The sequence below is a fragment of the Stenotrophomonas sp. 85239_Sma genome, from assembly GCF_056481725.1.
Genome location: NZ_CM151163.1, coordinates 523901 through 1420448 on the forward strand (window position 1 = coordinate 523901; position 896548 = coordinate 1420448).

At 66.7% G+C, this 896548-nt stretch carries 830 protein-coding genes, 20 tRNA genes, 2 other RNA genes, 4 pseudogenes and 3 riboswitches (2 of these 859 cut by a window edge); of the genes and pseudogenes, 435 read left to right on the plus strand and 421 right to left on the minus strand.

Annotation, left to right across the window (positions count from 1 at the left end):
- On the minus strand, window positions 1-1820 hold the 5' portion of the coding sequence (btuB, locus tag ACYKG1_RS02415; RefSeq protein ID WP_478471740.1) for a TonB-dependent vitamin B12 receptor. The gene continues 22 nt to the left of window position 1, outside the view; 1820 of the gene's 1842 nt are visible here — the first part of the coding sequence; the start codon lies at window positions 1818-1820; the stop codon falls past the left edge of the window.
- 115 nt (window positions 1821-1935) lie between these two features.
- Window positions 1936-2158: riboswitch (cobalamin riboswitch) on the minus strand.
- A gap of 142 nt (window positions 2159-2300) precedes the next feature.
- Here btuB and ACYKG1_RS02420 point away from each other — a divergent pair.
- The gene (locus ACYKG1_RS02420) at window positions 2301-2879 is read left to right on the plus strand and encodes a histidine phosphatase family protein (RefSeq protein WP_262083030.1); all 579 of its coding nucleotides are present in this window, start codon (window positions 2301-2303) and stop codon (window positions 2877-2879) included.
- An 86-nt stretch (window positions 2880-2965) separates the two neighbouring features.
- Here ACYKG1_RS02420 and ACYKG1_RS02425 read toward each other — a convergent pair whose 3' ends face one another.
- Together ACYKG1_RS02425 and ACYKG1_RS02430 are read right to left on the minus strand one after the other, a co-directional pair.
- Window positions 2966-3328: a TfoX/Sxy family protein gene (locus ACYKG1_RS02425; RefSeq protein ID WP_014035860.1), complete on the minus strand. Its 363-nt coding sequence runs from the start codon at window positions 3326-3328 to the stop codon at window positions 2966-2968.
- Window positions 3325-3807: a GAF domain-containing protein gene (locus ACYKG1_RS02430; protein ID WP_004140850.1), complete on the minus strand. Its 483-nt coding sequence runs from the start codon at window positions 3805-3807 to the stop codon at window positions 3325-3327. Before ACYKG1_RS02430 ends, ACYKG1_RS02425 begins: the two co-directional genes overlap by 4 nt.
- 68 nt (window positions 3808-3875) lie before the next feature.
- On the opposite strand from ACYKG1_RS02430, the gene bioD reads away from it, so the two are divergent.
- Window positions 3876-4568 (plus strand): dethiobiotin synthase, encoded by a 693-nt coding sequence (gene bioD / locus ACYKG1_RS02435; protein WP_100471175.1) that lies wholly within the window; start codon window positions 3876-3878, stop codon window positions 4566-4568.
- 65 nt (window positions 4569-4633) lie between these two features.
- On the opposite strand, the gene ACYKG1_RS02440 is transcribed toward bioD, so the two are convergent.
- From ACYKG1_RS02440 to msrB, 4 genes are all read right to left on the minus strand, one after another.
- Window positions 4634-6082, minus strand: a complete 1449-nt coding sequence (locus ACYKG1_RS02440; RefSeq protein ID WP_100471176.1) for an aminotransferase-like domain-containing protein — start codon at window positions 6080-6082, stop codon at window positions 4634-4636.
- Window positions 6083-6221: 139 nt separating this feature from the next.
- A complete protein-coding gene (gene msrA, locus ACYKG1_RS02445) occupies window positions 6222-6959 on the minus strand; it encodes a peptide-methionine (S)-S-oxide reductase MsrA (protein WP_478471742.1) in 738 nt (245 codons plus the stop codon).
- A gap of 14 nt (window positions 6960-6973) precedes the next feature.
- Window positions 6974-8743 (minus strand): cytochrome c biogenesis protein DipZ, encoded by a 1770-nt coding sequence (locus ACYKG1_RS02450; protein ID WP_262227236.1) that lies wholly within the window; start codon window positions 8741-8743, stop codon window positions 6974-6976.
- Between the two features lie 2 nt (window positions 8744-8745).
- Window positions 8746-9318, minus strand: a complete 573-nt coding sequence (gene msrB / locus ACYKG1_RS02455) for a peptide-methionine (R)-S-oxide reductase MsrB (protein WP_262227237.1) — start codon at window positions 9316-9318, stop codon at window positions 8746-8748.
- Between the two features lie 144 nt (window positions 9319-9462).
- Here msrB and ACYKG1_RS02460 point away from each other — a divergent pair, with 144 nt between their 5' ends.
- Window positions 9463-10182 carry a response regulator transcription factor gene (locus ACYKG1_RS02460; protein ID WP_478471743.1) on the plus strand — a complete coding sequence of 240 codons (720 nt, stop codon included), beginning with the start codon at window positions 9463-9465 and terminating at the stop codon, window positions 10180-10182.
- Complete coding sequence (locus ACYKG1_RS02465) at window positions 10179-11648, plus strand: sensor histidine kinase (RefSeq protein ID WP_478471745.1); 1470 nt, start codon at window positions 10179-10181, stop codon at window positions 11646-11648. Before ACYKG1_RS02460 ends, ACYKG1_RS02465 begins: the two co-directional genes overlap by 4 nt.
- On the opposite strand, the gene ACYKG1_RS02470 is transcribed toward ACYKG1_RS02465, so the two are convergent.
- Together ACYKG1_RS02470 and ACYKG1_RS02475 are read right to left on the minus strand one after the other, a co-directional pair.
- Entirely contained in the window at window positions 11645-12991 is a 1347-nt protein-coding gene (locus ACYKG1_RS02470) for an ATP-binding protein (protein WP_262083037.1), read from the minus strand. The genes ACYKG1_RS02465 and ACYKG1_RS02470 overlap by 4 nt on opposite strands.
- Window positions 12988-13677, minus strand: a complete 690-nt coding sequence (locus tag ACYKG1_RS02475; protein WP_010484092.1) for a winged helix-turn-helix domain-containing protein — start codon at window positions 13675-13677, stop codon at window positions 12988-12990. Before ACYKG1_RS02475 ends, ACYKG1_RS02470 begins: the two co-directional genes overlap by 4 nt.
- Window positions 13678-14026: 349 nt before the next feature.
- On the opposite strand from ACYKG1_RS02475, the gene asnB reads away from it, so the two are divergent.
- Window positions 14027-15928 (plus strand): asparagine synthase (glutamine-hydrolyzing), encoded by a 1902-nt coding sequence (gene asnB, locus ACYKG1_RS02480; protein WP_478471747.1) that lies wholly within the window; start codon window positions 14027-14029, stop codon window positions 15926-15928.
- Between the two features lie 775 nt (window positions 15929-16703).
- On the opposite strand, the gene ACYKG1_RS02485 is transcribed toward asnB, so the two are convergent.
- Complete coding sequence (locus ACYKG1_RS02485; RefSeq protein ID WP_100471184.1) at window positions 16704-17051, minus strand: phasin family protein; 348 nt, start codon at window positions 17049-17051, stop codon at window positions 16704-16706.
- A 116-nt stretch (window positions 17052-17167) separates the two neighbouring features.
- A complete protein-coding gene (queD, locus tag ACYKG1_RS02490; RefSeq protein ID WP_014035871.1) occupies window positions 17168-17530 on the minus strand; it encodes a 6-carboxytetrahydropterin synthase QueD in 363 nt (120 codons plus the stop codon).
- Between the two features lie 192 nt (window positions 17531-17722).
- Between queD and ACYKG1_RS02495 the strand changes: the two genes are divergently transcribed.
- Both ACYKG1_RS02495 and ACYKG1_RS02500 read left to right on the plus strand, forming a co-directional pair.
- Window positions 17723-20362 (plus strand): TonB-dependent receptor plug domain-containing protein, encoded by a 2640-nt coding sequence (locus tag ACYKG1_RS02495; protein WP_478471750.1) that lies wholly within the window; start codon window positions 17723-17725, stop codon window positions 20360-20362.
- 74 nt (window positions 20363-20436) lie between these two features.
- Window positions 20437-23037: a M14 family zinc carboxypeptidase gene (locus tag ACYKG1_RS02500; protein WP_478471751.1), complete on the plus strand. Its 2601-nt coding sequence runs from the start codon at window positions 20437-20439 to the stop codon at window positions 23035-23037.
- 549 nt (window positions 23038-23586) lie between these two features.
- Here the strand turns inward: ACYKG1_RS02500 and ACYKG1_RS02505 are convergent.
- The gene (locus tag ACYKG1_RS02505; RefSeq protein WP_100471187.1) at window positions 23587-25002 is read right to left on the minus strand and encodes a DEAD/DEAH box helicase; all 1416 of its coding nucleotides are present in this window, start codon (window positions 25000-25002) and stop codon (window positions 23587-23589) included.
- Window positions 25003-25993: 991 nt separating this feature from the next.
- Here ACYKG1_RS02505 and ACYKG1_RS02510 point away from each other — a divergent pair.
- Window positions 25994-26983, plus strand: coding sequence for a fumarylacetoacetate hydrolase family protein (locus ACYKG1_RS02510; protein ID WP_478471753.1), 990 nt, complete (start codon window positions 25994-25996; stop codon window positions 26981-26983).
- 14 nt (window positions 26984-26997) lie between these two features.
- Window positions 26998-27666: a maleylacetoacetate isomerase gene (gene maiA / locus ACYKG1_RS02515; protein ID WP_478471755.1), complete on the plus strand. Its 669-nt coding sequence runs from the start codon at window positions 26998-27000 to the stop codon at window positions 27664-27666.
- A 45-nt stretch (window positions 27667-27711) separates the two neighbouring features.
- Here maiA and ACYKG1_RS02520 read toward each other — a convergent pair whose 3' ends face one another.
- From ACYKG1_RS02520 to ACYKG1_RS02530, 3 genes are all read right to left on the minus strand, one after another.
- Window positions 27712-29172 (minus strand): UdgX family uracil-DNA binding protein, encoded by a 1461-nt coding sequence (locus ACYKG1_RS02520; RefSeq protein WP_478471756.1) that lies wholly within the window; start codon window positions 29170-29172, stop codon window positions 27712-27714.
- Complete coding sequence (locus ACYKG1_RS02525; RefSeq protein WP_262083043.1) at window positions 29153-30436, minus strand: putative DNA modification/repair radical SAM protein; 1284 nt, start codon at window positions 30434-30436, stop codon at window positions 29153-29155. Before ACYKG1_RS02525 ends, ACYKG1_RS02520 begins: the two co-directional genes overlap by 20 nt.
- Before the next feature lie 130 nt (window positions 30437-30566).
- Entirely contained in the window at window positions 30567-31694 is a 1128-nt protein-coding gene (locus ACYKG1_RS02530) for a PilT/PilU family type 4a pilus ATPase (RefSeq protein ID WP_100471192.1), read from the minus strand.
- Window positions 31695-31815: 121 nt separating this feature from the next.
- On the opposite strand from ACYKG1_RS02530, the gene ACYKG1_RS02535 reads away from it, so the two are divergent.
- The 11 genes from ACYKG1_RS02535 to ACYKG1_RS02585 all read left to right on the plus strand — a co-directional run bounded on the left by ACYKG1_RS02535 (window position 31816) and on the right by ACYKG1_RS02585 (window position 44459).
- On the plus strand, window positions 31816-32181 hold the full coding sequence (locus tag ACYKG1_RS02535) for a DUF4398 domain-containing protein (RefSeq protein WP_100471193.1): 366 nt from the start codon (window positions 31816-31818) through the stop codon (window positions 32179-32181).
- Entirely contained in the window at window positions 32178-33062 is an 885-nt protein-coding gene (locus ACYKG1_RS02540) for an OmpA family protein (protein ID WP_100471194.1), read from the plus strand. Before ACYKG1_RS02535 ends, ACYKG1_RS02540 begins: the two co-directional genes overlap by 4 nt.
- Before the next feature lie 324 nt (window positions 33063-33386).
- Window positions 33387-33623, plus strand: a complete 237-nt coding sequence (locus tag ACYKG1_RS02545) for an HP1242/YdcH family protein (protein WP_005407964.1) — start codon at window positions 33387-33389, stop codon at window positions 33621-33623.
- A 301-nt stretch (window positions 33624-33924) separates the two neighbouring features.
- Complete coding sequence (locus tag ACYKG1_RS02550) at window positions 33925-35295, plus strand: pyridoxal-phosphate dependent enzyme (RefSeq protein ID WP_262083045.1); 1371 nt, start codon at window positions 33925-33927, stop codon at window positions 35293-35295.
- 123 nt (window positions 35296-35418) lie between these two features.
- Complete coding sequence (locus ACYKG1_RS02555; RefSeq protein ID WP_478471759.1) at window positions 35419-36591, plus strand: cystathionine gamma-synthase; 1173 nt, start codon at window positions 35419-35421, stop codon at window positions 36589-36591.
- Window positions 36592-36631: 40 nt separating this feature from the next.
- Window positions 36632-37462, plus strand: a complete 831-nt coding sequence (locus ACYKG1_RS02560) for an ABC transporter permease (protein WP_262083047.1) — start codon at window positions 36632-36634, stop codon at window positions 37460-37462.
- Complete coding sequence (locus tag ACYKG1_RS02565; protein WP_262083048.1) at window positions 37452-38813, plus strand: ABC transporter ATP-binding protein; 1362 nt, start codon at window positions 37452-37454, stop codon at window positions 38811-38813. The genes ACYKG1_RS02560 and ACYKG1_RS02565 overlap by 11 nt, the downstream gene beginning before the upstream one ends.
- A 27-nt stretch (window positions 38814-38840) precedes the next feature.
- Window positions 38841-39995: a class I SAM-dependent methyltransferase gene (locus tag ACYKG1_RS02570; RefSeq protein ID WP_262083049.1), complete on the plus strand. Its 1155-nt coding sequence runs from the start codon at window positions 38841-38843 to the stop codon at window positions 39993-39995.
- Window positions 39996-40029: 34 nt separating this feature from the next.
- Window positions 40030-41133 (plus strand): glycosyltransferase family protein, encoded by a 1104-nt coding sequence (locus ACYKG1_RS02575; protein ID WP_478471761.1) that lies wholly within the window; start codon window positions 40030-40032, stop codon window positions 41131-41133.
- Window positions 41130-43085 (plus strand): glycosyltransferase family 4 protein, encoded by a 1956-nt coding sequence (locus tag ACYKG1_RS02580; protein ID WP_262227252.1) that lies wholly within the window; start codon window positions 41130-41132, stop codon window positions 43083-43085. The genes ACYKG1_RS02575 and ACYKG1_RS02580 overlap by 4 nt, the downstream gene beginning before the upstream one ends.
- A gap of 18 nt (window positions 43086-43103) precedes the next feature.
- Complete coding sequence (locus tag ACYKG1_RS02585; protein ID WP_262083052.1) at window positions 43104-44459, plus strand: glycosyltransferase; 1356 nt, start codon at window positions 43104-43106, stop codon at window positions 44457-44459.
- A gap of 22 nt (window positions 44460-44481) precedes the next feature.
- Here the strand turns inward: ACYKG1_RS02585 and wecB (ACYKG1_RS02590) are convergent, their stop codons facing one another.
- The 5 genes from wecB (ACYKG1_RS02590) to ACYKG1_RS02610 all read right to left on the minus strand — a co-directional run bounded on the left by wecB (ACYKG1_RS02590) (window position 44482) and on the right by ACYKG1_RS02610 (window position 49446).
- Window positions 44482-45624: a non-hydrolyzing UDP-N-acetylglucosamine 2-epimerase gene (wecB, locus tag ACYKG1_RS02590; protein ID WP_315973583.1), complete on the minus strand. Its 1143-nt coding sequence runs from the start codon at window positions 45622-45624 to the stop codon at window positions 44482-44484.
- A 60-nt stretch (window positions 45625-45684) separates the two neighbouring features.
- Window positions 45685-46623 carry an electron transfer flavoprotein subunit alpha/FixB family protein gene (locus tag ACYKG1_RS02595; protein ID WP_262083053.1) on the minus strand — a complete coding sequence of 313 codons (939 nt, stop codon included), beginning with the start codon at window positions 46621-46623 and terminating at the stop codon, window positions 45685-45687.
- Window positions 46623-47369, minus strand: a complete 747-nt coding sequence (locus tag ACYKG1_RS02600; RefSeq protein ID WP_262083054.1) for an electron transfer flavoprotein subunit beta/FixA family protein — start codon at window positions 47367-47369, stop codon at window positions 46623-46625. Before ACYKG1_RS02600 ends, ACYKG1_RS02595 begins: the two co-directional genes overlap by 1 nt.
- A 248-nt stretch (window positions 47370-47617) precedes the next feature.
- Entirely contained in the window at window positions 47618-47992 is a 375-nt protein-coding gene (locus tag ACYKG1_RS02605) for an SMR family transporter (protein ID WP_262083055.1), read from the minus strand.
- 53 nt (window positions 47993-48045) lie between these two features.
- The gene (locus tag ACYKG1_RS02610) at window positions 48046-49446 is read right to left on the minus strand and encodes a UbiA family prenyltransferase (protein WP_478472688.1); all 1401 of its coding nucleotides are present in this window, start codon (window positions 49444-49446) and stop codon (window positions 48046-48048) included.
- A gap of 202 nt (window positions 49447-49648) precedes the next feature.
- Between ACYKG1_RS02610 and ACYKG1_RS02615 the strand changes: the two genes are divergently transcribed.
- The 6 genes from ACYKG1_RS02615 (at window position 49649) to glmS (ending at window position 56411) form a co-directional block, all read left to right on the plus strand.
- Window positions 49649-50956 carry a hypothetical protein gene (locus ACYKG1_RS02615; protein ID WP_262083057.1) on the plus strand — a complete coding sequence of 436 codons (1308 nt, stop codon included), beginning with the start codon at window positions 49649-49651 and terminating at the stop codon, window positions 50954-50956.
- A gap of 51 nt (window positions 50957-51007) precedes the next feature.
- Complete coding sequence (gene rfbB / locus ACYKG1_RS02620; protein ID WP_478471765.1) at window positions 51008-52063, plus strand: dTDP-glucose 4,6-dehydratase; 1056 nt, start codon at window positions 51008-51010, stop codon at window positions 52061-52063.
- A gap of 14 nt (window positions 52064-52077) precedes the next feature.
- Window positions 52078-52965: a glucose-1-phosphate thymidylyltransferase RfbA gene (rfbA, locus tag ACYKG1_RS02625; RefSeq protein ID WP_262083059.1), complete on the plus strand. Its 888-nt coding sequence runs from the start codon at window positions 52078-52080 to the stop codon at window positions 52963-52965.
- On the plus strand, window positions 52962-53519 hold the full coding sequence (gene rfbC, locus ACYKG1_RS02630) for a dTDP-4-dehydrorhamnose 3,5-epimerase (protein WP_262227256.1): 558 nt from the start codon (window positions 52962-52964) through the stop codon (window positions 53517-53519). Before rfbA ends, rfbC begins: the two co-directional genes overlap by 4 nt.
- Window positions 53516-54454, plus strand: a complete 939-nt coding sequence (gene rfbD, locus ACYKG1_RS02635; protein ID WP_262083061.1) for a dTDP-4-dehydrorhamnose reductase — start codon at window positions 53516-53518, stop codon at window positions 54452-54454. Before rfbC ends, rfbD begins: the two co-directional genes overlap by 4 nt.
- 118 nt (window positions 54455-54572) lie before the next feature.
- Window positions 54573-56411: a glutamine--fructose-6-phosphate transaminase (isomerizing) gene (gene glmS / locus ACYKG1_RS02640; RefSeq protein ID WP_478471766.1), complete on the plus strand. Its 1839-nt coding sequence runs from the start codon at window positions 54573-54575 to the stop codon at window positions 56409-56411.
- A gap of 32 nt (window positions 56412-56443) precedes the next feature.
- Here glmS and ACYKG1_RS02645 read toward each other — a convergent pair whose 3' ends face one another.
- Both ACYKG1_RS02645 and ACYKG1_RS02650 read right to left on the minus strand, forming a co-directional pair.
- Complete coding sequence (locus tag ACYKG1_RS02645; RefSeq protein ID WP_478471768.1) at window positions 56444-57847, minus strand: mannose-1-phosphate guanylyltransferase/mannose-6-phosphate isomerase; 1404 nt, start codon at window positions 57845-57847, stop codon at window positions 56444-56446.
- An 11-nt stretch (window positions 57848-57858) separates the two neighbouring features.
- Window positions 57859-59205, minus strand: coding sequence for a phosphohexomutase domain-containing protein (locus ACYKG1_RS02650; RefSeq protein WP_478471770.1), 1347 nt, complete (start codon window positions 59203-59205; stop codon window positions 57859-57861).
- 139 nt (window positions 59206-59344) lie between these two features.
- Here ACYKG1_RS02650 and ACYKG1_RS02655 point away from each other — a divergent pair, with 139 nt between their 5' ends.
- Complete coding sequence (locus ACYKG1_RS02655) at window positions 59345-60079, plus strand: CoA transferase subunit A (RefSeq protein ID WP_478471772.1); 735 nt, start codon at window positions 59345-59347, stop codon at window positions 60077-60079.
- Window position 60080: 1 nt separating this feature from the next.
- Window positions 60081-60713, plus strand: a complete 633-nt coding sequence (locus ACYKG1_RS02660) for a CoA transferase subunit B (RefSeq protein ID WP_478471774.1) — start codon at window positions 60081-60083, stop codon at window positions 60711-60713.
- Window positions 60714-60735: 22 nt separating this feature from the next.
- Here the strand turns inward: ACYKG1_RS02660 and ACYKG1_RS02665 are convergent, their stop codons facing one another.
- Window positions 60736-62052, minus strand: coding sequence for a glycosyltransferase (locus tag ACYKG1_RS02665; RefSeq protein WP_478471775.1), 1317 nt, complete (start codon window positions 62050-62052; stop codon window positions 60736-60738).
- Window positions 62053-62123: 71 nt separating this feature from the next.
- Here ACYKG1_RS02665 and ACYKG1_RS02670 point away from each other — a divergent pair, with 71 nt between their 5' ends.
- Window positions 62124-62711: an alpha-ketoglutarate-dependent dioxygenase AlkB family protein gene (locus ACYKG1_RS02670; protein ID WP_262083070.1), complete on the plus strand. Its 588-nt coding sequence runs from the start codon at window positions 62124-62126 to the stop codon at window positions 62709-62711.
- A gap of 36 nt (window positions 62712-62747) precedes the next feature.
- Here ACYKG1_RS02670 and ACYKG1_RS02675 read toward each other — a convergent pair whose 3' ends face one another.
- The 4 genes from ACYKG1_RS02675 to ACYKG1_RS02690 are packed head-to-tail and all read right to left on the minus strand — an operon-like array spanning window position 62748 to window position 66266.
- Window positions 62748-63389, minus strand: coding sequence for an ABC-type transport auxiliary lipoprotein family protein (locus ACYKG1_RS02675; RefSeq protein WP_262083071.1), 642 nt, complete (start codon window positions 63387-63389; stop codon window positions 62748-62750).
- Window positions 63386-64312 carry an MlaD family protein gene (locus tag ACYKG1_RS02680; protein WP_057496696.1) on the minus strand — a complete coding sequence of 309 codons (927 nt, stop codon included), beginning with the start codon at window positions 64310-64312 and terminating at the stop codon, window positions 63386-63388. Before ACYKG1_RS02680 ends, ACYKG1_RS02675 begins: the two co-directional genes overlap by 4 nt.
- A gap of 3 nt (window positions 64313-64315) precedes the next feature.
- A complete protein-coding gene (locus tag ACYKG1_RS02685; RefSeq protein ID WP_100471220.1) occupies window positions 64316-65143 on the minus strand; it encodes an ABC transporter ATP-binding protein in 828 nt (275 codons plus the stop codon).
- A gap of 1 nt (window position 65144) precedes the next feature.
- On the minus strand, window positions 65145-66266 hold the full coding sequence (locus tag ACYKG1_RS02690) for an MlaE family ABC transporter permease (protein ID WP_478471777.1): 1122 nt from the start codon (window positions 66264-66266) through the stop codon (window positions 65145-65147).
- Between the two features lie 91 nt (window positions 66267-66357).
- Here ACYKG1_RS02690 and ACYKG1_RS02695 point away from each other — a divergent pair, with 91 nt between their 5' ends.
- Window positions 66358-67617 carry a threonine/serine exporter family protein gene (locus ACYKG1_RS02695; protein ID WP_100471222.1) on the plus strand — a complete coding sequence of 420 codons (1260 nt, stop codon included), beginning with the start codon at window positions 66358-66360 and terminating at the stop codon, window positions 67615-67617.
- A 111-nt stretch (window positions 67618-67728) separates the two neighbouring features.
- On the opposite strand, the gene ACYKG1_RS02700 is transcribed toward ACYKG1_RS02695, so the two are convergent.
- The 3 genes from ACYKG1_RS02700 to ACYKG1_RS02710 form a co-directional block, all read right to left on the minus strand.
- Window positions 67729-68112 carry an H-NS histone family protein gene (locus ACYKG1_RS02700; protein ID WP_005415203.1) on the minus strand — a complete coding sequence of 128 codons (384 nt, stop codon included), beginning with the start codon at window positions 68110-68112 and terminating at the stop codon, window positions 67729-67731.
- Window positions 68113-68333: 221 nt separating this feature from the next.
- A complete protein-coding gene (locus ACYKG1_RS02705) occupies window positions 68334-70037 on the minus strand; it encodes a proline--tRNA ligase (protein ID WP_478471779.1) in 1704 nt (567 codons plus the stop codon).
- Between the two features lie 262 nt (window positions 70038-70299).
- A complete protein-coding gene (locus ACYKG1_RS02710; RefSeq protein ID WP_262083073.1) occupies window positions 70300-70674 on the minus strand; it encodes a DUF4124 domain-containing protein in 375 nt (124 codons plus the stop codon).
- Between the two features lie 80 nt (window positions 70675-70754).
- Here ACYKG1_RS02710 and pssA point away from each other — a divergent pair, with 80 nt between their 5' ends.
- Genes pssA through rimI form a run of 3 tightly spaced genes read left to right on the plus strand, consistent with a single transcriptional unit; the run spans window position 70755 to window position 72525 of the window.
- The gene (pssA, locus tag ACYKG1_RS02715) at window positions 70755-71531 is read left to right on the plus strand and encodes a CDP-diacylglycerol--serine O-phosphatidyltransferase (RefSeq protein ID WP_019660986.1); all 777 of its coding nucleotides are present in this window, start codon (window positions 70755-70757) and stop codon (window positions 71529-71531) included.
- On the plus strand, window positions 71528-72031 hold the full coding sequence (locus ACYKG1_RS02720) for a hypothetical protein (protein WP_478471781.1): 504 nt from the start codon (window positions 71528-71530) through the stop codon (window positions 72029-72031). The genes pssA and ACYKG1_RS02720 overlap by 4 nt, the downstream gene beginning before the upstream one ends.
- Window positions 72028-72525 carry a ribosomal protein S18-alanine N-acetyltransferase gene (gene rimI, locus ACYKG1_RS02725; RefSeq protein ID WP_100471225.1) on the plus strand — a complete coding sequence of 166 codons (498 nt, stop codon included), beginning with the start codon at window positions 72028-72030 and terminating at the stop codon, window positions 72523-72525. Before ACYKG1_RS02720 ends, rimI begins: the two co-directional genes overlap by 4 nt.
- A 45-nt stretch (window positions 72526-72570) precedes the next feature.
- On the opposite strand, the gene ACYKG1_RS02730 is transcribed toward rimI, so the two are convergent.
- From ACYKG1_RS02730 to ACYKG1_RS02750, 5 genes are all read right to left on the minus strand, one after another.
- Window positions 72571-73392: an EamA family transporter gene (locus tag ACYKG1_RS02730; RefSeq protein WP_100471226.1), complete on the minus strand. Its 822-nt coding sequence runs from the start codon at window positions 73390-73392 to the stop codon at window positions 72571-72573.
- A gap of 134 nt (window positions 73393-73526) precedes the next feature.
- A complete protein-coding gene (locus tag ACYKG1_RS02735) occupies window positions 73527-76355 on the minus strand; it encodes a valine--tRNA ligase (protein WP_478471784.1) in 2829 nt (942 codons plus the stop codon).
- 33 nt (window positions 76356-76388) lie between these two features.
- Entirely contained in the window at window positions 76389-76580 is a 192-nt protein-coding gene (locus ACYKG1_RS02740) for a YqaE/Pmp3 family membrane protein (RefSeq protein WP_014035920.1), read from the minus strand.
- A 19-nt stretch (window positions 76581-76599) separates the two neighbouring features.
- On the minus strand, window positions 76600-77025 hold the full coding sequence (locus tag ACYKG1_RS02745) for a DNA polymerase III subunit chi (protein ID WP_005415211.1): 426 nt from the start codon (window positions 77023-77025) through the stop codon (window positions 76600-76602).
- 82 nt (window positions 77026-77107) lie between these two features.
- Window positions 77108-78586, minus strand: a complete 1479-nt coding sequence (locus ACYKG1_RS02750) for a leucyl aminopeptidase (protein WP_478471786.1) — start codon at window positions 78584-78586, stop codon at window positions 77108-77110.
- A 104-nt stretch (window positions 78587-78690) separates the two neighbouring features.
- Here ACYKG1_RS02750 and lptF point away from each other — a divergent pair, with 104 nt between their 5' ends.
- On the plus strand, window positions 78691-79773 hold the full coding sequence (gene lptF / locus ACYKG1_RS02755; protein WP_262083077.1) for an LPS export ABC transporter permease LptF: 1083 nt from the start codon (window positions 78691-78693) through the stop codon (window positions 79771-79773).
- Window positions 79770-80876, plus strand: a complete 1107-nt coding sequence (gene lptG, locus ACYKG1_RS02760; protein WP_100471230.1) for an LPS export ABC transporter permease LptG — start codon at window positions 79770-79772, stop codon at window positions 80874-80876. The genes lptF and lptG overlap by 4 nt, the downstream gene beginning before the upstream one ends.
- 56 nt (window positions 80877-80932) lie before the next feature.
- On the opposite strand, the gene ACYKG1_RS02765 is transcribed toward lptG, so the two are convergent.
- The gene (locus ACYKG1_RS02765; protein WP_262083079.1) at window positions 80933-81424 is read right to left on the minus strand and encodes an RDD family protein; all 492 of its coding nucleotides are present in this window, start codon (window positions 81422-81424) and stop codon (window positions 80933-80935) included.
- Between the two features lie 56 nt (window positions 81425-81480).
- Here ACYKG1_RS02765 and xerD point away from each other — a divergent pair, with 56 nt between their 5' ends.
- Together xerD and ACYKG1_RS02775 are read left to right on the plus strand one after the other, a co-directional pair.
- Window positions 81481-82458 carry a site-specific tyrosine recombinase XerD gene (xerD, locus tag ACYKG1_RS02770; protein ID WP_478445421.1) on the plus strand — a complete coding sequence of 326 codons (978 nt, stop codon included), beginning with the start codon at window positions 81481-81483 and terminating at the stop codon, window positions 82456-82458.
- A gap of 88 nt (window positions 82459-82546) precedes the next feature.
- Entirely contained in the window at window positions 82547-83329 is a 783-nt protein-coding gene (locus ACYKG1_RS02775) for a thioredoxin fold domain-containing protein (RefSeq protein WP_100471233.1), read from the plus strand.
- A gap of 58 nt (window positions 83330-83387) precedes the next feature.
- On the opposite strand, the gene ACYKG1_RS02780 is transcribed toward ACYKG1_RS02775, so the two are convergent.
- Window positions 83388-85487, minus strand: coding sequence for a glycosyl hydrolase family 18 protein (locus ACYKG1_RS02780; protein WP_478471789.1), 2100 nt, complete (start codon window positions 85485-85487; stop codon window positions 83388-83390).
- Window positions 85488-86220: 733 nt separating this feature from the next.
- Between ACYKG1_RS02780 and purL the strand changes: the two genes are divergently transcribed.
- From purL to pncB, 17 genes are all read left to right on the plus strand, one after another.
- On the plus strand, window positions 86221-90105 hold the full coding sequence (gene purL, locus ACYKG1_RS02785) for a phosphoribosylformylglycinamidine synthase (protein ID WP_478471790.1): 3885 nt from the start codon (window positions 86221-86223) through the stop codon (window positions 90103-90105).
- A 438-nt stretch (window positions 90106-90543) separates the two neighbouring features.
- Window positions 90544-98070: an ESPR-type extended signal peptide-containing protein gene (locus tag ACYKG1_RS02790; RefSeq protein WP_478471792.1), complete on the plus strand. Its 7527-nt coding sequence runs from the start codon at window positions 90544-90546 to the stop codon at window positions 98068-98070.
- Between the two features lie 157 nt (window positions 98071-98227).
- Complete coding sequence (locus ACYKG1_RS02795; RefSeq protein WP_478471794.1) at window positions 98228-100081, plus strand: S8 family peptidase; 1854 nt, start codon at window positions 98228-98230, stop codon at window positions 100079-100081.
- A gap of 136 nt (window positions 100082-100217) precedes the next feature.
- Window positions 100218-101939, plus strand: a complete 1722-nt coding sequence (gspE, locus tag ACYKG1_RS02800; RefSeq protein WP_478471796.1) for a type II secretion system ATPase GspE — start codon at window positions 100218-100220, stop codon at window positions 101937-101939.
- Between the two features lie 24 nt (window positions 101940-101963).
- On the plus strand, window positions 101964-103184 hold the full coding sequence (gene xpsF, locus ACYKG1_RS02805) for a type II secretion system protein XpsF (RefSeq protein WP_014035932.1): 1221 nt from the start codon (window positions 101964-101966) through the stop codon (window positions 103182-103184).
- A gap of 49 nt (window positions 103185-103233) precedes the next feature.
- Complete coding sequence (gspG, locus tag ACYKG1_RS02810; protein WP_087921484.1) at window positions 103234-103677, plus strand: type II secretion system major pseudopilin GspG; 444 nt, start codon at window positions 103234-103236, stop codon at window positions 103675-103677.
- Window positions 103678-103683: 6 nt separating this feature from the next.
- The gene (gene xpsH / locus ACYKG1_RS02815; protein ID WP_262083085.1) at window positions 103684-104178 is read left to right on the plus strand and encodes a type II secretion system protein XpsH; all 495 of its coding nucleotides are present in this window, start codon (window positions 103684-103686) and stop codon (window positions 104176-104178) included.
- On the plus strand, window positions 104175-104594 hold the full coding sequence (gene xpsI / locus ACYKG1_RS02820) for a type II secretion system protein XpsI (RefSeq protein WP_478471797.1): 420 nt from the start codon (window positions 104175-104177) through the stop codon (window positions 104592-104594). The genes xpsH and xpsI overlap by 4 nt, the downstream gene beginning before the upstream one ends.
- Window positions 104591-105223, plus strand: coding sequence for a type II secretion system protein J (locus tag ACYKG1_RS02825; protein ID WP_262083087.1), 633 nt, complete (start codon window positions 104591-104593; stop codon window positions 105221-105223). Before xpsI ends, ACYKG1_RS02825 begins: the two co-directional genes overlap by 4 nt.
- Complete coding sequence (locus tag ACYKG1_RS02830; RefSeq protein ID WP_100471242.1) at window positions 105220-106083, plus strand: type II secretion system minor pseudopilin; 864 nt, start codon at window positions 105220-105222, stop codon at window positions 106081-106083. Before ACYKG1_RS02825 ends, ACYKG1_RS02830 begins: the two co-directional genes overlap by 4 nt.
- Window positions 106080-107225, plus strand: coding sequence for a PilN domain-containing protein (locus ACYKG1_RS02835; protein ID WP_478471798.1), 1146 nt, complete (start codon window positions 106080-106082; stop codon window positions 107223-107225). The genes ACYKG1_RS02830 and ACYKG1_RS02835 overlap by 4 nt, the downstream gene beginning before the upstream one ends.
- Window positions 107206-107919 carry a type II secretion system protein GspM gene (gspM, locus tag ACYKG1_RS02840; RefSeq protein WP_478472689.1) on the plus strand — a complete coding sequence of 238 codons (714 nt, stop codon included), beginning with the start codon at window positions 107206-107208 and terminating at the stop codon, window positions 107917-107919. Before ACYKG1_RS02835 ends, gspM begins: the two co-directional genes overlap by 20 nt.
- The gene (locus ACYKG1_RS02845) at window positions 107909-108694 is read left to right on the plus strand and encodes a hypothetical protein (protein ID WP_478471800.1); all 786 of its coding nucleotides are present in this window, start codon (window positions 107909-107911) and stop codon (window positions 108692-108694) included. Before gspM ends, ACYKG1_RS02845 begins: the two co-directional genes overlap by 11 nt.
- A gap of 9 nt (window positions 108695-108703) precedes the next feature.
- Entirely contained in the window at window positions 108704-110905 is a 2202-nt protein-coding gene (gene gspD / locus ACYKG1_RS02850) for a type II secretion system secretin GspD (protein WP_478471801.1), read from the plus strand.
- A 632-nt stretch (window positions 110906-111537) separates the two neighbouring features.
- A complete protein-coding gene (locus ACYKG1_RS02855; RefSeq protein ID WP_478471803.1) occupies window positions 111538-112389 on the plus strand; it encodes a glycosyltransferase family 2 protein in 852 nt (283 codons plus the stop codon).
- Window positions 112386-113225, plus strand: a complete 840-nt coding sequence (locus ACYKG1_RS02860) for a glycosyltransferase family 2 protein (protein WP_478471804.1) — start codon at window positions 112386-112388, stop codon at window positions 113223-113225. The genes ACYKG1_RS02855 and ACYKG1_RS02860 overlap by 4 nt, the downstream gene beginning before the upstream one ends.
- A 109-nt stretch (window positions 113226-113334) precedes the next feature.
- A complete protein-coding gene (pncB, locus tag ACYKG1_RS02865) occupies window positions 113335-114513 on the plus strand; it encodes a nicotinate phosphoribosyltransferase (protein WP_100471249.1) in 1179 nt (392 codons plus the stop codon).
- 9 nt (window positions 114514-114522) lie between these two features.
- Here pncB and ACYKG1_RS02870 read toward each other — a convergent pair whose 3' ends face one another.
- The gene (locus ACYKG1_RS02870) at window positions 114523-114888 is read right to left on the minus strand and encodes a hypothetical protein (RefSeq protein ID WP_087921496.1); all 366 of its coding nucleotides are present in this window, start codon (window positions 114886-114888) and stop codon (window positions 114523-114525) included.
- A 459-nt stretch (window positions 114889-115347) separates the two neighbouring features.
- Between ACYKG1_RS02870 and ACYKG1_RS02875 the strand changes: the two genes are divergently transcribed.
- The 8 genes from ACYKG1_RS02875 (at window position 115348) to ACYKG1_RS02910 (ending at window position 129021) form a co-directional block, all read left to right on the plus strand.
- Window positions 115348-115887 carry a fimbrial protein gene (locus ACYKG1_RS02875; RefSeq protein ID WP_100471250.1) on the plus strand — a complete coding sequence of 180 codons (540 nt, stop codon included), beginning with the start codon at window positions 115348-115350 and terminating at the stop codon, window positions 115885-115887.
- Between the two features lie 85 nt (window positions 115888-115972).
- On the plus strand, window positions 115973-116701 hold the full coding sequence (locus tag ACYKG1_RS02880) for a fimbrial biogenesis chaperone (protein ID WP_100471251.1): 729 nt from the start codon (window positions 115973-115975) through the stop codon (window positions 116699-116701).
- Window positions 116702-116793: 92 nt separating this feature from the next.
- Window positions 116794-119358: a fimbria/pilus outer membrane usher protein gene (locus ACYKG1_RS02885; protein ID WP_315973581.1), complete on the plus strand. Its 2565-nt coding sequence runs from the start codon at window positions 116794-116796 to the stop codon at window positions 119356-119358.
- Window positions 119349-120386: a fimbrial protein gene (locus ACYKG1_RS02890; RefSeq protein WP_262083092.1), complete on the plus strand. Its 1038-nt coding sequence runs from the start codon at window positions 119349-119351 to the stop codon at window positions 120384-120386. Before ACYKG1_RS02885 ends, ACYKG1_RS02890 begins: the two co-directional genes overlap by 10 nt.
- 267 nt (window positions 120387-120653) lie before the next feature.
- On the plus strand, window positions 120654-121838 hold the full coding sequence (gene wecB / locus ACYKG1_RS02895) for a non-hydrolyzing UDP-N-acetylglucosamine 2-epimerase (protein ID WP_262226145.1): 1185 nt from the start codon (window positions 120654-120656) through the stop codon (window positions 121836-121838).
- Window positions 121835-124036, plus strand: a complete 2202-nt coding sequence (locus tag ACYKG1_RS02900; protein ID WP_478471806.1) for a hypothetical protein — start codon at window positions 121835-121837, stop codon at window positions 124034-124036. The genes wecB (ACYKG1_RS02895) and ACYKG1_RS02900 overlap by 4 nt, the downstream gene beginning before the upstream one ends.
- A gap of 6 nt (window positions 124037-124042) precedes the next feature.
- Entirely contained in the window at window positions 124043-126190 is a 2148-nt protein-coding gene (locus tag ACYKG1_RS02905) for a glycosyl transferase family protein (protein WP_478471807.1), read from the plus strand.
- Entirely contained in the window at window positions 126187-129021 is a 2835-nt protein-coding gene (locus ACYKG1_RS02910) for an NfrA family protein (protein WP_478471808.1), read from the plus strand. The genes ACYKG1_RS02905 and ACYKG1_RS02910 overlap by 4 nt, the downstream gene beginning before the upstream one ends.
- Here the strand turns inward: ACYKG1_RS02910 and ACYKG1_RS02915 are convergent.
- The 3 genes from ACYKG1_RS02915 to ettA form a co-directional block, all read right to left on the minus strand.
- Window positions 129015-130019, minus strand: a complete 1005-nt coding sequence (locus tag ACYKG1_RS02915) for a DUF4434 domain-containing protein (RefSeq protein WP_478471809.1) — start codon at window positions 130017-130019, stop codon at window positions 129015-129017. The two genes, ACYKG1_RS02910 and ACYKG1_RS02915, sit on opposite strands and share 7 nt — an antisense overlap.
- A gap of 81 nt (window positions 130020-130100) precedes the next feature.
- Window positions 130101-131417 (minus strand): NCS2 family permease, encoded by a 1317-nt coding sequence (locus ACYKG1_RS02920; protein ID WP_262083098.1) that lies wholly within the window; start codon window positions 131415-131417, stop codon window positions 130101-130103.
- Window positions 131418-131500: 83 nt separating this feature from the next.
- Window positions 131501-133165, minus strand: a complete 1665-nt coding sequence (gene ettA / locus ACYKG1_RS02925; protein ID WP_005408049.1) for an energy-dependent translational throttle protein EttA — start codon at window positions 133163-133165, stop codon at window positions 131501-131503.
- A gap of 253 nt (window positions 133166-133418) precedes the next feature.
- On the opposite strand from ettA, the gene ACYKG1_RS02930 reads away from it, so the two are divergent.
- The 7 genes from ACYKG1_RS02930 (at window position 133419) to ribD (ending at window position 138697) form a co-directional block, all read left to right on the plus strand.
- Window positions 133419-133892: an RcnB family protein gene (locus tag ACYKG1_RS02930; protein ID WP_262226152.1), complete on the plus strand. Its 474-nt coding sequence runs from the start codon at window positions 133419-133421 to the stop codon at window positions 133890-133892.
- A gap of 187 nt (window positions 133893-134079) precedes the next feature.
- A complete protein-coding gene (gene glyA, locus ACYKG1_RS02935) occupies window positions 134080-135333 on the plus strand; it encodes a serine hydroxymethyltransferase (RefSeq protein WP_010481990.1) in 1254 nt (417 codons plus the stop codon).
- A 123-nt stretch (window positions 135334-135456) separates the two neighbouring features.
- Window positions 135457-135930, plus strand: coding sequence for a hypothetical protein (locus ACYKG1_RS02940; RefSeq protein WP_478471810.1), 474 nt, complete (start codon window positions 135457-135459; stop codon window positions 135928-135930).
- A gap of 6 nt (window positions 135931-135936) precedes the next feature.
- Window positions 135937-136356, plus strand: coding sequence for a hypothetical protein (locus ACYKG1_RS02945; RefSeq protein ID WP_478471811.1), 420 nt, complete (start codon window positions 135937-135939; stop codon window positions 136354-136356).
- Between the two features lie 27 nt (window positions 136357-136383).
- Window positions 136384-136833 carry a hypothetical protein gene (locus ACYKG1_RS02950; protein WP_478471812.1) on the plus strand — a complete coding sequence of 150 codons (450 nt, stop codon included), beginning with the start codon at window positions 136384-136386 and terminating at the stop codon, window positions 136831-136833.
- Window positions 136834-136982: 149 nt separating this feature from the next.
- Entirely contained in the window at window positions 136983-137504 is a 522-nt protein-coding gene (gene nrdR / locus ACYKG1_RS02955; protein ID WP_087921508.1) for a transcriptional regulator NrdR, read from the plus strand.
- A 107-nt stretch (window positions 137505-137611) separates the two neighbouring features.
- Window positions 137612-138697, plus strand: a complete 1086-nt coding sequence (ribD, locus tag ACYKG1_RS02960) for a bifunctional diaminohydroxyphosphoribosylaminopyrimidine deaminase/5-amino-6-(5-phosphoribosylamino)uracil reductase RibD (RefSeq protein WP_478472691.1) — start codon at window positions 137612-137614, stop codon at window positions 138695-138697.
- A 35-nt stretch (window positions 138698-138732) separates the two neighbouring features.
- Here the strand turns inward: ribD and ACYKG1_RS02965 are convergent, their stop codons facing one another.
- The 3 genes from ACYKG1_RS02965 to ACYKG1_RS02975 form a co-directional block, all read right to left on the minus strand.
- Complete coding sequence (locus ACYKG1_RS02965; RefSeq protein WP_238381524.1) at window positions 138733-139167, minus strand: hypothetical protein; 435 nt, start codon at window positions 139165-139167, stop codon at window positions 138733-138735.
- Window positions 139168-139262: 95 nt separating this feature from the next.
- Window positions 139263-140147 carry a hypothetical protein gene (locus ACYKG1_RS02970; protein WP_478471814.1) on the minus strand — a complete coding sequence of 295 codons (885 nt, stop codon included), beginning with the start codon at window positions 140145-140147 and terminating at the stop codon, window positions 139263-139265.
- Between the two features lie 148 nt (window positions 140148-140295).
- Complete coding sequence (locus ACYKG1_RS02975; protein WP_313416705.1) at window positions 140296-140916, minus strand: hypothetical protein; 621 nt, start codon at window positions 140914-140916, stop codon at window positions 140296-140298.
- A gap of 186 nt (window positions 140917-141102) precedes the next feature.
- A riboswitch (FMN riboswitch) is annotated at window positions 141103-141248 on the plus strand.
- A gap of 74 nt (window positions 141249-141322) precedes the next feature.
- On the opposite strand from ACYKG1_RS02975, the gene ACYKG1_RS02980 reads away from it, so the two are divergent.
- From ACYKG1_RS02980 to thiL, 5 genes are all read left to right on the plus strand, one after another.
- Complete coding sequence (locus ACYKG1_RS02980; RefSeq protein WP_262083104.1) at window positions 141323-141949, plus strand: riboflavin synthase; 627 nt, start codon at window positions 141323-141325, stop codon at window positions 141947-141949.
- Window positions 141946-143046 carry a 3,4-dihydroxy-2-butanone-4-phosphate synthase gene (gene ribB / locus ACYKG1_RS02985; protein WP_262226160.1) on the plus strand — a complete coding sequence of 367 codons (1101 nt, stop codon included), beginning with the start codon at window positions 141946-141948 and terminating at the stop codon, window positions 143044-143046. The genes ACYKG1_RS02980 and ribB overlap by 4 nt, the downstream gene beginning before the upstream one ends.
- A 160-nt stretch (window positions 143047-143206) precedes the next feature.
- The gene (ribH, locus tag ACYKG1_RS02990) at window positions 143207-143674 is read left to right on the plus strand and encodes a 6,7-dimethyl-8-ribityllumazine synthase (RefSeq protein ID WP_099605826.1); all 468 of its coding nucleotides are present in this window, start codon (window positions 143207-143209) and stop codon (window positions 143672-143674) included.
- Entirely contained in the window at window positions 143671-144150 is a 480-nt protein-coding gene (nusB, locus tag ACYKG1_RS02995) for a transcription antitermination factor NusB (protein ID WP_005408062.1), read from the plus strand. The genes ribH and nusB overlap by 4 nt, the downstream gene beginning before the upstream one ends.
- Window positions 144151-144409: 259 nt before the next feature.
- The gene (gene thiL / locus ACYKG1_RS03000) at window positions 144410-145372 is read left to right on the plus strand and encodes a thiamine-phosphate kinase (RefSeq protein WP_478471816.1); all 963 of its coding nucleotides are present in this window, start codon (window positions 144410-144412) and stop codon (window positions 145370-145372) included.
- A gap of 300 nt (window positions 145373-145672) precedes the next feature.
- On the opposite strand, the gene ACYKG1_RS03005 is transcribed toward thiL, so the two are convergent.
- Together ACYKG1_RS03005 and ACYKG1_RS03010 are read right to left on the minus strand one after the other, a co-directional pair.
- A complete protein-coding gene (locus ACYKG1_RS03005) occupies window positions 145673-146083 on the minus strand; it encodes a hypothetical protein (protein ID WP_478471817.1) in 411 nt (136 codons plus the stop codon).
- 498 nt (window positions 146084-146581) lie between these two features.
- Window positions 146582-149008, minus strand: coding sequence for an autotransporter family protein (locus ACYKG1_RS03010; protein ID WP_478471819.1), 2427 nt, complete (start codon window positions 149006-149008; stop codon window positions 146582-146584).
- Window positions 149009-149338: 330 nt separating this feature from the next.
- On the opposite strand from ACYKG1_RS03010, the gene ACYKG1_RS03015 reads away from it, so the two are divergent.
- Together ACYKG1_RS03015 and ACYKG1_RS03020 are read left to right on the plus strand one after the other, a co-directional pair.
- Entirely contained in the window at window positions 149339-152578 is a 3240-nt protein-coding gene (locus ACYKG1_RS03015) for an autotransporter family protein (protein ID WP_478471820.1), read from the plus strand.
- A 164-nt stretch (window positions 152579-152742) separates the two neighbouring features.
- The gene (locus ACYKG1_RS03020; protein ID WP_478471821.1) at window positions 152743-154764 is read left to right on the plus strand and encodes an acyltransferase family protein; all 2022 of its coding nucleotides are present in this window, start codon (window positions 152743-152745) and stop codon (window positions 154762-154764) included.
- A gap of 23 nt (window positions 154765-154787) precedes the next feature.
- Here ACYKG1_RS03020 and ACYKG1_RS03025 read toward each other — a convergent pair whose 3' ends face one another.
- From ACYKG1_RS03025 to ACYKG1_RS03040, 4 genes are read right to left on the minus strand one after another with little or no spacing between them, the layout of a single operon-like run.
- On the minus strand, window positions 154788-156173 hold the full coding sequence (locus tag ACYKG1_RS03025) for an FAD-binding oxidoreductase (protein WP_478471822.1): 1386 nt from the start codon (window positions 156171-156173) through the stop codon (window positions 154788-154790).
- Window positions 156170-156778 carry a metal-dependent hydrolase gene (locus tag ACYKG1_RS03030; protein WP_100471278.1) on the minus strand — a complete coding sequence of 203 codons (609 nt, stop codon included), beginning with the start codon at window positions 156776-156778 and terminating at the stop codon, window positions 156170-156172. Before ACYKG1_RS03030 ends, ACYKG1_RS03025 begins: the two co-directional genes overlap by 4 nt.
- A 49-nt stretch (window positions 156779-156827) precedes the next feature.
- Window positions 156828-157196: a YraN family protein gene (locus ACYKG1_RS03035; protein WP_262083340.1), complete on the minus strand. Its 369-nt coding sequence runs from the start codon at window positions 157194-157196 to the stop codon at window positions 156828-156830.
- On the minus strand, window positions 157186-158907 hold the full coding sequence (locus ACYKG1_RS03040) for a penicillin-binding protein activator (protein ID WP_100471280.1): 1722 nt from the start codon (window positions 158905-158907) through the stop codon (window positions 157186-157188). Before ACYKG1_RS03040 ends, ACYKG1_RS03035 begins: the two co-directional genes overlap by 11 nt.
- Before the next feature lie 81 nt (window positions 158908-158988).
- On the opposite strand from ACYKG1_RS03040, the gene rsmI reads away from it, so the two are divergent.
- Together rsmI and rnpB are read left to right on the plus strand one after the other, a co-directional pair.
- The gene (rsmI, locus tag ACYKG1_RS03045) at window positions 158989-159807 is read left to right on the plus strand and encodes a 16S rRNA (cytidine(1402)-2'-O)-methyltransferase (RefSeq protein ID WP_478471823.1); all 819 of its coding nucleotides are present in this window, start codon (window positions 158989-158991) and stop codon (window positions 159805-159807) included.
- Window positions 159808-159962: 155 nt separating this feature from the next.
- Window positions 159963-160314: RNase P RNA component class A (rnpB, locus tag ACYKG1_RS03050), an RNA gene on the plus strand.
- Between the two features lie 88 nt (window positions 160315-160402).
- On the opposite strand, the gene ACYKG1_RS03055 is transcribed toward rnpB, so the two are convergent.
- Window positions 160403-160882, minus strand: a complete 480-nt coding sequence (locus ACYKG1_RS03055) for a DM13 domain-containing protein (protein WP_100471282.1) — start codon at window positions 160880-160882, stop codon at window positions 160403-160405.
- A 247-nt stretch (window positions 160883-161129) separates the two neighbouring features.
- Window positions 161130-161906, minus strand: a complete 777-nt coding sequence (locus tag ACYKG1_RS03060) for an NRDE family protein (protein ID WP_478471824.1) — start codon at window positions 161904-161906, stop codon at window positions 161130-161132.
- A 324-nt stretch (window positions 161907-162230) separates the two neighbouring features.
- Here ACYKG1_RS03060 and mraZ point away from each other — a divergent pair, with 324 nt between their 5' ends.
- The 15 genes and pseudogenes from mraZ to lpxC all read left to right on the plus strand — a co-directional run bounded on the left by mraZ (window position 162231) and on the right by lpxC (window position 179086).
- Window positions 162231-162677: a division/cell wall cluster transcriptional repressor MraZ gene (gene mraZ, locus ACYKG1_RS03065; RefSeq protein WP_004143635.1), complete on the plus strand. Its 447-nt coding sequence runs from the start codon at window positions 162231-162233 to the stop codon at window positions 162675-162677.
- A gap of 14 nt (window positions 162678-162691) precedes the next feature.
- Window positions 162692-163660 carry a 16S rRNA (cytosine(1402)-N(4))-methyltransferase RsmH gene (gene rsmH, locus ACYKG1_RS03070; RefSeq protein ID WP_262083337.1) on the plus strand — a complete coding sequence of 323 codons (969 nt, stop codon included), beginning with the start codon at window positions 162692-162694 and terminating at the stop codon, window positions 163658-163660.
- Window positions 163657-163920, plus strand: coding sequence for a cell division protein FtsL (gene ftsL / locus ACYKG1_RS03075; protein WP_005415286.1), 264 nt, complete (start codon window positions 163657-163659; stop codon window positions 163918-163920). The genes rsmH and ftsL overlap by 4 nt, the downstream gene beginning before the upstream one ends.
- On the plus strand, window positions 163917-165761 hold the full coding sequence (locus tag ACYKG1_RS03080) for a peptidoglycan D,D-transpeptidase FtsI family protein (protein ID WP_100471285.1): 1845 nt from the start codon (window positions 163917-163919) through the stop codon (window positions 165759-165761). The genes ftsL and ACYKG1_RS03080 overlap by 4 nt, the downstream gene beginning before the upstream one ends.
- Complete coding sequence (locus tag ACYKG1_RS03085; protein WP_100471286.1) at window positions 165758-167266, plus strand: UDP-N-acetylmuramoyl-L-alanyl-D-glutamate--2,6-diaminopimelate ligase; 1509 nt, start codon at window positions 165758-165760, stop codon at window positions 167264-167266. The genes ACYKG1_RS03080 and ACYKG1_RS03085 overlap by 4 nt, the downstream gene beginning before the upstream one ends.
- A complete protein-coding gene (locus ACYKG1_RS03090) occupies window positions 167263-168657 on the plus strand; it encodes a UDP-N-acetylmuramoyl-tripeptide--D-alanyl-D-alanine ligase (protein ID WP_478471827.1) in 1395 nt (464 codons plus the stop codon). Before ACYKG1_RS03085 ends, ACYKG1_RS03090 begins: the two co-directional genes overlap by 4 nt.
- The gene (gene mraY, locus ACYKG1_RS03095) at window positions 168647-169732 is read left to right on the plus strand and encodes a phospho-N-acetylmuramoyl-pentapeptide-transferase (RefSeq protein WP_100471288.1); all 1086 of its coding nucleotides are present in this window, start codon (window positions 168647-168649) and stop codon (window positions 169730-169732) included. Before ACYKG1_RS03090 ends, mraY begins: the two co-directional genes overlap by 11 nt.
- Before the next feature lies 1 nt (window position 169733).
- Window positions 169734-171065, plus strand: coding sequence for a putative lipid II flippase FtsW (ftsW, locus tag ACYKG1_RS03100; protein ID WP_478471829.1), 1332 nt, complete (start codon window positions 169734-169736; stop codon window positions 171063-171065).
- Entirely contained in the window at window positions 171062-172150 is a 1089-nt protein-coding gene (gene murG / locus ACYKG1_RS03105) for an undecaprenyldiphospho-muramoylpentapeptide beta-N-acetylglucosaminyltransferase (RefSeq protein WP_478471831.1), read from the plus strand. Before ftsW ends, murG begins: the two co-directional genes overlap by 4 nt.
- Before the next feature lie 40 nt (window positions 172151-172190).
- Entirely contained in the window at window positions 172191-173627 is a 1437-nt protein-coding gene (gene murC / locus ACYKG1_RS03110) for a UDP-N-acetylmuramate--L-alanine ligase (RefSeq protein WP_014035986.1), read from the plus strand.
- Entirely contained in the window at window positions 173624-174586 is a 963-nt protein-coding gene (locus ACYKG1_RS03115; protein ID WP_478471833.1) for a D-alanine--D-alanine ligase, read from the plus strand. The genes murC and ACYKG1_RS03115 overlap by 4 nt, the downstream gene beginning before the upstream one ends.
- A pseudogene (locus ACYKG1_RS03120) lies at window positions 174583-175260 on the plus strand (cell division protein FtsQ/DivIB); the annotation flags it as partial. The gene ACYKG1_RS03115 and the pseudogene ACYKG1_RS03120, both read left to right, overlap by 4 nt.
- Window positions 175261-175328: 68 nt before the next feature.
- A complete protein-coding gene (gene ftsA, locus ACYKG1_RS03125; RefSeq protein ID WP_005408083.1) occupies window positions 175329-176564 on the plus strand; it encodes a cell division protein FtsA in 1236 nt (411 codons plus the stop codon).
- Window positions 176565-176733: 169 nt separating this feature from the next.
- A complete protein-coding gene (gene ftsZ, locus ACYKG1_RS03130) occupies window positions 176734-177969 on the plus strand; it encodes a cell division protein FtsZ (protein WP_100471292.1) in 1236 nt (411 codons plus the stop codon).
- Between the two features lie 205 nt (window positions 177970-178174).
- Entirely contained in the window at window positions 178175-179086 is a 912-nt protein-coding gene (lpxC, locus tag ACYKG1_RS03135; protein ID WP_008267619.1) for a UDP-3-O-acyl-N-acetylglucosamine deacetylase, read from the plus strand.
- 281 nt (window positions 179087-179367) lie between these two features.
- On the opposite strand, the gene ACYKG1_RS03140 is transcribed toward lpxC, so the two are convergent.
- Window positions 179368-179817: a DciA family protein gene (locus ACYKG1_RS03140; RefSeq protein WP_014035989.1), complete on the minus strand. Its 450-nt coding sequence runs from the start codon at window positions 179815-179817 to the stop codon at window positions 179368-179370.
- 12 nt (window positions 179818-179829) lie between these two features.
- On the opposite strand from ACYKG1_RS03140, the gene ACYKG1_RS03145 reads away from it, so the two are divergent.
- The 3 genes from ACYKG1_RS03145 to ACYKG1_RS03155 all read left to right on the plus strand — a co-directional run bounded on the left by ACYKG1_RS03145 (window position 179830) and on the right by ACYKG1_RS03155 (window position 184862).
- Window positions 179830-180786 carry a M23 family metallopeptidase gene (locus tag ACYKG1_RS03145; protein ID WP_100471293.1) on the plus strand — a complete coding sequence of 319 codons (957 nt, stop codon included), beginning with the start codon at window positions 179830-179832 and terminating at the stop codon, window positions 180784-180786.
- A 287-nt stretch (window positions 180787-181073) separates the two neighbouring features.
- Window positions 181074-183806, plus strand: a complete 2733-nt coding sequence (gene secA, locus ACYKG1_RS03150; RefSeq protein WP_100471294.1) for a preprotein translocase subunit SecA — start codon at window positions 181074-181076, stop codon at window positions 183804-183806.
- 102 nt (window positions 183807-183908) lie between these two features.
- Complete coding sequence (locus ACYKG1_RS03155) at window positions 183909-184862, plus strand: Nudix family hydrolase (RefSeq protein ID WP_478471835.1); 954 nt, start codon at window positions 183909-183911, stop codon at window positions 184860-184862.
- Window positions 184863-184967: 105 nt separating this feature from the next.
- Here ACYKG1_RS03155 and ACYKG1_RS03160 read toward each other — a convergent pair whose 3' ends face one another.
- Window positions 184968-185552, minus strand: a complete 585-nt coding sequence (locus ACYKG1_RS03160; protein ID WP_478471836.1) for a DUF4124 domain-containing protein — start codon at window positions 185550-185552, stop codon at window positions 184968-184970.
- 40 nt (window positions 185553-185592) lie between these two features.
- A complete protein-coding gene (gene metF / locus ACYKG1_RS03165) occupies window positions 185593-186420 on the minus strand; it encodes a methylenetetrahydrofolate reductase [NAD(P)H] (protein ID WP_478471837.1) in 828 nt (275 codons plus the stop codon).
- A gap of 203 nt (window positions 186421-186623) precedes the next feature.
- On the opposite strand from metF, the gene ACYKG1_RS03170 reads away from it, so the two are divergent.
- Genes ACYKG1_RS03170 through ACYKG1_RS03180 form a run of 3 tightly spaced genes read left to right on the plus strand, consistent with a single transcriptional unit; the run spans window position 186624 to window position 189351 of the window.
- Window positions 186624-187550, plus strand: coding sequence for an alpha/beta fold hydrolase (locus ACYKG1_RS03170; RefSeq protein ID WP_478471838.1), 927 nt, complete (start codon window positions 186624-186626; stop codon window positions 187548-187550).
- A 26-nt stretch (window positions 187551-187576) separates the two neighbouring features.
- Entirely contained in the window at window positions 187577-188623 is a 1047-nt protein-coding gene (locus ACYKG1_RS03175) for a sensor histidine kinase (protein ID WP_100475152.1), read from the plus strand.
- Window positions 188620-189351, plus strand: coding sequence for a LytR/AlgR family response regulator transcription factor (locus ACYKG1_RS03180; RefSeq protein WP_100471299.1), 732 nt, complete (start codon window positions 188620-188622; stop codon window positions 189349-189351). Before ACYKG1_RS03175 ends, ACYKG1_RS03180 begins: the two co-directional genes overlap by 4 nt.
- Window positions 189352-189357: 6 nt before the next feature.
- On the opposite strand, the gene ACYKG1_RS03185 is transcribed toward ACYKG1_RS03180, so the two are convergent.
- Window positions 189358-190875 (minus strand): amidohydrolase family protein, encoded by a 1518-nt coding sequence (locus ACYKG1_RS03185; protein ID WP_100471300.1) that lies wholly within the window; start codon window positions 190873-190875, stop codon window positions 189358-189360.
- Between the two features lie 136 nt (window positions 190876-191011).
- Between ACYKG1_RS03185 and ACYKG1_RS03190 the strand changes: the two genes are divergently transcribed.
- Together ACYKG1_RS03190 and ACYKG1_RS03195 are read left to right on the plus strand one after the other, a co-directional pair.
- Window positions 191012-191569: a DUF3228 family protein gene (locus ACYKG1_RS03190; RefSeq protein WP_478471839.1), complete on the plus strand. Its 558-nt coding sequence runs from the start codon at window positions 191012-191014 to the stop codon at window positions 191567-191569.
- Between the two features lie 68 nt (window positions 191570-191637).
- Window positions 191638-192270 carry an energy transducer TonB gene (locus ACYKG1_RS03195; RefSeq protein WP_478471841.1) on the plus strand — a complete coding sequence of 211 codons (633 nt, stop codon included), beginning with the start codon at window positions 191638-191640 and terminating at the stop codon, window positions 192268-192270.
- Here ACYKG1_RS03195 and ACYKG1_RS03200 read toward each other — a convergent pair.
- The 5 genes from ACYKG1_RS03200 to ahcY all read right to left on the minus strand — a co-directional run bounded on the left by ACYKG1_RS03200 (window position 192267) and on the right by ahcY (window position 197180).
- On the minus strand, window positions 192267-192770 hold the full coding sequence (locus ACYKG1_RS03200; RefSeq protein WP_478471843.1) for a hypothetical protein: 504 nt from the start codon (window positions 192768-192770) through the stop codon (window positions 192267-192269). The two genes, ACYKG1_RS03195 and ACYKG1_RS03200, sit on opposite strands and share 4 nt — an antisense overlap.
- Window positions 192770-193243 carry a Cys-tRNA(Pro) deacylase gene (gene ybaK / locus ACYKG1_RS03205; protein WP_478471845.1) on the minus strand — a complete coding sequence of 158 codons (474 nt, stop codon included), beginning with the start codon at window positions 193241-193243 and terminating at the stop codon, window positions 192770-192772. Before ybaK ends, ACYKG1_RS03200 begins: the two co-directional genes overlap by 1 nt.
- 110 nt (window positions 193244-193353) lie before the next feature.
- The gene (locus ACYKG1_RS03210) at window positions 193354-194688 is read right to left on the minus strand and encodes a peptidoglycan-binding protein (protein ID WP_478471846.1); all 1335 of its coding nucleotides are present in this window, start codon (window positions 194686-194688) and stop codon (window positions 193354-193356) included.
- A gap of 50 nt (window positions 194689-194738) precedes the next feature.
- Window positions 194739-195479, minus strand: a complete 741-nt coding sequence (locus ACYKG1_RS03215) for a lysozyme inhibitor LprI family protein (RefSeq protein ID WP_262226185.1) — start codon at window positions 195477-195479, stop codon at window positions 194739-194741.
- Window positions 195480-195734: 255 nt separating this feature from the next.
- On the minus strand, window positions 195735-197180 hold the full coding sequence (ahcY, locus tag ACYKG1_RS03220) for an adenosylhomocysteinase (RefSeq protein ID WP_478471848.1): 1446 nt from the start codon (window positions 197178-197180) through the stop codon (window positions 195735-195737).
- A 36-nt stretch (window positions 197181-197216) separates the two neighbouring features.
- Window positions 197217-197300: riboswitch (S-adenosyl-L-homocysteine riboswitch) on the minus strand.
- Between the two features lie 120 nt (window positions 197301-197420).
- Here ahcY and ACYKG1_RS03225 point away from each other — a divergent pair.
- Together ACYKG1_RS03225 and ppc are read left to right on the plus strand one after the other, a co-directional pair.
- The gene (locus ACYKG1_RS03225; RefSeq protein ID WP_100471307.1) at window positions 197421-199937 is read left to right on the plus strand and encodes a S9 family peptidase; all 2517 of its coding nucleotides are present in this window, start codon (window positions 197421-197423) and stop codon (window positions 199935-199937) included.
- 126 nt (window positions 199938-200063) lie between these two features.
- A complete protein-coding gene (ppc, locus tag ACYKG1_RS03230; RefSeq protein ID WP_478471849.1) occupies window positions 200064-202775 on the plus strand; it encodes a phosphoenolpyruvate carboxylase in 2712 nt (903 codons plus the stop codon).
- A 67-nt stretch (window positions 202776-202842) separates the two neighbouring features.
- Here the strand turns inward: ppc and ACYKG1_RS03235 are convergent, their stop codons facing one another.
- Window positions 202843-203349 carry an acyl-CoA thioesterase gene (locus ACYKG1_RS03235; RefSeq protein WP_005415314.1) on the minus strand — a complete coding sequence of 169 codons (507 nt, stop codon included), beginning with the start codon at window positions 203347-203349 and terminating at the stop codon, window positions 202843-202845.
- A gap of 140 nt (window positions 203350-203489) precedes the next feature.
- Window positions 203490-204701, minus strand: coding sequence for a methionine adenosyltransferase (gene metK / locus ACYKG1_RS03240; protein ID WP_010481882.1), 1212 nt, complete (start codon window positions 204699-204701; stop codon window positions 203490-203492).
- A 335-nt stretch (window positions 204702-205036) separates the two neighbouring features.
- On the opposite strand from metK, the gene olsF reads away from it, so the two are divergent.
- The 3 genes from olsF to ACYKG1_RS03255 all read left to right on the plus strand — a co-directional run bounded on the left by olsF (window position 205037) and on the right by ACYKG1_RS03255 (window position 208733).
- Window positions 205037-206752: a bifunctional ornithine lipid synthase OlsF gene (gene olsF, locus ACYKG1_RS03245; RefSeq protein WP_262083350.1), complete on the plus strand. Its 1716-nt coding sequence runs from the start codon at window positions 205037-205039 to the stop codon at window positions 206750-206752.
- Entirely contained in the window at window positions 206749-207549 is an 801-nt protein-coding gene (locus ACYKG1_RS03250; RefSeq protein ID WP_100471310.1) for a UDP-2,3-diacylglucosamine diphosphatase, read from the plus strand. The genes olsF and ACYKG1_RS03250 overlap by 4 nt, the downstream gene beginning before the upstream one ends.
- Window positions 207550-207665: 116 nt before the next feature.
- Window positions 207666-208733 (plus strand): metal-dependent hydrolase, encoded by a 1068-nt coding sequence (locus ACYKG1_RS03255; protein WP_262226189.1) that lies wholly within the window; start codon window positions 207666-207668, stop codon window positions 208731-208733.
- A gap of 74 nt (window positions 208734-208807) precedes the next feature.
- On the opposite strand, the gene ACYKG1_RS03260 is transcribed toward ACYKG1_RS03255, so the two are convergent.
- The 4 genes from ACYKG1_RS03260 to ACYKG1_RS03275 form a co-directional block, all read right to left on the minus strand.
- On the minus strand, window positions 208808-209635 hold the full coding sequence (locus tag ACYKG1_RS03260) for a methyltransferase domain-containing protein (RefSeq protein WP_061478371.1): 828 nt from the start codon (window positions 209633-209635) through the stop codon (window positions 208808-208810).
- 60 nt (window positions 209636-209695) lie between these two features.
- Entirely contained in the window at window positions 209696-210691 is a 996-nt protein-coding gene (gene dusB, locus ACYKG1_RS03265; protein WP_100475154.1) for a tRNA dihydrouridine synthase DusB, read from the minus strand.
- Between the two features lie 147 nt (window positions 210692-210838).
- On the minus strand, window positions 210839-211270 hold the full coding sequence (locus ACYKG1_RS03270) for a hypothetical protein (RefSeq protein WP_100471312.1): 432 nt from the start codon (window positions 211268-211270) through the stop codon (window positions 210839-210841).
- A gap of 109 nt (window positions 211271-211379) precedes the next feature.
- A complete protein-coding gene (locus ACYKG1_RS03275; RefSeq protein ID WP_100471313.1) occupies window positions 211380-212297 on the minus strand; it encodes a LysR family transcriptional regulator in 918 nt (305 codons plus the stop codon).
- Window positions 212298-212389: 92 nt separating this feature from the next.
- On the opposite strand from ACYKG1_RS03275, the gene ACYKG1_RS03280 reads away from it, so the two are divergent.
- Window positions 212390-213577, plus strand: a complete 1188-nt coding sequence (locus ACYKG1_RS03280; RefSeq protein WP_478471851.1) for an MFS transporter — start codon at window positions 212390-212392, stop codon at window positions 213575-213577.
- Window positions 213578-213629: 52 nt separating this feature from the next.
- Here ACYKG1_RS03280 and ACYKG1_RS03285 read toward each other — a convergent pair whose 3' ends face one another.
- Complete coding sequence (locus tag ACYKG1_RS03285; RefSeq protein WP_478471852.1) at window positions 213630-214595, minus strand: ribokinase; 966 nt, start codon at window positions 214593-214595, stop codon at window positions 213630-213632.
- Between the two features lie 25 nt (window positions 214596-214620).
- Entirely contained in the window at window positions 214621-215919 is a 1299-nt protein-coding gene (locus tag ACYKG1_RS03290) for a NupC/NupG family nucleoside CNT transporter (protein WP_100471316.1), read from the minus strand.
- A gap of 193 nt (window positions 215920-216112) precedes the next feature.
- Here ACYKG1_RS03290 and ACYKG1_RS03295 point away from each other — a divergent pair, with 193 nt between their 5' ends.
- The 5 genes from ACYKG1_RS03295 to ACYKG1_RS03315 all read left to right on the plus strand — a co-directional run bounded on the left by ACYKG1_RS03295 (window position 216113) and on the right by ACYKG1_RS03315 (window position 221423).
- Window positions 216113-217084: an aldo/keto reductase gene (locus ACYKG1_RS03295; protein WP_478471853.1), complete on the plus strand. Its 972-nt coding sequence runs from the start codon at window positions 216113-216115 to the stop codon at window positions 217082-217084.
- A 185-nt stretch (window positions 217085-217269) separates the two neighbouring features.
- Entirely contained in the window at window positions 217270-217464 is a 195-nt protein-coding gene (gene hemP / locus ACYKG1_RS03300; RefSeq protein ID WP_005412278.1) for a hemin uptake protein HemP, read from the plus strand.
- A gap of 153 nt (window positions 217465-217617) precedes the next feature.
- Entirely contained in the window at window positions 217618-219810 is a 2193-nt protein-coding gene (locus ACYKG1_RS03305) for a TonB-dependent hemoglobin/transferrin/lactoferrin family receptor (RefSeq protein WP_478471854.1), read from the plus strand.
- A gap of 4 nt (window positions 219811-219814) precedes the next feature.
- The gene (locus ACYKG1_RS03310; protein ID WP_262083311.1) at window positions 219815-220414 is read left to right on the plus strand and encodes a Hemin transport protein; all 600 of its coding nucleotides are present in this window, start codon (window positions 219815-219817) and stop codon (window positions 220412-220414) included.
- 73 nt (window positions 220415-220487) lie between these two features.
- Window positions 220488-221423: a DUF6607 family protein gene (locus ACYKG1_RS03315; protein ID WP_262083310.1), complete on the plus strand. Its 936-nt coding sequence runs from the start codon at window positions 220488-220490 to the stop codon at window positions 221421-221423.
- A 108-nt stretch (window positions 221424-221531) separates the two neighbouring features.
- Here ACYKG1_RS03315 and ACYKG1_RS03320 read toward each other — a convergent pair whose 3' ends face one another.
- From ACYKG1_RS03320 to ACYKG1_RS03335, 4 genes are all read right to left on the minus strand, one after another.
- On the minus strand, window positions 221532-221870 hold the full coding sequence (locus ACYKG1_RS03320) for a hypothetical protein (protein WP_478471856.1): 339 nt from the start codon (window positions 221868-221870) through the stop codon (window positions 221532-221534).
- A gap of 2 nt (window positions 221871-221872) precedes the next feature.
- Window positions 221873-222226, minus strand: a complete 354-nt coding sequence (locus tag ACYKG1_RS03325; RefSeq protein ID WP_100471321.1) for a DMT family protein — start codon at window positions 222224-222226, stop codon at window positions 221873-221875.
- A gap of 69 nt (window positions 222227-222295) precedes the next feature.
- Window positions 222296-224812 (minus strand): ABC transporter permease, encoded by a 2517-nt coding sequence (locus ACYKG1_RS03330; protein WP_100471322.1) that lies wholly within the window; start codon window positions 224810-224812, stop codon window positions 222296-222298.
- Window positions 224809-225483, minus strand: a complete 675-nt coding sequence (locus ACYKG1_RS03335; protein WP_315973625.1) for an ABC transporter ATP-binding protein — start codon at window positions 225481-225483, stop codon at window positions 224809-224811. Before ACYKG1_RS03335 ends, ACYKG1_RS03330 begins: the two co-directional genes overlap by 4 nt.
- A 48-nt stretch (window positions 225484-225531) precedes the next feature.
- On the opposite strand from ACYKG1_RS03335, the gene ACYKG1_RS03340 reads away from it, so the two are divergent.
- The 3 genes from ACYKG1_RS03340 to ACYKG1_RS03350 all read left to right on the plus strand — a co-directional run bounded on the left by ACYKG1_RS03340 (window position 225532) and on the right by ACYKG1_RS03350 (window position 228404).
- Entirely contained in the window at window positions 225532-226176 is a 645-nt protein-coding gene (locus ACYKG1_RS03340) for an arylesterase (protein WP_478472693.1), read from the plus strand.
- Between the two features lie 87 nt (window positions 226177-226263).
- Window positions 226264-226977 carry a response regulator transcription factor gene (locus tag ACYKG1_RS03345; RefSeq protein WP_002811889.1) on the plus strand — a complete coding sequence of 238 codons (714 nt, stop codon included), beginning with the start codon at window positions 226264-226266 and terminating at the stop codon, window positions 226975-226977.
- A 155-nt stretch (window positions 226978-227132) separates the two neighbouring features.
- Complete coding sequence (locus ACYKG1_RS03350) at window positions 227133-228404, plus strand: sensor histidine kinase (RefSeq protein ID WP_478471858.1); 1272 nt, start codon at window positions 227133-227135, stop codon at window positions 228402-228404.
- A gap of 111 nt (window positions 228405-228515) precedes the next feature.
- Here ACYKG1_RS03350 and ACYKG1_RS03355 read toward each other — a convergent pair whose 3' ends face one another.
- Window positions 228516-229217: an SGNH/GDSL hydrolase family protein gene (locus ACYKG1_RS03355; protein WP_478471860.1), complete on the minus strand. Its 702-nt coding sequence runs from the start codon at window positions 229215-229217 to the stop codon at window positions 228516-228518.
- A 213-nt stretch (window positions 229218-229430) separates the two neighbouring features.
- Here ACYKG1_RS03355 and ACYKG1_RS03360 point away from each other — a divergent pair, with 213 nt between their 5' ends.
- The 10 genes from ACYKG1_RS03360 to ACYKG1_RS03405 all read left to right on the plus strand — a co-directional run bounded on the left by ACYKG1_RS03360 (window position 229431) and on the right by ACYKG1_RS03405 (window position 237339).
- Window positions 229431-229826 (plus strand): diacylglycerol kinase, encoded by a 396-nt coding sequence (locus ACYKG1_RS03360; protein WP_049435654.1) that lies wholly within the window; start codon window positions 229431-229433, stop codon window positions 229824-229826.
- Window positions 229827-229857: 31 nt separating this feature from the next.
- Window positions 229858-230607, plus strand: coding sequence for a TerC family protein (locus ACYKG1_RS03365; RefSeq protein WP_049422852.1), 750 nt, complete (start codon window positions 229858-229860; stop codon window positions 230605-230607).
- A 224-nt stretch (window positions 230608-230831) separates the two neighbouring features.
- Entirely contained in the window at window positions 230832-231992 is a 1161-nt protein-coding gene (locus tag ACYKG1_RS03370; protein WP_262083306.1) for an MFS transporter, read from the plus strand.
- A gap of 549 nt (window positions 231993-232541) precedes the next feature.
- A complete protein-coding gene (locus ACYKG1_RS03375; RefSeq protein WP_100471327.1) occupies window positions 232542-233162 on the plus strand; it encodes a LemA family protein in 621 nt (206 codons plus the stop codon).
- Between the two features lie 3 nt (window positions 233163-233165).
- Window positions 233166-234050 carry a TPM domain-containing protein gene (locus tag ACYKG1_RS03380; RefSeq protein ID WP_100471328.1) on the plus strand — a complete coding sequence of 295 codons (885 nt, stop codon included), beginning with the start codon at window positions 233166-233168 and terminating at the stop codon, window positions 234048-234050.
- Window positions 234050-234544: a TPM domain-containing protein gene (locus ACYKG1_RS03385; protein WP_100471329.1), complete on the plus strand. Its 495-nt coding sequence runs from the start codon at window positions 234050-234052 to the stop codon at window positions 234542-234544. The genes ACYKG1_RS03380 and ACYKG1_RS03385 overlap by 1 nt, the downstream gene beginning before the upstream one ends.
- Window positions 234545-234595: 51 nt before the next feature.
- On the plus strand, window positions 234596-235483 hold the full coding sequence (gene lgt, locus ACYKG1_RS03390) for a prolipoprotein diacylglyceryl transferase (RefSeq protein ID WP_478471862.1): 888 nt from the start codon (window positions 234596-234598) through the stop codon (window positions 235481-235483).
- A complete protein-coding gene (locus ACYKG1_RS03395) occupies window positions 235480-236274 on the plus strand; it encodes a thymidylate synthase (protein WP_099526839.1) in 795 nt (264 codons plus the stop codon). Before lgt ends, ACYKG1_RS03395 begins: the two co-directional genes overlap by 4 nt.
- A complete protein-coding gene (locus ACYKG1_RS03400; RefSeq protein WP_478471864.1) occupies window positions 236271-236834 on the plus strand; it encodes a hypothetical protein in 564 nt (187 codons plus the stop codon). Before ACYKG1_RS03395 ends, ACYKG1_RS03400 begins: the two co-directional genes overlap by 4 nt.
- A 13-nt stretch (window positions 236835-236847) precedes the next feature.
- Window positions 236848-237339 (plus strand): dihydrofolate reductase, encoded by a 492-nt coding sequence (locus tag ACYKG1_RS03405; RefSeq protein ID WP_478471865.1) that lies wholly within the window; start codon window positions 236848-236850, stop codon window positions 237337-237339.
- Between the two features lie 89 nt (window positions 237340-237428).
- On the opposite strand, the gene ACYKG1_RS03410 is transcribed toward ACYKG1_RS03405, so the two are convergent.
- From ACYKG1_RS03410 to ACYKG1_RS03455, 10 genes are all read right to left on the minus strand, one after another.
- Window positions 237429-238076, minus strand: a complete 648-nt coding sequence (locus ACYKG1_RS03410; RefSeq protein WP_100471333.1) for a DUF1287 domain-containing protein — start codon at window positions 238074-238076, stop codon at window positions 237429-237431.
- Window positions 238073-239095 carry a symmetrical bis(5'-nucleosyl)-tetraphosphatase gene (locus ACYKG1_RS03415; RefSeq protein ID WP_478471867.1) on the minus strand — a complete coding sequence of 341 codons (1023 nt, stop codon included), beginning with the start codon at window positions 239093-239095 and terminating at the stop codon, window positions 238073-238075. The genes ACYKG1_RS03410 and ACYKG1_RS03415 overlap by 4 nt, the downstream gene beginning before the upstream one ends.
- Before the next feature lie 15 nt (window positions 239096-239110).
- Window positions 239111-239494, minus strand: a complete 384-nt coding sequence (apaG, locus tag ACYKG1_RS03420) for a Co2+/Mg2+ efflux protein ApaG (RefSeq protein WP_100471335.1) — start codon at window positions 239492-239494, stop codon at window positions 239111-239113.
- A 13-nt stretch (window positions 239495-239507) separates the two neighbouring features.
- The gene (rsmA, locus tag ACYKG1_RS03425; protein ID WP_100471336.1) at window positions 239508-240311 is read right to left on the minus strand and encodes a 16S rRNA (adenine(1518)-N(6)/adenine(1519)-N(6))-dimethyltransferase RsmA; all 804 of its coding nucleotides are present in this window, start codon (window positions 240309-240311) and stop codon (window positions 239508-239510) included.
- Entirely contained in the window at window positions 240308-241288 is a 981-nt protein-coding gene (pdxA, locus tag ACYKG1_RS03430; protein ID WP_478471868.1) for a 4-hydroxythreonine-4-phosphate dehydrogenase PdxA, read from the minus strand. The genes rsmA and pdxA overlap by 4 nt, the downstream gene beginning before the upstream one ends.
- A 3-nt stretch (window positions 241289-241291) precedes the next feature.
- Window positions 241292-242638 carry a peptidylprolyl isomerase gene (locus ACYKG1_RS03435; RefSeq protein WP_262226200.1) on the minus strand — a complete coding sequence of 449 codons (1347 nt, stop codon included), beginning with the start codon at window positions 242636-242638 and terminating at the stop codon, window positions 241292-241294.
- Window positions 242635-245136: an LPS-assembly protein LptD gene (gene lptD / locus ACYKG1_RS03440; protein WP_262226201.1), complete on the minus strand. Its 2502-nt coding sequence runs from the start codon at window positions 245134-245136 to the stop codon at window positions 242635-242637. The genes ACYKG1_RS03435 and lptD overlap by 4 nt, the downstream gene beginning before the upstream one ends.
- Before the next feature lie 89 nt (window positions 245137-245225).
- Entirely contained in the window at window positions 245226-246164 is a 939-nt protein-coding gene (locus ACYKG1_RS03445) for a histone deacetylase family protein (RefSeq protein ID WP_100471340.1), read from the minus strand.
- Window positions 246165-246173: 9 nt separating this feature from the next.
- The gene (locus ACYKG1_RS03450) at window positions 246174-246728 is read right to left on the minus strand and encodes a cob(I)yrinic acid a,c-diamide adenosyltransferase (RefSeq protein ID WP_478471871.1); all 555 of its coding nucleotides are present in this window, start codon (window positions 246726-246728) and stop codon (window positions 246174-246176) included.
- 8 nt (window positions 246729-246736) lie between these two features.
- Window positions 246737-247321 carry a hypothetical protein gene (locus ACYKG1_RS03455; protein WP_478471872.1) on the minus strand — a complete coding sequence of 195 codons (585 nt, stop codon included), beginning with the start codon at window positions 247319-247321 and terminating at the stop codon, window positions 246737-246739.
- A gap of 109 nt (window positions 247322-247430) precedes the next feature.
- On the opposite strand from ACYKG1_RS03455, the gene ubiH reads away from it, so the two are divergent.
- Window positions 247431-248639: a 2-octaprenyl-6-methoxyphenyl hydroxylase gene (gene ubiH, locus ACYKG1_RS03460; protein WP_262226203.1), complete on the plus strand. Its 1209-nt coding sequence runs from the start codon at window positions 247431-247433 to the stop codon at window positions 248637-248639.
- Complete coding sequence (locus ACYKG1_RS03465; protein ID WP_100471342.1) at window positions 248636-249817, plus strand: UbiH/UbiF family hydroxylase; 1182 nt, start codon at window positions 248636-248638, stop codon at window positions 249815-249817. The genes ubiH and ACYKG1_RS03465 overlap by 4 nt, the downstream gene beginning before the upstream one ends.
- A gap of 68 nt (window positions 249818-249885) precedes the next feature.
- On the opposite strand, the gene ACYKG1_RS03470 is transcribed toward ACYKG1_RS03465, so the two are convergent.
- From ACYKG1_RS03470 to ACYKG1_RS03495, 6 genes are all read right to left on the minus strand, one after another.
- Complete coding sequence (locus ACYKG1_RS03470) at window positions 249886-250281, minus strand: EF-hand domain-containing protein (RefSeq protein WP_100471343.1); 396 nt, start codon at window positions 250279-250281, stop codon at window positions 249886-249888.
- Window positions 250282-250330: 49 nt separating this feature from the next.
- Window positions 250331-251398: a 23S rRNA (cytidine(2498)-2'-O)-methyltransferase RlmM gene (gene rlmM, locus ACYKG1_RS03475; RefSeq protein ID WP_087921587.1), complete on the minus strand. Its 1068-nt coding sequence runs from the start codon at window positions 251396-251398 to the stop codon at window positions 250331-250333.
- Window positions 251382-251942, minus strand: coding sequence for a nucleoside deaminase (locus ACYKG1_RS03480; RefSeq protein ID WP_100471345.1), 561 nt, complete (start codon window positions 251940-251942; stop codon window positions 251382-251384). The genes rlmM and ACYKG1_RS03480 overlap by 17 nt, the downstream gene beginning before the upstream one ends.
- A 97-nt stretch (window positions 251943-252039) precedes the next feature.
- The gene (locus tag ACYKG1_RS03485; protein WP_100471346.1) at window positions 252040-252762 is read right to left on the minus strand and encodes a DUF6348 family protein; all 723 of its coding nucleotides are present in this window, start codon (window positions 252760-252762) and stop codon (window positions 252040-252042) included.
- A 48-nt stretch (window positions 252763-252810) separates the two neighbouring features.
- Window positions 252811-253464 (minus strand): hypothetical protein, encoded by a 654-nt coding sequence (locus ACYKG1_RS03490; RefSeq protein ID WP_100471347.1) that lies wholly within the window; start codon window positions 253462-253464, stop codon window positions 252811-252813.
- A gap of 43 nt (window positions 253465-253507) precedes the next feature.
- The gene (locus ACYKG1_RS03495) at window positions 253508-255256 is read right to left on the minus strand and encodes a glutamine--tRNA ligase/YqeY domain fusion protein (RefSeq protein ID WP_478471875.1); all 1749 of its coding nucleotides are present in this window, start codon (window positions 255254-255256) and stop codon (window positions 253508-253510) included.
- Window positions 255257-255453: 197 nt separating this feature from the next.
- Between ACYKG1_RS03495 and ACYKG1_RS03500 the strand changes: the two genes are divergently transcribed.
- Window positions 255454-255717 (plus strand): putative signal transducing protein, encoded by a 264-nt coding sequence (locus ACYKG1_RS03500; protein ID WP_010481810.1) that lies wholly within the window; start codon window positions 255454-255456, stop codon window positions 255715-255717.
- Between the two features lie 30 nt (window positions 255718-255747).
- On the plus strand, window positions 255748-256413 hold the full coding sequence (gene msrA, locus ACYKG1_RS03505; RefSeq protein WP_478472695.1) for a peptide-methionine (S)-S-oxide reductase MsrA: 666 nt from the start codon (window positions 255748-255750) through the stop codon (window positions 256411-256413).
- A 737-nt stretch (window positions 256414-257150) separates the two neighbouring features.
- On the opposite strand, the gene ACYKG1_RS03510 is transcribed toward msrA (ACYKG1_RS03505), so the two are convergent.
- The 5 genes from ACYKG1_RS03510 to ahpC all read right to left on the minus strand — a co-directional run bounded on the left by ACYKG1_RS03510 (window position 257151) and on the right by ahpC (window position 262115).
- The gene (locus tag ACYKG1_RS03510) at window positions 257151-258107 is read right to left on the minus strand and encodes a transaldolase (RefSeq protein WP_478471877.1); all 957 of its coding nucleotides are present in this window, start codon (window positions 258105-258107) and stop codon (window positions 257151-257153) included.
- 50 nt (window positions 258108-258157) lie between these two features.
- Window positions 258158-258562 carry a nucleoside diphosphate kinase regulator gene (gene rnk, locus ACYKG1_RS03515; protein WP_478471879.1) on the minus strand — a complete coding sequence of 135 codons (405 nt, stop codon included), beginning with the start codon at window positions 258560-258562 and terminating at the stop codon, window positions 258158-258160.
- 123 nt (window positions 258563-258685) lie between these two features.
- Window positions 258686-259648: a LysR substrate-binding domain-containing protein gene (locus ACYKG1_RS03520; protein WP_100471352.1), complete on the minus strand. Its 963-nt coding sequence runs from the start codon at window positions 259646-259648 to the stop codon at window positions 258686-258688.
- An 85-nt stretch (window positions 259649-259733) separates the two neighbouring features.
- On the minus strand, window positions 259734-261326 hold the full coding sequence (gene ahpF / locus ACYKG1_RS03525; RefSeq protein ID WP_100471353.1) for an alkyl hydroperoxide reductase subunit F: 1593 nt from the start codon (window positions 261324-261326) through the stop codon (window positions 259734-259736).
- A gap of 225 nt (window positions 261327-261551) precedes the next feature.
- Entirely contained in the window at window positions 261552-262115 is a 564-nt protein-coding gene (gene ahpC / locus ACYKG1_RS03530; RefSeq protein ID WP_014036055.1) for an alkyl hydroperoxide reductase subunit C, read from the minus strand.
- A gap of 321 nt (window positions 262116-262436) precedes the next feature.
- On the opposite strand from ahpC, the gene prmC reads away from it, so the two are divergent.
- Both prmC and pip read left to right on the plus strand, forming a co-directional pair.
- A complete protein-coding gene (prmC, locus tag ACYKG1_RS03535; RefSeq protein WP_478471881.1) occupies window positions 262437-263294 on the plus strand; it encodes a peptide chain release factor N(5)-glutamine methyltransferase in 858 nt (285 codons plus the stop codon).
- 48 nt (window positions 263295-263342) lie between these two features.
- A complete protein-coding gene (gene pip / locus ACYKG1_RS03540) occupies window positions 263343-264284 on the plus strand; it encodes a prolyl aminopeptidase (RefSeq protein ID WP_262226206.1) in 942 nt (313 codons plus the stop codon).
- Window positions 264285-264347: 63 nt separating this feature from the next.
- Here the strand turns inward: pip and ACYKG1_RS03545 are convergent, their stop codons facing one another.
- Window positions 264348-265232, minus strand: coding sequence for a LysR family transcriptional regulator (locus ACYKG1_RS03545; protein WP_478472697.1), 885 nt, complete (start codon window positions 265230-265232; stop codon window positions 264348-264350).
- A 105-nt stretch (window positions 265233-265337) separates the two neighbouring features.
- Between ACYKG1_RS03545 and ACYKG1_RS03550 the strand changes: the two genes are divergently transcribed.
- Together ACYKG1_RS03550 and ACYKG1_RS03555 are read left to right on the plus strand one after the other, a co-directional pair.
- Complete coding sequence (locus ACYKG1_RS03550) at window positions 265338-266750, plus strand: MFS transporter (protein WP_262226207.1); 1413 nt, start codon at window positions 265338-265340, stop codon at window positions 266748-266750.
- A complete protein-coding gene (locus ACYKG1_RS03555; protein ID WP_100471358.1) occupies window positions 266747-267418 on the plus strand; it encodes a DUF7716 domain-containing protein in 672 nt (223 codons plus the stop codon). Before ACYKG1_RS03550 ends, ACYKG1_RS03555 begins: the two co-directional genes overlap by 4 nt.
- A gap of 31 nt (window positions 267419-267449) precedes the next feature.
- On the opposite strand, the gene ACYKG1_RS03560 is transcribed toward ACYKG1_RS03555, so the two are convergent.
- Genes ACYKG1_RS03560 through ACYKG1_RS03575 form a run of 4 tightly spaced genes read right to left on the minus strand, consistent with a single transcriptional unit; the run spans window position 267450 to window position 270319 of the window.
- Window positions 267450-268247, minus strand: a complete 798-nt coding sequence (locus ACYKG1_RS03560; RefSeq protein WP_478472699.1) for an N-formylglutamate amidohydrolase — start codon at window positions 268245-268247, stop codon at window positions 267450-267452.
- The gene (locus ACYKG1_RS03565; RefSeq protein ID WP_100471359.1) at window positions 268240-268794 is read right to left on the minus strand and encodes an NUDIX hydrolase; all 555 of its coding nucleotides are present in this window, start codon (window positions 268792-268794) and stop codon (window positions 268240-268242) included. Before ACYKG1_RS03565 ends, ACYKG1_RS03560 begins: the two co-directional genes overlap by 8 nt.
- Complete coding sequence (locus ACYKG1_RS03570; RefSeq protein ID WP_100471360.1) at window positions 268791-269741, minus strand: 5'-3' exonuclease; 951 nt, start codon at window positions 269739-269741, stop codon at window positions 268791-268793. The genes ACYKG1_RS03565 and ACYKG1_RS03570 overlap by 4 nt, the downstream gene beginning before the upstream one ends.
- Complete coding sequence (locus ACYKG1_RS03575; protein WP_262083287.1) at window positions 269738-270319, minus strand: nitroreductase family protein; 582 nt, start codon at window positions 270317-270319, stop codon at window positions 269738-269740. The genes ACYKG1_RS03570 and ACYKG1_RS03575 overlap by 4 nt, the downstream gene beginning before the upstream one ends.
- Window positions 270320-270650: 331 nt before the next feature.
- On the opposite strand from ACYKG1_RS03575, the gene ACYKG1_RS03580 reads away from it, so the two are divergent.
- On the plus strand, window positions 270651-272972 hold the full coding sequence (locus ACYKG1_RS03580; RefSeq protein ID WP_100471361.1) for a DUF1631 domain-containing protein: 2322 nt from the start codon (window positions 270651-270653) through the stop codon (window positions 272970-272972).
- 52 nt (window positions 272973-273024) lie between these two features.
- Entirely contained in the window at window positions 273025-274104 is a 1080-nt protein-coding gene (locus tag ACYKG1_RS03585) for an NAD(P) transhydrogenase subunit alpha (protein ID WP_478471884.1), read from the plus strand.
- Window positions 274105-274165: 61 nt separating this feature from the next.
- Here the strand turns inward: ACYKG1_RS03585 and ACYKG1_RS03590 are convergent, their stop codons facing one another.
- The 3 genes from ACYKG1_RS03590 to ACYKG1_RS03600 are packed head-to-tail and all read right to left on the minus strand — an operon-like array spanning window position 274166 to window position 275538.
- A complete protein-coding gene (locus tag ACYKG1_RS03590) occupies window positions 274166-274627 on the minus strand; it encodes a DUF3106 domain-containing protein (RefSeq protein WP_478471886.1) in 462 nt (153 codons plus the stop codon).
- Window positions 274628-274630: 3 nt separating this feature from the next.
- Window positions 274631-274957, minus strand: a complete 327-nt coding sequence (locus ACYKG1_RS03595; protein ID WP_262226213.1) for a DUF3379 domain-containing protein — start codon at window positions 274955-274957, stop codon at window positions 274631-274633.
- Entirely contained in the window at window positions 274954-275538 is a 585-nt protein-coding gene (locus ACYKG1_RS03600; RefSeq protein WP_262083345.1) for an RNA polymerase sigma factor, read from the minus strand. The genes ACYKG1_RS03595 and ACYKG1_RS03600 overlap by 4 nt, the downstream gene beginning before the upstream one ends.
- A gap of 97 nt (window positions 275539-275635) precedes the next feature.
- On the opposite strand from ACYKG1_RS03600, the gene ACYKG1_RS03605 reads away from it, so the two are divergent.
- Both ACYKG1_RS03605 and ACYKG1_RS03610 read left to right on the plus strand, forming a co-directional pair.
- A complete protein-coding gene (locus ACYKG1_RS03605) occupies window positions 275636-275956 on the plus strand; it encodes an NAD(P) transhydrogenase subunit alpha part 2 (protein ID WP_005408173.1) in 321 nt (106 codons plus the stop codon).
- A complete protein-coding gene (locus ACYKG1_RS03610) occupies window positions 275953-277413 on the plus strand; it encodes an NAD(P)(+) transhydrogenase (Re/Si-specific) subunit beta (protein WP_478471887.1) in 1461 nt (486 codons plus the stop codon). Before ACYKG1_RS03605 ends, ACYKG1_RS03610 begins: the two co-directional genes overlap by 4 nt.
- Window positions 277414-277496: 83 nt before the next feature.
- On the opposite strand, the gene ACYKG1_RS03615 is transcribed toward ACYKG1_RS03610, so the two are convergent.
- Window positions 277497-277916, minus strand: a complete 420-nt coding sequence (locus ACYKG1_RS03615; RefSeq protein ID WP_100471366.1) for a hypothetical protein — start codon at window positions 277914-277916, stop codon at window positions 277497-277499.
- Between the two features lie 122 nt (window positions 277917-278038).
- On the opposite strand from ACYKG1_RS03615, the gene sufT reads away from it, so the two are divergent.
- The 3 genes from sufT to ACYKG1_RS03630 all read left to right on the plus strand — a co-directional run bounded on the left by sufT (window position 278039) and on the right by ACYKG1_RS03630 (window position 281952).
- Entirely contained in the window at window positions 278039-278590 is a 552-nt protein-coding gene (sufT, locus tag ACYKG1_RS03620) for a putative Fe-S cluster assembly protein SufT (RefSeq protein WP_005415385.1), read from the plus strand.
- A gap of 59 nt (window positions 278591-278649) precedes the next feature.
- Window positions 278650-279744: a branched-chain amino acid aminotransferase gene (locus tag ACYKG1_RS03625; protein ID WP_100471367.1), complete on the plus strand. Its 1095-nt coding sequence runs from the start codon at window positions 278650-278652 to the stop codon at window positions 279742-279744.
- Window positions 279745-280212: 468 nt separating this feature from the next.
- Complete coding sequence (locus ACYKG1_RS03630; RefSeq protein WP_478471888.1) at window positions 280213-281952, plus strand: S8 family peptidase; 1740 nt, start codon at window positions 280213-280215, stop codon at window positions 281950-281952.
- Between the two features lie 89 nt (window positions 281953-282041).
- Here ACYKG1_RS03630 and ACYKG1_RS03635 read toward each other — a convergent pair whose 3' ends face one another.
- The 3 genes from ACYKG1_RS03635 to wrbA all read right to left on the minus strand — a co-directional run bounded on the left by ACYKG1_RS03635 (window position 282042) and on the right by wrbA (window position 283532).
- On the minus strand, window positions 282042-282527 hold the full coding sequence (locus ACYKG1_RS03635; protein ID WP_010481766.1) for an asparaginase domain-containing protein: 486 nt from the start codon (window positions 282525-282527) through the stop codon (window positions 282042-282044).
- Between the two features lie 79 nt (window positions 282528-282606).
- Entirely contained in the window at window positions 282607-282942 is a 336-nt protein-coding gene (locus tag ACYKG1_RS03640) for a DUF2069 domain-containing protein (protein ID WP_100471369.1), read from the minus strand.
- The gene (gene wrbA, locus ACYKG1_RS03645; protein WP_262083280.1) at window positions 282939-283532 is read right to left on the minus strand and encodes an NAD(P)H:quinone oxidoreductase; all 594 of its coding nucleotides are present in this window, start codon (window positions 283530-283532) and stop codon (window positions 282939-282941) included. Before wrbA ends, ACYKG1_RS03640 begins: the two co-directional genes overlap by 4 nt.
- Before the next feature lie 77 nt (window positions 283533-283609).
- On the opposite strand from wrbA, the gene ACYKG1_RS03650 reads away from it, so the two are divergent.
- Together ACYKG1_RS03650 and ACYKG1_RS03655 are read left to right on the plus strand one after the other, a co-directional pair.
- Complete coding sequence (locus tag ACYKG1_RS03650) at window positions 283610-284884, plus strand: YihY family inner membrane protein (RefSeq protein ID WP_262083279.1); 1275 nt, start codon at window positions 283610-283612, stop codon at window positions 284882-284884.
- Complete coding sequence (locus tag ACYKG1_RS03655) at window positions 284881-285456, plus strand: TlpA family protein disulfide reductase (RefSeq protein WP_262083278.1); 576 nt, start codon at window positions 284881-284883, stop codon at window positions 285454-285456. Before ACYKG1_RS03650 ends, ACYKG1_RS03655 begins: the two co-directional genes overlap by 4 nt.
- A gap of 618 nt (window positions 285457-286074) precedes the next feature.
- Here the strand turns inward: ACYKG1_RS03655 and ppk2 are convergent.
- The 4 genes from ppk2 to hemA are packed head-to-tail and all read right to left on the minus strand — an operon-like array spanning window position 286075 to window position 290959.
- Window positions 286075-286857 (minus strand): polyphosphate kinase 2, encoded by a 783-nt coding sequence (ppk2, locus tag ACYKG1_RS03660; RefSeq protein ID WP_478471889.1) that lies wholly within the window; start codon window positions 286855-286857, stop codon window positions 286075-286077.
- Between the two features lie 46 nt (window positions 286858-286903).
- Entirely contained in the window at window positions 286904-288610 is a 1707-nt protein-coding gene (locus ACYKG1_RS03665) for an O-linked N-acetylglucosamine transferase, SPINDLY family protein (protein ID WP_478471890.1), read from the minus strand.
- A 5-nt stretch (window positions 288611-288615) separates the two neighbouring features.
- Entirely contained in the window at window positions 288616-289698 is a 1083-nt protein-coding gene (prfA, locus tag ACYKG1_RS03670) for a peptide chain release factor 1 (protein WP_014036080.1), read from the minus strand.
- A complete protein-coding gene (gene hemA, locus ACYKG1_RS03675) occupies window positions 289676-290959 on the minus strand; it encodes a glutamyl-tRNA reductase (RefSeq protein ID WP_100471375.1) in 1284 nt (427 codons plus the stop codon). The genes prfA and hemA overlap by 23 nt, the downstream gene beginning before the upstream one ends.
- 63 nt (window positions 290960-291022) lie before the next feature.
- On the opposite strand from hemA, the gene ACYKG1_RS03680 reads away from it, so the two are divergent.
- The 8 genes from ACYKG1_RS03680 (at window position 291023) to ychF (ending at window position 297971) form a co-directional block, all read left to right on the plus strand.
- Entirely contained in the window at window positions 291023-292708 is a 1686-nt protein-coding gene (locus ACYKG1_RS03680; RefSeq protein ID WP_262226220.1) for a tetratricopeptide repeat protein, read from the plus strand.
- Complete coding sequence (gene lolB / locus ACYKG1_RS03685; protein ID WP_100471377.1) at window positions 292705-293364, plus strand: lipoprotein insertase outer membrane protein LolB; 660 nt, start codon at window positions 292705-292707, stop codon at window positions 293362-293364. The genes ACYKG1_RS03680 and lolB overlap by 4 nt, the downstream gene beginning before the upstream one ends.
- Window positions 293361-294230, plus strand: coding sequence for a 4-(cytidine 5'-diphospho)-2-C-methyl-D-erythritol kinase (gene ispE / locus ACYKG1_RS03690; RefSeq protein ID WP_100471378.1), 870 nt, complete (start codon window positions 293361-293363; stop codon window positions 294228-294230). The genes lolB and ispE overlap by 4 nt, the downstream gene beginning before the upstream one ends.
- A gap of 11 nt (window positions 294231-294241) precedes the next feature.
- Window positions 294242-294318 (plus strand) — tRNA-Gln (locus ACYKG1_RS03695).
- 141 nt (window positions 294319-294459) lie between these two features.
- Window positions 294460-295419: a ribose-phosphate diphosphokinase gene (locus ACYKG1_RS03700; RefSeq protein WP_005415400.1), complete on the plus strand. Its 960-nt coding sequence runs from the start codon at window positions 294460-294462 to the stop codon at window positions 295417-295419.
- Between the two features lie 110 nt (window positions 295420-295529).
- On the plus strand, window positions 295530-296147 hold the full coding sequence (locus ACYKG1_RS03705) for a 50S ribosomal protein L25/general stress protein Ctc (protein WP_100471379.1): 618 nt from the start codon (window positions 295530-295532) through the stop codon (window positions 296145-296147).
- 48 nt (window positions 296148-296195) lie between these two features.
- Entirely contained in the window at window positions 296196-296774 is a 579-nt protein-coding gene (gene pth, locus ACYKG1_RS03710; RefSeq protein WP_004144977.1) for an aminoacyl-tRNA hydrolase, read from the plus strand.
- 105 nt (window positions 296775-296879) lie between these two features.
- Window positions 296880-297971 carry a redox-regulated ATPase YchF gene (gene ychF / locus ACYKG1_RS03715; RefSeq protein ID WP_100471380.1) on the plus strand — a complete coding sequence of 364 codons (1092 nt, stop codon included), beginning with the start codon at window positions 296880-296882 and terminating at the stop codon, window positions 297969-297971.
- Window positions 297972-298443: 472 nt separating this feature from the next.
- Here the strand turns inward: ychF and ACYKG1_RS03720 are convergent, their stop codons facing one another.
- From ACYKG1_RS03720 to ACYKG1_RS03745, 6 genes are all read right to left on the minus strand, one after another.
- Window positions 298444-301692, minus strand: a complete 3249-nt coding sequence (locus ACYKG1_RS03720; protein WP_478471892.1) for an autotransporter family protein — start codon at window positions 301690-301692, stop codon at window positions 298444-298446.
- Between the two features lie 263 nt (window positions 301693-301955).
- Window positions 301956-302597, minus strand: a complete 642-nt coding sequence (locus ACYKG1_RS03725; RefSeq protein WP_262226222.1) for a response regulator — start codon at window positions 302595-302597, stop codon at window positions 301956-301958.
- Complete coding sequence (locus tag ACYKG1_RS03730; protein ID WP_478471893.1) at window positions 302594-305821, minus strand: hybrid sensor histidine kinase/response regulator; 3228 nt, start codon at window positions 305819-305821, stop codon at window positions 302594-302596. Before ACYKG1_RS03730 ends, ACYKG1_RS03725 begins: the two co-directional genes overlap by 4 nt.
- A 127-nt stretch (window positions 305822-305948) precedes the next feature.
- A complete protein-coding gene (locus tag ACYKG1_RS03735; protein ID WP_478471895.1) occupies window positions 305949-307169 on the minus strand; it encodes an EAL domain-containing response regulator in 1221 nt (406 codons plus the stop codon).
- Window positions 307166-309937 carry a response regulator gene (locus ACYKG1_RS03740; RefSeq protein WP_478471896.1) on the minus strand — a complete coding sequence of 924 codons (2772 nt, stop codon included), beginning with the start codon at window positions 309935-309937 and terminating at the stop codon, window positions 307166-307168. Before ACYKG1_RS03740 ends, ACYKG1_RS03735 begins: the two co-directional genes overlap by 4 nt.
- 162 nt (window positions 309938-310099) lie before the next feature.
- Complete coding sequence (locus tag ACYKG1_RS03745; protein ID WP_478471898.1) at window positions 310100-312838, minus strand: TonB-dependent receptor plug domain-containing protein; 2739 nt, start codon at window positions 312836-312838, stop codon at window positions 310100-310102.
- A gap of 171 nt (window positions 312839-313009) precedes the next feature.
- Between ACYKG1_RS03745 and ACYKG1_RS03750 the strand changes: the two genes are divergently transcribed.
- The 47 genes from ACYKG1_RS03750 (at window position 313010) to ACYKG1_RS03980 (ending at window position 349449) form a co-directional block, all read left to right on the plus strand.
- Complete coding sequence (locus ACYKG1_RS03750) at window positions 313010-314023, plus strand: cyanophycinase (RefSeq protein ID WP_478471900.1); 1014 nt, start codon at window positions 313010-313012, stop codon at window positions 314021-314023.
- Between the two features lie 46 nt (window positions 314024-314069).
- Complete coding sequence (locus ACYKG1_RS03755; RefSeq protein ID WP_100471387.1) at window positions 314070-315086, plus strand: isoaspartyl peptidase/L-asparaginase family protein; 1017 nt, start codon at window positions 314070-314072, stop codon at window positions 315084-315086.
- Between the two features lie 137 nt (window positions 315087-315223).
- Window positions 315224-315309 (plus strand) — tRNA-Tyr (locus ACYKG1_RS03760).
- Between the two features lie 24 nt (window positions 315310-315333).
- Window positions 315334-315407 (plus strand) — tRNA-Gly (locus tag ACYKG1_RS03765).
- A gap of 49 nt (window positions 315408-315456) precedes the next feature.
- Window positions 315457-315532 (plus strand) — tRNA-Thr (locus ACYKG1_RS03770).
- Between the two features lie 41 nt (window positions 315533-315573).
- A complete protein-coding gene (gene tuf / locus ACYKG1_RS03775) occupies window positions 315574-316764 on the plus strand; it encodes an elongation factor Tu (RefSeq protein ID WP_100471388.1) in 1191 nt (396 codons plus the stop codon).
- Between the two features lie 102 nt (window positions 316765-316866).
- Window positions 316867-316942 (plus strand) — tRNA-Trp (locus ACYKG1_RS03780).
- A 49-nt stretch (window positions 316943-316991) separates the two neighbouring features.
- Entirely contained in the window at window positions 316992-317405 is a 414-nt protein-coding gene (gene secE / locus ACYKG1_RS03785; RefSeq protein WP_004154361.1) for a preprotein translocase subunit SecE, read from the plus strand.
- 10 nt (window positions 317406-317415) lie between these two features.
- A complete protein-coding gene (gene nusG / locus ACYKG1_RS03790; protein WP_004154362.1) occupies window positions 317416-317976 on the plus strand; it encodes a transcription termination/antitermination protein NusG in 561 nt (186 codons plus the stop codon).
- 258 nt (window positions 317977-318234) lie between these two features.
- Window positions 318235-318663 (plus strand): 50S ribosomal protein L11, encoded by a 429-nt coding sequence (gene rplK / locus ACYKG1_RS03795; RefSeq protein ID WP_004145248.1) that lies wholly within the window; start codon window positions 318235-318237, stop codon window positions 318661-318663.
- Between the two features lie 4 nt (window positions 318664-318667).
- On the plus strand, window positions 318668-319366 hold the full coding sequence (gene rplA, locus ACYKG1_RS03800) for a 50S ribosomal protein L1 (RefSeq protein ID WP_004154350.1): 699 nt from the start codon (window positions 318668-318670) through the stop codon (window positions 319364-319366).
- Between the two features lie 386 nt (window positions 319367-319752).
- Window positions 319753-320289, plus strand: coding sequence for a 50S ribosomal protein L10 (gene rplJ / locus ACYKG1_RS03805; protein WP_010480377.1), 537 nt, complete (start codon window positions 319753-319755; stop codon window positions 320287-320289).
- A 63-nt stretch (window positions 320290-320352) separates the two neighbouring features.
- On the plus strand, window positions 320353-320721 hold the full coding sequence (rplL, locus tag ACYKG1_RS03810) for a 50S ribosomal protein L7/L12 (RefSeq protein ID WP_014646047.1): 369 nt from the start codon (window positions 320353-320355) through the stop codon (window positions 320719-320721).
- Window positions 320722-321050: 329 nt separating this feature from the next.
- Window positions 321051-325205, plus strand: coding sequence for a DNA-directed RNA polymerase subunit beta (gene rpoB, locus ACYKG1_RS03815; protein ID WP_049432754.1), 4155 nt, complete (start codon window positions 321051-321053; stop codon window positions 325203-325205).
- An 89-nt stretch (window positions 325206-325294) separates the two neighbouring features.
- Window positions 325295-329518, plus strand: a complete 4224-nt coding sequence (gene rpoC / locus ACYKG1_RS03820) for a DNA-directed RNA polymerase subunit beta' (RefSeq protein ID WP_100471389.1) — start codon at window positions 325295-325297, stop codon at window positions 329516-329518.
- 283 nt (window positions 329519-329801) lie between these two features.
- Window positions 329802-330176: a 30S ribosomal protein S12 gene (rpsL, locus tag ACYKG1_RS03825; RefSeq protein ID WP_004145320.1), complete on the plus strand. Its 375-nt coding sequence runs from the start codon at window positions 329802-329804 to the stop codon at window positions 330174-330176.
- Window positions 330177-330188: 12 nt separating this feature from the next.
- Window positions 330189-330662, plus strand: coding sequence for a 30S ribosomal protein S7 (gene rpsG / locus ACYKG1_RS03830; protein ID WP_004145321.1), 474 nt, complete (start codon window positions 330189-330191; stop codon window positions 330660-330662).
- Between the two features lie 141 nt (window positions 330663-330803).
- Entirely contained in the window at window positions 330804-332945 is a 2142-nt protein-coding gene (gene fusA / locus ACYKG1_RS03835) for an elongation factor G (protein ID WP_100471390.1), read from the plus strand.
- Between the two features lie 52 nt (window positions 332946-332997).
- Window positions 332998-334188: an elongation factor Tu gene (gene tuf, locus ACYKG1_RS03840; protein ID WP_100471391.1), complete on the plus strand. Its 1191-nt coding sequence runs from the start codon at window positions 332998-333000 to the stop codon at window positions 334186-334188.
- A gap of 332 nt (window positions 334189-334520) precedes the next feature.
- Complete coding sequence (rpsJ, locus tag ACYKG1_RS03845; RefSeq protein WP_005408208.1) at window positions 334521-334832, plus strand: 30S ribosomal protein S10; 312 nt, start codon at window positions 334521-334523, stop codon at window positions 334830-334832.
- 11 nt (window positions 334833-334843) lie between these two features.
- Window positions 334844-335494, plus strand: coding sequence for a 50S ribosomal protein L3 (gene rplC / locus ACYKG1_RS03850; protein ID WP_004145336.1), 651 nt, complete (start codon window positions 334844-334846; stop codon window positions 335492-335494).
- 12 nt (window positions 335495-335506) lie between these two features.
- On the plus strand, window positions 335507-336112 hold the full coding sequence (gene rplD / locus ACYKG1_RS03855; RefSeq protein WP_004145337.1) for a 50S ribosomal protein L4: 606 nt from the start codon (window positions 335507-335509) through the stop codon (window positions 336110-336112).
- Complete coding sequence (gene rplW, locus ACYKG1_RS03860) at window positions 336109-336408, plus strand: 50S ribosomal protein L23 (protein ID WP_004145338.1); 300 nt, start codon at window positions 336109-336111, stop codon at window positions 336406-336408. The genes rplD and rplW overlap by 4 nt, the downstream gene beginning before the upstream one ends.
- A 10-nt stretch (window positions 336409-336418) precedes the next feature.
- On the plus strand, window positions 336419-337246 hold the full coding sequence (gene rplB, locus ACYKG1_RS03865) for a 50S ribosomal protein L2 (RefSeq protein ID WP_004145339.1): 828 nt from the start codon (window positions 336419-336421) through the stop codon (window positions 337244-337246).
- A gap of 6 nt (window positions 337247-337252) precedes the next feature.
- Window positions 337253-337522, plus strand: a complete 270-nt coding sequence (gene rpsS / locus ACYKG1_RS03870) for a 30S ribosomal protein S19 (RefSeq protein ID WP_005415413.1) — start codon at window positions 337253-337255, stop codon at window positions 337520-337522.
- A 12-nt stretch (window positions 337523-337534) separates the two neighbouring features.
- Window positions 337535-337870 carry a 50S ribosomal protein L22 gene (gene rplV, locus ACYKG1_RS03875; RefSeq protein ID WP_004145348.1) on the plus strand — a complete coding sequence of 112 codons (336 nt, stop codon included), beginning with the start codon at window positions 337535-337537 and terminating at the stop codon, window positions 337868-337870.
- An 18-nt stretch (window positions 337871-337888) separates the two neighbouring features.
- Window positions 337889-338623, plus strand: a complete 735-nt coding sequence (rpsC, locus tag ACYKG1_RS03880; protein WP_004145350.1) for a 30S ribosomal protein S3 — start codon at window positions 337889-337891, stop codon at window positions 338621-338623.
- Window positions 338624-338628: 5 nt separating this feature from the next.
- The gene (gene rplP / locus ACYKG1_RS03885; RefSeq protein ID WP_004154486.1) at window positions 338629-339042 is read left to right on the plus strand and encodes a 50S ribosomal protein L16; all 414 of its coding nucleotides are present in this window, start codon (window positions 338629-338631) and stop codon (window positions 339040-339042) included.
- Entirely contained in the window at window positions 339042-339227 is a 186-nt protein-coding gene (rpmC, locus tag ACYKG1_RS03890; RefSeq protein ID WP_004154487.1) for a 50S ribosomal protein L29, read from the plus strand. The genes rplP and rpmC overlap by 1 nt, the downstream gene beginning before the upstream one ends.
- Before the next feature lie 11 nt (window positions 339228-339238).
- Window positions 339239-339508 carry a 30S ribosomal protein S17 gene (gene rpsQ / locus ACYKG1_RS03895; protein ID WP_004154489.1) on the plus strand — a complete coding sequence of 90 codons (270 nt, stop codon included), beginning with the start codon at window positions 339239-339241 and terminating at the stop codon, window positions 339506-339508.
- A 12-nt stretch (window positions 339509-339520) separates the two neighbouring features.
- Window positions 339521-339889 (plus strand): 50S ribosomal protein L14, encoded by a 369-nt coding sequence (rplN, locus tag ACYKG1_RS03900; RefSeq protein WP_010483978.1) that lies wholly within the window; start codon window positions 339521-339523, stop codon window positions 339887-339889.
- 16 nt (window positions 339890-339905) lie between these two features.
- On the plus strand, window positions 339906-340223 hold the full coding sequence (rplX, locus tag ACYKG1_RS03905; RefSeq protein WP_004154490.1) for a 50S ribosomal protein L24: 318 nt from the start codon (window positions 339906-339908) through the stop codon (window positions 340221-340223).
- 11 nt (window positions 340224-340234) lie between these two features.
- The gene (gene rplE / locus ACYKG1_RS03910) at window positions 340235-340777 is read left to right on the plus strand and encodes a 50S ribosomal protein L5 (protein WP_004154491.1); all 543 of its coding nucleotides are present in this window, start codon (window positions 340235-340237) and stop codon (window positions 340775-340777) included.
- Between the two features lie 18 nt (window positions 340778-340795).
- A complete protein-coding gene (rpsN, locus tag ACYKG1_RS03915; RefSeq protein ID WP_005408209.1) occupies window positions 340796-341101 on the plus strand; it encodes a 30S ribosomal protein S14 in 306 nt (101 codons plus the stop codon).
- A 258-nt stretch (window positions 341102-341359) separates the two neighbouring features.
- On the plus strand, window positions 341360-341758 hold the full coding sequence (gene rpsH, locus ACYKG1_RS03920; RefSeq protein ID WP_005408210.1) for a 30S ribosomal protein S8: 399 nt from the start codon (window positions 341360-341362) through the stop codon (window positions 341756-341758).
- A gap of 18 nt (window positions 341759-341776) precedes the next feature.
- Window positions 341777-342301, plus strand: coding sequence for a 50S ribosomal protein L6 (rplF, locus tag ACYKG1_RS03925; RefSeq protein WP_100471393.1), 525 nt, complete (start codon window positions 341777-341779; stop codon window positions 342299-342301).
- Between the two features lie 32 nt (window positions 342302-342333).
- On the plus strand, window positions 342334-342687 hold the full coding sequence (rplR, locus tag ACYKG1_RS03930) for a 50S ribosomal protein L18 (protein ID WP_010483976.1): 354 nt from the start codon (window positions 342334-342336) through the stop codon (window positions 342685-342687).
- Window positions 342688-342847: 160 nt separating this feature from the next.
- Complete coding sequence (gene rpsE, locus ACYKG1_RS03935; protein ID WP_004154496.1) at window positions 342848-343390, plus strand: 30S ribosomal protein S5; 543 nt, start codon at window positions 342848-342850, stop codon at window positions 343388-343390.
- Window positions 343383-343574, plus strand: a complete 192-nt coding sequence (rpmD, locus tag ACYKG1_RS03940; protein WP_005408214.1) for a 50S ribosomal protein L30 — start codon at window positions 343383-343385, stop codon at window positions 343572-343574. Before rpsE ends, rpmD begins: the two co-directional genes overlap by 8 nt.
- Window positions 343575-343580: 6 nt before the next feature.
- A complete protein-coding gene (gene rplO / locus ACYKG1_RS03945) occupies window positions 343581-344024 on the plus strand; it encodes a 50S ribosomal protein L15 (RefSeq protein WP_004154498.1) in 444 nt (147 codons plus the stop codon).
- A 7-nt stretch (window positions 344025-344031) separates the two neighbouring features.
- Window positions 344032-345399, plus strand: a complete 1368-nt coding sequence (secY, locus tag ACYKG1_RS03950; protein WP_004154499.1) for a preprotein translocase subunit SecY — start codon at window positions 344032-344034, stop codon at window positions 345397-345399.
- Window positions 345400-345746: 347 nt separating this feature from the next.
- Entirely contained in the window at window positions 345747-346103 is a 357-nt protein-coding gene (rpsM, locus tag ACYKG1_RS03955) for a 30S ribosomal protein S13 (RefSeq protein WP_004154500.1), read from the plus strand.
- Window positions 346104-346114: 11 nt separating this feature from the next.
- Window positions 346115-346504 carry a 30S ribosomal protein S11 gene (gene rpsK, locus ACYKG1_RS03960; RefSeq protein ID WP_004145443.1) on the plus strand — a complete coding sequence of 130 codons (390 nt, stop codon included), beginning with the start codon at window positions 346115-346117 and terminating at the stop codon, window positions 346502-346504.
- A gap of 15 nt (window positions 346505-346519) precedes the next feature.
- Window positions 346520-347149: a 30S ribosomal protein S4 gene (gene rpsD / locus ACYKG1_RS03965; protein WP_004145446.1), complete on the plus strand. Its 630-nt coding sequence runs from the start codon at window positions 346520-346522 to the stop codon at window positions 347147-347149.
- A 56-nt stretch (window positions 347150-347205) separates the two neighbouring features.
- Window positions 347206-348204: a DNA-directed RNA polymerase subunit alpha gene (locus ACYKG1_RS03970; protein WP_005408216.1), complete on the plus strand. Its 999-nt coding sequence runs from the start codon at window positions 347206-347208 to the stop codon at window positions 348202-348204.
- A gap of 188 nt (window positions 348205-348392) precedes the next feature.
- Window positions 348393-348776, plus strand: a complete 384-nt coding sequence (gene rplQ / locus ACYKG1_RS03975) for a 50S ribosomal protein L17 (protein ID WP_005408217.1) — start codon at window positions 348393-348395, stop codon at window positions 348774-348776.
- 166 nt (window positions 348777-348942) lie between these two features.
- Window positions 348943-349449, plus strand: a complete 507-nt coding sequence (locus ACYKG1_RS03980; protein ID WP_100471395.1) for a disulfide bond formation protein B — start codon at window positions 348943-348945, stop codon at window positions 349447-349449.
- Window positions 349450-349543: 94 nt separating this feature from the next.
- On the opposite strand, the gene ACYKG1_RS03985 is transcribed toward ACYKG1_RS03980, so the two are convergent.
- Window positions 349544-351664, minus strand: coding sequence for a TonB-dependent receptor (locus tag ACYKG1_RS03985; RefSeq protein WP_262083145.1), 2121 nt, complete (start codon window positions 351662-351664; stop codon window positions 349544-349546).
- 213 nt (window positions 351665-351877) lie between these two features.
- Between ACYKG1_RS03985 and ACYKG1_RS03990 the strand changes: the two genes are divergently transcribed.
- Together ACYKG1_RS03990 and ACYKG1_RS03995 are read left to right on the plus strand one after the other, a co-directional pair.
- A complete protein-coding gene (locus tag ACYKG1_RS03990; protein ID WP_478471903.1) occupies window positions 351878-353269 on the plus strand; it encodes a class II 3-deoxy-7-phosphoheptulonate synthase in 1392 nt (463 codons plus the stop codon).
- A 579-nt stretch (window positions 353270-353848) separates the two neighbouring features.
- Window positions 353849-355036 carry a mechanosensitive ion channel family protein gene (locus tag ACYKG1_RS03995; protein WP_262226238.1) on the plus strand — a complete coding sequence of 396 codons (1188 nt, stop codon included), beginning with the start codon at window positions 353849-353851 and terminating at the stop codon, window positions 355034-355036.
- Between the two features lie 56 nt (window positions 355037-355092).
- On the opposite strand, the gene ACYKG1_RS04000 is transcribed toward ACYKG1_RS03995, so the two are convergent.
- The 3 genes from ACYKG1_RS04000 to typA are packed head-to-tail and all read right to left on the minus strand — an operon-like array spanning window position 355093 to window position 359083.
- Window positions 355093-356715, minus strand: coding sequence for an amidase (locus ACYKG1_RS04000; RefSeq protein WP_478471905.1), 1623 nt, complete (start codon window positions 356713-356715; stop codon window positions 355093-355095).
- Between the two features lie 41 nt (window positions 356716-356756).
- Complete coding sequence (locus ACYKG1_RS04005; RefSeq protein ID WP_005415426.1) at window positions 356757-357224, minus strand: DUF2127 domain-containing protein; 468 nt, start codon at window positions 357222-357224, stop codon at window positions 356757-356759.
- An 11-nt stretch (window positions 357225-357235) separates the two neighbouring features.
- Window positions 357236-359083, minus strand: a complete 1848-nt coding sequence (gene typA / locus ACYKG1_RS04010; protein WP_100471399.1) for a translational GTPase TypA — start codon at window positions 359081-359083, stop codon at window positions 357236-357238.
- A gap of 273 nt (window positions 359084-359356) precedes the next feature.
- Here typA and ACYKG1_RS04015 point away from each other — a divergent pair, with 273 nt between their 5' ends.
- From ACYKG1_RS04015 to ACYKG1_RS04040, 6 genes are all read left to right on the plus strand, one after another.
- Window positions 359357-359848 carry a peptidylprolyl isomerase gene (locus ACYKG1_RS04015; RefSeq protein ID WP_004153629.1) on the plus strand — a complete coding sequence of 164 codons (492 nt, stop codon included), beginning with the start codon at window positions 359357-359359 and terminating at the stop codon, window positions 359846-359848.
- A 118-nt stretch (window positions 359849-359966) separates the two neighbouring features.
- The gene (locus ACYKG1_RS04020; protein ID WP_478471906.1) at window positions 359967-360953 is read left to right on the plus strand and encodes a malate dehydrogenase; all 987 of its coding nucleotides are present in this window, start codon (window positions 359967-359969) and stop codon (window positions 360951-360953) included.
- 123 nt (window positions 360954-361076) lie between these two features.
- The gene (locus tag ACYKG1_RS04025; RefSeq protein ID WP_478471907.1) at window positions 361077-361691 is read left to right on the plus strand and encodes an RluA family pseudouridine synthase; all 615 of its coding nucleotides are present in this window, start codon (window positions 361077-361079) and stop codon (window positions 361689-361691) included.
- Between the two features lie 627 nt (window positions 361692-362318).
- Window positions 362319-364199 carry a propionate--CoA ligase gene (gene prpE, locus ACYKG1_RS04030; protein ID WP_262226240.1) on the plus strand — a complete coding sequence of 627 codons (1881 nt, stop codon included), beginning with the start codon at window positions 362319-362321 and terminating at the stop codon, window positions 364197-364199.
- Between the two features lie 216 nt (window positions 364200-364415).
- Window positions 364416-364919 (plus strand): hypothetical protein, encoded by a 504-nt coding sequence (locus tag ACYKG1_RS04035; RefSeq protein ID WP_262083151.1) that lies wholly within the window; start codon window positions 364416-364418, stop codon window positions 364917-364919.
- A 46-nt stretch (window positions 364920-364965) separates the two neighbouring features.
- Entirely contained in the window at window positions 364966-366021 is a 1056-nt protein-coding gene (locus ACYKG1_RS04040; RefSeq protein WP_262226241.1) for a suppressor of fused domain protein, read from the plus strand.
- A gap of 77 nt (window positions 366022-366098) precedes the next feature.
- On the opposite strand, the gene ACYKG1_RS04045 is transcribed toward ACYKG1_RS04040, so the two are convergent.
- From ACYKG1_RS04045 to ACYKG1_RS04065, 5 genes are all read right to left on the minus strand, one after another.
- Complete coding sequence (locus ACYKG1_RS04045; protein WP_100471405.1) at window positions 366099-366710, minus strand: glutathione S-transferase N-terminal domain-containing protein; 612 nt, start codon at window positions 366708-366710, stop codon at window positions 366099-366101.
- An 84-nt stretch (window positions 366711-366794) separates the two neighbouring features.
- Entirely contained in the window at window positions 366795-367253 is a 459-nt protein-coding gene (locus ACYKG1_RS04050; RefSeq protein WP_004145661.1) for a cell wall hydrolase, read from the minus strand.
- 296 nt (window positions 367254-367549) lie between these two features.
- Window positions 367550-369580: an NADPH-dependent 2,4-dienoyl-CoA reductase gene (locus tag ACYKG1_RS04055; protein ID WP_262226243.1), complete on the minus strand. Its 2031-nt coding sequence runs from the start codon at window positions 369578-369580 to the stop codon at window positions 367550-367552.
- Window positions 369581-369681: 101 nt separating this feature from the next.
- On the minus strand, window positions 369682-370323 hold the full coding sequence (yczE, locus tag ACYKG1_RS04060) for a membrane protein YczE (RefSeq protein WP_100471407.1): 642 nt from the start codon (window positions 370321-370323) through the stop codon (window positions 369682-369684).
- Window positions 370324-370451: 128 nt separating this feature from the next.
- Window positions 370452-371471 carry a zinc-binding alcohol dehydrogenase family protein gene (locus ACYKG1_RS04065; protein ID WP_478471909.1) on the minus strand — a complete coding sequence of 340 codons (1020 nt, stop codon included), beginning with the start codon at window positions 371469-371471 and terminating at the stop codon, window positions 370452-370454.
- Window positions 371472-371828: 357 nt separating this feature from the next.
- Between ACYKG1_RS04065 and ACYKG1_RS04070 the strand changes: the two genes are divergently transcribed.
- The 4 genes from ACYKG1_RS04070 to ACYKG1_RS04085 all read left to right on the plus strand — a co-directional run bounded on the left by ACYKG1_RS04070 (window position 371829) and on the right by ACYKG1_RS04085 (window position 374891).
- Window positions 371829-372920, plus strand: a complete 1092-nt coding sequence (locus tag ACYKG1_RS04070) for an OmpA family protein (protein ID WP_049416163.1) — start codon at window positions 371829-371831, stop codon at window positions 372918-372920.
- 217 nt (window positions 372921-373137) lie between these two features.
- Entirely contained in the window at window positions 373138-373644 is a 507-nt protein-coding gene (locus tag ACYKG1_RS04075; RefSeq protein ID WP_065176011.1) for a hypothetical protein, read from the plus strand.
- 20 nt (window positions 373645-373664) lie between these two features.
- Complete coding sequence (locus ACYKG1_RS04080) at window positions 373665-374471, plus strand: pseudouridine synthase (RefSeq protein WP_262226246.1); 807 nt, start codon at window positions 373665-373667, stop codon at window positions 374469-374471.
- Between the two features lie 84 nt (window positions 374472-374555).
- Window positions 374556-374891 carry a hypothetical protein gene (locus ACYKG1_RS04085; RefSeq protein WP_100471410.1) on the plus strand — a complete coding sequence of 112 codons (336 nt, stop codon included), beginning with the start codon at window positions 374556-374558 and terminating at the stop codon, window positions 374889-374891.
- An 88-nt stretch (window positions 374892-374979) separates the two neighbouring features.
- On the opposite strand, the gene kbl is transcribed toward ACYKG1_RS04085, so the two are convergent.
- Entirely contained in the window at window positions 374980-376188 is a 1209-nt protein-coding gene (kbl, locus tag ACYKG1_RS04090) for a glycine C-acetyltransferase (protein ID WP_005415440.1), read from the minus strand.
- Between the two features lie 201 nt (window positions 376189-376389).
- On the opposite strand from kbl, the gene ACYKG1_RS04095 reads away from it, so the two are divergent.
- Window positions 376390-377085 (plus strand): TorF family putative porin, encoded by a 696-nt coding sequence (locus ACYKG1_RS04095; RefSeq protein WP_262083153.1) that lies wholly within the window; start codon window positions 376390-376392, stop codon window positions 377083-377085.
- 184 nt (window positions 377086-377269) lie between these two features.
- Here the strand turns inward: ACYKG1_RS04095 and tdh are convergent, their stop codons facing one another.
- A complete protein-coding gene (gene tdh / locus ACYKG1_RS04100) occupies window positions 377270-378292 on the minus strand; it encodes an L-threonine 3-dehydrogenase (protein ID WP_010483949.1) in 1023 nt (340 codons plus the stop codon).
- A gap of 298 nt (window positions 378293-378590) precedes the next feature.
- Between tdh and ACYKG1_RS04105 the strand changes: the two genes are divergently transcribed.
- From ACYKG1_RS04105 to ACYKG1_RS04135, 7 genes are all read left to right on the plus strand, one after another.
- Complete coding sequence (locus ACYKG1_RS04105) at window positions 378591-380756, plus strand: S46 family peptidase (protein WP_478471911.1); 2166 nt, start codon at window positions 378591-378593, stop codon at window positions 380754-380756.
- A gap of 200 nt (window positions 380757-380956) precedes the next feature.
- Window positions 380957-381601: a histidine phosphatase family protein gene (locus tag ACYKG1_RS04110; RefSeq protein WP_100471414.1), complete on the plus strand. Its 645-nt coding sequence runs from the start codon at window positions 380957-380959 to the stop codon at window positions 381599-381601.
- Window positions 381602-381642: 41 nt separating this feature from the next.
- Window positions 381643-382914 (plus strand): bifunctional tetrahydrofolate synthase/dihydrofolate synthase, encoded by a 1272-nt coding sequence (gene folC, locus ACYKG1_RS04115; RefSeq protein WP_478471912.1) that lies wholly within the window; start codon window positions 381643-381645, stop codon window positions 382912-382914.
- Between the two features lie 80 nt (window positions 382915-382994).
- Window positions 382995-384014: an SPOR domain-containing protein gene (locus ACYKG1_RS04120; protein ID WP_100471416.1), complete on the plus strand. Its 1020-nt coding sequence runs from the start codon at window positions 382995-382997 to the stop codon at window positions 384012-384014.
- A 46-nt stretch (window positions 384015-384060) separates the two neighbouring features.
- A complete protein-coding gene (locus ACYKG1_RS04125) occupies window positions 384061-384840 on the plus strand; it encodes a CvpA family protein (RefSeq protein WP_262083156.1) in 780 nt (259 codons plus the stop codon).
- A 30-nt stretch (window positions 384841-384870) separates the two neighbouring features.
- Complete coding sequence (gene purF / locus ACYKG1_RS04130) at window positions 384871-386337, plus strand: amidophosphoribosyltransferase (RefSeq protein ID WP_005408246.1); 1467 nt, start codon at window positions 384871-384873, stop codon at window positions 386335-386337.
- A gap of 9 nt (window positions 386338-386346) precedes the next feature.
- Window positions 386347-387171: a ferritin-like domain-containing protein gene (locus ACYKG1_RS04135; RefSeq protein WP_100471418.1), complete on the plus strand. Its 825-nt coding sequence runs from the start codon at window positions 386347-386349 to the stop codon at window positions 387169-387171.
- Between the two features lie 68 nt (window positions 387172-387239).
- Here the strand turns inward: ACYKG1_RS04135 and ACYKG1_RS04140 are convergent, their stop codons facing one another.
- Entirely contained in the window at window positions 387240-388697 is a 1458-nt protein-coding gene (locus ACYKG1_RS04140) for a DUF2235 domain-containing protein (RefSeq protein ID WP_478471914.1), read from the minus strand.
- A 225-nt stretch (window positions 388698-388922) separates the two neighbouring features.
- On the opposite strand from ACYKG1_RS04140, the gene ACYKG1_RS04145 reads away from it, so the two are divergent.
- The gene (locus ACYKG1_RS04145; protein ID WP_478471916.1) at window positions 388923-390176 is read left to right on the plus strand and encodes a M12 family metallo-peptidase; all 1254 of its coding nucleotides are present in this window, start codon (window positions 388923-388925) and stop codon (window positions 390174-390176) included.
- 54 nt (window positions 390177-390230) lie between these two features.
- Here the strand turns inward: ACYKG1_RS04145 and lpxH are convergent, their stop codons facing one another.
- The 9 genes from lpxH to ACYKG1_RS04190 form a co-directional block, all read right to left on the minus strand.
- A complete protein-coding gene (gene lpxH, locus ACYKG1_RS04150; RefSeq protein ID WP_478471917.1) occupies window positions 390231-390977 on the minus strand; it encodes a UDP-2,3-diacylglucosamine diphosphatase in 747 nt (248 codons plus the stop codon).
- Window positions 390978-391070: 93 nt separating this feature from the next.
- Window positions 391071-391610, minus strand: a complete 540-nt coding sequence (locus tag ACYKG1_RS04155; protein WP_100471422.1) for a phosphatase PAP2 family protein — start codon at window positions 391608-391610, stop codon at window positions 391071-391073.
- The gene (locus tag ACYKG1_RS04160; RefSeq protein ID WP_100471423.1) at window positions 391591-392736 is read right to left on the minus strand and encodes a glycosyltransferase family 4 protein; all 1146 of its coding nucleotides are present in this window, start codon (window positions 392734-392736) and stop codon (window positions 391591-391593) included. The genes ACYKG1_RS04155 and ACYKG1_RS04160 overlap by 20 nt, the downstream gene beginning before the upstream one ends.
- A 172-nt stretch (window positions 392737-392908) precedes the next feature.
- A complete protein-coding gene (locus ACYKG1_RS04165; protein WP_478471919.1) occupies window positions 392909-395851 on the minus strand; it encodes a TonB-dependent receptor domain-containing protein in 2943 nt (980 codons plus the stop codon).
- A gap of 317 nt (window positions 395852-396168) precedes the next feature.
- Entirely contained in the window at window positions 396169-397695 is a 1527-nt protein-coding gene (gene ppx / locus ACYKG1_RS04170) for an exopolyphosphatase (RefSeq protein ID WP_100471425.1), read from the minus strand.
- A 440-nt stretch (window positions 397696-398135) separates the two neighbouring features.
- Entirely contained in the window at window positions 398136-400223 is a 2088-nt protein-coding gene (gene ppk1 / locus ACYKG1_RS04175) for a polyphosphate kinase 1 (protein WP_478471920.1), read from the minus strand.
- Window positions 400224-400227: 4 nt separating this feature from the next.
- On the minus strand, window positions 400228-401559 hold the full coding sequence (gene phoR, locus ACYKG1_RS04180) for a phosphate regulon sensor histidine kinase PhoR (protein WP_087921666.1): 1332 nt from the start codon (window positions 401557-401559) through the stop codon (window positions 400228-400230).
- Between the two features lie 106 nt (window positions 401560-401665).
- Window positions 401666-402355, minus strand: coding sequence for a phosphate regulon transcriptional regulator PhoB (gene phoB / locus ACYKG1_RS04185; RefSeq protein WP_005408258.1), 690 nt, complete (start codon window positions 402353-402355; stop codon window positions 401666-401668).
- Between the two features lie 116 nt (window positions 402356-402471).
- Window positions 402472-404118: a M48 family metalloprotease gene (locus tag ACYKG1_RS04190; RefSeq protein ID WP_478471922.1), complete on the minus strand. Its 1647-nt coding sequence runs from the start codon at window positions 404116-404118 to the stop codon at window positions 402472-402474.
- A 142-nt stretch (window positions 404119-404260) separates the two neighbouring features.
- Between ACYKG1_RS04190 and grxC the strand changes: the two genes are divergently transcribed.
- The 6 genes from grxC (at window position 404261) to ACYKG1_RS04220 (ending at window position 408881) form a co-directional block, all read left to right on the plus strand.
- On the plus strand, window positions 404261-404551 hold the full coding sequence (gene grxC / locus ACYKG1_RS04195) for a glutaredoxin 3 (protein WP_004154541.1): 291 nt from the start codon (window positions 404261-404263) through the stop codon (window positions 404549-404551).
- Entirely contained in the window at window positions 404548-404940 is a 393-nt protein-coding gene (locus ACYKG1_RS04200; RefSeq protein ID WP_100471428.1) for a carboxymuconolactone decarboxylase family protein, read from the plus strand. The genes grxC and ACYKG1_RS04200 overlap by 4 nt, the downstream gene beginning before the upstream one ends.
- Before the next feature lie 246 nt (window positions 404941-405186).
- Window positions 405187-406191 carry an isocitrate dehydrogenase gene (locus ACYKG1_RS04205; protein WP_008265786.1) on the plus strand — a complete coding sequence of 335 codons (1005 nt, stop codon included), beginning with the start codon at window positions 405187-405189 and terminating at the stop codon, window positions 406189-406191.
- Window positions 406192-406397: 206 nt separating this feature from the next.
- A complete protein-coding gene (locus tag ACYKG1_RS04210) occupies window positions 406398-407141 on the plus strand; it encodes a cysteine hydrolase family protein (protein WP_100471430.1) in 744 nt (247 codons plus the stop codon).
- 53 nt (window positions 407142-407194) lie between these two features.
- Complete coding sequence (locus ACYKG1_RS04215; protein ID WP_478471924.1) at window positions 407195-408103, plus strand: LysR family transcriptional regulator; 909 nt, start codon at window positions 407195-407197, stop codon at window positions 408101-408103.
- Between the two features lie 25 nt (window positions 408104-408128).
- Entirely contained in the window at window positions 408129-408881 is a 753-nt protein-coding gene (locus ACYKG1_RS04220; protein WP_100471432.1) for a sulfite exporter TauE/SafE family protein, read from the plus strand.
- 11 nt (window positions 408882-408892) lie between these two features.
- On the opposite strand, the gene ACYKG1_RS04225 is transcribed toward ACYKG1_RS04220, so the two are convergent.
- Both ACYKG1_RS04225 and ACYKG1_RS04230 read right to left on the minus strand, forming a co-directional pair.
- Window positions 408893-409513: a flavin reductase family protein gene (locus ACYKG1_RS04225; RefSeq protein WP_262226259.1), complete on the minus strand. Its 621-nt coding sequence runs from the start codon at window positions 409511-409513 to the stop codon at window positions 408893-408895.
- A 92-nt stretch (window positions 409514-409605) separates the two neighbouring features.
- Window positions 409606-410364: a Bax inhibitor-1/YccA family protein gene (locus tag ACYKG1_RS04230; RefSeq protein WP_262083165.1), complete on the minus strand. Its 759-nt coding sequence runs from the start codon at window positions 410362-410364 to the stop codon at window positions 409606-409608.
- 180 nt (window positions 410365-410544) lie between these two features.
- On the opposite strand from ACYKG1_RS04230, the gene ACYKG1_RS04235 reads away from it, so the two are divergent.
- The 7 genes from ACYKG1_RS04235 (at window position 410545) to ACYKG1_RS04265 (ending at window position 412230) form a co-directional block, all read left to right on the plus strand.
- Window positions 410545-410621: transfer RNA gene (locus ACYKG1_RS04235), tRNA-Pro, on the plus strand.
- A 39-nt stretch (window positions 410622-410660) separates the two neighbouring features.
- Window positions 410661-410737 (plus strand) — tRNA-Arg (locus ACYKG1_RS04240).
- 174 nt (window positions 410738-410911) lie between these two features.
- A tRNA-His gene (locus ACYKG1_RS04245) sits at window positions 410912-410988 on the plus strand.
- Window positions 410989-411067: 79 nt separating this feature from the next.
- Window positions 411068-411143, plus strand: a tRNA-Lys gene (locus ACYKG1_RS04250).
- 196 nt (window positions 411144-411339) lie between these two features.
- Window positions 411340-411415: transfer RNA gene (locus tag ACYKG1_RS04255), tRNA-Lys, on the plus strand.
- 220 nt (window positions 411416-411635) lie between these two features.
- Window positions 411636-412004, plus strand: coding sequence for a hypothetical protein (locus ACYKG1_RS04260; RefSeq protein ID WP_478471927.1), 369 nt, complete (start codon window positions 411636-411638; stop codon window positions 412002-412004).
- Between the two features lie 139 nt (window positions 412005-412143).
- Window positions 412144-412230, plus strand: a tRNA-Leu gene (locus ACYKG1_RS04265).
- 59 nt (window positions 412231-412289) lie between these two features.
- On the opposite strand, the gene ACYKG1_RS04270 is transcribed toward ACYKG1_RS04265, so the two are convergent.
- The 11 genes from ACYKG1_RS04270 to ACYKG1_RS04320 all read right to left on the minus strand — a co-directional run bounded on the left by ACYKG1_RS04270 (window position 412290) and on the right by ACYKG1_RS04320 (window position 418097).
- Window positions 412290-413534 (minus strand): tyrosine-type recombinase/integrase, encoded by a 1245-nt coding sequence (locus ACYKG1_RS04270; protein ID WP_049417433.1) that lies wholly within the window; start codon window positions 413532-413534, stop codon window positions 412290-412292.
- A 66-nt stretch (window positions 413535-413600) separates the two neighbouring features.
- Window positions 413601-413975, minus strand: a complete 375-nt coding sequence (locus ACYKG1_RS04275; RefSeq protein ID WP_005412378.1) for a helix-turn-helix domain-containing protein — start codon at window positions 413973-413975, stop codon at window positions 413601-413603.
- 739 nt (window positions 413976-414714) lie between these two features.
- Window positions 414715-414855 (minus strand): hypothetical protein, encoded by a 141-nt coding sequence (locus ACYKG1_RS04280; protein ID WP_005412379.1) that lies wholly within the window; start codon window positions 414853-414855, stop codon window positions 414715-414717.
- A gap of 241 nt (window positions 414856-415096) precedes the next feature.
- Window positions 415097-415717, minus strand: a complete 621-nt coding sequence (locus ACYKG1_RS04285; RefSeq protein ID WP_032961789.1) for an antirestriction protein ArdA — start codon at window positions 415715-415717, stop codon at window positions 415097-415099.
- Window positions 415718-415780: 63 nt separating this feature from the next.
- On the minus strand, window positions 415781-416041 hold the full coding sequence (locus ACYKG1_RS04290; protein WP_032961791.1) for a hypothetical protein: 261 nt from the start codon (window positions 416039-416041) through the stop codon (window positions 415781-415783).
- Entirely contained in the window at window positions 416038-416220 is a 183-nt protein-coding gene (locus ACYKG1_RS04295) for a hypothetical protein (RefSeq protein ID WP_032961794.1), read from the minus strand. Before ACYKG1_RS04295 ends, ACYKG1_RS04290 begins: the two co-directional genes overlap by 4 nt.
- A complete protein-coding gene (locus tag ACYKG1_RS04300) occupies window positions 416217-416657 on the minus strand; it encodes a hypothetical protein (RefSeq protein WP_005412383.1) in 441 nt (146 codons plus the stop codon). The genes ACYKG1_RS04295 and ACYKG1_RS04300 overlap by 4 nt, the downstream gene beginning before the upstream one ends.
- The gene (locus ACYKG1_RS04305; RefSeq protein ID WP_005412384.1) at window positions 416657-416980 is read right to left on the minus strand and encodes a hypothetical protein; all 324 of its coding nucleotides are present in this window, start codon (window positions 416978-416980) and stop codon (window positions 416657-416659) included. Before ACYKG1_RS04305 ends, ACYKG1_RS04300 begins: the two co-directional genes overlap by 1 nt.
- Before the next feature lie 52 nt (window positions 416981-417032).
- Complete coding sequence (locus ACYKG1_RS04310) at window positions 417033-417632, minus strand: DNA polymerase III subunit beta family protein (protein ID WP_005412385.1); 600 nt, start codon at window positions 417630-417632, stop codon at window positions 417033-417035.
- A gap of 64 nt (window positions 417633-417696) precedes the next feature.
- Window positions 417697-417867 (minus strand): hypothetical protein, encoded by a 171-nt coding sequence (locus ACYKG1_RS04315; RefSeq protein ID WP_004154558.1) that lies wholly within the window; start codon window positions 417865-417867, stop codon window positions 417697-417699.
- A gap of 68 nt (window positions 417868-417935) precedes the next feature.
- Window positions 417936-418097 (minus strand): hypothetical protein, encoded by a 162-nt coding sequence (locus tag ACYKG1_RS04320; protein ID WP_154267699.1) that lies wholly within the window; start codon window positions 418095-418097, stop codon window positions 417936-417938.
- 1075 nt (window positions 418098-419172) lie between these two features.
- Between ACYKG1_RS04320 and ACYKG1_RS04325 the strand changes: the two genes are divergently transcribed.
- The 3 genes from ACYKG1_RS04325 to ACYKG1_RS04335 all read left to right on the plus strand — a co-directional run bounded on the left by ACYKG1_RS04325 (window position 419173) and on the right by ACYKG1_RS04335 (window position 420540).
- Window positions 419173-419502: a hypothetical protein gene (locus ACYKG1_RS04325; RefSeq protein WP_032961796.1), complete on the plus strand. Its 330-nt coding sequence runs from the start codon at window positions 419173-419175 to the stop codon at window positions 419500-419502.
- 215 nt (window positions 419503-419717) lie between these two features.
- Complete coding sequence (locus ACYKG1_RS04330) at window positions 419718-420050, plus strand: hypothetical protein (protein ID WP_478471929.1); 333 nt, start codon at window positions 419718-419720, stop codon at window positions 420048-420050.
- A gap of 103 nt (window positions 420051-420153) precedes the next feature.
- A complete protein-coding gene (locus ACYKG1_RS04335; RefSeq protein ID WP_005409127.1) occupies window positions 420154-420540 on the plus strand; it encodes a response regulator in 387 nt (128 codons plus the stop codon).
- 21 nt (window positions 420541-420561) lie between these two features.
- Here the strand turns inward: ACYKG1_RS04335 and ACYKG1_RS04340 are convergent, their stop codons facing one another.
- The 23 genes from ACYKG1_RS04340 to ACYKG1_RS04450 all read right to left on the minus strand — a co-directional run bounded on the left by ACYKG1_RS04340 (window position 420562) and on the right by ACYKG1_RS04450 (window position 443625).
- A complete protein-coding gene (locus ACYKG1_RS04340; RefSeq protein WP_005412387.1) occupies window positions 420562-421014 on the minus strand; it encodes a hypothetical protein in 453 nt (150 codons plus the stop codon).
- Window positions 421015-421058: 44 nt separating this feature from the next.
- Entirely contained in the window at window positions 421059-421319 is a 261-nt protein-coding gene (locus tag ACYKG1_RS04345) for a hypothetical protein (RefSeq protein ID WP_478471930.1), read from the minus strand.
- A gap of 9 nt (window positions 421320-421328) precedes the next feature.
- Window positions 421329-421826, minus strand: a complete 498-nt coding sequence (locus ACYKG1_RS04350) for a hypothetical protein (protein WP_065426719.1) — start codon at window positions 421824-421826, stop codon at window positions 421329-421331.
- The gene (locus ACYKG1_RS04355; RefSeq protein WP_005412390.1) at window positions 421823-422014 is read right to left on the minus strand and encodes an LPXTG cell wall anchor domain-containing protein; all 192 of its coding nucleotides are present in this window, start codon (window positions 422012-422014) and stop codon (window positions 421823-421825) included. The genes ACYKG1_RS04350 and ACYKG1_RS04355 overlap by 4 nt, the downstream gene beginning before the upstream one ends.
- An 8-nt stretch (window positions 422015-422022) precedes the next feature.
- Window positions 422023-423687: a phage terminase large subunit gene (gene terL, locus ACYKG1_RS04360; protein WP_032961836.1), complete on the minus strand. Its 1665-nt coding sequence runs from the start codon at window positions 423685-423687 to the stop codon at window positions 422023-422025.
- Window positions 423688-423695: 8 nt separating this feature from the next.
- A complete protein-coding gene (locus ACYKG1_RS04365) occupies window positions 423696-423920 on the minus strand; it encodes a hypothetical protein (protein WP_005412392.1) in 225 nt (74 codons plus the stop codon).
- Between the two features lie 17 nt (window positions 423921-423937).
- Window positions 423938-424207 (minus strand): phage holin family protein, encoded by a 270-nt coding sequence (locus ACYKG1_RS04370; protein WP_005412393.1) that lies wholly within the window; start codon window positions 424205-424207, stop codon window positions 423938-423940.
- A 26-nt stretch (window positions 424208-424233) separates the two neighbouring features.
- Entirely contained in the window at window positions 424234-424719 is a 486-nt protein-coding gene (locus ACYKG1_RS04375; RefSeq protein WP_126411773.1) for a hypothetical protein, read from the minus strand.
- Entirely contained in the window at window positions 424719-427523 is a 2805-nt protein-coding gene (locus ACYKG1_RS04380) for a tail fiber domain-containing protein (protein WP_049427184.1), read from the minus strand. Before ACYKG1_RS04380 ends, ACYKG1_RS04375 begins: the two co-directional genes overlap by 1 nt.
- A gap of 25 nt (window positions 427524-427548) precedes the next feature.
- A complete protein-coding gene (locus ACYKG1_RS04385; RefSeq protein WP_005412396.1) occupies window positions 427549-430086 on the minus strand; it encodes a phage tail fiber domain-containing protein in 2538 nt (845 codons plus the stop codon).
- Between the two features lie 39 nt (window positions 430087-430125).
- Window positions 430126-433290 (minus strand): hypothetical protein, encoded by a 3165-nt coding sequence (locus ACYKG1_RS04390; RefSeq protein WP_005412397.1) that lies wholly within the window; start codon window positions 433288-433290, stop codon window positions 430126-430128.
- 6 nt (window positions 433291-433296) lie between these two features.
- On the minus strand, window positions 433297-435471 hold the full coding sequence (locus ACYKG1_RS04395; RefSeq protein WP_032961810.1) for a hypothetical protein: 2175 nt from the start codon (window positions 435469-435471) through the stop codon (window positions 433297-433299).
- A 3-nt stretch (window positions 435472-435474) separates the two neighbouring features.
- Entirely contained in the window at window positions 435475-435873 is a 399-nt protein-coding gene (locus ACYKG1_RS04400) for a virion core protein, T7 gp14 family (RefSeq protein WP_032961812.1), read from the minus strand.
- 32 nt (window positions 435874-435905) lie between these two features.
- Window positions 435906-436379 carry a hypothetical protein gene (locus ACYKG1_RS04405; RefSeq protein WP_005412400.1) on the minus strand — a complete coding sequence of 158 codons (474 nt, stop codon included), beginning with the start codon at window positions 436377-436379 and terminating at the stop codon, window positions 435906-435908.
- Window positions 436376-438508, minus strand: coding sequence for a phage nozzle protein (locus ACYKG1_RS04410; protein ID WP_005412401.1), 2133 nt, complete (start codon window positions 438506-438508; stop codon window positions 436376-436378). Before ACYKG1_RS04410 ends, ACYKG1_RS04405 begins: the two co-directional genes overlap by 4 nt.
- Complete coding sequence (locus tag ACYKG1_RS04415; protein WP_005412402.1) at window positions 438508-439098, minus strand: hypothetical protein; 591 nt, start codon at window positions 439096-439098, stop codon at window positions 438508-438510. Before ACYKG1_RS04415 ends, ACYKG1_RS04410 begins: the two co-directional genes overlap by 1 nt.
- 99 nt (window positions 439099-439197) lie before the next feature.
- Complete coding sequence (locus ACYKG1_RS04420) at window positions 439198-440151, minus strand: major capsid protein (protein WP_005412403.1); 954 nt, start codon at window positions 440149-440151, stop codon at window positions 439198-439200.
- Between the two features lie 26 nt (window positions 440152-440177).
- Window positions 440178-440963 carry a capsid assembly protein gene (locus ACYKG1_RS04425; RefSeq protein ID WP_005412404.1) on the minus strand — a complete coding sequence of 262 codons (786 nt, stop codon included), beginning with the start codon at window positions 440961-440963 and terminating at the stop codon, window positions 440178-440180.
- Complete coding sequence (locus ACYKG1_RS04430) at window positions 440963-441106, minus strand: hypothetical protein (protein ID WP_004154577.1); 144 nt, start codon at window positions 441104-441106, stop codon at window positions 440963-440965. The genes ACYKG1_RS04425 and ACYKG1_RS04430 overlap by 1 nt, the downstream gene beginning before the upstream one ends.
- Before the next feature lie 16 nt (window positions 441107-441122).
- Window positions 441123-442679: a portal protein gene (locus tag ACYKG1_RS04435; protein WP_005412405.1), complete on the minus strand. Its 1557-nt coding sequence runs from the start codon at window positions 442677-442679 to the stop codon at window positions 441123-441125.
- Window positions 442672-442824 carry a hypothetical protein gene (locus ACYKG1_RS04440; RefSeq protein WP_005412406.1) on the minus strand — a complete coding sequence of 51 codons (153 nt, stop codon included), beginning with the start codon at window positions 442822-442824 and terminating at the stop codon, window positions 442672-442674. The genes ACYKG1_RS04435 and ACYKG1_RS04440 overlap by 8 nt, the downstream gene beginning before the upstream one ends.
- 20 nt (window positions 442825-442844) lie before the next feature.
- Complete coding sequence (locus ACYKG1_RS04445; RefSeq protein ID WP_005412407.1) at window positions 442845-443024, minus strand: hypothetical protein; 180 nt, start codon at window positions 443022-443024, stop codon at window positions 442845-442847.
- Window positions 443025-443088: 64 nt separating this feature from the next.
- The gene (locus tag ACYKG1_RS04450; protein WP_004154581.1) at window positions 443089-443625 is read right to left on the minus strand and encodes a deoxynucleotide monophosphate kinase family protein; all 537 of its coding nucleotides are present in this window, start codon (window positions 443623-443625) and stop codon (window positions 443089-443091) included.
- Window positions 443626-443693: 68 nt separating this feature from the next.
- On the opposite strand from ACYKG1_RS04450, the gene ACYKG1_RS04455 reads away from it, so the two are divergent.
- A complete protein-coding gene (locus ACYKG1_RS04455; protein WP_032961816.1) occupies window positions 443694-444002 on the plus strand; it encodes a hypothetical protein in 309 nt (102 codons plus the stop codon).
- 25 nt (window positions 444003-444027) lie between these two features.
- On the opposite strand, the gene ACYKG1_RS04460 is transcribed toward ACYKG1_RS04455, so the two are convergent.
- The 21 genes from ACYKG1_RS04460 to ACYKG1_RS04560 form a co-directional block, all read right to left on the minus strand.
- Entirely contained in the window at window positions 444028-444234 is a 207-nt protein-coding gene (locus ACYKG1_RS04460) for a hypothetical protein (protein WP_005412408.1), read from the minus strand.
- Window positions 444222-445055: a hypothetical protein gene (locus ACYKG1_RS04465; protein WP_004154583.1), complete on the minus strand. Its 834-nt coding sequence runs from the start codon at window positions 445053-445055 to the stop codon at window positions 444222-444224. The genes ACYKG1_RS04460 and ACYKG1_RS04465 overlap by 13 nt, the downstream gene beginning before the upstream one ends.
- Window positions 445052-445201 (minus strand): hypothetical protein, encoded by a 150-nt coding sequence (locus ACYKG1_RS04470; RefSeq protein WP_005412410.1) that lies wholly within the window; start codon window positions 445199-445201, stop codon window positions 445052-445054. The genes ACYKG1_RS04465 and ACYKG1_RS04470 overlap by 4 nt, the downstream gene beginning before the upstream one ends.
- Window positions 445198-445509 carry a hypothetical protein gene (locus ACYKG1_RS04475; RefSeq protein WP_043033722.1) on the minus strand — a complete coding sequence of 104 codons (312 nt, stop codon included), beginning with the start codon at window positions 445507-445509 and terminating at the stop codon, window positions 445198-445200. Before ACYKG1_RS04475 ends, ACYKG1_RS04470 begins: the two co-directional genes overlap by 4 nt.
- Window positions 445506-445754: a hypothetical protein gene (locus ACYKG1_RS04480; RefSeq protein WP_005412412.1), complete on the minus strand. Its 249-nt coding sequence runs from the start codon at window positions 445752-445754 to the stop codon at window positions 445506-445508. The genes ACYKG1_RS04475 and ACYKG1_RS04480 overlap by 4 nt, the downstream gene beginning before the upstream one ends.
- Window positions 445751-445876, minus strand: a complete 126-nt coding sequence (locus tag ACYKG1_RS04485) for a hypothetical protein (RefSeq protein WP_005412413.1) — start codon at window positions 445874-445876, stop codon at window positions 445751-445753. Before ACYKG1_RS04485 ends, ACYKG1_RS04480 begins: the two co-directional genes overlap by 4 nt.
- A 28-nt stretch (window positions 445877-445904) precedes the next feature.
- Window positions 445905-446270 carry a hypothetical protein gene (locus tag ACYKG1_RS04490; protein ID WP_005412414.1) on the minus strand — a complete coding sequence of 122 codons (366 nt, stop codon included), beginning with the start codon at window positions 446268-446270 and terminating at the stop codon, window positions 445905-445907.
- Complete coding sequence (locus tag ACYKG1_RS04495; protein ID WP_050483582.1) at window positions 446267-446605, minus strand: hypothetical protein; 339 nt, start codon at window positions 446603-446605, stop codon at window positions 446267-446269. Before ACYKG1_RS04495 ends, ACYKG1_RS04490 begins: the two co-directional genes overlap by 4 nt.
- On the minus strand, window positions 446587-448461 hold the full coding sequence (locus ACYKG1_RS04500; protein ID WP_049417451.1) for a DNA polymerase: 1875 nt from the start codon (window positions 448459-448461) through the stop codon (window positions 446587-446589). Before ACYKG1_RS04500 ends, ACYKG1_RS04495 begins: the two co-directional genes overlap by 19 nt.
- Before the next feature lie 12 nt (window positions 448462-448473).
- Window positions 448474-449124, minus strand: a complete 651-nt coding sequence (locus ACYKG1_RS04505) for a Gabija anti-defense Gad2 family protein (protein ID WP_005412416.1) — start codon at window positions 449122-449124, stop codon at window positions 448474-448476.
- 10 nt (window positions 449125-449134) lie between these two features.
- Window positions 449135-449383: a hypothetical protein gene (locus ACYKG1_RS04510; protein ID WP_005412417.1), complete on the minus strand. Its 249-nt coding sequence runs from the start codon at window positions 449381-449383 to the stop codon at window positions 449135-449137.
- A gap of 165 nt (window positions 449384-449548) precedes the next feature.
- Entirely contained in the window at window positions 449549-451015 is a 1467-nt protein-coding gene (locus ACYKG1_RS04515; protein WP_005412418.1) for a toprim domain-containing protein, read from the minus strand.
- Window positions 451016-451166: 151 nt separating this feature from the next.
- Complete coding sequence (locus tag ACYKG1_RS04520) at window positions 451167-451346, minus strand: hypothetical protein (RefSeq protein WP_004154591.1); 180 nt, start codon at window positions 451344-451346, stop codon at window positions 451167-451169.
- Window positions 451343-451729, minus strand: coding sequence for a helix-turn-helix domain-containing protein (locus ACYKG1_RS04525; protein ID WP_004154592.1), 387 nt, complete (start codon window positions 451727-451729; stop codon window positions 451343-451345). Before ACYKG1_RS04525 ends, ACYKG1_RS04520 begins: the two co-directional genes overlap by 4 nt.
- Before the next feature lie 11 nt (window positions 451730-451740).
- A complete protein-coding gene (locus tag ACYKG1_RS04530; protein WP_004154593.1) occupies window positions 451741-452103 on the minus strand; it encodes an N-acetylmuramoyl-L-alanine amidase in 363 nt (120 codons plus the stop codon).
- On the minus strand, window positions 452104-452541 hold the full coding sequence (locus ACYKG1_RS04535) for a RusA family crossover junction endodeoxyribonuclease (RefSeq protein WP_157178715.1): 438 nt from the start codon (window positions 452539-452541) through the stop codon (window positions 452104-452106).
- On the minus strand, window positions 452525-453190 hold the full coding sequence (locus tag ACYKG1_RS04540) for a hypothetical protein (RefSeq protein WP_004154595.1): 666 nt from the start codon (window positions 453188-453190) through the stop codon (window positions 452525-452527). Before ACYKG1_RS04540 ends, ACYKG1_RS04535 begins: the two co-directional genes overlap by 17 nt.
- Window positions 453190-453348: a hypothetical protein gene (locus ACYKG1_RS04545; protein ID WP_154267700.1), complete on the minus strand. Its 159-nt coding sequence runs from the start codon at window positions 453346-453348 to the stop codon at window positions 453190-453192. The genes ACYKG1_RS04540 and ACYKG1_RS04545 overlap by 1 nt, the downstream gene beginning before the upstream one ends.
- A complete protein-coding gene (locus ACYKG1_RS04550) occupies window positions 453348-453632 on the minus strand; it encodes a hypothetical protein (protein ID WP_005412421.1) in 285 nt (94 codons plus the stop codon). Before ACYKG1_RS04550 ends, ACYKG1_RS04545 begins: the two co-directional genes overlap by 1 nt.
- Window positions 453625-453768, minus strand: coding sequence for a hypothetical protein (locus ACYKG1_RS04555; protein ID WP_005412422.1), 144 nt, complete (start codon window positions 453766-453768; stop codon window positions 453625-453627). The genes ACYKG1_RS04550 and ACYKG1_RS04555 overlap by 8 nt, the downstream gene beginning before the upstream one ends.
- Window positions 453769-453812: 44 nt before the next feature.
- Complete coding sequence (locus tag ACYKG1_RS04560) at window positions 453813-456248, minus strand: DNA-directed RNA polymerase (RefSeq protein WP_005412423.1); 2436 nt, start codon at window positions 456246-456248, stop codon at window positions 453813-453815.
- A 562-nt stretch (window positions 456249-456810) separates the two neighbouring features.
- Between ACYKG1_RS04560 and tig the strand changes: the two genes are divergently transcribed.
- From tig to ACYKG1_RS04615, 11 genes are all read left to right on the plus strand, one after another.
- Entirely contained in the window at window positions 456811-458106 is a 1296-nt protein-coding gene (tig, locus tag ACYKG1_RS04565; RefSeq protein ID WP_100471436.1) for a trigger factor, read from the plus strand.
- Window positions 458107-458182: 76 nt separating this feature from the next.
- A complete protein-coding gene (gene clpP, locus ACYKG1_RS04570; protein WP_004146318.1) occupies window positions 458183-458809 on the plus strand; it encodes an ATP-dependent Clp endopeptidase proteolytic subunit ClpP in 627 nt (208 codons plus the stop codon).
- 126 nt (window positions 458810-458935) lie between these two features.
- The gene (clpX, locus tag ACYKG1_RS04575; protein WP_004154600.1) at window positions 458936-460225 is read left to right on the plus strand and encodes an ATP-dependent Clp protease ATP-binding subunit ClpX; all 1290 of its coding nucleotides are present in this window, start codon (window positions 458936-458938) and stop codon (window positions 460223-460225) included.
- A 142-nt stretch (window positions 460226-460367) separates the two neighbouring features.
- Window positions 460368-462818, plus strand: a complete 2451-nt coding sequence (gene lon, locus ACYKG1_RS04580; RefSeq protein WP_478471933.1) for an endopeptidase La — start codon at window positions 460368-460370, stop codon at window positions 462816-462818.
- 219 nt (window positions 462819-463037) lie between these two features.
- Window positions 463038-463310 (plus strand): HU family DNA-binding protein, encoded by a 273-nt coding sequence (locus ACYKG1_RS04585; RefSeq protein ID WP_004146343.1) that lies wholly within the window; start codon window positions 463038-463040, stop codon window positions 463308-463310.
- A gap of 11 nt (window positions 463311-463321) precedes the next feature.
- Window positions 463322-463396: transfer RNA gene (locus tag ACYKG1_RS04590), tRNA-Val, on the plus strand.
- Window positions 463397-463422: 26 nt separating this feature from the next.
- Window positions 463423-463499: transfer RNA gene (locus tag ACYKG1_RS04595), tRNA-Asp, on the plus strand.
- 83 nt (window positions 463500-463582) lie between these two features.
- Window positions 463583-463659 (plus strand) — tRNA-Asp (locus ACYKG1_RS04600).
- An 88-nt stretch (window positions 463660-463747) separates the two neighbouring features.
- Window positions 463748-463824 (plus strand) — tRNA-Asp (locus ACYKG1_RS04605).
- 106 nt (window positions 463825-463930) lie between these two features.
- Window positions 463931-464007, plus strand: a tRNA-Asp gene (locus tag ACYKG1_RS04610).
- Between the two features lie 181 nt (window positions 464008-464188).
- Window positions 464189-466144 (plus strand): peptidyl-prolyl cis-trans isomerase, encoded by a 1956-nt coding sequence (locus ACYKG1_RS04615; protein WP_262226265.1) that lies wholly within the window; start codon window positions 464189-464191, stop codon window positions 466142-466144.
- 168 nt (window positions 466145-466312) lie between these two features.
- Here ACYKG1_RS04615 and ACYKG1_RS04620 read toward each other — a convergent pair whose 3' ends face one another.
- Window positions 466313-467515 carry a lytic transglycosylase domain-containing protein gene (locus ACYKG1_RS04620; RefSeq protein WP_478471935.1) on the minus strand — a complete coding sequence of 401 codons (1203 nt, stop codon included), beginning with the start codon at window positions 467513-467515 and terminating at the stop codon, window positions 466313-466315.
- Window positions 467512-468276, minus strand: coding sequence for a hydroxyacylglutathione hydrolase (gloB, locus tag ACYKG1_RS04625; RefSeq protein WP_100471440.1), 765 nt, complete (start codon window positions 468274-468276; stop codon window positions 467512-467514). Before gloB ends, ACYKG1_RS04620 begins: the two co-directional genes overlap by 4 nt.
- A gap of 11 nt (window positions 468277-468287) precedes the next feature.
- On the opposite strand from gloB, the gene ACYKG1_RS04630 reads away from it, so the two are divergent.
- Genes ACYKG1_RS04630 through dnaQ form a run of 3 tightly spaced genes read left to right on the plus strand, consistent with a single transcriptional unit; the run spans window position 468288 to window position 470133 of the window.
- On the plus strand, window positions 468288-468932 hold the full coding sequence (locus ACYKG1_RS04630; RefSeq protein WP_262083171.1) for a class I SAM-dependent methyltransferase: 645 nt from the start codon (window positions 468288-468290) through the stop codon (window positions 468930-468932).
- 12 nt (window positions 468933-468944) lie between these two features.
- Window positions 468945-469397, plus strand: a complete 453-nt coding sequence (gene rnhA / locus ACYKG1_RS04635) for a ribonuclease HI (RefSeq protein ID WP_014646157.1) — start codon at window positions 468945-468947, stop codon at window positions 469395-469397.
- A 4-nt stretch (window positions 469398-469401) separates the two neighbouring features.
- Entirely contained in the window at window positions 469402-470133 is a 732-nt protein-coding gene (dnaQ, locus tag ACYKG1_RS04640) for a DNA polymerase III subunit epsilon (RefSeq protein WP_100471442.1), read from the plus strand.
- A gap of 65 nt (window positions 470134-470198) precedes the next feature.
- Here dnaQ and ACYKG1_RS04645 read toward each other — a convergent pair whose 3' ends face one another.
- Complete coding sequence (locus ACYKG1_RS04645; RefSeq protein WP_100471443.1) at window positions 470199-470903, minus strand: PP2C family protein-serine/threonine phosphatase; 705 nt, start codon at window positions 470901-470903, stop codon at window positions 470199-470201.
- A gap of 164 nt (window positions 470904-471067) precedes the next feature.
- Between ACYKG1_RS04645 and ACYKG1_RS04650 the strand changes: the two genes are divergently transcribed.
- Together ACYKG1_RS04650 and ACYKG1_RS04655 are read left to right on the plus strand one after the other, a co-directional pair.
- A tRNA-Ser gene (locus ACYKG1_RS04650) sits at window positions 471068-471158 on the plus strand.
- 312 nt (window positions 471159-471470) lie between these two features.
- Window positions 471471-471875 (plus strand): DUF6165 family protein, encoded by a 405-nt coding sequence (locus ACYKG1_RS04655; RefSeq protein ID WP_262226477.1) that lies wholly within the window; start codon window positions 471471-471473, stop codon window positions 471873-471875.
- A 54-nt stretch (window positions 471876-471929) separates the two neighbouring features.
- Here ACYKG1_RS04655 and ACYKG1_RS04660 read toward each other — a convergent pair whose 3' ends face one another.
- Window positions 471930-472976, minus strand: a complete 1047-nt coding sequence (locus ACYKG1_RS04660) for a glycosyltransferase family 9 protein (RefSeq protein WP_478471937.1) — start codon at window positions 472974-472976, stop codon at window positions 471930-471932.
- Window positions 472977-472996: 20 nt separating this feature from the next.
- Between ACYKG1_RS04660 and ACYKG1_RS04665 the strand changes: the two genes are divergently transcribed.
- From ACYKG1_RS04665 to ACYKG1_RS04675, 3 genes are read left to right on the plus strand one after another with little or no spacing between them, the layout of a single operon-like run.
- On the plus strand, window positions 472997-473746 hold the full coding sequence (locus tag ACYKG1_RS04665) for a 3-deoxy-D-manno-octulosonic acid kinase (RefSeq protein ID WP_032958195.1): 750 nt from the start codon (window positions 472997-472999) through the stop codon (window positions 473744-473746).
- On the plus strand, window positions 473746-474513 hold the full coding sequence (locus ACYKG1_RS04670; protein ID WP_100471446.1) for an MBL fold metallo-hydrolase: 768 nt from the start codon (window positions 473746-473748) through the stop codon (window positions 474511-474513). The genes ACYKG1_RS04665 and ACYKG1_RS04670 overlap by 1 nt, the downstream gene beginning before the upstream one ends.
- The gene (locus ACYKG1_RS04675; protein WP_100471447.1) at window positions 474510-474899 is read left to right on the plus strand and encodes a nuclear transport factor 2 family protein; all 390 of its coding nucleotides are present in this window, start codon (window positions 474510-474512) and stop codon (window positions 474897-474899) included. Before ACYKG1_RS04670 ends, ACYKG1_RS04675 begins: the two co-directional genes overlap by 4 nt.
- An 87-nt stretch (window positions 474900-474986) precedes the next feature.
- Here the strand turns inward: ACYKG1_RS04675 and ffs are convergent.
- Window positions 474987-475083, minus strand: an RNA gene (gene ffs / locus ACYKG1_RS04680) — signal recognition particle sRNA small type.
- A 300-nt stretch (window positions 475084-475383) separates the two neighbouring features.
- Between ffs and ACYKG1_RS04685 the strand changes: the two genes are divergently transcribed.
- Window positions 475384-475701, plus strand: coding sequence for a DMT family transporter (locus ACYKG1_RS04685; protein ID WP_100471448.1), 318 nt, complete (start codon window positions 475384-475386; stop codon window positions 475699-475701).
- Between the two features lie 357 nt (window positions 475702-476058).
- Window positions 476059-486942 carry an autotransporter-associated beta strand repeat-containing protein gene (locus ACYKG1_RS04690; RefSeq protein WP_478471939.1) on the plus strand — a complete coding sequence of 3628 codons (10884 nt, stop codon included), beginning with the start codon at window positions 476059-476061 and terminating at the stop codon, window positions 486940-486942.
- Window positions 486943-487039: 97 nt separating this feature from the next.
- Here the strand turns inward: ACYKG1_RS04690 and ACYKG1_RS04695 are convergent, their stop codons facing one another.
- The 18 genes and pseudogenes from ACYKG1_RS04695 to ACYKG1_RS04780 all read right to left on the minus strand — a co-directional run bounded on the left by ACYKG1_RS04695 (window position 487040) and on the right by ACYKG1_RS04780 (window position 501461).
- Entirely contained in the window at window positions 487040-487666 is a 627-nt protein-coding gene (locus tag ACYKG1_RS04695; protein ID WP_478471941.1) for a hypothetical protein, read from the minus strand.
- Window position 487667: 1 nt separating this feature from the next.
- A complete protein-coding gene (locus tag ACYKG1_RS04700; RefSeq protein ID WP_478471942.1) occupies window positions 487668-488354 on the minus strand; it encodes a TadE/TadG family type IV pilus assembly protein in 687 nt (228 codons plus the stop codon).
- Window positions 488351-488734: a DUF192 domain-containing protein gene (locus ACYKG1_RS04705; RefSeq protein ID WP_478471944.1), complete on the minus strand. Its 384-nt coding sequence runs from the start codon at window positions 488732-488734 to the stop codon at window positions 488351-488353. The genes ACYKG1_RS04700 and ACYKG1_RS04705 overlap by 4 nt, the downstream gene beginning before the upstream one ends.
- Before the next feature lie 10 nt (window positions 488735-488744).
- Window positions 488745-489635: a type II secretion system F family protein gene (locus ACYKG1_RS04710; RefSeq protein WP_014036166.1), complete on the minus strand. Its 891-nt coding sequence runs from the start codon at window positions 489633-489635 to the stop codon at window positions 488745-488747.
- Complete coding sequence (locus ACYKG1_RS04715) at window positions 489632-490486, minus strand: type II secretion system F family protein (RefSeq protein ID WP_262083178.1); 855 nt, start codon at window positions 490484-490486, stop codon at window positions 489632-489634. Before ACYKG1_RS04715 ends, ACYKG1_RS04710 begins: the two co-directional genes overlap by 4 nt.
- Window positions 490479-492209, minus strand: coding sequence for an ATPase, T2SS/T4P/T4SS family (locus ACYKG1_RS04720; protein ID WP_478471945.1), 1731 nt, complete (start codon window positions 492207-492209; stop codon window positions 490479-490481). Before ACYKG1_RS04720 ends, ACYKG1_RS04715 begins: the two co-directional genes overlap by 8 nt.
- A gap of 13 nt (window positions 492210-492222) precedes the next feature.
- Window positions 492223-493719, minus strand: coding sequence for a type II and III secretion system protein family protein (locus ACYKG1_RS04725; protein WP_262083180.1), 1497 nt, complete (start codon window positions 493717-493719; stop codon window positions 492223-492225).
- Window positions 493706-494500: a Flp pilus assembly protein CpaB gene (cpaB, locus tag ACYKG1_RS04730; RefSeq protein ID WP_014036170.1), complete on the minus strand. Its 795-nt coding sequence runs from the start codon at window positions 494498-494500 to the stop codon at window positions 493706-493708. Before cpaB ends, ACYKG1_RS04725 begins: the two co-directional genes overlap by 14 nt.
- Window positions 494497-494682, minus strand: coding sequence for a hypothetical protein (locus ACYKG1_RS04735; protein ID WP_014646171.1), 186 nt, complete (start codon window positions 494680-494682; stop codon window positions 494497-494499). The genes cpaB and ACYKG1_RS04735 overlap by 4 nt, the downstream gene beginning before the upstream one ends.
- Before the next feature lie 10 nt (window positions 494683-494692).
- Window positions 494693-495361 carry a hypothetical protein gene (locus ACYKG1_RS04740; protein WP_262083181.1) on the minus strand — a complete coding sequence of 223 codons (669 nt, stop codon included), beginning with the start codon at window positions 495359-495361 and terminating at the stop codon, window positions 494693-494695.
- Complete coding sequence (locus ACYKG1_RS04745) at window positions 495345-496160, minus strand: TadE/TadG family type IV pilus assembly protein (RefSeq protein WP_014036173.1); 816 nt, start codon at window positions 496158-496160, stop codon at window positions 495345-495347. Before ACYKG1_RS04745 ends, ACYKG1_RS04740 begins: the two co-directional genes overlap by 17 nt.
- Window positions 496161-496175: 15 nt before the next feature.
- Complete coding sequence (locus ACYKG1_RS04750; protein ID WP_478471948.1) at window positions 496176-496961, minus strand: hypothetical protein; 786 nt, start codon at window positions 496959-496961, stop codon at window positions 496176-496178.
- Window positions 496958-498337, minus strand: coding sequence for a hypothetical protein (locus ACYKG1_RS04755; RefSeq protein ID WP_478472700.1), 1380 nt, complete (start codon window positions 498335-498337; stop codon window positions 496958-496960). The genes ACYKG1_RS04750 and ACYKG1_RS04755 overlap by 4 nt, the downstream gene beginning before the upstream one ends.
- 3 nt (window positions 498338-498340) lie before the next feature.
- Window positions 498341-498487, minus strand: a pseudogene (locus ACYKG1_RS04760) (hypothetical protein); the annotation flags it as partial.
- 112 nt (window positions 498488-498599) lie between these two features.
- Complete coding sequence (locus ACYKG1_RS04765) at window positions 498600-498872, minus strand: hypothetical protein (protein WP_014036176.1); 273 nt, start codon at window positions 498870-498872, stop codon at window positions 498600-498602.
- Between the two features lie 540 nt (window positions 498873-499412).
- Window positions 499413-500468, minus strand: coding sequence for an OmpA family protein (locus ACYKG1_RS04770; RefSeq protein WP_478471950.1), 1056 nt, complete (start codon window positions 500466-500468; stop codon window positions 499413-499415).
- Complete coding sequence (locus ACYKG1_RS04775; protein WP_157804587.1) at window positions 500465-500794, minus strand: hypothetical protein; 330 nt, start codon at window positions 500792-500794, stop codon at window positions 500465-500467. The genes ACYKG1_RS04770 and ACYKG1_RS04775 overlap by 4 nt, the downstream gene beginning before the upstream one ends.
- A 574-nt stretch (window positions 500795-501368) precedes the next feature.
- A tRNA-Ser gene (locus tag ACYKG1_RS04780) sits at window positions 501369-501461 on the minus strand.
- A gap of 143 nt (window positions 501462-501604) precedes the next feature.
- Here ACYKG1_RS04780 and dnaX point away from each other — a divergent pair.
- The 4 genes from dnaX (at window position 501605) to ACYKG1_RS04800 (ending at window position 505127) form a co-directional block, all read left to right on the plus strand.
- Window positions 501605-503671, plus strand: a complete 2067-nt coding sequence (gene dnaX, locus ACYKG1_RS04785) for a DNA polymerase III subunit gamma/tau (RefSeq protein ID WP_478471951.1) — start codon at window positions 501605-501607, stop codon at window positions 503669-503671.
- Between the two features lie 6 nt (window positions 503672-503677).
- Complete coding sequence (locus tag ACYKG1_RS04790; RefSeq protein WP_010483846.1) at window positions 503678-503998, plus strand: YbaB/EbfC family nucleoid-associated protein; 321 nt, start codon at window positions 503678-503680, stop codon at window positions 503996-503998.
- Between the two features lie 103 nt (window positions 503999-504101).
- A complete protein-coding gene (gene recR, locus ACYKG1_RS04795; protein ID WP_005415496.1) occupies window positions 504102-504701 on the plus strand; it encodes a recombination mediator RecR in 600 nt (199 codons plus the stop codon).
- A 66-nt stretch (window positions 504702-504767) separates the two neighbouring features.
- The gene (locus tag ACYKG1_RS04800; RefSeq protein WP_100471452.1) at window positions 504768-505127 is read left to right on the plus strand and encodes a histidine triad nucleotide-binding protein; all 360 of its coding nucleotides are present in this window, start codon (window positions 504768-504770) and stop codon (window positions 505125-505127) included.
- 80 nt (window positions 505128-505207) lie between these two features.
- On the opposite strand, the gene ACYKG1_RS04805 is transcribed toward ACYKG1_RS04800, so the two are convergent.
- Genes ACYKG1_RS04805 through ACYKG1_RS04820 form a run of 4 tightly spaced genes read right to left on the minus strand, consistent with a single transcriptional unit; the run spans window position 505208 to window position 509574 of the window.
- The gene (locus ACYKG1_RS04805) at window positions 505208-505735 is read right to left on the minus strand and encodes a Slp family lipoprotein (RefSeq protein WP_014036182.1); all 528 of its coding nucleotides are present in this window, start codon (window positions 505733-505735) and stop codon (window positions 505208-505210) included.
- Window positions 505732-507681 (minus strand): transglutaminase TgpA family protein, encoded by a 1950-nt coding sequence (locus ACYKG1_RS04810; protein WP_478471953.1) that lies wholly within the window; start codon window positions 507679-507681, stop codon window positions 505732-505734. The genes ACYKG1_RS04805 and ACYKG1_RS04810 overlap by 4 nt, the downstream gene beginning before the upstream one ends.
- Window positions 507674-508597 carry a DUF58 domain-containing protein gene (locus ACYKG1_RS04815; protein WP_478472701.1) on the minus strand — a complete coding sequence of 308 codons (924 nt, stop codon included), beginning with the start codon at window positions 508595-508597 and terminating at the stop codon, window positions 507674-507676. The genes ACYKG1_RS04810 and ACYKG1_RS04815 overlap by 8 nt, the downstream gene beginning before the upstream one ends.
- 23 nt (window positions 508598-508620) lie before the next feature.
- The gene (locus tag ACYKG1_RS04820) at window positions 508621-509574 is read right to left on the minus strand and encodes an AAA family ATPase (RefSeq protein ID WP_100471455.1); all 954 of its coding nucleotides are present in this window, start codon (window positions 509572-509574) and stop codon (window positions 508621-508623) included.
- A gap of 42 nt (window positions 509575-509616) precedes the next feature.
- Between ACYKG1_RS04820 and ACYKG1_RS04825 the strand changes: the two genes are divergently transcribed.
- Window positions 509617-511452 (plus strand): glycosyltransferase family 39 protein, encoded by a 1836-nt coding sequence (locus tag ACYKG1_RS04825; protein WP_478471955.1) that lies wholly within the window; start codon window positions 509617-509619, stop codon window positions 511450-511452.
- A 114-nt stretch (window positions 511453-511566) separates the two neighbouring features.
- On the opposite strand, the gene ACYKG1_RS04830 is transcribed toward ACYKG1_RS04825, so the two are convergent.
- Window positions 511567-512136, minus strand: a complete 570-nt coding sequence (locus tag ACYKG1_RS04830; RefSeq protein ID WP_100471457.1) for a Maf family protein — start codon at window positions 512134-512136, stop codon at window positions 511567-511569.
- 113 nt (window positions 512137-512249) lie between these two features.
- Between ACYKG1_RS04830 and ACYKG1_RS04835 the strand changes: the two genes are divergently transcribed.
- The 14 genes from ACYKG1_RS04835 (at window position 512250) to ACYKG1_RS04900 (ending at window position 523630) form a co-directional block, all read left to right on the plus strand.
- Window positions 512250-512759, plus strand: a complete 510-nt coding sequence (locus tag ACYKG1_RS04835; RefSeq protein WP_094001990.1) for a YceD family protein — start codon at window positions 512250-512252, stop codon at window positions 512757-512759.
- Between the two features lie 107 nt (window positions 512760-512866).
- Window positions 512867-513061 (plus strand): 50S ribosomal protein L32, encoded by a 195-nt coding sequence (gene rpmF / locus ACYKG1_RS04840; protein ID WP_004154640.1) that lies wholly within the window; start codon window positions 512867-512869, stop codon window positions 513059-513061.
- 91 nt (window positions 513062-513152) lie between these two features.
- Complete coding sequence (locus ACYKG1_RS04845; RefSeq protein ID WP_100471458.1) at window positions 513153-514130, plus strand: beta-ketoacyl-ACP synthase III; 978 nt, start codon at window positions 513153-513155, stop codon at window positions 514128-514130.
- Between the two features lie 77 nt (window positions 514131-514207).
- Window positions 514208-514990, plus strand: a complete 783-nt coding sequence (locus tag ACYKG1_RS04850; RefSeq protein ID WP_100471459.1) for a BUD32 family EKC/KEOPS complex subunit — start codon at window positions 514208-514210, stop codon at window positions 514988-514990.
- Between the two features lie 160 nt (window positions 514991-515150).
- On the plus strand, window positions 515151-516095 hold the full coding sequence (fabD, locus tag ACYKG1_RS04855) for an ACP S-malonyltransferase (protein WP_100471460.1): 945 nt from the start codon (window positions 515151-515153) through the stop codon (window positions 516093-516095).
- Between the two features lie 82 nt (window positions 516096-516177).
- Entirely contained in the window at window positions 516178-516921 is a 744-nt protein-coding gene (gene fabG / locus ACYKG1_RS04860; RefSeq protein WP_004146899.1) for a 3-oxoacyl-ACP reductase FabG, read from the plus strand.
- 152 nt (window positions 516922-517073) lie between these two features.
- A complete protein-coding gene (gene acpP, locus ACYKG1_RS04865) occupies window positions 517074-517313 on the plus strand; it encodes an acyl carrier protein (protein ID WP_005415509.1) in 240 nt (79 codons plus the stop codon).
- 142 nt (window positions 517314-517455) lie between these two features.
- Entirely contained in the window at window positions 517456-518718 is a 1263-nt protein-coding gene (fabF, locus tag ACYKG1_RS04870; protein ID WP_100471462.1) for a beta-ketoacyl-ACP synthase II, read from the plus strand.
- A 101-nt stretch (window positions 518719-518819) separates the two neighbouring features.
- The gene (locus ACYKG1_RS04875; RefSeq protein ID WP_100471463.1) at window positions 518820-520184 is read left to right on the plus strand and encodes an aminodeoxychorismate synthase component I; all 1365 of its coding nucleotides are present in this window, start codon (window positions 518820-518822) and stop codon (window positions 520182-520184) included.
- Window positions 520185-520415: 231 nt separating this feature from the next.
- Window positions 520416-521477, plus strand: coding sequence for an endolytic transglycosylase MltG (mltG, locus tag ACYKG1_RS04880; protein WP_478471958.1), 1062 nt, complete (start codon window positions 520416-520418; stop codon window positions 521475-521477).
- Entirely contained in the window at window positions 521474-522139 is a 666-nt protein-coding gene (tmk, locus tag ACYKG1_RS04885; RefSeq protein ID WP_478471960.1) for a dTMP kinase, read from the plus strand. The genes mltG and tmk overlap by 4 nt, the downstream gene beginning before the upstream one ends.
- Entirely contained in the window at window positions 522136-523092 is a 957-nt protein-coding gene (locus tag ACYKG1_RS04890; protein ID WP_478471962.1) for a DNA polymerase III subunit delta', read from the plus strand. Before tmk ends, ACYKG1_RS04890 begins: the two co-directional genes overlap by 4 nt.
- On the plus strand, window positions 523089-523442 hold the full coding sequence (locus tag ACYKG1_RS04895; protein WP_005412452.1) for a PilZ domain-containing protein: 354 nt from the start codon (window positions 523089-523091) through the stop codon (window positions 523440-523442). The genes ACYKG1_RS04890 and ACYKG1_RS04895 overlap by 4 nt, the downstream gene beginning before the upstream one ends.
- 113 nt (window positions 523443-523555) lie before the next feature.
- Window positions 523556-523630: transfer RNA gene (locus ACYKG1_RS04900), tRNA-Val, on the plus strand.
- 84 nt (window positions 523631-523714) lie between these two features.
- Here ACYKG1_RS04900 and ACYKG1_RS04905 read toward each other — a convergent pair.
- Window positions 523715-524278 carry a hypothetical protein gene (locus tag ACYKG1_RS04905; RefSeq protein ID WP_262083190.1) on the minus strand — a complete coding sequence of 188 codons (564 nt, stop codon included), beginning with the start codon at window positions 524276-524278 and terminating at the stop codon, window positions 523715-523717.
- A gap of 52 nt (window positions 524279-524330) precedes the next feature.
- A complete protein-coding gene (locus ACYKG1_RS04910) occupies window positions 524331-524738 on the minus strand; it encodes a hypothetical protein (protein ID WP_100471468.1) in 408 nt (135 codons plus the stop codon).
- 564 nt (window positions 524739-525302) lie between these two features.
- Between ACYKG1_RS04910 and ACYKG1_RS04915 the strand changes: the two genes are divergently transcribed.
- Complete coding sequence (locus ACYKG1_RS04915) at window positions 525303-525683, plus strand: tautomerase family protein (protein WP_262083192.1); 381 nt, start codon at window positions 525303-525305, stop codon at window positions 525681-525683.
- Window positions 525684-525714: 31 nt separating this feature from the next.
- Here ACYKG1_RS04915 and ACYKG1_RS04920 read toward each other — a convergent pair whose 3' ends face one another.
- The 23 genes from ACYKG1_RS04920 to ACYKG1_RS05030 all read right to left on the minus strand — a co-directional run bounded on the left by ACYKG1_RS04920 (window position 525715) and on the right by ACYKG1_RS05030 (window position 544764).
- On the minus strand, window positions 525715-526788 hold the full coding sequence (locus ACYKG1_RS04920) for a phage late control D family protein (RefSeq protein WP_478471965.1): 1074 nt from the start codon (window positions 526786-526788) through the stop codon (window positions 525715-525717).
- A complete protein-coding gene (locus tag ACYKG1_RS04925; protein WP_478471966.1) occupies window positions 526779-526994 on the minus strand; it encodes a tail protein X in 216 nt (71 codons plus the stop codon). The genes ACYKG1_RS04920 and ACYKG1_RS04925 overlap by 10 nt, the downstream gene beginning before the upstream one ends.
- Window positions 526978-527445, minus strand: coding sequence for a phage tail protein (locus ACYKG1_RS04930; RefSeq protein ID WP_478471968.1), 468 nt, complete (start codon window positions 527443-527445; stop codon window positions 526978-526980). Before ACYKG1_RS04930 ends, ACYKG1_RS04925 begins: the two co-directional genes overlap by 17 nt.
- Before the next feature lie 2 nt (window positions 527446-527447).
- On the minus strand, window positions 527448-529832 hold the full coding sequence (locus ACYKG1_RS04935; protein ID WP_478471970.1) for a phage tail tape measure protein: 2385 nt from the start codon (window positions 529830-529832) through the stop codon (window positions 527448-527450).
- 189 nt (window positions 529833-530021) lie between these two features.
- Window positions 530022-530312, minus strand: coding sequence for a phage tail assembly protein (locus ACYKG1_RS04940; protein ID WP_478471971.1), 291 nt, complete (start codon window positions 530310-530312; stop codon window positions 530022-530024).
- Between the two features lie 82 nt (window positions 530313-530394).
- A complete protein-coding gene (locus ACYKG1_RS04945) occupies window positions 530395-530898 on the minus strand; it encodes a phage major tail tube protein (RefSeq protein ID WP_262083197.1) in 504 nt (167 codons plus the stop codon).
- 2 nt (window positions 530899-530900) lie between these two features.
- Window positions 530901-532103, minus strand: coding sequence for a phage tail sheath C-terminal domain-containing protein (locus ACYKG1_RS04950; RefSeq protein ID WP_478471972.1), 1203 nt, complete (start codon window positions 532101-532103; stop codon window positions 530901-530903).
- A 106-nt stretch (window positions 532104-532209) separates the two neighbouring features.
- Window positions 532210-532869 carry a hypothetical protein gene (locus tag ACYKG1_RS04955; RefSeq protein WP_262083199.1) on the minus strand — a complete coding sequence of 220 codons (660 nt, stop codon included), beginning with the start codon at window positions 532867-532869 and terminating at the stop codon, window positions 532210-532212.
- A 1-nt stretch (window position 532870) separates the two neighbouring features.
- Window positions 532871-535069 carry a tail fiber domain-containing protein gene (locus tag ACYKG1_RS04960; protein WP_478471973.1) on the minus strand — a complete coding sequence of 733 codons (2199 nt, stop codon included), beginning with the start codon at window positions 535067-535069 and terminating at the stop codon, window positions 532871-532873.
- 7 nt (window positions 535070-535076) lie between these two features.
- On the minus strand, window positions 535077-535628 hold the full coding sequence (locus ACYKG1_RS04965; RefSeq protein WP_262083250.1) for a phage tail protein I: 552 nt from the start codon (window positions 535626-535628) through the stop codon (window positions 535077-535079).
- Window positions 535629-535848: 220 nt separating this feature from the next.
- Window positions 535849-536745 carry a baseplate assembly protein gene (locus ACYKG1_RS04970; RefSeq protein WP_262083201.1) on the minus strand — a complete coding sequence of 299 codons (897 nt, stop codon included), beginning with the start codon at window positions 536743-536745 and terminating at the stop codon, window positions 535849-535851.
- A 2-nt stretch (window positions 536746-536747) separates the two neighbouring features.
- Entirely contained in the window at window positions 536748-537086 is a 339-nt protein-coding gene (locus ACYKG1_RS04975; RefSeq protein ID WP_010483777.1) for a GPW/gp25 family protein, read from the minus strand.
- A 52-nt stretch (window positions 537087-537138) separates the two neighbouring features.
- Window positions 537139-537729, minus strand: a complete 591-nt coding sequence (locus tag ACYKG1_RS04980; protein WP_478471974.1) for a phage baseplate assembly protein V — start codon at window positions 537727-537729, stop codon at window positions 537139-537141.
- The gene (locus tag ACYKG1_RS04985; RefSeq protein ID WP_478471975.1) at window positions 537726-538280 is read right to left on the minus strand and encodes a hypothetical protein; all 555 of its coding nucleotides are present in this window, start codon (window positions 538278-538280) and stop codon (window positions 537726-537728) included. Before ACYKG1_RS04985 ends, ACYKG1_RS04980 begins: the two co-directional genes overlap by 4 nt.
- A 357-nt stretch (window positions 538281-538637) precedes the next feature.
- Window positions 538638-539015 carry a hypothetical protein gene (locus ACYKG1_RS04990; RefSeq protein ID WP_262083204.1) on the minus strand — a complete coding sequence of 126 codons (378 nt, stop codon included), beginning with the start codon at window positions 539013-539015 and terminating at the stop codon, window positions 538638-538640.
- Entirely contained in the window at window positions 539012-539497 is a 486-nt protein-coding gene (locus tag ACYKG1_RS04995) for a glycoside hydrolase family 24 protein (protein ID WP_262083205.1), read from the minus strand. Before ACYKG1_RS04995 ends, ACYKG1_RS04990 begins: the two co-directional genes overlap by 4 nt.
- The gene (locus tag ACYKG1_RS05000; protein WP_005408337.1) at window positions 539494-539844 is read right to left on the minus strand and encodes a hypothetical protein; all 351 of its coding nucleotides are present in this window, start codon (window positions 539842-539844) and stop codon (window positions 539494-539496) included. The genes ACYKG1_RS04995 and ACYKG1_RS05000 overlap by 4 nt, the downstream gene beginning before the upstream one ends.
- Window positions 539841-540269 carry a Mor transcription activator family protein gene (locus tag ACYKG1_RS05005; RefSeq protein WP_262226292.1) on the minus strand — a complete coding sequence of 143 codons (429 nt, stop codon included), beginning with the start codon at window positions 540267-540269 and terminating at the stop codon, window positions 539841-539843. The genes ACYKG1_RS05000 and ACYKG1_RS05005 overlap by 4 nt, the downstream gene beginning before the upstream one ends.
- Before the next feature lie 355 nt (window positions 540270-540624).
- Window positions 540625-541008, minus strand: coding sequence for a hypothetical protein (locus ACYKG1_RS05010; protein WP_478471978.1), 384 nt, complete (start codon window positions 541006-541008; stop codon window positions 540625-540627).
- 153 nt (window positions 541009-541161) lie between these two features.
- Entirely contained in the window at window positions 541162-541800 is a 639-nt protein-coding gene (locus ACYKG1_RS05015) for a deoxynucleotide monophosphate kinase family protein (protein ID WP_478471979.1), read from the minus strand.
- A gap of 7 nt (window positions 541801-541807) precedes the next feature.
- Window positions 541808-542077, minus strand: a complete 270-nt coding sequence (locus ACYKG1_RS05020; RefSeq protein WP_478471981.1) for a hypothetical protein — start codon at window positions 542075-542077, stop codon at window positions 541808-541810.
- Between the two features lie 75 nt (window positions 542078-542152).
- Entirely contained in the window at window positions 542153-542428 is a 276-nt protein-coding gene (locus tag ACYKG1_RS05025) for a DUF7696 family protein (RefSeq protein WP_478471983.1), read from the minus strand.
- Window positions 542428-544764, minus strand: a complete 2337-nt coding sequence (locus ACYKG1_RS05030) for a VapE domain-containing protein (protein WP_478471984.1) — start codon at window positions 544762-544764, stop codon at window positions 542428-542430. Before ACYKG1_RS05030 ends, ACYKG1_RS05025 begins: the two co-directional genes overlap by 1 nt.
- A 484-nt stretch (window positions 544765-545248) precedes the next feature.
- Here ACYKG1_RS05030 and ACYKG1_RS05035 point away from each other — a divergent pair, with 484 nt between their 5' ends.
- From ACYKG1_RS05035 to ACYKG1_RS05055, 5 genes are all read left to right on the plus strand, one after another.
- On the plus strand, window positions 545249-545473 hold the full coding sequence (locus ACYKG1_RS05035) for a hypothetical protein (protein ID WP_262083212.1): 225 nt from the start codon (window positions 545249-545251) through the stop codon (window positions 545471-545473).
- A gap of 11 nt (window positions 545474-545484) precedes the next feature.
- Window positions 545485-545739: a hypothetical protein gene (locus ACYKG1_RS05040; RefSeq protein ID WP_054171134.1), complete on the plus strand. Its 255-nt coding sequence runs from the start codon at window positions 545485-545487 to the stop codon at window positions 545737-545739.
- A gap of 209 nt (window positions 545740-545948) precedes the next feature.
- Window positions 545949-546344: a DUF2946 family protein gene (locus tag ACYKG1_RS05045; RefSeq protein WP_100471472.1), complete on the plus strand. Its 396-nt coding sequence runs from the start codon at window positions 545949-545951 to the stop codon at window positions 546342-546344.
- Window positions 546345-546473: 129 nt separating this feature from the next.
- Window positions 546474-548612: a TonB-dependent receptor gene (locus tag ACYKG1_RS05050; protein WP_478471985.1), complete on the plus strand. Its 2139-nt coding sequence runs from the start codon at window positions 546474-546476 to the stop codon at window positions 548610-548612.
- Between the two features lie 11 nt (window positions 548613-548623).
- Window positions 548624-550129 carry a PepSY domain-containing protein gene (locus tag ACYKG1_RS05055; RefSeq protein ID WP_478471986.1) on the plus strand — a complete coding sequence of 502 codons (1506 nt, stop codon included), beginning with the start codon at window positions 548624-548626 and terminating at the stop codon, window positions 550127-550129.
- Window positions 550130-550138: 9 nt separating this feature from the next.
- On the opposite strand, the gene ACYKG1_RS05060 is transcribed toward ACYKG1_RS05055, so the two are convergent.
- Both ACYKG1_RS05060 and ACYKG1_RS05065 read right to left on the minus strand, forming a co-directional pair.
- On the minus strand, window positions 550139-551272 hold the full coding sequence (locus tag ACYKG1_RS05060) for an MFS transporter (RefSeq protein WP_478471988.1): 1134 nt from the start codon (window positions 551270-551272) through the stop codon (window positions 550139-550141).
- Between the two features lie 11 nt (window positions 551273-551283).
- Window positions 551284-552060: a DeoR/GlpR family DNA-binding transcription regulator gene (locus ACYKG1_RS05065; protein ID WP_262226301.1), complete on the minus strand. Its 777-nt coding sequence runs from the start codon at window positions 552058-552060 to the stop codon at window positions 551284-551286.
- Between the two features lie 159 nt (window positions 552061-552219).
- Here ACYKG1_RS05065 and smqnr point away from each other — a divergent pair, with 159 nt between their 5' ends.
- Entirely contained in the window at window positions 552220-552867 is a 648-nt protein-coding gene (gene smqnr, locus ACYKG1_RS05070) for a SmQnr family pentapeptide repeat protein (protein WP_262083218.1), read from the plus strand.
- A 3-nt stretch (window positions 552868-552870) separates the two neighbouring features.
- Here smqnr and ACYKG1_RS05075 read toward each other — a convergent pair whose 3' ends face one another.
- Complete coding sequence (locus ACYKG1_RS05075) at window positions 552871-553545, minus strand: class I SAM-dependent methyltransferase (protein ID WP_100471477.1); 675 nt, start codon at window positions 553543-553545, stop codon at window positions 552871-552873.
- Between the two features lie 87 nt (window positions 553546-553632).
- Entirely contained in the window at window positions 553633-554331 is a 699-nt protein-coding gene (locus ACYKG1_RS05080) for a glutathione S-transferase family protein (protein WP_478471991.1), read from the minus strand.
- A gap of 115 nt (window positions 554332-554446) precedes the next feature.
- On the opposite strand from ACYKG1_RS05080, the gene ACYKG1_RS05085 reads away from it, so the two are divergent.
- A complete protein-coding gene (locus tag ACYKG1_RS05085) occupies window positions 554447-555391 on the plus strand; it encodes a LysR substrate-binding domain-containing protein (RefSeq protein ID WP_478471993.1) in 945 nt (314 codons plus the stop codon).
- Here the strand turns inward: ACYKG1_RS05085 and ACYKG1_RS05090 are convergent.
- Window positions 555330-556709, minus strand: a complete 1380-nt coding sequence (locus ACYKG1_RS05090; protein WP_478471994.1) for an aminotransferase-like domain-containing protein — start codon at window positions 556707-556709, stop codon at window positions 555330-555332. The genes ACYKG1_RS05085 and ACYKG1_RS05090 overlap by 62 nt on opposite strands.
- A 132-nt stretch (window positions 556710-556841) precedes the next feature.
- On the opposite strand from ACYKG1_RS05090, the gene ACYKG1_RS05095 reads away from it, so the two are divergent.
- From ACYKG1_RS05095 to ACYKG1_RS05105, 3 genes are all read left to right on the plus strand, one after another.
- On the plus strand, window positions 556842-557705 hold the full coding sequence (locus tag ACYKG1_RS05095) for a DMT family transporter (protein ID WP_478471996.1): 864 nt from the start codon (window positions 556842-556844) through the stop codon (window positions 557703-557705).
- A 155-nt stretch (window positions 557706-557860) separates the two neighbouring features.
- On the plus strand, window positions 557861-558742 hold the full coding sequence (locus ACYKG1_RS05100) for an SDR family NAD(P)-dependent oxidoreductase (RefSeq protein ID WP_478471998.1): 882 nt from the start codon (window positions 557861-557863) through the stop codon (window positions 558740-558742).
- A gap of 38 nt (window positions 558743-558780) precedes the next feature.
- Entirely contained in the window at window positions 558781-559659 is an 879-nt protein-coding gene (locus tag ACYKG1_RS05105; protein ID WP_262226305.1) for a LysR substrate-binding domain-containing protein, read from the plus strand.
- Window positions 559660-559672: 13 nt separating this feature from the next.
- On the opposite strand, the pseudogene ACYKG1_RS05110 reads toward ACYKG1_RS05105, so the two are convergent.
- The 4 genes and pseudogenes from ACYKG1_RS05110 to ACYKG1_RS05125 all read right to left on the minus strand — a co-directional run.
- Window positions 559673-559810: pseudogene (locus ACYKG1_RS05110) on the minus strand (LysR family transcriptional regulator); the annotation flags it as partial.
- A 25-nt stretch (window positions 559811-559835) separates the two neighbouring features.
- Window positions 559836-561929: a TonB-dependent siderophore receptor gene (locus ACYKG1_RS05115; RefSeq protein ID WP_478472000.1), complete on the minus strand. Its 2094-nt coding sequence runs from the start codon at window positions 561927-561929 to the stop codon at window positions 559836-559838.
- A 99-nt stretch (window positions 561930-562028) separates the two neighbouring features.
- The gene (locus tag ACYKG1_RS05120) at window positions 562029-563414 is read right to left on the minus strand and encodes a sensor histidine kinase (protein WP_262083227.1); all 1386 of its coding nucleotides are present in this window, start codon (window positions 563412-563414) and stop codon (window positions 562029-562031) included.
- On the minus strand, window positions 563392-564075 hold the full coding sequence (locus ACYKG1_RS05125) for a response regulator transcription factor (protein WP_262083228.1): 684 nt from the start codon (window positions 564073-564075) through the stop codon (window positions 563392-563394). The genes ACYKG1_RS05120 and ACYKG1_RS05125 overlap by 23 nt, the downstream gene beginning before the upstream one ends.
- A 152-nt stretch (window positions 564076-564227) precedes the next feature.
- Between ACYKG1_RS05125 and ACYKG1_RS05130 the strand changes: the two genes are divergently transcribed.
- Both ACYKG1_RS05130 and ACYKG1_RS05135 read left to right on the plus strand, forming a co-directional pair.
- Window positions 564228-565406, plus strand: a complete 1179-nt coding sequence (locus ACYKG1_RS05130; RefSeq protein WP_100471487.1) for an efflux RND transporter periplasmic adaptor subunit — start codon at window positions 564228-564230, stop codon at window positions 565404-565406.
- Between the two features lie 4 nt (window positions 565407-565410).
- Window positions 565411-568512 carry an efflux RND transporter permease subunit gene (locus tag ACYKG1_RS05135; protein WP_478472002.1) on the plus strand — a complete coding sequence of 1034 codons (3102 nt, stop codon included), beginning with the start codon at window positions 565411-565413 and terminating at the stop codon, window positions 568510-568512.
- Window positions 568513-568782: 270 nt separating this feature from the next.
- Here the strand turns inward: ACYKG1_RS05135 and ACYKG1_RS05140 are convergent, their stop codons facing one another.
- Complete coding sequence (locus ACYKG1_RS05140; RefSeq protein WP_100471489.1) at window positions 568783-569187, minus strand: GFA family protein; 405 nt, start codon at window positions 569185-569187, stop codon at window positions 568783-568785.
- Between the two features lie 171 nt (window positions 569188-569358).
- On the opposite strand from ACYKG1_RS05140, the gene ACYKG1_RS05145 reads away from it, so the two are divergent.
- Window positions 569359-570333: an Lnb N-terminal periplasmic domain-containing protein gene (locus ACYKG1_RS05145; protein ID WP_100471490.1), complete on the plus strand. Its 975-nt coding sequence runs from the start codon at window positions 569359-569361 to the stop codon at window positions 570331-570333.
- Entirely contained in the window at window positions 570333-572366 is a 2034-nt protein-coding gene (locus ACYKG1_RS05150) for an esterase/lipase family protein (RefSeq protein WP_478472004.1), read from the plus strand. Before ACYKG1_RS05145 ends, ACYKG1_RS05150 begins: the two co-directional genes overlap by 1 nt.
- 48 nt (window positions 572367-572414) lie before the next feature.
- Here ACYKG1_RS05150 and ACYKG1_RS05155 read toward each other — a convergent pair whose 3' ends face one another.
- Window positions 572415-573836 (minus strand): MFS transporter, encoded by a 1422-nt coding sequence (locus tag ACYKG1_RS05155; RefSeq protein WP_478472006.1) that lies wholly within the window; start codon window positions 573834-573836, stop codon window positions 572415-572417.
- A gap of 29 nt (window positions 573837-573865) precedes the next feature.
- On the opposite strand from ACYKG1_RS05155, the gene soxR reads away from it, so the two are divergent.
- Window positions 573866-574300, plus strand: a complete 435-nt coding sequence (soxR, locus tag ACYKG1_RS05160) for a redox-sensitive transcriptional activator SoxR (protein ID WP_088024856.1) — start codon at window positions 573866-573868, stop codon at window positions 574298-574300.
- A gap of 65 nt (window positions 574301-574365) precedes the next feature.
- Here soxR and ACYKG1_RS05165 read toward each other — a convergent pair whose 3' ends face one another.
- Window positions 574366-574968 (minus strand): short chain dehydrogenase, encoded by a 603-nt coding sequence (locus ACYKG1_RS05165; RefSeq protein ID WP_478472008.1) that lies wholly within the window; start codon window positions 574966-574968, stop codon window positions 574366-574368.
- Between the two features lie 99 nt (window positions 574969-575067).
- Here ACYKG1_RS05165 and ACYKG1_RS05170 point away from each other — a divergent pair, with 99 nt between their 5' ends.
- Window positions 575068-575943, plus strand: coding sequence for a LysR family transcriptional regulator (locus tag ACYKG1_RS05170; RefSeq protein WP_478472010.1), 876 nt, complete (start codon window positions 575068-575070; stop codon window positions 575941-575943).
- Between the two features lie 60 nt (window positions 575944-576003).
- Here ACYKG1_RS05170 and proC read toward each other — a convergent pair whose 3' ends face one another.
- Window positions 576004-576825 carry a pyrroline-5-carboxylate reductase gene (proC, locus tag ACYKG1_RS05175; protein ID WP_478472012.1) on the minus strand — a complete coding sequence of 274 codons (822 nt, stop codon included), beginning with the start codon at window positions 576823-576825 and terminating at the stop codon, window positions 576004-576006.
- Window positions 576826-576843: 18 nt separating this feature from the next.
- Complete coding sequence (locus tag ACYKG1_RS05180; RefSeq protein WP_478472013.1) at window positions 576844-577521, minus strand: YggS family pyridoxal phosphate-dependent enzyme; 678 nt, start codon at window positions 577519-577521, stop codon at window positions 576844-576846.
- A gap of 87 nt (window positions 577522-577608) precedes the next feature.
- Between ACYKG1_RS05180 and ACYKG1_RS05185 the strand changes: the two genes are divergently transcribed.
- From ACYKG1_RS05185 to ACYKG1_RS05200, 4 genes are all read left to right on the plus strand, one after another.
- Window positions 577609-578646, plus strand: coding sequence for a type IV pilus twitching motility protein PilT (locus ACYKG1_RS05185; protein WP_004147099.1), 1038 nt, complete (start codon window positions 577609-577611; stop codon window positions 578644-578646).
- A gap of 79 nt (window positions 578647-578725) precedes the next feature.
- The gene (locus ACYKG1_RS05190; protein WP_049400675.1) at window positions 578726-579889 is read left to right on the plus strand and encodes a PilT/PilU family type 4a pilus ATPase; all 1164 of its coding nucleotides are present in this window, start codon (window positions 578726-578728) and stop codon (window positions 579887-579889) included.
- 36 nt (window positions 579890-579925) lie between these two features.
- The gene (locus ACYKG1_RS05195) at window positions 579926-580654 is read left to right on the plus strand and encodes a hypothetical protein (protein WP_262226315.1); all 729 of its coding nucleotides are present in this window, start codon (window positions 579926-579928) and stop codon (window positions 580652-580654) included.
- Between the two features lie 111 nt (window positions 580655-580765).
- Window positions 580766-581749, plus strand: coding sequence for an aldo/keto reductase (locus ACYKG1_RS05200; protein ID WP_478472015.1), 984 nt, complete (start codon window positions 580766-580768; stop codon window positions 581747-581749).
- A 104-nt stretch (window positions 581750-581853) separates the two neighbouring features.
- Here the strand turns inward: ACYKG1_RS05200 and ACYKG1_RS05205 are convergent, their stop codons facing one another.
- Complete coding sequence (locus ACYKG1_RS05205; RefSeq protein ID WP_154352063.1) at window positions 581854-582750, minus strand: LysR family transcriptional regulator; 897 nt, start codon at window positions 582748-582750, stop codon at window positions 581854-581856.
- A gap of 93 nt (window positions 582751-582843) precedes the next feature.
- Between ACYKG1_RS05205 and ACYKG1_RS05210 the strand changes: the two genes are divergently transcribed.
- From ACYKG1_RS05210 to ACYKG1_RS05220, 3 genes are all read left to right on the plus strand, one after another.
- Complete coding sequence (locus tag ACYKG1_RS05210; protein WP_478472017.1) at window positions 582844-583053, plus strand: DUF4287 domain-containing protein; 210 nt, start codon at window positions 582844-582846, stop codon at window positions 583051-583053.
- A 96-nt stretch (window positions 583054-583149) separates the two neighbouring features.
- Entirely contained in the window at window positions 583150-583599 is a 450-nt protein-coding gene (locus ACYKG1_RS05215) for a GNAT family N-acetyltransferase (protein ID WP_262083238.1), read from the plus strand.
- Between the two features lie 93 nt (window positions 583600-583692).
- Window positions 583693-584400 carry a YitT family protein gene (locus ACYKG1_RS05220; protein WP_100471500.1) on the plus strand — a complete coding sequence of 236 codons (708 nt, stop codon included), beginning with the start codon at window positions 583693-583695 and terminating at the stop codon, window positions 584398-584400.
- Between the two features lie 73 nt (window positions 584401-584473).
- Here ACYKG1_RS05220 and ACYKG1_RS05225 read toward each other — a convergent pair whose 3' ends face one another.
- Both ACYKG1_RS05225 and ACYKG1_RS05230 read right to left on the minus strand, forming a co-directional pair.
- Complete coding sequence (locus ACYKG1_RS05225; protein ID WP_262083239.1) at window positions 584474-585016, minus strand: DNA-3-methyladenine glycosylase I; 543 nt, start codon at window positions 585014-585016, stop codon at window positions 584474-584476.
- A complete protein-coding gene (locus tag ACYKG1_RS05230) occupies window positions 585013-586800 on the minus strand; it encodes a DUF4153 domain-containing protein (RefSeq protein WP_262226321.1) in 1788 nt (595 codons plus the stop codon). The genes ACYKG1_RS05225 and ACYKG1_RS05230 overlap by 4 nt, the downstream gene beginning before the upstream one ends.
- A 91-nt stretch (window positions 586801-586891) precedes the next feature.
- On the opposite strand from ACYKG1_RS05230, the gene ACYKG1_RS05235 reads away from it, so the two are divergent.
- The 4 genes from ACYKG1_RS05235 to ACYKG1_RS05250 all read left to right on the plus strand — a co-directional run bounded on the left by ACYKG1_RS05235 (window position 586892) and on the right by ACYKG1_RS05250 (window position 589628).
- The gene (locus ACYKG1_RS05235; protein WP_087921743.1) at window positions 586892-587458 is read left to right on the plus strand and encodes a YqgE/AlgH family protein; all 567 of its coding nucleotides are present in this window, start codon (window positions 586892-586894) and stop codon (window positions 587456-587458) included.
- A complete protein-coding gene (gene ruvX, locus ACYKG1_RS05240; RefSeq protein WP_087921744.1) occupies window positions 587451-587945 on the plus strand; it encodes a Holliday junction resolvase RuvX in 495 nt (164 codons plus the stop codon). Before ACYKG1_RS05235 ends, ruvX begins: the two co-directional genes overlap by 8 nt.
- 16 nt (window positions 587946-587961) lie before the next feature.
- Window positions 587962-588912, plus strand: coding sequence for an aspartate carbamoyltransferase catalytic subunit (locus tag ACYKG1_RS05245; RefSeq protein ID WP_049421540.1), 951 nt, complete (start codon window positions 587962-587964; stop codon window positions 588910-588912).
- 224 nt (window positions 588913-589136) lie between these two features.
- Window positions 589137-589628 (plus strand): REP-associated tyrosine transposase, encoded by a 492-nt coding sequence (locus ACYKG1_RS05250; RefSeq protein ID WP_262083253.1) that lies wholly within the window; start codon window positions 589137-589139, stop codon window positions 589626-589628.
- Between the two features lie 87 nt (window positions 589629-589715).
- Here the strand turns inward: ACYKG1_RS05250 and ACYKG1_RS05255 are convergent, their stop codons facing one another.
- The 16 genes from ACYKG1_RS05255 to ACYKG1_RS05330 all read right to left on the minus strand — a co-directional run bounded on the left by ACYKG1_RS05255 (window position 589716) and on the right by ACYKG1_RS05330 (window position 602956).
- Window positions 589716-590534 carry a carboxylesterase family protein gene (locus ACYKG1_RS05255; protein ID WP_478472019.1) on the minus strand — a complete coding sequence of 273 codons (819 nt, stop codon included), beginning with the start codon at window positions 590532-590534 and terminating at the stop codon, window positions 589716-589718.
- 70 nt (window positions 590535-590604) lie between these two features.
- On the minus strand, window positions 590605-590871 hold the full coding sequence (locus tag ACYKG1_RS05260; RefSeq protein ID WP_100471505.1) for a hypothetical protein: 267 nt from the start codon (window positions 590869-590871) through the stop codon (window positions 590605-590607).
- Window positions 590872-590933: 62 nt separating this feature from the next.
- Window positions 590934-592295 carry a magnesium transporter gene (gene mgtE, locus ACYKG1_RS05265; RefSeq protein WP_008266103.1) on the minus strand — a complete coding sequence of 454 codons (1362 nt, stop codon included), beginning with the start codon at window positions 592293-592295 and terminating at the stop codon, window positions 590934-590936.
- Window positions 592296-592482: 187 nt separating this feature from the next.
- Complete coding sequence (gene ptsP, locus ACYKG1_RS05270) at window positions 592483-594252, minus strand: phosphoenolpyruvate--protein phosphotransferase (protein WP_478472021.1); 1770 nt, start codon at window positions 594250-594252, stop codon at window positions 592483-592485.
- Between the two features lie 2 nt (window positions 594253-594254).
- On the minus strand, window positions 594255-594524 hold the full coding sequence (locus tag ACYKG1_RS05275) for an HPr family phosphocarrier protein (protein ID WP_005408385.1): 270 nt from the start codon (window positions 594522-594524) through the stop codon (window positions 594255-594257).
- Window positions 594517-594909 (minus strand): PTS sugar transporter subunit IIA, encoded by a 393-nt coding sequence (locus ACYKG1_RS05280; protein ID WP_014036239.1) that lies wholly within the window; start codon window positions 594907-594909, stop codon window positions 594517-594519. The genes ACYKG1_RS05275 and ACYKG1_RS05280 overlap by 8 nt, the downstream gene beginning before the upstream one ends.
- A gap of 296 nt (window positions 594910-595205) precedes the next feature.
- On the minus strand, window positions 595206-596090 hold the full coding sequence (gene rapZ / locus ACYKG1_RS05285; protein ID WP_478472023.1) for an RNase adapter RapZ: 885 nt from the start codon (window positions 596088-596090) through the stop codon (window positions 595206-595208).
- Between the two features lie 26 nt (window positions 596091-596116).
- A complete protein-coding gene (gene hprK, locus ACYKG1_RS05290; RefSeq protein ID WP_005408388.1) occupies window positions 596117-597067 on the minus strand; it encodes an HPr(Ser) kinase/phosphatase in 951 nt (316 codons plus the stop codon).
- A complete protein-coding gene (locus ACYKG1_RS05295; protein WP_100471508.1) occupies window positions 597064-597516 on the minus strand; it encodes a PTS sugar transporter subunit IIA in 453 nt (150 codons plus the stop codon). The genes hprK and ACYKG1_RS05295 overlap by 4 nt, the downstream gene beginning before the upstream one ends.
- Window positions 597517-597537: 21 nt before the next feature.
- A complete protein-coding gene (hpf, locus tag ACYKG1_RS05300) occupies window positions 597538-597855 on the minus strand; it encodes a ribosome hibernation-promoting factor, HPF/YfiA family (RefSeq protein WP_005415556.1) in 318 nt (105 codons plus the stop codon).
- 58 nt (window positions 597856-597913) lie between these two features.
- On the minus strand, window positions 597914-599335 hold the full coding sequence (locus tag ACYKG1_RS05305) for an RNA polymerase factor sigma-54 (RefSeq protein ID WP_478472025.1): 1422 nt from the start codon (window positions 599333-599335) through the stop codon (window positions 597914-597916).
- A gap of 40 nt (window positions 599336-599375) precedes the next feature.
- A complete protein-coding gene (gene lptB / locus ACYKG1_RS05310; protein WP_005415558.1) occupies window positions 599376-600095 on the minus strand; it encodes an LPS export ABC transporter ATP-binding protein in 720 nt (239 codons plus the stop codon).
- Window positions 600095-600661 carry a lipopolysaccharide transport periplasmic protein LptA gene (lptA, locus tag ACYKG1_RS05315; protein ID WP_100471510.1) on the minus strand — a complete coding sequence of 189 codons (567 nt, stop codon included), beginning with the start codon at window positions 600659-600661 and terminating at the stop codon, window positions 600095-600097. The genes lptB and lptA overlap by 1 nt, the downstream gene beginning before the upstream one ends.
- Window positions 600662-600766: 105 nt before the next feature.
- Window positions 600767-601342: an LPS export ABC transporter periplasmic protein LptC gene (gene lptC, locus ACYKG1_RS05320; protein WP_100471511.1), complete on the minus strand. Its 576-nt coding sequence runs from the start codon at window positions 601340-601342 to the stop codon at window positions 600767-600769.
- The gene (locus ACYKG1_RS05325; RefSeq protein WP_478472027.1) at window positions 601339-601887 is read right to left on the minus strand and encodes a KdsC family phosphatase; all 549 of its coding nucleotides are present in this window, start codon (window positions 601885-601887) and stop codon (window positions 601339-601341) included. The genes lptC and ACYKG1_RS05325 overlap by 4 nt, the downstream gene beginning before the upstream one ends.
- 67 nt (window positions 601888-601954) lie before the next feature.
- Window positions 601955-602956 (minus strand): KpsF/GutQ family sugar-phosphate isomerase, encoded by a 1002-nt coding sequence (locus ACYKG1_RS05330; protein WP_100471513.1) that lies wholly within the window; start codon window positions 602954-602956, stop codon window positions 601955-601957.
- Between the two features lie 54 nt (window positions 602957-603010).
- Between ACYKG1_RS05330 and ACYKG1_RS05335 the strand changes: the two genes are divergently transcribed.
- From ACYKG1_RS05335 to ACYKG1_RS05345, 3 genes are read left to right on the plus strand one after another with little or no spacing between them, the layout of a single operon-like run.
- Window positions 603011-603241 (plus strand): BolA family protein, encoded by a 231-nt coding sequence (locus ACYKG1_RS05335; protein WP_005408396.1) that lies wholly within the window; start codon window positions 603011-603013, stop codon window positions 603239-603241.
- 21 nt (window positions 603242-603262) lie between these two features.
- Window positions 603263-604534 carry a UDP-N-acetylglucosamine 1-carboxyvinyltransferase gene (gene murA, locus ACYKG1_RS05340; protein ID WP_014646237.1) on the plus strand — a complete coding sequence of 424 codons (1272 nt, stop codon included), beginning with the start codon at window positions 603263-603265 and terminating at the stop codon, window positions 604532-604534.
- A complete protein-coding gene (locus ACYKG1_RS05345) occupies window positions 604531-604857 on the plus strand; it encodes a hypothetical protein (protein WP_100471515.1) in 327 nt (108 codons plus the stop codon). Before murA ends, ACYKG1_RS05345 begins: the two co-directional genes overlap by 4 nt.
- Window positions 604858-604936: 79 nt before the next feature.
- Here ACYKG1_RS05345 and ACYKG1_RS05350 read toward each other — a convergent pair whose 3' ends face one another.
- From ACYKG1_RS05350 to purM, 7 genes are all read right to left on the minus strand, one after another.
- Window positions 604937-605620, minus strand: a complete 684-nt coding sequence (locus tag ACYKG1_RS05350) for a DUF3108 domain-containing protein (RefSeq protein WP_100471516.1) — start codon at window positions 605618-605620, stop codon at window positions 604937-604939.
- A 2-nt stretch (window positions 605621-605622) separates the two neighbouring features.
- Entirely contained in the window at window positions 605623-606444 is an 822-nt protein-coding gene (locus ACYKG1_RS05355) for a DUF3108 domain-containing protein (RefSeq protein WP_478472029.1), read from the minus strand.
- A 68-nt stretch (window positions 606445-606512) separates the two neighbouring features.
- A complete protein-coding gene (gene purN, locus ACYKG1_RS05360) occupies window positions 606513-607172 on the minus strand; it encodes a phosphoribosylglycinamide formyltransferase (protein ID WP_262083247.1) in 660 nt (219 codons plus the stop codon).
- Window positions 607169-607828 (minus strand): DUF2238 domain-containing protein, encoded by a 660-nt coding sequence (locus tag ACYKG1_RS05365; RefSeq protein ID WP_100471519.1) that lies wholly within the window; start codon window positions 607826-607828, stop codon window positions 607169-607171. The genes purN and ACYKG1_RS05365 overlap by 4 nt, the downstream gene beginning before the upstream one ends.
- Before the next feature lie 40 nt (window positions 607829-607868).
- Entirely contained in the window at window positions 607869-608291 is a 423-nt protein-coding gene (locus ACYKG1_RS05370; RefSeq protein ID WP_478472030.1) for a hypothetical protein, read from the minus strand.
- On the minus strand, window positions 608288-608776 hold the full coding sequence (locus ACYKG1_RS05375) for a hypothetical protein (protein WP_478472031.1): 489 nt from the start codon (window positions 608774-608776) through the stop codon (window positions 608288-608290). The genes ACYKG1_RS05370 and ACYKG1_RS05375 overlap by 4 nt, the downstream gene beginning before the upstream one ends.
- A gap of 21 nt (window positions 608777-608797) precedes the next feature.
- Window positions 608798-609856, minus strand: coding sequence for a phosphoribosylformylglycinamidine cyclo-ligase (purM, locus tag ACYKG1_RS05380; protein WP_478472033.1), 1059 nt, complete (start codon window positions 609854-609856; stop codon window positions 608798-608800).
- Window positions 609857-609955: 99 nt separating this feature from the next.
- Here purM and ACYKG1_RS05385 point away from each other — a divergent pair, with 99 nt between their 5' ends.
- The 3 genes from ACYKG1_RS05385 to hda are packed head-to-tail and all read left to right on the plus strand — an operon-like array spanning window position 609956 to window position 612968.
- Window positions 609956-611095, plus strand: coding sequence for a DUF2066 domain-containing protein (locus ACYKG1_RS05385; protein WP_100471523.1), 1140 nt, complete (start codon window positions 609956-609958; stop codon window positions 611093-611095).
- Entirely contained in the window at window positions 611092-612261 is a 1170-nt protein-coding gene (locus ACYKG1_RS05390; protein WP_100471524.1) for an AI-2E family transporter, read from the plus strand. The genes ACYKG1_RS05385 and ACYKG1_RS05390 overlap by 4 nt, the downstream gene beginning before the upstream one ends.
- Window positions 612261-612968 (plus strand): DnaA regulatory inactivator Hda, encoded by a 708-nt coding sequence (gene hda, locus ACYKG1_RS05395; protein WP_100471525.1) that lies wholly within the window; start codon window positions 612261-612263, stop codon window positions 612966-612968. Before ACYKG1_RS05390 ends, hda begins: the two co-directional genes overlap by 1 nt.
- A gap of 502 nt (window positions 612969-613470) precedes the next feature.
- On the opposite strand, the gene murU is transcribed toward hda, so the two are convergent.
- The 4 genes from murU to ACYKG1_RS05415 form a co-directional block, all read right to left on the minus strand.
- Window positions 613471-614181 carry an N-acetylmuramate alpha-1-phosphate uridylyltransferase MurU gene (gene murU / locus ACYKG1_RS05400; RefSeq protein WP_478472034.1) on the minus strand — a complete coding sequence of 237 codons (711 nt, stop codon included), beginning with the start codon at window positions 614179-614181 and terminating at the stop codon, window positions 613471-613473.
- Window positions 614178-615203 (minus strand): aminoglycoside phosphotransferase family protein, encoded by a 1026-nt coding sequence (locus ACYKG1_RS05405; protein ID WP_478472036.1) that lies wholly within the window; start codon window positions 615201-615203, stop codon window positions 614178-614180. The genes murU and ACYKG1_RS05405 overlap by 4 nt, the downstream gene beginning before the upstream one ends.
- Before the next feature lie 63 nt (window positions 615204-615266).
- Entirely contained in the window at window positions 615267-615536 is a 270-nt protein-coding gene (locus tag ACYKG1_RS05410; RefSeq protein ID WP_005415577.1) for a GlsB/YeaQ/YmgE family stress response membrane protein, read from the minus strand.
- A 69-nt stretch (window positions 615537-615605) separates the two neighbouring features.
- On the minus strand, window positions 615606-617099 hold the full coding sequence (locus tag ACYKG1_RS05415; RefSeq protein ID WP_049422700.1) for a M20 family metallopeptidase: 1494 nt from the start codon (window positions 617097-617099) through the stop codon (window positions 615606-615608).
- Window positions 617100-617298: 199 nt separating this feature from the next.
- Here ACYKG1_RS05415 and ACYKG1_RS05420 point away from each other — a divergent pair, with 199 nt between their 5' ends.
- The 4 genes from ACYKG1_RS05420 to ACYKG1_RS05435 all read left to right on the plus strand — a co-directional run bounded on the left by ACYKG1_RS05420 (window position 617299) and on the right by ACYKG1_RS05435 (window position 620441).
- Window positions 617299-617625, plus strand: coding sequence for a ComEA family DNA-binding protein (locus ACYKG1_RS05420; protein ID WP_049422785.1), 327 nt, complete (start codon window positions 617299-617301; stop codon window positions 617623-617625).
- A gap of 351 nt (window positions 617626-617976) precedes the next feature.
- Window positions 617977-619056: a L,D-transpeptidase gene (locus tag ACYKG1_RS05425; protein ID WP_262084669.1), complete on the plus strand. Its 1080-nt coding sequence runs from the start codon at window positions 617977-617979 to the stop codon at window positions 619054-619056.
- Window positions 619057-619072: 16 nt separating this feature from the next.
- Window positions 619073-619798, plus strand: coding sequence for a murein L,D-transpeptidase catalytic domain family protein (locus ACYKG1_RS05430; protein WP_100471530.1), 726 nt, complete (start codon window positions 619073-619075; stop codon window positions 619796-619798).
- A gap of 34 nt (window positions 619799-619832) precedes the next feature.
- Entirely contained in the window at window positions 619833-620441 is a 609-nt protein-coding gene (locus ACYKG1_RS05435) for a HutD/Ves family protein (protein WP_262226330.1), read from the plus strand.
- 166 nt (window positions 620442-620607) lie between these two features.
- On the opposite strand, the gene ACYKG1_RS05440 is transcribed toward ACYKG1_RS05435, so the two are convergent.
- From ACYKG1_RS05440 to ACYKG1_RS05530, 19 genes are all read right to left on the minus strand, one after another.
- A complete protein-coding gene (locus ACYKG1_RS05440; protein ID WP_478472038.1) occupies window positions 620608-622212 on the minus strand; it encodes a sulfite reductase subunit alpha in 1605 nt (534 codons plus the stop codon).
- The gene (locus ACYKG1_RS05445) at window positions 622209-623180 is read right to left on the minus strand and encodes an FAD:protein FMN transferase (RefSeq protein ID WP_478472039.1); all 972 of its coding nucleotides are present in this window, start codon (window positions 623178-623180) and stop codon (window positions 622209-622211) included. The genes ACYKG1_RS05440 and ACYKG1_RS05445 overlap by 4 nt, the downstream gene beginning before the upstream one ends.
- A gap of 51 nt (window positions 623181-623231) precedes the next feature.
- Entirely contained in the window at window positions 623232-624035 is an 804-nt protein-coding gene (locus tag ACYKG1_RS05450; protein ID WP_262226332.1) for a DUF4198 domain-containing protein, read from the minus strand.
- Window positions 624036-624110: 75 nt separating this feature from the next.
- A complete protein-coding gene (locus ACYKG1_RS05455; RefSeq protein WP_100471535.1) occupies window positions 624111-624629 on the minus strand; it encodes a DUF2271 domain-containing protein in 519 nt (172 codons plus the stop codon).
- Window positions 624630-624655: 26 nt separating this feature from the next.
- Complete coding sequence (locus tag ACYKG1_RS05460; protein WP_100471536.1) at window positions 624656-625294, minus strand: PepSY-associated TM helix domain-containing protein; 639 nt, start codon at window positions 625292-625294, stop codon at window positions 624656-624658.
- Window positions 625295-625496: 202 nt separating this feature from the next.
- On the minus strand, window positions 625497-627917 hold the full coding sequence (locus ACYKG1_RS05465; RefSeq protein WP_262084665.1) for a TonB-dependent receptor domain-containing protein: 2421 nt from the start codon (window positions 627915-627917) through the stop codon (window positions 625497-625499).
- A 145-nt stretch (window positions 627918-628062) separates the two neighbouring features.
- Window positions 628063-628464: a hypothetical protein gene (locus ACYKG1_RS05470; protein WP_100471538.1), complete on the minus strand. Its 402-nt coding sequence runs from the start codon at window positions 628462-628464 to the stop codon at window positions 628063-628065.
- A gap of 164 nt (window positions 628465-628628) precedes the next feature.
- A complete protein-coding gene (locus ACYKG1_RS05475; RefSeq protein ID WP_262084664.1) occupies window positions 628629-629306 on the minus strand; it encodes a Fe2+-dependent dioxygenase in 678 nt (225 codons plus the stop codon).
- A 10-nt stretch (window positions 629307-629316) separates the two neighbouring features.
- Window positions 629317-630036, minus strand: a complete 720-nt coding sequence (locus tag ACYKG1_RS05480; RefSeq protein WP_262084663.1) for a tetratricopeptide repeat protein — start codon at window positions 630034-630036, stop codon at window positions 629317-629319.
- Between the two features lie 68 nt (window positions 630037-630104).
- Window positions 630105-632393: a TonB-dependent receptor gene (locus tag ACYKG1_RS05485; RefSeq protein ID WP_262084662.1), complete on the minus strand. Its 2289-nt coding sequence runs from the start codon at window positions 632391-632393 to the stop codon at window positions 630105-630107.
- A 150-nt stretch (window positions 632394-632543) separates the two neighbouring features.
- Window positions 632544-632948 carry a hypothetical protein gene (locus tag ACYKG1_RS05490; RefSeq protein WP_100471541.1) on the minus strand — a complete coding sequence of 135 codons (405 nt, stop codon included), beginning with the start codon at window positions 632946-632948 and terminating at the stop codon, window positions 632544-632546.
- A gap of 195 nt (window positions 632949-633143) precedes the next feature.
- Entirely contained in the window at window positions 633144-633476 is a 333-nt protein-coding gene (locus ACYKG1_RS05495; protein WP_478472040.1) for a non-heme iron oxygenase ferredoxin subunit, read from the minus strand.
- Entirely contained in the window at window positions 633473-634012 is a 540-nt protein-coding gene (locus ACYKG1_RS05500) for a GNAT family N-acetyltransferase (protein WP_100471543.1), read from the minus strand. The genes ACYKG1_RS05495 and ACYKG1_RS05500 overlap by 4 nt, the downstream gene beginning before the upstream one ends.
- Before the next feature lie 143 nt (window positions 634013-634155).
- Window positions 634156-634443, minus strand: coding sequence for a hypothetical protein (locus tag ACYKG1_RS05505; protein ID WP_478472041.1), 288 nt, complete (start codon window positions 634441-634443; stop codon window positions 634156-634158).
- 327 nt (window positions 634444-634770) lie between these two features.
- On the minus strand, window positions 634771-636027 hold the full coding sequence (locus ACYKG1_RS05510; protein ID WP_100471545.1) for a cysteine desulfurase: 1257 nt from the start codon (window positions 636025-636027) through the stop codon (window positions 634771-634773).
- A complete protein-coding gene (gene sufD / locus ACYKG1_RS05515; protein WP_478472043.1) occupies window positions 636024-637286 on the minus strand; it encodes a Fe-S cluster assembly protein SufD in 1263 nt (420 codons plus the stop codon). The genes ACYKG1_RS05510 and sufD overlap by 4 nt, the downstream gene beginning before the upstream one ends.
- The gene (gene sufC, locus ACYKG1_RS05520) at window positions 637286-638050 is read right to left on the minus strand and encodes a Fe-S cluster assembly ATPase SufC (RefSeq protein ID WP_100471547.1); all 765 of its coding nucleotides are present in this window, start codon (window positions 638048-638050) and stop codon (window positions 637286-637288) included. Before sufC ends, sufD begins: the two co-directional genes overlap by 1 nt.
- A gap of 73 nt (window positions 638051-638123) precedes the next feature.
- Complete coding sequence (gene sufB / locus ACYKG1_RS05525; protein WP_014036280.1) at window positions 638124-639599, minus strand: Fe-S cluster assembly protein SufB; 1476 nt, start codon at window positions 639597-639599, stop codon at window positions 638124-638126.
- Window positions 639600-639617: 18 nt separating this feature from the next.
- The gene (locus ACYKG1_RS05530; RefSeq protein WP_005408436.1) at window positions 639618-640073 is read right to left on the minus strand and encodes an SUF system Fe-S cluster assembly regulator; all 456 of its coding nucleotides are present in this window, start codon (window positions 640071-640073) and stop codon (window positions 639618-639620) included.
- Between the two features lie 208 nt (window positions 640074-640281).
- Here ACYKG1_RS05530 and ACYKG1_RS05535 point away from each other — a divergent pair, with 208 nt between their 5' ends.
- Window positions 640282-640749, plus strand: a complete 468-nt coding sequence (locus ACYKG1_RS05535; protein WP_012479369.1) for an SET domain-containing protein — start codon at window positions 640282-640284, stop codon at window positions 640747-640749.
- Between the two features lie 128 nt (window positions 640750-640877).
- Window positions 640878-641420, plus strand: coding sequence for a type 1 glutamine amidotransferase domain-containing protein (locus ACYKG1_RS05540; RefSeq protein WP_100471549.1), 543 nt, complete (start codon window positions 640878-640880; stop codon window positions 641418-641420).
- A 69-nt stretch (window positions 641421-641489) separates the two neighbouring features.
- Here ACYKG1_RS05540 and ACYKG1_RS05545 read toward each other — a convergent pair whose 3' ends face one another.
- The 4 genes from ACYKG1_RS05545 to ACYKG1_RS05560 form a co-directional block, all read right to left on the minus strand.
- Window positions 641490-642086, minus strand: a complete 597-nt coding sequence (locus ACYKG1_RS05545) for a YceB family lipoprotein (RefSeq protein ID WP_012510326.1) — start codon at window positions 642084-642086, stop codon at window positions 641490-641492.
- Window positions 642087-642168: 82 nt separating this feature from the next.
- Window positions 642169-642708, minus strand: coding sequence for a hypothetical protein (locus ACYKG1_RS05550; protein WP_262226342.1), 540 nt, complete (start codon window positions 642706-642708; stop codon window positions 642169-642171).
- A 56-nt stretch (window positions 642709-642764) separates the two neighbouring features.
- Window positions 642765-643073 (minus strand): DUF3861 family protein, encoded by a 309-nt coding sequence (locus ACYKG1_RS05555; protein WP_100471551.1) that lies wholly within the window; start codon window positions 643071-643073, stop codon window positions 642765-642767.
- 254 nt (window positions 643074-643327) lie between these two features.
- On the minus strand, window positions 643328-643726 hold the full coding sequence (locus ACYKG1_RS05560) for an HU family DNA-binding protein (protein ID WP_072168628.1): 399 nt from the start codon (window positions 643724-643726) through the stop codon (window positions 643328-643330).
- A 371-nt stretch (window positions 643727-644097) separates the two neighbouring features.
- Here ACYKG1_RS05560 and ACYKG1_RS05565 point away from each other — a divergent pair, with 371 nt between their 5' ends.
- Window positions 644098-644529 (plus strand): OsmC family protein, encoded by a 432-nt coding sequence (locus tag ACYKG1_RS05565; RefSeq protein ID WP_100471552.1) that lies wholly within the window; start codon window positions 644098-644100, stop codon window positions 644527-644529.
- 182 nt (window positions 644530-644711) lie between these two features.
- Here the strand turns inward: ACYKG1_RS05565 and ACYKG1_RS05570 are convergent, their stop codons facing one another.
- Window positions 644712-645590, minus strand: a complete 879-nt coding sequence (locus ACYKG1_RS05570; protein ID WP_478472045.1) for a PhzF family phenazine biosynthesis protein — start codon at window positions 645588-645590, stop codon at window positions 644712-644714.
- Window positions 645591-645721: 131 nt separating this feature from the next.
- Window positions 645722-646594, minus strand: a complete 873-nt coding sequence (locus tag ACYKG1_RS05575; protein ID WP_478472046.1) for a PhzF family phenazine biosynthesis protein — start codon at window positions 646592-646594, stop codon at window positions 645722-645724.
- A 75-nt stretch (window positions 646595-646669) separates the two neighbouring features.
- Here ACYKG1_RS05575 and ACYKG1_RS05580 point away from each other — a divergent pair, with 75 nt between their 5' ends.
- The 4 genes from ACYKG1_RS05580 (at window position 646670) to ACYKG1_RS05595 (ending at window position 652715) form a co-directional block, all read left to right on the plus strand.
- Complete coding sequence (locus ACYKG1_RS05580; RefSeq protein WP_100471555.1) at window positions 646670-649264, plus strand: bifunctional aspartate kinase/diaminopimelate decarboxylase; 2595 nt, start codon at window positions 646670-646672, stop codon at window positions 649262-649264.
- 76 nt (window positions 649265-649340) lie between these two features.
- Window positions 649341-650693 (plus strand): UDP-N-acetyl-alpha-D-muramoyl-L-alanyl-L-glutamate epimerase, encoded by a 1353-nt coding sequence (murL, locus tag ACYKG1_RS05585; protein WP_262084653.1) that lies wholly within the window; start codon window positions 649341-649343, stop codon window positions 650691-650693.
- Window positions 650674-652083, plus strand: coding sequence for a UDP-N-acetylmuramoyl-L-alanine--D-glutamate ligase (gene murD, locus ACYKG1_RS05590; protein WP_262084652.1), 1410 nt, complete (start codon window positions 650674-650676; stop codon window positions 652081-652083). The genes murL and murD overlap by 20 nt, the downstream gene beginning before the upstream one ends.
- Window positions 652084-652181: 98 nt before the next feature.
- A complete protein-coding gene (locus tag ACYKG1_RS05595) occupies window positions 652182-652715 on the plus strand; it encodes a hypothetical protein (protein WP_262084651.1) in 534 nt (177 codons plus the stop codon).
- Between the two features lie 25 nt (window positions 652716-652740).
- Here the strand turns inward: ACYKG1_RS05595 and ACYKG1_RS05600 are convergent, their stop codons facing one another.
- Window positions 652741-653334, minus strand: coding sequence for an SMI1/KNR4 family protein (locus tag ACYKG1_RS05600; RefSeq protein ID WP_100471558.1), 594 nt, complete (start codon window positions 653332-653334; stop codon window positions 652741-652743).
- 133 nt (window positions 653335-653467) lie between these two features.
- Here ACYKG1_RS05600 and ACYKG1_RS05605 point away from each other — a divergent pair, with 133 nt between their 5' ends.
- On the plus strand, window positions 653468-654253 hold the full coding sequence (locus ACYKG1_RS05605) for a dienelactone hydrolase family protein (RefSeq protein ID WP_262084649.1): 786 nt from the start codon (window positions 653468-653470) through the stop codon (window positions 654251-654253).
- Window positions 654254-654374: 121 nt separating this feature from the next.
- On the opposite strand, the gene ACYKG1_RS05610 is transcribed toward ACYKG1_RS05605, so the two are convergent.
- The gene (locus ACYKG1_RS05610; RefSeq protein ID WP_262084648.1) at window positions 654375-655373 is read right to left on the minus strand and encodes a polyprenyl synthetase family protein; all 999 of its coding nucleotides are present in this window, start codon (window positions 655371-655373) and stop codon (window positions 654375-654377) included.
- Between the two features lie 214 nt (window positions 655374-655587).
- On the opposite strand from ACYKG1_RS05610, the gene ACYKG1_RS05615 reads away from it, so the two are divergent.
- Window positions 655588-657201, plus strand: coding sequence for an alpha-glucosidase family protein (locus ACYKG1_RS05615; protein WP_478472048.1), 1614 nt, complete (start codon window positions 655588-655590; stop codon window positions 657199-657201).
- Between the two features lie 168 nt (window positions 657202-657369).
- On the opposite strand, the gene ACYKG1_RS05620 is transcribed toward ACYKG1_RS05615, so the two are convergent.
- Both ACYKG1_RS05620 and ACYKG1_RS05625 read right to left on the minus strand, forming a co-directional pair.
- On the minus strand, window positions 657370-660126 hold the full coding sequence (locus tag ACYKG1_RS05620) for a TonB-dependent receptor (protein ID WP_262226348.1): 2757 nt from the start codon (window positions 660124-660126) through the stop codon (window positions 657370-657372).
- 225 nt (window positions 660127-660351) lie between these two features.
- Window positions 660352-662406 carry a glycoside hydrolase family 97 protein gene (locus tag ACYKG1_RS05625; protein ID WP_478472050.1) on the minus strand — a complete coding sequence of 685 codons (2055 nt, stop codon included), beginning with the start codon at window positions 662404-662406 and terminating at the stop codon, window positions 660352-660354.
- 237 nt (window positions 662407-662643) lie between these two features.
- Here ACYKG1_RS05625 and ACYKG1_RS05630 point away from each other — a divergent pair, with 237 nt between their 5' ends.
- The 6 genes from ACYKG1_RS05630 to ACYKG1_RS05655 all read left to right on the plus strand — a co-directional run bounded on the left by ACYKG1_RS05630 (window position 662644) and on the right by ACYKG1_RS05655 (window position 669353).
- A complete protein-coding gene (locus tag ACYKG1_RS05630) occupies window positions 662644-664836 on the plus strand; it encodes a glucosidase family protein (protein ID WP_478472051.1) in 2193 nt (730 codons plus the stop codon).
- The gene (locus tag ACYKG1_RS05635; RefSeq protein WP_478472052.1) at window positions 664833-666320 is read left to right on the plus strand and encodes an MFS transporter; all 1488 of its coding nucleotides are present in this window, start codon (window positions 664833-664835) and stop codon (window positions 666318-666320) included. The genes ACYKG1_RS05630 and ACYKG1_RS05635 overlap by 4 nt, the downstream gene beginning before the upstream one ends.
- Window positions 666320-668035, plus strand: a complete 1716-nt coding sequence (locus tag ACYKG1_RS05640; protein ID WP_478472053.1) for an alpha-amylase family glycosyl hydrolase — start codon at window positions 666320-666322, stop codon at window positions 668033-668035. Before ACYKG1_RS05635 ends, ACYKG1_RS05640 begins: the two co-directional genes overlap by 1 nt.
- A 141-nt stretch (window positions 668036-668176) precedes the next feature.
- A complete protein-coding gene (locus tag ACYKG1_RS05645; protein WP_262084642.1) occupies window positions 668177-668563 on the plus strand; it encodes an SseB family protein in 387 nt (128 codons plus the stop codon).
- A 134-nt stretch (window positions 668564-668697) separates the two neighbouring features.
- Entirely contained in the window at window positions 668698-669162 is a 465-nt protein-coding gene (locus tag ACYKG1_RS05650) for a GNAT family N-acetyltransferase (RefSeq protein ID WP_478472056.1), read from the plus strand.
- Window positions 669159-669353: a hypothetical protein gene (locus ACYKG1_RS05655; RefSeq protein WP_100471567.1), complete on the plus strand. Its 195-nt coding sequence runs from the start codon at window positions 669159-669161 to the stop codon at window positions 669351-669353. Before ACYKG1_RS05650 ends, ACYKG1_RS05655 begins: the two co-directional genes overlap by 4 nt.
- A 152-nt stretch (window positions 669354-669505) precedes the next feature.
- Here the strand turns inward: ACYKG1_RS05655 and ACYKG1_RS05660 are convergent, their stop codons facing one another.
- Window positions 669506-670537 carry a LacI family DNA-binding transcriptional regulator gene (locus ACYKG1_RS05660; RefSeq protein WP_262084639.1) on the minus strand — a complete coding sequence of 344 codons (1032 nt, stop codon included), beginning with the start codon at window positions 670535-670537 and terminating at the stop codon, window positions 669506-669508.
- Window positions 670538-670830: 293 nt separating this feature from the next.
- Here ACYKG1_RS05660 and ACYKG1_RS05665 point away from each other — a divergent pair, with 293 nt between their 5' ends.
- From ACYKG1_RS05665 to ACYKG1_RS05685, 5 genes are all read left to right on the plus strand, one after another.
- Window positions 670831-671406 carry a single-stranded DNA-binding protein gene (locus ACYKG1_RS05665; protein WP_100471569.1) on the plus strand — a complete coding sequence of 192 codons (576 nt, stop codon included), beginning with the start codon at window positions 670831-670833 and terminating at the stop codon, window positions 671404-671406.
- Window positions 671407-671609: 203 nt separating this feature from the next.
- Window positions 671610-672506 carry a hydroxypyruvate isomerase family protein gene (locus ACYKG1_RS05670; protein WP_478472057.1) on the plus strand — a complete coding sequence of 299 codons (897 nt, stop codon included), beginning with the start codon at window positions 671610-671612 and terminating at the stop codon, window positions 672504-672506.
- Between the two features lie 27 nt (window positions 672507-672533).
- Complete coding sequence (locus tag ACYKG1_RS05675; RefSeq protein WP_478472058.1) at window positions 672534-674219, plus strand: GMC oxidoreductase; 1686 nt, start codon at window positions 672534-672536, stop codon at window positions 674217-674219.
- On the plus strand, window positions 674219-674800 hold the full coding sequence (locus ACYKG1_RS05680; protein WP_478472059.1) for a gluconate 2-dehydrogenase subunit 3 family protein: 582 nt from the start codon (window positions 674219-674221) through the stop codon (window positions 674798-674800). Before ACYKG1_RS05675 ends, ACYKG1_RS05680 begins: the two co-directional genes overlap by 1 nt.
- A 14-nt stretch (window positions 674801-674814) precedes the next feature.
- Window positions 674815-675558: a 3-keto-disaccharide hydrolase gene (locus ACYKG1_RS05685; RefSeq protein ID WP_478472061.1), complete on the plus strand. Its 744-nt coding sequence runs from the start codon at window positions 674815-674817 to the stop codon at window positions 675556-675558.
- Window positions 675559-675588: 30 nt separating this feature from the next.
- Here ACYKG1_RS05685 and ACYKG1_RS05690 read toward each other — a convergent pair whose 3' ends face one another.
- The 5 genes from ACYKG1_RS05690 to ACYKG1_RS05710 are packed head-to-tail and all read right to left on the minus strand — an operon-like array spanning window position 675589 to window position 680221.
- On the minus strand, window positions 675589-675885 hold the full coding sequence (locus ACYKG1_RS05690; protein WP_100471577.1) for a c-type cytochrome: 297 nt from the start codon (window positions 675883-675885) through the stop codon (window positions 675589-675591).
- A gap of 18 nt (window positions 675886-675903) precedes the next feature.
- Window positions 675904-676767, minus strand: a complete 864-nt coding sequence (locus ACYKG1_RS05695) for a sugar phosphate isomerase/epimerase family protein (protein ID WP_478472063.1) — start codon at window positions 676765-676767, stop codon at window positions 675904-675906.
- 19 nt (window positions 676768-676786) lie between these two features.
- Window positions 676787-677911 (minus strand): Gfo/Idh/MocA family protein, encoded by a 1125-nt coding sequence (locus ACYKG1_RS05700; RefSeq protein ID WP_478472065.1) that lies wholly within the window; start codon window positions 677909-677911, stop codon window positions 676787-676789.
- 12 nt (window positions 677912-677923) lie between these two features.
- Window positions 677924-679141: a nucleoside permease gene (locus tag ACYKG1_RS05705; RefSeq protein WP_262084631.1), complete on the minus strand. Its 1218-nt coding sequence runs from the start codon at window positions 679139-679141 to the stop codon at window positions 677924-677926.
- Between the two features lie 27 nt (window positions 679142-679168).
- Window positions 679169-680221 (minus strand): sugar phosphate isomerase/epimerase family protein, encoded by a 1053-nt coding sequence (locus ACYKG1_RS05710; RefSeq protein WP_100471581.1) that lies wholly within the window; start codon window positions 680219-680221, stop codon window positions 679169-679171.
- A gap of 95 nt (window positions 680222-680316) precedes the next feature.
- Here ACYKG1_RS05710 and ACYKG1_RS05715 point away from each other — a divergent pair, with 95 nt between their 5' ends.
- The 4 genes from ACYKG1_RS05715 (at window position 680317) to ACYKG1_RS05730 (ending at window position 685539) form a co-directional block, all read left to right on the plus strand.
- Window positions 680317-681324 (plus strand): LacI family DNA-binding transcriptional regulator, encoded by a 1008-nt coding sequence (locus ACYKG1_RS05715; RefSeq protein ID WP_262226361.1) that lies wholly within the window; start codon window positions 680317-680319, stop codon window positions 681322-681324.
- 115 nt (window positions 681325-681439) lie between these two features.
- Window positions 681440-682492 carry a sensor domain-containing diguanylate cyclase gene (locus ACYKG1_RS05720; RefSeq protein WP_478472067.1) on the plus strand — a complete coding sequence of 351 codons (1053 nt, stop codon included), beginning with the start codon at window positions 681440-681442 and terminating at the stop codon, window positions 682490-682492.
- A 116-nt stretch (window positions 682493-682608) separates the two neighbouring features.
- Window positions 682609-683634, plus strand: coding sequence for an AI-2E family transporter (locus ACYKG1_RS05725; protein WP_262226362.1), 1026 nt, complete (start codon window positions 682609-682611; stop codon window positions 683632-683634).
- Between the two features lie 162 nt (window positions 683635-683796).
- Window positions 683797-685539: a GGDEF domain-containing protein gene (locus ACYKG1_RS05730; RefSeq protein WP_100475165.1), complete on the plus strand. Its 1743-nt coding sequence runs from the start codon at window positions 683797-683799 to the stop codon at window positions 685537-685539.
- Between the two features lie 6 nt (window positions 685540-685545).
- Here ACYKG1_RS05730 and ACYKG1_RS05735 read toward each other — a convergent pair whose 3' ends face one another.
- Window positions 685546-686052, minus strand: coding sequence for a PaaI family thioesterase (locus tag ACYKG1_RS05735; RefSeq protein ID WP_262226364.1), 507 nt, complete (start codon window positions 686050-686052; stop codon window positions 685546-685548).
- A 37-nt stretch (window positions 686053-686089) separates the two neighbouring features.
- Complete coding sequence (locus ACYKG1_RS05740) at window positions 686090-686524, minus strand: hypothetical protein (protein WP_100471585.1); 435 nt, start codon at window positions 686522-686524, stop codon at window positions 686090-686092.
- Between the two features lie 284 nt (window positions 686525-686808).
- Between ACYKG1_RS05740 and ACYKG1_RS05745 the strand changes: the two genes are divergently transcribed.
- A complete protein-coding gene (locus tag ACYKG1_RS05745; protein WP_478472069.1) occupies window positions 686809-687240 on the plus strand; it encodes a pyridoxamine 5'-phosphate oxidase family protein in 432 nt (143 codons plus the stop codon).
- 38 nt (window positions 687241-687278) lie between these two features.
- Here the strand turns inward: ACYKG1_RS05745 and ACYKG1_RS05750 are convergent, their stop codons facing one another.
- On the minus strand, window positions 687279-688673 hold the full coding sequence (locus ACYKG1_RS05750; protein ID WP_478472071.1) for a DUF2867 domain-containing protein: 1395 nt from the start codon (window positions 688671-688673) through the stop codon (window positions 687279-687281).
- Between the two features lie 24 nt (window positions 688674-688697).
- Window positions 688698-689009 carry a metalloregulator ArsR/SmtB family transcription factor gene (locus ACYKG1_RS05755; RefSeq protein WP_004147836.1) on the minus strand — a complete coding sequence of 104 codons (312 nt, stop codon included), beginning with the start codon at window positions 689007-689009 and terminating at the stop codon, window positions 688698-688700.
- A gap of 129 nt (window positions 689010-689138) precedes the next feature.
- On the opposite strand from ACYKG1_RS05755, the gene ACYKG1_RS05760 reads away from it, so the two are divergent.
- The 6 genes from ACYKG1_RS05760 to ACYKG1_RS05785 all read left to right on the plus strand — a co-directional run bounded on the left by ACYKG1_RS05760 (window position 689139) and on the right by ACYKG1_RS05785 (window position 693857).
- A complete protein-coding gene (locus tag ACYKG1_RS05760) occupies window positions 689139-689720 on the plus strand; it encodes an NMCC_0638 family (lipo)protein (RefSeq protein WP_262084623.1) in 582 nt (193 codons plus the stop codon).
- Between the two features lie 184 nt (window positions 689721-689904).
- Window positions 689905-690372 carry a DUF2975 domain-containing protein gene (locus tag ACYKG1_RS05765; RefSeq protein WP_100471588.1) on the plus strand — a complete coding sequence of 156 codons (468 nt, stop codon included), beginning with the start codon at window positions 689905-689907 and terminating at the stop codon, window positions 690370-690372.
- On the plus strand, window positions 690372-690596 hold the full coding sequence (locus tag ACYKG1_RS05770) for a helix-turn-helix domain-containing protein (protein ID WP_005408494.1): 225 nt from the start codon (window positions 690372-690374) through the stop codon (window positions 690594-690596). Before ACYKG1_RS05765 ends, ACYKG1_RS05770 begins: the two co-directional genes overlap by 1 nt.
- Before the next feature lie 43 nt (window positions 690597-690639).
- The gene (locus ACYKG1_RS05775) at window positions 690640-692181 is read left to right on the plus strand and encodes a TerC family protein (RefSeq protein WP_262226367.1); all 1542 of its coding nucleotides are present in this window, start codon (window positions 690640-690642) and stop codon (window positions 692179-692181) included.
- 64 nt (window positions 692182-692245) lie between these two features.
- Window positions 692246-693382: a metallophosphoesterase gene (locus ACYKG1_RS05780; RefSeq protein ID WP_478472073.1), complete on the plus strand. Its 1137-nt coding sequence runs from the start codon at window positions 692246-692248 to the stop codon at window positions 693380-693382.
- Window positions 693383-693473: 91 nt separating this feature from the next.
- The gene (locus ACYKG1_RS05785) at window positions 693474-693857 is read left to right on the plus strand and encodes a hypothetical protein (protein ID WP_478472075.1); all 384 of its coding nucleotides are present in this window, start codon (window positions 693474-693476) and stop codon (window positions 693855-693857) included.
- 61 nt (window positions 693858-693918) lie between these two features.
- Here the strand turns inward: ACYKG1_RS05785 and ACYKG1_RS05790 are convergent, their stop codons facing one another.
- The 5 genes from ACYKG1_RS05790 to ACYKG1_RS05810 form a co-directional block, all read right to left on the minus strand.
- Window positions 693919-694557, minus strand: a complete 639-nt coding sequence (locus tag ACYKG1_RS05790) for a ferric reductase-like transmembrane domain-containing protein (RefSeq protein ID WP_478472077.1) — start codon at window positions 694555-694557, stop codon at window positions 693919-693921.
- A 2-nt stretch (window positions 694558-694559) separates the two neighbouring features.
- Complete coding sequence (locus tag ACYKG1_RS05795; protein ID WP_478472079.1) at window positions 694560-695345, minus strand: HvfC family RiPP maturation protein; 786 nt, start codon at window positions 695343-695345, stop codon at window positions 694560-694562.
- Window positions 695338-696183 (minus strand): HvfB family MNIO-type RiPP peptide maturase, encoded by an 846-nt coding sequence (locus ACYKG1_RS05800; protein WP_100471594.1) that lies wholly within the window; start codon window positions 696181-696183, stop codon window positions 695338-695340. Before ACYKG1_RS05800 ends, ACYKG1_RS05795 begins: the two co-directional genes overlap by 8 nt.
- Before the next feature lie 54 nt (window positions 696184-696237).
- The gene (locus ACYKG1_RS05805; protein WP_100471595.1) at window positions 696238-696714 is read right to left on the minus strand and encodes an HvfA family oxazolone/thioamide-modified RiPP metallophore; all 477 of its coding nucleotides are present in this window, start codon (window positions 696712-696714) and stop codon (window positions 696238-696240) included.
- 93 nt (window positions 696715-696807) lie between these two features.
- Window positions 696808-697452: an HvfX family Cu-binding RiPP maturation protein gene (locus ACYKG1_RS05810; protein WP_478472081.1), complete on the minus strand. Its 645-nt coding sequence runs from the start codon at window positions 697450-697452 to the stop codon at window positions 696808-696810.
- Window positions 697453-697794: 342 nt separating this feature from the next.
- On the opposite strand from ACYKG1_RS05810, the gene ACYKG1_RS05815 reads away from it, so the two are divergent.
- From ACYKG1_RS05815 to ACYKG1_RS05835, 5 genes are all read left to right on the plus strand, one after another.
- Window positions 697795-698571, plus strand: a complete 777-nt coding sequence (locus ACYKG1_RS05815) for an alpha/beta fold hydrolase (RefSeq protein ID WP_478472083.1) — start codon at window positions 697795-697797, stop codon at window positions 698569-698571.
- A 3-nt stretch (window positions 698572-698574) separates the two neighbouring features.
- Window positions 698575-699120 (plus strand): redoxin family protein, encoded by a 546-nt coding sequence (locus tag ACYKG1_RS05820; protein WP_262084616.1) that lies wholly within the window; start codon window positions 698575-698577, stop codon window positions 699118-699120.
- A gap of 57 nt (window positions 699121-699177) precedes the next feature.
- Window positions 699178-699918 carry a response regulator gene (locus tag ACYKG1_RS05825; protein ID WP_478472085.1) on the plus strand — a complete coding sequence of 247 codons (741 nt, stop codon included), beginning with the start codon at window positions 699178-699180 and terminating at the stop codon, window positions 699916-699918.
- Complete coding sequence (locus ACYKG1_RS05830) at window positions 699915-701228, plus strand: sensor histidine kinase (protein WP_478472087.1); 1314 nt, start codon at window positions 699915-699917, stop codon at window positions 701226-701228. Before ACYKG1_RS05825 ends, ACYKG1_RS05830 begins: the two co-directional genes overlap by 4 nt.
- 104 nt (window positions 701229-701332) lie before the next feature.
- Window positions 701333-702592 (plus strand): MFS transporter, encoded by a 1260-nt coding sequence (locus ACYKG1_RS05835; RefSeq protein WP_100471601.1) that lies wholly within the window; start codon window positions 701333-701335, stop codon window positions 702590-702592.
- 4 nt (window positions 702593-702596) lie between these two features.
- Here the strand turns inward: ACYKG1_RS05835 and ACYKG1_RS05840 are convergent, their stop codons facing one another.
- Complete coding sequence (locus tag ACYKG1_RS05840; protein WP_478472088.1) at window positions 702597-703544, minus strand: nucleoside hydrolase; 948 nt, start codon at window positions 703542-703544, stop codon at window positions 702597-702599.
- Between the two features lie 151 nt (window positions 703545-703695).
- Between ACYKG1_RS05840 and ACYKG1_RS05845 the strand changes: the two genes are divergently transcribed.
- Window positions 703696-704022, plus strand: a complete 327-nt coding sequence (locus ACYKG1_RS05845) for a hypothetical protein (RefSeq protein WP_478472090.1) — start codon at window positions 703696-703698, stop codon at window positions 704020-704022.
- Between the two features lie 92 nt (window positions 704023-704114).
- On the opposite strand, the gene ACYKG1_RS05850 is transcribed toward ACYKG1_RS05845, so the two are convergent.
- The 14 genes from ACYKG1_RS05850 to ACYKG1_RS05915 all read right to left on the minus strand — a co-directional run bounded on the left by ACYKG1_RS05850 (window position 704115) and on the right by ACYKG1_RS05915 (window position 719163).
- Window positions 704115-704834 (minus strand): GntR family transcriptional regulator, encoded by a 720-nt coding sequence (locus ACYKG1_RS05850; RefSeq protein WP_012510388.1) that lies wholly within the window; start codon window positions 704832-704834, stop codon window positions 704115-704117.
- Between the two features lie 56 nt (window positions 704835-704890).
- Window positions 704891-706258 carry an SLC13 family permease gene (locus ACYKG1_RS05855; protein WP_478472091.1) on the minus strand — a complete coding sequence of 456 codons (1368 nt, stop codon included), beginning with the start codon at window positions 706256-706258 and terminating at the stop codon, window positions 704891-704893.
- Window positions 706259-706362: 104 nt separating this feature from the next.
- Window positions 706363-707283, minus strand: a complete 921-nt coding sequence (gene mdcH / locus ACYKG1_RS05860; protein ID WP_100471604.1) for a malonate decarboxylase subunit epsilon — start codon at window positions 707281-707283, stop codon at window positions 706363-706365.
- The gene (gene mdcB / locus ACYKG1_RS05865; protein WP_100471605.1) at window positions 707280-708137 is read right to left on the minus strand and encodes a triphosphoribosyl-dephospho-CoA synthase MdcB; all 858 of its coding nucleotides are present in this window, start codon (window positions 708135-708137) and stop codon (window positions 707280-707282) included. The genes mdcH and mdcB overlap by 4 nt, the downstream gene beginning before the upstream one ends.
- Window positions 708134-708775 (minus strand): malonate decarboxylase holo-[acyl-carrier-protein] synthase, encoded by a 642-nt coding sequence (mdcG, locus tag ACYKG1_RS05870; RefSeq protein ID WP_478472094.1) that lies wholly within the window; start codon window positions 708773-708775, stop codon window positions 708134-708136. The genes mdcB and mdcG overlap by 4 nt, the downstream gene beginning before the upstream one ends.
- Window positions 708768-709478 (minus strand): biotin-independent malonate decarboxylase subunit gamma, encoded by a 711-nt coding sequence (gene mdcE / locus ACYKG1_RS05875; RefSeq protein ID WP_478472095.1) that lies wholly within the window; start codon window positions 709476-709478, stop codon window positions 708768-708770. Before mdcE ends, mdcG begins: the two co-directional genes overlap by 8 nt.
- On the minus strand, window positions 709475-710383 hold the full coding sequence (locus ACYKG1_RS05880) for a biotin-independent malonate decarboxylase subunit beta (RefSeq protein ID WP_262226377.1): 909 nt from the start codon (window positions 710381-710383) through the stop codon (window positions 709475-709477). The genes mdcE and ACYKG1_RS05880 overlap by 4 nt, the downstream gene beginning before the upstream one ends.
- Window positions 710380-710700: a malonate decarboxylase acyl carrier protein gene (gene mdcC / locus ACYKG1_RS05885; RefSeq protein ID WP_100471609.1), complete on the minus strand. Its 321-nt coding sequence runs from the start codon at window positions 710698-710700 to the stop codon at window positions 710380-710382. Before mdcC ends, ACYKG1_RS05880 begins: the two co-directional genes overlap by 4 nt.
- A gap of 10 nt (window positions 710701-710710) precedes the next feature.
- On the minus strand, window positions 710711-712354 hold the full coding sequence (gene mdcA, locus ACYKG1_RS05890; protein WP_478472097.1) for a malonate decarboxylase subunit alpha: 1644 nt from the start codon (window positions 712352-712354) through the stop codon (window positions 710711-710713).
- 177 nt (window positions 712355-712531) lie between these two features.
- The gene (locus ACYKG1_RS05895) at window positions 712532-714724 is read right to left on the minus strand and encodes a TonB-dependent siderophore receptor (RefSeq protein WP_478472098.1); all 2193 of its coding nucleotides are present in this window, start codon (window positions 714722-714724) and stop codon (window positions 712532-712534) included.
- A 355-nt stretch (window positions 714725-715079) separates the two neighbouring features.
- Window positions 715080-716774 carry a malate dehydrogenase (quinone) gene (mqo, locus tag ACYKG1_RS05900; RefSeq protein ID WP_478472100.1) on the minus strand — a complete coding sequence of 565 codons (1695 nt, stop codon included), beginning with the start codon at window positions 716772-716774 and terminating at the stop codon, window positions 715080-715082.
- A gap of 182 nt (window positions 716775-716956) precedes the next feature.
- Window positions 716957-717403, minus strand: coding sequence for a GNAT family N-acetyltransferase (locus ACYKG1_RS05905; protein WP_262226381.1), 447 nt, complete (start codon window positions 717401-717403; stop codon window positions 716957-716959).
- Between the two features lie 99 nt (window positions 717404-717502).
- Window positions 717503-718087 carry a hypothetical protein gene (locus ACYKG1_RS05910; RefSeq protein ID WP_087921858.1) on the minus strand — a complete coding sequence of 195 codons (585 nt, stop codon included), beginning with the start codon at window positions 718085-718087 and terminating at the stop codon, window positions 717503-717505.
- A 170-nt stretch (window positions 718088-718257) separates the two neighbouring features.
- Window positions 718258-719163 (minus strand): LysR family transcriptional regulator ArgP, encoded by a 906-nt coding sequence (locus ACYKG1_RS05915; RefSeq protein WP_010483397.1) that lies wholly within the window; start codon window positions 719161-719163, stop codon window positions 718258-718260.
- Window positions 719164-719301: 138 nt separating this feature from the next.
- On the opposite strand from ACYKG1_RS05915, the gene ACYKG1_RS05920 reads away from it, so the two are divergent.
- Window positions 719302-719937: a LysE/ArgO family amino acid transporter gene (locus ACYKG1_RS05920; RefSeq protein WP_049422777.1), complete on the plus strand. Its 636-nt coding sequence runs from the start codon at window positions 719302-719304 to the stop codon at window positions 719935-719937.
- 163 nt (window positions 719938-720100) lie between these two features.
- On the plus strand, window positions 720101-722089 hold the full coding sequence (locus tag ACYKG1_RS05925) for an alpha/beta hydrolase family protein (RefSeq protein WP_478472103.1): 1989 nt from the start codon (window positions 720101-720103) through the stop codon (window positions 722087-722089).
- 54 nt (window positions 722090-722143) lie between these two features.
- On the opposite strand, the gene ACYKG1_RS05930 is transcribed toward ACYKG1_RS05925, so the two are convergent.
- Window positions 722144-723898: a peptide MFS transporter gene (locus tag ACYKG1_RS05930; RefSeq protein WP_478472105.1), complete on the minus strand. Its 1755-nt coding sequence runs from the start codon at window positions 723896-723898 to the stop codon at window positions 722144-722146.
- Between the two features lie 106 nt (window positions 723899-724004).
- The gene (locus tag ACYKG1_RS05935) at window positions 724005-725153 is read right to left on the minus strand and encodes an acetyltransferase domain-containing protein (RefSeq protein WP_478472106.1); all 1149 of its coding nucleotides are present in this window, start codon (window positions 725151-725153) and stop codon (window positions 724005-724007) included.
- Between the two features lie 198 nt (window positions 725154-725351).
- On the opposite strand from ACYKG1_RS05935, the gene ACYKG1_RS05940 reads away from it, so the two are divergent.
- The 3 genes from ACYKG1_RS05940 to ACYKG1_RS05950 all read left to right on the plus strand — a co-directional run bounded on the left by ACYKG1_RS05940 (window position 725352) and on the right by ACYKG1_RS05950 (window position 731039).
- The gene (locus tag ACYKG1_RS05940; RefSeq protein ID WP_262084600.1) at window positions 725352-727316 is read left to right on the plus strand and encodes an OPT family oligopeptide transporter; all 1965 of its coding nucleotides are present in this window, start codon (window positions 725352-725354) and stop codon (window positions 727314-727316) included.
- A 245-nt stretch (window positions 727317-727561) separates the two neighbouring features.
- Window positions 727562-729640 carry an alpha/beta hydrolase family protein gene (locus tag ACYKG1_RS05945; protein WP_262084599.1) on the plus strand — a complete coding sequence of 693 codons (2079 nt, stop codon included), beginning with the start codon at window positions 727562-727564 and terminating at the stop codon, window positions 729638-729640.
- A 154-nt stretch (window positions 729641-729794) separates the two neighbouring features.
- Window positions 729795-731039: a DUF819 family protein gene (locus tag ACYKG1_RS05950; RefSeq protein ID WP_100471620.1), complete on the plus strand. Its 1245-nt coding sequence runs from the start codon at window positions 729795-729797 to the stop codon at window positions 731037-731039.
- Window positions 731040-731100: 61 nt separating this feature from the next.
- On the opposite strand, the gene ACYKG1_RS05955 is transcribed toward ACYKG1_RS05950, so the two are convergent.
- From ACYKG1_RS05955 to ACYKG1_RS05975, 5 genes are read right to left on the minus strand one after another with little or no spacing between them, the layout of a single operon-like run.
- The gene (locus tag ACYKG1_RS05955; protein WP_032961355.1) at window positions 731101-731580 is read right to left on the minus strand and encodes a hypothetical protein; all 480 of its coding nucleotides are present in this window, start codon (window positions 731578-731580) and stop codon (window positions 731101-731103) included.
- A 46-nt stretch (window positions 731581-731626) separates the two neighbouring features.
- Window positions 731627-731887 (minus strand): cell division topological specificity factor MinE, encoded by a 261-nt coding sequence (minE, locus tag ACYKG1_RS05960; protein ID WP_005408532.1) that lies wholly within the window; start codon window positions 731885-731887, stop codon window positions 731627-731629.
- 2 nt (window positions 731888-731889) lie between these two features.
- A complete protein-coding gene (gene minD, locus ACYKG1_RS05965) occupies window positions 731890-732699 on the minus strand; it encodes a septum site-determining protein MinD (protein ID WP_005415682.1) in 810 nt (269 codons plus the stop codon).
- Between the two features lie 35 nt (window positions 732700-732734).
- Window positions 732735-733580 carry a septum site-determining protein MinC gene (gene minC, locus ACYKG1_RS05970; RefSeq protein WP_478472107.1) on the minus strand — a complete coding sequence of 282 codons (846 nt, stop codon included), beginning with the start codon at window positions 733578-733580 and terminating at the stop codon, window positions 732735-732737.
- Window positions 733526-734122 (minus strand): GNAT family N-acetyltransferase, encoded by a 597-nt coding sequence (locus ACYKG1_RS05975; protein WP_014036357.1) that lies wholly within the window; start codon window positions 734120-734122, stop codon window positions 733526-733528. Before ACYKG1_RS05975 ends, minC begins: the two co-directional genes overlap by 55 nt.
- Window positions 734123-734272: 150 nt before the next feature.
- Between ACYKG1_RS05975 and ACYKG1_RS05980 the strand changes: the two genes are divergently transcribed.
- From ACYKG1_RS05980 to ACYKG1_RS05995, 4 genes are all read left to right on the plus strand, one after another.
- On the plus strand, window positions 734273-735469 hold the full coding sequence (locus tag ACYKG1_RS05980; RefSeq protein WP_100471622.1) for a sensor histidine kinase: 1197 nt from the start codon (window positions 734273-734275) through the stop codon (window positions 735467-735469).
- On the plus strand, window positions 735469-736110 hold the full coding sequence (locus ACYKG1_RS05985) for a response regulator (protein ID WP_100471623.1): 642 nt from the start codon (window positions 735469-735471) through the stop codon (window positions 736108-736110). Before ACYKG1_RS05980 ends, ACYKG1_RS05985 begins: the two co-directional genes overlap by 1 nt.
- 234 nt (window positions 736111-736344) lie before the next feature.
- Window positions 736345-737418, plus strand: a complete 1074-nt coding sequence (locus ACYKG1_RS05990) for a polyketide cyclase (protein WP_100471624.1) — start codon at window positions 736345-736347, stop codon at window positions 737416-737418.
- A 104-nt stretch (window positions 737419-737522) separates the two neighbouring features.
- Window positions 737523-737894, plus strand: a complete 372-nt coding sequence (locus ACYKG1_RS05995) for a DUF423 domain-containing protein (protein WP_100471625.1) — start codon at window positions 737523-737525, stop codon at window positions 737892-737894.
- Between the two features lie 373 nt (window positions 737895-738267).
- Here the strand turns inward: ACYKG1_RS05995 and ACYKG1_RS06000 are convergent, their stop codons facing one another.
- Genes ACYKG1_RS06000 through ACYKG1_RS06020 form a run of 5 tightly spaced genes read right to left on the minus strand, consistent with a single transcriptional unit; the run spans window position 738268 to window position 740966 of the window.
- On the minus strand, window positions 738268-739077 hold the full coding sequence (locus tag ACYKG1_RS06000) for a M15 family metallopeptidase (protein ID WP_100471626.1): 810 nt from the start codon (window positions 739075-739077) through the stop codon (window positions 738268-738270).
- A 9-nt stretch (window positions 739078-739086) separates the two neighbouring features.
- Window positions 739087-739680, minus strand: coding sequence for a PH domain-containing protein (locus ACYKG1_RS06005; RefSeq protein ID WP_478472109.1), 594 nt, complete (start codon window positions 739678-739680; stop codon window positions 739087-739089).
- A 3-nt stretch (window positions 739681-739683) separates the two neighbouring features.
- Window positions 739684-739863, minus strand: a complete 180-nt coding sequence (locus ACYKG1_RS06010; protein WP_100471628.1) for a DUF4177 domain-containing protein — start codon at window positions 739861-739863, stop codon at window positions 739684-739686.
- Entirely contained in the window at window positions 739860-740039 is a 180-nt protein-coding gene (locus ACYKG1_RS06015) for a type II toxin-antitoxin system antitoxin (protein ID WP_100471629.1), read from the minus strand. Before ACYKG1_RS06015 ends, ACYKG1_RS06010 begins: the two co-directional genes overlap by 4 nt.
- A 45-nt stretch (window positions 740040-740084) precedes the next feature.
- Window positions 740085-740966, minus strand: a complete 882-nt coding sequence (locus ACYKG1_RS06020; protein ID WP_100471630.1) for an SPFH domain-containing protein — start codon at window positions 740964-740966, stop codon at window positions 740085-740087.
- Window positions 740967-741103: 137 nt separating this feature from the next.
- Here ACYKG1_RS06020 and purT point away from each other — a divergent pair, with 137 nt between their 5' ends.
- On the plus strand, window positions 741104-742291 hold the full coding sequence (purT, locus tag ACYKG1_RS06025; protein ID WP_478472110.1) for a formate-dependent phosphoribosylglycinamide formyltransferase: 1188 nt from the start codon (window positions 741104-741106) through the stop codon (window positions 742289-742291).
- Between the two features lie 80 nt (window positions 742292-742371).
- On the opposite strand, the gene ACYKG1_RS06030 is transcribed toward purT, so the two are convergent.
- Together ACYKG1_RS06030 and ACYKG1_RS06035 are read right to left on the minus strand one after the other, a co-directional pair.
- Window positions 742372-743580, minus strand: coding sequence for an endonuclease/exonuclease/phosphatase family protein (locus ACYKG1_RS06030; RefSeq protein ID WP_262084595.1), 1209 nt, complete (start codon window positions 743578-743580; stop codon window positions 742372-742374).
- A 38-nt stretch (window positions 743581-743618) separates the two neighbouring features.
- Window positions 743619-744374, minus strand: a complete 756-nt coding sequence (locus ACYKG1_RS06035; RefSeq protein ID WP_100471632.1) for an arginyltransferase — start codon at window positions 744372-744374, stop codon at window positions 743619-743621.
- 155 nt (window positions 744375-744529) lie between these two features.
- Between ACYKG1_RS06035 and ACYKG1_RS06040 the strand changes: the two genes are divergently transcribed.
- Complete coding sequence (locus ACYKG1_RS06040; protein WP_100471633.1) at window positions 744530-745090, plus strand: EF-hand domain-containing protein; 561 nt, start codon at window positions 744530-744532, stop codon at window positions 745088-745090.
- A 51-nt stretch (window positions 745091-745141) separates the two neighbouring features.
- Here the strand turns inward: ACYKG1_RS06040 and ACYKG1_RS06045 are convergent, their stop codons facing one another.
- The 4 genes from ACYKG1_RS06045 to ACYKG1_RS06060 form a co-directional block, all read right to left on the minus strand.
- Window positions 745142-746359: an RNA polymerase sigma factor gene (locus tag ACYKG1_RS06045; RefSeq protein WP_478472112.1), complete on the minus strand. Its 1218-nt coding sequence runs from the start codon at window positions 746357-746359 to the stop codon at window positions 745142-745144.
- 221 nt (window positions 746360-746580) lie between these two features.
- Complete coding sequence (locus tag ACYKG1_RS06050; protein ID WP_100471635.1) at window positions 746581-747090, minus strand: pathogenicity-like protein; 510 nt, start codon at window positions 747088-747090, stop codon at window positions 746581-746583.
- A 4-nt stretch (window positions 747091-747094) separates the two neighbouring features.
- The gene (gene tesB / locus ACYKG1_RS06055) at window positions 747095-748015 is read right to left on the minus strand and encodes an acyl-CoA thioesterase II (RefSeq protein WP_004148214.1); all 921 of its coding nucleotides are present in this window, start codon (window positions 748013-748015) and stop codon (window positions 747095-747097) included.
- An 87-nt stretch (window positions 748016-748102) separates the two neighbouring features.
- Window positions 748103-748879 (minus strand): enoyl-CoA hydratase/isomerase family protein, encoded by a 777-nt coding sequence (locus ACYKG1_RS06060; protein WP_100471636.1) that lies wholly within the window; start codon window positions 748877-748879, stop codon window positions 748103-748105.
- Window positions 748880-748913: 34 nt separating this feature from the next.
- Between ACYKG1_RS06060 and ACYKG1_RS06065 the strand changes: the two genes are divergently transcribed.
- Complete coding sequence (locus tag ACYKG1_RS06065; protein WP_100471637.1) at window positions 748914-749360, plus strand: copper chaperone PCu(A)C; 447 nt, start codon at window positions 748914-748916, stop codon at window positions 749358-749360.
- A 43-nt stretch (window positions 749361-749403) separates the two neighbouring features.
- Here the strand turns inward: ACYKG1_RS06065 and ACYKG1_RS06070 are convergent, their stop codons facing one another.
- The 3 genes from ACYKG1_RS06070 to uvrA all read right to left on the minus strand — a co-directional run bounded on the left by ACYKG1_RS06070 (window position 749404) and on the right by uvrA (window position 753615).
- Window positions 749404-750129 (minus strand): enolase, encoded by a 726-nt coding sequence (locus tag ACYKG1_RS06070; protein ID WP_478472114.1) that lies wholly within the window; start codon window positions 750127-750129, stop codon window positions 749404-749406.
- 85 nt (window positions 750130-750214) lie between these two features.
- Complete coding sequence (locus ACYKG1_RS06075; RefSeq protein WP_025873855.1) at window positions 750215-750622, minus strand: acyl-CoA thioesterase; 408 nt, start codon at window positions 750620-750622, stop codon at window positions 750215-750217.
- Complete coding sequence (uvrA, locus tag ACYKG1_RS06080) at window positions 750622-753615, minus strand: excinuclease ABC subunit UvrA (protein ID WP_262084589.1); 2994 nt, start codon at window positions 753613-753615, stop codon at window positions 750622-750624. Before uvrA ends, ACYKG1_RS06075 begins: the two co-directional genes overlap by 1 nt.
- A gap of 316 nt (window positions 753616-753931) precedes the next feature.
- Here uvrA and rplU point away from each other — a divergent pair, with 316 nt between their 5' ends.
- The 3 genes from rplU (at window position 753932) to cgtA (ending at window position 755768) form a co-directional block, all read left to right on the plus strand.
- On the plus strand, window positions 753932-754240 hold the full coding sequence (rplU, locus tag ACYKG1_RS06085; RefSeq protein ID WP_005408557.1) for a 50S ribosomal protein L21: 309 nt from the start codon (window positions 753932-753934) through the stop codon (window positions 754238-754240).
- A gap of 18 nt (window positions 754241-754258) precedes the next feature.
- Window positions 754259-754522 carry a 50S ribosomal protein L27 gene (gene rpmA / locus ACYKG1_RS06090; protein ID WP_005415704.1) on the plus strand — a complete coding sequence of 88 codons (264 nt, stop codon included), beginning with the start codon at window positions 754259-754261 and terminating at the stop codon, window positions 754520-754522.
- 193 nt (window positions 754523-754715) lie between these two features.
- Window positions 754716-755768 carry an Obg family GTPase CgtA gene (gene cgtA / locus ACYKG1_RS06095; RefSeq protein ID WP_014036376.1) on the plus strand — a complete coding sequence of 351 codons (1053 nt, stop codon included), beginning with the start codon at window positions 754716-754718 and terminating at the stop codon, window positions 755766-755768.
- A 177-nt stretch (window positions 755769-755945) separates the two neighbouring features.
- Here the strand turns inward: cgtA and rpsT are convergent, their stop codons facing one another.
- A complete protein-coding gene (gene rpsT, locus ACYKG1_RS06100; RefSeq protein WP_005408560.1) occupies window positions 755946-756215 on the minus strand; it encodes a 30S ribosomal protein S20 in 270 nt (89 codons plus the stop codon).
- Between the two features lie 117 nt (window positions 756216-756332).
- Between rpsT and murJ the strand changes: the two genes are divergently transcribed.
- The 7 genes from murJ (at window position 756333) to ACYKG1_RS06135 (ending at window position 766027) form a co-directional block, all read left to right on the plus strand.
- Complete coding sequence (murJ, locus tag ACYKG1_RS06105; protein ID WP_478472704.1) at window positions 756333-757937, plus strand: murein biosynthesis integral membrane protein MurJ; 1605 nt, start codon at window positions 756333-756335, stop codon at window positions 757935-757937.
- Between the two features lie 75 nt (window positions 757938-758012).
- A complete protein-coding gene (locus ACYKG1_RS06110) occupies window positions 758013-758960 on the plus strand; it encodes a bifunctional riboflavin kinase/FAD synthetase (RefSeq protein ID WP_100471641.1) in 948 nt (315 codons plus the stop codon).
- Window positions 758957-761788, plus strand: coding sequence for an isoleucine--tRNA ligase (ileS, locus tag ACYKG1_RS06115; RefSeq protein WP_478472115.1), 2832 nt, complete (start codon window positions 758957-758959; stop codon window positions 761786-761788). The genes ACYKG1_RS06110 and ileS overlap by 4 nt, the downstream gene beginning before the upstream one ends.
- Window positions 761788-762312 (plus strand): signal peptidase II, encoded by a 525-nt coding sequence (lspA, locus tag ACYKG1_RS06120; protein WP_100471643.1) that lies wholly within the window; start codon window positions 761788-761790, stop codon window positions 762310-762312. Before ileS ends, lspA begins: the two co-directional genes overlap by 1 nt.
- 27 nt (window positions 762313-762339) lie before the next feature.
- Window positions 762340-763290 (plus strand): 4-hydroxy-3-methylbut-2-enyl diphosphate reductase, encoded by a 951-nt coding sequence (gene ispH / locus ACYKG1_RS06125; protein ID WP_014036381.1) that lies wholly within the window; start codon window positions 762340-762342, stop codon window positions 763288-763290.
- Between the two features lie 167 nt (window positions 763291-763457).
- Window positions 763458-765341 (plus strand): M61 family metallopeptidase, encoded by a 1884-nt coding sequence (locus tag ACYKG1_RS06130; RefSeq protein ID WP_478472116.1) that lies wholly within the window; start codon window positions 763458-763460, stop codon window positions 765339-765341.
- Window positions 765338-766027: a lysoplasmalogenase gene (locus ACYKG1_RS06135; protein WP_478472117.1), complete on the plus strand. Its 690-nt coding sequence runs from the start codon at window positions 765338-765340 to the stop codon at window positions 766025-766027. Before ACYKG1_RS06130 ends, ACYKG1_RS06135 begins: the two co-directional genes overlap by 4 nt.
- 60 nt (window positions 766028-766087) lie before the next feature.
- Here ACYKG1_RS06135 and ACYKG1_RS06140 read toward each other — a convergent pair whose 3' ends face one another.
- Genes ACYKG1_RS06140 through ACYKG1_RS06160 form a run of 5 tightly spaced genes read right to left on the minus strand, consistent with a single transcriptional unit; the run spans window position 766088 to window position 772108 of the window.
- The gene (locus tag ACYKG1_RS06140; RefSeq protein WP_478472119.1) at window positions 766088-766807 is read right to left on the minus strand and encodes a hypothetical protein; all 720 of its coding nucleotides are present in this window, start codon (window positions 766805-766807) and stop codon (window positions 766088-766090) included.
- On the minus strand, window positions 766804-767760 hold the full coding sequence (locus ACYKG1_RS06145; protein ID WP_100471647.1) for a hypothetical protein: 957 nt from the start codon (window positions 767758-767760) through the stop codon (window positions 766804-766806). The genes ACYKG1_RS06140 and ACYKG1_RS06145 overlap by 4 nt, the downstream gene beginning before the upstream one ends.
- Before the next feature lie 45 nt (window positions 767761-767805).
- The gene (locus ACYKG1_RS06150) at window positions 767806-770601 is read right to left on the minus strand and encodes a TonB-dependent receptor plug domain-containing protein (RefSeq protein WP_478472706.1); all 2796 of its coding nucleotides are present in this window, start codon (window positions 770599-770601) and stop codon (window positions 767806-767808) included.
- Window positions 770602-770615: 14 nt separating this feature from the next.
- Window positions 770616-771584 carry a FecR family protein gene (locus ACYKG1_RS06155; protein WP_100471649.1) on the minus strand — a complete coding sequence of 323 codons (969 nt, stop codon included), beginning with the start codon at window positions 771582-771584 and terminating at the stop codon, window positions 770616-770618.
- A complete protein-coding gene (locus ACYKG1_RS06160) occupies window positions 771581-772108 on the minus strand; it encodes an RNA polymerase sigma factor (protein ID WP_100471650.1) in 528 nt (175 codons plus the stop codon). The genes ACYKG1_RS06155 and ACYKG1_RS06160 overlap by 4 nt, the downstream gene beginning before the upstream one ends.
- Window positions 772109-772344: 236 nt before the next feature.
- On the opposite strand from ACYKG1_RS06160, the gene ACYKG1_RS06165 reads away from it, so the two are divergent.
- The 8 genes and pseudogenes from ACYKG1_RS06165 to ACYKG1_RS06200 all read left to right on the plus strand — a co-directional run bounded on the left by ACYKG1_RS06165 (window position 772345) and on the right by ACYKG1_RS06200 (window position 778895).
- Entirely contained in the window at window positions 772345-775218 is a 2874-nt protein-coding gene (locus tag ACYKG1_RS06165; RefSeq protein WP_478472120.1) for an autotransporter domain-containing protein, read from the plus strand.
- A 97-nt stretch (window positions 775219-775315) separates the two neighbouring features.
- Complete coding sequence (locus tag ACYKG1_RS06170; protein WP_478472122.1) at window positions 775316-776317, plus strand: 2-hydroxyacid dehydrogenase; 1002 nt, start codon at window positions 775316-775318, stop codon at window positions 776315-776317.
- Window positions 776318-776577: 260 nt separating this feature from the next.
- Window positions 776578-777228, plus strand: coding sequence for a hypothetical protein (locus ACYKG1_RS06175; protein ID WP_478472123.1), 651 nt, complete (start codon window positions 776578-776580; stop codon window positions 777226-777228).
- A gap of 28 nt (window positions 777229-777256) precedes the next feature.
- Window positions 777257-777586, plus strand: a pseudogene (locus ACYKG1_RS06180) (RHS repeat-associated core domain-containing protein); the annotation flags it as partial.
- A 25-nt stretch (window positions 777587-777611) separates the two neighbouring features.
- Entirely contained in the window at window positions 777612-777836 is a 225-nt protein-coding gene (locus ACYKG1_RS06185; protein ID WP_262084681.1) for a hypothetical protein, read from the plus strand.
- Window positions 777764-778186: a DUF6973 domain-containing protein gene (locus tag ACYKG1_RS06190; protein WP_478472708.1), complete on the plus strand. Its 423-nt coding sequence runs from the start codon at window positions 777764-777766 to the stop codon at window positions 778184-778186. The genes ACYKG1_RS06185 and ACYKG1_RS06190 overlap by 73 nt, the downstream gene beginning before the upstream one ends.
- On the plus strand, window positions 778183-778524 hold the full coding sequence (locus tag ACYKG1_RS06195; RefSeq protein ID WP_262084582.1) for a hypothetical protein: 342 nt from the start codon (window positions 778183-778185) through the stop codon (window positions 778522-778524). Before ACYKG1_RS06190 ends, ACYKG1_RS06195 begins: the two co-directional genes overlap by 4 nt.
- Before the next feature lie 295 nt (window positions 778525-778819).
- A tRNA-Thr gene (locus tag ACYKG1_RS06200) sits at window positions 778820-778895 on the plus strand.
- A 65-nt stretch (window positions 778896-778960) separates the two neighbouring features.
- On the opposite strand, the gene ACYKG1_RS06205 is transcribed toward ACYKG1_RS06200, so the two are convergent.
- Together ACYKG1_RS06205 and ACYKG1_RS06210 are read right to left on the minus strand one after the other, a co-directional pair.
- Window positions 778961-779293, minus strand: a complete 333-nt coding sequence (locus tag ACYKG1_RS06205) for a hypothetical protein (RefSeq protein WP_478472125.1) — start codon at window positions 779291-779293, stop codon at window positions 778961-778963.
- A 13-nt stretch (window positions 779294-779306) separates the two neighbouring features.
- Window positions 779307-779942, minus strand: coding sequence for a GyrI-like domain-containing protein (locus ACYKG1_RS06210; protein ID WP_478472126.1), 636 nt, complete (start codon window positions 779940-779942; stop codon window positions 779307-779309).
- Between the two features lie 352 nt (window positions 779943-780294).
- Here ACYKG1_RS06210 and cyoA point away from each other — a divergent pair, with 352 nt between their 5' ends.
- The 4 genes from cyoA to cyoD are packed head-to-tail and all read left to right on the plus strand — an operon-like array spanning window position 780295 to window position 784311.
- Window positions 780295-781335, plus strand: a complete 1041-nt coding sequence (cyoA, locus tag ACYKG1_RS06215) for a ubiquinol oxidase subunit II (RefSeq protein WP_049446433.1) — start codon at window positions 780295-780297, stop codon at window positions 781333-781335.
- 2 nt (window positions 781336-781337) lie between these two features.
- On the plus strand, window positions 781338-783335 hold the full coding sequence (cyoB, locus tag ACYKG1_RS06220) for a cytochrome o ubiquinol oxidase subunit I (RefSeq protein WP_100471656.1): 1998 nt from the start codon (window positions 781338-781340) through the stop codon (window positions 783333-783335).
- Window positions 783332-783970, plus strand: a complete 639-nt coding sequence (gene cyoC, locus ACYKG1_RS06225) for a cytochrome o ubiquinol oxidase subunit III (RefSeq protein WP_005408583.1) — start codon at window positions 783332-783334, stop codon at window positions 783968-783970. The genes cyoB and cyoC overlap by 4 nt, the downstream gene beginning before the upstream one ends.
- On the plus strand, window positions 783970-784311 hold the full coding sequence (gene cyoD, locus ACYKG1_RS06230; RefSeq protein WP_100471657.1) for a cytochrome o ubiquinol oxidase subunit IV: 342 nt from the start codon (window positions 783970-783972) through the stop codon (window positions 784309-784311). The genes cyoC and cyoD overlap by 1 nt, the downstream gene beginning before the upstream one ends.
- A 199-nt stretch (window positions 784312-784510) precedes the next feature.
- On the opposite strand, the gene ACYKG1_RS06235 is transcribed toward cyoD, so the two are convergent.
- Window positions 784511-786568 (minus strand): putative bifunctional diguanylate cyclase/phosphodiesterase, encoded by a 2058-nt coding sequence (locus tag ACYKG1_RS06235; RefSeq protein ID WP_262084579.1) that lies wholly within the window; start codon window positions 786566-786568, stop codon window positions 784511-784513.
- Between the two features lie 148 nt (window positions 786569-786716).
- Here ACYKG1_RS06235 and radA point away from each other — a divergent pair, with 148 nt between their 5' ends.
- From radA to ACYKG1_RS06255, 4 genes are all read left to right on the plus strand, one after another.
- Complete coding sequence (gene radA / locus ACYKG1_RS06240) at window positions 786717-788093, plus strand: DNA repair protein RadA (RefSeq protein ID WP_478472128.1); 1377 nt, start codon at window positions 786717-786719, stop codon at window positions 788091-788093.
- 120 nt (window positions 788094-788213) lie between these two features.
- Window positions 788214-790073 (plus strand): ATP-binding protein, encoded by a 1860-nt coding sequence (locus ACYKG1_RS06245; protein ID WP_262226406.1) that lies wholly within the window; start codon window positions 788214-788216, stop codon window positions 790071-790073.
- Between the two features lie 48 nt (window positions 790074-790121).
- Window positions 790122-792428 carry a tetratricopeptide repeat protein gene (locus ACYKG1_RS06250; protein WP_478472129.1) on the plus strand — a complete coding sequence of 769 codons (2307 nt, stop codon included), beginning with the start codon at window positions 790122-790124 and terminating at the stop codon, window positions 792426-792428.
- Window positions 792429-792498: 70 nt separating this feature from the next.
- A complete protein-coding gene (locus ACYKG1_RS06255) occupies window positions 792499-792963 on the plus strand; it encodes a YqhG/Tai3 family protein (protein ID WP_478472130.1) in 465 nt (154 codons plus the stop codon).
- A gap of 90 nt (window positions 792964-793053) precedes the next feature.
- Here the strand turns inward: ACYKG1_RS06255 and ACYKG1_RS06260 are convergent, their stop codons facing one another.
- The gene (locus ACYKG1_RS06260) at window positions 793054-793848 is read right to left on the minus strand and encodes a cytochrome C assembly family protein (RefSeq protein WP_075675019.1); all 795 of its coding nucleotides are present in this window, start codon (window positions 793846-793848) and stop codon (window positions 793054-793056) included.
- Between the two features lie 122 nt (window positions 793849-793970).
- On the opposite strand from ACYKG1_RS06260, the gene ffh reads away from it, so the two are divergent.
- The 11 genes from ffh (at window position 793971) to ACYKG1_RS06315 (ending at window position 801778) form a co-directional block, all read left to right on the plus strand.
- Window positions 793971-795347, plus strand: coding sequence for a signal recognition particle protein (ffh, locus tag ACYKG1_RS06265; protein ID WP_478472132.1), 1377 nt, complete (start codon window positions 793971-793973; stop codon window positions 795345-795347).
- A gap of 91 nt (window positions 795348-795438) precedes the next feature.
- Window positions 795439-796515: an NAD(P)H-dependent flavin oxidoreductase gene (locus tag ACYKG1_RS06270; protein ID WP_478472133.1), complete on the plus strand. Its 1077-nt coding sequence runs from the start codon at window positions 795439-795441 to the stop codon at window positions 796513-796515.
- A complete protein-coding gene (locus tag ACYKG1_RS06275) occupies window positions 796512-797294 on the plus strand; it encodes an aminotransferase class IV family protein (protein ID WP_478472135.1) in 783 nt (260 codons plus the stop codon). The genes ACYKG1_RS06270 and ACYKG1_RS06275 overlap by 4 nt, the downstream gene beginning before the upstream one ends.
- 129 nt (window positions 797295-797423) lie before the next feature.
- Complete coding sequence (locus ACYKG1_RS06280) at window positions 797424-798026, plus strand: suppressor of fused domain protein (RefSeq protein ID WP_478472136.1); 603 nt, start codon at window positions 797424-797426, stop codon at window positions 798024-798026.
- A 187-nt stretch (window positions 798027-798213) separates the two neighbouring features.
- Window positions 798214-798474 carry a 30S ribosomal protein S16 gene (rpsP, locus tag ACYKG1_RS06285; RefSeq protein WP_005415733.1) on the plus strand — a complete coding sequence of 87 codons (261 nt, stop codon included), beginning with the start codon at window positions 798214-798216 and terminating at the stop codon, window positions 798472-798474.
- A 44-nt stretch (window positions 798475-798518) separates the two neighbouring features.
- Window positions 798519-799031 carry a ribosome maturation factor RimM gene (gene rimM / locus ACYKG1_RS06290; protein WP_262084574.1) on the plus strand — a complete coding sequence of 171 codons (513 nt, stop codon included), beginning with the start codon at window positions 798519-798521 and terminating at the stop codon, window positions 799029-799031.
- Window positions 799032-799039: 8 nt separating this feature from the next.
- On the plus strand, window positions 799040-799798 hold the full coding sequence (trmD, locus tag ACYKG1_RS06295; RefSeq protein ID WP_262084573.1) for a tRNA (guanosine(37)-N1)-methyltransferase TrmD: 759 nt from the start codon (window positions 799040-799042) through the stop codon (window positions 799796-799798).
- Window positions 799799-799952: 154 nt separating this feature from the next.
- Window positions 799953-800354 carry a 50S ribosomal protein L19 gene (rplS, locus tag ACYKG1_RS06300; RefSeq protein WP_005408597.1) on the plus strand — a complete coding sequence of 134 codons (402 nt, stop codon included), beginning with the start codon at window positions 799953-799955 and terminating at the stop codon, window positions 800352-800354.
- Window positions 800355-800436: 82 nt separating this feature from the next.
- Window positions 800437-800817: a DUF6404 family protein gene (locus tag ACYKG1_RS06305; RefSeq protein ID WP_262084572.1), complete on the plus strand. Its 381-nt coding sequence runs from the start codon at window positions 800437-800439 to the stop codon at window positions 800815-800817.
- Between the two features lie 79 nt (window positions 800818-800896).
- On the plus strand, window positions 800897-801331 hold the full coding sequence (locus tag ACYKG1_RS06310) for a DUF1801 domain-containing protein (RefSeq protein ID WP_100471666.1): 435 nt from the start codon (window positions 800897-800899) through the stop codon (window positions 801329-801331).
- Window positions 801332-801370: 39 nt separating this feature from the next.
- Complete coding sequence (locus ACYKG1_RS06315) at window positions 801371-801778, plus strand: DUF1801 domain-containing protein (protein ID WP_100475166.1); 408 nt, start codon at window positions 801371-801373, stop codon at window positions 801776-801778.
- A gap of 67 nt (window positions 801779-801845) precedes the next feature.
- Here ACYKG1_RS06315 and ACYKG1_RS06320 read toward each other — a convergent pair whose 3' ends face one another.
- Entirely contained in the window at window positions 801846-803318 is a 1473-nt protein-coding gene (locus ACYKG1_RS06320; RefSeq protein WP_100471667.1) for an MATE family efflux transporter, read from the minus strand.
- Between the two features lie 62 nt (window positions 803319-803380).
- On the opposite strand from ACYKG1_RS06320, the gene ACYKG1_RS06325 reads away from it, so the two are divergent.
- The gene (locus tag ACYKG1_RS06325; protein WP_478472137.1) at window positions 803381-803620 is read left to right on the plus strand and encodes a hypothetical protein; all 240 of its coding nucleotides are present in this window, start codon (window positions 803381-803383) and stop codon (window positions 803618-803620) included.
- Between the two features lie 9 nt (window positions 803621-803629).
- Window positions 803630-804037, plus strand: coding sequence for an RNA-binding S4 domain-containing protein (locus ACYKG1_RS06330; protein WP_100471669.1), 408 nt, complete (start codon window positions 803630-803632; stop codon window positions 804035-804037).
- Window positions 804038-804069: 32 nt separating this feature from the next.
- On the opposite strand, the gene ACYKG1_RS06335 is transcribed toward ACYKG1_RS06330, so the two are convergent.
- The 4 genes from ACYKG1_RS06335 to ACYKG1_RS06350 form a co-directional block, all read right to left on the minus strand.
- Window positions 804070-804672: a DUF937 domain-containing protein gene (locus ACYKG1_RS06335; protein WP_005408604.1), complete on the minus strand. Its 603-nt coding sequence runs from the start codon at window positions 804670-804672 to the stop codon at window positions 804070-804072.
- 108 nt (window positions 804673-804780) lie between these two features.
- Entirely contained in the window at window positions 804781-806424 is a 1644-nt protein-coding gene (locus ACYKG1_RS06340; protein ID WP_478472139.1) for a catalase, read from the minus strand.
- A 190-nt stretch (window positions 806425-806614) separates the two neighbouring features.
- On the minus strand, window positions 806615-809206 hold the full coding sequence (gene mutS, locus ACYKG1_RS06345; RefSeq protein ID WP_478472140.1) for a DNA mismatch repair protein MutS: 2592 nt from the start codon (window positions 809204-809206) through the stop codon (window positions 806615-806617).
- A gap of 124 nt (window positions 809207-809330) precedes the next feature.
- Window positions 809331-809723, minus strand: a complete 393-nt coding sequence (locus ACYKG1_RS06350) for a barstar family protein (RefSeq protein ID WP_262084567.1) — start codon at window positions 809721-809723, stop codon at window positions 809331-809333.
- Between the two features lie 353 nt (window positions 809724-810076).
- On the opposite strand from ACYKG1_RS06350, the gene ACYKG1_RS06355 reads away from it, so the two are divergent.
- From ACYKG1_RS06355 to ACYKG1_RS06425, 15 genes are all read left to right on the plus strand, one after another.
- Window positions 810077-811753: a ShlB/FhaC/HecB family hemolysin secretion/activation protein gene (locus ACYKG1_RS06355; protein ID WP_478472142.1), complete on the plus strand. Its 1677-nt coding sequence runs from the start codon at window positions 810077-810079 to the stop codon at window positions 811751-811753.
- Window positions 811754-811774: 21 nt separating this feature from the next.
- Window positions 811775-824494: a hemagglutinin repeat-containing protein gene (locus tag ACYKG1_RS06360; protein ID WP_478472144.1), complete on the plus strand. Its 12720-nt coding sequence runs from the start codon at window positions 811775-811777 to the stop codon at window positions 824492-824494.
- A gap of 9 nt (window positions 824495-824503) precedes the next feature.
- Entirely contained in the window at window positions 824504-824923 is a 420-nt protein-coding gene (locus ACYKG1_RS06365) for a hypothetical protein (protein ID WP_133119325.1), read from the plus strand.
- A gap of 262 nt (window positions 824924-825185) precedes the next feature.
- On the plus strand, window positions 825186-827588 hold the full coding sequence (locus ACYKG1_RS06370) for a hemagglutinin repeat-containing protein (protein ID WP_478472145.1): 2403 nt from the start codon (window positions 825186-825188) through the stop codon (window positions 827586-827588).
- 392 nt (window positions 827589-827980) lie between these two features.
- On the plus strand, window positions 827981-828442 hold the full coding sequence (locus ACYKG1_RS06375) for a VENN motif pre-toxin domain-containing protein (RefSeq protein WP_478472147.1): 462 nt from the start codon (window positions 827981-827983) through the stop codon (window positions 828440-828442).
- Window positions 828439-829266 carry a hypothetical protein gene (locus ACYKG1_RS06380; protein ID WP_478472148.1) on the plus strand — a complete coding sequence of 276 codons (828 nt, stop codon included), beginning with the start codon at window positions 828439-828441 and terminating at the stop codon, window positions 829264-829266. The genes ACYKG1_RS06375 and ACYKG1_RS06380 overlap by 4 nt, the downstream gene beginning before the upstream one ends.
- Before the next feature lie 17 nt (window positions 829267-829283).
- A complete protein-coding gene (locus tag ACYKG1_RS06385) occupies window positions 829284-829763 on the plus strand; it encodes a hypothetical protein (RefSeq protein ID WP_478472150.1) in 480 nt (159 codons plus the stop codon).
- Between the two features lie 227 nt (window positions 829764-829990).
- On the plus strand, window positions 829991-832429 hold the full coding sequence (locus tag ACYKG1_RS06390) for an EndoU domain-containing protein (RefSeq protein ID WP_478472151.1): 2439 nt from the start codon (window positions 829991-829993) through the stop codon (window positions 832427-832429).
- A gap of 7 nt (window positions 832430-832436) precedes the next feature.
- Window positions 832437-832928, plus strand: a complete 492-nt coding sequence (locus ACYKG1_RS06395) for a hypothetical protein (protein WP_157804589.1) — start codon at window positions 832437-832439, stop codon at window positions 832926-832928.
- 315 nt (window positions 832929-833243) lie between these two features.
- Window positions 833244-833705, plus strand: coding sequence for a hypothetical protein (locus ACYKG1_RS06400; RefSeq protein WP_478472153.1), 462 nt, complete (start codon window positions 833244-833246; stop codon window positions 833703-833705).
- A 231-nt stretch (window positions 833706-833936) separates the two neighbouring features.
- Window positions 833937-834203, plus strand: coding sequence for a DUF596 domain-containing protein (locus ACYKG1_RS06405; RefSeq protein WP_478472155.1), 267 nt, complete (start codon window positions 833937-833939; stop codon window positions 834201-834203).
- Between the two features lie 196 nt (window positions 834204-834399).
- Entirely contained in the window at window positions 834400-835287 is an 888-nt protein-coding gene (locus tag ACYKG1_RS06410) for a DUF2628 domain-containing protein (protein WP_478472156.1), read from the plus strand.
- Window positions 835287-835469: a hypothetical protein gene (locus ACYKG1_RS06415; RefSeq protein WP_478472158.1), complete on the plus strand. Its 183-nt coding sequence runs from the start codon at window positions 835287-835289 to the stop codon at window positions 835467-835469. Before ACYKG1_RS06410 ends, ACYKG1_RS06415 begins: the two co-directional genes overlap by 1 nt.
- Window positions 835470-835894: 425 nt before the next feature.
- Window positions 835895-838117, plus strand: coding sequence for a methyl-accepting chemotaxis protein (locus tag ACYKG1_RS06420; protein ID WP_478472709.1), 2223 nt, complete (start codon window positions 835895-835897; stop codon window positions 838115-838117).
- 166 nt (window positions 838118-838283) lie between these two features.
- Window positions 838284-838652, plus strand: coding sequence for a glycine zipper 2TM domain-containing protein (locus tag ACYKG1_RS06425; RefSeq protein ID WP_005415760.1), 369 nt, complete (start codon window positions 838284-838286; stop codon window positions 838650-838652).
- Window positions 838653-838778: 126 nt separating this feature from the next.
- Here the strand turns inward: ACYKG1_RS06425 and ACYKG1_RS06430 are convergent, their stop codons facing one another.
- From ACYKG1_RS06430 to ACYKG1_RS06450, 5 genes are all read right to left on the minus strand, one after another.
- The gene (locus ACYKG1_RS06430; RefSeq protein WP_478472160.1) at window positions 838779-839906 is read right to left on the minus strand and encodes an ABC transporter permease; all 1128 of its coding nucleotides are present in this window, start codon (window positions 839904-839906) and stop codon (window positions 838779-838781) included.
- Complete coding sequence (locus ACYKG1_RS06435; RefSeq protein WP_478472161.1) at window positions 839903-841090, minus strand: ABC transporter permease; 1188 nt, start codon at window positions 841088-841090, stop codon at window positions 839903-839905. Before ACYKG1_RS06435 ends, ACYKG1_RS06430 begins: the two co-directional genes overlap by 4 nt.
- Window positions 841075-842088 (minus strand): HlyD family secretion protein, encoded by a 1014-nt coding sequence (locus ACYKG1_RS06440; RefSeq protein ID WP_049446385.1) that lies wholly within the window; start codon window positions 842086-842088, stop codon window positions 841075-841077. Before ACYKG1_RS06440 ends, ACYKG1_RS06435 begins: the two co-directional genes overlap by 16 nt.
- The gene (locus ACYKG1_RS06445) at window positions 842081-843487 is read right to left on the minus strand and encodes a TolC family protein (RefSeq protein WP_478472163.1); all 1407 of its coding nucleotides are present in this window, start codon (window positions 843485-843487) and stop codon (window positions 842081-842083) included. Before ACYKG1_RS06445 ends, ACYKG1_RS06440 begins: the two co-directional genes overlap by 8 nt.
- Before the next feature lie 78 nt (window positions 843488-843565).
- Complete coding sequence (locus ACYKG1_RS06450; RefSeq protein ID WP_478472165.1) at window positions 843566-844459, minus strand: LysR family transcriptional regulator ArgP; 894 nt, start codon at window positions 844457-844459, stop codon at window positions 843566-843568.
- Window positions 844460-844565: 106 nt separating this feature from the next.
- Between ACYKG1_RS06450 and ACYKG1_RS06455 the strand changes: the two genes are divergently transcribed.
- On the plus strand, window positions 844566-845180 hold the full coding sequence (locus ACYKG1_RS06455; protein WP_100471688.1) for a LysE/ArgO family amino acid transporter: 615 nt from the start codon (window positions 844566-844568) through the stop codon (window positions 845178-845180).
- Here the strand turns inward: ACYKG1_RS06455 and map are convergent.
- The 15 genes from map to ACYKG1_RS06530 form a co-directional block, all read right to left on the minus strand.
- The gene (gene map / locus ACYKG1_RS06460) at window positions 845177-845959 is read right to left on the minus strand and encodes a type I methionyl aminopeptidase (protein ID WP_478472711.1); all 783 of its coding nucleotides are present in this window, start codon (window positions 845957-845959) and stop codon (window positions 845177-845179) included. The two genes, ACYKG1_RS06455 and map, sit on opposite strands and share 4 nt — an antisense overlap.
- A 7-nt stretch (window positions 845960-845966) precedes the next feature.
- A complete protein-coding gene (locus ACYKG1_RS06465; RefSeq protein WP_006425741.1) occupies window positions 845967-846179 on the minus strand; it encodes a ParD-like family protein in 213 nt (70 codons plus the stop codon).
- Between the two features lie 68 nt (window positions 846180-846247).
- On the minus strand, window positions 846248-846607 hold the full coding sequence (locus ACYKG1_RS06470) for a bleomycin resistance protein (protein ID WP_478472167.1): 360 nt from the start codon (window positions 846605-846607) through the stop codon (window positions 846248-846250).
- Between the two features lie 111 nt (window positions 846608-846718).
- Window positions 846719-847603, minus strand: coding sequence for an arginase family protein (locus ACYKG1_RS06475; protein WP_100471690.1), 885 nt, complete (start codon window positions 847601-847603; stop codon window positions 846719-846721).
- Window positions 847604-847606: 3 nt separating this feature from the next.
- Entirely contained in the window at window positions 847607-848671 is a 1065-nt protein-coding gene (locus tag ACYKG1_RS06480) for a GNAT family N-acetyltransferase (protein WP_478472169.1), read from the minus strand.
- A gap of 28 nt (window positions 848672-848699) precedes the next feature.
- Entirely contained in the window at window positions 848700-850100 is a 1401-nt protein-coding gene (locus ACYKG1_RS06485; RefSeq protein ID WP_478472171.1) for an aspartate aminotransferase family protein, read from the minus strand.
- 48 nt (window positions 850101-850148) lie between these two features.
- Window positions 850149-850865 carry an MtnX-like HAD-IB family phosphatase gene (locus ACYKG1_RS06490; protein ID WP_478472173.1) on the minus strand — a complete coding sequence of 239 codons (717 nt, stop codon included), beginning with the start codon at window positions 850863-850865 and terminating at the stop codon, window positions 850149-850151.
- 167 nt (window positions 850866-851032) lie between these two features.
- A complete protein-coding gene (locus ACYKG1_RS06495) occupies window positions 851033-852241 on the minus strand; it encodes a DegT/DnrJ/EryC1/StrS family aminotransferase (protein ID WP_262084546.1) in 1209 nt (402 codons plus the stop codon).
- Window positions 852242-852251: 10 nt separating this feature from the next.
- Complete coding sequence (locus ACYKG1_RS06500; protein WP_075674983.1) at window positions 852252-852650, minus strand: DMT family transporter; 399 nt, start codon at window positions 852648-852650, stop codon at window positions 852252-852254.
- Window positions 852647-853006 carry an EamA family transporter gene (locus ACYKG1_RS06505; RefSeq protein WP_006425769.1) on the minus strand — a complete coding sequence of 120 codons (360 nt, stop codon included), beginning with the start codon at window positions 853004-853006 and terminating at the stop codon, window positions 852647-852649. Before ACYKG1_RS06505 ends, ACYKG1_RS06500 begins: the two co-directional genes overlap by 4 nt.
- A 1-nt stretch (window position 853007) precedes the next feature.
- Window positions 853008-853844, minus strand: a complete 837-nt coding sequence (locus tag ACYKG1_RS06510) for an alpha/beta hydrolase (RefSeq protein ID WP_478472175.1) — start codon at window positions 853842-853844, stop codon at window positions 853008-853010.
- 80 nt (window positions 853845-853924) lie between these two features.
- Window positions 853925-855304: a sensor histidine kinase gene (locus tag ACYKG1_RS06515; protein WP_262084544.1), complete on the minus strand. Its 1380-nt coding sequence runs from the start codon at window positions 855302-855304 to the stop codon at window positions 853925-853927.
- Window positions 855301-855984 (minus strand): response regulator, encoded by a 684-nt coding sequence (locus ACYKG1_RS06520; RefSeq protein ID WP_262226429.1) that lies wholly within the window; start codon window positions 855982-855984, stop codon window positions 855301-855303. The genes ACYKG1_RS06515 and ACYKG1_RS06520 overlap by 4 nt, the downstream gene beginning before the upstream one ends.
- A gap of 133 nt (window positions 855985-856117) precedes the next feature.
- Window positions 856118-857245: a metallophosphoesterase gene (locus ACYKG1_RS06525; RefSeq protein WP_478472178.1), complete on the minus strand. Its 1128-nt coding sequence runs from the start codon at window positions 857243-857245 to the stop codon at window positions 856118-856120.
- A gap of 73 nt (window positions 857246-857318) precedes the next feature.
- A complete protein-coding gene (locus ACYKG1_RS06530; RefSeq protein ID WP_262084542.1) occupies window positions 857319-857768 on the minus strand; it encodes a winged helix-turn-helix transcriptional regulator in 450 nt (149 codons plus the stop codon).
- A gap of 78 nt (window positions 857769-857846) precedes the next feature.
- Between ACYKG1_RS06530 and ACYKG1_RS06535 the strand changes: the two genes are divergently transcribed.
- Window positions 857847-859067, plus strand: a complete 1221-nt coding sequence (locus ACYKG1_RS06535) for an MFS transporter (protein WP_478472180.1) — start codon at window positions 857847-857849, stop codon at window positions 859065-859067.
- Window positions 859068-859080: 13 nt separating this feature from the next.
- Here ACYKG1_RS06535 and ACYKG1_RS06540 read toward each other — a convergent pair whose 3' ends face one another.
- Window positions 859081-860496, minus strand: coding sequence for a GGDEF domain-containing protein (locus ACYKG1_RS06540; RefSeq protein ID WP_478472182.1), 1416 nt, complete (start codon window positions 860494-860496; stop codon window positions 859081-859083).
- A 286-nt stretch (window positions 860497-860782) separates the two neighbouring features.
- On the opposite strand from ACYKG1_RS06540, the gene ACYKG1_RS06545 reads away from it, so the two are divergent.
- Together ACYKG1_RS06545 and ACYKG1_RS06550 are read left to right on the plus strand one after the other, a co-directional pair.
- Window positions 860783-863032 (plus strand): TonB-dependent siderophore receptor, encoded by a 2250-nt coding sequence (locus ACYKG1_RS06545; protein ID WP_478472184.1) that lies wholly within the window; start codon window positions 860783-860785, stop codon window positions 863030-863032.
- Between the two features lie 180 nt (window positions 863033-863212).
- Window positions 863213-864193, plus strand: a complete 981-nt coding sequence (locus ACYKG1_RS06550) for a cation diffusion facilitator family transporter (RefSeq protein ID WP_262084538.1) — start codon at window positions 863213-863215, stop codon at window positions 864191-864193.
- A gap of 38 nt (window positions 864194-864231) precedes the next feature.
- Here the strand turns inward: ACYKG1_RS06550 and nfi are convergent, their stop codons facing one another.
- On the minus strand, window positions 864232-864906 hold the full coding sequence (nfi, locus tag ACYKG1_RS06555) for a deoxyribonuclease V (protein WP_478472186.1): 675 nt from the start codon (window positions 864904-864906) through the stop codon (window positions 864232-864234).
- Window positions 864907-865000: 94 nt separating this feature from the next.
- On the opposite strand from nfi, the gene gpmA reads away from it, so the two are divergent.
- Entirely contained in the window at window positions 865001-865750 is a 750-nt protein-coding gene (gpmA, locus tag ACYKG1_RS06560) for a 2,3-diphosphoglycerate-dependent phosphoglycerate mutase (protein ID WP_014036448.1), read from the plus strand.
- A 565-nt stretch (window positions 865751-866315) separates the two neighbouring features.
- The gene (locus ACYKG1_RS06565; RefSeq protein ID WP_478472187.1) at window positions 866316-868409 is read left to right on the plus strand and encodes a M13 family metallopeptidase; all 2094 of its coding nucleotides are present in this window, start codon (window positions 866316-866318) and stop codon (window positions 868407-868409) included.
- Window positions 868410-868503: 94 nt separating this feature from the next.
- Here ACYKG1_RS06565 and ACYKG1_RS06570 read toward each other — a convergent pair whose 3' ends face one another.
- From ACYKG1_RS06570 to ACYKG1_RS06585, 4 genes are all read right to left on the minus strand, one after another.
- Window positions 868504-869121 carry an HD-GYP domain-containing protein gene (locus ACYKG1_RS06570; RefSeq protein WP_100471708.1) on the minus strand — a complete coding sequence of 206 codons (618 nt, stop codon included), beginning with the start codon at window positions 869119-869121 and terminating at the stop codon, window positions 868504-868506.
- 45 nt (window positions 869122-869166) lie between these two features.
- Window positions 869167-872631, minus strand: coding sequence for a transcription-repair coupling factor (mfd, locus tag ACYKG1_RS06575; RefSeq protein ID WP_478472189.1), 3465 nt, complete (start codon window positions 872629-872631; stop codon window positions 869167-869169).
- Window positions 872632-872780: 149 nt separating this feature from the next.
- Complete coding sequence (locus ACYKG1_RS06580) at window positions 872781-873326, minus strand: GNAT family N-acetyltransferase (protein WP_004150340.1); 546 nt, start codon at window positions 873324-873326, stop codon at window positions 872781-872783.
- A 95-nt stretch (window positions 873327-873421) separates the two neighbouring features.
- Window positions 873422-874279 carry a 23S rRNA (adenine(2030)-N(6))-methyltransferase RlmJ gene (locus ACYKG1_RS06585; RefSeq protein ID WP_049446337.1) on the minus strand — a complete coding sequence of 286 codons (858 nt, stop codon included), beginning with the start codon at window positions 874277-874279 and terminating at the stop codon, window positions 873422-873424.
- Between the two features lie 35 nt (window positions 874280-874314).
- On the opposite strand from ACYKG1_RS06585, the gene creB reads away from it, so the two are divergent.
- The 7 genes from creB to ACYKG1_RS06620 all read left to right on the plus strand — a co-directional run bounded on the left by creB (window position 874315) and on the right by ACYKG1_RS06620 (window position 882157).
- On the plus strand, window positions 874315-875040 hold the full coding sequence (gene creB / locus ACYKG1_RS06590; protein WP_262226439.1) for a two-component system response regulator CreB: 726 nt from the start codon (window positions 874315-874317) through the stop codon (window positions 875038-875040).
- A 3-nt stretch (window positions 875041-875043) separates the two neighbouring features.
- A complete protein-coding gene (gene creC / locus ACYKG1_RS06595; RefSeq protein ID WP_262226440.1) occupies window positions 875044-876504 on the plus strand; it encodes a two-component system sensor histidine kinase CreC in 1461 nt (486 codons plus the stop codon).
- Between the two features lie 81 nt (window positions 876505-876585).
- Window positions 876586-877905, plus strand: a complete 1320-nt coding sequence (gene creD, locus ACYKG1_RS06600) for a cell envelope integrity protein CreD (protein WP_478472191.1) — start codon at window positions 876586-876588, stop codon at window positions 877903-877905.
- 10 nt (window positions 877906-877915) lie between these two features.
- Window positions 877916-878326 (plus strand): hypothetical protein, encoded by a 411-nt coding sequence (locus ACYKG1_RS06605; protein WP_100471713.1) that lies wholly within the window; start codon window positions 877916-877918, stop codon window positions 878324-878326.
- Window positions 878327-878496: 170 nt separating this feature from the next.
- A complete protein-coding gene (locus ACYKG1_RS06610; RefSeq protein WP_100475170.1) occupies window positions 878497-880074 on the plus strand; it encodes a M20/M25/M40 family metallo-hydrolase in 1578 nt (525 codons plus the stop codon).
- Window positions 880075-880227: 153 nt separating this feature from the next.
- On the plus strand, window positions 880228-881631 hold the full coding sequence (gltX, locus tag ACYKG1_RS06615; RefSeq protein ID WP_478472192.1) for a glutamate--tRNA ligase: 1404 nt from the start codon (window positions 880228-880230) through the stop codon (window positions 881629-881631).
- 34 nt (window positions 881632-881665) lie between these two features.
- Window positions 881666-882157 (plus strand): Fur family transcriptional regulator, encoded by a 492-nt coding sequence (locus tag ACYKG1_RS06620; RefSeq protein ID WP_004150412.1) that lies wholly within the window; start codon window positions 881666-881668, stop codon window positions 882155-882157.
- Between the two features lie 85 nt (window positions 882158-882242).
- Here ACYKG1_RS06620 and ACYKG1_RS06625 read toward each other — a convergent pair whose 3' ends face one another.
- The 4 genes from ACYKG1_RS06625 to ACYKG1_RS06640 form a co-directional block, all read right to left on the minus strand.
- A complete protein-coding gene (locus tag ACYKG1_RS06625) occupies window positions 882243-883397 on the minus strand; it encodes an HlyD family secretion protein (RefSeq protein WP_262226442.1) in 1155 nt (384 codons plus the stop codon).
- A gap of 8 nt (window positions 883398-883405) precedes the next feature.
- Window positions 883406-885079, minus strand: a complete 1674-nt coding sequence (locus tag ACYKG1_RS06630) for an MFS transporter (protein WP_262226443.1) — start codon at window positions 885077-885079, stop codon at window positions 883406-883408.
- On the minus strand, window positions 885079-885645 hold the full coding sequence (locus ACYKG1_RS06635; RefSeq protein WP_100471717.1) for a TetR/AcrR family transcriptional regulator: 567 nt from the start codon (window positions 885643-885645) through the stop codon (window positions 885079-885081). The genes ACYKG1_RS06630 and ACYKG1_RS06635 overlap by 1 nt, the downstream gene beginning before the upstream one ends.
- A gap of 246 nt (window positions 885646-885891) precedes the next feature.
- Window positions 885892-888102 carry a TonB-dependent receptor gene (locus ACYKG1_RS06640; RefSeq protein WP_262226444.1) on the minus strand — a complete coding sequence of 737 codons (2211 nt, stop codon included), beginning with the start codon at window positions 888100-888102 and terminating at the stop codon, window positions 885892-885894.
- Window positions 888103-888237: 135 nt separating this feature from the next.
- Here ACYKG1_RS06640 and ACYKG1_RS06645 point away from each other — a divergent pair, with 135 nt between their 5' ends.
- Window positions 888238-888651, plus strand: a complete 414-nt coding sequence (locus tag ACYKG1_RS06645) for a MerC domain-containing protein (protein WP_008264835.1) — start codon at window positions 888238-888240, stop codon at window positions 888649-888651.
- 110 nt (window positions 888652-888761) lie between these two features.
- Window positions 888762-888941 carry a 30S ribosomal protein THX gene (locus ACYKG1_RS06650; protein WP_100471719.1) on the plus strand — a complete coding sequence of 60 codons (180 nt, stop codon included), beginning with the start codon at window positions 888762-888764 and terminating at the stop codon, window positions 888939-888941.
- Between the two features lie 99 nt (window positions 888942-889040).
- Here the strand turns inward: ACYKG1_RS06650 and ACYKG1_RS06655 are convergent, their stop codons facing one another.
- The 3 genes from ACYKG1_RS06655 to ACYKG1_RS06665 all read right to left on the minus strand — a co-directional run bounded on the left by ACYKG1_RS06655 (window position 889041) and on the right by ACYKG1_RS06665 (window position 892520).
- Window positions 889041-890291, minus strand: coding sequence for an alkaline phosphatase family protein (locus tag ACYKG1_RS06655; RefSeq protein ID WP_478472195.1), 1251 nt, complete (start codon window positions 890289-890291; stop codon window positions 889041-889043).
- A gap of 262 nt (window positions 890292-890553) precedes the next feature.
- Entirely contained in the window at window positions 890554-891045 is a 492-nt protein-coding gene (locus ACYKG1_RS06660) for a methylated-DNA--[protein]-cysteine S-methyltransferase (RefSeq protein ID WP_100471721.1), read from the minus strand.
- Window positions 891042-892520 (minus strand): DNA-3-methyladenine glycosylase 2 family protein, encoded by a 1479-nt coding sequence (locus ACYKG1_RS06665; protein ID WP_478472197.1) that lies wholly within the window; start codon window positions 892518-892520, stop codon window positions 891042-891044. Before ACYKG1_RS06665 ends, ACYKG1_RS06660 begins: the two co-directional genes overlap by 4 nt.
- 434 nt (window positions 892521-892954) lie before the next feature.
- On the opposite strand from ACYKG1_RS06665, the gene ACYKG1_RS06670 reads away from it, so the two are divergent.
- From ACYKG1_RS06670 to ubiM, 4 genes are all read left to right on the plus strand, one after another.
- Entirely contained in the window at window positions 892955-894118 is a 1164-nt protein-coding gene (locus ACYKG1_RS06670) for a COG3904 family protein (protein WP_478472198.1), read from the plus strand.
- 58 nt (window positions 894119-894176) lie between these two features.
- Complete coding sequence (locus tag ACYKG1_RS06675; protein ID WP_100471724.1) at window positions 894177-894722, plus strand: DUF4019 domain-containing protein; 546 nt, start codon at window positions 894177-894179, stop codon at window positions 894720-894722.
- Window positions 894723-894733: 11 nt separating this feature from the next.
- Window positions 894734-895123 (plus strand): MAPEG family protein, encoded by a 390-nt coding sequence (locus tag ACYKG1_RS06680; RefSeq protein WP_100471725.1) that lies wholly within the window; start codon window positions 894734-894736, stop codon window positions 895121-895123.
- Window positions 895124-895203: 80 nt separating this feature from the next.
- On the plus strand, window positions 895204-896382 hold the full coding sequence (ubiM, locus tag ACYKG1_RS06685; RefSeq protein WP_478472200.1) for a 5-demethoxyubiquinol-8 5-hydroxylase UbiM: 1179 nt from the start codon (window positions 895204-895206) through the stop codon (window positions 896380-896382).
- A gap of 11 nt (window positions 896383-896393) precedes the next feature.
- Here ubiM and ACYKG1_RS06690 read toward each other — a convergent pair whose 3' ends face one another.
- Window positions 896394-896548, minus strand: partial view of an RNA-binding S4 domain-containing protein gene (locus ACYKG1_RS06690; protein WP_014036469.1) — the 3' portion only. 67 nt of this gene lie beyond the right edge of the window; only the last 155 of its 222 coding nucleotides appear in the window; the start codon falls outside the window, past its right edge — the gene reads right to left on this strand; its stop codon occupies window positions 896394-896396.

The window sequence follows — 896548 nt, forward strand, 5'->3', positions numbered from 1 at the left end:
CTCAGCTGGTACTCGCGGCCGGGCTGGTTGAACCACGCCACCGTCTCGTAGCGGCGGTCGAACACGTTGGCGGCACGCGCCAGCAGCGACCATTCCGGCGTCAGCGCGTACTCGGCGCGCAGGTCCAAGGTACCGTAGCCGCCAACCTTCACCGCGTTGGCGGCATCGTCATAACGCTTGCCCGCACCCTGCACGGTCAGGCCGGCGCGGAAACCGCCGAAACGACGGTCGATGTCCAGGCGTGCGGTCTGCTGTGCACGGCGCGGCAGCCAGTTGTCGAACTGGGTGCTGCCGTGGGTGCGGTTGCGCGGGTCGGTGTAGCTCAGCTGCGCGTTGATGTCGAAGCCGGCCAACAGCACGCCGCCGGTCAGCTCGGCACCACGGATGCGCGCCTTCTCCACCTGCTGCATTTTCATGGTGGACGCATCGTAGGTGATCAGGTCATCGATGCGGGTCTCGTAGACGTCCAGGCCCCAATGCCAGCCCTGGCCCTGCTGCGAAACACCGAGGTTGGCGCTCTTCGACTTCTCCGGGTTCAACGTTGGCACGCCGCTCCACGGGTCATACAGGTCACTGAAGGTCGGTGCCTTGAACGCGGTGCCGTAGCTGGCATTGACGCGCAGGCCGTGGCCCAGCTCCATCGCCCAGCCAACGCTGCCGGTGGCGTGATTGCCGAACTGCTGGTTGTCGTCATTGCGCGCGCTGGCCTGCAGCTGGTGGCGGCCGAAGCGGCCCTGGTACTGCACGAACACGCCGGTGTTGCGGCGGCTGTCGACGAGATACCCGGCGCTGCTGCCATCCAGATTGTCTTCGCTCCAGTCCACGCCGGTGCTCAGCAGCTGGCCTTCGGCCAAGGTGATGTCACCCTGCAGCGAGGCGCTGTCGCGATGGGTCTGCGCGCTGCCGCGGGCACCGAAGTCGCCGAAATTATCCGACTCGTTGTCGCTGCGGCCGACATTTGCAGTTAAGGCCAGGCGCTCGGACGGGGTGTAGCGCACCTTGCCGGCCAGCACCTGCTGGCGGGTTTCCGAGTAGTTGTAATAGCCGTCGTAGTGGTTCTTGCCGTCGGCGCGCAGCGCGCTGCCTTCCACGTTCCACTGGTCGTTGACGGTGTAGCCGCCACGCAGGCTCTTGGACAGGTTGCGGTAGCCATCGCGGTCGGGTTCGTCGGCGAAGCAGCCGGTGAACAGCGTCGCCGAGCCGCGACAGGCGTCGATGCCATCGGAATGCTGGTAGGCGATGTCGGCGCCGAACCAGCCGCGTTCGGTACCGCCGCCGATGCCGCCGCTGGCTTCGCGCAGGCCGTTGCTGCCGCCACCGAGCTGGAAGTGCGGAGCAAAATCGCCCTGGTTGCGGCGGGTGAAGATCTGGATCACGCCCCCGATGGCGTCGGCGCCGTACAGGCTGGACTGCGGGCCGCGCACGATTTCCACGCGCTCGATCTGCGCCAGCGGCAGGTCCTGGTACATGGCCAGGCCGAGGTCGGCGCTGTTGATGCGCACGCCGTCGACCAGCACCACGGTGTGGCCCGAGTTGGTGCCGCGCAGGAACAGCGAGCTCTGCTTGCCGAGCCCGCCGGCATTGGCCAGGTTGATGCCGGCGCGGCCACGCAGCAGCTCCTGCAGCGAGGTGGCCTGGCTGGATTCGATCTGCGCGCGATCGATCACCTGTGCCGGCGCGATGCTGTCCTGCAGGGCGATCGGGGTGCGGGTGGCGGTGACCAGGATCTGGTCGAGCGCGGTGGTGTCATCGGCGGCCTGGGCCAGCGCGGGCAGGGCGGCCAGCACGGCCAGGGACAGCATTCGGGACTGCAGCTTCATGGGGGACTCCAGGTGCCACGCACGCCCGCGTGGCGAAGGGGAGGAGCCGCGAAGGCAGGCATGCGCCGACGCCGCAGCGCAGGCTGCGGTCATCCAGCGCCATGCCCACCGCATCGCGACCTGAGGCTTCCGGGCCGGTCTCCGGGCTTGCCGCCGGGTGGCGCGAGGCCACCGTCCAGGCGCCTTCCCATGCCTGCGGCACAGTGGCGTTGTTGCCTGGAACTGACGTGCTTACCGTTGCGGGGGCAGCGCCGGCATGGCGTTGAATCACGCGTCACCGGCTTCCCGTTTCAACCTGCCGGCCGTGGCCGCAGGTCACCTGGAAGTGCGCGCAGTCTACGGCATCGAAGGCGGCCCGTAGCGTCGAGCCTGCTCGACTGCCTTTGCCGTGCCTTTAGAATGGTCCCTCGATCCCGTGGTGCCGTTGCCGATGTCCGCCTGTTTTCCGCTGTTCCCGCGTTGCCCGTACAGGACGCGTGCATGATCCTCGACCTGGTCCGCCATGCCGGCAACGGTCGCGATGAGTTCCTCGATGGCCGCAGCGATCCACCGCAGCTGGCCCGCCTGCCGCAGGAACTGGTCGACGCCTACGCTGCGCAGCCCTGGGAGCGGGTGATCAGTTCGCCGCGGCTGCGCTCGCTGCACACGGCGATGGCCCTGGCCACCCCGCGCGGGCTGGACGTGGAAGCGGACGAGGAATGGGAAGAGCTGGATTTCGGCGATTGGGACGGGCAGTCGCTGTTCGACCTGCCGGAGGACGCGCTGGCGGCCTTTCACGCCGATCCGCATGCATTCCCGCCACCGAATGGTGAAAGCTGGGGCCACTTCGAGCGGCGCATCGCGCGCGCGCTGGATCGCCTGCTTGATGTTGACGATCCGGTGCCGACGCTGGTGGTCAGCCATGGTGGTCCACTGCGCATGGTGCTGTCACAGGTCTGCGGCCTGCCGATGTCACTGTGCTGGGCACTGCGCATCGATCACGGCACCCGCCTGCGGGTGTGGGTGGAACGCGGTGAGGTCGGGCTGGTGGGCGAGCTGCTGGAACTGCAGCAGCCCTGACCCGACGGTAGTGCCGGCCGCTGGCCGGCTTCCTCAGGAACGCTGCAAAGATCGTGCAGTTGCCGGCCAGCGGCCGGCACTACCCGTCAGTCCTCGTCGGCGTGCTCGGCCACGCTGTCTTCCGCGTCATCGTCGGCGTCGAAGCGCTGCTCATGCACCGGACCCGACGCCGGGCCGGCCGCCTTCAGCGGGTGCGCGGCGATGCGCGCTTCGTAATCCTGCACCAGCGCCTCACGCTGCGGCTCGCTCAGTTCCTGCCAGTGGCAGTCCAGCAGCGCGCCTTCCAGCGAGTACAACAGGTTCAGGCTGGGCTTGAAGCCCGCGCGCTTGACCTTGACGAAGGCGCCGACCGCACCGATTGCAACCAGGTCCTCGCGGCTGCGCAGGCCGACCTGGCGCAGCCACGCCGCACTCTTCGGGCCGATGTTGCGCAGCTTCGGTGCGCTCATCCCAGCGCCTCGACGAACACGCGGGCGATGGCTTCCAGGCCGGCCTGGTCATCGGCATCGAAGCGGCCGACCTTCGGGCTGTCGATGTCGAATACGCCGATCAGTTCATCACCACGCAGCAGCGGCACCACCAGTTCCGAGCGCGAGGCCGAATCGCAGGCGATGTGGCCGGGGAAGGCATCGACGTCGTCCACGCGCTGGGTCACGCGCTGGCTGGCGGCGGCACCGCACACGCCCTTGTCCAGCGGGATGCGCACGCAGGCCGGCAGGCCCTGGAACGGGCCGACCACCAGCTCCTTGCCATCGTACAGGTAGAAGCCCACCCAGTTCAGGTCGGGCAGGGCGTGGTAGACCAGTGCGGAGAGGTTGGCCGCGTTGGCGATGCGGTCGGACTCGGCGTAGACCAGGCCACGGGCCTGTTCCAGCAGCTGGGCGTATTGTTCCGGCTTGCTGCCGGTAAGCGAGGCATTGGCGAACATGCCCGCAGTCTAGCAAGCACGCCGGGCCGGCGATAATGCACGCCCTGTCGTCCCGTTGGAGCCCATCGATGCCGCTGCCCGCCACGCTGCCGCCCGCCCTGTTCGTTACTGGCACCGATACCGAGATCGGCAAGACTGCAGCCAGCACCGCGCTGCTGCATGCACTGCGCCGGCGCGGCCTGCGCGCGGTAGGCATGAAGCCGGTGGCCAGCGGCAGCGAAGACCTGGGGCAGGGCCTGCGCAACGAAGACGCGCTGGCCCTGCAGGCAGCCAGCTGGCCGGTGCCGGACTACGCCGACCTGAACCCGTATGCGCTGCGGCAGCCGCTGGCACCGGAACTGGCCGCTGCCGAGGATGGCGTGCAGGTGGAGCTGGCGCCGATCGTGGCCGCGTTCGCGCGACTGCGCGCGCAGGCCGATGTCGTGGTGGTGGAGGGCGTTGGCGGTTGGCTGGCGCCGGTCTCGGCCACGCTGGACCAGCTGGACCTGGTACGTGCACTGCGGCTGCCGGTGCTGCTGGTGGTGGGCATGCGGCTGGGCTGCGTCAACCACGCGCGACTGACTGCGCAGTCGCTGCAGGCCAGCGGCGTGGAGTGCCTGGGCTGGATCGGCAACCACATCGACCCGGCGATGCAGCGCCAGGACGAGAACATCAGGACCCTGCAGCAACGCTTGCCGATGCCGTGCTGGGGACGGCTGCCGCATCTGCCGGGTGCGAGTGGTGAGGCGCTGAGTGCCAATCTGCGCGGGGACCCGGGGTAGCGCCGGGCCATGCCCCGCGAGCGCGCAGCGCGGCGACCAGAAAGCCCGCCGGGCATGGCCCGGCGCTACCGATCAATCAGCGCCAGCTCCCGCGCGATCGCACCCAGCCGCTCCACTGCGCCGATGAAGCGCGCGTCCAGCGTCTGGCAGCACGACAGCCGCAGGCAGTGGCGATAACGCGCACCCCGTGAATAGACCTGGCCGGGCATGAACACGATGTCCTCCTGCAATGCACGCTCGAACAGCTCGCGCGTATCCACGCCCGGCAGTTCCAGCCACAGCAGGAACCCGCCCTGCGGTTCGGTGGCGCGGGTGCCGGCCGGGAAGTGTTCGGCCACCAGCTGGCGCAGCCGTCCCACCTGTTCGCGGTACAGCCGGCGCATGCGGTGCAGGTGGTGCTCGTAGCTGCCCGCTTCCAGATACGCGGCCACCGCGTCGCCGAGCAACTGCGGCTCGCCGCCGGTGGACTGGAATTTGAGCAGTGCGATGCGTTCGGCGAAGCGGCCGCCGTCCAGCCAGCCGATGCGGTAATCCGGTGCCAGTGTCTTGGAGAAACCACCGACCACCATCACCCAGCCATCGCGATCAAAGGCCTTCAGCAAGGGCGCCGGCGGTTCGCAGAACTGCAGCTCGGCGTACACCGCATCCTCGATCAGCGGCAGTTGCCGTGCGTTGACCAGCTCGGCCAGGCGTTGCTTGGCGGGTGTCGGCATGGTGCAGCCCAGCGGGTTGTGCACGGTGGGCATCACCACCAGCGCGGCCAGCGGGGTGTGCTCCAGCAGCGCATCCAGCGCATCCACATCCAGGCCGTGCTGCGGATGGGTGGGCAGCTCGATGGCCTGCAGGCCGAGGTTGGCCAGCAACGGGTACAGGTTGAAGTAGGACGGCGCCTCGATGCCCACCGCATCACCGGGCTGGGTGACCGCGCGCAGCGCCAGCTGCAGGGCCTCCATCGCACCGTGGGTCAGCAGCAGGCGCTCGCTGTGGGTGTGCAGGCCCATGCGTGGCCCGCGGCGCACGATCTGCGCCAGCAGCCGCGGCGAGCCGTTCGGGCGCGCGTAGGTCTCCACCGTCTGCAGGCCGTGGCGCAGCACCTGCGCGGTATGCCGGGCCAGCTGCGCGCCCGGATAGAACTGGCGCCCGCGCGGACCGGCAAAGGCCAGGTCGACCACACCGGGGCGCCGCTGTGCTTCCAGCACGCGGGCCATCAGCACCTGCTGCAGTGGTGCGGTGGGTGCGGACGGGGTATCCCGCAGCGAACGCTCCGGTACCGACAGCCGCGGCGCGACCTCGAAGCCGGCCTTGGGCCGCGGAATGACCAGGCCGGCGTCTTCCAGCTGGCGATAGGCGGCAATCACCGTGTTCAGGCTGAGCCTGCGCTGCAGGGCCATCTGCCGCAGCGAAGGCAGGCGGCTGCCGACCGGAAGGCGCCCGCCGTGGATGGCCTCGGCCAGTTCGTCGGACAGCCGCTGGTAGCGGGGTGGGATCATCGCGCTCTGGTCATCTGTATCCATCGAAGTTCCCGCCATCTGGTGCTGTACCCATGATGATGGCGAGCCTAGCATGTCGTTGTCGGCCGGGCCTGATCGGGGCACGGCCGATACTTCCCAAGCGCACGGCTGGATGGCCGTGCGTCTTTTTTGTGCAGAACCGCTACCGCATCGGTACCAGCACCGCTTCGCGGCGGTACAGCGCCGGGAACTGCTTGCCCAGCGCGGCCAGCTTCGGTGCATCGTAGTAGCGGATGTAGGCCGCTTGCGGGTAGTTGCTCATGTAGTTCTGGTGGTAGCTCTCGGCCGGATAGAAGCGCTGGCCGCTGACCAGCTGGGTGACGATCGGCGCGCGGTAGCTGCCGGCCTGGTCAAGCTGGGCGATGTAGGCGCGGCTGGCAGCCTGCTGGCGGGCGTCGTCACTGAAGATCGCCGAGCGGTACTGGCTGCCTTGATCCGGTCCCTGTCGATTGAGTTGGGTCGGGTCATGCACTACCGAGAAGAACACCTGCATCAGCTGCCCATAGCTGACCTGGCGCGGGTCGTAGTCGATCTTCACTGCTTCGGCATGACCGGTCTGGCCCCCGCTGACGCGCTCATAGCGCGCATTGGCAGCACTGCCACCGATATAGCCGGACACCGCATTGCTCACGCCCTTGACGTGCTGGAACACCCCCTGCACGCCCCAGAAGCAGCCGCCGGCGAACACCACGCTGGCATGGGTGGCCTCATCGCGGAACGCGGCGTCGCCGCTGGGCGCAGGCAGCGCCCTGACCTGCGCGCTGGCCTCGACCGGTGCCGCCACTGCGCTGTGGTCGACCAGCAGCACGCCGGTGATCAATGCGGCAGCCACCAGTCCGGCGACACCGGCGGCGATGCCCTGTTCAAAGGAAAGTTTCATCGTGTCCTCCCGGTTCAGCCGAAGGTGAAGGCGTAGGCCTGCACGCCCGCATCGAGGAATTCGATCTCGAAGCGATGCGGGCCGACCGTGCCGCGCTGGCGCACCAGCTGGTACAGGCGGTGCTCATCGATCACGCCGCTGCCATCGGCACCGGCATCACTGCCGGCATCGGCGGCCGGCAGCGGCTGGCCATCCAGCCAGACGCGGAAGCGCACCGGCCTGCCGTCCTCGCTCGGTGCCAGCACCAGGTGCAGGTCGCGCGCATGGAACTGGAAGGCGATGCGGCCACCGGCCTGCTGCAGCTGCGCGGCTTCGTCGGTGACGGTCCAGCGCCCGGACAGTCCCCATTGGTTCAACGCCAGGGTGGTCGGCAGCGTGTAGTCGAACGCGGTGTCGCTGCGCTGCCCACCGGGCGAGGCGAACTGCTCGGCGCGGGCGTGGCCCAGGTAGGTTTCCGGCGAGCGCAGGTTGCCCATGTCGGCCTGCACGGCCACGCCCTTCAGTTCGGCGGCAGCGGGATCGGCCGGTGGCGGCAGATTCGTCTGCCCGGCTTCAGTCAGCAGGCGGCGGATCATCTGTTCCGAGCGCGCATAGTTGCCCTCGCCGAACTGGTGGCCGCGGATGTTGCCCTGTGCGTCGACGAAGTACTGCGCCGGCCAGTAACGGTTGTTGAAGGCGCGCCAGATCGTGTACTGGTTGTCGAGCGCCACCGGGTACTCGACCTTCAGCTGCTGCACCGCCTTCATCACGTTGCGTGGGTCACGCTCGAAGGCGAACTCCGGCGTGTGCACGCCGACCACCACCAGGCCGTGGTCGCGGTAGCGTCGCTCCCATTCGTGCACGAACGGCATCGCGCGCAGGCAGTTGATGCAGGAATAGGTCCAGAAATCGACCAGCACCACCTTGCCGCGCAGCTGCCCTGCACTCAGCGGCGGGCTGTTGAGCCAGCCAGTGGCACCGTCCAGCGCGGGCAGGGTGCCCTCCACCGGTAGTGGTGCATCGGCACCGGCATTGGCGCCGGCCATCATCATCATCGGCGGTGCCGCCGGCTGCGCGCCGGGTACTGCGTCCAGCAGGCGTTGCTCGATGCGCGCGGTGCTGACCGTCGAAAGACGGGTCAGCAGGCCGGTATCCCAGCCCAGGCCGATCGCCACCACCGCCAGCAGCGCGGCCACACCCAGCACCTTGCGCAGGACGTCGCCGAGGCCGAGCCGCGCCTGCATGGCGCGGAACACCCGGCCGCCGATCCACACCGCCAGCGCCAGTGCGGTGATCGCGCCCAGCGCATAGGCCAGCAGCAGCGCAGTGGTGCCGACGCTGGCGCCATGCAGGGCGGCGCCGGTCAGCACCAGGCCGAGGATCGGCCCGGCGCAGGGTGCCCACAGCAGGCCCGTGGCGATGCCGATCAGCAGCGAGGTCCACGCGCCGCCATGCCCGGCAGCATCCGCCGCATCGGCGCGCGCGCTCAGGCGGGCACCCACGCGCTGGAACGGCGCCAGCAGGTGGTCGGCCAGTCGTGGCCACAACAGAGCGACCGCGAACAGCGCCATCAGCAGCAGGGCGATCCAGCGTCCGACCTGGTTGGCCTGCGCCACCCATTGGCTACCCACCGCGGCGAGGCTGGCGACCACGGTGAAGGTGAGCGCCATGCCCAGCAGCAGCGGCAGCGTGCTGCGCAGGAACGGGCGATCGGCACGCGCGAACACGAACGGCAGCACCGGCAGGATGCAGGGGCTGAGCAGGGTCAGCGCGCCCCCGAGGTAGGCAAGCAGCAACAGCAGCATCGTCAGGCTCCGGAAGCAGTGGAAGAACCGACCGGTACCCGCCAGCCGTCGGCAGTGCCATCAGTGGCACCGGGAACGAACACCATCGCCGCACCGTTCATGCAGTAGCGCAGCCCGGTCGGGCGCGGGCCGTCGTTGAACACATGGCCGAGATGGCCGCCGCAGCGGCGGCAATGCACCTCCACCCGCAGCATCCCGAAGGTGACGTCACGGTCTTCGCCGATGGCGTTGTGCAGTGGCGCCCAGAAGCTGGGCCAGCCGGTGCCGCTCTCGAACTTGGTGGACGAGGAGAACAGTGGCAGTGCACAGCCGGCGCAGGCGAAGGTGCCCTGCCGGTGTTCCTTGTTGAGCGGGCTGCTCCACGGCCGTTCGGTGGCCTGCTGGCGCAACACCGCGTACTGCGCCGGAGTCAGGCGCTGGCGCCAGTCGGCATCACTGTGCATGACCTCGAACTGTCGCGACGGACGCGCTTCGGCGGCGGCCGGGGCGGCGCGGCTGCAGGCCCCCAGGCCGAGCAGTCCGGCGGCGGTGGCGACACCGCCCAGGCCCAGCAGATGGCGGCGGGAGAGGGACATGGCGGACTCCGGGAAGGGGCGACGGGGCCATGCTGCGCCGGCCCGGGTCAACGAATCCTCACGCAGGATTCAATTTTTCGTGAGGTATCGGCGGCCGTCCCGCGCCACAATGCAGCCAGCCTCCCCACTGGCCCCGAGCTGCCGATGTCCACCAAACGCGTGCTGATCGTTGAAGACGATGCCCACATCGCCGACCTGCTGCGCATGCATCTGGGCGACGAGGGCTACGACGTCGCCCATGCCGCCAGCGGCGATGCCGGCCTGCGCCTGCTCGAGCAGGAAGGTCCGTGGGATGCGCTGGTGCTGGACGTGATGCTGCCCGGCGTCGATGGGTTGCAGGTGTGCCAGCGTGCACGCGCGATGGCACGTTATGTACCGATCATCATCATCAGCGCGCGCGGCAGCGAAACGCAGCGCATCGTCGGCCTGGAACTGGGCGCGGACGACTACCTGGCAAAACCTTTCTCGATGCCGGAACTGGTGGCACGGGTGCGCGCCCTGCTGCGCCGCGCCGAAGCGATGGCGCAGAGCGCACGCATCGATGCCGGCGCGATCGAGCTGGGTGGGCTGAAGCTGGACCCTGTGGCACGCACTGCCTCGGTGGATGGCAACGCGCTGGAGCTGACCCCGCGCGAGTTCGACCTGCTGCTGTTCTTTGCCCGTCATCCAGACCAGGTGTTCGCGCGCATGGAGCTGCTCAACCAGGTCTGGGGCTACCAGCACGATGGCTACGAGCATACGGTCAACACCCACATCAACCGCCTGCGCAGCAAGATCGAACCCGACCCGGCCAACCCACGGCGCCTGCTGACGGTGTGGGGCCGCGGCTACAAGCTGGTCGATCCGGCCGGGGCGGTGGCATGATCAAGCCGAACCTGTGGCAGAAGCTGGCGGTGGTGATCGCCGCGCTGATGCTGATGTGCTGCATGGCGCTGCTGGCATTGCAGATGCGTGCCAACACCCGCCACGAACAGGAGGTGGTACAGCGGTTGTCGCTGGGCCTGGCCGAGCACATCGCCCAGCGCAGTGAACTGATGGACACCAGTGGCATGCGCGATGCCGCGGTGCGTGCGCTGTTCGGCCAGTTGATGGCGGTCAACCCCAGCGTCGAGGTCTACCTGCTGGACGACCAGGGCCGCATCCTCGGCCACGATGCACCCAGTGGGCACCTGGTGCGCAACCGGGTGGACGTGACGCCGTTGCGTCGCCTGCTGGCCGGCGCGCCGTTGCCGATCCTCGGCGATGACCCGCGCAGCGCCGATGGCCGCAAGGTGTTCAGCGCCGCGCCGTTGGTCGTGCAGGGCCGCCAGGCCGGTTATGTGTACGTGGTGCTGGTCGGCGAGCACCGGCAGATGCTCGCCGACGATCTTGCCGCCGGCAGCCAGTGGAACACCACGCTGTGGTCGGTGGTGCTGGTCGGCGGCCTCGGCCTGTTCGCCGGACTGGTGGCGTTCTACTGGGTGACGCGCCCGTTGCGGCGGCTGACCCGGCGCATCCAGGCCTTCGACATCGATGCGCCCACGCCGTTGCCGCCGCCGGAGCCGCTGCGCCCCGGTGAGCGCGACGAGCTTGTGATCCTTGAACACGCGCACGCGCAGATGGCGCAGCGGCTGGGTGAGCAGTGGCAGCAGCTGCGCCAGCAGGACCTGCAGCGCCGCGAACTGGTCGCCAACATCTCGCATGACCTGCGCACGCCGTTGTCGTCGCTGCACGGCTATCTGGAAACGCTGGCATTGAAGGACGCCACGCTTTCGCCGGATGAGCGCCGGCGTTATCTCGGCATTGCGCTGGCGCAGAGTGCCAAGGTCGGCCGGCTGGCGCGCGCGCTGTTCGAGCTGGCGCGGCTGGAGCACGGCGAAGTACGTCTGGAGTGGGAGGTGTTCGCGCTGCCGGAGCTGCTGCAGGACGTGCTGCAGAAATTCGAGCTGGCGGCGCAGGCACGTGGCCAGCAGTTGCACGCGGCGTTCCCGCCCGGACTGCCCCTGGTCCGTGCCGACCTGGGCCTGGTCGAACGGGTGCTGACCAACCTGCTCGACAACGCGTTGCGGCATGCACCCGAGGGTGGCCAGATCGAAGTGCGCCTGCGCGCGACCCCAGACAGCGTGGAGGTCAGCGTCGCCGATGATGGTCCCGGGGTGCCACCGGCGCTGCGTACCCAGCTGTTCCAGGCACCGGCCGCGCTGGGTGCGCGGCGTGGCGACAACGGCGGATTGGGCCTGTTGATCGTGCAGCGCATCGTGCAGTTGCATGGCCGCCGTATCGAACTGCGCGACAGCGAGCGAGGCGCGCTGTTCGTGTTTGCCCTGCCGCGCGCCGAACCGTCGGTCTAGCAGGCCGCCTCGCCCTCCACGACACCGCCGGTTTCCAGCGGCAGGTGCAGGCGGATGCAGGCGCCACCCAGTTCCGAATCGGTCACCTCGACGTGGCCGCCGTGCTTGTCGGCCACCACCTGCACCAGTGCCAGGCCGAGGCCGAAGCCGGGGCTGCCAGGGTCCAGCCGCACATAGGGTTGCAGTACCTGGCCGCGCAGTTCCGGTGCGATGCCGGGGCCGTCGTCCTCCACCTGCACGCACAGCCAGCCGTCGTTGACCGTGCTGGCGATGCGGATCTGCCGACGCGCGTAACGCAGCGCATTGCCGAGCAGGTTGCGCAGCGCCAGTTCCAGCATGTGTCGGTTGACGTTGACCAGGCCCACGGGTGACAACGCCTGCTGCACCGGCATCGGCAACGGTGCGAACTGGGCCACCACGCCGCGTACCAGCGCCGCCAGCTGCAGGCGCTGGCGGGTCAGTTGATGGCAGCGGCCCAGTGCGGCGTACTCGACGCCGGCATCGGTGAGGTGTTGCAGCCGATCGACATCGGTGCGCAGCCCGCCCAGCGCATCGCGCTGTACATCGTCGAGCGCGGTGTCTTCCAGATCGGCCAGGCCGAATCGCATCCGTGCCAACGGCGTGCGCACCTCGTGCGCCACCGCCTGGGCCAGCACGCGCTGGCTTTCCAGCAGCTGCTGCAGCTGCTCGGCCATGTGGTTGAAGGCGTTGGCCAATGGCCGCACCAGCGCGGTACCGGCGCGCGGCGCGCGGGTATCCAGCTGGCCGTCGCGCATCTGCCGCGCCGCCTGGGCCAACTGCGAAACATCCCGCCACAGCCTGTAGACCATCACGTACATCGGCAGTGCCACCGCCACCATCAGGATCAGCAGCAGGATCGCCACACCGGATACTTCGCTGTCCTGCCAGCCCTCGTCGGGCAGTGCTTCGTCCAACGGTCCCAGCATCACCGCGTAGTCGCTGTGGCCGATCCGCTGCAGGCTGCGCATGTGCTCCAGGTCGATCTGCACGCGGCCGTTGTTGAACGGCGGGCGCTGGCTGGCCGGCAGCTCCTTCATGGCCTCGGCCAGCGGCACCATGCGCAGCGCGTAGGCGAAATCGGCGTCGAGTTCGCGCGCCAGCGCCGGCCACTGCTCGCGCGGGGTTTCGGCGAAGCGATGCTGCAGCAGCGCATGGGTACCGCGCATCTCGGCCTGCAGGCCGGCTTCAGTGCGGTCTTCCAGCAGGGCATCCCAGGCCCACAGGCCCAGCACGATCAACAACAGGTGGGCGACCAGGAAGCCGATGCCGTAGCGCAGGAAGTGGAAGGCGTGGCCGCGCATCGCCGAGGGCGTGCGCTTCATCCCCATGCCGACCGGCTGAACAGGTAGCCGCGGCCACGGACGGTCTTGATCCGTTCCGGCTGCTCGGGGTTGTCCCCCAGCTTGCGGCGCAGGCGCGAGATGCGGGCATCGATCGAACGGTCCAGGCCGTCGAAGGCGATTCCACGCAGGCCGCGCAGCAGCGCGTCGCGGTCCAGGATCTGGCCGGCATTGCTGGCCAGCAGGAACAGCAGGTCGAACTCGGCCGTGGTCAGCTCCAGCAGGCCGCCCTGCAGGTGCACGTTGCGGGTGGACGGGTCGATGTTCAACTCGCCGAAGCGCAGGCTGCCGTCACGCGGCTCGACCCGGCGGTGGCGGCGCAGGTGGGCACGCAGCCGGGCCAGCAGCACCCGCGGTTCGATGGGTTTGCCGATGTAATCGTCGGCCCCCAGTTCCAGGCCCAGCACCTGGTCGATGTTGTCGGTGCGGGCGGTCAGCACGCAGATGATGCCGTCGTAGTGGGGCCGGATCTGCCGACACACTTCGAAACCATCCTGGTCGGGCAGGCCGACATCGAGCAGCACCAGGGCCGGCTTCTCGGCCAGGATCCGGGCCACTGCGCGCTCGCCGCTGCGCTCGTGGGCCACCTGGTAGCCATGCCGTTGCAGGTAGTCGCTGACCATCGTTCCCAGGCGGGCATCGTCTTCGACCAGTACGATATCCAGCATTTCCAAGGCCTCCGTGGGCGCAAACGTACCGCCACGGCACGAGCGCGGCGATGCTATCCCAGCCTTCGGGCCGCCCGGGTCCCGGGGGCGGGCGCCATTCAGCCGGGGTTGCTGGCGCGCGGGCCGGGTCTCAGTCCCGGCAACAACTTGGCGTCCAGCATAGCCTGAGGCTGTTACAAAACGTTACCTTCGTGATACGTCTGGTGACGATCGCTGACAGCAAAGCGACTGACGCCGCGCGGCCCGGGGCCGAGCATGGAGTCTCCTCCGCTCCGCGTGCCGTCCTCATGTCGCCCGCCGCCCCCTGCCTGCCGAACCCGTCCCGCCGCTGTCAGTGCGGAGGCTCCCGATGAGCGGCGTGGTCGGGGCCTGGTTGCCGCCGGCCGAGGACGAGCAGCTGCTGCAGCAGCTGGCCCCGATGCTGCGCGCCCTGCAGCAGCGGGGGCGTGGCCGCATTGGCTACTGGACCGATGCCGAGGCCGGCCTCGCGCTGGGCCACTGCCGGGCGCCGACCGATACGCCGTTGCAGCCGCTGAGCTCGGACTGCGGTCGCTACGTACTGTGCCTGGACGGCCGCCTGTACAACCGCGGCGACCTGCAGGCGCAGCTGCGCGATCTGCCGCGCAGCTGCAGCGATGCGCGGCTGCTGCTGCAGGCGATCGTTGAATGGGGCGTGCAGCGGGCGCTGTCGCGTATCGAGGGCGCTTTCGGTTTCAGTATCTGGGACCGCGAGTCGCGCGTGCTGTGGCTGGCCCGTGATCCGGTGGGCGAGCGGCCGCTGTATTACGGCTGGCACCAGGGCCAGTTCCTGTTCGCCTCCGAGTTGAAGGCGCTGCAGGCTTTCGCCGGCTTCGCGCCGAGCATCGACCAGGACGCCCTGAGCCTGCTGCTGCGCCACGACTATGTGCCGGCGCCGCACACCATCTACCGTGGCATCCACAAGCTGGTGGCGGGCGGGGTGCTGCGCATCGATCTCAGCGACCATGCCGCGGGTTGCGCCAGCCAGGCCGCGCAGGGGGGAACGCGCTACTGGTGTGCACGCGATGCGATGCAGAGCGCACTGCAGGAGCCGCTGCAGCCGGCGCCCAGCCTGGAACAGGCCACCGACCAGCTCGAAGCGGTACTGCAGAAGGCCATCGCTTCACGCATGCACTCGCCACTGGCCTGCGGCGCGTTCCTGTCCGGCGGCACCGACTCTTCGCTGGTGACGGCGATGATGCAGGCCCAATCCACGCTGCCGATCGAAGCGTGGACCGTCGGCTTCGACGATCCAGGGCATGACGAGAGCGACTGGGCGTCGCAGGTCGCGCGCCACCTGGGTGTGCAACACCACCTGCACCGCATGGACGCGCGGCAGGGCCTGGACCTGCTGCAGCGCTTGCCACAGGTCTGGTGCGAGCCCTTCGCCGACGCCTCGCAGCTGCCGACCCTGCTGGCCAGCGAACTGCTGGGCGCGCGCAAGCCGGTGGCGCTGACGGGTGATGGCGGCGACGAACTGTTCTTCGGCCACCCCAGCTACGGCCGCGCACTGCGCAATGCGCGCCTGTGCGGTGGCCTGCCGGACTGGGTACGCGGGCTGGCGCGGCGCAGCGGCAATCGCATGAACGTGGAGCGCGGCCGCCTCGGTGGTTGGCGCGCATTGGTGGCCGAGGTTGCCGCCAACGATGTGGAAGGCCACTACCTGCAGCGCGTGACCCGCTGGCGGCAGCCGGCGCAGGTGGTGCTGGGCGCGCGCGAGCCGGTGACGATCTTCCAGCAGCAGGACACGGCGCTGCCGGCCGAGGCGCGCATCCAGCTGCTGGATTTCCGCATGGACCTGGCCGAGGGCATCCTGGCCAAGGTTGATCGCGCGGGCATGGCGGCGGGCGTTGAAACCCGTGCGCCGCTGCTGGACATGGAGGTGGTGCGCCTGGCCTGGCGCCTGCCGCAGCACCTGAAGTACCACGATGGCGAGCACAAGCGGATCCTCAAGCACCTGCTGGCGCGCTACCTGCCGGATCCGCTGGTGTATCGCCCCAAGCGCGGCTTCGGTCCGCCGATGGCGCGTTGGTTGGCGGGTCCGTTGCGCGATTGGGCGGAGGCGCTGCTGGACCCGCAGCTGCTGCGCAACCAGGGTTGCTTCGACGCGGGGCGGGTGCGCGGTATCTGGGAAGCGTTCCTGCGTGGCGAGCGCAAGTGGCACACGCACCTGTGGAACGTGCTGATGTTCCAGGCGTGGCACCAGCATTGGCACGGTAGCCGCGGGCGCTGAGTCGTTCCTGCATCGCGTGCGGCGGTTTCATTCTGCGCGGCGCAGGGCGGATGCCCTTGCGTACGAATGTCCCCCGGCGCCGGCCGTTGGCCGTCACCTCCTCCTTTACTTCGCACGCAAGGGCATCCGCCCTGCGTTCGGAGTTCGTCGGCGCCTCATTGAAAGGCTGCCACAAGCACTGCGCCGTACCTGCCGTAAGCCGAGCCTCGTCGGGGCGGGTAGGGGCCTGGGCAAAGTAAAGGAGGAGGTGACGGCCAACGGCCGGCGCCGGGGGACATTTGCCCAGGCCCCTGCCCACCCCGGCGGGGCCCATCAGTTCGCGGCGAATCCGGACGAAGACGCGCTTGTGGCGGTGTGTTCTGCGCGGCGCAGGGCAGATGCCCTTGCGTACGAATGTCCTCCGGCGCCGGCCGTTGGCCGTCACCTCCCCCTTTACTTCGTACGCAAGGGCATCCGCCCTGCGTTCGGAGCTCGTCGGCGCGTCCTTGAAAGGCGCCCGCGCGCGCTGCGCTCTACTCACCGCACGCCGAGCCTCGTCGGGGCGGGCAGGGGCCTGGGCAAAGTAAAGGAGGAGGTGACGGCCAACGGCCGGCGCCGGGGGACATTTGCCCAGGCCCCTGCCCACCCCGGCGAGGCCCATCAGTTCGCAGCGAATCCGGACGAAGACGCGCTCCGTAATCCGAACGCCAGGCAAAAAAAGACCCGGCAGAGGGAGGGATCTGCCGGGTCCGGATTGCGTGGGGGGAGGGACCCACGCAATGAGCGTTGCGTCGCGTCAGTGGTTGTTCGCGTCCGCCGTTGATTCGTTGTAGCCCTGCACCAGTTCGGACCAGGCCTTGCTGGCCTGCAGGCCAAGTCCGACCACATCCTGCTGGGCCTGGCCCAGCCGCTGCAGGTTGTCCTGCCACAGCTGCGCCCCCTTGGAGAGCGTCCCGGCCGCATCGTCGCCGCGGGCCAGTTCACCCAGCCAGCCGCCGGTCGCGGTCAGGTTGCGCTCCATCACCTTCAGCTGCACGCCGAACATGCTTTCCGCGTTCTCCAACGCCAACCGGTTCGCGCGCGTTGCCGCGGCGGCGAGCTGGCGGGTGGCATCACTGAAGCGATCGCTGAAGGCGGCGGCCATGGGGCATCAGGGAGTGGCTTGATGCAATGCAGCATACGCCCTTGATGCGGCATTGCAACAAAAATAAAAAAGGCGCCCAAGGCGCCTTTGGAAAACCTTTCAGATCAATGGGTTGATCAGGTCGCCGGGCCGCGGTAGCGGCACCCCGACGTGCAGGTTTCGTGCACGGTAATCTCGCTCAGCGCCGGCAGGCTCGGCTTGAGTTCGTTCCAGATCCACACCGCCAGGTTCTCGCTGGTCGGGTTCTCCAGGCCGGGGATGTCATTGAGATAGTGATGGTCCAGACGGTCGTAGATCGGCTGGAAGGCCGCCTTCACGTCACCGAAGTCCATGATCCAGCCGGTCTGCGCGCCGGGTTCGCCCTCGACCTTCAGTTCCACCCGGAACGAGTGGCCGTGCAGGCGCGCGCATTTGTGCCCCGGCGGCACGTTGGGGAGGCGGTGCGCCGCCTCGAGCATGAAGACTTTGAAGATTTCCATGCCGCAATTGTACGCCGCAGGCCGCCGGGCAGCCTGAGCGGAGGTTGGTCTTTCGTGAAGAACGTCTTTTCATCCGGATGAAGAGATGATAGTTTCTCTTATATCCGTATGAAGAGATGTTATTGGCCGGACCCCGGCCAGGCATGGACTACTGCGGAACTTCGTCGTCCTTACCACCTCCCCTACATCGTCATGCCCAAGCACACCCTGCTCGTGGCGGCCCTGGCCGTCGCTCTGGCCGTGCCTTTGTCCGCCGCCGCCGAAACCTCCGCCGACGCCCGTGGCGAAGCCAGCACCCTGGCCGCCGTGCGTGTCACCGGTTCCAACATCAAGCGCACCGATACCGAGGCCTCCAACCCGGTGCAGGTGATCGGCCGCCAGCAGCTGGAACAGACCGGCAAGGCCACCGTGGCCGACGTGCTGCGTTCGATCTCGGCCAACACCGGCAACGCCAGCAACGAAACCACCAACAACGGCTGGGCCTCCGGCTCGGCCGGCATCGGCCTGCGTGGCCTGTCGCAGAAAAACACGCTGGTGCTGCTCAACGGCCGCCGTTTGGCCAACTACGGCTTCCCCGCCGGCGGCCTGTCCGATACCTTCGTCGATCTCAACGCGCTGCCGCTGGTCGCGGTCGAGCGCATCGAAGTGCTCAAGGACGGTGCCTCGGCGGTGTACGGCTCCGACGCCGTGGCCGGCGTGGTCAACATCATCACCCGGCAGAACTTCGAAGGCGCCGAGATCGGCGGCAGCTTCGGCGGTGCCGACCAGGGCGGCCTGCACGAGCAGAACCTGAAGTTCGTCGGTGGCCTTGGTGATCTCGATACCGATGGCTACAACATCCTCTTCAGCCTGCAGGGCTACAACCGCGAACGCCTGGACCAGGACGAACGCAACCTGACCAGGAGCGGCATCTACACCGACAAGCCTGGCGGCCGCTGGAACGGCTGGTCGGCCAAGGGCGCGCGCTACCTGGTCAACGGCGTGTCGGTGCCGATGCTCGATGCCAACGGCAACTGCCCGGCCGGCACCACCCGCGTTGCAAGCGCACCGATCGACGGCCTGGCTGGCGACACCTGCGGCTTCAACCAGGCGCCGTTCACCACGCTGATCCCCTCCACCAAGCGCTACCAGGCCTATGCCAACGGCACCTTCCGCCTGAACGACAATGTCGAAGCGTTCGGCGAAGTGCTGTACAGCCAGATCAAGAGCGCCGCGTGGTTCGGCAGCAGCCCGTTCTTCACCCTGGAGAGCGGACGTTTCGCACTGAACGCGAACAGCGGCCTGGCAGAGCCGGTGTCATCGCTGCTGCCGGCCAACAACCCGTACAACCCGTACGGCCGCGCGATCCCGATTGAATACACCTTCTTCGACCTCGGCGGCACGATCAAGACCAACCGCTCCACCGCCTATCGCGGCGTGTTCGGCCTGCGCGGCACCACCGCCAATTGGGACTGGGAAGTGGCCGCATTCGGCGCACGCAGCAGCGAGCGCGAGAGTGTGTCCGGCGGCTTCGCCAACCGCTGGGCACTGGCCGATGCGCTGGCCACCGGCAGCTACAACCTGCTGAATCCGGCGGCCACGCCGCAGTCGGTACGTGATTCGATCAACATCGCCACGCTGCGCCCGGCCGAGTCCAAGCTGCAGGGTGTCGACGCGAAGATTTCCGGCAGCCTGGGCCACACCTGGGCTGGCGAGATCGGCTTCGCTGCCGGTGCCGAGTGGCGCCGCGAGAAGCTCGATTCCAACAACCCGTGGCAGATCGATGCCGGCCTGCAGGTGCGCCCGGCCATCGCCGAAGTGCATGGCCAGCGCCAGGTCAGTGCCGCCTACGCCGAAGTGAACGTGCCGCTGGCTTCGACGCTGGAGCTGTCCGCCGCCGCGCGCGCCGATCACTACGATGACTTTGGCGATGCGTTCTCGCCAAAGATCGGGCTGCGCTGGCAGCCGCTCGACTTCCTGCTGGTGCGTGCCTCGGCGTCGAAGGGCTTCCGTGCACCGTCGCTGTCGGAGAACTCCAACAGCACCAGCATCGCCTACGGCAGCGTGGTCGATCCGCGTGATCCGGACGTGCCGGGCTCGCGCCAGAACCCGACCTTCTTCACCGTCGGCAACAACGCACTGAAGCCGGAGCGCACCAGGAGCGTCAACTTCGGCGTGGTGCTGTCGCCGTGGGCCAACACCAACCTGAGCGTGGACTACTACCGCATCCAGCTGGACAACCTGGTCGGCACCAACAACACCCAGACCCTGGTCAACGACAACGTGGCCGGCGCGGTGCAGCGCGATGAGCGCGGCAAGCTGCAGGCGGTCTACAACCGCTACCAGAACCTGAGCGAGCTGAAGACCTCGGGCATCGATGTCGAGTTGCGCCAGCGCATCCCGACCGCGGCACTGGGTGACTTCACCGTGTCCTCGGCCTACACCCACGTGCGCGACTACCGTCGCCCGACCGTGGTCGGCGGCCCGCTGGTCGACTACGCCGGCAGCAACCTCGGCGCGACCCTGCCCAAGGACAAGGCCACCACCACGCTGGACTGGAAGTACGGCGACTTCAACGCAGCGGTGACCTGGTACTACACCAGCAGCTACCGCCAGGAGGCCAGCTCCGCCGCCAAGGCCGTGCAGCAGCGCGTCGGCAGCTACAGCCAGTACGACCTGTACCTGGCCTACACCGGCATCGACAAGCTGACCGTGTACGCCAAGGTGCAGAACCTGGCCGACAAGACGCCGCCGTACGACGCCTCCTTCCCCGGCATCCGCGCGCCGTACGACTTCAGCCAGTACGACCTGCGTGGCCGCTACTTCACGCTGGGCTTCGACTACCGCTTCTGATCCATCCGCCGCGGCCGGTCACCTGACGGGACCGGCCGCGCGACTGTCTGCTGTTGCGTTCCAGGGGAGTCATCGTGTCCTTGCATTGCCGTGCCGTTCTTCCGTTGCTGCTTGCCGCCGCCACCGCACTGTCCCCGCCGCAGCCGGCGCAGGCACAGAGTGCCTACTTCTTCCCGCAGGTTGCCGATGCGGCGGCGTTCGATGCGGCGGTGCCCACGCCGGAACAGTTCCTCGGCTACCCGATCGGCAGCCGCTACACGCGGCACGACCAGCTGGTGGCGTACTTCCAGGAACTGGCGAAACGCTCGGACAGGATCAGTGTGCGCGAGATCGGCCGCAGCTATGAAGGTCGCCCGTTGTTGATCGCCACCGTCACCGCTGCAGGCAATCATGCGCGGCTGGAACAGATCCGCCAGCAGCACGCGACCCTGGCCGATCCGGCGCAGCCGCGCAGCGCCGCCGGTGACAGCCCGGTGGTGGTGTGGCTGGGCTATAGCGTGCATGGCAACGAGACCTCCAGTGCCGAAGCGGCGATGCTGACGGCGTACTACCTGGTGGCCAACCGCAGCGCCGAAACCCAGCAGTGGCTGCAGCAGGCGGTGGTGCTGTTCGACCCGGCGCAGAATCCGGACGGCCGCGATCGCGCCGCCAACTGGCACAACGCCTGGGCGTCCGATCCAGCCTCAGCCGACCCGGCCGACAAGGAACACGTCGAACCGTTCCCGCAGGGCCGCACCAACCACTACTTCACCGATCTCAACCGCGACTGGCTGGCCTTGACCCAGCAGGACTCGCGGCCGAAGGTGGAGGTGTTCCACCAGTGGTACCCGAACGTGCAGATCGACTTCCACGAGATGGGCAAGGACAGCACCTACTACTTCGAGCCGTCGCCGAAGAGCATGCACAGCCCGCTGATTCCGGCGGCGTCATATGAGTTCAACAAGACCCTGGCCAAGTACCACGCGCAGGCATTGGATGCACTGGGTTCGCTGTACTACACCGGCGAAAACTTCGACAACTTCTCGCCGGTCTATGGCTCCACCTACCCGGACTTCCATGGTGCTGTCGGCGTTACCGTCGAGCAGGCCAGCTCGCGCGGCCGCGTGCAGGAATCGGTGAATGGCCTGCTGACCTTCCCGTTCACCATCCGCAACCAGGTCGCTACCGGACTGGGCACGGTGCGTGGCGCGGTGACCGAGCGCAGCGGCCTGTTCGACCTGCAGAAGCAGTTCTTCCAGAGCGCGCTGAAGCAGGCCGCACAGCAGCCGGTGAAGAGTTTCGTATTCGGCGATGCGCATGATCCGGCACTGACCCGCCGCCTGCTGGAACTGTTGCTGCTGCATCGCATCGAGGTGCGCGCGCTGGATCGTGCAATCACTGTCGATGGGCAGCGCTTCGATGCCGGCAGCGCCTACGCGGTGCCGGTGCAGCAGGCGCAGTTCCGCCTGGTGCATTCGATCTTTGCCGAGACGCCGCCGATCAAGGGCGATGTGTTCTACGGCAGCACCAGTTATGCCATTGCACCCGCTTATGGCGTGGCCTTCGCCGGCAGCCGCAGCCGCAGCCGCATCGACGGCGGCGCACGCGTGACCGCGCTACCGGCGGAGCCGGGCGCCGTGCTGGGCGGCCAGGCCGGATTCGCCTACGCGATCGACTGGCGCGACTACAATGCCGGGCGCGCATTGGCCGCGCTGCAGGACAAGGGTGTGAATGCACGCGCGGCATTCCAGCCGTTCACCACCGCGACCGCGCAGGGCGAGGTCAGCTTCGCTGCCGGCAGCCTGGTGATTCCTGTTGCCGGGCAGTCGCTGCAGGGCGCGGCGCTGCTTGAAGCAGTGACGTCCGCCGCGCGCGCTGCCGGCGTGCCGGTGCATGCGCTGTCCAGCGGCCGCAGCAGCGAGGGCATCGATCTCGGAAGTGACGGCGTCAAGGCGCTGCGCAAGCCGGCCGTTGCGTTGGTGATGGGCGAGGGCGTAGCGGCCACCGAAATTGGTTCGGCGTGGTTCCTGTTGGACCAGCAGCTGCGGTTGCCCGCCAGCAAGCTGGATCCCCAGCAGCTGGGCAAAGTGCCGCTGGATCGCTACACCACCATCGTGCTGTCCGGCGGAACCTACACCGGCATCGATGCCACGGCGGTGGCTGCACTGAAGCGTTGGATACAGGCCGGTGGTTCACTGGTGACCTACGGCAGTGCCTCGAAATGGGCGATCGAACAGAAGCTGGCCGACGGTGAGAAGCTTGGCAAGGAGGAAGATGCTGCTGACGAAAGCCGCCGTGCGTTTGGTGACCAGCGTGACATCGCCGCGATCGAGCGGGTCAGCGGCAACATCCTCAGTGCCGACGTGGATCCCAGCCATCCGCTGGCGTTTGGCGTGCCACGCCGGCAGCTGGCGATCAACAAGGAAAACACGGTGACGCTGCAGCCAAGCGCGAACCCGTTCTCGACAGTGGTACGCATCGACACGCCGCCGCGGGTGAATGGCTATCTGTCAGAGCGCAACCGCACGCGGGTGGCGGGCAGCGCATGGCTGCTGGTGTCTGCGCAGGGGCAGGGCAACGTGGTGTTGTTTGCCGATGATCCGGCGCATCGCAAGTATTGGCATGGGACGGATCGGCTGCTGATCAACGCGATCTTCTTCGGGAATCTGGTGAATCCGGGCAAGGCGCGGGGTTGAGGCTGCACGCGCTTCAGTTGATATATGGGTGGGGAAGCCGGGCGGGCTGCGCAGGACACGCTGTAAATACGTCCATGTAAGCTCGATCGGCGCATCCATGCGCCTCACGGTCCTGCGCAGCCCGCCCCGCCTCCCCTCGGCAGTTTCCTGCGGGCGCGGACGCATCGAACCCCAAGGCAGGAGCAAGGGCAAAAGCAAAGCCAGGAATTTCGACTTCGGCTTTTGCCTTTGAATCTGAATTTGAATTTGAATTTGAATTTGAATTTGATCTTCTTCTCCCGGCTACCCGGCGGGACAAGTAGGCGCTGGCGATCTTTGAAGCGGCGCAGGGCGGAGTGGGGGCAAAACCGTGAGCGCCATGGATGGCGCGATCGAGCCCCCATGGATGGGTTTACGGCGTGTTTGCCCCCACTCCGCCCTGCGCCGCCCCAAGCCAAACCATCCGCGTGCTTTCACCCACGGTAGCCGGCAAAAAAAAAGGACGGCGCGTCAGCGCCGTCCCCCGATAGCCTCCCGCGCAGCGGGAAGCACAACAGCTGTCAGCTGTGATCAGCCGGCGCGACCGCCGCCGCCCTGGCCACGACCACGACCGCCACCATTGCCACCACCCCCACGACGCTGGCCCTGACCGGCGCCTGCACCCGCACGCTGCTGGCCATTGCCACCGCCCTCGCGACGGCCACCGCCGGCCTTCTTCGGGCCGGCATGCGCATGGCGCGGCGCATCGCCGTGCGGGCGACGCGCGTGGCTCTTGCGCGGTGCACGCTCGCCGGTATCGTGCTCGGCCTTGCCCGGCGCACTGTTGCCCCAGCGGATCGGCGTCTGCAGCTCGAAGCCCGGCACATCGCGGATGTCCATGTCGCGGCCCAGCAGGCGCACGATCGCGCGCAGCAGCTTCACTTCATCCTGCGCCACCAGCGAAATCGCCTGGCCGGTCGCGCCATTGCGGCCGGTGCGGCCGATGCGGTGCACGTAGTCCTCGGCCACCATCGGCAGGTCGAAATTAATCACCTTCGGCAGCTCGTTGATGTCGATGCCGCGCGCGGCGATGTCGGTGGCCACCAGCACGGTCACCCGGCCGGCCTTGAAGTCACCCAGCGCGCGCAGGCGCTGGCCCTGGCTCTTGTTGCCGTGGATCGCCGCGGTCTTGATGCCGGACTTTTCCAGGAACGTGGCCAGCTTGTCGCTGCCGTGCTTGGTACGGGCGAACACCAGGGTCTGCTCGCGGCTGTCCTGCGCCAGCAGGTGCAGCAGCAGGTCGCGCTTGCGGCCGGCATCGACCGGGTGCACGCGGTGGGTGATGGTTTCGGCCACGGTGTTCTTCGGCGTCACCTGGATCTGTTCCGGGTTGCGCATGAACTCCAGCGCCAGCTGGCGGATGTTGTCCTCGAAGGTGGCCGAGAACAGCAGGGTCTGGCGGTTCTGCTTCGGCAGCTTGGCCAGGATGCGCTTGATCGACGGCAGGAAGCCCATGTCGAGCATGCGGTCGGCTTCGTCCAGCACCAGCAGTTCGATGCCGGACAGATCGACGCTGCGGCGCTCCAGATGGTCGATCAGGCGGCCCGGGCAGGCCACCAGCAGGTCCACACCACGGCGCAGGATGTCCAGCTGGTTGCCCATGCCGACGCCGCCGTAGATGCAGGCGCTGGGGATGCGCAGGTACTTGCTGTAGCCACGCAGGCTGTCATGCACCTGGGTGGCCAGCTCGCGTGTCGGGGCCAGGATCAGCGCGCGCGGCTTGCGCGGGCCGCTGCGCACTTCCTGCGAGGCGGTGCCCAGGTGCTGCAGCAGCGGCAGGCCGAAGGCGGCAGTCTTGCCGGTACCGGTCTGCGCGCCGGCCAGCAGGTCGCGACCGGCCAGCGCGAGCGGGATCGCCTGCTGCTGGATCGGGGTCGGGTTTTCGTAGCCCTGTTCGGCAAGCGCGCGCAGCAGGAAGGGCGCCAGGCCCAGCGATTCAAAAGACATTGAGTTTGCTCCAAGTACAAGAAACGCCTGACCGACTGGACAGGCGGGGGCAGATCAAACTGATCGGCTGACTCGGAGCGTTCCCGTGAACCGCGCTGCGAGAATTGGGTGCAGCCGGCACGAAGCGCAGGCTGGAATGCGTGACGAACGGCGTCGGAGTGGGGGCGGGCGAAGAGGGCGGACCCTGGTCGCCGGCGGTCCCGGAGGGAAACGGACGGCCGCTGCAGACCCCGCTAGTCTAAACGATGTTTGAGACTTCACGCAAAAAGGCCTGTTCAGGTAGGGGGCTCTCTGCAGGGCTGCGCCCTGCACCCGCAGAGGCCGGAGCAACGTCAACATCAACGTCAAAAGCTGGTTTCCTGAGGGATGGCGGGGTGGGTCCGGTGGCGGGAGACGCCGTAAACCCGTCCATGGGGGCTTGGCCGCGGCATCCATGCCGCGGACACTCCCGCGACCGGACCCACCCCGCCTTCGACAGTTTTCCGCGATCTGTCGGAACGACGTTCTGCTTTGGTGGGTGCCGACCGTTGGTCGGCACGAGCTCTGATTCTGTTTTGAATTTCGATATCTGACAGATGTGCCGACCAACGGTCGGCACCCACCGTCAGCCGCGTGAACCTGTCGGGTGGGGCGGTGTGGGTGGGCAGGACCGTTTGATCTGGCCCCCATGGGTGAGGGCGCTTTGATTGCGAAGCACTGCTTCGCAAGCGCCCGAACGCGCAGCCGCCAGCGGCTGGGCCGGACCCCGGAGGGGGGGGGCACGGCGTGCCCTGCCCACCCACACCGCCCCGCCCAACCAGCAGAAAGCCAGAGCTGTTTTTGACGTTGCCGTTGCCGTTGCCATTGCCGTTGCATTGAGCAGTTGCAGGGCTGCAAGCCCTGCCGAACCCCCTCCTGCGGTAGGGTGGGCCGATGCCGCGCTGCAGCTTGGCGTCGCCGCATATTTGATTACACTTGAAACTTGTTTGCCCACGACTCCGGACACCCACCCATGAAGCTTGGTTCTTTGAAGGAAGGCGGCCGCGACGGCACCCTGATCGTCGTCTCGCGTGACCTGCGCCACGGCGTGCGCGCCACCGGCATTGCCGCCACCCTGCAGCAGGCCCTGGAGGACTGGAGCCACATCGCACCGCGCCTGAACGCCCTGTACGAATCGCTCAACGCAGGCGACGCCGATGGCGTGTTCGACCTCGATCCGCAGGCGCTCGCCGCGCCGATGCCGCGTGCCTACGAATTCGTCGATGGCAGCGCCTACCTGCCGCATGTCGAGCGCGTGCGCCGCGCCCGTGGCGCCGAGGTGCCGGAGAGCTTCTACACCGACCCGCTGATGTACCAGGCCACCAGCGCCGGCTTCCATGGCCCGCGCGACGCGGTCAAGGTGGTCAGCGAGGACTACGGCATCGACCTGGAAGCGGAAATCGTGGTGATCACCGACGACGTGCCGATGGCGGCCACGCCGGAACAGGCCGCTGGCCACATCCAGCTGGTCGGCCTGGTCAACGATGTCTCGCTGCGCAACCTGATCCCCGGCGAACTGGCCAAGGGCTTCGGCTTCCTGCAGTCCAAGCCGCGCTCGGCGCTGTCGCCGGTGTTCGTCACCCCCGAGGAGCTGGGCGCTGCGTGGCAGGACAGCAAGGTGCACCTGCCGCTGCTGACCCACATCAACGGTCAGTGGTTCGGTGCGCCGGAAGCGGGCGTGGACATGCAGTTCAACTTCGCCCAGCTGGTCGCACATGCGGCCAAGACCCGTCCGCTTGGCGCCGGCACCATCGTCGGTTCCGGCACCATTGCCAACGAGGACACCAGCAAGGGCGCTTCGTGCTTCGCCGAGCAGCGTGTGGTCGAAACCCTGCGCGATGGCAAGCCGAGCACGCCGTTCATGTCCTTCGGCGATGTGGTCCGCATCGAGATGCTTGATGCCGCCGGCAACAGCATCTTCGGTGCGATCGAGCAGCGCATCGAACAGGCGACCAGGCCCTGAGCAGGGAGGCGGCGATGGAGATCCCGGTCGACGACGGCATCGTGCTGTACACCTACTGGCGATCCAGCGCCGCCTACCGCGTGCGCATCGGCCTCGAGCTGAAGGGCCTGGCCTGGGAGGCGCGGCCGGTGCACTTGGTGCGCGAGGGCGGCGAACAACACCTGGACGCCTATCGCACGCTCAATCCGCAGCAACTGGTGCCCACCCTGCTGCACGAGGGGCACGCGCTCACCCAGTCGCTGGCGATCCTTGAGTACCTGGATGAGCGCTTCCCGCACGTGCCGCTGCTGCCGGCCGACGCCGCCGGCCGCGCGCGGGTTCGGGCGCTGGCCCAGCTGGTGGCCTGCGACATCCACCCGATCAACAACCTGCGGGTGATGCAGTACCTGGAGCGCACCCTGCAGCTGCCGGCCGATGCCCGCACGCAATGGACCCTGCACTGGATCGCCGAGGGCTTCGCTGCGATGGAAGCCCTGCTGGCCAACAGCACGGACACCGGCACCTTCTGCCACGGCGACCGCCCCGGGCTGGCCGACATCTGCCTGCTGCCGCAGCTGTACAACGCGCATCGCTTCGGCCTGGATCTGGCGCCGTACCCGACTCTGCGCCGCATCGAGGCCGCCTGCCAGGCGCTGGACGCCTTCGACCGCGCGCGCCCGGAAAACCAGCCCGACGTCGCCTGAAAGTAGAGGGGACGGAGGGGATTAAGTCGCAAATGCACAAACGACTTAATCCCCTCCGTCCCCTTTTTGCTGCAATCGGGCCAGATCATCGCGGAACAGCCGGTAGGCATCCTCGCGGCGCGCATCGTCGGTCTGCCGCAACACCCATGCCGGGTGCACCGTGGCATAGCCGCGTGTGCCGTCCTCGAGGGTGTGCCAGCGTCCGCGGTCGCGTGAGAAGTCGAAATCACGCCCAAACACCGACGTTGCCGCTGTCGCGCCCAGGCATACGATCACCTGTGGTCGGACGCGCGCGATCTCGCCCATCAGCCAGGGGCGGCAGGCCTGGATATGGCGGCTTTCCGGTCGTTTGTGCAGCCGTACCTTGCCGCGCCGTTCATGGTGAAAGTGTTTCACCGCGTTGGTGAGGTACAGCGTCGCGCGATCGATTCCCAGTTCAGCCAGCGCACGGTCGAGCAACCGGCCGGCAGGGCCCGCGAACGGTTGTCCGCGCAGGTCCTCGCTATCGCCAGGCTGTTCCCCGACCAGCATCACCTCGGCGCTTGCCGGCCCCTGCCCGAACACGGTCTGCGTGGCCTGCTCCCAAAGCGGGCACTGGCGGCAGGCACTGGCCTGCGCACGCAGACTCTCCAGGCGGCTGGTGTCGGTGGTCGATGGCACAGCGCCTGCACTCAGGGGAATCCTGCGCTGCGGTGCCTGCGCCGGCCGGTCATGCATTTCCTGCACACGGTCGGCCGCATCGCGCACCAGGCGCGGCAACAGTTGTGCCTCGGGCAGGTGGCGCCAGTACTTGGCCGGCATCTCCTGCATCATCATCCGCGTGTTGAGCCGGGCTGGATTGAAGATGCTGGCGTAGTAGGTCTGCCACAGCGCTTCGCGTGCGTCCTCGGCCGGGGCATCCTCGCGCCGTGCGCCGGGACCGAAGGCAAGTGCCTGCCCATCCCAGGCGACGCTGCGCGAAGGGGTGAGGATGGCCCAGTGCATGCCGGTGAAGCGGCGCGCGAAGAACGGCGCGATCCGGTCGACAATGTGGTGTTGCGGCTCGAACCAGGCGATGAATGCATCAGGCTGGCCAGGCACCTCGCGGAAGCGCACGAATGCCTTCATCTTGTGCGTGTCACGGCGGACGGCCTGGGCCATGGCCATGGCCCGCAGTACGTCGGCATCGGCGGGGTTCGACAGCACCGAGCGTTCGCCATGGGTGATGCGCCACAGCAACCTGTACAGCAGGGCCATGCGTTGCACATCGCGATGACACAGGCAGGTGGCCGCCAGTTCCAGGAAGTCGCGCGGTACATTCGGTGCGCCAGCATCGGCCAGCATGGGCGCCGAGCTGACCGCGGGCGCGTCCAGCAGTGATGCGTGGCTGCCCTCCAGCCAGTCCAGCTGTTCCGGCGCGACGCCGCGCAGCAGGGCATCACGCGCACCATTGCGCCAGGCCTCCAGCGACCATGGCGGATCCACCCGCAGCGACCAGCGCTGCGCGTCAGGCTGCGGACGGGGCATCGAACAGCGAACCCTGGCGCGGCGGCGGGGCCAGTTGCGCGCGCAACGCCGCCGGATCGTCCAGCGCCCTGCGCGGATGGTGGTCGGCCAGCAGCACGAAGGGCAGCAGCTTGCTCATCGGCGCCTTCAGGCGTGCCACGTCGGCAACCCGCAGGCGACCGTGGCGGCGTGCCATCAGCACCCGTTTCACGTTGCGCACGCCCAGCCCGGGTACGCGAAGCAGCATTTCCTTCGGCGCGCGGTTGAGGTCCACGGGGAAGCGTTCGGGGTGGCGGATCGCCCAGGCCATCTTCGGGTCGATGTCCAGATCGAGCATGCCGGCCTGGGTGGTATCGGTGATCTCCTCCACCTCATATCCGTAGAAGCGCAGCAACCAATCGGCCTGGTAGAGGCGGTGTTCGCGCTGCAGCGGCGGCGGTTGCAGGGGTAGCTTCCGGCTGGCGTCCGGAATCGGGCTGAACGCGGAGTAATAGACGCGGCGCATCCGGTAGTTGCCGTACAGCGCATCGGCGCTGGCCAGGATCTGCTGGTCGCTGGCGCCATCAGCGCCGACGATCATCTGCGTACTCTGCCCGGCAGGGGCAAAGCGCGGAGGGCGCGGGCGCGCGCTGCGGCTGGCTGTCGGAGCCACCGCCGCGGGGGCCTTGCGTGCCTCCTTGGCTTCCTCGATGCGCCAGCGCAGCTCGCCCATCGCACCGCGGATCGAATGCACGGTCTTCTCAGGTGCCAGCGCGCTCAGGCCAGCTTCGGTGGGCAGTTCCACATTGATCGACAGGCGGTCGGCATAGCGCCCGGCACCGGCCAGCAGTTCCGGCGAGGCCTCGGGAATGGTCTTGAGGTGGATGTACCCCGCAAAGCGGTGTTCTTCGCGCAGGCGCCGGGCCACCTCCACCATCTGCTCCATGGTGTAGTCCGCGTTGCGGATGATGCCGCTGGAAAGGAACAGGCCCTCGATGTAGTTGCGCTTGTAGAAGTCCAGGGTCAGCGCGACCACCTCATCCACGCTGAAGCGCGCACGGGCCACGTTGCTGGACACGCGGTTCACGCAGTAGGCGCAGTCGTAGACACAGAAGTTGGTCAGCAGGATCTTCAGCAGCGATACGCAGCGGCCATCCGGCGTATAGCTGTGGCAGATGCCCATGCCTTCGGTGCTGCCGATGCCGCCACTGGCGCGCGAATCGCGCTTGCCCGAGCCGCTGGAGGCGCAGGAGGCGTCGTATTTGGCGGCGTCGGCCAGGATGGCCAGCTTGCGGATGGTTTCCATTGCGGAAACCTACGGATGAGGGGTCTCAATGGATGAGACCGCCCCTGAACGCTTCAGAAAAAGGGGACGGAGGGGATTACGTCGTAAGTGCATATACGACTTAATCCCCTCCGTCCCCTTTTTCGTGCACTCAGAACCCGTGAGTGATGCTTGGCTGCCCGGCCGAGAAATCCGCGTACGGGTCGTGCTCGCCGCTGCTGCCCTCGGACAGCCGGAACTTCAGCGCCAGGCCATCGCGCGAGTCGGCCGCGCGCAGCGCTTCCTCCTGCTCGATCGTGCCGGCCTTGGCCAGCCGGAACAGGCACTGGTCGAAGCTCTCCATGCCTTCCTCCAGCGAGGCCTCCATCGCCGCCTTGATCTCGTGCACCTGGCCGCGACGCAGCAGGTCGCGGATCATCGGCGTGTTGATCAGCACCTCGGTGGCCGGCAGGCGACGGCCTTCCTTGTTCTTCACCAGGCGCTGGCTGATCACCGCTCGCAGGTTCAGCGCCAGGTTCATCAGCACGTTCTTGTGCGCGCTTTCCGGGAAGAAGTTGAGGATGCGCTCGATGGTCTGGTCGGCGTTGTTGGAGTGGAGGGTGGCCAGGCACAGGTGGCCGGTTTCGGCGAAGGCGATCGCCGCCTCCATCGTTTCCGCATCCAGGATCTCGCCGATCAGGATCACGTCCGGCGCTTCACGCATCGCGTTCTTCAGCGCGTTGTGGAAGGCATGGGTATCCAGCCCGACCTCGCGCTGGTTGACGATCGACATCTTGTGTTTGTGCAGGTACTCGATCGGATCCTCGATGGTGAGGATGTGACCGGTGGTGGTGCTGTTGCGATGGTCGATCATCGACGCCAGCGAGGTGGACTTGCCCGAACCGGTGGACCCCACCACCAGCACCAGCCCGCGCGGGGTCATGATGACGTCCTTCAGCACCTGCGGCAGGTTCAGCTCCTCGATGCTCGGGATGCGGCTGCGGATGGCGCGGATGACCATGCCGACCTCGCCCCGCTGCTTGAACACGTTGACGCGGAAGCGCCCGGCGTCGGGCAGGGCGATGGCCATGTTGAGCTCCAGCTCGCGCTCGAACTGCGGCACCTGGCCTTCGTCCATCAGCGAGTAGGCGATTTTCTTGACCATGCCCGGTGGCAGGCCGGTGTTGCCCAGCGGATAAAGCTTCCCCTCGATCTTGATGTAGACCGGTGCCCCGGTGGTCAAAAACATGTCCGAAGCGTTCTTTTCGGTCATCAGCTTCAGGAAGTAGCCGATATCCATCGCGAATTTTCCCCAACGAAACGGCCGACGCCCGTTGCCAGCACGGTGTCGGCTTGACGACAATGGCCGTGAACCGACAACCGGTACGGCCTCCCCAATGAAACGACTTAGCTTCGCACGAATGCGCCATGGCCTGTATGTGATGGCGTTTGCATTCGCACTGTCTGCCCCCGCCTGGGCGCAGGACGGCGCACTGGAACTGGCCCAGGCCCGGCAGGCGGTCGACAAGGCCACCCAGGCCGATGCCGACCAGTATGCTCCGGACCTGATCGGGTTGGCCCGGCAGGGGTTGGAGCAGGCGCAGCGCGCCGCTGGCGACCGCCGCGAGCGCAAGAACGCCCCGGCGATGGCCCTGCGCGCCGCCGCCGATGCCGACCTGGCCCGTGCCCGCAGCGAGGAAGCCACCGTGACCGCGCAGCTGCAGCTGCGCCGCAACGAGGTCAACCAGCTGCAACGCCAGCTGTCGACCGGGGAGGACCGCCGGTGAAGCCGATGACCGCCGCAACCCTGGCTGCGCTGCTGGCGCTGCCGACCCTGGCCGTGGCCGCTGATAACCCGTTGGTGGCGCAGCTGAGCCAGCGCCTGATGGCCATCCAGGCCAATCCCGACACCGCTGAGCTGGGCGCCTTCGAGCGCATGCAGGCCCAGCAGGCCATCGCCACCCTGGACAAGGCCAAGCGCCGTGACCAGGAGCTGGCCACCTACCTGGCCGAGCGCCGGGTGGAGATCGCCGAGACTGCCGTGCGTACCGCACTGGCCGCGCGCGAGGTCGACCGCCTGGAGCGCACCCGCAGCGACCTGCTGATCGAGGCCAGCCGCCGCGATGCCGCACGTGCCCGCCAGGAAGCCGAGCAGCTGAGGATGCAGGCGCAGATGCAGGCCGAGGAGGCCGAGCGCCTCCGCCAGGCCGCCGAGGCCGAAACCCTGGCCCGCCAGGACGCCGAGAACGCCCTGACCAGCGTGGCCGGCAAGCAGCAGCAGCGCCTCAGCGCCGCCCAGCAGAACGCCGCCAAGCTGGCCCGGGAGGAAGCCGAGCTGGTGTCCGGGCAGAAGCTGCCGGGTTCGAAGTTCGATGGCCGTGGCGAAGTCTTCACCTTCAATGGCGACGCGTTCGCCGCAGGCGCCTCCAGCCTGTCCGGTGGAGCCCGCAACCAGGCCAAGGCGCTGGCCGAGTATCTGAACATCGGCAAGAAGGGTCGCCTGCGCATCGAGGCCTATGACAGCGCCAACGGGGTCGGTCAGAAGCGTGCCGAAGCGCTGCGCGACGCCCTCGTTGCAGCCGGTGTCGCCAGTAACCGCATCCAGGTCAGCGGCAAGAAGGCAGCCTCCACCCGGGCGCGCTCGGCCGAGGTCATCATCGCCCCGTAATGCATTGATATTGTTTGTTTTTCGTTGTGATGAGCATTCAGCCTGAACCCCGCCCCGGCGGGGTTCGGCCTTTTTGATGCAGGGGTCTTGTACCCCGCCTTGAGCAGGCGTAGGGTCAATCGTCCGGGACGCAATGCCGCGGACCGGACGATGGGAGGGCCGGGCCGATGCAAGCAGGGCGCGAACCGCAGCAGATCGACGTGCGCAGGCCAGTGCCGCAGGTCGTTGCAGGCGTCCAGGTGGCCATCGACCGGCGCTCCTCCATGAACAACGCCCCGTGCCTTGCGGCCGGGGCGTTCGTGTATCTGTCGAAGGAGGTCCATCATGTTTGAAGATCAGCCCCAGAGCGAGATCGACGCCCGTCGCGCGCGTGATCCGGAGTTCAGGGCACTCCATGACCAGCACCGCAAGTTGAACAAGAAGTGCATGGACGCGGAGTTGGGTGTACTCCCGATCGATGATGTCACCCTGGGTCGCATGAAGCGCGAGAAGCTGCTGGCCAAGCAACGACTTCTGCGAATGTACGAAACACCGCTCCCCACGACGTCCCCCACGCTTTGACGCACCCCGTTACGCCTGGAACGGCGTGACCCGGCCATCGATGGCCCCGCCGGCCGCTCCAGCCCCGGCATCGCGGCACCGCCGATGAGGCGGCCGCGCCAAGGCACCACAGGCGGTGGTGCCTTGGCCTGCAGGCACAACTCACCGATGCGGGCGGTACCGGTCTCCTCGTCGATCCGGGGCCGTCCGCATCCCTTTTTGGGGTAGGTGGGTGGCATGCCCGTACCGACCTGACATTCAGCGCCATCCGTCGGATAATCATCGGTCCGGCCCTGCGTGGCGCGAATCGAAAGTCCTCCGAATGCCCATCCATTCTTCCGTCCTCGAACTCATCGGCCAGACCCCGATCGTCAAGGCCCAGCGCCTGGACACCGGCGTCTGCGAGCTGTACCTGAAGCTCGAGAGCGCCAACCCGGGCGGATCGATCAAGGATCGCATCGGCCTGTCGATGATCGAGGCGGCGGAGCAGCGGGGCGACTTGAAGCCGGGCGCGACCCTGGTCGAGGGTACCGCCGGCAACACCGGCCTGGGTCTGGCGCTGGTTGCACAGCAGAAAGGCTACAAGCTGATCCTCGTCGTTCCCGACAAGATGAGCCGGGAAAAGATCTTCAACCTGAAGGCGATGGGCGCCGAAGTGCGCCTGACCCGTTCGGACGTCGCCAAGGGTCATCCGGAGTACTACCAGGACCTGGCCAAGACCATCGCCGAGCAGACCCCGGGCGCCTACTTCATCAACCAGTTCGGCAACCCGGACAACCCGGCCGCGCACGAGTTCGGCACCGGCCCGGAGATCCTCGAGCAGATGGGCGGCGACCTTGATGCCATCGTGTTCGGCTGCGGCAGCTCCGGCACCATGACCGGCCTGTCGCGCGCGTTCGCCAAGCTGTCGCCGAAGACCGAGCTGGTGCTGGCCGACCCGGTCGGCTCGATCCTGGCCGAGTACATCAACGACGGCAATCTCAACGACAAGTCGGGCAGCTGGCTGGTGGAAGGCATCGGCGAGGACTTCCTGCCGTCGATTTCCGATTTCAGCCGCGTCAAGAAGGCTTATGCCATCAGCGATGCCGAGAGCTTCCACACCGCGCGCGAGCTGCTGGGCAAGGAAGGCATCCTGGGCGGTTCGTCCACCGGCACCCTGCTGGCCGCCGGCCTGAAGTACTGCCGCGAGCAGACCACGCCGAAGAAGGTGCTGGTGCTGGTGCCGGACACCGGCAACAAGTACCTGTCGAAGATGTACAACGACTACTGGATGCTGGACAACGGTTTCCTGCAGCGCCCGCAGCACGGCGACCTGCGCGACCTGATCCTGCGCCCGTATGGCCAGCGCGACACCGTGGTGATCGGCCCGAACGACCTGCTGACCACCGCCTACCAGCGCATGAAGCTGTACGACGTGTCGCAGCTGCCGGTGATGGAGGGTGAGCAGCTGGTCGGCATCGTCGACGAAAGCGACGTGCTGCTGCACGTCTATGGCGACGAAGCGCGCTTCCGCGACCCGGTGGCCACCGCGATGGTCAGCAAGCTGGACCGGCTGGACGTGAAGTCGCCGATCGAGGCCCTGCTGCCGGTGTTCGACCGCGGCCAGGTGGCGATCGTGATGGACGGCGACGCCTTCCTCGGCCTGATCACCCGCATCGACCTGCTGAATTACCTGCGCCGCCGCGTTCAGTAAGGCGTTTATCGCCGCAGATCGCTGCTGAATCCCGGTTTATCCGCGTCAAAGCTCGTTAAGGCCGCGCTGATAGACTCCCGCTCCTTCGACGGCGCCGGTCATCGGCGCCAATCAGGAAACGACATGTCCAACGCTTCTTCCCCGGACCGCGCGCTGGCCCTGGCCACGCTGGCCATCCACGGCGGCCAGTCGCCCGACCCCAGCACCGGCGCGGTGATGCCGCCGATCTACGCCACCTCGACCTATGCCCAGTCCAGCCCGGGCGAGCACCAGGGCTTCGAGTACTCGCGTACCCACAACCCGACCCGCTTTGCCTATGAGCGCTGCGTGGCCTCGCTGGAAGGCGGCACCCGCGGCTTCGCCTTCGCCTCGGGCATGGCGGCCAGCTCCACCGTGATCGAGTTGCTGGACGCCGGCAGCCACGTGGTGGCGATGGATGACATCTACGGCGGCAGCTTCCGACTGTTCGAGCGCGTGCGTCGCCGCACCGCCGGGCTGGACTTCAGCTTCGTCGACCTGACCGATCTGGCGGCGTTTGAAGCCTCCATCACGCCGAAGACGAAGATGGTGTGGATCGAGACCCCGACCAACCCGATGCTGAAGATCGTCGACATCGCCGCGGTCGCCGCCATCGCCAAGCGCCATGGCCTGATCGTGGTGGTGGACAACACCTTCGCCTCGCCGATGCTGCAGCGTCCGCTGGAACTGGGCGCGGACCTGGTCCTGCATTCGGCCACCAAGTACCTCAACGGCCACTCGGACATGGTCGGCGGCATGGTCGTGGTCGGCGACAACGCCGAACTGGCCGAGCAGATGGCCTTCCTGCAGAACTCGGTGGGTGGTGTGCAGGGTCCGTTCGACAGCTTCCTGGCCCTGCGTGGCCTGAAGACCCTGCCGCTGCGCATGAAGGCGCACTGCGCCAACGCGCTGGCGCTGGCCCAGTGGCTGGAAAAGCACCCGGCGGTGGAGAAGGTGATCTACCCGGGCCTGGCCTCGCACCCGCAGCATGAGCTGGCCGGCAAGCAGATGGCCGGCTACGGCGGCATCGTCTCGATCGTGCTGAAGGGCGGTTTCGAGGCGGCCAAGCGCTTCTGCGAGAAGACCGAACTGTTCACCCTGGCCGAATCGCTGGGCGGCGTGGAAAGCCTGGTCAACCACCCGGCGGTGATGACCCATGCCTCGATTCCGGTCGCGCGTCGAGAGCAGCTGGGGATCAGTGATGCGCTGGTTAGGCTGAGCGTGGGTGTGGAGGAGCTGGGGGATCTGCAGGTGGATCTGGAGAGGGCACTGGCGTGATGCACGATATCTTCTTGACTATGCAGGGTGGGTGCCGGTGATGAGTGGGCGTATTGGAAAGCTGCTGCACACAGTGGTATTGGGTCCGTGGGCACAGCTGTGGCGGAACAAGGCATTCACCCTCTCACTGATCAGGCGTGAAATCGAAGGTCGGTACCGCGGGGCATACGGCGGCTTGCTCTGGTACATCATCAACAATCTGATGTTGTTGACCATCTACAGCTTCGTGTTCGGGACAATCTTCAAGGCCCGCTGGAACATCCCCGGAGCGGAGGGCAATTTCTCTGTGCCTCTGTTCCTCGGCATGATCATGTTCAATGTGTTTGCCGAGTGCATCTCGCGGGCGCCCATTTCCATTACGGGCAATGCGAACTATGTAAAGCGGGTGGTGTTTCCACTGGAAGTTCTCTCTGTAGTGAATATGGGCGCGGCGCTGTTCAACTTTGCAGTCGGTGTTGTTGTGCTGGCATGCCTGGCCTTTGCGTTGGGCGCGCACATCCACTGGCAGATTGTCTGGCTTCCCGTCCTGCTGCTGCCCGTGGTGTTGCTCGTGCTGGGACTCTCATGGTTCCTGGCGGCCATAGGCGTTTATGTGCGGGACGTCACCCATATCGTCGGTTTCGTAGTTATCAGTACGATGTTCATGTCACCGATTTTCTTCCCGGGCAGCGCATTCCCGGAAAAGTTCAAGTCGTGGATGCTGGCCAATCCGATGACGTTCCCGATCGAAGCCGGACGGGCCGCTGCGCTGCAGGGGCAGACTCCCGATCTGTTGATGCTGGGTATCATGACCCTAGCCGGTCTGATCATTGCTCATATGGGTTACACCGTGTTCCAGGCCACCAGAAAGGGGTTTGCCGATGTCCTTTGATAGCGCCTTCGAGCACGATCCCGCACATGAGATCAAGCGCATCATTCCCCCGGAAGAAGTGGTGATTGCCGCTCATGATGTAGGCAAGGCCTACGCCATGTATGGGAAACCCTCCGACCGGTTGAAAGAGATGTTCATGCCGCCCCTCAGGCGTGTGCTTGGCATGCGCGAGGTGCCCTACCACCGCGAGTTCTGGGCGCTGCGCGGTCTGTCCTTTGAAGTGGGCAGAGGGGAGACCGTTGGCATCATCGGCCGCAATGGCTCAGGCAAATCCACGCTTCTCCAGCTCATCTGCGGCACTCTCCAGCCAACTGAAGGCACCGTCCTCACCAAAGGGCGTGTCGCAGCGCTGCTGGAGTTGGGAGCTGGCTTCAATCCGGAATTCACCGGGCGCGAGAACCTTCTGCTCAATGGCCAGGTGCTGGGGCTGACAAGGAGCGAGATCGATCAGCGATTCGAAGACATCGTCGCCTTTGCCGATATCGGCGAGTTCCTTGATCAGCCGGTGAAGACCTACTCCAGCGGCATGTATGTCCGACTCGGCTTTTCTGTTGCCATTCACACCAGCCCGGAGCTGCTGATCATTGACGAAGCGTTGGCGGTGGGCGATGCCAAGTTCAACGCCAAGTGCATGGCACGGATCAAGAAGCTCCGCGAATCAGGCTTGTCGATCCTGTTTGTTTCCCATGACGTCGGTGCGGTCCGCTCGCTGTGCGATCGCAGCATCTGGCTGGACAAGGGGCGCCCGCGCATGTCCGGTTCGGTGTTTGCGGTCACCGCGCAGTACATGCAGAACCTGTTCGAGGAAGACTCGGCGCGTCTCGAGCAAGAGCGGGAAGAGGCTGTTGCAACGGCAAACCAAGAAATCGCGGACGACAAGGCCCAGGAGCAGTTGCGCGCGCGCAAGCCGGTCAATCATTGGGGCAGCCATGTCGGCTCGCTTCTTGCGGTGGAGACTGAAGCCGTCGATGGCCAGCGCCGCAACATGTTTTTCACCGGCGAGAAGCTGTGCATCCGCATCAAGGCGAAGATTCCGGCATCGGCCAATCGAGAGTGCCTCAGCATGGCGTTCTCGCTGAAAGACATGGCTGGCAGCGATCTGGTGGTTGGCACCACATGGGATTCGCCGCGCCTGCGCCTGGATGTCCGGGGCGATACGGTCGAGGTCGCATTTACCTTGGACTGCAACCTGCGAGAAGGTGACTACGTGCTCGTGGCCGCCCTGGAGGATCGCTCGTCGGATAGTATCCAGTACTTCGAATACATCGAGGGTGCGCAATACCTGAAAGTATTCATGAAGGAGTTCCGCTACGGCACCTTCATCGTGCCGATCGAGAAGAAGGTGCTTTGACTCCATGAAGTCCACGGGAAGTTCCATATGACAACCAGCGATATCAATGGGCAGGACTACTGGGAGTCCCGATTCCAGCGCGATTGGATCCAGAACGAGGGCCAGAGGCAGAGCCAGTTCTTTGGAATGGTGGCTTGCCGCCTGTTTCCGGCCTGGTTCGTGGAGGACGTAAAGCGCAACAGCCTGGAACTGTGTGACTGGGGTTGCGCCATGGGTGATGGCACGCAGGTGATCAAGTCCGAACTGGGCTTGGAACGTGTCGCGGGTCTGGACTTCTCCGTATCGGCCATCGAACAGGCTCGCCGGAACTATCCGGATATCGCCTTCGCCACCGATGACCTCCTGGCAGAAGGAGTCGATCTCGAATTCGACGTGATCTTCTCGTCCAATACGCTTGAACATTTCCACGCGCCGTGGGACACCGCAGCGACTCTGACCGCTCACGCGCGCCAGTACTTCGTCATGCTAGTGCCGTTCCAGGAGCCGCTGGAGGAGCGTCACGAGGAGCATTTCTACAGCTTCCACTGGCACAACCTTCGCCGCGAACTTCCAAATGACTTCCGTTTGGTGCATGCAGGTGTGATCGATGTTGGCCTTCTGCCGGACCCGCAGTACAGCGGCAAGCAGTTGCTGGCCATCTATGCGTCCAAGGCGCCGCTTCAGCGCGTCATGCCCGAGCTGATTGCGCACGGACAGGATCTGCTGGGCCGATATGGTCAAGTGCATGATCGCCTTGTTGCCGTGGACGCTGAGCTGGAGGTCACGATTCTCCAGCGCAATGAACTTGGTTCACGGTTGGAGCAGGCCAGGCAGCAATGTGACGATCTGAGTGCGAGGCTGGAGGATGCGCTGCGCTTGGGCGATGCGACCCGCAGAGAGGTGGAGCGGCTTGCGGCAGAGCAGTCCCGGCAGCAGGGCCTCATCACCGAGCTGGAACAGGGACGTAATGATTTGCAGCACCGCGTGCTTGACGTGGAGACGCAGCTGCGCACCACCCAGATCGCTGAGCAACAGGCCTCCTTGCGAGCTGAGGCTGGCGAGAAAAGGCACTCTGAAGCGGAGAAGGCATTGCAGGCGCTGAAGGCCGAGAACGAAGTCATTGCACGCCGCCTTGAGGAGGTCTATTCCTCCCATTCATGGCGACTGACTGCGCCGTTCCGCTCGATACGCCGCCTTTTCTGACGTCCATCAAGAAAATTCAAAGGAACCTCAATAGATGGCCAAGAAGCGCCAATTAACCATCGTTTCGCCTTATCCGGCGAATGATCGATACATGGACGGCTGGATGAGTCGGATCAAGACCATCGACGGCGTGTTTGAGGAGTATCCCAGAACATACATCGATTTCCAGGAGTGGTACCCGGCCGCGCAGGAGCCAGAACTGGTGCACGCGGACGAGCGGGTCACCGCTTATCGGGTCAACCCGCACTGCAAGGCACATTCCGATTTCGTAGCCCGCATCTTCGACGCGGCAGACTTCGTATACATCCACACCATGCATCAATGCGAGTACATGCTGCCGCATTTTGATGCGTCCAAGATGTACGTGGACATTCACGGCGTGGTTCCCGAAGAGGAGCTCATGCTCGGCTCACCGGAGCGCTCCCGGATGTTCTCCGAGATCGAGCAGCAGGTAATTGGAAAACTCAAGCATGCGTCGGTGGTCACGCTGGCGATGAAAGAGCACTATTTGGCCAAGTACCCCGAGGCCGCAGGCATCGATTTCATCCACGTGCCGGTGTTCGACTTTGGCTCGCTCGGCCAGTCCGCAGAACGCGTTGCGGCTTCGCGCATCGTTCGTCGACAGGCGTCCAGGCCCACCGCGGTCTACGCCGGCGGTGCTCAGATCTGGCAAAGGGTGGACGAAATGGCTGATATCATGGCGGCTGCGAAGTTCTGCAACTACGAGATCTATTCCCATGACGTGGAGGCATTCGCACCGAAGCTCTCCAGTCGCGGAATCCCTGTGGAAGTTTTCAAGGGGTATGCCAGCAAAGAAAAGCTGGAACAGGTTTACAGTTACTCGAACTTCGGTTTTGCTCTTCGTGAGGCATGCACGGTCAATCGTGTGGCTTCTCCTACGAAGCTGTGCGACTACTTTGCATACGGCGTACTCCCGATCGTTGACTTCCACCTCATCGGTGATTTCGACGCTTATGGCTATGCCTATGTCGACCATGCTGACTTCCGAAGTGGTTACATTCCCGATCTCCAGACGCAGGACTGGATGGTCGACAGGAATCTTGGATGCTTGGAAACGATGTATTCGGACTTCAAGAAGGGGATTACAGCAGTCAGGGATCTGGTGGAAACGGTATGAATCCAATCATCGGCAACAATCAGGCAGCGCATCTGGTGGACCTTTCCGCCATGCTCGACGCAGTATTTGATTGGGCATCAGGGCAGCTGGATGGTTCGGTTCTGGGCTACAGCACCGACCTCATGGGCAACGATCTGACCCGCCTAGTCTCGCAGTCGGCCCGCCGCATCGGCTGGCTGCCTTCCTCCGGGCCAGAGAGGCTGGACATCGCACTTATTGACGGTGCCGAGTCGGGTGCTTCGTCGGAGGTCGCGGCGCAGCCTGCTGCAAGCCGACTGCATCTGTTCTTCGCGTTTTCCGGCTTGCTCGATAGCCAATCCGACGAGTTGCTCGCTGGTTACTCACATATGTTCAAGAGCGAGATGGTGGCGGCGACCTGCCTGCAGGCGCCGGAGGGCGCAGCGGTGGTGCTGGCCGTGATCACGTCGTCGCGCGTGGCGCCGTCAGCGGAGGCGTGGTGGGGTTTTGCCGATGCGCTCAACGCATTTGGGTCCTACAAGCTTTCAGACATGTCACGCAAGCTGCATTCCGCATCGGCAGGTCTGAGGCATGCCGCGGTGTTGGCCGACGAGATGGTCAACGAGATCTCGATGTTGACGGCCGAACGTACCCGCGATCGGCACTCGTTGTGGCGGATCGCCCACAACCTGCGCCAGGAAATCTTGGAGCATCGCATTCGCAAGGCCGCGCGGGCTGTAATTACGCCTCGCGAAGGCTACTTCCGTAGCACGGCGGGCCGTCTGCTCAAGACTGCCGGCATGATGCAGGCCAGTACCCATGGCGACATCAGTGTGCTGCAGTCGCTGGCGGTGAGCGCGGTGCGCACCCGATGTGCACTGCTGATTGCCGAAGACCATACTTTTGGTGGTCTTGAACAGTGGGTTTGCGATTTCGCACGTCACCTGCGCATCAAGAACTTCGTGCCTTACCTGATTGTTCTCGGCTCGCCTTCGCTCGACAGTCGTATCGCCCAGCAGTTCCCCGGCGAAGTCGTCTACTTGGATGGACAGTCGGCTCAGCTGGGCGAAGTGGTAGCGCGGGGACGCTTTGAGTCGCTGGTGGTTAGCCACGCCTATGACGGACTGCACACGATCGGGCAGGGCTGCCGGGTGGTCGAAGTCCTGCACAACATCTATTTCTGGCAACTGGAAGATAGTTCGCTGGCAAGGGAGCGGGCCCGGGTTGACGAATACATTGCAGTTTCCAGCGAGGTGGCGGAGTACGCTTGCCTCTACCAGAATCTCGAACGTTCCAAAGTAGTGACCGTGCCGCATGGGTTGAATGTCGTTGACCTGTACCGGCCGCCGGCCGACTACATGCGTGCTGTACGTCAGCAGCGCGACGTGTTCAGGATACTGTTCGTCGGTAATCTCTACCCCCAGAAGAACATCATCTGCCTGCTAGAAGCATTTGCGCGGCTGCGGAAGGATGCTCCGAATGTGCAACTGCGCATCGCCGGGGCGCTTGCTGAATCCGGAAACGCGTCGCGCGTGGAAGAGACAATCCGTCGGCTGGGCCTGTCCGGTTCGGTGGAGCTGCTTGGCTCGCTCAAGCGTCGTGATCTGAGCCGTGAATATGCCCACGCGCATGTGTTCGTGCTGCCATCGCTGTTCGAAGGATATGGCCTTGTGAACCTGGAAGCAGCGCACTTCGGTCTGCCGTTGGTGCTTTCCAATACCGGTTGTGCGGCGGAATTGTCTGCACGTACTCGGGCATGTCGCGTCGTACCGATCGCCATCGCGCACGACAGGCTCAGCCACAAGGAGGTTTCGGGTCGCAGCCACACGCCTGCGGAGCAGGACGTGGCGGCTCTCCATGCCGAGCTGTCCTATGTGATGCAGAACTATCAAGAGCTGATGGAAGCCGGCCTGACGATGGTGGGAGAGCCGCCCTTCAGTACGCTCCAGCAGGCCGGCGAAGCCATGCTGGACGTTGTTGCGCGCCCGGCCTGAGGTAGGGACTGCGATCACATGACCAAGGTGGATGAAGCGGCGGGGATCTATGGCAATGGCAAGGAGGCGCTGCGCATCCTTGTCTGTGCCCACGACTTCCATCCGATTCAGTCACCGCAGTCCATCCGGGTCACCCAGTTGGTCAGCGAACTGGCCAACCGGGGGCACGACGTCCAAGTCATGACCCGGACGAGGGGGGCGGGCGCGGCATGGACCGATAATCCGTTGGGGATCCAGGTTCATCGCACATCTCCGGGGGGAATGGAGTCGATCATCGATGCTGCCTCTCGCGTGAAGCGCCGACTACGCCCCACCAAGGCCAGTACCGGGCACTTCGCTCCTTCCATGCCCACGACGACAAGCGAGGGGCTGAACTGGAAAGGGCGTACGGTCGCGTGGCTGCGATCAATGCTGGACGCTGGTGTGTTCCCTGATGGCCGCTCGCGTTGGGTCCGTGGTGCCATCCGCCGTGGTCGCGCTCTGCTGCGTAGTTGGTCGCCCCACGTGATCATAGGCTCCCATGAGCCCGCCGCTGGCCTGATGGTTGCATCTAGCCTGTCGCGGATATCGGGAATTCCATTCATCGCCGAGCTTGGCGATCCGGTGCTGACGTCCTATACGCCGCAGCGCTGGAAAAATGCTTCACTGGAGCTTGAACGACAGGTATGTCGAGGTGCGGCCGAGATCGTCGTCACTTCAGAGGCGACTGCATCGTTGCTGCATGCACGGCACGGGCCTTTGATTGCCCCATGTAGCGTGATACCACAGGGATTTCCAGCGGCGGTGAGTGGGATGCCGGATGTCGTTCGCGCCTCCGGCGGCATGGCGATGGTATACACCGGGCGCTTCTATCCCTTCCGGGACCCGATGCCATTGGTCCGCGCTGTGCTGGCGACGCCCGGTTGCACGCTGACCATCGCCGGTCCGGGCCTGCCACCCGAGCTCGCAGCAGCACGCGAGATGCATCCGGACGTTCTGCGGTTCGTCGGAAGTCTCAGTCATGCCCAGTCCCTGGAACTGCAACGTGGCGCGGATGTACTGATCAACATCGGTAATGCCGGTATGACCCAGATACCGGGAAAGCTGCTGGAATACTTGGGGTCTGGGCGGCCGGTACTTCACCTGCAGCCCGACGCTACGGATCCCGCGGCGGCGATTATTCGAAAGGAAAACTGTGGTTTTGTCGCCCCGCTTGATGAGGCGGCGATCGCGGCGCTTCTGCGTGAGCTGGGAGAGCGGAAGCAGCAGGGGCAGCTCGACGCCGGGCTGCGCCTGGGTCCGGAGGCCTTTTTCGAGTATCGCTGGGACCGGTTGGCAGTGCGACTGGAAGCGGTTTGCCGCAGAGCGATCGGATCAGGACAACGGCAGGCCTAGTCCGCCGTTGTCCGCGACGGTATCAGGCAGGCATTGCCTGGCCCCGGATCAGCGCAGCAATCCGGGTCGCAGCCAGGCCATCGCCGTAAGGATTGTGGGCGCGCGCCATTGACTGGTAGGAAACCTCATCATCCAGCAGGCGGGAAGCCTCCGCCACGATCCTGCCAGCATCGGTGCCAACCAGTAGTACGGTACCTGCGTCCACTGCTTCCGGGCGCTCGGTGGTATCGCGCATCACCAGCACCGGCTTACCCAGCGACGGTGCTTCTTCCTGAACGCCGCCGGAGTCGGTGATGATGAGCGTCGCCTGGGTCATCAGGTACACGAATGGCAGGTAGTCCTGCGGCTCGATCAGCACGACGCCTGGTGCGTCGGCGAGGATGCGATTGACCGGCCCTTGCACGTTGGGATTGAGATGGACCGGATAGACGATCTGGGTATCGCCGCGCGCAGCGAGGGCCTTCAGTGCTTCGCAGATGCTCTCGAAGCCGCTCCCGAAGTTCTCGCGGCGATGGCCGGTCACAAGCACCAGCCGCTTGGAAGCATCAAGGAACGGGAAGCGCTCGCGCATCGATTCAGTCAGAGTCGCATCGTGCTTGAGCTTATCGGCGACGCTGAGCAGGGCATCGATCACGGTGTTGCCGGTGACGTGGACATCGTCGCTCGAGGTGCCTTCGGCCAGCAGATTGTCCCGCGAGCGGGTAGTCGGCGCGAAGTGCAGGCGGGTCAGTGGCCCGGTCAGGCGGCGATTGGCCTCTTCAGGCCACGGCGCATAGATGTCGCCGGTACGCAGCCCAGCTTCCACATGGCCCACGGCAACGCGGTTGTAGAACGCAGCCAGCGCACTGGCCAGCGTGGTGCTGGTATCACCATGCACCAGCACGAGGTCCGGCTTGTGCTCGGCGATGACGGCGGTCATGCCGGTCAGGATCTTGGCGAACAGGCCTGCCAGCGTCTGGCCAGGTTCCATCACGTTGAGGTCGACATCCGGCGTGATGCCGAACAGGTCCATGACCTGATCGAGCATCTGTCGATGTTGCGCGGTAACCGCAACAATCGTCTCGATTTCAGGCTGGGCCTTCAGGGCTTCCACCACCGGAGCCATCTTGATCGCTTCCGGACGGGTGCCGAAAACGACCATTACCTTCTTGTAGGGAATACTCACGATTACCTGCTTGAGTTCAAGGGGACCATGCCGCTGACCGAGGCCAGCGGCAGATGCACGTCAAAGTACTTTTTCCAGCTCCGGCAGGATCGCGAACAGATCCCCCACCAGACCGATATCGGCAATCTCGAAGATCGGCGAATCCGCATCCTTGTTGATCGCCACGATCGTGCCGGCGTCCTTGATGCCGGTCAGATGCTGGATCGCGCCGCTGATGCCCACCGCCACGTACAGTTCCGGCGCGATGATCTTGCCGGTCTGGCCGACCTGCAGGTCGCTGGGCACGTAGCCGGCGTCGACTGCGGCACGCGAGGCGCCGACGGCGGCACCGAGCTTGTCGGCCAGCTGGAAGATGACCTTGAAGTTCTCTTCCGAACCGACACCACGGCCACCGGAGACCACGCGCTTGGCGCTCTGCAGATCAGGGCGGTCGCTGGCACCGGCGGCCAGGCCGATGAAGCGGGTGTGGGTGGGCAGGGCGGCGTCGACGCTGGCCGCTTCGATGGCGGCGCTGCCGCCCTGGGCCGCTTCCGGCCACGAGGCGGCACGCACGGTGGCGACCACGATCTGGTCGGCCGGGGCTTCCACGGTGATGATCGCGTTGCCGGCGTAGATCGGGCGCTTGAAGGTGTGGCTGCCTTCAACGCTCATCAGGTCGGAGACCTGGTTGACGCCGAGCAGGGCGGCCACGCACGGCATCAGGTCCTTGCCGAAGGTGGTGGACGGGCCGAAGACGTGGGTGTAGCCCTTGGCCAGCTGCGCGATCTGCGGCGCCAGCACCTGGGCGATGGGCTGCGCGTTGGCGGCGTTGGCCACGGTCAGGACCTTGGCGACGCCGCTGATCTTCGCTGCCTCGGCGGCGACGGCAGCCGGATCGGCGGCCAGCACCAGCACGTCGATGCTGGCACCGCTGATGGCAGCGGCGGCGCTGACGGTCTTGGCGGTGGCGGCGTTGAGCTTGCCGTCGTGGTGCTCGGCGATGACGAGAATCTTGCTCATTACAGCAGCCCCTTCTGCTTGAGTGCGGCAACCAGTTCGGCCGCGTCCTTGACCATCACACCCTTGCTGCGCTTGGACGGCGCGGCGTACTGGGTGGTCTTGAAGGTGTCGGCGGCTTCAACGCCGAGGTCGGCCAGCTGCAGGGTCTCCAGCGGCTTGGCCTTGGCCTTCATGATGTCCGGCAGCTTGATGAAGCGCGGTTCGTTCAGGCGCAGGTCGGTGGTGACCACGGCCGGCAGGTCCACTTCCAGCGTTTCCAGGCCGGCGTCGACTTCGCGGGTGACCGTGGCCTTGCCGTCGGCAATGTCCAGCTTGCTGGCGAAGGTCGCCTGCGGCCGGCCCCACAGCGTGGCCAGCATCTGGCCGGTCTGGTTGGCGTCGTCGTCGATCGCCTGCTTGCCGAGGATCACCAGGTCCGGCTGTTCCTTCTCGATCAGCTTGAGCAGGGTGCGGGCGGCGGTCAGCGGCTGGATGGCCTGGTCGGTAACCACATGGACGGCGCGGTTGGCGCCCATGGCCAGGCCGTTGCGCAGGTGCGCCTGGGCATCGGTCGGAGCAATGGTGGCGACCACGACTTCGCTGGCGATGCCCTTGTCGCGCAGGCGCAGGGCCTCTTCCAGGGCGATTTCATCGAAGGGGTTGGGGGACAGCTTGACGCCGTCGGTGACCACGCCGGAACCGTCCGGCTTGACCTGAATGCGGACGTTGTAGTCCACCACGCGCTTGTACGCGACGAGGATTTTCATCTGGTACGGGGTCCTTCACTAAACAGGGAGAACATCCGGTCTTGGAACAGCAACCGGTTCGGGGGTGGGAACCCGATTCTAGCTGGCTTGGGGTGGCCATGCGAATGCGTATGGTCGGCGTGGTCCGGAGTAGCGGTAGTGTCAAATCCAGGCCGCTCGATCCTGGTGCCCGGTTCCTCGCGGCCGCCGCCGGCGAACAAGCCGTTCACGCGGAGCACCGGGCTGCCTGAATCCGTGCAAGCGCGGCATCAGCTCCGGGTGACGAGCAGGACGCCGAGGCAGATCAGGCCGACGCCGGCGAGCTTCATTGCGCTGAGCGGCTCGCGAAAGAAGAAGTACGCGGCAGCGACAACAATCACATAGCCAATGCTGTTGAAGGGATAGGCGAAGCTGACCTGCACCTTGGACAGGACGTACATCCAGAGCAGGAGGCTTGCCGCGAAGCACGAAAGTCCTGAAAACACCCAGGGATTGAACGCGATCCTAATGCCGCTTGCTGCCAGCGGCATCAAGCCTTGTCCCGTCACCAGCACCATTCCAGGCATGCCTTGGCGAAGCAGGAGCTGGGCAGCAGCATTGAGTGCAACCGAAAGCAGGATGATCGGGACGTAGGCTAGGTACATGCGTCGATTCCGGTGAGGGTCGGGTTGAGTAGGGCGCGGTGGACGGCTTTCCATCACCAGCTGAGGGTGGCACCGCCGATGATGCAGATCGAAACCAGCGCCACGCCCCAGCTGACCTGATCGCGTGCGGCGAACACGATTGGATCGTCATGCATGCCGCCACGATGCGCGATGATCCAGATACGGCCTATCCAGAACAGTAGGACTGGGCACAACAGCCAGAGCAGGCGTGGATTGCGATACAGCTCCAGGCTGTCCGGGCTGTTGATGTAGAGGGCGAACACCAGAATGCTGACGTAACCGGCCGCAGCGCCAAGAGACTGGATCAAGGACAGATCCGATACGTCGTAGCCGCGCCCCGCAATCTTCTGTCTTCCCGAGCCGGACATCGCCGCAAGTTCGGTATAGCGCTTGACCAGGGCCAGGCTGAGGAACATGAACAACGAGAAGGCCAGCAGCCAGAACGACAGGTCCACGCCGATCGCGATCGCTCCGCCGATGATGCGAAGGGTATACAGCGCCGCAAGCATGACTACGTCGATCATGACGATACGCTTGAGTACAAGCGAATACATCAGGGTCATGGCGTAATAGGCAAACAGTACGCCTGTGAATGCCGGGCTACTCAAAAGGGCGAGGGTGAATCCGGCCAGCGTGAGCAAGGGGGCTACCAGCAGCCCCTGCATCAGCGGCAGATCGCCGGCCGCAAAGGGGCGTCGGCGCTTGCGTGCATGCTGTCGATCCGGGGTTAGATCGAGCAGGTCATTGAGCAGATAGACCCCGGAAGCGCACAGCCCGAATGCGATGAATGCCATTGCGGCCCCGAACAGCGATACCGGATCGAACCAGCGATGCGCGGTTAGCAACGGAACCAGCACAAGCAGATTCTTCGACCACTGATAGACGCGCAGTGCCTTGATCCAGCTGCGCACGCCGCCGCCCTCGCTGGGCCAATGTGCATGGACCGTGGTGACTCTGGCGGCGGCGGTTGCCAGGCGGTTGCCAGCATTCACCACATAGGCAGCTGCGGAATGCTTCCAGACGTGGAGATCCACGTTGGCATTGCCCATGTAATCGTACTGGCCGGCACCAAAGCGGGCCTTCAGCGCTTCAGCCTTGTGGGGGCCGGCGAGGTTGCACCGGCCATCGCTGGCCATCACCTCCTCGAACACGCCCAGGTGTAGGGCGATGGCTTCCACCAGTGCTTGATCCGATGCCGAGCAAAGGACGCGCGGCCTCTGCCGGGTTGTCCGCAGCATGCCGAGCACACGCGCGTCGTACGGAAGCCATTCCACCGGCAATGTCACTCGGGATGCGATCTCGCGCTTGAGTGCGGCCTTGCCCCGCAGCAGCCAGAACGGCAGCAAGAAAATGCACAGGGGACTGCTGGCCAGTAGGGCCAGTACGGATTCATACAATAGATCTGATCGCAGCAGCGTGCCATCCAGATCTATGCAAAGTGCGCGATCAATGGGCTTCATTCGAAAACGACCGGGTTCCCTGTATGCTTCAGACTTCGGGTGCGCCTGAATTTCAGACCAAAGTATAGTCATTGATTTTGCGACCAGCAGGGTTGCGCGACTGGCAGCCCCAACTACCACCGCCGTGATGCGGCATCAGACCCAGCCACGCATGCCATCTATCCCGCGTCCGTCCTTGACCGCCAGCTTGCTGCTGATCTGTATCGCCGGTGTTCTGTTGCGAGGGGTGTTGCAGATTGCGTTCCCGGTAATGCCGATTTCGGATTTTGCCCGGTATCTGGAGGTGGCAACCAATCTCGCTAACGGGAATGGACTGTCGGTGTCTGGCGCTCCCTTTATCTCGCAGCCACCGCTGTACCCCGGACTGCTGGGTGCATGGCTATGGCTGTTTGGCGCGGATGTTTCCGCCGCCAAAGCACTAAATTTGCTTCTCGCGGCTTCAACGCTGATGCTGTGGGCTTGGGCCTGTCCGAAGATGGGTATGCGGCCGGGATGGCAATTGACCAGCCTGGCCGTGCTGGCGTTCCATCCGGCGCTGGTGGCCTATACCGGGTTGTTGGGGACCGAAACGCTTGCTGTATTCCTTGCGGTCCTTGCCTTTGCGCTAGCGACACTGCCGATGCGGGCGGCAATGCCTGCGCTGCTTGGCGTTGTCCTAGCTCTGATCGCATTGAATCGCCCGCAGCTGCTGCCGTTGCCGGTGGGGCTGGTGATCGGTGTCCTAGCGGGCCGCGGCGGCTTGGGCCGGGTGCGGAGCTGCCTGGTGATCCTGGTTGCGTTTCTTGCCGTACTTTTGCCTTGGATCATGCGCAACGAGCTGCTGTTCGATCGTGTCGTACCCGTAAGCGCCAACAGCGGGTACGTGCTGATGGTCAACAATAATGCACTGAATCGGTCCGGGAACTGGATGCCGCTAAGCCAGGTCCCGCTGTCCGAACATCAACTTCAGCGCTTCCAGGGCGAAGCCGCAGTTCCCATGTCCTTCTTCGACGAGGGCGATGAGGATGCCAAGATCCTGCAGTGGACGCCTGCTGCAGACGGCGTGGCACGATCCGTGGCGTTGGACTGGATGCGTCACAATCCTGGCAAGGTGCTGCACCTGGCCATCTTGCGACTGGAGACCAGCCTTGATCCGGCGACGCTGATGTACTGGCCCTTTGTCGATCTTGGGGGCGCGCCTCGCTGGCTGGTATGGGGTGTTGGAGGGCTGAACCTGATGCTGGTGCTTCTCGCAGCGCTTGGGGCGTTCCGGTTGCTACCACAGGTGCGGCAGCTTACGCTGGCCCAACTGATGGCGCTGGGGACGGTGGCCTTGGGCGTGCTGTCCATCGCCATGTTCGAAGGTCAGGGGCGCTACCTGATTCCGCTTGTTCCGGCGATGTTGATCCTGGCAGGCGGACGATCCAGTGGCAGCGGTACTTCGGCCCGGGCAGGGGCGGGTCACGCAGGTGCCGGCTTCGGGAAGGTATCCTCTACGGCCTGAGAGCGCTGCCGGGTCCGGACGCGCGCGTCCCTTGAACTTGGAGAGTGGATGATGCCTACCTGGCTCGTCACCGGCGGTGCCGGTTTCATCGGTGGCAATTTCGTCCTTGAGGCGGTTGCCCGAGGCGTGAAGATCGTCAACCTCGATATCCTGTCCTATGCCGGCAACCTGAAGACCCTGTCCAGCCTAGACGGTGATCCCGGTCATGTGTTCGTGCAGGGGGATATCGGTGATCGCGAGCTGGTCGCCCGGCTGCTGGCCGAGCACCAGCCGGAGGCCGTGCTAAACTTCGCTGCGGAGAGCCATGTCGACCGTTCCATCGACGGTCCGGGCGCCTTCATCCAGACCAACGTGGTCGGCACGCTGGGCCTGCTGGAAGCGGTGCGCGACTACTGGAAGGCGCTGCCGGCCAAACAGGGCGCGGCCTTCCGCTTCCTGCACGTGTCCACCGACGAGGTGTACGGCACTTTGGGTGAGGCCGGCAAGTTCAGCGAAACGACCCAGTACGCCCCCAATTCCCCGTACTCGGCGTCCAAGGCCGCATCGGACCACCTGGTCCGCGCCTTCCACCACACCTACGGGCTGCCGGTGCTGACCACTCATTGCTCCAACAACTACGGCCCGTACCACTTCCCGGAGAAGCTCATTCCGCTGGTGATCGCCAAGGCGCTGGCAGGCGAACCGCTGCCGGTCTACGGCGATGGCAGGCAGGTGCGCGACTGGCTGTTCGTGTCCGACCACTGCGAAGCGATCCGCACCGTGCTGGCCAAGGGCAAGGTGGGCGAGACCTACAACGTCGGCGGCAACTCGGAAAAGCAGAACATCGAAGTGGTGCAGGCCATCTGCGCGCTGCTGGACCAGCGCCGTCCGCGCGCGGATGGCCAGCCGCGCAGCAGCCAGATCACCCATGTGGCCGACCGCCCAGGACATGACCGCCGCTATGCGATCGATGCCTCCAAGCTGAAGAACGAACTGGGCTGGGAGCCGGCCTATACCTTCGAGCAGGGCATCAGTCGCACCGTGGACTGGTACCTGGGCAACCAAGCGTGGGTCAACAGCGTGCTGGATGGCAGCTATCGCCTACAGCGTATTGGCACCGCAGCCTGAGCCCAGGAGACGACATGACCCAGCGCAAGGGCATCATCCTCGCCGGTGGCTCCGGCACCCGGCTGTATCCGATCACCAAGGGTGTCAGCAAGCAGCTGCTGCCGGTGTATGACAAGCCGATGATCTACTACCCGCTCAGCGTGTTGATGCTGGCGGGCATCCGCGAAGTGCTGATCATCAATACGCCGCATGAGCAGGCGCTGTTCCAGCAGCTGCTGGGCGACGGCTCGCAGTGGGGTATGGACATCCAGTACGCGGTGCAGCCGAGCCCGGATGGCCTGGCCCAGGCCTACCTGATCGGCCGCGACTTCGTTGCCGGCAAGCCGAGCTGCTTGGTGCTGGGCGACAATATCTTCCATGGGCATGGTCTGCGTGAGGTACTCAAGCGTGCAGACGAGCGGGTGCACGGTTCGACCGTGTTCGGCTACTGGGTGCATGATCCGGAACGTTACGGCGTAGCCGAGTTCGACCAGAGCGGAAAGGTGATCGATCTGGTCGAGAAGCCGGAAAGCCCACGCTCGAACTATGCGGTGACCGGCCTGTATTTCTACGACGGCAAGGCCAGCGACTACGCAGCCGAGCTGAAGCCGTCGCCGCGTGGCGAACTGGAGATCACCGATCTCAACAAGCGTTACTTGGCCGAAGGCAACCTTCACCTGGAGGCCCTGGGCCGTGGGTACGCGTGGCTGGATACCGGCACCCACCAGTCGCTGCTGGAGGCGTCCAACTTCATCGAGACCATCCAGACCCGTCAGGGCCTGCAGGTCTGCTGTCCCGAGGAAATCGCGTTCGGCAAGGGCTGGATCAACGCTGGACAACTGGAAGCGCTGGCCGCGCCGTTGATCAAGAACAGCTACGGCGAATACCTGCATAAACTCGCCCTGCGTGGAGTCGTTCCGTGAAAGTGATTGAAACCAGGTTGCCCGGCTGCGTGGTGATCGAGCCGGCCGTGTTCGGTGATGCCCGCGGTTACTTCTTCGAAACCTGGAACGCCGAGCGCTTCGCCGCGCTGGGCCTGCCGGACCGTTTCGTGCAGAGCAACGTCTCCACTTCCGCGCAGGGCGTGCTGCGCGGCCTGCATTACCAGTGGCCGCGGCCGCAGGGCAAGCTGGTCAGCGTGCTGGAAGGCGAGGTCTATGACGTCGCCGTCGACATCCGTCGCGGCTCGCCGACCTTCGGCCAGTGGGAAGCGGTGGTGCTGAGCGCGGAGAACAAGAAGCAGTTTTTGATTCCGGAAGGCTTTGCCCACGGCTTTGCCGTTCTGTCCGAGCGTGCGGTGTTCAACTACCTGTGCACCGAGGTCTACCTGAAGGACTTCGATGCCGGCGTGCGCTGGAATGATGCGGACATCGCTGTGGACTGGCCAGTCAGTGCACCGACCTTGTCGGCCAAGGATGAAAACGCACCGTTCCTGAAGGACATCGCCGAGGACCGCCTGCCGGTCTACATCCCATGACGGTGCTGGTGTTCGGAGGCAACGGCCAGGTCGGCCAGGAACTGCTGCGCGCGCTGGCCCCGCTGGGTGCAGTGGTCGCCACCACCCGCAGCGGCACGCTGCCGGATGGCAGTGTCTGCGAAACCGCCGACTTCAGCCAGCCTGACAGCCTGCCGGCACTGCTGGATCGCGTGCAGCCGTCGCTGGTGGTCAATGCGGCCGCTTACACCGCCGTAGACCGTGCCGAGCAGGACGTGGAGGCCGCGTTCGCGGCCAACGCGCAGGCACCGGGCGTGATCGCGCGCTGGTGTGCGGCGCACGGCGTGCCGTTCGTGCATTACTCCACCGACTATGTGTTCGATGGCCAGGGCAGCGCGCCCTACCGCGAGGACGAGCCGACCGCGCCATTGGGCGTGTACGGCACCAGCAAGCGCGATGGTGAGGACGCGGTGCGTGCGGCCGGTGGCCGCCATCTGATCTTCCGCACGGCGTGGGTGTATGCCTCGCACGGCGCGAATTTCCTGCGCACCATGCTGCGCGTGGGCGCTGAGCGCGATGCGCTGCGGGTGGTGGCCGACCAGATCGGTGCACCGACGCCGGCTGCGCTGATCGCCGATGTCACCGCGCAGGCACTGCAGCATCCGGGCCAGTTGTCTGGTACCTGGCACCTGACCGCCAGCGGCCAGACCAGTTGGCATGGGTTCGCCGAGGCGATCTTCGCCGAAGCGTTGGCCACCGGCGTGTTAGCCAAGGTGCCGACGGTTGAGGCGATTCCCAGTTGCGAGTATCCGACCCCGGCCAAGCGCCCGGCTTGGTCGGTGTTGGACAACCGCAGGCTGCAGCAGGCCCTAGGCACTCCTCTCCCGAACTGGCGTGAGGGGTTGGCCGTCGTGATGAATGAAATCAAGCGCTTGCTGGATGAGCCCGCTGGGGGCGAGGCGTCCAGGACGAACTAAACCGATTTCCCCACCGGCAGTGCAGACACCTTTCCGGACACTTTCATTAAGCGGACAGGAGGGGGAAGCGGGGCACGCAGGCTAGAATGCGCCGATCGTCTTCAAGGAATCGCGTGACATGTGTGGAATCGTGGGTGCAATCGCCGATCGCGACGTAGTGCCGGTGCTGATCGAGGGTCTGAAGCGGCTTGAGTACCGCGGTTACGATTCCTCCGGCATCGCGGTGATCGACCACACCGAGCGCCCCGAGGTACGCCGGGTGCGTCGCACCGGTCGCGTGTCGGAAATGGCTACGGCGGCCGAGGCCGAAGGATTCAATGCAGTGCTGGGCATCGGCCACACCCGCTGGGCCACCCACGGGGGCGTCACCGAGGCCAACGCGCATCCGCACATCAGCCACGGCGTGGCGCTGGTGCACAACGGCATCATCGAAAATCACGAGGAGCAGCGCGAGAAGCTGCGTGCCCTGGGTTACACCTTCGAATCGCAGACCGATACCGAAGTCATCGCGCACCTCATCCATCACCACCTGAAGGACGGCGACGACCTGCTGGTGGCGCTGCAGCGCACGGTGAAGGAGCTGACCGGTGCCTACGCGCTGGCTGTGGTCAGCCGCGCCGAGCCGGAGCGCTTTGTCTGCGCGCGCATGGGCTGCCCGTTGCTGGTGGGCCTGGGCGAGGGCGAGAACTTCGTCGCCTCCGACGTTTCGGCGGTGATTTCGGCCACCCGCAAGGTGATCTTCCTGGAAGAGGGCGACACCGCCGAGATCCGCCGCGAGGGCGTGCGCATCTTCGACGAGCATGACCAGCCGATCGAGCGCGAGGTGCACCTGTCCGACGTATCGCTGGCATCGCTGGAGCTGGGCCCGTACCGCCACTTCATGCAGAAGGAAATCCACGAGCAGCCGCGCGCGCTGGGCGACACCATCGAGGCGGCGATCGACGCCGGTGGTTTCCCGGCCGAGCTGTTCGGCAAGAATGCCGAGGCCGTGCTGTCAGGCATCGAAGGCGTGCAGATCATCGCCTGCGGCACCAGCTATTACGCCGGCCTGACCGCGCGTTACTGGATCGAAGCCATCGCCGGCCTGCCGTGCAGCGTGGAGATCGCCAGCGAGTACCGCTACCGCGCCGCCTATGCGAACCCGAAGCACCTGATCGTCACCATCTCCCAGTCCGGCGAAACGCTGGATACGATGGAAGCGCTGAAGTACGCCAAGTCGCTGGGCCACACGCACACGCTGTCGATCTGCAACGTGCCGGAGAGCGCGATTCCGCGCGCCAGTGAGCTGGTCTGCTACACCCGTGCCGGTGCCGAGATCGGCGTGGCCTCGACCAAGGCCTTCACCACCCAGCTGGCCGCACTGTTCCAGCTGACCGTGGTGCTGGGCAAGCTGCATGGCCGTATCGACGCGGCTCAGGAAGCGGACTACCTGGAGCAGCTGCGCTTCCTGCCGGGCAGCGTGCAGCACGCGCTGAACATGGAGCCGCAGATCGCCGCCTGGGCCGAGCGGTTCGCGCGCAAGAGCAGCGCGTTGTTCCTGGGTCGTGGCATGCACTTCCCGATCGCACTCGAGGGTTCACTCAAGCTCAAGGAAATCACTTACATCCACGCCGAGGCCTACCCGGCCGGCGAGCTGAAGCACGGCCCGCTGGCACTGGTGGACGAAGACATGCCGGTGGTGGTGATCGCGCCCAACGACAGCCTGTTGGAGAAGGTGAAGTCGAACATGCAGGAAGTGCGTGCGCGCGGAGGCGAGCTGTTCGTGTTCGCCGACCAGGATAGCCACTTCATGGAGTCCGAGGGCGTTCATGTCATCCGCACGCCGAGGCACGTGGGCGCGCTGAGTGCAGTGGTGCACACCATTCCGGTACAGCTGCTCGCATATCACACCGCGCTGGCGCGAGGTACGGATGTCGACAAGCCGCGCAACCTCGCCAAGAGCGTCACAGTGGAATGAAAGATGGCCGGTCAAAGACCGGCCTTCTTCTCTTAGCTGCGCCCGTAGGTATCCTCGAACCGCACGATGTCATCCTCACCCAGATAGCTGCCGGACTGCACTTCGATCAGTTCCAGCGGCAGCTTGCCCGGGTTGCGCAGGCGGTGGGTCACGCCCAGCGGAATGTAGGTGCTCTGGTTCTCGCTGAGCAGGATCACTTCATCGCCACGCGTCACCTCGGCGGTGCCGCTGACCACGATCCAGTGCTCGGCACGATGGTGGTGCATCTGCAGGCTCAGCGTGCCGCCCGGCTTGACCGTGATCCGCTTGACCTGGAAGCGCTCGCCGTTGTCGATCGAATCGTAGGCGCCCCACGGGCGATAGACCTTGCGATGCCAGGTGGCCTCGCTGCGGCCTTCGGCCTTGAGCTGAGCGACCACCGTCTTGACGTCCTGCATGCGGTCGGCCTTGCCGACCAGCACCGCGTCCTCGGTCTCGACGACAATCACGTCATCCAGGCCGACCAGTGCCACCAGGCGCTGTGCATAGGCATAGGTGTTGCGGCAGTCGATGGCGATCACATCGCCCTGGTGCGCATTGCCATCGCCGTCCTGCTGCGAGACATCGCGCAGCGCGGTCCACGAGCCGACATCGCTCCAGCCCGCATCCAGTGGAATCACCACGGCATCGGCGGTCTTCTCCATCACCGCATAGTCGATGGAATCGGACGGAACGGCGGTGAAGGCGTCCTTGTCCAGGCGGGTGAAGTCGGCATCGCGACGCGCCTGCTGCCAGGCCTGGCGGCTGCCGGCCAGCATGGCGGGCTGGAAGCGTTCCAGCTCCTGCAGGTAGCGCGAGGCCTTGAACAGGAACATGCCGCTGTTCCAGTAGTACTGGCCGCTGCTGACGTAGCCGGTGGCGGTGTCCAGGTCGGGCTTCTCGACGAAGCGCTCGACCGCGCGCAGGCCCTGGCCATCGGCGGCCTTGATGTAGCCGTAGCCGGTTTCCGGGCCGGTTGGCACGATGCCGAAGGTGACCAGCTTGCCGGCTTCGGCAGCGGCGGCGGCGGCCTGTACAGAGCTGCGGAACGCGGCCTCGTTGGTGATCACATGATCGGAAGGCAGCACCAGCAGCAGGGTGTCGGCGCCGTCGCGGGTGGCTTCCAGCGCGGCCACCGCGATCGCCGGGGCGGTGTTGCGACCGACCGGCTCAAGGATGATCGCGGCTGGCTCGGCGCCGACCTGCTGCAGCTGCTCGGCGGCGACGAAGCGGTGCTCTTCGTTGGCGATCACCAGCGGCCCACGCGAGGCAATCGGTGCGACGCGCTTCCAGGTGGCCTGCAGCATCGTCAGCTCGCCCGCCAAGGGCAGGAACTGCTTCGGATACGCCTCGCGCGAAAGCGGCCACAGGCGGGTACCGGATCCACCGGACAGGATGACGGGCTGGATGCTGCTCATGCGTTCCTCGGTTACTGCTGGATGAGGCGGGAAATGTCGTCGGTGCGCGCCTGCATCAGCGCGGCATCGCCTCGGGCTTCAACATTCAGGCGCAGCAGCGGCTCGGTGTTGGAGCTGCGCAGGTTGAAGCGCCAGTCGCCGAAGTCGGCGCTGATGCCGTCGGTGTGGTCCAGCGCCGGCGACTGCGCGGCGAAGTGTTCCATCACGCGCGCGACGGCGGCCTTGGCATCGGCAACCTTGAAGTTGATCTCGCCACTGCACGGATAGGCGGCCATGCGGTCTTCGACCCAGTCGGCCAGCGAGCGCCCGCTTTCGGAAACCAGCTGGGCGATCAGCAGCCACGGGATCATGCCGGAGTCGGCATAGGCGAACTCGCGGAAATAGTGGTGGGCGCTCATCTCGCCACCGTACACGGCGTCTTCGGCGCGCATCTTTTCCTTGATGAAGGCGTGGCCGCTCTTGCACTGCACCGGCACACCGCCGGCCTGTTCGACCATATCCACGGTGTTCCAGACCAGGCGCGGGTCATGCACGACCTTGCCGCCGGGATTGCGTGCCAGGATCGCCTTGGCCAGCAGACCGACCAGGTAGTAGCCCTCGATGAAGCGGCCGGTGTGGTCGAAGAAGAAGCAGCGGTCGAAGTCACCATCCCAGGCAATGCCGAAATCGGCACCGTGTTCACGCACCGCATCGGCGGTAGCGGCGCGGTTCTCCGGCAGCAGCGGGTTGGGAATGCCGTTGGGGAAGCTGCCGTCCGGCTCGTGGCAGATGCGGATGAACTCGAACGGCAGGTGCGGTGCCAACAGGTCGACGATGGCACCGGCGCCGCCGTTGCCGGCGTTCACCACCAGCTTCAGCGGCTTGAGCTTGCTGGCGTCGACGTAGCTCAGCAGGTGGTCGATGTAGGCGCTCTTGTCGTGGCGGGCGGTCTGCGTTGCGCTCGGCGGCTGCGGCGCGCCGGTATCGGCGGCCACGGCGTCGGAAATCGCGAACAGGCCGGTATCCGAACTGATCGGGCGCGCGTTCTCCTTGACCAGCTTCATGCCGTTGTAGTCCATCGGGTTGTGGCTGGCGGTGACCATCACGCCGCCGGCCGCGCCCAGATGGTCGGTCTGGAAATAGACTTCTTCCGTGCCGCACAGGCCGATGTCGATCACCTCGCGCCCGGTGCCGCGCAGGCCCGCGGCCAATGCGTCCTGCAGCGCGGGGCTGGTCAGGCGCACGTCATGGCCCAGTACCACCGGGCCCGGTGCAAGCTGCGCCGCCAGGGCCACGCCGATGCGGCGCGCCAGGTCTTCGTTCAGTTCTTCCGGCACGCGGCCGCGGATGTCATAGGCCTTGAAGGCGGGCAGGGGCATCGATCGGATCCTTGGGGAGCTCAGCCCAAGATTGTAGTCCCAGTCCTGTATGGGAATCGTTTCCATGCCGCAACGCCACGTGACCGGTCGGTGCGCTGGCCTAGAATGGGCGGATTACATCAACGAGGTGAGGGCGTAGATGAGCAACCCGGCAACGACCGGCGGAAAGCGCGGCAAGCGCTTCGCCAGTGCGGCGGAGGCCCTGCGGGGGGTGGTCGCCGATGGCCAGACCCTGGCCGTGGGCGGCTTTGGCCTGTGTGGCATTCCCGAGGCGCTGATCGCTGCGCTGCGCGACAGTGGCGCCAAGGGCCTGACCGTGATCTCCAACAACGCCGGCGTCGATGGTTTCGGCCTGGGCCAGCTGCTGGAAACGCGGCAGATCAAGAAGATGATTTCGTCCTACGTGGGCGAGAACAAGGAATTCGAGCGGCAGTTCCTGGCCGGCGAGCTGGAGCTTGAGTTCAACCCGCAGGGCACCCTGGCCGAGCGCCTGCGTGCCGGTGGCGCGGGTATTCCGGCGTTCTTCACTGCCACCGGCTATGGCACGGTGGTGGCCGAGGGCAAGGAAACCCGCGAGTTCGACGGCAAGCACTACGTGATGGAGACTGCGCTGCGCGCCGACGTGGCACTGGTCAAGGCCTGGAAGGCCGACGAGGCCGGCAACCTGGTGTTCCGCAAGACCGCACGCAACTTCAACCCGGCCTGCGCGATGGCCGGCAAGGTCTGCATCGTGGAAGTGGAAGAGGTGGTGCCGGTCGGCGCCATCGACCCGGACCAGGTGCACCTGCCGGGTATCTACGTGCACCGCATCGTGCACAACGCGCATCCTGAGAAGCGAATCGAACAGCGCACCATCCGCGCGGAGGGCAACTGACATGGCGTGGACCCGTGACGAGATGGCGGCACGCGCCGCCCAGGAGCTGACCGATGGCGCCTACGTGAACCTGGGCATCGGCCTGCCGACGCTGGTTGCCAACCACATTCCCGAAGGGGTGGATGTGTGGCTGCAGTCGGAGAACGGCCTGCTCGGTATCGGCCCGTTCCCGACCGACGCCGAAGTGGACGCCGACCTGATCAACGCCGGCAAGCAGACCGTCACCGCACGTGCCGGCGCCAGCTACTTCGGCAGCCACGACAGCTTCGCGATGATCCGCGGCGGCCACGTCAACCTGGCCATCCTCGGTGCCATGCAGGTGACCGACAAGGGTGACCTGGCCAACTGGATGGTGCCCGGCAAGATGGTCAAGGGCATGGGCGGCGCGATGGACCTGGTGGCCGGCGTGCAGCGCGTGGTGGTGCTGATGGAGCACACCGCCAAGAACGGCGAGCACAAGATCCTGCCCGAGTGCTCGCTGCCGCTGACCGGCGTCGGCGTGGTTGATCGCATCATCACCGACCTCGCTGTGTTCGACGTCACCGATGCCGGTCTGCAGCTGGTGGAGGCTGCGCCGGGTGTCAGCGATGAAGAGCTGAAGGAAAAGACCGGCGTCGTATTCGCTCGCGATTGAGGAGATCGCCCAGCACGGATTGTCAGGCGCGCAGGAGTTCCTCGAGACTCCTGCGCGCGGCATCGCTGGAAAAGTGGTCACGAATGTTGTGGTAGCCCTGTTCCGAGATGCGCGACCACAGCACTTCATCCGAGTACAGGCGCAGGACTGCAGCGCTGAATTCTTCAGCGTCGGCTGCAATCAGGGCATTCCTGCCATCTACGAGGAACATGCCCTCGGCAGCGATCGGTGTGGCTACAACGGGGATGCCGTAGCTCATTGCTTCGTTGACTTTGCCTTTGACTCCCGCCCCAGACAACAGCGGAGCCAGGGCGACCCTGCATCCGGCAAGAAACGGCTGGAGTGATGCCACATGCCCATGAACAACCACGCCTTCGCGAGCGTACCGTGCAGCAACAGCTTCGGGGATCTCGCCAATCAGGTGCAGGACGATCTCCGGTCGTTGCGCCCTGATCCGTGGATGAATCTCGTTGACCAGCCATTCCAGGGCTTCTTGGTTTGGGTGGTGGGAGTAGCCTCCAACGAAGTACACCCCTGCGGTTTCCTGGAAGCAGCGTGTCTCACCGTGAACATCGTGGATGTTGGACAGGAGCCGGATATCGCTGCCGGGTAGTTCGGCCTGCAACAGTTCCAGCTCCGCCTGGCTCACCACCAGCGTTGCATCGCTAGCCTTAATCAGGGCGATTTCACTCTGCCGTGTCCTGACCGCCTGGCGTTGCAGCTTCGCGTCCTGCCGCAGATGGGCGGCGCGCTGCTCGCGGACATGATGCAGGTCGACAGTATCAAAGATGACTTTTCCAACGCCGTGGTCACGGATCAGCGCGATGTGCGCTGCCGCGACATGGTGTCGGCTGAGCAGGGCAGCACGAACCTGATGGCTGTGGACATTCAGCCATTGATCGAGTCTGGGACGACCGGGAACGCCAATCAGCTCTACGCCGATGGCATCCAGGAAGCTTTTGTTGCTGGCGCTGATAACCCCGTTGTCTGGCATGAAGACCGGCCGGAATCCCAGCTCGCTTATGGATTGCAGGATCCTGCCCATTCTTACCGAGCCGGAATCGCGGGTCGGATCCGGGGCATTGGCGTCCAGTACAAGCACGTACCCGGGCTGGGAAGATAGCGCGGCATCGCTGCTTTCATCGGGAGTGCCAAGGTGATCGGTTGGCGTCCCAAGTGCTTCTGCAGTTACTTGCCGGCGCAAGGCGATCTTGATCTTGCACAGGGTGCCGACCAGGCCAACATCCTGCAGATTCCGGATCACCAGAGCCAGCCGCCGCGATGCCTGGTGCGACCGCCATTTGAGGCTGTACCAGGAGTGCTTCAACGTCATGATCATCGGGGGGTACGTTGCGGTACGGGCGTCCATCATAGTCGCTGGCCGCGAGGGCGGCGTGCTAGCGTGTGACCATGCTGTTCCCCCACGACCTGCCCGATGCCGATGTCCTGCACCTGCCGGGCTGGCTGGCTGCGTCCGACGCCGACCAGCTGCTGTCCTCGCTGCAGGCCGAGGTGCCCTGGGAAACCCATCGCATCCGCATGTTCGGCAACTGGGTGGACTCGCCGCGGCTGAGCTGCTGGATCGGTGACCCGCAGGCGCGCTACCGCTACTCCGGTGCCGAGTTTGTGCCACACCCATGGCCGCCCGTGTTGCAGGCCGTGCGCGGGCGCCTGGAAGCGGAAGGCCGCGGCCGCTTCAACAGCGTGCTGCTGAACCGCTATCGCAGCGGCGGTGACTACATGGGCTGGCACAGCGATGACGAGCCGGAGCTGGGGCCGGCCCCGGTGATTGCTTCGCTGAGCCTGGGCGCTGCGCGCCGATTCCTGCTGCGACGCCGCGACGAACCGGCGCGCAAGGCCGAATTCGTGCTGGGCCATGGCGACCTGCTGCTGATGGCCGGGCAAACCCAGCGCTTCTACCAGCACGCGCTGCCGAAGATGGCGCGGGTGCAGGGCGAACGAATCAACCTGACCTTCCGCTGGATCACGCCAAGGTGAGGGTTGCTGCCGGGCACGGCCCGGCGAATGCGGCGATCAGCGTGCAACGGTCGGTTGATCGGCCTGCCCGCTCACCAGCGTCCAGCCCACCACGTCCTGCGCCAGCTGCTGCAGGCCGCGCTCGAACGCGGCGGCCACGGCTGGTACGTCGGTGCTGCCCACCGGCTGCGTTTGGCGGAAGGTGCGGTCGGCCACCACGCGCTGGTCGGCGACGTGGATCAGCTTGGCGTTGACTTCGATCACCACGGTTGGCGTAGCCTGGCCCTGGTAATCCGATTCAAATCGGCGCACGTCGGTGGACAGCTTGTAGTCGGCACGGATGCCGGCGGCCACGCGGGCCACGCCACGGATGCGGCCGGAATCCTCGAACCCGCGCAGCAGGGTGTCTTCGATCATGTCGGTGGCCGGCTGCGCCCAGCTGGCACCCTTGTAGATCTCCATCTGCGACGGTGTTGGGCGCACATTGATGCGCGGGCTGTCGACCATGCGCGCGGCGCTGGGCTTGGCCAGCACCAGCTGCCAGCTGGCCTGCGGCCACGCCGGGTCGGCCTTCACCTGCACGGCGGGCGAGTACAGCGTCACCGCGGTCTTCTCGCTGCTGCCAAGAATGGAACAGCCGCCCAGCAGGGAAACCATCGAAATGGCCAGCAGCAGGCGCGGAAGGGTGGTCGGGCTCATTTGGGTTCGAACTCCTTCGGTGCGTCGCGGCCCAGCAGGTAGCGCGCGGGATTGTTCTCGAGACGGTCGCTGACCCGGCGCAGGTCGCGGATCAGGCCGCGCAGTTCGGTCAGCGTCGGGCCCAGCTGGCCAAGGCCATCATTGGCGAAGCTGTTGATCGCGGCGCGGTTCTCGCCGAGGATCGAATCGGCGTTGCCAGCGGCCGAGTCGAGCTTGGCCAGGGTAGCGTCGAGCTTGTCGATGATGCCCGGCAGCTGCTGCACCAGGTTCTTGTCCAGGCGCTCGATGGTGCCGTTGGTGGTCTTCAGCGTGGTGTCCAGGCTGCGGGCGGCATCGCGCGCGCTGAGCAGCAGTGCCTGGGTGCCCTGGTCACGGTCGGCCAGACCGCCGCTGATCGTCTCCAGATTGGCCAGCGTGGCGTTGATCGAGGCCACGTTGCGGTCGCTGAGGATCTGGTCCATGCGCTCGACGATGCGGTTGGCGACGTCGGTGATGTTCTGCAGCGCGGAAGGGGTGGTCGGGATGATCGGTGCCGGGTCCTTGTTGACCGTGGTCAGCGCCGGTGACTGCGGCGTGCCGCCACTGAGCTGGATGATCGACGGGCCGGTCAGGCTGGTGATCGCCAGCTTGGCGCGGGTATCGGTCTTGACGGGTGTCGTCGAGTTCAGGCGGATGCGCGCGACCACCTGGCGCGGGTCGTCCGGCACCAGGTTCAGTTCGGTGATCGAGCCCACCGCGATGCCGTTGTACTGCACCGGGCTGCCCACCGACAGCCCGGTCACCGCTTCGCGGAAGACCACGCGGTATTCCTGCCAGGTGCGGTCGGAGGAGTATTTGGCCGCCCACAGGCCGAAGGCCAGCAGGGCCAGGCCGGTGATCAGGGTGAACGCGCCTATCAGCACGTAGTTGGCTTTGGTTTCCATGGCTCAGGCACTCTCGATCTGTTCGCCACGCGCGGCGCGCGCGCGGGGTCCGTGGAAGTATTCCTGGATCCACGGATGATCCAGTTTCTCGATGTCCGGCAGCGGCGCGTTGGCCACCACCTTGCGGTCGGCCAGCACGGCGACGCGGTCGCAGATGGCGTACAGCGTGTCCAGGTCGTGGGTGATCAGGAACACGGTCAGCCCCAGCGCTTCCTGCAGGGTCTTGATCAGGCGGTCGAATGCCGCCGCGCCGATCGGGTCGAGGCCGGCGGTGGGTTCGTCCAGGAACAGCAGCGGCGGATCCAGCGCCAGCGCCCGGGCCAGGCCGGCGCGCTTGCGCATGCCGCCGGACAGCTGCGAGGGCAGCTTGTTGATCGCGTCGGCGGGCAGGCCGGCCAGTTTCACTTTCAGCAGCGCCAGTTCGTAGTGCCAGCGTTCGGGCAGTTCGCGATGGTGTTCCTTCAGTGGCACCTGCACGTTCTCGCCCACGGTCAGCGAGGAGAACAGGGCGCCGTCCTGGAACAGCACGCCGGTGTTGCGCTCGATGTGCAGGCGGCTCTCGGCATCGTCGGCACGCGCATCGCGGCCCAGCACTTCGATCCGGCCCTCGTCGGGCGTGCGCAGGCCAAGGATCGAGCGCATCAGCACCGACTTGCCAGTACCGGAGCCGCCGACCACGCCCAGGATCTCGCCGCGGCGCACGTCCAGGTCCAGGTCTTCGTGCACGGTCTGGCTGCCGAAGCGGTTGACCAGGCCACGCACGCGGATGGCCAGTTCGTGGCCGTCGCCATCGTGCATGTCGAGGGTTTCGGGGAGGGCGGATGTGCTCATGTCACCAGTCCATGTGCATGAACCACAACGCCGCGAAGGCGTCGATGATGATCACCAGCGAGATCGTCTGCACCACGCTGGAGGTGGTGCGCTCGCCGACCGACTGCGCGGTGCCCTCGACCTTCAGTCCTTCCAGGCAGCCGATCAGGCCGATCACCAGCGCGAACACCGGCGCCTTCGACAGGCCGACCAGCATGTGCCGTACTTCCATCGTCTCGTGCATGCGCGCGATGTACATCTTTGGCGGGATGTCGAGGTCGAACGCGCCCACGGTGATGCCGCCGGCCAGGCCGGCGACCATCGCGATGAAGGTCAACAGGGGCAGGGTGACCAGCAATGCCAGCAATCGTGGCAACACCAGCAGGTCGACCGGGTCCAGGCCCAGCGTGCGCATCGCATCGATTTCCTCGCGTGCCTTCATCGCACCGATCTGCGCGGTGAACGCACTGGCGGTGCGGCCAGCCAGCACGATGGCGGTCAGCAGCACGGCAAACTCGCGCAGGAAGGCGATGTTGACCAGCTCGACCACGTAGATCTCGGCGCCGAAGTCACGCAGGATGGTCGAGCCGAGGAAGGCGATCACCGCACCGACCAAGTAGGACAGCAGCGCCACCAGCGGTACCGCGTCCAGCCCCACCTGCTCCATCTGGTGCACGGTGGCGGTCAGCCGGAAACGGCGGGGTTCCTTGACCAGCCGGGCCGCCTTGACCAGGTTCTCGCCGAGGAAACTGCACAGCGCCTTGATGTTGTGGCCGGTGGTGTGGACGCTGACGCCCAGCCGTTCCAGCGCGGCCAGCACGCCGAAATCGCGCTTGGACTTGGGCCGGTCGTCGGCCACTTCCTCGATGGTGCACACCAGCGCCTGGTGGTCCGGGCGGAACTGCAGTGCGTCTTCGTGCAGATCGGCACGATGTGCCACGCGCAGTACCTGCAGCACGCCAGCCGAATCCAGCTGTTCGATACCGGTGGCATCGATGCCGGTTAGCGTATCGGGAACGCCGTGCAGGACCTCGGCCGCGGCCAGCGCGGTCTTCAAGGTCCAGGTGCCGGACAGGCGGATCAGGCCCGGGTCGTGGGCATCCTGTTCGAGCTGGGGGGCGTGGTTCGGGGTCACTTGGGCCATTCGGGTCGCAGCATAACCGTTCTGTATCGGGCTTCGCGTCGAACTCGGATGAATTTCTCCGGTGGCCCCAGCGTAGGTAATACTACGGCGCATGTCCGCAGACGCTCACACGATCCCCACGCCCCAGGCTACCTACGCACAGCGCGTGGCCTTTGTTTCCGAGATCGCCGGACGCCTGCACAGCTATGGCACCACGGCCCAGCGCCTGGAAGCGGCGGTGGTGGCACTGGCCCGCCAGCTCGATCTGGATTGTGAACCGTGGTCGAATCCCACCGGTATCATCCTCAGCTTCAGCGATCCGGCGCAGGCGATCGGCTCCAGTGACATCACCCGCGTGATCCGCCTGGCGCCCGGTGAGAACGACCTGCACAAGCTCAGCGTCGCCGACCATATCGCTGAGGAAGTGTCCAACGGGCGGATGAGCATCGCCCAGGGCCATACCGCGCTGCGCCAGCTGGACAAGGATCCGGGCCGGCGCGGCAAGCTGCGCACCATCCTGTCGTTCAGCCTCGGCGCGGCCGGCGTGGCGGGTATGTGGAAGCTGCCGTGGCTGGACATTGCCACGGCCGGTGTCATCGGCCTGATGATCGGCCTGCTCGGCATGGTCACCGACCGCCGCCCGGCCACCCGCGAAGCCGCCGAGGCACTGGCCGCGCTGCTGGCCGGCCTGGTCGCCACGCTGGTCGCATCCTTCATCGGTGCGCTCAACCTCAACACGGTGATCATCGCCTCGCTGGTGGTGCTGCTGCCCGGCATGTCGCTGACCAATGCGGTCAACGAGCTGGCCAGCCAGCACTGGGTGTCGGGGACCGCGCGCTTTGCCGGCGCGCTGACCACCATCATGAAGCTCAGCGTCGGCGCGATGATCGCGGTGACCCTGGCCGACGTGTTGGGGCTGGACCCGGTGGTCCGCGCCACGCGGCCGCAGGGGCCATGGGTGGAGTGGGGCTCGCTGCTGACCGCAGCCTTCGCCTTCGCGATGCTGTTCAAGGCCAACCGCCGCGATTACCCGTGGGTGATCGCCGCCTCGGTGGCCGGTTATGCGATCTCCAAGTTCGGTGGGCACGCCTGGGGCGCGCCGGCCGGCATTTTCCTGTCGGCGATGCTGCTGACTGCCGGTGGCAACCTGTTCGGCCGCCTGGTCGGGCGTCCGGGCGCGATCATCCGCCTGCCGGGCATCATCATGATGGTGCCCGGCAGCACCAGCCTGCGCGGCGTGCTGACCCTGGTCCAGCAGCAGGACGTGGGGGCCGGCCAGAGCGTGTTCCTCACCGTGCTCAACGTGGTGATGGCGCTGGTGGCCGGCCTGCTGTTCGGCAACCTGCTGATGCCCGCTCGCAAAACCCTGTAATCGCCCTCTGGGCTGCTTCCTGTGGGTGTGGATCGTTGGTCCACACACCTTTCCGGGACATGAAAAAACGCCGGCGTTCGCCGGCGTTCTTCAGTGCATCCCGATCCGGCCTCAGGCCTTCTTGATCAGGAAATCTTCCGGCTTCTTGTTGCCCTTGGCGGTCAGCTCGGCCATCCAGCGCGGCTGCTTGCCGCGGCCGGTCCAGGTTTCCTTGGGGTTGGCCGGGTTGCGGTACTTCGGGGCCACCTTGCCCAGCTTGCGGCCGGCGGTCTTCGACGGGGCCTTGGCAACCTTGGCGACCTTGCGCGCGCGCGGGGCCGGGGCGTCGCCGAACAGTTCCTCGATGGTGTAACCCTCGGTCTTGGCCAGCTTGGTCAGCTGGGCGCGAACCTTGGTGATCGGCCGGCGCTTGGCGACGATGGTCTGCTGCTTCTTCGCGGTGCGGATCAGGGCGCCCAGTTCGCGCGCCGACAGGCCGGTCAGGTCAATGCTCATTTACGGTTACTCCGGAAACTAATAAGTGGACGGGACGAGCCAGTCCATGGCGTCGGCGGACAGAATAGAGATGAATTAATCCAAGCACAAATGCAGGAAGGACATGCCGTGGCGGCATGCCGACGCTGTTGCGGTGATTTTGACCGGATTATGTCCGCTGCAATATTGGCCCGCGCTGGCGCAGGCAAAAAAAGACCGGGGCAGGCCCCGGTCTTTTCATGTCAGCCCTGCAGTCGCTGCAGCAGGGTCGCCTTGTCCAGGCTCTCCGCGTCGCTGGCGCGGCGCGAGCGGTACTCGTAGGTACCGCCGGCCAGGCCGCGTTCGCTGACCACCACGCGGTGCGGAATCCCGATCAGTTCCATGTCGGCGAACATCGCGCCCGGGCGCAGGCCGCGGTCGTCGAGTGCAGCATCCAGGCCCGCGTCGCGCAGCTCCTGCAGCAGGGTGGCAGCGGCGTCGGCCACGGCCGCATCGCCCTTCGGGTTGATCACGCATACCACCACCTGCCACGGTGCCATCGCATCCGGCCAGATGATGCCGGCATCGTCATGGTTCTGTTCGATCGCGGCAGCCACCACGCGCGAGATACCGATGCCGTAGCAGCCCATCGCCATCACCGCCGCCTTGCCGTTTTCATCCAGCACGGTGGCATCCAGCGCTTCGGCGTACTTGCGGCCGAGCTGGAACACGTGGCCGACTTCGATACCACGGGCGATCTTCAGTTCACCGCCGTCCACGGCACGGTCGCCGGCACACACGTTGCGGATATCGGCCACTTCCGGTTCCGGCAGGTCGCGGCCCCAGTTGACGCCGGCCAGGTGGAAACCGGCCTCGTTGGCACCAACGACGAAGTCCGCCATCGCCGCCACTTCGCGATCAGCCACCACGCGGATGGCCTTGGCCGGGGCGACCGGGCCGAGGAAGCCCGGCACGCTGCCCAGGTACTCGGCGATTTCTGATTCGCTGGCGAAGCGCTGCTCGTCCAGGCCGGCAACCTTGGCCAGCTTGATCTCGTTGACCTCGTGGTCGCCACGCACCAGCACCAGTACGAACCGCTGCGCCTCGCCTTCGCCGGCGATCAGCGCCACCGACTTGACGGTGCGCTGCAGGTCGATGCCGAGCAGTGCCGCGACGTCCTCGCAGGTCTTCTGGGTGGGGGTTTCCACCTTGCGCATCATTTCGGTGGCGGCCGCACGCGGCGCCGGATCGGCGGCAATGGCCGCTTCCATGTTGGCCGCGTAATCCGAGCCGGTGGAGAACACCAGGGCGTCCTCACCGGAATCGGCGATCACGTGGAACTCCTGCGACGCATCGCCGCCGATCGCACCGGAGTCCGCCTGCACCATGCGGAAATCCAGGCCGAGGCGGGTGAAGATGCGGCTGTAGGCCGACTTCATGTTCTCGTACTCGCGCACCAGGCACTCATCGTGCAGGTGGAACGAATAGGCGTCCTTCATCAGGAATTCGCGCGAACGCATCACGCCGAAGCGCGGGCGGATCTCGTCGCGGAACTTGGTCTGCACCTGGTAGAAATTCACCGGCAGCTGCTTGTAGCTGGACAGCTCGCTGCGCGCGAAGTCGCAGGCCGCTTCTTCGGCGGTCGGGCTGTAGCAGAACACCTGGTCCTTGCGATCCTTGATCTTCAGCAGCTGCGGGCCGAACTTCTGCCAGCGGCCGGTCTGCTCCCACAGTTCCTTCGGCTGGATGGTCGGGATCTGGAATTCCACGGCACCGGCCCGGTCCATTTCCTCGCGCACGATGCGCTCGACCTTGCGCAGCACGCGCAGGCCCAGCGGCGACCAGGTGTACAGGCCCGATGCCAGCTTGCGGATCATGCCCGCGCGCAGCATCAGCCGGTGGCTGGTGAGCTCGGCGTCGCTGGGGGTTTCCTTGGTGGTGTGCAGGTGGAACTGGGAGAGGCGCATCGTCGGCTTCGGATAACGGCAGAGACCTCTATTCTGCCAGCCCGGCCGGGGGGAGGGGTATCGGCAGGGCTGCGCCCTGCACCCGCCTGAAGCAACGTCAACTGCAACAGCGGGCTTCCTGTGGGATGGCGGGGTGGGTCCGGTGGCAGGGGACGCCGTAAACCCACAGTGCCCTGCCATCCCCCAGGAAGCCGCTCTGGCATTTGACGTTGCCCTTGCTGTTGCCTCTGCGGGTGCAGGGCTGCAAGCCCTGCCGATACCCTCACTGTGCTGGGCAGTAGGCCTTGATGGCGGCTTCGGCCAATCCCCTCTGCGCGGTGTGCTGCTCCGGAGTCAACGGGGTATCGGGCTTGCCATCGCCATCGGTGTCCTGCATCACCTGGCCACCACCATCCAGCAGGGCCAGGTTGGCCCGGGCCGTGCTGCACTGCTCGGGGACCGGCGCGGCCGGGGCCTCGGTGCTGGTCGTGGCCTGCGGGGTGCGGGCCTGTTCGCGGGTCTCGAACTTCTTGCCCGCCGGTGGGGTCTCCGAGTACTGGGTTACGCCATTGGCGTCCTTCCATTTGTAGACGGGGCCGGCCACGGCGTTGGCACTGGCCAACAGCAGCAGGCATCCAAGGCAGGACAGGGCACGCATGGCAAACTCCACGGAATGGGCGCAGAACGCCGATTGCAGCATTGGCGCCGACCGCTGGCAAGTCGATTAAACTGGATTCCATGGACCCGATCACACCGCCGCCGCGCTCGCGCACGATTTACCTGCTGCCCAACCTGTTCACCACCGCCGGCCTGTTCGCCGGTTTCTACGCGATCATCGCCGCGGCCAACGGGGATTTCGTCAATGCCAGCATCGCCGTGTTCGTGGCGGCGGTGATGGATGGCCTGGACGGGCGCGTGGCGCGCCTGACCGGCACCAGCAGTGAATTCGGCGTGCAGTACGACTCGCTGGCCGACCTGGTCAGCTTCGGCATGGCCCCGGCGCTGGTGATGTACCACTGGTCGCTGTCGTGGCTGAAGTTCGACGATCCGCTGCTCGGCCGCGTCGGCTGGGCCGTGGCCTTCCTGTATGCGGCCTGCGCGGCACTGCGCCTGGCCCGCTTCAATACCCAGGTGGCGGTGGTCGACAAGCGCTGGTTCGTCGGCCTGGCCAGCCCGGCCGCAGCGGGCCTGATGATGTCCTTCGTCTGGGCGTTCGCCGATGGCAACCTGGGCTGGGACGGCAACCAGCTGCGCTACGTGGCGCTGGCGGTGACGATCATCGCTGCACTGCTGATGGTCAGCCGCATCCGCTTCTGGAGCTTCAAGGGCGGCGGTGCCAAGGGTACCCGTTCGGACCGCGTGCCGTTCCTGGTGCTGGCCCTGGTGCCGGTGGCCATCGCCATTGCGGTCATCGACCTGCCGCGCGTGCTGTTCGCGGTCGGCATCCTGTACGCCTTGTCCGGCCCGGTGATGTGGGCCGTGCAGCGCCTGCGCAAGAAGCCCGAGGCCGCGTGAGCCAGGACCTGCCCGTGCTGTGGTCACCGGCCCAGCAGGCCTGGCTGCAGGCCATGGGCTACACCGTCTATCACGATGGCCAGCTGGCTGCCGAGCTGGATGCCGCGTTGCAGTTGAGCGTGGCCGAAGCCGAGGCCAGCGTCGCCGCGCCGGAACCGGTGCGGGCCCCCGTGCCATCGCGCGAACCGCATGCCGGGCCGGCCCCCGCAGCCCGCGAGGAACGCCCGGCACCGCCGCGCCGCGAAACGCCGGTCAGCGCCCCGGGTACCGTGCCGGCGGCTCAGCGCCCGATGCCCAGCGGCAACGCACGCCAGCCGGTGGTCCGCCTGCCGGATCGCCTGCAGATCGCGTTGCTGCGTGCGTCCGGCTGCAACCCGAACGACCCGGCGACGCAGCGGCTGATGGAAAGCTGGCCGCTGGACCAGCTGCGCCGCGACCCAGCCGCCAAGCGTGCGTTGTGGCCGCAGCTGCGTGCCCTTCGCAAGCGGGGCACGCCATGAGCGCGGTGACCCGGCCCGGCCCGGTCAGCCTGCGCGCGCTGCGCGAGAGCGACCTCAATGCCGTGATGGCGATCGAGCTGCGGGGCTACCCTTTTCCCTGGACCCGCGGCATCTTCATCGACTGCCTGCGCGCCGGCTATCCCGGCCTGGCGATGGAGCGCGATGGCCTGCTGATCGGCTATGGCGTGCTCAGCATCGCCGCCGATGAAGCGCACGTGCTGAACATCTGCATCGATCCGCTGGCGCAGTCGCGCGGGCTGGGGCGCCAGCTGCTGCGCGCGCTGGTGCAGCTGGCCGCCGACCGCGGCGCACAGCGCGTGTTCCTGGAAGTGCGTCCGTCCAACACGCCGGCGCTGGCGCTGTACCACAGCGAAGGCTTCAACGAGATCGGCCGCCGCCCGCGCTACTACCCGGCTGCACAGGGCCGCGAGGATGCGGTGGTGATGGCGATCGAACTGGTCGACGGCGACCTGCAGGCAATGCCGCCGCTGTAACGGGGAATGGTTGCCGGCCAGCGGCCGGCGCGCCCGATGCGCCGCTCACGCCAGCCGCAACGCCAGCACACCGCCGACGATGAGCGCCGCTGCCAGCCAGCGCGCACGCGGTATGCGTTCGCGCAGCAGGAACACCGAAATCAGCAGCGCGAACAGGATCGAGGATTCGCGCAGCGCCGAGACCATCGCCACCGGCGCCTGGGTCATCGCCCACAGGGCCATCCCGTAAGAGGCCGTGGTGCCGACGCCACCGGCCAGGCCCAGCGGCCAATGCTGCCGCGCATAGTCCAGCACCACGCCGCCGCGTGTGTACAACGCCCACAGCGGCAGCGGAATGCCCGACAGCAGGAACAACCACAGCGTGTAGCTGAGCGCGCTGCCTGACTGGCGTGCGCCCTGCGCATCGACCAGGGTGTAGGTGGCGATCATCGCCGCGGTCAGCAGCGGCAGGCGCAGCTGGCCGCCACGCGCACCCAGCGCCATGCACAGGATGCCGGTGCTTACCAGCACCACGCCCAGCCACGCTGCGGCGGGCAAGGCCTCACCGAGCAGGGTGCCCGCCAGTGCGACCAGGATCGGCGCGCTGCCACGCATCAGCGGATAGGCCAGGCTCATGTCGACCTGCTGGTAACAGCGTGCGACCAGCCCGTAATACGTCACCTGCAGCAGTACCGACGCGCCGAGCCACGGCCAGCTCCGTGCGGCCGGCAAGGGCAGGAAGCCCAGGGCGGCGGCCGACAACAGCGCGGCACTGCCGGTGACCAGCACCGTGCCAAGGAACTTGTCCGGTCCACGTTTGACGATCGCATTCCAGCTGGCATGCAGCGCGGCTGCGGCGAGAACCAGCAGGAAGATGGAAAGCGGCATCCGGTGATGATGCCATGCCGGGGAAATGGAAACGCCGGGCATTGCCCGGCGTTTCCGATGCCGCTTCGGTGGGTGCCAACCTTTCCCGCCGTGGTAGGTGCCAACCTTGGTTGGCACGCACCAGAGCGCGGCGCTTACAGCTTGGCGCGCTGCTCGCGCAGGCCGGCCAGCTGGGTGTTCCAGTCGACCAGGCGCACGCGCTCCTGCTCGACCACCGCCGGTGGCACCTTGTCGGTGAACCTGGCCAGCTTGGTCTCGCTCTTTTCCTTTTCGGCTTCGACGCGCGCGATTTCCTTGTCCAGGCGCACACGCTCGGCATCGAGATCAACCAGGCCTTCCAGTGGCACCAGCAGCCTCAGCTCACCCACGATCGCGGCGGCGGCCGGCGGTGCGCTTTCGCCCTCGGCCAGCCACTGGATGCTGTCCAGCTTGAGCAGGAACGACAGCGAGGCGCTGAAACGTTCGATGCGCACGCGATCCTGCTCCAGCCCGGCCTGCAGGCGCAGCGGCACCTGCCTGGACGGGGCGACGTTCAGTTCGCTGCGCACGCGACGCACTGCACTGATCACCGCCTTCAGCCATTCCACGTCGGCCTCGGCCTGGGCGAAATCGCCTTCGAATTCGGTGGCGGTCGGGTACGGGCGCAGCGACAGCGTGGTCTCGGCCAGGCCCAGGCGCGGCGCCAGCTGCTGCCACAGCTGTTCGGTGATGAACGGGGTGAGCGGGTGCAGCAGGCGCAGCAGCGCTTCCAGCACGTACAGCAGGGTGTGGCGGGCGCTTTCGGCGTCGGCGGCGTCGGCACCGTTCAGTGCCGGCTTGCTCAGTTCCAGGAACCAGTCGCAGAACGCGTTCCAGGCGAATTCGTACAGGCACTGTGCCAGCAGGTCGAAGCGGTAGGCGGCGAAATGGCCCTGTGCCTCGGCGGTGGTGGCGGCCAGGCGCGAGAGGATCCAGCGTTCGGCATCGGTGCGCGGGGTCGGCACGCCGGTGAATGCAGCACCCTCGGTGTTCATCAGGGCGAAGCGGCTGGCGTTCCACAGCTTGTTGCAGAAGTTCTTGTAGCCCTCGGCGCGGTTCATGTCGAACTTGATGTCGCGGCCGTGGGTGGCCAGCGCGGCGATGGTGAAACGCAGCGCGTCGGCACCGTGGGCAGCAATGCCGTCCGGGAATTCCTTGCGGGTGGCCTTCTCGATCTTCTCCACCATCTTCGGCTGCATCAGGCCGCCGGTGCGCTTGGCGACCAGGTCGTCGATGGTGATGCCGTCGATGATATCCAGCGGGTCGAGCACGTTGCCCTTGCTCTTGGACATCTTCTGGCCCTGGCCGTCGCGGATCAGGCCGGTGAAGTAGACGTCCTTGAACGGGATCTTCCCGACCAGGTTGTCGGTGGCCATGATCATGCGCGCCACCCAGAAGAAGATGATGTCGAAGCCGGTGATCAGCACCGACGACGGCAGGTAACGGTCGAAGCCGCGCTCGGCCATGGCCTGCTCGTTCGGCCAGCCCAGGGTGGAGAACGGCCACAGCTGCGAGGAGAACCAGGTCTCCAGCACGTCGCTTTCCTGGTTCAGCACCACGTCGCTGCCCAGGTTGTGCTTGGCCCGCACTTCCTCCTCGCTGCGACCGACGTAGCAGCTGCCGGTGGCGGCATCGAACCATGCCGGAATGCGATGGCCCCACCACAGCTGGCGGCTGATGCACCAGTCCTGGATGTTGTTCATCCAGTGGCGGTAGGTGTTGATCCAGTTCGGCGGCACGAAGGAAATGCTTCCGTCCTCGACCAGTTCCAGGCCGCGCTTGGCCAGGTCGTCCATTTTCACGAACCACTGGTCGGTCAGGTACGGCTCGATCACCTGGCCGGTCCGGTCGCCGCGCGGCACCTGCAGCTTGTGCGCCTTGGTCTCGACCAGGATGCCGAGGTCTTCCAGCTCGGCCAGCACGGCCTTGCGCGCGGCATAGCGGTCCAGGCCCTGGAAGCGTTCCGGCGCGTTTTCATTCAGCGCCGCCACCGGGGTGAACAGGTTGATCATCGGCAGGTTGTGGCGCACGCCGACTTCATAGTCGTTGAAATCGTGCGCCGGAGTGACCTTGACCACACCGGTGCCGAACGCGCGGTCCACGTAGTCATCGGCGATCACCGGCACGCGGCGACCGGTCAGCGGCAGCACCACGTTCTTGCCGATCAGGTGCGCGTAGCGCGCGTCTTCCGGGTGCACCATCACCGCGGTATCGCCCAGCAGGGTTTCCGGGCGGGTGGTGGCGACCACCAGGTAGTCGCGGGTTTCGCGCAGGGTTTCCACGCCGTCGGCATCGCGCTCGACGTGCTCGTAGCTCAGGCCGTCATCCAGCGTGTAGGCGATCGACCACAGGAAGCCGTCTTCCTCGGCGCTCTCCACTTCCAGGTCCGAGATCGCGGTCTTCAGCACCGGATCCCAGTTGACCAGGCGCTGGCCGCGGTAGATCAGGCCCTGCTCGTACCAGCGCACGAAGGCTTCGTTGACCGCCGCCGACGGCTGCGGGTCCATGGTGAAGGTGCTGCGCGACCAGTCGGCGGAGGTGCCGAGGCGGCGCATCTGGCGTTCGATGGTGTCACCGGACTGCTGCTTCCACTCCCAGACCTTGCCGATGAAGCCTTCGCGGCCCAGCGAATCGCGGGTCTCGCCCTTGCCCTCCAGCGCCAGGTTGCGGCTGACCACCATTTCGGTGGCGATGCCGGCGTGGTCGGTACCGACCTGCCACAGCGTGTCGTAGCCGCGCATGCGGTGGTAGCGCACCAGCGCATCCATCAGGGTCTGCTGGAAGGCGTGGCCCATGTGCAGGGTGCCGGTTACGTTCGGCGGCGGCAGCAGGATGGTGTACGGCTCGCCCGTGCCGGACGGCTTGAAGTGGCCGGCCTTCTCCCAGGCCTCGTAGAGGTCGGTCTCGAAGGACTTCGGGTCGTAGCTGGAGGCGAGTTGGGTCATGCGGGGGAACCGGTAATCAAGGCGGAAGGGAGATCAGCGCGACCCGAGGGCGCGCCGGATCTTCTGGTCGGTGTGGTACTGGCTGACGGCGTAGGCGGCCCAGATGGCGGCAGGCAACCAGCCGATCAGGGTGATCTGCAGGATCAGGCAGACGATGCCGGCCAGCGGTCGGCCGATGGTGAAAAAAGACAGCCAGGGAAGAATCAGGGCGATCAGCAGGCGCATCAAGGGGTCCTCGCCGGGCTTACATGTCGTGCTTGTTCAGGTCGTAACCGGCGGCCTTGTACTGGCGCCAGCGCTCGCGCAATGGTTCGCGCGCTTCCGGATCGGCCGGAACCACTTCCAGCACGCGCTCGCACTGGCCCAGCCAGGGCTCGTCGCGCAGGTTGATCACCAGCGGACGCGCCGGTGCTTCGGTGCCGGGCACGGCGATCAGCACCAGGGCCTCTTCCTCGTCCATGTCTTCCCCGGCGATCTGGTGCGGGATGTAGGCATCGTTGTCGAACGCCCACAGCAGCTCGTCCAGTTCCTCGGCCTGGGCCTGGTCACGGGCCAGCACCAGGGTGAACAGCCCGGCGTCGTTGGCCTTGCGCGCCAGTTCGCAGACCAGGCGCAACGGCTCGGTCAGGAAACGGGGCTTGGCGATCAGGTAGAAGTCGGCGCGGGGCATGGCAGGGTCCGGGTCAGGCAGGGGCCCGGCAGTGCCGGGCGAGGCCCTGGCCGGCGCAGGCCGGCCAGGGTCGGGTACGGCATCAGGCGCGGGCAACCTGGTCCAGCAGCCACTGGCTCAGCAGGCCGACCGGGCGGCCGGTGGCCATGCCACGCTTGCCTTCATCGCTGGCCACGCCGGCGATGTCCAGGTGGGCCCAGCGCTGGCCTTCGGCGAAGCGCGACAGGAAGCAGCCAGCGGTGATCGCACCGGCCCAGCGGCCGCCGATGTTGTAGACGTCGGCGAAGGTCGAATCCAGCATCGGCTGGTACTCGTCCCACAGCGGCAGGCGCCAGGCGCGGTCGAACACGTGCTCGCCGGCGGCCAGCAGCTCGTTGGCCAGGTCGTCGTGCTTGCTCATCAGGCCGGCGGTCTGGTGGCCCAGGGCGACCATGCAGGCACCGGTCAGGGTGGCGACGTCGACCAGCGCGGCCGGCTCGAAGCGCTGCGCGTAGGTCAGCGCGTCGCACAGGATCAGGCGGCCCTCGGCGTCGGTGTTGCCGACTTCGATGGTCTTGCCCGACATCGAGGTGATCACGTCGGACGGACGGTAGGCGTTGCCGTCGATGGCGTTCTCCACCGCCGGCACCACCACCACCAGGTTCAGCGGCAGCTTGGCCTTGACTGCGGCGACGAAGGTGCCGATGACGTTGGCGCCACCGCACATGTCGTACTTCATCTCTTCGATGCCGCCCTGGGTCTTCAGGTTGACGCCACCGGTATCGAAGGTGATGCCCTTGCCGACCAGCACGTACGGCTTGGCGTCGCCAGCGCCGGTCCACTTCAGCACGACCAGGCGCGGGCGGTTGGCCGAACCACGGGCCACGGCCAGCAGCGAGCCCATGCCCAGCGCTTCCATCTGGTGTTCGTCGAGGATCTCGGCTTCGGCGCCTTCGTGTTCGCCGGCGAACTTCACGCCCACTTCGGCCAGATAGGCCGGGGTGCAGTAGTTCGGCGGCAGATTGCCCAGTTCGCGGGCGAACTCGACACCGGCGGCGATGGCCTGGCCCTGGGCCAGCGCCTGGGCGTCGTCACCGGCCACGGCCAGCTGGGCCAGGCCGGCATCGTCGGCCTTCTTCTTGCCCAGGGTGGCGGTGTAGCGGTAAGCGGCGTGATCGGCGGCAATCACCGCCTGGCGGATCGCCCAGGCCGCGTCGCGGTCCTTGATGGCCACTTCGGACAGGGTGAACAGTGCGCTGCGGGCAGCACCGGCCTTCAGCGCGCGCACGGCGTCGCCGATGGCCTTCAGGTACTGCGGCACGCCGAAACGGGCGGCTTCGCCGAGGCCGACCACCAGCACGCGCGGGGCAGACACGCCCGGCAGGTCGTGCAGCAGGGTGGTGGCGCCGGTCTTGCCGGACAGGTCGCCGCGCTGGGCCAGGGCGGCCAGGCGGCCACCACTGGTGGCGTCCAGGGCCTGCGCAGCCGGAGTCAGGGTATGGTCGGCATACGCGCCGACCACCAGGCAATCAACGGTGGCGGCGGCCGGAGCAACGTGGTTCAGGGTGAATTCGAGGGCCATTGAGCAGATTCCATTGGCGAGTCCGTACAATCGCAGGCCGTTTACGCCCAGACAGTAGACTGGGCGGCACCGCGAACGAACCCCAGAGTTTAAACCACCGCCCCATGCTGAAGCTCGACCGATACCTGCTGGGCGATTTCGTCCAGAGTTTCCTGGCTACCCTGATCGTCCTGCTGGTGGTCAGCGTGGGCGGCGTGCTGGTGGACATCCTTGGCAACATTGCCGACGGGCGCCTGCCGGCCAAGCTGCTGTTCTCCCAGCTGGGCCTGCAGTTCATCGCCTACCTGCCGCTGATCCTGCCGCTGGCGCTGATGCTGGGCCTGCTGCTGGCCATCGCCCGCCTGTACCGCGACTCGGAGATGGCGGTCATCACCGCCATTGGCGTGGGGCCCAAGCGGCTGCTGCGGCCGCTGCTGATGCTGGTGGTACCGGTGGTGCTGCTGGTCGGCACCTGCTCGCTGTGGCTGGGCCCGTGGGCCGGCCGGGTGGCCGAGCAGATGATCATCGAGGCCAACCGCAGCGTGCTGATGGCCGGCCTGGAGCCGGGCCGCTTCACACCGCTGCCCAATGGCGGCGTGGTCTATCTGTCCTCGATCTCGCCCGACGGCACCGAGCTGGGCAAGGTATTCCTGCAGCGGCAGAAGGACGATCGCCTGGAAGTGGTGTCGGCCAACAGCGGCCGCATGTACTTCGAGGGCACCCGCCAGCGCTTCCTGGAGCTGGATGACGGCCACCAGGTGGAAGGGCCGGTGGCCGGCGCGCTGGACTACCGCCTGGCGACCTTTGCCCGCAACGATGTGGCCCTGCCCGATGGCGCACAGACCCGCACCGAGGACGACCCGGAACTGATGCCAACCCTGGAGCTGATCGGCGATGCGCGGCCGCAGGCACAGGCCCAGCTGCACCGCCGCCTGGCACCGCCGCTGATCGCGCTGGCCTTCGCCCTGCTGACCGTGCCGCTGGGCCGCAGCTCGCCGCGCCAACAGCGCTACGGGCGCATGATGCTGGCGCTGCTGGCCTACATGGTAGGGACCAACCTGACCTTCATCGGCGCCGGCTGGATCGCCGACGGCAAGATTCCCGGCGCGCTTGGCCTGTGGTGGCTGACCCTGCCGCTGCTGGCATTGGCCATCTGGATGTACGTGCGTGATGGCCGCCTGGCCCGCCCGAAGGGAGCCCGCGCATGAAGCTGCGCCCGATGCGTTTCGACTTCTACCTGGGTCGTGCGGTGTTCACCACCGTGCTGCTCACCTGGGCCGTGCTGACCGGCCTGGACGTGGTGATGGCCTTCTCCGGTGAGTTCAAGGACATCGGCAAGAACGGCTACACGCTGGGGCATGCTGCGGCGTGGGTGCTGTACACCGTGCCCCGCCGTGCCTACACCTTCTTCCCTACCGCGGCAGTGATCGGCGCGCTGATGGGGCTGGGCCAGCTGGCCGCCACCTCCGAGCTGACCGCGCTGCGCGCGCTGGGCCTGTCGCGCAAGCGCCTGAGCGTGTCGGTGGCGATCGCCCTGTCGCTGCTGACCGCGGTGATGGTGCTCAGCGCCGAGACGCTGGGGCCATGGGGCCAGGACCGCGCCGATGCGCTCAAATCCAGCGCCAAGTGGGGGCGGGATATCTCCACCACCCGCTATTCCGGTCTGTGGGCACGCGAGGGCGATACGTTCCTCAACGCGCAGAGCGGCGAGGAACAGCTGGTCGGTGACAAGGGAACCCGGTTGATCCTGCGCGACGTGCGTCTGTACCGCATCGCCGAGGATGGCCGGATTGCCTCGTTGACCCACGCCGCCACGGTCGAGCACGACAAGGACGGCTGGGCGCTGACCGGGGTGCGTCGAGACACCTTCGGCGAGCGCTCGGCAACCCGCCAGGAAGTGGCGCGTGAACCCTGGAACTCGAAGCTGGATCCTGCCGCGCTGGCGACCGGCATCGCCAAGCCGCGCAACCTGAGCGTAGCCGAGCTGAGCACCAGCATTGCCTACCGCGAGCGCAACGGGCTGGATGCGCGTGATTTCGAGGATGTGTACTGGAGCCGTTGGTTCTACCCGGTGAACGTGCTGGCGCTGTGCCTGGCGGCGGTGCCGTTCGCGTTTGGTTCGCTGCGCAGTGGCGGCATGGGCAAGCGCCTGTTCCTGGGCATCCTGTTCGCGCTGGGCTTCTGGCTGCTGCAGCTGTTCTTCGGCCGCATGGCCGGTGCGCTGAAGTTCGATTACCGCATTGCCTATGCGCTGCCACCGATCGTGATGCTGGCGGTGTCCGGCCTGCTGTTCCGGCGCAAGTCGGGCTGATTCTGGTTGTTGTAGCGTTGTTGTAGCCGAGCCTGTGCTCGGCTACAGACAGCGCATCACCGCTTCGGCATGCGCACCACGCGGGTGCCACTGGCGCGGTCATGCCAGGTCAGGCGTTGGCGGTCGACCCAGGCCCACCAGAATCCCAGCCCGCCCAGCAGCAGTGACAGCGTGCCGACCGCGAAGCGCAGCCACAGCTGGCCGCGCCGCAGCGGCGTGCCATCGCTCGATTGCAGTTTCAGCCGCCACGGACGCATGCCCAGCGTCTGTCCGCCACGGCGCCAGCTGGCCGTGGCGTACCACCCCGTGATTCCCCAGCACACCGCCCACAGCAGCCACTGCCAGGCACTGAAGGGTGCGATGTTCTCGCGCTGCGCGTGGCCGCTGAAGGTGTAGGCAAGGGTGAACAGCGTACCGGCCAGCATCCACAGCGCCAGCACCGGCAGTGCGTCGTAGACCATCGCCAGCACGCGCCAGGCCAACAAGGCACGTGGGCGGGGCATTTCGGTAGCGGCCGCAGGGGCCGTGTCGGTGGCAGGGCGGGACATGCGCCGAGCATACGCAAAGCTGGCCGTGCCCGCAGTGGCCCTCGTATCCTGCATGCATGGCCCTTGTTTCCACCCCCGCCGAACGCCGCCAGCTGGTCCAGCAACTGCCCGAGCTGCGCGCCGACGACAGCGCGCGCATCCAGCGTTTCCTTGATGCGATCTGGGCCGAGAACGGCCTGGCCCGCGCCACCCTGGACAGCTACCGGCGTGACCTGGAAGGGCTGGCGCGCTGGATGGATGGGCGCGACGGTGGCCTGGCCGGCATTGAGCGTCCCGGGCTGTTCGATTACCTGGCCTGGCGCACCCGGCATGGCTGGTCGCCGCGCAGCAATGCGCGCCTGCTGTCGGCGCTGCGCGCATTCTTCGCCGATGGCGTGCGCCGGGGTGAACGCAGCGAGGACCCCAGTGCGCTGCTCGACCCGCCGAAGCTGCCACGGCTGTTGCCCAAGGCGCTGGCCGAAAGCCAGATCGATGCGCTGCTGGCGGCACCGGACATCGACAGCCCGCTGGGCCTGCGCGATCGCGCCATGCTGGAACTGATGTATGCCGCTGGCCTGCGCGTGAGCGAGCTGGTGCTGCTGCCGGCGACCGCAGTCAACCTGCGCCAGGGCGTGCTGCGGGTCACCGGCAAGGGCAGCAAGGAACGGCTGGTGCCGCTGGGCGAGGAATCGCAGCATTGGCTGGAGCGCTATCTGCAGGCGTCCCGCCCGCAGTTGGTCGGCAAGGGCAAGGTGCACGCGCTGGCCGATGGGCAGACGCCGTTGTTCATCGAGCCGACGCTGCACGCGCTGACCCGGCAGGCGTTCTGGCACCTGGTCAAGCGCCACGCGCAGGTGGCCGGCATCGACCCGGCCCGGATCAGCCCGCATGGCCTGCGCCACAGTTTCGCCACCCATCTGCTCAACCGCGGTGCCGACCTGCGCGCGCTGCAGATGCTGCTCGGACACAGTTCGTTGTCGACCACCCAGATCTACACCCTGGTGGCGCGCGAGCATCTGCAGAAGCTGCACGCCCGCCACCATCCGCGCGGCTGAATCGCTGCCCGGGGCCGTGCCGGGCGTCGCGGCCCGGCTCCGGTGGCTGTGTCAGAATCCGGGATCTTCTTCTGTTGCGGATCGCTCCATGCTCCGATTTGCCATCGCCGCCGTGTTCGGTGCGCTCAGCCTGACCGCCTGCGCCCAGCCGGCTCCGCCGGCCGCCAAGGCGCCTGCTGCTGCGGCCAAGGCCAGCCCGGCCGCCAACGCGCCGGCCGACCAGGCGGTACGTGCCGCGTTGACCGCACTCAATCCGGGTTTCCAGGTGGATTACATCGGTGCCGCGCCGTTCCCCGGCTTCCGCGAGGTCGTCGTCTCCGGCCAGCTGCTGTACGTGTCCGACGATGGCCGCTACCTGTTCCAGTCGCAGCCGTACGACACCCGTGCCAAGGGCCCTGCCAACAGCGAAGGCCTGCTCGGCTATCGTCGCGGCCTGCTGGCCAAGGCCAACCACGGCGACCGCATCGTGTTCGCTGCGCCGAACGCGAAGTACACCATCAGCGTGTTCACCGACATCGAATGTGGTTACTGCCGCAAGCTGCACCAGGACATCGCCGAGCTCAACCGCAACGGCATCACCGTGGAGTACCTGGCGTTTCCGCGCATGGGCCTGGGCAGCAAGGACTACACCGACATGATTTCAGTCTGGTGTGCGGCCGATCGTCGGCAGGCGCTGACCAACGCCAAGCGCGGTGGCAGCGTGCCGGCGAGGAACTGCACCAACCCGGTGGCAATGCAGTACGCGCTGGGCCAGCAGCTGGGCGTCAACGGCACGCCGGCGATCTTCGCGCCCGATGGCACCCAGCTGGGCGGTTACCTGCCGCCGGCGCAGCTGCGTGCGGCGCTGGACAAGCTGTCCGGGAAGCGCTGATCGCAGCCGACCTTTTCCTGTAGAGCCGGGGATGCGTGTCGCATCCCCGGCTTTTTCCTTATTTCAGGCCATCACTGACCGCCTTGGTCAGCGTGCCCTGCGCATCGTCACCGCTGAACTCCCAGACGAACGCACCGCCCAGGCCCTGGGTCTTCACGTAACCCATCTTGCGCGTGATGTTGGCCGGGGTGTCGAAGCTCCACAGCGTGCTGCCGTTGTAGATCCAGGTGGCACCGGCGGTGTTGTCGGTGTAGCCCGGCCACGCCAGGTTCTTCAACACCTTCCAGTCCTCGATGCCGGCTTCATACGTGCCCGGGGCGGCACCGCTGGCGGTCTGGTACAGGCCGTTGTTGGCGTTGGCCACACCGGTCCAGCCACGCCCGTAATAGCCGATGCCCAGGTTGAGCTTGGCGGCGGGCACGCCACGGCTGATGAAGGCCTCGATGGCGTCATTGCTGTTGTACAGCTTCTGGTCGCCGGTGGACGGATCATTCGGCGAATCGAACAGCGCCGACTGGTGATTGGTCTTCGCATCCCACGCGCCGTGGAAGTCGTAGGTCATCACGTTGATGTAGTCCAGGTACGGGTGGTACGCGGCCGGATCGGTGACGCGGATCTTGTCGATGCCGGCACCCACCGCCACCGTCAGCAACAGGCCAGGACGCACCGCATCGAGCTGGCGGCGGAACTCGGCCATCAGCGCGGTGAAGTTGGCGTTGTCCTCCGGCTTGCCGCATTCGATGCCGCAGGCCACCGGGTATTCCCAGTCGATGTCGATGCCGTCGAACACGCCCAGTGCGGCACCGGCGCCACCGGCACCGTCGGTCACCGGCAGGTTGCCCTTGATGTAGGCGTCGATGCACGAGGCAACGAAGGCCTGGCGGTTTTCCGGGCGCGCCGCGCTGGAGAAACCACGCGACCAGGTCCAGCCACCCAGCGAGATCAGCACCTTCATGCCCGGGTACTTGGCCTTGAGCTGCTTGAGCTGGTTCCAGTTGCCGCGCAGCGGCTGGTCCCAGGTATCGGCGCTGCCGCTGACACTCTCGGCGGCACTGAAGGCCTTGGTGTAATCGGCGAAGGCATCGCCACCGGCACCGCTGTTCGGATCCGATGGCTGGGTGACGCCCACTTCGCAGCGGTTGTTGCGCACGTTGCCGAACGCGTAGTTGATGTGGGTCAGGCGCGCGGCCGAGCCGCTGCTGTCGATGTTCTTGACCCGGTAGTTGCGGCCGTAGATGCCCCACTGGGTGAAGTAGCCGATGACCCGCTTGCCGGTGGTGCCGCCGTCACCGGCCAGCGTGGTGGCGCTGATCTCGGTGCCCTGTGCCGACGCGTTGCCGGCGTTGTCGCGGGCGCGCACGCGGTAGCGGTAGGTGGTCGACGCGGTCAGCCCGCCATCCACATAGGTGGCGCTGGACGGCGAACCGACCAGGCTGCCGTTGCGGTACACGTCGTAGCCGGCCACGCCGCTGCCGCCGGTGTTGTCGGTGGACGGGCTCCAGCTGAGCGCGATGCTGTTGGCGGTGCGGGTGCCCACCGCCAGCCCGCCCGGCACGCCCGGTGCGGTGGTATCGCCACCGGCGGCGTTGACGGTGATGGTGATGGTCGCGGTGCTGCTGGTGGCGTTGTTGTTGTCGGTCGCCACTGCGCGCAGGGTGTGGCTGCCGGCGCTGGCATTGGCCCAGCTGGCCGCATACGGCGCACTGGTGGCTACGCCCAGCGTGCTGCCATCGCGGAAGAACTCGACCTTGGCGACGCTGCCATCCGGATCACTGGCGTTGGCGGTCACGTTGACCGTGCTGCCAGCGCTGAAGGTCGCGCCGTTGGCCGGCGAGGTCAGGCTGACCACCGGCGGCTGGTTGCTGCCGCTGCCATCGCAGGCGCCAAGGTTGGTGTAGTAGGGCGCACCGGCCGGATGGTCCGGCGGCGCGTTCCAGATGTCCTGGTTCGCCCGATAGAGGACGCCTCCTTTCTGCAGGGTATCGCCGGCCCGGTAGATCTTGGCCTGGTCCCACTGGGCCACCCCGGCACAGCTGGCAGCCTGCGCCAGGCCGGGCAGGGCGGCGGTACCGGCGGCCAGGGCGAGCAGCCAGGCCAGGCGGCGGGGACGACAGCTTCGGCTCGAACGTTCGGCACTGCGCACAATCGGGTCGTACATGGGTAAGTCTCCGATCAAAGGGCGCGCGGGCCCCGATGGCGCCGCGCGTGACGCAGGTCCGGGCGTCGCCCGGGAAGGCGACGGAGGGGCCGGACGGAGGCACCTGGGAGGCCGGGGAGAGAGTCCGGCGCCAGGTGGGGACAACGTTGTCATCAATCGCGTGGTCAATCCGTGAGCAAGCGCATGGTTCCGGGATCCGGGCGGAGGGCGGCGCTGCGCGCGGTAGGCGGCCATCGGCGGAGCCCCCTCGTGGCTGGGCTTTCCGCGAACAGCGGATTTCTGGGGGTTGGCCGGGCGGGTGGGCTGCGCAGGGGACGCCGTGAATACGTCCCTGTAGGCTCGGGCGCGCCATCCATGGCGCTTACGCCCCTGCGCAGCTCGCTCTTCAAATGACTGATTTGTGTTGTTCCCTGGTTGCCGGCCAGCGGCCGGCACTACCGCAGAGCATCCACGCATGGCGTGGATCTACCGCAGATCGCAGGAAACTGTCGGAGGCGGGGTGGGTCCGGTGGCGGGGGTGTCCGCGGCATGGATGCCGCGGCCAAGCCCCCAGGGACGGGTTTACGGCGTCCCCCGCCACCGGACCCACCCCGCCATCCCACGGGAACCCAGCTTTTGCTTTGGCCGTTGCCGTTGCCTTGGCTTCGGCGGGTGCCGGGCGCCGCCCGGCCAAAGCCCACCCCCCGCTTCCGGTACAATGTCGGGCCCGTTTCCCAACTACGGTTCCCCGGACATGATGGTCCTCGAGGGCGCGCCCGCCCTGTCGCCGTTCCGCCGCGAACGTCTTGAATCCCGCCTGCAGTCCATCGCTCCCTCCCTGCGCATCAGCGGTGCCTGGCACGTCTACTTCGTGCAGCCCGAAGGCAGCGCCGCCCCCGACCTGACCACCCTGTGCCGCATCCTCGAAGCCGCGCCGCAGGCCGAAGCCGTGGCCGACGGCGCGGTCAGCCGCATCGTGGTGCCGCGCCTGGGTACGCTGTCGCCGTGGTCGAGCAAGGCCACCGAACTGGTCCGCGGTGCCGGCCAGCCGGTCAGCCGGGTCGAGCGTGGCCTGCGCATCGACGTGCAGGGCTGGCCGACCGATGCCGCCGCCCAGCAGGCGCTGGTCAAGGCGCTGCACGACCCGATGACGCAGTCGGTGCTGGAGACCGTGGAGCAGGGCCAGGCGCTGTTCTCGGCGCCGGCCCGGGGTGAACTGGAGCGCGTGCCGGTGGACCAGCTGGAGGCCGCCAACCAGCGCCTCGGCCTGGCCATGGCCCAGGACGAGATCGACTACCTGCGCGAACGCTTCACCGCGCTCGGCCGCGCGCCGTCCGACGTCGAACTGATGATGTTCGCGCAGGCCAATTCCGAGCACTGCCGCCACAAGATCTTCAACGCCAGCTGGACCATCGACGGCCAGGAACAGGACCGTTCGCTGTTCCGGATGATCAAGAACACCCACCAGCAGACCCCGCAGCACACGCTCAGCGCCTACAGCGACAATGCCGCGGTGATCGAAGGCCATCCGGCCTCGCGCTACCGCCCCGATCCGGCCAGTGGCGAATACCGCCGCGAGCCGCAGGTGCCCAGCGCGTTCCAGATCAAGGTGGAGACGCATAACCATCCGACTGCGATCGCGCCGTTCCCGGGCGCATCGACCGGCAACGGCGGCGAGATCCGCGACGAAGGCGCGACCGGCCGCGGCGGCAAGCCGAAGGCTGGCCTGTCCGGGTTCTCGGTCTCGCACCTGCGCATTCCCGAGCTGCCGCAGCCGTGGGAAGCGCCGCGCGCGCTGAACCCGCGCATGGCACCGGCGCTGGAAATCATGACCGACGGCCCGCTCGGCGGCGCAGCGTTCAACAATGAGTTCGGCCGCCCGAACCTGCTCGGCTACTTCCGCAGCTTCGAGCTGCCGGAGGGCGCCGATCTGGTGCGCGCGTACGACAAGCCGATCATGCTGGCCGGTGGCCTCGGCGCCATCGACCGCGTGCAGGTCGACAAGATCCAGCTGCAGGCCGGTGATGCGGTGATCGTGCTGGGTGGACCGGCAATGCTGATCGGCCTGGGCGGCGGCGCCGCCAGCTCGGTGGCCTCCGGCGAGAGCGCCGAGGACCTGGACTTTGCCAGCGTGCAGCGCGACAACCCGGAAATGGAGCGTCGCTGCCAGGAGGTCATCGACCGCTGCGTGGCGATGGGGGCCAACAACCCGATCAAGTTCTTCCACGACGTCGGTGCCGGTGGCCTGTCCAATGCCATCCCCGAGCTGCTGCACGACTCCAAGGTCGGCGGTGTCATCGACCTGGGCAAGGTGCCCACCGACGATCCGTCGCTGTCGCCGATGCAGCTGTGGTGCAACGAGTCGCAGGAGCGCTACGTGCTGGGCGTGGCCCAGGAGCGCCTGGCCGAGTTCGCCGCGCTGTGTGCCCGCGAGCGCTGCCCGTTCGCTGCGGTTGGCGTGGCCACCTCCGAGGAACACCTGGTGGTGGCCTACGGTGCCGTGCCGGGCCACACCCCGGCCGATGCACCGATCGACCTGCCGATGGACGTGCTGTTCGGCAAGCCGCCGAAGATGCACCGCGACACCGCGCACCCGCCGGCCCCGCGCTGGCCGGCGCTGAAGACCGGTGGCCTGGACCTGCAGGAAGCCGGCCTGCGCGTGCTCGCGCACCCGACGGTGGCTTCGAAGAATTTCCTGGTCACCATTGGTGACCGCAGTGTCGGCGGCCTGACCGCGCGCGAACAGATGGTCGGCCCGTGGCAGCTGCCGGTGGCCGACGTGGCGATCACCCTGGCCGACTTCGACGGCGTGGCCGGCGAAGCGATGTCGATCGGCGAGCGCACCCCGCTGGCCCTGCTCGACGCCGCTGCGTCGGCACGCATGGCGGTGGGCGAAGCGCTGACCAACCTGTGTGCGGCCCCGGTCGATGCGCTGGATGAAATCAAGCTGTCGGCGAACTGGATGGCCGCGGCCGGCCACCCGGGCGAAGACGCGCTGCTGTACGACGCGGTGAGGGCGGTGGGCATGGAACTGTGCCCGCAGCTGGACATCAGCATCCCGGTGGGCAAGGACTCGCTGTCGATGCAGGCGCAGTGGCACGACCAGGGCGAAGCGCACAAGAGCGTGTCGCCGGTGTCGCTGGTGATCTCGGCCTTCGCGCCGGTGGCCGACGTGCGCCAGCAGCTGACCCCGCTGCTCGACCGCGACGTGGACAGCGAGCTGTGGCTGATCGGCCTGGGTGCCGGCAAGCAGCGCCTGGGCGGTTCGATCCTGGCCCAGGTGCATGCCGACCACGGCGACCTGCCGGCCTTTGCCGGGGCCGCGCCGGACCTCGACGATCCGCAGCGCCTGCGTGGCTTCTTCGAGCTGATCCGCGATGCGCGCCAGTCTGGCCTGCTGCTGGCCTACCATGACCGCAGCGATGGTGGTGCCTTCGCCGCGCTGTGCGAAATGGCGTTCACCTCGCGCCTGGGCCTGGACATCACCCTCGATGCCTGGGGCGATGATCCGTTCCGCAGCCTGTTCAACGAAGAACTGGGTGCGGTGGTGCAGATCGCGCGCGAGGACCGCGCTGCGTTCGCCGACCTGGTCGAACGCCACGCACTGACCGAATGCGCACAGCGCATCGCCAAGCCGACCACCGCGCCGGTGGTGCGCGTGTCGCTGGGTGGCGAGAACCTGGCCGAGTGGCGTTGGGACGCGCTGTTCGACGCATGGTGGTCGGTCACCCACGCGATGCAGAAGCGCCGCGACAACCCGGCCAACGCCGATGCCGAGCGCGAGGTTGCCCGTGCCTTCACTGCGCCGGGCCTGAAGCCCAAGCTCAGCTTCGACCTGAACGAAGACGTGGCTGCACCCTTCATCAGCACCGGCGCGCGTCCGCGCGTGGCCGTGCTGCGCGAGCAGGGCGTCAATGGCCAGATCGAAATGGCCAACGCCTTCGAACGTGCCGGCTTCCGCGCCTTCGACGTGCACATGAGCGACCTGATCGAAGGCCGCGTGGCGCTGCAGGACTTCACCGGCCTGGTCGCCTGCGGCGGCTTCAGCTACGGCGACGTGCTCGGTGCCGGCCGGGGCTGGGCCACCTCGATCCTGGAGCGCAGCGCACTGCGCGATGCCTTCGCCGCGTTCTTCGCGCGTGAAGACAGCTTCGCGCTGGGCGTGTGCAACGGCTGCCAGATGATGAGCCAGCTGAAGAACATCATCCCGGGTGCAGAGCACTGGCCGCAGTTCCGCCGCAATGCCAGCGAGCAGTTCGAAGCCCGCACCGCGCTTCTGGAAGTGGTGGAGTCGCCGTCGGTCCTGCTGCGTGGCATGGCCGGCTCGCGCCTGCAGGTGGCGGTGGCACATGGCGAAGGCCAGGCCGTGTTCGACAATGCCGTCGACCAGGCTGCCGCACGTGTCTCGCTGCGCTACATCGATGGCCACGGCAACGTTGCCAGCCAGTACCCGCTGAACCCGAACGGTTCGCCGGACGGCATCACCGGCCTGACCAGCACCGATGGTCGCGTCACCATCATGATGCCGCACCCGGAGCGCACCCCGCGTGCGCTCAACCTGAGCTGGGCACCGGCGGAATGGCAGGGTGATTCGCCGTGGATGCGGATGTTCCGCAATGCACGGGTGTGGTGCGGCTGATCGCATCGTTCCGCGCAGGCCGCAATGCCACCGCGTATGGAGAAACCCGCTGCTTTGTCGGCGGGTTTTTCTTTGCGCGCGTGAAATTCCTGATCTGCCCGCTAGTTACATCCGTTTTCATGCGCCAACAGTTCGTCACGCATACCTAACAAAATGCTTTTATAAACACGTGAAATGGTGAACTGCTTCACGGCAATAGGATTTGTCGTGTCAAAGTCTTGACGATCTGCAAAGTTGCCGTTAACACTTGAACCCCGTTTCAGAACCATTCATTCCGCAGTAACCGCTTGGCGCACGCGCTCGGTTTTCTGTCGCTGCGCGCCGTTCGGCAATACCCGCAGTAAATCACGCGAATAAACGCCCCCAGGGGACGTTGGACCAGAAGGTCCGGCGGTGGCGTTGCTTTGCCCAAAACCAGTCCAATCAGGAGCCGTACCGATGAATCGGATTTATCGCAAGGTCTGGAACAAAGCATTGGGTCAGTTGGTGGTGGCCTCGGAACTGGCTTCCTCCGACAGCGGCAGCGGCGGGGTGGTCGACCAGCGCCGCAATGCGACTCAGGCCACGCCCGCCCTGCTGGCGGTGGCACTGGGCCTGGTAGTGGGATTGGGCATGAGCGGTTCGGCCGCCGCACAGTCGGTGCAGATCGGCGGCAGCGCCACCTGCGTCGCATTCAGCGGCAAGCTGCTGGAAAAGTGCCTGATCGAAGGCTCGGCCAGTGCCAAGGGCAGCAACGCGGTGGCGATCGGCGGCAACAGCAGCGCAAGCGCGGCCAACAGCGTGGCGCTGGGCGCCGGCTCCAAGGCTACGCGCGCCAACACGGTGTCCGTCGGCGATACCGGCAAGGAGCGGCAGATCACCAACGTGGCCGCCGGTACCCAGGGCACCGATGCGGTGAACAAGGCGCAGCTGGACGCGCAGGCGCGCGCCACGCAGGCCGCGCTGGCGGACGTGGCCGCAGATGGAAACCGTTATTTCAAGGCCGACGGCGCAGGCGATGACAGCGACGCGGCGAAGATCGAGGGGCAGGGCGCAGTCGCGGCGGGTGCGGGGGCACAGTCGCTGGCCAACGCCACCACTGCCATCGGCACCCAGGCCATCGCCGCTGGCATCGGCGCCAGTGCCTTCGGCCAGGGCGCATTGGCGATCGGCGATGCAAGCGTGGTGGTCGGGCAGAGCGCTGCGGCATTCGGTCTTGGCGACACCGCAGTCGGCGCAAGCGCTACCGCAGCCAGCGAAAACGGTGCGGCCACCGCACTCGGCGCCCTGTCCGAAGCCACCGCCGATGGCGCCACTGCCGTGGGTGGTGGTGCCGTGGCGATGGGCCCGGGCAGCACCGCACTGGGCCGCGGCGCCACTGCAGCCAACGAAGCATCGATCGCGGTGGGTGCGTTCAGCACCGCCGTCGGTGAATACAGCACCGCGCTGGGTTCGAACTCCGCTGCGGTTGCCACCGGCAGCGTGGCGCTGGGCGCCGGCTCGCTGGCCGACCGCGTCGATACTGTTTCCGTGGGCGCTGCCGAATATGGCCTGACCCGCCAGATCACCAGCGTGGCCGCCGGTACCGAAGACACCGACGCGGTCAACGTCGGCCAGTTGAAGGACGTTGCCGCCGTGGCCGATGCCACCGCCAAGCGTTTCCAGGCCAACGGCAGCAGCGACAGTGATGCCGGCGCGCTGGCCGAGGGCGACGAGGCGCTGGCGGCCGGTGAGGCCGCCAATGCGATCGGCAAGGGCGCGACCGCCGTGGGCGCCGGTGCTGCGGCTGTCGCGCAGAACGCCACAGCCGTTGGCAACAACGCACTGGCCTCGGGCCAGAACAGTGCCGCGTTCGGTAACAACGCGCAGGCCAATGGCCCGGGCAGCGTTGCCGTGGGTGGCGCTGCGGTGGATGCCGATGGCAACCCGCTGATCACCAGTGGTGGCGTGCCGGTGGAAACCGGCGCCACCAGTGCAGGTGTCGGTGGCACTGCGGTCGGCGCCAGTGCCGAAGCCAGTGGATTTGCAGCGTCGTCGTACGGTGTCGGCGCCTATGCAGCCGGTGCGCAGGCGTCGGCGTTCGGTGCCGTCGCCAATGCCATCGGTGATTACTCCACCGCGCTGGGTACGCAGAGCAACGCGACCGGCACCAGCAGCGTGGCCATCGGTGGCCCGGCCGACCTGATTCCGGGCCTGGGCTTCTTCGTACAGACCCAGGCCAGCGGCGAAGCGGCGACGGCCGTCGGTGCCGGCGCCATCGCCAGTGGTGACCGCGCCGTGGCCAACGGCAGCCTGAGCGAAGCCTCCGGCGCCGAAGCAACCGCGGTCGGCTACTTCGCCTATGCGCCTGGCGAGAACGCCAGTGCACTGGGCGCACAGACCTGGGCCAGCGGCGCGCAGAGCACCGCCGTGGGCTACTACGCCACCGCACGCGGGGCCAACAGCGTTGCGCTCGGTGCCAACTCCGAAGCGGTGCGTGCCAACAGCGTGGCGGTCGGCAGTGCCGGCAACGAGCGGCAGATCACCAGCGTCGCCGCCGGCAATGAAGCCACCGACGCGGTGAACAAGGCGCAGCTCGACGCCGTGGCCAGCACCGCCGATACCACTGCGCGCTTCTTCCAGGCCCAGCCGGAAGCAGGCAGCGATGCCGGTGCAATGGCCGAGGGCGAAGGTGCGGTTGCGGCAGGCTCGTCGAGCAATGCGATCGGCGCCGGTGCGGTTGCGCATGGCGCAGCGGCCTCGGCCATCGGTGACGACGCCGTGGCGGTGGGTCGCAACAGCAACGCCACCGGCAATGGCGGTGTTGCCATCGGTGGCCTCGGCCAGGCCTACGATGAGTACAACCAGCCGATCATCGATGCCGACGGCACGGCGCAGCAGGTCGGCACCACTGCGGTTGCGGACGCAACGGCGGTTGGCAGCGGTGCGCAGGCGACCGGTGCCGCCAGCAGTGCGTTCGGCAACGCCGCCAAGGCCAGCGGCGACAACAGCTTCGCGGCCGGCGGCAAGTCGCGTGCGACCGGCAGCTACGCGGTCGCGGTCGGCGACAGCGCCTTCGCCAGCAGTGATGACAGCACCGCCGTTGGCGGCTACAGCTGGGCCACCGCCAGTGGCGCAAGCGCCTTCGGTTCCGGCGCATGGTCGACGGCCACCAACGCGTCGGCGTTCGGCAATGCGGCATGGGCCAGCGGCAGCGGCGCGACCTCCATCGGTTACAACAGCTGGGCCAACGGCGCCAGCTCCACCGCCGTCGGTCGCGGTGCCTTCGGTTATGGCGACAACAGCGTGGCGCTGGGCTTCCAGGCGCTGGGCAACAGCCTCAACAGCATCGCCATCGGCACCAACACGGTGGCCGGTGGCGAAAGCGCGATCGCACTCGGTGCCGGCAGCAACGCCAGCGCCAGCAATGCCGTTGCACTGGGCGCCGGCTCGGTCGCCAACCGCGCCCGCAGCGTTTCGGTCGGCAGCGACGGCAACGAGCGCCAGGTCACCAACGTCGCTGCCGGTACCCAGGCGACCGATGCGGTGAACAAGGCGCAGCTGGATGCCGTGGCAGGTGCAGCAGCCACTACCAGCCGCTTCTTCCAGGCCAGCGGCAACGGCGACGATGTGGCCGGTGCGCTGGTGGAAGGTGACAACGCATTGGCCGCAGGCGATGCGGCCAACGCCATCGGCAATGGCGCCACCGCACTGGGCAGCGGCGCCAACGCGCTGGCCAACAATGCCCAGGCGCTGGGCTTCAATGCATTGGCCACTGCGGCCAACGCCAGTGCCGTCGGTGCCAATGCGCAGGCCACGGGCGAGTACGCCACCGCGCACGGTGCGGAAAGCGAGGCCAGCGGGGAGCAGAGCGCGGCGTTCGGCGCGGCCAGCATCGCCAGCGGCGCAGGCAGCACCGCTACCGGCGTGCTGTCCGAAGCCTCCGGCGAGGAGGCCGTGGCGGTGGGCTACTTCAGCAACGCCAGTGGCAGCGGCTCCACCGCGGTCGGCAGCGAGAGCGTCGCCAGTGGCACCGCGTCGGCAGCGTTCGGCATCGGTGCCGAGGCAACCGGCGGCTACAGCACCGCCATCGGTGGCTATGCCCAGGCGTCGGCCTTCAACGCCACCGCCTTCGGCAACTTCGCCAATGCCTCCGGCTCCAACAGCGTGGCGCTGGGCGGCGACGCGGAAGCGTCCGGTGCCTACAGTACGGCCACCGGCCAGGGCAGCCTGGCTACCGGCACCAACAGCGTCGCCGTCGGCGGATCACTGTTCGGCGTGCTGGCCACCGAAGCATCGGGCAACTACTCCACCGCCGTCGGTGGCGGCGCCTGGTCCGGCGGCATCAACAGCACCGCGCTGGGCAATGCGGCCGAATCTCGCGCTGCCAACAGCGTGGCGTTGGGCGCCGATTCGATCGCCGACCGTGACAACACGGTGTCGGTCGGTGGTGGTGGCAATACCCGCCAGATCACCAACGTGGCCGATGCCACGCAGGGCAATGATGCGGTCAACAAGAACCAGCTCGATGCCGTAGCCGCGGCAGCGGAAAAGACCAGCAAGCAGTTCCAGGCCAGCGGCAGCGCAGATGGCGAAACGGGGGCGCTGGTCGAGGGGGACAACGCGCTGGCGGCCGGTGATGCGGCCAACGCCATCGGCAACGGCGCCACCGCGCTTGGCAGCGGTGCCAACGCGCTGGCTGCCAATGCCACGGCCGTGGGCATGGATGCATTGGCCACCGGCAACAACGCGGCGGCGCTGGGCAGCACCGCACAGGCCACCGGCGACGACAGCCTGGCGCTCGGCACCGGCGCCAGCGCCAGCGAGCTCGGCGCCAGCGCAGTCGGTGCGCGTGCACAGGCGAGCGGTGCCTACAGCACTGCAAACGGCACCGAGTCCAACGCCAGCGGCACGCAGGCACTGGCCAGCGGCTTCCGCAGCACGGCCTCCGCCGATGGCACCACCGCCGTCGGCGGCTATGCCGAAGCCACCGGCCGCCTCGGCACTGCGCTGGGCTACGGTTCTGCGGCCAGTGGCGCCAACACCACGGCGGTCGGCTTCGGTGCCGCCGCCGCCGGTACCGGCGCAGTGGCTGTCGGCCAATCCAGCGAAGCCAGTGGCGAAGAAAGCGTGGCGATCGGCGGCAGCACCTTCTTCGGCCTGATCCCGTCGCGTGCCAGTGGCACAGGGGCGGCCGCATTCGGCGCGGGTGCGTGGGCCACCGAAGACTACGCCACGGCCATCGGCTGGAATTCGTGGGCGGATGCGGCGGATGCCACCGCGTTGGGTGCCAGCGCCACCGCCAGTGGATTGAACAGCGTGGCGCTCGGTGCCGGTTCCAAGGCTGAGCGCGACAATTCCGTGGCCGTGGGCACGACGGGCGGTGAGCGCCAGGTGACTCACGTGGCGGCGGGTACCGAGGCCACCGATGCAGTGAACAAGGGCCAGCTGGATGCGGTCGCCAGCGTTGCCGACAAGACCAGCCGCCAGTTCCAGGCGAGCGGCAATGCCGATGGCGAGGCCGGCGCACTGGTGGACGGCGACAACGCACTGGCCGCCGGCAACGCGGCCAATGCCCTCGGCAACGGCGCCACCGCACTGGGCAGCGGTGCCACGGTGGTGGCGGCCAACGCCACTGCGGTAGGCGTCGACGCATTGGCTACGGCCGAGCAGGGCGTGGCCATCGGCAGCGGTGCCAGCAGCACCGCAAGCGGGGCAGTCGCACTGGGCGCACAGAGCAGCAGCGGGGGCGCCGCCAGCATTGCGATCGGCGCGCAGTCGCAGTCGCAGGGCATCGGGGCGACCGCCGTCGGTAGCCTCGCCGAGGCCTCCGGTCTGGCTGCCACTGCAGTGGGCTATGGCGCGATCGCCGATGGCCGCGAAACCACAGCGGTCGGCAACTTCGCCCAAGCCAGTGGCTGGCGCGCCACGGCGTTCGGTGCAGGTGCCAGCGCCGGCTTCTTCGGCACCGCCGTGGGCAGTGCCGCGCAGGCCGCCGATGTCTCTACGGCGGTGGGCCAGGGCACCATCGCGCAGATCGCAGGCGCCGGCTTCGGTGTACAGGCCAGGGCCGGTGAGTACGGCACCGCACTCGGCAACAACGCCGCCACCGGATTGAACGGCGTGGCGGTCGGCTTCAACGCACTGGCGGGACAGGATGCAGGCAGCGTCAGCGGCGGCCAGTACACCACCGCCATCGGCAGTGAGGCATGGGCGACCGAGGACGGCGCCACCGTGGTCGGTTACAACAGCTATGCCCAGGCCACCAACGCGACGGTGCTCGGCAGCAACACCTGGACCACCAAGGACGCCGGCAACAGCGTCGCGCTGGGGGCAGGCTCGCTGGCCGACCGCGCCAACACGGTTTCGGTCGGCGCCGCACAGGATTGGGTCGATGCCGCCGGAGTCACCCACAGCGCGATCAACCGCCAGCTCACCAATGTCGCGGCCGGTACGCAGGCCACCGACGCGGTGAACAAGGGCCAGCTCGATGCAGTGGCCGCTACCGCCGATGCGGTCGGCCAGCGCTTCAAGGCCAATGGTTCGGGTACCGCCAGTGCCACCGGCACCGACGCCGTGGCCATCGGCGGCAATGCCAACGCCAGTGGCAGCCGCAGCAATGCGCTGGGCAGTGGTGCCACGGCCCTCGGCAATGCAGCGTTGGCACTGGGCGCCAACAGCGGCGCCAGCGGCAACAACTCGGTGGCACTGGGTGCCGGTTCGCGCGCGCTTGAGGCCAATGTGGTCTCGGTCGGCGGCGGCAACGGCACGGCCGGCCCGGCCACGCGGCGCATCGTCAACGTGGCCGACGGCCGCATCGCCGCTGGCAGTACCGATGCCATCACCGGTTCCCAGCTCAACGTCACCAACCAGCGGGTGGGCGCGGTGGAAACCCGCGTGGGTGATTTCGATTCGCGCATCGCCACGGTCGAGACCACCGCGGCCAGTGCGGTTGGCTATGACGATGCCAGCCGTGACCGGCTGACCCTGTCCGGTTTCCAGGGCACCACCATCGACAACGTCGGTGCCGGCAGCATCGCCGCAGGCAGCCGCCAGGCGATCAATGGCGGGCAGCTGTTCCAGTCGCTCAGTGATGCCGCCAGCTTCCTCGGCGGTGGCGCCAGCGTCGGCATGCAGGGTGTGTTCGTGGCGCCCAACTACGTGATCCAGGGCGCCACCTACAGCAACGTCGGCGATGCGCTCGGTGCGCTGGACCGCAAGGTCAGCGAGATTGACCGTCGTACCGCGGGTGGCACGCGCGCAGGTGCTTCCAGCCTGCGCGCAATGAGTGCGTCGCTGGATGAAAGCCCGCTGGCCAGCGTGGCCGACGCACCGGCAACGGCCGATGCCGCACCGGCCGGTACCGCGCGCGTGCAGGGCACGCCGACGGTCGCTGCGGCGGGGGCCGGCATTCCGGTCGGTACCCCGGCGACAGGGGCCAATGCCGTTGCGATGGGCGAGGGCGCCGTCGCCAGCGGTGCTTCGTCCACGGCCATCGGCCAGGGCGCCAGCGCCACTGCGGCAAACGCCGTGGCACTGGGCCAGGGTTCGGTTGCCGATCGTGCCAACACGGTCTCGGTGGGCAGCGAAGGCAACGAACGCCAGGTCACCAACGTCGCCGCTGGCACCACCGCTACCGACGCCGTCAACAAGGGCCAGCTTGATCGTGGCATGGCCACGGCCAACAGCTACACCGACAGCCGCGTGCAGGCCGTTGCCGACAGCTTCGATGTGTTCAAGGGCGAGATCGATGGACGCCTGCGCCACATGGACCGCCGCATCGACCGCCAGGGCGCGATGAGTGCCGCGATGCTCAACATGGCCACCAGTGCCGCCGGCATCCGCACCCAGAACCGTGTGGGTGTCGGCATCGGTTTCCAGGGCGGCGAATCGGCGCTGTCGCTGGGTTACCAGCGTGCGATCAGCGATCGCGCCACGGTCACCTTCGGCGGCGCCTTCAGCAGTGACGACAGTTCGGTCGGCGTCGGTGCCGGCTTCGGCTGGTAAGCCACTCCATTGCGCCGGCGGCCACCCACGCCGGCGCCGTACCTGCAATCAGGGCCTGGGGGGAGGTCACGGCAATCCCGGCTGGGCCGGCCGGGAGTCGTCAAGGAATGATGGCCGCAGTGTTGGTTCGATCCATGACCCAGAAGAGGAATTCGACGTGATCAAGAAGCAGAACCTTCGCATCAATGTGCTTGCCGCCGCCGTGCTGTCGATGACGGCCGTCGGTGCCGTCCACGCCGCCGGCCTGCCGACCCGTGAACCGGTGCGCCAGGCCAGCACCGCCCAACCGGGGGCCGAGCGCATCATCGTCAAGTACCGCGCCGGTACCGCTGCGGCCAGTGATCGCTCGGCCAAGCTGTCCACTGTGCAATCGGCGTTGACCCGCGCCAACCTGTCGGGGGGCACGGCACGTGCCAGCACGCTCGGGCCGCAGGTCGTGCGCAAGCTCGGCATCGGAGCCGATGTGATCCGCCTGCAGGGCCGCCTGGCCCCGGCTGAACTGCAGCGCGTACTGAAGGAGCTGAAGGCCGATCCTGCCGTGCAGTACGCCGAGGCCGACGTGAAGCTGCGCCGCAGTGAACTGCGCGCGGGCGACGTGCAGCCGGCGCTGGCGCCGAACGACCCGTACTACCAGCAGTATCAGTGGCACCTGCACAACGCTACCGGCGGCATCAACGCACCTGCAGCCTGGGATGTGTCGCAGGGCGAGGGCGTAGTGGTGGCGGTGCTCGACACCGGCATCCTGCCCCAGCATCCGGACCTGGTCGGCAACCTGCTGGAAGGCTACGACTTCATCAGCGATGCCGAGACTTCGCGCCGTGCCACCGACGATCGCGTGCCAGGCGCGCAGGACTATGGCGACTGGGTCGAGAACGACAACGAGTGCTACAACGGCTCGCTGGCCGAAGACAGTTCGTGGCACGGTACCCATGTGGCCGGCACCGTTGCCGAGCAGACCAACAATGGTGTTGGCATGGCCGGCGTGGCGCACAAGGCCAAGGTGTTGCCGGTCCGCGTGCTCGGCAAGTGCGGTGGCTACCTGTCCGATATCGCCGATGCCATCACCTGGGCCTCCGGCGGTACGGTGACGGGCGTCCCCGCCAACGCCAATCCGGCCGAGATCATCAACATGAGCCTGGGCGGCAGCGGCAGCTGCGATGGTACCTACCAGGACGCGATCAACGGCGCGATCTCGCGTGGCACCACGGTGGTCGTGGCGGCGGGCAACGAAACCGACAACGCCTCCAAGTACCGCCCAGCGAGCTGCGAGGGCGTGGTGACCGTGGGTGCCACCCGTATCACCGGCGGCATCACCTACTACTCCAACTACGGCACCCGCGTTGACCTGTCCGGACCAGGCGGTGGTGGCAGTGTCGATGGCAACCCGGGAGGCTATGTGTGGCAGTCCGGGTCCGATGCGGCCACCACCCCGGAGTCGGGCAGCTACAGCTACATGGGCATGGGCGGTACCTCGATGGCTTCGCCGCACGTGGCTGCCGTCGCTGCACTGGTGCAGAGCGCGCTGATCGCCAAGGGCAAGGATCCGCTGGCCCCGGCGGCGATGCGCACCCTGCTGAAGGAAACCGCACGTCCGTTCCCGGTCGCCATTCCGGCGGCCACCCCGATCGGTACCGGTATTCTCGACGCCAAGGCCGCGCTGGCCAAGGCACTGGAAGAACCGTGCACCGAGAACTGTGGGCCGGTGGCGACGCCGCTGACCAACAAGGCTGCGGTCGGTGGCCTCAGCGGCGCTGCCGCCAGCAGCCGCCTGTACAGCTTCGAAGCTGTCGCCGGCAAGCAGCTCAGCGTGATCACCTACGGTGGCACCGGCAACGTGTCGGTCTACATCGCCCAGGGACGCGAGCCGAGCGCCAGCGACAACGATGCCAAGTCGACCCGTCCTGGCACGTCCGAAACGGTGCGGGTGACCAAGCCGGTAGCAGGCACGTACTACATCAAGGTGGTGGGCGAAGCCGCCTACAACGGTGTGAGCATTCTCGCCACGCAGTAAGCACCTCGTGTCGTAGTTGAATGGCCGAAGCCCGTCATCCTGTGTGACGGGCTTCGTCTTTTTACGAAAGGTGGCCGCAGGGCGGCGGAAATCACGGCTTAACTGCTAAAGTCGGGCCGATTGACAGGAGAGTCACGTGAACGCGCTCGCTGCAACCGTTACCGACGACGCCGAAGGCCGCATCCTGGATGCGCTGCTGGCGCGCGGCCGGCTCAAGGAAGGAGACCTGGCACGCGCGCGGCCGCTGCATGCCGAGGCCGGTGGCAGCCTGCTGGGCCTGCTGGTGCGCCTGGGCCTGGTGTCTGAACGCGACCAGGCACAGGCCAGTGCCGAGGTGCTGGGCCTGCCGCTGCTGGAAGGCAAGCAGGTGCCGGAGGCCCCGCCGCAGGGGCTGGCCGAGGGATTGCCGCTGTCGCTGCGCTTCCTGAAGCAGTTCCACGTGTGCCCGCTGGAATTGGATGAACACGGGGTGCGGCTGTGGCTGGCCGATGCCCATGACGCCTATCCACAGCAGGCCGTGCAGCTGGCGCTGGGGGTTCCGGTGACACCCGTGCTGGGCATGCGCGCTGAAATCGATGATCTGGTCGAACGCTGGTTCGGGCAGGGCCGCAGCGCGATGGGCGCGATCGTGGAAACCGCGGACGGCGAGGGCGGTACCGTCGACGATATCGAGCACCTGCGCGACCTGGCTTCGGAAGCGCCGGTGATCCGTCTGGTCAACCTGGTGATCCAGCGCGCGGTGGAGCTGCGCGCGTCGGATATCCATGTCGAACCGTTCGAGAGCCGGCTGAAGGTTCGTTACCGCGTCGATGGCGTGCTGGTGGAGGGCGAAAGCCCGCCGGCCAACCTCACTGCCGCAGTGATCAGCCGCATCAAGATCATGGCCCGGCTCAACATCGCCGAGCGCCGCTTGCCGCAGGACGGCCGCATCATGCTGCGCGTGCAGGGCAAGGAGCTGGACCTGCGCGTAAGCACCGTGCCTACCGCGCATGGCGAAAGCGTGGTGATGCGTCTGCTCGACCGCGAAACGGTGGTGTTCGATTTCCACCGGCTCGGCTTCACCGACGCCTTCCTGCCGCAGTTCCGCAAGGTGCTGGAACAACCGCACGGCATCCTGCTGGTAACCGGCCCGACCGGCTCGGGCAAGACCACCACGCTGTACACCGCGCTGAGCCAGCTCAACACCGCTGACGTCAAGATCATCACGGTGGAGGACCCGGTCGAATACCAGATCGAGGGCATCAACCAGATCCAGGCCAAGCCGCAGATCGGCCTGGACTTCGCCAATGCGCTGCGCAGCATCGTCCGCCAGGATCCGGACATCATCATGATCGGCGAAATGCGCGACCTGGAAACCGCACGCATCGCCATCCAGTCGGCGCTGACCGGCCACCTGGTGCTGTCCACCCTGCACACCAACAATGCTGCCGGTGGCATCACCCGACTGCTCGACATGGGCGTGGAAGACTACCTGCTCACCTCCACCATCAACGGCATCCTGGCCCAGCGCCTGGTGCGCCGGCTGGAGCCGACCCACGCCGAGCGCTATGCCGCTTCGCCGGAGGAGATCGAGCGGTTCGAGCTGCGCCGCCTGCAGCCGGAAGGGCCGATCCACCTGTACCGCCCGAAGGCATCGGCGCTGGCGCCGACCGGCTACCTGGGGCGTACCACCATCATGGAATTCCTGGTGATGAACGATGCGCTGCGGCGTGCGGTGATGCGTCGCGATGGCATGGGCGAGATCGAGCGCATCGCCCGCGAAGCCGGCATGCGCACCATGTACGAAGATGGCCTGTCCAAGGCATTGAGCGGGCAGACCACCATCGAGGAAGTGCTGCGCGTGACCGAGGAAAGCTGATGCGCGCAGGACGCCGGGGCTGACATGCCGAACTATCGCTACAAGGCGCTCAATCCGCATGGCGAGGTCTTCGACGGGCAGATGGAAGCGGCCAGCGAGGCCGAGCTGATCGCGCGCCTGCAGGACCAGGGCCACCTGCCGATGGAGACGCAGCTGGCCGATGCCGGCGCGATCGGCGGCAGCAGCTGGCGCAACCTGCTGCAGCAGCGCCCGCTGCAGGGCGCCGCATTGCTGCAGTTCACCCAGCAGCTGGCGACCCTGCTCGGTGCCGGGCAGCCGTTGGACCGCGCGCTGTCGATCCTGCTGGGCCTGCCCGAAGACGAACGATCACGCCGCGCGATCACCGACATCCGCGATGTGGTGCGCGGCGGTGCGCCGCTGTCCACCGCGCTGGAACGCCAGCATGGGCTGTTCTCGCGCCTGTACGTGAACATGGTGCGTGCCGGCGAAGCCGGTGGCAGCCTGCATGAAACCCTGCAGCGCCTGGCCGATTACCTCGAACGCAGCCGTGCGCTGCAGGGCAAGGTGATCAACGCGCTGGTCTACCCGGCGATCCTGCTGGTGGTGGTCGGTGGCGCGCTGTTGTTCCTGCTCGGTTATGTGGTGCCGCAGTTCGCGCAGATGTACGAGAGCCTGGATGTGGCATTGCCGTGGTTCACCAATGCAGTGCTGCAGCTGGGCCTGTTCGTGCGCGACTGGTGGGTGCTGCTGCTGGTGGTGCCGGCACTGGTGGTCTTGTTCTTCGAGCGCAAGGCGCGGCAACCCGCGTTCCGGCTGGCGCTGGATGGCTGGCTGCTGCAGCGGCGTGGCATCGGCCGCCTCGTCGGCGAGCTGGAAACCGCGCGGCTGGCGCGTACGCTGGGGACGCTGCTGCGCAATGGCGTGCCGCTGCTGGGTGCGCTGGGCATTGCCCGCAACGTGCTGGGCAACCGCGCGCTGGCCGCCGACGTGGAAACGGCTGCCGATGAAGTCAAGAACGGTGCCGGGCTGTCGCTGGCACTGTCGCGCGGCAAGCGGTTCCCGCGCCTGGCCTTGCAGATGATCCAGGTCGGCGAGGAATCCGGCGCACTCGATACCATGCTGCTGAAAGCCGCCGACACGTTCGAACAGGACAGCGCCCGGCGCATCGACCGCATGCTGGCGGCGATGGTGCCGGCGATCACCCTGGTGCTGGCCTCGGTGGTCGGCGCGGTGATCGTGGCCGTGCTGGTGCCGCTGTACGACCTGACCAATGCCATCGGTTGACGATGGCACTCCCTGCAACCCCGACACTCCGCAACTGAAAGGACCGTCCATGATTGCCCGTCGCCGACCGATCCGCCTTTCCTTCACCGCCGCGCGCAACCAGTCGGGCATGAGCCTGCTGGAAATCATCATCGTCATCGTGCTGATCGGCGCGGTACTGACCCTGGTCGCCAGCCGCGTGCTGGGCGGCGCCGACCGTGGCAAGGCCAACATCGCCAAGGCGCAGGTGCAGACCGTCGCGTCCAAGATCGACAACTACCAGATCGACACCGGCAAGCTGCCGGGCACGCTCAATGACCTGGTGACGGCACCGGCCGGCGTCGGCGGGTGGCTGGGCCCGTACGCCAAGCCGGCCGACCTGAACGACCCGTGGGGCCATGCACTGGAATACCGCGCGCCGGGCGAAAGCCAGCCCTATGAGCTGGTCAGCCTGGGCAAGGATGGCAAGGCCGGCGGCAGCAGCGTCGACGCTGACATCCGCTACCAGCCGTAACCGCGCATGACGTATTTCCTGCCGCGCCGGTTGCCCCACCCGCGCCTGCACGGCAGGCGCGCGGCCGGACTGTCGCTGCTGGAAATGCTGCTGGTGATCGCCCTGATCGCGGCGATCGGCCTGATCACGGCTGCTGGCCTGTCGCGCGGTTTTGCGGGCATGCAGCTGCGCAGCGCCGGCAAGGACATCGCCAGCCAGCTGCGCATGGTGCGCGCGCAGGCAATCGCCCGCGGCGAACCGCAGCGCTTCGTGATCGAACCGGCACGGCGCCGCTGGGAGGGTGCCAGCCAGCGCCACGGTGAGGTCCCGGCACAGCTGCAGGTGCAGTTCGAAGGCGCCGCACAGCTGGCCACCGCGCCGGGGCAGGGGGTGATCGAATTCCATCCTGATGGCGGCTCCAGCGGTGGTCGCATCCGGTTGCAGCGCGACGGTGCCGAATGGCGCATCGACGTCGGCTGGCTGACCGGCGAGGTCCGCTCCGGCCCCTGGCGGGTGCAATGAAGCGGCGCGCGCGTGGCTTCACCCTGCTGGAAGTGATCATCGCCTTCGCCCTGCTGGGCCTGGCGTTGACCCTCCTGCTGGGCAGCCTGTCCGGAGGCGCCAGGCAGGTACGGGATGCCGAGCTGCGCACGCGCGCGGTGCTGCATGCACAGTCGTTGCTGGCCGAGGCCGGCGTCGGCGCGCCGCTGCAGGTGGGCAGCCAGCAGGGTGACTGGGAACAGGGACGCTATCACTGGGAACTGCAGGTTCAGCCGTGGGTGGAGCCGCGCGCCGGCAACGTCGTGCAGGCAACGTCGCCGGGCACCCCATGGCTGGCGGAGCTGAAGCTGCAGGTGCGCTGGGGCGACAGCGAGCGCGAGCAGCTGCGCTGGCGCAGCCTGCGCCTGCTGCCGCCCGACCTGGAGAATGCACGGTGAGGCGCCGCACCGCAGGTTTCACCCTGGTCGAAGTCATGCTCGCGACCGTACTGCTGGCCGGCGGCCTGGCACTGGCCTTTGCCAGCGTGCGTTCGGCGATGGCGGTCAGCCAGCGCGGTGAGCAGATTGCCGCCGAAAGCGAACGCATGCGCGCAGTGGAGTCTTTGCTGCGCAGGCAGTTGGCGGGCGCATTGCGCACCCCTCTGGAGGCCCCGGACCCCACCCGCGAACCGCTCTTCTTCCAGGGCGAAGAGCAGCGCATGCTGTTCGCTGCCGACCTGCCCGGATACCTCGGCCGTGGCGGCCCCTACCTGCACGCGCTGCAGGTGGACGGGCGCAATGGCCAGCAGCGCCTGCTGCTGGACCTGGTGCTGCTGCAGGAAGGCGAGCGCATCGCCGAGAATCCGCCACGCCCGCCGGAGGTACTGGTGGAGAACCTGAAGTCGGTGCAGCTGCGCTATCGCGGCATCGATGCCAGCACCGGGCAAGTGACCGACTGGCTGCCGCGCTGGGATGACACGCGTCGCCTGCCGATGCTGGTGGAGATCCAGATCGTGCCGGTCCGGGGCGCGCCGTGGCCGCCGCTGGTGGTGGCGCCGCGTGCCGGTGGCAGTGGAGGCGCGCGATGAACCGTCAGGGCGGGGCGGCATTGGTGCTGGTGCTGTGGCTGATCGCGTTGATGACGGCGCTGGTCGGCGCGTTCGCGCTGAGCGCGCGGGTCGAACACCTGCAGCAGCGCGTGCTGGATGACGATGCACGCGGGCAGGAACGTGCGCGCGCCGGCCTCGAGTATGCACTGCTGCGCCTGTCAGCCGATCCGCAGCGGGCGCCCTGGCGTGCCGATGGCCGTACCTACCGCTGGCAGTTCGATGACGCCAGCATCGAGATCAAGGTGCTGGATGAGAACGGCAAGATCAACCTGAACCTGGCCGATGCGGCGCTGCTGACGGCCTTCCTCAAGGCGCTTGGCGAAGACGATGCACAGGCCCGGCAGTTGGCCGGGGCCATCATCGACTGGCGCGACGAGGACAGCCTGCTGCAGCCGGGCGGTGGTGCCGAAGCGCAGGACTACGCCGCGGCCGGGCTGCCCTACGGCCCGCGCAACAGGCGGTTCGAGACCCTGGGCGAGCTGCAGCGGGTCCTGGGCATGCGCGGACCGCTGTACCGGGCGATGCTGCCGCACCTGACCCTGTACAGCCGCCAGGCACGGCCGGATCCGCAGTTCGCCAGCGCGCCGGTGCTGGCTGCGCTGGGGCTGGATGCGGACAGGGTGCTGGCGCAGCGCGCACAGCAGGAGCGTGATGCAGATTCCGCTGGTGGTACGCCAACGCTTGCCAGCAGCAGCGGCACCTATAGTATCGAGTCCGGTGCCATCGACCGCAGTGGACGCAGGTCGGTGCTGCAGGCCGTGGTACGCAGTGGCTCGGGCGGGGTTCCCGGGCGGACCTACACAGTGCTTCGCTGGGAGCAGGGAATGACAGCAAGATGACGGCGTGGCAGGACACTCTGCGGCAGGTGCAGGGCCGGATCGGCCCGGGCGCTGGCCGTTTCCTGCGCTGGTGGCGGCAGTCGCTGCTGGCCTGGGTGCCAGTGCGCTGGCAATGGGCATTGGGCTGGGGCCAGGCACGGCTGCTGCTGCAGCATGAGGGTGACCAGCTGCAGGTCTGGCGTGAAGCCGGTGAACGCCGCGAAGCGGTGGCGCGCCTGCCGTGGCCGCTGTCGCCGGTGGACCTGGACCGCGTGCTGGAGCCTCGCCTGCGCGGCCTGCCGCGGGTGTGGCTGCTGCCCGCCAGCGCCGTGCTGCGTCGCGATCTGCGGCTGCCGGCCGCCGCCGCCGACCGCCTGCGTGCGGTGGTCGGCTTCGAGATCGACCGCCAGACGCCGTTCGAATCCAGCCAGGTCAGCTATGACGTGCGCGAGCTCGGCGCGGCCGGCGAGGGCCAGCTTCAGGTCGAACTGGTGGCGTGGCCGCTGCGGCAACTGGAAGCATGGCGCACGCATGTGGGCCAGTGGGCCGATGCGCTCGCGGGCGTCGATGCCATCGATGCGCAGGGCAACGTGCTGCAGGTGAACCTGCTGCCGCCTGCGCAGCGCCAGCTGCGGCCAGACCCGATGCGGCGCTGGAACCTGCTGCTGGCGGTGGCTGCCGTAGTGATGCTGGTACTGGCCGCGGTGCAGTTGCTGGACAACCGCCGCGCCGCAGCCGACGAACTGCGTGCCGAGGTGGAACGCAGCGCGCGCAGCGCGCGTAGCGTGGCCAGTGAACGCGCGCAGCTGCAGGCGCTGATCGACGGCGCCGCGTTCCTGGAGAAGCAGCGCAGCCAGCGCGCCGGTACGGTTGAGATCTGGAACGAACTGACCCGGCGCCTGCCGGAAGGCACCTACCTGGAAAAGCTGGCGATCGAAAACAACAACCTGCAGCTGATCGGCCTGAGCCGCGAGGCATCGCAGCTGGTGCAGCTGCTGCAGGACGCACCGCAGTGGCGCAAGGTCAACCTGACCGGGGTGCTGCAGGCCGATGGCGCGGCCAGTGGCCGCGACCGCTTCACCATGACCGCCGAACTGCAGCCGTTGCCGGCCGCCACACCAACCCCGGAGGCGGCCGATGCCGATGCCAAGCGCACGCCGTGACCGCTGGCTGGCGCTGGCACTGCTGCTGGCAGTGCTGGGCCTGGCCTACCTGCTGCTGGTGCACCCTTGGTTCACCCAGCCGCTGCGTGCGATCGACGCCGATGTCGCCGCCCTGCGCGAACGCGAGTCGCGCGTGCAGGCGCAGCTGCAGCAGCAACCGCAGATCGAACAGCGCCTGCGTGCCACCCGCGAGGCATTGCAGCAGCGGCCGGGCTTCCTGCGCGAAGCCACTGCCGAAGCTGCCGCCGCTGCATTGGGCGCCCGGCTGCAGGATGCGGTGGCAATGGCCAGCCCGGGCAATCGCAGCTGCACCATCAGCAACCGCACGCCGCTGACCGACAACCGCCGTGACGCCGAATTCGTGCGCGTCGCCATGCAGGTGCGCCTGCGCTGCGGCGTGGCCGAACTGGCCACCGTGCTGCACAGCCTGGAAACCGGCAGCCCGCGTCTGTTCGTCGACAACCTCAACCTGATCGCGCAGCGCTTCCAGCAATCGCCGAACGAATCGGGGCTGGGCCTGGACGTGTCCTTCGAGCTGGCCGGGTACCTCCTGCCCGGTGCCGCTGCCGATGGCAGGGTCGCTGCGCCGGCTGCGGCACCTGGCACCGCACCATCCGCTTCGCCGGAAGAGGCGGCACCTGCGCCCAACCCGGCGCCCCCGTCCGACGGACAGGAGGTGGCCGATGAAGCTTGAACAGATCAGCCTGCGCACCGGCTTCGTGCTGGCGTTGGCCGGTTGGGCGGCCGCCGTCTGGCTGGCGACCGGCTTCGGGCTGGGCAGCCATCTGCCGGGTGCCGGTGGTGATGCCGACGCCGCGGCTTCGCTGCCACAGTTGCCGCCGCTGGCCGCCGAACGCATGGCCAGCGCCGACAGCTATCGCGTGATCAGTGAGCGCCCGCTGTTCGCCGAGGATCGCAGGCCGCGGCCCTACCTGCTGGGTGGCAGCGAACCGGCGGCCAGCGCCGCGCTGCGCCTGACCGGCGTGCTGCTGACCGGCGATTTCGGCATGGCCACGTTCACCACTGAACAGAACCGCTCGCTGCGCCTGCGCCTCAACGGCGAAGCCGTGGATGGCTGGCAGCTGGTGGCGCTGCAGCCGCGCCAGGCCACGGTGATCGGGCCCGGTGGCAACCAGGTTCTCGAACTGGCGGTGTTCAACGGCCAGGGCGGTGAGCCGCCAACGGTGCTGCGTGGTGCCAATGGTGCGCCGCCTGCAGGTGCGATCGCTGTGCCGCCCTCGGCGGGCGCTCCGCCAGCGCCGCCACCGGCCGCGGCACCCCCATCGCCGTCGCCCGCTGGCAATGCACCAGCGCCCGCGGCGACAGCTGCAAAAACACCACCGGCCAACAACGGTCCCAGCGAAGCGCAGATGCAGGCCATCCGCGAACGCATCCAGGCCCGCCGCCGCCAGCTGCAGCAACAGCAGCAACAACCGTCGCCGCCCCCGGGCGATGGCACCAACCGATAGAGTGAATGCATGAGCCTGCGTTTTCTTCCCTGGTCCTTTGCCCTCGCGCTGCTGGTCGGCTGCAGTACGGTGTCCGCGCCGCACGTGCAGCGCAACGGCAACCTGTCGCCCAGCGCCGACGCCGGCCAGGCGGCCGACGTCGCTGCCGATGCCGCCCGTGAAAGCCAAGGGGCACCGCAGGCGGTGATCCGCCGTGGCACCGGCACGATGATCAACCGCCAGGCCGCGCGCGCGCCGGCACCGGCGCTGCACGGCGCCAGCACCGGCGAGGCGACCTTCAACTTCGAAGGCGAATCGCTGCATGCGGTGGTCAAGGCCATCCTCGGCGACATGCTCGGCCAGAACTACGTGATCGCACCGGGCGTGCAGGGCACGGTCACCCTGGCCACGCCCAAGCCGGTATCGCCGGCGCAGGCACTGAACCTGCTGGAGATGGTGCTGGGCTGGAACAACGCGCGCATGGTCTACAGCGGTGGGCGCTACAACATCGTCGCCGCCGACCAGGCGCTGGCCGGCACGGTCGCACCGAGCACGGCACCGGCGGCCAGTGCACGCGGTTTCGAAGTCCGCGTGGTGCCGCTGCAGTTCATCTCCGCCACCGAGATGAAGAAGGTGCTGGAGCCGTACGCGCGCCCCAACGCCATCGTCAACGTGGACAGCGGCCGCAACGTGATCACCCTTGGCGGTACCCGCGCCGAGCTGGAGAACTACCTGCGCACCGTCGAGATCTTCGACGTCGACTGGTTGTCGGGCATGTCGGTGGGCGTGTTCCCGATCCAGTCGGGCAAGGCCGAGCAGGTGGCGGCCGACCTGGAAAAGGTGTTCGGCGAAGAGAGCAAGACGCCCAGTGCCGGCATGTTCCGTTTCCTGCCGCTGGAGAATGCCAACGCCGTGTTGGTGATCACGCCGCAGGTGCGCTACCTGGACCAGATCCAGCAGTGGCTGGATCGCATCGACACCGCCGGCGGCAGCGCCCGCCTGTTCTCCTACGAGCTGCGCTACATCAAGGCACGCGACCTGGCCGAGCGCCTCAGCGAGGCCTTCGCCAGCAGTGGCAACCGCGGCGGCTCCAGCCCTGCATCGCTGGCACCGGGCGCCATCCCGTCGCAGCTGGGCGGTGACGGCGACCGTGGCATGGACAACACCAGCAGCAACCTGGGCTCGACGCTGGGCGGAAGCGGTGGCAGTGGCGGCAGCAATGGCAGCCTGAACCTGCCGCAGCGCCAGCCCGGCAACGTCAGTGTCAGCCTGGAAGTGGAGGGCGACCGCGTCGGCGTGTCGGCGGTGGAGGAAACCAACACCCTGCTGGTGCGTTCGACCCCGCAGGCCTGGCGCTCGATCCGCGAGGTGATCGAGAAGCTGGATGTGATGCCGCTGCAGGTGCATATCGAGGCACAGGTGGCCGAGGTCTCGCTGGATGGCGACCTGAAGTACGGCGTGAACTGGTTCTTTGACAATGCCGTGGCCGGGCGTGCCCTGACGGGCGCATTGGGCGGCGTGACCCTGCCGGCGGCAGCGGGTGGCTCGTGGAGCAGCTTCGCCGGTGCCGCAACGGGCGGCGAAGGCTTGGGCTGGGCATTCACCGGCCACAATGGCGCGGCGGTGGTAAGTGCGCTGGACAAGGTCACGGATGTACGCCTGCTGCAGACGCCTTCGGTGTTCGTGCGCAACAACGCCGAGGCCACGCTCAACGTGGGCGACAAGGTGCCGATCAACACCACCACGGTGAACACCGGCGTGGGCACCAGCACCTACAGCTCGGTGCAGTACATCGACACCGGCGTGATCCTGAAGGTGCGCCCGCGCGTGACCCGCGATGGCACGGTGTTCCTGGATATCGTGCAGGAAGTGAGCAGCGCCTCGAACGTGCCCGACAACTGCAATCCGACCGAGCGCAACTGCAACCCGCGAATTTCCACAAAGAAGCTGTCGACCGAAGCGGCGGTGCAGAGCGGCGACACCATCATGCTGGCTGGCCTGATCACGGATTCGGGCACCGATGGCAGCAGCGGCATTCCCGGCCTGAGCCGTATCCCGGTGGTTGGCGCGCTGTTCGGGCAGAAGAGCCGCTCCAGCCGCCGTTCGGAGGTGATCGTGCTGCTGACCCCGAGCATCGTGCGCAACAGCCTGGAATCGCGCAACCTGACCGACGAGTACAGCAAGCGCTTCCGCGCGATGGAGCCGCTGAACCAGCCGCGCGCGAAGAAGTAGGCGGTTACGGCCGGGCTGCGCCCGGCACCCGCAGAGGCCGAAGCTGGAGCAACAGCAACAGCAACAGCAACAGCAACAGCAACAGCAACAGCAACAGCAGGTTTCTGCGGGATGGCGGGGCGGTGTCGGATTGCGGGGACGCCGTAAACCCCCCTCCGGGGTCCGGCCCAGCCGCTGGCGGCTGTGCGTTCGGGCGCTTGCGAAGCAGTGCTTCGCAAGCAAAGCGCCCTCACCCATGGGGGCTCGATGGCGCCATCCATGGCGCCAACGGTCCTGCCACCCCACACCGCCCCGCCTCTGACAGATTCCTGCGGCTGTGGGTAGGTGTCGACCTTGCTCGACACATCTGTCAGATAGCGATATACAAAAATGGGGTCAGATCCGTTTTCCTCTGGAAAACGGATCTGACCCCAGCCTTTGCCGGCGGATCGCAGAATTCTGTCGAAGGCGCGACCGAGCCTACAGGGACGTATTTACGGCGTCCCCCGCAACCGGACCCACCCCGCCAACCCCAAGAAGCCCGCCTTTGCTTCGGCTGTTGCTGTTGCCTTGGCCTGAAGCAGGTGCCGGGTGCAACCCGGCCGATACCCTCCCGGTGCTACGCTGTGGCCACCGACAACCACGGAGGCGGGATGGGGGCGATCGTGTTGTTGCCGCTGTGCGTGGACGATGCCGCGCTCGACCGCTGCCTGGCCGCACTGGATGCCGGCACGGCGCCAGGGACCGCGGTCTGGTTGGCCGATGATGCGCAGACCGGGCCGCGCGCGCAGGCAGTGGTGGAACACTGGTTGGCGCATACGCCGCTGCAGGCCGAGTACACCCGGCGCGCGCGGCCATTGGGCGAAGTTGCCCACCTGGACGAGATGCTGCGCGCCTGTGATGGCCTGGACGTGGCGGTGCTGGCGCCGGACAGCGTGCCCTCACCCGGCTGGTTGCAGCAGTTGCAGGACGCCTTCGCACGCGATGCCGCCATCGCCACCGCAACCCCATGGTGCAACGCCGGCGAGACCGCAGCGTGGCCACGGCTGGGCGAGATCAATCCCGAACCCAATGACCCGGCCCTGCTGGCGCAGACCTGCGCCACGCTGCCGACGCTGCACCCGGAACTGCCATCGGCGGTCACTCACGCGGTACTGGTGCGTGGCAACGCGCGCCGTCGTGCCGGTGGCCTGGACGTGGAGAGTTACGCGGGCTGGAACGCGGCACTGGTCGACCTCAGCCTGCGCATGGCCGGCCTGGGGTGGCGCAACGTGTTGTGCGAAACCGCCTTTGTCAGCCGGACAGGGGAGGCCGTCAGCCGCGATGGCGACCTGGAGGCCCTGGCGGCGCGCTGGCCGGCCTGGGTACCGCGGCTGGCCGACTTCCTGATGCGCGATCCACTGCACGGGTTGCGGGCTGATCTGCAGCAGCGCATGCGGCAGGCGATAATGCCGCGGGAACAGGGTGACCTGTTCGTTCAGTCCGCGCCGGAGCCACCCGTTTGAATGTTGCCATTGCCGCCATCGTCGTTACCTACCAGAGTGGCAGCACCATTGATGCCTGCCTTTCGCGCCTGCGCCAGGCGCAGGATGTGGCCGAGATCCGGGTGATCGACAATGGTTCGCTGGATGGCACCCTGGACATCGTGCAGCGGCATGCCAGCCACGATCCGCGCGTGCGCTTCGTCGGCAACCCGGACAATCCCGGCTTCGCCGCCGCCAACAACCAGGGCGTGGCCGACTCGCACAGCCCCTGGCTGGCCTTCATCAACCCGGACCTGATGGTCGAGCCGGACACGCTGGCCGAACTGCGCTCCCGCGCCGAAGCGCTGGGCGACTGCCTGCTGGGCGTCGAACAGGTGGACGAGCATGGCCATGCCGACGAGGCGGTGCGCCGCCGCGACCCGGATTTCCTGATGATGCTGCGTTCGCCCGGCAAGGGCTCCAGGCTTGCGGTTCCGCGTGCGCCGCACCAGGCGCTGCAGCGGGTACCTGCGTTGTCTGGCGCACTGCTGATGATGCCGCGCGCGCTGTTCGACCGCATCGGTGGCTGGGACGCGGGCTATCGCCTGCACGCCGAGGACCTGGACCTGTGCCGCCGCGCACGCGAGGCCGGCGCGGTGGTGGCGATCGCCAACGACCTGCAGGTCACCCATGTGCGGGGTGTCTCCAGCCGCTCGCGGCCGTTCTTCGTGGAATGGCACAAGCACAGGGGGCTGTGGCGCTACTTCCAGAAGTTCGAGGCCGGGCAGCGTCCGCTGCCGGTGCGCGTGGCGGTATGGGGCGCGATCTGGGCACATGCACTGCTGCTGGTGCCGCGCCTGCTGCGCAGGTCGTTGTAGCGCCGCAGGAGCATCCACGCATGGCGTGGATCTACCCATGTTGTTCCCCGTGAGCCGAGCGTGGCTCGCAGGCACCCCGGTTCACCCTGCCGGGCGCATAATCCGCCCCATGCCTATCATCCAGTCCCTGCTCGACACCGACCTGTACAAGTTCACCATGATGCAGGCGGTGCTCCACCAGCACCCCGGCGCCCAGGTGCAGTACCGTTTCAAGTGCCGCACGCCCGGTATCGACCTGGCAAGCTGCATCGACCAGATCGATGAAGAAATCGACCACCTGTGCAGCCTGCGTTTCAGCGACGCGGAGCTGGACTACATGCGTGGCCTGCGCTTCGTGAAGCCGGATTTCGCCGATTTCCTCGGCCTGTTCCACCTCGACCGCAAGTACATCCAGTTGCGCGCATCGAAGGCCGTGCCCGGTGAGATCGAACTGGACATCACCGGCCCGTGGCTGCACACCATTCTGTTCGAAGTGCCGTTGCTGGCGATCATCAATGAAGTCTGGTTCCGCAACACCACCACGGCCGACTTCGCCGAAGGCGAACGCCGCCTGCAGGCCAAGGCCGCGCTGCTGCGCGATACCCCCGGCTTCGAGCAGTGCCGCATTGCCGACTACGGCAGCCGCCGCCGCTACTCGCGGGACTGGCATGCGCGGCTGCTGCCGCTGCTGCGCGATGCGCTCGGCCCGCAGCTGGTCGGTACCAGCAATGTGCACTTCGCCCGCCTGTACGGCATGACCCCGCACGGCACCATGGCCCATGAGTACCTGCAGGCCTTCCAGGCCCTCGGCCCGCGCCTGCGCGATTCGCAGGTGGCGGCACTGGAATCGTGGGCGCGGGAATATCGCGGCGATCTGGGCATCGCGCTGTCCGACGTGGTCGGCCTGGATGCATTCCTGCGCGACTTCGACATGTACTTCTGCAAGCTGTTCGACGGCGTGCGCCATGATTCCGGCGATCCGTTCGACTGGGGTGACCGCATGCTGGCGCATTTCCAGCAGCGCCGGGTCGATCCGCGCAGCAAGGTGCTGGTGTTCAGCGATGGGCTCGACATCGCCAAAGTGATGCGCCTGTACGACTACTTCCGCGGTCGCTGCCAGGTCGCCTTCGGCGTCGGCACCCACCTGACCAATGATCTGGGCCCGACGCCGCTCAACATCGTCATCAAGATGGTCCGCTGCAATGGCCAGCCGGTGGCCAAGCTCAGCGATTCGCCGGGCAAGAGCATGTGCGACGACCCGGGTTACCTGGCCTACCTGCGCCAGGTCTTCGAGCTGCCGCCGGCGTAAAGCGCCGGCTTACAGGTAGTCGACGACCACCAGGTAAGCGCCCTGCAGCGGTTGCTGCTTCGAAGCCTGCACGCTGTAGCGCTCGGAGAAGGCGATATCGCCGGCGCGCATCGCGCTGGCCGACACCGACAGCTTCTGGCCCTGGCGCTTGCCATCGCGCAGCGTCGCGGCCTGGCCATCGGCCAGCGCCGTCACGGCCACCGTCGAACCCTTGGCCGACGGCGGGCAGGCCGCCAGGCTCAGCTCACCCTGGGACAGGTTCGTCGTGCAGCCCGGCTCGGCGATGCGGCCGCTGAAACGAATGTTGCCGCTGCTGGCCTGGGCCAGCGCGCTGACGGACATCAGGGCCACGCACAGCAGAATGGAATTCCTCATGACACGTTCTCTGGTTCGGTGTGTCCTAGTTAGCGACAGGTTCGATCCGCCTTTAATAGGACAAATCCGAATCTGCTAGGGCCATCACCAAGAAAGAGTGATGCGCATCAAATAAGGTGATTTCCACCTGAAAAAGGCCGGTTTCCGCGCCTGTCGAACACGCCGCTCAACGTGTCATCCACGGTCGTCTGTGGCCCGGCCGTCCCACCGTCAAATCCTCCACGCGCTTCTGGCGCCCATTCCGCCTACCACGTCACATTTAAGGCGTCAATGAATTGGCGTTCAGAAAAATAATGAGACTTTCATCACAGTTATGCCTATACTTGCGTCACGGATTCAGGGGTAGGTATGTCCGAGTCCGGCCACAGGTGAGACGCAAGGATGGGTCTTGATAGCCCGGCAGTGCTCCTTGCTTCCTCCTCTACTTCTCATCTCTTCAGTAGGGTTAGGTAAAAGCGAATGCACAAGATCAATATCATCGCCGCTCTGATGCTGGCCGCCGCTCCGCTGGCCGCCAACGCCGCCGACGGCACCATCACCTTCAACGGCAAGGTGACCGACAAGACCTGCACCATCTCGACCCCGGGCGGCAAGGACTTCGCCGTCAACCTGCCGACCGTGTCCAAGAACACCCTGGCCGCCGCCGGTAACGTTGCGGGCCGTACCCCGTTCGCCATCAACCTGACCAAGTGCAGCGCCGGCAACGTCGCCACCTACTTCGAGCCGGGTTCGACCGTTGACTTCAACACCGGCCGCCTGCTGAACCAGGCCTCGGCCAACGCTGCCACCAACGTGCAGCTGCAGCTGCTGGGTTCGAACAACCAGGTCCTGCCGATCAAGGCTGCTGGCGCTGGCCAGGCCCAGACCAACTCGCAGTGGGTCACCGTTGGCACCGACGGCTCGGCCGATCTGAACTACTACGCTGAGTACTACGCCACTGCCGCCGCCACCCCGGGCGACGTCACCAGCAGCGTGAAGTACACGATCATCTACAACTGATCGCAGTCGTACCCGCACTGGCCGGCGTACGCGCCGGCCAGTGCATCGCGGCCCCTGGCCACATACCTCGAGCGTAGTACTTCCGATGAAAGCATTCTTTCCCCGGGCGCTGCTGCTGGCAGCGTTCACGCTGCCCTTCTGCCAGAACGCTCTGGCTGGCGTGGTGGTCAATGGCACGCGAGTGATCTACCCGGCGCAGGCGCGCGAAGTCACCGTGCAGGTCGACAACGTGGGCGATTCGCCGGCGCTGGTCCAAGCCTGGATCGACAGCGGCGACGCCAACCAGACCGCCGATACCAGCGATGCCCCGTTCGTGCTGACGCCGCCGATCGCGCGTGTCGAGCCGGGCCGCAGCCAGGCGCTGCGTCTGATCTTCTCCGGCGCGCAGCTGCCGACCGACCGTGAGTCGGTGTTCTGGCTCAACGTGCTGGACGTTCCGCCGTCGCCGGACAACGCCGACAGCGGCGAACAGAATTACCTGCAGGTCGCGTTTCGTTCGCGCCTGAAGCTTTTCTACCGGCCGCAGGGCCTGAAGGGCGTCGCCAACGACGCACCGGCAGCGCTGCGCTGGACCCGCACCGGCGACCGCCTGCGGGTGGAAAACCCGAGCCCCTTCCACGTCACGCTGGCCGAAGTGCATGCCGTGGCCGGCAGCAGTGAAAAGACCGTCGAGGACAAGGGCGCCATGGTCGCGCCGAAGCAGAGCCTGGAGTTCACCGCACCGGCGGGCTCCGACCAGGTGCGCTTCATCACCATCAACGATTACGGCGGTCGGGTGGAGCACAAGGTCCGCCTCGGCAGTACCGGGGGCTGAACGCGCCGCGCCGGCCACGGGCCTGCGCATCCCGCCACCGCCGCCGTGCGGCGAATTGAAGGAATGTCAGTGTGATCGGAAACAGATTGACATTGTCGATCCATCAGGCGCTTTGCCTGTTGGTTGCTGGCGTAGCCTGCCCAGGATGGGCGCTGGCTGCCCCGGCCAATCTCGGCGAACAGGCGCTGATGGCGCAGAGTGGTGCGGCCAACGCGCGTGCACCGGAATCGGCCCAGTTCAACTCCAGCTTCCTGTCCGGCCAGGCCAAGCAGGTCGACCTGGCAGCCTTCAGCAACGGCAACCCGATGGTGGCCGGCACCTACCGCGTCGACGTCTACGTCAACGGGGCCTGGCAGGGCCGCCGCGACCTGCAGTTCAAGGCCGATGCGCAGGGCCGCGTCGATGCCTGCCTGCCGCTGCCGATGCTGGAAGAAATGGGCGTGGACAGCGAGGCCGTGCTGCTGCAGCAGGACCCGTCGGTGCCCACCGACAAGACCAGCTGCGTGCCGGTCCAGCAGCGCATGGCCAATGCCTACGGTGTCTATGACAGCGGCAACCTGCGCTACGACCTCAGCATCCCGCAGGTATTCCTGCGCCGTGAGGCACGTGGTTACGTCAATCCGGCGCTGTGGGACCGTGGCATCAATGCCGGCTTCGTCGGCTACAGCTTCAATGCCATCGACAGTGACAGCCGTGTCGAAGGTGGCCAGCGCAACCGCAGCGCCTACCTCGGCCTCAACGCCGGCATGAACCTGGGTGGCTGGCAGTTCCGCCACGATTCGAACCTGACCTGGTCCGAGGGTGATGGCCGCCATTGGCAGAGCATCGCCACCTATGCGCAGCGCGGCATCCCGCAGGTGCGCGGCATGCTCACCATCGGTGAGGCCTACACCACCGGTGAACTGTTCGACTCGATCGGTTACCGCGGTGCCAGCCTGGCCAGCGACGACCGCATGCTGCCCGATTCTCTGCGCGGTTACGCGCCGGTCGTGCGCGGCATCGCCGAGACCAACGCACGCATCGAAGTGCGCCAGAACGAGCAGCTGATCTACTCCTCCACCGTGTCGCCGGGCAGCTTCGTCATCGACGACCTGTACCCGACCGGCTACGGCGGCGACCTGGAAGTGAGCGTGATCGAGGCCGATGGCCGCCGCCGCGAATTCAAGGTGCCGTTCGGTTCGGTGCCGCAGATGCTGCGCGAAGGCGTGTCGCGTTACTCGCTGACCGCCGGCCAGGTGCGCAACAAGCTGCTGGCCGATGAGCCGTGGCTGGTGCAGGGCACCTACCAGCGCGGTATCGGCAACCAGCTGACCCTGTACGGTGGCAGCGCCCTGAGCGACGGCTACCTGTCGCTGCTGTACGGCGTCGGCCTGTCCACGCCGGTCGGCGCGTTCGCCGCCGACGTCACCCACGCACGCACCACGTTCGACCACTACGGCAACCACACCGGTGCCAGCGTGCGCTTGAGCTACAGCAACATGATCGGCGAGACCGGGACCAACCTGACCCTGGCCGCCTACCGCTACTCGACCGAAGGCTTCTACAGCCTGCAGGACGCCCTGTATGGGCGCGATTCGGACAAGCGCGGCATCGACCCGACCACCCGTGGCCGCCAGCGCAGCCAGTTCCAGGTAACCCTGAACCAGCCGCTGGGCCGTCGTGGCGGCGCGCTGTACGTGACCGGTTCGGTGCGCGACTTCTACGACCGCTCCGGCACCTCCAAGCAGTACCAGGTGGGCTACAACAACGCCTGGCGCTCGGTGAACTACGGCTTTTCCGCGCTGCGCACCGAAGAAGGCGTGCTCGGCCGTTCCGACACCCAGTACCTGCTGTCGATGAGCGTGCCGCTGGGCCGTGGCACCCACCCGGTGTCGTTCAGCGCCGATCTCGGCGTGCGCGAGCGCGGTGGCTACGACAACAGCCGCGTCGGCGTCACCGGTTCGGCCGGCATCGACAACAACTTCAGCTACGGCGTGGCGCTGTCCGACTCCCGCGAAGGTGGCACCACCGCAGTGGGCAGCGCGGAATACCGCAGCCGCTACAGCGCGTTGAACGCGACCTACAGCCACTCGCGCGACTTCCGCCAGGCGTCGGTCGGTGCCAACGGCAGTGTGGTCGTGCATCCGGGCGGCTTCACCTTCACCCCGCAGCGTGGCGACACCATGGTGCTGGTGGAAGCGCCGGGCGCGCGCGATGCGATCGTCAGCAATGCCCCGGGCCTGCGCGTCGATGGCCGCGGCTACGCGGTCGTCCCGTACGTGTCGCCGTACCGCCTCAACACCGTCACCCTCGACCCGCAGGGCATGGCCCATGACGTCGAGCTGGAAAGCACCAGCCAGTCGATCGCGCCGTTCGCCGGTGCCATCAGCTACCTGCGCTTCGATACCCGCAAGGGCAACGCGCTGCTGATCCAGGTGCGCAACACCGATGGCCGCACGATGCCGTTCGGTGCGCAGGTCAAGGACGAGCAGGGCCAGCCGGTGGGCATGGTCAGCCAGGGTGGCCGCCTGTACGTGCGCAGTGAGAAGAACCAGGGCCAGTTGCAGGTCGAGTGGGGCGCAGGTGCCGACCAGCGCTGCACCATTGATTACCAGGTACCGGCGGGCGCCGATGCGTCCAAGACCGGCTTCATCCCGCTGGAGGCAGCATGCCGATGATTTCTTCCCGTGGCCGCAAGGCACTGGCCGCGTTGGCCCTGCTGGGTGGCGTGCTGCTGGCGCAGCAGGCCAGTGCGGCCTGCCGCATCCAGATCAACGGTTTCGTTGCGCAGGACGTGCAGATGGACATGGGTCAGATCGTGATCCTGCCCAGCACGCCCGTTGGCGGCGTGATCAAGGAAATCAGCGTGCCGATCAACCAGCAGAACAGCGTTGCCCGCTGTGACTACTGGTACGGTGGCAGCTCGACCGGCGAGTATGTCAACGCGCCGCAGAAGCGACCGGTGGCCGGCTTTGCCAACGTCTATGAGACCGGCGTGGCCGGCGTGGGCATCCGCCTGTTCCGCGACTCCGGCGCGATCCAGACGTACTACCCGCATTCCATCAATTTCGCGGCCAACTCCACCATCTCGCTGATCGGCGGCCAGTTCCGCATCCAGCTGATCAAGACCGCCGCGCAGACCGGTTCGGGCGTGATCGCGCCGAACGGTCGCTTCACCACGTATTACTTTGATGGTGATGGCCCCAGCCGCCCGGTGCTGACTTCCACGTTCAGGGGCTCGGGCACCACCGTGGTCAGCCCGACCTGCGAAGTGCAGGCCGGCAGCCGCAACATCGCGGTTGATTTCGGCAGCGTGCCCAACACCACCTTCACCGGTGTCGGTTCCAAGGCCGTCGATCGTGATTTCGAGATCCGCCTGAACTGCCAGGGAAGCAATGTCGCGCAGTATCAGAGCAAGATCGGCATCCGCCTCGACGCCGATCAGGACAGCTCGAACATGCCCGGCGTGCTGAAGCTCAGCGCGGCCACCAACAGCGCCACCCGCATCGGCATCCAGATGGTCCAGCGCGATGGCAGCACCGAGCGCGAAGTGCGCTTCGGCCAGACCGTCAACGTCGGTACCACCACGCCGGGTACCAGCACCATGACCCTGCCATTGCGTGCCCGTTACGTGCAGACCCAGGCCGGCACGGTCGGTGCGGGTGTCGCGAACGGCCAAGCCACCTTCACCATCCAGTACGAGTAAGCCGGCCACAGGCCGGCGCCACCGCTGCGTTCCACCGCAACGTCACCTGTTCCGCAGGTGGCGTTGACTGCGTCTTGATCTTCCAACGATGAAGATCAGTGCCACGACGCACGTACACTCACATGGATGTGATGTATGTCGCGAATTTGGAGTTTCCTCATGAGGTGACCGTCTCCTGCCTGCGGGCATTGGACGGGAATGCCGAAAGGATCCAGACGTGGCTACAGCTACCTGCATCCCCCCGCACCATCCTTCGGGAGCGCTGCGGTGAAGGTCCTGTCGGTGTTCGGCACGCGGCCGGAAGCCATCAAGATGGGACCGCTGGTGCGGGCCCTGGCGGGGGCTGCGGACATTGAATCGGTGGTCTGCATCACCGGCCAGCACCGGGCGATGCTCGACCAGGTGATGTCGCTGTTCGGGATCACTGCCGACCACGACCTCGATGTCATGGTGCCCAACCAGACCCTCAATGGCCTGTGTTCCAAGCTGTTCGAACGGCTTGACGCGCTCTACACGCAGGTCCGTCCGGACCGGGTACTGGTGCATGGCGACACCACCACGGCGATGACTGCCGCGCTGGCCGCATTCCATCACCGCATTCCGATCGGTCACGTCGAGGCTGGCCTGCGCACCGGCGACATCCACCGGCCGTGGCCGGAGGAAATGAACCGGCGGGTGATCGATGTGATTGGCCACCAGCTGTACGCGCCTACGCCCAGCTCGCGCGCAAACCTGGCCGGTGAGCACCTGGGCGGGCAGATCCTGGTCACCGGCAACACCGTCATCGATGCCCTGCAGCAGACCGTAGAACGCCTGGATGCCGATCCGGCACTGCGCGCGCAGGCCGACCAACCCTTCCACATGCTCGACCCCGCACGCCGCCTGCTGGTGGTCACCGGCCACCGCCGCGAAAGCTTCGGCCAGGGCTTCGAGGACATCTGCCGTGCGCTGGCCGAGCTGGCCCGGCGGCCGGACCTGCAGGTGCTGTACCCGGTGCACCTCAACCCGAACGTGCAGGGACCGGTCAACGCCCACCTTGGCAACCTGGACAACGTGCACCTGGTGCCACCGCAGGATTACCTGCGCTTCGTGCGCCTGATGCAGCGCGCCGACGTCATCCTCACCGACTCCGGTGGCGTGCAGGAAGAAGCGCCCGCACTGGCCAAACCGGTGCTGGTGATGCGCGATGTCACCGAGCGGCCGGAGGCGGTCGAAGCCGGTGTGGTGACACTGGTCGGTACCACGCCCTCCCGCATCGTCGATGCGGTCAACGCGGTATTGGCACAACCCCCGCAGCCGGCCCGCTTCGACCCCGATGCCAGCCCCTACGGCGACGGCCGTGCCAGCGCACGCATCGTTGCCGCCCTGCGCGGCGCGCCGCTTCCCGAATTCTCGCCCGGTCTCCGTCGCGGCGGTGCCGCCCTCCCTCATCCCCGTGAAGTGACGCCATGACCCAGCCCGGCCGCTCTCCCCTGTTTGCTTCCGCTGCTGCGTTCGTCCTGTCGGGCGTGGTCGGCAGTGCCCATGCCGCCGACAGCGTCGCCGGCCAGTTCACCGAATGGAGCGGCGACAGCACGGTGAACCGGCAGATGACCCTGCGCGAACTCGGTTTCCGCCAACCACTCGTGCTGAGCGGGCAGGAGAGCCAGCGCGAGGTCTACCTGCCGGTGCCGGCCGGCGTCGCCACCCGCGATGCGCAGCTGCAGCTGGATGGGCGCTATGTGCGTGGCCACGCCGGGCGGACCTCGGGCCTGTGGTCGGTCGATGGCGATCCGATCGCGGCGCGCTCGATCACCGACGCGCAGGGCGATGCCAGCCAGCTGCTGGCCATCGATGGCGAACCCCGCCAGAACGGCTTCGTGCGGGTCGGCGTCGGCTGGTGGTCGATCGTGTCCGACTACCAGTGTGCCGACCAGAGTGCACCGGCCAACGTGCTGCGGCTGTCGCCGGACTCGCGTTTCAGCTACCGCTTCGACGGCCGCGCCGTGGATACCGTGGCCAAGGCGTGGGGCGCGCTGCCACCGCAGGTGCGGCTGCTGGTGGATGGCAAAGCGCTGCAGGCGCCAACCTATGATGCCGCCTGGCGCATCGGTACCGCGTTGCAGGCCGGCGGAAAGCAGGTGCAGGTGGTGGCGCTGCCCAAGGTCGGTGACAGCGTCGACCTGGCCGGCATCAGCATCCCGGCCAGCCTGCAGGGCGTGCCGGCCTACGCCGCGCTGGCCACGGGCGAGCGCGCGCATGCGATCAAGGACCTGGCCGAAGTTGGCGCACTGCTGTCGCTGCGTGACAGTGGGCCGCTGGCGGCCGATGTGATGATCGGCAGCGATGCGCTGCGGGCCGGCGTAAGCGCGGCACTGGACGCGCTGGCCGTACAGGTCGGCGCTGCTGGTACCGATGCGGGCACTGCCTTCGCTGCGTGGCGCGGTACCGACATGGCTGGGCTGGAAAAGCCCGCTGCCAACGCCTCGGTCAGCGTGGTCGCCGTTGCCGGCCGTCCGACGCTGGTGGTCGACCCGGCAGCGGCAGGCAAGGTCGCCGGGCTGTTCGCCGAACAGTGGCGCAGCTACGCGCTGGGCCGCAGCCTGCAGGTCAGCCAAGCGGGCACGCCGAAACTGGACGGCGACCAGGTGCTGTTGAGCCGGCTCGGCAACATCGCCGGCACGATGGACGTGGTGACCCGCGCCGATCGCAGCGCCAGCTTCGACCTCGGCGCGCTGTCGGCCGATGGGCGCCTGCCCGAGGAAGTGGTGATCGATGTCTCGGCGGCGCCCAACGCAGCCGGGCAGGGCGCGGTGGCGACCCTCTACTTCAATGATTACCTGCTGGGTGGCAAGGTGCTGACGGCCAATGGCCAGCCGCAACGGCTGGTGGCCAAGGTGCCGGCCTACGCGCTCTCGGCGCGCAACGAGATCCGCGTCAGCTTCCTGCGCCAGCCGGCGCGGCCCTATTGTCACGACCCGGCCACCGGCTATCCGGTCTCGATCCTGCCCAGCAGCCACCTGACCCTGGCCAAGCGTTCGCTGGGCAGTGACTTCGTTGGTGCCAGCAGCCAGCTGTCGCGCGGCAACCAGGTGTTCGTGCCCGGCACCTGGCTGCAGGATGCGCCGGCCTCGCTGCGTAAGGTCATCGCCGTGGCCAGTGCCGTGGGCGCGTCACCGGAGGCGTCGGAACTGAAGGTGGTCGATGCCGGTGCCGCGGTCAGCCCGGGCGCGCCATGGCTGGCGTTCGGCGTGGCGCCCTCCGGTGTTGATGTGGCCGGCCTGAAGGATGGCCGCCTGCTGATCGGCGGCACGCCGCAGCCGCTACTGGATGTCAGCGGGCTGGATCGTGCTGCCGTGGTGCAGGTGGGGTCGTCCGGCGGCCAGCTGGGCGTGCTCTACAGCGACCTCGGTGCGCAGGCACCGTCGTTCGGTGCGCCGTTCCGGCTGCTACGCGGTGATCTCGCCGTGCTCGACGGCGGTGATGCCGTGCGCGAATTCGACCGCCAGGATCCGTATGGCACGCGTATCGCGCAGGACGGCAATCCGCAATCGAAGTGGGAACGGCACATGGTCTGGTTGCTGCTGCTGGTCGGCGTGATCGTGTTCGCGCTGCTGGCCGCCCGCGTTACCCAGGTGCGCCGCCGCAAGTCCGCCAACACAGGGCACTGATCCACCGTGGACGGTCTGTTCTGGAACATCCAGCTGGCCAACTACTACGCCGCCCTGGAAACCACGGCAGCGGCGGTGGCCGTGCTGATCCTCATCTCCAGCCTCGATGACCTGTTCATCGATGCCTGGTACTGGGTGCGCGAGAGCTGGCGCGCGCTCACCATCAAGCGCCGCGATGCGTACCGGCCGCTGACCCAGGAAGACCTGCTGCAGCGGCCACAACAGCCGCTGGCGATCATGGTGCCGGCGTGGATGGAGTACGACGTCATCGCGCAGATGGTGGAGAACATGATCAACGTGCTCGACTACCGCGAGTACGTCGTGTTCGTCGGCACCTATCCCAACGACCCGCAGACCATCGACGAAGTCGAGCGCATGCGCCGCCGCTACAAGCGCCTGCGCCGCGTGGAAGTGCCCCACGACGGGCCGACCAGCAAGGCCGACTGCCTGAACTGGCTGATCCTGGCCATCTTCGACTACGAGAAGCGGCACGACATCGAGTTCGCCGGGGTGATCCTGCACGACAGCGAGGACGTGCTGCACCCGATGGAACTGCGCTTCTACAACTACCTGCTGCCGCGCAAGGACATGATCCAGCTGCCGGTCACCTCGCTGGACCGCGAGTGGTACGAGCTGGTGGCCGGTGTCTACATGGACGAATTCGCCGAATGGCATGCCAAGGATCTGGTGGTGCGTGAAAGTGTTTCCGGCATGGTGCCGTCGGCGGGCGTCGGCACCTGCTTCTCGCGGCGCGCGCTGCTGGCACTGAGCGCGCAGACCGACAACCAGCCCTTCAACACCGACAGCCTCACCGAGGACTACGACGTCGGTGCGCGGCTGGCGGCGATGGGCATGCAGTCGATCTTCGCGCGCTTCCCGGTGCAGTTCCGCGTGCGTCGGCCGTCATGGTTCGGCTGGGGGCCGGTACGCGAGCGCACCCAGCAGATGGCGCTGTGCGTGCGCGAATACTTCCCCGACAACTTCCGCGCCTCGTACCGGCAGAAGGCGCGCTGGGTGCTGGGCATCGGCCTGCAGAGCTGGGAGTCGCTGGGCTGGCGCGGCTCGCTGGCGACCAAGTACCTGCTGGCGCGCGACCGCAAGGGCATCATCACCTCGTTCGTCAGCATCATCGCCTACCTCATCTTCCTGCAGCTGCTGCTGTTCTGGGTGCTGAAGATGACCGGGGTATGGACGATGCAGTTCCCCAGCGTGTTCCAGGCCGGTACCTGGCAGATGAACGTCGCCCTGCTGACCACGGCGGCGCTGGCGACCCGGGTCGTGCAGCGCTTCTACTTCGTCAACCGGCTGTACGGCTGGGAGCATGCGTTGATGTCGATTCCGCGCATGGTGGTCGGCAACATGATCAATTTCATGGCCACCGCACGCGCGTGGAAGGTGTTCCTGGCCTACCTGCTGTTCGGCAAGCGCATGGTCTGGGACAAGACCATGCACGACTTCCCGGACGCCGCGCAGCTGGTGCAGACCCGCAAGCAGCTGGGCGAGCTGTTGGCCACCTGGCAGGCGGTGGAACCGGAGCGGCTGCAGCAGGCGCTGGACCAGCAGCATGCCGGCCGTCAGCAGCCGCTGGGCCGCATCCTGCTCACCCAGGGCTGGCTGGATGATGAAACGCTGGCCGAGGCCATCGCCTTCCAGGGCGACCTGCAGCGCGCGGTGATCGATGTGGACTACCTGCGCGCCGGCCAGTTCCCGGTCAGCGCCGATGCCTGCGTGCAATGGCGCATGCTGCCGCTGCCACCGCACCAGCAAGGCACCCTGCGGCTGGCCGTGGCCAGCCCATTGCCCGAAGAGGCGTTGGCACTGCTGAAGCAGGAAACCCGCAGCGCCCACATTGAACAGAGCATCGCCCGCGAAAGCGAGATCAACGCCGGCTTGCGCCTGATCGGCGGTGACCGGCACTGGCAGCTGGACAACGTGCCGTTGCTGGGCGACCTGCTGGTGGAGATGCGCCTGATCGACCACGCGCGCTTCGAGATTGCACTGGACGACTACAAGCCGCAGCGCGATGGACGCATCGGCGATTACCTGGTCAAGCAGGGCATTGCCACCGAAGACGCCGTGGCCCAGGCCATGCAGGAGCAGCGCCGGCGTGCGGCCACGCTGCAGTCGCCGCCTCCCGGAGCCGTGCCGGCATGAAGACCACGCTGCTGTCCACCGTCATTGCCGTGGCACTGGCCAGCGCTGCCGCGCCGGTGCTGGCACAAGCCGATGCCGCACTGCCGCTGTCCGGTGCGGCCTACCGCATCGCCGAGCAGGCGTTTGCCGCCTATGAGCGCGGTGACTACCGCGCGGCTTACCAGCAGTCCAGCGAAGCGATCCGGTTGCGCCCGGACGTGGTGCGGCTGCGCCTGCTGCAGATCTATGCGCTGCAGAAGCTCGGTCGTAGCGCAGAAGCGCAGCAGCAGGCGCGGCGCGCGCTGGATGCGGGGTTGAAGGATCCGGCGTTGCCGGCGCTGGCGGCTGCCACCGCTGCACGTAGCACCTCCACGGACCGTACCGGCGCGCGTGCTGCATCGCCATCGCGCCCCGCCGGCAGCGCCGCGGACCGTAGCCGGCAGCAGGCCTACGCGCTGGCCACCGAGGCATACGCGGCCTATGACGCCGGGCGGATGGGAGAGGCGGCCGGCAAGGCCGAACAGGCCTTCCGGCAGCAGCCGACACAGGGTGCCTGGGCACTGCTGTGGGTGGCCGCGCTGGAGGCACAGCAGCAGCCCGAACAGGCCGACGCCGCCATTGCCACCGCGCTGCAGCTGGGCGCGCCGAATGCCGAGGCGCTGCGTGCCCGGCGCGTGGCGCTGGATCGACAGCGCGCGCTGCTGCAGGCCCAGCAGGCGTATCGGTCGCTGTCCACGCAGGATGATGCCGCGGCCGTTGCGCAGGCACATGCCGCTGTCGAGCTGGCGCCGGAGGTGGCCACGTACCGGTTGCTGCTGATTACCGCGCAGCTGCAACAGGGGCAGCTGGCCGACGCCGAGCGCAGTGCCGACCAGGCGCTGCAGGCCGACGGCCAGGATCTCGATGCACGGGTGATGCGCGGCTACCTGCGCCAGCGCCAGGGCAATACCGCGCTCGCCAATGAGGACTTCGACACCGCACTCGCTGCGCCGGGGTCAACAACGCAGCAGCGCAACGTGCGCCTGCTGGCGGTGGATGCGGCGCTGGCCAGCGCCGACCGCACGCGCGCCGCGGCGCTGCTGGCACCGCTGCAGTCGGCATTGCCAACGGATGCGGGTGATGCACGCACGCAGCAGCTGCTGCTGCAGGGCATCGAGCAGCGCGCCCGGGCGATCCGCTCAAGTCGCGCGCTGCCCCCCATCAGCGCGCAGACCTACCCGGCACCGGTCCAGCACTGCCAGCCTGCTGACAGCGGCAACCGCTGCGAGCTGATGCCGGCCGACCTGCAGGGCGATGGCGGTGCCGCGCAGCGTGCCTATGCTGCCTACGCGCGCCAGGACTACGCCGAGGCCATCAGTGAGGCGCGGCAGGCCGTGCAGCTCGCACCGGACGACGCGAAGCTGCAGGGCCTGCTGACCACCACGCTGGCGTCGGGCAACCGCGCCCAGCAGGACGAAGCACGGCAGCGCCTGGATGCGGCGCTGGCACAGCGCCCTGACGATGCGGAGGCGCTGATGCAGCGCGGCTACCTCAACCAGAAGGCGCACGAACCGGCGCAGGCACTGGCTGACTTCCGCGCCGCCGAGGCCACCGGCAGGGCACCGAAGAGCGTGGTGCTGGACCAGGCATATGCGAGTGCAGCCCACGGTGATCACCCACAGGCGGTGTCACTGCTGCGTAGCGCCATCGACCGCGCAGACGCCGGTGAGCTGCCGCTGGATGGGCACCAGCGCTTCAGCGTGCGCAATGCCATCGCCAACTATTCGCGCGAGTGGGGCGTGATCGCCTCGGCCGGCTTCCGTGGAGCACGCCAGGCGGCGACCAATGTCGGCGGGGCGGCGATCAGCACGCCGGGTGATTCGGTATTCAGCACGCTGGAGGCGTTCTGGCGGCCACCAGCCTTCAATGACCAGCATGGCACGCTGGAGCTCTACGCACGCCTGCTCAATACGCTGTACGACGAAGGCGGCACCTACGAATCGATCCGTGCGGTGGATCCGTGCACCGGCGAATCAACGCCGGATGCGCGTGCACGCGCCGAGCGCCTCAGTCACTCGCGCTCGACCACCGGCTGGCCGTCCACCATCGCCTCGTTCGGCCTGCGCTACGCGTTTGGCCAGACCGGTTTGAGCGCCGGCATCGAGCGCCGCCAGTTCCTGGGCAGCGCCACCCGCACGGGCGATGTCTATCCCGCATCGGCGGCCGTGCAGTGCCGCCTGCAGCTGGCCCGGCATCCACCACTGGAAGCCAGCACGCTGGCCCGCTACCGCCTGGCCAGCGGTTCCGGCGGGTGGATGTCCTACCTGACCTACGGCTATTACCACGGCACCGATCTGCGTACCGATGTGAACCAGTGGTGGATGGTCAGCGGCTACGCGCAGGGCGGCTACACCTGGGACGACAACGGCGCCCACTTCACCCTCGATGCGCTCGATGCCAATGGCACGCCGGTACGGCGGATCGGCGATGCCAACGGGCGGCTGCATCGCGAGCAGTGGTTCGCTGCCGGTGAACTGCGCGCGGGCCGCAGCTTCCGTTTCGGCGCCGGGCAGACCCACTGGGTGGTCACGCCGTATGTGGTGGTGGGAGCGGACTGGCTGGACCAGCGCTCGCGCGTGCGCGACATCCGCTACCCGCTGTTCCCGGCGCAGTCGTTCGCGCTCAACGATACGCAGCGCAGCTGGTCACTTGGCGCCGGCCCTGGCGTGGGCGTGCGCTACTGGTTCCGCGAGGACCACTACAACACGCCGCGCTCCTACCTGGACCTGACCGTGCAGTACCGCTTCGCGATCGGCGGTGGTGATACGCAGCGCGCCAAGGGGTTGTTCGCCACCGCCATCCTCTACTACTGAGGCAAGCCCCAGCGTCGCCGAAGCGCCGCGGCCTGCGGCGTGTCCTGGGTCAGCCACGGCTCCAGCGCATAGACCAGCACGTGCTGGGCGCCGCTGCCGCGTGCCCATGCCAACTGCCGCTGGATGCGTGCGGCATCGGCGGTTTCGCCCTTGAATCCGCTGCCATCGGCCGGGCCGCCGGGCAGTTCGCGGAACAGCTCGACGATCGCATCGAAGCCGATGCCTTGCGCGTGGAAATGATCGAGCAGCGGTTGCAGCTGCTGCACGTTGCCGGCGCCGGCCACCCCCACGCCGTCCTGCACCATTGGCCGCAGCGCGGTCTGTGCCAACACCGCCTGCCACAGCGTGACCAGGTTGCCGTCGGTCTGCAGGCGGCTGAAGTAGCAGGAAATCGCGCAGTCGCCGCCGCGTGCGCTGGCGGCCTGCACCAGGCCGTGCAGCCACTGCGCCAGCCATTGCTGGCGGGCCGGATCGGCCCAGTGGTACTGCTCCAGTTCGTAGGGCAGGTACCAGCCCCCGAAGGCCGGCTGCTGCGCCCAGAGCGCCTGTGCCAACCACTGGCGTGCGTGCGCCAGGCTTTCGGCCAGGAAGGCCTGCAGCGTGGCGTCGTCTGCGCCGATAGCCTGCCACCAGCGTTGCTGGAAGGGCAGGCCGACGCGGATGCGGATGTCGTTCTCGCTGGCGGCGGTGAACAGTTGCTGCAGGCTGCTGTCCGGCAGTGACCAGTCGCCGTCGCTGCCACCGAGGATGCCCGTCCATTGCAGCACCAGCTGCCGGCAGCCCAGCGTATGGGCCAGCTTCAACGAGCGCTGCCAGTCGGCCTGGCCCCACTGCAGGTGGCTACGCCAGGGCTGCAGGAAGGTGCCATCCACCTGCACCGGCAGCGAACAGCCGGGCAGGCTGGCGAGCGCACCGGCGACCGGAGCCAGCACTGCCGCGCGCAGCAGCCGCCGGCGCAACGGCGAAGACGGATCTGCGGGAAGGACAGGCGGAACCATGCCTGCATCATCCCAGAGCACCGTGCGTGGCAGGTGAACCCGAGCGCGTAGTACCGGCCGCCGGCCGGCACCGCCCAGCGCTTATTCCAGCGCGTAGCGCAGGGTGAACAGCACGGCCACCAGCCACACCGCTGGATGCACTTCGCGCCAGCGGCCGGTGCCGGCCTTCAGCGCCGCATACGCGATGAAGCCGAACGCCAGGCCGTTGGCGATGGAGTAGGTGAACGGCATCGCCAGCGCACACAATGCGGCCGGCACCGATTCGGTCAGGTCGCTCCAGTCCACTTCCACCAGTTCGCGCAGCATCAGCCCGGCCACGAACAGCAGGGCAGGCGCGGTGGCGTAGCTGGGCACCATCGCCGCCAATGGCGAGAACAGCAGCGCGGCCAGGAACAATGCCGATACCACCAGCGCGGTCAGGCCGGTGCGGCCGCCCACCTGCACGCCCGAGGCGCTTTCGGCAAAGGCCGTGGTGCTGCTGGTGCCGAGCATCGAACCGGCCACGATGGCGGTGCTGTCGGCCAGCAGCGCGCGGCCGAAGCGCTTCTGCGCGCCCGGCAGCTTCAGCAGGCCGGCGCGGCCGACCACGCCGTACAGGGTGCCGGTGGCATCGAACACTTCCACCAGCACGAACACCAGCACCACCTGCAGCAGTACCGCGATCGGCGCACCGCCGTCATGGTGCAGCAGGCCCGGCAGGTCCAGCTGCAGGAAGGTCGGCGCCAGGCTCGGCGGCAGCGAGACCAGGCCCTGGTACTGCACGTCGCCCAGCGCCCAGCCGGCGCCGGTCACCGCCAGGATGCCGATCAGGATCGCGCCGCGGATCCGGCGTGCTTCCAGCACCGCGATCAACAGGAAACCCGCCAGCGCCAGCAGCGGCGGCGCCGTGTTCAACGGGCCCAGCGCCACCAGCGTGTCTTCATTGCCGACGATCACGCCGGATTTCTGCAGCGCGATGATCGCCAGGAACAGGCCGATGCCGGCCACGATCGCCGAGCGCAGCGACGAAGGAATGCCCGACACCAGCCATGCGCGCACACCGGTCAGCGACAGAACAAGGAACACCAGGCCGGAGATGAACACCGCCGCCAATGCCTGCTGCCACGGCAGGCCGGCGGCACCGACCACGGTGAATGCGAAGAACGCGTTCAGGCCCATCCCCGGTGCCATGCCGACCGGGAAGTTGGCGGCCAGCGCCATCACCGCCGAACCCAGCGCGGCGGCCAGGCAGGTGGCCACGAACACCGCACCCGCATCCATGCCGGTGGTGCCGAGGATCTCGGGGTTCACGAAGACGATGTAGGACATCGTCAGGAAGGTGGTGACACCGGCCAGCAGCTCGGTGCGCACGGTGGTGCCGTGCTGCTGCAGCTGGAACAGGCGCTCGAACAGGGACATGGGGCTTCTCGCAAAGGTGTCGCCAGCAAGCAGGCGACCCACAGAAGGAGAAAGGCCGCGCGAGCGCGGCCTTTCCTGTTGCCTTACTTCAGCGCCTTGAAGCGCAGGCGCTTCGGCGCAGCGTCGTCGCCCATGCGGCGGCGCTTGTCTTCTTCGTACTCGCGGTAGTTGCCCTGGAAGAACTCCACGTGCGAGTCGCCTTCGAACGCCAGGATGTGGGTCGCGATGCGATCCAGGAACCAACGGTCATGCGAAATGACGAAGGTGTTGCCCGGGAACTCCAGCAGCGCATCTTCCAGCGCACGCAGGGTTTCGATGTCCAGGTCGTTGGACGGTTCGTCGAGCAGCAGCACGTTGCCACCCTGCAGCAGGGTCTTGGCCATGTGCAGGCGGCCACGCTCACCACCGGACAGCGAACCGACCATCTTCTGCTGGTCCTGGCCCTTGAAGTTGAAGCGGCCGATGTAGGCGCGCGACTGGATCTCGATGCCGTTGATGTTGAGGATGTCCAGGCCGCCGGCGATTTCCTGGAAGACGTTGTGGTTGCCTTCCAGCGCGTCGCGGCTCTGGTCCACGTAGGACAGCTTCACCGTCGGGCCGACCACGATCTCGCCGGTGTCCGGCTTTTCCTGGCCGGTGATCATCTTGAACAGGGTCGACTTACCGGCACCGTTCGGGCCGATGATGCCGACGATGGCGCCGGCCGGCACCAGGAAGCTCAGGTTGTCGAACAGCAGGCGATCGCCGAACTTCTTCGAGACGTTCTTGAACTCCATCACCGCATTGCCCAGGCGCTCGCCCGGCGGGATGAAGATTTCATTGGTCTCGTTGCGCTTCTGGTAATCGACCGACTGCAGCTCTTCCAGGCGGGCCAGACGGGCCTTGCCCTTGGTGCGGCCGCCCTTGGCGTTCTGGCGCGACCACTCCAGTTCCTTCTGGATCGCCTTCTGGCGAGCCTTTTCCTGGTTGTCTTCCTGCTTCAGGCGCTCATCCTTCTGGGTCAGCCAGTCGGTGTAGTTGCCCTTCCACGGAATACCGCGGCCGCGGTCCAGTTCCAGGATCCACTCGGCGGCGTTGTCCAGGAAGTAGCGATCGTGGGTGACCGCCACCACGGTGCCGGTGTAGCGCGCCAGGAACTGTTCCAGCCATTCCACCGACTCGGCGTCGAGGTGGTTGGTCGGTTCGTCGAGCAGCAGCATGTCCGGCTTCTGCAGCAGCAGGCGGCACAGCGCCACGCGGCGCTTCTCACCACCGGACAGCTTGCCGACGATGGCATCCCACGGCGGCAGGCGCAGCGCATCGGCGGCCACGTCCAGCTGGTTTTCCAGGGTATGGGCGTCGCCAGCGGCCAGGATCGCTTCCAGGCGCTCCTGTTCCTTGGCCAGCGCGTCGAAGTCGGCGCCTTCCTCGGCGTAGGCGGCGTACACCGCTTCCAGCGCGGCCTGGGCCTGCAGCACTTCGCCCACGCCTTCCTCGACCGCTTCACGCACGGTCTTGGTCGGGTCCAGTTCCGGTTCCTGCGCCAGGTAGCCGACCTTGATGCCCGGCTGCGGGCGGGCTTCGCCCTCGAAATCGGTGTCCACGCCGGCCATGATCTTCAGCACGGTGGACTTGCCGGCGCCGTTCAGGCCCAGCAGGCCGATCTTCGCGCCCGGGAAGAAGGACAGCGAGATGTCCTTGATGATCTGCCGCTTGGGCGGGACCACCTTGGACACGCGGTTCATGGTGTAGATGTATTGCGAGGACATGCGGTCTCCGTAGGCGCGGTCCTGCACCCGACCCGTCACGGGAACCTCCCGTTGCGGCAGCGGGCACAGACTGAAATGGAATACCGCCAATTATAGCCGGAACCGGTTCCGGGCCGCGCCCGGGAGGGGGCGCCGGGCTGGCCGCGGCCTGAATACCGCGTCACAGTCCTGCAGCAGGAAGCGTTTCCAGCCGGAAACGGTTCAGATCGGGTGCGCAATATGGGCTCACCACCCACCCATGCAGAGGTCTGACATGCGCATCAATCGAGTAATGGCCAGCGCCGTGGCCTCTGTACTGGCGCTCGGCGCCGTGGCCCCGGCCTTCGCCGACGACGACCACCGCCGTGGCCATGACCGCCGCGAGTGGCGCGAGGATCGCCGCGAGTGGCGCCATGACCGCCGTGACTGGGAGCGGGATCGCCGTGAAGCCCGGCGCGACTACCGCCATGACCGCCGTGAATGGCACCGCGACCATGACCGCTACTACCGCCCGGCACCGCCGCGCGTGGTCTATCGCCCGGCCTATGGGCCCGGCTATGGCTGGAAGGTCGGCCACCGCTATCGCGACTACTACCGCGGCCCGATCTATGTGGTGAACGACTACCCGCGCTACCACCTGCGTCGCCCGCCGCATGGCCATCACTGGATCCGCGACGACCGCGGCAACATGCTGCTGGTCGCCATCGCCACCGGTGTGATCGCCCAGTACGTGCTCAGCAACCGCTGAGGATCGCGGCCGGGGTCGGATCCCTTTCCAACGGAAAGGGCTCTGACCCCACACCATCAATCGAAACCATACGGGGCCGGATTCCTTCGGGATGCCGGCCCCGTCCGTTTCGGCCCCGGCAGCCCGGCGCGGGGCTACAATCGGGGGCTGAGCCGTACCCCCTTTTCCCTGCCTGCTGGAGTACCCGATGTTCCCGCGTGACGTCCGCATCGAATCCTACGATCCCGAACTGGCCAAGGCCATCGCCGCTGAGACCCAGCGCCAGGAAGACCACGTCGAGCTGATCGCCAGCGAGAACTACACCAGCCCGGCGGTGATGGAGGCCCAGGGCAGCCAGCTGACCAACAAGTACGCCGAAGGCTACCCGGGCAAGCGCTATTACGGTGGCTGCGAATACGTGGACATCGCCGAGCAGCTGGCGATCGACCGCCTCAAGCAGCTGTTCGGCGCGGACTACGCCAACGTGCAACCGCACAGCGGTTCGCAGGCCAACCAGGCCGTGTACTTCGCCCTGCTGCAGCCGGGTGACACCATCCTCGGCATGAGCCTGGCGCACGGCGGCCATCTCACCCACGGTGCCAAGGTCAATGCCTCGGGCAAGCTGTTCAACGCCGTGCAGTACGGCGTGAACGACCAGGGCCTGATCGATTACGACGAAGTCGAGCGCCTGGCCCTGGAGCACAAGCCGAAGATGGTCGTGGCTGGCTTCTCGGCTTATTCGCAGGTGATCGACTGGGCGCGCTTCCGCGCCATCGCCGACAAGGTCGGTGCCTACCTGTTCGTGGACATGGCCCACGTCGCCGGCCTGGTCGCCGCTGGCGTCTACCCGAGCCCGCTGGAGCACGCCCACGTGGTCACCTCGACCACCCACAAGACCCTGCGCGGCCCGCGCGGCGGCATCATCGTCGCCAAGGGCGCCGACGAAGACCTGGTCAAGAAGCTGCAGTCGATCGTGTTCCCGGGCATCCAGGGCGGTCCGCTGATGCACGTCATCGCCGGCAAGGCCGTGGCCTTCAAGGAAGCGCTGGAACCGGGCTTCAAGGCCTACCAGCAGCAGGTGGTGAAGAACGCCCAGGCGATGGCCAATACGCTGATCGCGCGCGGCTACAAGATCGTCTCCGGTGGCACCCAGAACCACCTGATGCTGGTCGACATGATTGGCAAGGACGTGTCCGGCAAGGACGCGGAAGCCGCGCTGGGCAAGGCCCACATCACCGTCAACAAGAACTCGGTGCCCAACGACCCGCGTTCGCCGTTCGTGACCTCGGGCCTGCGCCTGGGCACCCCGGCCGTGACCACCCGCGGTTACGTCGAACAGGACTGCGTGGATCTGGCCAACTGGATCGCGGACGTGCTCGACGCACCGAACGATGACGCCGTCATCGCCCGCGTGCGCGACGCGGTCAGCGCGCAGTGCCGCAAGTACCCGGTCTACGGCTGATCGGAGCAGGGGTCAGAGCCCTTCCCTGCGGGAAGGGATCCGACCCCGAAGCCCGGATCGAAGCAGGGGTCGGATCCCTTCCCGCAGGGAAGGGCTCTGACCCCGGTATCGGAGCAACCGCGCATGGATGAGCGCCACCTCAAGTACCTGTATGCGGCGTTGGCGGTGTTGTTCGGCCTGCCCAGCCTGTTCTTCGGCGGCGCGGGCGCCTGCATCGCCCTGGTCATGGGCGTGATCGGGCTGGTCTCCCTGGACGCGGACAAACTGTGGTTTGCCGCCGGCATGTTTGCGTGGGGCTCCTGCGCGATCGCGGGTCTGGTGGCCTGGGTTGCACTCAGCATCTTCTGGCTGCGCGATGGGGCACGCGGCCTGCGCATGGCATCACGCCGCTGGTGGTGGCTGCTGGGCATGGGCGTGCTGGCGGGCCTGCCCATGCTGGCGATGGCGCTGTACTACTTCACCGAGCTTGGCCCTTCCGTGCTCAGCGGACTGTTCGCCGGGCCGTCCCTGTTGGTGCCTGCCGGCATGCTGATGCTTCTGTGGTTGCGCGTTGAAGCCGTGGACCCGCCATCCGCGCCGGCACGGGCGTCGGAGTAACCGCGCATGGATGAGCGCCACCTCAAGTACCTGTACATCGCGCTGGCGGTGCTGTTCGGCCTGCCCAGCCTGGCGATGGGCGGCGCGGCGGCGACGATGCTGCTGCTGATGGGGCTGGGCCAGTTCGGCCATGGCACGCTGGCCTCGGTGACGGTGATGCCGCTGTGGGGCCTGGCCGGCATTGCAGGCTGCCTGGCCTGGTTGTGGCTGAGCGCGGGTTTCCTGATGCAGGGGCGCGCCGGGCTGCAAGTGCGCCCGGTCTGGTGGTGGATGCTGCTGGCGGGCGGTCTGGCCGCCTTGCCCCCGCTGGGGCTGGCGCTGTGGTGGGGCATCGCCGTGAACACCGAAGGCATCACCCTGTTGCTGCTGGGCCCGTCGATGCTGGCGCCGGCCGCGATGCTGGTGTGGATCAAACGCCGCGCATGACGTGGCCCGTGGAAGGACATCGAACGCATGGATGAGCGTCATCACAAACGCTGGATGGCCATTGCCGGCCTGCTGGTGGGCCTGCCCACCGTGGCCGCCGGAGGCACGGGGGCCGTGCTGGGGCTGATGGTCGCATGGGATGGCAAGTATCTGGCGGGCGACGAGCACACGCTGTTGCTGCTGTGGTCGTCGGCCGGACTCATCGGCCTGCTGTCCTGGTTGTGGCTGAGCGGCCTGTTCCTGTGGCGCGGCCTTGCCGGCCTGCGCCAATCGCCGGTTGTTGCCTGGGTCGGCCTGGCGCTGGGGGTGCTGGCCGCGTTGGCCGTGGTCGCCGCCACGTTGTACCTGACCTTCAAGCACGGGGAGATCTCGACATTGGGCTTCCTCGGATTTGGTCCGCCTCTGCTGGTGATGGCCGGGCACCTGGCGTGGCTGCGCTGGGCACGCGCGGCCACGCCGCCGCCCGCACCCGGTTGAGCGGGTCGTCCAGATCCCCTGGGAGGCTCTGATTGGCCGAAATGCAGGTGCTTGCGCGCAGACAGCATTTGCTGCTGCGCCCCTTCTCAGGTACCTTTGCGACGCTGCCATGACCGTGGCAATAGGTACTTCCCTGAGCCAGGCGTTCCATGCATTGCCCCTTCTGCCAACATGCCGATACCCGGGTCATCGACTCGCGCGTCTCCGAAGACGGCGCGACGATCCGCCGTCGGCGTGAGTGCGAAGCCTGCGGCGAGCGCTTCAGTACCCTGGAAACGGTGGAACTGAAGCTGCCGGCGATCATCAAGAGCGATGGCACCCGCGAGGCATTCGACCAGCGCAAGGTCCGCGCCGGCTTCGACCGCGCGCTGCAGAAGCGTGCGGTGGCCGAAGACAAGATCGAAGCAGCGGTGCGTGCAGTGGTTCACCAGCTGCGCATCAGCGGTGAGCGCGAAGTGCCCTCGATCAAGGTCGGCGAGTTCGTCATGAACGAACTGCGCAAGCTCGATCATGTTGGCTATGTGCGCTTCGCGTCGGTCTACCGCAGCTTCGAGGACGTGGCCGATTTCCGCGAGGAGATCGAGAAGCTCGAGCGCGACCTGCCGTCCAGTACCGAGCAGCTGCAGTTGCTGGGCGATGTCATCGCCCTGACCAAGAAGAAGAAGGGCTGACCGCCCCAGCCTTGGTTGGCACCGATGCCGCCGCATCCACTGGTGGGTGCCAACCGTTGGTTGGCACCGATGGCATGGATCAACACCAACGGCGCTACCATGGCCGCATGACCACCCCGTTCTCCGTCCTCGACCACCTGCACATGGCCAACGCACTGCGCCTGGCCGAGCGTGCCGCCTACACCACCCGCCCCAACCCGATGGTGGGCTGCGTCATCGCCCACGGCGAACGCGTGGTTGGGCAGGGTTGGCACCAGCGCGCTGGCGGTCCGCACGCCGAAGTGTTCGCGCTGCGCGAGGCCGGCAGCGAAGCACGCGGTGCCACCGCCTACGTCACCCTGGAACCCTGTGCGCACTATGGGCGCACGCCGCCGTGCGCGCTGGCCTTGATCGAAGCAGGTGTGTCGCGCGTGGTCGCGGCGATGCGCGATCCGTTCCCGAAGGTCGATGGCGGTGGCTTCGATCTGCTGCGGAATGCCGGCATCGAAGTTGCCGAAGGGCTGATGGCGGCGCAGGCGCGCGAGCTCAACAAGGGCTTCCTGTCGCGCGTGGAGCGCAACCGGCCGTGGTTGCGGGTGAAGCTGGCCGCCAGCCTCGATGGCCGTACCGCGATGGCCGATGGCAGCTCCAAGTGGATCACCGGGCCTGCCGCGCGCGAAGACGTGCAGCACTGGCGCGCGCGCGCAGGTGCGATCCTGACCGGCGCCGAGACCGTGCTGGCCGACGATCCGATGCTGACCGTACGCCTGGCCGACACCGAAGTGATGCCGCCGCTGCGCGTGGTGCTCGATTCGCGCCTGCGCTCGCTCGAATGCAGCCGCGTGCGCGAGGGCGGGGCACCGACGCTGTACCTGCACGATGCAGCCGTGAGCGCACCGGATGCGGCCGACGCCGAATTCGCCAGCGCGCCCTGCGTTGATGGGCGGCTGGACCTGGGCGCCGTACTGGCGCTGCTGGCCGAGCGCGGCATCAACGAGGTGCATACCGAAGCCGGCGCGACCCTCGCCGGCGCGCTGCTGCGTGCGGGCTGGGTGGACGAACTGCTGCTCTACCAGGCGCCCACGCTGCTGGGCGACAACGGCCGCCCGCTGCTGGCCGGCCTCGGCATTGATGCGATGGACCAGCAGCGTCGCCTGCGCGTGGTTGACCAGCGCCAGGTGGGCGAGGACATCAGGCTGCTGCTGCGCCCGTGAGGGAATGACGCAGAACAGGGGCGATGCCCTTGTGGTCAGGCATCCTCGTCGTCTTCTTCGCCGACCGGGCACTGGCCCTTCCACTGCTGCTTCCACAGCGCATGCAGGTTGCGGCAGTACGCGCCCAGTGCCTCGCCCGGCAGTTTCTTCGCCTTCAATCGCAACTGGTGACGGGTAAAACCGTCGTCGTACTCATGGGGCAATACCAGCACGGCGCACTGATCGTGATACATCAGGAACGCGTGGCAGTCGTCGTCTTCGCTCATCCACGCATCCAGCTGCCTGTCGCTCAGCAGGGTTGATTCGAAGGCAACCGATGGGATGACCGAGAAGGTCGTGATCCTGGACTTGGGTACTTTGGCTTGCCCGCACGCCGTCAGCGCCAGCAGCGCCATCAGCATGACCGTGGTCGACGTCGTACGATGTTTCATGCGGCTGCCCCGGTGGAAGAGGGCAACAGCATTGACCATGCAGGCCGCGCAGGGCCATGCAACGGTTCTGAAAGTGCGGATGCAGTCGTCATCCGCGACCACGAGCCGAGCGTGGGCTCGGCTCTACACGTGCCTCACGCGCACTCGTCGGTCCACATCATCTCGGCCATCGGGCGCAGCGCCTTGCATTCCTGCGTCATCTCATCGGCAGACTGCACCTGGGCCTTGGCCTTCAGTTCCTCGGCCATCGCATCCACGCCGCTGAGCTGGTCCGGCGCGATCTTCGCCACGCAGGCGCGATGCTGCTGCAGCAGCAGGTCACAGCCCGGCACGCCGGTCACCTTCGGTGCGCTGGCCGCCTGCGCGTCCTGCATCCAGTCCTCGAACGGAGCCAGCGCGCCGGTCACGGTGCCCACCAGGTCGTCGAAGTTGCCGCTGTACCAGTAGCCGTTGTCCTTGGCCGGGTACAGGGTGAAGGTGCCGCTGACCGGCACGCGCGCACCGCTCTGCAGCGCCTGGGTGTAGGCTTCGGTGAACTGCTTGCGCGAGGCCGGGCTGGCGTCGGCTGCAAGGCTGGCGGCGAACAGCGGGCGCACCTTGCCCAGGTCGGGCACCTGGCAGCTGAAGGTGATGCGCGCCAGCTTCTGGTCTTCCACGTACTCGTTGTCTTCAATCACGCTCTTGCTGGCGCGGCACTTCGAATCACGCAGCGCCTTGGCATACAGCGCTTCGGTGGCGGCGGCATCGACCTTGGTGCCGGTACTGGCCAGCACGGTCTGCCACGGTTCGGCCAGCGCCTTGGCCAGCGCACCCGGGTTCGGGGTCACGGCGTCCTGGCCTTCGAACGCTGGCTTCAGCGCATCGTTGAGCGTGCGGGTCGCAGCGGCGTCATCTTCCAGCAGCACGCGTGCGTACAGGTCGAAGGCCTGTTCGGGCGTCAGCGTGGCCGGCGCGGCGCCAGCCAGCAGCGGGGCAGCCAGCAGGGCGTTGGCCAGCAAGGTACGCAAGGGGGTCTTCATGACGGTGTTTCCTGTTCCAGAGGCGCGCAAGCCTAGCGCATCTGCGTGGATTTTCGATGGCGCGATGGGGTCACGTGGCAGTGCGCGCGGGCCAAAAAAAACGGGCCCCTTGCAGGGCCCGTTCGATCGCACGACGAGGATCGGGCAATCAGAAGCTGGCGCGGACGCCGACCGAGTACTGGGTGACGTCGCGGTAGCCGGCGATTTCGCCCACCACACCCCAGGTCTTGGTGAAGTTGATCTGGCCGCCGACGGTGCCGACCCAGGTGCCCTTGTAGTTGTTGCCGCCATCCATGTAACCGGCCTTGGCCCAGGCTTCGGTCATGCGCGACGGCTTGCCGCGGATACCCATGGTGACGCGGCCCAGGTTGGTGTGGTCCTTGCCGTGGTAACGCACGCCGTCATAGCGCAGGGTCGATTCGGCGTTCTGGCGCACCCAGGCGGCATCGGCGGTGAAGTCGACGCGGTCGGTCCACGGCATGTGGTAGCCGATACCCAGCTCCGGCTGGTTCAGTTCCAGCTTCAGCGAGTCTTCGCCGTAGTGGCGGGTCTTGCTGGTGCGCGACCAGCCACCGAACACGTAGACCTGCTCGGCCAGCGCGACCGAGCCACGCAGGTAGCCACCGTCGACCTTCGGGTCGTCCAGTGCGTTGTCGTCAACCTGGACCTGCGTCCAGCCGCCTTCCACGTAGGTGTAGCTCAGGGCGTCGGCCGAAGCCGAGAACGGGGCGGCGGCCAGCAGGGCAGCCACGATCAGGATCTTGCGCATGGGAATTCCTGTGAATTTCAGTCCATTGGCGGGCCTGCCCTCGCGGCTGCCCGTGGCGACCTCATGTCGTCCGCTGCGGATTTTAATGAAAGTTTTACAAAATGCGAGCGACGGACGTCACAGCTGTGGCATCCGACCCCGTTCAGCACGGGCTGGTACACTAGCCGCGCCGGTTCGCCGGTACACAAACGTCTTCAGGGCGGGGTGCAATTCCCCACCGGCGGTAGGTGCGCAAGCACGAGCCCGCGAGCGCCCCGGCCCACGGCCGGGGGTCAGCAGATCCGGTCCAATGCCGGAGCCGACGGTCATAGTCCGGATGAAAGAAGACGGTGCCACAGGGCTCATGCCCTGCGTGCGCCTGTTTGCCTTGCGGCGTTTTTCGCTCACATTCCGCGGAGAACGTTACTTGTTTACTGGAATCATCGAAGGCGTCGGCCGTCTGGCCGCACGCGAATCCATTGGCGGCGATGTCCGCTTCACCTTCAATGTCGGGAATCTGCCGTTCGACAACGTGCAGATGGGCGAGAGCATTGCCATCAACGGCGTCTGCCTCACCGTCATCGCATTCGACGCCAGCAGCTTCCAGGCCGATGCCTCCACCGAGACCCTCGGCCTGACCACGCTGGGCCAGCTGGGCGAGGGGGCGGTCATCAACCTGGAGCGCGCCATGCGCCCGACCGACCGCCTCGGCGGCCATCTGGTCAGCGGCCACGTCGACGGCCTCGGCCAGGTGCTGTCCATCCACGAAGACGCGCGTGCCCAGCGCTGGCGCTTCGCCGCGCCGGCTTCGCTGCGCCGCTACATCGCCAAGAAGGGCTCGATCTGCGTGGACGGCGTCAGCCTCACCGTCAACGAAGTGGACGACGAAGGCTTTGAAGTCGCCCTGATCCCGCACACCGTGGCCAACACCGCCTTCTCCGCCGCAGGCGTGGGCAGCGCGGTCAATCTTGAAATCGATCTGGTCGCCCGTTACGTCGAGCGATTGATGGGTGTGCCGACCAACGGTCAGCACCCGCATGGAGATGCAGCATGAATTTCGCCCCGATTCCGGAAATCCTGGAAGACATCCGCCTGGGCCGCATGGTGGTCATCGTCGATGACGAAGACCGCGAGAACGAAGGCGACCTGATCATGGCCGCCGAACTGGTCAAGCCGTCGGACATCAACTTCATGGTCACCCACGGCCGTGGCCTGGTGTGCCTGCCGCTGACCCGCACCCGCGCTGCCGACCTCGGCCTGGCGCCGATGGTGCAGGCCAATACCGCGCAGTTCCAGACCAACTTCACGGTCAGCATCGAGGCCGCCGAGGGCGTTACCACCGGCATCTCGGCGCATGACCGCGCCCACACCATCCGCACTGCGGTGAAGCCCAACGCCAAGCCGTCGGACCTGCACCAGCCGGGCCACATCTTCCCGCTGATCGCCCAGCCGGGCGGCGTGCTGACCCGCGCCGGCCACACCGAAGCCGGCGTGGACCTGGCCATGCTGGCCGGGCTGGAACCGGCCGGCGTGCTGGTGGAGATCCTGAACCCGGACGGCAGCATGGCGCGCCGTCCGGAACTGGAAGTGTTCGCCCGCGAGCACGGCCTGAAGATGGGCTCCATCGCCGACCTGATCGCCTACCGCCTGGCCACCGAGAAGACCGTCGAGCGCGTGGACGAGCGCGAGATCGAGACCGAATTCGGCCCGTTCAAGTTGGTGACCTACCGCGACCGCATCGCCCACGACCTGCACTTCGCGCTGGTCCGTGGCAACCCGGATGCCGAAACGCCGACCCTGGTGCGCGTGCAGGTGGAAAACCCGCTGGCCGACCTGCTGCACTGGCGCCGCGATGATTTCGGCGTGGCCGCCACCGACGCCCTGCGCGCGATCGATGCTGAGGGCGCGGGCGTGATGGTGGTGCTGTCGGCCCCGCGCGATGGCGAAGCCCTGCTGGCCCGCCTGCGCCAGCAGCCGGCGCCGGTGGTGCCGGGCAAGGACAAGGACGTGGGCCAGTGGCGCCGCAACGGTGCCGGCGCGCAGATCCTGTCCGACCTGGGCCTGGGCAAGCTGCGGGTGCTGGGCACCCCGCGCCGCCAGATCGGCCTGGCCGGGTACGGCCTGGAAGTGGTGGAGACGGTCACCCTGTAATGGGGATTGCCGGCCAGCGGCCGGCACTACCGGTGGGTGCCGACCCCATGCCACCGGTGGGTGCCGACCGTTGGTCGGCACACCCCGCAGGCCCCCGCCAGCCACGGCCGGGGCCCATCCACGCTAGAATTACCCCCTTATCGAGTCCCCCAAGCCGCATATGAGCCACTTCGAAGGCGATCTTCGCACTCCCGAATCGGCGCGCTTCGCCATCCTGGCCAGCCGCTGGAACGCCCGCATCACCGACGCGCTGGTCGCAGGCGCCCGCCTGAGCCTGGCCGGCAACGGCATCACCGAAGCCAACATCGACGTGATCCGCGTGCCGGGAGCCTGGGAACTGCCGCTGGTGGCCGCGCGCCTGGCCGCCGCCCATGAACACGCCGCCATCCTCACCCTGGGCTGCGTGATCCGTGGCGATACCCGCCACTACGAACACGTGGCCGACCGCTGCGCCGAAGGCCTGATGCGCGTGCAGCTGGATTTCGGCGTGCCGGTGCTGAACGGCGTGCTGGCGGTGGAACGCGTTGAAGACGCCGAGGCCCGCGCAGGCGGCAGCCACGGCAACAAGGGCGAGGAAGTCGCACTCGCCGCATTGGAAATGGTCAATCTTCTGGAGCAGCTGCCATGAACAAGAACACCCAGGGCAAGCCCTCCGGTAAACCCGTCCGCCGCGATGGCGTCGACCCGGTGCTGCGCTCGCGCGCCCGCCGTCGTGCCGTGCAGGCCATCTATGCCTGGCAGATTTCCGGCGGCAACGCCCAGTCGCTGATCGCCCAGTTCGCCCACGAGCAGGCCCGCGAAATCGCCGACCTGGCGTACTTCGAAGCACTGCTGCACGGCGTGCTCGACAACCGCCGCGACATCGACGAAGCGCTCGGCCCGTACCTGGACCGTGGCATCGAGGAAGTGGACGCGATCGAACGCGCGGTGCTGCGCCTGGCCGCTTACGAACTGCGCTACCGCCTGGACGTGCCGTACCGCGTGGTGATCAACGAAGCCATCGAATCGGCCAAGCGCTTCGGTTCCGAACATGGCCACACCTACGTCAACGGCGTGCTGGATCGTGCCGCCGTGGAATGGCGCAAGGTCGAATCGGGTCACTGACCCGGTTTCTGCTTCTGGTGGATGCCAACCTTGGTTGGCATGGCTGGGAACCTGTTCCGGACTCCGAACGGCGTGGAAACCTGCCTTGGTAGAGTCGACTGTTAGTCGACTGCTTTTTGAACGGCGGTCATGATGTTGGACGCGAGAGCAGTCGACTAACAGTCGACTCTACCCGGTCGGTTCCGCCCCACCGGTTCCACCTCGTCGGCATCATCCGCCCGCGCCCGTCGCCCATCCATGCACCCCGCCGGAACGCCCCATGTCCCTGGCCGAATTCGCCCTCATCGACCGCATCCGCGCCCGCACCCTCGAGCGCGACGACATCCTGCTCGGCATCGGCGATGACGCCGCGCTGCTGCAGCCGCGTGCCAACGAACAACTGGTGGTCACCGCCGACACGCTCAACAGCGGCATCCACTTCCCGGTGGAAACACCGGCCTTCGACATCGGCTGGAAGACCCTGGCGGTCAACCTCTCCGATCTGGCGGCGATGGGCGCGCGCCCGGCGTGGTGCACGCTGGCACTGTCATTGCCGGAGGCCTCTGAAGACTGGATCGAGGCCTTCGCCGATGGCTTCTTTGCCTTGGCCGACCAGCACGACATCGCGCTGATCGGTGGCGACACCACGCGTGGCCCGCTGTCGCTGTCGGTGACCGCGATGGGCCAGGTCGGGCGCGGCCAGGCCCTGCGCCGCGACCGCGCACAGGCAGGCGATGACATCTGGGTGAGCGGCACGCTCGGCGATGCCGCCGGTGCGCTGCGCCTGTGGCAGCAGGGGGCGCTGAGCGTAACCACCGCCACGCTGCTGGCCGACTACGAAGGCCTGCGCCTGCGCCTGCTGCGGCCGACGCCGCGCGTGACCCTGGGCCTGCGCCTGCGTGCCTTCGCGCATGCCGCGGTGGATGTGTCCGACGGCCTGCTGGCTGATCTGGGCCACATCGCCACGCGCAGCAGCGTAGCCGCGCATGTGGATGCCGATTCCCTGCCGATCTCGCACGCGCTGCGCGAGCTGCTCGGCCGCGACGGTGCGCGTGACTGCGCATTGCGCGGTGGCGACGACTACGAGCTGTGCTTCACCGCTGCCGCCGACCAGCGCGATGCGCTGCATTACCTGGCCGAATCGCTGGATGTGCCGCTCACCCGCATCGGCCGCATCGCCGAAGGGCAGGGCGTGCACGTGGACGGCGAAGCCGCCGACGGCGGCTACCAGCACTTCGCATAGCAGCAGCGGTACTGCTCTGGTGAGTTGGCACGAATGTGTCGACCAAGGCCGACACCTACCGAACCGGGAGCACCTCGGCGTTGCTCTGGTAGGTGCCAACCTTGGTTGGCACGAATGTGTCAGCCGCCCGTGGCAACACTGTGTCGACCAAGGTCGACACCTACCGAACCGGGGCGCATCGGGATCGTTTTGGTGGGGGCCAACCTTGGTTGGCACGGATGTGTCCGGATGTCCCTGCCAATGCCGTGTCGACCAAGGTCGACACCTACCGAAGCGCACGCGCATCGGCATCGCCCGGCGTTACGCCGCGCGCAACTGCACGTCCACATACTCGGCCAGCCCACGGCAGGCCAGCAGCAGGCCCTCGCGCGCACCATCGCCCATCTGCTGGTCGATATCACCGTCCACACGCACGCGTTCGGTGGCGTGCAGCAGTTCCAGCAGGAAACTCAGCCCCGCATTGGCGCGGTCGATACGCGCCAATGCCAGGCGCTGCCCGGGTGTGTGGTTGTTGCCCGGCCACGGCTGGCCATCGGCCGCATCGCCCTGGCGGATGTACTGCAGGCAGGCCTGCAGAGTGATGGCCCCGGCGCTGTTGCCGGTCTGCAGCGATACGAACGTGTCTTCCAGTGTGCGCGCCAGGTCATCCGGCAGGCGCGTGGCAGCGTCGCCCAGGGTGGCGAACAGGTGCGGGTAGGGGGAGGCGGTCATGGCGGCGTCCTTGTGCAAGTGGCAAGGGGCCACCCCGCTTAACAGCGAGGGTGGCGGACGGTGCATGGTTCCAATACCGGTAGTAACACTGCGAAACGCCGGCGGGCACGGGGCCCCCACGCACCGCCCGCCATAGATGCGCGGACAGAATGCCTGCCGACGCCACCCAACAAGGAAAGGGTGACGCCGGCAGACAAGCGTAAACAACAGTGTTACTGATCGGGATTGGAAGCCCGTGCCACCCGTTGTCGGTGGCGCTACATGATTTGCATGAAGCGCCAATGCTGCCAATGAGAATTGTTGGAAACTTCGAAAGTGTTGGAATTTCGTGGCTGGCAGGCAGCAGATGGCAATGCCTGCCGAATGCGACATTCTCTGTAGCGTCGAGCCATGCTCGACCGTTGTCGGTCGTCGCCGGGAAAACCCAGTCGAGCATGGCTCGACGCTACAGAACGCAGAACGGCGCCGGATCTCTCCGGCGCCGTTCTTTCAACTACTTCACCACGTGTACGCGACGCTCAGATTGGCAGTGGCTTCGCGATACCCATGGTCACCGCGGATCACACCAAAACCACCCCAGGCACTCAGCCCGGAACGGAAGTCCACGCGCGCACCGGCATTCAATTCGTAGCGGTTGCGCGGCACGCTGGCCTTCAGCGCTTCATCATCGAACGCCATGCCGTTGCTGGCACCATCGCGGTACCAGTTGGCCACCACATACGGGCTGACCGAGGCACCGGCTGCACTGCGGCCTTCGCCCTGCAGGCGCAGGCCCATGCGGCCGGACAGGCCGCTGTCGCCCAGGCTGCGCACCACGGTGCCATTGGTTTCCTGGTGGCGGTCGGTGTTGGCGTCGGCGTAGACCAGCTGCAGTTCCGGCTGCAGGCTCAGCGCGGTGCTGCCGATCTGGCCGATACCAAAGCGATAGCCAGCTTCCAGCGACGACTGCCAGATGCCCGAGTCGTAGCGTTCCTCGGCCAGGCCTTCGCCCTGCACGCGGTTACGGAACTGGCCGCGTTGCACGCTGGCATCCACATACAGTGCATCGTTGCTCCAGTTGCCGTACACGCCCAGCGCGCCGCCGTTGACCTTGCCGCGTGCGCTGTAGCCGGTCAGCTGCGAACGCGAAGTGGCATCGGACTTGGCCAGCGTACCCATCACGCCCACGCGGCCCTGGCCGTTGTCGAACACGCCGATGTCCGCACCCAGTTGCAGGCGCGAGCGATCCACGCGCAGGTCCAGCTGGTCTTCCACCGCAGACAACTTGCTCTGCGTGGCATCCACACGGGCCCAACCACGCACGCCATCAACGGCGGAGGTGCTGCCTTGGCGGTCGCGCCAGCCGTGGCGCAGCAGCTGGTCCATCGCGAACTGGTTGGCCAGGTAGGCGCCGGCTTCCGGGCGCAGCACCGGGGTGGGCTCGATCGGATCGATGGGATCAACCGGGTCCACCGGATCAATCGGCGTGCACTCCGGCAGCGTGGGATCCACCACGCACGGGTCCGGCGCACCGGCCAGTTCCGAGCGCAGGTACCAGCCGCCATTGTTTGCATCCTTGAACAGGAAATACTCGTACTGCCCGCCCACCGCGCGGCCCCGCAGGTCGAACTGCGCGTTCGATGCACCGCCCACGCGGATCAGTTCGATGCCCTTGTCGGTCTTCGCACCGGCACCGCCAGCGTTGAGCACGCGCACGTTGGCCTGGCCGTTCGAATCGCCCTTGATGATCAGCTTGTCGGTGGCCGAGCTGTCGTCGCCCAGCTGGGTGTTGAACAGCAGGGTGCCGCCGGCGCCGTCGAAGGTATCCACGTTGAGCGTGTTGAACGTGCTGCCATTGCCCAGCGCCACGGTGCCGGTGTTGCCCAGCGCCAGGTGGCCGACGTTGCTGTCGCCGGTCATCAGCCAGGTGCTGTCGCTGTCGATGCTGGCCGAGGTGACGTTGAGGAAGCGGCCATCGATCTGTGCCTTGTTGCGCAGGAAGACATTGACCTGTGCGGTGGGGGCGCTGGTGGGGTCGGAGGTAACGTTGCCGGCCAGCCGGGCGTTGTCCACATTGAAGTTGACGTCGGTGCGTGTATTGGCCACGCCGTTGTCGCGGCCAACGAGCAGCAGGTTGCCGTCGCCGCCGGACAGCTGTGCACCATTGGCGACGGTGATGTCGTAGGTGGTGTCCGACGCAGGGTTGACACGGATGGCCGCGCCACGGCCGGCTTCCAAGGTGGAGTTGTCCACGTTGAGGCGGATGCGACCTGTGCCATTGGCCGCGCCCCGGAGTACAGCACCCACGTTGGCGGCCGTAATTCTGGAGCCATTGACGATATCCAGTTCACCCATCATCAGGTGTGCACCGATTCCGCTGCTGAGCGCGCTTGTCGGGGACGACATGTCCGGTGCATCTTCAACGTAGATGCGGGTGGAGTCGATTCGTGCAGAGGGTGAGGCACTGCCGACCAAGTTGTATGAAAGACCGATGCCGACCGAGCGCTTTTCGGTTGGAAGCAGTCCGGCCGTGGTTACGGAAATGGTGGTGCCGACCAGATCTGCGGTCGCTGCGGGGCCATTGAGCGTGATGCCGCCGCCGATGAATTCGGTGTTGCGGGCCTTTAGCGATGCTTGCTCATGTAGTTCAACGGCCTCCTGCGAGCCATTGTTGGTGCCGGTGCGGGTTACCCGCGCCCCATCGAGTACGACCGTAGAGGAATCATGTACCTCGATGTCGTTGGCCTGTCCGCCATTGACGGTGAGTTGGGACCCATTCTTCAGCGTCCAGGCTTCAACCGGGTCACCGGCCTTCACCTCGGCAGACTGATTGTCCAGATCGCCGGCCAGCGCGGGGCCGGCGGCAAGCGTGGCCAGTGCCAGCAGCAGCCCCCGTGCCAGCGGGCGCAGCGCGGGGGGCGTAATGGTGGAGAGGGAACGGCTCATAGGAGTGGTCCTTTGCTGGGGAAATCGGTAGTAACGACATCGACCCTGCCTTGCTGGCCCCTGTTCAGCCTGGTGACGTATATGCCAGATTTCGGTGAAGACGGGGTGATCATGAGGGCTTCTGCGAAGTCGTGTGTCTCGATTGGCCTGCAGTTTCCGCCAGCGGCTCTGTCCGTCCCATGCAACTAGTTGCAAAGCTTGCTTGACCCTGCGCGTGGTTCATCCATCAGTTACGACTGCGACCGCAGGTCGCACCCTGTCTGCAAGAGATTCGATATCTGCCTGGACGCAGCACGTGGAGCATGTGCCGCAGTTATCAGGAGATACACCATGCATGCATCCCTTCCACCGCGCCGTGCACTGCCCATTGCGCTGTCCATGCTGCTCTTTCCGGCGCAGCCTGCGCTTGCGCAGCAGGTTGTGGCCGATGGCGATGACCAGACCCCGGCTGCAGGGGATTACACCACCACCGATCCGGTGGAGCCGGGCAACCCTGCGGGCTACGCCTTCCATGCACTCAACGGTGGCACGATCGTGCCTGCGGGCGAGGTGAATCTGCGCACCGAGGGCATGCGCGCCGCAGCTGTGCGCGTGGAGGGAGCCAGCAGCCTCGTTGCATTGACCGGTGGCAGCATCATCACCACCGGCTACGGTGCTGCCGGTGTTTCGATTGCAGGTGGCGGCGCCGCAACGTTGACCGGTACGCGTATTGAAACCGAGGGCCAGGCCAGTTTTGGTATCGGCATTGAAGGCGGAACGCTGGAGGCCAGCAATGTCCACATCATTACCCGCGGTGGGCTCGGGCACGGGGTGTCGGTGCGCGGCGGCGATGTGCAGCTTCGCGACAGCGTGGTCGAAACGCACAACCAGGCCAATGGCTTGTTCGTCAACGATGGCAGTGCACTGATCGAGCGGGTGCGCTTTGAACAGAACACCTCTGGCAGCGCGGTGACGCTGGAGTATGGCGGCAACGCGCGGGCGACCCTGCGCAATGTGCAGATCAATGGAACCGGTGCCGGTGCATCGGGCGTTTCCAGTGGCCTGGGCAGTCAGCTGCTGCTGGAGAATGTGGATGTCAACCTGACCCACGAGCGCGCAGGCGCGGGCCTGTATGTGGGTGGCGATGTTGAGTTCCGGGGCGGCCGTATCCACACGGCGGGTGCCAACGGAAGCGTCATCAGCTTCGCCACGGGTGGTGGTGGATCGCTGCTGCTGGATGGCGTGGTGATGGACGGAACCTGGGGCATCGGGCTTCGCAAAGGATCGTATCTGGACATGCGCAACAGCCAGCTCGAGGCCGAGAAGAGCGGTATCGATCTTGGTCTTGCGGATGGTGAGGCCAGGGTCGAGAACTCAAGCATCACCGTGCGCAATGGCGTGGGCGTGTCGGTGCAGGGGAACAGCAAGGCGACCGTGCACGCATCAGCGATCACTACCGGTGGCGACCACAATCCCGCCGTCGCCGTGTACCAGGGTGACGCCACACTGAGCGAGACCCGGCTGCATACCACGGGCATGAATGCCCATGCGCTGCATACTTTTGGAAACGACATCACCACGCCGGCCATCTCAGCTTGGAACGTCGATGTGCTGACCGAGGGTGAGAGTGCTTATGGTGCCACCGCGCGCAAAGGTGGCAGCGTCCACCTGGTGGACAGCGTCCTGCGCACGCGAGGGCAGAAAGCCCACGGTGTGCTGGCAGATGGACGGGGCGAGTTGACCCTGGCAAATAGTCACGTGATCACTGAAGGTGAAGGTGCCTGGGCAGCGGCGATCATTGACGGTGGCAGACTGCAGATAAACGGGGGAAGCCTGGTCAGCGAGAAGCATGGCGGGGTCTGGTTGCGCAGCAGTCGCGATGCGGGCCTGACACTGTCCAACGGCGCGCTGGTTTCCGGCGGCAACGGCATCGCGCTGGCGTTGGATGCGGCGGTGGCCGGGCGTTTCGACGTGCTGCTGGAGGGGCGCTCGCAGATGGTGGGTGACATCGTCATCACTCCGGAGGACGAGGATGCGGGGCTGGTGCCGCTGTCCGACGTGCATGTGCGCCTGGCCGATGGTTCGCTGTGGCAGGGTTCGTCGGGTCTGGTGCAGACGATGGCAATTGAAAGCGGCAGCCAATGGACTTTGACCGGTGACGCCAGTGTGGGCGAACTGCAGGTACTCAACAGCGGCGTGGCGCTGTCAGACGGCAGTGGTCGCTTCAACACGCTCACCGTGGACGGTGACCTGCACAGCGAGGGGGCGACGTTCCTGTTCCAGGGCGCACTGGGTGGCGATGACAGCGCCGTTGATCGCCTGCACGTACGCGGTGATACCTCCGGTGATGCGCTGGTGGCAGTGAAGAACATCGGTGGCGTGGGCGCACCGACGGTGGATGGCATCCCGCTGATCGAAGTTGAAGGTGCATCGCTGGCGAGCTACGCGCTGAGCGGACGCGCGGTGGGAGGATCGTACGAGTACTTCCTGTTCCAGGGCGGGTTGGCCGATCCCGCCGATGGCAACTGGTATCTGCGTTCGCAGTGGTTCGACGTCTGCAAGGATGATCCGGCAGCGCCGGGATGCGCGGTCGACCCGGGCCCGGGCCCAGACCCGGGCGAAGGCGGTGAAGGTGGTCCGCTTGATCCGGGGAATCCGGTCACGCCGCCGCCGGTGCTGCGCCCGGAAGCGGGTGCGTACCTGGCCAACCAGTCGGCGGCCATCAACATGTTCTCCCATCGTCTGAACGATCGAGGCAGGGCGGCAATGCCGGGTGGCGAGCGCCAAGCCTGGGCGCGTGTGGGCCGCAGCAATGCCGACTTCAATGCTGTGGGTGGCCAGTTGTCGATCGATGGCAATACGTCGCTGCTGCAGATCGGCAGCGATGTGCTGCGGTCGGGCAATGCCGTGTTCGGTGTGATGCTGGGCACGGGTCGTGCTGATAGCAGGGCAGCGTCCGATCTGACCGGCTACAGTGCCACCGGCCGCGTGCGTGGTAGCGCCGTGGGTGTATACGGCACCTGGTTGCAGGATGGCGATGGCACGCAGGGTGCGTACATTGATGCGAACCTGCAGCATGGCCGTTTCGACAACCGCGTGCAGGGCATCGGCTTGGAGCCGGAGCACTACGACTCGCGCATGGCCAGCGCGTCGCTGGAGACCGGCTATACCTTCAACGCGTGGCAGGGCACCGCCAGCGTGTTGTACGTGCAGCCGCAGCTGCAGCTGAACTACGTCGACTTCAGCGCCGATCGTCATGTGGAAGCCAACGGTACGGTGATCGACCATGCCGATGCCGGTGGCCTGAGCGGTCGTGCGGGCGTGCGCGTGTTCGGCCATGGCACTGCAGCGGGCAACACCGTGCAGCCGTACCTGGGCGTGAACTGGTTGCGTGCCAGCGGCACCAGCACGTTGCAGTTCAACGGTGACACGCTGGGTGCGGACGTACCGCGCAACCGCTATGAAGTACTGGCCGGTGCCGAGGTGAAGCTGGGCCAGCGCTGGGGTGCGTGGGGCGGCATGAGCGTGCAGCGCGGTGACCACGGCTACCGCAACGTGGGTGGCCAGCTGGGCCTGCGCATGGCCTGGTAAGCGGACGTGCAGCGGGGTCGGATCCCATTGCCACGGCAATGGGCTCTGACCCCAGCCGCCCGGCGCGCGGGCTTCTGTAGAGTCGAGCATGGCTCGGCACTACAACCGCGTTGAGCGGGGACTGGACCTGAACGATGTCCATGTCTGTCGCGATTGTCCATTGAATGACTGCGCCAACGCTGGCGATGCTGCCGTATTGCCTGCTGCCGGTCGCTTGCATGTCCCCTCCCGAACGTTCCCACAACGCCGCCATCGATGGCCTGCGCGCACTGGCGGTGCTGGCCGTCGTCCTCTTCCACACCAACGCGGCGTGGCTGCCCGGTGGCTTCACCGGCGTCGACCTGTTCTTCGTGGTGTCTGGCTTCGTGATCAGCCAGTCGCTGGCCTCGCGCACCCATGCGTCGCTGGGCGCGCTGCTGCTCGACTTCTATCGCCGCCGCGTGCTGCGCCTGTTGCCGGCATTGCTGGTGATGTTGATGGCCACCTTCGTGCTGTCGGCGCTGTTCATTCCCCGCGCGTGGCGCAACGAGCAGTTCGACCAGACCGGCTGGGCCGCGCTGGTCGGCTTCAGCAACATCGTGCTGGCCGGCCAGCAGGACGACTACTTCTCGCCCGGCGCGGAACTCAACCCGTTCCTGCACACGTGGACGCTGGGCGCGGAGGAACAGTTCTATCTGGTCTTCCCGCTGCTGTTCTTCGTCTGGCTGCGTGGGCGTGAGCGCTGGCCGTGGTCGCGTTGGCTGTTGCCGGTGCTCACCGTGCTTTCGCTGGCGTGGGCGGCCTGGCAGGCAAAGACGGCGCCGGCGGCGGCGTTCTATCTTTTGCCCGCTCGGTTCTGGGAGTTGGCTGCAGGCGCACTGCTGTACCAGTGGATGCGTACGCGCGTGCCCGCCCAGCGGGGGGACGCGGTTGCAGGTGCCGGCCTGGTGTTGCTGGTCGCAGGCGTGATGATCGCGCCCCAGCTGGCGATGCCGGTGCCGGGTGTACTGGCCACCGTGGCCGGCACGTTGATGCTGTTGGCGAGCGTGTCGTCGCCGGGTACATCGCGCGTCGGCCGCGCCTTGGGGTGCATGCCGCTGGCGTATCTCGGACGGCTGTCCTATTCGTTGTACCTGTGGCATTGGCCGCTGCTGGTGCTGCTGCGTTGGACCTACGGCCTGCACGGCGCTGCGCTGTGGCTGTATCCGGTACTGCTGCTGGCGGTATCCGCTGCGTCCTACCACTTCATCGAGCGTCCGCTGCGCAGCGCCGTACCTCTGCTGCGTTTGGCACCGGCCAAGGTGCTGGCGATGGCGTTGCCGGTGGTGGCGCTGTGCGGCGCTGGCGCCTGGGCCACGGTGGAGTACCACGAGCAGGTCTCGCTGAGCGTCACCCGCGACGGCTATGCGTGGCAGGCGCGTCGCTACCCCGCGTGGCGCCCGCTTGAGCCGGTGAGTGCACCGGCATTGGAGGGGCGGCGCCTGTTCGTGGTGGGCGATTCACACGCGGCGGCCTACCGCACCATGACCAGCATGGTCGCGCGGCAGACCGGCATGGAGGTACACCAGCAGGATCGCGGTGGCTGCAGCTTCGTCAACCTGCAGCGGGCCAGCCCGGCCGATTGCCAGGGCTTCATCGAAGAGGCGCTGTCGACCATCGAGAACGAGGCACGCCCCGGTGACATCGTGCTGCTGGCGGCACTGCGCATGCCGGAGCTGCGTGGCTTCGACTGGCAGCAGCAGGACGCACAGCAGATCTATCAACAACTACTGGGCGAGCGCACGCCGGCCCATGCGCAGGCGGCGGGCGATGAGGCCGATCGTGTTCTTGGGCGTTTGCAGAAGCTGGGTGTACACGTGGTGGTGGATGCACCGCTGCCGTTGTTCAAAGCCGGGGCCTATCGCTGCTCGGACTGGTTCAACCGCCGTAACCCCGCGTGTGCCGGTGGCCTGAGCATGCCGCGCGCTGACCTGGACAGGCTGCGCGCGCCACAGATGGCATTGCTGGCCGAGCTGGCAGCGCGCTATCCCGCGTTGACGGTGTGGGACCCGTTGCCGCTGCTGTGCGGGCCGCAGACCTGTTCGGCGGTGGAAGAGGGTGAACCGCTGTTCTTCGACAATGATCATCTGAGCGGGCACGGCAACCGCGTGCTGCTGCCAAGCTTCCGCCAGACCCTGATCGATATCGTGGGCGGCAAGCCCCTGTAGCGCCGGGCCATGCCCGGCGGTGGTTACGCCGGCGGCAGCACTTTGCCCGGATTGAGGATGCCATCCGGGTCCAGTGCGGCCTTGATCGCGCGCATTGTCGCCAGCGTTTCCGCGGTGAACGCCTGCGCCATGAAATCGCGCTTGGCCAGGCCAATGCCGTGTTCGCCGGACAGCGTGCCACCCAGTGCCAGCGTCAGTTCGAAGATCTTCGGCAGCGCGGCATGCGCGCGTGCGTTCTCGTCGGCATCGTCGGGGTGATAGAGGATGTTGACGTGCAGGTTGCCGTTGCCGGCATGGCCGAAGGTGACGATGGTCAGCGTGTAGTCGCGTGCCAACGCCTGTACGCCGGCCACCAGTTCCGGAATGCGCGACACCGGCACCACCACGTCTTCGTTGATCTTGCCCGGCGCAACGCTGCGCAGCGCGGGCGACAGCGCCTTGCGCGCCGCCCACAACTGGTCACGTGCGCGACCTTCCATTGCGACGTCCAGTTCGATCATGCCGTCACCCTCGGCAGCGCTGGCCAGTGCCTGCAGCAGGTAGGGCAGGGTGTCGTGGTCACCATCGGCCTCGACCAGCAGCATCGCACCGGCCTCGGGCACGTCGGCACCGTTCAGCCGCAGCAGCTCCAGGCTGCGCGCGTCCATGAACTCCAGGCGGGTAGGCACCACCGGCTGCGCCATCAATCGCGATACCGCCGCAGCGGCGGCATCGGCATCGCGGTACAGCACGCGCAGGCCGGCCTGGCTGACCGGCAACGGGGTCAGCTTCAGCGTGGCTTCCACGATCAGTGCCAGCGTCCCTTCGCTGCCCACCAGCAGATGCGTGAGGTCGTAGCCAGTGGCGTCCTTGGTGTAGGCACCGCCGCAGCGGATCACGTCGCCGGTGCCGGTCACCGCCACCAGGCCCAGTACGTTGTCGCGGCTGGTGCCGTACTTCACCGCGCGCGGGCCACCGGCATTGCAGGCGAGGTTGCCTCCGATGCTGCAGATCTCGGCGCTGGAAGGGTCCGGTGCCCAGAACAGGCCATGCGGCGCCAGTGCCTGCTGCAGGGTGCCGTTGAGCACACCCGGCTGCACGACCGCGCAACGGTCACCGGCGCGGATCTCGACGATGCGGTCCATGCGGGTGAACAACAGCACGATGCTGCCCGGTTGTGGGACGGCGGCGCCGGTGGTGCCGGTACCGGCACCACGCGCGACCAGCGCGACGCCGTGTGCGCGGCAGGCACGCACCAGTGCCTGTACCTGTTCGATGTCGGCCGGCAGCGCTACGGCCGCCGGCCGCTGGTGGCGCCATGAGTTGTCCTGCGCGTTGGCCTCCAGCGCGCTGTCATCCATGCGCCAGCCCTCCGCGCCCAGCAGGGCGGACAGTTCGGCAACCAGTGGGGCGGGCAGGGCAGGACTCATGACGGATCTCGTGGGGCAGCAGGCGCGGGTTGGATCAGTTTCCAGGCGACGACGGCGGTAGCCAGCGGCAGCCACACCCAGCGCAGTTCAGAGAGCAGGGTGGCCACGCCGCGTGCGCTGAAGAACTGCGGCGCGAACGGTGAAACGCGGATGGGTCGCCACGGCGCGAAGAAGCGGTGTTCGCTCCACGGCCAGGCCAGGGCGACACCGAGGCCGCCGGAGGTCATCGCATCGAGCAGCGGATGGCTGGCGGCACAGACGAAGACGAACACTGCTGCTTGTACGGTTGATGCCACCGTTGGCCGCGCCCTGGTAGGTGCCAACCTTGGCTGGCTCAATGGCGCCGACCAAGGTCGGCCTCTACCAAGGCTCAGCAATAACGCCGCCAATACGGCCAGCGCGCAGGCAAACAGCAACGAATGACTGGCGCCGCGATGGCCAAACGCATCGGCATAGGGAATGTGCAGGGCAAAGGCCAGCACATCGGCATCGGGCAGCATCGCTGCAATCACGCCGGCCGCCAGCAGGCGCGGTGGGATGCGGCCACGATCAGCGGCGCACCACAGCGCCAGCGGCACAGCGGCATGGGTGATGATCGAAGGCATCAGTCATGGACCATGGTAGTGCCGGCCGCTGGCCGGCAAAGGGGACCCATCAGCAATCATCCAGCCGGAATGCGTCACGCAGCCACCGCAGCTGTGGCGGATCTCCGGTGGCATCGACCACATCGAAACGGCACGGCGCATTGGCCAGCGTGGGGTTGTCCTGCAGGAAGAGTTGGGCGGCATGGGCCAGGCGCCGGCATTTGCGCGCATCCACCGACGCGGCGCCGCCACCGAAATCGGAGCGCGCGCGATAGCGCACTTCCACGAACACCACGGTGCCGGCATCGTCCATCACCAGGTCCAGTTCACCGCCGCGATAACGCACGTTGCGCGCACGCGGCTGCAGTCCCGCCTGTTGCAGATGCTGCTCGGCGGCGGCTTCCACCGCCGAGCCGCGTTGGCTGCGCTCAGCGACCACCGACGATCGGCATCGGCCGGCCGCCATTGAAGGTCGACCATGCCGGCTGGCGCAGGATGTTGCCGTTGCTGTCCAGGAACAGGGTGCCGGTGGCACCGTCCAGGCCGCCTTCGTTGGACAGCTTGTCCAGGTAGGCGGTGATCTTCCAGGCGTCGGCACCGAAGGCGAACAGGCGGCCGGCCGCACCGCGTGCGCTCGGCAGGGTGCTGGCCACCTGGCTGGCCGAGGGCAGGCCGGACACGCTGCGTACGTTCCAGGCTTCATTCGGGTAGACGATGCCGTCCAGGGCCACGTCTTCTTCGACCTTGCCGCTGCCGACGGTCAGCTGCGAGGTGCCGACGCGGGTGGCGCCGCCGGCACCGGCCAGCGCCAGCTGCGGCGCCAGCAGGCGGGCCTGCGGCGCACGCACGGCAAGGAATACCGCATCGACCTGGCCGGCATTGCGCACCTGCGCGCCGACATCGCCAACGGCATCGCTGACGTTGAAGGTACCCACGACCTGGCCACCGCGTTGTGCGAAGCGCTGCGCGAAGGCGGCGGCGGAACGGCGGCCAGTGTCGTCGTTGCTGCTGATCACCAGTGCGCGGCTGCGCTCGCGTCCACGCAGGTACTCGGCGGCGACGATGCCGTCGTCTTCCGGCGCCAGTGAGAAACCGGCGCTGCCGGCCGGCGGTGCGTCCTTGCCGCGGTTCAGGGCCAGCACCGGCACCTGCAGCTGCTGGCGGCCGTACACGGCGTCCACTTCGTCGCGGCCCAGCGGCCCCACCACGAAGTCGGCGCCGGAGGCGACGGCCTTGTCGTAGGCGGCGAGGGCACCGGCCGCGGTGCCGGCGGTGTCGAAGAAGTTGATGTCCGGGCGGCGGCGGCTTTCACCGTAATAAGCGCTCAGCAGGCCATCGCGCACCGGCTGTGCGGCGGTGGCCAGGCGGCCGCTGAGCGGCAGCAGCACGGCCAGCTTGGCCGGCGGCCGGTAGCCGTCGCTCATCGCCGGCGGGCGCTTGCTGGTGTCGAACTGGGCCGCGCCATCGCGGTCGAACGGGCGCGGCAGCGGCAGGCCACGCGCGATCAGCGCACGACCGGCGAAGTTGTACAGCGGGTCGTTGGCCGGCAGCGCGGCGGCACGGCTGCGCAGGGTGGCGTCGTCGAGGGTGCCGAGCAGGCCGGCAATGGCGGCCTGGTTCTCGCTGCGTGCGCTGCCGGTCAGGCTGGCATGGGCGCGGGCGCGCTCGGTGGCGGCGCCGAAGGCATCGCCGGTGCCCTGCAGGGCCTGGGCGCGGGCCAGCAGCCAGCGGGTGCGCAGGCCGACCGCAACGCTGTCGGCATGATCCTTCAGCAGGGCCAGCGCCTGCGCCGGCTGCTTGTCGGCCAGGGCCAGCTCGGCACCTGTCAGCTGATAGCGCTGCAGGCTGGCGCCGGACAGCTGGCGTGCGGTGAGCTGGCCCAGCAGGCTGCGCGCGCGGGCACTGTCGCCGGCGAGGTGCCAGGCCCAGGCCGCGTCGGCCAGTGCGTTGCTGCGGGCGCCGCCGCGCAGGGTGGCGGCCAGGCCTTCCAGCTGCAGGGCGGCGTCGCGCGGCTTGCCCTGTTCGATCAGCGCCAGCGCCTGGCTCTGGGCCGGCGAATCGGGCGTGCTGGTCAGGCTGGTGGTGGCACAGCCGGCCAGCAGCATCAGCGACAACGACAGGGCGGAGATCCGTGCGGCGGGCTTGTTCATGATCGGGTCCATGCGATGAGGGCAGCGGCCTTGGCCGGGTACACGCTACGATTCTACCCTTGCCCCGTGAGTACCGCTGAAATGAGTGTCCCAACCCTGTACGTCGTCGCCACCCCGATCGGCAACCTGGCCGATCTGAGCCCGCGCGCGCAGGAGGTGCTGCGTTCGGTGGCGGCCATCTGTGCCGAGGACACCCGTCGCAGCGGCCAGCTGCTGTCCCATTTCGGCATCCAGCAGCCGCTGGTGGCCCTGCACGAACACAATGAAGAGGCCCTGGCGCAGCGCCTGGTTTCGCGCCTGCAGGCCGGCGAGTCGCTGGCACTGGTCAGCGATGCGGGCACCCCGCTGGTCAGCGATCCCGGTTTCCGCCTGGTGCGCGCCGCGCGTGCGGCGGGTATCAAGGTCAGCCCGGTTCCCGGCGCCTGCGCCGCCATCGCCGCACTGAGCGTGGCCGGCCTGCCCAGCGACCGTTTCAGTTTCGAAGGCTTCCTGCCGGCCAAGGCCAGCGGCCGCCGCGACCGGCTGCAGGCGCTGGCCGGCGAAGTGCGCACGATGGTGTTCTACGAATCCTCGCATCGCATTGCCGAATCGCTGGCCGACATGGCGGCGATCTTCGGTGGCGAGCGCCCGGCGGTGCTGGCCCGCGAGCTGACCAAGCTGTTCGAGACCGTGCTCGATGGCGACCTGGCCGGCTTGTTGGCCAGGGTCGAGGCCGACGACAACCAGCGCAAGGGCGAGTTCGTGGTGATGGTGCAGGGTGCTGGCGACGACGAGGAGGCGCTGCTGGCGCACGGCCGCCGTGTCTATGCCAAATTGAGCGAGCATCTGCCGCCGTCGACCGCCGCCAAGCTGGCCGCCGAGTTGACCGGCGCGCCGCGCAAGGCGTTGTACGGCAGTTGATGGATCGTGCGGACCAAGGTCCGCACCCACCAAAGCGGACTCCGCACCCACCAGAGCAGCGGAACCGGTAGATCCACGCCATGCGTGGATGGATGAACCGGACGCCGCGATCAGCACGGCAGGAAGGGCGTGCGTACGCTAGAATACGCGCTGGCGGAGCCGGCCAGACAGTCGCGTCATCCCTTCGGGGGTGCCGAGGAAAGTCCGGGCTCCATAGGGCAAGGTGCCAGGTAACGCCTGGGCGGCGCAAGCCGACGGAAAGTGCAACAGAAAGATACCGCCTACGTCTTCTTCGGAAGGCCGGTAAGGGTGAAATGGTGCGGTAAGAGCGCACCGCGAGTCTGGCAACAGACCGGCACGGCAAACCCCACCTGGAGCAAGACCAAATAGGGATCCTTTGGCGCGGCCCGCGTTGGATCCGGGTAGGTTGCTTGAGCGTTGCGGTGACGTAACGCCTAGAGGAATGACTGTCCACGACAGAACCCGGCTTATCGGCCGGCTCCGCCTCCTTCTTCTTCCACGCATGGCGTGGATCTACCGTGATTGTGGGGTCGGATCCCTTTCCGGAGGAAAGGAACCCGGCCCCATGCCCTGATCAGCCCGGCGTACGGTACTGCCCGGCGGAAATGAACTGCGAGAAGCGCTCGCACCACACCACCACCGTGGTGTAGTCGTCCACATCCACGTTCGCGGGCACCTCCACCAGGAAGCGATTGAAGGTCTTCACCTCGCCGATGCGCTGGGCCTGCGCCTTGATCTTCAGGAAGTCGGCCTTGTTGTCGACGAAACCGCGGGCCAGGTAGACCTTGTAGTCCGGGCCCGGACCCATCTTTCCGTCGAAGGCGACCTGGGTAGCGCTGACGCTGACCTTGCCTTCGGCCCAGTGCACCGCGTCGCTGCCTTTGAGATCGCGGCGGAAGGTGGTGCGGTAGGTGGCGTCTTTCATGGCGGCCTGCACCTGCGCGACCGGCGGGTCATCGGGGGCGATCAGGATGGGCAGGAGGTAAACGCCCAGGCCGAAGCCAAGGCCGAAGGTGAGCAGGTGGGTGGCGAGCAGGATCAGGATGCGGCGCATGGGGCCTCCGTGTGGTGGTGGTCGATCGCGCGGCGTGGTGCCGGGCGCGACCACCCTGGGAGGTCAGGGCCGACATTTATAGACACAGTGCCGAATGCGAAAAGGGCACAGTGGTCGGACCGCGATGCTGGAGCCCCTGCGGCGCGGGCGGATCACCGTCGCGGTTGGAACCTGAATGACGTTTCAGGCATGTTGCGATGACGAATGCCGCCGCGTGGATCGCGACAACGTGGCCGGCACTACGGGGTCAGAAAATGACGCGGCTCTGTCCGTTGGGTGCACCCTGCGGCCCGAAGCGGCGTTCGTGGATCTCGCCGTGGCCGTCGGCGTCGATCAGCAGCACGGTGCTGGCGCGGGTGCCGTAATCGTCGCCGCGGATGAAGGCCGGGCTGAGCCAGCGCTCGCGCTCCAGGCCGATGCCGGTGTCGGGCAGGTCGCTGTCGGCGGGGCGGTGTTCGTCGGCGAGGGCGTTCCAGAGTGGGGTCAGATCCCTTTCCCCTTGGGAAAGGGATCTGACCCCGTCTTCCTGCAGCCAGGCCGACAGCGCGGCCATCAACCGCCGGGTCTTCGGCCACGGTGCGTCCAGCGCACCATTGGACATGCCGTGCACGCCCGGGCCGAGGGTCTGCCGCTCGGCGGGATGGTTGCCCAGGTACTCCAGGCTGTCGCTATCGGCCAGCAACAGATTGAACGGGGCGTAGGCGCCAGCCACGGTCGCCAAGCGGTCGATATGCACGGCGGCCGGGTCACGGCCGCGCAGGAAGTCGGCCACCAGCGCGCCCCGCGACGGGCCGGTCTGGGCAGCCAGCGGGTCGCGGACGTTGGTGACCACCGCCATCCGGCCCGAGGCGCCGACCCCGGCCCAGCCACCGCCGGAGCGCAGATCGCGTCCGCCGATGACGGAGGTCTCATCCTGCCAGGGGGCCAGCGCCGCCGTCGGGCGGGCGTGGAACTCATCACGGTTGCCGGTCATCACCAGCCGCCAGCGCGGATGGTGCATCCAGCCAAGAGCGAGCAGGCACATGCCTTCATTGTGCACCGTTTGCGCAGTCCGGCGCCGTTTCTGGCCCGTTCCGGATGAATGCGCGGCCGATGTTTCACGCCCCGTCCACGCCCCTGAACTTCCGTTCAATCTCAAAAATTGAGACGGATCAGCAACTTGTGGATAAGCCTTGAACAATTCTCTAAAGGTTGTTGCAAGCCATTGATGCGGCTGGCGATTTCCCTGCGGAAAAGTTGTTGACAACCCTTGGGCCGCTGCTAAGGTGGGCATCAGAGGGAAATCCGGGTGTTTTGTGGGTTTTCGTGGTTCAATGTTTCACCGGGCGAAGGACAAGGTGCAGGCGTCGTGTTCCAGGGCGAGACGGCCATCACAGTTGACGACAAAGGGCGCATGGCGGTTCCCACCGCTTATCGCGACCTCGTCGCGCGCGCCAGCAACAACCGTCTCGTGTTGACCTACAACCCGTTCGAAGCCGGCTGCCTGTGGCTGTACGCAGAGTCGGAATGGGAGCGGGTCCGCGACGATGTGATGTCCAAGCCCAACACCCAGCGCGTCGTGCGCCTGTTGCAGCAGAAGCTGGTCGGCTCGGCCGCCCATCTGGAGCTGGACGGCAACGGTCGCATCAGCATCCCCGCCAGCCACCGCGGTGCGGTGGGCATTGAAAAGAAGGCGGTATTGCTCGGTATGGGCGACAAGTTCGAATTGTGGAGCGAGCAGGCGCATCGGGCCCTGATCCAGCAGACGTTGTCTGACGAGGATCTGGGTGATGGGTTGCTCGACCTGAAGTTGTGAGCCGGGGTGCCCGGATGCGCCCAGAAGCGCAGGCCGGTCACCTTCCGGTGTCGCAGTCGCCGGCGGTGCATCTGCCGGTCCTGTACACCCAGGTCCTTGAAGGCCTGAGGGTGATCGAAAACGGACGTTATCTGGATGGCACGTTCGGTCGTGGCGGTCATGCACGTGGCGTGCTTACCCAGCTCGGTCCCGAGGGGCGCCTGCTGGTCATGGACAAGGATCCGGAAGCCATCGCCGTTGCCGAGCGCGATTTCGCGCCGGACCCGCGCGTGTCCATCTTCCGTGGCAGCTTCGCCCAGCTGCTGCAGTGGGATGCGACGGCTGAAGGCCTGGACGGCGTGCTGTTCGACCTCGGCGTGTCCTCGCCGCAGCTGGATGTGGCCGAACGTGGCTTCAGCTTCGGCAAGGACGGCCCGCTGGACATGCGCATGGATCCGGACAGTGGTGAAAGTGCCGCGCAGTGGATCAACCGCGTTGAAGAGCGCGAGATCGCCGATGTGCTGTGGACCTACGGCGAAGAGCGGCAGAGCCGGCGCATCGCCCGCGCCATCGTGGCCCGCCGCGAGAAGCAGCCGTTCTCGCGTACCGCCGAGCTGGCCGAGCTGATCGCCTCGGTGATGCCGCGTGGCAAAGACAAGATCCACCCCGCCACGCGCAGCTTCCAGGCCATCCGCATCCACATCAACCGCGAGCTGGCCGATCTGGAAGCCGGGCTGGATGCGGCGGTGGAGCGGCTCAAGCCCGGTGGCCGCCTGGCGATCATCAGCTTCCACTCGCTGGAAGATCGCATCGTCAAGCAGTACATGAACCGCCTGGCCAAGGCGCCGCCGGCCAACCGCCGCCTGCCCGAGGCGGCGGTGTTCGTGCCGACCCTGCATCTGATCGGCGGGGCCATCAAGGCCACCGACGAAGAACTGGCGGCCAACCCGCGTGCCCGCAGCGCCGTGCTGCGCGTGGCACAGAAGCGGGAGGCCGACGCATGAGCCGGCTGCTGCTGATCATCCTGCTGGCCTGCACCGTGGCCTCGGCGATCGGCGTCGTGTTCGTGCGTCACCGCCATCGGCAGACGTTCATCGAGCTCTCGCGCGCTGAACGCAAGCGCGATGACATCAATCTCGAATTCGGCCGCCTGCAGCTGGAACAGGCGACCCTGGCCGAAGCCAACCGCGTGGACCGCATCGCCCGCGAGAAGCTGGGCATGAAGTTCCCCGAGGCCGCCGACATCGTGGTGGTGCGGCCATGAGCAAGACCGGCCGCAACCGCCCGCGCAATGCCTTCAACCTGCGCCAGCGCCTGCGCTGGGTGGCGCTGGCGCTCGGCCTGTGCTCGGTGTCGCTGGTTGGCCGTGCGGCTTACGTGCAGATCATCAACAGCGATTTCTACCAGCGCCAGGGCGAGGCCCGTTACCTGCGCGAGCTGCCGATCAAGACCTCGCGCGGCATGATCACCGACCGCAACGGCGAGCCGCTGGCGGTGTCCACGCCGGTCGCCTCGATCTGGGTCAACCCGCAGGACCTGCTGCGTTCGCCCGAGCGCATCCCGGAGCTGGCCCAGGCGGTCGGCATGTCGGTGGATGAGCTGAGCAGCCGCCTGTCGCAGAAGTCGGACAAGGAATTCATGTACCTGCGCCGCCGGATCAATCCGGACGAGGCAGAGAAGGTGGTCGCGCTGAAGATTCCGGGCGTGGCCGCGCAGCGCGAGTTCCGCCGCTTCTACCCGCAGGGCGAAGCGATGGCACACGTGCTGGGCTTCACCAACATCGACGACCGCGGCCAGGAGGGCCTGGAACTGGCGTTCGACGAATGGCTGCGCGGCAAGGCCGGTGCCAAGCGGGTGATCCGCAACCGCAAGGGCGAGACGGTCGAGAGCGATCTGCTGCGCGCCGCCGAACCGGGCAAGGACCTGACCCTCAGCATCGATCGCCGCATCCAGTACCTGGCCTTCAAGGAACTGCGCAACGCGCTGGTGGCCAACAAGGCAGCCGGCGGTTCGATGGTGATCATGGACGTGACCACCGGCGAGATCCTGGCCATGGTCAACCTGCCGACCTACAACCCGAATTCGCTGACCGGCGCGCTCCCCGATACGCGCCGAAACCGTGCGGTGACCGACCTGGTCGAGCCGGGTTCGACGATGAAGCCGCTGACCATCGCCACCGCGCTGCAGGCCGGTGCGGTGACCAAGGACACCATCATCGACACCAACCCGGGTTACATGACCCTGGGGCGTTTCACCATCCGCGACGTGCCGCGCAACAACGGTGTGCTGAACGTGACCGGCGTGATCACCCGCAGCTCGAACGTGGGTGCAGCCAAGGTCGCGGCGAAGATGCCGGACCAGACCTTCTATGACGGCGTGCGCCGCTTCGGCTATGGCTCGGCGCCGCACAGCGGCTTCCCGGGTGAATCGGCCGGTGTGGTGATGCGTCCGGCACGCTGGTCGGGCACCACCAAGACCACGATGTCCTATGGCTACGGCCTGTCGGTCACGCCGCTGCAGATCGCCACGGCGTACTCGGCGCTGGCCAACGGCGGCAAGTTGATCGCGCCGACCTTCGTCAAGGGCCAGCGCAACGAAGGCCAGCAGATCATCGACGAGAACGTCGCCCGGCAGGTGGTGGCGATGATGGAAACGGTGGTCACCCAGGGCGGCGCCAAGCAGGCGGCGGTGCTGGGTTACCGCGTGGCCGGCAAGACCGGCACCGCGCGCAAGGCCGGCCCGGGCGGCTATGAGCGCGGCCATTACAACGCGCTGTTCGCCGGCGTGGTGCCGGCCACCAACCCGCGTTTCGCCACCGTCATCGTCATCAATGACCCGCAGGCCGGCAAGTTCTACGGCGGCCTGGTGTCGGCCCCGGTTTACCACAACGTGATGGAAGGCACCCTGCGCCTGATGGACGTGCCGCTGGACGACCTGCAGTCGTGGCTGGCCGCACAGCAGTCGGGCAAGGTCGGCCATTCGGCCTCGATCCTGCCGGCGCCGCCGGCCGAGACCGCGCTGCCGGTCGATGCCGCTGCCGAATTCGATGCTGCGCTGCCGAGCGCGCAAGCCCAGACGCCGCCCGCTACGGGAGGCACGCAATGAGTCCTTCGATGTTGCTTTCGCAGTTGCTTCCGGACGTGGCCCTGGCGGGCCATGACCCCGTTCTGACCGGCCTGGTGCTGGACAGCCGTGCCGTGCGCCCCGGCAATGCCTTCGTTGCCATCGCCGGTTTTGGCGCGCATGGCCTGGGCTTTGTCGAGCAGGCGCGCGCCGCGGGGGCCAGTGCCATCCTGTTCGAACCGCCGGCACCTGCCGAGCTGCCGGCACCGGCCGATGCGATCGCCGTGCCGGGGCTGCGCGCGCGCATGGGCGCGATGGCCGACCAGTTCCATGGCGCACCGTCGCGGGCGATGGCGATGGTGGGCGTGACCGGCACCAACGGCAAGACCTCCACCGTGCAGCTGCTGGCCCAGGCCTGGCACCTGCTCGGAACGCCCAGTGGCAGTATCGGCACGTTGGGCGCCGGACTTTATGGCTCGGTCGAACCGACCGGCTTCACCACGCCGCTGGTGCTGCAGATGCATGCGCTGCTGGCGCAGCTGCGCGACGCCGGTGCGCGCGCGGTGGCAATGGAAGTCAGCTCGCACGCGCTGGACCAGGGCCGCGTGGATGCCGTGCACTACGACGTGGCGGTGTTCACCAACCTCACCCGCGACCATCTGGATTACCACGGTGACATGGCCAGCTACGGCGCGGCCAAGGCGCGGCTGTTCCATCGTCCGGGCCTGAAAGCTGCCGTGATCAATCTTGACGACGCGTTCGGTCGCCAGCTGTTCGCCGGCCTGCCGGCGGGCGTGCAGCCGATCGGCCTGAGCTCGCGCGGTGCCAGCGACGCCAGCGTGCGCGCCGAGGCGCTGCAGCTGGACGGCCGTGGCATTGCCTTCGAGCTGGTCATCGACGGCCAGCGCACGGCGGTGCAGTCGCCGCTGCTGGGCCGCTTCAACGTGGACAACCTGTTGGCGGTGGCCGGAACCCTGCATGCGCAGGGCCAGCCGCTGCCGCGCATCGCCGAAGTGCTGTCGGCGCTGCAGCCGATCCGCGGCCGCATGAACCGCCTGGGCGGCGAAGACGGCCTGCCGACCGTGGTGGTCGATTACGCACATACCCCGGATGCGCTGGAACAGGCGCTGGACAGCCTGCAGGGCCACCTGCACGGCGCGCTGTTCTGCGTGTTCGGCTGCGGTGGCGAGCGCGATACCGGCAAGCGCCCGCAGATGGCGGCGATCGCCGAGCGCCTGGCCAACCAGGTCATCGTCACCGACGACAACCCGCGTGGCGAGGATGGCGACGTGATCGTGGCCGACATCCTGGCCGGCTTCCAGAACGCCGATGCCGTGACCGTGCAGCGCAGCCGCGCGCGTGCGATCGGCCTGGCGGTGAAGCGTGCCGGCGCCGGCGACATCATCCTGATCGCCGGCAAGGGCCACGAGCCGTACCAGGAAGTGAATGGCGTGCGCCATGACTTCGACGACACCGAAGTGGCCGCTGCCGCACTGGCTGCCAAGGCCGGTGTGCTGGCGGCCCAGGCCGGGGAGGGCATCGCATGAAGCGCACCCTGCTTTCGCTGATCGCGCACTGGGCCGGCGGCGAGATCCATGGCGATGACGTGGCCATCGATGCGGTCAGCAATGACACCCGCAACCTGGGCTCGGGCAGCCTGTATGTGGCGCTGCGCGGCGAGCGCTTCGACGGCCATGACTTCGCCGCCGACGCGCAGGCGCGCGGTGCCAGCGCGCTGCTGGTCGAACGCCTGCTGCCGATCGAACTGCCGCAGGTGCTGGTGGCCGACAGCGAACTGGCACTGGCGAAGATCGCCACCGGCATGCAGCGTGACCGCGGTACCGAGGTGTTCGCGGTCACCGGCAGCAATGGCAAGACCAGCGTGAAGAGCCTGCTGCTGTCGATCCTGCAGCAGGTGGCCCAGCAGGCGCACAGGGTGGTCTATGCCAACCCGGGCAACCGCAACAACGAGATCGGCCTGCCGCTGGCAGTGATCGATGCGCCGGAAGATGCCGACTACGCCGTCTACGAGATGGGTGCTGGCAAGCCGGGCGACATCGCCTACCTGACCGACATCGCCCGCCCGCGGTATGCACTGGTCAACAACATCGCTCCGGCGCACCTGGAACGCATGGGCAGCCTGCTCGGCGTGGCAGTGACCAAGGGCGCGATCTATGCCGCGCTGCCGGCCGATGGCGTTGCGGTGATCAATGCCGACGATGCCTATGGCCGCTGGTTCGAACAGCATTTCATCAGCACCCCGGCGCGCTGCCGCGTGCTGCGTTATGGCCTGGAACACTCGGCGGACGTGACCGCGCGCGATATCCGCGCCGGTGCGCAGGGCAGCCAGTTCACCCTGGTCACGCCTGCTGGCGAGACCCGCGTGGTGCTGGGCCTGCCGGGGCGCCACAACGTCAGCAACGCGCTGGCCGCTGCCAGCCTGGCGTTGGCCGCTGGTGTCGACCTGGCGCTGATTGCCGCTGGCCTGGCCGAAGCGCAGCCGGTGCCGGGTCGCCAGATTGCCCATCAGCTGCGCAACGGCGCGGTGCTGGTAGACGACAGCTACAACGCCAACCCCGGTTCGCTGGCGGCGGCCATCGATGCGCTGGCCGCTGCCCCGGAAGAGGGCTGGCTGGTGCTGGGCGACATGCGCGAGCTGGGCCCGGATGCCGAGGCGCTGCATGCGCAGGCCGGACTCCGCGCGCGCGCCGCTGGCCTGAAGCGCCTGTATGCGCTGGGTCCGCTCAGCGCCGCTGCTGCCGCCACCTTCGGTGACGGTGGTCGCCATTTCGCTACCCATGGTGCGCTGTCACAGGCGCTGCAGGATGAGTTGCACGCTGGTGTGCGCTGCCTGGTCAAGGGTTCCCGTGGCAGTGCCATGGACCTGATCGTCAAAGCGCTGCTGGCGCAAGGAGAGGAATCCCCGCATGTTGTATGAACTGGCTCGATGGTTGCAGCAGTTGGAGAGCCTGTTCGGGCTGTTCAACTACCAGACGTTCCGCGCCATCCTCGCCGCGCTGACGGCCCTGTTCCTGTCGCTGTGGCTCGGCCCGGCGATGATCCGCAAGCTTGCCCAGTTCAAGGGCGGCCAGCCGATCCGCAAGGACGGTCCGCAGACCCATTTCTCCAAGGCCGGCACGCCGACCATGGGTGGTTCGCTGATCCTGCTCACCATCACCCTGTCGGTGCTGATGTGGGCCGACCTGCGCAACCGCTACGTGTGGCTGGTGCTGGCGGTGATGCTGTGCTTCGGCGCCATCGGTTGGTATGACGACTGGATCAAGATCGTCCGCCGCGACCCGAACGGCCTGAAGTCGCGCTGGAAGTACCTGCTGCAGTCGATCTTCGGCCTGGCCGCGGGCCTGTTCCTGTTCTACACCGCCGACGTGCCGGCGGCGCTGACCTTCTACATCCCGATGTTCAAGTCGATTGCATTGCCGCTGGCCGGCATCGGCTTCGTGGCCATCGCCTACTTCTGGATCGTCGGCTTCTCCAACGCGGTGAACCTGACCGACGGCCTGGACGGCCTGGCGATCATGCCGACCGTGCTGGTGGCCTGCGCGCTGGGCGTGTTCGCCTACGCCTCGGGCAACGTGGTGTTCGCCAACTACCTGCAGATCCCGCAGATTCCGGGCGCCGGCGAGCTGGTCATCATCTGCGCGGCCATCGCCGGTGCGGGCCTGGGCTTCCTGTGGTTCAACACCTATCCGGCCATGGTGTTCATGGGCGACATCGGCGCGCTGGCGCTGGGCGCAGTACTGGGCACGATCGCGGTGATCACCCGCCAGGAGCTGGTGCTGGTGATCATGGGCGGCGTGTTCGTCGTCGAAACGCTGTCGGTGATGATCCAGGTCGCTTCGTTCAAGCTGACCGGCAAGCGCGTGTTCCGCATGGCGCCGATCCACCACCATTTCGAACTGAAGGGCTGGCCGGAGCCGCGCGTGATCGTGCGCTTCTGGATCATCTCCGTCGTGCTCGTGCTGATCGGCCTGGCCACGTTGAAGGTGCGCTGAGATGAACGACCTGTCCCGCCAGGCAACACGCCTTGAAGCCATCGAAGGCAGCTACGACAAGTGGCTGCTGGGCGCGATCATCGCGCTCACCGGTGTTGGCGTGGTGATGGTGGCGTCCAGCTCGATCGCACTGATGAGCAGCCCGTTCTACTACCTCAACCGCCACCTGATCTTCCTGGCGGTGGGCATCGTGCTGGCGGTCATTGCCGCCCGCACCGAGCTGAAGTCGATCGAGCACTACAACCAGATGCTGCTGCTGGGCTGCTTCGTGCTGCTGCTGGCGGTGTTCGCGCCGGGCCTGGGCAGCACGGTCAACGGTGCGCGCCGCTGGATCAACCTGGGCATTTCCAAGTTCCAGACGGTCGAAGCGGTGAAGGTGCTCTACATCGTCTGGCTGTCCAGCTACCTGGTGCGCTTCCGCGACGAGGTCAACGCGACCTGGCCGGCGATGCTCAAGCCACTGGGCGTGGCCGGTGCGCTGGTGGTGCTGCTGCTGCTGCAGCCGGACTTCGGTTCGTCGACCCTGCTGCTGGCGATCACCGCCGGCATGCTGGTGCTGGGTGGGGTGAACATGCCGCGCATGTCGATGCCGGTGATCATCGGCCTGGTCGGCATGAGCGCGCTGGCGATCATCGAGCCGTACCGCATGCGCCGCATCACCTCCTTCCTGGACCCGTGGGCCGACCAGCAGGGCGACGGCTACCAGCTGTCCAACGCGCTGATGGCGGTCGGCCGTGGTGAATGGACCGGCGTCGGCCTGGGCAACTCCGTGCAGAAGCTCTACTACCTGCCGGAAGCGCATACCGACTTCATTTTCTCGGTCACCGCCGAGGAGTTCGGCTTCCTGGGTACCTGCGTGATCGTGGCGCTGTACGCGCTGCTGGTCGGCCGCACCTTCTGGCTGGGCATGCGCTGCGTGGAAATGAAGCGCCACTTCTCCGGCTACATCGCGTTCGGCATCGGCCTGTGGATCAGCATGCAGACCTTCGTCTCGATCGGCGTGAACCTGGGCATCCTGCCGACCAAGGGCCTGACCCTGCCGCTGATCTCGTCCGGCGGTTCGTCGGTGCTGATGACCTGCGTGGCGATGGGCCTGCTGCTGCGCGTGTCGTATGAACTCAAGCGTGCCGAGCGCCGCCAGGCCGTGCGCATCGGTGGCGCCGAAGACGCCGCTGCCGGGCCGATGGACGAGCCCGGCGCTGCGGTGGGCGTCGGCGTGCCGAAGAGTGCCGAGCCTGCCGCATCCGCTTCCGCATCCGCTGCAGCGAACGCCGCACGTGGCACCAGCCGCCTGCAGTCACGCATCGAACCGACCTTCGGGAGGCTGTCATGAGCGCAGCCACCCATAGCGAGCGGCCGGTGATGATCCTGGCCGGTGGCACCGGCGGCCATATCTTCCCCGGCCTGGCTGTGGCACGTGTGCTGCGCCAGCGCGGCGTGCCGGTGACCTGGATGGGCGCCGCCGGCGCGATGGAAACCCGCCTGGTGCCGCAGCACGACATTGCCATCGATACGTTGGCCATCACCGGGCTGCGCGGCAAGGGCAAGCTGGCCCTGTTGGCCGCACCGTGGCGGCTGATGCGTGCGCTGCGGGCTGCGGGGATGATCATCCGCAAGCGCCAGCCGCGTGCGGTGGTCGCGTTTGGTGGCTTCGCCTCCGGCCCCGGTGGCATGGCCACGCGCCTGCATGGCCTGCCGCTGATCGTGCATGAGCAGAACCGTGCACCGGGCCTGACCAACCGTATCCTGTCGCGCTATGCGCGCCGCCTGCTGACCGGTTTCCCGGGCACCTTCGCCAAGCGCGAGGAGTTCGTCGGCAACCCGGTGCGTGCCGAGATCGCCGCCATCGCGCCGCCGGAACGCCGCTTCGCCGACCGTCACGGTCCGCTGCGCGTGCTGGTGGTGGGCGGCAGCCAGGGTGCACGTGCGCTCAACACCGGCGTGCCCCAGGCGATTGCCGCGCTGGGCACCGACGTGCCGGTGCAGGTGCGCCACCAGAGCGGCGAGAAAATGCATGCCGAAGCGGTCGAGGCTTACGCCAAGGCGGGTGTGCAGGCTGAAATCACGCCGTTCATCGCGGACATGGCCGCGGCCTTTGCCTGGGCCGACCTGGTCGTATGCCGCTCCGGCGCGTCCACGCTGGCCGAGCTGTGCGCGGCCGGTGTCGGCAGCGTGCTGGTGCCATTCCCCGCTGCCGTTGACGATCACCAGACCCGCAATGCGGAGTACCTGGTCGAGCGCGGCGCGGCGGTTTTGCTGAAGCAGGACGGAACGCTGGCCGACGGCATTGCCGCACTGCTGCGCGATCTGTCCGAAAATCCCGCCCGCCGCATGCAGATGGCGCAAGCCGCGCGTGCCCTGGCCAAGGTCGATGCCGCCGAGCGCATCGCCGATATCATTCTCGAGGAAGCTGTATGAAGAAGGCCTGCCACCGCGCCTGCCCTGCGCGAGGCCGCGCATGATCCGTCGCCTGCACGACACAAACGACCTGGTGCGCGCGTTCCCGCGCGTACATTTCGTCGGCATCGGCGGCACCGGCATGAGCGGTATCGCCGAAGTGATGCTGACGCTGGGCTATGAAGTGTCCGGCTCGGACAACGCCGACAACGTGGCGACCCGCCGCCTGGCCAGCCTGGGGGCGCGCATCATGCGCGGCCACTCCGCGGCCAACGTGCTGGGCACCGACTGCGTGGTGGTCTCCAGTGCCATCCGCGAAGACAACCCGGAACTGATGGAGGCGCGCAGCCAGCGCATTCCGATCATGCCGCGTGCGGCGATGCTGGCCGAGCTGATGCGCTTCCGCCGTGGCATCGCGGTGGCCGGTACCCATGGCAAGACCACCACCACCAGCCTGACCGCTGCGGTGCTGAGCGAAGGTGGCCTGGACCCGACCTTCGTGATCGGTGGCCAGCTGCTGGCCGCCGGTGCCAACGCCAAGCTGGGCGGTGGGCAGTGGCTGGTGGCCGAGGCCGACGAAAGCGATGGCAGCTTCCTGCGCCTGAACCCGCTGATGTCGATCATCACGAACATTGATGCCGACCACCTGGAAAACTACGGCAACGACTTCGCCCGCGTGCAGGCGGCGTTCGCCGAGTTCCTGCAGCGCCTGCCGTTCTATGGCCTGGCGGTGCTGTGCATCGACGATCCGGAAGTGGCGGCACTGGCTGCCAAGACCCCGCGCCACGTGATGAGCTACGGCATGAGCCCGCAGGCCGACGTGCGCGCCGAGAACGTGGTGCAGGAAGGTTCGCGCATGCGCTTCACCCTGCGCCTGCCGCAGGGCACCAGCCAGGAAGTGGTGCTGGCGCTGCCGGGCAAGCACAACGTACTCAACGCGCTGGCCGCCGCTGCGGTGGGCTGGCAGCTGGGCGTGGCACCGGATGCCATCGCACGCGCGCTGGAAGGGTTTGCCGGTGTCGGCCGTCGCTTCAACGATCTGGGCGAGGTGACCACCGCCAGCGGCGCCAAGGTCCGCATCATCGACGACTACGGGCATCACCCGAGTGAGCTGGAAGCGGTGTTCGCCGCCGCCCGTGGTGGCTGGGCCGACAAGCGCCTGGTGGTGGCCTTCCAGCCGCACCGCTACAGCCGTACCCGCGACCAGTTCGACAAGTTCGCCGCAGTGTTGTCCAGCGTCGATGCGCTGGTGCTGAGCGAGGTCTATCCGGCCGGCGAGGAACCGATTGCCGGTGCCGACTCGCATGCGCTGGCCCGTGCCATCCGCGCGCGCGGTCGCAGCGAGCCGGTGGTGGTGGGCAAGGCTGCCGAGCTGGCCAGCGTGTTGCCCGACGTGCTGCAGGACGGTGACCTGCTGTTGATGATGGGCGCCGGTGACATCGGTGCCGTGGCCACCCATATCGCGGTGGAAGGTTTCAAGGGGGAGGGCCAGGCGTGAGCACGCTGACCTTCCCGCCGCTGCGCGTGACCGACCCGGGCGGGTTCGGCCGCGTCGCCGTGCTGCTCGGCGGCAGTTCCAGCGAACGCGAGGTGTCGCTGGACTCGGGCCGCAACGTGCTCGAAGCCCTGCAGTCGCGTGGCGTCGATGCGTTCGCGGTGGACGGCATTCCGGCGCTGGCAAAGGCGCTCGCTGCTGGTGGCATCGACCGCGTGTTCAACATCCTGCACGGCCACAACGGTGGCGGCGAGGACGGCATCGTGCAGGGCCTGATGGACGCCTTCGGCGTGCCGTACACCGGCTCCAACGTGCTGGGTTCGGCGCTGAGCATGGACAAGATCCGCACCAAGCAGGTGTGGCTGTCGCTGGGCCTGCCGACGCCGCAGTACCGCAAGGTCACTGCCGAGGACGTGCACGCCAATGCCGCCGGACTCGGCCTGCCGGTGGTGGTGAAGCCGGCCAACGAAGGCTCCAGCGTGGGCATCAGCCGGGTCACCGATGACGCCGGCCTGGACGAAGCGGTGGCCCTGGCCGCGCGCTACGACGGCCAGCTGCTGATGGAGCAGATGGTGGTCGGCGACGAACTGACCGTGGCCATCCTCGGCGACGTCGCATTGCCGTCGATCCGCATCGTGCCCAAGGGCCAGTGGTACGACTACAACGCCAAGTACATCGCCGAAGACACCCAGTACCTGTGCCCGGGCCTGGACGGTGACGACGAAGAAGAGATCCGCCGCATCGCGCTGGCCGCGTTCCGCGCCGCTGGCTGCCGCGGCTGGGGCCGCGTGGACGTGATGCGCGATCGTGCCAGCGGGCGTTTCTTCCTGCTGGAAGTGAACACCGCGCCGGGCATGACCAGCCATTCGCTGGTGCCCAAGGCGGCCCGCCAGGCCGGCATCGGTTTCGAGGAACTGGTGTGGCGCGTGCTGGAACAGACCCTGGAGGCCTCGCACGCATGAACGCGGTGCTGCGCATCTTCGTCTGGCTGTTGGCGCTGTCGGTGGTTGCACTGCCGGTGGTGGCCGTGGTCAATGGCTGGGTCGGCGCCGAGCGCTGGCCGCTGGCGAAGCTGCGCGTGCATGGTGAATTCAAGCGGGTGCCGGCCGAACAGCTGCAGCAGGTGCTGCTGCCGTATGCGCGCGCTGGCTTCTTCGCGGTCAAGCTGCAGGACGCGCAGGACGCCCTGGAAAAGCTGCCGTGGGTGGAAAGCGCGCAGGTCCGCAAACAGTGGCCGGACGTGCTGGAAGTGACGCTGGTCGAGCACAAGCCGTTCGCGCGCTGGGGCACTGATCGCCTGGTTTCCGAGCAGGGCAAGCTGTTCCCCACGCCGAAGAAACTGTCCGACCTGGCATTGCCCGAACTGGATGGCCCGGACAGCCAGACCGCAGAAGTGATGAAGCTGTACAGCGACTCGCGTGCATTGTTCGCACCGGCCGGCGTCGATGTGCGCCGGGTGACGATGGACGCACGCGGCAGCTGGTCGCTGGTGCTGAGCAACGGCACCGAAGTGGTGGTCGGCCGCGACGACGCGCGCTCGCGCATGCAGCGCTTCGTCAAGGTGCTGCCGCAGCTCAACCGCCAGGACGCGCCGATCGAGCGCGCCGACCTCCGTTACACCAATGGTTTCACGCTGAGCTGGGGTACCCCGGCCACGCCGGCGAAAACGCCGGCGACCCCGGCCAGAAGCACGCAGGAAAGGACATGAATCGCAAGGGTGACAAATCGCTGATCGTTGGCCTGGACATCGGCACCTCCAAGGTGGTGGCGCTGGTGGGCGAGTATTCGCCGGGCAACCCGATCGAAGTGATCGGCATCGGCTCGCACGAATCGCGCGGGCTGAAGCGTGGCGTGGTGGTGGACATCGAATCGACCGTGCAGTCGATCCAGCGCGCGGTGGAAGAAGCCGAGCTGATGGCCGGCTGCGAGATCCGCTCGGTGTACGCCTCGATTTCCGGCAACCACGTGCAGTGCAAGAACTCGCCGGGCATCGTGCCGATCCGCGACGGCGAAGTGACCTGGGGCGACCTGGATCGCGTGCTCGACGCGGCCAAGGCGGTGGCAATCCCGGCCGACCAGAAGATCCTGCACGCGATCCCGCGTGAGTATGTGCTGGACGATTCGCAGGAAGGCATCCGCAACCCGGTCGGCATGACCGGCGTGCGCCTGGAAGTGCATGCGCACCTGGTGGTGTGCGCGCAGTCGGCCGCGGCCAACATCAGCAAGTGCGTGCAGCGCTGCGGCCTGCAGGTGGACGATCTGGTGCTGTCCTCGCTGGCCTCCAGCGTGGCGGTGCTGACCGCCGACGAGCGCGAGCTGGGCGTGGTGCTGGTCGACATGGGCGCCGGCACCACCGACATCGCCGTGTTCGTGCAGGGTGCGATCTGCCATACCGCCTCGCTGCCGATCGCCGGCGACCACGTGACCAACGACATCGCGCACATGCTGCGTACCCCGACCCCGGAAGCCGAGCAGATCAAGGTGCGCTACGCCTGCGCCCTGGCCCAGCTGGCCACGGCCGAGGAGAGCATCCAGGTACCGTCGGTGGGCGATCGCCCGCCACGCCGCATGCCGCGCCATTCGCTGGCGCAGGCCGTGCAGGGCCGCTACGAGGAAATCTTCGAGATGGTGCAGGCCGAACTGCGCCGTTCCGGCTTCGAGGAACTGGTGCGCGCCGGCATGGTGCTGACCGGTGGTGCTTCGAAGATGGAAGGCGTGGTGGAACTGGCCGAGGAAATGCTGCAGATGCCGGTGCGCGTGGGCATCCCGCAGCACGTCACCGGCCTGGGCGAAGTGGTCGGCAACCCGGTGCACGCCACCGGCGTGGGTCTGCTGCTGATGGGCAGCCAGATCGAGCACCCGCGGCGGCCGTCGCTGCCGACCGGGCGTGCTGGAAGCATGTTCAAGAAACTCAAGACCTGGTTCCGCGGCGAGTTCTGACGCGGAGCCCGTAAACCGGGCATCGCCCGGGCGTAACACCCGCAGTACCCGCATCACAACGCAACACCGGCAACACACAACCCACACAGCCGCGACGTCGGCATGCAGCAGGACGGCAGGACGCCCGAATGCCCATGCCAGCCAAAGCGGATACAACGAGGACACGGACATGGCGCATTTTGAACTGATCGAAAAGATGGCACCCAATGCGGTGATCAAGGTGGTTGGCGTGGGCGGCGGCGGCGGCAATGCCGTGGCGCACATGGTCAACTCGGCGGTGGATGGCGTGGAATTCATCACCGCCAACACCGATTCGCAGGCCATCAAGAATTGTGGTGCCAAGCTGCAGCTGCAGCTGGGTACCAACGTGACCAAGGGCCTGGGCGCAGGCGCGAACCCGGAAGTCGGCCGCCAGGCCGCGCTGGAAGACCGTGAGCGCATCATGGACGCGCTGCAGGGCGCGGACATGGTGTTCATCACTGCCGGCATGGGCGGTGGCACCGGCACCGGCGCTGCGCCGGTGGTGGCACAGCTGGCCAAGGAAATGGGCATCCTGACCGTGGCCGTGGTCACCAAGCCGTTCCCGTTCGAAGGCCGTCGCCGCATGCAGGTGGCGCTGAAGGGCATCGAGGAACTGAGCCAGCACTGCGACTCGCTGATCACCATCCCGAACGAGAAGCTGATCACCGTGCTGGGCCGCAACGCAACCATGATCCAGGCCTTCCGCGCTGCCAACGACGTGCTGCAGGGCGCCGTGCAGGGCATCGCCGACCTGATCGTGCGTCCGGGCCTGATCAACGTCGACTTCGCCGACGTGCGCACCGTCATGTCCGAAATGGGCCTGGCGATGATGGGTACCGGCACCGCCCGTGGCGATGACCGCGCCCAGGCCGCTGCCGAATCGGCGATCCAGAACCCGCTGCTGGACGACGTGAACCTGGCCGGCGCCAACGGCATCCTGGTCAACATCACCGCCGGTGCCGACTTCACCATGGCCGAGTTCGACGAGATCGGCCGCACCATCGATGGCTTCGCATCCGAAGACGCCACTGTGGTGGTCGGTACCGTGCTGGATCCGGACATGCAGGACGAAGTGCGCGTGACCGTGGTCGCCACCGGCCTGAACCGCGTGTCGGCCAGCAAGACCCAGCGTCCGGGCGAGCGCGCTCCGATCAAGCTGGTCCGCAACGCCACCACCGGGCAGCCGGAGTTCGGTGACTTCGACAACGGTGGCGACGCCGTGTCCAAGGCCGTGGGCGGCATGGGCCTGGGCCTGCGTCGTGCCAGCAGCGACACCGCGGCGGCGTCCGCTCCGTCGGCCCCGGCCGCTTCGGCCCCGGCGGCTGCGGAACTGCCGAACGACTACCTGGACATCCCGGCGTTCCTGCGCCGCCAGGCGGACTAAGCGGGGCGGCCCGGGGTTGTCCTCCCCGGGTTGCGCCACCATGTCCTGAAAACGCGGGCGCCGGGCCAGGATGGGCCCGGCCGCCCTGCTTCACGCGCGTCCTGCCGATGCGCCGGCGTGTCCTGCCGGCGGCGTTGCCTGGCGTTTCAGCCAGGGTAGGGGAGCGTGCGTGTTAATCTAATGTGTCACTTCCGGTCCATCCCCCATGATCCAGCAACGCACCCTCAAGAACACGATCCGCGCCACCGGCGTTGGCCTGCACAGTGGTGACAAGGTCTACATGACCCTGCGCCCGGCACCGGTCAACCATGGCATCGTGTTCCGCCGCGTGGACCTGGACCCGGTCGTGGAAGTGCCGGCCAAGGCCGAGCTGGTCACCGAAGTGACCCTGTGCACCGGCCTGACCTGCAACGACGCCAAGATCCAGACCGTCGAACACCTGATGTCGGCGCTGGCCGGCCTGGGTGTGGACAACATCATCGTTGAACTGTCCTCGGCCGAGCTGCCGATCATGGACGGTTCGGCCGGCCCGTTCGTGTTCCTGCTGCAGTCGGCGGGCATCGTGGAACAGGATGCGCCCAAGCGCTTCATCCGCGTGCTGAAGACCGTGGAAGTGACCGAGGGCGACAAAGTGGCCCGCTTCACCCCGTACGAGGGCTACAAGCTGGGCTTCACCATCCAGTTCGACCACCCGATGATCCCGGCCAAGCAGTCGCGCCAGGAAATCGAGTTCTCGACGCTGGCCTACACCAAGGAAATCTCCCGCGCGCGCACCTTCGGTTTCATGCGCGACCTGGAATACATGCGCGAACGCAACCTGGGCCTGGGCGGTTCGATGGACAACGCCATCGTGCTGGACGAGTTCCGCGTGCTGAACGAAGACGGCCTGCGCTACGCCGACGAATTCGTGCGCCACAAGATCCTTGACGCCATCGGCGACCTCTACCTGGCCGGTGGCCAGGTGCTGGGTGCCTACGAAGGCTTCAAATCCGGCCATGCACTCAACAACAAGCTGGTGCGGGCCCTGATGGCCGACGCCAGCGCCTGGGAATGGGTCAGCTTCGACTCGCCGGCTACCCCGGATCCGGTGGAATATGCCACCCCGGCCTACGCCTGATCCTTTAGGTTGTTGAATTTCAAGAGTAAAACGCCGCCTCTCTGGGCGGCGTTGCTGTTTCCGGCGCCAGCGACGCCTTCAGCACGCTTGAAACGCGTCAAGGCCGGTTCAAGGTCACGGTTTTGTGAACCTGTTGGATCCGAAGCCTGAATTTAACGAAGTTTTAACTCGAATCTAACGACAGGCCCCCGGATGGCAGCTAGGATGCGACCCGGCCCCCGAAATGTTTCACGCCGTGGTGACACGCGCGACGGGGAGCGGAGCCGGATGCTCCGTTGCCATCAGGACCGTTTCTTCGGCTTCGAGGGAATGTCCTGCAGGCAAGCCAAGGCGTCGCGTAGCCCTTTGTGCGTGGCGGCTGAAACTGCGTGGGGGCCATTCCGGTTGTCGATCGCTGGGGAGCGTGAGGGAGTGGTGGACGCAGTCTTGATGGTCACCCTGGTGGCCTTCAGCCCGATGGAACGGGCCGCGTCGAGCAACTGGGCTTCGGCAAGCCGCAACTTGGCATGCCAGACCGGGGATTCGACGAGAAAAACGAGGTGTTCCCCGTCCACATTGGCCAGCCGGCAACGGCTGCGCAGAGGTGGCGGCAACTGGGGGCGCAACTGACGGTCCAGCGCGTCGAGCCACAAGGCACGCCGCAGCGGGTTCCCGCTTTTGTCCGCCATCACCGCATCCAGCGCCGGTTTCGGCACTGACGCGGGGCGAACGCTGGATTTCGGCTCAGACATGAAAACTCACTGATGGCATTCAAAAAGATCGTAATCAAAACGCGTGAAGGACAGGCCAAGGCGTCGCCTATCGCGCGTTTGCGGTTCTATTTCGAGGACCGCCCCCGCGCCCTGCTGGGCAGCGTGCTCGGGGTGGGCTGCATTATCGGCCTTGCCGGCGGCATTGGCGCCAGTGCGCTGAATGATTCGCGCCTGCAGGCCAAGGTCGAACGCCAGGACGCGGAGTTGGCCAAGGTCAAGCGCGATGCGCAGACCCAGGTCAACGCGCTGGCTGCCCGTCTCGGCGAACTGCAGGCCCAGGCTACCCGCCTCAACGCCCTCGGCGAACGGCTGACCCAGATGGGCAAGCTGGAAGACGGCGAGTTCGACTTCAACGAGACCCCCGGTCTCGGTGACGGCGACGCCGGCGGCCCGGCCAGCGACATTCCGGTCAAGGACGTCAACGCTGACTTACAGGTGCTGGAGCAGCGCTTCGCTGCTTCAGGCCGCCAGTTGTCGGTGATGGAATCGCTGATGTTCGACCACCAGCTGCAGCAGAACGCCGTGCCGTCGCGCATGCCGATCCGCAACAGCTACGTGACCTCCGGTTTCGGCACCCGTGCCGACCCGTTCGGCCGCGGTGCCGCCACCCACAAGGGCATGGACTTCCACGCCAGGGTCGGTGACCCGGTGATGGCCGTGGCCGAAGGCGTGGTCAGCTTCGCCGGTGTGAAGGGCGGCTACGGCAATGTCGTCGATGTCGACCACGGCAATGGCTATGTCACCCGCTACGCGCACAATTCGCGCCTGGTGGTGAAGGCCGGTGATCTTGTCCGTGCCGGCCAGGAAGTGGCCAAGGCCGGTTCCACCGGCCGCTCGACCGGTGCCCACGTGCACTTCGAGGTGTGGGAAAACGGCAACGTGGTCAACCCGCGCAAGTTCCTCGGCGACGGCGGCAACACGCCGGTCGGCCGGATCCGCCGCGGCTGATCCCCGGGACGGATCCCTTCCGCGCCGCGGAAGGGCTCTGACCCGATGCGGTTGAGGGCTGGGGTCAGAGCCCTTTCGCCACGGCGAAAGGGATCCGGCCCCGCATCCGTGTTTCTTTGCCGAATCCGGGGCGATTGCGACCGGATTGGCGCTTGAAACCTCAGCCGGCCGTCCCAAGCTACAATGGGTGTTGCCATCGACAGGGCGCCAGGCGCCCTGTTTCGTTTGCGGCGGACGGATCCCAAGGGGGAGGCCGGGCGTCGTGTCCATCCAACCCGGTTCCTTCAATGATCAACAGCCTGCTTACCCGCGTATTTGGCAGTCGTAACGAACGACAGCTGCGCCAGCTCAACCGCATCGTCGCCAAGATCAATGCGCTGGAACCGGAGATCGAGAAGCTTTCCGACGAGCAGCTTCAGGCCAAGACGCCGGAGTTCAAGCAGCGCATCGCCGGCGGCGAAGCCCTGGACAAGGTGCTGCCGGAAGCGTTCGCGGTCTGCCGCGAAGCCGGTCGCCGCGTGCTGGGCATGCGCCACTACGACGTGCAGCTGATCGGCGGCATGGTGCTTCACCTGGGCAAGATCGCAGAAATGCGCACCGGTGAAGGCAAGACCTTGGTGGCGACCCTGCCGGTGTACCTCAACGCGCTGGAAGGCAAGGGCGTGCACGTGGTCACCGTGAACGACTACCTGGCCCGCCGCGATGCCGCGCAGATGGGCAAGCTGTACAACTGGCTGGGCCTGAGCGTGGGCGTGGTGTACCCGGGCATGCCGCACAGCGACAAGCGCGAAGCGTACGCGGCCGACATCACCTACGGCACCAACAACGAATTCGGCTTCGACTACCTGCGCGACAACATGGCGCTGTCCAAGGCCGACCGCTACCAGCGCGGCCTGCACTACGCCATCGTCGACGAGGTCGACTCCATCCTGATCGACGAAGCGCGTACCCCGCTGATCATCTCCGGCCCGGCCGATGATTCCCCGGAGCTGTACATCCGCGTCAACCGCGTCGTGCCGCACCTGGTCAAGCAGGAAGCGGAGGACGGCGAGGGTGACTTCTGGGTGGACGAGAAGGGCAAGCAGGTGCACCTGTCCGAAGCGGGCATGGAGCACGCCGAGCAGCTGCTGGTCGAGGCCGGCATCCTCGACGGCGAGACCGAAGGCCTGTACGCGGCGCAGAACCTGACCGTCGTGCACCACCTCAATGCCGCCCTGCGTGCGCACGCGATCTACCAGCGTGACGTGGACTACATCGTGCGCGACGGCGAAGTGGTCATCGTCGACGAATTCACCGGCCGTACCCTGGCCGGCCGCCGCTGGTCCGACGGCCTGCACCAGGCGGTGGAAGCGAAGGAAGGCGTGCCGGTCCAGCGCGAGAACCAGACGCTGGCGAGCATCACCTTCCAGAACCTGTTCCGCATGTACAAGAAGCTGTCCGGCATGACCGGTACGGCCGATACCGAAGCGTTCGAATTCCAGAGCATCTACGGCCTGGAAGTGGTGGTGATCCCGACCAACCGCCCGACCATCCGCAAGGACAGCCCGGACCAGGTGTTCCTCAACCGCAAGGGCAAGTTCAATGCGGTGCTGGCCGACATCGAAGAGTGCGCCAAGCGCGGCCAGCCGGTGCTGGTGGGTACCACCTCGATCGAAACCTCGGAAATGCTGTCCGAGCACCTGAGCAAGGCCGGCGTGAAGCACGAAGTGCTCAACGCCAAGCAGCATGACCGCGAAGCGACCATCGTCGCCAATGCCGGCCGTCCGGCCGCCGTGACCATCGCCACCAACATGGCCGGCCGTGGTACCGACATCGTGCTGGGTGGCTCGCTGGAAGCCGAGATCCACGCCTTGGGCGAGGACGCGACCGACGAGCAGAAGGCCGCAGTCAAGGCCGAATGGCAGAAGCGCCACGATGCAGTGAAGGCCGCGGGCGGCCTGCACATCGTCGGCACCGAGCGGCATGAATCGCGTCGTATCGACAACCAGCTGCGTGGCCGTTCGGGCCGCCAGGGTGACCCGGGTTCGTCCCGCTTCTACCTGTCGCTGGAAGACAACCTGATGCGCATCTTCGCCTCCGACTGGGTGCAGAAGGCCATGCGCATGATGGGCATGAAGGAAGATGACGTCATCGAGGACCGCCTGGTCAGCCGCCAGATCGAGAAGGCGCAGCGCAAGGTCGAGGCCCACAACTTCGACATCCGCAAGAACCTGCTGGACTTCGACGACGTCAACAACGACCAGCGCAAGGTGATCTACGCCCAGCGCGACGAGCTGCTGGATGCCGAGTCGGTGAAGGCAAATGTCGACGGCATCCGCGACGACGTGATCTTCGACATCGTTGCGCGCTTCGTGCCGCCGAACTCGATCGACGAACAGTGGGACCTGCGCGGCCTGGAAGCGACCCTGGAGTCGGACTTCGGCCTGCAGATGTCGCTGACCGACCTGGTCAAGGAACACGAAGAGCTGGACGCCGAGGCCATCGCCACCAAGGTCCAGGAGCGGGTCAACCAGCATTTCGCCGAGAAGGAAGCTGGCCTGGGCGAAGAGACCATGCGTGCGCTGGAGAAGCACGTGATGCTGACCGTGCTGGACCAGAGCTGGAAGGAGCACCTGGCGCGCATGGATTACCTGCGCCAGGGCATCTACCTGCGTGGTTACGCGCAGAAGCAGCCGAAGCAGGAATACAAGAAGGAAGCCTTCGAACTGTTCTCGGACATGCTGGAGAACGTCAAGCGCGAAGTGGTGACCCTGCTGGCCCGCGTGCGCATCCGCAGCGACGAGGAAGTGCAGGCCCTGGAAGCGGCCGAGCGCCAGCAGGCGCAGGCGCGCCTGAGCCAGTCGCAGTTCCAGCACCAGGATGCGGGTGGTTACAGCGCCGACGAGGAGGCCGCGCAGGTCCAAGCCGCGCAGCAGGGTGTGGCCACGCTGCAGCGCGACGAGCCGAAGATCGGCCGCAATGATCCATGCCCGTGCGGCAGTGGCAAGAAGTACAAGCACTGCCACGGCCAGCTGAGCTGATCCCGAAAGGCCCCGCGCAAGCGGGGCCTTTTGTTCTGCAGCGGCGGATCCGGCCCGGATTCGTGATTGCGCTGGCCGCCCTGTTCTGGGCATGCTGGCCCCATGGTTTCCCCCTCCCGATCGATCCATGTCGTGGCCGCCGTCATCACCGACGCCCGTGGCCGCGTGCTGCTCAACCGCCGTACCGAGAACCGCGACATGGCCGGCCTGTGGGAGTTCCCCGGCGGCAAGCGCGAATCCGGCGAGACCTCCGAGCAGGCGCTGGTGCGTGAACTGCGCGAAGAGCTGGGCATCGAGGCTGATGTCGGGCCCTGGCTGATGGATGTGCCGCAGCGCTATCCGGACAAGCACCTGACCCTGGAGGTGCGTCACGTGCGCAGCTGGAAGGGCACCCCGCGCGGGCGCGAAGGCCAGGCGATCACCTGGGTGGCGCAGGACAAGCTGGCCCGCTATTCGATGCCACCGGCCGACCTGCCGGTGGTGGCCGCATTGCGCCAACCGGACTGTTACCTGATCACGCCGGCACCGGCTGACGACACCGCAGGCGTGCAGCAGTGGCACGAGCAGCTGCACCGGGCGGTGGCGGCCGGGCAGAAGCGCATCCAGCTACGCCTGCCGCCGGAACATCCGCAGCGGCAGTCCATGATCGAACAGGCCGTGCGCGCGCATCGCCGCGACGTGCAATGGCTGCTCAACCGCGACATCGCCTTGGCGCGCACACTGGGCGTGGGCGTGCACCTGGGCAGCGAACAAGTGCTGGCCCTGCAGGAACGGCCCTTGCCGGAAGGGCAGCTGGTCGCCGCGTCCTGCCACGACCTGGAGCAGCTGCAGGCAGCGCAGCGGCTGGGCTGCGACTTCGCGGTGCTCGGCCCGGTGCAGGCCACGGCCAGCCATCCCGAGGCGACGCCGCTGGGCTGGGAGGCCTTCGCCGAACTGCGCGCGCAGGTGTCACTGCCGATCTACGCATTGGGCGGGATGGCCGCCGGCCATATCGCCGAAGCGCGTCGCCATGGAGGGCAGGGCATCGCTGCCATCCGTGGGTTGTGGCCGGCGTAACGCCTCGCACGCGGGGTCAGATCCCTGCGCAGCAGTGCTCTGACCCCATGGCCGAGATCCGGGGTCAGCGCCCTTTCCGCTGGAAAGGGATCCGACCCCTCCCGATCACAACGTGATCCAGAAACACCCGTATTGCCGCCGCAACCCCAGCACGGTCGACGCGCGCGACACACTGCCGGGCAAGGTCTGCTCCAGGCGCAGGCCGACCGGATGCCGTGCCGCGGGCGGCTCAGGGTCCGATCCCTGCGCGGCAGGGATTTCACCTTCATCCTCCACGGCGTCCTGCGCCTGCCGCGGATACACCGGCACCACGTCCACCAGCGGCCGCCGCGCCAGCGATTCCAACTGGCCGAGGATGCGCTGCGCACCGGCATCGGAGACCACACCCCATAGGTACAGCGAGGACAGCCGGTTCACATCGTTGCTGACGATGCCGGCGCGCAGTGCCTCCACCAGCTCGCTCAGGCGCCGTGGGCAGCGCGCACCCAGGGTGTCGCGCGGCAGGGTGCTGCCGGTGGGCATGGGCGGAGGCAATCGCGACCGGGCGCCGACGCTGTCGCAGGGGCGGTCGGTATACACGCTCTGCCCCTGCGCGTCGCTGCAGCGGTTCAAGCGTGGAGACTGCGCATGGACAACGCCCGAGGCCGAACACAACGCCAGCAGCAACAGCAGGAAGGGAAGCCGGTTCATCGACGCAGGGTAGCGCCGATCGCCGTGGCATGGCGTACTTTCAGCCGTGCAGCAGCTTCAGTACCGAGGTGGTCGGCCTAGCCAGGTTCAAGGTGTAGAAGTGCAGCCCCGGTGCGCCGCCCTCGACCAGGCGCTGGCACAGTTTGGCCACCACTTCGGTACCGAACGCCCGCACCGATTCGGCGTCATCGCCATAGGCCTGCATCCTGCGGCTGATCCAGCGCGGGATTTCCGCACCGCACTGCTCGGAAAAGCGGCGCAGCTGGCTGAAGTTGGCGATGGGCATGATGCCGGGCGTGATCGGTACCTGTACACCGAGCCGACGCACTGCATCGACGAAGTGGAAGTACGCATCCGGGTTGTAGAAATACTGGGTGATCGCCGCGTCGGCGCCGGCATCGATCTTGGCCTTGAAGTGTTTCAGGTCGGCCAGTGCATCGGAGGCCTGTGGATGGGTCTCCGGGTAGGCCCCCACCTCGATGCGGAAGGCGTCGCCATGTTCGGCGCGGATGAAGTCGATCAGTTCGGCGGCATAGCGCATGTCGCCGGGAAAACCCATGCCCGACGGCAGGTCGCCACGCAGGGCCACCAGGCGGCGGCAGCCGATGGCGCGGTACAGCTTGAGCAGCTCGCGGATTTCCTGGCGGGTGCCGCCGACACAGGACAGATGGGGCGCGGCATCGAAGCCGTGGTGCTGGTTGAGGTGGCGCACGGTCTCGGAGGTATAGCTCAGGGTCGAGCCACCGGCACCGAAGGTGCACGACACGTACTCGGGGACATAGTCCTTCAGCTTGGCTGCGGCGCGGTCCAGCTGGCTGCGCTGTTCGTCGGTCTTGGGCGGATAGAACTCGAAGCTGATGGCGGTCATGGCACGGGCGGCAGCGGCGGGTGCGGATCAGTATATCGCTTCATCAAGATGGATGTGCGATTGGGGCGTGAGGACAGGACATCCGTGGCACGCGACCGTTCGCCCCGGTGTCCGGCCGTTGCTCCGAAATCGCAACCGGGCGCATTGGACCGGCAGCACGCTGTTCCCATCCCGGCACCACCCACCCGATGAAGGAGCAGACAATGAAGATCTTCCTGGCACTGTGGTACGCGATGAAGGCCCTGGCCCGGCTGGCGATGATCGGCATGGCGATGGCCGTGCTCGGCTCCGGTTCCGCGCACGCCGCCACCGGCACGACCGCTGGCAAGGTGCAGGTCGAGGTGGTCGGCAAGGGTCGCCCGCTGCTGATGATCCCCGGCCTCAACAGCAGCGCCGAGGTCTGGCGCGAGACCTGCCTGGCCCTGAAGGCCGTGCAGTGCCACCTGGTGCAGTTGCCGGGCTTTGCGGGCGCCCGTGCCGCCGAGCCGCGCCCGGCGGATTTCCTTTCGGCCATGCGCGACCGGCTGCTGGCCTATGTGCATGACCAGAAGCTGGACCATCCGGCGGTGATCGGCCACAGCCTGGGCGGCGTGCTGACGCTGCAGATGGCGGTGAGGGAACCGGACGCACTGGGGCCGCTGGTCATCGTCGATTCGCTGCCGTTCTATGCGGGCATGCAGAACCCGCAGGCGACCGCACAGAGCGTGCAGCCGATGGCCGAACAGATGCGCGCTGCGATGCTGGCTGCAGACCCGGCCAGTTACCAGGCGCAGGCCGAAGCGGCGCTGGCCCCGCTGACCAACAGCACTGCGCGCCTGCCCGACCTGAAGCGCTGGGGCCATGACAGCGATCGCGCCACCACCGCCGATGCGATGTACTCGCTGCTGGTGACCGACCTGCGCAGCGAGGTGGCCGGCATCCGCTCACCCACGCTGGTCCTGGGCGCCTGGGCGTCCTACCAGGCACTCGGTTCGACCGAATCATCGGCGCGTGCAATCTTCCAGTCGCAGTACGCCGCGCTGCCCGGCGTGCGCATCGAACTGAGCGCGACCGGCCACCACTTCCTGATGTGGGATGATCCGCAGTGGCTGCGTGGGCAGGTGCAGGCATTCCTGGACAGCCACCGCTGATCCTTCCGACCGCTCCGGCCATGGCCATGCCCGATTCGACTTCCTCACTGCGCTTCTGGTTGATCAACACCCTCGGTTGGGCGCTGTTCTGCGCGCTCAGCCTGGCGATGAGCCGCACCTTCGGCGGTGGCGCCAGCAGTGGTGGCACGCTCATCAGTGTTGGCCTGGGCGTGCTGCTGTGGGGCATCAGTGCGGGCGTGCGTGCGCTGGCCCTGCGGCGCCGCTGGTGGCAGCGGGAGTTTGGCGCGCTGGTGCTGCGGCTCGCGCTGGCAGTGCTGCTGGGCGCGCTGCTGGCGCAGCTGCTGCTGACGGCCGTGCTGCAGCCGGCGCTGGCACTGGGCTGGGTGGATTTCGGTGGACGGCCGGGTGACTTCCGCCCGATGGCACGGCTGGCCTATCTGCTCAACACCATGCTGCTGCTGGGCCTGTGGACCGCGCTGTGGGCCGGGGTGCACAGCCTGCGCCAGGCACGCCGCGCGGAACTCGAACGCCTGCGCGCGGAGGCCGAACGCAGCGCCCTGGAGCGCGATGCGCTGCGTGCGCGGCTCAACCCGCACTTCATGTTCAATGCGCTGAACAATCTGCGCGCGCTGATCCTGGAAGATCCCGAGCGTGCGCGCGACATGGTCACCCGCCTGTCGCGCACGCTGCGCCAGGCGCTGGCGCACAACCGCAGCGAGCAGGTCACGCTGGCCGAGGAACTGGCGGTAGTGGACGACTATCTGGCCATCGAGGCCATCCACTTCGAGCAGCGCCTGCAGGTAAGCCAGCACATCGATGCCGGTGCCATGCAGGCGCGGTTGCCGGCGATGGCACTGCAGCTGCTGGTGGAAAACGCGATCAAGCACGGCATCGCCAGCCGCCCGGGCGGCGGTGACGTGCAGATCCAAGCCACGCTGGACAATGATGTGCTGCGTCTGCAGGTGGACAACCCGCTGGGCGGCGCCAGCGAGCCCACCCACGGGCATGGCGTCGGCCTGGCCTACCTGCGTGCGCAGCTCGCTACGCACGGGCGTTTCACTCTGCATCAGGCCGGCGACCGCATGCAGGCCCTGCTGGAGATTCCGCAATGAGTGGCATGCTGCGCGTGTTGATCGTCGATGACGCACGGCTGGCGCGCCAGGAGCTGCGCACGCTGTTGTCGGCGCTGCCCTGGGTGCAGTGCGTGGGCGAGGCCGACGATGTGCCCGCTGCACGCGAGGCGATCGCCATGCTGGCGCCGGACCTGGTGCTGCTGGATGTGCAGATGCCCTCCGGCAGTGGCTTCGATGTGCTGGATGGGCTGGAGACGGTGCCGGCGGTGATCTTCGTTACTGCCTACGACACCTACGCGGTACGCGCGTTCCAGGCCAACGCGCTGGACTACCTGGTGAAGCCGGTCGAAGCACCGCGCTTGCTGGAAGCGTTGCAGCGGGCGCGCCAGCGCGAGGTGGTGGCGGGTGGAATGCCGGAGCCGCGCAGCACGCTCGGTCCGCAGGACCAGGTGTTCGTGCGCGAGGGCGAACGCTGCTGGTTCGTGGCGGTCTCGGAGATCCGTCGGCTGGTGGTGGATGGCAACTACACACGGCTGTGGTTCCGCGACCAGAACGCGTTGCTGGCCCGCAGCCTGAGCGCGCTGGAGGCGCGCCTGCCCCCGGAGCTGTTCTTCCGTGCCAACCGCAACACGCTGGTCAACCTGCGCCGCATCCGAGGCGTGGTGCCCAGCATCGCTGATGGCTACGACCTGGCACTCGATGACGGCAGCGAGGTGGAGGTGTCGCGGCGGCAGGCGCGGGAGCTGCGCGAGCGGATGGCGTTGTAGCCGCCGCTACAGCTCGGCACTGACCGGGCTGGTAAGGAAGCCCCACAGCAGGCGCGCCATCACTGCCGGTGAGCGTGCCTGTGCGCGGGCGTAGGCGAGCAGTGCATCCAGCCGCGGGCGGTCGTAGAGATGGCCGGCCAGCAGCACCGCATGCACGCGGCGGGTATTGGCGGTGTCGTGCAGCGGGTTGCCATCCAGCAACACGAGGTCTGCGGCTTTGCCGACTTCGACGCTGCCATGTGATGCCTGCAGCTGCAGATGGCGCGCAGCCTGCAGCGTGGCAGCACGCAATACGTCGGCCTGGCTCAGGCCGGCTTGCCGCAGCCACTGCAGTTCATCATGGTAGCGGAAGCCGCCCAGCCCGGTATCGGTGCCGACCAGCACGGTGACGCCGGCGCGATGCGCGGCACCGGTCAGCGCCAGCCCGTGCTCGAAGTAGGCTTTCAATGCGTCTTCGCCGCGCAGGCCGGGGTAGCGCGTCACGGTGGCCTGCAGGTCATCACGCCACGCCCAGCGTGAAAGCGGATCGAGATAGGCCAGGCGTGGATCGTCGATGAAGGCAGGGTCGCGTGCACGTGCATCTTCTTCGCGGGTGACATGGGTGGGTACGAACGCGGCACCGCTGGCCTGCATCCCGCCGAACGCCTCGTTGCAGAGCGCGGGCTGGTAGCCGCCGACCATGCGTTCGGCCAGCGCGGTTGGATCCTCGCTGTCGAGCGTGCCACCGCGCCACGCCGCCGCGTTGTCGAAGCAGTGGCGCACAAACAGATGGGCATGCTCGAAGCTGCGTTGGCCTGCCTGCACGGCGTCTTCCAGAGGCACGACCCTGGGCAGGTGGCCGACCAACGGACGGCGCAGCTGCTGCGCCTCGGTGGCCAGCCGCTGGTAGGTGTCCGCACGCAGCCGGTTGTAGACCTTCAACGCATCAACACCGCGCGCGCTGTACATGCGTGCACGCGCAGCGGCGGCCCCCGGCGCGAGTGACGGATCTTCGAAGTAGAAACTGGCGATCTGCACGAAGCGCGGTGCAACCTGCTGCCCGGCAATGGCCTGTGCGGTCCAGCGGCGCTTGTCGGCCACGCAGGCGATCAGCGGGTCGGTGGCATTCGGGCAGTCCATCATGTCGCGGGTGCCGGTGATGCCGTTGGCCAGCATCAGCGGGAACTGCAGTTGCGGCGACACCTGCAGTGCATGGGTGTGCATGTCCCAGAAACCGGGCAGCAGCCAGCGGCCACCGGCATCAAGAACGGGCATTGTGGTGTCCCGTGGCACATCGCCAATGGCGGTGATCGTGCCATTGCGCACTGTCACCGTGGTCGGTTCACTGACTTGGCCGCGCACGACATCCACCACGCGGGCATTGACGATCACGCGGCCGTTGCCCGGCTCGGGCAACGGCGGTGCCGACAGCGGCCAGAGCAGAGCGGCGGCGAACAGCAATGGCGGCGCCAGCAGGAGGATGGCCAGGGCGATCGGCCATCGCCGACGGTGGGCGGAACGGGGCAACGCGCGTGCTGCATCCATGAGCCGGCGATCCTTGCATTGGGTCGCCCGCAGAGTGCTGCAAGCCGGACGCGGGCGCCAGTGACCATCGGCATCGGACCCTGCCTGCCTCCGGGGCGGTTACCCTGTGTGGTGGAACTCCTGACCACGCCATGCCATGTCCATCGTCCTCACCGATTTCGCCCGTCCCCGCCTGTTCCCGCGCGTGCCGCGCGGCAACACCATCCAGGACTGCACTGCCGAGCAGTTCGAGGCACACCTCAATGCGCACGCGCCGCTGAAGGTGCTCGACGGCTACGCGCCGTTCTGCAAATTGTTCGTCTACGAGAACTGGACCAGCACGCGCTGCCTGACGGTGCCGATCACCGAGGCCAACCGCCACCAGCTGCGCAGCGCTTACGAGGCGCGCAACCGCGAGGAACTGCCGGTGCTGGTGCGCTGGTTCGAGGGCGTGGAATCGCCGCGCGCGAACTACCTGGTGGTGATCCTGTACAGCGCCGGGCAGCTGGCGAAGGAAGGTTCGCCGATCGAGGCCGACTGGGGCATCGTCGGCTGCATCTACACCGCCGAACCGGAAGAAGTGCCGATGGCGCCGATCACGATGATGCGCAATGCGCTGGGCGTGGAGGAAGGCGGTTCCGGCGTGCCGCTGGACCGGGAGGCCTACCAGCGCTCGGTGGCGTTCTGGGAGAACAACGCCAACTGGCGGCCGTGATCCAACAGGTGAACGTGCCGGTTGCGCACCGCGCTACCATGGCAGCACAACGATGCACGGAGCGCCGGATGATGATGGAACGCGTGATGCGATGGAGTGCACTGGCAGTGATGCTGCTTGCCGGTGGCGGGTGCTCGCCGGGATACGATGCCGGCGCCGCCTGCGGGAGCCTGACCGAGCTGGCGCCGGTCCGGGATGCCGGTGTCGAGCAGTTGCAGGCTTCGCAGGACGACGGACGCTGCACCTTCCGCGCACAGGGGCGCGATGCGGCAGCGTTGCAGCGCCAGCAACGCATGCTGGATGCCCTCGCCATCATCGCGTGTGGCCAGCCTGCGCAGGTACAGCCGGTGGCGGGCACAGCAGGGTTCGAACTGCAGATGCCGCCGCGTTGCCCGCTCTCGGCCCGCAGCTCGCTGTTCGTCCAGGACGACCCACGCTGGACGCTTGATCGTCCTTCGATGCCGGATTACCCGGCGGCGGCGCGTGCCGACAGGCAGGAGGGCATCGCTCACCTGCGCCTGCTGTTGGACGACGAGGGGCGCGTCAAGGCGGCCATCGTGGCCACATCCAGCGGCCACCCGTTGCTTGATGAAGCGGCGGGCAAGGCCGCGCTGGGATGGCGATCGAAGCGGGAGTGGTGGGCGTTCAGCACCACGCGCATGAACCTGGTGCGGACGACGGTGGCGTTCGCCGCCAACTAGCTGCCAGGCGACGACGTCAGCGCTGTCCACTCCCACCACGGGTAGTGGTACTCGCGGTCGATGGCCTGCCAGTACCGGCCGCACTGTACGCACGAGACCGTATGGCAGTCGCCCCAACCGCCTTCGGCTTCTTCCACCGAGCACAGCTGCATCTGGCCCTGTTCAACCAGACGACGGGGATCAAAGAACGGGTAGCCGGGGTTGAGCGCGCACAGGCAACCCTCGCGCGCCTGCCAGTAGCGCAACCGACGCAGGGCCGCCTTCAGGTGGGCCTGGTTGCTGATCAGCATGCCGCCGAGGGCGATGCCCTGGCAGCTGCGCTCGATCAGATCCACATGCACGGCCAACGCGTCCAACGATGCGGCATCGAACAGGCGCGCGACGGTGCGCGCGGCGTCAGTGATGCGCGTTGCGTCGCGCGAGAGCAGGTCCTGCAGCAGCACGTCGGCCTGTGCACCTTCGAGCCGGGATATCTGCGCTGCAGGCCACGGCCAGCGCATCAGCGCGCCTTGCCGATGGCAGCGTAGCGGCCGGCAGTCAGCCGCAGCAGGTCGGCCGGTGCCAGTTCCACCTCCAGGCCACGGCGCCCGGCGCTGACATGCAGCGCGGGCAGCGCTTCGGCGCTGGCGTCCAGGAAGGTACGCAGGCGCTTCTTCTGCCCGAGTGGGCTGATACCACCGACCAGGTAGCCGGTCGCGCGCTGTGCGGCATCGGCGGCGGCCATATCGCACTTCTTGCAGCGGGCGGCTTCGGCCAGCGCCTTCAGGTCGAGCTGGCCGGCGACCGGCACGATCGCCACCAGCAGTTCGTGCGCTTCAGTGCTGGCCAGCAGGGTCTTGAACACCTGGGCCGGGTCGAGGCCGAGCTTGTCGACGGCTTCGCCGCCATACGATTCGGCATGGGCGTCGTGCACGTAGCTGCGCACGGTGTGGGCGATCTTTTCGCGCTTGAGCAGGTTGATGGCCGGGGTCATGGGCGCATCCTAGCGCGGGGCAGGGGTGTTGCCTTGACCGAGACTCGCGCATCAACGCAGAACGGGCCCCCGCAGGTGCCCGTTCCGGCTGTGATCGTCGGCATGCAGGATCAGCGCGACATCGACTGCTGTGTCTGCATCTGTTCCTGGGTCTGCCGCTGCGACAGTTCGCTGTCCAGCGCCTGGCTCTGCCGCGTGCTGTCCTGCAGGTTGCGGTTCACCGCCTGCGACAGATCGACGTAAGTGCGGTGCATGGCGGGATCGCCCAGCTGGCCCTGCACCGCGAACACGCCCTGGTTGTCCGGCCGTGCCAGCACGAGATCGACCTGGCTCATGCCGGCCAACTTGGACTCGTAAGCCACCTGGCCTGCGGCGTTCTCGAGCTGGCCGCGGTCATTGAACAGCGGCGACAGGCCGCCCTGGCGGCGCTGTTCTTCCAGCGTCTCCAGCTTCTCCACGACCTGCTGGTAGCGCGGGTTGTCGGCGTGGCCCGGGGTGGCCATGGTCGGTTCGGCGGCCTGCTGTTGCTGTTGCGCGATGGCCTTGTCGAGCGCACCCAGCGTGGTGGCACCGGCCTTGCCGTCGACGGTGAGCTGGTGCTCACGCTGGAACTGCTTGACCGCTTCCAGGGTGCCGGGCCCGAAATCGCTGTCGGCCACCAGCGGTTTGCCGTCCTTGCCCAGGTAGCCCAGGTCGGCCAGCTTCTGCTGCATCGCCTGTACCTCATCGCCCCTGGCGCCACTGACCAGGACGCCGTTGCCGCCGGGCGAGCCATGCGAGGGGGCATGAGTGGGGGTGATGCCCAGCTGGGTCATGGCCCGGTCGAAGCGCTCATCGCGGCTGGTGACGGCGGCCGGCGACTGGATGCCGTATTGGGTGGCATCGACGAAGGCCTGCACGTCGGCGCGGGTCGGCGGATTGCCGGCCTGCACGGTACCGCCCTGCAGCTTCTCCGCATTGCCGGCCAGATAGTTGATGAACTGCGGGCCCATGCTGCCGAACTGGTTGTCATAGTCGGCCATGGCCAGCTGCAGTTCCGGGTTGGCCACGATGGCATCGGCAGCGGCCGGGTTGGTCGCACGCACCTTGGCGATGGCTTCATCGACGCGCTCGATGGCGCCGTCCAGCTTGGCGTTGGTGAGCTGGTCCATCTTCGCCTGCGGAATGGCCTGCAACTTGGCATCAAGCGCGGCAAGCTGCTGGCTGCTCAGCCCTCCCTGCTGCGACAACAGCTCGATGTCAGCGGCGGTGAACCCGTTGTCGCGCAGGAAGCGCCTGGCCTGGGGGTTGCCGCCGACATCGAACTGCACCAGCCCGAACGAATAGGTGCTGGCGCCTTTCTGGGCGTATGAGAAGTGGTCCAGGTGGCGGGTGTTGCCGCCCAGTTCGGTATGCAGGAACAGCGTGGACAGCTGCTCGCGGGTGAGGGTGGAATCCGTTGCCATGGTCATCGTCCTTCAATGAGGAAAAAGGAGCCGGGCATGCCCAGCCGATCTCAACCGGCGCAGTGCTGCTGGGTGAAGCCGAGCAGCTGGCGGGTGGCCTGGGCGCCATAAGCGGCCGCTGCCGGTTCGAGCGCGAACTGGCCGACCATCTGGTTGCTGCACAGCTGCACGGTGCGCTTGCCGGCGGTGGTTTCCTGGGTGCAGTGGGCGGCCAGCAGGGCGTTGGGGCCGCCGCCCATGTTGGTGGCCGCGGTGCAGCCCAGCAGGCGGCCTTCCTGGCCGTTCTCCCGCAGCAGCGTGTTGAAGTTCGCCAGCTGGCTGTTGGGGTCGCGCAGCACCAGCAGGTCCACGCACTGCTGCTGGCCGTCGGGCACTTCGCAGGCGTCCTGGTCGACCAGGCCGTCGCGCGTGGCCGACAACACCTTCAGGCGGTCGGCAAATACCTGTTGCAGGCAGTGCGCGTCACCGCACAGGTCGCGCGTGTGCTGGATCCAGCGCTGCTGCTCGGCCTGCAGCTTGTCCTTGCCGGCGGCATCAAGGGTTTCGCGTGCAGTGGCTTCGGCCTTGGCCAACTCGCCTTCCTGCTGCAGCAGGGCGGGGTCGTTGCAGATCAGGGTCTGCACCGGCGATGCCCCCTCGGTGCAGGCCGTGTTGCTGCCCGTGGCCGCTGCCGGGGCGTCGGCTGCCTTGTCGGCGCTGGCCTGTCCGGTGGCCGCTGCCGGAGCGGTGGCCCCACCATCGCCGGCCGGAGGGGTGCAGGCGGCCAGCAGGGCCACCCAGCACAGGGTCATCAGGGGCTTCATCGCCCGGGTCATTCGGTCACGGTTGCGCGGCATGTCCTGTCCTTTGGTGTCTGCGTCCCGGCGCATGGCCTGCCGTTGGCAGTCCATGGGGGCGTAAAGCCTAGCAAGCGGCTTCTTAGGGCTCTGTGACAGGGCGCGCGGATCTTCTGCCGGGTGCCGCAACGCAGAACGGGCGCCCAAGGGCGCCCGTCCGTGCATTGCATGCCCGGTAGTGCCGGCCGCTGGCCGGCACCCCCGCAGCCATCAGTAGCGGTAGTGGTCCGGCTTGAACGGGCCTTCCACCGGCACGCCGATGTAGTCGGCCTGTTCCTGGCTCAGGGTGGTCAGCTTCACGCCGATCTTTTCCAGGTGCAGGCGGGCCACTTCTTCGTCCAGCTTCTTCGGCAGCAGGTAGACCTTCTTCTCGTAGCTGTCCTTGTTCGCCCACAGGTCGATCTGTGCCAGGGTCTGGTTGGCGAAGCTGTTGGACATCACGAAGCTCGGGTGGCCGGTGGCGCAGCCCAGGTTCACCAAGCGGCCTTCGGCCAGCAGGAAGATCGCATTGCCGTTCGGGAAGATGTACTTGTCCACCTGCGGCTTGATGTTGACGTGCTTGACGCCGGCGAACGACACCAGCGCATCGACCTGGATCTCGTTGTCGAAGTGGCCGATGTTGCAGACGATGGCCTGGTCCTTCATCGCGCTCAGGTGCTCGATGCGGATGATGTCCTTGTTGCCGGTGGTGGTGACGTACAGGTCGGCACGGCCCAGGGTCGATTCGATGGTGTTGACTTCATAGCCTTCCATCGCCGCCTGCAGGGCGCAGATCGGGTCGATCTCGGTGACGATCACGCGCGCGCCGTAGGCACGCAGCGACGCAGCGCAGCCCTTGCCGACGTCGCCGTAGCCGCAGACCACGGCCACCTTGCCGGCCAGCATCACGTCCATCGCGCGCTTCAGGCCGTCGGCCAGCGACTCGCGGCAGCCGTACAGGTTGTCGAACTTGCTCTTGGTGACCGAGTCGTTGACGTTGATCGCCGGGATCAGCAGGGTGCCGGCCTGGGCCAGCTGGTACAGGCGGTGCACGCCGGTGGTGGTCTCTTCGGAGACGCCCTTCCAGTCCTTGACCACGCGGCCCCAATAACCCGGGCGCTCCTTGGCCACGCGCTTGAGCAGGTTCTTGATGACCTGTTCTTCGTGCGAGGAGGAGGTGGTGTTGACCCAGTCACTGCCGTTTTCCAGCTCGTAGCCCTTGTGGATCAGCAGGGTCACGTCACCACCGTCGTCGACCACCAGTTCCGGGCCGGTCAGGGTGCCGTCGGCCAGGGTGAAGGTCAGCGCGTCCAGGGTGCAGTCCCAGTACTCTTCCAGGGTCTCGCCCTTCCACGCGAACACCGGGGTGCCGGTGGCGGCGATGGCGGCGGCAGCGTGGTCCTGGGTCGAGAAGATGTTGCACGAGGCCCAGCGCACGTCGGCGCCGATGTCCTTCAGGGTCTCGATCAGCACCGCGGTCTGGATGGTCATGTGCAGCGAGCCGGTGACGCGCACGCCCTTCAGCGGCAGCTCGGCCTGGTACTTGCGGCGGATCGACATCAGGCCCGGCATTTCGTGCTCGGCGATGTCCAGTTCCTTGCGGCCCCAGTCGGCCAGCGTGATGTCGCGGATCTTGTAATCACCTTCGGTGGAGAAGGTCTTGGCAACAGCGTTCATTCGTGTGCTCCGGTTGTGGGCGAGCGGGTGCTCGCATCTAGCCGGGCGCCGTTGTTACAAAGCCACCTTACCGAGCCTGGCCGGGCCTCATGGAATCCGGTCGCAGCGCCCCTCGGCAGGGGAGAACGCCCATTATATCGCGGCCACGGCATGACATCCGGATGACCCAACCATCGGCAGGTGGGGGCGCGTGCATGGCCTGTTAAGGTCGGTGTTTTCACGCATCACACAGGTGGAACGATGAGCATGCACGCGCGCCGCACACGGCGCTGGACCGGCCTGGTCCTGTCGATGGGACTGCTGGCGGTGGCCCCGCTGGCCTGGGCCTTGTCCCCGCAGCCTGCTGCGGCGCAGGCCCCGGGCGTCAACGGCTACGAACTGCCCTCGGCGGCGCTGCAGGCGGTGGTGGACGCGCCCCGTGCGCCTTCGTTGTACCTGTCGCCACGCCGCGACGTGGCCGCGTTGATGCAGATGCCATCGCTGCCGTCGATCCAGGTGGTGGCGCAGCCGGAACTGAAGCTGGCCGGCCTGCGCATCAACCCGCGCACGTTCTCCGACAGCCGCTTCAGCTTCGGCGAGAAGCTGTGGCTGATGAACGTGGCCGATGGCAAGGAGCGGCAGATCAGCGGACTGCCGGCCAAGCTGTCGATCGCCAGCGTGATGTGGTCGCCAGACCAGAAGTGGCTGGCCTTCAACCAGGTCGACGCCGCCACCGGCGCCAATGAACTGTGGCTGGTGGACGTGGCCGGCGGCAGTGCCCGTCGTCTGGTTGCCGGCCTGAACACGGTGATCGGCAGCGGCTACCAGTGGTTGCCGGACAGCCGCAGTCTGGTGGTGTTCACGCGCCCGGCCAACCTCGGTGCGGCCCCCGCCGCCGACGGCATCCCGACCGGCCCGGCCGTGCAGCAGACCCGCCAGGGCGAGGGCGTGGTGTCGATCCGTACCTACCAGGACCTGCTGAGGAACGAAGCCGATGCGCGCCAGTTTGATTACTACGCCACCACGCAACCGGTGGAAGTCAGCCTGGACGGCAGCACCCGCGCGATCGGCGCGGCCGGCATCTTCATGGGCTTCGCGGTGTCGCCCGATGGCCGTTTCGTGCTGCGCCAGCCGGTGCAGCGCCCGTACTCGTACCTGGTGCCGGTAAGCAGCTTCCCGCGCCGCATCGAAGTGATCGAGCGTGCCAGCGGCAAGCTGGTGCACACCGTGGCGGTGCGGCCGCTGGTGGAAGGCCTGCCGACCGGCAACGATGCCGAAGTGACTGGCGTGCGCGACATCCGCTGGCGCGGCGATGTCGATGCCACCCTGGTCTGGGCCGAAGCGCAGGACGGCGGCGATCCGAACAGGGACGCCAAGGTGCGCGATGCGGTGCTGATGCAGGCCGCGCCTTTCGACAAGCCGCCGGTGACGCTGGCCCAGCTTGGCAGCCGGCTGGCCGGCATCAGCTGGGGCCGCGGCGACCTTGCCCTGCTGACCGAATCGTGGTGGAAGACCCGCAGGACCAAGACCTGGCTGATCGCCCCGGACAACGCCAGCGCCGAGCCGCGCCTGCTGTGGGATCGCGATGCACAGGACCGCTATGCGGATCCGGGCCGGCCGCTGATGGCCAGCGACGACCGCGGTCGCTCGCTGCTGCAGACCAGCGCCGATGGCAGCAGCCTGTACCTGGCCGGCGCCGGCGCTTCGCCGGAAGGCGATCGTCCGTTCGTGGACCGCTTCGACATCGCCAGCGGCAAGGCCACCCGCCTGTTCCACTCGCAGGCGCCGAGCTATGCGCTGCCGGTGGCATTGCTGGACGACCAGGCCAGCTCGCTGCTGCTGAGCCGCGAGAGCCCGGACGAGCCGGCCAACTTCTACGTGCAATCGCTGGCCGATGCAGGCGCTGCGCCACGTGCGCTGACCCACTTCGCGCATCCGCTGCCGCAGCTGAAGGGCGTGCAGAAGGAGCAGATCCGCTACAAGCGCAAGGATGGCGTCGACCTGACCGCAACCCTGCTGCTGCCGCCGGGCTACGATCCGAAGCGCGACGGCCCGCGCCCGCTGCTGATGTGGGCCTACCCGGGTGAGTTCAAGAGCGCGGCCGCGGCCAGCCAGGTCACCGATTCGCCGTACCGCTTCAATGCGGTCAGCTACTGGGGCCCGCAGGCGTTCCTGGCCAAGGGCTACGTGGTGCTGGCCAGCCCGTCGATGCCGATCATCGGCGAGGGCGACAAGGAGCCGAACGACACCTACGTCGAACAGCTGGTGGCCAACGCGCAGGCGGCCGTGGATGAAGTGGTGCGCCGTGGCGTGACCGATCGCGACCACATCGCCATCGGTGGCCATTCCTACGGCGCGTTCATGACCGCCAACCTGCTGGCGCACACCCGCCTGTTCAAGGCCGGCATCGCGCGCAGCGGCGCCTACAACCGCACGCTCACCCCGTTTGGCTTCCAGGCCGAAGAGCGCAACTACTGGCAGGCGCAGGACGTGTACCAGAAGATGGCGCCGTTCAACTACGCCGACAGGATCAAGGATCCGATCCTGTTCATCCACGGCGTGGACGACAACAACTCCGGCACGTTCCCGATGCAGAGCGAGCGCATGTTCGCCGCGGTGAAGGGCCTGGGGGGCACTGCGCGGCTGGTGATGCTGCCGAACGAGTCGCACGCGTACCGCGCGCGCGAATCGATCATGACCATGCTGGCCGAAAGCGAGCGCTGGCTGGAGCAGACCATCGGCCCGGCCGAGCAGGGCAAGGCGAAGAAGCAGCGCTGACCGGACCCGGTAGTGCCGGCCAGCGGCCGGCACTACCAGATGAAACCATTTTTGCATCGCAGCACGACGCCCGTTCTGGTTTAGGCTTGGGGCCTGGATCCGTTGACCGAGGCCTGTGCGTCGCCGATGAACGAGTACCGCAGCAGCATCGAGTTTGCTTCTCCCGATCTTCCGCTTCGCGATGATGTGCGCCGGCTCGGCGCACTGGTCGGTGACCTGCTGGTCGAGCAGGTATCGGCAGCCTTCCTCGACGATGTCGAAGACGTGCGTACCCGCGCCATCGCCCGCCGCGAGAACCAGGCACCGCTGTCGGAGCTGGCCGAAGGGTTGGCCGGACGCACGCCGCAGCAGGCCGAGACCATGGTGCGGGCCTTCAGCACTTACTTCCAGGTGGTCAACATCGCCGAGCGCGTGCATCGCATCCGCCGCCGCCGCGACTACCAACGCGCCGGTACCGCCGGGGCGCAGCCCGACGGCCTGCAGGATGCGCTGCAGCACCTGAAGGCGCAGGGCGTGGGCCTGGACGAGCTGGCGCAGTGGTTGCCCCGGATCGACATCGAACCGGTGTTCACCGCGCACCCGACCGAAGCGGTGCGCCGTGCGCTGCTGGAGAAAGAGCAGCTGATGGTGGCCAGCCTGGTCGACAACCTCGACGGCCAGCGCACGCCGGGGGAAGCTGCCGCCGATGCCGCGCGCTTCCGCATGGCGCTGACTGCCTCGTGGCAGACCACCGATTCCTCGCCGGTGCGGCCCACCGTCGATGACGAGCGCGAGCACGTGGGCTTCTACCTGGTGCAGGTGCTGTACCGGGTGATACCGGTGCTGTACGAATCGCTGCAGCAGGCGCTGCGCGATACCTACGGCGAAGAGCTGCCACTGCCGCGCCTGCTGCGTTTCGGTACGTGGGTGGGCGGCGACATGGACGGCAACCCGAACGTGGATGCCCACACCATCCGCAATACGCTGGATGCGCAGCGGCAGGCGGTACTCGCGCGCTACCAGAAGGAACTGCTGCAGCTGGCCAGCCTGCTCAGCCAGTCCACCGAGCGGGTGGGCGTGAGCGATGCGCTGCAGGCGCGCGTGGCGCAGTACGAGCAGCTGCTGCCGCAGGTGCAGTCGCGGCCACGCCATGCCGACATGCCGTACCGCCTGCTCAACGACCGCATGCGCGCACGCCTGCAGGCAACGCTGGACGATGGCGAGGGCGCTTACGCCGGCCCGGACGAACTGATCGACGACCTGCAGCTGATCCTGGACAGCCTGCGCGCGAACCGCGGCCAACATGCCGGTGGCTTCGCCGTGCAGCGCCTGCTGTGGCGGGTAAAGACCTTTGGCTTCCACCTGGCGCGGTTGGACGTGCGCCAGGAATCGAGCGTGCACGCGCGCGCGCTGGCCACCGTGCTGGGTGGCGATGCCGCGTGGGACGGTCTGGATGCATTGGGTCGCGCGCGGCTGCTGGCGCCGCATGCCAGTGGGGACGCACCGTTGCCGAAGGGCGACGATGAAGGCAACCGGCGACTGGACGCCGTGTTCGCGGCGTTGGCCGATGCGCGTGCGCGCCATGGCGGCGATGCACTGGGCAGCTACATCATCTCGATGGCACATGACCGCAGCGACGTGCTGGCGGTGCTGGCGCTGGCGCGCCGTGGCGGCCTGGTGGAAGGGAACGGCTCAGTGCCGCTGGATATCGCGCCGCTGTTCGAGACGGTGGACGATCTCAAGCGTGGTACCGCGACCCTGCGCGATCTGCTGGCCGACCCGGTGTACCGCGCGCACCTGCATGCACGCGATGACGTGCAGATGGTGATGCTGGGCTATTCGGACAGCAGCAAGGACGGCGGCATCGCCGCTTCGCGCTGGGGCCTGCAGCGTGCGCAGGTGGAGCTGCTGGAGGTGGCGGCCGAGGCCGGCATCCGCCTGACCTTCTTCCATGGCCGTGGTGGTTCGATCAGCCGCGGTGGTGGCAAGACCACGCACGCGGTGGATGCCTCGCCGCGGGGCAGCATCGATGGCCGCCTGCGGGTGACCGAGCAGGGCGAGGTGATCCATCGCAAATATGGCATCCGTGCACTGGCCCTGCGGTCGCTGGAGCAGGCCACCGGCGCGGTGCTGCGCGCCAGCCTGCGCCCGCGTGCCGCCGAACCCCGCGAAGATGAGTGGCGACCGGTGATGGACGCGGTGGCGTCCGCCAGCAGCGAGGTGTATCGCGCCTTCGTCGGCCAGGCCGGCTTCATGGACTACTTCCGCACTGCCACGCCGATCGACGTGATCGAGCGGATGACGCTGGGCTCGCGGCCGTCACGCCGGCTCGGCCAGGACGCGGCACTGGGCAACCTGCGTGCGATTCCATGGGTGTTCGCCTGGAGCCAGGCGCGTGCGGTGATTCCCGGCTGGTACGGCGTGGGCAGCGGACTGCAGGCGGCGGTTGATGCCGGCCACGAACAGACCCTGCGCGATATGGCGCGGGACTGGCCGTTCTTCCGTACGTTCCTGGACGACATCGCGATGGTGTTGTCCAAGGGGGATATCACCATTGCCGAGCAGTTTTCGCTGTTGTCGGGTGAACTGCACGGGCACTTCTTCCCGCAGGTCCAACGTGAGCTTGAACTCACCCGGCACTGGCTGCTGGCGCTGATGGACCAGCGGACGCTGCTCGACCACGATGCGCGGCTGGCGTTGTCGATCCGCCTGCGCAATCCCTACGTCGATCCGATCAGCGTGCTGCAGGTGGATCTGCTGCAGCGCTGGCGGGCCAGCGGGCGCGAGGATGACGACCTGCTGCGTGCGCTGGTGGCGTGCGTGAACGGTGTGTCGCAGGGCGTGCAGAACACGGGTTGATCCGCATCCGCCGGGCGTGGCCCGGCGCTACCTGCCTCGGTGGGTGCGGGGCTTGCCCCGCACGCCCTCACTCTTCGGGTGACGGCGGGTTCGACGCCAGCAGTTCCAGATGGCGCTGCTCCATTTCCTGGCGCAGCTGGCGGCGGATCTGTGCCGCGGCCTGGCGGCGCTTCTCGTCCGAGGTGGCCGGCTGCAAGGGCGGCACCGGCGTTGGACGGCCTTCCTCATCCACGGCCACCATGGTGAAGAAGCAGCTGTTGGCGTGGCGCACGCTGCGCTTCAGGATGTCTTCGGCCACCACCTTGATGCCGATCTCCATTGACGAGGTGCCGGTGTAATTGACCGAGGCCAGGAAGGTGACCAGTTCGCCCACCGCGATCGGCTGGCGGAACATCACCTGGTCCACCGACAGGGTGACCACGTAGCTGCCGGCGTAACGGCTGGCGCAGGCATAGGCCACCTGGTCGAGCAGGCGCAGAATGGCGCCGCCGTGGACCTTGCCGGAGAAATTGGCCATCTCCGGCGACATCAGCACGGTCATGGACAGCTGGTGGGTTTTCAGTTCGGTCGACATGCGGCGATTGTATCGGCAACCGGGTAGTGCCGGCCGCTGGCCGGCAACCGCGCACGCCTTCCCGCATGCCATGAAAAAGCCGGCCAGCGGCCGGCTCTACCAGAAAAGAGAAGGGCCGCTTGCGCGGCCCTTCGTGTTTCTTACTTCAGCTTCGCATCGGCGCGCAGGGCGGCGGCGCGGTCGGTCTTCTCCCAGGAGAAGGCCGTGGCGTTGACGGTCTCGCCTTCGCCGTTGAGGTAGCTGAATTCCTTCGGCTTGCGGCCGAAGTGGCCGTAGGCGGCGGTCTGCTGGTACATCGGGTGCACCAGGTCCAGCATCTTGATGATGCCGTACGGGCGCAGGTCGAAGTGCTTGCGGATCAGCTTCTCGATCTTGTCGTCACTGATCTTGCCGGTGCCGAAGGTGGTGACCGAGATCGAGGTCGGCTCGGCCACGCCGATGGCGTAGGAGACCTGGACTTCGCAACGGTCGGCCAGGCCGGCGGCAACCACGTTCTTGGCGACGTAGCGGGCAGCGTAAGCAGCCGAACGGTCGACCTTGGACGGATCCTTGCCGGAGAAGGCGCCGCCACCGTGACGGGCCCAGCCGCCGTAGGTGTCGACGATGATCTTGCGGCCGGTCAGTCCGCAGTCGCCCACCGGGCCGCCGATCTCGAACTTGCCGGTCGGGTTGATGTGGAACTTGGTGCCCTTGTGCAGCCACTTGGCCGGCAGCACCGGCTTGATGATCTCTTCGCGGACGGCCTCGATGAGGTCCTTCTGCTTGATGCCCGGGGCGTGCTGGGTCGACAGGACCACGGCGTCGATGGCCGAGACCACGCCGTTCTCATAGCGCAGGGTGACCTGGCTCTTGGCGTCCGGGCGCAGCCACGACAGCGGCGAGTTCTTCTTCTTGCGGATCTTGGCCTGCTGCTCGACCAGGCGGTGCGACAGGTGGATCGCGGCCGGCATGTAGCTGTCGGTCTCGTTGGTGGCATAGCCGAACATCAGGCCCTGGTCGCCAGCGCCCATTTCTTCCGGCTTCTTGCGGTCCACGCCCTGGGCGATGTGCGGGGACTGCTTGCCGATCAGGTTCAGCACGCCGCAGGTGGCGCCGTCGAAGCCGACGTCGGAGCTGTCGTAGCCGATGTCCGTGATGACCTTGCGGGTCAGTGCTTCCAGGTCGATCCAGGCACTGGTGGTGATCTCACCGGCCACGATGGCAACACCGGTCTTGACCATGGTCTCGCAGGCCACGCGGGCGCGCTGGTCCTGGGTCAGGATCGCGTCCAGCACCGCATCGGAGATCTGGTCGGCAACCTTGTCCGGATGGCCTTCGGAGACCGACTCGGAGGTGAAGAGATAGCTGGACATCAGGCGTAATATCCCTTGATTCGGATGGAAAGATGGGCGCGCATGATACACGGGGTGCGCCGCCTGTGCATTGTGAACCTGTACCGGTTGCCGGTGGTTAAGCCCATGTAGGCCCGGCAGGGGCCGTCCGGCCGGGATTGAGGCCCAGCCTCGAGGCCCAGTGTTCCACCAGCGTGACAACGCACCGGGCTGCTGCCGGCCTCGACCGCGCACGCCACGACGCCCGCCAGAGGCTGCCCGGCCGTCATCGTTCTGCCCCAAAACCGCCATCTGGCTGCCGCCTGCCGGGCGCAGGCTGTCGGCCAATCCGGCCGCCGGGCATGAGTGGATCCGCCATGCAGGAACTCGAACAGCGTCTCCAGCAACGCTTCCCCGATTGGTTCCATGGCCGTCGAGGCCAGCTGGCGCGGCCGCTGCTGCGCAGCGTGGGCCGCTGGTCGCGGTTGGACCAGATCGAAGCCTTCCTGCAGCGCAGCGCGGGATTGCGCGGATTCGGCTTCGTCGCCGCCGGCCTGGAGTTCATCGATGGCCAGTACCAGGTGGATCCGGCCGCGCTGGCGAAGATCCCGGCCACCGGCCGCCTGCTGATCGTTGCCAACCATCCCTCCGGGGCACTGGACGCGCTGGCCCTGCTGGACGCGGTCGGCCGCGTCCGCCGCGACGTGCGGATCGTGGCCAACGACCTGTTGGGGGCGATCGCGCCACTGCAGGACCTGCTGCTGCCGGTGCGCATCCTGGGTGGCAAGGCGCAGCGCGGCAGCCTGCATGCCGTGGAGGAAGCGTTGAACGCCGAGCAGTGCGTGATCGTGTTCCCGGCCGGCGAGGTTTCGCGGCTGTCGCTGCGCGGCATCCGCGATGGCCGCTGGCAGCGGGGGTTCGTCCGCTTTGCCCGCGCGGCCGGTGCGCCGGTGCTTCCGGTGCGGGTGGACGCGCGCAACTCCGCGCTGTTCTATGGCGCGTCGACCCTGTTCAAGCCGGCCGGCACTGCGCTGCTGGCGCGCGAGATGTTCACCCGTCGTGGCCGTCCGCTGCGGCTGAGCATCGGCGAGCCGATGCAGCTGGGCAAGGGCGGTGACCCGGGCGCCCAACTGCTGGCGGTACGCCGGGCGCTGTATGCACTGGGCCGCAATGGTGCGGCCGCCAATACCACTGCCTGCGCAGGCCCCGAGCCGCTGGCGGCCCCCGTGCCGCCTTCGCAGGTGGCTGCCGGCATTGCCGCAGCGACCCAGCTGGGCCAGACCGCCGATGGCAAGCAGATCCTGTTGGCGACCTGTACCGCCGATTCGCCGCTGCTGCTGGAGCTGGGCCGCCTGCGCGAGCTGACCTTCCGCCAGGTGGGCGAGGGCACCGGGCGCAGCCGCGATCTGGACGACTACGATCCGCAGTACGAGCACATCGTGATCTGGGACGCTACTGCGCAGCGCATCGCCGGCGCCTACCGCATCATGCGCGGCGCGCAGGCGCTGGCCCGTCACGGCCTGTCCGGGCTCTACAGCGCGTCGCTGTTCCGCTATTCCGACGATGCCATCACCCACATCGCCGAAGGCCTGGAACTGGGCCGCAGCTTCGTGGTGCCCGACTACTGGGGCAGCCGCAGCCTGGATTACCTGTGGCAGGGCATTGGTGCCTACCTGCAGTGCCGGCCGGGCATCCGCTACCTGTTCGGCGCCGTGTCGATCAGCGCGGCGCTGCCGCGTGATGCACGCGAGCAGCTGGTGGCGTACTACCAGCGCTACTACAGCGGTACCGCCGGCCTGGCCGAATCGAACCGCCCGTTCCAGTACTTCGCCGCGCCGCCGAGTTTCGGCGAGCTGGATGCAGGTGCCGCGTTCGATGTGCTCAAGGCCAACCTGGCTGCACTCGGTACCGGGGTGCCGACGCTGTACCGCCAGTACACCGATCTGTGCGAGCCGGGCGGTGCGCGTTTCCTTGCGTTCGGCGTCGACCCTGACTTCAGTGATTCGATCGACGGCCTGATCGAAGTGGACCTGTGCGCGATCCGGCCGAACAAGCGCAAACGCTACCTGCGCGACGCGGGGACGCCGGCATGAGCACGCTGGCGAACCTGTCGCCGCACCGGCGCGCAGTGTTCGTCTCCGACGTGCACCTGGGTTCACGTCATTGCCATGCCACCGAGCTGGCCCGGTTCCTCTCGCAGCTGCGCTGCGAACGGTTGTACCTGGTCGGCGACATCATCGACCTGTGGTGGATGGCGCATCGCCGCACCAACTGGCGGCAGTCGCACAGCGAAGTCATCCAGGCCCTGCACGCGCTGCGCCGTGCAGGGACCGAGATCATCTACATTCCCGGCAACCACGACGCATCGTTGCGCCACGTATGCGGGCTGATGCTGCCGGCCATGCAGGTGCGCCGCCGTGCCATCCATGTGACCGCCGATGGCCGCCGGTTGCTGGTCGCCCATGGCGACGACTACGACGGCGTGACCCACTTCGGCGGCCTGCAGGAAAAGTTCGGCGACTGGCTGTACTACCGCATCCTCACCGGCAACCAGGCGCTGAACGCCGTGCGGCGCCGGCTGGGCATGCGCTACTGGTCGCTGTCGGAGTTCCTGAAGAAGCGCAGCGGTGCCGCCGAACGCTATATCGAGCGTTTCGTGCAGGCCGGGCTGGATGACGTGCGCCGGCGCGGCCTGGATGGCATCGTGTGCGGCCACATCCACCGCGCGGCGCTGGTCGAACGTGATGGCCTGGTCTACGCCAACGACGGCGACTGGGTGGAGAGCCTGACCGCACTGGCCGAAGACCATGATGGTGCACTGCGCCTGCTCGACCACAATGGCCAGACCCTGGTGGAGCTGCCGGGGGCGCGGTTGTCGCAGGTGGCGTAACGCGCGTCTGGCCTCCTGCAGCCGAGCCCATGTTCGGCTGACGTGGCGCTGGACGAAGAGCAGCCGAGCATGGCTCGGCTCTACATACATCGCCTGCAAGCCGCTAGCATCGGTCCATGGATTCCCTGACCCAGATCGTGCTCGGTGGCGCCGTCGCCGCTGCCATCGCCCCGCCCGGACATCGCCGTGCGGCCCTGCTGGCCGGTGCCGCGCTTGGCACCCTGCCGGACCTCGATGCCCTGTGGCTGGGCTTCACCGCCGCCGACCCAGTGGCGAACATGATCGAGCACCGCAGTTTCAGCCATTCGCTGCTGGTGCTGCCCTGGGTGGCGGCACTGATCTGGTGGCTGTTCAAGCGCTTCGGCAATGGCCGCGTCGCCCAGTCACCAGTGCGCTGGTTCTGGGCGATCCTGCTGGCGCTGGTCACCCATCCCATGCTGGATGCGTTCACCGTCTACGGCACCCAGCTGTGGTGGCCGCTGCGCCCGCACCCGACCATGGGCTCCAGTGTCTTCATCATCGACCCGGGTTATACGGTGTGGCTGCTGCTGGGTTGCGTGCTGGCCTGGTTCGGTCGCGCCCGGCCCTGGGCGGGCAAAGTGCTGGGCGTGGCCCTGCTGCTCAGCAGTGGCTACCTGGGCTGGGGCCTGATCGCCAAGGCACAGGTTGACCGTGCCGCACAGCACAGCCTGGCCGCGATGGGCCTGGGCGATGCGCCGCGCTTCTCGGTGCCGATGCCGTTCAACACCCTGCTGTGGCGGGTGGTGGCGATGACGCCCAATGGCTACGTGGTGGGTGACCGCTCGCTGCTGGCCGACCGCGGGCCGATGCGGTTTGAAGGCCATGCGTCCAACGTGCAGGCCTTGCGCGAAGCGCAGGCCATCCCGGCGGTGCAGCAGCTGCAGTGGTTCAACCGTGGCTTCATGCGTGCGCAGGTGGTGGACGGCCGGTTGCTGCTGAGTGACCTGCGCATGGGCCTGGAACCGGACTACACCTTCAACTTCGTCGTGGCCGAGCAGGCCGAGGGGCAGTGGCGGCCAATCACGCCCGGGCAGGTGCGCGTGGATTACAGCAGTCCCGCCGCGCGCGCTGACGCCGGTCGCCGGTTGGCCGCCATGTGGCAGCGGATCTGGCATCAGCCGGCAGCACCGCCGGGTGCGGTCGACCATACCGCCGTGCATTGATCAGTAGATCCACGCCATGCGTGGATGGCGGGGGCATCGGTGGTCGCCGCCCCGCACGGCGTGGCTCCACCGAATCAATACACCGTGGCGCGGCCCTGCACGAACGAATAGAAGAACACCGCGTTCGGGTCGTTCTGCACCAGGCGGAACTCGCGACGCATGCCTTCCACGGTGTCCTCGTCCACCGAGCCGGCCTGCAGCAGCTGGTCGGCCGCCGACAGCAGCAGTTGTTCCCAGAACGCGATCATCGTCTTGCGACGGGCCGGTTCGCGGTTGTCCAGGTGGATGGTCTTGATCTCGGTATGCACGTCGCGGAAGCCGCCGGCCAGCAGCAGGTTGCCCAGCTTGGCGCCGACGAACGGATCTCCCCCGTGGTCGTACTGGAAATCGTTGAACGCCATCCAGTAGCGCCAGATGTGCGGCGAGTACGGGTCGAGCAGGAACGAGGCATTCATCACCTCGGTGATGTACACCGGCGAACCCGGCGCCAGCACGCGGCGCACCTCGCTCAGTACGCGTGCTGGTGACGGCACGTGCTCCAGCACCCAGCACAGGAACGCCGCGTCGAAGCTGCGTGCCTCGAACGGCAGCTCGCCGGCGTCGGCCTGCTGCAGGGTGTAGCGGTCGCTGCACCACGGTGTGCGCGCCAGGTTCTCGCGCGCGGTGGCCAGCTGCGTTTCGCTCAGGTCCACGCCGGTCACGTGCAGCTCGGGGAAGCGGCGCAGCAGGATCTCGGTCTGTGCGCCGACGCCGCTGCCGACTTCCAGCAGGCGCCGCGCGCCGCTGTAGTCGATCTGGCCGAAGATGCTCGATTCCAGTAGCCGGGCCTGGGTCATCAGGCGCTGCTGCTCGGTGCCGGAGAACCCGTGCAGGTAGGTCGGGGAGGAGATCGGCGGAGTCATGACGGCGGGCTCTTGTAGCGTCGAGCTGGCTCGACTGTTCGGAAACGCGGGGCGGGCGGCTCAGGCCGCCGAAGACAGCGCCGGTTCCCCGGCGATCAGGCGGTCGAAGTACTCGGTGGTCAGGGCGATCTGGCTCTGCGGGTCTTCGGCGCGGTTGACCACTGCGCGGAAGGCGGCGTTCTCCGGCCGGTCCTTGGCGTACCAGCCCAGGTGCTTGCGCGCGATGCGCACGCCCTGCGGTTCGCCGTAGAACGCATGCAGTGCATGCAGGTGGCCGAGCAGGATGTCGCGCACTTCCGCCAGCGATGGCGGCGGCAGTTCCTCGCCGGTGGCCAGGTAGTGCGCCACCTCGCGGAAGATCCACGGCCGGCCCTGCGCGGAGCGACCGATCATCACTGCATCCACGCCGGTTTCCTTCAGGACGTACGCGGCCTTCTGCGGCGAGTCGATATCGCCGTTGGCGATCACCGGAATGCGCAGCGCCGCCTTGATCTCGCCGATGGTGCCGTACTCGGCCTGGCCGGTGTAATGCTGGTCGCGGGTGCGCCCATGCACGGCCAGCGCGGCGATGCCGCTGGCCTCGGCGATGCGCGCGATCACCGGGCCATTGCGGTGGTCGCAATCCCAACCGGTGCGGATCTTCAGCGTGACCGGCACGTCCACCGCGTTGACCACGGCTTCGAGGATGCGCGCCACCAGCTGTTCGTCGCGCATCAGTGCCGAGCCGGCCCAGGCGTTGCACACCTTCTTGGCCGGGCAGCCCATGTTGATGTCGATGATCTGCGCGCCGTGGTCCACGTTGTAGCGCGCGGCCTCGGCCAGCTGCTGCGGCTCGGTGCCGGCGATCTGCACGCTGATCGGGGCCGGTTCACCCTCATGGTCCATGCGGTGGATGGACTTGCGCGTGTTCCAGAAGCGCGGGTCGCTGATGGTCATTTCCGAGGCGGCCAGCCCCGCACCCAGCCGTTTGCACAGCAGGCGGAAAGGCTTGTCGGTGACGCCGGCCATGGGCGCCAGCACGACGTTGGGGGCAATGGTGTACGGGCCGATCTGCATGCGCCCATTGTAGGGCGCGGGCGGCGGTACGGCCGTGTCGGCGGCGTTCGGGTTCAGGCCGATCGGCACCGACCTCATGCCGTACCGGCATCAGCAGATGCTTGACGGTTGCTTCCACCGCCCCCAAGTGCGGGCGATGGTGGGCGGCTACCCCAGGCTCTGCCAGGCCTGGCGGGTACCCAGCGCGAAGGCCAGCCCCAGGCCGAGGCAGGCCAGTGAACTGACTACCCAGAAGTGCCGGCCGTTGTATCCGGGCCGGAGCAGCGCCAGCCCGAAGCCCATCGCCGCGCGCAGCAGCAACAGCAGGGCGATGCCCGACAGCACCGGACGGCTGGCCGGCAGCGGCGAATGCCAGCCTGCGGCTGCCAGCGCGTACAGCGTCCAGGCGACCAGCACAGCAGTAATGCCGGCGGTCATCAGCGGTGGCCACCAATGCCCCGCCTGTGCCAGCCGGACCATGCGCGGGCCAGCACCGAACCACCGGTACCAGGGTGCCCCAAAGGCAATGCAGCCGATATGCAGCAAGGCTGCGATGGCACTGCCGGCGGCGGCAACCAGCAACCAGGGGAATCCGTCCATGTCCTGCCCACGCTGAAATGCTGCGCGGATGGTGGGTGAGGGGCGGGATGTGGGCAATGCGACCGGCAGTCGCAGCTGTTCGATGCCACCGCCGGTGATGGCGCTGCGCTCAGCGCGGCGGATCGATCTGCAACCCGGTGCCGAGATGGTCCAACGCCACGTCCACGCGTGGCAACCGCTGCCGGCCCTGCGGCCACAACAGGCGCAACGGCAGGCCGCGGCAGTCCAGCGACGGCAGGATCGACACAAGGCTGCCGCGCGCCAGCGCATCATCGACCAGCCAGGTGGCCAACTGCGCGATGCCGAAGCCGGCCTCGACCGCAGCCACCTGGGCCTCGGCGCTGCCAACCACCAGGCGCGCGCGGGCCTGCAGCGGTGTACTGCGCTGCCCGCCATCGGCCACCTGCCACGGCCCGATGCTGCCGTCGGCGCGTCCGAACAGCACGCCGTCATGCCCGGCCAGCTCGGCCGCGGATGTCGGCAGGCCATGTCGCTCCAGATAGGCCGGGGACGCACAGAAGCGAAGGCATTCGTAGCCGAGCAGGCGGCTGCCCAGGGTGGCCGGCAGCGGCTCCGGTCCACCGATGCGCACGGCCAGGTCGATGCCGTCATCGGTCAGGTCCACAAAGCGGTCGCTGAAGGTCACCTGTGGCCGCAGCTGCGGAAACGTGTCGGCCAGCTGCAGCAGCAACGGCCAGACTTTCAGTCGCCCGAAGGTGGCTGGTGCATCCACCCGCAGGCGGCCCACGGGAGCGTCTGCGTGCGACGCCAGCACCGACTCGGCATCGGCCAGTTCGCCAAGCACCCGCACGCAGGTGCGGTAGAAGCCCTCACCGGCCTCGGTCAGGCGAAGGCGGCGCGTGCTGCGTTCGAACAGCCGGGCTCCCAGCCGCGCCTCCAGCCGTGCGATGGTCTTGCCCACCGCAGAACTGGTCAGGTGCAGGCGTTCGGCGGCGGCAGTGAAGCTGCCGGCATCGGCGGTGGCGACGAAGGCCTCGATGCCGCGCAGACGCTCGGTGGGAAGCATGGGGAATTTCGGTCCGGAATCGATGGAAAATATAGCAGTAATCGGAACTCGGGGAGGAAATAGGCTGGTGGCCCCTGTCCTGATGCCCGCTCATGTCCACCCTCGATTCCACCGTGGCCGCTGTCCACGCAAACGCTCGCGCACGTCTTCCGGTCGTCCTGCTGGCGGTGTCCGCCTTCGTCATCGTCACCACCGAATTCCTGATCGTCGGCCTGTTGCCCGCGCTGGCGCGCGACCTTGGCCTGGGCATCGCCCGCGCCGGGCAGCTGGTCACCTTGTTCGCGTTCACCGTGATGCTGGCCGGGCCACCATTGACTGCGCTGCTGTCACACGTTGGCCGGCGCCCCCTGTTCGTGGTCATCCTGCTGTTGTTCGCGGGTTCCAACGCGCTGGCTGCGATGGCCACGCAGCCGTGGCTGCTGGCGCTGGCGCGGGTGCTGCCAGCACTGGCCCTGCCGGTGTTCTGGGGCACGGCCAGTGAGACTGCTGCGCAGCTGGCCCCGGCAGGACAGGGCGGTCGTGCGGTCGCGCGGGTCTACCTGGGTATCACCGCCGCAATGCTGTTCGGTATCCCACTGGGTACGTTGGCCGCCGACGCCCTCGGTTGGCGCGGCAGCTTCTGGCTGTTGGCGGCCTTGTCGCTGTTGATGGCGGGCGCGTTGGCGTTGTGGATGCCGGGCGCCGTGGCCGGACCGCGGCGCGCGCTGGGCGAACAGGCACGTGTGTTGCGCCAACCGCAGTTGCTGGGCCATGTGCTGCTGTCGGTGCTGGTGTTCACCGCGATGTTTGCTGCCTACACCTACCTGGCCGATGTACTGGAGCGCCTGATGCAGGTACCGGCCGCACAGGTGGGCTGGTGGCTGATGGGCTTCGGGGCCGTCGGGCTGATCGGCAATGCACTGGGCGGGCGCTGGGTCGATCGTGCGCCGCTGGGCGCGACCCTGGTGTTCTGCGCAGTGCTGGCGCTGGGCATGCTGGCCAGTGTCGGGCTGGCCGGCCACGGCACGCTCGTGCTGATCGCACTGGCCCTGTGGGGCGTGGCGCATACCGGATTGTTCCCGCTATGCCAGGTGCGGGTGATGCGTGCGGCGCCACAGGCGCAGGCGCTGGCGGGAACCTTGAATGTGTCTGCGGCCAATGCCGGAATCGGCCTGGGCGCGCTGCTGGGAGGTGGGACCATCGAACGCTTCGGCCTGGCTTCGCTGGGCGTGGTGGCCGCTGCCGTGGCGCTGCTGGCAATCGCAGCTGGGCTGCTGCTGCGAAGTGCGGAGGAACCATAAAAAAGCCCGGGTGTCTGCACACCCGGGCTTCTCATCCACGCATGGCGTGGATCTATTTTGCTTCAGCGTCGGCCGGTGTGAAGCGCGGCATCGCCGCTGCAGCGCCTTCCTTCTCGGTCGAGCGACCGGCGAACTGGTTGGCGAAGCGCACGTGGCGGGCGAACGGGGCGTCGGCCACCTGCGCCAGCGACGCGGCCAGCGCACCGTTGAAGGCATCACCGGCACCGGTGGTGTCGATCGCCTGCACCTGTTCGGCACCCACGCGGTAGTACGGCTGGGTATCGCCGCGCAGGTTCTCGTCGGCATGCGACACGAACACGCCCACCGAACCGAGCGTGACCACCACGGTACCGTTGCCGACCAGCTTGCGGCACAGCGCGTGCAGGCTGGCGCCATCCAGCGCGGCGACGTCGTTGGCATCCACGCGCTCACCGACATGGCGGCCGAGCAGGGCGGCGAACTCGGTCTCGTTCGGGGTGATCACATCGGCCAGCTTGAGCAGACCGATGGTCGAGGGGGCATCGGCCGGTGCGGTGTTGAGCACGGTGGTGACGCCGCCCTCGCGGGCCGTGGCCAGTGCCGCTTCGATGGTCTGCACCGGCGATTCCAGCTGCGCCAGCACCACCTTGGCACTGGTCAGCAGGGCCTGCTGCTGTTGCAGGAAGTCGGTGCTCAGCGCAGCGTTGGCGCCCGGGCCGATCACGATGGTGTTGCGGCCACGGGCATCGACGTAGATGCCCGCGGTGCCGGTCGGCTCGCTGCTGGCTTCGGCGATCAGACCGAAGCCGTCCTGTGCGGCCAGTTCGTGCGCGGTGGCGCCACCGGCGTCGTCGCCCAGCGCGCACACGAAGTGGGTGTCGGCACCGGCGCGGCAGGCCGCCACAGCCTGGTTGAAGCCCTTGCCACCGGGGCCGGTGCTGTAACGGCCGGCAATGGTCGCACCCGGTGCCGGCAGCGACTCGCACCGCCACACGTGATCGACATTGAAGGAACCGACGACAACGACACTGCTGCTCATAGGGAATCTTTTCTCAACCAAGGGTTCAACTGAAGTGCGTCAGCACGCCGGCGATGGTCGCCGTCATGAAGGTGGCAATGGTACCGCCCAGCACGGCGCGCAGGCCGAACTTGGCCAGGTCGTGGCGACGTTCCGGGGCCAGGCCGCCGATACCGCCGATCTGGATCGCGATCGAGCTGAAGTTGGCGAAGCCGCACAGCGCGTAGGTGGCGATCAGGCGACCTTCCTCGGACAGGCTCACGCCAGCGATCTGGCCGTTCACGATCTGCGACAGTTCGGTGTAGGCCACGAACTCGTTGATCACGACCTTCTGGCCGATCAGCGAACCGACGGTGGTGGCATCGGCCCACGGGGTGCCGATCACCCAGGCGATCGGGGCCAGCACGTAACCGAAGATGGTCGACAGGTTGGTCGGCTTGCCGATGGCAGCAGCCAGGCCGGTCACATCGCCGATCCAGGTCAGCGGGGCGTTCAGCAGCGCGATCAGGGCGATGAAGGCCAGCAGCATCGCGCCGATGTTCAGCGCCAGCTTCAGGCCGTCACCGGCGCCGGCGGCGGCCGCGTCGATGATGTTGCTGGAGGTCTTCTCGACTTCCATCTTCACCGTGCCGCGGGTGAGCGGGGTGCCGGTTTCCGGGATCAGCAGCTTGGCCACGACCAGGGTGGCCGGTGCTGCCATGATGCTGGCCGCCAGCAGGTGCTTGGCGTAGAAGGCCTGCTGCGCCGGATCACCGCCGCCGAGCATGCCCACGTAGGCCGCCAGCACGCCGCCGGCGATGTGCGCCATGCCGCCGATCATCATGGTCAGCAGCTCGGACTGGGTCATCCTGGCGATGTACGGGCGCACGGTCAGCGGCGCCTCGGTCTGGCCGATGAAGACGCTGGCGCAGACGCTGGTGGTTTCCGCGCCGGACACGCGCATCACCTTGGTGATCGACCACGCCATCACGCGCACGATCGCCTGCATGATGTTGAGGTGGTACATCACCCCCATCAGCGCCGAGAAGAAGATGATGGTCGGCAGCACCTGGAAGGCGAAGATGAAGCCGTAGTTCTTGGTGTCCATCAACGAGCCGAAGATGAAGCCCGAGCCTTCGTTGACGAAGCTGAGAACCTTGACGAAGCCCTTGCCCAGCGCATCGAACACATCGCGCCCGCCCGGCACCAGGATCACCAGCGCAGCGAACGCGATCTGCAGGGTGATACCGGTGGCAACCAGCTTCCAGTCAACCGCACGCTTGTTGTTGGAAAACAACCAGGTGATGCCGATCAGCACCGCCAACCCGAACAGGCCGAAGCCGATCCTGCCCAAACCTTCGACCATGTGAGTGACTCCCCTGGGGCGTCGCGAAAAACGGGAAGCCTAGTGCAGGGCAGGGGCCGGGGCAAGAAAAAGCAGCGTGCGCGCACCCAACGGTACCGATCAGGCCAGCAACGGCAAGGGCTTGCGGCCGGCGGCGGAAGGTAGAATGGGGTTTGATCCCGGCCCGGATGCGGGCCCGCAGCAGGAGATTCGCATGCAATACCGCCGCCTGGGCTCCACCGGCCTGCCGATTTCCGCCCTGTCCTTCGGCGCCTGGGTGACCTTCGGTGACCAGATCCCGCGCGGCGAGGCCCGCAACCTGGTGGCTGCGGCCTGGGACCACGGCGTCAACTTCTTCGACAACGCCGAGGGCTATGCCAACGGCCGCGCCGAACAGGTGATGGGTGATGTGATCGCCGACCTGCGCCTGCCGCGCGATGGCCTCTGCGTATCCAGCAAGGTGTTCTTCGGCAGCGCCAAGGACCCACGGCCGACCCAGCGCGGCCTGTCGCGCAAGCATGTGACCGACGCCTGCCATGCTGCGCTCAAGCGCCTGCGGGTCGATTACCTGGACCTTTATTACTGCCATCGCCCGGATCCGGACGCACCGATCGCCGAGACCGTGCATGCCATGGATACCCTGGTGCGGCAGGGCAAGGTCCTCTACTGGGGTACCTCGGAGTGGTCGGCGGTGCAGATCCAGCAGGCGCTGGACATCGCCGACGCGCGCAACCTGCAGGGTCCGTCCATGGAACAGCCGCAGTACAACCTGCTGCACCGCGAACGGGTCGAGGTCGAGTACGCGCCGCTGTATGCCGGTGCCGGCCTGGGCACCACCATCTTCTCACCGCTGGCCTCGGGCCTGCTGACCGGCAAGTACGACCAGGGCATTCCGGCGGATGCGCGGCTGGGCCGCGAGGGCATGGAATGGCTGCAGGCGCTGGTGATGGGTGACGACACCGAGGCCCGCCTGGCCCAGGTGCGCCGTTTCAGCCAGGTGGCGCGCGTACTGGGGCACGCCCCGGCCACGCTGGCCATCGCCTGGTGCCTGCGCAACCCGAACGTCTCCAGCGTGATCCTGGGCGCCAGCCGGGTCAGCCAACTGCTGCAGAACCTGCAGGCGCTGGAGGTGCTGGAGCAGGTCGACGCCGCTGGCTGGGCGCAGGTCGAAGCCGTCTTCGCCTGACAGCCCTCTGCAGCGTCGAGCCATGCTCGACGCTACAAAAGCACCGCGCCCACGGTGCCATTGATGATGTCTATCGAATTTAAGAATTCGATCATTAATCCCATCAATGAAATTGAGAATGGTTGTTGATTGTCAACTGAGAATCATTATCATTTAACTCGTCCCTCGCACGAGTCCAGATGCTCATGAATGCTCAACCTGTACTGCTGCGCCCCGAAACGCTGACCCTCCGCGATCGTCCGGTCCGTGTCGTTCCGCCGGAAGAGGTCATCGACAGCGAAGCCCTGCTCAAGGGCCGTCGTGAAATCCTGATCCAGCACGGCGACCGCTTCTACCGCCTGCGGCACACCAGCAACGACAAGCTGATCCTGACCAAGTAATCGCGGCCTGGTCGCCCGCCCCCCTCCCTCCTGCCGGCCGCGCCGGCAGGGTGGGCGACCCGTCCGCTCCCGCTCTCTCCCCCTCGGTCTACCGCGTGCACCCTCCGGGTGTGCCGGTAACCGGGGGTTCCCCTGCCTGACCGAACGAACCCGATGACCCGCCAAACCGCCCTCTGCCTTGCCATCTGGATGGCCCTGCCGCTGTCCGCCCACGCTGCTGCCGCGGCCACCGCTGCGCCCGAGGCGCGCGAATTCGACCGCGTGCAGGTCACCGCCACCCGTACCGAGCGGGCGGTAAGCGATGTGGCGGCCACCGTGGACGTCATCGACCGCGAGCAGATGGACCGGCACCTGGTGCAGGACATCAAGGATCTGCTGCGCTACGAGCCGGGCCTGTCGGTCAGCCGCAGCGCCGCGCGCTTCGGCCTCGGCAGCATCCGCATCCGTGGCCTGGACGGCAACCGCGTGCGTGTGCAGACCGATGGCATCGCCATGCCCACCAGCTTCAACATCGGCTCGTTCTCCAACGCCAACCGCAACTTCACCGACCTGGACACGCTCAAGCGCGTGGAGATCGTGCGCGGCCCGGCCAGCTCGCTGTACGGGTCCGATGCGCTCGGTGGTGTGGTCGCCTTCGTCACCAAGGATCCGGCCGATTACCTGAAGGATGGCAAGGACAGCTACGTTGGCCTGAAGTTCGGCTACGACGGCGAGTGGAAGGGCCTGCTCGGTGGCGTGACCAGCGCGTTCGGCGGCGAACACTGGAGTGGCATGGTCAACATCAACCATCGCCAGGGCCAGGAAACCGGCAACAAGGGCGACGTGCGCAGCCTCGACAACACCCGCACCGCGCCCAACCCGCAGGACCGCGATGGCCGCAGTGGCCTGGCCAAGCTGGTCTATGCACCCAGCGAGGACCAACGCTTCCGGCTGACCGTGGAAGGCAACGAAGACAACACCGATACCAACGTGCTGTCCTCGATCGACCGCACCACCACCACCGGCATGAAGGCGCGCGACACGCAGAACCGCACCCGCGTGTCGTTCGCCCATGAAATGGATGCGCTGGACAAGGGCTTCGCCGACAGCCTGCATTGGCAGCTGTATACCCAGCACAGTGAAACCACCCAGATCACCGATGAGGACCGCGCCAACCGCAGCCGCCGCCACCGCGAGTTCAACTTCGACCAGCGCGTGTACGGCCTGCAGGCGCAGTTCAACAAGGCGTTCAGCACCGGCAGCGTCGAACACGCGCTGACCTACGGCCTCGAGGGCGCGCGCACCGAAATCCGCCAGAAGCGCGACGGCTACCAGGTGCTGGCCAATGGCCAGACCAGCACCACCATCCTGCCCGACGCCTTCCCGGTACGCGATTTCCCGATCAGCAAGACCACCGAGCTGGGCCTGTACGCGCAGGATGAAATGCGCATGGCCAACGGCAAGCTGTCGCTGGTGCCAGGCGTGCGCGTGGACCGCTACGAACTCAAGCCGGAGGTGGACAGCATCTTCGCCGAAGACAATCCCGGCGTTGCGGTGGCCAAGCTCACCAAGACCAGCGTGTCGCCGAAGCTGGGCATGGTCTATCGTTTCACCGACGAATGGTCGCTGTTCGCGGGCTACTCGCATGGCTTCCGTTCGCCGCCGTACAACGACGTCAACCTGGGCTTCACCAACTTCGCCTTCGGCTACACCGCCATTCCCAATCCGGACCTGAAGCCGGAAACCAGTGACGGCATGGAGCTGGGCCTGCGCTTCCTGTCGCCGGCGGCCTACGTCAGCCTCAGCGGCTACTACAACGAGTACAAGGACTTCATCGAGTCGCAGTCGCTGGTCGGTACCAACGCACAGGGCCTGATGGTGTTCCAGTCGCGCAACATCGCCGACGCGCGCATCTACGGTGCCGAACTGAAGGCCGGCGTCGACTTCGGCCAGGTCAGCCCGGCGCTGCAGGGCTGGGCGCTGCGCAGTTCGGTGGCCTGGTCGCGCGGCGACAACAAGACCGAAGACACCCCGCTGGATTCGGTCGACCCGCTGCGTGGCACCGTCGGCCTGATGTACGACACCGACACCTGGGGCGTCGAACTGGCCGGTACCTTCGTCAAGCGCAAGGACCGCGTCACTGCGGCCACGGTGTACCGCCCGGCCGGCTACGGCGTGGCCGACCTGATGGCGCACTGGAACTTCGCCCCGGGCGCCACCTTCAACGTCGGCGTGTTCAACCTGGGCGACAAGCGCTACATCGATTGGTCCAACGTGGGTTCGACGCTGTCGCCGACCAGCCGCGTGCTGGACCGCTATACCAGCCCGGGCCGTACCCTCTCCGCCAGCCTTGCCGTTTCCTGGTGATCTCATGAGCCGAGCCTTGTCCGCACGCAGGAACGACGCCATCGCCGCGCAGGGCAGCGCGGCCTGGCCGACGCCGGCACAGCTGGCCACGCTCGGCACCGTGTTGTGCCTGTACCGCGCCGACGGCAACGAGCTCGGTGGCTGGCGCCAGGCGGTCCGCGTGCATGCCTGCCAGGGCGTGGACAGCGAGGGGGTGCGCGAAAGCCTGTGTTTCCTCGATGCCCGCGGCCGCTGCGTGTGGCGCCTGTACCTGCTGCCCGACAGCGATTTCCTGGCCTGGGACCGGCTGGTCGCGGCGTTGCCGCCAGGCCCGGAACATGACAGCGATGGCAGTGTCGGCGAACGCCTGTGGCGGCGCCTGGCCGGGCACCTCGGCGGCCAGCGCTGGCGCCTGTGCACGTTGCGCCTGCATGCCGCCGACGATGGCCGCACCCTCGCTGCAAGCCTGTCGGCGCTGTCTTCGCTGGGCGCAGCCACCGCGCGACGCATCGCGCGGCTGGAAGGTGCCGAAGGCGAGCTGGCGATCGACGATTGCTGCTGCGCCGACGCTGCACGTCGCCCGGCGCCGCGGGTTCCCGGCGACCTGCCGCTGATCCGGCTGTGACCCTTTCCTGATGGAACGCCTGTCGGCCATGGACGGCCTCTCACTACACCTGCTACCCCGAAGGAAGACCCCGATGAAGTTCCAGACAGCCAGCGTCATGCTGCTGCTCGCCGCCAGCGGCGTGGCCAGCGCGCAGCCCTCCGACATCGCCCGCGACCACGACAGCATCCTCGCCATGCAGGGCGAGTACACAGTGGATTTCGCCTTCGACGAGACCGTGCTGCTGAAGCCCGGCTACGAGCGTGCCCCGGCGATGCGCAGCGGCGGCAACGAGCTGGTCATCGTGGTCGAGGACACCCCCAGGCGCATCGTGCTGCAGCACCTGCTGCTGGATGAAAAGAGCGGCCACATCACCAAGCACTGGCGCCAGGACTGGGTCTACGAAGCGCCGAACCGCTTCGAGTTCAGTGCCGACCAGACCTGGCAGGTACGCAGCATCGCGGCGGCCGTGAACAAGGGCGCCTGGACCCAGTGCGTGTATGAAGTGAGCGATGCTCCGCGCTACTGCGGCACCGGCGCGTGGACCTACACCAACAACGTGCCGACGTGGACCAGCGACCTCAGCTGGCGCCCGTTGCCGCGCCGTGAATACACCAAGCGCAGCGACTACAACGCGCTGGCCGTGGTCAACCGCCACACGCTTACGCCCAATGGCTGGACCCACGAGCAGTTCAATACCAAGGTGCAGCGCAACGCCGACGGCAGCCAGGTGGAGATCGCCCGCGAGTTCGGCTTCAACGACTACGTGAAGACCACCGAGATCGACTTCACCCCGGCCCGCGACTACTGGAAGGCCACCGCTGGTTACTGGGCCAAGGTACGCCAGCGCTGGGACGGCTTCCTCGGCCAGGCCCCGGGCGTGCACCTGAAGACCAAGCTGGACGGCATGGCGATGATCATCCCGCTGTTCACCCAGGCCGAAGAGATCCAGTCCGGCAAGACGGTGAAGGACAAGCAGATCGACGACGTGTTCGCCAAGTACGTTGAGAAGGCGCCGAAGGAAGGCTGATCGCCACGGCTTTGGCGGGTGCCGGGTTTGCCCGGCACCGCATCCACGCATGGCGTGGATCTACCGATCTTTGCCTCTGGTCAAGCGCCATGCGCGAATGCGCTGCACTCAGGACGCCGGTCCACCCAGCGTGGTCAGGTCCAGCCCGGCGTCCCGGAACGTACGCAGGGTGGCCTGCAGGCTCGCCTCGTCATCGCGCGTGCGGACGCCCATGATGGCGTCGCCGCAGCGCGCGCGGTCCGTGCTGCACGCCTGCGGGTCGGGCAGCAGCAGCGCGGTCTGCCCGGCCAGGATCGCCATGTGCACCACTTCCTTTACCGTTTCCAGCACGAAGGCCTGCACCGGGTCCGGGACATGGCCCACCGCAGTGCGGGCACATGCGGGCAGCATCGCCAACAGCAGCGGCACGCCGACGAGAACAGCGCGCAGGCAGAAGCCGTGTCTCATTGCTATTCCTTGAACATCAGGAACGCCGCCACCACGATCAATCCGAACGCCGCGTAGTGGTTCCACTTCAGCGGTTGGCCCAGGTAGAACGCGGAGAACACCGCGAACACCAGCAGCGTGATCACTTCCTGCATGCCCTTCAGCTGCGGCGCCGAATACACCGCGCTGCCGAGCCGATTGCCGGGCACCTGCAGGCAGTACTCGAAGAACGCGATGCCCCAGCTGGCCAGGATCACCGTCATCAGCGGGGCACTCTTGAACTTCAGGTGCCCGTACCAGGCGAAGGTCATGAAGATGTTGCTGCCGAGCAGCAGCAACACCGGGTACAGGTAAGCGGCGAACGAGGTGCCGGGCATCCGGGTGATCTCAGCGAGGTGGGGCGCGCAGCATACAGCCGGCCCCACCCCAGGCGTGTCACGACCGCCTCAGGCTTCGCGCAGCGCCAGTGCCGGCGGCGTATGCAGGATCGCCCGGGTACCCCACCAGCCGGCCAGCAGGCTCAACCCGATGCCGACCACGCCGCCGATCAGCAGGCCCGGCCATGGCGGCAGCAGCGGCAGCTCGAACACCCTCTGCGAGACCGCCACACCGATGGCGGCCGCCGCGCCCACCGCCAGCAGCGCCGCCAGCGTGCCCAGCGCGCCGAACTCCACCAGCACCGCGCCACGCAGCTGGCGCCGGGTCGCGCCCAGGGTGCGCAGCACCGCGCTGTCGTAGCGGCGCTCGCCGGCAGTGGCCTGCAACGCGGCCAGCAGTACCAGCAGTCCGGCCAGCAGGCTGAACACCATCACCAGCTGCACCGCCTGTGCCACCCGTTCCATCACATCGCGCACCTGCGAGATCACCGCGTCCACGTCCAGCAGCGACAGGTTCGGCTGCGCGCGTACCAGTTCGCCCAGTCCCGCCGCCTTGCCGGGCGGCAGATGGAATGCCGACAGGAGGTTGTGCGGGGTATCGCCCACCGCGTTCGGATTGAGCAGCACGAAGAAGTTCGGACGGAAGGTGTTCCAGTCCGCCTTGCGCACGCTGGTGACAGTGAATTGGCGTTCCTGCTCGCCCACCGCAATGCTGATGCGGTCGCCCGGATACACGCCGTAGCGCTTGGCCCAGCCGATTTCCACCGACGCCTCCGCCGCGGTGCTGTCGGCCTTCCAGAAGGTGCCGTTCACCAGGGTATTGGCGGGCGGGAAGGTGCTGCGCCAGCTGAAGTTCAACGGACGGTTCCCGTCATCGTCGTCGCGCTGGCCTTCGCCCTGAGCCGGCTGCCCGTCCTGCACGGACGCGCGGTCCACGCGCAGCGGCGGCTTGCCGTTGATCGCGATCAGGCGGCCGGTGGCCATCGGTTCGATGCTGGCGTCATTGGCACCCAGCCCGCGCAGCGCGGCCAGCACGCTGTTGCGCTGTTCGGGCTGGATGTTGATCAGGAAGTAGTTGGGGGTATCCGCGGGCAGGCGCTCGCGCCACTGCTGCAGCAGGCCGGGGCCGGTCACCGCCAGCAGCAACAGTGCGCACAACGACAGTGACAGCCCGACCAGCTGCATCACCGCCAGCATCCGGCGTCGGGTCAGCGCGGCCAGGCCCAGCCGCCAGTTGCCATGCAGGCGGTGTTGCAGGCCGCGCAGCAGCTGCAGCAGCACGAAGCCGATGCCACCGGCCGCCACCGCCAGCACGGCCAGGCCGCCGAGCACCCACAGCGCCAGTTTCAGGTCGCCGGTGACCTGCACCGCCAGCAGCAGGCTGGCGGCCAACGCCGCCACATAGGCCAGCAACGAGGCCGGCGGCAGGGCGGCGAAGGAACGGTTGAGCACGCGCATCGGCGGCACCCCGCGCAGGCGCAGCAGCGGTGGCAGGCCGAAGCCGAACAGCAGCAACAGGCCGATGCCGGCGCCGGTCAGCGCAGGCATCGCTTCGGGCAACGGTAGTCGTTGCGGCACCAGGCTGCCCAGCACCTGTACCAGGCCTTCCTGCGCGGCCATGCCCAGGCCGATGCCCAGCGCACAGGCCGGCACCGCCAGCATCAGCAGCTGCAGCGCCAGGCCCAGCAGGATGTCGCGCTGGCGAGCGCCCAGGCAGCGCAGGATCGCCACCTGGTCGATGCGGCGCAGCGCGAAGCGGTTGGCGGCCAGTGCGGTGGCCACGCCCGCCAGCAGTACCGCCAGCAGCGCGCTCAGGCCGAGGAAGCGCCCGGCCAGATCGAAGGCCTGGCGCACGCCACGCTGGGTATCGTCCACGCTCAGCAGGCGCAGGCCCTTCACCTGTGGCAGCAGCCATTGCCGCAGCGCCGCGATCGGCTCCGCTGCGCCGGCGAACATCAGCCGGTAGTTGATGCGGCTGCCTGGGCCGAGCAGTCCGGTGCCCTCCACATCGGCGCGATTGACCAGCAGGGTCGGCGAGAGCGTGAGCAGGTCGCCACCGGTGTCCGGCTCGGATTCAATGATGCCGGCGATGCGCAGCGTGCCGGCGCCGAACTCGAGGTCATCGCCGGCCTTCAGCCCCAGCCCCTGCAGCAGGCGCGGGTCGGCATAGGCCTGGCCCTTGGGCGGCATGCCGGCATCGGTGATCAACACACCGCCGGGCGTGGCCCTTACCCGCAGCGTGCCGCGCAGCGGATAGCCCGCCTGCACGGCCTTGATGCTGGCCATCTGGCTGGCCTCGCCGTTGAACAACACGCTGCCGAAGCTGGCGATGCGGGTGTAGGCCAGTCCACGCCGCTGTGCTTCTTCAGCGAATGCCTGCGGCGGGTCGTCGCGGCCGGCGATGCCGAGGTCGCCGCCGAGCATTTCCGCCGCGCTGCCGGACAACGCCAGGTTGACCCGGTTCACCAGCGTGCCCACGGCGGTCATCACCGCCACGCCCAGCACCAGCGCGGCAAACACGGTCAGCAGGTCGCCGGCCAGGGCCTCGCGGCGCAGCGCGCGCCACGCATGGCGCAGCAGGTTCATGCCTGCGCCCCACGCTCGACCGGCAGCAGGCGGCCGTCGTCGATGCGGTGGACGTACTGGCAGCGCTGGGCCAGGCGCAGGTCGTGGGTGACCAGCACCAGGGTGGTGCCGCTGCCTGCATTGAGTTCGAACAGCAGGTCGCTGATGTGCTGGCCGGTGGCGTGGTCCAGCGAGCCGGTCGGTTCGTCGGCAAACAGGATGCGTGGGCGGGTGACGAAGGCGCGTGCCAGCGCTACGCGCTGCTGCTCGCCGCCGGACAGCTGGCGCGGGTAGTGGCGGGCGCGATGGGCCAGGCCGACCTGCGCCAGCACCTCGTCCACCCGCGCGCGGTCCTCGCGCCCGGCCAGTTCCAGCGGCAGTGCGACGTTCTCGGCGGCGGTCAGTGCCGGCAGCAGGTGGAAGCTCTGGAACACGAAGCCGACTTCGCGTGCGCGCAGCTGGGCACGTGCCTCTTCATCGAGTTGGCCCAGATCCTGGCCGGACAGCGCGATGCGGCCGCGGCTGGGCAGGTCCAGGCCGGCCAGCAGGCCGAGCAGGGTGGTCTTGCCGGAACCGGAGGCGCCGACGATGGCCGCGCTGGTTCCTTCATGGACGGTCAGGGTGATGTTGTCCAGTATGTGGACTTCACCCTCCGGGCCCTGTACGGATTTGCCGACCTGGTCGACGGCGATGGCGGCGGACGCGCTGCGGGGGGACAGGCTGTCGATGAGGAGACTCCAATGCGCAAGATGGGATGGAGCCGGCGAGCCGGCGCGATGATGGTGCTGCTGCTAGGGTTCCTGCTGCTGCCCGGGCTGGCCTGTGCCAAAGGTCCGGCCGGCACCGTGCTGGTGCTCGGCGACAGCCTCAGTGCTGCCCACAATATCCCTGCCGACGCCGGCTGGGTCAGCCTGCTCCAGCAGCGGGTCAGGCAGCAGTCGAAAACCCCGGCGCGCATCGTCAATGCCAGCATGAGCGGGGAAACCACCGCCGGCGCGCTGACCCGCCTGCCGGGCCTGCTGGCGAAGGAAAAGCCGACCGTGGTGGTGATCGCGCTGGGCGGCAACGACGCACTGCGCGGGCTGACGCCGGCGCAGGTGCAGGGCAATCTGGAAAAGATGGTGCAGGCCAGCCAGAAGGCCGGTGCCAAGGTATTGCTGCTGGGCATCGACGTACCGCCCAACTATGGACCGGCCTACCGCCAGCGCCTGGCAGCGGCCTACAAGGCATTGGCTGCGCAGTACAAGGTGCCGCTGCTGCCGTTCCTGCTGGAAGGCGTGGCCCTGCAGCCGGGCATGATGCAGGCCGATGGCCTGCACCCCACGGCACAGGCGCAGCCGAAGGTGCTGGACAACGTATGGCCGCTGCTGCGGCCCCTGCTCTGAACGATTTACAACCCTCTTGACGGAACTTCACATCGCGTCCACCGTCGATCCGGCATGTTTCACAAAGCTGAAGTTAGAGGGAATCACATGCGTCAGACGAAGGAGACCTCCGGCTTGGTGCTGGTGGTCGAAGACAACCGCAACATCTCCGAGATGATCGGGGAATACCTGGAAGGTCGCGGCTTCGAAGTCGACTATGCACAGGACGGCCTGGATGGCTACCGCCTCGCGGCGGAGAACAGCTATGACGTCGTGGTGCTCGACTTGATGTTGCCGCGCCTGGATGGCATCGAAGTATGCCGTCGCCTGCGCAACGATGCGCGCAAGTCCACACCGGTGCTGATGCTCACGGCACGCGACACTCTGGACGACAAGCTCACCGGCCTGGGGTTCGGCGCCGATGACTACCTGACCAAGCCGTTCGCGATCCAGGAGCTGGAAGCCCGCCTTCGCGCGCTGATCCGCCGCGAACGCCGCCAGGTCGGTTCGGAAGTGCTCAAGGTCGCCGACCTGGTGCTCGATCCGGTCAGCATGCGCGCCACCCGTGCCGGCACCGAGCTGCAGCTGTCGCCGATCGGCCTGCGCCTGCTGACCATCCTGATGCGCGAATCGCCGCGCGTGGTCACCCGCCAGGAGATCGAACGCGAGATCTGGGGCAATGGCCTGCCGGATTCGGACACCCTGCGCAGCCATCTGTACAACCTGCGCAAGATCATCGACAAGCCGTTCGACCGTCCGCTGCTGCACACCGTGCAGAGCGCCGGCTACCGCATTGCCGATATCGCCCAGCCGATGGCCTGATCAGGGCCCACGCCGGTGCAGTTGCAGGCCCGGCTGGGCAATGACCATGCACGGAGCCGGGGATGACCGGCCGGCGCTGCCGCCGGTCATCACCCGTGCACGACTACGGCGCGGTGCGCTGCCTATAATCGCAGCGCTCTGACCGGGACCCCGCAATGCCGCACGGCCTGCCGCGCAAGATCCGTATCGCCTTCATCCTGCAGGCAGTTCTGGCCAGCCTGGGCATCCTGCTCGGTGCCTGGCTGGTCTCGCTGGTGATCAAGCACAGCCTGGTCGGCGCGGCCCTGCGCGAGGAAGCGGCGTACTACTGGACGCTGTACGAGGCCTCGCCGGTGCAGCCGCCACCCAACACCCAGAACATCCGTGGCTATCTGCTGGAAAGCGGGCAGTCGGCACTGTCCTTGCCGGCCAACCTGCGCAACCTGGAGCCCGGTTTCCACGAGCTGCCCAAGGACGACCAGCTGGTGCTGGTCGATGTGCGCCCGGCGGGCCGCCTGTACCTGGTATTCCTGCGGTCGCGCGCGGAGATGCTGGCCTTCTGGTTCGGCATCGTGCCGGTGCTGTTGACCTTGTTGGCGGTGTATGGCGCCAGCTGGGTCACCTACCGTGCCTCCAAGCGCCTGGTGTCGCCGGTGAACTGGCTGGCGCGGCGCGTCTCGCGCTGGGACCCGGGCCACCCGGAGGCGGCCGACCTGGAGCCGAACAAGCTGCCTGCGGACATGCAGGGCGAGACCCGGCAGCTGGCGGCGGCGCTGCATTCGCTGGCCAACCGGGTCAGCGCGCATGTGGCGCGCGAACGAAATTTCACCCGTGATGCCAGCCACGAGCTGCGCACGCCGTTGACCGTCATCCGCGTGGCCAGCGACATGGCCCTGGGTGATGAAGCCCTGCAGCCGCGCCTGCGCCGCAGCCTGCAGCGCATCCAGCGCGCCGGCCGTGACATGGAAGCAGTGATCGACGCGTTCCTGATCCTGGCCCGCGAAGCCGACGTCGAACCGCAGATCGAGCTGTTCGATGTCAACGACATCGTCCGCTATGAGGTGGACAATGCCAACGAGCTGCTGGGCAACCGGCCGGTATCGGTGCACCTGCACAGCGAAGCCCCGGTGCAGCTGCATGCACCGCCGCGGGTGCTGCAGGTGGTGGTCAGCAACCTGGTGCGCAACGCGTGCAGCTACACCGACGAAGGGCGTATCGACGTGCACGTACTCACTGACCGGGTGGTGGTGCGCGATACCGGCATCGGCATGTCCGCCGAGGCGTTGTCGCGCGCGTTTGAACCCTTCTACCGCGCCGAGCCAAGCCGCCCGCAGGGCACCGGCCTGGGCCTGTCGATCGTGCGCCGGCTGTGCGACCGCTTCGGCTGGAAGGTCAGCCTGGCCAGTGAGCCTCGCCAGGGCACCGAAGCAACGGTGATCTTCCGGTAGAGGGCTTTTGCCGGGCTGCGCCCGGCATCCGCCGAGGCAACATCAACATCCCCGTCTTCGACAGTTCCCCGCCATCCGCAGTAGATCCAGGCCATGCGTGGATGGGGTTGCTCAGTTGCAGTTGACCTTCGGCGCCAGCGCCCTGGTCCAGATCGCATACCCGGCCGGGGTCATGTGCAGCATGTCCTCGCGGAACAGCGTCGCGTCCGGCTGTCCATCGGCGCCGAGCATCGGCGTGTAGATGTCGGTGAAGCCGGTATTGGGCAGCCTGGCCAGCGCGGCCTTGATCAGCGTGTTGGCTTCGTTGATCGCCGGCAGAAGGTGCGCGCGCGACGGGCTTGGCTTGATCGACAGGTACTCCACCTTCGTCTTCGGCAGGTCGCGATGCACGCGCTGCACGAAGGCGACCACGTCGTCGCGCACCTGCACGGCGCTTCGGCCGCTGTTGAGGTCGTTGTCGCCAGCGTAGAAGAACACCTTGCACGGCGCGTAGGGCACCACGATGCGGTCGGCATACCAGGTGCTGTCGCGCACTTCCGAGCCGCCGAAGCCGCGGTTGAACACCGGCTGGCCGGGGAAGTCGGTTGCCAGGCTCTCCCACATGCGGATGGAGGAGCTGCCGATGAATTCGATGCCACCGCGCGGCGGCGGGTTGGACAGGTCGGCGCTGGCGAAGCGGGCCATGTCGCCGGCCCAGGCCACGTTGGAGACCTGTTCGGGGACGCGCGGCGGCTTGGCCGGGCTCAGCGCCTGGGCCAGGGGGGCGGCGGTCAGCAGGCCCAGCATCAGCAGGCAGGTACGGCGACGGGACATCAGACGCTCCAGCAGGGAAGGGAAAGAGCCATCATAGAAGCTGGGGCGGGCCCGGGCTTGCCCCTGGCAGTCCATTCACCGGGCCGGTGCCGGGATGCGCTGACGGCCTTGTGGCAAAATGGCGGCCATCTGCCTATCCCTGTGCACCCATGATTCCCTGCCGTGCGTCTGAGCGGTCGCTGCGCCGCGCCCCTGTTGCTGGATGTTCCACCCGTGGCTGATCAGTTCGGCCATCTGCCCCGTGGCCCGCGCCGCATCTTCCAGGCCGCCCGCTGGTCCTGGCAGGGCCTGCGTGCGGCCTGGCTGCATGAGTCCTCGTTCCGGCTGGAGGTCTACCTGCTGATCCTGCTGACCCCGGTCGCGATCTGGCTGGGCCAGACCCCGGTCGAGCGTGCGCTGCTGATCGGCTCGATGCTGCTGGTGCTGGCGATGGAACTGGCCAACTCGGCCATCGAAGCGGTGATCGAACGTTACGGCAGCGAGATCCATGAGCTGGCCGGCCGCGCCAAGGACATGGGCTCGGCGGCGGTCTTCGTGCTGATGATGAACGTGCTTCTGTGCTGGGCGCTGGTCGTGGTCCCGCATGCAATGGCCGGCAATTACGGCTGATCCCATTCCCCCACTGCCCTGAAGAGTTTCCATGTCCTTTGAGTTCCTCGCCGACCCCAATGCCTGGGTGACCCTGTTCACCCTGAGCGCACTGGAAATCGTGCTCGGCATCGACAACCTGGTGTTCATTTCCATCGCGGTCAGCAAGCTGCCGGAAGAGCGTCGCCCGTTCGCGCGCAAGCTCGGCATCGCCGTGGCCTGCATCACCCGTATCGCCCTGCTGGTGTCGCTGGCCTATCTGGCGCACATGTCCGCCAACCTGTTCACCGTGGCCGGCATGGGCATCTCCATCCGCGACCTGGTGCTGATCGTCGGTGGCCTGTTCCTGATCATCAAGGGCTACATGGAGATCAAGGAACTGATCACCGGTGGCGAAGACGAGAACCCAGCCACCAGCAAGGCCTCGGGTGTATTCGGCATGGTCATCCTGCAGATCGCCATCATCGACATCGTGTTCTCGCTGGACTCGGTGATCACCGCCGTCGGCATCGCCGATCACATCCCGGTAATGGTTGCCGCCATCCTGCTGTCGGTGATGGTGATGCTGCTGGCCGCCAACCCGCTGGGCCGCTTCATCGACGCCAACCCGACCGTGAAGATGCTGGCCCTGGCCTTCATCCTGCTGATCGGTGCGGTGCTGATCCTGGACGGCCTGGACGTGCACGTGCCCAAGCCCTACATCTATGCCGCGATGGGCTTCTCGGTGCTGGTGGAGTGGCTGAACCTGCTGATGCGCCGCCGCGCGCGCGAGCACCACGTGCCGGGCGCCGGCGACTGGTAAGCGCGCCACTGGCACGTGTGTCACCCAGAACCCCCGGCCTGGCCGGGGGTTCTGCGTTGTGGGGCGAGGCGCTACAACGGCGTTGCGGTTTTTGCACTTTCCGTGGGGTTCAGGCCTCCACTTGTGAATCTGGATCAACAGTGTTTTCCCGGGGCGAGGCTTAATCCGCCACAGCAAAGCGCGCAGGCTACGCACTCCCGCTTCCCCGCCCCCAGGAAACCCCCATGAATTCCAGAGCCGCCTTGCTGGCGCTTGCCGTCGGCGCTTTCGCCATCGGAACCACCGAGTTTGCCCCGATGGGCCTGCTGCCGGTCATCGCCGACGGCGTGGGAGTCGGCATTCCCACCGCCGGCATGCTGATCACGGCCTACGCCGTCGGCGTGATGCTGGGCGCGCCGGTGATGACCCTGCTGATGGGCCGTTTCGGCAAGCGCACCGCGCTGATGCTGCTGATGTCGATCTTCGTGGTCGGCAACCTGTTGTCTGCACTGGCCCCGAACTACGGGCTGCTGCTGCTGTCGCGCCTGGTCACCAGCCTCAACCACGGTGCCTTCTTCGGCATCGGTGCGGTGGTCGCCGCCAGCCTGGTACCGAAGGAAAAGCAGGCCGCCGCCGTGGCCACCATGTTCATGGGCCTGACCATCGCCAACATCGGCGGCGTGCCGCTGGCCACCTGGGTCGGCCAGCAGCTGGGCTGGCGCCTGTCCTTCGCCGGTACGGCGATGCTGGGCCTGGTCGCGATCACCGCGCTGGGCTTCGCGCTGCCGGCGTCCGCACCGGGGCCGCGCCCGGACGTGCGCCGCGAACTGAAGGCGATCCTGCAGCCGCCGGTGCTGCTAGCGATGGCCACCACCGTGCTCGGTGCCGGTGCCATGTTCACTCTTTACACCTACGTTGCGCCGGTGCTGACCGAACTGACCGGCGCCTCCAACGGCTTCATCGCGCTGTCGCTGGCGCTGATCGGTATCGGCTTCACCGTCGGCAACGGCATCGGCGGGCGCATGGCCGACTGGTCGCTGGATGGCGCCACCCGCATCCTGCTGGCCGTCCTGGCACTGCTGATGTTCGTGCTGCCGCTGGCCTTCATGAGCCACGCCACCGCCGCCCTCGGTGTGCTGCTGTTCGGCGCGGCGACCTTCGCCCTCGTACCGCCGCTGCAGATCCGGGTGATGCAGGCAGCCAGCGAGGCGCCGGGCCTGGCATCGTCGATCAACGTGGGTGCGTTCAACCTGGGCAATGCCGTGGGTGCGGCGCTGGGGGGCGCGGTGATCAGCTCGGGGCTGGGCTACGCCGCGATTCCGGTGGCCGGTGGCCTGCTAGCGGCGTCGGGCCTGCTGCTGGCGTGGCTGGGGCGGACGCGCGCTGTGGTGGCCGAGGCCTGCTGAGTGATGTGGGGTGCCGGCAGGGCTTGCAGCCCTGCACCCGCCGAGGCCACTGCAACAGCAACAGCAACAGCAACAGCGTGCATTCCGTGGGTTGGCGGGGTGGGTCCGGTGGCGGGGGACGCCGTAAACCCGTCCATGGGGGCTTGGCCGCGGCATCCATGCCGCGGACACCCCCGCCACCGGACCCACCCCGCCTTCGACAATTTCCCGCGATCTGTCGCAACGGCGTTCCGCTCTGGTAGGTGTCGACCTTGGTCGACACGAATGCCTGAAGAACCGGCTGTTGCTTTTGATTTTTCTTTTGATCTTCCCGCGGTGCGCAGGAAACCGTATGAGGCCGGGCGGGTGGGCGTGGCGGGGGTATCCGCGCCATGGATGGCGCGGCTAAGCCTCCAGGGACGGATTCACGGCGTCCCCCGCCATGCCCACCCGCCCGGACTACTCAGGCGATCCATGAGCATGGCCACCGCGGAGGGGGCGGCGCCCGATGGCCGGTCTTTCACCCGAACCATGGCATGCTCGGTGCCAAGCCCACCCGGAACCTCCGCCATGCGCCTGTTCACCCGCGTTCTGCCCCTGATGCTGTTGGCCTCCCTGCTGTCCGGCTGCGGTTACAACGCCATCCAGCAGAAGGATGAAGCGGTCAAGGCCAGCTGGTCCGAAGTGCTCAACCAGTACAAGCGCCGCGCCGACCTGGTGCCAAACCTGGTGCAGACCGTGAAGGGCTTCGCCAGCCAGGAAGAGCGCGTGCTGACCGAAGTCACCAACGCCCGCTCGCGGGTTGGCCAGATCAATGTCAACGCCGATGACGAAGCCTCGCTCAAGCAGTTCCAGCAGGCGCAGGGTGAACTCGGCAGTGCGCTGTCGCGACTGCTGGTGGTCACCGAGAACTACCCGGTGCTGAAGTCGGACCAGAACTTCCGCGACCTGCAGGCGCAGCTGGAGGGCACTGAAAACCGCATTACGGTTGCGCGTGGCCGCTACATCCAGCAGGTGCAGGACTACAACACCTACATCCGCTCGTTCCCGCAGGTGATCACCGCCAAGCTCTTCGGCTACAAGACCAAGCCGAACTTCACCGTGGACAACGAAGCGCAGATCTCCAACGCGCCGGCGGTCGATTTCGGCAACGCGCCGCAGCAGCAGCCGGCACCGCAGCCGGGCCACTGACCGATGCGCCTGGCCACTGCGCTGCTGGCCCTGCTGCTGTGGCTGCCGCTGGCGTCGCAGGCGCAGCAGCTGGCGCCGATTCCGGCGCTGGATTCGCCGGTGGTCGATACCACCGGCACGCTCGATGCCACGCAGAAGCAGGCGCTGGTGCAGCAGGCGCTGGCGCTGCAGCAGCGCAAGGGCAGCCAGCTGCAGGTGCTGGTGGTGCCGACCACCCAGCCGGAAGACATCGCGCAGTACACCACGCGGGTCTTCGACCAGTGGCAGATCGGCCGCAAGGGCGTGGATGACGGCGTGCTGCTGGTGGTGGCCAAGGACGACCGGCGCGTGCGCATCGAGCCGGGCTACGGCCTGGAAGGCGCCATTCCCGATGCCATCGCCAACCGGGTCATCCAGGAATACCTGGTGCCGCGCTTCCGCAGCGGCGACTACGCCGGCGGCATCACCGATGCCACGGCGGTGCTGGTCAAGCTGATCGACGGCGAAACGCTGCCGGCACCGGTCAGCGGCCATCGCGGGCGGGAACCTGGCGGTGGCGGCGATACCTGGTTCCTGGCGCTGTTCATTGGTGTGTTCGCCGGCAGCATCCTGCGCGGCGTGTTCTCGCGCGTGCCGCGACCGCTGCGTGGCCTGCTCGGCGGCGCCGGTGCAGCGCTGGCAGCATTCCTGTTCACCTCCACCCTGCTGGCCAGTGGCCTGGCCGGTGTGGTCGGCCTGATCGTGGCGATGCTCTCTGGCCATCCCGGCCGTTTCGCCGGTGGCGGCGGCTGGGGCGGTGGCAGCTGGGGCGGGGGCGGTTTCGGCGGCGGCGGTGGATTCGGCGGTGGTGGCGGCTGGGGCGGCGGCGGTGGTCGTTCGGGCGGCGGCGGTGCTTCGGGAGGCTGGTGATGATCCAACGTCTGTGGCGTCACGTGTTTTCGCCGTCGGTACGGCGCGCCTTCCCACCCGCCACGCTGCAGGCGATCACCGAGGCCATCGCGGCCGGTGAGCAGCGCCATGGCGGGCAGGTGATGTTCGCGGTGGAAGCAGACCTGCCGCTGGGTGCGCTGTGGCACAAGGTGACCCCGCGCCAGGCCGCTGAGCATGCCTTTGCGCGCCTGCGCACCTGGGATACCACGCACAACAACGGTGTACTGATCTACCTGCTGCTGGCCGATCACGCGATCGAGATCGTCGCCGACCGTGGCCTGCAGGGCCGGGTCAGCCCGGCGCAGTGGCAGCGGGTCTGTACCCACCTGCGCGAGGGCCTGCGCGGTGCCAATGTGGTCGAGGCGCTTCAGGATGCGATCGACGAGGTCTCCACCCTGATCGAGGGGCACTTTCCGGCCTCGATGCGGTCAGACGATGACGGCCTGCCCAACACGCCCCAGCTCCTTGGTTGAGCCGGGGCGGCACTGGCCCGAGAATAGGCGTTCAACCGCAAGGCACCTTCCATGATCTATTTCCACGACATCGACCCCATCGCCCTTTCGCTGGGGCCGATCAAGGTGCATTGGTACGGCATCATGTACCTGCTCGGCTTCACTGCGGCCTGGCTGCTGGGCCGCAGGCGCATCGCCCAGGGCCGCCTGCCGGGCGTCGATGCCAACGGGTTCTCCGACCTGCTGTTCTACGCGATGCTGGGCGTGGTGCTGGGCGGGCGCATCGGCTACATGCTGTTCTACGCGCTGGGCGATTTCCTGCACAACCCGCTGCTGCTGTTCAAGGTGTGGGATGGCGGCATGAGCTTCCACGGTGGCCTGCTCGGCGTACTCGGTGCCTGCTGGTGGTGGTCGCGCAAGCACACGCTGCACTTCTTCGACACCATGGATTTCATGGCGCCGCTGGTGCCGCTGGGCCTGGGCTTCGGCCGTATCGGCAACTTCATCGGTGCCGAGCTGTGGGGCAAGTACACCGACGGTACCTGGGGCGTGGTGTTCCCGTCCGGCCTGCCGGCACCGCTGAACCAGCTGGACCATGCGACGCTGCAGGCGCAGTTCGCGACCGGCGCGCTGAATCAGTTCGCCCGCCATCCCTCGCAGCTGTATGAAGCGTTCCTGGAAGGCCTGGTGATGTTCGTGGTGCTGTGGACGGTGTCGGCCAAGCCGCGTCATCGCTATCTGGTCGGTGGCCTGTTTGCGCTGATGTACGGCCTGTTCCGCTTCGCGGTGGAGTTCGTGCGCATGCCCGACAACGGCGTTTACGTGGCCTTCGACTGGCTGACCCGTGGCCAGATCCTCAGCCTGCCGCTGATTGCCTTTGGCCTGGTGCTGCTGGTGATGTCGCGCCGCGCACCGGTGCTGCAGCCGCAGTTGCCGGTGGCTGTCGAGGGCAAGGCATGAAGGCCTACCTGGATCTGCTCTCGCATGTGCTTGAACACGGCGCCGAGAAGAGCGACCGCACCGGTACCGGTACCCGCAGCGTGTTCGGCTGGCAGATGCGCTTCGACCTCAACGAAGGCTTCCCGCTGGTCACCACCAAGAAGCTGCACCTGCGCTCGATCATCCACGAGCTGCTGTGGTTCCTGAAGGGCGACACCAACATCGGCTACCTGAAGGACAATCAGGTGCGGATCTGGGATGAGTGGGCCGACGAGAACGGCGACCTCGGCCCTGTATACGGCAAGCAGTGGCGCAGCTGGGCCACCGCCGATGGCCGCGAGATCGACCAGATGCAGTGGCTGGTGGACGAGATCAAGCGCAACCCCGATTCGCGCCGGCTGGTGGTCAGCGCCTGGAACGTGGGCGAGCTTTCGCAGATGGCGCTGATGCCGTGCCACAACCTGTTCCAGTTCTACGTCGTGGACGGCAAGCTCAGCTGCCAGCTGTACCAGCGCAGCGGTGACATCTTCCTCGGTGTGCCGTTCAACATCGCCAGCTACGCGCTGCTGACCCACATGGTGGCGCAGGCCACCGGCCTGGGCGTGGGCGACTTCGTGCATACCCTGGGTGACGCGCACCTGTACTCGAACCACTTCGAGCAGGCGCGCGAGCAGCTGTCGCGTGAGCCGCGCGCGCTGCCGAAGCTGTGGTTGAATCCGGAGGTGACCGACCTGTTCGGGTTCCAGTTCGACGATATCCGCATCGATGGTTATGACCCGCATCCGGCGATCAAGGCGCCGGTGGCGGTATGAGTACCCGCCTGATTTTCAGGGGCCTGCTGGCGCTGTGCGGCCTGCTGCCGCTGGCCATGGTGCAGGCCACACCGGCCGACGCGCTGCCGCTGGCCCGGCAGGTCAATGAGCAGATCGTGCACAAGCACATGCGCGAGGAAGTGCAGGCGTTCGCCCGGGCATTCAACGGCAGCACGATGCTGCCCCAGGATGTGCCGGAAGGGTGCCGGGCGCAGATGCGTGAGGCGGTAACCGGCATGTACACGGCGATGACCGAGCACCTGAAGGCGGGCGTCGAGGATCCGGGTTATCAGCGTGAGCTTGAACAGCGCCTGGCCACCGTCTACACCAGCGACCAGTTGAAGGCGTTCCTGGCACGTCGTGCCGGCACCGACAACGCGGCGTTGTCGGCGGAGATCCTGTCGGGACCGGGCCTGAAGGAGATCGAGGAGGCGCAGAAGCAGAAGATCATCAGCGGCCTGGATGAGCAGTCCACCTCCAGCCCGGCGCTGGCTGCAGCATTGCAGGCCGCCAGTGCCGCGAACGCGGCCTGCGAACGCCTGCAGATCGATGCCAGCTGAGGTGGTCGGACCGATGAAACTGTCGATGATCGTGGCGTTGGATCGCAACCGTGGCATCGGCCAGGGCAATGCCATGCCCTGGCACCTGCCGGACGACTTCAAGCACTTCAAGGCGCTCACCCTGGGCAAGCCGATCCTGATGGGGCGCAAGACCGCCGAATCGATCGGCCGCGTGCTGCCGGGGCGGACCAACCTGGTGCTGACCCGCAGCGGCCAGGTACCGTTCGAGGGCATGCGCGCGGTGGCGTCGCTGGACGAGGCGAAGGCGATTGCCGAAGGCGAGGGCGCCAGCGAGCTGTGCATCATCGGCGGCGGCGAGATCTTCCGCCAGCTGCTCGGCCAGGCCAGCGACCTGTACTTGACCTGGGTGGATGCCGAAGTGCCTGCCGACACGCATTTCCCCGACGTGGATGTGCAGGACTGGCAGGAAGTGAGCAACGAGCCGCATGCGGCCGATGAACGCCACGCCTACGCATTTCGCTTCGTGCACTACGTGCGCCGCTGATCGCAATGCAACTGTAGCGCCGGGCCATCGTCGGCTGCTTTCCGCGGGCACATCCCGGAGCCGAGCAGGGCTCGGCGCGACAGGATTGCCTACGGCATCCGGTAGTGCCCGATGATCGCGTGCTGGAACAGCAGGTTCTCTTCGCGGGTGCCACGCGCGATGTTGTGCAGTACCAGCGGCGTGCCATTGGCCAGCCGCCGGTCGGAGACGATGCCCACGTGCAGCAGGCCATTGCCGTTGAGCTTCCAGGCAACGATGTCGCCGGCCGCATAGTCGGTGGCGAGGGCGGTGATCGGTTGCTGCCAGCCCTGCCGTTCGAACCAGCGCATCAGGTTCGGCACGCGACGATGATCGATGTTGCGGTCCGGCCGTGACAGGCCCCAGATCGCCGGATAGGCACTGAAGTTTCCGCGCATGTCCTCATGCACGCGTGCCTGCAGGTCCAGGCCCTGGCTGCGCAGGGCGCGCACCACCACGTCGGTGCACACGCCGCGATCGAGCGGGACGTCGCCGCCGGGATAGGCCAGCACCTGGTAGGCGGGATCGTAACGGGTGGTGACGCCGATCTGCGCGCGCGCTGCGGCCACCAGTGGCGGCGAAGGCGCCTGCGGCTGCGTCGGCCCAGGTGCAGCACCATCCGCAGCCGTGGGAGCAGGCGGCGAGCCGGGCTGGCAGCCGCTGGCCAGGGCCAGCGCCAGCAGCAGCACCGTCCATGGTGCCCAGCCGCGCCGCGTCATGCCTGCGGCGGGGGGCTGTTGTTGGTGCCGCCACCCGTGCCGCTCCCACCGCCGCCACGACGGCGACGACGGCGCGGGCCACGGTTGCCCGGGTTCGCAGCGGCGGCGTTGCCACCACCCTGTTCCTTGCCCTGCGCCGCAGCGGTGGGGCGCTCGTGCGCCGGTCGCGCTGGCGGGCGGGCGTTGGGCACCGGCGCGGGGACATCGCGGCCCGGCACCTGCACCACGCGCAGCTCATCGGTATCGAGCTGGATGGCGGTCAGCTTGCCGCCCCACACCGCACCGGTGTCGATGGCGTGCACGCCCTGGGTGATGGTCAGGCCCAGCGCCGACCAGTGGCCACAGACGACCTTGAGGTCGCGCTCGACCCGGCCCGGCACTTCGAACCAGGGATACAGCCCCTGTTCCTGCGTGCCCGGCGTGCCCTTGTCCTCGATGCCGATGCGTCCCCGCGGGGTGCAGTAGCGCATGCGGGTGAGCACGTTGATGATCGCGCGCGAGCGGTCGTAGCCGGACAGGTTCGGGGCCCAGCTCGGCTTGTCGCCGTACATGTTGCGGAACAGCTTGCGGTAGCCGGCACCATGCAGCTGCACCTCGACCTCGGCGGCATGCTTCTCGGCCATCTGCGTGGTCCACTTCGGCGCCAGGCCGGCGTGCACCATCATCCAGCCAAGCTCGCGATCGACGTGCACCAGCTTCTGCAGGCGCAGCCAGTCCAGCAGTTCGTCGCGGTCCTCGGCCTGCACGATGCGCAGCAGGTCCGGGTTGACCTTGCGCTGTTCCTCTTCGGTGCGTGCACCGACGGCCAGCAGCGAAAGATCATGGTTGCCCAGCACCACCACGCTGTGCTCGCGCAGCGAATGCACCAGCCGCAGCGTTTCCAGCGACTGGCCGCCACGGTTGACCAGGTCGCCACAGAACCACAGGGTGTCCTGCGCCGGGTCGAAGCGGATCTTCTCCAGCAGTCGCTGGGTGACGTCATAGCAGCCCTGCAGGTCGCCGATCGCCCACACACTCATCGTTCGGCCTCCGTGTCAGTGCAGGGTACGCGGGATGGCCAGCACGAACGGTGCGACCTGCGCGGCAAATTCGGTGCCATCGTCGGCGACCATGTCGTAGTGGCCCTGCATTGTCCCGTGATCGGTCCCCAGCATGACACCGGACGTGTAACGGAAGTCTTCACCGGGACGCAGCCGCGGCTGCTCGCCGATCACCCCGTCGCCATCGACATGCTCGACACGGCCATTGGCATCGGTGATGCGCCAGTGGCGTGCGACCAGGCGTGCCGCGACCCGCCCCTGGTTGTGGATGCGGATCGTGTAGGCGAACGCAAAGCGACCGTCTTCCGGCGCGGATTGATCGTCGAGGAAGCGCGGCGCGACTTCGACGGAGATGGCATAAACGTCAGCGTCTTCCATACCGGCAGTGTAATCAGGAGGCATTGGCCAAAGCGATGAATTCGGCCACGTCCAGCTGTTCGGCGCGGGCATCGGGACGCACGCCGGCGGCGATGAACTGCTCGGCGGACACCACGTTGTTCAGGGCATTGCGCAGGGTCTTGCGGCGCTGACCGAAGGCGGCCTTGACCACCTCGGCGAAGCGCTTGTGGTCGTTGATGCTGATCGTGGCCGGGTCACGCGGCACCAGCCGCACCACGGCCGAATCGACCTTCGGCGGCGGCCGGAACGCGCCCGGCGGCACCACGAACAGCGAGGTCACCTGGCAGTAGGCCTGCAGCATCACGCTGAGGCGGCCATACACCTTGCTGCCGGGGCCGGCCGCCATGCGGTCGACCACTTCCTTCTGCAGCATGAAGTGCATGTCGCGGATGACCGCGGCATGCTCCAGCGCATGGAACAGGATCGGCGAGGAGATGTTGTAGGGCAGGTTGCCGACCAGGCGGATCGGCTGGCCGTCGGCCAGTTCCGTGAAGTCCACCCGCAGCACGTCGCGGTGAACGATGGCCAGCTCGCCCAGCGGCGCAGCGGCGGCGGTCAGCGGTGCGATCAGGTCGCGGTCGAACTCGATCACTGTCAGCTTCGGGTGCACACGCAGCAGCGGCAGGGTGATCGCGCCCTGGCCGGGACCGATCTCGACCAGGCGGTCGCCCGCTTTCGGGTTGACCGCCATCACGATCTTGTCGATGTAGTGGCGGTCGGCCAGGAAATGCTGGCCAAGCTGCTTCTTGGCCGGGGCGGTAAACACCGGGCCGGAGGGAGAATGCGGGGAATTCATGCGCCCAGTGTACGTTGCCGCGCAAGCTGCGCACACAACGACGTTGCTGCCTGCAGGCTGGAGGGATCGGCGATGCCGCGGCCGGCCAGGTCCAGCGCGGTGCCATGGTCCACGGCCACGCGTGGGTAGGGCAGGCCCAGGGTCAGGTTGACCGCCTGTTCGAAGCCGGAGTACTTCAGCACCGGCAGGCCCTGGTCGTGGTACATCGCCAGCACGGTGTCGAAGCCGGCCAGCTTGGCCGGAAGGAAGGCGGTGTCGGCAGGCAGCGGCCCGATCAGGTCCATGCCCTCCGCGCGCAGGCGCTGCAGCAGCGGGATGACCAGGTCCAGTTCCTCGCGGCCCAGGTGGCCATCTTCGCCGGCGTGCGGGTTCAGGCCGAGCACGGCGATGCGCGGTGCAGGCAGCCCGAACTCGCGGCGCAGCGCGGCATGCACGGTGCGCAGCGTGTGCTCCAGGCCGGGCGCGGTGATCGCATCGGCCACCTCGCGCAGCGGCAGGTGGGTGGTGGCCAGGGCCACCCGCACGATATGGTTGGCCAGCATCATCACCACCTTCACCCCGGCCTGGTCGGCCAGCAGTTCAGTGGTGCCGCTGTAGGCGATGCCGCCGTCGTTGATGACCGCCTTGTGCACCGGGCCGGTCACCACGCCGTGCAGTTCGCCGGACAGGCAGGCCTGGCCGGCACCGAGCAGGGCACCGATGACCGCGCCGGCATTGGCCGGATCGGCCTGGCCGAAGCGGCTGGGCGCAGCGTTGCGGACGGCGCGCAGGCGCAGATCGCCAGGGACGCGGGCTTCGGCGTCCTCGGGCAGCAGTTGCAGGGGCAGGTTCAGCGCGGCCGCGGCCGCGTGCAGGGTGTCCGGGTCGGCGAAGGCCAGCAGCCGGCAATCTTCACGCGGCTGCTGGACGAGGCGGACACACAGTTCCGGGCCGATCCCGGCGGGCTCGCCCGGTACCAGCGCGAGCTCGGGGCGCATCGGTCAGGACTGCGGCGGGGTGGCGGTGTTTTCCGCGCGGTCGCCACTGCGGAAGCTGACGTAGGCTTCGCCACGCAGTTCCTGCAGGAAGCGGTTGTACTCGTCTTCCAGCTTGCGGCGGCCGATGGTCTCGCGGACCTGGGCACGCTGGTTGTCGGTGGTCACGTCGGTCTGGCGGGTCGCCACGCGTTGCACGATGTGCCAACCGGCGTCGGTGCGGAACGGCTGGCTGACGCCGCCGTCCTGGAGACCTTGCACCTGCTGGCCGAAGGCCGGACCGAACGCGTCGGCCGGGAACCAGCCCAGATCACCGCCCTGGCCCTTGCTGTTGTTGTCCTCGGAGGACTCCTTGGCAACGGTCTGGAACTCGGCACCACCGGCAATGCGGGCGCGCAGGGTGTCGATCTTGGCCTTGGCGGCGGCGTCGGTCTGGTGGTCGTCCACGCGCACCAGGATGTGGCGGCCGTGGAACTCGGTGACCGTGTGCTCACCGGCAGCGGCGGAGCTGGCGTCGCGCACTTCCACCAGCTTCAGCAGCTGGAAGCCACTCGGGCCGCGGATCGGGCCGACCACTTCGCCGGGCTTCATCTTCTCCATCAACTGGGCGAACGCGGTGGGAATCTCATCCAGGCTGCGCCAGCCCAGGTCGCCGCCTTCCAGGGCGTTCGGGCTGTCCGAATAGCGCACGGCCGCCGCGTTGAAGTCCAGCTCGCCCTTGTCCAGCAGGGCCTTCACGCCATCGGCCTTCTTCTGGCCGGTGGCGATCTGGTCGGCGTTGGCGCCGTCGGGCAGGGCGATCAGGATGTGCGCCAGGTGGTACTGGTTGCCCACCGTGGCCTGCTGCTTCAGCGCGGCGTCGACTTCACCCTCGCTGACGCTGATGCGGCTCTGCGCGAAGCTCTGGCGCAGGCGCTGCACGGTGATCTCATCACGCACCGAAGCGCGGAAATCGTTGAAGTCGATGCCGTCATGGGCCAGGCGCTGGCGCAGGGCGTCCAGGTTCGAACCATTCTGCTGGGCGATGGCGTTCATCGCCTGGTTCAGCTCCTGGTCGCTGACACGGATGCCGCTGCCCTGGGCGCGGGCGACCTGCAGCTTGACCAGCACCAGGCGCTCGAGCACCTGGCGGCTGAGCACGTCTTCCGGCGGCAGCTGGTTTTCACGGCCCGCGTACTGCGCCTTGATGTTGGCGATCGCACGCTGGAGCTCGCTCTGCAGGATCACGTCCTCATCGACGACGGCGGCGATGCGGTCAAGCGGCTGCGCCTCCTGGGCAAGCACCTGCAGGGGGGCGGACACGCTGGACACCGCCAGCAGTGAGGCGAGAAGAACGGGGAAGCGCTTGGTCATGGGATCAGGTTCGGATCGTAGTCATCCCGGGTCGCCCCGGTGTTGCTCGGCGGCACGAGATAGAGGTCGTCGCGGTTGTAGCCGAGGATAGCACGGCGCAGGGTACGGTCCGTGTCCTGCCCCAGGGAGCTCAGGCCCTTGAGCACGAACTCCAGCTGGATGGCGTTGTTCATCTCGCCTTCGCGGTTGCGGACGTAGCGGCGCCCGACCACACGCACGGCCAGGCAGCAGCTGTCCCACTGGACGCCGGCGATGATTTCCAGCGGTTCCTTGTCCTGCAGCGAGTAGTAGTAGCGGCCGACCAGGCTCCAGCGCGCATTCAGCGGGTACAGGAACGACAGGTCGGCCTGCTCCAGCAGGGTCCGGTCATGCTTGTTGGCGGTGGCCGGGGCGCCCGAGTTGATGCGGTAGCGGTAGCTGAGGTTGATCACGCCATCGTTGGGCATCAGATAGCGGGCTCGGACGCTGGCCAGATCCTCGCGCTTGTACTTCGGATCCCACTGGTAGGTGGCGCCCAGGGTCCAGCGGTCGTTGATCATGTAGTTGCCGTCGGCGATCCACGCCGACTTGCCCTTTTCCACCGGCGCGCCGCCCGGAGTGACGGTGACCCGCGACTCGTCGAAGTACTGGATCTGGCCGATGGAGGCCGAGAAGCGTTCCTTGCCGGTGGTCTGGTCGATGAAGCGGGTACTCAGCGCCATGGTCAGCTGGTTGGCGTCGTTCTGGCGATCGGCGCCGGTATAGCGCGAGTCGCGGAACAGCTGGCCCCAGCTGAAGGTGAAGTCACGGGTATCGAAGATCGGCAGCTCGTCCTGGTTGCGGTAGGGCGTGCGCAGGTAGAACAGCCGCGGCTCCAGGGTCTGCAGGAACGACTTGCCGCCGATCCTGGTCTCGCGATCGAAGAACAGGCCGGCGTCGATGCTGCCGATCGGCAGGCTGCGGCTGGGCGAGGTGTTGCCGCGCAGCTGCTCCGGCGTGGCCGTGTTCGGGTCGATGCCCTGCGAGCGCAGGATCTGGCCGCGGATGCCGTTCACGCCATCAACCAGGCCACGATCCAGCTGGTAACCGGTATAGCGGTAGGCCAGCGTCGGCGTGACATACCAGGCCGCGCCGCTGATCGGGAACGACACGTAGGGCTTCACGTCCAGGCGCGAGCCGCCGCTGACACCGATGCCGTTGGTCTGACGGCTGCCATTGCGGGTGTACTGCAGGTCGGGGCCCGCATCTGCGCCGTACTTGAAGTTGATGTCGTCGTGGGTGAAGCGCACGGCTTCGGCGTAGACGCCGGTTTCCAGCCACGGCAGGACCGGCTTGTCCCAGTTGAGGTACAGGCGCGGCTGGCGGTTGTAGGCCAGCGCACTCTCGTTGAGGGTGTAGTCGGTCAGCTGCCAGCGGTCGGCCATGATGCCGGCCGTCCAGTTCCTGCCGGTGCCGTACAGACCGATGGTGCTCTGCAGGTTCGATGCGGTGACCCCCACCAGGCGGTTGGCGAAGTCTTCGACATAGCGCTCGTCGCTGACCCAGGCCAGGTTGGCGCGGGCCTGCCAGTGGCTGTCCACGTTGTGGTAACCGCTGAACATCACCCGGCCGCGGTCGCGGTCGCGCAGCTTGTCGTTGGGCATGAACGCGGTCAGCAGTTCGCCGCGGCCGCCGTTGTAGAGGTAGCGGAACTCGTTGTCGAGCATCAGGCCGCGCCGGCTCATGTAGCGCGGGGTCAACGTGTCGTCGTAGTTCGGCGCCAGGTTGAAGTAGATCGGCTGGGCATAATCGAAACCGTTGCGCCCGGACATGCCCAGCTGCGGGAACAGCAGGCCGGTCTTGCGGCGGTCATCGATCGGGAACTTGAAGTACGGCGCCCACAGGACCGGCACCTTGCCGATGCGCAGCACGGCGTTGCGGGCGGTGCCGAAGCCCTCGTCGTTGTCCACTTCGATCTGCGGCGCCGACAGCTTCCACACCGGCTGCGACGGGTCGCAGGTGGTGTAGGTGGAGCGGTGCATCTGGCCGACCGCGCCCTGCAGGTCGACCGACTCGGCGTCGCCGTTGCCGCGACGCGACACCAACTGGTACTTGATGTCGGTGATCTTGTGGGTGTCGCTTTCCTGGTTGCCCTCGGCTCGCTTGGCGACCATGCGGATCGAGGAGTCCTGGTAGCGGACATTGCCGTCGGCGATGTAGTTGCCGCTTTCGGTATCGAAGCTGAGCTTGTCGGTACCGACGAACTGGTCGCCGCGGCGCAGGGCCACGTTGCCTTCGTACTGCGGCACGGTGGTGGTGCCCAGCAGCTGGTCGCCCTCGATGTCGGTGGGCTGCTGATCGCGCGCGGCGCTGGCGGCGGCCTTGTCCTGCCCCGGGACCGGGGTAGGGGCATCGGTGAACGCGGGAATCACGTCGGTCGCCGGGCACAGGCCCCAGTTGAGCGGCTTTTCATCGGCCATTGCCGGCAGGCAGATGGCGATGCTCAGAGGCAGGGGAAGCAGGCGGAGGGCTCGGCGCACGCGGTTCGGATTCGGGCGAAAACGGACGGTAGCTTGCCCCATCCCTTGCATAGGGGCAATGAAGGGCGGCGGATCCTGCCGGTTCGGGTTCATCCGGAGACGCTGCCTGGAGGAGGCGGCAGCAGCGCCCGGACATGGGCCACGCTGCACTCGGCAAGGGCCTGCAGGTCATAGCCGCCTTCCAGCATCGAGACCACCCGGCCGGCCGCATGGCGCCGCGCCAGTGCATGCAGTTCACGGGTGATCCAGGCGAAATCGTCGGTTTCCAGCATCAGATCGGCCTGCGGGTCGCGCAGGTGGGCATCGAAGCCGGCCGAGATCAGCAGCAGCTGCGGGCGGAAGTCGTCGATGGCCGGCAGCATCTCGTCGGCCCACACATTGCGGAAGCGGAAACCGCCACTGCCCGGCGGCAGCAGGATGTTCATCAGGTTGCCGGCACCGCGGTCGCGGCGCAGGCCCGAGTTGGGGAACAGCCCGGCCTGGTGGGTGCTGTAGTAGGAGACCCGGGCGTCGTGCTGGAAGATGTCCTGGGTGCCGTTGCCATGGTGGACATCGAAGTCGACCACCGCGATGCGCTCCAGGCCATGGCGGTCACGGGCGTAGGCGGCGGCGATGGCGATGTTGTTGAGCAGGCAGAAGCCCATCGCGGTGCTGCTGGTGGCGTGGTGGCCCGGTGGCCGCACCGCGCAGAACGCCAGCGGGTCTTCGCCCAGCATTACTGCATCTACAGCGGCCACGCCGGCGCCAGCGGCGTGCACGGCGGCACTGGCCGAGCCGGGTGAGGTCCAGGTGTCCATGTCCAGCTGGCGCAGCGGCACGGTCTGCGGCTGCAGCACGAAGTCGAGCAGGGCGCTGTCGTGGACCCGGGTCAGTTCACCGAACTTGGCCGGCGGCGCCTCGCGCCAGTCCAGCTGGCCGGGGAATGCGGCGTGCAGGGCATCCAGGACATGCCGCAGGCGTTGCGGGCACTCCGGATGGCCGGGGCCGGGGTCGTGCAGCAGGCAGGACGGATGGGTAAAGACCAGCATCGTGCCGACTCAGCGCTGGCGCTGCTGCGGCTGCCACAGCGCTTCGCCGTGGCCATCGGCACGGGCCAGCACGCGGGCCAGCACGAACAACAGGTCCGACAGCCGGTTGAGGTACTGCAGCGCCTCGCTGCGCACGGCTTCGTGGCGGGCCAGGGTGACCGTCTCGCGCTCGGCGCGGCGGACGATCGTGCGCGCCAGGTGGCAGCGCGCGGCGGCCTCGCCACCGGCCGGCAGGATGAATTCCTTCAACATCGGCAGGCTGGCGTTGTAGTGGTCCAGCTGCTGTTCCAACGCCGAGACATCGGCGGCGTGGATCGCGGCGTGGCCGGGGATGCACAGTTCGGCGCCCAGGTCGAACAGCTGGTGCTGCAGATGCACCACCAGCGCGCGGACATCCTCGGGCAGCGCCGTGGCCAGCAGCAGGCCGAGCGCGGCATTGGCTTCATCGACGGCGCCGTAGGACGCCACGCGGGCGTCATCCTTGGCCACGCGCTGGCCGTCGCCAAGGCCGGTACTGCCGTCGTCGCCGGTGCGGGTGTAGATGCGCGAGAGGCGATGGCCCATGGCGCGGCTCAGTGGCGGATGTCGCGGCGGGCCTGCTGGAGCTTCACTACCTGCTCCACGGCCAGCTGCAGGGCGGCGCCGAGCGCCACGTAGATCGCGGTGGTGCGCAGGTACGGCCCGAACCACTGTGCGTAGTTCTGCGCCCAGCCGGCCAATGTCGGTTCGGCCACGTTGCGGCTGGTCCAGTAGAAGCCGCCCTGCGCCAGCAGGTGGCAGACCGCCACCGAGGCCACCAGCAGCAACGCGCCCTTGGCCAGCACCGGCCAGCGTGCCCCCTGGTAGTTGCGGCCCAGCAGCATGCCGCCGGCCCACAGCGAGAAATAGGCCGGCAACAGCAGCCAGTAGCCCGGCGACACGCAGTAGTGCTGCCAGAAATCCAAGCCGCTGCTGCGGATCACGATCCAGTCCACCAGCACCGCGAACACGATCAGCAGCGGGAACGCCCAGCGGGTCCAGCCGGCCAGATAGAAGCCACCGATGAAGAACACCGCCCAGGAGGCATCGGGAATCGCCGCGAAGTGGTTGACCCGGGTCGCCGCCAGCAACAGCACGAGTACGGACAGGACGAAGGCACGGTTGGCGGTGGCGGACATGGCAGCGGGCCCGGAGCGGATTCAGGTTTCATTCTAGCCCGCCGCGCCGGTTGGCGCAGGTCGGGGAGCGTTGGGTGTTCGGGCGGGGCGAGCGCGTATCATGAACACCATGAGTGAACGACATGACGTGCTGATCGTCGGTGGCGGCCTGGTCGGTGCCAGCCTGGCCATTGCCCTGGACCGGCTGGGCCGCGATGTGGGCCTGCTCGAGGCCAGCCCGGCCGGCGAGCTGCCGGCGGTGTTCGACCAGCGCAACCTCAGTTTCGCCGCGGCCACCGTCAACGCGCTGACCGCGCTGGGGGTCATGCAGAAGCTGGCGATGGCGCCGGGCCCGATCCGTCGCATCCACGTCAGCCGCGCCGGCGATTTCGGCCGCGTGCAGCTGGAGGCTTCCGACTACGACCGGCCGTGGTTCGGCCAGGTGGTGGTGGCGCGTGACTTCGGCCAGGCGCTGGAAGCACGGCTGCAGGAGCTGCCGCAGTTGCGGCGCTACCGGCCGATGCGGTTCCTGGGCCTGGGCGAGGTGGTCGACGGCTACCGCCAGGTGCGGGTGGCCGACGAGGCCGGCGAGCGCATGCTGCTGGCACGGCTGGTGGTGGGCGCCGATGGCACGACCAGCGGCGTGCGCGGGGCGTTGGGCATCGAGGTCGACCGGCATGATTTCCAGCAGACCCTGTTCGTGGCCCGCGTGCGCAGCCAGCGCGCGCCGGACGGCACGGCCTGGGAGCGCTTCACCGATACCGGCCCGACGGCCCTGCTGCCGCGTGGCGATCGTCACTTCGGCACCGTGCACGGCGTAGCGCGCGATCAGGCCGATGCGGTGATGGCACTGGACGATGCGGCCTGGCTTCAGCGCCTGCAGGATGCGATCGGCTGGCGTGCCGGCCGCCTGCTCGAATCCGGCCCGCGCAGTGCTTACCCGCTCATCCAGGTGCTGGCGCGCGCATTGGCCGGAGAACGCACGGTGCTGCTCGGCAATGCCGCGCAGACCATTCATCCGCTGGGTGCGCAGGGCTTCAACCTGGGCCTGCGCGATGCGCTGACCCTGGCCGAGCTGCTGGAGGATGCGCATGAGGATGCCGGCAGTGATGCGCTGCTGCAGGCCTATGTCGCGCGCCGCGAGGAAGACCGCCGGCAGACGGTGGCGTTCTCCGGTGGCCTGGCACGCCTGACCAGCAATCCGGCGCCGCTGATGCGGCCGCTGCGCAGCCTCGGCCTGGTGGCCGCACAACGCGCCTCGGTGCAGTCGATGCTGGTCGGCGGTGCGATGGGCTTCCGTGGCGAAGTGCCGCGGCTGTGCCGTGGAGAAGCCGCATGAGCCGGCGCGCGCGCCTGGACGTGGCCATCGTCGGCGGTGGCGTGGTTGGTGCCGCCTGTGCGCTGGCGCTGGCCGATGCCGGTCTGTCGGTTGCACTGGTGGAGGGCCGCGAGCCTGCGCCATGGCGCGCTGCACAGCCAGACCTGCGGGTGTTCGCCTTCGCCGCCGACAACGTGCAACTGTTGAACCGTCTGGGTGTGTGGCCGGCCATCGCGCAGGCCCGCGCATGGCCCTACCGGCGCATGCAGGTGTGGGATGCCGCCGGTGGCGAGGATCTGTTGTTCGACGCCGACCGCTTCGGTCGGCGCGAACTGGGCTACATCGTCGAGAACGGCCTGCTGCAGGATCGCCTGTGGTCGGCACTGCCGGCCGCAGGCATACAGCTGCATTGCCCGGCGCGGGTGGATGCGCTGGAGCAGGACGCGGACGGTGTGCGCCTGCGCCTGGATGACGGGCGCCGCCTGGAAGCGGCGCTGGCAGTGGCCGCCGACGGCGCCGAATCGACCCTGCGCCAGCTGGCCGGACTCGAGGTCGAGCGCCATGACTACCACCAGCGTGGCGTGGTGGCCTATGTGGACAGCGATCTTCCCAACCAGGCCACGGCCTGGCAGCGCTTCCTGCCGAGCGGGCCACTGGCGTTGCTGCCGGTGGCCGAGCGTCGCAGCTCGATCGTCTGGACCCTGCCCGAGGATGACGCGGCACGTGTGCTGGCGCTGGATGAGGACACCTTCAACCGTGAACTGACCCGCGCCTTCGCTGCACGCCTGGGTGAACTGCGGCTGGCATCACCGCGTGCGGCATTCCCGCTGCGTCGCCAACTGGCCCGCCACTACGTGGCCGGCCGCGTGCTGGCGCTGGGTGATGCTGCGCACGTGGTGCATCCGCTGGCCGGGCAGGGCGTGAACCTGGGCCTGCGCGATGTCGCCGCCCTGCAGCAGTGGCTGGCGCCGTCGGCCGAACGCCGTGGCCAGCCGCGGCTGTCGCCGCAGCGGCTGCAGCGCTGGGCACGCGAACGGCGCAGCGACAACCACATCGCCGCTTACAGCTTCGATGCGATCAACCGCCTGTTCTCCAACGACGAAATGCATCTGACCCTGGCCCGCGGACGCGCGCTGGGCTGCGTCGGCAAATGGCCGCCGCTGGTGCAGGCATTCTGGAAGCGCGCCGCCGGCGTCTGACGCAAAAAGCGGACGGAGGGGATTAAGTCGTATGTGCACATACGACTTAATCCCCTCCGTCCCCTTTTTCAGTCGACCAGCCAACCGGCCAGGTCGGAGCGATCCAGCTTGCCGCGATGCCTGCGGTCCAATGAATTGAATTCATCGGCCAGCGCCGGGTTGGCCTGCGCTTCTTCGCGGCTGATGAAACCATCACCATTCACGTCCAGCGCAGCGAAGTGGATGCGGTACTGGCCGACCACGCTGCTCGGTTCCAGCGAACGCACGGTCACCTGTGCCTCGCCAGCCGGCTGTGCAATCTCGACGCTGCCGGTGACCTGGCCGGCGCCCAGTGGCTGCTGGCGGATGGCGCCGCCGGTCGGGCCCAGCGGCTGGACCTGCGCCGGCATGGACGGCAGCTGCTGTGCAAGGGCCGTTGCAGTTGCCAGCAGGGCGATCAGTATCGGAATCGAGCGGTATCGCATGGTCCCATTCCTCGGTAGCGCCGGGCCACGCCCGGCGGGCACGACGGCCTCAGCGCAGCGGCGACGCCAGCACGGTGATCTCTTCACGATCGTGATAGAGCTGCTTGGCGCGGACCACCAGCGGCTTGCCGGCCTGGTCCTGGAACAGGTCCAGGCACAGCCGGGTCTCGTCCCAGCGCTTCTTCATCGGCAGCTTCAGATTGAAGATCGCATGCCTGCACCAGCCCTCGCGGAACCAGGTGGCCATCCGCTCGGCCACGCGGCGCGGCTGCTCGACCATGTCGCAGACCATCCAGTCCAGCGGCTGTTCCGGGTGCCAGTGGAAGCCATCGGCGCGCAGGTGCTCGACCAGGCCGGTGTCCAGCACGTGCTGGCGCAATGGGCCGTTGTCGATGCTCAGTACGTGCATGTGCTGGCGGGTCAGCACCCAGGTCCAGCCGCCGGGTGCGGCGCCGAGATCGGCCGCGCGCATGCCGGGCTTGGCCAGTGCTTCGCGTTCTTCCGGGGTCAGCAGGGTCAGCAATGCTTCGTCCAGCTTCAGTGCCGAACGCGAAGGCGCTTCGGGCAGCAGCTTCAGGCGCGGGATGCCCAGTGCCCACGGCGCGCTGTCGGCCGGATCAGCCACGCAGACGAAGGCGTGGGTGCCGTCGACGAACACCACGTGCAGGCGCGGCAGGCGGTTGTTCGGCTTGTCGCTGAGCTTGCCGGCCTTGCGCAGCGCGGGGCGCAGCGCATTGCCGAAGGCACGCGCCAGCCCGGACAGCGGCTTGCCGGCGTCAGAATCGGGGTGTTCCACCCACAGGTCACCGAAGCGCGGCGCATCGGCCAGCACCTCCAGCATCGGGGTGATGCGGTCGGCCGGGTCCAGCTGCGGCAGCTCGGCCAGTACCACCAGCTTCTGTCGCGCGAAGATCAGCTCGCGCCAGCGCAGCCGTGGCGCCAGGGCAGCGGCTTCGTCGCACATGAAAAGCACATAGCCGTCGTTGCGCTGGGTACGCGCGTAGCCGGCGAAACCGGCTTCACCGGCGCGGAACTGCAGCTCGCCGGCCAGCTCGGGCTCGAAGCCCTGCCGGCACAGGCACAGCAGGCCGATGCCGGTTTCAGTAACGGGCGCCATCGCTTTCCCCATAGGCACGCAGCACGCTGCGTGCGGCATCGCGGTTCAGGCCCTGCACCACTTCGATGCCGCGCTTGTTGAGCTCGCCGACCCAGTCGGCCGGCAGCGGGCCTTCGTCGAACGGCGTCAGTTCCTCGACGTCGGCCGCGTTGGCACCGATCAGCAGGCGGTCGATGCCGGCCCACACGGTCGCGCCGTAGCACTGGCAGCACGGCTGCGAACTGGTGGCCAGGGTGACCGGCGACAGTACCGCGTTCAGGCGCGGGGTCTGCAGGCGCTGCTGGGCCAGCATGTAGGCCATGTTCTCGGCGTGCGCCAGCGAGGTTGCGTGCGGCATCACCCGGTTCACGCCGGCGGCGATGACCTTGTCATCCGGCCCGAACACCACCGCGCCGAACGGGCCGCCACTGGCGTGCTCGACATTCAACCGCGACAGCTCGATCGCCAGTGCGACCTTGGCCTCGTCGCCCGGATATCGACGATCCAGGTCGATCTGGTCGTGGATCCAGGCGGGAAGGGTCAGGTGGACTTGCGCGTACAGCATCGCGGGGTGCCTCGTAGGGAATGGAAGAAGGTGCGGTTGCTTGGGGAAACCGGCGCGCAGTGTAGCTGCACCGGCCTGTATCGGGTGTGGCGATGGGTCAGCCTGGCGAGCCGGTGCGGATCACCACGTACTGCTTGCGGAATTCCAGCCCGGCCTGCGGCCAGCTGGCGGCATAGGCGCGTAGCAGGGGCAGGGCGGCGGCGAAGTCGTGGCCATTGACCCGGCAATCGGCTTCGCACAGGCCTTCGGCATCGCGCGAGGCGAACAGGCGGATCGCCAGGAACGAGCGGGCCTTCAGCAGCTCGTCGAAGGCATCCATGCTGCGGGTGAACAGGCAGCAGGGACAGGAGCCATGGTCGTCTTCGCTGCAGGTGGATGCATCCACCTCCTGCGCGCGGTAGTGCGCCAACGGCCCCAGCACCACGGTGCGCTGGTGTTCCTCGCCGTCATCGCCGGCCGGGTAGGCCAGGCCCATCATCGGCAGGCCCTGCGCGTCCTCGGCGCCGATCGCGGTCTGCAGGGTCGCCAGGTCCACCCGCATCCAGGTCTGAAAGCCGGACAGCAGCGAGGCCTGTTCGTCGGCACCGTTGGCGTGCTGGTACTCGAACAGGCCATCGGCGAACAACACCGGATGCTGGGCCTCGATGACGGTGGAGGTCTGCCAGCCGCCGTTGCCGCGCGCATGCGCGGCCATCGCATGCGGGGTCAGGCGCAGGCCGCTGTCCAGCAGCAGCGCGCCACCGTCGGCGTGGCTGGCGATGCCGGCGTCCTGCAGGACCTGCTGCAGCAGCGGGAGAAGGGCGGTGGAGGTCGTGGTCATGTCAGGCCTGTGGATGGATGGGGCGGAACATCCAGGCAGGGCCTGGAACTAGCGCTCGAGCGCGTCGAGTTCGGCGCGATATCGCTGCGCGTCGGATTGCTGCTGCGGGTCGCTGCCATGATCGCGCAGCCAGGTTTCCAGCTCGCGGCGATAGTCCGCGCGGAAATCCGCGTTGCCCGGGCTGAAATGCAGCTTGCGTGCCGCCACCTCCACGCGCTCGCGCGCGCTGGCACGGGCCTGGGCGATGCCGTGCGGGGATTCGTTGGTGAGGATGACGAAGTTGCGCGGGAAGCCCGGCGTGTACTTCACCACGAACGGCTGGTCGGGCGCGGGAATGCGGATCGCGTTCTCCAGCGGCCACAACGAGGCGGTGTTGGTGTGGAACACCACCTCCACATCGCGGCCCTCGGCGGTGCGCAGCACCGCTTCGTAGCGCCAGATGTACTGCTCGTTCATCGTCGAACTGGTGCGCTCGGACTTCACGATCACCGCTTCACCGCGCTCGCCCACCACGTTCAGGAAGGCGGCGTTGACGAAGTGGCCGAGGAAGATGTTGAGCATCGCCAGCGGGAACACCACGATGGCGTAGCCCGGAAAGCGCCGCCACCACGAGACCAGCCCGGCCAGCACCATCGCCGAAAAGAACGTCAGCAGCGGGTGCTGCGTCAGGAACCAGAGCAGGGCGGAAAGGGCGGTGATCATCGTCGCGGTCGTGCGGGCGCCGTCCTGGCGCCCGCGCAGGTCCTCAGGCCGACCAGGTGTCGCGCAGGGTCACGCTGCGGTTGAACACCGGCTTGGCCTCCGTGTGGTCGCGGCGATCGGCAACGAAGTAGCCGGTGCGTTCGAACTGGAACGACTGTTCCGGGGCGGCGCTGGCTGCGGCTGGCTCGACATAGCCGGTGACGGTGCGGCGCGATTCCGGGTTGAGGTAATCGCGGTAGGTCTTGCCTTCCGATTCGTCGTCCGGGTTCGGCACCGAGAACAGGCGGTCGTACAGGCGGATCTCGGCCGGCACGCCGTGCACGGCGCTGACCCAGTGGATGGTGCCCTTGACCTTGCGGTTGGCGCCTTCCATGCCCGGACGCGATTCCGGATCCAGCCAGCCGCGCAGCTCAGTGATGGTGCCGTCGGCATCCTTGATCACTTCATCGCAGCGGATGATGCCGGCGCCGCGCAGGCGTACTTCGCCACCCGGCACCAGGCGCTTCCAGCCCTTCGGCGGCACTTCGGCGAAGTCCTCGCGGTCGATCCACACTTCGCGTGCGAACGGCACTTCGCGGCTGCCGAAGCGCTCGTCCTTCGGGTGGTTGCTGAAGGTCAGCTGTTCTTCATGGCCTTCCGGCAGGTTGGTCAGCACCAGCTTGACCGGGTCGACCACGGCCATGCGGCGTGGCGCGGCGCTGTCCAGGTCTTCGCGCAGCGCGCCTTCCAGCACGCTGAAGTCGATCAGCGAATTCTGCTTGCTGATGCCCACGCGCTCGGCGAACAGGCGCATCGCGGCCGGGGTGTAGCCACGGCGGCGCAGGCCCTGCAGGGTCGGCATGCGCGGGTCTTCCCAGCCGTCCACCAGCTGTTCGGTGACCAGCGCCATCAGCTTGCGCTTGCTCATCACCGTGTAGTTGATGTTCAGGCGCGAGAATTCGATCTGGCGCGGCTTGGCCGCTTCGCGCGGCAGGCCGGCGTCGACCAGCGGCTGGGTCAGCGCGTCGTCGTGGGCGAAATCGACGTTGTCCACGCACCAGTCGTACAGCGGGCGGTGGTCTTCGAACTCCAGCGTGCACAGCGAGTGGGTGATGCCCTCGATCGAATCGCCCAGCGCATGGGCGAAGTCGTACATCGGATAGATCGGCCACGCATTGCCGGTGTTCTGGTGCTCGACGTGCTTGATGCGGTACAGGGCCGGATCGCGCAGGTTGATGTTGCCGCTGGCCATGTCGATCTTCGCGCGCAGGGTGCGCGCGCCATCCGGGAATTCACCGGCGCGCATGCGGCGGAACAGGTCGAGGTTCTCCTCGACGCTGCGGTCGCGCCACGGCGACGGGCGGCCCGGCTCGGTCAGGGTGCCGCGGTAGGCGCGCACTTCCTCGGCCGACAGGTCGCAGACATAGGCCTTGCCCTGTTCGATCAGCTTCTCGGCTGCCAGGTAGTAGGTCTGGAAATAGTCCGAGGCGTGGCGCAGTTCGTTCCAGCTGAAGCCCAGCCAGCGCACGTCGTCCTGGATCGCGGCCACGTATTCCGGGTCTTCCTTGGCCGGGTTGGTGTCGTCGAAGCGCAGGTTGCAGACGCCGCTGAACTCGCCGGCGATGCCGAAGTTCAGGCAGATCGACTTGGCGTGGCCGATGTGCAGGTAGCCGTTCGGCTCCGGCGGGAAGCGGGTCTTGATCGCCTGGTGCTTTCCGCTGGCCAGGTCCTCGCGCACGATCTGGCGGATGAAATCGCGCTTTTCGTGGCTGTCGGCGGGGGTCTCGGGGCTGGCGGGGGTGTGCTCGGACATGAGTCGGCGAAGAGAAAGGCAGAAAGACCAACAGTCTAGCGCGTACGGGGCGGGGCTGCCCGGTGGGGTATGGGAGTGCCGGCCAGCGGCCGGCATTACCGCGTGCAGGCCGCTGGCCGGCGGAACGGTCATGCGCCGTCACCACCACCATTCAGCCCCCGGGCGTATGCTGGAATCCTGTCCCACGGAGCCGCCGCATGCACATCGTGTACAAGGCCGACAACCTGTTCGACGCCCATCTGGTCAAGCACGCGCTGGAGGATGCCGGCATCCCGGCGTTCGTGTTCGGCGAGTCGTTGCTGGGTGGCATGGGCGAGCTGCCGCTGTTTGGTGTACTGCGGGTGGGAATCCCGGATGCCGCACGCCCGCAGGCCGAGGACATCGTGGCGGCACTGGACTTGGGGCATGCACCGGATGCCCCCATTTCGGATGCAGACGATATAGCCGGTCTTCCGGCGTAGGAGCGCATCATGTTGGGAATTGGCCAGGGCATCCTCGGTATCGGCGCCTTCAAGCAGCGCCTGCCGCGCCCGGAAGAGGCGCTGCCGGGGCGTGACCAACCGCTACCGCTGCACAGCAACCAGCACTTCGTGAACAGCCATCCGCTGAAGGACCGTTTCGCCGGCCTGCAGCAGATCCGCTTTGCGCTGGGCTGTTTCTGGGGCGCCGAGCGTAAGTTCTGGACCGAACCGGGCGTGTACAGCACCTCGGTCGGCTATGCCGGTGGCATCACCCCGAACCCGACCTATGAAGAGGTCTGCTCGGGCCTGACCGGCCACACCGAAGTGGTGCAGGTCGTGTTCGATCCGGCGGTGGTGAGCCTGGACCGGCTGCTGCAGCTGTTCTGGGAAAGCCACGACCCGACCCAGGGCATGCGCCAGGGCAACGACACCGGCACCCAGTACCGCTCGGCGATCCACGCTACCGACGAGGCCCAGTACAAGGCCGCGCTGGCCAGCCGCGAGGCCTACCAGTCCCAGCTGGACGCCGCTGGCTATGGCCCGATCACCACCGAGATCGTGTATCCGGCGCCGGCGTACTACTACGCCGAGGACTATCACCAGCAGTATCTGGCGAAGAATCCGAACGGTTACTGCGGCATCGGCGGCACCGGCGTGAGCTGCCCGATCGGGTTGGATGTGGAGGCGCCGCGCTGACGCGCGGTGGTCCGCCTGCGGCGGGCAGAAGCTGAAAGCAACTGCCAAAGCCAAAGCCAAAGCCAAAGCGGCTCTGGGGTGCTGCGGGTTGGGCGGGGCGGCGTGGGTGGGCAGGACACGCCGTACCCCCCCCTCCGGGGTCCGGCCCAGCCGCTGGCGGCTGTGCGTTCGGGCGCCTGCGAAGCAGTGCTTCGCAAGCAAAGCGCCCTCACCCCTGGGGGCTCGATGGCGCCATCCATGGCGCCAACGGTCCTGCCCACCCACACCGCCCCACCTCCGACAGTTTCCCGGTGACGGTGGGCAAGAGCACGGGTTATTGACGAACTGGTGGAAAAGAAAAAGGACGCGGCGTTCACCGCGTCCTTTTTGTTTGATCCTGCAGTGCTTTCTGTAGAGCGGAAGGCAGCGGCAGGAGCCGCTGCCAACGTCGCTTGCGACGGCCCGGAGGGTGCCGGTCAGGACGACCGGCGTAGCCATGCTCGGCTGCGAGCAAGCGAAGCGCGCGACCCGCTTTTGCTCTTCTTTCTTTCATCCGTGGCGGGCGGCCACAGGAAACTGTCAGAGGGCGGGCGGGTTGGGTTCGCGGGGGTGTCCGCGGCATGGATGCCGCGGCCAAGCCCCCATGGACGGGTTCACGGCGTCCCCCGCGAACCCAACCCGCCCGACCCAGCGCGGCTGTTGCTTCATGCATTTCGCGACCAAGCCCCCGCCACCAGGGGCTCAGCCGTTGGCCGGGATCACAGTTCCGAGCGAATACGCTCGCGCAGCGCCTGCAGATCCTTGGCAAACGCATCGATACCGGTCGCCAGCTTCTCGGTCGCCATCGGATCGGCCGCGAGGTCGGCTGCGAACTTCGCCGCATCGATCGGGGCCACCGCCACGCCATCGGCCGCACCGGCCACCAGCTTGCGCGGCAGCTCACCGTGGTCGGCGTCCAGCTTCTCCAGCAGGTCCGGCGAAATCGTCAGGCGGTCGCAACCGGCCAGTGCTTCGATCTGCGCGGTCGAACGGAACGAGGCGCCCATCACCACCGTCGGCGAGCCACGCCGCTTGAATTCGGCATATACGCCTCGCACGAACTTCACGCCCGGGTCTTCGTCGATGCTGGCCGGGGCCTGGCCGTTGGCCACGTACCAGTCCAGGATGCGGCCGACGAACGGCGAGATCAGGAACGCGCCGGCTTCGCTGCAGGCCAGCGCCTGGGTCGGGTTGAAGATCAGGGTCAGGTTGCAGTCGATGCCTTCGGCCTGCAGGATGCGCGCGGCTTCCACGCCTTCCCAGGTCGCGGCGATCTTGATCAGGATCTTCTCGCGCGGTACGCCGGCATCGGCGTACATCTGGATGAACTGGCGGGCCTTGGCCACGGTGGCGGCGGTGTCGTGGGCCTGGTCGGCATCCACTTCGGTGGACACGCGGCCCGGCACCAGCGTGCTCAGCAGCGCGCCGACGCCGATGGTCAGGCGGTCGGCCACGGCGTTCACCACGGCTTCGCGGTCGCCCGCCTGCTGGCGGCCCCAGGCCAGTTCGCGTTCGATCAGCTCGGCGTAGACCGGCAGGTCCAGCGCCTTCTTCACCAGGGTCGGGTTGGTGGTGCAGTCCACCGGCTGCAGGCGCTTGATGGCATCGTAGTCACCGGTATCGGCAACCACCACGGACAGTTCGCGCAGCTGGGACAGTTTGGACGGGGTACTCATTACGGCTCCTGGTGCAGGGGGATCGAATCGCGCGCGGTGCGCAGCGGTAATCAGGGGCGGTCGTTGTGGACCGCGGTCACGCGCAGGCGCAACTTGCGGCCGCCGGGCGCATTCCAGTCGATGCTCTGGCCGATCGACAGGCCGAGCAGGGCACTGCCGACCGGGGCCAGCACGGAAACCTTGCCTTCATCGACGTTGGCTTCGCGGGGGAAGACCAGGGTCAGGACATGCTTCTCGCCCGACACTTCATCTTCGCACTCCACGCGCGAATGCATCATGACGATGCCTTCGGGAATCTGGTGCGGTGCCAGCACGGTGGCACGGTTGAGTTCTTCAGCAAGCGCGAGCGCGGCAGGCGTCTGGCTCAGCGCAGGGGATTCGAGCATGGCGTCCAGGCGGTCCATGTCGAAGGTAGAAACGGTGATCGACGGCGGCAGGCCGCTGGCGGTGTTCATGGTGAAGCTCCTTGGTTGAAAGCCATGCAAAAGGCGGCACCTGCTGGCGCCGCCTGTCTGTATTGTGGGGACAAATGCGGCCGGAATCGACTCCTGCCGATTCCGGGCCGGTGCTGCGGGGGCTCAGCCGTTCAGCGCGGGGCCGGGCAGCGGCGCCGCATCGCTGGCGGCATTGAGCGCTTCCAGGGTAAACAGCGCCTGCGGCAGGCGCTTGAACTGGTCGGCCAGCTCCATCAGGAAGTCGTTCATGGCCGAGCTGCGCCGCCAGACCATGGCGATGCGGCGGCTGGGACGGCCTTCGCCGGTGAAATCGAGCAGGCGGATGTTGTTCGAGCGCGGGACCGGCGGCTGCACCGACAGGCTCGGCAGCAGGGTGATGCCGACGTCGGCAGCGACCATCTGCCGCAGCGTCTCCAGGCTGGTGGCGCGGAACTCGGACTTCTCGTTGGCGCCGAACAGGCGGCAGACTTCCAGTGCCTGGTCGCGCAGGCAATGCCCGTCTTCCAGCAGCAGCAGCTTCTGCGTGGCCAGTTCCTGTACGTCCAGGTGTTCGCGACGGGCCAGCGGGTGGCGCCCGGACACGGCCAGCAGGAACGGCTCTTCGAACAGGAATTCGGCATGCAGCTGGTCATCGATCACCGGCAGCGCCAGCAGCGCAGCGTCGAGCTTGCCTTCGCGCAGGCGGTCCAGCAGCACGTCGCTCTTTTCCTCGACCAGCAGCAGTTCCAGCTCCGGGAAACGCTCGCGGATGCGCGGGATCACATGTGGCAGCAGGTACGGGCCCAGGGTCGGGAAGATCCCCAGGCGCACCGTACCGGCCTCCGGATCGCGGCTGCGTCGCGCCGCTTCCTTCAGCTGTTCCACTTCGGACACGATCACCCGTGCCCGTGCCGCCGCTTCCTGGCCGGCCGGGGTCAGCATCACCTTGCGCGGTGCGCGTTCCACCAGCGGCAGGCCCAGCTCTTCTTCCAGCTTGCGGATCTGCGTCGACAGCGTGGGCTGGCTGACGAAGCAGGAGGCGGCAGCCCGACCGAAATGCTTGTGGTCGGCCAGGGCTACCAGGTACTTCAGATCACGTAGGTTCATCCTTACACCCCAGGGGTAACGGACCGGCTGACGGCATGGTTACCCGACAGGCAGACAATGCTCCCGGTGATCTGGGAACGGTGGATCAGGCCGCTTCAGCAACGGCACCGCTGCTGTTGCTCACCGACGAGCGGATCAGGTGGTCGAACGCGCTCAGTGCGGCGGTCGAACCGGCGCCCATGGCGATGATGATCTGCTTGTAGGGTACCGTCGTGCAATCGCCAGCGGCGAACACGCCCGGCAGATTGGTCTGGCCGCGATCGTCGATGACGACTTCGCCACGCGGCGACAGCGCCACCACATCCTTCAGCCACTCGGTGTTGGGCAGCAGTCCGATCTGCACGAAGATGCCTTCAAGCTCGACGCGGTGGGCGTCGCCACCGACGCGGTCCTTGTAGACCAGGCCGGTGACGCGGCTGCCGTCGCCCAGCACCTCGGTGGTCTGTGCGCTGGTCAGCACGGTGACGTTGGCCAGGCTGCGCAGCTTCTTCTGCAGCACTTCATCGGCGCGCAGGCTGGAATCGAACTCCAGCAGGGTTACATGCGACACGATGCCGGCGAGGTCGATGGCCGCTTCCACGCCGGAGTTGCCGCCACCGATCACCGCCACGCGCTTGCCCTTGAACAGCGGACCATCGCAATGCGGGCAGTAGGCCACGCCCTTGTTGCGGTACTGGTCTTCGCCCGGCACGTTCATCTGCCGCCAGCGCGCGCCGGTGGACAGGATCACCGAGCGCGACTTCAGCACCGCGCCGTTCTCCAGCTGCACCTGCACCAGGCCATCTTCACCGGCCGGCACCAGCGCGCTGGCGCGCTGCAGGTTCATGATGTCCACCTCGTACTCGCGCACGTGCTGTTCCAGCGCCGTGGCCAGCTTCGGGCCTTCGGTCTCCTTTACCGAAATGAAGTTCTCGATCGCCATGGTGTCGAGCACCTGGCCACCGAAGCGCTCGGCGGCGATGCCGGTGCGGATGCCCTTGCGTGCGGCGTAGATCGCTGCCGCCGCGCCGGCCGGGCCACCGCCCACCACCAGCACGTCGAAGGCGTCCTTGGCGGCGATCTTCTCGGCGTCGCGCTTGCTGGCATTGGTGTCCAGCTTGGCTACGATCTGCTCGAGGGTCATGCGGCCCTGGTCGAACACTTCACCGTTGAGGTACACGGTCGGCACCGACATGATCTCGCGCTTCTCGACTTCGTCCTGGAACAGGGCGCCGTCGATGGCCACATGCTGGATGCGCGGGTTGAGCACCGCGGCCAGGTTCAGGGCCTGCACCACGTCCGGGCAGTTCTGGCAGGACAGCGAGAAGTAGGTTTCGAACTTGTATTCGCCTTCCAGGTTCTGCACCTGCTCGATCAGCTCGGCGGTGGCCTTGGACGGGTGGCCGCCGACCTGCAGCAGCGCGAGCACCAGCGAGGTGAACTCGTGGCCCATCGGCAGGCCGGCGAAGGTGAGGTGGATGTCCTGGCCCGGCGTGCCCAGGTCGAAGGACGGCACGCGGCCCTGGCCGTCGCGCAGGACCTGCAGCGAGATCTTGTCCGACAGGCTTTCCAGGGTCTGCAGCAGTTCCAGCATTTCCTGCGACTTGGCGCCGTCGTCGGCGTGCGCGGTGATCTGGATCGGGCGGGTCACGCGCTCCAGATAGGTCTTCAGCTGCGACTGCAGGTTGGCGTCCAACATCGGGTCTTCTCCTGGCTTCAGGCAAACAGGGGGCGTGGCACCGCTGTAGAAGGTAGCGGACCAGCAGGGGGTAGGGGTGAACCCAAGACAGCGACCGTGGAAGGGGCTGGCTGGCCAAGGCGGGCGAGCGTTGGCTGTCTTGGGTTCACCCCCACGCCGGCGGGGGGACCGGCACGGGGATGAAAGGCGCGCCGTGGCGTGGGGCCACGGCAGGCCGGTACTGCTTTAGATCTTGCCGACCAGGTCCAGCGACGGGGTCAGGGTCTTCTCGCCTTCCTTCCACTTGGCCGGGCAGACCTGGTTCGGGTTGGCGGCGGTGAACTGGGCAGCCTTGAGCTTGCGCAGGGTCTCGGCGACGTCACGGGCGATCTCGTTGGAGTGGATCTCCAGGGTCTTGATCACGCCTTCCGGGTTGATGATGAAGGTGCCGCGCAGGGCCAGGCCTTCTTCTTCAATGTGCACGCCAAAGGCGCGGGTCAGCTGGTGGGTCGGGTCGCCGACCAGCGGGAACTGGGCCTTGCCGACGGCCGGCGAGGTTTCGTGCCACACCTTGTGCGAGAAGTGGGTGTCGGTGGTGACGATGTAGACCTCGGCGCCGGCCTTCTTGAACTCGGCGTAGTGGTCAGCGGCGTCTTCGATCTCGGTCGGGCAATTGAAGGTGAAGGCGGCCGGCATGAAGATCAGGACGGACCACTGGCCCTTCAGGCTGTTGTCGGAAACCTTGATGAACTCGCCATTGTGGTAAGCGTTGGCTTCGAACGGCTGGATCTGGGTGTTGATGAGGGACATCATTTTTCCTCTGGTGAAGGGGAGTGGGTGAATCGACAGGAGCTAGGTTACCGATTCACTCGCGATAAGAACAATCCATTGATTGCATCTATTTGATAGACGTAGGCTATCAAAAGCCGATGAGCAGGCACTGAACCTTGCCGCTCCCATCCTGCAACTGCCTGTGTGACAAGGAAAATCTTACGGGACGGCTGAATGGGGCCGATAGCTCCTCCTTATCTCCTCTGGCAGAACCTGAACGGTTTCCGGCTTTTGTGGAGTCGAGCCACGCTCCGGTGCTCCAGAAGCAGCCGAGCGTGGGCTCGGCTCTACAATTGCGGAATGTCTCTGCAACCCGAATCCTCCCTGCGCCAGGTCGTGGCCGAGGCCAGTGCCCGCCTCGGTGGCGTCGACGCCCGCCACGAGGCCGAACTGCTGCTGCTGCACGTGCTGGACCGCCCTCGCAGCTGGCTGTTCGCGCATGCCACCGATCCGCTCGCCACCGCCGACCAGGTCGCCTTCGAAGCCCTGTTGGCCCGCCGCGTGGCTGGCGAGCCGGTGGCCTACCTGACCGGCCGCCGCGGTTTCTGGACGCTGGACCTGGAGGTCGACCCGGCCACGCTGATCCCGCGCCCGGAAACCGAACTGCTGGTGGAGCTCGCGCTGGATCGCCTGCCGCAGGGCCGCGCACTGCAGCTGGCCGACCTGGGCACCGGCAGTGGCGCGATCGCGCTGGCCCTGGCCAGCGAACGGCCGCAAGCGCAGGTGCTGGCCACCGATGCCAGCCCCGGCGCGCTGGCCGTGGCCGCGCGCAATGCCGCCCGCCATGAACTGGGCAACGTCCGCTTCGCCGAGGGCGGGCACGACTGGTATGCGCCGCTGCAGGGCGCGCGGTTCGACCTGATCGCCAGCAACCCGCCGTACATCGCCAGCGACGACCCGCATCTCGCACAGGGCGACCTGCGCTTCGAACCGGCCACCGCGCTGGCCTCCGGCGTGGATGGCCTGGATGACATCCGCCGCATCGTCGACGGTGGCCAGGCCCATCTGCTGCCCGGCGGTTGGCTGCTGATCGAGCACGGTTGGGACCAGGGTGCGGCGATCCGCGCGCTGTTCGACGCCGCGGGTTTTGCGGAGGTGCAGACCGTGCAGGACCTGGAGCAGCGCGACCGGATCACCCTGGGCCGGCGTCCGGCCTAGAATGGAGGTTCTCCTGCCCCGGCAGGGCATCACCCTGGAGCTGCAAGCATGCGTACGCTGTACCCCGCCATCACCCCCTACGACGTCGGCACCCTGAAGGTCGACGATCGCCACACGCTGTACTTCGAACAGTGCGGCAACCCGGACGGCAAGCCGGTGGTGATGCTGCACGGTGGCCCGGGCGGCGGCTGCAGCGACAAGATGCGCCAGTTCCACGACCCGTCCAGGTACCGCATTATCCTGTTCGACCAGCGCGGTGCCGGCCGTTCCACCCCGCACGCGGACCTGGTGGACAACACCACCTGGGACCTCGTCGCCGATATCGAAAAGCTGCGCGAGCACCTGAAGGTGGATCGCTGGCAGGTGTTCGGCGGCAGCTGGGGTTCGACCCTGGCGCTGGCCTATGCCGAAACCCACCCGCAGCGCGTGACCGAACTGGTCCTGCGCGGCATCTTCATGCTGCGCCGCTGGGAGCTGGAATGGTTCTACCAGGAGGGTGCCAACCGCCTGTTCCCGGATGCGTGGGAGCACTATCTGAAGCCGATTCCGTCGGTGGAGCGCCACGACCTGATCTCGGCCTTCCACCGCCGCCTGACCAGCGACGACGAAGCCACCCGCCTGGAAGCGGCCAAGGCGTGGGCGGTGTGGGAAGGCGCGACCAGCTTCCTGCACGTCGATGACGACTTCATCAACAGCCACGAAGACCCGCACTTCGCCCTGGCCTTTGCCCGCATCGAGAACCACTACTTCGTCAACGGCGGCTTCTTCGAAGTGGAAGACCAGCTGCTGCGCGACGCGCACCGCATCGCCGACATCCCGGGCGTGATCGTGCACGGCCGCTACGACGTGGTCTGCCCGCTGGCCAACGCCTGGGACCTGACCAAGGTGTGGCCGAAGGCGAAGCTGGAGATCACCCCGGCCTCGGGCCATTCGGCATTTGAAGCCGAGAACGTGGACGCGTTGGTGCGCGCCACCGATAGCTTCGCCTGATCGATGGTAGTGCCGGCCATTGGCCGGCAACGCCTCAGCGGTGGCGCCGGGCCACGCCCGGCGCTACCACTGCCCGGCCAGCAACGCGTCGGCCAGCACCTGCAGCTTCGGCGAATGCTGGCGCGAGGGCGGGTAGATCAGCGACAGCGCGCGGCTGCGGCCTTCAAACCGCTGCAGCACGCGTTGCAGGCGGCCGTCCGCCAGCGCGTCGGCCACCGCGAAATCCATCACCTGCACGATGCCGATGCCGGCGATCGCCGCTTCCACCAGCGGATCGCCGCTGTCGAACACCATCCGCGTCGGTGGGGTGAACTCACGCAGTTGGCCCTCCTGCACGAACTGCCAATCCACCAGCCGGCCACTGCGCAGGTTGCGCACCGCCAGGCAGGCATGGTCCTGCAGCGCGGTTACATCGTTGGGCGCGCCACAGCGGGCCAGATAGGCGGGGCTGGCCACCGTCACCCAGCGCAGCGGACGCAGCGGGCGTGCGACGATGCGCTGGTCGGCGATGACGCCGGTGCGCAGCGCGGCATCGAAACCTTCCTCGACCAGATCGACCAGGCGGTCGCTGAGCACCGCTTCCACCTGCAGCTGCGGGTGCTGTCGCAGCAACGGCGCCAGCAGCGGCACCAGCACCTTGCGCCCGAACATCGATGGCGCGCTGATCTTCAATGTGCCCGAGGGCGTGCACGGGCGGTCCGCCAATTGCCGCTCGGCATCGTCGAGGCCGGCCAGCAGCGGTGCCACCTGTTCCACGAACTGACGGCCATCCGGCGTCAGCGCCACGTTGCGGGTGTTTCGCTGCAGCAGCTTGACCCCCAGCGACACTTCCAGCCGCCCGATCGCGCGCGACAGGCCGGACTGGCTCAGGCCCAGCTGGCCGGCAGCCACGGTGAAACTGCGGGCTTCGGCCACCTGCACCAGCATGCGCACCGCATTGAGGTCCATCGAGGCTCCATTCATGCGGAAAATCATGACAGATATCGTGGGCATGGGGTTTATTGATTGGTCTGCATCAATGAGACTGCGTTCCCCCACTGCGCCGGACCGCCAATGCCTCCCCTCAAATACCCGCGCTGGGCGCTGACCCTGCTGGCCACCGCCCAGCTGATCATCGCCCTGGACGCCACCATCATCTTCGTCGCCCTGCATGACATGGGGCGCGCGCTGCAGATCAACGCGCAGCAGCTGCAATGGGTGGTCAGTGCCTACACCGTGGCCTTCGGCGGCAGCCTGCTGCTGGGCGGGCGCGCCGCCGACCTGATCGGCCGCCGCCGCTTCTACCGGCTGGGCATGCTGCTGTTCGCGCTGGCCTCGCTGCTCGGCGCGCTGGCGCCGGATGCCACCTTGCTGATCATCGCGCGCGCGGCACAGGGCATCGGCGCGGCGCTGCTGTTCCCGGCCACGCTGGCACTGATCAACACGCTGTACGCGGAAGGCCCGGTGCGCAACCGCGCCCTGGCGATCTGGAGCATGGCCAGCGCGGTTGGCCTGGCGCTGGGCACCCTGCTCGGTGGTGTGCTGACCCAGGCGTTCGGCTGGCCGGCGGTGCTGGCGGTGATCGTGCCGCTGGCCACGGCGTGTGCGGTCGCAGCCGGTGCATGGCTACCGGCCGACGGCCCGCGTGCGCATGGCCGTTCGTTCGACCTGGCCGGCTGCATCACCGTCACCCTCGGCGGCAGCCTGCTGGTGACCACGCTGGTGCAGGGCCCGGAATGGGGTTGGACCGCGCCGGCCACGCTCGGCTGCCTGCTGCTGTCGGTGCTGTTGCTGGTGGCGTTCGTGCAGATCGAGCAGCGCAGCCGCGATCCGCTGATGCAGTTCGCGCTGCTGCGCCTGCCGGGCCTGCGTGCCGCGCTGGGCCTGACCTTCGCCTTCATGAGCAGCTACGGCGTGCAGTACTACTTCATGGCGTTGTACTTCCAGGATGGCTATGGCTGGAGCCCGCTGCAGGCCGGCCTGGCCTTCCTGCCCGCCACCGCGGTCTGCACGGTGGGCATCCAACTGGCCGAATGGACGCTGCAGCGCTGGAGCGCGCGAAAGGTGCTGGTGGTCGGGCAGCTGGCCGGTGCCATCGGTATCGCCTGGGTGGCCGCGACGCTGCCGCACGGCGCGAACTTCTGGCCGCTGCTGCCCGGCGTGGTGGTACTGAGCATCGGCCAGGGCATGACCTGGACCTCGATGTGGATCGTGGCCGGGCAGGGGGTTCCCGCTGCCCAGCAGGGCGTGGCCTCGGGCATGGCGGCCACTGCACAGCAGATCGGCGGCGCGTTGGGCCTGGCGGTGCTGGTGATGGTGGCCAATGCCGATGCGGGTGCCGCCGGTTCGTCGAGTGCACTGGCCGGGCTGGTGCGCGCCGAGTATGGCGCGGCGTTGTTCGCGCTGTTCGGCGTGGTGATCGCGCTGGGCCTGCGCCCGGCACCGGTAGACTCGGCAGTGACCGCTTGCCTGGGCAACGACGCATGATCGAACTGCTGGACCTGCAACAGACCCTGTGCGCCTTTGCGGCCTGCAACGATGACGATGCGGTGTACGCCTCCTTCGGTTGGGTGCATGCCACCGGGGGCGATCTGCTGCAGGCGCGTTTCTGGCTGCCGGCCGATGAAGGCGAGGCGTTCGACGACGACGGTGATGTTCCCGCCGAGGCGCGCGCGCTGGGCCTGTCCACCTTTCTTGAACCGGCGACCTTCGCCGACGTGCTCGACGTGCAGAAGCGGCAGCGGCCGCTGTCCACGCTGGCCGACCATGCACGGGCGCTGGCGTACTACGCCGAGTTCGACGCGTTCCGGCAGGTTGAAGGCATCGACGAGGCGCTGGGCGAAGCGGACGCCGGGGAACAGGCAGCGGCGCGCGAGGCCGGCATTGGTGCGGGCATCTTCGCGTCGTTCGATCTGGTGCTGGTCGCGTGCCCGGAGGCACAGGTCAAGGCAGTGGCCCGGCGCGTGGCGCACCTGCTGGAGATTCGGGTGGGCGAGGCGCTGCCGCGCTGTCGTGCGTTGCCGCTGCTGCTGGGCCAGGCACTGGACCGCAAGCGTGCGCAGGCGATCAAGGATGACTTCGCCGCTGTTGGCGCAACGCTGCAGGTGCGCGGCTTCAAGCCGTTCCCGTGGATGGACGCGCCTGCACTGCGTTGAACAACACCATCCACGCCATGCGTGGATGGGATCATGCCAAGGCCAGCAACCCCGGCTGCAATGCGTTGAAGATCCGCGCCAGCCGTTCCGCCCATGCCTGTTGCCCGGTGGCATCGGTGATCAGGTCCTGGCGGATTTCCAGTTCCACATGCACCAGGCCGCGCCCTTCGCCATGCACCGGCACCGCATAGTCGCTGGTACTGCTGACCGAATACGGTTCGTTGTCACCCACCACCAGGTCGCCTTCGTCGCGCAGTGCCTGCAGCAGTGCGTGCGCAAAGCGCGTGTCCTGGTGGTACAGCACGCCGGCGTGCCACGGCCGCTGCATGCCGTTCATGGCCGGGGTGAAGCTGTGCATCATCACCAGCAACGTGGGGCGGCCGGCATCGCGGCGTGCATCAAGTTCGGCGTCGATGCGTGCGTTGTAGGGCGCGTGGATCGCATCGATGCGCTGCTGCCGCTGCGCCACCGACAGCCTGGCATTGCCCGGCACCATGGTGTGGTCGCTCACTTCCGGAATCAGCGTAGGTGAGGCCAGCGGGCGGTTGCAGTCGATCAGCAGCCGCGAGTAGGTCTGTTCGATCGCCCAGGCATCCAGCCGTTCGGCCAATGCGCGGGTGGTGCCGGCAATGCCGATGTCCCATCCGATGTGGCGATCCAGCTCAGGCTGCGCAAGGCCCAGCCTGTCCAGCGCATGCGGCACCTGCTGCCCGGCGTGATCGGCCAGCAGCAGGTACGGCGAGGCGCCCTGTGCGTGGTGGATCGTGTAGATCGGCGGGTCGTCGGCGCCCAGCAACGCCGGCAACGCGTGCAGGTCGGCGTCAGCCACGCGGGCGCCCGTCAAGGTGGTGCTCGATCATCCACAGGCCGGCCCACAGCTTGGCATCCAGCTCGTAGCCTTCACCCATCTTCTGCACCAGCCAGGCCGCAGCCTCGTCGCGCGGAATCTCGTGCACGGTGATGTCTTCGCTGTCATCGCCGCCGCCTTCGCCGACCCGGCGCAGTCCGGTGGCACGCACAAAGGCGATCTTCTCGCTGCTGGCGCCGGAAGACGTCGGGCCGATCATCAGCACCTCGGCGTGATCGGCGGTCCAGCCGGTTTCTTCTTCCAGCTCGCGCACGGCCGAGACTTCGATCGATTCGCCTGCATCGATGTCACCGACCAGGCCGGCCGGCATCTCGATGGTGGGGGCCTGCAGCGGTACGCGGAACTGCTCGACGAACAGCACCTTGTCCTCCGGGGTGACGGCGATGATGATCGCGGCCAGGCCGCCGGCATGGGTACGTTCGCTGTATTCCCAGGTGCCGCGCACCAGCATGCGCTGGTACTTGCCTTCATAGACGACGCGCGGGGCTTCGGTGTTGCGCTGGTTCATGCGGGTTCGCCGGAATGGGAAAAAGATGGAGTGGGAACGGGGTCGGCCACGCCGGCGGCATCGAACAGCCGGCGGCGGGTCATCGGGCCGAAGCGCAGGGTCTGGCACAGGCCACCGAGCAGCTCCGGATCGGCCGACTGGCGCAGCAGCCCAGGCTGGCTGCCTTCCAGCGGCGCATCCAGCGCGATGGTGGTCAGCTGGCGCCAGAGCTGCGCGTGCTCGCGCTGTTCGCGCAGGCGCACCGCCATCTGTGCGGCGCCGCGCAGGCGCAGGAACGGCACTTCGTCCAGGCGTTCGTACAGTGCATCCATGCTGCCGAAGTGGGCCAGCAGCACGGCGGCGGACTTGCTGCCGACACCACTGACACCAGGAATGTTGTCCACCGCATCGCCGCACAGCGCCAGGTAGTCGGCAATCTGGTGCGCGTGCACGCCGTGCCGTGCCTTGACGCCGGCCACGTCCCAGCGCTGGTTGCGGGCGTAGTCCCACTGCTCGTCGTGGTCGAGCAGCAACTGCGACAGGTCCTTGTCGGCGGAGATGATCACCCCGCGATGGCTGCCGCGGTGCACGTGCAGGGCGCTGCCGATCAGGTCGTCGGCCTCGTATTCGTGGTGGGCCAGCACGGCAAGGCCCAACGCCGCGCACAGGGCCTTGCAGTGCACGAACTGGCGCTTGAGCGCCTCCGGCGCCGGATCGCGGTTGGCCTTGTAGGCCGGATACAGCCGGTGGCGGAAGCCGCTGTCCAGCGCTTCGTCGAAGGCGATGGCGATATGCCGCGGTCGCTCACGCTCCAGCAGGTCCAGCAGGAAGCGGGCGAAGCCGTGCACTGCATTGGTCGGCCAGCCCTGGGCGTCCTGGAACTGGTCCGGCAGCGAGTGCCAGGCGCGGAACACGTAGATGCTGGCGTCGACCAGGTACAGCGACGGCGGCGGAGCCGGCAGGGTCATGCCGGCGGCGTCCAGTCCCGCAGCAGGGCTGCGGGGTCGGGGCGCTCGCGCTCGGGCACGTCGGCCTTGGGCGTACCGATGTGGATGAAGCCGGCAATGCGTTCGCCGTCGACCAGGCCCAGATGGGCCTGCACGACCGGATCGAAGGCCATCCAGGCAGTCAGCCACTGCGCGCCGAAGCCCAGCGCCTGCGCGGCCTGCAGCAGGGCGAAGCAGACGCAGCCGGCGGTCATCAGCTGTTCCTGTTCGGGCACCTTCGGGTCCGGGCGCGGGCTGGCGACCACCACGATCACCAGCGGGGCGTGGCTGAAACGCTGGCGGTCCTTCTCGAATACGGCCTCGCCGGCATGCGGGTCGCGCTGGCGGCTGCGTTCGGCCACGAAGTCGCCCAGAGTGTGACGTGCATCGCCGGCGATTTTCAGGAAGCGGAACGGCACGCGCTTGCCGTGGTCGGGCACGCGCACCGCCGAGGCCAGCATCCGCTGCAGGGTGGCCAGGTCCGGTCCGGGCTCGCCCAGTTGCCGCGAGGGCACCGAGCGGCGGGCATCCAGGGCGAGCAGGGCAGCGGGGTCGGGCATGGAGTCTGAACCGGTCATCACGGGTGGTTGATTATAGTCGGGGTGGTCAATGACGCCGTTTGTGTCGCGTCCGGCCCCTGAATACCAAACTGTGATGAACATCATGCCACTGGCGGGAAACGGGCAGCCGCTTCCCCTCGCCTCGTGGGCCTTGCACGGCTTACGATATCCGTCTTGCCGGGCCGCCGGTCATGAGGTTTGAAGTGAGGACTGTTTCACTGTCCGTGACGGGCTGGCCGGCCTACCATCGACGTTCCGGTACATGGGGTGTGCCGGTCGTCGCGATGTCCATGCTGTCTGTCGTGCCAGAGAAGGTGGGGAGCCTTCCCGAATGATGAGCGTGCCCACACCGATGGGATCGCCGGGCCGTGACCCGGCCCAGCTCCAGCTTGCCCGGGACATGGTCCTGCCCGCGCTGTGCCAGGCGTTCGGGGCCGCGCTGGCGCGTTTCGACGATGCCCTGTTCGACCGCGCCGGCAATGCCGGCTCGTCGCAGTTGCTGTTTCTGGACGCGATGCGCGAACTGCGCCGCCGCCGTGAGGATATCGCTGCCGCCTTCGCCGGCCACCTGCAGCAGGCCTGGGCCGCATTGGCGGCCGGTGAGCCGCTGTCGGCCGAGGCGACCCTGTCCGGGCCGGCCGAGGATGGCCTGAGCCTGCTGGCCGAGCACGTACTGGAATCGCGGTTGGCAGTGCGCAATTTCGCCACCGTGCTGCTGCGCGACTTCAAGCCGGTGCTGGCGCGGCTGGACCGCCGCCTGGGGCGGTTGATCGGCGGCGCGGAGCTGGACGCCGACCACAATCCGATCAGCCCCGAACACCTGGGCGTGGCCATTCACGAGGCCTTTGCCGGCTGCGAACTGGCGCCGGAAGTGCATCTGGTACTGATCAAGCTGTGCGAGCGCGACCTGCGCGCACCGGTCGGCCGCATCTACGAGAAACTGGACGAGCAGCTGGCCGCGGCCGGGGTGATGTCGCAGATGGGCGCGCCGCAGCGCCCACTGTCGGCGGCGCCGGATCCGCGCATGGCCGGGGTGCTTGACGATCTGGTCGAGCAACGCCAGGGCACCGGCTTCGATGCCGGATTCAGCGATGACGAACAGGCCGCACCGGCCTGGGCGCAGCGTTTTGCCGCGCGCTGGTCCGAGCGCCGCGGCCACATGCAGCAACACCTGGGCGGCGAAGAAGGTGGTGCTGGCGAGGCCTACGCAGGCCAGCAGGGCATGCTGCTGGAAGCGCTGCATGAACTGCTGCAGCAGACCCGTCACGTGCGTGAGGACGCGACGTCGGCCGCACAGGTGGCGATCGGCCAGCAGCGTCCGCTCAGCCAGCGCGAAATGATGTCGGTGCTGTCGCTGCTGCAGGCCACGCCCAGTGCGACGCTGCGTGCAGCCATCGGCGAGGACGGTGAATCGCTGGCACAACGGCTGAAAAGCGAAGTGCTGTCCAGCGCCACCCAGCTGGGCGTGGACCCTGGCCAGACCCGCCTGGACCCGCAGGACGAGGATGCGATCGACCTGGTCGGCATGCTGTTCGACGTGATGCTGGATGAGCGTGAACTGGAAGGCCGCTCACGCGAACTCATCGGCCGCCTGGTGGTGCCTTTCGTCAAGGTGGCCATGCTCGACCGCCGCATGTTCGTGCAGAAGACCCATCCGGCGCGCAAGCTGCTCAACTCGCTGGCCGAGGCCTGCGAGGGCAACACCGGCGAGAGCCAGGCCGAGCGCATGCTGATGGCCAAGGTCGAGGAGATCATCGAGCGCCTGGTGGCAGAGTTCAACGAGAACCTGGCGATCTTCCTGACCCTGGAAGAAGAATTCCGCGAGTTCCTGGTGCAGCACCGCCGCCGCGTGGAAATCGCCGAGCGCCGGGCCGCGGAAACGCAGCGCGGGCAGGAAAAGCTGGAAATGGCCCGCAGCCGGGCCAGTGCGGAACTGGACCGCCGCATCGGCGACGCCACCCTGCCGCCGGCCATAGCCGAGTTCCTGCGCCAGCCGTGGCAGCACCACCTGACCCTGGCGCTGCTGCGCGAGGGCGAAGAAGGCGCGTCGGTGGCCGAGGCATTGAGCCTTGGCGATGGCCTTCTGGAGGAAGTGGCCGAGGCCCGCCGCCAGATCGTCGGCAAGCCGTGGCTGCAGGCCTGGCAGCCGGTGCTGGCCAAGGTATTTGCCAGCGTCGGCGTGCACGGCGATGCGGCCACCGGTGCGATCGACGCCTTGCATGACACGCTGCAGGGCATCGCCGAGTCGCGGCCGGAACTGCAGCGCGCGCTGCCCGAGCTGCCGCAGGTCGCGCTGCCGGCACCGCCGGTGGCCGAGTCGCCGGCGGTGGAACTGGGTGGCCAGATTGACGCTGATGACTTCGACAACGCCGATGCCGACCGCTTCCGTCGCATGGAAATCGGCAACTGGCTGGACTTCGTCGACAAGGACGGCAAGGTCCAGGCGGGCAAGCTGTCCTGGGTCAGCCCGATTTCCTCGCGCCTGCTGTTCGTCAACCGTCGCGGCGTGCGCTTCTGCGTGGCCTCGCCGGAAGAGCTGGCGGTGATGGTGCGGCTGGGCCGCCTGCGTGCCCACGTTGACGATGGCGCCTTCGACAGCGCCATGCAGGGCGTGATCGACCGCCTCGACCCGGGCAGCGCCACCCTGCACTGAGCGCTGGCCGCCTGCTAGGATCGGGAAAACTCACCGATCAGCGGGGACCTGCATGGCCGTGGCGTTGCTGGGGATCAAGGAGACCGCGCCGGGTGAACGGCGCGTGGCGTTGACGCCGGAAACCGCGCGCAAGCTCGGTGCCCTCGGCATTACGGTCTGGTACGAGGCCGGCGCCGGCCTGGCCGCCGGCTTCACCGATGCCGCCTATGACGATGCCGGCGCACGTGCCTTCGACGCGGGCCGCTGGGCCGAGATCGATATCCTGCTGTGCGTGCAGGCGCCCCCTGCAGCGGCGCTGGAGCAGCTTCGGTCCGGTGCCAGCGTGGTCGGCCTGCTGGCCCCGGCCAACGATCCGGCGCTGGCCGCGCTGGCGGTCGATGATCGCCTGCAGCTGTTCCCGCTGCAGCAGCTGCCGCGCACCACCCGAGCGCAGGCGATGGATGTACTCAGTTCGCAGGCCGGCATGGCCGGCTACAAGGCCGCGCTGATCGCCGCCGAACGTGCGCCGCGCTTCTTCCCGATGCTGACCACCGCTGCCGGCACCGTGCGGCCGGCCAAGGTGCTGGTGATCGGTGCCGGCGTGGCGGGCCTGCAGGCCATCGCCACCGCACGTCGCCTCGGTGCCCAGGTGGAAGGCTTTGACGTGCGCCCGGAAACCCGCGAGCAGATCCAGTCGCTGGGCGCGCGCTTCCTCGACCTCGGGGTCAGCGCGGCGGGCGAGGGCGGTTATGCGCGGGCGCTGACCGATGAGGAGCGCGCCGAGCAGCAGCGTCGGCTGGCCGACCACCTGCGCAGCATGGACGTGGTGATCTGCACGGCCGCAGTGCCGGGCCGCCCGGCGCCGACCATCGTGACCGCCGCAATGGTGGAGGGCATGGCCACCGGCAGCGTGATCGTCGACCTGGCGGCCGAAAGTGGCGGCAACTGCGCACTGACCCAGCCTGGGCAGTGCATCGAACACCAGGGCGTGACCATCGATGGCCCGCTGGGCCTGGCCAGTCGCGGCGCGACCCAGGCCAGTGAGATGTATGCGCGCAACCTGCTCAACTTCGTTGCGCTGTTCGTGCGCGAGGGGCAGCTCGGTTTCGACTGGGACGACGAACTGCTGGCGAAGACGCGCTGGCGGGCGTGAGTGACATGGGGTCAGATCCCTTTGCCTCTGGCAAAGGGATCTGACCCCCTACCCCGAAGGCTTACCGCGGCTTTGCCGGCGGCGGGTTGTCGCGTACCCAGTCCCGGCGCTGTTCCGGCGTCATCTGCGACCAGCGCTCGCGCAATGCATCGCGCTGCGCGGGGGACAGATCCCGCATCTGACCGAACAGTGCACGCGCCTGCGCGCGCTGTTCGGGGCTCATGTGCTCGAAGCGGCGCAGGCCGCGGCGGGCCTTGTCGCGCTCCTCCGGGCTCATCGATTGCCAGCGTTGGCCGTGTGACAGCATCCGCTGGCGCTGGCCGGCATCGGCGCTGTTCCAGCGGTCGCGCAGCGGCGCCAGCAGGGATTCGCGCTGGGATTGGCTCAGTTGCTCCCACGCAGGCAACGGCGCGGCCGGTGCGGGGCGTGCGGCAGGGGCGGGCGTGGCGTTCTGCGCCAGCGCCGGGACGGCGGGCAGCAGCGCCAGGGTCAACAGCAGTGGCAGGGTAGGCAGTCGGGACATGATTTACTCCATCGCCAGATCGGTATCGCCCAGCCACAGGTACAGATCGGGATTCTCGTCGTAGAGCGCGCCGTTGTCTTCCACTGAAGCAAGCACGGGGGCCGGCGCCGGACCGGCAAGCGTGCCATGGCCGGTGAACTGCAGGCCGATGCCCAGTGCCACGACCAGTGAACAGGCGCTGGCCAGCCACCAGCGCCAGCGTCCGCGATGGGCGGCCGTGGCGCCGTGGCGTGCCTGGCGCAGCCGTGCCAGCGTGGCCGGCGACAGCGCCTGCAGCGACTGCGCGTGCAGGCTGCGCAGGGTGTCATCGGAAGGCAGGGAGCGGTTCACGGGTGGATCTCCAGATAGTCCTGCAGCGCCTGCCGGGCGCGTGCCAGATGGGTTTTTACCGCGCCTTCGCTGCAGCCCATGGCGCGGGCAGTGGTGGCCCCGTCCAGGTCCTGCAGCACGCGCAGGGTGAAGGCCTCGCGCTGGCGGGCGGGCAGGGTGCGCAATGCGTCCACCAGCTGCTGGTACTGCTGGCGTTGCTCATGCGCCTGCGCCGGGTCAGGGCCGGGGTCGGCCCAGTCGATCGCGCTGCCCTCGGCGTCCTGGTTGTCGCGCCAGAACGGCAGGCGGAAGCGGCGCCGGCGCTGCACGTCGATCACCCGGCGGCGCAGGATGCTCCAGAACAGCGGCGCCCATTCGGCCGCCGGCTTGTCGGCGTAGTCCAGCATGCGCAGCAGCGCGTCCTGCACTGCATCCATGGCGTCTTCGCGCTGGCGCAGGCCGGCCTCGGCGAAGCGGAACGCACGCGGGCCGACGCTGGCCAGGAACGCCTCCAGCGATGCCGGCAGGACATCGGTTTCGGCGCTCGGGGGGACGGGGCTGCTCACCAGCACAGGGTACGGTTCCTCGCTCGGGGTCACCATCGACAACGCGTGAGCGCCGTCGCGGTTGACGCCGGGTGCGCACGGGTTCAGCCCGTGGTTATGATGGGGCGACGAAGACGGAGCGGGAGCGTTGCCAGTGAGTGACGGGTTCGTGGCGCTGTACATCTTCATGCTGGCGGCCATCGCCGGCCATGTGATCATTTCGCGGGTACCGGTGATCCTGCACACCCCGCTGATGTCGGGCTCCAACTTCATCCACGGCATCGTGCTGATTGGCGCGATGGTGGTGCTGGGGCACGCGCAGACGCCGCTGGAAAAGGCGCTGGGCTTCCTTGCCGTGGTGCTCGGCGCCGGCAACGCCGCCGGTGGCTACGTGGTCACAGCGCGCATGCTGGAAATGTTCAAGCCGAGCGCGCCCAAGGGCGGCAAGGACGAACCGAAGGAGCCGCAGGCTTGAACATCAGCACCGTCGAACTGCTCGACTGGCTGGTCAAGGCCAGCTACCTCGTTGCCGCCACGCTGTTCCTGCTCGGCCTGCAGCGCATGGCCTCGCCACTGACCGCGCGCAGCGGCATCCGCTGGGCCGGGCTGGGCATGCTGCTGGCCACCGCGGCGACCTTCTTCCTGCCCGAACTGCACAACGTGCCGCTGATCCTGGTGGCACTGCTGCTGGGCGCGGGCCTGGCCTGGTGGTCGGCCGGCAAGGTCGCCATCACGGACATGCCGCAGATGGTGGCGCTGTACAACGGCATGGGCGGTGGCTCGGCAGCGGCGATCGGTGCGGTGGAACTGCTGCGCTATGCCTTCCTGGCCAACCGCGATACCAGCCACTGGAGTGCACAGGCGCTGGCCGACCTGGCCGCACGCCAGCCGTCGGGCACCGTGCTGCTGCTGGCCGTGGTGGGCGCGGCAATCGGTGCGGTGTCGCTGTCCGGCTCGGTGATCGCCTGGGCCAAGCTCGATGGCCGCCTGGACAAGCGTGTGACCTGGCCCGGCCAGCAGGTGATGAACCTGGTGGTGGCACTGGCGGTGGTGGTGCTGGCGATCATCGCGGCCAGCACGCTCGATACCTGGGCGATCGTGGCCTTCTTCGTGCTGGCGCTGGCACTGGGCGTGCTGATGACGCTGCCGATCGGCGGCGCCGACATGCCGGTGGTGATCTCGCTGTACAACGCGTTCACCGGCCTGGCGGTGTCGTTCGAGGGCTACGTGCTGGGCAACGAGGCGCTGATCATCGCCGGCATGATGGTCGGCGCGGCCGGCATCCTGCTGACCCGGCTGATGGCCAAGGCGATGAACCGCCCGATCCGCAACGTGCTGTTCTCCAATTTCGGCGGTGGTGCCGGCGGCGAGGCGCAGGCGATCACCGGTTCGCAGAAGCCGATTGAAGCGTCGGACGTGGCCGCGATGATGGCCTACGCCGAACGCGTGGTGGTCGTGCCCGGCTACGGCATGGCCGTGGCGCAGGCCCAGCACAAGATCTGGGAGCTGGCGCAGCGGCTCGGCCAGCGCGGGGTGAAGGTGAAGTTCGCCATCCACCCGGTGGCCGGACGCATGCCCGGGCACATGAACGTACTGCTGGCCGAGGCCGGTGTGCCCTACGACCTGATCGCCGACATGGATGACATCAACCCGGAATTCGCCACCACCGACGTGGTGCTGGTGATCGGTGCCAACGACGTGGTCAATCCGGTGGCACGTACCGACCCGGCCAGCCCGATCTACGGCATGCCGGTGCTGGATGTGGTCAACGCGCGCAACGTGGTGGTGATCAAGCGCGGCAAGGGCACCGGCTTCGCTGGTATCGAGAATGCGCTGTTCTACGCTGACAATACCCGCATGCTGTACGGCGACGGCGCCGAAGCGGCCGCATCGCTGGTGAGCGAGCTGAAGGCGCTCGACGGCGGGCATTGAGGGACGGGGTCGGATCCCTTTCCATGGGAAAGGGCTCTGACCCCGGAACCGTTCCGATCCACGCGTGGCGTGGATCTACGCGCTCAGCGCGCCAGCCAGGCGCCCACGCCCACGCCCACCGCCAGCCACAGCCATTCCATCGCGCCATTGGCCAGGGTGATCAGGGTCCAGGCCAGGTGCGGACCCATCCGCATCGTAGCGTCCCACAGGTCCAGGCCGATCGAGCCGCCCATCCAGGCGCTGGCGATGGCCCAGTTGGCCACGGCGGCCACCAGCAGGGTGCCCAGCACGACCAGGGCGACACGCAAGCGGCCCGGGCCCAGGGTGCCCAGGCGCAGCATGAACACCAGTTCCAGGGCGGACAGTACCGCCATCCAGCCGACCTGTCGGCCGGTCATCAGCGCCAGGACCATCCAGGCGAGGGGAGCAACAAGCAGGCCCAGTAACAGCATGAGGGGCCAGAGCCAGGTGACGGTCCTGGCACGCGCGGCATTGGAGGACATTGAAGCTCCCTGAAGATCACCCACAGGATACTGTGGTTTGCCGCAGTGCACCGGCGGTGCCGGGGCGGCTGGGCTAGAATGCCGTCTTGCGTGGCCCCGGCCACGGCCCCATATCGGTCCCCATGTATTCCCGTAGCAGCGAACCTGTCCACTTCGAACGCGATTGCGAGGCCGTGATGGTCCCGCAGGGCGACACCGTGACCCTGCCTGCCGGCAGCTATGGGTACATCACCCAGGCGCTGGGCGGCAGTTATTCGGTGTTCGTCGAGGGCAACCTGTTCCGCATCGCCGGCAAGGACGGCGACGCCATCGGCAAGGAGGCGCCGGCACCGCTGGAACTGCCGGCCGATGCCACTGATGAACAGGTGGAACAGCTGGTGTGGCAGCAACTGCGCACCTGTTTCGACCCGGAAATCCCGGTGAACATCGTTGAACTGGGCCTGGTCTATGAAGTGGAGATCAAGCACCTGGACGAAGGCAAGCGCGAGATCGACGTGAAGATGACCCTGACCGCTCCGGGCTGCGGCATGGGCGAGATCCTGGTCGACGACGTGCGCAGCAAGCTCGAAATGATCCCGACGGTGGCCGAGGCCGACGTCGACCTGGTGTTCGACCCGCCGTGGAACCAGCACATGATGTCCGAGGCGGCACGGCTCGAGACCGGCATGCTTTGACCCAGGGCCCGCAGTGACGCGGGCCCGGCACTACCCGCAACCAGAACAGGAATCCTCCGGTGTCCCAGTCCATTCCCAGCTTCGCCGTCACCCGTTCGGACCACCCGCGCAGCGCTGAAGAGCGCGCCAAGATCCTGGAGAAGCCGGGCTTCGGCCTGCACTTCACCGACCACATGGTGGAAGTGCGCTGGGACAAGGACACTGGCTGGCACAACGCCAATGTGCGCGCTTACGGCCCGCTGCAGCTGGACCCGGCCGCAGCCGTGCTGCACTACGGCCAGGAAATCTTCGAAGGCATCAAGGCCTACCGCCATGCCGACGGTTCGATCTGGACCTTCCGCCCGGATGCCAACGGCCGTCGCCTGCAGCGTTCGGCGCAGCGCCTGGCGCTGCCGGAACTGCCGGTGGAGATCTTCGTTGAATCGCTGAAGCAGCTGATCGCCGTCGACAGCGACTGGGTGCCGTCGGCCGACGAGTCGAGCCTGTACTTCCGTCCGTTCATGATCGGCGACGAAGCCTTCCTCGGCGTGCGCGGCGCGCACAAGGCCGGCTACTACGTCATCGCCAGCCCGGCCGGCCCGTACTTCGCCAAGGGCGTTGCGCCGGTGTCGATCTGGCTGTCCACCGAATACGCACGTGCAGCCAAGGGCGGCACGGGTGCCGCCAAGTGTGGTGGCAACTACGCGGCCTCGCTGCTGCCGCAGCAGAAGGCACAGGCACAGGGCTGCTCGCAGGTGCTGTTCCTCGACCCGGTCGAAGGCAAGTACCTGGAAGAACTGGGTGGCATGAACGTGTTCCTGGTCTACAAGGACGGCACGCTGGTGACCCCGGAACTGTCCGGCAGCATCCTTGAGGGCATCACCCGCGAGAGCATCCTGCAGCTGGCGCGCGACCGCGGCATGAAGGTCGAAGAGCGCAAGGTGAGCATCGACGAGTGGAAGGACGGCGTCGCCTCCGGTGCCATCACCGAAGTGTTTGCCTGTGGCACCGCGGCAGTGGTCACCCCGATCGGCCAGCTGAAGGGTGAGGGCTTCTCGGTGGGCGACATCAACGCACCGGCCGGCGAAGTAACCATGTCGCTGCGCAAGGAACTGACCGACATCCAGTACGGCCGCCTGCCGGATCGCCACAACTGGCTGGTCAAGCTGGGCTGATCGCCCGCGCCGAACTGTAGCGTCGAGCCATGCTCGACTGCTCTTCTGGAAAGCCCGTCCCCGTGACGGGCTTTCTGCGTTTTGGTCAGGTGGCTGGGGTCAGATCCCTTTTCCCTGGGAAAAGGGATCTGACCCCGGCTCCGACCCCGAATCAGCGGACGCCGATGTCGGCAAAGTCATTGCAGGACACGTGATGACCCAGTCAGGTGCGTGCAGGCCGCGAGAAAGTTCCTTCACCTTCACAAACCCTCGACCCGAGAAGTCTCAGAACGAACATTTCATCTTGCTGAAAAGACGCTGAAAATCTTGTGGTGTCCGGTTTTGGTCATTAGCGTCATCTGCACGGCGGATCGATAGGGGGATCCGCTGACTCGCCGGACTTCGAACCTCGCCAACGCAAGCCAGCCCATGGTTCGGGCCGGTGCTTCTGCCGATTCCGGCATTCACACCACTAGAAAGGGAAATACGATGTCCCAGGTAACGCAACCGCGTGTGCGTCGAGTGTGGGTGGTCCTTGGTGCGTCCGTTCTGTCATCGCTGCTGCTGGCCACGCCTGCGCTGGCCGGTGACGTCCAGCTCAGCGGCCTGCAGTCCGCGCCGACGCACCAGCGCTTCATCGTGAAGTACCGTGACGGCAGTGCGCCGGTGGCCAACACCACCGCATTGGCCTCTTCGCTGAAGAGTGCCGCCGCCGGCCTGGCCAGCAGCCAGGGCCGCGCGCTGGGCCTGCAGGAGGTCCGCAAGCTGGCCATCGGCCCGACCGTGGTCAGGACCGACCGCCCGCTGGACCAGGCCGAATCCGAGCTGCTGATGCGCAAGCTCGCTGCCGACCCGAACGTGGAATACGTTGAAGTCGACCAGATCATGCGCGCGACGCTGACCCCGAACGACACCCGCTTCAGCGAGCAGTGGGGCTTCGGTACGTCCAACGCGTCGATCAACGTACGGCCGGCCTGGGACAAGGCAACCGGCACCGGCGTGGTGGTGGCCGTGATCGATACCGGCATCACCAACCATCCCGATCTCAACGCCAACATCCTGCCCGGCTATGACTTCATCAGCGACGCCGCGATGGCGCGCGATGGCGGCGGTCGCGACAACAACCCGAATGACGAGGGCGACTGGTACGGCGCCAACGAGTGCGGCTCGGGCATTCCGGCCTCCAACTCCAGCTGGCACGGTACCCACGTCGCCGGCACGGTGGCGGCAGTGACCAACAACAGCACCGGCGTGGCAGGCACGGCGTTCAACGCCAAGGTCGTCCCGGTGCGTGTGCTGGGCAAGTGTGGCGGTTACACCTCCGACATCGCCGACGCGATCGTGTGGGCCTCCGGCGGCACCGTCAGTGGCGTGCCGGCCAATGCCAACCCGGCCGAAGTCATCAACATGTCGCTGGGCGGCGGCGGCTCCTGCTCGACCACCTACCAGAACGCGATCAACGGCGCGGTCGGCCGTGGTACCACCGTGGTGGTCGCCGCCGGCAACAGCAACACCAACGTGTCCTCGTCGGTGCCGGCCAACTGCCCGAACGTGATCGCGGTGGCAGCCACGACCTCGGCCGGTGCGCGTGCCAGCTTCTCCAACTATGGTTCCGGCATCGACATTTCCGGTCCGGGCCAGAGCATCCTGTCCACCCTCAACACCGGCACCACCACGCCGGGCAGCGCCACCTATGCGTCCTACAATGGCACCTCGATGGCGGCACCGCATGTGGCCGGCGTGGTTGCACTGATGCAATCGGTGGCGCCGAGCCCGCTGAGTCCGGCGCAGGTCGAAAGCATCATCAAGAGCACCGCACGGCCGCTGCCGGGCGCCTGCTCGGGTGGCTGCGGCGCCGGCATCGTCGACGCCAATGCGGCCGTGGCTGCAGCGATCAATGGCGGTGGCACGAACCCGGGCGGCAACGTGCTGCAGAACAACGTGCCGGTGACCGGCCTGGGCGCTGCCAGCGGCGCTTCGCTGAGTTACACCGTGAACGTTCCGGCCGGCAGCACCCAGCTGCGCGTGGCGATCAGTGGCGGCAGCGGCGATGCCGACCTGTACGTGCGCCAGGGCAGTGCCCCGACCGATACCGCCTACACCTGCCGTCCGTACCTGAGCGGCAACAGCGAGACCTGCACCATCAACAGCCCCGCCGCCGGCACCTGGTATGTGCGGGTGAAGGCCTACAGCACCTTCTCGGGCCTGACCCTCAACGCCCAGTACTGAGCCCAAGTCCCTCTCCAAGGGCACGCCCTGGCTTCGGCCGGGGCGTTTTTTTTCTGGGTGGGTGCCGACCCTGGTCGGCACGCTGTCCCTCAGACCGACTCGAAGCGGTTCGCCGCCACGTTCTTGCGCACATGCTGCGGGTCGAAAATCCGCCCGTTCATCGCGATGTACACGCCGCTCGGCAGCGACTGCACCGCACCGATCGCACAGCCGATGTTGAACTCGGCATCCGAGCCACGGAAACGTGCCGGGCTCAGCGCGCCGGTCATCACGATGGTCTTGTCCGGGATCGTTGCCAGCACCTTGCCGGTCTGCACCATCGAATCGGTGCCGTGGGTCACCAGCACGTGCCGGGTCGGCTGCGCGGCGATGGTGGCGCGGATCAGTTCGCGGTCCTCATCGTTGATGTGCAGCGAATCCTTGCGCAGGATCGGAATCACGTTGAAGCGGAACGTCACGCCCAGCTCGCGCAGGATCATGCCGATCTGCGGATCGCCGATCTGGTAGTCCGACTTGTCGTCGAAATAGATCTTGTCGATCGTGCCACCGGTGGTGACGACCAGGAGCTCTTCCATCATGTGCATGCGCGAAACCAGGACAGGTACAGCGGCGCGGGGCCAGGAATGCAGATGATACGGCCCGGCGGCCGCAGCGTCAGCGTCGCCTGCCGAAGCGGGCACGCAGGCCGGGCAGGCTGGCGCTGAAGATCACCAGCAGCGCCAGCGCGATCTCGATCAGCGCCAGCCAGCGCGTTTCCGGGTGGCTCCAGGCGCTCATCACGCCGTGGCTGAACCAGCCCAGTGCCAGCACCGAGGCCCAGAAGCCGGCCTTGCGCCAGCCCACGCGCACGGCGATGGCCAGGGCCAGCGGTGGTGCGGTGAACACCAGCTGGGTCGCCAGCCAATGCCTGTCATTGATGAACCAGCCTGCGAACAGTGCGGCCAGCCCCATCAGGGCCAGCAGCAGGACCGTGCGCGGCGGGCGGTTCATCGGGCCAACCGCTGCGCGATGTCGGCCACCCGCCGGCCCAGCGCGCGCGCCAGCGCGGCTTCGTCGTCGGTCGGCTGCGGGTCGTCGGCAGCGCCGGCCACGTGGCTGGCGCCATACGGCGTGCCGCCACTGGTGGTGTGGCTCAGCGCCGGTTCGGTGAACGGGATGCCGACGATCACGCAGCCGTGGTGCAGCAGCGGCACCTGCATCGACAGCAGGGTCGATTCCTGGCCGCCGTGCATCGAGGCAGTGGAAGTGAACACGCCGGCCGGCTTGCCGGACAGGGTGCCATTGACCCATTCGGCGCCCAGCCCGTCCAGGAAGTGCTTGACCGGCGCGGCCATGTTGCCGAAGCGGGTGGGGCTGCCGAGCAGCAGGCCCTGGCATTCGACCAGGTCCTGCACGCTCACATACGGGGCGCCATCGTCGGGTACCGGCGGCTGCGCGGTCTGGGTCACGGCGGCCACGGGCGGCACCGTGCGCAGGCGCGCGGTCATGCCCGGCACTTCGCCGATGCCCCGCGCGATCTGGCGCGCCAGCCGTGCCACCGACCCCCCCCGGCTGTAGTACAGCACCAGAATCTCGCCCATCGTGCCCGCTTCTCCTCGTCGTGTGGCCACCAGTATGGCTATCCTGCCAGCATTCCGCATCGGGTACCCTTTCGCCGATGGAACCTTTGGATACGCTCAACCTGTGGATGGAGCGCGCGCGGGATCGCGCACGGGCCATCAGTTTCGGCCGCTTCCTGTGGCATCGCTTCCTCGACGACCGCCTGTTCCAGGCGGCGGCAGCGCTGGCGTACACCACGGTGTTCGCGCTGGTGCCGCTGGCGATCGTGGTATTCGGTGTGCTGTCGGCCTTCCCCGTCTTCGACCGCTGGAGCGATCAGCTCAGCGACTACGTGTTCTCCAACTTCGTGCCCTCCGCGGCGCGCGCGGCCGAGGGCTACCTGCGGCAGTTCTCGGCCAGTGCCGGCCAGCTGACGGCCGCTGGCTTCATCGCGCTGGTGGCCTCACTGCTGATCACGCTCAACAGCGTGGAAGAGACCTTCAACCAGATCTGGCGGGTCGGCTCGACCCGGCCCAAGCTGACCCGCTTCCTGGTCTACTGGACCGTATTGACCCTGGGCGCGATGCTCGCCGCCGCATCGCTTGCGGTGTCGGCGCGGGTGTTCGCGATGCCGTTGTTTGGTACCCAGGAGGGCCGTTGGTTGGCCGAGCTGGCGCTGCGGCTGGCACCGATCCTGATCGAGTTCGTCTGCATCACGCTGATGTACCGGGTGGTACCGCATCACACGGTGAAATGGCGGCACGCCGTGCCTGGCGCGATCCTGGCGGCGGTCATCCTGGAACTGGTGAAGTGGGGCATCGGTGCCTACCTGGGCAGCTTCCAGTCCTACCAGAAGCTGTATGGCACGGTGGCCTTCGTGCCGATCCTGCTGCTGTGGATCTACCTGTGCTGGGTGGCGGTGCTGCTGGGCGCGTCGCTGGCCTCATCGATGGCCGCCTTCCGCTACCAGCCGGTTGAACTGCGCCTGCCGCAGGGGTACGAGTTCTACGGCCTGCTGCGCCTGCTCGGTCGCTTCCACCATGCCCGTGCCAAGGGCAAGGGCCTGGCCGACGATGAAATCCTGCGCTTGGAACCATTGCTGACCGACTCGCTGCTGCAGGACCTGGCCTGCAACCTGCAGGAGATCGGCCTGCTGCGTCGTGACGAGCGCGGCGAGTGGCTGCTCGCGCGCGACCTGGACCAGGTCAGCCTGGCCGATCTGTACGAATGCACCCAGCTGCGCATCCCGGTGGCCGAGCAGCACCTGCCGTACCGCGACGACAGCCTGGGCCGTGCCGCATTGGCGGCGCTGGACGATCTGCGACTGCCCCTGCGTGAACGCCTGAAGCGCAAGGTCAGTGACATCTATACCGACTCTGGAGACATGCCATGACCCGCAAGACGCCGTTGCCGCTGCTGCTCCCGTTGACCCTGCTGCTGGCCCTGGCGGCCTGCAAGCCGGCCCAGGAGCCGGCCCCGGCCAGCAGCCAGCCGCCGGCACAGGCGCCGACGCCGACCACTCCGGCACCGGTCGATGAAACCCCGGCCGAGCGCACCACCGCCGAATTCCCGACGTTGAAGATGAAGGCGGTGGATGGCAGCGACTACGACCTGGCCGCGCATCGTGGCAAGTGGGTGGTGGTGAACTTCTGGGCGACCTGGTGCGCCCCGTGCCGCAAGGAGATGCCCGAGCTGTCGGCGCTGCATGCGATGCGCAGCAACATCGAGGTGGTCGGCCTGGCCTACGAGGACATCGAAGTGCCGGAAATGCAGTCGTTCCTGACCAAGCATCCGGTGACCTATCCGATCGTGATCGTGGACCCGTTCGATCCACCGGCGGACTTCGCCACGCCGCGAGGCCTGCCGTTGACGCACCTGCTGGATCCGCAGGGCAAGCTGGCCCACACCTTCCTCGGCCCGGTGACTGCCGCCGACATCGAAAAGCAGATCGCGGCTGCCAAGTAGTAGGTTGGTCGGCAGGGCCTGCGGCCCTGCACCTGCCGGATCAACGTCAACGTCAAAAGCGTGCATTCTGTGGGATGGCGGGGCGGGTCCGGTTGCGGGGGACGCCGTAAACCCGTCCCTGGGGGCTTGGCCGCGGCATCCATGCCGCGGACACCCCCGCAACCGGACCCACCACGCCTTCGACAGATCTCCGCGATCTGCAGTAGATCCACGCCATGCGTGGATGAATCTCCATCGGAATCGAATATTTCGAACTGGAATCGAAAAGCATCCACGCATGGCGTGGATCTACTGTGTCGACCAAGGTCGACACCCTTCAACAGCCGCAGAAATCTGTCAGGGGTGGGGCGGTGCCGGAGTGCGGGGTGTCAGCCGCATGGGCCCGAGGCATGCCTCGGGCGGGTTGGGCAGGACGCCCAACCCCGGTCTTGCCGTGTGCGCAGGACTGCGCACACGAGCAAGCGGCTGCCAAGCCTACAGGGACGTACTTGCGGCGTCCCCGCACTCCGGCACCGCCCCACCATCCCACGGAATACCCGCTGTTGCCGTTGCCGTTGCTGTTGCTCTGGCTCTGGCTCTGGCTTCGGCAGGTGCAGGGTGCAACCCTGCCGACCCACCCTAAGCTTCGACCGGGAAGTCCTCGATCGGCTTCAGCACATCGTAGTGCTCGCGATGCAGCTTGCCCTTCAGCTTCGGCAGCTCCGGCAACGGCGCATCCACCCGCGTGTCCGGTAGCCGGTCCAGCAGGTTGCGCACCAGGGTCAGTCGGCCCAGCCGCTGATCGTTGAAATCCACCAGCGTCCATGGCGCCGCCTCGCGATGCGTCGCGCGCAACATCGCCTCGCGGGCTTCAGTGTAGGCGCTGTATTTGCTGCGCGATTTCAGGTCGACCGGGGACAGCTTCCAGCCCTTCAATGGATCGAGATGACGCTCGGCGAAGCGCTTCTCCTGCTGCTCCTGGTCCACGCACAGCCAGTACTTGAACAGCAGGACGCCGTCATCCACCAGCAGCTGTTCGAACACGGGTGCCTGGCGCAGGAACTGCTGGTACTCGGTCTCGCTGCAGTAGCCCATCACCCGCTCGACGCCGGCGCGGTTGTACCAGCTGCGGTCCATCAGCACGATCTCGCCGGCGGCGGGAAGATGCGAGGCATAACGCTGGAAGTACCACTGCGTGGCTTCGCGGTCGGTCGGCTTGGGCAGCGCGACCACCCTGCATTGGCGCGGGTTGAGATGCTGGCTGATGGCCTGGATCGCGCCGCCCTTGCCGGCCGTATCCCGTCCTTCGAACAGCACCAGCAGGCGTTGCCCACTGTGCTGCACCCAGCGCGCCATCGCAGTCAGTTCCAGCTGAAGCGGCAGCATCAGTTCGTCGTAGTCCTTGCGCTTGAGCCTGGCCATCGTCACACCACGCGGGGAGGAAGCCCGAGCGTAACGCAGGGATCGCTCAGGGGGTGTCGATGCCCTGCCAGCCCTGTTCGCCAGCCAGCTGCTGCAGCAGCGCCGACAGGTCGCGGGCAAACCCGGCCATGTCGAACAGTCCACTACGGTCGCGGGCCTGTGCCAGCTCGGCACGCAGCGCGGCCAGTGCCGCAGGGTCATTGCCCAGCGCGCTGGCGGCGGCGATGAACGCCGCGTCGTCGGCGACATTCATCCGTGCCAGCCCCAGATGGTGGTTGAGGCTGCCGGCCACGCGCGCGGCGAAGGTGTCGCCGGGGCAGGTCAGTACCGGGCAGCCGGCCCACAGCGCATCGGAGGCGGTGGTGTGCGCGTTGTAGGGGTGGGTGTCGAGGAACAGGTCGGCGTGCTGATACCGTGCCAGGTACTGCGGATGCGGCAGCTTGGCCATGAATACCAGGCGGGCTGGGTCCAGGCCGGTGGCCTGCGCGGCGCTGCGCAGGCGGGCGTCGGCCTGGCCGGGGCCGGACAGCAGCCACAGCACGCTGCCGGGTACCGCCTGCAGTACTGCGAAGGCACGGCCCATGCTGCGCGGATTGAGCTTGTAGCTGTTGTTGAAGCAGCAGAACACCACGCCGTGTTCGGGTAGCCCGCATTCGGCGCGGGACGGTGCCGGTTCCAGTACGCGGGTGTTGTCCGAGGGCTGGAAGGCACGTGGCAGGCGCAGGATGCGTTCGCTGAAGTGAGGTTCCAGCGATGCCGGCAGCACGAATCCATCGGCGACCACGGCATCCAGCCAGCGTGCGCCTGATGTGCCGGGGTAGGCCAGCCAGTTCAGCTGCAGCGGTGCCGGGCGCATCGCCAGCACCTCGGGCGTGCCGCCGCCGCCCCAGCCGCGCAGGTCGAACAGCAGGTCGATACCCTGTGCACGGATGCGGGCCGCGATGTCGGCATGCCGCAGTGCAGATACATCATGCAGCCGGGTCGCGGCCTGCAGCCGTTCGCGGATGCGGCTGCCATCGGCGCGGTTCAACGCGAACAGGTGCAGCTGCAGCGCCGGGTCATGACGCAGGTGTTCGAGCAGGGCCACGGTCAGCAGCCCGGTGGGATGGGCACCGAAGCCATTGGAGAGGAAGCCGACGCGCATCGGGCCGCGTGCGCGTACCTTCACTGCCGGCAGGGGCCGTACCGAGGCGGCGATCAGCGCGGCGCGCGCACGCGCGCAGGCCAGCTGCTCGGCAGCGCTGGCGTCTTCGCTGAGGAAGGCGAACGGCTCCACCGCGCCCTGGCCGGACGCGAGCGCGGTGCGTACCTGCGTGGCCAGCGCGTCCACGTCCTGCCAGTCGCACAGGCGACGCTGCCAGGCCAGGCGCTGGGCGGCGATGTAGGGTTCGTCCGGCATCAGTGCATGCGCGCGGCGATAGGCGGCCGCGGCGCCTTCGGCGTCATCGGCATCTTCCAGCGCATGGCCCAGCCACAGCGCGATGCCCGGGTGCTGCGGGGCCAGCGCCGAGGCCTGGCCGAGCAGCTTGGCCGCGTCGGCATGCGCGCCGGCCATCCAGGCCACGCGACCCAGGCGTGCCAGCGCTTCGGGATGGTTCGGGCGCAGCTGCAGCGCACGTCGTGCCGCCTGCTCGCCGGCGGCGATGTCGCCGGCTTCCAGTTCCAGGTCGGCCAGCATCACCCACGCGACGAAATCGCCGGGCTGGCGTGCAATCGCCTGCTGCAGGTGCTGCCGCTGCTGCCAGGCCGACATCGTGCTCAGCCCGCCGACAGCTGGGCCAGGGCGTCGACCTGGTGTTCGTGGCTGAGCCGCTGCAGCAGCGGGTCGAGGTCGCCGGCCAGGATGTTGGGCAGGTCGTACAGGGTCAGGCCTTCCACGCGGTGGTCGGTGATCCGGCCCTGCGGGAAGTTGTAGGTGCGGATGCGCTGGCTGCGGTCGCCGCTGCCGACCTGCAGGCGCCGCGATTCGGCCTGCGCGGCGTCCTGTCGCTGGCGCTCTGCATCGAGCAGCTGCGCTTTCAGGCGCTTCATCGCCTTGTCGCGGTTGGCGTGCTGGCTGCGCTCGGTCTGGCACTCCACCACTACGCCGGTCGGCACGTGGGTGATGCGGATCGCCGACTCGGTCTTGTTGACGTGCTGGCCGCCGGCACCGGACGAGCGGAACGTATCCACCTTCAGGTCGGCCGGGTTGATCACGATGTCATCCACTTCGTCGGCTTCGGGAATGATCGCCACCGTGGCCGCCGAGGTATGGATGCGGCCCTGCGACTCGGTGGCCGGCACGCGCTGCACGCGGTGCGTGCCCGATTCGAACTTCAGGCGCGAAAACGCCCCCCGGCCGACCACGCGCGCCACCACTTCCTTGTAGCCGCCATGCTCGCCGGGATTGTCCGATTCGATCTCGACCTTCCAGCCCTGGCGCTCGGCATAGCGGGCGTACATGCGGAACAGGTCGCCGGCGAAGATCGCGGCTTCGTCGCCGCCGGTGCCGGCGCGCACTTCCAGGAACAGGTTGCCTTCGTCGCGCGGGTCACGCGGCACCAGCAGCAGCGCCAGCTCCTGCTCCAGTTCCTGCAGGCGCGCCTGCGCAGCGGCGATTTCCTCGTCGGCCAGTTCGCGCAGGTCGGGGTCGGCGCGCATGCCTTCGGCGGCGGCCAGGTCGGCCTTGGCGCGGGCCTCATCGGCCAGTGCAGTGGCGACCGGTTCAAGTTGGGCGAATTCGCGCGAAAGGTCGCGGAAACGGGTGTTGTCGGCGACCACATCGGGTTCGGCGAGCAGGCGTTCCAGTTCTTCGCGGCGCTCGGCCAGCGCTTCCAGCTTACGGCGCAGGGTCGGCGTCATCGGGTCTCACGGGTGGGTGGCGGTAACCCGGCGTGGCCGGGAACAGGCGCTCGGCGGCGCGGGTCAGGTCAGCATCGCCACTCAGCGCGGCGGCGCGCAGTGCGGCGGTCGGCGGGTGCAGCAGTCGATTGGTCAGGCCATGGGCCAGCAGTTCCAGCACTTCGTCGGCTGGCTTGCCATTGGCCAGCTGCTGGCGCGCGCGTTCCAGCAACTCGGCGCGGGTGGCCTCGCCGAACGCGCGCAGCTGCCGCAGCGGTGCCTGGTGGGCGCTGGCCTGCTGGGTCTCGACGAAGCGCGATACCTGCAGGTCGATGATCGCCTCGGCCTCGGCGGCGGCCTCGCGGCGGCCACGGCGGTTGTCTTCCACCGCGCGTTCCAGGTCATCGACGGTGTAGAGGAAGGCATCGTTGAGCGTGCCAACCTCGGCCTCGATGTCGCGCGGCACGGCGAGGTCGAACAGCAGCATCGGCTTGTGCCGGCGCGCACGCAGGGCCTTGGACACCATCTCGCGGTGGATCACCGGCTCGCGCGCGGCGGTGGCCGAGAACACGACGTCGGCCTCGCCCAGGTGGCGGTCCAGTTCGGTCAGCGGCAGGGCTACGCCGCCATGACGACTGGCCAGCTCCTGCGCGTGCGCGAGGGTGCGGTTGGCGATCAGCAGTCGCCGCACCTTGCCCTCACTCAGGTGGCGTGCAGCCAGTTCGATGGTCTCGCCGGCACCGACCAGCAGCACGGTGGAATCGTCCAGGCGTGCGAAGGCGTTCTGCGCCAGGCGCACTGCAGCCGAGGCCACCGACACCGGGTTGGCACCGACCTGGGTATCGGTGCGCGCGCGCTTGGCCACCGAGAAGGTCTGCTGGAACAGGCGGTCCAGGCGCTGGCCGAGCAGGCCATGGTCGCGTGCGGTCGACCAGGCATCCTTCACCTGGCCGAGGATCTGCGGTTCGCCCAGCACCATCGAGTCCAGCCCGGTGGCGACCCGGAACAGGTGGCGCACGGCTTCGGCATCGGCGTGCTGGTACAGATAGCCCTGCAGGTCGCCGGCCTGGCTGTGCAGCCACTGGTCCAGCGCCTGTGCCGACTCGGCCACGGCGTACAGCTCGGTGCGGTTGCAGGTGGACAGCAGCACCGCCTCGGCGATCTGCGGGGTATCGCGCAGCGAGCCCAGCGCACGCGGCAACGCCTCACCGGCGAAGGCCGCGCGCTCGCGCAGCTCCACCGGTGCGGTCTGGTGATTCAGTCCGAGCACCCACAGGGTCATTGTTCAGTTGCTTGCGATAAGCTGCTGGCCATTGGACGACATTTTAAGGCCCCGATGCCGACGATGCCCGCATTGATTCGCATCCCCAGTGTTCTGCTGCTGTCCCTGGCCTGTGCCCAGGCCCTGGCAGCGGTGCCGGCCAAGGCCCCCGTGCGGGCCGCGGCCACTGAGGAACTGGCGCTGGAACCGGTGATGGCCGGTGAATTCGCCCTGCAGGCCGGCAAGCTGGCCGAGGCCGCGCGCTGGTACCTGCAGGCCGCGCAGCAGACCGACGGCGACGCCGGCCTGGCCGAGCGCGCGACCCGTATTTCCATGCTTGCCAACGATGATGCCAGCGCCGCCAAGGGCCTGGCGCTGTGGCAACAGCGTGCCCCGCGCTCGTTGACCATGCGCAGCGCGGCCGGTGCGCTGGCCATGCGCCAGGGCGATGTGAAGGCCGCGCGCACCGAACTGCAGGCCCTGCTGGCCGACCCCGATGAGCGTGGCTGGAAGTTCGCCCTGGCCGCGCTGATCGGTGGTGGGCGCGACCCGGCGGTGCCGGCGCAGGTGCTCGGCGAGCTGGTCGATGCCAATGCCATTCCACCAAAGATCGAGGCTTGGCAGGAGTTCGGCCGCCTGGCCCTGCGCATGGACAAGCCCGAGCTGGCGCGGCGCATGATCGATGAAGTGGTCAAGCGCTTCCCGGAAGAACCGCGGGTGGCGCTGCTGCGTGCCAGCCAGTTGCAACAGGCGGGCGAGACCGACAAGGCATTGTCGCTGCTGCACGACGTCGAGCCGAAGACCCGGCAGGACCCCGAACTGCGCAATGCGGTGGCCATCGCCTACGACAGCCTGGGACAGCCCGCTGCGGCCGAGCGCGTTCTGGCGTTCGGCCCGCAGGACGTCCAGACCTGGGGCATGCGCGCCTCGCTGCTGGCCAAGCAGGGCGACAAGGCGGCGCTGTCGAACCTGTACAACGAACTGTCGCGGCAGGCCGCCAAGCCGGACCCGGCGCAGCGCCTGCTGCTGGGCAAGATCGCCGAGTACCTCAAGCGTTACCCCGAGGCGGTGCAGTGGTACCACAGCGTGCCCGGTGGCGATGAACTGAGCGAAGCGCGCCTGCGCGCGGCCAATGCCCAGGCCCTGGCCGGGCGCCTGCCGCTGGCGCTGGAGGAAGTGCACGCGATCCAGTCTGATGCGGTGGTCGATGACGATGTACGCCGCGACGCCTACCTGCTGGAGGCCGAGCTGCGCCAGCGCGGCGACGACAGTGCCGGCGAACTGGATGCATTGGCCCGCGGCCTGGCCGCCTACCCGGACGACAACGGCCTGCTGTACGCCCGCGCGCTCACCTGGGAGCGCCGCGACGACATCCCGCGCGCCGAGGCCGACCTGCGCAAGATCCTGGTGACCGACCCGGAGAACGTGCCGGCGCTGAACGCGCTGGGCTACACCCTGGCCGATCGCACCGGCCGCCTGCAGGAGGCGCTGGAGCTGATCGACCGCGCCCGCGTGGCCGAGCCGGACAACGCCGCCATCGTCGACAGCTATGGCTGGGTGCTGTATCGCCTGGGCCGCAAGGACGAAGCACTGGTGCAGCTGCGCCGGGCCTGGACCCTGGCCAAGGACCCGGAGATCGCCGCCCACGTCGGTGAAGTGCTGTGGGTGCTGGGCAAGCATGACGAGGCCCGCCACTTCTTCGACGAAGCGGCCAAGCTCGACCCTGAAAACCGCGCGCTGCTGCGCGCCCGCGAGAAATTCAATCCATGAGTGTTTCCCTGATCCGGCCGCTGCTGTTGGCGGCCGTGGCCCTGGCGGTCACCGCCTGTACCAGCGTGGGTACGCAGAAGACCGCGCCACCGGCGGTTGTCGAGACGGTCTCGGCCGAAGCGGCGCAGGCCGAGGCGGCGCGCGTAGCGGCCCTGCGCGCACAGCCGGACTGGGCCTTCCAGGGCCGGGTGGCGGTCAGCAAGGGCAAGGACGGCGGCAGCGGTCGCATCGACTGGAAGCAGGACGGGCGCCGTTATGTGGTCGAACTGAGCGCGCCGGTGACCCGGCAGAGCTGGAAGCTGACCGGCGATACCCATTCCGAGGCCGGTCGCCTGGAAGGGCTGGCCGGCGGGCCGCGTGACGGCGAGGACGCCCAGCAGCTGCTGCTGGAAGCGACTGGCTGGGACATTCCGGTCAACCAGCTGCCGGAGTGGATCCGTGGCCTGGTGGCCGGCGATGCTGCCGGCCCCGAGACGGTCGAGCGCGACGGTGAAGGCCGGCCGCGTCGCATGCAGCAGATGGGCTGGCAGGTGCAGTACCTGGACTGGTACCCCGCCGAAGCCGGCCGGCCGGCGCTGCCGCGCCGGATCGAGGCCAGCACTGGCGACGCCAAGGTGCGCCTGCTGGTGGACCAGTGGGGGCAGGGCAGTCCATGAGCGGGGCAGTCGACGACGCGGGCTGGTCCTGGTGGCCGGCCCCGGCCAAGCTGAACCTGTTCCTGCACATCACCGGCCGCCGGGCCGACGGCTATCACGAGCTGCAGACCGTGTTCCGCCTGTTGGACTGGGGGGACCGCATCGGCCTGCGCCTGCGTGAAGACGGTCAGGTGCGCCGGCAGGGCGAGGGCCTGGCCGGCGTAGCCGAGGCAGACGATCTGGCGGTACGGGCGGCCCGCCTGCTGAAGGAAGTGGCGAATGTCACGCAAGGTGCGGACATCATCGTTGAAAAGCATGTTCCCGCCGGTGGTGGCTTCGGTGGCGGTTCGTCCGATGCGGCCACCGTGCTGGTGGTGCTGAACCGGCTGTGGCAGGCCGGCCTGGATGAGGATGCCCTGGCGGCGCTGGGCCTGCGCCTGGGCGCCGACGTGCCGGTGTTCGTGCGTGGCCGCAATGCCTGGGCCGAAGGGGTGGGCGAGCAGCTGCAGCCGATCGTGCTGGAACCGGCCTGGTATGTGGTGGTTGAACCGGGTGTTCATGTTCCCACGCCGGCCCTGTTTGCAGACCCGGATTTGACGCGCGACAGCCCAGTGGCGAAAATAGAGGACTTCGCTTCCGGGACCCTGGTCGGGAACGCGTTCGAACCGGTGCTGCGCCGCCGTGAGCCTGCCGTCGAGGCGGCGCTTGCTGCGTTGAGCGACATCGGCGCGGCGCGGCTGACCGGTTCGGGAAGTGGTTGTTTCGTCGAATTCGCGTCGCAGTCTGCTGCAGAGCAGGGACGGTCGAAATTGCCGAAGGAGTTGCGGGCAAGGGTGGCAGCGGGCGTTGCGCGTTCGCCACTGCTGGATGCACTCGAGCAACACTGATTCATCAATGCAGGGGCGTCGCCAAGAGGCCCAAGGCACCAGGTTTTGATCCTGGCATTCGTAGGTTCGAATCCTACCGCCCCTGCCAATAGCGGCTGTGTCCGCGCCTTCCCAGCGCATCGCCCGCGCGGGACGTGGAAACAACCGCGGTGTTGTCAGCAGCAAGGGTCCATCAGGGTCCTTGCCGACTCCGGATCCCCGCCACTCGTCCCCGCCCGAGACAATCATGATGCAAGAGTCCCCGAACCTGCTGGTCTTTTCCGGCAACGCCAACAAACGTCTGGCGCAGAACATCTGCAAGGAACTGGGGGTTCGCCCGGGCAAGGCGCTGGTCTCGCACTTCTCCGATGGTGAAGTGCAGGTGGAAATCGAAGAGAACGTCCGCAAGCAGGACGTATTCGTGATCCAGCCGACCTGTGCGCCGAGCGCGGAAAACCTGATGGAACTGCTGGTGCTGATCGACGCGCTCAAGCGCGCATCGGTGGCCAGCGTGACCGCCGTGGTGCCGTACTTCGGCTACTCGCGCCAGGACCGCCGCATGCGTTCCTCGCGCGTGCCGATCACCGCCAAGCTGGCGGCGAAGATGTTCAGCACCGCTGGCGCTGATCGCGTGCTGACCGTCGACCTGCACGCCGACCAGATCCAGGGCTTCTTCGACATTCCGGTGGACAACGTGTATGCGTCCCCGCTGCTGCTGGCCGACATCTGGCGCGCCTACGGCACCGAGAACCTGATCGTCGTCTCGCCGGACGTGGGCGGCGTGGTCCGCGCCCGTGCGGTGGCCAAGCGCCTGGATGACGCCGACCTGGCGATCATCGACAAGCGCCGCCCGCGCGCCAACGTCTCCACCGTGATGAACATCATCGGTGACGTCGAAGGCAAGACCTGCGTGATGGTCGATGACATCGTCGATACCGCCGGCACCCTGTGCGCCGCTGCCGCTGCCCTCAAGGCGCGCGGTGCGCTCAAGGTCGCCGCCTACTGCACCCACGCGGTGCTGTCGGGCCCGGCGGTGGACAACATCACCAATTCCCAGCTCGACGAGCTGGTGGTGACCGACACCATCCCGCTGAAGGACGCGGCGCGGGTGTGCAGCAAGATCCGCCAGCTGAGCGTGGCGGAAATGCTGGCCGAAACGATGCGCCGCATCGCCTTCGGCGAGTCGGTCAGTTCGCTGTACGTCGACTGAGTTTTTCGCCCCTGCCGGCAACGGCGGAGGCATACCCCGGGTGCTTCTGGTCGCGGAAGCACCTCCAACCGCCACGCCGCAAGGCGAGGCAACAACCTGAGTAGTTGAAAATGTCGAAGACCCATGAAATCAAGGTCACCAAGCGTGAACTGCAGCGTAAGGGTGCGAGCCGCCGCCTGCGTCACGCCGGTGTGATCCCGGCCATCGTGTACGGCGGCAACGCCGAGCCGGTCGCCATCAGCCTGGACCACAACGAGATCTGGCTGGCCCAGCAGAACGAGTGGTTCTATGCCTCGATCCTGGACCTGAACCTGGACGGCCAGGTGCAGAAGGTCCTGCTGCGTGACATGCAGCGCCACCCGTACAAGCAGCTGATCATGCACCTGGACTTCCAGCGCGTGAACGAGAACGAAGCCCTGACCGCTTCGGTCCCGCTGCACTTCGTCAACGAAGACACCTCGCCGGCCGGCAAGGCTGCCGACGTCGTGGTCACCCACGAACTGAAGGAAGTGACCATCACCTGCCTGCCGAAGGACCTGCCGGAGTCGATCGAAGTCGACCTGGGCGAGCTGAAGGCTGGTGACGTGGTGTACCTGTCCAACATCAAGCTGCCGAAGGGCGTGGAGATCCCGGCCCTGGCGCTGGGCAAGGACCACGACGACGCCATCGTCACCGCCAAGGCCGGCAAGGCCGACGCGGCTGACGAAGAAGTGGCTGCTGCCGAGTAATACCCAAGCGGCGCCTGCCTCCGGGCAGGCGCCGTGCTGGAAGGAACCATGGCAGGATTGCGACTGATCGTCGGTCTGGGCAACCCCGGATCGGAACACGCCCGGACCCGGCACAATGCCGGGTTTCATTTCGTTGAGGCCCTGGCTGAAAAAGCCGGTGCGCGATGGAACGTGGACAGCAAGCTGTTCGGTGAGACCGCCAAGGTCGAGATCGCCGGGCAGACGGTGTGGCTGCTCAAGCCCGCCACCTTCATGAACCTCAGCGGCAAGTCGGTCACCGCCGCGCAGCGGTTCTGGAAGATCGAGCCGGAAGAGACCCTGCTGGCCCACGACGAACTGGACCTGGCGCCCGGCGTTGCACGGCTGAAGTTCGACGGTGGCCACGGCGGCCAGAACGGCCTGCGCGATACCATCCGCCTGCTCGGTCATGGCAAGTTCCACCGCCTGCGCGTGGGCATCGGCCACCCCGGCCACAAGGACCGCGTGGTGGGCTGGGTGCTGGGGCGCCCTTCCAAGGACGATGAAGTACTGATTTCGCGCGCCATCGACGATGCCATCGACGTGCTGCCGCTGGCAGTGCAGGGCGATTTCAGCGAAGCAATGAAGCGGCTTCATACCCCGAAGTAATTTGCCCGGTAGGTACCGACCGTTGGTCGGTACGGAGAATGATTGGAAAAGCAGCGCCCATGTCGCTGCTTCCCCAATCACTTTCACCCCAGAGAGCTGTCACCCATGGGTATCAAATGCGGCATCGTCGGCCTGCCCAACGTCGGCAAGTCGACCCTGTTCAATGCGCTGACCAAGGCGGGTATCGCCGCGGCGAACTTCCCGTTCTGCACCATCGAACCGAACGTCGGCATCGTGCCGGTGCCGGATCCGCGCCTGAACGAGCTGGCAGCGATCATCAACCCGCAGAAGGTCATCCCGACCGCGGTCGAGTTCGTCGACATTGCCGGCCTGGTGGCTGGCGCCGCCAGCGGTGAGGGCCTGGGCAACAAGTTCCTGGCGCACATCCGCGAAGTCGATGCGATCACCCACGTGGTGCGCTGCTTCGAGCACGGTGACATCGTGCACGTGGCCGGCAAGGTCGATCCGATTTCGGACATCGAAACCATCGACACCGAGCTGGCGCTGGCCGACCTGGACAGCGTCGAGAAGGCGCTGAACCGCGCCGAGCGTGCGGCCAAGGGTGGCGACAAGGATGCAGCGGCGCGCAAGCCGGTGCTGGCCAAGCTGCAGGCCGCACTGTCGGATGGCAAGGCCGGCCGCTCGGTGGGCCTGGACGAGGAAGAGAAGGCGCTGGTGCGCGACCTGTTCCTGCTGACCCTGAAGCCGGTGATGTACATCGCCAACGTGCTTGAGGACGGTTTCGAGAACAACCCGCACCTGGAAGCCGTGCGTGCGCATGCTGCCGCCGAAGGCGCACAGGTGGTGCCGGTGTCGGCCGCGATCGAAGAAGAGCTGTCGCAGCTCGACGACGAAGACCGCGATACCTTCCTGGCCGACCTGGGCCTGAGCGAGCCGGGCCTGAACCGCGTGATCAACGCGGCCTACAGCCTGCTCGGCCTGCAGACCTACTTCACCGCTGGCGTGAAGGAGGTCCGCGCGTGGACCGTGCGCAAGGGCGCCACCGCCCCGCAGGCCGCCGCGGTCATCCACACCGATTTCGAGAAGGGCTTCATCCGCGCCGAAACCATCGCGTATGACGACTTCATCAAGTACAAGGGCGAAGCCGGCGCCAAGGAAGCCGGTCGCCTGCGCCTGGAAGGCAAGGAATACCGCGTGCAGGAAGGCGACATCCTGCACTTCCGCTTCAACGTCTGATCCAGCGGCATTGGATTGACCCCGGACGCCCCGCCCTGTGCGGGGCGTTCGCGTTTCCGGTGATGGACAAAAAAACACCACGGTGCGAAACGCTTGCGGTGTGATGTTCGCCGGTACTTGTCCACAGCAAACTCCCATCGCTTTCCACGGCGGATGTGGAAAACCGCGCCCGCCTCTGTAGAACCGAGCCCATGCTCGGCCTTACACGGCTTTCCCGTGCAGCATGGACAATTTTTCACCATGCTTCGAAACGCCTGCGTGGCAACACTCCCACCCACTTGTCCACATCAAATCCCAACCACTCTCCACGAGGGGTGTGGAAAACCGCGAAGGCGCATGGACAAAAAACAGCCACGTCCCGAAACGCTTGCTACGTGCGGTTCGCAGGCACTTGTCCACACCAAACCCCCATCGCTTTCCACGCCGCATGTGGAAAAAGTGCCCGGCACTCCCTTGCCGGGCACGTCCCGCATCACCAGTTGTACGACACGCCCAGCTGGGCGCCGACATCGCGGAAGCCCATGCCGCCGCTCTGCCGGCTCAGTTCACCCCAGCCGCGCCAGCCGCCGGACAGATCCACCTGCACGCCGGCCTTGGCTTCATAGATGTCGCGCGGCAGCTGCCGCTGCAGCCGCTCGCCGTCCATTGCCAGGCCCGCGCCATTGCCGCCGGACCACCAGTTCACCGCCACGTACGGGTGCACCTGGCCTTGCGCCGCGCTCAACCCACGGCTGTACAGGCGCAGGCCGAGGCGGGTGCTGGTCTCGCCGCCACCGTGGTCTTCGACCACCGTGCCGTTGGCCTCGACCACGCGGTCGCTGTCATAGCGGCTGTGCACCACCTGCAGCTGCGGTTCCAGGTAGATGCCGCGCTGCGCGGTGCGCCGCAGAGGCAGCACATAGCCGGCGTCGGCCGATGCACTCCAGTTGCGGGCGTCATAGCGCTCCTTCTGCAGGCCTTCGCCCTGCACGCTGTTGCGGAAGCGGCCGTACTGCAGCCAACCATCCACATAGGCACCGCCTTCCATGCGCGCATCCTGCAGCCAGGTCGCATAGGCGCCCACGCTGGTGCCAGTGACCACGCCACGCGCGGTGTAGCCGGTCACCTGCGAGCGGCTGTCATTGCGCGCGCGGCCATGGCCGAGCATCGCACCGGCCTGCAGTTCGCCCGTGCCACCCACCTCGAAGCGGCGTCCGGCGCCGACCAGCACGCTGCTGATCTGGCCATCGACCTGGACCTGGCGGTTGCGGTCATGGCTGTCGGGCTGCGCGCTGCGAAGGTGCATCCAGGCCACGGCGTCACGGCTGGCGCCGGCCAGGGCGGCGGGATCACCGGCGCGGTCGTGCAGGCTGTGCCGGAACATGCCCAGCGCGGCGCTGCGGTTGGCCAGGTAGGCCGCCGGTTCCGGGCGTTCCACCTGCGGACGCGGCGGATCGATCGGCGGCTCCGGCGGCAACGGCGGGTCGACCGGCGGTTCCGGCGGCTGTGGCGGGTCGATCGGGGGATCCGGCGGCTGCGGCGGGTCGATCGGGGGATCCGGAGGTTCCGGCGGATCGACCGGCGGCACGTATTCCGAGCGCAGGTACCAGTTGCCATCATCCGGGGTCGACACACCGCCCTTGAACAGGAAGTAGTCGTAGGCACCGGCGACCGCGCGCCCCTGCAGGCTGAACTGTGCATCCGACTGGCCGGCCACGGTGATCAGGCGGATGCCTTCCTGGGTCAGCGCACCGGTGCCGCCGGCATTGCGCACGCTCACGCTGGCCGTGCCGCTGCTGTTGCCGTTGATCACCAGCTGGTCGCCCAGCGAAGTGTCGTCGCCCAGCGCGCGGTTGAAGTTCCACTGGCCACCATTGCCCACGTAGTCGCCGCTGACGGTGACGGTCTTGAAGCCGTCTGCCGCCGGCGCATCGAAGGCGATGGTGCCGGCGTGTTCGAGCGTGCCGACGCTGGAACTGGCACGTACGTTCCACTGGCTGCTGCCATCCAGCGCCAGCTGTGCGACCTGGTAGCCGGAGTCGTTGCGCAGGGCACCGCTGAAGGTGGTGCCGTTGCCCAGCAGCATGTGTACGTCGGCCGTGGCGCTGTCGACCACCACGTCACCGCGCAGCGTGCTGGCGTCGGCACTGAAGTCGATGCGGCTGGTCGCCACGCTGCTGCCGTCGGTGAATACCGTGTCGCTGACCCGCAGCAGCCGGCCGCTGCCGTCGCCCGCAGTCACATCGCTGCCATTGACGGTCAACGCGTGGTTGCTGCCCTGCAGCCAGAACGCGGCGCCACTGGCGGTCTCGATGTGGCTGTCGTTGAGGGTGGCGCGGTTCCAGTACGGGCCGAACGCGGTCAGGTAGGAGCGATAGCCGCCGCTGTTGCTGCCGGTCATGCGGATGTCCAGGCGGTCGGCCTGGGTCAGCCGCGCCGTGTTCATGTGCACGATGCCAAACACATTCTCGCCGTCGCTGCGGATCGCAACGTTGTCGAGCAGCGCGGTGGCGGTGGAGCCGCCGATGAACACGCCGCCGCCGCCGTTGCCGCGCACGTCGATCACGCTGCCGTTGGCTTCGATGCGGCTGGCGGTGCTGCCGGTGGATCCGGTCACGCGCACGCCGTAGGTCGCATCACCGTGCGTGGTGATCCGGCCACCCTGCACGGTGGCGACGCCGCCGGCGATCTCCACGCCGTAGCCGTAGGTGTCGGTCCAGGTGTCAACGGTGCTGTTGGTCAGCTGCAGGCGCGACTCGTCGCTGGCCAGCCAGAATCCGGAAAAGCCTTCGCGCACATCGAACGCCGCATCGCGGGCGGTCAGCTGGCCCCAGTTGTTGATGTTCACGCCATAGCCGCCAACGGTGTAGAAGCTGCCGCCGTTGATCACCGCGCTGGAATAGGTCTTGCTGATGCTGCTGCCGAGCAGGCGCATGCTGCCACCCACCGAGTGCGCTTCCACGTTCTCCAGCAGCACGCTGCCGCCGCTGTCGATATCGAACCAGCCGCCATCCAGGTAGGTGTCGTACAACTCAGCGCGGCTGCCCACGCCATCGACGGCGACGCCGGCGAGGATGCTGCCGGGAGCCAGGGTGATCCGGCTGTTGCGGATCGTCAGCAGGCCGGCGCTTTCGGCGCGCAGGCGTGCGCCACTGTCGGCGCTCATCTGCAGGGTGTCCAGGTGAACCTCACTGCCGTTGCCGGAGGCGCCGACCAGGGTGCCGACGCCGCCGGTCATCGCAATGCGGCCTCCGGTGTAGCGGATCACGCCACCGTTGGACGCCTGCACGCTGCCATAGCCGCTGCCGTTGCGGGTGGTCTCGATGTCGACGTCGCGCGCATCGATCACGCTGCCGGCACCATTGGCATACAGCGCATAGAAGCCCGTGCCGGTCGCCGGTGCGATCGACAGCGTTGCGCCGCGCAGCTGCACCTGGCCACCGCTGGCGGCGGACACGCCGCTGCCATTGCCGGTCACGTGGATGTGGCTGCCGTCGATCAGCGCAGTGCTGCCGGTACCGGTGACCGTGAGTGCAAAGCTGCCCGCGCTGTGGTTGAGGACATCGTCGGCACCCATCTGCAGGCTGTCACCGTCGTCGACCAGCAGCGGGCCGGTGAGGTCTGCGGCATGCGCCGGCAGGGCTGCCCACAGGGCAGTAGCCAGCAGGCTGGGAATGAGGGGCACACGCGGGGCGCGCGCGCGCCCGTACGCACGGCGGGGCCGTGAGGGGGAGGCGTTCATGCTGATGGACTTCCTGTGGCAGGGCGCAGCAAGGCTGCGCGGACTGACGCGGCAGGGCCGCGTCGCTGCGGAAGCCACAGCCACGGCGCCTGCAGGCGCCATCGGACTTCCGTCCCTCCGGGCGAAGCGGCAATTGCTTGCCACATGCACCATGCTGGGATGCGTCCAGCCTAGAAATCGTCCTTGTCCTATGGAATCAGGCGTTTCCTAAAGCCACTGCAGTCCCCATCACAGGGCCGGCAGGGTTCAGGCAGGAGTGGGCCTCAGCCGAACAGTGAGGCCTGCAGGCAGTACTCGATCAGCGCCTGGTCGCTGTCCACGCCGAGTTTGCGCATCGCGCTGATCTTCTGCGTGCTGACCGTCTTGGCGCTGCGCTGCAGCTGGCGTGCGATGTCGCCCACGCTCATGCCGCTGGTGAACAGGCGGATCACCTCCAGCTCGCGCGGCGACAGGCGCGCACGGACCGCATCGGCATCGGCCGGTTCGCTCGCGGCTACCGGCAGCAGTCCCGGGGGGCGGTAGACGCGGTCGGCCAGCACCACGCGCAGGGCCTGTACCAGGCTGCCCAATCCATGGCTTTTGAGCACCACGCCGCCCGCGCCGGCGGCATACATCGCCGCAACCAACGATGGATTGGACACCATCGTCAGCACCAGCAGGCGTGTCTCTGGGAAGCTGCGGCGCAGGAACGAGATCAGCTTGATGCCGTCCCCGAAGCGATCGCCCCCCGGCATGCTGTAGTCGGTGATCACGGCCTGTGGCCGGGTCCGGGTCATCAGCTCGACCAGCGTAGCCGGGTCGGCGGCTTCGCCCACGACATCCAGGTCCAGTTCCCCGGCCAGCACGTCGCGGATGCCGGCAAGCACGATCGGGTGGTCGTCGGCGATGAGGATCCGTGTGGTCATGGCAGGGTCGGGTCGTCAGGAAGGGAAGGGGATGCAGCGACGCGCAGCGGATGCAGCAGTTGTTCGAGGCGTCGCTGGAAGCCGGCAAGAGCGGCCGCCTGGGTGGCCAGGTCATCGCCGCCGGCAAGGCACTGTTCGATCTGCAGGCCGCTGTCCACCAGCGCGGGTGCACCGACGATCACCAGCGCGCCGCGGATGCGGTGCAGAACCTGCGCCACGCGGGCGGGATCGGCAGCGGCGATTGCCTGGCGCAGGCTGTCCAGGTCGGCCTGCATGGTCTGTACAAACAGCGACTGCATCTTCGCGGAAACCTGCAGCGGGGGATCCGTGTCGTGCGATGCGGTGGACGCACGGCGCTCCTGCATCGCAGAGTCTGGCGCATCGCCGTCGGCGATCCGGGTCAGCAGGCGCTGCAGGGCTTCCAGCGTGATCGGCTTGACCAGCACGCCCTGCATGCCCGATTCCTGGCAGCGTTGGCGTTCGGCCGGGTCGGCATTGGCGGTGGCGCCGTGGATCGGCACGCTGACACCCCGTGCCCGCAAGGCGCGGGCCAGGCCGTAGCCATCCAGCCCGGGCATGTTCAGGTCGGTCAGCACCAGCGCGAACGCGCCCTGTTGCCAGTAGCCCAGCGCTTCATTGCCATCGCTGGCGACCACGGCGCGGCAGCCGAGCTGCTCCAGCTGGTCGCGCAGGATCGCCTGGTTGATCGGGTTGTCCTCGGCGACCAGCACCTGCAGGCCGAAATGACGCGTCGCTGGCAGGTGCCCCTCGGCGCTGGCCTCCAGCGGCTGGCCGCTGGCTGCGGCCAGGGCGACCACGATCGCGTCGAACCGATGCAGGCCAACCTGCCAGACGCCGTTGACCTGCCGCGGCCGCACGCCGCCTTCGCGGCAGGCGACCACGCGCGGTCCATCCGCCCATCCGGGCAGGGAGTCGTCCAGGGCCAGGTCGAGCAGCACGCCCGCCGATGGCAAGCCTGCCGCGACGTCCTCACGGTAAACGCTGGCCTGTGCACCGCGCTGCTGCAGGCGCTCGCAAAGCGATTGCACCAGTTCTCGCACGCTGCCCCGCACCTGTATCTGCAGGCCGGCGGGCAGCTGCGGCGCGGGTGACTGCTGCGGATCCGGTGGTGCCGATGGCAGCGGCAGTTCAACACTGAAACTGCTGCCCAGGCCGCTCTCGCTGACCACGCGCAGCTGCCCTTCCATCAACGCCACAAGATGCGCGCAGATGGCCAGGCCCAGGCCGGTGCCCCGCATCGCATCGGTGCCCGGGTTGGCCTGGAAGAACGGCTCGAACAGATGCGCCTGGTGTTCGCTGGCAATGCCGATACCGGTATCGGCCACCTGCCATTGCAGCCAGCAGCGTTGCTCCTGCCAGCGTGCCGAAAGGCGGACCACCACGCGCCCGCTGTCGGTGAACTTCAGTGCGTTGCTGATCAGGTTGTTGAGCACCTGGCGGGTCCGCGCGGCATCACCGCACACCATGGGCGGCACGTCGGCATCGATGCAGGCGTAGAACTGCAGTGCCTTGTTGGCGGCCGCAGCGGCGTACGAGTCGAGCGCGTCTTCGGTCAACCGCACCGGATCGAATGGGCTGGGCTCCAGGCTCAGTTGCCCGGCCTCGGCCTTGCTGACATCCAGGATGTCGCTGATCAGCTGCATCAGGGTAGAGGACGAACGCTGGATCGTTGCCAGGTAGTCCTGCTGCCGCGCATCCAGTGGCGTCAGCCCCAGCAGCTCAAGCGTACCAAGGACGCCGTACAGCGGCGTGCGGATCTCATGGCTCATGGTGGCCAGGAACTGGCTCTTTGCGCGGTTGGCCTGGTCGGCGGCGCGGCGCGCCTGCTGCAGCACCTGTTCGGCCTCATGCTGGCTGCTCAGATCAATGAACAGGCAGAGCACTGCCGGCTCGCCGCGATAGCGCGCCGGTGTCGCGGTCACCAGCAGGTGGCGGCCTTCGGGCGTGGCGTAGGCCAGGCCATCGCCCAGCGTGGTGCCGCCGGCAGCCAGTACGCTCCGCCGCCACGGGCCATGCCAGCCGCCGGCATGGTGGTCCTCGCCCAGCCAGCGGCGGGCAAGGGCGTTGTCCAGCAGCACATTGCCATCGGAACGGCGCAGCAGGCACAGCCCGATCGGCGCGTTGTCCAGGATCGTGCGACTGAAGGCTTCGCTTTCCAGCAGGCGCGCGTGGTTGCTGCGCAGCGGTTCGATGACCGAACGCCGGTACGCGCGCAGCACCAGCGTGCCACCCAGTGCCAGCAGCAGGGCGACCACGGTCGCGCCCAGCAAGGGCCCTTGCGGGTGCTGGAACACCTGTCGCCACCCGACGTGGTAGACCGCCAGCCAGCCGCGCTCGCTGCGCATGCGGAACTGCAGGCCATCGAGGCCGGCCTGCCAGGAGGTGCCGGCGTCGCTGGCATCGGCCGCATCGCCCAGCAGGCGCTGGCCATTGGCATCGAACAGCGACAACCGCTGGAACACCGGGACACCCAGCACCTGCCGATAGTCATCGACACGGCCGGGATCGAGCAGGCAGGCCAACGCCGCCTGCGAGTCCTTGTCGTCCTCACCCCACAGGCGCGCATCCTGCGGGGCGTGGGCGATGGCCAGCAGCCAGGTCTGCCGGTCGCGCCAAGGCACGCCCACCCAGACGATGCCACCGCGCTGCAGCACCGGCTGCGTCCCCATGACCTGATGGATGCTGGCGATCGCCGGGCGCAGGTGATGCGGGCTGTTCTGGTTCGCGTCGGTACCGGCGATCTGTACAGGTGCCAGCAGCCCGCGCGTGCCCTGGCCATCGACCAGCAGGCATTGGGGTGGTGGATAGCGCGAGGCCGACCAGAACGTGCCGTAGAAGCGCAGGAAGCGGTCGCCCAGCTCGGTCGGTGGCGAAAGACTGGCCCCCTCGCTCCCGATCACCGCAAAGTTGGCGAACAAGGGGCCGCGTTGCAGCTCCACGCTGGCATCGGCCACCGGCTGCCCACGCGTGCCGACATCATGCAGACGCCACTGGCGAAGGAAGCGCTCCTGCTCGCGCAGCGTGCCGTCCAGGCGGCGGAAGTGGTACTCGATCTTGCTGCGCTCTTCGTTCAACAGCTGCGAGCCGGCCGACAACAGCAGTCCGGCCTGCAGGGTCGCCAGCACCACCACGCCAATCAGCAGGGCGTGGACGCGCAGCGAGCGGCGAGCGAGTCGGCGTACAGGAGCGGCCTCGGCCGGCATGGCAGGTCTCGGAGCAGGGGGCGGTCAGCGGCACCTTGTGCAGCAACGGATGGAACTCCGCCGCCGCTGCACAGACAGGATCGTCAATGCAACTTGATGATTTCGTGAAGCCGCCGTGGAATCCGTGTCAGCGCAGGGCGGCCCGCGGCGCGTCGTCCCACTGGGGCGCTTCTTCATCCAGCAGGCGGGTGAACTCATCCGACGGCAGCGCCTGCGAGATCAGGAAGCCCTGCACCTGGCTGCACCCCAACTGGCGCAGCGCGGCCAGGTCGGCATCGCTTTCCACGCCCTCTGCCACGATGGTCAGGCCCAGCTGGTTGGCCAGTGCGATCACCGTTGACAGGGTCAGGTGCAGGGCCGGGTCGCGGGCGCAGCCGCTGACCAGCGCGCGGTCGATCTTGACCTCGGTGAAAGGGGTATTGACCAGGTTGTGGACCGAGCTCAGGCCCTGCCCGAAATCATCCTGGGCCAGGCCGAAGCCCTTCATGCGCAGGCGACATGCGCCGGCATAGAAGTCGCTGACGTGCCGCGTGGTGCTGTTTTCCATCAGTTCGAAGCACAACTCACCGGGTGTACCGCCGTAGGCCAGGGTCAGCGCCAGCAGCTCGTCGGGCAGATCCGACTGCTCCAGCAGGTGAGGGGGCAGGTTGATCGACACCGGTACCCGGAAACCTTGCCTGCGCCAGCGCGCCTGCGCGCTGATGCTGGCCTTGAGCATCATCCGCAGCAGATCGCCCTCCAGCCCGTAGCGGCAGATCGCCGACAGGAAACTGCCAGCGGCCAGCGTACCCAGCTGGGGGTGGCGCCAGCGCACCAGTGCCTCGGCCGCCACGACCCGTCCTGACTGCAGTGACTTCTTCGGTTGGAACCAGGCCGTCAGGCTGCCATCGGCCATGGCCTGGCGCAGCTGCGATGCATCCGGTTCGGGTGCCGCCGCCGCGCGCGCGGGGGCGTCGTCGGCAACCGGACGCGCCTGCGCCAGGGCCTCGAACAGGGCGTCCACATCGGCGGCGGCCACGGGCTTGGGCAGCAGCCCGATCACATCCAGCCCCAGCGATTCGGCCATCAGCCGTGCCGAGGTCATCATCCGGCGCGGCGCGGCACTGACTACCGCAAGGCGCGGCGGGCGCGGCTGTGCGGCCAGCGCCTGGATGAACTGGATGCCGTCCTGTCCGGGCATCAGCAGGTCACTGACCACCAGGTCATAGGGCTGGCATGCACACAACGCGATGGCCGCATCCACGTCCTCGCAGGCATCGACCTGCACGCCGGCGCGGCTGCCGAACAGGTTGGCCAGGAAGCCACGCTGGAAGGGCTGGTCTTCCAGGATCAGGACGCGCAGGGTCATGCGGGGTCTCCTTGGCGCAGGGCGTTGAGCGCCTTGCGCAGGCGGGCGATGTCGATGGGTTTGCTCAGGTAGCCCTGCATGCCACTGGCCAGGCAGCGCTCGCGCTCCTCGGCGGTGGCATTGGCGGTGGCACCGATCACTGGCACCGGGTTGCCGTCATCGCGCAGCTGGCGGGCCAACGCGTGACCGTCCATGCGCGGCATGTTGATATCGGTCACCACCAGGTCGAATGACTGCTCGCGGCATCGCTGCAGGGCTTCCACGCCGTCCTGTGCCAGCTCCACATCGCAGCCGAGGGTGCGCAGCTGCTCGGCCAGGATCACCCGGTTGATCGGATTGTCTTCGACGGCAAGCACGCGCAGGCCCATCGGTACCGGCGGTGCCGCGCGCGATGTCTCCGGCAGCGCCGCACGTTGCTGCTGCACGTTGGCCAATGCATTGCCGATGGCGGTCATCCCGTGCAGGGTCACCACCAGGCTGCCATCGGCGGCAACAGTGGGCTGGTCACCGCCGTCGATCGACGCCACCACGCGGGGTCCTGTCCAGGCCAACGGCATCCCGGCCTCACCATCCATCAGGATCGCGCCGTCATGGTCCAGCAGTGCTGGGTCGCCCTGCAGGGGCTGCGCGTTTGCGCCCCAGCGACGCAGCCAGCCGCAGGCACTGTCGACCAGCTCGCGGTCGCGGCCGCGCACCAGGATCGGCGGCTCCGGTAGCAGCACAGGGCCATCCTCTGCGGTGGGCAGAACCGGCAAGGGCAGACGGACGCTGAAGCTGCTGCCCAGGCCAGGCTCGCTCACCACCTGCAGTTCGCCGCTCATCAGGCGCACCAGGCGGTCGCTGATGGACAGGCCCAGCCCGGTGCCCTGTGCACTGGCCGCGCCGCGGACCTGGCGGAACGGTTCGAACAACCGCGCCTGTTCTTCGGCGGCGATACCCACGCCGGTGTCGGTGACCTGCCAGGCCAGCACGCTGGATTCACCTTCGCGCTGTACCTGGCGCACGCGCAGCACCACCCGCCCATGTTCGGTGAACTTGATCGCGTTGCTGAGCAGGTTGCCCAGCACCTGGCGGATGCGGTCGGCATCACCGAGCACCCGCGTCGGCAGGCGCGGGTCGGTACAGACCAGGATCTGCAGGCCCTTGCAGGTGGCCGACGCGGCAAAGCTGCGCAGCACGCTCTCGGTCAGCTCGCGCGGCGAGAACGCCGCCGGCTCCAGGCTGAGCTGCCCTGACTCGATCTTGGAAACATCCAGCACGTCGCTGATCAACTGCAGCAGGACCGATGAGGAACTCTCGATCGTACGCAGGTACTGTGACTGCCGGGCGTCCAGCGAGGTGTGGCCCAGCAGCTCCAGCGTGCCCAGCACGCCGTAGAGCGGAGTACGGATCTCATGACTCATGGTGGCCAGGAACGCGCTCTTCGCCTGGTTGGCCGCATCGGCGGCCTGGCGTGCCGACGACAGTGCGGCCTGTGCCTGGCGGTGCCGGGAAATGTCATGGAACACGCACAGCAGCACGTCATCGCCCTGGTAGCGGCAGGCCGCGTGCAGCACCTGCAGCTGGCGACCATCGCGGGTGGTGAATTCCAGTCCACGCCCGCGCTCGCCGGCATGCCCGCGCCATGGAGCCTGCCAGTCGCTGTGCTCGCCTTCTTCGCCAAGCCAGTCGCGCAGCAGCTGGTTGGAGAGCAGCAGCGCGCGGTCGCTGCGGCGCAGGACGCAGATGCCGACCGGCGCCATGTCGATCACCGTCGAACTGAAATCCAGGTTCTCCAGCAGCCGGCGGTGTTGCTGCAGGGCCGGCTGGATCAACTGGAGGTCCACGCGATGCCGCAGCAGGCGCAGCGCGAGGCCGGCCAGCAGCAGCAACAACACGCAGATCAGCAGAGGCACCGCCAGGTCGCCCAGCAGCAGCTGCGGCGGCAGGTGGTAGACCAGCCGCCAGCCATCATTGCCGACCCCTTTCACCAGCGCTACGCCGCGCGGAAGCCCGCCGCTCCACAACGTGCCGAAGCTGTCGTCCTGGCGCTCCCGCAGGGTCTTCCAGCCCGCACCATCCAGCCGCGGGGCCTGGCTGGACAATGCAGGCTGCCCGCCACGGTCGAGCAGCGCATAGCCGCCGATGCCCTGGCCGTCGATCATGCTCGCCGCCGCCGCGCCATCGAGCAGCAGCACCAGCCACTGCGTCGGATGGGGGCCCGCCTGTACCGGCTGGGCCAATGCAACGCCACTGTCACCCGGGCGCAGCCAGTACACCGGGTCGGCTCCCTCCACGCTGCCGCTGCGCGCCTGAAGCACGCGCAGCGAGGGCAGTCGCGCCAGGTCGACATCGACCTCGCCTCCGGCCAGCCAATGCGCGCCCCGGGCGTCGACCAGAAGCAGGTGCGTCTGCAGCGCCTGCAGCGTGTGCTCGGCGCGCGTTGACAACAGCAGCCGCTGGCCCGGTTGGCCGCCGGCACCCTCCAGCGGCACCTGGCGCATGCCATCGCTGTCCGCCGCAGCTGCATCCGGGTTGCCCGTCACCACCGAATCGCCCAGGTAGCGCAGCAGGGCTTCGCGCTGGTCGAAATAGATCTGGGCCCTGTAGGCCGCCGCGTTCATCTCGCGGCGATGGGTCGAGATGTCCTCGGTGAATGCGGTGAGCAGGTAGAACCCGGCCGCGGCGGCCAGGCAGATGAAGACGCACACGGTCAGGCAGCGCAGCAGCACCGACGCGGTGGTCGATGGCACGGCCTGCTGCAGCGAAGGGCGGGGGAAGCGGAACATGCAACGATGCTAGGGAGCGGCGCGGATGGCGCGGAATCAGCTGTTTCCTAAAAGCCATTGCGGACCGGCCAGGCAGCGGTCCCTGCTTGGACGCCGTTCAGCCAGCAGAAAAAAAGAACCCCCGCCGAAGCGGGGGCTCCTGTATCGGCGCTGGCCTGGCACTTACAGTGCGCTGCCACCGAACTTGTGCGTGTACTGCAGGTTGATCGTGCGGCCGACGCTGTCGAACCAGGACACGTCGTAGTAGGGGTACGCGGTGTAGGTACGGTCCTTCGGCGGCATCTTGTTGAACACGTTGACCACCGACAGCGACAGGCGCGAGTGGTCGTCGAAGCGGTACTGCAGCGACGCGTTGTAGCGGTAGGTTGCCTTGATGTACGGGCTGTCACCGCTGTCCCAGTCGAACACCTGGTCGTAGCTGTCCGAGGTTGGCAGCTTGCCCAGGCGCGAGCCGTACACGGTTGCCGACCACGCATTCTTCTCCCAGGTCACGCTCAGGCTGGTCTTGGTGCGCGGGATGTCGAAGCCACTGTTCACTGCGAACTGGTCTTCGCTACGGTCGCCCGGGTAGCGCTGGAAATCATGCTTCTTCACCCAGGTGTGGGTGCCGTTGAAGATGAAGTCGCCGATGCCCGTCTGCAGGCGGTAGCGCAGGCCGACGTCGATGCCGGAGGTGGACTCTCGGGCGACGTTGATCGGCTCCACGCGCACGCCATAAAGGCGCCCGTCGTTGCTGCGGGTGATGCGGGCGAGCGCATCCACGCAGGTCGGCGAGGTGATGTCGGCGCTGCCCAGGCGGCAGTTCGCTTCGTTGGCCAGGATCGTGCGCACGTCCATGTCCTGCACCTGGTTGCGCATGTCGATGTCGAACCAGTCCACCGACAGGTCCAGGCCGATCGCCGGCGACCAGACGAAGCCGGCACTCCACGAGGTGCTGGTTTCCGGGTCGAGCTGGCGGTTGCCGATGCGGCTGCGGACCAGGTTGCGTTCGTAGTCGGCGCAGTCGGTGGCGCCGTCCGCGCGGCAGCTGTACAGGTCTTCGGCGGTGGTCTCATCGTTGCCCGGGCCGGCGAATACGTAGTGCAGGTCCGGCGCACGGAACGCGGTGCCGTACGAACCGCGCACCAGCAGCGTGTCGATCGGGCGCCATTCCAGGCCGCCGCTCCAGGTCGCCTTGCCGATGGTGTGGCCGGAATAACGGTACTGGTCGTAGCGGCCGGCCACGCTCAGGTTGACCGACTCGTGCAGCGGCATGCGCAGCTCGGCAGCGGTCGCCCAGCGGTTGCGCGAACCCTTGCCGTCCGAATCCTTCCAGCTGTAGTAGTAGTACCCGGTCGCCAGCGGATCGGGATTGAGCGAGTACGCCTGCTGGCCCACTTCCACGGTCGCGGCAAACCCGGCGTCGCCACCGGGCAGGGCGAACAGGGCCGAGTTGGTCAGGGTGAAGGCGGCAGTCTCCGTGCGCGACTTCGGGGTGTAGGTGGTACGCGCGGCGATCGAATCGTACTCGGCGCGGGTCAGCGGCCGGTACAGGCGTGACGGGTCGGCGTTGTAGACCGGGAAACCGTCGTCATCCACGCCCAGCTGCGGACCGAGGAACAGGTCATTGGCCTTGGCGGCGATGATCTGCGCCCAGCTGATCCGCGACTGGTACTGCGAATGGCTCAGCGCTGCTTCGTAATCCCAGTTGCCGGCCAGGTTGCCCTTGAAGCCGGTGGTCACGCTGAAGGTCTTCTGCGTGCTGCGCACCATGGCGTTGCGCAGGCCGCCCATTTCCTCTGGCGAGAACTGGCGCTGCCAGAACTCGATCTCGCCGGTGGCTTCGTTGTTGAAATAACCCGACTCATCGCCGTTGGCGTCCATGCGGCCCCACTGGGTGACGTCGCGCATCAGCGACATCGTGTGGTAGCCCAGCTGCACGTCGGCGAACCACTGCTGGCCATTGTCGAAGTCGTAGCTCAGCGACGCGTAGCCGTTGGCGCCGCGGCGCTTGCTGAGGATGGTGCCGTAGCCGATCGAGCTGTCGCTGCCACAGTAGTAGCCGTACTTCGGGCGATAGGCGCGGTAGGTGCTGCCCTGGTTCTGCCCGGCCAGGGCTTCGCAGGTGGCGGCGCCCGGGTCCAGATAGTCATCGTTGTAGTCGGTGCGCAGGTAGGCACGGCGAGCGATGCGCGAACCCTCGGTCGGGCCATCCTGGGTCGAGTCCTGGATGTCACGGTCATAGGCCCACAGCGGGGTCTGCGACTGCAGCTCGACGCTGTATACCGCGTTGAAGTTGCCACGGCTGAAACCGCTGGCGATGCTCATGTCGAACGACTCGCCACCGCCTTCGGTGGTGGTGCCCATGCGCATGTCGATGGTGGTGCCGTCGGCCTTCTTCTTCAGGATGAAGTTGACCACGCCGGCGATCGCGTCCGAACCATAGATGGCCGAGGCGCTGCCGGTCAGCACTTCAATGCGTTCGATCATCCCCAGCGGAATGTTGGAGACATCGGTGAAGTTGCTGCGGCCCTTGAACGGCATCGGGAAGTCGGCGATACGGCGGCCATTGACCAGCACCAGCGTGTGGTTCGGGCCCAGGCCGCGCAGGTCCACCTGCTGGGCGCCCGGCGAGAAGTCGGCGCCGCTGGAAGACTGCTGGCTCTGCGTCTCACCGCCGTTCTGGGTCATTGCACGCAGCACGTCCGGCACGCTGGTGAAGCCGCTTGAGCGGATCTGTTCGGCGTTGATCACCGTGATCGGGGCGGGGCCTTCCACCTGGGCGCGCGGAATGCGCGAGCCGGTGACCTGCACCGCGTCCAGTTGTTGTATCGAAGAGGAAGACGGAGCCTGGGCGGCCGCGGAAGCAGCCACACCCATCAACGCCAGCTGGATCGACCACGCCATCGCCTGTCTACGCATGAGGAATTCTCGGAAATGAAGCCGGCCCGCAGAGGAGGGGCCCTGTCCCCCATTCAGATTTCCGGAATGGGCGCGCGCATTTAACGCCTTTTTTATGTCCTTGACTACTGGGTGCCTATCTGGCAAAGAGTGAAAACGCTTGCAAGTCGAAGTCGTTCAGGGAGATCAGGGATGCGAAGCCTCCACCGGACCCTCCCCTTTGCCTGGCTGGCGCTGCTTGTGCTGGCCTGGCCACTGGCCGCACCCGCGCAGGATCTGCTGGGTCCCGGCTTCGCCTATTACGAAGCCGGCGACCTTGAAGCCCCGCGTCCCGGCCCGCGCGCGCCGGCGATGATGCTGATGGGCGGTGGCGAATGGGTACCCGAGGCCTTCCATTGGTGGCTGAGGCAGGCCGGCAATGGCCGTGTGCTGATCCTGCGCGCCTCCGGTGGCGATGAGCTGCAGGACCGCCTCTACCACGAGATCGGCGGCACCACGGCGGTACAGACCCTGGTCTTCGACAGCCGTCGCGGTGCCGACGATCCGGCCGTGCTGCGCGTGGTTGCCGCAGCCGATGCCATCTTCATCGCCGGTGGTGACCAGGCCCGCTACATCCGCTTCTGGAAGGGTACCGCGCTCAACCGCGCGCTCAATGCCCATGTACGTGCCGGCAAGCCTGTTGCCGGCACCAGCGCCGGCCTGGCAATCCTCGGCGGCTACGCCTATGGCGCGATGGATGGCGGCAGCATCACCTCCGCCGGTGCGCTGGCCGACCCGATGGGCAGCGCTGTCACCATCGACAGTGGATTCCTGCAGATGCCCTACCTGCAGCGCGTGGTCACCGATACCCATTTCGACAAGCGTGACCGCCTTGGCCGCCTCATCGTGTTCGTGGCCCGTGCGGCGCAGGACAGTGGTGACCCGGGCGTCGTCGGCATTGGCGTTGATGAGGACACCGCCCTGTGCGTGGAGCCCGATGGGCAGGCCCAGGTCTACAGCGCCGACGGCGAAGGCAAGGTCTGGGTGGTCAGCCCCGGTCGTGATGCCGATCGTCTGGTCGAGGGCGAACCGCTGCGCTTCCATGCCGTACCGGTAACGGTGGTCGCCAGTGGCAGCCGCATGCGGCTGGACGACTTCCAGGCCGAGGCCGATTACCACGCCGTGGCCGACGTCGCCGACGGCCAGATCGAAGTCGTCCGCCAATGATGTTCCACCCGCAATCCATTCCCTCGTCCTGCTGGAGATGTACCCGATGAAACTGCGCCTGGCGCTGTCTGCGCTGCTGTCCCTGCCGTTGCTTGCCCAGGCCGCCCCGGCCGCCTCGCCGCTGCTGGTCATCCACGGCGGTGCCGGCGTCGAGCGCAAGGACCTGTCGCCGGCCGAAGAGAAGGCCGCGCGCGATGCGTTGCGCGCCGCGCTGCTGAAGGGCCATGCCGAACTGGCGGCGGGTCGTCCGGCGCTGGCTGCCGTCACCGCAGCGATTACGGTGCTGGAAGACGATCCCACCTTCAACGCCGGCAAGGGCGCGGTGTTCACCCATGACGGCCACAACGAGCTGGATGCCGCAGTGATGGACGGCGCCACCCAGGCTGCTGGTGCGGTGGCCGGCGTGCAGCGGGTGCGCAACCCGATCCTGCTGGCACAGACCGTGATGCAGAAATCCAGGCACGTGATGATGGTCGGGCAGGGCGCCGAGGCCTTCGCGGCCGAGCAGGGTATTGCCCTGGTGGATCCCTCCTACTTCCGTACAGAGAAGCGCTGGCAGCAGCTGCAGCGCGCACTGAAGGAAGAGGCCAGCGGCCAGGCCCATGCCGACCTGGAGACCGCAAAGCACTTCGGCACGGTGGGTGCGGTCGCGCTGGACGCGCAGGGGCAGCTGGCCGCCGGCACCTCCACTGGCGGCATGACCAACAAGCGCTATGGCCGAGTGGGTGACTCGCCGATCATCGGTGCAGGCACCTGGGCCGATGCGCGCTGTGCGGTGTCGGGTACCGGTTGGGGCGAGTACTACATCCGTACTGCGGCCGCGCACGAGATCTGCGCACGCATGCGCTACCAGGGGCAGACCCCGGAGCAGGCTGGCAAGGGCGTGATCAACGAAACAATTCCGCAGTTGGGCGGCGATGGTGGTGCGATCGTGCTCGGCGCAGACGGGAAAATGGCCACGCCGTTCAACACCCAGGGCATGTATCGGGGCTGGATCGGCGCCGACGGTGTCCCTCATGTCGCAATTTTCGCCAGCGAGACCCTGCCGGTCCCTGGGCAATAACCTTGCGTATCAATGGGTTTGCGACAACGTGTGAAAAAGATGGAAAAAAGCGTTGACAGCCCCCCGCCTGATCAGCAGAATAAGCGGCTCACCACCACACACCGCAACGCTTCGGCGGCAACGGGTTGGGGTGGTAAGGAGGGATACCCAAGCGGCCAACGGGGGCAGACTGTAAATCTGCTGGCTTACGCCTTCGGTGGTTCGAATCCACCTCCCTCCACCAGTTTCACGTTGTGACATTCCCGACGCGGGAGTAGTTCAATGGTAGAACCTCAGCCTTCCAAGCTGATGGTGCGGGTTCGATTCCCGTCTCCCGCTCCATTGAATGAACTTTGAATAGTATCGAGTTCATGTCATAATGCAAAACTCGGCTCACGTAGCTCAGTCGGTAGAGCACTTCCTTGGTAAGGAAGAGGTCGAAGGTTCGATTCCTTTCGTGAGCACCATCTCAAGCATCACCTCTCAGACGAATTCGAGATAAGCAGCCATGGCCAAGGGTAAGTTCGAGCGCACCAAGCCGCACGTCAATGTCGGCACCATCGGTCACGTCGACCACGGCAAGACCACGCTGACCGCCGCACTGACCAAGATCGGTGCCGAGCGCTTCGGTGGCGAGTTCAAGGACTACTCCGCGATCGACGCCGCGCCGGAAGAAAAGGCGCGTGGCATCACGATCTCGACCGCGCACGTCGAATACGAATCCCCGACCCGTCACTACGCCCACGTTGACTGCCCGGGCCACGCTGACTACGTCAAGAACATGATCACCGGTGCCGCCCAGATGGACGGCGCGATCCTGGTGTGCTCGGCCGCTGACGGCCCGATGCCGCAGACCCGCGAGCACATCCTGCTGTCGCGCCAGGTCGGCGTGCCGTACATCGTCGTGTTCCTGAACAAGGCCGACATGGTCGACGACGCCGAGCTGCTCGAGCTGGTCGAGATGGAAGTGCGCGAGCTGCTGAGCAAGTACGAGTTCCCGGGCGACGACACCCCGATCATCGCCGGTTCGGCCCGCCTGGCGCTGGAAGGCGACCAGAGCGACATCGGCGTGCCGGCCATCATCAAGCTGGTCGAGGCCCTGGACACCTGGATTCCGGAGCCGGAGCGTGCGATCGACAAGCCGTTCCTGATGCCGGTGGAAGACGTGTTCTCGATCTCGGGCCGCGGCACCGTGGTGACCGGTCGTATCGAGCGCGGCATCATCAAGGTCGGTGACGAAATCGAAATCGTCGGCATCCGTCCGGTGCAGAAGACTACCGTGACCGGCGTTGAAATGTTCCGCAAGCTGCTGGACCAGGGTCAGGCAGGCGACAACGCTGGCCTGCTGCTGCGCGGCACCAAGCGTGACGACGTCGAACGCGGCCAGGTTCTGGCCAAGCCGGGCACGATCAAGCCGCACACCAAGTTCGAAGGTGAGGTCTACGTCCTGTCGAAGGACGAGGGCGGTCGTCACACCCCGTTCTTCAACGGCTACCGTCCGCAGTTCTACTTCCGTACCACCGACATCACCGGCGCAGCTGCTCTGCCGGAAGGCGTCGAAATGGTGATGCCGGGTGACAACGTCAAGATGGTCGTCACCCTGATCAATCCGGTGGCAATGGACGAAGGCCTGCGCTTCGCCATCCGCGAAGGCGGCCGCACCGTCGGCGCCGGCGTGGTCTCGAAGATCATCGAGTAAGCCTGCAGTACCGGTGGTTGCATAGCGCCGCCGGTTACGCGAATGGCGGGCCGGGAACCTCGGTCCGCCTTCGCCGTCTAAGGGAAGGCAAGTTTTCAACGTACGCCAGTAGCTCAATTGGCAGAGCAGCGGTCTCCAAAACCGCAGGTTGGGGGTTCGAGTCCCTCCTGGCGTGCCATCTGCCCACCTTATCCAGCGGCCTGGGCCGCTAAAGCAGACACAGCCGGATGAATAGCAAGATCGAACACTCCAAGGACAACTCCGCCCACGGTGGGGATATCGTCAAGTATGTCGCCGCATCGCTGCTGGTGCTGGCCGGTCTGTTCGTCTGGTTCTGGTTCTCCGCCGACTCTGGTCGCGCCGCCCAGCTGGGTGCGTGGGCAGGTCAGCTGCGTGCGTTGGCGGTCGTGGTCGGTCTGGTTGGCGGTATCGGCGTGTTCATGCTGACCGGCAAGGGGCGCGACACCCGCGAATTCCTCTCCGAGTCGCGCTTCGAACTGCGCAAGGTGGTCTGGCCGACGCGCCAGGAGGCCATCCGCATGACGTGGGTCGTGATCGTCGTGGTGCTCATCCTCAGCCTGCTGCTGGGTGGCTTCGACTTCCTGATCCAGAAACTGACTCAGTGGTTCCTGAGCCGCTAAGGAGAATTGCATGAAGCGTTGGTACGTCGTTCACGCCTATTCGGGCTTCGAGAAGTCGGTGGCGCAGGCTCTGCGCGATCGCATCGTCCGTGACGGCATGGAAGAGCGCTTCGGCGACGTCCTGGTCCCGACCGAAGAAGTGGTCGAGATGCGCGCTGGCCAGAAGCGCCGCTCCGAGCGCAAGTTCTTCCCGGGTTATGTGCTGGTCCAGATCGAGACCCACGAAGAAGCCGGTATTCCGCGCATCGACAACGAAAGCTGGCACCTGGTCAAGGAAACCCCACGCGTGATGGGCTTCATCGGCGGCACTGCCGATCGTCCGTTGCCGATCGCCGATTCCGAGGCCGAGGCCATCCTGAATCGCGTTCAGGAAGGTGTCGAGAAGCCGCGTCCGAAGGTGCTGTTCGAGCCGGGCCAGATGGTCCGCGTCACCGACGGTCCGTTCAACGATTTCAATGGCGTCGTCGAAGAAGTCAACTACGAGAAGAGCCGTCTGCGCGTCTCGGTGCTGATCTTCGGTCGTGCCACGCCGGTCGAGCTCGAGTTCGGCCAGGTCGAAAAGGCCGTCTGATCCGTCTGTAGCGTCGAGCCACGCTCGGCTTCGGACCAGAAACCGGGCCTGGCCCGGTTTCGTTCGTTTATCTGCCGCTTCAGGCATGTGAATAAAAAACCTGTTATAGTGCGCGGCTCCCCGCTGGGAAAGCCGGCAGGACGAGGCCGCCGCAAGGTGGCCTTCAGCATGATTTCAAAACGCGATGCCGGGACGCGTGATTCCCGGTCCGATGGGGAGCCTGTTGTCGAAAGGCGCTAGCACCCGGAGAGCACTCACATGGCAAAGAAAGTTGTCGGTTACATCAAGCTGCAGGTGAAGGCCGGTCAGGCCAACCCCTCGCCGCCGGTCGGTCCTGCGCTGGGTCAGCGTGGTCTGAACATCATGGAATTCTGCAAGGCGTTCAACGCTGCAACGCAGAAGCTCGAGCCGGGTCTGCCGGTTCCGGTGATCATCACGGCCTACTCGGACCGTACGTTCACCTTCATCACCAAGAGCACCCCGGCTACCACCCTGCTGAAGAAGGCCGCTGGCATCTCGTCGGGCTCCAAGCGCCCGAACACCGAGAAGGTCGGCAAGGTCACCCGTAAGCAGCTGGAAGAGATCGCCAAGGCGAAGGAACCGGATCTGACTGCCGCCGACCTGGACGCCGCCGTGCGTACCATCGCTGGCTCTGCCCGTTCCATGGGCCTCGTGGTGGAGGGTTAATAAGATGGCACAGACCAAGCGTGAGAAGGCCATCAAGGCCGCCGTCGTTCCGGGCAAGGCGTACGCCTTCGAGGACGCGATCAACATCCTGAAGAGCGCCACCAAGGCCAAGTTCGTCGAGTCGATCGACGTTGCCGTGCGCCTGGGCGTCGATGCGAAGAAGTCCGACCAGCAGGTCCGTGGCTCCACCGTGCTGCCGGCCGGTACCGGCAAGTCGGTTCGCGTCGCCGTGTTCGCTCCGGCCGGTGCCAAGGCTGACGAAGCCCTGGCCGCTGGCGCCGAAGCCGTCGGTATGGACGATCTGGCCGAGAAGATGCAGGCCGGCGATCTGAACTATGACGTCGTCATCGCGACCCCGGACGCCATGCGCGTCGTCGGCAAGCTGGGCACCGTGCTGGGCCCGCGCGGCCTGATGCCGAACCCGAAGGTCGGCACTGTTTCCCCGAACCCGGGTGAAGCCGTGAAGAACGCCAAGTCGGGTCAGGTCCGTTACCGCACCGACAAGGCCGGCATCATCCACTGCACCATCGGCAAGGCCGACTTCGCCGAAGACGCGCTGAAGTCGAACCTGACCGCGCTGCTGCTGGACCTGATCAAGGCCAAGCCGGCCACCTCGAAGGGCACCTACCTGCAGAAGGTTTCGGTCAGCTCGACGATGGGTCCGGGCGTCACCGTCGACCAGTCGTCGCTGACCCTGAAGTAATTGTTTCAAGCGGTCACGGCACCCTTGGTGCCGTGACCGTGACATTTGAAGGCATCGCTGGCAGTGCATCGCCCGCGGTAGCCGTCAAAGACCGCAGGCGCGGTCGTGGCAATACCGGCGACGGGCACGGAAGCTCGATCTGGCAAGGAGTCGCCGCCGGAGCAGTCATGAGCGCTTAATCGATTCCCCGGAATCACCCTGCGTAGATGGTGCCCTTCTGGAGTTTTTCTGGTTCACGCACGTCTGGGTTTCCCAGGTTGGCCCACTCCAGGTCTAGAACGGCCCACCCCCGGAACATCATCCCGATGTTCCCGGCGTCCAGGACGGATGCCGCACAGGACCGCACACGGCAGGAGCCGTAAGCGGAGTTCAATAGGAGGAGTGCAATGGCTCTCAATCTGTCCCAGAAGCAAGAAGTAGTCGCCGAGCTGGCAGACGTCGCCGCCAAGGCCCACTCCTTGATCGCAGCCGAATACGCTGGCACCACGGTCGCCCAGATGACCGCGATGCGCAAGCAGGCTCGTGAAACCGGTGTTTTCTTGAAGGTTGTCAAGAACACCCTGGCTTCGCGCGCCGTTGAAGGCACCGAGTTCGCAGTCGCACAGGACCAGATGGTTGGTCCGCTGCTGTACGCGTTCTCGCTCGAGGAGCCCGGCGCTGCCGGTCGCCTGATCAAGGAAGCCGCCAAGGGCAACGACAAGCTGAAGGCTAAGGTCGTCGCCATCGGTGGCGAAGTGTTCCCGGCAAGCCACGTCGAAGTGCTGGCCTCGCTGCCGACCCGCGACCAGGCCCTGGCCATGCTGGCCCGCGTCCTGACCGAGCCGGTCACGATGTTTGCCCGCGCCATCAAGGCCGTCGGCGAGAAGCAGGGTGGTGGCGACGTCGCCGCCGACGCTGCCGAGCCGGCCGCCGAGACCGCCTGAGTTTCGACTTACCGTGGTTCCTGACGGAACCTCAACCCAGAAAATCATCCAAAGGTATTAATCATGTCCCTTACCAACGAACAGATCGTCGACGCCATCGCCGAGAAGTCCCTGATGGAAGTGATGGAGCTGGTCAAGGCCATCGAAGAGAAGTTCGGCGTCTCCGCCGCTGCTCCGGTTGCCGTGGCCGCTGCCGCTGGCCCGGCCGCTGCTGTTGAAGAGCAGACCGAATTCACCGTCACCCTGAAGACCGCCGGCGAGAAGAAGGTCGAGGTCATCAAGGCCGTCCGCGCCATCACCGGCCTGGGCCTGAAGGAAGCGAAGGACCTGGCCGAAGCCGGTGGCGTCCTGAAGGAAGGCGCTTCGAAGGAAGACGCCGAGAAGATGAAGAAGGACCTGGAAGCTGCTGGCGCGACTGTCGAAGTCAAGTAAGCAGTTCCCTTGCATCGTCACCGATTCACGGCGATGCAGCCAAGGCTGGGGGCGTAAGCCCCCGGCCTTTGGTCGTTGTTGCGGTGGTGTAGATCCACGCCCTGCGTGGATGTGAAAAACAGCAGGAAAAAGCCCAACACGGGCTGCAGTCAAACCCCGGCAGGCCAGCGCAGAGCGCGGCAGCGGGGGCGTGGTAGCAGACGAGTTGGCAGTTGGAAGTAGCGGGAGAAGGCGTGCTGGTGCCGGCAATACCAGCGACTTCCAACTGACAATTTCAAGTTCCCTTCGGATCGTGGGCGCACGATCCGCACAACAAGGTGGAAGACCTCATGACGTCCTATTCGTTCACCGAAAAAAAGCGTATCCGCAAGGATTTCGGCAAGCAGCGCTCGATCCTCGAAGTGCCGTTCCTGCTCGCCATCCAGGTGGATTCCTATCGTGAATTCCTGCAGGAAAACGTCGATCCGGCCAAGCGCACGGACCACGGCCTGCACGCTGCGCTGAAGTCGGTCTTCCCGATCGCCAGCTACAGCGGCAATGCTGCCCTGGAATACGTCGGCTACAAGCTGGGCGAACCGGTCTTCGACGAGCGTGAGTGCCGCCAGCGTGGCATGAGCTACGGCGCCCCGCTGCGCGTGACCGTACGCCTGGTGATCTACGACCGTGAGTCGTCGACCAAGGCCATCAAGTACGTGAAGGAGCAGGAGGTCTATCTGGGCGAAATCCCGCTGATGACCGAGAACGGCACCTTCATCGTCAACGGCACCGAGCGCGTCATCGTCTCCCAGCTGCACCGCTCGCCGGGCGTGTTCTTCGACCACGACCGTGGCAAGACCCACAGCTCGGGCAAGCTGCTGTACAGCGCCCGCATCATTCCCTACCGCGGCTCCTGGCTGGACTTCGAGTTCGACCCGAAGGACGCGCTGTTCACCCGTATCGACCGCCGCCGCAAGCTGCCGGTGTCGATCCTGCTGCGCGCGCTCGGCTACAGCAACGAAGAGATGCTGGCCGAGTTCTTCGAGATCAACACCTTCCACATCAACCCGGATGAAGGCGTCCAGCTGGAGCTGGTGCCGGAGCGCCTGCGCGGCGAAACCCTGGGCTTCGACCTCGCCGACGGCGACAAGGTCATCGTGGAAGCCGGCAAGCGCATCACCGCGCGCCACATCAAGCAGCTGGAAGCCTCGGGCATCGCCGCCCTGGCCGTGCCGGACGACTACATCGTCGGCCGCATCCTGTCGCACGACGTGGTCGATGCCTCGACCGGCGAACTGCTGGCCCAGGCCAACGACGAGATCAGCGACGAGCAGCTGCAGAACTTCCGCAAGGCTGGCGTCGATGCGGTCGGCACCCTGTGGGTGAACGACCTGGATCGTGGCCCGTACCTGTCCAACACCCTGCGCATCGATCCGACCAAGACCCAGCTGGAAGCCCTGGTCGAAATCTACCGCATGATGCGTCCGGGCGAGCCGCCGACCAAGGATGCCGCGCAGAACCTGTTCCACAACCTGTTCTTCACCTTCGAGCGCTACGACCTGTCCGCGGTCGGCCGCATGAAGTTCAACCGTCGCGTGGGCCGCAAGGAAACCACCGGCGAAGCCGTGCTGTACGACAGCAAGTACTTCGGTGAGCGCAACGACGAAGAGTCCAAGCGCCTGGTCGCTGCCCACGGCGACAGCTCCGACATCCTGGATGTGATCAAGGTCCTGACCGAGATCCGCAACGGTCGCGGCGTGGTCGATGACATCGACCACCTGGGCAACCGTCGCGTGCGTTCGGTCGGCGAAATGGCCGAGAACGTGTTCCGCGTCGGCCTGGTCCGCGTCGAGCGCGCGGTCAAGGAGCGCCTGTCGATGGCCGAGTCGGAAGGCCTGACCCCGCAGGAGCTGATCAACGCCAAGCCGGTCGCCGCTGCCATCAAGGAGTTCTTCGGCTCCTCGCAGCTGTCGCAGTTCATGGACCAGAACAACCCGCTGTCGGAAGTGACGCACAAGCGTCGCGTCTCGGCCCTGGGCCCGGGTGGTCTGACCCGTGAGCGCGCCGGCTTCGAAGTGCGCGACGTGCACCCGACCCATTACGGCCGCGTCTGCACCATCGAAACCCCGGAAGGCCCGAACATCGGCCTGATCAACTCGCTGGCCGTGTACGCCCGCACCAACCAGTACGGTTTCCTCGAGACCCCGTACCGCAAGGTCGTGGACGGCAAGGTCTATGACGAAGTCGAGTTCCTGTCGGCGATCGAAGAAAACGAGTACGTCATTGCGCAGGCCAACGCCCTGACCAATGCCGACAGCGTGCTGACCGAGCAGTTCGTCCCGTGCCGCTTCCAGGGCGAGTCGCTGCTGAAGCCGCCGGCGGAAGTCCACTTCATGGACGTCTCGCCGATGCAGACCGTGTCGATCGCGGCCGCGCTGGTTCCGTTCCTGGAGCACGATGACGCCAACCGCGCACTGATGGGCGCCAACATGCAGCGTCAGGCCGTGCCGACCCTGCGTGCGCAGAAGCCGCTGGTCGGTACCGGCATCGAACGCGCCGTGGCGCGTGACTCCGGTGTGACCGTGAACGCCCGTCGTGGTGGCGAGATCGTGCAGATCGACGCGGCCCGCATCGTGGTCAAGGTCAACGAGGAAGAGATCGTTGGCGCCACCGACGCAGGCGTGGACATCTACAACCTGGTCAAGTACACCCGTTCGAACCAGAACACCTGCATCAACCAGCGTCCGCTGGTCCAGGTGGGTGACGTCATCGCCCGCGGCGACGTGCTGGCCGACGGTCCGTCCACCGACATCGGCGAACTGGCCCTGGGCCAGAACATGCTGATCGCGTTCATGCCGTGGAACGGCTACAACTTCGAAGACTCCATCCTGCTCTCCGAGCGCGTGGTGGAAGAGGATCGCTACACCACGATCCACATCGAAGAGCTGACCTGCGTCGCGCGTGACACCAAGCTGGGGCCGGAGGAAATCTCCGCCGACATCCCGAACGTCTCCGAGCAGGCGCTGAACCGCCTCGACGAAAGCGGCGTGGTGTACATCGGTGCGGAAGTCCGCGCCGGCGACATCATGGTCGGCAAGGTCACCCCGAAGGGCGAAAGCCAGCTGACCCCGGAAGAGAAGCTGCTGCGCGCGATCTTCGGCGAGAAGGCTTCGGACGTTAAGGACAGCTCGCTGCGCGTTCCGCCGGGCATGGACGGCACCGTCATCGACGTGCAGGTCTTCACCCGCGACGGCATCGAGAAGGACAAGCGCGCCCGCCAGATCGAAGAGTCTGAAATCAAGCGTGTCAAGAAGGACTTCGACGACCAGTTCCGCATCCTGGAAGCCGCCATCTACATGCGTCTGCGTTCGCAGATCGTGGGCAAGGTGGTCAACGGTGGTGCTGGCCTGAAGAAGGGTGACGTGATCACCGACGCCTTCCTGGACGGCCTGAAGAAGGCTGACTGGTTCGCCCTGCGCATGAAGGACGAGGACGCCTCGGAAGCCATCGAGCGTGCGCAGAAGCAGATCCAGGCGCACGAGAAGGAATTCGAGCGTCGCTTCGCCGACAAGCGCGGCAAGATCACCGCCGGTGACGACCTCGCCCCGGGCGTGCTGAAGATGGTCAAGGTGTTCCTGGCCGTGAAGCGCCGCATCCAGCCGGGCGACAAGATGGCAGGCCGCCACGGCAACAAGGGTGTGGTCTCCAACGTGGTGCCGGTCGAGGACATGCCGTACATGGCCTCGGGCGAGACCGTGGACATCGTGCTCAACCCGCTGGGCGTGCCGTCGCGCATGAACATCGGCCAGATCCTGGAAGTGCACCTGGGCTGGGCCGCCAAGGGCCTGGGTCGCAAGATCCAGGCGATGATGGAAGCCCAGGCGGCGGTCGCCGACCTGCGCAAGTTCCTGGACGACATCTACAACCACGACGACACCAACGTGGCCAACCGTGTCGACCTGTCGCAGTTCAGCGACGAGGAGCTGCTGCGCCTGGCCCGCAACCTGACCGACGGCGTGCCGATGGCCACCCCGGTGTTCGACGGCGCCACCGAAGCGGAAATCAAGCGCATGCTGGAACTGGCCGACCTGCCGAGCAGTGGCCAGACCCAGCTGTACGACGGCCGCACCGGTGAAGCCTTCGATCGCCACACCACCGTTGGCTACATGCACTACCTGAAGCTGAACCACCTGGTCGACGACAAGATGCACGCCCGTTCGACCGGTCCGTACTCGCTCGTCACCCAGCAGCCGCTGGGCGGCAAGGCGCAGTTCGGCGGCCAGCGCTTCGGTGAAATGGAAGTCTGGGCGCTGGAAGCCTACGGCGCGGCCTACACCCTGCAGGAAATGCTGACGGTGAAGTCCGATGACGTGCAGGGCCGCAACCAGATGTACAAGAACATCGTCGACGGTGAGCACGAGATGGTCGCGGGCATGCCGGAATCCTTCAACGTGCTCGTGAAGGAAATCCGCTCGCTGGCCATCAACATGGAACTGGAAGACAACTGATCCATGCCGGCGCGGCGGCCTCCGCCGCCGCGCCGCTGGCAGTGAACTGAAAGCCCATCGACACAGCATTCCTCCTTCTGGAGAACACCATGAAAGACCTGCTCAACCTCTTCAACCAGCAGCGCCAGACGCTGGACTTCGACGCGATCAAGATCGCGCTGGCTTCGCCGGACCTGATCCGTTCGTGGTCCTTCGGCGAAGTGAAGAAGCCGGAAACCATCAACTACCGTACCTTCAAGCCGGAACGCGACGGCCTGTTCTGCGCCGCCATCTTCGGTCCGGTGAAGGACTACGAGTGCCTGTGCGGCAAGTACAAGCGCATGAAGCACCGCGGCGTGGTCTGCGAAAAGTGCGGCACCGAAGTGACCCTGGCCAAGGTGCGCCGCGAGCGCATGGGCCACATCGACCTGGCCTCGCCGGTCGCGCACATCTGGTTCCTGAAGTCGCTGCCGTCGCGCATCGGCCTGATGCTGGACATGACCCTGCGCGACATCGAGCGCGTGCTGTACTTCGAAGCCTACGTGGTGACCGAGCCGGGCCTGACCGCCCTGGAGCGCCGCCAGCTGCTGACCGAAGAACAGTACCTGCAGGCCCGCCAGGAGCACGGTGACGACTTCGACGCCGCCATGGGCGCCGAGGCCGTGTATGAACTGCTGCGCACGATCGACCTGCAGTCGGAAATGACCCGACTGCGCGAGGAAATCGCCGCGACTGGTTCGGAAACCAAGCTCAAGCGCCTCACCAAGCGCATCAAGCTGATCGAGGCCTTCCTGGAATCGGGCAACCGTCCGGAATGGATGGTCATGACCGTGCTGCCGGTGCTGCCGCCGGACCTGCGTCCGCTGGTCCCGCTGGATGGCGGCCGCTTCGCGACCTCCGACCTGAACGACCTGTACCGCCGCGTCATCAACCGCAACAACCGCCTGCGCCGCCTGCTCGAACTGAGCGCGCCGGACATCATCGTGCGCAATGAAAAGCGCATGCTGCAGGAATCGGTCGATGCACTGCTGGACAACGGCCGTCGCGGCCGTGCCATCACCGGCACCAACAAGCGCCCGCTGAAGTCGCTGGCCGACATGATCAAGGGCAAGCAGGGCCGCTTCCGCCAGAACCTGCTCGGCAAGCGCGTCGACTACTCGGGCCGTTCGGTCATCGTGGTCGGCCCGTACCTGCGCCTGCACCAGTGCGGCCTGCCGAAGAAGATGGCGCTGGAGCTGTTCAAGCCGTTCGTCTTCGCCAAGCTGCAGCGTCGTGGCCTGGCCACCACCATCAAGGCCGCCAAGAAGCTGGTCGAGCGCGAAGAAGCCGAAGTCTGGGACATCCTGGAAGAGGTCATCCGCGAGCATCCGGTGATGCTGAACCGTGCGCCGACCCTGCACCGTCTGGGCATCCAGGCGTTCGAGCCGGTGCTGATCGAAGGCAAGGCCATCCAGCTGCATCCGCTGGTCTGCACCGCGTTCAACGCCGACTTCGACGGTGACCAGATGGCCGTCCACGTGCCGCTCTCGCTGGAAGCCCAGCTGGAAGCGCGTGCGCTGATGATGTCGACCAACAACATCCTGTCGCCGGCCAACGGCGAGCCGATCATCGTGCCGTCGCAGGACGTCGTGCTGGGTCTGTACTACATGACCCGCTCGCTGGAAAACAAGAAGGGCGAGGGCATGGCCTTCGCCAACATCGCCGAAGTGAAGCGTGCCTACGACAACCGCGTGGTGGAACTGCACGCGCGCGTCAAGGTCCGCATTACCGAGGTCGTGACCGACGAAGACGGCAACAAGCAGAACAAGACCTCGATCGTGGACACCACGATCGGTCGCGCCCTGCTGGCTGAGATCCTGCCGGAAGGCCTGCCGTTCGCGCTGGCCAACACCGAGCTGACCAAGAAGAACATCAGCCGCCTGATCAACTCCAGCTACCGCCAGCTGGGTCTGAAGGACACGGTCGTGTTCGCCGACAAGCTGATGTACACCGGCTTCGCCTACGCGACCCGCGCTGGCGTCTCGATCGGCATCGACGACATGCTGATCCCGGACGAGAAGAAGGGCATCCTCACCGAGGCCGAGGCCGAAGTGCTGGAAATCCAGGAGCAGTACCAGTCGGGCCTGGTCACCGCCGGCGAGCGCTACAACAAGGTGGTCGACATCTGGTCGCGCACCAACGAGCGCATCGCCAAGGCGATGATGGACACCATCGGTACCGAGAAGGTGGTCAATGCCAAGGGTGAGACCATCGACCAGAAGTCGATGAACTCGCTGTACATCATGGCCGACTCCGGCGCGCGTGGTTCGCAGGCGCAGATCCGTCAGCTGGCCGGCATGCGTGGCCTGATGGCCCGCCCGGACGGCTCGATCATCGAGACGCCCATCAAGGCGAACTTCCGCGAAGGCCTGAACGTGCAGGAGTACTTCAACTCCACCCACGGTGCCCGTAAGGGTCTGGCCGATACCGCGCTGAAGACCGCGAACTCGGGTTACCTGACCCGTCGTCTGGTCGACGTGGCGCAGGACGTGGTGATCACCGAGGTGGATTGCGGTACCACCGAAGGCCTGATCATGACCCCGATCGTGGAAGGCGGCGACGTGGTCGAGCCGTTGAAGGACCGCGTGCTGGGCCGCGTGGTTGCCGAGGACGTGTTCCTGCCGGGCAACGACGAAGATCCGATCGTCACCCGCAACACCCTGCTGGACGAAGCCTGGGTTGCCAAGCTGGAAGATGCCGGCGTGCAGACCATCAAGGTCCGCTCGACCATCTCCTGCGAATCGGCCTTCGGTGTCTGCTCGCGCTGCTACGGCCGCGATCTGGCCCGTGGCCACCTGGTCAACATCGGTGAAGCGGTCGGCGTCATCGCCGCGCAGTCCATCGGTGAGCCGGGTACCCAGCTCACCATGCGTACGTTCCACATCGGTGGTGCGGCGTCGCGAGCTGCTGCGGTCGACAACATCACCGTCAAGACCACCGGCTCGGTCAAGTTCAGCAACCTCAAGTCCGTCGAGCACGCCAACGGCTCGCTGGTGGCAGTGTCGCGCTCGGGCGAAATCTCGGTGCTCGATGCCCACGGCCGTGAGCGTGAGCGTTACAAGCTGCCGTACGGTGCCACCATCACGTCCAAGGACGGTGATGCGATCAAGGCTGGCCAGACCGTAGCCAACTGGGATCCGCATAACCACCCGATCGTGTCGGAAGTGGCCGGCTTCATCCGCTTCATCGACTTCGTCGACGGCGTCACCGTCATCGAGAAGACCGACGAGCTGACCGGCCTGGCCTCGCGCGAAATCACCGATCCGAAGCGTCGTGGTACCCAGGCCAAGGACCTGCGCCCGATCGTGCGCATCGTCGACGCCAAGGGCAACGACCTGTCGATCCCGGGCACCGACCTGCCGGCGCAGTACCTGCTGCCGCCGCGTTCGATCGTCAACCTGCAGGACGGCGCCCCGGTGGGCGTGGGCGACGTCGTCGCCAAGATCCCGCAGGAAGCGTCGAAGACCCGCGACATCACCGGTGGTCTGCCGCGCGTGGCCGACCTGTTCGAAGCGCGCAAGCCGAAGGATCCGGCGGTGCTGGCCGAGCGTTCGGGCATCATCAGCTTCGGCAAGGACACCAAGGGCAAGCAGCGCCTGATCATCAAGGACACCGATGGTTCGGAGCACGAAGAGCTGATTCCGAAGTACCGCCAGGTCATCGTGTTCGAAGGCGAGCATGTCACCAAGGGTGAAACCATCGTGGACGGCGAGCCGAGCCCGCAGGACATCCTGCGTCTGCTGGGCGTCGAACCGCTGGCGGCCTACCTGGTGAAGGAAATCCAGGACGTGTACCGCCTGCAGGGCGTGAAGATCAACGACAAGCACATCGAGGTGATCACCCGCCAGATGCTGCGCAAGGTCGAGATCACCGATCAGGGCAGCAGCAAGTTCCTGAACGGCGAACAGGTGGAGCGTCAGCGCGTTATCGAGGAAAATGCGCGCCTGTCGACCCGCAACGAGCTGCCGGCGCACTTCGATCCGGTCCTGCTGGGTATCACCAAGGCGTCGCTGGCGACCGAATCGTTCATCTCGGCCGCTTCGTTCCAGGAAACCACCCGCGTGCTGACCGAAGCGGCCGTCCGCGGCACCTCGGACAACCTGCGTGGCCTGAAGGAAAACGTCATCGTGGGTCGCCTGATTCCGGCCGGTACCGGCCTGGCGTACCACAGCAACCGCCGTCGCGGCGCTTCCGGTCTCACCGAGTCGGAAATGCAGACCCTGGCCGGCACCCCGGCTGCGGTCGAGGCGCCGGTGGTTGAAGCCGAAGCTGAACAGGCGTCGGGCGAAGAATGAGGTATCCGGTCCGGCTGCAAGGCCGGACCACCCCGTCGGTCCATCGATGGGAGTGGGAAAGGGCAGGGAGATCGTCCGCGATCGACCCTGTCAATCTGAACGGGGTACATGGAGGCCCCCCAGTAACGTCCCGGGATCAGGGACGGGCTTGACAGGAGGCGTTTGACTGCTTTCCTGGCAGGTTGCTACAATCGTCTGTCTCAGCAGGCCAAAATTTCGGCCTGCTTTAACATTTCCGCATCTCTGGTCGGATTTTCCGGCCACCAATCAGAAGAACCTACTGATGGCGACGATCAACCAGCTGGTCCGCAAGCCGCGGCAAGCGACCACCTACAAGAGTGCCTCGCCGGCGCTCGACAAGTGCCCGCAGCGCCGTGGCGTCTGCACCCGTGTCTACACCACCACTCCGAAGAAGCCGAACTCGGCTCTGCGTAAGGTTGCCAAGGTCCGCCTGACCAACCAGGAAGAAGTGATTTCCTACATCGGTGGTGAAGGCCACAACCTGCAGGAGCACTCCGTGGTCCTGATCCGCGGCGGTCGCGTCAAGGACCTGCCGGGTGTGCGTTACCACACTGTTCGTGGCTCGCTCGACGCCGCCGGCGTTGCCAAGCGTCGCCAGGCCCGTTCCAAGTACGGCGCCAAGCGTCCGAAGGCATAAGGAGAGAGCACTATGTCGCGTAAGGGTAATACTCCGCAGCGTTCCGTCCTGCCCGATCCGAAGCACGGAAGCGAAACCATCGCCCGCTTCATCAATATGGTCATGCAGAGCGGCAAGAAGTCCGTCGCCGAAAAGATCGTGTACGGCGCCATGGACGTGATCACCGAGAAGAACAGTAGCGCCAATGCCATTGAGCTGGTGCAGAAGGCTCTGGACAACGTCGCTCCGGCGGTCGAAGTCAAGTCGCGCCGCGTCGGTGGTGCCACCTACCAGGTGCCGGTCGAAGTGCGTTCGTCGCGCAAGATGGCGCTGGCCATGCGCTGGCTGATCGACTCCGCGCGCAAGCGTGGTGAGAACACCATGCCGAAGAAGCTGGCTGCTGAACTGATCGACGCCTCGGAAAACCGTGGCGGCGCCATCAAGAAGCGCGAAGAAACCCACCGCATGGCCGAAGCCAACAAGGCATTCGCCCACTACCGCTGGTGAGTTTGACGGCCTTGTAAAACAGGCAGGGCAGCACCACTTCGGTGCGTGCTGCCTCGCGGTCCCAGAAGGACTGCGCCAATCCGAAGGCCGCCGAAAGGCGGCGTTCGGCCATCCGAAATCCAAGAAATCTGAGAGGCTCCCGTGGCCCGTTCCACTCCCATCGAGCGTTACCGCAACTTCGGCATCATGGCTCACATCGATGCCGGCAAGACCACCACGTCCGAGCGCATCCTGTTCTACACCGGCAAGAGCCACAAGATCGGTGAAGTGCACGACGGCGCCGCCACCATGGACTGGATGGAGCAGGAGCAGGAGCGTGGCATCACGATCCAGTCCGCTGCCACCACCGCGTTCTGGAAGGGCATGGACAAGTCCCTGCCGGAGCACCGCTTCAACATCATCGACACCCCCGGGCACGTCGACTTCACCATCGAAGTGGAGCGCTCGCTGCGCGTGCTCGACGGTGCCGTCTTCGTCCTGTGCGCCGTCGGTGGCGTGCAGCCGCAGTCGGAAACCGTGTGGCGCCAGGCCAACAAGTACCACGTGCCGCGCATCGCGTTCGTCAACAAGATGGACCGCACCGGTGCCAACTTCCAGAAGGTCGTCGGCCAGCTGAAGGCCAAGCTGGGCGCCGTTGCCGTGCCGATGCAGCTGCCGATCGGCGCTGAAGACAACTTCAAGGGCGTTGTCGACCTGCTGAAGATGAAGGCCATCCACTGGGATGAGGCTTCGCAGGGCATGAAGTTCGAATACGGTGAAATCCCGGCCGAACTGCAGGGTCCGGCTGAAGAAGCTCGCCAGTTCATGGTCGAGACCGCTGCCGAAGCCAGCGAAGAGCTGATGGAAAAGTACCTGGGCGGCGAAGAGCTGGCCGAGGCTGAAATCATCAACGCGCTGCGTACCCGCACCCTGGCCACCGAGATCGTGCCGATGTACTGCGGCTCGGCCTTCAAGAACAAGGGCGTGCAGGCCATGCTGGACGGCGTGATCCAGCTGCTGCCGTCGCCGGTCGACGTGCCGGACGTGAAGGGTGTGGACGTTGACGACGACACCGTCGAAATGACCCGCAAGTCGGACGACAAGGCTCCGTTCTCGTCGCTGGCCTTCAAGATCATCACCGACCCGTTCGTCGGCGCGCTGACCTTCTTCCGTGTCTACTCGGGCACCCTGAACGGTGGCGACACCGTGCTGAACTCGGTGAAGGGCAAGAAGGAGCGCATCGGCCGCATCCTGCAGATGCACTCGAACAACCGCGAGGAAATCAAGGAAGTTCTGGCCGGTGACATCGCCGCTGCCGTGGGCCTGAAGGACACCACCACCGGTGACACCCTGTGCGCCGTGGATGCCCCGATCATCCTGGAGCGCATGACCTTCCCGGAGCCGGTGATCTCGATGGCCGTCGAGCCGAAGACCAAGTCGGACCAGGAGAAGATGGGCCTGGCCCTGGGTCGCCTGGCACAGGAAGATCCGTCGTTCCGTGTGAAGACCGACGAAGAATCCGGCCAGACCATCATCTCGGGCATGGGCGAGCTGCACCTGGACATCATCGTCGACCGCCTGAAGCGCGAGTTCAACGTTGAAGCCAACGTCGGCGCGCCGCAGGTGGCCTACCGCGAAACCATCACGATGGCTGACGTCAAGTCGGACTACAAGCACGCCAAGCAGTCCGGTGGTAAGGGTCAGTACGGTCACGTCGTGATCGAGCTGTCGCCGATCACCGCTGAAGACCGTGCCGATCCGAAGCTGGCTCCGGCCATCAAGGACGACTTCCTGTTCATCAACGACATCACCGGCGGCGTGATCCCGAAGGAATTCATTCCGTCGGTTGAAAAGGGCCTGCGCGAAACCATCACCAGCGGTCCGCTGGCTGGCTTCCCGGTCGTGGACGTCAAGGTGAAGCTGGTGTTCGGTTCGTACCACGACGTCGACTCCTCGGAAATGGCGTTCAAGCTGGCTTCGTCGATGGCCTTCAAGCAGGGCTTCGCCAAGGCCAAGCCGGTGCTGCTGGAGCCGATCATGAAGGTCGAGATCGTGACCCCGGAGGATTACCAGGGTGACGTGATGGGCGACGTCAGCCGTCGTCGCGGCGTGCTGCAGGGTTCCGACACCACCGGTGACGGTTCGGCCAGCATCATCAACGCGATGATCCCGCTGGGTGAAATGTTCGGCTACGCCACTGCGCTGCGTTCGCAGACCCAGGGCCGCGCTACCTTCACCATGGAATTCGATCACTACGAGCCGGCTCCGACCAACATCGCCGAAGCCGTCATGAAGAAGGGCTGAGCCTCGCTCAGCCTCTCTTGAAACCACTTACGAACAATCAAGGTATAGAACAATGGCAAAGGGTAAGTTCGAGCGCACCAAGCCGCACGTCAACGTCGGCACCATCGGTCACGTCGATCACGGCAAGACCACGCTGACCGCCGCACTGACCAAGATCGGTGCCGAGCGCTTCGGTGGCGAGTTCAAGGACTACTCCTCGATCGACGCCGCGCCGGAAGAAAAGGCTCGTGGTATCACGATCTCGACCGCGCACGTCGAATACGAATCCCCGGTCCGTCACTACGCCCACGTCGATTGCCCGGGCCATGCTGACTACGTCAAGAACATGATCACCGGTGCCGCCCAGATGGACGGCGCGATCCTGGTGTGCTCGGCCGCTGACGGCCCGATGCCGCAGACCCGCGAGCACATCCTGCTGTCGCGTCAGGTCGGCGTGCCGTACATCGTCGTGTTCCTGAACAAGGCCGACATGGTTGACGACGCCGAGCTGCTCGAGCTGGTCGAGATGGAAGTGCGTGAACTGCTGAGCAAGTACGACTTCCCGGGCGACGACACCCCGATCATCGCTGGTTCGGCCCGTCTGGCGCTGGAAGGCGACCAGAGCGACATCGGCGTGCCGGCCATCCTGAAGCTGGTCGACGCCCTGGACAGCTGGATTCCGGAGCCGGAGCGCGCGATCGACAAGCCGTTCCTGATGCCGGTGGAAGACGTGTTCTCGATCTCGGGCCGCGGCACCGTGGTGACCGGTCGTATCGAGCGCGGCATCATCAAGGTCGGTGACGAAATCGAAATCGTCGGCATCCGTCCGGTGCAGAAGACCACCGTGACCGGCGTTGAAATGTTCCGCAAGCTGCTGGACCAGGGTCAGGCAGGCGACAACGCTGGCCTGCTGCTGCGCGGCACCAAGCGTGACGACGTCGAACGCGGCCAGGTTCTGGCCAAGCCGGGCACGATCAAGCCGCACACCAAGTTCGAAGGCGAAGTCTACGTCCTGTCGAAGGACGAGGGCGGCCGTCACACCCCGTTCTTCAACGGCTACCGTCCGCAGTTCTACTTCCGTACCACCGACATCACCGGCGCAGCTGCTCTGCCGGAAGGCGTCGAAATGGTGATGCCGGGTGACAACGTCAAGATGGTCGTCACCCTGATCAACCCGGTGGCAATGGACGAAGGCCTGCGCTTCGCCATCCGCGAAGGCGGCCGTACCGTCGGCGCCGGCGTGGTCTCGAAGATCATCGAGTAATCTGGTAGTATCTGCGCCCCGATGTTGCCTGGGTAGGGCATCGGGGCGTATCAAATGGGAAAGCAGGCACAGGATGTGCCTTGTGTTCCCCGGACCAGGAAGGGTCAATGCCATTCAGGCGGCGTCAACAGGCGACTGTTGACAGCTGCCTTGCGTGCCATTATGCTTCTACGTCTGGGCAGGCCGGGAGACTGGTCTGCCTACGTTTTTGAGGTCTATGGAGTGACCTTGGCGGCCTGCAGGACTGTGGGCCGTCCGTATTCAGGAATTTCATGGGGCAAAGCAACCCAGAGGCTTTGTCTGTCGCTCTTTTAACGAAGGAACCTACCGCCATGGCGGACCAAAAGATCCGGATCCGGCTGAAAGCGTTCGATCATCGTCTGATCGACCGTTCGGCCAGCGAGATCGTTGAAACGGCAAAGCGGACCGGCGCGCAAGTGCGTGGCCCGATCCCGCTGCCGACCAAGATCGAGCGTTACACCGTTCTCGTTTCCCCGCACGTCGACAAGGACGCGCGTGACCAGTACGAGACCCGCACGCACAAGCGCGTGCTCGATATCGTTGACCCGAATGACAAGACCGTGGACGCGCTGATGAAGCTCGAACTGGCTGCCGGCGTCGACGTTCAGATCAAGCTGACCTGAGGACTACGACCATGACGAAGAAGTATTCGTTGGGCTTCGTGGGCCGCAAGGCCGGCATGAGCCGCGTGTTCACCGAAGATGGCCGCTCCATCCCGGTGACCCTGATCGAAGCAACCCCGAACCGCATCGCGCAGATCAAGACCGTCGAAACCGACGGCTACAGCGCCGTGCAGGTGACCGTCGGCGCGCGTCGCGCTGCCCTGGTCAACAAGCCGGAAGCCGGCCACTTTGCCAAGGCGAAGGTGGAAGCGGGTCGTGGCCTGTGGGAATTCCGCGTTGAAGACGCGCAGCTCGGCGATTTCGCCGTTGGCGGCGAAGTCAAGGCGGACATCTTCGAAGTCGGCCAGATCGTCGACGTCCAGGGTGTCACCAAGGGTAAGGGCTTCCAGGGCACCATCAAGCGCCACAACTTCCGTATGGGCGATGCAACCCACGGTAACTCGCTGTCGCATCGCGCGCCGGGTTCGCTGGGTCAGCGCCAGACCCCGGGTCGCGTTTTCCCGGGCAAGAAGATGTCGGGCCACATGGGCGCGGTGCAGCAGAGCACCCAGAACCTGGAAGTGGTCAAGGTCGACGTCGAGCGCGGTCTGATCGCCGTTCGCGGCGCCGTTCCGGGCGCGGCGGGTGGCGATGTGATCGTCCGTCCGGCGAGCAAGGCATAAGGAGAGATGACGATGGAACTCGTTATCACGGGTAGCAACAACAAGGTCTCGGTCTCCGACGCCGTGTTCGGTCGCGATTTCAGCGAAGATCTGGTCCACCAGGTCGTCGTTGCCTACCGCAACGCCGGTCGCGCCGGCACCAAGGCACAGAAGACTCGCTCCGAAGTGGCTGGTACCACCAAGAAGTCGAAGAAGCAGAAGGGCGGCGGCGCGCGTCATGGCGCACTGACAGCTCCGATCTTCGTCGGCGGCGGTGTCACCTTCGCGGCCAAGCCGCGCAGCTTCGAGCAGAAGGTCAATCGTAAGCAGTACCGTGCCGCCATGTGCGCGATCCTGTCCGAGCTGAACCGTCAGGGCCGTCTGACCATCGTGGAGTCCTTCGACGTCGAAGTGACCAACACGAAGGGTCTGATCGCCAAGCTGGCCGGCCTGGAAGTGGGCAAGCGCCCGCTGATCGTCACCGAAGAAGCGTCCGAGCACCTGTACCTGTCCGCCCGCAATCTGCCGTACGTGCAGGTGCGTGACGTCCAGGGTCTGGATCCGGTCTCGCTGGTGGGTGCCGACACGGTCGTCATCACCGCTGACGCGGTCAAGAAGGTCGAGGAGTGGCTGGCATGAACAGCAACGAAAAAATCTTCAGCGTGCTGCGTGCCCCGCGTGTCTCCGAAAAGACCGCGCGCCTGCAGGAACTCTCCAACCAGTATGTCTTCGAAGTTTCGAACGAAGCCACCAAGGCCGATGTAAAGGCCGCGGTTGAGCAGCTGTTCGACGTCAAGGTCGAAGCCGTCAACGTGGTCAACGTCAAGGGCAAGAACAAGTCCTTCCGTAACCGTGCTGGCCGCCGCGGCGATTGGCGCAAGGCGTACGTTCGCCTGGCCGATGGCCAGTCGATCGATGTAACGGCCAAGGCCTGAGGTACATCCCATGCCATTGATGAAATTCAAGCCCACTTCCCCCGGCCGCCGTTCGGCCGTGCGCGTGGTCACTCCCGACCTGCACAAGGGTGCTCCGCACGCTGCCCTGGTCGAGTCGCAGAGCCGCTCGGGTGGTCGTAACCACCATGGCCGCATCACCGTGCGTCACGTCGGTGGTGGTGCCAAGCAGCACTACCGCATCATCGACTTCAAGCGCAACAAGCTGGGCATCCCGGCGCGCGTGGAACGTATCGAATACGATCCGAACCGCACCGCGCACATCGCTCTGCTGTGCTACGTCGACGGTGAGCGTCGCTACATCATCGCCCCGAAGGGCCTGAAGGCTGGTGATCAGGTGATCGCTGGTTCGGATGCCCCGATCAAGGCCGGCAACACCCTGCCGCTGCGCAACATCCCGGTCGGCACCACCATTCACTGCATCGAACTGAAGCCGGGCAAGGGCGCTCAGATCGCTCGCGCCGCCGGTGCGGCCGTGCAGCTGGTGGCTCGCGAAGGCATCTACGCCACCCTGCGCCTGCGCTCGGGTGAAATGCGCAAGGTTCCGGTCGAGTGCTGCGCCACCATCGGCGAAGTCGGCAACGACGAGCACAGCCTGGAAAAGCTGGGCAAGGCCGGTGCCAAGCGCTGGCGCGGCGTCCGCCCGACCGTTCGTGGTGCTGCCATGAACCCGGTTGACCACCCGCACGGTGGTGGTGAGGCCAAGGCCGGCCAGGGTAACCCGCATCCGGTCACCCCGTGGGGTGTCCCGACCAAGGGTTACAAGACGCGCCATAACAAGCGCACTCAGCAGTTCATCGTCCGCGATCGTAGGGGCTAATCGACCATGGCACGTTCACTCAAGAAGGGCCCGTTCGTCGATCACCACCTCGTCAAGAAGGTGGAGGCCGCTGCGGGCAGCAAGAAGCCGATCAAGACCTGGTCGCGCCGTTCGATGATCCTGCCTGACATGGTAGGCATCACCATTGCCGTGCATAACGGCAAGAACCACATCCCGGTTCTCGTCAACGAGAACATGGTCGGCCACAAGCTCGGCGAATTTGCCATCACCCGGACCTTCAAGGGTCACGGTGGTGACAAGAAGTCGGGCAAGTAAGGAGAGATGACAATGGAAGCGAAAGCCATCCTGCGCACTGCGCGCATCTCCCCGCAGAAGGCTCGTCTGGTCGCTGACCAGGTGCGCGGTCTGCCGGCCGAACGTGCGGTCAACCTGCTGAAGTTCTCGGACAAGAAGGCTGCCCACCTGATCAAGAAGGTGGTGGAGTCGGCTATTGCCAATGCCGAGAACAACCAGGGCGCCGACGTCGACGAGCTGAAGGTTCAGACCATCATGGTTGATGAAGGTCCGACCCTGAAGCGTTTCATGGCGCGGGCGAAAGGCCGCGGTACCCGCATCCTCAAGCGCACCAGCCACATCACTGTGGTTGTGGGCGCCGCCAAGTAAGCGGATAAGGAAAAGACCATGGGTCATAAAGTTCATCCGATTGGTATCCGCCTCGGCATTTCCAAGGACTGGAACTCCAAGTGGTACGCCAACAAGGCCGAGTTCGCTGGTTACCTGGCAGCCGACCTGAAAGTGCGCGAAATGCTGCGCAAGAAGCTGGCCCAGGCCGGCATCAGCAAGATCCTGATCGAGCGTCCGGCCAAGACCGCTCGCGTGACGATCCACACCGCCCGTCCGGGCGTGGTGATCGGCAAGCGCGGTGAGGACATCGAGAAGCTGCGCAAGGAAGTGAGCGAGATGATGGGCGTCCCGGCGCACATCAACGTCACCGAAGTGCGCAAGCCGGAACTGGACGCGCAGCTCGTTGCCGAGTCGATCGCCCAGCAGCTGGAGCGTCGCATCATGTTCCGCCGTGCAATGAAGCGCTCGGTCGGCAACGCGATGCGCCTGGGTGCCCTGGGCATCAAGGTCAACGTCGGTGGCCGCCTCAACGGTGCAGAAATCGCCCGTTCGGAGTGGTACCGCGAAGGCCGCGTGCCGCTGCACACCCTGCGTGCCGACATCGACTATGGCTTCGCTGAAGCCAAGACGACCTACGGCATCATCGGCATCAAGGTCTGGATCTACAAGGGCGAGGTCTTCGATTTCTCCCAGGTTGGCCAGGAAAAGCAGGACGACACCCCGTCGCGCAACGATCGTCATGATCGCGGCGACCGTGGTGACCGTCAGCGCCCGGCCCGTGAAGCGAGGTAACGACAATGTTGCAACCCAAGCGAACCAAGTACCGCAAGGTACACAAGGGCCGTAACGATGGCCTGAGCTGGAGCGCCAACGCTGTCAGCTTCGGCGAATACGGCCTGAAGGCAACCGCACACGGTCAGCTGACCGCGCGTCAGATCGAAGCGGCCCGCCGCTCGATCAGCCGCTACGTCAAGCGCGGCGGCAAGATGTGGATCCGCGTGTTCCCCGACAAGCCCATCACCAAGAAGCCCATCGAAGTCCGAATGGGTTCTGGTAAGGGTAACGTGGAATACTGGGTGGCCCAGATCCAGCCCGGCCGCATGATCTATGAAATCGAGGGTGTTTCCGAGGAAGTGGCTCGCGAGGCGTTCCGCCTGGCCGCCGCCAAGCTCTCGGTCACCACCACTTTCGTGACCCGTACGGTGCGCTGATGGATATCAAAACTCTCCGTGAAAAGTCGGCTGACGAACTCAAGGCCCACCTGATCGACCTGCGTAAGGAACAGTTCTCTGTCCGTATGCAGCAGGTCACCGGCCAGCTGCCGAAGACCCACGACATTCGCCGGGTCCGTCGCGAGATTGCTCGCGTCAAGACCCTGCTCGGCAGCACGAAGTAAGGATGGCCGCTATGAGCGACAATACTGAAAAGAAGACGCTGCGCACGGTCGAAGGCCGTGTCGTCAGCAACAAGATGGACAAGACGGTTACCGTCCTGGTTGAGCGTCAGGTCAAGCACGCGCTGTACGGCAAGTACATCAAGCGCTCGACCAAGCTGCACGCCCACGATGCCGACAACGCCTGCAAGGAAGGCGATGTCGTCCGCGTGACCGAGATTGCTCCGATGTCCAAGACCAAGAACTGGCGCGTGGTGGAAGTCATCACGCGTGCGGCTGAATAAGGAGTCTGAATCATGATCCAGATGCAGAGCTACCTTGACGTCGCGGACAATTCGGGTGCCAAGCAGGTGATGTGCTTCAAGGTGCTGGGTGGTTCCAAGCGCCGTTACGCCGGCATCGGCGACATCATCAAGGTCACCGTGAAGGATGCGATTCCGCGCGGCAAGGTCAAGAAGGGTGAAGTGTATGACGCCGTCGTGGTGCGTACCCGCAAGGGTGTGCGTCGCGCCGACGGTTCGCTGATCCGCTTCGACGGCAACGCTGCCGTCCTGCTGAACAACAAGCAGGAGCCGATCGGTACCCGTATCTTCGGGCCGGTGACCCGTGAACTTCGTTCGGAGAAGTTCATGAAGATCGTCTCGCTCGCTCCCGAAGTGCTGTGAGCGACAGGAGATAATCATGGCTAACCGTATCAAGAAGGGCGACCAGGTTGTCGTCAACGCTGGCAAGGACAAGGGCAAGCAGGGCGAAGTCGTCCGCGTCGACGGCGACCGTGTGGTCGTCGCCAACGTGAACATCGTCAAGCGCCACACCAAGCCGAACCCGCAGGCAGGTGTTGCTGGCGGCGTGGTCGAGCGCGAAGCTTCGATCCATATCTCCAACGTGAATGTTCTGAACCCGGCTTCGGGCAAGGGCGAACGCGTTGGCTTCAAGGTGCTGGAGGATGGACGCAAACTGCGTGTGTTCCGCTCCAGCGGTGAGGCGCTCGACGCCTGAGGAATGAGAAGATGAGTTCCCGTCTCGAAAAGTTCTACAAGGACGAAGTGGTGCCGGCGCTGATGAAGCAGTTCGGCTACACCAATCCGATGGAAGTGCCGAAGCTGGTCAAGGTCACCCTGAACATGGGTGTCGGCGAAGCGGCCACCAACAAGAAGATCCTGGAAAACGCCGTCGGCGACATGACCAAGATTTCCGGCCAGAAGCCGGTTGTCACCAAGTCGCGTGTGTCGGTTGCGTCGTTCAAGATCCGCGATGGTTGGCCGATCGGCTGCAAGACCACGCTGCGTCGCCACAAGATGTACGAGTTCCTGGATCGCCTGATCAACATCTCGCTGCCGCGCGTGCGCGACTTCCGTGGTGTTTCCGGTCGTTCCTTCGACGGCCGCGGCAACTTCAACATGGGTGTGAAGGAGCAGATCATCTTCCCGGAAATCGACTTCGACGCCGTCGACGCGATCCGCGGCATGGATATCGCCATCACCACCACTGCGAAGACCGACGCGGAAGCGAAGGCGCTGCTGGCAGCGTTCAAGTTCCCGTTCCGTAACTGATCTGTCGAGGAAACCGAAATGGCAAAGACCTCCATGGTCAACCGCGACATCAAGCGGGAAAAGCTGGCAAAGAAGTACGCTGAAAAGCGTGCGGCTCTGAAGAAGATCGTGTCCTCCGTGGACGCGACCTACGAAGAGAAGATCGACGCCGCAACCAAGCTGGCCAAGCTGCCGCGCGATTCGTCGCCGAGCCGCCAGCGCAACCGTTGCGAGCTGTCGGGTCGTCCGCGTGGCGTCTACAGCAAGTTCGGCCTGGGCCGTAACAAGCTGCGTGAAGCCACCATGCGTGGCGACGTCCCGGGTCTGCGCAAGGCCAGCTGGTAATCCCAGCCGGCCCTGCGATCAGGCGCCCCTTCGGGGGTTCCTGAACCGGGCAGGGGAGGCATTCAGCTTTCCCGACGCAAAAAAACCGAGGAGCCCGGCGCAAGCCGGGCTCTTTTGGCGTATACTCCCGCGTCTTGCCCTGCGCAAACGGGGTCGTAGGGGTGGGCTTCCGGCCCGCTGCATCAAGGGACCTGGCCCGTTTCCAGGAGACAACAGATTTTCGCGAAAGCGGATATCGGTGCACTCAAAGGTACTCATATGAGCATGACTGATCCCATCGCCGACCTGCTGGTCCGCATCAAGAATGCGGCCGCGGTTGGCAAGCAGACGGTGAAAGCCCCGTCGTCCAAGATCAAGGTTGCGATCGCCCAGGTCCTGAAGGACGAGGGTTACATCACCGACCTGCGCGTGACCCAGCTGGAAAACAATAAGTCCGAGCTGGAAATCGTGCTGAAGTATTTCGAAGGCAAGCCGGTCATCGCGACCCTGAAGCGCTTCTCGCGTTCGGGCCTGCGCCAGTACCGCGGCAAGAGCGAGCTGCCGAAGGTCATGAACGGCCTGGGTATCTCCATCATTTCCACCTCCAAGGGCATCATGACTGATGCGCAGGCGCGCCAGCTGGGCGTCGGCGGCGAAGTCCTGTGCTTCGTGGCCTAAGGCGAAAGGAGTAGAACTATGTCCCGCGTAGCCAAGAAGCCGATCACCCTGGGTAAGGTTGAACTGAACGTCCAGTCGGACAGCGTCACCGCCAAGGGCCCGAAGGGCACCCTGTCGCTGGCCAAGCCGGCCGGTATTGCCATCAACGTCGACAACGGCGTTGCCACCCTGAGCACCGAAAACGCCGAGCTGGTCGCACTGACCGGTACCGTGCGTGCGATCCTGTCCAACATGGTCAAGGGCGTGTCCGAAGGCTTCGAGCGCAAGCTGGAGCTGGTCGGCGTGGGTTACCGCGCTGCCATGCAGGGCAAGGACCTGAACCTGTCGCTGGGCTTCTCGCACCCGGTCGTGTTCGTGGCGCCGGAAGGCATCACCCTGTCGACCCCGACCCAGACCGAGATCCTGGTCCAGGGCGCTGACAAGCAGGTCGTCGGTGAAGTTGCCGCCAAGATCCGTGCGTTCCGCAAGCCGGAGCCGTACAAGGGCAAGGGCGTGAAGTACTCCGACGAAGTCATCATCCGTAAGGAAGCCAAGAAGGCCTAATTAGGCGCTTCCGCTTTCAAGGGAAAAACATCATGAACAAGAACATCGCCCGCCTGCGTCGCGCCAAGTCGACCCGCGCCCACATCCGTGAGCTCGGCGTCGCCCGCCTGTCGGTGCTGCGCACCGGCCAGCACCTGTACGCCCAGGTCTTCACCGCCGACGGTTCCAAGGTGCTGGCTGCTGCCAACACCACCCAGACCGACGTCATGGAAGGCCTGAAGAACGGCAAGAACGCCGACGCCGCTGCCAAGGTTGGCCGCATCGTTGCCGAGCGCGCCAAGGCCGCCGGCATCGAGAAGGTTGCCTTCGATCGTTCGGGCTACCGCTACCACGGCCGCATCAAGGCCCTGGCAGAAGCGGCCCGCGAAGCCGGCCTGCAGTTCTAAGGGACAAGGGCAGGGGGCCATGGCCTCCTGCCCGCCTGCTCGCCAGCCTGAGTGAGGCTGGACGGCGCCGCTCTTCTGCAGCGGCCCACCGGAACGCCGCGTCACGCCACAACCATAAGCGGCTTCGAGCCGTACATACCCAAACAACCAAGGAATCAACATGGCAGAAGAGCGTCAGCAGCGGGGTCGTGATCGCGACCGTAACCGCGAAGAGAAGATCGACGACGGCATGATCGAAAAGCTGGTCGCGGTCAACCGCGTCAGCAAGACCGTCAAGGGTGGCCGCCAGTTCACCTTCACCGCCCTGACCGTTGTCGGCGACGGCGAAGGCAAGGTCGGTTTCGGTTATGGCAAGGCCCGCGAAGTGCCGGTCGCCATCCAGAAGTCGATGGAGCAGGCCCGCAAGAACCTGGTCAGCGTTGACCTGAACAACGGCACCCTGTGGCACACCATCAAGGATGGTCACGGCGCAGCCCGCGTGTTCATGCAGCCGGCTTCGGAAGGTACCGGCGTCATCGCCGGTGGCGCCATGCGCGCCGTGCTGGAAGCCGTCGGCGTGAAGAACGTGCTGGCCAAGGCCACCGGTTCGCGCAACCCGATCAACCTGGTGCGTGCCACCGTGAAGGGCCTGGCTGCTGCGCAGTCGCCGGCCCGCATCGCGGCCAAGCGCGGCAAGAAGGTGGAGGAACTCAACCATGGCTAATGAGTCCAACAAGACTGTCAAGGTCCGCCTGGTGCGTGGCCTGCGTGGCACCCAGTCGCGTCACCGCCTGTCGGTGCGTGCTCTGGGCCTGAACAAGCTCAACGATGTGCGTGAACTGAAGGACAGCCCGCAGGTACGCGGCCTGATCAACAAGGTTCAGTACCTCGTCCAGGTTGAGGAGTAATCGACCATGACTCTGCGTCTCAATGAACTGAGCCCGGCACCGGGCGCCCGCACCGAGCGTACCCGCGTCGGTCGTGGTATCGGCTCGGGCCTGGGCAAGACTGCCGGCCGCGGCCACAAGGGTTCGTTCGCCCGCAAGGGTGGCGGCAAGATCAAGGCTGGCTTCGAAGGCGGCCAGACCCCCATGCAGCGTCGTCTGCCGAAGATCGGCTTCCGTTCGCCGATCGCCAAGGACACCGCTGAAGTGCTGCTGTACGCACTGGACAAGCTGCCGGCCGGTGAGATCGACTTCGCCGCCCTGCGTGCTGCCAAGCTGGTTCCGAGCACTGCCAAGAAGGCCAAGGTCGTCGTCAAGGGCGAAGTGACCAAGGCGTTCACCCTGAAGGGTATTGCTGCCACGGCAGGTGCCAAGGCCGCGATCGAAGCTGCCGGCGGCAGCGTAACGGAGTAAGAAAATCATGGCGCAAGCTGGCATCGGTAACCTCGCGGGCGGAATGGGCAAGTTCACTGAACTTCGCCAACGTTTGCTGTTCGTCGTCGGGGCTTTGATCGTCTATCGCATCGGCTGCTACGTGCCGGTGCCGGGCGTCAATCCCGATGCCATGCTTGCCATGATGCAACAGCAGGGCGGCGGCATCGTGGACATGTTCAACATGTTCTCGGGCGGCGCCCTGCACCGTTTCAGCATCTTCGCGCTGAACGTGATGCCGTACATCTCGGCATCGATCGTGATGCAGCTGGCCGTGCACATCTTCCCCGCCCTGAAGGCGATGCAGAAGGAAGGCGAATCCGGCCGCCGCAAGATCACCCAGTATTCGCGCATCGGCGCCGTGCTGCTGGCAGTGGTGCAGGGCGGCTCGATCGCACTGGCCCTGCAGGGCCAGGTCTCGCCGTCGGGCGCTCCGGTCGTGTATGCGCCGGGCATGGGCTTCGTGCTCACCGCCGTGGTCGCGCTGACCGCCGGCACTATGTTCCTGATGTGGGTCGGTGAGCAGGTCACCGAGCGCGGCATCGGCAACGGCGTGTCGCTGATCATCTTCGCCGGTATCGTGGCGGGCCTGCCGGGTGCGGTCATCCACACCTTCGACGCCTACCGCGACGGCAACATCCAGTTCATCCAGCTGCTGCTGATCGCCATCGTCGTGCTCGCCTTCACCTTCTTCGTGGTGTTCGTCGAGCGTGGCCAGCGCCGCATCACGGTCAACTACGCGCGCCGCCAGGGCGGTCGCAACGCGTACATGAACCAGACCTCGTTCCTGCCGCTGAAGCTCAACATGGCCGGCGTCATCCCGGCGATCTTCGCCTCGAGCCTGCTGGCCTTCCCGGCCACCCTGGCCATGTGGTCCGGCCAGGCCGCCAACCAGAGCAGCTTCGGCCAGATCCTGCAGAAGGTCGCCAACGCGCTGGGCCCGGGCGAGCCGCTGCACATGATCGTGTTCGCTGCGCTGATCACCGGTTTCGCGTTCTTCTATACCGCGCTGGTGTTCAACTCGCAGGAAACCGCCGATAACCTGAAGAAGTCCGGCGCGCTGATTCCGGGCATCCGTCCGGGCAAGGCGACCGCCGACTACATCGACGGCGTGCTGACCCGCCTGACCGCCGCTGGCTCGGCGTACCTGGTGATCGTCTGCCTGCTGCCGGAACTGATGCGCACGCAGCTGAACGCCTCGTTCTACTTCGGTGGTACTTCGCTGCTGATCGTGGTGGTGGTGGTGATGGACTTCATCGCCCAGGTGCAGGCGCACCTGATGTCCCACCAGTACGAGAGCCTGCTGAAGAAGGCCAACCTGAAGGGCGGCAACCGCGGCGGTTTTGCCCGCGGCTGATAGGCCTGTTATACTTTCGTCTTCCTGACGTGATGGTCCCTCCGCTTCGCGGACTCCGGCCACACAAACGAAGGGCGGCCCCCGCAGCGGTTCCGGGTGGGGGTGTGATGAGGTGGTCCCGCGCTGGAGTAGCGCGGGCGGCCCCGGGGGAAACCCCAGGTCCAACCCCATCCGGCGCCGGAGCCTGGGCACACTCCCCAGGCCGGGTTCATGAAACCAATGGTTTCACGGGCTTCCATGTAAACCGGAACCTTGTTAGTATCGCTAGTTCACTTTTTTGATCCATCCTGCCGGATTGGCGTGCCCGAGGCGCGCTGTCGGCCATCACTCAGCTGGAGAACCGCGTCATGGCGCGTATTGCAGGCGTCAACCTGCCAGCCCAGAAGCACGTCTGGGTCGGGTTGCAAAGCATTTACGGCATCGGCCGTACCCGTTCGAAGAAGGTCTGCGAAGTCGCAGGCGTTGCTTCGACCACCAAGATCCGCGATCTGTCGGAGCCGGAAATCGAGCGCCTGCGCGCCGAAGTCGGCAAGTACATCGTGGAAGGCGATCTGCGCCGTGAAATCGGCATCGCGATCAAGCGCCTGATGGACCTGGGCTGCTACCGCGGCCTGCGTCACCGTCGTGGCCTCCCGCTGCGTGGCCAGCGCACCCGTACCAACGCCCGCACCCGCAAGGGTCCGCGCAAGGCGATCAAGAAGTAAGGGACTGAGAAATGGCTAAGCCCGCTGCTAAGACCAAGAAGAAGATCAAGCGCGTCGTCACCGACGGCGTTGCCCACGTCCACGCTTCGTTCAACAACACCATCGTCACCATCACCGACCGCCAGGGCAACGCTTTGTCGTGGGCGACCTCCGGTGGCGCTGGCTTCCGCGGTTCGCGCAAGTCGACCCCGTTCGCTGCCCAGGTGGCTGCTGAAAAGGCCGGTCGTGCTGCGCTGGACTACGGCGTGAAGTCGCTGGAAGTCCGCATCAAGGGCCCGGGTCCGGGCCGTGAGTCGGCCGTGCGTTCGTTGAACAACGTCGGCTACAAGATCACCAACATCATCGACGTGACGCCTATCCCGCACAACGGGTGCCGTCCGCCGAAGAAGCGTCGCGTCTAAAGGGAGCGATAAGAAATGGCTCGTTATATCGGTCCTACCTGTAAGCTCGCCCGTCGCGAAGGCGCCGACCTGTCCCTGAAGAGCCCGGCGCGTGCGCTGGACTCCAAGTGCAAGCTGGAGCAGAAGCCCGGCCAGCACGGCGCCACTGCCCGCAAGGGCAAGCTGTCCGACTACGCCACCCAGCTGCGTGAAAAGCAGAAGGTCAAGCGTATCTACGGCCTGCTGGAGCGTCAGTTCCGCAACTACTACAAAAAGGCCTCGACCAAGAAGGGCAACACCGGCGAGAACCTGCTGCAGCTGCTGGAAACCCGCCTGGACAACGTCGTCTACCGCATGGGCTTCGCCGTGACCCGTCCGGCTGCCCGTCAGCTGGTGTCGCACCGCGGCGTCACCGTGAATGGCAAGTCGGTCAACCTGGCTTCGTACCAGGTCAAGGCTGGCGACGCCATCGCTCTGTCCGAAAAGGCTGCCAAGCAGCTGCGCGTCCAGGAAGCCCTGACCGTCGCCGCCCAGCATGACCTGAGCCCGTCGTGGGTTGAAGTGGATTCCGGCAAGTTCACCGGCATCTTCAAGGCTGTTCCGGATCGTTCGGATCTGCCTGCGGACATCAACGAAGCGCTGATCGTCGAGCTGTATTCGAAGTAATTCATCATTGGAGAGCCCCCGGCGACGGCCGGGGGTTCACTAGGAGAACCCGCAACATGACGGTTACCGCCAACCAGGTTCTGCGTCCTCGCGGTCCGCAGATCGAACGCCTTACCGACACCCGTGCAAAGGTCGTTATCGAACCTTTGGAGCGGGGTTACGGGCATACGCTGGGTAATGCCCTGCGTCGCGTGCTGCTGTCGTCCATCCCGGGCTTCGCCATCACGGAAGTCGAAATCGACGGCGTGTTGCATGAGTACACCACGGTCGAAGGTCTGCAGGAGGACGTGCTCGAAGTCCTGCTGAACCTGAAGGACGTGGCCATCCGTATGCACTCCGGCGACAGCGCCACCCTGTCCCTGTCCAAGCAGGGCCCGGGCGTTGTCACCGCTGCCGACATCAAGGTCGACCACAACGTGGAGATCCTGAACGGCGACCATGTGATCTGCCACCTGACCAAGGATACGGCGATCAACATGCGTCTGAAGATCGAACGTGGTTTCGGCTACCAGCCGGCTGCCGCGCGTCGTCGTCCGGACGAAGAAACCCGTGCCATCGGCCGCCTGGTCCTGGATGCCTCGTTCTCGCCGGTCCGCCGCGTCGCCTATGCCGTGGAAGCGGCCCGCGTCGAACAGCGTACCGACCTGGACAAGCTGGTCATCGATATCGAGACCAACGGCACCATCGACGCCGAGGAAGCCGTGCGCACTGCTGCCGACATCCTCAGCGACCAGCTGTCGGTGTTTGGTGACTTCACCCACCGCGACCGCGGTGCGGCCAAGCCGGCCAACAACGGCGTGGATCCGGTGCTGCTGCGCCCGATCGACGATCTGGAGCTGACCGTGCGTTCGGCCAACTGCCTGAAGGCTGAAAGCATCTACTACATTGGCGATCTGATCCAGAAGACCGAAGTGGAGCTGCTGAAGACCCCGAACCTGGGCAAGAAGTCGCTCACCGAGATCAAGGAAGTGCTGGCTCAGCGCGGCCTGTCCCTCGGCATGAAGCTGGAGAACTGGCCGCCGGCCGGCGTCGCCAGCCACGGCATGCTGGGCTGATATCGGTAATGCCTGAAGGCTCCACCGTTCGCGGTGGGGCCTTCAACGCAACATACATGCCACGACGAACGAAGGTTCGCGGGCAGGTCGTCCAGGACGGATGGCCAGGACCAACCGCAGTCCGCGCAACAACGCCAGGATGGCGACAACGATCCGCACAGCCTCATCATTAACCAAGGAATATCACCATGCGTCACCAGAAGTCTGGCCGTAAGTTCAGCCGCACCAGCGCCCACCGCGAAGCGATGTTCAAGAACATGGCCGCCTCGCTGTTCAAGCACGAGCTGATCAAGACCACCCTGCCGAAGGCCAAGGAACTGCGCCGCGTTGCCGAGCCGCTGATCACCCTGGCCAAGGTCGACTCCGTCGCCAACCGCCGTCTGGCCTTCGCCCGCCTGCGCGACAACGAAGCCGTGGGCAACCTGTTCACCATCCTGGGCCCGCGCTACGCGAACCGTCCGGGCGGCTACCTGCGCCTGCTGAAGTGCGGCTTCCGCGCCGGCGACAACGCGCCGATGGCCTACGTCGAGCTGGTTGACCGTCCGGTCGTGGCCGAGGAAGTGGCCGAGTAATCGGACCGCTCCAACGCGACACAGCGAAAGCCCGGCCTCTGCCGGGCTTTTGCGTTTCCGTGGGCCGGATTCGACCCGCACCGTTCCGACGAGCGTCACCTGTGGCGGTTCGAATGGCGTGCGCACTCGGTTACGCTTGGCGCCTTGATCCATTCGAGCGTTGACGATGAATCCACTGCGCTGGCCCTTCCGCGCCCAGTTCTTCCTGGGCTTCCTGATCTGCGCGGGCCTGCTCGGCTACGCGATCTTCCTGCAGCTGAAGATGGGCCTGGAGCCATGCCCGCTGTGCATCTTCCAGCGCCTGGCGTTTGCCGCGCTGGGCCTGCTGTTCCTGATCGGTGCACTGCACGGGCCGTCCAACCGCCCCGGTCGTGCGACCTACGGCGTGCTGGCCTTCATTGCCGCGGCAGTCGGTGTAGGCATTGCCGCACGCCATGTCTACGTGCAGATGCTGCCGCCGGAGATGGGCGCGACCTGCGGCCCGCCGCTGAGCTTCCTGCGCGAGACCATGGGGCCGCTGGAAGTGTTCCGCACGGTGCTGACCGGTACCGGTAACTGCGGCAACATCGACTGGACGTTCCTGGGCCTGACCATGCCGATGTGGTCAGGCGTGTGGTTCGTGCTGCTGGCGCTGTGGGCGCTGGTGGTGTCGCTGCGCAAGGTCAGGCGCTGAAGCAAGGGCGTGCCGGCCGCTGGCCGGCAACCCCATCAATGATGGCAGCGTTCCGTAGCTGCCGGCCAGCGGCCGGCACTACCACGGTTTGTCCTCAGAAGTCCTGCTGCAGGCTCAGGTAGGCGCCGCGGCGCGGTCCCCACTGCGGGGCGAACACGCCGACCCCGCCGCCATCGCGCAGCTGGTAGCTGCGATCCAATGCGTTGATCACGGCCAGCTGCACGTGCAGCGGATGGCCGCTGTCGGCATTGAAGTCGTGCCCGGCGCTGAGGTTCACCTGCAGGTACGACGGCAGCTCGCCGCCATTGGGCACGCCCTCGATATCCGAACGCAGGCCGCTGCCGAACACGTAGTTGGCACCGACCCGGTTGTGCCCGGCGAAGGCGTAACTGAGCCCGCCCGACGATGTCAGCTTCTGGTCGTGGTCGAGGTGGATCCAGTGGTTGGCCACATAGGCCAGCGCATCGGGGTCGAGGTTGTACTGGCTGGTGATGACCTGGGTGCCGATCGCTTTGTTGTAAGCCGCGTTGAAGTAGGCGCTGAACGGGCCGTTGCTGTAGTCGGCGCTGAACTCCAGGCCACGGATGTGGCCGCGGCGGTAGTTGAATGTCGAGTAGATATAGGCGGCACCGAACTGGCCTTCGTCCTGCAGGCGCGCAACACGGCGGTCGTACGCGTCCAGGCCCAGGGTCAGGTGTTCACCCAGCTGCTGGGAGACGCCGATGTCGTAGTAGTCGCTGCGCTCGGCCAGCGGTACGTTGTTGCCACCACTGGGCTGCTGGTTGGTGGTGCCGTCGTACAGGGCGATATCGCTGCTGGCGATCAGCTCACTGGCCGGTGGCGTGAAGTAGCGCGAATAGCCGGCGTGCACGGTGGTGCTCTCGTTGGCATTCCAGACCACGCCCACGCGCGGGCTGAGCTGGCCCTCGGTGTGGCCGAAGGCCTGGTAGCGATCACCACGCAGGCCGTAGTTCACGGTCCAGTCGTCACCGATCTTCCATTCATCCTGCACGTACAACGCCAGCGTCCTGGCATGGAAGGCGCTGCGGTCAGGGACCAGCAGCGGCGTGGTGCTGGATTGCTGGCCGGCGTCATCGACCGGGAACACCCAGCTGCTGTTGCTGGCACGCGCGTTTTCGTAGTTGCCGTACAGGCCGTAGCGCAATGTGTGGTCGCTGCCCAATGGGGTGGAGACGTCGGCCTGCAGGGTGTTGGCGCGGTTGCTGCGCTGGACCTGCGAGGCGACGCCGCTGAACACCAGATCGCCCACCACATCCGGGTTGAATCCGACATCGCTGTAACGCTGCCCGGCCGAGAGCTGGTAGGCGCTGCTGCCCAGCGTGCCCTGCAGCACCAGCATGCCGAAGCGGGTGGTCTCGCGCTGGGTTTCATCCAGCTGGCTGGAGTCGAAGGTGGTGGTGTCCAGGTAGCCGAACTGCGGGGTCTGGCCGGGATTGACCGGGATCTGGAAGCGGTTGTTGGCGAAGCCGGCGAACACGCTCAGGCGGGTGTTCTCGTTGACCAGGTAGGTCAGGTCGGCGAAGGCCTTGCCCTGGTGGGTGTCGTCGTGCAGCGGCTTGCGCGAGCTGGTCGGATTCTCCAGGCCGACCTCGTTCTGGTCGTAGTTGCCGGTCAGGAACCAGCTCCAGCGTCCCTGGTTGCCCCACCACGATGCATTCGGATTGATCTTGCCGAACGAGCCCACAGTCAGCCCGGCGCTGCCGCCATTGCCGAGCTCGGCACCACTGCGGGTGGTGATGTCGACCACCGCGGCGGTGCGCTCGCCGAACTGCGCAGGCAGTGCGCCGTCCATCAGGCGGATGCTCTTGATGGTGCGGGCATCCAGGGTCTGGCCGAAGCCGGAGATCGATTCGGGCAGCAGCACGCCATTGATGCGGTACTGCAGGTTGGCGTGGTCGCCGCGCACGTGCACGCCGCCATAGGAGTCCTGGACGACGCCCGGGGCCTGCAGCAGCACCTGGCTGAGCGGCGCGGAGGCACCCAGCGGCTGCTTCTGGATGTCCTCGGCGGTGATCTGGTACTGGCTGCTGCCGATGTCCGGCGACAGCGCATTGCGGGCCTGGTCGAGCTGGGCGCTGACGGTGACCGTGTCGAGGTCCTTCACCGGGGCGGCATCGGCGGCCACGGCGAGGGAGGGCAGGCTGGCCAGAGTCAGGGCGAAGGTGATGCCGGTAGCGAGCAGGGAAGGTTTCATGGCAGAGGGGCTGTGGAAGGGGCCGGTGGGGGTTGTTACTTCGTAACAGTGCGTGGCGAATCATGCGCCTGTCCGGGAGGCCGTGGCCATGCGGTTTGTGGCCGATCGCGATGCACTTTCCCCGGCGTTCAGCCATGTGCAGACGGCGCTTGGGCCTTTGCGACAGCGGTCGGCTCTGCGACCATGACCGTCCCCCACCTCCGGAAGTCTGCAATGAGCCTGTCCGCCGTTTCGCCTGTCCCCGATCCTGCCGCGACCGCCGCTGGCGCTGCCTGGTCGCCGGAGAGCTGGCGTGGCAAGACCGCGCTGCAGATGCCGACCTACCCGGACCCGGTGGCGCTGGACGCCGCCCTGCACGAGCTGAAGCGGTTGCCGCCGCTGGTGACATCCTGGGAAATCCTGGCCCTGAAGCAGCAGCTGGCCGAGGCGCAGGAAGGCAAGCGCTTCCTGTTGCAGGGCGGCGATTGCGCTGAGAATTTCAGCGACTGCGAATCGGGCACCATTTCCAACCGGTTGAAGGTGCTGCTGCAGATGAGCCTGGTACTGGTGCACGGCCTGCGCCAGCCGGTGATCCGCGTTGGCCGATTTGCCGGCCAGTACGCCAAGCCGCGTTCGGCTGATACCGAGACCCGTGACGGTGTGACACTGCCCAGCTACCGCGGTGATGTGATCAATGCGCCGGCGTTCACCGAAGCGGCGCGGCTGCCGGATCCGAAGCGGATGCTGCAGGCGCACGCGCATTCGGCGATGACCATGAACTTCGTGCGTGCGCTGATCGATGGCGGCTTCGCCGACCTGCACCACCCCGAGTACTGGAACCTGGAATGGGTGAGCCATTCGCCGTTGGCTGCCGAGTACCAGAAGATGGTGGCGTCGATCGGTGATGCAGTGCACTTCATGGAGACCCTGGCCGGGGCCCGCGTGCACAACCTCAACCGCATCGACTTCTACACCTCGCATGAAGCGCTGCTGCTGCCCTACGAGCAGGCGCTGACCCGGCAGGTGCCGCGCCAGCAGGGCTGGTTGAACCTGAGCACGCATTACCCGTGGATCGGCATGCGCACGGCCGCGATCGACGGCGCGCACGTGGAGTACCTGCGTGGCGTGCGCAATCCGATTGCGATCAAGGTGGGCCCGTCGGTGACGCCGGACCAGCTCCTGCGCCTGATCGATGTGCTCAACCCGCATGACGAGCCGGGCCGACTGAGTTTCATCCATCGCATGGGGGCGGCGCAGATTGCCGAGAAGCTGCCGCCGCTGCTGGACGCGGTCAAGCGCGATGGCCGCCGCGTGCTGTGGGTGTGCGATGCGATGCATGGCAATACCGAAAGCACCGCCAACGGCTTCAAGACGCGCCGCTTCGACAACGTTCGCGGCGAAGTGGAGATGTCGTTCGATCTGCATGCGGCCGCAGGCACGCGACTGGGCGGTGTGCACCTGGAGCTGACCGGCGAAGACGTGACCGAGTGCACCGGTGGCGCGCGCGAACTGACCGAGCGTGACCTGGAGCGCGCGTATCGTTCGACGGTGGACCCGCGGTTGAACTACGAGCAGTCGCTGGAGATCGCAATGGCGATCGTGCGCAAGCAGGAGCAAGTGCGGTAAGGGGTTTTCGGCAGGGCTTGCAGCCCTGCACCTGCGGACGCAACGGCAACGGCCGAAGCAACGGCAACGGCATGCATTCCGTGGGATGGCGGGGTGGTGTCGGAGTGCGGGGACGCCGCAAGTACGTCCCTGTAGGCCTGGCAGCCGCATCCATGCGGCTGACACCCCGCACTCCGACACCACCCCACCTCTGACAGATTCCGGCGGCTGTTGGTAGGTGTCGACCCTGGTCGACACGATAGATCCACGCCATGTGTGGATGCTTATCGATTCCAATTCGGAATATTCGATTCCGATGGAGATTCACCCACGCATGGCGTGGATCTACTGCAGATCGCAGAAAACTGTCGAAGGCGGGGTGGGTCCGGTTGCGGGGGGCGTGAGCGCCATGGATGGCGCGACCGAGCCTCCATGGACGGATTTACGGCGTCCCCCGCAACCGGACCCACCTCGCCATCCCACGGAATGCCAGCTTCTGCTGTTGCTGTTGCAGTTGCTTCGGATTCTGGCAGGTGCAGGGCTGCAAGCCCTGCCGACCAACACCCTGCTTACGAACGACTGACGTGGCGCTCATGCCCCATGCGCGAGGCTGTCCGCCTGGCTGTTCGAGTGGAGGTAACAGTGGTGCACTGGCAAAGCGCACAGGCATACGCATGGCCGTTGGGATTGGCCGTAGTGGTGGGCGCCATCGGCGCGTGGCTGATCCTGTGGGTCTACCATCGGCTGAAAGGGCGTGATCGTCGGCGTGCACGCATCGGACGTGTGCTCGGTCTGCCGATGGCCACCGCGTGGCCGCTGCTGCTGCTGATCCCCGCATTGCAGGCTACGCCGCTGCAGGATCCGCTGCTGGCCAACCTGCAGCACGTGCTGCACATCGCGCTGACCGCCTGCTTCATCTGGCTGCTGGTGCGTGCGGTGGCGGCAGGGGAGCGGGCGATCCTGCGCAGCCACCCCATCGATGTCTCCGACAACTTGGAAGCACGCCGCATCCAGACCCAGACGCGGGTGCTCAGCCGCGTGCTGATGGGTGGCATCATCGTGCTGGGCGCGTCGCTGGTGCTGCTGACGTTCCCGATGGTGCAGAAAATCGGTACCGCGCTGCTGGCCTCGGCGGGCCTGATCGGCCTGGTGGCCGGTATCGCGGCCAAGCCGGTGTTCGGCAATCTGATCGCCGGCCTGCAGATCGCAGTGACGCAGCCGATCCGGCTGGATGACGTGGTGATCGTCGAAGGTGAGTGGGGGCGCATCGAGGAGATCGGCAGCAGCTATGTGGTGGTGCGCATCTGGGATGAGCGGCGGATGGTGGTGCCGCTGACCTGGTTCATCGAGAACCCCTTCCAGAACTGGACGCGGCGCAGCGCGGACCTGCTCGGCACGGCGTTCCTGTGGCTGGACTATCGTGCGCCGATCGCGGCGATCCGCGCTGAGCTGGAGCGCATCTGCCGGGGTGAGGCGCTGTGGGATGGCCGGGTCTGCGTGACCCAGGTGACCGAGACCAGCGAGCGTGCGATCCAGGTGCGCCTGCTGGTCAGTGCGCGCAGCTCCGGTGATGCCTTCGATCTGCGCTGCCTGGTGCGCGAACGCATGCTCGATTTCCTTGCGCGCGAGCATCCGCAGGCACTGCCGCAGGTGCGTGCGCGGCTGCAGCATGCAGACGAACTGGACATGCCGCGCGGGCCACGTGCACGTACCGCAGATGTGCGTTCGCCGGGTGCTGAAGATGGAGAGGCGGCAATCGTACCGGTGGAGCCGGAACCCGAACGGTAGCGCGGGTCGCTGGCCGCCGACCCGGGATCTGGCGGCCAGCAGCCGGCACTACTGGATCACGGTTCGCCGGCGTCGATCAGGGTGTCGGTGTCGAAGTGCGGTGGTCGCCGCGCGCGGGTGCGCTGTTCATAGGCGTAGGCCATTTCGATCAGCTTCGGTTCGCTCCAGGCGGTGCCCATGAACAGCAGGCCGACCGGCAGGCCATTGATCTGGCCCATCGGGACGGTCAGGCTGGGATAACCGGCCACGGCGGCGGCGCTGTAACTCTCGCCGGGGAAGTCGTCGCCTTCGCTGCGGATCGGCCATGCCACGCCGGTGGTCGGTGCCACCAGGGCATCGAGCTGGTGGGCGGAGAGGGCGGCATCGATGCCTTCCGGTCCGGCCAGCCGGCGTGCATCGCTGCGTGCGCGGATATAGGCGGGGTCGGCCAGGCCGGCAGTGGCATCGGCCTCCACCAGCAGTTCCTGGCCGAACAGGCCCAGTTCCTGCTTGCTGTGCGCCTGGTTGAAGGCGATCAGATCGGCCACGCTGCGCAGGGGAGCGCGGTAGGTGCTGAAGTATCGCTCCAGCCCGGCCTTGAACTCGTACAGCAGCACCGTGCGTTCGGCCTCGGCCCAGGCGCCCTGGTTGGGCAGCTCCACCGGCACCACGATGGCACCGGCCCGGCGCAACTCGGTGGCCGCCTGTTCGATCAGCGGCGGCATGCCGCGGTACTTCAGCAGCGGTGTCTGCAGCAGGCCGATGCGCTTGCCACGCAGGCCCTGCGGATCCAATCGCGCGGTGTAGTCGTACACTGCGCGGCCGGGCATGGTCGCAGTGGCTGGGTCGGCATCATCGCGGCCGGCGATCGCGGTCAGTACGGCCGCCGCGTCCGCGACGCTGCGCGTCATCGGCCCTGCGGTGTCCTGGCTGAAGGAAATCGGGATGATGCCCTCGCGGCTGACGAGGCCGACGGTCGGCTTGAGGCCGACGATGCCATTGATCGCCGCAGGGCAGACGATGCTGCCATCGGTTTCGGTGCCGATGGCTACGCTGGCCAGGTTGGCGGCGACCGCCACCGCGCTGCCGCTGCTGGAACCGCAGGGCGAGTGGCTGAGGCGATAGGGATTGCGGGTCTGGCCACCGCGTGCGCTCCAGCCGGACACTGAATCGTTGCCGCGGAAATTGGCCCACTCGCTGAGATTGGTCTTGCCCAGCACCACCGCACCGGCGTCCCGCAGGCGCCGCACCACGTACGCGTCGTCAGGGCGAAAGCCCTGCAGTGCCAGCGAGCCGGCGCTGGTAGCCATCGGAGTGGCGTTGATGTTGTCCTTCAGCAGTACCGGAATGCCGTGCAGCGGGCCGCGCAGGCGTCCATCGCGGCGCTCGCGGTCGCGCGCAGCGGCTTCCTTCACTGCATCCGGGTTGAGCTCGATCACCGCGCGCAGGCGTGGCCCGGTGCGGTCCAGGCTGGCGATGCGCTGCAGGTAGGCCTGGGTCAGGGTGGTGCTGTCCAGCTCACCGGCGGTCATCTGCGCCTGCAGGTCGGCGACATCGGTTTCGGCGTAAGGGAACGGCACGTTGCGGCTCGCAGGTTCGGCCGCATGCGCGCTGGATGTGGCCGGGCTGCAGCCAGCCGAAAGCAGCGCAGGCAGCGCGGCGAGCAGGCAGGTCAGCAGAGGCGGCAAGGACAGGCGCATGGGGCGGCTTGGTCGGCTCCAATCCCCAGTGTAGCCGGTGCTCAGCGGTGGCGCTTGCGCAGGTCGCGGGCGAGGACGTAGACCACGATCAGGTTGATCGCCAGGATCGTCCACGACGGCCAGCCGGGGTGGCGGATGATCGCGAAGATGTCGAAGGGCAGGTACAGCGAGGCGGTCAGGCAGCCCAGCCAGGAGGCCCAGGCCTTTGCCCGCCACAGGCCCCAGGCTTCGACCAGGTGCAGCAGGCCGTAGCCGATCATCCCCGCCGCGGCCAGGTGCACCGCGTCGGGGCTGATCATGTGCAGCAGCGACGGCAGGGTGCCATGGTCCGGATCCAGGCTGAAACGCCGGATCAGGACCATGATGCCGTGCCGCAGCGGCTGCGGACCGAGCACTTCCAGCCCGGTGGCGGCCAACAGTGCCAGCATCGCCTTGCTCGCTTCGAGCAGGGCGATGACATGCAGGCCCGGATGCCGGTGTGGATCCGGGTTGTAGCCGCTCTGGTTCACGGGGTGCTGGCTCAGCCGCCGCGCGAAGCCTTCTTGCGGTCGCTTTCGGTCAGGAACTTCTTGCGCAGGCGGATCTCCTTCGGGGTGATCTCGACCAGCTCGTCGTCTTCGATGAAGTCCAGGGCCTGTTCCAGCGAGTACTTGATCGCCGGGGTCAGCTGGATCGCATCGTCCTTGCCCGAAGCGCGCATGTTGGTCAACGGCTTGGTCTTGATTGCGTTGACGGTCAGGTCGTTGTCCTTGGAGTGGATACCGACCAGCTGACCCTCATACACGTTGTCGCCTTCAGCAGCGAACAGCTTGCCGCGTTCCTGCAGCGGGCCCAGCGAGTAGGCCGGCGTGGTACCCGGCGCATTGGCGATCATCACGCCGTTGATGCGCTTGGCGATCGCGCCCTGCTCCTTCGGACCGTAGTGGTCGAACACGTGGAACAGCAGGCCCGAACCCTGGGTCAGGGTCTTGAACTCGTTCTGGAAACCGATCAGGCCACGAGCCGGGATCGAGTATTCCAGGCGCACGCGGCCCTTGCCGTCCGATTCCATGTTCTTCAGCTGGCCCTTGCGGGTGCCCAGCTTTTCCATCACGCCGCCCTGGTGGATTTCTTCGATGTCCACCACCAGCTGCTCGATCGGCTCCATCAACTGGCCGTCGATTTCCTTGATGATCACTTCCGGGCGCGACACGGCCAGCTCGTAGCCTTCGCGACGCATGTTCTCGATCAGCACCGACAGGTGCAGTTCGCCACGGCCGGAGACCAGGAACTTGTCAGCGTCTTCCAGCTGCTCGACCTTCAGGGCCACGTTGTGGACCTTTTCACGGTCCAGGCGGTCCTTGATCTGGCGGCTGGTCAGGAACTTGCCACCGGACAGGTCCTTGTTGCCGGCGAACGGCGAGTTGTTGACCTGGAAGGTCATCGAGATGGTCGGCTCGTCGACGGTCAACGCCGGCAGCGCTTCCGGGAAGTCCGGTGCGCAGATGGTGTCGGAGATGGTCAGCTCCTGGATGCCGGAGATGGCCACGATGTCGCCGGCTTCGGCCGAATCCTGCTCGATGCGCTCCAGGCCCATGAAGCCCAGCACCTGCAGCACCTTGCCATTGCGCTTCTTGCCTTCACGGTCGATGACGGCGACCTGCATGTTCTTCTTCAGGGTGCCGCGCTGGATGCGGCCGATGCCGATCACGCCCACGAAGTTGTTGTAGTCCAGCTGGCTGATGCGCATCTGGAACGGGCCTTCCGGGTCCACTTCCGGCTTCGGCGCGTGCTGCATGATCGCTTCGTACAGCGGGGTCATGTCGCCGTCGCGCACGGTGTCTTCCAGGCCGGCGTAGCCGTTCAGGCCCGAGGCGTAGACGATCGGGAAGTCCAGCTGCTCGTTGGTGGCGCCGAGCTTGTCGAACAGGTCGAAGACCTGGTCGATCACCCACTCCGGACGGGCGCCCGGACGGTCGACCTTGTTGACCACGACGATCGGCTTGAAGCCCATCGCGAAGGCCTTCTGGGTCACGAAGCGGGTCTGCGGCATCGGGCCGTCCATCGCGTCGACCAGGATCAGCACGGTGTCGACCATCGACAGCACGCGCTCGACCTCACCGCCGAAGTCGGCGTGGCCGGGGGTGTCGACGATGTTGATCCGGTTCTTGATGCCGGTCTTCTTGTCTTCCCAGGTGATGGCGGTGTTCTTGGCCAGGATGGTGATGCCGCGTTCCTTTTCCTGGTCGTTGCTGTCCATCACGCGCTCGGCGAGGACGGTGCGCTCGGACAGGGTGCCGGACTGCTTCAGCAGCTGGTCGACCAGGGTGGTCTTGCCATGGTCGACGTGGGCGACGATGGCGATGTTGCGAAGATTTTCGATGGACATACGAAAGGGGGCCAGTCGGCGCCGGATTTGGAAAAAGAAGTCCAACATTATACGTCGAACTTGACGATTCGCGAAAAGGTGGATTTCACATCGGTCTCGGGGCCCATTCAGCTGGCTGTCCACGGTGCCGGTCGAGGCCACCTGGCCTGCACGGCGGGCGGGGCCATCCGGTGGCTGAAGCCCGGAACTGCGCCCATGGTCGAAGCCGCCGCCGCCGCGAGGCAGGTGTAAACTAGGTGGCTAGACGCGTTCCCCTCTGCATCAAGGATCTTCATGTCCCTCATCGCCACTTTCGACACCACCCAGGGCCCGATCAAGGTCGAGCTGTTCGCCGACAAGGCGCCGCTGACCGTGGCCAACTTCGTGAACCTGGTCAAGCACGGCTTCTATGACGGCCTGATCTTCCACCGCGTGATCGCCGACTTCATGATCCAGGGCGGCTGCCCGCAGGGTCGTGGCACTGGCGGCCCGGGCTACAAGTTCGAAGACGAGAAGAATGGCGTGAAGCACGAGGTCGGCTCGCTGTCGATGGCCAACGCCGGCCCGAACACCAACGGCAGCCAGTTCTTCATCACCCACATCAAGACCGATTGGCTGGATGGCCGCCACACCGTCTTCGGCAAGGTCCTGGAAGGCCAGGCCATCGTCGATTCGGTCAAGCAGGGCGACGTGATCCATTCGATCACCCTGGAAGGCGACGTCGACGCCGTGCTGGCCGCCCAGGCCGAGCGCGTCGCGGAGTGGAACAAGCACCTCGCCGCCTGATCCCCCTTCGAAACGGCCACCCACGGGTGGCCGTTTCCCTGTTCCCCGCCGCCCGCCAGGCCTGCGTGGCCACGCCCGCGGCGTCCCATCAAACGCTTGCAAGCAAGAGGAAACCCCCATGAAAGCACCCGTTCGTGTTGCCGTGACCGGCGCCGCCGGCCAGATCGGTTATGCCCTGCTGTTCCGCATCGCCTCCGGCGAAATGCTGGGCAAGGACCAGCCGGTCATCCTGCAGCTGCTGGAGCTGCCGGTCGACAAAGCCCAGGCCGCCCTGAAGGGCGTGATGATGGAACTGGAAGACTGCGCCTTCCCGCTGCTGGCCGGCATGGTCGGCACCGACGACGCTGAAGTCGCGTTCAAGGACGCTGACATCGCCCTGCTGGTGGGTGCACGTCCGCGTGGCCCGGGCATGGAGCGCAAGGACCTGCTGCTGGAAAACGCCAAGATCTTCACCGCCCAGGGCGCGGCGCTGAACAAGGTCGCCAGCCGTGACGTGAAGGTGCTGGTGGTCGGCAACCCGGCCAACACCAACGCCTACATCGCCATGAAGTCGGCCCCGGACCTGAAGCCGGAAAACTTCACCGCCATGCTGCGCCTGGACCACAACCGCGCGCTGAGCCAGCTGTCGACCAAGCTCGGCAAGCCGGTCGGTGGCATGGAGAAGCTGGTCGTGTGGGGCAACCACAGCCCGACCATGTACCCGGACTACCGTTTCGCCACCGCCGATGGTGCGTCGATCGCCGATGCGATCAACGATCAGGAGTGGAACGCCAATACCTTCATCCCGACCGTCGGCAAGCGCGGCGCGGCGATCATCGAAGCCCGCGGCTCGTCCTCGGCTGCTTCGGCCGCCAATGCCGCCATCGACCACATGCGTGACTGGGTGCTGGGCAGCAACGGCAAGTGGGTCACCATGGGTGTGCCCTCCGACGGTTCCTACGGCATTCCGGAAGGCGTGATCTTCGGTTTCGCAGTGACCACCGAGAACGGCAAGTACACCCTGGTCAAGGATCTGCCGATCGACGACTTCAGCCAGAAGTACATCGACAAGACCCTGGCCGAGCTGGAAGAAGAGCGCGCCGGCGTCGCCCACCTGCTGGGCTGATGCAGGCGGTGCCGGCCCTGGCCGGTACGTCTTCCATCGAGGTAGGTACCGGCCGTTGGCCGATACGCAGAAAACGGGGAAGCTTCGGCTTCCCCGTTTTTGTTTGGACGGATACGGAACCGCATGATCCACCTGCATTACATCGATGACGCGCTGCTGGTGGCCGAGAAGCCGGCCGGCCTGCTGTCCGTGCCCGGCCGCAGCGCAGACAACCAGGACTGCGTGGTCGCGCGCCTGCAGGCGTTGTACCCGGACGCGTTGACCGTCCACCGGCTGGACCAGGTGACCTCCGGCCTGCTGCTGCATGCGCGTGGCAAGGAAATGCAGGCGGCGTTGTCGATGCAGTTCGAGCAGCGCCAGGTCGGCAAGCGGTACGAAGCGGTGGTGCAGGGGCTGCTCGATGGCGATGCCGGCGAAGTGGACCTGCCGCTGATCGTGGACTGGCCGAACCGGCCGAAGCAGAGGATCGATCACGAACGCGGCAAGCCGGCGCTGACGCGCTGGCGCGTAATGGCGCGTGATGTTGAAGCGCAGCGCACCCGCGTGGCGCTGGAGCCGATCACTGGCCGCAGCCATCAGCTGCGCCTGCACATGGCCAGTCTCGGCCATCCCATCGTTGGCGACGTGCTGTATGACGCCGCGCCTTCGCAGCGCGTGCATCTGCATGCGCGCAGCCTGTGGTTCACCCATCCGGTGACAGGCGAGGTGCTCGCGTTCGAGTCTGCGGCTCCCTTCTAGAGAGTAAGTGTGTCGGCAGGGCTGCGCCCTGCACCTGTCTTCAAGCAACGGCAACGTCAAAAGCCAACGCGGCATTCCGTGGGATGGCGGGGCACTGTGGGTTTGCGGGGACGCCGTAAACCCATCCATGGGGGCTTGGTCGCGGCATCCATGCCGCTCACACCCCGCAAACCCACAGTGCCCCGCCTTCGACAGTTGGCCGGCAGCCAGTAGATCCATGCCATGCGTGGATGAATCTCAATCGGAATCGAATATTTCGAATTGAAATCGAAATGCATCCACGCATGCGTGGATCTACGGTGTCGACCAAGGTCGACACCCACCAAGGCAGAACGTCGTTCCGACAGATCGCGGAGAACTGTCGAAGGCGGGGTGGGTCCGGTTGCGGGGGCGTGAGCCGCATGGATGCGGCGACCGAGCCTCCATGGACGGATTCACGGAGTCCCCCGCAACCGGACCCATCCCGCCATCCCCCAGTAAGCCAGCTTCTGCTGTTGCTTCGGCTTGGGCAGGTGCAGGGCTGCAAGCCCTGCAGAACAAAACCCCACCCCCTACCAAGGTAGGGCGGCCCGCGCGGCAGCGCCGGACTATCCTCGAACCCATGACTTTGTCTGGGAGGGCTGCGTCATGAACTACGAGGAAACCTACCGTCGCTCGATCGACGAGCCGGAGGCCTTCTGGGGCGAGGAAGCCAAGCGCATCCATTGGCACACACCGCCGCAGCAGGTGCTCGACTACAGCAATCCGCCGTTCCGGCGCTGGTTCGTCGGCGGCGAGACCAATCTCTGCTACAACGCGGTCGATCGGCACCTGGCCGAGCGTGCCGAGCAGCTTGCGCTGGTCGCTATTTCCACCGAGACCAACAGCACCCGCGAGATCACTTACCGCCAGCTGTATCGCGAAGTGAACGACTTCGCCGCCGTGCTCAAGCATCTCGGCGTCGGTCACGGTGATCGTGTGGTGATCTACATGCCGAACATGGCCGAAGCCGTGTTCGCGATGCTGGCCTGCGCGCGCATCGGCGCCGTGCATTCGGTCGTGTTCGGTGGCTTTGCCGCGCACAACCTGGCGCTGCGCATCGACGACGCCAAGCCCAAGCTGCTGATCGCCGCCGATGCCGGCATGCGCGGCGGCAAGTTGATTCCGTACAAGCCGATGGTCGATGCCGCCTGCGCCGAAGCCGCGTCGCCGCCGCCGCACGTGCTGATCGTGTCGCGCGGACTGGATGCCGCCGAACCACGCGTGCCGGGCCGCGATGTGGAGTACGCCGAGCTGCGTGCGCAGGTTGGTGAAGTCGATGTGCCGGTGCAGTGGCTGGAAGCGAGCGAGCCGAGCTACCTTTTGTATACCTCCGGCACCACCGGCAAGCCGAAGGGCGTGCAGCGCGATGTCGGCGGCTACGCGGTGGCGATGGCGCAGTCGATGGAAACCGTGTTCGACTGCAAGCCGGGACAGGTGATGTTCTCCACTTCCGATGTCGGCTGGGCGGTAGGTCATTCCTACAATGTGTACGGCCCGCTGATCGGCGGCTGCACCTCGCTGCTGTACGAAGGGCTGCCGACCAACCCGGACCCCGGCATCTGGTGGGCGCTGTGCGAGCAGTACAACGTGCGCACGATGTTCTCATCGCCCACCGCCATCCGCGTGCTGAAGAAGCACGACGCGGATTTCATCCATCGCCACGACCTGCGCGCGCTGAAGTACCTGTTCCTGGCGGGCGAACCGCTGGACGAACCGACGGCGCACTGGATCAGCGAAGCGCTCGGCAAGCCGATCATCGACAACTACTGGCAGACCGAAACCGGTTGGCCGGCGCTGACCCTGCTGCCGGGCCTGGAGATGAAGCCGGTGCGCTTCGGTTCACCGGGCTTCCCCAACCTTGGTTACCGGATGAAGGTGATCGACGAGAACACCGGCGAGGAAGTCGCCCCGGGGCAGAAGGGTGTGCTGGTGGTGTCGCCGCCCTTGCCGCCGGGCTGCATGAGCACGGTGTGGAACGACGACAACCGATTCCTGCAGAGCTACTTCAGCCACTTCAAGGAACTGCTGTACAGCTCGCTGGACTGGGCGATCCGCGACGACGATGGTTACACCTTCATCCTTGGCCGTACCGACGATGTGATCAACGTGGCCGGGCATCGGCTGGGCACGCGCGAGATCGAGGAGGCCATCTCCAGCCATCCACGCGTGGCGGAGGCCGCTGTGATCGGGGTCAAGGACGAACTGAAGGGGCAGGTGCCGCTGGTATTCGTCACCCTCAAGCAGGGGCTGGATGGCGAGGATCCGGCGGCGCTGGTAGCCGAGATGATGGCCACGGTGACCATCTCGCTTGGGGCGGTGGCGCGCCCGGCGCACGTGCACGTGGTCAACGCGCTGCCCAAGACCCGTTCCGGCAAGCTGCTGCGGCGCTCGTTGCAGGCGCTGGCCGAGCAGCGCGACCCGGGTGACCTGTCCACACTGGACGACCCCAGCGCGCTGGAGGAGATCCGCCGGGCGCTGGGCCGTTGACCAGGTAGCGCCGGCCGCTGGCCGGCACCCCCATCGATCCCCAGGTTGCCGGCCAGCGACCGGCACTACTCTGCGCACTTGCGCTAAGCTCGGCCTGTCATCGACCTGCAACACGCGGCGCGCGCCGGGGAACGCGCGTGCCGCCCGGGGATGGCACCCAGGGGGGCGTGCCCGCGAGGGTGCGCTGGCATTGCGCATCAAGGGAGGGGGGAGGCAATGGCATTGCTGCACGCCAAGACGGCTGCTGGCCGTCAGGAAATCGAAGACCGTAGCCGGCGCCTGCCGGCGGCACTGCGTTCAATCCTGCTGATGGTCGATGGCCATCGCGACGACACCGAGCTGCGAGGCCTGTTCGAAGGCCTGCGTGCACCACCCGATGCATTGGAACAGCTGGCCGCACAAGGCCTGATCGAAGTGATCGGCGGAAGCGCAGAGGTGGCGCCGGCGCGTGGTATCAGCACCGGCCGCGAACAGGATCCGGCGCTGTACCAGCAGTTGTACGCTGCGATGAGCGAGGCGGTGCGCCGCCACCTGGGCCTGAAGGGCTACTTCATGCAGTTGAAGATCGAACGCTGCACCGATGCGCTGGCGCTGGAGCGCTTGTGCCCGGAACTGCTGGCGGCGGTGGGCAAGGCGCGCAGCCCGGCATTGGCGCAGCGCTGGTGGCAGGAAACCCAGGCGGCCCTGGTGAACGCTGGCACTGAGGTCGTGCAGGCCTGAGCCACCGCGTAAAGTGATCGGTTCACTTCCCCACAAGGAGTCCCGCGTGCAGGACGACCACGACGACACCGACACCCCAGGCTGGGACGCGATCAATGCGGCGCTGGCGCCGCTGTATGCCGGCCAGGAGCCGCGCCACTTCGGCACCGCGCTGCCGTACACGCTCGGTGGCCAGGATCCGCTGGATGGCATCAGCGTGTACTGGGCGGAAACGCCGATCCCGCACTGGCACTACATCACCTACGGCTTCTCCGAGCTGTACGCCAAGGAGAGCAGTGATGTCGCCGCCAGCGGCTATGGTTTCGAGCTGACCTTCCGCCTCGCTGCCGAAGCCGGTGAGAACGCCGGCAGCACGCCGCCGGTGTGGCCGATGAACCTGCTGCAGAACCTGGCGCGCTATGTGTTCGGCAGTGGCAACGTGTTCGAGGATGGCCACCACCTCAACGCCAACGGTCCCATTGCGCTGGAGACCGGCACGCGGCTGTGCCATCTGGCCTTCATCGCCGACCCGCAGCTTCCCGCACGCGATACCGCCAACGGTCACCTGCTGTTCCTGCAGTTGGTCGGGCTGACGGATGAGGAGATGGAGGCGGTCAAGCGCTGGTCGACGCGCGGCGTGCTGCAGGCACTGCAGCCGGCGATGCCGCTCTGGATCAGCGACCTGCATCGCAGCAACTTGCTGGAAGATCCGGCACTGGCGGCACAGGTGCAGGCCGGCAGCGAGCGTGAGGGCTCCAGCACCGGCATGCTGTTCATCGAGACGCTGGACTGGCGGCAGGAGGCGGGCGCCACCACGCTGGTGCTCGGTGCTGGCCAGGTGGCCAGCGTATGCGAGCTGCTGCCGCTGCGCCTGCGCCACGGCAAATCGCTGGAGCTGGCCAGCCGCGAGCGCCAGTGGGAATTCATACCGGCCGCGCGCGGTGACGCCGGCGTGGTGTCGGCAGACAGCGCGCGCTGGGCGTTGGATGAAACGGGGCTGCAGGCCCTGGCGGGCGTGCGCGCCGAGCGCGGCATCTACCCGGTGGCGGGGGCACTGCGCATTGAAGTGGTGCCGACCTACCTGCGCAATGCCAAGGGCGAAGTGATCCGCCAGATCGGCTGAGCGGATCGATGGAACCCATGGAACCGATGGGGTCAGATCCGTTCGCCACGCGAGCGGCTCTGACCCCCAGGTCAGGCTCAGGCCAGCCCTTCGGCCTTCAGCGCGGCCTGCACGCCGGCATCGGCGTCCATGCGCGCCTTGTAGGCGGCCAGGTTGTCCAGGCCGGACAGGTCGACCTTGGTGCCGGCGGCCCAGCGCAGGGTGATGTAGAAGTACGGGTCGGCAAAGCTGCGGAAGCCGGCCAGCCAGGGCTTGTCGGCCAGCTGCTTGTCAGCGGTCTCGAACAGGCCACGCAGGCGCTTGTGCGCGGCGGCCCGGATCGCATCGAACTGGCTCTCGTCGGCGATGAACTTGCCTGGCGCGAACAGCGGCGAGAAGGCCGGGTGCACGTCGGAATTGACGAAGGCCAGCCAGCGGGTGGCTTCGGCGCGCTGACGCGGGCTGCCATCGCCGCCGAGGCCGGCGTGCGGGAAGCTGTCGGCGATGTAGCCCATGATCGCGGCGTTCTGCAGCAGCACGAAGTCGCCGTCTACCAGTGCGGGAACGGCGCCGGCCGGATTGATCTTGAGGAATTCCGGACCCTTCAGGGTGTCCTTGTTCAGCAGTTCAACCTCGAACGGCTGGCCGGTCCACTGCAGGGCGATGTGGTCGGCGGTGGAACAGGCACCGGGCTTGCTGTACAGCTTCATGGGAACTCCAGGTGATGCGGGCGGGAAACGCCCACTATCCCAGAGCCTGGCGGCGGGCGGCAACGCTGCCGCCAGCACGGATCGTTACGACTGCCGCGGCTTGAGGTTCTGCACCTTGTAGAAGGTGTGATCGCCGATGGTGGCCACCTGGTAGGCGTTGCGCCAGTTCGGGCTGGCGATGGCCAGCGCGGCGAAGTGGCTGGCACCGGGCACGATCTCGCGGCGCTCGCCGGCCGGCAGCGCCCAGTTGCGCTCGGCGTCGAAGGCCACGTTCATCGCCTCGCTCCAGGCCGCGTCGTTGCCCAGCTGGGTGCCGGGGGAGACGATCGTCGGCGCGAACTGCTTGCGTGCGGTGACCACCTGGCACATCGAGTCGCCCCACAGGCCACTGTCGAGACGGCGCAGTGCGACCTCGGCGACGGCCTGCTGACCACGCAGGGTCTGGTCGCGGGCTTCCAGGTAAACGGTGGTGCTCAAACACAATGAATCAGCGGCCGGCTGCGGCAACAACTGCGACAGCCAGAGAATCCAGGCCAGTTTCATATAACTCCTTGCTCCGTATGGGCCGCACACTCCGGTTCCGGCCGCAGGGCGACAGGAGGCGGGGCACGACTTGGCGTCATGGGGAGGCGGCCATCGGGGCCGCCCCGTGGGCAGCCCCAAAAGAAACGATCAGTACCGATCGAGGGGCTGCGCCGGCTCACCGGAAACTGGCTGGTGAGCGGAAAGATGGCGCAAGGTAGGGGGGCGTAGCCGAACGCATCGTGAACCGCTCGGCTTGACATTCAGGTTCAACGGGGGTGACGAAAATCACATTCCGCCCCCCATTCAGGCGCTTGTCAGAGCGCGGCAGCGACCCGGCTGCCCTGATCGATGGCGCGTTTTGCATCGAGTTCCGCGGCCACATCGGCACCGCCGATCAGCTGCGCGTTGATGCCGGCCGCCTGCAATTCGGCCTGCAGCATGCGGTTCGGTTCCTGCCCGGCGCAGATCACCACATGGTCGACCGGCAGCAGCTGTTCGCTGCCGTCCACGCGGATGCGCAGTCCTTCGTCGTCCACGCCGAGGTACTCGACGCCGCCGAGCATGCGCACGCCCTTGGCCTTCAGCGTGGCGCGATGGATCCAGCCAGTGGTCTTGCCCAGGCGCGCGCCGGGCTTGCCCGGGCTGCGCTGCAGCAGCCACAGCCGGCGCGGTGAGGCCTCGGCATGCGGCTGGGCCAGCGAGCCGCGGGCCTCGAAGGTGCCGTCCACGCCCCATTCGGCCATCCAGCGCTGCGGGTCGAGAGAGGGTGACTCGCCGGCGTGGCTGAGGAACTCGCCGACATCGAAGCCGATGCCACCGGCGCCGATGATCGCCGCATTGGCACCTACTTCGACCCGGCCCAGCAGCACGTCCAGGTAGCTGACCACCTTGGCGTGATCAGCTCCGGGGAAGTCGACCTTGCGCGGCGTGATGCCGGTGGCCAGCACCACCTCGTCGAAGCCGGCCAGCTGGGTGGCATCGGCGCGGGTGCCGAGGCGCAGCTGCACACCGGTTTCCTGCAGCGCGTGGCGGAAGTAGCGCAGGGTCTCGTGGAACTCTTCCTTGCCCGGGATGCGCTTGGCCACGTTGAACTGGCCACCGATTTCGTCTCTGGCATCGAACAGGGTGACGTGGTGGCCGCGCTGGGCAGCGACGGTGGCACAGGCCAGGCCGGCCGGGCCGGCACCGACCACGGCGACCTTCTTCGGCGCGTGGGCCGGGTGATAGACCAGCTCGGTCTCGTGGGCGGCGCGCGGATTGACCAGGCAACTGGCCAGCTTGTTCTCGAATACGTGGTCCAGGCAGGCCTGGTTGCAGGCGATACAAGTGTTGATCGTCTCGGCGCGGCCGGCGCGGGCCTTGTTTGGCCATTGCGGGTCGGCCAGCAGGGGGCGCGCCAACGACACCATGTCGGCGCCGCCATCGGCGAGGATGCGTTCGGCCACCTCGGGCATGTTGATGCGGTTGGTCGCCACCAGCGGCAGTGTCACATGCGGCTTGAGCTTGGCGGTGACCCCGGCGAATGCAGCCCGCGGTACCGAGGTGGCGATGGTCGGGATGCGCGCTTCATGCCAGCCGATACCGGAATTGATGATCGTCGCGCCGGCCGCCTCGATCGCCTGCGCCTGCTGCACGATTTCTTCCCAGTTGCTGCCGTCTTCCACCAGGTCGACCAGCGACAGCCGGTAGATGATGATGAAGTCCGGACCGCAGGCCTCGCGGATGCGGCGTACGATTTCGACCGCGAAGCGCATGCGTTGGCGCGCGTCGCCGCCCCAGGCATCGGTGCGCTTGTTGGTGCGCGGGGCGATGAACTCGTTGATGAGGTAGCCCTCCGAGCCCATCACTTCCACGCCGTCGTAGCCCGCCTCGCGGGCCAGCTTCGCGCTGCGTGCGTAGTCGGCGATATGGCGCTCGACGCCGCCGGCCGAAAGCGCGCGCGGGGTGAACGGGTTGATCGGTGCCTTCAGCTTCGACGGTGCCACCGACAACGGGTGGTAGGCGTAACGGCCGGCGTGCAGCAGCTGCAGGCAGATCTTCGCGCCGTGCTGGTGTGCGGCGGCGGTGAGCTGGCGGTGCGGCCGCACTTCCCAGGGCCAGGACAGCTTGCCGCCGAACGGCTTCAGCCAGCCGACCACGTTCGGCGCGAAGCCGCCGGTGACGATCAGGCCGACGCCGCCCTCGGCGCGCTCGGCGAAGTAGGCTGCCAGCCGCGGGAAATCGCGGGCGCGATCTTCCAGGCCGGTGTGCATCGAGCCCATCAATACGCGGTTGCGCAGCTGGGTGAAGCCCAGGTCCAGCGGGGCGAACAGATGGGGGTAGGCACTTTCGTTGGCTGGCGACATGGTCGATACGCTTGCGTACGGAAGCGCGAAGCGTGCCGCGAAACGGCGGCCGGGGCAAGGGTTGCTTGGCGGGCGGTGCCGGCCGTTGGCCGGGTACATGACTACCCGTGGCCGCGCTGCGCGCTCGCCGGGCGCGGCCCGGCGCTACCCACCGGTGGGCGGCCAATCCCGAACCAGCCCAGGGTCACTCCGCACAACGGGCCGATCAGCAGGGCGAAGGCGAGGGTGCCGAGGCCAACATTGCCGCCCAGCCACCAGCCCAGCAGCAATACGCTGCCTTCAATCAGGCTGCGTACCTTCCAGATCGGCCAGCCGGTGCGGGCATGCAGGCCGGTCATCAGGCCATCGCGCGGCCCGGGGCCGAGCTTGGCGCCGATGTACAGGCCAGTGGCCAGCGCGACCAGCAGCATACCGGCGCAGAACATCGCCAACTGCCAGCCCAGGCCAACGGCCGGTGGCAGCAGCCAAAGCCCGAACTGCGCGGAGGGACCGATCAGCATCACGTTGAGCACGGTGCCGACGCCCGGCTTCTGCCGCAGCGGCCACCACAGCAACAGCACCAGTGCGCCGATGACATTGGTCGCCAGGCCGAAGGACAGCGGCGTCTGTGCGGCGATGCCCTGCGACAGCACATCCCAGGGCGCCACGCCGATGGCGGCGCGGATCATCAGCGAGGCACCGAAGCCATACAGGAACAGGCCGGTGATCAGCTGCAGCAGGCGCAGGGGCAGGGCGGTAGGCATGGCGACGCTCGGGGGGAGGAATCTGTTTCCACCGTATCCCCGTTCTCGCTTGGTCCATAGATACAGATGCCGGTCAATCCACCGCTACAGGCAGGGTCCAGCCTGCCGGTGGGGCGCTGCATGAGGCGTCAGTCGTCCCAGCCCACCAGCACCAGCTTGCCCACCGTGCGCCCACTGGCCAGGCGTTCATGCGCGATGTCCAGATTGGTGGCATTGATCGTGCCCAGCGTTTCACTGAGCGTGCCACGCAGCTGGCCGGCATCGATCATGCTGGCCGCGCGGCTGAGAATGCGGTGCTGCTCGATGCAGTCGGCAGTGGCGAAGCGCGAGCGCGCGAACATGAATTCCCAGTGGATGCCGATGCATTTGGCCTTGTAGGGATCGCCGATGCGCAGCGCGCCACGTGGCTCCACGATCAGGCCGACATGGCCCTGCGGTGCCAGCAGTTGGCCCAGCTCATCCCAGTAGTGATCGGTGTCGGCCAGATTGAGCGCAACCTGGACCGCATCGATGCCCAGCGCCTGCAACTGTGGCTGCAGTGGCTGCCGGTGGTCGATCACGTGCGTGGCCCCCATCTGCCGGCACCAATCGATCGAGGCCTCGCGCGAGGCAGTGGCGATCACTTCGAAACCTGCATGGCGGGCCAGCTGGATCGCCATCGAGCCCACGCCGCCCGCGCCGCCGATCACCAGCAGGTGCTGGCCGCCATGGCGACGATCATCCAGGTGCAGGGGCATGCGCTGGAACAGCAGCTCCCAGGCGGTCAGCGTGGTCAGGGGCAGCGCGGCGGCGTCCGCGAAGTCGAGCGTGGTCGGCTTGCGGGCGACCAGGCGCTCGTCCACCCACTGGTACTGGGCGTTGCAGCCCGGCCGGGTCACGTCGCCAGCGAAGTAGACCTCGTTGCCGGAGGCGAACAGGCTGGCCTCGTCACCGATGGCTTCGACCACACCGGCTGCGTCCCAGCCCAGCACCCGGGGAACGTCGAGTGTGGCCGGATCGGTGGCGGCCCGCTGCTTGCCGTCGACGGGGTTGACCGATACCGCTTCGATCCGGACCAGCAGGTCGCGGCCGCGTGGCGGCAGCGGCGGAGGCAGGAGGACATCGCGCAGGGCAGGGGCGAATTCACGACTCAGGGCGACGGCTTTCATCACGGCTCCGGCTGGGTTCGTGATCCCATCATAAGGTTCCTCACGTTTCCGCAAACCTGCTGAACCGTGTCCTGCAGCGCGTTGCGCAATATGTCGTTTTTGCCGCTTAAACCCCGTCAAACCCTTGCAGCGTGTGGGTCTTGCGGATTTTCATCATCCTGTATAGGGTTTCAACGTCGGACCGGCGGACGGTCGGGCGCAACACTTCACATGTTACGGGACTGTTAACATGGCCTTCACCCGCCTGAGCATAATGTTCGCGGCGGTGGCGTGCTGAATCGGCTGTCGTACATCGACGCACTAGTGCTGGCCCATGCCTCTACCGGTTTCATACCCCCGAAATAGGAGCTGTACTCAATGAACAAGAAGATCCTTACTGCCGCGCTGCTGGGCGGCCTGGCTTTCGCCCAGGCAGCTTCGGCGCAGGAGTTCGATGACCGCTGGTACCTGACCGGTTCGGCCGGCTTCAACTTCCAGGACAGCGACCGTCTGACCAATGACGCTCCGTTCGTGACCCTGGGCCTGGGTAAGTTCATCAGCCCGAACTGGTCGCTGGACGGTGAGCTGAACTACCAGAACCCGAACTTCGACAGCAACCAGGACCTGAACTGGTCGCAGTACGGCGTCTCGCTGGACCTGCGTCGCCACTTCATCAAGGAAGGCCGCGGCTGGAACCCGTACATCGTCGGTGGCCTGGGCTACCAGAAGTCGGAAGAAGAGTACGCTGCGCTCGACAACAACGGCCCGCGCCAGCGTAAGGACGGCAATGTTGCCGCCAAGCTGGGCGTCGGCCTGCAGACCACCTTCGAGAAGCGTGTTGCTGTCCGCGCCGAAGTGGCCTACCGCGCTGACTTCGACGACCAGAGCATCGCCGCACGTGACGAGAGCTGGTTCGGCGACGTGCTGGCTTCGGTCGGCGTCGTGATCCCGCTGGGCCCGGCTCCGGTCGCGGCTGCTCCGGCTCCGGCTCCGGTTGCCCCGAGCTGCGCCGACCTGGACGACGACGGTGACGGCGTCAACAACTGCGACGACAAGTGCCCGAACTCGCAGCCGGGTCAGACCATCGGTCCGGACGGTTGCCCGGTTCCGGTCTCCATCGACCTGAAGGGCGTCAACTTCGACTTCGACAAGTCGAACCTGCGTCCGGACGCCGTGGCGATCCTGAGCGAAGCCACCGAGATCCTGAAGCGTTACCCGGATCTGCGCGTTGAAGTCGCCGGTCACACCGACTCGAAGGGTACCGACGCTTACAACCAGAAGCTGTCGGAGCGTCGTGCCACCGCCGTGTACAACTACCTGACCAAGAACGGCGTTGACGCCGGTCGCCTGGTCGGCCCGATCGGCTACGGCGAGAGCCGTCCGATTGCTCCGAACACCAACCCGGATGGTTCGGACAACCCGGAAGGTCGCGCCAAGAACCGTCGTACCGAGCTGAACGTCCAGAACTAAGTTCTGACGTTCTGCAAGTAAGACACAGCAGGACCCGGCTTCGGCCGGGTCTTGTTGTTTCTGCGGCCAGAAACCTGGATCTTCATGCGCGAGGGCAACCGCTCGTCGGGTTTTTGTCCATAAAACCAATGAGTTGCCGTATTCATTGAAAGTGGCGCTTGAAAGCTGGCGCGGCATTGCTAAACTCGCCGCGTCACTTCCTTCCGTGGATGTCCTCATGCTGCGCTCTGCATCGGCCGCCGTCCTGGCGCTGGCCCTGGTTCCCGCCGCCCACGCTGCGGTCGATTGCTCGGTCAACACCAGCGCGTCGCCGCTGCCGTTGCCGGCCACGACCATCGCACCGGTGGCCGACGAGCTGTACATCCGTGGCAACCAGCTTGGCATGCCGGCTGGCGTGTTGAGCAGCAACTACGATCCATCGCAGTCGCTGGACCAGGTGCTGCAGCGCCTGCGCATCGACGGCTGCCAGAACATCGCCAAGGCCATCCCGAGCGCGCCGGCGGTGAAGCCGAACGATCCGGCGGCCTACAAGCCGCAGACCGAGTTCGACAACACGCCGTGGCGCTTCGACATGAGCCAGAACGGCAAGCGCATGACCGCCGAAGAATTCGATGCCTGGATGAAGGCGCGCGGCGTGCGCGTGGTCAAGGCGCGTCCGGCGCCGGTCGCCACTCCGGCTGCGGCCGAAGCACCGGCTGAGACCAAGCCGGTCGACAAGAAGTAAGCGCCGCGGGGAGCAGAGGCTTGCGCACGCGCCGCCCACCTGCCACCCCCGCCGCCCGCTCCCACGCACCGCGTGGGCGTGCGGTTCCGAATGCCTCCAGTGGCGTGCGCCATGGCCTGGCGCGCGTGTTGTCCAAGGCCGGCGTGTGCTCGCGCAGCGAGGCCGCGCGCTGGATCGCCGAAGGCCGCGTGCGCGTGTCCGGCCGCATCGTGCGCGATCCCGAGTTCCCGATTGGACAGCCTGCGCCATCGATCGAAGTCGATGGCCAGCCGATGGGGGCGCCGCAGCGCATGTACCTGATGCTCAACAAGCCGCGCGGCGTGGTGACAACGACGCAGGACGAGCGTGGTCGCGACACCGTGTATCGCTGCTTCGATGGTGCCGGCCTGCCGTGGATCGCGCCGGTCGGGCGCCTGGACAAGGCCAGCGAAGGGTTGTTGTTGTTCAGCAATGATCCGCAATGGGCGGCGCACCTGACCGACCCGGAGACCGGGCCGCAGAAGACCTATCACGTGCAGGTGGATCGTCTGCCTGACGAGGACACCCTGGCAGCGCTGCGCGCCGGTGTCGAAGAAGAGGGCGAGTTCCTCGTCGCCCTGGCCGTGCGCGTGCTGCGCAGCGGTGACAAGACCGCGTGGCTGGAGGTGGTCCTCGACGAGGGCCGCAACCGCCACATCCGCCGCCTGTTGGCGGCCTTTGACCTGCAGGTGCTGCGCCTGGTCCGGGTCGCGATCGGTGGGCTGCTGCTCGGCGATCTCGGCAAGGGGCAATGGCGGGTGCTGGAGGTCAGCGACCAGCAGCGGCTGGGGGCCGCCGCACCGGGCTGATCACCGCCCACGGCCGGCAGCTGCCGGCCACCGTTCCAGGCGTAGGGGGCGCCTGGCTGTCGACATTCCCGAACGGAGCCTGCCATGTACCACCCGACCCTCAACCAAACCCTGCGCTGTGCAGGCCTGCTGCTGCCGATGGTGCTGCTGACCGCCTGTGGCGGCCACAAGAAGGTGGCCAAGGCGGAAACGCCTGCCGAGACCCCGGTGGTGGAAGTAAAGACGCCGGAGCTGGATGGTCGCGGCAGCTACCGCTTCCTGATGAGCAACGGCGACAAGAAGATGACCGCCGATGAGTTCGATGCCTGGATGAAGGCCAACGGGATCCGTGTCGCCAAAGGCAACGGCCAGGACGCCGCCGCCAAGCCGGTGGTGGTGGCCAGCAAGGACCAGCCCAAGGACAAGAAGAAAAAGAAGTGACGCCTGTGGGTGTCGACCTTGGTCGACACGCCTTGACCGGTGGGGTCAGAGCCCTTTCCGCAGGAAAGGGATCCGACCCCGGCCATGATCAGCCCTTGACCACGCCCAGTTCGACACCGATGCGGGTGAAGGCATCGATCGCGCGGTCCAGGTGCTCGCGGCTGTGCGCGGCGCTGATCTGGGTACGGATGCGGGCCTGGCCCTTGGGCACCACCGGGAAGAAGAAGCCGATCGCGTAGATGCCTTCTTCCAGCAGGCGCTCGGCGAACTTCTGCGCCAGCGGTGCGTCATACAGCATCACCGGGCTGATCGGATGCACGCCCGGTTTCACGTCGAAGCCGGCGGCGGTCATCTTCTCGCGGAAGTAGGCGGTGTTCTCGGCCAGGGTGCTGCGCAGGTCGTCGGCGGCAGCCAGCATTTCGAACGCCTTGATGCCGGCGGCCACCACATGCGGCGGCAGCGAGTTGGAGAACAGGTACGGACGCGAGCGCTGGCGCAGCAGTTCGATCACCTCGGCACTGGCGCAGGTGAAGCCGCCCAGGGCGCCGCCCATGGCCTTGCCCAGGGTGCCGGTGATGATGTCGATCTTTTCCAGCACGCCCTTGACCTCGGCCGAACCACGGCCGGTGGCGCCAAGGAAGCCGGTGGCGTGGCATTCGTCGATGTGCACCAGTGCGTTGTACTTCTTCGCCAGCGCAGTGATTTCGTCCAGCGGCGCGATGAAGCCGTCCATCGAGAACACGCCGTCGGTGGTGATCAGCTTGGTCTTGCAGCCGGCGGCATCAGCGGCCTGCAGCTGCGCTTCCAGGTCGGCCATGTCGCAGTTGGCGTAGCGGAAGCGTTTGGCCTTGCACAGGCGGACGCCGTCGATGATCGAAGCGTGGTTCAGTGCATCGGAAATGATCGCGTCGTTCTCGCCGAGCAGCGGCTCGAACAGGCCGCCGTTGGCATCGAAACAGGCCGCGTACAGGATGGTGTCCTGCTTGCCGAAGAAATCGGCTATCTGCTTCTCCAGCTGCTTGTGCAGGTCCTGGGTGCCGCAGATGAAGCGCACCGAGGCCATGCCGAAGCCGTGCGTGTCCAGCGCGTCCTTGGCGGCCTGGATCAGGTCCGGGTGGTCGGCCAGGCCCAGGTAGTTGTTGGCGCAGAAGTTCAGCACCTTGCGGCCGTCGTCGAGGGTGATCTCGGCGGACTGCGGGCTGGTGATGATCCGCTCGGACTTGAACAGGCCCTGGGCGCGGATGGCGTCCAGTTCCTCGGCGTAGTGGCGGGTCAGGGCGGAGGAGGCGTCGGTCATGGCGTGGGCACGGCTCTGAACGGGGAAACCGTTGATTCTACCGGGCATCGCCGTTCGCCGACCGGGCCGGATGGGCCATCGCCATGGTCGGCGCATGTTGCATCGCAATAGCAAACTGGTTAAGAATTCGTGAACCGGAGCTGTCGCGCTCCGGCTGCTTCCGCCTTCCACGCCACGCCACCGCCCCCACCGGAGACGCTCATGAAGCACGCCCGTGCCTGCCTCGCCATTGCCGCTGCCCTGACCCTGGCCGCCCCGTTCGCCGCCAGCGCCCAGGAAAACGAATCGCCGTACAGCTGGAACGTCACCGCTGTTTCCGATTACCTGTTCCGTGGTGTGTCGCAGACCGACGAGGATCCGACCCTGCAGGCCGGTTTCACCTACACCAGCCCGGTTGGCCTGTATGCCGGCGTGTGGGGTTCGGGCGTGGATTTCGGTGCCGGTGATCCGAAGACCGAGGTCGACTACCTGATCGGCTACGGCGTGGATGTCACCGAGCGCGTCAACGTTGATGTGCTGCTGAACCGCTACACCTACCTGAAGTCCAGCCACCAGAACTACAACGAGCTGATCACCACCACCACGCTGGATGACACCTACAAGCTGACGGTGGCCTACACCAACGATGTATGGAACAGCAGCACCGATGGCTGGTACTTCGGCCTGGGCGGCAGCTGGGGCCTGCCGAAGGACTTCGCCCTGAATGCCAACGTCGGTCGCAGTACCTTCGAGGATGGCATCGCCAAGGATTACACCGACTGGAACGTCGGCGTCGCGCGCCAGTTCGGCCTGTTCAACGTCGGCCTGGGCTACTACGGCACCGACGGCAACGGCCGCGACAACTCCGGCAAGCTGGCCCACAGCCGGGTGATGCTGTCGGTCGCGATCGGGCAATAACCGGGGCCTGCGGCACCGGCGATTGCCCCGCGCATTTCACCTTATCCCTGCGCCGTTGGCGCGCCCCCTTGAACAACAAGGGGGCTCTCCTCCAGACAGGCAGCGGTACATGAAAAAGGCGCCCACAGGGCGCCCTTTTCTTTCCGGTAGCGCCCGGCCATGCCCGGCGTCGCCGTGTGCCGGGTCAATTCCAGCTCAAAACAACCTTGCCGGCCTTGCCTTCTTCCATCAGGTCGAAGCCCTTCTGGAAGTCGTCGATCGGCAGCTGGTGGGTCATCACCTTGCCGAGTGGGAAACCGGACAGCACCAGCTGGGTCATCTTGTACCAGGTCTCGTACATCTTGCGGCCGTAGATGCCCTGCACGGTCAGGCCCTTGAAGATGATCTTGTCCCAGTCGCAGCCAGCGCCCTTGGGCATGATGCCGAGCATGGCGATCTTGCCGCCGTGGTACATGCAGTCGAGCATGTCGTTGAACGCGCGCGGGTTGCCGCTCATTTCCAGGCCCACGTCGAAGCCCTCCATGTGCAGTTCCTTCATCACGTCCTTCAGCGACTGGTTGGCGACGTTGACCACGCGGGTGGCGCCCATGTCGGCGGCCAGCTTCAGGCGGAAGTCGTTGACGTCGGTCACCACGACGTTGCGCGCACCGATGTGCTTGCAGATGCCGGCGGCGATGATGCCGATCGGGCCGGCGCCGGTGATCAGCACGTCTTCGCCGATGACGTTGAACTCCAGCGCACAGTGTGCGGCGTTGCCGTACGGGTCGAAGAACGCGGCCAGCTCCGATGGGATCTGGTCCGGGATCGGCCACAGGTTGCTGGCCGGCATCACCATGTATTCGGCGAAGGCGCCGTTGACGTTGACGCCGATGCCGACGGTGTTCGGGCACAGGTGCGGGCGGCCGCCACGGCAGTTTCGGCAGTGGCCGCAGACGATATGGCCTTCGGCCGAGACGCGCTGGCCGATCTCGTAGCCGGTCACCGCCGAGCCAAGCGCGGCGACGCGACCGACGAACTCGTGGCCGATGGTCAGGCCCGGCTTGATGGTGCGCTGGCTCCACTCGTCCCACAGGTAGATGTGCAGGTCGGTGCCGCAGATCGCGGTCTTCTCCAGCTTGATCAGGACCTCGTTCGGGCCCGGGGTCGGAACCGGAACTTCTTCCAGCCAGATGCCCTTGGCTGCTTCGCGCTTGACCAGGGCCTTCATCGTTTGCTGCGCCATCGGGGTGGAACTCGTCAGGGGGAAAGCGCGGATTATAGGGTGCCGCGCGGATTTCCCATGTTGCGCTGCGGGTGCAGTGGCGGAACGAAAGGCGTGCGCCAGCGGGCGTTTCGAACGTACTGCAAACAGCAGCGCCTCCCTGGTTCGGGGGAGGGGGCGACCACGCCCCCTCAGGAGGGTTCCCGTGCGCGCGGCGGAACGAAGTGAGCCCATGACTTCCGGGGTTCGGGCCGGGGCAGGGCGGCGGGCTACAATCGAAGGTTCCACTACCAGGGGCCGCTCCATGCGCTCGAACCTGCTTGCATTCTCCATCGTCGCCAGCCTCGGGCTGGCCCAGGTCGCCCATGCCGCTGAAGGCATGTGGGTACCGCAGCAGCTGCCGGAAATTGCCGGTCCGCTGCAGAAGGCCGGCCTGAAGCTGTCCCCGCAGCAGCTGTCCAACCTCACCGGCGACCCGATGGGCGCGGTCGTCGCCCTCGGCGGCTGCACCGCCAGCTTCGTTTCGCCGCAGGGCCTGGTGGTCACCAACCATCACTGCGCCTACGGTGCGATCCAGCTGAATTCGACGGCCGAGAAGAACCTGATCAAGGACGGCTTCAACGCGCCGAAGCACAGCGATGAGCTGAGCGCCGGCCCGAACGCCCGCGTTTACGTGCTCGACCAGATCACCGACGTCACCGCCCAGGCCAAGGCGGCCATTGCCGCCGCCGGCAACGACCCGCTGGCCCGCAGCCGTGCGCTGGACGCCTTCGACAAGGCGCAGGTCGCCGCGTGTGAGGCCGAGGAAGGCTTCCGCTGCCGCCTGTACACCTTCTCCGGCGGCAACACCTACCGCCTGTTCCGCAACATGGAAATCAAGGACGTGCGCCTGGTCTACGCGCCCCCGGGCAGCGTCGGCAAGTACGGCGGCGACGTCGACAACTGGATGTGGCCGCGCCACACCGGCGACTTCTCGTTCTACCGCGCCTACGTCGGCAAGGACGGCAAACCGGCCGCGTTCTCGGCCGACAACGTGCCGTACCAGCCCAAGCACTTCCTGAAGTTCACCGACCAGCCGCTCGGCGCCGGAGACTTCGTGATGGTGGCCGGCTATCCGGGCCGCACCAACCGCTACGCGCTGGCCGGTGAGTTCAACGAAACCGCCAGCTGGACCTACCCGACCATCGCCAAGCACTACAACGCGGTGCTGAAGATGATCGATGAGGCGGGCAAGGCCGACGCCGACGTCAAGGTGAAGTACGCCGCCACCGCGGCCAGCATGAACAACGTGGCCAAGAACTACGCCGGCCAGCTGGAAGGCTTCAAGCGCATCGACGCCGCTGGCCAGAAGCAGGCTGAAGAAGCCGCCGTGCTGGCCTGGCTGAAGAAGCAGGGCGCCGCCGGCAAGCCGGCCCTGGCCGCACACGCGCAGCTGCTCAAGCACCTGGATACCAGCAGGTCGACCCGCGAACGCGACCTGTTCGTCGGTCAGTTCAACAACACCTCGGCCGTTGGCGCAGCGATCACCCTGTACCGCCTGTCGATCGAGCGCAGCAAGCCGGATGCCGAGCGTGAGGTCGGCTACCAGCAGCGCGACCTGCCGACCCTGGAAGGCGGCCTGAAGCAGATGGATCGCCGCTATGTGGCGAAGATGGACCAGCAGCTGCAGGCCTACTGGCTGGAGCAGTACGTTGCCCTGCCGGCCGCGCAGCGCAACAACGACGTGCTGAACAAATGGCTGGGCGGCAGCGATGCCAGCGCCGTCAAGGCGCTGGTGAGCAAGCTGTCGGGCACCGAGCTGGGCAGCCTGGATGCGCGCCTGAAGTGGTTCAAGGCCGACCGCGCTGCGTTCGAAGCCAGCACCGACCCGGCCATCCAGTACGCGGTGGCGATCATGCCGTCGCTGCTGAAGCAGGAAGAGCAGAAGAAGATCCGCGAAGGTGAGTCGCTGACCGCACGCCCGCTGTACCTGCAGGCACTGGCCGACTACAAGAAGAGCCAGGGCGAGTTCGTGTACCCCGATGCCAACCTGTCGCTGCGCATCACCTTCGGCAACGTGATGGGCTATGAGCCCAAGGATGGCGTGGCCTACACCCCGTTCACCACGCTGGAAGGCATCGTCGCCAAGGACACCGGCGTCGATCCGTTCGATGCGCCCAAGGCGCTGCTCGACGCGGTCAAGGCCAAGCGCTACGGCGGCCTGGAAGACAAGCGCGTCGGCTCGGTGCCGGTGAACTTCCTGTCCAACCTGGACATCACCGGTGGCAACTCCGGCTCGCCGGTGCTGGATGCGAACGGCAAGCTGGTCGGCCTGGCCTTCGACGGCAACTGGGAATCGGTCAGCTCCAACTGGGTGTTCGACCCGGTGATGACCCGCATGATCGCGGTCGACAGCCGCTACATGCAGTGGATCATGCAGGAAGTGGCGCCGGCACCGGAGCTGCTGAAGGAACTGAACCTGGCCAAATAAACCGGTTGCGGTAGTGCCGGCCGCTGGCCGGCAAACCTCGCCCCAATGACCGGAAACTCCGCAACCCCGCGACGCAGGTCGCGGGGTTTTTTCATGCCCGGCCCGGCCCGGTGCGCCGAACAGGTATCATCGCTGTTCCGCGTACTTCACAGGATGTGAACGAAACGCGGAAACCTCCTCCCCCAGGACCCCTTGCACGCATGCGCATCCTGCTTGCCCGCCACGGCGAGACGCCGTGGAACGCCGAAGGCCGCTACCAGGGCCAGATCGACATCCCGCTTTCGCCGATCGGTGAAGCCCAGGCCCAGGCACTGGGTGCCCGCCTGGCCTCGGTCGACATCACCCGTGCCGTCGCCTCGCCGCTGTCGCGCGCGCAGCGCACCGCGCAGCTGGCGCTCGGCGCCGCCCGTGCCGACATGCTGCTGACCGAGCCGGAGCTGCAGGAAATCGCCCATGGCGAATGGGAAGGGCTGCTGGCCAGCGAGATCCACGAGAAGGATCCGTCGCGCCTGCAGGCCTGGCGCGAGGAACCGGATACCGTTCTGATGCCCGGCGGCGAATCGCTGCGCCTGGTGCTGGAGCGCAGCTGGCGCGGCCTTGCCCGCGCTGCCGAAGGCCTTGGCGAACATGACACCCTGCTGGTGGTCGCCCATGACGCGGTCAACCGGGTGATCCTGTGCAGGGTGCTGGGCCTGCCGATCTCCCGTCTGTGGACCTTCCGCCAGGCACCGACCACGCTCAACCTGCTCGAAGGCGCCGACCTGGACAGCCTGGAGGTGGTGCGCCTGAACGACTGCGCCCACCACACGCCGTTTTTCGGTGAAGCCAAGCACCGCGCTCTCTGATCCATCCTCCCGCATCCACTGCTTCTGCTGGAACCGCTGCCGTGACGAACACCCCGACCACCCTGGCCGACTGGCTGGATTACATTGAACGCCAGCACCCGGCGACCATCGACATGGGCCTGGAGCGCGTGCGCGCCGTAGCCACGGCGATGGGGCTGGGGACGCCGGCCCAGCGCACCATCGTGGTCGGTGGTACCAACGGCAAGGGCTCCACCGTGGCCTTCATCGAAGCCATTGCGCGCGCGGCGGGCTGGAAGGTCGGCGCCTACACCTCGCCGCACCTGCTGCGCTACAACGAGCGCGTGCGCATCGACGGGCAGGAGGTGGACGATGCCGCGCTGGTCGCTGCGTTCAACGCAGTCGAGGCCGCGCGTGGCGAGATCACGCTGACCTATTTCGAGTACGGCACGCTGGCCGCGCTGCAGCTGTTCGCCGACGCCGGGCTGGACCTGGCGGTACTGGAAGTGGGCCTGGGCGGTCGACTGGATGCGGTCAACATCATCGATGCCGACGTGGCCGTGATCACCACCGTGGACATCGACCATGCCGAATGGCTGGGCGAGGACCGCGAAGCGATCGGCACCGAGAAGGCCGGCATCATCCGTGGCTGGAAGCCGGTGATCCTGGGCGAGACCGATCCGCCCTCGAGCGTGCTCGCACGTGCCTACCTGGTCGGTGCCAATGCGATCCGGGGTGGCAGCGATTACTTCTACGAGCCGATCGATGCCCAGCGCTGGCGCTGGCGCGACGTCGGCCTGCGCATGGAACTGCCGGCGCCGGCGCTGGCCGGCCCGATCCAGCTGGCCAATGCGGGTGCTGCCATCGCTGCGCTGCGTGCGCTGGACAAGCCGGTGCCGCGCGCCGCGTGGGCTGCCGGTATCGCGGCGGCGCGCATCCCGGGCCGCCTGCAGGCGTTCGAGCGGGAGGGTGTGCAGATCCGCGTCGACGTCGGGCACAACCCGCAGGCGGCGGGCCAGCTGGCGCGCGCGCTGAAGGCCGAAGCGGCAGCCGGGCGCACCTTCGCGGTGTACGCCGCGCTGCAGGACAAGGACGTGGTAGGCGTGGTGCAGGCGCTGCAGGACGTGGTCGGCGAGTGGACCCTGGCGGGCCTGGACGGCCCGCGCGGGCAGAGCGCTGCCCAGTTGCAGGCGCGCCTGGCCAGCACGGCTGCGGCCCAGGCACAGCGGCTTGATAGCGTCGAACAGGCGCTGGCACAGGTGTTGTCACGGGCCGAACGCGGTGACCGCGTGCTGGTGTTCGGCTCCTTCCATACCGCTGCCGCCGCGCTGCAATGGTTGCAGGGCGCCGCCTGATCCGCGTTCAGCCAATGCCGACGCCGTCCGGTCCGGCACCCGTATAATCGACTGCAACCTCCGGACAGTTGCCGCCTCACGTGGATACGCCTCTGAAACAGCGTCTGATTGGTGCCATCGTGCTGGTCGCGCTGGCCGTGATTTTCCTGCCGATGCTGGTCAAGGGACCGGCGCCGGACAGCGGTGTGGCCTCGGTGCCGATCGCCGCGCCGGATGCCCCGGCCGATGGCCAGTTCGAAACCCGTGAGCTGCCGCTGGTTGCTCCGGCCGGTGGAGCAACCGGCCTGCAGGCCGGGCAGGCCAAGCCCCTGCAGGAGGCCGCCGCCCCGGCCACTCCGCCGACCGTGGACACGTCTCCGGCCGTTGCCGCCGGCAACTACGCCGTCACGTTTGGCGCCTACGGCAGCAAGGCCGACGCCGACGCGGTCATCGCCTACCTGCAGCGCTCGCAGCTGCCGGGCTTTGCCGAAACGACCACCATCAACGGGCGCCAGGCGTGGCGTGTGCGCGTCGGGCCGTATGCCGACCGTGCGCAGGCCGAGGCTGCCCGCCTGCAGGCGGTGAAGATCCGCGCCGATGTAAAGGCCGAAGTCATCGCCCTGGACGCGGCAGCAGGCAGCAGTGCGGCGGTCGCCGCTACGCCGGCGCCGACTGCCAGCGCCCCGGCCGCGGCCACTACGCCGTCGGCCACCAGCAACCCGGTGCGCAGCGAAAGCCTGCCGCCGAGCACGCCGACGGCGGCCACCAAGCCGGAACCGCCCAAGCCGGCGCCGAAGCCGGAAGCCAAGCCCGAGCCGAAGCCGGAGGCCACCGCCAGCAAGCCGGCGGCGGCACCGGCCACGCCGGCCGCACCGGCGGCCAGTGGCGTCGGCTTCGCCGTGCAGCTGGGCGCGTTCGGCCAGGCCAACGATGCCAATGCGCTGCGCGACAAAGTCCGTGCCGCCGGCTTCAGTGCTTTCGTCGAGCAGGTGCGCACCGAAAAGGGCACCCTGCATCGCGTCCGCGTCGGGCCGGTGGCCAACCGGGCTGACGCCGAGCAGTTGAAGGCGCAGGTCGCCGCCAAGGTCGGCGTGGCCGGCATGGTCCGACCGCACCCATGACCCGCGCGCAGGCCCGTTGCCAGCGCCGCCGAAGGAGCGGGGCGCCATGATCGACGTGGTGCTGCTGATCGTGATCGCCGCCTCGACCCTGCTCGGGATGCTGCGTGGCTTCGTTGGAATCGTCATCGGCACGCTGTCGTGGCTGCTGGCTGCGTGGGCGGCCTTCGCCTTCGGCAACGATGCGGCACGCTGGTGGGCGGCGCCGGCCGCGCCCGGCGGCGAGCACTTCGTCGGCGGCTACCTGGGCGTGGGAATTGGCGTGATGATCGTGGTCGCGGTGATCGGCATGGTCATCAAGGCGATGATCCACCGCAGCATGCTGACCAGCCTGGACCGGTTGCTGGGCGGTGTGCTGGGAGCCGTGCGTGGCGGCCTGATCGCGGCGATCCTGGTGCTGCTGGCCGGTTTCACCCCGCTGACCGCCGAACCCTCCTGGAAGCGCTCGGCGGTCCGCCCGGTGCTGAACCCGGCCGTGGCCTGGATGAACGGGAAGCTGCCGCACTGGCAGGTGCCCGGCGCCGATCTGCTGCCCAAGACCTTGCCGACCGACATGCTGTCCCCATCTGCATTGATGGAGCTGGGAAAGAACGCAGGCGCCGATTTGGGAAAGCCGGGCGCGGCAGGCGATAATGGCATCCTCAACCAGGTAGTGGCGGGCGGCGGATGGCTGCGGCCCGCGAAAGCGGAACAGGGCGACGCATACGATCCGGCCGAAGTGCGCCCGGACGCCCCAGCACTGCCGGACAGTATCGAGCCGGGCGATCCGGCCAATGTCGACCGCGGGCGCGGCGACCACCGCGGCCAGGTACGGCCACCTTCCTTGTAACTGGGCACAGCCCAGCGGAGACTTCGCACCATGTGTGGCATCGTCGGAATCGTCGGCAACCAGAACGTCGCCGGGCAGTTGTATGACGGCTTGACCGTTCTCCAGCATCGCGGCCAGGATGCGGCGGGCATCGCCACGGCCAATGGCAGCCGCCTGCGGGTGCAGAAGGCCACCGGCCTTGTCCGCGATGTGTTCGATGCCCGCACCATGTCCACCCTGGAAGGCAGCGTCGGCATCGCCCATGTGCGCTACCCGACCGCCGGCTCGGAAGGCATGGACGAGGCGCAGCCGTTCTACGTCAACTCACCGTACGGCATCGCGCTGGCCCACAACGGCAACCTGATCAACACCGAGGCGCTGCGCCAGCAGGTATTCGAACAGGACCGCCGCAACGTCAACACCGATTCGGACAGCGAAGTGCTGCTGAACGTGTTTGCCTACGAACTGGAGCAGCAGCGCCAGCTCAGCCCGGAAGCCGCGATCCGCGCGGTGGCCGGCGTGCACCGCCGTTGCAAGGGCGGCTATGCGGTGGTCAGCGTGGTACTGGGCCTGGGCCTGGTTGCCTTCCGCGACCCGCATGGCATCCGCCCGCTGGTACTGGGCAAGCGCAGCCATGCCGAGGGCGACGAGTACATCGTGGCCTCCGAGTCGGCCGCGCTGGACGTACTGGGCTTCCAGCGCGTGCGTGACGTGCAGCCGGGTGAAGCGCTGGTGATCACCGCGCGCGGCGAGCTGTTCTCCGAGATCTGCGCCGAGCCGGCCGAACACACACCGTGCATCTTCGAGTATGTGTACTTCGCGCGCCCGGATTCGATGATCGACAATGTCTCGGTGCACAAGGCGCGCATGCGCATGGGCATCAAGCTGGGCGAGAAGATCCTGCGCCTGCGCCCGGACCACGACATCGACACCATCATCCCGATCCCGGATACCTCGCGCGATGCCGCGCTGGAGATCTCCAACGTGCTTGGGGTGAAGTACCGCGAGGGCTTCATCAAGAACCGCTACATCGGCCGCACCTTCATCATGCCGGGCCAGGGCGAACGCGTGAAGTCGGTGCGCCGCAAGCTCAACCCGATCCACCTGGAGTTCCGCAACCGCGTGGTGCTGCTGGTGGACGACTCGATCGTGCGTGGCACCACCAGCCAGCAGATCGTGCAGATGGCCCGTGATGCGGGCGCGCGCAAGGTCTACCTGGCCAGCGCGGCGCCGCCGGTGCGCTACCCGAACATCTACGGCATCGACATGCCGGCGGCCGAAGAGCTGGTCGCGCACAACCGCACCGTGGAAGAGATCGAGGCCCACCTGGGCTGCGACTGGCTGATCTACCAGGACCTGGAAGACATGGAAGCGGCGGTCAGCGAGGGCAACCCGGCGCTGCGCAACTTCGATTCGTCCTGCTTCAACGGCCACTACCCGACGGGTATCGAGCCGGGCTACTTCGAGCGCATCCAGCAGTTGCGTTCGGACGACGCCAAGCACAAGCGCCGCGCCTGAGGTCCAGGCGTGGTTGCGGTGCCCGATGTTGGTGGTGACCTGCTGCGCGCGGCGCAGCAGTGCCTGGCTGAAGCCGACCCGCTGCGCAAGGTGGCGCTGACCCAGGCGTATGCGGCCGCGTTCCGTGCCGGCCGCCTGAGGGTGACCGCCGATGCGCCGCCGCCGGAACCGATCCGCATGCCTGGCCGGCCGGCTCGGCTGGTGCTGGTGCATCCGCGCGAAGTGCCGCGGCGCGGCCTGGGCGGCGTGGAAGGGCGTGCCGCCTTCATCCACGCCATCGCCCACATCGAACTCAATGCGATCGACCTGGCCTGGGATGCGGTGTACCGCTTCCGCGGCCTGCCACCGGCGTTCCATGCCGACTGGGTCAGCTGTGCCGACGACGAATCGCGGCACTTCATGCTGCTGCGCGAGCGCCTGCAGGTACACGGCCACGACTACGCCGATTTTCCCGCGCACAACGGCCTGTGGGAAATGTGCGGGAAGACCGCCCATGATGGTCTGGCGCGCATGGCACTGGTACCGCGCGTGCTGGAAGCGCGTGGCCTGGACGTGACCCCGGGCATGATCGAAAAACTGCGCAATGTGGGTGATGGCGAAACCGCCGACGTACTGGAAGTGATCCTGCGCGAGGAAGTGGCGCACGTTGCGGCCGGTTCGCGCTGGTACCGCTGGTACTGTGATCGCGCCGGTGTCGAACCGCGCGCGCGGTTCAAGGAGCTGCTGGTGGAATACGCCGGCGGCTACCTGCATGGGCCGTTCAACATCGAAGCGCGCCTGCTGGCCGGCTTCGATGCCGACGAGCTCGCCAACCTGGTCGAACAGGCCGGCTGACAGAAAAGGGGACGGAGGGGATTAAGTCGTTTGTGGCACAAACGACTTAATCCCCTCCGTCCCTTTTTTCATGCGTTCGGCAACACCACGCGCTTGCCATCCACGGTGGGCCGGTTGATGTAGAACAGGCCGGGACCCGGCCTGTAGGGCAGTTCGCTGACGCCGGCATCGGCGGCGTAGGTCAGTGCAGTGTCGCCCAGTGCATCGAAATTCCAGTGTGCCGACTGCATCAGGTAGCGTCGGCGCAGCAGCGCCTCCTGGGGCTGGGTCAGCGCCTGTCCGGCCACCAGTCGGCGTGCGATCGGCTGCAGGGAGGACGGCAGCTCCCAGCCGGGAACTCCAGCGGCATTGGCGGTCCATTGCACGCCGGCATCGATGGCGTGCTGCTGCATCACCTGCAGCGCGATCAACTGGTAGCGCCAATCGATGCGCCGGCGCAGCACCGCAGCCGCGGTGACGTACAGCACCGGGGAGAGCAGCACGCTGCGGCTGCCGGCGCGACGCTGCTGTTGCCACTGGTGCCAGACATCCACCCAGACCTCCTTTTCACCCACGCCCAGCTGCTGCCGCCAGCGCTCGGCATCGGCCTGCGTTTCGGCGTAGGCCGTGGTGGCCTGCAGCAACGCCAGTGGAGGGACCTGGTAGTCGGCAACGGCCGGGCGACGCAACTGCTGCCGGCGCGGGCGGCTGAGCAGCTTGGGACCTTCTTCCAGCTGGTTGTAGCCACCGCCGATGTTGGCGTGCACGCCGGGCAGGGCGATCTCGGTGAACGGCGGTGCCACCGTGGTCAGTGGATAGTGCTGGCGATGTTCGTCGCGCGCGGTCAACTGCACCACGCGCGCAGCGATGCCGCTGCGCAGGGCGAGCTGCGGGTGTTCGTCGGCGCGGCCACCACTGACCGCAACCACGGTGTCGAACAGTCCGATGAAGCGCAGCACCGGCGTGACGGCGGCGAAGTGCACAGTGCAGGGCAGGCCGGCGCCCTGCAGCAGCTGGCGCCAGCGCGCGCTGTCCCAGGCCTGCAGCTGGTTTGCGATATCACGTGCCGCGGCAGCACCGCGCGAATAGCCGAACAGATCCACCTGCACGCTCTGCAGCGGTCGTTGCCAGCGCGCGGACAGCTCGGCCAGTGCCGCCGGCAGCAGCACCTGCAGCGCGCGCTGCACTTTCGCGCGAACGCCACTGGCACCGATGCCGAAGGCCAGTCCGATCAGATCGTCATCGGCATCATCGCGGGTGCCCACGCCCTCGACATAGATCGACAGCGAAGGCACGGCCATCGCATCGCGGCGGCTGTCCGGATACAGCTGTTGCAGGCGCGCGATGTTGGTCAGGCCGTTGTCGTAGCTGCTGGTCAGCCGGCTCTGGTAGGTCGAATCATCATCCGCGCGCAGCTGCGCCGGGCGTGGCTGCGGAACCTGTGGGCGACCGCGCGCCAGGTTGTGTGCGTTGTTGCGGGTGCCATCGAAGAACAGGCCGATCCGCAGCAAGCCGACATCTTCGTCCGTGTCCTGCGATGGTGCCATGTGCATTCCCCGTCGTGGCTGCGTCACGGTAGCGCGAAAGCGGTGTATTGGCGAAGTGTAGTGACGCTTTTGACCTGACTGAACGCAGATGCGGTAGATCACAAATCCCGACTTTCATTTCACTCGCCTATTGAATTCACACGACCCGCGCAGGCCAGATGGCCAAACCCGGCAAACCGGGTCGTGCTGCATCAACGCTGTTCACATCATTCAAGGAGCGACGCAATGTTGTCCAGATCGATTGGTAAAGCGGCAGGTGGCCTGGTCCTGGGTTTGTCGGTGGCAGCGGCCGCGCATGCCGCACCGTTGTTCGAGCCGGTGACGGTCATCAGCCGCGCATCGGCAAGCAGTGAGCCCGCACTCGGCAAGTTGCTGGCCACCCCGTCCACGGCGACGGTACAGGAAGTGCGTGTCGATGCAGCAGCCACTGCACAGCCGCAGCTGGAATTCGAATTGCTCGGCCAGCGCGTGCAGGCGGTGCGCAGCAAGGTTCAGGCGCTGCCCGATGGCGGCAGCATCTGGTACGGCCAGTTCCGTTCGCCCTCGGACAAGCTGACCGCGGCCACCTCCAACGGCCAGGACGATCCCGGCAATTCGCTGATCCTGGTGCGCTCGGGCGATACCATCACCGGCTCGATCCGCAAGGATGGAAAGCTGTACCGCCTGCGCCCGCTGGGCAACCGCCACGTGCTGGTGGAAGTGGATGAGTCGCGGATGCCGGCCGACCATCCGGCCGATTACAACCAGCTGCCGAAGATCCCGATGGGCAACAATGATCGCCTCGGTATCGCCCAGGCTTCGTCCGGCACGCCGGCGACCATCCGCGTGCTGGTGGTGGCGACGAATGCTGCGGTGGCTGCCTATGGCGGCAACATGCAGTCGCTGGTGCAGCTGGCCGTGGCCGAATCCAACCAGGGCTACACCAACAGCAACGTCGGCCTCACCCTGCAGCTGGCCGGGTACGAGACCACCAGCTACGCCGAGTCCGGCAACTTCACCACCGACCTGACCCGCTTCCGCAACACCAGCGACGGCTACATGGACAGCATCCATACCAGCCGCAACAACACCGCCGCAGACGTCGGGGTACTGCTGATCAACAACGGCAGCTACTGCGGTTTGGCCTCGGGCATCGGATCGACGGCGTCGACGGCGTTCGCGGCGGTGTACTGGGATTGCGCGACCGGCTACTACTCGTTCGCGCACGAGATCGGCCATCTGCAGAGCGCGCGGCATGACATCGCCACCGACCCGAGCACGTCGCCGTACGCCTACGGCCATGGCTACCGCTATGAGCCGGCAACCGGCACCGGCTGGCGCACGATCATGGCCTACAACTGCACCCGCAGCTGCCCGCGCCTGAACTACTGGTCCAACCCGAACATCAGCTACAGCGGCATCCCGATGGGCAATGCCAGTACCGCCGACAACCAGCGCGTGCTGGTCAATACCAAGCACACGATCGCGGCATTCCGCTGAGCCTGTATCGTCCGCGGCCGCCTCGTGCGGCCGCGGATTTCCGGCCCGCGCGCATCAGCTGCGGGCGAGGGTATCCAGCGTCCAGCCGCTGGCATCCACGCGCAGCACCGAACCCTGTTCGTACCAGTCACCCAGCACGATGCGGGTGCGCTCGCGACCACCGGCCTGCAGCGTGTGGATCGCCGGCCGGTGCGTATGGCCATGGATCATGGTGTCCACGCCATGGCGCACGAAGGTGGCATCGACTTCGGCAGCGGCCACGTCGGTCACCGACTCGAACTGTGCACGATCGTCCTGTTTCATTTCAGACTGGCGCGCCTGGCTGGCTTCGCGGGCCTTCTGCGCGAACGCGATGCGTGCGGCCAGCGGCTGAGAAAGGAACTGCGCCTGGAACGCCGGGTCGCGGGTCTGTGCACGGAACTGCTGGTAGGGGATGTCATCGGTGCACAGCAGGTCACCGTGCTGCAGCAGCACGGGTCGGCCGTACAGTTCGATCATGCACGGGTCGGGCAGGATGCGCAGGCCGGCACGGCGCGCGTAATCCTCGCCGAGCAGGAAGTCGCGGTTGCCGCGGATGAAGTACACCGGCACGCCGCTGTCGGACAGCGCCTTCAACGCATCGGCGACGGCATCGGCGGCGGGCGAGGGCGTGTCGTCGCCGATCCAGGCTTCGAACAGGTCGCCAAGAATGTACAGCGCATCGGCGCCGGGCGCCTGCTCGCGCAGGAAGCGCAGGAACAGGTCGGTGATCTCCGGACGGCTGGGGTCCAGATGCAGGTCGGAAATGAACAGCGTGGTCATGCCCGCATTCTAGGCCATCGACGATGACGGTAGCGCCGCCGGCATTGTGGGGGTCAGATCCCTTTTCCGAAGGAAAAGGGATCTGACCCCGGGCTACACCGGCAGCGGCAGCCAGGCCAGGCTGGCCGACGCCAGCAGCACCGCGATGCCCGTCGCCGCCAGTACGTCGCTGGGGTAGTGCAGGCCCAGAACCACCCGCGACAGCGCGACGCCGGCGGTGAAGGGGACCAGCAACGGTGCCAGCCAGGGGTAGTAGGCCAGGGCGACGATGGTGAACGACACCGCATGCAGGGTGTGCCCGGAGGGGAAGCTGAATTCGTCCAGCGGTGCCACCCAGGCGCGGATGCGCAGGTCGGCCGCATAGGGCCGCGGGCGCCGGGTCCAGCGCTTGAGGCCCTTGTACAGCAGCAGCGCGGCCAGGCCGGTGGCGGCCATGTGCACCGAGGCGCGCAGGCCATCGAATCCGTCCAGCACCACCAGCGCACCCATCAGCACATACCAGAACACGCCATCGCCGAGCCGGCTGATGATCGAGAACAGGCGGCGCACCCGGCGGCGCCGGCAGTAGTGGTTGGCCCGTCGGCACAGGCGTGCGTCGCGGTCGGCCAGCAACTCAAGCCGCGTGGTGCGCATGGCCGCTCCTCCTCGACTGTGCCAGTTCGGCCAGCAGGGCATCGAACTCGGCTACCACCTGCTGTGGATGCAGGCGCTTCATCGCGCGCGCGGCGTTGCCGCCCAGTTCGCGGCGTTGCGCGTCATCGGCAGCAAGCTGCACGGCGGCCTCGATGAACTGCTCGTCACTGCCCACCGCCGCGCCGTTCTCGCCGTTGCGCAGGTACTCGCGTGCAGCACCATAGTCGAACGCCACGGTGGCTACACCGCTGGCCATGCTTTCCAGAGTCACGTTGCCGAAGGTCTCGCTGCGGCTGGGGAACAGGAACAGATCGCCGCTGGCGAAGTGCCGGGCCAGGGCGTCGCCGCGCTGGATGCCGCAGAAGATGAAGTCGGGATTCTCGTGTGCCAGCCTCTCGCGGGCGGGACCCTCCCCCACCCACACGAAGCGTGCCTTGGGCCGGATCTGCTGCAGCCGGCGGAATGCCTTCACCGCCAGGCCAAGGTTCTTCTCCGCGGCAATGCGGCCGACATAGATCGCCACCAGGCCATTGCCATCGACGCCCCATTCCTCGCGCAGCGCAGGATCGCGCCGGCCCGGATCGAACTGTTGGCTGTCCACCGCGCGGGCCAGCAGGCGCACGCGCTCGAAGCCCTGTTCGCCAAGGAACTGCTGCAGCTCGCGGGTCGGCACCAGGGTGGCGTCCGCCTGGTTGTGGAACCGGCGCATCCAGCGCATGGCGGCAGCCTGCAGCCACGCCACGCCATAGTCGGGCAGGTATTCGTCGAAGCGGGTGTGGAAGCCGCTGGCGACGGGAATCCCGAGGCGGCGTGCAGTACGCAGCGCGGACCATCCGAGTGGACCTTCGGTGGCGATGTAGACCGCATCCGGGCGCTGCTTCTGCCAGTGGCGGCCCAGCCGGATCGGCGCTGGCAGGCCGAAACGCAGGCCGGGGTAGCGGGGCAGGGCGGCACCAGGAACCAGCAGCGTGCCCGGCGCCGAATCCAGTGCTTCGCTGGACTGGCGGGGGCGCACCAGGTCGATCTCGTGCCCGGCTGCGCGCAGACCCTGTTCCAGCCCCTGCACGGTGAGGGCAACGCCGTTCACTTCCGGTGGATAGGTCTCGGTGACGATGGCATAGCGCATGGCGGGCCTCCCGGTTTCCGGCATGCTCGGGCCTGGCGATGTAGCCGACATGACCGCTTTGCGACGGTCAGATGACGGCGGCGCCGGCCACCGTATGGAGGCCCTGCCCCCCTGAAAAAACCACGGCCCCGAAGGGCCGTGGTCGTAGTGCTTCACATCACAGCGCGATGGATCAGAAGCGCTGCTGGTACTTCATGTAGACGAAGCGGCCGATGTCGTAGCCACCGTAATACGAGAAGGCCGAGTTCGGCTTGGTGTACATGATCGGGCCGGTCTTCTCGAACACGTTGTTGGCACCGACCGAGACGGTGGCATCCCACGGCAGCGAGTAACGGAACTGCACGTCGTGGAAGGTGACCGAACCACGCTCGTTGTAGTTGCGTGCGCCCTTGTACCACGGGGCGTACACGCCCGGATCGGAGCACTCGTCCGGATAGGCACGGATGTCCACGCACTGTTCCTTCACGCCGGAATAGTAGCGCGCGGTCCAGCTGACGCCGAAGTTGCCCAGATCCCAGCCCAGCACCAGGTTCGAACGGACGCGGAAGTTGCTGCCGATGCCATTGGAGACAGTCGGCACCACCGTGCTGTCGTTGGTCGAGCGGAACTCGCTCTTGCTGACATAGGTGGTGGCCCAGCCAGCGTTGAACTTGCCGACGCTGGTTTCCATGCGGTAGTTCAGGTCCAGGTCGTAGCCTTCGGTTTCCATGAAGCCGGAATTGCGGCTGCCGAACTGCAGGGTATCGACGATGCCGGCGGTCGGGCCGGTCGACTTGTCACGGGTGAAGCGCTGGCAGCGTGCATCGATGCCCTGCTCGTAGCAGTCGATCAGGATCTGGGTCGGGCTGTCGGCAACGATGGTGTTGTCGATGCGGATCTTCCACCAGTCCAGCGATGCATTGAAGTTCTTGATGAAGCTCGGACTCCAGACCAGGCCCAGCGTCTTGCTGGTCGAGGTTTCCGGGGTCAGGGTCGGGTTGGAACCCGACACGAACGGCACCGGCGTCGCATCGACGGAAGTGGCGACCGGCTGATTGCCCTGGCGCAGCTGGCGGAAGGTTGCAGCGTTGGCGATGTCACGGGCGCAGCGGGCGCGAACCTCGGCGCTGGTGCGCGAGGAGCCGAACTGCACGTCGCAGGGATCGCTGAACTGGGCGAAGGTCTGCGAGCCGCCACCGTACAGATCGCTGATGGTCGGGGCGCGGAAGCCTTCAGCCCAGGTACCACGGACCAGCAGCTGGTCGAACGGCTTCCACTTGAAGCCGAACTTGCTGTTGAGCGTGTTGCCGAAGGTGTCGTAGTCCGAGAAGCGGGTGGCACCGTTGAAGGTCAGTTCCTTCGCGCCCGGCAGGTCCGCCAGCACCGGCACGTTGATTTCCAGGTACGCCTCGTTGACCTTGTAGCCGCCACCGGTCGGGCCCGCGGCCAGGTTGGTGGTGGCGCCGGCCTGCGCCAGCGGATCCGGACGGTACTCACCGGTTTCCTTGCGGCTTTCCACACCGAAGGCGAAGCCCAGGTCACCTGCCGGCAGGGTCACGATGGAACCGGCGATGTTGGCGAAGAAGTTCTTGCTGGTGGTCTTGCCGGTGGTGACTTCCGGCGGGAACAGCCAGGCCTGCAGTTCGGCGTTGCCATCGATGCCGTTCGGATCGATCGTGCCGTAAGGCACCAGCGGGTTCCACGGCTTGCACACGTCATAGGAGATCGGCGCGGCAGCGGTGCCGCACTGGACCTTGCCGGTGGCCGCATTGTAGAACGACGGGCCGACGCCGCCAGCGACGCGCGCCTTGTGCAGGTTGCCGGTCGCGATGGTTTCCAGTTCGTTGCGGTTGTACTGGTAGCCCGCTTCCCAGTCGAAGTAGCGGCTGCCGATCTCGAACGAACCGTCGAACGACGCCACCGCACGGTAGGTCTTCAGCTCGCTGGTGGTCACGCGCGGCACTTCCCAGGTACGGCGGTTCCAGGCCACGGCGGTCGGGGTGGCGTAGCCATGCTGGCGGCCGAACGGGTTGAAGTAGCTGTCGATCGACATCGAACCCACGCCAGCGGTGCTCGACTGCAGCGGGTAGCCGGCGATCTGGCGCACGGCCTTGCGCTTGTTGTAGCCCAGCTCGGTGCGGAAGTTGACGTTGTCGGTGATCTTGAAGCGGCCGTCGAAGTACACCGAATCACGCTTGAGCGGGAAGTTCAGGTGCATCTGCTCGTTGGCGTTGCTGACGTCGCCGGTGAACGCCGACGGATCGGTGATGTGGTAGTTCGCCGGGTTGGTCGGGTCGGCACCACGATTGAGCGAGTAGTTGCAGCCGTCCTTCGCGTTGGTGCAGCCCGGGCGACCCTTCAGGCCAGTGAACTGGCCCCACTGGCTGATGGTAGTCCAGTTGGTCAGGTTGTCGGCATGGCGGTCGGTCAGGCCATAGGCGCTGAAGCCGCGGTCCTTGGCCCACACGGCCTTTTCTTCGGCATGTTCGGCCGCGACGGTCAGCGAAATGCGGTCGTTGCTCCAGCCTGCCACCACGTCGAAGCGGTCACGCGCGCCGTCGCCCTGGCTGAACTGGCCGTGGTAGACGTTGGCGGTCACACCGGTGACATTGGAGCGGGTGATGATGTTGACCACGCCGGACATGGCATCGGAACCGTAGATGGCCGACGCGCCATCCTTCAGCACTTCGATGCGCTCCACCGCCGACACCGGAATCGTAGAGATGTCCTGGTAACCGGAGGTGCTGATGCCCAGGCGCTTGCCGTTGATCAGCACCAGCGTGCGCTGGGTGCCCAGGTTGCGCATGTCGATGTACGACCCCCCCGCGTTCTCGCCGGCGGTCAGCGCGTTGGCGCGGCTGATCGCCGGGCTGCCCATTGCGGTGACGTTCTGCAGGATGTCGGCGACCGAGCTGAAACCCTGCTGCTCGATGGCCGTACGGGTGATCGCGAACACCGGCTGGGCGGTTTCCACGTCCACCTGGCGGATGCGCGAGCCGGTGATCTCGATGCGATCGAGGTTGGTGGGAGTGGCGCTGCTGCCGTCCTGGGCAAACGCGGGCAGGGCGGCCAGCGTCGCGGTGGTAGCCAGGGCGTAGCGGATGGCCTGCCCCAGTGCGGTGGTGCGTGAAGTCATGGCGAGCTCTCTCTCTCAGGTCGTGCAAAGGACGCCAAAGTGGGCGTCGAAGGAGCCAGCAGGGTCGATGACCGAGCCGGTGACCCGATAGTAGTCTCGTTGGTTAATGCCCTGTAAAGAGTTCGTATCAATCTATGTCACGCTGCATCTCCTTCCTTCACGAAACGTGAACAAAAGCAGGTGCTTACGTGAGGGGTGCGATCGCCCGTACCGCGCCGTTGTGTTGCGAAGCAGCATAAAAAACCGCCAGACTGCGCAAAGCGGGAGTGGGAAGTGCGTCACCCCTGCTGTCCTGTGGACAACAGGGGACAGCGTATTCAGGCCACGAACGGACGGAACTGGATGCCCAGCCCGGCGATGCCGTCGGTCTCGCCGATCAGGTCGGCGCGCAGCAGCGGACGGGCATCGATGAAGGCCTGCGGCACGATCAGTGACAGGCGGTTGTCGTCGGCGGTCAGTTCCAGCGCCGGCAGCGGGTCGTCCTCATGGGCGCGGTTGAGCAGCACCGCCAGGCGCAGCAGGGCCGCCAGCCGGCGTGCGGTCAGCAGCAGGCGCTCGGGCAGGGCGTCGAATGCGGTCTTGGTCACGCTGCGGCGGTGGCTGCGCACCAGGGCGGCCAGCATCTGCTGCTCCTGGCGCGAGAAGCCAGCGATATCCGAGTGCTCGAGCACGTAGCTGCCATGCACGTGGTAGCCGCTGTGCGCGATCATCAGGCCCAGCTCGTGCAGGCGCGCGGCCCAGCCGAGCATGCGCGCATCGTCGGCATCGAGCCTCCAGCGTTCCTGCACCTGCTCCAGCAGCGACAGCGCGGTGTCCTGCACGCGGTCGGCCTGCACCGTATCGATGCCATAGCGCTGGCTGAGTGCGGCCACCGATTCATCACGCAGGTCGTTCTCGCCGGCGCGGCCGACGATGTCATACAGGATGCCTTCGCGCATCGCCGCCTTGCTGACCAGCAGCTTCTGCAGGCCCAGCGCCTGGAACGCCGCCTCCAGCACCAGGATGCCGCCGGCGATGATCGGCCGGCGGTCGCTGGACAGCCCCGGCAACTGGATGTCGTCGATCTTCTTGGCCTTCAGCAATTCATCTCGCAGCTGGGGCAGCGCCTCGGCGGTGATCGCGCCCTTGCTCAGCTTCATCGTTGCGCAGATCTCGCTGATCGCCTTGTGCGTACCTGAAGACCCCAGTGCTTCCTGCCAGCCCAGCGCGCGGTACTTGCTGGCGAACGGCTGGAACTCGCGGCCGATTTCGGCCAGCGCGTCCTTCCAGCGCTTCTTGCTCAACTTGCCGCCGGGGAAGAAGCGTCGGGTGCTGGCGATGCAACCGGCCTGCAGGCTTTCGCGCTCCAGGGTCTGCATGCCCATGCCGATGATGAACTCGGTCGAACCACCGCCGATGTCGATCACCAGCCGGCGCTGGCCGGGTTTGGGTGGTTGCGCGTGGGCCACGCCAAGGTAGATCAGGCGAGCCTCTTCGCGGCCGCTGACCACTTCGATGGCATGCCCCAGTGCGGTTTCGGCGGGGACCAGGAACGACTGCGGCGAGCGCAGCTGGCGCACGGTGTTGGTGGCCAGTGCGCGTACCCGGTGCGGCGGCACATTGCGGATGCGCTGGCCAAAGCGGGCCAGGCATTCCAGCGCGCGCTGCCGGGCAGCGGATGAGAGTCCACCCTTGCCATCCAGGCCGTCGGCCATGCGCACGGTTTCGCGCAGGCGGTCGATCACCCGCAGCTGGCCGAGCGTGTAGCGCGCGATGACCATGTGGAAACTGTTGGAGCCAAGGTCGATGGCGGCCAGCAGGTCGCCATCCTGCAATGCGGGCGGAGTCGTGGTGGTATGCGGCATGGACGAATGTTAGCCGAAGGGGCGGTGTGCTCGTCACCGCGCGGCCTTCACATTTTGGAAGAGGGGAGTGCGGCAGGGCAGCGCCCTGCACGTGCCGAACCGGCGGCAACAGCAACAGCAACAGCGGGCTATCCGTGGGATGGCGGGGTGGGTCCGGTTGAGGGGGACGGCGCAAGTACGTCCCTGCGAGCTTGGTCGCGCCTGCTCGTGTGCGCTGTCCTGCGCACACGGCAAGACCGGGGCTGGGCATCCTGCCCAACCCGCCCGAGGCATGCCTCGGGCCCATGCCGCTCACGCCCCCTCAACCGGACCCACCCCGCCTTCGACATAATTCCGCGATCTGATGGTGGGTGCCGACCGTTGGTCGGTACTGATCCAATCCCGACCAAAATCGGTGCCTACCGCTCTTGGTAGGTGTCCACCTTGGTCGACACACCGGGCTACAGCCCCTGCATCAATGCCATCTGTGCTGAATGCGGTGCCTCGTCGTGGGCCGGCGCACGCTTGTGGTAGACGCCGTCGGCGTCCAGTTCCCAGGCGTTGAGGTTGTCGTCCAGGTAGTTCTGCAGGACTTCGCGGTATACCCGCTTGGCCAGTGCCGGGTCGAGGATCGGGAAGCAGGTCTCGACCCGGCGCAGCAGGTTGCGTTCCAGCCAGTCGGCGCTGGCGCAGTACATTTCCGGTGCGCCGTCGTTGCCGAACCAGTAGACGCGGCTGTGCTCCAGGAAGCGGCCGACGATCGAGCGCACGCGGATGTTGTCCGAGATGCCCGGCACGCCGGGTCGCAGCGTACAGGCGCCGCGAATGATCAGGTCGATCTGTACGCCGGCCTGCGAGGCGGCGTACAGCGCGCGCACCACCTGCGGTTCGTTCAATGCGTTCATCTTGGCGATGATCCGCGCCGGGCGACCGGCGGCGGCAATGCGCGTCTCGCGTTCGATGCGGCCGAGGATGCCGGTGTGCAGGGTGAAGGGGGACTGCAGCAGGCGCTTGAGCTTCATCTTCGAGGCCAGCCCGGACAGCTGCTGGAACAGCAGGTGCACGTCATTGCCGATGTCCGCATCGGCGGTAATCAGGCTGATGTCGGTGTACGCGCGGGCGGTGCCGCTGTGGTAGTTGCCGGTACCCAGGTGCACGTAGCGGCGCAGCTTGCGGCCCTCGCGGCGCACGATCAGCAGCATCTTGGCGTGGGTCTTGTAGCCGACCACGCCATACACCACCTGCACGCCGGCTTCCTGCAGGCGATCGGCCAGGCCGAGGTTGGCCTCTTCGTCGAAGCGCGCGCGCAGTTCCACCACCACCGTCACATCCTTGCCGTTGCGCGCGGCCTGGATCAGGGCGTCGACGATCAGCGAATCCTTGCCGGTGCGGTACAGGGTCTGCTTGATCGCCAGCACGTTGGGATCGACCGACGCCTGCCGGATCAGCTCCAGCACTGCGGTGAAGGCATCGAACGGGTGATGCAGCAGCAGGTCGTGGCGCGCGGTGGTCTCGAAGATGCCGTCGCTGTCGCGCAGGGTACGCGGGGTCATCGGCGGGTACTTCAGGTCCGGCTGTGCGATCAGGTCGTAGAGCTGGATGATGCGGTTGAGGTTGACCGGTCCATCGATGCGGTACACCGCGTTCTCGGTCAGGCCGAAATTCTGCAGCAGGGTGCGCACGATCTCGCGCGGCATGTCCTGCGCGATTTCCAGGCGCACCGCCGGTCGGTAACCACGGTCGACCAGCTCGTCGCGCAGCGCCAGTGCCAGGTTCTCCACCTCCTCCTCGTCCACTACCAGCTCGGAGTTGCGGGTGACGCGGAACTGGTAGGCGCCCTGGACTTCCAGGCCCGGGAACAGCTCATCGACGAAGGTGGACAGCACCGAGGACAGGAACACGAAGTTCTGCGGGCCGCCGAGCTTCTCCGGCAACTGGATGATGCGTGGCAGCGAGCGCGGCGCACGCACGATGGCCAGGTGGCCGGCGCGGCCGAACGCATCGGTGCCCTTCAGCACCACCACGATGTTCAGCGACTTGTTGAGGATCTTCGGGAACGGATGCACCGGGTCCAGGCCCAGCGGCGACAGCACCGGCATGATCTCGTTGCGGAAGTAGGCGCGCAGCCAGCGCTTCTGGCGGTCGGTCCAGGAATGGCGGCCGAGCACGCCGATGCCTGCGTCCATCAGTGCCGGGCGCAGGGTCTCGTTCCAGCAGCGGTACTGCTGGTCCACCAGTTCGGCGGCGCGGTCATGGATGGCATTGAGGATCGCCTGCGGGCTCATGCCGTCGGGTGCCGGCGGCAGGCCGAATTCCTGTGCGTGGCGCACGGCCGCAGCACGGATCTCGAAGAACTCGTCGAGGTTGGTGCAGGAGATGCACATGAAGCGCAGGCGCTCCAGCAGCGGCACCTGCGGGTCCATCGCCTGCGCCAGCACGCGGAAATTGAAATCCAGCTGCGACAGCTCGCGGTTGATGTACAGCGCCGGGTCGCGCAACGGATCGTTGTCCGGGCTCACGGGGAGGGGGAGGGATCCGAGGCTGCTCATGGCGTCATTCTTCGATGGAGGTCAGGGGGGCGGACTCGCGCGGGCGCACGTGGTCGGCATCGAAATGGCAGGAGAACACCGAACCCTTGCCGACCTCGCTTTCAATCTCCAGCCGTGCGTGGTGCAGGCCGAGGATGTGCTTGACGATGGACAGGCCCAGCCCGGTGCCGCCGCTCTCGCGCGAGCGGCTGCTGGAAACGCGGTAGAAACGTTCGGTCAGGCGCGGCAGGTGGGTGGCCGGGATGCCGTAGCCGGAATCGCGCACCGCCAGCACCGCGCCGTCGCCCTCGCGGCGGAACTCCACCGCGATGCGGCCCCCGGCCGGGGTATAGCGCACCGCGTTGGTGACCAGGTTGGAGAAGGCGCTGTGCAGTTCCTTGGTCGAACCCTGCAGGTCGACACCGGCGAGGTCGTCGATGCTGATCTGGTGGCGGCCCTGGCTGTGCGCCTCGGCCTCGCGGCGCAGCGTCGCCAGCATCGGCTGCATGGCCACGGTCTCTTCCTCGCTGTGTTCCTGCGATTCGAGGCGCGACAGGGTCAGCAGGTCTTCCACCAGCTGGGCCATGCGCTGGCTCTGCTTGCGCATTTCTTCCAGCATCGGTCCGGTTCCCGGGAAATCCTCCGGGTCCATCATGTCCAGGTAGCCGTGGACCACGGTGAGCGGGGTGCGCAGTTCGTGTGAAACGTTGGCCACGAAGTCACGGCGCACCTGTTCCAGGCGCAGGAGCTTGCTGACGTCGCGGGCGATCAGCAGCCAGTAATCCGACGAATAAGGAATCAGGCGCAGGTTCAGGCGGATCGCCGGATCGACCGGCGAGGGCACGTCCAGGATCGGTTCGGCATTGCGGCCACCGGCCAGCCAGTGGGCCAGCGGCATCGGCTGCAGGCGTTCGACCAGGGCCTCGCCAAGGTCGCCGGGATGGTGCAGGCCGAGCAGGGCGGTGGCCGCTTCGTTGAACCACTGCACGCGCTGGCTGTTGCGGTCCAGCACCACCACCGCATCGGGCAGCGCGGCGGCGGCGGCGCGGTAGCTGCGCAGCATGTCCAGCAGGCGGCGCTTGCGCACGCGCATTTCCACCTGGTTGCGATACAGCAGGCGGTCCAGTTCGTTCCAGACGCCAGTGCCTTCCTCGGCGGTGTCCCAGCGCTGGCGTGCGGTCAGGCGGCGCAGCACGCTGCGCAGGCGCCAGTAATGCCAGGCCAGGGTGGCCAACGCGCCCAGTGCGATGCACAACCACAGATGGCCCGTGAACCACCCCACCAGTCCGGAGAACAGCAGTACCGCGGCAACGGTGGCCAGGGTCTTCAACCAGGCAGAGCGGATGTGGCGGGGCATTGCGGTCTCGTCGTTGAGGTGCGGCGGTTCACTGGGGTGAACCGAGGGTTATAGCAGAGTTGCCGGCACCGGCACCCGCAGGTGCGCGGCGCCGGCACGACGAGACTCAGGTGGCCGTGGAGAAGCGGTAGCCGGCGCCGCGCACGGTCTGCACCATGTTCTCGGCGTTGAACGGTTCCAGCGTCTTGCGCAGGCGGCGGATATGCACGTCGATGGTGCGCTCCTCCACGTACACGCTGCCGCCCCACACATGGTCCAGCAGCTGGGCGCGGGTATAGACGCGCTCCGGGTGGGTCATGAAGAAGTGCAGCAGGCGGTATTCGGTCGGGCCGATCGGCACCGGCTGGTCGTTGGCAAACACGCGGTGGGCAGCGCCGTCGATGCGGATCGGGCCGACCGCCACGCTGCCATCCTCGTCATCCTCGCGGGCACGGCGCATGACTGCACGGATGCGGGCCAGCAGTTCGCGCGCCGAGAACGGCTTGACCACATAGTCGTCGACGCCTGCTTCAAGGCCTCCAACACGGTCGTTCTCTTCGCCACGGGCGGTCAGCATGATGATCGGCACTTCGCGGGTCAGCGTTTCCTTGCGCCAGCGGCGGGCCAGGTCCAGGCCGCTGGTGCCGGGCAGCATCCAGTCCAGCAGGATCAGGTCCGGAACGCGGTCGGCGATCGCGGTCTGGGCCTCCCGGGCATCGCCGGCGTGGACCGGTTCGTAATCACCCTTGCGAAGGGCGAAGGCGACCATTTCACGGATCGCGGGCTCGTCATCGACGATCAGGATGCGTTTCTGCACGAGGACACCGTAGGGCTCGGTTACTGGAGTGGTGCCAGTAGACTACGGTTTGATGACATGTTTGTGACTACCCGGCCGGAACCGGCCTGGATTGCCATCGGCCGGTCATGCAGCGCTCAGCGGCGGTCCAGGTCCGGGTCCTGCACGCCCTGGCGGCGCAGCTCCAGCACGGTCGGGGTGATCGATTCGATGCGGGCGTCGACCCGCGCCCGGCCGATGTAATCCAGCGCCGGGTTGCGCTTGAGCGCCTGCAGCTGCATCAGCGCCTGTTCCGGCCGCCCACTGAGGAAGGCCGCCTCGGCATAGGCCTCGCTCGCACGCACGCTGTCGCCGGCCAGCTCGCTGGCGCGGGCAAAGCGCTGCTGGAAGACCGGATCGTTACCGCTTTGCGACAACAGCGGGCGCAGCATTGCCTGCGCGCGCTGGCCGGCCTCGCGGTTGCCCTGTTCGTTCAGGATCTCGGCATAGGTCAGTGCCACCGGGCGGCTGTTGGGGTGTTCACGCAGCAGCTGCTCGAAGCGGCTGTTGGCCTGGGCGGCCTGGCCTGCCCGCGACTCCGCTTCGCCCAGGCCCAGCGCCAGCCACAGGTTGCCAGGATGGGTCTGCAGCAGGCTGGCCAGGGTCTGCCGGGCCTGGCCGGCACCGGCACGACCACCGCGCATCACCGCCAGTGCCTGGCCATAGCGCTGTGCGTCGTTCAGACCGTCCTTCTGCCGCTTGGCCAGGTCGGCATACTCGCGTTCCAGCTCGGGGGTGGAATCCGCGCTGAGCACGCGCAGGCGCTCACGCGCCCAGTCGAAGTCGCCGCTGGCGCCACGGTTGAGCTGGCCGATCGGGAGGCGCAGCACACTGCTGGGCAGCAGCGGGTTGTTGCCGCGCAGCAGCGGCTCGCCCAGGCTGGGATCGGCCGGGTCCACCCGCTCCTTGCGCTCACCAGTGGGGGTGCTGGTGGTCAGCAGCACCGTATCCTTCTTCATCTGCTCGGCGCGGGCCTTGGCCTCGCTGATGCGGGTGATGTTGACCGGGTGGGTGCGCAGGAACTCCGGCACGCTGTAGCCGCCCTCGTTGCCGCGCATCGCCGCCGACATGCGTTCGAAGAAGCCGGCCATGGCATCCACGTCGTAGCCGCTGCGCGACAAGGTGCGGATGCCGAGGCGGTCGGCCTCGGACTCGTTGGAGCGGGTGTAGTTGATCTGCCGTTGCTGCATCAGGCCCATGCCGGAGCTGATCGCAGCCATCGTCGCGTTGCCGGACGACGTGCTGTTGCTGGCCTGGGCGGCAACCACCGCCGCGAGCATGCCCAGCAGGATCGGGATCTGGTCACGCTGGGCGCGCTCGACACCGCGCAGCACATGCTGCTGGGTGACGTGGGCGATTTCGTGGGACAACACTGCAGCGACCTCATCCTCGCGCTCGGCGGTCAGCACCAGGCCGGCATTGACCCCGATGTAGCCGCCCAGCGTGGCGAAGGCGTTGATCTGGCGGTCGTTCATCACGAAGAAGGTGTACGGCTGCCGTGGCTGGTCACTGTTGGAGCCGAGCCGGGTGCCCATGGTCTGCAGCCAGTCATTGACCAGCGGATCCTCCAGCAGGTAGCCGTAGTTGCGCAGCTCGCGCAGCATCATCGCGCCGTACTCGGCCTGCCGGGCCGGGGTCAGCAGCTCACCGGCCGAGGAGCCGATGTCGGGCAGCTTCTCCTGGGCCCGGGCCAGCGGCATGGCCAGGGCAAGGGTGACGGCGGTAGTCAGCAGCAGGGCTCGCAAGCAGAAGGTCCTCGGGCGGGGCGCGCCAAGCGTGGCAGGGCAGGGGGCAACCATTCGTTAATCCACAGTGTTGCGGCCGTGGCGTGGAAATTCCAGCGCACCGGTACCATATGTAGACCGTCGATCCATCGTGGAGTTTCCCGTGACAGCCCAGACCGCCGGCGGTGCCCCCGCCATCACCATCTATTCCACCGCCGTCTGCCCGTACTGCGTGGCCGCCAAGAACTTCCTGAAGAGCAAGGGCCAGCAGTGGACCGAGGTCCGCATCGACCTGGACCCGGCCGAGCGCGAGAAGATGATGGCGCTGACCCGCCGCACCAGCGTGCCGCAGATCTTCGTCGGCGACGTCCATGTCGGCGGCTACGACGACATGATGGCCCTGCACCGTGAAGGCAAGCTCGAGCCGCTGCTGGCCGGGCAGGGCCAGGCATGAGCACGGCCGACGACGGCAGCAAGGACCGCATCGCCGAGTTCACCGAGTTCCGCAAGCGCATGAACGAGCGCATCCTGGGCGAACCGAACCAGGTGGTTCGCCGCTTCTTCGCGCTGGATACGCAGACCTACCAGGCCGGCGCGCTGGACGTGAAGACCAAGGAACTGCTGGGGCTGGTGGCCTCGATGGTGCTGCGCTGCGACGACTGCATCAGCTACCACGTGGCCCAGTGCAAGGACGCCGGGGTGACCCGCGAGGAGTTCTTCGAGACCTTCTCGGTCGGCCTGGTGGTTGGCGGTTCGATCGTGATCCCGCACCTGCGCCGCGCGGTCGACTTCCTCGACCAGCTCGAAGGCGGCGCCGCCGCCCCGGAAGCGCACGCGCATTGAGGTAGCGCCGGGCCCGTTCCCGCGATCCAACAGCCCGGGGAGCCCCCTTGTTGTTCAAGGGGGCGCGCCGACAGGCGCGGGGATAAGGTGGGATGCGCGGGCAATTCTGCCTTACCCGGCTCGGACTAATTGCCTATTTGGGGTCTCCGAGCCGGGTAAGGCATAATTGCCGGTGAAACTTCCTTTGCGCCGGCGTTTCCGGGCACGTCCGGACGGCGTTTTTCCCCCTGTTCGGAACATCGATCAATGACGCAGAAAATTACGGTCATCCGCGGCGACGGCATTGGCCCGGAAATCATGGACGCCACCCTGTTCGTGCTCGACCAGCTCAAGACTGGCCTGGAGTACGAAGACGCCGACGCCGGCCTGGTGGCCCTGGAAAAGCACGGCGACCTGATGCCGGCGGTGACCCTGGAATCGATCGCGCGCAACAAGGTCGCGCTGAAGAGCCCGCTGACCACCCCGGTCGGTGGTGGCTTCACCTCGATCAACGTCAGCCTGCGCCGTCACTTCGACCTGTACGCCAACGTGCGTCCGGCCCACACCTTCCCGAACACCAAGTCGCGTTTCGACAACGTCGACCTGATCACCGTTCGTGAGAACACCGAAGGTGCCTACCTGGCCGAAGGCCAGGAAGTGTCGGCGGACGGCGAAACCGCCTTCTCCGGCACCCGCATCACCCGCAAGGGCTCCGAGCGCATCGTGCGCTACGCCTTCGAGCTGGCCAGGAGCACCGGCCGCAAGAAGGTCACCGCCGTGCACAAGGCCAACATCATCAAGTCGACCTCGGGCCTGTTCCTGAACGTCGCCCGTGAAGTGGCCGCGCAGTACCCGGAGATCGAGTTCCAGGAAATGATCGTCGACAACTGCTGCATGCAGCTGGTGATGCGTCCGGAACAGTTCGACGTGATCGTCACCACCAACCTGTTCGGTGACATCATCTCCGACCTGTGCGCGGGTCTGGTCGGCGGCCTGGGCCTGGCCCCGGGCGCCAACATCGGCAAGGACGCAGCGATTTTCGAAGCCGTGCACGGCACCGCGCCGGACATCGCCGGCCAGGGCAAGGCCAATCCGTGCGCGCTGCTGCTGGCAGCCGCGCAGATGCTGGACCATGTCGGCCAGCCGGAAAACGCCGAGCGCCTGCGCAAGGCCATCGTCGCCACCATGGAAGCCAAGGACTCGCTGACCGGCGACCTGGGCGGCACCGGCACCACCATGAGCTTTGCCCAGGCCATCGCCAGCCGCCTGTAAGCGGCCGACCGACCCTGGTTGGATCCACAGCGGGGCGCCTTCGGGCGCCCCGTTGCGTTTTCCCGCTCTTGCAGCGTCGAGCATGGCTCGCCTCGACACCGCCGGTCTGTGCATAATTCGCACAGATCATGTGCTGATATACGGCTGGTTCGTGCGCCATTCGCTCCGCATCCTGTGCCCACTTCCCAACGCACAGGAGCCTGAACATGAACCTCACCGCCTTTGGCCTGGCCAGCCTGATCGGCATGGCCACCGTTACCCCCGTCAGCGCTGTCGAACCGGCCCATCCGACCATCCGCCACATGGCCGGCGCGCCGGTGGCGACCTCGCTGGATGCGGCGAAGACCGCCGTGCTGGTGATCGACTTCCAGAATGAGTATTTCGATGCCAAGGCCGCACCAGGCTTTGCCGGTGGCCGCATGGTCATCCCCGATGGCGTGGCCGCGCTGCGCCAGGCCAAGCGGGTGGTCGAATTTGCCGACGCCCATGGCATCCGCGTGATCCATGTGCAGCACGTGTTGCCGGCCGGCGCGCCGCTGTTCGCGCAGGGCAGCATCAATGCCGCGTTCCATCGAGACCTGCAGCCACGGCAGGGCGAGACCGTGGTGCAGAAGGACAATGTCAGCGTGTTCGCCGGTGCGTCCGCCGCAGTACTCGACCAGGTGCTGAAGAACGCCGGCATCGACACCCTGATCGTCACCGGCCTGCAGACCCATGCCTGCGTGGCGGGTGCCGCGCGCGACGCGGCAGCGGCGCCGCGCGGCTACCGGGTGATCGTTTCGTCCGATGCGAGCGCCAGCCGCGACCTGGATCTGGCCGGCGGCCAGCGCATCGGCCATCGTGCGCTGCATGAGGCCTCTCTGGCCCAGATCGAGGACACCTTCGGTGATGTCATGAGTACTGACGCAATCCTGGCGCTGCCGGTGCGCCAGGCCGGCGACGGCGCTTGATAAGCTGGCGGGGTCCGCATGCCGCGGGCCCCGCCACATGGAGCTGCCCGCCGATGGATCACTTCGCCGCCCTGCGTGCGCTGCGCGCCATCGTCGACGCCGGCAGCTTTACTGCGGCCGCCGAACGCCTGGGGACCACCCACTCGGCGATGTCGCGGCAACTGCGGCAGTTGGAAGAACACCTGCAGGTGCGCCTGCTCGATCGCAACAGCCGTCGGCTGTCGTTGACCGAGGCCGGGCGCGATTACTACCGTGAGGCGGCGACGCTGCTGGATCGCCTGCAGGAAGCCGACGACCGTGCCCGTGCCGGGCAGGCGCAGCCCAGTGGCAGCGTGCGGATCAGCGTGCCGCAGGTGGTGGCCAGCCAGGAGCTGCCGCACTGGCTGCCGTCGTTCCTGCAGCGTTACCCGCAGGTCACGCTGGACCTGTCGGCAGATGATCAGCTGGTCGATGTAGTGGGCGGTGGTTTCGACCTGGCCCTGCGCATTGCGGCTTCATTGCCGGACAGCCAGCTGGTCGCGCGCGAACTGGCCAGCTGCCCGCGCATCCTGGTCGCCGCACCGGCCTACCTGGCGCGCCACGGTCTGCCGCGGCAGGCAGCGGACCTGGCACAGCACACGCTGCTGGGTTTCAGTCCCACGCCGTCAATGCCGCCCTGGCAGTTGCAGGGGCCGCGCGGCGCAACCGCGAGCGTCGAAGCCGGGCAGCGCCTGCGCGTGGATGCCACGCCCGCACTGTACGCCGCCGCGCTGGCCGGCATGGGCATCAGCCTGTTCACCGCGCTGACCGTGCAGGAGGATCTGCGCGCCGGCCGTTTGATCCGCGTGCTGCCGGCCTGGCATGCCGGCCAACGACGCTACTTCGCGCTATATCCGCATGCACGCGCGCTGGCGCCCAAGGTACGTGCGCTGGTCGAGCATCTCGCGGCGCACTACGCTGCACAGGTGAGCGCGGCAAGGTAGCCGCGCGGCTGCAACCGAGGTGGTGATGGAGTCGGTGTATCTGCTGGTCGCGCTCGGGGCGATCGTCGCCGGATTCGTGCAGGGCCTGTCCGGTTTCGCTTTCGGCATGGTGGCGATGTCGTTCTGGGCATGGGGGCTGGAGCCGCGACTGGCCGCTACGCTGTCGGTGTTCGGCGCGCTGGTGGGTCAGCTGGTGGCAGTGTTCACCGTGCGGCGTGGATTCAATCTGCGCCTGCTGCTGCCGTTCGTGCTGGGTGGGCTGGCGGGCATTCCGTTGGGCGTGAGGGTGTTGCCGCAGCTGGACATGGACTGGTTCAAGGCGCTGCTGGGCGGCTTCCTGGCGCTGTGGTGCCCGGTGATGCTGATGGCGCGCTCATTGCCGCCGATCCGCGTGGGTGGTCGTATCGGTGACGCGATCGCCGGCATGGCCGGTGGCGTGCTCAGCGGCATCGGCGGTTTCGCCGGACCGGTGCCGACGCTGTGGAGCACGCTGCGTGGCTTCGGCAAGGACGAGCAGCGCGCGGTCATCCAGAACTTCAATCTGGCGATGCTGGCAGTGACCATGGCCACCTATGTCGGCAGCGGACTGGTGAGCCGGCAGATGCTGCCGTACTTCGCCATCGTGGCACCGGCCATGCTGGTGCCGACCCTGTTGGGGGCGCGTGTCTACATCGGCATCAGCGAGCCGCGGTTCCGGCAGGTCGTGCTGAGCCTGTTGACCGCGTCGGGCATCGCATTGCTGGCGTCGTCGCTCCCGTTGCTGCTGGCGCGCCCGTAACCGGTTGAGCGTCAGGCCGGACGAAACATGCGGAAGCGCTGTTCGGCGCCGATGCGGAAGTAGTCGGCGGGCCCGCCGCCGCGCAGGATCGGGGCCGCCGCCGCAGTGTCGTAGACGCCTTCGACCAGCAATCGGGCATCGATATGCACCGCGACCACCTCGCCCAGCACCAGCCAGCCGTTGGTGTCCTGGCCGGCGGCGTCGCGCAGGCGCACGATCTGGGTGCAGCGGCATTCCATGCTCACCGGGCTCTGTGCAACACGTGGTGGCGCGACCTGGGTGGATGCCAGCGGAGTCAGGCCGGCGAGGGCGAACTCGTCGACGTCCGGGGCGACCGCGCGGCAGCTTTCGTTCATGGCCTCGGCCAGGTCGAACGTGGCCAGGTTCCAGACGAACTCGCCGGTCGCTTGGATGTTGCGCAGCGAATCTTTGCGGCCCTGGCTGGAGAAGCCGATGATCGGCGGGGTGTAGTTGAAGGCGTTGAAGAAGCTGTACGGCGCCAGGTTCAACGTGCCGTCTGCATCGTGGCTGGAGATCCAGCCGATCGGGCGCGGGCCGATGATGGCGTTGAACGGATCATACGGCAGTCGGTGGCCCTCTGCCGGGCGGTAGCTGTGGAAGGTGTCGGGCATGGGGCGGGGTTCAGTAGTGTCGAGCGTGCTCGACTCCAAAAAAAACCGCGACCCTTGCGGGTCGCGGCTTGTCGTTCTCGGCGCGGCTGGATTCAGCGCTGCTGGATCTTCGACAGCAGGCGCAGGAATTCCACGTACAGCCAGACCAAGGTCACCATCAGGCCGAATGCGCCATACCACTCCATGTACTTCGGTGCGCGCTGGGCTACGCCGGTTTCGATGAAGTCGAAGTCCAGCACCAGGTTCAGCGCGGCCACCACCACCACGAACAGGCTGAAGGCGATGCCCAGCCAGCTGGAGTCGTGGATCACCGGCACATTGATGTTGAAGAAGCCCAGCACGAACGAAGCCAGGTAGAGCAGGGCAATGCCGCCGGTGGCGGCGACCACGCCCATCTTGAAGTTCTCGGTGGCCTTGATCACGCCGCTGCGGTATGCGAACAGCAGTGCGGCCAGGGTACCGAAAGTCAGCAGCACCGCCTGGAACACGATGCCCGGGTACTTCATGTTGAACAGTGCGGACACGGCGCCCAGGAACAGGCCTTCGACCAGCGCGTACATCGGCGCGGTGACCGGCGACCATTCCTTCTTGAAGATGGTGATCAGCGCCAGCACCAGGCCGCCGATCGCGCCACCGATGGCGTACAGGCTTGCGCTGCCGGAAATCTGGCCGTACTCGTCGACCGACTGGCTCCAGGCGAACGCCGCGGTCAGCACGGCCAACAACAGCAGGATGCCGGTCTTGTTGGCGGTGCCGTTGAGGGTCATCACCTGGTCGGGGCTGGTCACCACCGAGCCGCTGGCGAGGTCGAGGAAGGTCGACTCGGAAAGAGCCGGGTTGCCGCTGCGCATGCGTATTCTCCGTGCGAATGAGGGTCGGGACGGCCATCCGGCCGATGACGGCGAGCATAGCTGATGACCACGCACGGCGCTGTGGCAGACTTCGGGTCGGCACCGCCTGCGTTGACAGTTCGCGATGTGCTTGGCGACAATGAACGACTCCGCGGGCCTGACCCGAGGGGATTGCAGGACCGGGGTATAGCGCAGTCTGGTAGCGCGCCTGCTTTGGGAGCAGGATGTCGGGGGTTCGAATCCCTCTACCCCGACCAATCCCACGTCACGTCGGATTGGACACCGTTCCGGTTCGGGCGCCCGTAGCTCAACTGGATAGAGCACCGGCCTTCTAAGCCGGCGGTTACAGGTTCGATTCCTGTCGGGCGCGCCATCGGCGAGACAGCGGGATCGTATCGGCGGATGTGAAGAAGTGCTTGCAAAAGCGTAAGGACTCCACCAGAATATCGGACTCGCTTCGGCGGACCGGAACTTCGGTGACAGTCTCCAGGCAAAGATTTGAGGTTCCACCGCCAGTGGCATCGGCGGGTGAACGAAAGTTTCAGTGGTGGCTGTAGCTCAGTTGGTTAGAGTACCGGATTGTGATTCCGGTGGTCGGGGGTTCGAATCCCCTCAGCCACCCCACTGATTGAACCGCATCGGCGCTGCCGAAACGGTATTGCAATAAACAGAAAGCACGCTACAATGTGCGTCTGAGTTTCACGGGCCGTTAGCTCAGTTGGTAGAGCAGTTGACTCTTAATCAATAGGTCCAAGGTTCGAATCCTTGACGGCCCACCAAGACAGAAGCCACCTGGTACGCCAGGTGGCTTTTTTCTTATAGGTGTGACCCTTTCGTTTCGACGGGCCACACGTTGCAGAACCCCGCGTGGCGTGGATCCGCAACGCAGCGGGATCGCAGTGCTGGTTTCAACGATGTTGAAGAAAGTGCTTGCACCCACCGAGCGGATCGGGTCATAATTCGCGCCCCGATTTCGGGCTGTTAGCTCAGTTGGTAGAGCAGTTGACTCTTAATCAATAGGTCCAAGGTTCGAATCCTTGACAGCCCACCAGACGAAAGCCACTTGGTTCGCCAAGTGGCTTTTTTCTTGCCTGTACGCTGGGTTGTGCTTCATCCACGCATGGCGTGGAACTACTGAAGCGATGCTGAAATCAGGGGCATATGCGCCATCGTTGTTTTCAATGCTGTGCACTGCTTCTCACCGCATCGCCTCCTGCATCGCACCCAATGAATCTTCCGCGCCGATGGCGCATGCACGAAGGAAGATGTTGATGGCTGAGATCACTCGATTGCACCGCACGCTGTGGGTTCCCTTCGCCTTGATGGCACTGGCGGCCTGCGCGCCGGGCAATGATCCCGCGCAGACCGTCGAGCGCGATGCGGGCGCGGAGAGCATTCCGGCGCGCCCGGTCGGTGACGCCCTGCAGATGCAGCCGGCCCAGCCCGCGGAGGGGGAGGTCCTGCCCGACGCGGTCGAGGTGCAGCGCAATGCGGACGATTCGATGGATGTGCGCAAGGCTGCGCCGGAGTCGGTGGCCCTGCGTCGTACCGACGATGGGGGCGTGGAAGTCCGGAAGGTGGATGCAGCCGTTGAGTCTGGCACAGGCATGGCGCCGGCCCGCGCCGTGCCGCAGCGGTAAGCTGCAGCCCTCCCGGCGGGTCGCGCACCCGCCGGGGCGGCTGCGATGCAGCAATGGCGCGGAGTGCGGTGGATTCAGCTTTGTGCAGGCCTTCCGATTCCAGTCGCCGCCTGCGACAATGAGCGCCTGTGCCGGTCACGCGAAAGTGGCGGAATTGGTAGACGCCCTGGATTTAGGTTCCAGTGAGGGTGACCTCGTGCGGGTTCGAGTCCCGCCTTTCGCACCATCTGGCCGAGCACAGATTGCCTAAGTGATTGAAAAATAAGCTGGCGACGGTCAGTTGTCCTATTGGATTCCCGCTTTGGCAATTGATCCCTGTCTCGGAACGTCACCTGTTCCGTTCGAGGCGGCTGGGAGGCGGAACTGCTCCAGTGCAGACATGCCTTGGAGCGATTGCTCGGCCAGTACCTTCGCGTAGACCGCTGAGGTGGTCTGGATGTCGCGGTGTCCGAGCCACTCCTGCACGAGCTTGATGTTGCCGGTCGCCAGCAGCAGCCGAGTGGCGCACGTATGGCGGAGCGCATGCGGTACGCACTCCTTCTCGGAAGCGAGATGTGTCCCCTTGATGGCCCATTGCCACAGCCGGTCGGCGCGCGTGCGATTGAGCATCGTGAAGGGGCCGTCCGATGTGGCCGCCAGGGCGTCCTTGCGCCGCTGTAGAACCTCGGCGACACGGGCGGTGCAGGGTAGGGTGCGGGGACGCCCCTTCTTGAGCGTAGCGTGCCGCCAGAAGCGGACGTGGAGCCTTCCGCCCTGATCGACTACTTCGGACCACCGGATGCCGATGGCCTGGCTCATGCGGCAGCCCAGGTCGGCGAGGCACACGAACAGGTCGCGGTAGTCCGCCCCGTCGCGCACCCGTGGGTGCCCTCCGGCAGGGCCGTTCGGGAGCGTGTCCCACTCCAGCAGCCGCGCCAGGATCAATTCCTCGTCCTCAACGTTCAGGACGAACGTGCGTGCGTTGTCCCTCTCGTCGGCCAAGCTGTACTCGGGCAGCTCTCCCAAGAACCGGCCGGCCTTCCTCTCGCGTTTCAGTAGGGCAAGGAGGCACTGCATCTTGCGGTTCACGGTGGCGGGAGCCGCCTTGTCGGCGAGCATGCGCTGCGCCATGTCGTTGACCGCGGCCTGCGTGATGTCGTTGATGGGCGTTTCCTCGCCCAGGTAGCTCTGGACCACCTTGCAGTTGGTACGCACGGTGTCGATGGACCGGAGCTTGCCCCAAAAGTTGCGGTCGTCCAGCGCGTCGTCCATCGCGTCCTTGAGGGTGCGCTGGCGGACCTTGGCCTTCGCCACGGCCATCTGCACCGACCGGGACTTGCCCCGAATCAGCTCCCGCAGCGCGTCCTCTGCAATCTCGGGGTCGTCGCGCAGGGCGTCGAGGACCGCCTGCTCCTTGCGCTCGGCTGCCACGCGGTCGCGGGTGCCGGTGGACAAGCGCACGCGCCGGTATCCCTCCTGCACGTCGAGCATGTAGTAGCGCTTATCGGGCGCACCCGGCTTGGGCGCGGTCCCTTTGAGGCGAAGGGCCATGTGTATCTCCAGAAATGAAAAAGGCCCGCACTAGGCGGGCCTCGGGGCACAACGGGGTGTTGGGGGTTAGGCGGCTGCGACGCGCGCCGTCACCTTGCGGTTGACACGTTCTGCGAGCGAAGCCAGCCAGTGCAGCGCCTTGGTCGTCGGGAAGATCAGGTTGCGCTTGCGGTAGGCGGGATCAGGGCGCTGCTCTAGGAAGTCAGGCCCCGGCTCGCGGTTACGCTTGATAGACGACAGGTCGAGCACATTGCGGCTCACTGCGGAGGGAGAGAGTCCGCCGAGGACGCGCTCAAGGTCCACCTGCTGAATGCCCGGCTCGTCCACAACGGCGAGTAGGGTGAGGATGCGGGTGGCGGTGATGTCCTCGTCGATCTCTTCCCGGAAGGCTGACAGTGCGGTTGTGAGAATGGCCGTCAGTTCTTTCTGCGAGAGATTCATGGTGCGCTCATTTTCCGTAAGGGGATGGTTCCCCCTTGGGAAACCATCAGGGTCTATCTTGGAGCCGCAATGTAAGGATTACAAGGCCCAAGCCAATGTTGATGGCATTCTTGCCAATTTTGTCCATCCAGAAACCACGCTGCCAAGGCGTGGGGGAGGGGTCGATTCCGATCTCATATCCAAAGGCTTTCACGAACAGGTCCAGGTACTTCTGCCCTGCGAAGGGGCCGTCCTGTCCCCTGCTCACGGCGTTGTAATGCGCCGCCACCCCCGGCTGCGCTCCACAAAAAGGTCTTACGTTTCAGTGTTTTAAGAACGGTAGTGCCAGCATCGCCGCCAGGGTCACAATGGCCCCGACCACGGATGCAAAAAACAGTCCTTGCCCTACGCGGACTACCGCGCTGGCTATTGTCCGTCTCACCGTACTCATAGACTGAGAACGCCCCCCTGGTCGTCTGCGGATGCGCAGCCCGACAGCATGACGCTGCCGTCGGGCAGACTACAGGCCACAATGATGGCGCGTCCGTAGGAATCAAGTACCACGGGAGAGATTGATCCCGACTGGTGCAGTGAAGTCATGGCCGCGGGGTCTCCGTTGGGGCCGCGGGTGGGACCGGATACGACACCCGCCAGCCACAGTCCTCGGGGACGACCGAGAACTGGACGCGCTCGTTGAGTAGGCCGAGCATCGCGCGGAGAGCGCCGCGCTTCTCGTTATGGTCGAAATTGATGGTCCGAATCATTCGGGCACCTCGTAGGTCCGTTCATGCAGGACCAAAACCTCCCGCTCGAATACCAAGAACGGGCCGAACTGGTGGACGCGGAGGGCCACGTTGACGATCACCAGGGTCGAGTTTGCGGTGAAATCTGCGTTACGCATATGTAAGTCTCCTGTTATGCAAGTGCTACAAATGGAACAATGAGTGCCAAATATCGAGATTGGCCTTATGATTAGGGCTGAAGGGCGTGATCGCCACTCCCGACCCCAAGGACCGTTCGATGATTGACCCCCGCGTAGAAGTCGCCATTACGGCCCTTCACCTAGTCGTATGGGTGTGGACTAGCTCGGTGCCGGCGCATCGCACATACCTGTATTGGCGCAGGGTCTTGCGGAAGCGGCGTTAGCGGCTCCAGAAGTAGAAGCCGCTCACCTCAAACGCGTCACCGTTGAGCCGAATGTCGCGGCCATAGCTCTCGTAGTCGAAGTAGCGGGAGAGGGCGTCGGGCACGCCGTGGAGAAGCCCCGATTCGTCCACATAGTTCTCGGCAAAGTCGGCCCAGCTATCGAACTGGCCCACGTAGGCTTCGTGGAACTGCTCCACGGTCACATCGTCGAGGCCCTCGTGGTCGCAGAAGGCCGTGTAGGCAGCGCGTTCGGTGTCGTTGTGCAACTCGTCCAGCCGCTCTTGCAATGCGCACAGCTTGTCCAGGTCGGGGTGCTCGCCCCAGGTATCCCCGAACACGTCGTCGTAGTCGTGGACGGCCCACTCCTCGGCGCTGGCGACCTTGCCGCTTCCGCCACACGCCGTGCATTCCGCCCCGCCGAATACTCGGGGGACGTATGTGGTTCCAGTACCGCCGCAATCCGGGCAATCAACGGTCACGTTCGGGTGCGGCGACTCGCGCAGGATGCGGGCAATCTCATCGCGCACGTCGTCGGCGTCGCGTCCCTCCAAGTCGATCCACTCGCCGTGCAGGACGCCAGCGTTATATGAGGCAAGGCAGGCAACGTAGATTTGCATGGTGTGCTCCAGAAATGCGAAGGCCCGCACTAGGCGGGCCTCGGGATCAGGGGTGGTTATCGGTCAGTGCGCCCAATCGGGCTTGACGTTCAGCAGGTAGGCGGCGGCCACTGCGCGGGCGGTGTCCTCGTCGGCCACGTCGGCAATCCACCACCAGCGGTCCTTACCGGCCCAGCGGTAGACGCCCCAAAACTGCGCGGCCATCGGTGCGCAAGGCTCGACGCTCCCGTCGAACTCTTGGCGGGGACCGTAGGAGACCGATCGGTCGCCCAGGGTGACCAGCTTGTCACCGGCAGGTACAGCCAGCTCGTTGTCATTGCTCATTGCGACAGGCCCTTTGCGTGTTCGATGGCGCGATCCAGTGCGCCGGGGATGTTGTGAAAAATGCCGTGGCGTGTCGAGTGGGTGAGGCCGATTTTGTAGACCTCAAAATGGTTCGGCCCCTTGCGCAGCACCCATGCCTTTTCGGTCTCGAACAAGATGTCCTCCTCGCGGTAGCTCATCGCGCGGCTCCCATGCCCTCGGCGATCCATGCGCGGGCCTGCTGCTCGGCGCGGGCCACGCCATCGGCGGTCTCGTGGTTGATGCCGTTCCTCGACAGCCACCCGCCCAGCGGGTCGGCGATGTCGTAGGCCCAAACGCCGCTCCACTGCTCGCCGACCTCCTGCCAGAGGCGGTGCAGCATGCGCGCCACCTCGACAAGAAATTCGGAGTCCTCAATGCCCAGCGGCGCGGTGCTCATCGGCTCGGGCCACGTCCACCCGCTCGCCAGCTGCGCGAGGTCGATGGGGTCGAAGTCGGTATCCCTGATTGCGCGGTTGACCACGGTGGCGAACTCCTCGGCTTGCTGCGGCGTCATCGCGGTCGCCGCCAGTTGTTCGTGATAGCGCCCCGGCTGTGCCAGGAACACGTTGCGGGTTCCGTAGGTGCGCAGTTCCATCACAGCACCCCCAGCCCGCGCAGCACCGGCATCACCAGCGCGTTGGTCTCGTCGTTGTCGCTCCAGTCGCTCGCGGCGTCGTCCCCGTTCTCCCAAATCAGGAGCACAAACCCCGCCTTTGTTGCGTCCGGGCGGTAGAACCGCAGGTGATCGTGGTCGGTAGAGGCGAGGGCCTCCAACACTTCTTGCCGGTCGCGGCTGTGCCGCACCGTGGTTTCTTCGCCGTCGTAGACGCCGAGCGAGTAACCAGCGGCGAGGGCGGCATCCACCAGCGCCACGGCTATGCGCTTCGCGCTCTCGGGGGCGTAGTTGTCGAGGTTCATGGCTTTCTCCGGGCAACAAAAAAGCCGCCTTGCGGCGGCTGATGGGTTCGGGTTAAGCGCGGAGCGCGTCGCTGCACAGGGCTTCCGGGTATGACGAGTCGCGCATTGGCATGACGATCAAAGACGCGCACCTGATGCTCGGATCGGTGATGCCGCCAATACCGAACATGGCCGCCACGTCGCCGCCAGTCACCGGAATCAGTGAAGTGGCCTTGCCGCCGAATGCCTTGCAAATTACACCGGCCGCCTTCACTACGCCTTCGAGGACGGCAGGCGCGAATCCGGACAGCTTGAGTTCGTTCGGCTTGGACACCGCAGCACGCCAGTCCGGGTAGGTTCCATCAACGGCAGCAAACTCAATGGCCTGGCCTCCGCGCTCCGCCTTGAACCGGCTGGCATCGCCCACGGCGCTGAAATAGACATCGCCCTTCATCTTGGCGACCAGCTCGCACGCATTGCGCGGCACGATGATCTTGCCAATGTCCCACGGCAGGCTGGTACGCACCACAAGCATGCGGTGGCCGTCTGTAGCAACGATGATCGCACCATCGGCGTGCGACTCAATCAGCACGCCATTCAAGTAGAAGCGAACGTCATTCTTGGGGGCCACATGCAGAGCGGCGGCGATCAGGGCGGAAGGAATTTTGTTCATAGCTTTCTCCGGGCAACAAAAAAGCCGCCTTGCGGCGGCTTCGGGGGATTGGGGTAGGGCGCTGTTAGAGGAACAGCTTGGTCAGCGTGACGATGCCAGCCACAAAGGCCGTGGCGACCACCAGCGGATACCACCGGGTCTCCATCATCAGCTTGTCGCTCTCGCGGTTGATCTTGCGAATCTCAGCGGTGAGCTTGCGCACTTGCAAGTCCTCCAGTGGTCCATTGGTGCTCATGGTAGCTCCAAAAAAGACCCGCCGTCACACGTCGGCGGGGTGTGGAAAACCGGGTTGACGAAAGGGGATCAGATGACAACGGGGGATGGACAAGGCGCAACTTGGGTGCGGTTCTTGTGTGCCTGGCGCTCCCGCTCGTTGAGTCGGGCGCGGTGCTCGCGGATGCCGCGGCGGATGCAACCGGCCACGTAGTAGTCGCGGGCGGTCATATCAAACGGGATCATCGTCATGGGTTGCTCTCCAGTGAATCGGACCACCAAAACGCCCCATCACAACGGTAGGGGCGCTTTGGCGGTCAGACTCATGCTCGTAAGGCATGGAATCTGACCGTCGCCAGCTTCCGGGAGCGCCTCCAGCTCGCCTAGGAATCCCGTACAGATGGCCCCGCTCTTTCTGGCGGTGACCCGGTATCCGTGGCGGCCTTCATCGGCCCTTACACTTCCCGGCGCGGCTAGTGTTCCCAGCTCCCCGCGTTCTGCCGTGGGCGGCGCTCCTGCCTGCCCCTTTCCTACTGTCCCGACCGCACCCTGCGGCCGTTGTTCGATGGTGGGCATTATGCCCTTTTGCTCCCGGTTTGTCAATCACTCCCGGTAGGGGGATGGTTGAGCCGGACGTTACCTGCGGTGCGCTTAGGGGCCTTTGGGGCTAGTCCTCAGTGCTGGCGGGATAAGCTCTAGGTGCTGTCGATCCATCGGTCGCACGTCTGTCGCCGCCTTTTCCGCTGCCGCCGTGTTGCTGGCGACGGGTATAGATTAGATCAATCCCCGCATGGCTGTCAATACCCCGATGGCAACGATTTTGGATGGTCGCAGGGAGCGCCTAGCGCGCGCGTGGGGAGCTTCTATAGGCGGGGCGGTAGGGGTGCCCGTGGCGGGCCTTGCGTGGGCCGTGGTGGCGCATTGGCTGGCCGTGGTGGGCGGCAGGTGGGCATAGGCCGGGCAGGGTGTGCCGAGGTGGTCGGCAGGTGTGCCGAGGTGGTGCCGAGGTGGGCGCGTGGCGGTCAGGGCAAAAAGACAGATAGGGACAGACAGGGGCGCGAACGTTTGAGCGCGGATGTCCGCAGGTTGCCCAGGTATCGCATGGGATTGCCTAGGCACTGGATACCTAATCCGGTGGTTCACCTTTGGAATCAGTAGGTTAGCCGAGGTGGTGACGCCGCAGGTGACGCGAAGGGGGCGCATCGTGCCTTACGCTACAGGGGGCGACCCCCTACGGGGGGTGATCGCGCCGTTCCAAGTAGTTGGATACTCCTTCGGAAATTTGCCGCAAACCTTTCGACCACCTCTGTCACTTCGAGGAGACGTTATGTACGCCCGCCGATACACGATAAGAACCGCTACCGCGATCACCGTCCTGGCCTTAGTGCTCGCAGGACTCCCTGCCGCGTACTTTCAGACCGGCGTAAGGAGCGCTGAGGAGTTGCGTTCCTGGAACGAGCAGATCATCGAGAACGACGCCTCGCCGCAGGTGTTGGTTGATGAGGCGGTGCGGACGTTTGACGCCGCGACGAATGACCTCATCAGCAACCGCAATTCCCGCAACCTGTTTCTCCAGCTCGCTTTGGGCATCCCGGCGCTCGCTTGGATTGGTGCGGGCGTGGTGCTATGGGTCATCAAGGATGGGACGGAGGTCTAGTCCGCCGCAGTGGCACCCAAGGAGGACAGAGGAACACCCCAGGAGTGCATAGGAGAACTGTAGCTCTACTTGATGGTGAATACCAATGAATAGAACTCTATAGTCCTGCTAGAGTAATACTTAGGTCTTACTATGATAGCACCCTTGTCAAGCCCTCCCAGTGCTCCGTGGTCGAATAAACTTAGCGGTTGGCATAGACATTACAACGAGCATCTATGGCATCGCTCAATACCCTCCTCATTCGCTTGGCGGCGCTGGTCACTGTCCTCTCGCTGGTCTGTGCTGGAGTGCCCGCCGCATATCAGCACGCGAAGCTTCGAGCAGCACGGGAGCTGGTCGAACGTACCCGCGAGCTCATAAACGATGACACGACCTCGTACAGCGTGGTGGCCGATGCGGTGCCAATTCTGGATTCTGCACTGACTGAGGCCGCGCAGCACGAGCACATGAGAGGCCTACTCGTGGAATTCACGATTGGCGTCCCGCTGATCGTTTGGTTTGTCGTCTTGGCTGTAATGTGGTGGTTCAAGGATGAAGAATTGGCGTGATAGCTGAACTGTTCACTTTCAGGTAGAGTCGTTTCCTGTCTTTTAACTGGCCGTCGTGTACGGTACGAACCGTTTGGGGAACGTAGGCGTGGGAGAACGCGCGATGGCTACGGATGCATACAGCCAGGGTCGGCTCGGCTCGTTGTTGGTCATGGAAGATGATCCTGACCTCTCAGGGATGTTGAAGGAAATCCTGGCGATGCAGGGTTACGAGGTCGATGTGGTCGCCTCCGCTGCCGATGCATTCGACCGCATAGAGGCGAAAGCATTTCACGCGGCGATCTTAGACATCCAGACGCAGGACGGAGCATCAATGTCCGTCGCCGATTACCTGCTGTCGCACCGAATTCCCTACATGTTCGCGTCCGGGGTGCCGAACCCGCAGCTCCCTGACGCTCACCAGTGGGCGACCTTTCTCCCGAAGCCGTACCGCATCAAAGAACTCATGAGCGCCCTTGATAGGACTCGCCAAATCGGCATTCCTGTTTAGGCGCGTCCATGCGCCAGTAGTTCAGGTCCGGCGTTTTAGGAAACGCTTTGTAACCGTGTCGTAGGTCTGCACCGGAGGACCGCTGTAGAGGTCCGTCGAGCAGGCCATGAGGACTGCTTCGGTCGCGTTGTGGCCTGCCTTCATGGCGGCCAGGGCAATCGCACCACCACTACCGGCGACGAGGAAGTCGCGCCGGAGGTCGAGAGGGAGACCGTCGTGGTAGAAGGCCACCGGGTTGTCCCGCAGGCCGACCACGAGGATCGTGTACTCGCCCTTGGTCAGTTCGTCGAATCCCTCCGACAGCTCGCGCACGGCTCGCTGGATGTGGGAAGTGGTGCCCGCGCCGAACACCACCAGGTCGCGCCCGGTGGTGTCGGTGGTGCGGTAGAACTTCTCCTCCTCGTACCGCAGATCACCAGCGGTGACCTGCGAGTCGATAGCAACGAGCCGGCCGTCAAAGGCCAGCGTGGTCACTGCTTGATGTGCTCCCGCCAGTAGCTCGGGGTGAACGCAGCCCACTAGATGTCGTTCACGTCATCCCACAGGCGCTCCGCGGCATTCCGCAGGTGCTCCCACAGGCCGCCGAGGACGACGTAGGGCAGCGCCAGGAACACGACGACGAACAGCCAGCCGGTGTAGGTGCGACGGGAGGTCTCGCGCAGGCGCTCCAGGAGCCACTGCGAGGCGAGGGCAATGCGTAGCGCTACGTACCCCTTAGCGCGCTCGTAGGCGCGCACCAGGCGCTCGCTGGCGCGGTTGTAGATGGTCTTGAAGTTCATGGGTTCCGGTTAGGTGTTGCGGATGGTTGCCAGGGCCTTCGCGTAGAGCGCGTCCCAGGTGTCACGGTGCGGCTTGCCCGGCCGCCAGTTGCGGACGTAGTAGTCCCATGCGGCCTGGGGGTTACCCAGGGCGGGCAGCGGACGCGGATCGGTGAACAGCAGCAGGCGAGCGAACGCACAGGCGAGCACGTCGTCGGAGGCGAGCGCCTCGTTGACCGCAGCGGTCGAGGGACGCTCCAGACGCGCGGAGACGAGCTGTGAGGCGCGTGCGGAGGTCGCCGGGTGACGGAGTACACCTGCGGTGCCGCCGCCCGCCTCGAACTGCCAGAAGCCGCGTGCGGGGCCTTTGATCTGCCTGCGGTGCTCGAAGCGAGATTCCTGGAGACCAATGGCGAGCAGCATGACCTTCGCTTCGGGAGTGAAGGCCACGCCGGGGAGCAGCCGGGCCGCCGCGGGGATCAGGTTGTCCCTGACCTCCACGAGGCTCGGCAGCTTTGCGTCGGTCATACCGGCGCGTAGGGGTTCGACTGGCCGCCCTGGGTGTGGCAGCAGGGAGCGTGGTTGCAGTCGCACGGCGTTACCGGCGCGGGTGCGCTCGGGCCGTCGTTGTCGTCGTCGTTCTTGCGGCGCAGGAACAGGTACAGCAGGCCAGCGGCGGCGAGCGCCATCAGCCACGCAGCGAGCGTGTTGGACATTGGGTCTCCTACAGGATGTCGAGGTAGTTGTCGGGTGACGGCATGCGGCCGGTCACGGACTGGATGAAGGAGGCGTACTCGCGGTCGAGCAGCTCCTCCAGGTAGCGCTGCTCCTCCTTGGACACGTCTCGGGAGAGCTGGTCGGCCCAATACTTCACGGCCATCGCCAGCGCTTCGAGGCGGTCGTCGTGGCGCAGTGCGCCGCGGTCGCGCGTGATGCGCGTCAGCTGGTAGCACAGCTGGTACTTCTGTTCGGACTTCTGATCGGCGCGGATGATCGAGGCATCGACCACCAGGCGGTGCTGGTTCAGCACCGGCTCCAGCACGTCGATGATTCGGTTCTCCTTCGAGGTGCCGTAGTGCTTCACCTCCTCGATGGAGCACGGGTACACGCGCGCCAGGACGCCGGAGAGCATCTTGGCGAACATGCCGTCACCGAAGTTCGCCTCAATGAGGACTGCGGAGACCTTCTCGGCGCGCGCGATGTGCGCCAGGGTCTCCAGCGTGTCGTCGTCGTAGCCGCCCTTGGTCGCACCAGCGCGGCGCGCGTAGAGCATGCCGCGAAGCATGCCGACGACCGCGTAGCCGGTTTCGTCGCCACCTCGGCCCGAGGGGTCGATGGCGAGTACCTTGCCGGTGAACTCCTCCATTTCCGAGGCGAGGTACATGGGCCGGTACAGGCGGTCGCCAGTGAAGCCCACGGACGGGATGTCGCTGACGATGTACTCCGGGCCGCTGCTGTAGACCACGCGGATCGGAGCGACCTCGCGGTCCACGTCCATCACGATCAGGTCGGACAGCTTGAGCGGGTACTTCTCGGCGTCGGACAGCGACGCATCGAGCATGAACTGGAGCATGAAGCCGGAGCGTCCGTAGGACGCCTCGCGCTCCATCAAGTCCTCATCGGAGAAGCGGACGCTCTCGCAGTTCTTCCAGGCGAGCTTGGGGTTCGCGTCGAACGCATCGGCGATCATCGGCGCGAGGCGGTCGCCGTACACCTGACGGTGCTTGGTGTCCTTCGGGTAGCGCGCAGGCCAGATGCGGATGACGTAGCCGCGCTCGGGCAGCTTGTTGTAGAGCGACTCCTCGGTCTGCGGAGTGCCGAGGTAGATGATCTCGCCGCCAGGCTTGAGCACCGCGTCGAACTCCTTGACCAGCTCGGCGAGCTTCTCGCGCTGCACGACGGTCATGGAGTTCTTTGGGACTTCGATGTCGTCCGCGATGATGGTGTCGGCGCGGGAGCCGGTGAGCTGGCCGTTGATGCCGACCGACTTCACCGAGGGCGACTGATCGGGCTGCGCGGGACCGACATCGAACGCCAGGTTCGAGTTGCGCTGGTCGGGACGCGGGCGCAGGTGTTGCAGCTCAGGCAGGGTTTCGATCAGGCGCTTGACGAACACCGAGAACGCATCGGCGCGTTCCTTCGATGCCGAGACCACCATGATCTTGTGCTGGGGGTCTTTCCAGAGGAGCCAGCAGACGTAGGCGGCCGTCACCCAGGACTTGCCGACGCCGCGGTACGCCATGATGACGCGACGGCGCGGGCCGGTTTTCAGGAACTCGCAGATGTCGTACTGGATCGGAGTGGGGCTTGGTAGCCCCAGCTCCTTCCAGACGTACCAGGCGAAGTTGCGGAAGTCCTCGAAAGGGTGACGAACGTGGAGGCTCGTCATGCCCTCCATCAGTTCAGCCGCCCATCCTCAGCGGGATCGAACGGGAACTCGGACACCTTGTCGGCCAGCTTGCCCAGCGGTGAGCCGGGCGGCGTGGCCGCAACGTCGATGCCGTTGTCCTTGAGAAACTGCCGGGCCACGTTGAGGATCGAGGCCAGGCCCTTCGCGTCCGACTCCATCGAGTCGATGGTGTCGGCGAGCTTGTCAGCGACTGCGGCGTGCAGTCGCTCCAAGGCATCCTTGGGGGCGGTCACTTGTTGACGACGCGGTTCAGTACGGTCTCCAGCGCGGACGTGCCGAGCGACGCCAGGATGCACGCGAGCGCGACCTGGGCGACGAAGGAGACGCCGGGGATGAAAATGACGATGGCACCAGCGGCAAGGCCGGTAGCGCCAGAGAGGATTGCGCGGCCGAGCGCCTGCTTCCAGGTGATCGGATCGTTCGACGTGAGCATCTTTGCGATGCCCACGATGAGGCCGACGCCCGCGAGAGCGCCGACCAGCTTCACTTCATCGTGCATTAGGTCTCTTGTAGGTGGTGGATGCGTTAGAGCGGACGACCGAAGCTGTACTCGTAGTTGCCGGTCAGGGTGATCTGCGTGACGCCATCGGTGACGACGACTGTGAACTGCCCCATGCGGGAGGTGTTCCGCCCAGAGGCGGTCACAGTGCCACCGAGGCCGCTGCCGGAGATCGACGCGCCGCCTGTGACGGAGCGGGAGACCACGGAGTAGTTGCCGGTGCCGCCCGAGCAATAAACGCTGAACGACTCGCTGACCGTGCCGTTGGTGGACTGAGGCCAGTTACCCATCAGGTAGCTCGGCGACAGCGATGCTTGGAACGGCGTCGCCTTGACCGCGTTGTAGAACTGCGAGGCGTAGATCGGGCCGCTCGTGGGGACGCCGTAGTTGGCCGGAACGTCGGGCACCAATCCACGTCCTCGGTAATACTGGTCCGCGTAGATCGGGTAGCCGCCGCCAAACTCGGCGCGGATCATTTCCCAGGAGATAGGGCCGGAGCCGGGGAGGGCCATCAGGCACCTCCCCCAAGGTCCGCGACGCGCTTACGCAGCGCCTGCACCTCAGCGATAAGGAAGGGAATAGCCTTCTCCCACTGGATCGTCTTGATGCCGTTTGCGTGCGTGGCGACCATCAACGAGTAGACCTCCTCGGCCTCCTGCGCGATGCCGCCGACCTCGTGATCCGCGCTCGGGTGGAACGTGGGATTCAGCTCGGCGATTGCCTTGGCATCCCAATCGAACTCGCGTACACGGAAGCGGTCGAAGAAGTCGGCCACCTTGGAGGCCGAGGCGTCCACGATGTTCTTCTTTAGACGCGCATCGGACGCATAGGCGACGATGTTGCCCGTGGCGACCCAATTGTTGCTGCCGTCGCGGTAGGCGCACCACGAGAAGGCGTTGCTGGCGAGGAAGCCGTGGTTGTTGTCGTTGCAATGGAGCCAGTGCGTGGTCCCGTTGTCGGAGTCGTAACAGGTGATGGTTGGCGAGTAGCTCTCCAAACGGAGGTCGCCACCGCTACCGCCTGGGCCAGCGATAAGGAATCCCTTGCCGCCGTAGGTGCGAACCCAGGTGCTGTCCTGCATCCAGATGCCGCCGCCGTGCGCTTCCGAGTACCAGCCGGTGCCGGACTGCTGGGAGCGGAACCAGCCAGCGTTGAGGTAAATCTGATCGCCGACCGTCAGGCGGCCCGCAATGTTCGCAGCACCGTTCCAGTACAGGTTGTACCAGCTGTTCGTGTTCACGCGGGTGATCGAGCAAACGTCATCGCCAGCGCCGTTCGTTCCGTGGATGTACGCGGTTCCCGCTGCACCCATGCCGGTCAACCGCAGCGGCGCGCCATAGGCCAGAGTGACCTGCCCGGTGAAGGTTGCGCCACCCAGGCTCGCCTTGCCGTCCAGTGCGGACTGGAGGCCGCTGACGTTTGCGATGGTGTGCGTGTGACCGGCGTCGGCCTTTCCTGCCGGGTTGAAGTTCGCCGAGGTCCAGACGGTGCCGCCAGCGTTGAGGGACGCGACGCCACCCGTGCCATCGCCGAATCGGAACTCCAGCGAGTTCGCAGCTGGCGGCACGTACACATAGCGATCCAGCGACCCCAGGTACATGACGCCGGACGTGGCCTCGCCGCCAAATCCCTGCACACGAATCTGCCCGGAGGCGAACGTCTTGACGCCACCGATGGACTGATCGTCGGTCACGTTGACGACGTTGGCGATCTCGGCGGCGGTATGCGTGTGGCCGATTGCCGACTTCCCGTCGAGCGCCGCTTGCAGCCCGGTTACGTTTGCGATGGTGTGCGAGTGGGACGCCGCCGCTTTGCCGTCGAGCGCGGACTGGAGGCCGGTCACGTTGGCGATGGTGTGCGTGTGCGTCGCCGCCGCCTTGCCGTCGAGCGCCGTCTGCGTCGCGGTGCTGATCGGCTTGTCGAGGTCGGCGGTATTGTCCACCTTGTCGAGGCCGACCTGCGCCTTGGTGTGCGTGTGGGTGCTCGGCGGGTAGGTCGTCGGCTTCCCGGTGACGTGGGTGTTGAAGTCCACGTCGTCGCGGGTCGCCAGCGCGCCCAGGCCGCCGATGTCGCCAGCCACGAGGGTCACGTCGCCCTGCTTACCGGCGACGCTGGTGACCTGATCGGTGTTGTCGATCTTCTCCCAGGTAGCGCCGTAGAGCGCCTGGTCGCCGACTCGCCAGTGGATGTCGCCCACAGTGCCTTCGCCGACCACCTTGTAGAAGTGACCCTTCACCGGGTTGGCCGGGAACGCACCAGTGCCGGCATCCCACGATCCCATGTAGACCAGCGAGCCAGTGACGGCAGCCTGCGCCTGGGCGGCCCAATGCTTCGCCGAGAACTCGCCCGGCGAGACCTCGGTGCCCTGCGGCGCGTTCGCGTACAGGCCAGCCTTGTCGCGGGCAGCCTCGGCAGCGGCCTTGGCCGACGATGCGGTCTGCGCCGAGATCGAGGCGGCAGACGCCGAGCCGGACGCAGCGGAGGCATGACCGGCTGCGGTGGTCGCCGAGCCAGCAGCCTCGCCAGCCTTGGTCGCCGCGGCGGACGCCTGGGCTTCCGCCCGGTTGGCCTGGGTGGTCGCCTGAGTGACCGAGGTCGCTGCGGCGGTCGCGCTGTCGGCGGCTGCGGCAGCCGATGCTGCGGCAGCGGTGGCGTCAGCTTCCGCGCGGTCGGCCGCGTCGGTCGCATAGCCCAGGATGGTCTGCGCCTGATCCCGTGACGTGGCGGCAGCAGTCGCCGCTGCTTGCGCGTCGGAACGCGCCTGACCCGCTGCGGTGGCCGACGTGCCCGCCTGGCTTGCGGAGCCAGCCGAAGCCAGCGCCGAGGTGGCCGAGGCCGTCGCCGAAGCGGCGGCGTCCACTGCGGAGCTTGCCGCCTCGGTCGCGCTGTCGGAAGCCTCGGCCGCCTTGGCAGCAGCGAAGGTCGCCGCGTCGGCGGTGGCCTGCACGTCGTCGTCGATGCTCGCGGCGGATTCCGCAGCGCGCACGGCGGATGCTTCGGCAGCGTCGGCGAAGCCAGAGGCGTCATCTGCGGACGCCTGCGCGGCGTTCGCCATGCCGGTTGCCACGGACACCAGGTCGCGCACCTGCACGACCGAGCCGGTCAGCTCGTCGGTCAGCCCGGCCACGTCCTTCTGGAGCTGCGGGAACGAGAGGAGGGTGTGGTTGTTGCCCAGGCCGTCCGTCACGACGACGGTGCCTTCCTCCTGAGTCAGCAGCGCGATCATCTGATTCTCGCGCCGGTTCCAGCGGTCTACCAGCGTCGAGAGGCGCGAGGCCAGCTCGGCGTTGGAGACGTAGCCGGGGGTAGTGCTCATGCGGTGCTTGGGTTCTCTCTGAGGGTTATCGGATGCCGAAGGCGAAGCCGCCAATCGACGTGATGAGGTAGTTCGGGTAGGCCGGGGCGTCGTAGCCGTGGACCTGCGGAGGCGGGCTGGATGCGCGGCACCGCACGCGGAATGCGCGGGCACCGCCTGTCCATGCGCCGGACGCCGAGAGCGTCACCGACTGCTCGTAGGTGTAGAAGTTGGACGCGGTGAAGGTGTTGCCGTCGCCGCCCATCTGCTGAATCAACGCGCGGTACATCGGCGGCTCGTGCGAGGCGATGACGACCCACACAGAGTCGCGCAGCTCCTCCAAGATGACGTGCAGCCCGTAGACGCGCGTGTTCGCGGTGACGGTCACCGACACGGAGGGCGTATGACCCTCGCCAGCCAGCACCGGAGCGCCGAGCCAGAACTCGTGGATCGCCACCCAATCGCCGAGCGGGATGAAGTTGTTGCCCGCCTGGTAGCAGAGGCTCGTTGCCCCGGTCCACCACACGCCGGTCGCCGACTGGAACTGCCCAACGATGTTGGGAGCATTGACGCGGCCTCGGAAGAACGCGCCGCCGTTGCGGTCCACGTAGAACACCGCGTTGTTGGCGTTCTTCGCGCCGGAGCCGACCCACAGGGGCCAGTCGCCGAGGTTGGAGATTTCCACGCGGAACTCGGCAGCGTTGACGATGTTGCCGTTGCCGTCGAGGGTGTGGGTCTTGAACGTGCCGCCGTTGATCGTGCCTGCGTTTGCCGTGAGCGCGGCCAGGGAGTTCACCCTGATCTTGTCCGCAGTGATCGTCCCGTCCACCACCAGCGCACCCTGGATGCCCACGGTGGACTGGCCGCCGACAGTGCCGATCACGAACGGATACTTGATGCTCGCCAAGGTGCCGCCCGAGGTGTACTGCGGGTGGACGAAGGCGAAGCGATCCGCGGTGACGATGAAGTCGCTGCCGGTCTGCGGGTTGGCGGAGAGGGCGATACCGGCGACCACGGGGACGCCGTTGATGGTGCCCGCGTTGATCTTGACCGAGTAGTTGGCCTGCCACTGACCGTACATGCCGGAGTGCTGCCCGGCGACCACGTTGAACTCCTGCCGGATGGTGGCGAAGTCGCCGTCCTTGAACGCCTGGACCTGCGTGGCCGCGATGGCCTGTGCCTGCTCGGCGGTGATCTTGGTGGTGTTGAGCTGCTGCACCAGCGCGCCGGTCGGAGAGGTGACATCCAGGTCGGCCTTGCGCCAGCCGGTGCCATCCCAAATCTGCGTCAGGTACGCGCCGGTCTGCACGGTCTTGACCCAAAAGGTCGGAACCTTGAAGCCGCCAGCGGGCGGGGAGGGCTGCGCGTCCGAGAAGATCGTCGGCGCGGTGCTGGTCTCCAGCGTGGATACCTGGGAAGCCAGGGCTTCGCGCGCGGACGCTTCGGTGTCGATGCGCTGCTCGAAGGCGGCCGAAACCGCCGACACCTGGCCGTCGATCTCATTGGCAATCCCCTGCGGCACGTTCGCGCCGTAGCTGGCCGCCATCTGCTGTCGGAATGCCGTGTTGGCACCCTCGGCGTCCGTCAGGGCTTCGGTGGTCTCGGCCAGGCCAGCGATGTTCTCGCCGTGGCGGACTACTGCCGTCTCAACGTCGGACACGCGGGCCTTGGTTGCGTCAACCTCGGCCATGACCGCGGTGCGGACCTGCGCCGCGCTGTCCTCGATCTCTGCGCCGAGGCGCTGCTCGGTGGCCGCACGCGCCGCTTCGGTGGTGCTCTCCACCTCGTCGATGCGCTGGTTGAGCGCTGCGGAGATCGTCTTGCCGTTCTCGACCACCTGGCCTTGCAGCTCGGTGATCGCCTCGACGCGCGCGGAGCGCTCGTCAGCGATGGCGCGATTGACCTCCAGGAATCGTGCCTGGCTACTTTGCTCGCCGTAGTCCACCCGCGCGAACAGGTCGATGATCTGCTGCGCGATGACCTTGTTGCCTTCGGTCAGCAGTCCGATCTCGTGGGTGGCCGTGCTGATCTTGTCGCCATAGTCGCGCTGCACGTCGAAGAACTCGTGCGAGCGCATGATTTCCTCCAGGATCGCCTCGGCGTTCACGTCGATAAGGTCGATGCGGGTCAGCAGGTCTTGCAGTGCTGGCGAGCGGAGGAGCTGCTCGATGATTGCGTTGAGGTCCGGGTCGCCACCGGGGTTACCGGGGCCGCCACCGGGGAGGCCGCTGCCACCACCGAACTCGGCGAGTTCCTGGTGTGCGTACAGCAGTTGGCGGAACGACTTGGACAAGTCGCGCGCCGGGAGGTTTGCGCCTTCCTTGTAGTTGACCAGGAGGGCGTCAATCGGCGTGAATCGCCGGATGGTCACAGTGTAGGGTGCGTCGAGCACGCCATCCTGCGACGGAATCTCGATGGTGCTGGCGTCCACCCACGACACGGAGACAGCGCGGGCCGCGTCCGGTTCACCGACGAACGCCCGGATGTGTTCGCGGGCGATGTACGGGAACGGCACGGTGAACCGCGTAGGGCCTCCCTCGTAGGTGTAGAGCACGAAGGAAAGGCCGCGCGATAGTTCGATCATGCGTCCTCAAAAAGGTGGAGGCCCCGAAGGGCCTCCTGGTTACGGTCGATCAGTCCCGTCCTTGCGGTCAGGGAACTGCTGTAGGGCTTGATCCGCGATGTTGCGGACGCCCGTCATGTTGTTGAACCACCAAATCTTCCAGAAGTCGCGCATCTGCTTCTCGGTGATCTCCTCATCGTCGCGGATGGCCGAACCGATCATCCGCGTGCTGCCGTAGACCTTGTTGAACAGGTCGATGGACGGGATGCCCATCACGCCGTTCTCCAGGCCGGTCGAGCGGTTGTTGGCGAACACCGGGTCGTTACCCAAGGCGTCCGCCCACACGGCGTCGGTGACCGCGGGGATCACGTTCGACCAGCTCGATTGCGCGACAGCGTTCTTGTAGAAGTTCTCCTGCGTCAGCTGCTTCTTCCGCTGTTCGGGGTTGCCCGCAGTGTTGATGTACGTGCGAGCCGCCCAGCCCATGCCTGCTGCCGAAGTGGACAGCACGACCATCGCGTAGGTGCGCCAGTCGTCGTAGTGGTGGACGGAGTTCAGGAAGTGGCGGGTGTAGCTGTTGACCATGAAGCTGCGGAACTGCGTGACGATGCGGCCGGTGGTGGAGTGCATCAGCTCGATGCTGTCCGAGGCGTCACCTTCGAGAACCTGGTGTCGCGTCACGCGGAACAGGAAGGCCGCCATGCGCTCGCGCGTCTGGAACGGCAGCTTGTCCGGGTCGATCTGCTCGATCTGCCGCTTGCCTTTGAGGTAGCCGAACACGTCGGCCTGGGCCTTCTCGTCGAGGCCCCAGGTGCGCAGGCGGGCCACTTCGGCGTCCGACAGCTTCTTGGCGTTCGCCATGTCCAGCAGCCGCAGCAGCGTGGCGCGACCGGCGATGCGTTGGAGCATCGTGTTGATCGGGGCCATGCCGGATGCGACCGAGGTGACGTGCGTCGCCATGTTCATCGCGTTGTCGATCTTCTCGCCGTGCTTGACGTTGAACGTCTGCGGCACTAGCGCATCCTCGTCCAGGCGCAGGAACGGCGGGTTGCGCAGCCAGTCGGTGCCGGGTGCGAACAGCCGCTCCATGACGCGCGCCTCCTGCGAGGACAGCTTGCCGTCAGCGCCGCGCACCAGGAAGTCGCGGGCGGCACCCACGGAGTTCCAGAAGTTGCGGAGACCGGCATGCGCGATGGTCGGGCCAAGCTCGGCGAACAGCGAGAAGCCGACCTGGTTCATCACGCGGGCGAAGTTCCAGTTGCGCAGGAACCGCGCGTAGCGTGCGCCTCGGCTGGCGGGATCGAGTTCGGTGCTGCGGCCGAAGGTGGACTTGAGGCCGATGTCGATCAGGCGCTCGATGTCCTTCACGTCGTCGCCGGACTTGCGGGCGTCGCTCTTGAGCTTCGACACGAAGCGGTCGAGCTGTGCGCGGTTCTTGATGCCAGCCTTCGACGACAGCGCCGACCAGCCGGTGATCTCGCGCATGTAGCGGGTCATCACCGAGTCCACGTCGTTGTCGAACAGGTCGGCCATCGAGACCTGCACGTCCTCGCCAGCCTCGTTGCGGATGGTGGTGGAGTAGGTCTCGTCGAGGTCGATGCGCTTCTTCGCGCGGTCGAGCTTGCCCGACTCGTAGGTCTTGCGCTCCAGCTTGGACAGTAGCTCTTGCGACCGCACGGGCGAGACGCCCGCCTCGGTCAGCATGTTGCCGATCTCCTCGACCGAATCGCTGTCCAGCGGGCGGACCAGCAGGTCCATCCCGTCGCCCTCGAAGTTCGCTTGGGCGCGCTTGAGGTAGGAGCGTGCAACCGCCCCGAGCAGCTCGTCGTCGATCTCGTCGCCTTCGTCGGTGGTGGCCTCCCAGGCGCGACGCATGGCGGGCTTGATGAGCTGCTCGATCACGTCGTCCTGGTGAAGCTGCATCTCGCCGAACAGGCGCTTGAAGCCCTTGCCACTCCAGTAGCGCGGCAGGTAGCTGCCGTTCTGCGCCACGTTGGCGAAGCCGTCGAGGTTGCTGTCCTGCGCCAGCTTGAGCGCATCGCGCATCGCCTTGGCGACGCTGCCGGCCGCCTTGGCGGCTTCCGGTGATACGTCAGGCGCACCGCGCACGGCACGGCCGACCTCCTCGTTGAACTTTGCGCGCTCGGAGAAGTTCCACCAATGGGTGCCTGTCCGTTGCTTGTAGGCGTCCCATGCGGCGTTCACTCCGCTCCGCCATTCCGTCTCCATGACGGCCAGGTGGCGCTTGGCGAACTCGCTGGTGGACTCCTGGACCGCGACGGAGCGATCGGTGTAGCCGACGCCATCGCGGAACAGCAGGCGGCCCGCCTCGCGCACCAGCGGCGACTTGGCGCTACCCATGCGGGCAGCAAGGTCGCGGCGGACGGTGGCGAAGTGGGGCGTGATGTGCGCGTTGACCAGCGCCTTGTCGGTGAACTCCTGCTCGAATGCGCTCTCGTTGCGCAGCGGGAGGACGCCTGGCGTGAGGTCGTTGGCGGCGGTGCCTGCCACGCGGGCGGCGGACAGCGAGTCGTCACCGGCCAGCCGCTTCACCACGTCAGGCTTCACCTCGCCGTCGAACAGGGCACCCCGGCGAGCGCCGAGGGCACCACCGAACGCGAACGACAGGGCGGCGCTCTGCACGCCATCCGCGAGCGTCTGCTCGGGGTCGTAGGTGGAGGTTGCGGCCGACATCAGCGCGGAGGTGCCCGCAGCCTGTAGACCGGAACGCACCGCGTTGGCGAGGCGTCCGGCCTTGGCTGCGTACCCCAGGCCGCCCGTGGCGAGATCGAGGCCGGTTGCCACCGGGTCGGTGAAGCCGAGGGCGATCTGTCCGCCCAGGCCGAACTGCGCCAGGTCGTCGTCCGCCATCTGATTCATAAAGGCCACGGATTCCAGATAGGAGAGGTGCTCGTCGGACGTGGCCCGGCCGAACAGCTCCCACTGCTCCGGGCGCAGGCCCATCGACTCCCAGCGCTTGCGCGCGTCTGCGGGAATGCGATAGCCCTGCTGCGGCTCGTAGCCCAGCTCGGTGATGAAGCGGTCGATGAAGCCGATGCCGCCCTTTGCCTGGGCAGCGCCCCATCCGTCCCATACGGTCGTCTGATCCTTCCGGCGCTCCGCGGCCTCTCGCTGCTCCTTGCGCTCGCGCACGGCTTGCACGATGGGCTGCTGGGTTGCCGGCTTGACGATGTTCTCGTCTGCGCCGGGTAGGGATTCAAACATGCGGTCTTACTTCCTCGTCAGGTACTCCAGGAAGTCCTCGGGGACTGCCGGGGTGGTGGTGGTTTGCTTGGTGCCCGCGTTGGGAACCAGCGGCTTGGTGAGGTCGAACTTGGGCAGCTCGAAGGCGGGAGCCTCGGCGGCGCTGGCGTCGCGCTTGGCGATGGCCGCAGGGACTTCCGTGGTCGCCGACTGCGAGCGCAGGTCGCGGATGTTCCGGGACTGGTCCGCCCAGGTGGTGCGCTGCTCGACCCGACGACGCGCCTGGGATTCCGCAAGGTCTCCCTTCCAGCGCTGGTGCTGTGCCGCGATGGCACGCGGGTCGAAACCGATGGCGCGGCCGGTGTCCGGGTCAGGGATCAGCCAGTTGTCGGGGCCGACGATCTGCCACTGCCCCGGATTGCGGGGATTGGGCAGGGCCGACAGCTCATCCGGGTCGCGGCCGAGCTTGCGCGCGACCGTCTGGATCAGCTCGTCTACCGCTGGCTCGGCACCCTGCGGCATGCCGATGTTTGGCACGCGGCGGCCGTTGACGGTCGTGCGCTGGGCGTCGATCTGACCGACCGCTGCACGGATGGCAGCTTCGCCGGACACTCCGCCACGCGAGGCGATGCGCTCGGCTTCCTGGCGGATGCGGTGCAGCTCACGCGGGTCACGCGGCTTGCCGTCGATCTCCAGGTAGTCCTTGATGCCGGACTTCCAGGTGTCGTTGATGACCGAGCGGGCCTCCTCGACTTCCCGCTTCGGTTGCGTCAGGACGCGAGCGGCCTCCTGGTGAGACTGACCGCTGCGCCGGGTGTCGTAGAGGTACTGGTCCAGCATTGCGGCAGCCTCGCCGCCAGCGACCGTATCGGCGTACTTGGGCGAGACCTTGCGGAGCTGTTCGTACAGCGTCGCGGCGTTCTGGAAGTTCTCCTGGAACGCCGGGTCAGCGCGCTTGAGGATGCGTTCGAGCTGGGGGATGACGATGCCCTGCCGTGCCCACTTCTGGAGCACCTGGCCGCGTGCGGCCTGCGGGGTTTCCTCCCACTCCTTACCGGCCTGCTTCTTGAGGTCGGCGTCGCTGATCTCGTAGGGATTGCCCCCGGCTACCAGCTTGCGGATGCGCTCCTCTCGGGCGCGCTCCTTCGCTTCCTGCTCCCAGCGGCGAAGCGTCTGCTCCTGCTGGTTGTTCCAGTATCGCTTGAAGGACTGGAGGTCGCCACCGCTCAGGCCGAATTTACTGGCCCAGGTGTCGATGGTCTTGTGGGTGAGCTGGCCGCGATCCGCGAGGCCCTGGAGCGTCCACTCTGCCTCGGCCATCGCCTGCTTGCGTGCCTCGTCCTCGCGGTGTGCGATCACGCGGGCACCAGCGGCAGCCGCCGCGCGCAGCTCGTCGCCGTGCTCGGTGTTCATCAAGCCGGGCTGGCCGTCGCCGCGGTCCTGCTCCAGGAACGCCAGGATCGACTGAGGATCGCGGTTGCCTGCGGCCAGCTCCTCCTTGGCGGCCTCGACGTAGAGTTCGTCCACGTCGCGCTTGTTGAGATAGGCGTACTCCTCCTGGTCCAGCATCGCGTACAGGCCGTTCATGCCCTCGGAAGTGAGGAACGTGCCGCCCTTGATGCCGTCGCGGATGATCGCGGTCAGCGACTCCTTCTGCCGGACCAGCATTTCCCGCATCGAGTCGGCCTGCCACTGCTGGCGGACCTGCTGCGCGGCGCGCATGGCGACCGGCATCAGGGCCTTGCGGACCTGCGGGTCTTGGAACTCGGGGTTCTGCGTCAGCGCAGCCATCCGCTCCTTGATGAGCGGCTCGATGTCGGTGCCGGGTTCGGCCTTGGCGATCTCTTTGGCCGCTTCGATCTGCCAGTCGCGGACGCGGATGATGCCGTCTGCCTTGAGGTAGCCGCGACGCCATGACTCCGACTGCTGGGCAACGAAGTCCTCGGCCTGCCGGGGCGTACCCTCGGCGTCCTCCTGCATACGTTGGGTCGCCGCGGCGCTGTACTGCTCGCGGCTGTTTGAGATCATCTGCGAGTTGACGGAATCCGAGACGCGCGTCAGCACCGCAGCGGCGGTGCGAGAGAGGACACCGGCACCAGCGGAGGACGCTTGGTCAGCCTGCACCGCCAGAACGGGGCGCTCGGCGAGACGCTGCGGCACCTGCGCGCGGCGGATGATCTCTTGGGGTTTCGTGCGAGCCACGGGTTACTCGTCTCCGGGAATGGAATAGCGCTTGTAGGTTTGGATGTTGCTGTAGGCATTCGCGCCTGACTGCATCACGCCGCCCAGCGCCTCGGCATTGCCGGTGCGGATACGAGCGCGTGCTTCGGAGCCGCTTTCGACGACTCCGTTCCTGCGGTTCTTCTCGATGAGGGCCACGTCACGGCCAGCCTGGGCCATGATGTCGTTCGCCAGCAGCTCGACCGAGTTGCCGGACACTGCCGCTTCTGCTGCGGAGGCGCGCATCGCGGATCGCAGTGCGCGGGCCTCCTCCATGCGCTGTTGGGTGCGCTCGGCGGCCTGGTCGTTGATCTGCTCCTGCTGACGCTCCGCGGCTTCCTCGATGGCCTTGTTGTTCTGATCCTGGCCGTACATGGTCGCCATCGCGCTGACTGCGGCGATACCGACCTGGACTGCTACGGGGTTGCACATGGGGTCTTGGTTACTCGGACGAAGGGTGTCTTGGCGAAGCCGTAGGCGGACTCGACGCCGCTCTCGCGGAAGCCAAGCCAGCCGAGCCATCGCCGCGTGGTGACGGCGTGGACATCGACGAAGTTGAAGATGGTGCCGAAGGTGGCCGACCACTCGTCGCTGATCCGCCGAGCTTCTCGGAGGAACGTGCGGCAGAACGTGGGAGCCACCAGGGCGTCGGTGCCCAGCAGCCAAACCGAGGCGATACCCTCGGCGTGCTGGCTGAAGCCGAAGATGCACACGGGGGAACCGTCGTGCATCGCGGCGAAACTGCGGTCGCTCGCGGTCACTGCAAATGCGAGCGCCTGGAGCGGGGTGTGACCATGCGAAGCCGCCACCTCCAGGATGTCCTCCTGCCGCATGTTCTCGGCGACGTGGAGGATGTCGCTGGCGGTGGGGCTTCGATAGGTCAGGGTCATACTCGGCTGCGGGAGACGAACATGCCGCGCCACTGTGCTGACTGGAACCAGCACTGGAACGGCAGGCGGTTGACGAGGTGCATGCGGACGCTGTTGGCGTCGCCCAGCACGGGGAACCGGCGAGAGCCGGAGTGGAACGTCGGGGCGCTGGTGCGGAACACCGAGTCGTTGAGGACGCGCGCGGTGTACGCACCGGAGTGCGACGCCACGTAGGTCTCGACGCGGCCATTGCCGTGCTGCTCGACCTCCAGCTCGAAGTACGCGCCATCCTTGTAGGCGACCTCGATGTCACGCACCTGCGTGCGGCCCACCAGCACGGCCTGGTTCTGCCCACCGCGAACGATGGGCTTGGTCAGGGTGAGGCGGTGCTCGTAGTCCATGCCGACGACCACGCGGCCCTCGGTGTGGTTACCGGGGAGCGCAAGGCGGGTGCGGGCGTTGTCCCAGCGCGCCTTGGTGATGTCCAGGTACGCGCCGGGGTCTTGCCAGTCGTCCGTCTTGAGGACGGTGACCGTCATGCCATCGGGCACGATGTAGGGCAGGTCGATCCAGGTCTCGTTGCCGAACTGCTGATAGGTGGGCTGCACCACCAGCATGCGGTCGAGCAGGAAGTTGTAGTCGCCCGTGGCATCCGTGTCGTGCTGGTTGAGCACCATGCGGAACTTGAGCAGCTCGCAGCCGCCGCCTGGGGCTTCCGCGACGGCGTACAGCACGTCGTTGATGGCGTGCATGTGGACGATGCGACCGACGCCGGAGATTGACCAGCGCGTCCATGCGGACTGCTGCTTCTCGTCGCCGATCCAGCGGACGAAGTAGACGTAGAGCTGCGCGTCGGTCGGCTCGTCAGGAGCGAAGAACACGCAGTCGGCACCACTTGCGCTCGCCATCGCTCGCATGCGGCCCGGCATCAGCTTGGGCACATGCGCCGTCACGTCGGCGGCGTCGCCGGTCACCGACAGGTCGTCGATGAAGTATTCGCGCACGCTGGCGTATGCGCCGCTGTCCTCGGTGAAGTACAGCGACTCGCCCATCAGCTTCGGCCGGATGTACGGCGAGCTGCTGTAGCTGTTGACCGGATCGCTCTTGACGTTCTTGGCGGCCAGGTACGGCTCGGCGGTCAGGAGGAACTGGCCGCCCGCAGCGGCAAGGAACAGGGCCGACTGGAACGGGACTGCGTGGTAGAGCGTGGTGACGCCGTTAGACCCGCTGACGCTCACGTCGATGGGGTCGGCGTCGAGCACCTGGGTCACCGAAGTGCGCCAGAGGTTGAACGGATCGGAGACCTCGGACATCAGCACGTTCTCCCCGGCCAGGAAGCCTAGGCGGTCCCGGTGCTTGAACACCTCGCGGATGCGCTGGCCGTCGATGGACGGGAACGGGTTGCTTTGCTCGTCACCCGCGAGGCGCGCGGTCCACTCCGGTCCACCGAAGGAGAACCAAAAGCCGTCCGCATGCACTGGATCGGGGATGCGCTTGAGGATGTGCGGCATCGTCTTGGCATCGAAGCGGTGCTTGATGCCCGGCCGGGCGACCTCCAGGTAGACCGAGGAGGACTGCTTCTGGACGTAGTAGTCGTCGAATTGCGATTCGGACGAGCCGATGATGTTGTAGATCGCGCCGGTCGGCACAACGGCCGAGCCTTTGTCGCCGGGCTTCGGCAGGTCGGACATCGTTTGCGCCGATCCGTACAGCGAACCGGGCGACAGCTCATCGCTCTGCTTCACGTCTACCAGCCGGTTGACGATGAAGGTGGTGTCGGAGAACGTCGCCAGCGCGAAGCACGACCACGCACGCTGTCCCTGGGTGTCCAGGTAGTTGAGCGCGTCGCCCGTGGCGTTGACGGTGTATTCCTTGCCGGTCTCGTGGTCGAACACGCGGATGCTGCGGTGACCCACGGCGACGATGTAGCGCTCGTTCTCATCGCGGACGATGGAGTGGAAGGCACAGTCGTGATCGAGGGTGACGCCAAGGCCAGCAACGAACTCGGCGGGCGGGCGCTTGCCAGCGCCCATTGCGGCATGCAGCCAGGCGTTGATCGCCTTGGTGAGCTGGTTCGGCGAGCGGACGGTATCGTCCTGCTGCGACTCGCCTCCCAGGAACGAGGGATAGTCCCCCGTGATTAGCGGCATCAGCGGTCCCAAATATCAGACACGTCCGTCGAGCCACTGAGGAAGTTGTGGCCGCGGGCGTAGGTGAAGTCGGCGTGCTCCTGCGCGAAGATGAGGTATGCCTCCTCCTCGTGCTTCTCGGTGAACACGTAGAGCTGGTCGCTACCCAGCACGCTCGTCTGGAACAGACGCGCAGCGCGCACGGCGATGTAGCGGCGGGCCGACTCGGGCAGCTCCTCGTAGGCGAGGAACCAGGTCACGAAGTCGGCGGTGGGGGCCGACGAGAACGTGTCGGCGAGGGTGAGCGGGTTGATGAGGCGCGTGCCTCGGATCACCAGCGGCTCGCTTCCGCGTGCGGGGACGAGCTTGAGGATCGACTGCGGCGGCAGCACCTTGCCTTCCGCGTTGAGCGTGAAGGTGAACGACTCGCTGGTGTTGAACCACCAGCCAGCGGTTTGGACCTCGCGGCTCACCGCGCGGAGGGTGTCGCGCGCCTGCGAGGCGTACAGGTTGCCGAGCGCTTCGAGGTCGCTGATCGGCGCTTCGCCGATAGCACCGAGCAGCACATTGACGGCTTCGAGTTCCGTGGTCGGAGTGAGTTCGAGGTTCATGGATTCGGGGCAAAAAAACGGGGGACACCCATGTGGATGTCCCCCGTAGATGGAGAGAGATTGAAGCGCCGCGGGATTTGCCCAACGGCGCGGTATTGCTTACGGGGCCTTCGACAGCTCGATGGCACCGCGCGGAGCCAGGATGCCGTGACCCAGCGCGTACTTCGCCAGCATCAGGGTGCCCTGCTTCTCGCCCTGGTACACGTCCTCCAGGGACAGGTCCAGCAGCTTGAGGGTGCCGACCGCCGAGCGGTGGAAGATCACGCCCACGGTGTCCGCGAAGTTGCCGCGGTACTTGGCCGGGATCGAGGCCAGGGCCGACTCATCGACACGCGGCATCGCGTTGATCTTCACCAGCGGGATGCGGGCGACCGAGGAAATGATCGCCTGGCCGTAGGAGCCGTTCGATTCCGCGTTGATGTCGCGGTCGATCAAGTCCTTGTTCTCGGTCAGCAGATACCACTGAGCCGGGGCCAGTGCGCCAGTGAACTCCTGCGGGTTGTCCGGCAGCAGCTTCTCGTCGAACAGCATGCGGGCGTTGCGGAACGCATCGGCCAGCACGGTCGGATCGGAGGCCATCGTGGCGGCCTTGATGATGGCACCACCCGGCTGGCCTTCGACCTTGCCTTCGGTGGTACGAGCGGCCAGGATCGCGCAGCGCAGCTCGTTCTGCATGCGCTTGAGCGCCAGCTCCGCACCCTGCTGACGGGTGTACTCGGAACGCACGTCGTAGTGGTTCATCGCCTCGTCGATGTTGGCGATGAAGGCGTGCGAGATCAGCATCGGATCGAGGGTGATGATGGTCTCGTTGTGCTCGACCACCAGGCCCTTGATCTCGGTGCCCGGCACATGGTACTCGGAGCCGATGGTGCCGACGTTCGGGAACGAGGCGGACTTGCCGCTCTCGATGTTGCGCACCGACACGCGGCCGTCCAGCTTGTAGTTCTCGACGAAGCTGGTGATGGTTTCAGCAGTGTAGTTCTGCTTGAACAGCGCCCAGGCGTCGCCGTTGGCCTGGGCTTGACCCAGGCGGGAGGGGATTGCGTCCGACATTTAGTCCTTGCTTGAGGTTGAGTGGATTACTTGAACAGCGGCGACACGGCCAGGCGGGCGGAGACTTCCGCGCGGTAAGCCGGATCACGGTGGTAGCGCACATCGCGCATCGCTTCGACGACCTGCGCCTGCGACTGGAACGGCTTGGGGCCTGCATCGGCGTTCGATGCGGTCTTGCCATTCAGAAGGCGGCCGTTGCCGCCACGGAGGGCGACGAGGCCCTGGACTGCCAGCGCTGCGCGGCCGGCGTCGCCGGACTGCACCGCTTCGTTGAACGCCCGCTTCTGCTCGGCGCTCAGGTTGGTCTTAGCCCACTGGACCAGGCCGTCGTAACCGGCCTTGCCACCTGCGGGCGAGTAGACGGCGTTCTCGTAGGTCTGCACGCGAGCGCGCAGGCCATCGACGTACACGTCCACCAGCTCCTTCGGATAGCCCGCGTCCTGGAGCTTCTTGTAGCTCTCCTCGGACAGCGAGCCGTTCGAGTTGAACTCGGTGGCGAAGTCGTCCAGGTTCAGGCCAGCCCGCGCCAAGGCGTCACGCGCGTCATCCGCGGTGGCGTCGTCGATGGTCGCGGGGCCGCCCTTGCCACCCTTGTCGTCGGCTGGCGTGCTCAGTTGTGCGTAGGCGGCTTCCAGCTCCTCCACGGTCTTGTACTTGCCGCCGAACAGGCGCTCGCCATCGGTGCCACCCTGCGCGCCCGGTGCGGGCTGCTGGGTGTCCTGGGAGTTCTGCGGCGGCTGCTGACCTGGGGTCGGCTGGCCGTTGATGCCGTCAAGGCTGACGGTCACTTCGGACTTGCCCGGCTGCGACATTACTTGTCCTCGGGCTTGTAGTTGACGATGACCAGGCCGTTCGTCTTGCGGGTGATCTCGGCCTTGCCCTTACGCTCGACGCTCGGAGCCTTCGGGGCTTCCTTGGTCGGCTTGGCGGGCTTCTCGGTGGTTTCGTTCGACATTGCGTCCTTCTCGGGGTTACGGGGTTTGGGTCATCGCTGAGGCGATATTCGGAGCGGCACGGACCATCGCCTCCTGCGCCGAGGCGTCCTGCTGCTCGGCAGCAAGCTCGTCGTCGGAGCGGATCAGGCCCTTGGTGGAAATGTCGGAAGCGGCGGCCAGTCGGGAGATCGCCTCGCCACTGTTGAGGCGGCGCGCCTTCTCCTCTGCGCCGACAAGCGCATCCACTGCCTGACCGAACTCGATCAGCTTGTTCAGGTCGTGGCCGCGGCCGAGGGCGGCGATGCCAACGGTGATGCGCGGCTTGATGAGTTCCTGCGGCAGCTCGGGCAGGCGACCCTGCTTCTGGAGCTTGTGCAGGCGGCGGCGGATCAGCGGCAGCAAGAGCTGCTCGCCCGACATCGCCATGAAGCCGCTGAGGGCGTCGTCGAGTTCCTGGGTGAGCACCCGGATTTCGTAGGCGGTCACGCGCTCGCCGGGGCGCTGCACGGCGGACTTCACGCCGAAGATCAGCTCCAGCGAGTTCGCCAGCCCTTCGGCCTCCTGACGCACGAAGTTCAGGTCGTAGGCTTTCTGGAGCTGGAGCGTGGTCACGTCGCTGGCCTCGCCACGCAGCACCGCGCCGGACTCGGCCTCGGTGAGCTGGCGCTCGCGGATCGTCGAGGTCGGCTTGAGGAACATGATGATCTTCGCCAGCGCGGCGGCACCCTTACGGATCGCCTTGCGCAGCGCCTCCAGCGACTCGAACGCGCCCACGTAGTCGTAGACCAAGCCCTCGCCGTAGTCGTCCACGAGGGACGGCGGCGCGCACAGGGGAATCCACGGGCAGGCGTCGATGGGGTAGGTGCCCACGGTCTCGGGGACTTCGACGCCCTCGACCTCCTGGACCACTTCCCACTCCTTGCCATCTTCCGAGCGACGCACCCAGGTGTAGAGGTTCACGTCGTCGTTCTTGGTCTTTTCGTCGCGTTCCTGGGCGAGCTTCTGCATCACCGCCGCGCGGATCGAGTCCGGCAGCATGGCCGGGGCGATCTTGTCGAGCGTGATGATCTCCAGCACGTTGCCCAGGCCGTCGCGGTCGGTCACGTAGGAGGTCAGCGGATACAGCTTAGGCTTGCCCTCGTCGGGGTCGTAGAGCAGGAAATTGCCGAGGACGATGGCGTGCTTGGCCGCCTCGCTGAGGACCGGGCGGACGCCGCTGGTCTCCAGGTCGTTGACGATGACCCGCTCCACGTCCACCAGCGCGGCCTCCAGTTCGGAGGTCTCCACGCCAGCCTGCTCGGCGATGTTCTCGGCGACTGCCTGGTCAGGCGCGAGCTTGAACACCGAGGCGTTCGGCGGGAGCCAGGCCAGCACGATCTTCGAGGCCAGGGCGTTGACGCACTTCGGGCCGGTGTCGATGTAGGCGGAACCGGGGGTACGCGATTTCGCGCCCTCGTCCACCCACAGGCGGGGCAGGGTAACCTTGGCGCAGCGCTTGGCGCGCGTCTCGGCTTCTTTGCGGTTGGACTTGAGATCGCCGTAGCGCTTCGCGGCCGTCTGCTTCTCGGCCGAGGTCTGCTTGGCGTCAGCCATTCGGAATGGTCAGTCCTTGGTACTGCGTTGCGTTGTTCAGGTCCAGTCGGACCTTGGACTTACGCCGCTGATCGGCCGCGTGGCCGGTCGGCTGGGTGTCCTGGCGGGTCAGCAGGATCGGGTCTTTCTCCTGCTGGTCCGGCATGTTGGGCTTGCTGCACATGATTAGCGGGCGCGGTGCTCCATCTGCTCGACCTTCCGCAGCGCCTTTAGCCGGAGGATCAGGCGGCGCTCGCCCTGCCGGAGCAGGAACTCCTCCTTCGGCTTGGCGGGGTCGTAGATCACTTCGGGGTGCAGTTCGTCCAGGAGGTCGATCAGGTCGTAGGAGTGCAGAGGGATTTGCATAGAACTCCTGGGTTATGAATAGGTGGGGAAACTGTCGTTTCCCCCGATGATGACCACTAAACCCTTAGAGTCGGGCCAGCGATTCCGCGACCATCCGCAGGCGGTGGATCGGGCCGTTGTTGTCGATCACGGTGTCGATCAGGTCGCCGTGGACGCCTGCCTCGGAGGCATGCGCCGAGACCGGGGCCGCGCTGTCGCGGAGCACCTGGACCACCTGGCCGCCCCACTCACGGATGAACTGCGCCTCGTTGTCGAAGCGAACGTCCGACACCACGACGCCAGCAGCGCCGTCGCGGCGGGCCTGACGGATCTTCTGCGCGACCACCTTGACCCACAGGTCGCGGTCGATCATTTCACGGCCCCACTCGGTGCCCACGGTCTGCATCAGGCGGCGCGGGGTCTGCCCGTTGAGCCAGTCGAGCGGCTCCTCCTTGAGCGGGCCGTCCTCCATCGCGGACACCGGCAGGCCGGTGATGTCCGCCACGAAGGCGCGGATCGGGGCCGCGAAGGACAGCTTCACGAAGCCGTGGTCGCTGACCAGGAACTCGGCCAGGGTGTCTTTGCCGCTGCGGGCGCGGCCGGTGATTCCGATGATCTTCATGGGGACTCCAAAAGAGAAACCCGGCCTTAGCCGGGTACAATTCGTGTTCGTTATGGAAGGAGACAGGTATGGCGAGTTCTACGCCGAGTAACACAAACGGAGCGGAAATCTCTGAGCTTGCACAGAAGCTCTATGGCCTACAGGAGGCGATGGATGCGCTCGTGGCATCAGGGCAAGCACAAGGAATTCAGCGAGAGCGCTACGATGCGGCCAAGCAGCTCATCACAGATAAGCTCACTGAGTTCAGCTGCACGTATGAAACGTTGACTACGCCGAAGGCGATCCAGCTTTGGGTTTTCAATAGCCGAGAACCCGTAAGTCGGAATCCGTCAGAGATTGCACACTGGAAGCAGTTCTACGTGGACGAGTTGCGGTAAGCAGGATCAGGTGGCTTGGTTGTCGTCAGGCGAAACACCGGGCGATCAGCCAAGCCGCGCCAGCAACGCCGACAGCGGCCGGCCACAGCTTGACGCTGCCAGCCGAGCGGTACAGGGTGCGTTCGAGGGTGTTGAGGCTGCGCCACCACAGCCAGGCAGCGCCGTAGGCGACGAAGGCGAACAGCACGGCCAGCACGGCGACGATGGTGATGAACAGGATCAGGGTTTCCACAGCTTCACTTCCTTGGTCTTGGGGTTGTAGTCGCCGTAGCGCAGGATTCGCGCGAGGCGTGCTTGGCGGATCGCATCGTGCTTCGACAGCGGCTCGGTGCCGCCGCGGGGGATGCGGGTGGTGTAGGTGGTGACGACGGTGTTCCACAGCGCGCCGAGGTGCTCCTCGACGGACGCATCGCGGTACGCCTCGTGGATGGGCATGAGCAGCTCGTCCGCGCCCTTGTGGCCGATGCCGGGGAAGCCGGGGTAGTTATCCACCTGGTCGCCCGTGAGCACCTGCTTCATCCAGAACAGGTCAGCGTCGTGAGCCGAGATCGGCCGGACGCCCACGTCGGGACGGTTGGGGTTGTAGAGACGGATGCCGGGGATCGTCTGCATGTCCTTGTCGATGGACACGACGATGCGGCTGCCTGGCGCGCGCTTCGGATTCGGGTGCGAGGCCAGCAGCCCCAGCACGTCGTCACCTTCCAGGTTCTCGATCTCCACGATCTTGTCGCCGAACTCGTCGTAGACGAACTCGTCGAGCACGTACCACAGGGCAGGCTTGTCCTTGCTGGCACGGTTGAGCTTGTAGGTTGGGTCGATGTCCTTGCGGAAGTTGTGCTTCTTGCAGGACAGGGCCAGCAGGTAATCACGCGCGCCGAACTTCTCGACGATCTCGTCGATGTAGTCCTCCAGCTTCGCCTTCGCGCGCTCGGGCTGGATCGCTTCGACCTTGTTGCCGTCGCCGTTCCAGTCGATGTTCGCGGTGTTCGAGAACGCGAGCTGGTAGCGCAGCACATCGGCGTCGATCAGTAGCAGGGGGCCGCGCTTGTTCATGCGTCCACCCACTGCCATCCCAGGAACGCCAGCGCGAACCAGCGGTGCAGCCAGTTCGGACGCTCCCGGACCTGCACGAAGAAGTTGCCGCCAATGACCCAGGAACCGGCCGCCTGCGGTGGCCGATAGGTGACGTAGGAAGTCATGGCCGCTTCTCCGGGTGGCGCTCATACCACGCCTGTAGCTCGGCGGCGTAGCGCTTCATTCCGGCCTGGTACTCCGGGCCGTCGCCGAGCGGGTACTCGTGCTCGTCGCACACGAAGTCGGTGGTCGGGATGGTGTACGGAATCTGCGTGCAGGAGTTCCCCGTACACATCGACTGCCACATGATGATGTAGGAGTTCTCGCTGTGCCCTTTCAGGCACGAGCCATAGTCCGCACTCGGCGGCCAGGGCTTCATATCGCACGCAGCGAGGCCAGCACACAGCGCCAGGATCAGGAGAGCGCGCTTCATACCATGCTCTCGTGTACGGCGACCCAGCACTTCTCGCTAACGCGGCGGATGAAGTAGGTCGCGGTGCTCCACTCCACGGGGCGCAGCATGCGCTCGGTGCAGCACGGGCACTTGGCGTTGTAGGCATGAACCTCGGGCTGGTGTTCGAGCACAGCCACGCGGTAGGTGGTACACGGATCGATCACGCGGACATCGCCGTCAGCGGGGCCGCCAATGAAATGCACGCGAAGCCGGTTCTCGTTCATCGGTTCGATTCCTTGAGGACTTCCAGGGCGCTCGCCTTGTCGGCGTTGCAACGCTGGAGGCCGTCCTCGGCGTTGCCGCCGAAGCGGTAGAGGTCGTAGGTGGTGGTGGTCGGGTCAGCCATCACGGCGTCGAGTGAGGAGTGCGTGCCCTCAATGACGGTCGGCTGGAGGAACTGCTCCGGCACGACTTTCGAGGTGTGCGCGGCGCAGCTCGTCAGGAATGCGGCGAGACAGGTAATCGCCAGTTTCCGGGTCAGCATTTGCTGCAATCTCCACAGAGCGGTTGGTGGTGGCGCGGGCGTTCCGCAGCGCTGCATCGAAGGCAGAGCGGCGCACGGCTTCGCGGTTGAGGGTCTCGACGGTCTGCTTGAGGTCGGCCAGTTCCTTTGCCGACTCCTCCAGCTCCGTCACGCGCTGGGCCATTGCGGTGTACTTCCAGGCTGCGAAGCCGCCTGCCGCGAGCGCGGCAACGACCAGCAGCGCCGCGAGGGCGCGCAGGATGTTGGTTGGGTTCATCGGTTCTCTTGGACGTAACAGGCGACTCGCAGAAGCTCCGAGGGAGTCGCGTCGGACTTGATCTGATTCGCGCGTGCGGAGATCACGCGCACGTTGCCCCGGACGTAGCCGAGGTCAGGTTCGATGCGGTCGAGCGTGGGTGAGTTGGGGCCTTGGGCCTTGCGCCCGACAGCGCGGTACAGCGGGATGCCCAGTGCCGGGCAGAAGTCGGGGACCACGATGTCGTCCGACGTGAGGTCGAACGGCAGTCCCTTCCTAGCTGCCCGGCGTTTCGCTTGGCGCACCAGGGCGAGTGCAATGTCCCGCTTGCCGCGGGTCAGTGCGTCTCGGCCCAATTCCTTCCGATCTTGAACTCGCCATCGAGCGGACAGCGGAAGCCGAAGTAATCGCCAGCCTTGCGGATGGCAGCCTGGGCGGTCTTGCCCACGAACTCGGCCTTGTCCTCGTCCACTTCGATTTGCCACTCGTCATGGACGTTGGCGAGGAACTCGTAGTGGACGCCCGGCACCAACCCTGCGGCTTGCAGGTCGGCGTCGAGGATCACCAGGGCTTTCTTCATCACCAGCGCACCGGCCGACTGGAGCAGGGTATTGAGCGCGGCGTGGTCGCTGCGGATGTGCAGCTTCCGGCCGTCGAGACCGATCAGGTATCCCTTCTCGGCCGCGCGCTTCTTGACCCCGCGTACCAGCTTCTCCAGCGCAGGCAGCCCGGCCAGGAACTTCGAGCGGAGCTTCGCCCCGGCCTGGCGACCCTTGCCAACGATGGAGCCGAGCTTCGCGTCGCCTGCCCCATAGAGGAAGGCGTAGATGAAGGTCTTGGCGTTGTCGCGGGTTGGCAGTCCTGCCGCCGATTGGTTGACGGAGTGGATGTCGCCTTCGAGGATGACCTTGGCGTACTCGCCGCCGTCGTGCTTTGCCATGAAGTGCGCCAGGCAGCGCAGCTCCAATCCCGAGGCGTCCGCGCCGACCTGGAGCTTCCCTGTTGGGACGCAGAACAACGAGCGGCACTCGAATCCGTAGCCGCCTTCCTGGCCCTTGAGGATTCCCTTCTCCTTCGAGTGCTGGACCTTCGGCACCTGAGCGATGTTCGGCTTCGAGTGCGTCATGCGGCCGGTCACCGCTGCGTTCTGATTCACGCTGCCGTGGATGCGGCCGTCCTTCTTGATGGCCTTGAGCCACGCCTCGTCGCCTTCGGCGAGCTGGCCGAGGCGCTTGTTGACGATGAAGTGCTCCAGCAGGAGCGGGATGATCGGGAACTTGAGCGCGCCCAGGACTTCTTCGTCGATCTTCGGCTGGCCCTTCTCGGTGAACTCCTGGGGCTGCCAGCCGTACATTGCAGTCAAGCGGTCAGCAATGTGCTGGCGGCTTGCCGGGTTGAACACCACGTCCTTGTAGGTCGTGACCTCCACGCCCTTGACGTAACCGCGGCGCTTGTCGTCGCGCTTCGGTACGAACTTGCGCTTCACCACCTTCCACGGCGGAATGACCTTGCGCAGCTCGGCCTCCAGCGCAGTGCGCCGGGACACGAGGATGCACTCCAGCTCACGCGCCTTCTCCTGATCGAACAGGTAGCCGTAGCGCTGCTGACGCGAGAGGATCGGCGCGACGGCCTGCTCCAGCTCGATGGCCTCGGTAGGGAGGCCCTTGCTCATCAGCAACGCGAACAGCGCTTGCGTGACCGCAACGTCCTGGTCGCAGTAGTCGTCCATTTCCTGAGACCACTGTGCCCAGGGATCGAGGCCGCGTGCGGCCATCTGCGCCGCGTAGTCGCCTTTCCAGCGACCGAGGCGGTAGCCCCACGCTTCGAGGGCGTGGCGGCCGATCAGCTTGCCCGGCAACACCGGGTTCGCTCCCTGCTTCTTGCGGGCCTTGAAGTCGCGGTCCTTGAGGTCCGGGTAGACCAGCGTGGACATCAGCAACGTGTCGAAGTACGCCTGGACCTTGAAGTCCGGGAACACCTTGGCGATAGCCGGAATGTCGAATCCGGCGATGTTGTGGCCGACAACGCGCTTGGCCTTCTTGAGCCTCTCGACGGCCTGACGGACTGTCATTTCGCCCGTGCCGTGATCGTTGGCGGACAGGATGGGACCGCGCGGTGCGCCGGTCTCATCTACCTCTTGGAGGGAAATGCAGTGGATCGTGTCAAGTTCGTCGAGGAGGCCATTGGTCTCGCAGTCGAATACGAGGATCAACGGCGGTCCTCCTTACGGGTAGCCGTGGTTGGTTACGGGGATTGCGCGGACGCGGCGGCGGGCGCGGAGGATGTACTCCGGCTCGGGGGCCTTCGGCGGCGTGTGGACGCCCTGCGGCGCGTGGCCGGGGAAGTCGTCGTCCTCGAACAGTTCGTCCTGCTCGGGCTGGTCGGGATGCAGCGTGTAGCCGTAATCCTCGACGTAGTGCGTGATGCGGCGGATGGTGCGCTCGGTGCCGTTGTTGTTCAGCACGAACAGCAGCTTCTCCGATGCGTCGGCAACCGCGCCTTCGAGGGATACGACCACCACCTCGTCGGTGCTGGGTTCGTAGATGGCGACGTGGGCGCAGCACCGCAGATCGAACCGGGCGCAGTGCTCGTGCGGCGTACCGAACTCGAAGCCGATCAGGCTCACGAGGTGACCCTCGGGCGAGCGGAAGTTGCGGATGCCGTTCGGAGCGGCCTCGCTGGTCCAGTCGTTACGGCCGCTCAGGTACGCGGCCACGTAGGTGTAGCTCGCCAGTGACACGAAGAAGCAGTCGATGTCCTTGATTTCGGTCCCGTCGTAGAACGCGCGCAGGCTTCCGCCACCCAGGATCACCAGGTGGCGGACTTCGGCCGGCAACACGTCGAACAGGGACCGAGCGTGTTGCTCGGCAGTCATGGTTGGTCCCTTAGCGGATCAGGTTGGTGAAGCGCTCGGCGACGCGCAGGGCGCGCTCGGCTTCTTCCTCGTGCTCGTCGGCCTGCGAGTGCAGGACATCGGCCTTGTCGCGCAGCGTCGATGCGGTGGCGATGCGGTCGGCGCTGATCTTGAACAGCTTGTCCACCTGGCCCTCCAGCACCTTCACCACGTCGGTCACGGTGTCCTTGCGGAACGGAGCGGTCAGCAGGTCGATTGCGATGGCGACGATCTCTTTCATTGGGGTAGTTCCTCGGCTTTGATGTGGATGACCACGCGCCGCCCAGGCTTGCCGTACATGACACGGCAGGCTTGGTCGGAGCGCGGGAGTTGGTAGGGGAGAACGAGGCTCTCAGCGAAGGAGAGCGGCGCATCAGCTGGGATGAAGCCGACGACCGAGCGGCCGTCAGTAGTCGGAGGTGGATACATCGGATGACTCGTCGGCGAAGTCGCCGTATTCGCCCGGAGCATCTGCATTGAGCAGGCGGCCGGATGCGTGGTCGTAGCTGTAGTAGAGAACCTGGCCGTTCGACTGGCCGGTGAAGCGATCCTTTAGGACGCGGAAGGTCGTGCAGTTGCGCTCGGCCTCGTTCTCGGCCTGCGTGTTGCGCTCCAGGCCGAACGCGAAGTGCGTCCAGAAGCCAATCGCGCGGCTGCCCTTGAAGTGGCGGAGCATCACGCGCCCGCCTTCCTCGTGTGGCTTGCCTTCCGGCGTGGCGAGGTGCGAGACCAGGTAGATGCAGATGAGGTGGCGCTGCGCGAACTGCGCGATCTTCGCCATCGTGTCCTCCAGCATCTTCCGCTCGTCCTCGGCACCGGCCGCAAACGACGTGAGGTTGTCGAGGACGATGTGCTTGACGCCCTCGGCGACGACCATGTGGGCCATCTTGGCTTCGATCACGTCCCACTCGGACGAGCCGAAGTGGTCGTAGATGAACACCTGGCCCTTGTCGAGAATCTCGAACGCGGCTTCCAGCTCCTCCTGCGTCCAGCTCCCATCGGGGACGTGGAAGCGGCGGCCAGCAACCTTGCCTGCCATGCGCTTCGCCGTCTCGACCGGCTGCTGCTCCAGGAAGAACAGGCCAACGCGGTCGCCGGTTTCCTGCGCGATGAAGGCTGCTTCCTCCATCAGCCAGTCGGTCTTGCCGATGCCGGTGCCCGCGCCGAAGGTGTAGACCTCGCCGTACCGCTTGCCGTAGGTCAGCGCGGTGAGGCGCGGGTCGTGCCAAGGCATGCCCATCGAGACCGGCTTGAGTGCCTTCTCCTTGAGGGAGCCGAACGTCACCACTCCATCGGGGCGCTTGGTCTGCGCTTCGTAGATGGCGCGGGTGATCGCCTCGGCATCGCCACGCTGGAGCAGCTCGTTCGGGTCTTTCGCCGGGAGCTGTGCGATCTTGGCCTTGCCGGGAGTCAGCAGCAGCGCCACTTCCTGCGCGGCGGCTTGGCCCGGTTCGTCCATGTCGAACATGAGCACAACCTCGTCGAAGCCGTTGACCCACTCCAGCTCGCGCTTGATGGACTTGGCCGCGCCTTGCGCTCCGTTCGGAACGGACACCACCGGCCAGCGGAGGCCGAGTGCCTGCGCCACGGAGAGCGCGTCGATCTCGCCTTCGGTGATGACGAGGCGTCGCCCCGGTTCGTAGAGGTGCTGGCCGAACAGCCCGCACGCCTTCGAGTCGCCGATGAATGAGAACTTCTTGTCGGGGTAGCGGAGCTTCTGCGCGACGATGCCGCCATCGCGCTTGTAGTTGGCGATCTGCACGGTCTTGCCGTGCTTGTCCTTGCCGATCCAGTAGCCGTACTTACGGCATGCTTCCTCAGTGATACCGCGCTTCGCCAGGGCTTGCGGTTCACCCTTCGCAAAGTCGCTCATGGTTTTCCTGCTGGTGGGTTGAGAGACCTCCTCGCCTTCGGCTGGCTCGTAGTGACCGCAGCCGAAGCAGTAGCCGTGCCCGTCGCTGTAGCGCGCAAGGTTGTCCTTGCTGCCGCAGTTCGGGCACGGCTCTTTGTGGAGGTATTCGGAGTCAGCGCTTTGCACGCTCCACGGACCACATGCGCTTGCGGTAGGAAATGCCGAGGCGACGATTCAGCGCACCCTTGACGGTGCGGCCCAGGCCGCGGAACGGCTTGTCGGCGCGCGCCCATGCGCGCTCGAAAGCCAGGCGCATCGCGGACGGAATGACGGTGGTAGCGGTGTTGGTCATGCGTTCTTCTCCAGCAGGAACTTGGTGAATGCGGCGACTTCTTCGGTCGCATCGTTGGCGTCGAGGCCCAGCTCGTCGGTGCAGTAGTTGCGATACAGCTGGAGCAGCGCATCGACGCGGTACTGCTTCGGAGCGCGGCGCGCTTCCAGGAGCGGAGCCTTGCTGCGGCGCTGACGGCGCGACAGGCGATAGCGCGTGTACCGCTGCCCCGAGGCGTCCTCGCAGGTCTGCGTTTCGATCTCGAAGCCAGCAGCGCGCAGCTCATCGACGCGCGAGGCGAGGCGGCGGATGCGGTAGACGCCTTCGGCCTGCCACGAGGTCAGGTGCGAGTGGCGACGCAGGTGATCCAGGACGACCTGGGTTTGCGGGGGCAGCGGTTTCACGTTGGGTTCTCCTATCGAGGGAAGTCAGGTGCCCACACGACGGGCTTGCCGTAGGCGGCGAGCAGGCGTCGCAGCGCGGCGTGTTGGGCTTCGGTGAAGTTGTCCTCGGGCTGCATGGCGTCGTTGACGCCGCCCAGGAGGCAGACTTGGTATGCGGATTGGTTGTGCTTACCGGCGAGAGCGCCGGGCTGATTCAGCGGGCGACCGTCGTAGATCGAGCCGTCACGTTCGATGACGAAGTGGACGGCGATCTTCGAGTAGCCCTGCGAGCGGTGCAGGCGTGCGAGTTCTTCGCCGGTCGTGACCTGCTCGGGGCGGGTCATGCTGGCGAGGACGAACAGCGCCTCTACCGATTCCAGAGGTTTGAGGCGCACTTAGAGTTTGTAGAGGTGGACTTCGGTGCGTGGTTCTTCGTCCGGCTGCGCCCAGCGCTTACCGGAGAGCAGCCACATGACTTGCTTGTCGTCGGCCCAATAGCCGGTGGCTTTGGTCACAACGTCCATCGGCCCCTTGGCGAGGTTGTCCACGTCGCCCTTGGGAAACGCGGCCTTCGAGGTCTTGGCGCGTTTGCATACCGCGATGATGACCACTAAAACCGGATCGGTCGGCGACAGGTCCAGATCACCGGCTGGCAGATGCTTCTCTGCGGCTTCCTTCCAGGTCTTGTAGGTCTTGCCGTAGTAGACGCCCCAGCGCGAAACCTTCGGGCGCGAGGCGGGCACCGGGTCAAACGGGAACGTGAGGGAGGCCAAATGCTTGGCCCCCCTCGCGGTGTTCACGATGACCGACAGCGGATCAGTAGTCGCCGTCATCGCCCTCGTCGTCGGAGTCGCTGTCGTCGTCCGAGTCGTCATCGCTGTCGCTGAACGGCGCGCTGTCGGCGGCCTCGTAGCCGTCCTCCTCGCCGAAGCCGTAGTCCTTGGCGTTGCGCTGGCCGAACTCGACCAGCTCGATCACCTGGACGGCGACCATGTAGCAGGTCAGGTAGAACTTCTTGGCCGATTCGACGAACGAGCCGCCGATCTCGTAGGAGACCTTGAGTTCGCTGCCGCCGCCGATCTGCGGCGGGTTGTCGATCTTCTTGCCGCGGGCGTCGAAGATGTCCGGGCGCATGGTGAACTTCTTGCCGGTGCGCTTGCTGACGCCGCTGGCCTTCATCTTGAACTTCACCAGCACGCGGCCGGTGTCATCGCCGTTCTCGTCGGTTTCTTCGGTGAACACCGGGGCCACTTCGGCACCCTTCTTCTTCTTCGGGTTCTCGCTCAGGAACTCCTGGAACAGCTCGTCGCGCCGGGTTTCCAGCTTCTTCGCCAGCGCCTTGAAGTCCTTGTCGTTCGGGTCGAACGCCAGGCTCACGGTGTATTCGCCTTCCGGCTTGAACTTGGTGTCCGGTTCGTTCAGGCGCGGCCACACGGCGGTGCCCTTGGGGGAGACGAATCGTTCGCGCTTCTTGGTTGCCATCAGTTGTCGGTCTCGTAGTTGGTCGGGAGATAGATGCCCGCGCGCCACAGGTCAGCGGCGGCGGTCAACGGGGTGTCGGCGGAAATGCCGAAGGCTTCGTCGATGTCGAAGCCGATGAGCGCCTCGTCGATGAAGGCGTCGGTGATCGGGTCACGCATCACGGGTAGTGCGGTTTCAGCTCGCGCTCCGCGTAGCGGCGCACGGCGTTGAGGGTGTTGACCTGCCGGTAGCGGCAGTCCTGCTCCATGCGCGAGACGACCCGCAGCACTTCCATCGGATCGAGGCCGAGCACTTCGCAGAAGTTCTTGAAGGCGCACGCCAAGCCGATCACCTGATCGGCCGGGTGGCCGAGGGACTGCACGCTGTCGATCACTACGAAAGCGCCGCGTGCGGCGCTCTCGGCAGAACGTGAGTGCAGTCCGTCGATGACGCGATCACGCACCTGCGTGCAGCTCCGTCATGCGGTGCTTGAACTCCTCGACCGTGCCGTGTTCGGCCGGGTTGTAGATGCCGAGGACCACACCGAAGTGGTCCTGGGCAACGTAGGTGTTCAGTGCGTGCTGGTAGTTGATGCTCATGTTGATGTTCTCGCTTGGGGTATCAATTGCCAAAGGGGGATGGACTAGGCAAAGAAATAGCGCGACTCCAGCACCAGGCTGAGGTCCAGGTCGCCATGCGGCGGGAGGGGTGGGAGTTTCTCTGCCGCTTCTGGCGGGAGCTGCTCGACGAGTTGCTGTCGGAAGTCGGCCAGTACGTCGCCGCTGTATTGATCGACGAACGCCTGCCGGAGTGCGGCGGCGAGGATTGCTGCCTGGCCCGCGTGCGTACCGTAGGAGTCGTGGATCATGGCGAACGACTCGATGCCGTTCTCTGCCGCGAGGCAGGTGGTCAGCATCATGTGGCTGGCGTCGCAGGAGTGGACGAAGTTCGGACTGATCCCGAGGGTCTGCCTGCGACGGTCGAGCTTAGTACCGCCGATGTTGACCACTAAATTCACCTCGCGGCCTCCGACGTGCGGCCGGATGCGGACGCCTTCCTCCTCGCGGTACTCCTGGAGGACCGGGAAGCCAGCGGGGGTCGTCCAGCTCACCGGCAGGTCGGCCGACGAGGCGACCTTGGAGGCGTCACGCAGCCAGTCCATCGCCGCGCGGGCTGCGATCACGACCTCGCCGATGCACTCCCACAGCAGGGTCGCCAGGTACTCGGCGGTCTCCCAATCGTCCTCCATGCCCAGCTTCTTGAACTTGGAGAGCACCTGGGCGCGCATGCCCGACTTCGTGACGCCATAGGGCAGCGTCATCACCGGCTGCTTCACGATGTCGCGGGTGAGCTGGCCGTCCAGCTTGATCGCCAGCGGGTCGCCGCTCTCGGCACGGGCGCGCAGCTTCTCCTGGGCCACGTCTTTCACGCGCGAATAGATGTCGGCGGGCTTCGGCTGCGGGATCAGGTTGGTGGCTGCACCGCCCACGGAGTCGCGGAGCATGGCCGAGAAGTTCTGGAGGCCGTTACAGGAGCCGTCGAGCGCGATGGGCAGATGGGAGACGTGATCGCGGCCGTTGAGGCTGTAGCCGAGCCACTCGAAGCACGCTGCCAGCGCGCAGAACGGGCTGTCGGCGTCCATCCAGAAGCGTTGGCCGTCCAGCGGATCGAGGGCGCTGTCGAGAATCTGCTCCTCGTGCTCGCGCACCCAGGCCACGCGCTCCTCGAACGACACCTTGTCCACGCCGAAGCAGTTGGCGACGTGGATGGCGAGCCAGTAGGCACCGTCCTCGCCGAGCGGCACGCCTTGGGCGAACGTCAGCAGGCCCTTGGCCGCATCATCACCCTGCGGGGTCAGCGTCGGGGGCAGGGGGTAGCACCGGCCGCGGAAGTCGAGGTTGTGAGGGAAGTAGATCGCGGGGTACTCGGCGAACTTCTCCGCCAAGGCGATCTTCTGCGCGGCGGCGAGGCGGGTGGACACGCTGCGCGCGTTGGCCTCGTAGACCTTGGCGCGGTCGCGCTTCCATTCCTTGAACTCGTCGGCGTGGTGCTCCTTGAAGTAGTCCGGGTCGGTCTCCAGCAGGGCAGGGCGGCTCGGCAGGTCCATCAGTTCACGCTCCGGCAGCCCGGCGACACCGCCGCCTGCGTTCCACAGCTCGCGCATGACCTCTAGGACGGGCACGTTCACCTTCCAGGCGGTTGCCTGGATGGCGTTGAGGGCCTGGTAGACGTTGGGCATATCGACCAGCGCCAGCTCGCGCTTGTAGGCGCGGTTGCGGGTACGCACGAGGTCAGCCCGGCCGCCGATGTCGGTCAGGTAGCCGCCGTCGCGGGGCGTGGTCCACGGACGGGGCGGGACGACCATCGGCATCAGCACCGGCTGGTACAGGGCGGCGCTGTCGTGGGCCTTGGTCAGCCAGTCGAGCACCTTCTGATTCCCGGCGATGAGCAGGTGGCGCTTGCCGCGCTCGGCGACGGTGACCAGCTCGACCAGCCCGGTCGCCTCGACGAACAGCTCGATGAGCTTCATGCCCACCAGCAGCGCGTCCTTGTCGGACAGGTAGAGGCGCTTGTCGTCCTCGGGGGCGAACTCGGCGTCGGCGATGACGTGCCGCATGACGGCGGTGGAGTGCCGGGCCGAGGTGGACTTCTTGAGCTGCTCCTGGACGACCCGGTACAGGCCGGGGTGCTTCTCGCGGAGCAGGGAGAAGTTGATCTCGTTGGCGACCTCGTGGCCCAGGGTGATCGCCACGGACACCGCCTTGCGGTGATCGGCGACCAGCGCGTTGACGCAGGTGAAGCTGGTCAGATAGGCGAGGGCGTGGGGGTTCAGGTGGCGGATGAATTTGAGGGCGGCGTGGCGCTTGCCCGGCTTGCCGGTGTCGGCTTCGGCCACGAACGCCATGATCGCGGCGGCGGTGGCGTCGATGCTCTCCATGACCAGCTTGCGGCCGGGGCCGGTCTCGGCCTCCTGGCGCTGCTCCCTGATCTTCTCGTAGCGGGCAATGCCCAGGCTGGTGCTTTCCTTCTCCAGTTCGAGCTGGGCGGCGTGCAGGTCGTTCTCTTGCCAAGTCGTCATCGTTTGCCCTCGGGGGATGCAAAAGTCAAAACGGGAGGACCGCACCGGGGGCTGCCCGGTACGGTCCTGAGTGGTTCGGTTGTTGGTCCTGGGTGGACCTATGTGGAACTGTAGTAGTCCTCGGTGGTGAACAGCAATGAGTAGTTCTGAATGGTTGTCCTAGGAGGAGGTCCGCCGAAGATGACCACTTTATTCGGCGTCACCTGGTGTCACCTGTCGCGGCACCCGGCGTCACCTATATGTCACCCGAAGCGTCACCTGATAGACTGGAACGCTGTAAGTAGTTGAGTGGTCAGCACTAATCGGCAGGGGCTTCGGGATTTAGGTTCCAGTGCCGCAAGGCGTGGGGGTTCGAGTCCCCCCTTTCGCACCAGTGCCGGCCTGTCCCCGCCCTGATCGGGCCATCTGCGCCCCCTTGACCGGCACGCGCTGGCAGTGCAAGCCGAATTGGGCGAAACTAAAGGGCTGCGGCAAGCAGGCGCGTCCCAGACGTCGTGTCCTTACAACCGTTTCATCCCAATCATCGAGCCGGGGGCCTGGGCCACCGGTGGCAGGAGTCAACATGCAAGCTTCGATCGAATCCACCGGCAACCTGGAACGCCGCCTGAGCTTCTCGCTGCCGGAAGACCGTCTGCAGAGCCATATCGTCGGCCGTCTGGGCGAAATCGCCCGTACCACCCGCATCAAGGGTTTCCGTCCGGGCAAGGTGCCGGCCAAGGTGATCGAGCAGCGCTTTGGCGCGCAGGTCCGTGGCGAGGCGCTGGACGGCCTGCTGCGCGAAACCTTCGATGCCGCCGTGCGTGAGCACGACCTGCGCATCGTCGGCAGCCCGCGCATCGACAAGGGCGACGAGGGTGAGTTCTCCTTCGTGGCCACCGTGGAAGTGGTGCCGGACTTCGGCGACATCGACGTCAGCAAGCTGACCGTCGTGCGCCACAGCGCCGAGATCACCGACGCCGACATCGACCAGATGATCGAGAACCTGCAGAACCAGCGTCGTACCTGGGCCCCGGTCAGCCGTGGCGCGCAGGACGGTGACCTGGTCGCGGTGGAAACCTGGTCGCAGGCCGGCGAAGAGCGCCTGCCGGCCGAAGGCACCGAGAAGGGTTCGATCGTGCTCGGCCAGGGCATGATGTTCGACACCATCGAAAAGGGCCTGGTCGGCCTGGCCAAGGGCGAAGAAAAGACCCTGGACGTCGAGTTCCCGGCTGACTGGCGCGTGCCGGTGCTGGCCGGCAAGACCGTGCAGGTCACCGTCAAGGTCGCCGAAGTGTCCGAGCCGGTCGTGCCGGCGGTCGACGAAGCCTTCATCAAGAGCTTCGGCGTGAAGGGCGGCGACGTCGAGCAGTTCCGCAGCGACATCCGTGCCAACCTGGAGCGCGAGCTGAAGGGTGCCCTGATGAACCGCCTGCGCCGCGAAGTGGGCGAGCAGCTGATCGCCGCCTATTCGTCGGTGGAAATGCCGCCGCGCCTGGTCGAGAACGAAGCCCGCGCCATGCTGGCCCAGCAGGTTGAGCAGATCCGCCGCAACGGCCAGAACGTCGGCGAAATCCCGGCCGATGCCCATGAAGGCTTCAAGGACGCTGCCGCCAAGCGCGTGCTGGTCGGCCTGCTGGTCGGTGAAGTGGCCCGCATCAACGACCTGCGCCTGGAAGCCAAGCGCCTGAACGAAACGATGCGTCTGATCGCTTCGACCTACGAAGAGCCGGAACAGGTCATTGAGATGTACCGCAACGACCCCCAGCTGATGTCTGGCCTGCAGAACCGTGTGATGGAAGAGCAGGTGATCGACTGGATCGCCGAGCGTGCCCAGCACACCGAAGAGAAGCTGTCGTTCCAGGACGCGATCCGCCAGTAAGCCCGGGCGGATCACCGGATGCCCCGCGCCTTTGCCGGCGCGGGGTTGTTGCCCCCCAAGATAGGTACCTCACGTAATGGACAACCGAACCAAAGCCCTGAACCTGGTTCCGATGGTGGTCGAGCAGACCAGCCGCGGCGAGCGTGCCTACGACATCTATTCGCGCCTGTTGAAGGAGCGCCTGATCTTCCTCGTGGGGCCGATCGACGATCACATGGCCAACGTGGTGGTGGCGCAGTTGCTGTTCCTGGAATCGGAAAACCCGGAAAAGGACATCAACATCTACATCAACTCGCCGGGTGGCGTGGTCACCGCCGGCATGGCGATCTACGACACCATGCAGTACATCAAGCCGAATGTGAGCACCACCTGCATCGGCCAGGCCGCCTCGATGGGCGCCCTGCTGCTGGCCGCGGGCGAAGCCGGCAAGCGCTATGCGCTGCCGAATTCGCGCGTGATGATCCATCAGCCGCTGGGTGGCTACCAGGGCCAGGCCACCGACATCGACATCCACGCGCGCGAGATCCTGACCCTGCGTTCGCGCCTGAACGAAGTGCTGGCCAAGCACACCGGCCAGTCACTGGAGACAATCGCGCGGGATACCGAACGCGACAACTTCAAGAGCGCCTTCGAGGCGCAGGCCTACGGTCTGGTCGACCAGGTCCTGGAGCGTCGTCCGGATGAGTCGATCCAGGCCGGTTGACCGGCCTTCACGGGGCCATGGAGGCCCCGTTCCTGCAGGGTCGGGCGGGACTGGTGTCCCCTCGGCCCTGTGCTATTCTCGAATCGAACCCCCGTTCAGCGGGTGGGGTAACTGGGTAAGCGAAGCATGAGCGAAGACCGCCAAGGTCGTTCCACGGACACCGGCAAGATCCTCTACTGCTCTTTCTGCGGCAAGAGCCAGCATGAAGTGCGCAAGCTGATTGCGGGTCCGAGCGTATTCATCTGCGATGAGTGCGTGGAGCTGTGCAACGACATCATCCGTGAGGAACTCGAGGAAAAGGCGCAGTCGGCGCGCAGTTCGCTGCCCAAGCCGCGCGAGATCCTTGAGGTTCTCGACCAGTACGTGATCGGCCAGAACCGCGCCAAGCGCACCCTGGCCGTGGCCGTGTACAACCACTACAAGCGCATCGAGAGCCGGCAGAAGAACGACGACGTCGAACTGGCGAAGTCGAACATCCTGCTGGTCGGGCCGACCGGTTCGGGCAAGACGCTGCTGGCCGAGACCCTGGCCCGCCTGCTCAACGTGCCGTTCACCATGGCCGACGCCACCACGCTGACCGAAGCCGGTTACGTGGGCGAGGACGTGGAGAACATCATCCAGAAGCTGCTGCAGAAGTGCGACTACGACGTCGAGAAGGCGCAGCAGGGCATCGTCTACATCGATGAAATCGACAAGATCTCGCGCAAGAGCGAGAACCCGTCGATCACCCGCGATGTGTCCGGCGAAGGCGTGCAGCAGGCCCTGCTGAAGCTGATCGAAGGCACCGTGGCCAGCGTTCCGCCGCAGGGCGGCCGCAAGCATCCGCAGCAGGAATTCCTGCAGGTGGACACCAAGAACATCCTGTTCATCTGCGGTGGCGCGTTCGCCGGGTTGGACAAGGTGATCCAGGCCCGTTCCACCGACGTCGGCAGCATCGGCTTCGGCGCCAAGGTGAAGAGCAGCGAGCGCAAGCAGGAAGTGGGCAAGGTGCTGGCCGAAGTCGAGCCGGAAGACCTGATCAAGTTCGGCCTGATTCCGGAGTTCGTCGGCCGCCTGCCGGTGGTGGCGACCCTGGAGGAGTTGGACGAGCCGGCCCTGATCAAGATCCTGACCGAGCCGAAGAACGCCATCACCAAGCAGTTCAAGAAGCTGTTCGAGATGGAGAACGTCGAGCTGGAGTTCCGTCCGGACGCGCTGTCGGCCATCGCCAGGAAGGCGCTCAAGCGCAAGACCGGCGCCCGCGGCCTGCGCACCATCGTCGAATCGGTCCTGCTGGACACCATGTACGACCTCCCGTCGCAGGAGAACGTCAGCAAGGTGGTGGTGGACGAGTCGGTGATCGAGCACAAGTCCGAGCCGTACCTGATCTACCAGACCCCGGCGGCCCCTGAACAGAAGGCCGCAGGCGCCGAGTGATCCTTCCAGGTTGTTGATTGGAAAGGACTTTAAACGAACGCCTTGCATCTGAAAGCCGATGGCCCCATAACGGGGCCATCGGCTTTTTTTGTCTCCGGAAGATGCCCTCCCGGAGGCGGTTTTCCCCTTCCCTGGAGCCCCCATGGCCCGTTCCCCAAGTGAAACCCTCGACCTGCCGGTCCTGCCGCTGCGCGACGTAGTGGTGTTCCCGCACATGGTCATCCCGCTGTTCGTCGGCCGTGACAAGTCGATGCACGCGCTCGAACAGGCGATGGAAGCGGACAAGCGCATCCTGCTGCTGGCGCAGAAGTCGGCCGAGACCGACGACCCGCACGCGGCCGACCTCTACCAGGTCGGTACGCTGGCGCAGGTGCTGCAGTTGCTGAAGCTGCCCGACGGCACCATCAAGGTGCTGGTCGAGGGCCTGTCACGCGTGCAGGTTACCCACGTCGATGAGCGCAACGGCTCGCTGCACGGCCAGGCCGTGGAGATCGACGCCACCGACGAGCGTGAAACGCGCGAGGTCGAGGCGATCGCCCGCTCGCTGATGTCGCTGTTCGAGCAGTACGTGAAGACCAACCGCAAGCTGCCGCCGGAACTGCTGCAGACCCTGTCGGGCATCGATGAGCCGGCCCGCCTGGCCGACACCATCGCCGCGCACATCAGCGTGCGCCTGGCCGACAAGCAGCGCCTGCTGGAGACGTTGGCCGTCGGTGACCGCCTGGAGATGCTGGTCGGCCTGGTCGATGGCGAGATCGATGTGCAGCAGATGGAGAAGCGCATCCGCGGCCGCGTGAAGTCGCAGATGGAGAAGAGCCAGCGCGAGTACTACCTCAACGAACAGATGAAGGCCATCCAGAAGGAACTGGGTGACCTGGACGACGCGCCGGGCGAGCTGGAAGAGCTGGCCCGGAAGATCGCCGAAGCGGGCATGCCGAAGGCGGTTGAAGCCAAGGCGCGCAACGAACTGAACAAGCTCAAGCAGATGTCGCCGATGTCGGCCGAGGCCGCGGTCGTGCGCAACTACCTGGAGTGGTTGCTGGGCGTGCCGTGGAAGAAGCGCAGCAAGGTGCGCAAGGACCTGAAGGCCGCGCAGGACACCCTCGATGCCGACCACTACGGCCTGGAAAAGGTCAAGGAACGCATCCTTGAATACCTGGCAGTGCAGTCGCGCGTGAAGCAGATGAAGGGGCCGATCCTGTGCCTGGTCGGGCCGCCGGGCGTGGGCAAGACCTCGCTGGGCCAGTCCATCGCCAAGGCCACCAACCGCAAGTTCGTGCGCATGTCGCTGGGCGGCGTGCGCGACGAGGCCGAGATCCGTGGCCACCGTCGTACCTACGTCGGTTCGATGCCGGGCCGCATCGTGCAGAACCTCAACAAGGTCGGCAGCAAGAACCCGCTGTTCGTGCTCGACGAGATCGACAAGATGTCGATGGACTTCCGTGGCGATCCGTCGTCGGCGCTGCTGGAAGTGCTTGATCCGGAGCAGAACAACGCGTTCAACGACCACTACCTGGAAGTGGACCTGGACCTGTCCGAAGTGATGTTCGTGGCCACCTCGAACTCGCTCAACATTCCGGGCCCGCTGCTGGACCGCATGGAAGTGATCCGCATCCCGGGCTACACCGAGGACGAGAAGCTCAACATCGCCACCCGCTACCTGGTGCCGAAGCAGATCAAGGCCAACGGCCTGCAGCCGGAAGAGCTGGAGATCGGCAGTGATGCGATCCAGGACATCGTGCGCTACTACACGCGTGAATCGGGCGTGCGCAACCTGGAGCGCGAGATCGCCAAGATCTGCCGCAAGGTGGTGAAGGAGATCGCGCTGGCCGGCCCGCAGCCGGTGAAGGCGAAGAAGGGTGCGAAGAAGTCCAGGGCGCTGGTGAACGTGTCCAGCAAGAACCTGGACAAGTACCTGGGTGTGCGTCGCTTCGACTTCGGCCGCGCCGAAGAAGAAAACGAGATCGGCCTGGTCACCGGCCTGGCCTGGACCGAAGTCGGTGGTGATCTGCTGCAGATCGAATCGACGCTGGTGCCAGGCAAGGGCCAGCTGATCCTGACTGGCCAGCTCGGCAACGTGATGAAGGAATCGGCTTCGGCGGCGCTGTCGGTGGTGCGTTCGCGCGCCGTGGGCTTTGGCATCGACAGCGACTTCCTGCAGAAGCACGACGTGCATCTGCACGTGCCCGATGGCGCCACGCCGAAGGACGGCCCGAGTGCCGGCGCGGCGATGGTGACGTCGCTGGTGTCGATGCTGACCAAGGTGCCGGTGCGTGCCGACGTGGCGATGACCGGCGAGATTACCCTGCGTGGTCGCGTCACCGCCATCGGTGGCCTGAAGGAGAAACTGCTGGCCGCACTGCGTGGCGGCATCCGTACGGTCATCATTCCGGAAGAGAACCGCAAGGACCTGGCCGACATCCCGGCCAACGTCACCCGCGATCTGAAGATCGTGCCGGTGAAGTACATCGAAGAAGTCCTGGACCTGGCGCTGGAGCGTCCGCTGGCACCGAAGAAGGCGCGCAAGAGTGCGCAACGTGTCACGGTGCGCAGCAAGGCCAAACCGAGTGGAAACGCGCGCGTCAAGCATTGACGCGCGCTGTCCAATGGCTTGAAACCCGCGTCGTTGCTGGCTTTCCAGCTTGCGTGGGGGTAGGGCCACTGGTATAAAAGCAGCACTCGCGAATGGGTGATCGCAGTCGGGCGATCACTGAATTCGGCGAACCGTTTCCACATGGCGGCCGCATGCAGAGCGTGTGCGGTTGCTTCCCTGTCGAATAAGCGGAACCCACCGCCAAAGGAGTTGTAGAGAATGAACAAGACCGAATTGATCGACGCCGTTGCTGAAGCTGCAGACCTGACCAAGGCCGAGTCCAGCCGCGCTGTCGATGCCGTCGTTGCCGCCGTCACCAAGGCGCTGAAGGACGGCGATGCGGTCACCCTGGTTGGCTTCGGTACCTTCCAGGTCCGCGACCGTGCTGCCCGCACCGGCCGCAACCCGAAGACCGGCGACACCATCAAGATCGCTGCTTCGAAGAATCCGTCGTTCAAGGCTGGTAAGGCCCTGAAGGATGCTGTAAACTAAGCGGCTCGCTGGGGTGCTTAGCTCAGCGGTAGAGCGTCTCCTTTACACGGAGAGGGTCGGGGGTTCGAAACCCTCAGCACCCACCACAGCACCGCGGTAAAAGTTTGAGTGTGGAGCGGTAGTTCAGCTGGTTAGAATGCTGGCCTGTCACGCCGGAGGTCGCGGGTTCGAGTCCCGTCCGCTCCGCCATTCAACGAGGCCTCCGGCCAAAAGCTGGAGGCTTTGTTTTCTCCCTGGCCCAGGCCGGCTGAAAGCAAAAAAAGCAACACTGTGGAGCGGTAGTTCAGCTGGTTAGAATGCTGGCCTGTCACGCCGGAGGTCGCGGGTTCGAGTCCCGTCCGCTCCGCCATTGCATCGAGGCCCCCGGCCGAAAGCTGGGGGCCTTGTCTTCTCCCCCGGCAGGTTTGGGGGCAAGGCGAAAAGGTTTTTGCAAGAACGGAGCGGTAGTTCAGCTGGTTAGAATGCTGGCCTGTCACGCCGGAGGTCGCGGGTTCGAGTCCCGTCCGCTCCGCCATTGCAGAATTCTTAAGTCCCTGTGAAAAAACTTTGAAAAAAGTGTTCATCGGGCTGGGTTTTCAGGGAATCTTCGGATATACTGGGCGCCTGCAAAGTTTCAGCGCGGAGCGGTAGTTCAGCTGGTTAGAATGCTGGCCTGTCACGCCGGAGGTCGCGGGTTCGAGTCCCGTCCGCTCCGCCAACTTCAAAAGCCCTCGGCGCAAGCCGGGGGCTTTTTCTTTGCGTTGCGCCGGAGGTTGCCGATGCGGGGGTGGCGCGCGCCGGCGGTGGTGGGCGCAAGCCACGCCGGTGCTGCTTTTGGTCCCTGCGGCGAAGCGGGTTACACTGCCGGGCTCGCCAATCAGGCCTTGTGATTCCTCACCATGCTGCAGAAACTCCGCGACAAGACCTCAGGCTGGATCGTCACCGTGATCCTGGGGCTGCTGATGATTCCGTTCCTGTTCGTGATCGACAACAGCTACCTCGGTGGCGTTGGCGCACAGAACGTGGCCAAGGTTTCCGCGCCGCCGACCTGGTGGCGTTCGGCGCCGTCGTGGTGGCCGGTGCGCATGCTTTGGCAGCACCATGAGATCAGCTCGCAGGATTTCCGCACGCGTTTCGAGCAGGAGCGCATGCGTGAGCGCCAGCAGCAGGGCGACAACTTCGACCCTCGCGCGTTCGAGAGCACCGAGAACAAGATGGCCGTGCTCGACCAGTTGATCGACGAGCAGGTCGTGCGCCTGGTCGGTGAGCAGGCGGGCGTGGTGATCGGCGACGGTGCGGTGCGTGAATACATTGCGACCATGCCGGCGTTCCTCGATTCGAACGGCAAGTTCAACGAGAACAACTATCGCCTGGCCCTGGCCGGCGGCAACCCGCCGCGTACGCCGACCCAGTTCCAGGAACTGGTGCGTGAGAGCCTGCAGCAGTCGGTGATCCCGTCGGGCCTGCAGAGCTCGGGCTTCGTCACCCAGGCTGAGACCGAGCGCCTGCTGAAGCTGCTGGGCGAAACCCGTGACGTCGAGCTGGCCGCGTTGCCGCCCGTGCCGGCTGATACCGCACCGGTCACCGATGAGCAGATCAAGAAGTGGTACGACAGCCATGGCAAGGATTTCCGCCAGGCCGAGAGCGTGTCGCTGGAATACGTCGAGATCAATGGCGCGAACCTGCCGGCACCGACGGTGGCCGATGAAGCGACCCTGCGCAAGCGCTATGAAGACGAGAAGGCGAAGTTCACCTCGCCGGAGCAGCGCCAGGCTTCGCACATCCTGATCACCGGTGACGGCGCCGAAGCCAAGGCGAACAGGATCGCTGCCGAAGCCAAGGCCGCTGGTGCCGATTTCGGCGCGCTGGCCAAGGCCAATTCGGAAGATCCAGGCTCCAAGGACCAGGGCGGTGACCTGGGCTGGGTGGAGCGCGGTGCGATGGTGAAGCCGTTCGAGGACGCGCTGTTTGCGGCCAAGGCCGGTGACGTGATCGGCCCGGTGAAGACCGAGTTCGGTTACCACATCATCAAGGTGGCCGCTGTGCGCGGTGGCCAGGGCAAGTCGTTCGAGGAAGTGCGTGACACGCTGGCCGCCGAGCAGCTGAAGGCGGACGGTGAGCGTGGCTTCAACGAGCTGGCCGGTCACCTGGTCGATGCCATCAACAAGAGCCCGAGCGACCTGGCCGCTGCGGCCAAGGAAGTGAACCTGCCGCTGCAGACGCTCGGCCCGATCACCCGCGCGACCGCCAGTGGCATTGCCGCGGACCCGGCTGTGCTGCGTGCTGCCTTCTCCGACGTGCTGGTGCAGGACGGTACTGCCAGCGACCCGATCGCCCTGGGTGGCGCGACCAACCACAGCGTGGTCATCCGCGTGGCTGCGCACACCCCGGAACAGGCCCTGCCGCTGGAAAAGGCCCGTGAGCAGGTGATCGCCGCCATCCGCGCTGACCGCCAGCGCCAGGCCAGCGACAAGGCCGCCGATGCCATCCTGGCCAAGCTGAAGGCAGGCGCCACGCTGCAGTCGCTGGCTGCCAGCGAGAAGCTGCAGCTGAGCCCGATGCCGGGTCTGCCGCGCAGCCAGCCGGTGCCGACCCCGGAAATCAACCGCGCGATCTTCAGTGCGCCGGTACCGGCCGAAGGCAAGCCGAGCTATGGCAAGGTCGACGTCAATGGCCACGCGCTGCTGTTTGCGGTGAACAAGGTCAATCCGGGCGACATCAAGGAAGTGACCGCCGAGCAGCAGAAGCAGCTGAAGGAACAGCTGAGCCAGATCGACGGCATGGCTGCGGCCAAGGCCTACATCGAGGCGATGCGCAGGAAGTTCGTGGTCCAGACCACCGAAGCGAACCTGTAAGCCTTGCGGCTGCATCCATGAGAAAGGCCCGGCAATGCCGGGCCTTTTTTTACGTGCCTATGTAGAGTCGAGCTTGCTGGACTGCATCTGCCGGGCGCAGCCGTGAAAAAGCCGAGCGTGGGCCCGGCGCAGCAGGAAGGCGTGCGCGCGGGGGGACCGCGCCGGCCGTCAGTTTTCGACGCGCAGTACCGCGCCCGGCTTCAGCACACTGCTGCCGCTCAGGCCGTTCAGCGACAGCAGGGCCTTGACCGGCATGCCGTAGCGGCGGGCGATGGTCCAGGCCGACTCGCCATCTCGCACGGTGTGGCGGCGGCTGCGCGGACGATCGGCAATCGCGGCGACGGTCCTGGCGACCTGCGGCGTTGGCGTGGCGGCGGCAGCCGGTGCGGCGCTGGCCACCAGTGCAGTGGCCGCTTCGGCGACAGTCGCATTGGCGGCCGAGACCGGTGCCAGCACGCGGGTAGTGCCTGACGAGGCGCGGCCACCGCCCGCCAGGGCAGGGTTCAGGCGGGTGATCCTGGCCGGGTCCAGGGCGCGCTGTGCGGCCCACTGCTGGACGCTGGTGCCAGCCGGCAGGGTGTGGTCCTTCAGCACCGGCACGGTGCGGTCGAGCGAGGCCATCACGCCGGGTTGGTCTTCCACGTCTTCCAGCACGCAGGCCAGGGCATGCAGCTTCTCGACGTAGGCATAGGTGACCGGCGATAGGCCGGGCAGCGCGGACGGCTTGGCGTTCTGTGCGTTCATGCCGGCCTTGCGCAGCGACTGCAGCACGCGGTACTCGCCGGCGTTGTAGGCCATGGTGGCCAAGCGCCAGTCGCCGCCGAACATGCCGTGCAGGGTCTTCAGGTAGCGCACTGCGGCCTGGGTCGAATCGACCGCCGACAGGCGGCCGTCGTAGCCGTTGGCCATGGGTACGCGATGGTTGCGCGCGGTGGTGGCGATGAACTGCCACAGGCCGGTCGGGCCGCTGCCGTTGCGGGCGTTGGGCCGATAGCCGCTTTCCACGAACGGAATCAGTGCGAATTCGGTAGGCAGGTTGGCCTTGCGCAGCTCTTCGACCACGTAGCCGAACAGCACCAGCGCATCGTCATCCTGGTTGGCCAGGCGCGACGGGGCGTGGGCGAACTGCTTCTGCCAGCGCGGGCTGGTGGCCTCTGCGTCGCAGGTGGGTTCGGCCAGGCCGTCGCGGAAGCTGGAGAAGATCTCCTGGCCATTGCGCACGGAGGCGGCCGGCAACGCGGCCGGATCCAGCGGCAGCGCCGCAGCAGCGGTCAGGTTCTGGCTGATGCCGGCGCCCAGCGACTGCGCGCCGGCGGTTCCGGCCAGCCCCAGGACCAGGCCCAGGGCCAGCGGCAGACTTCGGCGCATCATGCGCGGAAGCCGTCTTTCCAGTGCCGGAGGCCGGCCATGACGTCGACGTCGTCAACGACGTCGCGGCCCAGGTGCGCCGACACTGCCGCGCGGATCGGCGCAGTGTGCACACGCAGGAACGGATTGCAGTCCAATTCGTTGGCCAGGGTTACCGGCAGGGTGGAACGGTCATCGCGGCGCATGGCCAAAGCCTCCTCTTGGCGCTGCCACAGGGCAGCGTTGGCGGGGTCGACATGCCGCGCGAAGACGGCATTTGACACGGTGTACTCGTGGGCGCAACAAAGCAGCAGTTGCGCGGGCAAGGTACCCAGCTTGCGCATCGATGCCAGAAGCTGGGACGGCGTACCTTCGAACAGGCGCCCACAGCCCAGGCTGAACAACGAATCTCCGCTGAAAAGATGTTCAGCAGTGTGAAACGCGATGTGGCTGCGGGTATGCCCGGGCACGGATAGTACGTGGAACGTCCGGCCCAGTGCCTGAACGCGTTCACCTTCGCCGACCCGTTCGGTTGCCATGGGGATGCGCTCTTCGACGGGCGCGATGACCCGTACACGGGGAAAACGTGCCTGCAGCGCGGGCACGCCACCGATGTGGTCATCGTGATGATGGGTGAGCAGGATCGTGTCCACGCGCAGGCCCTGATCGGCCAGCGCCAGCACCGGCGCGGCATCGCCGGGATCGACGACCACGGCGGCGCCAGCGTCGTCGATCAACGTCCAGATGTAGTTGTCCGCAAATGCGGGCAGGGCAGTCAGTCGCATAGAATTGGACCATGCCCGCGCTGCAGAGCACCCGTCAAGCGAGCCAGACCCCGTGGTTCGACACTGAACCGGCGGACTCCTTGCGCGTGCTGGAACGGCAGTTGCTGCTGCCGCAGCTGTCTGTCCTGCCGACGCAGCCCTGGCTGTGGATCGCACCAAGTGCCGCCTGGCTGGACGATGCGCAGCTGGGCGGGCGCGGCCTGCGCCTGTTCCGTCAGGGACAGGGCTATGCCGGCGATACCCGCTGCGCGCTGCCGCTGCCGCTGGCCAACGAGAGCGTCAACGCGGTCGTGCTGCAGCACGTCACCACGGGCGATGCCGACCAGCTGCTGGACGAGTGCGAGCGCGTGCTGATGCCCGGTGGCCACCTGTGGCTGAGCAGCCTCAACCCGTTCAGCCCCTACCGCACGCACTGGCGCCAGCATGGCCTGGTGGTGCGCACGCCGCAGCGGATCCGCCTGCTGCTCGGCCGCCACGGGCTGGAGTGCGACGATATGCGTTACCTCGGCCCACTCTGGCGCGGCGCTGGCAGCCGTCGCCCGGGCGGTTGGGCGCCGCTGCGCGCGGCCTGCCTGTTCCATGCTGAAAAGCGCACGCTGGCCCTGCCCGGGCCGAAACCGTTGCCGGTGCGTTGGCACGGCACCGTTGTTACCTGATCTGGAGTTGTATTGAAAACCATCGAAATCCACACCGACGGTTCCTGCCTTGGCAATCCCGGCCCCGGTGGTTGGGCTGCGCTGCTGCGCTACAAGGGCCACGAGCGCGAACTGAGCGGTGGCGAAGCGCACACCACCAACAACCGGATGGAGCTGATGGCGGCCATCTCCGGGCTGGAGACGCTGACCGAGCCGTGCAACATCGTGCTCTACACCGATTCGCAGTATGTGCGGCAGGGCCTGACCCAGTGGCTACCCGGCTGGATCCGCAAGAACTGGAAGACCGCCGGCGGCGACCCGGTAAAGAACCGCGAGCTGTGGGAGCGCCTGCATGCGGCCACGCTTCGGCACCAGATCGACTGGCGCTGGGTGAAGGGCCACTCCGGTGACCCGGACAACGAGCGGGTGGATACGCTGGCGCGCAATGCGGCCATCCAGATCCGCGACGCCAGCCCGGTAAACTGAGCCCATGCGTCAGATCATCCTCGATACCGAAACCACCGGCCTGGAATGGAAGAAGGGCAACCGCATCGTCGAAATCGGCTGCGTGGAGCTGTTCAAGCGCCGCCCGACCGGCAACAACTACCACCAGTACATCAAGCCGGACTGCGAGTTCGAACAGGGCGCGCAGGAAGTCACCGGGCTGACCCTGGAGTTCCTGGCTGACAAGCCGGACTTCGCGCAGATCGCCGACGAGTTCCTGGCGTTCATCGATGGCGCCGAACTGATCATCCACAACGCGGCGTTCGACCTGGGCTTTCTTGACAACGAGCTGTCGCTGCTGGGCCCGCAGTACGGCAGGATCACCGACCGCTGCACGGTGATCGATACCCTGGTGATGGCGCGCGAGCGCTTTCCGGGCCAGCGCAATTCGCTGGATGCGCTGTGCAAGCGACTGGGCGTGGACAATTCGCACCGTGCGCTGCACGGCGGCCTGCTCGATGCGCAGATCCTGGGCGACGTCTACATCGCACTGACTTCAGGCCAGGAAGAGATCGGCTTCGGCCTGGGCGATGACGATGGGGGCGGCACCGGGGCGGCGCTGCAGGCCTTCGATACCAGCAAGCTGCTGCCGCGCCCGCGCGTGGTGGCGACGCCGTCGGAGCTGGAAGCGCATGCCGCGCGGCTGGAACGGCTGCGCAAGAAGGCCGGCCACGCGCTGTGGGATGGCCCGAAGGTGGAAGAAGCCGCCAGCGCGTAAACGATGGGATCCGGTATCCGGCGGATTCTCGCCGGGCATGGCCTGGCGCTACCGGATCACGCCATTCAGTGGCAGCGCACCAGGATCACGCTGATGTTGTCGCGGCCACCACCGTCGAGCGCGGCGGCGACCAGCGTGTCCACGCATTCCTGCGCGCTTGCATCTTCGAAGGCGAGGGTGCGGGCGATGCCGCGGTCGTCCACTTCCTCGGTCAGGCCATCACTGCACAGCAGTAGCTGCATGCCGGGGCGCAGCTCACCGCTGGTGGTGGCCACGTTGAGGTGTGCCGGATCGGTGACGCCCAGCGCCTGGGTGACCACGTTGCGATGCGGATGGGCGCGTGCCTGTTCGGCAGTCAGGTTGCCCTGAGCGACCAGTTCCTGCACCACGCTGTGATCCTGGCTGAGCTGTGCCAGCTGGCCGTCACGCCACAGGTAGGCACGGCTGTCGCCGACCCATGCCACTTCATAGCGATTGCCCTGCACGCGTGCGGCGACCACGGTGGTACCCATCGGCAGTGTGTCGTTGCGCCGCCGCGAGGCACGGATGATCTCTTCGTCGGCGGTACGGATGGCGTGGGCCAGCGGCGCGCCACCGCGGATCTCGCGCACGATGGTTTCACGCGCCAGCGCGCTGGCGACTTCGCCGCAGGCGTGGCCGCCCATGCCATCGGCCACCAGCCACAGGGCCAGCTCGCTGTCACCGTAGTAGGTGTCCTCGTTGAGCTCGCGGCGCAGGCCGGGGTGGGTGAGATGTCCGAATTCGATCATGGTGTGCAGGGGCGGGTATTGCTGGGGAGACAGGCATCATCGGGGGGCTGCAGGCATCCGGCAAGGCATGCACCCAGGAAATTTTCACTTCATTGACCGGGATGACTTGTCGTCGGCCTCACTTCCTCGTATGATGCGCGTCCCCGGTCCGCCGGGGACCACCCGGAGAGGTGGCAGAGTGGTTGAATGTACCTGACTCGAAATCAGGCAGGCGTTTATAGCGCCTCGGGGGTTCGAATCCCCCCCTCTCCGCCAGATAAAGAAAAAGGGCTGCCGAAAGGCAGCCCTTTTTCTTTATCTGGCGCGGGACGCGCCGCGCTCTGCGCGTCGCCCCACACGTTGCTGCGCAACCTGTGGGCCCCTCCCTTTGCCGGCCTCTCCCCGCCCCTGTCGGGGCAGCCCCTCAACAGAGGGGCTTGTTCCTCCAGATGCATCACGGGAGATCCGCGCGATGCGTGGATGCTGTTCCTGCTGGCAGGCTCATCCACGCATGGCGTGGAACTACCCGGCATATCCGTCCGGACGCTGCGGGTTACCATGTACGCATCACCTGCTGGAGCTTTCCCCATGACCGCTGAAATCCTCGTCCCCGTTTCTTTCGGCGAGCTGCTGGACAAGATCTCGATCCTGCAGATCAAGTCCGAGCGCATCAGCGACGAGGGCAAACTGGCCAATGTGCGCAGGGAGCTGTCGGCGCTTGAGCGGACCTGGATGGCACACCCGGCCGCGGTGAAGGACATCGCCAAGCTGCGTGCAGAGCTGAAGGCGGTCAATGAGCAGCTGTGGGAGATCGAGGACGACATCCGGCTGAAGGAAAAGCAACAGGCGTTCGACCAGGTTTTCATCGATCTGGCGCGCAGCGTCTACCTGCGCAACGACGAACGCGCGCGCATCAAGAAGGCGATCAACCTCGCGCTGGGTTCGGCGTACGTGGAAGAGAAGTCCTATCAGGATTACGCGCAGCGCGCGTAATCCCGGGCGGGCCGATGCAGCAGGTCCACGCCATGCGTGGACGGCGCCCGCCGCTTACCCCAGATGGTCGGCCACGTAGCGTTCGAAGGCGGCGATGCCGTCTTCGACGGTGATCAGTTCCATCACATCGTCGAACTCGATCTTCGTGCCCCACTTCAGATCGGTGGCCTGCTTGGCGAGGTACTTCCGCGCAGCGTCGTCGTAACGGTCCACGCAATAACGGCGGTCCGAGTACGGGCCACTGCGGTTTGGATTGCTGGCCGCATGCAGGCCCAGCACCTTGGTGCCCATCGCGTTGGCGATGTGCATCGGGCCCGAGTCAGGCGTCATCACCAGGTTGCCGCGGGCAAGCAGGGCAGGCAGCTGCTTGAGCGTGTCCTTGCCGACCAGGTCCAGTGCCGGTGTGATCAGTTGCGCCTGGATGGCGTCGGCCATGCTGCGCTCCAGTTCGCTGCGGCCACCGCACAGCACCACCTGCCAGCCGCGCTGGACGGCATGGTTGGCCACTGCGGCGTAGCGGTCGGCATACCAGTTGCGGCGCACGTGGCTGGAACAGGGCGAGATCATCAGCACCGGGCGGCCGTCGTCCTGCCACTGCGCGGCGGCCCACTCGAAGGCGGACGACGGCACGGCCAGGTCCCAGCTGACGCCGGTCTGGCGCAGGCCCAGCGGTTCGCAGAAGCTGCCGATGGCATCGAGCACATGGATGCCGGGACGGTCGGGGATGCGCTCGTTGATGAAGAGCCCATGCAGGTCCTTGGAGCGGCTGCGGTCGTAGCCGATGCGGCGCTCGGCCGGGATGAAGGCCGACAGCAGGTTGGCGCGGAACGCGACCTGCATCTGCAGCAGCGCTTCGAAGCGCCCCGGCGGCAGCTGCCTGCGCAGTTCCTTGACTCCGGCCATGCCGCTCTTCTTGTCATAGGCATGGAAGGTGACGCCGGGGAGGCCGTCGAGCAGCTTGTGGCCGACCTTGTCGATGATCCAGTGGATCGGCGTGTCCGGGCGCGCGGCCTGCAGGGTGCGCACCAGGGGCACCACGTGGGTGACATCGCCAAGTGCGGACAGGCGCAGGAGGCACAAGGAGGAGGACGCTGATGCCATGTGTTGTTAGACTCAATGAAATGGTCGCATTCGACGCCAATGAAGCGCTGACGCCATGCCGCGAGGGTCGCGGCATCGGGGCCATTCTGTTCGACCGCGAGCGGCTGCGGCAAGCCGAGATCGGCCTGTTCTCGCCCCAGCACTGGGGCAGCAGGGCCCGGCCGGTGGGCGAGGGTGGCCGCGGCAGTGCCTGGTTCGTCGATGCGCCGTTCGGTGCCAGCGTGCTGCGCCACTACCTGCGCGGCGGCATGGCGGCCCGTATCAGCCACGACCAGTACCTCTGGCGCGGCTCGGACCGGACCCGCAGCTTCGCCGAATTCCGCTTGATGCGGGCGCTGCGCGAGAAAAAGCTGCCGGTGCCACGGCCGATCGCCGCGTTCTACATGCGCGAGGGCCTGCGCTACCGGGCGGCGATCCTGATGGAGCGGATCGAGGGTGTACGCTCGCTGGCCGACCGCGCGCTGGTCGCCGGCCGTGGTGCCCCCTGGGAGGAGACCGGGCGCTTGATCGCCCGTTTCCACCGTGCCGGCCTGGACCATGCCGACCTCAACGCGCACAACATCCTGTTCGATGGCAGTGGCCATGGCTGGCTGATCGACTTCGACCGCGGCGTGATCCGCATCCCGGCGACCGCCTGGCGAGAGCGCAATCTCAAGCGCCTGCTGCGCTCGCTGATCAAGCTGCGCGGCGAGCGCAGCGTGGAAGATGTGCAGAAGGACTACGCGCGGCTGCGCCGCGCCTATGACATGGCCTGGAACCGGGGCACCTGATGGACTGGTCGTTGCGTTTCCTAGGCGTCGGCAATGCGTCGGCAGTCGAGCTGGGGTCGCCGATGTCGGTGATCGAGCGGGAGGGGCGTCCGTGGCTGACCATCGATTGCGGTGGCGAAGGCCTGACCGCGTTCAAGGCGCACTACGGGCACATGCCGCAGTCGCTGTTCGTCACCCACGTGCACCTGGACCATGTGGCCGGCTTCGAGCGCCTGTTCGTGGACACCTACTTCAATGCGCACCGACGCGGCAAGGTGCGCCTGTACGTGCCCGCCACGGTGGTGCCGCTGCTGCACAAGCGCATCGGGGATTACCCGAACGTGCTGGCCGAGGGCGGTGCGAACTTCTGGGATGCCTTCCAGTTGATCGTGGTCGGTGAGGCGTTCTGGCATGAGGGCGTGCGACTGGAAGTGTTCCCGGTGCGCCACCATTGGCCGGAGACCGCCTATGGCCTGCGCCTGCAGGGCGCGCTGACCTGGAGCGGCGATACCCGGCCGGTTCCGGAGATGCTGGCCCGCTTTGCCAACGACAACGAACTGATCGCTCACGACTGCGGCCTGCACGGCAATCCGTCGCATACCGGCGTGGACGATCTGGAGCGTGAGTACAGCGCCGAACTGCAGGCGCGGATGATGCTGTACCACTACGCCAGCGCAGCCGATGGTCTGGCACTGGCTGCGCGTGGGCACCGCGTGGCGCAGCCGGGGCAGTGCGTGCCGCTGGCGAGCCCGACCGCACCGCACGTGCTGGCGCAGGACCCGCCGTGAGCGGTACCGGCCAGCCCGCCGATGTGGCGCTGGCTGCCGAACTGGAGGCGCTGGAGCGTGCACTGCATGCGCCAAACGTGCGGGCCGGCCGTGAGCAACTGGCGGCATTGCTGGATGAGGATTTCAGCGAGATCGGCAGTTCCGGCCAGTGCTACGACCGTGCGGCCGCGTTGCAGGAGATCCCGTTGGAGCGTGCGCAGGTGCAGATCGAGTCCGATCAGTACGCGGTGCGGCTGTTGGCCGAGGGCCTGGCCCAGGTGCGCTACCGCAGCCGCCATCACCTCGATGGGCGGCCGCAACGCTGGGTGCTGCGCAGTTCGCTGTGGCGCCGGCACGGGGACGGATGGCGCATGGTGTTCCACCAAGGCACGCCCGAGGCAGGGTAGCGGCGGGCGTTGCCTGGTACGAACGGCTTAAGGGTCAGAGCCCTTTGCCGGGCAAAGGGATCTGACCCCAGTGCAGAAAAGGCGGTGGCCCCGCCGGCTGACCTCGGCGCCCGCGTCGATCGATACCGTTGCTGCCTTCCGGCCCTGGCGGGGTTTTCGACCTAGCGTCGCGAGGGGCCGACGGGGCCACCATAGAGACGTTGGCCGCCCGGTGGGCGGCCAGTTCACGGATCAGGGGAAGCAGCGCGCGATGCGCCGGAGACCACAGCCGGACCGCACATCGGCTGGCCGATGGCAGACGCGCATTCTAGCGCAGGCAGGTCCATCGGCGCCAGCTTCACGCGCTGAATCGGCTGTAACCCGTTCCCGGCGACGGCGACCGAAGGCCACCCCCGTTGCTAGAATGCCGGCCAGGAGGAACGACCTCCCCCACATCGGGAATCAAAGACCAGGACGGCCTGGCCCTACCAAGAGGAGGGCCGTCATGGCCTGGATCTATCTGTTGTTTGCCGGCCTGCTGGAAATCGTCTGGGCCGTGTCCATGAAACAGTCGGAAGGCTTCACCAAGCTCACCCCCACCGTGGTCACCCTCATCGGCATGATCGCCAGCTTCTGGTTGCTGGCGGTGGCCATGCGCAGCCTGCCGCTGGGAACCGCCTATACGATCTGGACCGGCATCGGCGCGGTCGGGGCATTCGTGGTTGGCATCGTGTTTCTCGGAGAGCAGGTCAGCGCGATGCGGATCGGTGCGGCGGTATTGATCGTCTCGGGCTTGGTGCTGATGAAACTCTCCAGCAGCTGAATCATTTACTTATGGTGGGGAAGGGAATCCCCGCCCGCCGCAGGTATATGCATTTCCGGCAAATCCATTTTGTCCGCCCGTTTTATTTGACGTGCGTCATGAAAATAACGAGCGTGATTCACATCGCACTGGCGCCGTCGGTCGCACAGTGCCGCCATTCGTCAGGCGAAATCGGGGAGTTTTCGCCTTGACGAGAACGTTGGCGCACCCGTCCTGGGTGCGATCGCGTGAAGATGTGAAGATTTTCAGTAGTTAATGCCGCCAGCCCTTGTTTCCGTGTCGGGAACCGGGATGGGTCGCATCGTCTTCAAAAAAACTGCCTGCAGTGCCATCCGGTCTTTTCAGGGAGATTTACCGATGAACCGCATTTACCGTCTGGTTTTCAATCGCGCTCTTGGCGTAATGCAGGTTGCTTCGGAGGTCGCCCAGAATCCTGGTGGAAGCGCGGTTTGCGTGAAGCGGCTGCCGCGATTGCGGGCGCACCAGCTGGCGCTGGCGTTGGCCACCACGCTGGCCAGTGGTTCGGCCTTTGCGGCGTGCACGACCCCGGGGCCGGTAATCAACTGCACCGGAACCACCAATAATTTTGCGGACGCCACCAACGGCGTCCAGGTGACCGTGGCAGCTGGCGCGAATGTAGGAAGTACCGCTGGCCTGGGTAATTCGATGACGCTGAGCGGCAACGGCATCCAGCTCACCAACAACGGCACGATCGGCACCAATGTCGGTCTCTTTGCTGCCTCCGGCGCGGTGCTTGGCAATGCCAGTGGCCAGGCGATCAGCGTTACCAACAGCGCGACCGGCACGCTTCAGGGTTTCATTGATATCGGCTCCCTGCTGGGCGCGAATGGCCGCGCGCTGTCCGTGCAGAATGGCGCAGGCGGTGTCACCACGATCAACAATGCCGGCACCGTCAACATGAATTTCCTGCTGGGCGGACTCGGCACGGCCGACGCGCCGGCCATCGTCAGCTACGGTGGCGCGCAGACGATTCTGAGCAACAGCGGCGGGATCACCGGACGGGTCGGATTGGCCGGCTCGACGCTGGGCAACTCAGTCAACAACAGTGGCACGATCACCGGCAGCGTCTATCTCGGTGATTCAGCGCAGGGGAATACGTTTACTGCGGTGTCCGGGTCCAATGTGGCAACCGGGGCCGGGGCCTCGGCGGGAATCGATGCACTGGGTGGTATTTCGGTTTCGCTTGCCGCCGCAGGCACGGTCAATGCCGGCGTGGGCGCCGGCGCCGCCAGCAACACGCTGGTGCTGCAGAACGTCGTCAGCGGTCCGGGGTCCGGTACCGGCGGTGCAGTGACCACGCTGGGCTGGAACCAGTACCTCAACTTCCAGAGGCTCACGGTCAACAGCGGTACGTGGAACCTGCAGGGCGCATGGAGCGGGACCGGGCCGACGACGCTCAACGATGGTCTGATCAACTTCAACAATGCCGCCTCCTTCGGCACAGGGCTGTTCACCGCCAACGGCGGTGCCATCGCCTCCTCCACGGCGGGTCTGAGCCTGGCCAACGCTTTCAGCCTCGGTGGCAATCTGTCCCTGTCTGGGACCAATGCGTTCGGACTCGGGGGTGTGCTTTCAGGGACTGGCAGCCTCACGGTCAACAACAGCGGCATCGTCACGCTCGGTAACGCAAACCTGTTCTCCGGGGGAGTCAATCTCAATGCCGGTGGACTGGTGCTGGGCAATGCGGGGGCGCTCGGCAGCGGTAATCTGACCGTCGGCGGCACGGCATCCCTGGATACCTCGGCCAACTTCAACCTGGGCAACAACCTCGTCATCAACGGGGGCGGAACACTCAACCTGCTGGGCAGCAATGGGCTCGGCCTGAATGGATCGATCTCCGGAGCAGGCAATCTGTTCAAGGCGGGTGTCGGCACATTGACCTTGAATGGTGCCAACACCCTTGCAGGCACGTTCTCCATTACCGGCGGCGCACTGGCACTGGGCGCCGCTGGCAGCCTCTCGTCGACAGGAGCGATCTCGCTGGGCGCAGGGACCAACCTTGATCTCTCGGTTGCAGCCAACCAGACCATCGGTTCGCTCGCCGGATCCGGTGCGCTCAACCTGGGCGCACGCACTCTCACCCTGGGTGGCCTGAACACCAGCACCACTTTCTCCGGCGCCATCAGCGGTGTCGGTGGCACGCTTGTCAAGGTCGGTACGGGCACCCAGACCCTGTCCGGTGCCAACGCCTTCACCGGCGGTGTTGCGCTCAACGGTGGTGGGCTGCTGCTGGGCAATGCCGGTGCGCTGGGAACGGGTGCGCTCAGTGTCGGCGGCAACGTCAGCCTTGATGGCAGCGCAGGAGCGCTGGCGCTCGACAACGCGGTCACCCTGGGGACGGGCAGCTTCCTCAACCTGCCTGGTACGCAGGCATTGACCTTCAATGGTGTGATCGGCGGTACCGGCAGCCTGGTCAAGAGCGGTCCGGCCACGCTTACGCTCAACAATGCCAATACCTTTGGCGGTGGCCTGTCACTCACCGCAGGCGGCCTGGTGCTTGGGAATGCCGGGGCGCTGGGAACCGGTGCACTCAACGTCGGTGGTCTGGCAACGCTCGATGCCAGCACGGCACTGAGCGTGAGCAATGGCATCAACCTGGGTGCCGGGGGCTCTCTCAGCGTGCTGGGCAGCAATGCGTTGACCCTGGGGGGCGTCATCAGCGGCACCGGCAGCCTGGTCAAGAACGGCGCTGCCACGCTGACGCTGGGCGGTGCCAACGCGTTCACCGGTGGATTGGCGATCAACGCGGGCAAGGTCGCGCTGGCCAGTGGCGGCAGCCTTGCAGCCACCGGTGCAGTGAATCTGGTCAATGCAGGGACGGAGCTGGACATCTCGCTCGGCGGCAACCAGACCATCGGCGCGTTGTCTGGCGCCGCAGGCAGCACGGTGGCGCTGGGTAGCAGCACGCTCACTCTTGGCAATGCCACCAACCAGACCTTCGCCGGCGCGATTGGCGGTACCGGTGGCCTGATCAAGCAGGGCACCGGCGTGCAGACGCTGGCCGGCGCCAATACCTTCAGTGGTGGCCTGAACCTGGCGGCGGGTGGCCTGCTGCTGGGTAACGACAGTGCGATCGGCAGCGGGGCGTTGACGGTCAGCGGCAATAGTTCGCTCGATGGCAGCGCAGCACTGAACCTGACCAACGCCATCAGTCTGGGGGCAGCACTGACGTTGCCGGGCAGCCAGAACCTCACCTTGGGCGGCAACATCACCGGCACCGGCAGCCTGACCAAGAACGGTGCCTCGCTGCTGACCTTGAACGGCACCAATGCCTTCAGCGGTGGCCTGAACCTCAATGCCGGCAGCCTGCTGCTGGGCAACAGCGGTGCTCTCGGCACGGGCGCGTTGAGCGTGGGCGGCAATGCATCACTCGATGGCAGCACGGCCCTGAACCTGACCAACAATGTGGCGCTTGGGGCGGGTGCACTGCTGTCGTTGCCAGGCACGCAGGCGGTCACGCTTGGTGGCGTCGTTTCCGGCGCCGGTGGTCTGATCAAGAACGGTGCCACCACCCTTACGCTCAATGGCGCCAATACCTTCGGTGGCGGTCTGGTGCTCAACGGCGGCGGCCTGATGCTGGGCAATGCCGGCGCACTGGGAACCGGACTGCTTGCCGTCGGTGCAAACGCGACCCTGGACAGCTCGGTGGCATTGAGCCTGGGCAACGCCATCGATCTCGACGCCGGCGCGCAGCTGAGTCTGGCCAGCAACGAGGACGTTGCTCTAGGCGGTCTGGTCACCGGCACGGGTGGCCTGATCAAGACCGGTACCGGTGTGCTGTCGTTGAACAACAACAATGCCTTCAGCGGTGGCCTTGCGTTGAACGCGGGCAGCGTATCGGTGGGCGCCAACGGTGCGCTTGGCACCGGGGCACTGAACATCGGCGGCAATGTTTCCCTGGACGCGAGCGCCCCGGTTTCGCTGACCAATGCGGTGAACCTGGGCGCCAATACGCTGACCCTGCCGGGCAGCAACAACCTGACCCTGACCGGGGTGGTGGGGGGAACCGGTGGCCTGATCAAGAACGGCGCCTCGACGCTGACGCTGTCCGGTGCCAATACCTTCCTGGGCGGCGCCACGGTCAATGCCGGCACGCTTGCGCTGGGTGCGGGTGGCAGTCTCGCCGCGGGTGGGGCAGTAAATCTTGCCGGTGCAGGTGCGACGCTGGATGTCGGCGCAGCGGGTGCCGGCCAGACCATCGGTGCGTTGAACGGCGTGGCAGGCAGCCAGGTGGCGCTGGGTACGCAGTCACTCACCTTTGGCGGCGCCAGCAATGGCAGCTTTGCCGGCGCCGTTGATGGCAGTGGTGGATTGATCAAAGTCGGCGCTGGCGTGCAGACGTTGTCCGGCGCCAATACCTTCAGTGGTGGACTGGCGCTCAATGCGGGCGGGTTGGTGCTGGGCAATGCGGGCGCGCTTGGCACAGGAGCGCTGGGGATTGGCGGCAACGTCAGTCTGGACGGAACGGTGCCCCTGAACCTGGCCAACGCGGTGAACTTTGGTGCCGGAACCCAGCTGACGCTGGGCGGCACCAGTGACCTTACCCTTGCGGGTGTGGTGGCTGGCAACGGAAGCCTGATCAAGAATGGTGCGGGCCTGCTGACCCTCAACAACACCAATACCTTCGGCGGCGGCCTGGCCTTGAACGGCGGTGGCCTGGTGGTCGGCGCGAATGGTGCGCTCGGTACCGGCGCGCTTGCGGTGAATGCCAGCACCACGCTGGATGCGGGCGCGGCAGTGACGCTCGGCAATGCAGTCACGCTGGGCTCGGGCGTTGCACTGACGTTGCCGGGCAGCAATGCGCTGACGCTGTCGGGCGTGGTCGGTGGCAATGGCAGTCTGATCAAGAACGGCGCTACCACGCTGACGCTGTCCGGTGCCAATACCTACACCGGCGGTACCACCATCACTGCCGGCACGCTGGCGCTGGGCACGGGCGGCAGCCTGGCCGCGGCGGGTGACGTCACGTTGGGCGCGGGCGCTGGCTTCGATATCTCCGGTGCCGGCAGCAGCCAGACCATCGGCGCACTCAATGGTGCGGGCGGAAGCACGCTGTCGCTGGGCGGAAATTCATTGACGTTCGGAACCGCCAGCAACGCCGCGTTCGACGGCGTGATCAGTGGCGGCGGCGGCCTGGTGAAAGTGGGCGCAGGCGTGCAGGCGTTGTCCGGGGCCAACACGTTTGGCGGCGGCGTGACGCTCAACGCAGGCGGGCTGGTGCTCGGCAATGACGCGGCGCTGGGTGCGGGGGCGCTGACTGTCGGTGGTGCTGCCACGCTGGATACCACCGGCCTGGCAACGCTGGCCAACAACCTTGCCCTCAATGCCGGGCTGACCGTGCTCGGCAGCAACGCACTGACACTCAACGGCATACTTTCCGGGGCTGGCAGCCTGACCAAGAATGGCGGCGCAACGCTGACCTTGAACGGCGTCAACACTTATACCGGTGGTACCAACATCAACGCCGGCACGCTGGCGCTGGGCGCCGGTGCCAGCCTGGCGGCGAGCGGTACCGTGAACCTCGCCACCGGCGCCACGCTGGATCTGTCCGCGGGCAGCGGTACGCAGACCTTCGGCACCCTGGTCGGCAACGGTACGGTCAACCTGGGGGCCAACTCGATCGAGGTCGGTGGTGCCACCAACGGCACGTTCAGTGGCTCGATCGCTGGCACGGGTGGCCTGACCAAGGTGGGTTCGGGCATTGAAACGCTGACCGGCACCAATACCTATACCGGCGGCACCTTCATCAACGCCGGCACGCTGGCGATTGGTCCGGGCGGCAGCCTGGCCGCTACCGGTGCGGTCACCCTGGCCGCTGCGGGTACCGGCTTTGATATCTCCACCGCAGGTGCCAACCAGACCATCGGCTCACTGTCTGGTGTGGCCGGTTCAACGGTGAGCCTGGGTGCACGGACGCTGATCCTCGGTGGCGTTGGCAACAGTACCTTCGACGGCGCGATTTCCGGTACCGGTGGCCTGGTCAAGAACGGTGCTGGCGCACTGACGCTGGGCGGCGCCAACCTGTTCAGTGGCGGCCTGGCGCTCAATGGCGGCGGCCTGGTGATCGGCAACAGCGCGGCGCTCGGCAGCGGGGCGTTGACGGTCGGAAGCAACGCGACGCTGGATGCATCGACAGGCGTCAACCTGGCCAACAACATCGGGCTTGCAGCGGGCGCCAACCTCGATCTGCTCGGCAGCCAGGCGCTGACGCTGGGTGGTGTGATTTCCGGTACCGGCGGCCTGATCAAGAACGGTGCGGCCACCGTGACGCTGACCGGTGCGAACTCCTACACCGGTGGCACCACCATCAACAGTGGCACGCTGGCGATCGGCGCCGGTGGCAGCCTGGCGTCGACCGGTGCGGTGGACCTGGCCGGTACCGGTACCCTCGACATCTCGGCGGGCAACCAGAGCATCGGTTCACTTGCCGGTGTGGCCGACGGCACGGTGGCACTGGGCGGCAGCACGCTGACCCTGGGTGGCACGGGAGACAGCACGTTCAACGGTGCGATCACCGGCAATGGTGGCCTGATCAAGAACGGAGCAGGCGTGCAGACCCTCAACGGCGCCAGCACCTTCAGTGGTGGTGTAGCGCTCAATGCAGGCGGCCTGGTAGCCGGCAACAATGCAGCTCTGGGTACCGGGGCGGTCACGGTGGGGGGCAATGCCACGCTCGATTCGAACTCTGCGGTGACGCTGGCCAACAACTTCGTCCTCAACGCCGGGCTGACCGTGCTCGGCAGCAACAACCTCACCCTCAACGGCAGCCTGAGTGGCACCGGATCGCTGACCAAGGAGGGCGCGGCGACGCTGACCTTGAACGGTATCAATACCTATACCGGTGGTACCTTCATCAATGCCGGTACGCTGGCATTGGGCGCTGGCGCAAGCCTGCATGCCAGTGGCATCGTCAACCTGGCCAGTGGTGCGACCTTCGATCTGTCGGCGGGCAGCGGCACGCAGCAGTTCGGTACCCTGATCGGCAACGGCACAGTGAACCTGGGCGGCAACACCTTGACCATTGGTGGCCCCGCCAATGGCACGTTCAGTGGCTCGGTGGGGGGGACCGGCGGGCTGGTCAAGGAAGGCACCGGCACCCAGACCCTGACCGGTACCAATACCTTTACCGGTGGTACCACCATCAATGCGGGCACGCTGGCGATTGGCGCCGGAGGAAGCCTGGCATCGACTGGCGCGGTGACATTGGCCAACGCTGGAACGGCGTTCGATATTTCTGCCGGTGGTGCGCAGAGCATCGGGTCACTGGCCGGTGTTGCCGGCAGCACGGTCGCGCTCGGTGGCAGCACGCTGACACTCAACGGCGTAGGGAACACGACCTTCGCTGGTGACATTACGGGTACCGGTGGGCTGGTGAAGAATGGCGCGGGTGTGCAGACCCTGACCGGCACGAATACATTCAGTGGCGGTGTGGCGCTCAATGGCGGTGGCCTGACACTGGGCAATGGTGGTGCGCTGGGTACCGGTACGCTGACGGTGGGCGGCAATGCCACGCTGGATGGCACCGCCGCATTGACCGTGGGCAACAACGTGCAACTGGGCAGCGGCACGCTGACCCTGGCGGGCAGCAACGCGCTCACGTTGAATGGTGCGATCAGTGGTGCGGGTGGTCTGCTCAAGGATGGCGCAGCGACCGTCACTCTTGGCGGTACCAGCAGCTATGGCGGTGACACCACGATCAACAGCGGCACGATGGCGGTGGCGGCCGGTGGCAGCCTGTCCGGTGCCAGCACGGTGAACCTGGCCGGCGCCGGCACGTTGGACATCAGTGCCGGTGGCAGCCAGAGCATCGGTGGCCTGGCTGGCGTGACCGGATCCAGCGTGGTGCTGGGCGGTGCAACCCTGACCACCGGCGGCAACAACGCCACCACCACCTTCGGCGGCGTGCTCAGTGGCACCGGCGGCCTGGTGCAGAGTGGCAGCGGCACGCTGACCCTGAGCGGCGCCAACGTCTATACCGGCGGCACTACCATCAATGGTGGCAGCACGCTGCAGATCGGCAACGGTGGCAGTACCGGCTCGGTGCTGGGCGACATCACCAACAACGGCAACCTGGTCTACAACCTGGGCACGACGGCAACCGTGGGCGCGGTGGTCAGTGGCAGCGGCGGCCTGACCCAGGCCGGCAGCGGCACGCTGGTGCTGACCGGCAACAACACCTACACCGGTGGCACCACCATCAATGCCGGCGGCACGTTGCAGGTGGGCAACGGGGGTGCGACCGGTGCGATCGTTGGCGACATCATCAACAACGGCGCGCTGGTGTCGAACGTGGCCGGCAACACCACGCTGGGCGGCACCATCAGCGGCAGCGGTGGCCTGACCCAGGCCGGCAGCGGCACGTTGACCCTGACTGGCAACAACACCTATACCGGCGGCACCACCATCAATGCCGGAGGCACGCTGCAGGTCGGCAATGGTGGAGCGACCGGCGCGATCACCGGCAATGTCGCCAACAACGGCAGCCTGGTCTTCGACGTCGCGGGCAACACTACCGTCGGTGGCGCGATCAGTGGCATTGGCGGCCTGACGCAGGCCGGCAGTGGTGTGTTGACCCTGGTCGGCAACAACAGCTACAGCGGCGGTACCACCATCAATGCCGGCGGCACGCTGCAGGTGGGCAATGGCGGTACAACCGGCGCCATCGCCGGCGACATCACCAACAACGGTGCGTTGATTTCCAACGTGGCCGGCAACACCGCGCTGGGCGGCACGATCAGCGGCAGTGGCGGCCTGACCCAGGCCGGCAGCGGTACGCTGCTGCTGACCGGCACCAACACCTACACCGGCGGTACCACCATCAACGCCGGCGGCACGCTGCAGCTGGGCAACGGTGGTGCGAGCGGCTCGATCGTCGGCGACGTCATCAACAATGGCACGCTGGTGTCCAACGTGGCGGGCAACACCACGCTGGGCGGCACCATCAGCGGCAGCGGCGGCCTGACCCAGGCCGGCAGTGGCACACTGACCGTGACCGGCAACAACACCTATACCGGCCCGACCACCATCTACGCTGGTGGCACCCTGCAGGTCGGCAATGGCGGTGCCACCGGCGCGATCGGCGGCACTGTGACCAACAACGGCAGCCTGGTATTCAACGTGGGGGGCAGCACCACCGTCGGCGGCGCCATCAGTGGCAGCGGCGGCCTGACCCAGGCCGGCAGCGGTACGCTGATCCTGGGTGGCAACAACACCTACACCGGCGGTACCACCATCAACGCCGGTGGCACGCTGCAGGTCGGCAATGGTGGCGCGAGCGGTGCGATCACCGGCAACGTCAGCAACAACGGCAGCCTGGTGTTCAACGTGGGGGGCAACACCACGGTGGGTGGCACCATCAGCGGCAGCGGCGGCCTGACCCAGGCCGGTACCGGCACGGTGACCCTGACCGGCAACAATACCTACACCGGTGGCACCACCATCAATGCCGGCGGCACCGTGCAGGTCGGCAACGGCGGGGCCAGCGGCGCGATCACCGGCAACATCACCAACAACGGTGGCCTGGTGATCAACACCGGCGGCACCACCACGCTCGGCGGCAGCATCACCGGCGGCGGCAGCATCGTGCAGGCCGGCCCGGGTGGCCTGAATCTCGGCGGCAACAGTGGTGGTTTCAGCGGCACCGGCCAGGTCACCGGCGGTGGCCTGAATGTCACCGGCACCATCGGCGGCCAGTGGACCATCGGCAGCGGCACGACCCTGTCCGGCACCGGTACCATCGGCGGCACCGGCGGCGGCGTGACGGTGTCCAGTGGTGGCGTGCTGTCGCCGGGCAATGGCCCGGGCAGCGGCAGCGGCGCAGGCAATGGCACCGGCACGATCACGGTGGGTGGCAACCTGACCCTGTCGCCGGGCAGCACGCTGGGTATCGATCTCGGTGCCAGCGGCAGCGACACGGTGCAGGTGGGCGGCAGCGCCAACGTGGGCGGAAGCACGGTGCAGGTGAACACCATTTCGCCGAGCACCAGCTACCAGCAGGGCCAGCAGTACACCGTGGTCAATGCGGGCGGTGGGGTGAACGGGCAGTTCGCGGAAGGAAGATCCACCTCGGCGTTCCTCTCCGTCACTCCGGTCTACACCGCCAACACCGCCAACCTGCAGATCGACGTGGCGCAGACGGCGGCGTTCACTACCGTGGCCAACACGCGCAACCAGTACAACACCGCCGCGGCGCTGGACAGCCTGCCGCAGAGTGGCGCGGCGCTGGGCCTGTACAACACGGTGCTGATGTATGACGCCGGCACTGCGCGCAGCGCATTCGACCAGCTCTCCGGTGAAGTGCACGCGGCCAGCCGCGCGGTGCTGCTGTACGACAACTACCTGGAAGAGGGCATCCGCCAGCGCCTGGGCAGTGAGCTGCCGACCGTGCGTGGCGAGCGCGCCTCGGCCTGGCTGGCCGGCAGTGGCAAGGTGTTCAAGCAGGATGGCGATGGCAACGGTGATGAGATCCGCTCCAACCGCAATGCGCTGATGGCGGGCGTGGACTGGCAGCTGGGTGAACATGTGGTGCTGGGTGCGGCGGCCGGCAACGAGCGGCTGGATACGCGCCTGTACGATCGCAGTTCGCGCGCCCGCCTGCGTGGCAACACGTTCGGCCTGTATGCACAGGGACAGTGGAACAACGGCTTTGCGGTCGGTGGCAGCGTGTCGCGCGGTGACTACCGCACGCGCACCACGCGTGAAGTGCCGCTGCTGGGCCAGACCCTGTACAGCCGCCAGGATTCGGACGTGACCATCGCCCAGGTCGAAGGCAGCTGGACCTGGACCCATGGCAGGACCCAGCTGCAGCCGTACGTGCAGTTCACCAAGCACTGGGTTGACAGTGATCGCGCGGTGGAGCAGGGCGGCAGTGCCGCACTGGTGCTGGAAGGCGGCAAGGACACGCTCAACGTCAGCACGGTGGGCGTGCGGGGCCGCTGGGACGTGGGCAGCGGCGAGCGCTTCCCGGCGCAGCTGACCGTCGGCCTGGGCTGGCAGCATGCGTCGGGTGACACCGATGTGGCCAGCCGCAACCGCTTCGCGGTCGGTGGTGATGCCTTCGATGTCTACAGTGCGGTGATGGCGCGCAATGCGCTGGTCAGCCAGCTCGGTGTGGCGGTCGGCCTTGGCCGCAACAGCCAGCTGTCGATGTTCGTGCAGGGCCAGCACGGTGATGGCCGCCGCGATGTCGGCGGGCAGATCAACCTGCGGGTAGGCTTCTAAGGGGAGCGGGCCAGCGGTGGATCCACGCGCTGCGTGGATCTACCGGTGCGGCGGGAGTGAGTGCTGATCCATGGCGCCGCTGTGCCGCGCAGGCCGCTCAGTACACCGCATCCTGCGTGCGTCGACGCAACCCGGCGGGCGGATCGAACAGGCTCGATGGCACTTCATCGAAAGCGACCTCGGTAACACGCAGGCCGCGCTCGGTACGCTGGTTGCCGGTGCGGCCCCGGTAGCCCAGCAGCAGGCCGGTACGGGTATCGATCCACAACGTGCCGGAGGTGGTGCCATCAGGGCCACGCGCATTGTCATAGCGCCAGCCGGCAGCGAGGCGGCCCAGGATGAACTCGCCGGGTGCGGGTGAGCAGCGCCCGCCGATCGTATGGCATGGGGCGGCGGGATCGTACCAGTAGGGACCGCTGGAGTCCGCGACCGGCAGCGTGTAGTTGCCGCGCTCGCTCACCAGCCATGCCCGGCCGCGCTGGCCCTGGGTCGTCAGCCATGCATCGGGCGCATTGCTGCCTCGGAAATCAATGCGGATGGCAGGGCCGCGCAAGCGGATCTCGACCTCGACCTCACCGCCAGGGGAGCTTGGACCGAGTGGGCCCAGACCATAGGCGCGCGCCAGCAATCGCGCCTGTGGAGGTACGCTGTCAGCAGCCTCCGTGGATTGCGCGGCGACGGCCCAGGTGGCTGCCAGCAACAGGCCGGCCAGCAGCATCCGCATGTCAGCGCGCCAGGTTGTTGCTGTCATGCACGGGACTCTGCATGCGGACGATTGCATAGGACTCGATCGGCATGCGGCGATGGCCGGTGATCGGGTCCTCGATCAGCATCGAGGCCGGGCGGAAACTGTCGCCTTCGCTGACCAGATCTGAAAGACCGGCGATCACCCGGTCGGCAAACGGAACGATCAGGGGCATCGGATAGGTGATCTTGATCTTGAGGATGTTGGCGTCCTGCACGCTGACACGGCTGCTGCCGACGCGTGCATCGCGGAACGCAAGATTGTCGTTCGGCAATGCATAGCGTCCATCGAACTGGCGCTCGCGGAACTCGTTGTACGCCGCGCGGCTGGGCGAAATCACCTCGATCTTCGGCGACAGCAACGGGTTCTTCCACAGCAGGGCGACCTTGGCGCGGGCGGCGACGGCACCGGCGGCATCCGGCGAGGTTGCGTACAAGGGAGCCATCGCCATTTCCAGTGCACTGCGCATCTCCGAATGATTGACACCACTGACCGCACCGGCACGCGCGGCCTGCAGTGTGGCGAAATCCAGCAGCGACTTGGCGCGATAGATCAGGACGAACTGGAAGATGACCAGGATGAGGAAGATGAAGGCCGGAACCACGATGCAGAATTCAATCAGCGATTGTCCCCGCTGGCGGTGGATGGATGAGCGGATGTGCTTCATTGCAGCGCCCTCGTGGATGGCGGTGCCGCAGGCGGAGAAGGGCACCAGTAGAACGTTTCGCCCAGCACCGGAGCGATATGCCTGAGGCTGTCCACCGGCATTTCCAGCGTGGAGTAGGCACCGCGACACCAGGCACCACGCCAGGGGCGCACGGCCTCACGCCAGTCAACGGCGCGCTGATCGCGGTCCAGGAACAACAGGTCGAGCGGATACCCCATGGCCAGCGTGTGTACGCTCGAGCAGGGGGTGATCAGCAGGCCCTGCCCGGGTTGGAGTGGCGCGCGCAACAGCAGGCCGCGCAGCCGCTGGTGCCAGCGATCGGCGTGCCAGACGCAGCTGAGCAACTGCTGATGGTCGCGGATCAGGGCGCCGGTTCTCATGTGCGGGGGCTCACAGGATTCCCTGCTGCTTCATCTGCAGGAAGATGAAGTAGGCCAGGACGACGAAGATCAGCGGGAAGAAGAACAGCACCAGCGGCAGCATCATCTTTACCGGTGCTTCCAGGGCAAGCTTCTCGGCGCGAAGGAAGCGCTCTTCGCGGCGTTGCATGGCCTGCGAGCGCAGCGTGTCACTCAGGCTTGCACCCACCCGGTCGGCCTGGATCAAGGCACTGGTGAAGCTGGTCAACTGGGAAATGTCGGCGCGATCGGACATGCGTCGCAGCGCTTCGGCGCGCGGAAGGCCCGCACGCAGATCGCGCAGCATGCGCGAGAACTCCTGTGACAGCGGTCCGGGTGGCCCCTTGTCGACGGACTGTTCGATCGCGCCTGTGATGTTCAGGCCCGCTTCGACGGCCATGGTGATGAAGTCGAGGAAGATGGGCAGGTCGCGGATCACGTGCTTGGAGCGCGCCTTCCGCCGTTCGCCCAGCCACAGCGTGGGATACATCCAGCCGAACGGTGCGCCGAACGCCAGGGCCATCAGCACCGAGCCGACTCCGAACCTGCCCAGCAGGATGATGGTGAGCAGCAGGAAGGTACTGGCCACGGCGGCGGAAACGATGCGTGCGCCATACAGTTCTTCCGGTGACAGCACGAAATCCTGGCCGGCCGACTGCAGGCTGCGGTGCGCGCGCTCCAGCTGCGCCGAGGATAGGCGCGGCCCGGCCAGGCGCGTAGCGACCGTGATCAAGGGCCACAGGATGCGCAGCAGCAGCGGCAGCGGATCCTGGTAGTTGCGCTGGTCCACCTCGACCGACTGCACCAGTCCGCGCAGCGCGAACGCAAGCAGCCCAACAGCGGCTGCGGCAAGCAGTGCGACCAGGATGAGCAGGGCGTTCATATGTCGATCGTCATGATTTTGCGGCACATGCGGTAGCCAAGGTATTCCAGTACCCCGATCAGGCCCATCACGCACCAGCCGATGAAAGTGTGGAACATGGGGTTCATCGTTTCTGGATAGAACAGCACGAGGAAGCCGACAAGGCCGGCTGGCAGCATCGCCATGACGATGCCCTGCAGGCGTCCCTGCGCGGTGAGTGCCTTGACCTTGCCTTCCATGATGAGTTTGCGCCGCAGCGTTTCGGCGAGCGTGGACAGGCTTTCGGCGAGATTGCCACCGACCTCGCGCGAAATGCTGACGGCGGCAACGAACAGCTTCACATCGGCGATGGGCACGCGGGCGGCGAAGTTGTCCAGCGCCTCCTCCGTGCGCACGCCCATGTGCTGTTCGCGCAGCACCAGTGCCAGCTCCTGCGCCAGCGGGGGCAGGCCATCATGGGCCAGTGCCTCCAGTGCGGGATTGAAGCCGACGCCGGCCTTGAGGCTGCCGGCCAGCATCAGCAGGCCATCCGGCAACTGCTGCTGGATCTGGTCGAGGCGGCGCTGCTTCAGCCACAGGTAGATCTTGCGCGGCGCCACCGCCAGTAGCACCAGGGCCAGGATCGGCAGCAGCAGGTTGCCGCCGGTGACGATCCATAGCACCACCGGAATCGCCAGCAGCATCAGGACATTGGTCCTGAACAGCACACGCGGATCGACGAACAGGAACATGTCGGCCAGATTGACCCGCGCCTGGTCCATGAAGTTGGCGCGGTAGCGGTCCATGAAGCCGGAGCTGGCACGCGCCAGCAGCAGTACCGAGCCTGTCACGCAGGCAAAACACAGCAGGGCGATCAGGAGGATGTCACTCATTCCGCCGTCCCCCGGTGCGGAAGATGTCCAGGTCGACCGCGACGCCGCGCTCGGCAAGCTCTTCATAGAACTCCGGCACTGCACCGGTCGCGACGAACTCGCCCACCACCTTGCCATCGCGTCCAGCGCTGGAACGTGCCTTGAACAGGAATACATCCTGCAGCTGGATGGTGCCGCTTTCCATGCCGGTCAGCTCGGTGATGTGGCTGACCTTGCGCGAACCGCAGGGAAAGCGCTTCTGGTGCACGATCAGGTCCACTGCCGACGAGATCTGCTCGCGCACCACCGTCATCGGCAGTTCCATGCCGGACATCATGACCATTACTTCCAGGCGCGACAGGGCCTCGCGTGGATTGTTGGCATGGGCGGTGGTCAGCGATCCTTCGTGGCCGGTGTTCATGGCCTGCAGCATGTCCAGTGCTTCACCGCCGCGGCACTCACCGACCACGATGCGGTCCGGGCGCATGCGCAGCGCGTTGCGCACCAGGTCGCGGATGGAAATGTGGCCCTTGCCTTCCATGTTGGGAGGGCGTGCTTCCAGGGCGACCAGGTTGGGCTGGACGAGCTTCAGTTCGGCCGCGTCCTCGATGGTGACGATGCGATCGGTATCGGGAATGAAGTTGGACAGGATGTTGAGCAGGGTGGTCTTGCCGGAGCCGGTGCCGCCGGTAACGACGATGTTGCGCCGTTCGCGCACCGCAACGATCAGGAATTCCAGCATCGGCTGGCTGAGCGAACCGAACGTGAGCAGGTCCTTTCCTTCCAGCTTGCGCTTGGCGAACTTTCGGATGCTGATGCTCGGGCCGCGCAACGCCACCGGTGGAATGATGGCGTTGACGCGCGAGCCATCCTTCAGCCGCGCATCGACCATGGGCGAGCTTTCGTCGATGCGACGACCGAGCGGCGTCACGATGCGCTCGATGGCCGACAGCACGGCGCGGTCGCTGGTGAAGACAATAGGGGACCGCTCGATACGGCCCGCACGTTCAATGAAGATCTGGTCGTGCGCGTTGACCATGATTTCCGTCACCGTCGCATCGTCGATCAGGTCTTCCAGCGGGCCCAGGCCGATGGCCTCGTCGAGCACCTCCTTGGCCAGCCTGCGCGGGTTGATGGTCTTGGGCAGCTCGGAGAACTCTCGTTGCATCACTTCATCGATCAGCTTGATCGTGGCGTTGCGCAGCGACTCATCGTCCATGCTCCGCACATCGAGCCGGCGCAGGTCCATCTGCTTGACCAGCGAGGCATGCAGCTTTGCACGATAGACAGCCATGTCCGGCGGCAACTGCTCCGGCCGCGCCAGCTGGCGTTCGCTGGATGGCTGCGCCGGTCCCGGAGCCGGCACCGGCACCTGCGTGGAATCCACCGGCGCATCGTTGGCCGCGCCCGCATTGAAACTACCGGCGTCGGCCGTGGGTTCGGCCGGAGGGTCGTCGTCCACCACCTGCAGCAGGTAGTCACCGATCTGCACGCGGTCACGGCTGGTGAGCGGGCCACGGCTGCCTTTGACCTGTTCACCATTCACCAGTACCGGCGAGCGGCCTCCCAGGCTCTCGATGAAGATGCCCTGGTCCTCGCGCTTCAGCGCCGCATGGCGTTGGGCGATGCTCCAACCCTGCAGCACCACCAGGTTGCCGTCACCACGGCCGATCCCGCATTCACGGTGCAGGCAGCGGACACGTCGCTGGTCGCGGTTGGGTGTGTCGATGAGGATGTTGAACATGCGACGGCTCCGGTTACTGCACGAAATCTTTGTTCCGGCGCGGCATGGCCTGCTGACCGCGCTCCTGGATCTGTCGCGCACGCTCCAGGCCATCGAGGTTTTCCTGCGAACCCGGCGTCACCACGCGTGGAGTAACGAACATCACCAGCTCGGTGCGGTTGCCACGGAAGCCATCGGAGCGGAACAGCTTTCCGAGGATCGGGATGTCGCCCAGCAGCGGCAGGCGCTTGGCATCCTGCTGCGCACTGGAGTCGATCAGCCCGGAGATGACGATGGTCTCCCCGGCGTGGACGTTGATTTCCGACTCGGTGCGACGGGTGGTGAAGCCCGGCACGCCCTGCACGGTCACCGTCGGGTCGACACGGCTGACTTCGGCCAGGATGCGGGTGGAGATGTCCTCGTTGAAGTTGACCAGTGGCTCGATGTCGAGCTTGATGCCGTATTCCTTGTAGTCGACCGTGACCTGGCCGAAGCCCTGCGGAACCGGGATCGGCACTTCGCCGCCGGCCAGGAACTTCGCCTGCCCGCCGCTGCGGGCACTGAGTTGAGGCGAGGCCAGCAGGAACGCCTTGCCCTTGTTCATCATCAGGTTGATCGCCGAGCCGATCTGCGTGGCGATGCCGAAGAAGGCCTGGGTCCCCTGCAGCTTGTTCGGCAACAGCACGCCGTTGGCCGGGCTCTGTTCGGGGTTGATGCGGTAGTAGTTGTTGTTGGTGAAATCCTTGACGATGCCCGCCACCGGGCCGCGGATGACGTTGTCCCACTGGATGCCGAGTTCTTCCAAAGCATTGGTGTCGAACTCCATGATCTTCACGTCCATCTGCACCATCGGGCGCATGCCCACCGGGTCGGCGGTAGTGAAGTTCAACACTGTCGGGTAGATCTTCTGGATCGCGTCGATGCGGCTGCCGATGCCCGGATTGATGTCCTGTCCGGTGATGACCACGCGGTCGGCAACGGCATGCACATTGATCTTTTCCACATCGGCCAGCAGGGTGCGGATGGTTTCGGCCAGGCTGACCGCATCGTTCTCGGAGATGTCCACCTGCACCTGCAGCTGCTTGCCGTTCTGCAGCCACAGGTGAACCGTGGTGGAGCCGGCCTTCATGCCCATCATGATCAGGTCACGTGGGCCGACGTTGGTGACCTCGAGCATCTCGCCGCTACCGACGGCCACGCGCTTGAGCCCGCTGGGCAACGTGTAGACCGCGGCCTGGCCGGCATAGATCCGGGCGCGGGTGGGCAGCGGCACGGCAGGCATCGCCGAAGCGTTGGTGCGATAGGCCGGATCGGGAACCGGCGACGGGAAAGCGCTCTGCCCCCCCGGCACCGGTGCATGGTTGGCGCTTGCCTGCGGCGGTGCCTGGACGGCAGGGCGCGGTGCGGCCATGACCGGTACCGGGGTCAGCTGGGTGCCCGTGGTCTGTGCCACGGCCAGCAGTGGTGCGGCGGCAACAGCGATGGCCGCAGTGGCGGCGATGAGGCTGCGGATTCCATTATTGCTGTGCATTCGTCGACCCTTTGCCCCCAATGATGAATTGCACGCCAGCACGACCCTGCGTGCCGTTGCCGAGCAGTTCCCTCTGCGTCATGCCACTGAGGCCGAACGCACCACGATCCTCCACCTGGCGAAGCATCACCCGCATCGAACCCGCCTTGGCAGCGACCGTGAGTCGCTGCGCCTGCGCCGGTGTCAGTTCCAGGGTGATGTTCGAATAGCCTTGCTGATCTTCCGAGGCCGGCGTTTCACCGACGCGGTTGCCGGTCGCCAGCACGTTGATGTCCTCAAGCAGCGGCAGCACCCGCGCACCGGTTTGTTCCTGCTCGACGGTCAGCAGGATGTCGACATGGTCCCCGGGAGCGATCATGCCGGAGATCGAGTTCGTCTCGTCCACCTGGAGGGTGTAGCCCACATTGCCCTTGGCGATCACGCGTGAGAACTGGTCGTACAGTGGTACCAGTGCACTGGCACCCAACGGTGCGCCTTCGCGGATCGGTGCACGCAGCATGCGTCCGCTGTACTCGGACACGTTGTCGGGCGTGATCGCATCGGCAGGCGGCAGGTCGGCGGGGACCTCGCGCACTGCAAGGTCGGCAACGGTGACGATGCTGCCTGGTTCCATGTCGGTCTTGGGCACGGCTACCGGCACCATTTCCACCGGCGGTGCGGCGCGTTCGTTCACTGCCTTCTGCACGTAGCGCACGGCGACCAGGGCCGCGAACAGGCCAAGGGCGAGGGCGATGATGATGAAGACGACGTTGCGGTTGGCTTTCAGCGGGAGCGCCTTCATACGACTCCCATCGACAGCATGTAGGTGAATCCCTGGTACGCCTTGCGCAGTGAATCGATCAGCTCGAGCACGATGTTCGGCTCGGCGACCAGGACCAGGACACCGACGGAAGCGACCACGGCGTACTCGATCAGTGCGGCCCCGCGCTGGCGGCGTAGGGACGGTGGAATGCGTTTTCTCATGGCGGTGGTCTCAGTGCTGCGACTGGTTGACGACAATCGAGGTTCCCTGCTCGTGCCGGTTGAAGGTCATGGTCATTTCCTGGTTGCCCTTGCTGTAGCGGACCACGCACTGCAGCGCGATCATCGAGCACCCGGCAGGGCCGGAACTGCGGCGCCAGCCGTCCGCGGGAAGGCGGCTGGCGTAGAAGGCATCGGTCTGGAACGGAGACAGCGTGCTTTCCATGGACAGGCTGCGCCCGGGCGTGTCCAGGTAGGAGATGTCATTGATCACCTGGGTGCCGGACGGCTTCGGAAAATCAGCGCCTGCCGCGGCATCGGGCTTGCGCTTGAGCAGGCGTGTAATGCCGATCTGCGACTGGCTGCCACTGCCCTTGGCCGATACCTCGACGGTCACGTAGTGCTCGCCGTGCGCATGGCCGATCACGGTCTTGCCACCGACCTCGTTGATCACGGTCTGCCCGGGCCATTCCCGGTTGTAGAAACCGACGATGGACGACACCGGCAATGAGGACGTGAAGCGCGAGATGCGCATGGGCAGGCCGTTGTAGAGCATGTCCTTGGCGACCCACTCGCTCTGGGCACCCTCGGGCTCGGGAATGTCGGGCCAGGACGCGGCCAACGCGGGCCAGGCGAGCAGCAGCGCGGCCAGTGCCGCCAGCAGGTCAACGCGACGGCGCATAGGCGGGCAACTTGTCGACAGGCACCACGTCGGGTGCGATGTAACCGGGATCAAGCCTGCTCAGCGTCCCGATCATCGGGATGCCGGAGAGGCCGTCAAAGGCCTTGGCGATGCCCGCCATGTGCTGGGATGGCACCAACGGCTTGACCTGAGCAATGACCGAGCGTGACGAGTTGACCTTGAGCCCGGAACCGGCGGCATTCCAGGGGTCTGCCAGCACCACATGGGTGGCCTGCAGCTTCAGGCCCAGCGAATCGAAAGGTTCCAGGTAGGCGGCCGCACTGCCGTTGGCACTTTTCAGATCCTGCACATCCAACCGCAGCTGGGCCTGGGTCAGGCCGTTGCGGTTGGGCGGGAACGAACCGAACATCGAGGTCACGTCGCCGATCTTCTTCATCATGCCGCCTGCCGACGTGCTGGTGTAGGAAACCAGGGCGAGGTCACCGCGCCGCACCAGCGGCTGGTTGGAGAAGGTGTTCATCAGTACGTCGCCGACGGCGGCATCGCGTGCGCCGGTCTGGGCCTGGCTGACGATGGGGTCGTTGGCACGCCCGAAGTAGCGGTCGACGGCAAGATCGCGCTGGCGTCCGCTGGCCGGCAGCTTGTAGTCCGGCGATACGGTGGCTTCCCACGCGATCGCGCGCGCGGCCTGCTGGGTGGCCTGGCGGGCGTGGATGTACTTGGCGAGGATCGGGATCAGCAGGAAAATCGGCACCAACACGGCGCAGAGCACGGCGACTTCGGTGAGACTCTGGCCGCGCTGGCGACGCGCGCCGCGGAATGGGCGTTCCCTGTCCATGGCTACCTCAGCAGGTCATCGTTGGGAGGACGGTTCGCGCGGTACCTCGAGGTCGCCGCGTTCAAAGGGTTGGCCCACCGTCATGCGCTGCGTGGTCAGGCGGGTGCCATTGCCGTCCAGGGGTTCCTGCTCCAGGACAATGGCGTAGCGGCTCGGCCGGTAGTCGTTCAGCGCACCGGGGGTGAAGCCCCAGCTGGCACCGGCCGACCACACGCACTGGCTGAACCGTCCGTTCTCGTCCTTCCACGCGTTGCACGGTTGGCCGGCGACCCTGCGGTTGCCCGCGCGCTGGAAGCCCGGCGAGGCGGCGCCTTCGTCGGCTTCGGCGGCAAAGCGGGTGAGCCCGTCGCTGTCGGCAGGGGACTGGCTGCGCTCTCCCGTTGCCAGGTCGACCTGCTCCACGCCGGCGGCGCTCTGGGTCTCCTGCAGGCCGGTGGCCTCCAGCCGGAACTGGCAGCTGGTCGCCGGGCCATCGTTGAGCAGGCGCCACTCGCGGGTACGGAACACTTCCTCGTTGCTGGAAAGCCAAGCTTCGTAACGGACGGTTCCCAGGCGGGCGACATCGGCGTCATCCAGGGCGCGGGTCGGCAGTCCTGCCGCCTGGCAGTCGCTCAGTGCCTGCTGGTAGCTGGTGCGCGCCGCGTTGCGTCCATCCACCAGGGTTTCGGCAATCTGGTCAAGATGGATGCCCGGCATGTTCCTGGCAGCGGCAGGCTCGCCGTTGTCCGCCGCGCTGCCACACCCGCTGATGAGCAGAGTGGCGATCGACAGGTGCAGGCGATTGAAAACAGCAAACGTCATGGCATCAAGGCTCCGGCTGCCGCCAGGGCAGCCTTGGTGGTGGCATCGGTCTTGACCAGTCGTGCCTGCCAGTAAGGACTGAACAGGTTTCCGGTTTCACGCTTGCGGTCATCGCGGCTGAACATGCGCAGTTGCACTGGACGGTCGAAGAACACCTGCGCGGAGGAGAGTGCGGCAATCTTGTTGTTGGCCATCTTGTCCGGCAGTTCCATCTGCGAGCCGGCCGGGGCGCCAATGCCGGCGCCGGACGTGGTGCGCGCACTGGCACCACTGGTCTCTGCATAGATCGTGAAGACCGGGCCGACCTTGTCGCGGTCACGATCATTCTCGGCGTAGGGCTGCAGTGCCTGCCCGGCCTTGACGTCGTGATAGTCGCGCAGGCCGTTGTAGCCGGTGAAGAAGGCCTTGCGATGCTGGCCATTGGCGAAGCGCACGTTGGCATCCTGGCTGCGGTCGACAATCCACGCCGCGCCACGATTGCGGCGCACCGCTTCGCCATACGGGCGGTAGCGGCGACGGTCCCAGTCCGAGTACCAGCCGTTGCCGTTGCCGAAGCCATTGAGGAAGCGCTGGTTGCGATAGCTTTCCACGGCCTGCGCGCCACCCCAGCCGACCGGAATGTCAATATCGGAAAGCGGCCATGGCAGTGGAAGCTCGACGGCCATGGTGTCCAGCGCGGCCCATCGGTTGTAGTCGACCATGTCGGTGCCGCCGGACTGCACCAGGAAGCCGAGGAAATCATCGCTGCGGCTCTTGCTGAAGCCATCGCGGGACTGCATGACGACATTGCGGAAGCGATCGGCGCCCTGGCGCTGCGTGGCCGAGCCACCGTTGGCGGTGCGGGGAATGTTGTAGCGTTGCAGCAGCCGGTTCTCGGCGGTGGCCAGTTGCGTGCCAAGCACCGCGGTTCCTATGGTGCCCAGCTGTGCCTGCGGTGAATTCCGCTGCAGCACATCCTTGGCGATGGTGTAGCTGTCCAGGCGCGATACGCCTTCAATGACGAGCTGCACCGAGGCGGCGAACATCATGTTGAGTTTGTCGATGGCGATGATGGCCGCCTGCGCGACAGGCTGGAACGCCTGGCGGGTGACCTTGAGAATGCGTTCGGCGACCTTGAAGGCGGTTGCCAGTGCCTTGAACACCACGCCGATGTAGGGAATGGCGGAGAGCACATCCAGCGTGGTGCGGATGACGATCGAGGTCGTGTGCATCTGGTTCAGCCACGAATAGAGGCTGATCGTCTGCGCCACGGCCACTTCGTTGGCAACGCGGGCACGGTTCATGTAGGCCGCGTAGTTAAGTGCGCGCGCCTGCTGGATTGCAACGCTGTAGGCCGCGGCGTCGGCCGCATTGACCAGCTCAACCTTCTTGTTCACCACCTGCCCTGTGTTGAACAACAGGACAATCCCGATGCACAGAACCAGAATGAGTGCCAGCCCGAGAACCATTGCTTGGCCGGCGACCGTTCGGTGGCTGGAAACGCCCCGGGCCGCACGGCTTCGTGCCAAAGCCAATGCGCTGCGCATAACGAATTCCTGGGCCGGAGGCCATGGCTGCCCGTCGCGCGCCGCGTGCGGTGCGCGCAGGGAGATTATGCTGGGAGGGCCCTGGCGGCTTCATGCCGCCAGGGCTGGGGTATTACTTGTTCTTGTACGCGTCCATGCCCTTGGTCTTGTCAGCTTCCTGCTGGGCGCTGTTGGCCTGGTTCTTGGCGCGGTTGATCGACTGCGTCGCGCTCTGGCCGGAAAGTTCTTTCGACATGCCTGCCACCTGGCTGCGAACCGTGCCTCCGAAGAAGGTGACGGCTCCGATCGCGGCAATGGCGATCAGCGCGGTGATGATGATGTACTCGGTCATGCCTTGACCGGCCTGCTTACGGGAAAAACGGATGTGACGACGGCTGCGTTCCATGTATTTCCTCCTTGATGGCAGGAATCCTCCCGGGTGTGCGGGATATTCGGCGTGTCCGCTGGGGGATCCTGATTAATGGCAGGGCGAGGTAAAGACAGGAAGCTCACACCCTGGTTCGTCGAAAATTTGTCGCTCGTTCGAGAACGGGGCCAAGCCTATCGACAGAAAATTGACGTTACAAGTCAGGTTTTTCCGATATGCAATGAAATATTTGAAAATGTGATGCGTATTGCAGATTAACAATTGTCTGCACATAAGTGCGTCAATTTTGAGCTAGATGCACCGATTTTCATTGAAGAAATTAACATCTGATTGACACATTTATGTCATGCAGGCGGTTGGTGTGTCGAAATATTGGCGCGCTTCCTGTGATGCATGCAGGACCCGTCCCCCACTCGAATCGAATAACAGATCCGAATGCTTTTTACTCTGCGGGATTCGAGATGAAGTGGATGGTCGCGCACTGCGGAAAAGAAAAAAGCACATGCAGGGCATGTGCTTTTTCCCGGATGGCTGCAGCGCATTAAAGTCGTCGTGATATCAGCGCTTGACCAGTTCCACGCGACGATTGGCGCGACGCCCTTCTTCGGTCGTATTGTCGGCGACCGGCTGGCTCTGCCCAAAGCCTTTCGCGCCCAGGCGATCAGCAGCGATTCCGCTGCCGACAAGACGATTGCGTACCGACTCCGCGCGCGCCTGCGAAAGCGTCTGGTTGTGCGATTGGCTGCCGCTGTTGTCAGTGTGTCCTTCCACGGAAAGACGAAGCTTCGGATCGGCCTGCAGCAGCTGCGTGACCTGCGCGATCTGTGGTTCGGAATCGGGCAGGATCTCGGCGGCGTCGGTTGCGAAGTTCACCTGGATGGATACCTTCCCACTGCTGTCCAGTGCCTGCTTCAGGCTGTCGGCTTCAATGACCTTGGCCGTGATCTGCACCGGCTTTGTCTCTGCGACGAGCAGGCCGCCGGCGTTTCCACCCGAACCCAGGTGAATCCAGATGTCACGATCTTCGCGATGGATGACATAGGTTTCTGCGGGTTCGTTGTAGATATCGCCGATGCCGCCGACATAGGTGGTCGCAGCCTTGCTGTTGCCGATGTCGCGTGATGCATCGGCGGGAATGGTGCCGGAGAAAATACGCTTGCCACCCAGGGCCTCGACCAGGCTCTGCACATTGCGGCTGAGCTCAAGTTGCGAGTAAGGGTGATCGCCGCTGCTCTGCAGTACCGAAGAGTGAATCTTGCCTTCAATCCATTCCACGCGATCACCGGTCCAGAACGGTACGCGATCAAATTCGCTGTCCACGACGTCCTGGCTGGCGTAGCCCTGCGGCAGCCCGAGATAGGGGAAGCTGCCAATGGTCGCCTGGGATACCGGAAGGTCGGCAACGTTGAAAGCAGAGGCTTTCTCGTTTCCATTCGTGGCCGGCGGAGCCTCGGGCGATGATCCCGCGGCGGCACTGGATGGCGCGGCCGATGAAGCGCCGCCCTCTGCGGGAGCTTCGCCAGCGCGCTTGCAGGCGCCCAGTGCCAGCACCAGGCTGGCGGCCAACAGGCTCGCGCGCACCGCGGACATCGTCGATCCGTGCGTCTGCATCATGAACGCACCTGCTTCATCAGTTCGTTGCAGACTTCGCTGGTGGGCTTGTACTGGCCCTTCTTCCAGGCATCGGTGATCTTCTTCTGCGTCTGTGCTTCGGCCGTGTCATAGGCCTGGTCGAAGCCTGCTTCGGTACCGAACACGGTTTTTGCCTGCGCCTTGTGGCTTGCGCGCAGCTTGGCCGCCTGTTCCGGGGTAGCGCCGCACGCCAGGGCGTTGCCTGCATGCGTGCCTCCCAATGCGCCGAACTGCGCCGCACCGCCGCCTTGCGCGACTGCGGTGCCGCTGCCGATCAGCAAGGCGGAGGTGATCACTAGCTTCGTCATGAAATACCGCATGTTGATGTTCCTCATCCGGCCCGTTGGCGGGCATCAATCCCCTGTGCCCCGAGCATAGCAACAGGCAGTGAGTGCCAGCGTGTCGTTGCATCGCGACAGTGTGGTCAGTGGTGAGGGAGGGGGCGGGGTGCCGCGACGCGGGGCAGGTCCTGTCGTTGAACGGCCGTCGAACGTGGACGCGCGGTGCCCGGCCCGGCATCCACGCATGGCGTGGATCTACCGATGGATCAGGAGCGGGGAGAGGCCGGCAAGGGGAGGCACCCGAACGTTACGCAGCAACGTTTGGGGCGAAGCGCGCGCAGCGCACTTCGCGTCCCTGGCCAGATAACTGAAAAAGGCCGCCCATAGGGCAGCCTTTTTCAGTTATCTGGCGGAGAGAGGGGGATTGTCGGGTGCATCCATGCACCCGATCCCGATGCGCGTTGCTCCTCGGGACCCGCCTGCGGCGGTCCGGTTCTGCTCCTGCAGAACCGTCGAACCCCGGCGTGGCTTCTCACCACCCATCCCATCCGCCAGACAAACGCAAAAGGGCCGCCTTGTGGGCGGCCCTTTTGCGTTTGTCTGGCGGAGAGAGGGGGATTCGAACCCCCGAAGCGCGGTTTAGACGCTTACACACTTTCCAGGCGTGCTCCTTCAACCACTCGGACACCTCTCCGGATCCCTGCCATCGGCAAACGCCTCAGCAGGGGCGCAGATTCTAGCGGGCGGCGCGGCCGGACACAAGCACCCCGATCAAGGGCGTATCCATGGCAATGGGTGGCGAGGGGGCTGGACAGGCATGGCACAATGGAACATCCGATGGAAAACGGTGGCCTGATGTCCTATCTCGTCCTTGCCCGCAAGTGGCGTCCGAAGCGTTTTGCCGAGCTGGTGGGCCAGGAACACGTGGTCCGTGCGCTCAGCAACGCGCTGGACAGCGGCCGGGTCCACCACGCGTTCCTGTTCACCGGCACCCGTGGCGTGGGCAAGACCACCATCGCGCGCATCTTCGCCAAGTCGCTGAACTGCGAGCAGGGCACCAGCGCCGACCCGTGCGGCCAGTGCGCCGCCTGTCTGGACATCGACGCGGGGCGTTACATCGACCTGCTGGAAATCGACGCCGCGTCCAACACCGGCGTGGACGACGTGCGCGAGGTGATCGAGAACGCGCAGTACATGCCCTCGCGCGGCAAGTACAAGGTCTACCTGATCGACGAAGTGCACATGCTGTCCAAGGCGGCGTTCAATGCGCTGCTGAAGACGCTGGAAGAACCGCCGGAGCATGTGAAGTTCCTGCTGGCCACCACCGATCCGCAGAAGCTGCCGGTCACCGTGCTCAGCCGCTGCCTGCAGTTCAACCTCAAGCGCCTGGATGAAGACCAGATCCAGGGCCAGATGACCCGCATCCTGGCGGCCGAAGAGATCGAGGCCGACGGCAGCGCCATCGTGCAGCTGGCCAAGGCTGCCGATGGCAGCCTGCGTGACGGCCTGTCACTGCTGGACCAGGCGATCGCCTATGCCGGCGGCGCGCTGCGCGAGGACGTGGTGCGCACCATGCTGGGTACCGTGGACCGCACCCAGGTGGCGGCGATGCTCGATGCGCTGGCCGAGGGCGATGGCCCGCGCCTGCTGCAGGTGGTGGCCGCGCTGGCCGAGTTCTCGCCGGACTGGAGTGGTGTGCTGGAAGCGCTGGCCGAAGGGCTGCACCGCATCCAGGTGCAGCAGCTGGTGCCGGGCGCCGCCGCCGCGGAAGGCCTGGATGCCGCGGCATTCGCCGAGCGCCTGCGCCCGGAAGTGGTGCAGCTCTGGTACCAGATGGCCCTGAATGGCCGGCGCGACCTGCCGTTGGCACCGAGCCCGCGCGCAGGCTTTGAAATGGCGGTACTGCGCATGTTGGCGTTCCGTCCGGCCGCAGCGGTACCGCCGGTGCCGAAGGGGGGCGACGGTGCGATGGGCGGCGCGCCAGGCGGCAACGCTGCCGGTGGTGGTGCCGGTACCGGTAGCCACGAAGCGACGCCGGCCGCTGCCGCAACCTCGGCCAGTCCGACCGTGGCGCCGCAGGTGGCTGCCACCGCGCAGGCCGCACCACGCGAACCTGAACCCGAACCCGAGCCGGCCCCGCAACCGGAGCCGGATCCGACGCCTGAGCCCGAGCCGGTTCCGGTGGAAGAGCCCGTCTCACCGCCGCCGGTGAAGGTCGAGGCAGAAGCGCCGGCGCCTGCCGTCACTGCAGAGTCAAGCGACGACCTGCCGCCCTGGGCCACCGGCGAAGCCGAGGCGCGTGACGAGGCGTTGGCGGCCGAGATGTCCGGCCCGGACGCCGCCATGGCTGCGCCCTGGCACGAACCGCCGGCTCCCGTCGCGGCTCCCAGCGAGCCTGCGCTGCCCGAGCGCCCGTTCCGCGCCGAAGGCATTGCCATTGCACCAGCCGAACATGCCGAGCGGGCCCCGGCGCATGCCGCCGCACCGCAGGACGGTGTCAGCGAGCTGGCCACTGCCGAAGACTGGCTGGACCTGGTCGCCAACAGCGGCCTCAGCGGCCCCTCGCGGCAGCTGGCCGCCAACGCCGCGTTCATCAGCTGCCAGCATGGGACCTTGAAACTGGGCCTTTCGCCCGGATTTGAATACCTGCGCTCGGAGCGCGCGCTGGCTGCCCTGGGCGAGATGCTGCAGAAGGCCCTCGGCCAGGCGCCGAAGATCGTGGTCGAGACCGTGGAAACCGAACACGTTCCGGCCGAAACCCTGCATCAGCGGGCCGACCGCCAGCGTGGCGAGCGGCAGCAGGTGGCAGAGGCTGTTTTCATGGACGACCCGGAAGTGCAGGTGCTGATCCAACAGCATGGCGCACGGGTTGTTTCCGATTCCATCCGTTCTTTTGACGAGTAAGACACTATGCGCGGCAATATCGCCCAACTGATGCAGCAGGCCCAGAAGATGCAGGAAAACCTGCAGAAGGCCCAGGAAGAAATCGCCAGGATCGAAGTGACCGGCAGCGCTGGTGGCGGCATGGTCAGCGTGACCCTGACCGGCGCCAAGGAATGCCGCAAGGTGCGCATCGACCCGTCGCTGGCCAGCGATCCGGAAATGCTGGAAGACCTGATCGCCGCCGCCTTCAACGATGCCTCGAACAAGATCGATGCCGAATCGAAGTCGAAGATGGGTTCGGCGACCGCCGGCATGCAGCTGCCGCCGGGCATGAAGCTGCCGTTCTGATCTTCAGCGTGGCACCTGCGCAAGCGGGTGCCACGCAGCATCGAACTGTTCGACGGTTCCAGCCCTCAGTCGAGCATGGCTCGGCTCTACAAAGCATGCCGCCGTGTCCGCACCCCTGCTTGAACAATTGATCGACGCACTGCGGGTGCTGCCTGGCGTCGGCCAGAAGACCGCGCAGCGCATGGCCTACCACCTGCTCGAGCGCGAGCGCGAAGGTGGCCAGCGCCTGGCCGAAACCCTGGCTTTGGCGGTGGAGCGTATCGGCCACTGCGCGCAATGCCGCGACTTCAGCGAAACCGAACTGTGCCCGACCTGTGCCAACAGCAGCCGCGAGCGCAGCCAGCTGTGCGTGGTCGAATCGCCGGCCGACCGCCTGGCCATCGAGAACGCCACTGGCTTCCGCGGTGTCTACTTCGTACTGCAGGGGCGGCTGTCGCCACTTGATGGCGTCGGCCCGCGCGAGCTGGGCCTGGAGCAGCTGGAGCAGCGGCTGGCCGAAGGCGAGGTGCAGGAGCTGATCATCGCCACCAGTGCCACCGTCGAAGGCGAAGCCACCGCGCACTACCTGGCGCAGCTGGCGCGCGCGCGCAAGGTGCAGCCCAGCCGGCTGGCGCAGGGCCTGCCGCTCGGTGGCGAGCTCGAATACGTTGACCGCGGCACGCTGTCGCACGCGTTCGGCACGCGCAGCGAATTCCGCGACTGAGCGCTGTCCGGGCAGCGCCCGGCGCGTCCGGCCTACAATGCGGAAGACATCCCGCCGAGGCCGACCATGAGCAACGAAACCCTCTTCAGCAAGATCATCCGTCGTGAGATCCCGGCCACCATCGTCTACGAGGACGACGAGGTGCTGGGCTTCAAGGACATCGCACCGCAGGCGCCGGTGCACGTACTGTTCATTCCGAAGAACGAGATCATCCCGACCCTGGACGACCTGCAGCCGTCGCAGGCGCACCTGATCGGCAAGCTGGCCCTGGCCGCCGCCGAGTACGCGCGCCGCGAAGGTCTCGCGCAGGACGGCTACCGCATCGTGATGAACTGCCGCGAGCATGCCGGGCAGACCGTGTTCCATATCCACATGCACCTGCTGGCCGGTGGGCCGCTGGGGCATTTCGGTACGCCGGGCCGCTGAGCACCCGGCATCCACGTCATGCGTGGATGAAAAAGGCCGCCCAGGGGCGGCCTTTTTCCATTACGCAAGCCAGGTGGCGATCACCACCAGCCCCAGCGGCCATAACCGCCCCAGTACGGGCCATACGGGCCTGGGCCCCACGGGCCATAGGGGTAGGGCACCACATCGACCTGGCGCTGTTCCGGCCACAGGTAGATCACGTCGGCCGACAGCTTCGGCAGGCGGTAGTCGTACTCGCCGATGCGGGTGTTCTGGTAGCCGTCGATCTTGCCGATGAAGGTCACGTCGCGGCCGGCTTCAAACACGGCCGGGTCGTAGAACCCGGCGCGGCAGGCAATGAAGCGGCCATCGCTGGCGTCGGACGAGGTGGTGTTCGGGCGGCCGCTGGCGTTGAGCGGGCGCGAGATCATCTGGAAACAGGTCTCGCCCTGGCCGGGCTTGGTTTCGATGATGCGGCCGCCCCAACGGACCGGCGTGCCGACCTGCTGGGTGGCGACCGAGTCGCGCGGGGAGACCAGGCTGAACTGTCCCTGCAGCGGCTTGGGGGCCGTGGCGCAGGCCGACAGGGCCAGCGTGGCCACGGCGGTGAGGAGGAACTTGGTGTTCATGGGGAGGCTCCGGAAGTCGGGCGATGCCTGCGCAGGTCCCGCAATAATGAAGCGGGGTCGGTGCAAGTTCCAGCGTAACGCGCGTCGGCGAAACGCTGGCTGAGTGCAAGCAGGGCGGGGTCGGGGTGCTGGGCGTGTACCCGCCGTGCCCAGTCGCATGCCGTCTCGTTGGATTCGCGGGCCAGGCCAAGGCGCGCATAGCGGCGCCCCAGCCGGTGCCAGGCGCGCAGCAGCGGGTCGCGCTCGCGCTCGCCGCGGGCCAGCAACCAGGCCATCCACGCCAATGCCAGCAGCGCGGCGACCACGAAGCCGGCCACCAGCTGTGCCGGCCCGAGATCACCCAGCCCGAGCGGCTTGAGCAGCTGCTGCTGGCGGCGTGCGTCGAAGGAAAGCACCAGGTCGTTCCAGCCGCGGCGCAGCCAGTCACCCATCTGCCCCAGCTGCAGCCAGCGCTGCTGCAGCGGGGTCTCCGTGCCGGCCTGCAGGCGGTCGTCCAGCGTGTCCAGGATGCGTTCCGGTGCCACGGCCGCAGTCGGGTCGACCCGGACCCAGCCGCGTTGCGGCAGCCACACTTCGGCCCAGGCGTGGGCATCCATGCGCCGCACCACCCAGTAGTCGCCGATGCGGTTGCGGGTGCCGCCTGCGAAGCCGGTCACCACCCGGGCCGGAATGCCGGCGTTGCGCATCAGCACCACGAAGGCCGAGCTGAAGTGCTGGCAGAAGCCGGCCTTGTAGTTGAACAGGAAATCGTCGACCGGATCGCGCCCGGCCACCGGGGTTTCCAGCGTGTAGGAGAAGTCGCGGGTGATCCACTGCAGCGCGCGGCGGACGATGGCTTCGTCATCATTGCCGGCCTCCTGCCGCCATTGCCGTGCCAGCTGGGCAGTGCGCGGATTGAAGCCGGGCGGAAGCTGCAACGCGGCGCGGCGCAGATAGGGCGACAGATCGGTGTCGAACCGTTGCGGCGGCGCCGAATGCAACCGCCAGCGGCTGAGCGCGGACAGCGTGCGGTCGCTGCGCAGGCTCATGTCCGCATCGAAGCTGCTGCCCTCCGGTGCGCGGCTGGGCAGGTCCAGTGCCACCAGCAGGCGACGGTCGGTGGGCTCGTAGTCGATCTGGTAGTCCCATCCCTGTGCGGCGGCTTCGACCATGGGGGCGGGGCGCCGGGCCGTCGCGCGATCGCGGCTCCAGCGGTGGCCGTCGAACGACGTCAGCACCGGACCGCGCCAATAGCGCTGCGCGGGCTCGGGCACCGCACCGAAGAACTGCACGCGCAGCGCCGGGGTGTCGTCGGCCATGAGGTCCAACCATTGGTCCGGCGCCATGCTGTCAGCCAGGCCCGGTGTACCCACCGCTCGTTCTGGGACGCCCCACAACGGCGTGGACAGGCGCGGGAACAGCCAGAAGCAGGCCAGTGCCAGGGGCAGGCCGATGCCAAGCAGGCGACCGACGCCGCGCAGTTGGCCGCGCAGTGGCAGGCCTGGGCTGCGACCCTCATCCTGGGCCAGGCGCTGCAGGGCCAGCAGTGCGGCAACCGCGGCCAGCGCCGCCAATCCAGTGGTCAGCGGCCCCTGGTCGAGCAGGAAGGCCGCGAAGGGCGAGAACAGCGCGAAGCCCAGCAGGCTGCGCGCATCGCGCAGGTTGCGCAGCTCGCTGGATTTGATCGCCAGCATCGCTGCCAGCAATGCACAGCCGGTATCACGGCCCGGCCGCACCATGCCCATCTGCCAGACGATGGTGGCGAGCATGGCCAGCACCAGCAGCAGGCGAACCGGCATCGGCAGCACACGCCGCCACGAAAGCGCAGCGGTCAGCACGGCGGCGATCGCGATCACCACGGCCAGTGCCGGCGGCAGCTGCAGCAGGAGTGGCAGCAGCGCCAGCGCCGCGCTGGCCAGGGTCCAGCTGCGGGCGTTGCGATCGAGCAGGACGGCAGGCTCAGTCATGGGGCATCAACGCCAGTGCGCGCAGGCACAGGTGGTGGTGGCTGGCGCCCTGGCCGGGCCCGAGCGGTGGCTGGGCCGGAAGCAGCAGCGTGTAGCGGCGGCCTTCGCGCTCGGCCATGTCGACCCAGCGCGCCAGCCGCGCAATGCGCGCTTCATGGCCCATCGGCGCCAGCGCGCGCCAGTCCAGCACCACGTCGATGCCGATCGGCTTTTCGTACTCGCGTACCAGCAGGCTGTCGCGGCGTGCCGAGTGTTTCCAGGCAATGCTGCGTGGGGCGTCGCCGGCACGATAGGGGCGCAGCTGATGCAGCTCATCGCCACTGGCATGGGCACGGGTGTGCAGTGGATCGCTGCCACTTTCCGGAAGGGGCGGTGCCAGAGCCTCGGCAAGCGGATAGACCAGCAGCGGCTGCTCGGGCCATACCCACGACCATGCCCGCACCAGTCCCAGCGGCTGCGTGCTCGACAGGCGGATGCGGGGTAGTTCCAGCCAGCCGCGGCGCTCGCTGGGGACATCCAGCTCCACTTCGCCGCGACCGTGTGCAGGCAGTGCGACCCAGGCCTCGCTTGCGCCCAGCTGCAGGTGCAGCCCATGGCGCGCGCGCGGGTCGCGCAGCGACAGGTCCACGCGAAGGCGCAGGGGATGCCCGGCCGGCACCGGTTCGGCGGAGATTGCATCGATCTGTATGCCGGACAGCTGCAGGTGCGCGGCGATGGCGCTGGCGATCGCCGCTGCAGCCAGCAACAGGGCCAGCAGCAGCGCAGGGTTGTTGTTGTAGTTCAATGCGCCCAGCAGCATCGCCGACAGCAGGGTGGCGACGAACAGGCCGAAACGGGTCGGCAGTACATAGATGCGATGGCGATCCAGCCGCTGCGGCAAGGCTTCGGGCCTGCGTGGGCGTGCCAGCAGCTGCATGCGTGCCCAGCGTGTGGCCACCTTCAGTCCACCGCGACGGTCTGCAGGATCGCCCGTGCCAGTGCAGGCCCGGAGCTGGATTCGGCCTCTGCCACCAGGCGATGGCCGGCCACCGCTATGAAGAGGGTCTGCACGTCTTCGGGCACCACATGCCCACGGCCGAGCAGCAGCGCGTGGGCCTTGGCCGCGCGCAGCAGGGCCAGCCCGGCACGCGGTGACAGGCCCACACGTACGCCGGCATGCTGGCGGCTGCGGGTCAGCAATGCCTGCACGTAGTCGATCAGCGCATCGCTGGCGTGCACCTGGCCAACGGCTTCACGCAGTGCACGCACCTGGGTGTCGTCCAGCTTCGGCACCGCGCGTGCGATGAGGTCGCGACGATCGCTGCCACGCAGCAGCTCGCGCTCGGCCTGCGCGCTCGGATAGCCCATCGCCAGCCGCAGCAGGAAACGATCCAGCTGCGAATCCGGCAACGGGAAGGTGCCGGACAGGTCGACCGGGTTCTGCGTGGCGATCACGAAGAACGGGTCGGGCAGCGGATGCGTCTGTCCATCCAGGGTGACCTGCTGCTCGGCCATCGCTTCCAGCAACGCGCTCTGCGTGCGCGGTGGTGCACGATTGATCTCATCGGCCAGCAGCACGTGAGTGAACACCGGGCCGGGGTGGAACTGGAACTGACGGCTGCCAGCCTCGTACACCGATACGCCAAGCACATCGGCCGGCAACAGGTCGGATGTGAACTGCACGCGCTGGAAACTGAGCCCGAGGCTGCTGGCCAGTGCATGCGCAAGTGTGGTCTTGCCCAGGCCGGGCAGATCCTCGATGAGCAGGTGACCGCCGGAAAGCAGGGCGACAAAGGCCAGCCTGACTTCCGGCACCTTGCCCAGCACCAGTGCGTTCACCTGATCCTGTGCCTCCCGCAGGGCCTGGCGCAGTTGATCGGTTAGCATGCTGGGATTGGGGGACGAGGCAGGCATGATCGTCTCAGGTCTGGAATCCATTCGATTATCCATAGAGCAATGCAAGGCGAACAGCGCGCGCGGACAATATTTCTCTGGTTATGGACGCTGATCACAGCTGCCAAGCTGGTGGTGGCTGCGCGCCTGCCCCTGTTTGTCGACGAGGCGTTCTATTGGCAGGAGGGCCAGCACCTGGCCGCCGCCTATTCCGACCTGCCAGGGCTGACGGCGTGGCTGGCGCGCCTGGGCGTGGAGATCGGTGGCCATCACGTGCTCGCATTGCGCCTGCCGTTCCTTGCCATCGGTGCGCTGCTGCCGTTGCTGGTGGTGCGCATCGCCACGCGCTGGTTCGGCAACGTCGCCGGGTGGCAGGCGGGCAGCCTGACCCTGCTGATGCCGCTGTCGGCCACCCTGGGCCTGCTGGCCGTACCGGATGTGCCGATGGCGCTGGCGGCGGTGATCTGCCTGCACGCCGGTGCCCGCCTGCTGCACAGCGTGGATGCGTCGTCGGCGATGAAGCTGGCGCTGGGCCTGCTGATCGGCGCGCTCAGCCACTACCGTTTCATTGGTGTCATCGGTGTCGGCTTCATTGCGTTGCTGGCGCTGCCGCAGGGCCGCCGCATGCTGGCCGACCCGCGCGTATGGGTGGCGATCGCAGTGGGCGTACTGGCCTGGCTGCCGTTGCTGGCCTGGAATGCGGACAACCATGATGCCGGCCTGAAGTTCCAGGTGGTCGAGCGCCACCCGTGGACGTTCGAGTGGGAGGGGCTGTGGTTCCTGGTGATCCAGCCGATGCTGGTGACGCCGATCCTGTGCATCGCGATGTGGAAGGTCGCCCTGGCGGGTACCCGCAGCGGTGGTGGTGCGCGGGTGCAGTGGCGCTATTTCGGCCTGGTGGGTGGGGTGTCGACGCTGGGCATCTTCCTGCTGGGCTTCTTCACCGATGTCGAGCGGATCAGTTTCCACTGGCCGTTGCCGGGCTACCTGGCGCTGCTGGTAGCCGTGCCGGTGGTCCTCAATGGCTGGCCGCGCTGGTTGCGCCGTACCGGCTGGTGGCTGGCGGCTGCAGGTACCGTGCTGGCCTTCGGCTACTACCTGATGGCGTCCACGCCGGCACTGCGCGAGCAGATGGCCGGCAGCAAGTATTACCCGCGCAACTTTGCCGGCTGGCAGCCACTGGCCGTGGCGGTGCGCGACGAACTGCGGCAGATGCCGCCGGGCACGCGTGTGCTGGCGGGCAACTTCAAGGTCGGTGCCGAACTGGGCTTCCAGCTGGGCAGTGGTGATATCGAGGTGTTGCCGCATCCGCTCAACGACAAGCATGGGCGGACCGCACAGCTGGCGCAGTGGGGCCTGCTGCACGAGGGCCCGCGCCGCGCGCCGATGCTGCTGGTGCTGTCGCCCAGCGACCAGCGCTACCGTGAGCTGCTGGCGCGCTATCACGCCATCTGCGAGCAAGTGGGGCCGCTGCCGGCGCCGCGCGTGGTCAGCAGCGACCATGGCTTCCAGCGCTTCCTGCTGTTCCGGCTGCCGGTGCAGCGTGCGCAGGGGCCGTGCGTGACGCCGGCGATGGCCTGGCTGGATGCGCCGTCCAACGGCGAAAAGGTCTCCGGGACGCTCGCCATCAAGGGCTGGGCATTCAAGGATGGCGTCGGGTTGGCGCGCATCGAAGTGCTGGTCGATGGCCGTTCGATCGGTGATGCGCGCTACGGGCGCATGTTCGACATCCGCCACACCTGGCCGGACAGCACCGATCCGCAGCATCCGGCGGTGGGCTTCGATGCATCGCTGGATACCACCACGCTGGCGCCGGGCCGGCATTGGCTTGGCCTGCGCCTGCACGGGCGCGACGGCAGTGTGGAGCAGTGGCAGGAGCAGCCGTTCGAGGTTCGTTGAGTCCTGCTGTGGTGGAGTCGAGCCGCGCTCGACTGCTTCTGTTCCGGAGGGCAGGGGCCAGCAAAAGCAGCCGTGGCTCGACTCTGCCGTTCGGGGCGGCGCGAATCCCGCTGTTCAGGGCACGGCGAACCCCGCCTGGCGCAGCAGGCCGCACAGCGCGATCAGCGGCAGGCCGACCAGCGCGGTCGGGTCGCGGTTGTCGATCGCCTCGAACAGGCTGATGCCCAGGCCCTCGCACTTGAAGCTGCCGGCGCAGTCCAGCGGCTGCTCGGCCGCGACGTAGCGGGTGATCTCCTGCGGGTCCAGCGCGCGGAAGCGCACTTCGGTCAGGTCCAGGGCGGCGAGGCATTCTCCATCACGCCTGAGACTGATAGCTGTGTGAAAGCGCACCGTCTGCCCGGACATCGCCATCAGCTGCGCACAGGCCGCATCGACGGTGCCGGGCTTGCCCAGCGGCTGGCCGTTCAGGTCCGCCACCTGGTCCGAGCCGATTACCCAGGCGCCCGGGTAGCGGGCGGCCACTTCGGCGGCCTTGGCGGCGGCCAGGCGCGTGGCCAGGGCCAGCGGAATCTCGGCGCCCAGAGGGGTTTCATCCACGTCCGGGCGTGCACAGTCGAAGGGCAGGCCCAGCCGTTCCAGCAGTTCGCGACGGTAGCGGGAGGTGGAGGCCAGGACCAGTGGCATGCGACAATACCGGGGCAGGGCACGGCAGTCTGGCCCCTTCACGACGCCAGCGGCAAGCCCTGTATGGCGGGCATTTGACAGCGGACGACGCGATCCTTAGTATTCAGCGGCTTATGTCCGCGAACGTGCCCGAAACGCTGGATGCCTGGCGGATGGTTGTAGCGCGAAGGCGCTTCGACGGTCAGGTCTCCCTGGCTGAATTGACCCGCCTGCAGGGGTTGGTCGCAGATACCGACGGCGAGTGTGCCTACTCGCTTGAATTCGGTCGCGACGACGTCTTGCGGGTATCCTATGTGGAACTGACCATCGACACCGCGTTGCCGCTGACCTGTCAGCGCAGCATGCAGCGATTCCTGTTGCCGGTGAAGGTGACCCAGAGGCTTGGCCTGATCCGCGACGAGGACGAGGAATCGTCCTTGCCGGAGGAGTACGAGGCGTTGCTGGTGCCCGAAGACGGCCAGCTCCGCCCGCTGGACCTGGTCGAGGACGAGTTGGTGCTGGCGGTGCCTGTGGTGCCGCTGTCGCCCGACGGTGAGGCAGTCGACAAGGACTGGGCGCCGAGCGAAGAAGAAACGAAGAAGGCCAACCCGTTTGCGGCGTTGGCAGCACTGAAGAAACAATAGCAGCCGGATTGTCGTCGGCGGCTGCGGCGAAAGCGAAAGTGTGCTGGGCGCTGGCGTCCTGCGCGACGATACGACGAAGCAAATCGAACCGAGTTTGGAGCAATCCCATGGCTGTGCAGAAATCCCGTGTCACCCCGTCCCGCCGCGGCATGCGTCGTGCCCATGACGCCCTGAGCGCCAAGCAGCTGTCGACCGACCCGACCACCGGCGAAGTGCACCTGCGTCACCACATCACTGCCGATGGTTTCTACCGCGGCAAGAAGGTCATCCAGACCAAGACCTCGGCCGTCGAAGAAGATTGATGTGCCGGGAAGGCCGCTGCCTCCGGGCAGCGGCCTTTGCCTTCTTTCCCGGGTGTGCCGGTGATCGGCGGCCCGCGCAACAGGAAACATGATGAGCAAGCGGATCTATTCGAGGATCGCGGGCACCGGTAGCTATTTGCCGGAAAAAGTCCTGACCAACGCCGACCTGGAAAAAATGGTCGAAACCTCGGATGAGTGGATCCAGTCGCGCACCGGAATTCGTGAACGGCACATCGCGGCCGAAGGCGAAACCACCAGCGACCTTGGCTACAACGCCGCCCTGCGCGCGCTTGAAGCCGCAGGCATCGATGCCTCGCAGCTCGACATGATCGTGGTCGGCACGACCACCCCTGATCTCATTTTCCCGTCCACCGCGTGCCTGATCCAGGCCAAGCTCGGTGTGGCCGGGTGCCCCGCCTTCGACGTCAACGCAGCCTGTTCGGGCTTCGTGTTCGCGCTGGGCGTGGCCGACAAGTTCATCCGTTCCGGCGACTGCAGGCACGTGCTGGTGATCGGCACCGAAACGTTGACCCGCATGGTCGACTGGAACGATCGCACCACCTGCGTGCTGTTCGGTGATGGCGCTGGCGCTGTCGTGCTGAAGGCCGACGAAGAGACCGGCATCCTCAGCACCCACCTGCATGCCGATGGCAGCAAGAAGGAGCTGCTGTGGAACCCGGTCGGCGTTTCGACCGGCTTCAAGGACGGCGCCAACGGTGGTGGCACCATCAACATGAAGGGCAACGACGTGTTCAAGTACGCCGTCAAGGCGCTGGACTCGGTCGTGGACGAGACCCTGGCCGCCAACGGCCTGGACAAGTCCGACCTGGATTGGCTGATCCCGCACCAGGCCAACCTGCGCATCATCGAAGCGACCGCCAAGCGGCTGGACATGTCGATGGACCAGGTCGTGGTGACCGTCGACAAGCACGGCAATACTTCGTCCGGCTCGGTGCCTCTGGCACTGGATGCCGCCGTGCGTTCGGGCAAGGTCGAACGTGGCCAGCTGTTGCTGCTGGAAGCCTTTGGCGGCGGCTTCACCTGGGGTTCGGCCCTGTTGCGCTATTGATAGTGCAAGTTACGACAATGTGAAGCTTTGTCGTTGCGGCCCCTTTGGGGCCGCAACGCGTTTGAGGAGGACCTGTCATGGTTGAGCCCATCGTCATCGAAGGGCAGCGTGCCTGGCTGAAGCAGTACGGCAAGGGAAGCCGAGCATTGGCCCTGGGCCTGCTCAATTTCGTCGCCCGCCGTTTCCATCTCGATGCCCTGCGCCCGCCACCGCATCGCGGCGGCGACGCCGCACGCGCAACCGAAGCCCGCCGCCTGGGGGAACTGCAGGCACAGGGCGTGAACGTGCCTGGCGTACTGGGCACCGGCCATGCCGCGCTGGTGATCGGCGACAACGGCAGCTCGTTCAATACCTGCCTGCGTGAAGCCGATGAGGCCGGTCGCGATCGGCTGGTGATGGCGGCAATGCAGGCCATTGCTGAAGCGCATGCCCGCGGTGCCTATTTCGGGCAGCCGTTGCCGCGCAACCTCACCTGGGACGGCGAGAAGGTCGGTTTCATCGACTTCGAGGAAGATCCGCTGGAAGTGATGGATCTGTCCGAAGCGCAGGCCCGCGACTGGCTGATGTTCGGCTATGGCGTGGCCAAGTACTACGCAGACCGCCCTGAGCGTCTGCAGGGGATGATGGCCGAAGCGATGGGCGACGTTCAGGCGCCGGTGCGCGAGCACGTGCATGCGGTCAGTGGCCGCCTGCGCAGCCTGGCCAGAGTGTGCATGAAGCTGGGCCGTTCGGCGCGCGCGCTGGCCCATTCGATCTTCATCACCCATGGCGCCAGTACTGCAGGCGTTCTGATGCTGCTGGGCCTGTGCGTGGATTTCCTCGCCGACGGCGATCTGGACGTCCTGCAGCTGTTCTGCTGATGGCTGATAGGGGTCAGATCCCTTTTCCTGCGGAAAAGGGATCTGACCCCGTTGCGCTTGCCCGGCCGCCCACCATACGCGTGCATACGCGCACGTACAGACGACACGGCATGTTCCCCCTTATGATGGCCCGCTTCGATTGCAACAAGCGGATGACCGCGTGACCGTATCCACCCTCGCTTTTGTCTTCCCCGGCCAGGGCTCGCAGTCTGTGGGCATGGTGGCCGAGCTGGCCGAACTGCACCCGCAGGTGCGTGAAGCCTTCACCGAGGCATCCGATGGTGCCGGCGTCGACCTGTGGGCGCTGTCCCAGGGTGGCCCGGAGGAAATGCTCAACCGTACCGAATACACCCAGCCGGCCCTGCTGGCCGCCAGCATCGGCGTGTGGCGCGCCTGGAGCGCCGTGGGCGGTCCGCGCCCGTCGGTGCTGGCCGGCCACAGCCTGGGCGAGTACACCGCCCTGGTCGCCGCGGGCGCATTGAGCCTGCATGACGGTGCGCACCTGGTGCGCCTGCGTGGCCAGCTGATGCAGGACGCCGCACCGGCTGGTGTCGGTGCCATGGCCGCCGTGCTCGGCGCCGAGGACCAGTTGGTGCTGGACGTCTGTGCTGAAGCGGCAGGCAGCCAGGTGGTGGTGCCGGCCAACTTCAATTCGCCGGGCCAGATCGTGATCGGTGGCGACGCCGACGCCGTTGACCGTGCGCTGGCGCTGCTGGCCGAAAAGGGCGTGCGCAAGGCGGTCAAGCTGGCCGTGAGCGTGCCCTCGCACACCCCGTTGATGCGCGAAGCCGCCAACCGCCTGGCCGAAGTGATGGCCGGCCTGGCCTGGCAGGCGCCGCAGCTGCCGGTGGTGCAGAACGTCGACGCCAAGGTGCATGACGGCATTGACGCGATCCGTACCGCGCTGGTGCAGCAGCTGTACCAGCCGGTGCAGTGGACCGGATGCGTGCAGGCGCTGGCCGGCCGTGGCGTCACCCAGATCGCCGAGTGCGGCCCGGGCAAGGTGCTGACCGGCCTGGTCAAGCGCATCGACAAGGCCATCGACGGCCGTTCACTGGCCACTCCGGGCGACTTCGAAGCTGCCCGCGAGGCATGGTCGGCCTGATACCCCCTGTTCCTGCCGCCCGTGCCGGTGGCCGCTGCAAGCGGCACGGGTGCGGCGGCCGTCCCAGCCTGAGGAAAACATCATGAGCAAGCCCCTGCAGGGTGAAATCGCACTGGTCACCGGCGCCAGCCGTGGCATTGGTGCCGCCATTGCCGATCTGCTGGCCGCCCAGGGCGCCACCGTCATCGGCACCGCCACCACCGAATCCGGCGCTGCCGCGATCGGTGAGCGCCTGGCCGCCCACGGCGGTCACGGCCGCGCGCTGAACGTCACCGACGCCGCCGCGCTGGACAGCGTGCTCGATGGCATCGCCAAGGAATTCGGCCCGATCTCGATCCTGGTCAACAACGCCGGCATCACCCGCGACAACCTGCTGATGCGCATGAAGGACGAGGACTGGGCGTCGATCATCGACACCAACCTGACCAGTGTGTTCCGCACCAGCAAGGCGGTGATGCGCGGCATGATGAAGGCGCGCAAGGGCCGCATCATCAACATCGCATCGGTGGTGGGCGTGACCGGCAATGCCGGCCAGGCCAACTACGCTGCGGCCAAGGCCGGCATCATCGGCTTCAGCAAGTCGCTGGCCAAGGAAATCGGTTCGCGCGGTGTCACCGTCAATGTTGTCGCACCCGGCTTCATCGACACCGATATGACCAAGGCGTTGCCGGAAGAAGCGCGTACCGCGCTGATCAACGACATCGCCCTCGAACGCCTGGGTTCGCCGGAAGACATCGCCCATGCGGTGGCCTTCCTGGCCGGCCCGGCTGCCGGCTACATCACCGGCGAAACCCTCCATGTGAACGGCGGCATGTACATGCCGTAAGCAAGGGGCGCAGGGATTGCGCCGCAAGTGGTTGATCTGCGAGGGTTTTTGCTGCAATGCAAGGCCGCGTCGGTTTCCACTACACTATCCCACGGCCATCGCCTTTGATGGCGACCACTTTTGAACCACAACTCCATCTGGAGCGAGATCCCATGAGCACCATCGAAGAACGCGTCAAGAAAATCGTCGTCGAACAGCTTGGCGTCAAGGAAGAAGAAGTCACCAACAGCGCATCGTTCGTCGATGACCTGGGCGCTGACTCGCTGGACACCGTTGAGCTGGTGATGGCCCTGGAAGAAGAATTCGAGTGCGAGATCCCGGACGAAGAAGCCGAGAAGATCAGCACCGTGCAGGCCGCCATCGACTACATCAAGGCCCACGTCAAGGCCTGATGTCAGACGGCAGTGCGCGCGCGGGCCACGCTCGCCGCGCACCGCACCCCATGGGGCCGCTGTTGCGGCCCCGTGTGTTTGAGCATCACACCGAAGCAAACCGAGTTGCCCGTTGAAATCATCCGGGCCAGGAGAATCAGCAATGAAGCGTCGCGTCGTCGTAACCGGCCTGGGTATCGTCTCGCCGTTGGGCAATGATCTGGCCAGCAGCTGGGAAGGCATCACCCAGGGTCGTTCGGGCATCGGTCCGCTGACCAACGTTTCTGATGCCTATCTGGATCGGTTCACCACCAAGATTGCAGGTGAGGTCAAGGGATTCGACATCACCGCCGACAATGAACTGTTCGGCAAGTTCCGGGTCAGCGGCAAGGATGCCAAGAAGATGGACCCGTTCATCCATTACGGCCTCGGTGCCTCGTTCATGGCCCTGCATGACTCGGGCCTGGAAATCACCGACGCCAATGCCGATCGCATCGGCGCCATTGTTGGCGCCGGCATCGGCGGCCTGCTCGGCATCGAAGAGCAGACCATCGAGTTCCACGAGGGCAAGAAGATCTCGCCCTTCTACGTGCCCAAGACCATCATCAACATGCTGCCGGGCCAGCTGAGCATCATCACCGGCCTGAAGGGCCCGTCGTTCTCGGCGGTGTCGGCGTGCGCGACCTCGAACCATTCGATCGGTACCGCGATGCGCATGATCCAGTACGGCGATGCCGACGTGATGGTGGTCGGCGGTGCCGAGCGTGGCTCCTCGCCGACCGCGGTGGGCGGATTCTGCGCGATGAAGGCCATGAGCACCCGCAATGACGCTCCGGAACAGGCTTCGCGCCCGTGGGACAAGGACCGCGACGGCTTCGTGCTGGGCGACGGTGCCGGCATCCTGATCCTGGAAGAGTACGAGCATGCCAAGGCGCGCGGCGCGAAGATCTACTGCGAACTGGCCGGCTTCGGCGCCAGCTCCGACGCGTACCACATGACCGCACCGAGCGAGAACGGCGAAGGCGCCGCCCGCTGCATGGTCATGGCCATGAAGGACGCCGGTGTCACCCCGGAACAGGTCGGTTACCTCAACGCGCACGGCACCTCCACGCCGCTGGGCGACCTGGGCGAGACCATGGCGATGAAGACCGCCTTCGGCGACCACGCCTACAAGATGATGGTCAGCTCCACCAAGTCGATGACCGGCCACCTGCTGGGCGCTGCCGGCGGCGTGGAAGCGATCTTCTCGGTGATGGCGCTGCAGGACAACGTCATTCCGCCGACCATCAACCTGCAGCAGCCGGGCGAAGGCTGCGACCTGGACTACGTGCCCAATGAAGCACGCCAGGCCAAGGTCGACGTGGTGATGTCCAATGGCTTCGGTTTTGGCGGCACCAACGGCACGCTGATCTTCAAGCGCGTCTGACCGAGTTGTACAGTCGAGCCATGCTCGACTGAACGTGCGTTACGCACGAGGAGGCCGCCGCAAGGCGGCTTCCGTGCATCTGAACCCCTGAACTGGCTGCCATGACCCACGCACCGCTGATCCACCCGCTGCCGCACCCGATCGATCTGCTGGCCCTGCAGCAGCACGACCCGGCACGCTTCCCGCTGCTGATGGAATCCACCGCCTCGGGCACCGCCCAGGGCCGCTGGAGCCTGCTGCTGGCCGCGCAGGGCGATGGCCTGCGGCTGGATGCCGATGGCCAGGTGCGCGACCAGCACGATGCGGTACACGCCGGCAGCTTCCTGCAGGTGCTGGATCGTGCCTGGCAGCGCGAACGCCTGCCGCATGATGGCAGCCACAGCCTGCCGTTCCGCGGCGGCTGGGCGTTGATGCTCGATTACGAAGTGGCCAGCCAGATCGAACCGGTGCTGCCGGCGCGTGCGCGCGAGGACGGTCGCCCGACCGCGCTGGCGCTGCGCTGTCCGGCCGCGGTGCTGCACGACCACCACAACGAGGCCAGCTTCGTCATCGCCGAAGCCGGCGAGCAGGCGTTGCTGGATGCGCTGGTGGCACTGGCCTCGGCCACGCTGCCCGAAGCCGGGCAGGGCTGGCAGCCGCCGCAGTCGGTGGGCGAGGATGCGCCGCAGCGCTTCACCGACGGCGTGCGCCGGGTGATCGAGTACCTGCGTGCCGGCGACGTGTTCCAGGTGAACCTGTCACGGCGCTGGAGCGCGCAGTTCGCCGCCCCGGTCAGCCCGCAGGCGCTGTACGCGCAGCTGCGCCGCGCCAACCCGGCACCGTTCGCCGGCCTGTTCAGCGCGCACGGCCGCCATGTGGTCAGTTCCTCGCCAGAGCGGCTGGTGTCGGTGCATGCCGGCCATGCGCAGACCCGTCCGATTGCCGGCACGCGTCCGCGGTTTGAAGGCGATGACGATGCCGCGCGCATCCAGGAGCTGGTCGGCCACCCCAAGGAGCGTGCCGAGCATGTGATGCTGATCGACCTGGAACGCAACGACCTGGGGCGCATCTGCCTGCCCGGCACCGTGGTGGTCGATGAGTTGATGACGGTGGAGAGCTACGCGCATGTGCACCATATCGTCAGCAACGTCAGCGGCCACCTGCGCCCGGAGGTCACTCCCGGCGAGGTGATCGCCGCCACGTTCCCCGGTGGCACCATCACCGGCTGCCCCAAGGTGCGCTGCATGCAGATCATCAGCGAGCTGGAGCAGGTGCCGCGCGGCGCCTACACCGGCGCGTTCGGTTGGTTGAACCGCGATGGCGACCTGGACCTGAACATCCTGATCCGCACCGCCGAAGTGGATGGCCACGAGGTGCGCTTCCGCACCGGCGCCGGCATCGTGGTCGACTCGGACCCGGACAAGGAACTGGACGAGACCCGCGCCAAGGCCCGCGGCCTGCTGCGCGCGCTGGGCCAGCAGGGGTAGTGTCGGCCGCTGGCCGGCAACCCCATTCCCCCACGGTGGGTGCCGACCTTGGTCGGCGCGGATGCCTCCATGGCCGTTCATCCACGCATGGCGTGGATCTACTGATGGCCGCGCCGGATGGGGCGCTTGGTGGGTGCCGACCGTTGGTCGGCACGGGGGTGTGTCCCCGGTCATGACCCCAATCCACCGGCACGGTATCCTGCACGACGGAATCGAGTTCAGAGGTAGTCCATGGCGGGAGCCAAGCGCGGGTGTCTGTTCGTGGTAACGCTGGTGGTGGTGCTGGCCGCCGTCGTGGCCGGTGCGGGCGCGTGGTTCTTCTACCAGCAGACCCGGTTCGCCGACGCCCCGATCACCCCGACCGCCGAGAGCATGGTCATCGCCAGCGGCGATGGCATGAACAGCGTGCTGCGCAAGCTGCGCGATGCCGGCGTGGACGAGGGCCAGGACACCCAGTGGCAGCTGTTGGCGCGCCAGCTTGATGCCGCCGGCAAGCTGAAGGTGGGTGAGTACGCGCTCAGCGGCGACCTGACCCCGCGCGAGCTGCTGCTGCGCATGCGCGCCGGCAAGGTGCTGCAGCACCGCGTCACCATCGTGGAGGGTTGGAACATCCGCCAGCTGCGTGCCGCGCTCAAGCGCGCCGAGCCGCTGCTGCACACCACCGACAATCTTGATGACGCCGCGTTGATGCAGCGTCTCGGTTTCGGTGGCCAGCATCCGGAAGGCCGCTTCCTGCCGGAGACCTACGTCTACCAGCGCGGCGACAGCGACCAGGACGTGCTCAAGCGCGCCCATGCCGCGATGGAGAAGGCGCTGGATGAGGCGTGGGAAAGCCGCGCGCCAGACCTGCCGATCAACACGCCCTACGAACTGCTGACGATGGCGTCGATCATCGAGAAGGAAACCGCGTTGGCCAGCGAACGCCCGCAGATTGCCGGCGTGTTCATGCGCCGCCTGAAGATCGGCATGCGCCTGCAGACCGATCCGACCGTGATCTACGGCATCGGCGCTGCGTATGACGGCAACATCCGCCGCCGCGACCTGACCACCGATACGCCCTACAACACCTATACCCGTGCCGGCCTGACCCCGACCCCGATCGCCATGCCCAGCCGCGATGCGCTGATGGCGGCTGCACAGCCGGCACCGGGCGACGCGCTGTACTTCGTCGCCGTGGGCGATGGCAGTGGCGCGCACGTGTTCTCGCCCAGCCTGGACCAGCACAACGCCGCAGTGGCCCGCTACCTGCAGCAGCTGCGCCAGCAACGTACCCAGGAGACCCCGGCGCAATGAGTCCCGCGCTGCTTCGCCACCCGCGTTTCGTCAGCCTGGAAGGCGGCGAGGGCGCGGGCAAGACCACCGCCATCAATGCCATCCGTGACTGCCTGCGCAGCCACGGCCACGAGGTGGTACTGACCCGCGAGCCGGGCGGTACGCCGCTGGCCGAGCGCATCCGCAGCCTGGTGCTGAAGCCCGATGCCGAGATCGCTGCCGAACCGCTCAGCGCCGAAGCCGAGCTTCTGCTGGTGTTCGCTGCACGTGCGCAGCACGTGCGGCAGGTGATCCAGCCGGCACTGCAGCGCGGTGCCTATGTGCTGAGCGATCGCTTCACCGATTCCAGCTATGCCTACCAGGGCGGTGGCCGCGGGCTCGATCCGCAGTGGATTGCCGACCTGGAACGACGCGCGGTGGGCCTGCTGCCGGGCCTGACCCTGCTGCTGGACGTGGACGTGGCAGTGGGCCGCGCACGCGCCAATGGCCGCGACCTGTGGCCGGACCGCATCGAGAGCGAACAGGACGATTTCTTCCAGCGCGTGCGCGAAGTGTTCCGCAGCCGCGCGCAGCAGGACCCGCAGCGCTTTGCGTTGATTGATGCGGGCCAGGAGCAGGCGCGCGTGGCCGCTGATGTGGTCGCGCGTGTCGAACGCTGGCTGCAGGAAGGGGAGGGCGCATGAGTCCCTTTTCACCATGGCAGCAGCGCGCGTTCGACCAGACCGTGGCCGCGCTCGATGCCGGTCGCCTCGGCCATGGCCTGCTGATCTGCGGTCCGGCCGGGCTGGGCAAGCGCGAGGTGGCGTTGGCATTGGCCGACCACGTGCTGGCGCGCGGCGATGCCGCGCATGCCACGCGCACGCGCCAGCTGATCGCTGCCGGTACCCATCCTGACCTGCAGCTGGTCAGCTTCATTCCGAACAAGAGCGGCGACAAGCTGCGCACCGAGATCGTCATCGAGCAGGTGCGCGAGATCACCGACAAGCTGGCGCTGACCCCGCAGTACGGCGTGGCGCAGGTGGTGATCGTCGACCCCGCCGATGCGATCAATCGCTCGGCGGCCAACGCGTTGCTGAAGACGCTGGAAGAGCCGCAGCCCGGGCGCTACCTGTGGCTGATCAGCAGCGATCCGGCGCGCCTGCCGCAGACCATCCGCAGCCGTTGCCAGCGCCTGGAATTCAAGTTGCCGCCGCCGCACGAAGCGCTGGCCTGGCTGCAGCAGCAGGGCCACAGCGAAGCATCGGCGCGCGAAGCGCTGGAGGCTGCGCGCGGCCATCCCGGCCAGGCCGACAACTGGCTGCGCGAAGATGGCCTGAGCCTGCGCCGTGAAGTGGGCCGCGAGCTGGAACAGCTGGCCGCCGGCAAGACCGGTGCGGTGGAGCTGGCGCAGAAATGGTGCGGTGATGACAACGTGGCGCTGCGCCTGCGCTTCGCTGCCGACCTGGCGCTGGCCCAGGCCAGCACCGATGCCTTGACCACGCCGGAACGATTGCACAAGCTTGCAGCCTGGTTCGACGCTGCCAACCGCACCCGCGACCTGCTGCGCACCACGGTGCGCGCAGACCTTGCGGTGGTCGAGTTGCTGCTGGCCTGGAACAAGGTGAACGAGCGGCCTGCCGCAAGGGGAAATCGATGAGTGCCAGCAACGCCCGCCAGGGCATCCTGTCCCTGGCCGTGAAGGACAAAGCCGCGCTGTACAGCGCGTACATGCCGTTCGTGAAGAACGGTGGCATCTTCGTGCCCACGCCCAAGCGCTACTTCCTGGGCGACGAGGTGTTCCTGCTGCTGACCCTGCCCGATTCCAGCGAGCGCCTGCCGGTGGCCGGCAAGGTGATCTGGGTGACCCCGGCCGGGGCGCAGGGCAACCGCACCGCCGGCATCGGCGTGCAGCTGGCCGACGGTGCCGAAGGCGAGGGCGTGCGCCACAAGATCGAGACCCTGCTGGCCGGGCTGACCGGCTCGGACAAGCCGACCCATACGATGTGATTGCGGTTGCGCCGGGCCATGCCCGGCGCGTGTGGGAACGCGCATGAACACGAATGTGAAAAGTGTTGACGGCCTCTGAAAAGCCCCTATAATGAGCGGCTCAGCAACACACCGGGCGGTTAGCTCAGCGGTAGAGCATTGCCTTCACACGGCAAGGGTCACAGGTTCGATCCCTGTACCGCCCACCATGTTGCAGAACGAAAGAAGCCTCCAGCATTGGGGCTTTTTTGTTGCCTGCGATCCAGCAAGATCAGCTGAAAGCGCACACCGTTTCAGCCGTGTCCGTCCAGCAGCGCGCGCGCGATCATCGCCGTGGCATCCAGCAGGTCCTGACCGCTGCCGGCCCGCACCACCACCGCCAGCAGGCTACGGCCCACCTCGGCATTGCCGCTGGTCAGCTCCATCTCGCCTTCAAAGCACAGATCGGCCAACCATTCGTGGGCCTGCTGCAGCCCGCGCTTGCGGACACGGCGGAACTCCGCGAGCAGCTTCGCCTGGCCGGCCTCCTGCTGCCCATCGGCCAGCAGGCCGATGGCACCGCCGTGCGCCGCGCGCCAGAGGGCCGGTAGCGGGCGACCGTTCGCGTCCACCACGTCCGCCGAGAACTGCGCGCAGTACATCTCGTAGCGCTTGCCCACCGTGCTGCTGGGCGCGATGCCGGCCTCGGCCAGCAGGCGTTCGGCTTCATCCAGTTTGCTGAACTTCAAGCGCAGCAGTGCAGGGCGGCTCAGTTGTTGTGCCAGCGCGTGCTGGTTGGCGGCGAACCAGACGTTCCAACCCACGGTTGCGCGGCCTTCCAGTGCGGCCTTGAAGTATTCCAGGTGTTCGGCGTCCATTGCGGTCTCCTGCGCTCCCTGCGCGATTGTAGCGGGCGCACATCCGGGCCGGTCAGGCATCGCCGCTGGAGAGGCAATGATGTGCCTCGCGCACCAGTTGTCGTGCGGCCACGATCAGCCCGTCGGTGTGGAAAGCGCCCAACTGTTCGTCCGGGCCGCCTTCGTTACGCGAGCGGTCGGCGGCCTGCAGCAGATCGAGCACTGCGCTGAGCCCAGACATCGAACGGCGAAGCGAGGCGTGGTTGCTGGCACCGAGGGTGAGGCTGTTGCACGGCAGTCCGTCATCGCCGTCGGCATGGTTGATGGCATTGAGGCAAGTGAAGAACGTGGCCGACTGCGTTGGCAGGTTCTGTTCGTTCAGGGCGGACTCGATCTCGCGTGCGAGGTCATCGGGCACTTCGGCGGCGACGTCGCCGATAAGCGCGTGCAGGCGGGGATGGATGGCGGTGCGGTTGGTCATGGCGAAACCCTCACTGGCGTAGGGCCACCTTCCGGAGTGAAGGTGGCGGACGGTGCGGGTTGGCGTGCCGGGGCAAACACAACGGAGTGAGAAATCACCCGGCGGATCGAGTGATCCCCACGCACCGCCCGCCATTGAGGGCAGTTGGTGCATTCTTGCGGCTACGCACTGCTGCGCAACCTATCCGTTCGGTTTGCTTTTTCGAGACGCCAATCCCGGCCAAGGCATCTTGCCTCGGCGCGGCGATCATCAAGGCGGGCAATCACATCGGTCTGTGAGGAAAGTTCTCAACTGTCCCTAGGCAGGCCAGACGTTTTCGGATGTGTGCCGTCCAACACCCGTGAGTAGTGCGGTCCATCACTGATGGCGCACATCGCCGCCCCTGCCGACCATGCACATGACGACTCCGGAGCGATGCCGCCACGGCAATCGCGTCACCCCGCGCGGCGGAGGCGGGACCATGCCACGCATGGAGCCAGAGGTTTCCATCCCTGTGCTGTTCCACCGCCCCGGGCAGGCGTAGTCTCAGCCCGTTGCCATGCCCATCCACCCTGGAGTGCCACCATGCCGCTCGCCCGCATCGATCTTCGCAAAGGTAAATCCGCCGACTACCTGCAACGCGTCGGCGAAACCATCTACCAGGCCCTGCGCGCGGTGGGCGTGCCGGAGAACGATCGCTTCCAGATCTTCCAGGAACACGCGCCTGGCACGCTGATCTACGACCCCGGCTACCTGGGCGTGGACCGCACCGACGATTTCATCTGCATCCAGATCACCTGGAACGAAGGGCGCACGCTGGAGCAGAAGAAGGCGCTGTACGCGGGCATCGCCGAGGGACTGCACGCGGCGGTGGGCATCCGCCGCGAGGATGTGTTCATCAACCTTGTGGAAGTGAAGAAGGAGAACTGGTCCTTCGGTAATGGCGTGGCGCAGTACGTGAGTTGACGCGCGAAACGCAGCCACGCATGGCGTGGATCTACACCTCGCTGCCGACCTGTTCGCCTTCGCTGGCCGGGGCATTGCTGGCCGCTTTCACTGCGACGGCGCTGTTGGGTTGTTCGCATTCGATGCGGGTGACGTAGCCCTCGCTGCCGATGCTGTGCTCGGCACGCTTGACCAGCCACTGCCCATCCACGCCATCGCGGAAGCCCTGCATCACCACCGTGGCTTCGGCCATCAGTGTCTCGCGGCCGGGCAGGGTGTAGCTGAGCGTCCGCGTCTGCCGTGCCTGTTCGCGATGCTTGGCGCGTGCCGCCGCCTCTGCGCTCTCCCGGTCGGCATAGGCCATGCGCAGGCGCATGATCGGTTCACCGCTGCCCACTTTCACTTCCTGGCGCTTGGCACTGCGCACGTCGCGGTAGTAGGCGATGGTGGTGCCGGCATCGTCGCGGGCGGCGATGGTGACGCGGTAGCTGCTGCCATCGGCCGGCGTAAGGGTCACCTCCGGAATGCGTTCGCCACTGGCCGTGATCGATTCGCCACGTTTGACCATCATCAGCCGACCGCCGCCCGGCTTGGCGATGGCGTCGTGCTGCTTGGCCAAGCGCAGCAGCAGGTTCATGTCCGACTCCTGCGATTGCACCGTCAGCGGCAGCACGATGGATGCCAGCGACGCACTTACCGCAGCGGTCAGGCCGTGTTCGGCGGCCATCCGCTTGACCATGTCGCCAATCGTCGTACCTTTTTTCCATGTGCGCGTTTTCTGCGTCTGCAGATCGTTCTTGCCGCCTTTGCTGGTTTCAAACGGCGCGGCACGTGCGCGCAGGGTCATGCTGCCGGGATAGCCTGAAATCTCCACCTCGTCGCAGACGTACAGGCCCATGCGCCGCACTTCGCCGTCGTAGCCGATGAAGGCCTCCAGCTCCGCGCCCACCGGCGGAAGCTGGATCGGATCGTTCGGATCGTGGTCGGCCAACTGCAGCTCCAACGTGTCCGAGCTGTTGCCGGTCTCGTCGGTGATGCGCAGTGACTTGAAGCGCGACATGATCTTGTCGGTGATGTCCTGGCTGTTGGCCACCACGCGGAACGCAGGTGCGATGTTCAATCCCACAGCGATACTCCCTTGCGTTCCTTGGCGGGGCGCTGCACGTCCGGCAGGACAATCGCCACGCCAGCCGCGAGCACCGGGCCGCGCGCGGCCAGGCCGGGGTTGGCATCGAACACCGCGCGCAGGATCGCCGGCGATTGCTCGCCATAGTGCGCGTAGGCAACGCGGTCGACGACATCGCCATCGCGGGTGTTATACGTTCGTGCCATCGCTGTGCTTCCGGAGAGTGAGTGTGAAGTCCTGCTTCTGGATCTGGCAGTCGACGGTGAATTCGCTGGAGGTGACGTCGATTTTCTCGATGACCCACAGACCCAGGTTGCCGCCCTTGCCGGTCAGCAGGCGCTGCGGCTTTCCCTGGGTGGCCAGCCTGCGCAGTTGCGACATCTCGTTGCCAGCGCCACGGAACAGCGGGTAGACAACGCCTGGCAGTGTCATGGTGGCCGAGCCCGGGCCGGTGTACTGCAGTGCAGGCATCTGCCCGACGCGATCCTGGGCCTGCCAGCGGAAATCGTTGGACTGCTGGATCTGATGGAATGCGGCCGTGTTGAGGCTGAACTTGAAGCCGCCCAGCATCAGCAGCACCGGCGCGTTGCCGGAATCATTGCCCTTGAATTGCGACAGCAGCTTGTCCACTGCGCCGGTTACGAACTCGCGCTTCATGCTTAGTTCCTGTCTCCCAGGGTGGCGCGGGCCTGCACGGCCTGCTGGTGCTGCAGCGCGTTGGCGGTACGCCTTGCCAGCGCCTCGCTGGACTCACCCGGTTGCTGGTGGATGGTGATGTTGTTGGTCTGTTGCTGCTGCACCGTGGTGGGGGTGCGTGCGGTGGTAGAGGAGGGCATCGGCGGTGCCTGGCGTCCCTGCTGCGCGCCTCCCAGGTCTGACATGCGGCGCTTGAGACCGTTGTTGTCATTGGTACCGACCGCATATGCAGCACGCGCCATGTCGCCGATGCCGCCACCGCCGTTGGCTGTCATGGAGCCGTAGACCGCCTTGCCCATGTTTGCGCGGTCCATGGCGATGCCCGCACCTTCGACGGCCTTGTCCTTGAGAAAGCCCAGACCGCCTCCCACTTTCTCCGACACCCAACTGATGCCATCGAGCAACGGCTGCAGCTTGCCCATGATCCAGTCGATGGCCGCGCCTGCCGATGCCATGATCGCGTCCCAGGCGCCGCCCAACGTGACGGTGATCCAGCCGGCGGCGATACCCAGCATGTCACCCAGCCAGGCGATGGTCTGAACCACGCCACCGATCACCTGGATGACCAGACGGAAGTTGGCCAGCAATGCCGTGCCCACCAGCGAGCCGATCTCCGCTACGCGCGAAAGTTCGTTGCCGGTGTACTGCGCGGGAGCCAGCATTCTGGAGAGCCAGTCCCATGCCTGGCCCAGCAGCCCGCCGACCGCTTCCCATGCCGGGCGCAGCGGCTCGACGGCGCGCATCAGTTCGCCCATGGCGGTGGTTCCTGCGCCGCTGAGGCCATCCCAGACGCCGCCGAGGAAGGCCTTGATCGGCTCCCAGTACTTGCGCACCAGCAGGGCGCCGGCGGTGATGGCGGCGATGGCGATGGCGATCGGACCACCGCCGATGGCGCCGACGGCGGTGGCGACCACGCGGAACCCCGATGCCAGGCGCATTGCCGTCGGACCGAACTGCCCCATCTGCGCCAGCAGGCCGCCGCCGCGGAACAGCTCGAAGGCCTTCTGCACCGCCAGGATCGGGCCCTGCAGGAACGTCCACGCATAGCGGACGCCGAGTACCGCAGTGCGCATGCCCATCAGGCCGACCACGACCTGGGTGGTATTGGCGATCAGCTTCGGGTTTTCCTGCACGAACGACGCAACGCCGTTCAGCAGTTCGGTCAGCTTCACCGCCGCCTCACCCACAGCCGGCAGCAGCGCGGCACCGAAGGCCTTGGACAGGTTGTCGACGGCGATCTTCGCGCCTTCGATCTTTTCCGGGTCGGTCTGCAGCTTGGCCGCGAAGCCGCTGTCGGTGGTGCCCGCCGAGCTGTTGAGCGCCTTGTCGCGGATGCGGATGTACTCATCCCAGTTCTGGATCATCGGACGCACGAAGTTCTGCGCCTGTGCATCGCCGAACAGCTTGCCGATCTTCGTCTGGTCACCGGCGGTGGCTTGGATGATCGCCTGCATCGCCGCGTCGAACGGATTGCCACCGCTGCTCTGCGCTTCGCTGATGATCCTGCGCAGGTCCAGCTTGAAGCCTTTCCTGGCACGGGCCTGCAGGTCGGGCGAGAGGATGCTGGCCATGAAGCGCTGCATGTTGCCGGCCGCTTCGTCGGCACCAGCGGCTCCTTGCCGGGCGACATCCAGGGCAGCGCCCATGGTGGCGGCGGCCGCGTTGCCGTGCATCTGCAGCGACTGGAATGCGCTGCCGAGCACCGGGAGTGCACCGGCCATGTCCTTCAGGCCCAGGCCACCGTTCCTGCCTGCCACCACCAGCACATCCAGCGCCGACTGCAGGCCGGCCGGATTGATCTTCAGTGCCTGCTGCAGGCCCGATGCGGCCAACGTGACATCGTCGATGCTCTCGCCGGTAGCGGTGGTGGTGCGGCCGATTGCCCCCAGGCTGGACTGCGCGGTCTGCGCATCCAGTCCGGCGGCGACCAGCTGGCTGACCGCGCGCTGCAGCTCGCCTGCGCCCTGGTGGGTGCGGCTGGATTCGGCAAGGATGGTCTGGCCCAGCGCAGCGACCTGTGCGCGGGTCAGGTTGGCGGCGTTGCCGATGGCCTGGTTCTCGCGCGCGAAGCCGGCGGCATTCTCCACCGGTTTGGCCAGCGTGGTGATGGCGCTGCCGAGCATGCCGCGCGCATCGCCGAACGCCGAACCCAGCTTCTCGCGCTTCTCAAGATTCGCTGTGCGCTTGTCCTCGATCCGCTGCAGCGCTTCCTGGGAAGCGCGCAACGCATCGGCCTCGGCACGCATGCGGGCGAACTGGTTGCTCGACCTGCCCATGACATTGAGCTTGCGCTCGAGCTTGTCGGCTTCATCGCCAAGGCGCTTCAGGCCATCGTTGCTGAAGGACAATGCGTCCTGCAACGACCGGGAAACCGAGCCGCCGATCGTGATCGTTGTCGTTTGAACGTTACTCGCCATGTACCGGCAATCCCTGTATCCACCAGATGAACTTCGACACCCGCAGCGTCATGATCTCGCGCAGGCCCCAGCCGGTGTGGCCGGCCAGGGCGAGCGCTCCCTGCCTGATCTGCGGCAGGGTCAGGTGGTAAAAAGCGCGACGCCGGCCTGCAGGCGGGCGTAGTCGCGCAGCGGCATCCTGCGCACGTCATCCGGTGCGATCTCGCACAGGTTGGCGATCATGCGCACTTCGCGCTGGGCGTCGGTGCCCTTGTCGTCCTGGTAGCGCTCCATATCTTCCACGGTCGGTTCGCGCATGCGCAGCACGGCGGTGTCCACGCCGTTGACCTGGCGCGGGCGGGAGAGGGTGATTTCGGCAAAGCCATCGCGTTCGATGACGGTGTCGGCGGTGGTCTTGGTCTTGCTGGACATGGCTGTGTTCCCGGGTGTGGATGGAGTTGCGGTGGATCCGGGGGCGCTGTGCGCCCCCGTGTACGTCGAGGCGGTGCGGGGATCAGATGCCCAGGGCGCCGCGGATGCCGGCCAGTGCGTCCACGCCGCCCTGGCGGGCGATCATGTTGGTCACGTCGATCTCCTGCACGACCTGCACGCCATGGGTCAGCTTGTAGTAGCTCAGTGCCAGGGAGACCTTGACCGTGCCCTTTTCGCCGACCTTGGTTTCGCCGCGGTCGAGGGTCTTCACCTTGCCGCGCATGTTGTGCACGACCGAAGTGACCGAGCCATCGTCGGCTTCCAGCGCCTCGCGGGCGGTGAAGCCGTACTCCTTGCTCTCGATGACGTGGAACTTGGACATGATCTCCGCGTCATCGGAGGCGAAGGTGACCTCGGCGGTCAGCTTGTCGTGGCCGAGCACGATTTCGGTCGGGGCCAGCATGCCGCCGGCCTGGAAGTCCTCGGTCTTCAGCGACAGCTTGGGGGCGGTGAAGGACACTACGCTGCCAGCAAAACCCTTGCCGTCGACGTAGAAGTTGAAGTTTTTGCGGATCTTGCGCGCCATGCTTAGAAGATCTCCGAGACGTAGTTGTTGTTCATGTGCATGCGGAAGGTCAGCTGCTCACCGGGGTAGGTCGGGGTGAAGTCGAAGTCCCAGTAGAAGCGGCCCTGGGCCACGCTGTCCGCTACGTTCAGCTCCGGGTCGATCCAGCAGTTGCCGCCGAGGATCGCGCCCTGGGTCTTCAGGCCGCGCAGGAAGGCGTTGACACCCTCGCGCACGTCGTCGACGTAGGTCTTGCTGATGCCGCGGTCGACGGCCCACAGATGGGCGGCCTCGAGGCTGTCGGCAATGATGTCGGCAGTGCGCACCACGCACAGGAACTGCCACTTCTGGTCGCTGCTGGCGGTACGGTTGCCCCACAGGCGGAAGCCACCTTCGCGGATGATGGTCGCCACGTTCGCCTGGTTCAGCAGGTTGGCGCGGCTGGTCGCGTCGGACAGGCCGAAGTCGATCGCACGCGCGGTACCGACCACGCCGTTGAGTTCGAGGTTGGACGGCGATGCCCACCAGCCGCGTTCGTTGTCGCTGCGGGCAATGGCACCGGCCACGGCACCGGAGGCGTAGCGGGTGACGATGGCATCACCGGACTGCACCAGCAGCGCCGGGTCGACCACGTAGACACGCTTGGAACCGGTCAGAGCGGTGGTGCTCTTGGCGGCGTCGTCGTTGCTGTTCGGGCCATCCTTGATGATCACCGCGCGCAGCTTGTCGGCGATGCCGAGCAGTTCGGCCACGACCGGGTTGGCGAGCACTGCTTCCGGCTTGGCCGGATCGGTCGGGTGCACATGGGTGAAGCCCGGGGCGACCAGGATGCGCGGTTTGACACCAACAATGGACTTGGCCGCCAGCAGGGCATGCACGCCTTCGTAGGCGCCGGTCTGTGCGTTCACACCGCCCAGCACGTTGGCGATGGTGGCGCTTTCGTTGGCGCCGTTCTCGACCCGGATGACGACGACGACGGCACTGGACTGGTCGAAGATCGCATCGAGTGCGCCCGGAAGGGTGCCGGCTTCCGCACCGGTCTTTGCCGACAGCTTGGCGGCCTGCGATGGCGAGGTCACCAGGACGGGGGTGTTGATGGGGAACGCTTCGGTGTCAGCCAGCGGTGCAGTGCCGACGATGCCGATCACGCTGCTGGAGGCGATGGCAATCGAACGGGCACCGGTATCGATGTTGACGACCTGTACGCCATGGAGAAATTCGGTCATTCGGGGTTTTTCCTTGGTGTGGGTGTGTGCCGGCAGGTGCAGGCGACGGGGACATGTTCGGATAAGGCGCACGTCGCGATAATTGCAGCCGTGGCCTGGTGATCGGTCAGACCCAGCCGGACGCGCTGACGCTGGCGGTGAAGGTCGAGATCTGTTCGTTGCCACCGGCACGACGCAGATGCACATTCACAGCAACAGCGGCACGTTCGTAGCTGGTCGACGCCGCGGGTACGCTGATGGAGACACTCGCTGATCGGGACGTTGCCAGGGAGACGAATGACGGCGCGCTGGTGCCAAAGCTGGCAGCACCGGGGTTGCCGGCACTGAACCGCACGTCGTACTCGGATGGATTCGCACCCGCCGGAAGCCAGCGGCCGGAGGCAACGACGGTGTTGCTGCTGTTGCCTCCGCCGTTGACGCTGCGCCGGATGCTGTAATTGCCATCGGACAGCATGTCGATCGAAATGGACGCCGACGCCGACCCGGAAGAATTGGTCTTGGCACCATTGCTTGCCGAGAAGGCCTGTCCGTGGAAGGGCAGGCGATAGGTGGCCGAACCTCTGGCCGCCCACAGGTTTGATACATCCATTCCACCGACACGATAGCCAACATCCGCCCGCTTGCTGCCGTACTGGATATGGGCGTAGCGGCGGCTCAGGTCGGTGCCGCCGACACGGCGTCCCGAGTCCTGGGCCATTGGGCCTTCCACGTACGGATCGAACAGGTCGTCGAAGTCGATCCCGGATGAGCGATAGCCGCTGGCCATGTCAGCGCTCCGCCTTCAGGGCACGAATTTCGGCCGCCAGCTCCTGGATGGCCTTGGCCATGACCGGCAGCAGCTGGTCGAGTTTGACGGACGCGACACGCTCGCCCTGGAACTCGACGCCCTCCAGGTCGACCGCTTCCGGCACCAGCTCGGCCAGCTGCTCGGCGACGAAGAACAGGCGACGGCGACCGTCGTCGTTGTATCCGGGCTTGTAGTGGCCGGCTGCCAGTTCCATGCGCTCGACGGCAGCCAGACCGTAGAGCACGGGGCCGTCGATAGCCTTCAGTTTGCGCGAGGAACCGACATCAAAGCCGCCACCAGCGGTGCAGCTGCCCTTGATTGTGGTGTTGCCCCAGGTCTTATTGATTTGGAACAACCATTGGTTGAGACCTTCCTGCCACCAGCCAATGTTGCCGGATGACTGATTGACTACCAGTCGAATCGTCTCGGTGCCCGGCCACTCGTAGCGAATCTGGTTGTCGATGCCTTGCAGGATCAAGCCGCCAGGAAGTTCCAGGAAAGCATCATCCCGCAAACGCATCGTCCGCCGATGGTTCGTGCCTACGCTGGAGTAGAAGACGTGGCCGCCAGTGCCGCCACCTTTGAAATTGTAGTATTCCGAGCAGCCGTAGCCGTTCTCGCCACCATTCTGGTTCCAGGCAATGCGAGTGCCATCCGCATTGTGCGGAATATGCAGGCTGGTCGGGCGGAACTCGCCAGAGCCATTCATGGCAGCGCAGATGGCGCCGGTCTTGTTGGCCCATGTGAACGCATCGGCCCGCAAACGCATATGCGCGTCCGGGTTCTGCGAGTTGTTCAGGCGGGCATCCATGTAGACCACATCCGGTCCTGTGCCGATCCAGCCGTTGGCGTTGCTGCCGTTCTTCAACCAAAGTTCGGTCGTCGTCAGAGAGCCGGACATCACGTCGCCACCCTTGTTCACCTTCGCCGCCGGGTCGAAGTTGCCGCTCGTCCAGATCGAGCCACCTGCATTCAACGTGGCGGTGTAACCACCCGCAGAATTGGCGAAGGTGAAGTTCGGGCCGTTCTTGAACAGGTACGAGCTCGCGTCGCCCAGGACCAGCACGCCATCGCTGGCGGTACCGTTCCAGCCATACGAGCGCAGCGAGTTTCCGTTCACTGCGACGTGGCCGGTGAACGTACCCCCGGTCTTGTCCATTTTGGTGTCCGGCGCAAAGTTGCCTGCATGCCACATCGCAGCGCCGTTCCAGCGCGGGGTATCGCCGTGCTTGATGATCAACTCACCGTTCGCAGTGCGGTCGGTGTTGTAGACGCGCCAGATGCCGGTGTTGGCCCATCCACCGATAAACGACTGTTCCGCGCCGGCCGAGCCGAAGCCAACCAGGGGCGCGCTACCACCCACGAACTGCTGATCAGTGAAACTATTGGTTCCCTTGACCGCCTTGGCATCCAGCAGTCCCTGCAGTCCGTTCACATCAGCAATCGCGTGCTTGTGGCCCACCGTGGCGAAGTCACCGGCCAGGGCGAACTCGGAGGCATGCTTGCCGTCCAGGGTGTCGGCATCCAGGCCATTGCCATGGCCGGTATCCTTCAGTGCGGCGCCCTTCAGTTCCAGGGCTGCGCGGGCTGCTGTCGTGCTGGACGCAGCCAGCAGCGTCTTCGCCAGTGGGGTTGGGGCAGTGCTGCCGAAGCGCTTGTCGGTGAACGCACGCAGCCCACGCGGAGTGACTGCACGCTGGGTGTCCGCTGCGTCTTCCGCCTCGGTCGTGGTGGCGAGCTCGACCACACCCACGATATCGGTGGTCGCGGGCGGATAGATGAAGCCGGCGTCACCGAACTGGATCAGCGTGGTGTCCACCTCGGTGAAGCGGGTATCGGTGGCCAGCAGCAGCATCGAGGCGGCCGACTTCTCCATGATCGGATCGGCCTGGCCGTAGGTGGCGAACAACGTGCCGTCGGCCAGGTACATGCCGAATCCGCGCAGGGCGTAGGCCGTCGCGCTGTCGTCGCGGATCGTGACGTGCACGGTGTCATCGCCCACCGCTTGTCCGCCGAAGCTGGCGACGCGCTTGATTTCGCCCGGCAGCGCGGTGAGCCCGGCCGAGGGCGTAAAGGCAGTGGAGGTCAGGCCGATCTGGGTCACCAGAACGGCATTGGTGCCGGTGTTCGGCGTATTGACCAGCTTGGCGAAGCCAGCGTCGGTGATTTTCAAGCGCATGCGGGGATTACTCTCCGATCAGTTGGATGCGGCGGAAGGCCGTGGCGTGGGCACCTGCAAGTACGCCGACAGCTGCGTCGGCCTGCATGCCCTGGGTGAAGGTGAAGTGGGATCGCACAGGTTTGGTCCGGCGGATTTCATCGATGACGTCCTCGACGAACATGGCCGTTGCGGCCTGGCCGCCCTGGTTGGCGATGGTCATCACGGCTTCGAAGGTGTGTGGCGGACCCTTGGGCTGAAGCTGCCACCATTCACGGATCAGCACCGAACCACCGAAGGCTGCGACGACATCGCGCACGCTGCCGGCCGTGCCCTTGCGGCGCTGGATGGCGATGGCGGTGCGTACGCGCGCGCGCTTCACGGGCTCGGGCCAGTACGCCTTCCATTCGTCCACGGACAAGGCCCAGGCCAGCCATGGCAGCAAGGTGGCTGGACAGCGGTCGGCGTCCCAGAGTGCGGTGATGTCCACCGGCAGCGGACGGGCGACGATGGCGCAGGCCAGTCCACGTTCGGCGCGGGTGGCGTTGGGGGGAAGCAGGTTTGCGCCACGTGGGACCACGATCTGCGCGTCGCCTTCGATCCGGGTGCCGGGTGCCGGGGCGGCCGGCAGGGTGACCGTTGCGCCGCTGATGGCAACTTCGCGCAACCGCTGCCGCCCTTGCTCGTCGGTGAGGTAGACCGTCTGCAAGGTCGCCAGTGCACCACCCGGGTGACGGAAGATGCGGTTGCGCCCATCGATGGCACCGCGAAGACGCGCGCCGATCAGGCGTGTGATGTCGTCACTCATCATTGCCGCCATGGGTCAGCGTGATGCGGGTGCAATACGTGGCCTGGGTGCGATCGACCACGATGTCTTTTGCCGGGCTGGCGATCTCCACGCGTTGCACACCCTCGGCGTGAAGTGCGGCGAACAATCCCGAACGGGTGACGTCACGGCCCAGCCGATGCGATTCGCTGATGTAGCGGTCCAGGCGGGTGCGTGCTTCGGCCAGCACCACCTGCGAGTCCGGGCCGGCGAAGGTGAACAGTGCGGCGTCGACCGTGTAGTTGACGATGGCTGCCGGTTTCACCAGCACGTGATCGGTCAGCGGACGCACATCATCCGCACTCAGCTTCGCCTCGACGATGTCGAGCAGGCCCTGGGTGGCTGTTCCATCCGTCTCACGCGACAGCACCGAGACCACGACCTCGCCCGGCGTAGGGCTGGTGGCGCTTGCGTCGAGTACTCGCGGGTCGGCGCTCAGTGCATGGAACACATAGGCACCTTCCGGCCCAGCCACGCTGAAGCCTTCCGGCCCGAGTTGGATGCGCCGGCGGAAATCTTCATCGCTCTCGTAGCGCGGTGGAACGCCCTCCTGAGGCTTGCCCGGGTCCAGCACCTGGCGGGCGACACCGAAGATCGCAGCGAGATGGTCCAGATCGCTGCCGACCGCGTAGGCCAGCATCACGCCCCGCGCAGCGTCGTTGACGCGCTGGCGATCGAGCAGGCGCAGGTACGTGCAGACCTCCAGGATCTTGAACGCCGGGTCCGACGGCAGGAGCGCGTCGAAAGTGGGATCCAGCGCCTGCAATGCGGTCAGGGACTCATCGAACATGGCTTCGAAATCGAGCACTTCGATGACCGCCGGAGCAGGCAACTGGGATAGATTGACACTGGTGAACGAGCCGGATGCCACGGTTAGCGAACCTCGATTCCTTCGATGGTGATGGCCTCGCCGTCCGGCAGGTGGATCCCGGTCACTGCCAGGATCATCACGCCGGGGGCGGGGAGGGAGACGTCGACGTTCTCGACGTGAAGCCGCGGCTCCCATCGCGCGAGTGCGTCGACGGTGGCCGCGATCAGGTCCATGCGCAGTGAGCGGTTGGTTGGCGCATCGATCAGTTCGAACACGCGTGAACCGTATTCACGGCGCAGTACCCGGGAGCCAAGGGGCGTGGTGAGAACGTCACGCACGGACTGGTGCAGATGGGCGAGCCCATCCAGTGATTTGCCGGTGTTGGCGTCGATTCCTCGCATGGCCTCTATCGTCGTGGAGTGCGGGTTTTCAGGACATTGCGCGCGTGGCCGCTCAGGGCTGCGCGGGCGTGGTGGGTGCGGTCGGACCCTGTGCGGTGTGCTTGTGTGCCTTCAGGCCGATGGCGCCGGCCTTGACCTCGCCCGGTGTGCTGATGTCCTTGCCGGCGCTGATCGCACCGGTGACGTCCAGGTCGCCAGTCGCCTTGATCGATGGCGTATCGAGCACGATCGATTCGCTGGCGATCACCTGTGCCCTTGCACAGGTGACGATCACCTTGCCGCTGCCGACATCGACGTTGAGCGTGGCGGTTTCCCGGTCGTACTCGACGACGCTGCCGTCGGCGAACTCGGTGCGGTGCCGCAGTCGCGAGTCGGCCGGCGCCGGGAACCGGTCCTGGTAGAGGCTGCCGAGAACGAGGGCCTGGCCCGGGTCGCCATAGGGGCACGCCAGCAGCACCTGCTCGCCGGGTTCGGGTGCACACCAGCTGCGCACGCCCGGGCCAGCACGGCGCTCCAGCCAGGGAATCCAGTCGGTCAGCATGCCGTCGGCATCCACGCGCACGCGGCCGCCCGCTTCGTCCAGCTCGCGCACGACGCCGATCATCAGCAGGTTGCCGATCAGCCGCGCCTGTTCGGCGCTCATGGTGTTGCTCCGTCGATGGGCTGATAGCGTGCTTCGTGCGCACGACCGATCTCCGGTACGAAGCTGTAGAAGGCCTGGGGAACTGCGCCTCCGGTCTCCTCCCAGGCGTTGCTGCCCAAGGCGACCGGCAACGACCACTCCACGACCCAGGTGCGAAAGCCCGGCTGTGCCGTGGCTGCGTCTTCGGGCAGTGCGCTGATCACTTCGATCGCGCCACTGGCCGCACCGGGGAACCGCCCGAGCTGGTGCAACCAGGTGGCGAGCGCGACGGCGGCCTTGCGCAGCTGCAGTGCCGCGTCGGCAGGGGTGGCAGCGACCACGACGCGTGCCTCGAAGCGCAGCAGTGCCTGCATCTGCCCGCTGCCATCGTCATTGTCCTTGCTGCGATCACAGCGGGTCATCGCCAGCAGGCAAGCCGGTGTGGCCAGGCCTTCAGCACTGGATTCGCGATAGAAATCGACGGTTGCGAAGTCCGGGAAGCGCGCGCGGACCGCGGCTTCAATGGCGGAGTGCAGTGTGTCGAGAATGGAAGAGTGGGCGTCGGTTGCCATGTCAGCTCGTGCGTTGAATGGGAGGGCGCGCCTGGTTGGGGGGCGCGCGCTGTCTGCATCCAGTGTTGCCATCCCCGTGGCATGGGACATTGCAGGCGTGGCCGCGGGGATCAGCGCAGTTGTTGTGCGGAGACAGTGCCGGTGGCCGTACACTCCGCGGGGGCTGTTGGCGGCGTGCCGTTGAGGGTGATTCCCTGCTGGCTGCCGAGGCTGCACAGCAGGGCACGAAGCTGGTCGGCCAGTGCGTGGTACTGCCGTGCGACCGCAACGTGATTGCGTAGGAGCGCATCGTCGTTGGCCGCTTGCAGGTCCGGCAGCTCGTCCGGCGCACGCAGCTGCGCGGGTGCGATGCTGAGATCAACGCGGCAGGGCGCGGCCGGCGTTGGCTTCGCGCCAGATGCGCACGAACTCAGCATCAGCATCGCCGCGGTCACGGCCAGGAGTCTTGGCATGGGTCTCGATGTCCTGTTGCAGGGTCTGGAACTGCCGGGTGCGCTGGGCCTGCGTGGCCAGCCGCTGCGATTCGGCCTGCGCACCGGCGCGGGCGTTGCCGAGGTCCTGCCGATGTGCGGCCTGCGCCGCTTCAGCGCGGGATGCCTGCCGTGCGGCCTGGTCGGTGGCGGTGGCAAGGTCCGCGCTGCGGTCCCGCAGCGTCCACCCCAGCCAGGCACAGCATGCGTGGGTACCGGCAAGGACCAGCAGGCCCATGCGGAAACGCAGGGCGACGGGCGTCACTGCAGGCCTCCGCCGGCGGCGCGGTAAGCCATGCGCAGTGTTTCCAGCGCGTGCTCCTTCTGCCCGTAGCCGGCGCCCGGCAACGACGCCCAGATGCGTCGTGCGGCGTTGATGCCGGCATCGAAGCGACCGAGGCGGATCAACTCGTAGGCACCGCATTGCTTGAGCAGCGCCACGGCTGCGCGGTCCTGCGAAACCGGGCCGAAGTCGGGCAGGCCCAGCCGCGCGCGCAGGTCATCCCAGGTACTGCGCAGGAACTGGTAGCGACCGGCGGCACTGGATTTGATGCCATAGCGGGGCAGTGACACCAGCACGCGGGGATGGTCGCGGTAGTCGTTGAACAGCTGGCCACCAACGATCACATCGTAGCCGCGGTCATCCGAGCGCTGGCTGGGAATGTCGGTGCCTTCGGATACCGCCAGCATGTCCAGGAATGCGGCGACGTTGGCGCCACCGAGGGCGCTGGCTGCAGCGGCGGTCATGCGGCGGCCCCCGGCTGCTTGCGCACCAGGTTCAACAGAGCGTCTATCTGCACGCTCTGCTGGGCGATCTGCGCACGCAGGGCGCTGACCTCGCCGCGCAGCTGGCCGATTTCCTGGGCCATTGCTTCGCGCTCGTGCATCAGGCCGTCGGCGCGGGTACGCTCGGCTGCGAGCTGCTCCTGCAGGGTGCGCAGGGTGTTGCTGGTGGCCTCGTCTGCGGTGCGGTCGACTTTGGCCGACGACAACCACTGGCGCAGCCACAGCGACACCGCGATCAGCACACCCGAGGTTCCCCCCAGATATTTGGCCCAGTCCGGTACACCGGCCAGCAGGTCACTCTCGTTCATGCGCGCGCGTACCCCTTGAGCAGGGCTGGATGGACCGCCGGTGGTGGCGCGGAACGGGCGCCACGCAGGGCGCGCTTGATGGTGGTCTGCGAGACACCGAACTCGCGCGCGACGTGCTCGCGCGGCATGCCGCAGGCGACCGCTCGTGCGATCTGCTCGCGGCGCTCATGGGCGTTGGCCGCAAAGCACGAGGCCAGGAACAGCAGCTCGCCACCGAAGTGGGTGACCAGCCGTTGGGCAACGTCGCGGCCGAGGATGTCGATCAGGCGATGCTGGTCGGGCAGGGTGGAGGGAACGTAGACGATGACGCGATGACGGCCGGTGGTGCTGGAGGTGGTCGGCGGCCACGTACGCACCAGCGTGAGGGCTGCGGATTCGCCGATGACCTCGGCCAGGGTCTGGATGCTGTCGGGCAGGGCATTCATGGAGGATGTCTTCAGTGGCATTGATCTCCACTGTTGCCATCCCTTAGTACTAGTCAACACCTTTCGTCTACTTAGGGGTGTGCGTGCTGAAGATATTCATCGGCATCCCGAGGACGGGTGAGGAGGGCCGCACGGCGGCGCGCGACGCCCTGCGGCCGCGGGCTGTCGCTGCGGATGCTCGCTCTTTCCTTCGTACTCGCAGTCCTCACAGGGGGAGGGAAAGGCAGATCAAGGGGATGTGGCAGGTACGGGGTGAGGATGGCTTCCCGTTGGCCGTCCTCATGCAGGTGAGCAGGCCCTGAAACGAAGAAGCCCCGGACAGTGCCGGGGCTTCAGAACCGCAGGTGGTGCTGGATCAAAGGTCGAACACCAGGTTGCCGCCGGTCTTGCGCGGTATGTAACCGGCATCACGCAGCCAACGCGCTGCATTGACCTGGTCCATGCGCTTGACCGGGAAGCGGTTGGCGAACATCAGGAACCGCGCCACGGTGATCGATTCGCCTTTGCCCTTCAGGGCGGCCAGGGTCTCGGTAAACCACGGCGCCGGAGGCTGCTGGCTGCCGGGACGGGCTGCCGTTCGATCCTGCCGGGTGGTGCCGGTCTCGGCCCGCGCGTTGGCCAGCGAGCACAACGAGATGAAGATCGCGTCCAGGCTCACGATGTCCTTGCCACCCTTGGGCTGCGACTTGAACAATTCGATGGCCTTCTGGCGCGTCGACGTGAACTGTTCGACCTCCATGACAATTCCTCTCTGCGAAAATGGTTGGGGATGCAGGGTGACGACAGGTGCCGTCGGTGATGGGGGACGACCTTACATCATTTTCGCCGATGATGGGCCGGTACCTGCGGTTGGGTCAGGGAAAAGACAGGTCAGCGCGGCCCTGCTCCAGGCTCAGATCACGCCGCGCGACAGCAGCTGGTCCAGCGTCCTGCGTACCAGATCGGCCTGGCTGCCATCGTTGCTCACCTCGATGTCGACCAGCTCATCGGGCAGTGGCTGCTCGCTGGCGTGGGTGTCATGGCTGCCATGGCCCGGGCGGCTGACGCGGATCACGACACCACCGCGGCGACGGATCGCGCGGGCTTCATTGGCAAAGCGGACGTCGGGCACCAGTCCTCCCGCAGGCAGGCGCGCGAACAGCGAGCGTACCCACAGCTCGGGATGGACGCGGTCGCGGCCCCATTCGGTACCCGCAGTCTGCATCAGGTGGCGAGGGGTGAGTTCGGCCAGCCAGTCGATGGTGTCCTCCTTGCGGCGGTCCAGCTCACACAGGGAGAGCCCGAGGATGGACGCGACGAACTGCCGAAGGGGTGCGGCGAAGCTGTCGCAGGGCAGTGCCAGTGCCGACGCCAGCCCGTTGGCGAGGGTGTCCTTGCCCGCACGCTTGGCGCCGGCGATGCCGATGTAGAGCGGCGGACCCGCTTGAGGGCGTGCGCGAAGCGCAGTGCTGGCCAGGGCAGGCCCTGCACGGAACGCGGCCAGCGTGTTGGCGATCATGCGATGGCCGCTGTCGAGGGAAGCGGGAATCATGGGGAATCTACTCCTGGAAGGACGTGGCCGCTGCCAGTGGATCAGGAATCCCGTGCGGCGGTTCGGCGGTGCTGCGGGCGCGCAGGATGCGCTGGGTGATCCGGCCACCCCGCGCTGCCGCCGCGATCGGGTCAAAGCACAACATGGCGGTACGCGTACGACGGCCGGCAGCAAGGTGATCGCGGATGGTCCGCTCGGACAGTACCGGCACACGTTGGTGGATCTGTCGCACGGTGAGCTGCTCACCTTCGAAGGCATGCAGTCGGGGTCGAGGCATGGCGGAAGCGCTCCTGGAAGGTGGCGTGGCCGATACAGCCATCTTGCCCCTGTGGACCGATCCAGTCAACACCTTTCATCCACTATCATCCTGATCGGGCAGGGAGGGTGGATTGGCGCTCCATTGCCGTACCGCCAGCGATGCCAATCGCTCGCGCTCCACAGGACCCCGGGCGACCTGAACGCGCTCAAGGTACTGCTGCCGATGCCGGCGCGGACTGATCGTTCTGCACCGTCCTTGAGCGTCGATGCAGCGGTAGCCCGCCAGTTGCAGCAGACGACGTGCTTCGCAGTCCAGGCGCCACTCGGCGCTGTCGCTGCCGACCTCGCGGCCATCATGGGTACGTGGCATCAGAACGGTCCTGCGATGTGTTCGGCGAGGCTGCGGCTGCGCGGCGGCATCAGCCACACCTTTGCCCGCTCCTTGCCCACCACGCGGGTACGCACGCCATGCCGCTTCACCACGTAGGCGGCGGCCTCGTTGACCTCGCGCCGGTTCGGTTTGTCGATGCCCACCGCGATGACGATCTCGGTGGCACGGTAGTGCGTGCTCCAATGCTCGGCGGGGAGGGACCAGTCGAAGTGGCGGTCGATCAGCTCGGCGATCGGCGAGATGGGCTCGTGCTCGCTGTTGGTCGCATTGAGGGCATCCAGCTCTTCGGTGGACAGGTGCCAGGTCTCGCCACTGCGGTACAGCGCATGGGCTTCGGCCCACACCTGCTGCATGTCGATCCGCGCCGGCTCACCCAATGCCACGGCATGCACGGTCCACCAGCGGCTGTTGCCGGTCGCGTCACGCAGGAAGCGCTCGTCGTTGACACTGGCGAACAGGATGGTGCGCCGCGCATAGCGCGATTCAGTGCGCGCGTAAGGCCGGCGGATTTCATCGTGGCTGCGCGAGATGAATGATTTCAGTGCGGCGATATCGGTGCGGCGGAAGGTGGCGTCGACTTCACCCAGTTCCACGATCCACTTGGAGATGACCTGCTTGACGCTGTCCTTGTTGGCGGGATCGAGTACCACGCCATCGGCGATCAGCTTCAGTTCGGCCGGTGCCAGCTGCCGTGCCCAGCGCGTCTTGCCCAGATTCTGCCTGGAGACGAAGGTCAGTACACCACGAGCGACCACGCCATCCGGTTCAAAGGCCGCCGCCACGCCGGAGATCAGCCAGCGCCGCATCAGCACCTCCTTCAGGATGCGGCCATCGGCCATGCGCGTGGGCTGGGCTTCCTGCACGGTATCGAAGAACGCCTGGAGGCGGGACTGGCCATCCCAGGGCTGTGAGGTAATCCAGCTTGCAACGGGATTGTAGGGATTGGCTTCGGCCACCTGGCACAGGTTGGTCTCGAAGCTGGCGGTGGCCATGCCGGCGCGGTGCATGCAGTCCATCACTTCGCCGGCGGCAACCTCCTTGGCATTGTCGATCGTGGACTGGAGGTCCGGCACCAGGATCTCCAGATCCTTGCGGATGACGTTGTAGCGCACCGTAACGCCGGTACGCCGGCACAGCTCGGCGAGATTGCGCGCAGTCGGCAACGGGCGACCGCGTGCGCTGCTGTCCGGGAACGGAGTGAAGGTATCGAAGGCGGAGAGGTTGCCGGGAACCTGATAGCTCGCGGCGGCCGGGGAGCGTGTGCCAGTGTCGACGGGTGCTTCATCCGGCGCACACGGCGGGTCGGGAGCAAGTTGCGCGCGCAGTGCCTCCAGGCCTTCACGCTGATGCAGGTCGTTGAAGTCGGTGGGGCGATCATCGTCGCCGTGCACGATGGCGAATTCCGGCCAGACCACCCGCGCACCGATGTCCGCCGCAGCTTGCGTAGCCTGGCTGACACCAGGGTTTTCCAGCGGTTGCCGCGTCCATTGGTCGTTGTCCGCGCAGAGCACGAACGAGGCATCGGGCACGGCGTTGCGCCAGGCTCGGGCCACCGCCGGCAGGTTGCCCGCATCCCACGCAACCACGACGCACCAGCCGGTGGCCTGATGGATCGACGCTCCAGTGGCATAGCCCTCTGCAATGGCGATGGGATGCCCGGGCAATGGCTTGCCGATGACATGAAAGCAGCCCTGCTTGCGGCCGCCGGCCAGGAAGTCCTTGTCGCGCCCCAGTGCCGGGTCGGCATGGGGAAAGATCGCCTGCAGGGAGACGATGCGCCCGGCAGTGTTCACCACCGGCACCAACAGCGCATTCTCGATGTGGCGGAACACCAGTCCATCGCTGTTGCGTACCGGCCACGCCGCCACGCGCACGCCGTGGGCGCGTACGCCCTTGCGGGCAAGATAGGGATGGCTGTCGTCGGCGGGCATGGCCCGCTGCCACAGTACGTTGGCGGCTTTGGCCGCGGCATCCTCGCGCTCGCGTTGTTGCCGCTCCCGTTCGATCCGGGCCGATTCCTGGCGTTGCCGGGTCGCGCGCTGCTCAGTGGGACTCAGCGTGGCCGGTGATTGCGCACACCAGGCGTGCCGGGTGCCGGTACGCCAGCTGCCAAACTCGCCGGTGGGCACGTTGTCGCCGAACAGGACCGCCCATCCATTGCGCGTGCCACGGCGGTCACCCTCCACGTGGAAGCGCACCAGCGTGCCGTTGGCGTTGAGTGCATCGCGTCCGCGCGCGTCCGGCACGATGCCGTGTGCATGCATGGCCTGCAGGAACGCTGGAACGATGTCCTGCGTTGGGTGCGGTGTGTACATTCGGCGGGAACCCCTTGGAGCGTTGTTCGGTACACAGCGGCCGTGGACGGCAACAGCGCTGTGCGATGCCTGCCATGTGCAGGCCACGCGGCGGCGGTCCGACGCGAAGTGGTTAGTAGGTGAGGGAAGGTGGTGAGATGGCCATGGTGTCGGATGGGCCTGTCATTTGCAACACCTTTGGATACCTGTCATCCCCGGAGCCGCCGTCGGCGCTCCATGCGTTGGACATGCGACTGCGATCGCAGATCAGCATCATCGCCGCCTTGTGTCGCAATCGGCGAGAACCGGTTTCCGGATGATGGTCGGGCCGTTCGAAGCGGCCCTTCACTCTCTCTCAAACGCCCGCCAGGGCGTCCATGCACAAGGAGCCTGCATGACTGAAGCCGACCTCAATGAAATGCCCCGGCCCGGCGCATACGTGCCGCAGACCGCGGACGCGACGTTCTCAATCAGTGCGACGACCCCTCGATAAAATACAACCCGCATGACGGACACCATCGACGAAGCGCAGGAACTGGACGCGCGCCATCTGCAACGAGCACTGGCCCAGCACGCAACGCGGGCCCGCAGCGCTGCCCCTCTCACGCCCAATGGGGAATGCCACAACCCGGACTGCAGCGAAGACTTCGACAACGATCCGGCCAGGCTGTTCTGTGGGCCTGCCTGTGCCGAGCGTTTCGAAGCCATCCATCAACACCGCAACGCATAGGAACAGGAGACATGTCTCTGAACAGCAACGACGCTGGCTTCACCGAACGCATCGCCGGTTTGTCGGCCGAGCTCGCCCTGTTGGTGAGCCTGGTGGAGAACCACATCCATCTGCAGTTGGCTGACCTGGCCGACTCGGGTGATGTGGATGCACAGGAGCGATTCGCGGTGGCCGATCCGGAGCGCTGGTTGGAGAACGCCCGCAACAGCCTGCAGGCGGGCGTCATGTTCCTGGAACGCGCGGTGCAGCAGCCCGCACGGTTCTAGCGATGTGACGCGGGGACGGAAGGGGCCGTAAGGTCGCCTTCCGTCCCCCTGGGGCCATGGAGGGCGCCCGTGCCCGAGGCTGCGTCATAACGTCGCAGCACCTTTCTGGAAACCCTGAACGTGGTCCAAGGTTGGCCATCGCCCCGTAGAATGGTGGCGTGCGTCGTTCTGTCCTCCACCGCCGGTTCCAGGCCCTTGCATGGCTTGCCATGCTGCTGGTGCTGCTCGCCCCGTTGGTGAGCCGCTGGCTGGCACAAGGCCACGTGGTTGCTGCCGCACCGGTGGCAGCCATGGGCCACGCGACGCACGCAGAGCATGCGCAGCACGCGATGGAGGGCCACCGCGGCCATCACGCGATGGCGATGCGGCACGCTGAACCAGCGCCGAAGCCGGCTGCCGATCCACACGCCGACCATGGGATGGGCGTGGACTGCGATTACTGCCTGATCGCCGCGCGGTTGATCACCCTGCTGGTGGCCGCATTGCTGCTGCTGGCGCCGATGGAACCGGTCTGCCGCGCGTTGCGCGGTGCAGTGCGGGCGTTGCCGCAACGGATCAGCGGCACATTGGGAGCGCGCGGACCGCCGGCCTTCATGGCCGCCTGAGCCGCACGCGCGCTGCATTGATCTTCCATCCATGAGGTTGCCGGACATGGCCGGCGCCCGCACGCGCGTGTTTGTCACTTTCTGATTGCTGCCCTGCCATCGCGGGGTGGCCTTGCATGCCGTGAAAAAATGAAAACGACCCCCAACTCCACGCGCCTGCGCCGGGCGACGCTGCCTGTTCTGTGCGCGTTGCTCCTGCATGCCGCGCCCCTGCTTGCCGCCGACGCGGCACCACCGACGACGCTGGATACCGTGCGCGTGGTCGACACCCGCAGCGGCGAACTTTCGTCCACCGCCAGCGCCGGTTCCGCGCTGGGCCTGAGCGTGCTGCAGACACCGGCGAGCTTGACCGTCATCTCGCGCGAACAGCTGGAGCAGCGCGGTGACACGAACCTCAACGATGCGATCAGCCGGGCAGGCGCGATCAGTGCCATGCCGCACCCCGGCAACGGCCTGAGTGCGTTGTCCAGCCGCGGCTTCACCGACGGGGCCTCGGTGATGCGGCTGTATGACGGGTTGCGCCAGTACGGGGGCGTCGGCATCACCTTTCCGTTCGATACCTGGTCGATCGAACGCATTGAAGTGCTGCGTGGACCGGCCTCGGTGATCCATGGCGACGGTGCGATCGGCGGCGTGGTCAACATCGTGCCGAAGAAGCCCTCGCGCGGCGCCATCGAGAACGAGATCAGCGTGACCGCGGGCAGCGAGGACACCGCGCGGCTGGGCTTCGGCAGTGGTGGCGCGCTGACGCCCGAGCTGGCCTACCGGCTGGACGTGAGTGGTAATTACGGCGGTGGCTGGGTTGACCGTGGCCGCAACAGTGACACCACCTTCTCCGGTGCCTTGTTGTGGCAGCCGCGTGCGGACCTGCAGCTGACCCTCACCCATGCGCAGGGCTACCAGAAACCGATGCGCTACTTTGGCACGCCGCTGGTGGATGGCCGCCAGCTGGAGGCGCTGCGCCATCGCAACTACAACGTGGATGACAGCGAGATCCGCTATCGCGACCGCTGGACCCAGCTCGATGCACTGTGGACGCCGACCGCGAACGTCGAATGGCGCACGCGCCTCTACCAGATCGACAGCCAGCGCGATTGGCGCAATGCCGAGGCCTATGTCTACAACCGCGCCACCGGTCTGATCGATCGATCGGGCAATACCGAGATCACCCACAACCAGGACCAGACCGGACTGACCTCAACGCTGCGTGTGCAGGGCAATGTGGGCGGTTGGGCGAACAGCTTGGCGGTGGGCCTGGATGCCAACCGCGCGCACTTCAAGCACACCAACAACACCTATGCCGGCAGCTCGGGTCCGGTCGATCCGTTCGATCCGATTCCGGGCCAGTTCACCAGCGACGCGCCGAACCTGCCGCGCTACCGCAACCGTGCCGAGCAATACGCGCTGTTCGTGGAGGACCGGCTGGCATTGAGCGAACGCTGGTCGGTACTGGGTGGGCTGCGCCACGACCGCGTGCGCATCGATCGCTCCGATCTGATCGGCGGCCAGAACGCGTTCTCGAAGACCTACAGCAGCACCGGCTGGCGCGCAGGTACGGTGTTCGCGTTGCAGCCGACGCTGAGCCTGTATGCGCAGTACTCGCAGGCGGCAGACCCTGTCAGCGGACTGCTGATGATCAGCCCGGCCAACGGAGCGTTCGACCTGGCCAAGGGGCGGCAGATCGAAGTGGGCCTGAAGCAGGCCTTCGACGGCGTCGAGTGGACGTTGGCCGCGTATCGCATCCGCAAGACCGGACTGCTCAGCCGCGATCCGCTGGTGCCGGATCGCCGCGTGCAGGTGGGCGCGCAGACCTCGCGTGGCATAGAGGCCTCCTTGAACTGGAACATCGCGCCGCACTGGTCACTCGACGCCAACGCCACGGTGCTGAAGGCCGAGTTCGAGGACTTCCTGGAGACGACCGGCTCGCCGCCGATGCTGGTGTCGCGTGATGGCAACGTGCCGCCGAACGTAGCCGAACGCCTGGCCAATGCATGGTTGAGCTGGCAGTTCCTGCCGGACTGGAGCGCGGCGGCCGGCGTCCGCTATGTCGGCAAGCGCTATGCCGACAATGCCAACACGCTGGAACTGCCCGGCTACAGCAGCACCGACCTGGCGCTGATCTGGCAGGCAGCACCGCGCACGCGATTGTCTGCGCGCCTGTTCAACGTGTTCGACAAGGCGTACTACGCCACCGCGTACTACACCAGCACGCAGTGGCTGCTGGGTGCGGACCGGCGCATTGAATTCACCGTCGACCATCGCTTCTGAGGACGCGCACCATGTCGCTGCGATCCACTGCCAAGCGTTGGACCTACCTGGTGCACCGCTGGCTCGGCATCGGCGGATGCCTGTTGATGCTGCTGTGGTTCGTCAGCGGCATGGTGATGTTGTTCATCGGCTACCCGAAGCTGACGCCCGGTGAACGTCTGGCGGCATTGCCGGTGCTGCCGGAGGCCCGCGATCTGAACGGGCTGTCGGTGCTGCCTGCAGCCGTGCAGGCCGAGCCGGAGACCGTGGCACTGACCACGCTGCGTGGCGAGCCTGCGTATGTGGTGCGCACGGGAAGCAACGTGGGGGCGTGGTCAGCCGCCACCGGGCAGGCCCTGCTGCCGGTGTCGGCACAGCGTGCCGAAGCATCCGCTGCACAGTTCGCCGGCGGCCAGGCCTTCGTGGGCGCGACGCGCGTGGACGAGGACCGCTGGACCCATTCGCGCGCGCTGGACGTGCACCGGCCGCTGTACCGGGTGGAGGTGGGTGGCGCACGGCCCGGCGACCTGTATGTATCTTCGCGTACCGGTGAAGTGGTGCTGGATGCACCGCATGTGCAGCAGCGCTGGAACTATGTGGGCGCCTGGCTGCACTGGCTGTATTTCCTGCGCATGCAGTCGGTGGACCCGGTGTGGACGTGGGTGGTGATCGTGCTGTCCGCGCTGTGCACGCTGGCGGCGATCAGCGGCATCGTGGTGGGTGTGTGGCGCTGGCGTTTCCGGGGGCACTATCGGTCCGGTGCGAAGACGCCGTACGTCGAGCCGTGGATGCGCTGGCATCATCTGATCGGATTGTGTGCTGCGGCCTTCGTGTTCACCTGGATCTTCAGCGGGCTGATGTCGATGAATCCACTGGGCATCTTCAGCAGTACGCGTGAAGCGATCGACAGCGGGCGCTATCGTGGCGGCGTGGTGGCGGTGGATGGCGCGCTGGGTGAGCCGGCGACACTTCTGGCCGCAGCCGATGCCGAGCGCTTCCGGACGGTGGAGATCCAGTGGCGCCGCGTCGGAGGCGAGCTGTTCGCAGTGCTGCTGGACGGTCAGGGCGATACCCGCATCGTGTCCGGCAGCGATGGGCATCTGCAGGTTGCGCGCCTGCTGCCGGCGGCGTGGCTGCAGCAGAAGGTGCGGGCGCTGTCCGATGCGCCGATGCAGGAGTTCGTGGTGCAGCATGCAGCGGACGCGTACTTCTATCCGCGTGCGCCCGAGGCCATGAATGGCGCAGCGGTACGGCGCTTCCCGGTAGCCGTGGTGGACTTCGGCGATGCCGAGGCGACGCGCGTCTATCTCGACCTGGCCACCGGTGATCCGTTGCTGACGATGGGGCATCGCGAGCGGGTGGGGCGCTGGCTGTTCTACTTCCTGCACAGCTGGGATCTGCCCGCGATGTTGCGCCAGGAAGGTGCCCGGCTGGCGGTGTTGCTGCTGCTGAGCGCTGCCGGCACCGCGTTGTGTGCCACGGCGACGGTGATCGGCTATCGGCGATTGCGGATGACACTGCGGCGCAGGCGGCGCTGATGCCGCGGGCTACACCCGCAGCCAACGCGTGGAGACGGCCACCAGCAACAAGGCCGTGGCCACGCCGATGAACGCAGCGATCAGGCCGAAATGGTTGGCGGCAAAACCGATCAACGCCGGTCCGGCAAGGATGCCGGCGAAGCCCAGCGTGGAAACGGCGGTGATTGCCAGTGCGCCGGGCATGCGGGTCTGGTGGCCGGCCAGCGAGAACAACGCCGGTGCGATGTTGGCGCAGCCAAGGCCGACCAGCACATGGCCGAGCAGTGACGCCTGCCACGGCGTGACCAGGGTCAGCACGAGCACGCCCCCGGCGGCGAGCAGCGCGCCGAACACGATCGCGCGCTCACGGCCTACGCGCGCCACCAGCGCATCGCCGAACAGGCGCGCGACGGTCATGGTCAGGGTGAAGGTCACATAGCCGATACCGGCGAGGCTGGCATTGACGCGACGCACATCGCTGAGGAAGACCGCGCTCCAGTCGAGCATCGCGCCTTCGCCGAGGAAGGCAACGAACGCCAGCACGCCGATGAACAGCACGATGCCGTGCGGCAGGGCCAGCATCGGTGTGTCGTGTGGCGTGCGTTCGCTGTGCCAGTGCGCGGCCGAGAGCAGCATCACCAGCAGCATGGCGCCGATGCCGATCATCACCGATGCCAAAGGGGGCAGCCGTGCGGACAGCAGCACGGTCATGATGGCCGCGCCGAGGAAGCCGCCGATGCTGAAGAAGGCATGGAAGCCGGACATCATCACGCGGCGTGCTTCGCGCTCGACGATGACGGCCTGAACGTTCATCGTGCAGTCCATCGCGCCCACGGCGGCGCCGAACACGAACAGCACCAGCCCCAGTGACCAGGCCGAACCGGCCAGCGCCAGGCCGGGCGCGGTCAGGCAGATCAGCAGGCTGCTGGCCACCATCACCCGGCGGCAACCGAGGCGCGCGGCCAGCACGCCGGACAAGGGCATCGCCAGCAGCGAGCCGGCACCAAGGCAGAGCAGCACCAGGCCCAGCGTGGCGTCATTGATGCCGGTGCGCGCCTTGGCGAACGGCACCAGGGTGGCCCACAGCGCGGTGGCGAAGCCGGGAATGAAGAATGCAGCGCGGGTCGCGTGCTGTTCGGCACGCGCGCGGTTGGCAAGGGACATGAGCGGTACGGTCAGGGAGGCGTGGGGTGCACCGCGATGCCGGCGGCGCGGAAGCGTGCGGCCAGCGCAGGCGGTGCCGAGGTGGTCAGGACCAGGTCGTCGATCTCGTCGAGGCTGGCAATCTGCCAGTTGCCGCGTGCACCGAGTTTTTCAGTGGTGGCGGCGACGATGACGCGACTGCTGCACGCCACCATCGCGCGCTTCAGCGTGGCCTCTTCCGCATCCATCGCCCACACGCCGGTGTCGCCGTCCACCGCGCAGGGGCCGGGCAGGTACACGTCGGCCCGCAGGCGCTGCACCTGGGCCAGTGCTTCGGCGCCGACCGCACCACCACCGTTGGCCAAACGCCCGCCGATCAGCTGCACCGAGGTGCCTTCGAGCATGCTGGCGGCGGTGGCGATCTGTGGCGCGTTGGTGATCACCGTCAGGCCGAGGGCGGCCGGCAACTGCTGGGCGACCGCCAGGTTGGTCGAGCCGGCGTCGAGCAGTACCACCTGGCCGGGCTGCAGCAGCGCGCAGACGCGGGCGGCCAGCTCGGCCTTGTCGCCGCGGTCGCGGGTCAGGCGCTCGCGCAGCGGCCGTTCCTTGGGCGGCGGCAGCACGGCGCCGCCGTAGACGCGCTGGCACAGGCCTTGTGCGGCCAGTTCGCGCAGGTCGCGGCGGATCGAATCTTCGGAGACGGCATAGCGGCGCGCCAGTTCGGCGGCGACCACGCGGCCCTGCTGGCGCAGTTCCTCGAGGATCTGCTGGGTGCGCTGGGCGGGGAGGGGGCTGGGACCGGAGCTCATGACGCAAGTCTGCACGTTTGTGCATTAACGTGCAACAACGTGCATTTGGCGGGAGTGGACACAGAACGGCTGGATTGCCGGTGAACCGGCCTGCGCCCGCGTCTATGGATCACCTTTGCGGCCCGGCATCATGGCGGGGCCCTTGGCGTGGAATCCACGATGTCCCCCACCGTTCACCGCAAGCTGCGCATCGGCGCGGACCAGTACACCGGCCAGAAAGTGGTCGACCAGCAGTTCCATGAGTGCGACTTTTCCGGTGCCGACCTGACCGCCACCGAGTTCATCAACTGCAGCTTCTACGACGCCGACAGCCGCGCCGGCTGCCGCTTCAATGGCGCCACGCTGAAGGAAGCCAGCTTCCGCAGCTGCGACATCAGCATGTGCCATTTCAATTTCATCAAGGCACTGGGCCTGGAGATCAGCGAATGCCGCGCGCAGGGCGCGGATTTCAGCAACGCCAGCTTCATGAACCAGGTCACCACGCGCAGCTGGTTCTGCAGTGCGTTCATCAAGAAGTCGAACCTGCGCTATGCCAATTTCTCGCGGGTGACATTGGAGAAGTGCGAACTGTGGGAGAACCGCTGGGATGGCGCGAACCTGAGTGGCGCCAGCTTCGCCGGTTCGGATCTGTCCGGCGGCCAGTTCGAGGGCATCGACTGGAACAGCGCCAACTTCACCGACTGTGACCTGACCCGCTCGGAGCTGGGCGAGCTGGACCTGCGCAGCACCAACCTGCGCGGCGCCACGCTGGACGTGCAGCAGGTAGCGCTGTTGATGCAGCGCATCGGCATTACCGTAGTGCCGTAGGCATCATCCGGCGTACGCCACCCAGCCCTTGAAGCTGAAGCCGGCATAGAACAGCTCGATGCTCTCGAAGCCGGCTTCCTGCAGCAGTGCCACTTCCTGTTCGGGAGCCAGCAGCGGCAATCGCTCGGCAATAGCCTCGATCGCGCGCTGAGCATCGGCGTGGGCAACGCCAGAGGCTTCGGCGAACGCCGCGTAGCGCTGCAACCAGCGCAGCTTGCCGGCCGGATCCTGCGGCACGCTGTGGTGCGCCAGCACCAGCGGCGCGCCGGGCTGCAGGCGCCGGTGCAGTTCGCGCAGCGTGTGCAGGCGCTGCGTGGCGTCGAGGAAGTGCAGGGTCAGCAGGCAGCTGGCACCATCGAAGCGCACGTCCGGGGCATCGTCGATGTAGCCTTCCAGCAGCTCAACGCGTGCGTTCAACGGGCCCAGCGTCTGCTCGGCCAGGGCCAGCATCGGCGCGGCCGGGTCCACGCCCAGCAGCTGCCAACCCGGTTGCGCCTCGGCGAAGGCTTTCAGCTCCAGCCCGCCACCGGCACCGAGTACCAGCACGCGGCCCTGCGCGGGGACACGTTCGGCCAGCAGCAGACGGCTCATCTGCTGCAGGGCGAGGAAACCCGGCACCTGGCGCAGTGGCGCTTCGGCATAGCGGGCCACCGCCTGCGGATCGGAGAACGTGGACATGCGCGGATTCCTGCGGCGGGGGACATACCACTGTAGCGCGGCGCGCAAGAGGCATTGCGCGCCGCTGCCGCACGGGCAGGACAGGGATCAGGCCGCCGCGGCCCCGAGTACGTCCTGCAGTCGTACCTCGCCGAGGAAACCACCGCTGCTGGTTGCCGGCTGCTGCGCCTCGATGGCATGGGCGAACTGCACGCCGGCGTCGTCCTGCAGGCGCTCGAACAGCTGCTGCACCCTGGGGAACTCGCGACGATCAACCACCTGGTGGTAATCGTTCCAGCGCGCGATGCCGGCGAAGTAGGCATCGGCCAAGCTGCGCTGTGCGCCCAGCAGCCACGGGCCCGTGCCGATCATCTGCTCCAGTGCCTGATGTGCGTGGCGGACCTTGGTCGTGCCGTACGTACGCAGCGCTTCACCTTCGGCACCCTCCGCGTGTTCCAGTGCATGCCAGAGCGGGGCGTAGGCACCGAAGAAGCTGGTGTTGAGATAGGCCAGCCGGTGGTTGAGGCGATCGAAGCCGGGCGTGCCCTGTGCGAAGCCCAGGCCCTGCGCGATGCCCTTCGCGGCCAGATGGTTGAGGATGGCCAGGCTTTCGCTGAGCAGTTCGCCCTGCGCGGTGCGCAGGGTCGGGGTTTCGCCCAGTGGATTGAAGCGGCGGTAGTCTTCGCCCTGCACCTGGCCGGGCATGTCGATGCGGCACAGCTGGTAAGGCTGGCGCAGCCACTCCAGGGCAACGATGGAGCCGAACGAGCAGCCCGAGGGCACGCCGTAGAAGAGGATCGGGGTCATGGCAGGTTTCCGGTTCAAGCCGCGATGCGGCGGGTGAGGAAAGCGTGCCTGCGTGGACATTGCCCCGGAAGCCGTCAGAATGGCATCCTGAAGTCCACATCTGTGGACGTTGCGCATGCTCAATCTCAACGATCTGGCCCTGTTCGTGACCGCAGTGGAGCAGGGCGGGTTCGCGGCTGGTGGCCGCCATCTGGGCTTGCCGCGCTCGACCCTGAGCAAGCGCGTGGCGCTGCTGGAAGAACACCTCGAGGTGCGGCTGCTGCAACGCAGTTCGCGTCGCTTCGCGTTGACCGAGGTCGGCCAGGCGTTCTTCGAACGCGCACGCACGGCCCTGTCTGAAGTGGAGGCCGCCGAGGCCATCGTCCGCGACCGCCAGGCCGAACCCAGCGGCACCGTGCGCATCAGCGCTTCGATTCCGGTGGTGCAGGGCGAGCTCGCCGCGTGCCTGCCTGCACTGGCCCGCCGCTATCCACGGCTGCGGATCGAAGTTGAAGCAAGTGATCGTTTCATCGATCTGGCTCAGGAGGGCATCGACATCGCCCTGCGCAGCCACTTCGGTCCGTTGCCGGATTCGGGGTTGGTGCAACGCGCGTTGGGGAGCGAACGCATCGCGCTGGTCGCGTCCCCTGGCTATCTGGCAGCTGCACCAGCATTGGTGGCACCAGAGCAACTACGCGCGCATGCCGGCCTGCTCACCGCGCGCCACGCCACGCGATGGACGCTGCACGGCCCCGACGCCCGCACCGTGCAGGTGGAGCCGCAGGTGGCAATGGTCGGCAATGAATCGCAGCTGCTGATCGCGGCGGCCGAGGCGGGCCTTGGCATCACCGTGCTGCCCTACAGCCTGTGTGCTGCGGCTCTTGTGGCCGGTCGCCTGCAGCACGTGCTGCCGGCGTGGCACGCCGGCGAAGTGACCACCAGCGTGCTGCTGCCACATCGTCGCGGCCAGTTGCCGGGCGTGCGCGTGGTGGTGGATGCGCTGGTCGCGCATTACCAGCTCAACGCAACTCCCGCGCCAGCACCTGCCAGATCCGTGCGTCCTGGCACTGCGAAACGTTGAAGCGCAGATAGTCGGCCGCGCGCTGCGACTGGCTGAACGCGTTGCCCGGCGCCAGCACGATGCCTTCGCGCAGGCACTGCCGCGCCAGTGCGGCGGCATCGCGGCCATCCGGCAGTTGGCACCACAGGAACAGTCCGGCTTCTGGCTGCAGCCACGGCGTGATGCCAAGCGTGTGCAGCTTGCGCAGCGTGTGCCGGCGCGCATCGGCCAAACGCGAACGCACCGATTGCATGTGGCGTCGGTAGCCGCTGTCGGTCAGCGCGATGTGCATCAATTGTGCGGCCAGATGGCCACCGCCGAAGCTGGTCGCCAGCTTCAGGTCGGTCAACGCCTCGATCCAGTCGCGGCGCGCAGCGATGTAGCCGCAGCGCGAGGCCGCCGACAGCGTCTTGGAAAAACTGCCGACGTGGATCACCCGTGACAGCCCATCGAGTGCGGCCAGGCGCGGTGCCGGCTGCAGTTCGAAGTCGGCGAAGATGTCGTCCTCGACGATGATCAGTTCGCTGCGTTCGGCCAGGCCCAGCAGGCGATGTGCGGTGCTGGCCGAGAGCACCGCACCGGTCGGGTTGTGCAGGCCGGAGTTGGTGATGTACTGCCGCGGCGAATGGTCCTGCAATGCGCGTTCGAACGCTTCGAGGTCCGGGCCGGTGGGCGTGTACGGCACACCCACTGCCTGTACCTGGTGCGCCTTCAGCAACGCGTGGTAATTGAAGTAACTTGGGTCATCGACCAGCACGCAGTCGCCGGGCTTGAGCAGGAAGCGGCAGATCAGGTCGACCGCGTGCGTACCGGATTCGGTCAGCACGATCTGCTCCATCGGTGCATCGATGCCCAGCGTAGCGCTTCGCCGTTGCAGCAGCTGGCGCAACGCGGGCAGCCCGAGTGGGCCGGCGTAGTCGGCCAGATGCATGGCATCGGCGCGCGCCAACCGACGCAGGCCGCGCCGCACGCCGTCGTGGTACAGCCATTCACTGGGCATCCAGCCGCACCCGGGCTTGAGGTGGCCCGGCGGGGTTTCCAGCGACTGCCGCGACACCCACAGCGGGTCCACGGCGCGGTCCAGCCGGGGCTCCATCTCGGCCAGTGCCAGCGGTGCGGCGGGCCCGCTGACGTAGAAGCCGGATCCTGCGCGCGCAGTGATCAGGCCTTCGGCCGCGAGGCGCTCGTAGGCTTCGACCACGGTGGAGACCGACACTCCCATCGCAGCCGCCTGCGCGCGCACCGAAGGCAGGCGGGAGCCGGGACCATCCACGCGTGCGGTGATGCGGTTGCGGACGGCCTGGATGACCGATTCGATGCGGGTAAGCGGACGTGACATGGCAGCACTGTAGTGGAAGTGTGGGCAGTACAGTTATTTGCGACTGTACTGGATTGTAGCTGGGGTGGTTCCGCGCTGGATGCTTCCATACAGGCTCCGCCAGGCGTCGCCCGGCACTTCAGGATTACAGGCGTGGAACGGTCGGCGAGTGGTTGGATCAATGGCTTCATTGGTGTGGTGATCTTCGCAGGCTCATTGCCGGCCACCCGTCTGGCGGTGCTGCAGCTGGATGCGGGGTTCATCACCGCCGCCCGCGCCACCATCGCCGCTGTGCTTGGCCTGGGGCTGCTGGTGCTGCTGCGCCAGCCGTGGCCGCGGCGTGGCGACCTGCCGGGGTTGCTGGTGGTTGGCCTCGGCGTTGTGGTCGGCTTTCCGCTGCTGACCGCGCTGGCCCTGCGCCATGCCTCATCAGCGCACACCATCGTGTTCCTGGGCTTGTTGCCGCTGAGCACCGCGGTATTCGGCGTGCTGCGCGGTGGCGAACGGCCGCGCCGGGCGTTCTGGTTGTTCTCGTTGCTGGGCAGCGCCTGCGTGGTCGGCTATGCAGTGCGCAACGGCATCGAGGCGTCATTGCAGGCCGACCTGCTGATGCTGGCGGCAATCGTGGTGTGCGGGTTGGGCTATGCCGAAGGCGGCCGGCTCGCCCGTCATCTGGGCGGCTGGCAGGTGATCAGCTGGGCGTTGCTGCTGGCGTTGCCGGTGATGCTGCCGTTGGCAGTGCTGATGCGCCCGGCCTCGTTCGCGGCAGTCGGCGCTTCGGCGTGGTGGGCGCTGGGCTACGTGGCGGTGTTCAGCATGCTGATCGGTTTCCTGTTCTGGTACCGCGGGCTGGCCCAGGGTGGCATCGCCGCTGTTGGCCAGCTGCAGTTGCTGCAGCCGTTCTTCGGCCTGGCCCTGGCCGCGCTGCTGCTGCACGAAGCGGTCAGCCTCAGCATGGTGCTGGTGACCGTGGTCGCGGTGATCTGCGTGGCCGGCGCGCGCCGCTTCAGCCGCTGAAAAAAGGGGACGGAGGGGATTAAGTCGCAACTGACCCTGCTGTGCCTGAAGCGACTTAATCCCCTCCGTCCCCTTTTCTTGTGATAGCGCGGGCGTATCGTGGGCGGTGGTCAACGGTATTGGCCGGGGCGGTGCGCTTGGCTGAAGCTGTGCCGATGCAGCCAATTTCTCGTATTTCCTTCGAGGGCCAGGTGGGCCTGGTGACGGGTGCCGCCGGAGGACTGGGCCTGGCCTACAGTCGCTTGCTGGCCGAGCGCGGTGCGCAGGTGCTGATGCATGACATCGGTGCTGGCACCGACGGCCGCGGCGCCGATCCGCAGCGCATCCTGCGCAGCGTCGAAGCGTTGCAGGCGCGGGGGCTGACGGTGCAGGCCGCAAGCGGTCCCATCGATCATCGCGCCGGTTGCCATGCGCTGGCGCAGGAACTGCTGCAGGCTCACGGCCGCATTGACTTCCTGATCCACAACGCGGGCTGGGTCGAGTACCAGACGCTGGAAGTGATCGAGGACGAGGCGCTGGAGCAGATGCTGTGCCTGGCGGCGAAGACGCCGCTGTGGTTGGCGCAGGCGGCGTGGCCGGCAATGCGCGCGGCGGGCGGTGGGCGCATCGTCATCACCACCTCCGATCGCGCGCTGTATCCGCAGTACGCACAGCGCGGGCTGTCCGCTTACGCGATGGGCAAGCTGGCGGCGCTGGGCCTGGTCAATGTGCTGGCGCTGGAAGGTGCCGGGCATGGCATCGTGGTCAACGCGGTTTCGCCGGTGGCGAAGACGCGCATGTGGGGCATCGAAGGCGAGCCCGACGAGCTGCATCCTGATGCGGTCGCGCAGGGCGTGGCCTATCTGGCATCCACGCGCTGCCAGGAGGGAGGGTGGGTGCTGCGCGCGAGCAACGGGCAGTTCCATGCACTGCGCCTGCAGGAAGCGGAGCATGTGGCCTACCCACGGGATCTGCGCGCGGTGCCGGCCGACAGTATTGAATCGGTCGCGCTGCAGTGGCCGGCCATCGCGCGCGCCAGCATGGACGCGCGCAGCTGAGCGCGTACCCTAGGCAGGTTCCCACTGCCTGCACCGAGATGATCGACCTGCGCCTGCTCCGCCAGTTCGTGGCCGTGGCCGAAGAGCTGCATTTCCACCGCGCCGCCGCCCGCCTGCACATGTCACAGCCGCCGCTGACGGCGGCGATACGACGGCTGGAAGACGCGCTTGGAAGTGAACTGATCGTGCGTGGCAACCGTACCCTGGGCCTGACCGTGGCCGGGCAGACGCTGCTGGTGGAGGCGCGGGCAACACTGCAGCAGGCGGAGCAGGCACTACAGCGCACCCGTGAAGCCGCCGCCGGGCAGTCTGGCAGCCTGCGCGTGGGTTATGTCGGCAGTGCGCTGTATGGCCGGTTGCCGGGCTTGATCCGCCGCTTCCGCCAGCAGTACCCGCAGGTGCAACTGCATCTGCAGGAGGCGACGTCGCGCCAGCAGCAGCTATGGCTACGCGAGCAGCGCATCGACGTCGGTGTGCTGATCCCACCGATTCCCGCCGCCGAGCTGCTGCTGCACGACTTCGACCACGATCGCCTGGCGATTGCGCTGCCGCGTGCACACGCGCTGGCCAATGCGCCGCAGGCCAGTGTGGCGATGCTGGCAGACGAACCGTTCGTGTCGTGGCCGGCGGGCGAGGGCATCGGCTTCCATGCACAGGTGCTGGGTTTGTGCACCGTTGCGGGCTTCACCCCGCGCGTGGTGCAGGAAGCGCAGGGCATGCATGCCGTGCTATCGCTGGTGGCGGTCGACGCCGGCGTGGCGATCGTGCCGGCCAGCATGGCCAGCTTCCGTCCGCAGGAGATCGTCTATCGCGTGCTGCAGGGCGAAGCAGCGCGCTTCAGCCTGCAGTTCTGCATGCGTCCGGAACAACCGTCGCCGGTGCTGGGCAATTTCCTGCAGATGGCGGGTGCGAACTGATCCTGTGGATCCGCTATGCGGGGTCGCCGCGGAACAGGTTCGCAACGACATAGTCGATGAACACCCGCAGGCGTGCACTGGGATGGCGCCCACCGGGCCATAGCAACGAGAACTGCCCTTGGTGCGTGGGCAGGGCAGGCAGCACCTGCTGCTGCGGCGGCCAGCGTTGACTGTGATCAGAACCGATAGCTGATGGTGCCGGTCACTACGCGCGGGTAGCCGGCGAAGCAGTCGCCGAAGGTACGGCACGGTGCGTAGTAGCGCTTGTCGGTGAGGTTGGTGATGTTCAACGCCATCGTCCAGTCAGTCACCTGTACTTCCACCAATGCGTCTGCCAGCGTGTAGCTGGGGGTGATGATGCGCCCGCCATTGCCCAGCGACACCGTATTGCCGACGTGGCGCACACCCAGGCCCAGGCGCAGGCGTGCGGCATCGTCCAGCTGGAAGCCCTTCGAAACCCACGCCGAGGCCAGGTCCTGCGGGGTGTCGTTGAGGCGCTGGCCGACTTCCAATGCGAAGTTGCTGCGGCTGACCTCGGCCTCGTTGCGCGCAACGGCAGCGGTGATCGTGAGGTCGTTGGCGAACTGGAACTGGCCTTCCAGCTCGATGCCCTTGGAGCGGATCTGCCCGGTCTGCACCACGTTCAACACGTTGTCCGGGTCGTTGGTCTGCCGGTTGGTTTCGATGATGCGATACGCTGCCATCGTCAGCAGCAGGTTGCGTGCGGGTTGCCACTTGATGCCTGCCTCGCTCTGGCGGCCACGCATCGGCTTGAAAGCCTGGCCGAACAGGTCCTGGCCAGTGACCGGCAGGAACGACTCGCTGTAGCTCAGGTAGGGCGACACCCCTGCACCCAGTTCGCCAATCAGGCCGGCGCGATAGGTGGTGGCGTTGTCGGTCTGGCTGGGCTGCCCCTCTGTCTTCGAGCGTGCATGGTCGCGGCGCGCGCCCAGTACCAGCGAGACGCGGTCGGCCCAGCGGATCTGATCCTGCACGTACAAACCCAGCTGGGTGGAGGTCTGGTCGGGTTGGCGGTCCCAGCCACGGACCGTCGGCGCCACCGATACCGGGGTGTAGATGTCGATCGGCGTGCCGGTGGCGTCCAGCCGCTGCAGCTGCTCCTTGTACTGGCTGTAGTCCACGCCGGCCAGCAACAGATGCTGGAAGGCACCGGTGGCGAAGTCGAACTGCAGTGCATTGTCGGCGCTGAAGATCTGCACGTCGGGGCGGGTGCCGTAGGCCGTGCGGTTGACCACGCGCCGCTCGGCGTCGATGAAGGGATCGGCCGGGTTGCTGTAGCTGTCCACGTACATCTGCTGCAGCGTGGTCCTGCCATCGATGTAACGCACCGCCGAGCGCAGGCTGAGCGTGTCGCTGAAGCTGTGATCGAACAGCGCGGTCAGGCTGTACACGCGCGAGTCGATGCGGTCGAAACCAGGATCGCCGATGAAGGTGGACGGGTCGAGGCGGCGTGCGGGCGGGGCCAGCAGGGTCGCGGCCAGCGGCAGGAACTGCTGGCTGGAGCCGGTCCTGTCGTGCTGGTAGCTGGCCAGCAGGGTCAAGGTGCTGCGTTCCCCGCGCCAGCTGATCGACGGTGCCAGGTAGACGCGGTCGTCCTTCAGGACATCGGTCTGCATGTTCGATTCGCGCACCAGCCCGACGAAGCGGCCGGCAACCGTACCGGCATCGTTCAAGGCGCCGCCGATATCACCCTGCAGCTGCCTGCGGTCAAAACTGCCGAGCTGCACGCCGACCTCGCCGTTGAGGGCGCCGAAGGTCGGGCGCTTGCTCATTGCATTGATGATGCCGCCGGTGGCGCCGGCACCGTACAGCACCGAGGACGGGCCGCGCAGGACTTCCACCCGTTCCAGGCCGTAGATCTCCGGGCGGGCGAGGGGACTGAACCCGTAGCTGCGGCGCAGGCCATCCTGGTACTGCACCGGGTCCAGCCCGCGCACCGAGGTGGCATCGTTGCGGGTATCCAGGCCCCAGGCATCGGCGGTGACGCCGGCGCTGTAGCGCAGCACTTCCTGCAGGTTGTGCGCGCCACGGTCGGTGAACAGCTGCTGGGTGACCACGCTGATCGCCTGCGGCGTTTCGGTCAGGGCGGTGTCGGTCTTGGTCGCGGTACTGGCCCGCTCGGCCACCACGGTCACCTTGTCCAGGGTGCGCGCCGCCGGGTTGTCCTGGGCCTGGGTGATGGCCGAGGCCAGCAGGGGGGGCAGGGCAAGCGTGTACAGCAGCGGGCGGCGCGGCGACAGGGCGGGCATTGTCAGGAATCCGGGAAGGGCGGTGACGGCGGATTATCCGGATGCACGCTCACAAATACAAATGATTCCCAAGTGCGATTGTGTCGTCCGGGCGCCGTGTCAGGGCAGGCCGTCGGTCGCGCCGCGGATGCTCATCCAGGCGCCGCCGCCGGGGGCGCTGCCGGCACGGACACGGAAGCCGTGAAGGCCGGCGATGGCGGCCACGATCGACAGGCCCAGGCCGAATCCTGGTCCCTGGCTGGCGCTGCTGCTGCCGCGGAAGAAGCGCTGGTAGATCAGCGTGCGGTCCTGTGGCGGAATGCCTGGCCCGTTGTCGATCACATCGATCCTCGGGGCGCCGTGATCATCGACTGCACGCAGCAGGATGCGGCCGTGTGCCGGGGTGAACTGCAGGGCGTTGGACAGCAGGTTGGCCAATGCTTCGAACAGCAGCTCGCGGTCGCCACGCAGCGGGCCCAGCTTCGGGTCCACCTGCAGCTCCAGCAACTGCTGCTTTTCCTCGGCCAGCGGCAGATAGAACTGGTGCAGTTCCTGCAGCAGCTCGGTGATGTCGACCGCGTCGAAGGCCGAACGCCGCTGGTGGCTCTCCAGTTCGGATACCCGCAGCAGCGCGGCGAAGCGCGCCATCAGCATGTCGGTCTCGGCCAGCGCTTTGTCCAGTGGAACAGCGTGCGGGTCCCGTTCTTCCAGGCCCACGCGCATGCGGTACAGGTGGGCACGCAGGCGGGTCAGGGGCGTACGCAGATCGTGGGCGATGCTGTCGCACACGCCCTTGACCTCGGTCATCAGCTGTTCGATGCGTTCCAGCATTGCATTGACAATGCTCGACAGCCGGTCGATCTCGTCGCGGCGGCTGGAGACCGGCAAGCGCTGGCCAAGGTCACCGGCCACGATGCGGTTGGTGGCCGCTTCGATCTGCTGGATCCGCTTCAGCGGGCGCCGGCGCAGCAGATGCCAGCCCACCAGGCCGGGAATGACGGTCAACGACACGCCCCACAGCAGTGCATCGAGAATGATGCTGTTGACCGCCATGAGCTTGCCATTCTGGCGCACGAACACCAGCGTCCGCCCATCGCGGGTCACCACGCCGAGTGCGCTGCCACCGCTCTCGTGGGGACCATCGGCCAACGTCCAGCCGTCCACCGGATGCGAATTGCCATCCAGCGGCAGCCCCTCGGGAATGGCGACCAGTGCGCCAGCCATCGGCATGCCGGTGTTGTCGAACAACCCGTACGTATAGACCTGGTGCAGGTCGAAGCGTTGGCTGTCGCGCAAAGCTTCATCCAGTGCCGGCCCGTCGAAGCTCATGAACAGGTGGGCGCGCTGCTGCAGTCCCGATTCGGTCAGGTCACTCAGGTAATCCGAGATGCGCCAGTACATCACGCCCAGCAGCAGGCTCGACCACGCCACGAACAGGATGCAGTACAGGCCCAGCAGTCGGCTGCTGGAGGAACGCCAGTGGTCAGGATTGCGCGTCGAAGACATAGCCGGTTCCACGTACGGTCATGATCGGCTGCGGCCGGCCAGGTTGTTCGATGCGTTTGCGCACGCGGCCGATATGCACGTCGATCAGGTTGGTGCCCGGATCGAAGTGGTAGCCCCAGACTTCCTGGAACAGCATGCTGCGGGTGACCACCTGGCCGGCGTTGCGGACCAGGAACTCGAGCAGCTTGAACTCGGTCGGCAGCAGTGCAATCTCATGGCCACCGCGTCGCGCCGAGCGGGTCATCAGGTCCAGTTCCAGGTCGCCGGCGCGCAGTACGTTGTCGATGGCAGCGGCCTGGCCCTGGCGCCGGACCAGCACTTCCACGCGTGCAGCCATCTCGTCGGAGGCGAACGGCTTGGTCAGGTAGTCATCCCCTCCCGCACGCAGGCCGCGCACGCGCTCATCCACGTCAGACAGTGCACTGATCATCAACACCGGCGTGGTGATGCCTTCACGGCGCAACCGGGTGACCAGGGCCAGCCCGTCGATGCCGGGCAGCATGCGGTCCAGGGTGATCACCGCGTAGTCGCCTGTACGTGCCATCGCCAGGCCGTTGCTGCCGTCGCTGGCAACGTCCACGTCGAAACCGTGGCTGCGCAGTTCGGTGGCGATTTCCTCTGCGGTGACAAGATCGTCCTCGATGGTGAGTACGCGCGGCATGGGCCAGTGTGCAGAGTGGGACAGGCGCATCGTCGCAATCGCGGGCAGCGACTGCAAATGAAAAATGTTTCATGCGCCATTTAGCAGGATCGTGCCGCCGGGTCTTCTATATTCGGCGCCGAACGCTCCCCCACGCGTGGAACCTGCAGCCGATGATCCTTCCGAATTCCTCCCGTGCTTGCCGCGCCTGGCGGCTGCCGCGTACCGCGGGCCTGCCGCTGCTGGCGCTTGCCCTGGCCGGCCTGCTCAGCGCCTGCGGCAAGGACGCGCCCAAGCCTGCCGCCACGACGCCTGAGGTGACGGTGCTGACCCTGCGCAGCCAGCCGCTGGCACTGCAGCAGGAATTGCCTGGGCGCAGCGTCGCCTCGCAGGAATCGGATGTGCGCCCGCAGGTGGATGGCGTGCTGGTGAAGCGGTTGTTCGAGCAGGGCCAGTGGGTGAAGGCCGGGCAGCCGTTGTTCCAGATCGAGCCCGCGCTGTACCAGGCAGCGCTGAACGAGGCACAGGCCAACCTGAAGACGGCCGAGGCCGCTGCGGTGACCGCGCGCCTGCGGGCGCAGCGCATGCAGGCGCTGGGCAAGGACCAGTTGGCCGCGCGCCAGGACGTGGATGATGCGGTGGCCAGCGACCAGCAGGCCGCCGCCGCCGCGCAGGCCGCACAGGCGGCACGTGACACGGCCAGCACACGGCTGGGGTTTGCCACGGTGACCTCGCCGATCGCCGGGCGCATCGGCCGCGCGCTGTTCACGCCCGGGGCGCTGGTCACCTCCGGCCAGGCCGATCCACTGGCACGGGTGCAGCAGATGGACCCGATGAACGTGGACATCACCCAGTCCAGCAATGAGTACCTGGCACTGCGCCGCGCCATCGCCGACGGTGGCGTGCAGGCCGATACAGCACCGGTGCGGCTGCGCCTGTCCGATGGCACCGACTACCCGTTGCCGGGCACGCTGGAATTCGCCGACGTGGACGTTCAGCAGGAAACCGGCAGCATCACCCTGCGCGCGCGTTTCCCCAACCCCGATGGGCAGCTGCTGCCGGGCATGTACGTGCGCGCGCTGGTGGGGCAGGGTACCCGCCAGCAGGCGCTGCTGGTGCCACAGGCTGCGGTCGATCGCAGCCCCAAGGGCGAGGCGCAGGCGTGGCTGGTGGACAAGGATGGGAAGGCACGGCTGCGCCTGTTCCGCACCGCGCGTGCGGTGGGCGATCAGTGGCTGGTGCTCGATGGCCTTTCCGCCGGTGAGCGGGTGGTGGTGGCCGGCGCGCAGGGCCTGGCCGATGGCATGGCGGTGCGGGTGAAGCCTGCGCCGGCGCCGGCCGGGAAGGACTGAGCAGATGCTGCCGCGCTTTTTCATCCATCGCCCGGTATTCGCCTGGGTCCTGGCGATCTGCATCATGGCCTTCGGCACCATTGCAGTGACCCAGCTGCCGGTGGAGCAGTATCCGGACATCGCGCCGCCGCAGGTCAACATCACCGCGAACTACACCGGTGCCTCGGCGCAGACGGTGGAGGACAGCGTCACCCAGGTGATCGAGCAGCAGATCAAGGGCATCGACCATCTGCTGTATTTCTCATCCACCAGCTCGTCATCGGGGCAGGCGCGCATCACAGTCACTTTCGACCAGAGCGCCAATCCGGATATCGCCCAGGTGCAGGTGCAGAACAGCGTCAACCAGGCCATCAACCGGCTGCCGCAGGAAGTGCAGCAGCAGGGCGTGACGGTCGCCAAATCCCAGGGCGATTCACTGATGGTGGTCTCGCTGTACGACACCAGCCGGCGCATGGAGCGCGTGGACGTCTCCGACTTCCTGGTCAGCAACGTACAGGACCCGATCAGCCGCATTCCCGGCGTGGGCGAGATCAACGTGTTCGGCTCTGCCTATGCGATGCGCGTCTGGCTGGACCCGCACAAGCTGCGCGCCTACGACCTGATGCCGTCGGACGTGCGCACAGCGATCCAGGCGCAGAACACGCAGGTGACGGCGGGCGAGCTGGGCGCAATGCCGTCCAGTCCGGCGCAGAGCCTCAACGCCACGGTGACCGCGCAGTCGCGCCTGCAGACCCCCGAACAGTTCCGCGCGATCATCCTGCGCACCCTGCCCAATGGCGCGGCGGTGTTGCTGGGCGACGTCGCACGGGTCGAGATCGGCGCGGAGAACTACCAGACCAGCAGTTATCTCAATGGCTATCCGGCGGCCGGCTTCTCGGTCACCCTGGCCTCCGGTGCCAACGCATTGGCCACTGCCGACGCGGTGCGCGCGGAGATCGAACGGCTGCGGCCGACCTTCCCGCCGGGGCTGCAGGTGGCTTATCCGCGCGACAGCACACCGTTCGTGCGGGTCTCGATCGAGGGGGTCATCCATACCCTGGTCGAAGCCATCGTGCTGGTGGTCGTGGTGATGTTCCTGTTCCTGCAGAACCTGCGTGCCACGTTGATCCCGGCAATCACGGTGCCGGTGGTGCTGCTGGGCACCTTCGGCGTGCTGGCGGTCGCCGGATTCACCATCAATACGCTGACCCTGTTCGCGATGGTGCTGGCGATCGGCCTGCTGGTCGATGATGCGATCGTGGTGGTGGAGAACGTGGAGCGCATCATCCACGACGAGCATCTGTCGCCTCGCGAGGCCACCGAAAAATCGATGGGCGAGATCACCGGCGCGCTGATCGGCATCACCGTGGTGCTGGGCGCGGTGTTCCTGCCGATGGCCTTGTTCGGTGGTTCCACCGGCATCATCTACCGGCAGTTCTCGATCACGATTGCATCCGCCATGGCATTGTCGGCGCTGGTGGCGCTGACGCTGACCCCGGCGCTGTGCGCGACCCTGCTCAAGCCGTCTTCGGCGCAGAGACCGCAGGGCCGCTTCTTCCGGGCGTTCAACCGGGGCGTCGAGCGCAGCCAGTTGGCCTACCAGGGAAAGCTCGGTGGCGTCGTTACCCGGCCGCGGCGCTGGATGGCGTTGTACCTGCTGCTGGTGGTCGCCATGGTCGCGCTGTACGCGCGCATGCCCACCGGCTTCCTGCCGGTGGAGGACCAGGGCCAGGTGACCTTCCAGTTTTCTACGCCGGAAGGCACGCCGATGGCGCGCACCGAAGCGCTGGGCGAGCAGATCAGCCGCTACTTCATGGAGCACGAGAAGCAGAACCTGGATGTGGTGTTCGTGGTGGTCGGCCGCAACAATGCCGGCACCGGCCAGAACGCCGGGCAGGGCTTTCTCGCACTGAAACCCTGGAATGAGCGCACGGGTGACAACACCGCTGCGGCGATCATCACGCGGGCCAATGCCTACTTCCGCAGCCTGCCCGATGCCAGGGTCAACGTACTGGCACCGCCGGCGGTGCGTGGACTGGGCCAGTCCAGTGGCTTTGAACTGTGGTTACAGGACACCAGCGCGGCCGGGCGCGTGGCGTTGCAGGCGGCGCAGGAGCAGGTGGTGCGTGCGGCCGGCGAAGACGACGGGCTCACCTCGGTGCGCCTGAACGGCCTGGGCGACAAGGCCGAGCTGCGGCTGGACATCGACCATGCGCAGGCCAGCGCGCTGGGCCTTGCGCAGGCCGACATCAATTCCACGCTGTCGGCGGCCTGGGGCGGCAGCTACATCAACGACTTCCTCGACCGTGGCCGGGTCAAGCGGGTCTACATGCAGGGTGATCAGCCCTACCGCAGTGTGCCCGACGACATCGGCCAGTGGTATGTGCGCGGTGGCAACGGCCAGATGGCGTCGTTCGCCAGCTTCGCCAGCAGCCACTGGGCGCGCGGCCCGCAGCTGCAGCAGCGCTTCAACGGCCTGCCGGCGATGCAGATCCAGGGCAGTGCCGCCGAAGGGCGCAGCTCGGGCGAGGCGATGCAGCGCATGCAGGCGCTGGTTGCCGATCAACCCGGGTTCGACCTGCAGTGGAGCGGCCTGTCCTACCAGGAACAACTGGCCAGCAACCAGACATTGTGGCTGTACACCGCCTCCATTGCCTTCATCTTCCTGTGCCTGGCAGCGCTCTATGAGAGCTGGACGGTGCCGGTGGCGGTGGTGCTGGTGATCCCCCTGGGTGTCATTGGTACCGTGCTGGCGACCACCGTGGCCGGGTTCGTCAATGACATCTATTTCCAGGTCGGTCTGCTGACCACCATCGGCCTGTCGGCCAAGAATGCGATCCTGATCGTGGAGTTCGCCGAAGCCCGCTATCGCGCTGGCAGTTCGGCGGTGGAGGCGGCGCTGCAGGGCGCGCGCCTGCGCCTGCGCCCGATCGTGATGACATCTCTGGCCTTCGTGGCCGGTGTGATTCCATTGGCGCTGGCCACCGGTGCGGGTGCGGTCAGCCGCCGCGAAATCGGCATGAGCGTGATCGGCGGCATGGTCTCCGGCACCGTGCTGGCGGTGGTGCTGGTGCCGCTGTTCTTCGTGCTGGTACGCCGCCTGGGCCGGTCGCGGCCGCAGGACTGAGTGGGGGCGCGGCTGTCATCTGGCTGCCGCGGTACCCTCACCCGTTCTTTGCCCAGGCGTCGCTAACGTAGGTCGTCCCCGTCCCCCACGGAGACCCGCCATGTGGCTGCTTGACCATCTCTGGCCCAGCCGTAGACCGCTTCCTCCCCCGGTTGCGGACGCACCGCAGGGGCCGCCACGCCGTCCCTGGCTGAAGCGTCCGGCGCGGGCCGGGCGCAGCGGCATGGCGCCCTGGCAGAAGGTCGCCACGCCGCTACGGCGCACGCGCCACTAGCCGGTGCGGTCGGCGGGGTGGTTGACCCCGTCGTTGACCGGGATCACACCCAGCGCGAACGGGTCGATGCCCTCCAGGCAGGCCACGTTGTAACCGTACTGTTCCGGGTTGGAGCGGCGCCGGTGATGGGTGTAGATGCCGCACACGCCGCAGAAGTAGTGCTCGGCCACATGGGTGTTGAACTGGTACAGCTGCAGGTGGTTCTGTCCGCGCACCACCTGCAGGCCCGCGCGGCTGACGCTGGCGGCAATGGCCCCCCGGCGGCGGCACATCGAGCAGTCGCAGCGGCGCGGGTCGACGATGCCGTCCGGCAGGTCCAGCAGCAGTTCGACCGTGCCGCAATGACAGGTGGCGCGGTGCTGGGGTTGGACCGGAACGCCGGCCACGGAAGTAATGCCCATCGTTGCTCCTGTGAGGTGAATCCGGCCGCATGGGCCGCCGCCGACGGTGCGCCGGCGTGCCTGAACGGGCCGTAGATGCCACCGTGAACCGGCTTGTGGCTAACTATGCGGCTTCGGGACCGCACCAGGATGCCAGTGAAAGCCGCAGGACGTTGGATGACAGGAAGTGCCATGGCGCTGGCAGCGCTGTGGGTGACCGGGCTGTTGGCCTATCAGATGCCGGGGCCGGGTTGGCTGGCCAACGGCGTCGCCGGGCTGTGGCTGCTGGTTGCGCTGTGGGCGTCATGGCGGGTCGCGCGGGGCCGCGCCTCGTGCCGCCTGGGCCTGGCGTTCGGTGCATCGCTGGCACTGGCCGGCCTGTGGTGGCTGCTGCTGACCCCTCGCCAGGACCGCATATGGGCCGATGACGTGGCCCAGCGCCTGCATGTGGTGTCCTTCGATGGCCGCCATGTGGTGCTGGACAACGTGCGCGACTTCAGCTGGCGCAGCGAAACCGACTACGACGCGCGCTGGGTACGCCGCGAGTACGATCTGGACCAGCTGCGCTCGGCCGACCTGGTGCTGTCGTACTGGATGGGGCCGGCGATTGCCCACACCCTCATCTCATTCGGTTTCGAGGATGGCCGCCACGTGGTGTTCTCGCTGGAGATCCGCAAGGAGCGTGGCGAATCGTTCTCGGCGCTGGGTGGCTTCTTCCGCAAGTTCGAGATGACCCTGGTGGCCTCGGAAGAGACCGATATCATCCGCACCCGTACCAACGCGCGCGGCGAGGATGTCTACCTGTACCGCCTGCATGGCATGGACCGCGCGCAGCTGAAGGAACTGTTCACCGCCTACATCGCGCAGGCGCGTGAGCTGGATGCGAAGCCGGGCTTCTACAACACGCTCACCAGCAACTGCACCACCATCGTCTTCGACCTGGCCCGGCACATTGCGCCGCGCCTGCCGCTGGACTACCGCCTGCTGCTGTCCGGCTACCTGGCCGAGTACGCGCAGGAGGTCGGTGCGCTCGCTCCGGGTGTGCCGTACGCCGAGCTGCATGACAAGGGCCGCATCACCCAGCGTGCGCTGGACCAGGGTAGCGGCGACCACTTCTCCACCGTGATCCGCCAGGGCGTGCCTGGTACCGAGCAGGACCCGCAGTAATGACCCGACTCTTCCTGATCCGCTGGCAGCGCGCGCTGCCGGTGTTGTTCGCCGCCTTCCTGCTGCTGGGCAGCAGCGGCTGCGCGATGGTGACCGTCAAGCAGGTCAAATCCAGCGATTCGCTGGTCAACAAGCGCGCCGACGTGCTCAACACCGGCAAGCTCAGCCCGGCCGCGCGCGAGACGCTCAGCGCCGCGGGCCTGGACGAATCGCAGTGCGAGAAGGACTTCCTGGTCTGCCGCAGCACGCTGCTGATGACTGATGACCTCAATGTCGAGCAGCGGCTGTCGGCGCTGTCCGAGCTGTGGGTGAAGGCTGCATTGGCGCTGACGCCGAAGAAGACCGCCGCCGGCGATCCGCCGATGAGCGATGCGGCGCTGGACGCCTGGCTGGAAGCCGCGCGCTATGCCTATGCCTACCTGTTCTACAGCGGGCGTTCGCCGTCCGACCGCGCCTTCGAAGACCGGCAGACGCAGGTGCGCGACTACTACAACTACGCGGCCGAGAAGGCGGCAGTGGTGCTGTTCGTGCGCGCACGCGCCGCTGCGCTGGCCGGCGAGGACTATACGAAACCGCTCACGGTCGGCAGCTGGTCGCTGGCGTCCAACTACCAGCAGTTGAACCTGAAGAGCATTCCTGCGCAGCTGGTGCCGGCCGGCACGGTCAGCTTCGTCGGCCTGCGCAGTACCTATCGCCGCGATGGCTTCGGTGCCGAGCTGGTGATGGTGATGGATCCGCCCAAGCTGGTTGCGCCGGTGATCGCGCCGGATGGCCCGAAGGCCGAAACCGCGCAGGACGACGAGGGCGACGAACGCGACGAGCGCCGGGGCCGCCGCCATCGCCATGATGATTCGGTGCCCGAGTTCAGTGAGATGTCCTCGATCAACGTCACAGCGCTGTTGCGGTTCGAGGGCAGCAGTCTCGAAGACGTGATGCGCACGCGCCGGGTCGAGCTCGATGCCTATTCGCCGGAAGCCACCGAGCGCATCACCCTGCATGGAGAACAGGTGCCGCTGGCCGGCAACTTCACCGCGGCTTACGGCCTGTGGCTGGCGCAGAGTGGCTTCGCCCGGCAGTCACTGCGCACGCTGTTCGGCATGAGCGAAGGCATCGGCGAACCCCACATCTACCTGATGCAGCCGTGGGACCCGAACCGCCGCATCATCTTCATGCTGCATGGCCTGGCCAGCAGCCCGGAAGCGTGGGTGAACCTGGCCAACGAGATCATGGGCGATCCCGAGCTGCGCCAGCAGTTCCAGGTGTGGCAGGTCTACTACCCCACCAATGCCCCGATCGCGTTGAACCGCTACGAGATCGCCAACGCGTTCAACGACACGCTCAAGCATTTCGACCCCAACGGCAGCACGCGTGCGTCGAAGGACATGGTCTACATCGGCCACAGCATGGGCGGTGTGCTGGCCCGGCTGCTGGTGAGCAACTCCGGTGATGTACTTTGGAACGACCTGCTGGCCAATTACGATCTGAAGGGCGAGCGCCTGAAGCGCGTGCAGACCAAGCTGGGGCCGCTGCTGCACTTCAAGGCACAGCCCAACGTGGAGCGCGCGATCTTCATCGCCGCGCCGCACCAGGGCACCGATATCGCCGGTAACAAGGTCGGTCGCCTGATCGGTCGCCTGGTGCGGCTGCCACTGACCATCCTTGGCAAGTTCGAGGATGTGTTCATGGCGCTGGCGCAGGCCGAGCAGCAGGTCGACGGTACCGCCAAGCCGAAGATCCCCAACAGCATCGACAACCTCAAGGCCAGCGATCCGTTCGTGAAGGCCACCGCGCAGCTGCCGATCGAAGCAGGCCTGAAGTACCACTCGATCATCGCCCAGCGCAAGCCGGAGCTGCCAGTGGAGAAGTCCGATGATGGGCTGGTGCCGTACTGGAGCGCGCACCTGCAGGGCGCGCTGTCGGAGAAGGTGATCATTTCCGGCCACAGCGTGCAGGAAACCCCGCAGGCGGTGCTGGAAGTGCGGCGCATCCTGCACCGGGACATCGATGACATGGGTGCCGCTGCGAATCCCTGACCGCTACGCTCGCCGGGCCGTGCCTGGCGGAAGCGCAATGCTGGGCCCCTACACCCGCCGTGCGATCACCGTAGCCAGCACGGCCAGCCCGCAGGTGATCGCCAGGCACAGCAGGTAGCCCGTGTGCGGCGCGCTTTCCACGAACATGGCGAACAGCGCGCCGGAAACCGCCAGCGCGGTGGCCACCGACAACGCCTCGCTCAGCTGCAGGGCAGAGGTATTGGCGCCCTGCTCATGCGGCGCTGACAGCGACAGGGTCAGCACCGACAGGCTGGCGTAGATCATGCCCATGCCGAAACCGGTCACGGTCCAGCCAACCAGCGCGACCGGCAATGGCATCTGTTTGAACAGCACTGCCAGCGTTGCGGCGATGCCGACCGTCATCATCGCCGTGCCAACGCGCAACAGCTGCTGCCGTGACCAGCCGCGCTGCTGGTGGCCCTGCAGCCAGGAGCCCGCGAACCAGCCCAGCGCACCGAGGCTGAGCACCGCGCCGGCCCAGCTGGGCGAGAGTCCACGTTCGCGCTGCAGCAACAGCGGCAGATAGGCCTCGCAGGCGAAGAAGGCCGCTGCAGCGATGCCGCGCAGCGCGATCACGCTGGGCAGGCCGCGGCGCAGGACCAGTGTTCCGGCCGGCAGCAGCCGGTGCACGCAGAACAGCAGCGCCAGCATCGCCACACCGATGCAGGGCAGGGCGGCCATGCCCGGTTGCTGGCCGCCGACGTAGAGCAGCAGCGCGGCCAGCGAGGCACCACTGGCCCAGCGCACCACGTTGCTGCGCTCGCCATCGTTGCCGGCCGCGACGGGGGACTGCATGCGCGCCAGCGCCGGGCGCAGCAGCAGTGCGGCCGGGACGGCCAGCAGCGGCACCGCCAGGAACACCCAGCGCCAACCGAGGTGCTGCACGATCAGGCCGCTCAGTGCCGGGCCGACCATCGAGGGCACCACCCAGCCAGCAGAGAACGCCGCGAACACCTTCGGTCGCAGGTGCTCGGGATAGCTGCGGCCAACCATCACGTACAGCGAGACCGAAATCGCGCCCGCACCCAGGCCTTGCAGCAGTCGCCCCGCTACCAGCGTGCCCATGCGCATTGCGAAGCCAGCCAGCAACAGGCCCAGCACGAAGCAGGCCAGGCCATACCACAGTGGCCGTGCCGGGCCCTGGCGGTCGGCCCAGCGACCGGCCAGGGTCATGCCGATCACGCTGGTGGCCAGGGTGCCGCCGAACGCCAGTGCATACAGGCGCAGGCCGTCCAGCGCCTCGGCCACGGTGGGCATGGCGGCAGCCACCGCCAGTGCCTCGAAGGCGTGCAGCGCGACCAGCGCCACCATGCCGGCGGTGGTGGTGCGGTAGCGCGGGGACAGGATCGAAGTATCGGCCGGCGCGATGGTGCCGGCGGGAGGTACGCTCGGGGTCATACGGGTCAGGTGCGGGCCGCGCTTGTCAACAAGCGGCGAAGATAGCAGCATGACACCTCAACAACGGTTGAGGTCAAGCAATGGTGTCCCAGGAGCTGAGCGTGGGCGAAGTCGCCGAGCGCAGTGGCGTGGCGGTTTCCGCGCTGCATTTCTACGAGCGCAAGGGGCTGATCAGCAGCCTGCGCACCTCGGGCAACCAGCGCCGTTACAGTCGCGATGTGCTGCGCCGGCTGGCGGTGATTCGTGTGGCACAGCGGGTCGGCATGCCGCTGGAAGCGGTCGGCCGTGCCTTCGAGAGCCTGCCCGAAGGCCGCGCGCCAACCAAGGCCGACTGGGCCAAGCTTTCCGCGCGCTGGCGCACCGAGCTGGAAGAGCGCATCCACATGCTGCAGCTGCTGCGCGATGAACTGACCGGCTGCATTGGCTGTGGCTGCCTTTCGCTGCAGCGCTGCCGCCTGGCCAACCCGGGCGACGTCCTCGGCGAACGCGGCGACGGCCCGATGCGCTGGGAGTGAAAAGGGGACGGAGGGGATTAAGTCGCAAGTGCACAAACGACTTAATCCCCTCCGTCCCCTTTTTCTTACCAGACCGTGATCGTCTCGCCGCTCTGGATGCCTTCCACCGCGCGCTGGAAGGCCAGTGCCGCGCGCTGTGCGCTCACCGCTTCAAAGCCGGGGAAGTAGGGCGCGTAGGCGGCCATCGATTCGATCAGCACGTTGGGGCTGACCACGTTGATGCGCAGGCCGCGTGGCAGCAGTTCCAAGGCGGCTGCACGCACGAAGCCTTCCAGCGCGGCATTCACCGAGGTGGCGTTGGCGCCATCGCGGATGGGCTGTGCGCTGACGATGCCGCTGGTCAGGGTGATCGAACCGCCGGCGCTGAGATGGTGTTGCGAGGCCAGTGCCAGCCGCACCTGGCCCAGTAGTTTGTCCTGTAGTCCAAGGTTGAACTGCTCGGGCGTCATCTCCTGCAGCGGGCCAAAGTGCAGCTTGCCGGCGGTGGAGACCACGGCATCGACCGGGCCGGTACGCGCGAACAGCTCGGCGACACTGGCGTCATCGGTCAGGTCCACGCGCAGCTCGCCGCTGCGGCGGCCGGCGGCGAGGATCTGATGCTGCTGGCCGAGCTGGCGGGCGACTGCCTGGCCCAGGGTGCCGCTGGCACCGACGAGGAGGATCTTCATGGCCGTTCCTTGCGAGAGGGGGATGCGCGCAGTCTGCGCCCTCACATCCGGGTTAGGTAAGCTGCGCATGCTTCGCAGATCCCTAACTCTGGATTAGTAATGGATACCCTTCGATGCATGCGGGCCTTCATTGCCGTGGCCGAGCGTGGCAGCTTCGCCGGCGCCGCCGAACAGCTGCAGGTTTCGGCGGTGATGGTGGGCAAGTACATCCAGCAGCTGGAGTCCCACCTGGGGACCGCGTTGCTGCAACGGAACACCCGCCGCCAGCGCCTGACCGAGGCCGGCAGCGCCTACCTGGCCGGCTGTCGGCAGGTGCTGGAGCAGGTGCAGCAGGCCGAGGCCGATGTCGCCGGCCTGCAGGTGCAGCCACGTGGCCTGCTGCGGGTCAGCGCGCCGACCACCTGGGGCAGCTGCGTGCTGGCGCCGGTACTGTCCGGGCTATTGCGTGAGCAGCCGTTGCTGGACATCGAACTGGACCTGAGCAACCGTCGCGTGGACCTGATCGAGGATGGCTTCGACGTGGCGATCCGGGTCGGGCCGCTGCCGTCACAGGAAGTGGTGGCGCGGCCGTTGCCGCCCTACGCGATGAGCCTGTGCGCGGCGCCTTCCTACCTGCGTCGGCGCGGCATGCCGCGCACGCCGGCGGATCTGGCGGGACACGACTGCCTCAGCCATCTGGCCTGGCGTGGTGGCCATGGCTGGCAGCTGGCCAACGGGGAACAGGTGGATTGGGAGGCGCGGCTGGCCTGCAACGACGGCCTTGCGCTGCGTGAGGCTGCCGTGGCCGGAGCAGGGCTGGTGCTGCAGCCGACAGCCCTGCTGGCTGGCGAGATCGCGGCCGGGCGGTTGAAGCCGTTGCTGCGCGACTACCTGCCCGAACCGCGGCCGATGCACCTGATCTACCTGCCGGATCGACGGCCGCGCCCGCGGCTGCAGTGCTTCGTCGATTTCGTCATGGCCAGATTGGGGCAATGATCATCGGGGTGGATGGGGTCAGATCCCTTTGCCTCGGCAAAGGGATCTGACCCCAGGAGATCAATCATTCGCCGCAGACAGTTCCTGCCCGCGCACCTGCGCGGCGCGCAGCGCGGTATCCACCAGCGCCTCGAAACCGCCGGCCTGGAAGCTCTCGATTGCAGCCTGGGTGGTACCGTTGGGCGAGGTCACGCGCCGGCGAAGCTCGGCGGGGCTTTCACCGGCCTCGTCAAGCATGCGCGAGGCTCCCAGCAGGGTCTGCACCACCAGCGTGCGCGCGGCGTCGGCCGGCAGGCCCTGGGCGATGCCCGCCGCTTCCATTGCTTCGGCCAGCAGGAACACGTAGGCCGGCCCGCTACCGGACACGGCAGTGACCGAATCCATCAGCGCCTCGCGCTCGATCCACACGGTACGGCCGGCACTGGCCAATACCTGTTCGGCCTGCGCGTGCTGCTTAGCATCCACCGACGGCGTGGCGAACAGGCCGGTCACGCCGGCGCCGAGCAGGGCGGGCGTGTTGGGCATTGCACGCACCACCGGCAGGTTGCCACCCAGCCAGCGTTCCAGCTGCGCGCTGGTGATGCCAGCGGCAATGGATACCACCAACGGCCGATTCGCCTGCGCCAGTGCCTGCAGCGACTGGCAGACCTCGCGCAGTACCTGCGGCTTTACTGCCAGCAGCCAGGTGTTGCCCTGTGCGGCGGCATCGGCGGCGTTGTCGTGCACCTGCACGCCGAAATCGGTGGCCAGTGATCCGCGCAGTGCGGCCACCGGTTCGGCCACGTGGATGTGCGCGGCCGGCACGCCCTGGCGGATCAGGCCGGCGATCAGGCTGCGCGCCATGTTGCCGCCGCCGATGAAGGTGATGGAATCAGCTGCCATGGAAGTCTCCTTGGAAAATCAGGCCGGGCGCGGGCGCGCGCCGAACAGGGCGGTGCCGATGCGCACCAGGTTGGCGCCCTCGGCGATGGCTTCGGCGTAGTCGCTGCTCATGCCCATCGACAGGGTGTCGACCTGCGCGTGCTGGGCGGCCAGCGACTGGAAAAGGATGCGCATGCGCACGAACGCATCCCGACGGCGCTCGGCCTCGGGCCATGGCGCGGGAATCGCCATCAGGCCGCGCAGGCGCAGCTGGGGCTCGGCGGCAATCGCGGCGGCCAATGCGTCCACGGCCTCCGGCGCACAGCCGTGCTTGCTGGACTCATCGTCGATGTTGACCTGGATCAGCACGTTCAGCGGGCCGCGCGCGGCCGGGCGATGGCGCGCCAGCGCCGTCACCAGCTTGGGCCGGTCCACGCTCTGCACCCAGTCGAAATGGGTGGCCACGGCGTCGGCCTTGTTCGACTGCAGGTGGCCGATCAGGTGCCACTCCAGCGCCAGGTGCTGCAGCGCCTGCATCTTGGCCAGCGCTTCCTGCACATAGTTCTCGCCGAAGGCATGCTGGCCCTGTGCGGCCAGCGCGGCCACGGCCTCGGCCGGTTGGGTCTTGGAAACGGCCAGCAGGCGCGGATCGGGCCGGCCGGCCGCCTCGGCGGCAGCATGCAGGTTGCTCAGGATCTGGGGCAGGGGAGTGGCCACGTAACGCGTTCCGTTGAATCAGGAGGCTATACTGCCGCCCGGGGAAAGATCCTTCCAGTCGAAGCCGTTATTGGGGAGTAGCCGCTCATGGATATCGCCGAACTGCTGGCGTTTTCCGTAAAGAACAAAGCGTCCGACCTGCATCTGTCCGCAGGCCTGCCGCCGATGATCCGCGTGGACGGCGACGTTCGCCGGATCAACATTCCAGCCCTGGACCACAAGCAGGTCCACGCGCTGGTGTACGACATCATGTCCGACAAGCAGCGCCGCGATTACGAGGAATTCCTCGAAGTGGACTTCTCCTTCGAGATTCCGTCGCTGGCGCGCTTCCGTGTGAATGCGTTCAACCAGAACCGCGGCGCCGGTGCGGTGTTCCGTACCATTCCGTCCGAGGTGCTCACCCTCGAGGACCTGGCCTGCCCGCCGCTGTTCCGCGAGGTGATCCAGCAGCCGCAGGGCCTGATCCTGGTGACCGGCCCGACCGGTTCGGGCAAGTCGACCACGCTGGCGGCGATGATCGACTACATCAACAAGAACGAATACGGCCACATCCTCACCGTCGAGGATCCGATCGAATTCGTGCATACCTCGCAGAAGTGCCTGATCAACCAGCGCGAGGTGCACCGCGACACGCATGGCTTCAATGAAGCACTGCGCTCGGCACTGCGTGAGGACCCGGACATCATCCTGGTCGGCGAGTTGCGCGACCTGGAAACCATCCGCCTGGCGCTGACCGCCGCGGAAACGGGCCACCTGGTGTTCGGCACCCTGCACACCAGCTCGGCGGCCAAGACCATCGACCGCATCATCGACGTGTTCCCGGCCGGCGAAAAGCCGATGGTGCGTTCGATGTTGTCCGAGTCGCTGCGCGCGGTGATCTCGCAGGCGCTGCTGAAGAAGGTGGGCGGCGGCCGTACCGCGGCATGGGAAATCATGGTCGGCACCCCGGCCATCCGCAACCTGATCCGCGAGGACAAGGTGGCGCAGATGTACTCGGCCATCCAGACCGGCCAGCAGTACGGCATGATGACCCTGGACCAGCACCTGCAGGACCTGGTCAAGCGCAGCCTGATCACCCGCAACCAGGCCCGCGAGTACGCCAAGGACAAGCGCCTGTTCGAGTAAGGCGGGGCCGCAACGGGGCGGCGTGCGCCAGTGCGCCGCCGTACCCGTGCCGTTTCCTCCACCGACCGTTTCCTGGTACATGCCCCATTGGGAGCCCGCCGTGAACACCACCGCGACCACCATCGATTTCACTTCGTTCCTCAAGCTGATGGCGCACCAGCGCGCCTCGGACCTGTTCATCACGGCCGGCATGCCGCCGGCGATGAAGGTCAACGGCAAGATCTCGCCGATCACGCAGACCCCGCTCACGCCGCAGCAGAGCCGCGACCTGGTCCTCAACGTGATGACCCCGGCGCAGCGCGAGGAATTCGAGAAGACCCACGAATGCAACTTCGCCATCGGCCTGTCCGGCGTCGGTCGCTTCCGTGTCAGCTGCTTCTACCAGCGCAACCAGGTCGGCATGGTGCTGCGTCGCATCGAGACGCGCATCCCGACCGTGGAAGAACTGAGCCTGCCGCCGATCATCAAGACGCTGGCGATGACCAAGCGCGGCATCATCCTGTTCGTCGGTGCCACCGGTACCGGTAAATCGACCTCGCTGGCGGCGATGATCGGTTACCGCAACCAGAACTCGACCGGCCACATCATCACCATCGAAGACCCGATCGAATTCGTGCACAAGCACGAGGGCTGCATCATCACCCAGCGCGAGGTCGGCATCGATACCGACAGCTGGGAAGCCGCGCTGAAGAACACCCTGCGCCAGGCGCCGGACGTGATCATGATCGGCGAGGTGCGTACCCGCGAAGGCATGGACCACGCCATCGCGTTCGCTGAAACCGGTCACCTGGTGCTGTGCACCCTGCATGCCAACAACGCCAACCAGGCGATGGACCGCATCGTCAACTTCTTCCCGGAAGACCGCCGCAACCAGCTGCTGATGGACCTGTCGCTGAACCTCAAGGGTGTGGTCGCGCAGCAGCTGGTGCCGTCGCCCGATGGCCGCTCGCGCAAGGTGGCGATGGAGATCCTGCTGGGCACGCCGCTGGTGCAGGACTACATCCGCGACGGCGAGATCCACAAGCTGAAGGAAGTGATGAAGGACTCGGTCCAGCTGGGCATGAAGACCTTCGACCAGAGCCTGTTCGAGCTGTACCAGGCCGGCGAGATCAGCTACGAGGACGCGCTGCGCTACGCCGATTCGCAGAACGAAGTACGCCTGCGCATCAAGCTCAGCCAGGGCGGCGACGCGCGCACCTTGTCGCAGGGGCTGGATGGCGTGGAGATTTCCGAGATCCGGTGACCCGGCCGGGCGCCTGCGGGCGCCCGCTGCTCCGGGATGACCGCGGCGCCGGATGCACGCCCGCGTGAACCTGCCAGGGAGGCCTGCATGCGTGTGACTACGAGCGTGATACTGGCCATCGCCGTGCTGCTGCAGGCCGGTTGTGCCCGTACCCCCGAACCGGCAGCCGCGGCCGAGGGCTGCGACGATCCACAGGCGCATGCCTGGTATCTGCTGCCACCGCCTGCGACGAAGCACGGCGGCGACCTGCCACCGTTCATCGATTTCACCGGGTCAGCGAGGACGATCTATGATGCCCGGTTACGGGATCTCGATGGCTTGCCGGAGCCGTCGTTCCGCTGTGGCAGCGTACCGGCACAGGCATATCGCTTCGTCTGGGATCCTGCATTCTTCCCGGGCGTGCTCATTCGCGCGCAGCGCAATGCAGCGGGCCACGCGTGGATCGTCGGGCGCAGTGCGCGCGATTTCGAGATTTCCGGATCGTTACCCGGAAGCCCAGCCACCGTCATCAAGGGTGGCACGTGCGCTCCACCGCGCGCGCTGAGTGCGCAGGAATGGAACGCCATCGCCGCCGCGTTTGCGCTGTTGCAGGGCGAAGATTCGAGCGCTGGGCTTGACGGCTCATCGTGGATGTTCGAGTCCGTGGTGGACGGCGAGCAGCGTTGGTTCGCACGATGGGTGCCGCGGGATCCGGCGTTCCGCAACACCGGCAGGATGATGGTGGAACTGGCGGGTTGCACTGACACCCTGCAGGGCATGGAGTGACGGGCACCACAGGCGATTGATGAATTCCGGTCATGACCGACTGCCATCCAGTCGGTTCAATCCACCGCCAGTGCAGGCGTATCGTCAGCGCTCCCCCTCTGGAGCACGACGATGCAGACACGTGAACTCGGCCGCAGCGGCCTGAAGGTTTCCGCCCTGGGCCTGGGCTGCATGGGCCTGACCCATGCCTACGGCCAGCCGGTGGAGCGCAGCCAGGGCATCGCCCTGCTGCAGGCCGCCGTCGAGCGTGGCGTGACCTTCTTCGACACCGCCGAGGTGTATGGCCCGTACACCAACGAAGACCTGCTCGGCGAAGCGTTGGCGCCGTATCGCGACACGCTGGTGATCGCCACCAAGTTCGGCTTCAAGGACGCGCGCGTCGATACCGGTCTGGACAGCCGCCCGGAGAACATCCGTGCGGTGGCCGAAGCCAGCCTCCGGCGCCTGCGTACCGACCATATCGACCTGTTCTACCAGCACCGCGTGGACCCGAACGTGCCGATCGAAGATGTGGCCGGCACCGTGCGCGACCTGATCGCCGAAGGCAAGGTCGGCCACTTCGGCCTGTCCGAGGCCAGCGCCGCCACCGTGCGCCGTGCGCATGCGGTGCAGCCGGTCGCCGCCGTGCAGAGCGAGTACTCGCTGTGGTGGCGCGAACCGGAGCGCGAGCTGCTGCCGACCCTGCAGGAACTGGGCATCGGCTTCGTGCCGTTCAGCCCGCTGGGCCGCGGCTTCCTGACCGGCGCGATCAACGCCGACACCACCTTCGACGCCAACGACTTCCGCAACAGCGTGCCGCGTTTCCAGGTGGAAGCACGCCGCGCCAACCAGGCGCTGGTGGATCGCATCGGCACGATTGCTGCGGCGCGTGGCGCGACGCCGGCACAGGTGGCACTGGCCTGGTTGCTGGCACAGGCGCCGTGGATCGTGCCGATCCCGGGCACCACCAAGGTCCATCGCCTGGAAGAAAACCTGGGCGCGGTCGACCTGCAACTTGCGCCGGAGGAATTGCAACGCATCGCGCAGGCGCTGGATGAAGTGTCGATCGTCGGCGAGCGCTACAACGCGCAGCGCGCGGCCCAGGCCAAGGGCTGATCACCAGCCGGGTACGGACACCCATCATGGTGGGGGCGGATCGATGGTGGTGGGTGCGGACCGTTGGTGGTGGGTGCGGACCGTTGGTCCGCACTCCTTAACCCTCACCCCATCGGCCCGCGCAGCGCATCAAGCACCGTGCGCATCGCCACCGTCACGTGGCGGCGCGACGGGTAATACGCGTAGTAGCCATCGAAGTGCGGGCACCAGTCGTCCAGCACCGACTGCAGGCGGCCATCGTCCAGCATCGGTTGCACCTGGTCCTCCGGCAGCCAGGCCAGCCCGCTGCCAGCCAGCGCGGCGGCGCGGGTCATGCCCATGGTGTTGAAGGTCCACTGGCCTCTCACGCGCACGCTCAGTTCGTTGCCGTCCTGGCCGAAATCCCACGGCATCAGCCCGCCATGCGTGGGCAGGCGCAGGGTCACGCAGTTGTGCTGGGCCAGGTCATCCGGGTGCTGCGGCACCACGTGCTGGCGGAAGTAGCTGGGCGCGCCGACCACGCGCATGCGCAGCGGCGGGCTGATCGGTACCGCGACCATGTCGCGCGCCAGTCGCTCGCCGAGGCGGATGCCGATGTCGTAGCGCTCGGCGACGATGTCGGCCAGCCCGTAGTCGGCAGCCAGTTCCACCTTCAAATCCGGATACTGCTGCAGCAGCGGCGCCAGCCGTGGCCACGCGATGTACTCGGCGGCGTGGCCGGTGGCATTGATGCGGATGGTGCCGGCCGGGCGTTCACGGTATTCGGCCAGCGCGGCCAGTTCGTCCTCGATCTCGGCCAGGCGCGGAGCGAGGGTCTCGAGCAGGCGGGCGCCAGCTTCGGTGGTGGACACGCTGCGGGTGGTGCGGGTCAGCAGGCGCACGCCCAGGCGCTGTTCCAGCCCGCGCATGGCATGGCTGAGCGCGGACTGGGAAACACCCAGCTGGGCGGCGGCCCGGGTGAAGCTGCCCTCGCGGGCGACGTGGACGAAGGCCTGCAGGTCGTTGAGGTTTTCACGGGGCATGCAGGGATGATACGGCTCCCGGATTGAACGGGCCCGTCGATTTCCCGTACTCCGGTTCGTCGTAACGGTACATCCAACGCAAGGAGCTTCCGCATGAGCACTGAAAGGCCCAAGGGCCCGGCTTCGTACTTCCCCTCCATCGAGAAAACCTACGGCCAGCCGGTGGCGCACTGGCTCGGGCTGCTGGCGGGCAGGAAGGGCCTGAAACACATGGAGCTGGTCAGCTTCCTGAAAAGCGAACATGGGTTGGGCCATGGCCATGCCAACGCGCTGGTGGCGCACCATCTGGCCGGGAAGGGATGAGGCAGGCAACGCTGGGCTGAACGGCCGTGTGGGGCACCCGCCACACGGCATCAGGGTCGGGCAGACTGGGCGTCCATCCCGAGGCAGGACGCCCCCATGCAGGTCACGCTGGACGCGATCACCGTCGACAACTACGAAGCCGTGTGCGACCTCGAGGTCAGCCAGGCGCAGCAGGACTTCGTGGCCGGCAATACCTGGTCGCTGGTGCAGGCCGCATTCAATCCCGGCTACCAGACCCGCGCCATCCTGGCCGATGGCGAGCTGGTCGGGTTCTTCATGTGGGTGCCGGAAACGCCGCAGCGGACGTCGATCTGGCGCTTCATGGTCGATCAGCGCTGGCAGGGGCGTGGCATCGGGCGCCGCGCGCTGGAACTGGCGCTGGTGCAGATCCGGGCAACGCCCGGCCTGGTTGAGATCGAGATCTGCTACAACCCGCGCAATCCGGTCGCCGGCGCCTTCTACAGCAGCTTCGGATTCGTCGAGACCGGCATGGACGAAGACGGTGAGGACATGCTGGCCGTGCTGCCCGTCGTGGACCCGGGATAACCTGAATGGGCGGGCCTGACTGAACGATTTCATCTGCAACTGTCATGCAGATCGTGTCTAATATCGCTCCCCACCTGCTGTTCCCCCACCCGCATGTCCCTTCCCTCCCATGGCCCCGCGCCGTGCGACGACGCTGACGGCCACCTGGTCACCGCCGGTCCGCTGACCCCGCCGCCCGACAGTGCCGGCACCACCGCCGACGAGAAAGCGCTGCGTCACTCGATTACCGAGGACGTGCAGGGCATGGTGCTGGCCACGATGGTGGCCTCGCTGGGCCTGGCCATCTTCGCCAAGGGCGGGCTGATGATCGGCGGCATGGCCGGCATGGCCTTCCTGCTGCACTACGCGATGGGCTGGAACTTCGGCCTGGTGTTCGTGCTGGTCAACCTGCCGTTCTACTGGGTGGCGTTGCGGCGCATGGGCTGGGAATTCACCCTGAAGACCTTCGCCGCGGTCACCGCCTGTGGCGTGCTGACCGACCTGCTGCCGCGCTGGATCGACTTCTCGCACATCAATCCGCTGTATTCGGCGATCGTCGGTGGCGCGCTGTCCGGCCTGGGCATCCTGTTCTTCATCCGCCACCGCGCCAGCCTCGGTGGCATCGGCATCCTGGCGGTGTACCTGCAGCGCACCCGCGGCTGGAGCGCGGGCAAGGTGCAGATGTCCTACGACGCCTGCCTGATGGTGGCCGCGTTCTTCGTGCTGTCGCCGTCGAAGGTGCTGTACTCGGCCATCGGCGCGGTGGTGCTCAGCCTGGTGCTGATGTTCAACCACCGCCCCGGCCGCTACATGGGCGTGTGACGATTCGACGGTAGTGCCGGCCGCTGGCCGGCACCACCTGCGGCATCCCGAGGTTGCCGGCCAGCGGCCGGCACTACCGGGCCGCGTTCAACCACGGCGGCGACAGCTTCAGCAGCCGCGCATGCACCGGGCAGTCCTCGGCGTGCGCACCGGGCAGGTAGCCCAGGCTCATCAGGAACTCACCGGTGATCTCGCCGCCGGTGAAGCGGAAGGTCTTCTTGAACAGCTTCACCCAGTCGGCCTTGCTGCGCGGGTGATGTGCATCCAGCCAGCCCGCGAAGCTGCCATGGCTGGCCCGCAGCTGCTGGATCACCTGCGCGTTGTGGATCGCCGCCAGCACCTTCAGCCGGTTGCGGATGATGCCCGTGTCCGACAGCAGGCGTTCGATGTCCTGCTCGGCATACGCCGCCACGCGGTCCACATCGAAGCCGTCATAGGCCGCGCGGAAACCCTCGCGCTTCTTCAGGATCGTTTCCCAGCTCAACCCGGCCTGGTTGATTTCCAGCACCAGCCGCTCGAACAGCTCGCGCTCGTCACGCTGCGGAAAGCCGTACTCGTTGGCGTGGTAGTAGTCGTGCACCGGATGACCCGGGGCGATGAGGCAGTAGCCGCTCATGGGGAAGACTCGTTGGATTCGGGTTCGGGATCGATGGCCACCGCAGGGCGCCCACCGATGGACAGCATCGGCCAGCGCGGCGGTTCGAGCGAGAGTTCGCCATCACGCAGGGCCTGGTTGATCGCTTCGGCCTGGCCGCTGACGGTGCCGAACAGCGAACCGGCCCGGCGCCACTGGGAATTCCTGCCACGTGCGTACAACACGCAGTCCGGCCCACGGTGGGTGTACAGCTCGCACAGCAGCACATCGCCGCTGCCATCGCCATCCAGGTCCCGATGCACGATCAGGCAGTCGCGCTCGCTCTGGGCGCAGGATTCGCCATTGATCGAGCGCGTGGCCAGTGCCTGCCACCAATCGTCCGGTGGCGAGCTCGATCCCTTGGCAAGCTTCAGCGCGCGCTGCAGGGCGGCGACGTCCTGCAGACCCTTGTCGAGGCGTTGTCCGTCGTCCCAGCGTGAAGTACGTGCCAGTGCGGCAGCGATCACCTGTGGCGCGTTGGCATCGGCGGTGATCGCCGGATCACGCTCCAGCTCGCGCAGCGCCTGCACGCCACGGCGCCCAAGATCGAAGCGCAGCACGTTGACGTCAGTGCTGGTGATCGCCGGCGGGTCCGCGCGCAGGCGCGCCAACTGGCTGGACAGGGCCAGCCGTACCGGGTCCAGCAGCGGCGAGTTGCCCAGCAGCGCCAGTGCCAACACCGCCCAGCACATCCAGCGGTTGACCGGCTCCAGCGCCTGCAGCCAACGGCCCTGCCGGCGCAGCACCGCCAGTGCATAGCCCACGGCATAGCCGGCCACGGCCAGTGCGATCAGCACCGCCCAGAACCGGTCCACCGTCCAGCCGTACTGCATCACGCGCAGGCCCAGCGCATACAGCGCCAACGCCGCGTAGACCGGTAACGCCAGCAGGCTGGCCTCGACCAGCCGGCGCAGCACGACGGGGTAGGGGGCGGTGTCATCGCCCTGCTGGTAGACCGCATTGGTGAAGGTCACCAGCAACAGCGACAGCACCAGCAGCAGGCTGGCGGCCGAGCGGGTCTTCCACAAAGGCTCCAGCCCGGTGAGCGGCAGGCTCAGCACGAACAGCACGGCGATGAACGACAGCAGCGGCAGCAGCCCGCGGCAGATCGCGAACAGCACCTGGCGGGTGATCTGGATCGCGCGGTGCTGGGTGCGCCCGATCAGCACGCCGAATCCGGCCAGGCTGCCGGTGGCCAGCGCGATGAACGCGTCCTGCCGGAACAGGTCGCGGAAGAAGGTCACGTCCAGCAGCTGGAACAGTGCCGCCCACAGCCACAGCAGCAGCCAGGTCAGGCCAGTGAACAGCGCCGCCAGCGCCAAGGTCAGGCCGTTCTGCCAGGCGCGCTCGAACAGCTCCGGATAGCTGGCGCGCCAATGCCCGTGCTGCAGCTGGAACTGCCACCAGGGCAGTACCACGAACACCGCCACGGCCATGCCCAGGGTCAGCGGGAACTGCAGCGGGCCCGATTCCAGCGCGATCTCGCCATTGAGGTTCCAGCCGACCCAGGCGGCCAGCGCCAGCACCACCGCTGAGCCGAGCATGGCCTGCAGCCACAGGCGGCGCTGGCCCAGCTCGACCAGGCTCAGCGCCACCGCGCTGGGAATGGCCAGCACCCAGGCGTACCAGCAGTAGCGCCAGCCGATATCGCGGAACGGCCACGCTTCGGACAGCTCCTGCGCGGCATACAGCATCAGGCCCTGCAGCAGCGCGATCAGGACGATGGCGCTGCGTGCCGGCAGGGTCAGTGGCAAAGAGGGCTGCATCGACGACCTTCCATGGCAAAGTGCCATCGTAGCCGATCGACGCGCGCGTCCATCGCGCGACCATCCCGCCCCCAGCAGGTAGAATGGGGGCATGCCTGTAACGCCGACTTCCCTCGCCGATCACCTGCTCGTCGCGCTGCCGTCGCTGCTCGACGCGACCTTTGCCCGCAGCGTCGCGCTGATCTGCCAGCACGACGAGAACGGTGCGATGGGCGTGCTGGTCAACCAGCCGTCCGAGTACACGCTGGGTGAAGTGCTCGCGCAGATGGACATCACCACCGGCGATGGCGACCTGCAGGCGCGCATGGTGCTCAATGGCGGCCCGGTGCATCCCGAACGCGGCTTCGTCATCCACGACGACGGGCGGGCGTGGGATTCCAGCCTGACCGTGGGCGAAGGCCTGTACCTGACCACCTCGCGCGACATCCTTGAAGCGATGGCGCGCGGCGAAGGCCCGGCCAATGCCGTGGTTACCCTGGGCTGTGCCGGTTGGGGGGCAGGGCAGCTGGAAAGCGAGCTGTCCGAGAACAGCTGGCTGACCGTGCCGGCCGACGCCGAGCTGGTGTTCCAGCTGCCGCTGGAGCAGCGCTGGCAGGGTGCGGCCTCGCGCATCGGCGTGGACCTGTTCCGGCTGACCGACTACAGCGGCCATGTCTGAGCCGGCCGCGCCCGCACCGGTTTCTCCTGCCCCGGCCATCCGCCGTGACGGCACCGTTCTGGGTTTCGATGTCGGCTCGCGGCGGATCGGCGTGGCCATCGGCAGTGCCTTCGCCGCCCATGCGCGCGCGGTGGCCGTGGTCGATGTGCACGGCAACGGCCCGGACTGGGCCGCGATCGAACGCCTGCTCAAGGAATGGAAGCCCGACGGCCTGGTGGTCGGCGACCCGCTGACCCTGGATGGCCAGGACCAGCCCAACCGCAAGCGTGCGCAGGGCTTCGCCCGCCAGCTGCGGGAGCGCTTCAAGCTGCCGGTGGTGATGATCGACGAGCGTTCCAGCTCGGTCGAGGCCGCCCGCCGCTTCGCTGTCGAGCGCGCCGAAGGGCGCAAGCGCCGACGCGATGCGGCCGCCCTCGATGCCGTGGCCGCGGCGGTGATCATCGACCGCTGGCTGTCGTCGCCGGACGACGGTACCCCCATTCCCTGACTGCACGACTCCCGCCATGACCGCACAGCAAATCGATGCCTCCGGACGCCTGCGCCACCTGCTGACCCTGGAGGGCCTGCCACGCGAAACCCTGCTGCAGCTGCTCGACCGGGCGGGGCAGATCCGCGACGCCGCGGTCGGCCGCGTCGGCAACAAGCGCCACGTGCTGGCCGGTTCGGCGGTATGCACGCTGTTCTTCGAACCGTCCACCCGTACCCGCAGCTCGTTCCAGCTGGCCGCGCAGCGCCTGGGCGCCGATGTGCTCAACTTCGATGCCTCGACCTCGTCCACGCGCAAGGGCGAAACCGCCTGCGACACGCTGCGCAACCTGGAAGCGATGGGCGTGCGCGGCTTCGTGGTGCGCCACCCCGATGATGGCGCCGTGGCCGCGCTGGCCGAAGCGGCGGGCGAGGGCACCGCGCTGATCAACGCCGGCGACGGGCGCAGCGCGCACCCGACCCAGGGCCTGCTGGACATGCTGACCCTGCGCCAGGCCAAGGGCCCGGACTTCTCAAAGCTGAAGGTGGTGATCGTCGGCGACGTGAAGCATTCGCGCGTAGCCCGCACCGACCTGCATGCACTGCGCACGCTGGGCGTGGGCGAGATCCGCGTGTGCGGCCCGCAGTCGCTGCTGCCGGACGACGAGACCCTGAAGGGCTGCGTGGTCGGCGATGATTTCGACGCGATGCTGGAAGGCGTCGACGCGCTGATGATGCTGCGCCTGCAGCGCGAGCGCATGGAAGAAGGCCTGGTGCCTTCGCTGGAGCAGTACCACGCCCAGTACGGCCTGACCAACGAACGCCTGGCGCGCGCGGGCAAGGATGCCGCGGTGCTGCACCCGGGCCCGATCAACCGCGGCGTGGAAGTCACCGACGAGGTGGCCGACGGCCCGCAGTCGTGGGTACTGCGCCAGGTCGCCAACGGCGTCGCCGTGCGCATGGCCGTGCTGGAAACCCTGCTGGGCTGACCGCTCTGGTGGGTGCCAACCTTGACGGCTTGGGTAGGTGCCGACCGTTGGTCGGCACAATGGGAATTCACCTTAAACTGCTTGGGTGGGTGCCGACCGTTGGTCGGCACAGAGCCATCAGTCCAATGAAGTGCCGAGCGTAGCCATTGATTGGCTACAGGCCTACCTGCATCGGAGTGTTTGCCCGATAGAAGGTGACTGCTGGCAAGCACACGCTTGTGCCGATGAATCGCGCACGCCTACGCCTTGGCCGCCATTCCCGGATCGGGCAATCCTACATCCTGACCACCGTCACCCAGGGCCGTCGACACTACTTCGAAGACGCCACTGCGGCGCAGGTCGTGATGGAGGTGTTCCGTCGCATTGATGATGAGGGCCTGACACACTCACTTGCCTATGTAGTCATGCCGGACCACATCCATTGGCTTGTGGAGCTCCGCGCGTTCTCGCTGGACTACATCATGCAACGCTTCAAATCGAGCAGTGCATTGCGGATCAACCGCATGCTGGGCAAGACAGGACCATTCTGGCAATCGAGCTATCACGATCACGCGATTCGTTCTGAAGAATCACTGTTTCGTCATGCGATGTACATCGTCGCCAACCCGGTCAGGGCGAACTTGGCGAGCTGCGTGGGAGAGTATCCGTATGCCTGGTGCCGATGGGAGATCGATGGGAGGTACCAAGCAATGGATTACCCCGAAGCGGAGAGATAGTGCCGACCAACGGTCGGCACCCACCCATACCCAAGCCGACCAACGGTAGGTATCCACCAACAGATGTTTCCCAGCAGAAGCTGCAGCTCAGCGCTTCTGCGCGAACAACCACGCCCACATCGTCGGGTCCGCATAGGTGGCGTCCCAGGCATTGTGGTTGCCCTGCGGGTACTCGGTGTAGCGCACATCGCGTGCGTGGGTGCTCTGGAATGCGGCGTGCAGCCTGCGGTCATCGTCCGGTGGCACCACGTCGTCCAGCGCACCGTGGAAGATCCAGATCGGCGTGTGCTGCAAGCGTTGCGCGATCACGGCATACGGATCGGCTTCCCGCGCGACCTGCTCGACGAACAGGGTCGGGCGCTTCGCGCGTGGCGCAAGTACCGCGCCGCACACGGGGACGATCGCGGCAAAGCGGCGCGGGTCGTCCAGGGCGATGTTCCAGCTGCCGTAGCCGCCCATCGACATGCCGGTCAGGTACTGCCGCGCCGGGTCTGCGCCGAATTCGGCAATCGTCGCGTCCAGCGCGGCCACCGCCGCACGATTGTTGCGGCCGCTCCATTCCTCGTGGCCTGGTACCTGCGGGAACACCACCAGGGCGGGGAAGTCGGGATGCTCGCGCAGGTAGGGCCCGAGCCCGGCCTGAGTCTGCTTGACACCGTCGCCGCCGCGTTCGCCCGAACCGTGCAGGAACAGGACCACCGGGACATGGGAGGCTGCGGGCGTCTCTCCGCGAGGACTGCGGGCCTGCAGGCCCGCGGGAATGAATACCTGGTAGTAGGCCGTATGCCCGTCCACCTTCACCGCGCGTGCTTCGAAGCGACCACGCGCGCTGTCCGGCAGCGAAGTGCAACCGCTCATCACCAGGAGGGCCAGCAGTGGCAGCCAGCGGAACAGCAAACGGACCATGGGGTTTCCCGAAGCGGCGAGATCGCCTGCATCGTAGTCCGCCGCCTTCGGTCCGGCATCATGCGCCGCATCACTCCGGGCGCGGGAAGCTGGCGATGATGTCCAGCTGCTCCTGCGCTTCGGCATTGCCGCCGGCGGCGGCCGCCTGCACCTGCGCGATGTCCGGGTGCAGCACCACCAGCAGCGGGTTCTCGCAGACCGGGCAGTCGTACTCGGTGGCGTCCTCGGCCAGCTCCATCTCCATGGCGCGCGAGCTGCCCTTCCATTCGCAGGCCGGGCAGGTGTGCTGCTGGTCGCGCCAGCCGGGCTGGAAGTAGTTTTCGATCGTTGTTGCCATGGATGTTCCAGGATGGAAAGCGGGTTGGAGCCCTGCACCGCCGGGATCCGGCCCAGCGGGGATCAGTGCAGCAGCACCAGCGTGGCCAGGCCAAGGAAGGTGAAAAAGCCCATCGAGTCGGTCACGGCGGTCAGGAAGATGCCGCTGGCCAGCGCCGGGTCGAAGCCGAAGCGTTTCAGGGTCAGTGGCACCAGCACGCCGGCCAGCGCGGCGAACAGCAGGTTGCAGGTCAGCGCGATGGCGATCACCGCCGACAGCCCGGGCGAGTGGAACCAGGCCAGCACGATCAGCCCCAGTACGGAACCCAGCATCACGCCGTTCAACAAGGCGACCCGTACTTCCTTCCACAGCAGCGTGCGCGCGTTGGACGCGCCCACCTGGCCCAGTGCCAGGCCGCGCACCATCAGCGCCAGCACCTGGGTACCGGCATTGCCGCCCAGGCCCGCCACGATCGGCATCAGCACGGCCAGTGCCACCAGCTTGTCGATGGTGCCTTCGAAGTGGCCGACCACGCTGGAGGCCAGGAAGGCGGTGCACAGGTTCACCGACAGCCACATCAGGCGCCGCCGCATGGCGCGCCAGACCGGGCTGAACAGATCCTCGTCCTCGTCCAGGCCGGCGGCGCCCAGCGCCTGGTGCTCGGCCTGGCCACGGATGATGTCGACCACGTCATCGATGGTGATGCGGCCGATCAGGATGTTGTTGTCGTCCACCACCGGCGCGGAGATCCAGTCATGGTCGGAGAACTGGCGGGCGACCTCCTGGTCGCTCTCGCCGACGTCGATGGCCGGCTGCTCGTCGTCGATCAGGCGGTTGATCGGGGTGGTGTCCTCGTGGGTCACCAGTGCCGCCAGCGACACCCGGCCGAGATACTGGTGGCGCCGGCTGACCACGAACAGGTGGTCGGTGTGGTCCGGCAATTCGCCGCGCAGGCGCAGGTAGCGCAGCACCACGTCGACATTGACGTCGGCGCGCACGGTCACCACGTCCGGGTTCATCAGGCGGCCGGCGCTGTCCTCGGGGTAGGACAGCACCTGTTCCAGGCGCTCGCGGTTCTCGCGGTCCATCGACTTGAGGACCTCGTCGATGACCGTATCCGGCAGGTCTTCGACCAGGTCGGCCAGATCGTCGATGTCCAGGTCTTCGACCGCGGCGATGATCTCGTCCGGGTCCATGTCCGCGAGCAGGCTCTCGCGCACGTCTTCGCCGACGTGGACCAGCACCTCGCCGTCATCTTCCGGGTCGACCAAGCCCCACACCACCTCACGCTTGCCTGGCGGCAGCGATTCAAGCAGGTTGCCGATCTCGGCCGGGGCCAGGGTGTTGACCAGGCGACGCACCGGGCCCAGCCGGCCGCTGTCCAGTGCATCGGACAACATCCGCAGTTGGCGCGCAGTCTTGTCGTGGCGTACAGCTTCAGCCATCGCAGCTCCCGCGGGATAAGAAAAGCCGCGATCCCGGCAAGGATGCGGCAACAGGGGTGTTCAGCGCGTCATTATCGCAAGGGGATGTTTCACCGGATACCCCGGCCGCGACGAGACGGGGTCAGATCCCTTTTCCTGCGGAAAAGGGATCTGACCCCAGGCGTGCATGCCCGGCGAGCGGGTGGTGTCAGGCCGTATCCGCCACCAGCGCCAGCCAGCGCTCGATGGCGCGGCGGTCGCGCGCGGCCAGCAGCTTCGGCGCACGGGCGCGCAGCGCACCCAGGTCGGCTTCGCGGATCGCGCGGCGCACCTCCAGCAACGTACCGGGATGCAGGCTGAACTCGCTCAGGCCCAGGGCCAGCAGCAGCGGGGTCATCCGCGCATCACCGGCCATCTCGCCGCAGACCGCCACCGGGACGCGGTGGCGTGCGCCGGTCTCGATCACCATCTGCAACAGCCGCAGCACTGCCGGGTGCAACGGTGAATACAACTCACCCAGTGCCTCGTTGTTGCGGTCGGCGGCCAGCAGGTACTGCACCAGGTCATTGGTGCCGATCGACAGGAAATCGACCAGATCGATGAAACTCTCCAGCGCCAGCGCCGCGGCCGGTACTTCGATCATCGCGCCCAGCGGCACGTGCTCGGACACCATGTGGCCTTCGCCGCGCAGCTGTTCGCCCAGCTTGAGCATGCGCCGGCGCACCGCCAGCAGTTCCTCGCGGGTGCTGACCATCGGCACCAGCACGCGCAGCTTGCCGTAGGCCGAGGCGCGCAGGATCGCGCGCAGCTGGGTGTCGGCCACCTTGGGCCGTGCCAGCGACAGGCGCACACCGCGCAGGCCCAATGCCGGGTTCTCTTCGTTGCTCAGGGTCAGGCCGGTGCGATCGGCCTTGTCCGCACCCAGGTCGAGCGTGCGGATGGTCACCGGCCGGCCGGTCATGCCCAGCGCGGCATCGCGGTAGGTCTGGAACTGTTCTTCTTCGTCCGGCAGTTCGTTGCGCTGCAGGAACAGGAACTCGGTGCGGTACAGGCCCAGCCCTTGAGCACCCAGCGCATGCGCGTGGGTGACGTCCTCCAGCGATTCGGCATTGGCCAGCAGGGCGATGTCGACCTGGTCGCGGGTACGGCTAGGCTTGCTGCGCAGGCGACCAAGCTCGCGCTGCTCGCGCGCGTGTTCCTTCAGGCGCGCGCGGTAGTCACGCAGGTTGTCTGCCAACGGGTTGGCGGTGATGCTGCCGTCGGCACCGTCGATGATCAGCACGTCGCCGTCAGCGATGCGGCTGAGCAGCTGCGGCACGTTGACGATCAAGGGCAGGTGCAGGCTGCGCGCCAGGATCGCGCTGTGCGACAGCGCGCTGCCGGCGGCGGTGACGATGCCGACCACCCCCTGTGCCTGCAGCTGCGCCAGTTCGGACGGAGCGATGTTGTCGCAGACCAGGATTTCACCGGCCAGGCCCTTCATCACCTGAGGGCGTTCGGGTTGCAGGAAGGCGTGGATGCGGCTGATCACATGGTCGAGATCGTCCATGCGGCTCTTCAGGTAGGCATCGTCCATGCCATCGAAGACCTTGGCCAGCCGGTCACGCTGCAGGCGCAGCGCATAGCCGGCGCTGTACGGGCCGCTGCGGATCAGCTCGTCCAGCCCCAGCAGCAGTTCGGGGTCATCCAGCAGCAGGGCATGCAGGTCGAGGAACTCGCCCACTTCATGGTTCAGTGCACCCTGCAGCCGCTGCCGCAGTTCGTGCATTTCCGTACGCGCCGCATCCACCGCACGGTGCAGGCGGGCCAGCTCGGCCTCGACCTGGTGGACGGCAATACGTTGCTCGGCCACTTCCAGCGCATGCGGCAGGCGTACGCGGGCCCGGCCCATTGCCGCGCCGCGGGCAGCACCGTGCCCGGCCAGCAGTTGTACCGGCCGCTGGCCGGAAGGGACCTGGCCGGCGCGTGCGCGTGGCACGCTCAGCTGTCCTCGTCGAAGCGGCGTTCGAACAGGCCGACCACCGCTTCCATCGCGGCGGCTTCATCTTCGCCGTTGATGCGCACGGTGACCGGGGTGCCCTGGCCGGCGGCCAGCAGCATCACGCCCATGATGCTCTTGGCGTTGATCTCACGGCCCTTGGCGGCCATGGTCACGTTGCAGCGGAACGGCGCCAGGGTCTGCACCAGCTTGGCGGTGGCCCGGGCATGCAGGCCCAGGCGGTTGCTGACGGTGAGTTCTCGTTCAAGCATCGTCGACTATCGCTCCATTACGGGTACCCGCCGCGGCTGTGGCGGGCAGTTGATCCAGTCCCTGTTCCGGATAATTCATCACCCGCAGCAACATCGGCAGGCTCAGCGCCGACACCCGGCGAACCGGGGTCCCCAGCCGGGCCAGCTGCCCGGCAAGGTTGGCGGGGCTGGCGCCGTACAGGTCGGTCAGGATCAGCACGCCTTCGCCGCTGTCGACCCGCCGCAGGGCGGCCGAGGCGAGCGGGAGCAGGGCGTCCAGGTCTGCGTCGAACGGTACTTCGAAAGCTTCGGTTTTCAGCGGCAACTGCCGCAGGAGCCGGGTCGCCACGTCAAGCAGGGCGGTCCCGACCCCAGGATGTGTTACGAGGAGAATGCCACAGGTCATTACTGCACGTTAACAGGTCAAGGTGAATCGGCGATAGCAGCAGATGAGGGGCACTGTGTCCCGTATTCAGCGTTACCGGGATCAGAGCCCTTTTCCCCTGGAAAAGGGATCCGACCCCATCCGTTTTTCGATGCCCGGCAGAGATTCATCCACGCATGGCGTGGATCTACTGTGTCGACCAAGGTCGACACTCACCAACAGCACACCGCACTGCCAGCCCACGGAAGCCGCTTTTGCTGTTGCCGACCAGCGGCCGGCACTACCAGCGGGTGCCGGGCGCAGCCCGGCCGACCCCCTCAATCCTGTTCGCGGTGGTAGGTGGCCACGTCTTCCCAGCCCTTCTCGCGGGCATGCCGCGCCATGCGTTCGGCCAGGAACACCGAACGATGCTTGCCGCCGGTGCAGCCGAATGCCACGGTCACATAGCTGCGGGTGCCATCGCCCAGTTTCGGCAACCAGGTATCGAGGAAATCCATCAGCTGGGCCAGGTAGCGCTGCACGTCCGGCTGCGCTTCCAGGTAGTCGCGCACGCCGGGCTCGCGGCCGCTGAGTGCGCGCAGGTCCGGGTCCCAGTGCGGATTGGGCAGCACGCGGGTGTCGAACACGAAGTCCGCCTCGGCCGGTACGCCGCGCTTGTAGGCGAACGATTCGAACAGGAGCGACAGGCGAGTGGCGTGGTCCAGCGCGAACTCGGTGATGATCCGCCGCCGCAGCTGGTGCACGTTGAGCGTACTGGTGTCGATCACCGCATCGGCCTCGCGTCGCAGCGGGGCGGTCAATTCACGTTCGCGGGCGATCGCTTCGGGCAGTGACAACCCCAGCTGGCTCAGCGGATGGCGACGACGGGTATCGGCGTAGCGCTTGAGCACCGTTTCGTCGTTGGCCTCGAAGAACAGCACCTTCACTTCCACGCCGGCATCGGTGGCCAGCTTCCGCCAGTCGCCCAGCTGGCTCAGGTCGGCCTGGCCGCGCACGTCGATGCCCACCGCCAGCCGGCGCGGCGCGCTGCCGTCGTGGTTGGCCAGCAGGCTGCGCACGAAGTCCGGTAGCAGGTGGATCGGCAGGTTGTCCGAGCAGTAGTAGTCCTGGTCCTCGAAGGTCTTCAGGGCGACGGATTTACCCGAGCCGGACAGGCCGCTGACGATGATCAGGGTCGGGGCGGAGGGGGTGGCGGTGCTCATGGACAGGCTCTTCGAAGGGCGGGGAATCAGGGTGTTCGCCGTTCCAGCAGGTTGCTGTGGCGGGCGATGAACATCGCTGCCGGGTCAATGCCCTTGGTGCGCAGGATGTGCAGGCGGGTCGCGGCCTCGGTCAGCACGGCCAGGTTGCGACCGGGCATCACCGGCAGGGTGATCAGCGGAACGTCCAGGTCCAGCACATGGCGGGTACCCGAGTCGCCGGTCAGGCGCTCGTAACCATGCGGGGTGGGTTCGGTCATCGGCTTGGTCAGGTGGACGATCAGCCGAAGGTACTTGTTCTTCTTTACAGCCGTGTCGCCGAACATCTCGCGCACGTTCAGCACGCCCAGGCCGCGCACTTCCAGCAGGTCCTGCAGCAGTTCCGGGCAGGTGCCGTCGAGCACGTCCGGGGCAATCTGGGTGAATTCGGGGGCGTCGTCGGCGACCAGGCGGTGGCCGCGGCTGAGCAGTTCCAGCGCCAGCTCGCTCTTGCCCGACCCGGCCTCGCCGGTGATCAGCACGCCGATGGAATAGATCTCCATGAAAACGCCATGCAGGATCACCCGCGGCGCCAGCGTGCGCGCCAGGTGGTAGGACAGGTGGTTGAGCAGTTCGTGGCCGCGCTTGGGCGACAGCCACAGGGGGGTACCGGATTCATCGGCGGCGGCGCGCAGGTCTTCCGGGCACGCCTGGTTGCGGGTCAGCACCAGCGCCAGCGGATGCGACTGCATGATCTTTTCGATGGTCTCCCACCGCTGGCGCGGTTCCAGCGCATCCAGCCAGGACAGTTCCTCGGTGCCCAGGATCTGCACCTTGTTGGGATAGATGGCATTGAGGTAGCCGGCCAGCGAGGGACGCCGCGAGACCGTGTTGCCGGCCTCCAGCTCGCGCTTCTCGCCGGATTTGCCGGCGGCCCAGCGCAGCCCCAGCCGCTCGCGCTGCTGTTCGAACAGTTCACGGGCGGTGATGCTGGTATTCATGCGGCACTCGCAGGCGGGGTCATGTCCAGCGCCTCGCGCAGGGCCCGGGCGTCGCCCGCTTCGCGCAGGGCCAGGCGGATGTCCGGTGCCGAGAACAGTTCGGCCAACTCGGACAGCAGCATCAGGTGCTGGTGGGTGTAGTGGGCGGGGACGGCCATCGCGAACACCAGGTCCACCGGCTCGTCGCCGCCGAAGTCGACCGGGGTGGCCAGCCGCAGCAGCGCGCCACGTGGGCGGTCCAGGGTCGGCGCGCGGCCGTGGGGGATGGCGATACCGTGGCCGATCGCGGTGCTGCCCAGCGCTTCGCGCTGGCACAGGTTCAGATAGATCTGTTCGGCGTTGGCCTGGCGGCAGGCCAGCAACCCGGCGGCGGCCTGCAGGACGCTGTCACGGTCGGTGGCCGTGCAGAGCTGGGTCTGCACGGCCGCCAGGAGGTCAGTCAGGGGCATGTCTGCGGGGAACGGTGGCGATCAGCCGCCATTGTCGCCCACCGGCAGCGGTGCGTGCTGCTGTTTTTTCTCCTTGTGCTTGATCACCAGGCGGTCAAGCTTGTCCGCAAGCAGGTCGATCGCGGCATACATGGTCTGGCCGCCGGCCTCGGCGTGCAGGGTCTGCCCCGGAATGTTGAGGCTGGCGTCGACGTGGTGTTCGGTCTTCTGCAGCTTGAGGGTCACCCGCGCTTCGCAGTGCTGGTCGAAGTGTTTTCCGATCCGGGCCAGCTTTTCCTCTACATAGGACTGCAGGGCCGGGGTGACTTCGACGTCTTTGCCAAACGTTTCGATGCGCATCGGGTTTCTCCTGTGTTCGGATGTGCCAATGAACCTCTCCGCCGGGTGCGGCGGCGCGTCAAGCGATTCTGACCCTTTCGTGCGAGGCGGAGATGTTCATGGCTTCACGATACTTCGCCACGGTGCGTCGCGCTACTGGGATTCCCGACGATTTGAGCAGCTCAGCCAGCTTGGCGTCAGAAAGCGGCTTGCGCGGGTTCTCATCGTCGATCAGGCGCCGGATCATCGCCTGGATGGCCGTGCTGGACGCCTCGCCACCGCCGTCGGTATCGATGCCCGAGGCGAAGAAGGCGCGCAGCGGCAGGGTGCCGCGCGGCGTACGTACGTGCTTGCGGGCGATCGCACGCGACACCGTGGATTCGTGCAGGCCCAGCTCGGCGGCGATCTCGCGCAGGGTCAACGGGCGCAGCGCCTGTTCACCGAATTCGAGGAAGCCGGCCTGTTGCAGGATCAGGCTGCGCACCACCCGCAGCAGGGTTTCGCCGCGCTGCTGCAGGCCCTTCAGCAGCCAGCGCGCCTCCTGCAGCTGGGCGCGCAGGTAGCCGGCGTCGGCCTCGCCACAGCGGCGGATCAGCTGCTCGTAACCGCGGTGGATCACCACCTTCGGTCCGGCATGGCCGGCCAGCGCCGCGCGCCAGATGCCGTTCTGCCGCCACACCACGACATCGGGCACCACGTAGGTGTCCTGCGAAAGCGGTGCGATCTGCGTACCCGGACGCGGGTCCAGCGAGCGCAGCAGGGCGACCGCCGTGTCGACCTCGTCCAGGGGCTGCTTCAGTTCATGGGCCAGCCCGGCGACGCCACTGCGCGGCAGCCGTTCCAGCGGGCCTGCGGCGATCTGTCGCGCCAGTGCCAGCCCCGGCGTGTCGCCAGGCAGCACGTCCAGCTGCAGCTGCAGGCATTCGCCAAGCGTGCGCGCGGCAACGCCGACCGGGTCGAAACGCTGGATACGGTGCAGCACCGCGAGGATTTCATCCTCATCGGCATGGACTGCCGGCAGCAGGGTTTCGGCGATGGTGGCCAGCGGTTCGCGCAGGTAGCCGTCGTCGTCCAGCGCATCGATCAGTGCAGCGCCGATGCTGCGGTCATGCGTGGAAAGGTGCGACAGGTGCAGCTGCCACAGCAGGTGGTCGGCCAGCGTTTCGGTTTCGGCCACGCGCTCGGCGGCACTGCCGGTGTCATCGTCATCGTCGAAGCTGCCGCCACTGCCGGCGGCACTCCAATCGAGTTCGGCCGGCGCCCAGTCGTCGCCGTTGTCGGTGCGTTCGGCGGGCGCGTCGGCATCCGCGCTGTCGCTGCCTTCATTGGCGGCACTGCTGTCGTTGCTGTCGGCCCAGTCCAGCAGCGGATTGCTTTCCACGGCCTGGGCGATTTCAAGCTCCAGTTCGGTCGTGGACATCTGCAGCAGCTTGATCGCCTGCTGCAGCTGGGGCGTGAGCACCAGGTGCTGTCCCAACGATGTCTGCAGCCGAGTCTTCATGCCTGTGCCGAACGGAAGGAAAGGGACCCGGCGCCTGCGGTCACAGCTTGAAGGAATCCCCAAGGTAGACGCGACGTACGTCGGCGTTGTCCAGGATCGCCTCGGGCGAGCCCTGGGCCAGCACGGTGCCCTCGGCGAGGATATACGCGCGGTCGCAGATTCCCAAGGTCTCGCGCACGTTGTGGTCGGTGATCAGCACGCCGATGCCACGCTGCTTGAGATGGGTGACGATGCGCTGGATTTCACCCACCGAGATCGGGTCGACACCGGCAAATGGTTCGTCGAGCAGGATCAGGCGCGGCTGTGCGGCCAGTGCGCGGGCGATCTCGCAGCGACGACGTTCGCCACCGGACAGGCTGGCGCCGAGCTGGTCGGCAACATGGCCCAGCTGCAGTTCGTCGAGCAGGCTGTTCAATTCGCGTTCGCGGCCGGCCGAATCCAGGTCTTCGCGCAGCTCCAGTACCAGGCGCAGGTTGTCGGCCACGGTCAGCTTGCGGAACACCGACGGTTCCTGCGGCAGGTAGCCCACGCCCTGTTTGGCACGGGTGTACATCGGGTCGCTGGTGATGTCCTTGCCATCGAGCACGATGCTGCCGGCATCGGCGGCGACCAGGCCGACGATCATGTAGAAGCAGGTGGTCTTGCCGGCGCCGTTGGGGCCGAGCAGGCCCACCACTTCGCCAGCGTCGAGGGTCAGCCCGAAGTCCTTGACGACTTCGCGCTGCTTGTAGCGCTTGCGCAGGCCCTTGGCGACGAGCATTACTTCTTGCTCCCGGCCGGCTTGGCCGGCGTGCTGGCCGGCGCCGCCGCCTTGGGCGTGGCAGCCGGCTGTGCCGCCGGGTTCTTGTTCTTCGGCGGAATGACGGTGCGTACGCGACTGCCGTCGCCGCCGGAGTTCATCTCGCCGCTGCGGGTGTTGTAGACCATGCGCTGGCCGGCATTGGTGCCGCGCGCGCTGGTGACCTTGTAGTTACCGGTCAGGGTGATGATCTCGGTCTTGATGTCGTAGTCGATGCGATCAGCCACCGCGTCCATCCAGGTGCCATCGTCGAGCTGCTGCTTCATCGTCGCCTGCTTGCCGATGAACACCGCACGCACGGCCTCGCCATCCTTCAGGTAGATCTCGGCTTCGGACGAGCGGATGTCCAGCGAGCCCTGGGTGACGGTCACGCCCTGCGAAAGCACGGTCTTGCCATCGCCGGTGAGCACGCCCGACTGGGCGCCGGAGTCGATGTTCATGTTCTCGTTGCGGTCGGTGGACTTGGCAAAGGCAGCGCTGGGAACAAGCAGGCCGAGCGCGAGTACGGCTGCAAAGGGAATCTTCATCGGGGTCCGTTCTACCGGTGGGGCCGCCCGGGAAGCCGGGGGCGGGTGGGTGGGCTGCCTGCCTGCCTTGCGCCTGTCCGGGGACGTCGCAGGAGGGCGGCGGAATCAGCGTCGGGGCGTGTAGCGGCCCTTGGACTGGCTGAGGAAATGATACGTGTTGTTCTTCGAATCCACCTCGAAGCCAACGCCGGACTGTTCCATGCCGGGGCGGGTCATGGTGACCAGTGCATCGGTGCGGGCACGGTTCTCTTTCGGGAACACGTCCAGGTGGTCGGTGCGGAAGGTGGTCGGCACTACGCCCGGGTCGGCCGGGCTGTCGCCGGCGACGTTGCCGCGCAGCTTCATCTCGTCGCCCTTGGCGCTGAGCCAGCCGGTCTCGGCGCGCAGGGTCCAGTGCTTGCCATCCTTGTCCGGCATCTCGAACAGCGGCGTGGCGATGTTGATGGTCTGGTCGCCACGCTGGCGCTCCAGCAACGGGGCGCGCAGGGTGGTCGATTCCTTGCCGTGCTCATCCAGGGCGACGATCTGGAAGTCGTGCAGGATGTAGTCCACACCGGCGTCCTGGCCGGCACTGGCCGGCGCCTTGTCGCGATTGCGCAGGGCGGCCCAGCTGCTGAGCAGGGCCGCCAGCAGCAGGCCGATTCCGAGCAGGGTGCGCCAGTTCAGGGTCGGCAGGTTCATGCGCCGAACCTCCCAAGGACCGCGTCCACGTGGCCCTGGGCGGCCAGCAGGATGTCGCACAGCTCGCGCGCGGCGCCACGCCCGCCATTGGCGCGGGTCTGCCAGTGCACGCGCTCGGCGATCCACGGGTGGGCGTTGGCCGGTGCCACCGCCAGGCCGACCGCGCCCAGCGGCGCTAGGTCCGGCAGGTCGTCGCCCATGAAGGCCACCTGCTCCAGGCCGACGCCGTGCTGCGCGCACAGTGCCTGCACGCTGGCCAGCTTGTCGCCCACGGCGATCTGGGTGTCGATGCCGAGGTCGGCGCCGCGCCTGAGCGCGGACTGGCTGTTGCGCGCAGTGATCAGCACGGGATGGATGCCGTGCTGTTGCAGCAGTTTCAGGCCCAGGCCATCCTGCACGAAGTACGCCTTGCTCTCGTTGCCGTCCTTGTCGTAGTACAGCTGACCGTCGGTGAGGGTGCCGTCCACGTCGAAGCAGGCCAGGCGGACACGGGCCGCGGCGGCATGCAGATGGGCGGGGAAGGCGGGCAGGGGGGACCAGGGCATCAGGGTGGCAGGCTCGATGGGTTCGGGTTGGGGCGGTACAGACTGAATGGGGTCTACGGACTGTCGGTTAAACCACCCGGGCCCGCAACAGGTCATGAATGTTCAGGGCGCCGACCGCGCGGCCCTGGCCGTCGACCACGATCAGGCCGGTGATCTTGTGGGTCTCCATCAGCCGGGCGGCCTCCACGGCCAGCTGGTCGGCGCCGATGGTGCGCGGGTTGCGGGTCATCACATCGGCGATTTTCGCGGTCCGTACGTCCAGCGCACTGTCCAGCGCCCGGCGCAGGTCGCCGTCGGTGAACAGGCCGATCAGCACGCCGCCGTCGTCGACCACGGCGGTCATGCCCAGGCGTTTGCGGCTCATTTCCATCAGGGCCTCGCTGAGGCTGGCATCGGCACCCACGCTGGGCAGGTCCTCGCCGGTGTGCATGACGTCGGTGATGTGCAGCAGCAGGCGGCGGCCGAGGCTGCCGGCCGGGTGCGAGCGGGCGAAGTCGTCGGCGGTGAAGCCGCGTGCATCGAGCAGGGCCACGGCCAGCGCATCGCCCATCGCCAGCGAGGCGGTGGTGCTGGAGGTCGGCGCGAGCGCCAGCGGGCAGGCCTCGGCCGGCACGCTCACGTCCAGGTGGATGTCGGCGGCGGTGGCCAGGCTCGACTGCGGGCGGCCGGTCATGGAAATCAGCACGTTGCCCTGGCGCTTGAGCACCGGCAGCAGCATCAGCACCTCATCCGATTCACCCGAATAGGACAGAGCCAGCACCACGTCGTCCTCGGTGATCATGCCCAGGTCGCCGTGGCCGGCTTCGCCGGGGTGCACGTAGAACGCCGGCGTGCCGGTGGAGGCCAGGGTGGCGGCGATCTTGCGGGCGATATGCCCGGACTTCCCCATGCCGGTGGCGACCACCCGGCCACGGCTGGCCAGTATCGCCTGGCAGGCCTGCTGGAAAGCCTCGCCAAGGCGGTCGGCCACGGCATCCAGTGCCTGCTGTTCGATCTCGAAGACGCGGCGGCCACTGGCGACCAGGCTGGCCGGATCGACGGAACGGGGGGGCAGGAGGGACTCAGCCATGCGGACGCCACGCAGCGGAAGTAGAATGGAGGCACATTTTATTAGGAAAGCCCGTTGGACGCCGACACCATCCGCAACCTGATCGAAACCGGCCTGCCCGGCGCCCGCGCCGACGTGCAGGGCGATGATGGCGTGCATTTCGAAGCGACCGTGGTCTGCGAGGCCTTTGCCGGCAAGATGCCGCTGGCCCGCCACCGGATGGTCTATGCCACCCTGGGCGACCTGATGGGCGGCGCGATCCACGCGCTGGCGCTGAAAACCGTGACCCCGGCCGAAGCCGGCTGAACCGCAGAAGATCCCGAATACATGGCCAAGATCGTTGTGACCGGCGGCGCTGCGCTGCACGGTGAAGTGAGCATCTCCGGCGCCAAGAACGCCGTCCTCCCCATTCTCTGCGCGACCCTGCTGGCTGATGCGCCGGTGGAGATCACCAACGTGCCGCACCTGCACGACGTGGTCACCACGGTGAAGCTGCTGGGCGAACTGGGCGCCAAGGTCACCATCGACCAGGGCACGCTGTCGCGCGGCAGCGCGATCGTGGTCGACCCGCGTCCGGTCAACCAGCACGTGGCACCGTACGAGCTGGTCAAGACCATGCGCGCCTCGATCCTGGTGCTGGGCCCGCTGCTGGCCCGCTTCGGCGCGGCGGAAGTGTCGCTGCCTGGCGGCTGCGCGATCGGTTCGCGTCCGGTCGACCAGCACATCAAGGGCCTGCAGGCCCTGGGCGCCGAGATCGTGGTCGAGAACGGCTTCATCAAGGCCACCGCCAAGCGCCTGAAGGGCGGCCATTTCACCTTCGACATGGTCAGCGTCACCGGCACCGAGAACGTGCTGATGGGCGCGGTGCTGGCCGAAGGCACCACCATCCTCGACAACTGCGCGATGGAACCGGAAGTGACCGATCTGGCGCATTGCCTGATCGCGCTGGGTGCGAAGATCGAAGGCCTGGGCACTGCCCGCCTGGTCATCGAAGGCGTCGAGCGCCTGTCCGGTGGGCGCCACGAAGTGCTGCCCGACCGCATCGAAACCGGCACCTTCCTGGTGGCCGCGGCGATGACCGGTGGCAAGGTTACGGTCAATCGTGCGCGCCCGAACACCATGGATGCAGTGCTGTCCAAGCTGGTCGAAGCCGGTGCGAAGATCGAGACCACCGACGACACCATCACCCTGGACATGCAGGGCAAGCGGCCGAAGGCGGTCAACCTGACCACCGCGCCGTACCCGGCGTTCCCGACCGACATGCAGGCGCAGTTCATGGCGCTCAACTGCGTGGCCGACGGCGTGGGCGTGATCAATGAAACGATCTTCGAGAACCGTTTCATGCACGTCAACGAACTGCTGCGCCTGGGCGCGGACATCCAGGTTGAAGGCCACACCGCCATCGTGCGCGGCAGCGAGCACCTGAGCGGTGCGCCGGTAATGGCTACCGACCTGCGTGCTTCGGCCTCGCTGATCCTGGCTGGCCTGATGGCCAGCGGCGAGACCACCATCGACCGCATCTACCACCTTGATCGTGGCTACGAGAACATCGAAGAGAAGCTGTCTTCGCTCGGTGCCACCATCCGGCGCGTGCCATGATCCTGCGCGGCAAGTTCAGCCCGCGCCGCAAGGCGCTGCTGGCGCTGGTGCTGATCGTGCTGGCGTGGCTGGGCTATGCCTGGTACGCCAACATCGCCATCACCCAGGGCATCGAGCAGAAGGACATGGACTGGAACGGCGATGGCACCGTTTCGCGCGACGAAATCATCGAGTCGTTCCATGCGGTTGCGGTGAACGACAGCCAGGACGGCAACCGCCATTGCCGAACCTTCGTCTGGCGCAGCACGGGTGAACAGATCCGCGTGGACTGCCGCACCGAGTTCAAGGCGGCCGAAGAGAAACCGGCCGAAGCGAAGAAATAAGAAAACGCCCGCGAAAGCGGGCGTTTCTTTTCGCGGGGTCGGATCCCTTTCCGACGGAAAGGGATCCGACCCCGGGCGGTCAGTTCATCGCCTTGATGGTCAGGTCCAGCGCATCGCGGCCGCTCTCACGCTGCAGCATGCGCGCCGGCACCGGGAACTCCGGCACGATCCAGGCGATCAGTTCCTTGTTGCCGTCGGCGCGCGAGACCTTGGTGGCTTCATAGCTCTTGCCGCCCACGGTGATCGATTCCTTGCCGATCACGCGGTAGGTCATGTTCTTGATGCGGCCTTCGTCGACCATGCGGTAGGTCAGCGGCTTGCCTGCGGCCAGGTCACGGGCGATTGCCAGGTTGATCAGCAGTGCATCCATGTCACCGGCCTTCAGTGCGATCGGGCCGGCGCGGTCCGGCTTGATGTCGCCGGTCCAGGTGGCCTGGTTGCTGGTCCAGTTGTAGTTGGCCTGCACGTTGCGCTTCTTCACCAGCAGCGCCGAACGGTCCTGGCTGCTGAGCGGGCGCAGCTGGCCACGCACTTCCTCGAACACGGTGCTCTGGCTGAGGTCGGCCAGCTGGTTCTTCACCTGCAGGCTGTAGCGCCACTTGTTGCTGCCTTCGCTGGCCAGGGTCATGGTGCCGTTGGCCTGCATGCCCATGTAGCTGGCCAGGTAATCGGCCTTGAACGGCTGCAGCGCCATGGCCGGCAGGCTGGCCACGGACAGCGCGGCCGCGGCGATCCAGGTGAGGGGGCGGGTCAGGGTGCTCATGCTCAGACTCCTTGGTATTCGATCAGGCGCAGATCCACGCGGTCTTCGCCGTCTTCGCGTTGCAGGATGCGCACCGGGGTGGGGACACCGTTGGCGATCCAGAGGATGGTTTCGTTGTTGCCGCCGTTGGTCCGGTAGACCCGCAGCGCGTTGTAGGACAGGTCGCCGACCTCGACGTTCTCGGTCTGCGGCGCGGCCTGGTAGTCGTGCTGGCGGACCTTGCCCATGTCCACGTAGCGGTAGTGCATGGTGGCACCGGGGCGGGCATCGCGCATGATCGCCAGGTTGATCAGCAGTGCGCTCTGGTCGCCCGGCTGCAGCGGGATCGGCTGCGCGCGTTCCTTCTTGACGTCGCCGCTCCACTGCGCGGTGCCGGCCTGCCAGTTGTACGTGCCGACCGCCTTCTTGCCGAGGAACAGGCCCTTGCGCACCGTGCTCTGGCTGAGCGGTGCATAGGTGCCACCGCGCTCTTCGAACACCGTGCTCTGTTCGATGTTCAGGCCCAGCACGCTGGCGAAGCCGCGGCGGCCGACCACCTGCATGTCCACCCGCCACTGGCTGCCGCCGGTGTGGGTGACCTGCATGCTGGCATCGCCCGCTTCCTTGCCCTTGTAGAAGGCCTGGTAGGTAGCGCTGAACGGCTGCAGCGGCGGCGGTTCCCACGCCAATGCCGGCAGGGCCGGGGTCGTCGTTTCGGCCGGCGGCTGCACCGCTGGCACCGGCGCCGGCGGGGCGGCGGGCGTCTGTGCCTGGCCCCAACCCACGCCGGGAAGCACGGCAAGCGACAGCAGCAATGAAGTGGACAGCAGGGTCGTGGTCTTCATGGAGGACAGGAGCTGCAGGAGGGGGGCAGGATGCCAGCCCCGCAGTCAGCGGGGCGTGTGCGTGGGCGTTACCGGTTCAGGTTCCCGGCGGAATCTAGGACCAGTGGGCTAAACAGGGGGTGACCATCCAGTTGCGGCTGGCCCTCCCGTTCAGCCAAGCGGCCGGCGCACAGCAGCTGCAGGGTGGCGATCAGCAGGGGGTGCTCCACCGCCAGCACGCGTGCAGCCAGGCTGTTCGCGTCATCGCCGGGCAGTACCGGCACCCGCGCCTGGGCCAGCACGGCGCCGGCATCCAGCTCGGGCACCACCAGGTGCACGCTGGCCCCATGCTCCGCATCGCCGGCGTGCAGCGCCCGCGCATGCGTGTCCAGCCCCTTGTGCAGCGGTAGCAGGGAGGGGTGGATGTTGACCAGCCGGCCATTGAAGCGCTGCACGAAGGCGGCGCCGAGAATGCGCATGTAGCCGGCGCAGACGATCAAATCCGGCGCGACCGCGGCCAGCGCATCGCCCAAGGCCTGCTCGTAGGCGGCGCGGTCATCGAATTCTTTCGGTGCATGCGCCCAGCGCAGGCTGGCGCCGACCCGCTGCAGCGCGGCGGCGGACGGGCGGTCGGAGAACACGCCGACCACCTCGGCGGGCAGGCGGCCGTCGGCGATGGCATCGAGGATGGCCTGCAGGTTGCTGCCGCGGCCGGAGGCAAGCACGGCAATGCGGGTGGGCGCGGTCATTGCTGGGTACTCCGGCGGACCAGCGGCCAGGTCAGCAGGCTGCCCACGGTGGCCATCAGCATGTCGGCGTGTGCATCCCACATGTCGCCCTGCTGCCCGTTGTAGGCCTCGGCGGCATCCGGCGACAGGGCAAGCGCGATGGCCCACTCGAACCACTCGTAGACCAGGCTGGCGCACATCACCGTCATCACCGCCAGGCTGAAGGCCTGGCCGCGGCGCAGCGCCGGCCACGCATGGCGTGCCAGCTGCAGCAGTGCCGGCGTGAAACAGACGCCGAACAGGAAGTGGATGAGGCGGTCGAAATGATTGCGCTGCCAGCCGAACGCCGCATTGGGCGACCAGCCGGTCAGCGCCTGCGCCCACGCGTCGTAAGGCACGTTCGAGTACAGCCAGCGCGCCGCCACGCAATGCAGCGCGATGAAGCCGCAGATCGCGATGAAGGCGCCGTTGCCCATCCAGCCGCGGCGGTCGATCCACAGCAATGCGGCCAGGCCGATCACGGTCAGGGTGCTGTGCAGGGCCTGTTCGGTGGGCCACAGCGGGTGGATCCAGCTGATCGCGAACACCGCCAGCACGGCGGCGAAGGCCAGCTTCTTCGGTAGTGAAAAGCGATGAGTGCTGGCAGCAACGGGGGCGGCGATGGCAGGCGAGGACATGTCGGGTCGATCAGAAGGGGGCGGTCGTCTGCCTGCAGGCTCAGACACTGAGGTGGTCGCCGCGGTCAAACAGCACGGCCATGTCGGGCTTGGACAGGAACACCCAGGCATAGGCGGTCAGGGCCATGCCCAACGGGCCGGCCAGCACCGCCAGCCAGGCCGCGCGCTGGCACCAGGCCAGCCCGGTGCGACGCGACAGCAGGCGCGCGGTGTGTAGCTGCACGAAGCCCAGCACGGCAGCCAGCACTGAAACGGCGCCGTACACCGTGGCCAGCACTGCGCCATCGTCCAGCCCGCGCGAGCTGGCGACCAGGCCGATGAAACCGAGGAAGGCCAGCGCAGCTACCCAGTGGAAAACCGCCAGCGCGTAGAACAGCACCTTCAGCGTCTGCAGGTGGCTGGCCAGCTGCAGCTGCGCCAGCGACTGCTGCGGCAGCGGCGGAGGCGTGCCCGGGCTCGTCATGCCGCGGTACCGGCGGTGTCGAACGCGGCCTTGACCTGCGGGCGCAGCAGCGTGATCAGGCTGAACACCCCCAGCACGGTACCGATCGGCGTGAACAGGCAGGCCAGGCCAGCCATGATCAGGCACAGCAGGTAGCGGCGGCGGCGCGCCAGGCAGCGGCCGGCATAGGCGACGAACGCGCCCAGGGTCACGCCAGCGAACACGATGACGCAGCCGATGACGGTGAACATCCAGCCGAACAGGCGCTGTTCGGCCGGCGACGAGGGCTGGCCGCCGGAATTCATCGGCAGATTGCCGTTGAGGGCGGTGATGCCCAGCACGATGTGGACGATGAAGATCATCGAGAACAGCGCGATCAGGCCACCGACCACGTAGTGCGCAATCGACAGCATGCGCAGATGGTCAGCATCCTGGCTGCTGAACGCCGGTGCCACCGTCGTTGGCGGCGGCACGGGGGCGGGCGTCAGGGGGGGCATTGCGTCCATGCGGGCTCCTCGGGGCCGGGTTCAGCCGATGTGGACGCGCTCGGCGCCTTCAGCGGTGACCACCTGGCCGATGGTCCAGTGTTCCAGGCCCTGTGCCTTGACCGCCTCGCTCACCGCGGCGACCTGGTCCGCTGCCACGATCAGCACGAAGCCGATGCCGCAGTTGAAGGTACGCCACATCTCGCTGTCGGCCACGGCGCCTTCCTTCTGCAGCCACTGGAACACCGGCGGCAGGGTCCAGGACGAGGCCTGGATGTCCAGGCCGAGGCCGTCTGGCACTACGCGGATGATGTTCTCGGTCAGGCCGCCACCGGTGATGTGGGCCATGCCGTGGATGGCTTCGCCGTGCGACTTCAGCAGCGACAGGATCGGCTTCACGTACAGGCGGGTCGGTGCCATCAGCGCATCGACCAGCTTCACGCCGCCTTTCAGTTCCAGCTCGGCCGGGCGGCCGGCACGGTCGTAGATGCGGCGCACCAGCGAGTAGCCATTGGAATGCGGGCCGGACGAGGCAATGCCGATCAGCACGTCGCCGGCGGCCACGCTGGCGCCGTCCTTCAGCTCGCTCTTCTCGACCGCAGCGACCGTGAAGCCGGCCAGGTCGTACTCGCCCGGGGCGTACATGTCGGGCATTTCAGCGGTTTCGCCGCCGATCAGCGCGCAGCCGGCCTCGGTGCAGCCGTTGGCGATGCCGCCCACGACCGCCGCGGCGGTGTCGATGTCCAGTTTGCCGGTGGCGAAGTAATCCAGGAAGAACAGCGGCTCGGCGCCCTGCACCAGCACGTCGTTCACGCACATGGCGACCAGGTCGATGCCGATCGTATCGTGACGGTTCAGCTGATGGGCCAGCTTCAGCTTGGTGCCCACGCCATCGGTACCCGACACCAGCACCGGCTCGCGGTACTTGTTGGACAGGTCGAACAGGGCGCCGAAACCGCCCAGGCCGCCCATCACTTCCGGGCGGAAGCTGCGCTTGACCAGGGGCTTGATCCGCTCGACCAGCTCATTGCCGGCGTCGATGTCGACACCCGCGTCACGGTAGGTGAGGGGGGAGGGGGCGGAAGACGGGGTGTTGGTCACGGGCGTCGGCGCTGGCAGGGGTTGAACGAGCGATTTTAACAGGCCGCATTGGCGCAAAGGCCGTATTCGGGCAACAATTCCCCCGGATTCGTCGAGCCAATGGATGTCCTGATGCGCCGCAGCCTGATTCTGACCCTGCTCCTTGCACTGAGCCTGCCGATGGCCACGATGGCCCAGAGCGGCCTGCGCACCGAGGGAGATGTTGCCACCGCCTCGGGTGCCTACGAGGCCGAAGTGCCCGTCAACAGCCAGGCCGAAGCCGATCGCAACGGTGCCCTGGCCCGTGCCCTGAGCGTGGTGCTGGGCAAGCTGTCCGGCGACCGCAACGTGATGTCACGCCCCGGCGTGGTGCAGGCGCTACGCAATGCCAAGGACTACGTGGCCAGCTACGACTACAAGCAGGACCAGAGCGTGGGCGCCAGCGGCGCACCGAGCTTCCGCACCCTGCTGGTGGCCCGTTTCCGCGAGGACGACGTCGATTCGCTGGTATCGGCGCTGGGCCTGCCGCTGTGGCCGCAGCCGCGACCGAAGCCGGTGCTGTGGCTGGCCGTCGACGACGGCAGTGGCCCGCGCCTGGTCAGCGTGCAGCAGGCCAATGCCGCCCGTCCGTTGCTGAACCGCGCCATCGAGCGCGGCTACAAGCTGGGCCTGCCCAGCGGTGGCGCCGCCGAACAGGCACTGGCCGGTGCCATCTGGCGCCAGGACAGCGCCGCCGTGGCCCGCGCCTCCTCCCGCTACTCGCCGCCGATGCAGCTGATCGGCAAGCTGTACCGCGCCAATGGCGGCTGGCAGGCGGACTGGGTGTTCGTCGACAACGGTCGTGAGCTGAACAAGTGGACCAGCAAGGACGCCAACGCCATGCGCGCGATGGCGGCCGGTGCCGATGGTGCCGCCGATGCGCTGGTCAAGCGCTATGCCAAGGCCGGCGCCGCCGTCGGCCAGGCCGGGACCTACCGGGTGGTGGTCACCGGCATCAACAGTGCCGACGACTACCTGCGCCTGGCCGCCGGCCTGCGTGAGGTGCCGGTGGTGCGCAACGTCACCCCGCTGCACGCTTCGGCCGGCCAGCTTGAACTGAGCCTGGAGATGACCACCGGCCTGGCCGGCTTCAACCGCATGCTGGGCGACAACGGCGTGCTGGTGCCGAGCGCACCGCTGCCGGCTCTGCCGACGCCGATCGACGACACCACCGGGGCCCCGGTCGCTGCGCCGGTCAGCAACGAGTACCGCCTGCGATGAACCTGACCCCGGAAGCGGAAATCGCGCAGTTCCTGCGCCGCCTGAAGTACATCCTGTTCGCCGGCCTGATCGGCTGGGTGGTGTGGCTGCTGGCGCCGATCCTGACCCCGTTCGTGCTGGCGCTGGCGCTGGCCTGGCTGGGCGATCCGCTGGTGGACCGCATCGAGGCCACCGGCCGCTCGCGCATGACCGGCGTGGTGCTGGTGTTCGCGGCGATGGTGCTGGTGATCGTGGCGCTGCTGCTGGTGCTGGTGCCGATGATCGAGCGCCAGATCACCACCCTGATTGCGGTCGCGCCGCAGGCACAGGCGTGGCTGATGGAAAAGGGCATTCCCTGGTTCGAGCAGAAGACCGGCCTGGAAGTGATGCAGTGGCTGGATCCGGACCGCCTGATCGAATGGGTGCGCAGCCACTGGCAGCAGGCCGGCGGCTTCGCCACCACGTTCATGGGCTACGTCTCGCGCTCGGGCTTTGCGATGGTGACCTGGGTGGTCAACATCCTGCTGCTGCCGATCCTGGCGTTCTACTTCCTGCGCGACTGGGACAAGCTGGTCGAGCGGGTCGCGTCGGTAATCCCGCGCAACCAGATCGGCACCATCAGCGCGCTGGCACGCGAGTCCAACGAGGTGCTGGGGGCGTTCATCCGCGGCCAGTTCCTGGTGATGCTGGCGCTGGGCGTGATCTACGCCGGCGGCCTGTCGCTGGTCGGCCTCAAGCTGGGCCTGCTGATCGGCCTGATTGCCGGCTTGATCAGCTTCATCCCGTACCTGGGCGCGACCACCGGCATCCTGATGGCCATCGTGGCCGCGCTGGTGCAGGCGCAGGGCTTCGACCTGAAGTTGCTGCTGCTGGTCGGCGTGGTGTTCACCGTGGGCCAGCTGCTGGAAAGCTACGTGCTGACCCCGCGCATCGTTGGCGACAAGATCGGCCTGCACCCGGTAGCGGTGATCTTTGCGGTGATGGCCGGCGGCCAGCTGTTCGGCTTCCTCGGCATGCTGCTGGCGCTGCCGGTGGCGGCGGTGACCAACGTGCTGCTGCGCTATGCCCACCAGCGTTACCGCCAGAGCGAGCTGTACGTGGGCGAAAAGCCGGCGATCGTGCTTGATGGCGTGGTCGACGCTCCCCATATCATCGTTCCGGACGACAAGGGCCCCGACCTGAAGTGATGGGTGTGCCGCAACTGCCGCTGGCCCTGCATTATCCGCGGGACCAGCGCCTGGAAACCTTCATCGGCGCGCCGGACGGCGCGCTGGCGCAGTTGCGCGCGATCGCGGTCGGCGCCAGCCACGATTGGGTCTACCTGGAAGGTGCGGCGGGCACGGGCAAGACCCACCAGGCGCTGGCGATGTGCTCCAGCGCCGAGCAGGCCGGGCGACTGCCAACCTACGTGCCGCTGGCCAGTGCCGCCGGCCGGGTGCGCGCGGCGCTGGACGGGCTGGAAGCGCGCGAACTGGTGGCGCTGGACGGCCTGGACGAGGTCGCCGGCAACCGCGAGGACGAAATCGCGCTGTTCGATTTCCACAACCGGGCGCGCGCTGCTGGCGTGACCGTGCTCTACACGGCACAGAAGGCGCCGGGCGAACTGGGCCTGGTGCTGCCGGACCTGCGCTCGCGGCTGGGCCAGTGCGTGCGCGTGCAGCTGCAGCCACTGGATGAGGAAGGGCGAGCAGCAGTGCTGCGCGAGCGCGCGCTGCGCCGCGGCCTGGCGATCGACGAGGCGGCCATCGAGTGGCTGCTGTCGCACACCGGTCGTGAACTGGGTGGGTTGATCACCCTGCTGGACTGGCTGGATCGTGAGTCGCTGGCGGCGAAGCGGCGGATCACCGTGCCGTTCCTGCGCCAGGTGCTGGAAGAAGGCCGGCCTCGTTACTGAGGATGGGTTTCTTTGCAGGCTGCGCCCTGCACCCGCCGAAGCCAGGGCAACGTCAACGTCAACGTCAAAAGCGGGCTATCCGTGGGATGGCGGGGTGGGTCCGGTTGCGGGGGACGCTGCAAGTACGTCCATGTAAGCTCGGTCGCCGCATCCATGCGGCTCACGCCCCCGCAACCGGACCCACCCCGCCTTCGACAGGTTCCCGCGGCTGTTGGTGGGTGTCGACCCTGGCCGACACGTGTCTTGCTTGTGGTAGGTGACGACCGTTGGTCGACACTAGAGCAAGCGAAGCGAAGCGACCCGCTTTTGCTTTTCTTTTTTTTCTTTTCCGTGGCTGGACGCACACGGAAACTGTCAGAGGCCGGGCGGGGTGGGTTCGCGGGGGTGTCCGCGGCATGGTTGCCGCGGCCAAGCCCCCATGGATGGGTTCACGGCGTCCCCCGCGAACCCACCTCGCCCGGCCAAGCACGGCTTTTGATTTGAGCGACCCGCCACGAGGGGCTCAGCCGTTCGCCGCCAACTCCGCATCCAGCGCGCGCAGGCGATCCACCGTCCCGACGTCGGTCCAGCGCCCACGGTGATGCTGCCCGGTCATCAATCCCTGCACCATGAAATGCTTCTGCAACGGCACCACCGAGAACTTCGGTGGCAACCGCTCGCTGCCCGGCGCATCGCCGATCACCGTGCGCCAGTCGGCCACGATCGAAGGACGGTACACGCCGATGCCGGCATAGGTCAGGCACGGACCCGTGCGGTCGTGATGCAGCAGGCCCTGTGCGTCCAGCCGGTAGTCACCGTCCGGGTGTTGCGCCGGATTGTCGACCAGCACCAGATGCGCCTGGCCCTGCGGCTCGCGTGGCAGCGTGGTGAAATCGAAATCGGTCCAGATGTCGCCGTTCACCACCAGGAACGGGGCGTCGCCCAGCACCGGCAGTGCGTTGAGGATGCCACCGCCGGTTTCCAGCGGGGTCTGTCCTTCGTACAGGAAATGCAGACGCAGGCCCCACTGGCTGCCATCCCCCAACGTTGCCGGGAACTGTTCGGCCAGCCACGCGGTGTTGACCACCACCTCGCGCACGCCCAGCGCCGCGAGGCGTTCCAGGTGCCAGACGATCAGCGGCTTGCCGGCCACTTCCAGCAGTGGCTTGGGGGTGTGCAGGGTCAGCGGGCGCATGCGCTCGCCGAGGCCTGCGGCAAAGACCAGTGCTTTCATCGGGCCACGCGCATCGGTGCGGCCAGCTCGGCCAGCGCCGGCTTGATGCGCTCTTCCAGCAGCCGCTGCAGCGGCGCCAGTTCGCGGTAGCGCGGCAGCACTTCATCCAGGTAGGTGATGAAGCGCGGTGCGTCGTCCAGGTAGTGGCCCTTGTTGTCGCGGTAACGCAGGCGGCAGAACAGGCCGAGGATCTTCACGTGGCGCTGGATGCCCATCCAGTCGGCATCACGCAGGAAGGTGGCGCGGTCGGGCACCGGCAGGCCGGTGCTGCGTGCGCGCTCGTGGTACTGCGCCAGCCACTCGTCCACGCGCTGCAGCGGCCAGCTCAGGAACGCATCCTTGAACAGGCTCACTGCGTCGTAGGCGATCGGGCCGCGCACCAGGTCCTGGAAATCCAGCACGGCAGGGCCATCGTCGACCGGCATCAAGTTGCGCGGCATGTAGTCGCGGTGGGTCATCAGCTGGGCCTGGCCGAGCGCGTTGTCCATCAAGCGGCGGTGCACCAGCTGCAGGCCTTCAAGCTCGCCACAGTCCAGCTCCAGCTTCAGATGGCGCTGCAGGAACCATTCGTCGAACAGGCCGGCATCACGCTGCAGCAGCGCTTCGCCGAACTGGCCGAAGTCGGCCGGTACCGGGATCGCCTGCAGGCGCAGCAGCTGTTCGATCGAGCGACCGAACCATTCATCGGCGTTGCGCTCGTCGAGGATCTTCGCCAGGGTCGGGCCGCCGAGATCTTCCAGCAGCAGGAAGCCGGCTTCCAGGTCCTGGGCGAACAGCGCAGGCACGCGCAGGCCGTGGTCGTGCAGCAGGCCGCGCATGCGCAGCCACGGCCGCGGATCTTCCAGCCCCGGCGGAGCGTCCATCACGATGTGGTTGCCGCGCGTGCCGGTGGTGCGCCAATAGCTGCGCATGCCGGCATCGACCGAGGCGCGTTCGACCACCGCGTCGGCATCATCAAGCTGGGTACGGGCCCACTGCAGGCGCTGCGCGCTGCGCTGGGGATCGGAAGCGGGTTCGGTCATGCAGGCATATCCGGGCGCGCTGGGCGCACCAACGTCGGCAACAGGAAGGAAGGGGGAGCGGCGTCAGCGGCGACCGCTGAACAGGCGCAGGACGGCAAGAACGGCCACCGCGCCCACCACCGCACCGAGGAAACCGGCCGGTTCGCCGGGGGCGTACCAGCCCATGTACTGGCCGAACCAGCCGGCCAGCAGGGCACCAAGAATGCCCAGCACGATGGTCAGCAGGCAGCCCATGCGGTTGTTGCCGGGCATGAAGAAACGCCCGAGCAGGCCGACAAAGAAGCCAACCAGCAGGATGTACAGCCAGCTGCTGCTGCCGAACAGACCATTCATGCGCGCGGATTCCGCTTGAGTGTGGACGCAGCCTAGCAAGGCCAGGCTGCGTCCGTCACGGGTGCCGGATCAGCAGCAGCCGTGGTCGCCGTGGCGGGTGCCGCTGTCGGCAGCCACCGGCGAACCGCTGGTCTCGCCGCGCAGGCTGGCGGCGTAGTGCTCGCTGATCACCTTGGACACACAGGCGGTGACCTTCTTGCCCATCGGGATGTGCAGGAACTCGTTCGGGCCATGCGCATTGGAATGCGGGCCGAGCACGCCGGTGATCATGAACTGCGCACCCGGGAACTTCTCACCCAGCATGCCCATGAACGGGATCGAGCCGCCTTCACCCATGTACATGGCCGGCTTGCCGAAGAAGGCCTGGCTGGCGTCGTCGATGGCCTGGGTCAGCCACGGCGCCATGGCCGGGGCGTTCCAGCCAGTGGAGGCCTTTTCCAGGTCCAGGGTGACGTGGGCGCCGTTCGGCGGATCGCGCAGCAGCGCTTCCTTCAGCAGTTCGCCGCAGGTCTTGCCGTCGGCGGTCGGCGGCAGGCGCAGCGACAGCTTCACCGAGGTCTGCGGGCGCAGCACGTTGCCCGCCGATTCCAGCGCCGGCATGCCACCCACGCCGGTGACCGACAGCGCCGGGCGCCAGGTGCGGTTGAGCACCAGTTCGGTCAGGTCCTCGTTCATCGGGCGCAGGCCGTCGACCATCGGGAACTTCTCGAAGATCTCGGTATCGACCACTTCGGCGGCACGCTTGGCCTGTTCCTGGCGCTCGGCCGGGATCTCAACGTTCATGCCGTCGATCAGGATGCGGCCGGTGTCCTGGTCCTCGATGCGCGACAGCAGCTGGCGCAGCAGGCGGAAGCTGGACGGCACCACGCCGGACGCATCACCGGAGTGCACGCCTTCGTTGAGCACCTTCACGGTGAAGTTGCCGCCGGTCAGGCCGCGCAGCGAGGTGGTGCACCACAGCTGGTCGTAGTTGGCGCAGCCCGAATCCAGGCAGACCACCAGCGACGGCTTGCCGATGCGGTCGGCCAGGTGATCGACGTAGGCCGGCAGGTCATAGCTGCCCGACTCTTCACAGGCTTCGATCAGCACCACGCAGCGGGCGTGCGGCAGGCCCTGGGCCTGCAGCGCCAGTACTGCGGCCAGCGAGCCGAAGATGGCGTAGCCGTCGTCCGCACCGCCGCGGCCGTACAGCTTGTCGCCGCGCAGGACCGGGGTCCACGGGCCGAGGTCGTCATCCCAGCCGGTCATTTCCGGCTGCTTGTCGAGGTGGCCGTAGAGCAGGATGGTGTCGTCGCCGGTCTCGGCGCCGGTGGCGGGAATTTCCAGGAAGATCAGCGGGGTACGGCCTTCCAGGCGCACCACTTCAACCTTCAGGCCGGGCAGTTCCTGGGCCTTGGCCCAGTTCTCCATCAGGGTGACCGCCTGTTCCATGTAGCCGTTCTGCACCCAATTGGCGTCGAACATCGGCGACTTGTTGGGAATGCGGATGTAGTCGACCAACTGCGGGACGATTTCGCTGTCCCACTTGTCATTGACGAATTGGCCGAGCTTGGCGCTGTCCATCTGAAACTCCGGTTGCATGGGCTGATCCGCGCATTCTACGCCTGTGCCGAGGGTAGGGTTTTTCCTACATCACGTCGGGTATTTGGCTGGCTTACGGAAATCCGGGAAACCGATAGGCTGTGCACATGTGGTGACGGACACTGTTCCTACCGACGGGATCGCCGGTCGGGGCGGCCAGAATCACAGGGAGATACACGTCGTGCCTTGGTTTGTCGTGTTGAGGGCACTGGTGCTGGTAGTGGGGATCGCTGGGGCGCATGCCGCCGAACCGATCGACATCAACCGCGCCGATGCCCAGGCGCTGCAGCAGGGATTGACGATGGTCGGAGCCACCAAGGCCGAGGCGATCGTCGAGCACCGGCGCAGACACGGCCCGTTTCATCGCGTCGAGGACCTGACGCAGGTGAAGGGGATAGGGAAAGCGATCGTCGAACGGAATCGACAGCGGATCACCGTAGGCAACAGGTTGTTGCCGGCGGATCCGGTACCCGGATCGGTACCGGTGCGGACCGTACCCAGGCGCTGACAGCAGGAATCGTCGGAACCGGCAGGAGGCTGGTTCACCGGTTACGGACAGGAAGGCCGTGACCACCGACCGCCGCAGGACGCGGCACCAATCACCAGGATGGTGGCATCACAGACCTGTGGAAGGGGCTGAGATACAAACAGGACAGACGCGGCCGCGTGCAGGATGCAACGCTACCCCCACAGCGCAGGATGCGAGGGGGCGGCAGCAGGCCGACAAGGACGTAACGATTGCCCGGTACGACACATGGCTGTGTCGCCGGGCAGTTTCATTTCCGCCACCCGGTTTTGCCGCGGCCACCACGGGCCGATGGTGTACGGTGGCCGCTCCGCATGGAAAGGACGCCGCTGGATGCTTCCGCACCGCACTACCACCCTGATGCTCGCCCTTGCACTGGCGCTGCCGCTGCCGGCCCATGCCGCTGCGCCTGCGTCGGCTGCCAAGCCCGCTGCCGCCAGCACCGCCGAGGTACGCGGGCCGACCGACCTGAAGCCGGGCGAGTACCTGTGGCATCCGGAAATCTCACCGACCGGGCCGATCGTGCTGGTGGTCAGCCTCGATGAGCAGCGCGCCTACGTGTATCGCAACGGCATTGCCATCGGCCTGACTACGATCAGTTCGGGCAAGGCCGGGCACGAGACGCCGACCGGGGTGTTCACCATCCTGCAGAAAGACAAGGACCACAAGTCCAACCTCTACAACAGCGCGCCGATGCCCTACATGCAGCGGTTGACCTGGGACGGTATCGCCCTGCATGGCGGCAGCCTGCCCGGCCACCCCGCCTCGCATGGCTGCGTGCGCCTGCCGCAGGCCTTCGCGCAGAAGCTGTTCAGCGAAACCCAGCGCGGCGATACCGTGGTCGTCGCCGATGCCAAGAGTTCGCCGATGACCCTGGCCTATCCGTCGGTGCTGGCACCGGTCAATGCACGCGGCCAGGCCCTGCCGGAGGCCGAGGGCGGGGCGCCGGCGCAGGCCTGGTGGGACGGCAGTGCGGCGCCGGCCGGGCAGGTCGGCATCCTGGTCAGCCTGCACGACCAGCGCCTGTATGTGCTGCGCGATGGCGTGATGATCGGCGAGTCGCCGCTGAAGGCCGACGCCCTGCCGGCGTTCCAGGGCACCACCCTGTTCGTGATGGGGCAGGGCTACAGCGATACGCCCAGCCCGCTGGACGTGAGCCAGCGCCTGCACCAGTGGACGGCCTATCCGCTGCTGGGCCAGGACCGTGCCCAGGCCACCCCGGATCTGCTGGCCACGCCCTCGCTGCCGATGGCGCTGCCGGCCGATTTCGCCCGCCAGCTGTACCAGGTGCTGGTGCCGGGCACGACCCTGCTGGTCACCTCGCTGCCGGCGGTCCGCCCAAGCCCGGCTGAATCCGGGATGCAGCCGGTCTTGGAATCCGAGCCGCCAGGGTCCACCCTCAAGGGCAACTGACGCCCTCGTTGTGCCCATGACTGCATCCCGCCTGTGCCGGCTGGCCGCGTTCGGCCTGCTGGCGAGCTCTGCCAGCGCCCCGGCGCTGGCACGGACGCCCGCCCTCGCTGCCTCTGCCGATGATCTGGCGGCCCTGCTGTCGCGCAGCGCGCCCAAGGCCGACCGCCACGTACTGCAGCTGGCGGCGCACGCCATGCGCTGCGCGCTGCAACGGCCGGAGTTGGGCATCAACGGCGACCGCCTCAGTGTGATCGACTATTCGCGGCCGTCCACCGAGCCACGCCTGTGGGTGTTCGACCTGGCCCACCAGCGGCTGCTGTTCGAGGAGTGGGTGGCGCATGGCCGCAACAGCGGCGGGAACCACACCGAGCACTTCTCCAACCGCGATGGCAGTTTCATGTCCAGCCTCGGCGCGTTCACCGCGCAGGAAACCTACATGGGCGGCAACGGCTATTCGCTGCGCCTGGCCGGCCTTGAGCCGGGCTTCAACGACCGCGCACGCGACCGTGCGATCGTCATCCACGGCGCGCCGTACGTGAATCCGGCCACCGCGCAGCTGCAGGGACGGCTCGGCCGCAGCCTGGGCTGCCCGGCGGTGCGGCTGTCGGTGGCCAAACCACTCATCGATGCGTTGCGGGGCGGCACGATGGTGTTTGCCTACTACCCCGACCAGGATTGGCTGAAGCACTCGCAGCTGCTGGCCGGCGGGTGCGGTGGCCAGGGTACGCTCGCTACGCGGTGATGCACGACGGCGCGCAGCATGATGCAATGCGCCGATGAACATCGACTCCCTGCTGCACACTCCGAGCCAGGTGATCTCCAGCCTGGACTATCGCCGCGAGCGCTGGCGCAACGGCCTGGGCTGGACCCGCGAGATCCTGCGCCTGCCTGCGCAGGGGGATGACTGGGCGCTGCGCCTGTCGGTGGCCGAGATCGAGCAGGACGCCGCTTTCTCCGCGTTTCCCGGCGTTGAGCGCGAACTGGTGCTGCTGCAGGGCAATGGCGTGCGCCTGCGCTTCGACGATGACCATGTGGCTGAAGTGTTGCCTCCGCACGGACGGGTGCGCTTTGCCGGTGAGGAAGCGCTGTACGGCGAACTGGTCGATGGCACCACCCACGACTTCAACCTGATGTGGAAGCGTGACCTGCTGCAGGCCGAACTGCTGCACCGGCCACTGGTGGGGTCGATGTTCTTCTTCTGCGAACCGGGCGTGGCCTGGGCGCTGCACCTGCTGGCCGGCCAGGCGGCGTTTGCTGCCGACAGCGGTTTGCCGGCGCTGCAGGCGGGAGACACCGCGTGGTTGGCGGCGGGGGAACGGCAGCGGCATGCACTCACCGGTGGCGGAGAGGTGCTGGCAATACGGGTCCGTGCGGCGGGGGGATGATTTGCTGGCGCCGGTAGGCAACATCCACGCCATGCGTGGATGCGGCCGCCGACACGGCGTCATGGTGCGAACCAAGGTTCGCACCCACCAGGATGCGGTTCGCGCCCACCAGGATGCGGTTCGCACCCGCCAGGATGCGGTTCGCACCCGCCAGGATGCGGTGGCCTCAATACACATCGCGCCGGTAGCGACCGGCCAGCAGCAGTGCTTCCTTGCCTGTGGCACCCAGTGCCTGCTCGATCACTGCATCCACGGCCGGGGCCATGCCCTGCAGGCTGCCGCAGACCAGGATCGTCGCGCCTTCATCCACCCATTGCCGCAGCGTGGCTGCTTCGGCCAGAAGCCGGTCCTGCACGTAGCGGTGCGTGCCCCCGTCGCGGCTGAACACTGCATCCAGCCGCGCCAACGTGCCGTCGGCCAGCATCGCCTGCAGCTCTTCGCCGAAGTGGAAGTCGTGCGCGGCGGTGCGCTCGCCGAACAGCAGCCAGGTACAGCGCGCGCCACGCTGGGCACGTTCGTGCAGGTGCGCGCGCAGGCCGGCGATGCCGGTGCCGTTGCCGATCAGAAGCAGCGGCACATCGGCGGGCACGCCATGGAAATTGTCGTTGCGACGCAGGCGCAGTTGTACCGGTTCACCGAGTGCGGCGTGGTCGCACAGCCAGCCGCTGCCGATGCCGGGTGTGCCATCGATGCGCAGCTGGCGGCGCAGCAGCAACTCCACCGCGCCGTCGGCCATCACAGAGGCGATGGAGTACTCGCGGTGGGGCAGCGGTTGCAGGGTCGCCAGCAACGCAGGCAGATCACCCGGGGGAACCAGCGAGGGCAGATGCGAGCGCTCGATGCGGGCCAGCAACGTCTGCCCGTCATCCAGCACGGTGTCTGCATCGAAGCTCTGAGCATCGAGCCAGGCCCGCGCGCTGTGGCGTGCGTGCTGTGGGCCGATCTCGGCGATGTCTCCGGCCTGCCACTGCACGTCGACGCCAGCCGGTGGCTGCAGGCGTAGCCAGTACACCGGGCCGCCGGGGCTGCCCGGGTTCAGATGCTCGCGTTGCAGCAGCATCCACGGCTGGTACTCGGCCGGGCTCCAGTCGGGCAGTTCACTGGCGCCCCCGCCAAGTTGTCCGAGCAACTGCTGCCAATGTCGCAGCGCGGCCGGATCGGCATTGTCGACTTCGATCGCATCGAACAGCGGATGCGCACCATGCTGGCGCAGCCACTGGTCCAGCTGATGGCCGAATCCGCAGAAGTGGCCATAGCTGCGGTCGCCCAGCGCGAGCACGCCGTACTGCAGATGCTGCAGCGAGGGCGGTGTGGCCATCACCCCGCGCAGGAACGGCAGGGCATGGTCGGGTGGATCGCCTTCACCGGTAGTGCTGGCGATGAACAACGCACGCTGGCTGGCAGCCAGCAGCGCGGCATCCACCTCATGCAATCCGCGCACGCGCACCGGCACGCCGGCGCCACGCAGGGCCTCGGCACTGCGTTCGGCCAGTGCGCGGGCAAAGCCGGTCTGGCTGGACCAGACCAGCAGGATCGGTGCGGTACCGCCGGGCGCCGCATCATCGCGCGGACGACTGCGCCACCACAGTGCTGCGCAGGCCAGCGCGTACAGCGCGGTGGCGATGATGGCGATCTGCGATTGCCGTGCCGGCGGTGCGCCCTGCCACCAGGCTTCGCCGAGGTGCAGGCGAAGCAGCGCCCAGGCGATCAGCGCCAGTACGATCAGTACAAGTGCGTTGCCGAGCCACGCGCGCGATGGCCGAGTGCTCATGCGTCCTGCCCGTCGAGCAGGCGCTGAAAGGCGCTGCTGAGGAATTCGCGGGGACCATCCGCTGCGCGTTGCAGGTAGCGCGCGGCCAGTCCTTCGCGCTCGGCCAGCGCCATGCCCGGTTCGCGACCGAGGACGGTCAGTGCGGTGGCCCAGGCATCGGCGTGCATGGCGTCGTCGGCCACCACGGTTACTGCTGCTGCAACCTGGCGCACTGGCCTGCCGGTACGCGGGTCCAGGCTGTGGCTGTAGGCCTCGCCATCGGCCTGGTACTGGTGCCAGCGATCGCCGGAGGTGGCCACTGCCTTGCCGTCCAGCGCCAGCACCCGTGGCGGGGTATCGGTGTGCGCATCCTCTTCCGGTGCGGATTCCACCAGCACGCGCCACGGTTGGCCGTCCGGTTTGCGGCCGTAGCCGGCCAGTTCACCGCCGACTTCGATCAGCGCCGCAGTGATGCCCTGAGCACGCAGCCATGCAGCGACATGGTCGACGCCGAAGCCCTTGGCGATCGCGGAGAGATCCAGTTCCAGCCCGCCCGGCTGCAACAGCCCATCGTCCTGCCACTGCAGGCGCTGCCAACCGCATCGATTGCGCGTGGCCTGCAGGAGGGCGGCATCGGGCTGGCGGCGTTCACCGGCATGCGCGCCGAAGCCCCACAGTGCAACCAGCGGGCCGATGGTGGGATCGAAGGCGCCGCCACTGCTGGATGCGATGGCCTGTGCGCAGGCCAGAACGTGGCGGGTCTCGGCCGGCAGCACGCACCATTGGCCGGCGTCGGCGCGGTTGTAACGGCTGAGGGCCGAGCCGGGTTCCCAGGTACTCATCTGCGCGACCACCTCATCCAGCCGCGCCTGGATGCCCGCATGCAGCGGGTGCAGGTCGCGCTGGCGCGACGCGACCAGCGACACGCTCCAGGTGGTGCCCATGGTGGTGCCACCGAGGCGGGCGATGTCGAGCAGGGGATCCGTCATGGTGGTGCGCTGCGGCTGCGATGCCGGGAGAGCCCGGCATCGCGGTCCACGCTACTGCGGCAGCACTTCCAGCGTGGCGACGTAGCTCAGGCGGCGCTTGGCGGCCTGCTTCACCGACGTTTTGTTGTCCTCGGTGCCGGTTTCCAGCCAGTACATGCCGGCCTCCGGCCAGGTCACCTTGATCTCGCCCTTGGCGTCGCTGGTCAGCTTCAGTTCGTCCTGCGCGTTGCGGTAGCGGGTGGCGCCACGCACGATCTCGAACTCCAGGCCTGCGGTCGGCTTGCCATCGACCAGTACGCGGAAGGTGGATTCCTCGCCGGCGAACAGATCATTCGGATGGCCGACGGCGACCAGTTCGATGCCACGGTTGGTCGGCTTCAGTGCGGTGTCGTTCGGTGCACCGTTGGTGACGAAGGTCTCCACGCGGCCGATCGACTGGCTCACGTCCAGCTTCTTCGCATCCTTGGGCAGTTCGCCGAGGGTCGCCACGCTGCCGCGCCAGCGCTTGCGCTCGCCGTTCTGCTCGTAGGTGGCGAACAGGCCGTCATTGACCGACGCAATGCGGTAGGTGCCGGGCTGCTTCAGCTCGACATCGAACACGCTGCGGTACTTGCCGGTGGACGCGTTCTGCGGCTGCACGGTGCTGCCATCCGGGGCGGTGATCACCAGCGACTCCAGGCGCAGCGGCACGTGGTTGAAGTAGAACAGGTCGTTGGAGACCGCACCGTCGACGGTGATCCACGGCGCATTGCCGGCGATCACGGTCTGCGAGGGCAGCAGCCAGGCCTTGTGGGCCAGGGCGGAGAAGGGAAGGGCAGCGGCCAGGGCGGCGGCGAGGACGAGCGTGCGCTTCATGCGGAAGACTCCAGTGGATACGGGGTGATGCGACAAGGGGAAGGGGATTACGACTTAATCCCCTCCGTCCCCTTTTCAGGGTTTGACGGCAAGGGTGACCTGGCCCAGTTCGGTGGCGCCCTGCGCCTTGCCGTTCTGCGCGGCGGTGGCCGGCCAGGTGAAGGGGATCTTCAGCAGTTCACGGCCGCCCACTTCGCGCACTGCTTCCACCACCAGGGTGTAGTTGCCCGGGGCCAGCTGCTTCAGGGCCGGCTGCTTGTCGCTGAACGACAGTGCGTGCTTGCCGGCCGGGCGGGTCGGGCCGGTCACGCCGTCCACCGGCACCTGCAGGGTACGGCCGCTCTTGCGCCACCACTGGCGCAGGTCGGGCAGCCACTTGGTGCCGTGGCCTTCGCTGTTGCTGGTCTGCTGGTACCAGACCGACAGGTTGGCCGCGACCTTCTGGTCGGCGCCTTCCAGCCACACCGCCACGTACGGGCGGTGGTACTCGGCCACGTTGAGCTTGGGCACTTCGACGTTGATGTCGAGGGTGGTGGCATAGGCCGGCGAGGTGGCCAGCAGGCCGCTGAGGGCGATGGTCAGGGTGACGCGCATGGGGCGGCTCCGGAAACGAAGGAAAGTCAGTGGATCAGCAGCAGGGCGATCAGCAGCGGGATCATCAGGCCGAGCCCGACCAGCGGCCAGGTCATGCGCCGCTGCCGCGCATGCAGGTGCAGCAGGAACAGGCCGGTGACGCAGAACACCAGGCAGGCCACGGCGAACAGGTCCAGGAACCAGCCCCACGCCGGGCCGGCGTTGCGGCCCTTGTGCAGGTCGTTGAGGTAGGACACCACGCCGCGCGAGGTCGATTCGTACTCCACCGCGCCGGTCTGGCGGTCGATGCTCAGCCAGGCGTCGCCACCGGGGCGCGGCAGCGACAGGTAGATCTCTTCGGCCGACCACTCGGCTGGGCGTCCACCGATGGCGATGCCCAGCTGCGTGTCCAGCCATTGCCGGGCCGGGCCCGGAATCGGCGCGTTGCCGTCTTCGCGCGTGCCCAGCTGGCCCAGCAACGTGGCCGGCAGTTCCAGGTGCTGGTTCTGCACCTGGGGCTTGGCTTCGATCTTTGCGGCATGGTTGAGGGTCAGGCCGGTCACCGCGAACAGCAGCATGCCGACCAGGCACACCGCCGAGCTGATCCAGTGCCACTGGTGCAGCGTCCGCAGCCAGAAGCCACGGTTCTGTTGCTGCTGCACGGTGGAAGAAGCAGGACGGCTCACGGCGTGGTTCGGGCTGACGGCGGACTGCCCATTACATCATTGGTGAGAATAGCTCGCAATTGCGTATCGTTCTGTATCCCAGAGGCGTTGTCGGCTGCCGGCCAGCGGCCGGCCTGCCGCAGGTCGGCAGATCCACGCCATGCGTGGATGAAGCGGTGCCAACCAAGGTTGGCACCCACCAGAGCAGGGCGGTGCGCGGCGATCAGAACTTCGCGTTGAGCGAGATCCAGTAGCTGCGGCGCTGGTCCTTGGTTGCGTAGTCGTCCACGCAGCTGAACTCGCTGGGATTGAGCAGCAGGCACGACTGCGAGACGAAGTCCTTGTCGAACAGGTTGTTGACCCGCGCGTTCACCGTCAGCCACGGCGTGGCCTTCCAGCTGCCACCAAGGTGGAAGATCGTGTAGTTCTCGTAATAGCGGACGTGGCCGGCGCCGGTACTGTCGATCAGCGTGTCGCGATAGCGGTCGTAACGGCCCTCGCCGATCAGCGACAGGCTGGCCGCTTCGTTGATCTGCCAGTTGAGGCTGGCGTTGGCCATGTGCTTCGCCGGCGTGGTGCCTGAGATCGGGCGTCCCTTGTCGGGGCCGCTGGTCTGCTCGCTCTTGGTCCAGGTGTAGTTGCCACGCAGCTGCAGGCTGTCGAGCAGGTCGACGTGGGCGGCCAGTTCGGCGCCACGGGTCTCGGCCTTGTCGATGTTCACGCTCTGGGTGAAGGTGCTGTAGCCCAGCGATGCCCAGCCCGGCCCGATGTCCACGCAGTAGCCACTGCCGGCGCGGGCCACTTCGCAGTTCGGGAAGGTGCCGCCGCTGGCGATCTTGTCCTCGAATTTGTTGAAGAAGCCGGTGACATTGAAGCCCCAGCGCTGGCCTTCGTAGTACGCGGCCAGCTCGTAGTTGGTGCTGGTTTCCGGCTTCAGATTGGGCGAGCCCACCAGCGGCAGCACGCCCTGTCCACCGAAGCCGGTGATGCCCGGGAACAACTGGTCCGGACGCGGGGTCTTGTAGCCGGTGCTGACGCCACCCTTGAAGGTCCATGCGTCGCTGGCGTTCCACACCAGGTAGCCGCGCGGGCTGACATGGCTGCCGAACACGTTGTGGTCGTCGTAGCGCAGGCCGAAGGTGGCGGTGAGGGTATCGGTCAGCGCCCAGTTGTCCTCGGCGAACAGCGCCCACATGCGGTGCTTCTGCCTGGTGTTGCTGCGGTAGCCGGCGCCATCCATGCCGAACACGCCGTCGACCATGTCGGTGTCGTTGTATTGGCCGCCAACGGTCAGCTTGTGCGCGCCGAAGTCGAGGTCGAGCATCGTGTCCAGCACGTAGCCGTCCAGCTCCATGGTGCGCAGCGGGCGCGGGAGGAACGCCTGCAGGCGTGCCATCTCGGCCGGGTTGAGAGCGGCCAGTGCATTGCCACGGCCGGCCGCGCAGTTGTTGGCGGCACCGGTGCGGCGGCAGACGTCGTTCCACAGGGTCTGCAGGTTGGCGCGTTCGTCCAGGGTCAGCGGCAGCGAGCGGCCGAGGTTGCTGCTCTTGCTGTGGGTCAGCGAGGTCTGCCAGGTGCCGAAGCTGTAGCGGCCCTGGTGGGTCAGCGACAGTTGGTCGCGCTCGTAGCGCTGGTAGGCGGTGTAGCCCACGCGCGGCTGCACCACGCGGCGGGTGACCGTGCCGCTGCCGTTCGGGTTGGGAATCACTGCGTTGCCGACGCGCCACAGGCTGGCCAGGCTGTCGAGGGTGCCGGTCTGGCCTTCGCTGTTGTCATACTTCTGCCGCGACACGTCGTAGTCCAGCCACAGCTCGTGGTCGTCGTTTATATGGAAGTTCAGCCGCACGCCGGTGTTCCAGTTGGTATTGGCCACCGACTTGCCGCCACCACCGAAGCCGATGCTGCGTTCCCACAGGCTGCCATCGGGCAGGGTCAGCGCCTCCCATTCCGGATTGGAGGCCTTGGCGTCGTAGTAGCTGCCGCGTACCGCCACGCCGATACGGTCCTTGACCAGCGGGCCGCTGAGGTACACGTCGGTGGTACGTGCATCACCGAACTGGTCGTCCTGCTGCACGGTGAAGCCCTGGGTCAGCGCGCCGTGCCAGCTGTCCTGGTTGCGGCGCGTGATGATGTTGATGACGCCGCCCATCGCATCCGAGCCGTACAGGGTGGACATCGGACCGCGCACCACCTCGATGCGCTCGATGGCATCCAGTGGCGGCAGGTAGGCGAACTGCCCACCACCGAAGTTGTTCGGATACAACTGGCCGACATTGCTCTGGCGGCGGCCGTCGATCAGCACCAGGGTGTACTCGGAAGGCAGGCCGCGCATGGAAATGGTCGCGCGGCCGTTCTTGTCGCTGGCTTCCAGGCCGACATCGATGCCTTCGACGTCGCGCAGCGCGTCGACCAGGTTGGTGTAGGGGCGCTTGCTGAGCTCTTCGCGGCTGACCACGCTGATGCTGGCCGGGGCATCGATCACCTTCTGTTCGAAGCCGGAAGCGGTGACCACCACCTTGTCCAGCGTCTGTGGCGCGCCGGCGGCGTCACCGTGGGCGAAGGCGGGGCTGGCGAAGGCCGCCAGCACGGCGCTGGTCAGCAGGGTACGGGACAGGGACGAACGGACACGATGGCGCTGGGCCATGGCAGTTACCTCGAAGGATGCAGGGTGGTGCGACGCCGTGCGCGAAGGGCGCGGCAGGCACGGAAGGCCCGGTCAGGGGCGGCAGGGATGAAGCAGGCAGCGGCGCGCAGGCGCGACCGCGCAGGCGGTCACGCGGGGCCGTGAATCAGGCGAGCGGCGGCGCCTGGCCGCGTTGCTGGCGGCGCCCGGGCGCATCGGCCCAGGGCGTGTCCGGAGCGGCCAGCGGCCAGTCCGGGCGCACGCCAGGCATGGCCGGCGTGGCGGGTACGAGGTCGAGTTCAGTGCGCAGCCATTGGCTGGCCAGCAGTAACGGCGGACGGGTCTTTTCGGCAGATTTCACCGGAGCCGCAGCACAGCGGCGCAGCTTGGCGGGTGCCTCTTGCTGCGAGGGGCCTTCACCACCGCGCTCTTCCAGCGGCATCTGCACGGCCATTCCGGCGTGGGCCTGTGGCAGCAGCGGCAGGGTGCCCAGCAGCAAGGCCAGCATCGCCACCCACGCCAGCAGGCTGGCCAGCGCGGGACGCTGGCCGCGCATGGCGGTGCCCATCTTGCGATGGATGAGTGGACGAGGGCGAAGCGGGCGCAGCAAGCGGGGATCCCCAAGGGTCTGCCGGCAGCGGCCGGCATCAACGGGGCGTGATTGTAATGAGAGCTGTTAGCCGTTGCAAATGAGAATGATTGCCAAAATGTCGCAGGCTGGCCAAACGGGGCTCAGACTTCGCTCCAGCGCCGCAGCAGGTTGTGGTACACGCCGGTCAGCTGGAGCACCGCCTCGGCGTCGCCGCCGGTCTGCCGCAGGCGCTCGATCGAGCTGTCCATTTCCCAGAGCAGGCGGCGCTGCACGTCATCGCGGATCATGCTCTGCACCCAGAAGAACGAGGCCACGCGCGCGCCGCGGGTGACCGGCCGCACCTGGTGCAGGCTGCTGGACGGATACACGATCAGGTCGCCCGCCGGCAGCTTTACCTCGTGCTCGCCGTAGGTGTCGCTGATGATCAGCTCGCCGCCTTCGTATTCGTCCGGGGCCGACAGGAACAGTGTGCAGGAGATGTCCGAACGCAGCTGCTCGCCGTTGGCCAGGTTCATCACCGCGCCATCGACGTGGAAGCCATAGGTGCCGCCACCGCTGTAGCGGTTGAAGCGCGGCGGCAGGTACTTCAGCGGCAGCGCCGCGCTGAAGAACAGCGGGTGCCGGGCCAGCGCGACGAGGATGATCTCGCCCAGCTCGCGGCGCAGCGGCGAAGCCTCTGGCAGCTGCTGGTTGTGCTTGGCCTGCGCGCCCAGATGGCCGACGGTTTCACGGCCATCGGTCCAGTCGGCGGCATCGAGGCGGCGGCGGAAGTCGGCCACCTGGTCGGCGCCGAGGATGTCGGGAATATGCAGCAGCATGCGGAACTCCTCAGAGGGACGGCGGTGCGACCAGGGCGCGCACCTGTGGATGCGGCGACGCGGCCAGCTCCGGCACGATGTGCGCCATGAACGCCGGGCTGCCGTGTGCCAGTGCAAGCCGCAGCCAGTGCACGGCCTGCTCGACCTGGCCGGCCTGCAGCAGGATCGAGGCGTAGTTGGCCTGGCCGCGGAAGTCACCGGCTTCGGCCGCGCGCTGGTACCAGGCGAGCGCCGCCTGCGGATCGGGTGCGGTATCCAGCCCGTCTTCGAGGTGGCGGGCCAGCAGGTTCATCGATTTGGCGTGGCCCAGGCGCGCGGCACGGGTGTACAGGGCCAGTGCCTGCGCGCGGTCCTGCGGAATGCCGCGTCCGGTGGCCAGCAGGTTGGCCAGGTTGTACAGGCCCCAGTCCAGGCCGGTGTCGGCGGCGCGCCGGTACCACACCGCCGCCAGCGCAGGGTCGGGTGCGGTGCCCTGTCCCAGCTCATGGCAGCGGCCGAGCATGTTCATCGCCATCGGCGCGCCGTTGTTGGCGGCGGTTTCGTACCAGAGCAGCGCGGCCGAGGCATCCTGCGCGGTGCCTTTGCCTTCCATGTGCATCTGCGCGAGCAGCAGTTGTGCGTCGACCTGTCCGGCCTGCGCGGCGTCGCGCACGCGCGCGAACGCGGCCTGCGGATCGTGCTGCAGCAGCTCGGCCAGGGCGTCGCTGTCGATGGGAGTGCGGGTAACCATGGGGTGAGTATCGCCGGAAACAAAAACGGCGGCAGGAGACCCTGCCGCCGTGGTGGAGCGAAGTTACATCAGAACTTCACGTTCAGTGCCAGGGTGGCCGAGCGACCCGGCGCGATGCTCGCGTAGTGCGAGGCATAGGCCTTGGTGAAGTAGGTCTTGTCGGTCAGGTTCTGCACGTTGAGCTGCAGGCTGATGTTGTCCTGGATCGCGTAGCTGGCCATCGCGTCGAAGCGGGTGTAGCTCGGGATCCACTTGGTGTTGGCGACATCACCGTACTGCTTGTCCGAGTAGAACGCACCGGCGCCGATGGTCAGGCCGATCGGGAAGCGGTAGGTGGTCCACAGGTTGGCGCTGTGCTTGGCGGTGTTCGGGAACACGTTGCCGTTGTACGGCGACGGCACGTAGACGTTGGACGGGCAGGTACGACCGGACACGGCGCAGACAAAGCCGTTGTCCTTCAGTTCCGAGTCCAGGTAGGTGTAGCCGCCATACAGGCTCCAGGCGTCGGTCAGCTGGCCGGTGAAGCCCAGCTCGAAGCCGTTGATTTCCTTCTTGCCGGCGTTCTGGCTGGTGCCGTTGTCGACGGTCACGCGTGCGTTGTTCATCACCGTGTGGAAGATTGCCGCGGTCAGGTTCAGGCGCTTGTCGAACAGGTCCCACTTGGTACCCAGTTCGAGGTTCCTGGTGTCCTGCGGCTTGAGGTCGGCCACGGCGGCGCTCAGGCCGTCCGAGCCGTCACCACCGTCCATGCCCGGCGGGGTCGAGGAGGTGCCCCACGACAGGTAGATGCTGCCGTTCTCCAGCGGCTTGAAGACGACGCCAGCCTGGTAGTTCAGGAAGTCGTTGTCATTGCGCACGCGGGTCGGTGCCTTGCCGGCCACCGGAGTGGTCAGGGTGGTGCTGTAGTCGTCGTAACGCAGGCCGACGTTGAAGCTCCACTGTGCGTTGAGCTCGATGGTGTCGAACAGATACGCGGACCTGGTCTTGGTGCGCTGCTCGACGTCCAGTGCCTTGTCGCTGCGGTACACCGAATGGGTGGCCGCCCACGGATCGCGCGGGTTCGGATTGGAGAAATCGGTGCAGTTGTAGCCGGTGGCGGCGCCGATGGTCGGGCACTTGCTGTTGCCGGTCAGCGGGTTGCTGGTACCCGGGGTCATCAGATAGCTGCCACGGGACATCTTCTCGTCGCTGTACTCAACGCCAGCGCTGTAGCTGTGCTTGAGCGCGCCGGTCTGGAAGGCACCGGTCAGGCCCAGCTGGTCGGCGAAGCTCTTGACGTCGACGGCGCGGGCGTTGGTACGGCGCCACAGGGTGCCGTAGTTGTTCGGGTTGCCCTGGCTGTCGTCCGGCTGGGTCCACAGGTAATCATTGCTCGTGTTGCCCAGCCGCGCGATGTTGCGCAGCTTGTGGCCACCGAAGTCATAGCTGGCGTCCAGGGTGCTGATGTCGGCGCGGGTGCGCTGGAAGTCGCGATCGACCAGACCGTAGTAGTTGTTGCGGTCCGGCACCATCGGGCGGCCGTCGACCCACTTCGATGCCGGTGCACCATTCGGGTTTCCGTACGGGAAACCGCCTGCATCGGGCAGGTCGTCGCTCTGCATGTGGTAGTGGCTGGCGATCAGCTGCGCCGGGCCGTTCAGGCCGAACGCGATCGACGGTGCGATGCCCCAGCGGCTGACATTGGCGGCGTCGCGGCCGGCGATGTCCGACGCGTGCTTCATCAGGTTCAGGCGGGCGGCGATGCCATCGCCCAGCACGTAGTTGGCATCCACGGTGCCGCGCGCATAGCTGTCGGTACCGATGCCCATGCTGGCGCTGGTCTCGTTCTTCAGCTTCGGCGTCTTGCTCACCAGATTCAGGCTGCCGCCACCCGAGTCACGGCCACCGTAGGCCGAACTCGGGCCCTTGACCACTTCCACCTGCTCCAGATCGAAGATTTCGCGGGTCTGCGAGCCGACGTCGCGCAGGCCATCGACGAAGATGTTGCTCTGCGAATCAAAGCCACGGATGAAGGGGCGGTCGCCGGTCGGATTGCCGCCTTCGCCGGCACCGAAGGTGATGCCCGGGACCATGCGCAGCGCATCCTGCAGGTTGGTTGCACCGGTTTCGGCGATCAGTTTCTCCGACACGATCGACACCGACTTCGGGGTATCCAGCAGCTCGGCGGTGAACTTCGGCGAAGACGGATTGAACCAGCTGCCGCGCACCTGCACCTTGTCCAGGTCGGTGGCCTTGCGGGAGCCTGCGTCGGCACTGTCGGCGGCGTGTGCGGCCAGCGGTGCGAAGCCGGCGGCCAGGGTGGCGGTGGCGAGCAGGGAAACGCGCGGTGCGTGCTTGCGGGACGTGATGTGAGTCATGGCTTGTGCAGTGGCTAGGATCGGAAAATGGCGAGGTCCGTGACGCAGAATGCGCGACGGCGTGCAGAAGAGGCTGTTTCTGTAGCGCCGAGCGGATGTTCGGCTACGGGGTGAACGAGTCCAGGCGCACGGCAACGGCCGCAGGGCGCCTCAGCTGGCGTGCGGTGCGGGCGGAGCGTGGCCGGGGTTCAGGCGCAGTGCGGGGTCGCGCAGCTGCCAGCGCAGGGCGTCGGAGCGCCACAGCGGGATACGTGCGACCAGGGCGGCGCGGGGACCTGCCATGCCAGCGCAGGGCGGCGTGCCCTCGCCATCCAGCGGCGGTTCCGGTGCGGGTGCGGCATGCTGCGGGCATTCGTCCACTGGCGTGGGCGGCAACGGCATGGCCTGGTGAAGATCATCCGTGTGCGCCTGCCAGCCGTGCGTGGCGGTACCGCTGCCACGTCCTTCATGCAAGGCCGACCAGCCCAGCAGCAGCGTCAGCAGCGCGGCCACGAGCAGCGGCCACCCCTGGCGGGCGAGCTGGCACAACGTGGCGGTGGGCGCGGGCGAAGCCATGGCGCGGGGGGGCGGATCGTTACGAAGATGTTACGCAGGATAACATCAACGATAATGATTCGCATATACGTCGTTCGGCGGGCGACCTGGATGGCCCGGAAGGGCCCTGGAGGGCCTCTCATCGCCCTCCGGCAGCTCCACCCCAGGGTTCTCGAGGAGCGCCCCACGGGCGATCTCTACGGGCCGAGCGTCGCCTCAATCGCGGTCGTCGCGGGTCCAGACGGCGTCGTGCTCGCGCTTCACCGGGAACTTGGGCACCGGGGTATAGGCCGGTGCGCACAGGGCGCGGCCATCGCGCACGTCGAAGCGCGCGCCGTGCAGCACGCACTCCACGCTGCCTTCGGCGGCGTTGAACTCGCCCGAGGACAGCTCGAACTCTTCATGTGTGCACTGGTCTTCCAGCGCGTACAACTCACCGTCGAGGTTGAAGACCACGATCGGCGTGCCGGTCACTTCGTCGAACACGCTCTTCATTTCACCCGGCAGCAGCTCGGTGCCGGCACAGACGAAGGTCCAGGTATCGCTCACGCGGCGGCTCCGGCCAGCGGCTTTTCCAGGATCTCGAAGCGCAGGTCGTCGCGCTTGGGAATGCCGAAACGCTCGTCGCCGTACGGGAACGGCTTCTTGATGCCGGTGCGCAGATAGCCGCGGCGCTCGTAGAAGGCGATCAGCTCGTCGCGCACGTCGATCACCGTCATCTGCATCACCGGCACCTTCCATTCGCGTGCGGCGTGTGCTTCGGCGGCGTCCATCATCTGCTTGCCGACGCCGCCGCCCTGCTGGGCCGGGTCGACCGAGAACATGCCGAAGTAGCCCTTGCCGTCGACATCGGCGACGTGGGCGCAGGCCACCAGCTGGCCCTCGCGCTCGGCCAGCAGGATGGTGGAGCGCGGGCGGTCGAGGTCGGCCTGGATGCCTTCGGCGTCGATGCGGGCGCCATCCAGCAGGTCGGCTTCGGTGGTCCAGCCGACGCGGCTGGCGTCGCCACGGTAGGCCGAGGTGACGAGGGCGATCAGGGCGGGGATGTCGGCCGGCGTGGCGGCGCGGAAGGTCAGGGTGGTCATGGCCCCATTCTAGGTGGGGCGGGGGCGGGCGCAAATGGGGGCGCCTCACGGGGTGCATGGAGGTGCCCGACATGCTGCCTGCATCACCAAGGAGAAACGCCGCAGTTGCCCGCGGCGTTCCCGCTGCAGAAGGAGCAGGGTCCCTACTTTGTCTTGTAGAGCATCATTTTCGAGACCTCGTTGTCAACGTAGTGCTCATATTCAAATAGTTCTTCTTCGCAGCTGTCAGATGAACTCTTCGTTGCCTGAGCTTTCGCGATGCACTCATCAAGCGCCTTCTTCAATTCCTTTCCCTCCGGCGTAGCTTCAGCTTTCGCACGGATTTCGGCTTGCCCGTCAGTCTCGCCATCCTGGGCAAATGAACTTGCGGGCAGCATGAGGGCCAGCAGCACGAATACCGCGGACAGGCTGGCAGAGCGGATCATCTTCATGTTCGCTTTGTCTCCAATCGGGTGGGAATGGCCAGAACGGTCTTGCGTACGACGCAGCAACTGCGAAATCGGGGCAAGGCTTGTTGGCAGAGATGGAAGTGAGACAAAGTTTGCAGGACAGCAGATGGAGCTGTTGCGGATGAGGGTCTCTTCAAGGCTCGCCCAAGGGCGAATGGTGCGCTCTGCCTGCAGCGCATACTGTGATTGAAGTCTCGAAGTGGGGCGCCATGCGAGGGGGGCGTGTCGGGGCCGGTAGATGGGTCGGTAGACACGGAAACGCCGCGGTCTCCCGCGGCGCTTCTGGTTCTCTGTGCCGGCCTGGGAATCTCACCCCAGCAGCTTGCGTACCTTGGTCAGCGCGGTCATGAACCGCTCGATCTCGGCGTGGGTGTTGTAGAACGCCAGCGAGGCACGGCAGGTGGCGGCGACGCCGAAGTACTGCAGCAGCGGGTGCGCGCAGTGCTGGCCCGAACGCACGGCCACGCCTTCCAGGTCGAGCAGGGTGGCCAGGTCATGGGCATGCGCGCCATCGATCAGGAACGAGACCACGGCGGCCTTCTCCGGTGCCTCGCCGATGATGCGCAGGCCGTCGACGCGGCGCAGCTCTTCGGTGAAGTGCGCCAGCAGTTCGGCTTCGCGCGCTTCCACGTTCTCCTGGCCGAGCTGCTGCAGATAGTTGGCGGCCACGCCCAGGCCGATGAAGCCGGCGATGTTCGGGGTGCCGGCTTCGAACTTGTGCGGGGCATCGTTGAATACGGTGCCGTCGAAGCTGACTTCCTTGATCATCTCGCCACCACCGAGGAACGGCGGCATCGCGTCCAGATGCTCGCGGCGCGCCCACAGTGCGCCGGTGCCGGTCGGGCCGCACATCTTGTGGCCGGTGATGGCGTAGAAGTCGCAGCCGATCGCGGCGACGTCGACCTTGCGGTGCGGCACCGCCTGCGAGCCATCGACCACCGTGACGATGCCGCGCTTGCGTGCTTCACGGCAGATCTCGCGCACCGGGTTGACCGTGCCCAGCACGTTGGAGACATGGGTGACGGCGAGCAGCTTGACCTCCGGGGTCATCGCTGCGCGCAGCGCATCCAGGTCCAGCGCGCCATCGGGGGTGATCTCGGCCACGCGGATGGTGGCGCCGGTACGCTGCGCGACCAGCTGCCACGGCACGATGTTGGCGTGGTGCTCCATGCGCGTGATCAGGATCACATCACCGGCCTTCAGCCGCGGCAGCGCCCACGAGTAGGCCACCAGGTTGATGGCGAAGGTGGTGCCACTGCACAGCACCAGGTCGCTGGGGCGCACGTTGAGGAAGCGCGCCAGCGTGTTGCGCGCGCCTTCGTAGGCATCGGTGGCTTCGCTGCCCAGCGCATGCACGGCGCGGCTGACGTTGGCGTTGTAGCGTCGGTAGAACTCGTCCACCGCGCCGATCACCTGCACCGGCTTCTGGCCGGTGTTGGCATTGTCGAAATAGACCAGCGGCTTGCCGTGCACTTCGCGCATCAGCAGCGGGAAGTCGAGGCGGACGCGGTCCCAGTCGGGGGCGCCGGTGCGTTCTTCGATCGGGCGCGGCGTGGACAGGTTCATGCCACACCCGCCTCGGCCAGGGCTTTGTCCAGGCGGCGTGCCAGCTGCGCACGCAGCGCATCGGGCAGGATCTTCAGCGGCTCGTGGCAGAACGCGGCGCTCAGCAGTGCCTGCGCCTGGGCCTGCGGCAGGCCGCGCGAGCGCAGGTAGAACAGCGCGTTGGCATCGAGCTGGCCGACGGTCGCACCGTGCGCGGCCTTCACTTCATCGGCGTCGATCACCAGCGTCGGCTGGGTGTCGATCTCGGCATCGGCCGACAGCAGCAGGTTCTTGTTGGACAGGTTCGCGTCGGTGCCATCGGCGCCTTCGCGGATCTGGATGCCGCCATGGAACACCACGCGGCTGCGGTTGGCGGCGACGCCGCGCCACAGCAGCTCGCAGGCGGTATCGCGTGCGATGTGGTCGATGCCCAGGCGGGTTTCGACGTGGCGGCGGCCATTGCCGAGCAGCACGCCGTTGGCGGTCAGCTGGGCGTTGTCGCCTTCCAGGCGCACGTTCAGTTCATGGCGGCTGAGCGCAGCGCCCAGTTCCAGATCAACGCGGTGGTACTGCGCGTCGCGGGCGAGCACTGCGTCGGTGCGCAGGAAGCTGGTCTGGCGCGCGCTGCCGGCCTGCACGCGGGCGTGCTTGAGCACCGCATCGCGGGCCACATGCGCGTGCAGCACCGTGTTGTCCAGGTGGACGGAATCGCCGACGCTGAAGCGGTGCTCGACCACGCCGAGGCTGGCGCCGGCACGCAGTTCGATCAGGTGGCGGTGATGCCAGGCCAGGTCGGTCTCGCCGGCCACACTGGCAAATACCAGCTGCAGCGGTGCTTCGACCTGCACGCCTTCGTCCACGCGCAGCACCACGCCTTCGTCGGCCAATGCGGCGTTGAGGCGGGCGAAAATCTCCTCGCTGCGCTCGTAGCGGCGGCCAAGGAAACGCACAGCGTCTTCGCCGGCGGCCAGCGCCGCCGACAACGGCTGCAGCTGCACGCCCGCAGGCAGCGCCTGCACGTCGCTCAGCGCGGCATCCAGGCGACCGTTGACGAACACCAGGCGCGGTGCCGGGACGTCTTCCAGCAGCGCGGCGTCCAGCGCCGGGCCCTGCAACGGTGCCGCGGTGAACGCCCGGCGTTCCAGCTGGCGCAGCGAAGTGTACTTCCAGGCTTCGTTGCGGGCGGCCGGCAGGCCGTCGCGCAGGGCCGCATCCAGCACTTCGCGGCGCGCATCGCTGCCGCAGAAGGCCTGGGCCATCGAATCAAGCAGGGCACTCATCAGACCGCCGCCTCGGGCACGACCCGGTCCTTCAGGAAATCGTAGCCGTGTGCTTCCAGCTCCAGCGCCAGTTCCGGGCCGCCGCTCTTGACGATGCGGCCATCGGCCAGCACGTGCACCACATCCGGCTTGATGTAGTCCAGCAGGCGCTGGTAATGGGTGATGACCAGGAACGAGCGGTCGGCGCCGCGCAGCGCGTTGACGCCGTCGGCCACGCTCTTCAGTGCGTCGATGTCCAGGCCCGAGTCGGTCTCGTCCAGGATCGCCAGCTTCGGTTCCAGCACGGCCAGCTGGAAGATCTCGTTGCGCTTCTTCTCGCCACCGGAGAAGCCTTCATTGACGCCACGGTGCAGCAGTTCGTCCTTCAGGTGCAGCACGGCCAGCTTCTGGCGCACCAGCTTGAGGAACTGCATGGAATCGAGTTCTTCCTCGCCGCGGGCCTTGCGCTGGGCGTTCAGCGCGGCGCGCAGGAAGTAGGTGTTGTTCACGCCCGGGATCTCCACCGGGTACTGGAACGCCAGGAACAGGCCGGCGGCGGCACGCGCTTCCGGGTCCTGCTCCAGCAGGTCGACGCCGTCGAACTGCACGCTGCCTTCGGTCACTTCGTAGCCGTCGCGGCCGGCCAGGACGTTGCCCAGGGTGGACTTGCCGGCGCCGTTCGGGCCCATGATGGCGTGCACCTGGCCGGGCTTCACATCCAGCGACAGGCCCTTGAGGATTTCCTTGCCGCCAATGCGGGCGTGGAGGTTTTCGATCTTCAGCATGGTGGGGGTTTCCGTGGGGCGGGCCAGGGCCCGCCGGTAAAGAGAATGCGTTTGCGAGGGCAGGGTCGGGCGGTCAGCCCACCGAACCTTCCAGCGAGACTTCCAGCAGCTTCTTGGCTTCCACCGCGAACTCCATCGGAAGTTCGCGGAACACCTGCTTGCAGAAGCCGTCGACGATCAGCGATACCGCGTCTTCCTGGCTGATGCCACGGGCGCGGCAGTAGAACAGCTGGTCATCGGAGATCTTGGACGTGGTCGCCTCGTGCTCGACGGTGGCGCCCGGGTTCTTCACCTCGATGTAGGGGAAGGTGTGCGCGCCGCACTGCTTGCCGATCAGCAGCGAGTCGCACTGGGTGTAGTTGCGCGCGCCGTCGGCGTTGCGGTCGACCTTGACCAGGCCGCGGTAGGTGTTCTGGCCGCGGCCGGCGCTGATGCCCTTGCTGACGATCTTGCTCTTGGTGCGCTTGCCGACGTGGATCATCTTGGTGCCGGTGTCGGCCTGCTGGCGGTGGTGGGTCAGCGCGACGGAGTGGAACTCACCGACCGAGTCGTCGCCCAGCAGCACGCACGACGGGTACTTCCAGGTGATGGCCGAGCCGGTCTCGACCTGGGTCCAGGTAACCTTGCTGCGTGCGCCACGGCATTCGGCACGCTTGGTGACGAAGTTGTAGATGCCGCCGACGCCGTTCTCGTCGCCGGGGTACCAGTTCTGCACCGTGGAGTACTTGATCTCCGCATCTTCCAGCGCGACCAGCTCGACCACTGCGGCGTGCAGCTGGTTCTCATCGCGCATCGGCGCGGTGCAGCCTTCCAGGTAGGAGACGTAGGCCTTGTCCTCGCACACGATCAGGGTGCGCTCGAACTGGCCGGTGTGGCCGGCGTTGATGCGGAAATAGGTGCTCAGTTCCATCGGGCAGCGCACGCCCTTGGGAATGAACACGAAGCTGCCATCGGAGAACACCGCCGAGTTGAGCGCGGCGAAGTAGTTGTCACCCACCGGCACCACGGTGCCCAGGTACTGGCGCACCAGCTCCGGGTGTTCCTTGATGGCCTCGGACATCGAGCAGAAGATCACGCCCTTCTCGGCCAGTTCCTTGCGGAAGGTGGTGCCCACGGACACCGAGTCGAACACCGCATCCACCGCCACGCCGGCCAGCTTGGCGCGCTCGTGCAGCGGCACGCCCAGCTTGTCGTAGGTGTCGAGCAGTTCCTTCGGCACGTCATCCAGCGAGGCGTACTTCGGGCCCTTCGGCGCGGAGTAGTAGCTGAGCGCCTGCAGGTCGATCGGGGCGATCTCCAGCTTGGCCCAGTCGGGCATCGGCATGGTCAGGAAGTGGCGGTAGGCGTCCAGGCGCCACTGCGTCATCCACTCCGGCTCGTCCTTCTTGGCCGACAGGGCACGGATGGTGTCCTCGTCCAGGCCCGGCGGCAGGGAGTCCGATTCGATCTCGGTGATGAAGCCGGCCGAATACTTGCGGCCGAGCTGCTCGTGGATCTCGCGGTTGGGGGTGTCGTCGTGGGCGACGTTTTCGATGGTTTCGGTGGCCATGGGGGGGCTGCCTACGGATCAGGAGACGACGTCGACAGCGATGGTGCGGCGCTGTTCGTCATCGGCAAGGGGGAGAGGGGGCAGGATCTGGGCGAGGGTGACATCGCGCAGGGCCTCGGAGACCACGTCGTTGATCAGCCGCCAGCTGCTGCGCGCGCCGCACTTGGGTGCCATGCCGCACTGGTGGTGGTCGTGGCTGCATTCGGTCAGGGCCAGCGGCCCTTCCATCGCTTCGACCACTTCGAACAGCGAGATCTCGATGGCCGGGCGGGTCAGCCGGTAGCCGCCACGAACGCCGCGCAGGCCCTCGACCAGGCCGGCCTGGGCCAGCGGCTTGAGGACCTTGCTGACCGTGGGCGGCTCCAGGCCGGTGAATTCGGCCAGCTCGGTGGCACTGAGCACTTCGCCCGGACGGGCGGCGAGCACGGTCAGCACGACGGTGGCGTAATCGGTGAGTTTGGTGACGCGCAACATGGGGATGCGAGTGGTTCTTAAAGCGGACTGAAATTGTACGCTTTTATTCGCCACCATCCAACCCGGGCATTCAGCCGGCGCTGGGGGCGGGCCGGGAGAACACACCGGGCCGCAGCCACGGCGCAATGCTGCGCCAACGGGGTGATTTTCGCAATCACCCGGAATGGGCGAGAATCCCGGTTCCATTCGCTGCAAACAGCCCGTGCCGATGCCGAAGAAGATCCAAGCCCGCAAGTCCGCCATCCATGGCAACGGCGTGTTCGCCGTGGCCCCGATCAAGCAGGGCGAGCGCGTGATCCAGTACAAGGGCCTGCTGCGCAGCCACGGCGATGTTGATGCCGACGACAGCGGCGACGTCGAAAGCGGCCACACCTTCCTGTTCACCCTCAACGATGACTGGGTGATCGATGCCAACTACAAGGGCAATGACGCGCGCTGGATCAACCACAGCTGCGATCCGAACTGCGAGGCGGTGATCGAGGAAGACGAGGACGGCGACAGCCGGGGCGACAAGGTGTTCATCGAGGCACTGCGCGATATCAAGGCCGGCGAGGAGCTGACCTACAACTACGGCATCACCCTGGCCGAGCGCCACACGGCCAAGCTGAAGAAGATCTGGGAGTGCCGCTGCGGCTCGCCCAAGTGCACCGGTACCATGCTGCAGCCCAAGCGCTGATCGGGCCCGTAGTGCCGGCCAGCGGCCGGCACTGCCTGGAGGCTCTCCACCTGCCGTGCACGACGGGGTCACCGCCGCGCAAGGGCCGTTCTTCCATGCTGTGGGCTCCCCCCAACCGGAGTGCATCCATGGCAGAGCGATTGAAGGGCAAGCAGATTGCCATCCTTGCCACCCACGGCTTCGAACAGTCCGAACTGACCGAACCCAAGCGTTTGCTGGAAGCGGAAGGTGCGCGGGTCAGCGTGGTGTCGCCTGCAAAGGAGGCGACCATCAAGGGCTGGAAAGAGAAGAACTGGGGCGACGCCGTCGCGGTGGACATCCCGCTGGACGAGGCGGATCCGTCGGGCTTTGATGCCTTGGTACTGCCAGGAGGTGTGATCAATCCGGACACGCTGCGTACCGACGATGCGGTACTCAGCTTCATCCGCTCGGTGGATGAAGCCGGCAAGCCTGTCGCGGCGATCTGCCATGGCCCGTGGTTGCTGATCAATAGCGGGCTGGCCGATGGCCGCAAGCTGACGTCCTGGCCGTCCCTGCAGCAGGACCTGGCCAACGCGGGAGCGAACTGGCGCGATGCCGAGGTGGTGGTCGACGGCAACGTAATCACCAGCCGCAAGCCGGACGACATTCCCGCCTTCAGCGAGGCGGTGGTCAAGGCACTTGCCGCGTGATGCTTTGCCGGTAGTGCCGGCTGCTGGCCGGCAGATGCAGTGACTGCGCTGCCGGCCAGTGGCACTACCTCATTTACCCAGCACGCCTGCCGGCACCAGGTTGCCCAGGTTCTGGTTGAAGGTGACCACCAGCTTGCCGTTCTTCACCTGTGCCGACTGCACCTGCAGCGCGCCGAGCAGCCCGGCCACGGCCGGGTCCAGCTTGTAGATCGGTTCGCGCTGGGCGTAGTCGCTCAGCCAGGCATTGAGCAGGCCACGGGTGCGTGAGTCGAGGCGACCGCCCTGGTTGGCCGGGGTGAAGTCATCCACGCTGGGCTGCTGCAGGTGGAAACCCTGGGTCTGCGCGTCGTAGCGCAGGCCGCTGCTGAGCTTCACCGTACCCAGTTTGGCCGGGTTGCCGCCAGCGGTGGCCAGTGCCACGTCCATGCCCAGGTTCAAGCGCTCGCCGGCGGGAAGGCTCAGCTGCGGGTGGCTCATGGTCAGTGCGATCAGGCCGCCGAGGGCGTCCTGGGTGCGCGGGAAGCTGCCATCGAGATACTGCTGGACGTCGCTGGCACCCACCGACAGTTCGCGGCCGGAAATGGAGGGAGCCGCCTGTGCGCCGATCGCAGCAGCGATCAGTACGGTGGAGGCAGCAAGGCGGGTCATCAGGGAACGCAGGCGCATGGCGGTGACCGATGGGCAGGGAATGGATGGATCACAGAGTAGCCGCGCAGGCTGAATCGCGCGTGCATGCGGCTGCAACGGTTCAGTCCAGCATTGGACGCAGCTGCGCCGACTGGATCTGCCAGGCGCTGCCGTCGCTGCTGGGTTGCACGCGGTACCAGCCACCGAAGCGGAACGTGCCGTTGGCGGTGACCGCGCGGATCTGCACCGGCACTTCAAGCAGCTGTGGCGGTTGCCGGTCGTCGCGGGCGATCGGGGTATCGCTGTGCAGGCGCAGGGTGCGCAGGTCCCGCAGCTGTCGCAGCGCGGCGTCGTCCGCATGCCGCGGATCACTGGGCGGGATCGTCCAGGCGGCATTGCTGGCGGCGCGGTCGCGGTTGAGCAGCGCCGCCACGTAGCGGTTGAGCATCGTCGAGGGTGGCTCGGCACTGTCGGCGACGGCGGACAGCAGCGGCACATCGCTCGCCTGCAGCGCTGCGGGATCGGGGCCGGTATGGATGTCCGCTGCTGCGGTGGCGGCAGCGGCAACGGGCGCTGGCGCGGTTTCAACATTCGTCTGTGCTGCCGGGCGTGAACAACCCAGCAGCACCAGTGGTGCGATCAGCAACAGGATCCTGCGCATGCCTGCCTCCTCCCCGAGGCAATCTGGAGGGCGGCAGTGTAGCGATTGCGCGGGGCTCAGCGGGAGGAGGGCAGCTGTTCCAGCGCGTCCAGCGCCGGCAGGACCTGTGCCGCGACGGCGGCTAGTGCGTGGCCGTCGGTCCCGGCGTGGCGCTGCACGATGTCGCGCAGCAGCTGGGTGGCGATCACCAGGGTCGCGCGCTCGTCGCCGCTGATGCCGGCGGTACGCGGAGCCGCCTCCAGCAGGCGCATCAGGTCACGGCTGGCGCGGTGTTCCAGTTCGATGGTGCAGCGCCCGGTGCACTGCAGCCCGTCCTTTTCGATCGGGGTCACCGAGATCCGGTAGCGGGTGGAGGGGCTGGCCATGAGGGTGTGCTCGCCGTAGCTGTGGAGGATGTGCCCACCATAGGCAAGGCCACGGCCGGCGGCGATGGCCGGCGCTGCACGCAGTGTTCCACCCGGTACGTTCCGCGCCCTTTGCGGAGCGCCGGCAGCCACTGGTGGCGGGCCTGCAGGGGGATTGCCGGGGCCGCGGCAACGCTGTGTTGCGGGGTGTGGTCCGGACAAAAAAAACGGGACGGCCAGAGCCGTCCCGTCGGAATCCGCGTTGGGGCGCGCGCTTACAGCGCGGCGTCCTTCAGCTTCTTCAGCGGACGCACCTTCAGCTTGGTGGTGGCCGGCTTGGCAGCGAACCACTGCTCTTCCTTGGTGAACGGGTTGATGCCCTTGCGCTTCGGCTTGGCCGGCACATTGACGGTGGTGATCTTCAGCAGGCCCGGCAGGGTGAAGGAGCCAGCGCCCTTCTTGTGCACCGAGGAGGCGACGGCGCTTTCCAGCGAGGCCAGCACAGCGCGGACGTCCTTGGCGACGACGCCGGAGGCTTCAGCGATGTGTGCAACCAGGCCGGACTTGGTCAGCACTTCCTTGATCGGCTTCGGAGCGGCCGGCTTGGCGGCTGCCTTCGTCGCGACTTTCTTCGCTGCCTTCTTCGGGGCAGCCTTCTTAGCGGTCTTTGCCATGGTTTCCTGTTCCGTGAACGGTTGGTTGTTTGGTCGGCGCCGAACCCCGTCGGCAAGCGCAATGTAGGGCAACTCTCGGGCGCCGCCAATAGCCCGAAGCGCGGAAAGTGCATGTTTTTTCATATCCAGGCCGATTCAGTACATGGCCGGTGGTGGGGGATGGGGGCGCGCCAGCGTGTTCGATGGCCGGCGCCCGCCCATCGGCGGAGTGCGCGAAACCACTGAAAACAAGGGGAAAATGCGTTCCGGGCTGGCGAGGAAGTGTCCACGCGCCGGGCTCGGGGCGACGCCCGGCGTGCGGCGGAGCGACGCAGGGCTAACGCGCGGCGTGCGAGGGTAGCCGTTCATCACCGCCACGCAGGAGCAGCACAATGGGAATCTCGCGACACGCCACCGCGCACTGGGAAGGCGATCTGAAGTCGGGCAAGGGACAGTTGAGCACGCCGCAGAGTGGGCTGCTGGACAAGACCCGCTACGGTTTCAACAGCCGCTTTGGCGACGAAAAGGGCACCAATCCGGAAGAGCTGATCGCTGCCGCGCACGCGGGTTGTTTCACCATGGCGCTGTCGGCCAAGCTCGGCGAGGCAGGCTTCACCCCGACCTCGCTGGACACCGAAGCGAAGGTCGACCTGTCGCTGGAGGGCGGCCCGCAGCTGTCGCAGATCCGGCTGAAGGTGAGGGCGGTGGTGCCCGGCATCGATGCGACGCAGTTCCGTGCCATTGCCGATGACGCCAAGCAGAACTGCCCGGTGTCCAAGGCGCTGAGCGCGGTGCCCATCAGCCTGGAAGCCGAGCTGGGCTGAGAAATCGCGGGCCGGGATGGTCACGGTAGTGCCGGCCGCGGGCCGGCAACCGCATGATGCCGAGGTCGAGGTGGCAGCCGGCCAGCGTCATGGCGACCTTCCTGGCCGCCACCCTCCGGGCCGTCGCGCGCGACGTTGCAGCGGCTCCTGCCGCTGCCTTCGGCTCTACCCCCCAGCAGCAATCACCAATCGATGGTGCCGGCAATCACCGTCTGCACCTGCCCCCCCGACCAGACCTCGCCGTCTTCATCGACCCGCAGGGTCAGGCGTGCGTCGTGGCCGACTTCGCGGCCCTGGCTGACTTCGAACGGTGCACGGCCATGGGGCAGGGCATCGCGCAGGTCCAGCCATGCGGCCAACACCGCATTGGCAGCACCCGAGGCGGCGTCCTCGAAGCGTCGGCCATTGCCGACAAAGGCGCGTACCGCCAGATCGAAGCCCTCGCGGCCATCGCTGAAGGCATAGGCGAACACGCCCATGCTGTCGGTGGATTCGGCCAGTGCAGCGACCGCATCCCAGTCCGGACGCAGGGTGCGCAACGCGGCTTCATCGGCCACCTGCACCACCCACCAGCTGCGCCCGCCCTGCATGCGTGCCGGCGGCAGCGTGCCCAGCGGCCAGCCCTTCAGCGCCGCCTGCAGGCGCGGATCGGTGGCCTCGACGGTCTCGGCCAGCTGCGCGCGCGGGGTGCGGATGGCGATGCGCTGCTGCGCGCCCTCACCACTGACGCGCAGCGGCAGCGCACCTGCAATGCCATCCTGCACCAGCACGCCACCGACCGGCGCGGCCAGGCCCGCCTGCAGCACCGCGTGCGCGGTACCGACGCTGGGATGGCCGGCGAACGGAACCTCCTTCTGCGGGCTGAACATGCGCAGCCGGTAGCTGGCGCCCGCGACCTGCGGCGGGAACACGAAGGTGGTTTCGGGCAGGCGCGTCCAGCGCGCAATGGCCTGCATGCTGGCATCGTCCAGGCCCTCGGCATCGAGCACAACGGCCAGCGGATTGCCGGCGCCGGCGCGCGGGGAGAACACATCCAGCTGCAGGAAGCGGCGGGTGGACATCAGGCAGGACTCCAGTAGACAGGCGGCATAGCGTAGCGCGGGGCACAAAAAAGGGGACGGAGGGAATTAAGTCGCTTGTGGCACATATGGCAGAAGCGACTTAATTCCCTCCGTCCCCTTTTTTCCGTGGGCTACCAGCGGATGTGGCCGTCGATGACCGGCTGCACCTGGCCGCCGATCCAGACCGTGCCCTGCGCATCGACTTCGACCTGCACGCGCCCATCGCGACCGACTTCGCGGCCCTGGCTGGCCACGTAGCGGCCCTCGCGGCCGGGCAGGGCGTTGCGCTGCCGCAGCCAGGCACCGATCAGGGCATTGGCGCTGCCGGTGACCGGATCTTCCGGCACGCTGGCCGCATCGGCGGGGCAGAATGCGCGCACCACACGGGCGTGGTCGGTGCCGGCCTCGTCAGCGAATACGGCCACGCCGGTGGCATCGGTGGCCAGGCTCCAGTCGCGCAGCGTGGCCATGTCCGGCGCCAGGCCGCGCACGGCAGCGGCGTCGCGCAGCGGCAGCAGCCACCAGCGTGCGCCGTTGTCCCACAGTTCGGGTTGCTGCCCCTTGGCCGCCAGTGCCAGCAGTGCGGCCGGCGCGGCGTCCGCCGGCGTGTCCAGCTGCCGGGCCGTTGGGCTGGCGAGCTGGATCTCCAGCGCCTCGGCCGGGCCGCTCACCCGAACCGGCAACACGCCCGCTGCACATTGCTGCAGCAGGGTGCCGTTGCGCGGCTGGGCCAGGCCGCACGTCACCGCCGCCCAGGCAGCGCCGACGCTGGGGTGGCCGGCAAAGGCCAGCTCCCGGGTCGGGGTGAAGATGCGGATGTGATAGTCGGCGCCCGGCGCAGTGGGGTGCAGGAAGAACACCGTCTCGGACAGGTTCAGCCAGGCGGCCAGGGCCTGCATCTGCTCGCCGGACAGGCCGTCCGCATCCAGGATGGCACCCAGCGGATTGCCGGTGCCGGGGCGGGGGGCGAAGACATCGAGCTGCAGGTAACGAAGGACGGCCATCTGCGGGGATATTGCGCTTAGAATCAAGGGTTCCGCCCCCGAGGGCGGCTCCCCCACATTCTACATAGCCAATCCATGTCAGCTTCCCCCCTTGTCGATCGTTGGATCGTACTGAAGTTCGGCGGCACCTCGGTGTCGCGTCGTCACCGCTGGGACACGATCGGGAAGCTGGCGAAAAAACGCGCGGAAGAGACCGGCTCGCGCGTACTGGTGGTGGTTTCGGCGCTGTCCGGGGTCACCAACGAACTGACTGCGATCGCCGATGGCGCGCCGGACAGCCGTGACCGCGTGGCCGCGCTGGTCGAGCGCCATGAAGGTTTCCTGGCCGAACTGGGCCTGGGCCGCGAGGTGCTGGCCGAGCGCCTGGCAGCGCTGCAGGGCCTGCTCGACGACCCGCGTGCGGCCACCCGCCCGCTGGAATGGCAGGCCGAAGTGCTGGGCCAGGGCGAGCTGTTGTCCTCCACGCTGGGCGCGGCCTATCTGCACGCTTCGGGCCTGGACATGGGCTGGATGGATGCCCGCCAGTGGCTGGACGCGATGCCGCCGCAGCCGAACCAGAGCGACTGGTCGCAACGCCTGTCGGTGAACTGCCAGTGGCGTGCCGATGCGGAGTGGTTGCAGCGCTTCCGCGCGCAGCCGACCCGCCTGCTGATCACCCAGGGCTTCATTTCGCGGCATGCCGATGGCGGTACCGCCATCCTCGGTCGCGGTGGCTCGGATACCTCGGCGGCGTACTTCGGTGCGCTGCTGGGCGCCAGCCGCGTGGAGATCTGGACCGATGTGCCAGGCATGTTCAGCGCCAATCCGAAGGATGTGCCCGACGCGCGCCTGCTGACCCGCCTGGACTATTACGAGGCGCAGGAAATCGCCACCACCGGCGCCAAGGTGCTGCACCCGCGCTCGATCAAGCCGTGCCGCGATGCTGGCGTGCCGATGGCCATCCTCGATACCGAGCGCCCGGAACTGCCGGGCACCAGCATCGACGGCAGTGCTGCACCGGTGCCGGGGGTGAAGGCGATCAGCCGCCGCAACGGCATCGTGCTGGTGTCGATGGAAGGCATCGGCATGTGGCAGCAGGTCGGCTTCCTGGCCGATGTGTTCAACCTGTTCAAGAAGCATGGCCTGTCGGTGGACCTGATCGGTTCGGCCGAGACCAACGTCACCGTGTCGCTGGACCCGTCCGAGAACCTGGTCAACACCGATGTGCTGGCCGCGCTGTCGGCCGACCTGTCGCAGATCTGCAAGGTGAAGGTGATCGTGCCGTGCGCGGCGATCACCCTGGTCGGCCGCGGCATGCGTTCGCTGCTGCACAAGCTGTCGGACGTGTGGGCCACCTTCGGCCGCGAGCGCGTGCACATGATCTCGCAGTCGTCCAACGACCTGAACCTGACCTTCGTCATCGACGAGGCCGATGCTGATGGCCTACTGCCGATCCTGCACGCCGAGCTGATCGACAGCGGTGCCATGCCGGTGGAAGAGACCGAAGTGTTCGGTCCGCGCTGGCGCGAGATCGCCGGCACCGTGCGCCCGCGTGGCACGCCGTGGTGGCGGGGGCAGCGTGCGCACCTGCTGCAGCTGGCCGATGCCGGCACGCCGCGTTATGTCTACCACCTGCCGACCGTGCGCGCCCGCGCCCGCGCGCTGGCCGCGATCAAGCCGATCGACCAGCGCTACTACGCGATCAAGGCCAACAGCCACCCGGCCATCCTGCAGCTGCTGGAAGCCGAGGGCTTCGGCCTGGAATGTGTCTCGCACGGCGAACTGAAGCACGTGTTCCAGCACTTGCCGGAGCTTTCGCCCAAGCGCGTGCTGTTCACCCCCAGCTTCTGCCCGCGCAGCGAGTACGAAGCCGCGTTCGCGCTGGGCGTGACCGTCACCGTCGACAACGTCGAAGCACTGCAGCGCTGGCCGGACCTGTTCCGCAACCGCGAGCTGTGGCTGCGCGTGGACCTGGGCCGTGGCGAAGGCCACCATGCCAAGGTCCGCACCGGCGGCAAGGAGTCCAAGTTCGGCCTGCCGATCGCCCGTGTCGATGAGTTCGTGCGCGCGGCCACCGATCTGGGCAGCCGCGTGGTCGGCCTGCACGCGCACCTCGGCAGTGGCGTGGAGACCGCGCAGCATTGGCGCCTGATGTGCGATGAGCTCGCCGGCTTCGCCCGCCGCATCGGCAGCGTGCAGACCATCGATATCGGCGGTGGCCTGCCGATTCCGTACAGCGACGAAGACGAGCCGTTCGATCTGGACGCCTGGGCCGAGGGCCTGGCCGAGGTCAAGGCGCTGCATCCGGCGTTCCGCCTGGCGATCGAGCCGGGCCGGTACCTGGTGGCCGAATCCGGGGTGCTGCTGACCCATGTCACCCAGGTGGTGGAGAAGGACGGCGTGCGCCGCGTCGGCCTCGATGCCGGCATGAACGCACTGATGCGCCCGGCCCTGTACGACGCCTGGCACGACATCGAGAACCTCAGCCGCCAGGGCGGTTATGCCGAAGCGGCGTTCGATGTGGTCGGCCCGATCTGCGAATCCAGCGATGTGTTCGGCAAGCGCCGCAAGCTGCCGGTGTCGACCGCACCGGACGACGTGATGCTGATCGCCGATGCCGGCGCCTACGGTTATTCGATGGCCAACACCTACAACCAGCGGGCGTTGCCGCGCGAAGACGTGATCGAGTGATCACCGCGCGCGCCCTGCACCCGCCCACCGACACGCCCCGCGCCATCGCGCGGGCCCGTGCCTGACCGGATACCCCATGACTGCTTTCGACAAACACCAGGTTTCCCGCTTCCGTTTCGTCCGCTGCGAATTCGCCGCGGATACCGGCGTGGCCAAGCTGGTCTACGCCTTTGATGACGGTCCGGAGATGGTGGAAACCATCACCGTGCCGGGCGCCCCGTTCGTGCTGGACGAGGCGCGTGCCTCGGCAGTGCAGCGCGCGCTGCAGCTGTTGCACCTGATCGCCGGTGTCAGCTACTACAAGGCGGGCGTGCCGGAGACGGTCAGCATCGACAGCTACGCCATCGATGCCGATACCGCTGCGCTGGTGGAGACGGTCTACCTCAACGGCCTGGGCGAATTTGCGTACCGCAACGGCCTGAACCTGCGTGGGCGCTTCCGCCTGCCGGTGCAGGGCGACGCAGTGCAGGCGCCGGTGCTGGGCCTGCAGCCGCATGCGCTGGTGGCGATCGGTGGCGGCAAGGATTCGCTGGTCAGCATCGAAGCGCTGCGCCGTGCCGGCGTGGACGAGACGGTGACCTGGATTGGTGGTTCGCAGCTGATCCGCGCCTGTGCCGAGCGTACCGGCCTGCCCACGCTGAACCTGGGCCGCGCGCTGGCGCCGGAACTGTTCGAACTCAACCGCCAGGGCGCCTGGAACGGGCATATCCCGGTCACCGCGGTGAACTCGGCGATCATGGTGCTGGCCGCGCTGCTGCAGGGCGTGGACCAGGTGGTGTTCTCCAATGAGCGTTCGGCAAGCTACGGCAGCCAGATTCCGGGCACCGGCGAGGTGAACCACCAGTGGTCCAAAGGCTGGGCGTTCGAGCAGGCGTTCGGCCGCCACGTGCAGAAGCACGTCGCTGCGGACCTGCAGTACTACTCGCTGCTGCGCCCGATGTCAGAGCTGGCGGTGGCCCGCCAGTTCGCCAAGACCGATTTCTACGACGCGCACTTCTCCAGCTGCAACCGCAACTTCCACATCCTTGGCGAGCGCCCGGTGAACCGCTGGTGCGGCGTCTGCCCGAAGTGCCATTTCGTGTTCCTTGCGCTGGCCCCGTTCATGCCCAAGACGCGGCTGGTGCGCATCTTCGGCCGCAACCTGCTGGACGATGCCGAGCAGGCCGGTGGCTTCGACGCGCTGCTGGAATTCCAGGACCACAAGCCGTTCGAGTGCGTGGGCGAAGGCCGCGAATCGCGCGCGGCGATGGCGACCCTGGCGCAGCGCCCGGAGTGGAAGGAAGACGTGCTGGTGAAGCGCTTCTGCAATGAGATCCAGCCGCAGCTGGATGCCGCCGAACTGGAACTGGCACCGCTGCTGCAGCTGCAGGGCGAGCACCGCGTTCCGGCTGCGCTGTGGGAACGGGTGCGTGAAGATTTCGAAGCTTGAAGGAAAGCGCGTTGCGCTGTGGGGCTGGGGCCGTGAGGGTCGCGCCGCGTTTGCGGTGCTGCACGAGCGCCTGCCCACGCTGCCGCTGAGCCTGTTCTGCCCGGCGGCCGAAGCCGAGGCCGCGCGTGCGGAAACACAGGGCGCGCTGGACGTGCGTGGCGAGCCCTCGGCCGAGGCGCTGGCCGCCTTCGAGGTGGTGATCAAATCCCCCGGCATCAGCCCGTACCAGCCGATCGCGCTGGCCGCCGCAGGGCAGGGCACCACCTTCATCGGTGGCACCGCGCTGTGGTTTGCCGAGCATGCGGGTGCCGACGGCATCGTGCACGACACCGTGTGCGTGACCGGTACCAAGGGCAAGAGCACGACCACCGCACTGGTCGCGCACCTGCTGCGCGCGGCCGGCCACCGTACCGGCCTGGTCGGCAACATCGGCCTGCCGCTGCTGGAAGTGCTGGACCCACAGCCCGCGCCCGAGTACTGGGCGGTGGAACTGTCCAGCTACCAGACCGGTGAAGTGGCGCGCAGTGGCGCCCATCCGCAGGTAGCGGTGGTGCTGAACCTGTTCCCGGAACATCTGGACTGGCACGGCAGCGAGCAGCGTTACATCGAGGACAAGCTGCGGTTGGTGACCGAAGCCGCACCGCGCATCGCCGTGCTCAACGCCGCCGATCCACATCTGGCGGCGCTTTCGCTGCCCGGCAGCGAAGTTGTCTGGTTCAACCAGCCGCAGGGCTGGCACATGCGCGGTGACATCGTGCATCGCGGTGAGCAGGCCGTGTTCGATACCCGCAACACGCCGCTGCCGGGTCGCCACAACCGCGGCAACTTGTGTGCGGTGCTGGCCGCGCTGGAAGCGCTGGGGCTGGATGCGGTGGCGCTGGTGCCGGCGGTGCAGAACTTCCGTCCATTGCCGAACCGCCTGCAGCGCATTGGCGTGGCCGATGGCCTGACCTACATCAACGATTCGATCAGCACCACGCCGCATGCCAGCCTGGCTGCGCTGGAGTGTTTCGCCGGCCAGCGCATCGCACTGCTGGTGGGCGGGCACGACCGTGGCCTGGACTGGACCGATTTCATGCAGCACATGGCGCACGACGTGCCGCCGGTGGAGATCGTGACGATGGGCAGCAACGGCCCACGCATCCATGCGATGCTGCGGCCGCTGGCCGACGCCGGGCGCTTTGGTCTGCACGCTGCGGGCGATCTGCCCGAGGCGATGGTGCTGGCGCGTGCCGCGCTGGGTGGGCAGGGCGGGGTGGTGCTGCTGTCGCCGGGCGCGCCGAGCTTTGGTGCCTACCGCGACTATGTGGCCCGTGGCCGTCATTTCGCCGAACTGGCCGGATTCGACCCGGACAGCATCAGCGCGATTCCGGGGTTGGGTATTGCCTGACCGGCGGGATCGGGGTCGGATCCCTTTCCGCAGGAAAGGGCTCTGACCCCATCGTGCATTTATCATGCAGGCATCCCCGGACAGACCCGGATGCCCGCATGTGCACCTTCATCACCGTGTTCCTGCCCACCTCGTTTGCGCAGGTTGAAGCCGCCGCGATCATGGAGCGCAGCGGCCGGCGCCTGTTCGCCCAGGCATCGCCCAGCCTGCAGGCCGCCGTCGGCCCCGGTTGGCAGCCCTGGTTGAGCGCGGGCCACTGCGATTGCGGTACGGCCCTGGCATCGGCGCAGGCTGGGCCGAAGTGGAAGGGCGATGCCGAACGCTGGCGGAAGAAGGGCTGGAGTGAAGCGAAGATCGCCCGCGCGCAGGCCGAGCAGTCGGCGCGGCACGAGCAGGTTCAGCAGGCGTGCCGCGACGAAGCGCTGGTCGATGCCAGCCAGTGGCTGCAGCGCATCGATGCGCTGCTGGGGGCAGGTGCGGCGCGCATCGGGCTTCTGGTGCGCGATTACGACGGCGCGGTAGGGGCCCGGCAGCCAAAGCCGCCGGAACGTCACTGGTCGCGAGCGCGCTTGGCGGCGGGGGATCTGCTGGCACTCCAGCCGGGCACCCTGCATTGGGTGGAACCCAGGTGAAGCGTGCTGCGCGCATGGCGTGGATCTACTGTTCCTGGTCGATGAACGCGTAGCCGCCGTCGATCAGCTGCTGCAGGTATGCGTCGAAGCTCGGCGCGATCACCGCATAGCTGTCCGGATCATGCAGGTAGCGCACCACCTGGCCAACCGTGCCACCCGGTGCGGGATCGAAATCCAGGTACAGCATCGAGGTGCCGCCGTTGTTCATGCAGTGCGAGAAGCACAGGCGGCGGTTCATCGGCAGATCCGCGTCGATGCCTTCACCCAGGATCTCAGGTTCGTCATCCAGCCACGCTTCGTAGATTGAACGGATGCTGTCGTCCCACTGCTGCTGGTCCTCGAAGATCTGGGCCACCGAGCGCAGGTAGTACGGATAGCCGCCGTCCTCCACGTCCGAGCCGAGCATCAGCACGCAGACCTCGCCACCGGGGTATTCACGGAAGTGGGTACCATCCACACGCGACAGCAGCGCGATGAGGCTGTCCGGCGCCTGCGGCCACTGCGTGCGCAGGCGCTGCAAGTCTTCGGCGCTGGCGCCCTGCACATGTGCCCACTGCGGGGCATCGTCGGCAGGCAGGCGCGGGATCAGGCCAGACAGGAAGTGATCAACAAGGTTCATGCGGCAAAAAGGGGACGGAGGGGATTAAGTCGTATCCAACCACACCTGCGTCACGTCGCCAATGCAGAATGCGACGCGGGAGGGGCGAATACGGCTTAATCCCCTCCGTCCCCTTTTTTTGTGGAGCAGGCGCATGAATCGTTGGCGATGCGGTGTGGCGGTGATCCTCGGGCTGGCGGCGATGCCGGCCTGGGCGGCGATGAAGACCCAGCCGGTGGAATGGACCCACCAGGGCACGACCTTCAGTGGTGTGCTGGTCTACGACGATGGCGGGCATGACAAACGCCCGGGACTGGTGATGGTGCCGAACTGGAAAGGCGTGAACGCATCGGCGATTGAAAAGGCCAAGCAGTTGGCCGGCGATGACTATGTGGTGCTGGTGGCGGATGTATACGGCAAGAGCGTGCGTCCGAAGACCGATGCGGAGGCCGGGCCGGTGGCCAGCAAGCTGCGCAACGACCGGCCGCTGCTGCGCGCACGTGCGCTGGAGGCGGTGAACGTGCTCAAGGCGCAGGCCGGCAAGGCGCCGCTGGACGCCAGCCGGATCGGTGCGGTGGGCTTCTGCTTCGGCGGCACCACGGTGCTGGAACTGGCCCGTGCCGGTGCGCCGCTGGCCGGCGTGGTCAGCCTGCATGGTGGGCTGGGCTCGCCGCTGCCTGCGCAGGCCGGTGGTACCCATCCATCGGTGCTGGTGCTCAACGGCGCCGACGACAGCAGCGTGACCGCCGAGGACATCGCCGGCTTCCAGAAGGAAATGAACGCCGCCAAGGTCGACTGGGAATTCACCAACTACAGCGGCGCGGTGCACTGCTTCGCCGAGCGCGATGCAAACAGCCCGCCGGGCTGCCAGTACAACGAACGGGCGGCCAAGCGCGCGTGGAAGGCGCTGGATGAGTTCTTCGAGGAGCGCTTCATGTAGTGCCGATAGTGCCGACCAACGGTCGGCACCTACCGATGTTTCCGTGCCGACCAACGGTCGGCACCTACCCGTTCGGGTACGCCGGCCTGGTGGGTGCCGACCGTTGGTCGGCACGCCTCCATCAATGCGAGCGCTGCACCGCGTAGCGGGCCAGGCCGCGCAGGGCAGCCACGGCGTCGTTGTCGCCCAGGCCATCGAGCGCGCGCTCGGCGGCCTCGGCGTATTCCTCGGCACGCGCGCGGCTGTACTCCAGGCCGCCGGTGGCGCGGATCGCGGCCAGCACTTCCGGCATCGCCGAGGCATCGCCGTCCTGCACGATGGTGCGCAGGCGCTCGCGGGTGGCGTCGTCGGAGTGGGCCATCGCGTGGATCAGCGGCAGCGTGGCCTTGCCCTCGGCGAGGTCGTCGCCCAGGTTCTTGCCCAGTTCCTCGGCGTTGGCCGAGTAGTCCAGCACGTCGTCGGCGATCTGGAACGCGTAGCCCAGGTGCATGCCGTAGTCGAACAGGGCCTGCTGGGTGGCCTCGTCCACGCCGCTGGCCAGCGCGCCCAGGCGGGTGCCGGCGGCGAACAGCACTGCGGTCTTGCGCTCGATCACGCGCAGGTACGCCGCTTCGTCGGTATCCGGGTTGTGCACGTGCAGCAGCTGCAGCACTTCACCCTCGGCGATGCGGTTGGTGGCATCGGCCAGGATCTGCATCACCGACATGCGTTCCAGCTCGACCATCAGCTGGAAGCTGCGCGAGTACAGGAAGTCGCCGACCAGCACGCTGGGCGCGTTGCCCCACAGCGCGTTGGCGGTGCTGCGGCCACGGCGCAGGCTGGATTCGTCCACCACGTCGTCGTGCAGCAGGGTGGAGGTGTGGATGAACTCGATGATCGCCGCCAGCTGGTGGTGGTCCGGACCGGCGTGGCCGACCGCGTGGCCGGCCAGCATCACCAGCATCGGGCGCAGGCGTTTGCCGCCGGCGGAAATGATGTGGTCGGCGATCTGGTTGATCAGCACGACGTCCGAAGACAGCCGGCGCCGGATCAGGGCGTCGACGGCGGCCATGTCGGCCGCGGCTAGCGACTGGATCTGGGGCAGGCCCAGGGCGGGACGGGTGTCTTCGGTGATGGTCATGCGATCAGGCTTTCAGGCTCACCACCGATTATAGGCGCTGGCCGTGAATTCGGGCGCAAACCGGTCCGCGCGGCATTTCCAGCCCGGCCAGCGCCGCCGTCTGCGTGAATACGTATGCAGGTTGCGCCATGCCCGGGAGGCCGCCGCTAAGCTTGCCGGATCAGGATTTCGGCCCGCTGCCGGCGGGTCCCGCATGCCCGGAGGGGGGCTGTCGATGTCGCACTATCCATGGTGGCGCGGAGCCGTCATCTACCAGATCTACCCGCGCAGCTACCTCGATGCCAACGGCGACGGGGTGGGTGACCTGCCGGGCATCATCGAGCGGCTGGACCACATCGCCGCGCTGGGCGTGGATGCGATCTGGATTTCGCCGTTCTTCAAGTCGCCGATGGCCGACTTCGGCTACGACATCGCCGACTACCGCGATGTCGATCCGCTGTTCGGCAGCCTGGATGACTTCGACCGCCTGCTGGCCAAGGCCCACGGCCTGGGCCTGAAGGTGATGATCGACCAGGTGCTGAGCCACACCTCGATCGAGCATGCCTGGTTCCGCGAGAGCCGCCAGGATCGCCGCAACCCGAAGGCGGACTGGTACGTGTGGGCCGACCCGCGCGAGGACGGCACCCCGCCCAACAACTGGCTGTCGCTGTTCGGCGGCTGCGCCTGGCAGTGGGAGCCGCGCCGCGAGCAGTACTACCTGCACAACTTCCTGGTCGACCAGCCGGACCTGAACTTCCATCACCCGGACGTGCAGCAGGCGACCTTGGACAACGTGCGCTTCTGGCTGGACCGCGGCGTGGATGGCTTCCGCCTGGATGCGATCAACTTCTGCTTCCACGACGCACAGCTGCGTGACAACCCGGCCAAGCCCGCCGAAAAGCGGGTGGGGCGCGGCTTCAGCCCGGACAACCCGTACGCCTACCAGTACCACTACTACAACAACACCCAGCCGGAGAACCTGCCGTTCCTGGAGCGCCTGCGCGCGCTGCTGGACGAGTACCCGGGAGCGGTCAGCCTGGGCGAGATCTCCTCGGAGGATTCGCTGGCCACCACCGCCGAGTACACCCGCGATGGCCGCCTGCACATGGGCTACAGCTTCGAGCTGCTGGTGGACGACTACAGCGCGGCCTACATCCGCGACACGGTCTCGCGGCTGGAAGCGGCAATGACCGAAGGCTGGCCGTGCTGGGCGGTTTCGAATCACGACGTGGAGCGGGCGGTCAGCCGCTGGGGCGGTCACCCGGCCGACCCGCGCCTGGCGCGGATGCTGGTGGCGATGCTGTGCTCACTGCGCGGCTCGGTCTGCCTGTACCAGGGCGAAGAGCTGGGCCTGGCCGAGGCCGAGGTGCCGTTCGAGGCGCTGCAGGACCCCTATGGCATCACCTTCTGGCCGAACTTCAAGGGCCGCGACGGCTGCCGGACGCCGCTGCCGTGGACCGAAGCGCCGCTGGCCGGTTTCACCACGGGCCAGCCCTGGTTGCCGATCCCGGCCGAGCACCGCGCCGCGGCGGTGGCCGTGCAGGAGCGCGACCCGCACTCGGTGCTGGCCGCGTTCCGGGCGTACCTGGCCTGGCGGCATACCCAGCCGGTGCTCCTGCATGGCAGCATCCGGTTCATCGAAAGTGCCGAGCCAGTGCTGCTGTTCGAGCGTATGCTTGCAGATGAAACCCTCCTGCTGGCCTTCAACCTGTCGGCCGAGGCGGTGAGCCATCCGTTGCCGCCGGGCAATTGGCAGCAGGTGGCGGTACCGGGCCCGGATGCGGGCACGGTGCAGGGCAATCAACTCCAGCTGCCACCGCGCGCGGTGTATTGCGCCCGACGCAGCTGACCGTTTTCTCCGGTGGCGGTACTTGCGGGGACGGGGCCGAAGCGCCCCGTCCCTTTTTTGTGGGTGGGGTTCCGGCGAAAGGCATCCGCGCAAAAGAAAACCCGCTGCCTGCGCAGCGGGTTTCCGATGAGTCGTTGCCGGCCAGCGGCCGGCACTACCCGGTCATGGTCAGAACTTGTAGTTCACGCCCAGCATGTAGGTGCGGCCCCACTCGATGTACTCCAGCGGGCGGTCCTTGCTGCCGGCATAGGTGCGGTACGGCTCGTTGGTCAGGTTGCTGCCCTGCAGCAGCAGGGTCAGGCCACGCAGGGCGCTGCTGTCGCTGAAGGTGTAGCTGACCTGCGCATCGGTCACGTTTTCGCCCACCACGTAGCGCAGGCTGCGGTTGCCATTGAAGTTGCCGATCTCACCGATGAAGTCCGAACGGCGGCGCTGGCTGACGCGTGCTTCAAAGCCGCTGCGCTCGTAGTAGGCGGTGAAGTTGTACACGCGCTTGGACAGGCCCGGCAGGCTGATCGGGTCGGTACCCACGCTGGAAGCACTCTCCGGGTCCAGGATGGTGATGTCGCTCTTGTTGAACGTCGCGCTGGCCTGCACGCCGAAGCCACGCAGGCTGTCGGTCAGCATGTCCAGCGGGAAGGACGCGGTCAGCTCCAGGCCCTTCAGCGTGCCGCCCTTGCCGTTCTGCGGTGCGGAGAAGGTGCCGGTGGTCAGCACCGGCGCGGTCATGCCCGGCGGCGGTACGTAGCTGCCCAGCAGCGAGGTGAAGTCGTAGTTGTCCACCGACTGGGTGTAGACGTAGCTCTTCAGGTCCTTGTAGAAGATCGCGGCGGCCACGTAGGCCTTCTCGCCGAAGTACTTCTCATAGGACAGGTCCAGCGCGGTGGCGCGCCATGGGTCCAGCAGCGGGTTGCCGCCACTGCCGCCGGGGCGGCCGGTACCGGTGTCCACGCCGAACTCCAGGCCGGCGCGCATCTGGTCCACGCGCGGACGCGCGACCTGCTTGGCGGCGGCGAAGCGCAGCGTCTGCTGGTGCGGGAACATGAAGGCCAGGTTCAAGCTGGGCAGCCAGTCGTTGTAGGTACGGCCGTTCGAGTACGGCTGCACGTTGTTGCCGGCGGACTGCGAGCTGTCCCAGTAACGCGAATCCGAGCTCTGGTCGGTGTGCTGCATCTGCACGCCGATGTTGCCGCGCACGCCAACCACGCCGATGTCGGCGTTGATGTTCAGGCGCGCCCACGCCGTGGTGATCTTCTCCTGCACCGTCCACGACTTGGGAATCAGGTAGTCCAGGTTGTCGACCGGGTTGAAGGTCATGTAACGACCCACAGCGGCCGGCACGTTCCACGCCGGAATGGTGCCGAGGCCGGCGAAGCCGAGGTTCACCGGTCGGTACTGCAGGTCCGAGGCGATGTTGGCGTCGCCCTGTGCGCCGAGCAGGATGTTGCCTTCGGACTGGGTCTTCACCTTGCGGCGATCGGCGTAGTTCACGCCGATATCGATGTCCGGTGCCCACGAGGCGATGGCATCGGGCAGTGCAATGGTGGCGGCCAGCTTGCCGCCCTTCAGGCGGTCTTCCACCTTCGGCACCTTGCCGTAGCCGGAACCGTAGATGGTGTTGGTCAGGAACAGCGCGTCAGGGTTGGAGTAGTCCAGGCCCGGGCTGATCTGCGAAAAGCCGTCCTGGCGGATCGTCACGCCGATCGTATCCAGCTGCGGCATCGGGGTCAGCTGCAGGTTGTTTTCCAGGTTCAGTTCATCGCGCGTGGCCTTGGAGTAGTTCAGGTCGGCGACCAGCTTGACGCCGCTGAAGTTGAACTCGTTGTTCCAGCCGAACGCATCGATCTTGTCCTTGCGCTTGTTGTACATGCCGCGCACCAGCGGATAGACACCGCTGGCGGTGCCGCCGGTGAACGAGCCGTTGGCGTTGACCTGCGGATTGCTGACCAGCAGGCCCGGGGTGTAGTTGCCGTTGTAGTTGCTGAGATTCAGCTCGAACTGATTGGCGGTGTCGATCTGCTCGGCTTCGGTGTGGAACGCGTCGAAGGTGCTGGTCCAGCTGTTGTTGGGCCGGAACTGGATGGTGGCCATCACGCCGTCGCGCTTGTTGTTGCCGGTGCGGCGCAGGGCCTTGATGCCGTCGGAGAAATAGGTGCCCGCCGCAACGCCCGGGCGGTTGCCCTTGTCGGTGTGCTCGGTGGTCCACGGCTCATACAGGCCGACCTGGTTTTCCTGGATCGGCATGTCGCTGTGCGCGTAGCCGATGGCGATGCCCAGGGTCTTGTCCAGGAACTGGTCGATGTAGCTGGCGCTGAAGCGGTTGCCGTACGGGTCGGTGTTGGCGGCGCGGCCCAGCGAACTCTTCTGGTAGCGGCCGCTGACCGCGATCACGCGCTCGCCGAAGCTGAGCGGGCGCGCGGTCTGCATGTCGATGGTGCCCGACAGGCCCTGGCCGACCAGCGCGGCATCCGGAGTCTTGTACACGGTCACGCCATTGACCAGTTCGGACGGGTACTGGTCGAACTCGACGCCACGGTTGTCGCCGGTACTGACCACTTCACGGCCGTTGAGCAGGGTGGTGGCGAAGTCCGGCGACAGGCCGCGCACGCTGATCACCTGCGCGCGGCCGGCCACGCGCTGGGCGGCCAGGCCGGGCAGGCGCGAGATGGATTCGGCGATGCTGACGTCGGGCAGCTTGCCGATGTCTTCGGCGGAGATCGCTTCGACCACCGACGTGGCGTCCTGCTTGACCGCGATCGCGCTCTCGATGCCACGGCGGATGCCGGTGACCTGCACCGTATCCAGGTTGGTGGCGGCGGTGCCGGCCGGCGTGGTGGTGCTCTGCGTGGACTGTGCCGACGCCAGTGTCGGCGCCAGGACAACGGCCAGCGCGATGCTCAGCGCGCTGCGCTTGTGGTTCAACATTTTCCCCTCCCAGGCAATGTTGCAGATCGATTCGTGAACGTCCCGGGGTGACCGTGGACGTGCGACGCGGTGGCCGCTGTCGTCGCCGCTATGGTAGGCAGCGCGTTCTTCGCGGGGATCACCCTGCATACGTATTCAATGGCGTCTGCAGGGTTGTAATCGCTTTCAGATCCCCGCCACGATGGCGCCGGGCGATGCCCGGCGAACGTCGCGCGGGGGCGTTCATCATTTCAAGGGCGTGAAGCGGATGGCCTGCCCACCGCCCGGCGCCAGCACCAGCGTCAGGGCATCGGCGCTGGTCACCTCGCGGGTTTCGCGGGCGAACGCGAACGGGTTGCTGCGGAAGTCGGCACCGTCACCATCGCGGTAGATTTCGGCGCGGTAGCGCACGCCTGGTTCCAGGAATCCCAGCGATACCGGCAGCACGCGGCCATGCTCGTCGGTGATGCTGCCGAGGAACCAGTCGCGGCTGTTGCGGTCGCGGCGCACGATCGTCACGTAGTCCCCCACTTCGCCATCGAGCACGCGGCTCTGCTCCCAGTCCACCGCCACGTCCTCGATGAAGCGGAACGCCTCGCGATGCTGCAGGTAGTGCTCGGGCAGGTCGGCGGCCATCTGGATCGGGCTGTACAGCACCACGTACAGCGCCAGCTGGCGGGCCAATGTACTGGGAATGGCCTGGCCGTGGCGGCCCTTCAGGCTGAGGATGCCGGGGGTGTAATCCATCGGCCCGGCCAGCATGCGGGTGAACACCAGGTTGACCTCATGCTCCGGTGGGTTCGGTGGCTGGCCCCAGGCGTTGTATTCCATGCCACGGGCACCTTCGCGCGAGATCCAGTTGGGATAGGTACGGCGCAGGCCGGTGTCCTTGATCGGCTCATGCGGGTTCACCGACAGGTGCCGGCGTGCAGCCTCATGCACCACCTTCAGGTGGTGGCGGGCCATGAACTGCCCGTCGTGCCACTCGCGCCACAGCGGGCCACCGGCCGGATTGCGGCGGTCGACCTGGCCGTCGTCGCAGACATAGCCGGTCTTGAACTGGTCCACGCCCAGCCGCGCATACAGGTCCAGCGCGGCACCCAGCTGGTTCTCGTAATGTTCGATGGCACAGCCGGTTTCATGGTGGCCGATCAGGTGCACGCCCTTTTCCAGGCCGTATGCCGACAGTGCTTCAATGTCGAAATCGGGCGTGGCGCGGGTGAAATCGAAGTCGTAACCGTTGCCGACCCAGTTGCCGTCCCAGCCGGGATTCCAGCCTTCCACCAGTACGCCGCGGAAGCCGTGCGCAGCGGCGAAGTCGATCACCTTCTTCGTCCTGGCAGTGGTGGCCGCGTGCTTCGGGCCGGTCGCCCAGCTCTCATTGTCCAGGTGCATCGACCACCACACGCCCAGGTACTTGGCCGGCTTCACCCAGCTCACGTCGCCCAGCGCATTGGGCTCGTTGAGGTTGAGGATCAGGTCCGATTCGACCAGGCCACCGGCACGGTCGGCGATCTGCAGCGTGCGCCACGGCGTGGCAAAGGGCAGGGCACGGCGCACCTTCCAGCCTTCCGCCGAGGGTGACAGCTGCGCGCGCAGGCGCTGGCCCTCGGTGCGGCGCAGCCACATGCCGGCATAGTCCACCAGCGCCGCCTCGTGGATCGCCACGTGCAGGCCATCGCGGCTGCGCAGGGTCATCGGCGTATGCACCAGCGGCACCTCGCGCAGCGGCGTGCGCTGGTACAGGTATTCATAGTGGATCGGTTCCCCGGCAGGGATCCACCACGCGGTGGAATCCTGCGCGATGGCGAACTCGGTCAGTTCGTTATCGATGATCGCCTCGCGCAGGTTCGGCTGCCGGGGGAACACATAGCGGAAGCCCAGGCCGTCGTCGTAGACGCGGAACACCACATCCAGCCGCCGCTTGCTGCCAGTGGTCTCGGCCAGCTGCACGGTCAGCTCGTTGAAGTGGTTGCGGGTGATCCGGCGTTCGCCCCACGGCTGCTCCCAGCGGTCATCGACGCTGCGCCGCTGCTGGCCGAGCAGGGCGAAATCGCGGTCCAGGCGCCCGTCGCGCAGGGCGAAGCCGAGCTTCGAATCTTCCACCACGGTTTGGCCGAGGCGTTCCACGCGGTAGCGGGCGGTGCCGCCGTCCAGCACCAGGCTGACCGTGAGCACCTTGCCCGGTGATTCGACGTTGGCCACCTGTGGCGCGGCCTGTGCCAGCGTGGCCAGGCCCAGCAGGACCAGTCCGAGCACATGCGCGAACACCGCGCGTACAGCAGTGGGTGACATCGGCATTTCCCCTCCCAAGGCGCCGTTGGCAGACCCGGACCATAAGCCAGCGCGGCAGGCGCGCTACCGCGCAACGCCATGAATACGTATGCAGCTGGACGCAGCCGACAGCCCCGCGTCTACCATGGGGCCAAGGCACCTTGAGGGAGGGGCCGCGCCCGCCCGCCGGCAACGACGGTGCGGACCTACAACGCGTGCAGAGAGGGAGGGAGGCCGACGGGCGCAAGCCGGTCCGCCGCTTCGATGCTGAAGACCATTTGCCTGACCGCTGCCCTGGGGGCAGCGCTGGGATCGACCGCGCAGGCGGCCGACCTGCAATTCGACGGCCGCCATGCGCGCGCCGAAGCCGCTGCCAAGGGCAGCTTCGTGCTGCATGCGCAGAAGGGCGAGGTACGCATCGCGCCGATGCCGATGCGCAGCCAGACCGGCAGCGTGATGTTCGATGCACTGTTCGCGCTGGCCCATCAGGAGATGGACCAGGACCGCGTGGATGCGATCCGTGATCCTGCGTTCGACGAAGGCCGGCCGGTGCCGTGCGCGTGCTTCCAGACCGGCGCGCGCTGGCCTTATGTGTGGACCCGCGATGTCAGCTTTGCCGCCGACCTGGCGCTGGCGCGGCTGGATCCGCAGCGCACCCGGCAGTCGCTGCAGTTCAAGCTGTCGGCGGCACGCGACGTGCAGACGCCCGGACTGTTCGTGGCGCAGGACACCGGTTCCGGTGGCAGCTGGCCGATCAGCAGCGACCGCGTGGTGTGGTTCCTGGCCGCGCGCCACCTGCTGGAGGATCACGCGTTTGCCGACCAGGTCTGGCAGGCGCTGCAGGGTACATTGGCGCAGGACCGCGCGATGGTGTTCGATGCGCAGATGGGCCTGTACCGTGGCGAGACCTCGTTCCTGGACTGGCGCGAGCAGACCTACCCGGACTGGACCCGTGAGGACGTGCGCTTCATCGGTGATTCCTACGCGCTGTCCACCAACGTACTGCACTACCAGGCGCTGCGCCTGGCCGAACGCCTGGCCGGCCAGCACGGCGACGCCCGCGTGGCCGACTACAAGGCGTGGGCCGATGCGCTGGCGCAGCAGATCGATGCACGCTTCTGGCGCGAGGATATCGGCCAGTACATGAGTTACATCGGCGAAGCCGCGCACCCGGTACCGTACGCCAAGGTCGATCTGCTTGGCCTGTCGCTGGGCATCCTGGCCGAGGTGCTGCCACCCGAGCGCGCACGCCGTGCACTGGCTGCATACCCGATGGGGCTGGCCGGCAGCCCGGTGGTGTGGCCGCAGGAGGCGCAGCAGCCGATCTACCACAACCGCGCGATCTGGCCGTTCGTCAGTGCCTACTCGCTGCGTGCCGCGCGGCAGCTGGACGACGCGCCGCGCATCGCCGCCGAGATCCGCTCGCTGATGCAGGGCGCGGCGCTGGCCGGTTCCAACATGGAGAACTACGAACTGGCCAGCCAGGCCGTGCATGTTGACGAAGGCGCACTCAGCGGCCCGGTGGTCAACTCCGAACGCCAGCTGTGGTCGGTGGCCGGCTATCTGTCGATGGTGGTCGAAGGCGTATTCGGCGTGCAGGACGATGGCCGGGTGCAGCCCAAGCTGCCGGCGGTGCTGGTGCCCGAACTGTTCGGCAAGCAGCGCCGCATCATGCTGGAAGCCAATGGCAAGCGCTATGTGCTGGAGCGGCCGAAGCAGGTGGGTGATGGCCTGCTGGTGGCGGGCAAGGTGAAGATGCGCGGGACCACCACTACCGTGCAGCTGGTGGCCGCCCCGTCGCGCACGTTGCTCGCCAGCACGGCCGATGCAGAGGCGCGTGCACCGGCAACTCCGGCCGCACCGCAGGCGCGGCGAAGCGGAAAGGGTTGGTCGGTAGCGGTGGCCGAAGGCCAGGTGCTGTGGCAGGACGGCCGGGCGGTGACCGCGATCCACAAGGGCGTGGCACGGATCGGCGACGACGGCCTGCAGCATTGTTTGAGCCTGACCCGTCGCGAAGGTGCACTCGAATCGCTGCACAGCCCGATGCTGTGTGTTGGCCCACAGCAGGTGCTGCGCGGTGCACGCCAGTGGCAGTTCACTGCAGCCAAGGCTGGGCAGGTGCGCCTGCGCCTGCAGTACAGCAACCCCAATGGACCGATCAACACCGGTGTGACCGCCGCAGTGAAGCAGTTGGCGGTGCAGTGCGCCGCCCAGCCCGTGCAGCGCTTGACCGTGACGTTGCCGCACAGCGTGACCGCACAGGATTCCACTGCCGCGACGTTCAGCGTGGCCAAGGGACGTTGCAGCGTGAAGCTGGAAGAGGGCTTCAACATGAGCGCGCTGCAGCACTTCGCGCATTACACCGGCGGCAAGGGCGGGCGCGACGGCGTGCTCAACCAGGCCCAGGTGCAGGCGCTGAAGGTGGCGCCGGTGGCTGTGGTCGAGGGCAACCGATGAGCCGCCCTGCAAAGCCGCAGCTGTCGTTCTGGCAGATCTGGAACATGTGCTTCGGCTTCCTCGGCATCCAGTTCGGCTTCGCCCTGCAGAACGCCAATGCCAGCCGCATCTTCGAGACCCTGGGCGCGGACATGGAGGCGGTGCCGGGGCTGTGGATCGCCGCGCCGCTGACCGGCCTGCTGGTGCAGCCGGTGATCGGCTACCTGTCCGACCACACCTGGACCCGCTGGGGGCGCCGCCGTCCTTTCTTCATGATCGGTGCGGTACTGACCACCCTGGCCCTGCTGGTGATGCCGAATTCGCCGACGCTGTGGATCGCCGCCGGCACGCTGTGGGTTCTGGATGCGTCGATCAACGTGTCGATGGAACCGTTCCGTGCCTTCGTTGGCGACCAGCTGGCGCCACGCCAGCGGCCAGCCGGCTATGCGATGCAGAGCTTCTTCATCGGCGTGGGCGCGATCGTCGCCAGCTTCCTGCCCTTCATCCTGGCCCAGTTCGGCATCGCCAATACGGCCGCCGCAGGTGAAGTGCCGGACACCGTTCGCTATGCCTTCTATTTCGGCGCAGTGGTGCTGCTGGCGGCGATCACCTGGACGGTGGTCAGCACCCGCGAGTACTCGCCCGCAGAGCTGGCCGGCTTCGACGATGCCGAGCCGCCGGCACACCACACCGCAGCCGCGGTCAGCGGACCGGCACCGTGGGCGCAGGTGGTGTTTTGGCTGGGGCTGGGCGTGCTGCTGGCGCTGCTGATCGCCTGGCGGCAGGGCGACAGGATGCTGTACGTGCTGGCCGGCCTGTGTGCGGGCTATGGCCTTCTGCTGGCGCTCGCCCGCGCGCTGCCAGGCACCCACATGCTGGCCGCCATCGTTGGCGACCTGCGCGCGATGCCCGTCACCATGCGGCGCCTGGCCTGGGTACAGTTCTTCTCGTGGTTCGCATTGTTCGCCATGTGGATCTACACCACCGCCGCGGTGGCCGGCACCCACTTCGGCTCGACCGATCCGCAGTCGGCGGCCTACAACGAAGGCGCCAACTGGGTGGGCGTACTGTTTGGTGCCTACAACGGCTTCGCTGCGCTGGCCGCGGTACTGATCCCGCCGATGGTGCGTGCGATCGGCCTGCGCTGGAGCCACCTGGTCAACCTGTGGCTGGGCGGCGCCGGCCTGGTCTCGCTGATGTTCATCAGCGACCCACACTGGCTGCTGCTGTCGATGGTCGGCGTCGGCTTCGCCTGGGCGTCCATTCTTTCGCTGCCCTATGCGCTGCTGTCCGACAGCGTGCCGGCATCGAAGATGGGCGTGTACATGGGCATCTTCAATTTCTTCATCGTGATCCCGCAGCTGGTTGCGGCCAGCGCGCTCGGCTTTGCCTTGCGCGCCTGGCTGGGTGGCCAGCCGATGCATGTGCTGGTGCTGGGCGGCTGCAGCCTGTTCGTCGCCGGCCTGTGCGTGCTGCGGGTTCCGTCCCGTCCGGAGGTGGTGTGATGCGTGGTGCACTGTCTGTTGCTGTTTCCCTGGTGCTGCTGGCCGGCCATGCGGCGGCTGCGCCACGCCCGGACTATGTGGGCACCACCGAGCCGTTCGCCAGCGATGCGGTGTACTTCGTGGTCACCGACCGCTTCGTCAACGGCGACCCGTCCAACGATCATCGCGACCAGGGCGGCAAGCACCGCACCTTCGATATCCCGGTGCCGTGCCCGGACAAGGTGGACGGCAACATCGGCTATCTCGGCGGTGACTTCCGCGGCGTGCTCGACAATGCGCAGTACATCCGCAACCTCGGCTTCGGCGCGGTATGGATCACGCCGATTGTCGACAACCCGGACGAGGCCTTTACCGGCAGCAAAGCGATCAGCTGTACCAGCACGCTGACCGATCGCGGCAAAACCGGTTATCACGGATACTGGGGCATCAATTTCTACAAACTCGATGAGCACCTGCCGAGCAAGGACCTGGACTTCGCCGGGCTGACCCAGGGCCTGCATGGCGCAGGCCTGAAGGTGGTGCTGGACATCGTCGGCAACCACGGTTCGCCGGCCTGGACCATGCCGACGCGGCAGCCGCAGTTCGGCCAGCTCTTCGGCAAGGACGGAAAGCTGATTGCCGACCACCAGAACCTGCCGCCGCAGAAACTGGATCCGAAGCACAACCCGCTGCACGCCTTCTACAACAACATCGGCCCGGTCGACAGCAAGGACGGCTCGATCTTCGACGGCAACCTGGCCGAGCTGTCCGACTTCAACCAGGATAATCCGGCGGTGATGGACTATCTGGTCGGTGCGTACCTGCAGTGGACCGCACAGGGCGTGGATGCGCTGCGCATCGACACCATTGGCTGGCTGCCGCACCCGTGGTGGCACGCCTTCGTCAAGCGCATCCGCGCCGAGCATCCGGGCATGTTCATGTTCGGCGAAGCGTTCGATTACAACGCGGCCAGCATTGCCGAACACACCTGGCCGGCCAATGCCAACGTCAGCGTGCTGGATTTCCCGCTGCGTGGCGCGATGGAGCAGACCTTCGGCACTGCCGGCAAGGGCTTTGAGACGCTGGCCGAACCGCTGCACCTGAGTGGCGGGCCATACGCCAACCCGTACGAGCTGATGAGTTTCTACGACAACCACGACATGCCGCGCCTGCAGGCCAGCGACAACGGCTTCATCGACGCGCACAACTGGCTGTTCACCGCACGCGGCATTCCGGTGGTCTATTACGGTTCGGAAACCGGCTTCATGCGTGGCCGCGCCGAGCATGCCGGCAACCGCGCCTACTTCGGCCAGTCGCGCGTGGACGCTGCGCCGCAGAGCCCGATCTTCGCGCCGCTGCAGCGCATCGCCAGGCTGCGCGAAGCTACCCCGGCGCTGCAGCGTGGCCTGCAGGTGAACGAGCGCCTTCAGAACGACGAGGCGGTGTTCTTCCGCGTGCTGCAGCATGGCGACGTGGCGCAGACCGCGCTGGTGCTGCTGAACAAGGGCGACCGGACCAGGACCGTCACCGTGTCGCGTTACGTTCAGGCGGGCCGCTGGCGCGATGCACTGGACGGCGGTTCGTTGCAGGTGGAGGCCTCCCTGAAGGCCGAAGTGCCGGCGCATGGCGCGAAGGTGTACGTGCTTGACGCCGCCGTGCAGCAACCGGCACTGCAGGCCGAGCTGGACAAGGCGATGGCCGACCAGAAGGCGCGGGACCAGCGGCTGGGGCGGTAGTGCCGGCCGCTGGCCGGCAACCCCGGATTCCTGGAACCTGCCTCCCGCTCTGGTGGGTGCCAACCTTGGTTGGCACGCTTTTCGAGCAGTCGAGCAAGCCCGACTCTACAATAGCCCCCTCCCGCAGCCCGCTGTACCGCCATGACCGACCTCGCCCCGCAGACCCCGATTGAAACCCTGCTGAAGGCGGCGATGGACGGGGCGGTGCCGATTCGCGCCTTCATGGAGGCCTTCGTTGCCTCCGAAGTCGTGCTGCTGACCGGCAGCCTGGTCACCCCCGATGGCAGCGGCTTCGACCCGCTGCTGTTCGACAAGCAGGGCACCCTGCACGTGGCGGTGTTCACCGATCCTGCGCGGGTAGGCATCTACAGCCAGCAGGTACCCCACCAGATCCGTTGGCTGATGCTGGACGTGCTGCGCCGCGTACCGGGTGGCTATGGTGTGGTGATCAACCCGGGTACTTCGCTGGGTTTTGAGGTTTCCCCGAGCGGCGTGGGCGAAATCCTGAAGGACTTCGCCCAGGGCTGAGCCGCCGCCTCGTCACTTGTAGCGTCGAGCAATGCTCGGCTGCTCCTGCCATCTGCCAGATCAGTCAACAGCAAGCTTCCCTTCGGCCGCCCGACGTGGTCCCCTCTGGATAACATCGGGAACGAGGCTCTGCCATGGAATTCAGGATGCTTCCGGCTGACGCGCCGGAACGAATGCAACTGGCGCAGTGGTACCACGCGCAATGGGGCCGGGAGGCTGGCCTTTCACTGGAACAGGAACTGCAGCGGCTCAACCTGCCGCAGGATGCCGGGGGATTCCCGCACCTGATGGCCGCCTTCGATGGCGGCCAGCTGGTCGGTGCGGTCCAGCTCAAGCGCCGCGAGATGCAGGCCTTCCCGCAGTACGAGCACTGGCTGGGCAGCGTGTTCGTGGTCGACAGCCATCGCGGGCGTGGGCTCGCTGGCGGTCTGGTCGAGCAGGCCGCGGCACAGGCGGTGCGGATGGGTGTGACCGACCTGTACCTGCAGACCGAGGCCCTGGACGGTGGGCTGTACGCGCGGCTGGGCTGGAAGCCGCTGCAGGAAGCCGACAATCGCAGCCTTCGAGTTCTGGTGATGGTGCGCAGGCTGGCCGCATGAACGCCCCAACGGCCCCTCATTCCCGCTTTGCGCTGATCTTCCTGGTCGCAGCCATCGCCGCCGCGCTGGTGTCCATGCACCTGCTGCGCGCGGCCTGGCATCTGGCGCAGCGGGCGCGACAGCAGGGCCGTTCGGCATGGACGTTCGGAGTGCCGGCGGCGCTGGGCACCGTCGCTTCGATCGTGGCCTAGGTGCGGCTGGCGCTGCCGGGACCGAAGATGGCGGCGCGCTGAGCCTGCGCGGCGGTTGAGGGTGATGTGCCGAGCAGGGCTGCGTAGTGGAGCGGGGCAGAGCCGGTTTCCAGTGCTTCGGACAGTGCCGCCGCGCATCCGGAGGACTGCGCTTACCCGCGCAGCGACGATTCCCGCACCACCAGCTTCACCGGGATGCTCTGGCTTTCCACCGGCTGCCGGCCGATCAGCGCCAGCAGGCGTTCCACCAGCAGCTGCCCGGCCTGCTTGGTGTCCTGCTGCACCGTGGTCAGCGCCGGGGATACCGAGGCCGCCAGCGGGATGTCGTCGAAGCCGGTTACCGCCACGTCCTGCGGCACGCGCAGGCCGGCGTCGCGCAGGGCGCGCATCGCACCGATGGCGATCAGGTCGCTGGCGGCGCAGATCGCATCGATCGGCTCGCCACGCGCCAGAAGCGCCTGGCAGGCCTCCTGGCCGGAGGCCTCGGTGGTGATCGCATCGTGCTGCAGCGCCGGTTCGGCGGCCAGGCCGTGGTCCTGCAGGGCCGCGACATGGCCGCGGTAGCGCTCCTGGAACTCAGGGTAATGGCTGGAGGCATGGCCGAGGAAGGCGATGCGGCGGCAGCCCTGCTTCAACAGGTGGGTGGTGATGTCGTGCCCGCCCTGGAAGTTGTCGCTGCCGATCGAGACACCGGGCTGGCCGGGCAGCGCGGCGCCCCAGCGCACGAAGTGCGTGCCCTGTTCGACCAGTCGCTGCAGGCGGTCGCGCGATTCGTGGTAGTCGCCATAGCCGAGCAGGATGATGCCGTCGGCCTTGTTGCTGTCCTCGTAATCGGCCTGCCAGTCGGTGGACAGCTGCTGGAACGAGACCAGCAGGTCCTGCCCGTGCAGGGCACAGGCGCGGGTGATCGAGCCCAGCATCGAATGGAAGAACGGGTTGATCAGCGAGTCGTCGTTGGTCGGGTCCTCGAAGAACAGCAGGGCCAGCGTGCCGGCGTTGCGCAGGCGCAGGCTGGAGGCGTTCTTGTCGACTTTGTAGTTCAGCTCGCGGGCGATGCGCAGGATGCGCTCGCGGGTTTCGGCGTTGACCATCGGGCTGCCCCGCAGGGCACGCGACACGGTCGGCTGGGAGACCCCGGCCAGGTGGGCGATGTCCAGGGAGGTGGCTTTGCCTTTGATCGTCATGGGCACGCGGAAGGGGCAGGGGGGAAGGTGCCCGGGCATGATGCCATGGGCAGACGCGAATGCCTCTCCGGACGTCCGTTGAGGCAACGGTAAGTCATTGCCGGACAAGGAAATCAGTTCAATCCTCCGGCGCGGCCGGGGTCTTCCGGCCGGGCAGATGGCGGCGGCAATGCTAAGATGCATCGTTCTCGCATTCCCCCAAATTTCAACAGGGGCGGCCCAGCCTACTGCACCCCCGCCCGGGGCTGTGCTATCACTGGCGGTCTGCCCCTGGACAACGGACGAAGGTACCTATGGCGCGCGGCATCAACAAAGTCATCCTGGTCGGCAATCTCGGCAACGACCCGGACGTGAAGTACACCCAGGGCGGCATGGCGATCACCCGCATCAGCCTGGCCACCACCAGCGTCCGCAAGGACAAGGATGGCAACCAGCAGGAACGTACCGAATGGCACCGTGTGGTGTTCTTCGGCAAGCTCGGTGAGATCGCCGGCGAGTACCTGCGCAAGGGCAGCTCGGTCTACGTCGAAGGCAGCCTGCGCTACGACAAGTACACCGGCCAGGACGGCGTGGAGAAGTACTCCACCGACATCATTGCCGATGAAATGCAGATGCTGGGCGGCCGTGGCGAAGGCGGCGGTGGTGGCGGTGGTGGCAACTACGGTGGCGATCGTCCGCAGCGCCAGCAGGCGCCGCGCCAGGAGTACGGCAGCGGTGGCGGTGGCCAGCGCGGTGGCCAGGGCGGTGGCTACGGCAACCAGGGCGGCAACCAGGGCGGCGGTTACGGCAACCAGGGTGGCAACCAGCGCCCGCAGCCGCAGCAGGCGCCGCCGATGGACGACTTCGCTGACGACGATATTCCGTTCTGATCGAACGCGCGTTTGCAGCAGAAAAGAAAGCCCCGTTCACGCGGGGCTTTTCTTTTTCCCGCGATTCCCTGGAGCTTGTGCCTCGCAGCATTGATTTTTCGTGCACCGCGACTTGCAAACAGGCAATTTCCTCCCCTATGGTGCAATCGATTGCATTGCTGTGAATCGTTGCGTTTGATACCGGTTGGGAGGCCGGCAGGTGGATGTCCATCCATTCGATCAGACCGGCCCCGGCGATAGGGCTCACGCGGCGCGATGCGTTGCGCCTTGCGGTTGCTGGCGGCATTGGCCTGGGGGCGGCAGGCGTGCTCCCCGCATTCGCCGCCGATGCATCGCTCAAGGGCAACCTGAAGCATTCCGTCGCCCGTTGGACCTTCCCGCAGCTGTCGGTTGCCCAGCTCTGCGCGACGGTGAAGGACATCGGTTTTGCCGCGATCGATCTGGTCGGCCCGGAAGACTGGCCGACGCTGAAGGCGAATGGCGTGTACAGCTCGATGTGCAACGGCGCAGAGCTGGGCCTGACCAAGGGCTTTGCCGGCCGCGAATTCCACGACCAGCTGGTGGAGCGCTACACGCGCCACATCGATCTGGTTGCCGATGCCGGCTACCGCAACCTGATCTGCTTCTCCGGCAACCGCAACGGCATGGACCCAAAGGAAGGCATGGCCAATGCCGAGGCGGGCCTCAAGCGCATCCTCGGGCATGCCGAGAAGCGCGGGGTGGTGCTGGTGATGGAGCTGCTCAACTCCAGGGTCGACCATCGCGACTACCTGTGCGACCACTCGGCCTGGGGCGTAGAGCTGTGCCAGCGGCTCGGCTCGGACAACTTCGGCCTGCTGTACGACATCTATCACATGCAGATCATGGAGGGCGACATCATCGCCACCATTGGAAAACACCACGCCTGCTTCAAGCACTACCACACCGCGGGCGTGCCCGGCCGGAACGAGATCGGAGACCAGCAGGAGCTCCACTATCCGGCCATCTGTCGCGCGATCCGCGACACCGGCTTCAAGGGATACCTGGCGCAGGAGTTTACACCTGTAGCGCCTGATCCCGTTGCCTCATTGCGCGAGGCGATCCGCCTCTGCGACGTCTGAAACGATATCCACCCAGGTGAGAAACCCATGGCAGATAATCACTACGACGCCATTGTTGTTGGCTCGGGAATCAGTGGCGGTTGGGCGGCGAAGGAGCTGACCGAGAAGGGCCTGAAGGTCCTGATGCTGGAACGCGGGCGCAACATCGAGCACGTCAAGGACTACGTCAATGCGATGAAGGAAGCGTGGGACTTTCCGCACCGCAACCGGCCAACGCAGGCGATGAAGGCCGACTTCCCGGTGCTGATGCGTGACTACGGGCTGGCCGAAAACCTGGAAGGAATGTGGGCCAACGAACAGGACTCGCCCTACATCGAAACCAAGCGCTTCGACTGGTTTCGTGGCTACCACGTGGGTGGCCGTTCGCTGATGTGGGGCCGGCAGAGTTATCGCTTCTCCGACCTGGATTTCGAGGCGAACCTCAAGGACGGAATCGCGACCGATTGGCCGATCCGCTACGCGGACATCGCGCCCTGGTATGACCATGTGGAACGATTCGCCGGCATCGCCGGCACGCGCGAAGGACTGGACGTGTTGCCGGATGGTGAGTTCCTGCCGCCGATCCCGTTGAACATCGTCGAGAAGGATGTGGCCGCACGGATCAAGAAGGCGTTCGGCGGTACCCGGCACATGATCCACTCGCGCACCGCCAACATCACCAAGCCGATGCCCGAGCAGGGCCGCGTCAACTGCCAGTACCGCAACAAGTGCATCCTGGGCTGTCCCTTCGGTGCCTATTTCTCGACACAGGCGGCGACGCTGCCAGCGGCGATGAAGACCGGCAACCTGACCTTGCGGCCGTTCTCGATCGTCAAGGAAGTGCTCTACGACAAGGACCGCAAGCGTGCGCGTGGGGTGGAGGTCATCGACGCCGAGACCGGCCAGACCTACCAGTACACCGCCAAGGTCATCTTCCTCAACGCGTCGTCCTTCAACTCGACCTGGCTGCTGATGAACTCGGCCACCGATGTGTGGGAGGGCGGGCTGGGCTCCTCGTCGGGCGAGCTTGGACACAACGTGATGGACCATCATTTTGGAGCGGGCGCCTCCGGCCGGGTCGAGGGCTACGAAGACAAGTACTACTTCGGCCGTCGTCCGTGCGGCTTCTACATTCCGCGTTTCCGCAACGTCGCGGCCGACAAGCGCGGCTACCTGCGCGGGTTCGGCTACCAGGGCGGTGCCAGCCGCACCGGGTGGTCGCGCGAGATCGCCGAGCTGAACATCGGTGCCGATCTGAAGGAGGCGCTGACCGTGCCCGGTGACTGGCGCATCGGCATGACCGGGTTCGGTGAAATGCTGCCGCACCACGACAATACGATCCGCCTGGACCGCGACCGCAAGGACAAGTGGGGGCTGCCGGTGCTGGCGATGGACGTTGCCATGCGCGCCAACGAACTGGCGATGCGCAAGGACATGGCCGCCGATGCCGCCGAGATGCTGGAGGCGGCCGGCGTCAAGGACGTGAAGATGCACGACAACGATTACGCCCCGGGCAAGGGCATCCACGAAATGGGGACCGCGCGCATGGGACGTGATCGGAAGAGCTCGGTGCTGAACCAGCACAACCAGGTCTGGGACGCCCCCAATGTCTATGTGACCGACGGTGCCTGCATGACCTCCAGCGCCTGTGTGAATCCTTCGCTGACCTATATGGCGCTGACTGCGCGCGCGGCCGACCACGCGGTACGCGAACTGAAAGCGGGGAACCTCTGATGGATCGCCGCGAACTGCTGAAGATGATCGTCGCCGCTACCGGCGCGGCCATGGTCGGCCTGCCTGCGCTCGCGCAGGGAAAGGCCGCTGCCGCACCGGTGAAGGCCCTGTTCTCCGACGCCGATGTCGGCACGCTGGACGAGATCGCCGAGACCATCCTGCCGCGGACCCGGACACCAGGGGCGAAAGACGCGGGCGCTGGTCTGTTCATGGCGACCTTCGTCAGCGACTGCTACACCGCCCGGCAGCAGGCGACGTTCCGCGCAGGGCTGGCCGACATCGACAGACGCGCCGGCGGCCGCTTCGTGTCGCTCACGCCGGAAGCCCGAACCGAATTGCTGCGCACGCTGGATGCGGAAGCAAAAGCAAAATCACACACGGCCGATGTGACCGAAACCGGTACGCCTGAAGAGGGCGAGGCGATGCCGCACTACTTCACGATGCTCAAGCAGTTGGCCATCTTCGGCTTCTTCACCTCGAAGGTCGGTGCCACCGGGGTGCTGCAGTACGTCGCCGTGCCGGGGCGTTACGACGGTGACCTCGCCTATGTTCCCGGCACGCCGGCGTGGGGGACCAGCTGATGGAGCGCCACACGATGATCAAGCCTCTGCTGATCGCGGCGACCATGCTGGTTGCCGCACCCGTGTTCGCGCAGAGCGGTGCCGACGCCGCGCGCGATCCGAAGAAGACCGAGGTGTGGACGCCGGTGCCCGGGACCGTGTCTACGCCGCAAGGCAAGGCCCCATCCGATGCAATCGTGCTGTTCGATGGCAAGGATGTCTCGGCGTGGGAGTCGGAGCAGGGCGGCCGCGTGCCCTGGACGGTTGCCGATGGCGCGATGACCGTCGTGCCCGGCAGCAAGGGCATCCGCACCCGGCAACGCTTCTGCGATGTCCAGCTGCATGTCGAGTGGCGCACGCCCACCGACACGAAGGGCTTCGACGGCCAGAACCGGGGCAACAGCGGCATCTTCCTGCAGGAGCTGTACGAGCTGCAGGTGCTCGACAGCTACAACAACCCGACCTATGCCAATGGCCAGGCGGGCTCCATCTACAAGCAGGCCATGCCGCGGGTGAATGCCTCGCGCGCACCGGGCCAGTGGCAGGCCTACGACATCCTCTGGAAAGCACCGCGCTTCTCGGCGGGCGGCGGGCTTGTCTCGCCTGCGCGCATCACGGTGCTGCACAACGGCGTGCTGGTGCAGGACGATACCGTGCTGGCGGGCAAGACCGAGTACATCGGCGCGCCATCGTACGCGCCCCATGGATGCGCGCCGCTCTACCTGCAGGAACACGACTCCAGGGTCAGCTACCGCAACATCTGGGTGCGCGAGCTATAGTGGCACGCGGCCGGCGTGGTCGCCGGCCGCTTACTTCGCCAGGTAGCTGGCGATGTCATCGATCTCCTGCTGCGACAGCTGGGAGAAGGGCGGCATCAACCCACCGCCCTTGCTGATCTTTTCCTTGATCTGTGCAGGTGCCATGCGCTTGCCGATGTCGGTGAGCGCCGGAAACGCACCCGGCATGCCCGCACGATCGGCGCCGTGGCAGGCCACGCAGTTCGCGGTGTAGAGCCTTGCACCCGCAGCCGGGTCGTCCTTGCACCAGGCGACTGTCGCCACGCTCATGCCACCCAGGGCCACCACCATTGCCAGGATCATTTTCATGCGGGGCTCCTTGATGCGTCAGCGCCGCGCACGGGCGGGCACGCTGGTGGTCAGGTGTTCACGCAGATAGTCCGCGCCGGTCTGGATGACCTTGGCCGGGTCGCGCGGCTGGTCGTGCTCGATGATGTACCAATGCACGCCGGCGGCTGCCGCAGCAGGCAGGATCGCGTTCCAGTCCAGCACGCCCTGGCCCACCGCAGCGAATCCGCCTTCGTCTTCGGCCTGGCCCTTGGGCGCATTGTCCTTGGCGTGCACCGCGAACAGGCGGCCGCGGAATTTTGCCAGCATCACTGCCGGGTCCAGGCCTGCACGCGCGACCCAGGCCAGGTCCAGCTCGGTCTGCAAATCGGGACCGGCGGCGGCAAACAGCAGTTCCAGTCCGGTCCTGCCATCGAAGTCGGCCAGTTCGAAGTCGTGGTTGTGGTAGGCCAGGCGCATGCCCTTGCCGCGCACCTGCTTTGCAATCCGGCCCAGTTCCTGGCCCAGGGCAGTCCAGCCGGCGGCATCGCTCGGGCGATCCTTCTTGTCCAGGTACGGCACCACCAGCGTCGTGTTGCCGATCAACCGGTTGAAGGCCACCACCCCCTCCAGGTTGCTGCGCAGCTCGGCCAAGGGCACGTGCGAAGAAACCACCTTGATCGAATACCGGTCCAGCAACGGCTTGAGTTCGGCAGCGCGGGTGTCCTGCGTGCCGACCGTTTCCACTGCATGGATACCCGCGTCGTGGACGATCTTCAGCTGCTGCTCCAGCGAGCCGGCATCGCGCAGGGTGTACATCTGCACCGCGATCGGCTTCTGCGTGCGGGCAGCTTCGCCTGCAAGGGCAGGCAGCGCTGCGAGCAGCAGGACGAGGCCTGCAGTTCTACGGACAAGGGTCTTCATCAACAGCTCCTCCCGGGTTTCAACCGATGGCAGTCCAGGCACGCGACCTGGCCGATGCAATGACACGATCGACGATCAGCGCCGAGCGCACGCCGTCTTCAAACGTGGGCAGGCCCTGCGGCCGCTCGCCGTCGATGGCGCGATAGCTGTCGGCGACAAATGCTTCAAAACACTGGGCGTAGCCCTGCGCGTGCCCGGCCGGCAGCGCCGACAGCCGGCGCTGTTCGGCAGTGCCGGCGCCGGGCCCGCGCACGAAGATCTCCTCGCGCTGGTCGGGCAGGCCGATCCAAAGGCGCTCGGCATCCTCCTGGTTGAAGGCCACGCTGGCCTTGGCGCCATCGATCTCGAACCAGAGGCGATTGCGGCGCCCGGCCGAGACCTGGCTGACCGTCAACGACGCCAGCGTGCCGGCGCCGGTCCTGAACATCGCCGCCGCCACGTCCTCGCTCGTGACCGCCTGCATCGCGCCGTCTGTGGCCGGTGTACTGAAGCTCTGGCCACTGACGGCGCTGCGCTCGGCGACCACCGTATCGAAGGCCGCGCTGACCTCGGCGAAACGTTCACCGCTGACCCATTCCACCAGGTCGCACCAGTGCGAGCCGATGTCGGCGAACACGCGCGATGCGCCGCCCAACGCCGGGTCCACGCGCCAGTTGTTGCTGGCAGGATCCAGCAGCCAGTCCTGCAGGTAGCTGCCGTGGATCAGGTGCAGCGGCCCCAGCTCACCGTCGGCGATGCGTGCGCGCGCCTCGCGCACCACCGGGTGGTAGCGGTAGACGAAGGGTACCGTGGCGACCAATCCGGTCGATGCGGCCAGCGCCGCCAGCGCCTGTGCATCGTCCAGCGTGGTTGCCAGCGGTTTCTCGCAGATCACGTGCTTGCCGGCTTCCAGCGCGGCCTGCGCCATCGCGCGGTGCAGATGGTTGGGCGTGCAGACGTGCACGACCTGCACCTGCGGATCGGCGATCACCTCCTCGATGTCCCGGTACGCACGCGGAACATTCCACGACTGCGCTGCCTCACGCGCGCGCTGCGGTGACGAGGCGGCCACGCCGTGTACCTCGGCACCGGCCAGCAAGGCGGCGCGACGATGCACGGCACCGATCATGCCGGCGCCGATGATGGCGATTCCAAGCTTGGGCATTGGCTGCGGTCCTCAGGGCGTGGAAGGCGCGGGCGCGGCCACCGGCCGGTCGCGGAACAGCAGCAGGAAGGCGATCAGCACCACCAGTGCCACGCCGGCCGGGAACAACCAGATCTGCTGCCAGTCGGGGCCAGCCTCGGTGGTGAAGTGCTCCACCACCGCGCCGGACAGGAAGGTGCCGATGAGCATGCCCACGCCGTACGTGGCCAGGGTAATGAACCCCTGCGCGCTGCTGCGCGCGGCCGGGCCGGCGTGCGCATCGGTGTAGATCTGGCCGGTAACGAAGAAGAAGTCGTAGCAGATGCCGTGCAGCACGATGCCGATCACCAGCAGCGGGAAGCCACCGCCCGCATCCCCAAAGGCGAACATGGCATAGCGCACCACCCAGGCGGCCATGCCGACCGCCAGCATGGTCTTCACTCCCAGCCGCACGAACAGGAACGGCATGGCCAGCATCAGCAGCACTTCGGAGACCTGGCCCAGCGATTGCAGGCCCGCAGCGCCGCGCACGCCGAGGTCGTTGAGATACGGGTTGGTGAAGTTGTAGTAGAACGACAGTGGTATGCAGATGGCGATGGAGGCCAGGAAGAACACCAGGTAGGCGCGCGACTTCAGCAGCCGCAGCGAGTCCAGCCCGAGGATCTGCCCCAGCCCGGCGTCGCGCTGCTGTGCCAGTGGCGGCGTGTGCGGCAGGGTGAACGCATACAGGCCCAGTACCAGCGATGCCAGCGCCGCCATCCGGAAGGTCAGTTCGAGCCGATGGGCCTGCTCCCAGCCCAGCCAGCCGATCAGCACGCCTGCGACGATCCAGCCGATGCTGCCGGCCACCCGTACCAGCGGGAACTGTTTCTCGGGCGACTGCATGTGCCGCATCGCCACGCTGTTGGCCAGTGCCAGCGTCGGCATGAACAGCAGCATGTACCCCATCACGCAGGCCGAGAACACACTGAAGCTGGTGGCGGTGGATGCCAGCCACATCAGTACCGCGCCGGCCAGGTGCAGCACCGCGAGGATGCGCTGCGCGGCGAAGTAGCGATCGGCGATCAGGCCGACCAGGAACGGCGCCACGATCGCGCCGATCGATTGGCTGAGGAAGGCGGTGGCCACCTGGCTGGCGCTGGCCTGCAGCGGGCCCTGCACCAGGTACGTCCCGAGGGTCACGAACCACGCTCCCCAGATGAAGAACTGCAGAAACATCATCGCGCCCAAGCGCGACATGGCGTGCGACATGGCTTGCCCTCCCGGGGCGGTAATGGCTCAGATTCCCAGCATGCGGTGCAGTGATGCGGCGTCCGTGCCGCTGTCGGCGAAATCATCGAAGGCGCGTTCGGTCACGCGGATGATGTGGTCGCGGATGAAGGCGGCACCCTCGCGTGCGCCGTCTTCGGGGTGCTTCAGGCAGCACTCCCACTCCAGCACCGCCCAGCCGGGGAAGTCGTACTGCGCGAACTTGGAGAAGATCGCCTTGAAGTCGATCTGGCCATCGCCGAGTGAACGGAACCGGCCCGGGCGATCGATCCAGTCCTGGTAGCCGCCATACACGCCGCTGCTTGCGCTGGGGCGATATTCCGCGTCCTTGACGTGGAAGATGCCGATGCGCGCGTGGTAGCGGTCGATGAAACCCAGGTAGTCCATCTGCTGCAGCAGCAGGTGGCTGGGGTCGTACAGGATCCTGGCGCGGGGGTGATGGTCCACTACATCGAGGAAGCGCTCGAAGGTCGCGCCGTCGTGCAGGTCCTCGCCGGGGTGGATCTCGAAGCACAGGTCCACGCCGCAGGCGTCGAACGCATCCAGGATCGGGCGCCAGCGGCGGCCGAGTTCGGCGAAGGCTTCTTCCACCAGTCCCGGTGGGCGCTGTGGCCAGGGATAGAAGTAGGGCCAGGCCAATGCGCCGGAGAACGTGGCGTGGGCGGTCAGCCCCAGGCGCTGGCTGGCTTTGGCGGCCAACCGCAGCTGCTCCACCGCCCAGGCCTGGCGGGCGGACGGGTCGCCGCGCTTGTCCGGTGGCGCGAATCCGTCGAACAGGCTGTCGTAGGCCGGATGGACGGCAACCAGCTGCCCCTGCAGGTGGGTCGACAGTTCGGTGATCTGCAGGCCGTGCCCGGCGAGCATGCCGGCAACATCGTCGCAGTACGCCTGGCTGCGCGCGGCCTCGGCCAGGTCGAACAGGTGGGGCGCGCTGGTGGGAACTTGTACGCCAGAATAGCCCAGACCCGCGGCCCATCCGGCCAGCGTGTCCAGCCGATCAAAAGGAGCCGTGTCGCCGATGAACTGCGCCAGGAACAGCGCTGGACCCTTGAGCGTCTTCAACGTGATTCGCCCTCGATGCAATCGATTGCATTATCCTAGCAGGGGCTCACGCAGGACCTGTTGTGCAGTGCACAGCAGACAGGAGAACTAACGCCATGGCCACCATCTACGACATCGCGAAGCACGTCGGCGTCTCCGCAGGCACGGTGTCGCGGGCGCTTTCGCGGCCGGACAAAGTCCTGCCGGCCACCCGCGCGCGCATCGAGCAGGCCGCTGCCGCACTGGGCTATGTGCCCAACACGGTGGCCCGCACGCTCAAGACCCAGCGCAGCGGCAAGATCCTGGTCACCGTCCCGGACATCGCCAATCCGTTCTTCGCGCAGATCCTGCAGGGGGCGGAGGACGCCGCACAGGCGGTCGGCTATGCGGTTCTGCTCGGCGATACCCAGCATCAACCCGACCGCGAGGAGCGCTATGCGCAGATGCTCCGGCGCAACGAGGCCGACGGCATGATCGTGCTGGGGCACCGCCTGCCGCCGACGGCGCGCGAGATCGTCCAGCAGCGCGGTGCCGCCGCGCCGGTGATCAACGGCTGCGAGTTCGACCCCGCGCTGGGCATTCCCAGCGTCCATATCGATAACGCCGCGGCCGCGCGCGTGGTGATGGAACATCTGTATGGGCTGGGACATGAACGGATTGCCGTGGTCGGTGGGCCGCCTGACAACCCGCTGCACCAGCAGCGACTGGAAGGCGTCCGCGCAGCCGGCAAGGCGCGTGGACGCCTGCGCCAGCTGAGCATCGTGCCGGGTGACTTTTCCGTGGAGTCCGGGCATGCGGCGGCGATGGCGCTGCTGGCCGCCGCGCCCGCACCGACCGCGGTGTTCTGCTTCAGCGACCAGATGGCGCTGGGTGCGCTGGCCGCCTGCCGGGATCTGGGCATCCGCGTGCCGGACGAACTGTCCATCGTCGGCTTTGACGACCTGGCATCTTCCCGCTACCTCACGCCGCCATTGACGACCATCCGCCAGCCCATGCGGGAGATTGGTGAGCGCGCGGTCAACCTGCTGCTCGCGATCATCGAACAGGTTGATGTACCGCTTCAGCAAACGCTGGATTTCAGCCTGATGCTGCGGGGTTCGACGGCTGCGCCCGGGCAGGGGTGAGGGCAGGGCGCAGCCTTGAGCCCTTGATCCCGAATTGACGCAGAGCTGTCAGACTCAGCATGGGCACCCCGGCAAGCGCCGGGGTGGAACGTGCGATCGCGCAAGGGGGTCGGCAATGCCGTTCTTGACTGACGCGTCGGAAGTCGCGGTCGAAGGCATCGGCGCGGCACGTCGCATCGGCTGGATGCGCTTCGTCGGCAATGGCCTGGGCGCGATTCCCATCGCCTCGATCATTCTTGAACGCCAGGACGGCCTGCTGGCCTGGGCGCTGCTGCTGCTCAATGCATTGGCGTGGCCGGCGCTCGCACTGGTATTGACCCAGCGTGCCCGCCAGCCCGCACAGGCGCAATTCCGCTGCATGGTCGCCGACTCCTTCTTCGGCGGCGGCTGGATCGCCTTCATGGCGCTGAGCGCGGTCCCCAGTGCGTTGTTCGCCGCATTGCTGGTTGCCGACAAGATCGCGGCCGGTGGCGTGCGCCTGGCGATGCGGGCCACGCTGGCGCTGGCGCTGGGTTTCGCGATCACCTGGTGGGTGCTCGGCTTCCCTTACCAGCCCGTTTCCTCGCAGCGCACGATCGTGCTCAGCGTGCCGTTCCTGTTCGTCTACGGCATCGGGCTGAGCATCCTCAGCTGGCAGCTGGCGCGCCGGGTCAAATCGCAGAATCGCCAGCTGCAGCGGCTCAGCCGGATGGATCCGCTGGTCGAGCTGGCCAACCGTGGCTTCCTGATCCTGCGTGCGCAGCAGGCACTGGACCGGGCCCAGGGCCAGGGCGGTTTTGCCTGCCTGTTGATGCTTGATGTGGATGACTTCAAGCGCATCAATGATTCGCTTGGCCACCGCGCGGGCGACGAGGTACTGCGGCATATCGCTGCAACATTGCGCACGTTTGCGCGGCCCGGTGATACGCCGGCGCGGCTGGGGGGGGATGAGTTCGTGGTGCTGCTGCACGACTGCGCGCCCGTCGATGCGATGCACGTGGCCGAGCGGGTGCGCCTGCATCTGCTCGAGGCCGCGCGCCAGATCACGCCGGGCGTGGAGTTCAGTGTAAGCATCGGCATTGCCGCTACGCCGCAGGGAGGCAGTGTCGAGGACTGGCTGGCACTGGCTGACCGCGCGCTCTACCACGCCAAGCGGCAGGGCAAGAATACGGCCAGTTACGGCGAGTGAGTCGATGGGGCGCCGGCAGGGCCGCCACCGGATGAGAACGTAACGCCCGTTCAGCCTGCACGCCGAATCGGCGGGTCAATCCTCTACCATGGGCCACCCCGCCCGGACGCGCTCCCATGCAAGACGCCCTTGTTGCCCAGCCCAAGCCCCCCGTTCCAAGGATCGCGGCGTGGCTGATGATGCTGCTGGGCATGTGGCTGGCGCTGAAGCTGGGCCTGGTGGTGACCCTGCTGTCCGGCCTGCTGGTGTTCCAGCTGACCCATGTGCTGGCCTCCACCGTGGAAGGCAAGCTGCCGCCGGGACGGGCACGGGCGATCGCGGTGATCGTGCTGTCGGCGATCATCATCAGCGCACTGGTAATGGCCGGCATCGGCGTGGCCTCGTTCTTCCGCAACGAGACCGGTGGCCCGGACGCTCTGCTGGCGCGCCTGATGGAGATCCTCAACACCTCGCGCCACCAGGTGCCGGCGCTGCTGCAACCCTATATTCCCGAAGACATGCCGGCACTGCGCACGGCGCTGAACGAGTGGGCCGCCGAGCATCAGCGCCAGCTGGGCGTGGCCGGTACCTCAGTGGTGCAGGTGGGGGTGCGCATATTGATCGGCATGGTGCTGGGCGCGATGATCGCGCTGTATGACGAACTGCCGCTGCCGCAGATGGGGCCGCTGGCGCAGGAGCTGATCGGGCGTACCAGCCGCCTGGCCACCGCATTCCGCCAGGTGGTGTTTGCGCAGCTGAAGATCTCGCTGCTCAACACGGTGTTCACCGCCGTTTTCCTGCTGGGCGTGCTGCCGCTGTTCGGCGTGCACCTGCCGCTGTCGAAGACCCTGGTGCTGATCACCTTCATCGCAGGCCTGCTGCCGGTGGTGGGCAACATCATCTCCAACACCATCATCACCATCGTCGCGCTGTCGGTTTCGTTCTATGTGGCGGTGGCGGCGCTGCTGTACCTGATCGTGATCCACAAGCTGGAGTACTTCCTCAACGCCCGTATCGTCGGTGGCGAGATCCAGGCGCGTGCCTGGGAGCTGCTGCTGGCCATGCTGGTGATGGAGGCGGCGTTCGGCCTGCCGGGCCTGGTCGCCGCGCCGGTGTTCTATGCCTACGTGAAGCGCGAACTGGTCGACCAGCGCTGGATCTGACGCGGCAAGGCATGACGTATTCGCCCAGATTGGACGGTCTGCGCGGCCTTGTCGGTGCGTTGGCGGCGTGAGCGGTATACCCACGGCAACGGTTGGCCCGGTAGCGCCTTGGCGCCTGTGCAGGCGGCCGCTACAGTGTTCCGCACGACAGGGGAAATGTGCATGGCCCGCAAGGCGTCGCCCATCGGATTGCGGACCTGGGTCTGGATCCTGGCCGGGCTGTTCGTAGTCTGTACGCTGCCGTTGATGGCCATCGCGCTGGTGCAGGGCACGCTGCGCTTCACTGCCGCCGAGGACAACCTGGTCAGCCTGCGCCAGCTGCGGCAGACCTTCGACCTGGCCAACCTGGTGTCGGCCGAGCGCGGCCCCGCCAACAGCCTGCTGGGGGCCAACACGGCCGATGCGGCTGAACAGGCCCGGCTCGCGGCGCAGCTGGCGGTCGCGCGCAAGCGGGTCGATACCGCCCTGCAGCACCTGGACACCGTGTTCAACGCCGACCCGGGCGTGGTCGACGAGCATGGAATGCTGGCCGACGCGCAACGTCGCCTGCAATCAGCGCGGGCCGCGGTGGACCGGGTGGCGGTGCAGCCGCACGATGCGCGCCGGGTGGAGGACGTGGAGCGCGCGATCAGCAGCATGTTCGCGGTGGTCGATCGCCTGCACGTACTGACCTCGGCGCAGATCAACGTGCTGGTCAGTGCCGACCGCGAAGCGGCGATTCCGGCGATGCAGGGCCAGGTGCTGATCGACCTGCGCGAGCATGGCGGCCGCCTGGCCTCGAACGTGATGGCGCCGGTGGCGGTACCGGGGGCATGGCGTGACGAACAGCTGCGGGCGGCATTGCAGACCGAAGGCCGCCTGCTGGAACTGTGGCGGCTGGCGGGCAGCCATGAAGCGGTGTTCCGCAGTGATCCGGCGCTGTCCTGGCATTGGGACATGGCACGCCGGCAGTTCTTCGGCGAATCGCTGCCGATGATCGAACAGTTGATCGAAGATGGCCGGCGCGGCGTACCGCCGCCGTGGACCGCTGCCGAGTTCACCACCCGCTACGTGCCGACCCTGCAGTCGCTGGAAGCGCTGCGCGACGGCTACCTGAGCGTGTCCATCGCCCGCTTCGAGCGCACCCGCAACCGCGAAGCGACGCGCCTGGTGGTGCTGGTGGCGACGGTGCTGGGCACGCTGGTGGTATTGGGCGTGGCGCTGCGCATTGCCCACCTGCAGATCCTGCGGCCACTGCTGCAGGCGCAGAAGCAGGTGATCCAGATTGCCTCGGAAGCGCCCGGCCCGGAACAGCATGTGACCCACCCGCTGGCCGAGATGCAGCGCCTGTTCGATGCCATCGAAGTGCTGCGCGAGAAGTCGCGCGAGCGCTCGGCGTTGACCAGCGAGCTGCGCCAGCTGGCCGGTACCGACGAGCTGACCGGGCTGTTGAACCGGCGGGCGCTGGACGAGATGGTGCAGCAACGCCACGACGACGGCGGCAACAGCGCGGTGGTGATCCTGCTGGACGTGGACCGCTTCAAGGCGATCAACGATGGCCATGGCCACGACGCGGGCGATGCAGTGCTGGTGCAGGTGGCGCAGTTGCTGCAGCGCCACCTTCGCCGCAGCGACAGCATTGCCCGCTATGGTGGCGAGGAATTTCTCGTATTGCTGGCCGACGGCGATCTGGCCGGCGGCCGCCAGGTGGCCGAGTCGCTGCGGGCGGCACTGCAGCAGCTGGAGATCGTACTGGTTGGCGGCAAGGTGCTGCGGGTCACCGCCAGCTTCGGTGTGGCCGAGGGCGGCACCGACGCGCTGGGCTGGCGCACCCTGTTGCGCGCTGCGGATGCGGCCATGTACCAGGCCAAGGCGCAGGGCCGCGATCGCGTGCGCGTGGCCGGCGGTGGCCGCATCGCGCGCTGAACGGCCTCAACCGATACGCGCATGCACCCGGCGCAGCGTGCGCGCGATCATCCGGCGCGCTATGGGACGTGGTACCGATAAGCCACGCCAGCGCAGCGCACCCACCCGGAACGTGGCGCTGGCGGTTGCCAGCACCTTGCCGGCCGGGTCGGTCAACCAACCACGGGTGAAGGCGATGCTGCCCTTGCTGTGTTCGACTTCACCCCAGCCGATGATCCGCCCGGGGCGCGCGGGGCTGACGAAACTTGTCTTGGATTCCACCGTGACTGCGATGCGGTTGGCCGGCAGCGTGGCGTAGATCGCAGGCCCCATGCAGTCGTCCAGCATCGCCGAGAGGAAGCCGCCCTGCACGTTGCCCATCGGGTTGGTCAGTACCGGGCCGGCCTCGAATTCGACCTGGATGCGGCGCCGTGCATCGTCGTAGTCGACGAAGCGCCAGCCGAGCAGGGTGCCTGCCTGGGACGGTGGCAGTTCACCGTTGACCACGCTGTAGAAGATCGATTCGGGATTCATGGGGAGCCTCGATGAAAGGGGAGGGAGGAACAGCACGTCAGGGCAGCGCCAACAGCGCCAGCACGAATCCGATGACGGACAGCACCACCACGGCAGCGCCAGCGGGTACAGGCGTACGGGCACCGGTTTGCCGCCGCACGCCGGTGGCGACCAGTACCGGCGGCACGGTGGCGACCAGGCAGAACAGCTGGAACGCCAGCAGCTGCGGCAGTGCGAAGTGACCTCCGAAGAAAATCAGCCAGGCCAGCATCACGCCGGCGCCGGCCAGTGCGATCCAACCGGCGCCGACCACGCGGATGAGGGCCATCACCAACACCTGCATGCGTGGTTCGACCTCAGCCCACGGCATGCCCACGGCCTGCCCGTGGTAGGGCATGAAGTCGGAGCGTTTCAGGTAGGCCGCAGCAAACAGCGAGACAATGAAGAACGCCAACAGGTAGCAGCCGAACGCGAGCCAGGCGAACAGGTCCATGTGGAGGCCATGCGGTTGCGGAGGGGAGCCCCGGTTGCGCCGGCGGCCATGCCGGAGGTGCCGCGGGGTTGCGCGATTCTCGGGCAAGCCCCTGTTAGAGGCGTGTCGTGGTGTGGAGGACCGTTCCTCCATCCGCTGTTAACGCGGGTGTGGTGGTGAGGAGTGCGTCACACACGTGCCATGCGCCCTATCTCGTTTTCTGTGAAGAGGTCGCAACTACCCATCCACGCTTCGGTCACCGCTCTGCGCAGACGCTGGGACTCCATCCGACGAGGGACGACGACATGACCCAGCTCACCCTGCCTGAACTGTCCAGGAAAATGGCCGGCATCGATTTCACGATGCTGCAGACCCACGCCGGCGGAGAGATTGCCGCTCGTCCGATGAGCAACAACGGTGACGTAGACTATGACGGTGACAGCTGGTTCTTCACCACCGAAGACACCGACATGGTGCGCGAGATTGAAGCTGACCCCGCCGTCGCGCTGGGTTTTTCCGGCAGCAAGTCGCTGCTGGGCAAGCCACCGTTGTTCGTGCACGTGCAGGGAAGGGCAGCGCTGGTGCGCGACCGCGCTACGATGAGCCAGCACTGGGTGAAGGACCTGGAGCGATGGTTCGAACAGGGCGTGGATACACCGGGACTGGTGCTGATTCACGTGCGCGCCAGCCGCATCCACTACTGGGATGGCGAGGACGAGGGCGAAATCGTGATCTGACCGGAACCGCGCAGCGCCCGGCGCATCGTGTTCCAGGGTCAGCAGTGCGCAGGGTGTGCTGCCGGATCCCCAAGATTGGCCAGTTCCGGTGCCAAGGCGTGCTCCACCGCACGCCGCAGCAGTGCCGGCGCGACATAGTGCCGGTGCCCGGCGTCGATCAGCGCCATGTACATGCCGCCGAACGCATTGAGGGTCTGCACGCGTGAGCCCAGGCTGATGTCGACATGTCCATCGCTACGCCGCTGCACGCGCACGCTGCTGCGGAAACGCAGGTGCCGATCGTCGGCGCCGAGCAGGACTTCGGCGTCGTTGTCCTGCGTATCGATGTGCGAATCCAGCACCGGAAATCGACCAGCGAACAACCGGCTGCGATCGGTCGACAGCAATGACGGCACCGGGCATCCCAGCGGCGACGTGCGCAACCGCAACGGCGCCACCAGTCGGTTTCGCAGCGCCATCAGATGGCCTACGCCGCTGGGTGGATTGCGCAGGAAGCCCTCCAGTACTTCGGCCAGCAGTGCCGATGCGGAACGGTGGACCACCTGCGAAGGTTCCAGGCACAGGGTGGTCAGGTCCTGGTAGTGGCTGTGCGGAAGCGCTGTGGTCAGCAGGCCATCGGTGGCGGCGGGCCGCGAATGGATGGGATAGGCCGGTGTGGCACGTTCGACGAACCCGCGCAGCGGCCGCATGGGGATGCGGCGCAGCGGGCCGAGCAGGGCACGGGTACGCGCGCACAGGTGTGCGCACAGGCTGGGAGGCGCCGCCTGCAGCGACAGTTGCAACAGCGGTGCCGCCGCAAGCGAGGTGCCTGAAGGCCAGTGCGGTTCCGGAAGCACCTCGGTCAGGCTGGGGATATCGGCGGCATTGCGTTGCACCTGTGCACGCGCCTGCTCGCTCATCGCGCCGGCCAGTTCATTGCTGTGGCAGGACAACGCGAACAGCGCTGGATGTGCAGGATGGTTCGACGCGAACTGGTGCCAGGTGCCGCCGCCGAAGCGCACGGTAAACAGGCAGTCCGGTGGGATGCGGATGCGCCGAAGCGTGCGCGCGAAGGCACCAGGATCTGCTGCCAGCTGCGTGTCGGAGGCGGTGGCGAAACGCAGCTCGGCTCCCGCGCTGCCGGCGATGGCGGTGAACATGCGCGGGCCTGCATGGCGATGAAACGGGTGGCCACCGGCACCGACGGTGAAGCTGTACAGCGAGGAGGCATCCCCGTGCTGCAGGTGCATGCCACCCAGTCGCGCCGAAGGTTCATCCAACGCATCGATGAACGCCGGGTGGTGGCGCTGACGCTGGCCGGCGTCACTCACCAGCCCGTCACCGGCACCGATGCCGAGCTGCGCGATCAGGGTGACTTCGGTCGGACTGCCGCCGTCCTGTGCCGGAAGCTGCACTGCTGGAAACGAACGGCGATCGCGGGTCGAACCAGGCATCGTCATGCTCCTTGGCGAGGCGGATCAGCGGGCGGGGGACTTGCGGCGGGCGCGGGCTTCACGCTTGAGCGGGCCGCCGACAGGGCAGACTTCGGCCGCCCACGAGAACAACGTGTTGGCCAAACGGTCGGGTACCTGCCTGAAGTACACGAACTGGCCGCGTTTCTCGCGTTCGATCAGTCCGGCTTCCTCGAGGATGCGCAGGTGGCTGGACAACGCCGGCTTGCTGAAGTCGAAGCGCTCGGCCAGCTCGCCCGCGCTGAGCTCACCGGCGCTGAGATAGGCCAGGATCTGCCGGCGGGCGGTGGAGGCAAGGGCTTCGAAGATGCGGTCCATGACGAGCTAATTAACTAATTCGTTAACTGATACTCCTCCCGCCGGTGGCGGCTGTCAAGCCATGACCCGTTGCGTGGCACGCCTGGGCTTTGCCATCCTCCCCGCTGATTTCCGTACCGTGGAGTTCCGATGCGCCCTGTCTCCTGGCTGGTCCTGGCCCTGCTGCCTGCCCTGGTGGTGGCGCCGCCTGCGCGCGCAGCCAAGGCCAAGGCCCCGGCGCAGGACGCCTTCAGCGAGTTGTTCGATACCGCCTGCATGCAGCACATCGGGGCCCCGGCGCGGTTGCAGTCGCTGATGGAGTCCAATGGCCTGTCGCCGCTGCAGCCCGCCGAAGCCGCAACGCTGTTGCAGGGGCAATCGGGCGTGGCCTGGATGGTGCCCCTGGCCAGTGGCCGCTATGCGGTGAGCTGGGCTGACGATGGCACGTGTACGGTCTACGCCGAAAAGGCCGACGCGGCGGTCGTGCAGAAGGGGTTCGCCCGGTTGGTGCAGGCGGCACCGAAGCCGCTGCAGGCGCGCTCGCTCCCGGGCCGAGGGCCGCTGTCGGCCGACCAGGTGGCGATCCAGTACGGCTGGGCCACGCCGGGGCAATCCAAGCTGCAGGCGCGCTTCCGGCTGGTCACGCGACAGGCGGCCGAGGCCGGCGTGCAGGCGATGGCTTCGGTGACGCCGGGCGAAGCGATGCTGGAGCAGAGCACGCCTGGGCCCTGATCGGGACCAGCCAGCGCGATTCAGCCTTCTACGCGGGATCTGGTATATCGTTTATCGATAAATCCACCCGGGGCGGCGTAGCCACCCCAATGCCGGAGGCCGCTTGACCGCTCGTCCCGCCCGCTCCAGACCCGCGCGAGGCCTGTTCACCCTGGCCCAGGCCGCCGTACAGGCCGTCCGGGCGATGTGCTGGCTGGGCATCCTGGCCGCACTGCTGGCCGTGCCGCTTGTTGCTCACGACCGCCGCTGGCTGCTCGACAGCGTGCATGACGCCGAGGCCGCCGCCGCGCACGGCAACGACCTGTTCCTGCATTTCTGCCTGGGCCTGGGAGCGATCGTCGCGCTGCTGGTGCTGTGCCTGATGTTCCTGCGCCATCTGTCGCGGCTGCTGAAATCGGCGGCGCGCGAACGGCCGTTCACCCACGCCAATGCACAGCGCCTGCAACGCATGGCGTGGCTGATGCTGGCGATGGAGCTGCTGTCGATCCTGATCGGCGCCTACGCGGCCTGGATGGGCCCGGACTTCACCTGGATGGAGGTGGGCGGAGGCATGTCGATCACCGGCCTGGTGGCGGTGCTGATGCTGTTCGTGCTTGCACGCGTGTTCGCCGTGGGCGCAGCGATGCGCGATGACCTCGACGGTGTCATCTGATGGCGATCGTCATCACCCTGGACCGCATGCTGCAGGAACGGGGCATGACCCTGTCCGAGCTGGCCGGGCGCATCGACATCACCCTGGCGAACCTGTCGATCCTGAAGACCGGCAAGGCGCGTGCCATCCGCTTTTCCACGCTTGATGCGATCTGCCGCGAGCTGCAGTGCACGCCCGGCGACCTGCTCGGGCATGACCCGGCGCAGGCGCAGGACGCCGATTGAATGTCTGCTCTTTTCCCTTGCCTACTGACGAAACGGACCTGAAATGGAATGGTTGGCTGACCCCTCGATATGGATGGGCCTTGCAACCCTGGTCGTGCTGGAGATCGTTCTCGGCATCGACAACCTGGTGTTCATCGCGATCCTTGCCGACAAGCTACCGCCGCACCAGCGCGACCGCGCGCGCGTGATCGGCCTGGCACTGGCGCTGCTGATGCGGCTGGTGCTGCTGGCGGCGCTGGCCTGGATCATGAAACTGACCGAGCCGCTGCTCACGCTGTTCGACCACAGCTTCTCCGGGCGTGACCTGATCCTGCTGGGTGGTGGCCTGTTCCTGCTGTTCAAGGGCACCATGGAGCTGCACGAACGGCTGGAAGGCCGCGAGCACCACGAGGATGGCAAGAAGGTCTACGCCAGCTTCGCGATGGTGGTGGCACAGATCGTGGTGCTCGACGCGGTGTTCTCGCTGGACTCGGTGATCACCGCGGTGGGCATGGTCGACAACCTGGGCGTGATGTATGCCGCCGTGACCATCGCGATGGCGCTGATGCTGGTGGCCAGCAAGCCGCTGACCCGCTTCGTCAACAAGCATCCCACGGTGGTGGTGCTGTGCCTGGGCTTCCTGCTGATGATCGGTTTCAGCCTGGTGGCCGAAGGCCTGGGCTACAAGATCCCGAAGGGGTACCTGTACGCGGCCATTGCCTTCTCGATCCTGGTCGAAGCGTTCAACCAGTGGGTGCGCTTCAATCGCGAGCGCAACGAGCGCCGCCAGCCGTTCCGCCAGCGTACCGCCGACGCCGTGCTGCGCATGCTGGGCGCGCGCCCGGCCAATGGCCACGACGACGAAAGTGCTGACGAACACGTCGATGCCGAAGAGCGGTTGCAACCGGCCGAGCACGAGATGATCCGCAGCGTGCTGGGCCTGGCCGATCGCCCGGTGTCGAGCGTGATGACCGTGCGTGCCGACGTGCAGTGGATCGACCTGGCACGTGGGCAGGAGGACGTGGTGGCGCGCCTGGTGGCGTCGCCGCATACCCGCCTGCTGGTCTGCGAGGGTGACCTGGACAGCCTGCGTGGCGTGGTGCAGAGCCGGGACGTGCTGGCTGACCTGCTGCAGGGCAAGCCGCTGCAGCTGGAAGGCAACCTGCGTGAGCCGCAGTACGTGCTGTCCAGTGCCAGTGCTTTGCAGGCGCTGGAACTGATCCGCCAGCACCCGGTGCCGCTGGCCGTGGCGGTGGACGAGTACGGCAGCGTGGAGGGCCTGGTGACCGCCAACGACCTGCTGGCGGCGATTGCCGGCGACCTGGTCGATACCCAGGACGAGCGCTATGGCGTGGTCGCGCAGGGAGAGGATCAGTGGGAGGCCGACGGCGCGCTGACCGTGGATGATCTGCAGCGTCTTGCGGGGGTGTCGCTGCCGCGCAGTGCCGACTACATGACCATCTCCGGCCTGGTGCTGGAGCAGCTGGGCCGCCTGCCGGACATCGGCGATGCGGTGGAGGTGGCCGGCGTGCGCATCACCGTGCTGGCGATGGAGAAGCGCCGCATCGCCCGCCTGCGGGTGCAACGCCTCGGCGGAATGGCTTGACCCACTTTCCGCTACACAACACTGCCGGCAACCGTCACCATGGCGGACCCGCGTTCTTTCCAGGATGGTTGCAGTGCTGAGTACGATCGGTTTCCTGATGGGCCTGTATGTGGCCTGGCGCCTGTTCTGGCCACTGCGCATGCCCGCCGCATTGAAGGTCGTGCTGTCGGTGCTGCTGGTGGGGGTTGCCGTGCAGCTGCGCATCGTCGCCACCTTCTGGGGCACGATGGCCTCGCCCGAGATCCCGAAGCTGGCCATCGCCACGCTGGCCACCGGCTCCATCGCGGTGTTGCTGCTGGCGCTGGTGATGCTGGTGCTGGACGCCGGCCTGCTGCTTTCGCGGCTGTCGCGCTGGCCTCGCGCGGTAGCCGCATTGCGCGCGCGGCGTCTGCGACCGGTGGCCGGCGTGCTGGCCCTGCTGGTCAGTGGTCATGGTGTCAGCCAGGGCATGGCAGTGCCCACGCCCCGTCAGATCGAGGTGAGCATCGCCGGATTGCCGGCCGCGTTCGACGGCTATCGCGTGCTGCAGCTCACCGACATCCATGCCAGCCGCCTGCTGACCGGCGACTGGGTGCGCAAGGTCGTGGATGAGAGCAACGCACTGGCGCCGGACCTGATCGTGATCACCGGTGATCTGATCGACGGCAGTGTCGAGGCCCGCCGTGACGACGCGCGCCCACTCGCGGACCTGCGGGCGCCGGATGGCGTCGTTGCCATCACCGGCAACCACGAGTATTACGCGCAGTACCAGGCGTGGATGCAGGCGTTCCGCGCGCTGCACATGCAGGTGCTGGAGAACAGCCACCTGCAGGTGCGGCGCGGTGATGCGGCGCTGACCATCGCCGGGGTTACCGACCCGGTGGCCGCACGCTACGGCCTGCCGCTGCCGGACCTGGGTGCTGCGCTGGCGGGGGCTGATCCATCTGCCCCCGTGATCCTGCTCGACCATCGCCCGCGCAATGCACGTGAGGCGGCCGCGCGTGGCGTGAAGCTGCAGCTGTCCGGGCATACCCATGGCGGGCAGATCATCGGCATGGACCAGCTGGTGAAGCGGGCCAACGGTGGCTATGTCTCCGGTCGCTACGACGTGGATGGCATGACCCTGTACGTGAGCAATGGTGCAGGCCTCTGGGCGGGTTTCCCGGCGCGCATCGGCGTGCCGTCGGAGCTCACCCTGGTGACGCTGCGCCGCGCGCCGTGACCCGGAAGTGGGGGCAGATGCCTTCCCTTTGGGGGAAGGGATCTGACTGCTGGCAAGTCTGGAAAGACCCATGGCCCATCCCCGTGCACCGATGGAACGCCTGATCCGCGCCAATGCCGATGACATCAACCGGCTCCGCCAGGTGATCCGCGATACCGCGGGTGCACGTTGGCGTGGGCCGGAGGAGCGGGCACGGCACGCTGCGGCCTGTGCGGAATTCCACCTGCACTACGAGCGGCTGGCGTTTCCGGGTGGCTATGCCAACGCGTTGAGACGGCTGGCGGAGGATGACCCGAATACGCTGGACGTCGCGCTGACCTTCCTTGAAGTGCGGCCGTATTTCTTCCGGTCCGGATACATGTGGAAGACGCTGCTGAAGCGCGTGCAACGGGTATCCATGGGGGCGAAGCAACGCGCGCGGCTGCAGAAGATCCTCGATGCGTATGCTGCCTATCGCGCCACGCGCGACGGCTGATGGGGCGGCATGATGGGGTCAGTTCCCTTCGCCTTTGGCAAAGGGAACTGACCGCGGCCCGTCAGGCCGCCCGCAGCGGCGGCCGCGGATGCGCACTTCGACGCAGTGCTTGTGCCCGCTTGGCGATCCAGCGCACCACGAAGGCGGTGAACAGCAGCGCCGACGGCACCGCATACCAGAAGTTGCCCGGCACGCGCTTGAAGTACGAGTAGGTAAACACCGCCGCGATGATCCACATGCCGGTTACGTGCAGGCGACGCCAGGCGGTGGGTCCCATGCGCCGGGCGAGCCCTCGGTGCGAGGTGATGGCCAGCGCCAGGATGGCGATGTAACCCACCGTGCCCGGGAGGTTGGCCAGCGCTGAGCGTGCTGGCCAGAACGCCGGGTTGAGGATGCCGAAACTGGTGATGGCGATTGCGTGCAGCAGGTGCGAGAACGCGAAGGACAGGCCGATGATGCGCCGTTCGCGCAGCAGGAAACGAGTGAACGGGCCGGGCAGCAGGCTGGCGAACGACGATGCCGTGAACGCCGCCAGGAACAGCAGGAACGATGTGCGTGCAGTGACCCGGATCGCCGCCCGGCTGCCTTCGGCTGCATCGGGATGCAGGGCGAAGGCGGTCAGTGCGAACGCGATCAGGACCACGCTGATGGCTACGAACAGGCGCCAGCCGTGCAGGAAGGACGTGTTGGAAACGGTCATGGTCAGGCCTCGAAGAATGGAGATGGGGTAGTGCCGGCCGCTGGCCGGCGTTCCCGGGGATCAGTCGACGCAACCAGAACGGCTGCCGTGCAGAGGTCGCGCAGCACTGGAATGCAGGCCGCACGCAGTTCATCCGGCGCGACACCATGTGCTTCAGCCACGGTCTGCAACACGTCATCCACACGTGTGCCGTGATCGCCGAAGGCCGACAGCAGCGCATAGGCCAGCGGGGCCAGTTCCTCGACCTGCAGTCTGAAATCGGGCATGCGGCGCATCAGTAGCAGCGTGGGAGCTGCATCCAGCACCGGCACCAGCACCTCGTCCTCATGTACCGACCACTGGTAGCCAAGTACCCGCACCTGCGGCGAAATCGCCAGCACATCACTGTCCAGGGGCGTGCAGTGCAGCGATTGCCCGGCGCCACGGGCTTCAATGTGCAGCGACTGCTGCGTGCTCTCGTAGTGCGCCAGTTCCGCTGCCCAGGCCGGCAGTGCCAGTGTGTCCTGCACTGCCAGCCAGGCTGCGAATTCGCCAGCGATCTGTGGGAACAACGGGGTGCGACAGGTGTGGCGGGCGTAGTAGTGCTCCACGGTGTCGCGCCAGCGCGGCATGCCCAACTGGTGTTGCAGGCGTGGCAGGGTGCCAGCCAGCAGGGTGTCCAGGCTGTCGATGCACAGGCGGCGGTACACCGCCAACCGGCGCGCCTCGACGCCATCGGGTGCGGCCATTGCAGGGTCGCGCACATGGTCGGCCCAACGCCGTTGCAGTGTGGCCAGTGACTCAGCCATGGGCCACCTCGGGCCAACGTGCCTCAGTCTGTGCCTGGCGGATCTGCGCAACCTCGGCCAGCAACTCGGCCAGTGGCGGGAAGTTGAAGTCGCGTTCGAGCAGGGTGGGGCGCACGCCCACCCGCGCATAGGCCTCGCGCAGCAGCGCCCAGACCATGCCTTTCACCGGCGCGCCGTGGGTGTCGATCTTGAAGCCATCGTCTTCATCGAAGTGGCCGGCTACATGCAGCGAGGCGACACGGTGGGACGGCACGCGGGCCAGGAATTCGAAGGCGTCGTAGCCGTTGTTGCAGGCGTTGACGAAGACGTTGTTGACGTCCAGCAGCAGGTCGCAGTCGGCTTCGGCGAGCACGGCGTTGATGAAGTCGATCTCGCTCATGTCCGCGCCGGCAACGGCGTAGTAGGAGATGTTCTCGACTGCGATGCGTCGGCCCAGCATGTCCTGCACCTGGGCGATGCGCCCGGCGACGTGGTGGACAGCCTCGGCGGTGAACGGCAGCGGCAGCAGGTCGTAGACATGGCCGCCGGCGGCGCAGTAGCTCAGGTGTTCGCTGTACAGCTGCACCTGGTGCAGGTCGAGGAAGGTACGGGTCTGTGCCAGCAGGGTGCGGTCCAGCGGATCAGGACCGCCCAGCGACAGCGACAGGCCATGGCAGGTCAGGGGGTGGCGTTCGCTCAACCTGCGCAGCGCTGCACCGTGTGCACCGCCGACGCCGATCCAGTTGTCGGGCGAAACTTCGAGGAAGTCGATGGCACCGGCCGGCATGGCCAGCAGTTCGTCGATCAGGCCACGGCGCAGGCCAAGACCGGCGGCATTGGAAGGCAGGGGCAGGGGCATCACGGATACTCCGGAGAGGGCGCCGCCCTGGAGGCGGCGCCGGTTGAACGTCGATCAATCGGCAACGCGGGAGAACAGGCCCTTCGGCATCGGCTTGCCGTTGGCGGTGTAGACGCTGCGCAGGTAGTCGTGCGCCTCCTGCTCGCTGATGTAGCCGTCGTGGTCGGTGTCGATGCGGTCGAACTCGGCGGCACGCTTGGCGGCCACAGCGTTGAACTCGGCACGCGAGACCCGGCCGTCGTGGTCACGGTCGGTGCGGGCAAACGAGGCGTCGCCGCACTTGCCTTCGCCACACTGGCCCTCGGCGACCCTGGCCTTGCCGGCGGGCTTGCCGGTGGTGGCCTTGCTGGCCCCGCACTTGCCTTCACCGCACTTGCCTTCGGCGGCGGCGCTCATGGCCACCGCACTGATCGCCAGCGGTTGGATCGCCGCGGCCTGGCCGGCCAGCAGCAGGCCACCGGCCAGGGCGATGCCGATGGCACCGATGCGCGGCAGGCGGGAGGAGGGGGTGTTCTTGGTCGAGACGGACATGGTGGTGACTCCTTGGGAATGCACGCGGGGCGTGCGGGATGGACGCCGCCGAACAGGCGACGGAAAGAGGCGCGTGGGAAAAGGCAGATCAGATCAGGCGCTGCGGCGACGACGCAGCAGATGGCCCAGCAGCAGCACACCGCCGAGCAGGGCACCGCCGAAGCCGATGCCGGGCAGCAGCGCGGCAACCGGCAGCAGCAGGGCGATCAGGCTGACGCCCCAGCCCAGGCCGTCGTTGCCGGCGGTGGTACGGCGGGGGCCGGCCAGCAGCCGGTCGACGCTGAGTGCGCCACCGCCGTTGAGGATCAGCGGCAACAGCATGGCCAGGAACAGCAGCGGCAGCTTGAAGTTGCCGTAGCCCTGGTCGGTGATCGCATAGCCCTGCCAGAGCTCGCCCAGGCCGTTCCATTGGTCGGGCCAGTGCACGGCGGCGATGGCGACCACGGTCAACACCCAGAAGACGTAGGCCACCGAGCGCGTGGCCAGGCCGAGCAGCAGCATCACCGCACCCACCAGTTCCAGCCAGGTGGCCAGCTGCCAGTTCATCGACGCGGGCAGAGTGGAGAACGGGAAGGGGAAGCGGCCTTCCAGGTCGGCGAACCAGTTCTGGCCACCCAGCTTTTCGCGGCCGGATTCAAAGAACTCCCAGGCCAGCAGGGCGCGCAGCGCCAAGGGCGAGAGCCAGCGGCCGACGGCGTCCAGGCGGGGGGTATACACGGAAGAGGCGGTGCTGATCATGGTGGTGTCCTGCGGGCCAGTGGTCGATGGAGGCCATTTCAGGCGGCGCAGGTATCGGCAACGTGTGCCGTTGCCCGGGGTTTTGTCAGCGACTGTGGCCGCGGCCGGGGTTTCCTACAGTCAGATACAAAGACGATGCGTTGATGCACATCGGGGCGTTGCGCGCCCGCGCGCGGGGAACGATTTCCACCCGGTAGTGCCTGGCCGGGCGCGGCGCCCGAATGTATCCCACTGTAGAAACACGCCTGCGCCCTACAGTCCGGTACAACTCTGCGCCGCGGAGAAACAGCGCCGATACACCGGCAAGCGGAAATGGCCACTCCCAACACCGGAGTGCCACCCATGATCCGTAGCTCGTTGCTTGCCGCCGCCCCCTCCTTCGCCTTCGCTACCCAGGCCGATACCGCTGCACCGCCCACCGTCATCCTGGTGCACGGCGCCTTCGCCGATGGCTCCAGCTGGAACAGGGTCATCAGCACCCTGCATGACTGGAAGCTGCCGGTGGTGGCCGTGCAGAATCCGCTCACCTCGTTGGCCGACGACGTCGCCGCCACCCGTCGCGCCATTGCCGCCGCGCCCGGCAGGGTGGTGCTGGTCGGCCACAGCTGGGGCGGTACGGTCATCACCGAGGCGGGCGATGACCCGAAGGTGCAGGCGCTGGTGTACGTCGCGGCCTTCGCACCGGATGCAGGGCAGTCTTCGGCGCAACAGGGCGAAGGTTTCCCGGTCGGTCCGGGCCTGGCCCGACTGCAGGAAAGGGATGGCTACCTGACGTTGCCCGCTGATGCCATCGCCCAGGACTTCGCGCCGGACGTGATGAAGAAGTCGGCCGCACTGCTGTACAGCACGCAGGTCCCGTTGAAGGCCAGCGCGCTGGGCGAGGTGGTGAACGTTGCGGCATGGCGCAGCAAGCCAAGCTGGTACGTGCTCAGCCGTGACGATCGCATGCTGTCGCCGCAGCTGCAGGCCGCCACTGCAAAGCGCATTGGTGCGCAGCTGCAATCGATCGGCAGCAGCCACGTGTCGCTGCTTTCGCATCCGGCGCAGGTGGCCGACAGCATCCTGGAGGCGGCAGGTGTGAAGCCGGCCGAACTGCCGCTGGCCGAGCAGGGGGGCTGAGCGATGGCCGCGCTACGAGGGTATGCACTGCCCCTGCTGCTGGGCCTGCTGGGTGGAGCGGCGTTGCTGCTGGCATGGCCCGGCGCCGAGGCCGGCGCGCAGCCGCTCGACGCAGCACCGAAGGCGGGGTTCGGCGGTGGCGGGCCCTGGCACAACAGCCCACCGATGACACTGAAGCAGTTGCGGGGGCAGGTGGTACTGGTCGAGTTCTGGACCTACACCTGCAGCAATTGCCTCAATGTAGCGCCGTATGTTCACCAGTGGCATGCACGCTACGCGTCGCAGGGCCTGCAGGTGATCGGCGTGCATACGCCGGAGTTCGCCTATGAGGGCCTGCCCGGCAACGTGCGCAGGGCCATCGGCCGCTTGGACATCACCTGGCCGGTGGTGCAGGACAACCAGTTCCGGATCTGGAATGCCTGGGGCAACCGCTTCTGGCCGGCACTGTACCTGCTCGACCGGCAGGGGCGGGTGGTCTATCGCCATTACGGCGAGGGCGACTACGCACGTACCGAAAGCGAGATCCAGCGCCTGCTGGCCAGCCCCTGAGCCGCGCTACCATGGCGGCGCCGCGCGGCGCTGCCCCCTGCCTTCATCGAGAACGCAATGAATCCTGTACCGCACATCCTTGTCGTCGACGATGACAGTGAGATCCGCCAGATGCTGGCCGACTACCTGCAACGCAACGGCCTGCGCGTGAGCCAGGCCGACGGTGGCCGGGCCATGCGCGTGCTGATGGACACCCACGCGGTGGATCTGGTGGTGCTGGACGTGATGATGCCGGGCGAGGACGGCCTGAGCCTGTGCCGCAACCTGCGCGCCGGCAAGCATCGTGCGGTGCCGGTGGTGCTGCTGACCGCCCGCGACGACGAGACCGATCGCATCATCGGCCTGGAAATGGGCGCCGACGATTACGTGACCAAGCCCTTTTCCTCGCGCGAACTGCTGGCACGCATCAATGCAGTGATACGTCGCACACAGATGCTGCCGCCGAACCTGCAGGTGAGCGAAGCCGGTCGCCAGTTGGCTTTCGGTGCCTGGCGCCTGGATACCACCGCGCGCCATCTGCTGGATGCACAGGACACCGCGTATCCGCTCAGTGGTGCCGAGTTCCGCCTGTTGCGCGTGTTCCTCGATCACGCCAATCGCGTGCTCAGCCGTGACCAGCTGCTCAGCCTCACCCAGGGCCGCGATGCCGAACTGTTCGACCGCTCGATCGACCTGCTGGTCAGCCGCGTGCGGCAGCGCCTGGGTGACGACGCACGCGAGCCGACCTACATCAAGACCGTGCGCAGCGAAGGCTATGTGTTCAGCGTGCCGGTGCAGTTGCTGGGGCCGCACGAATGAACACCGGCGCACGCCGTCCACGCTGGCCGCGCACGCTGTCGGCGCGGCTGCTGCTGGTGCTGCTGGGCGGACTGGCGCTGGCCCACGCGCTGTCCTTCGGCCTGCTGTTCTTCGAACGCTACCAATCCACCCGCAGCATGATGCTGCGCAACCTGGATGAGGATGTGGCAGTGAGTGTCGCGCTGCTGGAGCACCTGCCCGCAGAGCAGCGCGATGCCTGGGTGCCGCGGCTGGAGCGGCGCACCTACCGTTACCTGCTGCGCCCGGCTACGGCCGGACCCGGGCTGCAGACCGATCGTGCGCGCCAGGTCACTGCGATCATCGACGACAGCCTGCAGCACCGCTATCCGTTGCAGGCGCGCCAGGTAGCTCGTTTGCCGGAGCGCTTCGAGGTCGAACTGCGCCTGCACGACGGCACGCCGTTGACCATTGAAGTCACCCCGTCGGGCCTGCCGCTGGCACGCTGGCTGCCCGCGGTACTGCTTGTGCAGCTGGCGCTGCTGCTGGTGTGCGCATGGCTGGCAGTGCGCCTGGCCATGCGCCCGTTGCAGCAGCTGTCGCATGCGGTGGAACAGCTGCAGCCGGGCTACGACGGACCGGCACTGCCTGAAGATGGCCCTGTGGAAGTAGGCGGTGCGGCGGCCGCACTCAACGCGCTGCAGGCACGCATTCGTGGCCATGTCAGTGAGCGCCTGCAGATCCTTGCAGCGATCTCGCATGACCTGCAGACCCCCATCACGCGCATGAAGCTTCGGGTGGAGACCCTGCCTGAAGACAGCACCCAGCAGCGCCTGCTGGCCGACCTCGACCACCTTGGGCAACTGGTGCGGGAAGGCGTGGCCTATGCGCGCAGCAGCCACATCGCCAGTGGTACGCCGGTGTCGATGGACCTGGGTGCATTCCTGGCCAGTGTGGTCGGCGACTACGAGGACATGGGCAAGCCGGTCAGTGGCGGTGCACCCGCTGGACTGATCGTGCAGACCTGGCCGCAGCCGCTGCGACGGGTGGTCGGCAACCTGGTCGACAACGCAGTGCGCTACGCCGGTGCCGCCGAGATCGAAGCCGGCCGTGATGAGGCTGGCAGGATATGGATCCGTATTTCCGACCGTGGCCCGGGTATCCCGGAGAACCAGCTGCAGGCGGTGCTGGCACCGTTCCATCGGCTGGAAAGCTCGCGCAACCGCGATACCGGCGGCACCGGCCTGGGCCTGGCCATCGCGGTGCAGCTGGCGCAGTCGCTGGGCGGCTCACTGCGGCTGCACAACCGCGAGGGCGGCGGTCTGCGGGCGGAGCTGCAGCTGCCGGGCTGATGGTTGGTATCAGAGTCCTTTGCCACCGGCAAAGGGCTCTGACCCCGGTTGGCAGGTGCACCGCGCCATCACCCCGCGCGTGACACCCTTCCGCCATGAATGAAATGACCGCGGCGCGGCAGCGCTCGATGTGGGTGGCGGGCCTGTCCACGGTGGTGGAGTGGTACGACTTCACCCTGTACCTGTACTTCGCCACGGTGTTGTCGCGTGTGTTTTTCGGCGGTGGCGAGCAGGCGCTGCTGGTCACCCTGGCCGGCTTCGCAGTGTCCTACCTGATGCGCCCGCTGGGCGCGCTGTGCTTCGGCCACCTGGGCGACCGGCTGGGTCGGCGCTGGATGCTGCTCGCGTCGATGGCCCTGATGGCAGCGGCGATGCTGGCCACCGCACTGCTGCCGACAGCGGCCACGGCAGGTACCACGGCGGGCGTGCTGCTGCTGGTACTGCGCTGCGTGATGGCGTTTTCGGTGGGCGGTGAGTACACCGGGGTGGTGGCGTACCTGCTGGAAAGCGCACCGGCGCGGCGACGTGGCCTGGTGACCTCGCTGGCATCGGCGGCCAGTGAAGTGGGGGCGCTGCTGGCGGTGGCGATTTCGGCGGTTACGGTTGCGCTGCTGCCCACCGCGCAGCTGGACAGCTGGGGCTGGCGTATTCCGTTCTTCGTCGGTGCCGGGCTCGCACTGGTGATCCTGGTCGCACGCTCGGGCATGCATGAGTCGCCGGAGTTCGAGCGGCAGCGCCGCGAGGGCAGCATCCCGGCCACGCCGCTTCGCCATGTACTGCGCAACCATCCGCTGGCGGTGGCACGCACCTTCGCGATCTCTGCGCTGGGCTCGATCACTTACTACGTCGGTATCACCTATGTGCCGGCATTCCTGCATGCGCAGGGTCATGACGAAGGTGACGCGCTGTGGCTGTCGACGATTGCGGCGGTGGCGGTGATTGCGATCACGCCACTGTGTGGTGCATTGTCCGACCGCGTCGGGCGGCGGCCGATGTTGCTGGGCCTGACCTTGCTGGCAGCGCTGCTGCCGCTGTCCCTGTTCGCCTGGATGGCGCAGGCGACGCCGCTGGGCATCGCGCTGGCCGCGGTGCTGCTGGCCTGCGTGGCCGGTGGCGTGAGCGCGGTGGCGGCGCCGGCCACCGCCGAGCAGTTCCCCGGCGAAGGCCGGGTCAGCGGGCTGGCACTGGGGGTGACCATGGCCACCGCCTTCTTCGGCGGAGCAACGCCATGGCTGGCGCAATGGTGGGTGGAGCGCAGCGGCTGGGCAGCGGCACCGGGTGCGATGATCGCGCTGGTGGCGGTGCTGGTGCTGCCGGTGCTGTGGACCCTGCCCGAGACGGTCCCGGGCAGGGCCAAGCGCTAGCCGGTCAGGCCTTCAGGGTCTGCTCGATGTCGGCCAGTACCGCGGCCGCATCCACGCCGACGGCAATCGACTGCACCACGTGGCCGTCCCACACGCTGGGGCCGAACGCCAGGCCTTCCGGCTTGGGAATGGTCATGCCGCGGGCCACGCCGTCGGTGGCCACGCGCACGCTGGCGCGCTCGAACTGGAACAGTTCCGGGCGGGTCAGCGCGATGCAGGCGCAGCAGTCATGCACGACCATGCCCTTGTGGCCGGCCTGCAGGTAGAAGTCCACGTAATCCTGCGACAGCGCACGCACCAGCTCGGCATCGGCACCGCCGATGGCCGCCAGCTTGTCCAGGCCGTCACGGTCCATTTCCACGCGGGTGGTCACGTCCAGGCCGATCGCGGTAACCGGCCAGCTGGCGGTGAACACCACGTCGGCGGCTTCGGCATCGCCCCAGATGTTGGCCTCGGCGGCCGGGGTGATGTTGCCGTTGACGTGGAAGGCGCCGCCCATGATCACCACGCCGCGCACCAGGCCGGCGATGTCCGGGGCCTGCTGCAGGGCCAGGGCCAGGTTGGTCATGCGGCCGACCGCGACCAGGGTCACTTCGCCCGGATGGGCGCGGACCAGGTCGATGATCAGCTGGTGGGCGGGGCGCGCATCGGCAGCCACGTCCAGGTGGGCCGGCACCGGGTGGTTGCCCAGCCCGTTGTGGCCGTGGATGTGCACCGGCCAGGCTTCCGGAGTGGCTTCCGGCTGCAGCGGGCCTTCGGCGCCGCGCGCAACCGGGGCGGCAAAGCCCCAGGCCTGCTTCAGGTACAGCGCGTTGTGCGTGGTCGACTCCACCGAGGCATTGCCGAAGGTGGTGGTGACGCCGATCAGATCGATCTGGGCGTGCTTGTGCAGGTACAGCAGGGCCAGGGCGTCGTCGACGCCCGGGTCGGTATCGAAAATGACTTTCAGCATGTTGTTGTTCTTCTTCTTCCGTGTGGTGCGGGGGCGCCGGCGGCCACGGGGCAGGCCGGCGCGCCCTACATTGTCCCATCTTCATGACAGGCAGGGCCATTGCCGGGGGGGGGCAGGCCATAATGCCCCCGTCCAGGCACGGAGCCTCCCTATGCTGATCCTCGCCGTACTGCTCGTCCTGCTGGTGCTGGTGCTGAACGTAGTGGCCACCGTGGTGGTTGCGCAGCGCGACGGCCTGTCGGCCGGGGGCCGCACGGTGCAGCTGCTGCTGGTCTGGCTGCTGCCGCTGGTCGGTGCGATCCTGTGCATGGCGGTGGCCACGGCCGATGGTTCGGGGAGCCGGGGGGATGGCGGCGCAAGCTACGACAGCTCAGGTGGTTATGCCAGTGACAGCCACAGCCATCACAACCACAGCAGCGCCGACTGCAGCAGTGATGGTGGTGGGGGTGACGGCGGCAGCTGCGGTGGCGGCGATTGATGGGACGTCCCAGGGTGCCGGCCAGCGGCCGGCACTACCCAGCCGAGGTCATGTCCTGGTAGTGCCGGCCGCTGGCCGGCAACCCCAACAGCTCAGCCGCCGCCTTCGGTCGGCAACGGCGCCGGCACGTTCAACAGCCCGCCCGCCGCCACATAGGCGGCCAGTGCCTGGCCCTGGCTCAGCAGATGGCGTTCCATGGTGCGTTCGGCAGCCTGCGCGTCGCGGCGGCGGAAGCATTCCATCAACTCGCGGTGTTCGGCCAGCGACTGCGCGGTGCGGCCCGGGGTCAGCAACTGGCGGCCGCGATGCATCTTCAGGATTCGGTGCAGGTCGTGGGTGATGCGGATCAGCCACGGGTTGCCGGCGTAATGCTGCACGGTCTCGTGGATCAGGTAGTTGTTGCGGTAGTACTCGGCGATGTTGCCCTCGGCCGCCGCCGCTTCCATCGCCGCATGCAGGTCTTCAAGCTGCTGCACGCCGGCGTCGTCGATGTGCTTCACCGCCTCATGCGCGCAGCGGCCTTCCAACATCGCCATCACCGGGAACAGCTGGTTGAGGTCTTCCAGGGTGAGCCGCGTGACCCGGCTGCCACGGCCGGCATCGATCTGCACCAGACCTTCTGCCGCCAGCAGCTTCAGCGCCTCGCGCAGGGGCGTGCGGCTGATGCCCAGTTCTTCGCACAGCGCAGGCTCGTCGATCCACTCGCCCGGCGGCAGCCGGTAATCGTAGATGCGTTCGCGCACGTGTTCGGCCACCTCTTCATACAGGGGCGCGCGCTTCTTCGGTGACCGTGGGGCAGGGGCAATAGCCATGCGCAGAGTGTAACGCCAGGTCGCGCCGGCCAGCGGCCGGCACGACCGGCTGGCGGTTACATCCAGCCCGGCACCACGAACACCAGCCAGGCCAGCAGCGGCCCCAGCGCTACCACCAGGCCGCTGTAGACCAGGAAGCGGCGGAACAGCGTCTCGCGTTCTTCCTTGGCGGCCGAGGCCACCACCAGCGCGCCGTTGGTCGAGAACGGGCTGACATCGACGATGGTGGATGACACCGCCAGTGCGCAGATCACGCCGGCGGCGCTGAGGTGGCCCTGCATCAGGAACGGCACCGCCAGTGGAATCGTCGCGCCGAGTACCGCTGCCGATGAGGCGAATGCGGAAACGATGCCGCCGACGTAGCAGACCAGCAGCGCTCCGAGCAGCGGGATGCCGATGTCGGAGACACCGTTGCCGATGAAGTCCACCGCGCCGGCATGTTCCAGCACGCCGATATAGGTCACCACGCCGCAGATCAGCAGCACGGTGGACCAGCTGATGCCGTCGACCGCACCCTTCTGGCTTTGCGGGGACAACAGTGCCAGCGCCACCGCCACGGTGATCGAGACCAGGCCGACGTTGAGGTTGTAGATCAACGCCGCCACGCCCAGGCCCAGCAGGCCGATCAGGGTGAACAACCGCTCGCGGGTCAGGTTCACCGCATCCAGGGCCGCCGGATCATTGCTGAGCGTGCCACCACCTGCCGCGACCAGGGCGCCGTGGCCTTCGATGGCGAACTGGCGCGACGATGCCTGCGGGCCACCGGCCATCGCCAGCTCGGCATTGCCGAGCGCTCCTGCGGCGGTGGTCGAGCCGCGACGCAGCAGCGCGATGCCGCCGAAGGCGAAGAAGCAGATCGTCGCCATCATGAAGTTGAAGCCCAGGCTGGTCAGGAACACCGCCATCTCGGTCACTTCCAGCCCGGCCTTCTGCACCACGCCGTTGGTGATGCTGCCGTACACGCTGATCGGCGAGAAGCCGCCCGCCTGCGCGCCATGGATGACCAGCAATCCCATCATCAGCGGGTTGATGTTGTACTGCTTGGCAAAGCGCAGGGCGACCGGGCCGATGATTGCGACCGCCGCCGGGCCCAGCGCACCGAACGCGGTGAGGACTGCGGTGATCACGAACATCACCCACGGAATGGCCACGATATGGCCGCGCACCGCTTTCACTGCCCAGTGCACCAGCAGGTCGATGGTGCCGTTCTTCTGCGCAATGGCGAACAGATAGGTGATGCCGACCAGGGTCAGGAACAGATCGCCGGGAAAGCCGGCCAGGACCTCCTTGCCCCCCATGTCGACCCATAGCCCGCCGATGATGAAGGCCAGCGCGAAGGCGACGGCTCCCATGTTGATCGGCATCGCGGTGGCGACGATGAACATGATCACCAGGCCGATGATCGTTGCGATTTGTGGACTCATGCGCCCTCCCAGACACGTGACTCACGTACAGCGCGGATGGAGACCCGCCATCCCGGGGTAAGGCGACGTACGGCGTGTTGCGTGATGCGTACTGCTCGAACCCGTTATTGCAGCCGCTCCAGCGCACTGCGGACCCAGGCCGCGGCGCCTTCAAGGCTCTGGAACTCTTCCACCGCGCGCACTTCGCAGCACGGATAGGACGGCGCGACCATGCGCGCCAGCGCGTTGCCCGGGCCCAGCTGCAGGAATACCCGCGCGCCACGCTCGAAGGCCTGGCGCATCACCTGCGCCCACTCGATGGTCTGTGCCAGCTGTGCCGACAGCGTGTGCACCACTGCGGCGCGCTCCCGCACCGGGCGGGCATCGACGCCGGCCAACAGGGACAGCCGCGGCGCCTGCACCTGTGCTGCTTCCAGGGCAGTGGCAAACGGTGCCACTGCGCCGGCCAGCAGCGGCGTGTGCGCGGGCACATGGACCGGCAATGGACGGATTTCCGCACCGCACGCCTGCGCGTCTGCCGCCAACGCGTACAGCGACGGCCGTGCACCACCTACGATGAAGTGGTCATGACCATTGGCGATCGCGATGAAGGCGCCATGCGCATCGCACAAGCGCTGGGCCGCAGTGCGGTCCAGTCCCAGTACTGCCTGGAGCCCGGCATCATCGGGGCTGGCGGCATCCATCAGCCGCGCGCGCTGCGCGGACAGTGCCAGGCAGGTGGTGGCGTCGAAGCTGCCGGCGATGGCATGCGCGGCGAGCTCGCCGATGCTGTAGCCCGCGATCACGGACGGCGTCGGCAACAGCTCACGCAGCCCCTGCCAATGCGCCAGGCTGGCAGCGCTCAGCAACGGCTGCGCCTGCGCGTTGTCGAAGCGATCATCGGTGGCTGCGACGTTGAATACATCGCGGCCCAGCAGTTCACTCGTGGCATCGAGCACCGGCTGCGCGGCGGCGAGGCCGCGCACGCGATCGAACATCGCCGCATGCTGCGCGCCCTGTCCGGGGCAGAGCAGGGCAAGGCTCATGTGCCCTCCTGCTGCAACAGGAACAGGCTGCAGGCGAGCAGGTCGGCGCTGCCACCAGGGCTCAGGTGACGCGCAACGAAGGCATCGGCGATGCGTTGCAGGCGCGGCTGCCAATCGTGCGCGAAGGCACCCCCTTCGGCCAGGAAACGGTGGGCCTGCTGCCGTGCCCAGCGCAGGCCTTCCGCGCCACCGCGATGCAGCAGATTGAGGTCTTCGGTGTGTGCGACCAGCTGCATCAGCGTGTGGCACATCGCGGCTTCGCGTGGCAGGCCACTGGCCAGCGCGTGGCGCAGGCTGGGCAGCGCCACCTCGCGCAGCAGCGGGTAGCCGGCGGCGGCCTGTTCGCGCACGCCTGGCACCTTGTGCAGGGTGCGCGCCCGCTGGCCCGGGCTGGCTGCATCCAGCGGCGCACGTGCCAGATCCGCAGCCCAGCGACGTACCTCCAGGCAGGCCTGCTCACCGGTGGCGGCATGGCCCAGGCGGGAACGGCAGGCCGCGGCGGCTGCCACCAGCAGGCCCAGGCTGAAGACCGCGCCACGATGGGTGTTGATGCCGGCGGTCGCGCGCAGCATCGCCGCTTCGGCGGCAATGCCACACCGGCGCAGCGCATCGAAGTCCGCCCCGGCTGCACCGAGGTGGGCCACCGCAGTGAAGTAGTGGCGCAGCGCAAACAGGCTGCGCAGGAACGTGCCGGCGTCCATGTCGTGATGGCTGCCGCGATCGAACGGCGTGACCAGTCCCGGTTTGGGTGCCAAGGCCAGTTCTGCATGCAGGCTGGCAACGGCGAGGCGCCCCAGGCGCGCGCAGTCCACGGCCGCTGCAGGCCCGACAGTCGGTTGCGCGACGGTGTTCATGCGCTCACCCCGGCGGAGGCGAACACGGACTCGCGCAGTTCCAGTGCGGCGCCTTCCGGGCGCTTGACCAGTACCTGGCGGCTGCGTCCCGCGTACTCCCGCCAGTTCACGGCGGCACCGTCGGCGAGGCATAGCTCGCCATCGACCCGGCGACCGTATCCGGTTTCCCACGCCTGCAGCCGTGCGACCAGGGCATCGGCCTGTGCGGTGGTGTCGATCCGCCACAGCAGATCGATGTCCGAGCGTGCGTGCACATAGCGCAGGCCACTGAGGTACTGCCACGCGAACGCACCGAACACGCGTGCTGCTGCGATGTCCTGCAGTGCCTGCACGGGACGCTGCCAATCCTGCACAAGGTCGCCTTCCAGCACGGACTGAAGTGTCGGTGGCGGCGCGGTGCGCAGCACATCGTGTGCCGGCACGCGCAGGGCCAGGCGCAGTTTGCCCTCGGCGGGTGGCAGCGGCACGCCAAGGCGCAGGCGGGGATCGGCATCGTCCGCGGCACGACGCGCAACGATGGCCGGCAGGCCCTGCGCAAACCAGTCGGCCAGGCGCGGTTCGTGCGCGGCAATGTCCGCCTGCCAGCCGGCGTGCGCTGGCAGCCAGACCAGCGTATGGCGGGGCAGCCGCTCAGGCATCACCCTGGCTCACGGCTGCAGCCACGCTTGCGGATAGTGTGCGCCCACCACGTTCGGCACCCCGCGCGGCGCGGCGGTCGCCATCGGCGGGCGTGCGCAGCGCCTGAAGCAGGTACGTGTCCAGATCGCCATCCCATAGCGAATCCACCGCGCCCATCGCCACGTAGTTCTCCACGCCCGGCGCGAATACCGGCGAGGCCTGGCTCAGTGCCTGCAGTTTCTCCAGCGGCTGCTTGGTCACCCTTGCCATCGCGCGCAGGTCCATTACCCGCACCTGCGCGTCGGGCAGGGCATGGATGTGGTCGGCCATCAGCCCGAACGAGAGGAAGCCACCACTGACCGATTCCCCGTAGACCAGCGTCACCAAGCGCGCCCCCCGTCGGCGTGCCAGGTCCAGCGCCTGCGCCAGGTGCGCGAAATAGCCGTTGATGCCGAGCAGTTCGTCGCGGCGTGCCAGGCGTTGGCCTGCGGTGTCGACCAGCATCACGATCGGACGCTGTGGATGCGCGGCGGTGCTGGCCAGCACGGTGTCGGCCAGTGCCAGTGCGTGGTCCACGCCCACCTCGAGTTTGTCGGCGGTGCCGATCACGGTCACCTCGCCGTCGTCGGTGGTGGCGGTACCGGTCAGTACCGAGTCCTCCACGGCAACGGCGTGGCCACGCGGGAACAGGGCATCGAGCAGCGCGTGCAGCGGAAGGCTCATGGCAGGCTCCGATCAGCAGTGGCGGCGAGGAAATCGTCGGTGTCCAGCAGCGGCAGCCGCTCGGGTTCGGCGATGCCCTGCAGCGACCAGATCTCACGGCCATCGCGGCACCCGCCCCAGGCCTGCACGCGCGCCTTCAGCGCGGCATGGCGAGCCTGCAGGGCATTCAATGCCGCATCGGTATCGGTGCTGGCGGTGTCCGGTTGCAGCGCATCGAACGCCGCCTGCGCGAAGGCCTCGATGGCATCGGACACCAGCACCTGGGCCTGGTCGATCAGGTAGCGGTGCTTGCCCCCGGTTACCCGCCAGACCAGCGCACGGTCGCGGGAATCGAACTCTTCCACGCCGCGCACGGTCTCGATCACCTCCGGCCCGGACAGCGACAGCCGGCCCTCCTCGGACATGATCACCGTGCTGCAGCAGCGGGCGACGATGCCCATGCCGCCGAAGGCGCCATTGCCGCTGCCGATCAGCGCGATCACCGGCACGCCCACGGCACGCGCGTCCAGGGTGGCGCGCATGATCTCGGAAATGGCGATCAGCCCCGCATTGGCCTCGTGCAGGCGTACGCCGCCGGTATCGAGCAGCAGCAACACACCGTCGGGCCGGGTCGCCGCTGCACGGCGCAGCAGGCCGGTCAGCTTGGCACCATGCACTTCGCCCACACCGCCGCCCATGAATTCACCCTGCTGTGCGGCCAGCAGCACGCGCTTGCCGCGCAGCGTGGCTTGACCGACGACGATGCCGTCGTCGAACGCCGCGGGCTGGTCGAGCTGTGCCAGGTGCGGGCTCATCATCCGCCGCGCCGGGCCGAGGAATTCGCGGAACGAGCCGGCGTCGACCAGGCCGGCGATACGCTCGCGTGCGTCGGCTTCGTAGTAGCTGTGGCGCTGCGTCCGGTTCATCGTGCATCTCCAGCGAGCAGCGTTTCCACGGCCTGGTCCAGGCGCAGGCTGACCACCGCCGGGGTGGCACCGGCATCGTTGATCGAGATGCGTACGTCGCGCAGCGGATGGCGCTGTGCGAAATCGCCGATCACCGCCTCCCAGACGCGGCCAAAGCCCTGCGCGGCGGTGATGATGCGCACCGTCATCGCGCCGTCCAGTGCGGCCGGTTCCAGCAGGATTTCCAGGTTGCCCGAGGCCAGTACGCCGACCAGTACCGCATCGCGCGGGAACTGCACCGGGGTGCGGCCTTCGAATCGATAGTCGAGGGTTTCCATGCTCAGCCCCTTACCAGTTGCGGAAGCGCTTGGGCGGGTCGTACAGGCCGCCGGACCAGCGCACCAGATCCTTCACCGAACGCGCCGCCAGCAGGTCGCGGCTGGCATCGCGCACGGAGATGCCCAGGTCATCCGGGCGGCGGATCACGCCGCGGTCGCGCAGGTTCTCCACCATCGCGCGGTCGCGTCCCAGGCCTACGGTGGTATAGCCGGCCACGCCACGGATCGCCTGTTCGCGTTCTTCCAGCGTGCGGCACAGCAGCAGGTTGGCGATGCCTTCCTCGGTCAGCACGTGGCTGACGTCGTCGCCGTAGATCATTACCGGCGGCAGCGGCATCTCCGCGCGCTCGGCCAGTTCCCAGGCATCCAGGCGTTCGACGAAGGCCGGTGCCATGTGCTCGCGGAAGGTTTCCACCATCTGCACCACCAGCTTGCGCCCGCGTGGCATCTCGCCGGGGCGTGCGGCCTGCTGGCCGGCCTTGATCCAGGCGTCGCTGGCGTGGCGGCGGCCGCGTGCATCCGAGCCCATGTTCGGCGCGCCGCCGAAGCCGGCGATGCGGTCGCGGGTGGCAGTGGAACTGTTGCCCTGCAGGTCGATCTGCAGGGTGGAGCCGATGAACATGTCACACGCATACAGGCCGGCGGTCTGCGAGAACGCGCGGTTGGAGCGCATCGAGCCATCGGCACCGGTGAAGAACACATCGCTGCGTGCGGCGATGTACTTCTCCATGCCCAGTTCGGAACCGAACGAATGCACCGACTTGACGAAGCCCGATTCGATCGCCGGAATCAGTGCCGGGTGTGGATTGAGCGCCCAGTGCTGGCAGATCTTTCCCTTCAGCCCGAGCGATTCGGCGTAGGTCGGCAGCAGCAGTTCGATGGCGGCGGTGTCGAAGCCGATGCCATGGTTGAGGCGGTTCACGCCGTACTCGGCGTAGATGCCCTTGATCGCCATCATCGCCATCAGCACCTGGATCTCGGAGATCTGCGCCGGGTCGCGGGTGAACAGCGGTTCGATGTGGTTCGGGCGCGGCGCCTGCACCACGAAGTTGACCCAGTCGGCGGGGATATCGACGCGGGGGAGGGTGTCGACGATTTCGTTGACCTGGGCAATGACAATCCCACCACCGAACGCGGTGGCCTCGACGATCACGGGGGTGTCTTCGGTGTTCGGGCCGGTGTACAGGTTGCCGTGGCGGTCGGCGGCCTGCGCGGCGACCAGCGCGACGCGCGGGGTCAGGTCGATGAAGTAGCGGCCGAACAGTTCCAGGTAGGTGTGGATCGCGCCGATCTGGATGCGTCCCTCGGCCACCAGGTTGGCCAGCCGCACCGACTGCGGGCCGGAGAACGAGAAGTCGAGCTTCGAGGCGATGCCACGCTCGAACACATCCAGGTGCGAGGGCAGCGACAGCACCGACTGCACCATGTGCAGGTCATGCACCCGCGCCGGGTCGAGGTCGGCCAGCGCCTGGGCGAGGAAGTCGGCCTGCTTCTGGTTGTTGCCTTCCAGGCAGACCTTGTCGCCCGGTTCCAGCAGCGCATGCAGCAGTTGGCCAACGTCGCTGGCAGCAACCTCGCGGCCCCGGGCCCAATGCGCGGCCCGCTGCAGGCGGGCCTGGCGGCTGCGTTCCAACGTATCCCAGCTCGGGTTCATCGACCGGCTTCCGATTGGCGTTGAAATAATTACGGCATAATTATGATGGGCGTGCAACCCGCGGTGCAGCAAATAAAAGGGCCCGCACGGAGGCGGGCCCATTCAGGGTTGGGGTGTGCCGACCAACGGTCGGCACCCACCAGGCACCCACCAGGCACCCACCGGTTCGCGGGTCGCTCAGAACTTCCAGCGCAGGCTGGCCGACACGAAGCGCGGCTCGCCGAAGTTGTTGTAGTCCAGGTTGGCCCAGTAGGTCTTGTCCAGCGCGTTGCGCACGCTCAGCGTCGCGGTCCAGTTGTCGCTGATGCGGTAGTTGGCGTTGAACTGCACCAGCGAATACGCCGGCTGGTTCACCGTTACCGTACCGCCGAGCGGGTAGGCGATGTTGTAGCCCTGCACCTTGCTCTGCCACTGCACGCCACCGCCGATGCTCAGGCGATTGAGTGCGCCGCGCAGTTGCAGCTGGGTGTTGAGCTGCAGCAGGTCCTTGGGTGGATTGGCGTACAGCAGGTCGGTGGCGGCGCGGGTCACCTTGACGCGGGTATAGCCGGCATTGACCGTCCAGCCCGGCAGGATCTCGCCGTTGACGTCCATCTCCCAACCACGTGCCTTGGTGCCGTTGACCCCGATGTAGGCCGAGCTGCCGTCGCTCAGCGTGCCTTCCGGCACACTCATGTCGCGCACCGCATAGTTGTCCTGCTTGGCCTCGAACACTGCAGCGTTCGCGGTCAGGCGGCCATCGAACCACTGCGTCTTGATACCCGCTTCCAGGTTCGAGCCCTGCACCGGTGCCAGCAGGTTCTCGTTGCGGTCCTTGTAGTTCTGCGGATTGAAGATCTCGGTGTAGCTGGCGTAGGCCGACACGTTCGGCGTGATCTCATAGACCAGGCCCACGTACGGGGTGATCTCATCGCTCACCTTGTATGCACCGCTGGTGCCGGTGTAGACGCCGGCGGCGTTGTACGAGCGGCTGAGGGTTTCCCAGCGGCTCAGGCGTGCACCGGCAATCAGCGAAAGCGGATCGGCCAGGCGCAGGCGGGTGGCCAGGTAGACGCCGCTCTGCGTGGTCTTGGCCACGCGACGTGCACCGGTGCGGGTGTAGGTCACCTCGGAGATGTCGCCGTTCCAGTTGAACACGTTGGGGATGTAGTAGCAGCGCTCACGCCCGCAGGTTGCCCAGTCGCCCGGGAAGTTCAGTGCCAGGGTGTTGGTGGTGCCTTCCAGGTCCGACCACTGCGCACCAATGGTCAGGTCATGGTCGCGGCCGAACAGCGGGAAGCTGCCGGTCAGATAGGCATCGACATTGCGGCGGGTGTCCTTCGAATCACCGGCGGCGGCACGCAGGTAAATGCCCGAGCCGGTCACCGGGTCCGGGTTGCCGGTGCCGTACAGGCGCACGTTCTGCACGTTGCCGCGGGTGTAGGCGGTGTTGATCTTCAGCAGCCAGTTGTCGCCGAAACGCTGTTCCAGGTTGGCGAAGGCGGTGTTGCTCTCGCGCTTCCAGTAGCTCCACTTCGGCGACAGGTTGGTCGAGCGTGCCAGATGGGCGAAGTTGCCCTGGTTGTCGAAGAACGCCACGGTGCCCCAGGTCGAACCGGTCGGGTTGTTGTCCTGGGTCTGGTAGCCGACGGTGATGGTGGTGCTGTCGGTGACATCGCCTTCCAGCACCGCCATGCCGGCCATCTTGTTTTCCTTGTAGCGGTCGTAATACAGCCCGCGGTCGGTGTAGGCGGCGACCACGCGGCTGCGGAAGCGGCCGTCGGCGGTCAGCGGCGCGGTTACGTCCGCTTCCATGCGGCGGTAGTCCCAGCTGCCGGCGCTGACCGCGAAAGACGCATCGAATTCCTTGCCCGGGCGCTTGCGCAGCAGGTTGACCGTGGCCGACGGCACGCCGGCGCCGCTGAGCAGGCCATTGGCACCGCGGATCACTTCGATGCGGTCGTAGAAGGCGGTGTCGTACTCCTGGTTGGTGGAGCCGCTGTAGGTGGGAATGCCGTCGACCTGGAAGTCGGTGATCGCGAATCCGCGCGCGTAGTACAGCGGGCGCTGCGTGTCATAGAAGGACACGCTGACGCCGGTCACGTTGCGCATCACATCGTTGATGCTGAACAGTGATTCGTCCTGCAGGCGCTGCAGGCTGATCGCGGTGGCCGATTGCGGGGTTTCCTGCAGGGTGATTGGCAGGCGCGTGGTGCTGGCCGGCGGTGCCGAGTGCTGGGCACGCACGCTGACCCGGTCCAGGGTCTTGGCGTCGGATGCATCGGCGACGGCCTCGGCGAAGGCCGGGGTCGCGCCCAGTGCAAGCGAGGACAGCAGGGCGGCCGGCAGCAGCGCGCGGCGGGGCAGGCGGATACGGAACGTCGGGGACATGTGGGTTCGAAGCTCGGAGACGGGAAGGGGGCGGCAACAGTCATCCAGCACCCGGGCGGCGGCTTCGGGCACATCAGGTCCATCTGGGGAGAGGCGCGGTCACTGCGTCGGGCGCAAATGTAAATAATTCTTAACAACATTACAATTCTCGACATTGCGCATGGTCTTCCGGGCGCAGAGCAGTGGCGAGCCGGGGTTGGATCCCGTTGCCGCAGGCAATGGGCTCTGACCCCATCATCGGCGCCCGGGGGCAGGTCAGAGCCCTCCCGTGCGGGAGGGATCCGACCCACCTCGCACAAAAACAAACGGCCACCCGAAGGTGGCCGTCCGTCTGCATCGAAAGGAACGCGCGGGCCTACAGCGCCTGCAGCTCCTCGTTGGCGTTGCGCTTTTCCTTGGCCGGTACCGGAGCCGGGGCAGCCACCGGGGCCGGTGATGCCGCGTTCGCATCCACCGGCACCTCCAGATAGGGCAGGTGCAGGGTCTGGCTGGTCAGCGTACGGATCTCGTTCACCAGTGCGGCGCTGTCATTGAGCTTGCGCCCGTACGACGGCACGATCTCGCGCAGGCGGGTTTCCCAGCCGGCCTTCATCTGCTCCGGGAAGGCCTTGGCCATCAGGTCCAGCATGATCGGCGGCGAGGTCGACGCGCCCGGCGACGCGCCGAGCAGGGCGGCGAGGGTGTGGTCCTTGTCGGTCACGATCTCGGTGCCGAACTGCAGCACCGGGCCCTTCAGCGGATCACGCTTGATGATCTGCACGCGCTGGCCGGCGGTGACCAGCTTCCAGTCGCCCGGCTTGGCATTGGGGAAGTACTTGACCAGTTCGGCCTGGCGATCGGCATCGTTCAACCGCGCCTGGCCCATCAGGTACTGCACCAGGTCCAGGTTGTCCTTGCCCACTTCCAGCATCGGGCCGACGTTGTTGTGGGTGACCGACGAGTACAGGTCCCACCACGAGCCGTGCTTGAGGAACTTGGTGCTGTACAGCGCGAACGGCCCGAACAGCACCACCGGCTTGCCGTCCAGCTTGCGTGCATCCAGGTGCGGCACCGACATCGGCGGCGAACCGGTCTCGGCCATGCCGTAGGCCTTCACACCGTGGCGCGAGGTCACGTCCTGGCCCTGGAAGGCAAGGAACTGGCCACCGACCGGGAAGCCGGCGTAGTCCTTCGATTCCGGGATGCCCGACATCTGCAGCAGCTTCAGCGCAGCGCCACCGGCACCGATGAACACGAAGCGGGCGCGGGTGGTGGACTCGGTGCCGGCCTTGAGATCCTTCACCGTGACGTTCCAGCTCTTGTCGGCGTTCTGCCGCAGCGCGCTCACTTCGTGGTTCAGGTGCAGGCTGAAGTTCGGGCTGCGCTGCAGGCCGGCGGCCAGCTGGCGGGTGATCACACCGAAGTTGACGTCGGTGCCGAGCGGCATCCAGGTCGCGGCGACCTTCTGCTTCGGGTCACGGCCTTCCATCAGCAGGGGGGCCCACTGCTTGATCTGTGCCGGATCCTCGGAGTACTGCATGCCGTAGAACAGCGGATTCTTCACCAGGGCCTGCTGGCGCTTGTGCAGGTAGGCAATGTTGTCATCGCCCCAGACGAAGCTCATGTGCGGGGTCGGGTTGATGAAGTCGCTGGGCTGGCTCAACCGGCCTTGCTTCACCTGGTGCGACCAGAACTGGCGCGAGACCTCGAACGATTCGGCGATGCCGACCGCGCGCTTGGTCTCGATGCTGCCGTCGGGCAGTTCCGGGGTGTAGTTCAGTTCGGCGAACGCCGAATGGCCGGTGCCGGCGTTGTTCCAGCCGTCGGAGCTTTCGCCGGCGACGCCGTCGAGGCGTTCGTAGACCTGGATGTTCCAGTCCGGCTGCAGTTCCTGCAGGTAGGTGGCCAGAGTGATGCTCATGATGCCGGCGCCGACCAGCACAACATCGACGGGCTTGTCGTTGCTGGCGGCGGGCACCGAGCGCTGGGTCAGCGGCCAGTACAGGAACAGCGCGGCGGCCAGCAACAGCAGCACGAGCAGGGCGAGCAGGGCCTTGCCAAATTTCTTCATGGGGGCGGGATCGTTGGCGGAGGGGAAGGGGTCAGGATGCGCGTGGGGCAGGGAAAGGGCGTGAAGAAACAACGCCTTGCAGCATCCATCCGCAATTCTAACCGGATCCGGTCCGTTTTTGATGCAACGCAGCATCCGACGTTTCGCGGCCCCGTCAGGCGAAGCGCCGGGCCACGCCCGGCTCAGACCAGCTCAAGAATCTCGTCGCCGGCCTCGTCGATCCCGCCGGTCGGGCGCCAGCCCAGGCGCCGGTAGAAGCCATGCGAGCGCGACCGCGGGTCGGCCGAGCAGGCCAGGAACAGCCGGGTATGGCCGGCATCGCGGGTCAGGCTGACCACTTCCTGCAGCAGCTGGCGGCCGATGCCACGGCCCTCGTACTCCGGCAGCACGGCCAGCACCAGCACCTCGCCGCTGTCGCGGTCGGCGAAGCAGTAGCCGGCCATGCGTTCGCCGTCCCAGGCGACGCGGCCGATCGAATCGCCCTGGGCGATGCCGGTCGCCCAACTTTCCGGCGTGATGCCCAGCTCCGCCAACTGCGCGGCACTGAAGGCGTTCTCGCGGGTGCGCCCGCGCAGGTCGATGCAGGCAGCGGCATCCTCGGGGCGCGCATCGCGGACGAATACAGGCATGCAGGGCATCCTTGCAGTGATCGGCCGGCCAGTATCCGCATCGCGCATGGACCCGGTGTGTAGGCCTGATGGAGAGTGTATGGAGCGCCTGCACCCGGGTCAGTCACTGCCAACGGTGAAGTACTCCACGACGAAGTAGCCGATCTGGTAGGCCAGCGTTGCCAGCACAAGGCGCAGCTGTGCGCGGCGGCTGCGCAGCCACCCGCCGAGCACCGCCACCGCCAGCATCAGCACGGCATGCAACGGGTACGCGGTTCCCAGCAGCTTCCAGCGGCTGCTGCCCTTGATGCCGGTATCGATCAGGTCGAGCAGGGTCAGCGCAGCAATCACGCTGAAGATCCAGCGCCGGCGCTGCATCAGGTAGTTTCCGTAGCTGCCGTATTCGCGCAGATCGTCGGGAAACAGCAGCGCGCACAGCAGGAACCAGGTCGCGCAGTAGACGATCACGAACAGGTAGGTTTCGAACGTCCAGCGGTGCACCTCGATGAGGCGGAATTCCCACCACCAGAAGGTCACCAGCGATATCAGCGTCCATGCCACCCAGCCAAGGTGCAGTGCAGAGCAGCCGCGGCGCTGGGGATGCTCGATGATCTGTGCCAGGCCCTTGAGCACGGTGGTGATCGACAGGCCGAGGATGATGCCCATCACCACCCGGATGTGCAGGAACAGCGGATCGGTCTGCATCGCGGCGCTCCGTGTCGGATGCCTCGATGCTGGCACAACAGGGCAGCCAGGAACGGACCCCGGTCACGCGGAGAAAAAAGGGGACGGAGGGGATTAAGTCGTATAAGGCCAATACGACCTGTAGGGCAGAAGCGACTTAATCCCCTCCGTCCCTTTTTTGCTGATCACCGTCAGCGCTTGCGCCGCACCAGCGCCGAGGAGGCGTCCAGCACGGCGCGGGTCAGCAGGGCCATGGTCTGCACGTCGCCCTTCCAGTGCTGCCAGTACAGCGGCACGTCTTCCCACGCGCGCTGGCGTACGTACACCAGGCGACCGGCATCCAGGTGCCGCTTGACCAGCGGCAGGGGGTTCATGGTCCAGCCCATGCCGCCCAGGTTGGCCTGCACGAAGGCGCGGGTGGAGGGAATCCACCAGGTCGGCGCGGTGCTGGGCAGGTCGTCGCCGGCCATGCGCCGGGCGAAGCGCGACTGCATTTCGTCCTTGCGGTTGAACACCAGTACCGGTGCCTGGGCCAGCGCCTGCGCGGTCACGCCCTTGGCAAAATGGCGCTCGCGGAACTCGGGGGTACAGGTCGCTGCGTAGCGGATGCTGCCCAGCGCGTGGATCTGGCAGCCCTGCACCGGCTCGTCCAGCGTGGTCACCGCGCCCAGCACCGTGCCCTGGCGCAGCAGTTCGACAGTGTGGTCCTGGTCCTCCACGCGCAGGTCCAGGGTGGTGCCGGTGCTCTGTGCGAACTGCGAGGCGGCCTGCGGAAACCAGGTTTCCAGGCTGTCGTGGTTCACCGCCACCGGGATGCTGGCCTGGGGCAGGTCTTCGTCGGCCAGACCCATCCGGTGCAGGGCATCGTGTTCGAGCAGGGCGGTCTGCTCGGCCAGCTGCACCAGTACCTGGCCCTCGGCGGTGGCGGTGGCCGGGGTGCCGCGCTTGACCAGCAGGCGCCCGACCCGGTCCTCAAGCGCCTTGACCCGCTGCGAGATGGCCGAGGGCGTGACATTCAGCGACTGTGCGGCGCGGTCGAAGCTGCCTTCGCGGATCACCGCGGCCAAGGCGCGCAGCTGGGCATGGTCGATACGCATCGGATTAAGTTCCGCTAATGTTGGTTTAGGAAGTTTAGCTCGTCTTTTCCATGTTGCGGCGCGACAATAGCGCTCGTTCCGGTGCTGTCCGCCTTCGCGAGGCACCGTCCCCCCAAGCAATACAAGGCAGTGAATCCCATGTTCTCGGTCATCTCCGCCAGCACCGGCCTCGGTGCCTGGTTCTCTGGTGCAGCCACCGGCATCGGCCTGTTCGCCGTGGTCGGGGCCCAGAGCGCCTTCATTCTGCGCCAGGGCATCCTGCGCAAGCACATCGTGCCGGTGGTCGCCACCTGCGCGGCCATCGATGCCATCTTCATCTTCGCCAGCGTGGCCGGCCTGCGCACGCTCACCTCGGCGCTGCCGTGGCTGACCTCCGCCGTGCTGTGGACCGGCGTCGCGTTCCTGGCCTGGTATGCGATGAAGTCGGCACGCCGTGCGATCGCCGGTGGCGGTGGCATGGGCGAGGCCGACAGCGATGACGGCAGCCGCCGCGCGGTGCTGATGGCCGCGGTCGGCTTCTCGCTGATCAACCCGCACTTCTGGCTGGACATGATGGTGATCGGTTCCATCGCCGAGAACTTCGGCAACGCCCGCATGGCCTTCGCCGCCGGCGTGGTCACCGCCAGCTGCCTGTGGCTGACCGCGCAGGGCCTGGGCGCACGCCTGCTGGCGCCGCTGTTCACCAAGCCCGGCACCTGGCGCGTGCTTGACGGCACCATCGCCGTGATTCTCAGCATCCTGGCCCTCATGTTGGCGGTGCGCGGGGTCCACTGACCCGGCGCACGCCCCCCGAACCCACGTCCTGACTCTCTCTCCAAGGTAGTGGCAACGACGGCACCGGCAACGGTGCCGTCGTCTTTTCCGGCTCTGGCGGGAAGCGCATGGTGCTGCCTAGAATCGGCGACCAGGACAAGGTGTCCACAGGAGCAGGGGAAGGATGCACAAGACGATTCTGGCGGCTGCACTGGCCGTCATCGGGGGCGTTGCCGCAGGCAGCGTGGGCGCGGTGGACCTGACGCAGTACCTGCGTCGCGAGACCTTCACCGATATCAAGATTTCGCCGGGGGGCGAGTACGTGGCGGCAACGGTGCCGATGGAGGATGCCACCGCGATCGCCGTGCTTCGGTTGAAGGACAAGCAGATGGTCGGCAGTTTCCGGCCCCCCAGCCGCAACCACGCGCAGGAATTCGACTGGGTCAGCAACGAGCGCCTGCTGATCGGCCTGGCCCAGAAGTGGGGCTCGCTCGACCAGCCCAATCCCACCGGCGAACTGTACGCCATCGATGCCAATGGCAATCGCGGCGAGTTGCTGGTGGGCTACCGCGTGGAGAGCAACGGTCCGGGAACCCGCATCCAGCCGAAGAAGGTCGAGGCGGTTGCCGCCTTCCTGGCCGACGACCTGCCGGGCGATGAGCGCAACGTGCTGGTCACTGTGTGGCCGATGGCCGAGGATCCGTTCACCCGCGTCGATCGCATGGACGTGACCAGTGGTCGTCGCTCGCGGGTGGCATCTTCGCCGGTACGGCGCGGCGAGTTCACCACCGACGGCGCGGGCGAGGTCCGCTTCGTGCACGGCTCGGGCAGCGACAACATCAACAAGCTGTATTTCCGCGAGCGCTCCGGCGACACCTGGAAGCTGATCAACGACGAGGCGGTCAGCAAGCGCATCGAAACCGCCATCGGCTTCTCGGCTGACGACAGCCTTGCCTATCTCAACGTCGAGCAGACCGAGGGGCCGGATGCGATCGTCAGCTGGAACCCGAAGACCGGCGAGCGCGCCACGCTGCTGCGCGACGAGGTGGTCAATCCGTACCGCATCATCCACCGACCCGGCACCCATGTGCCGGTCGGCGCGCTGTACCTGGGCGATAAGCCGCGCACCCGCTTCTTCGATGAAGGCTCGGCCGATGCGCGTCTTTACCGCAGTCTTGAAGCGGCCTTCGGCGGCGCGGTCTACATCACGTCCAGTACCCGCGATGGCCGTGTCGTGCTCGTGGAGACCTGGTCGGGCTCGAACCCGGGCGACTTCTACGTGTATGACACCGTGGCGCGCAAGGCCGACCACCTGATCAGCCGCAGCGACTGGATCGACATCGACCGCAGCGCCAAGGTGCGTCCGATCGCACTGAAGGCCCGCGACGGGCTGCCGCTGCATGGCTTCCTGACCCTGCCGGCCGGCAGCGACGGGCGCAACCTGCCGATGGTGGTGATGCCGCATGGCGGCCCGTTCGACATCTTCGATTCGGGCCAGTACGACCGCGAAACGCAGATGCTGGCCGCCGCCGGTTATGCCGTGCTGCAGGTCAACTTCCGCGGCTCGGGCAATTATGGCCGGGCCCACACCCAGGCTGGAGCGCAGCAATGGGGCGCGGCGATGCAGGACGACGTCACCGATGCCACCCGCTGGGCGATCAGCGAAGGCATCGCTGATGGCCGCCGCATCTGCATCTATGGCGCCAGCTACGGGGCCTACTCGGCGATGATGGGCGCCGCCCGCGAACCCGGGTTGTACCAGTGCGCGGCGGGCTATGTCGGGGTCTACGACCTGCCGATGATGTATACCCGCGGCGACATCCAGGACCGCGGTTCAGGCGTGACCTACCTGCGCGAATGGTTGGGTGATCCGGCCAAGCTGGGCGCGGTGTCGCCGGTGAACCTGGCCGAGCGGATCAAGGTGCCGGTGTTCCTCGCGGCCGGTGGCGAAGACAAGCGCGCGCCGATCCAGCACACCGAGCGCATGGAAGCGGCGCTCAAGCGTGCCGGTACGCCGGTGGAGAGCCTGTACTACAAGACCGAAGGCCACGGCTTCTACACCGAGGCCCATCGCAGCGAGTACTACGACAAGCTGCTGGCGTTCCTGGCACGCAGCCTGGGTGGCAAGACGGCGACGGCTGCGCCCGTGGCCGGCAAGGACAAGGCGCCCTGAGCTGGCGGGGCGGCGGATTCGTTCCGCCGCCCCGGCTTTCCGCATGTGCGGGGCTTACTTCACCCCGTGCATCATCTTCTTCAGCAGCGGCGCGGCGATGAAGGCGGTCAGCGCACAGCCCAGGCCGATCCACATCAGCAGCCAGAACAGGTGCGCATAGGCACTGGCCGCGGCCACCATGTCCAGCGATTCGCCTTCCGGTACCTCGATCGCGGCCAGCTTGCCGAACAGCGCGGCCAGCGTTTCCGAGAATGCGGTGGCCAGGAACCAGGTGCCCATCATCAGGCTCATCACCCGCGGCACGGCCAGCTGGGTCACCGCCGACAGGCCGACCGGCGACAGGCACATCTCACCGCTGGCCAGCAGGAAGTAGGCCAGCACCAGCCACCACACGCTGGCCATCTCGCCGGTGGCGCCGACCTGCTGCGCCGCCAGCGCCAGCGGCACGAACGACAGCGCACCAATCACCAGTCCCCAGGCTGACTTCACCGGCTTGCCCGGCTCCCAGCCGCGGCGGTCCATCCAAGTCCACAGCGCGGCAAAGGCCGGGGCGAGCAGCACCAGGAACAGGCCGCCGAGGTAGGTCAGCGAGCCGGCCGTCTGCGGAATCACCAGGCAGTCGCGCACCAGCAGCACCAGCATCAGCACGACGATGGCGGCGAAGAACGTGCGCGGTGCCGACGAGCCCGGACGACGCTCGGACAACCGCGCGCTGACCACGAAGCCCAGCGGTGCCAGCAGCAGCGAGATGATCGACCACGGCAGTGGCGTGCCGCCGGTGATCACCAGCGAGGGCACGATGTCCTTGGTCAGCAGGCGGTCGGTGAAGGTCACCCACGAGCCGTAGGACTGCTCGTACATCGTGAAGAACACCAGCGCCATGAAGATCAGCACCATCAGCGCGATCATCTGCTGGCGCTGCACCGGCGTGCACTTGCTGCCGGTGAACCAGGCGAACCAGACCAGCACGCCGCCCAGCACCACCAGCATCAGCATCAGCGCCAGGCTGATTTCACCGCCCAGCGCGAACGCGCCGTTGCCGGCCGCCCACATCAGCCACGCCACTGGCAGCACACCGAGCACCGCGCACAGATAGATGAGCCATTCGCGCGGCAGGCCCAGCACCTTCTGCTTCAACGCCGCCGGTTGCGGTGGTTCGGCATGGCCCTGCAGGTACTTCTGGCCCCACAGGAACATCGCCAGCCCGGCCAGCATGCCGATGCCGGCCGCGCCGAACCCGTACTTCCAGCCATAGGCCTCGCCGAGGAAGCCACACACCAGCGACGAGAACAACGCGCCGAGGTTGATGCCGGCGTAGAACAGCGAGAAGCCCGAGTCGCGGCGCGGATCGTCCTTGGCGTACAGCTTGCCGACGATGGTGGAGATGTTCGGCTTCAGGAAGCCCACGCCCATGATGATCAGCGCCAGCGACAGGTAGGTCACCGCCAGCGCCGAGGTGTCGCGCACCACTTCGCCGTTCACCCGGTACGCCGCGTGGCCTTCGAAGGCCATGCCCAGGTGGCCGAGCACCAGCAGGGTGCCGCCGAACAGCACCGCCCGGCGCATGCCCAGCCAGCGGTCGGCCAGCATGCCGCCGAACACCGGGATGCAGTACACCAGGCCGCCGTAGGCACCGAGCAGGTCCAGGCCGGCCTTGTCGCCGAACAGGTGGTACTTGGTGAGATACAGCAGCAACAGCGCCTTCATGCCGTAGAAGGAGAAGCGCTCCCACATTTCGGTGAAGAAGCAGACGTAGACGCCCTTGGGATGGCCCAGGAAGTCGTCGGAAGCAGGAGCGGCAACGGTCATCGACGGCGGGGACAGCGGAAAGGGCGCGATTATAGGCCCCTGGGCCGGGGTGGGCAGCCCACGGTAGATCTACGCCATGCGTGGATGGACGATCCCGCCCAAGCGCTCACAGGTACCGCAACCACGCCAGATCACGCCGTCGTGCCTTGAACCGCGCGAACGCCCGCGTCGGCGGATACAGCACCACTGCAAGTGCGCAGGCCACCAGCAGCAGGCCGCTGACCGAATCCAGCGCATACAGCCCGCCGTGGGTCGGGCCCCACACCGCCAGCGCCGCCAGGTACAGCCCCTTCAGCACATACAAGTGCAGCAGGTAGAAGAACATCGGTGCTGCACCAATGTCGGCCAACGGCCGCAGCGCACGCGCCACTGGCGGCCACTCGTACAGGCGCAGCAGCAACAGTCCCACGCCCAGGGTCAACAGCAGGAACTGCAATGACGGCGGGTACTTGGTGACGTTGAAAATGCTCAACCACGTGCGCAGCGGAGTGGCCTGGTACGACCAGGGAGCATCCCCGTACTGGTTTGCGAACCGCAGCAGCGCGAACAGGACCAGCGCACCGATGCCTGCGCACAGCAGCCAGTGCCGACGCTGCTCGGGCGCGCGATCACGGGCGAACCAGGGGCCCATCAGATAACCCAGTGCGATCACCCCGATCCACGGCAGCACCGGGTAGGAGGTGCGCAATCGCAGTGCCCCGGCTTCGATCCAGTCGCGCTGGTGCAGCACCTTCCACAGCACCGCCAGCAGGCTGTTGCCTTCCACGTGCAGGCCATCGAACAGGTTGTGCCCGGCCACCAGCAGCACCGCCAGCACCAGCAAGGCCGGGCGCGGCAGCCACAGCAGGGCGGCCAGCGCGATCATGCTGAGGCCGATGGCCCAGATCACCTGCAGATAGATCGTGTCCGGCGGCAACTGGAAGGTCCAGGCGAAGTTCACCAGGGTCAGTTCCAGCACCACCAGGAACAGGCCGCGCTTGAGCAGGAAGGCGGCGGTGGCCCGGCGCGGGTCCGCCTGGCGCTGGCCGTACAGCCAAGCCGACAGACCGGTGAGCAGCACGAACACCGGCGCACACAGGTGGGCCAGCAGGCGGCACGCGAACAGGGCGGGGGACACACTGGCCGCGTCCATCGGATCGCCCACCTGGTGCTGCAGGAAGAAGGTCTCGCGCACGTGGTCGAGCAGCATCAGCAGCATCACGGTGCCGCGCAGCTGGTCGATGGAGGCCAGGCGAAGTGAGGGGGAAGGGGGCATGCGATGCGGTGGGAACAGGTAATATTAAGATATAACATATCGTTTGCGACGGGCCCAGCCGCAGTTTGCCGGGTCGGTCGGTTGCCGGTTCACGTACGCGCCCATTGCGCTGCAGCACACGCCCCATCCTTTGGCACGCTGGACTTGATCTGCCCTGAACGCTAGCGTGGCAGGGATTTTTTGCCAGCAGGGGCTTCCATGAACCATGACGCCGCGCCCAAGCAGCTCACCTTCCGCGCAGTGGCCCTGGCCATCGTGCTGGCGGTGGTGCTGTCGGCGGCCAACGCCTATCTCGGTCTGTTCGCAGGCCTGACCATCGCCACCGCCATTCCCGCCGCGGTGATTTCCATGGGCGTGCTGCGCCTGCTGGGCGGTGGCTCCATCCTCGAAAACAACATCGTGCAGACCGGCGCCTCGGCCGGTTCGTCGATCGCCGCCGGTGTGATCTTCACCATCCCCGCGCTGGTGATCATGGGCTACTGGCCGGACTTCAAGTACTGGTGGGTGCTGGGCATCGCCGGCCTCGGTGGCCTGCTGGGCGTGCTGTTCTCGGTGCCGCTGCGCCGTTCGATGATCGTCGAAGACCCGCTGCCGTTCCCGGAAGGCAAGGCTGCGGCCGAAGTGCTCAAGGCCGGCGAGAACCCGGGCCCGGGCCTGAAGATCCTTGCCATCTCGGCCGTGATCGGCGCCTTCGTGAAGCTGGCCGCGGAAAGCGGCATGCGCCTGATTCCCGACGCCTGGGCCACCTCGGCCTATGTCGGCAGCTCCAAGGTCACCGCCTTCATCGGCACCAACCTGTCGCCGGCACTGCTGGGCGTGGGCTACATCGTCGGCCTCAACGTTGGCATCGTGGTGGTGTCCGGCTCGATCCTGACCTGGCACATCGCCATCCCGATCTACCAGGCCTTCTTCATGAACACCGATCCGGCGCTGGCCGCGTCGGTTGCCACGGCTTCCTCCACCGAGGCGGCGTTCGCCATCTGGGGCGCGAAGATGCGCTACCTGGGTGTCGGCGCGATGCTGATCGGTGGCATCTGGACCCTGATCTCGCTGCGCAAGTCGCTGCTCAACGGCGTCAAGAGTGGCTTCGCCGCTGCGCGCAAGAGCGGTGGCCCGGTGCTGGCGCACACTGAGCGCGACCTGCCGATGAAGTGGATGCTGGTCGCCCTGGTGGTCTTCGTGCTGCCGCTGCTGGCCCTGTACCAGGCCATCGTGGGCCAGTGGCACGTGTCGATCCCGATGACCCTCATCATGATCGTCGCCGGCTTCCTGTTCGTCTCGGTCTCGGCCTACCTGGCCGGCCTGATCGGTTCGTCCAACAACCCGGTCTCGGGCATCACCATCTCCACCATCCTGTTCGCCTCGGCCGTGCTGGTCGTGCTGCTGGGCAAGGATGGCCTGCAGCCGGTCGGCGCCTTCGGCGCGCCGCTGGGTGCGGTGGCTGCGATCATGATCGGCGCGGTGGTGTGCTGTGCTGCAGCGGTCGGCGGTGACAACCTGCAGGACCTCAAGGCCGGCTACATCGTCGGTGCCACTCCGTGGAAGCAGCAGCTGATGCTGGGCATCGGTGCGTTCTCGTGCGCGCTGATCATGGCGCCGGTGCTGAACCTGCTGGCCACCGCCTACGGCATCGGCGTGAAGTCCGAGCTGCACCCCAACGCGCTGGCCGCACCGCAGGCCAACCTGATGGCCTCGGTGGCCAAGGGCCTGTTTGGTGGTGAACTGCCCTGGACCTTCATCGGCATCGGTGCCGTGGTCGGTGCCGCCATCATTGCTTTCGACAGCTGGTTGAAGTCGCGCAACGCGCGCTTCCGCGTGCCGGTGCTGGCCGCCGCCATCGGCATCTACCTGCCGCTGGAACTGATGGTGCCGATCTTCCTCGGCGGCCTGATCGCCTATCTGGTCGAGCGCTTCCACAAGGTGCGCGCCGATGACGAAGAAGGCCGCGACCGCGTGCACAAGCCGGGCGTGCTGTTCGCTGCCGGCCTGATCACCGGCGAGGCACTGATGGGTATCGCCATCGCGATTCCGATCGTGGTCAGCAGCCGCGCCGACGTGCTGGCCGTGCCGTTCCATCTGCCGGGCGCACAGTGGATCGGCCTGGCCGTGCTGTTCCTGGTCGGCTGGCTGATCTACCGCACCGGCAAGCGCGCCGTGGCGTAAGGGTCATGGGGTCGGATCCCTTCCCACCGGGAAGGGCGCTGACCCCACGTTGACAGCGGTTGGGGTCAGAGCCGATTCCGGTGGAATCGGATCCGACCCCGGCGTCCCCCCACAAACCCCGCTTCGGCGGGGTTTGCTCGTTGTGGCGGCGCAGCCAACCGCCGCCGGCAGCCATGACCGATGGCCTTGGCAGCCCCGGCCGCCCGGGCCTACCATCGGTTTTTTGCCGTCCTGCGGAGACCCCGATGAAACTGCGTCATGCCCTGCTGCCACTGAGCCTGCTGGCCGCCCTGCCCAGCGTCGCCGCTGCCCGTGGCCTGGAAGTCCGCGACATGGTGGCCATGGACCGCGTCTCCGCGCCGGTACTGACCGCTGACGGCGGCACCGTGGTGTTCGCCAAGCGCAGCGTGGATGCCAACCTGAAGGCCTCCACCGCGCTGTTCGCGCGCAACCTGCGCACCCGCGATGCGGCGCCGCCGAAGCAGATCACCCCGGCCGGCTGGAGCGTCAATTCCGCTTCGCTGTCGGCCGATGGCCAGACCGTGTACTTCCTCAGCGCCAAGAACGGCAGCCAGCAGCTGTACGCGCAGCCGATCAACGGCGGCACCCCGCGCCAGCTGACCGACTTCCCGGTCGACGTGGACAGCTACCACGTGTCGCCGCAGGACGACCGCGTGCTGTTCAGTGCCGGCGTGTTCCAGGCCTGTGCCTCGGACCTGGCATGCACCGAGAAGAAGCTGAAGGAAAAGAAGGACGCCAAGGCCAGCGGCCAGGTGTGGGATTCGCTGTTCGTGCGCCACTGGGATACCTGGAACGACGGCCGCCGCAACACCCTGTTCGTCGCACCGCTGCCGACGGCCAAGGCCGGCGCGGTCAAGGGCGCTTCGGCGCTGAGCGCGACCATCGATGGGGATGCGCCGTCCAAGCCGTTCGGTGGCAATGATGATTTCGCGTGGTCGCCGGATGGCGCCAGCGTGGTGGCCAGCATCCGCGTGGCCGGCAAGCAGGAGCCGTGGTCGACCAACTTCGACCTGTACCGCTTCGACGCCGCCGGCAAGCAGGCGCCGGTCAACCTGACTGCCGCCAACCCGGCCTGGGATGCCGGCCCGGTGTTCAGCGCCGACGGCAAGACCCTGTTCTACCGTGCGATGAAGCGCCCGGGCTTCGAGGCCGACCGCTTCGGCCTGATGGCGATGGACGTGGCCAGCGGCAAGACCCGCGAGATCGCCCCGCAGTGGGATCGTTCGGCCGGCGGCATCACCCTGTCTGCCGATGGCGCCAGCATCTTCACCACCGCCGATGACCTCGGCGAGCACCCGCTGTTCCAGATCGACGTGGCCAGCGGCAAGGCCACCAAGCTGATCGGCGACGGCAGCGTGACCTCGGTCGACGTGGCCGGCAACAGCGTGGCGATCACCCGCAACAGCCTGAAGAGCAACGACCAGGTGCTGGTCGGCCTGCTGCCGGCCGCGGGCGAAGCCATCGGTGAACTGCGCGCGCTGACCCCGGCCGCCGGTGAGGTGCTCAAGGACGTGAGCTTCGGCGATTACGAACAGTTCGAGTTCAAGGGCTGGAACAACGACACCGTGCATGGCTACGTGGTCAAGCCGTACAACTACCAGGAAGGCAAGTCGTACCCGGTCGCGTTCCTGATCCACGGCGGCCCGCAGGGCAGCTTCGGCAACGGCTGGAGCTACCGCTGGAACCCGCAGACCTATGCGGGCCAGGGCTACGCCGTGGTGATGATCGACTTCCACGGTTCCACCGGCTATGGCCAGGCCTTCACCGATGCGATCAGCCAGCACTGGGGCGACCGCCCGCTGGAAGACCTGCAGAAGGGCTGGGACGCGGCGCTGAAGAAGTATTCCTTCCTCAACGGTGACAAGGCCTGTGCGCTGGGTGCCAGCTACGGCGGCTTCATGGTCAACTGGATCGCCGGCAACTGGAACAGCCCGTTCAAGTGCCTGGTCAACCATGACGGCGTGTTCGACCAGCGCATGATGGGTTATGCCACCGAAGAACTGTGGTTCACCGAGTGGGAGCAGGGCGGTACGCCGTACCAGAAGGCGGCGAACTACGAGAAGTTCAATCCGGTCAACCACGTGGCGGACTGGAAGAAGCCGATCCTGGTCATCCATGGCCAGCAGGACTTCCGCATTCCGGTCGAGCAGGGCCTGGCCGCGTTCACCGCCGCCCAGCGCCAGGGCATCGAATCGAAATTCCTGTACTTCCCGGACGAGAACCACTGGGTGCTGAAGCCGAACAACAGCATCCTGTGGCATGACACCGTCAATGCCTGGCTGAAGCAGCACATCGGCAACTGATGACTGCAGCGCCGCCCTCCGGGGCGGCGCTTTTGTTTCACCATCTGCTTTACCGGTGGGTGCAGATGTTCCCGCCGGTGGGCGCCGACCGTTGGTCGGCACACCTCCAGCCAACAGCAGCCGAGCATGGCTCGGCTCTACCCAGAGCGCCTGCATGCCCTCGACCGCCCTGATCCAGAACGACATCGTCGTCTTCGGTTTGATCGCCGCCACCCTCGGCGCCGTGTTCTGGACCGCCTCGCGCGAGCAGGGGCTGTGGAAACGCGTCTACACCTTCGTGCCGGCGCTGCTGCTGTGCTACCTGATTCCCGGCATCTACAACACCGTCGGCCTGATCGACGGCCAGAACACCCGGCTCTACAACCCGATCGCGCGCGACATCCTGTTGCCGGCGGCGCTGATCCTGCTGACCCTGGCGGTGGACATCAAGGGCATCCTGCGGCTCGGCCCGAAGCTGGTGCTGATGTACCTGGGCGCCTCGGCCAGCATCATGCTCGGTGCGGTGGTGGCGTTCCTGCTGATGCGCGCGATCCATCCCGACACCGTGGCCGGTGATACCTGGGCCGGCATGGCCGCGCTGGCGGGCAGCTGGATCGGCGGCGGCGCCAACATGCTGGCGATGCGCGAAGTGTTCGACGTCAACGCGACCACCTTTGGCCAGTTCGCGGTGGTCGATGTCGGTGTCGGTTACGTGTGGATGGCCGCGCTGATCTTCCTGGCCGGGCGCGCAGCGAAGATCGACGCGCGCAGCGGTGCCGATACCTCGGCCATCGATGAACTGAAGGAACGCATCGCGCGCTTCCAGGCCGAACATGAGCGCATTCCCAGCCTCACCGACCTGATGCTGATCGTTGCCGTGGCCTTCGGTGGCGTCGGCCTGTCGCACGCGATCGGCGCGCCGCTGGCGGCCTGGTTCAAGGCCAACGTCAGCTGGGCCCCGCAGTTCAGCCTGGATGCGCCGTTCGTGTGGGTGGTGGTGCTGTCGACCACATTGGGCCTGAGCCTGAGCTTCACCCGTGCCCGCAATCTGGAAGGCGCAGGCGCGTCGCGGCTGGGCTCGCTGCTGCTGTACTTCCTGATCGCCTGCATCGGCATGCAGATGGATCTGCTGGCGCTGCTGGACCGGCCGTGGTTGTTCCTGCTCGGCCTGATCTGGATCGCCGTGCACATCGTGCTGCTGTGGTGCCTGGGCAAGCTGCTGAAGGTACCGTTCTTCTATTTCGCCATCGGTTCGCAGTCGAACATCGGTGGACCGGCTTCGGCGCCAGTGGTGGCCGCGGCGTTCCATCCGGCGCTGGCGCCGGTCGGCGTGCTGCTGGGGACGATGGGCTACGCCACCGGCACCTACCTGGCCTACATCGTCGGCATCACCCTGCGCGCGTTGGCAGGGCAGGGGTGATGGGTATTGGGGTCAGATCCCTTTTGCGCAGCAAAAGGGATCTGACCCGGTTCACGGTGGATCACGCCACCGGCAGGCCGCGTTCGATCAGCCAGGCCTTCGCGTCTTCGGCGTCCTGCTCGAACCACGCCTGTGTAGACCCCAGCCGATACGTATACCCCCAGGCATCCATGTCGGCCATCAGCCGCTGGCTGCCGACGCCGGGCAGCTGCCCGGCCAGCACGATCTGCAGGTAGCAGGTCGCGTCTTCCTCGGCTACCGAGTCGGTGGCATCGGTATGCACCTGCGCACGCCGCTCCGGCGGCAGCACGATCAGGTGGCAGGCTTCGTGCAGCATCGAGTGCACGGGGGTGTCATCGCGCACGTACACGTTGCTGGCGATGATGCCGGCCTCGGGTTCGCCCCAGTAGCTGCCGGGAATCGGTTCACCGGCCGCCACGTGGTGCAGCCGAAGGCCATGCGCGGCGAGCAGGCACTGCGCATCGGCGAAGGCGATGTCGCCCACGCAGGTGATGTCCACGGCGGTTGTCGTATCGGTCATGCAGGTCAGGCAGCCCCGCCCATGCAGGCACGGGCGGGGCAGGGCATCAGGGTTTGTCCGGGCCTTCAGGCAGCGCCACGGAGATGTCCAGCACGTCGTGCTGGCCATCCTTCACCAGGTCGACCTTCACTGCATCGACGTCGATGTTCACGTACTTCTTGATCACTTCCAGCAGCTCGCGCTGCAGCAGCGGCAGGTAGTCCGGGCCACCGCGGTGGCTGCGTTCCTGCGCAATGATGATCTGCAGGCGGTTCTTGGCGGTTTCGGCGGTGGTCTTCTTCGCTTTGAGGAAATCAAACAGGCCCATGCTTACCCTCCGAACAGCTTGCTGAAGAAGCCCTTCTTCTCGACGTTGGTGAAGCGCATCGGGCGTTCTTCGCCGAGGATGCGCGCGACGGCGTCTTCGTAGGCCTGGCCGGCAGCGGATTCGACATCCAGGATGACCGGTTCGCCCTTGTTGGAGGCGTTGAGCACGTCACCCGATTCCGGAATCACGCCGATCGCCTTCAGGCCGAGGACTTCCTCGACGTCGGCGATGCTCAGCATTTCGCCGCTTTCCACGCGCAGCGGGGTGTAGCGGGTCAGCAGCAGGAAGGCCGGCACGTCCTGGCCGGACTCGGCCTTGTGGGTCTTCGAGTCGAGCAGGCCGATGATGCGGTCGGAGTCGCGCACCGACGACACTTCCGGGTTCACCACCACCACCGCGCGGTCGGCGAAGTACATCGCCAGGAAGGCGCCCTTCTCGATGCCGGCCGGTGAGTCGCAGATGATGTAGTCGAAGCCGTCGGCGGCCAGGTCCTTCAGGACCTTGCCCACGCCTTCCTGGGTCAGTGCGTCCTTGTCGCGGGTCTGCGAGGCGGCCAGCACGTACAGGTTGTCGAAGCGCTTGTCCTTGATCAGGGCCTGCTTGAGGGTGGCTTCGCCGTGCACGACGTTGACGAAGTCGTACACCACGCGGCGTTCGCAGCCCATGATCAGGTCGAGGTTGCGCAGGCCGACGTCGAAGTCGATCACCGCCACCTTCTTGCCGCGCCGTGCCAGGCCGCAGGCCAGGCTCGCACTGGAAGTGGTCTTGCCGACGCCGCCCTTGCCGGAGGTGACTACGATGATTTCAGCCAAAGGACTTCTCCTGATGATTCTGTTTGGGTGCTGCGTCAGTCCAGCGCAGCGATCTTGATCTGGTCCTGTTCCAGCCACACCTGGACGGCCTTGCCGCGCAGGTTGTCCGGGACATCGTCCAGTACCTTGTAATGGCCTGCAATGGCGACCAGTTCCGCATGGAAATCACGGCAGAAAATACGCGCCGCGGTGTTGCCCTGGGCCCCTGCCAGCGCGCGGCCGCGCAGGGTGCCGTAGATATGGATGCTGCCATCGGCGATGACCTCAGCGCCGGCGCCGACGGTGGCCATCACGGTCAGGTCGCAGTTTTCCGCGTACAGCTGCTGGCCCGAACGCACGTTGCCCAGCTGCATGCGGCCCGGCTGCGGTGCAGCAGCGTCGGCCACCTTGGCCACCGGCGTTGCCGGGGCCGGCTTCGGTTCGGCACGGGCCGCGCGGCGCGGTTCCGGCGCGGGCGGCGGCGGGGCCGGTTCGGCCTCGGCACGCTCGTACTGCGCGCGGAACTTGGCCAGCAGCGGCAGGCCGAGCTGCTGCGAGAGCAGGTCGACCGCGCTGGTGCCATAGGCCAGTGCCACCGGCAGCACGCCGGCGCTGCGCAGGCCATCAACCAGCGCCTGCGCGGTGGCCACGTCCGGCACCTGGCTCAGGCCGCCGAAGTCGAGGATCACCGCGGCGCGGCCGAACAGCTTCGGTGCGCGGGTCACGCGCTCGCGCATTTCCTGCACGAGGCGCTCGACATCAAGGGTGCGGATGCGCAGGTTGGCGATGCCCACCTGGCCGATCTTCAGTTCACCGGCCTGTTCGTAATCGAAATTCACCGCCACGCTCAGGTCCCCGTCGGCCGCTGTGCCTGCGCCGGCAGCTGCCTGGCGCGTGTCCATGCCACATCCGGCAGCTTGTCGCCGTAGGTCTCCTGGACCCATGGGTAGCTGCACAGTTCCTTGGCCAGCATGCTGGCACGCACATCGACCTGTGGCATGGTGTTCTGGCCCAGCTCGCGGAAGCCGAAGCTGCCGTGGAAGAGCAGGGCGGCATCGGCGCCATGGTCGAGGAAGACTTCGCAGGTCATCTGCGGGTAGCGCAGCTCGGCGAAGCTCTGCGCGTCGGCATAGAACGCACGGCCGACGCCACCGCCACGACGGCGGCTGGCGACCACGATGCGGTCGATGTAGAAGAACGGGGTGTCCAGCTGCTGCTTGAACCAGGCGAAATTGCTGCTGTCGTGCTGGCTGTCGCTGCCGAAGCCGATCAGGAAGCCGGCCAGGTTGCCGTCGCGCTCGGCGACGCGGAAATACTCAGCGGTTTCATAGAACAGGCGCAGGCGGGCCGCATCCAGGGGAAGGATGGCCAGGCCAGCGTTGTTGTTCAAAGCCAGGACGGAATCGAGCTCGTGCTCGCGCACGTCGCGGATGACAATCGACATTGTGACTCCGTGGGGTAACGCGGTTGGTCCATCGAGGGACCCTGCGCACGATTATTGCATGCCCGGGGTGGGCTGCGGCATGAACAGGCGACCGGGCGGGCATGACTTCCGTGGGGTGCGGTGCGCAGGCGTGCCCCGTAGAGTGCTGGCATGTTGGGAGTCCTCAGCCATACCCGTGTCCTCCGCCTGGCCGGCCTGTTCACCTGGGTCATGGTCGGCCTGCCCCTGGCTTACTCGCAGTTCGAGAACCTGCACAGCCGCAATGACATGGGCGGCTGGGCGATCCTGCTGTTCGTCGCCTACCTGTCCTTCGGTACCGCCTATTACTGGCTGACCCGCATCCTGCGCAGCGACAGCCATACCAGCTGGCTGGACCGCGGCCTGCTGCTGTTGCTGACGGTCTCCGCGCTGGGGGTCAGCTTCCTCAGCGGATCGGGCCTGGGCAGCATCCTGATGATGGTGGCCGCCGGGGTCATTCCGTGGATGCTGTCGGTACGGCTGGGGGTGCTGTGGCTGCTGGTCAGCCAGCTGGCGGTGGCGCCGGTCTACTACATGCTGCTGCGCTTCCCGCTGTTTGAGGCAGTGATGCAGTCGCTGCTGTACGGCGGCTTTTCCATGTTCATCTTCGTTACCAGCCTGGTCGCGCGGCAGCAGACCGAGGCCCGCGACGAGCAGCGCCGGCTCAATTCGGAACTGCGGGCCACCCGCGCGCTGCTGGCCGAGAGCGCGCGGGTCAACGAGCGCACCCGCATTTCGCGTGAGCTGCATGACCTGCTGGGCCACCAGCTGACTGCGCTGACCCTGAACCTGGAGGTCGCCGGCCACCTGGCCGAGGGCCAGGCGCTGGATCACGTGAAGCGCTCGCACGCGCTGGCCAAGCTGCTGCTGGGCAACGTGCGCGAAGTGGTCAGCCAGCTGCGCGAGACCGGCGCCATCGATCTGGCCGCCGCGTTGCGCCCGCTGACCGAGAACGTGCCCTCGCTGGACATCCAGCTGGAGATCGAGGATCCACTGAACGTGGAGGACCCGCAGCGGGCCCATGTGCTGCTGCGCTGTACCCAGGAGATCATCACCAACGCGGTGCGCCACGCCGGCGCCCGCCACCTGTGGATCAAGGTGTACCGTGAAGCCCCCGACCGGGTGGTGGTGGAGGCCCGCGACGACGGCGTCGGCGCGGATATGGTCAATGTAGGCAATGGCTTGCGCGGCATGCGCGAGCGCCTGCAACAATGTGGTGGCCAGCTGCAGATCGAAACCCGTCCCGGCGAAGGCTTCCGGCTGCGGGCGACGGTGCCGGCAACGGTGCTGGTGGCCGCCCTTACCAAGGTTCCTGAAGGAGTGCGTTGATGATTCGCGTCTGCCTGGTCGACGACCAAACCCTGGTGCGGCAGGGAATCCGCTCCCTGCTGGCGCTCGACGACGGCATCGAGGTGGTGGCCGAGGCCGGCGACGGCCGGCAGGCGGTCGAGCTGATTCCGCAGGTGCGCCCCGACGTGGTGCTGATGGACATGCGCATGCCGGTGATGTCCGGCCTGGAGGCGCTGCAGCTGCTGTCGCGGCAGGAACAGCTGCCGCCGACCATCATCCTGACCACGTTCGACGACGACCAGCTGGTGCTGGCCGGGCTCAAGGCCGGTGCCAAGGGCTACCTGCTCAAGGATGTCACCCTGGCGCAGCTGGTCGGTGCCATCCGCACCGTGGCCGATGGGGGATCGCTGGTGCAGCCGGCGGTGACCCAGCGCCTGCTGTCCGGCCTGGAGCACATGCGCAACGAGTTCGTCAGCCTGGACCGGCCGGACCCGCTGACCGACCGCGAGACCGAGATCCTGCGGCTGATGGCCAGCGGCTTCTCCAACAAGGAGATCGCCAATTCGCTGGGCGTGGCCGAGGGCACCATCAAGAACCACGTGTCCAACATCCTCTCCAAGCTGGGCGTGCGCGACCGTACGCGCGCCGTCCTGAAGGCGTTCGAACTCCAGCTGGTCTGAGGAAAATCCTTCAGGTACAACGACTTGGATGGTTGCCGAGGGTTCCCGCCAAGGTTGCCCCCTACTTGCCGGGCAGCGGTATGCGTTACCCTTCGAATTCTTTGTCCATACAAATACGCAGCCGGCAGGGAAACCGGTGCGCCAATCCCGATAAACAATGCCCGCGAAGCCTGCTAGGATTGGCGCTTCGCTTCAATCAACCCGGCCGTGGGATCGGCCCCGGAGACTCTCTGAATGACCCGTATTATCGAGTTCCTGATCGCCTTGGGGATCGTGGCTGGCCTGTTCGTCATCATTGGCGTATGTCTGCCGGGCGAGCGTCACATCACCGAAAGCATCGAGACCAACCGCAAGATGACGATCGTGTACGACACGGTCAGCAGCCTGCGCCGCTTCAAGGACTGGAACCCGCTGGTACTGCGCGATCCCGCCGTTGAACTGAAGCTGTCCGGCCCGGCCTCCGGTACCGGTGCCACCCTCGACTTCACCTCCAAGGACCTGGGCACCGGTTCCTGGAAGATCACCGAAGCCGAAGAGAACAAGCGTGTTGTGATCGCCATCGAAGACGCCACCAAGGGTCACGACAAGGTCACCACCTTCAACCTGGAGCCGACCGGCAAGGGCGGTCGCAACGTCAAGATCACCCAGGACTACTCGGTGAAGTACGGCTTCGACCTGTTCGGTCGTTACGCCGGCCTGTATGTCAGCCGCCAGATCGGCGACGACATCAAGATGGGCCTGTCGCGCATGGCCAACATGCTCGCCACCGTGCCGAACGTGGACTACCGCACGCCGGAAGCCCCGCTGACCGACCTGGCCATCGTCGACGTGCCGGCCGAGAACCTGCTGGTCGTCAACGCCGGCAACGTGGACCGCGGTCAGGACAGCATCACCAAGTCCATCAAGGACAACCAGGAGTGGATCAAGCGCGTGATGGAGGCCAATGGCCTTGAAGCCGCCGGTCCGTTCCGCATCATCACCACCGACTTCGGCCAGGAGAAGTACGCCTTCGACATCGCCCAGCCGGTGAAGAAGAAGGGTGCCGAGGGTGCCACCGCTGAGGAGCTGACCGTCAAGATCGATGGCGGCGCACCGGTCAAGTACGTGCACGTGGCTCCGCACCGTTCGGCGCATGCGGCCTACACCGGCCACATGGCCGGCCTGGACGTGGCCCGCAACGGCCTGCGCGCCTGGGCCGTGACCTCGGGCAACGAAGTCATCGACCGTCCGTACGAAACCTGGAAGGACGGCATCGACAAGTCGTTCACCCCGGAAGCGACCTACGACATCTACTGGGCCGTCAAGTAAGCCTCGGCTGACCCATGTAGTGTTGGACACGAAAACGCGCCGCTCATTGCGGCGCGTTTTTTTTCATCTGGCGCCCGGCAAGGGGCGCTGCGCAAGGAGCCCTCATGTTCAATCTCGAACGTCGCGCACGCAAGCCTTCCCTGCTGGCCTGCCTGGGTGCGCTGTTGGCCGCTGCCTCGATCGGCCTGTCTGCCTATGCGTCGCACGGTGTGGCCGATCCGCTGGCGCAGCAGCATCTGAACATGGCGGCGCTGTATGCGTTCGCGCATGGTGCAGTACTGGTGGCACTCGGGCCGCGCGCACAAGGGGCGATCGCGCACCTGGCGCTGTATGTGCTGCTGCTGGGCGTACTGCTGTTTTCCGGCAGCCTGGCGGGCGGGGCGCTGTGGCAGTGGCCGACGCGGATGGCGCCGATCGGTGGCACCAGCATGATGGCCGGCTGGGTGCTGCTGGCGATCAATGCGTTGAGGCGGTGAGGGTCGCAGTGCTCTCGCTCCGATCCATGCCGATGCGATCGTGAGGGTTCATGGGCGTTACTTTTCTTTTCGTGCGAAAAGAAAAGTAACCAAAAGAAACGCGCCGCCGGCCGCGAGCCGGTGCTGCGCACCGGTGTCCTGTGCTCCTCGGCCCGTCGAGGGGCGGTGCGGGAACTCGCTGCGCTCAGACACCCGCACCTCTTCGCCCTCGCCAGACCTGCGGTGCTCGGCTCGCTTGAAGGCGGACCCAACAGCTGCACGCTGATCCGTTGTAGAGGCTTCGAGTGAAGCGACCCGCTTTTGTCTTTGTTCTCTTGTTCCATTCCGTGGCGGACAGCTCCAAAGAGTTTGCTTTGCAGCCGCCAAGCGGGGCTCAGCCGTTGGCCGGTCCCCAGCACCAGTGCCACGGTTCGTAGACGATCCCGTGCGGGTTGTCGCGCGGGTAGCTCAGCTGGAAGCCGTGCGTGCTGGCATGGGCCCGCAGCCACGCGAAGGCGTCAGTGGCTTCGAACGATTCTTCGGCCGGGGCATCGCCCGGTGTGCCGATGTCCAGCGCATGGCCGCTGTGGTGTTCACTGAATCCTGGCGCGGCATTGACCTTCAGGATTTCCGCCACGCTCAGCCCGCGCGCCCGTTTCCGTTCGAAGATGCCCAGCTGGTAGGCATGGCTGCGGAAGCCAGAGATTGCATCCAGCGCCACGCCATCGCGCGCGGCGTGCAGGCGCATCCGCCGCCAGCCCTGCGCGGCGCCACGGCGTAGCCAGAGCGGGCGGGCGAAGCGATCGCGGCCGGCGAAGTGCAGCAGGCACGGTTCGGGTTCCAGCGGAAGGCCGCTGTCGTCGGCATAGCGCTGGGCATCCAGGCCGAGCTGCTGCAGGTGCTGCTGCAGGCCGGCCAGTGGAAGCCATTGTTCTTCCAGCGCAGCGCCGAACGGACGTGCCGCCGCTGCATCCAGCAGCGCCAGTGCGTCCTCGACCCCGGGCTCGCGTGGCAGGCGCGGCACCATCGAATGCACGCCGTGCGGTAGCACGGCTGCCAGGTAGCGGCCATCGCGCTTGCGTCGCAGCACCCATCGCGCCTGTGACAGCAGGCGCGCGTCCAGGTTGCTGCGCGCGCGCAGCAGGTCCGCGGGCCACAGTTCGATGGTCTCGGTATTGATCAGCAGGGGCGGGCGTCGTTGCATCGGCGCAGCTTACTGCCGCAGCGCCGGCGCGGCCACCTTGCGCAGTGCGTCCAGCAGCACGTGCGGCCGGTCCAGGCTGAGCAGCAGCGTGCTGCCATCGCTGACCGGAAGAGCGAGAACACGCGCACGGTCGGTGACCAGGGCGAACCCCTTGCCGCCGCCCTGCAGGCGGAAGTGGCCGGAGTAGAAGCCCGGCATCGCATAGCCGTTGGTCTTGAAGCGGATGCCATAGCGGCGGTCGCGGCTGAGATCGACCACCTCGGCCTGGTCCAGCCGCAGCTGTGCGACCGGCACGCGCCGGTGGTACATCGTCGAACGCACGTCCAGCACGTCGTCGGCCAGTTCCACCCGGCGGCGGAAGAAGGCCGCGCCCAGCCCGATGCCGAGCGCGGCGATTACCACCAGGCTCCAGGCGGCGCTGCCGCCCATCCGGAACCAGGGCGGCGACAGCGTTACTTCGATCCAGGGCGCCGTCGCCGGTGCCTTGTACAGCTGCGCATACAGGCAGGCCCCGAAGGCGGCGAGCAGGGGCAGCACGATCCACAGCACGCGCAACGGCGAACTCTCCGCTACCTCGTACTGTTTCGGGTCGCTGGCGCCCATGGTTCAGGCTTCCTTCTTGAACACCAGCATCGCCGGGCACATCGGCGCCGGGATGATGACGTTCACCAGCTCCCAGCCCAGCTGGCCCTGGCGGCTGAGTTCTGTCTGCACGTCTTCTGGCTTGAGCACGCCCATCATGGACGTCTTGACCTCGATGGTCTGGTAGCTCCAGCGCTTGCTCATTCCTTGTCCTCCGGCGGTGGGGTGGGTTTCGGCAGGCGTCCTGCCCTGCGCAGGGCGTCGCGCAGCACGTATTCGATCTGCGCGTTGAGGCTGCGCAGCTCGTCGTCAGCCCAGCGCTGCGCGGCGGCCAGGACCTCGGCGTTGATCCGCAGCGGGTAGGCTTTCTTCTCACTCATGCAAGCTCCTGGCGGGGCGGTGGGGCGCCCCGTTGCGAGGGTGGTTCAGTACAGCGAACCGGCGTTGACGATCGGCTGGGTGCCGCGGTCCGAACACAGCACGGTCAGCAGGTTGCTGACCATGTGTGCCTTGCGTTCCTCGTCCAGCTGCACCACGCCGTTCTTCTGCAGTTCGGCCAGCGCCATCTCGACCATGCCCACCGCACCGGCGACGATGCGCGTGCGTGCGGCGATCACCGCGTTGGCCTGCTGGCGCTGCAGCATCGCCTGGGCGATTTCGGCGGCGTAGGCGAGGTGGCTGATGCGCGCGTCTATCACCTGCACGCCGGCATCGGCCAGGCGCTCGGCCAGTTCGTTCTTCAGGTGCTGGGAGATCTCGCTGGCGTGGCTGCGAAGGGCCAGCTGGCCTTCCTCATGCTGGTCGTACGGATAGCTGGTGGCCATCGCGCGTAGCGCCGATTCGGACTGGATGTGCACGAAGCTCTCGTAATCATCCACGTTGTAGACCGCCTCGGAGGCATCGACCACCTGCCAGACGATCACCGCGGCGATTTCGATCGGGCTGCCATCGAGCTCGTTGACCTTCAGCTTGCCGCTCTCGAAGTTGCGCACGCGCTGGCTGACCCGGCGCTTGGCATAGAAGGGGTTGTTCCAGCGCAGGCCGTTGTCCTTCACCGTGCCCACGTACTTGCCGAACAAGCTCAGCACCGCCGCCTGGTTGGGCTGGATGGTGTACAGGCCGGCCAGGATGAACACGCCCAGCGCCACCAGCAGGGCGCCCAGCAGCATCAGCAGCAGGTTGGGCGAGCCGGTGCTGGCATTGGCCGCAACGCCGACCACGAACAGGGCGGCGCCGGCGAGGCCGACGAGCAGGGCGCCGGCCAGCGTGCCGAGGCCGTTGAGCGAAGACAGCGACTTCTCTTTCATGGCGGTACGTCCTTGAGGGTTCGTAATGAAGATATCAAAGTGATATCAGTTTTCGACTACCGTTCGTCGGATGCCATGGCCGGGGTGCCCGGCCAGCTAGAATGCCCACCCGCCTTCACATCGCTGCTGGAACCGCCATGGCCAAGCTTGGAACTCCGTTGTCCCCCTCCGCCACCCGCGTGCTGCTGCTGGGCTCGGGCGAACTCGGCAAGGAGGTGGCCATCGAGCTGCAGCGGCTGGGCGTGGAAGTGATCGCCGCCGACCGCTATGCCGATGCCCCGGCCATGCAGGTCGCGCACCGCTCGCATGTGATCGACATGCTCGATGCGATGGCCCTGCGCGCGCTGATCGCCCAGGAGCAGCCGCACCTGGTGGTGCCGGAGATCGAGGCCATCCATACCGAGACCCTGGTCCAGCTGGAGCAGGAGCGGGGCCTGCAGGTGATCCCGACCGCGCGCGCCGCACGCCTGACCATGGATCGCGAAGGCATCCGTCGCCTGGCCGCCGAAACCCTGGGCCTGCCGACCTCGCCGTACCGCTTCGTCGATACCGAGGCCGAGTACCGCGCCGCCGTGGCCGCCATCGGCCTGCCGTGCGTGGTCAAGCCGGTGATGTCGTCCTCGGGCAAGGGCCAAAGCACCCTGCGCAGCGAGGCGGACATCGCCCCGGCCTGGGAGTACGCGCAGACCGGTGGCCGCGCCGGTGCGGGCCGCTGCATCGTCGAAGGCTTCATCGATTTTGATTACGAGATCACCCTGCTGACCGTGCGCCATGCCGGCGGCACCTCGTTCTGCGCGCCGATCGGCCATCTGCAGAAGGACGGCGATTACCGCGAGAGCTGGCAGCCGCAGCCGATGTCGGGCAAGGCGCTGGCGCGTGCCGAAGAGATCTCGCGTGCGATCACCGATGACCTCGGCGGCTGGGGCCTGTTCGGCGTCGAGTTGTTCGTGAAGGGCGACGAGGTGTGGTTCAGCGAAGTGTCGCCGCGCCCGCACGACACCGGCCTGGTGACGCTTGTTTCGCAGGAACTGAGCGAGTTCGCGCTGCACGCGCGCGCCATCCTCGGCCTGCCGATCCCGGTGATCCGCCAGAGCGGCCCGTCGGCCTCGTGCGCGCTGTTGGCGCACGGCGAAGGCGTGCCGTACTTCAACAACGTCGCCGCCGCCCTGCAGGTGCCGGACACCGCCGTGCGCCTGTTCGGCAAGCCCAGCGTGCATGGCCATCGCCGCGTCGGGGTGACCCTGGCGCGCGCGGAAACCATCGACGAAGCCCGCGCCATCGCGCGTGACGCCGCCGACGCCATCGGCGTCGAACTGCGCCCCTGAAAAAGGAGCGACGACCAACGGTCGTCGCCTACCGCATTCCGGTGGGTACCGACCGTTGGTCGGTACTCCCTCATCATCGGTTACGGCTTCACATCCACCCACACCAGATGGTGGTCGCTGCCGTCGGCGATCTTCGCTTCCGGGCTTTCGTTGGCCGGCCAGAAGATGCCGCTGCCCACGTATTCGAAACCGGTCGAGGGCAGCACGTAGTCCAGGCGCATGGTGCCGGACTTCGGGCCAAAATCGCCGGTGGCATGGAACGGTGCGCCCTTGCGCTCGATGCCCTTGGCGGCATAGGCCAGGCTGGTCTGCTCACCACCGACGCTGCGCGGGGTGGGGTAGCGCAGCACGCGGGCGTTCTCGATCAGCTCGACGATCGCCTCATGGCGGCCATCGCCATCGACCGGGTCGTTGTTGAGGTCGCCGAGGATCACGAAGCGCGCGTCCTGCGCCAGCCCGCCGCACTGGCCCTTGTCGTCGCACAGCCACGGCTTTTCACCCTTGGACAGGTATTCCTGCCACAGGCGCAGTTCGTCGTGGTTGCGCGCGGCGTTGCGCTTTTCCGGGCCGTCGAACACCGGCGGGGTCGGGTGCGAGACCAGCGCGTGGACCACACCGGCCGGGGTCTTCACCGGCACGTCCCAATGCGACTTCGACGACAGCCGCAGCTGCGACCACACATGATCGTTGTAGAAGCTCTTGCCGGTGCGCGGATCGACCGGGCGGATCGCACCGGGCATCGCGCTCCACTTCAGCAGCTGGAAGCTGCGCACCCTGGCTTCATCGATCGGGTAGCGCGACAGCACCAGCATGCCGTACTGGCCCGGGTGCAGGCCGTAGCCCCAGGCATCGTTGCCGCGGCTGCGGCCTTCGCCGCCGACCACGCCGTTGTTGTCCAGGTCCAGGCCGCTCGGCACGCCCGTATTGACCGGCGCCAGGTAGCGGTAGGCGAAGTGCAGCGGCTTGCCGCCACCGGGCTGGGCCACTTCCAGGTAGCGCTTCTGGAACAGGTCGGCGGCGCGATGCGCATCGTCGAAGTCGAATTCGTTCAGCAGCACCAGGTCCGGGCGCACCTGCTGCAGTACCGCAGCGATCTTGCGTGCGTGCTCGCTGTCACCTTCCAGTTCCTTGATCAGGCCACCGGTCTCATCGGAGTACAGCGAGGTGTTGTAGGTGGCCAGGCGCAGCGCAGCCGACGGCTTTTCGGTCATCGCAGGGGACGTGGCGAAGGCGGGGGCGGTGGCGCCGCAGAGCAGGGCCAGGGCGAGAATCAGGGGTTTGGCGTTCATGGGCCGTATTGTGCACCCGGCCCGGTGTCAGCGGTTTGTCAGCGCCCGTCCAGATCCTTGTCGAAATCGTGCCAGCGGCGGCCGTCGTAGGCCTCCAGCGGATGGAAGCGGCGCTTGTAGTCCATCTTCTGGTGGCCGCGGATCCAATAGCCCAGGTACACGTGCGGGAGCCCCTCGCGACGCGCCCACTCGATCTGCTGCAGGATCGCGAAGGTGCCCAGCCCGCGCGCGGCGTGGTCCGGGTCGAAGAACGTGTAGACCGCCGACAGGCCGTGCTCGGTGACGTCGGTCACCGCCACCCCCAGCAGCTGGCTGGGCTGGCCGTCGTGGCCGGGCAGGCGCATCTCCATGAAACGGGTGTGCGACCAGCTGCCGATCAGGAACTGCTCGAACTCGTGCGGGCCGTGGTCGTCCATGCCGCCGTTGGCGTGGCGGTGGGTCAGGTAGCGGTGGTACAGCGCGAACAGGTCGTCGCGGGCGGTGGCGGCGGTGATCCGCACCTCCAGGTCTTCATTGCGGGCTGCACAGCGGCGCTGGCTGCGGTCCGGGGCGAAGCGCGCCACCGGGATGCGCACCGCCACGCAGGCCTGGCAGTGTGCGCAATGCGGCCGGTAGACCAGGTCGCCGCTGCGGCGGAAGCCCCAGCTCAGTGCCAGCGGGTACAGACCGCCCAGGCGGCGATCGTTCGGGTCCAGCACCAGGTCACGCGCCACCCGGTCCGACCAGTACCCGCAGGGGTGCTCGCCGGTCTGGAAAAGTCGCAGTTCGTCGTCTCTGTCGCCGTGAATCGCCATGGGCACAGCATAGCCCCAGCCTGTCGCAGTGGCGGCGACTGTCCGCCGGATGAATGGAACCGGCAGTGGCGTCAACCGATGTCGCGCCGGGGCGTTGTTGTCTCCCGAGGGTGAAGTGATCACCCCGACGCAATTCCCATTCCCAGGAGTGACCCATGATCCGTACCCCCCTGCTGCTGGCCCTGCTGCTCGGCACCTCCGCTTCCGGTATCGCGCTGGCGGCCGACACCCCGACCACGCCGGCGCAGCGCCCGGCCAAGCTGGACACCAACGGCGACGGCGTCATCGACCGCAGCGAAGCCGCTGCCAACCCGCGCCTGGCCGCGAAGTTCGACGAGCTGGACAAGAACAAGGATGGCAAGCTGTCGCGCGATGAGATGCCGCGCTGGCAGCATGGCCGCCGTGGCCACGGCGGCGAGCGCTGGGCCAAGCTGGACGTCAACAAGGACGGCCGCATCAGCCGCGAGGAAGCCAAGGCCGACCCGCGCCTGGCCGCGCGCTTCGACCAGCTTGATCTCAACAAGGATGGCTACCTGGACAAGGCCGACCGCGAGCTGCGCATGAAGCAGCGTCGTGATGCCTGGTTCGCTGCCGCCGACACCAACAAGGACGGCCAGCTGAGCAAGGCCGAGTTCGATGCCGCCAAGGGCCCGATGCACGCTGGCCCGCGCCACGGCGGTCCGCGCGATGGCGCCGCGCCGAAGCCGCAGCGCTGAGGTTCAACGCAGTGAATGAGGACAACGCCGGCGCACTGCCGGCGTTGTCCGTTACAGGCGGCCGCTGCGCATCAGTGAATACGCCACCAGCGCGATGACCATCAGGTTCATGGCGACGATGCCGGTGCGGCCGTACATCGATTCGAACTTCCAGTTGATGCCGATTCGCCCGCGCCGCGCCGAATCGCGCGCGATCATCGGCGCCATTACTCGCTGCAGCGGCACCAGGCACTGGTAGTTGACCACGCCCAGCCCGACCGCCAGCACCGCCAGCTGCGCCCAGACCGGCGCCTGCAGCATCACGGCCAGCAGGATCGCCAGGCACCAGAACATGCCGGTGACGATGTTGAGATAGAGGAAACGGCGCACATCGGTGCGCTCGGACGCCGTTTCGGTGTACGACATCAGGAAGCGTCCGCCCAGATAGCTGCCGATCGCACCACCGACCACGCCACCGATCACCGCCGCCCAGCTTTCGGCCGGCAGCACGTGCAGCTGGCCCAGCGTCGCGGTCAACGATCCCATCGCGGTACCGCCGGCAGCACTGGCTCCGCCGAGGCCGAGCTTGCTGCCGCCGATGCCGACGCCGGTGCCGAGCAGGATTGCGGCGCTGGCGGTGCCGGGCGCCGCCACCAGCACCATCGACACCACCGCCGTAGCGAATGCCGCGCTCGGGGCACTGCTGCGCGCGAATTCGCCGAAGCGCTGCAGCAGGCCGTCGCGCACGAGGGCGCGGGCGCGTGACAGGCGCTTGCGCACGGCCGCATCGCTGAGCCCGAGCAGGTCGGCGACCTGCTGCGAGCGCTGGCCTTCACGGTAGTACAGCAGCAGCACTTCGCGGCTGTCGGCGGGCAACGCGGAAATGATGTCCTCGGCGGCGATTTCTTCTTCCACCCGCTGCAGGCGGTCGGCCGCGCCTGGGGCCGGATCGGCGGCCATGCCCATCGCTACCTCGGCGGCCTCACCGGTCAGCGGTCGGCCGCGCTGCGCGCGCAGCCAGTCGCGGGCCAGGTTGCGGGTGATCTGCCGCAGCCAGGGCAGGAAGCTGGTCGAACTGCGCAGTTGGTGCAGCTGCTGCCAGCCCTTCACGAAGGCCTCCTGGGCGATGTCCTCGCTGGCCTGGCGGTCGCGGGTGATAGCCAGCGCGATGGCGGTGACCGTGTTCTGGCAGGCCAGCACGATGCGGCCGTAGGCATGCTGGCAACCGCCAGCGGCCGCAGGCAGTTCGCGTTCCAGGGTCTGGTCGATCGATGCGGCGAACGTCGTCATGGCGGCGGCTCTCCTGCTGGGATTGTGTCCCATGACGGCGCCGCGCGCGAAGTGTGACCGCAGATGCCGATGCATTTGCGGTCCGCGCATTCCACCTCATCCCCGCGCCGCTGGCGCGCCCCCTTGAACAACAAGGGGGCTCCAATCCTGACGGGTTACGGTGAAATCGTGGCCTTGCTGCCAGGCTGCTGTGCTCGCCGGGCATGGCCCGGCACCGCCTCTTACTTGGAGGGCTGGATGCGGACCCGGACTTCTTCCTCTTCCGGTGCGGCCTGCGGGGCCGGTTGCGCCGGCTGCGGCTGCGCCTGCGGGGTAGGGGCCGGAGCCGTCGGAGCCGGGGCACCGCGATGGCGCAGGCCGATCACCAGCGCCACGCCGGCGATCACCACCAGCAGGGCGATGCGGATGCGCCAGGCCCAGCTGCGGCCGCTGTTGCCCTGTTCCGGCGTGTCGCGGAAGGCGAACTCGGCGGTTGGGTGGTCGCGACGGGTGGTATCGAGCAGGCGCGCCTCGCGCAGGATTTCGCGCGCGCGCGGCTGGTCGTCGGCGCGCACGATCCACACCGCCGGGTAAGCATTGGCGTTGCCCAGGTCGGTATAGCTGAACTGACCGCGGCGGCGGGTCTTGTACGAGCGCCCGTTGGTCACCTTGACGTCGATGCCATGCTCGCGCAGGAGCTCGGCGACGCCTTCGACGGTTTCCACGCGCTGGCTGCTGAAGATCTGGCGCATCGGATCAATCCTTGGCCGGCACGGCAGCGGCCGCTGCCTGGTCGGGAACCACGCGGATCAGGCCTTCCTGCGCGGTGCTGGCCACCAGCACGCCATTGCGGGTGAAGAACTGGCCGCGGGCCAGGCCGCGCGAATCCTGCGCGCTGGGGCTGTCCAGCGAGTACAGCAGCCAGTCGTCGGCGCGGAACGGGCGGTGGAACCAGATCGCATGGTCGAGCGAGGCCATCTGCACGTGCGGGTGGTAGTAGCTGATGCCGTGCGGGAAGGTCGCCGTGCCCAGCAGGTGGAAGTCGGAGGCATAGGCCAGCAGCGCCTGGTGCAGCTCCGGGGCATCGCCGACCGGCTCGCTCAGGCGCAGCCACACCTGGTGGTACGGCGGGCGCTTGGGCGGGTTGAGTTCATCGCGCGGGTACACATGGCGGAATTCGAACGGGCCGCCGCGCGACAGCCAGCGCTGCACCTTGATCGGAAGGCGTTCCAACACTTCGGCCGGTAGCGGCCGGTTCGGCTCGATGTCTTCCGGCTGCGGCACTTCGGGCATCTTGTGCTGGTGTTCGGCGCCGGTTTCGGCCTGCTGGAACGAGGCCGCGCAGAAGAAGATCACCTTGCCGTGCTGGATCGCGGTGACCCGGCGCACCGAGAAGCTGCCGCCATCGCGGGTGCGGTCCACGTCGTAGACGATCGGGTGGTCGATGTTGCCGGCGCGCAGGAAATACGCGTGCAGCGAGTGCACGTGGCGGCCGTTGTCGACCGTAGCCTGTGCCGCGGCCAGCGCCTGGCCCAGCACCTGCCCGCCGAACACGTACTTGGTGCCGATGTCGCGGCTCTGCCCGCGGAACAGGTTGTCCTCCAGCCGCTCCAGCGTGAGCAGGTCGATCAGCTCGGAGACGACGGGTTCGGGCGTGTCGTTCAAGGGGGCGGCCACAGCAGTGAAGAGGGCCCGATTATACCGGTCAGGGGTCAGATCCCTTTCGCATTGCGAAAGGGATCCGACCCCGGGCGCGGGCAAACCTTACTTGCCCAGCCGGGCGACCAGTGCCTGCAGGGCATTCTGCGCATCCGGGGCGAACCAGGCCTCGACGAAACGGTCGAGCTGGATCAGGTCCGGCTGCAGCGCCACGTGCAGGTCGGCACGGGCAATCGCGCGGGTCAGCAGCATCGGCTGGCGCGGCTGCTTGAGCAGGTTCTGCAGCCAGGCAACGGCACGCGCCACCACCAGATCGCCCTCGGCCAGCTCATCCACCAGGCCGATCTGCAGCGCCTGTTCGGCCGGTACCAGCGAACCGGTGGTCAGCAGGACACCGGCGCGGTGCACGCCCACCGCACGGCGCAGCAGGCGCTGGATGCCCTCCGGTGCAATCAGGCCCACCTGCACCTCGTTCAGGCCGATGGCATAGGGGCGCGACGGATCGGCGCTGCGCGCCATCACCCGGTAGTCGCAGCACAGGGCCAGCACGCAGCCGCCGGCCGGGGCGTGGCCGGTAATCGCCGCGACCACCGGGATGCGGCTCTCGGCCAGCGTGCGCACGGCGCCAAAGAAGGCATTCCAGGTGTCCAACAGCTTGTGCTTGTCATCGCCATGCGAGAGCAGGTGCGGCACGTCCATGCCGCCGGTGAAGATGCGCTCGCTGCCCGACAGCACGATGCCGTGCGCGTCTTCGGCCATGGCCTGCTCGATGGCATGGATCAACTGACGGCACAGTTCGGTGTCCAGTGCGTTGACCGGCGGGCGCGCCAGGCGCAGTTCGCGGATGGGGCCATGGTTGATCACCTCGATGAGCGTCGTCATGCTGCGGTCTCGTTGCGAAGAAGGAACCTGGGCGATGATAACCAAACCATTCGTTGGCGTACTGTTGGTGCTGTGTGCGTTTGCAGCATCGGCCTCGGCTGCCGAGACCAAGTGCGTCACCGTCGAGCAGGGCTGGGTACGGTTGTTGCCCAACCCGAAGATGGCAATGACTGCCGGTTATGCAGTGATCCGCAATGGCTGCGCCACTGCGGTGGCGATCACCGGTGCACGCAGTGCGAGCTTCGGCGATGTGTCGCTGCATGAGACCACGATCGTCGATGGGGTCAGCAGGATGCGTGAGGTCCGGCGCCTGCCATTGGCACCCGGCGCCAGGGCCGTACTCAAGCCCGGTGGCCTGCACCTGATGCTGATGGACGGCTACCGCACCCTGGAAGAGGGGCAGCCGGTGTGGCTGCAGCTGCAGCTGGAGGATGGCACCGAAGTCAGCGCGGTGTTGAACGCGCGCAGGGCGGCGCCGTAACGCGATGGTGGTGCCGGCCAGCGGACGGCACCACCGACGGGTCTTACGACCAGTCGTAGGAGAACAGCACCGTGCGGCTTTCCGGCTCGTACAACATCACGATCGCATCGGCGCCGGTGGCACACCAGTTGTAGCCGGCCACTTCTGCCACCGCGAAGAACGCGTTGCCATCGCGGCGGATGATTGCCCGCTCCGCATCATCCGGTGCATGCCGGTCGTTGGCGGCATCGGTGAATTCCAGGGTGAAGGCGTTCGGGATGTCAGCCGTCTCGATCCAGTTGCCACAGGAAATCTGTCCGCCCAGCGTATCCAGGTAATCGCGCTCGCTGGCCTCGCCCTTGCCGTAGCGCGAGTAGCAGGCGAGGCGGCCATGCGTGGCGTGGTAGTCGCGTGCCTTGGCGTAGCTGTCGCGCATCTGCGCGATGTGCTCCTGCGCGTCCTTGTCCTGCACCGCGTCGCCGATGAAATAACCCTCGTTGCCGAGGAAGCGCATCTCGTTGCCGGCGGTCAGTTCGAAGGCGATCCAGTTGGTGCCGGTGAAATCGTTGTGGTGTTCTTCGGTGGTCTCGCCGATGCAGCCGTCATACGGTTCGATCGGGCACAGCATCGTCGCCACCTGGCCAGCCAGTTCCGGACGCAGCACACCCAGGTCGATCTTCAGCAGCGGCAGCAAGTGCTGGCTGAGCCAGGCCTGGTCGGCGGGGAAGACCTCGGTGGGGAAGGCGACCATGCCGGGCAGCAGGTCGCTCAGTTCGGTCTGGTGGATCATGTCAGTCCTTTGAACGAGAACGGCAGCGCCGGGCCATGCCCGGCGGGGCCAATGCCGACCAAGGTCGGCATCTACCGAGGACGCGTCAGGTAGACGCGCTGCGGATTGCGTCCGGCAGCGGCGCGCTCTTGCCGGTCTGCGTATCCATCCACACCACCACCACATTGCCGTCGGAATACAGCTTCGACTCATCCTGCTGGTCGACGATGCGGTGGCCGATGGTCACGCTGCTGTTGCCCAGGCGCTCGACGAACAGTTCCACCAGGATGTCGTTGGGCCACACGATCGGCAGCCGGTAATTGACGTTGGTCGCGGCCACCACCGGTGCGATGCGGTCGGTCATCGACACGCCTTCCACGCCCAGCATCCAGCGCACGCGCGCTTCTTCCAGGTAGGAAATGTATTTGGCGTTGTTGACGTGGCCCATGCTGTCCATGTCACGCCAGCGCACGCTGATCGGGATGCGGGCCAGGATCTTGTGTTCGCTGCTCATCAGGCGTCCTTCTTCTTCGTCGTGCTCTTGCTGGCCTTGCCGGTGCTCTTGGCGGCCACGGCTTTCTTCGCCACCTTGGCAGGCTTTTCAGGCTTCACCTTGCGCGGCGGACGCGCATCGGGCTTGTTGGCCACGGCGGCCGGCTGTTCCGGGCGCGCGCTGGTGGAGGGCAGCATGCGGGCCAGGAACTGGCCGGTGTACGACTGCGGGCAGGCCGCCACGTCTTCCGGCGTGCCGGTGACCAGGATGGTGCCACCGCGGTGGCCACCTTCCGGGCCCAGGTCGACGATCCAGTCGGCGGTCTTGATCACGTCGAGGTTGTGTTCGATCACCACCACCGTGTTGCCTTCGTCGCGCAGCTTGTGCAGCACGCCCAGCAGGGCTTCGATGTCGTGGAAGTGCAGGCCGGTGGTCGGTTCGTCGAGGATGTACAGGGTGCGGCCGGTATCGCGGCGCGACAGTTCCTTGGACAGCTTCACGCGCTGTGCTTCGCCGCCGGACAGCGTGGTCGCGCTCTGGCCCAGCTTGATGTAGCTGAGGCCGACATCGACCAGCGTTTCCAGCTTGCGCGCGATCGACGGCACCGGCTCGAACAGCTTCAGCGCATCCTCGACGGTCATTTCCAGCACGTCGTTGATGTTGAAGCCCTTGTAGAGGATCTCCAGCGTCTCGCGGTTGTAGCGCTTGCCATGGCAGACATCGCACGGCACGTACACGTCCGGCAGGAAGTGCATCTCGACCTTGATCAGGCCGTCGCCCTGGCAGGCTTCGCAGCGGCCACCACGTACGTTGAAGCTGAAGCGGCCCGGCGAGTAGCCGCGTGCACGCGCTTCGGGCACCTGTGCGAACAATTCGCGCAGCGGGGTGAACAGGCCGGTGTAGGTGGCCGGGTTCGAACGCGGGGTGCGGCCGATCGGCGACTGGTCGATGTCCACCACCTTGTCGAACAGGTCCAGGCCATCGATTTCCTTGTACGGGGCGATCGGGTGCGAGGAACCGTTGATCTCGTTGGCGGCCAGCGAGAACAGGGTGTCGTTGATCAGGGTCGACTTGCCGGAGCCGGACACGCCGGTCACGCAGGTCAGCAGGCCCGACGGAATCGCCAGGTCCACGCCCTTGAGGTTGTTGCCGCTGGCGCCGCGCAGGTGCAGTGTCATCTTCGGGTTCGGCTTGTGCCGGCGCGCGGGGATCTCGATCGCGCGCTTGCCCGACAGGTACTGGCCGGTCAGCGAGCGCGGTGCCTCCAGGATGTCCTGCAGGGTGCCCTGGCCGACGATCTCGCCGCCATGCACGCCCGCGCCCGGGCCGATGTCCAGCACGTAGTCGGCCAGGCGGATCGCATCCTCGTCATGCTCGACCACGATCACCGTGTTGCCGAGGTCGCGCAGGCGGGTAAGGGTGCCGAGCAGGCGCTCGTTGTCGCGCTGGTGCAGGCCGATCGACGGCTCGTCGAGCACGTACATCACGCCGACCAGGCCGGCGCCGATCTGGCTGGCCAGGCGGATGCGCTGTGCCTCGCCACCGGACAGGGTGTCGGCCTTGCGCTCCAGGGTCAGGTAATCCAGGCCCACATCGACCAGGAAGCCGAGGCGTTCGCCGATTTCCTTGACGATCTTCGAGGCGATCTCGCCACGCCAGCCCGGCAGGCTCAGTTCGCTGAAGAACTTCAGCGCCTCGTCGATCGGCAGCACGACCAGGTCCGGCAGCGGGCGGTCGGCCACGAACACATTGCGTGCCGCCTTGTTCAGGCGCGCGCCATGGCATTCCGGGCACGGCTGTTCGCTGATGTACTTGGACAGCTCCTCGCGCACCGCCGGCGATTCGGTTTCCTTGTAGCGGCGCTCGAGGTTGGGAATGATGCCCTCGAAGCGGTGCTTGCGCTGGGTGCGGCCGCCGGCTTCGGTGAAGTAGGTGAAGGTGATCGCTTCATCGCCACTGCCGTACAGCACGGCCTGCTGCACGTTCTGCGGCAGCGAGTTCCAGGCCGCGTCGACATCGAATCTGTAGTGCTTGGCCAGCGATGCGATCAGCTGGAAGTAGTAGGCATTGCGGCGATCCCAGCCGCGCACCGCACCGGCGGCCAGCGACAGCTCGGGGTGCACCACCACGCGCGAAGGATCGAAGAATTCGGCCATGCCCAGGCCATCGCAGCCGGGGCAGGCGCCCATCGGTGCATTGAACGAGAACAGGCGCGGTTCCAGCTCCGGCAGCGAATAGTCGCAGACCGGGCAGGAGTACTTGGAGGAGAACAGGGTCGGCGCGGCGTCGGCCGTGTCCAGGCTCTGCACCGAGGCCATGCCGTCGCCGAGTTTCAGCGCGGTCTCGAAGCTCTCGGCCAGGCGCTGCTTGATGTCCTCGCGCGGGCGGAAGCGGTCGATCACCGCCTCGATGGTGTGCTTCTGGCGCAGCGCCAGCGGCGGCACCGCGTCGATCTCGTGCAGCTCGCCGTCCACGCGCACGCGCACGAAACCCTGCGCGCGCAGCTGGTCGAACACCTGGGCATGCTCGCCCTTGCGGTCGCGGATGACCGGGGCCAGCAGCATGTAGCGCTGTTCCGGGTCCAGGGTCAGTACCTGGTCGACCATCTGGCTGACCGTCTGCGCTTCCAGCGGATAGCCGTGATCCGGGCAGCGCGGGGTGCCGACGCGGGCGTACAGCAGGCGCAGGTAGTCGTAGATCTCGGTGATCGTGCCGACCGTCGAACGCGGGTTGTGCGAGGTCGACTTCTGCTCGATCGAGATCGCCGGAGACAGGCCCTCGATGTGGTCCAGGTCCGGCTTTTCCATCACGCTCAGGAACTGGCGCGCGTAGGCCGACAGCGACTCGACGTAGCGGCGCTGGCCTTCTGCATAGATGGTGTCGAACGCCAGCGATGACTTGCCCGAACCGGACAGGCCGGTGATCACGATCAGCTTGTCGCGGGGCAGGTCGAGGTCGAGGTTCTTCAGGTTGTGCGTCCGCGCGCCGCGGATGCGGATGAAATCCATCGCCATGGGGGATCCGGTTGTGGGGGCGTTGGCTGGGTGCCGGGCCAGCAGGGAACGGCAATCGGTCAGCCTACCGAGGTGACCAGATGGGGGCAATGGGCGACAATGCCAGCCCGGGGTCTCACCTGATGAGACAGGCTGACAGGCAGGGGTCAGATCCCTTTTAACCACGTGAAAAGGGATCTGACCCCGTTCCGGCCCGGCCTCCAGGCCGTTCAGGGGTTGACTTGACCCGCGCCCGCTGATCTGCGTACAATCCCGCTCCTGTCCGCCCTCGATGGCGGCAGCTCAGACCACAATAACTACAGAGGAAGGCCTGGTCATGTACGCAGTACTGGTCACCGGCGGTAAGCAATACCGCGTGGCGCAGGGCGAAAAGCTCCGCATTGAAAAGCTCGAAGTCGAAGTCGGCAGCGAGATCAAGTTTGACAACATCCTGATGCTGGGTGACAGCGATGGCGTGAAGCTGGGCGATGCGCTGAAGGGCGCTGCCGTCACCGCCAAGGTCCTGTCCCAGGGTCGTGCTGACAAGGTCCGGATCATCAAGTTCCGTCGCCGCAAGCACCACATGAAGCGTCAGGGTCACCGTCAGTACTACACCGAAATCGAGATCACCGGCATCGCCGGCTAAGCATCAGGAGAAGCAGTCATGGCACATAAAAAGGGCGTAGGCTCCTCGCGCAACGGTCGCGACTCCAACCCGAAGTACCTGGGCGTCAAGATCTTCGGCGGCCAGGCCATCGAAGCCGGCAACATCATCGTGCGTCAGCGCGGCACCCAGTTCCACCCGGGTTCGGGCGTTGGCCTGGGCCGTGACCACACCCTGTTCGCCCTCGTGGACGGCAAGGTGGAGTTCTCGGTCAAGGGCGCCAAGAAGCGTCGCACCGTCAGCATCGTCTCGGCCGACGCCTGATCCAGGCATCGCCGGCACCCGTGCCCAGGCATGGCCGTGCTGGATGAAGAGCACGCTGCATGGAAAGCCCCGCTTCGGCGGGGCTTTTCGTTAGAGTGAACGCAAGACCGGCCAGGCCGGGCTGCCGGCCATCGGCAGGCATAACATTCAAGGCGACGGCAGGCAGGCCGCGCCCATCGTAGGCATCGAAACAATGAAACTGGTAGACGAAGCAGAAATCGAAGTGTTCGCCGGCAACGGCGGCAACGGCTGCATTGGCTTCCGTCGCGAGAAGTTCATTCCGCTCGGCGGCCCGGACGGCGGCGACGGCGGTGCGGGCGGCAGCGTGTACATCCGCGCCGACGAAAACCTGAACACCCTGGTCGACTTCCGCCATGACCGCATCTTCAAGGCGCAGCGCGGCGAGAACGGCATGGGCCGGCAGGCCTATGGCAAGGGTGGCGAAGACCTGACCATCACCGTGCCGGTGGGCACCGTGGTCATCAATGTCGCCACCGATGAAGTCATCGGCGACCTGACCCAGCACAACGACCGGCTGCTGGTGGCCAAAGGTGGCCGCGGCGGCCTGGGCAACATGCACTTCAAGAGTTCGACCAACCGCTCGCCGCGCCAGGCGCTGCCGGGTGAGCCGGGCGAGGAGCGCACGCTGAAGCTGGAGCTGAAGCTGCTGGCCGACGTCGGCCTGCTGGGCTTCCCCAACGCCGGCAAGAGCACCCTGATCCGTGCCGTTTCGGCGGCGACGCCGAAAGTGGCCGATTATCCGTTCACCACGCTGTACCCGAACCTGGGCGTGGTGAAGGTGGAGAACTACCGCAGCTTCGTGATCGCCGATATTCCGGGCCTGATCGAGGGTGCGGCAGATGGCGCCGGCCTCGGTGCGCAGTTCCTGCGCCACCTGCAGCGCACCCGCCTGCTGCTGCACCTGGTGGACATCTCGCCGATGGAAGGCGGCGTGGAAGGCATTTCGCCGGTGGAGCAGGTGCGGGCGATCGAGCGCGAGCTGGAGAAGCACGATCCGGAGCTGCTGAACAAGCCGCGCTGGTTGGTGCTGAACAAGGCCGACCTGATGTTCGAGGACGAGGCGCAGGCGGCGGCCGAGCAGATCGTCGCCGAGCTGGGCTGGAAGGAGCCGTGGTTCCTGGTCTCCGCGTTGGGTCGCGAAGGCACTTTCCCGATCATGAGCCGGATCATGGCGTTCTTTGATCGCCAGAAGGAAGATGAGCTGGAAGCCCGCAACGCGCAGTGATGCTGTTGTGGTTCCGCGCGAAAAACCCGGCTTCGGCCGGGTTTTCTGTTGTTGCGGTCAGATCCCTTTTCCGCTGGGAAGGGATCTGGCCCCGGGCGAGCAGGCAACAAAAAACCCGGCCAGGGGCCGGGCTTTTGTCTGCAGTCCAGCCCCGAGGGGCTAGGCGGCAACGCCGGATCAGGCGGCCTTGAGGGCCTTGATGCGGTCGTTCAGGCGGCTCTTGTGGCGAGCAGCCTTGTTCTTGTGGATCAGGCCACGCGCGCTGAAGCGATCCAGGATCGGCTGGGCAACGGCGAAGGCGGCTTCGGCGCCGGCGGCATCGTTGGCGTCCAGCGCCTTGATCACTTTCTTGACAGCGGTGCGCAGCATCGAGCGCTGAGCCACGTTGCGCGCGTTGCGCACGACGGTCTGCTTGGCGCGCTTCTTGGCGGACTTGATATTGGCCACGGTGGTGGTTTCCTGAAAAAATCGGTGTTATGGGAACAGCAAGCTAGCTAGTATGATGGCGTAAGAAATGCACGTCAAGTCGATTGTCAAGAGGGACGCTGAGTGAGTTCACCCAAGTTGTTGCGGGGCCTGCTGTCGTTCAGCAGCATGACCATGGTCTCGCGCGTTCTCGGACTTGTCCGGGACTTCGTGGTGACCACCACGTTCGGCACCAACGCCATCACTGATGCTTTCTGGGTCGCCTTCAGGGTACCCAATTTCCTGCGCCGGTTGTTCGCCGAAGGGTCTTTCGCCACCGCTTTCGTGCCGGTGTTCACGGAAGTGAAGGAAACCCGCAGCCACGCCGAGCTGCGTGAACTGATGGCCCGGACCGCCGGCACCCTGGGTGGGGTGCTGATGCTGGTCACCGCACTGGCGCTGATCTTCGCGCCGCAGCTGGCCTCGGTCTTCTCAAGCGGCGTTGATACGGATCCGGTGAAGCAGGGCCTGCTGGTCGACCTGTTCCGCCTGACCTTCCCGTTCCTGCTGTTCGTCTCGCTGACCGCACTTGCCGGCGGCGCGCTCAACAGCTTCCAGCGCTTCGCGATGCCGGCGCTGACCCCGGTCATCCTCAACCTCTGCATGATCGCCGGCGCACTGTGGCTGGCGCCGCGGCTGGGCGGCACCCCGGAAAAGCAGATCCTGGCGCTGGGCTGGGCGGTATTGGCCGCCGGCATCCTGCAGCTGCTGTTCCAGCTGCCGTCGCTGAAGGGCATCAAGCTGCTGACCCTGCCGCGCTGGGGCTGGAGCCATCCGGGCGTGCGCAAGGTGATGACGCTGATGGTGCCGACGCTGTTCGGTTCCTCGGTGGCGCAGATCAACCTGTTGCTGGATACGGTGATCGCGGCCAAGCTGACCGACGGCTCGCAGTCCTGGCTGTCGCTGGCCGATCGCTTCCTTGAGCTGCCGCTGGGCGTGTTCGGCGTGGCCCTGGGCACGGTGATCCTGCCGGCGCTGGCCCGCCACCACGTCAGCACCGACCGCGAGGGTTTTTCGCGCTCGCTGGACTGGGGCCTGCGCATGACCTTGCTGATCTCGGTGCCGGCCATGCTGGGCCTGCTGCTGCTGGCCGAGCCGCTGATCGCGACCATCTTCCAGCACGGCCAGTTCAGTGCTTTCGATACCCGCATGACCGCGTTGTCGGTGTACGGCCTGAGCTTCGGCCTGCCGGCGTTCGCCCTGCTGAAGGTAGTGCTGCCGGCCTTCTACGCCCGCCAGGACACCAAGACCCCGGTGCGCGCCGGCGTTGCCGCGCTGGTGGCCAACATGGTGTTCAACTTCATCCTGCTGGCGGTGCTGTACCAGGTGATGGTGCCGGACGCGCTGAAGGCGCAGGGCGTGATGGCAGCCATCGGCAAGCAGCCGGGCCTGCACCTGGCGCTGGGCATCGCCAGCGCGCTGTCCAGTTACCTGAACCTGGGCCTGCTCTGGTACTGGCTGGGCAAGACCGATGTCTACCAGCGCCGGCCGGGTTGGGGCGGCTATCTGCTGCGCCTGCTGCTGGCCTGCGCGGCCATGGTCGGTGTGCTGCTGGCCCTGCTGCATTGGCTGCCCGGCTTCCCGGCGATGGGGGTGTGGGAGCGGATCGGCGCACTGGCGCTGCTGGTCGGTGGCGGTGGCGCGACCTATGCGGTGGCCATGCTGGCGATGGGCTTCCGCCCGCGCGACCTGCGCGGGCATTGATCGCGGCCCGTGGCGGCTATACTTCAGGGTTACACCATTGAAGCGGCGGCCCCGGTCGGGCCGGAACGAGAGTTGATGAGCAGGCTGTTCAGAAGCGTCGAGGGCGGGGAGCTGTTCCCCAACGGAAGCGTGGTCTGTATCGGTGCATTCGACGGCCTCCACCTGGGCCATCGTGCGCTGGTCCGCCACGCGGTTGCCCGCGCGCGCGCCTTGGGCGTGGCCGCAGTGGCCGTGGCATTCGAGCCGCTGCCGCGTGAGTTCTTCGCCCAGGGCACGCCGCCGCCGCGGCTGACCCTGGCGCGCAGCAAGGTCGAGATCCTGCGCGAGCTGGGCGTCGATGCGATCGGCCTGCTGCGTTTCGACGCGGCGATGGCGGCGATGCCGGCCGAGACCTTCGTGCGCCAGCTGCTGGCGCACCGGCTGGGCGCGCGTGAGGTCTGGATCGGGCCGGAGTTCTGCTTCGGCAACCGCCGCCGCGGCGATCTGGCCCTGCTGCAGAAGATGGGCGCCGAACTCGGCTTCACCGCGGGCGAGATCGAAGCGGTGGACCTGCATGGTGAGCGCATCTCCAGCACCCGCATCCGCCAGCTGCTGCAGGACGGCGATTTCGCCCGCGCCAACGACCTGCTCGGCCGTCCGTACGCGATCAGCGGGCGTGTGGTGCGCGGGCGCCAGCTCGGCCGTACGCTGGGCTTCCCCACCGCCAACCTGCGCTTCCCGAAGACCCCGGCACTGTCGGGCATCTACGCGACCTGGGTGCACGGCGTGTTCGACCAGCCGTGGCCGTCGGTGTCCAGCTTCGGCACGCGGCCGACGGTGGACGGCGTGGAGCCGCTGCTGGAAGCCCACCTGTTCGATTTCCAGGGCGACCTTTACGGGCGCCACATCGACGTGGAGTTCGTCGCCAAGCTGCGCGACGAAGAGAAATTCAATGATCTGGCGGCGCTGACCGACCAGATGCACCGCGACGCCGAACAGGCGCGCGCCATCCTTTCCGAACATAGATTGCGAGCCACTGCGTGAGCCAGGACTACAAGACCACCCTGAACCTGCCAGCCACCGAATTCCCGATGCGCGGCGACCTGCCCAAGCGCGAGCCGGGCATTCTGGCGCGGTGGGAAGCGCAGGGGCTCTACCAGCAGCTGCGCGACAACGCCGCCGGCCGCCCGCTGTTCGTGCTGCACGACGGCCCGCCGTACGCCAACGGCCGCATCCACCTGGGCCACGCGGTCAACAAGATCCTGAAGGACATCATCGTCAAGTCGCGCTACCTGGCCGGCTTCGATGCGCCCTACGTGCCGGGCTGGGACTGCCACGGCCTGCCGATCGAGATCGCGGTCGAGAAAAAGTGGGGCAAGGTCGGCACCAAGCTCGACGCCGTCGAGTTCCGCCAGAAGTGCCGCGAGTTCGCCGAGGAGCAGATCAACATCCAGCGCGTGGACTTCAAGCGCCTGGGCGTGACCGGCGACTGGGACAACCCGTACAAGACCCTGAGCTTCGACTTCGAAGCCAACGAGATCCGCGCGCTGGCCAAGGTCGTGGCCAACGGCCACCTGGTGCGTGGCGCCAAGCCGGTGTACTGGTGCTTCGACTGTGGCTCGGCGCTGGCCGAAGCCGAGATCGAGTACCAGGAAAAGGAATCGCCGGCGATCGACGTGGCCTACGCCGCGCGTGATGCGCAGGCCATCGGCCAGGCCTTCGGCGTGAGCATGCCGGCCGATGTGGAAGTGGCTGTACCGATCTGGACCACCACGCCGTGGACGCTGCCGGCCTCGCTGGCGGTGTCGCTGGGCGCGGAGATCAACTACGTGCTGGCCGAGGGCCCGGCCCACAACGGCAAGCGCCGTTGGCTGGTGCTGGCCGCGGCCCTGGCCGAGCGCGCGCTGCAGCGCTATGGCGTGGACGAAGTCGTGCTGCACGGTGAAACCACCGGCGCGGCGCTGGAAAACCAGCTGCTGGCGCATCCGTTCTACCCGGAACGGGAGATCCTGGTGCTCAACGGCGACCATGTGTCCGACGAGGACGGTACCGGTGCGGTGCACACCGCCCCCGGCCACGGCCAGGAAGACTTCGTGGTCAGCCAGAAGTACGGCCTGCTGGACAAGTACAACGCCGGCCAGGTGACTCCGATCGACGGCCGTGGCGTGTACCTGGAATCGACCCCGCCGGCCGGTGACGTGGTGCTGGCTGGCCAGCACCTGTGGAAGGCGCAGGAGGCTATCGTCGGCGTGCTGCGCGACAACGGTTCGCTGCTGGCCTTCCATCCGATCCGCCACAGCTACCCGCACTGCTGGCGCCACAAGACGCCGGTGGTGTTCCGCGCCACCCCGCAGTGGTTCATCTCGATGGACAAGGCCAACCTGCGCAACGATGCGCTGGCCGCCATCGATACCGTGGGCTGGTTCCCGACCTGGGGCAAGGCGCGCATCCAGAGCATGGTCGACGGTCGCCCGGACTGGACCATCTCGCGCCAGCGCACCTGGGGCGTGCCGATCGCACTGTTCACCCATCGCCAGACCGGCGAGATCCACCCGCGTTCGGTGGAGCTGATGCAGCAGGTCGCCGACCGCGTCGAAGCCGAGGGCATCGACGTGTGGTACTCGCTGGATGCCGCCGAACTGCTGGGCACCGAAGCGGCCGACTACGAGAAGGTCACCGACATCCTCGACGTCTGGTTCGATTCGGGCGTCACCCATGAAGGCGTGCTCGCCGCGCGTGGCTTCGGCAAGCCGGCCGACCTGTACCTGGAAGGTTCGGATCAGCACCGCGGCTGGTTCCAGTCCTCGCTGCTGACCGGCGTGGCGATCGACAAGCGCGCCCCGTACAAGCAGTGCCTGACCCATGGCTTCACCGTGGACGAGCACGGCCGCAAGATGTCCAAGTCGCTGGGCAACGGCATCGAGCCGCAGGACATCATGAACAAGCTGGGTGCGGACATCCTGCGCCTGTGGATCGCCTCGGCCGACTACAGCAACGAGATGTCGCTGTCGCAGGAGATCCTCAAGCGCAACGCCGACGCCTACCGTCGCCTGCGCAACACCGCACGCTTCCTGCTCGGCAACCTGGACGGTTTCGATCCGGCCCAGCACCTGCAACCGCTCGAGCAGATGGTCGCACTGGACCGCTGGATCGTGCATCGCGCGTGGGAGCTGCAGGAGAAGATCAAGGCGGCCTACGACGGCTACAACATGGCCGAGATCGTGCAGCTGCTGCTGAACTTCTGCAGCGTTGACCTGGGCTCGCTGTACCTGGACGTGACCAAGGACCGCCTGTACACGATGCCGACCGATTCCAGCGGTCGCCGTTCGGCACAGAGCGCGATGTACCACATCGCCGAAGCATTCACCCGCTGGGTCGCGCCGATCCTGACCTTCACCGCCGACGAGCTGTGGGGCTACCTGCCGGGCGAACGCGCCGAGCATGTGCTGTTCACCACCTGGTACGACGGCCTGGCGCCGCTGCCGGCCGATGCGCAGCTCAACGCCGCTGACTTCGACCAGTTGCTGGCTGTGCGCGAGCAGGTGGCCAAGGTGCTCGAGCCGATGCGTGCCAACGGCGCCATCGGTGCCGCGCTGGAAGCGGAAATCACCATCGCCGCCAGCAAAGAGCAGGCCGCGCGCTGGCAGCCGCTGGCCGATGAACTGCGCTTCCTGTTCATCAGCGGCGACGTGCAGGTGCGCCCGGCGACCACCGACGAGGTGTTCGTCAGCGCCCAGCCAACCACCAAGGCCAAGTGCGTGCGCTGCTGGCACCATCGCGCCGACGTCGGCAGCAACGCCGACCATCCGGAACTGTGCGGCCGCTGCGTGAGCAACATCACCGGCGCCGGCGAACTGCGGAGCTGGTTCTGATGAGCGCCGCACGTCCGCATCCGAACGCCCTGGTCTGGCTGCTGCTGTCGGCCGCCATCATCGGCCTGGACCAGTGGTCCAAGGCCTGGGTGCTGTCGAGCCTGCCGGAGTTCCAACCGGTGGTGGTCATCGACGGCTTCTGGAACTGGTACCGCACCTACAACACCGGTGCGGCGTTCAGCTTCCTGAGCGACGCTGGTGGCTGGCAGAAGCACTTCTTCACCGCGCTGGCGATCGCCATCAGCGGCCTGATGGCCTGGTGGCTGCGCGGCACCGCCCGCAGCAACTGGAAGGCGGCCGTGCCGTATGCGCTGATCATCGGCGGCGCCATCGGCAACGTGATCGACCGCCAGGTGCATGGTCATGTGGTCGATTTCATCCAGTGGTACGTGGGCAGCTACACCTGGCCCTCGTTCAACATCGCCGACTCGGCCATCGTGGTGGGTGCCATCGGCATCGCCCTGTTTGGCCTGTTCGACGGCAAGTCCGCCAAAAAGGCGGATAATGCCAACCCGAAACCGTAAGCCGGCCGCTGCCGGGAGATTGAACTGATGGATGTGCTGCTCGCCAACCCGCGTGGTTTCTGTGCCGGTGTCGATCGTGCGATCGAGATCGTCAAGCGCGCGATCGAAACGCTGGGCGCGCCCATCTACGTCCGCCATGAAGTGGTGCACAACCGCTTCGTGGTCGACGACCTGAAGCAGCGCGGCGCAATCTTTGTCGAGGAACTCGACGAAGTGCCGGACAACAACACGGTGATCTTCAGTGCCCATGGCGTGTCCCAGGCCGTGCGCCAGGAAGCCGAGCGCCGTGGCCTGAAGGTGTTCGATGCCACCTGCCCGCTGGTGACCAAGGTCCACTTCGAAGTGGCCCGCCACTGCCGTGCCGGCCGTGACGTGGTGCTGATCGGCCATGCCGGTCACCCGGAAGTGGAAGGCACCATGGGCCAGTGGAACCGCGAAGCCGGCACCGGCCAGATCTACCTGGTGGAGGATGTCGAGCAGGTCGCCACGCTGCACATCAACCAGCCGGAAAACTTCGCGTACACCACCCAGACCACGCTGTCGGTGGATGACACGCGCGGCATCATCGATGCGCTGCGCGAGCGTTTCCCGGCGATGCAGGGCCCGAAGAACGACGATATCTGCTATGCCACGCAGAACCGCCAGGACGCCGTGCGCGACCTGGCCAAGCGCTGCGATCTGGTGCTGGTGGTCGGTTCGCCGAACAGCTCCAACTCCAACCGCTTGAGCGAGCTGGCCCGTCGTGAGGGCGTGGAGTCGTACCTGATCGACGGCGCGCATGAGATCGACCCGCGCTGGGTGGAAGGCAAGCAGCACATCGGCGTGACCGCCGGTGCCTCGGCACCGCAGGTGCTGGTCGATGGCGTGCTGGCGCGCCTGGCCGAGCTGGGCGCGACCGGCGTCGGCGAGCTGGACGGCGAACCGGAATCGATGGTGTTCGCGCTGCCGAAGGAACTGCGCCTGCGCCTGGTCGACTGACCGAGCCTGACTCTTGTGGGTGCGAACCTGCACAAGGTGGGTGCGAACCTTGGTTCGCACGCTTTTTGGCAGGCGCGGATGGGCGGTCCGCCCATGACCTTTGGCCATGGGGCAGGGCACTCTACAGGCCTAGCATCGGAGGATTCTCCGTTGTTGGAACCTGCCCGATGAAGACCCGTGCCCTGGCCATGTCGTTGCTGTTCGCGCTGACCGCCACGCCTGCACTGGCGCAGACCTCGCCATCGGCGAACGCGGCCGCTCCCGGCCTGCTGCGCATCGATGTGGACGCACGCGACCTGGCCCGGCGCATCTTCAAGGTGACCGCCAGCGTGCCGGCCAAGCCCGGCCCGATGACTCTGCTGTACCCACAGTGGATTCCCGGCAATCACTCACCCACCGGCCCGATCGACAAGCTGGCCGGCCTGCGCGTGACCGCCAACGGCAAACCGTTGGCCTGGCAGCGCGACCAGTACAACGTCTATGCGTTCAAGGTGGACGTACCCGAGGGCGTGACTGAAATCGTCGCCCACTTCGACTTCCTGTCCTCGCAGGGTGGCAGCCAGGGGCGGGTGGTGATGACCCCGGAAATGCTCAACCTGCAGTGGAACGCCAACTCGCTGTACCCGGCTGGGGTGGATGCACGCAACCTGCAGGCGCAGGCCAGCGTGACCCTGCCCAAGGGCTGGTCGTTCGCCACTGCGCTTGAAACCGCGCGCCGAGATGGCGACACGGTGGTGTTCAAGCCGATCTCGTATGACCACCTGGTCGATTCACCGTTGTTCGCCGGCGAGCATTACCAGCGCATCGATCTCGACCCGGGTGCGAAGGTGCCGGTGCACCTCAATTTGTTCGCCGACGACGCCAAGTCACTGAAGCCGAGCGAGGCGCAGATCTCGATGCACCGTGCATTGGTGCAGCAGGCCGACAAGCTCTACGGTGCGCGCCACTACAACCACTATGAATTCCTGCTGGCGCTGACCGACCGCCTCGGCGGCATCGGCCTGGAGCATCATCGCTCCAGCGAGAACAGTGCCGACCCGGGCTACTTCACCGAGTGGGACAGCAACGCGTGGATGCGCGATCTGCTGCCGCATGAGTACACCCATTCCTGGAACGGCAAGTACCGTCGCGGCGCGGATCTGGCCACCGCCAACTTCAACGTGCCGATGGGCGACAGCCTGCTGTGGGTCTACGAAGGCCAGACCCAGTTCTGGGGACAGGTGCTGGCGGCGCGTTCGGGCCTGTGGTCGACCGCGCAGGCGCGCGACATGCTGGCCAACGTGGCCGCGACCTATGATCGTGGCCGGCCGGGCCTGGCCTGGCGCCCGCTGCAGGACACCACCAACGATCCGACCATCGCGCAGCGCCGCACGCTGCCTTACCGCAACTACCAGATGAGCGAGGACTACTACTCCGGCGGCCAGATGCTGTGGCTGGAAGTGGAGGGCAAGCTGCGCGAACTGAGCGGCAACCGGCGCAGCCTGGACGATTTCGCGCGCGCCTTCTTCGGCGTCGGCAATGGCGACTGGGAGGTCAACCCGTACACCTTCGATGACGTGGTCACGACCTTGAACGGCATTGCGCCGTACGACTGGGCGACGTTCCTGCGCGGTCGCCTGGATGGCCATGGTTCGTTGACCGGTGGCCTGGAACTGGCGGGCTGGAAGCTGGCCTACCGCGATACTCCGAACGACGCCTACAAGGCGCAGGAAAAGCGCGCGAAGGCGGCGCTGCTGGCGTACTCGCTGGGCGCGACGGTGCTCGACAGCGGCGTGGTCGGCGACGTGATCTGGGACAGCCCGGCGTTCAATGCCGGCCTGGCGCCGGGCATGAAGGTGATTGCCGTTGGCGGCCGCGAGTACAGCAGCCAGCGCTTGAAGGACGCCGTCGCCGGCGCGGCGAAGGACAAGGCGCCGATCGTGCTCCTGGTGAAGCGGTTCGACCGCATTGAAACAATGAACATCGACTATCACGGTGGCCTGCAGTATCCGGTGCTGGAGAGAATCGCCGGCAAACCTGACCGCCTTGCGGATCTGTGGAAGGCACGATGAAGCCGCGCGCCCGCGATGGCGTGATCCTGTTGATGGCGATTCTCGCCATCGTGGGTGCATTCCTGCACGGCGATGGGCGCTGGCTGCATTGGCTGGCCAAGCCGGCCACCACGCTGCTGATCGCCGCCATCGCCTGGCGCGTGCACGATCCCGCACAGCCGTTCTACCGTCGCGCGGTGCTGGCCGGCATGCTGCTGTCGTGCGTGGGTGACATCGCGCTGATGCTGCCGATGGACGCGTTCGTACCGGGGCTGGTGGCGTTCCTGCTGGCGCATCTCTGCTACATCGTCGCCTTCCGCGATGGCCTGCGTGCCGGACGCGGCCTGCTCGCCGCCGGCGTCCTGCTCGGCGCGTTCGCTGTACTCAATGTACTGGGCCTATGGCCGCACCTGCCCGCACCGATGCGTATTCCGGTGCTGGCGTACGTGATAGTGCTGGCCTCGATGGCGGTGTTGGCACTGGCACGCCAGTGGCGCCGGCCGCAGTCCGGGGCCGTGGAAGACAGCAGTGCGCGCTGGGCTGCCGCCGGTGCGCTGCTGTTCGTCGCCAGCGATTCGTTGCTGGCCTGGGACCGCTTCGCCGGCGGCCTGCCGCTGGCCAGCCTGCTGGTGTTGTCCACCTACTACGGCGCGCAGTACGCCATCGCCCGCTCGGTGAAACAGCAAAAAGGGGACGGAGGGGATTAAGTCGCAGACGGCACCATGGCATAAACGACTTAATCCCCTCCGTCCCCTTTTTTGCGTTGACTATCGGTGGCTCGTGCCGCGCAGGGCACCCTGTGCGTCGAACGAGAGGCGTACGGACTGGCGGTCACCGGCGACCTCGTCCGGCAGCCAGACCAGAGTGCCACCCTTGCGCACGATCACATAGACGTGACCGACTTCACCCGGTGTGCCCATCAACGCGTTTCGCTGCGCCTGCAGCGCCTGGGCGACGCGTGGCACCGCCTCGAAATCGATGTTGGCCAGCGCCGTGCTGCTGCGGCGCAGTGTGATGGTGGGGGCGAAGCGTTGCGGATCGACCGGGCTGCCTTTGCGCCACTGGCCGCGCTCGAAATGGTAGCTGTCCACGCGCGAGGGGTGCTGCGGATCGACCAGGTCCAGGTTGATGCGGCCATCATCGTAGAAGTGGATGCTGTGGAACACCGTCAACCGATGCCCGGCCAGCGCCGGCAGTTCCTCGAGCGCCTGGCGTGCGGCCAGCAGGTGGTCGACATCGAACAGGCGATTGCTTCGCGCGGGAATCGGGGCAGGCTGCGGTCCAGCAGCCACAGTAACGCCGGGCGCAAGCGATGCAGGCTGTTCGCGCGGCGGTTGCGACGAAACGAAGGGTGGCAACCGATCGGCCTGCACTGAATGGCCCAGCGTTTCGCCCAGCGTCTGCAGCGCACCCCCTGCCACGGCAACGCCGGCCAGCGCCAGCAACACCACGCAGAACACCAGCCGGGTCGAGGGCGGCTGCTTCATATTCCCTCCAGGCGAACGTTGCCGCGATCTTCCGGGTCGTACAGCAGCGTGACCTGCTCGCGCGGAAGGTTGGCCAGTTCGATCAGTGGGATGAAGCGACGTACGCTGGCCTGTTGCACGGCACCCTCGCGGTCGGTGTATTCCAGCTGGAACTCCACCTGTGGCTGCTCGTTGAGATAGGTGCCGGTCTGGCGCAGCTTCAGCACCTTCGCCTCCACGCCGATGCCGCGGTACTTCAGCGCGTCACCGCGGGCATCGGCCTGCAGCAGGCGGCCGAGCAGGCGCAGGCCCAGCGCATAGCCGCACAACACCAGCGGACACACCAGCAGTGGATGGCCGAACGACAGGAAGGTCCAGCCCAGGCCTTCGCTCTGCAGCCGATAGGCGAACACGTAGGCACTGGCAACGGCGACGATGCCGATCGCCGCACCGATGCCACGGCGCCAGAGGCTGCCGACATCCAGTTCCGGCTGGGCGCCGTCGAGCACCACGTTGGGGAACTCGCCCGGCGCACGGCTCAGGCGAGCCTCGATACGCTTGCCGGCAATGAAGCGTTGCAGTTGTGGCTTGCTGTCCACCACCAGCATCTGTTCGCTGACCGGTGTGCCGGACAGGTTCTGGAAGCGCAACTGCAGCTTCCACTGTGGGAAGCCACGTACCTGTATGCCGGTCTGTTCGGCCTGTTCGATCAAGGCATCACGCGGCTCACCGTCGGCCAAGATCGAACGCACCCGATGCAGGGCGCGCGGTGGACCCAGCAGCAGGTAGTGCAGGAAGGCGAGCAGCAACGCCAGCCACAGGGCCAGCGATACGGCGAGCAACAGCAGTGCCAGCCACGGTGCGCTGCGGTCGGCCAGCTGCACCGGCCACGACGTGCCGAGGTAGAGGATGCACGGAAAGGGTAACGCGAAGAACAGCAGGAACGCGCCCCAGAACCAGAGATAGGCCTTCATGGGGTGGTGGGGGACCGATGGAACAGGGCGCGTAGGGTACTACGCTCAGCGGATCTGCAGGGTCAGCAGGAAGTAGCGGCCGAGTGGGTCATCCAGACCCGGCATCTGGCCACCATTGCCGACCAGATAGTTCACCGGTTGCGTGTCGAGCACATTGTGCACGTCCAGCGCGGCGACCACGCGCGGCCCCAGGCGCCGTGCGAGATGCAGGTTCCAGCGCAGCTGCCGGGGGTTCATGCAGTGGTTCTGCCCGCGCTGATCCTCCGGGCACTCTGCACCGGGCAACCAGGCGCGCGTGCGTCCGACCTGGTTGCCGCGCAGGGCGATGTCCCAGTTGCTGTTCTGCCACTGCACATTGAGCACGGCAGCCATCGTGGGTGTGACATGGCCACGCAGGTCCACCGTGGCATCGTGGCCACGTTCGCGGCGCAGTTCCTGCTGTTTCAGTGCATCGAGCGAGAACAGCCACTGGCCGGTGTTGCCGGTGTCGATGTGGTACTCCCCGCGCAGTACCCAGTTGCGCGACGTGGTGCGGCCGATGTTGTCGAAGGACAGGCGCAGGTTGCGCAGGTGGCCGTCCTCGTCCAGCTCCCAGGTGCTGCGGTTCCACACTGCGTCGGCCGGTTGCAGGGCCAGGATCTCGTTGCGCAGCTCGACGATGTTGTGGGTCAGTGACAGCGAGAACGTATCGGTCGGCGTCCAGGTGGCGGCCAGGGAATGACTGAGCGACCGTTCTGCCTTCAGCGCATCGTTCTCCACCACGTCCACGGTAACGTTGCAGCGTCCGTTGCCAGTGCTCTGCGCGCAGTCCGGCAGCGCGCTGGAGGCGGGCAGTTCGATCGCGCCGAAGTAGCCCGGTGGACGCCGCTGCTCGAACAGGCTGGGGGCACGGTAGCCGCGCCCGCTGGCAAGCAGGAATGACCACTGTGGCGTGGGACTCCAGCGTAGGCCCACACGGGGCGAGAAGGCCTGGTAGTCGCCATCGCGGTCCCAGCGTGCTGCCAGGTCCATGCGCAGCGTGTGCGCCAGGGGCAGGCCGAGTTCGGCGTAGGCGCCGCCACTGCGGCGCGACAGGTGGCGCTGCTCCTGCGGCAGGCCCAGCGCGAGGTCACCTTGGCTCAGCAGTGCGTCGGGATGCGAGGTCCAGCGTTCCTGGCGCAGGTCGATGCCGGTGGCCAGCTGTGCGTAGCCACCGGCCAGCGGCATCAACTCGCGCTGCATGCCCCACCAGCCCTGCCATTGTTCAGTGCGGCCGCGGTTGCGGATCGACGGGAACAACTGCTCGGCCGCGCCTGCCGGGAGCGACGTGAAGCCGGGCAGGAAGTCCAGCGTCTCCGCCGCACGCAGCAGCGGCTCGGCGCGCACGGTGCCCGACGTGGACAGGGTGACATCGCTGCGCTGTGCGCTGATGCCGGCATCCCAGCTGCGCCGGCCCTGGTCGCGGCCGATGCCGAAGGTGACGTCGGCATCGGTGGCACGTACATGCGGACGCACGTTGCCGGCTTCGCGCAGCACGCTGTTGAAGGTGAACCCATACAGGCCGATGGCAACGGCGGTCGGGCCGAGGTCGAAGCGCTGCCGGTTGTGGCTGGCCCGCGCCTCGGCGTAGGCATAGCGACCTTCGCCACGTTCATGCCGGTAGCGCAGGTAGGCCGAGGCCGTATCCGAGGCAGGTTGCAGCGAACGCGGGCGCGCGCTGTCGAACCAGCAGGCACCATCGCGCCGTTTCAATGGCCCTTCGCAGCGTTTTGCCGGCCAGTAGAGGCCATCGCGGAACGCGCCGATCAGGTACTGCGAAGTTTCCGCATGCCATTGGCGGCGATCACCGGCCACGTGATCGATGCGGTGCAGGTCGATGCCGGCGAACCAGCGGTCCCCTCCGTCGCGCACACCGCCGGTGGCCGCCTGCAGGCGATACTGGCCGGCGTCACCGCGTCCGCTCAGGCCGGTCTGCAGCATGGCTTCCGGGCCATCGGCCTGGTCGCGCAGGATGATGTTGACCACGCCGGACATCGCGTCGGCACCATAGATGGCCGAGGCGCCGCCGCGTACCAGTTCGATGCGTTCGACGAAACTGAGCGGAATTCCACCAAGATCGGTGAGCCCCCCCTGTTCCAGCGACACCATGGGATAGCGTGGCAGGCGCCGGCCGTTGACCAGGAACAAGGTCGCACGCGGACCCATGCCGTCCAGGCTGGTGGTGGTGGCCGCACCCACCGGCAGGTACTGCGAATCGCCGCTGCGCGAGGTGCTCATCGCCGGGTGGCCGTTCATGCCTGGCAAGTGCCGCAACAGGTCGAACAGGCTGCCGTAGCCGCTGCGCAGGATGTCATCGCGGTCGATGATGGTGACCGGCAGCGTGGTCTGCACGGAGGTGCGTGGCAGCCGGCTGCCGGTGACATGGATCGGCGCCAGTTCCACCTGCGGCGGAGCGTTGGCGGCCTTGTGTGGCGAAGGTGCTGCGGGCATGGCGCGTGCAGCGACCGACGGTGGCGATGGCGGCGCGGGGTGGGTGCGGCGGACGACGAATCCGCCAGCAGGCGTACGCAGGATGTTCACCGGCATGCCGGCGACCAGGTCCTTCAGGGCTGCGGCCGCATCGCGGTGGCCATGGGTGCCGGCCGTGCGCAGGCCATCCAGCTCACGCGCATCGAACAGCAGGGCGATGCCGCTCTGTCGCGCCCAATGCTGCAGGGCGGGTGCCAGCGGGCCTGAATCAACATGGACCTCCAGGGTGCCCGCCTGCTCGGCCGCACCGGCAGACGGCAGCGCGGGGATGCTCAGCGCGAAGCAGAACAGGGTGCGGAGCAGCCCTCCCTGCAGCGCGCCCGGTACTGCCATCACCGCAGGCCTCCTCAGTACGTGCGGCGCAGTTCCAGCGCGCCATCCGGTCGCGTCTGGCCAGCCACCGACCAACCCAGTTCCAGTGCCGACAGCAGCTCCTGCGCGTCGCCGGCACGGAAAGTGCCACTCACCGCCAGGCTGGCGATCTCGGGATCGGCGATCACCAGCGGCGTACGGCCGTAGCGGTTCATGCGCTCGACAACGATCGACAGCGGCGTGGCATCGAACACCAGCTGCCCCTGCAGCCAGCCTTCGGCAGCGGCATTGGACGACAGTGCCGGACCGGGCTGGATGCGGCCCGACGGCAGCACCTGCAATTGCTGGCCGGGCGTCAGCGTGTGCTGGGTCCCGCCATTGCTGACTTCTACCGCACCTTCCAGCAGCGCAACTTCGACCAGGCCGTCGTGCAGGCGTTCCACCTGGAAGGTGGTACCGATGTCGCGGATGGTGCTGTCGCCGGCGCGCAGCTGCAGCGCCTTGCCCGACGGTGCGACCTGCAGCTGCACGCGGCCACGTTCCAGTACCAGGTTGCGATGGCGCCAGCCGAAACGGGCGTGCAGGGTGGTGCCGGCATCCAGCGTGGCCACGCTGCCATCGGCCAGCGTCTGTTGCCGGGGCTGGTGGGAATCGTTGGCATAGCGAAGTGGGGTGGGGTTGCCATCGACCGCCACCATCCAGCCGATCCCGATGGCCAGGCAGACGCCTGCGGCAGCGGTCACCGCCGGCAGCCAGCGGCGCCGCACCGGCCGCGCCACGCGTGCCGCGGCAGTGCGCAGCCACGGGTCGGTGGCCAATACTTCGCCCTGCTGGAACAGCGTCTCGGCCTGGATCCAGGCTTTGACATGGGCCGGATCTTCGGCCAGCCAGTCCTCGAACGTCTCGCGCTCGCCCGGCGTACAGTCCGGAGCTTCCAGCCGCGCTACCCAGGCGCTGGCGCGTTCGAACAGCTGGGTGTCTTCCCGGGGCCTCGCCTGACTCATCCGTTGTCCCTGTCGTTGTGCAGCGGATCCGATCCGAGTTCCTGGCGCAGGCCCTGCAGGGCGCGGGCGATATGTTTTTCCACGGTCTTGGCGGTAATTCCACAGTGGCGCGCGATCTGCGTATAGCTCATGCCGGTGATCCGGTTGAGCAGGTACACCTCGCGCGCGCGCTCGGGCAGCTTGAACAGGGCCTGCCGCAGCAGGGACAGCATCTGCCCGGACTCGGCCTGGCGCAATGGATCGGGCGACGTGCTGGAAGGCTCGTTGCCGCCATCGTGCTCGGCCAGGGACAGATGCGGTCGCGACTGCGACGAACGCCCGCGATCTGCCAGGCGGTTGCGGGCGATACGATACAGCAGCAGCCGCAACTCGTCGGCACTGTGCGTGCGATAGCGGATCAGCCGCTCCATGCAGTCCTGCGCGATGTCCTCGGCATCCTCCGGCCCAACACCGCGCGTGCGCAGGAAGGCGCACAACGGCGCGCGTTCCTCCCGCACGAACGCAATGAACGCGTCCGCCGGCACGGACAGGTCCGGCGCGCGATGGATCAGAGGAGAGGGGGCGGACAGGGCTGGCCTCGGGCGTCGGTGGCGGGTACGTCTTCGAGTTTTACGCGACGATGACCGGATGGGGAAGAGTGGGCATGGTCCATGATTTCATTGTGAATGCATTCATGTTTCGAGGGCCGGTGCGCTGGGGGAGATCGCGCCACCCGGACGTTGAACTCCTGACCCGTGTGTTGCGGGTGGAGAGAGAACACATGAAGCATTCGAAGTTGAGCCTGGCCCTGGCAGGGCTGATGGGCATCACCGCCATGGCGGCGGTTGATGACGTCATGGCAATGAATTATCACGTGCAGGACGATCGCGTCTTCCTCAGCGGCGGCGTCACCGTTGCCGATGTGGTGGCGCTGCCTGCACTGCTGGCCAAGGCGCAGGCTGAAGGCCGTCCGATCCGTGAAGTCGTGCTGCGTACGTCCAACGGTGGCGCGCTGATCGCCGGCGAGTGGCTGCAGGCAGTGATCCGTACCCAGGGCCTGGACACCATCGTGTCCGGTCACTGCATTTCGTCCTGCTCGATCATGCAGTCCGGCGGCGTCAACCGTTATCTCGGCGGCGATCTGCCGCTGGTCGATTCGGTGCAGATCCATGCTGCCAGCAGTGGTGGCAGGATCACCTACGCTCCGTCGCCGCGCATGACCCAGATCTACACCGGCAACTATGGCGGCGGCATGGATGCCGGCCTGTTGCACAAGGCCATGTACGAAGTGGTGGCGCCCAACGGCCTGCTGGTGTTCCGCGACCCGGCGCGTACCACGGGTACATCGGTCACCTTCGATCCGGATGGCAGCGGCAGCAAGCTGGAGTCGTTCCCGGGCCAGGACATCCGCGGCAACAACATCATCAACACGGCAGGCTACCGTGATCCGGGCGACACCCTCCGTATCACCAGTAACGTCAGTGGCGACATCAACCCGGGCTACCTGCGCACCGCGCGCCAGCTGCAGGCCTTCGTCGATGACGATTTCGCGCGCTGGAACACCGACTGGGCCAGCACCTACATCAATTACGCGGTGAGCCTGTACAACGTCTCCACGCGGGGGCCGAACGGCATCGGCGCACAGTCGCTGCAGCAGCTGCTCGGCGACCCCGACCTCCAGGATGAGCTGCGCGGCCAGCTGCGGCTGGCCGATCTGGACGTTTCGACCCTGGCCAATTCCGCCGGCGTGATCCGTGTCAGCAATGGCGCCACGTGGCGCACCGCCGAAACCACCGGCGCCGATTTCATGCTGGTCGATAACGGCACCATCGCACTGGAGGGCGGTGCGCTGCGCACCCCCGAGCTGCGGGTGATGCCGGGCAGCGTCGTGGTCGGTCACGGTGATATCGCATCGGTGGGCATCGACACCGATGCACTGCTGGATGGCACCGGCCCCTCCTGGCGCGAGGACGGCTTCAACCGCCTGCGCGTGTTCGGCACGTTGATGCCGCGCGGCGGTGATCTGGTGACCCACGGCTACGTCAACATCATGCCCGGCGGCCAGCTGCTGTTCGACGTTACCGAGGCCGGTGGCACCGGCAGTGGCCGCCTGCGCGTCGGCAGCTTCTACGATGACGGTGCCGAGGAGGGCGCGCTGGTGATCGCGCAGGGTGCACACCTGGCGTTGAATGTTGCCCAGGGCTTCTATGCCGGTGCCTACCGCCGCGACCTGGTGGAAGGGCCGATCTACCAGGGCGGCTTCCAGGATGTCGTGCGGCTGGGCGATGCCGGCTACAGCGCCAGCATCACCGGCGGTGAAGTGTTCCGCCCGCGCCACAATTCGCTGCTCAGCTTCAACGTCAACCAGACGGCCGATGGCCTGTGGCTGACCGCCAACCCGGGCTTCGACCAGCTGGGGCTGTTCGCCAACGGCACCTCCGGCGACGGGCTGGGGCGCGCGCTGGCAGCCGCATCGGACCGCCAGGACAGCGGCCTGAAGTCGCTGCTCGGCGCGCTGCAGTTCACCGACCGCGATGTGATCGCACAGCAGGCCGGCGCCCTGCGCGGTGATGCCCATGCCAGCCTGCGCCTGGCCGACAACGCACTGCTGGGCAGCATCGGCAACGTGGTGCAGCAGCACCAGGCGGCGATGCGCAGTGGCGGCGATGCCGATGGACTGGCTTCGCAGGCGGCGCAGTCGGTGTCGGCGCAGCCGGGCATGCGTCATGGCAGCCTGTTCAACCAGTTGGCCATGCATCTGGTCGAACCGGCCGGCGAGGGGACTGGCGGTGGCGGTGCGACGGGACGCAGCCATGGCCTGTGGGCACGCGGTTTCGCCAGCCATGGCCGCATCGACGCCGACGGTGGCGTGGGCGGCCTGAGCCACAACATCGGTGGCATCGTGGTCGGTGCCGACACCCGCCTGGCCGATGACCGCGTCACCCTGGGTGCCAGCGTGGCCGCGGCCGACATGTCGACCAAGGCCAGCGATGGCTCCGGCTTCAGCGGCGACGTGCGCGCGCTGGACGTGGGCGGCTACCTGGACGCGACCTATTCGCGTGGCTACCTGTCAGCGGCCGTGCGCTACACCGATCTGCGCCATGACACCCGCCGCAGCCTCTCCGCCATCGAGGGCCTGCAGCAGCCGCTGCGTGCCCGATACAGCAACGATGCGATCTCGGCGCGGGTCGAACATGCCTTCTCCTTCACCACTGGCAAGGGGCTGGTGATCCAGCCGCTGCTGCCGGTGGTGGACTACGCACGGACGTCGGCAACCCGCTTCAACGAAGGGCAGGGTGCCGGTGCGCTGGCCGGTCGCAGCGGCAGCCTGGAAAGTATCCGCGTGGGTGCCGGCCTGCAGTTGTTCAAGACCTTCGAGGGCAACAACGGCGAGCGCATCACCCCGCGCGCGCGCGTGGTCTGGCAGAAGGAACTGGGTGACACCCAGGCCCGCTACAGCACCGGCTTCGCCGCAGCTCCGGACCTGCTGTTCGGTGCCAGCAGCCAGGCCGTGGGTGAGCAGGTGCTGGCCTGGAACGTGGGCGTGACCAGTCGCGCCAGCGAGCGCCTCTCGATCATGGCCGACTACGTGGGTGAGCGCCGCGACGGGCAGATCCAGAACGGCGTGATGCTGGGCCTGGGCTATCGGTTCTAAGTGGTACCCGGCCCCGGCGATATCCGTATCGCCGGGGCCATCCCATCAGGGCAGGTGCTGCGGTATGGTCGGCAGGGAACTCCAGCCAGGCCCGTCCATGCAGATCGCCGTTTTCAGTGCCCGCCCCTACGATCGTCGCTTCCTGGACGAGGCCAACCAGCGCGATGCGGCCGGGCAGGGCTTTGCGTTCGTGTACTTCGATGCCGCGCTGGACGTGCATACCGCCGCGCTTGCGCAGGACTGCGCCGCCGTCTGCGTGTTCGTCAATGACCGCCTCGACGCGCCGGTTCTGCACGCGCTGCATGCGTTGGGCGTGCGCGCCGTACTGCTGCGCTGCGCCGGCTTCAACAATGTGGATCTGGCCGCCGCGACAGCGCTGGACCTGTTCGTCGCGCGGGTGCCGGCCTATTCCCCCGAAGCCGTGGCCGAGCATGCGCTGGCGCTGGTGATGACGCTCAACCGGCAGACCCATCGCGCCTACAACCGCGTGCGCGAGGGCAACTTCATGCTCGATGGCCTACTCGGGCGCACCCTGCATGGGCGCACGGTCGGCATCGTCGGCACCGGCAAGATCGGCCTGGCCACCGCGCGCATCTTCAACGGCATGGGCTGTACCGTGCTGGGGCACGACCCGTACCCGTCGCCGGCCTTCGCCGGCGTGGGCGACATGGTTGGACTGGATGAAATGCTGGCGCGCGCCGACATCGTCTCGCTGCATTGCCCGCTGACGCCCGATACCCAGCACCTGATCAACGACGCCTCGCTGGCGCGGATGAAGACCGGCGCGATGCTGGTCAACACCTCGCGCGGCGCGCTGGTGGATACCCATGCGGTGATCCGCGCGCTGAAGTCGCGGCGGCTCGGCCATCTGGCCATCGATGTCTACGAGCAGGAAAGCGCACTGTTCTTCCAGGACCTCTCGGGCGAGATCATCGACGACGAGGCCTTCCAGCGCCTGATGACCTTCCCCAACGTGCTGGTGACCGGCCATCAGGGCTTCTTCACCGTGGAGGCGCTGCAGGAGATCTCGGCGATCACGTTGGGGAACCTGCAGGATTTCGCCGAGGGGCGGCTGTGTGCGAACCGGGTGGAGGCGTAGTAGACACGCTGCGGAAATAGGCCTCGCCCAGTCCCATCAGTGGGAATCAACTGGCCATCAGTGGACGCATCGCCGGTAGTTATGCCTATCGTGCCTTTGCATGCAATGACGCAGGGTGCAGCGCGGCAAGCGCCGCAGGCGCGATCATCGTGACATTGCCACCGGTCCAAGCCACGGGGATCAATCTCGGGGGTGTGAGCTACAGTTCAACCGTGAGCATGTGGTGGGGCGCAATCCCCGCCGCGACGAGTTACCAGTTGATGGAACAGCTCAATGGCGGTGGCTTCGGACTCGCCCAGGAAGACGGCGCGACCGCCGTGGCCCGAGGCGGCCGCTGGCCGGGGCAGTGGGACTACCAGGTGCGTGGCTGCAATGTCGCCGGTTGCGGACCGTGGTCCGCGGTGGCGGGCGTGCGCGTGATTGGCCCTCCGGCGACCCCGGTTCTGCGCGTGCCGGATGGGGTGGGAATCGGCGCGGCTTACTCGATCTCCCTGCTGGAAGTGGCGGACGCGACGCGCTATGAAATCGACGAAAGTACTGACGGCGCCAACTGGTCGCTGATTGCGGGAGATCGAGCCGTTTCCCTCAGCAAGGGCGGCGGAGGCAACTTCTACTACCGTGGTCGTGCTTGCAATCCCGCAGGCTGCAGTCCCAGTTCTGCTGCTGGCCTGGTTGCGATTTCCAGTGCGCCGGCCGTACCCACGGGTGTGAGGATCGTAAAGAGCGGTCCCAACATCTGTTCGGTCATCTGGAATGCGTCGCCGGGTGCTACCTACTACAACATGCGATCAAGCAGCGGCGGCGCGACCTACAAGGCGGAAGGCATCGGGTACGACCTCGATACACGCTGCCAGGGTGGCTACAAGGTGCGTGCCTGCAATGCGCAGGCGTGCTCGGCCTGGTCGAACTGAGGTGGGCGCGATGAACGCAGGAATGAAGATGCTGGTGAGTCGAACCGTAGGTGGGGCCGCGCTGATTCTGGGTGGACTGTTCAATCAGGCTGCTGCGGAGACGATTACCTATATCCATACCGATGCGTTAGGGTCACCGGTCGCTGAGACTGACTCGGCTGGCATCGTTATCCGACGTACCACCTATGAGCCCTATGGTGCTGTGATTGGTGGGTCCGTCGCTGATGGGCCTGGTTATACCGGGCATGTGACCGATGCCTCGACAGGCTTGAGCTACATGCAGCAACGGTACATGGATTCACAGTTGGGTGTGTTTCTAAGTGTGGATCCTGTGACGGCCTATGGGGGGACTATGGCGCAGTTCAACAGGTACAGGTATGGAAATGGAAGTCCGTATCGATTCGTTGACCCAGATGGACGTATCGGATGCACTGGAACCAGAATCCAAGGCGTCTGCGATTCTGGCGGTGTCGCGGGTTTGCGAACGTCCGCGCGAAGCCCTGTCGACGATAAGCGAGAAACTGGCGCTCCGAGGATGGCAATATCCAATGCATCATCCAGGGAGTACAAGGAATCCGATTCAAATGGCGAGAAAAAGCAGATTGTGAATGCAATCGGTCTGCTGCCCACGTGGAAAGCCAAGTCTGCAGCCGACAGAGCACTGGCTGCGGCGGTGGAGTCAGGCCTCCCAGGGCAGCACAATGGCAAGGGAGACGCATTTCGACATTGTCTTTGGTCATGTGACATGGCGAACACAATTGGTCAGAACAGCGCTAAGTCTGTTGGCGACATACACGAAGCATGGAGTAGCGGCCCAAGACGCGAGGTGCGTATGGACCTTTTCAATAATGAAGTTGGACGAAGGTATAGTGGTTCTGGACGCACGTGCGCGGCCGCATGCATGTCAGGAGTTGGAGACGGGTCGCTCAGCACCGACGTAGAGGAGTGGGGAAAATGAGAGGTTTGATCTTGCTGGCGGCGGGGCTGTTGTCCCTCATTGGCTGCAGTTCGCCACCGGGTCTCGGGGTAAGTTTGAGCAATGAATCTGGTGAGGCGATCTATCAGGTCAGATTGCAGGCCGGAGGAAGCACGTTTGGCACCGACCAGTTGCCGGCGGGTGAGAAGGCGTCTGGCAGTCTGGACGTTGTCACGGATTCGGCGGCGGAAGTTGTGTATCGGCGATCACCTCAGTCGGAGGAGATCCATTGCGGCGGGGATGTTTATGTTGCTGCCGGTGCTCGTCAGACATTGGTCGTTGTCGTGGGCAAGGATGGATGCGCGTTCAGGATCCAGTAGATGGGGGGAAAGCAAGTGGATGTGGGAGGGCGGCCAAGATTGTTAAAGGTAGAGCGATGGGTTGGAAGAACATGGTGCTGCCTGGCTGCTGTCTGCCCTAGAAGACTCCCGTCGCGCCAATGCTCAGGTACTTCTGGAACACGCCCGATGTGACACCGCGCCAGCTGAAGAATTGAGGAGGATGCGGCAGACGACCCGCTCGCAGCGGAAATCCCGAGGGTGTAGCAGATCGTCTTGGCTGTGCCCTCAAGGCAATTGACCTTGGCGCCTGACAGCCACTAGAATAGCCAGCTAAGCCGGAATAGCTCAGTTGGTAGAGCGGCGCATTCGTAATGCGTAGGTCGCAGGTTCGACTCCTGTTTCCGGCACCAGTTGTAGAAAAGCCCCGGCCTTTGGTCGGGGCTTTTTTGTTTGGCCGATTAGCGGCGCGACGCTATCAACGCCGCGCCATCCCCGCATCCTTCGCCAGCCACCACGCCAGCTGCCGGAGATAACCACCTGCAGCTCCCGCCAATGCGCCGATCAGCAGGCGTGCAAGCATCGTGGCCCCGTGCGCGGCCCGCTCCCGTACCCAAGGCAGCACCGCCACCACCTGTGCACCCAGCAACAGCATCAGCACGTCCAGCCCCAGCGCGTCCACCACAGGCAGCAACGGCAGCAGATCCGGATTGCAGGCCAGCACGATCACCAGCGCAGCACCCAGCACGGCCATCAGGCGGCGCCCAGTGGGCAGGGTAGTCCAGTGCAGCAGTCGGCTGATCAGGCGCATGGCATTCCTTGTGTCACGTGTGGGAGTCCTCGTCAGGCTCAATCGGGCGCACCGGCTGCCGCAGCACGGTTTTCAACCGCGCCGCGTCGGTCCTGCGCGGGTCGCTCAGGTAGATCTCATGATGGGGGCCGGCAAAGGTGTATCCCAATGCGGGCATCAGTTCGTCATGCAGATGCGCCAGGGTGGGCCCTTCGTCATCGTAGGCGCCCACGTGCAAGGTCTGCAGGCTGGGGCCCTCGGCAAGGACTTCATGGCGAAGGCTGGGCGGAGCCTCTCCCAGCTTGGTGCGCGCCTTGCTGATCGCGGCCTGCCACTGTGCAGGGGCGATGCCCTCGGGCGTGCGGATCATTACGGTCCAGGCCCACTCATCCTTCCGCCGCGCGACGAAGCTGGCCGGATCCTCGGCGCTCCACAGTGCTTCCAGCGGCGGCACCACGTGGTCCTGTCCTTCGGCCTTCAGCGCGAACTTCAGTGCATAGCTAACCGAATACAGCCACTGCACGGCCTGCAGGTAGGCGGGGGCCGTGTTCGGGTCGCCGCGACCATCGACCATCACGTAGGGCAGGGGCGGTACATCGATCCGTACGAACCGGCCGGTCGGCGGTTGATAGAGCGTTCGGTCGCGCTTCCTGAAGTCGATCTTGTCCAAGGGCCTTCCTCCTGCGCCGAGCATCCCATGCCGGCTACCCGCCAGCACGCCTGAACAGGTTCAGACGACTTTGCCGAACGAGTCCGGACCGCCGGCCAGCACCCGACGCTAGGATGCCGCCCCCGGGTGTTCTGCCCGCCGCGCCTGCGCGGTGCGACAACGTGTCGCAGCCAGAATCGGGCCTTTCCTGCGCTCGATCATTGTCAATGCCTTTCTTAAATGGTGGGTGACGGCCTAAAATTGAAAGGCTGACTCGACCCCACCTCCCTGCCTGTCTTCCGGACCGGTGGGACCGGCTTTGGCCGGAACAGGCAGGACGGGGAACGGCATTCCCTCGCAATTGGATCGACCGATGATTCCGTTGAAAACCCTTGGGCGCTGGTTGCGCCCGGGCCTGCTGCTGTCGTTGCTGGTGATGCTCACCGGTTGCGATGCGGTGGCCATCCTCAGTCCGAAGGGCCAGATCGGCCAGGATGAGAAGACCCTGCTGATCACGGCCACCGTGCTCATGCTGCTGGTCGTCATCCCGGTCATCATCATGACCCTGACCTTCGCGTGGAAGTATCGCGCCTCCAACACCAAGGCCCGTTACGAGCCGAAGTGGTCCCACTCGACGGCGATCGAGGTGGTGGTGTGGTCCATTCCCTGCATGATCGTGCTGGTGCTGGCGGTCCTGACCTGGCGCTCGTCGCACGCACTGGACCCGTATCGTCCGCTGGATTCGGACGTCAAGCCGGTCACCATCGAGGCGATCTCGCTGGACTGGAAATGGCTGTTCATCTATCCGGAAGAGAAGGTGGCGGTCGTCAACGAAATCAAGTTCCCGGTCAACACGCCGCTGAACTTCAAGATCACGTCCGATTCGGTGATGAATGCCTTCTTCATCCCGCACCTGGGCAGCATGATCTACTCGATGGCTGCGATGGAGACCAAGCTCCACCTGATCGCCAACGAGACCGGTGAATTCCCGGGCATGTCCTCGCACTACAGCGGCGCGGGCTTCGCCAAGATGCACTTCACCGCCTACTCGGTTACCGACGCCGAATACCGCCAGTGGCTGGACCAGGTCCGTGCCGGCGAGCAGACCCTGGACAAGGCCTCGTTCAAGGCCCTGGGCGAAGCACGCAATGCCGAGTGGTATCCGGTCACCTACTTCGGCAAGACCGAAGAAGGCCTGTTCGACTGGGTCATCGCCAAGCACATGGGCGACAACAAGCATTACGGCATGAAGCACTCGCACGCTGGTGCCGCCGCTGCCGATGCCGCCAGCCATGAAGCGCACGAGGGCCATGCCCCCAGTGACGCGCATGATTCCAAGGAATCGGGTGAAAACCTGGATGCCAACGAACACGAACACGCAGGCCATGCCGGCCACGCGGGTTCGGGAGAATGAACATGTTGGGAAAACTCTCTCTTGAGTCGATCCCCCACGATCCGATCGTGCTGACCACCCTGGTCGGCGCGGTGCTGGGTGGCCTGGGCGTCATGGCCCTGATCACCAAGTTCAAGCTGTGGGGCTACCTGTGGAAGGAGTGGTTCACCTCGGTGGACCACAAGAAGATCGGCGTGATGTACCTCATCGTCGCCTTCGTCATGCTGCTGCGCGGTTTCTCCGACGCGATCATGATGCGTACCCAGCAGGCCATCGCCGTCGGTGGTTCCGAGGGTTACCTGCCGCCGCACCACTACGACCAGATCTTCACCGCCCACGGCGTGATCATGATCTTCTTCGTGGCGATGCCGCTGATCACCGGCCTGATGAACCTGGCCGTGCCGTTGCAGATCGGTGCGCGCGACGTCGCGTTCCCGTTCGTCAACTCGCTCAGCTTCTGGCTGTTCGTGTCCGGTGCGGTGCTGATCATGCTGTCGCTGTGGATCGGTGAGTTCGCTGCCACCGGCTGGCTGGCGTTCCCGCCGCTGTCGGGCATCGAATACAGTCCAAGCGTCGGCATGGACTATTACATCTGGGGTCTACAGGTGGCGGGTTTGGGTACCACGCTCAGTGGTATCAACTTCTTCATCACCATCCTCAAGATGCGCACCCCGAGCATGAAGCTGATGCAGATGCCGGTGTTCACCTGGACCGCCCTGGTGACCAACGTGCTGATCGTCGCGGCCTTCCCGGTGCTGACCATCACCCTGGTGCTGCTGACCCTGGACCGTTACCTGGGTACGCACTTCTTCACCAATGACGGTGGCGGCAACGCCATGCTGTACATCAACCTGATCTGGATCTGGGGCCACCCGGAGGTGTACATCCTGGTCCTGCCGGCGTTCGGTGTGTTCTCCGAAGTCATCGCGACCTTCTCGCGCAAGGCGCTGTTCGGCTACAAGGGCATGGTCTACGCCACCGCCTGCATCGGCGTGCTGTCGTTCATCGTGTGGCTGCACCACTTCTTCACCATGGGTTCGGGCGCCAACGTCAATGCCTTCTTCGGCATCACGACGATGATCATCTCGATCCCGACCGGTGTGAAGATCTTCAACTGGCTGTTCACCATGTTCCGCGGCCGCGTGCACTTCACCACCCCGGTGCTGTGGACCATCGGCTTCATGGTCACCTTCGTCATCGGCGGCATGACCGGCGTGATGCTGGCGATCCCGGCCATCGACTTCGTGCTGCACAACAGCCTGTTCCTGATCGCCCACTTCCACAACGTCATCATCGGCGGCGTGGTGTTCGGCATGTTCGCCGGCATCACCTACTGGTGGCCGAAGATGTTCGGCTTCCGCCTCAACGAGTTCTGGGGCAAGTGCGCGTTCTGGTGCTGGTTCATCGGCTTCTACGTGACCTTCATGCCGATGTACGTGCTGGGCTTCATGGGCATGACCCGTCGTCTGCAGAGCACGGTCAACCCGGCCTATGAGCCGCTGCTGCTGGTCGCCGCTGCAGGTGCCTTCATCGTCGGCGCCGGCATCCTGTGCCAGATCATCCAGGTGGCCGTGTCGATCCGCGACCGCAAGAAGACCGTCGACCTGACCGGCGACCCGTGGGATGCCCGTACGCTGGAGTGGGAAACCTCTTCGCCGCCGGCCTTCTACAACTTCGGCACCCTGCCGGAAGTCACCGAACTGGACGATTTCTGGGAGCGCAAGCAGCGTGGTGAAGCCTGGCCGAAGCCGGCCAAGTACACCGACATCCACATGCCGCGCAATACCGGCACGGGCGTTGTCATCGGTGCCTTCAGCCTGGTGTTCGGCTTCGCGATGATCTGGCACATCTGGTGGCTGGCCATCGTCGGCTTCGTCGGCATGATCGCCACGTTCATCTACCGCACCTTCGACCAGGACGTGGACTACTGGGTCCCGGCCGCCGAGGTGGAACGCATCGAGAACGAACACCGCAAGCACCTGGAAGCCCAGGGGCTGGTGAAGTCGGAGCTGAAGGCATGAGCACCAATACCTCGACCCTGAGCCACGGGCACGCCGCGCACGCGGCGGCCCATGGCCATGACGACCACGAGCACCACGACACCGGCGGCAATACCGTCTTCGGTTTCTGGGTGTACCTGATGAGCGACTGCCTCATCTTCGCCTCGCTGTTCGCCACCTACGTGGTGCTGGCCGGCGGAACCGATGGTGGCCCCACCGCGAAGGACCTGTTCGAGCTGCCGTTCGTGGCGTGGGAAACCGCGCTGCTGCTGACCTCGTCGCTGACCTTCGGCCTGGGCATGATCGCCATGCACCGCAAGCAGATGGGCCAGATGTACCTGTGGCTGGGCATCACCTGGCTGCTGGGCTTCGGCTTCATGTGCATGGAAGTGTGGGAATTCCAGCACCTGATCCACCAGGGCTACGGTCCGGACCGCAGTGCCTTCCTGTCGGCGTTCTTCGCCCTGGTCGGTACCCACGGCCTGCACGTCAGCGCCGGCCTGCTGTGGCTGCTGGTGATGTTCGTGCAGCTGAAGAAGTACGGCCTGACCCCGACCAACAAGACCCGCATGGCGTGCCTGAGCCTGTTCTGGCACTTCCTGGACCTGATCTGGATCGGCGTGTTCTCCGTCGTCTACCTCAATGGAGCGCTGTAATGGCACATGACAACCATGCACACGATCACGGCACCGGCGGCGAAAGCCACGGCAGCGTGAAGTCGTACCTGATCGGCTTCGTGCTGGCGGTGGTGCTGACCGTCATCCCGTTCTGGATGGTGATGTCGGGTGACTTCTCGCGCACCGTCAACGGTGTGGTGATCGCGGTCACCGCGGTGCTGCAGATGCTGGTCCACCTGGTGTTCTTCCTGCACCTGGACCGCTCTTCGGAAAGCCGCTGGAACGTCAACGCTGCGGCCTTCACCGTCGTGGTGATCGGCATCATCGTGGCCGGCACCCTGTGGGTCATGCACAACATGAACGTGCACATGATGCACTGACGTCCTCGCGACGTTGCCACGCAGAAAGGCCGCCCTCGGGCGGCCTTTTTGTTGGCGGCTGGATGGGGTCGGATCCCTGGCCGCAGGCCAGGGCTCTGACCCCGCGGCCCGGTAGATTCAGGCCACGCGTGGATGGGGTTGCGTGGATGGGGTCAGAGCCCTTGCCTGCGGCCAGGGCCCCGACCCCGAAACTGGGGCCTCAGCCCACCCGGCGCAGGAATTCCTCGGCGTCCATCGGCCGGCCCAGGTGGTAGCCCTGCAGCTGGTCGCAGCCAAGTTCGCTCAGGTACTCGCGCTGCGCCTGCGTTTCCACGCCCTCGGCGACCACCTGCAGCTGCAGGGTGCGGCCCAGCGCGATGATCGACGAGACGATGGCGGCGTCTTCGTCATTGCGCTCCAGGTCGTGCACGAACGCACGGTCGATCTTCAGTTCGGTGGCCGGCATGCGCTTGAGGTACAGCAGGCTGGAATAGCCGGTGCCGAAATCATCGATGGCGATGTGCACGCCCATCGCGGTCAGGTCGTTGAGTATCGCCAGGCTGGCATCGACGTCCTTCATCGCCGTGGTCTCGGTGATCTCCAGGGTCAGCCGGGCCGGCTCGATCCGGTGCCGCTCCAGCACTTCGCGCACGCTGTCCAGCAGCACCGGCGAGGCGAACTGCAGCGGCGACAGGTTCACCGCCATCGACCATTCCGCATGCCCGGCCTCGTGCCATGCGCGCAGCTGCGCGCAGGCGCGGTCCAGTACCCAGTCGCCGATCGGCAGGATCAGGCCGCTGCGCTCGGCGATGGGAATGAACACATCCGGTGCGAGCAGGCCGAGCTCCGGGTGCTGCCAGCGCAGCAGCGCTTCGGCGCCGGTGGCCGGTGCGCCCGCGGCGGGGAACTTGGGCTGGTAGTGCAGGACCAGTTCGTCGCGGGCGATGGCCTTGCGCAGGTCCTGCAGCAGGCGCAGCTGGCGGTTGGCACTGAGCTGCATCGACGGGGTGAAGAAGGTGTAGCCGTTCCGGCCGGTTTCCTTGGTGTGGTACATCGCCGCATCGGCATGCGCCATCAGCTCGCGCTCATTGCTGGCATCGTCCGGGTACAGGGCAATGCCGAGGCTGGCACTGACCTGCAGTTCGGCCGCGTCCAGCGTGAACGGTTCGCCGGCGGCGGCGATGATGCGCTCGGCCACCACCACCGCATCGTCGGGAATATCGATGGCCAGCACGATCACGAACTCGTCGCCGCCGAGGCGGGCGAACGTATCCTGGGGCCGCAGCAGGCCGCCGATGCGCTGCGCCACCGCCACCAGCAGGCGGTCGCCGAGCTGGTGGCCATAGGCATCATTGACCGCCTTGAAACCGTCCAGGTCGCAGAACATCACCGCCACCGCATGGTTGCGGCGCCGCGCCTTCTCGATGGCCTGCTCGATGCGGTCCTGCAGGAGCATGCGGTTGGGCAGCTGGGTCAACGGGTCATGCAGTGCGGCCTGGATCAGCTTGTTGTTGGCGTGCGCCAGCGAGTCGGCCAGCAGCCCGGTGCGCACGCGCATCTGCCGGTCGAACAGCGAGGCCACCAGGGCGATGCCCAGCGTGGCCACGGTGGTGACGATCACCAGCACCGCCAGCCAGCGCGTGTCGATGCCGCCACTGCCGACGGCGCCACAGATGCTGCCCTCGGCGAAGCGCGCCGCGGCCATGCCGGTGTAGTGCATGCCGACGATGGCCAGGCCCATCACCAGCGATGCAAGCGCGCGCAGGAGCAGCGTATGGCGGTGCTCGGCGCGCAGGCGGAAGGCGATCCACAGGGCGGCGCCGGCGGCACCGATGGCCACCGCGATGGAGGCGGCAAACCAACCCGGGTGGTAGTCGATGCCGGGCTGCATGCGCATCGCTGCCATGCCCAGGTAGTGCATGGTGGCGATGCCCAGGCCCATCAGCACGGCCCCGGCCAGCAGCCGTCGCCACGGCAGGCTGGGCCGCGACACCAGCCACAGCGCATAGGCGGAAGCACCGATCGACACCGCCAGCGAGTACAGGGTGATGCCAAGGTCGTAACCCACCGGGATCGGCAGGTCGAAGGCGAGCATGCCGATGAAGTGCATCGACCAGATGCCCAGCCCCATGGCCGCCGCGCCCCCGGCCAGCCACCAGCGGGCCACGCGGCCCTCGGCCGTGGCCAGTCGCCCGGCCATGTCCAGCGCTGTGTACGAAGCAAGAATGGCCACCAACAGGGAGATGATGACCAGGCTCTGACTGTAACTGCCAGTCATGTTGAATCCAGTGGGGAGGGAGGGGCGCCCGCAAGGCGCACGCCCGCGACCCCTATCGGCGCGGGTGGGCAGGACTTGAGCGGTCGCAGCACCTGCGACCCGGCTCGGCTATCCTGCCACGCCTGTTCCCGTTGCTGGAAATCATCCGATGGCAAAAGCCCGCACCGCCTACGTCTGCAATGAATGCGGCGCCGAATTCAGCAAGTGGCAGGGCCAATGCACCGAGTGCAACGCCTGGAACTCGCTGTCGGAAATCGTGCTGGAAAGCGCGGCGGCGGCCAAGGCGCCGGCCTCGCGCCGGGCGGGCTGGGCCGGCAAGATCGACCCGCCGAAGATCACCGCCCTGAAGGACGTGGAGCAGACCGAGCATCGCCGGGTCTCCACCGGCATCGGCGAGTTCGACCGCGTGCTGGGCGGTGGCCTGGTCGAGGGCGCGGTGGTGCTGGTCGGTGGCGATCCGGGCATCGGCAAGTCGACCCTGCTGCTGCAGGCGGTAGCGAAGATGGCGGCCGAGCTGCCGGTGCTGTACGTCACCGGCGAGGAATCACTGGCGCAGGTGGCCGGCCGCGCGCACCGGCTGGAGCTGCCGCTGGACGGGGTCAACGCACTGGCCGAAACCGGGGTCGAATCGATCCTGCAGCATGCGTCCAAGGCCGGCCCGCGGCTGATCGTGGCCGACTCCGTGCAGACCCTGTGGACCGAGAGCCTGACCGCTGCGCCGGGCTCGGTCAGCCAGGTGCGCGAGAGCGCGGCGCGGCTGGTGCGTTTTGCGAAGGAGACCGGGACCGCCGTGTTCCTGGTTGGCCACGTCACCAAGGAGGGCGGCATCGCTGGCCCGCGCGTGCTCGAGCACATGGTCGACGCGGTGCTGTACTTCGAGGGTGAGAGCGGCAGCCGCTTCCGCCTGCTGCGTGCGTTCAAGAACCGCTTCGGCGCGGTCAACGAACTGGGCGTGTTCGCGATGGGCGACAAGGGCCTGAAGGAGGTCTCCAATCCGTCGGCGATCTTCCTGTCCGGCGGCAGCACCCACCAGCCGGGCAGCTGCGTGATGGTCACCCGCGAGGGCACCCGGCCGCTGCTGGTGGAGGTGCAGGCACTGGTTGATGCGTCGCCGCTGTCGAACCCGCGCCGTGTCGCGGTCGGCCTGGAGCAGAACCGCTTGGCCATGCTGCTGGCGGTACTGCATCGCCACGGTGACGTGCTGGTCGGCGACCAGGACGTGTTCGTCAACGTGGTCGGTGGCATCCGCGTGCAGGAGACCGCCGCCGACCTGCCGGTGCTGCTGGCGGTGCTGTCCTCGCTGCAGGATCGGCCGTTGGCGGAAAAGACCATTGCCTTCGGCGAGGTAGGCCTGTCCGGCGAGATCCGTCCGGTGCCCAATGGCGAAGACCGCCTGCGCGAGGCCGCCACCCATGGCTTCAAGCGCGCCATCGTGCCCAAGGCCAATGCGCCCAAGGGGGGCTCGGTGAAAGGCATGGAAGTGATCGCGGTGGAGCGCCTGTCCGAGGCCATCGACGCGGCGTGATGCCCTTGCTGTAGGCGCACAGACGTCAAACACGGCAAGGGTCAGCTTCCCTGTGCTAGTTTTTCCCGCTCGACGAAGACGCCCCCTCGCGTCTTTCCGTGCCCAGGAGTAAACGATTACATGCAGGACACCGCGTTCACCACGCCCGACGCCGAGATCCGGCGTGCCGGCGTCGATCTCAATGGACTGATGACGGTGCTGGGCAAGCACCTGTATTCCACCCCGGTGGTGGCGCTGCGTGAGCTGGTGCAGAACGCGCACGACTCGATCATCCGCCGCCGCATCGAACAGCCTGGCATCGAGGTGCCTTCGCGCATTTCGGTGCAGGTCGATGCCGGTGCCGGCGTGCTGCGCATCACCGATACCGGTGCCGGCCTGACCCGCCAGGAGATCCACGATTACCTGGCCACCGTCGGCGTTGGTTATACCCGTGGCCTGCGCCAGGGCGGCGAGGATGATGAGGGCCTGATCGGCATGTTCGGCCTCGGCTTCCTGTCGGCCTTCGTGCTGGCGCGCCGGGTCAGCGTGCGTACCACCTCGTACCAGGCGCCGGATCTGGGCCATCTGTACGTGTCCAGCAACGCCGAGCAGTACACCGTCAGCGAGGTGCCGGCACGCGCGGTGGGGACCGAGGTGGAGCTGGAGCTGCATCCGGACTTCCTGCCGCTGGCCAACGAGGCGCGCCTGCACGAGGTGCTGGGCCGCTACTGCGCGTTGCTGTCCGAGCCGATCTTCATCGGCGCTGCGGGCGAGGCGATCAATCCCGAGCCGCCGCCGTGGCGCGGCCAGGGGGATGTCGCCGTGCATCCGGTGCAGGCGCGTCGCCAGGCGCTGCAGTTCGCCGCGCGCTTCGAGCACGACTTCGAGCCGATCGTCACCGTGCCGCTGCGCGCCGATGGCAGCAGCGATGCCACCGGCCTGCTGTGGGTGCAGGACGGCGCCACCTATGGCACCAGCGACAACCGAAACCTGTCGGTGTTCGTGCGCGGCATGCTGCTGGACGACGACGCTCGTGACCTGCTGCCGCCGTGGGCCGGCTTCATCGGCGGGGTGATCGAATCCTCGCGGCTGACCCCCACCGCCAGCCGCGAAGACCTGCAGCGCGATGACCAGTACCGCGCCGTGCAGCATGCCTTGCTGGAGGCGCTGATCGAAGGCCTGGCCGACGTTGCGAAGCAGCAACCGGAAGCGTGGCGGCGCGTGTTGAGCCGCCACAACGAGGCGCTGCTGGGCGCGGCGCTGTGCGATGACCGCCTGTTCGACCTGCTGCTGGAGCACGTGCGCGTGCCGACCTCGCAGGGCGACCTGCCGGCCAGCGCGTTGCCGGCGCGTGGCGCGGTGCACGTCATCCTCGACAATGGCGGTGGTTTCGAAGAGATGCTGTTCCGCGCGATGGGCGTACCGGTCGCGCATGGTCATCGCTATGCGGTGGTGCCGTTCCTGCGGCGCTGGGCCCAGGCCAAGGGCCTGCGCCTGGTCGAACTCGGCACCGAGCAGGGCAACCGCGCGCTGTTCCGTACGGATGACAGCCTTGATGAGACGCAGCTGGCGTGGCTGCGCGAGCAGCTGGGTGACGGCGAGCAGCTGCTGCCGGCGCGCTTCAGCCCGGAGGCGCTGCCCGTGGTGGTGGTGCCCGACCGCGAAGCCGAATTGAAGCAGCGCCTGGAGGATGACGAGAACGACAAGCGCGTATCGATGGCGGCGCTGCGCCTGGCCCGGCAGTTCACCGCGCGCATCGAATCGCGTGCACCCTCGCGGTTGTACCTCAATCTCGACAACCCGGCGGTGCAGGCGCTGCTGCGCGCCCAGCGCGAGGGCCATCCACAGGCCGAAGCCGCAGCGCGCCTGCTGCGCTCGCTGAAGATCATCGTCGCTGCACAGGGCCGTCCCCTGGCCCGGGCAGCGACCGCCACGCCAGGCCCGGATCTCAATGGCGCCTTTACCGATATCGCCGGTGCCCTGCAGCAGATGCTGCGCTGAGCACCGCACCCTCTCATCCAGCCTTCGCTAGACAGGAGCACTTACCCCATGGACATCTGGAACTGGGTCGAAAAACTGCAGGGAGACCTGCGCCAGGCCGGCCAGGCGCAGAACGCGCACCTGCTGAACCGCCTCGCCGACGAGGTCAGTGAGCTGCAGATCGATCGCGTCGATGCACTGCTGCCCGAAGCGCGTGCGCTAGGCAAGGCGCTCGACAACCCCTGGGTCGATGTCTACGTCGGCCACTGGGCGCTGCGCAACCGCGTCGGCAACCGCGTGGAAGGCGAGAGTGCACTTGGCGAAGCCGTAGCGCTGTTCGAGCGCGCACACCGCGAGGACACGCTGGAATGCCCGCAGTCGATCTGCGTGACCCAGGACCTGGCGGCCTGCTACGGCAACATCGATGGCCCGGGCTGGGTGCCCGAGCGCATCGAGGTGTGCGACGAGACCCTCGGCCGCATCGATCCCAGCTGGGCCTGCTTCCAGTGCCTGAGCTGCGAGAAAGCCGATGCGCTGCTCGACGACGGCCGTGGCCAGGAGGCGCTGGATTACCTGCAGGTGCAGTCCGATGCGATCGAGGCCTGTGGCAAGGAAGTGTTCGACAGCTTCCCGGAGATGCAGATCAAGATCCTGCTCGCGGTCGGCCGGGCCGAAGAGGCGCTGGCACTGATCGAGAAACGCGAGGCCGAAGTGGCGGCTTCGGGTGAGTACGAACCGGCCAACTGCACGGTGCCGCGCCGCCTGTCCAAGGCGTGGGCGCTGGCGCAGCTGGGTCGCGACGAAGCGGCGCTGCAGCAGCTGGTGCCGTGGAGCGAGCTGACCCCGAACTACTGGCGGCTGTGGGCGAACACCGCCGCAGCGCTGTGCCAGCGCGACCCGGCACGCAATACGTGGGACCTGGGCACGCGCTTCAACACGATCATCGAGCACTTCGCCCGGGTCGGTTCGCATCGCCTGCTGATCGAAGTCGCGGCGCTCAGCCTGGAGCTGGCGTTGCAGCGGGGGGCGCGCTGGGTAGCACAGCGCCAGCTGGAACTGGCCCGCACCCATCTTGCGCAGCTGCGGCAGGACCGTGGCGCAGCTGCCCTGGTGGCCGGCCTGGCCGCACGCATCGACGCCTTGCCGGATGTCGCACCGCTGCCGGTGCCGGCCGCCGAACTGCTGGCATGGCTGGAGGCGCAGGGGGAGCAGAACCAGGCGCGCGACCCGGAGCGTGAGGCGCAGTGGCTGCTGCAGGCACAGGCGCAGCTGCCCGATTACGAGGCCTTGGCCGAGATGGCCGCCTCTGCGCTGAGCGCCTGTGGTGCACAGACCGAAGCGCGTGCATTGCTGTGGCGCTTCGTGCGCGCACACACGCAGGATGACGGTCCGGCCGCCTATACGTTGATGCGCTGGCTGGCCGAGCAGGGCGACGACGATGGCCTGCGCCAGTTGGCCGACCTCTATCGCGGCAGCGTGCCGGTGTTCGCGCACTGGTGCGACGTGCAGCGCGCCCGTCGGGTGTCCGACTGGCCGGCGCTGGAGCGGGCCGCGCAGGCGCTGCTGGCGGCATCGCCGGGTTCGCACGGTGCACGTGGCACGTTGGCACGGATGTACATGGAAACCGGCCGCTTCAGCGAGGCCCAGGCCTGCTATGCGCAGCTGGTGGAGTTGCTGGAAGAACCCAACGCGGCACATTGGGACCATATGAGTGCAGCCAGCGCGGCACGCGACTGGGATGCGGTGCGCCGCTCGGCCGCCGCAATCGGCATGGAGCTGTCCAGCCAGGAGGGCGTGGTCGAGGAGCCGTGGGGTTGGGTGATCATCCGCAGCGAAGAGAATGGCGAGCCGATGGAGTACTACGCGCGCCGCAGTGGTCCGGTCACCGCGCGTATCGTCGAGAACGCACCGGCCAACCGTGCCCAGCAGGTGGGCGACTGGGTGGTGTTCGATGCTGCGCTGGTGCACCCGGCGCCGGAGGAGGAGGAAGCGCGCGAGCACTTCATCCCGACCTATGCGCAGGTGCATGTGCTGGAGCGCGGCGGCTTCGCCCGCAGCTGGCTGATCGACGGCGCGCACCCGGGCGAAGAGGCCTGGAACGCCTTCGTTGCTGCGGCCGAGGCGCAGGGCTGGCAGGTGTGGTCGCACAGCCGCCCGGACTACACGGTCACCGACCCCGGCATGGAGGAAGGCACCCTGCCGGGCCTGCTGTTCACCGTCGCCCAGCCGCAGGACCATGCGCCGCTGGCGCTGCACCGTTTCCTGCAGCAGGAGACCGCGAAGTGGCCGCATCCGCATTGCTGGCTGCGATTGGCCGAAGCCTGTGACCAGGACCGCCAGCCGCATCTGGATGTGATCGAGCGTTACGGGTTGTAAGCTCCAGGCTCGTGTAGAGCCGAGCCTGTGCTCGGCTCTACAACGAATCATCATCACCAAGGAACGCGAAATGCGCAGGACAGGGATGTTCATGATCGCCGGGCTGCTGCTGGCCGCCAACGTGCAGGCGTCACCAGCCTGCCAGGAACCCGTGGCTGTGGCCCGCGCCTTCTACCAGGCAACGACGGGCGATGGCGACCTGCTGGAGCCGCCCCCGGCGCTGGTCAGCCCCGCCTTCGGCAAGGCACTGCGCGGCGAGCGCGCCTGCCAACAGCGGGAAGAAGGCATCTGCATGATCGATTCCGATCCGTGGCTGGATGCGCAGGACGGCGACATCGAAACCCCGGTGCGTTACAGCTGGAAAGAGGCGTCGGCCACCGCCGGCCGGGTCGAGATGCGCTATTCGGTATGGAAGAAGGCCTACGTGACCCGCCTGCCGATGGTGCGCCAGGGGCAGGGCTGCTGGCAGGTCGATGACATCCTCACCAACAGCGGCCGCTCGGTGCGGAAGATTCTGGCCCAGACGGTGCCCTGAACCGCCTGCGGCATCCACGCAGGGTGCGGCCCAGTTGCGGGCCAGCGGCCGGCACTACCGGGGCGGGGGCCGACCGTTGGTCGGCATGCCTTATCGCGTATGCCCGAACACCAGTTCGATCACGAACTGGCTGCCGAAGAATGCCAGCAGCAGCAACAGCATCGCCGCCAGCGTCCAGTGCACCGCCTTCATGCCGCGCCAGCCGTAGCGCCGGCGGCCGATCAGCAGCACGCCGAACACGATCCACGACAGCACGCTCAGCACGGTCTTGTGCACCAGCTTCTGCGCCAGCAGGTCGTCGACGAACAGCACGCCGGTGACCAGGGTCAGGGTCAGCAGTGCGAAGCCGACGGTGATCACCCGGAACAGCAGTGATTCCAGGTCGGCCAGCGGTGGCAGTGCGCGCAACCACGGGCGGAATTCGCGGCGGCGCAGGGCGCGTTCCTGCAGCCACAGCATGATCGCCAGCAGCGCGGCGATGCTCAGCGTGGCGTAGGCCAGCAACGCCAGCCAGGCGTGGCTGGCCAGGCGCCAGCCCAGCACCTTGCTCGGTTCGTGGCCGTAGCCGTGGTAGGCCAGCAGCAGGACCGCGGCCAGCGGAAACACCACCACGCCCAGCGCCGACATCCGCCCGCGCGCGCCGACCAGCGAGGTCAGCCAGGCCATGCCCAGGCCGACCAGCGACAGCGCGGCGAAGAAATGCATGTCCGGCCCGCCGTTGGTGCGCATCGCTACCATCACGTGGTAGCCACCATGCAGCAGCATCGCCGGCAGGGCGGGCCACAGCCAGGTGGGGGAGCCGGTGGTTTCATCGCGGCCAAGCGCGCGCACCAGCAGGGCACTGGCGGCCAGATAGAGCAGGACGGCGATGAGAACGATTGTCATCGTTGCAGTTTCGCATACCCCCGGGATGCTGGCGACGGCCCCGTGGTCGCAGTCCGGGCAGACAGCCGGACCCGTTATACTGTCTGCCTTATTGTCCCCCGCTTTCAGACAGGTTGCGCCGCATGTTCGAGTCCCTGACCCAGCGCCTTTCCGGCACCATCGAGCGCCTGCGTGGCCGCGGCCGCCTGACCGAGGAGAACATCCGCGAGGCGACCCGCGAAGTGCGCATCGCGCTGCTCGAAGCCGACGTTGCGCTGCCGGTGGTGCAGGCCCTGATCGAGCGCATCAAGGTGCGTGCGGTCGGCCAGGAAGTGCTGAAGTCGCTGACCCCGGGCCAGGCCCTGATCAAGGTCGTGCGCGACGAGCTGACCGCGGTGATGGGCGCCGAAGCCAGCGACCTGAACCTCAACGTACCCGCCCCGGCGATCATCCTGATGGCGGGCCTGCAGGGTGCCGGCAAGACCACCACCGTGGGCAAGCTGGCCAAGCACCTGAAGGAAAAGCGCAAGAAGAAGGTGATGGTGGTTTCGGCCGACGTCTACCGCCCGGCCGCGATCGAGCAGCTGAAGACCCTGGCCGAGCAGGTCGGTGTGCTGTTCTTCCCGTCCAGCGCCGACCAGAAGCCGGAAGCCATCGTCCGCGCCGCCATCGACGATGCGCGCAAGTCGTTCGTCGACGTGCTGCTGGTCGATACCGCCGGTCGCCTGGCCATCGACGAAGCGATGATGGCCGAGATCAAGGCCCTGCACGCTGCCGTGAACCCGGCCGAAACCCTGTTCGTGGTCGACGCCATGACCGGCCAGGACGCGGCCAACACCGCCAAGGCCTTCGGTGATGCGCTGCCGCTGACCGGCGTGGTGCTGACCAAGACCGACGGCGACGCCCGCGGCGGTGCCGCGCTGAGCGTGCGCTACATCACCGGCAAGCCGATCAAGTTCGTCGGTGTCAGCGAAAAGCCGGAAGGCCTGGACGTGTTCCACCCGGACCGTATCGCCAGCCGCATCCTCGACATGGGCGACGTGCTGTCGCTGGTCGAGCAGGTCGAGCAGCAGGTCGACAAGGACAAGGCCGCCAAGCTGGCCGAGAAGGTTGCCAAGGGCAAGAAGTTCGACCTGAACGACATGCGTGACCAGCTCGAGCAGATGCAGAACATGGGCGGCATCGGCGGCCTGATGGACAAGCTGCCGGGCCTGGGCAACATCCCCGACCATCTGAAGCAGCAGGTCAGCCAGGGCAGGGAGGTGCCGCGCATGATCGCCATCATCAGCTCGATGACGAAGAAGGAACGGCGCAATCCGAACCTGCTCAATGGCTCGCGCCGCGCGCGCATCGCCAAGGGCTCGGGCGTGACCCCGGCCGACGTCAACAAGCTGATGAAGCAGTACATGCAGATGGAAAAGATGATGAGCAAGATGGCCGGCGGCGGCATGAAGGGCATGTTGCGCAGCATGAAGGGCATGATGGGCGCCATGGGCGGCCGCGGCATGCCGTTCCGTTGATGCAGCGACGGGGCCGGCGCGCATTGCGATCCGGCCTCGGTCACAATGACTGGCGTATGCTGGGCGGCGACTTCTCCAACTGGTATGTCGCGTGAACGCATCGCCGATTCTTGAGCGCGCCGACACCTTCTGTCGGCGTTTTTCATTGCAGCTTCCGATCCTGCTGGCACCGATGGCCGGTGCCTGCCCGGTGCCGCTGTCGGCCGCGCTGGCCAATGCCGGCAGCATGGGCGCAATGGGCGCGGTGCTGTCGTCGTCGGCCGATATCGGTCGCTGGATGGAGGACTTCCGCGCGGCCTCCACCGGCCCGGCGCAGGTGAACCTGTGGGTGCCGGACCCCGCACCGACCCGGGATGTCGCTGCCGAGGCCGCCAGCCGCGCCTTCCTCGCGCAGTGGGGCCCGGACGTGCCGGCCAGCGCCGCCGATGCCACGCCCGCCGACTTCGAAGAACAGTTCGCCGCGCTGCTGGCGGCACGCCCGGCGGTGGCCTCGACCATCATGGGCGTGCTGCTGCCGCGCCACGTGCAGCAGTTGAAGGACGTCGGCATTGCCTGGATCGCCTGTGCGACCACCTTGTCCGAAGCGCGCGCGGCACAGGATGCCGGCGCCGATGCCGTGGTTGCGCAGGGCGTGGAAGCCGGTGGCCATCGCGGTTCCTTTGATCCGGCGATGGCCGAACGCCAGCTGGTCGGCCTGTTCGCGCTGTTGCCGCGCCTGGCCGATCACCTGCAGATTCCGGTGATCGCCGCCGGTGGCATCGCCGATGGCCGCGGCATCGCGGCCGCACTCACCCTGGGGGCCAGCGCCGTGCAGATCGGCACCGCCTTCCTGCGCACACCCGAAGCGGCAATCGCCTCGGCGTGGGCCGATGGATTGGCGGCCAGCGAGCCGGAAGACACCTGGCCGACCCGCGCCTTCAGCGGTCGCCTGGGCCGTGGCCTGGCGACACCCTATGTGCGCGCCGCCGCCGCAGAGGGTGCCCCGGCGCCGCGCCCGTACCCGGTACAGCGCGGCCTGACCGCGCCGATGCGCAAGCGGGCGGCGCAGGAAAACCGCCTGGCCGCGATGCAGGCCTGGGCCGGGCAATCGGCGTGGATGGCGCCAGCGCAACCGGCCGCCGACGTGCTGCGCGACATGTGGCAACAGGCGCAGGCACTGCTGCGATGACGCTGACCTGCAACGGCCGGCCGGCGCAGGTGGAGGATCTGCTGCCGGCGCTGGTGAACTACGGCCACTTCACCTCGCTGCAGGTGCGGGATGGGGCGGTGCAGGGGCTGGACCTGCATCTGGAACGGCTGTCGCAGGCGACCCGCGAACTGTTCGGCAGCGAACTTGATACGGCGCAGGTGCGGGGTTGGATGGCGCAGGCCCTGCAGCAGGCGGCGCTGTCCGATGCCTCGCTGCGGGTGACGGTGTACTCGCGCCACTTCGATTTCCGCAACCCGCTGGCGGCGGTGCCGGTGGACGTGCTGGTGGCGGTGTCCGCGCCGGTGACGCTGACCGCCTCCAAGCGCGTTCGCAGCGTGACCTGGCAGCGTGAACTGCCGCAGATCAAGCATGTCGGCACCTTCGGCCTGTTTGCCGAACGCCGTGCTGCGATGGCGGAAGGATTTGACGATGTGCTGTTCGTGACCGCCGATGGCGAGGTGAGTGAAGGCAGCACCTGGAACCTGGCCGTGCACGATGGTGACCGGCTGCTCTGGCCTCAGGCGTCGGCCCTGCGCGGGACCGCCGAAGCGCTGCTGAAGCAGCATTGGCCGGGGGCGCAGGCCACGCAGCCGTTGCGGCTGGCGGACCTGATCGGTATGAACGCCGCTTTTGCCTGCAATGCCAGCGGCCTGTGGGCGCTGGAGGCCATTGACGGGCATGTCCTGCCCGGCTCGCAGGCCTTGGCTGAACAGGGAAGGGCGGTGCTTGCGAGTGTGCCGTGGCAGCCGCTTTCCTGAACGGGGCGCGCGGGTTACCGGTCGCTGGGCATGACCCGGCGTTACCGTGGCAAGCCGTAATCGGTAGCGCCGGGCCATGCCCGGCGGATGCCTCCGCAGCGCAGAACCCCTCAGGAGATCCAATCAGTCATGGGCACGGTCACCGAGCAGCATCGTGCGGTAGCGATGCACGCAATCAAGATCATGGGCGGTGAGGGACGGCCCAAGGTCCAGGCCTTTCACGATGATCATCGCCAGCGTTCGGTCGATATCCTCACGACGTTCAGCTCTCCGGAAGCAGGGCTGAAGTCCATCGCGTCCATCGGGCTGTCGGACTTTGTCTTACGTCGTGCGGAGGGGCACGAACTGGAAACGCGCGTCGAACTGTGTGCGTGTGCAGAACAGGACGCGCTGCATTGGGACAACGTCGTCGCCTCGACGGCCCTTGCAATCATGCGCGATCGCGCAGCGGTGCAACCCGGAAGTGTGATTCCCAACATCCTGCAGGACTACTTCCCATCGACCCGGATGCCTCACGTCTATCTGGTGCCGCCCTTCTTCTGGAATGACGCCAGGTTCCCGGGACTGCAGTTCCCGCCGGTGGCGATCAACTGGCTGCAGTGCATCGCCATCCACGAATCCGAGCGGCAACTTGTCGAGCGGATTGGCAGTGATGCATTTGATGACCTGTTGCAGCAGCAGGAGATGGACGTGCTGGGCATGCATCGGGCGCCTGTCACTGGAGCACTCTGACGCTATTGCTCTGGGGGCGTCGGCGGGGGCGGTCGGAGATTGATCACGTTGCTGAACGAAAGCCGCCGGGCATGGCCCGGCGCTGCCGTGAAGGCGGATTCACCCCGGGGTTGGCTCGGCCGGGCTCTGTCGCTATAATCGCCCGCTTACCTCGCCATCCTGGCGACTGGGCAATAGGAAAAACACCATGGTCAAGATTCGACTGACCCGCGGCGGCGCCAAGAAGCGTCCGTTCTACCACATCATCGTCACCGACGTGCGCAGCGCGCGCGACGGCCGCAACATCGAGCGCGTTGGCTTCTACAACCCGGTCGCCCAGGGCGCCGAGAAGCGCATCGAGCTGGACCTGGCCCGCGTTGACCATTGGGTCAAGAACGGCGCCCAGCCGACCGACAAGGTCCGCAACCTGATCAAGGAAGCGACCAAGTCCCAGGCCGCTGCGGCCTGATCCTGACGGGCCACGCTTCGGCGTGGCCCTCTTGGTTGAAGCAGATGAAAGATATCGAGCGCCGCATCCTGCTGGGCAGGGTTGTCGGCGCTTTTGGTGTGCGCGGCGAGATCAAGCTCGAGTCCTGGACCGAGCCACGTTCCGCCATTTTCCGTTACCAGCCGTGGATCGTGCGCAGCCCGTCCGGCGTGGAAACCACGATTGAAGGTGTGCGTGGCCGCGACAGCGGCAAGCACCTGGTCGCCCGTTTCCCCGGCGTCGAGGACCGCGATACCGTCGAAGCGATGCGCGGCACCGAGATCTACGTGGCCCGCAGTGCACTGCCGCCGCCGAAGCCCGACGAGTACTACTGGGTGGATCTGGAAGGCCTGGACGTGAAGACCACCGAGGGCGTTGCCCTGGGCCAGGTCTCGCATCTGTTCAGCACCGGTGCCAACGACGTGGTGGTGGTCCGGGGTGACCGCGAGCGGATGATTCCGTTCGTGCAGCCGGACTTCGTCACATCGGTCGACTTCGAGGCCAACCTGGTCGTGGTCGACTGGGATCCCGAGTTCTGAGTGTGAGCATGCGCTTCGACGTCATCACCCTGTTCCCCGAGTTCCTCGCCCAGTCCGCTGGACTGGGCGTGGTCGGGCGCGCGCAGGAGAAGGGCCTGTTCAGCCTGCACGGCTGGAACCCCCGTGATTACGCCGAAGGCAACTACCGCCGGGTGGACGACCGCCCGTTCGGTGGTGGCCCGGGCATGGTGATGCTGATCGAGCCGCTGCAGGCCTGCCTGCAGGCGATCCGTGATGCTGATCCGACCCCGGCGCGGGTGATCCATCTCAGCCCGCAGGGGGCGCCGTTGACCCAGGCCAAGGTGCGGGAACTGGCGGCGCTGCCGCGCATGGTCCTGCTCTGTGGCCGCTACGAAGGCATCGACGAGCGTTTCCTGGAGGCCAATGTCGACGAGGAGATTTCCCTCGGCGACTACGTGCTGTCCGGTGGCGAGCTCGGCGCGGCGGTGATCATCGACGCCGTGGCCCGCCTGCAGGACGGTGCCCTGAACGACGCGGAATCGGCGGCGCAGGACAGCTTCGAGGGCGACCTCGGCCTGCTCGACTGCCCGCACTACAGCCAGCCGGCCCAGCACCCGCTGGGTGACGTGCCGGACGTGCTGCGCTCGGGCAACCACGCGGCCATCGCGGCCTGGCGTCGCCAGCAGTCCTTGCTCCGTACCGCGCAGCGGCGCCCGGACCTGCTGGATGAACAGGCGCTGGGCAAGGCCGACCGCAGGCTGCTGGAGGAGGGCCGCCAGGCCCAGAAACACAAGGCCAGCCCCTAGCGCAGGGCTGGCGTTATCGGCTATCATGGCCAATTCCCGTCGGCCCCGGCCGGCGCGCGCAGTACCCAAAACAAACGTGCAGCACAGTCCGGTGACTGCATGAGCCTACGTTGTCGATACGACACGCCCACCCGAACAAGAATCGGTGTAACCCATGAGCAAGCTGAACAAGTCCATCGTCGCGGAATTCGAATCCGCCCAGATCACCCGTGAACTGCCGAAGTTCAGCCAGGGCGACACCGTTGTCGTCAACGTGAAGGTGAAGGAAGGCAGCCGCGAGCGCGTGCAGGCCTACGAAGGCGTTGTCATCGCCACCAAGAACGCCGGCCTGAACTCCTCGTTCACCGTCCGCAAGATCTCGCACGGCTACGGCGTCGAGCGCGTTTTCCAGACCCACAGCGCCATCATCGACTCGGTCGAAGTGAAGCGTCGTGGTAAGGTCCGCGCCGGCAAGCTGTACTACCTGCGTGGCCTGGAAGGCAAGGCTGCCCGCATCAAGGAAGACCTGGCTGCCGCTGCTGCCGCCAAGGCTGCCCGTCTGGCCGAAAAGGCCTGATAAACAACTTCGGTTGTTGCCGCGACGGCCACCTTCGGGTGGCCGTTTGCGTTTCCGGCACCGCATCGGCCACGATCAGGCGATGAATGACATCAACCCGCGCTATCCGGCCGTGATCCAGTCGGCGCTGCGCTTCCTCGACGGCAAGGGGCTGGCACGCGTGCAGTCGGCACCGCTGCTGCATCGCCTGCTGTGGCGTGCGGGCATCGCGCTGCCGCCGCCGATCCTGGCCGGCTTCGGCACCAATGCGCTGGTGCAGGGCCTGCTGTTCGGACTGTTCTGGACCGCGCTGATGTGGCTGATGTTGTGGCAGGGCAGCGAGCGCCCGCTGGCCTTGCTGCTGGTGGCCGGGCTGTTGGCCGGCGCCCTGTTCGGTGTGGTGATGGCGGCGCTGATGCGCTCGCTGCGCCGCCACCGCAAGCTGCCGGACTGGCAGCAGTTCCGGGCGCGGCAAGCGGACTGAGCCGATGGCGCACTGCGCCGTGACCGACAGGCACGCACCGCGCTAGGCTGCGGCTTCATCCCGATGGACGTACCGTGCGATGCCTGCCAAGCGAACCGCACCTTCCACCGCGCCCACGCTGCTGTCCGGCGGCAACCCGCAGATCGCCAAGGGCGAGGGCGACGCTCCGGTGCAGGCGTACATCGCCGCCATGCCGGACTGGAAACGTCCGATCGGCGCACAATTGGATGCGCTGGTCGAACAGGCCGTACCTGGCGTGCACAAGGCGGTGAAGTGGAACTCGCCGATGTATGCGGTTGCGCCGGGCGCGGGCTGGTTCCTCAGCTTCCATTGCTTCACCCGCTACATCAAGGTGGCGTTCTTCCGCGGTGCTGCGCTGAAGCCGGTGCCGCCCGAGCCGTCCAGAAGTGCCGATACGCGCTACCTGCACATTCCACAGGATGGCGCGCTGGATGAAGCACAGTTCCTCGACTGGGTGCGCCAGGCTGCCGCCTTGCCCGGCGAGCAGATGTAAGCCCGACCTTCCGACTTCTTTCCCGACGAGAGCCCCATGATGGCCACGCATGCACCGAACCCTGCCGATGCCGGGACACCGGCGGCTCAACTGATTGATGCGCGCATTGCCGAGCTGGGTGACTGGCGTGGCGAAACGCTCGCACGCGTGCGTGCGTTGATCCATGAAGCACTGCCCGACGTGCAGGAAACCTGGAAGTGGCGCGGCACGCCGGTGTGGGAGCAAGACGGCATCCTGTGCACTGGCGAAACCTACAAGCAGGCGGTGAAGTTGACCTTTGCCCACGGTGCAGCGCTGGCGGACCCGAAGGGCCTGTTCAACGCCAGCCTGGAGGGCAACACGCGGCGCGCGATCGACATCCATGAAGGCGCGATGCCCAATGCGGCGGCGTTGAAGGCGCTGCTGCGCGAGGCGGCGACGTTCAACGCGGCGAAAAAGAAGCGCTGACCGTCTTCTGTAGCGGCGAGCCCATGCTCGGCTGACGGCCTGTGCGGACCAACGGTCCGCACCCACCTCAACGTGGCGGGGCCGGCTCCAGCGCTGCATCCGGGTCGGCCACCGGCGAAGGTGGGCAGGCAGGAATCTCCGAGGGCGTGGCCAGTTCCTCGGCGTGCGAGGGCTTGCCGATCATCTTCGCCTTGCGCCAGCCGCCCCAGCGGTAATAGGCCAGCGACAGCAGCATCGACACCAGCGAGCTGACCGGGAAGCTCCACCAGATCGCATCGGCGCCCCAGTACGGCTGCAGCAGTTCGGCGAACGGCACGCGTACGCCCCACAGCGAACCGGCCAGGATCAGCAGCGGCGGAATCACTGCGCCGGTGGAGCGCACCACGCCGGAGATGACGAAGCTGACGCCGAAGAACAGGAACGAGCCGATCACCACGTGGTTGAGGTGGCGGGCGATGTCCAGCGCCTGGCTGGCCGGTGGCAGGAACAGCGCCAGCAGCTGGCGATCGAACACCACCAGCGGCAGGATCAGCGCGCCGGTGAGCAGGAAGTTGAACAGCACACCCTGGCGCGCGGTGCCGCGCACGCGGTCCCAACGCTGCGCACCGACGTTCTGCGCGGCCATCGACGAGCACGCCGCGCCGATGGCCATCGCCGGCATCTGCAGGTAGTTCCACAGCTGCAGCGCAGCGCCATAACCTGCACCGGTATCGGTGCCGTACTGGTTGACCATGGTCATCAACAGGATCACCGACAGCGAGATCAGCACCATCTGCAGGCCCATCGGCACGCCCTTGACCACCAGCGACTTGAGGATGGTCATGTCGAGCTTGAACAGTCGCATGTCGGCGCGGCCCAGCCACAGCGTGTGGCGCTTGTGCCGCATGTACAGCAGCAGGCCGGCCAGCGACAGTGTCTGCGCGACCAGCGTGGCCCAGGCCGAGCCGGCGATGCCCAGCGCAGGGAGCGGCCCCATGCCGAAGATCAGCACCGGATTCAGCACGATGTCCAGTGCCACCGACACCATCAGGAAACGGAACGGCGTGCGCGAATCACCGGCACCGCGCAGTGCGGCGGTGAGGAAGGCGAACGCGTACAGCGTCGGCATCGCCAGGAAGATGATCTGCAGGTAGGCCTCGGCCAGCGGCAGCGACGCGGCCGGCGTGCCCATCGCCGCCAGCAGCGGATGGGCCATGAACCAGCCGGCGATGGCGATGATCACCGACAGGCCGATGAAGAAGGTGGCGCTGGTGCCGACCACGCGCCGCGCCTGCGCGATATCGCGCGCGCCGATCGCCTGGCCGATCAGGATGGTCGAGGCCATGCCGAAGCCGAACACCGAGCCGATCAGGAAGAACATGATGTTGTTGGCGTTCGCGGTGGCGGTCAGCGCCGCCTCGCCGAGGAAGCGCCCGACCCAGACCGCATTCACCGAACCGTTCAGCGACTGCGCGATGTTGCCCGCCAGGATCGGCAGGGAAAACAGCAGAAGATTGCGGCCGATCGGGCCGGAGGTCAGGTCAAGCGGCGCTTTGGCCATGGAGTGGTGATCGAATCCCGGGAGGCGCACACTAGCACCAAGCCGGTTTGCAGGATGTGGCAATGCATCAACGATCGCAGGTGAAATGGAGCATGGCGTTGGCCTTGATCGGCGCCGTACTGGCCGCATGTTCGACAGGTGACCGGCTGGGCGATACCCAGGTGCGGCCAACCGACCGCCCCGAGTGCCTGGTCGGCAGCCAGCGCCAGGATCTTTCCGCCGGCGTTCCCACCCTGATCGGGGGCAGCGGCTGCCGCACCGACCCCGACAACCCGCGGCCCCTGAACAAGCGAACGGAGTAGTTCCTGCCGATGACCGAGCTTTCCCCGCTGTCGCCCAGTGTCCGCCTGGACATCTGGCTGTGGGCGGCCCGTTTCTTCAAGACCCGCAGCCTGGCCAAGCAGGCCATCGAGACCGGCAAGGTCAGCGTCGCCGGGCAGCGCCCGAAATCCTCGCGCGCGGTGCGTGTCGGCGAGCAGTTGCAGGTCCACCGTGGCGAGGAACATTTCGAGATCCAGGTGCTGGGGCTGAGCGACCAGCGCGGGCCGGCGCCGACGGCGCAGCAGCTGTATGCCGAGAGTGAGGCCTCCAGGGCCCGTCGCGCCGAGCAGCGTGCGCTGCGCATCGCTGCACGCGATGGTTTCCAGCCGCCGGAGCACAAGCCTGACAAACGCGCGCGACGGTTGATCCGCGCGCTGGGCGATATCGACGCGTTGTAGCGGGCGCCGGCGTGCTCCCGGCGCCGCCGGCCTCAGCGCTTGCCGCCCAGCAGGCTGCCGCCGATCTTCAGCAGGTCGCCCACGCCGAGCTGGCCGTCACCGTCTTGGTCCAGCAGGCTGCCGAGCAGGCCACCGGCAAGACCGCCCTGTTGCTGTACCTGCTGCTTTTCCTGGCCGAGCGCCTGGCTGAGCGAGCCGGCATCGGCCTGGCCGCCGCCGAGGCGCTGGGCGAGGAAGGCCATGACGATTGGTGCGAGGATCTGCAGCAGCTGGCTGGTACGGCCGCTGTCGAGCTGGGTGGCCTGGGCCAGGCCGGTTTCCACCTTCTGCTGGTTGCCGCCGAAGATGTGGCCGAGGATGCCGGCGCCGTCGCTGGCGGCACCACCGCCACCGCCGCCCAGCACCGAGCCGAGCACGCTGCCCAGGTCCAGGCCGCTGTGGTTGTTCTGCAAGGCGCCGAGCAGGGCCTGCGCGCCCTGCGGCTGCGAGGCGTTGTTGCCCAGCGCGCCCATCAGCACCGGCAGCGCGGCACTGATCGCGCCGGACGCCTGGGTATCGCTGATGCCGAGCTGCTGCGATACCTGCTGCAGCGGAGCGCCCTGCAATTTGGCGAGAAGTTCGTCGGTCAGGCTCATCTGCGGAATCCTTGATTGGGGTTGGGCGTGCAGAAGGTACGACGCGGACCGTTAAAACGGCGACGCCGCCTCACGGGGAGGCGGCGTGCCGTTCATGGGGGAGGGCAATCAGAGCTCGATGTCTTCGGCGCCCGGGGTGGCGGTGGGGAAGTCCGCTTCCGGCTGCGCCGGCTTGAACGGATCCGACGGCTGGCTGGCCAGCGCCTTCAGCGCCGCGGCGACGCCGGCGCCGTAGGCCGGGTCGGCCTTGCTGCAGTTGTCGATGTGGCGCTGCTTGATGAAGTCCGGCGCATCGCCCAGGGCACGGGCGGTGTTGGCGAACAGGCGGTCCTTCTGTGCCTGGTTGTAGCTGCGGAACAGCGCGCCGGGCTGGCTGAAGTAGTCGGCGTCGTCCCCGCGGAAGTTCCAGAAGTCGGCGTCGCCCCGGATCTTCATCGGCGGTTCGCGGTACTGCGGCTGCTCCTGCCACTGGCCGTAGCTGTTCGGCTCGTAGTGCGGCAGGCCGCCGTAGTTGCCGTCCACGCGCATCGCACCGTCGCGGTGGTTGCTGTGCACCGGGCAGCGCGCGGCGTTCACCGGAATCTGGTGGTGGTTCACGCCCAGGCGGTAGCGCTGCGCATCGGAGTAGGCGAACAGGCGAGCCTGCAGCATCTTGTCCGGCGACGGGCCGATGCCCGGCACCAGGTTGCTCGGTGCGAACGCCGACTGCTCCACGTCCTGGTACCAGTTGACCGGGTTGCGGTTCAGTTCGAACTGGCCCACTTCGATCAGCGGGTAGTCGCTCTTCGGCCACACCTTGGTCAGGTCGAACGGATGCACGCGGTAGGTTTCCGCATCCAGCTCCGGCATGACCTGGATGAACAGCTTCCACTTCGGGAAGTCGCCCTTCTCGATCGCGGCGAACAGGTCGCGGCCGTGGCTTTCGCGGTCATGGCCGACCAGGATCTGCGCCTGCGCGTCGGTCAGCGATTCGATGCCCTGCTGGCTGACGAAGTGGAACTTCACCCAGAAACGTTCGCTGTCGGCGTTGGTGAAGCTGTAGGTGTGCGAGCCGAAACCGTGCATGTGGCGGAAGCTGCGCGGAATGCCGCGGTCGCTCATCACCACGGTCACCTGGAGCAGCGCTTCGGGCAGCAGCGTCCAGAAGTCCCAGTTGTTGCGCGCGCTGCGCAGGTTGGTGTGCGGGTCGCGCTTGACCGCCTTGTTGAGGTCGGCGAACTTGCGCGGGTCGCGCAGGAAGAACACCGGGGTGTTGTTGCCGACCAGGTCCCAGTTGCCTTCTTCGGTGTAGAACTTCAGTGCGAAACCGCGGATGTCGCGCTCGGCGTCGGCGGCGCCACGCTCGCCGGCCACCGTGGTGAAGCGGGCGAACATCTCGGTCTGCTTGCCGACCTTCTCGAACAGCTTGGCGCGGGTGTACTTGCTGATGTCGTGGGTGACGGTGAAGGTACCGAACGCGCCCGAGCCCTTGGCGTGCATGCGGCGCTCGGGAATGATCTCGCGATTGAGGTTGGCCAGCTTTTCCAGCAGCCAGACGTCTTCCATCAGCAGCGGGCCGCGCGGGCCGGCGGTCTTGCTGTTCTGGTTGTCCACCACCGGCGCGCCGAAGGCCGTGGTCATCGGCGTGACCGGATCATCGCCGTGCTTCTGCTTCGGCGTGGTGCTCAGCTCGCGCTGCTGCTCGGCGCCTTCCGCAGGCGAGGGCGCGGTGTGGTACGGGCATTTGGCACTGTTGTTATCGGACTGGCTCATGGCTGGCTCCTGCGGGTGAAGACGGGGTGGAACATCTTCACTCGACTTTAGCTAGGGCCAGATGAAATGAATAATCGAATGATCCATTCATGTTGATAGATTCTGTCAATTGAAACTCAGAATCGGATTTGCAGAACCTTTCGATGGGCCTCCCGCAAGGTAGGCGGGAGGCCTTGGGCGTGCGCTGCGGTTACAGCAGCGCCTTCAACCGGTACAGGGCTTCCAGCGCCTGCTTCGGGGTCAGCTCGTCCGGGTCGATGGCGGCCAGCGCTTCCTGGGCCTTGTTCGACGGTGCTGCGAACAGCCCGAACTGCTGTGGCGCATCCAGCGCCTGCGGCGCCAGTTCGGCGGCATGGCTTTCACCGCCACGTTGCTCCAGCTCGGCCAGGCGACGACGCGCCTGCGCCACGGTGGCGCGCGGCAGGCCGGCCAGTGCGGCCACCTGCAGGCCGAAGCTGCGGTTGGCGGGGCCGTCCTTCACTGCGTGCATGAACACCAGCGTTTCGCCGTGCTCGACCGCATCCAGATGCACGTTGGCGATGCCGCTGCGGCCGCCCTCGTGCTGCTCGTCGGCCAGCGCGGTCAGCTCGAAGTAGTGGGTGGCAAACAGCGTGTAGCAGCGGTTCTGGTAGGCCAGGTGGCGGGCCACTGCATCGGCCAGCGCCAGGCCGTCGTAGGTGGAGGTGCCACGGCCGATCTCATCCATCAGCACCAGCGAATGCGCGGTGGCGTGGTGCAGGATGTAGCTGGTCTCGGCCATTTCGACCATGAAGGTCGACTGCCCGCGCGCGAGGTCATCGCCGGCGCCGATGCGGGTGAGGATGCGGTCGATCGGCCCGATCAGCGCACGGCTGGCCGGCACGAAGCTGCCGATGTGGGCCAGCAGCACGATCAGCGCGTTCTGCCGCATATAGGTCGATTTACCGCCCATGTTCGGGCCGGTGATGACCAGCATGCGGCGGTCCGGATGCAGGTCCAGATCGTTCGGTTCGAACGGCTGCTCGCGTACCGCCTCGACCACCGGGTGGCGGCCGCGCTCGATCTTCAGGCACGGCTCTGCCTGCAGCTCCGGGCGCGCCCAGTCCAGCGCCTGCGCGCGTTCGGCGAAGGCGGCCAGCACATCCAGTTCGCTCAGCGCAGCGGCGCACTGCTTCAGCGGTTCCAGCTGCCCGCCAAGGGTATCCAGCAGCTGTTCGTACAGGTACTTCTCGCGCGACAGCGAACGGTCACGCGCGGACAGCACTTTGTCCTCGAACGCCTTCAGTTCCTCGGTGATGTAGCGCTCGGCATTGGTCAGCGTCTGGCGGCGCGTGTAGTGCACCGGCGCACGGTCGGACTGGCCCTTGCTGATTTCGATGTAGTAGCCGTGCACGCGGTTGTAGCCCACCTTCAGGGTGGGGATGCCGCTGCTCTCGCGCTCGCGCAGTTCCAGGTCGACCAGGAACTGGTCGGCATGGGTGGACAGGCGGCGCAGCTCGTCCAGCTCTTCATCGAAGCCGTCGGCCAGCACACCGCCATCGCTCAGCTTCAGCGGCGGCATCTCGGCGATGGCGCTGGCCAGCAGCTGCGCGCACTCATCGTGTTCGCCCAGCGCGGCATGCAGGGCCTGCAGGCGCGGCGAATCCAGCGGCGCCAGCACGTCGCGCACCGCCGGCAGCAGGCCCAGGCCATCGCGCAGGGTGGAGAAATCGCGCGGACGCGCCGAGCGCAGTGCGACGCGGGTGAGGATGCGCTCCAGGTCGCCGAGGCGGCGGAACTGCTCGCGGATATCGGCGTCGCTGCCGCGGTCGATGAGGGTTTCCACTGCATGGTGGCGCTGCACCAGCACCTCGCGCAGGCGCAGCGGGCGGTGCAGCCAGCGCCGCAGCAGGCGGCCGCCCATCGGGGTCACCGTGCTGTCGAGCACGCCCAGCAGGGTATTGCGGGTATCGCCGTCGACGCGCGTATCCAGTTCCAGGTGGCGGCGGGTGGCGGCGTTCATCGCGATCGCTTCGCCTGCGGTTTCCATCGCGATCGAGGTCAGGTGCGGCAGGCGCTGCTTCTGGGTTTCCTCGACATAGCCGAGCAGGGCACCGGCGGCAGCGGTCGCGCGTGGCTTGTCGTCGATGCCGAAGCCGCTCAGGTCATGCAGCTTGAAGAAGCCCAGCAGCTGGCGGCGGCCGCTGTCGGCGTCGAACAGCCATGGCGCACGGCGGCGCACGCCGGTGCGCTGGCGCAGGAACTCCGGCCAGTTCTCTTCGTCGGGCACCAGCAGCTCTGCCGGCTCCAGCCGGGCCAGTTCGGCTTCCAGGGCGTCGTCGGTCTCGACTTCATTGACCAGGAAGCGGCCACCGGCCAGGTCGGCCCAGGCCAGGCCGTAGCCCTGCTTGCTGCGCGAGAGCGCCATCAGCAGGGTGTCGCGGCGCTCGTCCAGCAGCGCTTCGTCGGTGACGGTGCCGGGGGTGACGATGCGCACCACCTTGCGCTCGACCAGGCCCTTGGCCAGCGCCGGGTCACCGATCTGTTCGCAGATCGCCACCGATTCGCCCAGCGCCACCAGGCGTGCCAGGTAGCCTTCATACGCGTGCACCGGCACGCCGGCCATCGGGATCGGCGCGCCGCCGGAGCTGCCGCGCTGGGTCAGGGTGATGTCGAGCAGGCGCGCGGCCTTGCGCGCGTCGTCGTAGAACAGCTCGTAGAAGTCGCCCATGCGGAAGAACAGCAGCAGGTCCGGATAGTCGGACTTGGCTGCGAAGAACTGCTTCATCAGCGGGGTGTGTTCGGCGGACTTGTCTTTGGACATGGGGCTCGTGGATCTGGGGCATGCGCCCGCGCCGGTCGGCGGCAGGCTGCAGCGGGTACAGGGCCGTCCATGGTAACGGCTGGAGGCGGGTCGGCGGGCACCCGATGCAGGTGCCGCGTGGCTTTCAGGCCGGCACCAGCCTGATCCGGGGATGCCCGGCGAAGATCTCCATCACGATCTCGAAATAGGTCTGGCCATTGCCGCGCGCCAGTGCGTCACGCTGACGGCTGATCGCATCGGCGTTGAAGGTGCCGGGTTGCTCCAGCTTCGCGTCCAGCCATGCCAGGGTGGCATCCACGCCGAGCGACGCACGGCTGTGTTCGATGTCGCGCCAGACCACGGTGGCCGTTGCATGCCCGGCCAGGGCGCCGTAGCCGCCGTAGAGGAGGTCGTCCAGCGCATCCAGGCTGGGCCCCAGTTGCCAGTCCTCGCCGGTCATGAATACGCGGTTGATCTCGGCATAGAGGCTGGGAATGTCGCCAATGGCCGCGCCTTCGATCTGCAGGTGGAGGGTCATGGGCGGACTATAGCGTTGGCGGGAGAAAGCCCGTGTGCTGGAGAGGCCCGGCTGGCGCTTGCCTGTCGCGGTCGCCGGAGGGGGCTGGCATCCGTGTATCGGTGCGGCTTTGAATTTGCCCCTATAGAAATTCCCTGGGTGGCCGATTACGGTTCCGCCACTTCGCGCTTCGCGCGGTGGCGTGCTGTCGCTTGTGTGCCGGCAGACCTCATTCAAGCTGATGTGCCGGCTCCCTCACTCCCGGGAAAGGGCGGCCGGCGCGTAGCGTCAAGACTCAGGGACAGATTGTGCAATCAGGGAAGAAGCAGGGGCGGCATGCATGCCGTCGTGGTGGGTGCCTGGTGCTGCTTGGCATGGCCTTCAATGTTGCCGCCCAGCAGGGGGGCGATCCATCGACGCAGGAACTGCTGCGCCAGCAGGAGCGCGAACGCGCCCTGCGCGAGCAGCAGGAAAGCCGACCCGACGTACGCCTTGAGCGCAGCGAGGAAACGCAGGGCGATCGTCTGCCCGTGCAGGAAGCGCCCTGCGTACGCGTGGATCACATCGTGCTGCAGGGCGATGACGCGGCGCGCTTCCAGTGGGCGTTGGCCGCGGCCGACCCGGCACATGATCCGGCCAGCGGGCGCTGCCTGGGGACCGAAGGCATCAACGTGGTGATGAAGCGCGTGCAGAACGCGATCATCGCCCGTGGCTATGTCACCACGCGGGTGCTGTCTGCACCGCAGGACCTCAACCAGGGCACGCTGACCTTGTCGGTGGTGCCGGGCCGGTTCCGCGAGGCCGTGTTCTCCGATCCGCAGGGCCGGCATCCGGCCATCGCCAACGCACTGCCGATCCGCAGCGGCGGCCTGCTCAACCTGCGTGACATCGAGCAGGGGCTGGAGAACCTGCAGCGCGTGCCCACGGTCAGCGCCGACATCAAGATCGCGCCGGCCGACGGCGAGGGTGCGGCGCCGGGCCAGAGTGACCTGCAGATCGACTGGAAGCAGCGCTCACCGGTACGCGCCAGCGTCACCCTGGACGATGCCGGCAGCCGCGGAACCGGCAAGCTGCAAGCCAACGCGACGCTGTCGCTGGACAATCCGCTGGGCCTGAACGAGCTGTTCTACGTCAGCGCGGGCCGTGGCGTGTTCAATGGCCGGGGAAAGGACACCAACAGCTGGACCGTACACTACGACGTGCCCTACGGCTACTGGCTGTTCGGCGCCACCGCCAGCGCCTACGACTACAGCCAGAACGTGGTGGGCGCGTACGAAAGCTATGACTACAGCGGCCGCAGCGGCAACGCCGAGGCACGCGTGGATCGCCTGCTGCTGCGCAACGCCAAGACCAAGCTGGGCATCTACGGCCGCGGTTGGCAGCGCACGTCGAAGAACTACATCGACGATACCGAGATCGAGGTGCAGCGTCGCCGTACCTCGGGCTGGGAGCTCGGCCTGACCCACAAGCAGTTCATCGGCAGTGCCACGCTCGATGCCAGCGTGGCCTACCGGCGTGGCACGGGCGCCTTCCACGCCCTGCGCTCGCCGGAAGAGAGGGCGCAGCAGTGGGACCCGACGCTGCCGCTGGAAGGCACCTCGCGGATGAAGCTGATCACCGCCGACGCGCAGTTCAGCGTGCCGTTCCAGCTGGGCACGCAGCGCCTGCGCTACACCGCCGCCTGGCGCGCGCAGTGGAACCGCACGCCACTCTCGCCGCAGGACCGCTTCGCCATCGGTGGCCGCTACACCGTGCGCGGTTTCGACGGTGAAAGCTCGCTCAGCGGTGAGCGTGGCTGGTCGCTGCGCAACGATCTTTCGCTGGGCATCGGTGGCGGCCAGGAATTCTACGTGGCCGCCGACTACGGCCGCATCGGCGGGCCTTCGGCGCAATGGCAATCCGGCCGGGATCTGGCCGGCATGGCGTTGGGCCTGCGCGGCGGCTGGCAGCAGCTTTCCTGGGACGGCTTCGTGGGCTCGGCCCTGCACAAGCCCTCCAACTTCCCGACTGACTACACCACCTTCGGCTTCAGCCTGGCGTGGCGCTACTGATCTGGCACAAGGATTCGTGAAATGAACAGCATCTATCGCTTGGTTTTCAACCGCGCGCTGCGCGTGTGGCAGGTCGCCTCGGAACTGGTGAAAGGCGGTGGTGGGCTGGTCGGCCAGGTTGCCGGGCGGCAGACGGCGGCCGTGTCGCCGCTTGGCTTCGCGCTGATGTGCGCGTTGGGATGGGTCAGCCTGGTGCCCGTGGCTGCGGCGCAATCGGTCGGCCACATCGCGTCCGATCCCAATGCGCCCGGTCGTGAGCGTCCCACCGTGGTCACCGCGCCGAACGGTGTGCCGATGGTCAACATCACCACGCCGTCGGCCGGTGGTGTTTCGCGCAACCGTTACTCGCAGTTCGATGTCGGCCGCGAGGGCGTGATCCTCAACAACGCGCGTGGCCAGGTGCAGACGCAGCTGGGCGGTTGGGTGCAGGGCAATCCATGGCTGGCCACCGGCAGCGCACGGGTCATCCTCAACGAGGTCAACGGCCCGGCGAGCCGACTCAATGGCTACGTGGAAGTGGCCGGACAGCGCGCCGAGGTGATCATCGCCAATCCGGCCGGCATCCAGGTCAACGGGGGGGGCTTCCTCAATGCCAGCCGGGTGACCCTGACCACCGGCACCCCGATGTTCAGCGGCAGCGGCTCGCTGGAAGGTTATCGGGTCAGTGGTGGGGCAATCGAGGTCAACGGCGATGGCCTCGATGCCAGTCGTGCCGACTACACCGACCTGATCACCCGTTCGTTGAAGGTCAATGCCGGCATCTGGGCCAACCAGCTGCAGGCGACGCTGGGCAGCAACGTGGTCAGCGCCGACCACAGCCAGGCCAGCGCGAGCGCGGCCAGTGGCGAAGCGCCGACCTTCGCGCTGGACGTGGGCGCGCTGGGCGGCATGTTCGCCAACAAGATCTGGCTGGTCGGCAACGAGCACGGCGTGGGCGTGCGCAATGCCGGCAGCATTGGCGCCCAGGCCGGGGAACTCGTGGTCACGGTGGACGGCCGGCTGGAGAACACCGGCGCGCTGCAGTCACTGCAGAACGTGCGCGTGCAGGCGAGCGGGGATCTGGCCAATGCCGGCACCATCGCTGCCACGCATGAAGCGGCGATCATCTCCGGTGGCACGCTGGACAACAGTGGCGGCAAGCTCAATGCACAGCGCCTGCAGCTGCAGGCGCAGGCCCTGCGCAACCGTGGCGGCGCCATCGAGCAGACCGGCGTGCAGGCGTTGAGCCTCACCGCTGGCAGCGTGAGCAATCGCAGCGAAGGCCTGATCGGTGCGCTGGATGCGGTGGCGTCGGGCGGCACCGGTGGTACCCCTGGCAGTGGCACCTCGCCGGGAAGCGGTGGAACGCCAGGTACCGGTGTGCCCGGAACCGGCATGCCCGGTACGGGTACTCCGGGTACGGGTGCGGGCGGTGCGCCGGTGACGCCGGCTGTTCCGTTGGCCGCCGGTGTGCTGGACATCGCCGGCACGCTCGACAACAACGGCGGCAGCATCAGCAACGGTGGTCGTGTTTCGCTGGTTGCGGGCAATGGCCTGGACAACAGCGGAGGCCGCCTTGGTGTGGCCTCGCTGCGCGCCACGGGCGATCTGAACAACGATGGCGGCACACTGCAGGTGCACGGTGACGCTGCGCTGCAGCTGGGCACGCTGTCCAACCAGAAGGGCGCGCTGAGTGTGGCCGGTGCGCTGCAGCTGCTGACACAGTCGCTGGACAACCGGGCAGGCGAGCTGCGCCATGCCGGCAGTGCCGAGTCGGCCTGGACCGTGCAAGGCGCGTTCAACAACGAGGGCGGCCTGTTGGCGACCAATGCCGAGCGCCTGACGCTGGGGGCAGGTCGGGTCTTCAATGCCGGTGGCCGCATCGAGCATGCCGGTAACGGCGGCCTGTCGCTGACCACGGGCGACTGGACCGGTGCCGGCGGTCGCCTGAGCACGCTCGGTCGCCTGGACTGGACGGTGGGCAACGCGGACGTGCGCAATGGCACGCTCAGCGCAGCGCTGTTCCAGATCGCCGCCGGCACGCTGGACAACCGCGGCGGCAGCCTGCTGTCGCTGGGCAACCAGGGCAGCATGCTGCGGGCCGGTATGCTGGACAACAGTGCCGGTGGCACCGTGGCCGGCAATGGTGAACTGACCGTCTCGGCGACCACGCTGGATAACAGCAAGGGCCTGCTGCAGCAGGCAGGCAACGGCGCGTTGCGTGTTCACGCCGATACGCTGCGTGGCAGCGAAGGTCGCCTGCTCAGCAACGGCGACCTGTCGCTGACCGGTGGCCAGCTGGATGTGAGTGGCGGCACCACCTCGGCGCAGCGCGTGCAGATCCAGGCAGACGGCCTGCGCAACGCCGGTGGCCAGATCGTTTCGCTGAGCAATTCCGAGCTGGCGCTGGAGGTACGTGGCACCTTCGACAACAACGGCGGGCAGGTGCTTGGCAATGCGGGCCTGCGCATCGATGCGGGCCGCATCGACAACCAGAAGGGCACGCTGCAGTCGGCTGGTAGCCAGGGCGCGACCCTGACCGTGCGCGACGATCTGGACAACAGCGCCGGTGCGATCTCTGGCAACGGCCAGTTGCAGCTGCACGTCGGCCGCCTGCTCAACCAGGGCGGCAAGGTACTTGCTGCGGGGAGCGGCCTGTTGCAGGTACAGGCCCGCGAACTGCTGGACAATCGCGATGGCGGCCGCTTGGCGGGCAGCGGCAACGTGCTGTTGCAGGCGGCGCGGCTGGACAACCGCAGCGGTGCAATCGAACACGCCGGCAGCGGCACGCTGCAGATCCGTGCCGATGCGTTGCAGGGCGCGGCGGGGCGGATCCTCAGCCAGTCCACGCTGACGCTCGATGGCGGCGAGCTGGTGCTGGGTGCCGGCAGTATCACCCAGGCAGAGCACATTGCGATCAATGCCGAACGCCTGGACAACGCCGGCGGCAACCTCAGCGCCACCGGCAGCGATGCACTGCAGTTGCTCGTGGCACAGAGCGTGGACAACAGCGGCGGCACGATCGCAGGCAACGGTGCCCTGGATGTGCAGGCCGGTGAACTGCTCAACCGCAAGGGCACGCTCAGTGCTGCCGGTACAGCCGGCAGCACGTTGCAGGTCAACGGTACGCTGGACAACCATGAAGGCACCATCGCCAGCAATGCCAACCGGCTGACCATTGCTGCCGCGCGGGTCGACAACATCGCCGGTGCCATCCGCCACGCCGGCAACCAGGGCCTGGATATCACCACGACCCGCCTGGATGGAAGCAAGGGCACGCTGGTCTCTGCGGCTACGCTCACCCTGCGCGCGGATGAGGTAGACCATCGCGACGCAACGCTGGGGGCGGATCGCTTCGACATCGAGGCCGGAACGCTGGACAACGCCGGTGGCCGCATCGTCGCCAGTGGCGAGGGTGCCAGCCGCATCCATGCCACCACGCTGGGCAATGCCGGCGGCACGCTGGCCAGCAATGGTGACCTGACGCTGCAGGCGCAGGCGCTGGACAACAGCGCAGGCAAGATCCAGCACGCCGGCAGCGGCCGGTTGCAGGTGCTCGCGCAGACCCTGCTGGGTGCAAGCGGCAGTGTGCTCAGCAATGGCACGTTGGTGCTGGAGGGCAAAACGCTTGACCTGTCGAAGGCGACCACCTCGGCGCGACGCATCGACGTCATTGCCGATAGCCTGATCACGGCCGGAGGTACACTCACTGCCACCGGCGACGAGGCGCTGCGCCTGCGGGTGCAGGGGCTGCTGGACAATCGCGGCGGCTCGCTGGCCAGCAATGGCGTGCTCGACGTTTCCGCGCGGCAGCTGATCAATGCGCAGGGCACCCTGCAGGGCGCCGGCAGCGGCCGTTCCACCCTGGCCATCGGCCAGGCACTGGACAACCAGAGCGGGCGCATCCTGCTGGGCGGCGCGGGAACGCTCAATGCCGCCAGCCTCGACAACCTCGGCGGTACCGTCCACGCCGGTGGCAGCGAGCTGGTACTGGGCATCGACGGTCGCCTCGACAATGGCAGCCAGGGGCTGCTGTCCAGCGCTGGTGCGATGACGCTGGACGCCGCCAGCCTCGACAACCGGCACGGCACGGTGGTGGCAGGCAAGGACCTGCTGCTGACCACGGTTGCAGGCGTGAACAACAGCGATGGCGCGATGCAGGCCGGCGAGCTGCTGCAGCTGCAGGCCAATGGCCTTGACAACCAGCGCGGCACGCTGCTGGGTGGCCAGCTGACCGTCGATACCCGCGGCCAGCGGCTGGACAACAGCGCAGGTACGCTGGGTACGCAGAAGGGTGCGCTGACCGTGCACAGCGGTGCGCTGGACAACCAGGGTGGCCGGGTGCAGTCGGCCGCCGATCTGCTGATCGATACCACAGGGCAAGCCATCGACAACCGCAGCACGGCCAGCAGTGGCGGCCTGTTGGCGGCGGGCAAGCTGCAGCTGGAAGGAGGCGCGCTGGACAACCGCGGTGGCACGCTGAACGCGCAGGGCGATGCGCGGCTGCTGCTGGCCAGTGCCGACAACAGCGCCGGCGGTACGCTTGTCAGCGCGGCAGGCCTGTCGCTGCAGGCCACGACGCTGGCCAACGGCGCGGGGCGCGTGCAGGCCGGGCGCAATCTCGACCTGACCCTGAGCGGGCACCTGGACAACGCTGCCGGTGCAATCGCCGCCGGCCAGCTGCTGACCCTCACCGCCGCCAGCGTCGACAACCGCAATACCCGCGGTGGCGATGGCACCCGCGGCCTGCAGGCGGGCGAGCTGCAGTTCGGCGCGCAGTGGCTGGACAACAGCCAGGGCCAGGTCGTCACCGATGGCGGGGCGCGGCTGCAGATCAACGGCCAGCTGCAGAACACCGGCGGCGTGATCAGCACCGGCGGCAACCTGGACAGCCGGGCGGACAACGTCGCCAACAGTGGCGGCCTGCTGCGGGCCGACGGCAGCCAGACCCTGGTGGCACGTGCGCTCAGCGAAGACGGCCAGGTGCATGCGCAGCGTGACCTCGGCCTCACCCTGCAGCAGGGCATGCGCCAACGTGGCGAATGGATCGCCAACGGCACGCTGTCGCTGAACCTGTCCGGCGACCTCGACAACCAGGGTGTGGTGCGCGGTGGCAACCTCGACCTCAACGCCCAGAACATCACCAATGCTGCCTCGGGTGAGATCTCCAGCCAGGGCACGACCCACCTCAACGCCCGTGGCCAGCTGACCAACCGCGGCCTGATCGATGGCGCGCTGACGCACCTGGAGGCCGGCGAGATCGACAATCTCGGCACCGGGCGCATCTACGGCGATCGCGTAGCGATCTCCACCGGCGTGCTGAAGAACCGCGCCGAAGAGGCCGGTGGTGCCACCCGCGTCGGCACCGTGGCCGCACGCGAGCGGCTGGACCTGGGCGTGCGCGAACTGCAGAACACCGGCAAGGGCCTGATCTACAGCGGCGGTGATGCGGCCATCGGTGGATCGCTGGGGGCCGACCGGATCGCCAGCGGCATTGCCGGGCGGATCGACAACATCAGCTCGGTCATCGATGTGACCGGCACCCTGTCCATCGATGCGCAGGTGGTCAACAACATCCGCGAGAACGTGGTCATCACACAGGCCACGACCGTGAATGCCCCGGTGCGCATGGAGCGGCCCGCATGGTGGCGCAACGGCAAGAACGCTACCGAGAACATCCGCAGTACCAGCCATTACTCCGCGCACGAGGTGTACTACCTCAACCCGGCCGACATCCTGGAGGACACACCGCACATCACGCCGGACGGCTTCACCGTGCACCGTGCCGTGGTGCGGCTGACCGCGCAGACCAGCGCGTACTTCTTCGGGCGTGGTGGACTGTATGCCGCGCTGGGAGAGCGATCGCGCCTGAACGTGCAGGATGGCACGGTGGTGATGTATTACGTCGGCCGCCAGGACAACCAGGTCAATCCGGACCAGGCTGCCGGTGGTGCCGACGATCCCTTTGCCGAGCTGACCACCCTGCATCCCGATTCGCCGGCATTCCGCTACGTCGATGACAGACTCACCTATTCCTCGGCGTATGGCACCTGCACGACCAATTGCGTGCAGTTGTGGACCTTCAAGGACTACGATCCCGACCGCATTCTGACCAGCCCACAGTTTGCGGGCGGCAATTCAACCAGTGCCAACGAGCAGTACCGCCTGGCCACGCGCACGGTGACCGAAGATGTGTTGCAGCCGGGCGTCGGTGCCGACGCGGTCATCCGGTCCGGGGGCGCGATGCGCATCCGCACCGATGACCTGCGCAACCACTACGGCAGCATCGCCGCCGGCGGCGATCTGGACATTGTCGGCCTGAGCGGCGCGGCGAAGGTGGAAAACCTGGCGGCCACGCTGTATCGCACGCATCAGTTCTCCAACGTCAGCCATACCTTCGGCGGTGACGTAATGACCTGGAGCACGCCGGCCATTTCCGAGGTGACCGGTAAAATTGGCGGCAGCATTGTCAGCGGCGGCTCGTTGAGCATCGACGTCGGTGACCTGAGCAACCTCAACCAAGGGCGAAACGCGCCGAACGTGCAGAACGGTTCGGCCATGGCCAACCTCAACGTGCAGGGTCCCAAGACCCTGCCGGATGGGCCGGGCCACGGCGGTGCACAGGGGCCGGGCCAGTCCACCGGCACCGGTGCCGAACGCGCGCTGGCACAGGCGGCCGATGCCGCCGGCACCCAGCAGGGCGGCAGCGTCGGCGGCGTGAGCGGCAACAGCAGCAGCTCCGGGCCGCGCGTGGTCGCGGCCAGTGGTGGATCGCCGGACCGGATCGCGATGGGCGCACCGGACACGCGCGCGCCGAGCGCCAGCCTGTTCAACGTCAATCCCAACGGTGGGCACTACCTGGTCGAGACCGATCCGCGCTTCACCGACCACAGGACGTGGCTGAGCTCGGACCACCTGCTGGGGCAGATGGGCTACTCGCCCGATACCGTGCACAAACGCCTGGGCGATGGCTACTACGAGCAGAAACTGGTGCGCGAGCAGATCGGCCAGCTGACCGGTCGCCGTTTCCTCGATGGCTACGCCAGTGACGAGGCGCAATACCGCGCGCTGCTGGAGGCCGGTGCCACGGTGGCCAGCGAATGGGGCCTGCGCCCTGGCGTGGCGCTGACCGAAGCACAGATGGCACAGCTGACCAGTGACATCGTCTGGCTGGTCGAGCAGACCGTCACCCTGGCCGATGGCAGCACCACCACCGCGCTGGTGCCGCAGGTCTACCTGCGCCTGCGCCCGGGCGACCTGGACGGCAACGGTGCACTGCTGGCCGGCGCCAATGTCGATATCAAACTGGGCAATGGCCTGGTCAACACCGGCAACATCGCCGGCCGCAAGCTGGTGACCATCGATGCCGGCAACATCGAGCATCTGGGCGGCAGCATTTCCGGCCAGTACGTCGGGCTGTCGTCGGACAAGGACATCCGCGTTGTCGGTGCCGCCGTGACGGCCACCGATGCGCTGTCGGTCAAGGCGGCGGGCAACGTCTCGGTGGCCTCCACGGTGGAGACACAGCGGGGCGGTGGCACCTACCAGTACGAAACCAACCGCATCGATCGGGTCGCCGGCCTGTATGTAACCAACCCCAGTGGCGACGGCATGCTGTCGGTGGTGGCTGGCGGGGACATCAGCCTGCAGGCCGCACAGCTCCGCAACGCTGGCACTGACGGCCTGACCCAGCTGGCCGCAGGCGGCAATCTGGATGTTGGCGCGATTGCGCTGGAGGAACGCCGCGACGCCACCTTCGATGAGCGCAACCACCAGCGAAGCAGCAGGACGACACACGCTGCCACGTCGGTACAGGGCGCTGGCGATGTGCTGCTGGCCGCTGGCAAGGACATCACCCTGACCGCCGCGCAGATCAAGGCGGGGGGCGGCCTGGCATTGCAGGCCGGTGGGGACATCAACAGCCAGGCGCTGGTGGACAGCGAGAGCCGCGATTTTGCCAATGCAGGCAAGCGCAGCTCGCTGCAGGTCAGCCAGCGTGATGAGACGGTGCGGGGCAGTACGTTGCAGGCCGGGGACAATCTGCTGCTGAAGGCTGGCCGGGACGTGAACCTGACCGCTGCCTTGGTCGACAGCACCCATGGCGCGGTCAGCGTGGCTGCGGGCCGCGACGTCAACCTGCTCTCGGCCAACGAGACGCACGACTACAGCCTGGACAGCTACGAGAAGAAAAAGAAGGCGCTCTCCAGCACCACTACCACGCGCAGCGTCGACAACAGCGACAGCTATGCCATCGGCACGGCGATTCAGGGCGAGAGCATCAACATCACGGCTGGACGCGATCTGACTGCGGTAGGTGCGGTGGTCGATGCCACCGGCAACGTGATACTGGGAGCGGCCAACAACGTACTGATCACGGCCGCCGAAGACCATCACAGCAGTGAGTCCAGCGAGAGCAAAAAGAAATCCGGCGTTACCGGAGGCTTCGGCAACGGCGTGGCATCGGTTGGCTATAGCAGCGCGAAGAACAGCAGCACCCGCGCCGAGCAGTCCACCACCCAGGTGGGTTCGGCGATCGCCTCGCGCGACGGCAATGTGCTGATCAATGCCGGCAACCAACTGACGATTGCCGCTTCGGACGTCGCCGCTGGCGAAAACCTGACGCTGGTGGGCAAGGACATCGCGCTGCTGGCGCGGCAGGACACTACGGACAGCGAATCCAGCCAGGCCAGCAAGTCCAGCGGCTTCTCGGTAGGCGTGACCTACGACCCGACCAAGGCTTACCGCAGCGCCCGCGATTCGACCACCGACGGCATGGCCGACAGTGGTTCGGCGATGGGGCGGATCACCCGCACCGCTGAAGGCGCAGCGTCCGGCCTGCGTGCGGCCACCACTTCGACCGTGGTGACTGCCGGCAGCCAGCGCGCCAACAGCGAGCAGAGCCATTCGACCAGCGATGCCCGTGTCAGCCAGTTGGCTGCAGGTGGCGATCTCACGTTGATTGCCAATGGGGGCTCGATCCTCAGCCAGGGCACGCAGATGTCGGCCGAGGGCAACGCTGTGCTGCTGGCCACCAAGGACATCGTGTTCGACGTGGCCCACAACACCGAGCGCAGCGACAGCAGCAGCCGCGGCAAGGGCTGGGGCTTTGCCAACAACACCAGCGGCCTGCCGTTCGGTACCAACAACTCGCAGAGCCAGGGCAGCGGCAGCAGTGACACCATCACCGGCACGCAGCTGTCGGTCGGCGGCGGCGTGCGCATGGCCACCACCGAGGGCAACATCAGCCTGACCGCAGCCAACATCGCCGCCGAAAAGGACGTCAGCATCCGTGCGGCCGGTGATCTGCTGGTCCGCAGCGGGCAGGATACGGTCAGCAACGCCAATACGTCGGACAGCAAGGCGATCGGCACGGTACAGATATCGGATACCGAGAAGTTCTCCGGCTGGCACCGCGAGCAGCACCAGGACGACAGCGCGCAGGTGTCACAGGTGGCCAGCAGCATCGGCAGTCTGGGCGGCAGCGTGAACCTGACCGCCGGTGGCAAGTACACGCAGACGGCCAGCAACGTGGTGGCCGCCAAGGATGTGAACATCACCGCCGCCGAAATCGAGCTGCTGACCGCCGATGAGAGCGGTCACTACTCGCAGAGCGACAAGGACCTGAAGATCGGCGTGTTCGCGCGGGTGAAGTCGCCGTTGATCGACCTGATCAACAACGTGGATGCGGCCCGTCAGTCCGATGATCGCCTGCAGAAGATGCAGGGCATGGCGGCAGGCGCCAATGCCTACCAGGCAGCCAGTGCGATCTCGGCACTGTCCGGCCGTGGCGGCAGTGGCGAACTGTTCCGTGCTGAAGCAGGCATCGGCTTCAAGACCGCCAACAGCAGTGCCGATGGCAGCAGCATGGTGTCGCGTGGCTCGACCATCCAGGGTGGTGGAAACGTGAACCTGACCAGCACCCAGGGCAACATCCATGTGGTGCAGGGCAACCTGAGCGCAGGCAACACGCTCAGCCTGGATTCGGCCGGAGATATCCTGCTGGAAGCTGGCAAGGCGCATGTGGCCGACCGCAGCAAGAGCAGCAATGCCGGCGCCGAAGTCGGCGTAGGCGTCTCTGTAGGCGCGCAGACCGGCGTGTACGTGTACGCCGAAGCGAGTGTCGGCAGCAGCAAGGCCAATGCCGAGAGCAGCACCTGGCAGAACACCACGCTGACCGGCAAGAACATTTCGATGAAGGCCGAGGGCGATACCACCCTGCGTGGCGCCACGGCGACCGCTGACCGAATCGACGTCAAGACCGGCGGGACGCTGACCATCGAATCGCTGCAGGACATCGCCGAGAGCATGTCCAGGAACAGCCAGGTGGGTGGCCGCGTGCAGGTGTCGATCGGCACCGCATGGAATGCTGACGGGTATGCCAGTGCAGGCAAGGCCAGCGGCAGCTACCAGGGTGTTGGCCAGCAGAGCGGCCTGTTCGCCGGCAATGGCGGGTACCACGTCGATGCAGGTCACGTGAACCTGGTGGGCGGCGCGATTGCCAGCACCCATGCGGGCAACAGTGAACTGACTGCGGGCTCGCTGACGTTCACCGACCTGCAGAACCACATGGACTACACGGCCAGTTCGGGCAGCATCAGTGGTGGTGCCGGCGGTGAGATGGATGGCTGGACGCCCAAGCCGGGAACGGCCGCGCCCCGTGGTGGTCCGGGCCTGCCGATGATGGAAAAGGGCAGCGACAGCAGCTCCACCCTTGCCACTTTGACCGAGGGCAACATCACCATCGGTGGCAAGCAGACGTCGGCGGCTGAGCTGGGTATCAATACCGATGCCAGTGCAGCGCATCGTGCGCTGGAGGCGATGCCTGATGCCACCAAGCTGCTGGCGGACCAGCAGGCGATGGCGGCTGCGATAGGGACGGTGGTGGCTACCAGCAGGCAGGTTGCCAATGACATCCAGACCCATCAGAGCAACAAGGCCACGCAGGACTATTACGACAGCCTTTCGCCCGAAGAGCAGGTTGCGTTCGACAAACTTGATGCCAAAGCGAGAGACAAGCGGCTGAGTGATAACAGCCAGGCCTACAAGGATGCGAAGAAGTGGGGCAGTGGTGGTGACTACAGCCGGGCACTGGATGCCGTGACTACCGCATTAGTGGGAAGTGCAGGCGGACAGGCTGTCGGCCAGCTTGCGTCCAATGCGCTTGCACCTTATGCCGCCTTCTTCATTGGTAGCACATTTGATCCGAACCATGGCAAGGACCCCAACGCAACCATGCAGTTGCTGTCGCATGCGCTCTTGGGCGCGGTGTTGGCCGAGGTCAATGGTGCCGGCGCAGGGGCAGGTGCGGCGGCCGCGGTAGGTGGTGAGGTGGCAGCCAAGTTCCTGACCGACACGCTATATGGGGGCAATGCGTCGAAGCTGAGCCCTCAGGAAAAGGAGACGATCCTGGCGCTGTCGCAGGCGGTGGGTGCGTTGGCCGGCGGATTGTCGGGGCAGGATCTGGCCGGGATAGCGTTGAATGCGGGAATTGCGAAGAATTCGGCCGAGAACAACTTCCTGGGGCAGAACGATCACGCGCGAATGATTCACCTGCGCGAGAAGGCCAAGCGGCAAGGTGGGTTGGACAAGCAGGAATCCCTGGAGCTTGTACTGCTGGATGCAGGGGATCAGATGAGTGCAGGGCTGCTACGGAAGGCGTTGGCAGGCGAGAACCTGAGTGAGGTTCAAGCGGCTGACCTCGCGACCTACATCAGCCGATATGAGTCCCAGAACGGTCCTCTTGATCTGCCTGAGCTGCAAAAGCAGTTCCAGGAGCGCGCTGGAACGCTACGCCCGGGCGAATTGCAGGGAGTCAACCCGTCGCAGGTGTACGAGCGTCCATATGCTGGTCTGGGGGACGACCAGAAAGCGTACAAGGATGCCAATTACTCGTGGGTTGAGGATATTTTCTACCGCAAGAAGGGCGCGAATGAACGGCTGTTCGAGAACGCTCTGCGCAAGTCGGGCCTGGAGCCCAGTCGCACCGAGGACTTGCTCCCGTCGTCAATGCAGTTGCGGAATTACTTCGCAATCCAAGATGCACAGACGTCGAGTGCTATGGCCAGTATCGCCTTCGTGGCTGCGACCGTGGGAGACATGAGCGAGGACAACCGTCGTGCGTTGACGTTAACGATGGGGGGTATCGCAAATATCGCTGGGATAGCTATCTCAGGTAAGACGGGATTACTGCCGCAGACAGGCGGACTTGGCGTGACACGATCTCCTTCGAGAAGGCGTGTAAGTGAGGCGCCTGCGACCAACGCATTGTCTGTAGAGCAGCCCAAAAATCAAGGCGGGGATTCGGGCGGAAGTAGTACGAAGAATTTCATTCCGCCAGGTCCAGTTCGCGTCAGTGATGCGCACAGCGTGGAAACAATTGGAGCGGGCACAAGATTTGGTGGCGGGAACAGGAATACTCTAAAATCAGTGTTGATGGGGGGGTATGACATTGATGGTGACATCAGGGAGATAAATTCAGGCCAAGGGATTCTGCTGCCTGACGGTAATGTTGCCGTGTCTTCTGGTCGAGTATGGGGTGCGCATCCAGGGAGTGCCACCATGTTCCCACGGTCGGGGCCAGGTATCGTTCAACTCTCGCAGGCAGAGTTCCGTCTCTATAGAGATATGGTTCGTCAGAATGGTATGTCTTCATCTATTGAGAAGGCGTTGGATGGTATGATCTCAGTCGGTAACAATGGTGTTAGTTCGGAATCTCGTTCGAAACTGAATGAGCTATATAGGTCGCGAGATCTTGGTAAATGAGGGGGCAGAGTGGAAGGTTTTGAATTTTCTGTGGGTCGAGTTGTTGAATTTTTGGAGTTGAAGCCAATTCTTGCAGCTAGGTTGGGCTTGGATGCGTCGTCGATTCTTACTGAAGATGATTATTGGGGGAGGTCGGATTCCTCTGCCTTTGCAGGGGTTTCTATTGAGTACGTGAACGGGGGGTTTCCGACATTTGTTAATGTTTATAGTGATGCGGAGTTCTATGGTGAAGCGCTAGGTGAATTGGCGGTAGGGCTCTCGGTCGATCTCGGTTCACCTATTCTTATAGGTGACTATATTAGTGAGATTGATGTTGCGTCAGGGCGTTTCATAGTGGTTCGGCCTGATGGTAAATTCGAGTTTGCTTATGAAGCTGAAGGCGGTGAAGTCGTGTTATTCGATCCGCCGAGGATAAATGATGTCGGCTAAATAGGGTGGCGTCGTCGAATATTTGAAAAGCTGGTCGCTATGCTTGCTTGTTGAGTGGTTAAAATTTTCTATGGACATAGTCTGTGGATTATTTGGGTCGGGTTGAAGTGGCTGCGCGGACCGGTATGTATTTATGTGCCGAGGCCGGCGCAGGCAGCAGCAAGAGACAGTAATGTCTGGCAGAACACCACGCTGACCGGCCAGAGCATCCCAGGGTGGCGGCAACGTCAACCTGACCAGCACGACGGACGACATCCACGTAGTGCAGGGCAACCTGAGCGCGGGCAACACGCTCAGCCTGGATTCGGCCGGGGACATCCTGCTGGAAGCGGGCAAGGCGCACGTGGCAGACCGCAGCAAGAGCAGCAATGCCGGCGCCGAAGTGGGCGTTGGCGTTGTCGTGGGCGCGCAGACGGGCGTGTATGTGTATGCCGAAGCCAGCGTGGGCAGCAGCAAGGCGAACTCGGACAGCAATACCTGGCAGAACACCACGCTGACCGGCCAGAACATCTCGCTGAAGGCCGAGGGTGACACCACGTTGCGCGGCGCGACCGCCACGGCCGACCGCATCGACGTCAAGACCGGCGGCACGCTGACCATCGAATCGCTGCAGGACATTGCCGAGAGCATGTCCAGGAACAGCCAGGTGGGTGGGCGCGTGCAGGTGGCCTTCGGCAACGCGTGGAACGCCGATGGCTATGTCAGTGCAGGCAAGGCCGAGGGCAGCTACCAGGGCGTGGGCCAGCAGAGTGGCTTGTTTGCCGGCAACGGTGGCTATCACGTGGATGCGGGACACGTGAACCTGATTGGCGGCGCGATTTCCAGCACCAACGCGGCCAACAGTGAACTGACTGCACAGACGCTGACCTTCAGCGACCTGCAGAACCAGATGGACTACTCGGCCAGCTCCGGCAGCATCAGCGGTGGTGCGGGCGGCAAGATGAACGGCTGGGACGCGAAAGAAGGCACAACCGCTCCGCGCGGTGGCCCAGGCATGTCGATGACGGAGAACGGCAGCGACAGCAGTTCAACGCTTGCGACGCTGACCGAAGGCAGCATCACCATCGGTGGCAAGCAGACCACGGCGGCGGAGCTGGGTATCAATACCGATGCCAGTGTAGCGCATCGTGCGCTGGAGGCGATGCCTGATGCCACCAAGCTGCTGGCGGACCAGCAGGCGATGGCGGCTGCGGCGGGGACGGTGACGGCCACCAGCCAGCAGATTGCCTGGGATATTGGCAGTGCAGATGCGAAGAAGATCACGGATAAATATCGGGAGCCGATGAGTCCCGAAGAGAGACGGGCGTTCGATGCGCTTCCTTCGGACGAGCAGTTCAAGCGCCTCGTCGCGTTCGATGCATCCTACCCCGATGCACTGGTGACCCAGCAGAAGTGGGCCCCTGATGGTGTCTATGGTCGCGCGCTCGACGCAGTGACCAGCGCGTTGGTCGGTGGTGTTGAAGGGCAGGGGCTGGGTCAGCTGGGCTCCAACGCGCTGGCGCCGTATGCGGCTGAACTTATCGGCAAGACCTTTGATCCGAACAAGCAGAGTGCTGCGCCTAGCGAGGCCATGCAGATGCTGTCGCACGCGCTGCTGGGCGCGCTGTTGGCTGAGGCCAATGGTGGCAAGGCGGGGAGTGGGGCGTTGGCGGCCGGTGGTGGTGAGTTGGCAGCCAAGGTCCTGACGGACACGTTGTTCGGCGGCAACCCGGCGAATCTCAGCCCGCAGCAAAGGGAGGCGGTTCTGGCGCTTTCACAAGCGGTGGGAGCGCTGGCCGGTGGGCTGTCGGGGCAGGATCTGGCTGGGATCACGTTGAATGCGGGGATTGCCAAGAATTCGGTTGAGAACAACTTCCTTACAGAGGACCAGGCTCGTGTACTGAAGCAGCAGCTCGACGAGTGCGGCGGCGACACGTCATGCCAGAAGGCGGTGCGCGACGTTGCCAAGCAATTGTCGGAGAGAATGGATTACGAGCTGCTCTCGGTGTGCACTGCGAACTCAGCGAGCCCCGCGTGTCAGGCGTTTGTCAATGCGGCCGTCTCCTACAAGTACGGCTCGTGGCCCGGAGAGCTTGGCCTGTTCGATGATCTCGGCCGCAGTAGCGAGGCGCTTTCTTCGTTTGCCCACTCCATGAATGGACGTGCCTATCGTGAGCTGATATTTGAGAACGGGGGGATCCAGCCGGTCTATATCCTGCCCCAAGAACACACTGTAGCTGCACTGGCGGAGTGGACCGGGAATCTTGACAGGACGATTGATCAGTACGGCCTCTTCTCGAAGGAATCGTCAGCTGAGCTGGGGCTTGGACTTGCGAAGGTACTGCTTCGAAAATATGGCGCTGTTACCATAATCGAAGGGAGCGGAGGCTTCGGGAAGGGGGCGAAGGCGGGCAGTTCCGAAGCACTGCCGCGAGCGACGTCTGGGCCAGTCTATGCAACGAATAAGGAGGCGACTGCCGCTGCCACGGCTTTGGGCTTTAGGCGTGTAAAGGAGACTGCTCACGATGGTGAGCTTGTCTTTACTAATGGAAAGATATTTATTTCAAGGGATGTGGATGGCCATAATGGTGGTGCTTGGAAGGCAGCGAAATCGGTGAAGGCGCTAGGTAGCCGAGATACCCGGCTCGGTACGTTTGATTCCAGTTTGAAAAGGATAGGGGGGTGAACTTTGAGTGGGTCTTCTTGGGTAGTTCGTGGTAAGACAATCAAGGATTTAATTGAGGAGCTTATGACTTTTGAGGATCAAGGTATGTATGTAGAGATTTCAGTTGATGGTGGTGATACCGTTCGGCCGATAAGCTTGGTTGGGAAAGATGGAGGGAAGTGCGTGCTGTTCTATTTCGGTGATGACGCTTAGTGCTAGGTATTTCCTCAGTATTTCTTTCTGGGCTGATTCTTGAGTGTCATTGCCTCTGACTGGTCTGCCGCCTCGACGCTGCTCAGAAAATGGTCTGTTGATCTGTGCTTCCGCCGCGCGTCGACGTATCGGGTGGACCGGAGACGTCGTGCTAAATGCGGTGTCGAACGGTGGCAATGGTCCATGGTGGCAATCTGTCCATGAACAGCACTCGCCTTCTGGTTTCCGAGCTGCGGGCGCTTGCCCCGATTGCTTTGCTATCGGGCGGGGGGACGGGGGCGATCCGTATGTACAGGTGTCGTCCGGCACCGCTGGGCGCGCTGTTGGCTGAGGCCAATGGTGGGTCGGCGGGGAGTGGGGCGTTGGCGTCCGGTGGTGGTGAGCTTGCGGCTAAAGTCCTGACGGACACGTTGTTCGGCGGTAACCCGGCGAATCTCAGCCCGCAGCAAAGGGAGGCGCTTCTGGCGCTTTCACAAGCGGTGGGAGCGCTAGCAGGTGGGCTGTCGGGGCAGGATCTGGCTGAGATCGCGTTGAATGCGGGGATTGCCAAGAATTCGGTTGAGAACAACTGGTTGAGCAGGCAGGAAATCGCACTCATGGAGTCCGAGCGGGCCGCGTGTGGTGGTAAGGGGGAGATGTCCAAGCCTGTAAGGACTCCGTGACACATGCGTATGACGAGCTGAACGCAGAGCGAGATCGTGAGCTGCTTGCGCACGATGCCGCTGTTGAGCTGAGTATGCGGTCCTATCCAGCTACTTCAGAGGACGACTGGAAGCACGAGTGGGCGATTCGTGTCGATCGATACTGGGAACAGTACGGTGTTGCGGTTGAGGACAGGGTTGCTGGACCCACGCCGGGAGCGGACGCAGCATTTGCTTATCGTCAGCTTAAAAATGACGCTCTCGCTTCGGGTATGACAGCCGTCGGAGAGATCATGGACAAAGGTCTCGATCGATGGTTCATGGACAAGAGTCGGCGAAACCTCGAGGCAACTTTGGAGGGTCTCTCTTCGACGATGAGCTTGATGCGGGGCTATGTATCATCTCTTCACCCTGACATCTACATGCAGGGTGCTATCGATCAATCGTCGGTCATGACGAAGACCGAAGAGATGGCTGCTTACCTTGCGATCCTGTCACGAGGGGCAGATAAGGGATTGGGAGCATTGCGGGGCAGTTGGGGCATAAAAAGCCCCGGCATGGGCTCGGCCGTTTCTGGAACTAAGGGTGTAATCAAAGCGAGCGAGACCATTGGCCAGCCAGTTGAGGCTGTTATTGGTGGTCGAAAGAGGTTGTTGCGGGTCGATATCGAGCCCAATGGTAAGCTTCAAATACAATCCGGCGGCGGCAAAGACTCAATCGTAGACTTCCGTCCAGACCTTTCATTGCCGCTAGCCCCGCAGATAGACAAGGCATTCAAACGGTTGCCGCAATCAGCGAGGGATCAGTTGGTTAAGAACGCCGAAAAGGGGCTGCGACGTCTTTAGGAAACGGGAAATATGTGATGGGAACTAAATACGTGGTTGTGCTGGTCGCTGGAAAGGGGCTTCCTGAGAGAAACTCCCTGGTCTATCAGGCTTGGGGTGAAGTTCCGGTTTCATACTTTCAAGATCATGAAAGTTTGAATGAAAGTAGTTTTCTTGATTTGAAGGTAAACAAGTGGGAAGCCAATGCTGAGTGGAGTCGGAAGTCGGAGGATGAGCCGTGGATCAGAATTGAAATATTGAGGGGTGGGGTAGTCACAGAGTACCTGGCGACGCAGGGGTTTTCATTGGTGGTAGGGGTAGGGGAGGCGTTGCTCAGTATTGAGATGGACGATGGTGGTGGTGAGATTGACGAGATTCTATTGGCCCATCTTGTGTCGGTTTTTATGCCGGGTAATAGAGTTTTCCGGTGGCGTGATGAGCTTTCTGAGATTGATGGTGAGTACATTTCACGTTTTCCCGCTCGGGAGGCGGTTCTTGAGCAACTACGCCGCTGTTGATGATTGCAGTCTGCGCGGGCTTGTTGAATCCGCCCAAACTGAACTGAATGTTCGCGCCGATAGTGTTGAGGCCGTGCTGCCTCGATTAATGCGCGCAGGTGTCATTCGGGACTATCGAGAATGCAGACGGCTTCGCCAGTGCAGTCAAGGCCAACCGCAGCTAGGGCGTTGGCCAGCAGAGCGGCCTGTTTGCCGGCAATGGCGGGTACCACGTCGATGCAGGTCACGTGAACCTGGTGGGCGGCGCGATTGCCAGCACCCATGCGGGCAACAGTGAACTGACTGCGGGCTCGCTGACGTTCACCGACCTGCAGAACCACATGGACTACACGGCCAGTTCGGGCAGCATCAGTGGTGGTGCCGGCGGTGAGATGGATGGCTGGACGCCCAAGCCGGGAACGGCCGCGCCCCGTGGTGGTCCGGGCCTGCCGATGATGGAAAAGGGCAGCGACAGCAGCTCCACCCTTGCCACTTTGACCGAGGGCAACATCACCATCGGTGGCAAGCAGACGTCGGCGGCTGAGCTGGGCATCAATACCGACGCCAGTGGAGCGCATCGTGCGCTGGAGGCATTGCCGGATGCGAGCAAGCTGCTGGCGGACCAGCAGGCGATGGCGGCTGCGGCGGGGACGGTGATGGCCACCAGCCAGCAGATTGCCTGGGATATTGGCAGTGCAGATGCGAAGAAGATCACGGATAAATATCGGGAGCCGATGAGTCCCGAAGAGAGACGGGCGTTCGATGCGCTTCCTTCGGACGAGCAGTTCAAGCGCCTCGTCGCGTTCGATGCATCCTACCCCGATGCACTGGTGACCCAGCAGAAGTGGGCCCCTGATGGTGTCTATGGTCGCGCGCTCGGCGCAGTGACCAGCGCGTTGGTCGGTGGTGTTGAAGGGCAGGGGCTGGGTCAGCTGGGTTCCAGCGCGCTGGCGCCGTATGCGGCTGAACTGATCGGCAAGACGTTTGATCCGAACAAGCAGAGTGCTGTGCCTAGCGAGGCCATGCAGATGCTGTCGCACGCGCTGCTGGGCGCGCTGCTGGCTGAGGCCAATGGTGGCAAGGCGGGGAGCGGGGCGTTGGCGGCTGGTGGTGGTGAGTTGGCGGCGAAGGTCCTGGGCGACTACTACGCGCGCCAGAATGGAGGGCAGCTGAGTCCCGAGCAGGAACAGAAGATCAAAGTACTGGGGCAGGCCGTTGGAGCGATGGCTGGTGGAATCGGTGGGGATGGCGCGATGGGGGCGGCTTTGGGAGCCACCATTGCCAAGAACTCCGTCGAGAACAACTACCTGAATCATGCAGAGCGCATGCAGTTCCTGGACGCCATGCTGAGCTGCACGAAGAGCGGTGAACGCTGCGGCGAGAAGGAAGAACTCGCTGCGTTGTCCGACGCGAGGAATTCGGCCTTGATTGCCGCGTGCACGGGAGCGGCGAACTCGTCAGCGTGCCAGGCGGAGAAGTCCAAACTGGGAGACGCGTACTGGACGCTCGCACAGGGTGAATCCGTCTATACCCAATGGATCAAGGACAACGGGCTTGCCCTGGCTGAGGCGGCCCTGACGAAGGGGAATGGGGGCAAGATCGCGTCGGATCTGCTCACTCATACTTCTTCGATCGATGCTAAGTACAAGATCACCTGCGCCGCCGCCGGGCGATGCGATCCGTTCACTGCGGGTGCACTGGTCCTGGATGGACGAATGCAGGAGGCGATGACCAATTTCGCCATCAATCTGTTGTTTGACAAGGCTGGGGCTGCTGCGGGCGTTACGACCAACGCGGGCGGCATGGTGATGGACGTGGCCAAGATGAACCAGATCTATGCCACTGTGGAGAGTTTCAAGCAAGCCAAGCATGACTATGATCGTGCGCTGGAAATAGGTGGGTGGGGCCTCGTCAAGGAGAAGGGTATCGGCGCCTGGTCATCCATCACTGGCTACTTCGGAAATGGCTGGGATGCGGCGACCTACGAGCTCGGTCTGAACCAGAAGTGGAACCTTGCGGATGTTGCGGGCAACGGTTTCACCAAGGGCGATATGGGACTTGATGCAGCATTGGCCGTGGTCAGCCTGGGTGACATCACTGCAATCCGCGCTGCGGCCAAGGCGAGGACGCTGGCGGCGCTGGAGCGTGAGGCCGCATCTGGTGCTGGAAAACCGAAATCGCCTGTGGATATGGGTGAAAGACGCCCCAAGAACGACTATCTCAATGAAGTAGAGGCGTCAAAAACGCCCGCCGAACTGATCGAACAGCAAAGGGGGACGGCAGGCAGAACTGCGCCGGTAGATTATGAACACATTCTAGACGGGAACTTGAATGCGCGTGGTGATGGTGTTGGTGGTCATTATCTGCGATCAGATAATGTAAGGGTTGTTGAAGTGACCATGGGGCCGGATCGAAAGGGCATCACGCGGGGGATGGTCGAAATTCGTGATCCCGCAACTGGTAAGTGGGTGGCCAAGAGGGCCGAGACAACATTTTTCCCGAGAGAGTGGACCCGGCGCAGGGTGGAGATGGAGATCGAAAGCGCATTTGCGAAATCGTCAACGAAGTACAGGAATGGTCAGCCATATTGGGAGGGCACTTCTTCCAGTGGTGTTAAGATTGAAGGCTACTACACACGCCCGGATGGCGGAGCAGCCACGGCATATCCGGTTTATGGGGCTAAATAGAATGGTTATGGGTGCAATTTTGTTTCCTTATTGGAATGGTGATGAGTATGTTGTCTCGTCAGATGAGAGAATTGGTGATTCAGAGCCTGTCTTGTATGGTCAGGGGGATGGGGTCGGGGAGATTGCTGCATGGTTGGATGGTGACTTCGGTTTTCTTGGCACAGGCAGTGAGCGACGCGTTCGGAAATTATTCGAAACTGCGGCACCTGCTGCCAGTGGCGGAGAGTGCGTTCACTATGGGGAGGGGCATGCAGTCTTGCGCGTGGGGGACCTGTTCCTGATTTTTTCCAGATGGAATAAAAATAATGTTGCATTGTTGAAGCAGGCGCAGATTATCAGTGTCCTGGATATGTACTCTTCCTTCCGAGCAGTCAGCCCGCGAAAGAAGGATCGACCTCCAGCGGCGTTCGAGTTCGAGTATGAGGCTGAGGGTGAAGAGGCTGTCCGTCGATTCAAGGATGCAGGCGGGGATGTCTCCAGGCTTGAGGACGACTTCTGAGCATGACCTTCAGAAGTTCCTGTAGATCGCGGTTCGAGAGTGCCTTCTGGCAGAGGGGCCGTTGAGGCAATCACGTCAGCACATGGGAAGTGGACAAATGCGTGGCATATTGACGTGTTGAAGTGCGTGTATCTGTCCATCTGGTCGGCGTGCCTGATCGCGTGGCCGATTGTCTTCCTCAACTTCGTATTTGGAATCAGATTCCGCTACTACCGCGACTGTCGAGATAAATAGTGCGCGAGTGAATTCTTTGAATGCCAATAAGGCTAAGGATCAGATTTTGAAATTGAAGTTCCCTGTGAGAAGTGGGGTGCCATGAATTCGCATGAATTGATTGATATTGTCGAGGCGACTGAGTGGTACGTGTATTTGCTCAGTTTGGATGAGTGCTCGCCGCACGCGCTTTTGGGAGTTGGGGCGGTTAGTAACGATGCGAAATGGCAGTTTGCGGTTGATTTGACACTCAGGTGTCTTGTTTCAGGGGTGTGGATCTTCTCAGTCCCGAACATTCTTGATGAGCTTGGGTTGGCTAGTGCTGAGGAGTTTTGTGCTCGACTGTCGCAGTTCGATCCGTTTGCGCTTTCCGAAGATGGGGAGAAGTATTGGCTTGATTCCTATATGGTTGGCTCCTCGGTATCCTCCAGCATGGTTTCAAGATGTTTGATTTCTGCAGAAGGGCCCATGTTCGCGTCGGGATTTTTTGAGGAGATTGATAGATTGTTTTCTATGTCGGGAGTAGCGTGGCGTGAAGGTTCTCTTATATCGATTTCTTCTTGATTGAACTGGCGACAGCGGCTCTACCCTCTTGCCACGTTGACCGAGAGCAATGCCGCCATCGGAGGCAAACGGACGTCGGTGGCAGAGCTGGGTATCAATGCCGATACCATTGGAGTAAATTGCGCGCTGGACGTATAGAATTGTGGGCGTCAAGTTCAAATGATTTCTGACACGATCAGGAATGTTCTTCATTACTCTTATGGATACTCCATGGGGGTTCTGTGGAGAAATATGAATATGGAGTTTGAGGGGGCGTTTGAGCGGCAGACGGAAGAGTTCTTTTCTATGCTTAGGATGCTGATGGAGGAAGGGAAGCTGAAACTTGCCTCGGACGGCGTCTTTGCCGATGGCGATATCGATGCACAATTGGGCGTTCTGCGTCGTGCCTGGCCTGGAGCAAGAGATCAGGAAGATCTCGATGAGGATGGATTCTGGTTTCTTACAGATGCTCCGTTTGGATTGGTTTGGGTCGCGCCTGAGGGGGATGTCTGGACCTGATCTAGTTTGCGCCCCATCGGGTGAGGCATTCTTTCTGATTGGTGTGTTGGATTACTGTCGGGTCGCAGTGATTCAATCATTATGCATCGCTGCATCGCTGCATCGCGCTTGAATGCAGGCAGGGGTATCTCAATGGCCCGGATGCTACGTGGGGAGCGGTCTTGAATGATTTCGTGGCGAGTTCGGATAAAAGATAATGAGAGTAAGGATTGAGCCCACCTTCGGCAGCGCCGGCGGCGAAGCAGTACAGCGCACAGATGCAGCCTCCGATGGGCTGAGCGAAAAGGATGCACTGGCGATCGTGGTAGGAGACAGGTTCTCCACCTATCTCCACTACTGGAGGCTGTACGAAGCAAGCGGCAGGGCGCCAAGGCGATGGAACTGGCCGGCATTCCTGTTCTCGTCACTCTGGTTCTTCTTCCGGCGCATGCATGCGTGGGGCGCGATCTGGTTCATCCTTTCGCCGTTGCTGATGACCACCTTCGCGCTGCTGGGGCTGCCATGGTTGTCCTTGCTCTCTTTCGTGGTGTTTCGCGTACTTGCTGGAATCCTGGCGAATCCGCTGTACTTGGCGCACTGCCGAAGGATTGTCCGCAAGGTTGATGCCGAGCATCGCGGGGCACATCGTCGGCACCTTGAACTGCAGAAGGCTGGCGGCGTCAGCTACACCGCTCTGGTGATCGCCTTGGCGGTAACGGCCTCACAGAACACCCTTATCAAACTGATCGTTGGTTCGCTATCAGAGCCAATGCCCACGCAGTCCGCTGTGCACGTGGCGGCGAACCCGCCGTATCTGCCGGACCCGCAGATAGAGGAAGCGGAGCGGGTGGTGTACCAGGAGCAAATGCGTGCGATCGCAATGACGGCGTGGCCAGCGGGCGTTCCAACCGAGGGCAATGCCTGCATTGTCGAATTGCGTTTGGCGCCACCAGGTCAAGTGCTGGAGGCCAATGTCCTGGAGCCGTGTACGTTGAACGACGCCCAACGCGAGATGATGCTGGGTGAAATCAGGCGCACGGACTTCACGATCGAGGGGAAGATGCGGTTCTTCAACAGGCATACCCTTATCGACTTGCACAAGTAATGGGCATTTCGCTGTTTCTCGAAGTCGAAGTCGAAGCCGGTGCCGACCTGGATGCCGTGCTGCACGCCCTGGATTCGATCCAGGCCGAGTACTCCGAAGGTACTGACGGTCTGCGTGGGCATCTTCCAGCATCCAACACCGGCTTCGGGTCGGCATCGTCGACCCGCCGGAGGCGCTCGTAGCGGAAGGGATTGAAGCCGAGTGGCAGGTGGGCCTGCTCGGTTCGTTTCATTTCCGCGCGAGCGGGTTTGAAAGCGCGTGGGAGGAAATCTGCCGTTTCACAAAGCGCTACGCCGCGACGTGCGGGCACCGGTTTGTGCTCTCGTTCCAGTTCGAGAGCGTCTATGCGGCAAGACTCGGGAAGGATCTGGTCTTCCCGGGGCCTGCTGCTCCGTAATGCCGGATAGCGGGGCGGCAGGCCCCGGTCTGATCCCATTCTGGCTACCCGTGGCGATATACCTTATGGATATAACGCCTTCGTGAGTCGTCTGATTTCACACCTGTCTGCACAGTTCCAGGGTTTTGGATCGATATAATAATATCGGCCCATAAAGTTTCCCCTGCCTGCGCCGCCATCGATCGTACGGCCATGATCAAGGGAATTGAGATGCTCGCCTTACGCAACCTCCGAGTGGGATCCCGGCTGGGTGCCGGGTTTGGATTGCTGCTGCTGTTCATCGTGGCCATCGTCGGCCTGGTCCTGTACGGGAATCACCTGAAGTCCGCCCAGTTCGAGAAAGTGGTGGACGTCAACATGGTGAAGATGCGGCTGTTGAACGACATGCTGGATACCAACAACGCAGTGTTGATGCACCGCCGGCTGATGGTGATCAAGCGCGGCGAAGAATTCGACAAGGATTATCAGAAGGCGCAGGAGCTGTCGCAGACCTACGACGGCATCTGGGCCAAGTACATCAAGATTCCGCGCGATGCCACCGGCGATGCCTTGGTGGCGAAAATCGACGCGGCACGCAAGGCGACCGACGCCTCGACCCAGCATCTGCACGAGCGCATGAAGGCGGGTGATTTCGACGGCGCGGCCAAGGAACTGCTCGCCGAGCATGGGCTGGCAACCGCATGGAACGAGGCGATCTCGACCCTGCTGCGGCACCAGGAAACCCTGACCGAACGCAGCCGTGAGGAATACCGCGCCACGGAAGCATGGACGGGAACCCTGTCCATCGCCTTCGGTGTGCTCAGCCTGATTCTCGGCGCACTGGCCGCGTGGGCGATCACCCGCAGCCTGACTCGTCCGCTGGAAGGGGCGGTGAAGCTGGCCGATGGCATCGCCAACGGTCGCTTGGACAACAGCATCGACGCGTCCGGCAACGATGAGGTGACGCAGCTGCTCAGGTCGATGCAGCGCATGCAGGCGCAGCTGCAGTCGGTGATGGCGGCGCAGGGCGAGTTGGCACGCCAGCACGATGCGGGCAGTCTCAGCTACCGCATGGACGAGAGTGCCTTCCCCGGCGACTACGGGCGCATGGTGCATGAGACCAATGCGCTGGTCGGTTCGCACGTGCAGGTGCAGAACCGGCTGATCGAGGTGATGAAGCATTACGCCCGCGGTGATCTGTCAGTGGACATGGATCCGCTACCGGGCGAGAAGGCGGCGATCACCCAGGCAATGGACGAGACCAAGACCAGCCTGTCGGCGATCAATGGTGAGATCCGCCGGCTGGCGACGGCAGCGGCGGCGGGTGACTTCAGCCTGCGCGGCGACGAAGACCGCTTCGCCTATGATTTCCGCGACATGGTGGCCGGGCTCAATCGCCTGATGCAGACCACCGACGAAAACCTGGTGCAGGTGTCGACCCTGCTGCAGGCGATCTCGCGCGGAGACCTGACCGTGCGCATGCAGGGTGACTTCCACGGCGTGTTCGCCCGCATGCGCGATGACTGCAACGCCACCGTCGATCAGCTCAAGCAGATTGTCGGCCGCATCCAGTCCAGCGCATCCAGCATCAACCTGGCGGCAGGCGAGATCGCCTCGGGCAACACCGATCTGTCGCGGCGCACCGAGCAGCAGGCGGCGAACCTGGAAGAGACCGCGGCATCGATGGAGGAACTGACCTCCACCGTGAAACAGAATGCCGAGCATGCCCGCCAGGCCAACCAACTCGCCATCGGCGCACATGGTGTTGCTTCGCAGGGCGGCGAGGTGGTCGGCCAGGTTGTCACCACCATGTCGGCCATCGAAGCCTCGTCGAAGAAGATCGCCGAGATCATCAGCGTCATCGACGGCATCGCCTTCCAGACCAACATCCTGGCCTTGAACGCGGCGGTGGAAGCCGCGCGTGCCGGCGAACAGGGCAGGGGCTTTGCGGTGGTGGCCAGTGAGGTGCGCACGCTGGCACAGCGCTCGGCCGGTGCGGCCAAGGAGATCAAGGGCTTGATCGAGGATTCGGTCGGCAAGGTCGCTGACGGCTCGGCGCTGGTCCGCCAGGCTGGCACCACGATGGGTGAGATCGTGGCGTCGGTGCAGCGCGTGACCGACATCATGGCCGATATCTCCGCCGCATCGCAGGAGCAGAGCTCGGGTATCGAGCAGGTGAACCAGGCGGTGGTGCAGATGGACGAGACCACGCAGCAGAATGCGGCGCTGGTGGAAGAGGCCAGTGCGGCGGCACGCTCGATGGAAGAGCAGGCCAACCTGCTGGCCGAGGCGGTTTCGGTGTTCCGCACGGGTGCGGCGACGGCAGCGGCGGTGGTACGCCCTGCATTGGCAGCGGTGGCTGCGACGGTCACCCCGGTGCGTCGGCCCGCTGCGCTCTCACCCCGCATCGAACCGACACTGGCGGCCAACGCCGGTGGCTGGGAAGAGTTCTAGCAAGGCAGCACGCCGGTAGGGAGACGGCGCCCATTACGATGGCTGATCGTGGTGGGCGCGGATTTTCTTCCTGAACGCGCGATGGCCGATGAGGCGGCGGACACGCGCATTTCACTTCCGGTTGCCAACCGCGGGAGGAGACTTGCGCCATACCGGAACTCAGGAGATGGCCATGAAGACCTCGACCCGATTGCTTGTGCTGGGCACCCTGCTGGCGGCTTCGTCGGTGGCCGGCGCGCAGACCTATGGGCCGCGCGATGAGGGACGCAAGTTCAACGATGGCAGCCGCGTGGTCTGCAAGAACGTGGAAGTGCAGCGCAACTCGCGTGATCCGAACCGCATTGCCGGTACTGCGACCGGCGCGGTGATCGGCGGCCTGCTGGGCAACCAGGTGGGCGGCGGCAATGGCAAGAAGCTCGCTACCGTGGCAGGTGCTGTTGCCGGTGGTGCGGCCGGCCGCCAGATCCAGGGCAACAGCCAGCAGAAGAACGGCGACCGCGTGGTCGAGCGCCGCTGCGAACGCGTCTATCGCTGATCGATCGCCGACAGCCTGTTTTCCCCTTGCACACCGCAGTATTCGAACGCCGGCCCTGCGCCGGCGTTTGTCGTTGCAGGAAAAGGGGACGGAGGGGTTTAAGTCGCAATCCCCCCAACCGGCCGCTTACGACTTAATCCCCTCCGTCCCCTTTTTTGCGAGGAGGCGCCAGGTGGCGAGGCTGCCGTAGAGCAGCAGCAGGGCGGTGAGGGTGATCAGTTCATGGCTGACTTCCGCCAGGCTGGCGTCCATCTGGTTCAGGCGCACTATCAGGTTGATGCCCGAGGTGGTGGGTAGCAGCTGCGCCAGCCAGACCAGCGGTTGTGGCGTCATCACTGCCGGCCACGACAGGTTGGCCAGGAAGAACAGCGGGATCGAGGTGGCGATGATGTACTGGAAGGCGCGTTCGCGGGTGCGGAAGAAGCTGCCGACGAACAGGCCGAAGGCCACGGTGGCGGCGATGAACAAGGTGCCGCCCAGCAGCTGGCCCATCGGATTGCCGCCGCGCGGATAGTCCTGCACCCAGGCGGTGAATCCGGCGTAATAGAACAGGCCAAACAGGCCGATGAGGGCGAAGCCCAACGCCATGCCGGCCAGGGTCGGGAGGTCGAAGCGCAGGCGCCGGCCAAGTGCGAGACGACGGCCACCGAGCAGGACGCCGATACCCATCAGCAGCGTCTGGTGCACGATCAGCTCGGCCACGCCGGGCACGATGGCGCTGCCATAGCCTTCCTGGGTGTTGTACAGCGGGCGCTGCACCAGGGTGACCGGTGGTGCCTGCGGCGCGCCCATGAAGGCGGCCTGGCCGACTACCGCCTCACGCCCGAATGCGCCCAGTGCATCGGCCACGCTGCCCAGCACCCAACTGGCACGGCCCAGGTAGGCGCCGTTACCGAGCAGCACCAGCTTGGCCGGGTGGCCGCGCAGGATGTCGCGCTCCAGGTTGGCCGGGATCAGCACGATGCCTTCGGCGTGGCCGGCTTCCAGCTGCTGGCGGGCACTGTCGATGTCCGTCGGTTGCCCGACCACGCGCGCAACGCGGAGTGCATCGAGCTTGCGCAGCAGCTCGCGGCTGGTCGCGCTGTGGTCTTCATCCACCACCAGCACCGGCAGGTTGCCGGCCACCTGGTGACGGTACGCGGCCGGGTAGAAGAACGAGTACAGGATCACCGCGCCGACCATCACCACGATCGCATAGCGGTCGCACAGCACCGCCATCAGGGTCTGCCGCAGGCTGCGCCAGAATGCGCTCATGCGTCGGCCCCTGCCGGTTGTGCGGCGGCAGGCGTGCGCGCAAAGGCGATCAGGCGCAGGCCGCCGATGCCACCGGCGACCACCGACATCAGCAGCAATGTGGCCAGCGGCCACACCGAAACCTGCAGCGGCGAACCGATGAACTGCTGCTGGGTCTGCAGCTTGATGTAGGCGCTGAGCGGCAGCAGCTGATGCCAGATGCGGGTGAACAGGGGGCCATCCAGCACCGGGAAGGTGGCGCTGGAGAACGCCAGTGCGGTGCCGATGCTGAGGCCGACTGCGGACAGCGCGGTACCCATGTCGCGGGTGACGCCGACGAAGAACAGCGCGTAGGCGGCCGTGGCCAGGTAGAACAGTGGCTGTGCAAGCAGCAGCAGGAGCACGCTGCCCGCCACGCCATCGCCGCGCAGCCAGGCCAGGTAGCCGATGCCGAGTGCGCCATACACCGAGAACAGCAGGATGTACGGTGCGACCTTGCCGGCAATCGCCGGCCACGGCGTGCGGCCCAGCCAGGCGGGCAGGGTGCCGTCGCGGATCTCGCGGCCGAGGCTGCCGGCCACTGCCAGCGCCAGCACCAGCGACAGCACCGCCGGGAAGATCAGCGGCAGCAGGAACAGCTCGTAGCTGCGCGCCGGGTTGTAGAGGATGTCCGACTGCACCGCGATCGGCGCCGCACGCAGTTTGCCCGGGCCGACCTGCAGGCCGATGCGCTCGCGCAGCAGGCGTGCGTTCCAGGCCGAGACCGCGTCGCCGATATCGCGCGACGCGGACTGGCCGGTGGTCATGTAGGTGGCGTTGTAATAGGCGAACACCGTGCCCTGGCGCCCGCGCAGCGCCTGCCGGGTGACGTCGCGCGGCACCAACACGATGGCGAACACATCGAGGCTGCGCAGCTGCGCGCGTGCGTCTTCCAGGTCCACCGGCTGGCTGGCGACGCGCACGCCGGGGCTGGCGTCGAGCATGCGCAGCAGCAGGCGGCTGTCACTGCTGTGGTCGAGGTCGACCACCGCGACCGGGATGTCGCGCATCACCGAGGGCGTGAACATCCACGCCATCACCACCAGCATCAGCAGCGGCAGCAGGGTGACGAGCAGCAGGTCGGCGCGGTTGCCGCGCAGCGACCACAGCTCGCGCCGCCAGCTGGCGGCGAAGCCGCCGCGGCCAGGGCTCAGTGCTGGGGCCATGCGAACAGCACGCTCATGCCGGGGCGGAAGCCCTCGATGCGGCGTACCGGGCGCACCCGCACCTCGAAGCTGCGGACGTCGTAGCCGGACGACTGGCGGGTGGTACGCCAGGTAGCATAGTCGCCGGCCGGGTTGATGAAGTAGACCTCGAATTCGCCGTCCAGGCCGAGTGCCGGCACGCTGCCCTGCAGCTTGCTGCCGACCTTCAGGCCCTGCATCTGTGATTCGCGCAGGTTCATCGCCACCCACATGCGGTCGATGTCGACCAGGGTGAACACCGGGTAGCCGGCCGGTACCAGTTCGCCCGGATCGGCCATGCGCTTGTTGATCTCGCCGGCCACCGGCGCGCGCCCTTCCACTTCGACACGCGCGGCGTTGACCTCGGCCACCGCGCCCTGTGCCTGCTGCACCTGGCCCTGTGCGGCACGCTTGTCCTGCTCGCGTGCGCCGGCCAAGGCCATGTCGTACTGCGCGCGGGCGGCACGGGCCAGTTCACGCGAACTGGTCGCCTGGGCATGCGCTTCATCGCGCTTCTGCCGGGTCATCACCCCTTCGTTGAACAGGTTCTGTACGCGCTGGTAGGTGGCTTCAGCCAGCGTCGCACCGGCTTCGGCCCGCTTCCAGTTCGCTTCGGCGGCGCGGATGTCCTCGCTGCGCGCGCCTTCGTCGGCCTTGTCGGCCACCGCCTGTGCGGCGGCCAATGCGCCGTGTGCCTGCTGTTCCTTGGCGGCCACTTCCGGGCTGTCGAGCAGGAACAGCACCTGCCCGGGCTGCACGCGGTCACCCTCGCGCACCTTCAGCTCGGCCACGCGCGCGGTGATCTTGGCGGCCACGTTGATCGTGTCCGCATCGGCCATGCCCTGGATCTGGTCGCCCGGGCTGCGCCAGGCCAGCCACAGGCCGAGCACCACCACGACCAGCAGCACCACTATCAGGATCGGTCCCAACCGGCGCTTGCCTGGGGGTGTCGTCGCATCGTCGTGCAGCACATCACTCATGGTCGATCACCTCGTCCGCACGCCGCCGGAACTCTTCGAAACGGTCCATCTGTCCACTGACCTCCAGCAACTGTGCCAGCGCAATATCGTATTGGTAGGCGGCCTGTGCGCGCTCGACGCGGGCGCCGCCGAGGCCGAGCCGCGCGTCGATCACATCCAGCGAAGTCGCCTGGCCTTCGCGGAACGCCAGCTCCTGCAGGCGCAGGTTTTCCTGTGCCTGGGCAATGCTGCTGTCGAGCAGCACGTACTGCTGGCGCGCGGTTTCCAGCTCGTTCCAGGCTTTGCGCACGCCCAGTGCGACCTGGTTCTCGGCCTCGCGCAGGCCCGCTTCGGCCTGGTCCTGCTGCGCACGCGCGGCGCTGATCTGCGCCGGCCGCGAGTTCGGCGACAGGAAGGTGTACTTCAGGCCGATGCCGAACGCCCAGTCCGGATCGGTCAGCATCTCGTCGCGGCGGCGGAAGTCGTACTGGCCGAAGGCGAAGATCTGCGGTTTCAGCTTGGCCTGCTGCACGCGCACGCCCTGTTCGGCCTGCGCCACCATCGCCCGCAGGCGTGCGATCTGCGGCTGGCGTGCCTGCGCGGTGCGCTCGAAGCTGGACACCGGTTCCAGTGGCACGCGCTGCACGAACAGCGGTGACACCGGCTGCACCTCGCCGCCACTGCGCAGCAGCGTAGCCAACGCGGCCTTCAGCGTGGCCAGGTCGTTCACCGTCTTCTGGTATTCGCGCTCGGCCTTGTCGCGGGCCACGGTGGCCTGCAGGCGCTGCGCGCGTGTGGCGAAGCCCTCGCGTTCCAGCTTCTCTGCGTCGGAGAGGTGGCGGTTGAGGCCATCGCGCACGTCGCGGCGCACGTCCACCGCCTGCTCGGCCAGGCGTTGGCCGAAATAGGCCTGGGCCAGCTGCACGGTCAGCGATTGACGCTGGGCTTCGCGCTCGGCACTGGCCTGTTCGTGCGCGGCGCTGGCCGCACGTTGCGCGGCCGGAATCACGCCGCCCGTATACAGCGGCAGCACTGCGGTCACCACCGGGCGGGTACGCCAGTCGCGTTCGGTGAACGACAGCGGCGAGTCGATGCCATAGGCCTCGGCCACCGGTGCCAGTGAACCCAGTGGCAGGGTGAGGGTCTTCTGGAACTGCAGTCGGCGCACTTCGCCGATGATCTCCGGCAGGCGCAGCAGGCGGGTCGCGTCCTGCAGGTCCTGCTTGTTGCGCACGGCGGCGTCGGCGGCGGCCAGCGCATCGGAGACCTGCTCCAGGCGTTGCCGTGCCTGTTCCCAGTCCAATGCGGGTGCGTCGGTGTTGCTCTGCGCGGGCGCAGCGAATGGCAGGCAGGTTGCCAGCCCCAGCCCCAGCACGGCCTTCGCGCGGTGCGTCCTTGTACGTCGGCCGATCACGCCCATGCCGTCCCAGTGGTAATGAAGTGCGCAAACGGTAGTGCGCGCGGCGTGAAGCCCGGGTCTGCGATCATCGGTTTGTCCTCAACGAAGGGTGCCGCTGGCCGCAGTGCGCAGCGCCTGGGTGATGTGCTGCAGCGTGCTTGAGCGCACGGCGGCATGCTGCCAGTACAGCGGCACATCGAGCCAGCGACGGGGTTCCAGTACCACCACGCGTCCGGCGCGCACCGCGGGCGCGACCAGGGTTTCCGGGGCCATGCCCCAGCCGAGTCCGCACGCGGCGGCTTCGACGAAACCGGTGGAGGAGGGCAGGTAGTGTAACGGTGGCTGCAGCCGCGCGCGGGTCAGTCGCCGCACGAAACGCCACTGCAGTTCATCCTTGCGGTTGAACACCAGCATCGGCGCGCGCGCCAGGGCCGCAGCCTGCATGCCGTCGCGGAAGTACTGGCGGGCGAAGCCGGGCGAGGCGATGGCGTGGTAGCGCATCGCGCCGAGTGGGTGCACGTTGCATCCCTTCACCGGTTGGCCTTCGGCAGTGACCGCGCCGAGCACGCTGCCATCGCGCAGCAGCTGCAGGGTGTGGTCCTGGTCGTCCATGCGCAGGTCGAACAGGTAACCGTGGCGCTGGTGCAGGTCGGCGATGGCCGGTACGAACCAGGTATCGAGCGAGTCGTCGTTGACCGCCAGCGGGATCGGCGTGCGCGCAGCGTCGCTGCCACGCTCGGGCAGCAGCTCGGCCAGCGCCTCGGCTTCCAGTGCCTGCATCGGTCGTACCCGCCGCAGCAGCGCTTCACCCGCCGCGGTCGGCCGGCACGGTGCCTGGCGCACTACCAGGACCTGCCCGAGCCTGTCCTCCAGCGCCTTGATCCGCTGCGACAGGGCCGACGGGCTGATCGACAGGCGGCGTGCCGCAGCCTCGAAGCTGCCTTCCTCCAGCACCGCGGCAAACGCGGCCAGTTGCGGATGTAGCAGATCCATGCCGGAGCCTCTTCAGTTTTGCTGCACAGGATAAAGAAAAATCAGATTGTCTAAACAGGGGCGGCGGCCGCACCCTGCGCGTCCCCTTGCTGCCTGGCCTGTCCTGATGTGGATCGCCGCTACCGCCGCCGGCCTGTTCGCAGGTGCCGGCCTGATCATCGCCATCGGTGCGCAGAACGCCTTCGTGCTGCGCCAGGGCCTGCAGCAGCGCCATGTGGGCAGGGTGGTGCTGGCCTGTGCCGGCGCAGACATCGCGCTGATCCTGGCTGGCGTCGGCGGCATGGGCGCGCTGGTGCTGCAGTGGCCACTGCTGCTGCAGGTGCTGCGTTTCGGTGGCGCGGCGTTCCTGCTCTGGTACGGCCTGCAGGCCGGGCTGCGGGCGTGGCGCGGTGGCAGTGCGCTGTCTGCCGCCGAGGGGCAGGGCGGCACCGGACGCCAGGTACTGCTGACCTGCCTGGCCTTCACCCTGCTCAACCCGCATGTCTACCTGGATACCGTGGTGCTGCTGGGCAGCCTGTCCACGCGCTATCCCGGTGACCTGCGCTGGGCCTTCGCCGCCGGTGCCTGCGCCGCCAGCGTGGCCTGGTTCTGCACGCTGGGCTATGGCGCGCGCCTGTTGCAGCCGGTGTTCCGCAGGCCGGGCGCCTGGCGCGTGCTGGACGCCGGCGTGGCGATCTTCATGTTCTGCCTCGCCACGCTGCTGCTGTTGCGCCCGCTCTAGGCCGCGTCCATCGCGCACAACGGCTTTTCGCCAGGGCGCAGGGTCAGCACGCGCACGCCGCTGCGGGTAACTGCCACGGTGTGCTCGAACTGCGCCGACAGCTTGCCGTCGCGGGTGTAGACCGGCCATTCGTCCGGCTGTTGGCGGATGGCCGGCTTGCCCTGGTTGAGCATCGGCTCGATGGTGAACACCATGCCTTCTTCCAGCACCATGCCGGTGTTGGGATGGCCGTAGTGCAGGATCTGCGGTTCCTCGTGCATCTCCTGGCCGATGCCATGGCCGCAGTATTCCTTCACCACGCTATAGCCCTGGCTGCGTGCATGGCGGGCGATGGCGTGGCCGATGTCGCCCAGGCGCGCGCCGGGGCGCACCGCAGCGATGCCTTTCCACATCGCCTGGTAGGTGGCCTGCACCAGCCTGCGCGCCGCGTAGTTGGCCTCGCCCACCAGGTAGGTGGTGCTGGAATCGGCGATGTAGCCGTTCTTCTCCAGGGTGATGTCGAGGTTGACGATCTGGCCGTTGCGCAGCACGTCGGTGGTGCTGGGTACGCCGTGGCAGATCACGTTGTCGATCGAGGTGTTGAGCACATACGGGAAGCCGTACTGCCCCTTGCTGGCCGGTCGCGCCTGCAGCTCATCGACGATCATGCGTTCGACGAAATCGTTGATCGCCATCGTGCTGCGACCCTGCAGCGGCAGCCGGTCGAGCGCGGCGAACACCTGCGCCAGCAGGCGCCCGGATTCGGCCATCAGCGCGATCTCGTCGGGGCGCTTGATGATCGCCACGTCACGCCCGCCCGGGGGCCAGCGCCTGCGGCTGCACGCCGGCTGCCCGCAGTTCGCTGGCGACGATGTCCTGGAAGCTCAGCGTGGGGTTCATCTCGCACAGCATGCCGACCCGGATCCAGAAGTTGGCCTGGGCGTTGATCGAGCGGCTGGAGACGGTGCAGGCACGGCGCAGCTGGTCGTGCAGGGTGTCATCGATGTTGACGATGCCCATGGGCGGTCCTGGATCAGTGAGTATACGAAGCGTATATGTTTCGTATATCCAGCTCAAGGCCGCCTGGTTCAGCTGGCGTCGGTGGCGAAGCGCAGGCGGTTACCGTCGGGGTCACGCAGCAGCATCTCGCGGCTGCCCCATTCGGTGTCATGCGGCGGCTGTTCGATGGGTACGCCCGCAGCGCTGAAGGCGCGATGCAGGGCGTCGACGTCCTCAACGATGAAGTACACGGCGCCACCGACCTCGCAGTCACCGCTGTGTTCGGTGAGGAAGATCGTCTGGCCGTCGCGGGTGAGCTGGGCGAACAGCGGGAAACCAGGTTCGAAGCGGTGTTCCCAGTCGACCACGAAACCCAGCCCCTGCACGTAGAACGGCAGGGTGGTGTCGGCATGGCGCACGCGCAGTTGCGGGATGACGGTCTGGGGCATGACGAGAGCTCCTGGGGCAGGCGCCCAGTGTAGTGCCGGCTGTGGGCCGGCATCCTCGTGAGCCCGGGAACAGGAAGTTGCCGAGCCAATGGCCGGCACTACCGGAAGCGGTCAGCAGGCCGTCGGCACGGCGGCCATCGCCGCCAGCAGTTCACGGTTCACCTGCTGGTGCCGTGCCTGCCACACCGGCAGATCGTCGGCGCTGATGTCGGGCTGGCCATCCAGTGAGGACAGCCAGCGCTTGAAGCGGCTCCGGTAGTTGGCCAGCGACACCTCACCGGTGATGTCACTGCCGACCAGGCCGCCGGCGCGCAGCGCTTCGATCACCACCAGTGCGTGTTCCAGCTGGAAGCGGCCCTGGTCCCAGTTGCTGCGGGCGACGTTCTCGGCGAACACGTCCTTGTCGATCGACAGGTAGGTCGGCTGTGGCGACTTCGCCTGCTCTGCGGCGAATGCGGCCACCAGCGCTTCGGGATGCTCGAAACGGCGGAAGGCGTGGCCCATGCCGAGGCGCTGCCCCCAGCCCACGTCCACGTCCATGCACCAGTACGTCAACCGCCCGCCCATCAGCGGACGCCAGTGGTTCTCCCAGGCATGGCCGAGGCCGATGTCGCTGGAGGTGATGCCGAGCACGTGGATGTGCGAGATCTGCGGCAGCTTGCTGGCGGCGTTCACCCACGATCCGCAGTGCATGCCGAACGGGAAACGCATGTTGTCCGGATGGTTGTCCAGCACCACCAGCTGGAACGGTTCCTGCGCGCGCATGCGCTGCAGCAGCGGCAGGCTGAGGTGATGGAAGTCGCCACTGCCGAGCATCACCGTGCCGAGCTGGGCCGGCAGCGCTGCCAGCACTTCCGCCGCGAAACGGCCCAGCGTCGTATTGCTGCAGGCGAACCGCAGCGGATCGTGCCACTGCGGCAGGGCCAGGGTCTGCGCCTGGGGCAGCGGCAGCACGCCACCGTCAAGGTCCAGGATCAACGGGGAGCGCAATGGCATCGTTCAACCGCCTCCATCAGGTTCGCCCTGCAGATGCGGGGCCAGCTTGCGCAGGGCGGCGCGCAGCAGCGGCGAGCGTGCGTGGACCGCGTGCCGGGTGGAGGTGAAGCGGGCGCCCAGCTCGGCCTTGATCCGCGAGTCGGTCCAGCCGGCCACGTAGTGGCTCAGGCCGTGCTGCAGCGCGTATTCGAGGTTGTGCATCCAGCTGACCGCGTACAGGTTGTGCTCGCGCGACTGCGGATAAGCCAGGCCGATGTACTTGTCCACCAGCTTGCCGGCATGCACGTAGCACAGGTTCCAGCCGATCAGCTGGCCTTGGTGGCGGTAGAGGAACATCCGTCCCTGGCCCAGGCTGTCGGCCAGCAGGTACTGGAAATAAGGCAGGTCGAGCTGGTCGAAATGCACGGCGCTCTGTGCGTACACGCCCAGGTAAAGCGCATACAGTTCGGCCTGCAGCTGCGGGTCGGCCAGGGCCGGATCACCGGTGGCGATGCACTCGACCTGCAGCTGGTCACGCGAACGCAGCTTGCGCCGGATGTTCTTGCGGCGCGAGGACGATAGTCGGCCGAGATAGCCATCGAGTGAATCGAAATCGATCGCCACCCAGGCCAGCGGCATGCCTTCCAGTTCGACGAAGCCGCGTGCCAGCAGCGCCTGCAGGAAGGCACCGCTGTGTGCATTGGCGGCGTCGTCCAGCAGCGGCGAATCGATCGCCAGGTCCTTGACCACCAGCAGCCGGGTATCGCCGATCGCGTGACGCGTCACGTCCTCGGCCAATGCCTCTGGTGCGACGTGCGCGGGCAGCGGGGTGTACTCGGTGCTGGTGGCACCGACGAAGCGGGTCTTCCAGGTGATCCAGGGCCGCCACAGGCGCGACAGCGGCAGGCCAAGCAACTTGCCGCGCAGGTCGTCATCCATCGTGGTGGTCAGGTCCAGCGGCGCACGGAAGGTCGGCAGGCCGCTGGGAAGGCGGCCCGCCTCGAACCCTTGCGGCGGGTGGGCCAGGAAGCCCTCCAACAGCGCGGCCGGTTCCAGCGCGGTGCTGGACGCGCGTGACGTCATCTCCATCGGCACGGGAACCGGCAGCGCATCGACCTCAGCCCTTGGCCTTGGTCAGCGCCTGGTCGAGCAGGGTGATCGCCAGGTCGATCTCCTGGTAGCTGATGTCCAGCGACGGCGCGAAGGTGATCACGTTCTTGTACCAGCCACCCACGTCGAGTACGAGGCCCATGCGCTTGCCATCGTGCAGCAGGTCACCGGCCAGGCCGATGTCGACCATGCGGTCCAGCAGTTCCTTGTTCGGGGTGTAGCCGTCGGTCTGGCAGATCTCGGCGCGCAGGGCCAGGCCCAGGCCGTCGACGTCGCCGATTTCCGGGTGGCGCTTCTGCAGGCCACGCAGGCCGTCGAGGAAGTACGCGCCCTTTTCCGGCACGGTGCGCTCGTAATCCATTTCCTTGCCCAGCTTCAGCACTTCCAGGCCCATGCGGGTGCCCAGCGGGTTGGAGTTGAAGGTGGAGTGGGTGGAGCCCGGCGGGAACACGGTCGGGTTGATCAGCTCTTCGCGCGCCCACAGGCCCGACAGCGGGTTCAGGCCGTTGGTCAGCGCCTTGCCGAACACCAGCACGTCCGGGGTCACGCCGAAGTGCTCGATCGACCACAGCTTGCCGGTGCGCCAGAAGCCCATCTGGATCTCATCGACGACCATCAGGATGCCGTACTTGTCCAGCACGCGCTTGAGGCCGGTGAAGAAGTTGCGCGGCGGGATGACGTAGCCGCCGGTGCCCTGGATCGGCTCGACGTAGAACGCGGCGTATTCGGCCTGGCCGACCTTGGGATCCCACACGCCGTTGTATTCGCTTTCGAACAGGCGCTCGAACTGCCAGACGCAGTGGTCGGAGTACTCGTCCGGGGTCATGCCCTTCGGGCGACGGAAGGGGTACGGGAACGGAATGAACATCGCGCGCTCGCCGAAGTGGCCGTAGCGGCGGCGGTAGCGGTAGCTGGAGGTGATCGACGAGGCACCCAGGGTACGCCCGTGGTAGCCACCTTCGAAGGCGAACATCAGGCTCTTGCCGCCGCGGGCGTTGCGCACGATCTTCAGCGAGTCTTCAACGGCCTGCGCGCCGCCGACGTTGAAATGCACGCGGCCGTCGAGGCCGAACTTTTCGTGCATGTCCACGGCAATGGTCTTGGCCAGCTGCACGCGGGTCGGGTGCAGGTACTGGCTGGCGACCTGCGGCAGGGTGTCGATCTGGTCCTTCAGCGCGTCATTCAGGCGCTTGTTGCTGTAGCCGAAGTTGCAGGCCGAGTACCACATCTGCAGGTCGAGGTAGGGCACGCCCGCGCCGTCGAACATGTAGCTGCCTTCGCCACGCTGGAAGATCTTCGGCGGGTCGACGTAGTGGACGGTATCGCCGAAGGAGCTGTAGCGGGCTTCGTCTGCCAGCAGCTGCGCGTCGTAGGCAGCGGCGTCGGCGTTCTTGTCAAAAATGTTCATGCAGTTCGGTTCCGTGAAGGACGTTCGAAAGGGGAAGGGGGGGCGTGCTCAGGCGGTGGCCAGCAGCAGGGGCAGTCCGGCGGGCGGTGGGCTGGCGTCGAGGCGCCGTGGCTGCAGCAGGCTGCCATCGAGCAAGCGCGGCAGCAGTGCGATTGCATCGTGGAAGGTATCGATGGCGGCATGCTCGATGCCGGCGTTCGTGCAGTGGGTGATGAGGCGGCGCTTGGCGAACACGAAGTCGGCATCTTCGGACACGCAGAAGTCCGAACTGCCGTCGCCGATCATCAGCACGCGCGGTGCCTGGTTGGCACGTGCCTGCGCGGCGCAGGTGCACTTGCAGGTGCCGCTGCGGCACCCTTCGGCCTGGTAGGGCGATTCCAGTTCCCAATGGTCTTCGCACCAGCGCAGGTGGTTGGCCACCACCGGCAACGGCGGCAGGCCGTGGTTGGCGAGGATGCGGTGGATCGCGTAGTCCAGGCCGTCGCTGACGATGCGCAGTGGCAGGCCCAGCTGCTCGGCGCGGGCGACGAAGGCAGCGAAGCCCGGGTCGATCTGTACCTGGTCCAGGTGTGCGTCGAGCCTGGCCGGGTCCAGTTCCAGCAGCCGAACCTGGCCCTGCATGCATTCACGCGAGCCGATCTTTCCCGACTTCCACTGGTCTTCCAGTTCCTGCCACCCCGGCTGGCCGTACTTCTCCAGCAGCGAGTCGATGACATCTTCGAGGCTGATGGTGCCGTCGAAGTCACACAGGATGCTCCAGTGCATGGCAGGTCCGTCGATGAGAAAGTCGTCCGGCACGGTGCCGGGGCAGGCTCAATGTAGGCAGGCAGCCTTTCTCGTTCCTTTCCTGTTGAAAGCCTGCACCGCAGGATGAGGAAAGTGTTCAGGAATCGAGTGCCCTGAACAGGCGCAATGCCCCGGAAATCGCGGTTTCAGGGCTGCGCTGCAGCCAGTGCGCGCAGGATCTGCGCGGTCTCTTCCTGGGTCTGCCAGGCGCTGTTGCCGAGGGTCAGCATGCGTGCAGCGAAGTCGCGCGCGTTCGGCATGTCGTCCTGCGGCACGATGCCACGCAGGTAGGCGTAGTCGGGCAGGGCATGGATGAACATGCGGCTGGCACCGAGGCCGCGCGGCCACAGTTCGTCCAACGCGGCATCGCGCGCGCGCTGGCTGGGCAGCAGCAGCATCAGCATCGGCCAGGTGCCGCCGGTGCCCGCCAGGCCATCGACCACCTCCACGGCCGGCAGCTGTGCCAGCTGCACACGCAGCTGCAATGCGCGCAGGCGCCCGGCCTGCAGGAACGCAGGCAGCCGCCGTGCAGCATGGGCGCCGATGTTCTGCCGCCATTGGCTGACCCGGTGCTGCGGGATGTCCAGCGGGAAGATGTCACCGACTGCTTCTTCCAGATCGCCACGCTGCAGTGCGCTACGCAGTGGATTGCCGTACACCAGCGACAGCAGCGAGGGGCGGTAGCAGGCGGCAAGGCCCAGCAGCTGCACGCTGCGAAGCAGCTCCCAGCGCAGGCTGAAACGCACCTGCTCGGCGGCATGTTCGGCCAGCGCGGCACGCAGCTCGTCATCGCGGCTGACCAGCAGGCCGCCTTCGTGCAGGCTCAGCCCCTTGCCGGCGGCCAGGCTGAAGAATCCGATATCGCCACGCAGGCCGACACTGCTGTTGCCGACCCGGGCGCCCAGCGCCTGCGCGGCATCTTCGATGACCCAGGCACCGGCGCCACGCGCGATGTCATTGGCCAGTTCGACATCGGCGATGCGCCCGCCCAGGTGCGTGGGCAGGATCGCCAACGTGCGTGCGTCGGCCAGGCGCGAGAGCTGTGCCGGATCAAAGTCGAAGTGGCCGCGGCGGGTATCACACAGTTGCACGCGCAGGCCGAGGCTGTGCACGGCAATCGGCACCAGCGGGCAGGTGTAGGCCGGCAGGATCACGGTATCGCGCTGGGGCGCACGCTTGCGCAAGGTGCGCAGCGCGATCAGCAGCGCGTGGGTGCCGGAACAGGTCAGCTGCAGCGGCGGTGTGCCGAGCTGGTGGGCCAGGATGTCGCGCAGGTCGCCGCCCCCCGGGAGGAAGTCGCTGGCCTGCATCGGCAGGCCGGCGGTCGGAGGCAGTTCGCGCGCGAACAGGTTCATCGCAGCCCGCTCACGAGGTGCTTTCGGCGGGGCTGTGCGGGTCATCCGCTTCGGCGCGGCCGAGGCAGACGATGCCGGCCACGATCAGTACCGCGCCCACCAGGTGGTGCAGGGTCAGTGGTTCGTTCAACAGCCACGCCGACAGCAGCAGCACGCTGATCACTTCCAGGTGCGAAGCCGCGAAAGCAGGGCCGATGGGTGCGTGGCGCAGCAGGCTCATCCAGGTGAAAAATGCACCGACGTAGCCAAGGATGGCACCGTACACCCAGGGCTGCGACAGCACGCGCAGCAGCCATGCCGTGTTGGCCTCGACCGGCAGCGCCGCATCACCGGCATACTTGAAGCACAGCTGGGCCAGCGTGTCGAAGGCCATCAGCAGAGGGAAGCCGATCACATACAGGCGCCTCATGAGCCGGCCCCCACCACCGCCACGCCCGCAGTGACCAGCAGCATGCCGGTTACCCGCAATGGCGTGAGTTTCTCGCGGAACAGGAAGCGGCCGGCGATCATCAGCGCCACGATGTTGATCGAGCCCAGCAGCACGCCCTTGGACAGCGGTACCAGTGACAGGAACGCGATCCAGGCGACGAACTCAAGTACATAGCAGGCGATGCCGATCCACAGCCAGGGGCGGCTGAGCATGTGTTTCCAGCGTTGCAATCCTTCGCCGTCCTGCGGGTCGCTGGCGGCGGCCTTGAAGGCGAGCTGGCCACCGGTATCGAGCACGACATTGGCCAGCCACAGCAGCGTGGCGAGTGCTCCCATTTCAGGCCACCGCCTTGAGGACGCCGCTGCGTTCACCGATTTCGGTGAAGAAGCGCGCGCTGCGGCGGATCACGTCGCGGCGTTCGCGGTCGATGGTGATCATGTGGTAGCTGTCTTCCAGTACCACCAGTTCCTTCGGGCCGCTGACCCGCGACATCACCAGCTCGGCGTTGCCCATGCTGGCCACGTCGTCTTCGCGGGCGTGCATCACCAGGCACGGTGCGGTGACCTGGTGCAGGTGGCGGCGGGTCCAGTTGCTCAGGGCGCGCATCTCGGCCAACGCGTGCCAGGGGTTGCCCGGAAGGCCGGCGGCAGCGCTGTCGCCGGACAGCATGGCGGCGCTGACCTGTGCGCGCAGGCGTTCGTCGCGCAGGCCGTACGGCGGTTCTTCCATGAACATGCGGTCGCGGCCGATGTTGAAGCGCTTGAACCACGGCAGCAGGAACGAGAAGCGGGCCACGGCGGGAATGTTCCAGCCGTCATAGCGGAAGGTGGCGCCGTAAACGCCGACGCCGGACACCCACTCTGGGCGGCGCGCGGCCAGCGCCAGCGACAGTACCGCACCCATCGACAGGCCACCGACGAACAGCTGGTCGACCTTGCCACGCAGGCTCGCCGCCGCATCGTCCACACCCTGGTACCACTGTTCCCAGGTGGTCGCCAGCAGGTCATCCACGGTGCCGCAATGGCCGGGCAGCTGCACGCCGTGGACGGTGAAGCCGGCGTTGTTCAGGCCCTTGCCCAGCATGCGCATTTCCGCCGGGGTGCCGGTCAGGCCGTGGACCAGCAGCACGCCCTGCGGGCCACCGGGGAGGAAGAAGTCGTGCGATTCGGTCACCTGGCGGCTCCGGGACGGCAGTGGGGATGGTCAGGATCGCAAGCGCGATTTTCGCCAGCCTTTCAGCGCCCCGGTCCGGGTCAGGGGGCCTTCAGCAGCGGCAGCGTGATGGCAACCTTGAGGCCCCCGCCGGCACGGTTGAGGAAGGTCAGGCGGCCGCCGAAGTGCTCCACCGCTTCGTGGGCGATGGCCAGGCCCAGGCCGGTGCCGCTGGCGGTGGTGCCGGGCGCGCGGAAGAAGCGCTCGCCCAGCCGCGGCATCACGTCCTCGGGTACGCCGGGTCCGTTGTCCTCCACATACAGCTCGACGTCATTGTCGTCCAGCGCGTGCACGCCGACCGTGACGGTCGCGCCGCGGCCGGCATAGCGCAGCGCATTGTCGATCAGGTTGTCCAGTGCCTCCTGCAGCTGGGCACCGTTGCCGAGCACGCGCAGCGGGCGAGGGCTGCCGCGGTAACCCAGATCAATGCCATCGCGGATGGCTTCGGGCACGCGCATCCGGACCCAGTGCGGCACCCGTTCGCACAGGTCCAGCGCTTCCACGGTTTCCGGGACGGTCTGCGCCCGGCTCAATGCCAGCAGCTGGGTGCTGACCCGCGCGGTGCGCTGGTTGAGCCGGCGGATGTGCTGCAGTGCTTCGCGCACCGTGTCCGGGTCACCATGCGCCAGCGCCTGATCCACGTGCAGGGCCATGCCGGCCAATGGCGAGCGCAGCTGGTGCGCGGCATCGGCGATGAAACGGTTCTGCAGCGTGATCATTTCCGCCTGGCGGGCAAACAGATCGTCGATGGTGCTGATCAGCGGCTGGATTTCCTCCGGTACGTCGGCATCGGAGATCGGCGCCAGTTCGCCGCGGCGCTGCGCCAGGCGGGTCCTCAACGGGGTCAGGATGCGCAGGCCGTAGGTCACGCCGAACCAGACCAGGGCGGCGGTGCCCAGCGCCAGCATGGTCATCAGCGGAATGATGATCATCAGGATCTCGCGCGCACGCTGGCGGCGGTCGGCCATGCTTTCGGCCACGGTCACCGCCAGCTGGTCCTGCGGGTCGTTCATCGCCTGCGTGCAGACGGTGGCCATGCGCACCTGCTGGCCATTGAGGTTGCCGTCGTACAGCGCCGGATGCACACCGGTGCAGTCCTGCGAAGGGGCGTACGGGCTGAAGTCCGCGTTGCCGCTGAGCGTACCCATGCGGCTGCTGTCGACGTTGAAGTAGCGATGGCCGTCGGGGTCGTACTCGATCAGGAAGCGTGCCTGCGGAGACAGGTCGCTGGTCACCGGCATGGTGCTCAGCATCTGCGCGAACGAATGCGTGTCATCGATCAGGTTGCGGTCATGGATGCGGTTGGAATAGTCCAGCGCAACGTAATAGGCCAGGATCGTATTGAAGGTGAGCAGGCCCAGCATCGGCAACGCCAGGAAGGCGAGCAGGCGTCGACGCAGGCTGGGGGGGCCACTGATCACGAGGCGCTTTCGTCCTGCGCGTCTTCCAGCATGTAGCCCAGCCCGCGCACGGTGCGGATGCCCATGCCACCGGGTTGCAGCTTGCGGCGCAGGCGGTGCAGGGCGATGTCCAGGCCGTTGTCGGTGAGGTCCTGGCCCCAGTCGCACAGTGCTTCCACCAGCTGCGCGCGCGACACGATGCGCTCGGCGCGTACCGCCAGCGCCGACAGCAGGCCGAACTCGCGTGCGGTCAGTTCCAGCGGCTGCTCGTCGATCCATACGCGGTGCCCGGCCAGGTCCAGGCGCAGGCGGCCGATGCGCAGGTCCGGGTTGCCATTGCTGGTGACCCGGCGCAGCTGTGCGCGCACGCGTGCTTCGAATTCGTCCAGTGCGAACGGCTTGACCAGATAGTCGTCGGCGCCGAGGTCGAGCACGCGCACGCGTTCGGCCAGGCCATCGCGGGCGGTCACCACCAGCACCGCCAGGCCATCACCGCGCTGGCGCAGGCGCTGCAGCACGTCGCGGCCGTCCAGCTGTGGCAGGCCCAGGTCCAGCACCAGCAATGCGTACTGGGTCGAGCCCAGCGCAGCGTCGGCGTGCGCACCGTTGTCGACGTGGTCAACCACGTGCCCCTGCCGGCGCAGCGAGGCGCACAGGCCGGAGGCGATATCCGGGTCGTCTTCAGCAATCAGAACGCGCATGCGCGGGGGGCTCCTGTGACGGTCAGGCCCACCGGAAGGACGGGGTGGACCTCTCGGTTGCCGAGGGTAGCGGCAAACCGGCTGAAGGTGGAGCGCGGCGGCACCGCCGGCGGCGGTCGCGCTGTCCCGCCATTCAGTCCTGCAGGCCGGGCTTGCCTTGTGCCAGCGGCACCCGTGAGCCATCCGGCAGGCCACGGCTGAGCCTGCCTTCCTCGATGAACAGCAGTTCGCCGTTCTCGCCGTTCTTGATGCTGCTGTCGATGGCGATCACGCGGTCGCCATGGAAGCTGCTGACGTGGGGCATCGAGGTGTGGCCGACGACGATGCGCTTGAGCTGCAGGCGGTCAAGCACTGCCTGTACACCCGCCGCGTCGAGGCGTCCATCGAAGTAGCCGCGGTACCAGATCGGGCTGGTCTTGCCGTCATACAACGGCGCAGTGGCCGGGTCGGCCTTCACCTCGGCCTTGGGCAGGCCCAGTGACGCCTGGTAGGCCGCGTTGGTGCGCGCCGGGTCCAGCGCCAGTTCCACCGCCTCGGGCGAGATGCCGCCGTGCAGGAACAGGGTGTCGCCGATCTTCAGCAGCACCGGGCGGGTACGCAGCCACTGCCCGATCACCGAATCGGCACCGTACAGCTTCGGGTAGCTTTGGCCGAGCAGCTGGGCGCTGCGCAGGTACTTCGGGTTGACGTAGCGCAGGTCGTCGTACAGCACCATGGTCTCATGGTTGCCGAGCACGAAGTGCACCGCGCCTCCGGCGGCTGCCGCCTGCTGCTGCAGGCCATACAGCAGCCAGAAGGCTTCGGTCACCTGCGGGCCACGATCGAACACATCGCCGGCAATGACCAGGGTGCTGCTGCCCAGCGCCCAGCGGTCCTGCGCATCGATCACCTTGTTGGCGCGCAGCAGGCGCACCAGCAGCCCGTACTGGCCGTGGATGTCGGACAGGGCGACGATGCGCGGTGTGGCCGGCAGTACGGAGATCGAAGGTGCATCCGGCGCGGCCACACGCACGGTGTGCCCGTAGCCGCAGCGTGGGGCGATATCGGTGCCTGCGGCCTGCGCGGCCAGCGTGTGCGACTCGACCTTGTCGTCGCAGATCCACTTGGCCTGCAGCTGCGTGCCCTCGCGGAATACATAGGGACCATCGGCCTGCACGTGGCCGGCGGGCGCGGCAACTTCGCGGGCCTGCGTGGCTCCGGCGCTGCAGGCCAGCAGTGGCAGCAGCAGGGCGGTCATCAGGGAAGGGCGATAGCGCGGCATCGGCGGCGTCCGGCGGCGGAAACATCCGATGCTAACCGGCGCGGCCGGATCGTGGTGTGCGCGAATGGGCGGATCAGGCGCCGCGCCCGTCGTCCTTGAGCTTGCGCACGCGGGTCGCGGCGGCCTGCAGGGGCTGACCGTCGCGCCCGTGCGGTTGCATGTAGGGCAGCGGTCGCCGCGTGCTGGATTCGATCAGCTGCGAATGGGCTTCACCGGCCTCGAAGCGATGGCGCTCTCCCCACTGGCGCAGTGCGACCAGCAGCGGGAACAGTTCCTGGCCAGCGGCGGTGAGCACGTACTCCTGGTAGGCCGTTCCATCGGAGGCCGGCTGCAGCCGCAGGATGCCGGCCTCGACCAGCCGGCGCAGGCGGTCGCTGAGGATGTTGCGCGCCGCGCCGAGGCTGCGCTGGAAATCACCGAAGCGGGTGATGCCGTCGAACGCGTCGCGGATCACCAGCAATGCCCAGCGGTCACCGAGCAGATCGGCGCTGCGGGCGACGGGGCAGGGGCTGTCGGCGTGCATGCTGGGAATCTCCGAATGTGGTTGCAGTTTAAAACCAATGTCGGTAGCCTGCATCAAGTTTCAAATTGCAACCACATCATGAGTGCCACATCGCTTCCCCGCCCGCTGCAGGTCCTGCTTGCGGTTGCCGCCGGCGCCAGCGTCGCCAACGTCTATTACGCACAGCCACTGTTGGATCAGCTTGCACGTGCCTTTGCGCTGGACCGTGCCGTGGCCGGCGCGGTGCTGGCTGCTACCCAGGTCGGTAGCGTGCTGGCGTTGCTTGGCTTGCTGCCGCTGGCCGATCGTGGTGACCGGCGACGCCTGCTGCGGCTGCAGTTGATGGCGTTGGTGCTGGGCTTGCTGTGGTTGGCATCGGCACGCACGGCGGGCTGGCTGTTGTCGGGCATGCTGCTGGCCGGCCTGCTGGGCACGGCGCTGACCCAGGGCCTGATCGCCTACACCGCCATGCTGGCACCGCCCGAGCAGCGCGGTCGCGTGGTCGGTGTGGTGCAGGGCGGTGTGTTCATCGGCCTGCTGTTGGCGCGCGTGGTATCGGGTGCGGTCGCAGCCACCATCGGCTGGCGGGCGGTCTACCTGCTGTCGGCAGCGGTGATGGGGGCCTTGGCGGTGCTGTTGTGGCGGCGCCTGCCGGCGGTGCCGGTACCGGTGCTACCACCGCGTTGGCGCGAACTGCTGGGTTCGATGCTGGGCATGCTGCGCCGGGACCGCACGCTGCGCGAGCGTGGGCCGCTGGCTCTGTTGTTGTTTGCTGGCCTCAACGTGTTCTGGGCGGCGGCGCCGCTGCCGTTGTCGGCGCCTCCTTTGCAGTGGTCCACCGCGGCCATCGGTGCGCTCGGCCTGGCCGGCGTAGTGGGCGCATTGATGGCGGCGCGGGTCGGGCACTGGATGGACCGCGGTTTCACTGGTCGGGTCAGCCTTGGCGCGTTACTGCTGATGCTTGCCGCGTGGTGGCCGCTGCTGGGCCTGTCGCAGTCGCTGTCGTTGCTGCTGCTGGGCGTCATCGTGCTCGACCTTGGTGGGCAGGCACTGCACGTATCGAACCAGGCGCTGCTGCTGCGTGCACCGGCAGAACAGCATGGGCGCCTGGTGGCGCTGTACATGCTGTTCTATGCGGTGGGCAGTGGTGCTGGTGCGGCTGCCGGGCCCTGGATGCAGGCCCGGCATGGCTGGCCCGCGGTGTGCCTGCTGGGCGCCGGCATCGCGGCGCTGGCGTTGCTGTGGTGGGCGGGGTGGCGGGTGGTGGCGGTGGCGGTGACAGCACCCGCCACCTGTATCGGTAGAGCCGGCTGTCGGTAGCGTCGGCATGCCGTCAACGCTGCAGTGCGCGCCGTCCCGGGGCTTCCTGCAGGTCCGCACTGGCCACCACCACGCGGTTGCGGCCGCTGCGCTTGGCCTCGTACATCGCTGCGTCGGCACGTGCCATCAGCCGCTCGTAGTCCGGATGGCCGTCATGGCCGGCCACGCCGATGCTGGCAGTCAGCGACAGAACCTGGCCGTTGGCCAATGCCACCGGCGACTGTGCGATCTGCCGGCGCAGGCTTTCGGCGATCACCGAGGCCTGCGACTCGCTGGCCGCGACCAGCACCACTACGAACTCCTCGCCGCCGTAGCGGAACAGGTAGTCGCTGCCGCGCGTGAGTTGGCCGAGCAGGCCGGCGACGTGCTGCAACGCGCGGTCGCCGGCATCGTGGCCGTGGCCGTCGTTGATCGCCTTGAAGTGATCCAGGTCGAGCAGCAGCAGCGAGAACGGTGTGCGGTTGCGCGTGGCCAGTTCGATCTCACGGCGCAGCACCGTTGGCAGGAAGCGGCGGTTGAGCAGGTTGGTCAGTGCATCGCTGCCGGCATCCAGTTCACCGATGCGCTCGAACAGCAGCGTCATCAGGGTGCGGATGGCGGCCAGGTCCTCGCGGATGGCCGGCAGCACCGCCAGGCGCTGCGCCGGGGCATCGTTGCTTGCCCGCTGCAGGTTGGTGTCGATGCGGGCCATCAGCTGGCCGACCTGCCGGGTCTCGCTGCTCTCGCCGAAACTGGGGATGCCCTTGTGGGTGAACCACAGGCCGAATTCCGAGGTGGCCAGGCTGGCGCTGTCGCTGGCCTGCACATGACCGGCCAACGCGTAGAGCAGGGCGTTCTCCCAGTCCAGCAGCAGTGCCCGCTGGCGCTCGCGCTCGGTGCCGACGTTCTGCACCAGTGAGAACAGCCGGTACGCAGCATCGGCACGGGTGGAGCGCTCGCGGGCATGGGTGTAGGCCAGGGTCATGCCTTCCATGGCGATGTCCATGATCGCGCTGAGGCAGTCGATGGCGGCGAATGCGGTAGCGCTGTCGGGCGCATCATCGCGCAGGCGCACGAACAGCTCGTGCTTGAGCACGCGCGCGCCACGGGTCACCAGATCGACCGGAATGCCGACCCGGGCATGCACATCGCCGATCACCCGTTGCGAGGCGACGGTGGCGGCAATGCCGTTGGCATCGGTGGTCAGCAGCTGCACGAGCCAGTGCTGCATGGCTGGCTGCAGGCGCTGCTTGACCTGGTCATGGGACAGGAAACGGCGCGCGCGCGGGTCCTGCAGCAGGACGTCATAGAAGCGCTGGGCCAGTGTGGGGGGCGCGTCGTCGGCGGCCGCGTGCAACAGCGCAGTGGCGGCGGGGCCGGCCTGTTGCAGGCAGTGCTGCCAGGCCTCGGCCAGCGGCTGGCTGGCATCGTCCAGTTGGGGTGGTTCCACGTCGATCTCTGGCTGCGTACGACAAACCACGGGTATCGGCCGCGGTGGCGTGCGGTTGATGGCAGGTAAGCCCGCCAGTTTAAGCGCGATGCAGGGTTGCACGGTGCGCAGAGCACATCGGCGGCACTGCGGCAATGAGTGAACGCATTTGAGAATCACTTGCATTGATGGGACAATGCGCGCACGGATCGGGCCGCAGGTGACTGCGGCGACGCTCCGCCTCCCCCTCGTCGTTGCCTCAAGCCCTTTGCCAGAGGCCCCGTTGCCCTGCCAGAAGGTCCAGATCATGTCTCCTGCCGTTGTCCTTTCGCCGCGCCCGCTGGCGCTCGCCGTTGCCGCCCTGCTGGCGGGCAGCGCCCTGACCGCCCACGCCGAAACCGACGCCACCGATATCGACACGGTGCATGTCACTGCCTCGCAGATTGCCCGCCAGGCACTGGGTACTTCGACCATCACCGCCGAGGACATCGCCAGGCGCCCGCCGGCCAACGACATCGCCGAACTGCTGCGCACCATGCCGGGCGTCAACCTCACCGGCAACAGCGCCTCGGGCCAGTACGGCAACAACCGCCAGATCGACCTGCGTGGCATGGGGCCGGAGAACACGCTGATCCTGGTCGATGGCAAGCGCATCGGTGCGCGGGATGCCGTGCGCATGGGCCGCAGCGGCGAACGCAATACGCGTGGCGATACCAACTGGGTACCGGCGGAAATGATCGAGCGCATCGAAGTGCTGCGCGGCCCTGCAGCGGCGCGCTACGGCTCCGGTGCTTCCGGCGGCGTGGTCAACATCATCACCAAGCGCCCGACCGGCGACCTGACCGGTGCGGTCGACCTATATGGGCTGGTGCCCGAGCACAGCGCCGAAGGCGGCAGCGAGCGCGTCGGCCTGCAGCTCAGTGGGCCGATGACCGATACCTTGTCGTTCCGCCTGTACGGCAATCTCAACAAGACCGACGCCGACTCACTGGACCTCAACCGCCAGTACGCGACCAACCCGAACGCGGTGCCGCCGGCCGGTCGCGAGGGCGTCAAGAACCGCGACGTCAACGCGTTGCTGCGCTGGGACATCACCGCCGACCAGGTGGTGGAGTTCGAAGCCGGCACCAGCCGCCAGGGCAACATCTACGCCGGTGACCGCGCCGTCAGCACCACCGGTACCTCGACCGGAGTCGACCTGGCCGCCTTGGCCGAGGGCGAGGCGGAAACCAACCGCATGTACCGCAACACCGGCGCGATCACCCATCGCGGCCGCTGGGGGGACGTGACCTCGCGGGTAACGGCCGCAGTGGAAGCGGTGAACAACTCGCGCATCAACGAAGGCCTGGCCGGTGGCCCGGAGGGCAGCTTCAACGGCACCGACTGGTCGACCTCGCGCCTGCGCAACTACCAGCTGGATGGCGAAGTGAGTTTCCCGACCACGCTGGGTGGGGCCGAGAACATCTGGACGCTGGGCTTTGAATACCTGGACAGCCGCCTGACCGACCCGTATTCGATGAGCCAGTCCAGCAGCAGTGGCGGCGGCATCCCGGGGCTGTCGGCCGACCGTGCGCGCGGCAAGGCCGATGCGCAGACCACCGCCGTATTCGTGGAAGACAACATCTATCTGGGCGAGCGCTGGATCGTTACCCCGGGCCTGCGTTTCGACCACCACAGCCAGTTCGGCAACAACACCAGCCCCAGCCTCAATGCGCAGTTCCGCATCAACAGCGACTGGGTGGTGAAGGGCGGCATCGCGCGTGCGTTCAAGGCGCCGAACCTGTACCAGTCGAATCCGGACTATCTCTACTACACCCGTGGCAATGGTTGCCCGAATGCACTGCCGAGCCTCGGCGCCGGTTGCTACATGCGTGGCAACGCAGATCTGAAGGCGGAAACCAGCCTGAACAAGGAACTGGGCATCGAGTGGGCACCGCAGAGCGGCTGGCAGGCGTCGCTGACTTACTTCCACAACGACTACAAGGACAAGATCCAGGCCGGCTACGACCAGATCGGCCTGACTGCGGATGGCCGCGGCCGCATCTTCCGCTGGGAGAACGCGCCGAAGGCGATCGTGCAGGGGCTGGAAGGCAACCTGGTGATCCCGCTGCTGGGCGAGCAGGGCAACCGCCTGAAGTGGAGCAACAACTTCACCTACATGGTGGAGAACGAGAACAAGAGCACCGGCCAGCCGCTGTCGGTGATTCCGAAGTACACCGTCAACACGATGCTGGACTGGCAGGCCACCGACAAGCTGTCGCTGCTGCTGACCGGCACCTTCTATGGCAAGCAGAAGCCGGCCACCACCAACATCAACAACGATCCGCGCTGCACTGGCACGTGCGACCCGTCGATCGCGCTGCAGGATCGCGGTGCGTACAACATCTGGGGCGTGAGCGCGCGCTACAAGGTGACCGAGACGGTCAGCTTCGGCTTCGGCGTCAACAACCTGGCCGACAAGCGCCTGTTCCGCGAGGCCAACAGCAGCGATGCGGGCGCGGCGACTTACAACGAGCCGGGCCGCGCGTACTGGGCCAGCCTGCGCTTCGGGTTCTGACCGCACGCGGACGTCGATCCGCTGCGTTCGCCAGGCGTGGCCTGGCGCTACCGGCCACGCTCCGGTAGCGCCGGGCCATGTCCGGTGAGGGACCGCGTGGCCTGCAATGTTATAAACAGCGTAATAGTCTCCCCCGCCAGCACGGCGTAGCCTGCACCGCATCGCAAAGGAGCTGTTGCCATGGGCCACGACCACGATCACCTGCCATCCGAGATCCGTCACGAGAAACCCTTGTGGTGGGCACTCGGCCTGACCTCCACCTTCCTCGTCGTGGAGGTGGTGGGCGCGTTCTGGACCAACAGCCTCGCACTGCTGTCAGACGCCGCGCACATGGCCACCGATGCGCTGGCGCTGATGATCGCGCTAGTCGCGGTGCGGCTGAGTCGGCGCCCGCCGGACGCACGCCGCACCTACGGCTATGCACGTCTGGAAGCGCTGGGCGCAATGATCAACGGCGCCATGCTGTTCGTGGTTGCCGCCTACATCCTGTGGGAGGCGGTCGGGCGCTTCCGCGAGCCGCAGGAGATCGCCTCCTCCGGCATGCTGGTGATCGCCGCCGCAGGCCTGGTCATCAACCTGATCGCGATGCGCCTTCTGCAGGCCGGCAGTGGCGAGAGCCTCAACGTGAAGGGCGCCTACCTGGAAGTGTGGGCGGACATGCTCGGCTCGGTGGCGGTGATTGCCGGTGCGTTGCTGATCAAGTGGACCGGCTGGAAGCCGATCGACCCGATCCTGGCGGTGCTGATCGGTTTGTGGGTACTGCCACGCACCTACGTGCTGATGCGTGAGGCGATCAACGTGCTGCTGGAAGGCGTGCCCAAGGGCATGGACGTGGCCAAGGTGCGCGACAGCCTGTCAGGCCACGCTGCGGTGCTGGACGTGCATGACCTGCACGTGTGGGCGCTGGCCTCCAGCACCCCGGCGCTGACCGCACACATCGTGATGCGCGACGGCACCGATGCCGATGCGCTGCGCCGTGAGCTGGGCGGGCGCCTGCACGATGACTTCGGCATCGAGCACGTGACGCTGCAGATTGAGGCGGACCACTGCGGCGAAGCCTGTGGTGAGCCGGCGCCGGCCAAGGGCGGCGAGCACGAGGGCCATGAAGGCCACGACCATGGCGAGGACGCGCAGGGCCATCGCGGTCACGTGCATCGCTGATTGAATTTGAGGGTCGCGCCGGATGGTGCCCGGCGTGGCTATTCGTCCCGCCGCGAGGCCAGCCGATCCGCCAGCCGGGTCGGCTCCGGCAGCCGGTAACCGCGCAGTGTGCGCTGTACCCAGTCCAGCGCGGTACCGGCACTGACCCGATGGCCACCGGCCACGAACAGCGGCTTGCAGCGTAGCTTGCTGCGCAGCACCCAGCCCAGTTGCTCATCGCCATCCAGCAGCGGCGTATGTGCACCGGCCTCGGCGCCCGGTTCGACGAACCGGCCCACCAGTTTCGACTTGGCCACGCCGATGCTTGGCAGGTCGGTGACCACGCCCAGATGCGCGGCCACGCCCAGCCTGCGCGGATGGCTGATGCCGTGGCCATCGACGAACACCAGGTCCGGCGTGCGCGGCAGCAGCGCCAGCGCGGCCAACAGCGCTGGCAACTCGCGGAAGCTGAGCAGGCCGGGGATGTAGGGCATCACCGTGGCGATGCGCGCGACTTCCTGAGCCACGGGCCGCAGCGTCTTCGCATCCAGCAGCACTGCCGCGGCACGGGTGACGGCGCCATTGTCCTCAAAGCCAACATCCAGCCCGGCCAGCCAGCGCACGTTGCGTGGCAGCCGGTCCTGGCGCTCCACGCGGCCAGCCAGCTGGATCTGCTGCGCGCGGGCAGCGGCGACGCTGCCTTCCCAGCGCCCGGGGTCGATCACCGTATTCATTGGGCACAGCATCGCATGCGCGGTGCCACGGCCCGGTGAGCGGCGGCCGGGGCTACAATGGCAGCCTGCCTTTCCTCGCGTTGGAGACCCTGCAGTGACCCGTAAACTCGTACTGTTGCGCCATGGCCAGAGCCAGTGGAACCTGGACAACCGCTTCACCGGCTGGGTCGATGTCGACCTGACCGAGCAGGGGCGCCGGGAAGCGGCCGCCGCCGGTCGGCTGATGCGCGAGGAAGGCCTGCAGTTCGACGTCGCCCACACCTCCGTGCTCAAGCGCGCCATCCACACCCTGCAGGGTGCGCTGGCCGAGCTGGAGCAGGACTGGCTGCCGGTGAACAAGTCCTGGCGCCTCAATGAACGCCATTACGGTGGCCTGCAGGGCCTGGACAAGGCCGAGACCGCTGCCAAGCATGGCGAGGAGCAGGTCAAGGTGTGGCGCCGTTCGTACGACATCCCGCCGCCGCCGATGGATCTGGAAGATCCGGGCCACCCGATCCATGACCGTCGCTACGCCGGCCTGGACCGCAACGCGCTGCCGGGTACCGAGTCGCTGGCGACCACGCTGGACCGCGTGCTGCCGTACTGGCACGACGCCATCGCGCCGCAGCTGAAGGACGGCAAGACCGTGCTGGTCACCGCCCACGGCAACTCGCTGCGCGCGCTGTACAAGTACCTCAACAACGTCTCGCGCGAGGAGATCCTCGAGCTGAACATCCCGACCGGCATTCCGCTGCTGTTTGAGCTGAACGACGATCTGACCGTGCAGTCGTTCCGCTACCTGGGCGACCCGGAAGCAGCGCGCAAGGCCGCTGAGGCTGTGGCCAACCAGGGCAAGGCGAAGTAAAGAAGCAGAAGGCCGGCGCAAGCCGGCCTTCCCTTTTGTGGAGTCGAGCCATGCTCGACTGACGCTGTCGCACCCCAGTAGAGCCACCCCCATGGGGGGCTGCAAAGGAACTTCGAACGGCTGTAGCGGCGGAGCAGGTTGCCGCTCCAGGCTTCGGAGTCGTCCCGGCTCTGGTAGGACTCGTTGTGCACGGCGTAGCTGATGTAGTGATCCCAAACCAGCTCAAACTGCTGTGAGTGGGGCATTACCTCTATCGCACGCACACCCTCGATTGAACGTCCATGGCCGAGGTCCACACGGCGAGGCTCTCCTGTCACCTGTCCCTCTTCGATCACCAGCCGCAGCCAGTTGGCCTCCGGTTCGCCAATACCCGTCAGGAATAGATACTCGCAGGTGTCGATGGCCAGCAGCAGCGCAGCGTCGTCCATGGGCGCGAGAACCGGTGATCGTGAAGATAAGAATACCGGCACGCAGTTGGTTGGCGACTCCACGGGCTCGTGACCTTTGGCCGGTCCCCAGCCCCGTTCCCCCGGCTACCCTGTGAAATTACCCGCAGGAGAGCCTCATGAACGTCCGCAACCTGGTCCCGCTGGGCCTGACCATCGCCATCGCTGCCTCGCTGGCGGCCTGTGGCAAGAATGAAACCGCGCCGGCGGCCAGCGCCGACGCCAAGCCGGCCTTCGACCTGTCGCAGATCAAGACGCCGCTGATCTCGCTCAGCAGCGCCGATCTGGATCCGGCCATTTCGGCCTGTACCGACCTCAATGGCTTCGTCAACAGCAAGTGGCTGAAGGCCAACCCGGTGCCGGGCGACCAGACCACCTGGGGCAGCTTCGAGATCCTGCGCGAGCGCTCGCTGGAAGTGCAGCACGCGCTGGTGCAGCAGGCCGCCGCCAGCCAGGCCAAGGCCGGCTCGGTGGAAGCCAAGATCGGTGACATCTGGAAGACCGGCAACGATGAAGCCAAGATCGAAGCCGCCGGCCTCGCTCCGCTGCAGCCGCAGCTGGACAAGATCACTGCGCTGAACGATACCGCTGCCATCACCCAGTACCTGCGCGACAGCCAGGCCGAGGGCAAGGGCGTGCTGTTCTCGCTGTTCGCCAATGCCGATTACAAGGATTCGGCCAACGTCATCGCCTACGTCGGCCAGGGCGGTCTCGGCCTGCCGGAGAAGGGCTACTACTTTGACGACGCCCAGGCCAAGATCCGCGACGCCTACGTGGCCTACATCGCACAGGTGCTGACCCTGTCCGGCGTGGACGCGGCGCAGGCCGCCGAGCAGGCCAAGGCCGTGATGGCCTTCGAAACCCGCCTGGCCAAGGCCTCGATGTCGCGCATCGAGATGCGTGACCCGGCCAAGCGCTACAACCCGCTCAGCGCGGCCGACGCCGACAAGCTGACCCCGAACTTCAGCTGGACCGCACTGTTCGACACCCTGAAGGTGCCGGCCGCGCAGAAGTTCTCGCTGGCCCAGCCGGGCTTCTTCGGTGAAATGGACAAGATGCTGGCTGACGTGCCGGCTGCCACGTGGCAGGCCTACCTGCGCTTCCACACCATCGACGATGCTTCGCCGTACCTGAGCAGCCAGTTCGAGAAGGCCAACTTCGAGTTTTATGGCAAGACCCTGCGCGGCCAGCAGGAAATGCAGCCGCGCTGGAAGCGCGTGCTGGAGTCGGTCAACGGTGGCATGGGTGAGGCCCTGGGCCAGCTGTACGTCGACGCCGTATTCCCGGCCGAATCCAAGGTGGCCATGCAGCACCTGGTGGAGAACCTCTCGGTGGCGCTGAAGGCGCGCCTGGAGCAGCTGCCGTGGATGGGCGAAGAAACCAAGAAGAAGGCGCTGGAAAAGTGGGCCAGCTTCACCCCGAAGATCGGTTACCCGGACAAGTGGCGTGACTGGGCAGGCCTGCAGACCAACGGCGACAGCTACCTGGGCAACATGCAGGCGGCGCGTGCGTTCAACTACCGCTACATGCTGGACAAGATCGGCAAGCCGGTGGACAAGACCGAGTGGGGCATGACCCCGCAGACCGTCAACGCGTACTACAACGCCACCAAGAACGAGATCGTGTTCCCGGCCGCAATCCTGCAGGCGCCGTTCTTCGACGCCAAGGCCGATCCGGCGCTGAACTACGGCGGCATCGGTGCGGTCATCGGCCACGAGATGATGCACGGCTACGACGACTCGGGCAGCCAGTTCGCCGCCAACGGCAACTTCGACAACTGGTGGACCGACGCCGACCGCAAGGCTTTCACCGAGCGTACCGACCAGCTGGTCGCGCAGTTCGACGGCTATGAATCGGTGCCGGGCGTGTTCGTGAAGGGCAAGCTGACCCTGGGCGAGAACATCGGCGACCTGGGTGGCCTGACCGTGGCCTACGATGCGCTGCAGATGGCGCTGAAGGAAGATCCGAAGGCGAATGTCGAAGTCGATGGCCACAGCCAGGACCAGCGCTTCTTCATGAACTGGGCCACCGTGTGGCGCCGCAACTTCACCGATGGTGAGCTGCGCGTCCGCCTGAACACCGACCCACATGCGCCGGCCAACTTCCGTGCCAACGGCGCGCCGTCGAACATGCCGTCCTATGCCGCTGCGTTCCAGTGCAAGGCCGGCGACGCGATGGTGCGCGCCGACGACAAGCGCGTGGTGATCTGGTAATCGATCGCACGTAATGCGTGATGCAGAAGGCCCGGCGAATGCCGGGCCTTTTGTTTGTGTCGCCGGTAGCACCGGGCCATGCCCGGTGGAAATCTCAGGCCAGCTCCGGCTCCCGCGCCAGCATGCGATGGAAGCGCTGCAACACGTAGGGGTCCACCAGCCCTCCAGATTGCGCTTCGATGATCCGCAACGCGGTTTCGCGTTCCATCGCGGCACGATACGGGCGCACGCTGGTCATCGCATCGTAGGCATCGGCGATGGTGACGATGCGCGCGCCCAGCGGGATGGATTCGCCGCGCAGCCCATCGGGATAACCGTTGCCATCGAAGGCTTCGTGGTGGGCGCGGATCAGCCGCGCGACCGGTGCCGCGTCGCTGCGGCCGGTGGTCAGGAAAATATGCTCGCCGCGCACCGGATGCTCGCGCATGATCGCGCGCTCCTCATCGGTGTGCCGACGCGGCGCCAGCAGCACATCGTCGGGAATGCCGATCTTGCCGATGTCGTGGAAGCGCGCGGCCAGGCCGATCTGCGAACAGGCATCGTCATCGAGATCGCAGTGCGTGGCCAGGCGCTGCGCGAGTCGGCCGACGCGGTCGCAATGGTGGCGGGTGTAGGCGTCGCGCATCTGCAGCGACATCGAGAGGGCATCGATCAGGCAGGCCTGCGCGTGCAGCAGGTCGGGGGCGGGTACGGCGTCAGGAAGCATGGTCATCCGCCCGCACCGGGTGGGGACCGGTGCGGGGTGTTCAGGGGGCGATCAACCCGGGGCGAGGGTGGTCAGAAGAGCGCGGGCCGCGTTGAAGCGGTCTTCCGGCAACGGCAGCGGGTGCTTGATGCGCAGCTTGTCGGGCCCTTCCATGGCGTAGAGGTTCGGTTGCTTCTGGATCAGCTGGATCACCGCCATCGGGTCGATGTTCGGCTTGGACTCGAACGCGATGCGGCCACCGTTCTCGCCCAGGTCCAGCTTGCGGATGCCGAGCGTGTTGGCCTTCAGCTTCAGCTCGGCGATGGCGAAGAGATGCTTGGCCGCATCCGGCAGCAGGCCGAAGCGGTCGATCATCTCCACCTGCAGCTCGCGCAGGGCATCGCTGTCGCGCGCGCTGGAAATGCGCTTGTACAGGGTCAGGCGGGTATGCACGTCCGGCAGGTAGTCTTCCGGAATCAGCGCCGGCACATGCAGTTCGACCTCGGCACCACGCACTTCTTCGCCCGCATCCAGATCGGGCAGCTTGCCCTGCTTGATGCTGCGCACCGCGCGCTCCAGCAGCTCGGTGTACAGGCTGAAGCCGACCTCGGCCATCTGCCCGCTCTGGTCCTCGCCGAGCAGTTCACCTGCACCGCGGATCTCCAGATCGTGCGTGGCCAGGGTGAAGCCAGCGCCGAGTTCGTCCATCGAGGCGATCGCTTCCAGGCGCTTCTCCGCATCCGGGGTGATCGAACGGCGGTCGGGTGCCACCAGGTACGCGTAAGCGCGATGGTGCGAACGACCGACGCGGCCACGCAGCTGGTGCAGCTGGGCAAGGCCGAAGCGGTCGGCGCGGTTGATGATGATGGTGTTGGCGTTGGGGATGTCGATGCCCGATTCGATGATCGTGGTCGACAGCAGCACGTTGAAGCGCTGCTTCTGGAAATCCAGCATCACCTTTTCCAGCTCGCGCTCGGGCATCTGCCCGTGGGCGATGCCGATGCGCGCCTCCGGCACCAGCTCGGACAGCTCGCGCTGCATGCGGCCGATGCTTTCTACGTCGTTGTGCAGGAAATACAGCTGGCCACCACGCGCGAGTTCGCGCTGGAACGCTTCGCGCAGCAGCGCGTTGTCCCACTGGGTGATGAAGGTCTGCACCGCCAGCCGGTTCGGCGGCGGCGTGGCGATGATCGACAGGTCGCGCAGGCCGGCCATGGCCATGTTCAGCGTGCGCGGAATCGGCGTGGCGGTCAGGGTCAGCAGGTGCACGTTGGCGCGCAGCGCCTTCAGCGCTTCCTTCTGGCGTACGCCGAAACGCTGCTCCTCGTCGACGATGACCATGCCCAGGTCCTTGAACTTCACGTCCGGCTGCAGCAGGCGATGGGTACCGACGATGACGTCGATGGTGCCGGCGGCGACCTTCTCCAGCTCGGCCTTGATTTCCTTGGTGGTCTTGAAGCGCGACAGCACCTCGACCTTCAGTGGGTAATCGGCGAAGCGGTCGCGGAAGTTGCGGTAATGCTGTTCGGCCAGCAGCGTGGTCGGCACCAGCACAGCCACCTGCTTGCCGGCACTGGCGGCGGCGAATGCAGCACGCACCGCCACCTCGGTCTTGCCGAAGCCGACGTCGCCGCAGACCACACGGTCCATCGGCTGGCTGCTGGCCAGGTCGCGCAGGGTGGCGTCGATCGCGGCCAGCTGGTCCGGCGTTTCCTCGAACGGGAAGCCGGCCGCGAACGGCTCGTACATCGCGCGGTCCACCTGCAGTGCCAGGCCGGCACGCGCCTGGCGGCGGGCCTGGATCTCCAGCAGCTCGGCGGCGACGTCGCGCACCTTCTCGGCGGCCTTGCGCTTGGCCTTGCTCCACTGCTCGCCACCGAGCGAATGCAGTGGTGCGGTTTCCGCCGAAGCGCCGGAGTAGCGGCTGATCAGGTGCAGCTGGGCGACCGGCACATACAGGCGGTCACCCTTGGCATATTCGATTTCAAGGAATTCGCCGGGCATGCCGCCGACGTCCATCGCGATCAGCCCGCGATAGCGGCCGACGCCATGGTCCTCGTGCACGATCGGTGCGCCCTCGGTCAGTTCACCAAGGTCGCGGATGATCGCTTCCGGCTCGCGGCCCGCGCGGCGCGTGCGACGGGTGCTGCCGGCGCGCTCGGGGAACAGCTGGCGCTCGGTCAGTACCGCGATGCGCGGATCGTCCAGCGCGAAGCCATCTTCCAGTGGCGCCACTGCGATCGCGAAGCGCGCATCGTTGGCGAGGAAGCTGGGCAGGTCGGCCACCACCGGCGGCTTCAGCTCGGCGGCCTGCAGCACTTCCAGCAACGCCTCGCGGCGGCCGGGCGAATCGGCGGCGATCAGCACCCGGCCCGGGTAGTGGCCGAGGAAGGATTTCAGCGCATCGCCGGGCGGTGCTTCGCGCGCGGCCACCGGCAGCGGCGGCAGCGGCTGGTCGCCCAGCGCGTGCGCGTCGGTGATGCGTGCGTGGTCGGCGGCCCATACCTCGATGCGCGGGGCATCGTTCAGCCGCTCGCGCAGCAGTTCCGGCGACAGGTACAGCGCCGACGGCGGCAGCAGCGGCCGTTCCACATCGTGGCGGCGCTGTTCGTAGCGCTCGCCGGTCTGCGCCCAGAACGCTTCGGCAGCCTCGCCGGCACCGGCGCAGACCACTGGCAGGCTGCCGTCGGGCAGGTAATCGAACAGGGTCGCGGTGCGTTCGAAGAACAGCGGCAGGTAGTACTCGACGCCGGCCGGCGCCAGCCCGGACTTCAGGTCCTGGTACAGCGCGCTGCGCCGGGTATCGACATCGAAGCGCTCGCGCAGCGTGGACAGCACGCGGGCGATGCTGGTCTCGTCCATCGGCACTTCACGGCCCGGCAGCATGTGCACCGCCTCGACCCTGTCCAGCGAACGCTGGCTTTCCGGGTCAAAGGCACGGATCGAGTCGATGTCCTCGTCCAGCAGCTCTACCCGCAGCGGCTGGTCGGCACCCATCGGGTACACGTCGAGCAGGCCACCGCGCACAGCGAAGTCGCCCGGGTCCATCACCTGCGGCACGTTGCGGTAGCCGGCGCTTTCCAGGCGGCGCTTCTCGGCCTCCAGGTCCAGGCGCTGGCCGACTTTCAGGTCGAAGCTGCCACCGATCACGTAGCTGCGCGGGGCCAGCTGCTGCAGCAGGGTCTGCACCGGCACGATCACCAGGCCGCGCTTCAGCGTGGGCAGGCGGTGCAGGGCGGACAGGCGCTGCGAAATGATGTCCGGATGCGGGCTGAAGCGGTCGTAGGGCAGGGTTTCCCAGTCCGGGAAGGCGACCACCGGCAGGGCCGGATCGCCACCGAGCAGGGTATGCAGGTCGGCTTCGAGCTGGTTGGCACCGTGGTTGTCACGGGCGATCACCAGCAGGGGCGCGTCGTGCGCACGCGCGGCCTGGGCCAGGTACCAGGCCAGGGCGGTCGGCGATGCGGGGGCGCGCCACCAGGCGCGGAGCTGGCCGGCGCGCGGCAGCGGCGGGGCGGGGTATGAGGTACGCGACATGGACCCCGGATTTTAGCAGAAGCCCGATCGAAGCCCGGCAGGTCGTGACGGCCGCTGGCCGGCGGCCTCATGCGCCGTTGGGCTGGCGGAAAGCCGGCCAGCGGCCGGCACTACAGGAATGCATCGCCGGGCATGTCCCGGCGCTATCGTCAGTTGTCCAGCTCCAGCACCATCCGTACCAGGCCCTCGGCACCGGTCGGGTGCGGCACCGGCTTGAAACCCAGCGACGCGGCCAGCTGCTTCATCGGCTCGTTCTCGGCGGCAACGTCGCCATACAGGCGGTCCAGGTACTTGCCGCGGCCCCACTTCACCAGCTTGCGCATCAGCTGCCTGCCCAGGCCCTGGCCAATGAGGAAACGGCTGATCAGGATCGCGTACTCGGCTTCACGGGTGCCGGGGATGATCGAGGCCCGGGCGACCGCGCCGACCACCGCCTCACCAGCGGGCAGGGATTCGGCGGCGACCAGGGTGATCTCGGTCTTGGGATTGGGGTGGGTCAGGCGCTGGGTGGTTTCCGGCGACAGCTCGGTCACCGCCTGCAGGAAACGATCACGGATTTCTTCCGGCCCGAACAGGCTGAACGCCGCTTGCAGCGGTGCGCCGTCTTCCGGGCGGATGGGGCGGATCAGCAGCTCGTGGCCGCTGGGAGCCTTGAAGATCTCATGCCAGGGCGGCATGCGGTTGCGAGTGGCCATACCGGGTGATTCCTTGGTGGTCCATCGATTGTGGCATCACCGGGGCTGCATTCCGTGAACGAAAGGCTCACGGCGGTACAGCCTCGTGAAGGCCGTCATTCGGGGGCTTTGAGCCAATCCAGGCGGGTGCTGGCCCCCGGTTCGCCCAGGTGCTGGCGCAGCGCCGGCAGGGCCGGGCCGACCACCCGGTCGAACTGCCAGGGCGGGTTGAGCAGCAGCATGCCGCTGCCGTTGAGGCGCAGCGGCGAGTCGTCCGGGCGCACCAGGAACTCGATCGTCATTGCCGATTTCACCGGCAGGGCGGTGGCCTTGCGCAGGAAGTGCAGGATGGTGCGGCGCTGCTTGATCGGGAACCAGACCGCGCAGGTGGCCTGCGGCCAGCGTGCCAGGGTTTCGGCCAGCGCGGCCAGGACGGCCTGGTATTCGGCGTCCTGGGCCTCGTAGGGCGGGTCGATCAGCACCAGGCCGCGACCGATCTTGCTGCCGTTGAACTTCGGCGGCAGCAGCGAGCGCAGCAACGCGTAGCCATCGCCCGGGCGCACATCGACGCGGCTGTCATGGGCGAACAGGGCCTTCAGCGTGGCCGTTTCGGCCTCCTGCAGCTCACAGACCGCCATGCGGTCCTGCGCGCGCATCGCCTGCGCGCTCAGCAGCGGCGAGCCCGGGTAGTTGGTCAGCGCGCCCACCGGGTTGTCGGCCTGCACCGCCTTCAGGTAGCGCTCGACCACCTCCGGCAGCTTGGGCTGGGCCATCAGCCGCATGATTCCGGATTCGGCCTCCAGGGTCTTGCGGCTCTCTTCGCTGGCCAGCAGGTAGCGGCCGGCACCGCCGTGGGTGTCGAGCACGAAGAACGGGCTGTCCTTGCGCTTGAAGCTGTCGATCAGGGCCAGCTGCACGATGTGCTTGAGCACATCGGCGTGGTTGCCGGCATGGAAGGCGTGGCGATAGTTCATGGGCGGCAGTGTACGGGGCGGCGGCCGCAGCGGCTATGCTGCGCGCCATGACAGCTCCCGTTGCCCATGTCCTGGTGGTCGAGGACGAAGCCGCCATCGCCGAAACCGTGCTCTATGCGCTGCGCAGCGAAGGCTATGCCGCCAGCCACTGCCTGCTGGGCGGCGAGGCCCTGCAACGGCTGCAGGCCGGCGATATCGACGTGGTGGTGCTGGACGTGGGCCTGCCGGACCTGGGCGGTTTCGAGGTCTGCCGGCGGCTGCGCGCGCAGCCCGGGCCGGCGGCGCAGTTGCCGGTGATCTTCCTGACCGCCCGCAACGATGAAGTGGACCGCGTGCTTGGCCTGGAACTGGGCGCCGACGATTACATGACCAAGCCTTTTTCGCCGCGCGAGCTGGTGGCGCGGGTGCGTGCACGCCTGCGCCGTGCGGCACCGGTCGTCGCAGCGCCCCGCGCGGACGCGGGCTGGCAGGAACATGGTGCGTTCGCCATCGACCGCGAAGGCCGGCGCATCCGCTTCCGTGGCCAGGCACTGGACCTGACTCGTTACGAGTACGCGTTGCTGGAGGCATTGCTGCAGCGGCCGGGGGCGATTCTCAGCCGTGCCCAGCTGATGGATCGCGGCTGGGACAGCAGTGCCGACAGTGCCGACCGCACCGTCGATACCCATGTAAAGACGCTGCGTGCCAAGCTGCGTGCGGCCGGTGCCAGCGATGACCCGATCCGCACCCACCGTGGCCTCGGCTACGCGCTGGAGGTCTAGCTGATGCGCCTGGTACTGAAGCTGTTCCTCGGCTTCTTCCTGATCACCGGCATCGCCGCGTTCTTCGTGATGCGCGTGTTCGTCAACGAGGTGAAGCCGGGGGTGCGCCAGGCGATGGAATCGACCCTGGTCGATGCGGCCAACGTGCTGGCCGAGATGGCCGCCGCCGACGTCAAGGACGGCACCATCCGCAGCGGCAGCTTCACCCGCAACCTGGCCAAGGCGCGGCAGCGCGACCTGAAGGCGATGGTCTGGCGTTTTCCCAAGCGCTCGCTGGATTACCGGGTGACCATCACCGATGCCAAGGGCATCGTCATCTACGACTCGCTGGGCCGCGACCTGGGGCGTGACAATTCGCGCTGGAACGATGTCTACCGCACCCTGCGTGGCGAGTACGGCGCCCGCTCCAGCCCGGAAGTGCCAGGCGAAGAAGGCGATACGGTGATGCATGTGGCGGCGCCGGTGTACGACCCGGCCGATGGGCGGACCCTGATCGGCGTGCTCAGCCTGGCCCAGCCCAACCGCAGCATCGATCCGTTCATCGCCGCCAGCCAGCGCGCCATCATCGAGCGCGGCGCCTGGTTGATCGGCCTGTCGGCGCTGGTCGGCGTGCTGGTGACGATGTGGCTCACCACCGGCCTCGGCCAGCTCAGCCGCTATGCACGCGCGGTCAGCGCCGGCGAACCGGTGCCACCGCCACGGCGCCGCCGCGATGAAATCGGTGACCTCGGCCAGGCGCTGGAAACCATGCGCCGCAAGCTGGAAGGCAAGGCCTATGTCGAACAGTACGTGCAGTCGCTGACGCATGAAATGAAAAGCCCGTTGGCAGCGATCCGCGGTGCCGCCGAGCTGCTGCAGGAACCCCTGCCCGAGGCCGATCGCGTGCATTTCGCGCGCAGCATCGTCGATCAACAGGAACGGCTGACCGAGACCATCGACAAGCTGCTGGCGCTGGCCGAAGTGGAACAGCACGGCTGGCTGCAGACCCGCGATCCGATCGCGCTGCCCACCTTGCTGGCCGACGCGGCAGCAGCGGCGCAGGTGCGTGCGCAGGCGGCCGGCGTGCGGGTCCGCATCGGCAGTGTGCCCGACCTGCGCGTGCAGGGGGATGCCTACCTGCTGCGGCAGGCGTTGCACAACCTGATCGACAACGCGATTGCTTTCTCACCGCCCGGCGCGGACATCGCGCTGCAGGCCGAGGCGGACGGGCAGGGCGTGCGCCTGCAGGTAGCGGATCGTGGTGCCGGCATTCCCGACTACGCGCGAGAACGGGTGTTCGAACGCTTCTATTCGCTGGCCCGCCCCGGCAGCGGCCGGCGCAGTTCCGGCCTGGGCCTGCCGTTCGTGCAGGAGGTCGCGCGCCTGCATGATGGTCGCGCCAGCCTCGACGCCCGCGATGGCGGCGGTACCGTGGCCAGCCTGTGGCTGCCGTTGGCAGTGCCGGGCCAGCGTCCGCGCCGCTGACTTCACACTCGCTTCAAATTCGCCACAAACCCTGCTCACCACAGCGGTCCATCCTGCAGCCCTCTCCAACGAGGATGGACCATGAAATCCCTGAAGATGCTGCTGCGGTTCGCCATTGTCGGCGGGCTGATCCTGTTGCTGCTGGTGCCGCTGATGATGATCCGCGGGGTCATCACCGAGCGCAGCCAGTACCGCGAGGAGGCCTTTGCCCGGGTGGCCGACAGCCGTGCCGGCACGCAGCAGCTGGTGGGCCCGGTACGGGTGGTGCCGTGGGTGGAACGCAAGGAAGTTGAACTGGTCGACCCGCTGGGCGTCAAGAAGACCGAGGTGCAGGTCACCGAGGGCCACTGGCTGCAGATGCCGGCGTCGCTGGAGGTGGGCGGCGAGATGCTGCCGAGCCAGCGCGAAGTCGGCTTGTTCAAGGTGCCGGTATACAGCTGGAACGGGCAGATGAAGGCGACCTTCGCCGCAGACGACTATCCGGTGAAGTCCGGCCGCAGTTACGGCCAGCCATATGTGGCGGTGGGTGTGTCCGATGTGCGTGGCCTGGTCGGTACGCCGAACCTGCGCGTGGATGGCAAGCAGCTGCGGTTGCTGCCGGGCGTTGGTGCGGCCAGCGAGGTGGGGCGAGGCCTGCATGCGCCGGTGGCCGGTTTCGTTGCGGAACAGGGCGGCACGCTGGCTGCCAGCACCGTTGAACTCGAGCTGCGCCTGGACGGCAGCCGCATGCTGTCGGTGGTGCCGGTGGGCGATGACACCCGCATTGCGCTGCGTTCGAGCTGGCCGCACCCGTCGTTCAGCGGCGCCTTCCTGCCCAACGAGCGCCGCGTCGATGCACAGGGTTTCGATGCACGCTGGGCCGTGTCCTCGCTGGCCTCCGACGCACAGCGCCAGCTGCGCAGCGAGGGGCCGATCGATTCGCAGGCGGTGACGGTGTCGCTGGTTGATCCGGTCGATGCCTACACCCAGGCCGACCGTGCCTCGAAGTACGGCGTGTTGTTCGTGGTGCTGACCTTCGTCGGCTTCATCCTGTTCGAACTGATCAAGTCGTTGCGCATCCATCCGCTGCAGTACCTGATGGTCGGCCTTGCACTGGCGATCTTCTTCCTGCTGCTGATCAGCCTGTCCGAGCACATCGCGTTCTGGAAGGCCTACCTGGCCTCGGCGCTGGCCTGTATCGGCCTGCAGGCGGTGTACCTGGCCAACGTGCTGGGCCACTGGAAGCGCGGCCTCGGCTTCGCGGCGCTGCTGACTGTGCTCTACGGCGCGCTGTATGGCCTGCTGGTGTCGGAGAACAACGCGCTGCTGATGGGGTCGCTGCTGCTGTTCGTGATCCTGGCGCTGGCGATGTGGGTAACCCGCCGGGTGGACTGGTACGCGCTTGGCGCGGAACTGAAGTAAGGAGCACGCCATGAGCTGGCGCCAGGGCTTGCGGCAACGGGCACGGCAGGGCATTCCGGCCCTGCTGGAAGTGGATGCACTGCTGCAGGCACATGGCGTGCTGGCGGCCCTGCCGGGGGCACGGATCGCCCCCGGCCTGGTCCGCTTCCAGCTGGCGGCGGTGACCTGCGAGGGATTGCAGGGCAACGGGCTGGACTGGTTGCAGGGCGCGCGGCAGGGACGCGGCGCGCTGGCTGGGCGGGTGCCGCGCTACCGGCCATGGAAGGCCGGGGCGGAGGCACTGGCCGAGATCGGCATCGGTGGCCTGCCTGATGACTGGCCTGCACATGCGGCGGTGTACGGCTGCAGCAGCATCGACCGGCGGCACTGGTTGCTGCTGCTGCCGGAACGGGCGCAGTTGTGGCTGGGGTGGAGTGGGTGAGGTGGCGTGGCAGGTACGAACCAACCACTCTCCTGTGGGTGCGAACCTTGGTTCGCACGCTTCCGCGCTGTCCATGACCGATGGGACGGTATCGGCGCGCCCCTGCTGGCTAGACTCGATGGGTTGATGAGCAGGCCGGAAGGCAGGGGTGCGATGTGATGAAGTGGGGCATGTTGGCGGTAGCGCTGGCGATGGGTGGCAATGCAGGCGCGCAGCAGCGCGAGACGGTGGATCTGGACATGGTCAGCCGCATCCGCCAGGAGGCCTTCCACCGGTCGCAGGTGATGGATACCTTCAGTTATCTCACCGAGCGCATCGGCCCGCGGCTGACCAACTCGCCGGCGATGGGCCGCGCCAACGCGTGGACCCGTGGCAAGTTCAACGAATGGAAGCTGGACAACGTCCACGACGAAGCCTTCGATGACTTCGGTCGTGGCTGGGAGTTCACCTCGGCCAGCGTGGAGATGCTGGGTGACCGGGTGCAGCCGCTGCATGCGCTGCCCAAGGCCTGGACGCCGGGTACCCAGGGCCCGGTCGAAGGCGAACTGGTGCAGGTCGAGATCAAGAAGCCCGAGGACATCGAGAAGTACCGCGGCAAGCTCCGGGGCAAGATCCTGCTGCTCGGCGAGGCGCGCGAGTACAAGCGCGGCACCGAGGCGGATTCGCATCGCCACGATGCCACCTCGCTGGAAGGTCTGCAGGAGTTCACCCTGCCCAAGGACAAGGACGCCACTGCCGAACGTGCCAAGCGGGTAAAGGAGTACCAGGAGCGCCAGCAACTGGCGGCCAAGGTCAATGCGTTCTTCGTGGAAGAGGGCGCGCTGGCCTCGATCAGCATCAGCAGCTGGGACAATGGCATCATCCGCGTTGCCGGTGGCGGTTCACGCAAGGCCGGTGAGTCGGTGGGCATTCCCGAGCTGGCGATGATCAGCGAGCACTTCAACCCGCTGGTGCGTGCGTTGGAGTCCAAGCAGGCGGTCCGCCTGCGCGTGGATGTGGCCGCGCGCTTCACCGACGAGGCCGACCAGCCGGGTTACAACACGCTGGCCGAGATCCGTGGCAGCAGCAAGCCTGATGAAGTGGTGATGATCGGTGCGCACCTGGATTCCTGGCACAGCGGTACCGGTGCGGCCGACAACGCGGCTGGCGTGGCGGTGATGATGGAGGCGATGCGCATCCTCAAGGCTACCGGTGCCAAGCCCAAGCGCACCATCCGCGTGGCGTTGTGGAGCGGCGAGGAGCAGGGCCTGGTCGGCTCGCAGTCCTATGTGGCCAAGCACTTCGGTCGTTTCCCGGAACCCACCGACCCGGCGCAGAAGGCGCTGCCGGCCTCGCTGCGCGAGCCAACCGGCGCGCTGCAGAAGACCCGCGATTACAGCAAGTTCCAGGTCTACTTCAACATGGACAACGGCTCCGGCCGATTCCGTGGCATCTATGCGCAGGAGAACCTGGCGGCGATGCCGATCTTCGAAGCCTGGCTGGCCCCGTTCCATGACGTCGGCGCTACCACCGTGGCGACCCGCAACACCGGCAGCACCGACCACATCAGCTTCGACCGCATCGGCCTGCCGGGCTTCCAGTTCATCCAGGACCGGCTGGACTACTTCACCAACGTCCACCACAGCCACCTGGACACCTGGGACCACGCGGAACCGGAAGACCTGAAGCAGGCCGCCGCCGTCGTCGCCTCCTTCGCCTACAACGCCGCGATGCGCGAGCAGTCCTTCCCGCGCAAGGTAGAACCGTAAAAGGGGACGGAGGGGATTAAGTCGTATCTCCCCTCCGTTTCCCGGTTGCAGGACCAGCGGCTGGGCAATCGCGACTTAATCCCCTCCGTCCCCTTTTTCCGTCGGGGGCGGAGGGCTGGTAAAATCGGGGGATTCCCGTTCCTCGAGCCGTCCATGACCTGCCGCACCCGCTTCGCCCCCAGTCCCACCGGCTACCTGCACATCGGTGGTGCCCGCACTGCGCTGTACTGCTGGCTGGAGGCCCGCCACCGTGGCGGCGAGTTCGTGCTGCGCATCGAGGACACCGACCGCGAACGCAGCACCCAGGGTGCGATCGACGCCATCCTGGAAGCGATGGAGTGGCTGGGGCTGGACTACGACGAGGGTCCTATCTACCAGACCGACCGTGTCGCCCGTTACCAGGAAGTGGCCGAGCAGCTGATCGCCGACGGCAAGGCCTACTACGCCTACGAAACCCGCGAAGAGCTGGACGCGATGCGCGAGGCCGCCATGGCCAGGCAGGAAAAGCCGCGTTACAACGGCGCTGCGCGCGAACTGGGCCTGCCGTACAAGGACGACCCGAACCGCGTCATCCGCTTCAAGAACCCGCTGGAAGGTACGGTGGTGTTCGACGACCTGATCAAGGGCCGCATCGAGATCGCCAACAGCGAGCTGGATGACATGGTCATCTTCCGCCCGGACGGCTACCCCACCTACAACTTCGCGGTGGTGGTCGACGACTGGGACATGGGCATCACCGAGGTCATCCGCGGCGACGACCATATCAACAACACCCCGCGCCAGATCAACCTGTACGAAGGCATCGGCGCGCCGGTGCCGAAGTTCGGCCACATGCCGATGATCCTGGACGAGCAGGGCGCCAAGCTGTCCAAGCGCACCGGCGCAGCCGACGTAATGCAGTACAAGGACGCCGGCTACCTGCCTGACGCGCTGCTGAGCTACCTGGCCCGCCTCGGCTGGTCGCACGGCGACCAGGAGCTGTTCAGCCGCCAGGAGCTGATCGACCTGTTCGACGTGAAGGACTGCAACTCCAAGGCCTCGCGCCTGGACATGGCCAAGCTGGGCTGGGTCAACCAGCACTTCCTGAAGACCGAGGACGTGGCCGCGATCGTGCCGCACCTGGTCTACCAGCTGCAGAAGCTGGACCTGGACGTGGCCGCCGGCCCCGCCCCGGAGGACGTGGTGGTCGCCCTGCGTGAACGCGTGCAGACCCTGAAGGAAATGGCCGAGAAGGCCGTGGTCTGGTACCAGCCGTTGACCGAGTACGACGAAACAGCGGTGGCCAAGCACTTCAAGGCCGGCGCCGAGGTGGCGCTGGGCAAGGCCCGCGAGCTGCTGGCAGCCCTGCCGGAATGGACCGCCGAATCGGTGGGCATGGCCCTGCACGACGCGGCTGCGGCGCTGGAGATCGGCATGGGCAAGGTGGCCCAGCCGCTGCGCGTGGCCATCACTGGCACCCAGGTCAGTCCTGACATTTCCCATACAGTTTACCTGGCCGGCCGCGAGCAGGCCTTGAAACGCATTGATGTGGCCATCACCAAGGTAGCAACGGCCTGAGGCATCCTTGCCAGGCCCGAACCGGAGAACACGCATGCCCGCCAAGACCGCCACTGCCTGTACCGCCCCGCACCACCATGTCCACGACGCGTCGGATTTCGTGGCGGTGGTCGAGCGTGTCTCGCGCGAACGCGGGCTGCGCCTGACCCCGATCCGCGCCAATGTGCTGAAGCTGATCGCCGAGGCCGGCAAGCCGGTCAAGGCCTACGAGCTGCTGGAATGGGTTCGCAACGGCAAGGGCGTGGGCGCTGATGCCCCGCCCACCGTGTACCGCGCGCTGGACTTCCTGATGGCCAATGGCTTCGTGCACAAGCTGGAGTCGGTGAATGCCTTCGTGGCCTGCCATCACCCCAGCAGTGCCGCGCACTCGGTGCCATTCCTGATCTGCAACAGCTGCCACAGCGCGGTGGAGCTGGAAGACCGCGAGATCGTCACCCAGCTGGAAAAGCGCGCCAAGGAGCTGGGCTTCCAGCCGCAGGCACAGACCCTGGAAGTGCACGGCCTCTGCGCGCGCTGCGCAGGCTGAGGACGGGCGGGAGCGGGGTCAGATTCCTTTGCCATTGGCAAAGGAATCTGACCCCGTTTCATATCGGCGCAACCGGGCGTGCACCCTAATCCATCGGCTTGGTCGCAGTATCCACGCGCGCGATCACCGACATGCCCGGCCGTAGCCTTGCCGCCAGTTTCTGGCCGGGATCAATCGAGATCCGCACCGGTAGCCGCTGCACCACCTTGGTGAAGTTGCCGCTGGCATTGTCCGGGCGCAGTACGCTGAACTCCGACCCGGTGGCCGGTGCGATCTCTTCCACGCGGCCCCGCAGCACCTCGCCCTGGAACGCGTCCACCGAGAACGTGGCCGGCTGGCCGATCGCCATGCCCCAGGTCTGGCCTTCCTTGTAGTTGGCCACCACCCACAGCGCGTCAGGCACCAGGAACAGCAGCTGCGAACCGGCGGCGACGTACTGGCCCACGCGCACGCTGGCTTCGCTGATCTGGCCGTCGCGCGGTGCGTGGATCACCGTGTTGGCCAGGTCGATGCGCGCCAGTTCCAGCTGTGCCTGCGCGCTTTCGACCTGCGCCTCCAGGCTCTTGCGCGCGACCCGGGTCGACACCAGCGTTTCCTCGGCGATGCGGATCTGCGCCTGCGACTGCTGCACGCTGGCCTGTGCCGATGCCTGGGTGGTGCGGAACTTGTCGCGATCATTGATCGACACCAGCTGCTGCGCGGCCAGCTCCTCGTAGCGCTTGGCCTCGTTGCGTGAGCGCTGCAGCTCGGCCTGGCCGGCCGACAGCGTGGCCTGCGCGGAGGCGATCTGTGCGCGGTTCTGCGCCTGCGACTGGTCCGAGTTGGCCAGTGCCGCGCGTGCGCTGTCCAGCGTCGCCTGCGCCTGGGCCACGCGCTGGGCATAGATGCGGTCATCGATGCGCAGCAGCGGCTCGCCCTGCTTCACATGCTGGAAGTCCTTCACCAGCACTTCGGTGACGTAGCCGTTCACCTGTGGTGCCATCACCGTGATCTGCCCGCGCACATAGGCGTTGTCGGTCACCATTACGGTGCTGGTGAACGGCCACAGGTGCCAGGCGCGCAGGATCAGCGCGATGCCCAGCAAGGCCACCACCACCATCACCACCACGCTGCGTGCGCTGGGCTTGAGGTACTTCGGCGCGACCGCGGGTTCTACCGGCGTTGGCGTGGGGGCCGCGTCGGTCGGAGGCGGCGGGGAAACGTTGTCGGCGTCGTCGGAGCGGGGCGGGACGGGAGGCATGGGGGGACTCAACGGGACGCGGCCGGCGTGGCCGCGGAGGGAAGGGTGGGATGGCGCTTGCGCCATTGCTTGAGCACAGCGGTGCGCAGCGAAAGCAGCAGCAACCAGCACAGGAAGCCGATCGCCAGCCAGCCGCTCAGGGTGAACACATCATTGAAGCCGCGCACGTTGGCTTCGCGGCGCGCGGTCTGCGCCAGCTGCGCGCTGCCCTGCGCGCTGCGCAGCACCGGGTCGGTGATCTGTGCACTGTAAAGCTGCTGCTGGATACGCAGGCGTTGTGCCACCACCGGGTCGGCCGGGTCGAGCTGGCTGGTCAATGCGCTGGAGTACAACTGCTCGCGATGCAGCTGGAAGGTGCCCAGCACCGCCGAGCCGGCCAGGCCGCCCAGCGTCTGCGTGATCGACAGCGTCACCAGGAAGGTGATCATGTGATCCACGCCCTGCTTCAGCGCGGCGGAAATGCCGAGCATGATCAACGGGCCCATGAACATGCCCGCACCGACCGAGGCCAGGAACTGGCTGACGTAGAAGTCATGCGGCCGGTCCAAGCTGGTGCGGTGCTGGTCGAAGAATGCGGCGGCGCCCAGCAGCAGGATCGCCATCAACAGCTGCGCGATCAGCCGTTTCGGACCGAAGGTCAGCGAGGCACCGGCGATGCCGACGATCACCCCGGCCAGGATCACCACGAACAGCGGGCGCATCTGGTCCGGTCCCATGCCCAACGTGCGCATCAGGTTGACCACGCCGTAGGACTGCTCGGTGGTCAGGAAGCGGATCAGGAACGCGCCGACGATGAAGTGCAGCACCGGCAGCTTCGACAGCCAGCGGATCTGCAACAGCGGATTGCGCCGGTAGTGTTCGATGATGAAAGCGGTGGTGGACAGCGCGATCGAGGTGACCAGCGCCCAGCCCAGCCACGGTGTGTTGAGCCACCAGCGCGTGTAGCCCTGCGCCAGCACGATCACCAGCAGCGCGACGGCCGGCGCGAGCAGGGCGAAGGTGAGGAAGTCCAGCGGCTCGAAGGCCTTCACCTGGATGCCCGGCGGCAGCTTCAGCACCACCACCGCTGCGAACGCGCACAGGGCGAGGCCGGCTTCGAACGAATACAGCTGGTGCCACTGGCCGGTATCGACCAGCGTCGGCGAGACGATCCAGGCGATCGGCACCGCCAGCTGCGAGAGGCCCACGCCCACCACCAGCAGGTTGCCGGTGAACCGGCGTGGCAGCGCCTGCAGCATGTACAGCGTGCCCAGCGTTGAACAGGCCGCGCCAGCAAAGCCGCTGGCAGCACGGGTCAGCATCGTGGTCTCGAAGCTGCCGACGAACAGGTGCAGCACCGCCAGCGCCGCGTACAGGCCCAGGCCGATCTCGGCGAACAGGCGGATGCCGTATTGCTGGCGGAACTTGAAGGCCAGCAGGTTGGCGGTGACATTCACCATCGCATACGCGGCCACCAGCCAGCTGCCCTGGGTCGGGGTCAGGGCCAGCTGGCCCTGCAGGAACGGCAGGTTGGCGGTGACCAGCGCGTTGCCGAGGCCGCCGGTGATCGCCACCAGCAGCGACACCAGGGCATACGCCAACCGACGGTGCGGTGGGTGCCAGGGCATCGATGCCGAACCGGGCATGGTCGGCTTCTCGTGCTCCTCCCAATCCGGAACCGGCTTCAGATACGGCTGGACCATCAGCGGGCCTCGCTGGTTGCTCCCTGGAGACCCCCGCGCAGCAGCTGCAGGGCACGCCCGGCCAACTGGGCACGCTCGTCGCGGGTCTTGCCGCGCAGGGCCGCGCCCAGCATGCCCGAGATCAGTGAAATATCCGTCTTTTCCAGATCAGCCCGGCACAGGCCTGCCGCTTTGGCGCGGGCGATCGGCACTTCCAGCAGGTCGCGCACGGTTTCGCGCGCGGTACGCATGGCTGGCACATCCGAATCGACGGCGCGCCAGTAATCGGCCAGCGCCGGTGAATCGATGATGCGCTGGGCCATGCCCTCGAAAACTTCGAACAGGGCATCGTCGCGGTCGCCGAGCTGTTCAACCTGGCGCCGGATGCGGTCGACCGTGCGTTGCAGCAGCGCCTGGATCAGCGCGGTGCGGTCGGGGAAGTTGCGGTACAGGGTGGCGCGGCCCACCTGGGCGCGTTCGACCACCAGGTCCAGCGGGGCGGTGACGCCATGTTGGCCGAACACATGGTCGGCGGCGTCGAGGATGAGGGCACGGCGGGCAGCGGCATCGGCACGTTGGGCAGTCATGGAATTATTTTCGGACAAAAGTGTCCGTTTGGCGAGACATCGGGTGACGGGATTGTCCGGTTGTTGTCGTACGCACATCTTTGTGATGGGTGTGTGATGGCATCGGTTGAAATGAAAACGGGGGCCCGAAGGCCCCCGCTGCTGGGTACGTGTGGAAGGAGTGGCAGGTAGACCCACGTCCTGCGTGGATGCAGGAGGGGCCGGGCCCTTTCCAGTGGGAAAGGGATCCGACCCTGCCGTGAGCGATCAGAAGAACGCGCGGATGCCGAATGCGACACCACGGCCCGGCAGCGGCGAGTAGTCGCGCAGCAGCGAGGTATGCGGACGCACTTCGCGGTTGGTCAGGTTGCTGCCATCCAGGAACACCTCGTAGCTGTTGCTCGCGTTGCGATCCCAGCGGTAGGCCAGATGCGCGTCGACCAGGGTGTAGCCATCGCTCGGGGCTTCGTTCTGGGCGACATCCTTCTGGCGGCTGTAACGCACCGCACCGACCGAGGCGCGCCAGCCATCCTTCGACCAGCGCAGGTCGGCACCGACACGGGCTGGAGCGATGCGCGGCAGGTAGCCGGTGTTGGCCAGCTCCACCGTGTAGTTGTGGTTGTGGTCGCCATGCGGCACGGCAATGTCCAGGTTGCGGCTGCCGCTGCCATCCAGCTTGGCCTTCACGTAGTCGCCGAACAGGCGCAGATCCCAGTCACCGGCGCCACCCTCGAACAGGTGCACCAGTGCTTCAGCCTCGGCACCGCGGAACACCGCGTCCTGCTGGGTCCAGGCGCGGACCGGCAGGCCCTCGGTGACGCCGGTGTCGGCGAGGTAGATGAAGTCCTTGAACTTGGTCTGGTAGATCGACGCGGAGAAGTCCAGGCGCTCGCTGTGGGTGTGGATACCCAGTTCCACGCGCTGGCCGCGCTCGGTCTTCAGGTTGGTGTCGCCGATTTCCAACGAGCGGGTGGCGATGTGCGCGCCAGCGGCGTACAGCTCTTCGTTGGTCGGTGCACGCTCGGAGCTGTCCACGCCGATGCGCAGGTCAACGGCATCGTTGAGCTTCCAGATACCGGCGGCAGACAGATTGGTGGCGCCGAACGTGCGGCGGCGGTAGTCGCCGGTCGGGTCCAGCTTTACCTGGTCGTGGCGGCCGCCGAGTTCCAGCTTGAAGGGACCGAACTGCTTTTCCTGCAGCACGAACAGGCCGATGTTCTTCGTGCCGGTATCCGGTACGAACGCCTCTTCGCCCTTGGCACCGAAATCGCTGTTGCCGAACTGCAGGCCGAAGGCACCGTCCCAGCCGCCGATCTGCTGCTGCACGGCTTCCAGGCGCGCTTCGATGCCGCGGTTGGTGAAGCGGGTGGACGGCGTGCCGGCCTCCAGCTCCACGTGCTCATAGTCGGTGTAGGCCACGCGTGCGTTGATGTTCTTCAGGAACGAGACCGGGTTGTAGATGCCGGCCTTGGTCTCGAAGCGGTTCTGCACCATGTCGATGCGCACGTCATGCTCGTCGCCGCCTTCCTCTTCATCGCCATGGTCGTGATCGTGGTCATGGCCATGATCATCACCGTCGGCGTGCACGTGTGCACCATTGGGAATGCCGTAGTTGGTGCGGTAGGTGCTGGCCGACACACCGAAGTAGCCGCCTTCGCCCAGCCACGTTGCGCCGACGCCGCCGGCGCGGGTGCGGATCGAGCTGTTGTCCAGACGGCCCCGGCGCGGTTCTTCGCCCTCTGCCGCATCGTGATCATGGTCGTGATCGTGCTCATGATGATCTTCAAGGCTGTCGATCACCGCGTACCCGGGAATGCGGTAGTCGTCGCCGTTGCGGACCAGGCCATCCACATGCAGCACGACATTGCCACTGACGCCGTCGAGGCGGAACATGCCGCTGCGCTCATTGTTCACCGAATTGCCGCGCAGCTCGGCGCGGCCGCTGAGTGGGCGCTCCGGCAGCTCGCGCGCGATGCGGCCATCGACCACGTTGACCGCACCACCAATGGCGCCGCTGCCGAACAGCAGCGTGGCCGGACCCTTCAGCACTTCGATCTGGTCGGCCAGGAACGGCTCGATGCTGGTGGCGTGGTCGGCACTGACCGTGGAGGCGTCCATGTTGCCCATGCCGTTGGACAGCACGGCCACGCGCGGGCCTTCCTGGCCGCGGATGATCGGGCGGCCGACGCCGGGGCCGAAGAAGGTGCTCTGCACGCCGGGCAGCTTGGCCACGGTATCGCCGAGGGTGCCGGCCTTCTGCTCGTCCAGGCGCTCACCGGCCAGCACGTCCACCGGGCGCGCCAGCGATTCGGCATCGCCCTGCAGCGGCGACGCGGTGACCTGCACCGACGACAGCTCGGTCAGGTGGCGGTCACGATGGGAGGTGTCCTGGCCGGCTGCAAGGGCGACGGACGGCAGCAGGGTGGCCAGGGCCAGTGCCAGGGAATGCGGCTTGAGCCGTGGGGTGTGGGCGGGCATGGACGGGTCCTTTGTTACAATGTATCAATCACGGGGCGCACGAATCCCGTCGATGGGACAGGGGGAGGGAAACCGTGCGGGTCGGAGAGGGATGTTATATTATTCCATAACGATTCGCCGACCCTGCTGGAAGTCATGTCCCTGTCCTCACGCCTGCGCCACCTGCTCGACCGTTTCGGTGCCACTGGTTCGATGCTGTGCGCCGTGCATTGCGCGGTGATCCCCGTGCTGCTGGCGGCGGCGCCGTCGCTGGGGCTGTCGTTCTGGCTGAGCGATGGCGTGGAACAGGCGCTGGTGGTGTTCGTGACCCTGCTTGGGCTGTTCAGCCTGGTCTGGGGCTACCGCCGTCACGGTGCGCTGCGCGCGCTGGGCTTCCTGATCCCCGGCCTGGTCGCGTTGTGGGCCGGTGTGCTGTACGACCCGCTGCATCACAACGCGGTGCCCCATGCGGTGGTGATGACCATCGGCGGCCTGCTGGTGGGCGTTGCCCATCTGGTCAACCTGCGCCTCAACCACGGCCACGTGCACGACGCCAGCTGCGCGCACTAGGTGCGCCGTGATAGGATTTCTGATCGTGCGCGGGGGCGCCCAGCAAGGCGGCCCCGCCGAACCCGTGTCAGTACGGGGTAACCAGATTTCACACTTGAGGAGTTGAAGACATGGGTAAGGGTGACCGCAAGACCGCCAAGGGCAAGCGCTACAACGCCAGCTACGGCAACGCCCGTTCGCACACCGTGAGCAAGGTCGCCGTAGGCGCCGCCGCCCCGGTTGCCAAGAAGACCGTGGCCAAGGCTCCGGCGAAGAAGGCTGTGGCGAAGAAGACCGTCGCCAAGGCCTGATCGGGCTGACCGACCGGTCCAAAGAAAACGCGGCGCCTGGCGCCGCGTTTTTTTATGCCTGTTCGGCGAGCCGAGCGTGGGCCCGGCTCTACAAACGGATCAGCGCAGCGTCTTCTTCAGCGTCTCCGCATTGCCGTCGTTCGGCGCGGCCGGCACCTGCAGCAGGTGGGCCAGCAGCGGGTAGACGTCGACATTGTCGAAGCCGTCGATCACCAGGCCCTGGCGGAACGACGGGCCGCTGGCCACGAACACCGCGCGCATGGAAGGCAACACGTTGTCGTAGCCATGCGAGCCACGATCCTGGTGCTCGCGCTTGGCGATCTTTTCCTGGTGCAGGGCATCCCAGCCTTCATCCATCATGCAGACAATGGCGGGAATGCGCGGGTGGGTGCCGTAGTGCAGGCGCGGCGGCAGATTCTCTTTCTTCCAGCACTCGTAGTGCGCGTGACGACCCAGCAGGGCACGTTCAGCCTCCGCCTCACGACCGGGCACTGGCGCGAAGCCCACCGACTGGCCTTGGCTGACAGTGCGCGCGATGGCCGGGGCAACCATCGATTCGGTGGAGATCACCTGGCCGACCGGGACGCTGGCCATGCCATGGTCGGAGACCACGATCACGTTGGTGGTGGCGGCCTGGCCGCGCTGCTGCAGTCCATCTAGCACCTGGCCGACGATCTGGTCGGCGCGCACGATGGCGTCGGCATACTGCTTCGATTCGGGGCCGTAGTTGTGGCCGGCCTTGTCCACGTGTTCCATGTACAGCGTGGTCAGGCGGGGGGCGTCGGCGTCGGTCTGTGCAAGCCAGTCCAGCACGATGCCCGCGCGTTGTTCCAGCGGTTCCTTGCCGTCGTAAACGCGCCACTGGCTCGGGCGCACGCCGCGGATTTCCGATTCGCTGCCCGGCCACGACGTAGTGGCGGTGCGCACCCCCGCGTTTTCCGCGCCGACCCAGATGGGTTCGCCGCCCCACCAGCGGCTGTCGGTCACCGCCTCACGGTTGCTCAGTTCGAACCGGCCGAGGGCGGCGTCGTCCATGCTGTTATTGACGATGCCGTGGTGGTCCGGACGCAGGCCGGTCACGATCGTGTAGTGGTTGGGGAAGGTCAGGGAAGGATAGGACGGCGTCATCCAGCGGGCGCGCACGCCACCGTCGATCATCCGCTGCAGGTTCGGGGTCAGCCCACGGTCCAGCGCATCGGCGCGCAGGCCGTCGATGGAGATCAGCAGCAACTTCGGTGGTGCAGCCGCAGCGACGGACGTGGGAACGGAGGCGGTAGGGGCGGGCGCAGTGGTGCAGGCAGCCAATGGCAGCAGCAGCGCCAGCGCGCAGGTCAGGCGTACGGAAGTCATCTGCTTATGATAATCCGCTGCAATGACCAAGCCGAGACACTTTGCGCCGAAGGGCGCAGCGTGTCCGCGCGTTTTTCCTGATCCCCGCGCCTGTCCGCGCGCGCCCTTCATCAAGAAGGGGCTTTTCCCCGGACATGTTCCTGATGCTTCCATCCACGCATGGCGTGGACCCACCACGCCATCCCACGGAATGGTGCTGTTGTTTCGGCTGTTGTCGTTGCTGTTGCCTCTGCGGGTGCCGGGCGCCGCCCGGCCGGCCCTCTCAGGCGAACAGCGGGGCCTGGCGTTGTTCCAGCCGCAGCAGCGCAGCCTTGGTTTCCAGGCCGCCACCGAAGCCGGTCAGCGCGCCGTTGCTGCCGATCACGCGATGGCAGGGCAGGATGATCGGCAACGGATTGCGGCCGTTGGCTGCACCTACCGCGCGGGTTGCACTGGGTTGCCCCAGGTGCTGGGCCAGCTGCAGGTAGCTCCAGGTCTGGCCGAACGGAATCAGCGCCAGCGCCTGCCAGACGCGCAGCTGGAATGGCGTGCCACGGGGTGCCAGCTCCAATTCAAAGTGGCTGCGCTCACCGTGCAGGAACTGCAGCAGCTGTTCGCGCGCCTGCGGCAATGCATCCGGTGCGTAGTGCCAGCCATCGCGCCCGCGCGCGGGGTGGCGGTTCTCGGGGAACAGCACATGCGAAAGACCATGCTCGTCACCGGCGATGGTCAATACGCCGATCGGGCTGTCGAAACGATCGAACAACAGGGTCATGTCGGTTCTCCAACGAAAGTGCCGGACAGGTGCCACAGGTGCAGCACGGCATAGGCGCGCCACGGGCGCCACGGTTGCGAGCGCGCTTCGGTTGCACGTTCGCTCAGGCGCTGGCCCTGCGCGTGGCCGAGGACTTGCTGCAGCACAAGATCGCCGGCCGGGAAGGCGTCGGGCTGGCCGAGTCCGCGCAGGGCGATGTACTGCGCGGTCCATGGGCCGATGCCGGGCAGTGCAACGCAGCGGGCAACAAATTCTTCCAGCGCCTGGCCGGGCCCGAAGTCGAGCTGGCCGTTGGCGCAGGCGGTGGCCAATGCACGCACGGTGGCGGCGCGGCTGCGCGGCAGGCCGATCGATTCCAGGGGCGCCTCGGCCAATACCTCGGGTGCCGGGAACTGGCGATCGAAGTCGGACGGCATGCCCGGCAGGTGCGCGCCATAGGCATCGACCAGCCGCCGCGCGAAGGTGGTGGCTGCGGCAACAGTGACCTGCTGGCCGAGCACGGCGCGCACGCCGACCTCGAAGCCATCCCAGCCACCGGGCACGCGCAGCCCCGGGCGCTCGGCGATGCCACGCGCGAGCAATGGTTCTTCATGCAGCGCGGCGTGGACCTGCTGCAGGTCGGCATCCAGATCGAATACGCGACGCACGCGGCGCACGATGTCCGGGATCAGGCGCGGATCCACCGCGCCCAGCTGCAGGCGAAGCTCCGGTCGCTTCGGGTCCGCAGTGACGCGCAGCAGGGTGGGGCGCTCCGGCGTACCGAGCACGCGCTGGTAGCTGTCCTCGCCGATCAGTTCGATGCCGGGCAGGCTGCGCTTGCGCAGGAAAGCCAGCATGCGCGGGAAGTCCAGCGGTGGCCGGTAGCCCAGGCGCAGCACCAGGCCGCCATCGTCGGCGGCCAGCGGTTGATGCTGGCGGCGCAGTGCGGTGGGCGCCATGCCGCAGCCCTGCAGGAACGCGGTATTGAAACGGCGCAGGCTGTTGTAGCCGGCGGCCAGCGCGACGTCGGTCACCGCCAGCGTGGTTTCAGTCAGCAGCTGCTTGGCCAGCAGCAGGCGATGGGTGGCATGGATCTGCCCGGGCGTCGCACCCAGGTGCTCGACGAACAGACGCTGCAGCTGGCGCGCACTGAGACCAAGCTTCGTTGCAAGAGCGGCTACCGGCTGCTCCTGCAGGAAGCCGCCGTGGATCAGGGCCAGGGCGCGCTGGACGGTCTGCCCGGCCAGTGCCTGTTGCGCCTGTGGTGCCAGTTCCGGGCGGCAGCGCAGGCACGGGCGATAGCCGGCGGCGGCAGCAGCGGCGGCGGTCGGGTAGTAGGTGATGTTGCGCGGCTTGGGTGGCGGCGCCGGGCACACCGGACGGCAATAGATGCCAGTGCTGCGCACGGCGGTGAAGAACACGCCGTCGAAGCGTGCGTCGCGGGCCAGGCGGGCGCGGTCACAGGCGGCGGTGTCGAGGGCGAGGGCGGTGTCCATGGCGCCAGTCTAGGCGGGTGCGGGTGGCAATACTCGCCACATTCGGACATGGATGCTGGAGAGGGTACTGGCAGGGCTTGCAGCCCTGCACCCGCAACGTCAACGTCACCGTCAACGTCTCAATCAAAAGCTGGCAGTCCGTGGGATGGCGGGGCGGTGTGGGCTGGCAGGACACGCCGTAAACCCGTCCATGGGGGCTCGATGGCGCCATCCATGGCGCCAACGGTCCTGCCAGCCCCCATCGCCCCACCTCTGACAGTTGGTCGCTGCAGTTGGTGGGTGCCGACCGTTGGTCGGCACGCTTTGGCGCTGGTGGGTGTCGACCTTGGTCGACACGCTTCCCCAAGGGTCAGAAGGGGTTCAGTGCCACGCGCTGAATGCGCGGCCTGGACGGGTAGACTGTGGGCCTTGCTCCCTTCAATCCCGGTTGCCCGATGTCCGCCAAATTCCGCTGGTTGCCCCTGTTGTGCCTGGCCCTGGCGGGCTGCAGTCAGCTGGAGAATCCGGGCAATGTGACCGCTGCCGACAAGGCGGCGCGGGCGCCGGCCAGTGATGGCGAGAACATGGTCTCAATCAATGCCGCCGACGCGCCACCGCCGCCGGCACCGCCGCGCAGCCGGGCGGATCGGCCATGGCCGCAGGCGCAGCTGGAAAATGGTCGTGCGTGGATCAGCTGCAGCACGGAATATGCGGGCGATGCCGGCGACGGTGTCGAGCTGGAAGGCCTGCAGCGCGAGCAGATCAGCCAGGCCCTGGCACCGTGCGCCGAGCGTGGCCTGATGCGCGTGCGTTACGCCGGCAAGATCAACCCGGGCTTCGCCGAAATGATGTGGCGGCTGGCGGTGGTCGCCGATGAACAGAAGATCCACAAGCGCATCCTCGATCTGGATTCCAGCGGTGGCCAGGTGGAATCGGCGATCGTTGCCGGTGACAGCATCGGTGAATCGGGCTGGACCATCTGGGTGCGCGAGGGCGCGATCTGCCACAGCGCCTGCGTGTTCGTGCTGGCCGCAGGTGACAATCGACTGCTGTCGGGCAAGGTCGGCATCCACCGCATGATGCGCATCAGCTCCAAGGCCACTTCGCGCGCCGAGCTCAACCGCGAGCTGCACGAGGTCTACGACAACGTGAAGGACTACCTGCAGCGCAATGGCGTGGCGGTGGGCGTGGCCGATCTGATGATGACCGTGCCGAACCGCAGCCTGCGCCTGCTGACTCCGGAAGAGTTGCGCCAGTACGGCCTGGATGGCACCAACGCGGTGCAGGACGATCTGGAACGGATCAAGCAGATGCGTGCCTGCGGTGATGATTTCGTGCAGCGCAAGGACGCTTTCCTGATCGCTTTCGACCAGCAGTGCAAGCGCGAAGGCGCCGATATGGAAGCGATCAACAGCTGCGGCCAGGCCCTGAAGCAGCGCTACGGTTTCCCGGATGCGGTGTGCCCGGAAGAAAGCCCGCTGTCGGAGATCGATGTGGCGACGCTGCCACCGGCTCCGTCCGAGCCGCCGCCGGTGGCCGAGCAGGCGCCGGCAGACACCGGCACGCCTTCTGCGCAGGCCGATGCCGCAGCGGTGGAAAGCAGCCCCAACGCGCGCTGACGAACGGCTCACGGCGCTGGCGTAGACTGCGGTTCTTTCCCGAGAACCGGCGGTGTCCATGAAGCGCGTGCTCCTGCTGCTGTCCCTGCTGCCCGTAACCGCATTGGCGCAGGCACCTGCCCCGGCCACGCCTGCACCGGCCCCGGCACGCCCGGCCCCCGCCTCGCCGGCGGCCGCGAAGCCCGCTACCGCCGGTACCCCCGCGTTGACCGCTGCACAGCAGGCCCAGGTGCAGAAGCAGGATGCGGAAATGGGCGCGGCCGCAATGAAGGCAGCGCAGCTGGTCGATGCCAACCGCGCCGGCGAATTGTGGGATGGCGCTTCGGCCGTCGCGCGCCGTGCGGTACCGAAGGCGGCCTTCGTCAGTCAGCTGGCCACCGAGCGCACGCGCCTGGGGGCACTTGCCGGGCGTGGCCAACCAACCATCACCCGGGTCAAGTACAGCGCCGGTGCCGCAGTGCCGGAAGGGCTGTACATCAACGTCAGCTTCCCGACCCGCTTCGCCAACAGTGCACAACCGGTACGCGAGCTGGTTTCGTTCCGTTTCGACGAGGACCAGGTGTGGCGCCTGGCCGGTTACAGCCTGCGTGCGTCGGCCCCCTGAGGAGAAGAACGATGGCAACTGAACTGACGATGCTGGCCTGGTCGGTGCTGCTGGGCTTCGCCTATATCTTCGCCACCTCCACCGTGGTCACCCGCGAGCGCGGGATGAAGTGGAATGCCTCGGCGCGTGATGGCGAGGCCAAGCCGCTCAGTCCACTGGCCGGTCGCCTGCAGCGGGCCCAGTCCAACTTCCTGGAAACCTTCCCGTTCTTCGCCGCCGCCGCCATCGCAGTGGTCGTGGCCGGGCGCAGCAACGACACCACAGCGCTGGCCGCGCAGGCCTACTTCTGGGCGCGCGTGGCCTATCTGCCACTGTATGCCGCAGGCGTGCCCTATGTGCGCAGCCTGGTATGGCTGGTGTCGCTGCTGTCGATCCTGGCGCTGGTGTTCGCGTTGTTGTGATCCGGGCCTGATCCAGATCAAGGCCGGTCAGGTGCGTGGCGCTATGCTGGCCCGGACTGAATCAACGGCAGGAGGCGCGCATGCGCAGGATGGACGTGGTGGTGGTCGGCGCCGGACCGGCAGGCCTGTGCTTCGCGCGCGCGCTGGCCGGCAGCGGGTTGCAGGTCGGGCTGGTCGAAGTTCAGCCGCGCCAGGCCCTGGCCGAGGCCGCCTTCGATGGCCGCGAGATCGCGCTGACCCATGCCTCGCGGCAGAGCATGGAACAGCTGGGGTTGTGGCAGCGCCTGCCGCAGGCAGAAGTCGCTGAGCTGCGCGATGCCAAGGTGATGAACGGCGGCTCGCCATTCGCGCTGACCTTCGCCAGCAGCCAGGTCGATGGCCAGCCACTGGGTTGGCTGGTGCCCAATCATCTGATCCGCCGCGCTGCCTGGGATGCCGTGCAGGGCCAGGACGGCCTGGAACTGTTCGACGGGCGCAAGGTGCTGGGCGTGCAGGCCGATGCGCAGGGCCACGTGGTCAAGCTCGATGACGGCAGCCAACTGCACGCGCGGCTGCTGGTGGCTGCCGACAGCCGCTTCTCCGCCACCCGCCGCATGCTCGGCATCGGTGCGCAGATGCGCGACTTCGGCAAGTCGATGCTGGTGTGCCGCATGCAGGTCGAGCGCGACCATCATCACACCGCGTGGGAGTGGTTCGGCTACGGCCGCACGATGGCGCTGCTGCCGCTCAACGAGGGCCAGGCATCGGCGGTGATCACGCTGCCGCCGCGGCAGATCGAAGAACTGCTGGCGATGGACGAGGTGGCCTTCGGTGAAGCCATCAGTGCCTGCTTCGAGCACCGCCTGGGCCGGATGCAGCCGGTGGCCACGCCGCAGGCGTATCCGCTGGTGGGGGTGTTCGCGCATCGTTTCGTCGGCGAGCGTTCGGCGCTGATCGGCGATGCCGCGGTGGGCATGCATCCGGTCACGGCGCATGGCTTCAACCTGGGTCTGGCCAGCGCACAGCGGCTGGCGCAGGGCATCGTCGCGCAACAGCGCCGTGGCGCCGACATTGCCGCCGCCGGCATGCTGGCCAACTACCAGCGCGGTCATCGGCTGGCATCGCGTCCGTTGTACGAAGCCACCAATGCGATCGCCACCCTGTATACCGACGACCGCCGCCCGGCGCGCCTGCTGCGCGCGGCCGGCCTGCGCCTGGCGCAGGGCGTGGCACCGTTCAGGCAGCTGATTGCCTCGCACCTGACCCAGCGCGTGGCCTGAACAGCTTCAGATCAGCCGGCAGCCAGCACGCGGATCTGGCTGTCGGCGAATTCGACCACCTGGCCTGCGCGGATCTTGCAGGCCTTGCGCAGTTCGACTTCGCCGTCGACCCGCACCTGCCCCTCGCTGATGACCATCTTGGCCTCGCCGCCACTGGTGACCAGGT

What these genes read in the sequence shown, in the direction of transcription:
- ACYKG1_RS06335 (WP_005408604.1), bottom strand. Translation starts at nt 804,672, where the DNA reads ATGAGCCTGACCGACGAACTTCTCGCCAAATTGCAGGGCGCTCCGCTG.
- ACYKG1_RS03200 (WP_478471843.1), bottom strand. Translation starts at nt 192,770, where the DNA reads ATGCGCTGGCCGTGGCCTGCAGCGCAGATATCCCGGCTCGAAGGTGCA.
- ACYKG1_RS04770 (WP_478471950.1), bottom strand. Translation starts at nt 500,468, where the DNA reads ATGATGCAGACGCACGGATCGACGATGTCCGCGGTGCGCGCGAGCCTG.
- mdcG (WP_478472094.1), bottom strand. Translation starts at nt 708,775, where the DNA reads ATGCCTGAGCGGCTGCCCCGCCATACGCTGGTCTGGCTGCCAGCGCAC.
- ACYKG1_RS05955 (WP_032961355.1), bottom strand. Translation starts at nt 731,580, where the DNA reads ATGACCGATACGACAACCGCCGTGGACATCACCTGCGTGGGCGACATC.
- rsmI (WP_478471823.1), top strand. Translation starts at nt 158,989, where the DNA reads ATGAGTGTCCCAACCCTGTACGTCGTCGCCACCCCGATCGGCAACCTG.
- pncB (WP_100471249.1), top strand. Translation starts at nt 113,335, where the DNA reads ATGCCTATCATCCAGTCCCTGCTCGACACCGACCTGTACAAGTTCACC.
- ACYKG1_RS06135 (WP_478472117.1), top strand. Translation starts at nt 765,338, where the DNA reads ATGAAGCCGCGCGCCCGCGATGGCGTGATCCTGTTGATGGCGATTCTC.
- rplP (WP_004154486.1), top strand. Translation starts at nt 338,629, where the DNA reads ATGTTGCAACCCAAGCGAACCAAGTACCGCAAGGTACACAAGGGCCGT.
- ACYKG1_RS03380 (WP_100471328.1), top strand. Translation starts at nt 233,166, where the DNA reads ATGCGCCTGGCCACTGCGCTGCTGGCCCTGCTGCTGTGGCTGCCGCTG.
- ACYKG1_RS06360 (WP_478472144.1), top strand. Translation starts at nt 811,775, where the DNA reads ATGAACAGCATCTATCGCTTGGTTTTCAACCGCGCGCTGCGCGTGTGG.
- ACYKG1_RS02690 (WP_478471777.1), bottom strand. Translation starts at nt 66,266, where the DNA reads ATGGCCCAAGTGACCCCGAACCACGCCCCCCAGCTCGAACAGGATGCC.
- ACYKG1_RS05105 (WP_262226305.1), top strand. Translation starts at nt 558,781, where the DNA reads ATGATCGACCTGCGCCTGCTCCGCCAGTTCGTGGCCGTGGCCGAAGAG.
- ACYKG1_RS04055 (WP_262226243.1), bottom strand. Translation starts at nt 369,580, where the DNA reads ATGTCGCCAGCCAACGAAAGTGCCTACCCCCATCTGTTCGCCCCGCTG.
- lptG (WP_100471230.1), top strand. Translation starts at nt 79,770, where the DNA reads ATGAAGCTGCGCCCGATGCGTTTCGACTTCTACCTGGGTCGTGCGGTG.
- ACYKG1_RS04210 (WP_100471430.1), top strand. Translation starts at nt 406,398, where the DNA reads ATGAACCTCACCGCCTTTGGCCTGGCCAGCCTGATCGGCATGGCCACC.
- ACYKG1_RS02595 (WP_262083053.1), bottom strand. Translation starts at nt 46,623, where the DNA reads ATGAGCAAGATTCTCGTCATCGCCGAGCACCACGACGGCAAGCTCAAC.
- ACYKG1_RS04370 (WP_005412393.1), bottom strand. Translation starts at nt 424,207, where the DNA reads ATGCACGATGAAGTGAAGCTGGTCGGCGCTCTCGCGGGCGTCGGCCTC.
- ACYKG1_RS06385 (WP_478472150.1), top strand. Translation starts at nt 829,284, where the DNA reads ATGGGAACTAAATACGTGGTTGTGCTGGTCGCTGGAAAGGGGCTTCCT.
- ACYKG1_RS04790 (WP_010483846.1), top strand. Translation starts at nt 503,678, where the DNA reads ATGCGCGGCAATATCGCCCAACTGATGCAGCAGGCCCAGAAGATGCAG.
- lolB (WP_100471377.1), top strand. Translation starts at nt 292,705, where the DNA reads ATGAGTGTTTCCCTGATCCGGCCGCTGCTGTTGGCGGCCGTGGCCCTG.
- pssA (WP_019660986.1), top strand. Translation starts at nt 70,755, where the DNA reads ATGGACCCGATCACACCGCCGCCGCGCTCGCGCACGATTTACCTGCTG.
- ACYKG1_RS03465 (WP_100471342.1), top strand. Translation starts at nt 248,636, where the DNA reads ATGAGCCGGCGCGCGCGCCTGGACGTGGCCATCGTCGGCGGTGGCGTG.
- hprK (WP_005408388.1), bottom strand. Translation starts at nt 597,067, where the DNA reads ATGAATACCAGCATCACCGCCCGTGAACTGTTCGAACAGCAGCGCGAG.
- ACYKG1_RS05220 (WP_100471500.1), top strand. Translation starts at nt 583,693, where the DNA reads ATGTCCCTTCCCTCCCATGGCCCCGCGCCGTGCGACGACGCTGACGGC.
- ACYKG1_RS03310 (WP_262083311.1), top strand. Translation starts at nt 219,815, where the DNA reads ATGAGCCGAGCCTTGTCCGCACGCAGGAACGACGCCATCGCCGCGCAG.
- minC (WP_478472107.1), bottom strand. Translation starts at nt 733,580, where the DNA reads ATGGACACGCGCCAGGCAGCTGCCGGCGCAGGCACAGCGGCCGACGGG.
- pth (WP_004144977.1), top strand. Translation starts at nt 296,196, where the DNA reads ATGGCAGGATTGCGACTGATCGTCGGTCTGGGCAACCCCGGATCGGAA.
- ACYKG1_RS05805 (WP_100471595.1), bottom strand. Translation starts at nt 696,714, where the DNA reads ATGTCCGTCTCGACCAAGAACACCCCCTCCTCCCGCCTGCCGCGCATC.
- ispE (WP_100471378.1), top strand. Translation starts at nt 293,361, where the DNA reads ATGAGCGGGGCAGTCGACGACGCGGGCTGGTCCTGGTGGCCGGCCCCG.
- xerD (WP_478445421.1), top strand. Translation starts at nt 81,481, where the DNA reads ATGGCCCTTGTTTCCACCCCCGCCGAACGCCGCCAGCTGGTCCAGCAA.
- ACYKG1_RS06140 (WP_478472119.1), bottom strand. Translation starts at nt 766,807, where the DNA reads ATGAAGCAGCCGCCCTCGACCCGGCTGGTGTTCTGCGTGGTGTTGCTG.
- ACYKG1_RS03090 (WP_478471827.1), top strand. Translation starts at nt 167,263, where the DNA reads ATGAAGCGCACCCTGCTTTCGCTGATCGCGCACTGGGCCGGCGGCGAG.
- ACYKG1_RS04585 (WP_004146343.1), top strand. Translation starts at nt 463,038, where the DNA reads ATGAACAAGACCGAATTGATCGACGCCGTTGCTGAAGCTGCAGACCTG.
- ACYKG1_RS03665 (WP_478471890.1), bottom strand. Translation starts at nt 288,610, where the DNA reads ATGTCGGCCTGGCAGCAGCGGCAGCACCTGCAGCAGGCGATTGCACGC.
- ACYKG1_RS04560 (WP_005412423.1), bottom strand. Translation starts at nt 456,248, where the DNA reads ATGACGACTTGGCAAGAGAACGACCTGCACGCCGCCCAGCTCGAACTG.
- ACYKG1_RS03155 (WP_478471835.1), top strand. Translation starts at nt 183,909, where the DNA reads ATGGTTTCCCCCTCCCGATCGATCCATGTCGTGGCCGCCGTCATCACC.
- ACYKG1_RS04555 (WP_005412422.1), bottom strand. Translation starts at nt 453,768, where the DNA reads ATGAGCATCAACTACCAGCACGCACTGAACACCTACGTTGCCCAGGAC.
- ACYKG1_RS04775 (WP_157804587.1), bottom strand. Translation starts at nt 500,794, where the DNA reads ATGACGAAGCTAGTGATCACCTCCGCCTTGCTGATCGGCAGCGGCACC.
- ACYKG1_RS04825 (WP_478471955.1), top strand. Translation starts at nt 509,617, where the DNA reads ATGCAAGGCGAACAGCGCGCGCGGACAATATTTCTCTGGTTATGGACG.
- rpsE (WP_004154496.1), top strand. Translation starts at nt 342,848, where the DNA reads ATGGCAGAAGAGCGTCAGCAGCGGGGTCGTGATCGCGACCGTAACCGC.
- ubiM (WP_478472200.1), top strand. Translation starts at nt 895,204, where the DNA reads ATGCGCAGGATGGACGTGGTGGTGGTCGGCGCCGGACCGGCAGGCCTG.
- ACYKG1_RS06255 (WP_478472130.1), top strand. Translation starts at nt 792,499, where the DNA reads ATGCGCAGGACAGGGATGTTCATGATCGCCGGGCTGCTGCTGGCCGCC.
- ACYKG1_RS04750 (WP_478471948.1), bottom strand. Translation starts at nt 496,961, where the DNA reads ATGACGTTTGCTGTTTTCAATCGCCTGCACCTGTCGATCGCCACTCTG.
- ACYKG1_RS06305 (WP_262084572.1), top strand. Translation starts at nt 800,437, where the DNA reads ATGAATGACATCAACCCGCGCTATCCGGCCGTGATCCAGTCGGCGCTG.
- ACYKG1_RS05630 (WP_478472051.1), top strand. Translation starts at nt 662,644, where the DNA reads ATGCTGAAGACCATTTGCCTGACCGCTGCCCTGGGGGCAGCGCTGGGA.
- ACYKG1_RS06440 (WP_049446385.1), bottom strand. Translation starts at nt 842,088, where the DNA reads ATGAGTGATGTGCTGCACGACGATGCGACGACACCCCCAGGCAAGCGC.
- ACYKG1_RS02900 (WP_478471806.1), top strand. Translation starts at nt 121,835, where the DNA reads ATGACCCAGCCCGGCCGCTCTCCCCTGTTTGCTTCCGCTGCTGCGTTC.
- ACYKG1_RS05115 (WP_478472000.1), bottom strand. Translation starts at nt 561,929, where the DNA reads ATGCCCGCCCTGTCGCCGCGCCGCCCGCTGCTGTACACGCTTGCCCTG.
- ppx (WP_100471425.1), bottom strand. Translation starts at nt 397,695, where the DNA reads ATGCCGCATACCACCACGACTCCGCCCGCATTGCAGGATGGCGACCTG.
- ACYKG1_RS03400 (WP_478471864.1), top strand. Translation starts at nt 236,271, where the DNA reads ATGAGTACCCGCCTGATTTTCAGGGGCCTGCTGGCGCTGTGCGGCCTG.
- ACYKG1_RS05570 (WP_478472045.1), bottom strand. Translation starts at nt 645,590, where the DNA reads ATGTCCACCCGCCGCTTCCTGCAGCTGGATGTGTTCTCCCCGCGCGCC.
- ACYKG1_RS03305 (WP_478471854.1), top strand. Translation starts at nt 217,618, where the DNA reads ATGACCCGCCAAACCGCCCTCTGCCTTGCCATCTGGATGGCCCTGCCG.
- rpsK (WP_004145443.1), top strand. Translation starts at nt 346,115, where the DNA reads ATGGCTAAGCCCGCTGCTAAGACCAAGAAGAAGATCAAGCGCGTCGTC.
- rpsJ (WP_005408208.1), top strand. Translation starts at nt 334,521, where the DNA reads ATGGCGGACCAAAAGATCCGGATCCGGCTGAAAGCGTTCGATCATCGT.
- rimI (WP_100471225.1), top strand. Translation starts at nt 72,028, where the DNA reads ATGAGCGCGGTGACCCGGCCCGGCCCGGTCAGCCTGCGCGCGCTGCGC.
- rplA (WP_004154350.1), top strand. Translation starts at nt 318,668, where the DNA reads ATGGCACAGACCAAGCGTGAGAAGGCCATCAAGGCCGCCGTCGTTCCG.
- ACYKG1_RS04445 (WP_005412407.1), bottom strand. Translation starts at nt 443,024, where the DNA reads ATGCAAATCCCTCTGCACTCCTACGACCTGATCGACCTCCTGGACGAA.
- ACYKG1_RS05060 (WP_478471988.1), bottom strand. Translation starts at nt 551,272, where the DNA reads ATGTCCCTTGCCAACCGCGCGCGTGCCGAACAGCACGCGACCCGCGCT.
- ACYKG1_RS04050 (WP_004145661.1), bottom strand. Translation starts at nt 367,253, where the DNA reads ATGAAACTGGCCTGGATTCTCTGGCTGTCGCAGTTGTTGCCGCAGCCG.
- ACYKG1_RS04710 (WP_014036166.1), bottom strand. Translation starts at nt 489,635, where the DNA reads ATGAACGCCCTGCTCATCCTGGTCGCACTGCTTGCCGCAGCCGCTGTT.
- ACYKG1_RS05625 (WP_478472050.1), bottom strand. Translation starts at nt 662,406, where the DNA reads ATGCCGATGTCACCCACTGCTGTACGCGCGGTGTTCGCGCATGTGCTC.
- ACYKG1_RS04165 (WP_478471919.1), bottom strand. Translation starts at nt 395,851, where the DNA reads ATGACTTCACGCACCACCGCACTGGGGCAGGCCATCCGCTACGCCCTG.
- ACYKG1_RS02575 (WP_478471761.1), top strand. Translation starts at nt 40,030, where the DNA reads ATGGCCAAGAAGCGCCAATTAACCATCGTTTCGCCTTATCCGGCGAAT.
- ACYKG1_RS06410 (WP_478472156.1), top strand. Translation starts at nt 834,400, where the DNA reads ATGAGAGTAAGGATTGAGCCCACCTTCGGCAGCGCCGGCGGCGAAGCA.
- ACYKG1_RS05830 (WP_478472087.1), top strand. Translation starts at nt 699,915, where the DNA reads ATGAACACCGGCGCACGCCGTCCACGCTGGCCGCGCACGCTGTCGGCG.
- ACYKG1_RS04230 (WP_262083165.1), bottom strand. Translation starts at nt 410,364, where the DNA reads ATGCGCAGCGGCAACCCGGCTCTTTCCGAGTCGACCTTCCTCGACCTC.
- cpaB (WP_014036170.1), bottom strand. Translation starts at nt 494,500, where the DNA reads ATGAAGGCGCTCCCGCTGAAAGCCAACCGCAACGTCGTCTTCATCATC.
- ACYKG1_RS06320 (WP_100471667.1), bottom strand. Translation starts at nt 803,318, where the DNA reads ATGGCCAAAGCGCCGCTTGACCTGACCTCCGGCCCGATCGGCCGCAAT.
- ACYKG1_RS05510 (WP_100471545.1), bottom strand. Translation starts at nt 636,027, where the DNA reads ATGAACCTGTCCACGCCGCGCCCGATCGAAGAACGCACCGGCGCCCCC.
- secA (WP_100471294.1), top strand. Translation starts at nt 181,074, where the DNA reads ATGATCAACAGCCTGCTTACCCGCGTATTTGGCAGTCGTAACGAACGA.
- ACYKG1_RS02430 (WP_004140850.1), bottom strand. Translation starts at nt 3,807, where the DNA reads ATGTTCGCCAATGCCTCGCTTACCGGCAGCAAGCCGGAACAATACGCC.
- ACYKG1_RS05750 (WP_478472071.1), bottom strand. Translation starts at nt 688,673, where the DNA reads ATGCCTGGTTCGACCCGCGATCGCCGTTCGTTTCCAGCAGTGCAGCTT.
- ACYKG1_RS03755 (WP_100471387.1), top strand. Translation starts at nt 314,070, where the DNA reads ATGAAACTGCGCCTGGCGCTGTCTGCGCTGCTGTCCCTGCCGTTGCTT.
- ACYKG1_RS04975 (WP_010483777.1), bottom strand. Translation starts at nt 537,086, where the DNA reads ATGCGAGGAATCGACGCCAACACCGGCAAATCACTGGATGGGCTCGCC.
- glyA (WP_010481990.1), top strand. Translation starts at nt 134,080, where the DNA reads ATGTTCCCGCGTGACGTCCGCATCGAATCCTACGATCCCGAACTGGCC.
- ACYKG1_RS04685 (WP_100471448.1), top strand. Translation starts at nt 475,384, where the DNA reads ATGGCCTGGATCTATCTGTTGTTTGCCGGCCTGCTGGAAATCGTCTGG.
- ACYKG1_RS06395 (WP_157804589.1), top strand. Translation starts at nt 832,437, where the DNA reads ATGGGTGCAATTTTGTTTCCTTATTGGAATGGTGATGAGTATGTTGTC.
- ACYKG1_RS03995 (WP_262226238.1), top strand. Translation starts at nt 353,849, where the DNA reads ATGCGCGAGGCTGTCCGCCTGGCTGTTCGAGTGGAGGTAACAGTGGTG.
- ACYKG1_RS04620 (WP_478471935.1), bottom strand. Translation starts at nt 467,515, where the DNA reads ATGATGCGCCGAAGTCTGCCGCTGGCCCTGGGCCTGGTCCTGGGGCTG.
- ACYKG1_RS04125 (WP_262083156.1), top strand. Translation starts at nt 384,061, where the DNA reads ATGATCGACGTGGTGCTGCTGATCGTGATCGCCGCCTCGACCCTGCTC.
- ACYKG1_RS06610 (WP_100475170.1), top strand. Translation starts at nt 878,497, where the DNA reads ATGTTGGCGGTAGCGCTGGCGATGGGTGGCAATGCAGGCGCGCAGCAG.
- ACYKG1_RS05260 (WP_100471505.1), bottom strand. Translation starts at nt 590,871, where the DNA reads ATGGCAACAACGATCGAAAACTACTTCCAGCCCGGCTGGCGCGACCAG.
- ACYKG1_RS06040 (WP_100471633.1), top strand. Translation starts at nt 744,530, where the DNA reads ATGATCCGTACCCCCCTGCTGCTGGCCCTGCTGCTCGGCACCTCCGCT.
- ACYKG1_RS05975 (WP_014036357.1), bottom strand. Translation starts at nt 734,122, where the DNA reads ATGTCGATTGTCATCCGCGACGTGCGCGAGCACGAGCTCGATTCCGTC.
- ACYKG1_RS04665 (WP_032958195.1), top strand. Translation starts at nt 472,997, where the DNA reads ATGGTCGCATTCGACGCCAATGAAGCGCTGACGCCATGCCGCGAGGGT.
- ACYKG1_RS04400 (WP_032961812.1), bottom strand. Translation starts at nt 435,873, where the DNA reads ATGGCGACCATGTACGGCCAGGATCAGAACAACAAGGCCATCGAGGAA.
- ACYKG1_RS04435 (WP_005412405.1), bottom strand. Translation starts at nt 442,679, where the DNA reads ATGGCTGACGCCAAGCAGACCTCGGCCGAGAAGCAGACGGCCGCGAAG.
- ACYKG1_RS06635 (WP_100471717.1), bottom strand. Translation starts at nt 885,645, where the DNA reads ATGACTGCCCAACGTGCCGATGCCGCTGCCCGCCGTGCCCTCATCCTC.
- ACYKG1_RS06185 (WP_262084681.1), top strand. Translation starts at nt 777,612, where the DNA reads ATGGAAGTCCGTATCGATTCGTTGACCCAGATGGACGTATCGGATGCA.
- ACYKG1_RS05425 (WP_262084669.1), top strand. Translation starts at nt 617,977, where the DNA reads ATGCTTCCGCACCGCACTACCACCCTGATGCTCGCCCTTGCACTGGCG.
- ACYKG1_RS06005 (WP_478472109.1), bottom strand. Translation starts at nt 739,680, where the DNA reads ATGGGCGCCAGCGACCCGAAACAGTACGAGGTAGCGGAGAGTTCGCCG.
- ahpC (WP_014036055.1), bottom strand. Translation starts at nt 262,115, where the DNA reads ATGTCCCTCATCAACACCCAGATCCAGCCGTTCGAAGCCAACGCTTAC.
- ACYKG1_RS02660 (WP_478471774.1), top strand. Translation starts at nt 60,081, where the DNA reads ATGGCGTGGACCCGTGACGAGATGGCGGCACGCGCCGCCCAGGAGCTG.
- phoR (WP_087921666.1), bottom strand. Translation starts at nt 401,559, where the DNA reads ATGCCCCGCCACATCCGCTCTGCCTGGTTGAAGACCCTGGCCACCGTT.
- ACYKG1_RS04655 (WP_262226477.1), top strand. Translation starts at nt 471,471, where the DNA reads ATGACCGCTGAAATCCTCGTCCCCGTTTCTTTCGGCGAGCTGCTGGAC.
- ACYKG1_RS03345 (WP_002811889.1), top strand. Translation starts at nt 226,264, where the DNA reads ATGCGTCAGACGAAGGAGACCTCCGGCTTGGTGCTGGTGGTCGAAGAC.
- sufD (WP_478472043.1), bottom strand. Translation starts at nt 637,286, where the DNA reads ATGAGTGCCCTGCTTGATTCGATGGCCCAGGCCTTCTGCGGCAGCGAT.
- ACYKG1_RS03295 (WP_478471853.1), top strand. Translation starts at nt 216,113, where the DNA reads ATGCAATACCGCCGCCTGGGCTCCACCGGCCTGCCGATTTCCGCCCTG.
- bioD (WP_100471175.1), top strand. Translation starts at nt 3,876, where the DNA reads ATGCCGCTGCCCGCCACGCTGCCGCCCGCCCTGTTCGTTACTGGCACC.
- ACYKG1_RS05985 (WP_100471623.1), top strand. Translation starts at nt 735,469, where the DNA reads ATGATTCGCGTCTGCCTGGTCGACGACCAAACCCTGGTGCGGCAGGGA.
- ACYKG1_RS04955 (WP_262083199.1), bottom strand. Translation starts at nt 532,869, where the DNA reads ATGGCCAGCGGCTATCGCTCATCCGGGATCGACTTCGACGACCTGTTC.
- ACYKG1_RS04015 (WP_004153629.1), top strand. Translation starts at nt 359,357, where the DNA reads ATGTCCCTCATCGCCACTTTCGACACCACCCAGGGCCCGATCAAGGTC.
- ACYKG1_RS02775 (WP_100471233.1), top strand. Translation starts at nt 82,547, where the DNA reads ATGCTCCGATTTGCCATCGCCGCCGTGTTCGGTGCGCTCAGCCTGACC.
- ACYKG1_RS06405 (WP_478472155.1), top strand. Translation starts at nt 833,937, where the DNA reads ATGAATATGGAGTTTGAGGGGGCGTTTGAGCGGCAGACGGAAGAGTTC.
- ACYKG1_RS03140 (WP_014035989.1), bottom strand. Translation starts at nt 179,817, where the DNA reads ATGTCTGAGCCGAAATCCAGCGTTCGCCCCGCGTCAGTGCCGAAACCG.
- ACYKG1_RS06190 (WP_478472708.1), top strand. Translation starts at nt 777,764, where the DNA reads ATGGCAATATCCAATGCATCATCCAGGGAGTACAAGGAATCCGATTCA.
- rplV (WP_004145348.1), top strand. Translation starts at nt 337,535, where the DNA reads ATGGAAGCGAAAGCCATCCTGCGCACTGCGCGCATCTCCCCGCAGAAG.
- ACYKG1_RS02485 (WP_100471184.1), bottom strand. Translation starts at nt 17,051, where the DNA reads ATGGCCGCCGCCTTCAGCGATCGCTTCAGTGATGCCACCCGCCAGCTC.
- ACYKG1_RS02555 (WP_478471759.1), top strand. Translation starts at nt 35,419, where the DNA reads ATGTCCAACGCTTCTTCCCCGGACCGCGCGCTGGCCCTGGCCACGCTG.
- ACYKG1_RS04205 (WP_008265786.1), top strand. Translation starts at nt 405,187, where the DNA reads ATGACGCAGAAAATTACGGTCATCCGCGGCGACGGCATTGGCCCGGAA.
- ACYKG1_RS06550 (WP_262084538.1), top strand. Translation starts at nt 863,213, where the DNA reads ATGGGCCACGACCACGATCACCTGCCATCCGAGATCCGTCACGAGAAA.
- ACYKG1_RS05350 (WP_100471516.1), bottom strand. Translation starts at nt 605,620, where the DNA reads ATGAGCACCCTGACCCGCCCCCTCACCTGGATCGCCGCGGCCGCGCTG.
- ACYKG1_RS04285 (WP_032961789.1), bottom strand. Translation starts at nt 415,717, where the DNA reads ATGCAAATCTACGTTGCCTGCCTTGCCTCATATAACGCTGGCGTCCTG.
- ACYKG1_RS04140 (WP_478471914.1), bottom strand. Translation starts at nt 388,697, where the DNA reads ATGGCACCATCGCAGGACACGGACGAAGATGTCGGCTTGCTGCGGATC.
- ACYKG1_RS02685 (WP_100471220.1), bottom strand. Translation starts at nt 65,143, where the DNA reads ATGAGCACATCCGCCCTCCCCGAAACCCTCGACATGCACGATGGCGAC.
- ribB (WP_262226160.1), top strand. Translation starts at nt 141,946, where the DNA reads ATGAATTTCGCCCCGATTCCGGAAATCCTGGAAGACATCCGCCTGGGC.
- nusB (WP_005408062.1), top strand. Translation starts at nt 143,671, where the DNA reads ATGAACAAGAACACCCAGGGCAAGCCCTCCGGTAAACCCGTCCGCCGC.
- ACYKG1_RS04815 (WP_478472701.1), bottom strand. Translation starts at nt 508,597, where the DNA reads ATGCAGCTGCTGGCACGCCCACGCAGGCCCGAAGCCTTGCCGCAGCGG.
- ACYKG1_RS06675 (WP_100471724.1), top strand. Translation starts at nt 894,177, where the DNA reads ATGAAGCGCGTGCTCCTGCTGCTGTCCCTGCTGCCCGTAACCGCATTG.
- creC (WP_262226440.1), top strand. Translation starts at nt 875,044, where the DNA reads ATGCGCCTGGTACTGAAGCTGTTCCTCGGCTTCTTCCTGATCACCGGC.
- ACYKG1_RS05325 (WP_478472027.1), bottom strand. Translation starts at nt 601,887, where the DNA reads ATGCCCTGGTCCCCCCTGCCCGCCTTCCCCGCCCATCTGCATGCCGCC.
- ACYKG1_RS04925 (WP_478471966.1), bottom strand. Translation starts at nt 526,994, where the DNA reads ATGGCACGAACGTATAACACCCGCGATGGCGATGTCGTCGACCGCGTT.
- ACYKG1_RS04535 (WP_157178715.1), bottom strand. Translation starts at nt 452,541, where the DNA reads ATGACGGCGACTACTGATCCGCTGTCGGTCATCGTGAACACCGCGAGG.
- cyoB (WP_100471656.1), top strand. Translation starts at nt 781,338, where the DNA reads ATGTTGGGAAAACTCTCTCTTGAGTCGATCCCCCACGATCCGATCGTG.
- ACYKG1_RS05150 (WP_478472004.1), top strand. Translation starts at nt 570,333, where the DNA reads ATGACCCGACTCTTCCTGATCCGCTGGCAGCGCGCGCTGCCGGTGTTG.
- ACYKG1_RS06130 (WP_478472116.1), top strand. Translation starts at nt 763,458, where the DNA reads ATGAAGACCCGTGCCCTGGCCATGTCGTTGCTGTTCGCGCTGACCGCC.
- xpsH (WP_262083085.1), top strand. Translation starts at nt 103,684, where the DNA reads ATGACGTATTTCCTGCCGCGCCGGTTGCCCCACCCGCGCCTGCACGGC.
- ACYKG1_RS05935 (WP_478472106.1), bottom strand. Translation starts at nt 725,153, where the DNA reads ATGCCCCCTTCCCCCTCACTTCGCCTGGCCTCCATCGACCAGCTGCGC.
- murC (WP_014035986.1), top strand. Translation starts at nt 172,191, where the DNA reads ATGATCCGTCGCCTGCACGACACAAACGACCTGGTGCGCGCGTTCCCG.
- ACYKG1_RS05660 (WP_262084639.1), bottom strand. Translation starts at nt 670,537, where the DNA reads ATGACGATCAAAGGCAAAGCCACCTCCCTGGACATCGCCCACCTGGCC.
- ACYKG1_RS05405 (WP_478472036.1), bottom strand. Translation starts at nt 615,203, where the DNA reads ATGACCGAACCCGCTTCCGATCCCCAGCGCAGCGCGCAGCGCCTGCAG.
- ACYKG1_RS05790 (WP_478472077.1), bottom strand. Translation starts at nt 694,557, where the DNA reads ATGACCGTTTCCAACACGTCCTTCCTGCACGGCTGGCGCCTGTTCGTA.
- ACYKG1_RS04850 (WP_100471459.1), top strand. Translation starts at nt 514,208, where the DNA reads ATGGTTGAGCCCATCGTCATCGAAGGGCAGCGTGCCTGGCTGAAGCAG.
- ACYKG1_RS02585 (WP_262083052.1), top strand. Translation starts at nt 43,104, where the DNA reads ATGACCAAGGTGGATGAAGCGGCGGGGATCTATGGCAATGGCAAGGAG.
- ACYKG1_RS05580 (WP_100471555.1), top strand. Translation starts at nt 646,670, where the DNA reads ATGTCAGCTTCCCCCCTTGTCGATCGTTGGATCGTACTGAAGTTCGGC.
- ACYKG1_RS06330 (WP_100471669.1), top strand. Translation starts at nt 803,630, where the DNA reads ATGACCGAGCTTTCCCCGCTGTCGCCCAGTGTCCGCCTGGACATCTGG.
- tdh (WP_010483949.1), bottom strand. Translation starts at nt 378,292, where the DNA reads ATGAAGGCCCTGGTCAAGCGCGAAGCAGCCAAGGGCATCTGGCTGGAA.
- ribD (WP_478472691.1), top strand. Translation starts at nt 137,612, where the DNA reads ATGACCACCCCGTTCTCCGTCCTCGACCACCTGCACATGGCCAACGCA.
- ACYKG1_RS04945 (WP_262083197.1), bottom strand. Translation starts at nt 530,898, where the DNA reads ATGGCGCGCAAGATCCGCAAAAACTTCAACTTCTACGTCGACGGCAAG.
- ACYKG1_RS04220 (WP_100471432.1), top strand. Translation starts at nt 408,129, where the DNA reads ATGGAGTCGGTGTATCTGCTGGTCGCGCTCGGGGCGATCGTCGCCGGA.
- ACYKG1_RS05575 (WP_478472046.1), bottom strand. Translation starts at nt 646,594, where the DNA reads ATGGCCGTCCTTCGTTACCTGCAGCTCGATGTCTTCGCCCCCCGCCCC.
- ACYKG1_RS03445 (WP_100471340.1), bottom strand. Translation starts at nt 246,164, where the DNA reads ATGCTGGTCTTTACCCATCCGTCCTGCCTGCTGCACGACCCCGGCCCC.
- ACYKG1_RS03180 (WP_100471299.1), top strand. Translation starts at nt 188,620, where the DNA reads ATGAGTGGCATGCTGCGCGTGTTGATCGTCGATGACGCACGGCTGGCG.
- rpsN (WP_005408209.1), top strand. Translation starts at nt 340,796, where the DNA reads ATGGCAAAGACCTCCATGGTCAACCGCGACATCAAGCGGGAAAAGCTG.
- ACYKG1_RS04960 (WP_478471973.1), bottom strand. Translation starts at nt 535,069, where the DNA reads ATGCGCTTGAAAATCACCGACGCTGGCTTCGCCAAGCTGGTCAATACG.
- ACYKG1_RS04995 (WP_262083205.1), bottom strand. Translation starts at nt 539,497, where the DNA reads ATGACCGCCGCTGCAGCCAGCGCCCTCGGTGGCGCCAACGTCGCCGCA.
- ACYKG1_RS05675 (WP_478472058.1), top strand. Translation starts at nt 672,534, where the DNA reads ATGGCAGATAATCACTACGACGCCATTGTTGTTGGCTCGGGAATCAGT.
- ACYKG1_RS02570 (WP_262083049.1), top strand. Translation starts at nt 38,841, where the DNA reads ATGACAACCAGCGATATCAATGGGCAGGACTACTGGGAGTCCCGATTC.
- ACYKG1_RS04830 (WP_100471457.1), bottom strand. Translation starts at nt 512,136, where the DNA reads ATGCCACTGGTCCTGGCCTCCACCTCCCGCTACCGTCGCGAACTGCTG.
- ACYKG1_RS03480 (WP_100471345.1), bottom strand. Translation starts at nt 251,942, where the DNA reads ATGCTGTACGCGCAAGTCCACCTGACCCTTCCCGCCTGGATCCACGAC.
- ACYKG1_RS02495 (WP_478471750.1), top strand. Translation starts at nt 17,723, where the DNA reads ATGCCCAAGCACACCCTGCTCGTGGCGGCCCTGGCCGTCGCTCTGGCC.
- ybaK (WP_478471845.1), bottom strand. Translation starts at nt 193,243, where the DNA reads ATGACCCCGGCCATCAACCTGCTCAAGCGCGAAAAGATCGCCCACACC.
- minE (WP_005408532.1), bottom strand. Translation starts at nt 731,887, where the DNA reads ATGGGCCTGTTTGATTTCCTCAAAGCGAAGAAGACCACCGCCGAAACC.
- ACYKG1_RS05700 (WP_478472065.1), bottom strand. Translation starts at nt 677,911, where the DNA reads ATGCCCAAGCTTGGAATCGCCATCATCGGCGCCGGCATGATCGGTGCC.
- ACYKG1_RS05760 (WP_262084623.1), top strand. Translation starts at nt 689,139, where the DNA reads ATGCGCCCTGTCTCCTGGCTGGTCCTGGCCCTGCTGCCTGCCCTGGTG.
- ACYKG1_RS04915 (WP_262083192.1), top strand. Translation starts at nt 525,303, where the DNA reads ATGCCGCTCGCCCGCATCGATCTTCGCAAAGGTAAATCCGCCGACTAC.
- ACYKG1_RS06420 (WP_478472709.1), top strand. Translation starts at nt 835,895, where the DNA reads ATGCTCGCCTTACGCAACCTCCGAGTGGGATCCCGGCTGGGTGCCGGG.
- rpsC (WP_004145350.1), top strand. Translation starts at nt 337,889, where the DNA reads ATGGGTCATAAAGTTCATCCGATTGGTATCCGCCTCGGCATTTCCAAG.
- ACYKG1_RS05915 (WP_010483397.1), bottom strand. Translation starts at nt 719,163, where the DNA reads ATGCGTATCGACCATGCCCAGCTGCGCGCCTTGGCCGCGGTGATCCGC.
- ACYKG1_RS06375 (WP_478472147.1), top strand. Translation starts at nt 827,981, where the DNA reads ATGAACAGCACTCGCCTTCTGGTTTCCGAGCTGCGGGCGCTTGCCCCG.
- ACYKG1_RS03970 (WP_005408216.1), top strand. Translation starts at nt 347,206, where the DNA reads ATGACGGTTACCGCCAACCAGGTTCTGCGTCCTCGCGGTCCGCAGATC.
- olsF (WP_262083350.1), top strand. Translation starts at nt 205,037, where the DNA reads ATGCAGGAACTCGAACAGCGTCTCCAGCAACGCTTCCCCGATTGGTTC.
- rfbA (WP_262083059.1), top strand. Translation starts at nt 52,078, where the DNA reads ATGACCCAGCGCAAGGGCATCATCCTCGCCGGTGGCTCCGGCACCCGG.
- ACYKG1_RS03270 (WP_100471312.1), bottom strand. Translation starts at nt 211,270, where the DNA reads ATGGACGGATTCCCCTGGTTGCTGGTTGCCGCCGCCGGCAGTGCCATC.
- ACYKG1_RS05940 (WP_262084600.1), top strand. Translation starts at nt 725,352, where the DNA reads ATGAACCATGACGCCGCGCCCAAGCAGCTCACCTTCCGCGCAGTGGCC.
- ACYKG1_RS03585 (WP_478471884.1), top strand. Translation starts at nt 273,025, where the DNA reads ATGGCCGTGGCGTTGCTGGGGATCAAGGAGACCGCGCCGGGTGAACGG.
- ACYKG1_RS02470 (WP_262083037.1), bottom strand. Translation starts at nt 12,991, where the DNA reads ATGAAGCGCACGCCCTCGGCGATGCGCGGCCACGCCTTCCACTTCCTG.
- ACYKG1_RS03085 (WP_100471286.1), top strand. Translation starts at nt 165,758, where the DNA reads ATGAGTCCTTCGATGTTGCTTTCGCAGTTGCTTCCGGACGTGGCCCTG.
- ACYKG1_RS02545 (WP_005407964.1), top strand. Translation starts at nt 33,387, where the DNA reads ATGTTTGAAGATCAGCCCCAGAGCGAGATCGACGCCCGTCGCGCGCGT.
- ACYKG1_RS04490 (WP_005412414.1), bottom strand. Translation starts at nt 446,270, where the DNA reads ATGAACCCAACCAACATCCTGCGCGCCCTCGCGGCGCTGCTGGTCGTT.
- ACYKG1_RS03510 (WP_478471877.1), bottom strand. Translation starts at nt 258,107, where the DNA reads ATGAGTACCCCGTCCAAACTGTCCCAGCTGCGCGAACTGTCCGTGGTG.
- ACYKG1_RS05365 (WP_100471519.1), bottom strand. Translation starts at nt 607,828, where the DNA reads ATGTCCTCGCCTGCCATCGCCGCCCCCGTTGCTGCCAGCACTCATCGC.
- ACYKG1_RS02790 (WP_478471792.1), top strand. Translation starts at nt 90,544, where the DNA reads ATGAATCGGATTTATCGCAAGGTCTGGAACAAAGCATTGGGTCAGTTG.
- ACYKG1_RS03565 (WP_100471359.1), bottom strand. Translation starts at nt 268,794, where the DNA reads ATGAACCAGCGCAACACCGAAGCCCCGCGCGTCGTCTATGAAGGCAAG.
- ACYKG1_RS06170 (WP_478472122.1), top strand. Translation starts at nt 775,316, where the DNA reads ATGCAGATCGCCGTTTTCAGTGCCCGCCCCTACGATCGTCGCTTCCTG.
- ACYKG1_RS05535 (WP_012479369.1), top strand. Translation starts at nt 640,282, where the DNA reads ATGCCGAAGAAGATCCAAGCCCGCAAGTCCGCCATCCATGGCAACGGC.
- ACYKG1_RS05645 (WP_262084642.1), top strand. Translation starts at nt 668,177, where the DNA reads ATGACCGACCTCGCCCCGCAGACCCCGATTGAAACCCTGCTGAAGGCG.
- ACYKG1_RS04310 (WP_005412385.1), bottom strand. Translation starts at nt 417,632, where the DNA reads ATGAACAAAATTCCTTCCGCCCTGATCGCCGCCGCTCTGCATGTGGCC.
- ACYKG1_RS03450 (WP_478471871.1), bottom strand. Translation starts at nt 246,728, where the DNA reads ATGGGCCATCGCCTCTCGCGCATCTACACCCGCACCGGCGACGACGGC.
- ACYKG1_RS03615 (WP_100471366.1), bottom strand. Translation starts at nt 277,916, where the DNA reads ATGTCCTCCAATGCCGCGCGTGCCAGGACCGTCACCTGGCTCTGGCCC.
- smqnr (WP_262083218.1), top strand. Translation starts at nt 552,220, where the DNA reads ATGTCCCCCACCGTTCACCGCAAGCTGCGCATCGGCGCGGACCAGTAC.
- ACYKG1_RS04950 (WP_478471972.1), bottom strand. Translation starts at nt 532,103, where the DNA reads ATGACCGAATTTCTCCATGGCGTACAGGTCGTCAACATCGATACCGGT.
- ACYKG1_RS04380 (WP_049427184.1), bottom strand. Translation starts at nt 427,523, where the DNA reads ATGAGCACTACCCCCGGCTACGTCTCCAACGCCGAGCTGGCCTCGCGC.
- ACYKG1_RS04630 (WP_262083171.1), top strand. Translation starts at nt 468,288, where the DNA reads ATGCCCGCGCTGCAGAGCACCCGTCAAGCGAGCCAGACCCCGTGGTTC.
- ACYKG1_RS06245 (WP_262226406.1), top strand. Translation starts at nt 788,214, where the DNA reads ATGCAGGACACCGCGTTCACCACGCCCGACGCCGAGATCCGGCGTGCC.
- ACYKG1_RS02505 (WP_100471187.1), bottom strand. Translation starts at nt 25,002, where the DNA reads ATGTCTTTTGAATCGCTGGGCCTGGCGCCCTTCCTGCTGCGCGCGCTT.
- ACYKG1_RS06620 (WP_004150412.1), top strand. Translation starts at nt 881,666, where the DNA reads ATGCCCGCCAAGACCGCCACTGCCTGTACCGCCCCGCACCACCATGTC.
- ACYKG1_RS05385 (WP_100471523.1), top strand. Translation starts at nt 609,956, where the DNA reads ATGGATGTCCTGATGCGCCGCAGCCTGATTCTGACCCTGCTCCTTGCA.
- ACYKG1_RS02645 (WP_478471768.1), bottom strand. Translation starts at nt 57,847, where the DNA reads ATGAGCAGCATCCAGCCCGTCATCCTGTCCGGTGGATCCGGTACCCGC.
- ACYKG1_RS03010 (WP_478471819.1), bottom strand. Translation starts at nt 149,008, where the DNA reads ATGAGCCGTTCCCTCTCCACCATTACGCCCCCCGCGCTGCGCCCGCTG.
- ACYKG1_RS03210 (WP_478471846.1), bottom strand. Translation starts at nt 194,688, where the DNA reads ATGGCAACGGATTCCACCCTCACCCGCGAGCAGCTGTCCACGCTGTTC.
- ACYKG1_RS04345 (WP_478471930.1), bottom strand. Translation starts at nt 421,319, where the DNA reads ATGAACTTCAAGACCATCTACAACCGCGCCAGCGAGCGCCTGGTGCGC.
- ACYKG1_RS03680 (WP_262226220.1), top strand. Translation starts at nt 291,023, where the DNA reads ATGCCCGCATTGATTCGCATCCCCAGTGTTCTGCTGCTGTCCCTGGCC.
- ACYKG1_RS05210 (WP_478472017.1), top strand. Translation starts at nt 582,844, where the DNA reads ATGAGCACTGAAAGGCCCAAGGGCCCGGCTTCGTACTTCCCCTCCATC.
- lptA (WP_100471510.1), bottom strand. Translation starts at nt 600,661, where the DNA reads ATGAAGATTCCCTTTGCAGCCGTACTCGCGCTCGGCCTGCTTGTTCCC.
- ppc (WP_478471849.1), top strand. Translation starts at nt 200,064, where the DNA reads ATGAACGAGTACCGCAGCAGCATCGAGTTTGCTTCTCCCGATCTTCCG.
- ACYKG1_RS05200 (WP_478472015.1), top strand. Translation starts at nt 580,766, where the DNA reads ATGCAGACACGTGAACTCGGCCGCAGCGGCCTGAAGGTTTCCGCCCTG.
- ACYKG1_RS02845 (WP_478471800.1), top strand. Translation starts at nt 107,909, where the DNA reads ATGAAGCTTGAACAGATCAGCCTGCGCACCGGCTTCGTGCTGGCGTTG.
- ACYKG1_RS03750 (WP_478471900.1), top strand. Translation starts at nt 313,010, where the DNA reads ATGCGAAGCCTCCACCGGACCCTCCCCTTTGCCTGGCTGGCGCTGCTT.
- ACYKG1_RS02510 (WP_478471753.1), top strand. Translation starts at nt 25,994, where the DNA reads ATGAAGCTTGGTTCTTTGAAGGAAGGCGGCCGCGACGGCACCCTGATC.
- ACYKG1_RS05995 (WP_100471625.1), top strand. Translation starts at nt 737,523, where the DNA reads ATGTTCAATCTCGAACGTCGCGCACGCAAGCCTTCCCTGCTGGCCTGC.
- ACYKG1_RS05090 (WP_478471994.1), bottom strand. Translation starts at nt 556,709, where the DNA reads ATGTCACGTCCGCTTACCCGCATCGAATCGGTCATCCAGGCCGTCCGC.
- ACYKG1_RS05670 (WP_478472057.1), top strand. Translation starts at nt 671,610, where the DNA reads ATGTCCATCCATTCGATCAGACCGGCCCCGGCGATAGGGCTCACGCGG.
- ACYKG1_RS03545 (WP_478472697.1), bottom strand. Translation starts at nt 265,232, where the DNA reads ATGGACCTCAATGCGGTGCGCATGCTGGTGCAGGTGGCCGAAGCCCGC.
- ACYKG1_RS06310 (WP_100471666.1), top strand. Translation starts at nt 800,897, where the DNA reads ATGCCTGCCAAGCGAACCGCACCTTCCACCGCGCCCACGCTGCTGTCC.
- ACYKG1_RS05605 (WP_262084649.1), top strand. Translation starts at nt 653,468, where the DNA reads ATGAATCGTTGGCGATGCGGTGTGGCGGTGATCCTCGGGCTGGCGGCG.
- ACYKG1_RS03725 (WP_262226222.1), bottom strand. Translation starts at nt 302,597, where the DNA reads ATGACCACACGGATCCTCATCGCCGACGACCACCCGATCGTGCTTGCC.
- ACYKG1_RS05455 (WP_100471535.1), bottom strand. Translation starts at nt 624,629, where the DNA reads ATGCGCGTCACCCTGACCATCGCCCTCAGCGGCCTGCTGGCCACCTCG.
- ACYKG1_RS05880 (WP_262226377.1), bottom strand. Translation starts at nt 710,383, where the DNA reads ATGAACCGGACGCAGCGCCACAGCTACTACGAAGCCGACGCACGCGAG.
- ACYKG1_RS05835 (WP_100471601.1), top strand. Translation starts at nt 701,333, where the DNA reads ATGACCGCGGCGCGGCAGCGCTCGATGTGGGTGGCGGGCCTGTCCACG.
- ACYKG1_RS04845 (WP_100471458.1), top strand. Translation starts at nt 513,153, where the DNA reads ATGAGCAAGCGGATCTATTCGAGGATCGCGGGCACCGGTAGCTATTTG.
- ACYKG1_RS03190 (WP_478471839.1), top strand. Translation starts at nt 191,012, where the DNA reads ATGTCCATCGTCCTCACCGATTTCGCCCGTCCCCGCCTGTTCCCGCGC.
- fabF (WP_100471462.1), top strand. Translation starts at nt 517,456, where the DNA reads ATGAAGCGTCGCGTCGTCGTAACCGGCCTGGGTATCGTCTCGCCGTTG.
- ACYKG1_RS04215 (WP_478471924.1), top strand. Translation starts at nt 407,195, where the DNA reads ATGGATCACTTCGCCGCCCTGCGTGCGCTGCGCGCCATCGTCGACGCC.
- ACYKG1_RS06010 (WP_100471628.1), bottom strand. Translation starts at nt 739,863, where the DNA reads ATGAGCAAGCGCTGGAGCTACCAGACCATCGAGGTCAAGACGTCCATG.
- ACYKG1_RS04305 (WP_005412384.1), bottom strand. Translation starts at nt 416,980, where the DNA reads ATGAACCTCGACAACTACGCCCCCGAGAGCGCGAAGCGCATAGCCGTG.
- ACYKG1_RS03350 (WP_478471858.1), top strand. Translation starts at nt 227,133, where the DNA reads ATGCCGCACGGCCTGCCGCGCAAGATCCGTATCGCCTTCATCCTGCAG.
- ACYKG1_RS06030 (WP_262084595.1), bottom strand. Translation starts at nt 743,580, where the DNA reads ATGAACGCCAAACCCCTGATTCTCGCCCTGGCCCTGCTCTGCGGCGCC.
- ACYKG1_RS05355 (WP_478472029.1), bottom strand. Translation starts at nt 606,444, where the DNA reads ATGAAGACCACGACCCTGCTGTCCACTTCATTGCTGCTGTCGCTTGCC.
- ACYKG1_RS06520 (WP_262226429.1), bottom strand. Translation starts at nt 855,984, where the DNA reads ATGCGCGTTCTGATTGCTGAAGACGACCCGGATATCGCCTCCGGCCTG.
- ACYKG1_RS06315 (WP_100475166.1), top strand. Translation starts at nt 801,371, where the DNA reads ATGGCCACGCATGCACCGAACCCTGCCGATGCCGGGACACCGGCGGCT.
- ACYKG1_RS04510 (WP_005412417.1), bottom strand. Translation starts at nt 449,383, where the DNA reads ATGAAAGAGATCGTCGCCATCGCAATCGACCTGCTGACCGCTCCGTTC.
- ACYKG1_RS03635 (WP_010481766.1), bottom strand. Translation starts at nt 282,527, where the DNA reads ATGGAAGAGCTCCTGGTCGTCACCACCGGTGGCACGATCGACAAGATC.
- ACYKG1_RS04405 (WP_005412400.1), bottom strand. Translation starts at nt 436,379, where the DNA reads ATGACCCTGACCTATCGAAGCCCCACCGCCAGCGACATCCTCCACGTC.
- ACYKG1_RS03575 (WP_262083287.1), bottom strand. Translation starts at nt 270,319, where the DNA reads ATGCCCGACCCCGCTGCCCTGCTCGCCCTGGATGCCCGCCGCTCGGTG.
- rplR (WP_010483976.1), top strand. Translation starts at nt 342,334, where the DNA reads ATGAACAAGAACATCGCCCGCCTGCGTCGCGCCAAGTCGACCCGCGCC.
- rlmM (WP_087921587.1), bottom strand. Translation starts at nt 251,398, where the DNA reads ATGGCGCCCGTTACTGAAACCGGCATCGGCCTGCTGTGCCTGTGCCGG.
- ACYKG1_RS06400 (WP_478472153.1), top strand. Translation starts at nt 833,244, where the DNA reads ATGAATTCGCATGAATTGATTGATATTGTCGAGGCGACTGAGTGGTAC.
- rfbD (WP_262083061.1), top strand. Translation starts at nt 53,516, where the DNA reads ATGACGGTGCTGGTGTTCGGAGGCAACGGCCAGGTCGGCCAGGAACTG.
- murG (WP_478471831.1), top strand. Translation starts at nt 171,062, where the DNA reads ATGAGCGCAGCCACCCATAGCGAGCGGCCGGTGATGATCCTGGCCGGT.
- ACYKG1_RS06605 (WP_100471713.1), top strand. Translation starts at nt 877,916, where the DNA reads ATGAGCTGGCGCCAGGGCTTGCGGCAACGGGCACGGCAGGGCATTCCG.
- secY (WP_004154499.1), top strand. Translation starts at nt 344,032, where the DNA reads ATGGCGCAAGCTGGCATCGGTAACCTCGCGGGCGGAATGGGCAAGTTC.
- ACYKG1_RS04705 (WP_478471944.1), bottom strand. Translation starts at nt 488,734, where the DNA reads ATGAGAACCGGCGCCCTGATCCGCGACCATCAGCAGTTGCTCAGCTGC.
- ACYKG1_RS02535 (WP_100471193.1), top strand. Translation starts at nt 31,816, where the DNA reads ATGCGCCATGGCCTGTATGTGATGGCGTTTGCATTCGCACTGTCTGCC.
- ACYKG1_RS05490 (WP_100471541.1), bottom strand. Translation starts at nt 632,948, where the DNA reads ATGGCTTCGCCCGCGCCCACCGCCACGTTGTGCCAGCTCGCCCGCCAG.
- ftsW (WP_478471829.1), top strand. Translation starts at nt 169,734, where the DNA reads ATGAACGACCTGTCCCGCCAGGCAACACGCCTTGAAGCCATCGAAGGC.
- tuf (WP_100471388.1), top strand. Translation starts at nt 315,574, where the DNA reads ATGGCCAAGGGTAAGTTCGAGCGCACCAAGCCGCACGTCAATGTCGGC.
- ACYKG1_RS03250 (WP_100471310.1), top strand. Translation starts at nt 206,749, where the DNA reads ATGAGCACGCTGGCGAACCTGTCGCCGCACCGGCGCGCAGTGTTCGTC.
- apaG (WP_100471335.1), bottom strand. Translation starts at nt 239,494, where the DNA reads ATGGAAGACGCTGACGTTTATGCCATCTCCGTCGAAGTCGCGCCGCGC.
- ACYKG1_RS06525 (WP_478472178.1), bottom strand. Translation starts at nt 857,245, where the DNA reads ATGCCGCGCTATCGCCCTTCCCTGATGACCGCCCTGCTGCTGCCACTG.
- ppk1 (WP_478471920.1), bottom strand. Translation starts at nt 400,223, where the DNA reads ATGAGCAGCCTCGGATCCCTCCCCCTCCCCGTGAGCCCGGACAACGAT.
- ACYKG1_RS05780 (WP_478472073.1), top strand. Translation starts at nt 692,246, where the DNA reads ATGGTTGCAGTGCTGAGTACGATCGGTTTCCTGATGGGCCTGTATGTG.
- ACYKG1_RS04420 (WP_005412403.1), bottom strand. Translation starts at nt 440,151, where the DNA reads ATGTCGGACGCAATCCCCTCCCGCCTGGGTCAAGCCCAGGCCAACGGC.
- ACYKG1_RS06425 (WP_005415760.1), top strand. Translation starts at nt 838,284, where the DNA reads ATGGCCATGAAGACCTCGACCCGATTGCTTGTGCTGGGCACCCTGCTG.
- ACYKG1_RS03285 (WP_478471852.1), bottom strand. Translation starts at nt 214,595, where the DNA reads ATGAGCAGCAGTGTCGTTGTCGTCGGTTCCTTCAATGTCGATCACGTG.
- ACYKG1_RS03405 (WP_478471865.1), top strand. Translation starts at nt 236,848, where the DNA reads ATGAAACTGTCGATGATCGTGGCGTTGGATCGCAACCGTGGCATCGGC.
- ACYKG1_RS02465 (WP_478471745.1), top strand. Translation starts at nt 10,179, where the DNA reads ATGATCAAGCCGAACCTGTGGCAGAAGCTGGCGGTGGTGATCGCCGCG.
- ACYKG1_RS04895 (WP_005412452.1), top strand. Translation starts at nt 523,089, where the DNA reads ATGAGTGCCAGCAACGCCCGCCAGGGCATCCTGTCCCTGGCCGTGAAG.
- ACYKG1_RS06570 (WP_100471708.1), bottom strand. Translation starts at nt 869,121, where the DNA reads ATGACCATGCTTCCTGACGCCGTACCCGCCCCCGACCTGCTGCACGCG.
- ACYKG1_RS05435 (WP_262226330.1), top strand. Translation starts at nt 619,833, where the DNA reads ATGAACATCGACTCCCTGCTGCACACTCCGAGCCAGGTGATCTCCAGC.
- ACYKG1_RS03060 (WP_478471824.1), bottom strand. Translation starts at nt 161,906, where the DNA reads ATGTGCCTGCTCGCTCTTGGCTGGATGCACCATCCGCGCTGGCGGCTG.
- sufC (WP_100471547.1), bottom strand. Translation starts at nt 638,050, where the DNA reads ATGCTGAAGATCGAAAACCTCCACGCCCGCATTGGCGGCAAGGAAATC.
- ACYKG1_RS04430 (WP_004154577.1), bottom strand. Translation starts at nt 441,106, where the DNA reads ATGTCGAACGAAACCACCGAGAAGCCCGCCAAGCCGACCAAGGAAGCC.
- uvrA (WP_262084589.1), bottom strand. Translation starts at nt 753,615, where the DNA reads ATGGCGATGGATTTCATCCGCATCCGCGGCGCGCGGACGCACAACCTG.
- typA (WP_100471399.1), bottom strand. Translation starts at nt 359,083, where the DNA reads ATGTCCATCGAAAATCTTCGCAACATCGCCATCGTCGCCCACGTCGAC.
- glmS (WP_478471766.1), top strand. Translation starts at nt 54,573, where the DNA reads ATGTGTGGAATCGTGGGTGCAATCGCCGATCGCGACGTAGTGCCGGTG.
- ACYKG1_RS03015 (WP_478471820.1), top strand. Translation starts at nt 149,339, where the DNA reads ATGCATGCATCCCTTCCACCGCGCCGTGCACTGCCCATTGCGCTGTCC.
- ACYKG1_RS06655 (WP_478472195.1), bottom strand. Translation starts at nt 890,291, where the DNA reads ATGACTTCCGTACGCCTGACCTGCGCGCTGGCGCTGCTGCTGCCATTG.
- kbl (WP_005415440.1), bottom strand. Translation starts at nt 376,188, where the DNA reads ATGACCGACGCCTCCTCCGCCCTGACCCGCCACTACGCCGAGGAACTG.
- ACYKG1_RS04450 (WP_004154581.1), bottom strand. Translation starts at nt 443,625, where the DNA reads ATGAAGATCATCGGAATCACCGGCCGCGCCCGCAGCGGCAAAGACACC.
- ACYKG1_RS06065 (WP_100471637.1), top strand. Translation starts at nt 748,914, where the DNA reads ATGATAACCAAACCATTCGTTGGCGTACTGTTGGTGCTGTGTGCGTTT.
- ACYKG1_RS06680 (WP_100471725.1), top strand. Translation starts at nt 894,734, where the DNA reads ATGGCAACTGAACTGACGATGCTGGCCTGGTCGGTGCTGCTGGGCTTC.
- ACYKG1_RS04940 (WP_478471971.1), bottom strand. Translation starts at nt 530,312, where the DNA reads ATGTCCAGCAAGACCAAGACCACCGCCGACACCGTCATCGAACGCGAT.
- ACYKG1_RS05040 (WP_054171134.1), top strand. Translation starts at nt 545,485, where the DNA reads ATGTCTCTGAACAGCAACGACGCTGGCTTCACCGAACGCATCGCCGGT.
- ACYKG1_RS05135 (WP_478472002.1), top strand. Translation starts at nt 565,411, where the DNA reads ATGCTGCCGCGCTTTTTCATCCATCGCCCGGTATTCGCCTGGGTCCTG.
- ACYKG1_RS06465 (WP_006425741.1), bottom strand. Translation starts at nt 846,179, where the DNA reads ATGGGCATCGTCAACATCGATGACACCCTGCACGACCAGCTGCGCCGT.
- ACYKG1_RS04105 (WP_478471911.1), top strand. Translation starts at nt 378,591, where the DNA reads ATGCGCTCGAACCTGCTTGCATTCTCCATCGTCGCCAGCCTCGGGCTG.
- ACYKG1_RS04270 (WP_049417433.1), bottom strand. Translation starts at nt 413,534, where the DNA reads ATGGCCCTTCGCCTCAAAGGGACCGCGCCCAAGCCGGGTGCGCCCGAT.
- ACYKG1_RS05475 (WP_262084664.1), bottom strand. Translation starts at nt 629,306, where the DNA reads ATGCTGCTGCATATTCCCGACATCCTCGGCGCCGACCAGGTGGCCGAC.
- cyoA (WP_049446433.1), top strand. Translation starts at nt 780,295, where the DNA reads ATGATTCCGTTGAAAACCCTTGGGCGCTGGTTGCGCCCGGGCCTGCTG.
- rpsL (WP_004145320.1), top strand. Translation starts at nt 329,802, where the DNA reads ATGGCGACGATCAACCAGCTGGTCCGCAAGCCGCGGCAAGCGACCACC.
- ACYKG1_RS04540 (WP_004154595.1), bottom strand. Translation starts at nt 453,190, where the DNA reads ATGGCAACCAAGAAGCGCGAACGATTCGTCTCCCCCAAGGGCACCGCC.
- ACYKG1_RS06020 (WP_100471630.1), bottom strand. Translation starts at nt 740,966, where the DNA reads ATGAAAGAGAAGTCGCTGTCTTCGCTCAACGGCCTCGGCACGCTGGCC.
- ACYKG1_RS05480 (WP_262084663.1), bottom strand. Translation starts at nt 630,036, where the DNA reads ATGGTTACCCGCACTCCCATCGACAGCGACGCCCTGGCCGAGCTGCTG.
- ACYKG1_RS04415 (WP_005412402.1), bottom strand. Translation starts at nt 439,098, where the DNA reads ATGAACCTCGAACTCACTCCGACCACGGAACTCGAAGCCGTCAATGTG.
- ACYKG1_RS05085 (WP_478471993.1), top strand. Translation starts at nt 554,447, where the DNA reads ATGCTCAATCTCAACGATCTGGCCCTGTTCGTGACCGCAGTGGAGCAG.
- ACYKG1_RS03195 (WP_478471841.1), top strand. Translation starts at nt 191,638, where the DNA reads ATGATGATGGAACGCGTGATGCGATGGAGTGCACTGGCAGTGATGCTG.
- ACYKG1_RS05840 (WP_478472088.1), bottom strand. Translation starts at nt 703,544, where the DNA reads ATGCTGAAAGTCATTTTCGATACCGACCCGGGCGTCGACGACGCCCTG.
- ACYKG1_RS04820 (WP_100471455.1), bottom strand. Translation starts at nt 509,574, where the DNA reads ATGCCTGCCTCGTCCCCCAATCCCAGCATGCTAACCGATCAACTGCGC.
- ACYKG1_RS03385 (WP_100471329.1), top strand. Translation starts at nt 234,050, where the DNA reads ATGATCCAACGTCTGTGGCGTCACGTGTTTTCGCCGTCGGTACGGCGC.
- ACYKG1_RS05930 (WP_478472105.1), bottom strand. Translation starts at nt 723,898, where the DNA reads ATGACCGTTGCCGCTCCTGCTTCCGACGACTTCCTGGGCCATCCCAAG.
- mltG (WP_478471958.1), top strand. Translation starts at nt 520,416, where the DNA reads ATGGCGGGAGCCAAGCGCGGGTGTCTGTTCGTGGTAACGCTGGTGGTG.
- ACYKG1_RS05665 (WP_100471569.1), top strand. Translation starts at nt 670,831, where the DNA reads ATGGCGCGCGGCATCAACAAAGTCATCCTGGTCGGCAATCTCGGCAAC.
- ACYKG1_RS06640 (WP_262226444.1), bottom strand. Translation starts at nt 888,102, where the DNA reads ATGCCCGCCCACACCCCACGGCTCAAGCCGCATTCCCTGGCACTGGCC.
- ACYKG1_RS05050 (WP_478471985.1), top strand. Translation starts at nt 546,474, where the DNA reads ATGAAAACGACCCCCAACTCCACGCGCCTGCGCCGGGCGACGCTGCCT.
- ACYKG1_RS06625 (WP_262226442.1), bottom strand. Translation starts at nt 883,397, where the DNA reads ATGCCTCCCGTCCCGCCCCGCTCCGACGACGCCGACAACGTTTCCCCG.
- ACYKG1_RS03055 (WP_100471282.1), bottom strand. Translation starts at nt 160,882, where the DNA reads ATGCGCCGCATCCTGATCCTGCTCGCCACCCACCTGCTCACCTTCGGC.
- ACYKG1_RS04020 (WP_478471906.1), top strand. Translation starts at nt 359,967, where the DNA reads ATGAAAGCACCCGTTCGTGTTGCCGTGACCGGCGCCGCCGGCCAGATC.
- ACYKG1_RS05655 (WP_100471567.1), top strand. Translation starts at nt 669,159, where the DNA reads ATGAACGCCCCAACGGCCCCTCATTCCCGCTTTGCGCTGATCTTCCTG.
- ACYKG1_RS03455 (WP_478471872.1), bottom strand. Translation starts at nt 247,321, where the DNA reads ATGTCCGCCACCGCCAACCGTGCCTTCGTCCTGTCCGTACTCGTGCTG.
- ACYKG1_RS03985 (WP_262083145.1), bottom strand. Translation starts at nt 351,664, where the DNA reads ATGAAACCTTCCCTGCTCGCTACCGGCATCACCTTCGCCCTGACTCTG.
- rplS (WP_005408597.1), top strand. Translation starts at nt 799,953, where the DNA reads ATGAGCAAGCTGAACAAGTCCATCGTCGCGGAATTCGAATCCGCCCAG.
- ACYKG1_RS05130 (WP_100471487.1), top strand. Translation starts at nt 564,228, where the DNA reads ATGATCCTTCCGAATTCCTCCCGTGCTTGCCGCGCCTGGCGGCTGCCG.
- cgtA (WP_014036376.1), top strand. Translation starts at nt 754,716, where the DNA reads ATGAAACTGGTAGACGAAGCAGAAATCGAAGTGTTCGCCGGCAACGGC.
- ACYKG1_RS03990 (WP_478471903.1), top strand. Translation starts at nt 351,878, where the DNA reads ATGAGCCTGTCCGCCGTTTCGCCTGTCCCCGATCCTGCCGCGACCGCC.
- ACYKG1_RS05375 (WP_478472031.1), bottom strand. Translation starts at nt 608,776, where the DNA reads ATGGACGCAATGCCCCCCCTGACGCCCGCCCCCGTGCCGCCGCCAACG.
- rimM (WP_262084574.1), top strand. Translation starts at nt 798,519, where the DNA reads ATGAAAGATATCGAGCGCCGCATCCTGCTGGGCAGGGTTGTCGGCGCT.
- ACYKG1_RS03580 (WP_100471361.1), top strand. Translation starts at nt 270,651, where the DNA reads ATGATGAGCGTGCCCACACCGATGGGATCGCCGGGCCGTGACCCGGCC.
- ACYKG1_RS06355 (WP_478472142.1), top strand. Translation starts at nt 810,077, where the DNA reads ATGGCCTTCAATGTTGCCGCCCAGCAGGGGGGCGATCCATCGACGCAG.
- ACYKG1_RS03650 (WP_262083279.1), top strand. Translation starts at nt 283,610, where the DNA reads ATGGAACCTTTGGATACGCTCAACCTGTGGATGGAGCGCGCGCGGGAT.
- ACYKG1_RS05250 (WP_262083253.1), top strand. Translation starts at nt 589,137, where the DNA reads ATGAATCGCGCACGCCTACGCCTTGGCCGCCATTCCCGGATCGGGCAA.
- ACYKG1_RS05245 (WP_049421540.1), top strand. Translation starts at nt 587,962, where the DNA reads ATGACCGCACAGCAAATCGATGCCTCCGGACGCCTGCGCCACCTGCTG.
- rplQ (WP_005408217.1), top strand. Translation starts at nt 348,393, where the DNA reads ATGCGTCACCAGAAGTCTGGCCGTAAGTTCAGCCGCACCAGCGCCCAC.
- ACYKG1_RS04225 (WP_262226259.1), bottom strand. Translation starts at nt 409,513, where the DNA reads ATGCCCGACACCTTCCACAGCTACCGCCCGGCAGAGGGCCACCGACTG.
- ACYKG1_RS04985 (WP_478471975.1), bottom strand. Translation starts at nt 538,280, where the DNA reads ATGGCAACCGACGCCCACTCTTCCATTCTCGACACACTGCACTCCGCC.
- ACYKG1_RS04425 (WP_005412404.1), bottom strand. Translation starts at nt 440,963, where the DNA reads ATGTCGCAGCCGGGCAAGTCCGAAGTGACCGTCAGCCTTGACGGCATC.
- ACYKG1_RS05845 (WP_478472090.1), top strand. Translation starts at nt 703,696, where the DNA reads ATGCTGATCCTCGCCGTACTGCTCGTCCTGCTGGTGCTGGTGCTGAAC.
- rpsH (WP_005408210.1), top strand. Translation starts at nt 341,360, where the DNA reads ATGAGCATGACTGATCCCATCGCCGACCTGCTGGTCCGCATCAAGAAT.
- hemP (WP_005412278.1), top strand. Translation starts at nt 217,270, where the DNA reads ATGAATGCTCAACCTGTACTGCTGCGCCCCGAAACGCTGACCCTCCGC.
- ACYKG1_RS06195 (WP_262084582.1), top strand. Translation starts at nt 778,183, where the DNA reads ATGAGAGGTTTGATCTTGCTGGCGGCGGGGCTGTTGTCCCTCATTGGC.
- ACYKG1_RS04145 (WP_478471916.1), top strand. Translation starts at nt 388,923, where the DNA reads ATGTTGTCCAGATCGATTGGTAAAGCGGCAGGTGGCCTGGTCCTGGGT.
- ACYKG1_RS05765 (WP_100471588.1), top strand. Translation starts at nt 689,905, where the DNA reads ATGTGCTGGCTGGGCATCCTGGCCGCACTGCTGGCCGTGCCGCTTGTT.
- prmC (WP_478471881.1), top strand. Translation starts at nt 262,437, where the DNA reads ATGTCTCTGCAACCCGAATCCTCCCTGCGCCAGGTCGTGGCCGAGGCC.
- ACYKG1_RS05370 (WP_478472030.1), bottom strand. Translation starts at nt 608,291, where the DNA reads ATGACGAGCCCGGGCACGCCTCCGCCGCTGCCGCAGCAGTCGCTGGCG.
- ftsL (WP_005415286.1), top strand. Translation starts at nt 163,657, where the DNA reads ATGAGCCGGCTGCTGCTGATCATCCTGCTGGCCTGCACCGTGGCCTCG.
- ACYKG1_RS05600 (WP_100471558.1), bottom strand. Translation starts at nt 653,334, where the DNA reads ATGAACCTTGTTGATCACTTCCTGTCTGGCCTGATCCCGCGCCTGCCT.
- tmk (WP_478471960.1), top strand. Translation starts at nt 521,474, where the DNA reads ATGAGTCCCGCGCTGCTTCGCCACCCGCGTTTCGTCAGCCTGGAAGGC.
- ACYKG1_RS02680 (WP_057496696.1), bottom strand. Translation starts at nt 64,312, where the DNA reads ATGGAAACCAAAGCCAACTACGTGCTGATAGGCGCGTTCACCCTGATC.
- ACYKG1_RS03315 (WP_262083310.1), top strand. Translation starts at nt 220,488, where the DNA reads ATGAAGTTCCAGACAGCCAGCGTCATGCTGCTGCTCGCCGCCAGCGGC.
- ACYKG1_RS03370 (WP_262083306.1), top strand. Translation starts at nt 230,832, where the DNA reads ATGAATTCCAGAGCCGCCTTGCTGGCGCTTGCCGTCGGCGCTTTCGCC.
- ACYKG1_RS05470 (WP_100471538.1), bottom strand. Translation starts at nt 628,464, where the DNA reads ATGGGCACCGCCATGCGCGGCCAGCGTCCCGCGCTGGCCAGCCTGCTG.
- asnB (WP_478471747.1), top strand. Translation starts at nt 14,027, where the DNA reads ATGAGCGGCGTGGTCGGGGCCTGGTTGCCGCCGGCCGAGGACGAGCAG.
- hda (WP_100471525.1), top strand. Translation starts at nt 612,261, where the DNA reads ATGGGTGTGCCGCAACTGCCGCTGGCCCTGCATTATCCGCGGGACCAG.
- ACYKG1_RS06260 (WP_075675019.1), bottom strand. Translation starts at nt 793,848, where the DNA reads ATGACAATCGTTCTCATCGCCGTCCTGCTCTATCTGGCCGCCAGTGCC.
- ACYKG1_RS02835 (WP_478471798.1), top strand. Translation starts at nt 106,080, where the DNA reads ATGACGGCGTGGCAGGACACTCTGCGGCAGGTGCAGGGCCGGATCGGC.
- ACYKG1_RS04725 (WP_262083180.1), bottom strand. Translation starts at nt 493,719, where the DNA reads ATGCACAGCAATAATGGAATCCGCAGCCTCATCGCCGCCACTGCGGCC.
- ACYKG1_RS03470 (WP_100471343.1), bottom strand. Translation starts at nt 250,281, where the DNA reads ATGCGATACCGCTCGATTCCGATACTGATCGCCCTGCTGGCAACTGCA.
- ACYKG1_RS05100 (WP_478471998.1), top strand. Translation starts at nt 557,861, where the DNA reads ATGCAGCCAATTTCTCGTATTTCCTTCGAGGGCCAGGTGGGCCTGGTG.
- murA (WP_014646237.1), top strand. Translation starts at nt 603,263, where the DNA reads ATGGCCAAGATCGTTGTGACCGGCGGCGCTGCGCTGCACGGTGAAGTG.
- ACYKG1_RS02910 (WP_478471808.1), top strand. Translation starts at nt 126,187, where the DNA reads ATGAAGACCACGCTGCTGTCCACCGTCATTGCCGTGGCACTGGCCAGC.
- ACYKG1_RS03080 (WP_100471285.1), top strand. Translation starts at nt 163,917, where the DNA reads ATGAGCAAGACCGGCCGCAACCGCCCGCGCAATGCCTTCAACCTGCGC.
- ACYKG1_RS04325 (WP_032961796.1), top strand. Translation starts at nt 419,173, where the DNA reads ATGTACGCCCGCCGATACACGATAAGAACCGCTACCGCGATCACCGTC.
- ACYKG1_RS05145 (WP_100471490.1), top strand. Translation starts at nt 569,359, where the DNA reads ATGGCGCTGGCAGCGCTGTGGGTGACCGGGCTGTTGGCCTATCAGATG.
- ACYKG1_RS04375 (WP_126411773.1), bottom strand. Translation starts at nt 424,719, where the DNA reads ATGGCCCTCCCCGGCTCCGGCCCTATCTCCTGGGAAATGATCCGCGCC.
- ACYKG1_RS05075 (WP_100471477.1), bottom strand. Translation starts at nt 553,545, where the DNA reads ATGTCCACGTTCTCCGATCCGCAGGCGGTGGCCCGCTATGCCGAAGCG.
- ACYKG1_RS03005 (WP_478471817.1), bottom strand. Translation starts at nt 146,083, where the DNA reads ATGACCGCCTCCCCCTACCCGCACCTGTTCGCCACCCTGGGCGACGCT.
- ACYKG1_RS04470 (WP_005412410.1), bottom strand. Translation starts at nt 445,201, where the DNA reads ATGACTTCCTACGTCACCTATCGGCCACCGCAGGCGGCCGGTTCCTGG.
- ACYKG1_RS06445 (WP_478472163.1), bottom strand. Translation starts at nt 843,487, where the DNA reads ATGGGCGTGATCGGCCGACGTACAAGGACGCACCGCGCGAAGGCCGTG.
- thiL (WP_478471816.1), top strand. Translation starts at nt 144,410, where the DNA reads ATGTCCCTGGCCGAATTCGCCCTCATCGACCGCATCCGCGCCCGCACC.
- ACYKG1_RS02890 (WP_262083092.1), top strand. Translation starts at nt 119,349, where the DNA reads ATGCCGATGATTTCTTCCCGTGGCCGCAAGGCACTGGCCGCGTTGGCC.
- ACYKG1_RS04300 (WP_005412383.1), bottom strand. Translation starts at nt 416,657, where the DNA reads ATGGAACTGCGCACCTACGGAACCCGCAACGTGTTCCTGGCACAGCCG.
- ACYKG1_RS05945 (WP_262084599.1), top strand. Translation starts at nt 727,562, where the DNA reads ATGAAACTGCGTCATGCCCTGCTGCCACTGAGCCTGCTGGCCGCCCTG.
- ACYKG1_RS04385 (WP_005412396.1), bottom strand. Translation starts at nt 430,086, where the DNA reads ATGATCGAACTATCGCGCGGCCTTTCCTTCGTGCTCTACACCTACGAG.
- ACYKG1_RS03600 (WP_262083345.1), bottom strand. Translation starts at nt 275,538, where the DNA reads ATGGTGACCCCGAGCGAGGAACCGTACCCTGTGCTGGTGAGCAGCCCC.
- ACYKG1_RS05620 (WP_262226348.1), bottom strand. Translation starts at nt 660,126, where the DNA reads ATGTTGAACCACAAGCGCAGCGCGCTGAGCATCGCGCTGGCCGTTGTC.
- ACYKG1_RS06660 (WP_100471721.1), bottom strand. Translation starts at nt 891,045, where the DNA reads ATGACCCTGTTGTTCGATCGTTTCGACAGCCCGATCGGCGTATTGACC.
- ACYKG1_RS05295 (WP_100471508.1), bottom strand. Translation starts at nt 597,516, where the DNA reads ATGCCCCTGACTGACCTCCTGGCGGCCGTGCAGACCCAGCTCTGCACG.
- ACYKG1_RS03170 (WP_478471838.1), top strand. Translation starts at nt 186,624, where the DNA reads ATGAAGATCTTCCTGGCACTGTGGTACGCGATGAAGGCCCTGGCCCGG.
- ACYKG1_RS05065 (WP_262226301.1), bottom strand. Translation starts at nt 552,060, where the DNA reads ATGAGCTCCGGTCCCAGCCCCCTCCCCGCCCAGCGCACCCAGCAGATC.
- ACYKG1_RS03485 (WP_100471346.1), bottom strand. Translation starts at nt 252,762, where the DNA reads ATGACCACGACCTCCACCGCCCTTCTCCCGCTGCTGCAGCAGGTCCTG.
- ACYKG1_RS02765 (WP_262083079.1), bottom strand. Translation starts at nt 81,424, where the DNA reads ATGTCCCGCCCTGCCACCGACACGGCCCCTGCGGCCGCTACCGAAATG.
- ftsA (WP_005408083.1), top strand. Translation starts at nt 175,329, where the DNA reads ATGAATCGCAAGGGTGACAAATCGCTGATCGTTGGCCTGGACATCGGC.
- ACYKG1_RS05650 (WP_478472056.1), top strand. Translation starts at nt 668,698, where the DNA reads ATGGAATTCAGGATGCTTCCGGCTGACGCGCCGGAACGAATGCAACTG.
- lgt (WP_478471862.1), top strand. Translation starts at nt 234,596, where the DNA reads ATGATCTATTTCCACGACATCGACCCCATCGCCCTTTCGCTGGGGCCG.
- rpmF (WP_004154640.1), top strand. Translation starts at nt 512,867, where the DNA reads ATGGCTGTGCAGAAATCCCGTGTCACCCCGTCCCGCCGCGGCATGCGT.
- ACYKG1_RS03555 (WP_100471358.1), top strand. Translation starts at nt 266,747, where the DNA reads ATGATCGAACTGCTGGACCTGCAACAGACCCTGTGCGCCTTTGCGGCC.
- dusB (WP_100475154.1), bottom strand. Translation starts at nt 210,691, where the DNA reads ATGCAGATCGGCCCGTACACCATTGCCCCCAACGTCGTGCTGGCGCCC.
- ACYKG1_RS03640 (WP_100471369.1), bottom strand. Translation starts at nt 282,942, where the DNA reads ATGAACCGCCCGCCGCGCACGGTCCTGCTGCTGGCCCTGATGGGGCTG.
- ACYKG1_RS04660 (WP_478471937.1), bottom strand. Translation starts at nt 472,976, where the DNA reads ATGGCATCAGCGTCCTCCTCCTTGTGCCTCCTGCGCCTGTCCGCACTT.
- ACYKG1_RS05810 (WP_478472081.1), bottom strand. Translation starts at nt 697,452, where the DNA reads ATGATCAGCACCGCCTCTTCCGTGTATACCCCCCGCCTGGACGCCGTC.
- mfd (WP_478472189.1), bottom strand. Translation starts at nt 872,631, where the DNA reads ATGTCGCGTACCTCATACCCCGCCCCGCCGCTGCCGCGCGCCGGCCAG.
- gloB (WP_100471440.1), bottom strand. Translation starts at nt 468,276, where the DNA reads ATGCGACTGACTGCCCTGCCCGCATTTGCGGACAACTACATCTGGACG.
- ACYKG1_RS04000 (WP_478471905.1), bottom strand. Translation starts at nt 356,715, where the DNA reads ATGCGCCTGTCCTTGCCGCCTCTGCTGACCTGCCTGCTCGCCGCGCTG.
- msrB (WP_262227237.1), bottom strand. Translation starts at nt 9,318, where the DNA reads ATGTCCCTCTCCCGCCGCCATCTGCTGGGCCTGGGCGGTGTCGCCACC.
- ACYKG1_RS05010 (WP_478471978.1), bottom strand. Translation starts at nt 541,008, where the DNA reads ATGGAGGTCGAACAGTTCACGTCGACGCGCCAGAAGGCCATCGAATTG.
- ACYKG1_RS04930 (WP_478471968.1), bottom strand. Translation starts at nt 527,445, where the DNA reads ATGAAGCGCGAGTTCGTAACCGGCGCAGTGGACAAGCTGCTGTCGCAA.
- rplO (WP_004154498.1), top strand. Translation starts at nt 343,581, where the DNA reads ATGACTCTGCGTCTCAATGAACTGAGCCCGGCACCGGGCGCCCGCACC.
- ACYKG1_RS05775 (WP_262226367.1), top strand. Translation starts at nt 690,640, where the DNA reads ATGGAATGGTTGGCTGACCCCTCGATATGGATGGGCCTTGCAACCCTG.
- ACYKG1_RS03025 (WP_478471822.1), bottom strand. Translation starts at nt 156,173, where the DNA reads ATGAGTCCTGCCCTGCCCGCCCCACTGGTTGCCGAACTGTCCGCCCTG.
- ACYKG1_RS02420 (WP_262083030.1), top strand. Translation starts at nt 2,301, where the DNA reads ATGATCCTCGACCTGGTCCGCCATGCCGGCAACGGTCGCGATGAGTTC.
- ACYKG1_RS04905 (WP_262083190.1), bottom strand. Translation starts at nt 524,278, where the DNA reads ATGGACGCCGAACACCTGGAATACTTCAAGGCCGCACTGGAAGGCCGC.
- ACYKG1_RS02880 (WP_100471251.1), top strand. Translation starts at nt 115,973, where the DNA reads ATGAAAGCATTCTTTCCCCGGGCGCTGCTGCTGGCAGCGTTCACGCTG.
- ACYKG1_RS04390 (WP_005412397.1), bottom strand. Translation starts at nt 433,290, where the DNA reads ATGTTTGAATCCCTACCCGGCGCAGACGAGAACATCGTCAAGCCGGCA.
- rplJ (WP_010480377.1), top strand. Translation starts at nt 319,753, where the DNA reads ATGGCTCTCAATCTGTCCCAGAAGCAAGAAGTAGTCGCCGAGCTGGCA.
- ACYKG1_RS05330 (WP_100471513.1), bottom strand. Translation starts at nt 602,956, where the DNA reads ATGGCTGAGTCCCTCCTGCCCCCCCGTTCCGTCGATCCGGCCAGCCTG.
- ACYKG1_RS02870 (WP_087921496.1), bottom strand. Translation starts at nt 114,888, where the DNA reads ATGAGGAATTCCATTCTGCTGTGCGTGGCCCTGATGTCCGTCAGCGCG.
- ACYKG1_RS05825 (WP_478472085.1), top strand. Translation starts at nt 699,178, where the DNA reads ATGAATCCTGTACCGCACATCCTTGTCGTCGACGATGACAGTGAGATC.
- ppk2 (WP_478471889.1), bottom strand. Translation starts at nt 286,857, where the DNA reads ATGGCCAGGCTCAAGCGCAAGGACTACGACGAACTGATGCTGCCGCTT.
- ACYKG1_RS02520 (WP_478471756.1), bottom strand. Translation starts at nt 29,172, where the DNA reads ATGCCCCGTCCGCAGCCTGACGCGCAGCGCTGGTCGCTGCGGGTGGAT.
- ACYKG1_RS04485 (WP_005412413.1), bottom strand. Translation starts at nt 445,876, where the DNA reads ATGGCTGACCCGACCACCACCACCTACGACCTCTACCGCTTCGGCGGC.
- rpmD (WP_005408214.1), top strand. Translation starts at nt 343,383, where the DNA reads ATGGCTAATGAGTCCAACAAGACTGTCAAGGTCCGCCTGGTGCGTGGC.
- ACYKG1_RS04095 (WP_262083153.1), top strand. Translation starts at nt 376,390, where the DNA reads ATGAAGCACGCCCGTGCCTGCCTCGCCATTGCCGCTGCCCTGACCCTG.
- ACYKG1_RS02700 (WP_005415203.1), bottom strand. Translation starts at nt 68,112, where the DNA reads ATGAGCATTGACCTGACCGGCCTGTCGGCGCGCGAACTGGGCGCCCTG.
- ACYKG1_RS04455 (WP_032961816.1), top strand. Translation starts at nt 443,694, where the DNA reads ATGGCGAGTTCTACGCCGAGTAACACAAACGGAGCGGAAATCTCTGAG.
- tuf (WP_100471391.1), top strand. Translation starts at nt 332,998, where the DNA reads ATGGCAAAGGGTAAGTTCGAGCGCACCAAGCCGCACGTCAACGTCGGC.
- ACYKG1_RS02425 (WP_014035860.1), bottom strand. Translation starts at nt 3,328, where the DNA reads ATGAGCGCACCGAAGCTGCGCAACATCGGCCCGAAGAGTGCGGCGTGG.
- rpmA (WP_005415704.1), top strand. Translation starts at nt 754,259, where the DNA reads ATGGCACATAAAAAGGGCGTAGGCTCCTCGCGCAACGGTCGCGACTCC.
- ACYKG1_RS03030 (WP_100471278.1), bottom strand. Translation starts at nt 156,778, where the DNA reads ATGCCTTCGATCATCACCCATGCCGCTGTGCCGCTGGCGCTGTGGTGC.
- ACYKG1_RS05120 (WP_262083227.1), bottom strand. Translation starts at nt 563,414, where the DNA reads ATGTCTTCGACGCGCAATCCTGACCACTGGCGTTCCTCCAGCAGCCGA.
- wrbA (WP_262083280.1), bottom strand. Translation starts at nt 283,532, where the DNA reads ATGGGCGAGATTCTGGTGCTGTACTACAGCCGGGGGGGGTCGGTGGCA.
- rsmA (WP_100471336.1), bottom strand. Translation starts at nt 240,311, where the DNA reads ATGAATTCCCCGCATTCTCCCTCCGGCCCGGTGTTTACCGCCCCGGCC.
- ACYKG1_RS05895 (WP_478472098.1), bottom strand. Translation starts at nt 714,724, where the DNA reads ATGTCCCCGACGTTCCGTATCCGCCTGCCCCGCCGCGCGCTGCTGCCG.
- ACYKG1_RS03700 (WP_005415400.1), top strand. Translation starts at nt 294,460, where the DNA reads ATGCAAGAGTCCCCGAACCTGCTGGTCTTTTCCGGCAACGCCAACAAA.
- ACYKG1_RS04740 (WP_262083181.1), bottom strand. Translation starts at nt 495,361, where the DNA reads ATGCGCCGTCGCGTTGACCTGCTGGCGGCACTGGCCGCGCTGCTGCTC.
- ACYKG1_RS02940 (WP_478471810.1), top strand. Translation starts at nt 135,457, where the DNA reads ATGGATGAGCGCCACCTCAAGTACCTGTATGCGGCGTTGGCGGTGTTG.
- mdcE (WP_478472095.1), bottom strand. Translation starts at nt 709,478, where the DNA reads ATGAGCCTTCCGCTGCACGCGCTGCTCGATGCCCTGTTCCCGCGTGGC.
- ACYKG1_RS05000 (WP_005408337.1), bottom strand. Translation starts at nt 539,844, where the DNA reads ATGAACGAGAGTGACCTGCTGGCCGGTGTACCGGACTGGGCCAAATAT.
- ACYKG1_RS06585 (WP_049446337.1), bottom strand. Translation starts at nt 874,279, where the DNA reads ATGAACTATCGCCACGCCTTCCATGCCGGCAACCACGCCGATGTGCTC.
- ACYKG1_RS06280 (WP_478472136.1), top strand. Translation starts at nt 797,424, where the DNA reads ATGGGCACGGTCACCGAGCAGCATCGTGCGGTAGCGATGCACGCAATC.
- ACYKG1_RS05215 (WP_262083238.1), top strand. Translation starts at nt 583,150, where the DNA reads ATGCAGGTCACGCTGGACGCGATCACCGTCGACAACTACGAAGCCGTG.
- ACYKG1_RS05190 (WP_049400675.1), top strand. Translation starts at nt 578,726, where the DNA reads ATGCCCCATTGGGAGCCCGCCGTGAACACCACCGCGACCACCATCGAT.
- secE (WP_004154361.1), top strand. Translation starts at nt 316,992, where the DNA reads ATGAATAGCAAGATCGAACACTCCAAGGACAACTCCGCCCACGGTGGG.
- rfbB (WP_478471765.1), top strand. Translation starts at nt 51,008, where the DNA reads ATGCCTACCTGGCTCGTCACCGGCGGTGCCGGTTTCATCGGTGGCAAT.
- ACYKG1_RS02830 (WP_100471242.1), top strand. Translation starts at nt 105,220, where the DNA reads ATGAACCGTCAGGGCGGGGCGGCATTGGTGCTGGTGCTGTGGCTGATC.
- ACYKG1_RS03160 (WP_478471836.1), bottom strand. Translation starts at nt 185,552, where the DNA reads ATGAACCGGCTTCCCTTCCTGCTGTTGCTGCTGGCGTTGTGTTCGGCC.
- ACYKG1_RS02750 (WP_478471786.1), bottom strand. Translation starts at nt 78,586, where the DNA reads ATGGCCCTCGAATTCACCCTGAACCACGTTGCTCCGGCCGCCGCCACC.
- ACYKG1_RS02450 (WP_262227236.1), bottom strand. Translation starts at nt 8,743, where the DNA reads ATGCTGCTGTTGCTGCTTGCCTACCTCGGGGGCGCGCTGACCCTGCTC.
- ACYKG1_RS04810 (WP_478471953.1), bottom strand. Translation starts at nt 507,681, where the DNA reads ATGACTGAGCCTGCCGTCCTGCTCGATCGCAACGCCCGCAGCTGGACC.
- ACYKG1_RS04980 (WP_478471974.1), bottom strand. Translation starts at nt 537,729, where the DNA reads ATGAGCGCCGAACAGGCGCGGCTGATCGGCAACCTGCTGATGATCGGC.
- ACYKG1_RS05530 (WP_005408436.1), bottom strand. Translation starts at nt 640,073, where the DNA reads ATGTTGCGCGTCACCAAACTCACCGATTACGCCACCGTCGTGCTGACC.
- mdcB (WP_100471605.1), bottom strand. Translation starts at nt 708,137, where the DNA reads ATGAACACCGTCGCGCAACCGACTGTCGGGCCTGCAGCGGCCGTGGAC.
- ACYKG1_RS05755 (WP_004147836.1), bottom strand. Translation starts at nt 689,009, where the DNA reads ATGGACCGCATCTTCGAAGCCCTTGCCTCCACCGCCCGCCGGCAGATC.
- ACYKG1_RS05170 (WP_478472010.1), top strand. Translation starts at nt 575,068, where the DNA reads ATGGATACCCTTCGATGCATGCGGGCCTTCATTGCCGTGGCCGAGCGT.
- prfA (WP_014036080.1), bottom strand. Translation starts at nt 289,698, where the DNA reads ATGACGCCGACCCTGCGCCGTAAGCTGGAAGCGCTGGCCGAGCGCCGC.
- ACYKG1_RS05920 (WP_049422777.1), top strand. Translation starts at nt 719,302, where the DNA reads ATGTTCTCGGTCATCTCCGCCAGCACCGGCCTCGGTGCCTGGTTCTCT.
- ahcY (WP_478471848.1), bottom strand. Translation starts at nt 197,180, where the DNA reads ATGAACGCTGTTGCCAAGACCTTCTCCACCGAAGGTGATTACAAGATC.
- ACYKG1_RS06000 (WP_100471626.1), bottom strand. Translation starts at nt 739,077, where the DNA reads ATGCAACGACGCCCGCCCCTGCTGATCAATACCGAGACCATCGAACTG.
- ACYKG1_RS04690 (WP_478471939.1), top strand. Translation starts at nt 476,059, where the DNA reads ATGAACCGCATTTACCGTCTGGTTTTCAATCGCGCTCTTGGCGTAATG.
- ACYKG1_RS04695 (WP_478471941.1), bottom strand. Translation starts at nt 487,666, where the DNA reads ATGCGGATGCTGCTGGCCGGCCTGTTGCTGGCAGCCACCTGGGCCGTC.
- ACYKG1_RS04670 (WP_100471446.1), top strand. Translation starts at nt 473,746, where the DNA reads ATGGACTGGTCGTTGCGTTTCCTAGGCGTCGGCAATGCGTCGGCAGTC.
- ACYKG1_RS05235 (WP_087921743.1), top strand. Translation starts at nt 586,892, where the DNA reads ATGCCTGTAACGCCGACTTCCCTCGCCGATCACCTGCTCGTCGCGCTG.
- rplU (WP_005408557.1), top strand. Translation starts at nt 753,932, where the DNA reads ATGTACGCAGTACTGGTCACCGGCGGTAAGCAATACCGCGTGGCGCAG.
- ACYKG1_RS06670 (WP_478472198.1), top strand. Translation starts at nt 892,955, where the DNA reads ATGTCCGCCAAATTCCGCTGGTTGCCCCTGTTGTGCCTGGCCCTGGCG.
- ACYKG1_RS03215 (WP_262226185.1), bottom strand. Translation starts at nt 195,479, where the DNA reads ATGACCCTGTGCTGGGTGGCCCTGCTGGCCGCCTGCACCCCTCCGGCC.
- ACYKG1_RS06455 (WP_100471688.1), top strand. Translation starts at nt 844,566, where the DNA reads ATGTGGATCGCCGCTACCGCCGCCGGCCTGTTCGCAGGTGCCGGCCTG.
- ACYKG1_RS02730 (WP_100471226.1), bottom strand. Translation starts at nt 73,392, where the DNA reads ATGCCGCTTTCCATCTTCCTGCTGGTTCTCGCCGCAGCCGCGCTGCAT.
- ACYKG1_RS05025 (WP_478471983.1), bottom strand. Translation starts at nt 542,428, where the DNA reads ATGCCACGTACCCATGATGGCCGCGAGGTCGGCAGCGACAGCGCCGAG.
- ACYKG1_RS05450 (WP_262226332.1), bottom strand. Translation starts at nt 624,035, where the DNA reads ATGAAGCGCACGCTCGTCCTCGCCGCCGCCCTGGCCGCTGCCCTTCCC.
- ACYKG1_RS04875 (WP_100471463.1), top strand. Translation starts at nt 518,820, where the DNA reads ATGACCCACGCACCGCTGATCCACCCGCTGCCGCACCCGATCGATCTG.
- ACYKG1_RS03325 (WP_100471321.1), bottom strand. Translation starts at nt 222,226, where the DNA reads ATGCCCGGCACCTCGTTCGCCGCTTACCTGTACCCGGTGTTGCTGCTG.
- ACYKG1_RS06500 (WP_075674983.1), bottom strand. Translation starts at nt 852,650, where the DNA reads ATGAGGCGCCTGTATGTGATCGGCTTCCCTCTGCTGATGGCCTTCGAC.
- ACYKG1_RS05680 (WP_478472059.1), top strand. Translation starts at nt 674,219, where the DNA reads ATGGATCGCCGCGAACTGCTGAAGATGATCGTCGCCGCTACCGGCGCG.
- ACYKG1_RS06110 (WP_100471641.1), top strand. Translation starts at nt 758,013, where the DNA reads ATGAGCAGGCTGTTCAGAAGCGTCGAGGGCGGGGAGCTGTTCCCCAAC.
- gltX (WP_478472192.1), top strand. Translation starts at nt 880,228, where the DNA reads ATGACCTGCCGCACCCGCTTCGCCCCCAGTCCCACCGGCTACCTGCAC.
- ACYKG1_RS02475 (WP_010484092.1), bottom strand. Translation starts at nt 13,677, where the DNA reads ATGCTGGATATCGTACTGGTCGAAGACGATGCCCGCCTGGGAACGATG.
- ACYKG1_RS05815 (WP_478472083.1), top strand. Translation starts at nt 697,795, where the DNA reads ATGATCCGTAGCTCGTTGCTTGCCGCCGCCCCCTCCTTCGCCTTCGCT.
- ACYKG1_RS06650 (WP_100471719.1), top strand. Translation starts at nt 888,762, where the DNA reads ATGGGTAAGGGTGACCGCAAGACCGCCAAGGGCAAGCGCTACAACGCC.
- ACYKG1_RS04110 (WP_100471414.1), top strand. Translation starts at nt 380,957, where the DNA reads ATGCGCATCCTGCTTGCCCGCCACGGCGAGACGCCGTGGAACGCCGAA.
- ACYKG1_RS04330 (WP_478471929.1), top strand. Translation starts at nt 419,718, where the DNA reads ATGGCATCGCTCAATACCCTCCTCATTCGCTTGGCGGCGCTGGTCACT.
- ACYKG1_RS05185 (WP_004147099.1), top strand. Translation starts at nt 577,609, where the DNA reads ATGGATATCGCCGAACTGCTGGCGTTTTCCGTAAAGAACAAAGCGTCC.
- mgtE (WP_008266103.1), bottom strand. Translation starts at nt 592,295, where the DNA reads ATGGCTGAAGCTGTACGCCACGACAAGACTGCGCGCCAACTGCGGATG.
- ACYKG1_RS02460 (WP_478471743.1), top strand. Translation starts at nt 9,463, where the DNA reads ATGTCCACCAAACGCGTGCTGATCGTTGAAGACGATGCCCACATCGCC.
- rplX (WP_004154490.1), top strand. Translation starts at nt 339,906, where the DNA reads ATGGCTAACCGTATCAAGAAGGGCGACCAGGTTGTCGTCAACGCTGGC.
- nfi (WP_478472186.1), bottom strand. Translation starts at nt 864,906, where the DNA reads ATGAATACGGTGATCGACCCCGGGCGCTGGGAAGGCAGCGTCGCCGCT.
- ACYKG1_RS03490 (WP_100471347.1), bottom strand. Translation starts at nt 253,464, where the DNA reads ATGATCACCGCCCTTTCCGCCCTGCTCTGGTTCCTGACGCAGCACCCG.
- ACYKG1_RS05595 (WP_262084651.1), top strand. Translation starts at nt 652,182, where the DNA reads ATGTGCACCTTCATCACCGTGTTCCTGCCCACCTCGTTTGCGCAGGTT.
- ACYKG1_RS05610 (WP_262084648.1), bottom strand. Translation starts at nt 655,373, where the DNA reads ATGACCATCACCGAAGACACCCGTCCCGCCCTGGGCCTGCCCCAGATC.
- ACYKG1_RS04075 (WP_065176011.1), top strand. Translation starts at nt 373,138, where the DNA reads ATGCTGCGCTCTGCATCGGCCGCCGTCCTGGCGCTGGCCCTGGTTCCC.
- ACYKG1_RS04615 (WP_262226265.1), top strand. Translation starts at nt 464,189, where the DNA reads ATGCTGCAGAAACTCCGCGACAAGACCTCAGGCTGGATCGTCACCGTG.
- ACYKG1_RS06630 (WP_262226443.1), bottom strand. Translation starts at nt 885,079, where the DNA reads ATGGTCCAGCCGTATCTGAAGCCGGTTCCGGATTGGGAGGAGCACGAG.
- rpsQ (WP_004154489.1), top strand. Translation starts at nt 339,239, where the DNA reads ATGAGCGACAATACTGAAAAGAAGACGCTGCGCACGGTCGAAGGCCGT.
- rplD (WP_004145337.1), top strand. Translation starts at nt 335,507, where the DNA reads ATGGAACTCGTTATCACGGGTAGCAACAACAAGGTCTCGGTCTCCGAC.
- ACYKG1_RS06150 (WP_478472706.1), bottom strand. Translation starts at nt 770,601, where the DNA reads ATGGCAGTACCGGGCGCGCTGCAGGGAGGGCTGCTCCGCACCCTGTTC.
- ACYKG1_RS02930 (WP_262226152.1), top strand. Translation starts at nt 133,419, where the DNA reads ATGCGCATCAATCGAGTAATGGCCAGCGCCGTGGCCTCTGTACTGGCG.
- ACYKG1_RS05155 (WP_478472006.1), bottom strand. Translation starts at nt 573,836, where the DNA reads ATGCTGCTATCTTCGCCGCTTGTTGACAAGCGCGGCCCGCACCTGACC.
- ACYKG1_RS04715 (WP_262083178.1), bottom strand. Translation starts at nt 490,486, where the DNA reads ATGAGTGACATCCTCCTGATCGCCCTGCTGTGTTTTGCCTGCGTGACA.
- purT (WP_478472110.1), top strand. Translation starts at nt 741,104, where the DNA reads ATGGCCAAGCTTGGAACTCCGTTGTCCCCCTCCGCCACCCGCGTGCTG.
- ACYKG1_RS03655 (WP_262083278.1), top strand. Translation starts at nt 284,881, where the DNA reads ATGACCCGCAAGACGCCGTTGCCGCTGCTGCTCCCGTTGACCCTGCTG.
- ACYKG1_RS05275 (WP_005408385.1), bottom strand. Translation starts at nt 594,524, where the DNA reads ATGCTTGAACGAGAACTCACCGTCAGCAACCGCCTGGGCCTGCATGCC.
- rplF (WP_100471393.1), top strand. Translation starts at nt 341,777, where the DNA reads ATGTCCCGCGTAGCCAAGAAGCCGATCACCCTGGGTAAGGTTGAACTG.
- ACYKG1_RS04290 (WP_032961791.1), bottom strand. Translation starts at nt 416,041, where the DNA reads ATGAGCAATGACAACGAGCTGGCTGTACCTGCCGGTGACAAGCTGGTC.
- ACYKG1_RS04480 (WP_005412412.1), bottom strand. Translation starts at nt 445,754, where the DNA reads ATGAACGAGAACCGGCTTCGCGTGCATTTCATTGGCGGCCCCGCTGAC.
- murU (WP_478472034.1), bottom strand. Translation starts at nt 614,181, where the DNA reads ATGAAAGCACTGGTCTTTGCCGCAGGCCTCGGCGAGCGCATGCGCCCG.
- lptB (WP_005415558.1), bottom strand. Translation starts at nt 600,095, where the DNA reads ATGCTCGTCGCCAAGGGCCTGCGCAAGCGCTACAAGCAGCGCGAAGTC.
- ACYKG1_RS02580 (WP_262227252.1), top strand. Translation starts at nt 41,130, where the DNA reads ATGAATCCAATCATCGGCAACAATCAGGCAGCGCATCTGGTGGACCTT.
- ACYKG1_RS05715 (WP_262226361.1), top strand. Translation starts at nt 680,317, where the DNA reads ATGGCCACCATCTACGACATCGCGAAGCACGTCGGCGTCTCCGCAGGC.
- ACYKG1_RS05855 (WP_478472091.1), bottom strand. Translation starts at nt 706,258, where the DNA reads ATGAGTCCACAAATCGCAACGATCATCGGCCTGGTGATCATGTTCATC.
- mdcA (WP_478472097.1), bottom strand. Translation starts at nt 712,354, where the DNA reads ATGAACCCGAGCTGGGATACGTTGGAACGCAGCCGCCAGGCCCGCCTG.
- prpE (WP_262226240.1), top strand. Translation starts at nt 362,319, where the DNA reads ATGAACTACGAGGAAACCTACCGTCGCTCGATCGACGAGCCGGAGGCC.
- ffh (WP_478472132.1), top strand. Translation starts at nt 793,971, where the DNA reads ATGTTCGAGTCCCTGACCCAGCGCCTTTCCGGCACCATCGAGCGCCTG.
- ACYKG1_RS03735 (WP_478471895.1), bottom strand. Translation starts at nt 307,169, where the DNA reads ATGACCCTGCGCGTCCTGATCCTGGAAGACCAGCCCTTCCAGCGTGGC.
- ACYKG1_RS06505 (WP_006425769.1), bottom strand. Translation starts at nt 853,006, where the DNA reads ATGGGAGCACTCGCCACGCTGCTGTGGCTGGCCAATGTCGTGCTCGAT.
- ACYKG1_RS05445 (WP_478472039.1), bottom strand. Translation starts at nt 623,180, where the DNA reads ATGACGGATCCCCTGCTCGACATCGCCCGCCTCGGTGGCACCACCATG.
- ACYKG1_RS02650 (WP_478471770.1), bottom strand. Translation starts at nt 59,205, where the DNA reads ATGCCCCTGCCCGCCTTCAAGGCCTATGACATCCGCGGCCGCGTGCCG.
- ACYKG1_RS06340 (WP_478472139.1), bottom strand. Translation starts at nt 806,424, where the DNA reads ATGAGCCAGTCCGATAACAACAGTGCCAAATGCCCGTACCACACCGCG.
- ACYKG1_RS03495 (WP_478471875.1), bottom strand. Translation starts at nt 255,256, where the DNA reads ATGTCCGAGCACACCCCCGCCAGCCCCGAGACCCCCGCCGACAGCCAC.
- ACYKG1_RS05540 (WP_100471549.1), top strand. Translation starts at nt 640,878, where the DNA reads ATGGCAGAGCGATTGAAGGGCAAGCAGATTGCCATCCTTGCCACCCAC.
- ACYKG1_RS05705 (WP_262084631.1), bottom strand. Translation starts at nt 679,141, where the DNA reads ATGTCGCACGCCATGTCGCGCTTGGGCGCGATGATGTTTCTGCAGTTC.
- ACYKG1_RS02655 (WP_478471772.1), top strand. Translation starts at nt 59,345, where the DNA reads ATGAGCAACCCGGCAACGACCGGCGGAAAGCGCGGCAAGCGCTTCGCC.
- ACYKG1_RS05045 (WP_100471472.1), top strand. Translation starts at nt 545,949, where the DNA reads ATGCTGCTGGTGCTGCTCGCCCCGTTGGTGAGCCGCTGGCTGGCACAA.
- ispH (WP_014036381.1), top strand. Translation starts at nt 762,340, where the DNA reads ATGGATGTGCTGCTCGCCAACCCGCGTGGTTTCTGTGCCGGTGTCGAT.
- ribH (WP_099605826.1), top strand. Translation starts at nt 143,207, where the DNA reads ATGAGCCACTTCGAAGGCGATCTTCGCACTCCCGAATCGGCGCGCTTC.
- pdxA (WP_478471868.1), bottom strand. Translation starts at nt 241,288, where the DNA reads ATGCGCCCCGAGCTCGCGCTGGTACCGGGCGAGCCCGCCGGGATCGGC.
- ACYKG1_RS06045 (WP_478472112.1), bottom strand. Translation starts at nt 746,359, where the DNA reads ATGACGACGTTCGCCGCATCGATCGACCAGACCCTGGAACGCGAACTG.
- ACYKG1_RS03500 (WP_010481810.1), top strand. Translation starts at nt 255,454, where the DNA reads ATGCACATCGTGTACAAGGCCGACAACCTGTTCGACGCCCATCTGGTC.
- rpsD (WP_004145446.1), top strand. Translation starts at nt 346,520, where the DNA reads ATGGCTCGTTATATCGGTCCTACCTGTAAGCTCGCCCGTCGCGAAGGC.
- ACYKG1_RS02740 (WP_014035920.1), bottom strand. Translation starts at nt 76,580, where the DNA reads ATGCGCCTGCTGATCGCCCTGATTCTTCCCTGGCTGTCTTTTTTCACC.
- ACYKG1_RS03730 (WP_478471893.1), bottom strand. Translation starts at nt 305,821, where the DNA reads ATGCCGGCCGAGGCCGCTCCTGTACGCCGACTCGCTCGCCGCTCGCTG.
- ettA (WP_005408049.1), bottom strand. Translation starts at nt 133,165, where the DNA reads ATGTCCTCGCAATACATCTACACCATGAACCGCGTGTCCAAGGTGGTC.
- rplC (WP_004145336.1), top strand. Translation starts at nt 334,844, where the DNA reads ATGACGAAGAAGTATTCGTTGGGCTTCGTGGGCCGCAAGGCCGGCATG.
- ACYKG1_RS05560 (WP_072168628.1), bottom strand. Translation starts at nt 643,726, where the DNA reads ATGGCAAAGACCGCTAAGAAGGCTGCCCCGAAGAAGGCAGCGAAGAAA.
- ACYKG1_RS06545 (WP_478472184.1), top strand. Translation starts at nt 860,783, where the DNA reads ATGTCTCCTGCCGTTGTCCTTTCGCCGCGCCCGCTGGCGCTCGCCGTT.
- ACYKG1_RS03705 (WP_100471379.1), top strand. Translation starts at nt 295,530, where the DNA reads ATGTCGAAGACCCATGAAATCAAGGTCACCAAGCGTGAACTGCAGCGT.
- rplN (WP_010483978.1), top strand. Translation starts at nt 339,521, where the DNA reads ATGATCCAGATGCAGAGCTACCTTGACGTCGCGGACAATTCGGGTGCC.
- ACYKG1_RS03260 (WP_061478371.1), bottom strand. Translation starts at nt 209,635, where the DNA reads ATGACTCCGCCGATCTCCTCCCCGACCTACCTGCACGGGTTCTCCGGC.
- ACYKG1_RS06435 (WP_478472161.1), bottom strand. Translation starts at nt 841,090, where the DNA reads ATGGCCCCAGCACTGAGCCCTGGCCGCGGCGGCTTCGCCGCCAGCTGG.
- ACYKG1_RS05615 (WP_478472048.1), top strand. Translation starts at nt 655,588, where the DNA reads ATGTCGCACTATCCATGGTGGCGCGGAGCCGTCATCTACCAGATCTAC.
- ACYKG1_RS06175 (WP_478472123.1), top strand. Translation starts at nt 776,578, where the DNA reads ATGGAACAGCTCAATGGCGGTGGCTTCGGACTCGCCCAGGAAGACGGC.
- ACYKG1_RS04355 (WP_005412390.1), bottom strand. Translation starts at nt 422,014, where the DNA reads ATGTCCAACACGCTCGCTGCGTGGCTGATGGCGCTCGCCGCCGCTGGC.
- hpf (WP_005415556.1), bottom strand. Translation starts at nt 597,855, where the DNA reads ATGCGCATCGAAACGTTTGGCAAAGACGTCGAAGTCACCCCGGCCCTG.
- ACYKG1_RS04910 (WP_100471468.1), bottom strand. Translation starts at nt 524,738, where the DNA reads ATGACCAACCGCACCGCCATCCATCCCCGCCTGCACGCGCTTATCGGC.
- rplL (WP_014646047.1), top strand. Translation starts at nt 320,353, where the DNA reads ATGTCCCTTACCAACGAACAGATCGTCGACGCCATCGCCGAGAAGTCC.
- ACYKG1_RS06235 (WP_262084579.1), bottom strand. Translation starts at nt 786,568, where the DNA reads ATGACTGGCAGTTACAGTCAGAGCCTGGTCATCATCTCCCTGTTGGTG.
- ACYKG1_RS04275 (WP_005412378.1), bottom strand. Translation starts at nt 413,975, where the DNA reads ATGAATCTCTCGCAGAAAGAACTGACGGCCATTCTCACAACCGCACTG.
- ACYKG1_RS04745 (WP_014036173.1), bottom strand. Translation starts at nt 496,160, where the DNA reads ATGGACAGGGAACGCCCATTCCGCGGCGCGCGTCGCCAGCGCGGCCAG.
- ACYKG1_RS04800 (WP_100471452.1), top strand. Translation starts at nt 504,768, where the DNA reads ATGAGCAACGAAACCCTCTTCAGCAAGATCATCCGTCGTGAGATCCCG.
- lon (WP_478471933.1), top strand. Translation starts at nt 460,368, where the DNA reads ATGGCCCGTTCCCCAAGTGAAACCCTCGACCTGCCGGTCCTGCCGCTG.
- rpsM (WP_004154500.1), top strand. Translation starts at nt 345,747, where the DNA reads ATGGCGCGTATTGCAGGCGTCAACCTGCCAGCCCAGAAGCACGTCTGG.
- ACYKG1_RS02855 (WP_478471803.1), top strand. Translation starts at nt 111,538, where the DNA reads ATGGGGGCGATCGTGTTGTTGCCGCTGTGCGTGGACGATGCCGCGCTC.
- msrA (WP_478471742.1), bottom strand. Translation starts at nt 6,959, where the DNA reads ATGAAACTTTCCTTTGAACAGGGCATCGCCGCCGGTGTCGCCGGACTG.
- dnaQ (WP_100471442.1), top strand. Translation starts at nt 469,402, where the DNA reads ATGCGTCAGATCATCCTCGATACCGAAACCACCGGCCTGGAATGGAAG.
- ACYKG1_RS05800 (WP_100471594.1), bottom strand. Translation starts at nt 696,183, where the DNA reads ATGCCCCTGCCCCTGCCTTCCAATGCCGCCGGTCTTGGCCTGCGCCGT.
- ACYKG1_RS05980 (WP_100471622.1), top strand. Translation starts at nt 734,273, where the DNA reads ATGTTGGGAGTCCTCAGCCATACCCGTGTCCTCCGCCTGGCCGGCCTG.
- ACYKG1_RS03145 (WP_100471293.1), top strand. Translation starts at nt 179,830, where the DNA reads ATGGCATTCAAAAAGATCGTAATCAAAACGCGTGAAGGACAGGCCAAG.
- ACYKG1_RS04515 (WP_005412418.1), bottom strand. Translation starts at nt 451,015, where the DNA reads ATGAGCGACTTTGCGAAGGGTGAACCGCAAGCCCTGGCGAAGCGCGGT.
- ACYKG1_RS06485 (WP_478472171.1), bottom strand. Translation starts at nt 850,100, where the DNA reads ATGAACATTTTTGACAAGAACGCCGACGCCGCTGCCTACGACGCGCAG.
- ACYKG1_RS06565 (WP_478472187.1), top strand. Translation starts at nt 866,316, where the DNA reads ATGAACGTCCGCAACCTGGTCCCGCTGGGCCTGACCATCGCCATCGCT.
- ACYKG1_RS05795 (WP_478472079.1), bottom strand. Translation starts at nt 695,345, where the DNA reads ATGGCTGAGTCACTGGCCACACTGCAACGGCGTTGGGCCGACCATGTG.
- ACYKG1_RS02875 (WP_100471250.1), top strand. Translation starts at nt 115,348, where the DNA reads ATGCACAAGATCAATATCATCGCCGCTCTGATGCTGGCCGCCGCTCCG.
- ACYKG1_RS03570 (WP_100471360.1), bottom strand. Translation starts at nt 269,741, where the DNA reads ATGACCCTGCCGGCTCCGCCGCCGTCGCTGTACCTGGTCGACGCCAGC.
- ACYKG1_RS06250 (WP_478472129.1), top strand. Translation starts at nt 790,122, where the DNA reads ATGGACATCTGGAACTGGGTCGAAAAACTGCAGGGAGACCTGCGCCAG.
- ACYKG1_RS04545 (WP_154267700.1), bottom strand. Translation starts at nt 453,348, where the DNA reads ATGCGTGACCCGATCACCGACGCCTTCATCGACGAGGCGCTCATCGGC.
- ACYKG1_RS05640 (WP_478472053.1), top strand. Translation starts at nt 666,320, where the DNA reads ATGCGTGGTGCACTGTCTGTTGCTGTTTCCCTGGTGCTGCTGGCCGGC.
- rplW (WP_004145338.1), top strand. Translation starts at nt 336,109, where the DNA reads ATGAACAGCAACGAAAAAATCTTCAGCGTGCTGCGTGCCCCGCGTGTC.
- ACYKG1_RS04295 (WP_032961794.1), bottom strand. Translation starts at nt 416,220, where the DNA reads ATGAGCTACCGCGAGGAGGACATCTTGTTCGAGACCGAAAAGGCATGG.
- ACYKG1_RS05555 (WP_100471551.1), bottom strand. Translation starts at nt 643,073, where the DNA reads ATGGCCAGCCCCTCCACCCGCTACCGGATCTCGGTGACCCCGATCGAA.
- ACYKG1_RS05500 (WP_100471543.1), bottom strand. Translation starts at nt 634,012, where the DNA reads ATGACCACCCTGACCTTCCGCGCCGCCACGCCGGCCGACATCCCCGCC.
- radA (WP_478472128.1), top strand. Translation starts at nt 786,717, where the DNA reads ATGGCAAAAGCCCGCACCGCCTACGTCTGCAATGAATGCGGCGCCGAA.
- ACYKG1_RS03410 (WP_100471333.1), bottom strand. Translation starts at nt 238,076, where the DNA reads ATGACGCGGCGCGGCTGGGCACCATGGACGGTGCTGCTGCTGGCGCTG.
- rpsG (WP_004145321.1), top strand. Translation starts at nt 330,189, where the DNA reads ATGTCGCGTAAGGGTAATACTCCGCAGCGTTCCGTCCTGCCCGATCCG.
- ACYKG1_RS04720 (WP_478471945.1), bottom strand. Translation starts at nt 492,209, where the DNA reads ATGTTCAACATCCTCATCGACACACCCAACCGCGACCAGCGACGTGTC.
- ACYKG1_RS02950 (WP_478471812.1), top strand. Translation starts at nt 136,384, where the DNA reads ATGGATGAGCGTCATCACAAACGCTGGATGGCCATTGCCGGCCTGCTG.
- ACYKG1_RS06580 (WP_004150340.1), bottom strand. Translation starts at nt 873,326, where the DNA reads ATGGCCACTCGCAACCGCATGCCGCCCTGGCATGAGATCTTCAAGGCT.
- ACYKG1_RS04065 (WP_478471909.1), bottom strand. Translation starts at nt 371,471, where the DNA reads ATGAAAGCCGTCGCCCTGAGTCGTGAATTCGCCCCTGCCCTGCGCGAT.
- ACYKG1_RS04085 (WP_100471410.1), top strand. Translation starts at nt 374,556, where the DNA reads ATGTACCACCCGACCCTCAACCAAACCCTGCGCTGTGCAGGCCTGCTG.
- cyoD (WP_100471657.1), top strand. Translation starts at nt 783,970, where the DNA reads ATGGCACATGACAACCATGCACACGATCACGGCACCGGCGGCGAAAGC.
- ACYKG1_RS06350 (WP_262084567.1), bottom strand. Translation starts at nt 809,723, where the DNA reads ATGACCCTCCACCTGCAGATCGAAGGCGCGGCCATTGGCGACATTCCC.
- ACYKG1_RS03435 (WP_262226200.1), bottom strand. Translation starts at nt 242,638, where the DNA reads ATGACCAAGCGCTTCCCCGTTCTTCTCGCCTCACTGCTGGCGGTGTCC.
- ACYKG1_RS02945 (WP_478471811.1), top strand. Translation starts at nt 135,937, where the DNA reads ATGGATGAGCGCCACCTCAAGTACCTGTACATCGCGCTGGCGGTGCTG.
- ACYKG1_RS05255 (WP_478472019.1), bottom strand. Translation starts at nt 590,534, where the DNA reads ATGGTCCGTTTGCTGTTCCGCTGGCTGCCACTGCTGGCCCTCCTGGTG.
- hemA (WP_100471375.1), bottom strand. Translation starts at nt 290,959, where the DNA reads ATGACCCTGTGGGTGCTCGGACTGAATCACCAGACCGCACCGGTGGAG.
- ACYKG1_RS05205 (WP_154352063.1), bottom strand. Translation starts at nt 582,750, where the DNA reads ATGCCCCGTGAAAACCTCAACGACCTGCAGGCCTTCGTCCACGTCGCC.
- purN (WP_262083247.1), bottom strand. Translation starts at nt 607,172, where the DNA reads ATGACCGCGCCCACCCGCATTGCCGTGCTTGCCTCCGGCCGCGGCAGC.
- ACYKG1_RS05030 (WP_478471984.1), bottom strand. Translation starts at nt 544,764, where the DNA reads ATGTACACACCGCACCCAACGCAGGACATCGTTCCAGCGTTCCTGCAG.
- ACYKG1_RS05695 (WP_478472063.1), bottom strand. Translation starts at nt 676,767, where the DNA reads ATGAAGACCCTTGTCCGTAGAACTGCAGGCCTCGTCCTGCTGCTCGCA.
- ACYKG1_RS04260 (WP_478471927.1), top strand. Translation starts at nt 411,636, where the DNA reads ATGGCTGAGATCACTCGATTGCACCGCACGCTGTGGGTTCCCTTCGCC.
- ACYKG1_RS05125 (WP_262083228.1), bottom strand. Translation starts at nt 564,075, where the DNA reads ATGCCGCGCGTACTCACCATCGAGGACGATCTTGTCACCGCAGAGGAA.
- ACYKG1_RS03340 (WP_478472693.1), top strand. Translation starts at nt 225,532, where the DNA reads ATGCGCAAGATGGGATGGAGCCGGCGAGCCGGCGCGATGATGGTGCTG.
- ACYKG1_RS06430 (WP_478472160.1), bottom strand. Translation starts at nt 839,906, where the DNA reads ATGAGCGCATTCTGGCGCAGCCTGCGGCAGACCCTGATGGCGGTGCTG.
- ahpF (WP_100471353.1), bottom strand. Translation starts at nt 261,326, where the DNA reads ATGTTGGACGCCAACCTGCAGTCGCAGCTGAAGACCTATCTGGAGCGC.
- ACYKG1_RS04035 (WP_262083151.1), top strand. Translation starts at nt 364,416, where the DNA reads ATGGCATTGCTGCACGCCAAGACGGCTGCTGGCCGTCAGGAAATCGAA.
- dnaX (WP_478471951.1), top strand. Translation starts at nt 501,605, where the DNA reads ATGGAAAACGGTGGCCTGATGTCCTATCTCGTCCTTGCCCGCAAGTGG.
- xpsF (WP_014035932.1), top strand. Translation starts at nt 101,964, where the DNA reads ATGCCGAACTATCGCTACAAGGCGCTCAATCCGCATGGCGAGGTCTTC.
- ACYKG1_RS02965 (WP_238381524.1), bottom strand. Translation starts at nt 139,167, where the DNA reads ATGGTCAATGCTGTTGCCCTCTTCCACCGGGGCAGCCGCATGAAACAT.
- gspD (WP_478471801.1), top strand. Translation starts at nt 108,704, where the DNA reads ATGAGCCTGCGTTTTCTTCCCTGGTCCTTTGCCCTCGCGCTGCTGGTC.
- ACYKG1_RS05345 (WP_100471515.1), top strand. Translation starts at nt 604,531, where the DNA reads ATGATCCTGCGCGGCAAGTTCAGCCCGCGCCGCAAGGCGCTGCTGGCG.
- ACYKG1_RS04160 (WP_100471423.1), bottom strand. Translation starts at nt 392,736, where the DNA reads ATGCGCTATGCCATCGTCACCGAGACCTATCCACCGGAAGTGAACGGC.
- ACYKG1_RS04890 (WP_478471962.1), top strand. Translation starts at nt 522,136, where the DNA reads ATGAGTCCCTTTTCACCATGGCAGCAGCGCGCGTTCGACCAGACCGTG.
- cyoC (WP_005408583.1), top strand. Translation starts at nt 783,332, where the DNA reads ATGAGCACCAATACCTCGACCCTGAGCCACGGGCACGCCGCGCACGCG.
- ACYKG1_RS06165 (WP_478472120.1), top strand. Translation starts at nt 772,345, where the DNA reads ATGAAGCATTCGAAGTTGAGCCTGGCCCTGGCAGGGCTGATGGGCATC.
- ACYKG1_RS03375 (WP_100471327.1), top strand. Translation starts at nt 232,542, where the DNA reads ATGCGCCTGTTCACCCGCGTTCTGCCCCTGATGCTGTTGGCCTCCCTG.
- metK (WP_010481882.1), bottom strand. Translation starts at nt 204,701, where the DNA reads ATGTCCAGCTATCTCTTCACCTCCGAGTCGGTCTCCGAAGGCCATCCG.
- ACYKG1_RS03355 (WP_478471860.1), bottom strand. Translation starts at nt 229,217, where the DNA reads ATGTCCCGTCGCCGTACCTGCCTGCTGATGCTGGGCCTGCTGACCGCC.
- ACYKG1_RS06015 (WP_100471629.1), bottom strand. Translation starts at nt 740,039, where the DNA reads ATGAGTGAGAAGAAAGCCTACCCGCTGCGGATCAACGCCGAGGTCCTG.
- ACYKG1_RS05770 (WP_005408494.1), top strand. Translation starts at nt 690,372, where the DNA reads ATGGCGATCGTCATCACCCTGGACCGCATGCTGCAGGAACGGGGCATG.
- ACYKG1_RS03590 (WP_478471886.1), bottom strand. Translation starts at nt 274,627, where the DNA reads ATGTCCCGACTGCCTACCCTGCCACTGCTGTTGACCCTGGCGCTGCTG.
- queD (WP_014035871.1), bottom strand. Translation starts at nt 17,530, where the DNA reads ATGGAAATCTTCAAAGTCTTCATGCTCGAGGCGGCGCACCGCCTCCCC.
- ACYKG1_RS06665 (WP_478472197.1), bottom strand. Translation starts at nt 892,520, where the DNA reads ATGGACACCGCCCTCGCCCTCGACACCGCCGCCTGTGACCGCGCCCGC.
- ACYKG1_RS05950 (WP_100471620.1), top strand. Translation starts at nt 729,795, where the DNA reads ATGCCCTCGACCGCCCTGATCCAGAACGACATCGTCGTCTTCGGTTTG.
- ACYKG1_RS05020 (WP_478471981.1), bottom strand. Translation starts at nt 542,077, where the DNA reads ATGCCTCGACCCCGACTGCATGCCTTCGAAGGTGAGCAGCTCACCGTG.
- metF (WP_478471837.1), bottom strand. Translation starts at nt 186,420, where the DNA reads ATGACCGCCATCAGCTTCGAGTTCTATCCGCCCAAGACCGACGAACAG.
- ACYKG1_RS03415 (WP_478471867.1), bottom strand. Translation starts at nt 239,095, where the DNA reads ATGAGTGTGTGGGCGATCGGCGACCTGCAGGGCTGCTATGACGTCACC.
- rpsS (WP_005415413.1), top strand. Translation starts at nt 337,253, where the DNA reads ATGGCACGTTCACTCAAGAAGGGCCCGTTCGTCGATCACCACCTCGTC.
- ACYKG1_RS05305 (WP_478472025.1), bottom strand. Translation starts at nt 599,335, where the DNA reads ATGAAGACTCGGCTGCAGACATCGTTGGGACAGCACCTGGTGCTCACG.
- ACYKG1_RS06415 (WP_478472158.1), top strand. Translation starts at nt 835,287, where the DNA reads ATGGGCATTTCGCTGTTTCTCGAAGTCGAAGTCGAAGCCGGTGCCGAC.
- ACYKG1_RS03275 (WP_100471313.1), bottom strand. Translation starts at nt 212,297, where the DNA reads ATGCTTCCCACCGAGCGTCTGCGCGGCATCGAGGCCTTCGTCGCCACC.
- ACYKG1_RS03320 (WP_478471856.1), bottom strand. Translation starts at nt 221,870, where the DNA reads ATGAGACACGGCTTCTGCCTGCGCGCTGTTCTCGTCGGCGTGCCGCTG.
- rpoC (WP_100471389.1), top strand. Translation starts at nt 325,295, where the DNA reads ATGAAAGACCTGCTCAACCTCTTCAACCAGCAGCGCCAGACGCTGGAC.
- ACYKG1_RS04835 (WP_094001990.1), top strand. Translation starts at nt 512,250, where the DNA reads ATGTCCGCGAACGTGCCCGAAACGCTGGATGCCTGGCGGATGGTTGTA.
- purF (WP_005408246.1), top strand. Translation starts at nt 384,871, where the DNA reads ATGTGTGGCATCGTCGGAATCGTCGGCAACCAGAACGTCGCCGGGCAG.
- rpsP (WP_005415733.1), top strand. Translation starts at nt 798,214, where the DNA reads ATGGTCAAGATTCGACTGACCCGCGGCGGCGCCAAGAAGCGTCCGTTC.
- ACYKG1_RS05925 (WP_478472103.1), top strand. Translation starts at nt 720,101, where the DNA reads ATGCACAAGACGATTCTGGCGGCTGCACTGGCCGTCATCGGGGGCGTT.
- rpmC (WP_004154487.1), top strand. Translation starts at nt 339,042, where the DNA reads ATGGATATCAAAACTCTCCGTGAAAAGTCGGCTGACGAACTCAAGGCC.
- mqo (WP_478472100.1), bottom strand. Translation starts at nt 716,774, where the DNA reads ATGAAGAAATTTGGCAAGGCCCTGCTCGCCCTGCTCGTGCTGCTGTTG.
- nusG (WP_004154362.1), top strand. Translation starts at nt 317,416, where the DNA reads ATGAAGCGTTGGTACGTCGTTCACGCCTATTCGGGCTTCGAGAAGTCG.
- sufB (WP_014036280.1), bottom strand. Translation starts at nt 639,599, where the DNA reads ATGGCCACCGAAACCATCGAAAACGTCGCCCACGACGACACCCCCAAC.
- ACYKG1_RS04700 (WP_478471942.1), bottom strand. Translation starts at nt 488,354, where the DNA reads ATGAAGCACATCCGCTCATCCATCCACCGCCAGCGGGGACAATCGCTG.
- ACYKG1_RS02710 (WP_262083073.1), bottom strand. Translation starts at nt 70,674, where the DNA reads ATGCGTGCCCTGTCCTGCCTTGGATGCCTGCTGCTGTTGGCCAGTGCC.
- ACYKG1_RS06475 (WP_100471690.1), bottom strand. Translation starts at nt 847,603, where the DNA reads ATGCCATTGCGCTCCCCGTTGATCCTGGACCTTGACGGTGGCGTGCTG.
- ACYKG1_RS05080 (WP_478471991.1), bottom strand. Translation starts at nt 554,331, where the DNA reads ATGACCCCGATCCTCTTCTACGGCGTGCCCTCGGGCTGCTCGTTCGGC.
- ACYKG1_RS05785 (WP_478472075.1), top strand. Translation starts at nt 693,474, where the DNA reads ATGGAACGCCTGATCCGCGCCAATGCCGATGACATCAACCGGCTCCGC.
- ACYKG1_RS06470 (WP_478472167.1), bottom strand. Translation starts at nt 846,607, where the DNA reads ATGCCCCAGACCGTCATCCCGCAACTGCGCGTGCGCCATGCCGACACC.
- gspG (WP_087921484.1), top strand. Translation starts at nt 103,234, where the DNA reads ATGATTGCCCGTCGCCGACCGATCCGCCTTTCCTTCACCGCCGCGCGC.
- ACYKG1_RS05415 (WP_049422700.1), bottom strand. Translation starts at nt 617,099, where the DNA reads ATGGACAGCGCCAAGCTCGGCCAATTCGTCAATGACAAGTGGGACAGC.
- ACYKG1_RS02675 (WP_262083071.1), bottom strand. Translation starts at nt 63,389, where the DNA reads ATGAGCCCGACCACCCTTCCGCGCCTGCTGCTGGCCATTTCGATGGTT.
- ACYKG1_RS05850 (WP_012510388.1), bottom strand. Translation starts at nt 704,834, where the DNA reads ATGGCTATTGCCCCTGCCCCACGGTCACCGAAGAAGCGCGCGCCCCTG.
- ftsZ (WP_100471292.1), top strand. Translation starts at nt 176,734, where the DNA reads ATGGCGCATTTTGAACTGATCGAAAAGATGGCACCCAATGCGGTGATC.
- ACYKG1_RS06490 (WP_478472173.1), bottom strand. Translation starts at nt 850,865, where the DNA reads ATGCACTGGAGCATCCTGTGTGACTTCGACGGCACCATCAGCCTCGAA.
- ACYKG1_RS05745 (WP_478472069.1), top strand. Translation starts at nt 686,809, where the DNA reads ATGACCCAGCTCACCCTGCCTGAACTGTCCAGGAAAATGGCCGGCATC.
- ACYKG1_RS05820 (WP_262084616.1), top strand. Translation starts at nt 698,575, where the DNA reads ATGGCCGCGCTACGAGGGTATGCACTGCCCCTGCTGCTGGGCCTGCTG.
- creD (WP_478472191.1), top strand. Translation starts at nt 876,586, where the DNA reads ATGAAATCCCTGAAGATGCTGCTGCGGTTCGCCATTGTCGGCGGGCTG.
- proC (WP_478472012.1), bottom strand. Translation starts at nt 576,825, where the DNA reads ATGGCAGCTGATTCCATCACCTTCATCGGCGGCGGCAACATGGCGCGC.
- ACYKG1_RS05690 (WP_100471577.1), bottom strand. Translation starts at nt 675,885, where the DNA reads ATGAAAATGATCCTGGCAATGGTGGTGGCCCTGGGTGGCATGAGCGTG.
- ACYKG1_RS05565 (WP_100471552.1), top strand. Translation starts at nt 644,098, where the DNA reads ATGGGAATCTCGCGACACGCCACCGCGCACTGGGAAGGCGATCTGAAG.
- ACYKG1_RS05280 (WP_014036239.1), bottom strand. Translation starts at nt 594,909, where the DNA reads ATGACCTGTGGCATTCTCCTCGTAACACATCCTGGGGTCGGGACCGCC.
- ACYKG1_RS05390 (WP_100471524.1), top strand. Translation starts at nt 611,092, where the DNA reads ATGAACCTGACCCCGGAAGCGGAAATCGCGCAGTTCCTGCGCCGCCTG.
- ACYKG1_RS04645 (WP_100471443.1), bottom strand. Translation starts at nt 470,903, where the DNA reads ATGATCGAATTCGGACATCTCACCCACCCCGGCCTGCGCCGCGAGCTC.
- ACYKG1_RS06070 (WP_478472114.1), bottom strand. Translation starts at nt 750,129, where the DNA reads ATGATCCACCAGACCGAACTGAGCGACCTGCTGCCCGGCATGGTCGCC.
- mdcC (WP_100471609.1), bottom strand. Translation starts at nt 710,700, where the DNA reads ATGGAAACCCTCGACTATCGATTCGAAGGCCGCACCCCGGTGCAGTTC.
- lptF (WP_262083077.1), top strand. Translation starts at nt 78,691, where the DNA reads ATGCTGAAGCTCGACCGATACCTGCTGGGCGATTTCGTCCAGAGTTTC.
- fabG (WP_004146899.1), top strand. Translation starts at nt 516,178, where the DNA reads ATGAGCAAGCCCCTGCAGGGTGAAATCGCACTGGTCACCGGCGCCAGC.
- ACYKG1_RS03395 (WP_099526839.1), top strand. Translation starts at nt 235,480, where the DNA reads ATGAAGGCCTACCTGGATCTGCTCTCGCATGTGCTTGAACACGGCGCC.
- ACYKG1_RS04350 (WP_065426719.1), bottom strand. Translation starts at nt 421,826, where the DNA reads ATGACCGACGCAAAGCTGCCGAGCCTCGTGGAGGTCAGGGACAACCTG.
- ACYKG1_RS04280 (WP_005412379.1), bottom strand. Translation starts at nt 414,855, where the DNA reads ATGCGTAACGCAGATTTCACCGCAAACTCGACCCTGGTGATCGTCAAC.
- ACYKG1_RS06535 (WP_478472180.1), top strand. Translation starts at nt 857,847, where the DNA reads ATGAGTGCCACATCGCTTCCCCGCCCGCTGCAGGTCCTGCTTGCGGTT.
- ACYKG1_RS05140 (WP_100471489.1), bottom strand. Translation starts at nt 569,187, where the DNA reads ATGGGCATTACTTCCGTGGCCGGCGTTCCGGTCCAACCCCAGCACCGC.
- ACYKG1_RS04045 (WP_100471405.1), bottom strand. Translation starts at nt 366,710, where the DNA reads ATGAAGCTGTACAGCAAGCCCGGTGCCTGTTCCACCGCCGACCACATC.
- pip (WP_262226206.1), top strand. Translation starts at nt 263,343, where the DNA reads ATGCGTACGCTGTACCCCGCCATCACCCCCTACGACGTCGGCACCCTG.
- ACYKG1_RS05465 (WP_262084665.1), bottom strand. Translation starts at nt 627,917, where the DNA reads ATGGCCCAGCGCCATCGTGTCCGTTCGTCCCTGTCCCGTACCCTGCTG.
- ACYKG1_RS02970 (WP_478471814.1), bottom strand. Translation starts at nt 140,147, where the DNA reads ATGAAGACCCCCTTGCGTACCTTGCTGGCCAACGCCCTGCTGGCTGCC.
- ACYKG1_RS03225 (WP_100471307.1), top strand. Translation starts at nt 197,421, where the DNA reads ATGAGCATGCACGCGCGCCGCACACGGCGCTGGACCGGCCTGGTCCTG.
- soxR (WP_088024856.1), top strand. Translation starts at nt 573,866, where the DNA reads ATGGTGTCCCAGGAGCTGAGCGTGGGCGAAGTCGCCGAGCGCAGTGGC.
- ACYKG1_RS04200 (WP_100471428.1), top strand. Translation starts at nt 404,548, where the DNA reads ATGAGCACGGCCGACGACGGCAGCAAGGACCGCATCGCCGAGTTCACC.
- ACYKG1_RS03720 (WP_478471892.1), bottom strand. Translation starts at nt 301,692, where the DNA reads ATGAACGCCTCCCCCTCACGGCCCCGCCGTGCGTACGGGCGCGCGCGC.
- ACYKG1_RS03330 (WP_100471322.1), bottom strand. Translation starts at nt 224,812, where the DNA reads ATGAACCTGCTGCGCCATGCGTGGCGCGCGCTGCGCCGCGAGGCCCTG.
- ACYKG1_RS05430 (WP_100471530.1), top strand. Translation starts at nt 619,073, where the DNA reads ATGACTGCATCCCGCCTGTGCCGGCTGGCCGCGTTCGGCCTGCTGGCG.
- ACYKG1_RS02920 (WP_262083098.1), bottom strand. Translation starts at nt 131,417, where the DNA reads ATGTCCCTGTTCGAGCGCCTGTTCCAGCTGCAGCAGCACGGCACCACC.
- ACYKG1_RS02695 (WP_100471222.1), top strand. Translation starts at nt 66,358, where the DNA reads ATGTCCGCAGACGCTCACACGATCCCCACGCCCCAGGCTACCTACGCA.
- ACYKG1_RS06145 (WP_100471647.1), bottom strand. Translation starts at nt 767,760, where the DNA reads ATGAAGGCCTATCTCTGGTTCTGGGGCGCGTTCCTGCTGTTCTTCGCG.
- ACYKG1_RS05545 (WP_012510326.1), bottom strand. Translation starts at nt 642,086, where the DNA reads ATGCGCCTGCGTTCCCTGATGACCCGCCTTGCTGCCTCCACCGTACTG.
- ACYKG1_RS05685 (WP_478472061.1), top strand. Translation starts at nt 674,815, where the DNA reads ATGATCAAGCCTCTGCTGATCGCGGCGACCATGCTGGTTGCCGCACCC.
- ACYKG1_RS04315 (WP_004154558.1), bottom strand. Translation starts at nt 417,867, where the DNA reads ATGAGCACCAATGGACCACTGGAGGACTTGCAAGTGCGCAAGCTCACC.
- yczE (WP_100471407.1), bottom strand. Translation starts at nt 370,323, where the DNA reads ATGCCTACCGCCCTGCCCCTGCGCCTGCTGCAGCTGATCACCGGCCTG.
- ACYKG1_RS03630 (WP_478471888.1), top strand. Translation starts at nt 280,213, where the DNA reads ATGTCCCAGGTAACGCAACCGCGTGTGCGTCGAGTGTGGGTGGTCCTT.
- ACYKG1_RS06450 (WP_478472165.1), bottom strand. Translation starts at nt 844,459, where the DNA reads ATGGATCTGCTACATCCGCAACTGGCCGCGTTTGCCGCGGTGCTGGAG.
- ACYKG1_RS05635 (WP_478472052.1), top strand. Translation starts at nt 664,833, where the DNA reads ATGAGCCGCCCTGCAAAGCCGCAGCTGTCGTTCTGGCAGATCTGGAAC.
- ACYKG1_RS02605 (WP_262083055.1), bottom strand. Translation starts at nt 47,992, where the DNA reads ATGTACCTAGCCTACGTCCCGATCATCCTGCTTTCGGTTGCACTCAAT.
- ACYKG1_RS04735 (WP_014646171.1), bottom strand. Translation starts at nt 494,682, where the DNA reads ATGAGAAAACGCATTCCACCGTCCCTACGCCGCCAGCGCGGGGCCGCA.
- lpxC (WP_008267619.1), top strand. Translation starts at nt 178,175, where the DNA reads ATGATCCAGCAACGCACCCTCAAGAACACGATCCGCGCCACCGGCGTT.
- trmD (WP_262084573.1), top strand. Translation starts at nt 799,040, where the DNA reads ATGCGCTTCGACGTCATCACCCTGTTCCCCGAGTTCCTCGCCCAGTCC.
- lspA (WP_100471643.1), top strand. Translation starts at nt 761,788, where the DNA reads ATGAGCGCCGCACGTCCGCATCCGAACGCCCTGGTCTGGCTGCTGCTG.
- ACYKG1_RS05485 (WP_262084662.1), bottom strand. Translation starts at nt 632,393, where the DNA reads ATGACTCACATCACGTCCCGCAAGCACGCACCGCGCGTTTCCCTGCTC.
- ACYKG1_RS03550 (WP_262226207.1), top strand. Translation starts at nt 265,338, where the DNA reads ATGCCTCCCCTCAAATACCCGCGCTGGGCGCTGACCCTGCTGGCCACC.
- ACYKG1_RS04335 (WP_005409127.1), top strand. Translation starts at nt 420,154, where the DNA reads ATGGCTACGGATGCATACAGCCAGGGTCGGCTCGGCTCGTTGTTGGTC.
- ACYKG1_RS03980 (WP_100471395.1), top strand. Translation starts at nt 348,943, where the DNA reads ATGAATCCACTGCGCTGGCCCTTCCGCGCCCAGTTCTTCCTGGGCTTC.
- ACYKG1_RS04440 (WP_005412406.1), bottom strand. Translation starts at nt 442,824, where the DNA reads ATGCCGGACCAGCAGGAGAAAGACCCGATCCTGCTGACCCGCCAGGAC.
- nrdR (WP_087921508.1), top strand. Translation starts at nt 136,983, where the DNA reads ATGCATTGCCCCTTCTGCCAACATGCCGATACCCGGGTCATCGACTCG.
- ACYKG1_RS05410 (WP_005415577.1), bottom strand. Translation starts at nt 615,536, where the DNA reads ATGAATGGTCTGTTCGGCAGCAGCAGCTGGCTGTACATCCTGCTGGTT.
- ACYKG1_RS02550 (WP_262083045.1), top strand. Translation starts at nt 33,925, where the DNA reads ATGCCCATCCATTCTTCCGTCCTCGAACTCATCGGCCAGACCCCGATC.
- lpxH (WP_478471917.1), bottom strand. Translation starts at nt 390,977, where the DNA reads ATGACCACGCTGTTCATTTCCGACCTGCATCTGGACCCCAGCCGTCCG.
- ruvX (WP_087921744.1), top strand. Translation starts at nt 587,451, where the DNA reads ATGTCTGAGCCGGCCGCGCCCGCACCGGTTTCTCCTGCCCCGGCCATC.
- ACYKG1_RS05990 (WP_100471624.1), top strand. Translation starts at nt 736,345, where the DNA reads ATGACCCGTATTATCGAGTTCCTGATCGCCTTGGGGATCGTGGCTGGC.
- ACYKG1_RS06480 (WP_478472169.1), bottom strand. Translation starts at nt 848,671, where the DNA reads ATGGAGATGACGTCACGCGCGTCCAGCACCGCGCTGGAACCGGCCGCG.
- ACYKG1_RS02665 (WP_478471775.1), bottom strand. Translation starts at nt 62,052, where the DNA reads ATGATCATGACGTTGAAGCACTCCTGGTACAGCCTCAAATGGCGGTCG.
- ACYKG1_RS05225 (WP_262083239.1), bottom strand. Translation starts at nt 585,016, where the DNA reads ATGAGCGGCTACTGCCTCATCGCCCCGGGTCATCCGGTGCACGACTAC.
- ACYKG1_RS05035 (WP_262083212.1), top strand. Translation starts at nt 545,249, where the DNA reads ATGACGGACACCATCGACGAAGCGCAGGAACTGGACGCGCGCCATCTG.
- ACYKG1_RS06275 (WP_478472135.1), top strand. Translation starts at nt 796,512, where the DNA reads ATGACGCTGACCTGCAACGGCCGGCCGGCGCAGGTGGAGGATCTGCTG.
- ACYKG1_RS05720 (WP_478472067.1), top strand. Translation starts at nt 681,440, where the DNA reads ATGCCGTTCTTGACTGACGCGTCGGAAGTCGCGGTCGAAGGCATCGGC.
- ACYKG1_RS05730 (WP_100475165.1), top strand. Translation starts at nt 683,797, where the DNA reads ATGGCCCGCAAGGCGTCGCCCATCGGATTGCGGACCTGGGTCTGGATC.
- ACYKG1_RS06060 (WP_100471636.1), bottom strand. Translation starts at nt 748,879, where the DNA reads ATGACGACGCTCATCGAGGTGATCAACCATGGCCCCATCCGCGAACTG.
- ACYKG1_RS05735 (WP_262226364.1), bottom strand. Translation starts at nt 686,052, where the DNA reads ATGAATCCCGAATCGATCTTCTACAGCGTGGTCAACGGTGAACTGCCA.
- murL (WP_262084653.1), top strand. Translation starts at nt 649,341, where the DNA reads ATGACTGCTTTCGACAAACACCAGGTTTCCCGCTTCCGTTTCGTCCGC.
- ACYKG1_RS02670 (WP_262083070.1), top strand. Translation starts at nt 62,124, where the DNA reads ATGCTGTTCCCCCACGACCTGCCCGATGCCGATGTCCTGCACCTGCCG.
- ACYKG1_RS06035 (WP_100471632.1), bottom strand. Translation starts at nt 744,374, where the DNA reads ATGGCGATTCACGGCGACAGAGACGACGAACTGCGACTTTTCCAGACC.
- ACYKG1_RS02705 (WP_478471779.1), bottom strand. Translation starts at nt 70,037, where the DNA reads ATGCGCCTCTCCCAGTTCCACCTGCACACCACCAAGGAAACCCCCAGC.
- mraY (WP_100471288.1), top strand. Translation starts at nt 168,647, where the DNA reads ATGTTGTATGAACTGGCTCGATGGTTGCAGCAGTTGGAGAGCCTGTTC.
- sufT (WP_005415385.1), top strand. Translation starts at nt 278,039, where the DNA reads ATGTATTCCCGTAGCAGCGAACCTGTCCACTTCGAACGCGATTGCGAG.
- rpoB (WP_049432754.1), top strand. Translation starts at nt 321,051, where the DNA reads ATGACGTCCTATTCGTTCACCGAAAAAAAGCGTATCCGCAAGGATTTC.
- ACYKG1_RS06495 (WP_262084546.1), bottom strand. Translation starts at nt 852,241, where the DNA reads ATGAACCTGTTCGCGCGCGAACTGCCTCCGACCGCCGGCCTGCCGATG.
- ACYKG1_RS02440 (WP_100471176.1), bottom strand. Translation starts at nt 6,082, where the DNA reads ATGGATACAGATGACCAGAGCGCGATGATCCCACCCCGCTACCAGCGG.
- ACYKG1_RS02975 (WP_313416705.1), bottom strand. Translation starts at nt 140,916, where the DNA reads ATGCGCAAGATCCTGATCGTGGCTGCCCTGCTGGCCGCCGCCCCGTTC.
- ACYKG1_RS06050 (WP_100471635.1), bottom strand. Translation starts at nt 747,090, where the DNA reads ATGCGCCAGATCTTCAGCAGCCAGCGCGTGGAAACCGTCGAAGGCGTC.
- ACYKG1_RS06325 (WP_478472137.1), top strand. Translation starts at nt 803,381, where the DNA reads ATGCATCAACGATCGCAGGTGAAATGGAGCATGGCGTTGGCCTTGATC.
- ACYKG1_RS04505 (WP_005412416.1), bottom strand. Translation starts at nt 449,124, where the DNA reads ATGACTGCCGAGCAACACGCTCGGTCCCTGTTCGACGTGTTGCCGGCC.
- ACYKG1_RS03175 (WP_100475152.1), top strand. Translation starts at nt 187,577, where the DNA reads ATGCCCGATTCGACTTCCTCACTGCGCTTCTGGTTGATCAACACCCTC.
- ACYKG1_RS03020 (WP_478471821.1), top strand. Translation starts at nt 152,743, where the DNA reads ATGACTGCGCCAACGCTGGCGATGCTGCCGTATTGCCTGCTGCCGGTC.
- ACYKG1_RS06530 (WP_262084542.1), bottom strand. Translation starts at nt 857,768, where the DNA reads ATGCACGCCGACAGCCCCTGCCCCGTCGCCCGCAGCGCCGATCTGCTC.
- ACYKG1_RS04465 (WP_004154583.1), bottom strand. Translation starts at nt 445,055, where the DNA reads ATGAACAAGCGCGGCCCCCTGCTACTGATCGACGCCGATGTGCTGCGC.
- ACYKG1_RS03185 (WP_100471300.1), bottom strand. Translation starts at nt 190,875, where the DNA reads ATGGATGCAGCACGCGCGTTGCCCCGTTCCGCCCACCGTCGGCGATGG.
- mdcH (WP_100471604.1), bottom strand. Translation starts at nt 707,283, where the DNA reads ATGAGCCTTGCCCTGCTCTGCCCCGGACAGGGCGCGCAGCATGCGGCG.
- ACYKG1_RS02745 (WP_005415211.1), bottom strand. Translation starts at nt 77,025, where the DNA reads ATGCCCCGCGCCGACTTCTACCTGATCGCCAAGCCCCGTTTCCTGACC.
- ACYKG1_RS02915 (WP_478471809.1), bottom strand. Translation starts at nt 130,019, where the DNA reads ATGGTTCCGCCTGTCCTTCCCGCAGATCCGTCTTCGCCGTTGCGCCGG.
- ACYKG1_RS03745 (WP_478471898.1), bottom strand. Translation starts at nt 312,838, where the DNA reads ATGCGTAGACAGGCGATGGCGTGGTCGATCCAGCTGGCGTTGATGGGT.
- ACYKG1_RS04410 (WP_005412401.1), bottom strand. Translation starts at nt 438,508, where the DNA reads ATGCCGCTAATCACGGGGGACTATCCCTCGTTCCTGGGAGGCGAGTCG.
- ACYKG1_RS05505 (WP_478472041.1), bottom strand. Translation starts at nt 634,443, where the DNA reads ATGAAGATGATCCGCTCTGCCAGCCTGTCCGCGGTATTCGTGCTGCTG.
- ACYKG1_RS04025 (WP_478471907.1), top strand. Translation starts at nt 361,077, where the DNA reads ATGATCCACCTGCATTACATCGATGACGCGCTGCTGGTGGCCGAGAAG.
- ACYKG1_RS05550 (WP_262226342.1), bottom strand. Translation starts at nt 642,708, where the DNA reads ATGCGCAGGATCCTGTTGCTGATCGCACCACTGGTGCTGCTGGGTTGT.
- ACYKG1_RS02530 (WP_100471192.1), bottom strand. Translation starts at nt 31,694, where the DNA reads ATGGATATCGGCTACTTCCTGAAGCTGATGACCGAAAAGAACGCTTCG.
- ACYKG1_RS04765 (WP_014036176.1), bottom strand. Translation starts at nt 498,872, where the DNA reads ATGGAACGCAGCCGTCGTCACATCCGTTTTTCCCGTAAGCAGGCCGGT.
- ACYKG1_RS05905 (WP_262226381.1), bottom strand. Translation starts at nt 717,403, where the DNA reads ATGCCTGTATTCGTCCGCGATGCGCGCCCCGAGGATGCCGCTGCCTGC.
- ACYKG1_RS03040 (WP_100471280.1), bottom strand. Translation starts at nt 158,907, where the DNA reads ATGAACAAGCCCGCCGCACGGATCTCCGCCCTGTCGTTGTCGCTGATG.
- ACYKG1_RS04520 (WP_004154591.1), bottom strand. Translation starts at nt 451,346, where the DNA reads ATGACCAACACCGCTACCACCGTCATTCCGTCCGCGATGCGCCTGGCT.
- ACYKG1_RS03280 (WP_478471851.1), top strand. Translation starts at nt 212,390, where the DNA reads ATGTCCACCCTCGATTCCACCGTGGCCGCTGTCCACGCAAACGCTCGC.
- ACYKG1_RS02780 (WP_478471789.1), bottom strand. Translation starts at nt 85,487, where the DNA reads ATGTACGACCCGATTGTGCGCAGTGCCGAACGTTCGAGCCGAAGCTGT.
- ACYKG1_RS05195 (WP_262226315.1), top strand. Translation starts at nt 579,926, where the DNA reads ATGACCGCGGCGCCGGATGCACGCCCGCGTGAACCTGCCAGGGAGGCC.
- clpX (WP_004154600.1), top strand. Translation starts at nt 458,936, where the DNA reads ATGAGCGAAGACCGCCAAGGTCGTTCCACGGACACCGGCAAGATCCTC.
- acpP (WP_005415509.1), top strand. Translation starts at nt 517,074, where the DNA reads ATGAGCACCATCGAAGAACGCGTCAAGAAAATCGTCGTCGAACAGCTT.
- ACYKG1_RS06155 (WP_100471649.1), bottom strand. Translation starts at nt 771,584, where the DNA reads ATGAGTCAGGCGAGGCCCCGGGAAGACACCCAGCTGTTCGAACGCGCC.
- rplB (WP_004145339.1), top strand. Translation starts at nt 336,419, where the DNA reads ATGCCATTGATGAAATTCAAGCCCACTTCCCCCGGCCGCCGTTCGGCC.
- purL (WP_478471790.1), top strand. Translation starts at nt 86,221, where the DNA reads ATGATGGTCCTCGAGGGCGCGCCCGCCCTGTCGCCGTTCCGCCGCGAA.
- ACYKG1_RS03255 (WP_262226189.1), top strand. Translation starts at nt 207,666, where the DNA reads ATGGATTCCCTGACCCAGATCGTGCTCGGTGGCGCCGTCGCCGCTGCC.
- clpP (WP_004146318.1), top strand. Translation starts at nt 458,183, where the DNA reads ATGGACAACCGAACCAAAGCCCTGAACCTGGTTCCGATGGTGGTCGAG.
- mutS (WP_478472140.1), bottom strand. Translation starts at nt 809,206, where the DNA reads ATGTCCAAAGACAAGTCCGCCGAACACACCCCGCTGATGAAGCAGTTC.
- ACYKG1_RS06645 (WP_008264835.1), top strand. Translation starts at nt 888,238, where the DNA reads ATGTCCCTGTCCTCACGCCTGCGCCACCTGCTCGACCGTTTCGGTGCC.
- rnk (WP_478471879.1), bottom strand. Translation starts at nt 258,562, where the DNA reads ATGAACACCGCCAGCGGCCTGCCGCCGTCGATCACCGTTTCTACCTTC.
- rplK (WP_004145248.1), top strand. Translation starts at nt 318,235, where the DNA reads ATGGCAAAGAAAGTTGTCGGTTACATCAAGCTGCAGGTGAAGGCCGGT.
- ACYKG1_RS05230 (WP_262226321.1), bottom strand. Translation starts at nt 586,800, where the DNA reads ATGCAGCCCTCTTTGCCACTGACCCTGCCGGCACGCAGCGCCATCGTC.
- ACYKG1_RS05740 (WP_100471585.1), bottom strand. Translation starts at nt 686,524, where the DNA reads ATGGACCTGTTCGCCTGGCTCGCGTTCGGCTGCTACCTGTTGGCGTTC.
- gspM (WP_478472689.1), top strand. Translation starts at nt 107,206, where the DNA reads ATGCCAAGCGCACGCCGTGACCGCTGGCTGGCGCTGGCACTGCTGCTG.
- ACYKG1_RS06075 (WP_025873855.1), bottom strand. Translation starts at nt 750,622, where the DNA reads ATGAGCAGCGAACACAAGATCCTGGCCCGCATCCCGATCAGCGTGCGC.
- ACYKG1_RS05440 (WP_478472038.1), bottom strand. Translation starts at nt 622,212, where the DNA reads ATGAGCACTCGGCCATCGCGCGCGTGGCTCGGCAACGCACTTGTACTG.
- terL (WP_032961836.1), bottom strand. Translation starts at nt 423,687, where the DNA reads ATGACGAGCCTCCACGTTCGTCACCCTTTCGAGGACTTCCGCAACTTC.
- ACYKG1_RS02525 (WP_262083043.1), bottom strand. Translation starts at nt 30,436, where the DNA reads ATGGAAACCATCCGCAAGCTGGCCATCCTGGCCGACGCCGCCAAATAC.
- rapZ (WP_478472023.1), bottom strand. Translation starts at nt 596,090, where the DNA reads ATGAGCACCGCCACCCCCTCCGCCCCGACCCTGATCATCGTCAGCGGC.
- ubiH (WP_262226203.1), top strand. Translation starts at nt 247,431, where the DNA reads ATGAGTGAACGACATGACGTGCTGATCGTCGGTGGCGGCCTGGTCGGT.
- ACYKG1_RS05910 (WP_087921858.1), bottom strand. Translation starts at nt 718,087, where the DNA reads ATGCAGACCGATCCGCTGTTCCTGCACATCCGGGTGGTGATGGGCATC.
- ACYKG1_RS03520 (WP_100471352.1), bottom strand. Translation starts at nt 259,648, where the DNA reads ATGAACCTACGTGATCTGAAGTACCTGGTAGCCCTGGCCGACCACAAG.
- ychF (WP_100471380.1), top strand. Translation starts at nt 296,880, where the DNA reads ATGGGTATCAAATGCGGCATCGTCGGCCTGCCCAACGTCGGCAAGTCG.
- ACYKG1_RS03290 (WP_100471316.1), bottom strand. Translation starts at nt 215,919, where the DNA reads ATGGTCGAAGGTTTGGGCAGGATCGGCTTCGGCCTGTTCGGGTTGGCG.
- rplE (WP_004154491.1), top strand. Translation starts at nt 340,235, where the DNA reads ATGAGTTCCCGTCTCGAAAAGTTCTACAAGGACGAAGTGGTGCCGGCG.
- rsmH (WP_262083337.1), top strand. Translation starts at nt 162,692, where the DNA reads ATGCGCCCAGAAGCGCAGGCCGGTCACCTTCCGGTGTCGCAGTCGCCG.
- tig (WP_100471436.1), top strand. Translation starts at nt 456,811, where the DNA reads ATGCAAGCTTCGATCGAATCCACCGGCAACCTGGAACGCCGCCTGAGC.
- ACYKG1_RS03365 (WP_049422852.1), top strand. Translation starts at nt 229,858, where the DNA reads ATGTCCTTTGAGTTCCTCGCCGACCCCAATGCCTGGGTGACCCTGTTC.
- ACYKG1_RS03740 (WP_478471896.1), bottom strand. Translation starts at nt 309,937, where the DNA reads ATGTTCCGCTTCCCCCGCCCTTCGCTGCAGCAGGCCGTGCCATCGACC.
- ACYKG1_RS06205 (WP_478472125.1), bottom strand. Translation starts at nt 779,293, where the DNA reads ATGCGCCTGATCAGCCGACTGCTGCACTGGACTACCCTGCCCACTGGG.
- ACYKG1_RS05165 (WP_478472008.1), bottom strand. Translation starts at nt 574,968, where the DNA reads ATGAAGATCCTCCTCGTCGGTGCCAGCGGCACCCTGGGCCAGGCAGTC.
- ACYKG1_RS05015 (WP_478471979.1), bottom strand. Translation starts at nt 541,800, where the DNA reads ATGATTCCCGCTTCCCTCGACAGCGGCCATCGCATGATCGCCAACACG.
- xpsI (WP_478471797.1), top strand. Translation starts at nt 104,175, where the DNA reads ATGAAGCGGCGCGCGCGTGGCTTCACCCTGCTGGAAGTGATCATCGCC.
- creB (WP_262226439.1), top strand. Translation starts at nt 874,315, where the DNA reads ATGCTGCGCGCCATGACAGCTCCCGTTGCCCATGTCCTGGTGGTCGAG.
- ACYKG1_RS03235 (WP_005415314.1), bottom strand. Translation starts at nt 203,349, where the DNA reads ATGTCGACCGAACTGAAAACCCACCAGCTGTCCATGACCGTGCTGATG.
- ACYKG1_RS04320 (WP_154267699.1), bottom strand. Translation starts at nt 418,097, where the DNA reads ATGACGATGATCCCGTTTGATATGACCGCCCGCGACTACTACGTGGCC.
- ACYKG1_RS05055 (WP_478471986.1), top strand. Translation starts at nt 548,624, where the DNA reads ATGTCGCTGCGATCCACTGCCAAGCGTTGGACCTACCTGGTGCACCGC.
- ACYKG1_RS02565 (WP_262083048.1), top strand. Translation starts at nt 37,452, where the DNA reads ATGTCCTTTGATAGCGCCTTCGAGCACGATCCCGCACATGAGATCAAG.
- ACYKG1_RS05725 (WP_262226362.1), top strand. Translation starts at nt 682,609, where the DNA reads ATGCAAGACGCCCTTGTTGCCCAGCCCAAGCCCCCCGTTCCAAGGATC.
- ACYKG1_RS04805 (WP_014036182.1), bottom strand. Translation starts at nt 505,735, where the DNA reads ATGAACACCAAGTTCCTCCTCACCGCCGTGGCCACGCTGGCCCTGTCG.
- maiA (WP_478471755.1), top strand. Translation starts at nt 26,998, where the DNA reads ATGGAGATCCCGGTCGACGACGGCATCGTGCTGTACACCTACTGGCGA.
- ACYKG1_RS02600 (WP_262083054.1), bottom strand. Translation starts at nt 47,369, where the DNA reads ATGAAAATCCTCGTCGCGTACAAGCGCGTGGTGGACTACAACGTCCGC.
- ACYKG1_RS05005 (WP_262226292.1), bottom strand. Translation starts at nt 540,269, where the DNA reads ATGAATGCCCTGCCCGACAGCATCCAGACCCTGGCCGAGGTCATCGGC.
- ACYKG1_RS02735 (WP_478471784.1), bottom strand. Translation starts at nt 76,355, where the DNA reads ATGACCCAACTCGCCTCCAGCTACGACCCGAAGTCCTTCGAGACCGAC.
- lptC (WP_100471511.1), bottom strand. Translation starts at nt 601,342, where the DNA reads ATGAACCTGCCGACCCTGAACTGGCGCACCCTGCTCGGAATCGGCCTG.
- ACYKG1_RS04155 (WP_100471422.1), bottom strand. Translation starts at nt 391,610, where the DNA reads ATGCGCACCACGCGGCTTGAGTTGCTGGCCGACCGCGACGCACGCCTG.
- ACYKG1_RS04070 (WP_049416163.1), top strand. Translation starts at nt 371,829, where the DNA reads ATGAACAAGAAGATCCTTACTGCCGCGCTGCTGGGCGGCCTGGCTTTC.
- ACYKG1_RS04475 (WP_043033722.1), bottom strand. Translation starts at nt 445,509, where the DNA reads ATGAAGCGCGCTCTCCTGATCCTGGCGCTGTGTGCTGGCCTCGCTGCG.
- ACYKG1_RS02560 (WP_262083047.1), top strand. Translation starts at nt 36,632, where the DNA reads ATGAGTGGGCGTATTGGAAAGCTGCTGCACACAGTGGTATTGGGTCCG.